The organism is Bacillus sp. AM1(2019), from assembly GCF_009906915.1.
Lineage (GTDB): Bacteria > Bacillota > Bacilli > Bacillales > Bacillaceae > Bacillus > Bacillus velezensis.
This window is the reverse complement of the sequence record NZ_CP047644.1, coordinates 1,271,500-2,194,245: the sequence shown is the minus strand read 5'-3', so window position 1 is coordinate 2,194,245 and position 922,746 is coordinate 1,271,500. Positions and strand designations below refer to the sequence as shown.

Below are 922,746 nucleotides of genomic sequence, written 5' to 3'. Positions count from 1 at the left end.
GGCTGAGGAAGTGCTCAAGCTGATCCCGGCCGATGAAGAATGCTTTGTGATCGGCGGCGCCCAGCTGTACAGTGCGCTCTTTCCTTATGCGGACAGACTCTACATGACAAAAATTCACCATGTCTTTGAAGGAGACCGTTTTTTTCCGGAATTTAATGAAGCTGAATGGGAATTGACATCCCGCAAACAGGGAGTAAAAGATGAAAAAAACCCTTACGATTATGAGTACCTTGTATACGAGAAAAAGAATTGAGTTTAAGCAGGGGGACAAGAATTGATTCGTTACGGCTGCCTTGTGATGTACGTTGTATTTATGTTCATGAAAAATATTCAGGAATATATCAATCAAAAAGAGCTTGACCCGCGGCTTTCTTTTCAAAAACAGATGAGGCTGGTGTATGAGCGGCCGAAAGCCTTTATGAGAGGCTGCATTGACGTGTCGGGATCGGCAATCGGCATTCATCATGATCAGCCGATACCGGACGGCCCCGTATTGTATGTGCATCCCAGATTGCGCCCGGCTGATCTTCTTCTGCTTGCGGGACATCTTGAAGAGCCGGCTGGTTTTATCGCTGGCGAGAAAGCTTTCCGGATGCCGTTTCTCGGAAATTGGCTGCGGCTGATGGGTGTCATTTGTGACGGAGACAGCCAGGATGCCGTGTTTCAGGAGGCGGAAGTCCGTCTGCAAAAAGGGCAAAGTCTGATTCTGTCCGAAGACGGCAAAATCAATCCGGAGGAACTGGCCCTTCGTTTCGATCTCCCGATTGTGCCTGTCAGCACTTCGGGAACAGACCGCTTGCTGCAGGGCAGATTACTGAAACGGCTGAAACCGGCTGACATTGAATTACATATAAAGCCTGCTTATTATCCGGCCGGTCAGAAACGGCTCCGTGCATAAAAAAAGCACAGTCTCTATACGAGAGGGACTGACCCCATAAGATGAGACAAACAAAAAACACCTTCAAGTTTGAAAACGGATGATTGTTAGCCGAAATTAGACTTGGAGGTGTTTTTTCTATGGGGACAAGAGTGAGTTATCCGGTTGAAGTGAAACAGAAGGCTGTAGAAATGAGATTGGCAGGCGTGCCTATGAAAGAGATCATGCAGGAATTGAATATTAAGAATAAGACACAGGTTCAGACATGGGTTAGATGGCATAAGACTGGGGATACACATCGATTCGAACAGCCTGTCGGAAAGCAATACACTTACGGAAAAGGCCCGGAGTATTCTTCCGAATTAGAGAAACTGCAGGCAGAAAATCGTTATCTGAGACAACAGAATGAAGTTTTAAAAAAGTGCAACGAATTGGAAAGGAAGCTGATAGCGAAACGCCAGTCGAGCTTGTAGAAGCATTGCGCGGCACAATGACCATACAGGATATCTGTATTCATTTAGGTATCTCACGAGCATCTTATTATCGTTGGAAGAAGAATCTGATGAAAGATAACCCTAAATACCATTTAGAAAAACAAATCGGCACGTTGTGCCGAGAACACAAGTTTCGATATGGCTATCGGAAAATCACAGCCATATTAAAAAAGGGAATGCGTGTGAATCATAAAACGGTTCAGCGCATTATGCAGAAGAATCAGTGGCAATGCCGGGTTAAGGTGAAAAAGCGCAAGAAAGATGGGCAGCCATATGCCGTGGCCGAGAATATATTGGATCGAAACTTTCAGTCTGAACGCCCTCTGGAAAAGCTAGTAACGGATATCACATATTTGCCTTATGGGCAGAAACAATTGTATCTTTCCAGTATATTGGATTTATACAATGGAGAAGTGATTGCTTTTACAATTGGCGATAGACAGGACACAGACTTTGTCTTACACACACTTGATCAGCTGCCCGCACTGCCAGAGAACTGCGTGTTACATAGTGACCAAGGTTCTGTTTATACATCTTATGAGTATCAGAAAGCTGTTAAAACAAAAGGCATTACCATGAGCATGTCCCGCAAAGGGACGCCCGCTGATAATGCCTCCATCGAATCGTTTCATTCCTCACTAAAGTCTGAAACGTTCTATCTTAACAGCATTGATCGAACTACGACGACCATCGTAGAACGCACTGCCATAGAATACATTCATTATTATAACAATATTCGTATTCAAACGAAACTAAACAGCCAATCGCCGATACAATATCGGCAATTGGCTGTATGAAGGTGTTTTGATCCCTGTCTCAAAAACAGGGGTCAGTCCCAGAGGCTGTGCTTTTTTATTTCAGATAAAGGGAACTTTGACGCAATAAAATAAAATACAGAAAAACATCGAGGCGCTGCCGCCTAAAACAAAACTGTGCCAAATGGCGTGATGATACGGAACCTTTCTCCAAATATAAAATATTGTGCCGGCTGAATACAATAAGCCGCCGAAAAGAAGAAGGCCGAAACCGGGGCCTGACAGCGAAGCGTACAGCGGTTTAATGGCGACGATGATCAGCCAGCCCATCATTAAATAGACAAGCGTTGAAAAAATGATAAACCGCTTCACGAAAAAGATTTTAAACACGATGCCTCCGATGGCAAGCGACCAAACAATAATTAAAAGGGTCAGACCGAGCGCCCCTTTAAGGGGTCCTAATAAAAATGGCGTATATGTTCCGGCTATTAATACGTATATCGCGGAATGATCCACAATCTCAAGAATGTCTTTCGTTTTTTTATGCTGAATGCTGTGCAAAAGAGTCGAGCTGAGATACAGCAGCAGCATTGAAGCGCCGAAGATTGAAAAGCTGACGATGTCTGTCGGCGAGCCGTATTTCACCGCGAAGATAATGAGAAAAATAAGCGCCGGAATCGACAGCAATACACCGATTCCGTGTGTGACGGCATTTGCGATTTCTTCTTTTATTGTGAACAATCAAATGTCCTCCTTTTTAAAGGATTTGTTTTTGCAGTGACTGCAAAAAGCTCAACCCTTCTAATGTAATTTTTGTTCCTGCGCGTCCTCGGCCTTTTGTCACATAGTTCATCTTTTCTAAGTAATCAAGCCTGTTTCTGACCTGCTGGGGCGATAATGTCATTGTGCTGTTTTCGCTTAATTCGGATATGCTCCGTCTGCTGGCGGGTTCGCCCTTTGTATTTAAGTCTTTAATTGATTCCAAAATAAACAAAAACTCTTCTTTCTCCATCAATGTCAGCCGTTTTTCTTTTTTCTTAGCTGTTTTCGCTTTCTGGCTGTTTTTGATATACGGCGGGACATCATCGGGATAAATCGTGCTGCCGGATGCTGCCGCGGCCATATAGTACGCCGCATTTTGAAGTTCTCTGATGTTGCCGTTAAAGGTGTGCCGCTCAAACAGCGGATAAACGGACGGATCGATATGAACATGCTGCCCCGTGGCTGTCAGCATATGCTGCAGAAGAAGCGGTATATCGCTTTTTCGTTCAGATAAAGCAGGGAGCGGAAGGCATAACACGTGAAGCCTGTAAAATAAATCTTGGCTGAACGTATTTTCCGCGCCGGTATCGCCAAGATCCGCCGTGCTGCTTGCAATGATGCGGGCGGAAAGCCCGGCGTCCAGCTCGGAAAGAAGGCGGGCCTGTACCGAGAGCGGCATGTCTCCGATTTCATATAAGAATAATGTTCCGCGGCGGGCCCTGTTTAATGCGCCTTCAGCGCCGAACAGTTCATACTCGAGCCGCTCTTCGCTTTGGCTGCAGTGAACGGTAATAAATAGTTCGCTGTTTCTGCGGGATTTATGGTGGATCGCTCTGGCCATTTGTTTTTTTCCGGTTCCGACTTCACCTGTTATGAAGACCGGCAAATCAGATAAGGCAAATTGCGAGGCCAATCGTTTCGCTTGTGAAAAGGTGTGATGTTCGCCGGCTAGTTGATAAAAAGAATCAGTTTGTTCAATTACACTCATGAATTGGCTCCTTTTGGTTCTAATTGGTTTAAGTATAACACGTTTTTGCGATCGAAAATATCTTTTTCTCTTGTATCGGTTTATTTATTTTTATTTACGAAATTAAAATAATTATCTTATTATTTGAATATTCATGTTATAATGGCATATTAAATAGGGATTTAAATAAGAAAGGACTCTGTAAATGAAACCGTTGCTTAAAGAAGACTCTCTCATCCAGGTAAAAGACATTTTAAAAGCGCACCAAAACGTAAAGGACGTTGTGATACATACGCCTTTGCAGAGGAATGACAGACTTTCTGAGAGGTATGGCTGCAATATCTATTTGAAAAGAGAAGACCTGCAGGTGGTCAGATCATTTAAGCTCAGAGGGGCTTATAATAAAATGAGGCAGCTCTCAAAAGAGCAGACTGAAAACGGAATTGTATGCGCAAGTGCGGGAAACCATGCGCAGGGGGTTGCGTTTTCATGCAAACACCTCGGCATTCATGGCAAGATTTTTATGCCGTCAACCACACCGAGACAGAAAGTATCCCAAGTGGAACTGTTCGGAAAAGAATTTGTTGAAATCATATTGACGGGTGACACTTTCGATGATGCGTATAAGAGTTCTGCGGAATGCTGTGAAAAAGAAAACCGCACGTTTATCCATCCGTTTGACGATCCCGATGTCATGGCCGGACAGGGAACGGCTGCCATCGAAATTTTAAATGACATTGACGTTGAACCGCATTTTCTTTTTGCAAGCGTAGGGGGAGGAGGACTCCTGTCCGGGCTCGGCACGTACATGAAAAACATCTCGCCGGATACAAAAATCATAGCGGTAGAGCCGAAGGGCGCAGCCTCCTATTTTGAATCGAAAAAAGCCGGACAAGTGGTTGAACTTGAGAAAATTGATAAATTTGTCGATGGGGCGGCCGTAAAAAAAATCGGCGCCGAAACCTTTCAAACGCTCGAAACCGTCGTCGATGACGTTGTGCTTGTCCCGGAAGGAAAAGTGTGCAGCACGATTCTCGAATTATATAATCAATGCGCCATCGTAGCGGAGCCGGCGGGTGCATTGTCCGTATCAGCACTTGATCTGTACAAGGAAGAGATTAAAGGAAAAAACGTCATCTGCATGGTCAGCGGAGGGAATAACGACATCGGCAGAATGCAGGAGATGAAGGAGCGCTCGATGATTTATGAGGGGCTGCAGCATTATTTTATCGTTAATTTCCCGCAAAGGGCGGGAGCGCTTCGCGAATACCTTGATGAAGTGCTCGGGCCTGATGATGACATCACCCGGTTTGAATACACGAAAAAAAATAACAAAAGCAGCGGCCCCGCATTGGTCGGCATTGAGCTCAAGCATCGGGAAGATTACGGCGCGCTCATTGCCCGGATGAATCAAAAAGGATTTCATTACGTAGAGGTGAATAAAGATCAGGATCTGTTCCACCTGTTAATCTGACTTTTTTTAGAACGGCCGCGCAAAATGACAGACACGCTTTCTCAGATTGTATATAATAAAAAGAAAACAATCGAAAAAGAAGGATTGATATCTTGTTACTCAAAAGCCTAGAGTTCAAACGACAGGACGGGATTCAGGTAAAAGTGACAGAAATACCGGTTGTCACGGAAGGTGAACATTATTTTTTTCAAATTCATCAGCACCTTGAGCTTTATTTGAGAGAAGTTTTTGCTTCACAAAGTGTGAGAACAGTGTATTCATTCCGACAATATGTCAAGCGCCGTATGAAGTGGAAAGATTACGAGGCCGTTTTCAACCAAGAGATTTTAAAACATAACGCTTAACGGTGCATATTCCTTAGCGCCTTCCTTTTGATAAGGGAGGGTGCGGGAATTTTTTTGTGATGAATCCTGTAAGCGTTTTATCCATGGGGGGAATGGAAATGAAAAAAATGAAAATCTTCGCTGCCGTCTTTTGTTTGCTGCTCTTGTGCGCCTGCGGGGGGAAAACGATAAAAGACCCGCTGAACTATCAGATTGAGCCGTTTTCATATCAAAACCAAGACGGAAAAACAGTGTCACTGAAAAGCCTGAAGGGGCATGTCTGGATTGCCGACTTTATGTTTACAAATTGTAATACGGTCTGTCCGCCGATGACGGCCCACATGACCGAACTGCAAAAAAAACTGAAGGCTGAGAACCTGGACGTGCGGATTGTGTCGTTCAGTGTAGATCCTGAAAATGATAAGCCGAAACAGCTGAAAGCATTTGCTTCCAAATATCCGCTTTCGCTTCGCAACTGGGATTTTCTGACCGGTTACAGCCAAAAGGACATTGAAGATTTTGCGCTGAACAGCTTTAAAGCAATCGTCAAAAAGCCGGAGGGAGAGGATCAGGTCATACATCAAACTTCTTTTTATTTAGTCGGACCTGACGGCAAGGTGCTTAAAGATTATGACGGTGTGCAGAAAGTTCCGTATGATGATATCCTGTCAGATGTCAAAGCGGCTGAGGAGCTCAAGTAAACTGGCAGATTAGACATTTTCAAATCTGAAAAAACATGTTACACTTTCCACTAGTAGACGGGGAAGGAGCAACCAGATTGAAGCTGCGAATGTTCTCATTGATCGCCGGACTGGCTTTGCTTTTATCAGCATGTTCTGTCCAGCGCACCGGTTCTGACGCTGAAGAACCGAAAACGAAAGATCATATTGTCATAGCTGCGGTCGGTGATTCATTGACTGAAGGAGTAGGAGATCCTGACGGTTCAGGATACGTCGGCAGGGCAGCGGAGTCTCTTAAGAAAAAGGGACATGTGAAAACGGTAGATATTAAAAATTATGCGGTGCAGGGGGACAAAACGTCGGACCTGCTGGAAAAGCTTGATAATAAAAAAGTTCAGAAATCATTAAAGAGCGCCGACTATATCTTTTTTACCATCGGCGGCAATGACTTAATGAAGGTGCTCCGCCAGAATATGATGCAGCTGACGGTTCAGCCGTTCCAAAAGGAAGAGAAACCTTTTGAAAAACGATTCAAGGCGATCGTTTCAAAAATCCGCAAATATAATGAAAACGCAGAGCTGGTGTATGTCAGCATGTATAACCCATTCACGTTTACGCTGCCTGAATTAAAAGAAATTAATGGGGTTGTAACGGATTGGAACAAGATCGCCGCAAAAGAGCTGGAAAAAGATCCCCACGCCGCCGCGGTGAATGTTGAAGACTTGTTCAGTCAAAAAAGCGGCAGCAGACGGATTTCAAAGGATGATGATTTTCATCCGAACGCAAAAGGGTATGCACTTATCGCCGATCGATTGTACGGCATCATTGAAAAACAAGGGTTACCAGCAGAATAGGGTGAAATGATGAAAAAGTGGAAATCGCTGTTTTTTGTTCTTCTCGCACTCAATGTGATTGCCGCCGCGGTAATTGTGACATTATTGGTTATGCCGGGAGAGCAGGCGAAAATACAAGATCAGACAAAAAGTGAGTACGGCTTTCATATCACGAGCTCGAAAGAATCTCTTGCCAGGTTTGTGAATGCGTACTTAAAAGAGAAGGCATCGAATCAGCTTGACTACAAAGTGGACATCAATAACGATGTGCACGTGGCAGGTAAAATCAAAGCATTCTCAACCTCCATTAACGCGGTCGTCACTTTTGAACCGTCCGTACAGGAGAACGGAGATGTGATTTTGAAAGTGACGAAATTTTCATTAGGCGAATTAAGTCTGCCGATCAGCTTTGTGCTGAATTATATGGACAGCTTTTATGAACTCCCGTCATTTGTGCACGTTCATTCCGGGGATAAAAGCATCGAGATCCGTCTGTCGGAAATGCCTTTAGACAACGGCATGTATGTAAAAGCGGATAAAATCAATCTCGACACGGATGAAATTGAATTTTCCTATTATCATCCGAAACAATAAGTTTTCATAAAAAAAACACAGATCCTTTCATGGATTTGTGTTTTTTCGTGTCAGCGTTTTTTGTCTAGCTTGCTGAACAGTTTGATTAACGTTGCAAGCTCTTCATCAGAGTAGCAGTCAAACCGTTTAAAAAAGTATTCTGTTTTTTTCTGGTTGAAATGATCGACAATTTTCTCCCCGGATTCCGTAATATGGATTCTGATAATTCGCCTGTCCTCTTTAGAACGGATGCGGGTGATCCATTCCTTTTCTACTAAAGCATCGGTCACTGCGGTAATGTGGCTTGCGGAGACCTCAAGAATGGGGGCGAATTCCGTTACTTTTTTAGGCCCTTGTTCACTGAGAATCCGCAAAATGGTGAATTCGTTCCTGGACAGCTCTTTATCTAGAATTTCATTAACTTCATTTCTGATTTGTTTAAACACTTTTCGAAGCAAAGCTTCCATATCATACATCATTTGTGTCCTTACTTTCAAATCATGAACCTCCAATATGTAGTCAGCGTGGCATTCGTTCAGCTTCCCCTGAAAGCAGAATTATTTTTATTCTGTTTATACATGCTATAATATAATAATACCACGTATGAACAAAGGAGGGCACCCGTATGTCAGAAAAAAAAGAAATCGCCACATTTGCAGGCGGCTGTTTTTGGTGCATGGTGAAGCCGTTTGACGAACAGCCCGGAATTGAAAAGGTGGTGTCCGGCTATACAGGAGGCCATACTGAGAATCCGACTTACGAAGAAGTGTGCAGTGAAACGACCGGACACAGAGAAGCCGTTCAAATCACATTCCAACCTGACATTTATCCGTATGAAAAGCTTGTCGAGCTGTTTTGGCAGCAGATCGACCCGACTGATGCAGGCGGCCAGTTTGCAGACCGCGGAAGTTCATATCGGGCGGCGATATATTACCATAACGATGAACAAAAACAAATCGCTGAAGCCTCAAAAAAACAGCTTGAAGAAAGCGGCATATTTAAAAAGCCGATCGTGACAGACATTTTAAAGGCTGAGCCTTTTTATGAAGCGGAAGGCTATCATCAGCACTTTTATAAGAAAAATCCTGATCACTACGGGCGCTACCGTGTAGGTTCCGGACGTCAAGGCTTTCTGGATGAGCATTGGAGGGACAGATAAGATGGCTTTTAATAAAGAAGAAAAAATCAAATCATTAAACCGCATGCAATATGAAGTCACGCAAAATAACGGAACGGAGCCGCCGTTTCAAAATGAATTCTGGGATCACAAAGAAGAGGGGCTGTATGTTGATATCGTATCGGGAAAGCCCTTGTTTACTTCTCTGGATAAATTCGATTCTCATTGCGGCTGGCCCAGTTTTACAAAACCAATTGAAGAAGAAGAGGTTGACGAAAAACTGGACACAAGCCACGGGATGATCCGGACGGAAGTGAGAAGCAAAACAGCTGATTCCCACTTAGGCCACGTATTTAATGACGGTCCGGGGCCAAGCGGTCTCCGTTATTGCATTAACTCTGCGGCACTCCGGTTTATTCCGAAAGACAAGCTGAAGGAAGAGGGCTATGAAGCCTGTCTGCATTTATTTGAAAAATAGAGCTCAGCAATGAGGCCTGCCTATCAGACAGGCCTTTTTTCTATGTTTTTTTTTCTTCATGTAATCGTTCAATAATCTTTACGATTGTGTCTTTTGTGATGAGCGGCGCCTGATCGGATTGATATCTGGGGAGATTGACCTTCCGAAATTCCGGATGTTTGGCGGGTTCCGGCAATATTGCGTAAAGATTGCCCCATTCATATAAAGATTCCGTCTCATGAGGAGAGGTCAGTTCTTCATGGAGCTTCTCACCGGGGCGTTTTCCCACTTCAACAGCGGCGGGGCGCGGCAGTCCGTGCCGGAACGCATATTCTTCAAACCCGTGAAGCAGTTCTTCGAGCCTCAGGGACTCCATTTTAAAAATAAACGTTTCTCCGCCCTTTGTGATCGCCGCAGATTGCAGGGTGAGCGTTGCGGCATCATCAATCGACATAAAAAACCTCGTCATGTTTTTATCCGTAATGGTGAGCGGGCCGCCTGCCATCAACTGCTCAAATAAAATAGGAATAACGGAACCGCGTGAACCGAGCACATTGCCGAAGCGGACCGAACAAAACACCGTACCGCGGTTTTGAACATGATGATTTGCCTGATGAAACAGTTTCTCGGACAACAGCTTCGTAGCTCCCATTGTATTTACCGGGGAAACGGCTTTATCGGTTTTTTAAGATATTTACTGTATTTTGAGGGACTATCAGTGACGATGAGGTCGAAAACGAAAAAATAAACCTCAGGATAGGGGTAATTTCAAACTGAGCCGGAATTGGCCCTTTTCTTTTTTGTGTCATCGTAACGATAACTTCTTTGAAGACCATTCTTAATAGCGCGTTCTTTTTCTCTGTGCTTGATTCAATGTGATATTGATCAATTATCCTATTTATGTTGTTTCTGACTGTATTACTGTCTATTTCTGATTGCGCTTCTTGGGTTCCATTGAGCTCTTGCTTGGCAATCTGGAGTTCTTTAAATTCTTCATCTAAAACAGCTTTTCTTTTCAAAAAAAGTTCATCAGTGTAAATGCCGCTTTCATATTTCTCGAAGATAAAATTCTCTTTGTTTTTTAACTCTTGTTCTTTTTGTGAAAGATGTTCAGACATTTGCTTTTTTGTTTTCACATTACTATTTACGTCTTCGTATTTAGAAATCATTGAAGTGATATGTTTTGTTAAAGTCTTATTATCTAAGTTGCTTAAAGAAGAGAGGTAATCCAAAATGGCATTTTCAACATCGTTATATCTTACATAAGTGCATTTATTCTTTTTGCAAGTGAGTGATTTAACGTGATACACACTTTTCGTGCCGTTTTTGTTTTCTCGCGTTCGTCTAGTTTCGTATTTAGATAATGGTTCACCGCACTTAGAACAAGTGCATACGCCTGCCAATTCACTTAATTCCAATGCATTTTTATTAGGCAGCAGGGGGACTTTGTTTGCAATTTTCTCTTGTGATTGTTGAAATTGTTCTTGATCTATTATAGGGGCATGTGCATCCGATACTACAATTTGTTCCTTTTCAGGTCTAATTGTTCGTTTACCGTCTTTTGTTTTTTCCCTAACCTTATATTTAACAGTTCCGATATACGCTTCGTTTTGCAGAATTGCTTTAATTGTGTATTGATTCCAGCGCTTTTTTCCTGATGGAGTCGGTATTTGTAATTTTGTTAAGTGAGAAGCAATCGCTGTATAACTATAATCTTTTCCATTCAACCCATTTAAAAAGATGTTAAAGATGAATTGAACGACTTTTGCTTTTTCTTCGACTGGGACTAGTTTGGATGTTTTTTTGTTTAACCGGTATCCATAAGGCGCTAATCCGGAAATCCATTTCCCTTGTGCCGCATATGTGTATTTAGCGCCTGTCATACGCTCTCTGGTCATTTCAAATTCTTCTCTGGCCATAAACAATTCAAAACGAATCTGACGCATGTCTGCAGGATTTCGAGGGTCATAAACTTTATATGGTGTAATGATAATCAATCGCTTGCTTTGAAGAAGGTTAACAATTTGTCCCGCATCACTGTAGCTCCCGCGGCTGAGTCTTGTTATTTCTTTAACAGCAATTGCCTGGTACTTGCCTTCCTCGAGGTCTTTAAGACATTCTTTAAAAACAGGGCGGCCCTCAATGCTTTCTCCTGACCCGATTTCCATTTTTAATTCATAGGGGATTTCAATCGACTTCAGTATTTTATTCATGAGTTCTTTTTGTTCTGTTAGCGTATCTTCGCCTGTTCTTTTTTCTCGCTCCATATCCTGACGAGAGCGTCTAAGATAACCCAAAATATTTGTAATGTTGTAAGAATGAACGATGTTTTTTAATTCCAAAAAAACAGCACCTCCTCTTTATTGTATTTACTGTAAAAACAGTAGTATTCGTACAATATTCTGTCTGACATTGAATACCGAAAATAACGTAATATATTGTAAGGATTGTATTGTTTGAATATTGATCTATTCTAATCGTATTTATTTTTTAATTAAACGCCGACTGTAATTAACAGGGTTTTTATTTTGTTCATTTAATCCTCATATGGGCGCTTATGAGCAACTATAACTTGAACACTAAATAAAATAATGGTTTTATCCATAAACAAAGAACTTAAAACGGTGGGGGAAATATCAAAGGAACTTAATATCCCAGACTGGGGTATTCTGAATCTATTTAAGGCAAAAAAAGTGGACAAGCTTTCTTACTTTGAATTGTCAAAGAGGAGGAGAGCAAAAGACTTTGATCTGCTATACGATCTGCATTTCAACAAAAAAAAGAGCCTAAAAGAAATTGGCCGGAAATATAATTATTCGCCTCCCTACATCCGTCAAGTTTTTAAGGATCAAGGAATTGAGCACTTGGCGTTTAAAAATCAGAATAAGAATTAAAGAAATTAACGGATACGTTAATTCTAAAAACAACTAAGACTGTTTTTGAGAACAGTCTTTTTTATGTAGTAAAAATATCTTAAATTGTGAATGAATATTTGATCACCGTAGTGATTTCTGAACAGTTTCAAATGCAGGACTTCCTTACCTTTTTTAAACTAATATTATAAAAACAGGAAAAAATATTAGTATTTTATGGTATTGTGGTCAATGTGTTGAACAATAAAATTAGGGATAAAGGAGAGTTCAAATTGAAAAGTCTATTTGCTAAAATTCTTTTGATGTTGCTTGCAGCCGTTATAGCCATCCCTACTGTTGGAGCTTCGGCCTCAGAAGTGCAAAAAGCAAGTGTTTCTAAACAGGACGTGCAATTTACTTATAATCCTTCCGAGCTTCAAAAACTAGCTAAAGAATACTCAGTCCCACCAGTTAAAGAAAAAGGCATTTTAAATGCTGCTGAAGAATTAAAAGGTCTCGAAAATGGTAACTCACAAGATCAAATGAGTACTATGGGAGCTAAAAGCGCCGCAGCTAAAGAAGCGATTAAGGTTATTAGAGGACTAGCGAATAATGCTTGGGCAAAAGACATTTTAGGTACAATGTTTGGAAAGTCCACGGTAAACAAGATTATTAAAAACACAAACAAAATTTGTAAGGTTCTCGAAGATATAACCGGAGCTCCTAAAGAGGTTGCTGCTATGGCAAGAAAACAAATTCCACCAGCTATTAAAGGTGCAGTTGGCGCAGGAGTTGCTGAAACAATTGGCATGGCAGTAGAATATATCATCCTTGCTGCAGATTATCTTGTTCTTTAAATACTAAAATTAAAGGTGATAACATGACTGGAAATCGTTTTGTAGACTGGTGTAACGAAAATAACCTAAATTCTGAAGACGAAACTTTTCTCGTCCAGTTGTCAGGTGCATTTTGTAATTATGAAAATGATAAAGCGAAAGAAATGAATAAACAACTATTCATTAACCGATACGGTGAAGAGCTTGGAATTAGCTCCATTAAAGGAGATAATCGATCAGAATATGAAGAAATTATTCGTACTTATGAAAAGAATAATTACAAGCAGAACGAAATTAATATAGATGAACTGCTTCAGGTATTATTTGAGACAGAGATGATGTTATCTTTAAAAGAAAAGTTTTGATAAAATCCTAATTGATGTATCATAGGGGTTTAATCAGCCACTATAGGCCACAGAGTCCCTCACACGCTCTGTGGTTTTTTTGTTTAGATTGAATGTATCCAAATAAAAAAGAAGCCTCAGAGGACTTCAAAATAATTAATTCTTCTCACATGCAAAGTTGTCATTATCCCGATCCATTTTAGATGTATAAGCAGGGTGAGTGCTTGGTACACCATGCGGATATTTCTTTCTCAGCTCTGTGCAGTTTGCAAAGTGTTCTGTTCCTCCAGCAGAAGGGGAGGCTTGAGCAGAGTTAGAAGAGCTGCTTGATGCTGAACCGCTTGAGTTCGATTTATGTGTCTCGGATTGATGTGTTGCAACTGACTTTTGAGCCGGCTTAGATACACTTACTGATTTCTTCGGTTTCGTTACGCAGCCATTAAATCCTTTATCAGTCGCATATCCATTCTTACTCCAAATCTTCAAGTCTTTATCTTTCGCAGCTTGCTCATCTTTCTTATACGTGTCTAAATACTTCGTGTTTGGCTCATATACATAAGCTACTCGTGCTAATCCTTCTTTAAGCAGTGTTTCTTGTACTGATTTGCCATCTGCATAAACGTAAGCCAGCATTCTGCCATACTTGTCTGTACGATCTCCTTTATCAAACTCCAGTTGAAGTTTTCCCTTGTTAACCAGCTGTTTGTTTCTTGCTGAAGCATCCTCACCATATGGTTGTACGCAAGAGTTTGGGTTCTTAGTTTTAGGCGTGTCAACAAGTAAATAACGAACAGTTTTGACTTCGCCTTTATAGTTAACTTTAATCGTATCCCCATCAACTGTTCTGTTAAGTGTTACATCGACCAGCTTTTTCTTTTTGTCAGACGCCTTTTTATCCGACGAATCCTTCTTTGAAGCATTTTCGGCTTTTTCATTTTTGTCATTAGAACTTTTGTCATTTGATTGAGTATCTGCCTTTGTCTCTTTTGCATCCTTTTCTTCTTGCTCTGTTGTTTTAGCTTGATCTGAATCTGTTTTATCTGTAGAAGCAGAATCAGATCCACACGCAGCCAAAGAAAAGCTTAGGGATAATGCGCCAATACCTAACAGCCATTTCTTCAATGTAATTCCCCCAATTTGTTTGTTCTGTCTCTATATCGGACAAACCTTCCTAATTATAAGTATAAAACCAAAGATTGTAAATTCGATTTTGTCATTTTAAAACACTCAAATAAAGTTGTGTGGTAAAATTTAGTGGTCTAAACCTTAGAGGAGGGAAAGTTATATGGAAGAAGGGAAGTTAATTCAAATGACTCTTAATGGAATAAAGGAAGCTGTTTCTAAATACGGAACATTCCCTATGTTTCATCATGGAGGATATGTCATGGAAGATGCTACTTTTCATTTCAAAGATCCTGCTAGTCCTCAAGAAATTAATAGTTTAGAAAAGATGTTAGGGGTAACTTTGCCTAATGATTATAAAGAGTTCCTATTCAATCACAATGGAATGGAAATGTTTAATGGTATTGAGCTTCTTAGTACAGAAGGGATAATTGAATTTAATGAAGTTCAAGACTTCCCTAAGGGATATGTCCTAATTGGGTACCACTATGATGGCAGGTATGTTGTTGACACAAACAAATCAAATAAGGGATTAGGATATATGATGTATCTGGATTCAATTGATAATATTGAAGATGCGGTATATTTAGACTCTAACTTTGAGATATGGTTTGACATGTTGGTGTCATCAAATGGAGCTAAATACTGGGAAGTGAAGCCGAAAATCCAAGAGTATTATAAATATATTTCAGAATAGAAAATTTAGATAAGATTAAGTGGGAAGGAGACTTAAATGAAAGTATTTGAAGCAGCCTCGTTCATTTCAGCCGCAGAAAAGCGGGCAAAACAATACGATCAGATTAGAGAACAATTTATCATACTCAGGAAAGCCTATCAGGGAATGGCTGACTTAGACGACAGTGAGTTTTCAGGCAAAGGCGCCGACAACATTAAAGCCTTTTTTCAAGATCACGCCGGTGTCACGGACAGCTGGCTTGATCTGATCGATATGAAGATTGCGTTTCTTAACAGTATTTCAGGAAAAGTAGCTGATGCCGGATTGGCCGATTCGTTTGTGGAAGAGTCATTTTTAGAACACGAGCTGATTTATGCGAAGAATCAATCACAAGCCATCATGCAGGAGCAGCGCAATGAACTCAAGGACATCATAAATGAAATCAGCGATATCATTCATCTTGATGTTTTCTCGACAGAGGATGTCGATCAAAAGCTGGATTCAGCAGATAAAAAACGGGATGAGACCATACATAAGCTCGGAAAGCTTGATCATGATCTAACGAAAGAATACGCAGAAACCGAGGCAAACGAACATTTCATTCAGGCAGATTTTCAACAGCTCCAAAACGCAACAGGCCAAGGAAAAAACGCCACTCCGCTTCACTATAACGCTAAGGCATACAGGGAAAGTGACATACATAAGAAAAAAGGCGAAATTGCAAGACATTCGGATGCTTATCTGACAATTAAGAAGGAAGAGGCGAAAGAGCGGGAGATCAAGGATTTGAAGAAAAAGCTCGCTGACGGTGTGACCGATCCAGATGAATATTTAGAAATTGCGAAGAAGATCGGCTATGAAAACCTTGAACCTTCCCAGCAGCAATATGTCATTCAGCTTGAACAAGCAAAACAGATGGAAGAAGCCGGGGAAGTGACTTGGGATATTTTAAAAGGAGCCGGCGTCGGTCTATATGATGTCGGGAAAGACACGGTAACCGGTTTATGGCAGCTGATCAGCAAACCTGATGAAGTTGTCGAAGGTATCATAGGGGCAGTTGCTCATCCAATTAACACGTATAATTCCATTTCAGCAGCAATCGAGGAATCTTATCAAAAGGATATGGTAAATGGAGATGCTTACTCCAGATCAAGATGGGTGACATATGCGATAGGTACAGTAGTTACCTCTGTAGTAGGCACAAAGGGAGCCGGTTCACTTACAAAAGCAGATGTAGCAGGAAAAGTCACCTCTAAAGTCAATAAAGCAGGCCAAAAACTGAAAGAGGTCTCAATTGCTGATTTATTGCCTTATAATCCCCGTTACGATGTTGTTCCGGCTAGAGGAGTTCCTTATAATGTAGTTAACAGTGAAAATTTAAAGGATCGGTTACTTAGATTAATTGAATCAGCAAATCCTAGAACGGTATTACCAAGGAATAAAGGTCGATGGGAAGGCGCACCTGGTGACGGAAAATGGTATTCCGACATACCTGAAGTAAAAGCAGCGACTAAGGGAGAACCGATTACTTTTAAAGATGGACGTCCTGATTTTACTCCATGGACTGTTGCAAACATTAAGTTTAAGTCTGGTGAATTAAATGGAACGAAAAAAGATTTTAGGCTTGTTTATAAAAAAATTAAAGAGATCAAGGGTTTTAAATCTCAAGCGCAGGCGAAAAAATGGCTGTCACAACAGGGACTTACCCCACACCATTTGGATAGTGTCACAATACAACTAGTGCCTAGTGTGATTAATAACAAAATACCTCATATTGGAGGAGCTTCTGATTTAAGGGGAGGGTATTAGAATGAGTTTCAATAAAATTGAACAAAAGTTAAAAGAATTTACGATAGATACTGAAACAGAATCCAACATTAATACAAACGAGCAACTCAAAGAAATTGAAAGAAATATAGGTAATCAATTGCCTTCCGACTATAAGGATTTTTTGAAGGGATATGGAGGCTGTTATTTAGAAAGTAAAAAAACAACAGATGAAGTTGAGTACGACGTTTGCTATAAACCTATAGAGAAAGATCCTTGGATGGGTAAGGAAGATGATACACAATTACTAGAGAGCTTCTATGGTTTAGCTAACGATCATAACAGTCTCCAAGAAGCAATCAATACTTATTCTGATCGCTTTCCTAGGAATATTATTCCTATAGCAAGCTCGGCAGGTGGTAATGAAATATGTATGGACATCGACAATGAAAAAGTTTTGTTTTGGGATCACGAATTAAGTCAGCCTGATAAAGACTTTTTCCTAATTGCCAATTCGTTTGAGGAGTTTATCCTAAGTTTAGTAGACGAACCAATTGAAACGGATGATAGTAACAGTGATGTGGAAATTGAGATTTTAGACAATGACTTTGGAAAATTGCTCTTTGGTAAGGACAATTAGCTTTTATTTTTAGGAAAAGTATTGCAAAGTTAAGCTCTCAGAAAGAGAGCTTTTTTATTTTCGATAGAAACTAATTATAAAAAGGGAGAGAGGTTATGGATTCGTTCCAAATAAAGAAATTAAAACCCGAAGAATACAATAAGTGTAATAATATTTGGGACATGGAAAAGAAAATGGCTAAGGTGTTTTATGACGAATTAGTAAGTGGAAACAGAATTACTTTTATTTACTTCAGTAAATGACGAGTTTATAGGAGAAGGATCGTTAGTTCTTTAAAACAATGACCCAGATTATACCATTCTGGATAATCGCATTTATCTATCTCGTAGGATTGTTAAAGAAGGATATCGAAATTGTGGGATAGGTGGTATTATTGTTGATTATTTGATTGATTATGCTAAACAACTTGGATATAAGGAAATAACACTCGGTGCAGATACAGATAACTTAAACGCAAGGCATCTATATGAAAAGAAGGGTTTTACAACCGTATTATTTTTTTGTGAAGATGAATATGGTGAATATGTAAAACTCCTAAAAGTATTAAAATAAAATTCCCGAGATTATGGTGAATGTGTGGGAGGTTACTTTCACAAACGATGATAGACGGTAACTTAATCTAATTAGATCGTTATTAAGGTGCGGATTAGCATTTATCCTCTCAAAACCAACCCGTAATGAACGAGGATACTGTTGGCTGAGGAATTATTTTTCCATGTATTGTATTTTATGGTATTCTTGGAATGAAAGGAGGAGACAATGAAAAAGAAATTAATTGGGGTCTTGATCATTGTTTGTTTTTCTGTGTTCATGTATGGCGCAGTTACACATTCTTTTAAAAATCAAAAATCCACTGAGGAAGTATTAGAAAGTGCATGGGATGAACTTGGCTTATTTAGCTTTGGAATTGGAGAAACAGACCCAGTCATATCAATTGGTATGGATAAAACAAAAAATGAAGAAGAATTACGGCGCTATCTAAATGACAATTTATCTGAGGAAGCTAAAGAAAAATATAAAGTTAAAATTATTAAAAAGGATATCAATGTTTTAGAAGAACAACATGAAAAGTATTTGGAAAGTGTTGAAGCACATTGATACATTAAAGCTTCTTATCGGCTCTAAATAAAATAACGGTGATATTCAATAAACAAAAGTTTTGTAAATATTCCAATTATTTCATTTAATCTGTTGTAATCAAACTGTGAAATACAAACTGGTTATAGTGTATTTCTTTAATAAGAAATGCATAAAATAAAAAGAGCATGGTGTTGGTCACACCCCGTCAAAAGGCTTGCTCGATGCGGTTTCTTAGTAGACCTATCCCTTCAGGTTCTGAGGCTTAAGGGAGGTCTATTTTTTATTTATATACGTCAACAGGGCAATTATAAACGACCCGAATGCAAGCATTAACATTAATGCTTGAAATGTTGACATAAGCATCACCCCCTTTCCATAGGGGATGAGCAAGACTCCCTTGAGTGAGCAAACTTAATGTACAGGAAACATTTATATGTCGTTAAAAACCCATTCAGTTACTAAAACGAAAAGAACCATGTTAGAATCAGGTTCTTTTTTTGTATTTAAGTTAAATATCTCGCTGGAATTACCGATAAATAACATGTGAAATAATACCAAGGAGGTTGTGAAATTGAAAAAAGTATTTAGTTTAGTAACAATTGTACTTCTTGCTGTTACAACGATGTTTTCTATTAACACATCAAAAGCAGAAGCAGTTGAAGCAACACCGCTTTACAGTCTTCAGATTCTTTCTGTCACATCGGATGGAAACGACTTTGTATGGGAGCCTATTACAAGCAGCAAGCCAAATGCAACAAATGTTTTGAAAGGTGACAAGCTGCATATTAAAGTTCGCTTTATGGGCTATACAAATTCGACCGTTATTAAAGCAAAGGATGGGAGAAATTTGTTATACAAAGGTGAAGCGAACATATACAAATATGACCCTATACTTGGACAAAACAAAGTTGTGATAGGATGGGACAAATACATTGAAATTCCAATGAACGAACTTCCTTCAAATGAGATTCAAGTTGAAGGTCTTGGGAAAAACATGAAAATCATTTATAGCAACGTTGTAAAATTCGAGAGAGGGTGAATGTTATGGAAGGTCTAAATAACTCTTACAATATTACGAAAGATCCGAAATTTTTAGCGTTTTGCAGTTTAGCGACAGAAGGTGCAGGAATTAGTTCGAATCAGCAATGTTCAATTGGTTTTAATGAATTCAAAGAAGCGCTGGAGAATGGCAAAGTAGTTGATAATAAAAACCTTAAAAGCAGTTCAGAGTTAAATCACCAGTTTGATTACTGGAAGTCCAGAATAACTGGGGGACGAGCCGTAACTGAAACTGATAATCAAGTGTTAGATATCATCAAACAAGCATACAATCTTGGAATGGTGACGAAAGATAATATGCTTTTGAGAAATCAAGCAATTAACGCTTATAAAACATCTATTTAATTTAAAATTAAAGCCCCTTCCTACAGGAAGAGGCTTTTGCTTTGCAACTTATTCTTTAAGTTTAATCTAAAACCATAAAGTCCTGCACTTTTGTTTCTTCTTCAGGTAAATCAAATTCATCAAGTTTCTTTTTAGTACGGATATCAAAAATCCCCATATAGCCACCAACCCCTTTTTTGTTTTCCTCTTGTGAAATCACATAAAGTTTTTGATCTTTAAACTTTGCATTCATATATGGAAATTTTAAATCGAATTTTTTAAAAGAAAAATCCTTATCGTACTCAAGTAAGCAGGCGTATCCGGATTTATTAATATATGTAACGTAAAATTTGCCACTTTTTTTGTCGTAATACACTGTGTCCGCTTGTTCGAGATCATCAGGATATTTTATGAATTTTGATTTCCATGATCCTTTTTCGATTATAGTTAGCTCATGCTCTGAGCTAGCTACAACGTATTTTTCAGAGTGATCAAACAAATCTCCATAGGAAGCTAATCCAATCGTTTTAATAATCTCTTCTGTGTTTCTATCAATGACGTACATAGACATTCCTTGAATGACGTAAATATACCTATTATCGCTTCCTCCCATGGTTACTAGGGAAGGTAAAGTTAGGCTATATTTTTTATTGAACTTTTTATCATTTACTTTCAGTTCATTTCCATTGGTGTCGACATTATAGGCTTTTACGGAAATATCCTCTCCTTGATACCAAAAAGCAAATGGATTGGACAATTTATGTTCCTTAATGGTGTTGTTTTTTAATGTGTAATAATATGGTTCATGTTCAGCTAACAAGACGATATCGTTTGAAGAGGGGGTTTTTTTCTGGATATATGGTATATCCGGTACCTTAAAGTATCGTTTATTAAATTCTTCTCCTTGTGATGTGGATATGAGTACGCTTTTCTTGATGAGTGGATTTGAATAGATAAAAAAGATTTTATCCTCGGTTGGATTAATTTTAGAAGTACTTACAGAGTATTCACCTTTATTTATAAAGAATGCATTGATCAACAATATAACTATTGCACCAATTAGAACTCCTGAAATCCCATATAAAACATAAGACTTTTTCATATAACGCTCCTTATCTTTTATATAAAATAAAAAGACACTTGCAGAATAAATCTGCAAGTAAAATGATTAGTAGCTAACAGTTTTTGATGAACGATCAATATCTGCAGGTGTAACAAGTGCGCCTCCATTACTGTCTAGGTCTGTCCCTTTTGTGTTTTTGTATGATTGCCACACAAGTTTAGAGCAATACTATTTATTTGTATTTTTTTGGTTGCAGCTACTGAATAAGGCTTACCTGTTTTACTACTAGCATATCTCTGAGCCTTTACCTTATCATAGATATCTGCGCCCTTAACATACTGTTTCTTTTTGCTTTTGAATCGCTTACTCCAATTGTTCTGATAATTCCTTACACCTTTTCCAGCCCATGCTTCCATAATTTTGTTATGGATGGGATAAGAAATAAATACGGATTAAAAGCGATCTTACGCTGTTTCTTATACACCTGGAGGCACAGCTTTGCATAGAGCAGGTTTGACAGGTGGACACAAATCATAAAATAAAAAGCCCACTCATATGAGTAGGGCTAAATTAATTTTTAACCTCCGACTGGCCTTTCAGCTACCTGGATGTTAGATGGTGAATCTGTACTCAATTGCGTTAAAGCTACCCCACTTAAAATTACAGTTAAAATAGATACGCAAAGCACAATTTTTTTCATAAGATTCCCTCCACCTGATTCATTTTCTGTTCAGCCCAAATTTTTTCATTGAAAAAGCTTGTTGCTTCTTCAAAAGCACCTATTGATTCAAACCTTTTTGCAGCTATGTAGGACAATTCATCTACACTTTCAAGGTCATTTTGTTGTTTTAAAAACTCAATATAACGGATGCAATTATTGAAGTTGTTTTTTAATTCACCACAATATAGGTTGTATAGGATGCTAATTTTGGCTTCGTATATCTTATTCTCCATTAATATGAGTCTTTCCTGTGCCTTATTGTAAAAATTAATGGCTTTCATTTTTTCGTCAATTTTAAATAGTTCCTTAATCATCATGAATAAAGAATTTATATAATAATTTGAATTCATCCAAGATTCATTTCCAATAGCTTTTTCGAGAGATTTAATGCACTTATAAGGTTTGTCCCAATCAGAATACACGATACTAAGGTTGTGATATAACTGAGCTTCCAAATATTCATCCTGTGTTTCTTGTGCAATGTCTATTGCTTCTAAATAATATGTTTCTGACTCTTCAAACCGTTTCATATCGGAATAGTTTGCAGCCGCAATCATTGTCGAAGTTGCCAGTTTGCATTTATAGTCAGGGTGTCGCTTATATATTGCAATTGCATTCTTGATGTAGTGTTGTGCCACAATGCTTTGTTTAACAAGAGTGTATAGGTAGGAGACCTTGGAGTAGAATTCAGCTGCTTCAATTTCATCCGGAATTTCTGCAAGCTTTTTCTCAGCTAATCCATATAAGTTAATTGCTCGATCATAATTTTTGTTGTATGCCTCGTACATTGCTTCAAATAGATAAAAGTTATATTCCAATTTATCGTTCGTTCTTTTTATGAAATTTTCATTCTCTTCAGTGAAATAAGTGTGCTTTTGTAATGGCTCTCCGCGTGAAGAATGCAGCAACATTTTGTGTCTTTCTTCTAATAAACTGTAATATGCAAGAACTTCTTGATCTTCTTCCATGTCATCGAACAGGCTTTTTATCTCTGAGTAATATTTTATTGACTCATTTACCTTTTGTTTCTTTATAGCAATGTACCAATCATTCAGTGTAGTAGCGACAACCTCTGAAGCGATCTTGCTCATCCAAACCCCTCTTTCTGAAAATTTCCAAAATCCCTTGAAAATAATCATAACATGTCATTGAAAAAAATGTAAAAGGATGTAGAGTTTTTGTGGTTTCTAATTTGAAAAAACGGAAAAAATACACTCCTCGTTAGAGAAGGGTACGTGATCAGTTTGCTGTTGCTTTCAGAGAAGCAAGCCACTCATCTAATGTTCCAGAGAAACCTTGTTGAACAGCTAATTCATATGCTGATTTTCCATCTTTACCGGCAGCACCAGTAGCTCCTTTAGCTCCAGTACTGCCTTTTTCACCTTTTAATGAAGCTAATCATTCAAAAGTGATGAATATTTAATTCGGGAGTAAGGGAAATTAACAAAAAAATGTGAGGGAATGTAGATGAAACGATTTATCTTGGTTATACCTTTATTGGCTGCTGTTATTGCCTCTTCAACTCAAATGAAAGCAAGTCCAATGCCTTGTAGTGCAGTCCTCGAACCGGTAAATCAAAAACTGAAAAATGCGAAGGGTGCGGCACTAATCTATAAAGTGCGGTTATACCCGCCAAGTGCTGCAAGAACGAATATGAGTATTCTTGCTGTCCACCTTCCTCAACCATCTTCTTATGGAAGCTACGACGGTTATGAAGGATTTGCCGCCAAAACAGGGGAGATCAGTTGGCGATTTAAACTATATCCGACTCCCGAGGGAGAGAGTCCTAATTGGGCTGGAAGGATTGATTCCATATCGGCTGAAATGACAAATGTTAAAGTGCAAGTACGCCTTTCAAATTCTAAGACACAAAAGTTGGGGCCGAGTGTATTAACAAACAATATTCAATCTTGCTATTAGAAAGTTAGAGCTCTTATCAAAGAGAGCAATGCGACTGGATCTTTTGTAAATTGTCAAAAAGGTAATTGATCGAGAAATTCTGGTGAAAAATGAAGAAGAGTCCATTAAGATCGAATGTCTGAGTCAATTCATCATTTGACAGAAGAGAGCCGGCAAAAGCCGATATTGCGTTTGATTTTGTACATAGAAAGACGGCATAAAAAGAAATGGTTAGCTAAAAAAAAGCAAAGAGTCAACGCTCTTTACCATCAGGTGTTTTCCTTAAGCGGTCTGCAATATGCTTAATTAAACTCAGCGCAGCAGTCACTAATCCAATAACTAAAGCAATTTCAAGTAAGAGGATAAATCCAAAATTTAAACCGCGACTTTCAAAGTAATCACCGGTAAAAAAGAGCAATTGATAAATTCCAAGCATTAGCACAATAAAGGAAGCGCCTATAATCGCCAGAGACTTTTTAGAGAACTCCTTAGTATGGTTAAAATTATAAACCAATAAGAACAAAAATAGACAAGCCATGGCGACCTTATGAGTCAATGAATCACTTGGTGAGAACCCTTGCACAAGTAAGGAGATAATTAATCCGGTCATTCCGATTATTTTGTTCAATATATCACCTGCTTTGTATAAGTATGACCTTAGATGTCAGCTTACCAATTAAAGGGGATATTCTCAACATAATGCAGTTTAAAGTTAACTTAAAATCGTAATTTTAAGAACAAATTTAGAGTGGATCATGACATGCTGTTTATTATGCTGTAAACAAACGCAACAATAAATAATGGATAAGAGATAATAGCAATTAGTTTTGAAGATTTGCTCTTTTTTTCAAATGTGTATATTAGTGCAAATCCTAAAAAGAATATGGTGACAAACCAAGAAGAATAGGAGGGGTACAATGCAATAAGTAAGACAATAAGAGTGGATAACGCAAAAGGAGAGTCAAGTGTTATTTTCTGATCGTTTTTCAAATAAACCGCCTCCTTACACATATTCCTCCCATATAAAAACACTTAAACATTATATTAAGTCAGCATGATAAAATGATAAACATTTTAAGTCAAGAACAAGGTAAAGCAATCTGGCATTTCAAGGACAAGCTGAACATATCCTTAGTTAATTTAAACTGGCTAGATAGACTTAGAAGTCAGGCCTTACCTAACTTAGATCGCTTAAAGAAGGTGTTGTGGTTGATCAGCCAATTGAATATTTCATGATGCAATTGTGCGGTTCTATAATGGTGCAGACCTCGCCGTGTTCCATTTGTCCAGGGGGAATTTGTTTAAATTCATAAACATGAGGCGTTTTAGTCTGTCATTTCCTAAAACAGTGTTTTATTCTTGTTACAAATATGCAAGAAGGGCGGTTTGAACTTGTATAGAGTGTTTATAATACTGTTAGTTTTGTTATGTATAACATTAGGGTGTCAAAACCAACATAGCAAACATTTTATGGAGGCTGAGCAAACCATGGTCGGCTATGTCATTTTAAAAGGAGAGAATCAAGCAATTCTCATACCTAATGAAAAAGCTGATGTTAAAGACTATGAAAATCTTAGTGAAAAAGAGATTATTGAAAAGTATAGATCGGATATAGTTTTACTGGGACTTAGTCAACTTAACAATAAAGATGATTTGAGCAAAGGACAAAAAATTCGTATTTGGTATAAAAAATTAAATGAATCTTCACCGCCAAAAACAAACATCTCAAAGTTTGAAAGTATTTAGTACATATTCTTTCATTCCCAGGAATACCGCTTCAAAACTGAAGCGGCATATTGAACAGAAAAAATGTCTTCAAACCTCACCTCATTCGCGGTGGCTTAATCCTGCGCCAAGATTTATTTGACGATTGTTGACTCAGGTGCAGAGAAGGCCCATGTCAAGAATTCATTTTTGAATTTATAGGCACCTTGAATAAAACCAGCATTCCCATATTCATATGCGAAGAGATCGGTACTGAACGCTGGATAAAGAAAAAAGATAACCATACATTTGAACAAGCTTGCGAAGCTTTGATAAAGAAAGAACAGTCAAGAGACGAACCATTACATACATATAATACTCCTGTGAAAGCGGGGGTGTAGTTTTGGAACCTTACCAACGTTATGAGGAATTAAAGAAGAAAACAATAAAGGTTGTCCATAAAGATAATTACAGTATCCGCTATATAGATCAGGATGAAGCGAGTAATGACTTAGATGAATTTTATAAACAATTTGCTCAGCATTTATTGGAGGCTGCTTTGGAAAGGAGTGCAAAGTAAGCTTCTTTTTTTGATTTGTTTGTAGTAAGTATCTTAATAAACGGCTTTATCGGTACTGATATTAATCACATGCGTCACCTCTTGCAGCAAAGCGGCTTCTGCGACATTTTGTCCGCCGATAAGGTTGGTTTGAATGGCTTCAAAGGGATTATCCTCACATGTCGGAACCTGCTTCAGCGCAGCTGTGTGAAAGACAATATCAACACCTTTCATCACTTGGTTGACTCTTCTGTAGTCACGAACATCGCCGAGCACAAATGACAGTCTTTGTTCATCCGCGTATTTTTGTTTCATCACATATTGTTTGCTGTCATCTTTGCTGAACACAATGACTTCTTTAGGGGTTAAGAGCAAAAGGCGTTTTACTATTTGGCTTCCGATTGATCCTGTCCCGCCTGTGACGAGAACAGTTTTATCGTGAAAAAACGGTTGTAGCTCTACTGCTTGCTGTTTAGGCATGGCTTATCCTCCAACTCTCGTTTCTCTACCATGCATCATATGTTGAACAATTTCAGCGAGTTAATGAAAGAAACCAATAAATCAAAAATTAGAGAAAAACATTAATCTGATGCGCTTTCATATCGCTTTGCCCGATTAATAGAATAGAAATCACAAATAAAACATTGTACTAAATGTTCATTTTAAATATTTGCTCACGTCAATTCTTTCTCTTCATAAATTCTCACATGCGGACAATCTTCACAAAAACTTAACACTGACATTCCTGTATGTATTTTACAATTGATGTGCACGTTCATAAAAGGAGGAAGGAAAATGAATCATTCAAAAACACTTTTGTTAACCGCGGCAGCCGGATTGATGCTCACATGCGGTGCGGTTTCTTCCCAGGCCAAGCATAAGCTGTCTGATCCTTATCATTTTACCGTGAATGCGGCGGCGGAAACGGAACCGGTTGATACAGCAGGTGATGCAGCTGATGATCCTGCGATTTGGCTGGACCCCAAGAATCCTCAGAACAGCAAATTGATCACAACCAATAAAAAATCAGGCTTAGTTGTGTACAGCCTAGAGGGAAAGATGCTTCATTCCTATCCTACCGGGAAGCTGAACAATGTTGATATCCGCTATGATTTTCCGTTGAACGGAAAAAAAGTTGATATTGCGGCGGCATCCAATCGGTCTGAAGGAAAGAATACCATTGAGATTTACGCCATCGACGGAAAAAACGGCACATTACAAAGCATTACGGATCCAGACCGCCCGATTGCATCAGCAATTGATGAAGTATACGGTTTCAGCTTGTACCACAGTCAAAAAACAGGAAAGTATTACGCGATGGTGACAGGGAAAGAAGGCGAATTTGAACAATACGAATTAAATGCTGATAAAAATGGATACATATCCGGCAAAAAGGTAAGGGCGTTTAAAATGAATTCTCAGACAGAAGGGATGGCAGCAGACGATGAATACGGCAGTCTTTATATCGCAGAAGAAGATGAGGCCATCTGGAAGTTCAGCGCTGAGCCGGACGGCGGCAGTAACGGAACGGTTATCGATCGTGCCGACGGCAGGCATTTAACCCCTGATATTGAAGGACTGACGATTTACTACGCTGCTGACGGGAAAGGTTATTTGCTTGCATCAAGCCAGGGTAACAGCAGCTACGCGATTTATGAAAGACAGGGACAGAACAAATATGTTGCGGACTTTCAGATAACAGACGGGCCTGAAACAGACGGCACAAGCGATACAGACGGAATTGACGTTCTGGGTTTCGGGCTGGGGCCTGAATATCCGTTCGGCCTTTTTGTCGCACAGGACGGAGAAAATATAGATCACGGCCAAAAGGCCAATCAAAATTTTAAAATGGTGCCATGGGAAAGAATCGCTGATAAAATCGGCTTTCACCCGCAGGTCAATAAACAGGTTGACCCGAGAAAACTGACTGACAGAAGCGGAAAATAAACATGAAAAAAGCAGCTTATCCAAGCTGCTTTTTGATGTGAAGAGCGTTTCATGAGAAAGTCTTGGAACGGATAGCCGCAAGCACAGCCGGAAGCTGGTCATACGTGTACGCCGGTACTGTCTCTTGGTAATTAAGCGCCGCGGTTTGTTTACGTTCACCCGGGTTTGTCATATAAAAATGGATCTTATCCGCAAAGTCCGCAAGCCCGCTGTAAGAAACAAAGGATGAAAACGGGGGCGCGGGAGAAAGGTCTGTCAGCTGAAAGGCCTGACAAGCCGCAATGTCTAAGCTTCTCGTATTTAAACTGATATTTTCGATGCCGCGTCCGTTCTGATTGAGCGCAAACCGATAAGAACGGTGAGGGTTTAAGACCACGTCTGCGCTGTTGTAATATAATGCGGCACGTTCGGGTGCAATCCATTCATCCATTACGAGCACATTTTGCTGCCTGGCGATTTTTTTAGGCAGATGTCTGCGCCATCCCTTCCCGATGATACGAAGCGTATACGGAAGCTTCGCCGCTGCTTTCACCAGTTCAACGCGGTTCGGGTAAGGGTATCCGATCAGAAGCAGATTTGTGTGAAGAGAGGCTTCAGCAGGTTGTTTCTTAAAAAGCCGCTGATTAACGGGGATCGGGACATAATATACGTGCTGTAAGCCCATTTGCCGGTAAGCATCAAGCGCGTTTTGTTCTATCGTCAAAACGGCATCGGCGAAAGGGGCGATTGTCATGCTCACATCGAAATAAAAAGGATCTTCCGTCATCCATAGATAAACGGGAATCTGTTCTGTCTTCAGCCATTGAAGCCATTCAGATGGAATACGGTCTCCCGTCATCATCAGGCTGATGTCTGGTTTGAATGCCCGTATACTGCGGATGGTATCTTCCTCAAACTCAGAAACAGAAAAAAAGCGGACGGAAGACTGTAAAAAGCCTTCCTCGATCCAGCGGTCAAAATACGTGTATATGCCTTTATATCCTGAACGGATATATAAAACGTTCATATGCTGTTACGAAGTGAACGTGACACTTTCAACTTTGTCGACGTCAAGCAATGTTGTAGCAGAGCCTGCCGGTGTAACGGAATTTTCCTGCGTAACAAAAACGATTCCGTGAATTTCGTCAAAGGCAACAAATTGAACCGGGCCGATCATGTCTCCTGAATCCATCACAATGCTGATGACAGTGCCGGGCTGAATTCTTGCAAAAATCCATCTCGCCGCTAATGAAATACCGCTTCCCAATACAGATTGTGCGCTGAGACTGTCTTTCGCCGCTGCTTCATCTACTTTTGCATCAATTGCCGATTCCAATAAATCTTTTACTTTGTTTTCCACATTATCTCCTCCATCTGTGCCGCCAGATAAAGCGCTGTTGTCAAATACAGGGGCTAAAAGAGTTTTCAATAACTCCTTTTTAAGCTCCAAACGATCCTCGCTCATGCGAACATACACCTCCTTTAACAATTTCAACCTCACGTTTATTCATATTCCTGATTGAAGAGATTGGTATAAGTCGAATGCCGTTTTGCTTGTGTTTTTTTCAATATTTAATCAAACAGCTGAATTTTCGAATCAGGCTTTGTTTGCCTATGCGGATTGTAAGAGTATGACATACGTTGTATAGATTAAAAAATGAAGGAGAGGAATACTTTGGATTCAGAAGAAACTGTAAAACACGGGGGTTTTGAGGAGGAATTTCAGCTCGTACTGCTTCTTCTTCTTTTGTTATCCCGTCAGCCGTCCGGAGATCATTCAGATTTGCGGCGTCAGCTTGTAATGGCAAAAGAGCTTGGGGTTCCTGTATCACGCGTCAATCTGATTAACGGCAGCACACTGCAAAACGTAATTGTCAAAGAAGTGCTGTCAGATTTGGCCGTTTTTCAAAATCCGCTCAATAATACGAGATCAAACGTCGCGATTTCAAGCATCGTCAGCTGGGGTGCTTTTTAATAACGGATATCAGGCTCTGTCTCTTTCGGAGCCGTTTTTTACGTTTTACAGAAGGGGTGATGGGATGGAAAAGAAGATCTCAATTATCTTAACGAGTTACAACAAACCGGATCTTGTGAAACAGGCGATTGAAAGTGTTTTGCATCAGACCTACAGCAATTGGGAGCTGTTTGTGATGGATGATCATTCAAATGAAGAAACTTCGGCTGCCATCAGTACGTATATAAAAGATCCTCGCATATATTATGACAACAGTTTTATCAATCCTGCCGAACGGCTGAAGTCGACCCGGTATGCCGTTTTGATTAATGATGCGCTTTCACGGGCTAAAGGCGAATACATCACTTATTTGACAGACGACACCGTATTTCATCCGGATAGGCTCAGCCGCATGGCGGAAGTTCTTAATCAATGCAGCGGGTTTGATGCCGTCTATTCCAGCCAGAAGGTGATACATGTAAACGGGCGCGGAACAGAACAATTCCACTTCTATCGTTTTGCTGAAGAGGTGCTTGATCAGGCCGCTTTTCTCGTTGATCACTGTTCGGTGATGCACCGGAGATCATTGCTTGAGCGTGTGAAAGAGAAGTTCGGCAGCTTTTGGGACGAAGATGTTATGCATTGGAATCACGGAGACTCTGTTTTTTGGAGCAGGCTCAACACATTTACATCATTTCTGCCGATAAAAGAAGTGTTGGATACGACCTATAAAACACCCCACTCATTTCAGAACACGTATCAATCGCTTCCGTCTGTCCTGATCGACGGGTCCTTTGTAAAGGGGACGGATCAGAAAGTATATCAGCTTGACCGAAATAAAAGGAAGCCTGTAAACGAGCGCTGGCATACGTTATATGAAGGGCGAACCGTCGTCATTCCGGATCCGTTTTTATTTCAATATGAGGAAGAGAACTCCGTCAGTATTCCGAATTTTCAGCTCGTCAGGGATCAGTTTCATGTTTATTTTATAGAAGACGGGGAGAAAAGGCTGGTTGATCATAGCGCATTTCGCTTTTACCGATTTAAACGGCATGACATCCCGGCTTTAGAACGGGACGAAATACAAGCGCTTCCGGACGGTCCGCCGATCAGCCGGGGGACATCGGGCTGTATTCAACATCTGCCCGGGAGAATGCTGTTTCGCATTGAACGGGAATTTTATGTTTATTTGAGAGGGGTTCTCCATCCGATCAGTCATGACGTAGCGAAACGCTTTTTTGCGAATCAGAAGGCGATACCCATTTCCTTTCAGCAAATTAAACAATTACCAATTGGAATGCCGTTCTATCCGGTGTACGATGAAATTATGAGAAATCTCAATATAACAAAAGGTTGAGAGATGCAGTTGGATGTGTAAGGAAAAGGAGAGCTTTTATGACCGATCAATTTGATAAAACCGAGAAGCAGTATATAGAGCTTACTTCCGGCATTCAGAGGTTCGAGCATTTCAGTGTATATACGGACCCTTTTTTGCCGCAGATTTTTTCGCATAACTTTATTCAGCTGCACCATACATTTCCGTTAGACAAACTCCTGCCGTTTTTTTCGTCCGTTCCGGGCATGCTTCAAGCCAATTATATTCATGTGAAAGCGGCTCCGGAGCACACGTTTCCGCTTCTTCTGAAACAAACTCTGGTAAAGCAGGGCTGCGTAGTGGAAGATGAGCTGTTTTTTGCAAGGAAACTGGAAAATGGGGACCTGCAGGCCGGACACCCGCTCACTGCTTGGGGAACGGAAAAAAGCCTCGCCGACGGGTCGTCTATTATGAACATCTATGATGCCCTTTACATTGGCGAGGCGGCGGCCGAACAAAAGCTTGAGCGGAAATATCCTTTGTATAAGGACGGAACGGTTATGCTTGTCGTGTGCTACAGCGATGCCTCACAAACGATTCCGATCGGCTGCGGAGAGCTTTTCATCAACAAAGCAGATAAAACCGCAAAAATAGAAGAAGTCGCAATTCTGGATCAATTCCAACGAAAAGGCTACGGATCGATATTGATGAATGAGCTGATGGCGGCGGCAAAGCTGAACGGCATGGAAACCGTATACCTTGTGACGTCCGGGATGGACGGTGTAAACCGCTTTTATGAAAAACTCGGCTTCAAAAGATTTCGGCGCGTGCATACAATTTTTCATTATTTTCTTACATAGTTGGGCATTCGCATAAACCAATTGGGAGTTGGCCCGCATACAATGCCGTATATCGTAAGAAGAAAGGATGATTTGCGTATGTACGGATACGGATATGGCTACGGCTGCGGCAGTTTTGGCTATGGTTACGGGCACGGCGGCTGCGGAGGCGGAACCAGCACTTTTGTGCTGATTGTGGTATTGTTTATTTTATTAATCATCGTCGGTGCGGCTTTTATTTGTTAGACTGAAAAAAATCCTATAATGAAAATCAGCCTGCAGAGAACATCACTTTCTGCAGGCTTTTTGTTATTTCCATGCTGAAAAATCAGCTTGAAAAACATTTTAATACATATTACCTTTCTGGAGAAGGGGGCGAAAATGTGGACATAACGATTGAAGAATTACCTGAATCAAGAATTGCTTATTTCCGAAACGTCGGAGAGTATGGCGGAAAGCAAAACAAAGAACTGATGGAGTCATTTAAAAACTGGGCGCAATTGAATGGTCTGCTTGATCATTCTGTCATTTTAGGAATTCCGCAAGATCATCCGAATCGTACTCCTAAAGAGAAATGCCGCTATGATGTTTGTCTTGTTATCAATCAAGACCATGTGCCTGAACCAGCCCGGATCGGTACATTTTCCGGAGGGAAGTACGCTGTTTTCTTGCTTGATCATACAAAAGAGGCAGTCAGTGGATTTTGGAACACTGTTTTTTCTGAGATCGAAAAAAATAATTTATCAATCAGAGAACAGCCCATTATCGAAAGGTATACTTTACAAAAGGTGAATCATCATTTGTGTGAAATATTGATTCCCATACAGTAAAGAAGACGGGAATTTTCCGCTTTCTGCTTATACTGATTCAGATCAAAAATGATGTGATGATGAGCTGAGCAAAGAATAAAATCAACAATAGGAATAGAATTTCCAGAACGCTCTTCAGGCTGTCGGACATCTCCGGCAGCCTGTTTTACAGAAAGGTATTTTCTGCAAAAAACTTTCTGAAGGATAAGAATGCGGTTATTCATCTGTTCATACAATGAAGCAAATGGGTTTTCGAGGTGGAAAGATATGGGGAGCTATTTAATCAAACCGGAGCTTGACGGGAATTATCCGTCAGTCAGTCATGGAAAGGGATCATATGTGTATGATCAGGAGGGGAACAAGTATCTTGACGGAGCATCGGGGGCGGTCACTTGCAATATCGGCCACGGCACGGAGGATATTATACAAGCTTTAAAAGAGCAGCTTGACTCCGTTTCGTTTGTGTATCGCTCGCAATTCACCAGTACTCCGGCAGAAGAACTGGCTTTATTCCTGGCCGATCATCTGCCGGGCGGGCTGAATTGGTCATTTTTTGTAAACAGCGGCTCAGAGGCAGTCGAAACAGCGATGAAAATAGCCGTTCAATATTGGCAGGAAAAAGGGCAATACCAAAAATCCGTCTTTCTATCAAGATGGGGCAGTTATCACGGTATTACTTTGGGAGCGCTTTCATTATCAGGATTCTACGAACGGAGATACCGCTTCACCCAACTGCTTGAACGGTTTCCGGCCGTTTCAGCGCCTAATATGTATCGTTCTGAGCTGCAGGGAGAGGAATTTGTGAAGGCTGCGGCGGCTGAACTGGAAACGGCTGTTCAGCGGGTCGGTTCCTCATTTATCGCGGGATTTGTCGCAGAACCGATTGTCGGAGCAGCCGGGGCGGCCATCACTCCGCCGGCAGATTATTATGAAGCGCTTGAGGATGTCTGCCGCAGGCACGGTATTTTGTTTATCGCGGATGAAGTCATGACGGGGCTCGGGAGAACAGGGCGGATGCTTGCTTCTGAGCATTGGAGGATCGCACCTGATATCGCGGTGCTCGGAAAAGGGTTAGGCGCCGGTTACGCTCCGATAGCGGCAGCTGTTGCGTCTGATGACATCGTTGAAACGATCAAGCGGGGCTCCGGGGTCATTATGAGCGGACATACGTACAGTGCCAACCCATACTGTGCAAGAGCGGCGCTTGAAGTGCTTCGCTATGTTAAGAAACACGAGCTGCTTCGGCAGTCAGAGGAAAAAGGCGTAATGCTGAAACGGAAATTAGAAGAAATCAAAGAGCGCAGCGGGGTGATTGGGGATGTCCGCGGTAAAGGCCTCCTGATCGGGGTTGAATTCGTTAAGGATAAAACGACGAAGGACGTTTTTTCGAAAAAACAGGCCTTCACCGAAAAAATCATTAAAGCGGCAAAAAAACGGGGCCTGCTTATTTACCCTGCAAAGCCCGGTATTGACAGCGGGGAAGGAGACGCCGTCATCATCGCCCCGCCGTTCACGATTTCATATGCTGAGCTGGATGAGCTGTCAGATCTATTTTCCCAGGCCGCAGAAGAAGTTGAAAAAATGATGAAGAAGGATTGAGCTGATATGTCTATTTTTCATAAAAAAACCGATATTCATGAAGCAATTGCCGATGTCAAGGACGAATCTGTCATCATGTTCGGCGGTTTTGGGGGAGTGGGTTCACCTCCGTCATTAATCGAAGCGATTTTGGAAAGCGGCGTTAAAGAGCTGACCGTCATCTGCAATGATGCCGGATTTCCGGAAATCGGCATCGGCCCGCTTATCGTTCATAAACGGGTAAAAAGGCTGATCGCTTCCCATATCGGCTCAAATCCTGTCGCGGGCAGGCAAATGACTGACGGAGCGCTTGAGGTGGAATTTTCGCCGCAAGGGACGCTTGCTGAACGGATTCGCGCAGGCGGAGCGGGGCTAGGCGGTATTTTAACTGATATCGGCATTGATAACGCAACCGTTTGTGAAAACAAAGAAACCGTAACGATTGACGGAAAGTCCTATTTAGTTGAAAAAGCGCTGACGGCTGATTTCGCTTTTGTGTCCGCACATACTGCTGATGAATTTGGGAATCTGACGTTTGACAAAACGGCGCGCAACATGAACCCTCTGATGGCTGCGGCGGCCGAAAGAACATTTGCTGAGGCTGCAGAGATTGTGCCTGCCGGCGAACTTGACAGCGAGCATATTGTAACGCCGGGCGTTTTCGTGGAGGGTGTCGTGCAAAGTGAAGGAGTGAAGTGGAGATGGGCTTGGGAATAGCGGAAAGAGAGAGTATTGCGAGGCGGGCCGCCAGTGAAGTTACCTCAGGAATGATCGTCAACTTGGGGATCGGCATTCCTTCTTTAGTGCCGAATTTTCTGCCGGACGGCATGGAGGTAATGCTGCAGGCGGAAAACGGCGTCCTGGGGATCGGCGGAAGTCCGGAGCGCGGAGAAGAGGATGAGCTTTTATGCAATGCGGCCGGATTTCCTGTCAGTACAGTTAAGGGTGCTTCCTATTTTGATTCAGCTCTGTCTTTTGCCATGATCAGAAAAGGGCTGATAGATATTACCATTTTAGGCGCGCTCCAAGTCAGCAGGACAGGTGATCTCGCCAATTGGCTCGTGCCGGGGAAAAAAGTGCCCGGAATGGGCGGGGCGATGGAGCTTGCCCAAGGCGCGAAAAAAGTGGTTGTCGTCATGAGCCACACCGATCAGAAAGGCCGGCCGAAGCTGGTCGAAAGCTGTTCGTTGCCGCTTACAGCAGCGAGCTGTGCAGATCTCATCATTACAGAGAAAGCCGTCATCAGCATAGATGATGGGGCTTTTGTTCTTGAGGAACTGCTGAATGGCACGACCATAGACGATGTCATTCAAACAACGGATGCCGAAATCAGATTGGGAGAATGTTTTCTTAAAAGGGGGTCTGTCCATGGATCAATTAGAAAAGAAAGTCACTGAGTGGGCGGAAGAAAACACAGCAAAAGCGGTAAGCTTGCTGAAACGGCTGATCGGGGAAAAAAGCACGTTCGGCCATGAATTTAACGCACAGGCAGTCGTTTTAGAAAAACTGAGACAGTTTGACATGGATATTGATGTATGGGAGCCGAGTGTCAAACATTTGAAAGAGCATCCTTATTTTGTATCGGAACGCGAAAATTTCCATGAAAGCCCGAATATCACAGCCGTAAAAAAAGGGGCCGGGGGCGGAAGATCACTGATACTGAACGGACATATTGATGTTGTCCCGGAAGGAAATCCCGCCGCATGGACGTATGAACCGTTTACCGCTGTTGAAAAGGACGGCAAAGTTTACGGCCGCGGTTCAACGGATATGAAGGGCGGCAATACAGCCCTCTTGTTTGCGTTAGAAGCGCTTGAAGCCTGCGGGATTACGTTAAAAGGAGATGTTCTGTTTCAAAGTGTCGTAGATGAAGAGTGCGGCGGCGCGGGAACGCTGTCGGCTGTTATGAGGGGCTACAAGGCTGACGGGGCGCTTATTCCGGAACCGACTAATTTAAAGCTGTTTGTTAAGCAGCAAGGATCTATGTGGTTCCGCATTACGGTAAGAGGATTGTCCGCACACGGCGGCACCCGCTATGAAGGGGTGAGCGCCATTGAAAAAAGCCTGCATGTCATCACAGCCCTTAAAGAGCTTGAACACGTCCGCAACGCCCGTATCACAGACCCGCTTTATCGGGACGTTCCGATTCCGGTTCCCATTAATATCGGCACCGTCCAAGGGGGAACGTGGCCATCATCGGTAGCTGACCGTGTGGTGATAGAAGGCAGGTGCGGAATAGCGCCGAATGAAACGCCGGAAGCAGTAAAAGAAGAACTGGCAAGCTGGCTGAAAGATTTGGAGTACCGGGATGAATGGTTTAAACACCACCCCGCGGAAATAGAATGGTTTGGGGCTCAGTGGCTTCCGAATGATCTCCCGGATGAGCATCCGCTGATTTCCGCTCTGGAATCTTCTTTTGAGAAAATGAAAGGGGCAAAACCGGTTCGTGAAGCGTCCCCGTGGGGAACGGACGGAGGGCTTTTGCAGCACGCGGGACAGACGCCGGTCATCGTCTTCGGTCCGGGAGAAGTCAAGGCGGCGCATCAGGCGAATGAATACATTGAAATCCGGGCGTTAATCGATGCCGTCAAAATCATTTCTCTTTTTATGATGGAATGGTGCGGGGTGGCAGATGGGGGTGACGGAGCTGATAAAGGAACTGAGGGCTGAAAAGGGGGCGGCTGAGATTGATGCAGACCGTTTCAATGAGCGGCTCAGAGTCATTCGTTATGACGGGCAGATTACGGCGCTTATTCCGGCCGTTTTGGCAGAAGCAAAGCAAGAAGGAGCCCAAAAGGTAATTTTCTTTGCTAAGCGCGGCGATGAGCCGGAATTTGTCAAGCATCTTTTTATTGTTGAGGGTGTCATAGACGGGTATTACAACGGGCATGAGGCTGTTGTGATGGTGCGCTATTTATCAGAGGAACGGAGACGGTCAGATTCATATGTATCAGAAGATTCGACTGTTGACCGTTTATATGAGACACCGCAGCGGGGACTGACTCAGACTGAAAGCGCGCTGATGTTCAGAAAAGCGGACGAAGATGATGCAGACCGCTTATCGCACTTATATAAACATGTTTTTCTTACCTATCCGACTCCTGTCTTTAATCCCCTTTATATTAAAAAAACAATGAGAGAAAACACCATCTATTATGCCGCATTTGATCAGGATCGTCTCATTGGGGCGGCAAGCGCAGATATCAATCCGGTATTGGGGCACGCTGAAATGACCGATTGCGCGGTTCTGTCAGATTACAGGGGGAACTCCGTAACAGCACACTTGTTTAAAGCGTTGGAGCAGGAACTCGCTGGCCGGGGAATCATTCATCTTTTTTCCTTGGCCCGTGCAGCGTCTTACGGGATGAATGCCGTTTTGTACCATGCGGGATACGGCTACAGAGGCAGGCTTGTGAACAACTGCCGCATTTCAGAAGGGCTCGAAAATATGAATATATGGTGCAAGACTTTACGTTTGGCCATTCATAAGGAGGAATTCGTTTGACAAACAAATGGTTTCAGCCAAAGCGTCATTGGAAGGAGATTGAATTGTGGAAAGATGTGCCGGAAGAAAAGTGGAATGATTGGCTGTGGCAGCTCACCCATACTGTAAGAACCGTCGATGACCTGAAAAAAGTCATTCATTTGACCGAAGAGGAAGAAGAAGGCGTCAGGATGTCTGTAAAAACCATTCCCCTGAACATTACGCCTTATTATGCTTCTTTAATGGATCCCGATAACCCGAGATGTCCGATCCGCATGCAGTCCGTGCCGCTGTCAGAAGAAATGCACAAAACGAAATATGACCTTGAAGATCCGCTGTTTGAAGATGAAGATTCACCGGTTCCCGGTCTTACGCACCGCTATCCCGACCGCGTTCTTTTTCTGGTGACAAATCAATGCTCGATGTATTGCCGATACTGCACAAGAAGGCGTTTTTCCGGACAGATCGGAATGGGGGTGCCGAAAAAACAGCTTGATGCGGCAATCGCTTACATCCGGGAAACGCCGGAAATCCGTGACTGCCTGATTTCCGGCGGAGACGGGCTTTTAATCAACGATCAGATTCTGGAATATATTTTGAAAAACCTGCGTGACATTCCCCACCTTGAAATTATCCGGATCGGAACGAGAGCGCCCGTCGTATTTCCGCAGCGGATAACGGATAACCTTTGTCAGATTTTGAAAAAATATCATCCGGTCTGGCTGAACACTCATTTTAATACGAGCATCGAACTGACGGAAGAATCGGTTGCGGCGTGTGAAAAGCTCGTTAACGCAGGTGTTCCGGTCGGTAACCAGGCCGTTATTTTAGCAGGCATTAACGATTCGGTGCCGATTATGAAAAAACTCATGCATGATTTAGTGAAAATCCGCGTGCGTCCGTATTATATTTATCAATGTGATTTGTCAGAGGGAATCGGCCATTTCAGAGCGCCTGTGTCAAAAGGGCTGGAAATCATTGAAGGACTGAGGGGCCACACAACGGGCTTTGCCGTGCCGACCTTTGTCGTCGACGCCCCGGGCGGAGGCGGTAAAATCGCCCTGCAGCCGAACTACTTGCTCTCCCAAAGTCCGGAGAAAGTTGTGATCAGAAACTTCGAAGGGGTGATTACATCTTATCCCGAGCCGGAAAACTATATCCCGAATCAAGCCGACCACTATTTTGAATCTGTTTTTCCGGGAACGATGGCTAAACAAGAGCCGGTCGGACTGAGCGCCATTTTCGCGGACAAAGAGGTTTCGTTCACACCGGAAAATGTATCGAGGATCGACAGGAGGAAAACGTTTACATCAAATCCTGATCATGAAACGCTGAAAGACCGCAGGGAAAAGAGAGATGAATTAAAAGAAAAGAAATTTATTGCACAGCAAAAGAAAGAGCAAAAAGCAGGATCGGAAGTCGGAGGTGAATCGCCGTGAAGCCATGCGAGTGGTGCGGCAATCAGAAGGCGTCAGCTTGTCAGGCGGCTGTGTACTGGGAGCTTCCTGACGGTACGAGGGCCATAGAAATTACAGAAACACCTGCATTCGCCTGTTCCTCCTGCGGCATGACTTATCAGGAGGAAGCGGTCATAGCAGAAATCGAAAATCAGCTTTTTTTAGTCAATGCAAAAAAATTACCGGAAACACTCACATATCAAGAGCTGATGGAGACAGAACGGATCTTGAAACGGAATTATTTTGACTTCTCCTAGTCTTCTTTTGTTGTAATTTCACACTTGAATTGTATAATAGTACAACAAAAGACAGTCATCAGGAGGGGAAACCCATGAAATCCTTTTATCACTATTTGATGAAATACAGGCATCCCAAACCGCAGGACGCAATCAGCCGGTTTGCGAATCAGGCATACGAAGATCACGGCTTTCCGAAAACGTCAAGCGATTATCACGAGCTCAGTTCTTATTTAGAACTGAGCGCCGACTATTTAGAAACGATGGCGACATTTGATGAAGCTTGGGAAAAATATGAGACCGAGGTGCATCACGCCTGACGAAAAACCGCACATTGTGCGGTTTTTTTCTGTTGAAATCACTCGCTTATGAGGTGCCGTATGATCAAATCCCGCAACGCCGTCCGTTTTGATCAGCACGTAAACAAATCTTCCTGACGGCACGTATCTTAAGGCAGTAGAATGTATAGCTGCAGAGTTCACCGGATCAGGCCTGCTGCCGGTGGGGTCCCGTGTAAGGAGCCTCTTTTCACGGAGAAATAATCAAACATTTAAATGAAGTGATTAGGTAAGACTGATGAGCCACTGACGTTTGGACGGAAAAGGGATTTTATGTGACAAGGTTGAAGCGGATTGAAGTTGTGCCTTCATTGAAAGCCGAAATGAGTTTGGTTCTTCATGATACACAAGCCATTGCAAATATGCAGCCGGAATTGGATCTCCCTACACCTTCGATGATTTGTTTCACGGCAAATCTTGAACATCACGGCGGTGTGTCAACATGCCTTCGGGCCGGGTATTTTCCTTTGCGTCATAGAGAAAAAAACAAAAACTCATAAAAAATAGAAGCTTTTTGTCTCAGCATTGTTACTGCTCATTCGATCGAGAGCGGAATGTCATCGGACGCTTCTGTTTACGATAAGTGAAAAAACGCACAAGCATGTTGCGGTTTTTGACATTTTGAACAGGTGCAGAAATAGATATTTCCTGTGGTTTTCATGCCCATGCGAAATTATGGCGGCCGGCATACGATAGCGTATGACAGTCCGCGGCAAGGGGGAGACAGCATGAAGCCAGATAAACCGAAATTTCAAGTGGGAGACATCGTGGTCGTCGTGATGTACGGAACCGTCGGCACCATTACGAAGGTTCATCAAATTGATAAACATTATCTTTACGAAGTCAATCATAATGAAGTGCTTTATTTTGAATCGTCCATCCAGCTTTATAAAGATTATGAGGGCGTGATCGTCGATATGGAGAAATTGGATATTGAATATGAATTTCTGATCGGCGACGTCGTATATGTAAAGGACTACGGAAAGGAATTATTCCGTGTCATCGGCCACAGAACTGAAATATGGAGATATTTAGAGGATGGCTGGGAGGATATTATTTATGAGCTGACTCGGCTGAAAGACGGAGAGTGGCTTGAAACGGAGGAAGAGGATCTCACGCTGGTTCTGAGAAAATATGAAATGGATCAGTTTGTGCATCAGCTGCTGTTTGTCCACTATGTTGGGGAAGCATCTCATGAGATCGGCGAGGATACCGTCGCGTCTGCTCTTCTTCAGTTTGAAGGCGATGCTGATGATCCCGATACCCTGCATGTGCTGGCGGTATCGATTGTAGATGAGCTGCTTGATATTTATAACGATTATAAGATTCTTTATCATTTGTTCGGTGACGAAGAATATAAAGATATGATGAATTTTGTGCTGGAAAGCCTGCGGGAGCATTTCAGCTAGCCGGCAAAAAACGGACGGTGACATATAAAAACCAGGGCAGACAGCCGGCAAAGATTACAAACGACATTCCTTTCAGCACTTTTTCCAATACGATATCAAATCCATCTCCGTCCAATAAAGCCATCATTTTCGTCATCATCTTTTCTCCCTCCGGGGCTTGTTTTTTAAAAGTATATGAGCGGACAAAACGTTTAGAACTTTCGGGTATAATTTGAACGGTTTTTTCATAAAACATAAAAAAGGAGGCGGTGTTTGCATGAAAGAAATAGATCTTGTGATTGACACAGAAGAAATAGCTGATTATTTTTACAGTCAGCTTGCTATGCGCGGGTACATACCGAGTGAAGAGGAAATCTTCGAAATAGCCGACATCACCTTTGATTATTTATTAGAAAAATGTATGATAGACGAAGAGCTTGATGAAGACTGAAACTGCGGAACCGAAGTGAAAAAGCTTCGGTTTTTTCAATCGGCTCGGGAGAATGAAACATGGGGGGAAAACGTTGTACAAGCCAGCAAGTCTTTTCGCATTGTTTATTCTGCTCGCAGCAGCGATCCGGATAGAAGCCGTCCGGGCTTTTGATGAGCGCGTGATAGAAGCGGCTGTCAGGATCAGGTCTGCCTGGCTGAATGAATTGATGTTATGGATAACGGAGCTCGGCACGACCGCGGTGCTTTTGCCGCTTCTTCTTTTGACAGGCGCGGCTCTGTATATGTACAAAAAAACGCCGGATGTTGTTTTTTTGCCGCTTCTCTTTCTCATTGAACGGATTGTAAACATAAAAATAAAAGGATTGATTGAAAGAGCCAGACCCGCTTTTGAACCGCTCGTCCATGAAACCTCATACAGTTTTCCGAGCGGCCACTCCATGAATTCGGCAGTGATGTATCCCGTCATCGCTTACTTTTTGATCAAGCATGTTCCGTTTTTCACGAAAAGAAAGCGGGCCGTCACCGTCTTTACCGGAGTTCTCGTCATTCTGATCGGACTCAGCAGAGTTTATTTGGGCGCGCATTTTCCGACGGATGTCCTTGCCGGATTCAGTCTCGGACTTTGCCTCGTTTCGCTTTTTGCGCTCTTTGACGAAAAGTATCATCCGTTTCGACAAAAATAGAGACAGGAAAAATGAGAAAAAACGCTAATACTATTAAGAAATAAGAGGGAGGGATCTTGATGCTGTTATCGCTGCCCGTGTTTAAAAAAAAGACTTGCGCCTATGATGTGACGATTTTTCAAACACCCCGCTACGGCGAGAAAAAGGGATACAGGGTCGTCTATCGGACAGAGCTGGCCGCTGACAATCATCAAGACGCACTGGAAAGGGCATTTTCTGTTTTTAATGTGCCTGATACGGTCCCAAACGACTATCAAGCCAGATTCATAGCGACCGGAGATGTCATACTCATAGACGAAGGAAGAAAAGGAAAGACCTATTACAGGCTTAACCCTGCGGGATGGAGCAAAATTAACCGGCTGCTCGTCCAGCCGAGGTAAGACGGGCCGGCTGAATCTTCAGCCGGCTTCCGTATTGTCTGGGAAAGACAGTGTTAAGGCTTCCGTTTAGCGGCGGAATGCTCTTTTCCATGCGCTTCATCAGCTGCAATGACGTCTGAAACGGGCACATGATTGTTCTTTTTCTGGCCGGTCACCCGGTTGCGCTGTTTTTTGCCCATTATGTTCACTCCTTTTTCTTTAGGCTTGTCATCCCGCATATTCTGCCCAAGATCGCCCTGATCATGCTGATGATTGTCTCTTACCGTTATTCAGTGTACAATGGGTGGGAGTTTGAATAGGCAGGAGGAAAAGGAAATGAGTGTACATATAAACGCAGAAAAAGGCCAAATTGCGGATACAGTGCTTTTGCCGGGAGATCCGCTCCGAGCGAAATTTATTGCGGAAACTTATCTTGAAAATGTGGAATGCTATAATGAAGTCAGAGGAATGTACGGATTTACGGGTACATATAACGGCAAAAAAGTATCAGTCCAAGGCACCGGCATGGGTGTTCCGTCTATCTCTATTTATGTGAATGAACTGATTCAAAGCTATGATGTTCAAAACTTAATCAGAGTCGGCTCATGCGGAGCCATCCGTAATGACGTGAAGGTGCGTGATGTGATTTTGGCTATGACGTCTTCAACGGATTCACAGATGAACCGTGTCGCCTTCGGCAGTGTAGATTATGCTCCTTGCGCAGACTTCGAACTGCTCCATAAAGCATACCAGGAAGCGCAAAAAAACAATCTTCCCGTAGCGGTCGGAAGCGTATTCACCGCCGATCAGTTTTACAATGAAGACTCCCAAATCGAAAAGCTTGCCAGATACGGCGTCCTCGGTGTAGAGATGGAAACGACTGCTTTATATACGCTTGCCGCTAAATACGGCAAAAAAGCGCTGTCTATCCTGACTGTAAGCGATCACGTATTAACGGGAGAAGAAACAACGGCAGAAGAGCGTCAAACGACTTTTCATGATATGATTAAACTGGCGCTGCATACTGTATCGTAAACTTGAGATGAGGGTTATGCTGATTAAAGCAGCCCTCTTCTTTATGCATCGCCCTGATTCAAAAAAAGAAAGGTAAGGGTAAAATGAAGAAATCCACTAAATGGTTCTCGCTCGCTGCCGCTCTCAGCGTAACCGCAATCGTGGGAACCGGCTGCAGCATTTCAGGCGGCGACAGCCACAAGGACACAAAAACAGCAGCTGAAACAAAACAATCCGATGACACATCAAGCAAAAAAACAACGAAGACAGAAAACAGCGATTTTGTATTGGAGAGTAAATATTTTAATGATATTAAAGAAGTGAACGGGCTTGAGACCATTCAAAATCCGACAAATACACTTGCGCTCGTGAATAAGACATACACGCTGCCGGGAGATTATAAACCGAATGATCTCGTGATCCCGAAAGTCGAATTTTCTTTTACTGAGAAAATCGAGAAACGATATATCCGCAAACCTGCCGCCGATGCTTTGGCGGAACTATTCAGCGCCGGGAAAAAAGAAGGTTATGACCTGGTTGCCGTTTCAGGATACCGCTCTTATGACAGACAGAAAGTTATTTTCGATAATGAAGTCAGTCTGAAAGGTGAAAAAAAGGCCAAAGAAGCCGTCGCATATCCGGGGCAAAGCGAACACCAGACGGGGCTTGCCATGGACATTTCCAGCAAAAGCAACGGATATGAGCTGAATGAAGCGTTCGGAAACACGGCGGACGGCAAATGGGTGAAAGACCATGCGTATGAATACGGCTTTATCATCCGCTATCCTAAAGGCAAAGAAAATGTCACAAAGTATGAGTATGAACCATGGCATTTACGCTATGTAGGCAAAAAAGCGGCAAAAGCCATCCATGACCATCAATTAACGCTTGAAGAATATTTTAATGAAGTAAAGAAAGTGTAATGAGATGAAGCCCGCTTGAAAAATAGAAAGCGGGCTTTCTTTATTACCAGAAGAGTAAACCTCCAAGCGCAAATCCGGTAATTAAACCAAGGCCGATACCGTAGGCTGCTCCCCAGCCTCCCCAGCCTCCCCAATAGCCGAACCCGTATCCTCTGTGACGGCCGCCGACAGGGGCGATATACACTTTGCTATTAGTCACCCGTACGATTCTTCCGACGTGGACTCTGCCGTTTCGTTCTGTAATTCTTGCTACTTTTCCCTGGTGCTGCCGGCAAAGATGATAATAGTTTTGCATCTTTTCTCCTCCTATCCAACCTATCTTTCTATGTCAGCTTATGATAGAGTGCGGTAAAAAGGTTGGACGAAAACAGGAGGACAATCGCCGTTTTACTTGTAAGCGACAAAAGCGCAGTGTCCCATATATTCACGGTACGTCTGCATAAGCTCGTAATGAGCCGTCAGCGTATCGTAGTGAACCGGCTGAATAACGGGCGATAAATCCATTTCTGTAGTCGGCTCCTGCGCATTGTTTTCATAGACAGCGGGAATGAAATCCGCTTTCTGAAAGCCTTGCTGAAGCAATCTCTGTTTCCATGCCGTTTCATCCTGCAATACGGTAAAACCGTAGAAGTCTTTTATCTGCGTGATGGCGTTTTCCGGCATGGGCTTTTGTAAAGCAGCTTCAATGCCGATCAGCATACCCCCGGGTTTAAGGACCCGCAGGATTTCAGACAGCGATGAATCAAGATTTGAAAAGGTGAGAACTGATTCGGAAAGAACGGCGGAAAATTGATTTTCAGCAAATGGAAGCCGCTCAAGCTCCGCCAAATAGCCCGGAATGGTTAAGCCTTCAGCGGCAAATCGTTTTGCTGCTTTTTCAAGCATAAGGGGATCCTTATCAACACAGGTGACGGGATACAGCAGGTGGCCGAGATAAGCGGCCGTCTGTCCCGTTCCGCAGCCGGCGTCAAGAATCGGTTCGCCAGGAGGAGGAGCCGCTTTTGTGAGAACGGCTTTGGAAAAAGCGAGTCCGCCGGGGTGAGCCCCTCCGACTCCGAATAAGGACAGCATTTCTAAATATTTGCTCAAAGGCCGAATCCTCCTTTTTTCCTCAGCATATGTTGAGAGAAAAGCATAGGTTTGGGTAAACGGGAAAGAAGGGCGCCTCACGTTTGAAGTTGACGAATGAGCGTTCGTCTATGATAATAATGTAAGAATAAAAAGGTGGTGTTTTCTTGAAGCGGCAATTTAAACTGTTTTTTATTATATTGATCACCGCGGTCGCAGCCTCGGCGCTTACGCTGTTTATCACGGGCAATACGACCATTTTCGGACAAGGCTCGGCTGCTTTGACGAACAGCAAATTTGAGAAATTCAATAAAGCCTACGAGCAGATTAAAAGTGATTACTATCAAAAAACAGATGACAGCAAATTAGTAGACGGAGCGATAAAAGGCATGATCAGTTCCCTGAATGATCCATATTCTTCTTATATGGACCCGCAGGAAGGAAAGTCTTTTGAAGAAACAATTTCCGCTTCGTTTGAAGGCATCGGCGCACAAGTGGAAGAAAAGGACGGCAGCATCCTGATCGTATCGCCGATTAAAGGGTCACCTGCGGAAAAAGCGGGGGTTAAACCGAATGACCAGATCTTGAAGGTCAACGGCAAAAGCGTTAAAGGCCTTAATGTAAACGAAGCCGTCGCATTAATCCGCGGCAAAAAGGGAACAAACGTCAAGCTCGTGCTGCACAGAGCGGGTGTCGGCGATCTGAACCTGTCGATCAAACGTGACACCATCCCGGTTGAAACGGTGTACTCTGAAATGAAAAAAGGAGACATCGGCGAAATCCAAATCACATCCTTCTCCGAATCGACGGCAAAAGAGCTGAATTCAGCCATTGACAGCCTCGAAAAACAAGGAGCGAAAGGATACATTCTCGATTTAAGGGGCAACCCGGGCGGACTGATGGATGAAGCCATCAAAATGAGCAACATGTTTATCGATAAAGGGAAAAATATCATGCAGGTCGAATACAAAGACGGCACGAAAGAGGTCATGAAAGCGACGAAAGAGCGAAAAGTGACAAAACCGACAGTCGTCCTCGTCAATGACGGCACCGCGAGCGCCGCGGAAATCATGTCGGCTGCGCTGCATGAATCATCGGGCATTCCGCTGATCGGCGAGAAAACGTTCGGAAAAGGAACCGTACAGACGGCAAAAGATTACAGCGACGGTTCTACCGTTAAACTGACAATCGCTAAATGGCTGACAGCGGACGGAGAGTGGATTCATAAAAAAGGCATCAAACCGCAATATCAGGTTAAGCTTCCTGAATATGCGAACCTGCCGTATTTAGATGCGAAAAAAACATACAAATACGGGGATTCCGGAACCACCGTCACCAATGCGCAAAAAATGATGAAAGCGCTGGGGTACAGCGTGAAAGTAAACGGCACGTATGATAAAGCATTTGAACAAGCCGTTAAACAATTCCAAGCAAAAGAGAAACTGAAACAAACAGGCATTGTAACGGGAGACACAACGGCAAAATTGATGACGGATCTGCAAAAACAGCTTGCGGACAACGATACACAAATGAAAAAAGCCGTTGAAACATTAAATAAGAATATGAAATAGTAAAAAACACCCGATGCGTCGCTCGCGCATTGGGTGTTTTTTGTTTGCGAAAAGCCCGTCTTATGTCGTTTCCTGTTCAAAAAGGTGGCTGTTCGCCTGAATGAAAAACTGTGATTGCTCATAGTGATAGGTGACTTTTGAGTAGTCAAACGGCTGGCCGTTGGTTAAATGAAAAATCGTTTCAACGCAAAGCTTAGGCGCTCCTGTAAACAGACCTAAGTACTCCGCTTCTTCCTCATTTAACATCCCCGCGTACAGATATAAATCTGAAAAACCGCGCTTTAACCCGAGACCTTCACTAATATAATCAAATATTGATTCTGCCACGATCTCTTTATTCAAATACGTAATAATCGATTTGTTGTAAAATGACTCTTCGATACACAATGTCAGCCCGTCAATATATCTGATTCGCTTAACATAATACACGTCGCCGTCAGGCGGCATATTCAGATTTTGGGCAGCCTCAGGCGTGGGTTTTCTCACTTCCAGCGCTAATAATTTGGAAGTGACATTAAAATCTTCAAGTGATTCTTTAAATCCCTGATTAGAAAGCAGACTGATATACCCTTTTCTTTTATTCCGTCTGACAAAAATGCCGCTTCCCCTCACTTGAAACACAATCCCCTTTTTTTCTAATAAATCCAAGGACTTGGTGATCGTGCTTTTGCTCACGTTAAACCGGGTCATTAAGGTTTGCAGCACAGGCAGTTTATCCCCTTGCTGCAGCTGATGTTCTTCTATGTATTTTTCAATATCTATCGCGATTTGCTGGTATTTTAACATATACATTCCTCATTCATTTATTGTCCCGCTTCTTTCAGAATTATAGCATAATCGTTTTTAAAAGCCATTTCGTAAATTAACTATAATTGTTTATGTATTGATAAATTATACCGGTACAATTATAATGTAAACGTATAATATGAAAATAAAGGCAGGAATTCTTCTACACTATCGAAGCGGATGCTTGAAGCGGCTGCAGTGCATTTATTCGGCATGCAAGCGGCAGTCAAATAAAGGAGGATATAAACGATGGGGACATTTCCAAAAGATTTTTTATGGGGAGGCGCTCTCGCCGCCCACCAATTTGAAGGGGGATGGAATAAAGGCGGCAAGGGGCCGAGTGTAGTGGACGTCATGACGGCAGGCGCGCATGGTGTGCCCCGGAAAATAACAGATACAATTGAAGAGCGGGAATTTTATCCGAATCATGAAGCGATCGATTTTTATCATCGTTATAAAGAGGACATCGCATTATTCAGCGAGCTGGGTCTGAAATGTTTAAGAACGTCCATCGGCTGGAGCAGAATTTTTCCTAAAGGTGATGAAGCGGAGCCCAATGAGGAAGGATTGGCTTTTTACGACCGGGTGTTTGATGAATTGCTGAAACATGGGATTGAACCGGTAATCACGCTGTCACATTTTGAGATGCCGCTGCATTTGGCGAGGGAATACGGCGGTTTCAGAAACAGAAAAACAGTCGGATTTTTTGTGAAATTCGCTGAAGTGTGTTTTGAACGCTATAAACATAAGGTGAAGTATTGGATGACGTTTAACGAAATCAATAATAAGATGGATGTGAATAATCCGATCTTTTTATGGACGAACTCGGGCGTCGCCGTCAAAGAAAACGAAAACGCAAAAGAAGTCATGTATCAGGCCGGCCATCACGAACTGCTGGCAAGCGCATTGGCTGTTTCGAAGGGAAGAGAAATCAATCCCGAGTTCAGGATCGGCGCGATGGTATCACATGTTCCGATTTACCCGTACTCATCTCACCCCGATGATGTGATGCTGGCTGAAGAAACGATGAGACAGCGTTTTTTCTTCCCGGACGTGCAGGTTCGCGGATATTATCCAAGCTATGCGTTAAAAGAATTTGAAAGAGAAGGCTATCAGATACACTTTGAAGACGGTGATGAAGAGATTTTGAAAAACGGCCGGGTGGACTACCTCGGATTCAGCTATTACATGTCTACAACCGTAAAAAGTGATGTATCAAACGATAATACCGGAGATGTCGTAAACGGAGGATTGCCAAACGGCGTGGAAAATCCTTATATTACAGCGAGTGATTGGGGCTGGGCGATTGACCCGACCGGTTTACGGTACACATTAAACCGCTTATACGACCGCTACCAGATTCCATTATTTATCGTGGAAAACGGATTTGGCGCCATTGACACATTAGAAGAGGACGGTTCAATTCATGACACTTCAAGAATTGAATATTTATCGTCACATATAAAAGCTTTGAAAAAAGCAATCACATATGATGGTGTGGATGTAATGGGCTATACACCATGGGGAATTATTGATATCGTGTCATTTACAACCGGAGAAATGAAAAAACGCTACGGCATGATTTATGTTGATCGGGATAATGAAGGCAACGGTTCAATGAGGCGGCTTAAGAAAGACTCATTTGAATGGTATAAAAAAGTGATTGAAACAAACGGCTCATATGTATCCTAAAGGTGTAAAAAGGGAAGGCTTCACCGTTGTGTGAAGCCGGCTTTTTATCAGTAATTTTGAAAGCGCATTCATTCAAGCGGGAAGGAGGTGACTGTCCGGCTTTTCATTTAGGATCGCTTATAAAAATAAGGAAAGGGATGGTGGCTCATGTTTTTTAAAAAAGGTCTGCACATGACGCTGGTTTTTCTTATGTTTTTCTTTTTCATATCAAGCAGCATGACCGAAGTGTATGCGGCTGATCGGAAGGCTTCAGACAAAAACAAAGTAAGGGTGTGGTTCAGTTCTGAAAAAGATCCGGCTTCCCGTACGTGGTATGACGGGCCGCAGGAAGTGAAATACGCCTTAGACGAACAAACACCGCTTACATTGACAAAAAAGAAGGCTTCTGACACCGCCGCCGTGTATATTGATCCGTCGCGCCGCTATCAAAGTGTGTTAGGCGTAGGATCGTCCCTGGAAGAATCCACAATCCATAATTTATCAAAAATGACACCCGCAAAAAGAAAAGAAGTGCTGAAAAAACTGGTTGATCCCAAAGATGGTATCGGCATGGACGTTATGCGCATAACAATCGGGACATCTGATTTTACGGCACAGGAATTTTATACGTATGATGATATGCCTGAAGGCCAAACAGATCCTAAGCTCCGTCATTTCTCGATCCAAAAGGATATTGATTTACACATTACAGCAACCATCAAGGAAGCGCTGGCGATAAATCCGGAACTGAAAATCATTGCTTCACCGTGGAGCCCGCCGGCTTGGATGAAAACGAATGAAAACCTTAAGCGGGGAAAGCTGAAAGATAAATATATCGGCGAACTGGCCGTTTACTTCCGCAAATTTATTGAGGCGTACGAAAAGCAAGGAATTCCGATTTATGCCATGACCCTTCAAAATGAACCTTTGCTGGAAATCGACTATCCGAGCATGTATATGCCGCCGTCTCAGCAGCGCAAACTGGCACTGGCCTTAAAAAAAGAAATGAAAAAACACGTAATTGACACGAAAATTTGGATTTATGATCACAATGCGAGCGGGGCGTGGAACTATATTCCGCCGATTTTAGATGATAAAAAAGGAAACCGGGCGGCAGACGGCATCGCTTTTCACGATTATGACGGTGACCTTTCCGTCATGTCGGAGATCGGAAAGAGATATCCTGATCAATCTATTCACTTAACGGAGCGGTCTGTCTGGGGGACGGCAGGGGCGGACCGGATCGCGCAGTATTTCCGCAACGGCGCGTCGAGCTACAATGCGTGGGTGACGATGCTCGACAGTCAAATCAAGACGCATCATTGGATAGGCACCCCAGACCCGACGCTGTTTATTCAGGATGCTAAAAACCCTGACCGCTATTGGAATATCCCGATCTTTCATATGACAGGCAACTTAAAAATTTATCGACCGGGGAGCAAAGCGGATAGAAAGTAATTACGGCTCCAAAAACACAGTCTCGAATGTATCGTTCCTTAATCCTGATCAATCCATTGTGACAGTCGTAATCAACCAGACATCCGCCGACCAAAAATTCCATGTCGTTTCAGAAAATCGGCAGTTTGAAGCCGTCATCCCGGCTAAAACCGTGGCTACCTACAAATGGAAGAGAAAAAAGTAAAAACCGGCACATTTACGTGCCGGCTTCTTTCTGTTAAGCGCCTTTTTGGTTCAGTTGATCAGAAGGCGCTTTATTGAATAAACCGTCTTTGACGGCGTTTGAAGCCGCTTTTTTTACAAAAAACGGGTTAAGGATAATAACGGCTGCCATGTTAGCGGTCAAACCCCAAAAGCCTTCATATATACCGTGGGCGGATTGGGTGATATTTACCGTGAATGTCACGATAAGACCGACGAGAAGACCGATAATTGTCGCTTCTTTCGTTTGATTCTTCCAAAACAGACTGACGGCGATAGCCGGAAAGATCTGAACCATGCCGGAAACACCGAGAAGCTGAAGGGTAACGAGCGCAGTCGGGAACAGCATGCCGAATAAAAGCGCGAGCCCGATGACGACAAATACCATTGAACGGGTGATCATTGTCAGCTTGCTTGGTGACACATTCGGGTGAATCAAATCCCGATATAAGTTATTCGCAAATAAGTTTGATGCTCCGATGGCCATGATAGAGCAGGGAATCAATGACGCAAGGGCAATCGTGGAGTAAGCAAAGCCCTGCGCGACTCCGCCGTAAGACGTTTGAATCAGCTTCAATAAAGCGAGCCGCGGATTGGTATCTTCCGGCAGGACAAGAAACGCGATAAAGCCGAGAAAAATAACAAGAATCAAAACAATATTATAAAGCGGCAGAAACATGCTGTTTTTGCGGACGGCATCTGCGCTTTTTGCCGTAAATACGCCGGTTGCCGCATGCGCCCACATAAAGAGCGCCAGCGCAGATACGATGGAAGCTGTGATAAACCAAGGAATTCCTTTCGGTCCTGAGTCCGGGATCGTCAGCATTTGCGGCGCTTTTTCAGCCAAAGTGTGAATCATCGGCGTCCAGCCGTGAAAATGGATCAGCGGGAGTGAGACGACCATAAACAGCATAATCACCCACACGAGAATGTCTTTAATAATCGCCGTAAACGTCGGCCCTTTAATTCCGCTGAAAAAAGTATACAGCGCTACAAGAATAAAAGAGATGATGACGACCATATTGACATTAATGACACCCGTTCCGGCCACCTGAAGCGTATCTTGAATTCCGCTCAGCTGGAGACAAATATAAGGAATGAGCATAAGAACGCCGACAATCGCGACAAGACTGGCCAAAAGTTTACTGTCAAAACGCTCACGGGCATAATCGGCTAGCGTCGTTAATTTGTGTATTTTTGCCACTTTCCACAGCTTCGGCAGAAAGAAATAAGCGATAAAATACGCCAAAACAGAATACGGGATTGCAAAAAAAGCAACGCTTCCCCCTGTGTAGGCTGTGCTTGTTAAGCCTAAAAACGTATAAGCCGTATAAAGATCCGCGCCGACTAAAAACCAGACGAGGAGCCCCCCGAACCGTCTGCCGCCGACAGACCATTCCTCAACAGAAGTGCGTGATGATTTGTCTCTCCCGGCTATAAAGCCGATGCAGACAACGGTTAAAACGATGACGGCTGTAATGATCAATGCTGTTATATTTGCGGGCATCAGTCCAGTCCTCCTTGTTTCTTCTGCAGCCTATAAATAAGAAACGAACATAATGGAGTGACTGCGATCCATAAAAGCAGCCAGAAATGAAAAAAAGGCAGCCCGATAATGATCGGATGAACCCGATTAGCGACTGACAGCAGGGCCAGCTGGCTGAAAGGGATTAAGATGAGAACGAAAATTAGTGCTTTTCTGACCATTTACTTTCCTCCTGAAACTTGATAATGCTCCTTATCATAGCAGGTGTCAGAAAAGATCACAAGATATTTTTCAGAAAAAAAAGAATTCTATTACTTTTTTAACTGAAACACTTTAGTTGCATCTTCATTCATATTAAATTAGAATAGTTAATATCTCGAAATCAAGATATTTAGGAGTGAATACATTGAATACACAAGGATTGCACCATGTTACCGCATTTGCAAAAGATCCTGCTGAAAATCTTCGGTTTTATACTGAAGTGCTGGGTTTGCGGCTCGTTAAAAAAACCGTTAATTTTGACGACCCGGCCACTTACCACTTTTATTTCGGCAACCAAAACGGAGAGCCGGGCACGATCATTACATTTTTTCCTTTTCAGGGAAGCCGCCCAGGAACCGTGGGAAAAGGGCAGGCCGGAAGAATTTATTTCTCCGTGCCGAAAGGAGCACTCGCGTTTTGGAAGCGCCGGCTTGAAGAAAACGGCTTGTCTGTAAAAGAGCAGATCATACTGTCTGAACAAGTGCTTCTCTTTAATGATACAGAAGACCTGCCGCTTGCCATAATGGAAGATGAAAGAAGCGGACAGAGTGAATGGACGCCTTCGGGCATTACTGAAAAAGAAGCGATCACAGGCATGAGAGGTGTTCTTTTGTACTCGTACCGTCCTGAAGCAACCATTCAATTTCTCATAGAACGCTTCGGTTATTCAAAGACAGGAGAAGAAAATCAGATTGTCAGGCTGCAATCGGAGGCCCGGATCGGACATATTATAGATGTTGATCTCGCGCCGAAAGAAGCAGGTATCGGCGGTTACGGGACAGTCCATCATGTCGCTTTCCGCACTACCGAAAAAGAGCAGGCGGAGTGGAAGGACATTCTTGCTGCTTCTCATCTTGCTTCATCTGACATTCTTGACAGGTCTTACTTTACTTCAATCTATTTCAGAGAAAGCGGCGGCATTTTATTTGAAATGGCAACCGATGAACCGGGCTTTATGACGGATGAATCCTTTGAAAATCTCGGAACAGAGCTGAAGCTTCCGGAATGGCTGGAAGAGCATCGCAGCCAGATTACAGCTGTTCTGCCCAAAATGGAGAAAGGAGAATGATGATGAAACATGTGTTTGAACAGGGGACGTCAGAAAATGTTCTGCTGCTTTTGCACGGAACGGGGGGAAATGAACATGATCTTCTGTCGCTCGGACGTTTTATCGATCCGAAAGCAAGTTTGCTCGGGGTCAGAGGATCAGTGTCGGAAAACGGCATGCCCCGTTTTTTTAAGCGGCTGAAAGAAGGCGTATTTGACGAGAAAGATTTAATTGAACGGACGGAAGAATTAAAGAATTTTATTGATGAAGCGGCGCAAATGTACGGATTCAGCAGAGAAAACGTGATTGCTGCCGGCTATTCAAACGGCGCCAATATTGCAGCAAGTCTTTTGTTTCATTATAAAGATGTACTGAAAGGAGCGGTTCTGCATCATCCGATGGTGCCGATACGCGGAGTGAAGCTGCCTGATATGAAAGGGATGCCTGTGTTTATCGGTGCGGGAAAACGCGATCCCCTATGTACAAAAGAAGAATCGGAGGAGCTTTATCAGTATCTGACAGATGCTCATGCATCCGTTTCTCTTGTTTGGCAGGAGGGCGGTCATCAGCTCACACAGCAGGAAGCAGAGCAGGCAAGAACCTGGTACAGTGAGCGATTCCTATAAAAAACCCTTAGTCTGCTTAAGCGGACTAAGGGTTTCTTTCATCTTACAGCCAAGTTGACACTTTAGATACAGGCAGCCGGTTGCTTTTATGGGCCGGCTTAACGGCTTTGCCGATTGAAATCAGCATGACGGGCACGAAACGCTCGCTCACGTCGAATTCCTTAACGAATTGCTCTTTATTGAATCCGCCGATCGCGCAAGTGTCGTAGCCTTTTGCTTTAGCGGCAAGCATCAGCTGCATCGCTGCTAAAGAAGCGTTTAAAAATGCTGAATCACGGGCAAACTGATCATTTTGGTATGCGCCGTTAATCTGGCCTAAAAGCGTTTGTTTAATCTCTTCTGTGATATTGCCTTGCTCAGCCAGTTCAGCATAAACGTCTTCACCATTTTCATTTGCTTTTAAATCGCCTAATACGGCAATAACTGCTGATGAATCAATAATCTGTTTTTGATTAAAAGCAACCGGAAGCAGGGCAGCTTTTGCTTCATCACTGTGAAAGACTTGAAAATGCCAATGCTGAAGGTTCCAGGCGGAAGGCGCTTGCGTTGTGATTTCAAGGAGTTCTGTTAATTCCTCTTTTGTAATGACCGCGTCTTTATCGTATTCTTTAACAGATGCGCGTTCCTTTAAAACGTCTAATACGGATGTCATCATGTTTCCTCCTTCGGATAAACGTGTTATCATAATAGAAAAGTTAGAAGCTTACTAAATGTAACTTGAAAACTAATTTTAATGGATCACAAAAAACTTGTCAATTCATAGATGAAGGGATGAACTCACGTGGGATATACAATGTGTCCTAAAATGGAATCCGCTTTTTCCCTTTTGGGAAAGCGCTGGAACGGCCTCATTATCCATGTACTGATGGACGGGCCGAAACGATTTAAAGATATGACCGAAACGATACCGACAATCAGCCAAAAAATGCTCGCGGAGCGGCTCAAAGAGCTGGAACAAAATGAAATCGTCGAGCGTCAGGTGCTGCCTGAAACACCTGTCAAAGTCATTTATAAACTGACTGATAAAGGCATGGCCTTGCAAGCCGTTTTTCAGGAAATGCAAAAATGGGCAGACAGTTTTTGCGAGCCCGGGGGATCTGCCAACGACACATGTGATGAATAACAAAGGCTGCCCAAGGCAGCCTTTTCTTAATAATAATGTTTACTCGTCATAAAAACCATTAATATCAAAATTGTTCAGATTGAGGTTCAAGCCTTTTAATTGCTTTAATAAAGCATCGAATGTAAGGAAATGATCATTTTTACATTCCGCCGGAACATCATTTGGAGAAAATAGTTTCATTCCTCCCTCAATCCACTGTTTCCGGTATAACTGAAATGCCGCTTCAATTAAATGATCAGGCGTTACAATAAACCCTAAGCTTACGTCATGGTCCTCACTGTAGCCGAATTCAAACCCGCAGCAGGGGCAAATATCAAATGTTTTTTGATATTCGCCGTTATAAACGGGACTTGTTTCTAATCCTTTAAATCCGCATATCAAACAAGGGTACAACTCACTAACCAACATACATCCCTCTTTTATTCAGTTTGCAATCATTCAGAACAAGCGGGGAGGCCTTTTACAGTTTGCCGGTTAAAAACTGAGCCTCACCAAGCCCGAAGCTCCAATCGGCGTTCCCGTTTTCTGTAATGGAAATCATGACGTCCTCGGGTGATATGCCGCATTCTGTTTTAAGCTGATCAGCCATCAGTTGATATAATGTTTCTTTTTGATGTTCGGTGCGCGCTTTGCTGACAATGCTGATGATGACAAGATCTTTGCTTCTTTTGAAACCGAGCCCGGTATCTTCAATGATAAGCTCATGAGGCCGATGCTGGTGAACGATCTGATAACGGTCCGTTACAGGGACGTCAAAAGCTTTAACCATGGCGTAATGGGCGGTATCCAGTAGTTTTTTTAATGCTGCGTCATCCCGGCCTTCAATAACGTCAAAACGAAGTAATGGCATATTTTATTCCCCCTGATGGTTTTTTATAATGTCGCAACTTGTAAAAAAGTATAACAGTTAATCAAAATGTAATCAAATTATAACCAAAATATTTATACGTTAATGCAATATCAGAGAGAGGCACATGTTGTTACAATCGCCCAATCAATTTCCTCATTTTATGAATACGCTTAAGAATAGGCAGACATAAAGGAGGAAAAACATGTACCCTCGTCATGCATTGTATCGCGGGAATTTCGGTCCTGCCGGATTTCCGGCGAGAAGTCCTTTTTTGTTCGGCGCTCCTTTATTCGGCGGATTTTTAGGCGGTCTTCTCGGAGGCGTAATTGCCACAGGTTTTACAAGACCCCGCTATCCGTACGGGTTCGCCGGTTACGGATACGGAGGCGTCCCATACGGCGGTTTCGGTCCGGGAGCCGGCGGTTATCCGCCATTTTATTAAAGAAAAAACGGCCTGCATCGCGCGGGCCGTTTTTTTTATCTTAAAATCTCCACTTCCGATAAATTGTAGTCTTCCTGTTTTGAAAACATAACTTCAATCATCCCGTCTTTATAGACTGCTTTTGTTCCTTTCCGTTTGACGAGGCTCGGAAGGATGATTTCTTTTTTTCCTTCTCCCAGACTGCTGTTCTCTACAACGAGGCTGTGTGACGTATGCTTAATCCTGATACGGTCGAGTTCCTCTTGTTCTGCGGGAATTTTCGCAAAAACATGATCGGATGTTTCAAACAGGTCAATTTCCGGCTTGGGCGGTTCCGCTTCGACCGGATCGGCCTTTTTGGACATTGGGTCGCGAAAAGGGAACTGTCCGGCATAACCGGCGCCGAATACGCTTTCCATCACTCGGTTGACATATGTCTCGACATCTTTCGGATCAGCATTTTTAAACGTTTCTTTAGAGAACTGATTTTGGAAGGGAAAATATCTGTTCCAATCAAACACGGCATCTCACCCTTTCTTAACGGACAACATAGTATATGCCCGCCGGAAGCTTCCCGTGATATAATATAATCTGTTTACAGAAAGGAAGGGGAAGGCCGTGCAAGGGAATAACGCAAGAAAAGGAATCATTTATACCGCTTGTTCTTTCGCCATGTGGGGGCTGTTTCCGGTCTATTGGAAACTTCTTGAACAAATACCCGCATTGGACATTTTAGCTCACCGGATTTTATGGTCATTTGTTTTCATGTGTGTGCTTTTAACTGTGCTTAAGAAGTGGAAAACCGGATGGCGTGAACTGCGTCTTTTGAAATCGGAAGGGGGCCTGCTGGCGCTTTTTTTCGCTTCCGTTTTAATTTCCGTTAATTGGTTTGTGTACATATGGGCCGTCAATCACGGCTTTTTGCTTGAAGCAAGTCTCGGGTACTACATTAATCCGCTCGTTTCCGTTCTTTTGGGCATCCTATTCTTAAAAGAAAAGCTTAACAAGATGCAAACAGCAGCCGTTTCTATTGCCGGGGCGGCCGTGATCATATCTGCGTTTCAATATGGCGCGGTTCCTTATATCGCATTGCTGCTTGCATTCAGCTTCGGCCTGTACGGCTTATGTAAAAAAAGAACCCGCATGTCCAGCACGATCGGACTGACGCTGGAGACGCTTTTGATTACCCCGGCTGCACTTATTTATTTAGGATATACAGCTGACGGGAGCACTTCCGGGTCCTTGGGGGCAGGAACATGGGCGCTCCTATTTTTCGCAGGCGTATTTACGGCCCTGCCGCTGTTACTGTTTGCAGAGGGGGCAAAGCGTCTGCCGCTGTATCAAGTCGGCATTTTGCAATATATAGCGCCGACCATTACCCTTATGCTCGGCGTATTTGTGTATCATGAACCATTTTCCGGGCAAAAAGCGTTTACCTTCATTTGTATATGGGCAGCATTGCTTTTGTTTACCTTTTCACAGATCAAATGGAAGCGGCCGATAAAAAGCCGCTAAGCCTTTCGCTTTCCAGCGATAGCTTAAATTATGTATAATCATTACGAGTATGTAAAGGAGCTGTACAATGGGCACTGATAAAGACATAGCAAAAGCCTATCAGGCACTGTGGAATAACCGCACTCTCCCGGCTTCAACTCTTGAAGAAGCGGAGAAGGCAATTGATCTTGAACTGCTTGATCAAAGAACACATCCGAGGCTCCGGAAGTCACCCGAGGAAAAGTTTGCTCTGGCGGTGCAGCGAATTGTAGATTCCCGGCTGCGGCCGATTGAGAAATATGAATTGGTTGAACTACATACGAAGCGTTTGCAATTTTTAAAAGAAGAAAGAGGGGAGCAGCTATGAAAGCGATCATAAAAGAAGATGTGCAAACTTCTTTAGAGCGATATGCCGATCGTCCTGTATATATCCATTTGGAAACAACGACCGGTTCTTATTCAGCGCATCTGAATGAGAAAAACATGACGGTTGTAGCCTATATACGCAATGCAAAAGTGACGTACCATCAGGCGAAAATCAAAGGAAACGGCCCGTACCGCGTCGGTTTGAAAACAGAAGAGGGCTGGATTTACGCAGAAGGTCTGACTGAGTATACAGTAGATGACGAAGACCGTCTGTTAATGGCAGGGCATCTGCCGGGCGGAAAATTGGCGATTTCGCTTCAAATCAGCGAAAAGCCGTTTACAGTTTAAAGAAAAGGGTGAAAATCATGAAAGAACATGTACTCGTCATCCTGCCTCACCCTGATGATGAATCATACGGAGTGGCAGGGCTGATTGCTTTACACAGACAAAAAGATATTCCCGTTACGTATGCATGCGCAACGCTTGGCGAAATGGGCCGAAACATGGGAGACCCTTTTTTCGCGAACCGTGAAACACTGCCGCTGTTAAGAAAGCAAGAGCTGATTGACGCATGCAAAGCAATGGACGTTACTGACCTGAGAATGCTCGGGCTTCGTGATAAAACACTTGAATTTGAAGATGACGAGTGGCTCGCGGATATGATGGAAGAGATTATCGACGATGTAAAACCGAGTCTGATTGTCACATTCTATCCGGAGCACGGCGTCCATCCGGATCATGATGCATGCGGCGAAGCGGTCATCAGAGCGCTTTACAGAAAGAAAAAAGAGGACCGCCCGCGCACGCTTTGCATGGCAATCACCCGCAACAGGGAGGAAGCCGTCGGCAAGCCTGATGTCATTCTTGATATTAAAGAGGTTGCCGATATTAAAATGAATGCCTTAAAAGCGCACCGCACCCAAACGGAAGGCATGCTGAGAGAGCTGGAAGAAAAAATAAAAAATAACGAGCCGGTTCTTCAGACATGGTTTGAAGAAGAAGTGTATTGGACATATCCGTGGAAAGACTGATAAAAAAAGGGATAAGGCTGAAATGCCTTATCCCTTTTTTTGTGCCAGATCGGAAGCGATCGCTTCCGCAAGCGAAGACCGTATTGATAAATTTGAAAAACTCAGTCCGAGCTGCACCGCGGTTTGGGCGATTTCAGGACGGATTCCGGATAATGTCGCTTTCACGCCGAGCATTCCGAGTGATTCAATTAAGGTGAAAAGCTGTTGGGCAACCATCGTATCAATCAAGGCTACACCCGATAAATCAATGTACAGCTGAGTGATGCGCTTCTCTGAACACTGGTGCAGCGTATTCTCCAAAATCATTTTGGCTCTTGCCGTGTCAATATCCCCGATCAGCGGCAGCAGTCCGACATTGTCAAAAAGCACAATTACCGGCGAGCTCAGCTCGGTGATCAATTCTTTTTGCGCTTCAAGCTGAATGTTTGTGTTTTTATACATTTCCTCTATGAAAATATGAATGACCACATCAAACGATTTGATCAGCGTATGGAATATATCTTCGGCATCTTCTTCTGTCACGGTGTCCGAATGAAGTCTGGTAAACTGCTTTACATGGCCGACATACAAATCACGAACTCTGATAAACTCGCGAATAATATAATGGATGGGAGTTTTTAAATGTTCTTTATCCCGTGCGGCTTCAAACGCCCACTTTTCCAAGGCCGCTGTATATACTTCCTTCTCTTCAGAAAAAATCCGATTGAGTTGATAATTAAACGCCAGATTTTGTTTTTTCAGATTTGTGAGTACAGCCGGGTCAGTAGAAGCATAAACAGAATCAGGATCCGTTTCATGAAGCGTATCAAACCATGTCTGACTGATGTCCTCCGCCCGTTCAGTTAAATAATCGTACAGCAGTTTATGTTTTGGCATTGCTGCTCCTCCTTTATAAAATCATCATTTTTTTCACATAATGCTTTTGCAGTTTCATCAGTCTGAAGAATAAACCGACAGCTCCTGCGGCAAGTCCTGCAATTAACCCGATCCAGTAGCCGTATGCCCCGAGGCCCGTATAAGTGCCGACTGCGTAACCGACCGGAAGCCCGATAATCCAATACGACACAAAAGCCGCGCCGAGTGTATAGTTGACATCCTTATATCCTCTCAGAGCGCCTTGTATCGGAGCTGCTACGGCATCAGAAAGCTGGAAAAACAGCGCATAGATTAAAAAGTGCTGCGTCAACATGAGCACCGCCGGATCTGATGTATACATTCCGGCGATTTGCGGTCTGAACAGTAAAATGAAAGCCGCCGTGCATAAAGAAAAACTAAGCGCCATCACGATCCCGATATAGCTGTATGAGCGGGCATCTCTATAGCGCTTTGCGCCTGCTTCAAAGCCGACCAAAATGGTCATGGCCATGGATACGCTGAGCGGCAGCATATACAAGAGGGAGGCAAAATTCATTGCCGCCTGGTGGGCTGCAATCGTCACCGTCTGAAAATGGCTCATAAGCAGTGTGACAGCCGCAAAAATGCTCGTTTCAAAAAATACCGCAAAACCGATAGGCAAACCGATTTTCAAAAGTTTTCTGCATTCAGACGGAGAAAAACGGTACAGTTTCCGAAATACAGAGTACCCGGCAAACGGCTCAAATCTGCAGACGATAAAAAAGCTGATGGCGCAAATACACCAGTAAGTCAGGGCGGAAGCGAACCCCGCACCGACTCCGCCCAATGCCGGCATGTTGAATTTCCCGAAAATAAATACATAATTTAAAACAAAATTAATAGGCAATGAGCAAAGCGTAATAAGCATTGTGACTCGCGTTTTGCCGAGTGCATCAATAAACGAGCGCAAAACGGTGTACACAAACAAAGGAAAAATACCGAGGGATAAAAATCCTAAAAAGTGTTTTGCGATCGTCCGGACACGAGGTTCCAGTCCCAAATGTCCCAAGATCATATCAACGGTGAAAAAGCCGATCAGGATAACCGCCGCACTGAGAACGGCCGCTACATAAACGGCCTGGATGACGGAAAACGGCACTTCCTTTTGTCTGCCGGCTCCAAACAGCTGCGAAACAACGGGCGTAACGGCCATTAATATTCCTGCAAGGCCCGTATAAACCGGTGTCCACAGGCTTGAACCGATTGCAACCCCGGCTAAATCGGCGGCGCTCACTTTTCCTGACATCACCGTATCCAAAAAGGTGATCAGGGAAAGGCCCGCCTGTGTGATTAAAATCGGAATGAAGATATGTAACAGCTGTCTGACCTTTTGGCCGATCGTGTTCGTTTCTCTCAAGTTAGGTTCCCCGTTTCTTTATTTTAACGAGAGAAATTATAACATTTTATGTATAAAAAGCAATGAAAGCCGGCCTACTCTTTTTTGTCCGGTTTCGGCTTTTTAAACATCTTGGCATAAATGAATGAAAGTGAAATGACCCCTAAAAAAGTGCAGATATATTGCATCAGCCGTGCGAATTCCATATGATGTGCGCCTCCTTTCATGATTATGGTGCACACAGCGGCGCATATCCATGCGCGCGATGCAGAAAATAAGGGAAAGGAGCTGATGTGACATGCGCCACACTCAAATGACGGAAAGCGCGTTTACCGCTGCCGTTCAAACGTATTTGAAACAAATTACGGAGGATGCCGGAATGATACTGCGGACATTGGATGAAAAAGACCAATGCCTTCTTTGCGAATTAGATGAACTGGGACATACGTTTCAGGAAATGCAGGCTGTCGCTTCGTCGTTTTACCTGCAGACATATATCGAACATTTTACGCCTTCCTATACAGAGCTGGCGAGGGCCGTGCAGCATCTGGCGGAAGAAAAACACGGAGCGCTGATTGTGATTGAACGTGCAGATCCGCTGGACGGAATAATACAAAAAGGGACCAGCCTGCATGCCGAGATCAGTGCGGCTTTAATTGAGAGTATTTTTTATCCCGGCAATCCGCTTCACGACGGAGCCGTATTGGTCAGAGAAAACCGGGTTGTATCAGCAGCCAATGTGCTTCCGCTCACAACAAAACATGTCGATCTCAAATACGGGACGCGCCACAGGGCCGCGATGGGTCTTTCGGCCGTGACTGATGCACTCGTGCTCGTTGTTTCAGAAGAAACGGGAAAAATGTCCTTTGCTAAAGACGGCGGACTGTATCCGCTTGTTTCGCCGCGGGCGCTTCATACGAAATAATAAGAAAATGGGAATATTGTACCCATTTAATATTAATAAGGTGAACATCTTTACCTTTTTCTGTATTGATGTTATCGTTTAAATATACATAAAATTTAAAAGAATAGGGAGTGGAAAGATGGCAAATGTATTGATGATCGGTTTTCCGGGAGAAGGCCATATCAATCCGTCTTTAGGCGTCGTAAAAGAACTGAAGGCAAAAGGGGAACATGTCGTATATTACGGCGTGAAGGAATATGAGAACAAAATCGCGTCAAGCGGAGCGGAATTCCGTGAATATGAAGATTTCCGAAAAGATGAATTCGGAAAAAACGCAACGGGTGATGAACAGCGGGACGCTACCGAGTTTTTACTATTAATGATTGAGACTTCCAAAAAAGCCGCTCTCCGTATTCTTGAAGAAGTAAAGAATGAATCCTACGACTACATCCTGTATGATCATCATTTTCTGGCAGGAAGGCTCGTGAGAAACCAGCTGAAACTGCCGGCATATTCACTTTGTACGACATTTGCAATGAATGAAGCATTTATTAAAGAAGTGTTTTCAAATACAAACCTTGTATCAGAGGAATCATCTCATTATCCGGCTTATACCGAAGCGGTCAGCCGGCTCAATGAAGAATTCAGCGCAGACATTAAAACGCCGTATGATATTTTCTCAAATGACGGCAGAAAAACCATCGTGTTTACTTCAAGAGCGTTTCAGCCGAAAGAAGAAGAGTTTGGCGATTCTTATCTCTTTGTCGGTCCGTCCATAACCGAAAGGGCGGCGGCTCAAGAATTCGCGTTTGAACAGCTTGAAGGAGAAAACGTCCTGTTTATTTCCATGGGCACGATTTTTAACAATCAGAAGGAATTGTTTAATAAATGCTTAAAAGCGGCCAGAAACTTTAACGGAAAAGCCGTCATGTCAATCGGCAAACATCTTGATCCGGCGGAGCTTGATGAAATTCCTGAGAATGTCATTGTAAAGCCTTATGTTCCGCAGCTTGAGATCCTGAAGAGAGCGGACTTATTTATCACTCACGGCGGAATGAACAGTACGAGCGAAGGGCTTTACTACAAAACCCCGATGATCGTCATTCCGATGGGCGCAGATCAGTTCGCCGTCGGAAGCCAAGTGGAAAACACGGGCGCGGGCAAGATGTTTAAAAAAGAAGATGTAACAGCCGAACTGCTCACTGAAGCAATAAAAGAATTGAGCGAAAATCCTGAATATCAGACAAAAGCTTCTGAAATCGGAGAATCCCTGAAAGCGGCCGGCGGAGCACAGCGTGCAGCGGAATTGATAGCAGAAGACGTGAAAACTGCCGAGACCCGGGTTCTGTAATCAGCCGTCACCCGCTTCCTTTAAAGGAAGCGGGCTTTTTTTGATTGTTTTTCGGGAGGATTTTTCACGCCGTAAAGAGAATTGTATGAAAAACAGACAAGAAAGGTGGAATGTCGCGGAAAAAAGCCATGTTATGAAAATGATTCTAAAGTCTTTTGTGAAATGTTCTCAATTTATGTAAAATGTGTGGCATTGGTGATGATCTAAGGCCAAATGAATCGGAATTAATGTCGACTTCTGAATGAATCCTGCATAACAGGCGGCGTTCAAAGAAAAGGAACGTCCCTTTCAGCAATGATAAATAGGAGGTTTTTCGTTATATGAAGAAAAAAATCGCAGCCGGTCTGGCTGTATCTGCAGTAATGACTTCAACCTTCGCCGTGCATCCCGCTGAAGCAAAAACCATTCAAGTAAAAAGCGGCGACTCTCTTTGGAAGCTTTCCCGGCAATATCATACAAGTATTTCAGCCCTGCAGGCGGAAAATAAACTGAAATCAACGATACTCCACCCAGGACAGCGGCTGCACATTCCTGACGGCAGCGGCACACATAAAACGGGTCAAAAAGGAAAACGAAGCACGGGTGCTTACACAGTTACATACGGAGACTCATTATGGGTGATCGCAAAAAAATACAAAATGAGCGTTTCTGAGCTGAGAAGCCTGAACCGTTTGAGTTCAGATGTCATCTATCCCGGCCAGAAACTGAAAATTAAAGGGTCTGCCGGCGGCACGGACGGAGGCGGCAGACAGACAAAGCCTGATAAAGGCGCATCAGGGACTTACACTGTGAAGCCGGGTGACTCGCTGTGGAAAATCGCCAATCAAACCGGCGTCACCATCGCCGAACTGAAAAAGCTGAATCAATTAACATCAGACATGCTGTATCCGAATCAAGTATTAAAGATCAAAGGTTCTTCACATAACGGAAACAGCGGCACAACACCGCCATCTCATTCAAACCCTTCTGAGAAGCCATCCACTTACAAAGTAAAAGCAGGCGATTCCCTCTGGAAAATTGCTAATCGGTTCGGCATCACCGCTCAGCTCATCAGAGAAAAAAATAAATTGACAACTGATGTGCTTCAAATCGGACAAGTTCTGGTGATTAACGGAACGGGAAAAACAGAAGATCCTGTGCGGCAGCCGGATAACAAACCGGCAAAGCCAAACAAGCCGAATACTCCCGAACCTCCGGTGACAGGGTCAAAGATTGACAGAATGATAGGCGAGGCGAAAAAACATGTCGGCGTGCCTTACCGCTGGGGAGGCAATACGCCTGCGGGCTTCGATTGCAGCGGTTACATCTATTACCTTTTAAATAAGGTAACCTCTGTTTCCCGTCTGAGCACGGCCGGATATTGGAATACGATGAAACATATCAGCCAGCCGTCAGCAGGCGACTTTGTCTTCTTTACGACATATAAAGCGGGCCCTTCTCATATGGGAATGTATTTGGGCGGAGGAGATTTTATTCACGCAAGCTCCTCCGGGGTTGAAGTTTCAAACTTAAGCAATCCGTATTGGAAAAAAGCGTATTTAGGAGCGCGCAGTTATTTTTAAAAAAAGCCTTTCGGGGCTTTTTTTGTTTACCATTTTCACGTTTTGACAAGACTGATGGGTAAAAAAATAAGGGGGAGGAAGCATGCATCGTCTCTTGCTTTTTCTCATGCTCGCATCAATTACGCTTTGCGGCTGCGGGGGGAGGCCCGCTCCTGTTCCGCCCAAAAAACATGAGGAAAGCCGCGCATTGGAAGCATCTGCATACCGTGAGCATGGCGGACTCATCAATCAAAACGGAAAAACGATCGGATATATCGAAGTGAGGGAATCTGATGATGAAGGGTCAGACATTCATATATCAGCGGGGCATCTGCCGCCCGGCGCTTCTCTCGGATTTCATATTTATGAAAAAGGGACATGTCAGGCACCTGATTTCGAATCAGCCGGGGGACCGTTCAACCCTTTGAACAAAGAACACGGCTTCAACAATCCGATGGGTCATCACGCCGGGGATCTCCCCAATCTTGAAGTGGGGGCTGACGGTAAAGTGGATGTCATTATGAATGCGCCGCAAACTTCATTAAAAGAAGGGAGCAGACTCAGCCTGCTCGACCGGGACGGAAGCGCGTTCGTCATTCATGAACATACGGACGATTATTTAACAAACCCGAGCGGGAATTCCGGAGCCAGAATCGCCTGCGCTCCCCTGACAAAAAGCGCCCGCAGGGAATGAGCCCTTTTGTATTGAGTATACAAGGGCTTTTTTAGTATACTCGGTTATGGAATACAAATGGAAAGGAAACATCACCTATGACTTCAGAATTACAGCACCTATCACTTCCGGAAGATATACAAAACAAACTGCAGGCTTATCAAAATCATCCCGTTTCCCAAGAATTCCGGGATTTAATCGGATCATCAGGCTATGAGGCCGAAGATAAAGCGATTGTATTCGATGCCGTCATCGCTTTGACAATGGGAAAAAATATCTTATTAAAAGGACCGACGGGTTCAGGGAAAACAAAATTGGCGGAAACGCTTTCGAACTATTTTCATAAACCGATGCACAGCGTCAACTGCTCCGTAGACCTCGATGCAGAAGCGCTTGTCGGCTATAAAACGATTGAAAATGATCAGGGACAGGCGACAATTGAATTCGTTCCCGGACCTGTAACAACCGCAATGAACGAGGGACATTTTTTATACATTGACGAAATCAATATGGCAAAGCCTGAAACCCTTCCGATTCTAAACGGCGTGCTTGATTACAGAAAAATGATGACAAATCCCTTTACAGGAGAAGTGATTAAGGCAAGCGAAGGATTCGGTGTTATCGCCGCGATTAATGAAGGCTACGTCGGCACCGTTCCGCTGAACGAAGCCCTTAAGAACCGTTTTGTCATCATTGATGTTCCGTATATTAAAGGAAGCCTCCTGAAACAGGTGCTGACCTCTCAGTCTGTCTTAAAAGATGAGAAATTAATTGAACGCTTTATGACGCTGTCTTCTGATTTAATCGCACAAGCGCATAACGGACAAGTGTCAGAAGAAGCGGCGTCCATCAGGGCTCTCATTGATACGTGCGACTTGGCTGCGTACATCCCGCCGAAACGGGCGATTGAAAGAGGCATCGTGGAAAAACTTGATGACGACAGGGAAAAAGCCGCTGTCAGAAATATTGCAGAAACGCTGTTCGAATGAGGGACATACAATGAAGTTTATCAAATTTAACGACAGCACGATTGATTCGTTTTTGTTCATGATGCTGACTGACCTGGCCAAAACACTGACCAGAAGCAGTGAAGTTGAAGTGGAATACGGCGTGCAGTCTTACTACAATCCCTTTGAAAAGAAAATTTACATGAGCCACTTTTGGAAAGACCGATCAGCCGGGGATATGGAAGCCGGCCTGAAAAGCGATGTCTATTTGCGCGCTGTCGGAACACGCAGCAGCTCATTTCGGGAATTTGCGGGGTTTTTAAATGACGTTCACCGGCACTTCACCCGCCAAAGCTTTGCCAAGCAGCTGTTTATGCTGCTTGAGGATATCAGAATTGAAGAGCTGATCAAAAAAGAACGGCCGGGAACGAAACGTGTTTTTCAGAAGCGGAGGGAGATGTACAGGAAATATTTCACGACGCAGCTGACATTGAATTTAGAACGGAGCATTTTCACCGACGCTTTGTATTGCGCGATGTTTGTCAAGCTGACAGCTGAGTCTCCGCTTGAAGGCATTCCTTCCATGCATGAACATATTGATATGATGATACCGTATATTGAACGTCAGCTCATCCGGGTGTATGAGGCGGATTCTACGGAACAAATCGCAAGAATAACGGAAGACCTCATGGAAGGCCTTGATGAAGTGCTTGAGAAAGATATGCTGAACACGTACTTTTTTCTGCCGGAACTTGATTACGAAAAAGCGGCTGAAGAGCCTTTATTCGAAAGCGTAAAAAAAGCGCCTTCGTTAAGTGACGATCTCACGCTCCCTGAGTCTTCCGACGGAGATGAAGAAATCCTTGAAGAGAAAATGAATACGTGGCACCGGGAAACCGAAGCGCCGTCAAAAAGTTTCCTTCAATTTGATATTGAGCACGGCGCGAAATCAGATCTTGGGAAAGACGCGGCCAGAGAAGGCGATGACGGTGACCAGGCGCTCGGCTCCGTTCAAGGCTCCGCACGTCAGACGAAAAGAGAGGATTACTCCAAACTGGAAGCGCTTGAATCCATTCAGGATGAACATAAGGGCGCGGGGCTGGCTGACGGAAAAGAAAACAAATTTGCCTTCCCGGTTTATCAAACGCCTCATAAAGCGTCTCCTGAAGAGGAGCAGTCTTATAAAGAACAGGCAAAAACGATAGAATCATATCAAAAACGCCTGAAGCAGATGATACAAAAAACACTTGAGCACAAAAAAACGCTCCCGCGGACCGACCTTCACGCAGGCCGGCTGAATCGCAAACTGATCCGTTATTTTACGGAGCGGAACCCGCGCCTTTTCTATAAAAAGCAGGACCCATCTTCAGACATTGACGCCGTTTTTACATTGCTTGTCGATTGTTCGGCCAGCATGTTCGACAAAATGGATGAAACAAAAAGAGGGATCGTTCTTTTTCATGAAGCCTTGAAATCAGTGTCCGTACCGCACCAGATCGTCGGATTTTGGGAGGATACGAACGAAGCGACCGAAACGAGCCAGCCGAATTTCTTCAATACCGTCATTCCGTTTGAAGAGTCGCTGCTGCAGGCGGCGGGTCCGCTGATCATGCAGCTTGCGCCTGAAGAAGATAACAGAGACGGGTACGCCATCAGACAAATGACGAAACAGCTGATGCGGCGGAGTGAGGCGCAAAAATTTTTAATCGTGTTTTCAGACGGAGAGCCGGCAGCATTCGGATACGAACAAAACGGCATCGTCGATACGAGCGAGGCTGTCATCGAAGCGAGAAAAAAAGGGATAGAAGTCATAAATGTTTTTCTGTCCAATACTGCGATAGAAGAATCACAGATGAAAACCATTCAGGATATGTACGGAAAGTACAGTATTTTTGTTCCGGATGTCGATCAGCTGCCCGATGTACTGTATCCGCTCTTGAAAAAACTGCTTCATAAAAGCATAGGATAGGCTTTTTCCTATGCTTTTTCGCTTTTTATTTTAAAATGATTTAATTTTTTCGGTATTGATCTGTTTTTTTTACTATTTTGTGAACAATCAAGGTAGAATCCAAACGCAATCAGTGGTAAAATATCCTTGGAAGCGTTTTTATTACATAATTTTGGGCACAGCGTTCAAAAGTTATTTCAAGATAGTGAATTGATCACTTGATTATCTAGGTTGGGGGTAATATTCAAATGTTTCAAAATAATATGAAACAAAGAATGAATTGGGAAGATTTTTACGGACCGAACCTCGGCTACGCACTGGAGCTGTACGACCAATATGCTGAAGATCCAGACAGCATTGATCCGGATCTGAAAGACATGTTTGACGAACTCGGCGCTCCGCCAAGCCAAATAAAAGAGGCATCGGGAACAAAGGAACAGGGACGCGTCACCGCAGATCTGATTCAAAAGATCGCAGCAGCAGTTAAACTTGCAGAAGATATTCGAACCTATGGCCATCTGAACGCTTCCGTCAATCCGCTCAGAAAGGATCCGAAAAAGAGCGAGCTCTTTCCGTTATCCGAGTACGGGCTTACAGAAGAAGAAATGAAAGCAATACCCGCGTCTGTCATCTGTAAAGACGCACCTGCCAATATAACAAACGGCTTAGAAGCCATCCAGCATTTACGCAATACCTATAAAAGAACCATCTCCTTCGAGTTTGACCATGTGCATGATTTCGAAGAGCGCGCATGGATTACAAAAATGGTCGAATCCGGAGAACTGTTCCGGAAAAATTCACCGGAAAAACTGTCAGCCGTTTTAGAAAGACTGACGGAAGTAGAAGGATTTGAACAATTTTTACACCGGACATTCGTCGGTCAGAAGCGTTTCTCAATTGAGGGATTAGACGCGCTTGTGCCGGTTCTTGACGACATTATCGCCCAGTCTGTGAAAGCGGGCACAACCAATGTCAATATCGGGATGGCGCACAGAGGCCGTTTAAATGTGCTTGCGCATGTGCTCGGCAAACCGTATGAGATTATTTTCTCGGAATTCCAGCACGCGCCGAATAAAGACCTTGTGCCGTCTGAAGGATCGACCGGCATCAGCTACGGCTGGACGGGCGATGTAAAATATCACCTCGGTGCAGACAGACAGCTTCAGGATGCTGAAACCAAAAGCGCGCGGATTACGCTTGCAAATAACCCGAGCCACTTGGAATTCATCAATCCGATTGTGGAAGGAAGCACGCGGGCGGCACAGGAAACAAGAACGCAAAAGGGGTACCCGGTTCAAGACGAAACAAAATCGCTCGCCATTTTAATTCACGGTGACGCAGCGTTTCCGGGAGAAGGCATTGTCGCCGAGACGCTGAACTTAAGCTCTCTGAAAGGCTATCAGGTCGGCGGGGCCATTCATATCATCGCCAATAATATGATCGGCTTTACAACAGAAAGCGATGAATCACGGTCCACGAAATATGCCAGTGATTTGGCGAAGGGCTACGAAATCCCGATCGTTCACGTCAACGCGGATGATCCGGAAGCATGCCTGTCAGCCGTTAAATTTGCGGTTGAATACCGGAAGCGGTTCAATAAAGATTTCTTAATCGATTTAATCGGGTACAGACGGTACGGCCACAATGAAATGGATGAGCCGTCAACGACACAGCCGATGCTGTATGACGCCGTCAGAAAACACCCGACTGTCAAGCGGATCTTTGCGGAAAAACTCGTAAGTGAAGGACTGATCAGCGAGGAAAAAGCGCAAAACATCGAAACGGCAGTGACAAAACGTATTGAAGACGCCTATAAAAAGGTGCCCGCCAAAAAAGAAGACGCCGTACGGGAAATTGAATTGCCGGAACCGGTGTCCAACGGTTTTCCAGACGTTGACACAGCCATTGATTTTGATGTTCTCCGCAAGCTGAACGGCGAACTTATCAACTGGCCGGAATCTTTTAACGTGTTCGGCAAGCTGAAAAGAATCCTGGAAAGACGTGCAAAAGCGTTTGATGATGACCGTAAAGTTGAATGGTCATTGGCTGAATTGCTTGCGTTTGCTTCCATTTTGAAAGACGGCACGCCGATCCGGCTGACCGGACAGGATTCAGAGCGCGGAACGTTCGCTCAAAGAAACCTTGTGCTGCATGACAGCGAAACAGGAGAAGAATTTGTTGCCCTCCATCACTTAGACGACTGCGCTGCTTCATTTACGGTGCATAACAGCCCGCTCTCTGAAGGATCGGTTCTCGGCTTTGAATATGGATACAACGTGTATTCGCCTGAAACGCTTGTGATGTGGGAGGCGCAGTACGGGGACTTTGCCAATGCGGCTCAAGTCTATTTTGATCAATTCATATCTGCAGGACGGGCAAAATGGGGACAAAAATCAGGCCTGGTCATGCTGCTGCCTCACGGTTACGAAGGGCAGGGCCCTGAACACTCCAGCGGCCGCGTCGAGCGGTTCCTGCAGCTGGCGGCGGAAAACAACTGGACGGTGGCCAACCTGACAAGTGCGGCTCAGTATTTCCACATTTTAAGAAGACAAGCGAAAATGCTGCTTCGTGAGGAAATCCGCCCGCTTGTGATCATGACGCCAAAGAGCCTGCTGCGTAACCCGAATACGGTATCTGAAGTGCAGGAACTGAGCGAAAGCCGATTCAAGCCTGTCTATGAGCAGTCCGGACTTTCCCATGCTTACGAAAAAGTGACTCGCGTCGTATTATCAAGCGGAAAAGTGTCAATTGATATCAGCGATCACTTCAACAAAATGGAAGGCGATAAGGATTGGCTTCATATTGCCAGAATCGAACAGCTGTATCCGTTCCCGGCAAAAGATACGAAGGAGCTTTTCGCCAAACTGCCGAACCTGCAAGAGATCGTTTGGGTTCAGGAAGAGCCGCAGAACATGGGGGCATGGAGTTATATCAGCCCGTATCTGACGGAAATCGCGCCAAAAGGAGTAAATGTCCAATACATCGGCCGAAGAAGACGATCCAGTCCCGCAGAAGGAGATCCGACAGTCCACAAAAAAGAACAGGAACGCATTGTATCTGATAGCTTGACTCGCAAAAACTAAGGGGGAAATGAAAAAATGGCGGAAATTAAGGTACCTGAATTAGCAGAATCAATCTCAGAAGGAACGATAGCCCAATGGTTAAAGCAGCCCGGTGATTATGTAGAACAGGGTGAGTACTTGCTTGAACTGGAGACGGACAAAGTAAATGTTGAATTGACAGCAGAAGAATCGGGTGTTCTAAAAGAGGTATTGAAAGATTCGGGTGATACCGTCCAAGTAGGAGAAATTATCGGTACCATTACAGAAGGCGCTGGCGAAAGTTCTGCACCCGCCCCTTCAGAAAGTGCTCCAGCCAATGAACAAACGAAAGAGGAAGCAAAAGCTGAACCTGCTGCACAAGAAGTCAGCCAGGAAGCACAATCAGAAGCGAAATCCAGAACGATAGCGTCTCCGGCTGCACGCAAGCTGGCAAGGGAAAAAGGGATTGATCTATCACAAATTCCGACGGGGGACCCGCTCGGCCGCGTGCGCAAACAAGATGTGGAAGCTTATGAAAAACCGGCTTCAAAACCTGCGGCACAGCCGAAACAGCAGGCTCAAAAAACACAGCAAAGCTTTGACAAACCTGTCGAAGTGCAAAAAATGTCCCGCCGCAGACAGACGATCGCGAAACGATTGGTTGAAGTGCAGCAGACTTCTGCGATGCTGACTACATTTAACGAAGTTGACATGACGGCCGTTATGAATCTAAGAAAACGCCGTAAAGACCAATTCCTTGAGCAAAACGATGTAAAACTCGGTTTCATGTCGTTCTTTACAAAAGCCGTCGTGGCTGCATTGAAAAAATTCCCGCTCCTTAACGCTGAAATTCAAGGCGATGAGCTGATCGTGAAAAAATTCTATGACATCGGTATCGCTGTCGCGGCTGAAGAAGGGCTTGTCGTCCCAGTCGTGCGTGACGCTGACCGCCTGACGTTTGCCGGCATTGAAAGAGAGATCGGCGAACTTGCGAAAAAAGCGCGAAACAATAAATTAACATTAGGTGAGCTGCAAGGAGGCTCCTTCACGATCACAAACGGAGGTACATTCGGATCGCTTATGTCAACACCAATCCTAAACAGCCCTCAGGTTGGGATCTTAGGTATGCACAAAATTCAGCTGCGCCCAGTAGCGATTGATGCGGAGCGCTCTGAAAACCGTCCGATGATGTACATCGCTTTATCATATGATCACAGAATTGTAGATGGTAAAGAAGCGGTCGGATTCCTTGTCACCATTAAAAACCTGCTTGAAGATCCGGAACAGCTGTTGCTGGAAGGATAATTTGAGACAGACAAAAAGTACACTGCCCTTACAAGCAGTGTACTTTTTTTATTGAGAGAAGGGGAGAATTTATATGAAAAGCTGTTATCCGCTTGAGATCGAATTTGAATATAATGAAGAATTGCATTCTATCACTCCGGTTCTTCTGCAAGACGAACATGACACGATATTAATAGACTGCGGATATCCCGGTTTTACAAACCATCTTCAACATGCTGCCGTCCGGCATGGAATGTCGCTTCATTCATTGACAAAAATTATTGTAACGCATCACGACATAGACCATATCGGCTCACTCGCTGCATTACACCGTTTGCATCCGGATGTCAGCGTGACAGCACATGAGCGTGAAGCGCCGTATATTGACGGCTCTAAAAAATCTTTACGGCTTGAGCAGGCTGAATCAACGTTTTGTTCATTGCCAGAGGATGCAAAGCCTTATGCAAAACAGTTCATCCGCTCGCTTCAATCAGTCGAATCGGCTCCAGTTCACCGGACAGTTACTGACGGCGAGCTGCTGCCTTGGTGCGGAGGCATTCGCGTTGTAGCCACGCCGGGTCATACACCCGGCCATATCAGTCTTTATCTGCCTGCCGAAAAAACAATGGTCACAGGTGATGCGGTCGTCATTGAAGACGGAAAGCTGAACCTTGCTAATCCTAGTTATACGTTACATATGGATGATGCGGTCCGTTCTGTGCAGCTGCTGCTCGATTACGATATCCGCCAATTGATTTGTTATCATGGAGGTCTATTTCAGGGGGATGTAAAAAAAGCGCTTTTGCGTCTGGTTCGTGATCTGCAGAATAAAAAAGGATAGGAGCGGCCAGCCTATCCTATCCTTGTTCAGTTATGAAAACGGAATCTTTGCCGTTTCTTCTTCTTCGGTGCTCTTTTTCTCTTTTTTCTTAGACCAGTAGGTGGCAAGAACAGACCCCGACAGATTGTGCCATATGCTGAAAATTGCGCTCGGCACGGCTGACAAAGGGGAGAAATGCGCTGTCGCAAGCGCTGCGCCCAGTCCGGAGTTTTGCATTCCGACTTCGATCGCAATCGCTTTTTGTGAAGCATAATCCATTTTGAACAGCTTTGCAGTCAGGAATCCTAACAAATATCCGATTCCGTTATGTAAGATGACGACAGACACAATCAGCAGTCCTGATTGAAGCAGATGCTCACGATTTACGCTGACGACAGAGGATACAATCGCTACGATGCCGATTACCGACACGAGAGGAAGCGCGTGCACGGCTTGTCCGACCTGTTTTTTGAAGAACAGCTTCACAATCACCCCGAGGACGATCGGCAAAAGCACGGCTTGCATAATGGAAACAAACAGTGAGCCGAAAGAAACGGGGAGCCACTCTTTCGCAAACAGCATAATAAGTGCCGGCGTCACAATAGGAGCAAGCAATGTTGAGATCGTGGTGACCGCAACAGAAAGCGCCGTATTGCCTTTCGCCAAAAACGTCATGACGTTTGATGCCGTACCGCCCGGACAGCATCCGACCAGAATGACGCCCGCGGCGATTTCTGCGGGGAGGCGGAGCCCGATTGATAAACAGAAAGCCGTAAGCGGCATAATCGTAAACTGGGCAGCGACTCCGATCACGACATGCCAAGGCTTTCTGATTAATTCTTTAAAATCGTCTGCTTGAAGAGTAAGCCCCATCCCAAACATAATAATACCAAGGAAAATCGTCATATAAGAACTGATCCAAGAAAACAAATCAGGGCAGGCGAATCCTAAACCGGCAAAGACGATAACCCACAAGCCAAAGGTTTGGCCCACAAACCCGCTTATTTTTTTCAGCCATTCCATAAACACAGCTCCTTTTACATTCAATCAATCAGTCAGAAAATATGACTGACTTTTCCGTATTCCATTATAAATAATTTTCTGAATAATTCAATATTAAATATAAGTTTTCGATAAAATTATTATGTAAACTAACATCTTCTTGACTATTCAGACATATATTCTTACAATTGATTTTTATACTGAAATGAATTGGGAGTGCTGAAGTGAAAGAAGCTAATCAATGGTCATCTAAGCTGGGATTTATTTTAGCTACGGCCGGCTCTGCAATCGGGCTCGGCGCAATATGGAAGTTCCCTTACGTAGCGGGAACCAGCGGAGGCGGCGCTTTTCTGCTTGTTTTTATTTTATTTACTGTTTTAATCGGACTGCCGCTTTTGCTTGCTGAATTTATTATCGGCAGAAAAACACAAAAAAACGCCGTTGAATCCTATAAGGCGCTCGCGCCGGGGAAAAAGTGGCACTGGATCGGATATCTCGGAATTATTACGTGTTTTATTCTATTATCCTTCTACAGCGTAGTGGGGGGATGGATATTAATCTACATTATAAAAGGCTTTACAGGCGGCTTATCGCTTTCTTCGGGATTTGATACGTTATTTATCGATACCATTTCAAATCCTTATGCAGCCGTTTTCGGTCAGCTGCTGTTTATCGTGCTGACGATTTTAGTTGTGGCAAAAGGGGTGAGCAGCGGCATTGAAAAAGTGAGCCAGGTGTTGATGCCGGCTCTGTTTATTCTGTTTATTCTCTTAATGATCCGCTCCGTTACGCTGCATGATGCAGCAAAAGGATTAAAATTCTTTTTTATGCCTGATTTTGGCGCGATGGATGCCAATACCATTTTATATGCGATGGGACAATCATTTTTCTCGTTAAGCGTCGGAGTGTCCGTAATGGTTACATACAGCGCATATTTAGAAAAAGAAGAAAATATTGTTCAATCCGCCGTATCGGTGACGGTATTAAATGTACTTGTTGCTGTGATGGCGGGAGTGGCGATTTTTCCGGCGGTGTTTGCATTCGGCCTCAAGCCGGATCAAGGCCCGCAGCTTTTATTTAACGTGCTGCCGACCGTCTTTAACCAAATGCCGTTGGGCATCGTGTTTTTGCTCGCCTTTTTGCTGCTGTTTTTATTTGCGACGCTGACATCGGCTTTTTCAATGCTTGAAATTTTAGTTGCTGTTTTGTCAAAAGGCGATTCGGCAAAACGGAAGCGTTATGCATGGATCGGGGGACTTGCTATATTTATTGTCGGGGTCCCTTCGGCGCTGTCGTACGGAATTTTGAGTGATGTTTCTATTTTTCACCGCAGTATTTTTGACGCTGCGGATTTTCTGGTCAGCAATGTCTTAATGCCGCTGGGCGCGCTTTTAATTGCCGTTTTCGTACCGTTGAAAATACCGAAACAGATGCTGTTTGACGAACTGAAAAGCGGTTCCGGTATAAAACGAAAATGGTTTGCAGTCTGGCTCCTATTAATCCGTTATGTGGCTCCTGTAGCCATTATTATCGTTTTTCTGCACGTGCTTGGTATTTTGTAAGCCAAAAGAAGCAGGCCCCCGTTCAAGACGGGGGCTTTTTTAATAAAGCGGCCATATCACGCGGTGCGCTTGCTCGAACCGTTTCTCCGCCTCCCGCCAATCAACGACATTCCACCATTGATCCACGTAAGCCGCTCGGTCGTTTTTATATTGTAAGTAATAAGCGTGTTCCCACACATCCAGCGGAAGCAAAGGAATGACGTCCCACTGGCTGTAGAGCTGATGCTTCTCAGCGGCCAAAATCTCCAGCCGCCCGGCGCGCGGCGCCCAAACTAGGATAGCCCAGCCGACTCCTTCGACTTTTTTCGCCGCTTGAGAAAATTGCTCTTTAAAAGCGGAATAGCTTCCGAATGACACATCAATCATTTGAAAGAGCGCCCCCGTCGGCCGTCTTTTTCCGTTTGGATTCATCGAAAACCAGAAAATACTGTGCAAATAATGGCCCGCGCCGTGAAACGCCAATTGCCGCTCCCAATGTGCCACTAAGTCGTACTGTTTCGTCTGTCTCGCTTTTTTGAGCTCCAGTTCTGCTTTATTCAGACCGTCAACATAGCTCTGATGGTGTTTTGTATGGTGGAGTTTCATAATCTCTCTTGAAATATACGGTTCCAGTGCGGAATAACTGTAAGGCAGTTTAGGGAGGACATGCTTGCCGATCGGCACATAGGCTCTGCGCTCATCCGGCTCTTCGGGTTCAGTAATGTCCCGGTAAAGTGCTGATGCCTGTTCGTACCATTCCGCCTCCGTTAATCCATCATCCTGAAGGGTGTGAAAAATCCGGTCGATTTGTGCCGCGAAGCGATCGAACCGGCCTTGCTGAATGACTTGTTCCTTCAAGGTTTCACACCAATTCAGCATCTCGGTTTGATAAGCGTGCCGTTTCATTTTTCTTCCTCCTTTTCACTCATTTTCATAAAAGTGCTGAGCGCAAGCAAAGAAAACACATACGGGTAGCTGTGATACCTGATGTAAAACTGCTTCGGCAGGCCGATTCCGGTCGGATAGCTGAAAGCGGCTCCTTCGTAATGCCGGTTTTCAATAAGAAAAGATATGCCTTTTGTGACGGCTTGATGATGAGTTTTTTCGTATTGCAGCAAAGCTTCGGCCGCCCAAGCCGTCTGTACAAGCGTCCCGTAAGAAAGCGGAACATAGGTTTTCTCTTCTGCGCTTTTACAGGATTCCCCCCAGCTTCCGTCCTCGTTTTGAATGGACTTCAGCCAGCGGATCGCTTTTTTCACGGCCGGGTGGTTTTGGCTCACGCCGCAAGCCTTCATTCCTGTCAGCGCTGCCCATGTGCCGTAAATATAGCAGACACCCCATCTGCCGTACCACGATCCGTCCTCTTCTTGATGGCGGATCAGCCATTGGACGGCCTTTTCAATCTGAGGGTGATCAGAAGAAAGCCCCGCTTCTCCTAAACAGTGCAGCACCCGTCCGGTTAAGTCGCTTGTTGAGGGATCGATGGCAGCTTCCTCAGCCGATTCCAGCGGCAGCAGGCGAACCAGCGGATGATTGACATTTTTCTCAAAAGCAGAGAAGCCGCCGTCACTGTTTTGCATGGACAAAAGCCAGCTCAGTCCGCGTTCCCATGAGGCGGGATAAAGTTTTCGCGGAATGGCTTTGAGCACTGCGGCTGTGTCATCACAATCCGGATTATTTGTATTGATGTTTGAAAAACCCCATCCTCCCGGTTCAGCATGCGGGTTGTGAACGGCCCAATCAGCGACTTTCATCTGCTGCCGTTCACGCAGAAACCGGGCGGCGCTGGTTATCATCTGATCGTTATCTGAGATGCCGCTTTTCATAAGCGCATAGTTGAGAAGCGCCGTATCCCAAACGGTCGACGTTGAATTTTCCAGGTACGGTATATCGCCGCAAGACGTGAGCAAAGCTTTCGTGCCGGCAAGTGCTTTTCTGATAACGGGGGAGTGGCGCGATACACCGAGAGCGAGCAGGCCGTACACCATAAAAATAGTGGCGCTCGCATAGCTGTATAATGTGCCGTCTTCTTCAATCCGGTCAAGCATATACGTTTTGGCCGTACGCAGACCGAGCTGGTGAAAAGCGGCAGGAATCTGCAAAAGCCGCTTCCAGTGCGCGATAAGAGAAGAGAGGTCTCTGTTCTCATCCTGATCGGAACGAAGCCATGTAAACGGATTTTTAGTCATATGCCGATCTAAATGCGCGAGAGACGGAACGTTGGGATTTTTCAGCGAAAATCTTTTGTTAAGCGTCACGGCCATCGGTACAAAATGAATACGGGCGTATGTACTGAACTGGTAAAAATGCAGCGGGAAGGATGGGGGAATGACTAAGAAAGATAATGGCAGATGCAGCGCGGGCCATGGATAAAGGCCGTTTGCCGCAAGCATCCACTTTGTCATGAAGTGTACGTTGCGCAAGCCGCCATTTGAGATGATAAAGCGTTCGGCCTGAATCATATGCGCCTCAGAACGGCTATATAAACCGGAAGCCAGCAAGCCGGCATAGCCCTGTACAGTGGCGGTCACATTTCCTTTCCGGTCATCAGGATAGTTGGCAAAAGTTCCGTCCGGGCGCTGTTTAGCGCGAATGCCTTCTGCAAGCTCAGCGATCAGTTCTTTATCATTGTCTCCAAGAGAAGTGAGGAGGAGGATCAGAAAGGCGTTTGTCAAAATCGGCCCTTCAAAACAAAATGACCATGAGCCGTCCGCATTTTGCGTTTCTCTTAATAGGGAGATGGTTTTCTTTTGGCGGCTTCTGACGTTTTCATGAATTGTGCTCACACTCGCTCAACTCCTTCAGAAGCATATATATTCATATGTAAAAGGCGGCATGACAAAAGAAAGAAACTGCTGACAGGCAGCAGTTTCTTGTTTGATTTAATCTTCCAGATTGATCCAGACACTTTTCACTTCTGTATAATTATTCAGCGCGTAAGAGCCCATTTCCCGCCCGAGGCCGGATTGCTTATAGCCGCCGAAAGGAGATGCCGCATCGAAAACATTGTAGCAGTTGACCCAAACGGTGCCGGCTTGGAGACGGTCAGCAATGTAATGGGCGTTTTTCACATTCTCAGTCCAAAGTCCGGCTGCAAGGCCGTATTCCGAGCGGTTCGCCCTCTCAATGACTTCATCTACCGTATCATACGGAATGGCGGCTAAAACCGGGCCGAAAATTTCTTCTTTTGCGATGGTCATGCTGTCATCCACATCCGCAAATACAGTCGGGGAGACAAAATACCCTTCTTCAAACGGGCAGCTGCCGCCCGCGACAGCTTTGGCTCCTTCCGCTTTTCCTTTTTCAATATATGAAAGCACGCGCTCATGCTGTTCCTGACTGACGAGCGGGCCGATTTGTGTATCCTGGTGAAGGCCGGCGCCTTGCTGAAGCGATTTCGCATATGAAACCATTTCGCTGACGACCTCATCATATTTGTCTTTGTGAATGAAGACACGGGAGCCTGCGCAGCATACCTGCCCCTGATTAAACATGACCCCGTTTAAAGCGCCGGGAATGGCTTTCTTCAAATTGGCGTCAGGCAAAATGATGTTAGGTGACTTTCCGCCAAGCTCCAGTGTCACGCGTTTAATTTTTTTTGCGGCTTTTTCCATGATTTTTTTGCCGATTTGTGTAGAACCGGTAAAAGCGAGTTTATCGACATCGTCATGGTTGGTCAGCGCTTCCCCGGCCGTTTCGCCGAACCCTGGGACAATATTGATGACGCCGTCAGGGAAGCCCGCCTGATCTATTAATTCCGCTAAATAGAGGGCAGTCAGCGGTGTCTGCTCCGCCGGTTTCAAAACGATTGTGCAGCCTGTGGCAAGGGCGGCGCCCATTTTCCACATCGCCATAAGGAGCGGGAAGTTCCAAGGGATGATCTGCCCCACGACGCCGACAGGCTCATGGCGGGTGTAATTAAAATATGAGCCGGCGACCGGAATTGTTTGTCCGGTTATCTTTGTAGACCACCCGGCATAATAACGCATATGCTCAATTGCGAGCGGGATATCCCCATTCGTCGTTTCATTAATCGGTTTTCCGTTATCAAGTGTTTCAAGCTGCGCGAGTTCCGTTTTGTGCTCTTCCATTAAATCGGCAAGCTTATACATCAGCCTGCTTCTGGAAGCGGCCGGCATAGTGCGCCATTCGCCGTGATCAAAGGCTTTGCGTGCCGCTTTCACTGCACTGTCAATGTCTTCTGACTGTGCCTCGTAAAGCGTCATCAGCGTTTCCCCGGTTGCCGGATTCGGTGTGACAAATGTTGATCCTGAAGCGCTCGGAACAAATTTTCCGTCAATATAAAGTTTCTTCGTGCCCTGTAAAAATGTTTCCAGCCTTTTTGTGATCTGCATCGTTAAAGAACTCATTCGTAACAAACCTCCCGAAATTTTTTTATGGTCTGTTTTGAGCATCTTGATGTCCGCGCAAAGTAAGCGCATACAGTCATTCTATAATAACACCTCCGGTAAAATCAATCGATAACCGTTATTGCAATTCACAAGAAAAAACGGCTACAATAAGCTTATCGATTAAGAAAAGGAGTTTTATAAATGATTCATAATAATTGGCAGACAAAAGAAAGCGTCAAAAAGGTCAAATGCGTACATACAGATGCGAAAAAATACATTGTCAAAAATGTGCTGACGCCGGGTAAAGAGTATGAAGTCAAAAATGAAACAGAAGAATTCATTTTTGTTGTAGACAATACAAACAAAGTCGGAGGCTTCTACAAAGAGTATTTTGAAGAAGTTTAAAGCTGTATGAATTTATTTTGCCTGAGCCATACTAAAAAAGACTACATATAAAGGGTGGCTGCAAAATGAAAAAAACAGAGCAAGACAAACAAAATAAAACATCAGATCAGCTTCAGCAAGTGCAACCTGAAGAAGGCACCGACACGACGATGGAACAAATTTCAGATACCTATAAAGAAGGAACAATTGAAGATACGGATCGTTGATGTTTTGTTGAAACCGCGGCATTGGAGAAGCCGCGGTTTTTTATGGCGAAAATAAAAAACTGACTTTTCGAAAAAAATACCGTTTTCTTGAAACCTTTTCTTTCGCTGAACCGTACTACTTCATAACAGCGGCACCTTTCGCGAAGGGCTTTTTTGATGAACGTTCTAAAAATGTAATCTGTTCGTAATGGTTTAAATGCCGTCTATGTCGTATTCTTATATAGGGATAAAGAACTTATTTTTTTATGATTGTAATAAAACAATAGTATAGAAGCAGAAAGTGGGGTTCTTCATTGGGAATTTTTTCTGTCAGCAGATCAACCGACACAAAAAAGCTGGAGGCTTTGCTCGTTGAGGGAGAACGGATCGAAACGATTTATAAACTGCGGGTTGACCAAATATGCTTTACGAATAAACGAGTGATTTTCTTTGATAATAAAATGTTCTCCAAAAAGAAAGTGCGCGTATTTCTTCCATATAAAACAATTGAAAGCTTCGCCATTCAAGAAGCAGGGATGTTTGATCCCGATACCGGGCTTGTATTAATGACAAGGGGAAAAACTTTCGAATTGGAATTTGCAAAAGAAACGGACTTGACTGAGGTTCAAGCCATCTTAACAAAATACTTATGCAGTTAAATATCACATAAAAGCCATCCGAATGCATGCGGATGGCCTTTTTATTATATAATGCTTGTTTTTCCGGAGTTCGAATCAATGAGATCCGGATCAGCAATAGAACTGATGGGGATATAAATCGGCGCCAAATCACCATTTTCTTCACCGAATCCGTAGTTGATCTTATTGGATAAAAAATAATCGATTTGCTGATACGGGCCGATCGTAATGGAAGAACCGCGGTCGACTGCATTTACTTTAAAGCCCCCTACATTTACCAAAACTGGCGAAAACATCATAATGGGCCTCCTTTTCCGGCAGGGATTTTATCGCATGCAGACTCAAAGGCAGATGGAGAATCAATTTGATCCCGGTCATCCACTTTGCCGTTCGTGCCGATGAAGCCGCTTGCATCTCCGAAGTTCTGTCCGTATCCCTGATTCTTTTTATCAGAATTCTGCCATTCCGCCAGTAAATTTTGTCCGACATTCACCGCTGAAGCATTTTCAAAGGAATTAATTTTCAACATGAAAATATTAATATTGATATATGGAGTTGGTTGAACCACAGGCAAACCTCCTTTAATACAGGTGTATGCCGGCTGTTATGACCGTATGCTTAGACAGGGGGCGATAAAAATGGATTTCGATAAGATGAAGCAATGGATGGAAATGGCGCAAAACATGTCCGGCGGCGACTTTTGGAAAAACGTTTTTGATGATGAACAACTGAAATCATTTCAAAACGGCCATTCTCATTTTCCCTTTCAACAGGGAGATGGGCAAATGAGAAGAAATGAGGATGCTTTTCCTCTTATAGATATTGTGGAAACCCATGATGAGCTCCAATTTTTGCTGTATCTGCCCGGCTACCGGAAACAAGATGTTCAGCTGCTGTCCTACGGAGAATATATCGTCGTAAAAGGCACGAGAAAATCCTTTTTTAATGAACAGGATTTTAAACAGAAGACCGGAAAATACGGCGATTTTGAAAAAAAACTCGACCTTCCGCATTCCGCTCAGGGAACGAAGGGAATGCAGGCGGTATTCAAAGACGGGATTTTATATATATCGATTGCTAAACATCTGGGGGATGCAAGCCAGATCATTATCGAAGGCTGATCTTGTTTGCTGTGCCATCTATCAGATCTGAATCATCGATACTCATGATAGGGATGACGACAACGGTGCAATCACCGTTTTGTTCACCGTACCCTTCATTTCTTTTATTGGCTGCTGTGTTTCTCACCATAACGGAAGAGCCGGTGTTAAAAGCTGCTCCGCCGCTGATTCCGTTCATTTTTATATACTCAAAGTTGATAACGGATGGAAAAAACATCATGATTCGCCTCCTTTTTGTATATCATGTTTATATATTCGCAATGCGGGACGCATAGAACTTTCCAAGAGTGACGGGGAAAGAAGTGATTTTCTTTGAAAAAAATAATGAAAGAGATTTTCAAAAAAGTGTGTGAAGAAGAATTAGACCGGCTTAAGAAAGTGGAACAACAGCTTGATGAGCTTCAGGATAAGTGTCATTTTGAGCCGCAAACGGTTGAAGGGGAAAAAACATATGTCCATATTGAGCATGTCAAAGTGGACAAGGTTGAATACAATATTGATTTTGAAAAGCTGAGTATAGAAGAGCTGAGCGGTATGCTGAATATCGGCGCCACTTACCATACACCGGTGCACAGGCTCAAACAAGCCTGCGCTGAAGAATGTCGGGACAACCCGCAAAATGATGCTGCGAAAGAAAAAAGCCAGACAAAGCAGCAGACACCCAATGTCACCATCAGGGGAAGAAAGCATTGACCCCGTTGTTTCAGCCTCCTTTTTCGAGGGTATGTATTAACAGATGCAGCGAAGAATACAGACGAAAAAGGAGATGATGAATATGTCATTATCAAAAGAACAGCAGGACAGCCTTTATCATAAATTAATCGATTTAAAGGAAAGTCTTCAGGGAGAATCAAAAGAAAATCATTCAATGAGCGAAGACACAGGAGAACTGTCGAACGGAGTAGATAATCACTTAGCTGATCACGGAAGCATTTATTTGGACAGAGTCACGAATCAGACGCTGGACGGTGTCGATCAGAATCTTTTAGATGAGGTGCACGCCGCGCTTGAACGAATGGATAAAGGAACATACGGGATTTGCGAGAAAACGGGAAAAGAAATTCCTTATGAAAGACTTGAAGCTGTGCCGTACGCCAGAATGACCGTCGAAGCGCAGCGAGAAACAGAAGGGGATGTGAAAACAGACGCTCCGTCATATGAAAGGGAATTTCACGAGCAGGTGAAAGACCTCTCAAATAAAGAAACCGTTGATCAAAAAAGCTCACAAACTTACGAAATCCTGGATCGCGAGCAGGATTCACAATAATAGCAGCAGGTACATTCATATGTACCTGTTTTTTTATTCCATAAAAAATCTCAGAATCGAAATAAAATCATTGACTTTATATAAAAAAGAAAGTAACATACTATTTGTAAGTAAATATTAAAAGATTACCGGGAGGAATTTAGAATGTCTCAAGTATTATTTGTAAAATCAAGTGACCGTACGGCTGAAGAAGGCGTATCCGTAAAATTATACGAAGCGTTTCTGGCTGCTTATAAAGAAAACAATCCGAATGATGAAGTGATCGAACTTGATCTTCATAAAGAAAACCTTCCTTACCTCGGAAGAGATATGATTAACGGAACATTCAAAGCTTCAAAAGGAATTGAAATGACAGACGAAGAGAAAAAACAAGCGTCAACTGCTGACATTTACTTAAATCAATTCGTCAAAGCTGACAAAGTCGTGTTTGCATTCCCGCTTTGGAACTTCACAGTGCCTGCTGTGCTTCATACTTATGTTGATTACCTGTCTCGCGCAGGAGTTACTTTCACATACACGCCTGAAGGACCAAAAGGTCTGATGGGAGATAAAAAAGTAGCGCTCTTAAACGCACGCGGCGGCGTATATTCTGAAGGACCGATGGCATCTCTTGAAATGTCATTAAACTTCATGAAAACCGTTCTCGGTTTCTGGGGTGTCCAAGATCTTCACACTGTTGTCGTTGAAGGCCATAATGCTGCACCGGATAACGCTCAAGCGATCATTGAAAAAGGACTGCAAGAAGCGAAAGATCTGGCTGCAAAATTCTAATTTCCATTAACTCTTGCGCCCATACAGGGTGTGAGAGTTTTTTATATTATAGAAGAAACTGGCGGCAGCTTTCGATCTGATCTTATATTGATATATTGATATTTTGTCGAAAAAACAATTTTTATGTAGAATAAAGCATTTTTCACAAAGAAAAAAGGTTTTCTGTAAAAGAATTAACCCTCTTGCCAAAATACGACTGATGGTGTAGGATATAAGAGAAGCTACATTGTTCGTATTGTTAATTAAGTTTTAACCTTTAAGCTGTAATAGGGAGTTTTATATCGAAGCCGGAATGTCATGCCTCCATTGCAGAGGACGACAGGAACGCTTCTGCAAACACCCACTTTGAGGAGTGGTGGTTTAAAACTTTCTTACTTGCGTACGGCATACGTAGCGAAAGCCATTTCCCTTGCGGAGATGGCTTTTTATTTTGAATTGCCCTTGAGCAGCGTACTTTATCTGTATGATAAAATGAAAGAATCAAAGACAAAGTGAGGTTTTACAACTTATGCTGGATAAAGCCCAATCCCTTCTGGCGCATTATTTTGGCTACGACAGTCTTCGCGCAGGCCAAAAGCAGGCGATACAATCAGTTGCAGAGGAGAGAAAAAACACGGTCTGCATTATGCCGACGGGGGGCGGAAAATCAATCTGCTATCAGATTCCCGCACTGCTGTTTGAAGGGACCACAATCGTTATTTCCCCTCTTATTTCCTTAATGAAAGATCAAGTCGACGCGCTTGAAGAAGCGGGTATCGCGGCAGCTTATATTAACAGCACCCAGACAAGCCGAGACATTCATGAGCGCCTGACCGGTTTGAAACAAGGGGCTTACCGGCTCTTTTACATCACACCGGAGCGTTTGACTTCTTCTGAATTCATTCACATCCTGCAGAATATTACGGTTCCTCTTGTCGCCATTGACGAAGCTCACTGTATATCGCAATGGGGACATGATTTCAGGCCGAGTTACCGGAATATCGAAATCCTTTTTAATGAATTAAAAGAACCGCCCGTCATCATCGCATTAACGGCGACGGCTACGCCTGAGGTTCATGATGACATCTGCAAGCAGCTTCATATTAAGAAAGAACAAACTGTATATACCGGTTTTGCCAGAGAGAATTTAACGTTTAAAGTAGTAAAGGGCGAAAACAAAGATCGGTTTATCGAGCGGTATCTGGAAAAAAATAAACACGAAGCCGGCATTATATATACAGCGACAAGAAAAGAAACCGACCGTTTATATGAGAAATTAAAGCGCAGCGGCATCAATGCCGGCCGTTATCACGGCGGATTGGCGGATGATGACAGAAAAGACCAGCAGGAGCGGTTTCTTAACGATCAGATACAAGTGATGGTAGCTACGTCCGCTTTCGGAATGGGAATCGATAAGAGCAACATCAGGTTCGTTTTGCACGCGCAGATTCCGAAAGATATGGAGAGCTATTACCAGGAAGCCGGACGGGCCGGGCGCGATGGTCTTAACAGCGAGTGTGTGCTCTTATTTTCGCCGCAGGATATTATGGTGCAGCGTTTTTTAATAGACCAATCGGCCGCCGGAGAAGAAAAACAAAAGCAGGATCTCAAAAAACTGAGACAGATGGTGGATTACTGTCATACGGAAGATTGCCTGCAGCGGTTTATTCTGAAGTATTTCGGCGAGAATGAGGCGGAAGCTTGCGAAGCATGCGGCAATTGCACTGATACAAGGACCGCCCATGACGTCACAAAAGAAGCGCAGATGGTATTATCATGCATCATCAGAATGAATGAGCGCTTCGGAAAAACGATGGTGGCGCAGGTGCTTAGCGGCTCAAAAAATAAAAAAGTGCTGGAAAACGGCTTCAGCAGCCTGTCCACTTACGGCATTATGAAGCATCAATCCGCAGCGGAAATCAGTGATTTTATCGAATTCCTTATTTCAGATGAATATATCAGAATGGCGGACGGCACATTTCCGACGCTTATGGTCACCCAAAAAGGCAGGGACGTTCTGCTTGGAAAAAGCGCAGTCTCGAGAAAAGAAGCCTTACAGGCCGCCGCCGTTACCGAAAATGATGAATTATTTGAGCTTCTCCGGCGTCTCCGCAAAGGGATTGCAGCTGAACAGGGTGTGCCTCCATTTGTCGTGTTCTCGGATCAGACGTTAAAAGAAATGTCAGCGAAACTTCCGAAAACGGATCAGGATCTTCTTTCCGTAAAAGGGGTCGGGGAACAAAAAAGATTGAAATACGGAGCGGTTTTTTTAGAAGAAATCCGAAATTATGTAAGAGAAACAGAGTGAAAAAAAGTTTTTTTAGAAATTTGCACATTGTGTTTTTCATTGGCGCCGGAAAAATCATAAGCTTGAAAACCCTTGCTGTATCAAGGTTTCAGCAAGACTTACCAAGCGAGAGAAATGTTTCATGTAAAGGAACTGTAATCTAATTCAAATCGTTTTGTTATTGAACTGACATTTTCATATGTTACGATATCACCTGTTAGCCGCCAATAAAAAGCTAACAAGGGAGGATTTACTTATGAAGAAGACGATTATGTCCTTTGTCGCAGTTGCAGCAATTTCAACAACTGCATTTGGAGCTCACGCTTCTGCTAAAGAAATCACGGTGCAAAAGGGTGACACGCTCTGGGGGATCTCGCAAAAAAACGGAGTGAACCTAAAGGACTTAAAAGAATGGAATCAGTTATCTTCTGATTTAATCATTGAAGGAGAGAAACTGACTATTTCTTCAGTAGAAACAACCACATCTGGGCAGTACACAGTGAAGCAGGGCGACAGCCTCTGGAAAATTGCTCAGAAATTCGGAACATCAGTCGGCAATCTGAAAAGCTTGAATAACTTGCAATCAGATATAATTTACGCAGGCACAACGTTAAATGTGAAAGGTCAGGCTCAGGCAGCACAGCCGGCTCAAGAAGCCAGCCAGCCGCAAACTGAACAAAAACCAGCTGCCGAGACAGAACAGCCGAAACAAGAAGCTGTCAAAAACGAGCAGCCTAAACAAGAACCTGTTCAAGAACAACAACCTAAACAAGAAGCGAAGGCTGTCGAAGCAAAACAGCAGCCTGTTCAATCAAATACAAACCAACAAGAGCCTAAAAAGCAGCTGACAATGACTGCAACTGCTTACTCTGCTAACGACGGCGGCATTTCCGGTGTAACGGCAACCGGTGTTGACTTAAACAAAAACCCTGATGCAAAAGTCATCGCGGTAGACCCTAGTGTCATTCCGCTTGGCTCTAAGGTTTATGTTGAAGGTTACGGAGTGGCAACAGCAGCAGATACAGGCGGCGCAATTAAAGGAAATAAAATTGACGTATTTGTTGCAAAGAAAAGTGACGCTAACAACTGGGGCGTCAGAACAGTAAATGTTAAAGTATTAGACTAGTTTCATATAGAGATGAAGAACACAAGGCGAAATGCTTTGTGTTCTTTTTTTCTTCCCTTTTTTGACTGTATATAATCGTTATATGCGGAAAAAGAAAAAGCGTTTCTCTAATATTATATAGAAGGAATGGATGTGAAAACGGAATCAGAAGGGGTGTATGAATCTGATGGAGCCGGAATTTATATGTTTATGGAATGCCTTCACAGAATCACCGGTGTTTCAAGCATGTATCTGTACCGCTTTGGCCATTGTGATCGTTATCGGACTGTCTATGCCGGCTGTCAGTCTGTTTCAGGCGCTTGACAGAGGGAGAGGAAGGCCAGCCGTTATTGAAAAGGTGAGACGTACTGGTGTGATGAAGAATGGCAGGCACGAGCTTGTGCTTATTTTAAACGTAAAAAACCAAGACGGAACGCATGATAAACGTGAACTGACACATGCCGTATATAATGAAGAGATCAGCCGTTTTTATGAAGGAGCTTCCGTATGGGTGACGGCAGCGGCAGGCGGACGAATTATGATCGCTCCGCGCACGCCGCGGCATAAGGCGTCAAAATAAAAAGACGGGGCGGTTTTCCCGTCTTTATGTATTAATGCCGATCGATCCATATCCTTACGCCTTCTGAGCCGGCTTCTATTCTGCATGTTCCTCCGATCGGGAATGTCATCAAAGGGGAGGTATGGCCGAAATCAGCATTTGCGATAACAGGCATGGATGACAGTTCTTCTTTTGTACGGATGACGGCACGCAGAGCCTCCTCAGACACATTTGAAGCATGCTGGAAACGTCCGATGACAATTCCCTTCACAGCTGAAAAAGCGGGAAGGTGGATGAGTGACTGCAAATCCCGGTCAAACATATGAACGTCCGACATATGATCATCTTCTATAAACAGAATCACTTGTTCCATCTCCGGAAAGTATTCCGTGCCCTGCAGAAGATTCAGCGTGCATAGATTTCCTCCGATCAGTGTTCCTTCCGCATATCCGGGGTGAATAACGAGCGGTCCCGGATTCCGATAAAAACGTCTGTCCTCCTGGTTCAAATACCATTTATCATCACTCCACTCGGATGAAGGCTTTATCTCATACGGGTTGTCAGAAGCACAGCAGGCCAAGAAAGAGTTAATCGTATAGTCCAGCCCTTTTTTCATGGCAAATGAAGAAAAATGGGGACCGGAATATGTAATAAGGCCGGTTTTTTGATATATGGCATGGCCGAGAGCGGTAATATCTGAATAGCCGCAAAGGATTTTCGGATGCCGCTTGATGTTTTCATAATCAAGATAGCGAAGCAGCTGATTTGATTGGAACCCGCCGAGTGTCGTCAAAATCGCTTTGATGTCAGGATCAGCGAAAGCTTCGTGCAGATCCTGTACACGCGATTCAATGGATGATGAATCAAATTCATTTATTTCTTTCGCATGCTCTGAAAAAGAGACACGAAAGCCGAGCTCCTCCAATTTTGACTTTGCGGCATTTATATTTTCATCTGACATAACGGACATGCTTGTGGCCGGAGACACAATACGAATGCCGTCACCTTTTTTCAATTTTTCCGGATACAAAAAAAACCCTCCTTATATGGTTTAATCTATTACACCATATAAAAGAGGGTTTCTCTATTATTTTATTACAAGTCAACCCATTTAATGCCGCCTGATTGCGTATCATTGTCAATCCAGACATCAAATTGATGCTTTTCATAAAAATGAACGAGTCTGTCGACATGATCCCAATCACGCTTAGCGATGTCGCCCGTCACTTTCGGGATATTCTGCTCTCTGGCGATATGTTTTAAAAATTTCATGCAGATCGAGCCGTAGCCGTGGTTCGGCGGGCCTTTAATGTCCCCGATATGAATGGCATTGTCATAATAAGAGGCGATCAGTGAAAAACAGCCTCTTCCCCGGTAGGCTGACTCACAATCAGTCAGCATAATCTTACATGTTTGGCCATCATCAATCGAGGAAACAATGATCCAATCGTCATTGTTCGATTGATCAATACCAAGCACTCGCGCGTCTTTTGATACATCTATCAGATTTTCCCGCATTCTGAAAATCTGAAATTCAAGTTTATGAAGCTCTTTTTCCAGCTCTTTCTGATCTCTTTCTTCTGCAGTAAACAAAATCATACTCCTTTCACAGCGTAAAAGTCTTTGTTAAACACAAGTATCCATTGTAGTAAATGATGTCTTGGTTTGTAAATGGGTTTTGCAAAAACTTTTTTAGAAAAGTCTGCCGTTTATATGTGGATTGACGTTTTTAAGGCGGTGCGGATAGGGAAAGGAACAGTGAGCAGCGGAAAAAGGAGGAATCTATAATGGCAATTGACTCACTCATCGGCAAATTGAAGTACGTAATGACGGAATCTCCTGATAAAATGCTTTCCTTATATGTAAATACGGATATGAGAAATCCGGATCAGCAGGGGGGAGAGTGGAAAATCGCCTTGAAAACCGGTTTTCGGAGATTAAAAGAGTATCTGTCTGCCAGTGATCCGGAAGAAGAAAAATCTCTCGTCCGCATCATGGAACGTGTCTATCAATATATCGATGAGCTTGGTAAAGAGATGCCGCGAAGTCTCGTATTTTTTGCATCGGGAGAAGGCGGTATTTGGGAGACGATTGAATTGCAGGTGCCTGTCGAGACACGATTTTATTGGGAAGAAACGGCTGTCCTTGATCAATTAGAACTTCTCCGTGAACAATTTCCGAGCACGGCTTTTATTCTCACCCAGCAGAATGAAGTGAAGATCATAGAAACCGTACTCGGAAAAATTGAAGGGGTGGAGCATTATCAATACGACGTCATCAATGAATCGTGGAAACCGCAGGATGTAAGCGGAAGCTCCGCCTCAATGGACGAAGACGCCGCCAAAGCCCACGTCGAAGAAAACCAAAACAGGCTGTATAAACGATTGGCTTCAAACCTTGATCAAAAGGCCACTTCACACCAATGGGAGCGTCTCGTAATCGCAGGGGACAAAGAAACAGCCGATATTCTCGATCAGCATATGAATAAACCGATAGATCGGATCATTCCAAAAAATCTGTTGAATGAAAACGAGCATAAGGTGATAGAAGAACTGTTGAAGGAAGCATAATATGACGAAAGGCCGGGTCTCAAACACCCGGTCTTTTTAGGGCTTAAGTTTGTCTAATTTCTGACGAAGCGGACGAAACCGTTGACATCAAAGCTGAATTCTCATACCATTTGGATAGTCAGTAAAATTGAGAGAGGTCATAAGATGAATCAGACAGAAAACAAACCTAAAAGTTATACCGGTATCGTGCTGACATTGACCGTTCTGATCAACGGGTTAATTGCGGTGCTGTTTTTTATGCCGAAATCGGGACAGGTCAGCATTGCCAATATTCATATTCTGCCGATGTTAAATGCCATTTTTAACAGCTTCACGTTTATCTTTTTGCTGGCAGCGCTCTTTATGATTAAGCAAAAAAACATTCAAGCGCATAAACGTTTTATTTTAGCGGCGTTTACGACGACTTTGCTGTTTTTGATCTGCTATGTCGTGTACCACTCGATAGCTGAGAATACTTTATTCGGCGGCCACGGCATCATGCGCGGGATTTACTTCTTTATTTTAATTACGCATATTTGCCTTTCCTTCATCATCGTGCCGCTTGCGCTGTTTACGCTGATCAGAGGATTCAGTATGCAGGTGGAGCGCCACAAAAAAATCGCCAGATGGACGATGCCGCTCTGGCTGTATGTCAGTCTGACGGGCGTCATTGTATACTTAATGATCTCACCGTATTATTAAAAAAAGCCGTGCTCTGCGCGGCTTTTTTCTATTGATTGAAAAAGGCGCCTCATCAGGGCGCCTTTTACTCTTCAAGCGTTTCAAGTGTTGTTACATTTAAGGATTGTTCAACGGTTTTTGTTTTTGCTTTTACTTTTTCTGCGTACGTGTAATCACCATAGCAGTAGGGATAACGGAAATTGTCTTTGTTCCCTCCGCAAGTGTAAAGTTTCGGATTCTTTTTGACCTGCTGCTCGGAGTATTGTTTTGCCAGTTCCTCAGTATGCGATCCTCCATGTTCAGCCACAAAATCAATATAGCCGGCTCCCATGTTGTAGCTTTGTATAATCGTATCCAAGTCTACGCCTTTTTTCTTGCCTGTTTGGTACATGAGAGTGAATTGTTTGATTCCCTGTTTGATACTGGTTTGAGGGTTTTTAATCTCATTTCGCTTTAAACCCAGAGATTCTGAAGACTGCATGGGATCATTTCCTCTTCCTTTTGACTCCTGATATATCATGCCGAGTACAAGCGATGTATATTTGGTGAGTCCTTTTTCATCCAGCTCGTCTTCAACAAGCGGTTTGTAATCTGTCAGCCGTTCAAGGACGATCGGTTTGACATCAAACGGAAGACTTTTGAGCAATTCATTATTTGAAAATAACAGAATGAGGAAGAAGGAAACCATGACAAAAACACATATCATCATAAGACCCGCGGCAGCGAAACAGCCTTTTTTCTTTTTCTCCACTGTGTTTCACCCTCAATTTCAGGAGCATTATGACTTTTTCATTATGACACAGATGAATGCGCGAAACCAAGCGGAAACCCGTATTTGAAACATAAATTTAAAATAACGGTTCTTTTGTCAGGCGCAGGATGTATCTGCATCAATTGACATTTGGTATAATTGGGCTACTTGAGAAAAGAAGGGTGAGGTATATGACTGAATTTCACGAATCCGGAAACACGAATGACCCCGCTGTCGATTTAGATGAGGAAACTTTATTTTTGGTTGCCCAGACTTTTAAGGCGCTGTCTGATCCGACCAGAATCAGAATTCTCCATTTGCTGTCACAGGGTGAGCACGCGGTAAATGATATCGCAGAAAAGCTGAATTTGCTGCAGTCTACCGTTTCTCATCAGCTGCGTTTTCTTAAAAATCTGCGCCTCGTCAAATCACGCAGAGAAGGAACATCCATCTATTATTCTCCTGAGGATGAACATGTGTTAGATGTGCTTCAGCAAATGATTCACCATACGCGGCACGATTAAAAAACATCCCTGCTTTTTAGACAGAGATGTCAGCCGTACTGACTGTTATTGGTTTGGTCTCTGCTCGTTTTTAAAACATAAAAAGAGAAGCCGCTGTAATACACTGCGATGAAATAAAAGATACTGATGGTCAGCGGATCGGCCCCGACCGTTTGGCTGTATGCCTCCGGATGGGTAAAGTCCGCTGTGACCCGGTAAATTTCAATAACGCGATAAACAAATCTCGATAGGAATAACGTTAATAGAATAAGTTCAATCCACAGGTGAGTGCGAAAATACATTTTTCCGCGGCGTTCTTCAAAAGAAATGTTCCGTTTGGCAAACAGGACCAGAAGCCAGCCGCAAAAAGTGCCGAATATAAGATGGCCGTATAAAGCCGGGTGTGTGATGCTGAAAAACGCCAGAGCTGCGGCCAGCAATGAAAACAAAATCATTCTGGTATAAAGCCAGCGGGGTTTCAAAGGCTGAAAGCCGACGGACCGTTTCACCTTTTTATACAGGAAAAAGGCAATCATTAAGACAGGGCAGATGCTTTGAAGTGTGATATGCATGGTGTGGAACTCCCCCTCCGTTGAGTAGTGTATGCTTATCCGGCTAGTTTTAGTAGTCTGATTTATTCGCAGGCTGAAAGCATCTTTTATCACAGTATGCGCGTTTCTTTTTTTTGCATAAGAGAAGCGCCCGCGCCTTTTTCAGGATTTAAACAGAAAACTCTTGATAAACTAACAGTATTAGTTATAATAAAACTAATGATATTAGTTTTAGGGGGATGTTGATGAGAATCTTACAATACGGAAGTGTTTGGCAGCTGACTTTTTTTCCAGCGCTTTTCCCGGTGAATTGTTATTTGGTTGAAGAAGAAGAAGGAGTAACCCTGATTGACGCCGGACTGCCTAACAGTCATAAAGGAATCAAGCAAGCATTGCGGCAGCTTGGGAAGCCGCTGAATGACATATTACTCACCCACGCGCACGGGGATCACATCGGTTCGCTTGACTCATTAGCTGCGGAATTTCCGGATGCTTCCGTCTGTATTTCTGAGCGGGATTCTTTCTTGCTGAAAGGTGACACTTCTTTATTTGAGCATGAAGCACAAACGCCGATAAAGGGGGGAGTGCCGAAAAATGTTCAGACCGAACCTGATCGCCTGCTGAAAGGCGGCGAGCGGATCGGATCTTTACTTGTCATTCCCGCTCCCGGTCATACGCCGGGAAGCCTCGCTTTTAAAGATATGAGAAATGATATGCTGATCGTCGGAGATGCCTTTCAAGTACGGGGCGGCCTTGCTGTTTCTGGGAAGCTGAAATGGAAATTTCCGTTTCCGGCTTTTGCTACGTGGAATAAAGAAGAAGCTGTAAAAACAGCAAGAACGCTTATCGCTCATCAACCAAGCAGTCTGGCCGCCGGACATGGAAATGTTCTCTGCAATCCCGTTGAAATGATGGCTGAGGCTGTTGAGGAAGCCGAACGAAGCCTGCCGGGAGGCCGATCATAATGTCACCGAGAGTCGGAATGAGCCTTGACATGATATTGAGAGCCGCAGCAGGCATCGCTGACGAAAAAGGGCTGAACGAAGTGACGCTTGCGGCTGTTGCAAAGTCCTTAAACGTAAAACCGCCTTCCCTTTACAATTTTGTCAATGGCCTTCAAGGAATTAAAACAGAGCTGGCTATCTCCGGTTTAACTATGTTATATGAAAGAATGGCGGCCTCTGCAGAAGGACTGACGGGTGAAACGGCTTTGCTTGCTCTTGCCGATGCCTATATCAATTTCGCCGAAGCCAATCCCGGATTATATGACGCAACATTTCAAAAGATAAAAGACGGCCGGATTGAGAATCTGTCAAGCCTGCTTGTAGAGCTTGTTGTCAGGCAGCTGACAGCGAACGGTTATGCACAGTCTGACACTGCGATTCATGCTGCGAGAGGACTGAGGAGCCTTCTTCACGGATTTGCCGTGTTGAGAAAACAGAGTGCATTTGAATTAACCGAATCAATTAAGGAAAGCCGGAAGTTTGCAGTTGTTGCTTTCCTAAGAGGTTTGCAGGAGAGGGAACAATAATATTGTTATGTAAACTAAATAAAAAGGAGGGACAAATGGATTCATTACAACATATCATTTGTGAGCGGCGCACCTATTCACATATTTTTGATTCTCATGCACACACATACTGCCAAATGCTTTTTCCGCTCGAAGGACAGCTGGACCTGGAGACAGAAAGACGTGAAATCAGATTAAAACCTGATCAAATGCTGTATATTCCGCCCGGGTATGAACATCGGTTCCGTTCTTTGGAGCGAAATGAATGTCTCGTTCTCGACATACCGGCATTTTTTTTCAAAGGTTCCTTTGACCCCGGCGTTCTGAATAAGCTTGATCCTTTTTGGACATCGATTCGGTTTCTGCTGACAGAAGAGACAAAGCAGCAGTCGGCTCATTCATTGAGTCTGCTTGCAGAATATATTGCTGGAAAGATACAAGAAAACCGTACGAATAATTCAATTGCGTATATCCGCCGAAATCTCTCAAAGACTTTTACAATTAAAGAGCTCGCCGCAATGGAACATTACCACCCGGCGTATTATTCCGACTGGTTTAAAAAGCAGACGGGAAAAAGCCCGCAAGCTTATATTGCTGAGCTCCGTATGAAGAAAGCGGAACAAATGCTTATTGAAACAAAATGCCGGCTGACAGACATCAGTCAGGAGGTCGGCTTTCAAAATTTGTCTTCCTTCACCAGATGGTTTGTCAGACATAAGGGAATAACGCCGCGCGTCTTCCGAAACACCTTTCAATCTGATAAATAATCCTGAAAATCGGTTAAATAAACTGCTTCTTTTTTTGGTATCATGATTGTAAAAAAGGAGTTTTTGATATGGCAGTCATCGAAGATTTTATCAAGCTTGATCTTAGAATAGGAACGGTCGTAAAAGCGGAAGTATTCCCGGAAGCAAAGGTGCCGGCCATTAAGATGACAATAGATTTCGGCGAAGAGATCGGCATGAAACAATCAAGCGCCCAGATTACAAAACGGTACGAACCGGGTGATCTGACGGGCAGACAGGTTACCGCTATTGTCAACTTTCCGCCGCGGCGGATCGCCGGATTTAAGTCAGAAGTTCTCGTTCTCGGCGGCATCCCGGAAAAAGGAGATGTTGTCCTGCTTACGCCAGAGCAGACAGTACCGAACGGAACGAAAATCGGATAATAAAAAAAGACGTTTGCAGAAGCAAACGTCTTTTGCGTATTGAGGCGATACACCACACGCCACATTCGTGTGTGCCGCAAGGGCATGTGCATCGGCTTACACAATTCAGCTCATCGCTATATCAATATAGCATGGCGGGTGTGGAAATGCAAGAGATTTTTCAACATATGTTATATTTGGCTTTGTTTTGCCGATCCCAGATTCCTTCGTGTAAGGTTTTGTTTGAAATTTTATGATCTTAAATAAAGCAGTTCGACAAATGCAAGAGATTCATCTAATCTTATATCCTATGGTGAAATTTAGACAGAAAGAAGCGGAAAGGAGACGTAAATGAAAGTATTTGAAGCAGCCTCGTTCATTTCAGCCGCAGAAAAGCGGGCTAAACAATACGATCAGATTAGAGAACAATTTATTAATCTCAGAAAAGCGTTTCAGGAAATGGCTGACTTAGACGACAGTGAGTTTTCAGGCAAAGGCGCCGACAATATCAAAGCCTTTTTCCAAGACCACGCCAGCGTCACGGACAGCTGGCTTGATCTGATCGATATGAAGATTGCGTTTCTTAACAGTATTTCAGGAAAAGTAGCTGATGCCGGATTGGCCGATTCGTTTGTGGAAGAGTCATTTTTAGAACATGAGTTGATACATGCGAAGAATACATCACAAGCTATCATGCAGGAGCAGCGCAATGAAATGAAAGGTATCCTTGATGAAATCAGTGATATCATTCATCTTGATGTTTTCTCTACAGAAGATGTCGATCAAAAGCTGGATTCAGCAGACAAAAAACGGGATAAGACCATACATAAACTCGGAAAGCTTGATCACGATCTAACGAAAGAATACGCAGAAACCGAGGCAAATGAACATTTCATTCAGGCAGATTTTCAGCAGCTCCAAAATGCTACAGGCAAAGGGAAAAATGTAACACCACTTCACTATAACGCCAAGGCGTACAGAGAAAGTGACATACATAAGAAAAAAGGCGAGATTGCAAGACACTCAGACACATATTTAACGTTTAAGAAGGAAGAAGCGAAAGAGCGGGAAATCAAGGATCTAAAGAAAAAGCTGGCTGACGGTGTGACCGATCCGGATGAATACTTGGAAATTGCGAAGAAGATCGGTTACGAGAATCTTGAACCTTCCCAGCAGCAATATGTCATTCAGCTTGAACAAGCACAACAGCTGAAAGAAGCCGGAGAAGTGACTTGGGATATATTAAAAGGAGCCGGTGTCGGCCTTTATGATGTCGGGAAAGACACGGTAACCGGTCTATGGGACTTCATAACCGATCCGGGGGAAACGCTGTCAGCACTGGGGAATGCAGTACTTCATCCTGTGAAAACATATGATGCTGTTAAAGCGGCAATTGAAGAGTCGTATCAAAAGGATATGGTGAACGGAGATGCTTACTCCAGATCAAGATGGGTGACATATGCGGTCGGTTCAGTGGCTGTGGCTGTCGTCGGAACGAAAGGCGCAGGAGCCGTTAACAAAGCTGATGCGGCGGGGAAGGTCATAAACAAGGCAGGACAGGCAGGGAAGAAAATTAAAGACGTTAAACTTCCAGATCTGCTTCCTTATAACTCTAAGTATGATCTTGCTCTGGCCGATAACGTACCATACAATGTGGTTGACAGCCAAAACCTTAAAAATGAACTTTTGACCAATGCAAAGAAAATCCCGGATGGAACGAGAAAGCCGTTTACTGGTCAAGAAATAAACCTTCCTTGGTTAAATAAAGAAAAGTATGGTGCTGTTGAAATAGATGGCAAAGTAAAAGTTAAAGGACAAATTAGAGATGTAAGCCGTAGAGTCTATACCTTAAAGGACATTGATATTAATCAAAAAACTCCAAAAGGAAAAACCAACCTGGAATTAATGAAAGATGGTAAGTCTCCTTATGCTAAAGACGGAACACAGATTAACTTACATCACCTCATACAAGAAGAAAGTGGACCGTTGCTTGAGATACCTAATAGTTTACATACAAAGTATAGCGACGTAATACATGGCCTTAAAGGTAATGGAGAAAGCTTCAGGAATGATGTTTACCTGGAGAAACAGTACAATAACTTTAAGACAAGGTATTGGAAGTGGAGAGCAAAACAATATGAGAAAGAATAAGGGGTTATAAACCATGGATTTTTATTTGAAAGTAAGAGAATTCATAGCTGATAATGCAAAAGAAAAAGATTTTACGGGTGGGATTGGAGAAGATAAAATTTTAAAAATTGAGCAAGATCTTCAAGTCACGCTGCCAGATAGCTACAAATGGTTTCTTAGAAACTATGGTTCTGGCGGGGTTTATGGAATCGATTTATTAGGCTATGATTTTGGCGGTGCTTCAGTTGTAGAAACAACCAGGGAATATCATGAATATAGGGGATTGCCAAGTGGCTTAGTAGTCATAGAACATGTTGATTTTTTTGGGTATTGTTTAGATACCAATAAAATCAACAGTGAAGGAGAATGTCCAGTTGTTATTTGGAGTGAATTCGGTGGCTATAAAGAACTTAATTCTGCCCATTTTATAAAGTTCTTTTATGAAAGACTTCATGAGATGAAAGAAAACTGGGAAGAAGATGAAGACTGGGACGATTAATAAAAGAAAGCTCTCTTTTAGAGAGCTTTTTCAGGTTATCAATTTTTAACAGGCTTTATAATGAGCAAACAGGCATTACTCAAAATACTCGCCGCGCCTATCCAAAGCAGCCATTGTGTTGCGGTCAGCCATGAGGCAGTTAGGATAAAGAGTCCGATGGCAATTGATATATAATTGCCGGCTCGGTCCAGTTTACGTTTGCAATGAATTTTATATTTAGCATGAGAAATAAATTGATCAATTTTATCTTTCAGCTCATAGCATTTTTCCTTCATCTTATCCTCTGTTTCTTTTACTTTTCGATAAAGCATATTATTCATCGTCTGCACCCCCATATCGCCGTTTTGAAAATTCAGCCATGATTTTTTCTTCATAGTCATCTGAGATGAATTGTGCCTGATCTTCAACTTTTAAATGTGCTTTTTCTTCAAAACCATCCTGTTCTTCACCATCAAAACGATAAAGTTTTTGCAATAGCCTCCAGAATGTTTCAATTTCATCAGTTGTGAAGTCTTGAAACATATCCGCTAAAAAATAGGTGGATTTTTCTGAACAGGAAATTAACGCTTTTTTTCCTTCAGCGGTAATCTCAATATTGATTGCACGTTTATCCAGTTTGCTTGGCACAGTGTGAACATATCCTTTTTTCGCGAGGCTTGAAATTAATTTGTTAGCGGTTTGTTTTGTTGTGCCCAGCTTTTTAGCGATATTCATAAGTGTGGTATCTTCCGTCGGTAAATGGGCAATAGCAATAAGAGTCATGTGCTGTCGGGAAGTCAACAGTTCTAAGTATTCGTCCCCCCGAGCCTGCACTTTATTGACAACCGAAAATAATGATGCGTAACTTTGTTGCATAACATGCAGTTCCTTCATTAGTAAATTAATATCCATAAGGTATCTCCTATCTGAATTGTCACCATGTTGACAATTACAATATACATCGAAATGGAAAATAAGTCAACATGGTGACTAATAGTAGTGGGTGCGGATGCAAAAATGTCACAGGCAGTCGGAGTGTTTACAAAAGGGGAAATAAGTATAATAAATGCGAAAAGGGCATTAATCCAAAGTGAGAAGGTGTTTGACATGCAGAAAGTGAACTGGTCAGAACAGTATGAATGGTTCAATAAACAGGATAAAAAAGACGGGCGTTTAATGGCGCTCCTTCGTCATGAGCTTACATATGAGGAAGTCATACGGTTATATAAGAAAGGGTTTTATTTGAAATCTAAAGAAGGGGATGTTTCGTTAAGTAAGAACGATATCTGTCGTATGTTTGGGGTTGAAGAGAGGCAGGGCGGCGTATCTTGATGAACGGGAAGAGAAAAACTCTTCCCGCTTTTCATGGCAGCTGTTATTCTTTTTCCAGCATAGAAGTCAGCCATTCTCTTAATGTATTCTTCTGCACATACCGCTTTCCGTTTCTCGTGATATGCGGAATGTCAGAGGTGTCGGGCACGATTTGTTTTGCTTCTTCCTTCGTAACTCCTAAATAATAACCAATATAGAAGTGCAGATCTTTTTCTTTAATGAGAATGTGGTCAGTGTGTTCATGAGGATCAGGTGATTTAAAGTTTTTCAATCCGTCTCCGATGAAATATCCGGCTAAAGCGATTCCGATGCCGGTAATGATATCCATACAGCAAACCTCCAATAAACGTTATCACTTTTTATACGGTGAAGCCGGCTGAAAGGATTCAGCCTTCATCAAAACCGCCCGGCGTTTATTGCGGGCGGTTTTGATTGCTTAGCTTTTCCACCTGCACCTTTCCGGAGAAGAAAACAGCGCCTCCGCCCATATCCGCCAGCCGATCGGGCGTGAGCGAGTTGACAAGCTGTTTTTTATCATCCATATCGGCCCAAAGACCTTGGCTGACTGCAACGCCGGGAAGCACCTGTTCGCCGACCGAAGCTGTTAATTCACACTCGCCGCGGTGATTCCAAACTCTAACGGTTTCCCCGTCTTCTATGTTCCGGCGTACAGCATCTTCTGTATGAATAAAAAGCTTTGGCGCTTTTTCTAATTTTACGTGTTTTTCATTATTCGAAAATGTTGAATTTAAAAAATTATGATTCGGTCCCGGGACAAATAAAAGCGGAAAATCGTCATCGCTCTCAAGAGGGATGTGTGTCGGCAGCGCCGGATAACCGTCCTGTTTCATCTTTTCCGAATATAATTCAATTCTTCCGCTCGGTGTCTTGAGCTTTCCCGGAAAAAGCGGTTTTTTCCGTTTGGCTTTCATGAAGGAATGGCGTGAGAGCGCTTCGTAATCAATATCCTCGATATACGGATTGTCGGGAAAGTCCAGCGCCTGTCTGATCAACTCTTCATCGGAATCCTGAAGCTCCTGCTCGGTAAATCCCATTGCTCCGGCAAGCAAACGGAACACTTCCGTATTCGATTTGCTGTCCCCGTAGGGTTCGATCACCGGTTTTTGCAGCTGAATAAAATGATGCCAGTAAGACGTGTAAAAATCTGTGTTTTCAAATGCGGATGAAGCAGGGAGCACGATATCCGCATATTTGGCGGTTTCCGTTAAAAATAGATCGTGAACGACTGTAAATAAATCCTCCCGCAGCAGGCCTTTTCTGACTTTATTCGCTTCCGGCGCAACCACTGCAGGATTCGTACCGTAAATAAACAGGGAGCGTACGGGCGGTTTTGTTTCTAAAAGAACGCTTCCGAGCCTGTTCATATTAAATGATCGCGGCTTCCTGCCGTAAAGCAGATCAGGCCGCTGGAGCGCTTGTCTGTTATAGTTTAATACCGCGCTGTTGTGCTTGATTGCGCCTCCTCCGGTGTTGAGCCACTGTCCTGTAACAGCCGGAAGGCAGGCGACGGTGCGGACGATCATTCCGCCGTTGTCATGGTGCTGAATGCCGTTTCCGATCCTGATAAGGGAAGGGGAGGTTTCCCCGTACATTCTCGCAAGACGTCTGATATCGTCGGCTTTAACGCCTGTAATAGCAGAAACCGTTTCCGGATCATAGTGTTTAACATGCGCTTTTAATTCGTCACTGCCTTCGGTGTATTCTGTGAGAAATGCTTCATCGTGAAGGTTTTCGTCGAATAAGACATGCATGATACCGAGGGCGAGTGCGGCATCTGTGCCGGGGCGAATGGAAATAAACCAATCGGCAAGCCGGCCGGTTTGGTTCTTATGTACATCGATAACGACAATTTTAGCTCCTTTTTTCCGGGCTTTTTGAGCAATCATGACTTGATGCATATTCGTGCTGACGGCATTGATCCCCCAAAAAATAAAGAGCTTTGCATGTATGGTCTCCTCCGGATCAGTACCCGCTCCTTCACCCATTGTATAGTTATAGCCTTCAGAACCGGCTTTGCTGCAGATCGTCCGTTCGAGATGACTCGCTCCCAGACGATGGAAAAAACGGCGGTCCATTCCCTCTGCCGCCAGTTTTCCCATATTGCCGTAAAAGCTGTACGGAAGAATGCTTTCCTCTCCTTCTTCGGCAATAAGCTCTTTCCAGCGCGCACTGATCGTATTGATCGCTTCCTCCCAGGAAATAGGCGCAAACGCGGCTTCACCTTTTTTACCGATCCGTTTTAACGGAACGGTTACGCGCTTCTCATCATAAATACGCTCAGCCATGTGTCTGACTTTGTTGCAAATATTCCCTGATGTGACCGGGTGATCGGGGTCTCCCTGAATGTTAACGATTTTTCCGTCTTTTTTTGTCACAAGCAAGCCGCATTGATCGGGACAGTCTAGTGAGCATACCGACTTAAATACCCCGTTCGGCTGTGTTGCAGCAGAATTCATAGCCCATTTCTCCTCTTTGTTTATATTGTAAGCATTATAACATTTCAAAATCGAACGTCAATTCAGAAAAAAGTGTTGACATCACGGAAAGACTTTTCTATGATGAGTTTATTCTTTTAAACAGCCTGACAATTTCATCATTTTATTTTCTATCCAGAGAGGTGGAGGGACTGGCCCTACGAAACCTCGGCAACATTTATTGTGCCAATTCCAGCAAGCGTATGCTTGAAAGATAGGAAAGGATGATCTATACATATTTGTGCGCTTCAAGCGCATAAAGACGGTATATGAATCTCTTTCCTTCTTTGGGGAAAGAGATTTTTTTATGAAAAAATTTATGTGAAAAGGATGTTTTGCACCATGACGGTTTTAATTACCGCACCATATCACGACGAGGGGCTGAAGGAGCTGACTGAGCTGTTCGGCCGGACTGTGCACCGGCCGTGGAAGAAGCACGGCCGGGCCTATCGGGAAGATGAATTGATCCGAATGATTCAAGAGACAAACGCGTCGGGGCTTATTACTGAACTTGATGAGGTGTCTGAGCGTGTTATTGACATATTGCCCGATACCGCTTTTATCGGTGTCTGCCGAGGAATGCCGTCTAATGTGAATATTGCGGCGGCGACTAAAAGAAAAATCCCCGTTTTCTTTACACCGGCCCGCAATGCCCAGGCTGTTGCTGAAATGTTTATCGGAAATGTGATTTCATTTTTGCGTCATACGTATTCTTCCCATCAGTGGCTGAAGGACGGGAAGTGGAATGGTGATTATTTGCAGGCTTACGTCAAATTCAGAGGAAATGAGCTGACGGGGAAAACAGTCGGTATTATCGGTTTCGGAGCTGTCGGACAGAGAATCGCCCGGCTATTGGCCGCTTTTGACTGCAAGGTGCTTTACTATGACCCATTTGTCCGTCATGAAAACCGGGAGTATGAAAAAACGACGATTGAACGGGTATTTTCTGAAAGTGATATTGTTTCCGTTCACTTGCCGCGCACAGAAGAAACCATCGGCCTTATCGGCGCCCGGCACTTTCAATTGATGAAACAGGAAGCTGTTTTTGTCAATACGTCAAGAGCGGCGGTTACAGACAGGGAAGAGCTGCTGCGGGTGCTGAAAGAACGGCGGATTAAGGGAGCGATCCTTGACGTGTTTTATCACGAACCGCCTGAATCTTCTGATTATGAATTGATCTCTTTGCCGAATGTGTTAGCGACTCCCCATTTAGCGGGCGCAACGTTTGAAGTGGAGGATCATCATGTGAAGATTTTAAATGGAGCGCTTTTCAAATGGAAACAAGATCAAACCTGTTCAATACGTGAACTTTATAACAAAAGAGAACTTGAAACGGAAGGAGGAGGCTGTAATGGCTGAACAAAAAGGCTACCTTGTATTTGACATCGGAACGGGGAATGCGCGAGTCGCGGTCGTGACAGCCGGCGGTGAAGTGACCGCGCTTGAAAGGGAAGACATTGAATATGTGACGGATCCGCTTTATCCGGACGGACGATATTTCTCACCGGAAGGGCTATGGACGCAAATCAGTGCTATGGCAAGGAAGGTTATTGCCAAAAGCCCTCATATTACATTAATCGGAATCACCTCAACAAGCCAGAGGCAGGGAATTGTTCTGATCAATAAAGATAAAAAGGCATTTCTCGGTCTGCCCAACATTGATAACAGAGGCCGTGAATGGGAAGACGGGATTGAGGCAAAAGAAGAAGTGCATCAGCAAACCGGACGTCTTCCGAGCGCTTTATTTTCCGCCATGAAACTTGTCGGATTAAAAGCTAGACAGCCGTCTTTATGGAAAGAAGTGAAGTACATCACAAGCATCAGTGACTGGGTGACATTTGAGCTGAGCGGCATTTTGAGCTATGAACCGTCACAGGCTGCTGAAACACTGCTGTTTGACGTAAGGAAAAAGGCGTGGTCAGAGAAATTATGCAACATCTTCGGTGTGCCTTCTGCCATTCTTCCTTCACTCGTCCGATCTGGGACGGTTGTCGGAATGTTAACGTTTAAGAAAGCGGCGGTTCTCGGTCTATCTGAAAGAGTGCCTGTGATTGCAGGCGGGGGAGACACACAGCTTGCCATCAAAAGTGCAGATGCAAAGCCGGGAGATATCGTCATCGTATCCGGCACGACGACGCCGATTACAAAGATAACAGCGGAGACCGGAACCGAAAGTTTAAAGAATGCATGGCTGAATTGCCATACAGAAGAAGGTCAATGGCTTCTTGAAACGAATCCGGGTGTAACAGGACTCAATTATCAAAAATTAAAATCCATTTTTTATCCGAATGAATCCTACGGCGTCATGGAACGGGAAATCGCAAGTCTGCCGAAACACGATCATGCTTGTATTTCTGCGTTAGGCTCCTATTTATCGCCTGAGAAAAACGCACTGGCAAAAGGCGGATTTATTTTTGACGCTCCGCTGTCCCAAAACTTAAGCAGAGCCCATTTTGTCAAAGCCGCACTGCTGGAAATCGCTTTTTCAATCAAATGGAACTATGAGGCGTTAACAGAGGTGGCTTCCTTTTCACAAGATTATGTGAAGGTGTGCGGCGGCGGTTTCCAAAGTGATGCTTTGACGCAGTTTCTTGCTAACCTTCTGCAAAAGAAAATCTATAAGAGAGAGGGGTTCAGCCAGGCATCCGCAATGGGAGCGGCGATGATTTGCAACGAAGCTCTCGGTGTGAAAGCAGAGCTTTCGAGCAGCACAAAGGTAATTGAGCCGGAAGCGGATCAGACGGATCTCTTCCTATATGAAGAATGGAAACATACGCAAGAATTATTTACTCATTTTCAGCCGGCGGTGAAAGCCTGACTTGGGGATGAGATGACAACATGAAAGATTGCTGAGGAGGAACAAAAATGCTTAATAAAATAGGAATTCCGAAACAGCTCGCCTGGGGATTTTTGGGGGTCGTGCTGTTTATGATGGGGGACGGCCTTGAACAAGGCTGGCTCAGCCCGTTTTTAGTTGAAAACGGCTTGACGGTACAGCAATCAGCATCCCTGTTTACGGTTTACGGTATTTCTCTCGCTGTGGCGTCTTGGTTTTCAGGGGTCTGCCTCGAAGCCTTCGGCGCAAAGCGGACGATGTTTATGGGGCTGTTGTTTTACGTGATCGGAACAGCCGCGTTTATCGCATACGGATTTGAAAATCTTAATTTGCCGGTGATGTATGTCACGTATTTTATTAAAGGGCTGGGTTATCCGCTGTTTGCCTATTCATTTTTGACATGGGTGATTTACCGGTCGCCGAAAAACAGGCTCAGTACGGCGGTCGGCTGGTTCTGGATTGCATATTGCTGCGGGATGTTTGTATTCGGTGCTTGGTATTCAAGCTGGGCCATCAAATCCTTCGGCTATTTGAATACACTGTGGAGTTCAATTTTCTGGGTCTGCCTCGGCGCGTTTTTTGCTTTGATTTTAAATAGGGACCGCTTTGAAAAGAAAAAGGCAGATAAGCGGGAAAAGGCGCAGGAATTAATGAAGGGAATCACCATCCTTGCTGTAAATCCGCGCGTGCTCTCTGGGGGGATCATTCGGATCATTAACAGCATCGGAACATACGGATTTCCGGTATTCCTCCCGATGCATATGGCGCAGCACGGCATTTCTACAAATGTATGGCTTCAAATTTGGGGAACGATCTTTCTCGGAAATATCGTCTTTAACTTAATCTTCGGCGCAGTCGGCGATGCCTTCGGCTGGAAAAAGACTGTCATGTGGTTCGGGGGAGTGGGCTGCGGCATTTTTACTCTTTTATTATATTATGCACCTGTTGTATCACATGGGAACTTGCTTTTCGTCAGCATTGTCGGTTTTATATGGGGAGGGCTCCTCGCCGGGTTCGTTCCGGTCGGGGCTATCGTGCCGACGGCGGCCGGCAGCGATAAAGGTGCTGCCATGTCTGTGTTAAATCTGGCTGCGGGACTGTCGGCATTTGTCGGCCCCGCGCTTGCCTGGGCGTTCATCGGACTTGTCGGCGCACAAGGCGTTGTATGGATTTTCGCAGCGCTCTATTTCGTAAGTGCAATCTTGACAAATCAAATCAAAATACCTGAAGAGAAAACGGCAAAACACAATAAAGCATTGCCTGAATACGCTTCTTAACAGCAGCGCCCCGAAAATTCGGGGCGTTTTTTACAGCTGCTGAAGAAACCCGGCAAAGCGCTGAATTTGTTCACGTAACGATTGTTTGTTTTCGTGAAATTGTTTGAAACGATGTCCGTTTGCTCCGGACGGATGCGGGAAGCCTTCCAGAATGACCGCATGACCCATTCTGCCGTTCTTCTTCAGCATGCGGCAGGCTGATTCTGCTGCTTTACCGAGAGGGATAAGCAGAATGTCCTTTTCTATCATTTCTATTTCATCCGGAAAACATCTCAGCGCGTAACGGCTGAGAAGAGCTGATCTGCTGATTGCCGGCCGATGTCCCGTATAGTTTTTCTGTTTATAAAAAACAGGGTGTTTGATAACGGACGTTGTATGAAGAAGCTCCCGTTTTGAATCAAATAACCGGGATGAATCCTCAACGTGAAGCGCGGCCGGCAGACCGCATTCATTAAGCATTTCGATGATGTTCTGTCTCATTGAACCGGAAAGTCCGGCCGCTTTTTTTGTTTCATACGCTATCGTTTCAAGAGTTTCGCCATCTTTTAAAAGCTGTGCCGCTTTTTTGTAAGCCAGCTGCATTTGAAAAAAACCGGGTGTGATTCCGGAAATGGCAACGACTGCATGAGGGTTAATATATTCATTATGAGGCGAATAATACAAATCCAGATCTCCGTCCTTGGCTAAATGGAAAGCCGGAGTCAGCAAATCCGATTTTGTAAATTCTCCCGAATATGATAGTGCTTTAAGCTGCTGCAAAAAACGCGCAAGCCGCTCACGATCGCAAATCATGTTATGCCTCCTTGAATCCGCCGGTTTCTCTTAGTGTCATCAAAAACGTCGGATGACATGCAGGCTCATACATCACTTTTACCGGCGTTCCAGAGCATTTTTAAGACGTGAGGCGTTCCTTTAACTTCGGCCGCCGTCGTTTGCACGGCTGTTTTTTTAGTGAGAAAATCTTCCTGCAGTTCTTTCTGCTTTTGCGATAACAGATCGGTTTCTGTTTTGATTTCATCAACGGCCGTCTGCATGGACGCTGTCGCGGCGTTAATCTTCTTTATATCAGGCGCTGTGTTTCTTTTAAAATGCACGGCGGATACGGCTGCATAAATTAATGCGGCAGCCGCAACGGCAGCACTGATATACAAAATGATGATCATCTTCTTTTCACTCCTTTTTTTCAGTTGATACCCTTTACGGATCGTGTTGAATCATTTTATTTGCTAATTGTTTTTTTTCTGCTTATAATGTGAAATCGTACATAAGGACATTCAGAAAGGGTGAAAGACGTGGAAAGCTTACAAAACAAAACGGCTCTTATCACGGGTGCGGGCAGAGGAATCGGCCGCGCCGCCGCTATCGCTTTAGCCAAAGAAGGAGTCAATATCGGTTTAATCGGCCGCACAGAAGCAAATGTCGAAAAGGTTGCGGAAGAAGTGAAAGCCCTTGGTGTAAAGGCATCATTCGCTGCTGCCGATGTAAAAAACCAAAAAGAGGTTGAGCAAGCCGTCTCCTCTATTAAAGAAGAACTCGGTGAGATTGACATCTTGATTAACAATGCCGGAATCAGCAAATTCGGCGGATTTTTGGATCTTACGCCTGAAGAGTGGGAAGACATCATTCAAGTTAATGTAATGGGTGTATACCACGTGACACGCGCCGTTCTTCCTGAAATGATTGAGAGAAAATCAGGAGATATCATTAATATTTCTTCTACGGCGGGCCAAAGAGGCGCCGCGGCGACAAGTGCGTACAGCGCTTCTAAATTTGCCGTTCTCGGTCTGACTGAATCTCTCATGCAGGAAGTCAGAAAACACAATATCCGTGTCAGCGCAATGACGCCGAGCACGGTTGCCAGCGACATGTCTATTGAATTAAATCTGACAGACGGCAATCCGGAAAAAGTCATGCAGCCTGAGGATCTTGCAGAATATATGGTTGCTCAATTGAAATTACATCCGCGCATTTTCATCAAAACTGCCGGTTTGTGGTCAACTAATCCTTAAACAAAAGGGGACCTGTCTTCGTGACGGGTCTTTTTTTGTTTCCGCAACCCGAATAAATAGGCATAAAGATCCGTTTTTGCAGAAAAAAGAGTGAAAAAGAAACCGATATCAGTTATAATTAAACTAAATAAACTATGTACCAAATGTTCATTAAAATTATTTTTCCCCGCTCTCCAAAAAACAAATCAATACAAATCAAACTGTCCGAACGATAAAAAGGAAAAACGGGATATAAAGAGAATATTTAGCACATGGAATAATTTGTTAGAAGGAAGGGTGTGCACATATTGAAAGAAGAAAAAAGAAGTTCAACCGGTTTTTTAGTGAAACAAAGAGCCTTTTTAAAGCTTTACATGATTACAATGACAGAGCAGGAACGGCTTTACGGACTGAAGCTTCTCGAGGTGCTGCGTTCGGAATTTAAACCCATCGGTTTTAAGCCGAATCATACCGAGGTGTACCGTTCACTTCACGAACTATTGGATGACGGGATTTTAAAGCAAGTAAAAGTGAAAAAAGAGGGAGCCAAACTCCAGGAAGTCGTTCTCTATCAATTTAAAGACTATGAAGCTGCGAAGCTTTACAAAAAACAGCTGAAGACAGAGCTTGACCGCTGCAAAAAGCTGATAGAAAAAGCCATTTCAGATAATTTTTAAATCCGGCCGGAACGCATCCGGCCTCCCGGGCTCAAAAGGTTTGTTCTGTGATTCATTATACATAATAACAGGCTCGGAACAATACATATCAATAATACCTTCAAACTTGACATCGACTCCTGAAGTGGTAACATAAAAAACGTGTGAAAAATACGAACGAAATACGAACAAGGGAGATGTTACCGATCTTAGATCAAAAGAAAGTTGCTTTTATCGGAGCAGGATCAATGGCTGAAGGAATGATATCAGGCATGGTCCGCGCAAAAAAAATTCCCAACCAAAACATCTGCGTGACAAACCGCCGCAATACAGAGCGACTCGCTGAATTGGAACATCAGTACGGAATTCAAGGCATTGCTTTTGACAGCATGAAAACCGAAGACATTGATGTCTTTATTTTAGCCATGAAGCCGAAGGATGCTGAAATCGCTCTGGCTGCGCTGAAACGGCGTATTCAACCTCATCAAATCATCCTGTCTGTTCTGGCAGGCATAACAACCTCATTTATACAACAATCATTACATGACCGTCAGCCGGTTGTAAGAGTGATGCCGAACACATCCAGCATGATCGGTGAATCGGCAACAGCTGCGGCTTTCGGAGACCATGTCTCTTACGATTCAGCAAAAACCGCGGTATCCCTTTTGGAATGCCTCGGGGAAGTGTACGTGATCAAGGAAGATCAGATGGACATTTTCACCGGCATCGCAGGCAGCGGACCGGCGTACTTTTATTATTTAATGGAGTTTATTGAAAAAGCAGGTGAAGAAGCCGGCTTAGACAAACGGCTGTCCCGCAAAATCGGCGCGCAAACGTTATTGGGCGCCGCTAAAATGCTGATGGAAACGGGTGAAAAACCGGATGTGCTTCGGGAAAACATCACCTCTCCAAACGGCACGACGGAAGCCGGCCTCGATGCGCTCAGGTCAGAAGGCGGCGGAGAAGCCATTGCCAAAGCCATTAAACACGCGACCGAACGTTCTATTGAGATCAGCAAAACAATTGAAAAAACGGCAGCACTATAATCGTTAAAAAACAGGAGTGATACAGTGACGTCTCGGACGAAGATCAAAAGAGTCGCGGTGAAAATCGGCAGCAGCTCACTGACGAGCCTGCACGGGGAAATCAGCAGAAGAAAGCTGGAAGCATTGGTGGATCAAATCGCACAGCTGAAAGACAGCGGCTATGAAGTGATTTTAGTATCTTCCGGCGCAGTGGCGGCAGGTTATCGGAAGCTCGGATTTATTCAGAAACCGGAAAGCCTCCCTGAAAAACAGGCTTCTGCTTCCATCGGACAGGGATTATTAATGGAGGCTTATTCAAAGCTGTTTTTAGCGCACGGTTATGTCGCATCACAAATTTTAATTACAAGAAGCGACTTTTCCGATGAATGCCGCTACCATAATGTGCGCAATACGATGAACGTCCTTTTGGAACGGGGCATTATTCCGATTATTAATGAAAATGACACGGTCACAGTCAACCGGCTGAAATTCGGAGATAACGATACACTCGCAGCGAAGGTGGCAGGTTTAATTGATGCCGACATGCTTGTGATTTTATCAGACATTGACGGTTTATATGATGATAACCCGCGCAGCAACCCGAAAGCGAAAAGAATCAGTCATGTAAGTGACATCACTCCGGAAATAGAAGCAAGCGCGGGAGATGCCGGGAGTGAAATGGGAACCGGCGGAATGCGTTCGAAACTGGATGCTTTTAAAATTGTGATGGCCTCCGGTATTAAAGGCTTTCTGGGGCAGGCTAACATTCCGGACATTCTGCTTCAAGCGGTAGATGAGGCGGCTGAAGGAACTTATTTTGAAGCGGAAGGAACCCTGCCGTTAAACCACAAAGAACAATGGCTTGCATTTAATTCCGGCCCCGAAGGCGAAATTGTGATGGAAAAAGAAAGCAGCCGCGATGTCGCGAACGGAAATATGGAGCTGTCACCGCAGGACATCGAGCAGATTAAGGGCAGATTCAGCAGCGGAGCGGTTGTCAGGCTGCTTGATCAGCAGGGAGAAGAGCTCGGACTCGGCATCGTCAACTATTCCTCAGCCCAGCTGAAGACTTTTAAAGAAACGCCGCCCAAACAGACCGATCAATCAGTCATTGATCCGGAAGCGTTTGTCTGCCACGTTGAACTATCCATTCCGATCGGCTGAGAAAGATCTATAAAAATATGAAAAAGCCCGAGGCTTCGTTTTGAAGCTCGGGTTTGTTTTTTATTGATATTGTTCAAGTTTAGAGAAAAATTGAATGACAAAATGATAGAAATCATTTGCAGACGGAGCCAGTTCCCTTCCTTTTGGTTTAATAATGCCTACGGTGCGCTTCACTTGAGGAAATTCAATCGGAATTTTGACCGTGAACCGGGGTGTGGTTTCTGCAAAGGTGCTTTCAGGTAATAAAGTAACTCCCATCCCCGCGGAGACTAATCCTTTAATGGCATCTAAATCCTCGCCTTCCGTCGATACAAGCGGCGCAAAGCCGGCCTGTCTGCAAGCGTCAATCGCCATGTTACGGAGAATAAACCCTTCAGGAAATAAAACAAATTGGTCGCCGCGCAGATCAATTAAATGAATATTTTTCTGTTTGGCAAGCGGATGGTGCAGCGGAACAAGCGCGTAAATCTTTTCCGTGAATAAGATATTGCCTGTTATGTCGGGGAATTCCGTCGGAACGGGGCCGAGCAGCGCAGCATCTATATCCCTGTTTCTTACCGCTTCGATTAAAAACTTATAAGACCCCTGGCGGAGCAAAAACTCAACGTTCGGGTATTCCTCTTTAAACGCCGAAATCACCGTCGGCAAAAGCTGGCTTGCAAGGCTCGTCGGAAATCCTATTTTGACGGTTCCGCGATTCGGATCAAGATATTCATCAATTTGTTCTTTCGCGTAATCAATTGCTTTCATCGCCGTTTTAATATGTTCTAAAAATTGTTTGCCGATCGGCGTTAATTTAATATTTCTGCCTTCCCGTTCAAATAAAGTGACTTGCAGCTCTTCTTCAAGATTTGCAATCTGCCTGCTGATGGCGGATTGTGCGACATGCAGATGATCAGCCGCTTCTGATACATGTTCCCGTTCTGCTACCTCCATAAAATACCGAAGCTGGCGTAATTCCATTGCGTTCACACCTATCTATCTCATTTTGAGATGTATTTGATCTAAATTATATATTGTTTATATTGTTTTGAAAACTTACAATTAATTTAAAGTTGTCAGATTTTATGACCGATAATTAACGGAAACTGATCGGGGGAGAGGAATTATGACTTACAATCAAATGCCGAAAGCACAAGGTCTCTACCGTCCGGAATTTGAGCACGATGCATGCGGAATCGGCTTGTATGCCCATTTAAAAGGGAAACCTTCACATGACATTGTCAAAAAAGGACTGCAGATGCTTTGCCAGCTGGATCACAGAGGAGGACAGGGCAGTGATCCGAATACGGGTGACGGCGCCGGCCTGATGGTTCAGATCCCTGATGCTTTTTTTAAGAAAGAGTGCGGAGAAATGAGACTGCCGGAAAAAGGCCGTTACGGGGTAGGAATGGTCTTTTTCTCGCAAAATGATGAAGAAAGAAAAAAGATCGAAAAACAGGTGAATGCATTCATTGAGCAGGAAGGACAGACCGTTCTCGGCTGGAGAACCGTCCCTGTAAATGTCGGAAAAATCGGAACAGTGGCACAAAGCACTTGCCCGTATGTGCGTCAAGTATTCATCGGCGCCGCAAACGATTTGAAAGACAGCCTTGCTTTTGAACGCAAACTGTATGTCATCCGGAAGCAGGCGGAAAATTGGGGCGTTCAAGAACAGCTTGATTTTTACTTCGCAAGCTTGTCAAGCCAGACTATTGTTTATAAAGGGTTGTTAACGCCTGAGCAAGTTGACGCTTTTTATTTGGATTTGCAGGATGAAACCTTCGTATCTGCATTTTCACTCGTGCATTCAAGATTCAGCACAAATACCTTTCCTACTTGGGAACGTGCCCATCCGAACCGCTATCTGATTCATAACGGAGAAATCAATACGCTCCGGGGCAACATCAATTGGATGAGAGCGAGGGAGCAGCAGTTCGTTTCAGAAAGCTTCGGAGACGATCTTCACAAAGTGCTGCCGATTCTAAATGCTGAGGGCAGTGACTCATCCATTCTTGATAATGCGTTTGAATTTTTCGTGATGGCGGGGCGGAAACCGGCACATACGGCAATGATGCTGATTCCGGAACCATGGACGGAAAACACTCACATGTCTAAAGCGAAACGGGCTTTTTATGAATATCACAGCTCTTTAATGGAGCCGTGGGACGGGCCGACCGCCATTTCGTTTACGGACGGAAAACAGATCGGCGCCATCCTTGACCGTAACGGCTTGCGTCCGGCACGTTACTATGTGACAAAAGATGACCATATTATTTTCTCATCTGAGGTCGGCGTTATTGAAGTAGAGCAGGAGAACATTCTTCATAAAAAACGTCTGGAGCCCGGAAAAATGCTGCTCATTGACTTAGAGGAAGGCCGGATTATTTCAGATGAAGAAGTGAAAACAGAAATTGCCAATGAATTCCCTTATCAAAAATGGCTTGAAGAAGAATTGGTTCAAGTGAATCCTGACCCGGAAATCCGGGAAGAGGAACAATTCGATGATCTTCTCGTCCGTCAAAAAGCGTTTGGCTATACGTATGAAGATATTCAGAAGTATTTAATTCCTGTTATTAAAGAAGGCAAGGACCCGCTCGGCTCTATGGGAAATGATTCGCCGCTCGCCGTTTTATCCGATCGCGCCCAATCACTGTTTCATTACTTTAAACAGCTGTTTGCGCAAGTCACAAACCCGCCGATTGACGCGATCCGCGAGCAGCTTGTGACCTCCACGGTGACATGGCTCGGAGCTGAAGGCGATCTGCTGCATCCGAGTGAAAGAAATGCACGCCGCATAAAATTGTATACTCCTGTATTATCAAACGAACAGTTTTATGCGCTGAAAACACTTGTGCACCCTGACATTAAGAGCCAGAACATCCGCACGCTGTTTTCCGATGACCTGGAAAAAGGCCTGAAGGATTTGTTTCAGCAGGCGGAAAAAGCGATCAAGGAAGGCGTATCTCTGTTAATTTTATCTGACAGGGCAATGAGTAAAGAGTTGACGCCGATTCCGCCGCTTTTGGCCGTCAGTGCGCTGCATCAGCATTTGATCCGCCAAGGTCTGCGAACAAAAGCAAGCATTATCGTTGAATCCGGGGAAGCGCGTGAAGTTCATCACTTTGCGGCTCTCATCGGATATGGTGCCGATGCTGTCAATCCGTATTTGACTTACGCTACGTATAAGCAGGAAATCGATGAAGGCCGGCTTGATATTCCGTATGAAGAAGCTGTCAGCAAATACGGAAAGAGCGTAACAGAAGGCGTCGTGAAAGTGATGTCAAAAATGGGGATTTCAACTGTGCAAAGTTACAGGGGCGCCCAAATTTTTGAAGCGGTCGGCATCGGTGAAGACGTTATCGCCAAATACTTTACCGGTACTGCATCTCAGCTTGGCGGAATCGATATCGAGACGATTGCGCAAGAAGCGAAGAAGCGCCACCAAGCGGCGTACAAGGATGATTACAGCCAAACTCTTGATCCGGGAAGTGAATTCCAATGGCGGAACGGGGGAGAGCACCACGCTTTCAACCCGAAAACCATCCATACGCTGCAATGGGCCTGCCGCAAAAATGATTACAGCCTGTTTAAGCAGTATTCTCATGCAGCGGATGAAGAACGAATCGGATTTTTACGCAATCTGTTCGCCTTCAAAGAAGACCGCAAGCCTTTAAAATTAGAGGAAGTTGAATCAGCTGCTTCCATCGTGAAACGTTTTAAAACAGGAGCGATGTCATTCGGTTCATTAAGCAAGGAAGCCCATGAGGCTTTAGCGATAGCGATGAACAGGCTTGGCGGAAAAAGCAACAGCGGAGAAGGCGGCGAGGACCCGAAACGTTTCGTTCCGGATGAAAATGGCGACGACAGAAGAAGTGCGATTAAACAGATCGCTTCCGGCCGTTTCGGCGTAAAGAGCCATTATCTCGTCAATGCGGATGAATTGCAGATCAAAATGGCGCAAGGGGCGAAGCCGGGAGAAGGCGGTCAGCTTCCGGGCAACAAAGTATATCCTTGGGTCGCGGATGTCCGCGGTTCTACACCAGGTGTAGGGCTGATCTCACCGCCTCCTCACCATGATATTTATTCAATTGAAGATTTGGCGCAGCTGATCCATGATTTGAAAAATGCAAATCGAAGCGCGCGAATCAGCGTCAAGCTCGTGTCAAAAGCCGGTGTCGGCACGATTGCGGCCGGTGTGGCAAAAGGCACTGCGGATGTCATCGTCATCAGCGGCTACGATGGCGGAACGGGCGCGTCGCCGAAAACAAGTATTAAACATACGGGTCTTCCGTGGGAGCTTGGTCTTGCAGAAGCTCACCAAACGCTGATGCTGAACGGTTTACGGGATCGCGTGGTATTGGAAACGGACGGTAAGCTGATGACAGGCCGAGATGTCGTAATGGCCGCCTTGCTCGGTGCGGAGGAATTCGGCTTTGCTACAGCGCCGCTTGTCGTTCTCGGCTGCGTCATGATGCGCGCCTGCCATTTAGATACATGTCCTGTAGGTGTCGCGACGCAAAACCCGGAGCTTCGCAAAAAATTCATGGGCGATCCTGACCATATCGTAAATTACATGCTGTTTGTCGCAGAAGAAGTGCGTGAATATATGGCACAGTTAGGCTTTAAGACGCTTGATGAAATGATCGGACGGACAGACGTTCTTCATGTCAGTGAACGTGCGAAAGCACATTGGAAAGCGGGCCAGCTTGATTTATCCACACTGCTGTACCAGCCTGAAGGCGTACGCACTTTCCGTACGGCGCAAAACCATAAAATCGACGAGTCGCTTGATATGACGGTTATTCTTCCGGCGGTGCAGGCTGCAATTGAAGCCGGTCAGGAAGCGGAAGCTGAAATCAAGATCAATAATACAAATCGCGTAGCCGGAACCGTGACGGGAAGTGAAATTTCTAAACGCTACGGAGCGGAAGGCCTGCCGGATGATACGATCAGACTTCATTTTACCGGATCAGCCGGACAGAGTTTCGGAGCATTTGTCCCTAAAGGGATGACGCTTCATTTGAACGGGGATTCAAATGACTACGTAGGCAAAGGGCTTTCAGGCGGAAAAATCATCGTGAAAGCGCCTGATGCCTTCAATTGTGAAACACACGATAACGTTATTATCGGGAATGTCGCATTTTACGGAGCAACAAGCGGGGAAGCGTACATTAATGGGCGCGCCGGTGAACGTTTTGCAGTCCGTAACAGCGGAGTCAATGTCGTTGTAGAAGGTATCGGAGACCACGGCTGTGAATACATGACAGGCGGCCGGGTTGTCGTCCTCGGTGAAGTCGGCAAAAACTTCGGGGCGGGAATGTCAGGCGGTATCGCATACGTCCTGAGTGATGATGCCAAAGCATTTAAACGCAAATGCAACATGGAAATGATTTCATTTGAAAAGCTGACGGATGAGGCGGAGATCAAAGAAGTGCAAGAAATGGTCAAACGGCATGCGGCGCTGACAAACAGCAAAAAAGCCGCAGATCTCCTGGACAATTGGGAAAAAGCCGCAGAAACCTTTATCAAAGTCATTCCGAAAAACTATAAACAAATGCTCCTCAGCATCGAAGAACAAAAAGCGGCGGGTTTATCAGAAGAAGACGCAATTATGTATGCTTTTGAAGCTAATACAAAGGTCCTCCAAACGCCTGCCAAAGATCAAAAACAAGCGGTAGTACAGTAAGAAAGGGGAGAGGAACATGGGGAAACCAACTGGATTCATGGAAGAAAAACGAGAAAAACCGGCTGAGCGGGACCCTCTCACTCGCTTAAAGGATTGGAAAGAGTATTCGGCTCCATTTTCAGATGAAGCGTCAAAGCGGCAGGGGGCGCGGTGTATGGATTGCGGCACACCGTTTTGCCAAATCGGCGCTGATATCAACGGTTTTACCTCCGGATGCCCGATTTATAATCTGATACCGGAGTGGAATGACCTCGTCTATCGGGGGCGCTGGAAAGAAGCCTTGGAGCGCCTTCTGAAAACGAATAACTTTCCTGAATTCACAGGGCGGGTCTGTCCCGCTCCTTGTGAAGGATCTTGTACGCTGGCTATTTCAGATCCGGCTGTTTCAATTAAAAACATTGAGCGGACGATCATTGACAAAGGTTTTGAAAATGGATGGATTCAGCCGAGAATTCCAGCGAAACGCACAGGTAAAAAAGTCGCTGTCGTCGGTTCAGGCCCGGCAGGTCTGGCAAGCGCTGATCAGCTGAACCAAGCCGGTCATTCCGTAACGGTCTATGAGCGTGCCGACAGAGCCGGAGGCCTGCTGATGTACGGCATTCCGAGCATGAAGCTTGAGAAAAATGTCGTCGAACGCCGTATTAAGCTTTTGACGCAGGAAGGTATAGATTTTGTAACAAATACCGAAATCGGCGTTGACATAACGGCAGATGAGCTGAAAGAACAATTTGATGCCGTCATTTTGTGCACAGGCGCCCAAAAGCAGCGCAATCTGCTGATTGAAGGCCGGGAAGCAAAAGGTGTCCATTATGCGATGGACTATTTAACACTGGCGACGAAAAGCTATTTAGATTCCAACTTCAAAGACAAACAATATATAGACGCTAAAGGGAAAGACGTCATCGTAATCGGCGGAGGAGACACAGGAGCTGACTGCGTGGCAACCGCGCTGCGCCAAAAAGCGCGCAGCGTGCACCAGTTCGGGAAACATCCTAAACTTCCTCAAACGCGCACGAACGACAATATGTGGCCTGAACAGCCTCACGTCTTTACCCTTGAATACGCCTATGAAGAAGCGCAGGCAAAGTTCGGCAAAGACCCGAGAGAATATTCAATTCAGACGACAAAAATGGTGGCCGATAAGCAGGGCCGCTTACAAGAGATTCACACCATTCAAATGGAAAAAGTCAGAAACGAATTCGGAAAGTATGAATTTCATGAACTGCCCGGAACAGAAAAAGTCTGGCCTGCTCAGCTGGTGTTCATCGCCATCGGTTTTGAAGGGACGGAACAGCCATTATTGAAACAGTTCGGTGTCGATTCGGCAAATCATAAAATTCAGGCGGCATATGGGGATTATAAAACGAATGTTGACGGTGTTTTCGCCGCAGGGGATGCGAGAAGGGGCCAAAGCCTGATTGTATGGGCGATTAATGAAGGCCGGGAAGCAGCGCGCGAAGTCGACAGTTATTTAATGGGGAGCACTGTTTTACCGTAAATAAAGGGGTTTATTTATAAAACCGGCTGGGATCAGCCGGTTTTTCGTATTGAAATGAAATCTCCTTCTTCCTGTAGTGGAAGATAACATATGGAATTTTGTTTTACAGAGTGGAGAGATTGTTTTCTTCCGCAGACTGAGACGATTTGCAAGCCTTGAGCAGTTGATCACGGTGCTGCTGACGGGCTCTGTGTGTCTGCAGTCGATTTGCGGGCAGATTTTAATTGATGAGGAAAAACATATTGAATTTCAAGTGGAAACGCTTATAAACAAATAAGGAAACGGACGGGTCCGCTCCTCTTTTTTAGACATCCAAGCGAAAGCCGATATTGCCGAACTGCCGTCCTTCCCGCATTCTGTTAAAAGCGGCTGCTGCTTCACTGAGAGGGTACATGCGGTCGATAATGGGACGGATGCCGCAGCGGTTTACCAATTCCAGCATATCCGCGAATTCCTCATTGCTTCCCATTGATGTACCGAGAATATGAATCTGCGGAAAAAACAGCGAGCGAATAGGAAATCCGAGCTGATCGCCTGAACTGGCGCCGAATGTTACGATCCGGCCATTCGGTTTCATAATGTCAAGATAGTGTTGAAACAAGGCGGGGCCTACACCGTCAAGTATGATATCTGCTTTTTCGCCATTCAGCGCCTCATTCCAGTCACCGTAGCTGTCAATCGCCCGGTCTGCACCGTATGACAGTGCGGTTTGTTTTTTGTTTTCGCTGCGGGAAGTGACGCTGACTGTCGCTCCGATAGCTTTTGCCATTAATAAGGCATATGTTGCCACGCCGCTTCCGATGCCCGGAAGGATAAGGTGTTCGCCTTTTTTTAATTGTCCTTTTGTAAATAAGGCGCGATAAGCGGTTAATGCTGATAACGGCAGAACGCCCGCTTCCTCCCAAGTCAGGTGTTCGGGTTTTAAAACGGCATTTTCCTCAGGAACGATGACATAAGGTGAAAATGTTCCGTCGCTCGGACTACCTAAAATATCAGGGACGGCTGGTACGTCCTCAACAGTCTTCCAATTCAGCACCGGGTTGATGATGACTTCTGCATGCAGTAAATGAGACCGGACGCCGTGTCCTATTTCGGTTACGATTCCCGCGCCGTCTGAACCGAGAGTAAATTCATGGTTTCCGGTTTTGTGGTTTTTCATTAAAAACAAATCGCGATGGTTTAATCCGGCTGTTTTCAGCTTTATTTTTACTTCGCCGTTTCCCGGCCGTTTGTCAGGTGCCTGCCTGAAATCAAAGCCATTTTCGTGTATGATAAGGGCATTCATCATTCTTCTCTCCTTTATAATTGATGAGAAAGATTTTACAGGCTGTATCAGCTGCAGTAAATAAATGAAAATTGATAGCCGGCTATCAATAAAAATCATAGCAAGAAGGTGTCCTTACATGGAAAGCGGAGACTTAAAGATTTTTCAGGCTGTCGCCCGCAAAGGAAGTATTTCTAAGGCGGCAGAAAGCCTGCATTATGTTCAATCAAATGTGACAAACCGGATTCAGCAGCTGGAACGGCTATTACAAACACAGCTTTTTTACCGCACAAATCGGGGGATGACGCTGACGCCCGCAGGTGAAAACTTATTGAAAGACGCAGACAGAATCCTTCAATTGCTGCATGAGGCGCAAAAAACGGCGCAAGAGGCAGGCGATCCGAACGGCCCGCTTCGAATCGGTTCTCTTGAAACGGCGGCAGCCGTCCATCTCCCTCAATTTTTCACAGAGTATTGCAGCCGCTACCCGAAAGTACAGCTGTCTCTGTCAACCGGTGATACACATACCTTAGTGCAGCGCGTCTTACACTATGAGCTGGACGGCGCTTTTGTTTATGGACCGGTCGAATACGAAGATCTTGAGCAAGTCGCTGTATTTCAAGAAGAATTGGTCTTGGTCTCAAATAAGCGGGAAGGCAGTTTGCAAGACTTGTTTCGAGATCCGATTCTGTATTTTGCCGCGGGCTGTTCGCACCGCCGCAAAATAAAAAACATACTGAAAGAAGAGGCAGTGCCCGCATATAAAATCATTGAATTCGGTACGTTGGAAGCCATTATTGGGGCGGTGCAGGCGGGGATGGGGGTTTCCTTTCTGCCTGCATCAGCCGTCCGTTATTTTCAAAACAGGAAAAATCTTTTTCTTCATGAGCTCCCTGAACATTTTCGGAATATGAATATATCATTCATCTACCGGAGTGATTTATTTTTGACATCGGCGTTTGAAGAACTGCTGAATGGATTAAAAGCATTACCGAACGGAAGATGAGAAAACAGGACAGCTGTGTACGCCAATTTTTTTCGTTCTGGTTTTTCTTAAAAAAACTTTCTTTTTCGGAAAATTTATGTATAATAAAAGAAAGTTTTTCGGATAAAGTATCTGCAATGATAAGGACATGAGACATTTTAACCGGCCATACAGAGAGGGAGGGCGCGGCTGAGACCTTCCCGGCACGAAGAATGAGCTTACCGCCTTTTGAGCTGTATCGGTGAACGAAAGCAGCCGATACCGTATAGCCGCGTTACGGCAAAAATGAGCCGTCACTTGAAGTGGCGGGAATTTGGGTGGAACCGCGGGTCTGACACACACTCGTCCCTTTTTTGGGATGAGTGTGTTTTTATGTTTATATAAGAAAAATGGCAATGATAAAGGACATGAGACATTTTAACCGGCCATACAGAGAGGGGAGGCGCGGCTGAGACCTTCCCGGCACGAAGAATGAGCTTACCGCCTTTTGAGCTGTATCGGTGAACGAAAGCAGCCGATACCGTATAGCCGCGTTACGGCAAAAATGAGCCGTCACTTAAAGTGGCGGGAATTTGGGTGGAACCGCGGGTCTGACACACACTCGTCCCTTTCTTTGGGATGAGTGTGTTTTTTATTTTATTAAAAATAAAGGAGAGATCAGACCGTGAAGAAGCCACACATTGTGATTACTTTTCCTGATGGAAAACAAAAAAAATACCGGAAAGGCGTTACGTTAGAAGAGATCGCTCAATCAATCAGTCCGAGTCTGAAAAAGGCGTCTGCCGCCGGAAAGGTAAACGGATCGTTATATGACCTTAGAAGAAGCATTCATAAGGATGCGGCGATTGAACTGTGCAGTTTTCAGTCTGAAGCAGGACTGGAAGTGATGAGACACACAGCAGCACACGTATTGGCGCAAGCGGTAAAACGTCTGTATCCGAAGGTTTGTTTAGGGATCGGACCCGTTATTGACAATGGCTTTTATTATGACTTTGATATGGATGAAACGATTAGTGAAAAAGACCTGGCCGTCATTGAAAAAGAGATGAACCGAATCATTTCGGAAAATCCGGAAATTATCAGAGAAGAAATCCCCAGAGAAGAGGCAGAGCAGCTGTTTGCTCATGAACCGCTGAAGCTTGAGCTCTTAGCGGGTATTCCGCAGACTGATACAATCAGTATATACCGCCAGAGCGAATTCATTGATTTATGCCGGGGTCCGCACTTGGCGTCTGCCGGACAGATAAAAGCTTTTTCGCTCACTCATGTATCAGGGGCTTATTGGCGCGGCGACAGCAACCAAAAAATGCTCCAGCGCATCTATGGGAAAGCATTTTCCTCAGAAAAGGAGCTGAACAGACATTTTCAGCTGTTGAAAGAGGCGGAGATGAGAAATCATCGGAAATTGGGAGCGGAGTTACAACTTTTTATGTTTTCGGAAGAGGCGCCGGGTATGCCTTTTTATCTGCCGAACGGTCAGTTTATCCGAAACACGCTTGAATCATTTCTGCGTTCAAAGCAGGATGCCTATCATTATCAGGAAGTGCGTACCCCTATGATGATGAACCAGCGTCTTTGGGAGCAATCCGGCCACTGGGATCATTATAAAGAGAATATGTATTTCTCAGAAGCCGATCATCAGCGCTTCGCGTTAAAGCCGATGAACTGCCCCGGCCACATGCTCATATTTAAAGAAAAGCTTCGTTCTTATCGTGATCTTCCGATTCGGATGGCTGAGTTCGGTCAGGTGCACCGTCACGAATTCAGCGGGGCGCTTAATGGCCTGCTCCGCGTCAGATCTTTTTGCCAGGATGACGCACACATTTTTGTAACGCAGGATCAGATCGAGAGTGAAATCGCTTCGGCGCTGCAGCTGATTCACGAGGTGTACACCGCATTTGGTTTTTCCTATGATATTGAGCTGTCAACAAGACCGGAAGATTACATGGGAAGCGAACGCTTGTGGAACAGGGCTGAGAGCGCATTAGAAAAAGTATTAAAAGAACAGGGATATCGTTTTCGGTTTAATCGGGGAGATGGCGCATTTTACGGACCGAAAATTGATATTCATATAAAAGATGCGCTGAACCGGAGCCATCAATGTGCCACTGTCCAACTGGATTTTCAAATGCCGGAGAAATTTGATTTAACATATATTGATGAAAAAAACCAAAAAGTCCGTCCTGTTGTCATCCACCGGGCGGTATTCGGATCTCTCGACAGATTTCTCGGAATCATTACAGAACATTTCGGGGGAGCGTTCCCTTTATGGCTTGCACCGGTACAGGCAAAAATCATCCCAGTATCAAACACCGCACACCGGGACTGCGCAGAACAGGTGCACTTGCAAATGAAGAAAGCGGGTATCCGGGCTGAGCTCGATCAGCGCGATGAAAAACTCGGCTATAAAATCAGAGAAGCACAAATGAAAAAAATACCGTATATTGCGGTTGTGGGGGATCAAGAGTGCCGCCATCAATCTGTACATGTACGGCAATACGGGCGGGAAGACACATTTGAAGAGAATGTGAGTGATTTTATGTCCCGGATCATAAGAGAGGCAAAACAAAAAATAGAGATTGAAGAAAAACAACATTGACATATCGTAAAATCACGATATAATAAAGCGTATGAAACCTATTGATGTTTTTAAAGCGTTGTCTAATGAGTCACGGCTTGAGATTTTGCAATGGCTGAAAGAGCCGGACCGTCACTTCGCCCCGCATGATGGCATTGATATGAATGAGATCGGAGTGTGTGTCAGCCAGATCACCGATAAGCTTCAGATGACACAGTCAACGGCGTCTCAATATCTTTCCATTCTTCAGCGGGCGGGCCTTATCCAAACAAAACGGATTGGCAAATACACCTATTATAAAAGAGATGAAGAAGCGATAAAGGCGATGGCCGATTATTTTCAGCGCGAAATGTAGGGCTGAATCCTTTAGAAGAGGGATTCAGTTTCTTTTTCCGACTACACATCGACATATTGCGATTTGTTTCTGTTTGTTCAACTCTTTATATCGATATATCACAATATAACTTTATATAAATCATCAATGAAGGAGTGTGTCAGGTGCAAAATACCTGGAAGATTTACATTTTGGCAATTATCAGTTTTTTAGTGGGGACGTCTGAATATGTGATATCCGGGATGCTTGATAAAATTGCAGGTTCCTTGGGAGTTACTGTGGCAGCGGCAGGGCAGCTGATTACGATTTTTTCACTTGTTTATGCAATCGGAACGCCTGTCATGATGGCCCTTACAGCAAAACTGGACAGAAGGAAGCTCATGATCTATGCTCTGGGGCTGTTTGTTATCGGGAATATCATTTCTTTCCTTGTGCAGGGATTCGGCTTATTTGCGGGAGCACGGGTGATCATGGCGCTTGGAGCAGGAACTGTGGTGGTCACCGCGCTTACGATCGCAGCAAAAATCGCTCCCCCGGGAAAACAGGCAAGTTCTCTCGCAACCGTCATTATGGGGTTTACGGCGGCGCTCATTATCGGTGTTCCGATCGGAAGAACCGTGTCTGAAGCTTTCGGCTGGAAGGTGGTTTTCGCCGGAATTGCGGCAATCGGAATCATTGCCATGCTTATTATACGTTTCGCGCTGCCTGAGATAAAAGGAGATAAACCGGTGCCGCTCATTCAGCAATTTTCTCTTTTGAAGAAACGAAAGGTGGCTGTCGGGCTGGCCATTACGTTTTTTTGGCTCGGAGGCTATTCGGTTGCGTATACGTACCTTTCTCCGTATTTACTGAACGTCACTCATATCGGCAGCGGAATACTGAGTACATTGCTGCTTATTTTCGGTGTTGCAAGTCTTGCCGGTTCTAAAGCAGGCGGTTTCAGCGCAGACAAATGGGGGGCGCGTATGACATTAACCGGCGGAATGGCGCTTCATGCTATCATGCTCATGTTATTGCCGTTTGTCACACATTCTGCTTTCGGAGCGGCGGCAGTGCTTATTTTTTGGTCCTTCGCCGCCTGGTCATCTGGGCCTGCTCAGCAGTATCATTTGGCAACGATGGAGCCTGAATCATCGGGTGTATTACTTGGCCTCAACCAGTCTGTGATGCAGCTGGCTATGGCAGCCGGGGCGGGCATCGGGGGCATTGTTGTCACTCATCTGTCTCTTGCGTCAGTGACATGGATCGGATCAGCGGGTGTTGTCATCGCGATGTGCGGCGTGCTTTCGCTTGCATCATTAACGTCTGAAAAAACCTCATCTGAATACAGTGCAGAATAAACAAAAGCCTCATTTCTCAGCTTGAGAAACGAGGCTTTTTGTCTTGTTATTTTTTATAATTTTTCAAGTTTACGCCGATTGCGGCTCCGTTTCGGCTTGAGTCGGCGACTCCGGTGAAGGTGCCGTTTTCACGGTCGATCAGGATGCTTTGCACATTACCGATATCAACCGGGCTGCTGCCGAATTTATGCCCCATTTCGTTCAGTTTTGTGCGGGCTTCTTCCGGCACTCCTTTTTCATATCGATAGGATGTCATGCTGTTTGTGTAAATTCTCGGCTCTTCGACTGCCGCTTTCAGATCCATGCCGTACTCAACTTTGTTCAGGATCGTTTGCAGGACGGAAGAAATAATCGTTGCTCCGCCGGGGGAGCCGACAGTCAGGACAGGTTCGTTATTTTTGAATAAAATAGTCGGAGTCATGCTGCTGAGCGGACGTTTATTCGGCTGCACTTCATTTGCGCCGCCAGGCACCGCATCGAAGTCTGTTAACTCATTATTCAGCACAACGCCGTATCCGGGAACCATAATGCCGGAACCGAACAGCTGTTCAATTGTTGTCGTATAAGATACGACATTGCCGAAGCGGTCGGTTACCGTGAAGTGAGTCGTTTGACCTTCCTGTTTGTCAGTCGGCTGCTCCACTTGTTTATAGTTTGCAGAACCTTCCTGATAGGCCCAAGGATCGCCGGCTTTCGGTTTTTTATTGACTTTATCAATATCTATCAGCTGTCTGCGGGCATTGATATAATCTGGATTCAAGAGACCTTTGAGAGGGACGTTGACGAATTCTGGGTCCCCGGCAAATGCGGCGCGGTCAGCATAAGCCAAATGCATCGTTTCTGCGAGAAGCTGATATTTTTGCCAAGAACGGATATCATATTGAGAAAGCTTAAAATCATCCAGGAGGTTCAGCATTTGCAACAGGAAAACACCGCCCGAGCTTGGAGGAGGAGCAGTTGCGATATGATAGCCCTGGTAATCTCCCCAGATCGGTTCGTCAATCGTCACATTGAAGTTTTTAATGTCTTTTTCTGTCATTGAGCCGCCGAATTCCTGCACTGTTTCTGCAAGCTTTTTGGAGAATGCACCGTCATAGAATGCTTTTGTGCCTTTGTACTTAATAGCTGTAAATGTTTTGGCTAAGTCTTTTTGGATGAGTGTGTCTCCTTCTTTCAGAGGTTCTCCGTCCGGAAGAAACACGTCTTTTGCAGCAGTGTGTGATAATTTGTCTTTATAATCTGAGATGGCATCAGCTAAAACCGAATCGATCGGAAAGCCTTTTGAGGCAAGTTTAATGGAAGGGGTGATGAGTTGTTTCATGGAGCGTGTGCCCCATTTGTCTAGCGCTTTTTCAAGTCCTTTTAATGTTCCCGGAACACCGACTGCAGTCCCTTTCGTAACGCGTTCGGAGAAAGGAATGGCTTTGCCGTTTTCGTCAAGGAACATATCCGGTGTTGCGCCTGCCGGTGCGCGTTCCCTGCTGTCGATAATGGTGGTGTCTTTCGTCTTCGCATCATAAACCATCATAAATCCGCCGCCGCCGATTCCTGACATCATAGGTTCAGTTACGTTTAATGCGAATTGAATGGCAACCGCGGCGTCAATTGCATTGCCGCCTTTTTTCAGCACGTCGGCACCGATTTGTGAAGCGAGAGGATGGGCGGTGGCAACCATGCCGTCTTTGCCGACATCTACCTGTTTGTAGTCGTCATAGGAAAACGGGTGTTTCTTAGCCTGAGCGTGATAAGGGATGCTTCCGGCCGCGAGCAAAGTACTGAGCAGAACGATAAAACAGAGATTCATAAACTTTTTCTTTTTCATAGTCTGCCTCCTTTGTTTTCCGCTTACAATTATAGAGTAAGTAAAATGTGCTGTTTTCACAAGTGACAAACGGAATAGTCCGGTGTGCAAAAAGTTGGGGTTTCTGTGTGAATGTAATCAGTCGCAAATAGGCTAAATGGGAAACCGGACTGAAAAAGCTGTGAAACAAGCATAAAGACAAAAAATAAGCTACAATAAACAAAACAGAATTCACTCACATGACATATGAAAGGAACGTGAGCCATGTATTTAACGATCAAAGAGACAGCTGAGTTTACCAGTCTTCCTGAAGAATATGTGCACAATCTTGTTTTGACGAATAAAATAAGAGCCGTCCATGACGGACAGCAATATTTAATCAACAAGGAACAATTTCAAACCCATCTCGAACAGCTGGAAAAATATAAGGAAATGATTCAAGAGTTTTTAAATGAGCCGCTTCCTGAAGACATTGATGTAAAAGATGAAGATTAGGACACAATTTCATATTGTGTCTTTTTTTTTCATTTTTTTCGGTTGCTCACAAAAAAACGGATGCTCAGATTTCATTTTAAGGCCTTTTTTTCATTTTTTAATACCTTGAGTCTCTATTTGTTTAAAAGCTTGTCAACGGGCTGAAAATGATGTTTTTGAGGAATTCGTTGAAACTGCTTATCTGATTCACCTTATGTAACACTATGTATATTATGTTACATAAGACCGTTTATCCTTTATCATTCAACGGGTTTCGGCTATAATAGTAACATAATGCTCAATATGTTACTTTACCAATTATAAGGGGTTTTTTGATGCATATCGTACAGCCGATCCGAAGTTTGGAGAAGATCCAGGAAGTCAAACAGTATTTAATGAAGAAAAGTGATCGTGATTATTTTTTATTTATTTTCGGCATGAACAGCGCACTGCGGATTTCAGATGTTCTGCCGCTTCGCGTGAGGGATGTCAGGAACAAAGACCATGTGTGGGCAACCGAAAGCAAAACGAGAAAGAAAAGAAAAATTCTGATACTGGAGTCTTTAAAGGCCGACATATACGCTTATACAAAAGACATGAAAGAGGATGACTATTTGTTTAAATCGAAACGGACGAATAAGCCCATATCCCGGATTCAGGCATACAGAATATTAAAGGAAGCGGCTGCCGCTTGCGGGTTGGAGGAAATCGGAACGCACACGCTTAGAAAGACGTTCGGGTATCATTTTTATCAGAGGACAAAAGACATTGCTGAACTGCAGAGGATTTTGAATCATTCTTCTCCGTCTATTACGATGCGCTATATCGGAATAGATGAAGATACGACGAGAGCCGCCTATAAAGTGTTCGGAGGACTGTAGGCTTGAAAAAAACGGCCGCCAGCGTTACTATAATAGAAGCAGGCTCTAGTAGCACAGCGGATAGTGCAGCAGTTTCCTAAACTGCAGGTCGGGAGTTCGAATCTCTCCTAGAGCGTTTTTTGTATGAGATAGGCGCAGCTTAATAATGTCGGTAAAACAAAAACCCCCTTGTTATACAAGGGGGTTTTGAGTTGAATATTTTGTGAAAACCTGGTGGAAATGATGTGAAAAAAGCCCGCTGTAAGCAAGCGGGCTTTTTCTTATATGACAGCATCAAATTGATTGACTTTCCAAACGTTGTTTTCTTTTACGAATGTTACATCGCGTTTTGCTGATGGAGAACCGTCAAGAGTCGGTACAGTGAAGCGGTATGTTTGAACGCTTCCTTTTTTAGAAAGAAGGGTCATTTTTGCTTTTTTCCAATTCAGGAGGTTATCTCCGTCGCCGACCGGAACAGCCAATTTGCCGTCTTTTACAGTGAAGTGGTAATCTTTGAGCCCTTTGTCAATCGCTTGCTTTGTAAAAGCGGGTGTCAGATATTTTACGGCTTTCGCTTTTGTTCCGAGGTCTTTGCACATAAATACATATTGCAGATTTTGATATTCAAACGGTTCAGATGTGCAATTTGCGTTTGATTTAAGCGCACCGCCGCTCATTGTATTCCAGAAATGTTCTCTCGCTGACAGGGCCAGCTGAAGTGCTTGTTTTTGTGTAAGGTCATTAGGTGCATTTTTTGCAGTCGCCGCAGTGCCCAATGACAGAATCAATGTAATAGTAGTGAGGAATAATAGCCATTTTTTCATGATATAATCTCTCCTTCAATCAATCTCTTTCTCTTATGTTACAAATGTTACAATAATTACGGTAAGATTACAATACCTTTTCAGAAATATTTTCCGGACTTTTTATTTTTATGGTTTATTTCCATGTAAGACGTGAGAAAAAGATAAAGAGTTTCATTGAACAAAAGGTTTTTACAAGCTGTCTGCTGAATAATAAAATGGAAGAAAATCAAAAAAGGAGTCCTACATATGGAAGTACAAGATCATTTAGAAACAGCGGAAGGCCGCGGCCAGTCAGTCTGGCGATCGATGTCACTGTTTTTAGTGCCGCTGCTTTTAAGCAATGTATTGCAATCTGTCGGCCAATTGGTCGGAATGGTATTTGTCGGAAGGTGGCTCGGAGTCGATGCGCTTGCCGCCGTATCGTCTTTTTTTCCGCTGTTTTTTCTGCTGATCTCCTTTACGATCGGAATCGGTTCGGGAAGTTCCATTCTGATCGGGCAGGCTTACGGCGCGAAAAACGAAGAGAGGATGAAGGCGATTGTCGGCACTACACTGACTTTTACCTTTATGCTCGGTGTTGTTCTGGCAGTTGTCGGCAGTGTGTTTACGCTTGATATTCTGCGGCTGATGGGAACGCCGGAAAACGTAATAGATGTCAGTGTCCGATATGCGCGCATTTTGTTTTGCGCAATGCCGCTGATGTTTTTATATTTTGCGTATACGACATTTTTACGCGGAACGGGAGATTCAAAGACTCCGTTTTATACGTTAATCGTCAGTACAGTATAAACATCGGGCTTTTGCCCTTATTGATTCTCGGGCTTTTCGGACTTCCGAAGTTCGGCATTTACGGTTCGGCGTATGCAACCGTGATTTCAAACATCGTGACATTTATCGTACTCATGGTTTATTTGCGGAAAAGGAAACATCCATTGGCATTTGATCGGACTGCGCTCCGTTCTCTTAAAATGGACAAAAAGCTGCTCGCGCTTTTACTCCGTCTCGGTATTCCGTCGAGCATCAATATGATTCTCGTGTCACTTTCTGAAATTGCGGTCATTTCATTTGTCAATCATTACGGATCAAACGCGACGGCTGCTTACGGGGTCGTCAACCAAGTGGCGAGTTATGTGCAGATGCCGGCGGTAAGCCTCGGTATCGCCGTTTCCATTTTTGCCGCCCAATCCATTGGCGCCAATCAATTCGGCCGGCTGAAACAGGTCATCAAAGTCGGCATCGGCCTGAATTATTTGATCGGCGGGGTTTTGATTGTGCTGATTTATACCTTCTCCCGGCAGATACTTGCTTTGTTTTTAACAGATCAGGACACGCTCCACATTGCCCGCAATCTGATTATGATTACCCTTTGGAGCTATTTGATTTTCGGGCATGCTCAAATCGTTTCAGCGACGATGCGGGCGAGCGGTACGGTGTTATGGCCGACGATTATCAGCATTTTTGCGATTTGGGGAATTGAAGTGCCTGTGGCCTTTATTCTTTCTCATTATACGAATCTCGGCATTCTCGGCATTTGGGTCGGTTATCCGGCGGCTTTTGTCGTCAGCCTGCTGCTGCAATACGGATATTACCGGTTTGTATGGAAGAAAAAACAGATCACCCGGCTGATTCAATAAGGTTTTACCGCACATCGCTCAGTTCATACGGGCGATGTTTTTTTTAGAGAAGGAAAATGAGTTTAGAAAATGGAATTCCTATACATGCTAGAAAACAAGGAAAGGGCAGGTGCTTATGACGATTGAACATACGACTTATTTAGGGGTTTCAGCCATAAAAGCGGAGACTGATCAGGCTGAATGCATCATTGTGCCGGAGTGGGGATCAAATGTCATATCGCTTCGGGATAAAAGAACCGGTATGCGGCTTCTGAGAGAACCGGAAACTGCGGAGCAATTCCGCGCAAAACCGATGCTGTACGGCATTCCCGTTTTATTCCCGCCGAACCGGATTACGGACGGGACGTTTCGTTTTGACGGCCGTGCGTATCAATTTGAGATAAACGAAGAGGATAAACATAATCATATTCACGGCTTTCTTCACAATCAGCATTGGAAAGCGGCGGCAGCGAAAGAAGAGGGGGATGGAATGACAGTCGAAACAGAAATTGATCTTTCAAAGATTCCCCGTGTTCATAAACAATTTCCGCACGATGTCGTTGTCCGGATGACCTATACATTAAAAGACAATGTGTTTACGCAGCGGGCGCTGATTATCAACAAGGGAACGGAGGCTTTTCCTTGGGGGCTCGGCTATCATTCCACATTTGTTTTCAATGAAAAGCGATCACGTCTTTTTTTGACGGCTGACCGCATGTGGGAATTAAATGAACGTTTCGTGCCGACGGGCCGTTTATTGGATATTCCTGATAAAGAAGCGTTCCGTCATGGGATGTCTTTGAAAAATAAACAGTTTGACGATGTTTTTCTTTCTTCCGGACGGAATGGCGGCAATAATGAAGCTGTTATTTATCATCCGGATGAGAAATTATCCGTTTTGTATCAGGCAGACACGTCTTTCAAGCATTGGGTGGTGTATAACGGTGACGGAAAGCAGGGGTTTGTCAGTCTTGAGCCTTATACTTCCGTTACAGATGCATTTAATCTGAATCAGCCTGCATCACTGACAGGGCTTCAGATTCTGAAACCGGGCGAAGAAGCGGCTGTGTCATCCAGGATCACCATTTTGCATGACGAAGAATAGGAAAGAGGCGGGATAACATTGAAAACATATGTGAAACGCTTGAGCGCGGTGATTCTGCTTTTGATCATTGCCGCAGTTCCTTATATTGATGATGCGGCTAAGGCGGCTGAACAAAAAAATACTTTGCAAAAAGAGCTGGAACACATTCTGGGTGAAGAACCTGCTTTAAAGGGAGCTTCAGCGGGCGTCAGTGTCCGGTCAGCAAAAACAGGGGAGGTGCTGTTCGGCAGCCGGGAAGATATGCGGCTGAGGCCTGCATCACTGATGAAGCTGCTGACGGCATCTGCAGCGCTTTCCGTTCTCGGAGAAGATTACACCTTTAAGACAGAAGTACGGGCAGACGGCGCCGTAAAAGGAAAACAGCTGCGCGGAAACCTTTATCTCAGGGGAAAAGGTGATCCGACCCTATTGGCTTCTGATTTTGAGAAGATGGCTAAACAGGTCAAAGCCAGAGGCATCCGGGTCATTAAAGGAGACCTGGTCGGAGATGATTCGTGGTATGACGATACCAGGTATTCAGTTGATCTTCCGTGGAGCGATGAAGGCCAATATTATGGCGCGCAAGTATCAGCTCTTACCGCTTCACCAAATGAGGATTATGATACCGGAACGGTGATTGCGGAAATCAGCCCGGCGAAACAGCCCGGTAAAAAGCCGCACATTTCGATTTCTCCCCATACGGACGTCGTTCGTGTGAAAAATGAAGTGAAAACCGTCGCTTCTGATGAAAAGAAAGATTTGACGGTTGAACGGGAGCACGGTGGCAATGTGATTACGATAAAGGGAAACATACCTGCCGGCTCGGCACAGGCAAGAGAATGGGCGGCAGTGTGGGATCCGTCGTCCTATGCTTTAGATTTATGGAAACAAGCGCTTACTAAACAGGGTATAACTGTAAAAGGGGAAATCAGAACAGGGCGAATGCCGCACCGCACCCAGCTTGTCACATCACGGACATCCATGCCTCTTTCAGAATTATTGATCCCGTTTATGAAACTGAGCAACAACGGGCACGCCGAAATTCTGATCAAGGAAATGGGAAAAGTGAAAAAAGGGGAGGGCAGCTGGGAAAAGGGCTTGGACGTGATGAAATCAGAGCTCAAATCGTTCGGGCTGAATCCGGATGAATTGATTGCAAGAGACGGATCCGGCGTTTCTCATATTAACGGCGTATCCGCCGGCCAAATCGGAGATCTTTTGTATGCGGTTCAGAAAGAAAAGTGGTACCCGGCTTTCCTTCGTTCGCTCCCTGTCGCCGGCGCAAGTGACAGAATGACGGGAGGAACCCTTCGGAACCGGCTGAAGGGCACCCCGGCGGAGGGCAAAATTAAAGCGAAAACCGGGTCACTAACATCAGTCAGTTCGATTGCCGGCTATGCAGACACAAAAACAGGAGATACGCTTATTTTTTCCGTGCTTCAAAACGGGCTGCTTGACGAAGATGACGGAAAAGACATTGAAGACAAAATCGCAGTCGTGCTGGCAAATCAATAAGAAGGGCCGAATCCTTAGAGGATTCGGCTTTTTTGATGTCTGTAAAACATTATATTGCGATTATGAATCAATCTTTTCAAAAAGTAATATCGGCAATATCCTTCCTTTTTTTTACATGATACTTTCTTACTTGTTCACCGATTTTTCATTTTTTAACGTAAAACTTCTTTTAAGGAGGCAAAACCTTTTTAAAAGTGCAATTAATTATACATTTTATTCCTTATTATAGTGTTTAAGAACCAGTTTGTAGTGTGCATACATACCGTTTTACATGGTATAAAGATTATAGAAATGAAGAAATGAAGTGAGGAATATATACTATATTCTAAAAAATGTTAGAGAAAATTTAATTTTTTATTGTGATTTCTAAAATATGTTTTAAAATAATGCTTATATGGATGATTTAGTCATATGCTGTCGAAATTTAATTGTAATTATTTCACTTTCTTATCCTCTTAAATTGAAATGGAGGGATTCCATTGAAGAACACTGTTTATTCTTTAACTCACGCCCAAAGAAGAGTGTGGTTTACGGAGCTGCTCGAGCCGGGCACAAGTATCTGCAATCTCGCGGCGTGCGTCAAATTCAGGGGGGACATCGATTTTGACGTACTGCGCCATGCTTTAGATTTTTCTATCTCGCAAAATGATTCACTCAGGTTTCAACTGACAGAAGGGGACGGATCAGAACCCCAGCTGTATCTGGCGGGGCATCGGCCGATTTCTCTAGAGACTGTTGATTTTACTCATACTGATCAGGCAGAGCGGGACGCATGGATTGACACGCAGACCCGTGTTCCGTTCAAGCTGTTTCATTCACCTCTGTATCAATTTACTCTGCTTGTCATGTCAGACGAAGAAGTTTGGCTTTATTCAAAATTTCACCATATTATCATGGACGGCATCTCGCTCAACCTGCTCGGCAACCAGCTCATTGATATCTACCAAAAGATCATGCGGGGCGAGGATTTAGCTGAACATCACAGACCTTCCTATCTCAGCTACATGGAAAAAGAACAGCAATACTTACAGTCTTCCCGTTTTCAAAAAGACCGTTCATTTTGGACTGAAACATACCGAACCGTTCCGGAACACCTTTCACTGGCGGAACGAACCTCTCATCTTAGACAAAGCACTGCGGCTTCCAGAGATACAATCACTCTTTCTCACTCCTTAGAACAATCTATCCGGCGTTTTTGCAAAGAAAATAATATCAGCATCATCTCTCTGTTTATGGCTTCGTTATACATATGCATCAGCCGTCTGACGGCTAAAAAGGATATTGCCATCGGCACTTATTACGGAAACCGGGGCTCCAGGCTCGAAAAGGATATGCTCGGCATGTTCGTCAGCACACTGCCGATCAGAATGACGGCAGATCCTGATGCGGAGTTCCTGTCCTTTGTCCGCAGCGTAGGAAAAGAGCAGCTGTCTGTTATGCGGCACCAGAAATATCCTTACAATCTTTTTGTGAATGAATTAAGGCAGACTCATCACGACCTGCAAAATATCATCGGGATTTCGATGCAATACCAGCCTCTCGCGTGGCGTCAGGCAGAAGGTTTCGATTATGAAACGGCGATGTTTTTCAGCGGACATACGGCAAATGAGCTGTCCATTTTAATTAAGGAGCGGACAGATACGGGATTGATTGAGCTGAATTTTGATTATCAATCCGCTTTATTTACTAAAACATCGATTAAACGAATTCAAACTCATTTGCTGACGATCGTTGAAAATGCCGTTAGAAATCCAAACCAGCTGATTCGGCATATTGATATGGCGGATGAAAATGAAAAGAAACGGGTGTTAACTGCGTTTAACCGTACAGAAGCGGTTGAACCGCCGGCTCCGACGCTTCACGGGCTGTTCACCCGCCGCGCCGCGCTTTCGCCGCATCGTCCGGCGCTCCGTTTTCCGGGCGGTATGCTGACGTACGCTGAGCTCGATCAGTACACAGACAGGCTCGCCGTTTGGCTCCGCCAAAAAGGCGTCCGCAAAGAAAGCATGGTCGGCGTACTCGCTGAACGCTCGCCGGAGATGGTGGTTTCTGTGCTTGCCGTGTTAAAAGCGGGCGGCGCCTATGTGCCGCTTGACCCGGAGTATCCTGAGGACAGGCTGCGCTATATGCTCAATGACTGTGCCGCTTGTCTTCTGCTTGCACAGCCGGGATTATCCGTTCCCGATTTTTCCGGAGAAACGCTAGAAGTGTCTCTTTCTGCTCTGACAAGTGAGACGGAGACAGGGGATGTCTCTGAAGAAGCGGATGCTGATTCGCTCGCTTATATCATTTATACGTCCGGTTCGACGGGAACACCGAAGGGAGTGGCTGTTGAACACCGTCAAGCCGCCGCCTTTTTATCAGGGATGCAAGGGCAGTTCCCGTTAACGGAAGAGGATATTATCGTTATGAAATCATCCTTTTCATTCGATGCTTCCATCTGGCAATTGTTTTGGTGGACGATGTCCGGCGCTTCCGTGTATCTGCTTCCTGCCGGATGGGAGAAAGATCCTGTGCGGATGATTGAAGCGTTTGCCTCAGAAAAGGTGACGACCGCGCATTTTATTCCGGCGATGGTCAACAGCTTTTTAGACGCGCTGGAAACAGAGCCTGCAGAAACAAGAACACGCCTCGGCAGAACACTGACACGCGTGTTTGCCGGAGGGGAAGCTCTTTCCCCGCTTACGGCTGCCCGGTTTGCCGATCTGTTGCCGGAGACCATGCTTATTCACGGCTATGGACCGACAGAAGCGACGGTTGATGCGGCCTTTTACGTCTGTGACCGAAAACGGGACAGCGGACGGACAAGGCTTCCGATCGGAAAACCCGTTCCTGGTGCCCGTCTGTATGTATTAGATAGCGGAGGAACCATCCAGCCTGCGGGCGTGGCAGGAGAGTTGTACATTGCGGGGACAGGGGTGGCCCGGAGCTATCTGAACCGGCCTGAGCTGACGGAGGAGCGCTTTCTCGATGATCCGTTTTATCCGGGAGAGCGCATGTATCAAACGGGCGATATCGCACGCTGGACAGAAGACGGCCTTGTCGAATGGCTCGGCCGTTCAGACGGACAAGTGAAAGTCCGCGGCTACCGGATTGAACCGGGGGAAATCGAAGCGGCGATCCGGCGCATCGACGGCATTCGTGAGGCGGCGGTCACCGCCCGGAACGAACACGGAGATACCGCGCTTTACGCCTATATCGAAGGACGGGAAAGCGATGACGTGCGGGCGGAGCTTGCGACACGCCTTCCGGTCTACATGATGCCGGCTCAGTTCATAGAGATGAGCGAATGGCCGGTCACTCCGAGCGGAAAGCTTGACCGCCGCGCGCTTCCGGCTCCCGGCGGAGCGGCAGACAGACGGGCGTACACCGCCCCGCGGAACGTCACGGAAATGAAGCTTTGCGCCCTTTGGGAAGAGGTGCTGAAAAACGGCCCGGTCGGCATCCGGGATCACTTTTTTGAGCGGGGCGGTCATTCGTTAAAAGCGACGGCTCTCGTCTCCCGCATCGCCAAAGAATTCGGTGTTCAGGTGCCGTTACAGGACATCTTCGCCCGGCCGACGGTGGAAGAGCTTGCTTCGGTTATTCAGGACTTGGAAGAGAGCCCGTATGAATCGATTCAGCCTGCGCAAAAACAGGACACCTACCCGGTGTCTTCGGCGCAGAAACGGATGTATGTGCTCCAGCAGCTTGAAGACGGCGGTGTCGGCTACAATATGCCGGCTGTGCTGGAACTGACGGGCCCGCTTGACCGCGGCCGGCTGGAGGAGACGTTCCGGCAGCTTGTGGAGCGGCATGAGTCGCTCAGAACGTCCTTTGAAACGGGGCCTGACGGCGAACCGGTGCAGCGCATCCATGACAGCGTGCCGTTTCAGCTCGATGAGGCCGAGTCACCTGACGCATTCGTCCGGCCGTTTTGTCTGGAGGAAGCGCCGCTCTTCCGTGCGGCCCTCGTGAAAGAATCGGATGAACGTCATCTTTTATTAACGGATATGCATCATATTATTTCTGACGGTGTGTCCGTCAACACCTTGATTAAAGAATTCGGCGAGCTGTACGCAGGCCGTTCGCTTGCGCCGATGCGCCTTCAATATAAAGACTATGCCGTCTGGCAGCGGTCGTTTCAGGAGAAAGAAGGATATCAGAAGCAGGAAGCGTATTGGCTGAAGCGGCTAGAAGGAGAGCTTCCGGTGCTTGAGCTTCCGGCTGACAAGCCCCGTCCGGCTGTCAGAAGCTTTGCGGGCGGCAGCGTATCGTGCACGCTTGACGCTGAAACGGCATCCGGCCTTCACCGCATCGCCCGGGATCACGGCTCCACTTTGTATATGGTGCTTCTCGCCGCGTACAATACGTTACTCGCGAGATTGAGCGGGCAGGAAGACATCATCGTCGGCTCGCCGATTGCCGGGCGTCCGCACAAAGACCTTGAACCGATTCTAGGCATGTTCGTCAACACGCTGGCCATCAGAACGGAGCCGAAAGGAGACAAACGGTTTACCGATTATTTGGCGGAAGTCCGCCAGGCGGCGCTTGAGGCGTATGAGCATCAGGACTACCCGTTTGAAGAGCTTGTGGAGCGGCTCGGCGTGCAGCGGGACATGAGCCGCAATCCGCTGTTTGATGCGATGTTTATTCTTCAGAATATGGAGCGAGAGGAGATAAATCTGGCCGGTCTGAAGGCGTCACGATCAGAGCATACCGAACATGATGTATCAAGTTTTGACCTGACCTTATCAGCGGCTGAATCCGATGGAAACATCCGCTTTGAAATGGAATTCAGCACCGAGCTTTTTATGAAAGAAACGATTGAACGATGGATGGGCCACTTACTGAATCTCTTGCGCCATGTTGCCGCCGAACCGGAAGTCATACTATCGAAAGCTGACATTTTGGATGAAGAAGAAAAACAAAAGTTACTGATTGAGTTTAATAACACACAAACCGAATTCATGGAAAAACACAAACTGTTTCACCAGTTGTTTGAAGAGAAAGCAGAAGAAACGCCTCATCAGACCGCTGTTATTGAAGGAGCACAGCAGATCAGCTATTCGCTGCTTAATGAGCGGGCAAATCGGCTTGCGCGAACATTACACAAAAATGGATTCGGTCCGGGAAAAAGAGCCGCCATATTGGCAAACCGTTCGATTGAAGCGATCGTCAGTGTTCTCGCCGTCATGAAATCGGGAGGGGCGTATATACCGGTTGACTCCCATTATCCCGAGGAACGGATTCGCTATTTATTAAAAGACAGCGCGGCATCCGTCTTGATGGTGCAGTCAGAATACAAAGAACTTGCTTCACAGCTGACGGATAACAATTTATTTCTCATTCAGCTTGATCATGAAGATCAATACGATATTTGTGCAAAGAATATTCAGCCGGCAGCGTCACCGGATGATACTGCATATATCATATATACTTCGGGAACAACGGGAACGCCGAAGGGAGTCGAAGTCAGAAATCGCAGCTTTACGCATGCAGCACTTGCATGGCGCAGGATTTATGAGCTTGATCTTATACCGGTCAGAGTGCTGCAGATGGCGAGTTTCTCATTTGATGTATTTTCAGGGGATCTTGCACGCGCCCTGCTAAACGGGGGAACGCTTGTCATTTGTCCGGATGACGTCCGGCTTGAGCCACAACAGCTTTATCGGCTCATTGATCAGCACCGTATCACGTTTATGGAGTCGACACCCGCGCTGATTGTTCCGTTTATGGAATATATATATCGCCGGAAGCTCGCGCTGCAAAGTGTAAAAGTACTGGTACTGGGTTCAGATATGATCAAGTCGCAGGATTTTTATACGCTTCGTGAACGCTTTGGGAAAGAAATGCGAATTATTAACAGCTACGGTGTAACAGAAGCGACAATTGATTCTTCGTATTATGAAGCCGAAATGAGCGAAGAGCCGCGGGAAGATGATGTGCCGATCGGTGTTCCGCTTCCGAATGTGCAAATGTACGTCTTAAACAAAGACAAACAGGTCCAGCCGATCGGCGTTTTCGGAGAGCTGTATATCGGAGGCGCCGGCGTCGCCAAAGGATATTGGGGACAGCCTGAGCTGACAGAGGACGCATTCAGTGACCCGTTACAAACGGGAGAAACGCTTTACAGAACCGGAGATCAGGCTTGCTGGCTGCCGGATGGAACTCTTCGCTTTCAAGGGCGGATTGATAAGCAGGTGAAGATCAGAGGCTACAGAATTGAGACGGGAGAAATAGAAAGTGTGCTTTTGAAACACGATCAAGTCAAAGAAGCGGCTGTTACCGTGATGAAAGATGCCGAAGGACAAGCCCGATTAGCGGCATACATCGTTCCTAAAGAGGCCGATATCTCATCACTCCGCCAGTCTCTTATGCAGGAGCTTCCGGCTTATATGATGCCGTCTCATATTATCGGTTTAGACAGCATGCCCCTGACACTGAACGGCAAACTTGATAAATCGGCATTACCGGCAGAACAGATACATTCATCACAGGCATTTGTCGCGCCCGGCGATGAAAAACAGGCGATGTTATGCCGGATTTGGGAAGATGTGCTTCATATTCAGAAAGCGGGAATTCATCACTCTTTTTTTGAGCTTGGGGGAGATTCCATTAAGGCGCTTCAAGTGTCAGCCCGACTCGCCGGAGAAGGCTGGAACATGTCGATCCGCGATTTGTTTCAGTTCCCGACGATTGCAGAACTCGCGAAGCACCTCACGCCGGCTGTTGCAACGGCTGATCAGGGGCCGATAGAAGGAAGCGCTCCGCTGACACCGATCCAGCAGAGATTTTTTGAGGAGCCGGGTGCGTTTGAGCTTCATTATAACCAATCAGTCATGCTGTGCACTGAAGACAGCCTCGAAATAGATGCGCTGTACCAGGCGGTTTGCGCGCTGACAGAACATCATGATGCGCTGCGAATGACTTTCACTGAAAATGAGCATGGGGAAGCCGTTCAATATAATCGCGGAATCACAAAGCAGCATGAAGAAATATTTACGCTTAACGTCATAGATATTTCAGAAGAAACGCAGCCCGAAAAACGGATAGCCGCTGAGGAAGAAGAAATACAGCAGGCTATGCGCCTTGATCAAGGCCCTCTGCTTCATCTCGGAGTGTTCCGGCAGAAGGAAGCCGACCATCTTCTTATAACGATTCATCATCTTATCGTGGACGGCGTGTCATGGAGGATATTGCTTGAAGATCTGCAGACAGCTTATCAGCAGGCATTAGAAGGCAAACAAATCGAACTGCCGCCGAAAAGCGATTCTTATATAAAGTATGCCGAAGAGCTTTTTGACATTTCCAAGAGCAAAGTATTGCTGGAGGAAGCCGCATACTGGGACAGCGTGATGTCTAGTGAAACAGCGCCGCTGCCGAAAATAACTGATGAAAACGCCGGACGATTGCAGGAAAACGCCCGCACTGCATCGTGGATATTAAGCAGCGAAGTCACGAAACAGCTGCTGTTGGAAACACAGCAGGCTTACGGAACGGATGTTCATGAATTGCTTTTAACGGCGCTTGGAATGGCGCTTCATGAGTGGACGGGTTCTGAACAGATCCTTATCAGCACTGAGGGGCACGGTCGCCAGGGGCATATTCCTGACATTGATATGTCAAGAACGGCAGGATGGTTTACATCTGTTTACCCGGTGCTTTTGGATATGAGAGTGCCGGGCGGCTCAGGTGAAAAGACCGCTCACCGCATAAAGACGGTAAAAGACATGATGCGACGGGTTCCTCATCACGGAACCGGCTACGGGCTGCTGAGATATTCGCGGAACATTCTTTATAAAGACCCAGAAATAAGCTTTAACTATCTCGGTGCGTTTGACGGTCTTGAGGGAACGCTGAAGATGTCACCGTTCAAGCCGCAGCATGATATAGCGGCCGGGCGCATCCGCGAGTTTGATCTGGATATTAACGCGATGGTGGCGGCCGGGCAACTGGAGGTAAAAGCCGTTTATACAAATGTATTTGCACCGGGGGCAATCGAGTTCTTCATGAATCGTTTCCATACTCACCTCGAGGACATCATCGCCCACTGTTCCGGCAAGAAAGAGCGGGAAAAAACATTAACGGATTACAGCCATACAGAATTGACCGCTCAAGCACTATCAAGCATTGAAGATCTCGTAAAAGGACTTTAATTTCATAAAAAGGTGTGTGGCATTCGTGACACAAGCGACAGAAATTCAAGATATTTACCCTTTATCATATATGCAGGAAGGCATGCTGTTTCATTCGCTTCTGGATTCCGGATCAAACGCATATGTCGAGCAGATTTCATTTACAGTCAGCGGGGATTTATGCATTGATACATTCCAAAAAAGTCTGGATATGCTTGTCAGCCGCTATGATATTTTCAGAACGATTTTCATAAAAGAAGTGCCTGACCTTGAAGGTCCGCAGCAGGTTGTCCTTTCACGCCGTGACACAGCCGTACAGACTGAGAACATTTCAGACTATTCGGAAGAACGGCAGCAAAGCATCATTGAGGAATTCAAGGAAACCGACCGGAATAAGGGGTTCGATCTGCAAAAAGGCCCCTTAATGCGCCTGACTCTTTTTCAAACAGGAGAAAACCGCCATACATGCGTTTGGACTCATCATCACATTATGATGGACGGCTGGAGCTTGGGCATTGTGCTGAAAGATTTCTTCAGCATGTATTATGCGATCCGAAACGGGCGGCCTGTAAACCTCGGCAGTCCGGCTCCTTACAGCTTTTATATCAAATGGCTCCGAAGCCGGAATAAAGAAGAAACGTCAGCGTTCTGGTCGCGTTGCTTGGAAGATTACGGAGATGTCGTTTCCGTCCCGCAAACGAAGAATAAGCCGGCGCAAAACGGTTATGCATCTGAGCATTTTCAATTTTTCCTTGAGTCTGAAACCGTGCAAAAGCTGACAGACATTGCCCGAAGCACCGGGGTCACGCTGAATACTTTGTTTACGAGCATTTGGGGACTGCTTCTCCATCGTTACAACGGCACTGAAGATGCGGTATTCGGTTCAGTTGTTTCCGGCAGGCCGTCAGCTATCGCCGACATCGAATCCATGGCCGGACTGTTTATCAATACCGTGCCGGTAAGGGTGCGCGCGGCTGGTGATATGACTTTTTCTTTTCTTCTCAAAAAGGTGCAAAAAGAGTCACTTGCTGCGGAAGAGCACAGCTATTATCCGCTTTATGACATTCAAAACGAGAGCGGTCTGCAAAAAGATCTCTTGAACCATATCCTTGTCTTTGAAAATTATCCGGTTCAAATGCAGGCTGCGGTAAACGGCTGGCAGCAAACGGAAAGCAGTGCGCTCTCACTTGAAAACTTTTCGATGGCGGAAGAAACCAATTACGATCTTAACGTCGTCATCGTTCCGGGAGAAGAGTTTTATGTGAAATTCAGCTACAATGCGGGCATCTACGATCGGGAAGACATGAAACGGATCAAAGGGCATATTCTGGAGGTCATCTCCTGTGTAACGGAAGATCCGGACAGGCTTTTATCAAGCATCAGTCTCGTGCCTCCGGAGGAAGAAGCCCTGATTCATTCGTTTAACGAAACGAACCGTCCGTACCCTGAGACAACCGTTCATGGGCTGTTTGAAGAACAGGCGGCAAAAACGCCTGATCAAGAGGCGTTGAGATATAACGGGGTAAGCTGGAGCTACAAGAAATTAAATCAGCGGGCGAATCAGATTGCGCATGCGTTAAGGGAAAAAGGCGCACGCCCCGACCAGATCACCGCTGTTATGCTGCGCCGATCAATGAGTACGGTTGCCGCTCTGCTCGGAATTTGGAAGTCGGGCAGCGCCTATATGCCGATTGATGCGGAATTTCCGCCTGAACGGATTTCATTTTTACTGAGAGACAGTGAAGCCTCACTGCTCGTGACTGAAAAAGACCTGCTCCCCCTCATTCCGCCGCATTTCAAGGGCAGCGTCGTCATCATGGAGGAAACGGTTTCCCAGCAGACTGCACCGCTTCCGCCGATATCTGACAGCGGAAATTGGGCGTATGTCATTTACACCTCCGGAACGACAGGCCGGCCGAAAGGGGTGCTTGTACAACACAAAGCGATCAGCAATACATTGCAATGGCGGCGTGAAGAATACGGGATGACAGAAGGGGACATAGCGCTTCATCTTTTTTCATACGTATTTGACGGGTCATTAACGAGTCTTTTCACTCCGCTTCTGTCGGGCGCCTGTGTATTGTTAACTGATGAAGATGATGCGAAAGACGTCCTTTCAATAAAACAGAAAATCACCTGCCACGGAGTGAGCCATCTTCTGATCGTTCCGTCTCTGTATCGCGTTCTGCTTGATTCGCTGACGAAAAAGGATGCGCAGACGCTTCGGGCGGTGACATTTGCCGGGGAAGCGGCCACTCCTGATATCGTGGAAGCGAGCCGCGGCATATGCCCGAATGCCGAGCTGCTGAATGAATACGGTCCGACGGAAAACAGTGTGGCTACGACGATCCTGCGTAATCTGCAAAAAAGCAGCCGGATTACGATCGGACGCCCGATCGCCAACACTTCTGTCTATATGATGCACGGAGATCGGCTGCAGCCGGTCGGAGCCGTCGGTGAACTGTGTATTTCCGGAAAAGGTCTGGCGGACGGATATTTTCAGCAAAAAGAGCTGACGGACAAAGTCTTTACCCCTCATCCGTTTCGTGAAGGTGAACGGCTGTACAGAACGGGAGATGCAGCCCGATTTTTACCGGATGGAACGATTGAATATATGGGACGCTTTGACGATCAGGTGAAGATAAGAGGTTACAGAATTGAATTAGGAGAAATCGAAACGGCACTCAGAAGTCTGTCCGGGGTAAAAGAGGCGGCAGTCACCGTGCGCAAAGCGGCGGACGGGGAACAGGAGCTTGCAGCTTATGTCGTACTGGAAAACGCGGGTGTGACATTTGACCCTCATGCCGAATTGGCCGGGAGATTACCTGCTTATATGATACCGGGAAGCTTTACCAAATTAACGGAGATGCCGCTTTCTGTGAGCGGAAAACTTGATCGGGCCGCACTTCCTGAGCCGAAAGAAGCCGAGAGAACCGGTGATTATCAAGCTCCGCGCACAATGCTTGAGACTGAGCTGCTGTCTATTTGGCAAGAAGTGCTGAAACGGGAACACATCAGTATGAGAGATGATTTCTTCCAAATCGGCGGACAGTCGCTGAAAGCCGCGTCGCTTGTTTCAAACATACATAAACGGCTGCAAATTGAACTTGCCGTCAGCCATGTTTTTGAACATCCGACAATCGAGAGCATGGCCCGCTTCCTTGAACAGAGGAAAAGAGGAGAATATGCAGAAATCACGCCTGCTGTGGCAAAGGACTTGTACCCGCTATCTTTTGCACAAAAAAGGCTCTATGCCCTTCACCAGCTTGCGGCGGACAGCACGGGCTATCATATGCCCGCTTGTCTGGAACTGAGCGGCAGACTCAACCGGGATCGTCTGCACGAAGCCTTTTCAGCGCTGTTACAAAGGCATGAAGCGTTACGCACATCATTTGTTTTACGAAACGGGGAGCCGATGCAGCACATACATGCACATGTCGATCTTGACCTCACAGAGATTCACATGCCATCCGGGAACCTTCTTCAAGAGGTGATGGAAACTTTCGTCAAACCATTTGATGTGGAAAAAGCGCCGCTTTTGAGAGTGACTTTAGCCAAAGTCACTGAAGAACGTCATTTTCTGCTGCTTGATATGCATCATCTTATCGCAGACGGTGTGTCAATGAGCGTTCTGATTCAAGAATTGACGGATTTATACAGAGGAAAAGAGTTGCGGCCGTTAAAACTCCAATACAAAGATTTTTCCGTCTGGCAGCATGAGCGGTTTGCCGCTGAAGAATTCAAAAGACATGAGCGTTATTGGCTGGAGACGATCGGGGAAAACATTCCCGTACTTGATCTGCCGCTCGATAAAAAGCGCCCGCAGCTTCCTGATTTCAGCGGGTCCGTTGTTCGAACGCGCCTTCAAAAGGAAACGGCGGAGAATTTACGCCGGCTCATGGATGAGACGGGTTCGACGCTGTATATGATTCTTTTGGCAAGCTACTCCTTGTTCCTTTCTAAATTGAGCGGGCAGGAAGACATTGTCGTCGGTTCACCTGCGGCCGGCAGAAGCCGCGCTGAGCTTGACGGGGTCATCGGCATGTTTGTAAATACCGTGGCAATGAGAAGCAGGCCGAAAGGGGATAAGACATTCCGCGCTTATTTAGAAGAGGTGAAAATGCTCGCCCTCGGCGCGGCCGAACATCAGGACTTCCCGTTTGAAGAACTTGCCCAAAAGCTTGATACACACCGGGAAGTCAATCGCAATCCGCTGTTTGATGCCATGCTCGTTTTGCAAAACAGTGATGATTTCGAAGTGAACCTTCCGGGCTTAGCCGTTTCTTCACATGCAGTGAAACATGACATTTCAAAATTCGACTTGACGCTTCATACCGAGGAACGGCCGGATGGCTCACTGGATTTTCATTTTGAATACAGTACCGCGTTGTTTGAAAAAGGTACGATCGAACGGTGGGCCGGTCATTTTAAAGAGCTTTTAGGACAAATCGCATCGCATGATGAGCGGAAGCTGTCTGACATTCATTTGCTGGGCATAAACGATCGGCAGATGCTTCTTCAAGCGGAAAATCAAACGGCGGAGTATCCGAGGCATGAAACGATCGTCAGTTTATTTGAAGCACAGGCGGAAAAAATGCCGGATCAAATTGCAGCCGTCATGTCTGATGAGCGTCTCACCTACCGCGAGCTCAATGAAAAGGCGGATCGAATCGCCGATATGCTGTCGGAAAACGGCATCCGCTCCGGACAGATTGTCGGAATTATGACCGAACGATCTCCGGATATGCTGATTGGGATTCTCGGTATTTTAAAAGCGGGAGGAGCTTATCTGCCGATTGATCCTGACTATCCGGACGAGCGGATTTCATTTATGCTGACTGACAGCGGCGCGCGTGCTCTGTTGACGCAATCGGGTCTTGGGATATCCGGAATGGACGGACTGCCGGTTTTATACATCGATAAGCCTGAATCCGTTTCAGCAGACAGAACGAAAAAAATGATAACGCCTGAACAGCCGGCTTACGTGATTTACACATCGGGCACAACCGGAAAACCGAAAGGCGTTATGACGGAACACCGCAATGTCATCAGCCTTATCACACATAAAGGACTGCCGTTTGATTTCGGCTCTGAAGACGTCTGGACGCTGTTCCATTCCTATTGCTTTGATTTTTCTGTCTGGGAAATATTCGGCGCGCTCTTATACGGCGGAAAGGTAGTCATCGTGCCGAAAGACACAGCCCGTGATCCGCATTTGTACCGGCAGCTGCTGCAAAGTGAAGGCGTAACGGTGCTGAACCAAACGCCGACGGCTTTTTCCGGACTCATTCATGAAGAAGCCGGGCATACGGACAAGCTGAAGCTTCGATATGTCGTTTTCGGCGGAGAGGCGCTTCAGCCCGGCATGCTGAAAAGCTGGAAAGAGAAGTACCCGGAGACGGAGCTTGTTAATATGTACGGCATTACGGAAACCACGGTTCACGTCACATGCAAAAAACTGAATATGGATGATATTGAGAGAAACAAAAGCAATATCGGCAGACCGCTGGAAACCCTTCATGCTTTTGTCATGGACGCTTATATGAATCCGCTGCCGATCGGAATTCCCGGTGAGCTTTATATCGGCGGGGAAGGCGTCGCGAGGGGGTATGTAAACAGGGATGATTTAACCGCCTCCCGTTTCATCACGAATCCGCACGGCATGCGGCTCTACCGGACGGGCGATATCGCCAAAAGGCTCTCAAATGGCGAGCTGGAATATGTCGGGCGGAAAGATGCGCAAGTAAAAGTCAGAGGCCACAGAATTGAGCTGGGAGAAATTAAATCAGCGTTGCAAGAGCTTTCCTCCGTGAAAGAGGCCGCCGTGATCACACGTGCTGATCAGCACGGTCAGCACTCCATTTACGCATACGCGGTCTTACACGGAAACGAAAAGATAAAAGAAGCAGAGATTCAGGCCTCTCTCAGAGCTTTTCTGCCGGAATATATGATTCCCGCCCGCTTGATAGAGCTTGATGAACTGCCTTTGACGGCGAATGGGAAGCTGGACGAGAAGGCGCTCCCGCAGCCTGAATTAAATGATAGCCTTGGAGATGATATCAGCCTGAGAAATGAAACTGAAGAAATGATGGCTGACATTTGGGAAGAACTCTTAGGTGTTGAAGGCCTCGGTCCCAATGCTCATTTCTTCCATCTCGGCGGGGATTCGATTAAAGCGCTGCAAGTATGTGCGAGGCTGAAACAGCAGGGCTATGAAACGACCGTCCGCGAGCTGTTCGAGCATCAGACACTGGGAGAAGTATCGATGCGGCTCCGGAAAGTCCGCCGCGTGATTGATCAGGATCCCGTCACGGGAGACGTGCCGCTGACGCCGATACAGCACTGGTTCTTGTCGCAATCATTGCCGCATGATCATTTTAATCAGTCCGTTATGCTCCGCAGTGCGGACAGAATCAATGTATCTGCTATGAGAAAGGCGCTGGCACAGCTTGCAGTTCATCATGACGCATTACGGATGATATGCGGCACGCAAAACGGATCGGTGATTCAATATAACAGAGCGGAAAACCTTTCTGAAGAAGAACTCTTTACGTTTGAAACGTATGACGTGAGAGGGAAAGGGTCATTACAAGAGGAGCACGCCGCAATCGAACAGGCGGCCGCCCGTATTCAAACTTCCATTCGGCTGGAGACGGGGCCGCTCGTAGCTGTCGGATTATTTCACGCTAATGATGGCGATCATCTGCTGCTTTCCATTCATCACCTTGTCATTGACGGTGTATCATGGCGGATTTTATTTGAGGATCTCACCGCGTGCTACAGGCAGGCGCTCGAAGGAAAAGAAACCGCGCTTCCGGCAAAAACCGATTCCTATCAGACTTACGCGAAGCAAATCTCTGATTATGCAAAAAGCCGCCGGCTGTTACAGGAAGCAGACTACTGGTCCGAAAGAGAAAAAGCGGCGGTCAAACCGCTTCCGAAAGATGCCCGCACCTCTTCCAATCTTCTGAAAGATACAGATGTGATGACCGTTACATTGACAAAACAGGAGACTGAGCAGCTGTTAACGGAAGCAAACAGAGCATACACAACAGAGACGGGCGAATTATTGCTTGCCGCGTTAAGCCTTGCGCTGAACAGATGGACCGGAAACGAGACATTCAAAATCAGCATGGAAGGCCACGGAAGGGAAGAGCACTTGGAACATCTTGATATCAGCAGAACCATCGGCTGGTTTACGTCAATTTATCCGGTATTGGTTGACGCAAGTTTTCAAGATCAGGCTGATGACGGCGAGCGGCTCGGCTATCACATTAAACGGACAAAAGACATGATGCGCCGCATTCCGCATAAAGGAGCGGGATACGGGGTGCTGAAGTATATAAGCAAACTCTGGGAAGAGACTGAATCTGATTCTCCTGAAATCAGTTTTAACTATCTGGGGCAGTTTGACAGGGAGATCCGTTCCAGCGGCTTTGGTGTTTCTCCCGTAAAAGCGGGAAATGAAATCAGCCCGGACTGGGAACGTCCGTACACACTTGATATCAGCGGCTCCGTATCGTCGGAATGTCTCAGCATGCATGTTGTGTACAACCGTTTTCAGTATCAAAAAGAAACGATTGAAGTTTTGACGGGACATTTTCATGCCTTTCTCAAGCAGATCATCACGCATTGCACAGGCAAAGAGGAGCGTGAATGGAGCGCCGCTGATTTCAGTGACGAGGAGTTAACGCTGGAAGATCTGAGTGACATTATGGGAGCCGTCAACAAACTATAGAAAAGGAGTGGCGCAATGGGGCAGCAACCGGAAATACAAGATATATATCCTTTATCTTTTATGCAGGAGGGCATGCTTTTTCATTCTCTGTTGGATCATGACTCAAGAGCCTACTTCGAACAAGCGGTGTTTACGATCAACGGACAGCTTGACCGGGAACGATTCCAAAAAAGTTTAGATGCTGTTTTTGAACGATACGATATTTTCCGTACGACATTTATTCATAAGAATGTGGCGAAGCCCCGCCAAGTCGTGTTGAAAAACAGGCCGAGCCGCGTTCAGTTTCATGATATTTCTCATTTGGACGAGAAGGCACAAGACAAATATGCCGACCGGTTCAGAAAAGAAGATAAAGATAAAGGCTTTGATTTGCAATCAGACCCTCTCATGAGAGTCTCCATTTTGAAAAAAGCGCCCGAACGCTATGTTTGTATATGGAGCCATCATCATATCGTCATGGACGGCTGGTGCTTCGGAATTGTCATGAAGGAATTTCTGATGATCTATCAATCTCTCGGAGACGGACGGCTTCCGTCTCTCGAGCCTGTTCAGCCATATGGAAAGTATATTAAATGGCTCATGAAGCAGGATCGTAAAGAAGCCGAGATTTTTTGGAAAACGAGACTTGCCGATCTTGAGCAATCGGCGTCTCTTCCGAAAAAATCCGCGGAACCAAATGGCGAACTTGAGCAGGCGGTTTTCACCATTTCTGAAGAGCAGACAAATGAGCTGAAGAACATTGCGGCAAGGGCGGGAGCAACGCTGAATACAGTGTTCCAGGCACTGTGGGGCATTTTGCTGCAGCGTGTCAGCCGCTGTGATGACGCCGTTTTCGGTTCAGTCGTTTCCGGCCGGCCGTCGGATCTCGCAGGCGTGGAAAAAATGGTGGGACTGTTTATTAATACGATTCCCGTGCGGGTGAAAAGCGGTTCATTTTCTTTTCTGGAGCTCGTCAGGCATTTGCAGCAGGAGACGCTGCAAGCAGAAGCGTACAGCTATTATCCGCTGTATGACATTCAGGCGCAAAGCCCTTTGAAGCAAGCGCTGTTTGACCACATTATCGTGTTTGAAAATGTGCCGGCCCAGCGTGAAATTGAAAATGTGAGTCAGGCCGGTTCATTTGATTTTGCGGTAGAAGATTTCACGATGGAGGAAGTCACAAACTACGGATGCAGCATAAAGGTGATTCCGGGAAGTTCTCTTTATATCCGCTTAAACTTTGATACCGGTATATACGATCGTGTTTTTATGAAGAATATTGAAACATTTTTACGGCATATGATGAAGTCAGTCATTTCCGACCCTGAAATGAGCGCCTCCGAGATCGCATTGCTGGATGCGTGTGAAGCCAGAAATATGCTGGATGCGTTTAACCGTACAGAAACGGTTGAACCGCCGGCCCCGACGCTTCACGGGCTGTTCACCCGCCGCGCCGCGCTTTCGCCGCATCGTCCGGCGCTCCGTTTTCCGGGCGGTATGCTGACGTACGCTGAGCTCGATCAGTACACAGACAGGCTCGCCGTTTGGCTCCGCCAAAAGGGCGTCCGCAAAGAAAGCATGGTCGGCGTACTCGCCGAACGCTCGCCGGAGATGGTGGTTTCAGTGCTTGCCGTGTTAAAAGCGGGCGGCGCCTACGTGCCGCTTGACCCTGACTATCCTGAGGACAGGCTGCGCTATATGCTCGAGGACTGCGGCGCCTGCCTCCTGCTTGCACAGCCGGGATTATCCGTTTCCGGTTTTTCCGGAGAAACGCTAGAAGTGTCTCTTTCTGCTCTGACAAGTGAGACGGAGACAGGGGATGTCTCTGAAGAAGCGGATGCTGATTCGCTCGCTTATATCATTTATACGTCCGGTTCGACGGGAACACCGAAGGGAGTGGCTGTTGAACACCGTCAAGCCGCCGCCTTTTTATCAGGGATGCAAGGGCAGTTCCCGTTAACGGAAGAGGATATTATCGTTATGAAATCATCCTTTTCATTCGATGCTTCCATCTGGCAATTGTTTTGGTGGACGATGTCCGGCGCTTCCGTGTATCTGCTTCCTGCCGGATGGGAGAAAGATCCTGTGCGGATGATTGAAGCGTTTGCCTCAGAAAAGGTGACGACCGCGCATTTTATTCCGGCGATGGTCAACAGCTTTTTAGACGCGCTGGAAACAGAGCCTGCAGAAACAAGAACACGCCTCGGCAGAACACTGACACGCGTGTTTGCCGGAGGGGAAGCTCTTTCCCCGCTTACGGCTGCCCGGTTTGCCGATCTGTTGCCGGAGACCATGCTTATTCACGGCTATGGACCGACAGAAGCGACGGTTGATGCGGCCTTTTACGTCTGTGACCGAAAACGGGACAGCGGACGGACAAGGCTTCCGATCGGAAAACCCGTTCCTGGTGCCCGTCTGTATGTATTAGATAGCGGAGGAACCATCCAGCCTGCGGGCGTGGCAGGAGAGTTGTACATTGCGGGGACAGGGGTGGCCCGGGGCTATCTGAACCGGCCTGAGCTGACGGAGGAGCGTTTTCTCGATGATCCGTTTTATCCGGGCGAGCGCATGTATCAGACGGGCGATATCGCACGCTGGACAGAAGACGGCCTTGTCGAATGGCTCGGCCGTTCAGACGGACAAGTGAAAGTCCGCGGCTACCGGATTGAACCGGGGGAAATCGAAGCGGCGATCCGGCGCATCGACGGCATTCGTGAGGCGGCGGTCACCGCCCGGACCGAACACGGAGATACCGCGCTTTACGCCTATATTGAAGGACGGGAAAGCGATGACGTGCGGGCGGAGCTTGCGACACGCCTTCCGGCCTACATGATGCCGGCTCAGTTCATAGAGATGAGCGAATGGCCGGTCACGCCGAGCGGAAAGCTTGACCGCCGCGCACTGCCGGCTCCCGGCGGAGCGGCAGACAGACGGGCGTACACCGCCCCGCGGAACGTCACGGAAATGAAGCTTTGCGCCCTTTGGGAAGAGGTGCTGAAAAACGGCCCCGTCGGCATCCGGGATCACTTTTTTGAGCGGGGCGGTCATTCGTTAAAAGCGACGGCTCTCGTCTCCCGCATCGCCAAAGAATTCGGTGTTCAGGTGCCGTTACAGGACATCTTCGCCCGGCCGACGGTGGAAGAGCTTGCTTCGGTTATTCAGGACTTGGAAGAGAGCCCGTATGAATCGATTCAGCCTGCGCAAAAACAGGACACCTACCCGGTGTCTTCGGCGCAGAAACGGATGTATGTGCTCCAACAGCTTGAAGACGGCGGTGTCGGCTACAATATGCCGGCTGTGCTGGAACTGACGGGCCCGCTTGACCGCGGCCGGCTGGAGGAGACATTCCGGCAGCTTGTGGAGCGGCACGAGTCGCTCAGAACGTCCTTTGAAACGGGGCCTGACGGCGAACCGGTGCAGCGCATCCATGACAGCGTGCCGTTTCAGCTGGATGAGGCCGAGTCAGCTGACGCATTCGTCCGGCCGTTTTGTCTGGAGGAAGGGCCGCTCTTCCGTGCGGCCCTCGTGAAAGAATCGGATGAACGTCATCTTTTATTAACGGATATGCATCATATTATTTCTGACGGTGTGTCCGTCAACACCTTGATTAAAGAATTCGGCGAGCTGTACGCAGGCCGTTCGCTTGCGCCGATGCGCCTTCAATATAAAGACTATGCCGTCTGGCAGCGGTCGTTTCAGGAGAAAGAAGGATACCAGAAGCAGGAAGCGTATTGGCTGAAGCGGCTAGAAGGAGAGCTGCCGGTGCTTGAGCTTCCGGCTGACAAGCCCCGTCCGGCTGTCAGAAGCTTTGCGGGCGGCAGCGTATCATGCACGCTTGACGCTGAAACCGCATCCGGCCTTCACCGCATCGCCCGGGATCACGGCTCCACTTTGTATATGGTGCTTCTCGCCGCGTACAATACGTTACTCGCGCGATTGAGCGGGCAGGAAGACATCATCGTCGGCTCGCCGATTGCCGGGCGCCCGCACAAAGACCTTGAACCGATTCTCGGCATGTTCGTCAACACGCTGGCCATCAGAACGGAGCCGAAAGGAGACAAACGGTTTACCGATTATTTGGCGGAAGTCCGCCAGGCGGCGCTTGAGGCGTATGAGCATCAGGACTATCCGTTTGAGGAGCTTGTGGAACGGCTCGGCGTGCAGCGGGACATGAGCCGCAATCCGCTGTTTGATGCGATGTTTGTGCTTCAAAATATGGAGCGTGAATCCCTGGGGTTAAATAAGCTGCATTTGACTCAAGCTGCGGATACAAGTCATAAAACCGCAAAGTTTGATGCCACGCTTTACGCGTCAGAAGGGTCTGACGGTTCCATCAGCTTTGATTTTGAATTCAATACAGATATCTATCAAAAACAGACAATTGAAAAATGGCTTTCTTATTTTACCCGTATTCTTACAAAAGTAATTGAAAACCAAGCGATACCGCTTGGTGACATTCACGTACTGGATGATGCTGAAACAAATCGCGTCATTTATCAGTTTAATCAGACGAAAAGCGATTACCCAAGACACGAAACCATCAGCCGTTTATTTGAGCGTCAGGCAAAAGAAACCCCCGATGCCCGGGCAGTTGTATATGATGGACAAATCTTGACATACCGTGAGCTGAACGAACGGGCTAACAGAATAGCAGCGGCTCTCCGATCAAATGGCGTCGGTCCGGAAAGCGTTGTCGCCTTATTAACCGGCCGCACAACAGAGCTTGCTTCCGGAATCCTCGGAATATTAAAAGCGGGAGGCGCCTACTTGCCTATCGGTGACGATGTGCCGCGGGAACGGGCTGAATGGATGCTTAAAGACTGTAAAGCTGATATTCTTCTCCAATCTGATAAACTTGACGGTCTGCCGCTTTCAGGAAAACGTTTATTCATAGAGGATATTCAAACAAAGGCCGGCTTGAGTTCGGAAAATCCCGAACCGCTCGGCGGACCTGAATCGTTGGCCTACATGATTTATACGTCCGGGTCAACAGGTGCGCCAAAAGGCGTCATGATTGAACAGCGAAGCGTGATTCGCCTTGTGAAAAACAGCAATTATATTGATTTTACGCCGAAAGACAGACTGTTGTTTACTTCATCATTAGGATTTGACGTTACGACATTTGAAATATTCGGTCCGCTTTTAAACGGCGCTTCTTTATATGTAAGTGACCAGGAAACCTATCTCGACTCTGATGTTCTGGAAACATTTATACAGCAAAACGGCATTACGACACTGTGGCTGACATCGTCTCTGTTCAACCATTTATCAGAACAAAATAAAGACGTGTTTTCCGGATTATCCCGATTGATTATCGGCGGGGAAGCACTGTCCCCGAGCCATGTAAACCGGGTTCGGAATGCGCTGCCGCATCTCTCAGTATGGAATGGATACGGACCGACTGAAAACACGACGTTCTCGACTTGCTTTTTGATTGAACAATCATACGATCATTCAATCCCGATCGGGCGCCCTGTCGGAAATTCAACCGCATATATCATAAACAGCAGGGGAACACCGCAGCCGATCGGCGTCATCGGCGAATTGTGCACAGGCGGAGACGGTGTGGCAAGAGGATATTTCGGCCGCCCTGAGCTGACGGAAGAAAAATTTGTCCCTAATCCTTTTGTTCCCGGAGAACGGATGTACCGCACCGGAGATTTAGCCCGCTGGCTGCCGGACGGAACGATCGAATATGCCGGGCGGATGGATGATCAAGTGAAAATCCGCGGTTATCGGGTCGAGCTGGGAGAGATTGAAGCCGCACTGAGGAGCCTGGACGGTGTGAAAGAAGCTGCCGTGTCAGTCAGAACCGGGCAGTCCGGCAATAAAGAACTGATCGCATATATGAGTCTGCAGGCGGACATGGATACAGAAAAAGTGCGTTCTTCACTTTCTCAGCAACTGCCGAATTACATGGTTCCGGCCTATATGATGGAACTTGAGAAGCTGCCGCTTACGCCGAACGGTAAATTGGATCGGAAAAATCTGCCCGAACCGGAGCTCACGCTTCAAACCGCGTACACAGCTCCCCGCAATGAGCTTGAAGAACAGCTTTCCGTGATCTGGCAGGAAGTGCTCGGCACAAAACAAGTCGGGATTGAGGACTCATTTTTTGAGTTGGGCGGCGATTCAATCAAAGCGCTGCAAGTTTCCGCACGGCTCGGACGCTATGGGTGGAAAATGACGGCAAGTGACTTATTCCGGCACCCGTCCATTAAGGAACTCGCGCCTCTTATCCGGAAAGCGGAAAGAGTCATCGATCAGCGGCCGGTGGAAGGAGACATACCTTGGACACCCGTTCAGCACTGGTTTTTATCACAGCGGATGGAAAACAGAAATCATTTCAATCAGTCCGTCATGATGTTCAGCTCTGACGCATTGCAAAAACAGCCGCTCAAAGAAGCCTTGGAGCATCTTGTCATTCATCATGATGCACTCCGGATCACCGTCAGTGAAGAAAACGAAAGTATCAGACAAATCAATCACGGTATTCAAAAAGCTGAGCTGTACACCTTGGACATTTGGGATATGTCTGAGACAGATACTTGGGAAAGAGAAATAGAAACTGAAGTGGCTGCGCTCCAACAGCGGATGGATATTGAAAAAGGGCCGTTATTAAAAGCCGGCTGGTTCAAAACCCGGTCCGGGGATTATTTATTCATCACCGTACATCACCTGGCGGTTGACGGAGTGTCATGGCGTATTTTGCTGGAGGATTTATCTGCCGCTTACACTCAAGCCGTAAAAGGTCAGCCGGTCCAGCTTCCGCCAAAGACCGATTCGTTTAAACAATACGCCGTAAGGCTTTCGGAATACGCAAAAAGCAGCAAGCTGATGCATGAAGAAGAATATTGGCGTTTTATTGAAGAAGAAACAGCCGCCGAACTTCCTTATGAAAAACCGCAGCATCAGACGGGAGCCGACAGCATTCGGCAAACGGTAAGCTTTACGCTTACAGAAGAAGAAACGTCCGTTTTGCTTCAGCAGGTCAACCGGGCCTACCATACCGATACGCAAGATATTCTTCTGACTGCCGCAGCTTTGGCTTTACGGGACTGGACAGGGGGCGGCAGACTGCGCATCGCGATGGAAGGGCACGGGAGAGAGCACATCATGCCGGAGCTCGACATCAGCCGCACCGTAGGCTGGTTTACCTCCATGTATCCGGTGCTCATTGACTTGAACACAGCAGGCGCTGAGCTTGGAACGGCGGTAAAAACGGTCAAAGACACACTCGGAAGAATACCGGATAAAGGAATAGGCTACGGCATTTTAAAATACATGACACCGCCTGAACAAAAAACAATCCGCTTCAGACAAGCGCCTGAAATCAGCTTTAACTATTTAGGGCAATTCAATGATACAGAAGATCAGCACACGTTCAGTCTGTCCGGTCTCGCGAGCGGGCACGACATCACGCCGACGTGGCAGCGGGAACAAGCGGTGGAAATGAGCGCGATGGCCGCACAACATAAACTTCACTTCAGTTTGAGCTATCCGCCGAGCCGCTTCTCCAAAGAAACGATGGAACAGCTGCTGCAAACCTTACAGCAATATTTGCGTGATATTATGGCGCACTGCACAGGGAAAGAGGAAGCAGAAAAAACCGTTAGTGATTTTAGCAGCAAAACGTTAACATCTGATGATTTGGACAGCATAGCGAGTTTTGTCGAGGAACTGTAGAAAAAGGCGACGGGGAGATTATAACATGACAAAAAAGAATGCAATTCAGGATATTTATCCGCTGTCTTATATGCAGGAAGGAATGCTTTTTCATTCCCTCCTGCAAAAGGAATCACAGGCTTACGCCGAGCAGGCCTCCTTTTCAATAACGGGGAAGGTTGACACCCGCGTGTTTGAAGAGAGCGTTCATGCCCTTTTTGAAAGACATGATATTTTCAGAACGATCTTTATCAGCCAGAACGTGTCAGTGCCGCAGCAGGTTGTATTAAAAGAGCGGAACGTCAGCATTATTGAGGAAAATCTCACTAATTTAAATAAGGCTGATCAAATCAAGTATATCGAAGAAGCCAAACGAAGAGACCGTGAGAAAGGGTTTCATCTGCAAAAAGACATGCTGATGCGGGTGACGCTGCTTCAAACCGGAGAATGTGAATATACGTGCATATGGAGTTTCCATCACATCATTATGGATGGCTGGTGTCTCGGAATCGTGCTGAAAGAGTTCTTCCAGATATACGCCTCGCGGCTCCGCCGGACACCGTTAACGCTTGAGCCTGCTGTGCCGTACGGGACCTACATCAAGTGGCTGATGGAGCAAGATAAAGAAAAAGCCGCTTCGTACTGGGAGCGGTATCTTGAAGGCTTTGAACAGCAGACTGTACTGCCGAAGCAGAAAAAAGCCGGTAAAAGCAGACAAGAGGAAGTGACGTTTTCCTTTTCAAAAGAGGACACGGCTAAGCTGAAAGAGCTGGCCGTAAAAGAAGAGGTCACGCTGAGCACCATTTTCCACACGCTCTGGGGCATTTTGCTTCAGGCGTATAACCAGACAGAAGATGCGGTTTTTGGTTCTGTCATTTCCGGAAGGCCGTCTGAAATCGAAGGCATCGAGCGAATGATCGGCCTGTTCATTAATACCGTGCCTGTCCGGATCAGCGGGGCGGACATCCCGTTTCAAAAGCTGATCAAAAACGTGCAAAAGGACGCTTTGAAAGGACAGGCTTACAGCTATCATCCGCTTTATGACATACAGGCGAATTCACAGGTAAAACAAGGCTTAATTGACCACATTCTCGTCTTTGAGAATTATCCGGTTGAACAGGAGCTTGATGTGCTGAACAGCAAGGGGGACACGAAAGACCTTTTTCACATCCATGATTTCAGCATGGAAGACGAAACCAATTACAGTTTTTACCTGATGGTGGCGCCGGGTGACGAGATTCACTTGAAAATGAGATTCGATTCAAGCGTGTATGACCGCCAATTTATCGAAAATATCAAAGGCCATTTGGCACACATCGTCTCCCAAGTTCTCGACAAACCGGACATCACGCCGGACAAGCTTGAAATCATCACTCCAGAGGAAAAAGTGCAGCTGCTTGCGCCGATTTCTGAAGAGACCGAAAAGCCTGAATATGACACGGTTCATGCAATGTTTGAACGGCAGGCCGCAAAAACGCCGGATCAAATCGCGATTCGGTATGAAGGTGAGTCAGTGACGTACAAAGAGCTGAACGAATCGGCTAATAAGCTGGCACGCCTGCTGAAAAAACGCGGTTTAAAGCGGGAGGAGCCGGTAGGCGTCATGCTCGGCCGTTCCCCTTCTTTAGCGGCGGCTGTTCTCGGTATTTTAAAAGCGGGCGGCGCCTTTGTCCCGATAGATCCGGGCAGTCCAAAGGAGCGTATCCGATATGTCATTGAAAACAGCGGCTGCGTCCATGTTGTAACAGAGCGGCATCAGTCAGTCCCCGCGGAACAAACGCTGCAAGTTACATACATAGAAGAGGCCGGGACGGAAGCGGACGGAAGCAAAGTGCAATCCATTAATACGGCGGACGACCTCCTTTATATGATTTATACATCCGGTACGACAGGGAAACCGAAGGGCGTGCTGCTCGAACATAAAAATATGGCCAACTTGCTTTCTCACCAATTGACGAACACAGACATTGATTTTTGCACAAATGTGCTGCAGTACGCATCTTTGGCGTTTGACGTCTGCTATCAGGAGTTATTTTCAGTACTCTTGAGCGGCGGCACCCTCTGTATCGTGCCGGAATCAATCAAACGGGATGTTTCTCAGCTGTTTTCGTTTATTGATCAGCACAACACGGAAGTGGTGTTTTTCCCGACTGCGTTTGTCAAGATGCTTTTCAATGAAGAAGGTTATGCACAGTCTTTTCCCCGCTGTGTGAAGCATGTCATTACGGCCGGGGAGCAGCTGACCGTTTCGCGTTTGTTCAGGCAGACGCTCCGTTTACACGGTATGCATCTGCATAATCATTACGGCCCGTCAGAAACTCATGTGGTTTCAACGTATACGATTTCTGCGGGAGATGACATACCTGAACATCCGTCGATCGGGAAACCGATCCATCATAACAAGATGTATATTCTCAGCAAAAACAGGCAGCTTCAGCCTCTCGGAATTGCGGGAGAATTGTATATTTCCGGAGCGAATACAGGAAGAGGCTATGTGAACAATCCGGCGCTGACCGAAGAGAAATTTTTGCCTGATCCGTTCAGAACGGACGCCGTCATGTACCGGACCGGAGATTTGGCAAGACTGCGTGCGGACGGCCAAATTGAATACATCGGCCGGACAGATGATCAAGTGAAGATCAGAGGGTACCGGATTGAACCGAAGGAAATTGAAACCGTCCTGGCAAATCATCATGCCGTGAAAGAAGCTGCCGTTCTGATTCAAACGAATGAGTCGGGCGAAAATGAATTATGCGCTTACTGCAGCGTCTCACAAGCGACTGATCCTTCTCAGCTGCGAAGAGATTTGGCTAAAGAGCTGCCTGATTATATGATTCCGGTCAAATGGGCTTTTGTTGACGCGATTCCGCTCACTGCGAACGGAAAAGTCGATCAGCGGGCCCTTCCAGAAGCTTCGGCGTACGCAGCGGGCCGTCGATATACAGCTCCCCGGAATGTGACCGAGCTGAAGCTTACCCGCATATGGGAAGAAGTGCTTCAAACCGGCCCGATCGGCGTTCACGATCACTTTTTCGAGCTTGGCGGCCATTCATTAAAGGCGACGGCACTCGTTGCAAAAATAGCTAAAGAGTGCAGTGTGCAAATCCCGCTGAGCGATGTCTTCAGCCATCCGACTGTAGGAGAACTCGCCAAAATCATCAGTGAAACAGAAGAGAACCCGTTCGCATCCATAGAAAAGACAGAAATGAAAGAAACATATCCTGTCTCATCCGCCCAAAAACGGATGTATGTCCTTCACCAGCTTGAAAATGGCGGTGTCAGCTATAACATTCCAGCCGTTTTAGAGGTGAAGGGGCCATTTGACCGAGACAGGATGGAAGCCGTGTTCAAGGAATTGATCCGGCGGCATGAACCGCTCAGAACGTCCTTTGAAGAAAAAAACGGCCTGCCCGTGCAGAGAATTCATGACGAAGTGCCGTTTGCATTTACAAAAGAACAATCAGCCGAAGCGTTTATCCGGCCGTTCGATCTCGGCAAAGCGCCCCTTTTCCGGGCGGGATTTGTCCAAATAGAAAAAGACCGGCATCTGCTTTTAGCTGACATGCATCATATTATTTCAGACGGCGTATCCGTCAATCTTTTGATACGTGAATTCAGTGAGCTGTATGCTGAGAGAAGTCTGCCGCCGTTACGGATTCAATACAAAGATTATGCCGTCTGGCAGCAATCATTTATGGCGGGCGCCGCATATCGGAAACAAGAGGAGTACTGGCTGAACCGGCTTGCCGGTGAGATTCCCGTGCTTGAATTGCCGGCTGATAAGCCGCGTCCCCCGGTGCGGAGCTTTTCCGGTGACCGGGTGTCATTTGTCATCAGCGAAAAACATACAGCACAGTTGAAAAAGCTGGCGAAAGAAAACAAATGCACACTGTATATGACGCTGCTTGGTGTGTACACGGTTCTGTTAGCCCGTTTAAGCGGACAGGAAGATATGATCGTCGGGTCTCCGATTGCAGGAAGGCCTCATGCCGACCTTGACGCCGTTCTGGGCATGTTTGTCAATATGCTTGCTTTCAGGACGCGTCCCGACGGAAGCATGACATTCAAAGAATATTTAAAGGAAATTCGCCAAACAGCGCTTGAGGCTTACGAACATCAGGATTACCCGTTAGAAGAGCTCGTCGATAAGCTCGGTGTGCCGCGGGACATGTCCCGAAATCCGCTGTTTGACACAACATTTGCGCTGCAAAATATGGAACAGCAGAAGCTTAGGGCATCCGGACTTGAACTGCAGCCGGCAGACGTCAGCCTGCCGATTTCTAAATTTGACTTATCGCTGTACATCTCTGAAAACGCCGGTGAATTGTACTGCCAGTTTGAATACAGCACCGATTTGTTTAAGAGAAAAACGATTCAAAAATGGACGGGATTTTTTACGACACTTGCCGAAAACGCCGCGGCTGATCCGGGTTTGGAATTAGACGATATTTCTGTTTTGACAGAAAAAGAAGAAGTGTCTCTGCTTCAAGATTTCAGCCCCTTGCAGAAAACAGCGTTTCCGCTTCATCAGTCTCTTCATGATCTGCTGGAACAGCAGGCGGAAAAAACGCCGGACCGTCCGGCGATTTTAACTGATGACATTTCGATTACGTATCAGGAACTGAACGAAAGGGCAAACGAGCTTGCGCATCAGCTGATCAAGCGGGGGATAAGGCTGGAGGATAAAACTGCCATTATGGGCCGGCGTTCTCCTGACATGCTGATCGGCATTTACGCTGTCTTAAAAGCAGGCGGTGCATATCTGCCGATTGATCCGGATTACCCCAAAGAGCGGATTCGCTTTTTACTGAAAGACAGCGGCGTGAAATTCTTACTGGCAGAACCAGAACTTTTGGCTGCAGATCTTTTTGAGGGAGAAATGATCTCTCTGAAAAGCGGACAAACAGGAAACCCTGAAGCTGCGGCCAACCCCAATGTTCCGGTAAAACCTGATTCATTGGCTTATATCATCTATACATCCGGTTCTACGGGACGCCCAAAAGGCGTGCAGGTTGAACATCAGTCAGCCGTAAACTTTTTATACTCACTGCAAACGCGTTATGGATTAAGTGATTCTGACATCATTTTGCATAAAACATCATACTCTTTCGACGCTTCGATTTGGGAGCTGTTTTGGTGGCCGATCGCGGGAGCTTCTGTTTTCCTCCTTCCGCAAGGAGGCGAAAAGGACCCTGAAATGATACTGAACGCATTGGAGAATAACCGCATAACAGCGGCCCATTTTGTGCCATCCATGCTTCATGCTTTCTTGGAATATATAAATTCCAGAAAACAGCCGATCAAAAAGACCTGCTTAAAAAGGGTTTTTGTCGGCGGCGAACAATTGGGCCCGCACCTGGCTTCCCGTTTTTATGACCTTCTGCCGGGAACGGAATTGACAAATTCCTACGGTCCGACGGAAGCGACAGTAGAAGCGGCGTACTTTGATTTGCCGCAAGGAAAAGAATTTCACAATGTTCCGATCGGCATTTCCGGACATAACATGCGGCTGTATATTTTAAATCAAAAGAAACAGCTTCTGCCGCCGGGCTGTATCGGAGAGCTGTACATCGCGGGGACAGGGGTGGCCCGGGGCTATCTGAACCGGCCTGAGCTGACGGAGGAGCGCTTTCTCGATGATCCGTTTTATCCGGGAGAGCGCATGTATCAGACGGGCGATATCGCACGCTGGACAGAAGACGGCCTTGTCGAATGGCTCGGCCGTTCAGACGGACAGGTGAAAGTCCGCGGCTACCGGATTGAACCGGGGGAAATCGAAGCGGCGATCCGGCGCATCGACGGCATTCGTGAGGCGGCGGTCACCGCCCGGAACGAACACGGAGATACCGCGCTTTACGCCTATATTGAAGGACGGGAAAGCGATGACGTGCGGGCGGAGCTTGCGACACGCCTTCCGGCCTACATGATGCCGGCTCAGTTCATAGAGATGAGCGAATGGCCGGTCACGCCGAGCGGAAAGCTTGACCGCCGCGCGCTGCCGGCTCCCGGCGGAGCGGCAGACAGACAGGCGTACACCGCCCCGCGGAACGTCACGGAAATGAAGCTTTGCGCCCTTTGGGAAGAGGTGCTGAAAAACGGCCCCGTCGGCATCCGGGATCACTTTTTTGAGCGGGGCGGCCATTCGTTAAAAGCGACGGCTCTCGTCTCCCGCATCGCCAAAGAGTTCGGTGTTCAGGTGCCGTTACAGGACATCTTCGCCCGGCCGACGGTGGAAGAGCTTGCTTCGGTTATTCAGGACTTGGAAGAGAGCCCGTATGAAGCGATTCAGCCTGCGAAAAAACAGGACACCTACCCGGTGTCTTCGGCGCAGAAACGGATGTATGTGCTCCAACAGCTTGAAGACGGCGGTGTCGGCTACAATATGCCGGCTGTGCTGGAACTGACGGGCCCGCTTGACCGCGGCCGGCTGGAGGAGACGTTCCGGCAGCTTGTGGAGCGGCATGAGTCGCTCAGAACGTCCTTTGAAACGGGGCCTGACGGCGAACCGGTGCAGCGCTTCCATGACAGCGTACCGTTTCAGCTGGATGAGGCCGAGTCAGCTGACGCATTCGTCCGGCCGTTTTGTCTGGAGGAAGCGCCGCTCTTCCGTGCGGCCCTCGTGAAAGAATCCGACGAACGTCATCTTTTATTAACGGATATGCATCATATTATTTCTGACGGTGTGTCCGTCAACACCTTGATTAAAGAATTCGGCGAGCTGTACGCAGGCCGTTCGCTTGCGCCGATGCGCCTTCAATATAAAGACTATGCCGTCTGGCAGCGGTCGTTTCAGGAGAAAGAAGGACACCAGAAGCAGGAAGCGTATTGGCTGAAGCGGCTAGAAGGAGAGCTTCCGGTGCTTGAGCTTCCGGCTGACAAGCCCCGTCCGGCTGTCAGAAGCTTTGCGGGCGGCAGCGTATCGTGCACGCTTGACGCTGAAACGGCATCCGGCCTTCACCGCATCGCCCGGGATCACGGCTCCACTTTGTATATGGTGCTTCTCGCCGCGTACAATACGTTACTCGCGAGATTGAGCGGGCAGGAAGACATCATCGTCGGCTCGCCGATTGCCGGGCGCCCGCACAAAGACCTTGAACCGATTCTCGGCATGTTCGTCAACACGCTGGCCATCAGAACAGAGCCGAAAGGAGACAAACGGTTTACCGATTACTTGGCGGAAGTCCGCCAGGCGGCGCTTGAGGCGTATGAGCATCAGGACTATCCGTTTGAAGAGCTTGTGGAACGGCTCGGCGTACAGCGGGACACAAGCCGCAATCCGCTGTTTGACGCCATGCTTGTCGTTCAGAATATGGAGCATGAGGAACTGCTGTTGGACGGTTTGCATATTCAGCCTGCGGACGTGTCCCGTCCGGTTTCCAAATTTGATGTCACTTTGCAGGCTTCTGAAGGCGGGGGACAGATTCATTTTCTGTTTGAATATGCGGCGTCTTTATTCCGGAAAGAAACGATGCAGCGCTGGGCTTCCCACTTTATGACGATGCTTGAACACATTGTCCGTGAACCGGAAACTTCTATACAAGCGATCAGCATGCTGACTGCTCCGGAACGGGACCGGATTCTTTCGGACTTTAACGGCATGGCGGATCAACAGCTGCCTGAAAAAACAGTTCATGAACTGTTCATCACCCAGGCACGAAAAACACCGGATGCGGCAGCCCTTATCAGCGGGGAAACTTTAATCACATATAAAGAATTAGATGAATGGTCGAATAAAATCGCCAGAGCTCTGCAAAAACGGCAGATCGGACCGGATGCCGCCGTCGGCATTGTGATACCAAGATCACCGGAACAAGTCGCGGCAGTCTTCGGGGTTTGGAAAGCCGGGGGCGCCTACGTCCCGATAGATCCTGAATATCCGGAGGAACGCAAGCAATATATCATCTCAGACAGCGGCACAGCGCTTCTCCTTACCGTACACGGCGCAATAGATCAAGTGCCTGATCATTTTAAAGGTGAAGTGCTCGCACTGGAGGATATCCAAGAACAAGACGCATCACCGGTTCAGTCATTATCAGCACCGGAAGATTTGGCTTACATCATTTACACATCCGGGACGACAGGCAGGCCGAAAGGGGTTATGGTCGAACATCGTTCCGTCAGCCAAACCCTTCAATGGCGGAGCGGATTTTATGATCTGAATGAGAAAGATACGATTCTTCAGCTCTTTTCATTTTCATTTGACGGGTTTGTAACAAGCATGTTCACACCGCTGATTTCCGGTGCGAAAGCGGCCGTTTTAGCTGAAGATGAAGCGAAAGATATTCTTGCTATTAAACACTATCTTGCATCTTACCGCATCACTCACATGATCATTGTTCCCGTGCTGTATCGCACACTGCTTGACGTACTGGAGCCGGGTGATGCCGAGTCTCTCCGGATTGTCACATTAGCGGGAGAAGCCGTCGACCAAAACGTTATCAGCCGCAGTTTATCAGTTTGTCCACACACTGAGCTTGCCAATGAGTACGGACCGACGGAAAACAGCGTCGCCACTACAGCGGCAAGACATATAGAACAAAGTGAGAACATTACGATCGGCCGTCCGATTGAGCATTCACACGTTTATATTTTAAACGGGGATCACCCGCAGCCGATCGGTGTAACGGGAGAACTTTGCATTTCGGGTTCCGGCCTTGCAAGAGGGTACCGCAATCTTCCTAAGCAAACGGCTCAAGCCTTTGTCCAAGACCCGTTCCGGAAGAACCGGCGCATGTACCGCACGGGCGACCTGGCAAAATGGCTGCCGGACGGCACGCTGCAATATATCGGCCGAATGGACGAGCAAGTCAAAATCAGAGGCTACCGGGTGGAACTGAAAGAAATTGAATCCGCCTTAACAGGCATAAAAGGTGTCAAAGAAGCAGCCGTCACCGCTCTGCCCGCATCAGCAGGCCAAACGGAACTATGCGCTTATATCGTGACAGAAGAAGGAACGGAAAGTGAAACCGTGCAGCAGGCGCTCAGAAATGAAATGCCCGCTTATATGGTGCCGGCGTTCTTTGAAACACTTGAAGCCCTGCCTGTCACACCGAACGGGAAGCTTGACCGCCGCGCGCTTCCTGAGCCGCGGAAAAAAGCGCACACCGGACGGGCATTTACCGAGCCTGAAAGCGACATGGAAAAAGAGCTTTCCGCGATTTGGAGCGAAGTGCTCGGGACTGAAAACATTGCCGCGGATCAATCATTTTTTGAACTGGGCGGCGATTCCATCAAAGCCCTGCAAGTATCAGCCCGATTACATCAGGCAGGAAAACAAATCGCCGTAAAAGATATTTTCAGCCGGCCGACAATTAGAGAGCTGGCGCCTTATATCCGTACAGAGCGGCAGCCGGTCAGCCAAGCTCCTGCAGAAGGAGAAGTGAAGTGGTCGCCGGTCCACAAATGGTTCTTCACACAAGACATGAAGGAAGCAAACCATTTTAACCAGTCCGTCATGCTGACGAGAACAAATTCAATAGATGAAGAGGCCCTGAGGAAAACGTTAAAAGCCATTACCGTTCATCATGATTCCTTGCGCCTTGTCTGCAAAAAAGACGAAGAGAAAGGTCTTCTCCTCTTCAACAGACCGGCTGACCTCGCAGATGAGCAGCTTTACAGCCTGACCATTTTAGAAACGGAAGGCGATGAGCATGAGAAGGAACGTTTTGTAAAACGCCGCGTCGCAGAGCTTCAGAGAAACATGGATTTGGAGAACGGGCCGCTTGTACAGGCGGGGCTGTTCCGCTCCGAAGCAGAAGATTACTTGTTTCTGACGGTCCATCATCTCGCTGTCGACGGGATATCATGGCGGATTTTATTGGAAGACTTGGCTTCTGCTTATGAGCAGGCCGTCTCTGGACAGGAAATCAAACTCCCTCCGAAAACCATGTCATTCAAAACATATACGGAGCAGCTGGCCGATTATGCCGAAAGCAGACAGCTTCTTCAGCAGGCGGAGTATTGGCGGGAGATTGAACACTATGAAACAGAAAGTCTTCCTTACGAGCAGGCAGATTTATCTCAAACTCCTGCAAAAAAACGGAACACGGTATCCTTCACTCTGACAGAAAGTGAAACGGACGCCCTGTTGAAAGATGTGCACAGCGCCTACAATACGGATACGCAAGATGTGCTTTTGGCTTCCGCCGTGCTTGCCGTTCAAAAGTGGTCGCCGCGGCACGCTTTGAAAATCGCCCTTGAAGGACACGGACGCCAATCGGAGCAGGCAGGTGCGGACATCAGCAGGACGGTGGGGTGGTTCACTTCCATTTACCCGGTGCTTTTCCGGAGCGGAGTTTATGAACCTCATGAAGAATATGAAATTCGCACATTGAAAAACGTCAAAGACACATTGCGGCGCATTCCGGATAAAGGGAACGGATACGGCGTCCTCAAATATTTAACACCGCCGAAGCTTGCCGGGATGACTTTCGGGAAAGCACCGGAGATCAGCTTTAATTATCTCGGACAATTCGATGCGCCCGGCGGGAATCCGGCAGAAACGGAACAGCCTGACGCGTTTCAGTTTTCTCCTTTGGGAGGCGGAGATGATGTGACAGATACATGGAAACGGGAGCAGTCACTTGAAATCAGCGCGATTGCGGCAAAAGGCCGGATGACCGTCAGCATTTCCTATGAAACGGAGCGCTTCCGGCAAGATACGATCGAACGGCTGTCCGAAAGCTGCCGGTATTATCTCCTGAAACTGTCGGAACACTGCCTCAGCAAAACCGATACGGAGAAGACCGTCAGTGACTTTGATGATCGGGAGCTGACTGAGGAAGCCTTGCAGGATATTGCCGACTTACTCAGCTTCCACTAAACCGAGCGGGAGGAACACATGGACAAAACGAAAAATATCCAAAACATTTATCCCCTCAGCCGAATGCAGGAAGGAATGCTTTTTCATTCCTTTCTGCAAAAGGAGGGGGCTGCATATATCGAGCAATCCGTCTTCACCATAAAAGGCCGGCTTCGTCCGGAATTGTTTGAGCAAAGCGTACAGTCTGTCATCAGCCGCCACGATATTTTCAGAACGGTTTTTTTACCTCATGTCGCTCAGCTGAACGGCCCCCGCCAAGTTGTGCTGCGTAAGCGGGAATTCCGGCTGCACCGCGAAGATCTTACACATTTGGACGAAGCGGGACAGAGCGCCTATTTACAGCGATTTAAGGAACGTGACCGCTTAAAAGGCTTTGACTTGCAAAAGGATATGCTGATGCGTGTTTCTTTGTTTAAAACGGCAGACGAGGAATATGTATGCGTCTGGAGCCACCATCACATCCTTATGGACGGCTGGTGCCTCGGCATCGTCCTTCAGGAATTCATGCATATGTACCGGGCGATTGAATCAGGCTCACCCGTCACACTGGCGCCCGCAAAGCCTTACAGCACTTATATTACATGGCTGACTGATCAGGACAAAGACGCGGCTTCTGAGTATTGGAAAGGATATTTAGCAGGCTGCGAGACACCCTCAGGACTCCCGAAAATATCGGCCCGTCCTCAGGAAAAAGGCTACCGTAAGAAAGAGCTGCTGTTTTCTTTAGATCAAAATCTGACAGACAGGCTGAAAACCATCGCCAAAGAAGAGGGCGCTACGCTCGCGGTTCTTATGCAGACTGTATGGGGCCTGATGCTGCAGCGCTACAACCGGACGGACGATGCCGTATTCGGCGCCGTCGTATCAGGGCGGCCTTCCGTCATTGACGGCGTGGAAAGCATGATCGGGCTGTTTATCAATACCGTGCCGGTACGCATTAAAACGGGTGATGAAAGCTTTAGAGAACTGCTGGGCCGCTGCCAGAAAGAAATGCTTGATTCAGAGGCGTTCAGCTACCATCCGCTTGCTGACATCCAATCTCAGACTGAGCTGAAACAGGATTTAATCGACCATATCATCGTGTTTGAAAATTATCCGATTCAGCAGCAGATGAAAGACGCGGAAAAGGAATCGGATGCACCGTTCCGGATCGGGAATGTCAACGTGTCGGAACAATCGGGCTACGATTTTAACCTCATCATAGCGCCCGGCGATGAGCTGCTCATCAAATTCAGCTACAATGCGAACGTTTATGACGAAGTATGGATAGAGAGCGTAAAAGGACACTTGGAAGAAGCTCTGCGCGGCGCCGCCTTCAATCCCGATGTCCCCGCTGATCGGCTTCCGATGCTCGGACAAAAGGAAAAATCAAGAATAATCGGCGAATTTAATGACACGAAAACAACTTATGAAAGAGACGAAAGCATCATCAGCCTGTTCAGCCGACAGGTGAAGAAAACCCCGGACCATCAAGCGCTTCACGCCGGCGGGCTGACGATGACATACCGGGAGCTCGATGAACGGTCAACTGCATTCGCCCGCACCCTGCTGGAAAACGGTTTGGCGCCAAAGGGAATTGCCGGGATTCTGGCCGAACGCTCACCGGAATTTATCATCGCTGTTCTCGCTGTATTGAAAGCGGGAGGGACGTACCTTCCTCTTGATGCAGAACTGCCAACCGACAGGATCGCCGATATGCTCACTGAGAGCGGAGCACAGCTGTTAACGGTGCAAAAAGGGATTGAGACTGACTTTGACTTTTCTCACATCATCTCTATCCCGGCTGCAGCTGAAAAACAAACCGCTGATGCGGGAAAACTGAATACCGATACAGCACCTGATGACCTTGCCTATATTATGTATACATCCGGTTCAACAGGAAAACCGAAGGGCGTGATGATTTCCAACCGAAACGTCGTATCGCTCGTGTCAAACAGCAATTATACGTCGGCCGGCATGTCGGACCGTCTCATTCTGACAGGGTCCATCGGTTTCGACGCAGTGACGTTTGAAATCTTCGGTGCGCTTTTGAACGGAGCATGCCTTCATGTGGTTGACCGCTCGACAATGCTTGCGCCTGAGAGGTTCGGCAATTATCTTTCATCCAACCGGATTACGATTTTGTTTTTGACGACAGCGCTCTTTAACCAGTTTGCCCAGGCAGATCCGGAGATGTTTTCTGGATTGCACACCTTATATGTCGGCGGAGAAGCATTGTCCCCGGCGCTTATCAATAAGGTCAGACACCGCTGTCCGAATCTCAGCCTTTATAACATATACGGACCGACGGAAAATACGACATTTTCTACCTTTTACGAAATCAGGCACGATTTTTCTCAGCCGATTCCAATCGGAAAACCGATCAGCAATTCAACCGCATATATCATTGATAAAAATGGCAGACTTGCGCCGATCGGCGTGCCCGGTGAGCTTTGTGTCGGCGGTGACGGGGTTGCCAAAGGCTATTTAAACAGGCCTGACTTAACAAGTGAAGCGTTTGTCAGCCATCCGGTTCATCCTGAAGAAAAGATCTACAAAACAGGCGACTTGGCACACTGGCTGCCTGATGGAAGCATCGGATACATCAGCCGTATTGACCGTCAATTCAAGATTCGCGGGAAGCGGATCGAGCCGGCCGAAATTGAAGCGCGCTTGACTGAAATAGATGGAATCAGGGAATCGGCAGTCATCGTAGCAAAAGAAGGACAAGAAGCAATCCTTTGTGCGTATTATACGGGCGCGCATGTTGAAGAAAAAACCATTCGATCTCTATTGGCCAGGTCGCTTCCCGACTATATGATTCCTCAGTATGTGATTAAGCTTGACCGTATGCCGCTTACCGCAAACGGCAAAGTGGACCGCCGCGGGCTGCCTGCGCCAGAACGGAAAAAAACGTTATCAAAAGCCGTTCCGCCACGAAACTGGGTGGAGCGTGAGCTGATCGACATTTGGACGCCGATCCTCGGCTGCGGGGAGCTGGGCATACAGGATGACTTCTTTGAACTGGGCGGCCATTCTTTGAAAGCATTGCAAGTGATTCATCAGCTGAAGACCAGGCAGCAGATGGATGTGCCGATTGAAATGATATTTGAATATCCGACAATTGAACAATTGGCTGAAAAGCTATATTCCAGCACACTGTCAGAAGCTGCAGAGCAGCATATCAGCAGACTGAACCAGCCGAAAGGCCGTAATCTTTTCTGTTTTCCGCCTATCTCAGGTTTCGGCATTTTCTTTAAAGATCTTGCGGAGGCATTAAATGGACGGGCTGCTGTGTACGGTTTTAACTTTATTGAAGAAGACAGCAGAATGGAACAATACATTGATAAAATGCTGGAAATCCAGCCGGAAGGCCCTTATATCCTCTTCGGATATTCAGCGGGCGGCAATACGGCATTCGAGGCGGCAAAAGCGATGGAAAAGCGCGGCTTAGAAATCAGTGACGTCATTATCGCAGACGCGTACAGAAAGCTTGACGCACTGCCTCAGCAGCCAACAAACGCAACAGCCGACAACGTCCCGGAAGCCGTCAGAGAAGCGGTCATCAAAAAGACAGAGCGCTATCAAACGTACTGGGCGGAACTGATAAATGACGGCCAAATCGCGGCAAACCTCCATTTTATCGAGGCCGGCATAAAGGAAGAGCACAGTGATAAGACCGAGCCGATGAAATGGGAAGGCGCCACAACGGGACTCTATCAGGAATATCAAGGCGGGGGCGCCCATAAAGATATGTTTGAACCCGCCTTTGCACAGCAAAATGCTGAGGTCATACTGGACATCATTGCAAACAGCGGAAGACGCTTGGCGCGGAATCTGTAACATCCGGCAGAATGGCTGAAGAAGACAAAGGGCAAGATAGGGGAATCAAACTCAGTTTTTTGGAGGCTTTGACATGACGAACCTATCTTGGCTTACGTATGTAATGATTATTCTTGCCAGCTACCGGATGACCCATTTGATCGTATTTGATAAGATTACGGAATTCATAAGAAAACCCTTTATAAAGCAAGAAAAAACCGTCGATCAAAACGGGCGCGCCGTCCAAAAAAAAGTCCCTTCCTCCGCATTCGGTTATATGCTGCAATGTTATTGGTGTGCGGGTGTCTGGTGCGCCATATTGATCGGCATCTGCTACTTGGTCTGGCCCCGCTATGCACATCCGGTTATTTTCATTTTATCCATCGCCGGAGCGCAGGCCATTCTTGAAACTTGTGTCGGCGTCGGAACGAAGATCATTGACGTGCTCGCCGCCATGAAACATAAAAAGTCCTGAAGCGTTTTATTCGCTTTAGGACTTTTTTCTTTCCCTTTTAGGCTGAGAGGAGCAAAGCAGGCTTTCTGATTCACCGCCCGGAATGCTTCGGAATACCGTAAAGCAGAGAGGGGGAAAAACATGAAAAGCTGCCGTTTTAGCATGATATGGTTTTTGGCCGTTGTACTGACAGCCGGCATCTTTACATTCTCAGCATCCGCACAAGCAAGCGGCACTCAGCCGGAGAGAGAAATGAGAGCCGTCTGGATCGCGTCTGTCACCAATATCGACTGGCCCTCTAAAAAAGGGCTGTCACCGGAAGAGCAAAAAAGAGAATACAGCAAGCTGCTGGATGACGTTCAGGAGATGGGAATGAATGCCGTTATCGTCCAAATTAAGCCTGCGGCTGATGCTTTTTATCCATCAGATTACGGGCCTTGGTCAGAGTATCTGACAGGAACACAAGGCAAAAATCCCGGCTACGATCCGCTTGCTTTTTTAGTTGAAGAGACACATAAACGGAATCTTGAATTTCACGCTTGGTTCAATCCTTACCGGATCACGATGAATCATACAAATTTGAATGCGCTTTCAGATGATCATCCCGCGCGTTCCCATCCGGACTGGGTCGCTGCATATGGAAAACAGCTGTACTATAATCCGGGCATTCCGGAAGTAAGACAATTTATAACGGATGGAATCAAAGAGGTGGTCAGCCGTTATGACATTGATGCGGTTCATATGGATGATTATTTTTATCCTTATAAAATTGCCGGACAGGAATTCCCCGATCAGGCGGAATACGAACGGTACGGAAAAGCTCACTTTGCATCAGTTGATGACTGGCGCAGGGATAACGTCAACCGGCTTGTAAAAGAAATCAACCAAACCATCAAACGAGAAAAACCTTATGTCAAATTCGGAATCAGCCCGTTCGGCGTATGGAGAAATGCCGCAGATGACCCGACAGGCTCCGAAACGGCCGCAGGGGTGCGGAACTACGATGATTTATATGCTGATACGAGAGAATGGATCCAAAAAGGATACATTGATTACATCGCACCGCAAATTTACTGGAGCATCGGATTTAAAGCGGCGGCATATGACGTCTTAGCGGATTGGTGGGGAAAAGAAGTGAACAATCGGCCGGTGCATTTATATATCGGGCAGGCAGCTTATAAAATCAACAACAATGCTGATCCGGCCTGGGCCGACCCGGGGGAATACGGAAGACAGATTGCTCTTAACAGGGGATCAGCATGGATAAAAGGCAGCATGCATTTCAGTTTAAAGGATTTAAACCGTAATCCGCTCGATGTGAAAAACCGTTTGATCAAAGACATGTACAGCCGGCCCGCATTAATTCCCGAGATGCCTTGGCTCGGACATTCCGCTTTAAAAAAACCGGCTGTCAAACGGGCGGAGAAGAACGATTCAGGCCATACACTCTATATTGAAGATGCGAAATCCAACGGTAAAAAAACGGCTTATTACGCCATTTACCGCGCAGAAAAGGGAAAGCAGCCTTATTTAGTGGATACAGTCAGAAAAACATCCTCACGGACGCAGACATTTTCAGATACTGAAATTCGGGCGGAAGAAGCCTGCACCTATATCGTTACTTCCGTTGACAGGCTACACCATGAGAGCCGTCCCTCCGCAAAACGGACGATTAAATAGCCATTATTAATAAACTGACAGTTGCGGCGCTGTCAGTTTTTTTGCGGCGGATGAGTCCGAATGTTCAGACTTCATTTGGATGGAATGAATAAAGACCCCCATTAATAAAATGTAGAAAGCAGCAGAAGGAGGAAGGTTAATGAATTTTCAACTGACAAAAGAACAGCAGATGGTGCGCGAAATGGTCAGAGATTTCGCCAAAAATGAAATTGCCCCGAAAGCCCATGAGGTTGATCAATCAGCCGTCTTCCCGATAGACACATTTAAAAAAATAGGCGAACTCGGGCTGCTCGGAATTCCGTTTCCGGAAGAATACGGCGGGGCGGGCGGTGATACCATTTCATATGCAGCAGCGGTCGAAGAAATCGGAAAAGCCTGCGGCAGCACGGGGCTGAGCTACGCGGCAGCCGTGTCACTCGGCGCAAGCCCATTATACTATTTCGGTACTGAACAGCAAAAGCAAGAACATCTTATTCCGCTTGCTTCGGGAAAAGCGCTCGGATCATTCGGGCTGACAGAGCCGAATGCCGGTTCAGATGCCGGCGGCACCCAGACAAAAGCCGAGAAAAAGGGCGATGACTATGTGATAAACGGAGAGAAATGCTGGATCACAAACGCAAATTACGCCCGCACGGTCATTGTCACCGCCGTTACGGGAAAGAACTCCGCCGGAAAACCGATCATTTCAGCTCTCATCGTCCCCACAGACACACCGGGATTTACGATCACAAATCCGTACGACAAGATGGGTGTGAGAGGATCGGATACGGCCGAGCTTGTGCTGGAGGATGTCAGGGTGCCTGCCGATAACCTGCTCGGTGATCCTGAAAAAGGTTTTAAACAATTTTTATATACATTAGACGGCGGGCGGATCTCGATTGCGGCACTGGCTGTCGGTATCGCTCAAGGCGCGCTGGAGGCGTCGCTGTCATATGCGAAGGAACGCAAGCAGTTCGGCAGTCCGATATCGTCATTTCAAGCCATTCAATTTAAGCTGGCCGATATGGCGATGGAAATTGACCTTGCCAGACAGATGGTGCTTAAAGCGGCATGGCTGAAGGATCAAAACCTGCCATTTACGAAAGAAGCGGCATTCGCCAAGCTTTATGCTTCAGAAATGGCCGTCAGAACGTGCCTTCAGGCCATCCAAATTCATGGCGGTTCCGGTTATATGAAGGAATGCGGTGTCGAACGTATGCTTCGTGACGCAAAGCTGATGGAGATTGGCGAAGGAACGTCAGAAATTCAAAGAATGGTCATCGCAAGACAGCTTTTGAAGTGAAATGAAAACGTTTACCAAGACAGGGATGGAAGGGGGCAGGTCATATGGCTGAACTTATCCATTTAACAGCCGGAAAGCTGCTTGAGCGGACCGCGAAGCTTTTTCCGGATCATGAAGCGGTTGTTTACCCTGAGCGCAGCCTTCGTTATACGTATGCCGAGTTTGACCGGTTATGCCGGCAAACCGCAAAAGGGCTGATGAAGCTGGGAGTTGAAAAAGGAGATCATGTGGCCATATGGGCATCCAACATTCCGGAATGGCTCGCGGCGCAATTTGCAACGGCGAAAATCGGCGCCGTTCTGGTCACCATTAATACCAATTTTCAAATCGCAGAGCTCGATTACCTGCTGGCACATTCAGACGTCTCGGCCTTGATAATCATGGATTCCTACCGGCAGACATCTTATGTTGAGATGGTGAATAAGCTGATTCCCGAACTAAAAACTTGTGAGCGCGGCAGGCTGCGTTCGAAACGTTATCCATTTTTACGGACGGTGTTATATATCGGTGATAAAAGCCCGCCCGGGATGCACCGTTGGGATTCTTTGCTGAAGGATGCCGAGTCTGTAACGGATGCAGAGCTTGACGGAAGGATGGACAGCCTGAAAAAGGATGATTGCATTCATATGCAATATACATCAGGTACGACCGGATTTCCGAAAGGCGTCATGCTCTCACATTTTAATATCGTAAATAACGCGGCCAATATCGCAGAATGCATGAAGCTTACTTCATGTGACCGTTTATGTATTCCCGTGCCGTTTTTCCACTGCTTTGGGTGTGTGCTCGGCGTGCTGGCATGTGTTTCCGCGGGTGCGGCGATGATTCCGATCGAACAGTTTTCTCCGCCGGCCGTTCTGAAAACGGTGGAGAAAGAAGCCTGCACGGCTCTGCACGGTGTACCGACGATGTTTATCGCCCTCCTAAATGACAGCCGTTTTTCTGAATATGATCTTTCCCACGTCCGAACCGGGATTATGGCAGGCTCGCCATGCCCGGCGGAAGTCATGAGAGAAGTGATCGGCAAAATGGGGATGACCGACATTACAATTGCCTACGGACAGACCGAAGCATCACCTGTTATTACGCAGACAAGAACGGATGATTCATTTGAAAGAAGAGTGGAAACAGCGGGGCGCGCGCTTCCCCATATCGAAGTCAGAATCGTTCGGCCCGGAACATCCCAAGAAGCCGCCCGGGGCGAACAAGGAGAGCTCTGCACCCGCGGATATCATGTCATGAAAGGCTATTATAAAAATCAAGAAGCGACCGAAGAAGCGATAGACAAAGACGGCTGGCTGCATACCGGTGATTTGGCGGTCATGGACGAGGACGGGTACTGCAAAATCACGGGCCGTCTGAAAGACATGCTGATCAGGGGCGGCGAAAATATCTATCCGCGCGAGATTGAGGAAATGTTATATCGGCATCCCGCGGTAGCAGACGTTCAGGTCGTCGGCGTGCCTGATCCGAAATACGGAGAAGAGGCCGCGGCGTGGATCAGGCTCAAAGACGGACAAACCGCTTCCGCAGAAGACATCAGAGCCTTTTGCAAAGAACATATCGCCCGCTATAAAGTCCCCAGGTATGTTTTGTTTACAGATGAATATCCAATGACAGCCTCCGGAAAAATTCAGAAATTCAAGCTGCGGGAAAAAACGATTGAAGAGCTCAAGTTAACTTAATGAAAAAGGAGTGCTTCACATTTGTTTAAAAAAGTCCTGATTGCCAACAGAGGAGAAATCGCCTTACGAATTATCCGCACCTGCAAACGTCTCGGCATCCCCTCGGCAGCTGTGTATTCAGAAGCCGACCGGGACGCGCTGCATGTAAAAGCGGCTGATGAGGCCTATCCGATCGGTAAATCGAGAGTAAATGAAAGCTATTTACATATCGACAGAATCATAGAAGCCGCTAAATCCGCCGGAGCGGACGCCATTCATCCGGGCTACGGGCTGCTGTCAGAAAACAGCCTGTTCGCCGAACGCTGCCGGAAGGAACAAATCACATTTATCGGTCCGCCCGGTGATATCATCGCCAAGATGGGCAGCAAGATAGAAGCCCGAAAAACGATGCAAAAAGCAAAGGTCCCGATCGTTCCCGGTGTTTCAGAGCCATTGCCCGATGTTCACTCCGCCTTAGCAGAAGCCCGTGCCATCGGTTTTCCGGTCATGCTGAAAGCGTCCGCAGGTGGCGGCGGAATCGGCATGCAGATCGTACATTCAGAAGAAGAGCTGGCCAAAGCGTTTGAAGGCAATCAAAAGCGGGCCGCCTCCTTTTTTGGAGACGGCGCAATGTATATGGAAAAGGTCATTGAAAATGCCCGTCATATTGAAATTCAGATACTCGCAGATTCTTTCGGCAACACCGTTCATCTGTTTGAACGTGACTGTTCAGTCCAAAGGCGCCACCAAAAAGTGATAGAAGAAGCGCCGTCGCCGTTTGTTGACGATGAATTAAGACAAAGACTCGGTGAAACCGCCGTTAAAGCCGCTAAATCGATCGGCTACCAAAATGCAGGCACAATAGAATTTCTCGTCGACCAAAAGAAACAAATCTATTTTTTAGAGATGAACACCAGACTGCAGGTGGAGCATCCGGTGACAGAAGAAATTACAGGACTGGATCTTGTGGAAGAACAGCTGAAAATTGCCGCTGGGCAGGCGCTGCCTTTCTCGCAGAAAGATATCAACCACCGCGGTCATGCGATAGAAGTGCGGATCTATGCGGAAGATCCGGTCACCTTTTACCCGTCACCCGGTACTATCTCGTCTTTTTCCGTTTTAAGACACCCGTCAGTGCGACACGAATGCGCCGTCGAAAAGGGAAGCGTCATTTCTCCGTTTTACGATCCGATGATTGCCAAAATGATCGTCACGGCGAATACGAGAAAACAAGCCATTGAACAACTGAAAACCGCCCTTGGCGAATATCATGTAGAAGGGATTAAAACCAACATTCCGCTGCTGACAAAAATTGCTCATTCAGAAGTGTTTGAAAAGGGCGAGGCAACAACCGGTTTTTTACAAACAATGAACGAGGGGGCATCCAAATGAGCGTCATAAAAATTCAAATGGCGGGAAACCTGTGGAAAATTCATGTGAAGCCGGGTGATGTCATTGAAGAAGGACAGGAAGTGGCCATCTTGGAATCTATGAAAATGGAAATTCCGATTATCGCTGATGCAGCGGGTACGGTGAAAGAAGTGAAAAAATCAGAAGGTGATTTCACTGATGAAGGAGAGGTCCTGATTGAACTTCAATAAAACGGGAGGTGCAGCATGAACTGTCCGAAACATGTCCGCATCAATGAAGTAGGACCGCGTGACGGCTTGCAGAATGAATCCGCGTGGGTGGATACAGAAGATAAGATTGAGTGGATCAATATGCTGTCAAAAACAGGCCTTCCCTATATCGAAGTGACATCATTCGTGCATCCGAGATGGATTCCGGCTCTTCGTGACAGCCTGGACGTCGCAAAAGGCATTGCCAGATCTGAACATACGGTCTACGCGGCTCTCGTTCCGAACCTCATCGGACTGGAGCATGCGGCAGAAGGCGGAATCGATCAGGCATGTGTATTTTTATCTGCAAGCGAAACCCATAACCAAAAAAACGTAAACAAACCGATTGACCGGACCGTTCAAGAGCTCAGGCGGGTTATTACTGAAGCAAAAGCTGAAAAAATGGCGACGAGAGCTTATCTGTCCACTGTGTTCGGCTGTCCGTACGAACAGAACGTGCCGGTCGAACAAGTCATCCGCCTGTCAGACACCCTGCTCGAAATGGGTGTTGATGAAATATCGCTCGGCGACACGATCGGCGCGGCAAACCCCTTGCAGGTCATAGCCGTGCTTGAAGCCCTTTTGCCGAGAATTCCCGCCTCAAAAATCGCACTCCATTTCCATGATACAAGAGGAACGGCTCTAGCGAATATCATTCCCGCTCTTGATATGGGCATCACATCCTTTGATACTTCCTCAGGCGGGCTTGGCGGCTGCCCGTACGCCCCTGGATCAGCAGGAAACGCTGCCACAGAAGACGTCATTTATATGCTCGAACAAATGGGGATTGATACCGGGACGGACATGAATAAACTTCTTTATGCCGCCGGCTGGATCGCGGATAAAATAGGCAAAGACCTGCCAAGCAGAAACCTGCAGGCATTCAGAACGAAATGAGAAAGGAGAAGCCATGGGAGATTGCGTCTTGTATTCCGTCTGTCAAGAAACGATCGGTCTGATCACGCTGAACCGCCCGCATGCGGCCAATTCGCTGTCTTCAGACATGATTGATCATTTACAGCGTGTGATTGAAGACATCAAAAACTCGCCATCCATTCGTTGTGTCATTCTCACCGGCACCGGGAACACATTTTGCGCCGGTGCTGATTTAAAAGAAAGAGCGGGGATGAATCATGAACAAGTTAAGCAAAGCGTCAGGCGTATCGGTGAAACGGCGGCATCCATTGAAGCTCTCCCGCAGCCGGTCATTGCAGCGCTGAACGGAACCGCTGTCGGAGGAGGCCTTGAACTCGCCCTCGCCTGTGATATCAGAATCGCCGTCAGCCGGGCGGGCCTCGGCCTTCCTGAAACAGGGCTTGCGATCATTCCCGGAGCGGGCGGAACGCAGAGACTGCCCCGGCTTATCGGCCCCGGCGCGGCAAAAGAATTGATCTATACCGGCCGAAGGCTTTCTGCAGGAGAGGGAAAAGACATGAAGCTGATCGAGCATGTTTGTGAAGCCGATGAACTTATGGAAAAAGCAAAAGCACTGGCCGGCCGCATCGCCGCTAATGGGCCGATCGCCGTCAGACAAGCAAAATCCGCGATAAACAAGGGTCTGGAGACAGATCTCAATACAGGGCTCGAAATCGAACGAAAAGCATATGAACAAGTCATCCCCACACTTGACAGAGAAGAGGGCCTGCGCGCTTTTAAAGAAAAAAGACCCCCTGAATACAAAGGAAAATAAAACATGGAGGGACTCGGATGGATTACGAAAAAGAACGGCAGACACGCAGCAAAACGATTGAAAAGGGAGGAGCCGCGAAATATCACGCAAGCAACGAAAAGAAGGGAAAACTTTTTGTAAGAGACAGGCTGAAGCTTTTATTCGATGACGGCATATCCGTTGAAGACGCTTTTTTCGCCGAGTGCATGTCAGACGGACTGCCGGCTGACGGGGTCGTTACCGGGATCGGAACCATCGGCGGCAGAACCGTTTGTGTGATGGCAAACGACTCAACCGTAAAGGCGGGCTCGTGGGGCGCGAAAACGGTGGAAAAAATCATCCGCATTCAAGAGACGGCGGAAAAGCTTCAGTGTCCGCTCTTGTACTTAGTCGATTCCGCAGGTGCGAGAATTACGGATCAGGTCGACATGTTCCCGGGCAGAAGGGGAGCCGGCCGCATCTTTTATAATCAAGTAAAGCTGTCGGGCCGCATTCCGCAAATCTGTTTATTGTTCGGCCCTTCCGCTGCGGGCGGCGCTTACATTCCGGCCTTTTGCGACATTGTCATTATGGTCGAAGGCAATGCATCCATGTACTTAGGTTCTCCGCGTATGGCAGAAATGGTGATTGGCGAGAAAGTATCGCTTGAAGAAATGGGCGGCGCCCGTATGCATTGTTCCGTATCAGGCTGCGGTGATCTCCTCGCCCGGACGGAACAGGAAGCAATCATGATGGCGCAGACATATCTCAGCTATTTTCCGTCAAATTATACTGAAAAAGCGCCCATCAACAAATCTAAGAACCCGAAGGCTTTTGAAAAACCGCTCTCAGATGTCATTCCGGCACATCAAAACGCACCGTTCAACATGATGGATTTAATTGAACGTGTCATTGATGAAGACTCATTTTTTGAGATTAAACCGTTATTTGCGCAGGAATTAATAACGGGGCTTGCGCGGATTCACGGACAGCCGGTCGGCATTATCGCCAATCAGCCGCGTGTCAAAGGCGGGGTTTTATTTCTCGATTCGGCGGATAAAGCCGCAAAATTTATCGCTTTGTGCGACGCATTCCATATTCCGCTTCTGTTTTTAGCAGATATTCCCGGATTCATGATCGGAACGAAGGTTGAGCAGGCGGGCATCATCAGGCATGGCGCAAAAATGATCTCCGCAATGGCGGAAGCGACTGTTCCGAAGCTTTCTGTTATCGTCAGAAAAGCCTACGGTGCCGGATTATACGCGATGGCGGGGCCTGCTTTTGAACCGGACTGCTGTTTAGCGCTTCCGACTGCGCAAATTGCCGTAATGGGTCCTGAAGCAGCGGTGAATGCGGTCTACGCAAACAAAATCAGCGAGCTCACACCTGAAGAAAGGCCGGCTTTTATTCAAGAAAAGCGTGATGAATATAAGGAAGACATTAACCTTTACCGGCTTGCTTCTGAAATGGTGATTGACGGCATTGTTCCTGCTGATTCCTTGCGGGAAGAACTCAATAAACGCCTCACTGCTTACATGTCCAAACAACTGACATTCACACACCGGAAACACCCCGTATACCCGGTATAAATAAAAAAAAGACTGCATAGATCCGGCTCGCAGCCGTTCTTATGCAGTCTTTTTTCACAGTCTTGATCTCATTTTCTTCACAACAAAATAAACAACAATAAATACGAGAGCCAATATAATGATCGGAGTTGTATACATTCCGGCATAGCTGTCTACGTCTTTCCACTGTCCCCCGAGCTGATATCCGAGATAAACGAAAATGACAGACCACGGAATAATGGCAAGCGTCGTCAATATGACAAACTTGGAAAGAGGCATTTTCGCAAGGCCGGCCGGGATGGAGATCGCATGTCTGACGACCGGGATAAACCGCGCCGAGAACACAACGCCGGCGCCGTAACGGCGAAACCAGTTTTCCGCAACATCAACATGATGCTTTTTCAGAAGTAAGTACTTGCCGTACTTGTCCAAAAACGGCCGTCCCCCATAACGGGCGATCCAGTAAATAAAGCACTGCGCGATCGTTCCCCCGATCACACCGGCGACAATGGCGCCGATAAAGCTGATCGTGCCTTCTGACACCATATAGCCTCCGTAAGCCAGAACGATTTCACTCGGAATGATTTCGATCATTAATCCGAGCGCAATCCCTAAATAGCCCATACTTGTCAGCCAGGATAATATTTCACTAATAAAATTGCCCACACTGTTCACAACCTCTTTATCTTTTTACCCAATTATATGACTGATTGACAAGCAAAATGGTTACAAATTATTTTTTAACGCACGATTTCTTCAGATTCTCTTTTTAACACCTCTTCTAAATAAGCTAAAAGTTTCGGTCTCATTTCTTCCCGCAGAAGCCCGATCTCCGTGCCAGCCTTAAAACAGCCGAACTTATCTCCTATATCAAACCGGCTTCCTTCAAGCTCCCGCGCGTAAATGCTTCGGGTGCGGCACACTTCGCGCAGCGCGTCTGTCAATTGGATTTCGTTGCCCGCGCCTCTTCCGATCGTCTTCAGCGTTTTAAAAATAGCAGGGGTTAATATGTAGCGGCCCATCACGGCAATATGAGAGGGCGCCTTTTCAACAGCCGGTTTCTCAATCAGATCCTCAACCTCGTACACATGACCGCTCTGCCGCCCCGTCTGTATAATACCATATTTGCTGACATCAGCAGGATCGACGGGCTGTACGCCGACCGTTTCTGTGCCGTGTTGGTTATAGACGTCTATGAGCTGTGAAAGAGCGGGAGTGTCAGATACCATAATATCATCACCTAATAGAACGGCAAAAGGCTCATCTCCGATAAAATGCTCCGCACACAGCACCGCATGTCCTAATCCGAGCGGTTCTTTCTGACGGATGTAATGAATATTGGCCAAATCGGCAATCCGCTGCATTTCCTTCAGCGTCTCCGTTTTGCCTTTTTCCTGCAGATTGAATTCCAATTCCGCCGACCGGTCAAAATGATCTTCAATCGAGCGTTTGTTTCTCCCTGTAATAATCAATATATCTTCAATTCCTGATGCTGCGGCCTCTTCGACAATATATTGGATGGCCGGTTTGTCGACAATCGGCATCATTTCTTTCGGCTGCGCCTTTGTCGCCGGCAGAAATCTCGTTCCTAAACCTGCTGCGGGAATGACCGCTTTTCTCACTTTTTTTCTCATTCATCTTCACTCCTGATTCTGTATGTTTTTCAGCGAATCTCCAAATACCCAGATTCGGTTTCCGATAAAATTCATCATCATCCCGCCGATAGTGGCGGCGAACTTACTCACCAATAGCGAACAGCCGCCTTTTTGAAACGCGTAAAGCAGCAAAAAGGTGATTCCCGACGCGGCAAGATTAATCATGAGAAAGCGCATGATCTCTTTCCCGTCAGCCTTGCGTTTTACACGAAACGTCCACTTCCGGTTCCATACATAGCTGTTGACGATCCCTGCCGAATAGGAGCAGATCTGCGCCGGAAGATAGGGGACATGACAAGCGGCGAGAAGAAAGAAGACACCAAAATCGATCAGCGTATTGCCGACGCCTACAGTGCAAAAACGGCCTGCTGTCTTTACTTTTTCTTTCAGCATAACGGCATCCGGTGTTGACCTCCCTTCATAAAAGAATCAGATGGCTGTCATATTTGTTGATATGGACTACTTTAGCGGACAGTGTTGAATAAACAATTACTAAAATATGAACAAAACATGAAAACGTAGTGAGGCTTTGCAAAACTAATTAAGTTAACATTTTGATAGTTTAGGTTGACATATTCCGTGAAGGGCACTAATATTCTGTATAAGTGTTAACCTTAAATTAATTTTGGTTAACATTAATTTTCAAAGTAAGAGAAAGGAGGGGAATATATGCGGGAAGAAACCTATTACAGCGTCAGAATGAGAGCTTCCCGAAACGCCCCCCATGAGCAGGGCGGAAAACACATTTCCGGCGGAGAACGGCTCATCACTTACAGCGGTTTACAGGAAGCGGTAGATGGCTTATTACATAAAGGCTTCTCGCACTCAAGAGGGATACCTGATTTTATGCAGATTCAGCTTGAAAGCATTAATGAACCGATCGAAACGATCCGCCCTTTGCCGGTTGCTTTCCATCAAACAGACACGCCGGAAAAAGGACAAGCGATCGCCCGCAAGCTTCTGCAAAAGGCGGGAATTCCCCCGCACATGATAGAGAAAGCGTACGAAAACATTGCGGAATATGCAGACGCAAGAGGAGCGGTCCTGTTTGATATCCGGGCAGGAAAACGCATTGACGGCAGAGGAAATAGAGGTGTGCGGGTATCCCGAGTGGATTGGCCGTCACATGATTTTCAAAAATGGGCTTTTACTCACAACATGCCGGAAAATTCACGAATAAAAGAAGCACATGCCATCGCGGCAAAAGTTTGCGCATATCCGGGGATTATTGCTGAATTGTGCTGGTCGGATGATCCTGATTACATAACAGGCTACGTTGCCGCAAAGAAGCTGGGATATCAGCGGATTGCCAAGATGAAAAATGCCGGAGATGAAAGCGGCTGCCGGATTTTCTTTACAGATGGCTCCATAGATACAGAGAGCTGTATCCATTTTTTGGAGAAGCAGCCTGTATTCATTCAGCGGGAGGAGAAATGATGAAACAATCAATGATTGAAAAAAGCAAACAGCATCTTTGGCTGCCTTTCACACAAATGAAAGATTACGATGAAGATCCGTTAATCATTGAAAGCGGAAACGGGATCATGCTGAAAGACATCAGCGGCAAAGAATATTATGACGGCTTTTCTTCAGTATGGCTCAATGTACACGGCCACCGCAAAAAAGAAATGGATGAAGCGATTCAAAAACAGCTTGAAAAAATCGCTCATTCGACTTTGCTGGGTATGACGAACGTTCCCGCAACAGAACTTGCCGAGATGCTGACAGGCATCACACCGGAAAAGCTGACACGCGTTTTTTACTCCGACAGCGGAGCGGAAGCAATGGAAATCGCTCTGAAAATGGCCTTTCAATACTGGAAAAACATAGGGAGACCCGAGAAACAGACGTTTATTTCTATGCAGAACGGCTATCACGGCGATACGATCGGAGCCGTCAGCGTCGGCTCCATTGAACTCTTCCACCATGTGTACGGCCCGCTGATGTTTGAAAGCTACAAAGCCCCGATTCCGTATGTATACAGATCTGAAAGCGGTGACCCCGTACAGTGCCGGGATGAATGCCTTCACGCGCTCGAACAGCTGCTTGCAAAGCATCACGAAGAGATTGCCGCACTTACGATCGAATCGATGGTGCAAGGCGCATCCGGGATGATCGTCATGCCTGAAGGCTTTCTGGCAGGCGTACGAAAGCTGTGTACGACATATGATGTGTTAATGATCGTTGACGAAGTGGCGACGGGGTTCGGCCGTACCGGAAAAATGTTTGCCTGTGAGCATGAAAATATCCAGCCGGACTTGATGGCGGCAGGGAAAGGCATTACGGGAGGCTATTTGCCGATCGCTGTGACGTTTGCCACAGAAGCCATTTATGAAGCCTTCTACGATGACTACGACAAAATGAAAACATTTTTCCACGGCCATTCCTATACAGGAAATCAGCTTGGCTGTGCCGCGGCAATTGAAAATCTGCGTTTATTCGAATCAGAGCGCATCGTTGAACAAGTCGCCGAAAAATCAAAAACGGCAGCGGAATTGCTTCATGATCTGAAGCAGCTTCCTCATGTCGGCGATGTCCGCCAGCTCGGTTTCATGTGCGGCATAGAGCTTGTGCAGGATAAGGGAACAAGACAGCCTTATCCGCCTGAAAAGCGGATGGGATACAAGGTGTCCTTGAAAATGAGAGAGCTTGGTATGCTGACACGGCCGCTCGGAGACGTCATCGCCTTTCTGCCGCCGCTTGCCAGCACAACCGATCAGTTACAAGCCATGATCTCCATTATGAAAGAAGCGATAGCCGAGGTGACCGGCCGTGGATTTTGACGGATGGCTCCTCGGAAGGCTCGATGCGGTGAAAAGAGACGGGCTGTATCGGACGCTGCGAACACAGGAAGCCGCTCTCAAAACCAAAGGGCAAAAGCGGCAGACCTGGGCGTCCAATGACTATTTAGGCCTGTCAAAAGATGAGCGGCTGATCACAGCCGCGCAAACGGCGCTGAGCCGGTTCGGAGCGGGAAGCGGCGGCTCACGGTTAACGACAGGAAATACTGTGTGGCACGAAAAACTTGAACACACAATCGCGGATTTTAAACAGACGGAAGCGGCTTTATTGTTTTCAAGCGGTTACTTGGCAAATATCGGCGTGCTTGCCTCACTGCCTCAACAAGGCGATGTCATTTTAAGCGATCAACTGAACCATGCGAGCATTGTTGACGGCTGCCGTTTATCAAAAGCGGAAACCATCGTGTACCGCCATATTGATATGGCTGATCTTGAGAAAAAACTTGCCTCCGTCCAGGCTCGGAACCGCCGCTTCATCGTCACAGACGGCGTCTTCAGCATGGACGGCACCATCGCGCCTCTTGACCGCATAATGGCGCTTGCAAAGCAGTACCAGGCATTTGTGATAGCAGATGACGCGCATGCAACCGGTGTACTCGGGGAAAACGGCGGGGGAACCAGTGACTATTTCGGTGTTTGTCCTGATGTTGTCATCGGCACATTAAGCAAAGCTGTAGGAACGGAAGGCGGTTTTGCCGCGGGATCAAACATTTTCATTGATTTTTTGCTGAATCAGGCGCGGACGTTTATTTTTCAGACGGCCCTCCCGCCGTCAATTTGTGCGGCTTCGCATACGGCATTTGACATCATATCAGATATGCACGATACGCGCCGTGAGCTGCAGTCGTCTGTCAAAATGATAAAAACGCGTCTGGCCGATATGGGCTTTACCGTAAGAGGCGGAGATACACCGATTATCCCCGTTATCATCGGTGATGCAAAAACAGCGGTTTCAGCCGCTGCACTGCTGGAGAAAAAGGGAATCTGCGCCCCGGCCATCCGCCCGCCCGCCGTTCCGGAAGGCGAAAGCAGAATCAGGCTGACCGTTACGGCGGATCGCAGCTTACAGGATATAGACGAGCTGACAGAAGCATTTGATTCCATTAGAAAAGAGCTGAATATAAACAAATGAGAAGTTTTTTTGTCACAGGAACAGATACCGGCGTCGGAAAAACCATCGTTTCTTGCGGACTTGCCGCGGCATTCCGGCAGAAACAGGCGGATATCGGAGTGTTTAAGCCGTTTTTAAGCGGTGTGCCGCGAACTCATCCGGAAAGTGACACCTCGCTGTTGAAAAACATGTCACAAACCGCACTGTCTCATGAAGAAATCACGCCATTTGAATGGAAAGAGCCGCTTGCGCCGTACACGGCCGCCTTGCTTGAGGGGGAATCCGTGAGCATGGATGAAGTCATGGCCCACTGGAGTAAGATCAAAAATCGTCATGAGTGTTTCATCGTCGAGGGGGCAGGCGGCATTTCCGTTCCGCTTGGTGAAAATTACTTAGTCAGTGATTTGATAAAAGCCTTGGAATTACCGGCAGTGATTGTCGCCAGGCCTGATCTCGGAACCATCAACCACACATATTTAACCGTTGAATATGCGAAAAACATGGGAATAGAGGTTCTCGGTATTATTATCAACGGCGTAAAGAGCAGGCCGGGGCTGGACGAAAAGACAAACCCGAGCATGATTGAAACATTATGCAAAGTTCCGATTTTGGGAATCACACCGAAGCTGGATCACGTTTCATCGGAAAACATTCAACACATGATTGAGAAACATATAGATGTTTCCTCTTTCATGAATCTGACACAAATGGGGAGATAAACATGAATCAATGGATGGATCTTGCAGAGAGAGTGCTGGACGGGGCGGAAGTAACGAATCAAGAAGCGCTGGCCATTTTAAATTGTCCTGATGAGGATCTTTTATTGCTGATGCATGCCGCTTTTCATATCAGAAAACGATTTTACGGAAAAAAAGTAAAGCTGAATATGATTTTGAATGCAAAATCAGGCCTGTGTCCGGAAAATTGCGGGTACTGTTCACAATCTTCAATATCAAAAGCGCCGATTGAGTCTTACCGGATGGTGGATAAGCATATATTGCTTAAAGGGGCAAAACGCGCCCACGACCTGAATATAGGGACATACTGTATCGTCGCCAGCGGGCGGGGACCGTCGAACAGAGAAGTAGATCAAGTTGTTGATGCTGTCAAAGAAATTAAAGAAACGTACGGTTTAAAAATCTGCGCATGCCTCGGTCTGCTGAAGCCGGAACAGGCAGAGCGGCTGAAACAGGCAGGAGTAGACCGGTACAATCATAACATCAATACATCACAAAGGAATCACTCAAACATTACGACCTCCCACACGTATGACGACAGGGTCAATACAGTGGAAACGGCGAAACAATCGGGGATGTCACCTTGTTCTGGTGTCATCGTCGGCATGAAAGAGACGAAACAGGACGTCATTGATATGGCGAACAGCTTAAAAGCGCTTGACGCCGACAGCATCCCGGTTAATTTTCTGCATGCGATTGACGGAACTCCGTTAGAAGGGGTAAGCGAATTACATCCGGTGTATTGCCTGAAAGTGCTCGCCTTGTTCCGTTTTATCAATCCGTCAAAAGAAATCCGTATCTCAGGAGGCCGGGAAGTCAACCTTCGTTCGCTGCAGCCGCTGGGACTTTACGCCGCAAATTCGATTTTCGTCGGAGATTACTTAACGACAGCAGGGCAGCAAGAAACAGAGGATCATCAAATGCTCCATGATTTAGGTTTTGAAGTCGAATCCGTTGAAGAAATGAAAGCCGGCCTGCAATCCGCCTGCAATACGGAGGTATAAGATGACGGCGGACCTATCGATTGCACATCCGTCTCTCCATGCGGATTCGGATTTTTGGAATGACCCTTACCCGTTTTATGACAAACTGCGATCCATTGATCCTGTTTATAAAGGAACCGTATTAAAATATCCGGGCTGGTATGTCACCGGGTACAAAGAAGCGGCAGCGATTCTGAAAGACATTCGGTTTAAAAACCGCATCCCTCTTCCGGAAGCTTCAACGAAATATCAAAATCTATCGCATATCCAGCACGATATGCTGTTATTTAAAAATCAATCAGACCATAAGCGGATGCGGATGCTTATCGGTAAAGAATTTACCGCAAAGACGGCGGAATCTCTTCGCCCTTGTATAAAAGAAACGGTTCATGACTTGTTGGATCAAGTCCAAATCAAAAAAACCGCGGACCTTGTTTCAGAGTTTGCCTTTCCATTGGCAAGCCTTATCATTGCGGAGATACTCGGAGTGCCGAAAGAGGAGAGATATCAATTCAGACAATGGACGGCAGACGTCATTCAGGCCATTGATCTTACCCGATCAAGAAAGACGTTAGTCAGAGCAAGCGACACCGCAGGCAGGCTCACGTCATATTTCAGAGATTTGATTCACAAGCGGAAAGCTCACCCTCAGCAAGACTTGATCAGCAGGTTTATTATGGAGGAACAGCTTTCAAAAGAGGAAGTGCTCGCGACATGTATCTTACTTGTCATAGCCGGACACGAGACGACGGTAAACCTCATGAGCAACGGTGTGTTTACTTTATTGAAACACCCTGAACAGCTTAGCGCACTGAGAGAAAACCCCTCGCTTATTGAAACTGCAGTTGAGGAATGTCTGCGCTACGACAGCCCCGCGCAGCTGACGGCACGCACCGCCTCAGAAGACTGCGAAATAAATGGGAAGGCCATCAAAAAAGGAGAGCAGGTATATATCCTTTTAGGGGCAGCCAATCGCGATCCAAGCATATTCGATCAACCTCACAAAATGGATATCCAAAGAAAACCGAACCCGCATCTTGCATTCGGAAAGAACGCCCATTTTTGCATAGGCTCCTCATTAGCGCGCATCGAAGCACAAATTGCAATTCTCACACTGTTTGAGCGGATGCCTAAGCTTCGGCTGGCCGCACACCGCCTTGAATACCGCAAGCTCATTGGTTTTAGGTCGCTCAAAGAGCTTCCGGTTGTCATTGGCTGAATGACCATGCAGGAGGGCCGGATTTTATCGGTTCCTCTTGCAGGAAATAAATGAAAGAAAAAAGAATACATATTTATAAAGCAAAAATCCTCTCTGATCCATCTCACTATCCCTAAAAAAACTCACTGCTCAGCCAATCAATCTAATACAGCAAGGGTCTCCCTTTCTTTCGCCAAAACGGAACATTCACCATGATGCACATTTTTTCAGCCTCAGAAACTGTGCAAAACCGGCATGTTTTTTGCTTTATTTTCTCGATTTTTGTAAGCGCTTACTAATATTGAGCAGAAAAGAGGGGGATTTGTGGACATTGTTATTATTTTATTGGCATTAGGCATGCTGATGTTTGCGGCTTACCGGGGCTTTTCAGTCATTTTATTCGCCCCGATTTGCGCGCTGTTTGCCGTGCTCCTGACAGATCCAAGCTTCGTACTTCCTTTCTTCTCGAATATATTTATGGAGAAGATGGTAGGATTTATTAAGCTGTATTTTCCCGTATTTCTTTTAGGGGCCGTTTTTGGCAAGGTTGTTGAAATATCCGGGCTCGCCGAGTCGATTGCAAAAACAATCGTCAAGCTTGTGGGAGCAAAAAGAGCCATTCTCGCCATCGTCTTAATGGGTGCGATTTTAACGTACAGCGGCGTCAGTCTCTTCGTAGCGGTGTTTGCCATTTATCCGTTTGCTAAAAACCTATTTATTAAAGCTGATATTCCCAAGCGTCTGATACCCGGTACGATTGCATTGGGCGCCTTTACATTTACAATGGATGCGCTTCCCGGCACACCGCAAATTCAAAATGTCATTCCGACCGCTTTTTTTAAAACAAACATTTATGCCGCTCCCTGGCTCGGACTGATTGGTGCAGCATTTGTGCTTACGGCCGGAATGATTTATTTAGAATCCCGGCGCAAAAAAGCGGCCAATGCCGGAGAAGGCTATGCTGGATTTCAATCTGAAGTTTCCGCTGCAGAGGAATCCTCAAGTCTGGCTAATGAAACACATACGCCTGTTTTACCGCAACCCAGCCCCGCGCGGCAAGTGCTCGCCTTTGTTCCGCTTATCCTTGTGGGAGTCATGAACAAATGCTTCACGATGTGGCTCCCGCATTGGTACCCTGGCGGATTTGATTTTGCGCCGCTCGGCTTAGAAGCGTTCGGGAAGATTGACCTTTCCTCCGTCACTGCGATCTGGTCAGTAGAACTCGCACTGTTCATCGGAATCATGGCCACGATTTTGTTCGATTGGAAAAAAGTCCTCTTCAATTTGAAAGAAGGACTGAATGAGGGTATCGGGGGTGCCTTGCTGGCGTCGATGAATACAGGAGCCGAATACGGATTTGGCGGCATCATTGCGGCGCTTCCCGGCTTTAAAATGGTCAGCAGCGGCATATCGCAGACGTTTACTGATCCGCTCGTCAACGGAGCGGTGACGACCACTGCGCTTGCCGGGATTACAGGATCGGCATCAGGAGGAATGGGCATCGCTTTAAGCACGATGTCAGCAGCGTATACAGAAGCAATCAATACATTCCACATCCCGCCGGAGGTCATGCACCGGGTGATCTCGATGGCCTCCGGCGGGATGGACACTCTTCCTCATAATGGCGCCGTCATTACGCTGCTCGCGGTCACCGGGTTGACCCACCGCCAATCCTACAGGGATATCTTTGCCATTACCGTCATTAAAACAGCCGCTGTGTTTGTCATCATCGCCATTTACAGTCTGACGGGCCTTGTGTAGCCAAAACAGAAAGGGGAAACGAATATGGGAAAAGGAAAAGTGATGGACTCTTATCAAGATGCTGCTGCACTGATCAAGGACGGAGACACCCTCATCGCAGGAGGCTTCGGCCTGTGCGGCATTCCGGAACAATTAATTCTCGCGATCAGGGACAGCGGCGTAAAAAACTTGACCGTTGTCAGTAATAACTGCGGTGTTGATGATTGGGGGTTAGGCCTCTTGCTTGCAAACCGGCAGATCAAAAAAATGGTCGCATCCTATGTGGGAGAAAACAAAACCTTTGAACGGCAGTTTTTAAGCGGGGAGCTGGAAGTCGAATTGGTGCCCCAAGGAACGCTCGCAGAAAGAATTCGCGCGGGAGGGGCGGGCATTCCGGCGTTTTACACACCTGCGGGCGTCGGAACATCAGTAGCCGAGGGAAAAGAACATAAGACATTTGACGGACGCACCTATCTTCTGGAGAAAGGGATTACAGGGAACGCCGCCATCGTAAAGGCCTGGAAAGCCGATCCTCTGGGCAACCTGATGTTCAGAAAGACGGCGAGAAATTTCAATCCGCTCGCTGCAATGGCAGGCAAAGTGACGATTGCAGAGGCTGAAGAAATCGTCGATGCCGGAGAGCTTGATCCGGATCAAATTCATACGCCGGGTATTTTTGTGCAGCACGTGCTGCTCGGCGGGATTCATGAAAAACGGATTGAACGCCGCACCGTCCGGCAAGCATGATAAAGGAGGCTGACAGAATGAGAGATAGCAGAAAACGAATGATCAAACGGGCTGTAAAGGAAATTAAGGACGGAATGAATGTGAACTTGGGGATAGGGATGCCGACGCTTGTAGCCAATGAGATACCGAATGATTATAACGTCCTGCTTCAGTCTGAAAACGGCTTGCTCGGGATCGGGCCTTATCCGGCGGAAGGAACGGAGGACCCCGATCTGATCAACGCGGGAAAAGAAACCATCACCGAAGTAAAGGGAGCCTCGTATTTTGACAGTGCCGAATCCTTTGCCATGATTCGCGGCGGCCACATTGATGTAGCGATCCTCGGCGGGATGGAAGTGTCCGAACGGGGAGATTTGGCGAACTGGATGATCCCAGGAAAAATGATCAAAGGAATGGGCGGCGCCATGGACTTGGTCCACGGAGCAAAACGGATTATTGTCATTATGGAGCACGTGAATAAATATGGGGAATCTAAAGTGAGAACAGAATGTACGCTGCCTTTTACCGGCAGGCAGGTGGTCGATCGGCTGATCACAGATTTGGCTGTATTCGATTTTCATGATGGCCGTATGACGCTCACCGAACTGCAGGAAGGTGTAACAATAGAGGAGGTCTTTGAGAAAACAGAAGGTCATTTTACTGTCAGCCAGTCGTTAAAAAACGGGGTCAGACCAAAATGAGGAGGTGCCGTCATGCATTCATTGCTTATTGAAAAAACAGCCGTTGTAACAGGAGCAGCCGGAGGAATCGGGCTTGAAATCGCAAAAGAATTCGCCCGTGAAGGAGCAGCCGTCATCATCTCTGATATAAACGAACAAGCGGGGAAAGAAGCGGCGGCAAGACTGAAAGATGAAGGCTGTGAAGCAGTCAGCATCACATGCGATGTAACAAATGAAAAGCAAGTGGCCGACATGCTGCAGACGGTCGAGAAACAATTCGGACGTCTCGATATCCTTGTGAATAATGCCGGCATTCAGCATGTCGCGCCCATCGAGGAATTTCCCACCGAACAGTTTGAACGGCTCATTCGTCTCATGCTGACTGCGCCATTTATCGCAATGAAGCATGCATTTCCCATTATGAAAAAACAGCAATTCGGTCGAATCATTAATATGGCGTCTGTTAACGGACTGATCGGTTTTCACGGGAAAGCGGCATATAACAGCGCCAAGCACGGCGTCATCGGTTTAACGAAAGTCGGCGCACTTGAAGGCGCGGCTGACGGCATCACCGTCAATGCGCTTTGTCCGGGATATGTGGACACTCAGCTTGTCCGCAATCAGTTAAAGGACATTTCCGCAACAAGGAATGTACCGTACGAACGGGTGCTTGAGGACGTCATCTTTCCGCTCGTCCCCCAAAAACGGCTGCTGTCAGTGAAGGAAATCGCTGATTACGCCGTATTTTTGGCCAGCGACAAAGCAAAAGGGGTCACAGGTCAGGCCGTAGTTATGGATGGCGGGTATACCGCTCAATAGTTCTTATACTTTTTAAAAAAACAGCCGCTCTGAACGGCTGTTTTTTTATGCCTGAAAACCTTGCTCACTCAATAGGCCGATTTACTGCGTCAATCGGTATCCGGGCAGGGTCATTCGCATGTTCTGCGGCGTATTTCGTCCTTGCGGATGTTCCCCATCCAGATCCATCTCTTGCACCACATTTATAATTAAGCGCAATCAGTTTACAATCCTTCACAGATATACAAATGATTTTTTACAATAAACAGAAAATATGTAATTTCTGACACAATAATGCCAATAGCCCTAAAACATATGAAACATGAAGAGCGCGTCCGAAGTGAAGAAGAGCCGGTAACAGGCTCCACCCCGGCTTTCATCATCTCTCTTTAGGACTGATTTTCGGCGAAACCCCCATGTTTTATTTTATGAATAAATATATCTAATTCGTTTGTGAAAACGAACAATAACTCCTCCGAAAGTATTCTATACACATTTGTTATAATCATGCTAGGATGTTAGATAAAGGGATATTTTGTAGGATATTGTATCCCCTGTTCAATATGATCGGAGGAATCTCATGAACAATCTTGCCTTTTTATTTCCTGGACAAGGGTCTCAATTTGTAGGAATGGGCAAACAATTTTGGAATGATTTTGTGCTCGCAAAGAGATTGTTTGAAGAAGCGAGCGATGCGATCTCCTTGGATGTAAAAAAACTGTGTTTTAACGGAGATATGAATGAATTGACAAAGACAATGAACGCGCAGCCCGCTATTTTAACGGTCAGTGTTATTGCTTTTCAAGTGTATATGCAGGAAATAGGGGTGAAGCCCCGCTTCCTGGCAGGCCATAGCTTAGGCGAATATTCAGCGCTTGTCTGTGCCGGTGCCCTTTCTTTTCGGGATGCCGTTACACTTGTAAGGGAGCGGGGAATTCTTATGCAAAATGCAGATCCTCAGCAGCAGGGGGCGATGGCCGCCGTGACTCACCTCTCTCTTCAAACGTTGCAAGAAATATGTTCGAAAGTGTCGACGGAAGACTTTCCGGCAGGAGTAGCCTGCATGAATTCAGAACAGCAGCATGTGATTTCCGGACACCGGCAAGCTGTGGAACGTGTCATCAAGATGGCGGAGGAAAAGGGTGCGGCATACACTTATTTGAATGTCAGTGCGCCTTTTCACAGTTCGATGATACGATCAGCCTCCGAACAATTCCAGACTGTATTACACCGGTATTCCTTCCGGGATGCCGCATGGCCGATCATTTCAAATGTCACCGCGCGCCCTTACAGCAGCGGAAATTCGATCAGCGAACATCTCAAGCAGCACATGACGTTGCCGGTTAGATGGACAGAATCGATGCATTACTTGCTTTTACATGGAGTCACAGAAGTCATCGAAATGGGTCCGAACAATGTCTTAGCCGGTCTGCTGAGAAAAACAACGAATCACATTGTACCCTATCCCTTAGGACAGACATCTGATGTTCCCCCGCTTTCCAATCCAGCGGAAAGAAAGAAACATATTGTCCATTTACGCAAAAAACAACTGAATAAATTGATGATTCAATCCGTCATTGCGCGAAATTACAACAAGGATTCAGCGGCTTATTCCACTATGACGACGCCATTATTTACGCAAATCCAAGAGCTGAAAGAGAGAATGAAAAGGCATGAAGACGTGCTTTCAGAGCAAGAACTCGAACATTCGATCCATTTATGCAAATTAATTTGTGAAGCTAAACAGCTTCCGGCTTGGGAAGAATTGCGGATTTTAAAATAAAGCGCCCAGGAGGGGACCTATGTATACCAGTCAATTCCAAACCTTAGTAGATGTCATTCGGGAAAGAAGCAGTATCTCTGATCGCGGGATCCGTTTTATCGAATCCGATAAAAACGAGACGGTTGTCTCTTACCGCCAATTGTTTGAAGAGGCGCAAGGGTATCTTGGCTATTTACAGCATCTCGGCATTAAGCCGAAGCAGGAAATTGTATTTCAAATCCAAGAAAACAAATCATTTGTCGTTGCTTTTTGGGCTTGTATATTAGGAGGAATGATTCCGGTGCCGGTCAGTATCGGAGAAGATGATGACCATAAGCTGAAGGTCTGGCGCATTTGGAATATATTAAATCATCCGTTTCTGATTGCCTCTGAAAAAGTATTGGACAAAATAAAGAAATACGCTGCAGAGCACGATTTACAGGATTTCCATCATCAATTAAACGAAAAATCTGACATCATTCAAGATCAAACCTACGATTACCCCGCTTCATTTTATGAACCTGATGCGGATGAACTCGCCTTTATCCAATTTTCTTCCGGATCGACAGGAGATCCAAAAGGAGTCATGTTAACGCATCACAACTTAATACATAACACGTGCGCCATTGGGACTGCCCTACACGTTCATTCGAAAGACTCTTTCTTATCATGGATGCCTTTAACGCATGATATGGGGCTCATCGCCTGCCACCTTGTTCCCTTCATAACCGGAATCAATCAAAATCTAATGCCTACAGAGTTATTTATTCGCAGACCTATTCTTTGGATGAAAAAAGCTCATGAACATAAAGCCAGTATTCTATCCTCTCCTAATTTCGGGTACAACTACTTCCTTAAATTTCTGAAAAACGAACCAGACTGGGATTTATCCCACATCAAGGTCATCGCAAACGGTGCAGAACCGATATTGCCGGAGCTGTGTGACGAATTTTTGAAAAGATGCGCAGCATTCAATCTGAAAAGATCCGCCATTTTGAATGTTTACGGTTTAGCGGAAGCTTCGGTTGGCGCAGCGTTCTCTAAAATAGGTAAAGAATTCGTTCCTGTTTATTTGCATCGTGACTATTTAAATCTTGGTGAAAGAGCTGTAAAAGTCAGCAAAGAGGACCAAAATTGCGCTTCATTCGTCGAGGTGGGACAACCTATTGACTATTGTCAGCTTCGGATCTCCGATGAAACAAATGAAAGAGTAGAAGACGGAATCATCGGCCATATCCACATCAAAGGAGACAATGTGACGCAAGGGTATTATAACAACCCAGAGAGTACGGAAAAAGCGCTGACTTCTGACGGCTGGGTAAAAACGGGAGACCTCGGATTCATTAGTGAAAGTGGTAACTTAGTCGTAACCGGAAGAGAAAAGGACATTATTTTCGTGAACGGAAAAAATATCTACCCGCACGATATTGAACGGGTCGCGATTGAAATGGAAGAGGTTGACTTAGGAAGGGTTGCCGCCTGCGGTGTATATGATCAAAAGACACAAAGCGGAGAAATCGTGCTCTTTGTTGTTTACAAAAAATCACCTGAAAAATTCGCACCGCTTGTCAAAGAGATAAAAAAGCATTTGTACAAGCGGGGCGGCTGGAGCATAAAAGAAGTCCTTCCGATCCGAAAACTCCCTAAAACAACCAGCGGAAAGGTTAAACGCTACGAACTTGCCAGACAGTATGAGGCAGGGAATTTTTCAACAGAGTCTGCCGCCATCAATGAATGTTTGGAGAGCAGCACGGAAACATCCGGACAGACACCCATTCATGAGATAGAAACGGAATTGCTGTCTATCTTTTCCGATGTGCTCAACGGGAAAAAGGTTCACCTCGCTGACAGTTATTTTGATATGGGAGCAAATTCATTACAATTATCGCAGATTGCCGAGCGCATAGAACAGAAATTCGGACGCGAGCTTGCCGTTTCAGATCTCTTTACGTATCCTTCTATCACTGATTTAGCGGCATATCTGTCTGAAAGCCGGGCTGAAATCAAGCAGGACGCGGCAGCGAAACCAAGCCATGTGACACCGAAAGATATCGCCATTATCGGGTTGTCGCTCAATGTCCCGGGAGCGTCAACGAAAAGTGATTTTTGGAATCTGCTTGAAAAAGGTGAGCACAGCATTCGAGAATACCCCGAATCCCGGCTGAAAGATGCGGCGGATTATTTAAAGTCCATCCAAAGCGAGTTCAATGAGAGTCAGTTTGTGAAGGGCGGCTATTTAGATGAAATCGACCGCTTTGATTATTCGTTCTTCGGTTTAGCTCCTAAAGCGGCTCAGTTTATGGACCCTAACCAAAGACTGTTTTTGCAGTCTGCATGGCATGCGATTGAAGATGCGGGCTATGCCGGCGGGAGCATGAACGGGAGCCGTGTCGGGGTATATGCGGGGTACTCGAAGGTGGGCTACGATTATGAACGTCTCCTTTCTGCGAATTATCCGGAGGAACTTCATCAATATATCGTGGGCAATCTCCCTTCCGTGCTAGCCAGTCGAATCGCTTATTTCTTAAATTTAAAAGGGCCGGCGGTCACAGTGGATACGGCATGCTCCTCATCGCTTGCTGCTGTTCATATGGCATGCAAATCTTTAATATCCGGCGATTGTGAAATGGCTCTTGCCGGAGGTATCCGAACATCGCTCTTGCCGATCTGTATCGGGCTTGATATGGAATCTTCGGACGGGTACACGAAAACGTTCAGCAAAGATTCAGACGGCACGGGCACAGGTGAAGGCGCGGCCGCAGTCCTGCTAAAACCTTTGCAGGATGCTGTTCGCGACGGAGACCATATTTACGGCGTAATCAAGGGAAGCGCGATGAATCAAGACGGAACAACCGCCGGGATTACAGCACCGAATCCGGCAGCTCAGACTGAGGTCATTGAGACGGCTTGGAAAGACGCGGGCATTGCCCCTGAAACACTGTCTTTCATCGAAGCGCATGGCACCGGGACGAAGCTCGGCGATCCGGTTGAATTTAACGGACTTTGTAAAGCGTTTGAAAAGTATACGGCAAAAAAACAATTTTGTGCGATTGGTTCTGTTAAATCGAACATCGGTCATTTGTTTGAAGCGGCAGGCATCGTCGGGCTGATCAAATCTGTCCTCATGCTGAATCACAAGAAAAATCCGCCGTTAGCGCACTTTAATGAACCTAATCCGCTCATTCATTTTCACTCTTCACCATTTTACGTAAACCAGGAAGCTGCAGCGTTCACATCCGGTGATGAGCCGCTGCGAGGCGGAATCAGCTCGTTCGGTTTTAGCGGAACGAACGCTCATGTGGTATTGGAAGAATATATTTCTCAAAGTGAGTATGCACCCGAGGATGAACATGGGCCGCACCTATTTGTTTTATCCGCTCATACTGAAAAATCACTCTATGAACTCGCACAGCAGTACCGGCAATATGTATCGGATGACAGCCAAGCTTCATTAAAGTCCATTTGCTATACAGCCAGTACGGGCAGGGCTCATCTGGATCATGGCATTGCCATGATTGTATCCGGTAAACAAGAACTATCGGATAAGCTGACCCGCCTGATTCAGGGAGACAGAAACCTTCCCGGTGTATACATCGGTTACAAGAATATGAAGGAAATGCTGCCTGCTCATAAAGAAGAGCTGAATCAACAAGCAGCCGCTCTGATTAAGCAGCGTTTACGTACGCAAGATGAACGGATCACATGGCTGCATCGCGCAGCCGAATTATTTGTGCAAGGAGCCGTTATCGATTGGCGCGCGCTTTATTCCGGTGAAACTGTACAAAAGACGCCATTGCCCCTGTATCCGTTTGAACGGAGCCGATGCTGGGCTGAAGCTGACCAATTGCGCTTAAACGAGGGCGAAAAGAAAGGAGGAGCAGCATTGAATATCAATCAATCGAAAGCGCACATTGAATCCTTCCTGAAAACTGTAATCAGCAACGCTTCAGGGATCAGAGCGGAGGAACTCGATCTGAATGCTCATTTTATCGGGCTCGGAATGGATTCTATCATGCTGTCACAGGTCAAAAAAGCCATTGCGGACGAATTTGGGGTAGACATCCCGATGGATCGTTTTTTTGATACGATGAACAACCTTCAAAGTGTCATAGATTACTTGGCTGAGACCGTTCCGTCGTCCTTTGCATCCGCTCCGCCTCAAGAAAATGTTCCGGCGCAGGAAATACAGGTCATTTCAGAAGCGCAGTCTGAATCGGATCGCAGAGAAGGTCATCAAGAGCATATGCTCGAAAAAATAATCGCTTCTCAGAATCAATTAATTCAGGATACCTTGCAAGCTCAATTAAATAGCTTTAATTTGTTGAGAAACAGCGGACATCATTCCGATGAGAAAGAATACGCTAAAGCGCAAAAGAAATCAATTCCTTCTGTCAAGCAGGGGCATCCGACCGTCAATGCAGAAAAGAAAGCGGCTCAAGAAGCGAAACCCTATGTTCCTTTCCAGCCTCAGAACCTGAATGATCAGGGACACTATACCGCACGGCAAAAACAATACTTAGAAGACTTCATCAAGAAATACGCAGATAAAACGAAAGGTTCCAAACAATATACGGACAACACCCGATTTGCTCATGCAAACAACCGCAATTTGTCCAGCTTCCGTTCGTATTGGAAGGAAATCGTATACCCGATTATCGCCGAACGTTCTGACGGTTCTAAAATGTGGGATATTGACGGAAATGAATATATCGATATCACCATGGGATTCGGGGTTAACCTTTTCGGGCATCATCCTTCCTTTATTACACAGGTTATCGATGATTCAACCCGTTCATCATTGCCTCCGCTCGGCCCGATGTCAGATGTCGCCGGTGAAGTTGCCGACCGGATCCGCACATGTACCGGAGTGGAAAGGGTCGCTTTCTATAATTCCGGAACAGAGGCCGTCATGGTTGCCCTGCGTTTGGCGCGGGCGGCAACAGGAAGAAAGAAAGTCGTGGTGTTCTCGGGATCTTATCACGGCACGTTTGACGGCGTATTAGGGGTAGCCGGCACAAAAGGCGGGGCTGCGTCTGCGAATCCGCTGGCTCCGGGCATACCGCAGAGCTTTATGGATGATTTGATTATTTTACATTACAACAATCCCGATTCGCTGGACGTGATCCGCAGTCTTGGTGATGAATTGGCAGCCGTACTGGTAGAACCGGTACAAAGCCGCAGACCGGATTTGCAGCCGCGGGCATTTTTGAAAGAATTGCGGGCGATCACGCAGCAATCAGGAACAGCTCTGATTATGGATGAAATTATTACCGGATTTCGGATCGGTCTTGGCGGCGCACAGGAATGGTTCGGCATTCAGGCTGATTTAGTGACCTACGGAAAAATCATCGGCGGCGGACAGCCGTTAGGGGTAGTTGCCGGAAAAGCTGAGTTCATGAATGCGATCGACGGGGGTACCTGGCAGTATGGGGACGATTCCTACCCGCAAGACGAGGCGAAACGCACGTTTGTGGCCGGCACCTTCAATACTCACCCGCTTACCATGAGGATGTCATTAGCCGTCCTTCGCCATTTACAAACCGAAGGAGAGCATCTGTATGAGCAGCTTAATCAAAAAACAGCCTACCTGGTCGATGAGCTGAATCGCTGCTTCGAACAAGCGCAAGTGCCTATCCGCATGGTTCGATTCGGTTCTTTATTCCGGTTTGTCTCATCGCTTGATAATGACTTGTTCTTTTACCATCTCAACTATAAAGGGGTCTATGTATGGGAGGGACGCAACTGCTTCTTGTCTGCGGCGCATACCGCGGATGATATCGAAAATATTATTCAAGCGGTGAAAGACACGGTGGAGGATCTTCGCCGAGGCGGATTTATTCCGGAAGGCCCGGATTCCCCTGATGGCGGAGGCCGTAAAAAGTCCGGGACGCGCGAGCTTTCACCTGAACAAAAGCAGTTGGTTATGGCATCCCATTACGGGAATGAAGCTTCCGCCGCTTTAAACCAGTCCATTATGCTGAAAGTGAAGGGCGAACTGCAGCATACACCATTAAAACAAGCCGTCCGGCATATCGTTGACCGTCATGAAGCTTTACGTACGGTGATTCATCCCGATGACGAGGTACAGCAAGTGCAGGAACGGATGAATATAGATATACCTGTCATTGATTTTACCGGTCTCCCGCATGAACATCGGGAGCCGGAAATCCAAAAATGGCTGACAGAAGATGCCAAGCGGCCGTTTCATTTCCATGAACAAAAGCCTTTGTTTAGAATCCATGTGCTTACATCGGCTCACAATGAACATCTGATTGTGCTCACGTTCCATCATATCATTGCCGATGGATGGTCAATCGCCGTTTTTGTTCAAGAACTGGAGAGCAGCTACGCGGCAATAGTACAAGGAATACCGATTTCACCGAAAGAGGCAGATGTTTCGTTTCGCCAATACTTAGACTGGCAGCAGGCACAGATTGACAGCGGCCATTATGAAGAAGGGGTCCGTTATTGGCGGCGTCATTTTTCTGAACCGATACAGCAGCCAATTCTGCCAAGCACAGCTTCTGTCCGTTATCCGAACCGGTATGAGGGAGACCGGTGTACCGTCAGGCTTGGACGGCCATTGAGCGAGGCTTTAAGGTCATTAAGCATTCAGATGAAAAATAGCGTATTTGTGACGATGCTGGGTGCATTTCATCTTTTTCTGCACCGGCTTACCAAACAGTCAGGCCTTGTGATCGGGATCCCCGCAGCAGGTCAATCGCATATGAAACAGCATGCTCTGATTGGAAATTGCGTCAATATGATTCCGGTGAAGAACACGTCTTCTTCAGAAAGCACTTTATCCGGTTATCTTGGCAATATGAAAGAAAGCGTGAATCTTGCAATGCGGCACCAAGCCGTCCCGATGACACTGGTGGCCAGAGAGCTTCCGCACGATCAAGTGCCGGATATGCGTATTATCTTTAATTTAGACAGACCTTTTCGAAAGCTGCATTTCGGAAAGGCGGAGGCGGAGCCCGTAGCATACCCGGTAAAATGCACCCTGTACGATTTATTTCTGAACATAACAGACGCACATCAAGAATATGTTCTTGATTTCGACTTTAATACGAACGTCATCAGTCCGGAAATCATGAAAAAGTGGGGAGCGGGTTTTACAAAATTGCTGCAAAAAATGGTTGAGGGAGATTCAATCCCTCTTGACGCCATGATGATGTTTTTCGATGAAGAACAGCATGATTTACAAGCACTTTACGCCGATCACCAGAAGCGGGTCTCTTCAATAGGAAGCAATACGGCAAATTTTACTGAAGCCTATGAGGCGCCGGTAAATGAAACGGAGCGGCAGCTGGCGCGGATTTGGGAGGAACTTTTCGGCCTTGAACGGGTTGGCAGATCAGACCGCTTCCTGGCTCTGGGAGGAAACTCACTCCAGGCGACGCTTATGCTTTCCAAAGTTCAGAAGACATTTCATCAAAAGGTTTCCATCGGACAATTTTTCAATCACCAGACTGTTAAGGAATTAGCACGTTTCATTCAGAACGAAACGAAAGTCATACACCTCCCGATGAAGACTGCTGAGAAAAAAGCGTATTACCCGACATCGCCGGCACAGCAAAGAGTATATTTCCTGCACCAGCTGGAACCGGATCAGCTGGCGCAAAATATGTTCGGCCACATATCAATAACAGGGAAGTACGATGAGCAAGCCCTGATCTCATCTCTTCAACAAGTGATGCAGCGGCACGAAGCGTTTCGCACGTATTTCGACATTATAGATGGCGATATCGTTCAGAAACTTGAAAACGAAGTTGATTTTAACGTTCATGTCCGGACAATGAGCCGGGATGAATTTGATGCCTATTCAGACCGGTTTGTAAAACCGTTCCGCCTGGACCAAGCTCCGTTAGTTCGTGCGGAGCTGATCAAGATTGAAAACGAGCAAGCCGAACTGCTCATCGATATGCATCATATCATTTCGGACGGTTATTCCGTCAACATCCTTACAAATGAATTGCTGGCTTTATATCATCAGAAACCATTACCGGACATTGAATTTGAATATAAAGATTTCGCAGAATGGCAAAACCAACGGCTGAATGACGATGCCATGAAGCGGCAGGAGACATATTGGCTGGAACAATTTCAAGACGAAATTCCCATCCTCGACCTGCCGACAGACGGTTCAATAGCGGCAGAACGGTCTTCTGAGGGACAGCGTGTGACATGCTCCTTACAGCCGGATGTCATCCGATCGCTTCAAGACTTGGCACAAAAGGCGGAAACCACTCTCTATACGGTGCTTCTGGCCGCCTATAATGTGCTGCTTCATAAATATACGGGACAAGAAGACATTGTCGTTGGCACGCCTGCTTCAGGAAGAAATCATCCGGATATCGAAAAGATCATCGGTATTTTCATACAAACCATTGGAATCCGGACGAAGCCGCACGCCAATAGAACGTTTACGGATTATCTGGAAGAAGTAAAGCGGCAGACGCTTGACGCTTTCGAAAACCAAGACTATCCATTCGACCGGCTTGTGGAGAAATTAAATGTGCAGCGGGAAACAACCGGAAAGTCTCTGTTTAACACGATGTTTGTGTTTCAAAACATTGAATTTCATGAAATCCGGCACAATGAATGTACATTTAAAGTGAAAGAACGAAATCCAGGGGTCTCTTTATATGATTTGATGCTTACGATCGAAGATGCCGGTCAACAGATAGAGATGCATTTTGATTATAAACCGGGACGATTCACAAAAGACACCATTGAACAGATCACCAGACACTATACCGCCATTTTAAACAGTCTTGTTGAGCAGCCGGAGATGACATTGTCTTCCGTTCCTATGCTGTCTGAAACCGAACGACATCAACTGCTGACGGAGTGTAATGGCACAAAGACGCCGTATCCGCATAAGGAAACGGTATATCGATGGTTTGAAATGCAGGCGGAACAGAGTCCCGATCATGAAGCTGTTATTTTTGGCAATGAGCGGTATACGTACAGACAGCTCAATGAACGGGCGAACCGATTGGCGCGGACGTTACGGACAAAAGGCGTACAAGCGGATCAATTCGTTGCCATCATCTGCCCGCATCGGATCGAGCTGATTGTCGGAATTTTGGCTGTTCTGAAAGCCGGCGGCGCATACGTGCCCATTGATCCTGAATATCCGGAAGATCGGATTCAATATATGCTGAGAGATTCAAGAGCGGAGGTTGTGTTGACACAGCGCAGCCTGCTGGATCAATTACCGTATGATGGTGATGTTGTGCTTTTGGATGAGGAAAACTCATACCATGAGGATCACTCGAATCTTGAATCGGACAGCGATGCGCATGATTTGGCCTACATGATCTATACGTCAGGTTCGACGGGAAATCCAAAAGGTGTACTCATTGAGCATCAGGGACTGGCTGATTATATTTGGTGGGCGAAAGAGGTTTATGTAAGAGGTGAGAAAACCAACTTCCCATTATACTCTTCCATCTCTTTCGATCTGACTGTGACCTCGATATTTACACCGCTGGTTACGGGAAATACCATCATTGTCTTTGACGGCGAAGACAAAAGCGCTGTGCTTTCTGAGATTATGCGGGACTCAAGAATAGACATGATCAAATTGACCCCGGCACACCTGCACGTCATCAAGGAGATGAATATCGCTGGCGGCACTGCAATACGGAAAATGATTGTCGGCGGAGAAAATTTAAGCACCCGTCTGGCCAAAAGTGTCAGCGAGCAGTTTAAAGGCCGGCTGGACATTTTCAATGAATACGGACCGACGGAAGCTGTCGTCGGATGTATGATTTATCACTTCGACGCAGAACGGGACAAGCGGGAATTTGTACCGATCGGCACTCCGGCTGCCAACACGGATATTTATGTGGCCGATGCAAGCAGAAACCTGGTTCCGTTCGGGGTAATCGGCGAAATATATATCAGCGGACCGGGTGTTGCCAGAGGGTATTGGAACCGCCCGGATTTAACGGCAGAGAAATTTGTTGAAAACCCGTATGTCCCGGGAGCGAAGATGTACAAATCAGGGGATTTGGCTAAGCGATTGAAGGACGGAAATCTTGTATATATTGGGCGCGTTGATGAACAAGTCAAAATCAGGGGCCACCGAATCGAGCTTGGTGAAATTGAAGCAGCGATGCATAACGCGGAAGCGGTGCAAAAAGCCGCGGTTACAGTGAAAGAAGAAGAAGACGGCTTAAAACAATTATGCGCGTATTACGTAAGCGACAAGCCTATAGCGGCTGCGCAGCTTAGGGAACAATTGTCATCGCAGCTTCCGGACTACATGGTTCCGTCCTATTTTGTCCATCTGGAGCATATGCCGTTAACATCTAACGGGAAAATAAACCGTAAGGCCCTGCCTGCACCAGAAGCGAGTCTGCAGCAGACAGCTGAATATGTACCGCCGGGTAATGAGACGGAGTCCAAACTGACAGATTTATGGAAGGAAGTGCTCGGAATAAGCCATGCGGGGATCAAACATAATTTCTTTGATCTCGGAGGCAACTCCATCCGAGCGGCTGCCTTAGCCGCCAGAATTCACAAAGAGCTGGATGTGAATCTGTCTCTCAAAGACATATTCAAGTTTCCTACCATTGAACAATTGGCTGACAAGGCGTTACACATGGACAAAAATCGATATGTACCGATTCCGGCTGCAAAGGAAATGCCATATTATCCGGTTTCTTCAGCTCAGAGGCGGATGTATTTGTTAAGTCACACAGAAGGCGGCGAGCTGACTTACAATATGACGGGTGCCATGAATGTGGAAGGGACGATCGATCCCGAACGGTTAAACGCCGCTTTCCGAAAATTAATCGCGCGTCATGAAGCGTTACGGACCAGCTTTGATTTATATGAAGGCGAGCCGGCACAGCGTATTCATCAGAACGTCGACTTTACGATAGAACGAATTCAAGCAAGCGAAGAAGAAGCGGAAGACCGTGTGCTTGATTTCATCAAAGCGTTTGACTTAGCCAAACCGCCGCTGATGCGGGCCGGACTGATTGAAATTGCACCTGCGCGGCACGTGCTTGTGGTTGATATGCATCATATCATTTCTGACGGCGTGTCCGTCAATATTCTGATGAAAGATTTAAGCCGAATCTACGAGGGGAACGAACCGGACCCGCTCTCTATTCAATATAAAGACTTTGCAGTTTGGCAGCAATCGGACATTCAGAAACGGAACATCAAGAGCCAGGAAGCGTATTGGCTGGATCAGTTTCACGGTGATATTCCTGTACTGGATATGCCTGCGGATTATGAGCGGCCTGCCATACGCGATTACGAAGGCGAATCATTTGAATTTCTTATACCCGAACACTTGAAACAGCGTTTAAGCCAAATGGAAGAAGACACAGGAGCAACACTGTATATGATTTTATTGGCAGCCTATACGATTCTTTTATCCAAATACAGCGGACAAGAAGATATTATCGTAGGAACGCCATCTGCCGGGCGGACTCATTTGGATGTAGAGCCGGTCGTGGGAATGTTCGTCAATACGTTAGTCATTCGCAATCACCCGGCGGGCCGTAAAACATTTGATGCCTACTTAAACGAAGTAAAAGAAAACATGCTGAACGCCTATAAAAATCAAGACTATCCATTGGAAGAATTAATTCAGCATCTGCATCTTCCAAAAGATTCAAGCCGTAATCCTTTATTCGATACGATGTTTGTGCTGCAAAATCTTGATCATGCTGAATTGACTTTCGATTCCCTTCAACTCAAGCCGTATCCATTTCATCATCCGGTTGCCAAATTCGATTTGACCTTGTCGATTCAGGCGGACCGCGACAACTATCACGGACTGTTTGAATATTCGAAAAAACTGTTTAAGAAAAGCAGAATCGAGGTTTTATCAAACGACTACTTACACATCCTATCGGCGATTTTGGAACAGCCTAGCATTCTAATCGAACATATCGGATTGAGCGGCAGCAATGAGGAAGAAGAGAACGCGCTTGATTCTATTCAATTGAACTTTTAGGGAAAAGCATTATTTCTTTAAAATATATAAAATGAGGTGCTCCAATGTCGGTATTTAAAACTCAAGAAACGTACTGGGAAAACCTGTTTGATGAAGAAGACGGCCTAAGCGCATTCCCTTACTTTAAAGCAGCGGATAAAGCATCGTTGGCCCGTACCGGCTACCAGGAAAAATGCATCTGCCGTTCCTTATCTCCGGAAGTATCTCAAAGAATCATGACAATGGCGAATCATTCCGATATGGCGGCCTATCTGATTTTATTGGCGGGTATTGAATGCTTGTTGTATAAATATACGGATCAAACGAGCCTGATTCTTGGCATTCCGACGGTATCGAAGCAAAAAGCCGGCCAGTCAGCCGTTAACAACATTGTCCTCTTAAAAAATACGCTTTCAAACGAGAGCACATTTAAAACCGTATTCGGGCAGCTGAAAGAAGCCGTTAATGATTCTCTGAAAAATCAAAACCTGCCGTTTAGAAAAATGGTCCGGCATCTGAGCGTGCAATACAATGACGAGCATTTGCCTTTGATTCATACCGTCGTTTCGCTTAACGAAATTCATTCCTTGCAATTTAAAGAAGATACTGCAGCCGATACGCTGTTTCACTTTGATTTGGAGAACAACGGGATTCATTTGAAGCTTTTTTATAACGGCAATCTGTACGATGAGCACTATATCAATCAAATTGTATCCCATTTGGATCAGCTGCTGTCTGTGATCCTGTTTCAGCCTCAAGCCGCGATCCATACGGCAGAGATCTTACCGGAAGCGGAAAAACAGAAGCTATTGTTTGATTTTAACGACACCGGCGCAGATTTCTCCGGGAGCAGAACAGTCTATCAATTATTTGAAGAACAGGCAGAAAGAACGCCTGAGCATGCGGCCGTCAAGTTTAAAAACGACCATTTGACGTACAGGGAACTGAATGAGAAGGCGAGCCGTTTGGCAAGAACATTGCGTAATTGCGGGGTTCAACCCGATACGTTAGTCGCCATTCTCGCTGATCGTTCATTAGAGATGATCGTATCCATTATAGCCGTTTGGAAGGCAGGGGGCGCTTATGTGCCCCTGGATCCTGAATATCCAAAAGAGCGGCTTCAATATTTGCTTCATGATGCGGATGCAGACGTTCTCCTTGTTCAGCATCATTTAAAAAACAGCCTCGCCTTTGACGGCCCGGTGATTGATTTGAATGATGAAACATCATACCATGCCGATTGCTCATTGTTATCACCAGTAGCGGGACACAGCCATTTAGCCTATGTCATTTATACGTCGGGTACAACAGGAAAGCCGAAAGGGGTCATGGTTGAACACGGCGGCATTGTGAACTCGCTTCAGTGGAAGAAGGCGTTTTTCAGGCATTCTCCGGCGGATCGCGTACTTGTCTTGTACCCGTATGTTTTTGATGCGTTCATTTTAAATTTCTTCGGCCCGCTCATCTCAGGAGCAACTTTGCACCTTCTGCCTAATGAAGAGAATAAAGAAACTTTCGCCATTCAAAATGCCATAAAACAAGAAAGAATTACCCATTTTTCAACTTCTCCCCGTCTTCTGAAAACGATGATCGAACAGATGAACAGAGAGGATTTCATCCATGTTCAGCATGTTGTTGTAGGCGGTGAGCAGCTGGAAACAGATACAGTTGAGAAGCTGCATTCTCTGCAGCCTCGCATTCGGATCAATAATGAATACGGACCGACAGAAAACAGCGTGGTATCTACATTTCACCCTGTTCAGTCCGCTGATGAACAGATCACAATCGGCAGCCCGGTGGCCAACCATCAAGCTTATATTTTAGGAGCGCACCATCAAATCCAGCCGATCGGCGTACCGGGAGAGCTGTATGTCGGAGGAGCGGGAGTGGCCCGCGGCTACCTCAATCGGCCTGAATTGACGGAGGAAAAATTTGTGGAGCATCTGCATGTCCCTGGTCAAAAGATGTATAAAACGGGGGATCTCGCCAGATGGCTGCCGGATGGAAGAATCGAATATTTAGGGCGGATTGATCATCAAGTGAAAATTCGCGGCTACCGGATTGAGATCGGCGAGGTAGAGGCAGCCATGTTCAATCTGGAAAACGTTCGTGAAGCCGCAGTCGTCGCGCGGGAAGACGCAGACGGGGCCAAACAATTGTATGCCTATTATGTCGGCGAGCCTTCTTTGACCGCTGCGCAGTTCAGAGAAGAATTATCCCGGGAACTGCCGAATTATATGATTCCCTCCCGCTTTATCCCTTTGGAACGCATTCCGCTCACTTCCAATGGGAAGATTGATCTGAAAGCTTTGCCTGCTGCTGACGAAAATACGCGGGCGGAAAACGAATACATAGCTCCGCGGAACACAATAGAAGAACTGCTGGCGTCTATCTGGCAAGAAGTATTAGGGGCAGAACGTATAGGAATTTTGGATAATTTCTTTGATTTTGGCGGAGATTCGATTAAATCAATTCAGGTGTCATCCAGATTGTATCAAGCCGGATACAAGGTTGATATGAAGCATTTGTTTAAACACCCCTCGATTGCTGAACTTAGTCAGTTTGTAGCACCGGTCAGCAGGGTGGCTGATCAAGGAGAAGTGAATGGCGGAACCAAGCTGACCCCGATACAGCATTGGTTTTTTGAGCAAAAAATGCAGCATGCACACCATTACAATCAGGCCGTCATGTTATATTCGGCGGAAGGCTTTAAAGAGGGCCCGCTTCGCCGGACGATGGAACGGATCGCGTCGCATCACGATGCCTTGAGGATGATTTTTGAAAAAACGCCGGATGGATACGCTCCGCGAATTACAGGAACAGATGAAAGTGAACTATACCATCTGGAAGTGATGAATTATAAAGGGGAAACCGATCCGGCTCAAGCGATTGCCGATAAAGCGAATGAGATTCAAAGCAGCATGGTATTAGACAAAGGGCCATTGATGAAGCTCGGTTTGTTCCAATGTCCGGACGGAGATCATTTGCTGATTGCAATTCATCATTTGCTGATTGACGGTGTATCCTGGCGTATTTTGCTCGAAGATTTTGCAAGCGGTTATGAGCAGGCAGAACGCGGACAAACGATCCAGCTCCCGCAAAAAACAGACTCGTTTCCATCCTGGGCCGATCAATTGTCCAAATATGCGAAGGAAACCGATATGGAAGAGGAGATTGCGTATTGGACCGAGCTTTCAAGTATAAAGCCTCAGCCATTGCCTAAGGACACTATCAGCGAAGGATCGTTATTAAGAGACAGCGAAGAAGTGACGATTCAATGGACAAAAGAGGAAACGGAGCAATTATTAAAACAAGCGAACCGCGCCTACAACACGGATATCAACGATCTGCTGCTGACTTCGTTAGGGCTGGCTGTTCACAAGTGGACAGGCACGGAAGAGATTGTCGTGAATTTGGAAGGCCACGGGAGAGAACCGATTATTCCGGATGCTGACATTTCCCGCACGATAGGATGGTTCACAAGCCAGTACCCTGTCGTCCTGAGGATGGAAGCCGGAAAAAACCTGTCGCAGCGGATCAAGATCGTGAAAGAAGGGCTGCGCCGCATCCCTGACAAAGGAATGAATTACAGCATCATCAAATATATAGCCGGGCATCCGGAAGCCGACAGCCTGCAGCTGAAACCGGAGATATCGTTTAACTATTTGGGACAATTTGACCAAGACCTGAAGCATCAGGCTTTACGCATCTCGCCTTTTTCCACAGGGTTATCAATGAACGAAAACCAAGAGAGAACGGCCGTGCTTGATTTGAACGGAATGATTGCCGAAGGGACATTATCACTGACACTGAGCTACAGCAGCAAACAATACGAAAGATCTACTATGGCTCAATTTGCCCGGGGGTTGAAAGAAAGTCTGCAAGAAGTCATTGCACATTGCGTAAGCCGGCAGCAGACTTCTCTCACACCAAGTGACATCCTGTTAAAAGACATCTCAATCGACGAACTGGAACAGCTTTTGGAGCAGACGCGTGAATTAGGCGAAGCGGAAAATATTTATCCATTAACGCCGATGCAGAAGGGCATGCTGTTTCACAGCTTATTTGATCCGAATTCTGGTGCTTATTTTCAGCAAACGATGTTTGATCTGCATGGAGATCTGGAAATTGATTCATTTTCAAAAAGCTTGGACGGCTTATCGCAAAAATATGATATTTTCCGCACGAATTTTTACAGAGGCTGGAAGGATCAGCCGCTCCAAATCATATTCAAAACGAAAAAAATCGGCTTTCAATTCAATGACTTACGAGAGATGAAGGAATCTCAAAAAGAAGCGATGATTCAGCAGTATGCCAGAGAAGATAAGATGCGGGGGTTCGACTTAGAAAAAGGCGCGTTAATGCGGTTATTCATCCTTCGTACGGATGAAAAGACATACCGTTTTATCTGGAGTTTCCACCATATTTTGATGGACGGCTGGTGTCTGCCGCTGATTACAAAAGAAATTTTCGAGAATTACTTTGCTTTGCTTCAGCAAAAGCAGCCTGAACAATCGTCAATTACTCCGTACAGTCAATATATTGAATGGCTCGGCCGGCAAGATGCGAAAGAGGCCACGGCTTATTGGGATCAGTACTTGGAGGGATATGAGGAGCAAACCGGCCTTCCTAAGGATCACCATGCAGCGGAGGACGGACGATACGTTCCTGAAAAAGTGATGTGTGACATAAGCTCCGATCTCACTTCGAAAATGAAGCGGACGGCAGGCAAGCATCATGTCACGCTGAACACGCTGCTGCAGACGGCATGGGCGGTTTTGCTGCAGAAATATAACCGCAGCCGGGACGTTGTGTTTGGAAGTGTTGTATCCGGAAGACCTGCTGGAATTCCAAACGTGGAAAACATGATCGGCTTATTCATTAACACCATCCCCGTCCGGTTCCGGTGTGAAGCCGGGACAACGTTTGCCGGGCTTATGAAAGAGGCGCAGGAAAGGGCTGTAGCGTCTCAACAATTTGAGACGCACCCACTGTACGATATTCAAGCGCGTACAACGCAAAAGCAAGATTTAATTACACATTTAATGATATTCGAAAATTATCCGGTTGATCAGTATATGGAAAGTATAGGCCGCCAGAACGGAACATCCATCACGATTTCCAACGTCCAAATGGAAGAACAGACCAACTACGATTTTAATTTGACCGTTATACCGGGCGACGAGATGAACATCTCTTTTGAATACAATGCAAATGTGTATGAGCGGGCAAGCATAGAGCGGGTTCGGGAACATTTCATGCAAATCCTGCATCAAGTCGTGACAGATGCGGATATCCGGGTGGATCAAGCGGAATTGTTAACGGAAGGCGAAAGAAGAACCCTTCTGCAGACGCTGAACGACACGGCTGCGCCGTTCCCGCAGACGCCGGTTCATCAATTATTTGAAGAGCAATCGCAGCGTACGCCCGATCAAGCAGCCGTCATTGATAAGGACAGGCAGCTCACGTACGGAGAGCTCAATAAGCGGGCCAACCGCCTGGCGCGAACGTTAAGAGCGAAAGGAGTGCAGACGGATCAGCCTGTAGCCATCATCACAAGAAACAGCATCGAATCGGTGGTCGGAATCCTTGCCGTTTTAAAATCAGGCGGAGCCTATGTACCTATAGATCCGGAATATCCGCAAGACCGCATCCGGTATATGCTGGATGACTCCCAAGCCGGAATCGTTTTAATGCAGCGGGACGTCAGGAAACAGCTTGCCTATGAAGGCGTCACGGTTTTACTTGATGATGAAAGTTCTTATCACCAAGATGGCTCTGACCTTGCTCCGATAAGTGATGTGAGCCATTTGGCATATGTCATTTATACGTCAGGTTCCACAGGCCGGCCAAAAGGCGTACTAATCGAGCACGGAGGCTTGACCAATTATATTTGGTGGGCGAAAGAAGTTTATGTAAAAGGCGAGAAAGCCAACTTCCCATTGTATTCGTCAATTTCTTTTGATCTGACGGTGACTTCTATTTTCACGCCGCTTGTCACAGGCAATGCAATCATCGTCTATGACGGAGAGGATAAAACAGCTCTGCTTGAATCAATTGTGCGGGACCCGAGGGTGGATATCATTAAATTGACCCCGGCCCATTTGCAGGTCTTGAAAGAAATGAACATTGCCGATCAAACGGCTGTCCGAAGAATGATTGTGGGCGGGGAAAACTTAAGCACCCGGTTAGCCCGCAGCATTCATGAACAGTTCGAAGGCCGGATTGAAATATGCAATGAGTACGGACCGACGGAAACCGTTGTCGGCTGCATGATTTACCGTTACGATGCCGCAAAGGACAGGCGGGAATCAGTACCGATCGGAACCGCTGCGGCAAACACGAGCATTTACGTTCTTGATGAGAATATGAAACCCGCGCCGATCGGTGTCCCGGGAGAAATCTATATCAGCGGCGCCGGTGTGGCAAGAGGATATTTGAACCGTCCCGAATTAACGGCAGAGAAATTTGTCGATGACCCGTTTGAACCCGGAGCGAAGATGTATAAGACCGGAGATTTGGCGAAGTGGCTGGCGGACGGAAACATTGAATATGCGGGCAGAATAGATGAACAAATGAAAATCAGAGGCTATCGTATCGAATTAGGCGAGATCGAGGCGGCACTGCTTCAAGAAGAAGCGATCAAGGAAGCTGTCGTTACAGCCAGAGAGGATGTCCACGGGTTTAAACAATTGTGTGCATATTACGTGAGCGGCGGACAAACAACGGCAGCCCGGCTCCGGAAACAATTGTCTCAAACCCTTGCAAGTTATATGGTTCCGGCTTATTTTATCGAGCTTGATGAAATGCCTTTAACTTCTAACGGAAAAATAAACAAAAAAGGGCTGCCGGCTCCGGATTTCGAACTGCAGGACAGAGCAGAGTATAAAGCTCCCCGAACAAAAGCGGAAGAAATATTAGTTTCTGCCTGGGAATCGGTATTAGGCGCTGAAAACGTCAGTATTCTTGATAATTTCTTTGATCTTGGCGGAGATTCCATTAAATCCATTCAAGTATCCTCCAGATTAAATCAGCAAGGATACAAAATGGAAATCAAAGACTTGTTTCAATATGCAACAATTGCAGATTTGAGTCCGCATATCAAGCAGAATCTCCGTATAGCCGATCAAGGTGAGGTCAAAGGAAAAGTCAGCCTGACTCCTATTCAGCATTGGTTCTTTGATCACATAACGACAGATCAGCATTATTACAATCAAGCCGTCATGCTGCATGCGCCGGAAGGTTTTCAGGAAACGCAGCTTCGTCAAACCCTGCAAAAGCTTGCTGAACATCACGATGCGCTCCGCATGACGTTCCGGACTACGGAAAATGGCTGTGAGGCACAGAATGAAGAAATCGCCCAAAGCGGACTGTACCGCTTAGACGTCCTGAATCTGAAAGAAGATTCCGATCCGGGACGGACAATTGAAGCCAAAGCTGATGAGATACAAAGCAGTATGCGTTTAAGTGATGGGCCGTTAATGAAAGCCGGGTTGTTTCAATGCGCAAATGGAGATCATTTGCTCATTGCCATCCATCATTTGATTGTAGACGGGATTTCATGGCGCATTTTACTGGAAGATATCGTTAGCGGCTACAAGCAAGCCGAGAACGGGCGAGTGATTCAACTGCCGCAAAAAACAGACTCTTTCCAATTATGGGCTAAGAGACTTTCAGAATACGCGCAAAGTGAAACCATAAAACAAGAACAGGAATATTGGACAAAGATCGAACAAACCGAAGTCAAACCGCTGCCTAAAGATTTTCATGAAACTCATACAACTGCAAAAGACAGTGAAACAGCAGCTGTGGAATGGACGAAAGAGGAAACGGAGCTCTTATTAAAACAAGCGAATCGCGCTTATAACACGGAAATAAACGATTTGCTCTTAACTTCTCTGGGTCTTTCCATATCGCATTGGTCAGGACTGGAACAAATTCCGATTCATTTAGAGGGACACGGCCGAGAACAGATTATACAGGATATAGATATCTCCCGCACGGTCGGGTGGTTTACAAGTCTGTATCCGGTTGTGCTGCACGCGCAGCCGGGCAAAGAGATCTCTGATTATATCAAGACGACCAAAGAAGGATTGCGTCAAATTCCGCATAAAGGGATCGGATATGGAATAGCAAGGTACTTAAGCGGCGGAATGCCATCGAAACTCAATCCTGAGATCAGCTTTAACTACCTGGGACAGTTTGACCAAGATTTACAGCAGCATGGGGTTCAATTATCTTCTTATTCTTGCGGTTCAGACTCAAGCGGAAATCAAGAAAGACCGTATGTATTGAATATAAACGGAATGATCACCGAGGGCCGGTTGAGGCTTACGATCAGCTACAGCAGCAAACAGTACGCAAAAGAAACGATCATGCGGTTATCGGAAACGATTCAAAGCCGCCTGCGGACCATCATTACGCATTGCGTTCATAAAGAACAATCGGAACTGACGCCAAGCGATATTTTGTTAAAAGGCATGTCCATTGACGAATTGGATCAGCTCCTCATTCAACTGCCGCATGCAGGTGAGGTTGAAAACGTGTATCCGCTCACTCCGATGCAGAAAGGAATGCTCTTCCACAGCCTGCTGGACGAGGCCTCAAGTTCTTATTTTGAACAAGCATCGTTCGATTTGCAGGGAGAGTTAAAGATTGATTGGTTTAAAGCAAGCCTTGAACGATTATTTGAAACATACGCCGTGCTCAGAACCCGTTTTTACAGCGGCTGGAACGATACTCCTTTACAAATTGTCTATAAAACGCAAACACCGCAAATTCATTTTACAGATTTGCGTGACATAGAGGAGCACCTGCGAGAGGATGCAATCGCAGCCTATCAAAGAGAAGATAAGGCAAAAGGATTTGACTTGGCTCGGGATCGGCTGATGCGCATAGCGATTTTCCGTATGGAAGACCGCAAATATCATTTGATTTGGAGCTTCCATCATATTGTGATGGATGGCTGGTGTCTGTCTCTTATCACGAAGGAAGTGTTTGATCATTATAGCGCCTTACAGGAAGGCAGGGAACCAGAACCGCCATCGGCAGCTCCTTACAGCGACTATTTCGAGTGGCTTGACCGCCAAGATCAGGGAGCGGCAAAGCGGTACTGGAGCGGGTATCTTGAAGGATATAAAGGTGAAACCACGCTTCTTCATAAAATAGCGCAGCACGAACAAAAAGAATACGCTTATGCCAATGTGATCTGCCGATTTGATCACGAACAGACAAAACAATTACAGCAGATCGCAAATCAGCATCAGGTTACATTAAATACGTTGATCCAAACGTTATGGGGAATATTATTACAGAAATACAGCGGGTCCGCAGACGTTGTCTTCGGCAGTGTCGTGTCGGGAAGGCCGGCGGAAATTCCTGATGTGGAACAGATGATCGGCCTGTTCATCAATACGATTCCGGTTCGCATCCGCTGCGATGAGGACAGCACTTTTGCTGATACGATGCAAATGGTTCAACAAAACGCGCTGGCTTCCCAATCGTACGATACCTATCCTTTATACGAAATTCAGGCCCAAACGGAACAAAAGCAAAACTTAATTGATCATATCATGATCTTTGAAAATTATCCGATAGGGCAGCAAGTCGAAGAGGGCCATGATGCTGCGGATTTAAATATCGTGAATTTCCATATAGAAGAACATACCCATTACGATTTTAATGTAGTTGTCATCCCTGGCGAACAACTCACCGTTCATTTTAGTTTTAACCGAAATGAATATGGACAATCAGAAGCAGAGCGGATTCGTGGACATTTTGAACAGCTCATGCAGCAAGTATTGCAGCTGCCGTCTGTCAAAATAGAAGAAATGGAACTTCTGACGCAGCAAGAAAAAGAACAGCTGCACAGCCGTTTTCAGTCTAACGAAATGCATTACCCACGTGAACAAACGATTCATCAGCTGTTCGAGGAACAAGCACTCCGGACGCCGGACCATGAGGCGGTTATATTCGAGGAGCAGCGTATGACATACCTTGAGTTAAACGAACGGGCCAATCAACTAGCACGCACTTTACGAGCTGAAGGCCTACAGGCCGACCAGCTTGTTGCGATCATGGCTGAGCGTTCTCTAGAAATGATGGTCGGGATTTATGCGATCCTGAAAGCGGGAGGCGCTTATGTGCCAATCGACCCGGATTACCCGGAGGAACGCATCCGCTACATCCTTGAAGATTCAGGAGCGACCCTGCTGCTGTCACAGCGTCACGTGAAAGAACGGGTTGCTTTTGCAGGAACGGTCATCGATCTCGATGATACTTCCGTTTACGATGATGACGTTTCTAACTTGGAGCCGCTGTCCGGTGCGGGCGATAGGGCATATGTAATCTACACGTCCGGATCGACCGGCAAGCCCAAGGGGGTTATGGTTGAACATCGTCCGGTTATAAACCGGTTGATGTGGATGCAAAAGGCTTATCCGATCGGCAGCGGCGATACGATTTTACAAAAGACAGCGATCACCTTCGACGTCTCGGTATGGGAGCTGTTCTGGTGGGCTTTGACCGGTGCGAAGGTGTGCCTGCTTCCGCTCGGCGGAGAGAAAGACCCTGAAGTGATTTGGAACACAATAGAAGAGCAAAGTATCACGACAATGCATTTCGTCCCGGCGATGCTGCACGCCTTCCTGAAGTTTGCGGAAACACAGACGGCGAGCGGACAGACAAGCAAGCTGCGTACGTTGCGGCAAGTGTTTGCAAGCGGTGAGGCATTAATGCCGGCACATACGGCAAGATTTCATCGCCTTATTACGCCTGTGAACGGCGCCCAACTGATCAACCTGTACGGCCCGACGGAAGCAACGGTCGATGTGTCGTACTTCAACTGCGAAGCGAACCAAGCGTATGCATCGGTACCGATCGGCAAGCCGATCTCGAATATACAGCTGTATATGATGGCACCGGGATCAATGCGTCTACAGCCAGTCGGAGTACCGGGAGAGCTTTGTATCGCAGGCGACGGACTGGCGAGGGGGTACCTGAACCGTCCGGAGCTGACTGCGGAGAAGTTCGCGGATCATCCGTTCGAACCCGGCAAACGGATGTACCGGACGGGCGATCTGGCGAGATGGCTGCCGGACGGTAACATCGAATATTTGGGCCGGATCGATCATCAGGTGAAAATTCGAGGATACAGGATCGAACTCGGCGAGGTGGAAGCTCAGCTCTTAAAGATAGAATCGGTACAGGAAGCAGTAGTCACCGCTCTTGAAGACGGAGCCGGAGAAAAGCAGCTATGCGCATACTTTTCAGCGAACACCGAGCTGATGGTAAGCGAGCTGCGAATAGCGCTGTCGCAGGAACTGCCGGGGTATATGATCCCGTCGTACTTTATCCAACTGGAGCGTTTGCCGTTAACGGCAAACGGAAAAATCGACCGCAAAGCATTGCCAGCACCAGAAGGAGGCGTGCAAACAGAGATCGAATACGTTGCTCCCCGTACAGCGGCGGAAGCGCAGCTGGCGCATATCTGGCAAGAGGTGCTTGGACTTCCGCGTATCGGCGTGAAAGACAATTTCTTCGACATCGGCGGTCACTCGCTGCGGGCAACGACGCTGACAGCGAAACTGCACAAAGAGATGGGGGTCAGCCTGCCGCTGCGGGAAGTGTTCCGATCGCCAACAATTGAAGAAATGGCAGAAACGATTACCGGTATGAAACACACAGCATATACATCTATCCCGACCGTTGAAGCAAAAGAATACTATGCCGTCTCCTCGGCGCAGAAACGGTTGTACATTTTGAATCAGCTGAAAGGCGGTGAGCTGAGCTACAACATGCCGAGTGTCATGAGAGCCGATGGAGCTTTGGATCGGGAACTTGTCGAGAAGGCGATCCGCAAGCTGATTCAGCGCCATGAAACGCTGCGTACCGGCTTTGAACTGATAGACGGAGAACCGGTGCAGCGGATCTATGACGACGTCCCATTTGCAGTGGAATTCACTCAGGCGAAAGAAGAACAGGCGGAAGCCCTTGTTCATGGGTTTGTGCGGGCATTTGACTTGGAGAAAGCGCCGCTGCTGCGGGTAGGACTGATCGAGCTTGCAAAAGACCGCCATTTGCTGCTGTTTGACATGCATCATATCATTTCCGATGGCGTATCTATCAAGAATTTGATTGAAGAGTTCGTTTCATTATATGAAGGAAAAGAATTGCCGCCATTGCGGGTTCAGTATAAAGATTATGCGGCGTGGCAGCTGTCGGATATGCAAAGCGAACGGATGAAGAAACAGGAAGCGTACTGGCTGGATGTGTTCAGCGGAGAGGTTCCGGTGCTGGATATGCCAACCGACTACGGAAGACCGGCTGCGCGGAGCTTTGAAGGAGGACAAATCGAGTTTGTCATCGGACCGGAGTTGACGGAACAGCTGAAAGGCTTGGCGCTGAAGAGCGAAAGCACGCTGTACATGGTGCTGCTGGCTGCTTATACGACCATGCTTGCCAAATACAGCGGGCAAGAAGACATCGTAGTAGGCAGCCCGATTGCCGGAAGAACCCATTCGGATTTGGAAAGCTTAATCGGCATGTTCGTGGGCACACTGGCGATACGAACGAATCCGGTCGGGGAAAAAACATTCCGGGAATACGTGCAGGAAGTCAAAGAGCATACATTAAAAGCGTATGAAAACCAGGAGTATCCATTCGACGAACTGGTGGACAAGCTGAATGTGTCCCGGGATTTCAGCCGCCATCCGCTGTTTGACACGATGTTCATATGGCAAAACACAGAACAGGGAGAATTGAGCCTCGATGATGTGCGTTTTACCCCTTATCCGGACAACCATGCGATGGCGAAGTTCGACCTGACGTTCCAAGCGGCAGAAAATGAAGACGGAATTACAGGTATGATCAGTTACGCGGCAGCGCTGTACAAGCAGGAAACTGCGGAACGCATGGCAAAGCACTTTATCCAATTGATCGAGGCGATTGCGAATGATCCGCAGGCGCCGCTTTCATCGCTGGAGATGATCACCGCGCAGGAGAAAGGGCAAATTGTGGAAAGATGGGGTCAACCGGCGATAGACTGCCCAAGGGACAAAACAATTCACCAATTGTTCGAGGAGCAGGCGGAGCGCACGCCGGAACATACGGCCGCAGTTTACGAGAAAAGCCGATTCACATACCGTGAGCTGAATGAGCGGGCCAACCGCCTGGCGCGGATTTTAAGAAGCGAAGGCGTGCAGCCTGACCAGCCTGTGGGTATTCTGGCAGAACGTTCTCTGGAAATGATCGTGGGGATTATGGCGATCCTGAAAGCCGGGGGCGCGTATGTGCCGATGGATCCGGACAGCCCGCAGGAACGCCTCCGCTATATTCTGGAGGATTCAGGAGCAAAGGTTCTGCTGGCACAGCCCCATTTACAAGATCGTGTATCCTTTGCCGGAGAGATTTTACTGCTGAATGACGAACGAATGAACAGCGGGGACGGCTCGAATCTGGTGACGGCAGCCGGACCGGATCACTTGGCGTATGTGATTTACACATCAGGCACAACCGGCAAGCCAAAAGGCACGCTGATTGAGCATCGCCAGGTCCTTCATTTGATGGAGGGGCTCCGCGGACAAGTGTACGGTGCTTATGATTCGGGATTGCGTGTGTCTTTGTTGGCACCGTACTATTTCGACGCATCTGTCAAGCAAATTTTCGCGGCACTGTTAAGGGGACATGCACTGTATATCGTCCCTAAAGCATCAGTATCAGACGGTTATGCCTTGTCAAACTATTATCGCACCCACCGCATTGACGTAACAGACGGAACACCGTCACATTTGCAATTGCTTATCGCTGCAGACAGCCTTCATGGGGTAACGATCCGGCACATGCTTATTGGAGGAGAGGCGCTCCCGCAGGCGACGGTGGCGCAATTGCTTGAATTGTTCGCTTCGAACGGGTCATCAATGCCGCTCATAACCAATGTATACGGTCCGACGGAAACCTGCGTGGATGCATCGGTCTTTCACATCGTACCGGAGACATTGGCATCCGCTGACGACGGCGGTTACGTGCCGATCGGCAAACCGCTGGGCAACAACCGTGTGTATATTGTTGATTCCCATGATCGGATGCTGCCTATAGGTGTAAAAGGTGAGCTGTGCATCGCCGGAGACGGAGTAGGACGGGGGTATCTGAACTTGCCTGAATTAACGGGCGAAAAGTTTGTGGCCGATCCGTTTGAAATCGGAGAGCGGATGTATAAAACAGGCGACCTTGCCCGTTACCTGCCGGATGGAAACATTGAATATGCCGGAAGAAAGGATCACCAGGTCAAAATTCGCGGTTACCGGATCGAACTTGGCGAGGTGGAAGCCGCTCTTCTCAACATCGAGCATGTACAAGAAGCGGTGATCCTGGCCAGAGAAAATGCAGAGGGGCAAAGCGATTTGTATGCCTATTTTACAGGGGAGAAGTCACTGCCGATCAATCAACTTAAAGAAAAACTCTCCGATCAAATACCAGGCTATATGGTTCCTTCATACTTGATGCAACTGGAGCAAATGCCGTTAACCTCCAATGGAAAAGTAAATCGCAGCGCGTTACCGCTGCCTGAAGCAGGCTTGCAGACCGGGATTGACTATGTTGCTCCAAGGACAAGACCGGAAGAGCAGCTGGTTCACATCTGGAAAGAAGTACTGAAGGTAGAACAAGTCGGCGTAAAAGATAACTTTTTCGATCTCGGCGGGCATTCGTTACGGGGGATGACGCTCGTTACCAGGATCCATAAGCAATTCGACAAAAGCATTTCATTGAGAGAAGTGTTTCAATACCCGACGATTGAAGAAATGGCGAGGGTCATTGCAGGCGCGGAAACCAGCGGTCCGGATGAAATCCCTGTTGCAGAAGCCAAAGATGTTTATCCTGTATCTTCTGTGCAAAAGATGGTTTACCTGTCTACACAAATTGAAGGCGGAGAACTAAGTTACAACATGCCGGGGATTTTGACATTGGAAGGCAGGATCGACATGAATCGTTTACAATCTGCGTTCCAAAGTCTGATCCAGCGCCATGAATCGCTACAAACCGGATTTGAAATGGTCCGCGGAGAGCTGGTGCAGGTGATCAAGCCGCAGGCGGATTTCTCTATAGAAAGGTACAAAGCAGCTGATGAAGAGGTCGAGGAGCTGTTCCGCAATTTCGTGCGGCCTTTCGATCTCAGTCAGGCTCCATTGCTTCGGGCCGGACTCATCGAATTAGAACAGGACAGACATGTTTTCATGTTTGACATGCATCATATCGTTTCAGACGGCGCTTCTATGAATATTTTTGTTGAAGAACTGATTCAATTGTATGACGGCAAAGAATTAACCCCGCTCCGGATTCAATACAAAGATTACACTGTATGGCAGCAGCAGGCGGAGCAGAGGGAACGCATCAAGAGCCAGGAGAAATATTGGTTGAACGTATTTCATGAGGAACTCCCGCCATTTGAGCTGCCGAAAGATTTTGCCAGACCGCGAATTCGAAGCTTTGAAGGCAAGCGATATAATTTCGCTCTCGATGAGACCGTGGTCCAGGGTATAAAACAGATGGAAGAATTGACCGGATCGACCGCTTACATGATCTTGCTGTCAGCCTATAACATACTGCTGGCCAAATACAGCGGTCAGGAAGATATCGTCGTCGGTACGCCTATTGCGGGAAGAATTCATGAAGATTTACAGCATATTATCGGGATGTTTGTGAATACGCTGGCCATCCGTACGGCCCCGGCTGGAGAAAAGACTTTTATGGACTATGTAACGGAAACAAAAGAAACGATGCTGAAAGCTTATGAAAATCAAGAATATCCTTTTGAAGAATTAGTTGAGAAATTGGGAGTGAAACGGGACTTAAGCCGTAATCCGTTATTCGATACGATGTTTGTTCTGCAAAATACGGAACAAACGGATATCGAATTGGACTCTCTCGCGGTCAGACCATATGAACAAACAAATACGGCGGCCAAATTTGATTTACAGCTGACTTTCGTGATGAATCCGCACGAGATTCAAGGAAGCTTTGAGTACTGCACGAAGCTGTTTAAACAGAAAACCATCGCTACGCTGAGCAAGGATTACGCCATGATTCTGTCGGCGATCATAAAAGACCCATCGATTCCTTTAAAAGAAATTCAATTAAGTGAGAAAGTAAATAAAAGTGAACACTTTGCAAACGAAATCGAATTGAATTTCTAAAAACGGCCGGTACCGGCTGTCCCCGGCATGATGTTTTTACGGGGACAGCGGTCAGCCGGCTAAAACTCACTGGAGGGATATTAATGTCAGAATTCAAGCAACAGGAGTTGTTCTGGAGCAGCATGTTCGATGCGGAAGATCGTCCCAGTGCAATCCCTTCGTTTCAAATGTCGGACTCAACAATAGAGCACGATGCGCCGAGTGCACCCAACCGTATTCACAGTTCATTGAGCTCCGATGTATCCCTGCGCATCATGAAGATGACGAATAAATCGCCAATGGCCGTTTATATGGTTCTCCTGGTCGGAATCGAGTGTCTTTTGTACAAATATACGGGGGAAGAGGGCGTTATTGTAGGTGTACCGACCTTTGAAGACGAAACCGATGAAGACCTTCGTTTAGATCAAGTCATGTTAATCAAACAAAACATAAATGCGGACAGCACATTTAAATCCATATTTAATGAATTCAAGCATACGCTGAACGGAGCCATCTTAAATCAGCACGTTCCTTTCGATAAAATGGCCGGTCCATTAAATCTGAACTACGATTCAAATCATTTGCCAATGATCCATACGATCGTATCACTAGATCAGCTTCATCCCATTCGTTTTATAGAAACGGCTGCTGCTGATACGTTATTTCAGTTTTCCATCGAAAATGATTCGATTCATTTAAAGTTAACTTATAATGAACAAGCTTATGATCGCCAGTATATGATGCAAGTGATCGAACATGTAAACCGGGTTTTTTCAAGTTTGTTATTCCAACCCGACCTTATGATCCGACAGCTTAATATTCTGTCAGACTCAGAGACAAATCAACTCATCGCCTATAATCAAACGGCTGCAGAGTATCCAAGAGAAAAAACGATTCATCAATTTTTGGAGGAACAAGCGGGACGTACCCCTGATCAAACGGCTGTTGTCTACGAGGATAGCCGTCTGACGTACCGTGAATTGAATGAAAGGGCGAATCAACTCGCTCGGACACTGCAATCTGAAGGCGTGCAGCCGGATCAGCCGGTCGGGATTATGGCCGAACGCTCCCTGGATATGATTGTAGGGATCTTCGGGATCTTGAAAGCCGGCGGGGCGTATGTACCGATTGACCCGGGCTATCCGGAGGAACGGGTTCGATACATATTGGAGGATTCGGATACGAAGTTGTTACTCGTGCAGAATCAATCGCAAGAGAGAGTACCTTTTACGGGAAAAGTGCTGGATATGAAAGATCCGCAAAACTTTTGTGAAGACGGGTCGAATGTAGAGCCGGCTGCTGGTCCGGATCATCTGGCCTATGTTATTTATACATCGGGTTCAACGGGCAAGCCGAAAGGGGTTATGGTTGAGCACCGGTCGGTCATCAATCGGCTGGTGTGGATGCAGGAAAAATACCCTCTCGATGAGCGGGATGCAATTCTGCAAAAAACTGCGATCACCTTTGATGTATCAGTGTGGGAACTGTTCTGGTGGACGATATCAGGTTCCAGATTGGTTCTGTTGCCAAACGGAGGAGAAAAGAATCCCGAGCTGATTTTAGATACAATTGCACAAAAAGGTGTCAGCACAATGCATTTTGTACCGGCGATGCTGCATGCCTTCCTGGAATCCATGGATCAGAAGCCAAGCGGGATGTTGAAACAAAAATTAGCGTCATTAAGACATGTGTTTGCAAGCGGGGAGGCTTTGAAGCCTGTACATGTCGCAGGCTTCAAACGCATCATAACGTCGGTGAGCCAGGCTCAAATCATCAACTTGTACGGACCGACTGAAGCAACAATTGATGTATCATACTTTGATTGCCAGACGGAAGAAACATATGCATCGATTCCGATAGGCAAACCGATTTCCAACATTCAATTGTATATATTACATGCTGATTTGGAACATATGCAGCCGACCGGTGTGGCGGGAGAACTGTGCATAGCGGGCGATGGGCTTGCAAGGGGCTACTTGAATCGTCCCGAACTGACGGCCGAGAAGTTTGTAAACCATCCGATTGCATCAGGAGAACGGATATACCGGACGGGAGACTTGGCAAGATGGCTGCCGGACGGCAATATCGAGTATTTGGGCCGGATTGATCACCAGGTGAAAATCCGCGGTTACCGCATTGAAATCGGCGAAGTCGAAGGCGCTTTTTTTCAGCTGCCGGCGATCAAAGAAGCCATCGTTATCGCCCGGGAAATCGATGGGGAAACATCCTTGTGCGCCTATTATACCGCACAACATGCTTTAACTGCAGGCGAGCTCCGTGAAGAGCTGTCCCACCAGATTCCATCCTATATGATACCTGCTTATTTCGTTCAGCTGGAAGAGATGCCGCTTACTTTCAACGGAAAAATAGACCGTAAATCCCTTCCTTCTCCAAGAGAGAATCTTACAGGCATGAACTATGAAGCTCCTCGAACAGAACTGGAAAAAATACTGGCCGCGGTGTGGGAGTCGGTCTTAGGCTTAGAACGGGTCGGAATCTCAGACCATTTCTTCGAATTGGGGGGCGATTCCATTAAGTCGATTCAAGTGTCCTCAAGATTATACCAAGCCGGGTATAAGTTTGAAATCAAACACTTGTTTAAATACCCAACGATCTCCGAGCTTGTTCCATACGTAGAGCCGGTAACCCGAATCGCAGAACAAGGAGAAATCAAAGGCCGGGCGCTGCTGACACCGATTCAGCATTGGTTTTTTGACCAGAAATACCCGGAATTACACCATTACAATCAAGCGGTTATGCTTTATTGGAAAGAGGGACTGGATGAATCAAAGCTTCGGGACGTCATGAAGAAGATCACGGAGCATCACGATGCTTTGCGCATGGTCTATGTTCCGACAGAAGATGGATATGAAGCCCGAAATCGCGGGATCGATGAAGGTGATCTGTTCAGCCTTGAAGTGATCTCATTACGCGAAGAAAACATTGTGTCCCAGACGATAGAAACCATTTCCAATGAGATTCAGCAATCCATTCATTTAGCTGAAGGACCGCTCATCAAACTGGGATTGTTCCGGTGTCAAGAGGGAGATCATTTGCTGATTGCGGTTCATCATCTGGTCATCGACGGCGTATCGTGGAGGATTTTACTTGAGGATATAGCGGCAGCTTATGAGCAGCTTCAAAACGGCGAAGCGATCCGGCTTCCGAAGAAAACGGACTCTTACCTGTTATGGGCTGAACAGTTGAATCGTTATGCAGTAAGTCAGGAATTCGAAGCGGAAAATCAATACTGGTTCAGACAGAAACATAATCCGCAGCATACATTGCCAAAGGACAATGAACAGGAGACCGGTCTGGCCAAAGACCGGGAAACGGTCATCGTTCAATGGACCGTTGAGGAAACCGAACGTTTATTAAAAAACGCTCACCGGGCTTATTCGACCGATATGAACGATTTATTACTGACCGGTCTGGGAACTGCTGTTCATCGTTGGACCGGATATGAAGACATTCTCATTGATCTTGAAGGACACGGCAGAGAGTCTATCATTCCGGATCTCGATATTTCGCGTACGGTGGGATGGTTCACAAGCCTATATCCGGTTTCGCTTCAAATCAAAGCTGATCAGGATATCCCGCAGCGGATTAAAACAGTGAAAGAAAATTTGCGTCAGATCCCCCAAAAAGGAATAGGCTACGGCCTGATCAAATATTTGTCCGATCACCCGAAGGCACATGAATGGACCGGACATCCGGAAATACGTTTCAATTATTTGGGTCAATTTGATCAAGATGTCCGGAACGGCAAGATGGAGGTATCCCCTTACTCAAGCGGGAAAACAGCCAGTGACAATCGTCCCTTGACCTATACACTTGATATCAACGGCATGATTTCAGACGGCCGATTGTCGCTGGCCATCAGTTATTGCGGCAAACAATATCAAAGAGAAACAATGGAAGCCTGCGCCGATCTCTTAAAAAGCAGCCTGCAGCAAGTCATCGCACATTGTGATGCTCAAGATCAAATTCACCTGACGCCAAGCGATATTTCGTTAAAAGGTATAACGATCGGTGAACTGGATCAATTTGTGCAGCAAACGAGTCATCTCGGTGACATTGAAAATATATACCCATTAACCCCGATGCAAAAAGGAATGTTGTTCCACAGCTTGATCGATTCGGCTTCCGAAGCTTACTTTGAACAAGCCGCTTTTGATCTGAAAGGTTTCTTGGATATCGATGCATTCAGGATGAGTTTGGCGCATCTGGCCGAAAAATATGACATTCTTCGGACTCTTTTTTATACAGAATGGAAAGATCAGCCTTTGCAGATTGTATTCCGGCAAAAGCCGATTGAAACGGCCGTTGAAGATATTCGCAGCATGAACAGTCATCAGCGCAGCGAGTTTATTGCCGATTTTGCAAGAAGAGATAAGGCGCGGGGATTCAATCTCACCCGGGATGCTTTAATGCGCGTATCGATCCTGCGGACAGAAGAAGACCAAGCGCGATTGATATGGAGCTTTCATCATATTTTAATGGATGGCTGGTGTTTGCCTCTTGTTACGAAAGAAGTGTTTGAAACCTATTATGCGATACTCGAGCAAAGGCAGCCGAAGCGGGGAGCCGTCACTCCATACAGCCGATATATCGAATGGCTGGATCAACAAGATCACAAGCAGGCGGCAGCCTATTGGCGTAATTACTTGGAAGGTTATGAAGGGCAGACTGTTTTGTTACAAGAACAAACTTCCGACCGGGCGAAAGGATACGAAAAAGGTGAGTATGAGTTTCGTTTGGGAAAGCGGCTCACAGACGAAATCAAACGGGCCGCAAGCCGCCAGCAAGTCACCGTCAATACATGGATACAAACCGCATGGGGCTTATTGCTGCAAAGATACAACGGGAGTCAGGATGTCGTCTTCGGCACGGTCGTATCCGGCAGACCGGCAGAAATTCCGGGAATTGAAACCATGGTCGGTTTATTTATCAATACCATTCCCGTACGTATTCATACGCAGCCTGAAATGACAGCTGCACAAGTATTGAAAGTGAACCAGGAGCGGGCACTGGCTTCTCAAAAATATGATACATTTCCGTTGTATGACATTCAGGCTCAAACTGAGCAAAAGCAGCAGTTGATCAATCATATTATGGTATTTGAGAATTACCCGGTTGAGAAACAAATAGAACATATGAAGCAGGATGACAACGCATTAGACATTCTCGATTTTCATATGGAAGAACATACACATTACGACTTTACTTTTATCGTGATGCCGGATGGAGAAATTGACATTCGTTTTGTATACAACCGCGATGTTTATGATCAAGCAAGTGTCGAACGGATGCAGACGCATTTCATGCAAATCATGAAGCAAATGGCGGACGATCAGGACATTCGCGTACAAGACCTTGATATCGTAACAGCAGATGAGCGATCGCTTCTGATAGATAAGTTCAACGATACGGCGGCTGAGTATCCAAAGGCAAAGACGATACATCAATTGTTTGAAGAACAAGCGGAGCGAACGCCGGAGCAAGCAGCGATTGTTTTTGAAGATAAGAAGCTGACGTATCGGGTAGTAAATGAACGCGCCAATCAGCTGGCCCGAACCTTGGTTGCCAAAGGTCTTCAGGCCGAGGAGCTTGTCGGCATTATGGCGGAACGTTCACCGGAGATGGTGATAGGCATCCTTGCTATTTTGAAAGCCGGGGGCGTTTACGTACCGATCGATCCGGATTATCCGAAAGAACGCATCCATTATATGCTTGAGGATTCTAACGTCTCTATCTTATTATTGCAACATCATCTTCTGGAAGGTACCGATTATCAAAGTCATACTGTCTTCCTTGACGATCCGTCATCATACGGCGCCGAACCATCTAATCTCAATCTGAGCGTGATGCCAAATCAATTAGCCTACGTGATTTATACATCAGGAACTACGGGGAATCCGAAAGGCACGCTCATTGAACATAAAAACGTGGTTCGTCTGTTATTTAACAACAAAAATGTTTTTGATTTTAACGCATCGGACACTTGGACTTTGTTTCATTCCTTCTGCTTTGATTTTTCAGTATGGGAAATGTACGGAGCGCTGCTGTATGGGGGCAAATTAGTGATTGTTCCGAAACAAATAGCAAAAAACCCGGAAAGGTATTTGCAATTGTTAAAATCGGAAGCTGTGACCATTTTAAATCAAACGCCAAGTTATTTTTATCAACTGATGCAGGAGGAGAGAGCAGATCCCGAATCCAATTTAAACATCCGAAAAATCATATTTGGCGGAGAGGCGTTAAATCCATCCTTCTTGAAAGACTGGAAGCTTAAATATCCTTTAACACAATTAATCAATATGTACGGCATCACCGAAACCACCGTTCATGTCACATATAAAGAAATCACGGAACGGGAAATCAACGAGGGCAGAAGCAACATCGGACAACCTATTCCTACTCTGCAAGCGTATATTTTGGACGAATATCAACGCATTCAGGTCATGGGCATACCGGGCGAGCTCTATGTGGCAGGAGAGGGACTGGCCAGAGGATATTTGAACCGCCCGGAATTAACGGCTGAGAAATTTGTTGAACACCCGTTTGCCGCAGGCGAAAAAATGTACAAAACGGGAGATGTCGCCCGGTGGCTGCCTGATGGCAATATCGAGTATTTGGGAAGAATTGATCATCAGGTGAAAATCCGGGGCTATCGGATTGAAATTGGCGAGGTTGAAACGGCTTTATTGCAATCGGAATCTGTCAAAGAAGCGGTCGTCATCGCGATTGAAGAAGAGGGCTCAAAGCAGCTGTGCGCCTACTTGTCAGGAGACGATTCATTAAAGACGGCGCAGCTGAAGCGTCATTTACTGAACAAACTGCCCGCTTATATGATACCGGCTTACTTTGTTCAAATGGAGAAGATGCCGATAACCGCAAATGGAAAAATCGATCGAAAAGCTTTGCCGGCTCCTGAGGGAAATAGGCTCACCGGAACCGAATACGAAGCGCCCGGAACGTTAATTGAAAAGCAGCTGGCAGAGATATGGAAGAACATTTTAGCTCTCAGTGACCCGGGAATTAAAGATAACTTCTTTGACGTTGGCGGCCATTCGCTCAAAGTATTGCAAGTTATTCATCAAATCAACGACCGTATGGGAATCAAAATGCATTATCAAGCCGTATACGATTTTCCTACCATCGAAACAATGGCACGCGCCATTCAAGCGGCAGTTTTCGAGTCCAAGACGGATAACGTATTCGTCAAGATGAATCAGAACGGTTCAATCCCTTTGTTCTGTTTCCCGCCTTTAATCGGGTACGGGCTGGTCTATAATGAAATGGCGAAAAGACTAGACGGCCGCTGCACCGTCTATGCCGCTGATTTCCTAGAAGAGCCGTCTTACGAGCAAGAGATCGTCGACCGGTATGCAGAAAGCATGATAGGCATTCAGGAACAAGGGCCTTTTGTTTTACTCGGTTACTCCTCGGGGTCGAATTTGGCTTTTGAGGTTGCCAAAGCCTTGGAGAAGCGCGGACGCATCGTATCGGACATTATGATGCTTGATTCTAAAAGAGCCGTTTCGGTGAATTATTTTTCGGAAGAGGAAACCGAAGAGATCATTCATCGGAATCTGGATATCATTCCGGATTATTACAGAGAATTATTAACCATTCCTTCAATTAAGGATAAAATCAGAAGCTATCTCACATATCACAATAAACTGATCAATTCCGACGCCGTTAACGCCAACATTCATCATTTTCTATGCGGCGAGTTGACCGATAGAGGATGGAAGCAATCAACCGCACAGCATTACCTTGAGTACAAATTAAAAGGAGACCATGTGACGATCTTTGACCCTCACAATATCGAAGAAAATACGGATACAATTCGATCTATTATCAAAAGGATTGAAGAACGGCATCATCACGGACTTGTTCTTGAAGAACAACTGTCAATAGGATCGTTTGCTGGCGACACGAAGTTTGACAAAATGTAAGTGATTCAGGGCAAAATGCCGCTGACTGCAATCGGCGGCATTTTTCATAAAAGAGGGTCAGATATTTGCAACATTTTCACTCTGAAAATCATTCATTTTACGCATTCTTCATGACCTGTTGTTATCATATTTTTTAAAAACCTAATATGCGGAAACAGGAGGATGTTAAGCTGATGAAAAAGTGCAGCGTATGTTTATTTGTTCTTGCTTTATTATTGAGCTGTTTACCTGGGGAATATGCGAATGCGGTAAGCACTCCAATTGCAAAACATGTTGGGAATTCAAATCCGCTTATCGACCATCATCTGGGCGCGGATCCGTTTGCGCTGACCTATAACGGAAGAGTCTACATCTATATGTCAAGCGATGACTATGAATATAATAGCGACGGCACGATTAAGGATAATTCATTTGCCAATTTGAATAAAATATCCGTCATATCTTCAGCGGATATGGTGAACTGGACAGATCACGGAGCGATTCCCGCAGCGGGTGCCAATGGGGTGAATGGCGGCCGGGGGATTGCCAAATGGGCAGGAGCATCATGGGCCCCGTCAGCCGCGGTGAAAAAGATCAACGGTAAGGATAAATTTTTCCTTTATTTCGCAAACGGCGGCGGAGGTATCGGGGTTCTCACCGCAGACAGCCCGACCGGTCCGTGGACAGATCCGATCGGAAAACCGCTGGTGACGCCAAGTACACCAGGAATGTCCGGTGTTGTATGGCTTTTTGATCCGGCAGTATTCGTAGATGATGACGGTACCGGTTACCTATATGCCGGCGGAGGCGTTCCTGGCGGTTCAAATCCAACGCAGGGACAATGGGCCAATCCTAAAACAGCAAGAGTCATGAAATTAGGGCCTGATATGACCAGTGTTGCCGGAAGTGCATCTACGATTGATGCGCCTTTTATGTTTGAAGATTCGGGAATGCATAAGTATAACGGAAAATATTACTATTCCTATTGTATCAATTTCGGGGGCGCGCACCCGGCCGATAAACCTCCAGGTGAGATCGGGTATATGACCAGCTCAAGTCCTATGAATTCTTTTTCGTATAGAGGGCACTTTCTGAAAAATCCGGGAGCATTTTTCGGAGGCGGCGGAAACAATCACCATGCTGTTTTCAATTTTAAAAACGAGTGGTATGTGGTGTATCATACTCAAACTGTCAGCTCCGCTCTTTACGGGGCCGGCAAAGGATACCGTTCTCCCCATATCAATAAGCTTGTGCATAATCCTGATGGCTCCCTGCAAGAGGTAGCGGCAAATTTTGCAGGTGTCAAACAGCTATCCAACTTGAATCCATATCACCGGGTAGAAGCGGAAACGTTTGCCTGGAACGGACGGATTTTGACAGAGGCATCCTCAGCACCCGGCGGGCCGGTCAATAATCAACATGTCACAAACATTCATAACGGAGACTGGATTGCTGTTGGAAATGCAGACTTCGGGTCAGGCGGTGCCAGAACGTTTAAAGCAAATGTAGCATCCGCTCTTGGCGGAAAAATAGAAGTGCGACTAGACAGTGCAAACGGTAAGCTTGTCGGAACCTTGAATGTCCCTTCCACAGGCGGAACGCAATCCTGGAGAGAAATAGAAACTGCGGTAAGCGGCGCATCCGGTGTTCACAACGTATTCTTTGTATTTACGGGAACTGGTACAGGAAACTTGTTTAACGTTGATTACTGGCAGTTTACACAAAGATAAGCAAAGGTACGTTTTCTAAGTCCATAAAAGACATATGAAAGAGAGGAAAAAATGATGTCGAGCGTAAAAAAATCAATTTGTGTATTATTGGTATGTTTCACAATGATGTCCGTCATGCTCTTAGGACCGGGAGTTACTGAAGTTTCAGCAGCAAGTGATGCGACAGTTAATATATCTGCAGATAGACAAGTGATTCGCGGTTTTGGAGGAATGAACCACCCGGCTTGGATTGGAGATTTGACTGCGCCTCAACGGGAGACCGCTTTTGGCAATGGACAGAATCAGTTAGGTTTTTCGGTCTTAAGAATTCATGTAGATGAAAATAGAAATAATTGGTACAAGGAAGTGGAGACTGCAAAGAGTGCGATCAAACATGGAGCAATCGTTTTCGCTTCCCCTTGGAATCCGCCGAACGATATGGTTGAGACTTTCAATCATAATGGTGACACATCAGCTAAGCGGCTGAGATACGATAAGTACGCCGCATACGCGCAGCATCTTAACGATTTCGTTAATTTCATGAAGAGTAATGGTGTGAATCTGTATGCGATTTCTATGCAAAACGAGCCTGATTACGCTCACGAATGGACATGGTGGACGCCCCAAGAAATCCTGCGTTTCATGAGAGAAAATGCCGGTTCCATTAATGCCCGCGTGATTGCGCCGGAATCATTTCAATACCTGAAAAATATATCGGACCCCATTTTGAACGATCCGCAGGCGCTTAGGAATATGGATATCCTCGGAGCCCACCTGTACGGCACTCAGGTCAGCCAGTTCCCTTATCCTCTTTTCAAACAAAAAGGAGGAGGGAAAGAGCTATGGATGACGGAGGTATACTATCCGAACAGTGACAACAATTCAGCGGATCGCTGGCCTGAGGCTTTAGGTGTTTCAGAGCATATTCATCATTCAATGGTAGAGGGAGATTTTCAAGCTTATGTGTGGTGGTACATCCGCAGATCATACGGCCCTATGAAAGAAGATGGGATGATCAGCAAACGCGGATACAATATGGCTCATTTCTCAAAATTTGTGCGCCCTGGCTATGTAAGGATTGATGCAACGAAAAATCCTGAACCGAATGTTTACGTGTCAGCCTATAAAGGAGACAATAAAGTCGTGATTGTTGCCATTAATAAAAATAACACAGGGGTCAACCAAAACTTTGTACTGCAGAATGGAACTGCTTCGCAAGTATCCAGATGGATCACGAGCAGCAGCAGCAATCTTCAACCTGGAACGGATCTCAAAGTAACGGACAATCATTTTTGGGCCCATCTTCCGGCTCAAAGCGTGACAACATTTGTTGTAAAGCGTTAAAGGCATCAGCATTGCAATAAGCCAATTTTCTTACTCGAAAAAGAAAATTGGCTTATTTTCTGTGGGAGAGAAGTGTTGATTTTTTTAACGATACACGGACATTGGGTATAATAATGACAATGACTTCAAGGAGTGATCAATATATGTCACGGCTTCACAGCAAAGTATTAATCATAGACGATGAAAAAGAAATTTTGGAACTGATCAAAACCGTATTAATAAGAGAAGGCATTGATCGCGTAGTGACCGCTTCGACTGCCCGTGACGGATTGGCTCAATTTCATCAAGAAAATCCCGATCTTGTGATATTGGATATCATGCTGCCAGACGGTGAAGGCTATGATATCTGCAAGCAAATAAGAGACATTTCACACGTTCCTATTATCTTTTTGTCTGCAAAGGGGGAGGAAACGGATAAAATTGTAGGACTTGCCATCGGCGGAGACGACTACATTACAAAACCCTTCAGCCCTAAGGAAGTTGCATATCGGGTCAAAGCGCAGCTGAGACGGGTCTCTTACTTACAGCCTTCTCAAACCGGAACCGTAATAAAAAAAGGACCATTTGAATTAAACCAACAACAAGCTGAGCTCACCAAAAATGAAGCGGCTATTGAGTTAACACCTAAAGAACTTATGCTTATGACCTATTTTCTGCAGCATCCCAATCGGGTGATCAGTAAAGAAACACTCTATCAAGCTGTATGGGGAGAAGATTTCTTCGGTTCTGACAACACGGTGATGGTTCATATACGCAGGCTCCGTGAGAAAATAGAAAACACTCCATCAAAACCAGACTTTCTCGTCACTGTGAAAGGGTTAGGCTACAAATTTGTTGTAAAGGATGCGTAAGGATGAATTGGCGATTAACAGGCAGATATATGGTCTCTGTCATTATCGTGACCATCATTACAGTCTTCATTAATTTATTTATTTTTATGTTTTGGCTCGTTTTCCAGGCGAACAGCCAACATGACGAAGAAAGTACACCGGAAACTTTCACAAGATCATTCCGACAATATGTCACGTTATCGAACAATGGTATCACAGTAAACAAAGAGGGCCAAAAAGCTTTAAAAGAGCAGAATGCATGGATTCAAATATTAGATGAAAACGGACAGGATGTTTATCATGATAGAGAACCTAAAGGACTGAAGAAAAAATATACGCCTATTGAAATTGTAAATTTACATAAATATAAGGATGAACGATTATTATCAACCATTTACGCCGGCGGGAAAAAAGTAAACGGCAAGGAGTACAGTTACTTTATAGGGTTTAAAAATCCCTCTCTCGGAAAATATGTCCTCTCATATGATACCAAGGAATTTGTGACGAAGTTCAATGCAGGAACCATCATATTATTATCAATAGATGCATTGATCGCGTTACTCATTGGCTATCTATTCAGCCGGCAGCTCACAAAACCGCTCGGCCGTGTCATTCAAGGAATCCAGCGGTTAGCTAATGGAGATTATACGATCAAAATGAAATCCAAAGGCATTTATAAAGATGTCTTCTATAATGTCAATCATTTATCGGAACAACTATCTTCAAGCAAAAAAGAAAAAGATAAATTAGAGCAAATGCGTGAAGAGTGGATCAGTCATATTTCTCATGACATTAAAACACCATTAGCATCTATTCAAGGCTATGCAGAAATCATCCAAGATCCAAATTATCATCTAACAGCCGAACAGATCAGAGAGTACGCTCAGATCATTGAGAGTAAATCCCTCTATATGAAAGATGTGATGGAAGATTTAAATTTAACGACAAGGCTGAAAAACAACGATGTGATGCTACATACAGAACGGGTAAACCTTGTATCGCTGCTGCGGGAAACGTTAATTGATATGTTAAACGATTCTAGATATGCGGATAAGTCCATTGAGCTTCAAACGAACGTGGAAAAGCTGATGCTGAACCTTGATGCGATATTGATTCGGAGAGCGGTCACGAATCTCATTTTAAATGCCCTCGTTCACAATGATCCTGATGTGAAGATCGTTGTACGGCTTGAACAAAAAGAACGGACTCATGTGACAATTAAGGACAACGGCAAAGGGATAGAAGAAGAGGAGCTGGAAAAAGTGTTTGATCGCTATTACAGGGGCACAAATACAGGAACGACGCATGCAGGCTCTGGTCTTGGAATGGCCATAGCAAAGGACATTATCCAAAAGCACGGAGGGGACATCACCATTCACAGCACCGCGGGAGAAGGGACAACGATAGATATACAATTATCATAATGGCTATACAAAAAAACGGTTCTGTTGATTAATAACAGAACCGTTTTTTCCTATTGTTCCGAAAACACTTTGATTCCTTTGACAATGTTCCAAATGAAAAAATAGATCGCCACAAGGAATGTAACAGCATACGTCGCAAGCAGGAAAGGCCCAGCATGTCTGATATCATTCATACCAAGTAAACCTGAAGCGATGATGCCAATTCCAAAAATCAAATAAGGAATCAAATGCGTCCACAAAGATTTTTTGGCATGATATTTCACATCGTCCTGGCCTAAGAAATAGACGATAATCGGAAACAGAAACGGCGCAAAAAATATACTGAAGTAACATAATGAAGACAAAATTTTATTTTCTCTCAAACCTTTTCACCTCTATGATTTATTGAAGGGGGAATTCTTCTGGCTGAATCCCTCACTGAAGTACAATTTTATTGTACAACTCCAACCTTAACCCGTATTAATCCGAACCTTACATCAACCTTAAATTAACAAGGACTCGTCTTCTTACAGCAATCATAAGATTCAATGCCATATTGAGACTCATCACATTCAGCGTGTCTACGTTGGAAATACATTTAATTTTTCGATTCGATTGAAAAATGACGTGTAAAGTCCCGATTCAGCCCGATTTTCTTTGTTCTATATGTGTCAGGTGTGTCTTATTCAATAGAGATAGAGCAAATTTACAGGCTTTTACACCTCCCAAAAACAAGAAATTAGGTTGATAGACAATCATGAGAAAGATTTTTACAATGAGTTCGAGCTCATAAGAAAGAGCCAAAATGATGCGAAGGAGGAAAAGATCAGATATGAAACGGTCAATTTCTGTTTTTATTACGTGTTTATTGATTGCGGTATTGACAATGGGCGGCTTGCTGCCTTCGCCGGCATCAGCAGCAGGGACAAAAACGCCAGCAGCCAAGAATGGTCAGCTTAGCATAAAAGGTACACAACTTGTAAACCGAGATGGCAAAGCGGTACAACTGAAAGGGATCAGTTCACATGGATTGCAATGGTATGGCGATTTCGTCAATAAAGACAGCTTAAAATGGCTGAGAGACGATTGGGGCATCACCGTTTTCCGCGCGGCGATGTATACGGCAGATGGCGGTTATATTGACAACCCGTCCGTGAAAAATAAAGTAAAAGAAGCGGTTGAAGCGGCAAAAGAACTTGGGATATATGTCATCATTGACTGGCATATTTTAAATGACGGCAACCCAAACCAAAATAAAGAGAAGGCAAAAGAATTTTTCAAGGAGATGTCAAGTCTTTACGGAAACACGCCAAACGTCATTTATGAAATTGCAAACGAACCAAACGGTGACGTGAACTGGAAGCGTGATATTAAACCGTATGCGGAAGAAGTGATTTCCGTTATCCGCAAAAATGATCCAGACAACATCATCATTGTCGGAACCGGTACATGGAGCCAGGATGTGAATGATGCTGCCGATGACCAGTTAAAAGATGCAAACGTCATGTACGCGCTTCATTTTTATGCCGGCACACATGGCCAATTTTTACGGGATAAAGCAAACTACGCACTCAGCAAAGGAGCGCCTATTTTCGTGACGGAATGGGGAACAAGCGATGCGTCTGGAAATGGCGGTGTATTTCTTGACCAGTCGTGGGAATGGCTGAATTATCTCGACAGCAAGAACATCAGCTGGGTGAACTGGAATCTTTCTGATAAGCAGGAATCATCTTCGGCTTTAAAGCCGGGAGCATCTAAAACAGGCGGCTGGCCGCTTACAGATTTAACTGCTTCAGGAACATTCGTAAGAGAAAACATTCGCGGCACTAAAGATTCAACGAAAGACGGCCCTGAAACGCCAGCACAAGATAACCCCACACAGGAAAAAGGCGTTTCTGTACAATACAAAGCAGGGGATGGGCGTGTGAACAGCAATCAAATCCGCCCGCAGCTTCACATAAAAAATAACGGCAATGCGACGGTTGATTTAAAAGATGTCACTGCCCGTTACTGGTATAACGCGAAAAACAAAGGCCAAAACGTTGACTGTGACTACGCGCAGATGGGATGCGGCAATCTGACCCACAAATTTGTGACGCTGCATAAACCTAAGCAAGGTGCAGATACCTACCTGGAACTGGGGTTTAAAACAGGAACGCTGTCACCGGGAGCAAGCACAGGGAATATTCAGCTTCGTCTTCACAACGATGACTGGAGCAATTATGCACAAAGCGACGATTATTCCTTTTTCCAATCAATTACGTTTAAAACAACGAAAAAAATCACATTATATCATCAAGGAAAACTGATTTGGGGAACAGAACCCAATTAGTTAAGCTTTAGGCGGACATCAGCAACGATGTCCGCTTTTGTCATCTTAAACAGCAATACAAGGAGGTTTACGTGGCGGATGAAACTCTGAAACAGTATATGAGCCTGTACAAATGTTGTTAGCAATCTCAAGAAAGCCAAGGAGTAGATATGATTCACTGAACATATGATGTAATCGTTTCACAGTTTTGAAAAGCGTTTATAGCACAATGTATGTATTTCACATCCGCCACTTTTATTACGTAAGGGGGAACAAGAGAATGAAAAAGTATGACGCATTTCCAGAGCCAATTGGCGGCTATACTGTCGGCCGAACCCAGATGGATTTTGAGTACACGGCATCAGATCATACAAAAAGAGAACTGACGGCGTTTGTGTACTATCCGTCTGACAGCAGCGAAGGGAAGACTACATCAGCGTACATGTTTCCTGAAGTCTGCGAAATGCTTGATGAGCAGCCGCTTCTCACTGCGTTGAAGGATGCTTACTCTATAGATATCAAGACCCAATGTTACGACGACCTTGCTCTCTCCGGGAAAGAAAAACGCTATCCGGTGTTATTTTATGTTTGCGGCGGGGGCGGTTCTCCAGAATGGGGTACAGTGATCTGTACAGACTTGGCAAGTATGGGATATGTTGTGGCAAGCATCGGCCATCAGAATAGCACGATGTATAAGCGTAAAGATGGGCGCCTGTTTAATGTATCAAAGGATTTTTCGGATGTCATTATAGCGTTTTCTGAAGATCCGGAGATGCTGGCTTTGGCAGGTAAGATGGAGATGCGGCCCGACGATGAAACTGCCATTGAGATGTGCCAAAACGTGCTTACACTGCCGATACTTGACAAGTTAACAGAGTATAGTGAATTACAGGCAGAAGATGTAAGGTATGCAGCCGATTATCTTGTCAAATTGGACTCTGGAGAGCTGAATTCCATCTTTAAGGGCAGATTGTTGCTTGACATCGGCATGGGCATAGTCGGACATTCTTATGGAGGGCCTACGACGGCGATTGTTTGCCGGGACGACGAACGGTTCGCCTGCGGGATTGGCTTGGATAGCGGTGCGTTCGGCCTTCAGGGCAGCGACCTTAAGAAACCCTTTTTGCTGCTGTTTTCTGAACCTAACTACAACATGAATGCGATCATTGGCGCTAACAATAGCATGGATACCTATTATTTCTCTGTTGATCGTGCTGCGCATTTAGATTACTGCGACATCGTGTTTACCAGTGTGAATGAGGAACTTAGAGGCGAACGGGATGCCATGGAGATGCGAAATCTTGTTACAGACTATACGAAGAACTTTTTTGATCATTACATACTGCAGAAGGCTGCAAGTGTGGAAAGTCCGGCATACGATGGCGTGGCCTTGATCAAGAAGACCAGCAACAAGTGACATAACCGATTAAAATACTCAAACTGAAAAACCTTTATGACCAATTTTAATTTATTAAGGACGTAGAGGTTTTTTAATATTACACTACAAAAAGGGGATGCTGTTAGAATAGATCTACTTTTATATTCTCTTCACAATTCCTAGTTTACATAATATATATTCTAGGAAGTTAAATCTTTAATGAAAATTCTGTCTCGTTATCTTAAGTATACTTAGTTGGTGAGACAGAATTAAAAAATAGGATGTATTACGATTTGTATTTATTTCTTACTGCTTTACATAGCATCGATCTTTATAAATTGTTTCACACTTTACTTCTTCCACATCAACTTTGCCATCGGATAATCTTGTGTAAACATAAACCCATTTTTCATTTCCGTTTTTAATAAACATGTCGAATTTAAAAGCGTCAGTATATTTGTCCATGACCCAGATCAATCCCGGAAGAGTTTCTGCTTTTGCTGGCGACACAGAAACTAATAATGCTCCAGCAATTACAGCCGCACCGGCTATTTTTTTAATTTTACTTTTTAACATTAATATTGCCCCCTTATGATTTATTGCCTGCTGCTTTCTCACTTAGCAGGTAATCTGATTTTACCATCTTGTACAAAGGGAATTTGTCATATTTTGTAGATAGGATACTTATTTTCACTAAAAATACATATATTGTCATGAATTTTATCCGATCCCCACATACAACAAGCTGATTTCTTTCTCACTGACACCTATACGCAGCGCATATGCCGTTGTGAAGCCAAACATTTTCGTAAAAATCATGTCATGGGCTAAAATGGATAAAAACGAGATTTTCAGCAAGGACATATGCCCGGCTGCCTTCACCATACCGCTCAATGTAACAGGTATCTTTGCGGTCGTTTTCATTTCGCGAATCATGAAAGACAGGCAAAGACTGGCAAGACCGAGGCTGCGTCCCATCCTCATTCACTGACAACATAACCGCTCATGCCCATCCCTGACAGCTGAGCTAACACGAGAATAAATGAGATCCAGCGGATGACTCCTTTCGTGTCATCCGCCGCAAAATAGCTCGCAAATAAAATGGTGAATATAACCCATGTAGATGAGAAAAAGCCGCCTGATGAACAGACGGCTCTGCAGCTTGTTATTTGCTTCGGTTACCTGCGGAAGCGTGAGTGATCCGATAATGCACAGTTAAAAATTTCAGTCCGAACAGCCACATATGATGAACGGCCTTCAGGCTTGTTTCGCTCTGGGCTGAAATAAGAAATGTCTCTGCCAGCGGAAGATGACACGCCCCCCATTTCGTCTGCAGATAAATCCCTTCATCACCCGCTCCGCTTTTTCGCCGTCTGCTTGTCAAAACAAGATTCTGCTTACGCGCATAAGGTTTTAAAATGCCCGTCATTTGGCCGTACGGCAGCGGGAGAGATATATTCATGTATCCTTCCCCTTTTGCCCTGTACTCTGAATACAGCGCAGTAAAAACGGTTTTCTGCTTTTCATTTGTTCTGATCCACGCACGGACATTTTTTCTGCCGTCTTTGTCAGAGTCAACGCCTATGATATCACTGTGCATAATATACCAATCCGGATTCATGGACAGGTGAATCTGCCCCGCTCTTCTGCTGAACGGCTCGTACACGCGCGCGAACGGACGAAACCATCTGCTCCACGTCACTTTTGCCATGATGTCATAATCAATTGTCTCTTCATAAAAGGAAATAACGGCCGGCGCCAGTTTTTCAATTGAAAAGTCTTCAGAATGCAGTTCTCTCATCTGATTCAGAAGGCCGGTATAATGGATGTCATTTGCTGCATGAATATCAGTCAAAAATTCTTTGCCTATCGTTCTCTTCCCGTAAATACGGCTGAACGTTCTATCACTGCCCTCATCAAACGGTCTCGGATTTTCCAACCTCCACCCCGCCAAAGCCGGCAGGATAACGCCGAATGCATTGACGGCCCCGTGAATCCAAATCATCTGGCTGATCGTGAGCGTTGCCTCCTCGCGGTAGACACCGTACGAATATATCAAAGAAAAAGCAATTGTGATCATTAACACAGCCGAAGAACTCCTGATCAAGATCCTGCCTGTTTTCGTAACAAACGGCGCCTTAAAGACGAGATATGCATTTACATACAGACCCGCCAGATACAGAGCGACAGCAATCACATCAAGTGTCTTTGAAAATGTAATCCCCAAGGCAATAAGGATCGGCGAAATCAAAATAATGACCGTGCTCCACCGGTAAAGTTCGCGTTTCTCCCGTATGATCCTGCCGAGCAATCCGTTAAAGATCGGAATGAGAAAAGCGGAATAGTGAAAGTGCACCGCCGTCAGCAGAACGATAAGCGGGCCGAAATTCATGACGGGAATCTCAAGGACATATGCGAAGAACCAGAATCCGCCCCCGGCCAAATAAATGAAACCCGCCATAACAGACATCTCTTCTGTTCTGTGAATATTTGTTTTCATCAGCCGCCGGACAGCATACAGTGCCAGCCCAAACGTATAAATGAGCCACACAACGGCAAAAAAACTGAAGTCTGTGACAAGCGCAAGCACCGCACATAAAGCGGCAACAGGATAACTCCGTAACAACACATTCTCTAAGGTCTTTGACGGCCGAAAAGCAAAATCGAATACAGCAGGAACGAAAAAAAGTACGGAAAATAAAACAAACGTCTCAGCAGCTGATATATGCGGAGCTTCAGCCGCCGCAAATCCCAAAAAGCAAATCACGCTTACCATGAGATGACGCTTCAGCATGTTTCTCCCTCTGTTTCCCGGAAAGTCCCCCGGTAAGAGAAAAGCGTGCCGAGTATCCGATTTTTCACATGAACCTTTATGCTGAAGCTATTCATTTCCTCATCATAAGCCTCATAAACGGTTGAACTGCCGCACAGCCATGCCGGAAGCGGGATTTTCTTTCCGCCTATCAGGAGCCACTGCCTTCCGGATGTAATAACAAGCCCTCCTTCTGAAGACGCTTCTAAATGCAGTTCAGACAGTAGGATGCGGGGTTTGCCGAAGTAATCAAGAATTCTGTTTTCCCGCTCATCATATTCCATGACCGCATCAAAAAAACGCGTTTTGCCTTTAAAGAAAAAGGTACGATTCCATTCCACGCCATTTTGCCTGTTTTTGTTTTCGATAGTGAAAGGGATATCGTTTCCCCTCTCTAAGAAAAAACATCTGAAAAAAACACCTGTCTTTAAAAGCATTCTGACAAGAAAAGAACCTCCCTTTATTTCTGACATAACGCCTTCTCCGCAAAACGTGCGTGATCCGTCAAATCTGTACCGTTTCTGCAGCATCGGGTGCAGTGATTGATAATGAGTAATCGTTTTTTCATACATTGAATCCGTCATTTCACTTCTCTCTTTCGCTTTGTATGCCAGGCGCTCGGCAGCTTGAGCTTAAGAATCATGCCGGCTATCGTAAGCACTCCTAATGAGATCACGAATCCGCCGCCGGAATATAGCAGTGCCGTTACACAAAAGAAGACTGACTGCCCGGTGTGAATCAGCCACTTTCTCCGCATGGGAAGCAGCCATAATACCCCTAACCCTGTCTCCAGCGCTCCCCTCACGATCTCTGCATCGGCACAGCCATCATGAAAGCCTTGAAAAAGCAATACATACTGAATACGAGACACATACAGACATAGACAAACCCGAAACGGACTGATATCTTCGGATGTCTGTTTTGTTCTATCCAAAGCCGCAACGCATCAAAGCTCCATGCGGTAGCCCAGCTTAGCAGAGGACGAAATAAAAACCGGTCTATCCAACTTCCCGGCAGACCGCGGGCCGTTTCATATTGATATTGAGTCAAAAATGCGGTTTGTCCGTTATCCCGCTCTATATACTTCCAGTAGCCCCTGCCTTCTTTTATAAGTGACAGCGGATGATCAGAGGCAAAAGCGAGCGAAGACACTCTTTCTGACGAGCGAGGCCTTATGTCACCTATTGATTCGCCCGTGCCGCATACCTTCAGCCCAAAACCGATTCGTGTTTCATATAGAAATCTCTGCGGTTCATCTGGCAGCCTATGAAGATATGTAATGTCAGAAAAACGCAGATCCCATTCCTTATGAAGATGCGGGTTTGCGTATATTCCCAAAGCGTTTCTATATCAGATGCAATATAGATTTCGACATATATCGGCTTCTGTTTCATGCCCCCTCCTCTTCCCTTCTTTTGTAAACAATTCCTATATTATCATAGGAACAGATCAAGCGGCAGAACGAAAAGGCCATCCCGTTATCGGCAGGACAGCCTCAGTGACTTTGATGACTTATGAATAAGGTATCGTGTCTTTTTTATCTTCAGAAGCGGTTTGAATGATAATCGGACGCACGAAACGGATTACCGCAGCCGAGGCCAAAACGGCTAATCCGCCTGCAAGCAAAAACGCCCCCGAGAATGATCCGCTTTTGTCCGCGATAAAGCCGGTTAAAGCAGGCCCGATAATACCGGCCGTGTTTGCAAGAAAATGCATAAAGCCGCCGACTGACCCGACATTCCTTTGATCAACCACATCATGAATGACCGCCCAATAGATAGAGCCCGTTATATATAAAAAGAAGACTGATAAAGCAACGAGAATAACGGCACTTACGGTAGTGGTAACAAGTCCGGCAAATCCGATCAGTACAGCGGAAGCGAACAGACAAGTGACAAGAATGACTTTCCGTGAGAACAAAACCCCTTTTCCGGCGGTTTTTTTGAATACATAATCAGAAATCATTCCGCCTGCCGCCAAACCGATAAATCCAAGAATCCAGGGAATAACAGTCACCACGCTCATAAATTCAACACTTAAACCGCGTTCTTTCACCAGATAGCTCGGAAACCATGTTAAGAAGAAAAATAAAATGTAGTTGTAGGCGAAAAAGGCAAAAGCCGTGAAGAGAACCGTTTTTTGTTTCAAATAAAAGGTCATCGGGATATGCTGCTCATGCGATTGAATCGCTGCTTTCATTGCCGGGGCGTCTTCCGTCGGCGCCGGCCGTTCTTTGACAAATTTAAACCAGATGAGCGCCCAGACTAAACCGATGATCATGATCAGGACAAAGGAAACTTTCCAGCTGAACGCCACAGCAATCATCCCGACAATCGGGCCGGAGATCGCTCCGCCGAGCGGCGTTCCGCTGTTTGTCAGGCCGATGACCGTGGCGCGCTGAGACGGAGGAAACCAATTGTTGACCATTTTGCTTATGGCAGCCGACAGCGGCCCCTCCCCCATACCGAATAAAACACGGATAATCAAAAGACTTACAAATCCGAAAGCAAGCGCAACCGCTCCGCTGAAAAGAGACCAAACGATCATCGCCGTACACAATGTCAATTTAGCCCCGTACCGGTCAGATGCAACACCGCCGAGAAAGTTAAACACAGCGTATCCGACAGAGAAACTGCTGAAAATCAGCCCCATTTGGGTTGCCGACAATGTGAGATCCTGCTGTATGAACGGCGCTGCAATAGACAGCGCTGAGCGGTCTAAATAGTTAATCACCCCGGCTGAAAATAAAAGAAGAATAATAGGGAATCTATCCTTTGAGAACATAAAATCCCTCCCTCTTATTTCATAATATTCAGATATTAAAATTGCCGGAGTAAACCGGTTTATGCAATGAAACCGGTTATCCGGATTGCCTTGCGAGCAGCGCCGGTTTATAGCGGTGAATCCGTTTTTCACCGCCATCTTTTTCTTGTATCTGGCGAAGAAGAAGGCTTCCCGCTTTTCGCGCCATTTCTGCCGCAGGCTGAACGATCGTCGTAATCGGAGGAGTAAAAAAACCCGCAAAAGGAACTTCATCAATTCCGATGACGGCTGCCTTATCCGGAATTGTCATATCATGCTCCTTCATATACTTCAGCACCTCAACAAGAACGATATCGTTTGCCGCCAATATCGCTTTCGGAGGCTCTTCAAGTGAGAACAGCTCTGACAAAACATTGGAAATATCAGCCGCATCGGCTGTTTTGATATATTCGTTCCGCACTATCATTCCGTGGCGGTCAAGCGCCTTCTTATACCCTTCAATCCTTTCTACCCTCGGACTGATTTCCCGAATAATGGACGTCGTAATAATCGCGATTCTCTTTATGCCGCTTTCGATAAACCGGTCAACGGCAAGACCGGCTGCATGATGATTATCAAGCATCACTGTCGGAATCCCGAGTTCTTCAATGGTTCTGTCCATAAACACGACCGGAAACGTATCGCGTTTCATCTTTTCATATAAAGAGAGATTTTCGCCCGTCGGAAAAATAATAATTCCGTCCACCTGCTTGGCTCGCAGCATTTCAATATATTTCTTTTCTTTTTCCGGTTCATCATCCGCATTGCAGACAATAATATGAAATCCTTGTTCATGAAAATAGTCTTCCACCGCCCTGATGACCTGAGTGGAAAAGGTGTGAAGAATATTAGCCACCACCACACCTACTGTAAATGTTGATTTCTGTTTTAAGCTGCGGGCGACGAAATTCGGCTGATAGTTCAGCTCTTGAATGGCCGCTTCTATTTTTTGTTTCGTTTTCTCGCTCATATAGTCATAGCGCTGATTTAAAAATTGAGATACGGTGCTTTTAGATACGTTTGCATATTTCGCCACATCAGAAATTGTAATGGTTTTCATAGACTCATCCCCGTCTGTCTTCATTTTTCACTAGTATAAGTCAGAAGTAAATGGTTTACAATCTGACAGGGACATGGATTCTGTCACACTCCGGAATAAGCCATAAAACCTCCGTCGACGGGAACGGTGACCCCGGTGACAAAGCCTGAGCATGAATCATCCGAAAGCCACAGGAGCGTTCCCAGAAGGTCTTCCGGTTTCCCGAAACGTTTCATCGGTGTATGTGCCATAATCTTATTGGATCGGTCTGTCAGACTTCCATCTTCCTGTAATAACAACTCACGGTTTTGCGCTGTCAAAAAGAAACCCGGAGCGATGGCATTCACCCGCAGACCTTTTTTTGCGAAATGAACAGCCATCCACATCGTAAAATTCTGAATCGCCGCCTTGGCCGCGCTGTAGGCGGGCACCTTTGTCATCGGTGTATACGCACTCATAGAAGAAATATTAATAATCGCGGGACATTCCGCCTTCAAAAGGTCTTTTCCAAACACTTGCGATGCCAGAAATGCACCGGTAAAGTTGGTTGAAAAAACGCTGGAAAACCCCGTTTCGTCCATATCAAAAAATGATGTGCCCTGCTCATCCTCTTCATACGTCTCACTGGCAGTGATCGCATCAGGGTGATTTCCCCCGGCTCCGTTAATTAAAAGATTGACAGAACCGAACCGGCTGATAATCTCGTCTTTTGCCTTTTCGAGCGAATCACGGGCTGAAACATCAGCCGGTACAGAAACCGCGGTTCCTCCAGCGTCAGCAATCTCGCCCGCCGCACGCTCTGCTTTATCAGCATTCCGGCTGACGATCGCAATTTTCATCCCCTGCCGTGAAAGCTCCTTTGCCATTGCTGAACAGAGAACACCGCTCCCGCCTGTTATGACAGCGGTTCTTCCTGATAAACGTTCATGAATCGGTCTCATCTCTTCACCCCTTTCTCATGAGACGAGAACGCATCCCACAGTCCGTTCAAGTACATAATTCCTAAGGCACGATCATATAAACCATAACCCGGCCGGCATTGTTCGCCCCAGATATGACGGCCGTGATCAGGCCGTACATATCCTTTATAGTCTTGGCCGTGCAATTCTTTTACCACACCGGTAATATCAATGGACCCATCACTGGTAAGATGCGAAGTTTCCGTAAAATCACCGTTATCGCAGATTTTCACATTTCGTATATGGGCAAACGGCGCAGCTCCCGCATAGTGTTTGGCGATCTTCACCATATCATTGGCGGGATCCGCTCCCATCGAACCCGTGCATAACGTAATACAGTTGGCGGGTGAATGTGAAATCTCTCGCAGCTTTTCATAACTTTTCTCACCGGTGATAATACGGGGCAGGCCAAAAATTGACCAGGGCGGATCATCCGGATGAATGGCCATTTGAATGCCGCGTTCCTCCGCTACAGGAAGGATTTCATGTAAAAAGAACTCAAGATTGGCCCAAAGCTGTTTTTCATCAACCGTTTGATAGGCCTCAAACAGTTCCTTGATCCGGGCCATTTTCTCCGGCTCCCACCCGGGAAGCGTCAAATCAGAAGATTCTTCAACCGTGCGGATCAGTTCCTCCGGAGATAGACTTTCCACTTTCGCTTTTTCAAAAAACAGTGCGGTTGACCCATCCTCCAGCGCGCGGAACATATCGGTACGCGTCCAGTCAAATATCGGCATGAAATTGTAACAGATGACTTTCACGCCGAATTCGGACAGATTGCGAATGGTCTGTTTATAATGTTCAATATATTGTCCGCGTTCTTCATGACCGAGTTTAATGGCTTCATGAACATTCACGCTTTCCACGACCTCTGCATGAAACCCATAGGATTGAATGAATCTGACTTCCGCTTCAATGTCCTCCTTTTCCCATACTTCGCCCGCGGGCTTCTGGTGAAGAGCCCAGACGATGCCTTTGACCCCGGGAATTTGTCTGACATGTTCAAGAGTCACCGTATCATTACCTTGGCCATACCAGCGAAACGTGATATTCATGTTACACCCCCGTATATTCGTTTTTTCGGCAGACGTATTCTTTGCTGAGGGATACGGCAGCTTCATAGCCGCCCTTTTGATATGCTTTTGTCAAGTCGCTTCCCACACCCACCGCGACCGCTCCGGCAGAGAGCCAGTCATTCATGCTGTTTAATGAGATACCCCCGGTCGGCATAATGCGGACATTCGGCAGAGGACCGTTGACCGACTTGATAAATGAAGGGTCAAACGAATTAGCGGGGAACAGCTTTACCACATCACATCCGGCTTCGAGCGCCAAAGCCATATCAGACACGCTCATGCATCCCGGAAGATACGGTACGCTGTACTGGTTGCATAGAGATGCTATCTCTTTTACAAAATGAGAGCTGACGATAAATGAGGCGCCTGATAAAATGGCGTGTCTCGCCGTTTCTGTATCCATTACAGAGCCGGCTCCAAGAAGAATATCTTGATGCCGGAGTTCCTTAAAGACATCTTCCACTTCAGGAGTTGTGTATGTAAGCTCAATGGCGCTGATACCTCCTGAAATGGCCGCTTTTGAAACTTCAAGCGCCTCTTGGCTGTTTTGTCCCCTTATGACAGCCACCACTTGTGCATGCAGAAGTTTTTCGTAAATAGCGTACTTAGGCAGCATTCTCGCTCCTCCTTTAATCAAACGTAATGATTGCTTTTCCCACCTTGCCCGGGTGCTGTTCGATCAACTGAAATGCTTGATGGACGTCATCTGCTGAAAATGTATGTGTAATAAGACCGCCGTGCGTTAACAGGCCTTTATTCAGTAAGTCTGTAATGCACGGAAACTGATTCGTCTGCAATCTTGAACCGGTTATCGTGACTTCCTTTTTTGTGATCGGAAGCTGAGAAATGCCGGCAGTCCTCTCATCAAAACCAAGCACAACCACATGACCGGCCGGAGACACCGCGTCAATGGACGTTTCAAACGTTGAGGGGAGACAGACGGCATCAATGACGACATTGGCGCCTTCATTTTTTGTCCATTCGTTCACCCGCAAAACGGGATCTTCTTTTTGCGCGTTGACGGTAACGTCCGCACCGTTTTTTTCAGCGAATGCCAAGCGTTCATCATTCAGGTCGGTTATCATGACGGAAGCGCCTTTGAGCTTTGCCATTTTTAATATGCAGATTCCGATCGGCCCCGCCCCCTGAATCAAAACGGTATCTTCCTTCTCGACTCTGCCTCTCCAAACGGCCTGGGCGCCGATCGTATATGGTTCTGCCATGACCGCTTCCTCCCAGGGCAGATCGGGCGAAACGGCATGCAGCTGCTTTTCCGGAAGCACGATATATTCCCGCATTCCGCCATCTTCATGAACGCCGAACACCGAAAGCGCTTTGCAGACGTTCGGACGTCCTTTCCGGCAGGCATAGCATGTTCCGCAATAAGATATCGGTTCAATCACTACCCGGTCACCCGGCTTGAAACGCCGGACAAGAGAACCGGTCTTTGCGACTTCCCCTGTGACTTCATGACCGATTACTCTCGGCAGGGACGCTAACGGATTTGTCCCATGATAAATATGCAAATCTGATCCGCAAATTCCGACCCGCTTCACCTTGACAAGAACATCATCCGCGTGGACAACAGACGGTTTCTCACATTCCGTCACCACCAGATCAAAAGCTTTCCGTACTAGAACCGCTTTCATTTTCTCACCCCCTTTTTAAGTTGTGCTTGCTACCGTTCAATCACAGTCTCTTTGTTTACAAATGACAGAACCTCTTCTAGATAGGGAAGCCCTTCATTGTCACCGGAAACTGTGGTGACGAGCGCACCGACCGCATTGGCAAACTCCAGACGTTTTTCCGGTTCAAAACCATGCAGATAACCGTACAGGTAACCGGCATTAAAGCCGTCACCCGCTCCTACCGTGTCAACAGGCGCAACCGGGAAAGCCTCTTTGTGAACCCACTTATGATCATGATACAGCGCAGAACCTGCTTCACCGTCTTTTATGACAAGCTGACTGATTGAATAGGTCTCTGCAAACCGGGCTAATGCTTCATTTTCCCCTATACCTGTCAGCTGTTTCATTTCGCCCCGGCCCGCCAGAAGAATATCAGTATGCGGAAAGATTTGATGAAATGCCGCACGCGCCTCCTCAATCGTCCACAGCTTCAGCCTGATATTCGGATCAAAAGATACGGGAATCCCCCTTGCTTTGGCGATGGAAAGCACCCTTTCAGCAATTTCAAGGTTTTTCTTATCAAGCGCGAGGAACACACCGGTAAGATGAACGATGTGAATGCCGGCAAACATATTCTCTGTTATATCTTCCGGTGCAAGAGTCAGAATTGGTGAATTGAAACGGTAATAAAACGTCTTGCCTGAACCGTCATTTCTGATCTCTTTGACATTTAAAGATGTAGGAAAGCCTTCAACATAGGAGACGTCAGTCACATCAATTCCTTCTCCTTTGGCAAACTGATAAATCACTCTGCCGAACTCATCCTTCCCCAGTCTGCTGACCCACTTTGAGTGCAGATTCAATCTGGCGCATGCAATCGCAAAATTCAGTTCAGCTCCTCCTGCTTTTCGTTCAAAATGGGTAACAAAACGCAAAGGCCCTGTGCTTGCGGGATTTAAGGTGATCATCGCATCACCGATCGTAAAAATGCCATAATCAGAAGCCACATTAATACTCCTTTCCTTTAAGACTAAATCGGTTTGGTAAACCGGTTTAGTTAAACTTTATATGAAAGCCCTTACACACACAAGAGAAAAATACAACAAATTCAAAAAAATCTGTTTTCGGCAAAAATAACCCGGTTTTTCACATAAAAAAACCCCTCACAACAAAATGTAAGGGGTTTTTTGAAAATTGTATGCATGTTTCCTTAGTTAGCAGTCTTACGTTCGGGGCTTGTACCTTCTTCTTCCGCCCATGTTTCAATATGCTTGAGCTCCGGCGTATTCTCGGCCTTGAATACAGGATCAAGACCTTTTTTGCGCTGAGCGGCATAATCCTTATAGATCTTGTAGGCTACATTACTCAGCAATAAGATTGCCACTAAGTTAATGAGAGCCAAGAGTCCCATAAACAAGTTTGCCATGTCCCAGACGATCTGGAAGTCAGCCAAACATCCGTATACCACCATCACTACGACGAATACGCGGTAAATATTAAGCCATGTTTTGCTTGTTTTAATAAATTCAATATTCGTTTCACCATAGTAATAGTTGCCGACGACTGAGCTGAATGCGAATAAAAACATCGCAATCGCAATAAATGTCGGCGCCCATCCGCCGAGGTGGTGCTGCAGTGCGGCTTGTGTCACTTGGATGCCGTCGCCTTTAGGCGTAAAGCTGTACAATAAAATGATAAAGGCAGTCGATGTACAAACGATAAATGTATCAAAAAACACACCGAGGGTCTGAATTAATCCCTGCTTAGCCGGATGCGACACATGTGCAGCCGCTGCGGCATTCGGCGCGCTTCCCATACCCGCTTCGTTTGAAAACAGGCCGCGCTGCGCACCGATAATAATGATGCTTCCTAAGCTTCCGCCGACGATCTGTTCAAGACCGAACGCATTTTTCACAATCGTAACAAACAGCTCAGGTACCGCTGTAATATTTACAATCACGACATACAGCGCGATCAGAATATACATACCCGCCATGACCGGAACGATTAATTGCGAGACGGAAACAACACGTTTCAGACCGCCGAATATAATGAAAGCCGTTAATACAGCTAAAATGATTGCGATAACTGTTTTATTCACATGGAATGCTTCGTCAAACGCGACAGAAATCGTATTTGACTGCACGGCGTTAAAGATAAGTCCGAAAGAAACGGTAATCAATACGGCGAATAAAATACCGAGCCAGCGGGCGCCCAGTCCCTTTGCCATGTAATATGCCGGACCGCCGCGGAATTCGTCACCGGAACGCACTTTATACAGCTGCGCCAAGGTGCTTTCCACAAAGCTGGAAGCCATACCGACAATCGCTACGATCCACATCCAAAATACTGCGCCGGGACCGCCTGTTGCAATCGCCAGCGCGACGCCGGTCAAGTTTCCGGTTCCGACACGAGAAGCGGCTGAGATAAAGAATGCCTGCATTGAAGACACTCCTTTATTTCCTTGCGGCTTCTCCCCGACGATTCTGAACATTTCAATAAAGTATTGGAATTGAATAAAGCGAAAACGGAACGTAAAGTACAATCCGATCCCGACTAAAATATAAACAAGATACTTCCAAATAAAATCATTTGGAACATTTATGATTTCACTGATGAAAGCCTCCATGTTTAACCTCCCTTTTACGTATCTTTTACTGTCATTTTTGCTGCATATGTTAGATCTTTTAACACAACGAGTATTATTATATCACAACGACCGTGGTTGAGAAGTTTTTTTAAGAAAATGTTTCGGTTTCTTCATCACGTCTTTTGCTGTCATGCCCCGTTTTTTATCTTACAGCCCGAAAAATGTTGTCACGTCATAAGGAATGAGTGCATATCATAACAAATAGGTCTTTAAGAAAAAAGAGATGAAAAGATGGATGAAATGGTATATACTTAACCAGGATAATAATTTTTTAAATTTAATAAATGTGTTTACTTTACATTTAAATTAGGGTATTATAATAAAAATATTCAGAATTATGAAGGGGGGAGAACATTTGAAAAAAATCTTGTTTTTAAAAGCTTCTATTTTATTTTTAGCGATTGCAAGCTTTCATTTGCTCTCCATTCCCCATGCGTTTGATACTGCTCATCATTTTAAAGCGGTAGCCGACCAGCAGGAAATGCACGAAATGAAGGCCGGCCAAAATGCTGATGATGAGAAAAAATCGCTGACGGGCTCATATATCTTGACGGCGCTTTTTGCCGCTTCTGTCTCACTGATCGTGATATCAGACAGGAGACGCCCCGCTTCCCGGAGAAGACAGCGAAAGAAAAGCTTTTTAATCGCTAAATTTTATCAGTCCTCGTATTTCGATGAGCTTCATGTTCAACATCGCCTATCTATGTAACATAAAATGAGGAGGTTGTTAAACATGTTGTTTATCTTACGAATGGTGATTTTAGGGTTGTTTTCATTCACTGCATTGAATTTATTTGTATGGCAGGGAATCGAAGTCATTCACGCTATCACTGACTTATTCGGCAGCCATGAAAGCTAAATAGTAAAACCTCCGCTCAATGAGCGGAGGTTTTTTATTTTAATTTTACTCTTAAACATCAGACGCGGGGATACGCCATACATCTGTTACCGGCCCTGTCTCATCTTCATCGGTAAAGAAGGAACCGTTGCTGTATCGGTCATTCGCCCGCAAGGACTTCACGGCGATTTCGATTCTCTCGCCTTTTTCTGTTTCCGCAGTGATCATGTCGGCTAAAGCGCACGCGAATACGCCGACTGCGCGATGCGGGTTCTTTTTAAGCTCACGCAGCATGATGACACCGCGCTTCGCCCTGGATGTTTTTTCGAATTCAGATAGGTTCATCCGCTTGATTGCTCCCCGCTGTGTGACGAGGACAAGCGAATCTGTCTCATGCAGGATTTGTCCTGATACGACGGTATCACCGTCTTTTAGATTTATGCCCTTTACGCCGGCCGCACGGGCACCGACTACATTTACTTCATCTTCACCGAACCATAAACCGTACCCGAGGCGGGTGGCGATAAACAGCTGGCTGCCGCCGTCTGTGACATGAACATCAATCAGCTCGTCGTCCCCTTTAAGGTTAAGGGCAACAAGCGCTTTCGAGTAACGCTGCGCTTTGTAATGCGTCATTTCAGTTCTTTTCACCATGCCGTTTTTCGTCATAAACAATAAATATGAAGATGGATCAAATTCTTTTACCGGTATAGCTTTCACGATGGTTTCATCACGGTCAATCGTGATGATGTTCGTTACGTGCTGCCCCATGTCTTTCCACCTGATATCGGGAAGCTGGTGAACCGGACAATAAACATAGCTTCCCTTATTGGTAAAGAGCAGGAGAACATCCGTTGTATTCATTTCAAATTGGTGAATCAGCCTGTCAGTATCCTTCATACCGAAATCCTGGCCGTTAGAAGCGGCAAATGACCGCTGGCTTGTTCGTTTTACATAGCCGTCTTTTGTGACTGTCACATATACGTCCTCAGAGGCAACCATGACTTCAAGATTGATTTTAATTTCCTCAATCTTTTCTTCAATAACAGACCGTCTGCTGTCAGCATAGGTCTTTTTCAATTTTTTCAAGCTGCTTGTAATGACTTTTAACAGCTTTTTATCATGACTTAAAATGGCTTCGAGCTCCTGAATTTTCTTGCTGAGCTCTTCCGCTTCCTCTTTTAGCGCCGTAATATCCGTGTTTGTCAGACGATACAGCTGCAAGGATACGATCGCTTCGGCCTGCGGCTCCGTAAATGCGAATTTAGACATTAAGTTTTGTTTCGCATCTTTCTTGTCGCTGCTTGCCCGGATGACCGCTATGACCTCATCTAACACAGACAGTGCCTTCATCAGTCCTTCAACGATGTGATGCCGCTCTTTTGCTTTTTGCAATTCAAAGACGGAGCGGTTTGTCACTACTTCCTTCTGGTGGGAAATATACGCATCCAGGATGGCTGTAAGACTCATCAGCATCGGCCGGCGGTTATGTATGGCGACCATATTAAAGTTATATGTTGTCTGCAGATCAGTGTTTTTATATAAGAAATTCAGGATGCCTTTTGCATCGGCTTCTTTCTTTAACTCAACGACCACCCGAAGCCCCGTGCGGTCAGTTTCATCCCGGACTTCAGAAATGCCTTCGACTTTTTTGTCTATGCGGTATTCGTCCATTTTCTTTACGAGATTGGCTTTGTTTACTTCAAACGGAATTTCTGTAATGACGATCTGCTCCCGTCCGCCTCTTACGGATTCCACTTCAGCCTTGCCGCGGATAATAATTTTGCCTTTCCCGGTTTCATAAGCCTTCCGAATGCCGTCAACTCCTTGAATAATGCCTCCTGTCGGAAAGTCAGGCCCTTTAATCACCTGCATCAAGTCATCGACGGTGCAATCCGGAGATTCAATCCGTTTAATGACTGCATCAATGACCTCACCCAGATGATGAGGGGGAATATCAGTCGCATAGCCCGCTGAAATCCCGGTTGATCCGTTGACAAGCAAGTTAGGGAACATGGCGGGCAAAACAACCGGTTCTTTACTAGTGTCATCAAAGTTCGGAACGAATTCAACCGTATTTTTATCAATATCACGCAAAAGCTCTGACGCGATAGAAGATAATCTCGCTTCCGTATAACGCATGGCAGCCGGCGGATCACCGTCAATGCTTCCATTGTTGCCGTGCATCTCAATCAGCACATTCCGCACTTTCCAATCCTGGCTCATCCGCACCATCGCTTCATAAACGGAGCTGTCACCGTGCGGATGATAATTACCGATAACGTTTCCGACCGTTTTCGCCGCTTTACGGAAATTTTTATCGAATGTATTTCCGTCTGCGTGCATGGCGTATAAAATTCTCCGCTGCACCGGCTTTAAACCGTCACGAGCGTCGGGCAGCGCCCTGTCTTGAATAATGTATTTACTGTAGCGTCCGAAACGGTCGCCGATTACTTCTTCTAACGGTAAATCATGAAATAATTCTGGCTGTGCCACTATTAAACCTCCTCAGCGACCGACAAGTTTTCATTTTCTAAAATATTGCTTTCCTCATCTAATCCGAAGGCAACATTCTTTTCAATCCATTTTCTTCTCGGTTCTACTTTGTCTCCCATTAATGTCGTTACACGGCGCTCTACCCGTGCCGCATCGTCGATCTTGACTCTGACGAGCGTTCGCGATTCGGGATTCATCGTCGTTTCCCAGAGCTGGTCTGCGTTCATTTCTCCCAGACCTTTATAGCGCTGGATGGTATATCCTTTGCCGACTTTCTTTAAAACGCCGTCCATTTCTTCGTCGGACCAGGCATATTCAATAATCTCTTTCTTACCGCTCCCTTTGCTCACTTTGTAAAGAGGCGGAAGGGCGATGAAGACTTTTCCGTGCTCGATTAAAGGTTTCATATAGCGGTAGAAAAACGTTAACAGCAAGACTTGAATGTGCGCGCCGTCGGTATCCGCGTCCGTCATGATGATGATCTTGTCATAGTTGATGTCGTCTATATCAAAATCTGCGCCGACACCGCCTCCGATCGCATGAATAATCGTATTGATTTCTTCATTTTTGAAGATGTCTGCAAGCTTTGCTTTCTCTGTGTTGATGACCTTTCCGCGAAGGGGCAGCACGGCTTGGAATTTCCGGTCTCTTCCCTGTTTTGCAGAACCTCCCGCAGAGTCTCCCTCCACCAGATACAATTCATTCTTCGCCGGATTTCTGGAACCGGCCGGTGTGAGTTTTCCGCTCAGCGTCGCTTCTGATTTTTTTCGCTTTTTGCCGCTTCTCGCTTCTTCTCTCGCTTTACGGGCCGCTTCACGGGCCTGGCTTGCTTTAATCGCTTTTTTGACAAGCAGGGTCGCCGTATCGCGGTTTTCTTCCAAGAAATAAGCAAGATTCTCGGAAATGACGGCATCCGCGGCTGATCTCGCCTCACTTGTGCCAAGCTTCCCTTTCGTCTGGCCTTCAAATTGCAGCAGTTCCTCCGGGATACGCACGGAAATGATTGCGGACAAACCTTCCCTGATATCGGCGCCTTCAAGGTTCTTGTCTTTCTCTTTTAAAAGGGCGACCTTTCGCGCATACTCGTTAAACGCTCTTGTCATTGCCGTTTTGGCTCCTGATTCGTGGGTGCCGCCGTCCTTTGTTCTGACGTTATTAACGAATGACAGCATATTTTCTGAATACCCGTCATTAAACTGAAACGCGAAATCGACTTCAATGTCGTGATGCTCGCCTTCAAAGGAAACCACTTCGCATAAAGCGTCTTTTTCCTCGTTTAAATAAGCGACAAATGCTTCAATTCCGTTCTCATAATAAAATACTTCTTTTACGCCGTTCCGTTCATCAATTAATTCTATTTTCAAACCTTTTAACAAGAAAGCTGATTCGCGCAGACGTTCTGACAGCGTGTCAAAATTATAAACCGTTGCGCTGAACATTGACGGATCAGGTTTAAAATGGGTAAGCGTTCCCGTTTTTTTGGTGGTTCCGATTTTTTCAAGTGAAGTCACGGGCTTGCCGCCGTTTTCAAACCGCTGTTTATAAACATATCCGTCACGCTCAATAGTAACTGTCAGCCACTCCGATAACGCGTTTACGACAGATGCGCCGACACCATGCAGACCGCCGCTTGTTTTATAGCCGCCCTGTCCGAATTTCCCCCCGGCATGCAGCACGGTGAAAATAACTTCCGGCGTCGGCTTTCCGAGCTTATGCATCCCGGTCGGCATTCCGCGTCCTCTGTCCTGTACGGAGATGCTGTTGTCCTTATGTATCGTTACGATAATATGATCTCCGTAGCCGGCAAGAACTTCATCGACGGAATTGTCGACGATCTCATATACCAGATGGTGCAGGCCTCGTGCGTCCGTCGAACCGATGTACATTCCCGGTCGTTTTCTGACGGCTTCCAGGCCTTCAAGCACCTGTATGGCATCTTCGTTGTAATCAAATTGCTGTTTTCTAGCCAAACGTACAAACCCCTTTCAAAAAACCTGCTCTTAATCATTCTCTTTTTTAAATGTTTTCATGTCTTTGTTTTTCAGTATGCGCAAGCTTCGGTCCAATTCTCCTCGGACTCACAATTATAACCAATATGCTTGATTTCGCAACATATTTAAGCGAATGGCTCGTTTTTTAGGCCGCAAGACATACATTCGAACGGCTTTTCATCTTTTTGGTGCCCTTTTCGGCGGATAAGAACATGAGTTCGCTTTCTATTATATAGCTTTATGCCGGCCATCGCAAACAGACTGTAAACCCCCGTATAAAGGGGTTTCTAAAAAAGCTGTTCATGCTTTATTGTATCTGTTTCATCATCATACGCAAAGAGTATTCTTTCAATAAAAAAGCAAAAACCCCTGATTTGCCAAGGATTTTTGCCTTTTTTGTTCCTATTTTATAACAGCGCGGGCGACTTTTATACATAAATCCATAACAGCCGTCCGTCCTTTGTCTGTAATCATGCGATACGCTTCTTCATTTGCAAGACCCTGCTGCGCCCAAAAAACGGGAGCGTCCGTCTGTAAAAATTCTTCAGCAACGCCGGGAAGCTGCTCAGAGCGTCTGAACACATTCACGATATCAATCGGTCCCTCCACGTCTTTTAATGAAGCGACGGCTTTAACGCCAAGCGCCTCATCAATCGTTGGATTGACGGGAATAATTTCATACCCTTCATCCTGCATCGCTTTGGAAACCATGTAAGAAGTCCGGTCGGGACGGTCTGACAGCCCGACGACTGCGATCCGTTTGCTCCGGTCCAGAATTTCTTTAATCTCTGATTTTGAAGGATTTTGCATCTTTACCATCTCCTTTTGATATATTGTACATGACCGCTTCGCCGGAATCAAAAAAAGCGCTTTGTCAGCTTAATTCTCAAAAAACTTGTCATCAGACGGTAACAACTCGTGTTAAAATAGAGTGAAGGGACATTGAAAAGGAGAAATGTAGATGTTGATTGCTTTATTGATTATTTTGGCCTATGTAATAGGCAGCATCCCGTCAGGTTTAATCGTAGGCAAACTTGCGAAAGGGATCGATATTAGAGAACACGGAAGCGGCAATTTGGGCGCCACAAATGCTTTTCGCACGCTTGGCGTTAAAGCGGGATCTGTTGTCATCGCAGCCGATATTTTAAAAGGCACCTTGGCCGCGGCGCTCCCATATTTGCTGCACGTCCCCATTCATCCTCTTCTCGCAGGGGTGGCAGCAGTAATCGGCCATGTATTCCCCGTGTTCGCAAAGTTTAAGGGAGGCAAAGCCGTAGCCACATCAGGGGGCGTCCTGCTGTTTTATGCTCCGCTGTTATTCGTTACGATGGTTGCAGTATTTTTCGTATTTTTATTCCTTACGAAATTTGTTTCTCTGTCTTCAATGTTAACAGGGATTTATACGATTATTTACTGTCTGTTTGTAAAAGACCCTTATTTATTAATCGTAGTGACGCTCTTGACCGCGTTTGTTATCTACAGACACAGGGCAAACATCAAACGGATTATAAACAAAACAGAACCGAAGATCAAATGGTTTTGATGAAACTTCAATTTTGACATCAAAATGCCATATGCGTTTATAATAGAGATAATTTCTTTATATGAGAAACAAAAAGGGAGTGTTCCGGATGAACATGAAAGTAACGAAAGGCGCGCTGGATTGGTACAAAGAAGAGCTCGATCTGGAAACAGGCGACCACGTCCGTTTCTTTGTCCGTTACGGGGGATGCAGCAACGTTCAGAAAGGCTTTTCTCTCGGCATTTTAAAAGACCGGCCGATGAACATCGGCACCAGCACGGAAGTTGAAGGCATTACCTTTTTTATTGAAGAAAGCGACTTATGGTACTTTGATAATCACGATTTGTCAGTCACATATTCAGATCAGGCAGAAGAGCCGGTATTTGATTATGTGTAAAAAAAAGAACGCAGCGGATGCGTTCTTTTTTTTTACAGCCTGAACCTTTTGAGATGATCAGTCAGACGTTCTTTTTCTAATATGCTTCTTTGCGTATCACCGAGCAGGTCAAAGTGGGGAAATTCATTTTTATGGTGAATCCACTCCGGCTTCAGCCCGTACTCCGCTCCCCATCTGATCAGTTTATTGAGATCGCTTGAACCGGCCTTCGTCACGGTCTTAGCCTCCGGAAAGCGGTCGTCCAGCCAGTAATGCGTTAAAAAAGCGATTTTCCCTTCCGATACATCCCGCTTCCATCTTTCCAGTTCCTTACGCGTAATTCCAAATGCCATAACTGCAGCCGCTCCTTATTTTTTTGCCTTTTCGTAAGCGGCATGCCAATCAGGAAAAGCTTTGCGAAACTGAATCGGTTTGAAGCTCTCTTTATCAACGCATATATGAGAGGATGTCGCTTTGATGGCAAGTTCTTGATCCGGATTATAGATGTGGTAGCCGTAAACGGTTTTAAATCCGTTATATTCTTCAATCCAAGTATGTACGACAGCCGTTTCTCCGTAGCGGAGCGGCTTTTTATAAGAAATGCTGATATCCAATACAGGGGACAGCACTCCTCTATCTTCCATATCCTTGTAAAGGAATCCGAGTTCCTTAATCAGCGCCGTTCTGCCGACCTCCATCCAGACTAAGTAATTGGCATGATAGACGATGCCCATTTGATCTGTTTCCGCATAACGCACTTCTATTTCTTTTTTTGACACATGCAACGTTCTCTGCTCCCTTATTATCAGATTAGCCCCATTTTATCACAACGAGCCGGAAAGAGAAAAAAACCAGGTTTCCCTGGTTTTTATTATGATTGATAGCCGTTTTCTCTTGCAGCCGATTCATCCTGGATTTCACTGCGGAACGATTCAATGCTTTCATTGCGTCTGGCATTCTTCTCTTGAATGCGCTGTCTTTCCTCATCTGTCGCAAATTCCATTGATTCTTTGGCTTCTTCTATATTTTCAATTGTATTCTGCACCATATCCTGCAGCTTTTCAACGTTATCGGAACGGTCATCCGGATTCGGTTTTTGATAATTGTTTGTCATAATGTCTGCTCTCCTTTGATGATGTTATTCGCCTTTCGTCTGCATGACAATCGGATGTCCGTTTGACTTGTCATGAAACTTTTCCCCTTTGTTGCGTTTATATTTAACGGGTTTTGTCCCTAAGTGGCTCGGAGCGTATTGCGGCTGGCCGTCTTTCTTGTTTATGCCCATGTTCATCCCTCCTTAAGAGTATATTTTGCAAAAGGAGGTGCAAACATGACTGCAAATTAAAGGTTATTTTTGTTTGAACCGCTGCTCCAGCTTTTCTTCAAGCTGATTCAAATATTCCGTATTGGTCATCAGCTCACGTTTATTTTCCATAACCAATTCATGAAAAGAACGTTTTCGCATTTTTTTCAATCTTCTCACCTCCGTGTTTTCATTCATTTTTTCCAATTTTTCAAAACCTAAGCCCTTCACAATAAAAAAACTGAACCTCTATTCGAGATCCAGTTTTTCTTTCATTTCTTTTTTTGTCATTGTGCCTACGCGAATATGCTGAATGGTTCCTTTTTCGTCTAATATGTATGTTGTCGGATAAGAAAGCACGTTGAAATCTCCGTTAATTCCGCTTTTGTCAATCAGAATAGGAAATGTCAGCTGATAATGATCAGCAAATAATTTCACAGCCTGTATATTTTTTTCAGAGGACGTAAAATTAACGGCTGCTACCGCAATATCAGGATATTCTTTCTGCAGCTCCTGCATATCGGGCATTTCCATTCGGCACGGCTTGCACCACGTCGCCCAGAAATTGAGGAGCACTTTTTTTCCTTTATAATCAGAAAGGGAGATGCTTTTTCCTGACAATGTATCAAGTGTAAAGTCAGGGGCTTTCATCCCTTCTTCTGTCCCTTCTTTCGGACTTTTTTGTACAGAATAAATGTTCCAGCCCGCATACACTAACAACCCGATAAGTAATATTCCGCCCAGCCATTTCGCAAGCATCTCAAGGCCTCCCGCATAAAAAGAGAGAAAGCAGACTGCTTTCTCTCCTTTGTTCATTCTGCTACTGTTTCATTTTATCGCGAAGCACCATTTGTAAAATGCCGCCGTGGCGATAGTAATCAATTTCCACTTCACTGTCAAAACGGACAACAACTTCAAATGTTTTTACCGTACCGTCTTCACTGATTGCTCTGACAGTCAGCAAGTCGCGCGGACGTACAGATTCATCAACATCCACCTCGATGACTTCCTTACCGGTTAAGCCGAGTGTATCCGCGTTTTCACCCTGTTTGAACTGAAGCGGCAGCACACCCATGAAGACGAGGTTGCTTCTGTGAATTCTTTCAAAGCTTTCGGCAATGACTGTTCTGATGCCGAGCAGGTTTGTTCCTTTTGCAGCCCAGTCACGTGAAGAGCCCATTCCGTAATCTTTTCCGGCCAGGACGACAAGACCCGTTTTATCTTCTTTATACCGCATGCAGGCATCATAAATAGATGTCACTTTCCCGGTAGGCCAATGTGTTGTGTATCCGCCTTCTGTACCCGGTGCGATTTGGTTTTTAATGCGGATATTGGCGAATGTTCCTCTCATCATGACTTCATGGTTTCCGCGGCGTGAGCCGTAAGAGTTAAAGTCACGAGGAGAAACGCCTTTTTCCTGCAGGTATTTGCCCGCCGGTGTGTCTTTTCCGATCGCTCCGGCCGGAGAAATGTGGTCTGTCGTCACGGAATCGCCGAATTTGCCGACAACGCGAAGTCCTCTTAAAGGCTCAACTTTTCCCGGCTCTACAGACATTTCCTCAAAGAACGGCGGGTTTTGAATGTAAGTGGAATCCTGATCCCACTTATACAGCGCTTCATCCGTCGTTTCGATTTCGTTCCAGCGCTGGTTGTCGTCAAATACCGTTTCATACTCTTTGCGGAATAATTCCGGCGTAACAGTCTGTTTGACGAGAGAATTGATTTCATCCATGGACGGCCAGATGTCATCGAAATAAACATTTTGTCCGTCATTTCCGACACCGATCGGATCCGTTTTCAGGTTGATATTCACAGTGCCTGCTAATGCGTATGCGACAACAAGCGGAGGTGACGCAAGGTAGTTTCCTTTGACAAGCGGATGGATCCGGCCTTCAAAGTTTCTGTTACCCGACAAGACAGAAGTGATCAAGAGATCATTTTTAGCAACCGCTTCTTCAATCTCTGGAGAAAGCGGGCCGGAGTTCCCGATACATGTCGTACAGCCATACCCTACGAGGTTAAAGCCGAGCTCCTTCATGTAAGGAAGCAGGCCTGAGTTGACTAAGTATCCAGTAACAACCTTAGACCCCGGTGCAAGTGACGTTTTAACATAATTCGGCACTTTCAAGCCTAATTCTACCGCTTTTTTGGCTACCAATCCGGCACCGATTAATACATAAGGGTTTGATGTATTCGTACAGCTTGTAATAGCAGCGATTGCAATCGCCCCTGTTTTCATAACCGCATCTTCGCCGCTGTTAAGTTTAAATGAAATTTCTTTGTTCTCTTCAGCAGCATCCGCTCCGAATCCTTGGTTGCCGGCCGGGCTGACAAGATGTTTTTTAAACGTTTCCTGCATAACGGAAAGCGGGATTAAATCCTGCGGACGTTTCGGTCCTGAAAGGTTCGCTTCGATTTTTGACAGATCAATTTCCACAACGTCTGTAAAAATCGGCTCTTCCGCGTCAGGCGTATAGAATAAACCATTGTTGCGGCAGTATGCTTCCACAATATCGATCTGCTCTTCTTCACGGCCGGTCAGACGCAGGTAAGAAAGTGCTTCCTCGTCAACCGGGAAGAATCCGCAAGTCGCTCCGTATTCCGGCGCCATATTGGCAATAGTCGCACGATCCGCAAGCGGAAGCTCAGCAACACCAGGACCGAAGAATTCAACAAATTTATTGACTACGCCTTTTTCGCGCAGCACTTGAGTGACTTTCAGCGCCAAGTCAGTCGCCGTCGTTCCGTTAGGCAATTTTCCGACAAGTTTCGCGCCGATGACCTCAGGAACAGGGAAATATGAAGGCTGGCCGAGCATTCCCGCTTCCGCCTCAATACCGCCGACACCCCAGCCGAGGACGCCGATTCCGTTAATCATTGTTGTATGGGAATCTGTTCCCACCAATGTATCAGGATATGTCACAAGTTCTCCGTCTTCCTCTTTCGTATGAACGACACTTGCCAAAAACTCAAGGTTTACCTGGTGAACGATACCTGTTGCAGGCGGAACAGCCTGATAATTGTTAAACGCTTTCTTTGCCCAGCTTAAAAATTTATAACGTTCTGCATTTCTTTCGAATTCTAAGTCCATATTAATGGCTAACGCGTCTTCCGTACCGGCTTTGTCGACTTGTACGGAGTGGTCAATGACCAGGTCAACCGGAATTTCAGGATTGATTTTATCAGGGTCTCCGCCGACAGAGGCCATGGCTTTTCTTAAAGATGCCAGGTCAACTACGGCCGGAACGCCGGTAAAGTCCTGTAGAATAACCCGTGACGGTTTAAACGGCACATCGATATCTTTTAATTCAGCAGTACCCCATCTTGCTAAATTTTCAACATGTTCTTTTGTAATGACACGTCCGTCTACCTGACGCAAAACAGATTCCAAAAGAACCTTAATAGAATAAGGAAGTTTTGAAACATTGCCGACCCCTGCGTCTTCCAATGCTTTTAATGAATAGTAGTTGTATGTTTTCCCATTTGAAGAAAATGTTTTTCTTGCTTGGAAAACGTCTTGTGTTGCGACTTTTTGCTGATTTGTCATTCTCCAAAATCCCCCTTCAATGATCAAGATCGTTCTTTAGATGAATGTTCACATTCCATCACAATTTTCTCACAATTTCATCTTAGTATAAAATCATACATAAGTAAATATCAATGTTTTTATTAAATACAATAAGATCGTCTTATCAGTATGATTTTCGGTAAATTTTGTCCGATTTTCCGCCTCATACAACGGGCTGTAAAGAGCCATATTAATGTTGAGGTGATGATCATGGTAAAACGGAAAGCCAATCATGTAATTAACGGCATGAATGATGCGAAAAGCCAAGGCAAAGGCGCGGGTTATATAGAAAATGACCAGCTCGTCCTGACGGAAGAAGAACGGCAGAACAATAAAAAAAGAAAAACAAACCAATAGCCGGAACACCTTAAAAAGGAGGCTTTAACATGACAAATAAAAATACGAGTAAAGATATGCATAAAAATGCTCCGAAGGGCCATAACCCCGGCCAGCCGGAACCGCTGAGCGGAAGCAAAAAAGTGAAAAACCGCAACCATACAAGACAAAAACATAATACAAGCCACGATATGTAAAACAGACCCCGGTGTCTGTTTTTTTGTGCCATTCACCCATTCAAAGCTTCTGCATACGTTATAGCAAGGCTTTTTAATATGGAGGGATGCTTCCATGAATCACTCAAAAAACGCTGAAGAATTTGATGATACGGAAGAATGGCTGCGGCAGTTTTACGAGGACCCGTATGCTTGGTATGACGAGACGCTGCCGATCGATCTATATGAAACAAGCCGTCAATATATCATTGAAGCCGACCTGACGGCGCTGAAGCAGGTGCAAGCGATAACCGTCACTCTTTCGGGAAATGAGTTTATGCTCTCTGTTAAAACGCTTGAACGGACGTTAAACAAACAAATGATGCTTCCTTTTTATCTGAACGACAAACATATTTTCACTGATTTCACCAACCATATTCTGACCGTCTCCATGAACAAGGAGCCAAATGAGACTCCTGCCTCTTTTTCCTTTCAATTTCCTCTATAACATAAAAAAGCCGCTTTCATCCCTCAATGGAAGCGGCTTTTTTGTCCGGTCATATCAGTCATATACCCTCAAAGTGAATCTCCCATGGCCAAATAGCAGAATCACTATACGATAGAATATGTTCTAGCAACCGGAATGACTGGACATCTATCATTTTTTCTATTCTTTTTTTCTATTCTTTTTTTCATGTGTTCTTCTATTCTGTCTTCGTTTACAATATGGTTAAAGTAAGGAGGAGATAGAACAATGCTGGAAGGCTGGTTTATGTGGTTTATTTTATTTTGGGTCATCGTGATGATCGGATTGCTGTCTATCGGCGGGTTTTTTATGTTTCGAAAATTTTTAAAACGCTTACCGAAAGAAGACGGCCGGTCAGAACTGGATTGGCAGGACTATTATATTGAAAAAAGCAAGCACTTATGGAATGAGGGTGACAAGGCGTTTTTGGATGAACTGGTCGCCCCCGTGCCGGAGCTCTTTCGGGATGTAGCCAAAGCGAAAATCGCCGGAAAAATCGGTGAACTTTCCTTAGCGGAGGAAGCTGAACAAATAAACCGTGATTTAATCATCAGGGGTTACATACTGGCCACTCCTAAGCGTGATCATCAATTTTTAAAAAAGCATCTCCGTGAAAAACAGATTGATCTTACTCCTTATCAAGCCCTGCTCAAATAAAAAACCTTTCCGGCGGACGGAAAGGTTTTAATTCATCTGAATATCAGCGGTCTTCAGTTCATTCGAAAGTTTGCGGTAAGACAAAAACATCGCGATGCGCCACGGGACAATCATTCCGAAAGCAAGAATCCAAAACATCCCGCTTAAAGCTCCGTAATCAATCGTCGTGCTCAAAATGGATTTCATAGCGATTCTGATAACCAGCAAACCAATCAGGATAAACACAAACGCTTTTGACCGTTTTAAATAGATTTCATTATTTTTAATCTCAAATTTAGATGTTTTAATCAGAAAAATAGAGAAGATTACGCCCAGCGTAATGGCCTCCAAAAATTCTTCGCCCGTCACTCTGAAAATCGGAAAAAGGAACATAAGCGCTCCCGTACTCATGAAAATCGGCGGGAGAATTATTTTTTTAGGTGAAGCGGGCTTGTCGGAGGATTTAATCCTGACGATCATCACGGAAATTGCCATGGCCGCTGCAATAACGGATGAAATTATAATCATCATCTTTATCATTCCTTTGCTTGCACGGAGTTTGATACTATATACTATACTCCAAAAACATAAAAAAAACCAATTTGAAAAGAGAACACGTTTACGTTCCCGTTACCCGGCCTACGGCCTCCAGCACTTTAGATGCTTCAAACGGTTTAACGATAAAGTCTTTAGCGCCTAATTCAATCGCTTCCAGAACGATCCGCTGCTGCCGCATGGCGGTGCACATGATGATCCGGGCTTTCGGGTCAAAAGCTAAAATATCCTGCAGCGCCTGTATACCGTTTTTGACCGGCATGGTAATATCCATTGTCACCAGGTCGGGACGGATTTTTTGATATACTGCCAGGGCTTCCTCCCCGTCAGCCGCTTCCCCGGCCACTGTGTAATTCGCCGATTCCAGAATCTCTCTGATTTTCACCCTCATGAACTTGGCGTCATCTACAACTAAAACTCGTGTCATATTCCCCTCCACATATTTAACATTAACTAGTCTTATTGTACCAAAAACGAAAGGGTATATAATAGTTCAAAAGTTATTAACCCGTTACAGACCCGTAAATCCTCCGAAAAGATTTGACAGAACGATCAGAATGTAGCTCATCCAGTTAAAAAACAGCATAACTCCGATCAGAATCATAAGAATGCCGCCGATTTTCATGATAAGCAGCTGATGCTTGCGAATCCAATTCATTCTGGTAATAAAAAATGAAAGAACAAGAAAAGGAATCGCAAAACCGAGAACATATAAAAACATATACGGCACTGCTGAAGAAGGATTTGTATTTGCCAGCGAAAACACGGCTCCTAAAATAGGCCCGCTGCACGGCGACCAGCCGGCTGCAAACGCAAGACCGATCAGAACCGAACCGATAAACCCCTCCGGACGGCGCTTAAAGTGAATGCGCCGCTCTTTCATCATGAATTTCGGCTGAAACACACCGGCAGTAATCAGCCCGAAAAGGATCAGCATGATAGCGCCAAACTGGCGGATCGCTTCATGATATTGGGTGAAAAAACTGCCGATAAATGAAGTTCCATATCCCAATGCGATAAAAATCACGGAGAAACCAAGCAAAAAACAAAGTGTATGCACGAGGCCGCGCTTTTGCAGCATCACCTTTTCTGTTTTCACCTCGTCCATACTGACACCAGTTATGTAAGATAAAAAGGCGGGGTACAACGGCAGACAGCATGGAGAAATGAAAGACAGAAATCCGGCCCCAAACGTCAGAAAGTAATTAAAACTCACGATGACACACTCCCTTCGAGTTATGACAAAATCATTTCATTTTTTTAACACTTTCCCGAGAAGGATTACTTTTTATAGAAAAAGCTTATATAATTTAATTTGACATCGAGATATTATACTCCTTCTTATTTGAAAAACAGTATAAATGTGGATATAATAATAGCGACTCAGGTGAAAGATTTATGTATGAAAGGATATATCCCTGTGATTAGAGAGCATCTATTAAATGAAATTGAAAAAAAACGGGCAGAGCTGCTTAAAATCGTCATGACAAACGGAATGACATCAAACATTACGATAGAACTCAGCCAGGAGCTTGACCACCTTCTCATACAATATCAAAAAGAACTGCACACCGGCAGTTGGGGTGAAACATGACGCCAAAATAAAAAACCCTCTCCGGGTTTTTTATTTTTATAACCATGTATCTCTATATCATAATCTGTACGTATTATTTCGCTTGATTATTCATGGCTTTCATCATTTGATTAATTTTCTTTTGAGAAGGTTTCATTCCCATTTGCATCATCATCATGCGTAACATTTGTTCATTAATAGGCGGATTCTTTTTCAAATAGCTCATCATATATTTACGAGCAATAAAAAACCCGAGTGCAACACCTATGAGCAATGCGACAACGCCCACTAGGATGCCAACCCATAAAGTCATTTTATTTCCTCCTTCATGTTGTCTAGTTTAAAGTGTACTAAACCAAAGGCTATTATACAACATTTACATCTCTTTTTCCTCGTTTTTAGACAAAATTTCTTTCTCTGACCGGATTTAACCACCCGTAGCGCCGTGTCTTGAAATCCATTGCAAGAAAACAGGGGCTGATTTTACGCAGAATCTCAAAGAAAATCGTTTCCGCCTCATAATCTCCCGAAGCTGCAATCTCAATTAAACTGTCTTTCATCATGAAGGTGGCGCAACCCTTTTCTCCGGGCAGTGTAAGCCGGTAAATGGAATCCAAACGGCTGTAACTCATTCGGTTTAAATGCAGCTGGAGACGCTGATGCATATGTATCACCGGAATCGGTTCCGTTATATATTGAACTTGCTTTTCTGTCATTTGATATTCCTGGGGTGTCAGATCTGTCCAATGATAGTCTCGAAACAACTCAAACATAGCCGTTTCCCGCCCGAAGTAGTGGTTCGCAAACTCATCCTTTATCAGGTGCGTATAGTAATGACGTTCCATTTCCTCATCCCCTTTTACAGCGCTTCGTTATTGCTTTCTATTATACAAAAGGAGAAAAGAAAGAATTGTCTATTACTGTTGCGCCGCCCCTTCTATTTTTGTCGCATAAACAGGAAAAAGAGGATGATTTGACTCATCCTCTTTTGTCTCGTTATTTGTTTAAAAGTTTTTTCACGCGGTCAACCACGTTTTCTGCAGTAAACCCGTATTCTTTCATAATTGTTTCTCCCGGAGCTGAAGCACCGAAACGGTCAATTGCGAGAACGTCTCCTTCAAGACCGGTAAATTTGCCCCATCCGAAGCTTGAACCCATTTCGATCGCAAGACGTTTCGTCACATTCGGAGGAAGCACGCTGTTTTTGTACTCGGCCGATTGTTTTTCAAAGCGGTCCCAGCTCGGCATGCTGACTACAGATACGTGAATGTTTTCTTCAGCCAGTTTCGCTTGAGCTTCGATCGCAAGTCCGACTTCAGAACCTGTCGCTAAAAGAAGAGCGGCCGGTGATTCTGTTTGGGCTTTGGAAACGATATAAGCCCCTTTATCCACGCCCGCATACGCTTCTTCAGCCTGCTGATCAATCGTCGGCAGGTTTTGGCGTGTCAATACAAGAGCTGTCGGATGATCTTGGCTTTGAACGGCAACCTTCCATGCAGCTGCGGTTTCATTTCCGTCAGCAGGTCTGATCACAGAAAGGTTAGGAAGTGCGCGTAAAGAAGCAAGCTGCTCAATCGGTTCGTGAGTCGGCCCGTCCTCTCCTACGGCAATACTGTCATGTGTGAATACATAAGTGACGGGAAGACCCATCAATGACGCCAGACGAATGGCAGGTCTTAAATAATCAGAGAACACAAAGAATGTGCCGCCGAATACGCGGAGGCCGCCGTGAAGCGCCATTCCGTTTAATGCAGCGCCCATCGCAAATTCACGGACACCGAACCAGAAGTTTTTCCCGGCGTAGTCTTTTGCCGTGAAGTCTCCTCCATTTTTGATTGTCGTTTTATTTGAACCCGCAAGGTCAGCAGATCCCCCGACAAAGAAAGGAATTTTCTTGGCGATCCCGTTCAGCACCTCACCTGAAGATGCACGGGAAGCAAGGCTGCTGCCTTTTTCATAAACGGGAACTTCCTGATCCCAGTCTTTAGGAAGCTCGCCTTTCATGCCGAGTGACAGCTGTTCAGCAAGCTCAGGATATTTTTCTTTATAAGCCGCGAACAGTTCATTCCATTCCTGTTCTTTTTTCGAGCCGGCTTCTTTTACAGCTTGATTGAAATGCCCGTATACTTCTTCCGGAACATAAAAATCTTCTTCAAACGTCCAAGCATACGCTTCTTTTGTCAGCTTGCTCTCTTCTTGTCCTAACGGAGCGCCGTGAACGCCGGATGTGCCCGCGCGGTTTGGAGAACCGAAACCGATTGTCGTTTTCACTTCGATCAATGTCGGTTTTTTATCATTCTGGCGCGCTTTTTCAATTGCAGCCGTCAATTCAGCGATGTTGTTTCCGTCCTCAACATAAAGAACTTCCCAGTTCATTGCTTCAAAACGCTGCTTTACATTTTCAGAGAAAGAACGGTCTAAATCGCCGTCTAAGGAAATGTCATTAGAATCGTATAATACGATCAGACGGCCTAATTCAAGATGGCCTGCAAGAGAAGCTGCTTCGGAAGAAATGCCTTCCATTAAATCGCCGTCTCCGCAAATACTGTATGTATAATGATCAACTACGTTGAATGAATCACGGTTATATGTCTCAGCCAGATGGCGTTCTGCAATTGCCATTCCCACTGCCATTGCAATACCCTGTCCAAGCGGTCCGGTCGTAGCGTCTACTCCGGCTGTGTGCCCGAACTCCGGATGTCCCGGTGTTTTGCTTCCCCATTGACGGAACTGTTTCAAGTCTTCAATGCTGAGGTCATATCCGCTTAAATGCAGCATGCTGTATAAAAGCATTGAACCGTGGCCTGCTGATAAAACAAAGCGGTCGCGGTTAAACCAGCCCGGATTCTGCGGATTTACATTCATAAATTTCGTCCACAATGTATATGCCATCGGAGCGGCTCCCATCGGCATGCCCGGATGTCCGGAATTCGCTTTTTCAATTGCGTCTATAGATAGTGTACGAATGGTGGCAACTGATTTCTTTTCAATTGTATCCATTATAATCCCCTTCCTTATTGTTGTACCTTTTCATCATAAAGCGATGCTGACTTTTTCTCAACTCTTTCAGCTTAAATTTGAGATAAACTTGTTGAAAATTGTCGTAAAGCACATCCTGATATTAGTATATACGAAAAAAGAATACGTATTGCCGTATTCTTTCTGTTTAATGAAGATTATTTTTCTGTTGTTCTCTTTTTAATTTTTCAGGGGTGACATCGTTGCCTTCCGGATCAATCACTTTTACGCTCTTTAACGTATTTTTCATTGAGGAGCGGAATCCTTTCAAATATTCCTGGCGAAGCTTTTGCTGTTCAGCTTTTTCCTCATCCGTTATTGTGTTTGATTTAGCTTTTTGAGCCAATTCGTTAATTCTTGCGATTTTTTCTTTAGAAATCATAATAAGCTCCTTTGGTGCGTGTTGATTATATACTACTAAAACGCAGTCTTTTTTACAACTGATGCGCGTCAGCTGCCTTCTGTGTCTGCGGTATATTCCTGAAACCGCCGGTGAACCGTGGCTTTGGACACATCATAGCCGAATCCTCTTAAGGTCGCTGCGATTTCTGCAAAGGTAAGCTTGTTGGCTCTCAGCCTGATAATTTCCGAAACCGGAACCTCTTTTTTTTCTTTTCCGCTGTTTTCATGCCTGTTTTTCAGATTCCGTTCAGGTTTGTAACCGTTTTTCACGGCTCTTTTCATTCCCCGCCGGATTTTCATATTGTGAATTTTCCTTTGATATTCCTCAACAATACTGACGATTTCAAGTACCATCGTATCAGCTTCGGAAAGCTCCAGTTCACCTTTATGAGCCGTCGTATATATCTTTACGTTCTCCCTGTAAATGCAATGCAAAAGCGCAATCTTGGCGTTTCCTCTTCCCAATCTCGTTTCGTCCTGCACCAATATCGCGTCAATATGTGATTTTTTAATTTCATCAAGCATTTCAAATACTCCGTCGCGGTCCATTTCGTAACCGCTGGCTTTCTCAGAAATGACTTTCACGACTTCCATGCCGTTTGCAGCAGCGATCTCACTGAGCTCCTCTTCCTGTCTTTTTAATGACGTTTGCTGCTGTTCTTTGTTTGTGCTTACGCGGGCATAAATGAGCGCCTTCATTTCTCTCTTTCCTCTCTAATTGACAATGGCCAGCTGATATACGGCCGGATGCTTCTTCTTAACCGGAAGAATAAGTTCGTCTCCGGGCTTTATATCAGCAGTTTGGAGATGGTTATTCTCCGTCACCCACTCAATGAAATCTTCTTTATTAATGTGTTTCTTTTCTGCTACATGATCCGCAAGTGACCAGAGTGTATCGCCGTCCTGAACCTTTATTTTAACATATTGGCTGAGGGACTGATCATTTCCCGCACATGAGACAAGTAAAATAGCGGCACTTAAAATCGCAGTAAACAGTCCGACAAATATGATAGATTCTTTCGCCATGTAAACAACCTCCAATAAGAATGTTTGTTCGCTTTTTATACCTTTCAGTATATACGAACAAACGTTTCTGTCAATCGTTTTTTTCGAACCTATGTTTGTACTGTCAGGAAAATCATGCTATAATCTACTTAAAATCGACGTTTTGAGGTGCGAAATATGACGAAGCTATCAAAAAGGCAGCTCGATATCCTGCGTTTTATTAAAGAAGAGGTAAAAACGAAAGGATATCCGCCTTCTGTAAGAGAGATAGGAGAAGCAGTAGGACTGGCTTCCAGTTCAACCGTGCACGGCCATTTGGCGCGGCTGGAGACAAAAGGCCTGATCAGACGGGACCCTACTAAACCGAGAGCGATTGAGGTATTGGATGAAGAAGAAGTCCAAATTCCGAAAAGCCAGGTCGTAAACGTTCCGGTCATCGGGAAAGTGACGGCGGGTATTCCGATTACGGCTGTTGAAAATATCGACGAGTATTTTCCGCTTCCTGACCGGATGGTTCCTCCGGGCGAACATGTCTTTATGTTAGAAATCATGGGAGAAAGTATGATTGACGCCGGCATTTTTGACAAAGATTACGTCATCGTCAAACAGCAGAACACGGCCAATAACGGAGAAATCGTCGTAGCTATGACCGAAGATGATGAAGCGACGGTTAAGCGCTTCTATAAAGAAGACAATTATGTGCGGCTGCAGCCGGAAAATCCGACGATGGAGCCGATTATCCTGCAAAACGTAAGCATTTTGGGGAAAGTTATCGGCGTATTCAGAGCCGTACATTAATTCTATTAAACTTCATTTATCGTAAAAAACCCCTTACAGAGGGGTTTTTTTGCATAAAAAAAGCAGATTCGCCCTGGCTTAAGAAACGAATCTGCTAAGGAGGAAAAACTTACATTCTTATTATCCGACATCACACTTTTGAAGTCAACTAATAATGTTTCCCTAAAGAAACTTTTCATCCATTTTTCAACTTTGTATATTTGTGCGTGATGAATTTGTTTTTGTCTATCTTTTCTTTTGGGCGGGCGATCAAAATTTATATATGAATATTTAGTACATAGTACAATAGGTTATATTTAAATATAAAAAAACCCGCTGCCTTTAGCGAGTATCTATTTTCAATCAAAATGATAATATTCTACACCGTATAACCCTTTAATATAGGCGGGGCCACAGACGTTTGAAGAACTTTCAACCAGAATTCTGTATTTGTGATACGGATCAATTGATTTTTTATCCTGGGCACTGAGGTTTAACCAGCTGCCGCTGTAGTTTTTAGAACTTAATGTATAAAAATTTCCGTTCAGCGCCATCCGCTGGAGTTTCATGCTTAAACCGCACGAAGAGTTGTTCATGATGGTGAACTTATATCCTAAAAAGTAATCGTCGGCAGCTACAGCCCCAGGATTTTCAATATGAAACTCTTTTGCATTTCCCTCCAAAGTGAAGCTTGTTTTTGATCCGAATTCAGTGGTAGCCGCTTTAGCTGAGTGTATTCCGCTAAAACATAATAAAAAAACAGCAATACAAATCCAGTATTTTTTCATTTGCATCCCCCTTTTTACATATTTTAACTTGTGAATCCTGTGATGTCTATTCACATTTTATTAAAACGTATACTCTATAACCACTATATACCAGTTTAAAAAATTGCGGATTGCTTACAATGAAGACTAAACGAAATAACGAAGGTGGTTCAAATGAAACACGTAATTGCTTTCGCTTCTAAAACGGCGCTCACACTTGCTTTACTGTACATTGTTCTGGATCTTATGTACCAAGTAACCTTTTTAAACGTTCTGTTTATTACAGTGATCTTAAGTTTAATCACTTATTTTGCGGGTGATTGCATGATTCTGCCGAGAACAAGCAATTTCACAGCCGTTGCAGCTGATTTCGGAATTTCATTCATTGTATTATGGATATTCCTTATGAACATTGGCGGATTTAATGTCTCGCCTGCCGCGGCATCGGTTATCTCTGCACTTTGCATTTCTGTTTTCGAGGCATTTTTTCACCGGTATTTGCAGCAATATGTACTTCCCGAAGATTATCAGGACACAACAGAGACGGATAGCACGCTATGGAGCTATCAAACCGAGGCGTCTGAAGAATTAGTGCCGGAAAAAGACCCTCAGGAAAAAACATAAAAAGGAGGCAATCGCCTCCTTCTCTTTTTATTTTTGCTTCTGATCGTCCAGCGGCAGCTGCAGCAGTGAGTCTGTGCCTGTCGCTTTCGGCGTTTTTCCGTCCCATTTTTCAATCCATTTATATTTGATCATTTCATCGGACATTGATTTCTTTATGATTTCGTTATAATCAGCGATCCCTTCCGCTTCAATTTTTTTCTTTTTCGCTTCGGCTTCGGCTATTTTAATTTCAGTTTGTGTCCGTTCAAGTTCCTGTGAAGATTTCACCCTTGCATCGATGGCTTCCTGTGTGGCTTTATCCGGCTTCGGTACGCCAAGCGTCAGATCATCAATTAAAAATCCAAGACTCTTCATATCATCAGCAAATCTCTTTTGAACATCGGCAGCGGCTTCTGCAGATTTTTGCCCGTATGTGTCAATAACCGAGTATTTGCTGATTGATTTTCGCGCCGCATCCCACAGCCTTGTTTTTAAATATGTATTTTCAATCGTTTCAACGTTTACCGCGCCGAATTTGTTAAACAGATCGACTACTTTATCAGGCTGCACGACATAGTTGTAAGCGATATCCATTTCTATATTTTTACCGTCTGAGGTTGCCACTTTTATATTTTCATTATTCACTGTCTGCATACGCACCGGATATTCCGTTACTTTATTAAATAAACCGACTAAGTGCCAGCCTTGGTCCAATGTGTCGGATTTTACCCCGCCATTCGGTGAGTATACAACCCCGACATAACCGTTCGGTATTTTTTCAATGAATAGTGACGCTGTAACGCCCGCAATTAAAAGGGCTGCACCTATAATCACACCGCCGAGAATTTTTTTTGTGTTTCCGCGCTTATTTTCGCTCATGCTGATCTTCTTCCTCCCATGACTTTTTGAATTTTTTGGCTCTGCTTCCCACTTGTTTAAAGATTGGACTAAGCATCAGCCATAAACCGAATCCGATGATGACAAGAAGAATGATAGACCCGATCATCACTTTCATTTGCCCACCTCTTTTCTTTCATCCTGTCAATTATGTATACGATCTTAAGAACTTAAAGTTTCATAAATTTCAAAAGAAAAAGCCCCGCCGGCAAAATAGGCGTGCTTATTCATAATTGTCACTGATAAAATCAGAAATCGTTTTTGTGAATTGATAAAAGGTCCCGTTTTGTGTGGATGCTCTGCTTTTCAGCGTAAAAGTGTCAAATAGTGATTTTCTGAAGCCGGTGCTCATTTCGATTTGAATACTCAATCCGGATGAAGATTGATTGGCAAGGTTGTTCGGACTGACGCCTGCATATTTATCATTTATGCCGAGAAGAACGGCAGGATACCCGTGCCGTTTCAGCACATCGGTCAAAAGTTCGGCCCGTTCTCTGTCTGTACCGCCGATTTTTATCTTTTTATCATCACTGCCGTAACCGTGCAATGAAATGACATTAGAGTGCTCTTTCACCATTTGCACGGCCTTAGGTTCATCGAAATGCGAACTTGTCAAATGCAGAGCCGCATTACCGGCTGATTTTAACCCTTCAAATAAATATAAACTCCGGTTTTCGGCAATTTCTCTGGCTAACTCACTGGTCCCCGGCTCTATGCCTCCGCCGTGTATAGCTAATATGAGGACAGAAGGGTTATGCTCTCGCGTTGAAATGGAAAAATCGGAAGGATCTTCATTCAGCTTTAATTCCTCGAAACTGCCGTAAATATCTGAAGCGGCATTAGCCCGAAAGAACGGCAGAAGCAAAAACGGTAAAATCAAAACTAAAATTCCTTTTTTGGTTATTGATGGCATTTGTATGTTTATGTTACAATACAAATGCTTCAGCCTTTGAAGCGAACGGCAGAACAGGGTGACTTTGGACGGTTTCTTCTGCTCTGCCTCTTTGCCAGCTGCTTTACGGTCTACTCTTCTAACCCTTTTTGCCATAACATCATCCTTTCTTTTGTTTACACTTTTGTCACAATATTATATACGTTGGACAAAACCTCCGTTCATCTTGAAGAATAAAAACATCAAAACAACTTCTATCCTTTAACCTAAAAAAGTCTTTCTGTTCAAAGAGACGGAAGGCTTAAATATTTGCTCTTGGCATAGACGGTTACGGAGCGGCCGCTTATTTCGAAGTCAAATTCGAACGTGACGTATGATTTCCCAATTCAAGAATCCCCGAAACAAATTGAATGTAACTGCTGTTTCCATAAAAAAAAGACTGCTGTTAAGCAGTCTTTTTTCGTTTTATTTCGTGCCTGTTGATCCCAGTCCGCCGCGGTCATTGTTCCCGAGCTTGTCTACTTCGATCAGCTCCACTTCAGGCATTTTCTTCATGATTCTGAATTGGCAGATCCGCTCCCCCTTGGAAATGTCGGTATCCCGAAGCGCGAATGCAGGAAAAAACCAGAAGTCATTGTCGCCTTTATAAGATTCATCAATGACTCCCATTGAATTTGTCTGAATGATACCGAAATGCTTATATGTACTTGAACGCGGAACGACATGGGCCTCATATCCTTCCGGCAGTTCCATCGCAACTCCAAGCGGGATAAGTTTGAATTCACCTTTTTTGATTGTTATATCTTCAGCTGCCCGCAGATCAATCCAATCGCCCTGTTCAATTTTACTGATTCTCGTTTGCGTATCATCTGAATATTTAATTTTGATTTGTAAAGTCATGTTCGCTGCTCCTTTTGCTTCCCTATTTCAGTTGTATTGATGACCAATCCGTGCCCCATTATACCATTTAACTGATAAGAATGTTGATTTTGGTGTATATGCAGCCGAAGAGGAAGCACGGCGAAGTCAATGAGAATAAACCTAAAATGAGGGCCCTTCCTATCAGTTTTTTCCTCCATTTTCACATGACAGCTTCAATTACAATAATGCAAAGCTTTATATCCGTTCTTTCAACAGAGCTTTTTTAAAATTTCACCTTGGTTTCAAAAGGAATTTCGTTCTGAATAAAGAATTTGAAGAATAAGCGCTTTAAGGGTGCGCGACTCTTTTCTGTCCCCTGCCTCAGGCGCTTATATCAAAAGAAAGAGGTGTCTTTAGAATGGTTCAATTTAAAAACTTTCCTGATCCGTCTTTAAACGCCCCATTGCAGTCTCGCCCTGCACAGCCCTCTGAATTGGAGCATCTCAAAGCAAGGATGCAGAATTTTATTAAGCATTCCGCAACGGATGATAATCTTGAGATCGCAGATGCCCGGGTGACGGCGGAAGGAATGGTCACCTCACTTTTAAAAGAACGGCTTGATACAGAATACGAAATGCTTATGAATAAAATCACCCGGGAAGTGAATGTGGAGGACTACGGAGCGGTCCCTGACGGCCGGGACAATACGGAAGCCTTTCGGAGAGCGATCGGGAACGGCCGGGTCAAAGTAAATGTCCCCGCAGGAGAATTTTTGGTTCAAGGGATAAAACTCCCCTCATGGACTACCATTTCCGGTGAGGGACAAGGGATTACCGTGCTTAAGCTTCATGAGGACACTCCCGCATACGAATGGGTCATTACTAACGATGATTACGATAATGGAAACCGTAATATTTTTGTCCAGAACATGACTTTAGACTGGAATCCTGATCGTCAATGCGGGGTCAGGAACCCCGGAGGACAGTTTTCCAGCTGTTTAACGTTTGCTAATGTGCAATACGGCTGGATTAAGAATGTTGAAACGGTTAACGCGGGTCTCCATGGTATTGATATTACATCTCCGACTTACGATCATTTGCCTGAAACAGAATGGACGAAAGACGGCTGCCGATATATATGGATTGATAACTGTGTGGCATACGGCGCCGGAGACGACGGCATTACCACCCATTACAGCGAGTATATTTTCATTTCCAACTGCCATTCCGGAAACCCCCGCGGCACAGAGCATGCTGAGGGCAGCGCAAACTCGAACGGCATTGAAATTGACGACGGCTCTAAACATGTATGGCTTTTAAATAACTATACGAGCGGAAATATCCGCGGGATTGAGGTAAAGGCGCACAGCCTGTGGCCGGCTTCTCAAAATGTTCATATTATCGGTCATGTTTCGTATCGTGATGTACGTTCATTTGATATTCGTCATATCGGCCATCATCAGGCCTCAGACCCCGAAAGCACGACGGCTTATGATGTTACTTTAACCGATTGCACCGCGATTGAACCGGTATTCAATGCTCTCTATGACGGTGTGACCCCGAGGGCGCTGGTCATCTCTGCCTATAAAAACGTTAATGTAAACGGATTCACAGCTATTGGTGATCCCTCATACGACTATGGCGGGAATCCAGTCGTGGCTCTTCAATACCGCAGTCAAAATATTACGATTAACGGCATTAAAATACGCGGCTTTACACAAGCCGGTGTTGACATCAATATATCCGGCGGATCAAATAAAACCGATTATGTTAAAATTTCAAATTTTGATATATACAAGTCTTCTCCTAAAGGCATCTCAATCGGCGGAGGCCAATATAACGTAAATATTATGAACGGTACGATGATCGGAGACGGCGGTTCCGTCGGAATTACGTCCCCTAACAGTCAGGCCGTCATTCTCGGGGTGCAAGCGGAAGGTTACAGCGCGGCCGCATCTATAAAAGGACAGACTTATGAGCAGATCCCCGTCAATTTAAAGGGAGGCGCACAGCTCGCGACCAGCTCCGGTTTTGCATTCAACCCGACAAGCGCCGTTATTGCGGGAACAGGCGATATTACGGCCAGAGGTGACAGAAATGCGATCATCAGCTCTTCCGGAGGTTCAAGTTCTGAAGGTTCAAGGGCATTTATCGCCGCTTCAAACAATGTCCATATTACGGGCAGCAAAGTCTCCAGAACGGTTCTGTCATCAGAAAGCATTACATTGGAAGAACCATACACGGTTGCCGGAGGGCATCAGTCCATCAAATGGAAACTGGATTCAGCGGGCGGCCACGGTACGTTCGCCGGAGCTGTCACTTCTTCCCTGTCAGGGTACGGAGAATATTTTGAAAGTGTAACCGGCCAGACAATTCCCGCCGGGACGATCGTCACAGTGAAAGGCGAAAAAATTGAATCGGCTCACGTCGGAGATTACATGCTCGGCGTCATTTCAGAAACAGCCGCTTTTATCTCAGGAGCCGCAAGCTTCGGATGGCAAAGCCGCTTTTTGACAAACGAGTTCGGCGGTTTCATATACGAAAATGTGACTGACGAAGAAACAGGAGAAACGGTACGCGTGCCGAAACAAAACCCAGACTGCAGTCCGGCTCTTGAAGCTGACTATGAAGCACGCGCGGCCAGAGACGAATGGCACATTGTCGGACTCAACGGCCGGCATTACGTACGGGTCGACGGTACGGTCAGCCCGGGAGATTATATCACGGCCCATAACGGAATCGGGACTAAAGCCGCGGAAGGCTGGAAGGTATTGAAACTGACGGCCTTGTACAGTTCTGAAAAAGGGTACGGCATTGCAATTGCGGTTATCAAATAGGGACTCAATATCAGGATCATCTCCTCTCTTTTCTATCGGGCGGGTATGATCCTGTTTTTTATACCGAATGAGATGCCTCTTTTTCAGCATACCGTTTCATTTATCCAAGCCATCCATGCTTTCTGTCATAGAATACTACCGTCAGATGAAAAAAGGAGGAATATGAGTATGGATATGGGTATGGATATGGGTATGGATATGAACGGACATTATGATCACCACCCAAAGCAGCCTAAACAAAAAAAGAAGAAACAAGATAAAAAGCATCTTGATTATGATTACATCGTTGTTTATAAAAGAAAATGCAAAAAATGTAAAAAATGCTGCTAACTTGACATATCAACACTTTTTACACCCGGTAAACTCCGGGTGTTTTTCTTATTATATGGCGTTTCTCCGGGCTATTTTCACCCAAAATCCGGTCATCCTATCACAATACATAAAAAGACTCTATTATTTTCTTCCCTTTTCGCCTAATTAAAAGGTTTTCATTTACAGAAAACAACACAAATAGAATGACATGACTTTTGAGAAAATCTACTCTTTGCTTGGTCAATTTTTCTGCGATACCATGAATTTGCAACAATTTTTAAAAATTTCCTCAGGAGGTCATAGCCATGAAAATCGCCAGAACGATAGTCGGATCATGCTTAGCTTTATCTCTAACAATTCCTTTCACAGCCAGTGCCTCAGCAGCCAGTCAGTCTGAACACGCAAACGCGCCTCACGTTTCACCTGTTGCAAATCCGTTAGAAAGTAAATTATCCCAAACAGCAGACCAAAACGTAAAAGCAGCAGGTGTTGATGCCGGGCTGAACGTAAACGTAGATGTTCTCGGAATCTCAGATCGCATTGCTGAAGCGGTTAAGTCAGATCAAAACCGAACCGGCTGGGTAAAAAATGTTATGGAAACAACATTTTACGCATCAGGACAGAAGTACAACGTCATGGTGTTCAATTTAAATCAAGAATATGAAGACCGCTTTAACGGCGTTCAGTTTTACGGATCAGCCGTTTATGACGGCATTACTTACGGAATCTGGGTCTTCGAAGACGGGTCCTTCGATAACAAAGGGGACGGGGGCTGGATCAATTGGGCATTCAGAGGGTGGTTCGATCGTGATAATCAGCATATTGAATTCCACAGACCTTAATACGGAGAAAACTTGCGGCAGCGCCCGCAAGTTTTTATTTTGATAACGGGATACTGCACATTTTTCACCGTTATAACGACTATACTTGAAGTGCGGGCTCCGATCGCAGCCCCGGTAAAGTCTTTCAAAGTGAGGGTATGCCATGTCAAAGTCTTTAAAAATAATGTTGTGGAGCATATTGGTGTTCATCATCTTGTTAGTGATTATCGGAATCGTTTCTTTCAATCAAACTCCGTCTGCAGAAAGCGCAGCGGAAAGAATGCTTTATGGCTTCTAATCAATTTTAAAGTTCTGCAATAAGCCTTCACCGGCTTTTTTAAACCACAGAACACCTGACAAAACGACGAATTTTCAATTTATTCGTTAACGATCTCATTCAGTATAGAATATACACGTGTATCATGGAGCAGTCCGTTTTGATACATATATCTTCTCAAAATTCCTTCAGATTGAAACCCCGCCTTTATCAGTAATTGATGAGACGCTGCATTCTCAATGAAAACAACAGCGCCTATACGATGCAGCCCAAGCTTTTCAAACCCAAAAGAAAGAACATTCTCCAACGCTTCAAAAGCATAGCCATTCCTCCAATAATTCGGATGAATCTCATAACCGATCTCCGCCCGCTTATGCTTGGGCACCCAAGAGTTAAAACCAATAGTTCCAATTATTCCCTTCGCATCTTTCCTCTCGATTCCCCATCGCATTCCCTTTTTATCATGATATTGATCTTTAAACCAGCCAATCATTTTTTCAGCCTGTTCCATTGAATCAAAAGGTTCCAAACCATAATAGCGTGTTACATTTGTATTTGAAAAACAAGCAAATATTTGCTTTGTATCTTTCTTTTCAACTTCTCTAAGAATAAGTCTGTCCGTTTCTATTACAGGAAGCATTTACGGTCCCCCTTTAAAAGAAATGCGAGAAGAAAATATATGCAGACTAAAACCCTTTTTTCAAAAAGTAAACTAGCATCCCTATCAAACTTTTCATTTCGGCATAATATGTATTAATCCTCTTTAGGAGGTGAGATTATATGGGATTCTCAGGTGGTTATGGTAGCTCCTTTGCGTTAATCGTGGTGCTATTCATTTTATTAATCATCGTTGGGGCTTCTTTCCTCGGCGGTTATTAAGAATCCTCTTACCTCCGCATCCATGTCAGCAGCACCTCCATGATCGTACGGCGCCATAAATGAAATGTTTATGGCGCTCTGCTGTTTTTCCCCTTTTCATTCACACATTAAAACTAAAAAGATCGGCCGATGTATCAACATGCAGCCGATCAGTAATTCATAGATTATTGTGTAAGGTTTACATCGATGACGTTATAGAAGGCATTGGAAGTATCCGCAACGTCCCATACCCCTAAAATGACATGATACCCGCTTCGATCAGTCGGCACAAAAATCTTATGAGTCAGATTCGTATCTGCCTTGGAACCGTCGTGGTTTACCGTTCCGATTAATTCGAATTCATCTCTTGACAAAGGTTTATTCGGATTCCAGTTTTTCTTGGTGATATAATAGTGCCACTTTGATGTCGCATGAGGGGCCGTGTAGTACCAAGTAAAGGTGTTAAAACCGCCGCGGATGTTTTGTTTTACCCAATAATCTGCAGTCTGCTTGTCTAAACCGAAGTCAATTTGTCCTGATCCCCCATTTGCAGACGCAATTCTTCCATCCGGCGGACCTGCAGCCGGAAATCCTTTCGGCCCTTCTACAGACTGAGGATTATCAATGACGGAGCCATATTTCTGGGCAGCGGCCGTCCAGCCCAATGTTTGTTTCTCTAATGCTCCCATGTACGCTCTGCTGACGGGCTCTTTTATATACCCGTGCGCAGATGCATCACTTGAATAGAAAGCGCCTCCAATACCAAGAGTAACAGTTAAAACTGCAGCTTTGACTAAACCCTTCATTACTGCATCATCCTCCCTCTTTTGTTAATAAAAACCTTTCGGTATATACACTTCACGATGGAGGATGAAATGACCTTCCTTTTCTTGATAGGAAAAAGCAATGAGGTTGGCGCTTTTCCCTTTGTTTTTTATAATCATAAAGAAAAAGCCGGGCCGATTCTGTTATCGAATCCGCGATTGACCGGCCCGCCCCTTTTGCTCAGAACTTCATTCGCTGGATTTGCCGGTTTCCTTTCGGATAACCGGTGCTACTTCCGCTGCTAATCGTTCGATGTTTTCCGCGGCTTTTTTAAACGACATACCTCCTATATCGATTTGCGCGAGAAATCGCTGATGTCCGAATAACTCGTATTGATGCATGATTTTTTCAATGATCTGCTGTGAGCTTCCCACAAATAAAGCTGTTTCTTTTCCGGACGCCCGCTCAAAATCTTCCTTCGTTAAAGGCTCATCGATCCCGTGATATGAATGAACGTGAGACCAGTAATTTGAATGATACGGATAAAATTCTTGTATTGCCTGTTCATTCGTTTTTGAAATGAACATATGTCCGGTTACGGCAACCTTCACATTTTCCGGAGGATGACCGGCTTTAGAAGCCGCTTCCCGGTATTTGTCAACAAGCGGCTTAGATGACATCGGATCACCGCTCAGTACAGCTAATGCCAACCCCGCACCTGCACGCCCGGCCCGTTCTGCGCTTTCCGGAGTCCCCGAAACACCTAACCATAGCGGAATGCTTCCGCGAAAAGGCCGAGGAGAAATTTCTGCCTCGCGCAGCGGCGGCCGGTAACGTCCTTTCCAGGTAACCGATTCTTCCCCGGAATTTAATTTTAAAAAAAGGTCAATGTGTTCTTCAAACAGTTCTTTATAATGGCCTACGTCATAACCGAAAAGAGGAAACGAGTCTAAAAATGCGCCCCGTCCCGCAATGATTTCCGCCCGGCCGTCTGAAATCAGATCAAGCGTTGCAAAATCCTCAAATAAACGGACGGGATCTGCGGTGGATAATACAGTCGTGGCACTGGTCAGCTTAATATTTTCAGTGATCTGTGAAATCGCTGATAAGATGGCCGGCGGCGAAGATACCGCATAATCAAGACGATGATGCTCGCCTACACCGAATACATCAAGCCCTGCGTCGTCAGCCAATTTCGCCAGCTTCATCAATTCATCTATCCGCTGCTTTGCGCTGACTGTTTTCCCTGTCAGAGGATCGGGATATAATTCTGCAAATGAATAAATTCCAATTTCCATACAATCACGGTGTTCAGCCCTCACATTTCTCTCCTCCTGCACTGTGTAAAATAGCTTTTATGTTATTCTATTCAGCCGTTTTACAAATAGGAATTCGTTCAAAATAAATACAGTAGCTTAACATGCAGAAGGTCGGTATGAGAGGAAAAAAAGTTTCTGGCGCCCTTCAATTCTGCCCATTACACTCATGCAGCCCGACTAAGCAAGAACAAAGCCGGCACAAGCGGATTCGAATTCATGTGTTCATTTTCAGTCCAATTCAATCCAATCGTGATATTGATCATAAAGCTTTCGTATTCTTCCGGCATCAAGAGCAATGACTTCACACCCTCTGTCATCATACAGAAAGAAAATAATATCTTTTGTCATATTCACAAAGAAAACATCAGGATACCCAACGGAACAGCCCCCGAACCTTGGCTTCAGCGGAAAATCTTCGTGGACGGCTGCCTTAAGTAATTGGGGGATACGCAGATCTTTCCGTTTACATAATAAAGAAAACTGCTGCATTTCATATTCTTCTTCGACCGGGCATTGACAGGTCTTCACTTGAATCCGATATAAATCATCCTTACACTTCAGAAACGGCTGATAAACCTTTAATTTTCTCGCGTGATTACCTTGAGATTTGTGCTTATACACGTTGGCAACAAGGAACATGTCATCGCTATGTTCAAACAGCTCATTGAAAAGTGCGGCGGTTTGATGATGAACAAGCTGAAAATACTCAAGATTCAAAGCACCGCTTTCATTAAATTGATACATATTGCCGCCGAGAGAAAAATGAATTCCAACGTCCCATTGATGATAAATGCCGGGCACTAATTTTAAAGTCGGAAACCTTTCCTTCAGATAATCATTTATTTTCATACAAACATCTCACTTTCCGTTTCCCGCTCCAGAAGCAGAAGGAGCCGAGAACATTCCGCTTTTTTCTTTTTCACCCTTGTAATATTATTCCGATTGGAATACAATGAAATAGAACACTGTGAACCCCATTGATCAGGGTGGATGCTGGTCACATTCATCCTGATCCTTTCTTTTACACAAGATCGCCCCAACTTTGAACCCCTCCGTTTCCAACCTTATTCATTGATATTACATATATTTCAATGGTATTATTTTCTTATACATAAGCATCAAGAGGTGTCCGCTTTGAACAACATCAGAAGATTAAGAGAATATTTCCGGTCTCACCGTAAAATAAGTCTGGCTGCAGACTTGCTTACGGCTGTATTGCTTATCTCATTATCCATTCTTTTTAACGGACGCCGGCAGGGAGCTTTTAATGGTTTCTTTATGTATGTCTTAGTAAGTAATTTTATCGGCTCCAATGCCTCTTTTATCGACTTCAGCAAATCGAGGAAAAACAAACAAAAATAAAGGCTCCGCGTCAAAAAGAGGGTTATACCGCCCTCTTTTTATTCTTTCAGTCATACCAATGCGTTCTTTTCAGGTTGAATTTTTCTGAATAGGACTCATGATCGGTTTTCCATACTGCTTCAACAGTGATTTCATGACCGATCACTTCATTTTCCGGCATATATTCAAACGTCTGAATATGGTCTTCTCCCGTTCCGCCGCCTTCTAATTTCTCTCCGGTGTATTCTGAAAGATGATAGTCTTTATATTCACCATATTTCCGGCCGTCAACAAATAATGTTAATCTCTTAATCACCGTGTTCTTTTCATTCACTTTATTACCTCTGTAATACAAATTCAAGAAATAGTTAGGGCCGATAGAGGTCTTGCCTGATTTTTCGATTGACGCTTCCCACGTCTTGCTTTGGCTACAGCCGATATATTTAACTTTTTCTCCTGAAATTAAAGAAAACAGTGCACATCCGGCTGCTATTATGAGAACAGTGATAATAACCAGCAATGTTTTAATGACTTTACGTTTTTTCATGACATCCCGCCTTTATCATTTAGAACGTATGAATATTAGAATTGTTACATTTAATTTGAAAGAATAATAAAAAGGGATTCTAATCCCAGGAATAAAAAAATACTAAGAAGATCATATTCCCCTTAGCCTCACATCCCAGATTGCCATGCAATAATGATAAAAGTCGTCCAAAAAGTTGTGACTAAAATAAGCATAACGGTTACAATCATTAAAAAGAGACAACTTATTGTTAGAATTGAGTCTTTGTTTTTGTTAAGAATCAGAGTAACCACTGATCCTGCAGCAAATAGATACGACAAAACCGCACCGACCCAATACCACAACATAGAGTCATTGCTCCAGTAAGCCATTGACTGCATATAAATACTGAATATAAATCCTGACAATGCTAATAGAAACGAAACTAAATTTGATTTCAAGTTAGAGTTCCTTTCTTCATAAGTTTTATTTTTAGGCACGGTCATACATCTGATAACACCTTTATGCGATATGCTTAGCCGCTTTGTCTGCATATTTTAATTCTTATTTCGTTTTTAAATATGTTTACTAAAACAGAAATGATATAAAGTTCACCTGAAACGCCGATTTAAAATTAAATAGATGTTTTATAAGCGTGAATTGCTTGATTTCTCAATTGTAAGAGTTATTTAGACCTTCCATAGCATTCACCCTCTCTCAAATTTTACAACGTTACTATAAATGATTTTCATTTTTTCCAAGTCCTTCAACTTGAATCTCATTTGAAGGAAGTTCGTTCATTGTAATTTCAATGTCTATCACTACCCTGTTTTGCCCAAGTATAGCATCATATTTGTATATGTTTGCTTCACCTTTGTATAACAAATTCCTTCCGCCTTTGGCTTTAATGACGGTTGAATTTGAGCCCATAAAGGGGCCTTTAAGATGTAACGGAAGAATCTGAAGACTGAAGCTTCAGCAGCTTCTGTATCAAAGTGACAGCTAGTGCAAGTATTACACACCTAAGCATTTTTCAATTCTGTAACTACCTGGTATTATTTCTCACGTTATTTATCGGTAATTCTATTGATAAATTCAACTCAAATACAAAAAGAACCTGTCTCTAACAAGGTTCTTTTCGTTTTGGTAACTGTATATTGTTTTTAACGACATATAAATGGAACTTAAGTATTGATTGCTTCTTGGAGACTGTTATGATCGTTAGCTAAACCATAGAAGTTCTCTAATAATTGTGTATCATCTTCCTTGCCCATCCAAGGATCTTTCTCTAATGGTTTGTAGCAAACGTCATACTCAACTTCATCTGTTGTTTTTTTACTATCTAAATAACAGCCTCCATATCCCTTCAAAAAATCCTTATAGTCGGAAGGTAATTGATTTCCTATGTTCATTTCAAGCTCTTTGAGTTGTTCATTTGTATTAATGCTAGGATCTGTGCTAGCATCAATCGTAAACTCTTTCAACTTTTGTTCGATCTTTGTGAAGCTCATTTTAATACTCCTTGATATGCTATGGAAAAACAAGTTATAGACCTTCTTTTTAGTTTTAATCGTCCCAGTCCTCGTCATCGATCCAGTCGTCTTTCGCTTCTTCAAGTTCTTCTATTAAAAACTCAAGGAATGTACTACCAACTTGTTTACCATATCCCTTTTGGTTATCCCAAAGAATGACTGGGCATTCTCCATCTATCATCTTGTTAGTGTCAAGACAATAAGAAAATTCATCTACATATTCGATCACTACAAGACCATCGGAAAGGTTATAATATTTTTTATATTCATTGGTCTGCTCGACAACTTCAGCACCGTGAGAGTCATATCCGAGTATCATTGTTCCATATGCTCCCCCTGAACCATACTCAGTTAAAAACCACTTATAGCTGTCTGGAAGGGTTACATTGAGATCCTCTTCTATTTCTCTAATCCGCTCCTCAGTGACTCCTCCCGTGAGAATAGAATTTTCTTTATTTTCATCAAAGAAAGTTTTTATTTTCGAATAATCCATTAAACTTTCACCTCTTATTCTTGATTCTCAAATTGCTGAGCTCTCCATCTCCAATACCTTCTTCTGAAACTTTTATATTGTTTATCAAGCACAGGATCATTTCTAAAACTCTGTCCATTCCCTTTTAATCCATGCAAAACATCACTGTACTTATTATGCCAGCTTTCAGGTATCTCCAGCATAGTACCAGGCTCTTCTTGAATTAAGTGATGTAAATTTATTTGCGTGCCATCTTTAGCAAACGGAGCATTACCATTTTTCATCAGTTGAAGATTCGTAAAGCCTTTACGATTTTTTTGATTAAGATCAATATCTTTCATTGTATATACCCTACGGCTTACATCTCTAATTTTCCCTTTTGTTTTTACTTTGCCGTCTATTTCATAGGCCTCATACTTCTCTTTATTTAACCAAGGGACATTTACTTTCTGACCAGTAAATGGCTTTCTGCTTTCATCCAATTTCTTTGCATTAGTCAAAAGTTCTTTCTTAAGGTTTTCACCATTTACTACATTGTATGGCACGTCACCTGTCAGAGCAAGATCATACTTAGAGTTATAAGGAAGCAGATCTGGAAGTTTAACGTCTTTAATTTTCTTCCCTGCCTGTCCTGCCTTGCTTATGACCTTCCCCGCCGCATCAGCTTTGTTAACGGCTCCTGCCCCTTTCGTTCCGACAACAGCCACAGCCACTGAACCGACCGCATATGTCACCCATCTTGATCTGGAATACGCATCTCCGTTCACCATATCTTTTTGATACGACTCTTCAATTGCCGCTTTAACAGCATCATATGTTTTCACAGGATGAAGTACTGCATTTCCCAGTGCTGACAGCGTTTCCCCCGGATCGGTTATGAAGTCCCATAGACCGGTTACCGTGTCTTTCCCGACATCATAAAGGCCGACACCGGCTCCTTTTAATATATCCCAAGTCACTTCTCCGGCTTCTTTCAGCTGTTGTGCTTGTTCAAGCTGAATGACATATTGCTGCTGGGAAGGTTCAAGGTTTTCATAGCCGATCTTCTTCGCAATTTCCAAATATTTATCCGGATCAGTCACACCGTCAGCCAGCTTTTTCTTCAGATCCTTGATTTCTCGCTCTTTCGCTTCTTCCTTCTTAAACGTTAAATATGTGTCTGAGTGTCTTGCAATCTCGCCTTTTTTCTTATGTATGTCACTTTCTCTGTACGCCTTGGCGTTATAGTGAAGTGGTGTTACATTTTTCCCTTTGCCTGTAGCATTTTGGAGCTGCTGAAAATCTGCCTGAATGAAATGTTCATTTGCCTCGGTTTCTGCGTATTCTTTCGTTAGATCGTGATCAAGCTTTCCGAGTTTATGTATGGTCTTATCCCGTTTTTTGTCTGCTGATTCCAGCTTTTGATCGACATCTTCTGTAGAGAAAACATCAAGATGGACAATATCGCTTATCTCGTTAAGAATATCCCTCATTTCATTTCGTTGCTCCTGCATGATAGCTTTTGATTTATTCTTCGCATGAATCAGCTCGTGTTCTAAAAATGACTCTTCCACAAACGAATCGGCTAATCCGGCATCAGCTACTTTTCCTGAAATACTGTTGAGAAACGCAATCTTCATATCGATCAGATCAAGCCAGCTGTCCGTGACGCTGGCGTGGTCCTGGAAAAAGGCTTTGATATTGTCGGCGCCTTTGCCTGAAAACTCACTGTCGTCTAAGTCAGCCATTCCCTGAAACGCTTTTCTGAGATTAATAAATTGTTCTCTAATCTGATCGTATTGTTTAGCCCGCTTTTCTGCGGCTGAAATGAACGAGGCTGCTTCAAATACTTTCATTTACGTCTCCTTTCCGCTTCTTTCTGTCTAAATTTCACCATAGGATATAATGCCTGAAGAACTTCTTTTTTGTTGCGTTGAACTTTCTCCGTTCATAAAAATAACCATCAAACTGATGTTTTCTCCCGCAAGTCAAATCAGGGAAAATGCACCGGCTGATGGTTATAAAGAGTATGGATCCCAGTCTTAAATGCAGGGAAGTGAGATAACGAGTACACCTAGATGCCTTCATATGTGACAACCCAATATTATTTATGCCATAAACAGCTAACAGCGCAGTAAAGGTCATTACAGCATTCATTTCCCTCGAAGTTATTCTTAAGATCGTTAAATTAAACTATTGAGTATTTTTTCAAACTTATTCACGCTCATCATCTCATGAGTGAGAAATGTCCCATTATAAAACACGCTGAAAGTCGTCCAAACTGCCGGGGATTTTTGCGCCATATCTTTTGTCGTTATTCGCCGGGCCTGAAAATGTAGTCCTTTCTTTTCAGTCAGTTCCTTTACATCCTTTAACAATCCGACTGCAAATGGGCATTGAGCTGTATAAAATATTTTGATTCCCTCATCATTAACGGAATTACTTTTCACCTGTTTTTTAAATACAGAAGGATGTGCATGTTTATTCCACGTCAGTGACATCAACTGAAAATAGGGTTCTGCTTCATCTTGCACAGCAAATCCCATATGTTCAAAGAAATGCTTATCACTTAAATAAGGGAGTTTTTTCTTCCCCACTATATGAACTATCCCATCCATACCGCGGGATTTTGCATCTGACACACATTTTTCTAACAAGTGTTTGGCATGTCCGTTATTCTTATATTTACCTGAGACCCAAAGACAATTAATAAACATAAAATTAGGTGCGCTTACCGGAACCCACGCTTCTTCTGCAGGTAAATATTCAATAAAAACTTTTGCCCGTTCGTTTAGGCGATAGAACACCAAGCCATCACTCATCCGATCTTTGAGCCAGCTCTTCTTTTCATTTACCGCATCCTCATATTGTTTCGTACCTAATGCACAGCAAATATGATTGTCATCAATATTGTCCCTAGTCAACTCAATGTATTCCATTTTTCCTCACCCGCTTTCTGGATTCATCACATGAATTTCAATTTGAACAATGCAGACTGGGCATGGCGCTAGTCGGTTTTTTTTAGAACATCAGCTTTACTTCTGGGGAGTATTGTAAATTCTCAGAAATATAGAGTCCCAGAACCAATATATGAACGCAGCAACAATGCTCATTATGTAATAAATGAAAGTTCTGAAAACTGAGAAATCAATTAGCGGATTATCTATGTACCAGAACAAGAACACAGCTAAAAAAGCGACTGCTGTATAAATGAAAAGATGAACCAAACTAAACTTTTTAGGCTTCTTTCTTAGCCATAGTTGCACAGGAACAGCAAACAAAAGGTAAGTAATGAATGCGTAAAAAGCAATGATAACCACAGTAACCAATGCAAATGGCACAAAACCCGAGTATACAAACATATATAGTCCGAAGATCAAACCATACGACAAACTTGAAAAAGCCAATGTGTAGGTACAGCTTTGACTTTTGCTCCAAGACGCTGCTTCCATATAGTTCACCTGCTTTTTATCAAAATACATTTCTCATTTTTTCCTACTGTTTAAAATCAATATATATCCATCACTTTAAAAGATCTATGTTTTTTGGCAGATCATCAATTCACTATCTTAATATCCAGAAATTTTATTGCCATTAAAAAAGGTCAAGGAAATACCTTGACTGTGTATCGCTCACCAATCTGCATCCGGTTCATCGTGTTCGAATCCGTAAAAGCCTTTAATCCACACATCTCCGCAGCCGGCTCCTTTTGTGATCAATAAGTAATGATTTCTGTTTGCATCACCATTCACCTTATCAGCCGCGCTCAAGTTCAAATGATTACCCGTGAAATTCTTTTCACTAAGGGTAAAATCATATCCTGCCAGTATAATTCTCTGCAGTTTAAGCTCAAATATCGGCAGAAAGATTATGACCACAAATTCAAAGCAAGAAACGACAGCCCCCATGCAGATAGACCAAACATTACAAAGAACCTAAGCAAAGCTTCGAATTTTGTAAGTCTTCGCTCCCTTTTCGTTTTACCCAATTTCCAATAAACGGCGTAGCAGGAAAACACCAAAATGAGTTGTCCAAGTCGCGACACAGATTCTAAGAATTCTATACCATTCATTGATTTTCACCTCGTTTATTTAAACAGAGAGTCTTTCTTACAGCGTTTATCCAAAGCACTGATTTTAAAAACCGCTTGAGGAATTGTTTGTAAAATGGTTTGCCTGCTGCTTGATAAAAACGGCCCATCCTTACTCCCCCATGTATCAATCAATATGATTTTTATTATCTCAGATAGAAAGACGATTTCCAACAGTTAAGTAAAAATAAGTAACTTGCAAGATGTTTAATTGTATAAGAAAAGTTGTCTTATCCAGCAGAACCATGAGTGCTGCATTTCTCCATTAAAGCGTTAAAGGTGAATTATAAAAGAGCCGCTTTTAGGCTCATTCGCGAAGCTTTAGGGCCATGAATGAGAGCATCATGTCCGACACTTACATTGTTTCCGATATAAATGAAATATGCCTTATCTTTGACTGAAACAAATTGTGTTAACAAACCATGTAAAATGACTCCGTCTTGATTTGAACCAATCGCACGAATAGCTGCATTTGACGTTACTTAAACATTGTCCTTTATTCTCACGTCTCCTTTCACGCTGGAAAACGGACTTATGAACGAAGTTTTATCGATTTTAGGGTGTCTTTGAACCGGATTAAATGATGTAACAGGGTTAGGGCTGATATGGGCAAAAACTTAGTGAGCCGGTGATTGTCAAATTTATCTTCCGTCAGCTTTTTATCGCTCAAAAAAAGGCCTCCTTTGAAAACGTATCTATTCATGTATATATGTAAATTCTGTGCATTTGGAGATGACAAATCATCAATAGAATCCTCCCTGCACAGCTCCCTCAATTTTTGTAGAGACACTTATCCGCAAAATGTAAGGGTTTTCAAAATAAGAGCGGTATGTTAAATTGTAAGATAAGTAAAAATTTTCTGCTAATATTTGAAAGGGGTGTATGATTTGAAAGCAGTAGTAGCAACAAAAGACAAAAGTATAGCGATCGTACAAAAAGAATTACGTCCTTTGCGACATGGTGAAGCCAAAGTTAAGATGGAATACTGCGGTGTATGTCATACTGACTTACATGTTAAAAATGCTGATTTCGGGGATGTTACTGGCGTCACTTTAGGTCATGAGGGAATCGGCATTGTAACTGAGATCGGTGAAGGTGTAACAAGCCTGAAAAAGGGCGACCGCGTCTCTATTGCCTGGATGTTTGAAAGCTGCGGCTGCTGTGAATATTGCTTAACTGGCCGTGAAACCTTGTGCCGGGATGTAAAAAATGCCGGCTATACAGTTGACGGCGCAATGGCTGAAGAAGCAATCGTAGCGGTTGATTATGCAATAAAGGTGCCGGAAAATTTAGATCCTGCAGCAGCAAGCAGCATTACTTGTGCAGGTGTAACAACTTATAAAGCGGTTAAAGTCAGTGAAATTAAACCAGGTCAATGGATCGGTGTATTTGGAGTCGGCGGTTTAGGCAACTTGGCTGTTCAATATGCAAAAAACGTCTTTAACGCTAAAGTGATTGCTTTCGACATTAGCGATGAAAAATTGCATTTTGCTAAGAGCTTAGGCGCTGATGCGGTTGTAAACAGTTTAAACGAAGACCCCGTCGCTAAAGCAAAAGAAGTGACTAACGATTCAGGGCTTGATGCTGTGGTCATCACGGCTGTCTCTAAAACCCCTTTCAATCAAGCGATTGATGTTGTAAAAGCAGGAGCCCGTGTAGTCGCTGTCGGTTTACCGGTGGACAAAATGGATTTAGATATTCCCCGTCTCGTGTTAGATGGGATTCAGGTAGTAGGTTCATTAGTAGGTACCAGAGAAGATTTGAAGGAAGCTTTTCAATTTGCTGCAGACGGTAAAGTTGTACCTAAAGTGACAAAACGCCCGATCGAAGATGTGAATGATATTTTTGAAGAAATGGAGCAAGGTAAAGTGACCGGCCGCATGGTTATCGATTTTACTTCCTAATCATTAAGGCTGCCGGGAATGATACGGCAGCCTTTGATCTCGATTCTTGCTCAGCGCCCCACCCAGACTGAATGAGACTTTGGCATTTTAGTTCAGGAAAGAAACTTTACAGACCATTCGGCGGTCATTCATTTTGCAAGTATTCTCTGAACTAATCCTGATACCAATATAATACAAGGTCATTCATTGTCGAAGCGTAGCCCTGCTGTCTTAACATAGTTGTTATGCTGCCCCGATGATAAGTTCCGTGATTGGCAACATGGAATAAAATTTCTGAGTAAGCAGTTTCTCTGTAACCTAACCAAGGATTATTTAAGATCATTTTTTGTTCTAAATCTGTTTGGCTATTCATCCATTCTTCAAACTGTGAAGCCAGTTCTTCATAAGACGCCGCAAATTCATCTGCAGAATATAAATGAGCCTTTTCTGCATAAGCCATAGAACCTTCCAATGCTTCCTGCATGTCTATTCCTTTAAGTACTTGCAGCCACATAACATCCACCGCGCAAATGTGACTGAACGTTTGAGCAATTGTAGGATATGAACTGTGAACCTCTTCATAAAGGACATTACTTGGTAATTCCTTTATTCTTTCTAATAACGCTTTATTCGCCCAAACATGGTACTGATACATGTTTTTCACATGGTTCATTTAACATCTCTCCTTTAAAGTTGATACTTGTGATTATAAAAAAAGATATATGACAGCAGATTGTCATACATCTTTATAAATTTTCATTATTTTTTCAGCTTCATCTATTAAAATTGATTGCAGTTCCACCGGTTTTATAATTTTAGCGCCACTGCCAAAGCTCAAAAGAATTGATTTAAGCCATCCGGCATGCTGAGGCCGATACACAGAGATTGTAAACGTCATACTTCCATCTCTGTTCATGACTTTTGAAGCGTTCTGAAATTGATCTATTACTTTAGCTATGGAATTAGGATTAACCCAAATGACTACATCCGCAAACCCTCCCAGGTCGGATTCTGAATAAGATGGTTCATCTTTCACTTTGTGACTGCGCAAAAACTCTTCTTGAGTAAGCGTTATATTCATCATACGTGATACTCTAAATTCTCTATCATCTTGACGTTCTCTGCAGAAGCCATATACATACCAATTACGAAACTTATAATGAAGGTGGATAGGTTCTACTTCACGTGATGTAAATTCATTTTTATTACTGACATAATCAAAGCGTACTGCCTTTTTTTCCTGTATAGCTTTTCGCAGCCGGATTAATGAATTCGGTTCTGTTCTAAGGCTTTCCAAGTTAACATACAAAGTCCTGCTGCTTTCGCTTGTATCCAGAGATTTTAATCTATCTATCGTGTGTTCAACTTCCTTATCTTCAAAAACACTCGACAAACTGCTTAATACTGTAATTAAATTCAATACATCATGAGAACCGATTAAACTTTTATCAAATTTGTATCCTCTCATTATCCCAAAACCGCCGTTAGCCCCTTGGTATGAAACGACTGGTATTCCAGCTGCACAAATCGCTTCGATGTCTCTATAAATTGTCCGCGTTGATACTTGAAATTCATCAGCTAAACTGGAAGCAGATAAAATTTCATTATGTAAGAGCTTGAATATGATTGATAACAAACGTTCTAATTTCAATTCTCAATTCCTTTCCTTATTAGAATTGGAAGTGCTCTTTTTGCTCTGACACATTTATGCCGCTCACCTCCTGTCACTTCAAGATACCACGCAGAAAGCTTAATTTTTTCACCTAACCGCATAATACGCGAATTACCATATGCTTTATACTTTGCGACACCGATAAACCCTTCTATTGCTTCATCTGATATAAAATAAAACGCCTGTTGAACCTTTGCTTATGTATACAGCTTCATCTTCACTGAGTAATTTGAGGCCCAATTTAATCTACATAATAGTTCACTGAATCTCTCAACAATTTTAGATAAAAATCTTGTTTTTATAGAGATGTTCGTTCAATCGACATCCTTGTGATATATATATGGTAAAATTTATAAAAACAAACAAAGGAGTGTTGTTACATATGAGTCTTATCATTTTAGCATCCATGCTTTTATGGGGTGCAGTGATCCACGAGCTAAACAAACCTTCAAAAAAGCAAAGTAAACGAAAAATAATCCCTTTGGTATCCCTCAGTTCTTTATCTACTTTAATCATCACAATTTCGCTTTTTTCTAATTTAATTGGTTGATATTTGTTATGAGGAAACCCGCCAGAGGTTCCTCATAACACTAAAAACCTACTCACTGCACTTTTTACAGCAGACCTTATCAGAGTGTTTGCTTAACACTTTGTCCATTCTCCCCACAGGCATCTTCTTCTCACTCGGAAGTGTAAGATAAGCTGTTATCTCATCCCCTGATTTTAATGTTTTTCCGCAGATAGAGCATTTTAACTCAGTATTAAAGAAATTTTTTAATCCCATTCAGAAGCCTCCTTACTTACCTTTATAAAAGTAATACGTTAATGCTTTATAAAAGTTTCACGTTAAAGAAATACTCCTTTGCTTGGGAATATACTTCGTTTCAGTTGATCCGCAGCCGCCCCGGTCATCGTTGCCTATAACTTTATCTACATCACAAACCCGCAAGCAGCCTCCTTGTATCGTACCTTCCGTCCCTTTGTGATTTGTTTTGATTTGTCGTATACTGCGCTTGCCCGGGAAATGATGAATATTTTCGTTAACTATAATTTCCCTGTACCTCTTCGTATGTGGCTCTGCATGATGAAGTAACTTCATGATCACCAATTTCATACACAGTTTTATTGCGTGTTTGGCCATATCCCTCCTCTTTAAACAGCAAACCGTCCCATCCATTTCTCTCTTTCAGTTAACTTCCCATTATTTCATATTCTTAGAAGCTCTTCATTTTAGACATAACATCCATTTTTTCTTATTTAGACTTAAATCTATGTCGAAATTTATCGTCCGGCATATTATGTACTATCCTAACAACAGGAGGTGGCAATAATATGGGGAACTACGGTGGAAATTACGGTGGAAGCTCTTTCGTATTGATCGTTGTGCTGTTCATTTTGTTAATCATTGTAGGTGCTGCATTCCTTTTCTAGCACATTGACGATTTATATTCGTCTCCCAAACATTGCATCCCTTAGTTCGGACAGACGCCATAAGAAGTTTTATGGCGTTTTTACTTTTTGAAAAAATCCATCTAAGATAAACATTTTTTATTTTTATTCTGGTAAGCGGGAGAGTTTCCTCCCCTGCCTGCGCCAATATTGCCGCTATGAAGGATGAGGCGAACAATCCAAAAAGCATTGATCTATTCTTTAAAAACGATTCCGAAAATCAACAATTCGTAAGCAGTTCCATATAAAATAGCTAAACCAGTGATTGCCCATTGGCTAATATTCTTATCGCCTAAACAATCTGATACATTTCCAGTCCAACACTTAGCACTCAGCATGTTTGATGATGGCCCCGTTGTATCTTCTGCAGACTTTTCTCTTTCAAAGACACCAGACTTATCTTCATCTTTAACTCCCTTAACCCAAAATGTCATTTTGTTTTGAATAAAGACTTGTTCATGAACATAGCCCCTAAATAGTTGTTACTAAGGCGTTTTTAATTCATCAGGATTACAGATGTTGTGAACTTAAAAAGGATATTACTCACCTTTATAAAATTGTCATTTGTTAGATTTAGTCACTGAATCTTTTTGTTTGGTATCTTAGCGGCCTTCCACACTCATATAAAAAGGGTTCACCCACAAAATGCGGTGTTCACACATTAAGTCATTTTCACATAAAAAAAACCGGATTCCTCCTCTAAGAGGTTCCGGTCTTTCTTAGTAAAATGCAGGAAATATCTAGTGACGTGCTGCACACCCCCGCTATTATAATATTTCAATAGAGCCTTCTGTTCCATGAACGCGGATTCGCTGCCCATCTTTTATCAATTGGGTTGCATTTTCAACTCCAACAACTGCAGGTAAGCCGTATTCACGCGCGATAACCGCTCCATGGGTCATCAGTCCGCCAACTTCAGTGACCAGGCCTTTTATGGATACAAACAATGGCGTCCAGCTGGGATCAGTATAGGAGGTAACTAATATATCTCCATCTTCCAAATCGGCATCTTCCATGTTTAAAATAACCCGTGCCCGCCCCTCTATGACTCCCGAGGAAACGGGCAGCCCTGCAATCGCTCCGGCCGGGAGGTTTTCTCGTTTGTACTCGCCTGTAATGATTTCACCGTCAGACGTGATAACACGCGGCGGAGCTAGTTTTTCATATACTTTATACTCGCCTTTTCGTGTGCTGATGATTTGGTAATCCAATTTATTTGTGCGTACGACTTCCTGAAGTTCTTCAAAAGTGAGATAGTATATGTCTTCTTTTTCATGAATAACGCCCGCTTCTGCGAGTTGTTCGGCTTCTTTCAGTAAAGCCTGCTTATAAACGAAGTAGCGGCTGATCATGCCGTATTTTGGATATTCTCTGAACCCGCTGAAGTTCCGGATGATGCGGATCATTCGGTTGGTTTCTTTGGCTTTTTGTTCACCATCCGGTAATTGCTTCAATCGGTCTAATAACTCTTGTTCTTTCTTCAACGCCTCCTGCCGCCCTTGCTCAAATTTCCGCTGGCTGGCATTTGGCTCAAAGTTTTTGAGATTATTAAGAATCATAGGGACAAGTGCAGTTGGTTTTTCGCTCCATCGAGTTCTTGTCATATCAATTTCTCCGGCACATCGCATTCCGTACTTGCTGAGATAAGCATAGATAGCGTCACGGGTTTCCCGCCCGCCTTCAAACGTCACCAGCCCATCCAAAAAGTGATCATCTTTTACATTCTCTAAATAGGCAATTACTTCTGGATAAGGGCGGATCACATCAGCGACGTCTAATAGCGCAAGCCCCATTTCTGAGGTAATATTATGGGATACAGATTGAGAAAGCGTATCTGCTGCGTTTTTTTCACCTAACCACTCGTTCATTTTTTCGTTAATCCATGATGAAGCATCCATTGCAGTTCGAATCAACACCGAACTTTTCGGGTTAAATAGAATCTTCTTTAATTCCTGGATATCTTCCAAAATAAAACGAAATAAATCAGATCCTGATTTCGTCTGGATGTTTTGTTTTAACTCTTCTATCGATGCCTGACTGCTCTTAATCAAATCAGAAACAATTGCCGGATCGTTTTCAGCTTGTTCCGGCATATCTGCATTGCCTTTGCCGGGAATCGGTGCCGTTTTATCAGGTATCGGCTTAATGAAATCATCTCGCTCTATTATGGTCATAAGTGCGTCTTTTAAGAGCGGATCGTGCTGCCCCATGCCTTTTAAGAAAACTTCTCTGACATTAGGAGATGCCAGTTGATGTGTGACATCAACGAATAGCCTTCCGCCGGCTTTACGCATGGGTGCAGCAGTCGTCAACAGAAAAAAAGACAATCCAAGGGGTTTTATGGGATCCGTCATCATTTGCTGATGACCAACAGAGATATAGACGTGATTTTCTTGATCGTTCGCTTCAGGAACGGGGTATAACGTTGTGATCGGACGACTTTGAACAATATAAAAAGTATCGCGGTCCAAACACCATTCGATATCTTGCGGCTGGCCGAAATGAGCTTCGATCTGTCTCCCGATACGTGCCAGCTGTAAAATTTGTTCATCAGTCAGTGTTTGAATCTTTTGCTGATCAAGAGCGATCTCCTGTGTTTCTGTTCCGCCTTCTTTTCGTCCATAGATAGCCAATTTTTTAGTTTCTATTCTCTTATCGACGATTTGCCCGTCCTGTACTTTATAACAATCGGCAGAGACTAAGCCGGAGACAAGTGCTTCACCAAGTCCAAAACCGGCATCGATGGATAGCAGCTTTCGGTTTCCGGTTATCGGATCAGCGGTAAATAAAATTCCCGAAGCCTGAGGGAACACCATCCTTTGGATGATAACGGATAAATAAACTTGGCTGTGATCAAATCCATTTTGCATACGGTAAATGACCGCGCGATCCGTAAATAGAGACGCCCAACATTTACTGATATGCTTCAAGATCGCATCGACGCCGGTAATATTTAAATAGGTGTCTTGTTGACCGGCAAAAGAGGCATGCGGTAAATCCTCAGCTGTCGCACTGGAACGTACGGCATAGGCATGTTCTTCGCCGAACCGGGAGAGATGGCAAGCAACTGCTTTGACTACATCTGAAGGAATTTCTGTTTCCATAATGGTTTGCCGGATTTTTTTGCTGACTTCACCAATTTGATCCCGATTCTCCACTTTCAGCATGGTCAGTTGATCCAACAGCGCTTGTAATGTTTCATTTTGTTCAATGGCTTTTTGATATCCTGCGGTTGTGACACAAAATCCTTCCGGTACTTGTATTCCTTGAATTTTTGATAATTCCCCTAAATGTAACCCTTTTCCTCCAACGAGCAAAGGCTGTGTTTTTTCAATTTCGTGAATGCCGAGAACCAAAGAACTCATTCTATATCTCCCCTTCAAAAAAATTTGACAAGAGCTTTTCAGCATGATATAATCATAATATAAGATGGATATCTATGACTTTTCACACAGAAAGCGCACGTGTTTTGATTATATCACCGTGTCTGTTTTTGTGCAATATAAAAAGAACCTGGCCAATTTGGCGAGGTTCTTTCTTCATTTTTGTCTAAAGCTCTTTAAAGCTGTATTGAGATCTTTTGTGTGAACGTAAATGTTCTTATACAACTCGAATAGTGTTTTATATTTTCGAACATTTTGTTCTTTTGGATAAAATGCAGCTGCTTCATGAATGAACTGCTCTGCACATTCTTCAAGAGAGTCAAACCACCCGCTTCCGAAGGCAGCTAACATCGCAGCCCCCATGGCGGGACCTTGTTCATTCTCTAACTTAACCACCCTCGTATTGAAAATATCAGCTTGCATTTGAAGCCACGTTTCATTTTTAGCTCCCCCGCCAATAGAGACAACCGTATCAACTGATTTTCCCGCTTCGCGGAATAGCTCAATTGATTCATATAAAGAGAATGTGATGCCTTCCATTATCGCCCTCAAAAAGTGCTCTCTTTTATGGGCTCCGTCCATTCCGATCAAGCTTCCCCGAATAGATGAATCAGCATGCGGCGTTCTTTCACCGACTAAGTAAGGAGTGTACAGCAGTCCATTTGCTCCTATCGGAACAGATTCCACTCCCCGCAATAATTGTTCAAACGATTCGTTTGGCGCAAACGTTTTTTTAAACCAGTCCAAGCTGTACCCTGCAGCGAGCGTGACCCCCATCGTATAAAAAGAATCCTTCTTTCCATGATTAAAAAAGTGCACTTTCCCTTTAAAATCTCTTTCTTTGTCTTCCTCACAGGAAAGTATGACTCCTGACGTCCCAATGCTGCATAACGTTTTTCCGGAAGAAAGAATACCGGCTCCGACAGCACCGCAAGCATTATCTGCTCCCCCGGCGTACACTTTTGTTTTTTCCAACAGCCCTGTCTTCGCCGCAACGCTCGGAAGCAGCGATCCTACACAGTCATGGGATTCAACAAGCGGAGGACAAATTTCCGCTGAAATACCAAATTGATTGCAAATCTCATCGCTCCACTCTTTGCGGGTCATATGTAAAAGTAACGTTCCCGCCGCATCGGAGTATTCGGTGTGAATGGCGCCAGTCATGCGGAATCTCACATAGTCTTTCGGAAGCAAAAAAACAGCGGTTTTGTTAAAAAGTTCAGGCTCATGTTCCTTCACCCATAACATTTTAGGTAATGTAAACCCTTCAAGAACACGGTTTTTTGTGATATCAAGCAGATGATCGCCAAATGTCTCGGTTATCCTGCTACATTGAGGCGTCGTTCTGGTATCATTCCAAAGAATCGCATGACGCAGCACCCGCCGATCTTGGTCAAGCAGTACTAACCCATGCATTTGTCCTGAATAGCTAATCCCGTCAATATCCCCGGCTTGAACGTTGGATATCGAAATCAATTCAGCCAATGCTTCAATTGTATGCTGCACCCAGTCTTCAGGATTTTGCTCACTATATCCCGCCTTCTCTTGGATGAGCGGGTAACTTTTGGACGTTTCTGCACAAACCTTGCCGTTTTGATTGACTAAAATGGTTTTAACGGCACTCGTTCCAAGATCTATTCCAATGACATACTTCATTTTTTCACTCCTTCCTCTCTAAATAGATCCCCATTGAAATGACCCGCCATAACAGTAACTTCATGACGGGCAATTCCGGGAACTTGGCTGCCTGCATCTTTTTACAGCGGGATCTGGAGCTTCTTTTTTCATTATACCTGTAAAATGTATTGGTTTAATATCGCTTTTAACCGCTCCTGTCTCCCTGATTCGTTTTTAATTGGCTGATTGTTCAGCGCATATTGCTCAAGTGTCTTAAAATCAGCTCTTCCTTCTGCAATTTCAAGACCAATCCCTTCAGTAAAACTGCGGTAACGGTGTTGAATCACATCTTCAAACACACGATCTTCGATTAATTTGTGGGCGGCTTTCAACCCTCTTGCAAATGTATCCATCCCTGCAACATGGGCATATAGTAAATCATCAGGCTCAAAAGAAGATCTTCTGACCTTTGCGTCAAAGTTTAATCCGCCGCTTCCAAGACCGCCATTTTGCAGGATTTCGTACATTGCTAATGTCGCAGAATATAAATCTGTCGGAAATTCATCTGTGTCCCAGCCTAAAAGGGGATCACCCTGATTCGCGTCAACAGAGCCAAGCAGACCATGCACTCTCGCCATGCGTAATTCATGTTCGAATGTATGCCCGGCTAATGTGGCATGGTTGGCTTCGAGATTTAATTTAAAATGATTGTCTAAGCCATATTGCTTTAAAAAGGCAATGGTTGTTGCTGCGTCCGTATCATATTGATGGGTGGTCGGCTCTTTTGGTTTTGGTTCAATCAAAAACTGCCCTGTATACCCGATTTCCTTCGCATAATCCACTGCCATATGCATAAATCTGGCCATATTATCAAGCTCAAATTTTAAATCGGTATTTAACAAAGTTTCGTACCCTTCACGTCCGCCCCAAAATACATAGTTCTCCGCGCCAAGCTCTTTTGCTGTTTCTAATCCTTTTTTTACTTGGGCTGCGGCATACGCAAATACATCTGCATTACAAGAAGTCGCCGCACCATGGACGAAACGGGGATTCGTAAACATGTTTGCAGTATTCCATAATAACTTAACGCCGCTGGTTCTCATGTAGTCTTTTATCATGTCCACGATTATATCCAGATTTTGATTTGTCTCTTTTAACGTACTTCCTTCAGGTGCGATATCCCGGTCATGAAAAGCAAAAAATGGCGCATCCAGTTTTTCAAACAGCTCAAACGCTGCATCTACCCTCGCTCTCGCCAGATCCATGCCTTTATAGTGATCCCACGGTCTCTGCATCGTAGCTGCGCCAAAAATGTCTGTTCCGTCAGCGGTAAATGTATGCCAATAGGCAATAGAAAATCGCAAATGCTCTTTCATCGTTTTTCCGCCAATTACTTCTTGAGAATTATAGTATTTAAATGCTAAAGGATTCGTGGATTCTTTCCCTTCGTAAATCACTTTGTTTACGCTTTCAAAATAGTTGACTGAACCGGAATGAGAGTGAGCCATGTGTGATTTCCCCCTTAAAAATAAATTCTAAACATGATCATTCAAATACAAATGCTTTTATGTCATGTTATACTTTAGTTTGTTGCCTAAACAAACTAACTTATTTTCATCTTATATAACCTCATCAGTATTTTCAATATTTTTTTTAGTTTTTTACGAACACATTAGATATAATAAAGGTTGGATTCGCTATGTACTGCGTTTCGCACGATAACACAGAACGTTCAACTTAATTTAAAGATTATACAAATGGAGTGGATGAAGTGGATATCGCTGATCAAGCCTTTGTCAAAAAAGTTAACCAAAAGTTATTACTAAACGAAATACTTAAGAATTCTCCTATTTCAAGAGCAAAATTATCTGAAATGACCGGATTAAATAAATCAACTGTTTCGTCACAGGTAAACACATTAATGAAAGAAAACCTCGTATTTGAAATAGGTCAGGGACAATCCAGCGGCGGCAGAAGACCTGTCATGCTTGTTTTTAATAAAAAAGCAGGATACTCCGTAGGAATAGATGTTGGCGTGGATTATGTTAATGGCATTTTAACAGATCTTGAAGGGACGATCGTCCTTGATCAACACCATCGTTTGGAATGCAATTCTCCAGAAATCACTAAAGATATTTTAATTGAGATGATTCATCACTTTATTACGCATATGCCCCAATCTCCGTACGGGCTTATTGGTATAGGTATTTGCGTGCCCGGGCTGATTGACAAAAATCAAAAAATTGTTTTCACTCCGAACGCCAACTGGAGAGATATTGACTTAAAATCTTTCATCCGAGAGAAGTTCAATGTGCCCGTTTTTATTGAAAATGAGGCAAATGCCGGCGCATATGGAGAGAAAGTATTTGGAGCTGCAAAAAATCACGATAACATGATTTATGCAAGTATCGGTACAGGAATAGGGATCGGCGTTATAATCAACAATCATTTATATAGAGGGGTTGGCGGATTCTCTGGAGAAATGGGACATATGACAATAGACTTTAAGGGTCCTAAATGCAGCTGCGGAAACCGAGGCTGCTGGGAATTGTATGCTTCAGAGAAGGCTTTATTAACATCTCTTCAGACGAAAGAGAAAAAAGTGTCCAGCCAAGATATCATAGACCTCGCCCATCTGAATGATGTTGGAACTTTACAGGCATTACAAAATTTTGGTTTCTATTTAGGAATAGGCCTGACCAATATTCTAAATACATTTAATCCGCAAGCCATCATTTTAAGAAACAGCATCATTGAATCGCATCCTATGGTTTTACATTCAATTAAAAGTGAAGTGTCATCCAGGGTTTATTCCCATTTAGACAATAGCTATGAATTATTACCATCTATCCTAGGAAAAAATGCACCCGCTTTAGGAATGTCCTCTATTGTGATTGATCATTTTCTCGACATGGTTCATAACTGAAATGTACATACTTCTATGTTTACGCTCATCTTTAAAGATGGGTTTTTTTATTCTATGAGTATTTCTGAATCAATACTGACATAGGCACCTTCTAATATGAAAAAGGAGTTCTAAAATAGAAATCTCCTTTTTCATGTGCTAATTATTTTTCTTTATAACGGAAATATCTGAAGTCGGCCGGAATATGATTACCGCTCGTATCTTGGCATTGCATCCCTACAAAAGCTCCTGTAAAGAATCCCCCGCCGCGGATGTAATCATCTGATAATTTTTTCGATTCCAATGCAATGTCAATTTTGTGCCAATCTTCGTTGTTAAATGAATAGAAATAATAATATTTTTCGTTTTCAATATTCACTTTTAAATAGACATACTTGACTTCACGAGGAATCACAATTTTATTTTTTAACGGTTGTGAAAAAGAGAAGTTATCACATATCGTTAATTCAAGAATACGGCCAAGATCTTCATCATACGTGACTTGAAGAGCCGTCCAGTTCTCTGTATTGTAATAGTTCACCAATCCAGCGGCTTGTTGAAAATTTTCCGGATAAAACGCAACAGCAGTTTCGGCTTCAAAATGGAGACTTTGCCAGCGTCTGGCTACAAATGCCTGAGTAAATGTCGAAGTTAAGGATTCATGGCCGTATAATCGTAAATGATTTGGCACTTGAGTTAATGATCCTAATTTCTCCGTAAACGGAATTCTTAACGTTTGAAAATTAATATTTAATGTTGCATCCTCAAATTCATCAACTTCCGGATACGTGTCTTCAAACATTGTTTCAGGTATAGAAGGCGCATCCACCTCCAAGCTCCCTTCTTTTCCGCCTGCTACATAAGGCCAGCCATCTTTCCAATAGAGCTTTTGAATAGCTGTTTCTCTGCCCAGAGGACAATATCCTCTCTGCTGAAAAATTGAATCATTGTCCGGATGAATGGGACGTCCCGTTAAATGAGCTAAATACCACTCACCTGTATGTGTTTGTACAATGGATGCATGTCCGCATTTTTGCAGCGGATTTTCCGGCGCATGCCATGACGTTAAGATTGGATTATCAGGATGAACTTCATATGGGCCTTCAATATTTGCAGAACGGGCAATTGTAGCAGCATGTTCGAACCGCGTTCCTCCTTCTGCGGTTAATAAATAATAATAGTTCCCGATACGGTAAAGGTGCGGCGCTTCTGTCAGCTTTCTTTCGGTTCCTTTAAATATCACTTTCGGTTTACCGATTAGTTTTTGCTCCTCATCAGAATATTCCTGCATGACAATGCCTCCAAAGGAGTGCCGATCAATACGCTGATCCCATAACATATTTAATAAATATTTTTTCCCATCCGTATCATGGAATAAAGAAGCATCAAAACCCGAGCTGTTTAATGGTATCGGCTCCCCCCATTCACCATTAATCGTGTCACAAGTCACTAAATAATTGTGGCAATCTTTCCAGGCGCCATCTACGACCTTAACATCCGTATAGATCAGCCAAAACTTTCCGTCACTGTAACTTAAACATGGCGCCCAGACCCCGCCTGAATTAGGATTTCCTTTCATGTCTAATTGCGATACTCTCTGTAATGGATGTGCAACTAAGTGCCAATTGACTAAATCTTTTGAGTGGTGTATCTGGACTCCCGGAAACCACTCAAATGTAGATACAGCGATATAATAATCCTCTCCAACCCTGCAAATACTCGGATCGGGGTTGAATCCTTTAAGTACTGGATTGATAATCTTCATTTTGAACTCCTCCTCAGCTATTTTCTGTTGACTCATCATGTTTTAAGCATTGAAATCGTCAATATGATCCAAATAATCTTTGTCTCTATTCTCTAATTCTCGAACCATGCTTTTATATTTTTTCTCATCTAAGTTATAGAAATTAATATCAATCATGGCCAGAACCAGTAAGAACACGGGAATAATGGTTGTTGTAATTAAAATTCCCGTCAATGCCTCCGGCGTTTGCACCTGATTTGCCACATATCCAAACTGATCTAGAACCAAACCCGGTACAACCCCTCCCAAGGCCATGCCGAATTTAAAGAAAAATCCGATAATAGCGTATATGAGACCGCCCATTCTTTTCCCGGTCTTATACTCTCCATATTCTATTGTTTCAGGAATAAGCGCCCACATATATCCCCCGGCAGTGAGACTTCCGGCAGCGGCCAGTAATCGAAAGGAAAGTATGAGGAATACATTACTTGACGGAACGAAAAGTAAAGCTAAGAGGCCGATCATATTCAGTAATAATGCATAGTTTAGTAATTTCTTCTTCCCTAATAATTGATGAAGCTTTGGAATAAACGGTAAAATGACCAAAGCAGGCAAACTTCCCAACAAACCGTACCACTTCACCAAATCCGCTCTTTCTAAATTATACGTTACGTAATAGATGCCAACCGAATTACTGATTGAATTCACTCCAAAAATAATAATAAAGAAAATACTTAATACAACTAGAGGCCGATTAACACGAAATTGCTCAAATATATCCGAAAATTTAATTTTTTCTTCGGATTTTTGAAGCGTGACACGCTCTTTTGTGCTTTTAAAACAAAAGATTAAAAGGCACCCGCCTATAACTCCCATAATACCCATGGTTAGCTGCCAGCCAAGAGATTCGCTGCCGGAAGTATCGCTTAAATAAGCAGCCAGTAAGGGAACAAAAAATGCAACGACAAGTCCCCCAAGATTCGCAAATAACATACGGACAGACGTTATACTAACAACTTCTTGATTATTTCTGGTCATTGCAGATGTTAACGCGCCATATGGCACGTTTATCATTGTGTATGTAAGCGATAAGCCGACATAGGTGATATAGGCATATATTAATTTCCCCATATCCGAAAAATCCGGGGTTGTAAAACAGAGTATTGCCAATATGACAAAGGGAAAAGCTCCGAATAAAAGATACGGTCTAAAGCGGCCAAACCTGCTATTTGTTCTGTCAACTATTGTTCCGATAAAAGGATCAGCGAGAGCGTCGATGATTCTAACCACTAAAAACATCGTACCGGCTGCTGCTGCCGATAAACCAAAAACATCTGTATAGAAGAACAAAAGATACGTAGACACTGTTGCATAAATTAAATTACATGCAAAATCTCCAGACGCATATCCAACTTTTTCAACCATGCTGATCTTCTTTACATTTTCACTGAGCATGATTTCCTCCCCTTTTCGATCCTTTACATAAGGAACATGATGAAATGGTATAACATTTCTTCAATTTTATCGGCCAGTGAGCGGCATATAAAAGCGCTTTCAAAAAATGACAGCGGTTTACTTTCACAGAGCATTTTCAACATCCAAATGGTGATCAGATAGCAGTGAACAGGATAAAAGCTTGGCTTTCGCTTTTTATATACCTCCAATTAAATCGAGCCTCTTATCCCCCTCCCATTTAAGACCTTTACATGATGGACAATTAAAGTGGTTTTATTAGTTTGTTGATCGAACAAACTAACTTGATTTCATATTATAAAATCTTTTCTGCTTTTTCAACTCTTTTTTCAGAGAATTTAAAACCGACCAAAGGACATACCATGTTGTAATTGCCGACTGCTTCGACAGACGTTAAGTAAAAATCCCCCTGTGTCACCTGACTGACTTATTACATGATAAGCACTTCCATCATCTTTTGTTTAGAAAAACTTATTAAGAAACATGCACTTGAAAAAATGCGAATCATATATAAGTGATATCCCGTTTAATTGGTTGAGGAGGATATTATGAAACCTATGCTGCCTTTTGAAAAATATTTTGGGGATTTAGAACTGGTTTATGCATTTTATGGAGCTATGCCTACCGGTGTTACTGTTTCAGAAACTGGTCGTATTTTCATTTGTTTTCCGAAATGGGGAGACGATGTTAAATTTACGGTGGCGGAGATAGTTGGGGATAAATTGCAGCCTTATCCTGATTTACAAACCAATTTGGTTAACCCTGAGAATATCAAAATGACTTTCATCAGTGTCCAAAGTGTAGTTACTGATGGAAGAGGAACGCTTTGGGTACTAGATACGGCGGCACCCAATTTTTCTGAACCAATTAAAGGCGGGGCAAAATTAGTCGCTGTTGATTTAAAAACCAATACAATCAGCAGAGTTTATACCTTTACAGAAGATGTTGTCCTTCCAACAACTTACCTGAATGATGTCCGATTTGATTTTCGTGTTGGAACTGCAGGTTATGCCTATATAACGGATTCTTCTTCCAAAGGACCAGGAGCGATTATCGTCGTGGATTTAGAAACCGGAAACGCATTTAGACGGTTAAATGGAGCAAATCCAACTTCACCGGATTCCTATTTTATACCGAAAGTAGAAGGCAAAATTTTGATGAATCGTAACAGGGATGGTTTAACTTCCCCATTTAGGCTGGCATCCGACGGTATTGCGATTTCTCCTGACGGAAAGGTATTATTTTTTTGTCCACTGACCAGCCGTCATCTGTTCTCGATCTCAACAGAAGCCCTGAGAGATAGAAATATACCGGACATGGATTTACTTTATCATGTGGCGTATTGGGGAGAAAAAGGCGCGTCTGATGGAATGATTACAGATGCAAAAGGAGCCATTTATGCCGGAGATTATGAGAACAATAGTATTCGAAAGATGCTGCCGAATGGCACAATGGAAACCATCGCACATGATCCGAGAATTTTATGGCCGGATACTTTTTCGATTGGTCCGGATGAATACTTATATGTCATCGTGAACCAATTACATCGGCAGGCTAGATTTCATTATGGAAAGGACTTACGACAGAAACCTTATAGTTTACTTCGTATAAAAATTGATGAATTTCCTGCTTCTGCTTTTTGAAAATAAAAATGGCCGGTTCAATTTTTTAGAACATAATTGGCTTCATTTAGCCTTCATCCTAAACCGAATAAGGGATTACAATAAATACGTGTCCTCAATTATGGAGTTAGATTCATAACTTCAATTTTTTTGGTCATATTTTGGTCAAGGACCAAAAATGTTGTTCTTTTAATCTTATGACCAAAACCAAAAAATCCCCTGACACCAATAGTGCCAAGGGATTGAGAGATTAATACTGAGACATGTATTGTTCGCGCTCCCACGGATGAACCTGTGTGCGGAACATATCCCATTCGATTTCTTTTGCTTCGATGAAGTGTTCGAACAGGTGCTCACCGAGCGCCGCAACCATGACTTCGTTTGATTTGAATTCGTCGAGAGCTTCCGCCAGTGTCGCCGGAAGATCTACGATGCCGTTTTCCATGCGCTCTTCTTTGCTCATGACGTAGATGTTGCGGTCAATCGGAGCCGGTGCTTCAAGTTTGTTTTTGATTCCGTCAAGGCCTGCTGCAAGCAATACGCTTAACGCCAGGTACGGGTTTGCCGCCGGGTCTACGCTGCGGACTTCAACACGCGTGCTGATGCCGCGGGAAGCCGGGATACGGATCAGCGGGCTTCTGTTTTGCGCGCTCCATGCCACGTAGCAAGGTGCTTCATAGCCCGGAACAAGGCGTTTGTAAGAGTTCACTGTCGGGTTTGTAACAGCCGTAAAGCTTGTCGCGTGTTTTACGATACCGGCAATGAAATGTTTTGCTGTTTCACTCAGCTGAAGATCAGCGTCTTTATCAAAGAATGCGTTAACGCTATCTTTAAAGAGTGATAGGTTGCAGTGCATACCGGAACCGTTTACGCCGAACAGCGGTTTTGGCATGAATGTCGCATGCAGACCGTGTTTGCGGGCGATCGTTTTGACAACCAGTTTGAAAGTTTGGATGTCGTCACAAGAACGGATGGCACCGGCATATTTAAAATCGATTTCGTGCTGACCCGGAGCAACTTCATGGTGAGATGCTTCGATTTCAAAGCCCATTTCTTCAAGCTCAAGCACGATATCGCGGCGGCAGTTTTCTCCCAAGTCAGTCGGAGCCAGGTCGAAGTATCCGCCTTTATCGTTCAATTCAAGCGTCGGTTCGCCTTTTTCATCTAATTTAAACAGGAAGAATTCAGGCTCAGGTCCAAGATTGAAATCGCTGAAACCGAGTTCTTTCATTTCTTTCAGAATCCGTTTGAGGTTGTTACGCGGGTCACCTTCGAACGGCGTGCCGTCCGGATTGTAAATGTCACAGATGAAGCGTGCTACTTTACCTTTTTCAGCCGTCCATGGGAAGATTACAAATGTGTTCAGATCAGGATATAAGTACATATCAGACTCTTCGATACGGACGAAACCTTCGATGGAAGAACCGTCGAACATGCATTTATTATCAAGTGCTTTTTCAAGCTGGCTCACAGGAATTTCCACGTTTTTAATCGTTCCGAGAATGTCTGTGAATTGAAGGCGGATATACTTTACGTTTTCCTCATTTACTAATTTTACGATGTCTTCTCTTGTGTACTTTGCCATTTCGTAAAACTCCTCCTCTAAAAGGTAAATGTATATAGCAAAACAGTTGCTAACGGATTAATGAAAGAATCGGGACATGTCACCTTGGCGGAAAGTATTTCCCCGCTGGAAACGGCCTGCCTGCATCAGTTCGTTTTTCAGAAGCTTTCTGAGTTCGTCATCAGACAGATCGTGCTTCATCGGTTTGGCGGTTTTTTCGGATTTTTCTTCCGGTTCGGCAGATGCCTTATCCAGAATTTGTTTGATCCCCGCCATATTGACGCCTTGTTCAATCAGATTTTTAATTTCTAACAGTTTATCTACATCATGGAATGAAAATAATCGTCTATTTCCTTCGCTTCTCGCTGGAAATATCAATCCATTTTCCTCATAATATCGAATTTGCCGGGCAGAAAGTTCTGTTAACTGCATGACAATCCCAATTGGAAATAAAGGCATTGAGCGGCGAATGTTATCACTCATCTCAATTTCCTCCTTTTCTTATCTTAGTCTCATTATAGGTGATGTTATATTTTGTGTCAACACAATGTGAGGAATCTTAACATCAAATTCTTTGAAAATTGCAAACGGCCTAGATCAGTTCTTTTTCCATTAAAGCATTTACGGCGCTGCAAATCGCATTTTTCACGTGCGCGTAGGTTAATCCTCCTTGGACATACGCAACATAAGGCGGTCTGATAGGTCCATCTGCTGATAATTCAATGCTTGCTCCCTGTACGAAAGTGCCCGCTGCCATAATGACATCGTCTTCATATCCCGGCATATAGCTCGGATAAGGCGTCACATGCGCATTAATCGGTGAAGCATATTGTATCGCCTGGCAAAAAGCGATCATCTTTTCAGGGTCCTGAAACTCAACTGATTGAATCAGATCCGTTCTCGGCGCATTCCATGCAGGGTTTGACGTAAAGCCGAGCTTTTCAAGAAAACGGGCGGTAAATACCGCTCCCTTCAAGCTTTGCGCCACTACATGCGGAGCGAGAAAGAAACCTTGATACATTTCCTGCAGTGAATAAAGCGAAGCCCCGGCTTCACTTCCGATTCCCGGGGAGGTCATCCGGTAAGAGCAGGCCTCAATCCACTTGGCTTTCCCTACAAGATAGCCGCCCGTTTTAGCAAGGCCGCCGCCCGGGTTTTTAATCAGGGAGCCGGCCATAAGATCCGCTCCGACGTGGCAGGGTTCCCGCTCTTCTGCAAATTCTCCGTAGCAATTGTCCACAAAAACAATGACATCTTCTTTGATTTCCTTTACGAAACGAATCATCTCTTCAATTTCATTTATTCTGAAAGACGGACGATTCGCATATCCTTTTGAACGCTGGATGCCGATCACTTTTGTATTCGGCCGGATTGCAGCCCGGACCGCTTCAAAGTCCACTCTGCCTTCTGATGTTAAATCGACTGCATTGTATCCGATTTGAAATTCCTTAAGCGAGCCTGAATACTCCCCGCCTCTTACTCCGACGATTTCCTCAAGTGTATCGTAAGGCTTGCCTGTAATATAAAGCAATTCGTCCCCGGGTCTCAGCACACCGAAAAGCGCGATTGAAATCGCATGCGTTCCGGAAATGATTTGAGGCCGCACGAGTCCCGCCTCTCCTCCGAACACATCAGCATAGATCTTCTCCAGTGTATCTCGTCCGATATCGTCATAACCGTATCCGGTTGAAGGCGTAAAATGCGTATCGCTTACTTTATGTTTTCTGTAGCTTTGCAGGACTCTCCATTCATTCCGTTCACTGATTTCTTCTATTCTTTTATGAACGGCGGAGATTTCCGCTTCTGTTTCTTCGGCGGTTTTTTGTAAAAGAGCGCCGTGGGTCAGTGTGTCAAACATGTTGTGTATACCTTCCTTACATGAATTTCTTCAGTTCTCCGAGTATGCTTTGTTCTTCCTGTACATAACCTGAGACTTCGTAGCGTTCATTTTCTTCATTAAAATAAAGGCTGTCGATCATGGTCTCTGATTTGATGCGTGACATCAATTTGCCTTCGGCGGCAGGCACATGAACTTCATACGGCGTCATCAGCTCCCGGCGCAAATAAGATTCGATTTCCGCTTTTAGTTTTGCTTCATCCCCGGCGATTCTGGCGCTGATCATGATGTGGCCTTCTCCCGCTGTCGGGATGAAGTCAGGAAGTGTCTCATCACGTTTGTTATAAGCGGTCAGCACCGGAATATCATCTGCCTCAAGCTCTTTTAACAGACCGAGGACCGTCTGTTCATGTCCGGCATAATCTTCATTGGATGAATCAATGACATGAATGATCAAGTCTGCTTCCTTCACTTCCTCAAGCGTTGAGCGGAAAGCGGCAATCAGCGTCGTCGGCAGATCCTGAATGAAGCCGACCGTATCAGACAAAAGGACGCTGTAGCCGCTTGGGAGCGCCATCTTTCTCGTCATCGGATCAAGTGTTGCAAACAGCAGATCTTCTTCATAGCTGTCTGAGCTCGTTAATTGATTGAACCATGTTGATTTTCCGGCATTGGTATACCCGACGAGTGCAGCCTGAAGCACGCCGTTCTTTTTTCGTCTCTCCCGATAACGGCTTCTGTGGCGGATAACCGTTGAAAGCTGCACGTTAATTTCGTGTATGCGGTTTCTAATGTGGCGCCGGTCTGTTTCAAGCTTTGTCTCACCGGGCCCTCTCGTCCCGATTCCGCCGCCTTGTCTTGAGAGATTGATTCCTTGTCCGCTCAGACGCGGCAGCGCGTATTGAAGCTGGGCCAATTCGATCTGAAGCTTTCCTTCTCTCGTCTTCGCCCTTTTTGCGAAAATATCCAAAATAAGCTGCGTGCGGTCGATGATCTTCGCTTCAATTGCAGTGGCGAGTGATTTAAGCTGGCTCGGTGACAGTTCATCATTAAAAATGACCAGATCCGCTTCAAGCTCTTCACACAGCGCCTTCAGCTCGTCTACTTTCCCCTTGCCTATATATGTAGCGGCATCCGCTCTGTTCCGTTTTTGCGTAATCCGGGTCAGCACCGTTCCGTCAGCCGTTTTTGTCAATGAAGCAAGCTCTTCCATGGAATGTTCAAAGTGCTCATCTGTCATGTGCGGAAGCTGGCAGCCGACCAAAATGACCGTTTCTTTTTTTCCTTCCTGTTCGTTCAAATGGATGTTCCTTTCTGTGTCGTATTGGGCAGTAGTACTATCATACCAAACCCGCAGGGCGTATACCACACATCCGGCGGGTTTTAAAGAGAGAAATAAAAAAGAGACCCCTCAGACCGGCTGAGAGGTCTATTCGTGAGCTGCCGCCTCATCTTTTATAAGTAAATCCTGGCTCTTGATCGTCATTAAATCGTTTTTTAAATATTGGTCTCCCATTAAAAGTCTCATAGCCTGAGCGCGGATCGATTTTTCAATCACGTTTCTGACAAAGCGCCCGTTGCTGAATTTAATGGGGCTTGTCGTGCTTTTCACTGTCATTAAGTAATCTTTTAACTTCCACTCGGCTTCCTGGCTTAATTGATACTCCCGCTCTGCTATCATGCGCTTTGCGATGTCCATCAGCTGAGTGACAGAGTAATCCGGAAAATCGATGCTGATAGGGAAACGCGATTGCAGGCCGGGATTTAATGACAGGAAATGTGTCATTTCTCTCGAGTACCCTGCCAGGATCAGAATAAATTCATGCTGTTTGTCTTCCATATGCTTGACAAGCGTATCAATCGCCTCTTTACCGAAATCCTTTTCTCCGCCCCTTGCAAGTGAGTATGCTTCATCAATGAATAAAATGCCGCCGAGCGATTTTTTAATCAGATCTCTCGTTTTTTGCGCCGTGTGTCCGATGTATTCACCGACCAGATCGGCACGTTCCGCTTCGATCAGATGTCCTTTGGAAAGCACGTTCATTTCGAAGAAAAGCTTGCCGATCAGTCTCGCGACGGTGGTTTTCCCGGTGCCGGGGTTCCCTTTGAACATCATATGAAGAGCTTGTTTTCCGACTTTCAGCCCTTGTTCGGCCCGTTTTTGGTTGACGAATATCCACGCGTAAATTTCTTTAATGTTGCGTTTCATTTCTTCCATACCCACTAATGTGTTCATTTCGTTTTCAATTTCTTTCAGAATGCTGTGCTTGGCTTCATTTTTTTGCAGGGCGGCCTGATATTCCGCCTCAGCTTCCGCATTTGTCAGCACTTGCTTTTGGCCATTAAGAATGATGTTAATTTGTCCGTTATTTTTATAGGTTACAGCGCGCTCCAACATGCTCACCTCTCTGTTCTCTCTTTATCTTACTCATGATGAAGCGGTTCCGTGACATCCGCCTATCATCATGAGACCTGTTTTCCTCTTTATCTGTCACTTTTTCCGTTCTCTTCGGGAATGATGTTGAATCCTGCGCTTTCCCGAGAAATATTTTTCATTTCTTATTGTATTCAGCAGAAACGGGAGGACAAACCATTTATTTTTATTTTCCGGGAAATGTTGGGTATATTTCTCATTTTTTTCATGAATGACAGCCGTACAAGCACCTTTTGAATATCATCATATGCTGTAATGAGGTGATGGAGAATGGTTAAAATTTTTATAGACCCCGGTCATGGCGGAACTGATTCAGGTGCAACCGGAAACGGACTTCAGGAAAAAGCGGTCACGCTGGAGATCGCGCTGGCTTTGCGCACGATTCTGACGAATGAGTATGAAGGAGTTTCTGTCACGATGAGCAGGACAAGCGATAAGACGGTCAGCCTGACGGAAAGAACGGATGCCGCCAACAGCTGGGGCGCAGATTATTTTTTATCCATTCATATTAACTCAGGAGGCGGAACCGGATTCGAAAGCTATATTTACCCCGGTGTCGGAGCGCCGACCTCGACTTACCAATCAGCCGTCCACACGCAAGTGATTCAAGCATCAGGTTTTAATGACCGAGGAAAAAAAACAGCCAACTTCCATGTGCTGCGGGAGACAAGTATGCCGGCGATTTTGACGGAGAATGGTTTTGTTGATACGTCAGCTGATGCAAACAAACTGAAAACAGCCAGTTTTATTGAAAGCCTTGCAAGAGGACATGCCAAGGGCTTGGAGCAAGCTTTCGGTCTAAAAAAAAAGGCTGACTTTTATAAAGTGCAAATCGGTGCATTCAAAGTGAAAGCAAATGCTGATGCGCTTGCCGCCGATGCGGTGTCTAAAGGTTTTGACGCGATTGTGCTTCCAAAAGGCGGCTTATTTAAAGTGCAGATCGGCGCATTCTCTTCCAGAGATAATGCTGAAGCGTTGGCAGCACGGGCCGAAAAAGCCGGATTTGATGCCTTCATTGTGCAAGACTAAATGAAAAAACCCCTGCTCTCCCTTTTTTGGGACGAACGGGGGTTTTTTGTTATTAAAGTATATCGGCGACAAACTGAGACCAAGCTTCAAGACGCTGATACACATTTTCCTCTTTCAGTTCGCTCAGTTTCATCCAGCGCCCGGCGATTTGATCTTTTTCTTTCACTTCGACTTGTGCCGCAGACGCTAACTGGAGCGCAGAAAGGATGCCGATATGCACCTTCCCTACATCGTTTTCATCATCATTGATCAGGCCGAGTGTGACAATGTTTTGTTTGTCCTCCTCGCGAATGTACAGTTCTTCCGCCAGCTCCCGGTCGGTATTCTGTTTCAGCACTTCCGAAAATGAAGCCGCCCCTTCCATAGGGTTCATGTGTCCGCCGAAACCGAGAGAAAGCTTATTATGGAGGCGCGATTCCCCTCCGCCCGCAAGCCGTTCATACACAAACACCTCATCATCGCGGCGGATGACGACATACGGAATCGGCTGTTTAAATCGCGGGTCCTCTTCCGCGTCGCCTCTTCTGATTTCAAAAAAATGCGCCTCAATTTGAGCCATAATGTTTACGATACGTTCATCCTCGCTGTTGACTCCCTGAAATGTCAGCATTTCGTTTTGAAAGACGTCACTCCGCGGTGCAGCCAAGATGATTTCATCCATTTTATTCATGCCCGTTCCTCCTGTCTTACCTCTCCATTCAAGCCAAAAGAGCAGATATTATATCTGCTCTTCATCTTGGCCAAAATAAAAATCTTCGTCCTTAATCGGTTCTACCGTCGCTTTTTTGTAGCCGTTCCCTTTCATGGAGAAGAAATCATGTGATTTTGTTTTGGTGTTTAATCCGTTTAATACGATCGGATTAATATCCTCTTCTTCAAAGTAAGGATCGAACCCTAAGTTCATCAAAGCTTTATTGGCGTTATAGCGGATGAATTTCTTTACATCGTGTGAGAGTCCGACTTGATCGTACAAGTCCTCTGTATATTCAAGCTCATTTTCATATAACTGATTCAGAAGGTCAATCGCAAATTCACGAAGCTCTGCTTTTTTCTCTTCTGTCTGTTTATTATAAATTTCCTGAGCAAGGAGACCGACATACACGCCGTGAATCGCTTCGTCACGAAGGATCAGGTTAATGATCTCACCGCTTTGCATCAGTTTTCCTTGTCCGTAGAAATATAACGGATAATAGAAACCGCTGTAGAAAAGGAAGCTTTCCAGATAGACGGAAGCAACCATCGCTTTGAACAGTGAAATTTCATCATCTTTTTGAATGGCTTTGTAAAGCCCGACAATCATTTGCGCTTTTTTCTGCAAATATTTATTTTGTTTAACCCATTCAAATACTTCATTAATCGTTTCAGTCGGTGCAAGGGTCATGAAAATATTAGAGTACGACTTCGCATGGACAGCGTTCTCCATCATCGCCATAAAGTTCAGCACCGCTTTCCGCTGATGGCCTTCGACGTGCTCGGCCACAATCGGCATGCCCGTGTTCCCCTGCTCTGTATCAAGCAGTGTCAGGCCGGCGAGCACCTTCATGTACGTATCCTGCTCATTTTTACCCAAATACTTCCAAGTGAGAAGATCGCCGTTTAATGCGATCTCTTCCGGAAGCCAAAACTGCTTTACGTTTTGGTTGTAAAACATTTGGGTGAAATCATCTTCATGCTTTGACCAGTTTGCTGCGTCATAAATTTTTGTCACTGTAAACTCTCCTTTAATCAAACGACACAAGAAAGACAGCTGTCCTGCCCGGTATCTTTCGTTCTTGCATAGTAAATGGTTTTGATGCCTCTATGGTGGGCATACAGATCAATACGGTTCAGATCACGAGTTGTCATCGTATCTTTCAAAAACAGGGTAAAGCTGATTCCCTGATCGATATGCTGCTGGATTGTCGCGATCATATCCACCACTTTGAACATGTCCATATCATAAGCTTCTTTGTAGAAGAACCAGTTATTAGACGCTAACCCCGGCATCGGGTAATACGTTTTTGAATTTCCGTATGTTCTTTCTTCGATCCGTTCCATGATCGGCATAACGGACGCCGTGCTGGATTGGACGTAGGAAATGGAGCCTGTCGGCGCGATGCACAGTCTGTAGCTGTGGTACATGCCGTTTTCAGCGACAAACGCCTTCAGCTCTTTCCAGTCTTCGATTGTCGGAATGTGCATGCCTTCAAAGAGCGCAGCGATTTTTTCGTATGCCGGTGAGAACTCTTTTTCGATGTATTTATTGAAATATTCTCCCGTTGCATAAGTGGAGCCTTCATAATGCTCAAACGTTTCGCCTTTTTCTTTCGCAAGCTCAGCTGAACGCTGGATGGAATAAAAGTTCACCATCATAAAGAACGTATTCGCAAAATCTCTTGCTTCCGGGCTTTCATACGCGATGCCGTTTTGGGCCAGGTAGCCGTGAAGGTTCATGGCGCCTAAACCGATTGACTTCATCGCTTTGTTCGCGCGTCTGACTGCCGGCGCGTTGCGGATATCCGTCGTCTCAGATACATGAGTCAGGGAATCCGTCGCGAGTTTCACCGTGCGCTCAATCGATTTATGTTTCATGACATTCAGTATATTTAATGAACCAAGGTTGCAGGAAATGTCCAAGCCGATTTCGTCTTCCTCGTCATAATCTGTGTAAGCCGAAACCTGTGACGCCTGAAGCACTTCAGAGCAAAGGTTCGAGAATTTCACTTTTGATACGTGGTTATTCGCGTGCTCTTTGTTTACGTTATCCTGGAACATAATGTACGGATAACCTGACTCAGAACGGAGAACGGCAAGCTTTTCAAGCAATTTGCGCGCATTCACTTTTTCTTTTTTGACACGCGGGTTGTCGACAAGCTCTTCATACATCGCCGTCATGTCCATTTCGTCCATATGCTGGCCGTATTCTTTATAAATCGTATGCGGATAGAATACATAAGCCGCTTTATCCTCACGCGCAAGCTCAACGAACTTATCCGGAATGACGACACCGATAGAAAGCGTTTTGACGCGCACATCTTCATCCGCAGAAATCTTTTTCGTATCAAGAAAATCATTGATATCGCGGTGGAAAATATTTAAATACGCCGCGCCTGAGCCTTGTCTTTGGCCCATTTGGTCAGCGTAACGGAACGCATTATCAAGAAGCTTCATGACGCCTACAACACCTTTTGTGGCGTTTTCAACATCTTTAATCGCTTCGCCTTTCGCGCGAAGCTTGGACAGATTAAGAGAAACCCCGCCGCCCAATTTAGACAGCTGCATGGAAATATCGATCGCCCGTGAAATATCGTTTAAGGAATCATTGACTTCGAGCAAGAAGCAGCTCACCAGTTCTCCGCGGCGTTTTCTGCCGGCATTCAAAAATGTCGGTGTACTCGGCTGATATTCCTGATTGATCATCAGGTTTACATATTCTTTTGCTTTCTCAGTGTCGCCGTTTGCGAAGAACAGCGCGACGATTGAGATTCGGTCCTCATAACGCTCGAGAATTCTTTTCTTGTCATTCGTTTTCAAAGCATAGTCATTATAAAATTTAAACGCACTCATGAAGGAAGGAAAACGAAACTTCTTTGCGTAAGCTGTCTTAAACACTTCTTTAATGTCTTCAAAAGAGTAAAGGCTTAAGAATTCCTCTTCGTAGTATTGGTTTTCAATCAAATAATCCAGCTTCTCTTTTAAATCGTGAAAGTAAACTGTGTTTTGATTGATATAGTCAACAAAATAGCTATGTACAGCCTCTTTATCTTTATCAAACTGGAATTTTCCATCTTGTTGGATCATGATTTCGTTATTTAACTGGATCCATTTTGGCACTTGATTTTGTGACAAGTCTTTCTACCTCCTGAGTAAACAATTCAACGTCTTTAGATGTGCCGCTGAGTTCAAATTTGTGCAAGATCGGCACCTGATATTGTCTTGAAATGGTATCGGCGCTTTTTGCAAAGTTATCGCCCCATACTTTGTTGCCGCTCGCAGCGACTCCTAATAAGAGATGGGCGTATTTTTCGAGAAATGATTGTGTTGATGCCGGTACCTGGCCGAAGTTTGTCGTGTAGGTGACCAAAACAAACGGAGTGTCCACGTGGTCCGTTTCGTCCACCTTGCGGATCAGCTGAAAGTCTGTTTTATTCACAAAACGCTGAACATTCCCTGTCTTTGAATCAAATATGATTTGAACCATCCTTATCACGACCTATCAAAAATAATGAATCTCTCAACACTATATATAGTATACTAACCTCTCAGAAAAACACAACATATTGAGATCGATTTATAAAAAATTCATATTTTTGAAAGAGCGGACTTTGGCTCTGGCCCGATTAACGCCCAAAAAAGAGAGCAGAACGAGAATCATCTCTCATCCTACTCAAGGTGTCATGTGTAAGCCGATGTCTATCATAACATGAAAAAAAACTGCTTAGTAGTCTAGACTTTTATTCTTATTTTTTGTAAGAATCACATTTTTTTTCGCTTTCAACGGTTTCTTCAATCTCCACATCAGCACCGATTTCTTTCAGTACGGCTTTCAGAGCGCTTGTGATGGAAGCCTCTCTGATCAGTTCTTTGCCGTCAACGATGATGCTGGTTCCATATTCATAGCAGGAATCATCTTCACAAGTTTCTTCCCAATGGTTGATTATCACCTTGTGTTTCAATCGTCTCACCCTCTGCATGATCAATGTCAGTACTTAGTGTAGCTTGTACGGCCCGCTTTGTAAATTCGAACGCTTGTGAAATTTATTCAAGCTCATCCAGCGCCGCTTCTTTTTTCAGTTCGATTTTATTCGTTTTTTCATCATAACGGTATATTTTTAAGTAACCGTCCTCAACGATGCCGAAACGATTATGTTCCAGCTGCACCATGCCTTCTGTCTGCGGTTCGGTATCCGCCAAGCCGCTGTCATCATCTGTCACCACCGTCTCATGATTGCTGCAAGCTCCAAACAGCAAAAAAACAGCGATCCAAACGAGCGTAATCCTGATTCTTCTCAGTTCATTTTCACTTTCGAACACGATTTTCCGAACCCCCTTTTATGTTTCCGATATACAGCCTGCAATATACAGATGCGCATAGAAAAAGACCATGTTCATGGTCTTTTTCAAAAAGTCTATTCAAGCTCAAGCTGGACGTTTTTTTGCGGGGCGAACGTGGAGATGGCATGTTTATAAATAAGCTGCTGCTTCCCCTCCGTTTCGAGCAAAACGGTAAAGTTGTCAAAGCCTTTTACCTGGCCGCGAAGCTGGAAGCCGTTGAGTAAAAACACCGTGACGAACGTATTGTCTTTTCGGATTTGATTCAAAAACTGATCTTGAATATTAATCGGTTTCATGTTTCGTCCTCCTTGGTTCTCAATACAATACTGTTTCGATTAAATTTCCAGTTTTCCTGCTATGCACTCGAAAATTTCCTTTTTTTTCTGCTCAATATCAACAGGCGGCGTCATATCTGTCCATGAAACGGGCATTTTATTGCGAAACCAGGTCAGCTGGCGTTTCGCATATCGCCTTGAATTTTGTTTTAATTGCTCCACAGCCTGAGGGAGCGGCACTTTTCCATCAAGGTATTCATACAGCTCTTTATAGCCGATCGCCTGAATCGATTGGCTGTCCCGGATATTCATATCATACAGCCGCTTTACTTCGTCAAGAAGGCCGGTTTCCAGCATCAGGTCAACGCGCTCGTTAATCCGGCCGTACAGCACTTCTCTGTCCATTGTAAGACCGATAAGAACCGCATTGTAAAGCAGCTCCCGTTTTTGGGTTTTAAGATGCTCTGACATTGTTTTCCCCGATACATGCAGAATTTCGAGCGCGCGGATGACTCTTCGCGTGTTGTTTTGATGAATGGCTGCCGCCGCTTCCGGGTCGGCTGCCGCAAGCTTGGCATGAAGCACTTCCGCCCCTTCTTCAGCCGCCAGTTTCTCCATGCGCTCCCGGAATACAGGATCGCCGGAGTTTTCCGTGAACGTATAGTCATACAGCACGGACTGAATGTACAGACCCGTCCCCCCGACAATCATCGGCAGCTTTCCTCTATCGGCAATCTCGGTGATTTTTCCCCTCACCATTTTTTGATAATCCGCCGTTGAAAAAGTGTCGGACGGCTCCAAAATATCAATCAGGTGATGCGGCACGCCTTCTGTCTCTTCTTCGGTGACTTTGGCCGTTCCGATGTCCATCCCTTTATATACCTGCATGGAATCTCCGCTGATGATTTCCGCATTCAGCATTTTCGCGAGTCCGATGCTTAGTTTTGTTTTTCCGACTGCCGTCGGTCCGACAAGTATGACGACAGGCTGTTTTTTATTTTTCAATATGTATCACTCTCTTTTATAAATCTCCCCCTAATTATAGCATTCATTTCTTCAGGCACCTATCCATTTTGCCCTTTTTCCTGAGCGCTAAACGTCCGCTACCACCCGATCGGCTCGTTTCCGACAACCTCTCTCGTTTTTCCTTTGAGTGTATGGCGGTGCGTTTTCCGTCCTTCCTCCCGCGGATCGTAAACGACGCCGCCATGCTGGATCTGAATCGGCTCATTGTAGGCGGCAAAGGTGGTCTCTGAAAGCTCATGGTAATGTGTTCCGTCAACCCTCGGGATGGCAGGGCCGGAAATGCCGTAATACCTATGAAAATGGCCGTTTTCAAACGAGGTGATGCCCGTATAGAAATGTGTATGCTCATCTGTATTGCTGCCGTTCTCCGGCTGCGAAAAGCCTTCAATCAAATGATAATGCCCCTGCACTACATCCGTAACAGCCCGGTATGCGTGTGTGTGCGGAGGTTTTTTTGACCAATCGGACTGATACAGGCCCACAAAAGCTCACTCCTTTATTTTTTTGATAAACGCCCAATCAAAAATTGGTGGGCTGAATACTCTGTTATCATCTCAAATTTATTCTTGGAGGTACCTTAATTATGATTGAAGAATACACATACGAAGCAGATAGTGATATGAGACAGTTTGGACGGCCCGGATTTGGGTTCGGACGGCCGGGCTTCGGGTTCGGGCGTCCCGGATTCGGATTCGGCTTCGGGCGACCGGGTTTTGGTTTTGGCCGGCCTTGGTTTGGCCGCCCTTGGTTTGGCGGGTTCGGACGGCCGTTTGGTTTTTACGGCGGACCGTTTGCCGGAGGGCTTGTCGGAGGTCTGGTCGGAAGCGCTTTATTCAATCCGTACCTGTACGGGGGTTACGGCTACGGCTATCCGTACGGAGGTTATCCGTATTACTATTGACGAATCAAAAAGGCTCCTCCCCGGGGGCCTTTTTGTATAGGCCTAATGTCTTGACTTGGCGGGCAAAGTTCGGATATTATTTTATTTTACTGCCTTAAACAAAAGGCATAAGGATTATGATGAGAGGGGGATTTGATATGATTCTGGGTTATATCTTCCTCACAATTGCTATTTTATCAGAGTCAATCGGCGCGGCCATGCTGAAGGTCTCCCGCGGATTTACGCGGTTTTTGCCGAGCGCGCTTGTAGTGGCAGGCTATTCATTGGCCTTTTATATGCTTTCACTGACACTGAATCTCATTCCGCTCAGCTTATCCTATGCAACATGGAGCGGAGCCGGAACGGTGCTCGCATCCATTATCGGAGCGAAATGGTTTCATGAAAAACTGGACAAGCAGGCCGTCATCGGACTCTTTTTCTTATTGGCCGGTGTCATTTTGATGAATTGGTAGAAAGGAGAGGCATGCTGATGAAAGGATTACTTTGCTTGGCATTAGCCATTGTATCAGAAGTGTTCGGGAGCACGATGCTGAAGCTGTCGGACGGTTTTACGCACCTGTGGCCCGCTCTCGGCGTCATTGCCGGAATCGGAGCCTCTTTTATGTTTTTGAGCTTCTCACTGAAAAGCCTTGATTTATCCGCCGCATACGCGACATGGTCAGGTGTCGGCACCGCTTTAACGGCAATTGTCGGCTTTTTTGTTTTTAAGGAGGCCATGACAGTCAAAATGATGATCGGGCTTGTTTTGGTCATCACGGGCGTCATCCTGCTGAACCGTTCCAAGTCTCAAAAAGCTAAAAAAAATCAAACGGCCCGGAGCTGACCGTTTGAACTCGTCAAGCACGGGCAGCTTTTACTTCAACCTCAAGCTCCATCTCCACGTTTCCTTGGACCGCTCGTGAAATCATACATGAGGACTCCGCTTTTTGCGCTAACTTCCTGGCGAGCATAAAGTCCGTTTCGGCTGCATCCGGCTTTAATAATATAAACGGGCGGTGAATGATTTTCTGGTACGTGAACACACCGTTCGTGACGTCTACAATTCCTTCAGATTCCATATGTAGATCTTCTTTATCCAGGCCGCTTCTTTCCATCATCGCCGCAAGCGTTATAATATAACAGGTCGCGGCCGCTCCAAGCAGCATTTCATCAGGATTTGTGCCTTCTCCGGGTCCGTCCATTTCCTTAGGAATGGACACAGCCGTTTCCAGCCGGCCGCTTTTTATATCGCCGACGTCATTGCGATTTCCGGGCCAATTTGCTTTTAAATAAAAGTGATGTTTTGCCAAGGGACAAACCTCCTTTTTTTCAGTTTACTCATCTTTCACTCGTTTGTCTTTTTTTAAGCTTACGAATACTCTTGATTGATCACTCTTTTTATCGTACGGACAAACCGGTAAAATTCCTCCGTTTTTGTGAATTCCCTTTCGCGGTAATCAAAATTATCAAAAAACGCTTCCCGCTGTTCTCTGCTGATCTCAAGCTGTATGCTCAGCCCGGTTTGCGCCTGGTTATTGATATTTTCGGTGTCAACCCCGGCCAGACCGGTTTTTGAGGTTGCCAATTCTGCAGAAAATCCGTTTCGTTCGAGAGCTCTCACCAATTTTTTCGCCCGCTTCCGGTCGCTTCCTCCGACAAGAGTATTTTTCTCGTCGCCTTTATAACCGTGAACTGCGATAACATAATGGTGCTGCTTAATGCTTTCGACTGCTGAAGGCTCATCGAACCTGGTGCTCGTAATATGAAGAGTCTGGTTATCATGCGTTTTTAATCCCTCAAACAGATAGGTTGAATAATCATCTCTGAAAGAGCGGACGATCTCGCTCACCCCGCCCTCAATTCTCCCTCCGTGCGGCGACATGATCAATACGGGACTCCCCTTTCGCTTATTGTACGATATATGATAATCATCGGGGTCTTCATGTTCAGCCAAATCTTTAAAATCTGTGTATGTATCAGAAGAATTCGAGGGATCAGGGTCTGACGCATAATGAGCACATCTTATTAGTAAGACCATTGCTACGATAATGATGACATTAAGTAAAATTCTTTTCATCAGCTCTCCTTCTTTGCTCCTTTCTGAAAAATGACATGTTCATTATATGGATTTTTGTCAATAGGTCTTATCTTAACATTCTATTAACATTATCATCAGTGAAAAACTTCCCGGTTTCGAAAAATCAATGGATTGTCACGGTTCAAGCACTCAAATGCCGGGCATCAGTGAAAAAAGGTTGAGAGAGGGCAAAAAAAAAGGGAGGAACGCCCGAATTTTCAGGGGCGGGAGATTCACGGCCGGAAACGGACGGCATCAAGAATACGCTTTTAAAAATGAATATCCGCCTCCCGAAGCAAATGCGCAGGACAGAATGGAGCCCGTCAAAAAAGTTCTCATCTGCCTTTTTGTACAGCAAAATGCCGTTACAGCCCGCTCATCCCCTTTTTTTATCATAATGGTCCGTTTTGAAATGGAACCGTCTTTTTTCATATATATAATATCAATCGGAAGCTGTTTTTCCAAGGAATGTCTCAATATTATGTTCATGTATATACCTCCTTCCGCCGGCTTCATTATAAACGAACAAACGTTCTGTTCCAACTCGATTTCTTCTCCTGAAAAAGCCGCAAGTAACCAGCGCTCCTGAAGGACAAACAAACTGACCGAACATACGGCCTGTTCATATGGTATAGAGAGAATCGCCAGAATGGGAGGAAAAGTATATATGTTTGGTTACTCAATGGTACAAATGGTGCGGTCAAATGCTCATAAGCTGGACTGGCCGCTCAGAGAAAACGTATTACAGTTATATAAACCTTTCAAATGGACACCTTGCTTTTTGCACAAGTTTTTCGAAAAAAAGGTGAAAAACAGAAAGAAAATGTCAGTCATCATTGAATTTGAAGAGGGCTGCCATGAATCCGGTTTTCACAGCACAGGACAGGTCTTATCAAAAGAAAAACGCTGCACCATAAAAAAGCAGTTTCAAACAATCAATTGCTGCAGCGCCGAAGTCACTCCGTCCGCCCTTCACATGCTTCTTTCGCAATGCCGGGATATCCGTAAAATCTATTTAAACCGTGAAGTAAAAGCGCTCCTTGATACGGCAGCTGAATCGTCTCATGCAAAAGAAGTGACCCGTAACGGCACCGTATTAACAGGAAAAGGCGTAACCGTCGCCGTTATTGATACCGGAATCTATCAGCATCCCGATTTAGAAGGCAGAGTTATCGGATTTGCGGACTTTGTCAACCAAAAGACAGAACCGTATGATGACAACGGACACGGCACCCATTGCGCCGGTGATATCGCAAGCAGCGGCGCTTCATCTTCCGGTAAATATCAGGGGCCGGCGCCGGAAGCCGATCTGATCGGAGTCAAGGTATTAAACAAAACAGGATCAGGAACCTTGGCTGATATCATTGAAGGTGTGGAATGGTGCATACAATATAATAAAGAACACACAAAGAATCCGATCAGAATCATCAGCATGTCACTGGGCGGAGATGCGCTCAGATATGATAAAGAAACGGACGACCCGCTCGTCAAGGCCGTTGAAGAGGCATGGAATGAAGGAATCGTCGTCTGCGTCGCCGCGGGCAACTCCGGTCCGGAAGCTCAAACGATTTCAAGCCCCGGTGTCAGCGAGAAGGTCATCACGGTAGGCGCCTATGATGACAATGATACGGCCGGCAATGAGGACGATACGGTCGCTTCTTTCTCAAGCCGCGGCCCGACGGTGTACGGAAAAGAGAAGCCTGACATTCTTGCGCCCGGGGTCGATATCGTATCTCTCCGTTCTCCGCGTTCATACCTTGACAAATTACAGAAATCAAACCGTGTAGGCTCCTTGTATTTCAGTCTGTCGGGCACGTCCATGGCCACTCCGATCTGTGCGGGCATTGCCGCCTTAATCCTTCAGCAGAACCCGCAGCTTACGCCTGACGAAGTGAAAACACTGATCAAGGAAAGTCCGGATCAATGGACAAATGAAGATCCGAACATTTACGGAGCGGGCGCAGTGAACGCCGAAAACGCCGTGCCGAAAGAGTAACCTTTTTATCATGAGAACGGGGTCGTCTAAACCTGCAGATGACTCCGTTTTTCAGGTGAACAGATGAAACATTTATAATGAAGGAACTCGGAATGCTTCAGAACCGGCTGTCAGAAAAAGAGATCAATGCAAGGCAGTGTATTTCTAAAAAAATAGGGAATAAGTATGGTGTAGATAAAAGGAGGAATCACAATGGCACTTACAAACACCGAATTGTCTGAATGGCTGCAAAAACAGATCGGACAAACGCTTGATATCAGAAAAGGAGAGCTGACAGACAGCCGAAACGAGATTTCTGATATGGACCAGATCATGCTTCACCTTGATGATGTTCTCGTCCGCCGGACAAACCATCCCGATGACTATGTAGCGGACGAAGAACTCGTCTTAAAAGGGCACGGCACAACCTATACGGAGGAAGGAAATGTCCCGCTTCCCCAAGATGCGTATGAAATCCCTCTGCTCGGCGACATCACCATCCAAAAGGAGCAAGACGGATTAAAGGTACATACAGATCGGGCCGTTTATACAATCGGGACCCGGAAAGAGCAATAAAAAGAAAAAACGCCCTGAATCAGCGGCGTTTTTTTATTGGTTTTTTTCTTCAGAATATCCGTGGAACATCGTGAATGCGCAAAGCATAATGCCTAAAATAATGATAATCGGAAGCCAGATCACGGCAAACTTATAATCCGGTTCGGCAAAAGCGCCTATGACCGCCCCAAAGCAATACAGAACCAAGGCAAGCGCGCGCAATACAGCATCTCTCGTAAACTGCTTCCGCCTGTCTGCTTTGTAAAACCTTGCGGTGAGATCTTCAAAAAAATTAGCGAGCGTTCCCGTTAATACGGTCGTGGAAATCCCCGCTACACCAAGTTTTCTCGCGGCTGTCGTCTGCATTCCCATTGCGAAGCTGAGCAGCATAATCAGCACATAAACAGAAATGGCATCTGCAAAAAAGCAGGAGAACAAAGCAAACAGCAGCAAAACAGCTCCTTCAATAGCTAAAGCGGCAGTTACCGCAGGGGGCCAGAATGATTTCTTTTTATTGCCTACAAGCAGGGCCGCGGCAATAACGCCGGCAATAAATCCGATTAACGAGGTTAACGATTTGAGTACGGCAAGGTGCCACGAGTTGCCGATCGCCAGGCCGAACAGAACGATGTTCCCCGTCATATTGGCGGTAAAGATATGTCCCAGGCTTAAATAACCGATCACATCCACAATTCCCGCTGTTAAACAAAGAAGTAAAAGTGCAATATTTCGGTATGTAGTCACTGTCAATGTGATCCAATCCTTTCTCATGCTGATTCCAACATATAAGTTTACTCTTTGCCATTTCATATGTCCAGCCGGCGTGCCGCTTTTTCAGAGCATAAAAAAACTCCGGCGAACCGGAGAAGCTACTGAACGATAAATAGTACTCTCGTGCCGTCGGAGTATCCGCTCATTTGATTTCCAACCCATGAACCGGCCCCGCGGTTATCCGACGGGGTTACATATCTGATATCAGCCCCCGCCCCGCCTTCTATGCAAACTGCCATGGGCCATTCATCACGGTCAAACCCAGGCTTTGTCGGAATTCCTTTCAATGATTCTTTCCTTCTATTCTCCGCTCCGCCCCGATCAATTGTACAAATCTCAGAATGACCTTCCGAAATGGCGTCTTTTATATGATTTCCCGTCTCCGGATATTTTGACAGCGGGAAATACAGCACCTGATCGTATCGGGATGCGGCACGAGCAGCACTGTCCGAATGGATGCCGGCACCCGTAAGGCCGAACTGAAGAGAGATCACCAAAAGCAGACTTGCCGCCCATTTCATAAACGCATTCATTCACATCCTCCTTAAGAAGTTGATATGAAGCGTAAATATGTATATTAGCCGGATTTAACACACATGATGAAATGGCAAAAAAAGTTTGCTGTTTTGTTGATAATCAACGAAAATGGCAGCTTTACGATTTGTCTATTGAACCGGCTTCTGTTTCCTTATATATTTTAGACATACTTATGAGCCGTTGTGATCAGTGTCTTCGGCAGATAAAAGGAGGAATGCCGTCCGGTCGGCAGGCACCGGCTGTTTGTTATGTCTTTTCAAAAACATGAAGGCGGGGAAATCCAGATGGAAAAAACAATGTTTCACCCACACTCACCCGAGTTTCACGAAAACCCTTTTGCGGTTTTAAGCAGATTCAGAGAGCAGGACCCCATACATAAATTCGAACTGCAGCGTTTTGGAGGCACCTTTCCGGTTTGGCTCATCACGCGTTATGATGATTGTATGGCGTTTTTAAAAGACGGCAGAATTACGAGAGATGTAAAACGGGTCATGCCGAAGGAGCTGATCGCGAAGCTGAATGTCAGTGAAGATATCGATTTTGTCTCAGAGCATATGCTGGCAAAAGACCCTCCGGATCATTCACGTCTTCGATCTTTGGTGCATCAGGGGTTCACTCCCCGGATGATTGAGCAGCTTCGCACCGGGATAGAGCAGATCACAGAAGAGCTGCTGGATGAAATGGAAACAAAAGCAGACCCTGATATCATGAGAGATTTCGCCGCACCGCTTCCGTTTATCGTCATTTCCGAACTGCTCGGGATTCCGAAAGAGGACCGCGCCAAATTTCAAGTGTGGACAAACGCAATGGTCGACACGTCAGAAAGCGGACAAGATGCGACCAACCAGGCTCTCAAAGAATTTAAACAATATATGAAAACACTGATCGAAGAAAAAAGAAAACATCCGGGTGAAGACCTGACAAGCAAGCTTATTTACGCTGAAGAGGACGGCCAAAAGCTGAGTGAATCAGAGCTGTATTCCATGCTGTTTTTGTTAGTCGTTGCCGGGCTTGAAACAACGGTTAACCTTCTTGGCTCCGGCACCCTGGCGCTTCTTCTGCACAAAGACCAGATGGAGAAGATAAAGCGGCAGCCGGAAAATATCCAGACGGCGGTCGAAGAGCTTTTGCGTTATACCTCTCCCGTCATCATGATGGCAAATCGATGGGCGATTGAAGATTTCACCTATAAAGATGTTTCTATTAAAAAAGGCGATATGATATTTATCGGCATCGGTTCAGCCAATCGGGACCCGGAATATTTCGATGATCCTGATACATTAAATATAGCGAGAACACCGAACCGTCATATCTCCTTTGGATTCGGCATTCATTTTTGTCTCGGGGCTCCGCTCGCCCGGATGGAAGCATCCATTGCCTTTACCGCGCTTTTAAAACGGTTTCCGAATATAGAGCTGAAAGGCGCGCCCGAGAATGTAACATGGAGAAAAAATGTGTTTTTGAGAGGGCTTGAAACATTGCCTGTCAGATTTTAATATCGCCCCCCTGTTATTGGGGGTTTTTTTAATGTCTTATAAACAGAAATCAATATGACATTGAAGATTTAGTACATAGTTAATTTAGTTCTATATAGATAAAAAAGCGGCCGGATTGCTCCGGCCGTTCTCTATTACCGTTTTACCAACTCATTTGTTTCGTCCAGCTTTTTTCTGAAAGATTTAAGGAAATTTGCGCTGATCGTTCCTTTGTTTGCGTACAGTTTTTCGCAGAATGCCTTAATGGCGTTTTGCGGCTTCGGTTCCGACAGCATCGTGACATGATTGGAAGAGTGGACGTCCAGCAGGTGAAACTGTTTCATCTGGTGTTCCCATTCTTTCCAATACGCATCATGGTCTAACGGAATTTGTTCTTCCTCTGCCGTCAGATAACGTTCAAGATCTCCGAGGAACAAACCGCTTTTATTACGGAAGTAGTAGCATTGCAGCGCTTCCGGATGAGGCAGCGGCTTCATGTCATACTCTTCCATTCCGTAAGCGAGCTGCGTCTTCATCATTTGCTCCAGCTGCATCCGGATCGCTTCTTCGGATTTTGGCAGACCGCGCTTTTTGGCAAGGCCGGTCAATTCTTTCAATACTTCTTCTTCCTCAGCCTGGACGGTAATGTCTTCTCTGCTGATTAATGCCTCTTCAAGGTTTTCAGGCTTAAGATATGCTGTAAGCATCGTATTGATCGTTTGCAGCATGACTGACTTAACAGATGGTTTTCTTTCTTTCCATTTTTCACTGTACGGAGTGTCGATCATGACGGCGCTTTTTACCGTATGACCTTCCTCCTGCAAGAGGCGCGCGGTTTCATATGCAAGCATTCCGCCCAAGGAATACCCGCCGAGATCATAAGGGCCTTTCGGCTGTACCGCTTGGATGATTCTCTTATAAGAAGCGGCCGTCTCTTCGATTCCTTGCAGCGGCTCTTTCCCTGTCAAACCTCTTGCCTGGATGCCGTAAAAAGGTCGCTGACTCTTTTTGGCGAATGGCTGGTATGCTTCCACGCCTCCTGTTCCGCCGTGAAACCAAAAAACAGGACGGCCTTTTTCTCTTTCATTCAGCTTGACGAGTTCGGGAAAATTCCGGCCCTTCTCCTGTGGTTGGTTCGTTTTTAACAGCATGCTAATCTCCTGAAGAGTGCTGCATTTCTGAAGAGCCTCCAGACTGATGCGGCTGTCTCCGTCCTCAAGTTTTTTCAACAGCTGAATAGAGGAGATTGAATCGAAGCCGTATTCAGTCAGCGGCTTATTTTGATCAATTTCCGCTGCCTTCATCCCCAGAATGTCAGCCACAATGTCAGCTGCGCTCTCGCGGCAGAGCTGAGGGTCCTGTGAAACCGGTGCAAGGCTGATGTCTTCTGGCTGACCGCCTTTCCAATACTTATGGTTTTCAAAAGGATATGTCGGAAGCGGCACTCTTTGAACAGATTTGCCTTGGTGGAGTCTGTCCCACGGTATATCCGCACCTTTCACCCAGCAAAATGCAAGTTTTTCGAGATTGTTTTCAGCCAACAGCGTCTCCGTGACGACTGTACCGAGAGTCCCTTCCAGTAAAACGCCGATATCTCCTGATCCAGTCTGCTGAATGCCTGTAAAGAAGCTTTTCATTCCATTGCTTTCTTCGGAAAATGCTCTGTACTCTTTCAGTTTTTCCAGCAATTCATCTTGATTGCGGGCAACGAGGGCCAGGCGGCAGTTCATCGCCTCACGGCCGGTCTGAAGCGTATAAGCAATATCCCGCAATGACGGAGTATCTCCAGTTTGCACAAAATCAGCCAGCTGACCTGCGGCCGCCTTAAGACGCCCTTCGCTCTTAGCAGAAAGCACGATAAGCTGCGGTTCATGCACAGATTCTTTGTCTTTATGGCTCGAGCTGTACTGTTCCAAGACGACATGCGCATTCATGCCGCCGAAGCCATAGCTGTTAATTGCGGCCCGGCGCGGGATCGGTCTGCCCGTATGGTCGGTGAGCTGTGTCCATTCCTGATTGTCTTCGGTGAAACGGAAGCGGCTTTTCTGAATGGCCATTTGCTCGTTTGCAGCTGTAAATCCGGTAATGCCCGGGATGGTATGATGCTTCATGGCCATCGCCACTTTTATAAGGGCGGCCAGTCCGGAAGCGAGTTCGCCGTGCCCGATGCAAGGTTTCACGGTGCTGATATAACAAGGCGCGATTTCCTCTTGATTTGCAGACTCGCCGTAACCCGCTTTGATTGCATTAAACTCCAGCGCATCTGCCATTTCGGAGGCAATGCCGTGCGCTTCAATATAAGTGACGGTTTGCGGATCAACATCGGTGTCTTCGTACGCTTTTTTCATCGCGGCCTTCATTCCCGCCGGATTCGGCGCGTGAAGCGACATGCCTTTACCGCCGTGAGACACTCCTGTTCCTTTAATGACCATGTGAATATGATCGCCGTCTTCAATTGCCGCCTCAAGCGGTTTGATGATGATAACGCCCGCCCCTTCGCTTCTGACAAAGCCATCGGCATCTTTTTGGAACGATTTCGCCCGGCCGTTTTTGCTTAAATACCCCATTGAATCAAAACCGATAAAGCCCTTCGGCGACTGCAGAATATTGGCGGCGCCCACGACAGCCTGCTCACATTCGTTATGACGGATTGATTGAACCGCCCTGTGCAATGCCACCAGCGTTGACGTGCAGGCAGCCTCGTAATATTCACTCGGTCCTTGTAAATTCAAGGCATATGATATCCTGTTCGGAATGATGGACGGGATGGCTGTTCCATTGTTCGGATCGCTGTTGCCCGCGGCAACGAAAACGCCTGTCGGTCTGCTTGATAACGCCTTATTTGTCAGGCCCGCATCCTCCATTGCCTTCCATGTATGCATCAAAAGCAGAAATTGCTCCGGCCCCATTTGTGATGCCTCTTTAGGGGAAATTCCGAAAAAGAGCGGGTCAAATTCGCCGACACCGTCAATAAAACCGCCCCATCTGAGACTCGTGTCATTCTCATCATCGGCGTAACGGCGCCAGTCCCAGCGGTCCGCCGGAATTTCGGTAATACAGTGATCCCCGTTTACGATGTGCTCCCAAAAAGACTGGATATCCGGGGATTGCGGAAACTGAGCTGACATACCGATAATCGCGATTCCTTGCTTGATATCGGCGTTATCACAAGGCGTATGCTGTTTCTTCGGTAAAGTGCGCTCTTCTGTTTCCGTGACCCTGGCCTCTTCTGAATGCTTATGATCGGCAAGCAATTGAGAAAACTTGCTCTCATATGCTGACGCGAAGTGGCGGGTCAGCTCCTCCGCGGTCGGATACTCGAAAAACAATGTTGGATTCACATCGATGTCCGCCTCTTGGCCGATCTCTTTTGTCAGCCCGATCAGGCTCGCTGAATCAAGTCCCAATTCCATGATATTCGCGTCAGAACGAAGAGATGGCCCGGGTTCACCCATCATCTTGGCGAGCTTGCCAAGGACGTAGCTGCGGATATCATCTGTCAGACTGCCGGCAGAAATCGGTGCCCCCGTATTCTTAACAGCCGTTCGGGCCGGCTGATTCATCTGTTCGGTTTTCGGGCGGAACCGTTTCAGGGCATAGCCTTCAAAACGCATCACCACTTCCGATCGGCTGCTGATGACATCTGCGTTAATCAGAATCATTTCCCCCGTTTGTTTGGTCAGCTTGATGTGCAGCCAGCAATCGGTAAGATCTTCAGGGGTGCTGAAGGTGACGGAATTAATGCCGAACGGCAGATAGCTTTCCGCCTCCGTTTGATCCAATAAAGAAAGTGAGGCCAAATAAGCACTGTTGGCGATTAACGGATTTATGGCATAATGATGCGCTTGTTGTGAGTCGCTATTGTTCAGGTTCACTTTCGCTAAAACGGCATCAGAGCCTTTGTACAGGCGGGTGATCGTTTTAAATTCTTCTCCCCACACGACGGGTCCCGTTCCGTCTCCGTATAACTCATCTATCCGGCCCACTTCCCGGTAAGAGCGCTGAATGGCCGCCAGATTCGCGTGCTGCTTTTGAAACGGATAGGGGCTGCACTCGGCATACGCCGCTATGCTCCAATCAGGAGACGTGCGGCTGCGGTGCATTATGCTCAGTTCAAATCCATCCCCGTTTTGTTTCGATTCTGTTTTCAGCTCGATGCGATCGCCTTTTTTTACGGTAATGGGGCTGACGTAATTCAGTTTTTTAATTTGTCCTCCTTCCGCTTCAGGAAAAAGATCACAAAAATGATCGACTGCCAGACTGTTATATGTAGCGCCGACGAGTACCGGTTCTCCGCTGAATTGATGCCCTTTCACGTATGGGTCGTCATCACTGTATACCGCCTGAACGCCGGCAGCGTTTTCTGATTCACCGAATTGAAAAGAAGTCCCGTGGTCAAAAGCGTAGGCCGGCAGATGAACGGCGTGCTCTTGCTGCAACTGATCAAACGCGATATTCTCTCCTTTTTCCCATTGCCGCGCACGCCGGCCAATATCAGATTCAGAGAAATTGAGATTCCGCTGATCCATGCGGTAAGCGGCAAGCTTTTCCAACAGTTCCTGAATGGAGGAAGCCGTAAATGCCGCCCGATACTCCGAATGATGTGTTCTTTTTTGCAGCGCGGATGCGATGGCGGCCGGATGAAGAGATGGCGTCTTTTCTAAAAAGGCCGCCAGTCTGTCAAGATAGGCTTCAAAACTCCATTTTGTTTTCGCTGACACAGGGAAAATATATTCCTCATCGCCGTGACGGGCCTGATCGGAATTCGGGCTGATATATTCTTCTACGATGAGATTTGCATATGCCCCGCCTGCCCCGAAGGAATTAATCATGCTTCTCCGCGGGATGATGTCCCCCGTTTCGGCATCCCTCATACGCTCCCAATACTCGGTTTTTTCCTGCAGGTAAAAAGCCGTTTGTTCAAGGTTGATATTCGGATTTTGCGGTTTTGCGTTAATCGACGGGACTAATGTTTCCCGCTCCATTTGCAGCAGCACTTTCGCGAGCTGGGACATGCCGGAAGCCGCCTCTAAATGCCCGAGATTTGACTTGACGGATCCAAGCGCGCAAAAACGTTTTTTATCAGTATATTGCGCGAACGCATTTGTCAGGGCAATGACCTCAATCGGATCTCCCAATACAGAGCCGTTTGCCGCTGATTCAACATAACTGATTGTTTCCGGATTGATTCCGGCCTTGTCGATGGAAGCCGCCATGAGCTTCGCCTGCTGTTTCGGATCCGGAGCCGTGTACATCTGCCTTCCGCCGCTATGGCACAACGCGCTGCTTTTAATGACCCCGTAAATATGGTCTTTGTCGGCAACCGCTTTAGAGAACGGCTTCAAGAGCACCGCCCCGACTCCTTCTCCCGGCATCAGGCCCGTGCCGGTTCCGAAGCTTTTGCTTTCACTTCCCTGTTCAAGCAAATTCGCCCGTTCGAGCGCATCATATTTAGACGGTTCAAGCGTGAGATTGACCCCTCCGGCAATCGCCATGGAACAACTGTTAAGCTTCAGGCTTTCACAGGCGAGATGAATGGCGCTCAGTGAGCTGGAGCATGCGGTCGTAACGCCCATGCTCGGGCCCGTTAAATTGAAAAAGTGGGAAATGCGGTTGGCGATATGCCAATCCCCTCCGTTAGAGCTGAGCGCAGCTTTTTCCAACGACGGGATATTCCAGAAATATTGATTGTACATACTTCCCATAAATACACCGATGCCGCTGTCTGATTCCTGCCATTCGTTTACTCTTTCTAACGAGTAACCGCCGTTTTCAAATGTTTCCCATACGGTTTCTAAGCTTAGACGGAGCTCAGGCGTCATCTCCATCACATGGTCTTCCCGGATGTCAAACAAGTGATGGTCAAAAGCGTCAATATGCTGCAGAAATCCGCCGTACCGTGTTTTGCGTTCTTCTTTTCGTGTTTCTTTTGCCATTGTTTTCAGAAGACCGGATTTCCATCTGTTTTCCGGAGCTTCCGTAATACAGCTGTCTCCGGCTTTTAAATGCTCCCACAGCTCATCGAGGGTTTCAGACTCGGGATAGCGGCCGCTGATGCCGATAATGGCAATGTCGTCACGATCAGAACGATTAACGGTGACGGTTTCTGTTTCCGGCTTTGGCGCTTTTGGCTCTATTTGTTCAGTGATAAACCGCCGCGTTTCCGTGACAAGCGGCACCGGTTCATTCATTGCAGGTTCCGGATGCTTTGTTTCAGGAGGCGCTTGTTCGGCTCCGAATGCCTGTTGCAGCTTATCCGGGTAAGTTTCCAGCAAATACTCGGCAAGTTCTTTCGTATTCGTGTGTTCAAATAAGACCGTTTTCGGCAGCTCGCCCGTCAATGTTTCCAGTTCGCGGATAAAATTCACCTGCAAAATGGAGTCGATGCCGTATTTTTCAAAGCTGGTTTCCGGCTGAATGCGCTCGGGAGCAAGCTTTATGGACTTGGCTAACGTTTCTTTTATGAATTGCACAGTCCGGTCTGTGACTGAGAAAGACGGTTCTGTGAAATCAGCCGGCTCTTTGGAAGCCGCAGTTTCTTCAACCGCCTGCGCGTTCGGCTGCTTTTGCCTGATGACGCCGTCGCTTTCTGCCGCCACGATCTGCTGGCCGAGGTGATGTGACGATTCCGCCATAAATGTAACGTACCGATATCCCTCGCTTTCCAGCGCAGACTGCCACGCTTCAGGATACAGCCCCGGGCATCCGGGAATGCGCAGTTTGGCGTCTTCATACAGCCACCAGCCTTCCAAAAGACCGAATGTCAGATGAGAATAAACCGAATGGCTGCTAATCTCATTTAATAGCAAAATCCCATTCTTTTTAAGCACCGCTTTGGCATTGCGAAGTGTCCGCCGAATATTTTTTGTCGCGTGAAGCACATTTGCCGCAATTACCGCGTCATATGCGCCCGCCTCTATACCCTGCAAAGCCGGGGGCTCTTCCACATTAAACCGCTTATAAGTCAAATACGGATTGTCGGGACCGTATTCTTTTTCAGCATGCATGAAAAAGGCCTTTGACAGATCGGTGTAGCAATATTCTTTCACATGATGTTTGTACTCTTTTAATCTTTTGAAAACGGCCGCGCTTGTCCCGCCCGTCCCCGCTCCGATCTCTAATATCCGGATTTCCGCGTTCGGGTCTTCTTTCAGCCGTTCCTCAATGAAAGCCGCCAATGTGTCAGCGAGCACCTCATTAAAGTAGTCTGCCGTTTCATTGTTTTTATAGATTCCTTCCACCAATTCCATTGAGGAATCGGGAAACAGAACATCAGTGGCAGAAACTCTGCCGGATAAAATATCCGGCAAAGCTCTGAGAGCGGTCTCCACTAAGGTGATCATCGCCTGTTTGCTGCTGTCCTTGAGTAAAGGAGCTTTCTTTTCATCCCATTCTTGCCACAGAACGTCCGCACGCTCTATCGGACCCGTTAACACATACGTACTGCCTGACTGTTTCAAAAAGCCTTTTTGCACCAAGATGGAGATGCTTTCTTCCAGCCACCTGCCGTAAAACCCCTGCATGACAGGCTGCGTTTCGTTTTCCGTAAAAAATCCGACAGATTTCAGCTGGCCTGCCAATAGTTTGTAAAGAAGATCTTCAGTGTTTTGCAAAGCCGTCCCCTCCTTAACTCAATTGTTGTACATGTCTTGTTACTTTAGGCTGATAGCTTCGCAGTTTTTGCATCGCCGAGCCGTGATGTTCAGGGTATACTTCTATCATTTCTTCCGGTTTTTCCTCCGGCTCTTCCGCCTGTTTCATCATGACGAACTGATTCAACGGGCCGCCGAGCAATCGTTCAAGCGCCGCCATTGCTTCCGGCGCTTCAATTGATCCGACTCCCGCCTGTTTCATCCGTTCTTGATATTCGGCAGATGATACGATTCCGACACTGCCCCAGTAGCTCCAATTCATCACTGCCGCCGAATACGGCCGAACTTGAGCCAAATGAGCGGCAAAGGCATCTTTGAAACTGCATCCGGCAGCATAATTGCTTTGTCCGGCCGCTCGTGCAAATGATTGAACAGATGAGAAGAACAAAGCAAAGTCCAGCGGCTCATTTTGGAACACGCGGGCCATATTCACGCTGACATTGACTTTTGCAGCGAGCACGCTTTTAAAACGGCTTTCCGGCATATTTTTCAGGCTCTGATCCTCTAAAACAATTGCGGAATGGATGATTCCGTTAATTTGCGGGTGCGTGCGTTTGATCGTTTCATACGCCCGTGTGAGCTCATTCGGATTTGCCGCGTCAGCTTCAATATAAATCGGCGCCGGGCCGAATTGGCTGAGTCTGTCGATTTTTTCCTGGATGGCGCTGTTATGTTTTCGTCTGCCGATCCAAACGACTCGCGCCTGATATGTTTTCACGGCATATTCGCTCCATGCCTCGCCGATGCCCCCCGCGCCGCCGATGACGACATAAACGCCGCCTTGTTGGTAAGCGGGCCGGCTTGACACCGGCTGCTGTACAGGAATAAGGCGCTGTTTGTACCAGTGATTGTTCCGGTACGCCCATGTATTGCCTTGCTCATCAAACGGCGCTGAGAACAGCTCCGCCTTTGAAACATCTTCCGGACATCCGGCATCAATCAGCCTTGTTTGCCAGTTCGGATACTCTTTTGCGAGCGAGCCGACCAAACCGTGAATGCCTGCATGAGCCGGATCAATCATGTCCGCCGGCTGTACGGACTGTGTTTTTATTGTGACTGCAGTCAAGCTGATTCGCTTGCCTCCATATCCTAAAGCAAGCATGGCCTTAATCACTCTGTACATCTGGATGACGCCCGTATCCTGAGCTTTTACCATGTCATCAGCGCTGTGAAAAGGAGCGATCCATACGATATGCCCGAAAGACCCTCTTGCTTTCAGTTCAGCCGCAACAGCCTCTATTTCATCCTCCGGGTTGATATGAAGCCGTTTCGCAGAAGGATGATGCAATTGAAAAACCGCGCTTTCCTCATCCCCCGCGATAAAGACAACCTCTTCCGTCTTATATGCCGGGCTTTGATCACGGAATTCCGCGAGATCCCACACCGGAGCCAGAAGGTTTGCTCCATTTAATGATGTTTCCGGCGCGGGGCCTTCCATCATTCTGGAAGAAATCCCTTTAATTCTGACACAGACCCGGCCTGTCTCATCGCATAAGTCAATGTCCATACGCTGTATTTTTTCATCCGTTCCCCGGGAGCTGACATACGCCCACATGCTTGTCGTGCACGGGCTGAAAACGTCCAGTTCTTCAAGGGCGAACGGCAGTGACAGCTGGTTATCATCTGCGTGCAGCTTCAGTCCGATTGTCGCTTGTAAAGCTGAATCAAGCATACACGGGTGAAGAACGTATTGATCTGCCGTTTCTTCGAGGAAGGAAGGCAGCCGGAGCTCAGCCAATGCTTGATTGCTTCCGATATGAATCTGCTGAATTCCTTGTTGTCCGGGACCGTAGTCAATGCCGATTTTGCTGAATAAACCGTAACACTGTTCAGAAGTCAGTATACTGAGGCCGCATTGAGCTTTCAGTGCGCCTATATCACGGTGCGGAGCCTCCCCGGCGCTGAGAATGCCGGCAGCGCCCTGACAGTGTATCTGCCTGCCGCTTGCTTCTGTTTGTGAATCCGTGTAAATGTCATACACGATTTCACCGTTTTCCCTCGGGTTCAGGCTGATCTGCGCTTCAATCGGGCGGTGTCCCGCTTCGATCGGCCGAACCCAAACGATGTTTTTCAGGCGGGTGACAGAAGGACGTTCCTTTTGCCCTTTGACTGCCTGAGCAACCGCCGCCCTAGCCATTTCCAAGTAGGCAACGCCCGGCATAACCGGCTTGCCTTTAATAAGATGATCGGTGAAAATCGTCTCTTGTCCCGTAAATTCGGATCGGTACCGCTGCTCTGTTAAATCTGATACATTTTCGTGAAGCAGCGGGTGCAGCACCCGCGACGTCGGCACAGCTTGCGGTTTCTCTGCTTTCGGCCGATTGTCCGTGATCCAGTACCGCTCTTTCGCAAACGGGTAAGCAGGAAGACTCATCCGTTGAGGCTTGATATCAGAATATAGGCCGTCCCATTTGATATCCGCGCCCTGCACCCATAATTCCGCAAGCTTGTCATTCTCTCGGCGGCTTATCAGCTCTTCGATATTCGCTTCCCCGTTTGCGCCTGCCAGAATGGATTTGAGGGAGGTTTTACCCGCTTTTCCTTTATAAATACCCGCTATATCATAACGTCCTTTCGCACAGCTCTTTAGCTTGTCCCGCAGTTCTTCGGCCGAGGAAGCGATAATGGCCGCTCTTTCTTCCATGGCATCACGCCCCTGCTGAAGCGTGTAAGCAACATCGGCAAGATCCGCTTCCGTAAAAGAAGCTTGCGCCAGCTGCTGCGCCTGTTCCTGCAGACGTTCTTCTTCTTTGGCCGACAGCACAAAGATTTGAGGGTGTGTGAAAACAGCTGTTTTTCTTTCTACCTTCGGGATATATTCTTCAATGACGACATGGGCGTTTACGCCGCCGATGCCGAAAGAACTGATCCCCGCACGGCGCGGCAGATGATTGCCGTTTTCGTCTTTCAATGCCGTCCATTCTCTTTTTTCCTGTACGATGTAAAACGGACTGTCTTTCAGCTTGATATACGGGTTGATGACCTCGCTGTGGAGGCTTTTTGCAAGTGTTTTATGCTTCATCTGCATCAGCACTTTGATCACACCCGCGACACCGGCTGCCAGGGACAGGTGGCCGATATTGGTTTTAGCCGATCCCAGACCGCAGTGACTCGCGTAAACGGCGGGATCGCCTGTTTTTTCGTACAGCTTTTGAAAGGCGGATTTCAGGCCGTTGATTTCGACCGGATCGCCAAGCTCCGTTCCGGTTCCGTGCGCTTCAATATAAGTGACTGTTCTCGGATCAATGCCTGCTTTGTCATAAGCCGTTCTGACGACTTCCGCCTGGGCTTTCGGATTCGGCGTCGTCAAGGAGTTCGCACGTCCGCCGTGATTGACCGCGCTGCCTTTAATGACACCGTAGATATGATCGCCCGCTTTTTCCGCTTCTGACAGCTTTTTCAAAAACAGAATTCCGGCACCTTCACTGACGGCAAATCCGTCCGCCCTGTCGGAGAATGTTTTACATTTCCCTTCTTTGCTCAGAGCGCCGGCTTTGTCATAAGCGATGTGGCCTTGCGGTGTGACGACGGTATTCACGCCGCCGGCGATCGCCATATCGCAGTTCCCGTTTTCAATGGCGCATACGGCGTGATGAATCGCGACCAGCGAGCTGGAACAAGCCGTGTCGATCGGTTCACTCGGCCCGTGCAGATTAAGCATATAGCTGACGCGGTTCGGCCCCGCTGACGGACTCATATTTGCGGCTGACGCACCGCCGATATCCAGGTCGGAAAACAGTGAGCCGTATCCGGTATTCCCCGTGCCGATATACAGGCCTGTTTTCGTGCCGGAAAGGCTTTTAGCGGAATATCCCGCATCTTCTATCGCCTTCCACGCATACATCATTAACAAGCGCTGCTGGGGATCCATCTGTTCGGCTTCCAGCGGTGAAATTCCGAAGAACAGCGGATCAAAATCCGCAACTCCGTCAATAAATCCGCCCCACTTTACATTTGTTTTGTTGGCTTCATTAAGCGGGTCACCGTAATACTCACGCCAGTCCCAGCGATCCGCCGGCACCTCTGTTATACAGTCTTTTCCTTCTTCTAAGTTGCGCCAATACTCATCAATATTTGCGGCCTTCGGAAACACTCCGCTCATGCCGACAATAGCGATCGGTTCCGGTTTATGTTCAGCCGCAGTCTGAACAGGCTGTACGGCAGTTTTTGCAAATCGTTTGTTCCCTGCCAGTCTGATGCCGCCATCATCAGTTACGCCGCTTTGTTTTTCTTCTTTCGGCTGTGTGCTGCCGGCAAATTGTGTTTGATAGTCTTCTGCTAAATGATGCGCCAAGGCTTGAATCGTCGCATATTCAAAAAATACGGTCGGTGTCAGATCAAGCTGGTAAGTGTCATTCAGCTTGTTGGCGAATTCCGTCAGCGTAATGGAATCAAATCCGTATTGATTGAACTCCAATTCGATATCGATTTCTTCAATGTTTATTTTCAGAAGCCCGGAAACCTCTTTTGCCAGCAATTCCTGAAGTTTTGCCGTCAGGTCTTTCGGCGCAGGCGTTTCATCCGTTTTCTTAACCGGTGCAAAAGCGGCTGCAGGAGTCTTTTGAAGCAGCTTTTCCCGCATTACGGCGCGGTTTCCTTCCATGACGAGCACGCTTGTTTTCCCCGTGCTCCATGCTTTGTAAAGAGCTTCTATTCCGGTCTCAGTGCGCATCGGCGTTACGCCGGTTCTTTTTTCGGTGAGCTTCGCCATTTCTTCATTGACTTGCATTCCGCCGTTTTTCCAAAGCGGCCAATTGATTGACAATGTGTGACCGTGGCGGTACATTGCGGTAACCAGCGCGTTGCGGTATGCCGCATAGCTGTCCATAAATGCGTTTGCCGCCGCATAATCCGCCTGTCCCGCATTCCCGGTGATACCCGAAATGGATGAGAAAACGATGAAAAAGTCCAGCGCTAAATGCTCGGTTGCTTCATCAAGGTTGACAAATCCGTCCGTTTTAGGAGCAAGTACACTGTAAAACTCTTCGGTTGTTTTCTTTGCGATATACTGATCTTTCATCACACCCGCGCTATGAATGATGCCGTGAAGGCCGCCATATTCCGTCTCAATTGTTTTGACCAGGTCTGCCGCAGTTTGAGCGTTTGTTACGTCAGCCTGCTTGTATTCCGCTTTTGCTCCGAGTGATTCAAGCGATTGCAGCTGCATCCGCTGATTCTCGCTTAATGCGGAACGGCCTGTCAAAACCAGTGTCGGCTCTTTGACTTTGCGGGCGATTTCTTTCGCGAAAATAAAGCCTAAGCCCCCGGCTCCTCCGGTAATGAGATATATGCCTCCGTCGTTCCACGGAATGCGTATTTTGCCGCCGGACACGGCCGTTTCTTTGACATCTGCGCTGTATCGGATGCCGTTTTCATATTTGATATGGCTGTCATCAGCCCGTGTTTTATTTTCTCTGATGATGTCTGTGATTCTGCCGTTTTCCGCCGGTTCTATTTCAATCAGCTGGGTTTTCAGTTTTTTATGTTCCAGGCCGGCTGTTTTTAACAAAGCTGAAATGCCTGAGAGCAGCTGATGCTTATCTGTTTTAGAGAGAACCGTCTGGATGAGGACGTCTCCATCCGTCTCTACCTTCAGCAGTTTTTGCAGCGTCTCCAATATCCGTCCTGTATAATCACGGAAGCGCGCCGCCGCTTTCCCGTGCCGGGAGGTCATTTCAATACATTCAGCTCCCGCGGCTTCAACGGCTTGTTTCAATCCGGCGTCTGTGTCACAAAGCAACACGATATGCCGGGCAAAAACCGGTTCCGTTTGAACGGCGGTTTCATCGCTTCGGGTCCATATCGGCTCAAGCATGAGCGTTTCCGGAGCTTTTTCTTTTTTCTCAGGTTCTTTTTCAGCCGTTCTGAATGACAAACCTTTCAGCCTTACGCAAACCTTGCCGTTTTCATCACAAATATCAAGATCACGTTTTTCAATCTGGCCGGCTTTGTGGTCTTCAGAAAGTCTGGCGTAAACCCACATCTCGGCAGCGCATGCGCTGAATACTTCAAGCTCCTGAACCGCAAACGGAAGCATCAGTTTTTCATCATTTGTTCCGGTTAATATGCTTGATGCCTGCAATGCAGAGTCCATTAAGCCCGGATGCATGACATACTCCTGTACCGTGTCCGCACAAGCCGCATCAAGTGACAGTCTGCCCAATACGAAATCATCACCTGTATAAATCGCTTTGACACCCCGGAAAGCCGGGCCGTAATCAAAACCGATTTTGCGGTACATATCGTACACTTCATCTGCAGAAAACGGTGTCTCGGCGGATTGTGATCTCAGCTTTTGGAGATCAATGACCGGTGCCTCGGCATCAGGGCGGACTGATACTGCCCCTTGGCTGTAAACGGACGGCTGATCTGTTTCCCGGCCGCTGTAAATGTCGAATTGAACGTCATTTGCCGTTTCAGGAATGAGGCGGATGTTGACATGAACCGGCTCGTCTTCAATGGTGATCGGCCGCACCCAAACCGTATTCTTAAGCTTGACGCTTCCTTGTCCGGCCGGAACTTCAGATGCCTGTTCCATTGCTGCGCGCGCCATTTCAAGATGTGCCACTCCCGGTAAAATCGGCACGCCTTTTACAACATGGTCCGCAAGGTAAAATTCTTTTCCTGTATAGATTGAACTGAACCGCTGTTCTGCAAGGTTTGAAGTATTTCTGTGCAGAAGCGGATGAAGCGCGTCTTGTTTTCCCGCAGATACAGTGCTTGTTTTTTCGTGTTTTCCGGTGCTTTTTGCCGCCCAATAGCGGTCTTTTGCAAAAGGATACGATGGCAGGCTCATGCGTTTAGGCGGTCGGTCTCCATACAGCTTCGCCCAATCGACGTTCAGCCCTTTGACCCATAATTCAAGCAGCTTCGCGTATTTGCCGCGTGCCATCCATTTTTCAACGGCTTCTTGAATTTCTTCATCTTCCGTCAGCATTTGCAGCGTGCCTTTGTCTATTCTTCCTCTGTACAAGTCCGCGTGCTTATCTCCAGTGATAAACTGTGACAGTTTTTCCTGCAGTTCTTCTGCAGATCCGGCAATAACCGCCAGACGTTCTTCCATGGCGTCCCTTCCGATTTGGAGGGTATATGCCATAGAAACGAGGGAGGATTGATCGTACCGTTTTTCAGTAAGCGCACGTTTCAGCTGTTTTGCCTGCTCTTTCAGGCGTTTTTCATTTTTGGCGGACAGAACGAAAAGACATGGGTCGATATGAAAATCATCTGCTTCCTCTCTGTCTTCTGGAATGTATTCTTCGATGACAACGTGGGCATTTACGCCTCCGATGCCGAATGAGCTGATGCCCGCGCGGCGAGGCTGTTCGCTTCCGCGTTCGTCCGTCTGCGTCTTCCATTCCATTGTCTCCCGCACCAGATAAAACGGGCTGTCTTCAAGCTGAATGTACGGATTTACCGTCTCACAGTGGAGACTTTTTACTAGTGTCCGATGCTTCATCTGCAGCAAAATTTTAATAATGCCCGCTGCTCCCGCGGCAAGGGATAAATGGCCGATATTCGTTTTGACCGACCCTAAGCCGCAATAGGCGGCCGCTTTCTCTTTTCCGTCTGCAAACGAGCTGAACGCTTGTTTCAGTCCGTTAACTTCAACGGGATCTCCCAGTTCTGTTCCGGTGCCGTGCGCTTCGATATAAGAGACTGTTTTCGGATCAATGCCCGCTTTTTTGTATGCGGCTTTAATGACTTCCGCCTGTTGTTTCGGGTTAGGCGTTGTTAAAGATGCCGCGCGGCCGCCGTGATTCACCGCGCTTCCTTTAATGACGCCGTAAATATGGTCCCCATCCGCCTCAGCGGCTTTCAGCTTTTTGAGGAAAAAGAGCCCTGCTCCTTCACCATGGGCAAAACCGTCAGCCTGATCAGAGAACGTTTTGCATCTTCCTTCTTTACTCAGCGCGCCCGCTTTATCAAAGCTGATATACACATCCGGAAGAACAATCGTATTGATTCCTCCCGCCAAAGCCATGTCGCACGTTCCTTCTTCAATTGAAGAAACGGCATGGTGTATGGCAACAAGTGAGCTTGAGCAGGCGGTATCAATCGGCTCGCTCGGCCCGTGCAGATTGAGCGTATAGCTGACACGGTTCGGTCCGACAGACGGACTTGTATTCGCCGCGGATGACCCTTCAATCTCCGCATCGGCATTGGCTAAAAGAGAACCGTAGCCGGTATTTCCGGTCCCGATAAACACACCTGTCTTTGTGCCTGAGAGACTCTTTGACGCATATCCGGCATCTTCGATCGCTTTCCACGCGTACGTCAGCAAGAGACGCTGCTGAGGGTCCATTTGCTCCGCTTCCCGGGGTGAAATCCCGAAAAATAACGGATCAAATTCAGCAATTCCGTCAATAAACCCGCCTTGGTTGACGTTTGTTTTATTGGCTTCTTTTGCGGGATCCCCGTAATAGTCCCGCCAGTCCCAGCGGTCTTTCGGAATCTCGGTCATGCAGTCTTTGCCTTCTTTCAGGTTCTGCCAGAAAGCTTCAATGTCTTCTGCCATCGGGAAAATCCCGCTGATGCCTACGATTGCGATCGGTTCCGGCCCTTGGCCCCGCTGCACTGTCTGCGGAAGTGTCTCAGGCAGAGTGCGGCGTCGCTTAACGGCCGGGCGCGTGATTTGAGTCTCTTTTACCGGCCTTGCCGATTGAACCGTTTTTGTATTTACCGCAAACCGTCCGGCAAATTCCTCTTCATATTCACTGATTAAATGAACGGCAAATTCATGGATTGTCGGATGATCAAAGAAAATCGTCGGCGTTAACGTAAGCCGGTACGTTTTGTTTAACTGGTTCGTAAACTCAGTCATCGAGATAGAATCCAGCCCGTATTTTGTCATTTCTTCATGAGGATCAATTTTGTCAATGTTTACTTTTAACAGTGAGGCCGTCTGCTGTTTTAACAGATGCTTCACTTTTTCAAGCAGGCTGTCAGCATCAATGTCATGACGTACGCCGGTCTCTGCTTCCGGATGATCATTCTCTTTGCGGAACAGTTTTGCTTTCATGTGTTTCACATCTCCTTCAACAACCGTCATCCGGGCTGTCCCGCTCATCAAGCCTTGATATAAAGCCTTGATGCCGGCATCTGTACCGAGCGGTGCGATTCCCGCCTCCTGCATCAGCATATCTTCCGTCTGCTTTCCTGCCTGCATTCCGCCTTCTTTCCATAACGGCCAGCTGACAGAAAGCGTCTTTCCGTATCTTTGTCCTGCGGCTTGTAAAGAACGGCGGTACTCGGCATACATCTCCATAAAGACATTTGCAGACGCATAATCAGCCTGGCCGACGCTTCCAAGCACACCTGATAAGGATGAAAAGACAATAAAGACATCTAATTTCTCATGTTGTGACGCTTCATCAAGATACACAAGGCCCTTCACTTTCGGAGCGAGAACGTGTTGGTATTCCTCTGCCGTCTTCTTCACCATGTAGTTGTCTTTTATAATGCCGGCACTGTGAACAATCCCGTCCAGCCTGCCATGCCGTTTGCGGATATTGCGGATCAATCGGTATACTTCTGCTTCGTCCGTGACATCGGTCTGCTCGTAGAAAACAGAAGCGCCGGCAGCACGTACTGTTTCCAGCATGTCTTTCTGCTTTTCTCTGAGAGCGGACCGGCCGGTTAGTATGATGACGGCAGCTTTTGTACGGTTTGCGATCTCTTTTGCAAAGATCAGACCTAAACCTCCCGCACCTCCTGTAATGAGATAAACGCCTTCGTCTTTCCACGGAATATCCGGCTCCGCTTGAGGAATATCCATTTCTTCCCAATCAACGGCAAAGCGCTTTCCGTTTTCATATTTCACATGGACGCTTTCGGCATGCATACAGTTTTCGGACACTTTTTCCGCTATGCCTTCAGCACTTTCTTCCTCCTCGGCTTCGATCATTTGACAGATCAGCTTGGAATGTTCAAGGCATGCGGTTTTGAAGAGGCCGGTAATGCCTGAGAACACCCGCTGTAAGCCTGCTGACCGCGTAACAGCCTGAAAAAGAACGCGGCCCTTCGGCTTGCTTTTCATTATGGTTTTGATATGGTCAAACAGCTGACCCGCATAAGAATGATACCGCTCTGCAATGGATGCGGGACGATCGTCCAAGATAATGACGCTTGCATGTTCAAGCTTTGCTTCGACAGCTTGTTTTACGGCTTCATCGTACTCACAAAGAAAAATGATATGCTCTTCATACGTTGGCTCGTGGTCCGCCGGTTCCGTCTGCTCTTTCCAGACCGGTTCAGCGAGCAATGTGTCCGTACGGCTGACCGAAACGCCGGCACCCGCGTTTTCTTCCATGATCCGTGTTGAGAAACCTCTCATCCGCACACAAAGCCCGCCGTTATTGTCATATAAATCAATATCGGCTTTTTGGATAGGATCGCCGGCTTTATTGTTCGCACTGAATGTGACGTGCACCCACATATCATCAGCGCACGGATTCAGAACGTCCAGCTCCTCTAAAGCAAACGGCAATGCGGCTTTGAATGGTTCCCCGCTTTCTGCAAGCAGCGCTCTCGTTACGTTTTGCAAATATTCGGCGGCCTGAAGCGCACCGTCCATCATACTCGGATGAAGGATATAATCAGCTTTTGTATGAGAGACGGATTCAGGAAGCTTCAATTTAGCAAGCAGCCGGTCTTCGCCTTTGTATACAAGCTGCACCCCTTTGTATCCGGGCCCGTAATCAGCACCGATCATTCCTTTGTAAAACGCTTGAGATTCGATTGTTCCCTGTGTGCACCGGCGCTTCAGCTGCTCAATATCCGCCGCTTCCTCCGGTTCCTTCCGGATGATTTCAGCGATGCCCTGATTATAAAGAGGAGCTTCTTCACCGATAGAATCGTTACCCCCGTACATTCTGTATTGAATCTGTCCGTCCTCTTCTTCATAAAGTCCGATATGGACACGGACAGCCTCCTGATCGGCTATCACCGGACGGACCCATACAATATTCTTTAAGCGCAGGCCCAGAGATTCCTCTGTTGCCCCGCCGATGCTTTTCTCCGCCGCGGCCCGTGCCATCTCAAGGGTAACGGCAGCCGGCACGATCGCCATTCCTTTAATGATATGCTCGGCAATAAAATACTCTTTTCCCGTGAATTCCGAACTGAACCGCTGTTCCTGCAAGACGGATGTATTCTGATGTACCAGCGGATGCAAAAGCTTGGTATCCGTTTGCTTCACCGTTTCTTCCGGCCAGAAGCGCTCCTCTGCGAACGGGTAGGTCGGCGCACTGATTCTTTGCGGCGCGGAATCCGGATACAATAAGCCCCAATCGACACGCGCTCCTTCAACCCAGAGCGCCGCGAGTGCTTTCAGCTTTTCATCCCGTGTCTGACATGCCGCAAGCTCTTCCATCTCCTGAGCTGACACTTCTCTGCTTCTCACTTTTTCGCCCCGTAAGATGTTTTGGTCATTGCCGTTGATAAAATCCTGCAGCTGACGCTTCAAATCGTGACGATCATGACTGATAAAAACGGCTCTCTCTTCCATCGCTTCACGTCCGGTCTGATACGTATATGCCAGATCATGCAAGGAAACATCGTTTTCGGCTTCATCCAGAAAGCCGGATAAACAGGATGCATAGGCAGTAAGACGCTGCTTATTTCTCGCGGACAGCGGAACGATATAAGGCGGCTGTCCGTCATTTGATCCGCTGATCGTTTTGTTTTCATACTGTTCAAAAATGGCGTGTGCGTTTGTTCCTCCGAGTCCGAATGAGCTTAACGCTGCGCGGTGCGGCGTGTCTCTCTCCGGAAGCGGTTTTCTCTTATCCGCCACATAAAACGGCGAACCGCTGAATTTGATATTCGGATTCGGTGACGTGTAATTAATGGTAGGCGCCAGCTCCCGATGATATAAACTCATGGCGACTTTGATGCACCCGGCCAGACCTGCTGCTGTATCCAAATGTCCGATATTCGTTTTTACGGAGCCGATCCCGCAATACTGCTCCCGGTCCGTGTAACGTTTATACACTTGCTGCAGCGCGGACATTTCAATCGGATCACCCAATGTCGTTCCTGTGCCGTGCGCTTCGATATAGGAAATCGTCTCCGGGTGAATATTCGTGCTGTCTAAAACATGCTGGATGACGTCAGTCTGACCTTTTACACTCGGTGCGTAAAAACCGACTTTATCCGCTCCGTCATTGTTCAGACCGATGCCTCTGAGCATGGCGTATATGTGATCTCCGTCCTGAACGGCTTGTGACGCCTTTTTCAGCAGAATGACGGCCGCTCCTTCTCCGCCCGCCATACCGTCGGCTGAAGCGTCAAATGCTTTGACATGCCCGTCGCTTGAAAAATTCAATCCGTTTTGGTGCACATAGCCGATGCCGGTCGCTGCATGCAGAGTTGCTCCGCCGACGAGCGCGTATTCCGATTCTCCGCTCGTTATGCTTTTGTAGGCTGAATAAAGACCGACTAATGATGATGAGCAATTGGAATGAACGAAATAGCTTGGCCCTTTTAATCCGAGCTTATGGGAAACCATCGTCGGAATCGTGCCGCTCTGCGCTAACACCCATGACACATAGCCGTCGGGAGATTCATGGCCTTCTGTCGTTTTTTCCGGCAAAAGCGACCGATACGAATTATTGCTTGCCGACATATATACGCTTGTCTTCGGAATCTCTTTCGATACATATCCCGCATCCTCGACGGCTTTCCAAGAATGAAGCAGCAGAAGCCGAAGCTGAGGATCCATAAATTCTGCGTCTTTCGGAGAAATGTGAAAGAACTCAGGGTCAAAGAGATCTTTTCCTTCTATCGTCGATAATGCCGGCACATAGTCGGGATTTTCGATCAAATCTTCAGGCACGCCGGCTTCCCGAAGTTCTTCTTCCGAGTAGAACCGGACGCTTTCCTTTCCTTCTCTTAACTGCTTCCAAAACTCATGATGATTTTTCGCGCCGGGGAACTGGCAGGAAATCCCCACTATCGCCACACTGTCATCAAAGTAAGACGGCACCCCGTTTTGCGGTGTTTGTTCTCTTTCTCTCTCATCTTGGCCGTGCGCCTCTGATTCAGCCGCCTGTTTTGTTTCAACAATAAATCGGCTGATCGCCTGAATGGTAGAGTGTTCGAATAAATCGGTGATGGTAAAATCGCATTCCAGCTCCTGTTTAATGCGTTCTGCTGCCGCAACAGCCAGAAGCGAGTCGCCTCCCACATCGAAAAAGCCGTCTTCGATTTTGATGCCCGCCGTATTCAGCAGGTCTTCCCATATTGCGGTCACTTTCGCTTCCGCTTCTGATAACGGCAGTCTGCCCGTCTTTTCAGACCGGTGAACGATTACCTTGCGCTGTTTTAGGTCTTTGCGGTTCACTTTTCCGCTCGGTGTTAACGGCAGCGCATCCAGACGGATAAAATGGGCAGGCGCCATATAATCCGGCAGACTCGATAAAAGATGGTTGCGGAGCGCTTTTTCATCTGCCGTATGACCGGCGCGGGCCGTATAATAAGCAATCAGCTTTTTATGTCCGTTCTTTTCCTGAACAACTACCGCCTGATCAAGGATATCCGGATGTTCGCTCATTTTCGTTTCAATCGCTCCCAATTCGATGCGGAAGCCGCGGATTTTCACCTGACTGTCAATCCGGCCGGCATATTCTATATTTCCGTCAGGCAGCCATCTGGCCAAATCACCTGTCTTGTAAAGTTTTTCTCCTTCACTAAACGGATTATCAATAAATGATGCCGCCGTCAGCTCAGGCTGATTGTAATAGCCTCTGGCCAGACCGGCGCCGGCCACGCAAAGCTCCCCGGCCACACCGTCAGGGACGGGGCTGAGCTTTTCATCGACGATATAAAGCCGCGTATTGTGAATCGGTTTCCCGATCGGCGTATTCCTGCTTGTGATTTCCTTTTGGCCGCAGCTGTAGTAAGCGGCATAAATGGATGTTTCCGTCGGGCCGTATATGTTTTCAATTCTGGCATGTTTGAAGATGGAAACTGACTTTTTGACTAAATCTTTCGGAAACGCCTCACCGGCCACCATCACATATTTCACAGGGCCGTCTTCTGTAAATGCCGTATGCCGCTTTACCGTTTCCAGAAATACATTAAACACGGCGGGCGCAAAATTCAGATGCGTGACCTGGTGGGTTTGGATGTATTCCATGCAAAGCTGCGGATTTTTTTCTGCACCAGGCGGCAAAATGACAAGCCGTCCGTTTCCAATAAACCAGCCGAATAATTCAGAAATCGAAACGTCAAATACGTAATTCGTTTTTAACAAATAGGCATCCTCTTGAGCGACCGGATACTCAGCTTCCAAAAACTGCAGCGTATTCATGATGGCCCTGTGCTCAACCATGACGCCTTTCGGTTTTCCCGTGCTTCCGGACGTATATAGAATATAAGCGAGATGATGCGGTTTTGAACGCGGCGTCAGTTTTGCCCTGCTGACAGAACGTCCGCTGTTTTCAATTTCCACCGTGTTCACACCGCCGATGGCCAACTGTTCAATCATGCCGCGCGTCTTTGCTTGCGTTAATACGATCGAAACGCCGCTGTCAGTCAACACGTGCGCCATCCGTTCGTTTGGAAAAGCCGGATCCAGCGGCACATACGCGCCTCCCGCTTTTAAAATGGCGAGGATGCCGATGACCATCTCAAAAGAACGCTCCGTACAAATGCCGACCGGGCATTCCGGTGTGACGCCCTTTTCTTGCAGGTACACAGCGAGCGCCGTGCTTCGTTCATCTAATTCGCGATATGTAAGACTGTTTTCACCGAATGTGACGGCTTCTCTGTCAGGGTGGCGTCCGGCTTTTTCTGCAAACACTTCATGAATGCAGCGCTCATTCGGCTGATGGGATGAACGGCTTGCTTCACGTTTTTGATTAAGCAGGCCGGAACATGCTTCAAAAGCGATCTCCGGATCAGAAAGCACCTTTTCTGCCAGTTTCATATAATGCTCCGCCATTCGTTCGATGAAAGAAGGGCTGTAGACATCCGGGTTGTACAGAAATTGCAGGACGGTTCCCGTTTCTTTTTTATAGACTTCAAGCGCAAGCTCAAATTCGCCTTCCTGATGAATGTCTTCTATCATTTCAATGCCGAGTGATTGATATAGTTCCGCCAGCTTTTCCGCTCCTTCTGTCCGGAAGAAGTTTTGATAGAAAAACGCGGTTTGAAAAACAGGCGACACCGCAGGCGAGCGTTCCGTCTTCAATTCTTTTACAAGCGCGGGAAACGGATACGCGGCATGGTCCAGCCCTTCTGCCAGTGTCAGCTGCAGCTCCTTCAAAAACGACGTAAAAGATTTGGCGCCCGTCTCCCTGCTTCTGACCGCGATCATATTAATAAAGTATCCGATGACAGACTCAAATTGAGCCTCAGAACGCCCCATCGTCGGCATGCCGACGATGACATCTTCCTGATTCGTATATTGATAGAGCAGTCCTTTGAAAATAGCGAGATACACAACGGATTCATTGACATTATTTTTTTGGGCACAAACTTTAATCTGCCGGTTCAGTTCATCAGGAAGCAAGCGCTGATACGCCTGCCCCCTGCAAGTTTGAACCGATGATCTCGGATAATCCGACGGAAGCTCAAGCACCGGCAGCGGTCCTTTTAGCTGCTTTTTCCAATAAGAGAGATGCGTTTTTCCCGCTTCGCTTTCCAGCAGCTCTTTTTCCCATTTCACAAAGTCATGATAATCTGCGGCCTGCTGAAGCATGACAGGTTCTTTGCCTTCACTTGCTTTTGCATAAGCGTCCAGCAGCGCCGACATAAACGTCATAAGAGAGACGCCGTCAAAAATGATATGGTGAATGGTGATTAACACAATCGGCTCCCGCTTCGCCCGCCGGAATACTTGAACACGCAGGAGCGGCCCGGTTTCAAGCGAGAACGGTTCTTTTGCTTTTTCTTTAATAAACGAAAGAGCGTCACGCCCGCTTAATTCGGAAAGATTCATTTCTTCAATCGGAAAATGCCGATCCGTATCTTCTATCTGATACGGAAGGCCGTTTTCCTCTTTTATCACACTGGTCAAAATAGGGTGCTGGCGCTGCACGGACAAAAGGGCGTTTTTGAATGTCTCGACATCCAGCTTTTGAAAACGAAAGCATAACGGAATGTTATATGCGCTCATCTCCGGAAACATTTTCTGAAGCATCCACAAACCTTTCTGGCCTTCTGAAAGCGGACGTTTTGCAGTTGTCCGCTTAGAAGCCTGAAGCTTTTGTTCTACTTCAGCGATGGTGAGCGTTCCTGATCTGTAGGCATCGAGAAGTTCTTTATGATTCATAGGTCTTACTCCCTTCTATGATGTCTTGCACTCTTTTAAAATCTAATGTCCCCTCAGAGACCTGTTTCATCATGGCGATGATCTCCTGATCCGTATACTCCTTGTTATCCGGAGCGGCGGCTTCTGTTTCGGTTTCTTCCGTTCGGTAAAACGTTTCGATCGTTTCTTTATGTTCTGTCAGGTAATAGCTGATGACGTCTCCGAGCGTGGCATAGCTGTAAAATAACGCCGGAGTGACTTCAATGCCGTAATGACTCGACAAAAGAGCGGCAAATTTGGCTAAATAGATGGAATCAAATCCGAATTCCGCCCAGTTTTTATGCAGGACGAGTTTATCTTTAGATATTTTCAGCAGACTGTGTATCAGCTCTTTCAAATCCGCTTCGAGCCGTTTTTCCGCGCTTTCTTCCGGGATGCGGCGGCTCACGGTTTCCAAAAGCGCATCCGTTTTTAATGAATCGTCCCGCCGTATGCCTAAAAATCGTTCGGCACGGCTTCTTTCGCCGGCAATGACAAGGCACTGGGTGTTGTCTTGAGAAATGATGCGCTCAAAAAGCTCAATGCCTTCATCTGTTTCTAACAGGCGCTGACCGCTTGATTTCAGGTACATGCCCGTCGTCTCTTCACCGCCGACGGCCATTCCGCCGTTTTTCCAGACCGGCCAGTTGATGACAAAAGCGTTTCCGCTTTCTGATTGTTCGTTTTTATAGCGGGCATACGCCATTTGGAACCTGTTCGCGACCGCATAATCACAGCAGCCGAAATCTCCTAAAACAGCAGATGTGGATGAAAAGTAGCAGATGAAATCAGGCGTTTCGTTTTTCAGCCACTCGTCAAGAAGCAGGCTTCCGTTTATTTTCGGTTCAAGCGTACTGCGGAAATTCCCGATTTCATTTTCAAAGACGGATGTTCTGCTTTCGATGCCCGCCGCATGAATGACGCCGTGAATGGCTCCGAATCGTTCTTTCGCGCGCTTGATGCAGTCGCCCATTCCGATCGGATCACAAACATCGGCTTCGGCGTAAAGAACACCCGCACCGAGATTTTCCAGGTCTTTCATTTTTTCTTTCTTTTCTTCATTGATCGGCGACCGCCCCGTGAGAATGACATTTGCCTGGTAGTTCCGGGCGAGATGGCGGGCAAATAAGTAGCCGAGCCCTCCTAATCCGCCTGTAATGAGATATGTTCCGCCGGTTCTGATCCTGCTGTTTTCTTTCGTTAGTCCGGTTGGTTCGGTGTGATAGACATATCGTTTTCCCTCTTCCAAGAAAACAGTATGGTCTGTTTCAGCTTTCAGCTCGTCCCAAATGGTTCTCACCCAGTCCGTTATGGCCGCACCGGCTTTTCTGAAGTGGCCGGTAACACTTGTTTTCGGGAGAACAATGCCGAGCGAACGCTCAAAGCCGATCCATGATTCCAAGTAGCACCTTTCCAGACCGGATGCATATTCCCCCGCCAATAACAGCCTTTCCGGCTGCAGACCGGTCTCAGCCATTGCTTTGAGAATATGGACGATACATGAATAATCTTCGATGCAGCTTTTATCTTCAAGCGCCCATAAATACAAAATGGCAGAAGCCTCACCGTACTCTTTTTGAATATCCGCAAAAGCGTTCACATATGATTGCGGATCTTCCCGCACCACTTGGCAGCGGCCGGCGGACAGAGCCTCATACCGGTCTCCCTGAGCGATAAAAATAACGTCAATGTCACTGTCATACGATTTGACCACAGAGACGGCTTCCTGCTGCTTCTTCTGATCAGATAAGAAAGAAATCACCGTTTTGACTTGCTTTTCTCCGGCTGCCGGCAGAGCCTGTTCTTTAAGAACTTCTCTAAAAGTCATTACTTCAAATTGTTCCGCCGGATCATTTTCGTCAGCCGGCGCGTTAACGGGCGCGGCCTTGCTTTGTACAGGCTGCTGATGCCAGAAGCGTTCTTTCGCAAACGGATAAGCAGGCAGGCTGATGCGGGCCGGAGGACGGTCTCCGTATAATTTCGCCCAATCGATGTCCAATCCTTTTACCCAAAGCTCAAGCAGCTTAGAATATTTCCGTTTGCTGATCCAAGCGTCTATGATTGTTTCCATATCATCATCCGCCGAAAATACGGCAAGCATCCGTTTGTTTTCTTCCGTGCCGTCACGGTGCAGTCCGGCGCTGTTTTGTCCGGCGATAAATCCATTCAGTTTTTCCTCAAGTTCATGAAGTGAATGAACGATAAAGCCGAGACGCTCTTCCATCGGCACCCGGCCAGTCTGGAGAGTAAAGGCTATGCTCATAAGGTCGCTGCCGCTGTATCTTTTTTCACGGATGGCGTCTCTGAGCTGTTTTGCTTTTTCAGTGAGCCGTTCGCTGTTTTTCGCGGACAGGACGATGATGGCGGACTGATCTGCCGGCGTTTCATCAGGCTCTTTGTCTGCCGTATATTCTTCTATGACGAGGTGGGCGTTTGCTCCTCCCGCGCCGAAGCTGCTTAACCCCGCCCTTCTCGGAAGCTCTCTGCCGCCGATGACGGGACGTTTCCACTCACCGAGCTCCTGCTGAACGGCAAACGGCGTATACGCGAAATCAATATTCGGATTCAGCTGTTCCGCGTGCAGGGACGGCGCAATTTGGCGGTCTTTGAGCTGGAATAATATTTTTGTCAGACCCGCAATGCCCGCGGCGCTCTCACAATGGCCGATATTTGATTTTGCGGAGCCGATGGCGCAAAACTGTTTGTCTGTTGTATCCTCTTCAAATGCTTTCATTAATCCGGCGATTTCAATCGGATCTCCTAATGCGGTGCCCGTACCGTGGGCTTCAATATAACTGACGGTGCGCGCCGGGACGTTTGCTCTTTCGAAAGCTTCTTTTATTAAGGCGGCCTGCGCATTCGGATTCGGAACGGTGTATCCGTTCGTTTTGCCTCCGCTGTTAATGGTGCTTCCTTTAATCACACCGTAAATGTGATCGTTATCGGCAATCGCTCGGTCTAACGGCTTTAACACGACCGCTCCTACCCCTTCTCCGTCGACAAAACCATCCGCGCGGTCTCCGAACGATTTGCACGTGTCGCCTGCGGAAAGCATGTTCATGACTGACAGATTCATATAATGGATCGGGTCGGTCACTATGTTTACGCCACCGGCAATCGCGCATTCGCTTGAACCGCTGTATATGCTCTCAAGCGCCAGATGAATAGCCGTCAAAGAAGAGGAGCAGGCTGTATCAACGGCAATGCTCGGCCCTTGGAAATCAAAAAGGTAAGATACCCTGTTGGCAATGGACCAATAGCCGTAGCCTGTCGGGTAGTTTTTGTTCATCGCGCCGGCAAAAACACCGATTTTTCTGCTTTGGCACAGGTTGTCAGGCGTATAGCCGGCATCCTCGATACTCGCATACGCCGTTTCTAAAAATAATCGCTCCTGCGGGTCCATTCGCTCTGCTTCCAAAGGAGAAATCTGAAAGAACAGCGGATCAAACTTGTCCATATCCTCAATGAAGCCGCCCCATTTCGTATAAATAGAGCCTTCTTTACCTTTCTCTTCATCGTAGTAATCCCGCCAGTTCCAGCGTTCCCGCGGGATTTCTTCTATGCAGTTTTTTCCTTTTTTAATATTAGCCCAAAGCTCAGCCGCTGTTTTTGCCTGCGGGTAGCGTCCTGAAACACCGATGATGGCCACGTCGCGAACCGAACTTTGCCGGGCGCTCTCTTTGGCTGCCCGTTTTTCCCTCCGCCGCCAGTCAGTGCGAAGCGGCTTAGCCGGCTGTACAGCCTGCGGTTCTGGTGATGCCTTCCGTTCTTCCTGAACAGGCGTTTGTCCCGTCAGTTTGATCATCGCGTCTTTTTTCGTTTTGATTAAGTGAGCGACGAGCGCCTCAATCGTCTGATATTCAAAAAATAAAGTGCTGCTGACTTGGTCCAATACATTTCGTAACGCGTTTGTCAGCTGTACGACGACGATAGAATCAATTCCGTATTTTTCAAGCGGCGCTTTCGGATCAATTTGAGCCGGCGGAATTTTTAATGTTTCTCCGATTAACGTTTTCAAGTACTCGGTGCTTTTTTCTGTTAAAGACGTGTCGCCTTTTTGCACCGTTGTTTGCGCCTGAAGTTCCGGCGCATGTGCTGCTTTTGGCGGTGCGGTCCGTTTTTCGGCCCCTGATTTAAGCGTTTTTTGGCGAACAATGCCGTTGCTTGTTGCCGCTATAATCTGATGGCTTAATTCATGTGCCGCTTCTGCCGGGAAGAAGACAGAATGCCAGCCTTCACTTTCTAACACGCGCTTCCAGCTTTCCGGATACAAGCCCGGGCACCCCGGAATACGAAGGGCGGAATCTTCATGCAGCCACCAGCCTTCAAGCAGTCCGAAAGTAATATGCGGGAACAGGCTGTTTCCCGCCATTTCATTTAAGAGCAGCAAACCGTTGTCTTTTAAAACGGCTTTGGCGTTCCTCAGCGTCTGGCGGATGTCTTTCGTCGCGTGGAGCACATTGGCCGCAACGACGATGTCGTATGCGCCCGGCTCTATGTCCTGGCCGGCAAGCGGCGCTTCTGCGTTAAAAAGCTGATACGTCAGATAAGGATTCCGTTTGCCGTATTCCGTCTCCGCATGCACGAGAAAAGCTTTCGATACATCGGTGTAACAGTATTCCTTTATATGGTTTTGATACGGCCTAAGCTTTTCAAATATGCCTGCGCTTGTGCCGCCTGTGCCCGCTCCGATTTCCAGTATGCGGATCTCGGCTTTTGAATGTTTGCTGATGTTTTCTTTCACATAAGCCATTAATGTATCTGACAGGGCGCTGTTAAAGTAATCCGCGACTTGATTGTGCTTATAAATTCCTTCAACAAGTTCCATTGAAGAGTGCGGGAACATGATGTCTGTCGCCGGCACTTCTTCCCGCAGAATGTCCGGCAGTGCTTTAAGCATCGTCTCGGCTAAAACAGTCATCGCTTTTGTATCGGCGTTGTTGAGCCATTCCTCTTTTTCCCGCTCCCATTTTTGCCATAGCGAGGCGGTTGTGTTTTCGGCTCGCGCCGGCAGTTTATATGAATCCGCATTCCCTTCCAGATAGCCATGTTCCAGAAGGAAAGCGATCGTTTGATTGAGCCATTTTTTAAAGTATTCGTGTTCGGGCTCATACGCTTTAAGGCTTTGCGGCGTCAGCAAGTCTGCTTCTTTAAGCTGGGCGATCAAAAGCTGATACAGAAAATCATCGAGCTCCTGATGGTCAGCCTCTCTAACAAGACGTGCGCCGGGCGGAGCGACCTTCGGCTGTTGTGAAAAGACAAGCGGCTGAGGCGGATAAACGGAAATCTTTTCTCTTTCATTCATCCCTTCGACTGCGACCGGTTTGGTCGTATGAATGAAGGCCGCCTGATCAATCGGCAGCGTCATAAGGGTTTCAAGCGCCTCCATTGCAGCGTCCGGTTCGATCAATCCCAATCCGATCTGATCCATCAGCTGAATAAAATCACCGTCTTCAGCCGCTTCGCTGTTGCCCCAATAGCCCCAGTTCATCACTTTGACCGGACAATTCCATGTCTGATCAAGTTCCTTCGCAAATGCGTCACTGAAAGCGCATCCTGCGGCATAATGGCTTTGTTTCACGTTATGGATAAATGCCACAAGCGAGGAGAAGAAGAGCGCAAAGTCAAGCGGCTCCCGTCCAAATACCTCCGCCATGGACACACTTACATCGGCTTTTGCCCGCAGCACCGATTTGAACTCTTCTGTCTTCATATTATTTAAGCTTTGCTCAGACAGATCCATTGCCGAGTGGATAACGCCGTTTATTTTTGTGTGGCGCTCTTTTATGAACTGATAAGCCCGCTCTAAGGAAGAACTGTCAGCGGCATCGGCGGAAACATATTCAGGCGCCGGGCCGAATGCGCTGAGCCGGTCGAGTTTCGCCTGTATGGAATCATTCAGTGTGCTTCTTCCGATCCAAATGATGCGTGCTTTGTAGCGGCGGATCATGTATTCACTCCATGCCTCGCCAAGATACCCCGCGCCTCCGATCACGGCATAAACCCCGCCTGTTTGGTACAGCGTGCCGTTTGTCGGCATATTGTCAAGCGGGATCAGCTGCCGCTCAAACAGCTGCTGATTGCGGTACGCCCAAATTTGACCGTTTTTCCCGGCAGAAAGACTGAGCGCCTCTTCGATCGGCCAGCTGCCGTCCGTTTCTGTGTCAATCATGCGGATATGCCAATGCGGATATTCTTTCGCCATTGTTCCGGCAAGTCCGCTGACTGCGGCTTGTGACGGGTCGGCGCTGTCTTGATCCGAAAACGGCTGGGCATTTGCTGTGACGATGCACCAGTCCAAACGTTTTTCTCCGTACCCTAAGGCAAGTAATGCTTTCATCAGCTTGAACACATGAAGAACGTTCCTTTCCTGTTCCTTGAGGCTGTCAGCACTCTCAGCCTGCGGAGCAAGCCAAATGATTTGCTCCAGTTCTTTTTGTCCTTCAAGCATGTGCGTAAGAGATGCGATATCATCCGTGCTTCTGATCGGATAATAGGAAGCGTTCGGCAGATGTTCTTTTATGCGCGTATGTCTCGAATCCGTTCCGCTGAATACTGCCGTCTGCTTATCCACCGCTGCTTCCCCGGCTTTTTCAAGCGCAACAGGCTCCCAAGCCGGAATCAGCATCGTATGGCCGACAGGCGCCTCCGAGGTTTCTCCGCCCGCTGTTTGGCCTGTGTCAAGCGCCCGGACGGACGCGCCTTTCATCCGGACATAAACCGTACCGGCATCATCACACATATCAATGTCAAATTTTCTTACGCTGTCATCTGCTTTGCTGCCTTCTGTGTACCGGATATATGACCAGATATGTTCAGGGCACGGCCCGAACACTTCCACTTCCTGCATCGCAAACGGCAAAGAAAGCTCGTGGCTGTCTGCATCGTCATGTATTGAGCGGACAAGCAGACCGACGGAAGCGTGAAAAGCGGCGTCCATCATACTCGGGTGAAGCGTATACTGTTCTTTTTTGTCATGTACGGCAGCCGGGAGTGAAATACGGGCCAATAATCGGTCTTCTCCAAGCAGCAACTGCTGTACGCCCCTGTATGCCTCTCCGTAATCCAGACCGATCTTCTCAAAAGCACCGTAACATTCTTCCGCAGTCACGATTCCTAAATTGCAGGAAGCTTTGACAGACTCAATATCTATCTGGGCGCTGCCCGGTTCGGTAATGACCGCTTCACCCTGGCTGTGAATAACCGGATCTTCGCCGTTTTCTGCCTCACTGTATATTTCATAGGTAATCTCACCATTATCTTCTGGGTAAAGGGCGATATGTATTTCTTTCGGCTTGTCTTCAATTATGACCGGACGGACCCAAACAACCTGCCTGAGTGTGACGCTATGGTCTTTTTCCGTCACGGCAGCGGCCTTTTTGACCGCCTCTGCGGCCATTTCCAAATAGGCGACACCCGGCAGTATTTTTTGTCCGTTGACGACATGGTCAGATAGGAAAAATTCATCTCCGGTAAAAAGAGACGTGAAGCGCTGCTGCGAAAAATCTGACGTATTTTCTTGTAAAAGCGGATGCAGCACTGTGCCTGACGGGCTTTTCTCCTGTTTTTTCTGCTGCGGAATCCAATAGCGTTCTTTTGCAAACGGATACGTCGGAACGCTTGTTTTACGCGGTTTATATGAACCGTACAGCTTATTCCAATCTATTATTTTCCCTTCTGCCCATAACTCGGCAAGCCGTATCGGATCATCCGTCTCAGGAGCGGGTTCGCTCAGTTCCGGCAGCTCGGCTTGTCCGCGCCAAAGACCGGGGATGTTTTCGTTTCCTTTTACGAAATCATTCAGCTTTTCTTTCAAGTCGCGGGTGTCATTTACAAGGAAGACAGCTCTCTCCTCCATTGCTTCACGTCCTGTCTGAAGAGTATAAGCCAGTTCAGACAGCACCGTCTTTTCTGAAAGCGATCGGGCTAGTTTTTCCGCATAGGCCAGAAGCCTGTCTTTATTTCTTGCTGACAGCGGGATGAGTTTTGCTGCATCGTTCTCAGGTGCAGGCGCTTTTTGTTCAGGCTGAATGTATTCTTCTAAAATGATATGGGCATTCGAACCTGATGCACCGAAGGCACTGAGTCCGGCCCGGCGCGGATAATGTGTGACTTTTCCGTTTTCTTCGGCTGCCGGCTGCTTCCACGGAGCAGTCTGCTGCTGTACGTAAAAAGGAGATCCCTCAAATTTCAGGTAAGGATTTAATTCCGCAGAATGCAGTGATTTGACAAGCGTTTTGTGATGAAGCTGCAGCGCCGCTTTTGTTAACCCGCTGATCCCCGCCGCTGATTCTGCGTGGCCGATATTTGATTTGACCGAACCGATGGAACAAAATTGCTGATCCTGCGTCCCTTGGCTGAACGCTTTTGACAGACCTTCAATTTCAATCGGGTCTCCTAACGAAGTACCCGTGCCATGGGCTTCCACATAACTGACGGTCCGCGGGCTGATACCTGCTTTTTTCAGACAGGCCTTAATGACTTCTGCCTGTGCAGCAGGACTCGGGACGGTAATTCCGCTTACTTTCCCTACGTGGTTAACGGCGCTTCCTTTAATGACCGCGTAAATGCGGTCGCCGTCTTGTTCGGCTTTTTCCAGCGGCTTGAGCAATACCGCACCGACTCCTTCTCCGGAAACGTAGCCGTCCCCGCCCTCGCCGAATGTACGGCAGCGGCCGTCACTTGAGTGCATGCCCACGCTTCCGTAGCTGAGATATTTCGCCGGGTGCAGCGACAAGTTCACCCCTCCCGCAAGCGCGGCTTCACATTCGCCGCGGCGGATGCTTTCAATGGCCAGATGGACGGCGGTCAATGATGAGGAACAAACGGTATCCACCGCGATGCTCGGCCCGTGGAAGTCACAATAATAGGACACTCTGTTGGCGATCTGCGCATAATTCAGTGAAACCGGAAAAGGATCAGTTTCAGATAATTGTTCTGCGCCGATTAAGGAATAATCTTTATGCATCACCCCTGCAAATACGCCGATCGGATGCTGTTTCTCCCCTTTATTTCCCAGCGTTTCAGGCGTATACCCCGCATCTTCAATCGTTTCCCAGCATGTTTCTAAAAACAGGCGCTCCTGCGGGTCCATCGTTTCCGCCTCACGCGGTGAGATTCTGAAAAACTGCGGATCGAAGCAGTCGGCATCGTCAATGAAACCGCCCCATTTTGATACTGTTTTTCCAGACGGGGACGTTACGTTTTGATATGTTTTCCAATCCCATCGGGACTTCGGAACTTCTGTGATGCAATCCGTGCCTGCCTTCAGGTTTTCCCAAAACTCCGCCACACTTTTCGCTTTCGGATAGCGGCCGGCCATTCCGATAATCGCTATATCTCCGGTGTTTTTATGATGTTCTGGCGCGTCCGGTGCTTCAGCTTCAGACCGTGTCGGTTCGGCTGCACGTTCCGCACATTCAAATGAACCAGTCTTTTTCAAAAAGGCTGCAAGTTCTTTTATATTTGTATATTCAAAGAGAAGAGTGGGCGCGAGGTCCGCACCCGTCTTTTTACTGATATCCTGTACAATCTCAAGCAAAGAAGATGAATCCAGCCCAAGCTCATAGTAGCCTGCAAGAACGTCCAGCGTCTCCCAAGGCTGACCAAGCTTATCAGCCAAAAGCTTCTTTAAAAACAGAATGATGTCTTTTTCATCTGCGCTTTCCGTCTCAGTTGCAGCCTGTTGATTCTGTTCGGCTGTATTCGCGTCTTCTTCGAGCCGAACCGCTTTTCCCGTAATGTTTTTAAGCTCCGCCACCTTTTGTCCGGATCGGCTGAAGTACTCGATCGTCATCGTTGTGAGTTCTTTTTCCTGACGGACGCCGGAAGCGGCGATACGCGCCGTGCACTCTGATTGCAGCCTGTCGGCGGCCGTGAACGATTCATAATATAAAGGCAGGTGAAGCCGGTTTGTTTCAGAAAGCAAACCGCTCGCCCCGATTCCGCTCGCATCCAAAAGGGCCGGATGGAATAAAAAGAAATCTTTTCCTTCTTCGCAAGAAAGCTCAGCCAGCATGCCGCCTTCTGTTTCGTACAATCGTCCGTTCGATTTCATCATGCCGGAATGAACCAAGTCATGATCCAGGCAGCGGTTATACATGTCATCAAGATTCAGAGATCTGCCTGACTGCTTCACATCGCCGAAATCAATGGTTTCGTCAAATGTGACAGCGTCTCTTTTCACCATTTCAGCCGTCGCATATTGTATATTGTCTGACAGCTCGTCACCTTGCTGTTTCTGCCCTGAAAGGGAGATGAGCCACTTTCCATCTCCGCTATCAGAACATTGAATGGTCAGAATGATTGCAGCCGTTTCACTGACGGTTAAAGGCTGATAAATCGTAACGTGCTTCAATTCGAGCTCATTGTATACATAACCGTGTTCCTGAAAAACCTGATAAATCAAATCGATATAAGCAAGACCGGGCAATACCGCTTCACCAAAGACCATATGGCCCTTCATGATGGGATGATCCAGTGAGATATTGATTTTTTCCGATATCATTCCTTCCCACTCCTCTCTCATTTAAATGCTTTCCAGAACATTTTTTTCGCAGGAAGCTCTTGTTTCTCCGCCGGTGCGTAAGGCTCTTTTACCAGAGCCTTACGTCTTAATGACGGTACCGGCAGCGGCTTTCTTTTCATTCGGGTATCTTTTTCTTCCCAAGCTTCCAGAATGACGTGGGCGTTCGTTCCGCCGTCGGCAAAGCAGTTGATGGCTGCTGACGGTCTGGCTGCATCCCATTCGCCGGCTGTTTTATGAAAGTGAAAATCTGTCTTTGTTATATCAAAATGCGGCATCGGTTCGTCTCCTGAGAGAAACGGAACCGTTTTTTTATGCTTCAGCATTAATACGACTTTAATGAAGCTAGCGATGCCTTCTGCGCAAAGCGGATGCCCGATGTTCGGCTTAATTGACCCGATGCCGAGCGGAACATGCTGACCTGAGCGGTATACGGATTGAATCGCCTTCAGCTCAAGCAAATCAGTCACCGCGGAACCCGATCCGTTTGCTTCGATATAAGTGATGTCTTCCGGCTTTTTGCCGCTTTTGAAAAGCGCGCTTTGCATAACGTCTTTTTGCGCCTGCATATTAGGAGCTGACGGGCCTGCCGTTCTGCCGTCATTGTTCATGGCGGCGGCCTTAATGACCGCGTGTATCGTGTCGCCGTCTTTTTGCGCCTGGCTTACTGTTTTTAACAGCACCATGCCGACGCCTTCACCGAGGACAACTCCGCCTGAACGCTTGTCAAATACGTGAAATGCCGGTTTTTCGTTTAACAGTCCGCGCTCTTGGAACATCCGGTGCGCCGCATCTGTGTTCAGCAGGCTGACGCCGCCAACTACCGCCGCTTTGATATCGCCGCTTCTCAGTGCCTGAACGGCCATGTTCATTCCTGTCAAAGCCGATGAACAAGCCGTATCAAGCACGATGCTCGGCCCGCGCAGATCAAAAAATTGCGAAACGTTTGCCGCTAAATAATTCTGCCCGCCCGCAACGATCGGGTTGCGGGTATTCGCAAGACTTTCAGGATCAGGCTGATGCTGGCTGCGGCCTCCGATATACACACCTGCTTCTATGCCCTTGATTTCTTCACGGGTATAGCCGGCATGGCACCAAAGTTTCAAGCTCTCTTCCAACACCGCCAACGCCTGAGGGTCCATCGCTTTCGCGTCGTTTTCCGGAATGAAAAAGAATTCGGAATCAAAGTGATCCATATTGTCAATCAATCCCGCAACGTATTGATTTGCATATCCGAAACGTTCCGCCGGGACGGAGCCGATTGCGGACCTGCCGCTTCTCAGCAAGTCCCAATATTGGTCTAACGATTCCGCTCCCGGAAAACGGCAGCTCATTCCGACGACGGCAATGTCTTCAGTTACGGCATCACGCTTTTGTTCAGTGTGAACCGTTTGTACGGCAGCCGGAACCAAGATTTCTGTATCAGGTTCCTCCCTTTCTGCAAGCAGCGGCTGCCCATTGGATACAAGCCATTCGGCAAACGCGTCAATCGTCGGATGTTCATATAAAACAGATGGGTCTAAGTCCTCTTTGAGCGCTTGATTCATTTGCTGTAAAAGCTGCGCTAAAATGATCGAATCAACCCCGTAATCCTGAAACGGTTCGTCTGTTTCCAGTTCTTCCGGAGCGATTTTCAGCTCATCGGAAAACAATTTCACAAGCCACGCCTTCGTATCAAGAAGCAGTTCTCTGTCTGAATGTTTTTCCGCGGCTTTGCCGGTTATTACGGCTTCAGTCTCTTTTTGTGTTTTCTCTTGACAGAGCAGCCTGTCAGGATGCCATTCGCTCCGATCAATGATAGCCGGCAGAACGGACGGGCGGATGTTTTCAGATAAAATGCGGTCCAGCAAGTCAAGGCCTTCCGCGTTGGACAGTCCCAGCAGCCCGGTCTGCTTCAGGCTTTCTGTGCGGACTTCACCCAATCCGGTTTCCTTCCAGTTCGGCCATTGAATGCTGACTAACGGATATTGATGCTGATGAGCCGCCGCGAAATAATCCATGTACGCATTTGCCATCGCATAATCCGACTGTCCCGCCGCGAGCGCCGGAACGACTGCAGATACTGAAGAAAATAAGACAAAAAATTGCAAAGGGTCATTTGTGAAAAGGCTGCTTAATGTTTGAAGCCCTGCGACTTTCGGTTCCAGCACTTCTTGTATATCGTCGGCAGTCTTTCTGATAAACGCCGGATTTACTGAATTAACCGATCCCGCACAGTGAATGACGCCGCCGATCGGTCCCATCGTGCGCCGGATCGTTTCAATTTCCGCTGCCGCCGCATCATGATCAGACAAATTCAGACTGATCACCGCCACTTGCACTCCTTTTGCTTCGAGCTCTTCAATCGCCCGTATCTTCTCTTTCAGCCTCGTATTAACGGCTGACCGTTCATGGCGGGGAGGAATCGGCTCCCTGCCTGTCAGCACTACTTTTTTCACGCCGTGTTTTTCTGTGAAATGGCGGGCGCATAAGAGACCCAGTCCCCTCGTCCCTCCGGTAATGAAAAGCACATGGTCTTCAGGAAACGGTGCGGGCTTATGTTCTGCTCGCTTCCCGCTTGGAATCTCCCTGAATAAAGCACGGTATCTCTGTCCGTTTCGGCGGCAGATTTCCGGTTCTGTGCTGTCCGCCGAAAATTCATCTGCAATCTGTTTGGCAAGCGTCTGCTGATCCGTATCTGTATCGGCATCCATGTGTCTGGACGTCACGTTTTGATACTCATTTTGAAGCATTCTGTACAGGCCGCTTTTTGCCGCTCCTGCAAGATGAATCGTTTTCTGCTGAAATGGCTCCAAGCCTTTTGTTACATATAGCAGCGTCAGCGGCCGCGCTTGCCGGCGGCTTGTATCAATCAGAGTCTGGAGCCGGCTGATCCCTTCCAGTGAAAGGTCTTCGTCTCCGCATCCCGTCAGATCGATTGCGCCATCTATGTGATTCCAATCACTAGCTGCAGTGTCAGCGGAATCGACCGGGAGAATGAACGAGTCAGCGAAATGCTTCGCAGTCTCTTCGGCTAGCTCCGCTGTTCTTGCATCAGCCAGAATCATGACCGTCCTGCCGCTTTTCTCACCGGCCGAATCGATCTCACACGGAACCCATTGCTTATCTAAAAGCACAGCCTCGCGCCGGTCTTCTGTTTCCTGCGGTACGGCTTTCGGCTCAGGCAGCCAGTACGGCTCCTTCGCAAATGGGTAAGCCGGCAGACTGATTCTGCGGGGTTTTTCGCCTTGATAGAGTCTGTCCCAGTCCGTCTGAAGCCCTTTGGCCCACAATTCCGCTATTTTGGCGTATTTTTTCTTATGGAACCATGACCTCACAAGCTGCTTCAGGTCATCGTCCGTTTCAAATGCTTTGATTTCTTTTTTTGCCGTTTTGATGTGGGCTTCATATATCCCTTCACCCGTATTTCCGTTTACAAAATCGGTTAAACGGCTGATCAGTTCTTCTCTCGAACCGGCTGTAACCGCAAGACGGTAATCCATCGCATCACGCCCGGTTTGAAGCGTGTATGCCATATCTGAAAGATTGATATTCTGATTGGCTTTTGCAAATTCGATCACAGACTCGGCATAGGTTTTTACCTGCGGCGCTTTTTTCGCCGACAGCACAAAAATGTTTGTCTCATCAGACTTACGGCTTCCCCTGTCTTTCGGCTGATACTCTTCGATAACGAGATGAGCGTTTGTGCCGCTGTAGCCGAATGAGCTGACACAGGCCCGCCGCGGTGCTCCGCCTGTTTCCCAAGGTTTGAGTTCGGTATTGACAAATAAAGGCGAGTCATCGAAATCAAAATGTTCATTCGGCGTGCTGAAATGAAGGGTCGGCACAAGCTGCTGATGCTTCATCGACAGCAGAACCTTCTGGACGCTTGCTACACCTGCCGCCGCTGACGTATGCCCAATATTCGATTTAACCGAACCGATGGCGCAAAATTGTTTGCGGTCCGTTTTTTCCTTAAATACAGAAGACAGGGCTTCTAATTCAATCGGATCCCCCTGCTTTGTGCCGGTGCCGTGCATTTCCGCATAGGTGATGCTCTCAGGGTGGATGTTGTGCGCTTCATACACTTGGCGCTCTAAATCCATTTGGCTTTTCGCGCTTGGTGCGGTAATGCCGTTGGTTTTTCCGTCCTGGTTAATTCCAGATCCGATAATGACTCCGTAAATATGGTCTTGATCGGCTTCCGCATCTTTCAGCCTCTTCAAAACGAGCGCCCCCGCGCCTTCGCCGGGCACAAATCCGTTCGCACTGTTATCAAATGCTTTACATTGGCCGTCAGGAGACAGCATTCCGGCTTCACACATGCTGATGTATGATTCAGGCGTTAAATACAAGGTCACGCCGCCGACAAGCGCCATGTCAATTTCATGATTCAACAGCGCCTGACGCGCCAAATGAGTCCCGACGAGAGATGAAGAGCATGCCGTATCAACCGGAATGGCCGGCCCTTTCAAATTGAGATAATAAGGCAGGCGGGCCGCCGCGATGCTGAAACTGTTGCCCGTCGCGCTTCCTCCTGTCTGATGGTTGTTTAACATCAAGCCGTATTCATTGTTCATAATCCCCAAATAAACGCCGCAATTTTTCCCGTTTAATTCTTTTGAGCTGTAACCCGCATCTTCAAAGGCTTTAAAACCTTCCTGTAAAAATATCCGGTGCTGCGGGTCCATAAGTTCCGCTTCAGACGGAGAAATATTAAAGAACAGCGGATCAAATTCTTCAATGCCGTCAAGCATACCGATTGATCTGCAGTATACTTTGCCCTTCTTGTTTAAGGCCGGATCATAGTATTTGTCTACATCCCAGCGGGAAAGCGGGATGTCGCGAATGGCGTTTTTCGCACGGGCTAAGTTGTCCCAATACGTCTTTAGGTCCGGCGCATCCGGGTACTTGCCCGACATGCCGACGATGGCTATCGCGTCCGCTATCTCGTCTTTAGGCTCCCGTTTGGCCTGCACCGGTTCAGGTTCCTTTTGAACCGTTAATCTCTCAGGCTCGGCAGGTGTTTTCTCCTGCAGGGCGTGTTGCTGTGTAAGCGGCTTTGGACGTACGGGAACCGCCTGTTTTTTTCTTCCGCGGACGGACGGCTGCGTACGCAGAAAATCGGCAAATTGGCGGATTGTCGGATAATCATACACTTTCGTTACGTTACAGTCCGTGCCGTACCGTTTATTGACGGCCTTTATCCATTCAAGACCGGTAATCGAATCCATACCCAAGTCAATAAAGGCCTCATCAATATCTACTTCATGCCGCTCCATGTACAATACATCAGCCAGTGCTTTTGATAACTCGTCATGCACCGCTTCAATCGGTTCTTCCGGTTCGGCGGAAGCTGCCGTTTCAGACATCGCCTCCAGAATATCCGCTTCTGCTTGTATCACATGCTGCTTATGAGCGTTTAAAGGCTGCAGCAGTATGTTTGACGGTTTTTTCACGGCCTCTGTTTTCTGCGGTTCGGTTGCTTCCTCAAGGATCGGTTCTGTCCCGAGCTTTTTTTGCAAGAAAGCCGCAAACTGGCGAATTGTCGGATAATCATATACTTTCGTCACCGTAAGGGACGTGCCGTACGTTTTATTAACAGCCTTTATCCATTCAAGACCGGTAATTGAATCCATGCCGATATCAATAAATGTGTCGTCTGCGTCGATATCGTCGGCATCCATATATAAAACGTCTGCCAAACTTTCGGTCAATACGGCACTTACTTTCTCAGCGGAAACCGCCGGACGGGAAACAGACTGTACGGTTCTTTTCGGTTTCGCGCCGCTCAAAGGCTGCAATGAAATGTTTGACGGTTTTTCTTTGGCAGTCTCCTCATGAAGAGTTGTTACTTCAATGACCGGTTCGGGTACGGCCGCCGGTGCGATCGGCGCAGACTGTGTTTCGGCCGGTTTTTTGACAGCTGCATCTGCTGATATGTCGATCCAATAACGGTCTTTTGCAAACGGGTAGGCCGGGAGACTGATTTTTTGCGGTCTGCCCATTTGATACAACTTATCCCAATTCAGCGGAAGACCCTTCACCCAAAGCTCTAATACCTTTGCGGCTTTGCCTTTTTCAAGCCACGCCTCAATGGTTTTTTCCATGTCCTCATCAGCCGCAAACAGCGCCATCGTGTCTTTATTCTGTTTGACTTGTCCGCGGTAGAGCTGGTCAATTGACTCCTTGCCGCCCGTAAATTCGTCAAGCTTTTCTTCAAGCTCGCGCAAATTGCTGACAATCATTCCGAGACGCTCTTCCATCGGTTCACGGCCGATTTGAAGCGTATATGCGATCCGGCTCAGATCCGCTTCCCGGTAACGCCCGCTCCGCAGCGCATCAAGAAGACGTTCCGCCCGTTTTTGAAGCCGTTTCTCATTTTTCGCGGAAAGGACGATCATCGACGGATGAGGCGCGGCAAAAGCCGTCTCCTTATCCTCATCAGCTGAATATTCTTCGATGACGATATGAGCGTTGACACCGCCGGCTCCGAATGAGGAAAGCCCCGCGGTTCTCGGCAATTCTTTATTTATTCCGTTTTCATTTATGACCGGTCTTTTCCACTCTTCAAGCGTCTGCTGCACTTTAAACGGCGTAGCGAGAAAATCAATATTCGGGTTAAGCGTCCGGGAATGCAGTGACGGTGCAAGCTGCTTATGTTTCATTTGCAGGAGCACCTTCGTCAGACCCGCGATGCCCGCCGCGCTTTCACAGTGCCCGATATTGGATTTCGCTGAGCCGATGGCACAAAATTGTTTATCTTGTGTTTGTTCTGAAAAGACTTTTGTCAGACCCGTGATTTCAATCGGATCGCCGAGTGAAGTCCCGGTGCCGTGGGCTTCGATGTAGCTGACCGCCCTCGGATCGGTTCCCGCGTCTTTTAACGCCTGTTTGATCACCGCGGCTTGGGCGTTCGGATTCGGTACGGAATACCCGTTTGTTTTTCCATCATGGTTCACGGCCGTTCCTTTGATCAGGCCGTAAATATGATCACCGTCCGCTTTCGCTTTAGAAAGCGGCTTAAGGAGTACGGCGCCCACTCCTTCACCGGGCACATAACCGTCCCCGCCTTCTCCGAAACTTTCACATCTGCCTTTGCTTGATAAAAATCTGTTCTGGCCGAGCATCAAATATTTATTCGGATGAACGGATACATTGACGCCCCCGGCAAATGCTGCCTCGCATTCCCCGTTCCGCAAGCTTTGGCATGCCAGATGAATGGCTGTTAAAGAAGAAGAGCACATCGTATCCAGAGCCATGCTCGGGCCGTTAAAACCGAATACATAGGAAGCCCTGTTCGCAATTGATGACGGATTTCCGGTCAGCGCAAGCGATTTTCCGCGCGCCTGTTCTTCTGCTCCGTAAAGCTGATATTCCTCATACATGACGCCGACGTAAACACCGACATTGGCGCCAAGCAAATCACCCGATTTTTCCGTGAGCTTTTTGCGCGTGTAACCGGCATCTTCCATCGTTTCGTAGACACACTGCAGGAATAACCGCTCCTGCGGGTCCATCAATTTTGCATCCCGGGGCGAAATAGAGAAGAACTGCGGATCAAATTTGTCCACGTCTTTCAAAAATCCTCCCCATTTTCCGTACGTCTTGCCTTCTTTATCTTTATCAGCGTCGTAATAAAGACTGTGATCCCAGCGATCGTTTGGAATTTCAGTTATGCAGTCAGTGCCTTCACTCAAGTTCTTCCAAAATTCCTGAAGATTTTCGGCCTGCGGATATCGTCCTGACATACCGATAATCGCGATATCTTCACGCTCCGTCAGCTGCTGATTTTTCCGCGTGTCTGGACGGACATGCGCAAAGCCTTTTTTGCCTTCATTCCGTTTGGAAACGGGCTTTACTTTCGCTTTCTCAGACAGCGCCGGTTTGGCTGCAGGGGTTTCTTCTGTTTTCATCCCGGTCACTTCCAGCAGCGTGTCCCGGTGTGCTTTCATAAAATACTGCGCCAGCGATTCGATATTCTGATATTCGAAAAACAAAGTTTTTGACAATGAACCGAAGCTCTTTTCCAGCCGGCCCGTCAAATGCATGATCATAATCGAATCAATACCGTAATCTTCCATTGGTGCCTTGGCGTCAATTTTGTTGACAGGAAGTTTGGTCACTTCCGAGAGCACTTGTTTCAAGAAATGCTCCGTTTTTTCTGCAAGCATGTTCTCTCCGCCTGCTGTAAGACCTGCCGTTTCTTCCGTTTCGCTGCCCTTATTCGGCTGATCATCCGCTGATTTTTTCAGAAACGCCCGGATTTTTGCGGCGTAGCCTTCCGTCACCATGACTTGGGATGTGTTTGCCGCCCACCCGCGGTACAAAGCCTGAATGCCGTTTTCTGTTTGCATAGGGACCATGCCGCTTTCTTTTGTCAGCATGGCTTCCGTTTCAGCATCAACCGTCATGCCGCCGTCTTTCCAAAGCGGCCAGCAGATTGAAAGGGTGTGTCCATAGCGTTCATTTCGGGCTTTTTTACGGTTTCTTTTTTCACTGAAGGCGTTCATAAACGCATTGGCCATCGCATAATCAGCCTGGCCCGCGCTTCCGGCGCTTCCGGCTCCGGAAGAGAAGAGAATCAGAAAATCAAGCTCAATGTCCTTTGCCGCTTCATCAAGATGAACCAGTCCGGAGACTTTCGGCGCCAGAACATCACGGATTTCATCTTTGTGCTTTTTCAGAATATAGTTGTCTTTTATCGTTCCGGCGCTGTGTATGATACCGTTTAATCCGCCGTACTGCCGGCAGATGTCCGCTGTGAGCGATTGAACTTCTTGTTTTTCCGTCATGTCCGTTTGTTTGTACACGGCTTGCGCGCCGAGATCGGACAGTTCTTGAAGCTGGGTTTTTTTACGGTTATCCAACAGAGAACGCCCCGTTAAAATAAGAACGGCGTCTTTTGCATGCCGGGCGATTTCTTTGGCGAATAAAAATCCTAGACCGCCCGCACCGCCTGTGATCAGATAAACACCTTTATCCTTCCACGGCTTTTCGGCGCCGAACTGTTCCAGCCCTGTTTCCTGCCATTGTGCCGTATAGCGATTGCCGTTTTCATAGCGAATATGCTTGTCATCAGGATGAGCACTGCATTCTTTTACATATCGGGACAGCGTGTCTGCCTTGACGTCCGGCTCCGCTTCAATCAGCTGGCCGGTCAGGTTCGGGTTTTCAAGCGCCGCTGTTTTCAAAAGCCCCGTTAAGCCGCAAAGGAGCTGCGTATCCGCTTCTTGAGGTACGACAATCTGAATGAGCTCGCGCCCGCCGGAATTTGAAGCGAGGATTTTCTTCACTTTTTCGAACGCCTGAAGCGCACAAGCTTCAAACCGTTCGTCTTCACTCTTATGCTGATCACGGAGCACATGACAGCTGAAGTCTGTCTGTATGCTGTTCATTTGATTCGTAAACCGGTCAGATATCATCACGTGACGGGCTTTGAAATGGATCGGCGCTTTTTCATGTACAGCGGCCTTCTCTTCCCATACGTGTTCAAAAAATAGTGTATCTGTTTTATCCGTTTCAATTTCCCGTGCGGAATAACCAGTCATTTTCACACATACATTGCCTTGTTCGTCACACAAATCAATATCCAGCTTCTGCACAGCATCTTCAGGCTTGCTTTCGCCGCTGTACGCAATGGATACCCACATATCACTTTTACAGCTTTTCAACACATCGATCTGTTCGAGAGCAAACGGCAGCATCGGCCGTATGTCAGTCCCGTCTCTGTCAAGCATTAACCCGATTGTCGCGTGGAATGCCGCATCCAAAAGGCTCGGATGGAGGACAAACTGATCTTTTGTATGAGAAATAGATGACGGGAGTGAGAGCTTTGCGAGCACTTTGCTGTCGTTTGCATAGATTTCCGTGACCGCTTTGTGAGCATCCCCGTATTCAATCCCCATCTGTTTGTATGCCTGATAGCAAGCGTCAGGTGTGATCAGACGGCGTGACTCTCTTAATTTGTCAATCTCGATTTTGGCCGGTTCGCCCGCTCGGACAAATGCCGCGCTTCCTTGCGCATAGAGAACGGGCTCTTCTTCCGAGGAAGCCGATTCACTGTAAACCGTAAATCCCATCTCCCCATTTTCTTCGTCATAAAGGCGGAGATACAGTTCTGCGGACTCATCCGCCGCTGTAAACGGACGTATCCATACGACATGTTTCAGACGGACTGTTCCTTCTTCCTTCGTTTCTGCCGCGTGTTCAACGGCCGCCCGGACCATTTCCAGATAAGCCGCGCCCGGTAACGTCCGCTCGTTTTTGACGACGTGATCTTTCAGGAAAAATTCTCCGCCGCTAAAAGAGGACCGAAAACGGACGCCTGACATGTTTGATATATTTTCATGAAGGAGCGGATGCAGCATGCCTGCCCTTTTTTGCGGCAGCGATTCTCTTTTCTCCGCCTTCGGCACCCAATACCGGATTTTTTCAAACGGATATGTCGGCAGGCTGATCCGATTCGGTTTGTTTTCACCGTACAAGAGATTCCAATCCATCGTTCCTCCGCCGGCCCACTTTTCGGCAATCATCCCCAGACTCCCGGAAGAAAGCCATTTATGTATCAAGTCCGGAGCAAGCTCTGCCTGTTTGCTTTTATCGGCTCGGTTCCGCCAGCACCCGCTGACCGTTTTACCCGCCAGAAAGCCCTTCAGCCGCTCTTTGAGCTGTGTCATATTCTGAGCGGTAAACGCAACCCGCTCCTCCATCTGTTCACGGCCGATCTGAAGTGTATACGCCGCATCCTCAAGCGGCAGGCCGGGATGAATAAATGCAGACAGCTTCGCAACATACTCTTTTAGCCGTTCTTCATTCCGGGCTGAAACCGGAAAAATGAATGTCTGTTCTTCTGCCGGTTCAGCCACTGTTCCGTGTGATTCTTCAGGGATAAATTCCTCCAGAATGAGATGCACGTTTGAACCTGTCGCCCCGAAAGAACTGATGCCTGCACGTCGGGGATATACGGTCTCATTTCCGTTTTCCGTCACTGAGGGCTGATGCCATTCTTCGGTATGATGCTGGACGTAAAACGGTGATTGTTCAAAATCTAAATACGGATTCAGCTCCTCGGAATGAAGAGACGGCACCAAAGTTTTATGGTGAAGCTGCAGGGCAACCTTGCTTAAGCCGCTGATGCCCGCCGCCGATTCCGCATGGCCGATATTGGACTTCACTGATCCGATCGAACAGAACTGTTTGTCCTGTGTGTACTGCCGGAACGCCTTGACAAGGCCTTGAACCTCAATCGGATCGCCGAGAGAAGTTCCCGTCCCGTGCGCCTCAATATAACTGACCGTGCGCGGATCGATGCCCGCTTTGTCCAGGCATTCTTCAATCAAATCGGCCTGCGCGACAGGGCTCGGCACGGAAATTCCGCTCACTGTCCCCACGTGATTGACGGCACTGCCCTTTATCACCGCATAAATCCGGTCTCCGTCTTTTACCGCCTCTCGCAGCGGTTTTAATAAAACGGCACCGATTCCTTCAGCCGGTACATAGCCGTCTCCGTCTTTCCCGAATGTATGACAAACCCCGTCTGTTGAAAACATGTCCCATAAACCGTATGTCAGATATTTATTCGGATGCAGCGACAAGTTGACGCCTCCGGCAACTGCCGATTCACATTCCCCGCGCCGAATGCTTTCCGCAGCAAGGTGAACCGCAGTCAGCGAAGATGAACAGACCGTATCGACCGCCATGCTCGGCCCGTGAAAATTGCAAAAATATGAAACTCTGTTTGCGATTTGCGCATAATTAAGAGAAAGCGGGAATACATGATCTTCAGAAGAAGCTTCAGCCCCGACCAACGTATAATCCTTATGCATCACCCCTGCGAAGACGCCGACGCGCTGTCTCTTATTCCGTCCGCGCGCCTCTGCGAGCGACTTCGGCGTATATCCGGCATCCTCAATCGTTTCCCAGCATGTTTGTAAAAACAGCCGTTCTTGAGGGTCCATTGTTTCAGCTTCCCGCGGCGTAATCCGGAAAAATTGGGGATCAAAGCAATCCGGATCATCAATAAATCCGCCCCATTTTGAAATGCTCTTTCCGGAAGGCGACTTTACATTTTCAAACCGGCGCCAGTCCCAGCGAGACTCCGGAATTTCGGTGACACAGTTTTTTCCTTCTTTCAGGTTTTCCCAGAATTCATGAATATTTTCGGCCTGCGGATAGCGGCCGGCCATGCCGATAATGGCGATATCTTCATCTTGCGGCACACTGCTTTTCCGTCTTCTCTCTGTTTGCGTCTCAACCGGCTTCTCCATTTTTGCCGGAGGCGCGCTGAAATGGCTCCCGTACTGCTCAGTCAGGAAAGCTGCCAGCTCTGCTGCCGTCGTATATTCAAACAGCAAAGTCGGAGAAAGGGTTTCGCCGATTTTTTCGCTGATCGTTTCGACGACGTCAAGCAGTCCGGACGATGTCAGCCCCATTTCATAGTAGCCGACTTGAGAATCAATCTGTTCAAGCGGCTTGCCGATTTTTTCAGCCATCAGATTCATGACATACCGTTCTGCTTCCTCACGCGGGTGTCCGCCTTCAAGCGATGCCGCAACTTCCGGTAAACCGGCTTTTTCAGGAGACTTCTCAGCAGGCTTACGGTCTGTATTGATCAGCTCGGCATCCCGCACGAGCTTGCTTGTGAAATCTTTCAGCTCGGCTACTTTCCGGCCGGATGCGTTAAAAAACTCCAGTGTAATGTAAATGAGCTCCTTTTCCTGCCGAAGCGACGAACGTTTGATTCTCGTGATGCAGCCGGCCTGCAAAGGTTCGGAAGCTGTAAAAGATTCGTAGAAAAGAGGCAGAAACAGCCTCTTTTCCCCATTTAACAGCGATGAGATCAATAGGTTTGCGCCGACGCCGCTTCCGTCAAGAAGAGTCGGATGGAACAAAAACCCCCCGGCCTGTCCCATCGCGTCTTTTCCGAGCGATACATCAAAGGTGACGCCGTCCCGCTCCTCAAACACTTCTCCTTCTGCTTTCATATATCCGCTGTGAACCAATTCTTGGCTTCTGCATTGTGCATACAGCTCATTTAAATCGATGGTGCGTTCCGCCTCGCGTTTGACAGAGTCAAGATCAAGCGTGTCACTGAAAACTGCGGGTTCCGTCTCGTGCATTTCCGCTTTGACGTAAATGCGTTCTTCCGGCTGGACTCGTCCGCCGCTGACCTCAGCCCCTTTTACGGTAAGTTTCCAGCGCCCTTCTTTTACCTTTGTACATTCAACCGTAAGCTTGACGGCGCTGTCTTCTTTCGCAATAAGCGGCTGATATATGGATAAATGGCGCAGCTGAAGCCCGTCGTATGAATAGCCGCGCTCTTTGAAAATCTGATAAAACATATCAATATAAGCCAATCCCGGAAGGACTTTTTGTCCGTAAACGTCATGATGTAAAATAAACGGATTTTTCAGCGATAAAGTGATTTGCTTATTGAAGTTCTTCACGTTAAACCTCCACTTCATAGGTATCCCAGATGTTTGCCGCAGCTTTTTCGTTCGTTTCTTCTTTGCTGTCCGGCGAAATCAGCCGCTTATTTAATGCAGGCGGTGTTAAAGGATGGCGCTTGATTGGGCGCCCTTCGTCTTCCTGCCACGCTTCCACAATAACGTGGGCGTTTGTTCCGCCGTCGGCAAAGCAGTTAATTCCTGCCGCCGGTATTGGTGACGGCCAGTCTGCCAGAGTGCGGCTGAACTGAATATTGGCCTTTTCTCTATCAAAATGTGTATTTTCATGCTCGCCTGATAAAAACGGGATAAAGCTCTTTTCTTTCAGCATGAGAACAACTTTTATGAAACTTGCAATTCCTTCCGCGCAAAGCGGGTGCCCGATGTTCGGTTTCACAGATCCGATTCCGAGCGGGCCGGCGTCTTTTGAACGGTAGACGGATTGAATGGCCTTCAGTTCTAACAGATCCGTCACGACCGTGCCTGAACCGTTCGCTTCAATATGAGTAATGTCTTCCGGCTGTTTTCCGCTTTTTTCAAGAGCCGTCTTCATGACGGATTTTTGCGCTTCCAGACTCGGCGTAGCCGGGCCTGCCGTTCTTCCGTCATTATTGACGGATGCCGCCTTCACTACGGCATAAATAGAATCTCCGTCTTCAATCGCCTGAGACACGGTTTTTAAAAGAACCATTCCGACACCCTCGCCCAGCACGACTCCATCGGCGCGTTCGTCAAATACATGGAACGACTGCGCTTTACTTAATATGCCGCGCTGTTCAAATAATTTATGGGTTTCTTCTGATTCAAACAGGCTCACGCCGCCGACGACGGCCGCTTTTATTTCTCCTGTTACAAGAGCCTGCACGGCCATATTCATGCCGACTAAAGCAGAAGAACAAGCCGTATCGAGGACAACACTCGGGCCGCGCATATCAAAATATTGAGAGAGATTTGCGGCCAAATAATTCTGGCCCAGCGCGACGATCGGGTTTTTCGCATCCAGCAGTTTCTCTTCACCCGGTTTGTGACGGCTGCGTCCGCCGAGATACACACCTATTGCTTCTCCCTTTATCTCATCCGGCGTATAGCCAGCGTGATACCACAGGTTAAGGCATTCTTCCAGAGCGGCCAAAGCTTGAGGGTCCATTGCCTTTACATCTTCTTCAGCCAGTAAAAAGAAGTCCGGATCAAATTGATGAATTCCATCAAGCATTCCCGCGTAATAAGGCGTCTTCAAACCCCATCGCTCAGCCGGAACAGGACCGATAGCCGAACGGCCTTCAGCCAAAAGCGACCAGTACGCCTCTAAAGAAGCCGCCCCCGGAAACCGGCAGGACATGCCGACGACCGCGATATCTTCCCGGTGAATCTGTTTTCCGGCCGGCTCTTCTTGCACCTTAACGGCTTGTGTTTCAATCACCGGCTCAGCCGGCTTCTTCATAACAGGCTCCGCCGCCAAATCAAACCGTTCTGACAAAACTTCTGTATATCCTTCGAGAAGCCAATTTGCGAAAGATTGAATCGTCGGATATTCATACAGAATGGACGGGTCAAGCGATGCCGAGAGATTCCGGTTGATCCGCTGCAGAAGCTGAGCAAGAATAATGGAATCCACTCCGTAATCTTGGAATAATACGTCTGTCTCAAGCTGGTCCTGATCAATCCGCAGCTCTTCAGAAAATAATTCTTTCAGCCATTCTTCTGTTTTCCTTGTTAATTGAGCGTTATCTGCGGCAGTGTCAGCGTTTTTTTCCGCCGGTTTTACCATAGCCGGACTTATTGGCTGATCCTGCCTGCTCCGCCGCAGGAATCGCTCCGGCTTCCACAGCTCAGGATTCAGAACGGCCGGCAGCACCGGGCCCCTTGCTGATTCAAGAAGTATGCCGTCAAGGAGCTGTAATCCTTCTGCATTCGTGATGCTGTATAGCCCGCTCTCTTTATAAGCTTTGTTTGTTACTTCGCCCATTCCGGTTTCTTTCCAGTTCGGCCACTGAATGCTTACGATCGGCAGCTGCTCTTTGTATGAGTTTGCAAAATAGTCCATATACGCATTGGCCATGGCATAGTCGGCCTGTCCTGCCGAAAGCGCCGGTATCGCAGCTGACACGGAAGAGAACAAGACGAAAAACTTCAGCGGCTCTTCGCTGAGCACACTGTATAACGCCTGAAGCCCGTCTACTTTCGGCTCGAGCACGCGCTGTATGTCTTCATCGGTTTTTCTGATGAATGCGAGCGTCTCTTTATCGGTCACACCCGCGCAGTGAATCACGCCGCCGATAGGTCCGAGCGTCTGTTTTATCTGACTCAGTTCCTGTCTCAGCCCGGCTTCATCAGCTAACGGGACTGACAAAACCTTCACTTGTACACCTTTGGATTCCAAGTCGAGAACAGCTTCAATTTTCGCTTTTACAGAAGCCGTCACCCCATTCAGTCCGCCCGTCCACTCACTTCGCGGCGGAAGGGTCTCACGGCCTGTAAGCACCAGTTTTTTCACTCCGTAATGTTCGGCAAAATGGCGTGCGCATAAAAGGCCGATCCCCCTCGTCCCCCCGGTGATCAGAAGCACATGGTTGTCCGGAAAATCAATTCTCTCGCCTTTCATATCCATGTTTTCTGAGCCGCTTAATACAGCGCGGTAACGCAAGCCGTTCCTCCGGCAAACTTCCGCGTCATCAGTGCGGGCATGAAACTCATCGGCAATCTGCTTCGCCAGTTTGTCATCAGAAAGCCCTCCTTCAAGGTCGAGATGCCTTGAAGACAGATGACCGTACTCGCACGCCAGCATTCTGTACAGACCGGCCCGTTTTGCTCCTGTTGTTTGATTGGCCTCTTTATTTAATGACTCAAGGTCTTTCGTGACACAAAGCAGTGTCATCCCTTCTTTATGCCCATGCTCAATCAATTGCTGAAGCCATTTGATACCGGTCATATCTTCAGAAGCTTCTTCTTTCGCTGCGCCGAGAAGGTCGATGACGCCGCCAAACGCCTGCCAGTCATATTCACCGGCAAGGTCTGATCCTGTGATGATACGGTGATTCGGCATATGCGCTGCGATCTCTTCTGCGAGATTGATCGTGTCCCCGCCTGTCAAAATCGCAACGGAACGTGCGCACGGTTCACCCAGTTCGAGCGGGCTCGGTTCCCATTGTTTCGTCAGAATACGTTTCATCCGTTCCTCTGTATGGACCTTCTTTTTGTCAGGATTCTCAGGCACCCAATACGTGTCTTTTGCGAACGGATAAGACGGAAGACTGAGTAAACGCGGCGTACCCTTTTCATACAGCCGGTTCCAATTCAATACGCCGCCTTTCACCCATACCTCTGCCAGCTTGGCGAATTTTCCTTTTTTAATCCAGGCGTCAATGACGATGTCCATATCTTCATCTGCGGTGAACAAGGCAAACGTATCTTTACTGCGGTGAGACTGGCCGGTATACAGCCCGGCAATGTTTTTCTCATTTTTCGTAAATGCTTCCAGCTTTGTTTCCAATTCCGCCATCGTCGCTGCAAGAATGGCCAAGCGCTCTTCCATTTCGTCCCTTCCGGTTTGCAGCGTATAAGCGACGCCCGCCAAGTCTTGATCTGTATACGGCGTTTGACGGATCGCTTTTTGCAGCTGCCGCGCCTGTTCAAACAGTTTTTCTTTTGATTTGGCGGACAAAACGATGATTGCCGGATTTTCCGGGCTGTGCTCAGGCTGAGCGGCTGCTTTCGGGACATACTCTTCAATGACGATATGGGCGTTGACCCCGCCGATGCCAAATGAGCTGACCCCGGCCCGGCGCGGAATGGCATTTCCGTTTCTATCTTTTGCTGCCGTCCATTCCTGATTTTCCCGCACGATGTAGAAAGGACTGTCATCGAGCTGAATGTACGGATTGATCGTCTCGCAATGCAGGCTTTTCACCAGCGTTTTGTGCTTCATTTGCAAAAGCACTTTCATGACGCCTGATACTCCCGCGGCAAGCTCTAAATGGCCGATATTGCTTTTGACCGAACCGATGCCGCAGCGGTGACCGAAGACTTCAGGCTCTTGATTTGTTTTCGCCAGCTCGTGAAACGCCGCTTTCAAACCGTTTATTTCAATCGGGTCGCCCAATTCCGTTCCTGTACCGTGCGCTTCAATATAAGTGACGGTGCTCGGGTCCACTCCCGCTTTCCGGTATGCTTTCACCAATAAATCAGCCTGCAGTTTCGGATTCGGCGAGGTTAACGTATTCGCCCGGCCGCCGTGGTTTTCAGCCGTACCGCGGATCACGCCGTAAATCGGATTGCCGTCACGTTCTGCATCTGTCAGTTTCTTCAGCATCAGAATTCCCGCGCCTTCTCCTCTGACATACCCGTTGGCATCTTTGGAGAAGGTTTTGCATTTTCCGTCTTTGCTGAGCATGCCTGCTTTGCTGTAGCTGATATGCGCTTCTTCCGTCAGAATCGTGTTGATTCCCCCGGCAATCGCCATGTCGCATTCTCCGTTTTCTATAGCGGATACCGCCCGGTGAATCGCCACAAGCGAGCTTGAACATGCCGTTTCAATCGGCTCACTTGGCCCGTGAAGATTTAACAAATAGCTCAAACGGTTCGGACCTATGGAAGGAATCATGCTGCCTGTCGCCGCATGTCCTTCCGGCGCAAGACCTGCCCTTGTGAACAAATCTTTATAACCGGTATTTCCGGTGCCGATAAAGACGCCCGTATTTGTGCCGGAAAGGCTTTCCGGCTTACAGCCCGCATCTTCTATCGCCCGCCATGCATAAGTCAATAACAGCCGCTGCTGCGGATCTAAATATTGGGCTTCCCGCGGTGAAATCCCAAAGAACAGCGGATCAAATTCAGCTATTCCGTCGATAAAGCCGCCCCACTTGATATTCGTTTTGTTCCCTTCAAGATTCGGGTCGCCATCAAACGCTTGCCAATCCCAGCGTTCTTTCGGAATGGTTGTGATCGAATCCTTTCCTTCTTTCAAATTGCGCCAAAATTCCTCTATATCCTTCGCGCCCGGGAATCGGCCGCTGATTCCGACAATGGCAATCGGGTCCAAGCGGCGCGGCTCTTTTGTCGCTGCCGCAGCGTTCATTACAGTTGCGAAGCGCTTTTTCCGCTGCATTTTCGGTTTTTGGGCTTTTGGCTGCTCTTTTTTCGGAGACTCTTTCTTCTTTTCGCCGAAACGGCCCGGATGCTCTTTTGCCAAATATCCGGCGAGACCGCTGATCGTTCCGTGCTCAAAGAAAATCGTCGGCGCCAGCTCCAGCTGATACGCTTCATTTAATTGATTCGTAAAGACGGTAAACGATACGGAATCAAAACCGTATTCACTCAATTCCGTATCTGTCTCAATGTCCTCACGGTCAACTTTTAAAATGCCGCTTACCATGGCTGTCAAAGCGGTGTGAAGCGTTTGAAGAGATTCTTCTGCATCGTGTTTTTCTTCCGGCTGAGAAGGAAGGCCGGCTTCTGCCTCATCCGTCAAATACTCTGCTAAACTGCGGATCGTCCCGTGTTCGAAGAAGATCGTCGGCGCCAGTTCCAGCCGATACGCTTCATTTAATTGATTCGTAAAGACGGTAAAGGATACGGAATCAAAACCGTATTCACTCAGTTCCGTATCAATATCAATCTCGTCTTGGCCGACTTTTAAAATTGAACTGACCAATCTGATAAGCGCACCGTGCCATTTGTCTCCCGAAACGGCGGATACAGGCTCTATTTTCTTCACCTGCGGCTTTTCAGTTTCAGAAACGGACAGGAACGACTGTTTTAATTTTGCAGCTTGTCCTTCAGCTGCTAAAAGCTGCGGCTTTTCCTGAGCCATTCCTTCATAAAATGCAGCCAGGCCTGACGCCTTTTGAAGCGGAACCATGCCGAAAGCTTTTTTCATCATTCTCTCCGTCTCGTCTCCCGCCTGCATACCGCCATCTTTCCACAGCGTCCAGTTAAAGGCGACCGTTTTTCCGTGCCGAAGGCCATTCTCCGTAAGGGATTGCCTGTAAGCGGCGTATGCATCCATAAACGCGTTGCCGGCGGCATAATCAGCCTGCCCGACATTGCCGAGAACGCCGGAAACACTGGAGAACAATACGAAAAAGTCAAGATTACAGTCTTTGCTGGCTTCATCTAAATAAGCGGTTCCGATGACTTTCGGATCAAGCACTTCTCTGAACTCTTCCTTCGTTTTTTGCAGCAGGAAGCGGTCTTGTATCACTCCCGCAGCGTGAATAATTCCGTTAAGCTTTCCGAATTCCGCCGTAATCTCTTTTATCAGCGCTTCATTTTCCCGCCGGTCTGCCGCATTCAGCTTTTTGTAGACGACATTTGCGCCTGAATGCTGAAGCATAGCAAGCTCACGCTGTTTGGCTTCTGTCAGATTTGAGCGGCCTGTCAGAATGATTTTCGGATGTTTTACGCGACCTGCGATTTCTTTTGCGAACATCAACCCCAGGCTTCCCGCGCCTCCGGTAATCAGATATACACCTTCGTCCTTCCAGACGATGCCGCCCCCTGCGGGATGCATTTCTTCCCAAGCCTTCACATACCGTTTTTCTCCTTTATAACGGATATGTTTATCATGCGGCCGATGACTGTCGTTTTTCAGTTTTTGAGCGACAGCCGGCATTTCGCCGATTGATTCCATTTCGATGAGCTGACAGTCAAGTTTTCCGTATTCCAGCTCGGCTGTTTTTAACAAACCTGTTAACCCTGCAAACAATTGCTGGCTGCCGTCTGCTGAGATAACGGTCTGAATCAGAATGCGGCCCTGCCTTTTTTCGCTGATGATCCGCCGGATGTGTTCGGCGATTGTCTGCGCATAGCTTTGGAAGCGTTCAGCGGCTGTTTCACCCTCACCTTCTGCAATCAGCAGTTCGGCGTCTTTCAGGCCGAATGCCGTTTCATCTTTTATACGGCAGGCATCTTCACAAAGTATGATCAAATGCTCATCAGCACGGACAGAAGCTTTCTCGGATGCGGCGGCTTCTTTCCAGACCGGTGCAAACAAGACCTTTTCCGATCCTGATGGCGGCTGAGCCGATTCTGCATCGCCTTCAAGCACTCTCGTAGAGAATCCTCTCACCTTCACGCAAAGCGCTCCTGTTTCGTCGAACAGGTCAATGTCGGCTTTCTGCACGGAATCACCGGTTTGATATCCATCGCTGAAGCGTGCATGCGCCCGCATAGTCGGCGTGCATGCTTTGATGACTTCAAGATATTCCAACGCAAACGGCAGAATCAGCTTTTGTCCGGAAAACTCCTGCATAATGCAGATCGTCGCCGTCTGAATAGCCGAATCAATGATGCTCGGATGAAGCGTAAATTGTCCGTTCGTATGAGAAACAGAATCCGGAAGCTGTATGTCCGAAAACACTTCTTTCTCGCCGATAAAGGCGGACTTAATGCCTTGGAAGGCTTTTCCGTGGAACATCCCCCTGCTCCGGCCTTCCCGATAAAAGGCCGCCGGATCAAGAATGTCCGCTGTGCACCTGTTTTGTATGGCAGAAAGGTCGGCCTCAGGCTCTCGTTCAGCCTTTATGATCTCGGCCCGTCCTTGGCTGTGCAGCACTTCTTCGCCGTCAGCGTTGACGCTGTAAATGTCATATGAGATGATGCCGTCCTCTTCAGGGAACAGCGCAATATGGACTTGGCGCTCTTGTTCGTGAACGACGATCGGCTTCATCCAGACGGTATGATGGAGCGTTATTCTGTCTTGGTCTTTTAATAAGCCGCCAAGCGCCCGTTTTACCGCTTCATAAGACATTTCCAAATATGCCGCTCCCGGCAGCACCGCTTTTTCCCTGACCACATGATCCTTCAGGAAAAATTCTGAGCCTGTAAACCGTGAGCTGAACCGCTGAACGGCCAAATCTGACGTATTTTGCTGCACGAGCGGGTGTAAAACTGAGACTCCGGTGTGTGCGGCAGATGTGTTCTTTTCTGCTTTTTTCGGCCAGTACGGCTCCTTTGCAAACGGGTAGACCGGCACGCTGATTCGTTTCGGATGCTCGTCTTTGTAAAGCTTGTGCCAATTAATGGCGACGCCTTTACTCCACATTTCACAGAGCTTCGATCCTTTTCCTTTCGCAAGCCATTTCTCAATGAGTTCAGCGCTGTCATCATCATCAGAAAGCCAGGCAATATCTTTCGCCTGCTGTTTTTCTCCTCTGAAGCAGCCTGTTACAGCCGGCTTATCATTGATAAAATCGGCAAGCTGCCGCTTCAGCTCCGCAGTGCCGCTTGTGATAAAGGCCGCGCGCTCTTCCATCGCTTCCCTTCCGACTTGGAACGTGTAGGCAAGATCAGCGAGGTCTGTGTCCGTTTTTCTTTCCAGAAAAGCCAGCAGCTGTTTTGCGTACTCCTTCAGACGATCTTTTTTTCTGGCAGACAACGGAATGATGAACGGACCGGCAGCGTCTGCTGCTTCGGATGCATCCGGATATTGTTCAAAAATCGCGTGTGTGTTTGTTCCGCCAAGGCCGAAAGAGCTTAAAGCCATGCGGTGCGCTCTGTTCTCACGGGTTAACTCTTTCTTTTCTTCCGCTACGTAAAACGGAGAGTCTTCTAAATGAAGATTCGGGTTCGGCTCTTTGTAATTGATGCTCGGCGCGATTTCCTGATGATATAAGCTCATGACAATCTTGATGCAGCCCGCCATTCCGGCCGCTGTATCCAAATGCCCGAGATTTGTTTTGACTGAACCGATGCCGCAGTATTGTTTTTTATCTGTATATCGGCCGTACACCGATTGAAGTGCGGACAGTTCGATCGGATCGCCGAGTTTTGTTCCTGTGCCGTGAGCTTCGACGTACGCGATCGTTTCGGGATGTATGCCCGTCTGATCAATGACCTTCTGAATGACCTCAGCCTGTCCTTTGACGCTCGGCGCATAAAATCCGACCTTATCCGCTCCGTCGTTATTGACGCCGATTCCGCGCAGCAGCGCATAAATATGGTCGCCGTCCTTAACGGCATCAGACGCTTTTTTCAAGAGCACGGCGCCGGCCCCTTCACCGCCGATCATTCCGTCAGCATCCGCGTCAAACGCTTTAATATGCCCGTCGCTTGAAAAATTCAGCCCCGGCTGATGAACATATCCGGCGCTTGATTCCGTATGAAGGGTCGCACCGCCGACAAGGGCGTACTTAGCTTCGCCGGACTGCAGGCTTTGAAAAGCCGAATGCAGGCCGATTAACGAAGATGAGCAGTTGGCATGGACAAAATAGCTCGGCCCTTTCAACCCGAGTTTATGAGAAATCATCGTCGGAATCGTACCGCTTTGGGCAAGCACCCATGACACGTAGCCATCCGGCGTTTCCAGCTGTGCTGTCGTCTCCTCCGGCAGCAGGCTGCGGTAAGAGTTCGTGCTGGCAGACATATACACGCTTGTTTCCGGAATTTCTTTGGAGATATATCCCGCATCCTCGATTGCCTTCCATGAATGGAGCAAAAGCATTCTCAGCTGAGGATCCATATATTCCGCATCTTTCGGTGAAAAGCCGAAGAAACCGGGATCAAACATTTCTTTCCCCTCTAAAACTGATTTAGCCGGAACGAAGCCGGGATGATCAGCCAGTTCTTCAGAAATACCGAATCGGCGGAGCTCTTCTTTTGAAAAGAAGGTGATGCTTTCTTTTCCTTCTTTGATGTTATTCCAAAATTCATAATGATCTTTCGCTCCCGGAAACTCACAGGATATACCGATAACCGCAAGGCTGTCCTCGTAATAATCGGGAAATTCTCCCGCCGGATGTTCCCGGTCTTCTGCATTCACTTTCTTTTGCGGTACAGGAGCCAAAACGGCTTCTTTCGGTTTTTGTTCAGCGATATACCGGCTGATGTCTTTTACCGTCGCGTATTCAAACAGCTCCGTTACACTGAATTCACAATCCAATTCCTGCGTCATCCGGTCAGTGACAGTCACGGCAAGAAGCGAATCTCCCCCCGCATCAAAAAAGCGGTCATCAAGCTCTATATCTTTGCTTTTCAATACATCCTGCCAAATCGCCAGCACCGCCTGCTGGATATGAGATGATGAAAATGTTTGTGTGTCCGGCTGCTTTTCCGTCAGATCGCGGGCAGCAAGAAGCTTGCGGTCCACTTTTCCGTTCGGCGTAAGCGGCAGCTCTTCAAGACGGATAAACGAAGCTGGCGTCATATAGGCCGGCAGCGCTTGTTTCAAATGATTGCGCAATTCCTTTGCAGACGGAAGCGGCTCTCCGTTTTTCCGGATATAAAACGCGCAAAGCTTCTCATTTCCGGAGTGATTGTTCACAACCACTACACTTTCCTGTACGGCCGGATGGGCATTCAGCCTGCTCTCAATATCTCCGGGTTCAATCCGGTAGCCGCGGATTTTAACTTGGGTATCCATCCGTCCCATGTATTCAATGCGGCCGCCGGGGAGAAAACGCGCCATATCGCCTGTTTTATAAAGCTTTGATCCCAGTTCGAGCCGGTGGCTGACGAAAGCTTTATCTGTCAGCTCAGGCTTGTTGAAATACCCTCTTGCCAATCCGTCTCCCGCAATACAAAGTTCTCCCGGCACCCCTTCTAAAACAGGGTTGAGACCGGAATCCATAATATACACGCGGGTATTGGCGATCGGGCGTCCGATCGTAAGCGCACTCTCATTTTCCGTGATACGCTGCACCGCGGACCAGATTGTCGTCTCTGTCGGCCCGAACATATTCCAAGCCTCACTTTTCGTATCTAGAAACTGCTGCTTCAATTGTTCGCTGAGCGCCTCTCCGCCGCAAAGGATTTTCACTTTTTCTTCATTTGACCATCCGGAATGAAAGAGCATTTTCCACGTAAACGGCGTCGCCTGCATGATCGTCGGTTTGTACTCTTGAATCAGCTCTTTCAGCTTTCGTGCGTCTTTTGTGACTTCTGTCTTACAGATGTTGCACTCCGCTCCTTTGATTAAAGGAAGGTACAGCTCCAGTGCCGCGATGTCAAAGCAATATGTCGTGACGGCAAGCAGTTTGTCTTCGGACGAAAGCCCCGGTTCATTCGCCATCGAGAGTAAGAAGTTGGTCAGCGCCCGGTGCGGAATCATCACGCCTTTCGGTTTGCCCGTGCTGCCCGACGTGTAAATGACATACGCCAGATCGTCAGGTGTCACTAACCGCTTCAGCGACGTTCTTTCCGCGGCTGTACTTTCAATATGAGACCAATCGCGGTCAATGGCAGTTGTCTGCACGCCTCCCCAGTTCAAAGAGTGCTCTAAATCAGCTGTCGTCAGGCACATTGAAATCCTGCTGTCGGTGATCATATATTCCAATCTGTCAGCGGGATAAGAAGGATCAAGCGGCACATACGCTCCCCCGGCTTTTAAAATGCCGAGAAGGCCGACAGCCATATGCAATGAACGGTCTGTATAAATGCCGATGAGATCATCAGGGCCTGCACCGTGCGCCTGCAAATAGAGCGCCAGCTTCGTGCTTTTTTCATCAAGCTCACGGTACGTCAGCTTTTGCTGTTCATACACGACCGCACAAGCGTCCGGCGTTTCTGCCGCCTGACGTTCGAATAATTCATGGAAGCAGGCATCCGGATATTCACGGCTTGTCTCATTCCAAGTCTTAAGAATCATGTGCTCCTCTCTTTTTGTCATGAGAGAAACGTTCTCAAGCGGCATATCCGGATTCGCCGTCAAAGCTTCAGCAGCCTGTACAAAATGGCTGAAAAGCCTGGCCGCCCCTGCTTCGTCGAATAATTCGGTGCTGTATTTAATCGTAAGATCCATGCCTGATGCTTCTTCCCACATTTCAAAAACAAGATCATATTCCCCCTCCTGATGAATGTCTTTTACAAACTCACAGGAGAATTCCTTGTATTCATCAAGCATCGATTGATAGCTCGAATGCTGCAGAAAGTTCTGATAGAAAAAGGCATTGCTGAAAACAGGCGAACCGTTCTGCCGGGGTTTCGCATGCACATCACGCACCATTTTCGGGAACGGATAAAATGAGTGATCCAGTCCGTCCAGAACGGCATCCTGCACCTTTTGAACAAAGTCAGCAAATGTTTCTTTTCGTCCGGCTCTGCTCCGTATGGGAAGCATGTTGAGGAAATGGCCGACCACTCCGTCAAAGCGTTCTTCGGGTCTGACCATTGCAGGCATGCCTGTCACAATATCTTCCTTATCCGTATATTTGCTTAAAAGCACCATGTAACAGCTCAGCATGACGGTAGACAAATGAATCGAACGGGATGCGGCAAACGCCGTTATATTATTCAGCAGCCGTTCGGGAAGACGGCGTGTCAGCGTATCTTCTGTAAACTCCGGAACACTGCTGTCCGTGCGCATCGGCGGAAGCTGAAGGTCAGGCAGATCGCCCTCGAGCTGTTTCATCCAGTAAGCGCGGGCAGCTTTGCTTTCTTCACCCGCTAAATACCGCTTTTCCCAAGCCGCGAAATCCGGATGAATGCCGGGAGCGGCAGCCGTAAACTCTTCTTTTCCCTCCAGCAGCGCCTGATAATGATCCAGCAGACTGTGAATAAATGTAATGGATGAAATGCCGTCAAACACGATGTGGTGAATGACCGTCAAAAGATAATGTTCCTCGGCGGATTTTGAAAGCAGCTGCACGCGCAGCAAAGGCCCGCCTTCTTTGACAAACGGCTCTTTCACTTTTTTCCGTATCAGAGCGGATATTTGTGATTCATTGACGTCAGAAATATCTTCTTCCGAGAATACAAAAGGATCTGCCGATTCTATGAAATAAAACCCGCCGTCTGTTTCATTCACGGCGCTTTTGAGCATCGGATGCTGCTTTAATACGAGCTGAAACGCCTGTTTCAGTTTCTCTTTGTCGATTCCGGATGTGAATCGGAAACAGAGCGGGACATGGTATGCAGTCGTTTCAGGCGACATTTTCTGCAATGTCCACAGCCCTTTTTGGACTTCTGAAAGCGCTGGCGCCGTTTGCCGTCTCTCCCGTTCTGCCGGCGGTTCGGCTTTTTGGGGATGATGGTCCGCTGACATGTTTGCCGCTTTTTCAGCAGTATAAGCCGCTAAAGCGCCAATCGTCGGGTTTTTGTGCAGCTCTCTTGCCGTCAGCCGGATGTGATACGTTTTTTCAATTGATCTGGCGAGTTTCATCATCTTGATGGAATTGACGCCAAGACTTTGAAACGGCGTATTTGGATCAACGAGCTCCTCTGCGATGGAAAGTTCCTCTTTCAGAAAACGGATAAAATCCCGTTCAATTTCTTTCTCTCCAGAAGCCGTGTCTGAATTGCCGCCTTCTTGTCTGTTATTATGTAATGAATCAAATTGCCCTTGTTCAAATGAATGTTTCAGCTGAGTGCGCTGGATTTTCCCGATCGCCGTCTTAGGAATGTCTTCTTTTGCGACCGGAAGCAGATAATCAGGGGTAACGCCGATTCTCTGTGTCACGTGCTGGTGAATGTTATGAAGAAGCTTCGTCATGCGATTCTCATCCAACGGAACAGATGTCACAAAGAAAATCGCCAGCTCATCTGTCGTGCTTTGATTCGGCCGGACGGCGCATGCCGCTGTATATGACGTTTCAATTTCCGGCAATTCCTCAACGGCTGATTCAATGGCGTGGCTGTAATAATTCACACCGTTGATAATGATGGCATCTTTCGTGCGCCCCGTTATCGTCAGGCGGCCTTCACGCAGAAATCCGAGATCTCCCGTTTCAAACCAGCCGTCTTCTGTAAAGACACTCTCGTTTAAGTCCGGGCGCTCATAATATCCGCTCGTTACAGTCAGACCCGACACTTGGAAGCGGCCGATTTCTCCTTCTTCCACCACTTGATTGCGGTCATCCGTAATTCTCATATTAAATCCCGGGATCGGCAGACCGATCTCGACAAAACGATCGTCGTCATTCGTGTTTTCCAGTGTAAACTCATCTGAGAAAATAACGCCCGAAGACGTTTCGGACATTCCCCATGCGGGACGGATGGCATTAGCCGGCAGACCGTGCGGCTCTAAAAGCTCCATAATTCTGCGTCCGACTTTCGCAACCGCGGCCTCCCCGCCGTTCAGCATGTAACGCATGGAAGATAAGTCCCATTTCCGCGTTTGAATCTCTTCTGCAAAATCAGCAAGCAGCCCAAAGGCAAAATTTGGGGCCCACGTGACCGAAGCGCGGTAATGATCAATCAGGTCGAGCCATTTTAAAGGGTCCATCAAAATGGATTCGCTCGGTATGTTGATTTCCTCACATCCGAGATAAACATCACGCAGATGAAGCATTCCGATGCCGCCGACATGGTCAAAAGGCATCCAGTTAAACGTGACATCCTCACTTGTATAGCCCTGCATCTGAATATTTCCTTTGACCATGCAGACGATGTTTTCATGGCTGAGCATCACGGCTTTCGGCGTGCCCGTGCTTCCCGAGGTCAAAAGCAGCATCGCCAAATCTTCCGGACGGGGATGATGACAGTCCGTATCCATTTCGTGCGCACTGAGATCTTCTGCCGCCAAAGCGCAAAACCCGGAAAGCTCCTGCTCCTCCGCCCATTCAGTCATCTCCGGCAGCACGTCACGGCTTGTGATGACATACGGCTGATTCAACAGCGTCCAGGCGTCTTTCAGTTTTTGCGTCCCGCTGTTCATTTCTGTATAAGCCGGAGCGGCCGCAAGCGGAACCGGGATCGCTCCTAAAAAAACACAGCCCCAAAAAGCAGGAATCAGCTGGGAATTGTCACTGAGCTGTAATATGACTTCATCCTGAGCCTTCACTCCTGATTGGCGGAGCCCTTTCACAATCGAAAGAGCGATCTTTTTCAGGCCGCTGTAAGTCTGGTACACTTTGGTGCCGTCAGGCTGTATATATGTGATACCCTTTTGATCTCCCGCTGCCGCGGCGGTTTTGTGCAGGACTTCAGGAATCGTCATCGGCTGATCCGCTGAAAGCCGCAATGATTTTCCATAGCTGACAGATGGCTTGAGTAACCCGCTTGCCTTCATATCACTTTTCATAGAGCTGCCTCCATTTCATCTGTATGTAAGATGTATGTCTTATACTCCGTACATCGTCGTGATTCGTTTCTTCACTTCATCATCATGAAACGTCTCATCGTGCATGATTAACTCCTTCTCAATGACGGCCGGAAGCTGCTCGCGAAACGGCGTCACCAAGTGCCTTTTCAATGTAATTAAAGAGTTTCTCGGTTTTTCCGCAAGCTCACGGGCCAATTCCTGCGCATAGTCTAGTACTTCCTGCCGCGGAAGCACCGGAAAAGGCACCCCTCTTTTCTCCAGGTCACCGCCGCGGTAGTGGCCGCCGTTTAACAGCATTTCATGGCCGAGGCTTGCCCCAAGCTTCTCCGGAACGATAAAGGTAGCGCCCATTCCGGGGGTGAAACCGTATTTCATAAAGTTTGCGGTATACACGCTTTCTTTGCTTAAAATGACAAAATCACTGAAAAGCCCCATGACAAACCCGCCTCCGATTCCGTGGCCCTGCATGGCGGAAATGACGGGAATATCACATTCCAGCGCCAAAGAGTACATGCGGTCTTCCGTAAACTTCGTGATGCCCTGCTGAATCCTGAGCAGGCCTTCCTGTGTGCCTCCGGAAGCAAAGTAATGGCCGTATCCTGTTAAAATCACAGCTTTATAGACTGACGATTTTTTTATACGGGTGAATGCTTCCATCAATCCATCCGTCAGTTCTTTGGAGAAGGCGTTTTTATGGGCTTTATCCTGCATTGTCACTTGGATAATATCCGGTTCAATTTCGAGCAGTTCAACTGCGGCGTTCGGCATGATATCCTCCTAACTGTTCTCCGTTTCCCAAGGAAGCCGCCCCGTTTCTGCATAACGGAAGATGGCTGATTGGTTATCCGGATCTGAAAACATCGCTTGATTTTCGGCTAGAGCAATGGATTTCGAACGATGAACAAGGTCGTTTAAGGAATCTATGTATTTTTTATAGCGGATGACTGCTTTTTTCGACAGCGGACGAAGGCGCAGCAAATGCTTTCTCAGCTCTGTTGCTGAGTCCGGGACGCATACGTCACAAAGTCCCCATTCAAGCGCCTGGCGTGCCGGCACGGGCTTTGTCATAATCGTCATATAATGCGCCTTTTGAAATCCGATTCTTTGAATTAAAAACGGCAGAACGCAGGCCGGATAAAGTCCGAATAACAGTTCAGATAAACTGAACGAAGCACTCTCCTCTGCAATGACGATATCGCACGCGGCGGCAAAACCGACACCTCCCGCATTTACTTTTCCGCGGACGCGGGCGATTGTGATGTACGGCCCGGATTTTAATGCCAGCCACAAACGGTAAAGCGGCTCCTGCGATTCAGCATGCTGCATTCCCTGCCTCATTTTCCGGTACATCTCATCAAAATCCGCCCCGAAACAAAATACCTCCGGCTGCCCTTCAAGCACTACGGAGGTCACGGAGTCTTCACATTCAGAAAGAACGTGCAGGCATTCCTCCACTAAACGCTCATTAATCGTATTGTTGGCTTCAGGCCGATCAAAGGTGATGAAGCAGACATTTTGCTGAAAACGGACGTTTATCGTTTCATAGGTCACGATATCCACCTGTATTTCCGATGAAATTCCGTGATTTCTTCCAAATACAAACGAGGGCTTCCGGCATGATGGTCTAAAATGTTCGGAATCATATTCATATCCAATTTGACATTCCGGGTTCCGAACTTCACCAGACCGCTGCCTTTAAACAATTCTTCATACTCCTCCATGGACAGCCTGTACCTGTTGTTCAGGTGCTCTTCTATTTTGAAAGAATGCTGCCGCGTTTGTCCTTCAGGCGTCACAACGCCGCTGTAAAATTCTGAACAGCACCCGGAGCCGTACGAAAAACAGCCGATCCGCTTAGAAGTGTCGAATGCCCCTTGGTCAATCGTGCTTGCAAGAGCCAGTAAAGAGGCTGCTCCCATAATGTTTCCGACTCTTTGGCAGTAGCGGAGCCCCGGCTCTACTCTGGTTTGAAAATCCTGTTCAATTTCAGCGTTTTTCGCTTTTGCAAGCTTGCGCATCATCGTCCGGTGGGCCCCTTTGACCATGCCGCCAAACGGTGTATGGAAGGCAAGATAGTGAAACGTCTCTTTGTAGTCAGCGCCCGGCACACGGTTTTTGTACTCGCGAAAAGTCTGTTCACAGCAATCGAGATAAGACATCAATGACAAGTCGGCGTCACCGGCTTCACTGTCCGGGATCGGACGGCATGTATCCATCACCTCATAGCCGTAATAGCCGTTGGCGCCCGCATCCGCCTGAAATACGATTGGATTTTCACCGATCAATAAGGCGACGGCACCCGCTCCGGCGCTCGGTTCTGCGTAAGACCAATCCTCGCTTAACGCATCGCCGCCTTCGGCAATTAAAAACCGGGAAATATCCGTCGCGACGACAAGCGCCTTCGCTCCGGGAGATGTCTGCGACAAAATAAAGTTAAGCGCCATCTGCAAACCCGCCGTTCCTGAATAACAGGCTTGCTTCAGTTCAAATAAACGGCAGTTCCGGTTGAGGCCTAAATAATCATGAATATATGTACTGAGTGATTTTCCGAAGTCGATGCCGGACTCCGAGCAGGTAATCAGCAGCTCGATTCTGTCTTTTTCAGCCTCTGTCAATCGGTCGATAATCGGCTTTGCCGCGTTAACGCCGAATGTGACGGGGTCTTCGTACGGAAGCGCCACCGCTTTTTCTTTCATCAGTAAATTCTCAAATCTGGCAGGGTCTAAGTTTCTGTACTCCGCCAGCTGCATGACATCAAGGTATGCTGTCCCGCCAAACACATTTATCGCTTCTATTCCGGCAGCCGCCATGAACTTCGCCTCCAATATGAATTTTGAGTTTCCGATTATTTCACCGTTTTATCAGACAGCCTGTACCTTTTCATAAAGCTTTGCCGCCAATTCGCCGATGTTTGACACTCCCGTCAGCTCAACACGCGGGATCTGCAGTGATAATTCTTCAAGCATCATCGTGATAATTTCGGCGCGGTCCACTGAATCCGCCCCCAGATCAACTAACCGGTCTTCCTGTGAAAGCTGTTCGCCTTCTAAATCAGGCAAAACCTCGCAGATTGTGTTCTGCAGCAATTCAAAGATTTTTTCTTTACTCATTGTCAGTTCCTCCCTGTTTCATCTTTTATGAATATTCCATGTTTTCAATCTATCATTTCGTCTTGTCAACACGTTTGCAAAAATGAACCTAACTTCTGATTCAAAAGCGAGGCCGTCTCTTCCATAAGCCGCATGCCGATATCATCGGCATGGCGGTTTTTCCAGGACTCAAGCTCCGTACCTTTCACCCATTGATTAAAGGCGCCTAATGCCGGGCCGCAATGAATCTGGAAGTCTACCTTGGCATCCGGGTCTCCTTTAATCGCCGAAGCAGAACTTTGCCTGAAATACCATTTGAATATGAGCGCCATTTTCTGTTTCGGGTTCCGTTCGGCTTTTGAAATGTCTTCATTCGAATAATGAGCCTTCACTTTGTCATAAATACTGCTTACACTTGCCTTAAAATACTTTTCTTCTATTTGTCTGAGTGTCTTTTCATCAATTTCTTCAATTGAGCGGTGACGCTGATACAGTTCATGCAGCTTAGAGGCGCGGGTCGGAAAGAACAGCCCTTTCTTTAATACCTGCACCTTGCTGCCTGATTCAAACATATCGCCGGCCGGCGCGTAGGCCGTATCCTGTACATTCATCTGCTGCAGGAGGTCCTTTACGAGGCCGCTCGTCGCTGCCTCAACGGTGCATTGGTTAATAGATCCGGTCACAATAAAATCAGCGCCGAGCATAAATGCGGCCATGGCAGCCTCGGGCGTTCCGATTCCCCCTGCGGCTCCGATGCGGACGGTTTTGCCGTATCGGTATTTTTTCATCATGTCATCTCGTAAACGGATGATCGCCGGCATGAGACTGTAAGCAACTCCGCCGTCAGTGTGGCCGCCTGAATCAGCCTCTACGCAGATGTCATGCGCAACGGGTATTTCTCTCATCAGACTTGCTTCTTCAGCGGTAATTTTGTTTTCGGCTGCTAGTTTCTGCAGAATGTGATCAGGCGCCGGGCTGAGAAACGCTTCCGCTACTTCCGGACGGGAAAGCTTGGCGATAATCCGCTGACGCGCTATTATTTGCCCGCCGGCACCGCGTTTTAACCCCTTAGCGCGAAACCTTACTAAAGCGGGAGTAACCGTTAAAAACGCTGATGCTTCCAAGTTCTGAACCCCATGCTTCAATAAAAGATCAATCATTTTTTCTTCTGAATCTGTATGTTTCATGTTATGTACAACATTTATGCCGAAGGAACCGCCGTCACGAAGCTCATGCTGAATTGACAAAATGGCGTCCTCAACGTGCGCAATGTTCAAACCGCCCGTTCCGAAAAAGCCCATCAATCCTTTTTCGGCCAGTTTGACGACCATTTCCTTCGAAGAAATTCCGCGGTACATGCCGCCGGCCAAGTAGGCGTATTTCAATTGATAATCGCGCTTAAACTCTTCATTTCCTAAAGACGCCGCCGTAATTGAGCTTTTTCCAGTCTCAGCCGGGACTTTGATTTCATCTGTTATCGGCTCCGCTTCAGCCGTAATTCTTTGAATCAGCCCCGTCAGCACTTTTCCGGGACCGATTTCCTCAAAGCTCATGTTCTTTCTTCCCATTAAGAAACGGATACTGTCAGTCCAGTTCACCGATCCCGTTATTTGTCCGGTGAGTGTCTCTTTCAGCTCTCTCTGCACATAGGGTCTTGCCGTCACATTTGAAATGACCGGGATGGACAGCGGCTTAAAATGGAAAGATTCAATAAACCGTGAAAACTCTTCCTTCGCTTCCAGCATGTATCTGGAATGAAAGGCGCCGCTGACATTTAAGCGGTGAACCATTTTTACGCCGTTTACGGCTTCAAAAACGGATGCGGCTTTTTCAATATCTTCTTTATAGCCGGAAATGACAATTTGCTGCGGTGTGTTCATGTTGGCGATATCAATCATATCCAAGTGATTTTCTCTTAAAACATCCGTCACCTGCTCATGAGTCAGGCCGATCACCGCTGCCATGCCGCCTCCTTTTGCGCGGCTCATCAGTTCGCCCCTTTTTTTGACCAGCTGTAAGCCTTCTTCAAAATCAAAGGCTCCCGAAGCGTATAACGCGTTATATTCGCCCAAACTGTGTCCGGCGGTAAAATCCGGTTTCAAGCCGGTTTCTTCTGTTTTTTTCAAATAACTGAGGGCATTGACGACATAGAGCGCCGGCTGAGTGAACTGAGTCTGATTAAGACGTTCTCCGTCCCGGCACAGCTCCTGAATGGAATATCCGAGAATGTGATCGGCCTTTGCGGTTAATTCAGGATAGCGGCCGAACAGGTCCTCTCCCATCCCGATTTTTTGCGAGCCTTGGCCTGGAAAAACAAAGCTGATCATCTTACAGTCTCCTTCCGGGCGGTGATAAAATGCTGTCTTCTATTTGCTGCAAATGTGTTTGTTCTTTATGAAACGGCGTCATAATGGCACGGATGCGTTCAGCCGATCCCGCGGGAAGAATCTGTTTGGCAAATGCGGCCAATGTTCCGGAAGGCCCGGCATCGATATACAATCCTTTTTGGCGGCTGTCTGCGAATTGAAGCGCTTCGCGGAATCGAATCGGCTTTCTTACGATATCCCAGAAAAAGTCCGCTTGTATATCGGTCTCAGCCTCTCCTGTCGCACTGGAGATGTACGGTATAAACGGAGTCCGGATTGATTTCTGAGCTAAAAAGCGCTTGTACGGCTGTTCCGCCTGATCAACCAGCGCTGAGTGAAACCCGTAAGATACCGGCAATAGCTGATGAGCAATCTGCTTTTCTCTCAGATCGTCCATGATCCTTTTGATATGCTCCCGCTCTCCTGAGATGACAAAGTGAGAATGATAGTTTACAGATGCCAATTCACTATGTTCGCCGAGCAGCGGATCATCTTGATATAAAGCAGGATCACCCAGTATCGCAAGCATGCTGCCGTTACGGCAAGTTTCCGTAACGATTCGGGCCTGTTCCAGCACGCAATCTAAAGCATCCTCGGCGCTCAGCACGCCCGACACAGCGGCCGCTGCATACTCTCCGAGGCTTGCTCCGATCACATAATCGGGACGTATGCCTCTTTGCTCCAAAGCATATGCAAGTGCGTACTCAGCCATAAAAATGGCAGGATGGCTGAAAAGAAGGCGGTCAAATGGATCAGACAGACGATTGCCTGTATGATACATCTCTTTAAGGACAGAGTAACCGAAACGGCTGACTGCAAAATCGTCCAAGTCAAGCATTTTCTGCCGAAAAGCGGCGTTATGTGCAAACAGCTCTTTCCCCATTTGATAGTATTGGGAACCCTGTCCAGAAAACATGAAAACAATTGGCTGGTTCATTTGTTCTCCTTTTTGCTGCTTATTTTTTTAAAATATTGATTTGTGAGTTTTTCGTGATGTCGTGTGCAGGTGAAGTGGTCGTGATGTTGTATGGCTGGCACTATTGTGTGAGATAAGAATTTTGACTTGCGTTCCGCTACATGGCGGGTGAAGCTTCAGTTTCTTTTTTGATGCGGTGAATAAGACCTGTCAGCACATGGCCCGGGCCGACTTCTTCAAATTCCATCCGCCCTTTGTCCAGCAGATAGCGGATGCTGTCGTTCCATCGCACTGAATGGTCGATCTGATCGGCCAGAACGGAGTGGATTCCGTCTTGCTCATAAGGTCTGGCATGCACATTAGAAATGACAGGAATTGATATAGCAGAAAAATGAAATGACTGTAAAAATTTTTCGAACTCTTGTTTTGCTTCACTCATATACCTCGAGTGAAAAGCGCCGCTTACGTTTAACGGATGAAACATCGTAACGTCTTTTAATCCTTCGAATACGCTTTTGGCTCTTTCAATGTCTTCTTTGCGTCCGGATATGACAACTTGGTGAGGAGAATTCATATTGGCAATATCAATCGTATGTAATCCGTGCGTTTGAAGGGCGTCTGACACTTGAGCTGCAGTTAACCCCATAACGGCGGCCATTTTTCCGTCAGTGGCCATACTCATTAATTCGCCTCTTTTACGGACAAGCTGCAGGCCGGTAATAAAATCAAAAGCACCTGCTGCAAACAGTGCATTATATTCTCCCAAACTGTGGCCGGCCACATAATCCGGCTTTATGTCATTGTCTTGGATTTTTTTCAAATAGCTTAACGCGTTTACAACATATAAAGCAGGCTGGGTGAACTGCGTCTTATGAAGATTGGAATACGGATTCTCAAGACAAAGCCGTTTCATGGAATATCCGAGTGTTTCATCAGCCTGCTCCGTTAAGTCTTTAAATTCATCAAACAATGAGCTCCCCATTCCCTGCTTTTGAGAACCTTGTCCGGGGAATAAGTATGTGATCATTTTCTCAGCCATCCTTTCTCGGATTCAGATAAGAAGCATGTTCAAGTTGATAGTAACTTCACAAAAATACCATGTCAAGTTAATTTATCCTATGCGAACTCCTGAATAATGCCTATTTTTCCCTGTCAGAAGGCGGACTCAGGGCTTTCGGAACAGGCGTAAGCAGAATGTCCCATCCGGCCTGCCCGGCGTTCTCTTCCGCAAACTCCCGTTACTCAGCCATTCATCACCAGAAATCTAGTAATAACTACCATTCCATTTCAGAACTTCTTTGCCTCAAAAGAAAAGCTAGTTAGATAGAACTAAATTACACATTACTTAAAATGAAACAGCCCTTTTTGATTTTTTCTGTTGCGAAAATTCACGAAATGTTCTTTTTTTTCAATCTGAAAGTAAATATTGTTTTTCAAAAGACTCTCCATTTTTTGACCCGGCTTCTCCCCGAAGGAGTGCCCCGGATACACACGCACATGCGGCGGAATGGAGGCTTTGATCCTCTGTATACTGTGAAACATATCTTCAGCTGAGCTGCCCCTGTCCTCACATATACCGCACCCTTCTGTAAACACGGTGTCACCGGTAAAAAGATGATCAGATAGCAAATAGCACATTCCCCCGGCCGTATGTCCCGGGGTCAGTATACTTCTGATGACAAACCCTCCGGCCGCAAAGGTTTGGCCGTCTTCAAGCGCTATTAAGTTTCTGCACCGGAATTGATAGAAATCGATTTCCGCCGACGACATATATATATCAGAATGATAGATTTGCTGAAGCGGCTCCGCCAAGTTTACATGGTCATAATGCGAATGTGTTAATAAAATAGCTGATAAATCAACATCCAATTCATGCAGTTTATCGGTTATTTTATCGATTTCCCAGGACGGGTCCACCGCTATCGCAGATTTTTTTGAGCGGTCTGCGATAATATAACAATAGTTGGACCACATCTGGTGATAAGTTTTGATTTGATGCACTTCATATGTATGATCCATTGTCACCATTCCCATTTAAAAGATCCGGGCAGACTGCTGCCGCCGCCCAGCCGACTGTAACCACTTTACCAGATGACACCACGTTTTTCCATGGATTTTCCGGTAAAGATAAAAAACTGTTCAAATCAACCAAAAGAACCAGCCGAAGTTTTTAAAATTTGTTATCGTAGTATATAAGGAAATAAAAATATTCATTTACATGAAGATTTTATTCAGAAAATGAAGAATGGTATAATTTTCGGAGAGGATACTCAGTCTTTAAATGACTCAATCTTGATTCTTATTTCAATCCTTTTCTTCAAGCTAAACTAAAACCATACGGCTTCCTCAAAATATATCAGAATACCTTAGCTCCTTTCACCAAATTTCAATGTTATGCTTATGTGTTGGCATTAACACACAATTCAAAATTAGAAAAATACGACGTAATTCACACACAAGATGTTGTTTCTTCACTTTCTTGGAACAGCCGGAGCATTCTCCCCTGAGTAATCTTTTATGCTAGAGATAAAGCATCTTCTGGACCAAATGGCACGTACGCCGCTTGATGGATTACTTAAACTCTTATGTTTTCCCTTTAAATGGGACTATTGTTGGTGATTATCAAATTTAACCTGTGTTAAGCTTTAGACGGGAGGTAATTATGGAAAATAAAAGAAACGCTGAACCGAGCCCAAAAGCTATAAAAATTCTAACTTGCATCATTCCTATAGTTTTAATAGGACTTATCCTTGTTCTTAAGAATATTAATACCACAGCAGCAGAAATTTCATTTTATATCGTTGCTATCGGTGTGGTTCTCTTAGTGGTTTTCAGTTTGATCAAAAACAGAAAAAACCGCAGGAAGAACTAAATGTAAGGGGGGCTAATTACTAGTCCCCTTTGACTTGCACATTGTCATCTCACTAAATTCCAATTTGATTTAAATTCTTCCCCCATGTCTTCCCATGAGAATCATCTTGCTCTTTAAGAGATTTTTCACAAGTAACATTCAATGAAAAATTCGGGACCATACAAAAAAACCCCCTGCTTTTTTTATTGTGCTTCCAGGTTCATCTTCAGTGACAGCAAACTCTTGCAAGTATGGAAATCCTTCCTCTTTTGTTTTAAGATGTTTATGTTCGAAGATAGGAGAGGAGATCATTATGGCTTTATTTATTGCATTGTTTGGTGGTTTCATGGTTATAGGGGCATTTATTGGGGTAATACTGCTGGTTCCGGGAAAAACTAGAAGAACTGGACTTAGGCTGTCTCTTACATGTATCGTTATATTACTTTCAATAGGGTTCATTAATAAGCATTTTCTTAAATATGAAGATGAACCTATTGCGACCATTACGCCAGGCGAATATAAAAAAATAAGAGAAGATATGACTTATGATGAAGTCAAAAAAATTGTTGGCGGCAAAGCGAAATCTGAATATAAAATTAATAAATATTCATCACCAGATTATGATTTTGATGGAGAGGACGGCTTGGAAAATGATGCAACGGTATCTCTTCATTTTGTTGATGATAAGTTAAGTGTCAAAAGTGAATATGGGTTAATTACTAAAAGTGATCAATCAGAATTAGATGACTCACCGTATGTGGATGTAACGGAAAATCCCGAAAATAAAATTAAAGAATTAGTAAATAAACATCTACATAACGTTTCTGTCGAAGATATTGAAGTCAATCAGGATCTTGGAACTAAAGAAAACGGTCAAAACATTGCACTGGTTCACTTGTCCTTTGATTTAAAAAATTCATTAGCAAGAACTAAGAAAATGATTGAATTATATAGTGATGATTTAGCTGCTCGCACAGCAATAGAAGACAAAAGCGTTAGTGAAATCTCTGTATTTTGGAAAGCTCCATACATAGACGAAAACGAAACCTTAGCAAAAGTCTCTTACAAAAGATCCGGTGAAAAGATGAAGGTCAGTGCGAGAAACTATTCTCAATCTTTAAGTTATTAATCAATTTAAATGAAAAAAGCCCTCTCATTAAGGGAGGATTTCATTCCTTCGTGTTACGATGAAATCAACAACAAAACCAGTCGTACCAAGACCAAGCCCTCTCGGCAGATTTGCTGAGGGGGCTTTCTGCTGTTTTCGGAACTTTGAAAAGCGGTGTTTGTTTGCAGAAGGGGGATCGCCGTTCTCCGTTCGTTTCCCTTTCAAAGATTTGTTAGCGGGAGGGTCACTTGCCCTTGCTGCCGTGAGCCTTGTTGTGACACGCGTTACACAGCTTTCAAGGTTCTTCATGTCTAATCGTTTCGACCAATCTTTCTTTACTTCCACAATGTGATGCACCATGTCAGCCGGAGTGAAGCAATGATCTTTCAAACAACACTGACAGAGATAATTGTCTCGTATCATGCAAGTTGTCTTGTTCGTTTCCAATCTGTTGATTTATAAAAACTTGTTATTGTTTTGTTTCCTCCTGCTGAGCGTTTCTGTGGTCTGGACAATATCCCTCCCTGGTAATTGCCTTACACCACTGGCTTTACATTCCCTCAGTGGCTTAAGCGGTATTGGAATCACCTTTTCTTTTTTTCATCAACGTAAAGAGTACAAATACGTCTAAATCCTCCACTATTGTACATGCATAAAAGCCTCCTAAAAAGTGGCAGGATTTAATACGAACATACGTTAGTTAAATATTAGGAGTTAGCTGACATGTATCAGTCTGTATATAGTACATTGATCACTGGCACCGTGTGGCGCGAACATCCTCCGTCCCCGACAATTCTCCTCATCACTTTCTCAACTTAATCTATATCCTATCTACCCTTCATTCCTCTCAGCTCCTTTTAAAATAAAAAGACATCCGTTATGGATGTCATAAAAGTGATTATTTATCTTTTTCTTCTTTCTCAATTTCACTTTTTAAAAAGTTTATACCATTAGATGAGGCATTAGTAACGAAAACTTGAAACAAGTTATAAATAACACTTTTCAGCTCAATTAAAAAATTCAATATAAAAGTGATGTAAAAACTAATCAACAACGCAGATATTAATTCATTGGTTTCCTTACTCAAATAGATAAAATACCAATTACTGGATAAATATTTAAAAATAATCATCAACAAAAAATTAATGATTATTATAACTAAATAAAATACTCCCACACCCAAAAAATACAAATTGTATATTTTAAATTTGCTACTGTGCTCTTTATGTTTTACTGCAATTAAGGTTATCATGGTCTGGTCGTTAGCTAGTGCTTGAAAGATAGCATAACCTGTAACAATAATTGTGAAAATAGGGATTATGATCGTATTAACATTTACTGTTATGTCCGATATGATATCAATTGCACTAGCTACATTAAATAGAACAAAATTAAGGAATATGAATACAGCCACAAATATTAAAATCAAAAAGCACAATCTTATGTAAGATAATTTAAAAAGACCGACACTTTCTAAAAATATTTGATTAGAGCTCATTCTTTTGTATTTAAGTAAATCTTTAATATGCTCCTTTATCTGCTCTTTTTTTCCCTCATCCATTTAATCACCTTTTAAAAGCTATTTTTTAAATAATTTATTGTATGCATTTTCAAGTTTTGTATACATTCTATCGTATATTGACCTATTTTCTTCACTAGTTTCATTAAATTCCGTTTTATTTATAACTTTACCAGTAATCTCATCAATATTCTGATTGAAAGTTTCTTCTTCATCTAAAGGTATATTCATTACCTCTGTAAATGAATCATCCTTTAAAGTCCCTGAAGTTCCATTATTAAATTTTACTCTTATTGTAGGTTTCATTAAACCCTTTGTGTCTTTAATAATCGATACCACATTATCTTTATTATCTGGTGTATTGTATGTTATATTCCCTGTTTTTGAACCTAGTTTTTCTAAAGACTCGGTTAAATAATCGACTGTTTCATTGTCAATGATATCACCATTTAAAGGGTAAAATCTTAAGGTTACATTCTTGATTTTTTTTACTTTCTTTAACTCTTCCTCGATTGCTCCTTTAAAAGGGATAGCTACCACATTCAAATTAACATTAGGTAATCTTTCTTCCCTAACTTTATTCTCTTCCCTAATGAAGGTTTTAATTTTATCCCTAGCTGTTACTGAAAAATTCTTTAAAGTTGGACTTCCTTTTTGATTTTTAACTAAAACCATGCGATGGTTTTTTAAATTTATTAAGAAATAAGAGTAAGGATCCGAAGGATATACTTCATTTGTCCTTACTAATTCACCATTGATGATTCTCGACTTCACTTTTAAAGTAGTACTTCTAACAATTAAACCAGCAAGGACAAATTCACCTTTTACATTAGTCAGTTTAACATCGCGGAAAAAGAAGTCAGCATCCTTTTTTTCACTTCCTTTTTTTTGATCTTCTTCTTTTAAAAAAGCCGGTAGTATAATTTCAAAAAAGTAATCCAACATAGGTTGATTTTCTTTTCCAAAAGTACAATTGAAATTTGCAATATAAGATTGTTTGTCTTCTAACAATGAATATTTCCCCCTTTTTATATTTCCAACTCATAGAATTCAACAAAAATAGGGGAATTCCTGCTACTATTTACTCATCATTTATAATACGCGAACAAACGTTCTTGGTCAAGACTTCATTAAGAGAACTTAAATAGGCAATGCAATTAATTAATAAAGAATTTTATCTACATGGTACAAGTTGGGAAAGCAATTGGTATATTCTTTCTAAACTACCCCCGTACTCAAGCTGATTCACGCCGATTGTCCATCCTGAGAATTACCGGACGAGTTTACAGAGAACATAAAAAAGCACCCCGTAGGATGCTCTAATTATTTCTTAAATAGTTGTTGATATTTAAGCATATCACCGTATAACTTCTCAAATACTTCTTGCCATCTACCAGAATCAAAAAGCTCTTTGGCTAAAAATTCAACAAAGTGATAATTGCCATTTTGCTCAGGAACAATTTCATACAAAGCTTGTTCAAAGGAACCGTGGTGTACATCCATCTTATTCTCAATACGGGTTCGGTAGTCATCAAAAAGATCATAGATTTGATCTACTTGTTCTTCTGTTATTTTATATTCAAAAAACAAACGTGAAACAGGATCGTCCCGAAATAACAATTCCTGTCTGAATTCAATAAACTTCAATCTTTTCTCTAAATCAGTCATTCTATCACCTCCCACCTTATTATCGGTGAAAGAGCGTAATGAAGGAACTGTTTGCAAAATTTGTCGAACGATTCACTAGAGTTGTTTGCAGAGAACATAAAAAGCGCCCCCCTTATTGGGCGGCGCTTAATTCTCGAAATGAACGTTTAGTACAAAATTCATTTAGTTATCAAACTGGATCATAACCTCTTATGCTGTGACAAATGTCGTCGTGCTTGTTGTATTCAATCTTTAAAGAGGGTTCTTCTTTTGTCGACTTAACTTCTAATATTTGACCAGCGTCAAGAATTTGTTTGATTTTGTTCAGAGCCGCTTCCTTGCAATGTGTGTCCCGCATTACTAAATTCTTCAATGAAATCCCTCCAATAGAAAAAGCGCCCTCCCGATTGGGAAAGCGCCTGCCTGTTTATTACCTATTACCATAATACCCTATCTAAAACAAAATGGTGTGCCGTTATTATGCCATGTTTGTGCCAAAACAAAATAATTGGTTTCACGCTGAAACCTCTTCACATAAGACCCTCCCGTAAAATTCCATTTCCTTCTCCCTGATTTCCACTGAATTAAAATAGGGTTTCACGCTAAACTTTTGTTTATATTTCACATCATATGGATCGGTGTATTCTATTACTAAGAACAAGTCAAAAAGCTTGATCTTTCGGTAAGCATATTCATTAATATTTAACAACAATAAATAGAACAATGGAATGTGGATCTTTGTAGATTCTGTATTATATTTCGATGGTTGAACTGTACCTACATTTTCATATTGGGGAAAGATAGGTATCCTTATCTTATTACTAATCTCATCTATTGGTGAAAAGTGATGAAAAGTGATGAAATGAAAATTTTGCTCTTCTTTCTTTTCTAAATAAAAAGATAGTATATCGTCTTTATAAGTCCAACCACCATCCGAATACAGGGCAATAAAATCATCTAGACCTTCATATTCAAAATGCATAACTACATTTCTTGCATAAGCATTTCCTATATTATTTAGATTTAAAAAGTAATTAGCCGCTCCATTTTTCAAGGGGTCTTTAACTCCTCCTTCCCATTGACCCAACAAGTTTTTTTCTAATGGGCCTTTGAACTTTTTTGAAGGCACATCCAATACAGGTTTATCTCGTTTTTGTATCTCTTCTATATTTATTTTATTACTTTTTGCTGCTGCTTTTGCTGCATAAAAAGAAGCAGTAGCTGCAACAGCGGTAAATATTGTGGACAGTATTGAAATAATCAATTGAAATGTCTCCATAGATTCATCTCTCCAAACTTAGTTTTTTTACAATTATACTAAATTATCCCCAAAATTCACGAATTACCCATATGTTATATACTGTGCAACTGCCCGAAGTGCCGTCAGTCCTTGCCGCCCTCGCTTTCAAGCAATATCCCTAAAATGAATTCCACGTATGCTTTTTGAAGGGAATCAGTAAAAATATGCAGAAAAAAAGACTCATCTTGTTTATGAGATGAGCCTGCTTATATTTTAAATTTCTTCATGGCGTTGTTCATGGCATCCTGGTTAATTCCAATGTATCGAAGGGTTGTCCGCTGGTCTGAGTGATTAAAAATCTCCTGCAGCATGGCAACATCTTTTGTTTGCCTGTAAAATGGTATCCGAATGTTTTCCTCAGCGTGTGTGTGCCTATATCATCCAAACCGACATACTCAGCGGCAGCCCTTAGAATCTTATAAGCCATCGACCGGGAAATGGGCTTGTTGATCCCTTCGCGGCTTTTGAAAAGATATTCATGATCTTCTTTCCCCTCGATGTGAAAATGACGGCTGATGTCTATATCCATATCAATCAAAAAAGCATCAATCGGTTTGATGAATACCTAAACAGCTAAAAACCAGGGGCAAAATGTGGGCACGAGGGGCACATCCCACACAGAACCCTTCTACATCACACGCTTAAACATCTTCTCCATCTCATACGTGCTGTGGTGGATAATGATCGGCCGGCCGTGCGGGCATGTGAACGGGTCTGTCGTTCGGCGCAGGTCGTCCAAGAGCGCTTTGATTTCGTCGTTTCGCAAATGGCGGTTGGCTTTGATTGAGCCTTTGCAGCTCATCATAATGGCCGCTTCCTCCCGCAGTTTTTTAATATCGATCTGTTTGGCGTCAAGCACCTGCTGAATGATTTCTTCAATCAGTTCAGCTTCTTCCCCTTTTGGAAACCAGGCCGGATGGCAGCGGACGATGTAGCTGTTCGTGCCGAATGCTTCTAAAAATACTCCGACACTTTCAAGCTCATGCTGATGCTGGTCAATGATCAGCGCTTCATTTGCCGCGTAATGAAAGGTGAGCGGCACGATCATGTCCTGTACTTCAGGCTCGACCTGCCCGACTTTTTCCCGGAAATATTCGTATTTAATCCGTTCTTGTGCCGCATGCTGGTCAATGATATACAAGCCGTTTTCGTTTTGGGCTAAAATATATGTCCCGTGCATTTGGCCGATCGGATACATCACCGGAACTCTTTCTTCACGTATTTCTTCAGAGACAGCTTCCGGCTCCGGAATATCGGAAACAGGCGCTTCCGTTACCGGCATGCCGAGCTCCGGCGGCACTCCGTGATCCGCTTCATTCGGGAGGATCTCTTCTTCTATTATTACCGGCTCAGGCTCTTTTACGACCGAACTCAGCTTCATCGGCGAGTAAGACGGCTCCGGCGTTTTTTCAGGAAGTTTCCGCTCAGGCGCGCTTTCCTCGAATGTCATAAATTGCTGTTCGTTTTTGGCCGGTGCCGGCGCTGATTTTTTCGGGAGCTGGGCGCTCGGAATAAGCCGCTGCTTTTGAAACACTTCCTTTATCCCGTCACGGATCAGCTCATGCAGCTCCGTCTCTTTGCTGAGGCGGACTTCAAGCTTTGAGGGATGTACATTGACATCGACCAAAATCGGGTCCATCGTAATTTCGATAAACGTAATCGGATGGCGGCCGATCGGCAGAAGTGTGTGATAGCCCTCATGCACCGCTTTTACAAGCGGGAAATTCTTAATGTATCTTCCGTTAATGACAGATGACATGTAGTTTCTGGATGCACGCGTGATTTCCGGAAGCGCAATGTAGCCCTTGACTTCAAAATCAAGCGAGCTGACATGGAGCGGTATCATTTTTTTCGCAACCGCCGTCCCGTAAATTGCGGCCAGCACATGGCGCACATCCCCGTTACCGTTTGTCTGCAGCAGATTTTTCCCCTGATGACGGAGACGGATCGATACTTCCGGATGCGCAAGAGCGATCCGGTTGACAACATCCGTAATATTGCCGAGCTCCGTATGCACGGTTTTCATATATTTCAATCTGGCGGGTGTATTGAAAAACAGGTTGGTAACGATAATCTCCGTTCCTTTTCTGCTGGAGGATTTCTGTTCAGAAATGATATTCCCGCCCTGAAGAATGAGATGGGTGCCCGCTCCCTCGCCGATGCTCGTTTTAATTTCCAGATGAGAAACAGACGCGATACTTGGCAAAGCTTCTCCGCGGAAACCGAGTGTTCTCACCCGGAACAGGTCGTTTTCATCTTTGATTTTACTGGTCGCGTGGCGGCGGAAAGCCCGCTTGCAATCATCGGTTTCCATCCCTTCGCCGTTATCGAGCACCCGAATCGACGAAAGCCCCGCTTCCTCTATGTCGATTTCAATGACTGTGCTGTTTGCGTCGATGGCGTTTTCCACCAATTCTTTAACGACTGAGGCAGGCCGTTCGACCACCTCGCCGGCCGCTATTTTATTTGAAAGTTCATCTGACAGCTGGATGACTTTTGCCAAGTCCGTCACCTCTTTCTATTTTAATTTTTTTTGCAGCTTGTACATTTCGTTCATCGCTTCAAGCGGCGTCATATCGAGAATATTGATTGACTTAAAGGCTTCAAGCACTTGTTTTTCTTTATTAGAAACAGCCGGTGCCTTCTGTTCTTTTTCACCGTCAGCAAAAAAGGACAGCTGTGCCGGTTCTTCTCTGACGGCGGACTTTTTCTCAGATACCGCCGGAAGCTCCGGTTTATCTCCCGTCTGCTCAAGCTGTTTCAAAATCTCCTGCGCGCGGCTGATCAGATCGTCCGGGAGCTCGGCAAGCTGGGCGACATGAATGCCGTAACTTTTATCTGCGGCTCCTTCTTTGATTTGATGGAGAAACACGACCGTTCCGTTATATTCCTCTGCGCGCACATGAACGTTTTTCAGCTGAGGAAGCTTATCTTCAAGCACCGTCAGCTCATGATAATGCGTGCTGAACAGTGTTTTAGCGCCGATATGATCGTGAACATATTCAATAATCGCCTGTGCCAGCGCCATTCCGTCGTACGTTGATGTCCCGCGGCCGATTTCATCAAACAGGATCAGGCTGTCTTTTGTGGCGTTCACAATCGCGTTTTTCGCTTCCAGCATTTCCACCATAAAGGTGCTTTGTCCGGAAATCAAATCATCCGCTGCCCCGATTCTCGTGAAGATTTGATCAAAAATCGGCAGAACCGCTTCTTTTGCGGGCACAAAACAGCCGATCTGGGCCATGATCGATAGAAGTGCGATCTGTCTCATGTACGTGCTTTTACCTGACATATTCGGACCCGTAATCAGGAGCATTTCCCGCGAATCGCCCATCAGGCAGTTGTTCGGGACGTATTCTTGACTGTCCATCACCTTTTCAACGACGGGGTGTCTCCCTTCAATGACTTTTACTTCATTATCAGAAAAGACGGGCTTTGTGTAATGCCTGTTTTCACTGATCGTAGCAAAGCATTGCAGTGCGTCCAGCTCACTCATTTGTTTGGCAAGACGCTGCAAGCGCGGAATAAATTGTTTCACCTTTTCACGCAGTCCGGCAAAAAGCTCATATTCCAGCTCGCAGATGTTGTTTTCCGCTTCTAAAATAAGCGCTTCTTTTTCCTTCAATTCCGGCGTAATGTACCGTTCGGCGTTTGTGAGGGTCTGCTTCCGCTCATACCGTCCGTCTTCAAGCAGATGAAGGTTTGCTTTTGTGACTTCAATATAATAGCCGAACACTTTATTGAAACCGACCTTTAATGAACGGATGCCCGTATAAGCGCGTTCCTGCTGCTCCAGTCTGGCAATCCAGTCTTTACCGTTTTTGCTGGCGTCACGGTACTCATCGAGCTTCTGATGATAGCCGTCTTTAATTAAATTGCCTTCTTTTAACGATAACGGCGGGTTTTCATGAAGGGCTTCTTCTAACAGGTCAAGCAAATCTCCGCACGGATCAATCAAGCCGGCGCGTTCTTTTGCTTTTTTATGGTTAAGAGACCCTACAAGCTCTTTGATGCTCGGCACTTGTTTTAAAGATTCTTTCAGCTGGATTAAATCCCTTGCGTTGACGTTTCCGAATGCGACCCGGCCCGCCAGACGTTCTAAATCGTATACTTCCTTCAGGCGCTCTCGCAGATCTTCACGCTCAAACAGATGATTGATCAGCGTCTCGACCATTTCCTGGCGTTCTTCGATTTGGGATGCCCTGATCAGCGGGCGGTCAATCCATTGTTTGAGAAGCCGGCCGCCCATTGCTGTTTTCGTCTCGTCTAAAAGCCAAAGCAATGACCCTTTTTTGCTTTTCGAACGGATCGTTTCCGTCAGCTCAAGATTCCGTTTTGAATACAGGTCAATTTTCATCGCTTCTTCCAATTCATATACTTGAACCGGCTGCAGATGATCCAGGCTCCGTTTTTGCGTTTTCTGCAAATACGTATATAAACGCATAAACGTCTCTGTCAGCTCTTCGCCCGGCAAGTGCTTTGCGATTTCAATGCGTTCTGTTATTTCCCCGTCTTCGATGGAAATCGTGGCGCCGCACCGTTCTTTCAGCTGAGCAGCTGTATGTTCGTTAAACTTGCTTGATACGACAATTTCCTTTGCGCCGACTGAGTAAATTTCTGACATGACATCTTCAATCCGCTCAATAAATACGGCCAGGTTTTCTCCGGTCGTTAAGTCCGATAAAGCGAGACCGTATCCGTTACGAAATTCGGAAACGGAAGCGATAAAGTTGTTTTCCGATTCATGGATGCCTTTTCCATCCATCACGGTTCCCGGTGTGATCAGCTGGACGACTTCTCTTTTCACAACGCCTTTAGCCGCCTTCGGATCTTCCGTCTGTTCACAGATCGCCACTTTATAGCCCTTTTTAATCAGCTGTTCAATATAAGCCGCCGCGGAATGATACGGCACGCCGCACATCGGAATTTTATCAGCCGAACCTCCGTCTCTGCTTGTCAGTGTAATTTCAAGCTCTTGTGAAGCTTTTTTTGCATCTTCAAAAAACATTTCATAAAAGTCACCAAGCCGAAAAAATAAAAAGGCATCTTGGTGCTCTGCCTTTATCTTCAAGTATTGCTGTATCATAGGCGTGTAACTAGCCATCATTTAATCCCTCACTATGTATCTTCTCTTATCCGAATCCCATTATAACATAAACAAAAGAGTGATATCTTTATATATAAAAAAGAGACTTGGGGTGTTAAACTCCCCTAGCCTCAACTTATTCTTCAGGATCTCCGACTAAAAATTCAGGGTTAATGTCCTCTAATTCTTCATCAAGATCGTCTTCCCAATCATCATCATCGTCTTCTTCCCAGTCAGGATTGACTTCGACGACGACTTTCGTTTCACCGACCACTTCTGCTAAAAATTCTCTCTCTGCCTGAACCACGATTTTATTTCCGTTAGGAGAAATGGTGACTTCAAGACAATTCGGCTGCTGCAGCACTTTGGCAATGACTTCGTGTTCGTCATCTAAGTAATTTGTGTCTCTGTATCTGAGTTTAATCACATCGACATACTTTACTCTCTCGGTTACAACTTCCGTTTTTGTATTATCGGCGTAAGAGTACCAGACGTTTATATCATAATACCCTTCAATTTCTACAGTCTTCCCGATCTTTTCGGCATCGTACTTGTGGTTGATAATCCAGCCGCCCAATATACTTGACGGTTTTTCTCCAGGTGAGATCGTGTTGGTGCATTGGGTGAATTTTCTTCCTTTCGCAACTACCGCTTTCGTAATAATTTCCCTGTATTCAGACATTCCGGCAGGCCTCCTTGTTCTTCTTCGTGTTATCTTATGCTGGGCATTTGTCTCATGTGCATTTTTATAATAAAAATATAAAAATACAAAGTTTCTGTTTCATTGTATGCAGCCCTGCCCAGAAACTTTACTTTTAAGTATGATAAAACTTTCCAGTAAAATGGGACAAAACGGTGAGTCAATGAAAATTTAGTGCATATTACAATTAGTTCTCAAACAGCAAAAAAACACGGGCCGATGAAGGCCCCGTGTTTAAATAGAACAGCTGTTATTCGAATGTTTTACTTTTGAACCGGTTTCTCCCGTCAGCAGGTTGCCTCCGGTAGATGTAATGATTTCGTTTGTCACCTGATTTGAGATCGTATGTGCGACAAGCTGAAGAAGGTCATTGACCTCAATCTGGGAATCTCTGAATTCCTGAATGATCGGAATCCCTTCAAGCTCTTCCTGCAGGGCGTCAATTTTACTTTCCACTTGTTTCAGCGCTTCAAGCTTTTCGTAGTGCTTCAGGTTAACGGCTTGCTTTTGCAGGGTTTTAATCTGATTAATAATCGCAGAGACTTTTTCATTTTCGTTAATCTGCGCCTCAGCGCGTTTGAAAAAATCAACTTCTTCTGTTTCAGAAATCATTTTCGCAAGGTTCCTAGCCTGCTGTACAATGTCTTTCTTAGAGTAAAGCGTCATTATTATTTCACCTCGATTGCTTCTCCTGCCATCACACCGTCAAGCGACCATGTTTTCGCCTGTTCGATTTTGACGCGTACAATCTTGCCGATGGCGTCTTTCGGCCCTTTGAAGTTGACGAGCTTGCTTTTTTCCGTATAGCCGGCAAGAATGTCAGGGTTATTTTTGCTTTCTCCCTCAACTAATACTTCGACGGTCCTGCCTTCATATTCCTTCATTTTTTTGGCTGAAATTTCTTTCACCAAATCATTGAGGCGCTGAAGACGTTCTTTCTTGACCCTCATCGGAACATTGTCTTTCATCTTCGCTGCCGGCGTGCCTTCACGAGGAGAGTAAATAAACGTATATGCGCTGTCAAATTCCACTTCTCGATATAACGAAAGCGTTTCTTCAAATTGTTCATCGGTTTCATTCGGGAAACCGACAATAATATCGGTCGTCAGTGAAGCGTTCGGCATCGCCGCTTTAATTTTTCCGACAAGCTCCAGATAGCGTTCTCTGTCATATTTGCGCGCCATCATTTTTAACATCGCTGAGCTTCCTGATTGAACCGGAAGATGGATATGGTCAAGAAGGTTGCCGCCTTTGGCGAGCACTTCGATCAGATGATCATCAAAGTCACGCGGATGACTCGTCGTGAATCGGATTCTCGGAATATCAATTTTACGCAGTTCGTCCATTAAATCACCGAGACCGTACGTGATATCCTCAAAATCTTTTCCGTACGCATTCACGTTTTGACCGAGCAGCGTGATTTCTTTATAGCCTTCGCTTGCAAGTCTTCTGACTTCCTGGATAATTTCCTCAGGACGGCGGCTTCGTTCTTTTCCGCGGGTATACGGTACGATGCAGTATGTGCAGAATTTGTCACAGCCGTACATAATGTTGACCCAGCCTTTAATTTTTCCGTTGCGGACTTTCGGAAGGTTCTCAATGACATCCCCTTCCTTCGACCACACTTCAATGACCATCTCTTTTGATAAATATGCCTCTGATAAAAGTTCCGGCAGACGGTGAATGTTGTGCGTGCCGAAAATCATATCGACAAACGGGTGCTTCTTAAGGATGCGGTTTACGACTGATTCTTCCTGTGACATGCAGCCGCAGACACCGAGAATCAAGTCCGGGTTATTTTTTTTGAGCGCCTTTAAATGGCCGAGCTCGCCGAACACTTTGTTTTCAGCGTTTTCCCGGATAGCGCAAGTGTTTAATAAAATGACGTTCGCGTCATCAACCGAATTTGTCGCTTCATAACCGAGCGCCATAAAAATACCCGCCATGACTTCCGTATCATGCTCGTTCATTTGGCATCCGTACGTGCGGATATAAAATTTCCTGCCTTCACCGAGGCCTTTAAATTCTTCTGAGATTTTAAAATCGTTATGATATTGAACGGATTCTTTGCCCCGTTTTTTCGCATCTTTTAAAGAAGGCGGAATATAAACGGCTTCAAAATACTTGCTGTAATCCTTTTCGGATTTTTTGTCCGCCGGATTCACTTGTCCGCTTTCCTGCTTTTGCTTTTCATTCATGTTCGAATGTCTCCTTTCAACCGAAACTTCCACCCTCAAGTATACTGGTTAAAAGCGTTTGGCACAACCGCCAGCCTATTATTGTACACCTTATTGAGAATAAGAATCAATAAGAAATAAAAAAGAGGGAATCATTTCCCCCTTACACAAGCTGAAGCTCTTTTGCGGCTGAACGGATTACTTCCAGTGCCCGGTCAAGCTCCTCTTTTGTATGCTCCGCCGTAATAATGGTGCGGATTCTCGCTTTTCCTTGGGCGACCGTCGGATACACGATGCTTTGTGCAAACACGCCGCGGGTCAATAAAAGGTCTGATAATGCCTGGGCTTTTTCTTCCTCCCCTATTAATATCGGCACGATCGGTGTTTCGCTTTTTGTGAGGGTCAGCCCCATTTGAACCAGTTTGTCTTTGAAATACGCCGTGTTCTCCCATAGCTTTTCCATATGCTCAGGCTCTTCCAGCAGGACGTCAATGGCCTCTATGCATGCGGCCGTTACCGCAGGCGGATGAGAAGTGCTGAATAAGAAAGGGCGCCCTTTATGGCGCAGGTAATCGATCAGAACCTGCGATCCTGCGGCGTAACCGCCAAGCACTCCGATGGCTTTGCTTAATGTGCCCACCTGTATGTGGACTCTTCCGTCAAGCCCGAAGTGATTAACCGTTCCCCTTCCGTTTTTTCCGAGTACGCCGGAAGCATGCGCGTCGTCGACCATCACAAAGGCATCGTACGCCTCTGCAAGTTTGACGATGTCAGGCAAAGGAGCGATGTTGCCGTCCATTGAGAATACGCCGTCGGTGACGATCAGGCGCATGCGGTAATTCATCGATTTTTTCAGCACCCTTTCCAAATCGTCCATATCAACATGGCGGTACACCTTTTTATCTGCTTTTGTGAGCCTGATCCCGTCAATGATGGAAGCATGGTTCAGTTCGTCAGAGATCACGATATCCTCTTTTGTAAGAATGCTTGATAGGACGCCCTGATTCGTTGTGAACCCCGATTGAAAAACAAGTGCCGCTTCTGTTTTTTTAAAGTTTGCCAATTTTTTCTCCAGCTCATTGTGCATTGTGAATGTTCCGGCGATTGTCCGGACGGACCCCGTACCCGCTCCGAATTCTTCCGCGGCGCGTTTGGCCGCTTCGACAAGCCTTGGATGCGACGTCAAACCGAGATAATTGTTCGATGAAAGCTGTATCACGTTTTCCCCTTTGACTTCCACCGACGGACCCTGCTTCGTTTCAATTTGTTTCATTTGCTGCCACGTTTTATTTTCTTTCATTTTATCAAGCTCGGCTTTTAGAAATTCAAATTCTTTCATTATAGAACCCTCCCCTTATGGAATCAAAATGACTTTGCCGCACTGGCCCTTTCTCATCAGGTCAAACCCTTTTTCAAAGTCTTCAAGCGGAAACTGATGCGTGATCACCGGCGTCAGATCAACAAGGCCGGATTCAAGCAGGTGCGATACCTTCCGCCATGTTTCAAACATTTTTCTGCCTGTGATGCCTTGGACGGTAAGTCCTTTAAACACCACGTCATTTGTCAGGTCAACCGTCACCGGACGTTCCGGCAGACTCAGCATGTGGAACCTTCCCCCGTTGGCCGCCATCTTTAATCCTTGTGTTATGGCTGTCGGGTGGCCGGACATTTCACAGACAAGGTCGATTCCTTCTCCGCCTGTTAAGGTGTCGATCACCTCAAGCGGATCTTCCTCGTCAGCTGGAATGGTGATCGTGGCTCCCAATTTCTTCGCAAGAGCCAGCCTGTAATCATTTTTATCAATGGCCGCAATATGGGACGCACCGGCCGCTTTAGCCACCGCCACCGCCATCAGTCCGATCGGTCCGCAGCCGATAATTGCAGCGGAACCGCCCGCAAGCTGGCTGCTTTCCAGCACCGTATGCACCGCGTTGCCAAGCGGCTCTTGAACAGAAGCGACGGCGGGGTCCATATCAGCGGGATTTTTCCAAACATTTCGAGCCGGCACTTTGACATATTCAGCGAAGGAACCGGCTGTATCTACGCCGAGGATCTTTGTATGGGTGCACACATGATGTTTTCCTGTTAAACAAGGGACACAAGTACCGCAGACGAAGTGGGTTTCAGCCGAAACATAGTCACCTATTTTGACATTTGTGACGTGCTTGCCCGTTTCCGCTACGATACCGCTGAATTCATGTCCGAATACTTGAGGTGTTTTGATTCGTTTTTGCGCCCATTGATCCCAACTATAAATATGCACATCTGTACCGCATATAGATGCGGCCTGTACTTTAATGAGAACTTCATTCTCATTAATGGAAGGTATGGGAATTTCTTTCAGAGTTGCTCCGAAAGCGTTTTCATTTTTGACGATAGCTTTCATCTTTCCTCCCAACATGTACACTCCTCCTCGAAAAAACACTGTAATAACTGGATTGTAACATGATATAAAAAGGAGGTAAATACCAGTGTCCACTCCAAGAAAACAACTGCTTCCGTCCGGAAAAATGGGCGGGATTTTTTTGAATATTATATGAATAAAGCCATTTATCATCTCTTCGTACTATCAATATAATATTGTGAGAAAATATGACAACAATAAAAACAACCCGCTCGCCTTACGCAAGCAGGTTGAGAATGTCATGTTTTTGTTTTTAACGGGGTTCGACGATTAACTTAATCGCCGTTCTTTCTTCTCCGTCAATCTGTATATCTGTAAAAGCCGGAATACAAATCAAATCTACGCCGCTTGGCGCGACAAAGCCTCTGGCAATCGCAACCGCTTTAACAGCCTGGTTTAAGGCACCCGCCCCAATTGCTTGAATTTCGGCGGCTCCGCGTTCCCTCAATACACCGGCAAGCGCGCCTGCTACTGAATTTGGACTTGATTTTGCTGAAACTTTTAAGATTTCCATTTCTGCTCCCCCTTAGTTTTACAATGGATAAGTGAGTGTTCATTAGAACAATCATTATTAGATGTTGCTATCCAAAAAGCCATCCCCACAATGCTTTTCAAAAATAGCGGGCTACCTTCCATTTCTACTATATTCACTAAGAAGTTGCTATATTCCTGCTTTTCCTTTTAATATTTTTATAAAATAAACACATGATCACCTATTCAAAGAACATATGGTCATCATTGATTAATATCCGTTCGATATTTACGGCCTTTTTCGTTTGATCGTCGATGTCAATGAGCACTCCGCTCAGCGTAGTTTTACCTTCCGCCACCGTAAACCGGACGGGAAGATTGGTTTTAAACCGCTTGATGACCGTTTCTCTGTCCATACCGAGAATTCCGTCGTACGGACCCGTCATGCCTACATCAGTAATATATGCCGTTCCTTTCGGTAAAATGCGGTTATCTGCCGTTTGCACGTGTGTATGGGTGCCTACCACGGCAGAGGCTCTTCCGTCTGTGTACCAGCCGATCGCAATTTTTTCGCTTGTCGCTTCGGCGTGAAAATCAATAAAAATGTACGGCGTGCGCTTTTTCGCTTCTTCTATTAATTCATCCGCTTTAGCAAACGGATCATCAAGCGGCGGAAGAAACGTCCGCCCCTGTAAATTAATGACGGCAAGCTCTTTTCCGTTCGATTTAATATAGGTAATGCCTTTGCCCGGTGTACCTTCCGGGAAGTTCGCCGGGCGGACAAGATGCGGCACATCATCAATAAAGTCGAAGATCTCTCTTTTATCCCACGTATGGTTTCCCATTGTAATGGCATCGGCTCCCGCTTCCATCAGGCTGTGGTAGATCTTTTCTGTCAGTCCTTTTCCGTGTGCTGCATTTTCTCCGTTAATAATTGTAAAATGCGGTTTATGTTTCGCTTTCAGTTTCGGGACATATTCTTTTACCATGTCGCGGCCCGGGGAACCGACAACATCTCCGATAAATAAAATTCTCATACATTCCATTCCTTCCTTTTCAGGGACTCAAAAAAATAAAGTGATGCGCTAAGCATCACTTTATTTTGCATACTCTACGGCTCGAGTTTCTCTGATTACGGTCACTTTAATGTGGCCCGGATAATCAAGCTCGTCCTCAATTCGTTTACGGATATCACGTGCCAAACGATGGGCTTCTAAATCATTAATGGAGTCCGGCTTCACCATGATGCGAACTTCACGGCCGGCCTGAATCGCAAATGATTTTTCAACACCTTCGTAAGACTCGGAGATTTCTTCAAGCTTTTCAAGTCTGCGGATATAGTTTTCGAGCGTTTCACTTCTCGCGCCCGGTCTTGCGGCTGACAGTGCATCAGCGGCAGCGACCAGAACGGCGATAATGGAAGTCGGCTCTTCGTCTCCGTGGTGTGACGCAATACTGTTAATGACGACTGGATGCTCTTTATATTTGGTCGCAAGCTCCACTCCGATTTCCACGTGGCTTCCTTCCACTTCATGGTCAATTGCTTTTCCGATATCATGCAGAAGACCGGCCCGCTTGGCAAGCTTTGCATCTTCTCCAAGCTCGGAAGCCATTAAACCGGCTAAAAACGCAACTTCCATAGAATGTTTCAGTACGTTCTGCCCGTAGCTTGTACGGAATTTCAACCGGCCGAGGATCTTGATCAGATCCGGATGGAGTCCGTGAACGCCGACTTCAAACGTCGTCTGCTCACCCATTTCCCGGATATAGTCATCAACCTCACGGCGGGATTTTTCAACCATTTCTTCAATGCGCGCCGGGTGAATACGGCCATCCTGAACGAGTTTATCAAGAGCGATTCTTGCCGTCTCCCGTCTGATCGGATCAAATCCGGAAAGAATGACTGCTTCAGGTGTGTCATCAATAATCAGGTCAATACCTGTAAGCGTTTCAAGCGTACGAATGTTACGCCCTTCACGGCCGATGATACGTCCTTTCATCTCATCATTCGGAAGATTGACGACCGATACCGTCGTTTCGGCAACATGATCTGCTGCACAGCGCTGCAAAGCAAGCGACAGAATGTTTTTCGCCTTTTTATCTGCCTCTTCTTTCGCACGGTTTTCGGTTTCTTTTGTCATGATGGCGATGTCATGTGAAAGCTCATTTTCAACCCGGTCAAGAATGATTTGTTTCGCTTCATCCCGTGTCAGGCTCGAAATGCGTTCGAGTTCTGACTGCTGCATACGAATCATCTCATCCACTTTGCTTTCCATCTCTTCAATATGTTGTTGTCGTTCATTCAGAGAATGATCTTTCTTCTCCAACATCGCTTCCCGTTTATCAATTCCTTCATGTTTACGGTCAAGATTTTCTTCTTTTTGAAGTAAACGGTTTTCTTGTTTTTGAAGCTCATTTCGTCTTTCACGAACTTCCTGTTCAGCATCTATTCGAAGTGTATGGATTTCGTCCTTTGCTTCAAGCAGAGCTTCTTTTTTCAGTGCTTCAGCATCACGCTTTGCATCTTCAAGGATTTGCTCGGCAGCACCGCGTGCGCCCGCAATCTTTGCTTCGGCAATGGTTTTACGAACATAGTAGCCAACAACTAAACCGAGCAGAGTCAGCAAAATGGAGATGAGAACCGTCATTGGGGTCATACTTTCACCTCCTCTTGCTATGAACTTGGTTTTTGCTTAAATAAGTGCCGGCATGTACATTGTCTGATTTTCTCAACATACAGAACCTTCACAGGGAATGAGTCTCTCATGCCCTTGTCAAGTTTAAATGGTTTAACAATCATGTTAAAAAAACAAATGTTACAACTTCATTGTAATTGTGTCGGAAATACTTGTCAAGCTTGCCAGCTTAACGATTCGCCTTCAGCTCGGAATCTTCGCCATGTATATATCATACCATACCTAGATCCGCTTTTCGTGAATGACGGCTCTGTCAGTCCGCCTGGTTAAGCAATTGGTAAATTCTATTGTTTACCTGTCCTAATTTGGCGTTATTCTGAATATTTGACAGTAAAATGACATATTTGCTTGCCGAATGGCTGAAGCTGTTCAAAATGTTGTAACCGGGCATAACACCGTGATTGGAATAGCTTCCCGGATCAATGTAAAACCCCATGCCGTAAGCGGCACTGCTTCCTGCTGTAAACATTTTTGTGAAGCTTTCTTTTGAAAGGAGCATGCCGTTTACGATCGCTTTGTCAAATTTATAGAGATCTTCAGCGCTCATATACATGTCGCCCGCCCCGTACAGCTGCGATAAGTCCAAAAGGTGCGGCGTTACAAGACTGCCGCTCTCATCGACTTTGTAGCCGACGGCAGGATATTTGGCTTTGGCAAATGTTTTGTAAAATCCGGCATGCTTCATTCCGGCCGGTTTGAACACGTGTTCTTTTATATATTGTTCATAAGACTCCCCGCTGACCTGAGATACGATATAAGCAAGCACTGAATAGTTGGAATCCCTGTAATCCCAAACCCCGGGCTGCCGTTTAATTCCGCGGTATTCTATATCCTTGATTAAATCAATTGGAGAAATCGGTCCCTGACCCTCAATATGCCCGTTTATGCCGGACGTATGATTGAGCAGGTTTTTCAGTGTAATGCGCGTGCCGTTAGGAAAATTCGGCAAGTATGTACTGACGGGGTCACTCGTCTGCAGCAGCCCTTTTTCTTCAAGCTGCAGGACAGCCGTCGCGATTAACGCTTTTTGTGAAGAACCGATATAATATGATGTCTCCGGATTGTTTTTAATTTTTTGTTTTCGGTCCGCATAGCCAAAGCCTTTTTTCAGCACAACCTTTCCATCTTTTACGATCATTGCTGTGCCGCTGAACCCGATCTGTTGCAAGTAATTGCTGATCTGTTTATTGTGATCGATTGATTTAGGTGTTTTCTCTTTTTGCGTCTTTTCTTTTTTCTGTTGAGTCTGGTCTTTTGAAGTATCAGATTGAACGGCGGGAGCGTTTTTAACGGATTCCTTCTCCCGATGATGCGCTGTGACGGTCCAGATCATAATAAAAACAGTAACAAGCAGCAGAAAAAGAAACAGCCCTCCCGTTTTCATCAGCTTCTTCTTTCTTTTTTTATTTATTCTTGTGCGGCGGGGGCTCGTCATCTTTTTTCCTCCTCAGATATAATTTCAACTTTCGCCATGATGTTAGACGAGTGAAGGGTGAAAAAAGTTGTAACATTCCAGATAAAATTTTCCGAAACAGCCAGTGTTTTTTGAAACACACAAAAAAAAGAGCGGAAATTGCTTATTCCGCTCTTTTGATCGTGTTTTTATTCTTCTAATTCCATCTCTTCCTGAACTTCTTCCGCTTTGTCCGTTACACCGTTATTGTCCAAACCGTAATATTCACGGATTTGCTCCTGAATCATCAGCATGATGTCTTTATTTTCTTTTAAGAACTGCTTGGCGTTTTCACGGCCCTGGCCGAGGCGTTCTTCTTCATAAGAATACCATGAACCGCTTTTTTGGACGATATCCAGTTCAGTTCCAAGATCGATGATTTCCCCTTCTTTGGAGATTCCTTCACCGTACATAATGTCCACTTCAGCCGTACGGAACGGAGGAGCGACTTTGTTTTTTACGACTTTAATTCTCGTTTTATTCCCCATGACGTCGTTGCCCTGCTTTAATTGCTCGGCACGGCGCACTTCAAGGCGCACGGAAGAATAGAATTTCAGCGCGCGGCCCCCCGGTGTCGTCTCCGGATTTCCGAACATAACGCCGACTTTTTCACGAATCTGGTTAATAAAGATTGCGATTGTTTTAGATTTATTGATGGCGCCGGAAAGCTTACGGAGCGCCTGAGACATGAGACGCGCCTGTAAACCGACGTGTGAATCACCCATGTCACCTTCAATTTCAGCTTTTGGAACAAGCGCCGCAACAGAGTCAACGACTACGATATCAACAGCTCCGCTTCGCACCAGCGCTTCAGCAATCTCTAGCGCCTGCTCTCCCGTATCCGGCTGAGAAAGCAGAAGCTCTTCGATATTGACACCGAGCTTTTGCGCGTAAACAGGATCAAGAGCATGCTCAGCATCAATAAATGCTGCCTGTCCGCCTTTTTCCTGAACCTCAGCGATTGCGTGAAGCGCTACAGTCGTTTTACCTGAGCTTTCAGGTCCGTATACTTCAATAATCCGTCCGCGCGGGTATCCGCCTATTCCGAGAGCGGTATCAAGTGCAAGGGAACCGCTTGGCACCGTTGAAATTCTTGTATCCGTTTTTTCTCCGAGCTTCATGATGGAACCTTTGCCGAATTGTTTTTCTATTTGCTTAAGAGCCATATCTAAGGCTGCCTGACGATCACTCATTTATTTTTTCCTCCTTTATCTTGCCACTACATATACTATACCTTGTTTACTGGCATTTGCCAAGAAAAAAGCGAACGCATATTCGGATTTTTTCCGCGTTCGCTTTTCTGCAAAAGAGCATAATTTCCCTTATAAAACTTAAAAATCAGAGAAAACGGCTCTTTAAAACTTTATTTTTGATCCAGCATTTTCAAAATGAGATGGCAGCCGTATTTAGCGGCGCGCTTTCTGATTCCGGTTCTTGAGCCGGCAAAGTTAAATTCGTGCACCTCTTCTTTTCCTTCCGCCGAAATGCCGATAAAGACGCGGCCGGGAGCATGCCCTTCCTGCGGGTCGGGACCCGCAACCCCGGTAAAGCTGATGCCGATATCGCTTCCGGTCAGCTTTCTCACACCGGCTGCAAGCTCTTTCGCACACTCTTTGCTGACCGCTCCGCTTTCTGCGAGCGTCTCAGCTTTCACGCCGAGCACATGCTGTTTCACGCTGTCGGAATAACAGACAACGCCCCCTGCGAATAGTTGAGACGCACCGCTTAAATCAGTCACCCACTCTGAAAACAGGCCGCCTGTAAAGCTTTCGGCAGAAGAAATCGTGATTTTGTTTTGTCTGCATGCTTTTGAAAGCTCCTTCACCAGAGACGTATCATCATATCCGTAGAAAAATTCACCGACACGTTCTAAAATGGCGGCTTCCGTTTCTTTTAAAAGCCGTTCTGTTTCTTTTTCGTCAGCATGTTTCGCCGTTAAACGCAGCGTGACCTCTCCGTCAGCAGCAAGCGGCGCAATCGTCGGGTTCGTCTGCGCATCAATGATATCTTCTAAATCAGCTTCAAGCTGGGATTCACCGATTCCGAAAAACCGCAGCACGGTTGAAACGATTTTCTCATTAGAACCGAGCTTTTTAAGAAGCAGCGGCTTCGCTTCATTTTCAAACATCGGACGCAGCTCGCTCGGCGGCCCGGGAAGCAGCATATAAAGCCTTGAGCCGTGCTCTGCAAGCATTCCCGGCGCCATGCCGAAATGATTCGCCAAAACGTCTGAGCCCTCAATGACGAGCGCCTGTTTGCGGTTATTCGGCGACATGGTCCGTTTTGTTTTCACGAAATATTCTTCGATCGACCGGAATGCTTCGTCATTCAGAACGAGCGGGCGCCCCAGTGTGTTTGCAATGGTTTCTTTCGTTAAATCGTCCTTGGTCGGCCCGAGGCCGCCTGAAAAAATAATCAGGTCTGAGCGCTCTTCGGCAATGCGGATGACTTGCTTAAGCCGCTCCGGATTGTCACCGACAGCGGTATGATAAAACACGTTTACACCGATTTCCGCCAGCTCTTTACTGATAAACTGCGCGTTCGTATTGGCGATCTGGCCGAGCAGAAGCTCCGAGCCGACTGCAATGATCTCTGCTTTTTTTGCTATTTCCATCTTTAAGTCCTTCTTTCTTAGTTAGATGTTTTTAACGCATCCCAGTTCTTCGCAAAATAATCCCAGCCGGAAATGACTGTGAAGAGCACAGCCACCCATAAAGCGATATCGCCGAACGGGAAAGAAACGAGCTCAAACGGAAGATTATGCAGCAAAAGCGCGGCAACAGCGATGATCTGAGCCCATGTTTTAATTTTCCCCAGCATATTGGCGGCTACAACTTCCCCCGTTCCCGCCAGCACAAGTCTTAATCCCGTTACGGCAAATTCGCGGCTGATGATGATGATGACCATCCACGCCGGCGCAAGGTCAAACTGCACAAGCGTAATTAATGCCGCGGATACCAGCAGTTTGTCAGCCAGCGGATCTAAAAATTTCCCGAAGTTTGTCACGAGGTTCAGTTTTCTGGCGTAGTAGCCATCCACCCAGTCAGTCGTTGATGCGATAATGAATAAAACAGCTCCCGTAAGATGCGCGACCGGAATCGATTCATCCCCTATATGAACGCTGCCCCACTGAAAAGGAACAAGCATGATAATCATAAATACAGGAATTAAAGCGATTCTTGCCAGTGTGATTTTATTCGGTAAGTTAAACATAAAGCCCCTCCAATAATATGTACTCGGACGTGAAGAAAAAGTCATCTTAATCGTTCAGATGACTTTTCCCCTTTTATTTTTTCATCTTGATTGTGATGGTCTGCGCCATCACATCATGCGGATTGAGTTCATAGGACAGAACCTCTCCGTTGATTTTAATTTTCAGGTTAGGGGCATAGCCCGTGCGGATTTCAATCTGCTTTTGATCCGTGACGTCTTTTTTAAAAGTTTCGCCCTTTTGCAGCGTTCCTTCTTTTAAAGAACCGCCGCTGTCATCACGGACGCGGATCCATGCGCTGTCAGAAGCAATCAGTTCAAGCTTATACTTATCTGCCCCGGAGACGTTGTATGAAGAAGCTGAGCCTTCCGTTCCGGCCGCTTTGATCTCCGTCTTTTCACTGCTTTTTTCTTTCTTTTTCTGCTCTGACGCTTTTGTGTCCTTTTTGTCTTTTTTGCTGTCAGATTGCGCTTCGTCATTTGTATTGCCGTCGTTTTTCAGCGCAGAATCCTTAGGAATCTCATACTTGCTCTCACTTTGGGTGACGGCTTTATCTCCGTCTGTCTGCCCGGATTTGCTCATTCCGAGCTGAATAATCGCATAAATGATCGCGATGACGATAATGACACCGATGACGACAAGGACGGTCGGAAGCCATTCCGCCGCCTTTGAAGCGGACTTAGGAAGCTCCCTTTGCATGGCGAGACCGGAGATTTTTTCCGACACATCGTCATGGTACGTGTTAGGGATGTCTTTTTTATATTCTTCAAATAACTGATCTGAATCAAGCCCGACAGCTTCAGCGTATTGCTTGATAAACGCCCGCACATAAAAATTGCCGGGAATGACGTCATAATTGCCTTCTTCCAGAGCGGTTAAGTATCTTTTCTGAATTTTCGTCGCAGCCTGGAGTTCATCCAATGACATCCCTTTTTCCTCTCTGGCTTCTTTAAGCCGGATTGCTAATTCTGTCACAACAAACACCTTCCAATATTAAAAATCAAAGCTTGAAAAACCGGTCTGATCAAACATTTGCGGTTCTTCTGCATGTTCATATGTAATGACTTCGTCAGGATCATTTCTGAGTTCGATAATATAATCGAAATCATCGAGCGTATACTCCGAATTTTGAACAAAAATATCGGGGTGCTCCACGACCTTTGTCGCCGGAAGCCGCATAATTTCACTGACGAGCTGAAGATGGCGCTCAGATCCCCGTCTTGTCGAAACGATGCCGTCGAGGATAAACACGTTTTCCGTGCTGTATTCATCGGCAACCAGCTGGCTCCGGATCGTTTGTTTTAGCAGCGTTGATGATACGAAAAGCCATCTTTTGCTGGCACAAACGCTTGACGCAACGATGGACTCCGTTTTTCCGACCCTCGGCATTCCCCGGATTCCGATCAGTTTGTGCCCTTCTTTTTTAAACAGCTCGGCCATAAAGTCAACCAGAAGACCGAGCTCGTCCCTTTCAAAACGGAAGGTTTTTTTGTCATCGGCATCACGCTGAATGTATCTTCCGTGGCGGACTGCGAGACGGTCGCGAAGCCTCGGTTCTCTCAGCTTCGTTACTTTAATGGTCTCCATTGTTTTTAAAATTGATTCCAATCGTTTAATTTGATCTATATGCCGGCATCTGAGCAGCATTCCCCTTCTGGAAAGGTCGACACCGTTAATTGTGACAATATTAATTGACAGCATCCCGAGAAGAGATGAAATATCCCCGAGCAGGCCGGGGCGGTTCACTTGAATTTCATATTCAAAATACCATTCGAGCTTTGCCAAATGATATACCCCCTCCATTGTGGCAAATTTTTACCTTCCTTTATCATAAAACATTTTTCTCTAATTAGAAAGAAGAATGTTGCTCTATAGAGGAAAACATAAAAAAAGAGAGGAGAAATCCCCCCTCTTAATGAGTGCTGTTATTTTCAACAAGCTTCACCATCATATTTGCGATGGCGCGCTGTTCATCTTCAGAAGCAACGCTCCAAAGATCAGCAAGCACTTTTTCCTGATGGTTTTTCGAGTCGACTTCGTTCGCAAGGTAACCGCCGATTTCTGTAGCGAGGTCAGTGATCGTTTCATCACTCATCCCTTTTTCCTGCGCATAGTTCAATCTGTCGCCAAGGAAATTCTTCCAATTATCCCAGTTTTCTAATACTGACATGTTGGGTTCCTCCATTTCATCTGTTGTTACAAAATTATTTTGTCCGTGCAGATGCAAACTATACACACATTTTTTTCAGCAGTGCCAGCCGCCGTTTACGGATAATATATGCCCCGTAATATAGGAAGCCTTGTCCGATAATAAAAAGGCCGCCGCTTCGGCGATTTCCTCCGGCTTTGCCAGCCGACCCGCGGGAATTTCCTCTGCCAACGCTTCTTTTTCATCAGACGTGAACTGATCAAGCATATTTGTATCAACGGCACCCGGCGAGACTGCATTCACGCGGACGCCGCTCGGAGCAAGCTCTTTGGCAAGCGCTTTGACGAACGAATGCTGCGCTCCCTTGACCATGCTGTATAATACCTCGCACGATGCGCCTGTTTCTCCCCAGACGGAACCGATCGCGACGATGCCCCCGCTTTTTTCCCGGATCATGCCGGGCACCAGATTACGCGCCAAAAGAAACGGACTCGTCACATGCAGCTGCACCATCTCCCGCGCCATGTCATCCGTAACGTCCGTAATCAGGCCGAAATGACTTTTGCCGCTGTTTAGTATCAGGGCGTCCACAGGCTGCTTAACGGAACGGCTGAGTGTCTCCGCGCCATCCGGTGAGGACAGATCCGCCTGAATAACGGAGGCTTTTACGCCGAATGATGCGCTCAGCCTTTCCGCAAGCCTGTGTGCGGCTTCCTTATTAGAATGATAATGCAAAAGGACGTCATATCCGTTTTTTGCGAGGACTTCACTTATACTTTGTCCGATTCCGCCGCTTGCTCCGGTTACGAGCGCTGTCTGTTTCATCAATCAATACTCCTTCTTTCCCCAGAAAAACATCCCTCAGGGCGTGAGGGATGTTTTTGTTATGATTTTGGCACGACTTTGCAGACTGTCAGCCTGTCTTCTGATATTTCTTCTTTAATGACCCGCTTTACGTCTTCTAGCGTAATCTGCTCCAGTACGGTTACGACATCAAACAGACTCATATCTAAAAAGGCGTAGCGTGTAAATTGGTTGGCGATATATTCAGGCGAATTGAGCGCTTTTAAGAATGACCCGATCTTCTTTTTTCTCGCAAGATCAAGTTTTTCCGCAGTCACGGCTGATTCCGCATCAAGCAGCATGTGTTTTAATTCGTCAGCGAGCTTATCCGGCTCCGGTGTATCTCCTCCGACAGAGGCAAAACCGAATCCGTATTCAGCCGTGTAATCAAAGCTGAAGGTTTCATCAATGTAGCCTTTGTCGTACAAGTCACCGTAATGCGGTGAGCTTTTTCCGAAGAGACATTCAAGCATGAGGTTCATGCTGAGCTCGTGCTTCAACAGCTCCTGCCCCGTTTTATAAGGGTCTTTCGCCTTTAAGCCGACAAGACATTTTGAGCCTTGCACGTTCATTTTTAACTCCTGCTCCCGGCGGAAAACCGCTTCCTGCTCCTGAACTTCTTCACGTTTGATTTCGGGCTGGTCTGTAAAAGGCTTTTTCTCCTGGTTTTTCCGCACCTGGCTGATGACCGCTTCAGGATCTGCGGGACCGACGATAAAGAGCAGCATATTGCTCGGGTGATAAAACGTTTCGTAGCACTCATACAGCAGATCTTTCGTAATATGTGAGATGCTCTCCACCGTTCCGGCAATGTCAATTTTCACGGGGTGGTCTTTATACATATTTTCGATAAGACCGAAAAACAGCCGCCAATCCGGATTATCATCATACATATTGATTTCCTGGCCGATGATGCCTTTTTCTTTTTCAACTGATTTTTCCGTGAAATACGGGTCCTGAACAAAATCCACGAGTGTTTCCAGGTTTTTCTCCACATTAGAAGTGCTGGAGAACAGATAAGCGGTTCGTGTAAATGATGTAAAGGCATTTGCCGACGCCCCCTGCTTACTGAAGTCCTGAAACACGTCGCCGTCCGCTTTTTCAAACAGTTTATGCTCCAGAAAATGCGCGATTCCGTCAGGGACGTGTACCATTTCTTCCTTATTTAAAGGAACGAATTGATTGTCAATGGAACCGTACTTTGTCGTAAACACGGCGTATGTTTTATTAAAGCCCTGTTTCGGCAGCACATAGACATCAAGGCCGTTTGCCATTTTTTCATGAAACAGCGTTTCCTGAAGCTGTTCGAAGTTTATCGGTTTAGTCAAGATGCTCCCCCCGTCCCTTTTAAGAAATAAGTCGTATCCAGCTTAATGTTCTTTCCGACATTGATAATGTCCTCTTTTGTCACTTTCTCGATATTGTCAAGGAATCTTTCGATCGGTATCTCTACTTGGGCCGAGGCCTGCTGATACAGAAATTCCGCTAAACCGTATGCCGTATCAATGGTTTCTAATACTTGATTTTTAATAACGGCTTTCGTTTGGGCGATATCATCTTCTGAAAAGTCACCGTTTTGCATAGCCTGAAACTGTTCTTCAATGATGGTGACGGCCTGCTTGTAATTTTTCACCTCAATGCCCGACATGACCATCAAAAGCCCTTTGAAGCTTTCCACCCTTGAGGCTGCATAATAGGCGAGGCTCGCTTTTTCACGGACATTTATAAACAGCTTTGAATGAGAGAAACCTCCAAACAGCCCGTTAAACACCTGCAATGCAGGATAATCCGGATCTGTATATGTCGTATTGGTCCGGAATCCGATATTCAGCTTGCCCTGCTTGACGTCCTCTTCATCAATGACTTCCTTCGGATCGGGCTGTTCATTCGCCGCGCTTCTTTCAAAAGGCTGCAGCTCCCGTTCTTCCGTTTTAAAATACGTATCAACGGCCGTTTTCACCTGATCTGTATCAACATCGCCGATGACGTACAGGTCCAGCTGATCTTCGCGTATGGCTTTTTGATAGGCTTCATACAAATCTTGCGGTGTAATGTGTTCAACATCATCGAACTCTCCGTTGACGTGAAGGGCATACGGTTCGCTTTTGCACATTTCCTGAACGAGACGCAGATTAGAATATCTCATCTTATCATCATATACGGCTTGAATCCGCTGTTTCAGCGTCCGTTTTTCCTGCGTGACATAAAGGGGCAGGAAGGCGCCGTTTTCCAAAGCGGGCGAAAAGACAAGCTCTGATAAAAGCTGAAGACCTTTTTCCAATAACGGTGTGCGGTCCTTCAGATACTTTTCATTAGGAATCTCAAGTCTGAACGTAATGACATGACGTTCTCCCTTTTTTGTCAGATCAGCTGAAACGGATGTGCCGTACAGCTCATCAAAATAAGACCGCAGATCAGCGGTTTTCGGGCGGCTTTCTGTTCCGCGCAGAAGCACATGCGGAAACAGCGCCCTTTTTGTTACGAGCTCTTTCGTTAAAGGAGCCAGCATTTTAAACGTCAGCGAAACGGTTTTAAATTTCTCGGTCTTTACGATGTGGGCGGTGATCCCGCCGTGCTTTGACTTCATTTCATTTACGTAAGTCATGTGAAACCTCCTTCGTTCATTCTTTCATAGTATGTATTATGACCAAATTTCAGCATTCGCAAAAAAGAGTACGCAGATGTAATTATATCAACTGGAGGATTTATAAGGAAACAAAAAACCTCTGCCCGAAAACAGGCAGAGGCATTGAACGTTATTTTTTCAAATTGAAAGGCCACCAGTTGGCTCTTCCGAATATTTTCACCATGACCGGTACAAAAAACGGAAGGACGACAATTGCGTACATGAGAAGGCCTGTTAATACCACGGTTGCAATCTGTAATAAGGAAAGAACGCCAGACGGCAGCATGGCCGCAAAGGTTCCCGCTAAAATAATCGCCGCAGAAATGATGACGGAACCCATATTTTTCATACTGCTGATCATTGCGGGTTCCGTTCCTTCTTTTTTCAGCTCATTAAAGCGGTCCATTAAAAAGATGGAATAATCCACGCCAAGAGCCATCAAAATGACAAAGCCGAAGAACGGCACGGCCCAGTTTACGCCCGGATACCCGAAGAAGTGTGTAAAGATGTATTCCGTTACGCCGATGGATGCGAAATACGTCAGTACGAGCGACGCCACTAAATAAACAGGCATAATGAGGGAGCACAGCATCACGATGAGAATCAGAAAAATTCCCGCCAGCATAAACATTGCCGTCCGTTTGAAGTCTGAATCCGATACTTCCTTCAGATCGGCATTCATGCTGGAGACTCCCGAAACGCCGAAGGAAGCATTCTTCAGATCCGTGTTCGGAATGGCCCTTTTTACGCTCGCTTTGATCGCTTGAATATCTTGAATGGCCGTATTTGAGTAAGGATTGTTATCAAGAACGACAGTCAATTCTGTCGTTTTTCTGTCATCTGACATGTACGTATTAAACACGCTTGTGAAATCACTGTTTTTCAAGGCGTCTTTCGGCACAAACCAGCCTGTCATTTCTTTGTCTGACGCCTTGTGAAGCTCACCCAGGTAATCATTCGCCCCCATCATGCCGCTTGATACTTTCTTAAGCCCTTTTACACTGTCGTTAAGGCCGGAAGAAAGATCGCTGAGCCGGGAAGAAAAATCACCGAGACCGCTCTTCATTTTTTTCTGGCCCTCCGCGAGCTGTCCTGCTGCCGATTCAAGGCGCGGCATTTGTCCTGCGAGAGCCCCCTGTCCGTCTGACACTTGCTGCAGACCGTTTTCAATACTGGTCAGACCGTTGATCATTGCGTTAATTTGAGTGTCAATCTTCTTCTGAGCGGCTGCCAGTCGGGCAAATTGTTTTTCCGCTTGCTGCAGATGATCCTTTTGACTGTCGACCTGTTTAGAAAAAGCTTCTGCATCCGCGTTTGCCTTGGAAACGGCTGACTGTACACCCGTAAAGGCCGATTTGATTTCTTGGTAAGAGGGATCGGTTTTGACTGACGGTATTGACGCTTCCAATTTTGCAAACGGCAGCCGGGCAAGCTGCTTGTTCAAATCGGCAAGCTGTCTGCTGGCTTCATCTTTCATCGGCAGGACGGTTTCTACCAATTTTAAAGCGTTTTGCGTTTCTGAAGCGAGACCGCTGTTTTGGCTGAGCTGTGAAGTCAGCATTTGTTTTTGCTCTTCAATCTGCTTTCTCATCTGGGCGACGCCGGCTTTATTCTCGTTCACGCCAGCCTGCAGTTTATTCAGGTTTTCTCCTATATCAGAAAGCCCGGATTTCAGAGACAATGTTCCGTCAATAAGCTGATTGACGCTTTTCCCCGACTCTTCGATCTGCGGCTGTGAATCAGCTAACGACTTTGCGGCATGCCCTAATCCGTCCGTAATTTTTTCAAGTCCTGTATTGCCTTTATCAAGCCCTTCTTGAAGCTGCTTTGCCTGATTTGTGACAAATAATTGATTCAATCCGTTTCCAGCAGGGCGCGTGGCGCTTCTGACCGTTTTTACGCCCTCTGTTTTTTCAAGTTCTCTGCTGATTTTTTCAATATCAATCAGGTGTTTTTCGGTATTTAGAGTCTCATCATTTTTGATGACGACTGTGGCCGGAAGAAGTTCTCCCGGGCCGAATGCGTCTGAAATCGTATTAAACGCGCGGACGGATTCATATTTATCCCCGATTTCGTCAAGACTGTTGTAAGATAGCGACCCTTTGTAAAGAAGGATAGGCGGGACGGTGAATACCGCAACGATTGCAAGACTGATGAGCGGCCTTTTAAATGAAAACCGCCCTGACGTTTCCCATGCTTTGCTTTGAGGATGGGAAATATCGCCCTTAACAGGCCAAAACAGTCTTTTTCCTAAAACAGCCATAAAAAACGGCACGATCGTCATGAGCGCAAGCAGCAGCACCGCGACACCGACCGCAACGGCGGCTGCCGACTGATACAGCTTAAATGTCGCAAATCCGATGCAGGCAAATCCGATCAGCACCGCACCGCCGCTGTACAAAACCGTCTTTCCGGCCGTTTTGTAAGTCACGACGATCGCTTCTCTTATATCAGCGCCATGCGACAGTTCTTCTTTAAACCGGCTGAGAAGCAGAATGCAGTAGTCTGTGCCGATTCCGAACATAATCGCAACCATAAAAATCTGAGTAAAAGTTGAGAGCGGAAAATTCAGCTGATCGACTAAAAATGCGACAATCGACTGGCTGACTAAATAAGATATCAATACTGATAAAAGCGGCACGAACGGAGCGACCACTGACCGAAATACAAGAATCAGCACGATCAGGATAAAAGCGACCGTTATATATTCAGTCTTTTTCAAGCCGTCCTGTGAGCTTTTTAACACATCTTCGTCGATCAGCGATTGGCCTGTAATGCCGTATGATACGCCGTACGGTTTCAGCTCTTTATCAATTTTATTTTTTATTTCGATGATATCGTTTTTGGATGTATCAAGCTGCAGCTGAACGAGCATCGTTTGTCTGTCTTTTGACAGCAGCTGTTTTTTGATGTCGTCATTTTTCTCCCCGAAGTATGAAGTCACCGTTTTAATCTGAAGCGCTTTTTTATGTTCAGACAAAGTGCTGACGGCTTCTTTCAGACGATCTTTTTTGTCTGTCATTAAGCCTTTTTCGTGAAATACGATGACGGCAGAAGAAGACGGTGCATCTGAATCAGACATTTCATCAAGCAATTCATGGGCGTAAGAAGAGGAATATCCGTCCGGTACGGAGATCTGCCCTTTCTCCCGTGTCAATTCAGCCATATCAGGCGCTGTAAGCATAAATATCACCGTTGCGGCGACCCATACCGCGGCGATGATCCAGCGGGCTCGGATAATGTTTTTCATTATGTCTGCTGATCCTCCTCTGTCATCATCAATCGATATAATTTTTCATATGTATTCACGAACATCTCCGCCTCGTCTTCATCAAAATACATAATATATGAACGGACGAGTTCCTCAATCCGCCGCTCCACACGGTGAAATACTTCCGTCCCCTTTTCCGTGACATTTAAAAGTATGCTCCGGCGGTCGCTTTGGCTGCGTTCTCTATTGATGTAGCCTTTTTCATACAGGCGGTTCGTCATAGATGTAATGGCGCTTTTATTGACGTGGCACACCGCGGCCAGTTCAATTGATTTGCAATCGGGATTGAGCATAATATAGCGGAGGATATAATATTGATCCAATGTCAGTTCTTTGTTCACTTTTTCAGCGATAATACTGTCAATTTTTTTTAAGACGTGCAGGTATACATCGGAATAACGCTGAATCAGCTGCTTTACTTTTTCTTCATGCACCTTTTCCCCCTCCTTCCGATAGTTAATATGTTTAACTATTAAAAAGAATAACGACTTGACGGTATCATGTCAATCTTCAAAATAAAATAAAAAAAGACAGTGCAGATTACACCGTCTTTAATGATTCCTTCTTTTCTTTTGCTTGTGATGAGATATTTAACAGCGCTAAAAATACAGATACAATGCCGCAAAAAGCGGATAAAATAAAAATCAGCCAGCCTGCATTTGACATCAGGGCAGCAAAGATCGGCGGTCCCGCCGCTACTCCGATAAACCGCATGCTGTTATAAAATGAGGTGATGGTTCCCGATTCCTCGTTGTCTACGCCTTCTGTGATGACAGCGTCTAAAGCCGGCAATGCCATTCCGATACCGATACCGCTGACACACAAAAAGATAAATAATAAATAAAAACTGTGATTCCACCATAGGCCGATAAACGACAGTGTCACGGCACTCATTCCGAAAACGATGCAAAACTTCATTTTGCCTTGGTCTTTTCCGATTTTTCGGCCTGATATATATGAACTGACGGATAGAAATAAAAGCGGGATTGCCAAAAGCGCTCCTTTAGCCACACCGTCAATTCCGTATTTCTTCTCCAGTGAGTCTGATAAATAAAAAAGAACCCCGAACAGCAAAAACATAATCACGCAGCCGATGATAAAAACCGTAAAGAGCCAGCGTCCGTCACGCTTAAATATGCGGCCGACATTTTTCACAAATTCGGAAATAGAAGGCGCTTCTTTTTGTTCCTCCGGCTTTGCCACCAAAAACAATACGAGAAAAAAACTGATGAGCGAAAAAAACGGAATGAACCAAAACGGCATAAACCAAAACCATGCAGCCAAGAGCGATCCGAGAATCGGGCTTATTACTTTCCCGGCTGTGTTTGACGTCTCAATGTCGCCGAGCCCCGCGGTAATCCGCTCATCATCCCCTTTGAATAAATCACCGATAAACGGCATCACTACAGGAGCCGCCCCTGCCGAACCGATTCCCTGCAGCACCCGCCCCGCCAAGATAATGGGATAAGGATGCTTGAACGCGGTGGAAGCTATCGCGGCAAGCGCTCCGCCCGCACCGGCTATGAGAAGACAAGGCAGAAGAACCTTTTTTCTTCCGAATTTATCGGACAGATATCCGGCAATCGGAATACAAATAATCGCCACAATCGAATAGACCGTTATAATTAACGATACTTGAAAAGACGATATGGACAGCTTCTTTTCAATCATCGGAAGCACAGGAATCAGCATGGAATTCCCGAGTGTCATCACGAGCGGTACAGAAGCCAGAGCAATGATATTTTTCGTTCCATTTTTCTTCTTACTCAACTTATTCACCCATTCACTATACTTGGTTGTTTCCTGTTTTATTGTGCCTTGCAGAAAATAAAGTATGTACTGAAACGGCAAATAAAAAAACAGACACATGACGCGTCTGTCTTAAAAACGTTTTCTTACAACATGAAAACTGAACTTATCAGCCCGGAAATAATTTAATGAATACAGCACAGGTTCATCATTCTGATTATAGTGGGTTTGCTTCAGCAATAAAAGCGCCGTCTCCGGCTCGCATTCCAAAACCGGTGAAATCGTATCGTGATATCCGATCGGTTCGATATCAGCAACGGCATAGCTGATCACAGATCCGGAGTTTTTTTCCAAAAGATCAAAAATAGACTCCTGTTCATGACAGAAAGAATTCGGCAGAATGTGCATCGGAATCGTATCTAAACAGTAAACGACCGGAGTGCCGCTTGCCGTTCTCACGCGTTCCAAATAAAAAAGCTCCTGCTCAGGCTCAAGCCGGAATCTAGCGATATCTTCATCAGACGGCGTGATGACCTGAGACGACAAAAAAATCGTACCCGGCACCATGTTCGCCTGCTGAATCGTTTTCGTCACGCTGTTGAGCTGTTCAATACCTGAAAGAAACAGCGGTTTTGTATGGACGAAAGTGCCCACACCGTGCCTTCTGATAATCACATGCTCCTCTTCAAGGATACGCAAAGCTTCACGCAGAGTTGCCCGGCTGACACCCATTGATTTTGAAAGCTCAAATTCAGAAGGAAGCTTTTCCTTTTCGGTGTAAATTCCGTTTTGTATATCCTCTTTGATTCGCTCAATCACTTTTAGATACAAGTGACGATTGTCAGCTTTTGTAGACATGTTTCCCCTCCGTAAACCACTTTCATAAATTATTGAACAATTGGGACAACTATATCATGTTTTGATAAAAAAATAAATAGGAATGATTTTGGTGATATCATTTTCAGTGAAAACTCTCTCCTTTTTAAGAAGAGAGCTCATCATATTGTTCCTTAGATAATAGTACTTCCCTCGGTTTGCTTCCTTCATACGGCCCGACGACGCCCCGTTCCTCCATTGCGTCAATCAGACGGGCAGCTCTCGTATATCCGATTCTGAACCGCCTTTGGAGCATGGAGACTGATGCCGTCTGCATGCCGATAATCAAATCGACCGCTTCGTCATAGAGATCATCCGTTACTTCACTGTGTGTTTCCGAAACTTCTTCCGGAATCATCTCTTCTTGGTACTGCGCTTTTTGCTGCGTAATGACATGATCGACGACATGCTCAACCTCTTCATCGGATAAGAATGCCCCTTGCACACGCACCGGCTTATTTGCGCCTACAGGCAGAAACAGCATGTCTCCGCGCCCCAGAAGCTTTTCAGCGCCGCCCATGTCTAAAATTGTCCGTGAATCGGTCTGAGAGGAGACACTGAAGGCGATTCTTGACGGGATGTTGGCTTTAATAACACCGGTAATAACGTCGACTGAAGGCCGCTGTGTCGCGATAATCAAATGAATTCCCGCCGCCCGCGCCATCTGTGAAAGTCTCGTAATTGAATCTTCCACGTCGGAAGAAGCGACCATCATCAGATCGGCAAGCTCGTCAACGATGACAACGATGTACGGCAGCTCAGGCTGCTTGACTTCTTCTTCGGCATTTGACCGCTTGATATGGTCGTTATAGCCTTCTATATTTCTCGTACCCGTATGGGAGAACAGCTCATAGCGGCGCTCCATCTCATTGACGACCTTTTTCAAAGCCTGCGAGGCCTTTTTCGGATCTGTCACGACTGGCGCAAGCAGATGAGGAATGCCGTTATACACATTCAGCTCAACCATTTTCGGGTCAATCATCATCATCTTCACTTCATGCGGTTTGGCCCTCATCAGAATGCTCGTAATAATACCGTTGACACAGACGCTTTTTCCGCTTCCCGTTGCCCCCGCTACGAGCAGATGGGGCATTTTGTTCAGTTCGGCAAGCACGGCTTCCCCGGAAATATTTCGTCCCAAGCCGATCAGAAGCTTCGCGTCCGGCTTGTCATTGAGCTTGGATTCAAGCACTTCTTTTAACGAAACCATCGCAACTTCAGCATTGGGCACCTCGATGCCGATTGCCGATTTACCCGGAATCGGCGCTTCGATCCGGATATCCTTCGCGGCAAGCGCGAGCGCGAGGTCATCGCTCAGATTCACGATTTTACTGACTTTGACCCCGACGTCCGGATACACCTCATATTTTGTGACCGCCGGACCGAGATGAACCTGCGTCACTTTCGCCTTTACGCCGAAGCTTTGAAAAGTCCGTTCGAGTTTTCTTGCATTCTCGTAAATGTTTTTCTTATCGGTCTGCTGGCCGGTATGTTTCGGGTCAGCCAGTATGTCCAATGAAGGCATTTGATAATCTTTATTTTCAAGCTCTGTAAACGTCATCGGCGGAGCCGCAGCCGTTTCGCCACTGTCTTGAGCGCCGCCGGAAGGCTCATCTTTTGGCGCTTGTGCCGTCTCCTGCGTTTTTTCCGGAATCAGCGGTTCGGCGGGCTCTTCCTGACGGTCTGAAAAGCTTGAAATAATCGGCTCTGAATGGATGATCGGCGAAATAATTTCCTCATCCTCTTCCTCCGGTTCAGGCTCTTCTTTTTTCTTTTGAACCCGTTTTTGTTTTTTGCCCGATTTTGTTTTTGTTTTCGGCGAAGACATATTCGTTCTGACCGTCTTCATATCCTCAAGAAATGCCTGCCACTGGCCGCGGATAAACCGGCCGACAGGGCTCGTCCACTTTTTGAGCGTTTCCTGCAGTGAACGCCCTGTTACAAGAATCAGCCCCATTAAGATCAGCACGATCGCCATGATCTGTGAACCCGTTGATGCAAATAAAAAGTGGGAAGCTGCAAACAGTACCGCGCCGATCATGCCGCCGCCCAAATCAGGGGAAGCAGCCTGCTGTTTCATGTCAATCATAAACAGCTCCCACGTGTTGCCGATGACACTTGCCGACCGAATCGACCCGTGATGAGACAGATTTTTAAAGAGCTGCACGTGAGACAGCAGCAATATACTGGCGATAATACAGTACACCCCTGCCTTTCTTCTCGTTAAAAGGCTTGGACTCTTCTTTTTCCAAAACAGCGAAATTCCGAGAAGGAAGAGCGCAATTAAGCATAAAATAAACCACTCTCCGGCAAAAAAACGGAACAAGTACACAAATGTCTGTCCCACAACGCCGAGCTGCAAAACAGCAATAATTGAGATTGCAACACAGAGCAGTCCGCTTAGTTCGTATTTTAGATTGAGCTTACTCTCTTGTTTCTTTTTAGATTTCCGTTTTTTCTTTGCCACACTCATCACCTTACTGCGTTAAAAAATGTAAAATCATACATCATGAAGAAAAGCAGCCTTTTGCCGGCTGCATTTTTCTGTAGGATTCCCCTATTATAGCATATTTTGCCCCCGAGAAACGGACTGAATGCCGGTTAGATTTTCAGCTTGATTTTTTGTCCCGGAGCGATGTCCGGATTCAAGAAATCCATCGGGTTCGTACTTAAAATCTGTACGACTTCAGCTTCATTTCCCTTCATCTCAACTAGCAGCGGCACGCCGGCGTAATCTACCTGTTCATGCACGCTTTGCTCTATATCCTGACCGTAAACGACTTCTTGGGGCATGACGGTATAAAGGATCATTGAATCATCCTTCCTTCCTCGCCCTTTCGTTCCTCAATCAGCTGATTCAGCTTTTTTATCGCCTGTCCGACGCCGCCCACGGCATCAATTAATCCGTAATCAGCCGCATCTTTCCCGACTACGTTCGTCCCGATGTCCCTGGTTAAGTTTCCTTTTGAAAACATCAGCTCTTTGAATTTTTCTTCGGAAATATTTGAATGATGGGTCACAAAGTTGACGACCCGCTCCTGCATTTTGTCCAAGTATTCAAATGTTTGCGGAACCCCGATAACCAGACCTGTAAGCCGAACGGGGTGAATGGTCATAGTCGCTGTTTCCGCGATAAAACTATGATCACATGACACGGCGATCGGCACACCTATCGAGTGTCCCCCGCCGAGTACGATTGAGACGGTCGGTTTTGATAAGGATGCGAGCATTTCCGCAATCGCAAGCCCCGCTTCCACATCGCCTCCGACGGTGTTTAAGATGATCAGAAGTCCTTCGATTTTCGGATTTTGCTCAATGGCGACGATTTGCGGAATGACGTGTTCATATTTGGTTGTTTTATTTTGCGGCGGGAGCTGGACGTGCCCCTCAATTTGGCCGATGATCGTCAGGCAGTGAATGTTGGTATCTTGGGACATTTGCGGCAGAGATGTCTCTCCCAGCTGCTGAATTTTGCTCATAATGCTGTCTTTCGCATCTGATTTTTCGGGCTGCTGTTCTTCGGTGTTTTCCATACGATGATCCATTTTATCTTTCACCCTTTCCGAATGTCTCTTTGTATTATGAACAAAGATGATGATTTCCATCCGGGACATGAACAAAAACACAGCCGGAGCATCATGCGCTCCGGCTGTGTATACATTATACTTCCATAATGATCGGAATGATCATCGGCTTGCGTTTTGTTTTTTCATAAAGGAATTGATTCAGCGCATCACGCATGGCCTGTTTCAGCGTGGACCATTCTACGGCAGATGTTTCCGTCGCTTCAGTCACGATAGAGCGGACGAGCTCAGTAGCTTGTACAATTAAACCTTCTGATTCTCTGACATACACGAAACCGCGCGTAATGATCTCAGGACCTGATACGAGGTTCTTTTTCTGCTTATCGAGTGAGATCACGACGATGAGAATGCCGTCTTGTGATAATAAGCGGCGGTCTCTCAGCACGATGTTGCCGATGTCGCCGACTCCGAGGCCGTCAATCAGAACGTTTCCGTACGTGACTTTATCCCCGATTTTCACATTCTGTCCGCGGAATTCAACGACGTCACCTTTTTCAATCAAGAAAATATCACTGCGTTTCATGCCGATCTCTTCTGCGATTTTGGAATGCGCTTTTTGCATTCTGAATTCACCGTTAACCGGAATTAAATATTTCGGTTTCAGCAAATTAAGCATGAGTTTCAATTCTTCCTGCGAACCGTGCCCGGACACATGCACGCGTTTTTGGGCGAAAATGACTTGAGCGCCGGCGCGGGCAAGCAGGTTGACGGTTTTGGAATATATCAATTCATGCCCCGGAATCGGTGTTGATGCAATGACAACGGTGTCTCCTTCTTCAATGTTAAGCTGCTTGTGCGCCTGCTTGGCCATCCGCGTAAGAGCGGCCAGCGGCTCACCATGGCTTCCGGCTGTAACAATTGCCACTTCCCGCTTCGGATATTTTTTCACATCCTGCACAGGAATAAACATTTCATCTTCGGCCTCAATATAGCCGAGCTTGCGCCCCAGCTGAAGCACGTTTTGCAGATTTTTTCCGGCGATTGCAAGTTTGCGGCCGTTCTGGACGGCAGCCTGTATCACTTGCTGGATCCGGTTGATATTAGACGCGAATACAGCAATGATGACACGGTTTTCTGAATTGTTCATCGCATCGGCAATTTCACCGCTTACATATGCTTCTGACGGAGTATACCCCGGGCGCTCCGCATTGGCGCTGTCAGAAAGCAGGGCGAGCACGCCGCTGTTTCCGATTTTGGCAATTTCGCCAATATCACATGATTGGTGATAAGCAGGCGTCTGGTCAAATTTGAAGTCTCCCGTGCATACAATAGAGCCAAGTGATGTTTTGAAGCTGACTCCCACTGAATCCGGAATACTGTGAATCGTTTTAAAGAACGATACTTTCGTTGATTCAAATGTAATGACTGATTTAGAGTGAACTTCACGCAAATCAGCTTTTCGATTATGCCCGTACTGCTTGAGTTTTTCTCTCAGTAATGCAAGCGTAAGCTTCGTTCCGTATACCGGCACCGACAGCTTATTCAATAAATAAAAGACGCCCCCGATGTTTTCATCGTGCCCGTGTGTCAGAAAGATGGCCTTCACGCGGTCAGCCCGTTCTACTAAGTAGGAAATATCCGGAATGACGACATCAATACCGAGCATTTCATTTTCAGGGTGCATCAGCCCTGCATCCACTACAAATATGTCTGAGTCAATTTCAATGACATATAGGTTCTTCCCAATTTCTCCGACGCCGCCAAGGGCGATAATTCTGACGTTTTCTGTATTTTTCTTTTTCAAAATCTGTATCCTCCTAGTCTCATACCCGTCCATCATCACTTGTTCCTATTATAACTGATATCAATTTTAGAAAACAAGAAGAAGCGGAAGGTTTAGGGAAAACCAATATGTATACAAAACGGTCAAACTCACGATAAAAATGAGAATGACCGCGTATTTTAACTGTATAAATTTTTTCTTACAGTTCGCTGATGACGCTGCTCAGGCTCAGACGTTCATCTTCATTCAGCGGGATAAGAGGAAGACGCACAGATCCGACATCAAGGCCTTTCAGCTGTAGCGCCGTTTTGACCGGAGCCGGATTAGGCGCTTTAAAGAGCTCCTTCATGATCGGCAGGAGCTTCTGATGAATCAGTGCCGCGGTTGCCGTCTGCCCGTTCGTATAGTTTTTAATCATCTGCTGCATGTCAGAACCTACGATATGGCTGGCCACTGACACGACTCCTCTTCCGCCGACTGCGAGAATAGGAAGTGTTAACCCGTCATCACCTGAATAGACGTAAAAATCTTCCGGTGTTTCGGCAATGATTTTCGTAATGGCATCAAGATCGCCGCTCGCTTCTTTAATCGCAGAGATATTCGGTATCTCCGCAAGTCTGATAGCCGTTTCCGGCGCAAGCGAAGCGACCGTTCTGCCCGGCACGTTGTAAAGCATCACAGGAAGAGACGTTTCTTCCGCAATGGCTTTAAAATGACGGTACATCCCCTCTTGGGAAGGCTTATTATAATACGGCGTGACAAGCATAACGCAATCGACGCCGGCTTCTTCAGCTTTTTTTGTCAGTTTAATGGAGTCTTTCGTATTGTTGCTTCCCGTACCCGCAATAACAGGCACGCGTCCGTTCACTTCTTTGACTGTAAATTCAAAGAGTGCAATTTTTTCTTCCGTTGAAAGTGTCGGAGATTCGCCGGTCGTGCCTGCGACGACTAAAGAATCCGTGCCGTTTTTCAACAAATAGTCGATTAATGTAGACAGTTTTTGAAAGTCTACATTCCCTTTACTGTCAAAGGGGGTAATCATCGCTGTAGATATATTTCCGACATTCATTTTTTTCACCTCATCATGATTCAATCACATTTACTTTGAAAGTTCAAACACTTCATGCAGCGCATTTACGGCCGTTACCATATCTTTTTCATGAACGAGCACCCAGATCGTCGTATGGCTGTCGGCAGATTGCAGAATCGGAATGCCTTTATCAGAAAGTGCGGAGACGATTTTTGACGTGACACCCGGAACACCCATTATTCCGGCGCCGACCGCTGACACTTTCGCACAGCTCTCCGTCACTGTCGGCTCATATCCTAATTCAGCCAAAATGCTGCGCGCGGCTTCCGTTTTACTGCCGGCTACGGTATATACGATTTCACTCGGCGTAATGTTAAAGAAATCTACGCTGATTCCGGCATTTGCCATTGCTTTAAAGACTTCAGTCTGAACGTTGTATTGCCCCATTTTGGCGGGGACCTTAAATTGCGTCACATCTTTCACATGGGCGATCCCCGTGATCAGCCGTTCGAATACATCGCTGCCGATGTTAGACGAATGATGGGACGTCACCAAAGTGCCTTTGTCTTTTGAATAAGTGGAGCGCACGCGGATCGGCACCTTTGCCTGCATGGCGATTTCCACCGCGCGCGGATGAATGACTTTCGCGCCTTGATAGGCAAGGTTGCAGATTTCCGTATATGTGACGTTCGGAAGCGGCTTAGCATTTTCCACGATTCTCGGATCGGCTGTCATAACGCCTTCCACGTCCGTAAAAATGTCGATAAACTCAGCATCTACCGCCGCGCCGAGCGCCGCTGCTGAAGTATCGCTTCCTCCTCTGCCGATCGTCGTCGTGTCGCCTTTTTCAGTCGCTCCCTGAAATCCCGCGACAACGACAGCGTCATGGCTGGCAAGTGCAGCGAAAAGCCGCTCTGTTTTCATTTCTATAATTTTGGCGTCAGTATGCTGGGCATTGGTTAAAAAGCCGGCCTGGGCTCCTGTTAAAGCTGCGGCTTTTATGCCGTTTTCCTTCAGCATGCTGGAAAAAACAACGGACGAAATCGTTTCTCCGCAAGACAGAAGCATATCCTGCTCTCTCGGAGAAATGTCGGACTGGCTGCCGTAAAGGAGCCCGATTAAAGAATCTGTCGCGTACGGGTCTCCTTTTCTTCCCATCGCCGATACGACAACAACAACTTTATAACCTTCACTGATGGCATCTTTAATGTGTGCTAGCGCAAGCTTGCGGCCTTTGTCATCTTTTACGGATGTTCCGCCGAATTTTTGAACAATGATCTTCACTATTTTCACTCCAAATTAGTCTGACGTAACAGAAGAGAGCAGGCAGAGCCTTACTCTCTTCTGTTCGCCTATAGAAAATACGTTTGTTTTATACGAGGTTCAGTTTTTGCAGGCTTTCCGCGATTTGGACTGAGTTCCAAGCGGCGCCTTTTAACAGGTTATCAGAAACAACCCACAAATGAAAACCGTTTGCTCTGTCCAAATCTTTCCGGATTCTTCCTACAAATACATCGCGTTTGCCGACGCAATCAGCAGGCATCGGGTAAAGCTGCTCCGCCGGATCATCCTGAAGCGTAACACCCGGAGCTTCTTTTAAAAGCTGTTTAATATCTTCAACGGTTGCGTCATCACGGTCAAGCTCAATGTAAACAGATTCTGAGTGCCCTGTTTCAATCGGCAGTCTGACACATGTCGCAGCCACTTCCAGATTCGGCATATGCATGATTTTTTTCGTTTCATTAATCATTTTCATTTCCTCAAACGTATAGCCGTTATCTTGGAATTTATCAATTTGCGGAATGGCGTTAAATGCGATTTGATAATGCTTTTTGTCGCCTTTAACCGGCATAATGGACGGTTCTGCGGGTTCATTGTTTAAAATCGCCTTTGTCTGGCTGTACAATTCCTTCGCCGCTTCATTGCCGGCCCCGGACACAGCTTGGTAAGTAGATACAATGACTTTTTTCAATCCGTACGCTTTGCGGATCGGTTCAAGCGCAGCCACCATCTGAATCGTTGAACAGTTAGGGTTGGCGATAATGCCGTTATGTTTGTGCAGATCACCTTCGTTTACCTCAGGCACCACGAGCGGTGTATTTTCGTCCATACGGAATGCGCTGGTATTGTCAATCACGATGGCTCCCCGTTTTACAGCCTCAGGCGCCAAGCTTTGTGATACGCTTCCGCCGGCGCTGAATAACGCGATATGAACGCCTTCGAAGCTTTCAGGAACAGCTTCCTGCACTGTATATTCTTCGCCTTTAAACGTTACTTTCGTACCAGCAGAACGCTTTGAGGATAGTAGTGTGAGTGTTTCGATTTCAAAGTTTCTGTCTTCCAGTGTTTTCAGCATTTGCTGTCCTACGGCTCCCGTCGCTCCGACAACTGCTACGTGTAATCCTCTTCCCATCTGTAAAACTCCTTCCGCCAATTAAGCATCATTTGTTGAATTGACTTTGCATTTTACGTTTTATTTTACCATAGAATAGTCACGGATTGATCGAATTTTTTTATTCCGGAATGATTTTCTGTCATCATGATTTTTTATTCATGATGGTGTACGAGCACCGGCTGAACCTGCTGGTGCAAAAGAGCTTTTTCTACCGTAATCGGAAGGAGATCCATTCTGGCGACGAGCGATGTCGGTTTTTTCACGTGGTCGTCCTGGCCGAACGGGATGAAATATATGTTTTTTGCGGACATCAGCCTCATTAAGTTCGTTCCGTTTAAACCGAGTCCGTCGTTTGTCGAAATTCCGAGCACGACCGGGCGGCCGTTACGGATCGTGGCTTTCGCAGCCATAAGGACGGGGCTGTCAGTCATCGCATTTGCGAGTTTGCTCATTGAATTTCCGGTTAAAGGGGCGATGACCATGCAGTCGAGCGGAAGTTTCGGCCCGAGAGGCTCCGCTTTTACGATGGAATCAATCGCCTCAAAGCCTGTTGCTTCTTCAATTTTTCTGACCCAATCTCCCCCCTCCCCAAAGCGGGTATCGGTCGATTGAACGGTTGATGTCACGACCGGCCGGACTTCAGCTCCTTGACTGATAAGCGCCTCTATTTGCGGAAAAACTTCCTCATATGTGCAATGCGAGCCGGTTAATCCGAATCCGATTCTTTTCCCTTTCAGAGACATGGTTATTTCCCCTCTTTCTTTAAGTCTGCCAAAAGCTTGCTCAATACGTTCGCAATAATCTGTCCGGCTGTTTTCGGGGCCACAATTCCCGGAAGACCCGGAGCAAGCAGCGCTTTAATGCCTTGTTTTTCAGCATATTTGAAATCCGTTCCGCCCGGACGGGATGCTAAATCCAAAATCAAGGTCTTCGGCGTCATGCGCGATAAAACGCTTTGATTCAGAATCAAGCTCGGTACGGTGTTAATGCAGATATCAATATCATTTACATGTTCAGTAAGCTCTTCAAGTTGAAAAGGAGAAAGCCCCATTTCCGTTATACGGGCCAAATGAGCCGAACTCCGCGCGCCCACTTTTACCTTCGCCCCTAACGCCGCAAACGTCCGGGCGATCGTCATACCGGTGCGCCCCATGCCGAGAACGGCGACATTTGATCCGTGAATGGTATAATCCGTATGCTGAATCGCCATCATGATTGTTCCTTCAACAGTGGGAATCGAGTTGAATATCGCGATATCGTCCCGTTCAAATAATTTCACAAGTTTGCGGCCGGCTTCGCTGGCGATCCCCTCAAGATACGCGTTGGAGATGCCTGAATAAATGACGCAATGCTCCGGTGTCCGCTCAAGATAGCTCTGCTTTAATACCACTTCTTCATTTGAAAAAACCGTGGAAACAACGCCTTCTCCGGTCGTTGCCGATACGGGCAGGATGATACTGTCTATTTTTTGAAAGGGAATCTCATCGATTTTGCATTTGACGGTTCCTGTAAAACCGTCATCCAATTGGTCAAACCCTGCAAGATAAATATCGGCATGCTGTTCTGTCAGCTTTCTTATAATCTCAAGCTGTCTTGCGTCACCGCCAATGATCGCAATTGTCAATCCGGTTAACATCTGAAACGTTCACCTTCTTTACAGTTACTGGATCTTTTAAGTGTCATCCTCCTCTTCATCGTATGTGCGAAGAGAAAGGGCGGTGAATGTACAGCGTCTTTTTCATGAAAAAAGCACCGGCTGTATGAGCCGGTGCTTGCAAAAAATGAATAAGATCTACTCTTCGGGAGGCGTGATCTCCCCCGGAACGTCTAAAATGATCATGTCTGACCCGATTTTTTGGATATGGTTCCAGGGGACGCGGATGTCGTGGCCTTGTTTTCGCAATCCGAACCATTTTACCGTCGGTATCAACAGCGCGGTAATTTGTCCGTCCTGTTCATTAATTTCCAAATCGGTCTGGCCGAGCACGCCGAGCCGCTCTGCCCGTTTAATGTCCACAATTTCTTTACCTGAAAGTTCACTGAGCCTCATGATAGCCACCCCCTTGTACTATATGACCCGGAGCAAAAAAAAATGCCTGCCCCGTATAGAGGCAGACTGCTTTTCCGATTAAGACGAGGCCGGCATATTGCCGGTCGGGCTGATGAGCGATAGTGCGTAATCATCCGTAAATAAGCGGCGGCTGAGGCCGTTGACGCTTTCCAGGCTGACCGCATTTAATTCAGTGATAATTTCATCCATGGTCTTATGCTTTCCGAGCAGGAGTTCGTTTTTCCCGTTCCGGCTCATTTTGCTGTTTGTGCTCTCTAAGCTGAGCATTAAGCTCCCCTTCATTTGCTCTTTGCTGTTTTCCAGCTCTTTCGGGGTGATACCGTCACGTTTTAGAACCGATAACGTTTCCTGAATGGTTTCAGACAGAAGTCCGAGCTGATTCGCGCCGGTGCCTCCGTAAATCGTCAGCATACCGCTGTCTTCATAGGAACTGTGATAGCTGTATACAGAATAGGCCAGTCCTTTATCTTCGCGCACATCCTGGAAAAGACGGCTGCTCATGCTTCCGCCCAGCACGTTGTTTAAGACGATCAAATCGTAAATGTCCGCATCTCCGACTTTCAGGCCTTTGAAACCGAGACAGAGATGCGCCTGTTCGGTGTCTTTTTTTCTGGTCAGCTTTTCATAATGAAACTCAGGCTCGCTGATGCCGCTTGCTTTGCCCTTCGCTTCGTATGTACCGAACCATTTCTCCACGTCTTTAATGAATTGTTCTGTTACATTTCCGGCGACAGAAATGACGACGCGGTCCGGCGTGTAAAAGTCATCCATATGCTGTCTGAGAGAATCGCCGTTAAATGACGAAAGCGTTTCCTCCGTCCCGAGAATCGGGTAGCCGAGCGAATGATTGCCGTATGTCGCTTTGCTCAGCAGATCGTGGACAATGTCATCCGGCGCGTCTTCATACATTTTGATTTCTTCATATACGACGTTCTTTTCTTTTTTGAGCTCATCTTCGTCAAAAGCAGAATGAAAGAACATATCAGCCAGCACATCAAGTGCGTAGTTTGCATGCTCATCCAGAACTTTGGCGTAATAGCACGTATATTCTTTTGAAGTGAAGGCATTCACTTGGCCGCCTATCCGATCGAAGGATTCTGCGATTTCCCGTGCGGACCTGGTATTTGTTCCTTTAAAAAACATATGCTCAAGAAAGTGCGAAATACCGTTTGTCTCCGGCGTTTCATGACGTGACCCCGTCCCGATCCAGACGCCGATTGCCACAGACCGCACCGTTGGATTATTTTCAAGCACAACTCTTACACCGTTTTGGCATGTATAGCGTTTTATCAAGTCTGTTCCTCCTATTCAAAGACAGGCAAACTGCCGCCTGCTACTTCATCAGCCTGTTTTCATCCATTAAGTCAGACACTGAGCCGAGCGCGTAGCCTTTTTCTTTGATTTTTGCAATCAGTGTATCCAGGCTTTTCGCAGTCGGATCAGTCGGATGCATTAAAATCATGGCTCCGTTATGTATTTTGCTCAACACCCTTGTTTGTAAAACAGCCGGAGACGGTTTTTGCCAGTCAATGGTGTCAACGGTCCACATGATGGTGCCCATTCCTTTTTCCGCCGCAAGGTCGACCACCGCTTTTCTGAAGCTGCCGCTTGGCGGCGCAAACCATTTCGGCTTCATGCCGAGCGTCTCGCTGATTTGTGCATTGGTTTTGTCAAGCTGTTCGGAAATGCTTCCTGAAGTCAGTTTGCTCATATCAGGGTGATTGTATGAATGATTTCCGATTTCATGTCCGTCTGCCGCTATTTTTTTCCCAAGTTCCTGATTGTTTTTCAGCCATTTCCCTTCAAGAAAGAAAGTTGCTTTGACCTGGTGCTGCTTCAGAATAGGCAGCATTTGCTCCACGTATTCGTTTCCCCAGGCGACATTTATCAGGAAAGCGACCATCGGTTTGTCGGGATTTCCTTTATAAATGGGTTCGGGCGCGAGAGAATCAAGATGGACTTTCGGTTTCACCTGCTCATAGACAAGGCCGTCTTCGTGAAATTCTCCGTCCTTTTTCATTTGCTTATAGGATTTTTCCACATTGACTTTTAAACCGTTATATCCCGGTATACTCTTCCATATTTTATCAATCCGCGCGTCTTGCGGCTTCACTTCATACTCTGACGCTTTTTGCAGTAATTCTTCATAGAGCGGATCTTTTGATGCTGACACAGTTACAGCGTCTTTTTTCATTGCGTCTATGTAATCAACTGTATACGGATTTTTTAACATTTCAAACGAAACAAAAAAAAGAAATAAAAAAACGGCAAACGGCACGAATTTTTTCAACATGTCCTTCCCCCCTCCTCACACATTATGTATGAGGAGGACAAGGTAGAACCCGTCTGTTGTCTTTCTCAAAATAAAGAAGCCGGGTCTCCCAGGCTCCTTGTTAGGTTTTCATTTAAGATTGTTGTTGTTCCTGTTCTTTTTCTTTCTCTTCGCGCAGCACTGCTTTACGCGACAGATTCACTCGTCCCTGTTTGTCAATTTCAGTTACCTTCACAAGGATTTCGTCACCGATTTTCACAACATCCTCAACCTTGCCGACCCGTTCGAGCGCTAGTTCAGAGATGTGAACGAGACCGTCTTTTCCGCTGAAGATTTCAACGAAAGCGCCGAATTTCTCAATCCGTTTGACTTTACCGAGGTAAAGCTGTCCGACTTCGACTTCTCTGACAAGATCTTCGATGATTTTTTTCGCTTTTTGGTTGCTGCTTTCATCAGTAGAAGAAATAAAGATGGTGCCGTCTTGTTCAATGTCAATTTTAACACCGGTATCTTCAATGATTTTGTTGATTTGTTTACCGCTCGGTCCGATAACGTCACGGATTTTATCCGGATTAATGTTCATCGTTAAAATTTTCGGCGCATATTGAGAAAGTTCTTTTCTTGATTCACCAAGCGTGCTGAGCATGCTGTTCAAGATTTCCATTCTTCCTTTTTTCGCCTGCTGAAGCGCTTCTTCAAGAATTTCTCTTGAAAGGCCTTCAATTTTAATGTCCATTTGCAGCGCTGTCACGCCTTTTTCCGTGCCGGCTACTTTAAAGTCCATGTCACCGAGGGCGTCTTCCATCCCTTGAATATCCGTTAATACCGTATAGTACTCGCCTGATTTCACAAGTCCCATCGCGATACCTGCAACAGGGGCTTTAATCGGAACACCTGCGTCCATCATGGCAAGCGTGCTCGCGCAAATGCTGGCCTGTGAAGTGGAACCGTTTGATTCAAGCACTTCGGATACGAGGCGGACCGTATACGGGAAGTCTTTTTCATTCGGAATGACCGGCTCAAGCGCACGCTCTCCAAGAGCGCCGTGACCGATCTCACGGCGTCCCGGTCCGCGCATCGGGCCTGTCTCCCCTACGCTGAACTGCGGGAAGTTATAATGATGCATAAAACGTTTTGATTCTTCCACGCCTAAACCGTCAAGAATCTGAACGTCCCCAAGGGCGCCTAATGTACAAACGCTGAGCGCCTGCGTCTGTCCTCTCGTAAACAGCCCGGAGCCATGCGTTCTCGGCAGAAGGCCGACTTCTGAAGAAAGCGGGCGGATTTGATCAACGCCGCGGCCGTCCGGACGGACTTTTTCTTCTGTGATCAAACGGCGCACTTCGTTTTTCACGAGTTTAGACAGTGTCTGTTTCACTTTTTTAATCGTATCTTCATCATGCTCTTCTTCTTCGAATTTCGCGACAACTGCATTTTTCACTTCATTGATCGCGTCTTCGCGAGCATGTTTTTCGTGAACCTGAATGGCGCTGAGAAGATCCGGCTCCGCAAGGCTTTTTACTTTTTCGCTGAGCTCTTCGTCAATTTCATACAGTTCGATTTCTGTTTTTTCTTTGCCGACTGCTGCGACGATTTCTTCTTGGAATGCGATCAGGCGCTTAATTTCTTCGTGACCGAACATAATCGCCTCAAGCATGATTTCTTCAGGAACTTCATCTGCTCCGGCTTCCACCATGTTGATGGCGTCTTTTGTGCCTGCAACGATGAGGTTGATATCACTTTTTTCAAGCTGGTCAACCGTCGGATTGATAACGAATTTCCCGTCAATGCGGCCTACCGTCACACCCGCGATCGGGCCTTCAAACGGGATATCGGAAACGCAAAGAGCGAGTGATGAACCGAACATTGCAGCCATTTCAGATGAGCAGTCCTGATCAACACTCATGACAATGCTGATGACCTGTACTTCGTTACGGAATCCGTCTGCGAAAAGCGGGCGGATCGGACGGTCGATCAGACGGCTGGCTAAAACGGCCTTTTCACTTGGACGGCCTTCTCTTTTAATAAAACCGCCCGGAATTTTACCTACTGCGTATAATCTTTCTTCATAGTTAACGGTAAGCGGGAAAAAATCTAGCGGTTTCGGTTCTTTTGATGCGGTTGCTGTGCTGAGCACTGCAGTATCGCCGTAGCGGACCATGACAGCGCCGTTTGCCTGTTTGGCAAGCTGGCCGGCTTCTACTGTAAGCTGTCTGCCGGCCCAATCTATGGTAAAGACATGTTTCTCTTGTCCCATTCGATTACGAGCTCCTCTCTTAATGTGTGAAATAATCAATTACTCCTATTATGAACGAAATGAATTGAACATATCAATGTCAAAGTAGTATGTAAAAGGATTTCATTGTTTTTTTATCATTATTTTTTTCGCTTTAATACGATAAAAAAGCGGGAATCCTCCCGCTTTTTACGATTATCGACGTAAGCCTAGTTTGTTAATTAACTCACGGTAACGAGTTACGTCTTTATTACGCAGATACGTAAGAAGATTACGACGTTTACCTACCATTTTAAGAAGACCGCGACGTGAGTGGTGATCTTTCTTGTGAGTACGCAAATGCTCGTTCAAGTTGTTAATTGAGTCTGTTAGGATAGCGATCTGAACTTCTGGAGATCCAGTATCAGATTCGTGTGTTTTGAACTCACTGATGAGTTGATTTTTACGCTCTTGAGTAATTGCCATCCTGTTTCACCTCCATATCATAATTAGCCCCAGTTACCTAGCAACCGTCGGTGACTTCGGATTGCCAAGCAATGGTTTTAAGACTACGAAACATATGATACTAAAAATCGCGCCCATATGCAAATCTTTTAGAAGAAAATTTGTGTACTTTTGATGTTTTTTCCGTTATTTGCTGAAAAAACGGATCGCTTCTTGTTTGTCTTTCCCGATCTGAGCCGTCAGTTCATCGATGCCGTTAAACTTCCGTTCGCTTCGAATTCGTTTGTACCACTCGATTTTAACGTCTTCTCCGTATACATCCTGCTGAAAATTAAACAAATGCACTTCAATTGACGGCTGATCGGGACGCTTTTCATAAAAGGTCGGTTTGTAGCCGATGTTGCAGACGCCTTCATACACCTCGCCTTTTATTTCGGCTTTCACTGCATACACGCCTGTCGGCGGCACGATATAGCTGTTGTGCAGGCCGACATTCGCGGTCGGAAAACCGATGGTGCGGCCTCTTTTGTCTCCGTGAATCACAGTGCCCCGGATAAAATACGGCTGGCCGAGAAGAGTGTGCGCAAGTTCAACGTCACCATCCTGCAGCGCTGACCGGATATAAGTAGAGCTGATCTTTCTGTCCTGCTCGGTCAGTTTCTCGACAGTCGTGCATCCGGCCTTGCCGTTTAAATCGTCCGGCAGCGTCTCCATCGTGCCTTTTCCGTATTTTCCGTACGTAAAATCGAAGCCTCCCACAGCGTGCCGCGCGTTTAACCCTAAAATATACTCCTCGGCAAACTGTTTTGGAGACAGAGCCGCAAACGCTTCATCAAACTTTACGACATACAGCACATCAGCGCCTAAACGTCCGATCTGGCTGATTTTATCTTCAAGCGGCGTAATCAGATCCTTTGGCTCTTTGTCCCTGCCCAACACATGGGAAGGGTGAGGATGAAACGTCATAACGGCCAGCGACAGGCCTTTTTCTTCGGCAATTTGTCTGGCTGTTCCGATTACTTTCCGGTGTCCCAAATGAACGCCGTCAAAGTAGCCGAGCGCCATGACAGACGCCGGCTGCTCTTCTTTTTGTAAATGATGCGGATGAGAAATATGTATCGTCTTCACAGAACGGTCACCTTTTTTCTTATTGTTCGCTTTTTTGCATGAGCACTTTAGCCGGTTTCAGCAGTCCTTTTTTTGAAGGATGCGGCATATAAATGGCCACACATTCTCCGTCTTCAGTACAGACCGCTATACGGGCGTCAGCTGTCATTGCAGAAAATTCCGCCGGGATGTCAAACACTGACCCGTTTTCAGCTTTCTTAGCTAATGTATCACTTATGACCCATTTCGGCAAATGATTGAGCGCTCTTTCAATCGGCACGGTATGCTCTGCAACCGTTCCGTCTGAAACCTGCTGTTCAAGTTCCTCAAACGTGAAACACTCATCAAGGCTGAAATCGCCGGAAGCGGTGCGGATGAGATGAGACATATGCGCGGGATAGCCGAGTTTTTCACCGATTGTCACCGCCAATGTTCTGACGTAAGTGCCCTTTGAGCACGTGACTGTAAAGCGGAATGATGCTGTGTCTTCGTTATAAGTGACAGGGGAAGTGAGCGCGATATCTTCAATCGTGATATTCCGCTTCGGCCGCTCCACTTCAATACCCGCCCTGGCGTATTCATAGAGCTTTTTTCCGTTGACCTTTACAGCGGAATACATCGGCGGCACTTGCTCCTGCGGTCCCTTCAGTTCGTCTAAAACGGCTTTGATATCCGCTTCTTTCAGCGGCTCCTTGACAGGTTTTACGCTGACCGTTTCTCCAGTCTGGTCTTCGGTCGATGTGGAGAAGCCGAGAGTGATCTCAGCATCGTACGTTTTTGACTTGTCGGTGACGTACTCAACAATCTTTGTGGCCCGTCCGACACAGATCGGCAGTGCGCCTGACACTTCCGGATCAAGCGTTCCCGTATGTCCGACTTTCTTTGTTTTTAACAGTTTTCTTATTTTCATTACACAGTCGTGAGAAGTCATGCCGACCGGTTTATGTAAAAGGAGAACTCCGTTAACCATCTGTCTTTCGCTCCTTTGTTATCAATTGTATCCCGTAAAACGCAGAAAAGAGGACAGACGACACTCGCCCATCCTCTTTCCTTGTTATTCAGACGGTTTATCTGAATGCAGTTCGTGAATCAATGTTTCAATACGGTTGCCGTACTCAATTGATTCATCAAATTCAAATTCAAGCTCAGGCGTTTTGCGGAGTCTGATTCGGCTGCCGATTTCGGAACGGATAAATCCTTTCGCTTTCTCAAGCCCTTTCAGCGCCTCTTCTTTCTTTTTCTCTCCGCCGAGAACGGAGATATACACCTTCGCTATTTGTAAATCACCTGAAACACGTACGTCTGTTACAGTGAGAAATCCGATTCTCGGGTCTTTCAGCTTTCGGCTGATAATATCCCCGAGCTCTTTTTTCATCTGCTCGCCGACACGGTTTGCTCTCATACTCAATTCAATCACCTCTAAGTTAAAACCACTCTGTTCTAGTGATCGTCCGTTCTATTTCGGGAAAGGAGTCAATAAACGCGAGTACGCGCTGGATCTCCTTTTCCGCCTGAACGTGAGAGGAGGAGACGACGGCGATTCCGAAGCTGGTCCGCTGCCAAGTGTCCTGATAGCCGATTTCTGCGGCCGACACGTTGAACTTATTCTGAACCCTCGTTATAATCCGCTTCAGAACGGCTCGTTTCTCCTTTAATGATCCCGCATCATAAATGATGCATTCACATTCCGCAAATCCGATCACTTTCTTTCGATTTCCTGCATGACATACGCTTCAAGGATGTCGCCTTCGCGAATGTCATTGTATTTCTTAATTGTAATACCACATTCATATCCTTGTGAAACTTCTTTCACATCATCTTTGAAGCGTTTCAGAACGTCTACTTCCCCTTCGAAGATGACCACGCCGTCACGGATCAGGCGGAGTCCGCTGTCACGTGTAATGTGGCCGTCTGTTACATATCCGCCGGCAATCGTGCCGATTTTCGACACTTTGAATGTTTGGCGCACTTCAACCTGGCCGATGACTTTTTCTTCGTATTCAGGATCAAGCATTCCTTTCATCGCCGCTTCAATTTCTTCGATGACTTTGTAAATGATACGGTGAAGACGGATATCTACATTTTCAGCTTCAGCCGTACTCTTAGCATTTCCGTCTGGGCGCACATTAAACCCGATAACGATTGCATTTGAAGCAGATGCGAGAATGATGTCTGATTCCGTAATCGCACCGACGCCTGTGTGAATGATTTTCACTTTTACGCCTTCTACTTCAATTTTTTGAAGAGCGGCTGTTAACGCTTCGGCTGAACCTTGAACGTCAGCTTTTACGATTAAATTGATGTCTTTGACATCGCCTTGTTTAATTTGTTCAAACAGATCATCGAGGCTCAGCTTCGCTTTGTCGCTGCGCTGTTCTTCCAGTTGCTTGGAAGCGCGTGCTTCACCGACAGAACGGGCTGTTTTTTCGTCTTTAAAGACGAGGAATTGATCGCCAGCCTGCGGTACGTCGTTTAAGCCCGTAATTTCTACAGGTGTGGACGGTCCGGCTGTTTTCACGCGGCGGCCGAGATCATTGACCATGGCCCGCACGCGGCCGAATGTATTTCCGACAACGATCGGATCTCCGACATTCAATGTTCCCGTTTGAACGAGAAGTGTCGCGACAGATCCTCTTCCTTTATCGAGCTCAGCTTCAATAACCGTTCCTTTTGCCTGACGGTTCGGATTGGCTTTCAGCTCTTCCACTTCACTGACAAGCAGAATCATTTCGACAAGCTCGTCAATTCCCTTGCCTGTAAGAGCGGACAGAGGAACGAAAATCGTTTCTCCTCCCCATGCTTCAGGAACGAGTCCGTATTCAGTCAGCTCCTGCATGACACGGTCAGGGTTCGCGCTTTCTTTATCCACTTTATTCACGGCAACGATAATCGGAACCTCAGCCGCTTTCGCATGGTTGATGGCTTCGACTGTCTGCGGCATAACGCCGTCATCAGCCGCTACGACTAAAATGGTAATATCAGTTACTTCCGCACCGCGCGCACGCATTGTTGTGAACGCCGCGTGTCCCGGAGTATCTAAGAACGTGATTTTTTTGCCGTTTTCTTCGATCTGGTAAGCCCCGATATGCTGGGTGATTCCGCCGGCTTCACCTTCAACAACTTTTGTTTTTCTGATGCTGTCAAGGAGGGTCGTTTTCCCGTGGTCAACGTGGCCCATGATCGTCACGACAGGCGGACGGATTTGAAGATCTTCTTCTTTGTCAGCCTCTTCATATTTTTCAAGCTCAGTTTCTTCAAGCACAATCACTTCTTCTGTTTCTACACCGTATTCAGATGCGATCAGTTCGATTGTGTCTTTGTCAAGCTCCTGGTTAATGGTAGCCATTACGCCCAGAAGCATCAGTTTTTTAATGAGTTCAGACGGCTCTTTGCCCAGTTCCTCGGCTAAAGCTCCGACTGTTAAAGAGCCGGAAAACGTAATTTTCTCAGGAAGCTCTTTTTTCGGCTTCAGCGGTTTTTGCTGATACTGATTTTTGTTGTTATGATTGCGTTTGTTTTTGTTTTTGTTGTTGTTGTTATTCTTCTTGTTTTTGTTAAATTGATTATTCTGCACGTCATTCTTCTTTCCGTCTCGAATTTTGTTTGGTTGATTCCCAGCAGGCTGCTGATTAATCCCTTGCGGCTTGTTTTTGTTCGTTTCCGCAGGCTTCTGAGATGTAACGCCGGCGCCGCCTTTTTTAAATTTCGCATCAAGCTGCTTAATGGTCTTTTCTTCAAGCATTGCCATATGGTTATTTACTACTATATCCATGTTTTTCAGCGCAGTCAAAATTTCCTTGCTTGAAACATTGATGGCTTTTGCATATTCGTAAACTCTCATTTTAGCCATTCGTTCACCCCCAAAAATATTAATCGAGCAAGCTGATCAGCTTATTCGCAAAACCTTGGTCAGTGACGGCGACAACGACACGTGATTCCTTGCCGATAGAGCGGCCGAGATCAGCGCGGCTTTCGACTTTTTTATAAGGCACTTTATAATAATTGCATTTATCGGATACTTTTTTTGCAGTATTCGCAGATGCATCTTCTGTCAGCAGAACAAGTTTTGCACGCGCATTTCTAATTTCTTTTATAACCAAGTCCTCGCCCGACACGACCTTACGAGCTCGATTGGCCAGACCCAGCAAGGGAAACCATTCCATTCCAGACATGTTATTTTTTCACCTTTTCCGCCAGTTCCAGCAATTCTTCGAAAATCTGGTCATCGATTTGTGATTGAAATTGATTTTGCAATGTGTTTTTCTTTTTCGCAGCTAAGATGCATTCTTTCTCAAGGGTGATATAGGCACCCCGCCCGTTCTTCTTTCCGGTCGGATCGACTGAAATCTCTCCTTCTTTAGAACGGACAATTCGGATCAGTTCCTTTTTAGGCTTCATTTCCCCCGTTACCACGCATTTGCGCAGAGGAATTTTTTTTCGCTTATTCACCTAAAGTCACCTCTTATTCATCCGATTCGGCTGTTTCAGGCTCCATAAAGAGCGGCTCTAAATCGTCATCTTCTTCATGCTCTCTCGGATAGATGCCAAGGTCTCTTGCATCCGTTTCACTTTTGATATCGATTTTCCAGCCTGTCAGTTTCGCAGCTAAGCGGGCGTTTTGCCCTCTTTTTCCGATTGCCAGAGAAAGCTGGTAATCAGGAACGATGACAGTCGTGGCTTTTTCTTCTTCGCTGACGATGACATCCAGCACTTTAGACGGGCTGAGCGCATTGGCAACAAATTCAACCGGATCATCAGACCAGTTGACGATATCAATTTTTTCGCCTTTCAGTTCATTGACGATCGCCTGCACGCGCTGGCCTTTAGGACCGACGCATGAACCGACCGGATCAACGTCAGGATCATCAGTGCGGACGGAGATTTTAGAGCGGTCGCCCGCTTCTCTGGCAACGGATTTCAGTTCGACCGTTCCGTCATAAATTTCCGGCACTTCGATTTCAAAAAGACGCTTCAACAGACCGGGATGCGTTCTTGATACATAGATCTGAGGCCCTTTTGTCGTTTTTTCGACTTTTGTGATAAATACTTTAATCCGATCGTGCGGTTTATAGCTCTCATTCGGCATTTGTTCATTGACGGGCAGCAGCGCTTCAATCTTGCCGAGAGACACGTAAATAAACTTGCTGTCTAAGCGCTGTACAATTCCCGTCATAATGTCTTCTTCACGATCGATAAATTCTGAGTAAATCACGCCGCGCTCAGCTTCACGGACACGCTGCGTCACCACTTGTTTCGCCGTCTGCGCAGCAATGCGGCCGAAGTCTTTCGGCGTTACTTCTATTTCAACGACATCTCCGACAAGGTAGTTCGGATGGATGTGCTGAGCGTCGTCAAGCGAGATTTCAAGTCTTGAATCGTATACCTCGTCTACGACATCCTTTCTTGCGAACACGCGGATCGTGCCCGTCTCACGGTTCAGATCGACCCGTACGTTTTGCGCCTGGTTAAAATTTCGCTTATACGCGGAAATTAAGGCAGCTTCAATTGCTTCGATGATAATGTCTTTACTGATGCCTTTTTCTTTTTCAAGAATAGTGAGAGCATCTAATAGTTCACTGCTCATGTTAGCGGTCTCCCCCCTTAAACACTAATACTTCATTCATTAAAATGTTACAGCTAATCTTGCGTTAGCTATTTTTTCATACGGAATATTGACCCGTTTCTTTCTTGTTTTGACCGTCATCTCTATTGTAACAGTTTGTCCATCGAATTCAGCCAATTTGCCTTCAAACACTTTTAAACCGTCAATCGGTTCGTACGTTTTCATGTACACATTTTTGCCCAGTGATTTTTCGAAGTCGGCTTTTTTCTTTAATGGACGCTCGGCTCCAGGAGAAGATACTTCAAGAAAGTAGTTCTGGGTGATCGGATCGGCCTCATCCAGCTTTTCGCTTAACGCTTCGCTGACTTTGGCGCACTCCTCAATATCAACACCGTTCTCGGAATCAATAAACACGCGAAGGAACCAGTTTTGACCCTCTTTGACAAATTCAATGTCTACGAGTTCAAGCTGAAGGTCATCCAGTATGGGCTGAGCCATTTCTTGAACGGTATCAGTCACTTTTTTGCTCATGTTTTTCCTCCTTGTGCTGTCGATATCATATCAGCCGTTCCTCTGCATAAAAACCCTGCTTCAAAAGAGCAGGGGCATTGAGAAAACGATGGACATGTCGAGGCAAAATTGCCTGTTCAATACAAAAGAGCGGGTTTCCCCACTCTTTGCCTCGGTAATCGTTAGCATTTCCAATAAAACTATACCATAACCATATATTTAATGCAAATCAAACTCCGCTCGGAGGCTGTGCACAAAGCTTAAAACAGAGACAGCTGATTTTGGTCCGGAAGCGACTCAAGACAGCCGTGACGGTCTAAATACTCTAAAATGGTTTTTGACACTTTTCCGCGTTTTTGAAGATCCTCTTTTGAAAGGAACTCCCCTTCCTTCCGCGCTTTCACAATATTGAGAGCGGCGTTGGTTCCGAGTCCCGGAATTGAGTTGAACGGCGGGATGAGACTGTTGCCGTCAATGATAAATTCCGAAGCGCTCGAACGGTATAGATCGACCTTCTGGAAGGAATAGCCGCGCTCACACATTTCAAGCGCAAGCTCTAACACGGTAAGGAGGTTTTTCTCCTTCGGCGAAGCATCAAGCCCTTTAGAGTTGATATCATCCATCACCGCTCTGATGGCAGTCGAGCCTTTAATCATTGTATCAATGTCAAAGTCATCTGCGCGGACGGTAAAATACGCAGCATAATATAAAAGCGCGTGATGCACTTTAAAGTATGCAATCCGCACCGCCATCAGCACGTATGCGGCGGCGTGGGCTTTCGGGAACATGTATTTGATTTTTTTGCATGAATCAATATACCAGTTCGGCACATTGTTCTTTTTCATTTCTTCTTCCCATTCCGGCGTCAGGCCTTTGCCTTTACGTACGAATTCCATGATTTTAAAGGCCAGTGAAGGCTCAAGGCCCTGATAGATCAAGTAAACCATAATGTCATCACGGCAGCCGATCACTTCGCTCAGTTCACACGTATTGTTGTGTATCAGTTCCTGCGCATTGCCGAGCCATACGTCCGTTCCGTGAGAAAGCCCGGAAATCTGGACAAGCTCGGAGAACGTCGTCGGCTTCGTATCCTCAAGCATCTGCCGCACAAATCGCGTCCCGAATTCAGGAATGCCGAGCGTCCCCGTTTTACAGCCGATCTGCTCTTCAGTGACGCCGAGCGATTCTGTGCCTTGGAAAATCTTCATAACTTCCGGATCATCTGTCGGAATCGTCTTCGGATCAATTCCGCTTAAATCCTGGAGCATCCGGATGACGGTCGGATCATCGTGCCCCAATATATCAAGCTTCAGCAGGTTGTCATGAATGGAGTGGAAGTCAAAATGAGTCGTTTTCCATTCAGACCCCGTCGCATCTGCCGGGAATTGTATCGGTGAAAAATCGTAAATATCCATGTAATCCGGGACAACGATAATCCCCCCCGGGTGCTGCCCGGTCGTTCTCTTAACGCCGGTACAGCCTTGCACCAGACGGTCGATCTCCGCGCCGCGCATGTGTAGGTTGTGATCGCCCGCATAGCCTTTCACATATCCGTAAGCCGTCTTTTCCGCGACGGTGCCGATCGTTCCCGCGCGATACACGTTATCTTCACCGAACAATACTTTCGTGTAGTTATGGGCATGCGGCTGGTACTCACCTGAGAAGTTCAAGTCGATATCGGGTACTTTGTCACCTTTAAAGCCTAAGAACGTTTCAAACGGGATATCATGCCCGTCCTTTTTCAAAGGTGTGCCGCAAGACGGGCAGCTTTTATCCGGCAGGTCAAAACCGGAACCGACTGATCCGTCATTAAAGAATTCGGAATATCGGCAGCTCGGACACACGTAGTGCGGAGCGAGCGGGTTCACTTCAGTGATTTCCGTTAAGGTCGCCACAAGCGATGAACCGACGGACCCCCGGGAGCCGACGAGATAACCGTCATCCAGAGACCGTTTTACAAGCTTATGAGAGATGAGATAAATAACGGCGAACCCATGACCGATGATACTTTTTAATTCTTTTTCTATTCTCGCTTCCACAATTTCGGGAAGCTCTTCACCGTAAATGCTTCTGGCGCGCTGATAGCTCATTTCACGGATTTCTTCATCAGCCCCGTCAATTTTCGGCGTGTACAGATCGTCTTTGATCGGTTTGATCTCATCGATCATCGAAGCGACTTTCTGCGTATTGTCAACCACGATTTCTTTCGCTTTTTCCGCACCGAGGAAGGAGAAAGCCTCCAGCATTTCATCTGTCGTTCTGAAGTGCACTTTAGGCAGTTCGTGTCTGTTTAACGGGTTGGCGCCGCCTTGGGAAGATATTAAGATCTTCCGGTAAATTTTATCCTCATCGTTTAAATAGTGGACATTTCCCGTAGCCACGACCGGCTTATTCAATTTTTCTCCGAGCTTCGTAATGTTGGCGATGATTTCTTTCAGCGCTTTTTCATCCCGGACGAGCTCAAGCTGCAGAAGGTGTCTGTATACTTCCGGCGGCTGCACTTCAAGATAATCATAGAAGGATGCGATATCTTCAACCTCTTCAGGAGATTTTTGCATCATGCCTTCAAAGACCTCACCCCTGTCACAGGCAGAGCCGATTAACAGACCTTCTCTGTATTTATTAAGCTGCGACCTCGGAATGCGCGGCACTCTGTAGAAATATTGAATATGAGAAATGGACACGAGCTTAAACAGATTTTTAAGGCCGGTCTCATTTACGGCAAGCAATGTAGCGTGATAAGGTCTTGATCTCTGATAAGCATTGGATTGTCCCATATTCTCATTCAGCTGATCATGATAAAAAATGTCTTTTTCAGCGGCATCTTTGAGCATTTTCAACAGCAGGTAGCCCGTTGCTTCAGCGTCAAAGACCGCTCGGTGATGCTGGGTTAATTCGATATCAAACTTCTTACATAACGTATTTAAGCGGTGATTTTTAAACTCAGGATACAGGAAACGCGCGAGTTCCAGCGTATCAATGACCGGATTTTTCGCTTTTTCCGTTTTCAAAAGTCGCTTGTACGCCACATTTAAAAATCCCATATCAAAGCTGGCGTTATGAGCCACAAGCACGTCATCGCCGATCCATTCTTTAAAATCCCGGACGACGTCAACGACATCGGGAGCGTCGCGGACCATGTCGTCCGTAATCCCGGTAAGCTCTATCGTCGTTGCTGACAGCGGATGGTGCGGATTGGCGAACGCTTCGAATTTATCGATAATTTCTCCGCCTCTTATTTTGACTGCGGCAAGCTCAATGATGGTGTCATACACTGCGGACAGACCTGTCGTTTCAACGTCAAAGACAACGTATGTGTCTTCTTCCAGGAGACGGTGAGCTGGATTGTATGCGATCGGAACACCGTCATCTACGATATTGGCTTCCATTCCGTAAATCATTTTAATGCCGTGTTTTTTCGCGGCGGAATAGGCATCCGGGAAAGACTGCACAACGGCATGATCAGTTAACGCAATCGCTTCATGTCCCCATTTTTTCGCCTGTTCGACAAGCTTTCCGATGCCCGTTACAGCATCCATTTGGCTCATCGGAGAATGCAGATGAAGCTCAACCCGTTTTTCGCCTTCAGGAGCGGAGTCTTCACGGGTTTTGGCTTTTATTTCATTCACGTCATTTGCAATCATGACGAGGTCTCTGACGAATGTATCGTTTTGAATGCTTCCCCGCGCCTTCACCCACATGCCTTTTTTCAGCGTTTTCATCAAAGCGGCGTCTTCTTTTTCTCTGGCGAACATTTTTACTAAAATGCTGTTTGTATAGTCCGTGATTTTGAAAATGCAGAGCGTGCGTCCGCTTTTCAGCTCGCGTGTTTCAGCATCAAACACAAACCCCTGCACCGTAATTCTTCTTTCTTCATCCATGATGCTGTCAAGCGTCCGGATTTCTTCGTTCTCTTTAATTTGATAGCCGATGACAAGCGGTCCGGACGGTGCCTGATCCTCATCGCCCTCTTTTTCCTTCTTCTCCATCTCGATAAGCGCCTGCATCGCCCGCTCCTGATCTTCAGCAAGCTTTTGCTCGCGGAATTTCTGGACTTCTTGGTCAGATACGAAAATTTCGGTATCCAGCTGCAGTTCCGGAAAGCCGAATTGGCGATAGCTGTGCTGAATCAGTGCGCTGTATTTATTTTTGAGCGCAGATGCTTCTGTATCTGTTTTTGTTTTCACGATCAGCTTGTTTCCCTTGAGCTTCGGCTTCTGCTGATTCAAAAGAGCCACCATCGGCGGCGAGGTTCCTTCAAGCTCTTCAATACAGCGTGTCCAATAATCCTGTACAAGCTCCTCTGTCACTGTGGGGTCAATGACCTGAACAGACGATGTGACACGGGCGATGTGAGCAAACGATTGTGTTAACCTCATCATGAATGAGTCATATATTTGATACGGCAAAAGAGCCTTAAAGCGAAATTGGAAATGCCAGGCTTTTTCTGCTTTATGGATTGTCAGTTTATCAATCTCTCCGTCTTCAAAGTATGTCATGAAGGTATCATCTGTCATATTAAGCTGCTGCAGAAGAATCTGAAACTGTCTTCTGTTTACTGATAACTGTTCCATTAGACAGTATCCCTCCCTTAAAACATCATAAGTGAAGGTACCTCCGCAGGTGATGAGGTACCTTCTTTTTTCTCTATTTTAACATGATTTTGTGTGATTCGTTATGGTGATTACTTCGTCTTGATAAATTCAGAAAGCTCATCCACTGAAACTTCGGCAGATTCACCGGTTTTGCGGATTTTCACTTCTACGATGCCTTCGTCGGCACGTTTTCCGACAGTGATGCGGATCGGAAGGCCGATCAGATCAGAATCAGCAAACTTCACGCCTGCGCGTTCAGCGCGGTCATCGTATAATACCTCATAACCTTCCGCCTGGAATTTGCCGTAAAGCTGTTCAGCAAGCTCTTTTTGCGCTTCGTTTTTCATATTCAGCGCCAAAATATGAAGATCATACGGAGCAACGCTTTTCGGCCAGATCAAGCCTTTTTCGTCGTGATGCTGTTCAGCGATGGCTGAAAGCGTTCTGGACACGCCGATTCCGTAACATCCCATCAGCATCGGCTGCGCACGCCCGTTTTCATCAAGGTATGTCGCATTCATCGCTTCAGAGTAACGCGTGCCGAGTTTAAAGACTTGTCCGACCTCAATCCCTTCAGCGAAACGGATCGTGCCTTTTCCGTCAGGTGACGGATCGCCTTCCTGAATGATTCGAAGATCGGCATACGCTTTTACTGACGCGTCACGTTCGATGTTTACGTTTCGGTAATGACGGTCTTTTTCATTCGCGCCGCTAACAGCGTTTACCATTACTTTCACGGCTTGGTCGGCATAAATCTCAATGTCGCCGGCAGCGCCGATCGGCCCCGCAAATCCCGGCTCCGTGCCAAGTTTCTCCGCTACTTCTTCATGAGACGCAAGCTCAACCACTTCCGCGTTCAGAAGGTTTTTCACTTTCACGTCATTGACCTCATGATCGCCTCTTACTAACACGAGAACAAATCGGTCATCAGCTTTAAACAGCATTGATTTGATGCAGGCGCTCGGCTCGATCTGCAAGAACGAAGCGAGCTCTTCAATGCTTTTGACATTCGGCGTATCAATTTTCTCCAATGTCTCGGGTGTTTCATCTGACGGCTCGCTGTTCATGACAACTTCCGCCATTTCTGTATTGGCTGCGTAAGAGGATCCATCGGAATAAGCGATGGTATCTTCCCCTATTTCAGAAAGAGCCATAAATTCATGCGTATCTTTTCCGCCCATCGCGCCCGAGTCGGCAATAACGGGACGGACGTTTAATTCACAGCGTGCGAAAATGCTGCTGTATGCGCCGTACATGTTTTGGTATGTTTCCTCCAGACTTTCTTCAGAAGCATGGAAAGAATACGCATCTTTCATGATGAATTCGCGTCCGCGCAATAACCCGAAACGCGGGCGTTTTTCATCTCTGAATTTAGACTGGATCTGGTAAAGAGTGAGCGGCAGACGCTTATAAGATTTCACCTCATCGCGCACGAGAGAAGTAATGACTTCTTCATGTGTCGCGCCTAAAGCAAATTCACGGCCGTGGCGGTCTTTCAGACGCATTAATTCAGGCCCGTACGTATACCATCTGCCTGATTCCTGCCATGTTTCAGCCTGCTGAAGGGCCGGCATCAGCATTTCCACCGCGTTGATTTTTTCCATTTCTTCACGCACGATCTTCTGAATGTTTTGAATGACCCTGTAAGCCAGGGGCATGTAGCTGTAAACCCCGCTCGTATTTTGTCTGATAAATCCCGCTCTCAGCAGAAGCTTATGGCTTTTTGCTTCAGCATCAGCCGGCACTTCTCTCAGGGTCGGAATAAGCGTCAAACTTTGTCTCATGTCTTCGCACCTCTGATTTTTTTACTAGTCAATTATAAGAATAAACGCTGGATATCGTTCCATGTGACAACCAGCATAAGAAGCATTAAGAAAGCTACGCCGATAAATACGACAAATGCTTCCTTGTCGCGGTTAATCGGCTTGCCGCGGATCGCTTCAATGAATAAAAACAGCAGCCGTCCGCCGTCAAGCGCCGGTATCGGCAGCAGGTTGACGATTCCCAGGTTGATGCTTAAAAACGCCGCAAACCGCAATAAGTTGATGATGCCGGTTTTTGCAACTTGATCCGTCATATCATAAATGCCGACAGGACCCGAAAGCATATCAAGCTTAAACTGGCCTGTCACAATTTTGCCCAGATTGGTCAGAATCGCTTTTGTGACATCAACGGTAGATGTCGCGCCGTAGGCGATCGCTGCAAGCGCGCCTTTTTCAGTCGGCGCATAAGAGCCGAAGCGGCCGATTGTTTTTTTATTTTCATCTTTTACAGCTTCAGGTGTAACCGAGATATGAAACGATTTGCCGTCCCGTTTGACGGCGACATCGATTTTTTTCCCGGGATTTTCTTTTACCGCTGTCACGATGTCGGTCCATGACCTCATTTTTTCACCGTTAATGCTCTGGATATAGTCGCCTTCTTTTAGACCGGCAGCCGCTGCGCGTCCATTGTCTGTCAGCTTCCCGAGCTCAGGCTGATTCGAAGGCACGCCTTGAATGAATCCGAGCATGACGAGAATGACATACGCTAAGATGAAGTTCATTATCGGACCGGCAGCAATCGCCTTAATCCGCTTCCATACGGGTTTAGACCCGAATTGTCGATTGTAAGGCGCAATCTGCACTTCTTCTCCGTCTACGATAAAAAAAGAGGTCTGACTGACAGTAAAGCCCGCCAGTTCATCTTCTTTCCCCTGCTCGTACCCGGTAATCTTCATTTCGTGCTCAAGATCAGCCGTCTCCACCTCGATAATTAAAGCGTCAGGATATTTTTCCTTTTGATTAATGATGACTTTTTCCACTTCGTCATCTTTATTAAAAAGAAGCCCGACGGTATAACCGGGTTTGACTTCGATCATCTCCGGGTCTTCACCGGCCATACGGACGAACCCGCCGACCGGAAGGAGTCTGATCGTATACACGGTTTCATTCTTTTTAAATGAAAAGATTTTAGGGCCGAAGCCGATCGCAAATTCACGGCAAAGGATTCCCGCTCTTTGGGCGAGCAATAAATGCCCGAGCTCATGGAAAAAAACGAGCGTTCCGAAAATAATAATAAACGCGATAACTGTATTCACGAACATACCACCTTATGTGAGTATTGAATTAACGTATCCCCGGGTGTCTTTGTCCACTTCTTGGATATCCGCAAGACTCGGATCCTGAATTACGCTGTGGCGGTCCAATGCTTTTTCAATCAGGTCCTCAATCGATAAGAATGAAATCCGGCCGGCAAGAAAAGCGGCAACGGCTTCTTCGTTGGCCGCATTTAAAACCGTCGGCATTGTTCCCCCTATTTTACCTGATTCAAAGGCAAATTGTAAGCAGCGGAACCTTTCAAAGTCAGCTTTCGCAAAATGAAGGCTTCCGATCTCCCATAATTCAAGCCTTTTTGTTTCAGGCAGAGGCAGCCGGTCTGGATATGTCAGCGCATATTGAATCGGCACCCTCATGTCCGGATTTCCGAGCTGGGCGATGACGCTTCTGTCGTGAAATTCAACCATCGAATGAATGATGCTCTCCTTATGTAATACAACGTCAATCTGTTCATACGGAATGTCAAACAGCCAATGCGCCTCAATAACTTCAAGTCCTTTATTCATCATTGTAGCCGAGTCAATCGTAATTTTTGCGCCCATCGACCAGTTCGGGTGGTTAAGGGCGTCGGCAATCGTTACAGACTCAAGCTCCTGCCGCGTTTTATCTCTGAAACTGCCGCCGGATGCCGTAATGATCAGGCGCTCGATATTTTTGCTCTGTTCGCCTTGCAGCGCCTGAAAAATAGCGGAATGTTCGCTGTCGACCGGAAGAAGAGGAACACCGTATCGTTTTGCGTGTCCTTTCACTATATGCCCGGCAGTGACGAGAGTTTCCTTATTTGCAAGCGCAATTGTTTTTTTCTGTTCAATCGCTTTCAAAGTCGGGATTAAACCGACGCTTCCAAGCAGCGCATTGACCACGATATCCACTTCGTCCATGACTGCCGCTTCAATCAGGCCTTCTTCTCCGATGCCGATTTGACATTCATGAGAAAAAGACGCTTCTTTCACTTTTTGGTATGTATCCATGTCGCCGACTGCTACATATTTCGGCTGAAACGTTCTGATCAACGGGATCGCTTTCTCGGCGTTTTTACCGAAAGTCATCGAGACGAGACGGAACTGATCTTGATGCATGCGCAATACGTCTAACGTCTGCTCCCCTATTGATCCTGTTGCTCCTAAAAGACAAATATTCTTCAAAATGCCACTCCCATTCTATGCGTCCAGATCGGTCTTATTTTCATATTAGCCTTTCTCATGAAAAAAGCGCAAGCAGAAAGTATAAGAACGGCATGACAAACAAAAAGCTGTCAAATCGATCTAAAATGCCGCCGTGCCCGGGAAGGATTTTTCCCGAATCCTTCACATCATAGTGCCGCTTAAGCGCTGATTCAACCAAATCCCCGATCTGTCCGAACACAGACAGAACAAGCGTGATGACCAAAAGAACCGGGTATGAAATCGGAAGGTGCGCAAACAGCTGAAAAACAGCCGTAAAAATAAGGGCGATGACAATACCGCCGAGAAACCCTTCCACTGTTTTGTTGGGACTGATTTCGGGCCACAGCTTCCGCTTCCCGAGCGACTTTCCGACGAAATATGCGCCTGAGTCCGTTGACCATATGACAACGCAGGCATAAAAGATATACAAAAGCCCGTTTGTTTCAATGTTTCTGATTTCAATAAAATAATGAAAACACAGTCCGATATATACCGTCGCGAGAACGATAAACCCGACTTCGTCAAACGTAAAGGTGTTTTTCACGAGCACCGTATAGCTGAGCAGAATCAATACGGCGAAAATCGTTACTTCCATTTTCGCATCGAAAAAATGATACTTGTCCGGCATCATATACAGCCATAACAACAAGAGGCTGATCAGACCCGGAAAAGAAAAAAATCTGAGCTTTTTCATCCGCAAAAGCTCAAAAAGCGCTATACTTCCCATCACGTAAACAAATACGGTGAACGGCAATCCTCCGAAAATAACCAAAAATAAAAATAGTGCCGCTGCCAGAACACCTGTTAACAATCTTTGTTTCATTTCCACCATCCTCTAAATTCCGCCAAACCTCCGGCCCCGCTGCTGAAATTCTCCCACTGCCTGCAGAAAGTGATCTTCTTTAAAATCGGGCCACAGGACATCTGTAAAAACAAATTCACTGTAAGCCACCTGCCAAAGCATAAAGTTGCTCAATCTGATTTCTCCGCTCGTTCTGATGAGCAGCTCCGGGTCCTGGATTGATTCCGTCATTAAATGCCCGGAAAAGAGCGCTTCATCAATGTCTTCGATATTCAGCGTGCCGCTTTTCACCTGTTCGGCCAGTGCTTTTGCCGCATTGACGATTTCCGTGCGTCCGCCGTAGTTCAAAGCGAAATTGAGAATCATACCGTCATTTTGTTCTGTATCTTTTACGGCTTTCTCAATCGCCCTGTACGTATGAGAAGGGAGCGCGGATTCATCTCCGATAATTTTCACCTGTACATTTTCCTCTATCAATTCAGGAAGATACGTATTCAGGAACTCTTCCGGAAGCTTCATCAAAAAGTCGACTTCCATCTTCGGGCGCTTCCAGTTCTCCGTTGAAAACGCATAAAGAGTCAGAACTTTAACGCCGAGCTGACTTGCGAGCTTTGTCACCCTTTTTACCACTTTCATTCCTTCATGATGTCCGGCAATCCGAGGGAGTGAGCGCTTCTTCGCCCAGCGTCCGTTTCCGTCCATAATAATGGCAATGTGTGCGGGAATTTCACCCTTCAGTATGTCTTCTTTTGTATACCGTTCTAAGTTGGAAGCCGCATTCTGCTGATTCTTCCAATTTTTGAGTATGTTGAGCATGAGATTCCTCCGTCACCCAAAAAGGTTGCGTTGCTGATGATCAATGTAATCAACAGTATTAACAAAAAAACCCCCTGTAAACATGAGAGGGTCTTTTCACATTATCTATTGTACATAGTTTTTCATTAAACTTCCATGATTTCTTTTTCTTTGTCCTTTGTGACACTGTCAATTTTTGACACATATTCGTCTGTCAGCTTTTGAACGTCTTCACTGGAAGCACGAAGCTCGTCTTCTGTAATGTCTCCGTTTTTCTCAAGTTTTTTGAGGTCATCGTTGCTGTCACGGCGGACATTACGGACTGCTACTTTCGCTTCTTCCGCGTATTTTTTCACGACTTTGACAAGTTCTTTACGTCTTTCTTCCGTCAAAGCCGGGATCGCGATACGGATAATTGTGCCGTCACTTGTCGGCGTTACGCCAAGATCAGCTTTCAGGATCGCTTTTTCAATATCGCCGATTGCCGTTTTGTCATACGGTGTGACAACAAGCATACGCGCTTCAGGCACATTGATGGAAGACAGCTGGTTTAAAGGTGTTTGGGCACCGTAGTATTCTACTGTCACTTTATCCAATAGAGATGGGTTGGCACGTCCTGCGCGGACTGACGCCAATTCGCGTGAATAAGCGGCAACCGCTTTTTCCATGCGTTCTTTTGTTTGTGTTAATACTTCGTTTGACAACGTTATTTCCCCCTTACGATCGTTCCGATTGATTCGCCGATTACGGCACGCTTAATATTTCCTTCTTCCATAATAGAAAAGACGATCAGCGGAATATCATTATCCATACATAGTGAAGAAGCCGTAGAATCCATGACTTCCAGCCCGTCTTTTAACACATCGAGATAAGATAATTTTTCGTATTTAACGGCTGACTCATCTTTTCTCGGATCAGCATTATACACACCGTCGACATTATTTTTCGCCATTAAGATCACGTCCGCTTCGATTTCAGCGGCACGCAGCGCTGCGGTTGTGTCCGTAGAGAAATAAGGGTTTCCTGTTCCCGCGGCAAAAATAACAACGCGTTTTTTCTCCAGGTGGCGGATGGCTTTTCTTCTGATGTAAGGCTCAGCGACCTGACGCATTTCAATTGATGTCTGCACTCTGGACTGAATTCCGAGCGTTTCCAGGCTGTCCTGCAGGGCAAGTGAGTTCATGACAGTAGCAAGCATGCCCATATAATCGGCCGTCGCGCGGTCCATTCCTAAGTCACTGCCTGTCTTTCCGCGCCATAAGTTGCCGCCGCCTACGACTACGGCCACTTCGACGTCAAGCTCAGCGATTTCTTTTACCTGTTTAGCGATGGACTGGATGACAGTCGGATTAATGCCGTTTCCCTGCTCTCCTGCCAATGCTTCTCCGCTAAGCTTTAAAACGATACGATTGTATTTTGGTTTTTCCATAATAACCTCCAAGTGTAAACATTGCCGTTTCCTATTATGCAAGAGAAAAAAAGGTTTGTAAATATAGTTTTAAAAATAGGGAACACAAGTAGTGTCCCCTATACTGCCTGAAAAGCCGCGAAAGATTCGCCAAGGCTTTCCGCCATTATTTTTTCACTTGGTTCATAACTTCTTCAGCAAAGTTTTCTTGGCGTTTTTCAATACCTTCTCCAACTTCGTAGCGGACGTAAGTTTTAACAGATGCGTTTTTCGCAGCCACAACTTGTTTCACTTTTTCGTCTGGGTTTTTAACGAAAGCTTGGTCTAATAAGCAAATTTCTTCGAAGAATTTGTTCAGACGGCCTTCAACCATTTTAGCTACGATGTTTTCCGGTTTGCCTTCTTGAAGAGCTTGCTGAGTCAGGATCTGACGCTCATGGTTTGCTTCTTCTTCAGACACTTGGTCGCGGGAAATGTAACGAGGATTTACCGCTGCAACATGCATCGCGATGTCTTTTGCAAGATCTTCGTCAGTTGTTCCGCTAAGAACGGATAATACGCCGATGCGGCCTCCCATGTGAAGGTAAGCACCGAACGCTTCGCTGTCTTCTTTTGTAATAACAGCAAAACGGCGAAGAGTGATTTTCTCTCCGATTTTAGCAACGTTGCTTGTGATGTATTCTTCAACAGTAGAACCGTTTTCCATCTTTTGACCCATTGCTTCTTCAAGATCAGCAGGAGCGTTTGCAAGAAGGTGGTCAGCAAGCGTGTTCAGAAGCTCTTTGAAGCCTTCGTTTTTCGCAACGAAATCAGTTTCAGAGTTTACTTCTAAGATAACGCCTTTGTTGCCGTCAGTTTTAATAAGAGTAGAACCTTCAGCAGCGATACGGTCAGCTTTTTTAGCCGCTTTCGCAATTCCTTTTTCTCTCAGAAGGTCGATTGCTTTGTCCATATCTCCGTCAGTTTCAGTCAATGCTTTTTTACAGTCCATCATACCAGCGCCTGTTTTTTGACGCAGTTCTTTTACCTGCTGTGCAGTAATAGCCATTTGAATTCCTCCTTATATGTGTAAACAAGATATGTATAGATACATTTTTCTTGAAAAAAGGTGATAAAAGGCAGTCCCTTCTATCACCTTTTGATTAGGTTACGCAGTTGTCGTTTCTGTTTCAGGTGCAGTCTCTTCAGCAGCTTCCGCTTCTTCTTCGCCTTGCTTCGCTTCAAGAATAGCATCTGCCATTTTAGAAGTAAGAAGTTTAACAGCGCGGATTGCGTCATCGTTTGCAGGGATTACGACATCAATTTCATCAGGATCACAGTTTGTATCTACGATTCCGATGATAGGAATGTTCAATTTACGAGCTTCCGCAACAGCGATGCGCTCTTTGCGAGGATCGATGATGAATAATGCATCAGGAAGATCCTTCATGTCTTTAATTCCGCCGAGGAATTTTTCAAGACGCTCTAATTCTTTTTTCAATTGAACAACTTCTTTTTTCGGAAGTACTTCAAATGTACCGTTTTCTTGCATTTTCTCGATGTCTTTCAGACGCTTAATGCGTTTTTGGATTGTTTCGAAGTTTGTCAGTGTACCGCCCAACCAGCGTTGGTTGACATAGTACATGCCAGAGCGTACAGCTTCTTCTTTAACAGAATCCTGAGCTTGTTTTTTTGTGCCGACGAAAAGGATTTTTCCGCCTTCAGCAGCAAGGTTTTTCGTGAAGTTGTAAGCTTCCTCTACTTTTTTCACTGTTTTTTGAAGGTCAATGATGTAGATTCCGTTACGCTCCGTGAAAATGTAACGCTTCATTTTTGGGTTCCAGCGGCGTGTTTGGTGGCCGAAGTGAACACCAGCTTCAAGCAATTGTTTCATAGAAATAACTGACATGTGATTTCCTCCTAATAAAATGGTTTTTTTCCTCCGCTTAGGTCATTTTTGTGCAGAACTGCCGTTTGCAGCACCCTCTGCATAAATCGTTAAGCGTGTGTATTTAACACCAAGAAATAATATAACACAGCTTTATGCGACAATCAAGAATCCTTTACAGCTTTGCCGCGAAATTTTAAAAACAGCTCGATTTCTGTCTTTCCGCTCTGCATCCGTTTGGCAATTTCCGCGGGGGTGAGCCCTTGTTCATATAATTCTGAAACACGTTCTTCAAACGAATGCGCGCCGCTGTTTTCGTCACTTTCAGCCCGTTCCGTTGCACTGATGAGCTTTTCCATGTGGTCCGGAATATCAGGCTCTTCTTTCGGTTCCGGCCGGGGTTCGGCGTCTTCTGCGTCCGGCGCTTGACGGCTTTTTGCGTCTTCGAGTCTTTCATTTTCTTCTTTCAGCTCAAGCAGAAACGCTGCAAGGGTGTTTTCCGTCTCTTCAAGAATCTTCTTCTGCTGGCGCTCCGTCTCCTTGAGGGCTGAAAACCTCGTGTACAGAATAATGACGGCATAAAGCAGTACGCCGTGAAGCACAAAGCTTAAAAGCCATAATAGTGTTGACATGTTTTTCACTCGCTAACCATGAGTTCATTATTGAATTACTTTTTCAAGCAGGTGCTTTAATTTGAACAGCGCCTTTGAATGAATCTGTGAAATCCGCGACGTCGAAAGGTTCAGGACTTGTCCGATTTCGGTCAAAGTCAGTTCTTCTTTATAGAATAAACTGACGACAAGCTGCTCTTTTTCAGAGAGCTCATGAATTTTGCCCGCAAGCTGAGCGATCAGCTCGTCCTTCATGATTTTTTCTTCCGGCGGCACATTTTTGTCATCTCTGATCATCACTTGAATATTCTCACCGTCATCCTGGTCGTGAAGCTTTTCATCAATGGATAAGAGATTGGCAAAAAACCCTTCATTCATCGTTGATACTACGTCCTGCTCCGTCATCCCCAGCTCTTCTGCGATCTCTGAAGGCGTCACATTCCGAAGGTAGCGCTGTTCAAGTTTTTCGATCGCCGCTTCGACTTTTTTTGTCTTCTCCCGTGAAGTTCTGGGCAGCCAATCTTCTTTACGCAGCCCGTCGATGATTGCACCGCGAATTCTAAACGAGGCATAGGTATCAAATTTTAAATCCCGGCCGGGGTCAAATTTTTCTAGGGCATCATATAAACCAAGCATACCAAGGCTCATTAGATCGTCTTTATGCACCGATTTCGGCAGTCCGACGGAAATTCTGCCGACATGATATGTGACCAGCGGCATGTAACGGCGCATTAAATCATCACCGGCTTTAGGATCTTTCCACTCTTTCCAGCGCGACCAAAGCACCTGATCTTCATAATTCAAGGATTGCATTGTTATCCCCCTACCTCATACCTTTATTAAATCGTTGTTTCACCTTGTTTAACAGTTCGAATGTGCAGCATGCAGGACTTTGGCTCAAATTCAATCGTCCGGCCGCTTGAGCCGCCCGTATCTTCACTGATGACCGGAATGTTATACAATGAAAGCTGCTCTTTGATGGCCGCTACATTCCTCGGACCGATTTTCATCAGGTCATTTGTCATTTTAAACTTAAACATCTCCGCTCCCCCGGCGAGTTTTGCCTTCAGGGCAAACTTGCGGCAGCCGGCTTTCAAAAGCATATCAATCGTCATCTTAACGGCGGTGTCCGCGTATTTTGCACGGTTGAGCTCCGCCGTTTTTGATAAACCGGAGTCCGGCAGCATGACGTGAACGAGTCCTGCCGTTTGTTTGTCTTTATCGTATAAAACCAGCCCCACGCATGAACCGAGTCCCGAGGTCCGGATTTTATCCGGGTAACGCGCGACTTGAACATCCGCAATCCCCACTTTAACGACTGCGGCTTCCGCACGGCTCATAAAGCCGCACCCAATGAGACGAAGAGCTTTTCAAAAGAATCATAGTCCGGGAGCATAAACATGTGGGCTTTGAGCTCCTGCCGGCTGCCCTGGTCAAAAATAGAAGTATCCACGACAATGGCATGCTCTCCGACTTGGCTGAGCTCCATCAGCCCTTCACTGATAACCGCGCCGAACATATCAAGTGAGATTTCCGGCACGCTCGGGTAAATCTCAAGCTTTGTCAAATCAGCCAATGCCGTTAAATAGGAACCTGCTAAAATATTGCCGAACTCATGTAAAGCAGAAGAACTCAAATGATCTTCGCCCAGCTGGTCAATATCAAAATCCGGATTTCCGATCAGCTCTCTGATAAACTGTTCCGCCTGATCAAAAGGCATGATGAGAAAGATAGAGCCGGTCATGTCGCCTTCCATTCTTAAAAAGATACTGGCGACCGGCGTTTCAGCCCCGCCGAAAAAATCAGCGAGCTCATCAAATGTCAATAAAGTCGCAAACGGCACTTCCATGTCTATCTTTCTGTTCAGCAGCTGAGCCATTGCAGAAGCCGAGTGACCCGCCCCGATATTTCCGACTTCCCGCAAAATATCCATCTGCTCTTCTTTGATCGCTTCAAACTTACTCATGTTGTCTTTTCCCCTTTAAGCATTAGGCTCTCCGGACGCAGATGCCGAAGCACCTTTATCCAGCACCGCATGCGCATCGATAATATTGAGGAGCCTGTTATCTTGCTTAACGATCTGTTTAATCCACACATCCGTTTCCTTTGTCTGGCTTTCAGGCGCGGATTCGATTTCATTTTCATGCACGGTGATGACGTCATTGGCCTCATCCACGACCCATCCGACATCAGCGTCACGGTAAGAAATGATGATAATCCGAGTCTCTTCTGTGATGTCCTGTTCAGGCTGGTTCAGACGTTTTCTTAAATCAAGAACCGGGGTAATCACTCCGCGCAGATTGATAACGCCGCGGATATAAGATTCCACACCCGGGACCCTCGTCGGTTTTTGCCACTTTTCAATTGATTTCACCTGGGAAACTGAGATAGCGTATTCTTTCCCGTTTATCATAAACACAATCATTTTTTCACCTGTTTTGATTTCAGCAGTCATTCGGGCACCTCCTCGTGTCGTTTTAGTAGATCAGCGCATTACAATCAATAATCAGCGCCACTTCTCCGTTTCCGAGAATCGTAGCGCCGGAAATCGCAAAGACGTTCGTCAAATAGTCGCCGAGTGATTTCAGTACGACTTCCTGCTGTCCGATAAAAGAGTCCACGACAAAAGCAGTGGATTTATCGCCCTTTTTCACGACGATTACATGGAACTGATCGGCATCCTGTTTTGAATCCGTAATGCCGAATTCTTTTTTCAGATAGACGATCGGAACGATTTGGCCTCTGAAATCAATCACTTCTCTGTCATGCGTCTGCAGGATATCTTTCTTATCAATAACAGCCGTCTCTATAATAGAAGAAATCGGTATCGCAAACGTCTCTTCTTCCAGTTTAATGAGAAGAACAGATATAATTGAAAGTGTCAGCGGAAGCTGGATACTGAAAAGAGAACCTTGGCCTTCCGCGGATTTGACACTGACAGAGCCGCCGAGTGATTCGAGTTTATTTTTCACAACATCCAGACCGACGCCCCTCCCTGAAATGTCAGAAATTTGATCGGCAGTCGAGAAGCCCGGAGCAAAAATAAGCTCGTAAATCTCATTATCTTCAAGCGTTTCAGCATCACGTTCGGTGATTACACTCCGTTCGAGCGCTTTTTCAAGAATTTTCTTTCTGTTCAAGCCGGCCCCGTCATCTTCAACCTCAATAAAGACGTGATTGCCGCTGTGATATGCCTTAAGCACGACATGACCTGATTCTGATTTTCCTTTATTCACCCGCACTTCAGGCGATTCAATGCCGTGATCGATGCTGTTTCTGATTAAATGGACAAGCGGATCACCGATTTCATCAATCACCGTACGGTCCAGCTCCGTTTCAGCTCCGATGATGGACAATTCGATTTTCTTGTTTAATTCCTTTTGAAGCTGGCGGATCATTCTCGGGAAACGGTTAAAGACGGTTTCTACCGGCACCATCCGCATATTAAGAATAATAGACTGAAGGTCGCCCGAGATTCTGGTCAGGCGTTCAACGGTTTCAGTCAGCTCATTGTGGTCAAGCTCCTTGGCGATCTGCTCAAGACGTCCGCGGTCAATGACAAGTTCTTCAAAAAGGTTCATTGAAGAATCCAGTCTTTCAATGTTGACGCGAATCGTTTTCGAGCCGCTGTGATGCTTCGGCTGTTCTTCCGTTTTCGCTTGCGGCTTTGGCTGTTTCTCAGCCTTTTTAACCGGAGCTTCCTTCACCTGTTCAGCCGCTTGCGGTTTTTCGGCCGTTTTTAACGGCGCACCGGCAGAAATTTCGACATTCTCCACTTCTGAAATGCCGCTGATGAGTTCTTTAATTTCTTCAGCAGGCTGCTTTGTCAAGAAACACACCTGAAAATCCGTTCCGAAATCTTCCGTCTCAAGCACTTCCGCGGCAGGTATCGTTTTTGCGACTTCTCCGGCTTCATTCAGCTTTTCAAAAATCATGTACACCCGCACGGCTTTGAGCATGCAGCTTTCATTCAGGGAAACCGTTATTTCATAGCGGCTGAATCCTTGCTCTTCCGCCTCTTCAATAACAGTCCGTTCGAACTCATCATAATTCCATTCAGCTGAAGCCTGTTGTTTTGAAGCCGGCGGTTCTGCTGTTTCGGCTGAAGCCGCAGTCTCATGCACCGCATTTACGTCGAGCTTCGCACTCACTTCAGAAATATCACGTTTGCCGTCTCCTCCGTCAATAATGGACTGCACCATCTCTTCAAGATGATCAAGCGCTTCAAACAGCACATCCAGCCAATCTGATGTAACGGGCATTTCTCCGTTGCGGATGGCGTCCAGCACATTTTCCATCAGGTGGGTTAAATGCGCCAGATCTGTATATCCCATCGTTGCGCTCATGCCTTTCAGCGTATGGGCAGCTCTGAAGATGTCATGCACAAGCTGAAGGTCTGCCGGATCTTTTTCCAACAGCAGCAGCTTTTCGTTACATGTCTGTAAGTGCTCTTTACTTTCATCAATAAAGACATCTAAATATTGATTCATATCCAATTGATTCACACCCTCTCTTTTTTCACACATCCGGTGATGGATGCCGCGATATCTTCCACATGTTTAATCTCATGAATGAGGCCCGCCTTTATCGCTGACTTCGGCATTCCGAACACAACACAGGATTCGTCCGATTCCGCAATCGTTTTAACGCCGCCTGTTCTGAGCATTTCTTTTACGCCTTCGGTTCCGTCGCTGCCCATGCCGGTCATAATGACGGCTACCTTTTCGTAATCGGATAAGCGGCTTGCCGACCGAAACAAATAATCGGCTGACGGTTTATGCCGGCTTTCCGTATCATGAACGTCAAGAATGATGCGGAGCCTTCCGCCTTCCTCTGCAACCGTCATATTTTTTCCGCCGGGCGCGATGTACACCCATCCGTCTTTCGCTTCTTCACCGTTTTCCGCTTCTTTGACCTGAATATCTGACAAATGGTTGAGTCTGTCTGCAAGTGAAGCGGTGAAGCCTTCAGGCATGTGCTGAACGACAAATACAGGCGCCTTTAAATCCTTCGGCAGTTTCGGAATCACCTTTTGCAGAGCCCGCGGTCCGCCTGTAGAGGTCGCGATGAATACGGCCTGCTTTGCGGATTTTGCTTTCGGTCTTTCAAATCCCGCTAAAGCCGGACGTTCCGGGATAGAAGACTCTTTCACTGCCGCCTCAGGTTTTTGTTCGCGGGACAGCCCGGCTGCAATCACCCTCTCAATCAGCTGCTCTTTAATTTTATAAAGATCAAGTGAAATCGCTCCGGAAGGCTTGGTGATAAAATCAAATGCGCCCATTTCCAGACAGTTGATCGTTCGGTCCTTCCCTTGCTGTGTCTGGCTCGATACCATGATTACGGGAAGTTTATATATGCTGATGATCTTCCGCAATGTATCCGTTCCGTTCATGACCGGCATTTCAATATCAAGCGTGACAACATCCGGTTTGAGAAGCTCTATTTTCTTCAGCGCCTCTTCCCCGTTTCTGGCTGTCCCGATGACTTCTATCTGCACTTCCGCAGCCAGAAAATCGGTAATCATCTTTCTCATAAAAGCTGAGTCATCAACGACAAGCACACGAATCACTGTAAAGTCCTCCTCAATAAAAAAGAAGATAATCTCTCAATAAATGCCGGTTTCTCTTCTCTTGGTTTGTTTTCTTCCGTTTGAAACAAGACATCCGTCAGAAGACGGACGGACCTGCTGGCTTTTGCTTGAGGACTTTTTATTAAAAAAGGCACCTGGTCAATGACGGCTTGACTTACTAGCGGGTCATCGGGTATGGAGCCGGCGAAACGCACTTCCGCGCCTAAAAACGTGTGAATCGCATGAGAAAGGCGGTTGTACGTGTCCAGCGCCGGTTTTTGGGCGCGGGCGCGATTGACGGCAATGTTTACGGTCAGCCGTTCATCCGCGAGCAAAAGATGTTTGATCGCGCTGTAGGCATCCATAATGGCCGTCGGCTCAGGCGTTGTCACGGCGAGAATGTCTTCCGCCGATAAAATAAACGGCAGCTGTTCTTTTGAAAGTCCCGCTCCCATATCAAACAGAACGTAATCAAAATCGCTTAATACAGCGGAAAGACCATTCATAAAAGCCGCCCACTTCTCTCTGTCTGCTTGATAGATCGCCCCAAGCCCCGTTCCTCCGGATATGTAGCGAAGGCCTTTCGGACCGGAGGAAAGTGATTGAGCCAATGCGTGCCGATTCTCCATCACATCAATAATGGTGCGGGAAGAAGCAGCGCCGATCAGCACATCAATGTTGCCCATTCCGATGTCAAGATCAATGATGAGTGCTTTTTTTCCTTTTTCCTGCAGGGCAACTGCCATGTTTAATGTTAAATTAGATTTTCCGACGCCGCCTTTACCGCTGATGACGGCTAATGTCTTCGCTTTTTTCTCATAAAGCTCCGGCTTGATCATTTGCCGCTCTCTCATTTTCCTTCTTAATGACTCTGCCTGATCGGGTTTCATGTCAAAAGCATCCTTACAAACTCTGTTGGTGAAGCCGATAGGATGTCTTCAGGCACATCCTGTCCATTTGTCAAATAGGCGGCGCCGATTCTTGATTCCGACAGCACTTGAAACACGGAGCCGAGTGAGGCGGTTTCATCCGTTTTCGTGAAAATGAATTGATTGACCGGCACACCGGAAAACTGTTTCAGCACCTGTTTCATATCTTCATATTTTGCAGATGCCGATAATACGAGAAAGGATTGTAAGCCTGATTCAAACGGAATCATCTCTTGTAATTCCGTAATATACTGCTCTTCTTTAAAGTTTCTACCGGCTGTATCAATGAAAACATGGTCATATTCAGCGAATTTTTCCAGTGCCTTCAGACATTCTTCCTTTGAATAGCATACTTCAAGAGGAGCCTGAAGCAGCTCCGCATATGTCTTCAGCTGCTCGACCGCGGCAATCCGGTAAGTATCCGTCGTCATAAATGCAATTTTTTTATGCTCTGTCAGCATTGATGAGGCCGCGAGTTTCGCAAGTGTAGTCGTTTTGCCGGCCCCGGTTGAACCGAAAAGCACGACGTATTTTGATTGAATCCCTTCCTGCCACTTGTCTTCCGAAGGGAGTTTTTTCACTAACAAATCCTGCAGTTTTGAGCTGACATTATCTTCAGTTAAATCTCCGGAAACAATTGAAGAACGGAGCAATTCACTGAGCACGGCGTTTTGCGTATGATCAGGAAGCCCGGCTTGCTTCAATAGTCTCTCGGCTTTTTTTAATGGTTCAGGGAGCACTTCTTTATAATGCGCCAGTTCGCCGGAAATGCTTTGATCCGGAAGACGCGGCGGCTGAACAGGCTCAGCTTTCTCCGCCGTTTCCGTCTTTTTCATTTCTTCAGCGGCAGCCGGCGGCGTTTTTCTCGCTTCCCTGACGTCACGATCTAAAACCGCTATCACTTCAACAGCCTGCTGCAACCGCAGCCCCAGCCATTTTCGTTTCTTTACTTGTTTGGAATGTAAAATAACGGCATCATTGCCGAGTTCCTTTTTGATTTGCTTCGCGGCATCCTGCATTGAAGCGGCTGTGAATTTTTTTATTTTCATTAAATATCCACCACTCCAATGCTCTGTACTTCAACATTTGCTTCCAGCTCATTATAAGAAAGAACCGGAAGATCAGGGAAATACCGTTCTAACAGCTGTTTTACATACATTCTGACAGCAGGCGAGCAAAGAAGAATCGCTGACTCCTGACGGATGGAAAGCTGCTCGGCCTCTTTAGCGACAGAACGGATGATGCTGTCTGAAACCTCAGGATCGAGTGACAGGTAATTGCCCTGTTCAGTCTGCTGAACCCCGTCTGCAATCGCTTTTTCCACCCGGCCTGAGCATGTGATGACCTTCAGCGTTTCATGCTCTCTCGCATATTGTGCCGTGATTTGTTTGGCAAGCGACTGTCTCGCGTATTCTGTCAAAAGGTCTGAATCTGTCGTTAATCTTCCGTAATCGGCAAGAGTTTCAAAAATGGTCACCAAGTTTCTGATTGAAACTTTTTCTCTCAGCAATTTGGCAAGCACCTTTTGAATATCGCCGACAGAAAGAGGATTCGGCGTGACTTCCTCAACAAGCACAGGATAATTTTCCTTCAGATGATCGATCAGCTGCTTTGTTTCCTGTCTGCCGACCAGTTCATGAGCATGCTGCTTAATTTTTTCTGTAATATGCGTAGATACGACTGACGCCGGATCAACAACTGTATACCCCAGCATGTCCGCTTCATCTTTTGCAGCTTCGCTGATCCATTTTGCGGGAAGTCCGAACGACGGTTCAATCGTTTCAATTCCTTCAATGACGTCATCTTCAGGCGTCGGTGACATCGCTAAGTAATGATCCAGCAGGAGCTCTCCTTTAGCGACTTCATTGCCTTTAATTTTCAATCTGTATTCATTCGGCTGGAGCGCGATGTTATCCCTGATGCGCACAACCGGAATGACAAGTCCCAATTCAAGCGCAAGCTGACGTCTGATCATGACGATGCGGTCAAGAAGATCACCGCCCTGCCCCGCGTCTGCAAGCGGCACGAGTCCGTATCCGAACTCAAATTCAATCGGATCAATATGTAAAAGCTGCACGACGCTTTCCGGGCTTTTCAGTTCATCCGCCTGAGCCTCTTCTTCAAGAATTTCTTCCTCTTCTTCGCTCGGCTTATCCGTTTTGGACAGCATGTAAGCGCCGAATGCAAGCAGACCGGCGATCGGTCCCGTCAGCAGAATGCCGATCGGTGTAAGAAGACCGAGCAAAAGTACAGTTCCCGCGGCTACATACAAGAGCTTCGGATAAGCAAACAGCTGGCCTGTAATATCATGACCGAGGTTTCCTTCAGATGCCGCTCTCGTCACGACAATCCCCGTAGCCGTTGAGATGAGCAAAGCCGGCATTTGAGAAACGATACCGTCACCGACTGTCAGCATTGTAAAGTGAGACGCAGCTTCTTGTATGCTCATCCCCTGCTGCAGCATGCCGATTACGATTCCGAAAATAATATTGATCATCACGATGATGATACCCGCGATGGCATCTCCTTTGACGAATTTGCTCGCACCGTCCATGGCGCCGTAAAAATCGGCTTCCCGGGCGACTTTTTCACGTCTGTGCTTTGCATCCTGCTCCGTAATCATGCCGGCATTTAAATCCGCGTCAATACTCATTTGCTTTCCGGGCATCGCATCGAGCGTAAATCTCGCCGCCACTTCCGATACCCGCTCGGCGCCTTTTGTAATGACGATAAACTGAATAATAATCAAGATAATGAAGACAACAAGCCCTACCAGCACATTTCCGCCGACAACGAAATTCCCGAATGTCTCAACAACCTTTCCTCCTTCTCCGTGAGAAAGAATCGAACGTGTCGTCGACACATTGAGCGAAAGCCGAAACAGCGTCAATAACAGCAGCAATGACGGGAATATCGAGAATTGCAGCGGTTCTTGCATATTCATTGTGGTGAGAAGCACGATCAACGCAAGAGAGATATTAATGATGATCAAAATACTTAACAACCATGGAGGGAATGGAATCACCAGCATTGCCACAATGAGGACAACACTTATTAAAACCGATAAATCTCTTGTTGACATGCTGTTTTTCTCTCCTTTTGAATCTGAAATTCACTATACTTTTTGTTTCGTTTTATATACATAAGCCAAAATTTCCGCAATGACTTTGAAAAACTCTTCCGGCACAGCCTGGTCAATGTCAACCTGATCATATAACGCACGCGCGAGCGGCCTGTTTTCAATCGTCATGACATCATGTTCTTTGGCGATCTGCCTGATTTTTAATGCGAGATGGTCGACCCCTTTGGCAACAATGTAAGGGGCGTCCATTTTCTTTTCATCATATTTTAAAGCTATCGCATAATGGGTCGGGTTGGTAATGATGACATCCGCTTTCGGCACTTCCTGCATCATCCGCCTCATCGCCATTTCCCGCTGCTTCTGCTTAATTTTGGACTTGATTATCGGATCACCCTCCGATTTTTTGTATTCATCTTTTATATCCTGCTTTGACATTCTGATATTTTTCTCATAGTCAAAACGCTGATATAAATAATCAAGCCCGGCCAGCAGCATTAAAGCCCCTGATCCCGCAAGCCCCATCCAAAGCGTGAGCTTAGAAACGAAAGTGAGCACTTCCGCAGGCGTTAAAAGCGGAAGGCGAAGAATATCGCCATAATGAAGCCAGAGCACCATAAAGGCGGCAAAACCGACCACAGTAATCTTCAAAATAGATTTGACCAGTTCAACAATCGCCCTCATGCTGTAAATCCGCTTAAAACCTTTCAGCGGGCTGAGCTTATTCAAGTCAGGCTTGAGGACTTCCGCAGAAAACAGAAAACCCACCTGCATGTAATTGCTCACGACACCTGCCACAAGCGCGACCAGCATAATCGGCGCGAGGATGAGGCTGATATCTTTCACCGTATCCACGAACAGTTCATGCACGGCAGATGCTGACAGGTGTAATGTTATCGATTTCGTATAAAACGTTTTAATAAAGGACAGCAGCCTGTCCCGCATATAAGGACCGAGCGCGATCAGCGAAAGAAAGATAATCAGTAAAGAAACGGCTGTATTCACATCCGTACTTTTCGCGACCTGTCCTTTCTTTCTTGTATCCTTCCGTTTTTTCGGAGTGGCTTTCTCCGTTTTTTCACCGGCAAAGAATTGCAGATTCAGTCTGAGTCTCATCATGTCACACCGACCAATGCCAATAGATTCCGCATGGTTTCAACGGTAAGGCTGAAGATGTTGCGGACGACGACAAACATCACCGACATACAAACGATCAGCATAATAAAGCTCACGGCTATTTTCAGAGGAAGCCCGACAACGAAAACATTCAGCTGCGGCACCGTTCTTGCCACAATACCGAGCGCCAAATCAACTAAAAACAGACTGGCCACAACCGGCGCAGACATTTGAAAAGCGATAATGAACATGGCATTGAAGCTTTTTGCGATAAAAAGTCCAAAGTGATCATTTCCAAACGACGGAAATGCCTGATCAAGCGGGATATACTGAAAGCTGTAATAAATCCCGTCCAATAAAAGATAATGGGCGTTTACGCTGAGCATAAATAACAGCGCCAGCGTATAAACGAATTGTCCGATCAGCGGGCTTTGCGTTCCTGATTGCGGATCAATGACATTGGCGATGGAAAAGCCCATCTGAAAATCAATAAAGGAACCCGCTATCTGAATGGCTGTCATCATCATGAAAGCAATCAGCCCGAGGCTCAAGCCCACAACGGCCTCTTTTATGACAAGCAGCATATACTGTTCCCCTATTTCTATTTCCGGCGCATGTTTCAGCGTGCTGAAGCAGATCACCGAAAGAAAAAAAGCAAAGCCGATCCGGTGAACCGCCGGCAGATTCCGATGTCCGAACACCGGCACCGTTACAAAAAAAGCAGAGATTCTGATAAAGACCAATAAAAAAGCGGGAAATAAATCAATGATGGAATTCATTTGATTCTACCCTGCAAATCGGTTCAGATGAGAGAACAGATCAGTTGTGAACGAAAGAATCGTCGACAGCATCCAAGGACCGAAAAAGATCAGTCCAAGCATCACCGCCACGATTTTCGGAATGAACGCTAGCGTCTGTTCCTGGATTTGAGTTGTCGCTTGAAAGATACTGACGAGCAAACCGACGATCAGCGCGATCGCAAGCAGCGGCCCGCTGATCATTAGTGTTACATATACGGCTTTTTCCGCCATGGAAATTACAAATTCTGAACTCACAATTAGCACCTACCCTAAAAGCTGTCAAGCAAAGATTTCACGATTAAATACCATCCATCGACCAAAACGAAAAGCAATATTTTAAAGGGCAGAGAGATCATAACCGGCGGAAGCATCATCATTCCCATTGACATTAAGACGCTCGCCACGACCATATCGATAATTAAAAACGGAATAAAAATCATAAAGCCCATTTGAAAAGCGGTTTTGAGTTCTGATATCGCATAAGCGGGCACCATCGTCGTCAAAGGAATATCCTGAATCGATTCAGGTTTTTTCATTTTGGCATAGTTCATAAACAGCGCCAGATCCTTCTGCCTTGTATGCTTGCTCATATACTCTTTAATCGGCTTCTCGGCTTTTGTATATGCTTCATCGAGACTGATTTTGTTGTCCATCAGCGGCGTTAAGGCTTCCTTATTAATCTCTGAAAAAGTCGGCGCCATAATAAAAAACGTCAAGAACAGCGCAAGGCCGATTAAAACCTGGTTGGGAGGCATGTTCTGCGTCGCCAGTGAGGTTCTCACAAAAGACAGGACGATGACGATTCTCGTAAAGCAGGTCATCAAAATCAGAATCCCCGGCGCCACTGAAAAGACAGTCAAAAGCAGCAGTAATTTAACAGTGGAGCTGACTTCGGTCGGACTGCTTGAATTAAAAAGATTAATAAATTCATTCATGATGATAAGGGCCTTTCTTCTTTCCTTCAGAACGGCTTTGTTTCAGCTCGTTCAGCTGTTCTTTCAGCGCTTTTGAAAACGACGGAAGCATCGTTTGCGGCTTTTTTTCTCCATCCTTACGCGGATTTACGAGCTTGATCCATTCCACTTTTGAAGACATCGACTCTTCGTATTGGCTCAGAATCGCCTCGCGCTCTTTTTCATCTTCAATTTCTTTTAAAAGCTGTATCGTTTCGCCCACACCGACTACGAGAACGCTGTTTCCCACTTTAATCAGCTGCACGGAACGGTTTTGGCCGACTGACGTTCCGCCGATATTTTCTACATATTGAAACGGCTTCAGCAGACGGTTTCTTCTATTCATCAGTTTGACAAATCCATAGATCAGCAGAATGACGAATAATAACGCCCCAATCATCTTTACAAAATCAAAAGCGGAGACAGAAGATGCAGAAGCATCCCCTATCTCTTGATCAGCCGTTTGTTTCGATGTATCGCTTTTTTTCTCTGTTTTGTTTGTTGATTGTTTGTCAAACCATTCGTTGACGGTGGAATTGTCAGACTCCGCCGCAAAAGCAGGGAACGGATGTACATTGAGTAAAACGAAACAACAAATCAAAGCTAGTAAACCATGACTCTTTTTCAACAGTCGTACACCCTTTAGCTTAATGTTTTATTAATGGCTTCAAGCACGCGGTCCGCTTGGAACGGTTTCACGATAAAGTCTTTTGCGCCGGCTTGAATCGCGTCAATAACCATTGACTGCTGGCCCATAGCCGAACACATGATGATTTTCGCCTGCGGATCGATTTGTTTAATTTCCTTTAAAGCTGTAATCCCGTCCATTTCAGGCATTGTAATATCCATTGTCACAAGGTCGGGGGAATGCTCTTTGAATTTTTCGACCGCCTGCGCTCCGTCTGAAGCTTCAGCTACAACGTCAAAACCGTTCTTCACTAAAATATCTTTGATCATCATTCTCATAAATGCTGCATCGTCTACAATTAAAATTCTGTGTGCCATAATCTGTTTCTCTCCTCTATGTTCGCTTATTTTAAATTGTTAAGGCGGTCTGCCTGACTTAAAATATCAGTGACTCTCACGCCGAAGTTTTCTTCTATGACGACGACCTCGCCTTTTGCCACGATCCGCTGGTTGACCAGGATGTCAACAGGTTCACCAGCCAGCTTGTCAAGCTCAATAATGCTTCCCGCAGAAAGTTCAAGGATTTCTTTGACGCTTCTCTTCGTTCTGCCGAGCTCAACCGTAACGGAAAGCGGAATATCCATCAGCATATCAAGGTTATTCCTTGATCCTTGCGCCGCTTCGTTATGATCAAACGCCTGGAATTCCACCGGAGCGACTTGAACAGGAGCAGCTTTTTTGGCGGTTCCCTGTCTCTTCGGAAGCTCGGGTTTTGCCTGCGGCTCCGGCTGCATGGCAGGTTCCGGCTGCGGCGTTTCGTATGTTTCCTGTGGTTCTGATACGGTTTCTGCGGCCTCGGACTCATGCTGGTCCGCAGTCATTAGTTCTGCGATCAGATCTTTCGCAAACGTAATCGGATAAAGCTGCATGATGCTCGAATCGATTAATTCACCGACTTTCAGACGGAATGACACTTTTACGAGCAGGTCATCCTCAGGTATTCTGTCGGTCCCTTTTTCTTCTGTCACATCCAGAAGTTCAACCCTTGGCGGAGAAATGTCAATCTTTTTACTGAACACGGTCGACATTGACGTCGCAGCCGAGCCCATCATTTGATTCATTGCTTCCTGAACGGCGCTCAGGTGGATTTCACCGAGTGACGGATCGGCGCCCCGGCCGTCCCCGCCGATCATCAAATCCGCAATGATGGCCGCGTCGCTTTGTTCGACGACGAGCAAATTGCTGCCGTCAAAGCCTTCTGTGTAGTTCACTTCAATGGCAACATACGGATGAGGAAATTCATCACTGATTTTGCTTTTTGAAATGACGGTCACACTCGGCGTCGTAATGTCCACTTTTTGATTTAAAAGAGTGGACAGCGCCGTAGCCGAGCTGCCGAACGAAATATTCCCGATTTCTCCGATCGCATCGCGCTCAAGTTCAGACAAGTTCGCCTCTTGAGGCTGTTCTGTATCCTCTGATTGACTGCTTGTGCCGTTAAGAAGAGCATCGATTTCATCTTGAGATAATCTATTGTTCATCTTGTTCACCTCTTATGTCGTGATCTAAAATTTGCACTGCCTGTCTTCGATTCACCCGGCCGGCCTGCCCTAAAAACTTCGGTTTGTTTCCGACCAATACAGTAAGAGGATCAGTCACTGATTTGTCCAGAGTTATACAGTCCCCGACTTCCAAACTTAAAAATTCTTCTATTGTCAGTTCAGAAGCGCCCAAGAGAGCCACAACGGGAATTTGAGCCGTCATGATGCGCTTTTCAAGCAACTTCGTTTCTTCGGGCTTCGCTTCATTCCGGTCTGATTGCATCCAATAATGTACGGAAAGCTTAGGGATAATCGGCTCAAGTACGACATGGGGAATACAAAGATTAATGACACCGCTGATTTCACCTATCTGCGTATTGAGAGAAATGACAACGACTGTTTCATTTGGGGAAACCATCTGTACAAACTGAGGATTCACTTCAAATTCAGTCATTTCAGGGTCAATATCAGCAATCGATTGCCACGCTTCTTTGTAGTTGCCCAGTGCATTTTCAAATAAGTTAGAAATAATATTCGTTTCAATTTCCGTAAGGCTGTCAGCTTTGTTATGAGTGATGCCGATGCCTCCCATGACGCGGTCAAGCATTGCGTATGCGATGGTGGGATTAACCTCCATCATGATTCTGCCTTCCATCGGATGGACATCGAATAAATTTAAAATCGTCATGTTCGGTATGGAACGGATAAATTCTTCATACGGCACCTGATCAACTGAGCTGACGGATATATGAATATACGTTCTGAGCTTGGCGGAAAAGTGTGTTGTGAGAAGCCTCGCAAAGTTATCATGTATCCGGGTTAAACTGCGTATCTGATCTTTCGAGAATCTGAGAGCCCGTTTAAAATCATATACCTTTACTTTTTTCTCTTTTACTTCCTTTTTCAGCTCTTCCGCATCCGCCTCACCCGTGGAAATGGCGGAAAGCAGTGCGTCTATTTCATTTTGGGAGAGAACTTCTCCTGACATTTTCTTCACCTCCGTATTCTGTCAAATTTGTTTTTATTGCAGATTAAAGGAGGTAATGTACACTTTCTGAACTTTTCCTTCTTGGAGATAGCTGTTTACTTTCTCTTTTAATGATTGTTTAAACGCTTCTCTTCCTTTATCTCCCTCAATCTCTCCGGCGCTTGTGTCGGCTAAAATGGAAATGATGTTGTCTTTCACCTGAAAATCGCGTTTTTCAAGTTCTTCCTTCGCTTTAGCCGAGTCGGTTTCAAGCTTGATGCCGATACGGATGATGCTGTCAGACTTTAAGTTTGTCGTAATATCGTCGACAGACACAGTGGCTGCAACGACTTCGTCAATTGTCGGCTTTTTATCTTTGACGGAATTTCCGCTGACGACAAAATATGCTGCCGTTCCGAGGCCGGCGATGACAATTAAAATAATCAGCAAAATGATGACTAATTTTTTCTTCATTCTTCTTCCTCTATTCCCTGATCCAGTGAAAATATTTGTATGCTATGGTAAAACGATATGACTTTTTTGAGAACTGCTTCTTCCGGTTCTTTCACTACGAACTTTTTGCCGTTGGACAGTGTAATCGTCGTGTCGGGGAAGCACTCAATCTGTTCGATAAACAGCGCGTTCAGCGTAAAAGGCTGGCCGTTTAAACGGGTGACTTGAATCATGCAATCCGGAGAAGCGGCTTAACCGCCTCTCCTCCCTCCTTACCGTTTCAGATTAACCAGCTCCTGAAGGATTTCATCTGAAGTCGTAATGATTTTTGAGTTTGATTGGAAACCCCGCTGAGCAACGATCATTTCGGTAAATTCATCTGTCAGATCTACGTTTGACATTTCAAGATAGCCTGCCAAAAGCTTACCCGTTCCGTTTTCGCCCGGCGTGGTGACTGCGCTCGCAGCTCCTGAACTTAATGATTCTCTGTAAAGGTTGCCTCCGATTTTTTCCAGACCGGCGCTGTTAGGGAACGTGACCAGACCGATTTGTCCGGCATCATGAACCTCATCCCCTGCATCAGTGTATGTAACGGTTCCGTCTGCACCGATGCTGTAATCTTTCGCATCAGTCGGAATATTGATTTTGCCGCCGCCGATTTTTTCAAGGTAGTACCCGTCAGTCGTAACAAGGTTCCCTTGATTGTCCTTTCCGAAATTCCCCGCACGTGTGTAAACAATTCCCGCACCTGTATTAATCTGAAAGTAGCCGTCTCCGTCAATGGCTAGGTCGGTTTTATTCTGTGTAGCCTGCGGGGCGCCGGTTGAATGAACGACATCAATGGAAGAAGTCGCGGCACCCAAGCCGATTTGTTTTGAATTGGTCACGTTTGAACCGCCGGCGACTGTCTGGCTGATCATATCTTTAAATGTAACGCGGCTTTTCTTAAATCCCACTGTGTTGACGTTGGCGATGTTATTGCCGATTACATCTAGTTTTGTCTGAAAGTTTTTCATGCCGCTGATACCGGAATATAATGAACGTAACATGTTAAATTCCCCCTGGGTTTCTTTTTATTTAGATGTTTCGCTGACGGCCGTGACATTCCACGGACTGACCTCTTTGCCATTTTCAAGCACGAGCACGTAATTGCCGTTTGAATGCTTGACTGAATTGACCGGGCTTGTCTGATCCTTCCCGTCGCTGTCGCTGAATGTAACATTTTTGCCGATCCAGTTCACATACATCGTAAACGGATCTTGATTTTCTACAAATTTAGTCATCGTCGTATTCATATTCATCATTTGCTCCAATGAAGAAAATGTCGCCATCTGGCTGATGAATTCTTTGTCATCAACCGGATTGAGCGGGTCCTGGTTTTGAACCTGTGTCATTAAGATCTTCAGGAATTCGTCTTTCCCTAAATTCGTGCTGCTGTTTACTGCGGAGGTGCTCTTCGCGCTTGAAGTGGCTGAAGCGCCCGCCGCGGCATAATCCGAGTTTACTGATGTCAACTATTCTTCCTCCATTTCATTGAGAGAAAGCTCCTCCAGCATATCTCCGAAATCGCCTGACTGCTGCTGGTTCTTCTGCTCTCTCTGTCCCTGATGCTGCTGTTTATTGTGATCGGCCGTCTGTCCGTAAACAGGCTGCTGATCCCCGCTTTGAAGCGGGACTGTAAAACGGTCGACTTGGACCGACATATTCGGAAGCGACTGTTTCAGCTGAGGAAGATGCTGTTCCAGCAGCTCTTTCGCAGACTGGCTGGATGCGATTATTTTGCTTTGAAACATCCCGTTTTCGTTTGTCACCTTAATTGTGACAAATCCGAGGTTCTCGGGATTAAGACGAATCGTAAAGCTTCCGGTTGTTTTCCCGAAAGGCGTGTATTTCATCTGTTTCCAGCCGCTGATGACCTGATCCGTTAACGGTTTATTTTCTGCCGGCTGCTGTTCAGCTCCTGCGGACGTTTGCTGAATGCCGGCAAGGCTTCTCGTTCCCGAAAACAGTATATGTGCAGACAATTTGCTGTCAGGCGCCTTTGCGTGAGAAACCGTGCCGCCGTTTTGCTGTTCTGTTTTCCCGGCTGACTCTTGGGATGATTCAGATGATTGAGATAACACAAAAGCTTTCAGCTCAGTTTCAGCCATATCCCAATCCTTTGTTCCCTTTTGAGAAAGGCCCGCAAGCTGCTCCGCGACGCTTTGAAAGCTCTTCAGCTCAGCGGCTGTCATGGAGTAAAGTTTAGATGCCGATTCGTTTTTCGGAAAAAATGTCTGCCGCAGGTCTTGAATCACGCGGTCCGGAACGCCTTGTTTTTTCAATGCCTCTAATAAACGGGCGCCTTCCTGGTAAACCGCCTTTGCCTGCGCGCTGTCAGGCAGTTCCTGCTGAGATGTGAAGAGCTGGGATACGGCTTCTTGAATGAACAGCAGCCCCTTCTCAAGCGCATCCTTGACGGAATCCCCGTCTTTTGCGGAAGAATCCGGCTCATCCGTTTCAGGCTTCCCCCCATGCTGTTTTCCCGCTAACATGTCTTCAACAGATTCGGCAAGCTGTTTCAATAAAGGAAGAGCTGTTTCAGCCGTCTGCTTTCCTTCAAGAGCTTTTACCGCTTCAAGCAGCTGTTTCAGCTGCAATTCTTTATCTTCCGGGCCGGCTTTCAGCCAATCACCGATTTTAGATAGGGCATCATTCAGCTCTGCGTCACTTGTTTTTGTTTCATCTCCGGGCTGCCGGGGAGAAGTGATTTCCGACAGGAGCCAGTTCTGAAATAGACCTAAGCTGTTTACATTCATCTTCACATTGCTGTTTTGCGCAGTCTGCGTACGATTCCCCGTTAATTCAAGCAGCTTCAACTTACATCACTCCTTATTTCCGTCAGCGGATAGTTTTTCTGTATATTTAGCCGCTTGTTCAGGAGTCATTTTCGTCAAGATTTCAGCAAGCTGCTTTTTACTTAATCCGTTTAAAATATCGAGGGCTTCTTTTTCTTTCAGCTTTACGATAATGCTTGCCGCTTTACCGCTGTCCATACTTTTATAGATGTTGATCATTTTATCTTTTCCGGCTGAATCCGAAGCGTCTTTTTTCGTTTCATCCGTCTTCGTTTTCTGCTGCTGTTCAGCTTCCTGTTTCAGTGAACGGATTTTCTGATTCAGATTATCGATTTCGGACTTGCTTGTGTCTAAATCTTTATTCAAAATGTTAATTTCACTTTTTTGTTCCTTTATGGTCTTTTCAAGAGAAGCCGTTCTGTCTTCCTTCTGCTTTTCCGCCGCGCTTTTCATTTCTTTCGTTTCGGGAACCAATTCTTTTAAAACAGGCGTTTTAGCGGCTGTTTCCTGAATCGGCTTCATCACATCAACGCCGGCAGCCCAAAGGATGATGCTTGCGACGATGATCAGAAAAATCAGCGGGATCATGATAAAAAGCAGGATTGAACCGAACTTTCCAGATCTCTTTTCTTTATCGGCCATTTCATTCGCTCCTAATGCCCCTGAATCATAAACTGCTTGATTGAAATGTCGTCCATTTCCCTCATCTCTGCAGCTTTGTCTTCAAGTGCGAACATATTAAATTGTTTTTCCCGCATTTTTTCAAATTTCTTTACTTCAATGTTTTTTTCGGTGAGCTGTTCCTGCTTCTCATTCATTTCATTTCGTTTCATGATGACAAGCTTTTGATAATGATAGATGGTGTTCTCAAGATTGGAAACGAATTGCTGATAATGTCTCATTTCCTGAACGCTCATCCCGCATTTCAGCTTTGATTCTTTGTCTTTTTCGAGCAATTCTTTTTTGCTCATATTTTCATATAGTTTTTCAGCCACTGTCTCAAATTCAGAAACCGATTGTCTGTATTCAGTCAATGTTTGGTCTTTTTCATTTTCTTTTAATTCCAGCAGCTTTTGAAATCTGAATTGGTATGCCACGATGTTTATTCCTCTTTTCCTGTCAGACTCGTCAATGCCGCAATGCTGTCTTCCAATTGAGCAGGTTCTTCCGTTCCTTGTTTTAAAAATTGAATAAGCTGCGGATAAAACTGAATCGCTTCATCAATTTCTCTTGATGACCCTCTTTTGTAAGCTCCGATATTAATGAGATCTTCAGAGTTTTGATAAGTTGACAGAAGATCGCGGAATTTGTTGGCCGCCTCTATATGCGATGTGTCTGAAATATTAGACATGACCCTGCTGATGCTTTTCAGGATATTCACGGCCGGGAACTGCCCTTTGTTGGCAAGCGCCCGATCGAGAACGATATGCCCGTCTAATATTCCGCGCACCGTATCGGCAATCGGTTCGTTCATATCATCTCCGTCAACGAGAACCGTATAAAAAGCGGTTATCGTTCCTTGTTCATTCGCGCCCGTTCTTTCCAGCAAACGGGGCAAAATAGCGAACACGGAAGGTGTATATCCTTTTGTTGTCGGCGGTTCTCCCGCTGCCAGGCCGATTTCCCGCTGAGCCATCGCGACCCTCGTGACGGAGTCCATCATGAACATCACATTCCGGCCTTTATCGCGGAAGTACTCTGCAATGGCGGTGGCCGTATACGCCGCTTTCAAACGCATTAAGGCGGGCTGATCAGAGGTCGCGACTACGACGATCGAGCGTTTCAGGCCTTCTTCGCCTAAATCCTTCTCGATGAATTCACGCACCTCACGCCCCCGTTCACCGACGAGTGCGATAATGTTTAAATCAGCTTCAGTCTGCTTCGCGATCATTCCCATCAGGGTGCTTTTTCCGACTCCGCTTCCGGCAAAAATTCCGATTCTCTGCCCTTTTCCTACTGTCAGCAGACTGTCAATCGATCTGACGCCGACACCCATCTTTTCCCGTATCGGCGGCCGTTTCATCGGGTTTGGCGGCGGCTGTTCCGTCGAAACGGGGGACAAACCTTTCGGAAGCGCCCGGCCGTCAAGAGGTTCGCCGAACGCGTCGACAACTTGTCCGATTAAACCCGCGCCTACTTTGATGCGGAGCGACTCGCCAGTGGCCTCCACAATGCTGCCCGGCGCGATGCTGGCCGCTTCCAGATAAGGCATTAACAGAATGTTTTCATCCTGGAAGCCTACAACCTCAGCTTTAATCGCTTTTTTCGCATGGCCTTTCGGATAAATGAGACAAACATCTCCGATTGAGCTTTCGGGCCCTTTTGATTCAATCATCAGCCCGATGACCCGTTTAACCTTGCCGTAGCGCTTGTACGGATCCGCTGTTTCAATTGAGTCTATTAAATACTGTGTCTTCATTGCTCCGCTCCCGCCTCAAGCGCCGTTAAAAGTTTTTGCTTTAATTGCATCAGCTGGGTATCTATGCCTGCATCGACACGTCCGAACGGAGTTTCTATCGAGCACGTTCCCTTCGCGGCTTTTTCATCGGCATATAAGCTTAATCTGCATTCTTTGTATAACAGCTGCTGAATTTCGTCCATATGCTGATGAACCGTCTCATAATATTCAGGGTCCACATAGATGGAGATGTCATCATAATCTTTTACTTCGGCTACTACCTGTTTGACCAGCAGAAGGAAAGCCTCTTTATCATCACTTTTTTGCCGCCATACTTTTTTAGCGAGCGCAACGGAAAGCTCAATGATTTCTTCCTCAGCGCTTTCCAGTTTTTCCTCGACTGACTGTCTCGCCATTTCCATAACGGCATTGGCCCGGCTGATGAGATTGGCGTATTCAGCTTGAGCCTCGGCTTTTCCCAATGCCATGCCTTCTTCATATCCTTCTGCCTTTGCTTCTTCTATCAATCTTTGTTTTTCTTCCGCCCAGCGGTGTTTCTCTTCTTCAATCTGACGAAGAGTGTGCTCAAATTGATTTTTCGCTTCTTCAGACACCCTGTCGGCTTCTGCTTTGGCAAAAGCCATGAGAGCCTCTGGATTTTCGGGTTCCTCCCGGTCTGGCTGGGAATGTGTTTTCCTGACTTCCTGCAAGGAAAGCTTGCGCCGTTTTTGTTCAGGAGAAAATGATGATTGCTGTTTAATGATATTAGACAATAATATCGTCTCCTCCGCCTCGCGCGATTACAATTTCTCCGGCTTCTTCCAGCTTGCGGACGACGCCCACGATTCTTGATTGCGCCTCTTCCACATCACGCAAACGCACAGGCCCCATAATTTCCATTTCCTCTTTAAACGTTTCAACCATGCGCTGTGACATATTGCTGAAGACGATTTCTTTGACTTCCTCGCTCGCAACCTTCAATGAAAGCAGGAGGTCGTCGTTTTCAACGTCTCTGATCACGCGCTGAATCGCACGGTTATCAAGGGTGACAATATCTTCAAAGACAAACATCCGTTTTTTGATTTCATCCGCCAACTCAGGATCTTGGATTTCTAATGAATCAAGGATCGTTTTTTCCGTTCCTCTGTCTACGCCGTTTAACACTTCAACAACGGCTTCTATGCCGCCGGTCTGCGTATAGTCCTGCGTAAAGGAGGAGGACAGCTTTTGTTCAAGGACCCGCTCCACTTCATTTATGATTTCAGGAGACGTTCTGTCCATAACCGCAATCCTTCTTGCCACCTCAGCCTGAACATCCGGGTTCAGCTCAGACAAAATCTGTCCGGCCTGCACCGGGTCAAGGTAGGATAAAATCAGCGCCATCGTTTGCGGATGTTCCTGCTGAATGAAATTTAAAATCTGTTCGGGTTCCGCTTTTCTTGCGAAATCAAACGGCTTTACCTGCAAAGAAGAGGTGAGCCTGTTTAAAATGCTTACCGCTTTGTCTTCTCCGAGCGCTTTTTCAAGCACTTGGCGGGCGTAATTTAAACCGCCTTGTGAAATATAGTCCTGAGCGATTGCGATATTATGAAATTCTTCAATGATTTCATCTTTTCTTTGATGATCGACGCTTCTGACTCCCGAAATCTCGAGTGTCAATCTTTCAATTTCTTCTTCAGACAAATGCTTGTACACAGAAGCTGATACATCAAGGCCTAAGGAAATCATGAGGATGGCTGCTTTTTGTTTTCCTGTAAGCTTGTTCTGATCACGTTTCGCCATTTTCCATTCCCCCTAATCCTCGTCCAGCCAGCTTCGAAGCAATTTAGCAAAGTCTTCCGGTTTTTCTTTAGCCATTTTTTCAAGCTGTTTTCGTCTGACTGTTTCTTCCGTTTCAATTTTCTCTTCGTTGATATCAGGCAATCGAACCGGCTCCGGCGGTGTTTCATATTCATATTCTTCGTATTCATCCTCTTGTGAGCGTTTCTTTCTGATAAGGAGAATAATAAGCAGAATAATGGCCGCAAGCAGTACGCCGCCTGTAATGTATACCCAGATCGGAAGACCTGAAGATTGTGCCGAATCTGTGTTCAGGCTTGTTTTTCCGTCAAACGGCTGAACGGATACAACGATTTTATTGTTGATATCATTGTCTGTCAGGTTTTGATTTTGCGTTTCGTTTTTATCAAGAGACGTTCTGACGACCGTTCCTAAAATCTTCTGTATATCAGCCTGTCTCTGTGCTGATAAGGAAGCGGCATTTTTCGGATTAGGCGGCTCCACCATGACCTGAATGCCTAAATCACGCACTTTATACGGGCTTTCAGCGATTTCTTTATGAATGCGGTTGACTTCATAGTTGATTTTATTGCTGCTTTTTTCGTAGTCCCCGCTATTTGAACCGCCGTTTGTCTCGGCATAATTCGCGGTGTCATTGCTCCCCGTTCCGGCCGTGCCGCCGTTGGCCGCGCCGTCGCCTTTATACGTTTCCGCAACTTTTTCGGCGCTTACCGCTATGCCTTCCATGTTATCTTTATCGACAGGTTCGACAGTGTCTTCAGTGCGTTTTTCCTTCGTGAAGTCAATATCCGCCGTCACGGAAACAACGACCTTATCCTGCCCCATCATTGTGCCGAGCAGTGACTGAACATGTTTTTGAATGTCCTTTTCGACCTGCGACTTAATACCTTGCTGAGAAGCATAACTGTCAGAAACGGACCCTGCACCGCTGTCACTTTTGTCATAATATGTAGAATTTTGATCCATTATGACGATATTATCTTCTTTTAAGTTCGGAACACTTTTAGAAACGAGATGGTACAGCCCGTTGATCTGGTTTTGATCAAGCGAGTAGCCCGGTTTCATCTGCAAAACGATTGAAGCGGATGCTGCCGGCTGATCTTCACCGACGAACACGGCTTCTTTCGGCATATTGATCATGACCTTCGAGCTTTTAATACCGTCCATTTCATTTATCAGGTTTGACAATTCGGTCTGAGTCGCCTCAACCTTTAAAACGTCAAACTCATTATCCGTCAGGCCGAAGCCCGCATTTTGTCCGAAAAACGAATAATCAATTGATCCCGTTTTCGGCAGGCCTTCTGCGGCAAGCTGGACTTTAAGCGAATCCACTTGGCTCTCAGGAACCTTAATGACCGTGCCGCCGTCAGCAAGTTCAGAAGACACCTTTTTCGTATCGAGCTCTTCTTTAATCTTCCCCGCTTCATCCGCGGACAAATCTTTATAAAGAGGCACCATCTTTTCAGACGAAGTAAAAATAATAACGACGATGAGTAAAATAATGAATGCGGCCAAGCCGCTTACCATGAGTATCTTCTGTGTTTTTGATCTGTTGTTCCAAAACGCTGCCGTTTTGGTTTTCATTTGCATTAGAGTACGATTCATGTTAACCCCCGGTCATTCCAGTCATTCTCTTCAATCTGACCACTACATCTGCATTCTCATGATCTCCTGATAGGCTTCCACGGCTTTATTGCGGAATTCGGTAGCGGCCGTCAGAGAAATATTTGCTTTTTGGGCAGCGATCATGACCTCGTCAAGGTTTACATCCTTTCCTGCAGCCAGTTCGTTCGTTATTTGGTCAGATTTCACTTGTGACTCATTTAACGAATCAATAGAGTTTTTTAAAAGCTCCGAAAAGCTTGTTTGGTTTGAAGAATCAGTTTTTTGAGTTTGGTTTAATTGATTCGTTACGTTTTGAGTGTTTTGGGTTTGTTGAAGCTGAAAAGGAGTAATAGCGTTAACCACTTACATCACCTTACTTTCCGATTTCTAACGCCTTCAAAAGCATGCCTTTGGAGGCGTTTAATGCAGTTACGTTTGCTTCATATGATCTCGAGCTGCTGACAAGATCCACCATTTCCTTTAATGGATCTACATTTGGTTTTTGTACATATCCGTCTTTATTCGCATCAGGATTCTCCGGATCATAAACGAGATTAAAAGCGGACGGGTCTTCCGTAACACCAGATACCTTTACGCCATTTCCCGCGCTTCCTGTTCCGTTCATCTTGGAATGTAAAAGGGACGAAAATGATTCGCCTCCGGATTGGAGAGATACCAGCTTTCTTCTGTAAGGCACCCATTCGCCATTTACCTGCTTCGCTCTCGTTGTATCCATATTGGCCAGGTTGGACGATACGACGTCCATCCGGACACGCTGTGCAGTTAAAGCGGAACCCGAAATATTTAAGCTTTGAAAGCCACTCATTATTTTCCTCCTGTCAAGACGGTTTTCAGAGAATTGAATTTGCCGCTCATTCTTTCAACCAAAGCCTGATAATTAATTTGGTTTTCGGCTAAATCTGTCATTTCTTTGTCGATATCGACATTGTTTCCGTTTTGCTGGTACGATGTATCACTGCTGGACACGATAGAATAATCGTCCCCCGAACCCGTAAAGTCAACGTGCCGATAGTCGGTTTTTACAGCCTCAAGATTGGATGTTTCCTGATCTAACAAATTTCGGAAAGAGACTTTTTTTGCCTTATAGTTCGGTGTATCTATATTGGCGATATTATTAGTTAAGACTTTTTGCTTAATGTCCGCTCTCCCCAAGGCATTCTCAAGATTTTGTATAGTTCCAGAAAATAAGTCCAAATCCACTTACCTCCATTTCAGATATTTTTCTCCTAAAAATCCTTGTCGAGAATTGTAAAACCATATGCTTATTGTAAGAAATAACAGGCTTAAAGTCTATGAAGTTAGGCTAAAAAAAAGTGCTCAATTATATCTATTTTGCATGTGGGTATTAAGTCCTAGAATATTTGTACTACAAGGATTTGTTTAATATAAGACTGAAAATAGCAGAATTTCTGTATCTTCCTCCTTTTTTCACACAGCAAGATGGATTATCTCAGATCAGATTCCAATAAGCAACTTTAAACTGCAACTTTTCACCTATTGTCCATAAAAAAAGCAGGACCCCCATTTTCAGGGATCCTGCTTTTTTCTTAATGAGATTTAAGGTTTTCCAATTCAATAAGGAATTTGTTGTTCAGAACTTTAATGTATGTCCCCTTCATTCCCAGTGATCTGGATTCAATGACGCCTGCGCTTTCCAGTTTTCTCAGCGCGTTAACGATTACTGAACGCGTAATGCCGACACGGTCCGCAATCTTACTTGCCACAAGCAAGCCTTCGTTTCCGTCAAGCTCTTCAAAGATATGCTCAATCGCTTCAAGTTCACTGTAAGACAGAGAACTGATCGCCATTTGAACAACTGCTTTGCTTCGCGCCTCTTCTTCGATTTCTTCCGCTTTTTCTCTTAAAATCTCCATTCCTACAACGGTTGCTCCGTATTCAGCAAGGATGAGATCATCATCTTCAAATTGATCCTGCAGACGGGACAGAATGAGCGTGCCCAGTCTCTCTCCTCCGCCGATGATCGGCACGATCGTTGTTAAGCCCGCTTGGAACAGGTCTCTGTTTTCCACAGGAAACGCCGTGTATTCGCTGTTGATATCAAGGTTTGAAGACGTCTCCGGAACATTGAACAGATTTCTCGTGTACTCTTCCGGGAACTGGCGGTCTTCAAGCATTTTTTTCATGCGTTCATTTTCAATCTGCTGATTAATAGAGTAGCCCAAAAGCTTTCCTCTGCGGCTGACGACGAAAATATTAGAATCAATGACGTCACGAAGCGTTTCAGCCATTTCTTTAAAGTTTACGGGTTTGCCTGCCGCAGCCTGCAGCATGCTGTTAATAATTCGTGTTTTTTGTAGTAAAACCATGATAAATAATCCTCCTAGAATTCCTCTTATTAAATTTTCACAATATAAATTGACTTAGATCTTTGTTGTTTGCAATCGTTCCGAGCTTTTCTTCAACGTATTGCGGCGTGATGGCTACTTTTTCCATCGTTACGTCCGGCGCTTCAAACGACAGGTCTTCCAAGAGACGTTCCAATATCGTGTGAAGCCTTCTCGCTCCGATGTTGTCCGTATCCTGATTCACATGATAAGCCACTTCGGCGATCTTACGAATAGCTTCGTCAGAAAATTCAAGAGATATACCTTCTGTCTGCAATAAAGCCTGATATTGTTTTAACAGCGCGTTATCGGGTTCGACGAGAATCTTCACAAAATCATCTACCGTCAGTTTGCTCAATTCTACACGAATCGGAAAGCGGCCCTGCAGCTCCGGAATCAGATCAGACGGTTTGGCCATATGGAATGCCCCGGCTGCGATAAACAGCACGTGATCTGTTTTGACGGAGCCGTATTTCGTGACGACGGTAGATCCTTCGACAATCGGAAGGATATCTCTTTGAACGCCTTCTCTCGATACATCTGCTGAGGAAGAAGCCCCTCCGTTTTTTGCGATTTTATCTATTTCGTCAATAAAGATAATGCCGCCCTCTTCAGCTCTTAACACGGCCTCTTGGCCGACTTCATCCATATCGATTAATTTGCCTGCCTCTTCATTGGTCAGAACCTTCCTTGCTTCTCTGACCGTCATTTTGCGGCGTTTTTTCTTTTTTGGCACCAGATTGCTCAGCGCATCCTGCATATTCATGCCCATCTGCTCCATCCCGGAGCCTTGCAGCATGTCAAACATCGACGGCTGCTGCTCTTCCACCTCTACGGAGACGTAATGGTCTTCGAGCTCTCCCAATGCGAGCTGATGCGCCATGCGTTTTCTTTTTTCTTCAAGGCTTGCTTCTTCCTGCTGCTCGGCTTCATCATCATTTGCCGCCTGGCTTCCTCCGAAAAGCATTTCAAACGGATTTTTCACACCCGCTTGTTTTTTCTTTCCCGGAACGAGAAGCCGCACTATACGTTTGTTTGCATTTTCTTCAGCCTGTTCTTTCACTTCGCTGATTTTTTCTTCTTTAATGAGCCGCACGGATGTCTCAACGAGGTCTCTGACCATTGATTCGACATCTCTGCCTACATAGCCGACTTCTGTAAATTTTGTCGCTTCAATTTTTATAAATGGCGCACCGGTAAGCTTGGCGATCCGTCTGGCGATCTCTGTTTTCCCCACCCCGGTCGGGCCCATCATCAGGATGTTTTTGGGAACGATCTCGTCTCTCAGTTTTTCATCAAGAAGACTTCTGCGATAGCGGTTTCTTAATGCCACGGCGACAGCTTTTTTCGCATCCTGCTGTCCTACAATGTATTGATCCAACCGATCTACGATTTGTCTCGGTGTTAACGGTTTGTTTTCCATGCGCCTCAAGTCCTTTCTATTCAAGTTCTTCCAAAATGATCTGATCGTTTGTGTACACGCAAATCTCGCCCGCTATTTTCAAAGCGGCTTTTGCAATATCTTTGGCGGACAGATTCTCTCCGGCATAGGTTTTCAGCGCTCTTCCTGCTGACAGGGCGTAGTTTCCGCCGGAGCCGATGGCCAAAATGCCGTCATCCGGCTCAATCACTTCACCTGTTCCCGATACGAGAAGCAAGGTATCCTGGTTCATGACAATCAGCATGGCTTCCAGCTTGCGCAGCACTTTATCGCTGCGCCATTCTTTCGCAAGCTCAACCGACGCACGTTTTAAATTGCCGTTGTATTCTTCAAGCTTCGCCTCAAACATTTCAAAAAGTGTGAAAGCGTCTGCAACAGATCCCGCAAATCCGGCCAGAACCTTTCCGTTAAACAGCTTTCTCACTTTTCTTGCGGTATGTTTCATGACTACAGCCTGACCGAATGTGACCTGGCCGTCTCCTGACATAGCGCTTTTCCCGTTATGCTGGACGGCAAAAATCGTTGTCGCATGAAAAGATGACATGAGAAGGGCCTCCTTTTAATTTTCTTTAAAAGCTCTCGGGTGGTGGGACATATATGTGTTTCTCAGCATTTCCTTCGATACATGCGTGTATATCTGCGTAGAAGACAGATTGGAATGGCCCAAAAGCTCCTGGACGCTTCTTAAATCAGCCCCTTCATTCAGCAGATGAGTCGCAAACGTGTGCCGAAGCATATGCGGGTGTATATGTAAAGTGCCAGATGCTTTTTTTACAAGTCCGCTTAAAATATACCTGATTCCTCTGGCGGTCAGCGGGCCGCCTCTTTGATTGACAAACAGCACATCATGAGGCTCTTTTGCTTTTTCAAGCAGGCACTGCCTTCCGCTGTTGATATACAGCTCCAGCGCATCACGGGCATATGAGCCGAACGGGATATAGCGCTGCTTCTTGCCTTTCCCGTGAACGAGCACCGTATCCATGAACAGGTCAAGATCGCCGACAGTGAGCGTACAGCACTCACTGACCCTCATTCCGGTCGCATAAAGAAGCTCAAGCAGGGCCTGATCGCGCATCCCTGACGGCTGACTTCTGTCTGAAACAGCGAATAGTTCCTCAAGTTCTTTTTCATAAAGAAACTTCGGAATCCGTTTCTCTTGTTTCGGCAGATGAACAAGCTGAAACGGATTCTCTTCAACAAGCTTTTCCCTCATTAAAAATTTATAGAAGCTTCTCAAAGCTGAAATTTTCTTGCTGATTGTTTTTCTTGACAGGCCTTTTTCATAAGCCTCTGTCAAAAATATTCTCACATCATGATATGCAGCTTCTTTCATTCCATTTATATTTTGAGCATGCAGAAACATCCCAAATTCTTCAATCGAATTAACATAATTCACAATAGTATATTGTGAATAATTTTTTTCAATTTGTAAATATTCAACGAATAACTTTAAAAAAAAGTTAACATTCTCAGTCATTATGAAGACCTCCCTCTCCGAAGGGCTTTTAAATGGTATCATATAATGCATCGAAGTTGCAATGAAAAGCTATATCGTTTTCGAAATAGTTTGAATAGTCTCAATTGCGCGTTTAGCGTATTCTTCATTTCGTTCTTTTTTGTTTTTAATTTTTACAGGCAATTCTTTTAAGAGGCCGAAGTTTGCATTCATCGGCTGGAAGTTCTTCTGATTTGTCGTCGTAATGTAGTGAGCCATGCTTCCGATCGCCGTCTCCTGCGGGAATGTCACAAGATCCTGACCGAGCACAAGTTTGGCGGCATTGATTCCCGCTACAAGACCTGAAGCGGCAGATTCAACATAACCCTCTACGCCGGTCATTTGGCCCGCGAAAAACAGATCGTTACGCTGTTTAAATTGATATGTCGGGTTCAAAAGGCTCGGCGAGTTGATAAATGTGTTTCTGTGCATGACGCCGTATCTGACGATATCAACATTTTCAAGGCCGGGGATCAGTTTAAGCACTTCTTTTTGGTCTCCCCATTTTAAATGTGTCTGAAAACCTACAATATTATAAAGCGTACCCGCCGCATCATCCTGTCTGAGCTGAACGACTGCATAAGGGCGCTTGCCTGTTTTCGGATCTTCCAGTCCGACCGGTTTCATCGGTCCGAACAGCATCGTTTTCTTGCCTCTTTTCGCCATGACTTCAATCGGCATGCAGCCTTCAAAGAAGATTTCTTTCTCGAATTCTTTTAAAGGTACCGTCTCAGCAGTCGTCAATGCTTCATAGAAACGGTCGAACTCTTCCTCTGTCATCGGGCAGTTTAAGTACGCCGCTTCTCCCTTGTCATAACGGGATTTTAAGTACACTTTCTCCATATCAAGGCTGTCTTTTTCGACAATCGGCGCCGCCGCGTCATAAAAATACAGATACTCTTCTCCCGTGAGCTCTTTCAGCTGCTGTGAAAGCGATTCTGACGTAAGCGGTCCGGTCGCGATAACAGTCGGGCCTTCCGGAATCTCTGTTACTTCCTCAGTAAGAACCGTTACGTTCGGATGGTTTTTCACGAGATCCGTCACGCTTTCCGCAAATTCATGACGGTCAACGGCAAGCGCTCCCCCTGCCGGAACCGAGCATTTATCAGCAGATTGAATGATTGCCGAGTCAAGGGCCCGCATTTCTTCTTTTAATACGCCTACCGCATTGGCGAGAGTATTTGAACGGAGGGAGTTGCTGCATACCAGTTCGGCGAATTTATCAGTATGATGGGCTGCCGTCTGCCTGACGGGCCGCATTTCATATAGTTTCACTTGAATTCCTCGTTTTGCAAGCTGCCATGCCGCTTCACTTCCGGCAAGGCCTGCTCCGATTACATTAACTGTTTGCTGGTTCATTTCTTTTCATCTCCTGTTGTTTGTCCCTTCCACACAAAGAAGGTGAGCAAGGCTCTGCTCACCGCTACTTCTGTGGTTCTTCCTTATAATCGCATTCGACGCATTGGACTTGTATGCCTTTTTTAAGCTTTTTCTCTACGAGCATATTTTCACATTTCGGGCATTTTCGTTCAATCGGTTTGTCCCAAGATACGAAGTCACATTCAGGATAACGGTCACAGCCGTAAAAGATGCGTTTCTTTTTTGATTTTCGTTCGACAATGTTTCCTTCATGGCACTTAGGACATTTTACGCCGATTTGTTTGACAATCGGTTTTGTATTCCGGCAGTCAGGGAAATTGGAGCACGCCATAAATTTGCCGTATCGGCCCATTTTATAAACCATCCGGGAGCCGCATAACTCACAATCTTCATCGGCGTATTCAGGTTCAATTTCCACTTCTTTCATTTCGGCTTCCGCTTTTTTCACGCGTTTTTCGAAATCAGTATAGAAGCTGTCAATGATTTGAACCCATTCTGTCTGGCCATCTTCAACATGGTCAAGGTCTCTTTCCATTTTAGCCGTGAATTCAACGTTAATGATTTCCGGGAAAAACTCCATGATAAGATCCAGCACGATCTGCCCAAGCTCAGTCGGCACAAACCGTTTATTGTCTAATCCCACGTAACCGCGGCGCTGGATGGTGTCAAGAGTCGGCGCATATGTCGAAGGACGGCCGATCCCCAGTTCTTCAAGCGTTTTAACCAGGCGCGCCTCTGTATAACGCGGAGGCGGCTGAGTAAAGTGCTGCTCAGGCTCAATATCTTTCGATAAAACCGTGTCTCCCTCTTTAAGGTCCGGAAGCATGCGGTCTTTTTCTTCCAGCTGATCGTCTTTACCCTCTACATAGACTTTCATGAAGCCGGCGAATTTGACTTTACTTCCGTTTGCCCGGAATGTCAATCCGTTATTGCTGAGATCGACGCTCATCGTATCAAGGACGGCAGGGGCCATCTGGCTTGCAACAAAGCGCTCCCAAATCAGCTTGTATAATCTGAGCTGGTCTCTTCCAAGCACCGCTTTTAAGTCGGCAGGTTTTCTGAGCACCGAAGTCGGGCGGATCGCTTCGTGAGCATCTTGTGCGTTTTCATTTTTCTTTGCCGGTTTCCGTTTTCCCGCTAAGTACTCTTTTCCGTACGCCTGATCAATAAAAGCTGACGCTTCTTCAACGGCTGTATTGGAAATCCGCGTTGAGTCCGTTCTCATATACGTGATGAGCCCGACTGTCCCTTCTTTGCCGAGATCAATTCCTTCATATAATTGCTGCGCGATCATCATCGTTTTCTTCGCTCTGAAATTCAGCTTTCTTGCAGCCTCCTGCTGCAGAGTGGACGTTGTAAACGGCAGAGCGGGATTTCGTTTGCGCTCTTTTTTCGTAACCTTGTCAACTGTATACTTATTGCCTTTCAGCTGAGCAAGGATGGCTTTTACGTCTTCTTCGCTTTTTAAAGGAAGCTTTTTGCCGTTTTTCCCGAAAAATCCGGCTTCAAACGTCTCTTTTCCTTTTAAAAATGAGCCGGTAATCGTCCAGTACTCTTCAGGTTTAAAATCGTTGATTTCCTTTTCCCGGTCGATGATCAGCCGGAGCGCAACGGATTGCACACGGCCCGCACTGAGGCCTTTTTTTACTTTTTTCCAAAGTATCGGGCTGATTTTGTATCCGACGAGTCTGTCTAGTATGCGGCGCGCCTGCTGCGCATCGACAAGATCCATATTAATCATGCGCGGATGTTTAAATGATTCTTTAATGGCGTCTTTCGTTATTTCATTAAAGACGACCCGGCAGTCCGAGCTGAGATCCAGATCAAGACTGTGTGCGAGATGCCATGCAATCGCTTCCCCTTCTCTGTCGGGGTCGGCCGCGAGATAGACTTTTTTTGCTTTCTTTGCCGCTGTTTTTAATTCTTTTAAAACAGGGCCTTTTCCGCGGATCGTAATATATTTCGGTTCAAAGTTCTGTTCGATGTCAACTCCCATTTGACTTTTCGGAAGATCCCGGACATGTCCCATTGAAGCTTTGACTTTATATTTCTTCCCTAAATAACGTTCAATCGTTTTCGCCTTTGCCGGCGATTCCACGATGACTAGATAATCAGACATTTTCATCCCCCTCAAGAGGTGTTCTCTCTCTTTTCAAGTATCAATTCATTTTAGAGCTGCCTTTTTATGGCTTTCAACATTTCATTCTTTATGATGAACGTCATTTTATACATGAAAATAATGTGCAACTTTAAATCCTCACTATTATTAAATATTACAATACCGTTTGTCAAACGATATTTCAAAAGGGTTCCGTATACTGAACGCATCGGGCGGTCAGCTCTCCGTCAATATCCTCTGCGCATAATACAGCTTTCGCCCCTTCTTGAATGAGTTTTATAGGTCCTCCGGAATATGGATTAAATATGGAACCCGGAACGGCAAATACCTCTCTGCCTTGATCGAGAGCCTGGTAAGCTGTGATTAATGAACCGCTTTTTTCTTTTCCCTGCACGACCACAATTCCTTCACTTAATCCGCTGATTATGCGGTTTCTCATCGGAAAGTGCCATTTTTTCGGCTTTGTTTCAGGAGGATGTTCTGAGAGTAGGAGATGGTGTTCAGCCATGTATTCTGCTAACAGGAGATTTTCCCGGGGATAGATGTGATGGAATCCGCCGGCTATCACGCCGATCGTAAGCCCTTTTGCCCTGATGCTCGCCTTATGAGACAATCCGTCTATACCGGATGCAAGCCCGCTTACAATGACCCAGCCTTTTTTTGAGAGTTCGGCGGAAAGATGCCCAACCGCTTTTATTCCGTCTTCCGTCGGTTTCCGCGTTCCTACAATCCCGATTTTTCTGCCTTTTTCAAGAAGCAGCGTGTTCCCTTTTGCATACAAGACAGCCGGCGGATCATAAATCGCTTTAAGCCATGTTGGATAGCGGCTTGATGAAATCGGAATGACAGTGATGCCTTCGCGGCGGTAATCGGACAGAACTTCATCAAGTTCCGGATCCTTGCGCTCTATTTCCCGAAAAATTGCTTCCGGGGCTGTTTTCCCTTCTGATAAAACAGTTAATGAATGCGGATCCGGTAAAAAAGACAGAGAATGATCAGCTTTCCACCATTTTAATAGAAGAGACGGGGAAATGATTTGATTAATACTGCAGACCATTAAACAGCGCGATGCTTGATCCAAATCTGGAAACCTCCTCTTTTTTTCAGCAAAAACAGGAACAGCCGTTACGGCTGCCCCTGCTTCGATCAGTGCGTTTTGCACGTTTCAAATAAGCCTTTTTCTTTTAACACCTTAATCAGCGTTTCACCCATTACAGAAGGGGTTTCCGCGACTTCAATTCCGCAGGCGTTCATCGTTTTGACTTTTTCTTCTGCCGTGCCTTTTCCTCCGGAGATGATGGCGCCCGCATGGCCCATGCGTTTTCCCGGAGGCGCGGTTTTACCGCCGATAAAGCCGACAACAGGCTTCGTCATGTTCGCTTTCACCCACTCAGCCGCTTCTTCTTCAGCTGTGCCGCCGATTTCTCCGATCATGATGACTGCATGTGTTTCAGGATCTTCGTTGAACGCTTTTAACACGTCAATAAAGTTCGTGCCGTTGACCGGATCGCCGCCGATCCCTACAGCGGTAGATTGACCTACGCCGGCTTCTGAAAGCTGATGGACGGCCTCGTATGTCAATGTTCCTGAACGGGACACAACGCCTACATGACCCTTTTTATGAATGTATCCCGGCATAATGCCGATCTTGCATTCTTCAGGTGTAATAACACCAGGGCAGTTCGGCCCTATTAATCTCGTTTTCTTGCCTTCCATAAAACGCTTCACTTTCACCATGTCCAAAACCGGAATGTGCTCAGTGATACAAATGACAAGATCAATTTCCGCGTCAACCGCTTCCATAATTGCGTCCGCCGCAAACGGAGCCGGCACGTAAATAACTGACGCATCTGCGCCCGTTGTATGAACCGCTTCTGCGACCGTATTGAATACCGGTACGCCTTCCGCTTCCGTTCCGCCTTTTCCAGGTGTTACACCGCCTACGATATTCGTGCCGTATTCCAGCATCTGCTTTGTATGAAATAAAGCGGTAGAACCTGTAATCCCTTGTACAATAACTCTTGTATCTTTATTGATAAAAACACTCATTATCTGGTCCCCTGCCTTTCATTCTTTCCTAAACTAAGGATACGATTTTCTGTGCGCCGTCTGCCATTGATTCCGCAGATGTGATGTTTAAGCCTGATTCATTCAGGATTTTCTTTCCTAAATCTACGTTTGTCCCTTCAAGGCGCACGACCAGCGGCAATGTCAATCCGACTTGTCTCGTCGCTTCAACAACGCCCTCGGCGATGACATCACACTTCATGATGCCTCCGAAAATATTGACGAAAATTCCTTTTACGTTTTGATCGGAAAGAATGATTTTAAAAGCTTCCGTAACTTTTTCTGCGGTTGCGCCGCCCCCGACATCAAGGAAGTTTGCAGGTTCTCCGCCGTAGTGTTTAATGATATCCATAGTAGACATTGCAAGACCCGCGCCGTTTACCATACAGCCGATATTTCCATCAAGGGAAATGTAGCTTAAATCGTATTTTGACGCTTCGATTTCTTTCGGATCTTCTTCATCTAAATCTCTGTATTCCATAATGTCTTTTTGTCTGTATAACGCATTGCTGTCGAAGTTCAGCTTAGCATCCAGCGCCATGACGTTTCCGTCCCCCGTAACGACGAGAGGGTTGATCTCGGCGATGGAGCAGTCCTTCTCAACAAATGCTTTGTATAAACCGAGCATAAATTTAGCGGCTTTGCCGACAAGCTCTTTCGGGATGTTAATTGCGAATGCAATTTCCCTTGCCTGATAGCCCTGAAGGCCGACAGCCGGATCAATTACCGCTTTTTTAATTTTTTCAGGTGTTTTTTCCGCTACTTCTTCAATCTCCGTTCCGCCTTCTTCAGACGCCATTAAAACGATTCTTGAAGTAGCGCGGTCAAGTACAAGCCCGACATAGTATTCCTTTTTAATATCGCAGCCTTCTTCAATAAGTAAGCGTTTTATTACTTGTCCGTCCGGACCCGTTTGATGTGTGACGAGCGTCTTGCCTAACAGTTCTTCGGCATACTCTTTCACTTCATCTTTTGTTTTTGCAATCTTTACCCCACCAGCTTTGCCGCGGCCGCCAGCATGGATTTGCGCCTTTACGACATAAACCGAGCTTGACAGGCTCTCTGCTTTTTCAACTGCTTCCTCTGCTGTAAAAGCCACTTTACCTTCAGGAACAGACACCCCGTATTTTCTGAGGACTTCTTTTCCCTGGTACTCATGGATATTCATTTCCCATCCTCCTAACTTATGTAGCAAAACTAAAAATAGACTGCGCTTTCATTCTATATAATACTGGAAGAATTGTCTAGGGTTCAAAACAAAATCTTTATATCCTTCCAAACATTCTAACTTTTATTTTATTGAAAATATAAATTTAAACGGAGTCCGGGAAATGAATGGTCCTTATTTTTCGTTTTTCAGGGTTTCGTCCAGTCTGTAAACAAATGAAAAAATTTCGGCAACGGTTTCATAAAGCGCCTCCGGTATCTGATCGTCAACCGTCAAATGGCGCATTAATTCGACAAGGGTTCTGTCTTCCTGAATGGGGACCCCAGCCTTCTCAGCTTCTTTTATAATATTTTCCGCCACGTGCCCTCTGCCTGTTGCGACAACCTTTGGAACTTGGTCTTTCTGCCGGTCGTAATGCAGGGCGACAGCTCTTCTTAACGGCGTTTGCTCTTTCATATTTTCACATCCACTTTTCTTCCCCCGTCTTTTTCTATAAACTCTTCCACAAGAGCGCTCTGGTCTTTCGGGCGCCGTTTTTTAGACGTGACGCCTGACAGGCTGAAGCCCGTTTCTTTTACGGCTTCTTTTAAAGCCGGTACGAGAGGGTCGATGGCCGCCTGAAGCTCAAAATCAGTCTCAACCGTAATGGTCATTACATTTTGCTGAATCATGCAGTCCACAACGGTTTCTTGCAGTGTTTCAAGATGCAGCAAAAACAGGAGCCTGCAATGTGACGGATCGAGTTTTCCGTCCGGCTTCTTCCGTCCTTTAAAAAGAACTGTGATGTCATTCTCATACGCGGACGCACCCAGCGGAAATGACAGCACCATCTGCGTAAAAGAAGGGTTATGCTGCTCAATAAACAGCTGGCCGTTTAATTTATGAATAAGCGGTTCCGCCTCTTGTTTAACGGATTGGGGCGCTTCTTGAAGCGTCCGGACGGCTTGGAGGGCTGTTTTCAGCGCTTGTTTCTCCGGCTGCGGAGACACGCCTTTTTCAAGCGCTGTAATGAATGATAATTCATCACGCGTGCCCAGTCCTTTTTTGATTTTCTGCAAAAGGCTTAATACATCATGTTTTTCCGCATATTTCAATTCGGTGAGCTGAACGGCTTTTTCGAAAACAGCCGCCTCCTGTTCTGTCAGATGTGCGTTTTGAAGAACAGGTGCTGTTTTAAATGTTTTTTCTTGAGAAATGAAAGCCTTAATGATCTCCGCCGTTACTTTTACGGGACGGTTTTCAGTTTTTTCTGCCGATGTCATTAGTTTCTCTATAATCTGTTTTGCCGTTTTTTCAGGAAGTTCCGGATCTGTCCGTGCACTCGGAGGAGAAGGTTGGCTTGAGACTGCCTTTCCGTTTTCACGAGTCTCTCGGACAAATGGTGACTGTTTTGATTCCGTCCGTTCTCCTTCATCCATCAGCCCGGTTTCTGAGGTCGGCATGCGTGCAGCCTCGGCAAGCTTCTTCAAGAGACGTTCTGCATGAAGATCCGTTTCCGCGTTTAACACGTCAGAAACCGCCTCTTTGAGCACAGACAGCTCTTTTGCCGATTGCGGAGCCTGATTGATTGCCTGAAGCAGTCCTGAGAGGAGGCGCCGGGTCGGAACCGGATATTTAACGGCATGAATGGCTGACAAGACTTCCGGATGTGCGGGCAGTTCCCGTTTCAGCGCAAATACGATTGTTTCCGCCGCTTTTTTCAATTCGGCGGCCGGAAGCGATTCAGCCCAGCGGATGCAAGCTTTGAGGCTGTTTTCCGTCATCGGCAGCTTCTGCTGCATAAATGTTTCGGCAATCTGCAGAGACACAGGGCCCGGTTTGACAGAAAGAGCGTTTAACAGTCTTCCCGCCGCTTCCTGAACGGTTTTCGGGCTTCCTTCGAATTGGTCAATGACATGAAGCCGGCCCGTTTTTTCCGCCGGCTGTTTGTCATAAGAAAACCAGTAATACCCCTGCGGACGAAGGGCGGTTTCAAGTTTTCCCTTCATCGTCCGGCCGCCGATTTGGATAAGGGCGCTTTGATCGTCCAGCAAACGGAGAACCTTCCCTAACAGCAGCCTTTGAGCGCCGCTGTCTTTACCGCCGTCTTGCCGGTCCGGAGGGATTTCCGCCGTCAGCTGTCTGAAAGCCGCTTGGATTTCGCCGCTTATGTTCATGTCTTAAGCCTCTTTTCTAACAATAAGATTGAACGGGAGCGAACGTTTTTCGGTGAATAGTTGTCGGTCCGTATGCCTGAAGAGCTTCAAGATGTTCTTTCGTTCCGTAGCCTTTATTTTTTTCAAAGCCGTACATGGGGTAGGTTTTGGCGTACTCAGCCATGAGCCGATCCCGCGTTACTTTTGCTATGCAGGCTCCGGCGGCAATTGACACGCTTTTGGCATCCCCTTTTATAACTGATGACTGCGGAATGTCAAGCGGAAGGGTCATGGCATCAACAAGCAGATAATCAGGTGTTTCCGTTAAAGCGTTGACGGCTTTTACCATCGCCAGTCTCGCGGCCTCATAAATGTTGATCCGGTCAATGACGTCCGCATGGACAATGCCGACTCCTACAGCCGCCGCTTCTTCCGTGATCCGGCTGTAATACTCCTCGAGCTTCTTTTCCGACAATTTCTTCGAGTCCGTGAGTCCGAGAATCTCGCATTCTGCCGGCAAAATGACGGCGCCGGCGACAACCGGTCCGGCTAGCGGCCCTCTTCCGGCTTCGTCAACACCTGCAATCAGGCGGAAGCCCTTTTTGGATGACAGTCTTTCGTATGCCGTCATGTTCAGCCATTGCTCTTTAAGAGCTTTTTCCTTCGCGTGCTTTTTCAGCCATTGCTCTAAAAGCGTCTGTACGCTTTTTCTCGGGTCTTTCTCACATTGGGCAAGGAAGGGGTCGCTTTCGTCCCTGACCTCTTGCAGGCGTTCTTTTACGCTTTTTACGGTTAATGTATTCACGTTCTCTTCTCCCTTACATTATGTATATCGGTATTCTGCGGAAAAAATAAAGACCCGCATCGCTGCGCGTCTTTATTCTGATGGTGTTTCAAATGAAAGCCTGCCGAATTTTTCCGTCCGGATGTCCCGAATGATGACTTCCGTTGTTTTATCATAGTCAACCATTCCGCCGCCCATCAAACAGCCGCGTTTTTCACCGATCGCGTCGAAAAGAGCGGCGATATCCTCAGGGATTTCCTGAAGTCCGTAGCGCTCCTTCAAGCGGTCGGGATAATGCTCTTCCAGAAAGCGCAGCCCGAAGACGGCCACATCCTGCAGGTTGATAATCGTATCTTTAATCGCCCCGGTGATCGCCAGGCGCAAGCCGACAAGCTCATCTTCAAATTTAGGCCATAAAATTCCCGGTGTATCGAGCAGCTCTAATTCCTTGCCTACCTTTACCCACTGCTGTGAAGTGGTAATGCCGGGCCTGTCTCCCGTCTTGGCAATGTTTTTCTTGGCCAGCCGGTTAATGAGCGTAGATTTGCCGACATTCGGAATGCCGATGATTAATGCGCGGATTGCTCTTGGCCTAATGCCTTTTGCTTTCATTTTATCGAACTTATCTTTCAGCAGCTCTTTCGAGGACGGCACGATTTGATGCAGTCCCTGCCCGTTAACGGAGTTTATTGAAAGAGAGGGAATGCCCTGTTCCTGAAAGTGGTCCTTCCACTGGGCAGTCACAGCCGCATCCGCCTTATCGGCTTTATTTAAAAGCATAATGCGCGGCTTATTTTTCAAAATCTCCTCAATCATCGGATTTCTCGATGACATCGGGATTCTCGCATCCACCAATTCGTATACGATATCAATTAATTTCAGTTTTTCTGTTACTTCCCGTCTCGCTTTAGCCATATGGCCCGGGAACCATTGAATGGTCATGTGACTTCGACACCTGCCTTATTTACCGGAACCGGATGTTCCGATGATCTCTTATGTATTTTACGTTGCTTGTTCCGCTTTTACAAATTTCATATAAAAAAAGAGCCTGTTACGGGTAACAAGCTCTTTTCGTTCGTTATCATTATCGTCTGATTTCTTTAATACGAGCCGCTTTTCCGCGAAGTTCACGCAGGTAGTAAAGCTTAGCGCGACGTACTTTACCGTAACGTACAACTTCGATTTTCGCGATTTTTGGTGTGTGTACAGGGAATGTACGTTCAACGCCAACACCGTAAGAAATCTTACGAACTGTGAACGTTTCGCTGATTCCACCACCACGACGCTTGATCACAACACCTTCGAAGATCTGGATACGCTCACGGTTACCCTCAACAACTTTTACGTGTACACGTAAAGTGTCACCAGGACGGAACGCAGGAAGATCAGTGCGAAGCTGTTCTTTTGTGATATCTTGAATTAGTTTTTGCATCGTTTTCAACTCCTTCCAACAGATGCTCTTGGCCACAACTGCAAGGCACAGCGGAACATCGTTTTCAAGCTTCTGAAGGATAAGCCTCCTTAAGCCACAAGTAGTATCTTATCATACCTTCATCGCCTGCGCAATAGAATCTATTCGTTTTCCCACTCGGAAATCCATTTTCTTTGCTCATCAGTGAGAGGATAGTTTTCAAGAAGATCCGGACGTCTTAAAAAGGTTCTTCTGATTGATTCTTTATTGCGCCATTCTTGTATTTTGGCATGGTTGCCCGACAGAAGGGTCTCAGGCACTTTTAAGCCTCTATAATCTGCAGGCCTCGTATAGTGCGGATGCTCTAAAAGCCCCGTGCTGAAGGAATCCTCCACGTGGGATGCTTCTTTTCCGAGAACGCCCGGCAAAAGCCTGACAACGCTGTCGGCGATCATCATGGCAGGGAGCTCTCCCCCGGTCAGCACAAAATCCCCGATGGAGATTTCATCAGTGACAAGATGTTCCCGGATCCGTTCATCATACCCTTCATAATGTCCGCAAATAAACATGAGATGTTCCTCTTCCGCCAGCTCCTCGGCTTTCTTCTGCGTATAACGCTCACCTTGCGGGCAGACGAGAATAATGCGCGGCTTGGCGTCCGTACCGGCTGTCAGCTTTTCAACCGCATCAAATACGGGCTGCGGCTTTAACACCATCCCGGCTCCCCCGCCGTACGGGTAATCATCAACCGTTTGGTGTTTATTATCCGAAAAAGCCCGGAAATTGATGACGTCAAAACGGACAGCCTCTTTTTCCTGTGCTTTTTGCAGAATGGATGAGCCGAGCACCCCTTGAAACATTTCGGGAAACAGTGTTAAAAAGTCGATTTTCATTCGTCTATTAACCCTTCCATTACATGAATCTTAATTTTTTTCTCATTTATATTAATATCCTTTACCACAGAAGCAATATACGGAATGAGCGCATCTTTTTTGCCTTTTCTTTGAACCACCCATACGTCATTAGCCCCGGGCGTCAAAATTTCCTTCACTGTGCCGATCAGTTCTCCGTCTTCTGACACAACCTCGCAACCGATGATTTCATGAAAATAAAATTCATCTTCTTCAAGCTCTCCCAAGTCTTCTTCAGGGACTTTGATCACCATGTTTCTCAGGTGCTCGACTTCATTGAGACTCGGCATTTCTTTGAATTGCAGCAGGTGAAACTGCTTGTGAAGCCTGTGGGCGCTGACCGTTACTTTGATTGGCTCCGCAGCCCCTTCCGCAAACAAATAGAGCGTATTGCCGGGCTTGTACCGTTCTTCGGCAAAGTCCGTTTTAGAAATGACCCGCACTTCGCCTTTAATGCCGTGGGTATTTACAATTTTGCCTACATTAAACCATCTGTTTGTCATATTATCACCTCGGGCGGATTTCAATTACTACCCCGTCTTTTATGACGATGGTATTTGCCGCTGTTTTTTCATGCCAGTTATCACCGACGTTGATTGAAAGCAGCGCATCGATCTCCTTTTCCTTCACTTCGCTTCCAAGCGGGAGCGACTCTGTCTGGCTTATTTGGAAATCGATCATTTTGATTTTGTCTTGTCTTTTTTCAATGGCTTTTTTAAAAGATTCCGCTACATCGGGATTCTGCTGATCTTTTTCATGTTTTCTAAGCTGAAAATAGAGCTGGCTGCATTCTCGTTCAAGCGTTTGCTTTTTTTCTGCAAAAGAGGCCAAAAGCTTTTCCTTGCTTTGCTCGGTCAGAACCTGCATAACGGTTACCCTGTGAATAATCTGCATAGGACCAGACTCCCCACTCTTCCAACATATTTCTGTTCATTTGCCTTTTTTACGTGTAAAAAAAGGGGAGGTGCCGGCCCTCTCCCTTTTTCAGTCAAATATTTCAAATTGAACTTTCTTAGAAGACTGTGCGCCAGCTGCAAAAACGACGGTTCGAATCGCTCTTGCAGTCCGGCCTTGCTTTCCGATAATTTTACCGGTATCTGACTTATTGACAGATAAGCGCAGCGCAATCTTTTGATCAGTCTCTTCCTTTGTGACCGTTATGTCTTCCGGATGGTCGACAAGCGGAGCCACAATGCTGACAATCAAATCTTCCAAGTTCTGATCAGTCATTACTTGCCTTGTTTAGCGTTGTGGAATTTTTCCATAATTCCTTGGCTTGAGAACAAGTTGCGGACTGTATCAGAAGGTTTAGCTCCTGTTTGAAGCCATTTAAGAGCAAGCTCTTCGTTGATTTTCACTTCAGCCGGCTTTGCAACCGGGTTGTATGTGCCGACTGTTTCGATGAAACGGCCGTCACGCGGTGAACGAGAATCTGCTACAACAATACGATAGAAAGGAGATTTTTTTGCTCCCATACGTTTTAAACGAATTTTTACTGCCATTTTACTAGCACCTCCGAAAATATTTCAACAAGATAGTATATTAACAATGATAAAAGTGTTTGTAAAGTGTTTTTTCTTAACAACGGTTTTATCATGTATAACCGATTACATAAAAGGTAATTTAAAGCCTTTTTTCTTCCCTTTTGTCATGTTGGTCATCTGCTTCATCATTTTTTTCATTTCCTCAAACTGCTTTAAAAGACGGTTGACTTCCTGAACGGATGTTCCGCTTCCTTTGGCAATCCGCTTCCGCCGGCTGGCGTTAATGATATCCGGCTGTTCTTTTTCAAGAACAGTCATTGATTTAATGATCGCTTCCACATGATTCAGCTGTTTTTCATCGACTTGGATGTTTTTTAAGCCTTTCATTTTGCCTGCGCCGGGCATCATTTGCAGCAGTTCGTCAAGAGGCCCCATGTTTCGGACCTGGCCGAGCTGCTCCAGAAAATCATCCAATGTGAAGCTCATCGTTCTCATTTTCTGCTCAAGCTCTTTGGCTTTGTCTTCATCAACGGTCGCCTGAGCTTTTTCAATCAGCGTCAGCACGTCACCCATTCCGAGAATCCGGGATGCCATCCGTTCAGGATGGAACGCTTCAAGAGCATCGAGCTTTTCTCCCATTCCGGCGAATTTAATCGGCGTTTCGGTGACCGCGCGGATAGAAAGCGCCGCACCTCCGCGGGTATCCCCGTCAAGCTTTGTTAAAATGACACCCGTTAAACCGAGCTGGTCATTAAAGCTTTTGGCGACGTTTACCGCATCCTGACCGGTCATTGAGTCGACGACAAGGAAAATTTCCTCAGGATTTGCGACTTCCTTTACGCCGGAGAGCTCATCCATCAGTTCATGATCGATGTGCAGCCGTCCGGCGGTATCTAAAATCACATAATCATGATGCTCTTCCTTCGCTTTTTCAATCGCCTGTCTGGCAATTTCCACCGGGCTGACCTGATCGCCAAGCGAAAAGACCGGCATATCAAGCTGTTTCCCCAGGGTTTCCAGCTGTTTAATCGCGGCGGGGCGGTAAATATCCGCAGCCACGAGCAGCGGTTTGCGATTATGTTTTTTGCGCAGCAGGTTGGCAAGCTTCCCCGTGGTTGTCGTTTTACCGGCACCTTGGAGCCCGACCATCATAATAACGGTCGGCGGGCGTTTGGCGACGGCAATTTTGCTTTCTTCGCCGCCCATCAGCTCGGTAAGCTCTTCTTTTACGACTTTAATAACCTGCTGACCGGGTGTCAGACTCTGCATAACGTCCTGTCCGACAGCCCGTTCACTTACTTTTTTCACAAAATCCTTTACGACTTTAAAGTTAACGTCAGCCTCAAGAAGCGCAAGACGAACTTCACGCATCATCTCTTTTACGTCTTGTTCGCTGACTTTTCCTTTTCCGCGGATTTTTGAAATCGTCTTTTGCAGTCGGTCGGCTAATCCTTCAAATGCCATTGTTTGCCGCCTCCTAATCTAATTTCTCAAGCGCTTCAATCAGAGCCGTCATTTTTTCCTCTTCCTGCAACCCGGAAGCAAGCTCTTTCAGCTTTGTAAACATTTCTTTACGCTCCTGAAACTTTTTAAAAAGGAGCAGTTTTTCTTCATATTGTTCAAGCATCGCTTCAGTCCGTTTGATGTTATCGTAAACGGCTTGCCTTGAAACGTCATACTCTTCGGCTATTTCACCAAGGGAGAAATCGTCCAGATAATAAAGCGACATATAGCTCTTTTGTTTTGACGTCAGCAACGACTGATAGAAGTCAAATAAATAGTTCATTCTCGTCGTTTTTTCGAGCGACATTTGAGCTCTCCCCTTTGTTAAGTCAAATCCCTTTACAAAAACTTAGTTTACATGGTTTCAGAGCGTGTGTCAAGTTTTTATCTTGTCAAAGCATGATGCTCTTTTTACATCATAAGTTTTTTCAAAAAAATTCATATAGACCGTCGTTAAAATACTCGAATTCTTGTTTTGATACACGGTAGCGGCAATAGCCTTCGTAAAAAGCATTAAGGCATGCTTCATTTGTGACAAAATGACTGATCGCTAATGATTCATCATATCGCGGATCTCCCGCCGATATTCCCGCAGCATCGATAAACAGATAGACCTCTCCGTCTTTCACCAGCACATTATCAGTCGTGCAGTCACCGTGAATCATTGTCTGCTGAACAGGAACAGGCCTGTACCTGTCCAATTCCTTCAAAAGCTCTGCACTTCCTTCAGCCTGTCCTTTTTTGACATATTCCCCGGCTCGTTTGATTTGCAGATCGAGCCAGTCTGTTTCCGGCTGTAAACCAGAGACCATGTCGGTTTCATGCAGCCGTTGCAGAAACCGGCCGAAACTTTTGATCAGCTTTTTCTTTTCAGTATCCCCTTTTGCTTTTCTTAAAGCCGAAGTCAGGGTGATTCCATCCTCAAATGACATGATGATATGGCTGGCATGCTGTTCCTGTATCATCCCATAATAAACAGGAACAGGCAGACGACGAGTTTCCGTCAGTTTTTGTAAAACGAAGGCTTCTCTCATTAACCATTCCCGATACTTCTGTTGAAAAGAACTTTTCAGCAGAAATGCGTCTTGACCGGTCACTATTTTTCGAACGGTTGAAGTGCCTCCCTGTTCATCCAACAGCGACATATGGTTTATCGCGCCGATCTTACTTTCCAATTCAGCTTTCAGCCATTTGTCCAACAATTGCCCCCTCCATTCCGATCTATCAATGCGTATAAAAAAACGAGTATAAAACCGTCCATTTTATACTCGTTTTTTATTCATTAATCCTCGGCTTTTTCAACTAAATCCGAAAAGAGACCGTATACGTAAGATTCTGCATCAAACCGCTGGAGATCGTCAACCTTTTCTCCGAGGCCGACCAGTTTCACGGGGATGTGAAGCTCATTGCGGATCGCCAGGACGATACCGCCTTTTGCGGTGCCGTCAAGCTTCGTTAATGCGATACCCGTCACATTCGTCGCTTTGGAGAATTCTTTCGCCTGCGCCATCGCATTCTGGCCTGTCGTCGCGTCAAGCGCAAGGAGAACCTCATGCGGGGCCTCAGGCACTTCGCGTTCGATGACCCGTTTGACCTTTTCAAGCTCTTTCATTAAGTTAACTTTATTCTGAAGGCGGCCGGCCGTATCACAAATCAGCACATCCGCTCCTCTTGCTTTAGCCGCGTGTACGGCATCATAAATAACCGCCGCAGGGTCGCTTCCGGCAGCCTGCTTAATGACAGGCACGCCTGTACGCTCTCCCCACACTTCAAGCTGTTCAATCGCCCCGGCTCTGAAGGTGTCTCCGGCAGCGAGCACAACCGATTTGCCTTCATTCTTCAGCTTATGGGCAAGTTTTCCGATCGTTGTCGTTTTTCCGACGCCGTTTACCCCGACAAGCAGAATAACGTTCAGGCGCCCGTCCTGAATATTTAATTCAGAAATCTGTTCATCGCCGCTGTTATAAATGTCGACAAGCTTTTCAGAAATGACGGACTGCACTTCCTGAGGATCCTGGATGTTTTTCAGCTTCACTTCTTTTTTGAGCTCATCAATCAGCTCCATGACGGTTGTAAAACCTACGTCAGCGCCAATCAGCACTTCCTCAAGCTCCTCGAAGAAATCCTCGTCGACTTTCCGGTAGCGGGAGACGAGTTCGTTCACTTTATTTGAGAAGGAATTTCTTGTTTTTTCAAGACCATCTTTAAATTTTTCAGAGACGGAGTCTGTCTGTTTCGTGATTTTCTCTTTTAATTTTTTAAAAAAGCTCATCTTTCAACCTCTTTCCTCGTTACTGAACGAATTCTTTTGTTTCTTCCAGTTTGACCGAAACCATTCGGGAAACGCCGGATTCCTGCATCGTAACACCGTAGAGGACATCCGCTTCTTCCATGGTGCCTTTTCTGTGGGTGATGACGATAAACTGGCTGTCGCCGCTGTATTTTTTTAAATATTGCGCAAACCTGAATACATTGGCTTCATCAAGCGCAGCTTCCACTTCATCAAGGACGCAGAACGGCACGGGCCTTACTTTCAGAATGGAGAATAAAAGGGCAATGGCAGTCAGCGCCCGTTCTCCCCCTGACAAAAGATTTAAGTTTTGCAGTTTTTTGCCCGGAGGCTGCGCGATAATGTCCACCCCGGAGTTAAGAAGATCATTCGGATCAGTCAGCTTCAGTTCAGCCCGTCCTCCTCCGAATAAAGAACGGAACACGTCGTTGAATTGAGAACGGATCTGGATAAACGTTTCATGGAATCGCTTCGTCATTTCAGAATCCATTTCTTCAATGACTTGAAACAGTGTGTTTTTCGCTTCCGTCAGGTCATTTTTCTGCTCTGTTAAAAACTGATACCGTTCGTTTACCCTTTCAAACTCATCGATGCTGCCGAGATTGACCGTTCCGAGCTCTTCAATTGAAAGCTTGATCAGTTTGACCCGTTTTCTCGCCTCTTCAGGCTCGAGTTCAAGCTGATATTGTTCTTTTGCCCCTTCAAAGGATAAGCTGTACTCCTCGCGTAAATACTGCAAGAGATTATCAAGCTCAACTTCCATCCGGCCGAGTTTTACCTCTTCATCTTTCAGAATGTCCGTTTTTTGCTTGTACAGACGCTTCATCTCTTTCAATTCAAGCTCGTTCGTATCAAGCGCCCGCTGGAGCTTCACACGCTGGTCGCGCCGGCTGGCGATCAATTCGATCGTTCTCGTTTTATCGTGAAGCTTATGATGGGCTGCTTCTTCAAGCTGCTCCTCTCCGCTTGTGCTGGACGTCATCTCTGAGGTCAGGAGGCTTAAATCTTCCCGTGTTTCTTTCAGAGCGAGCTGCGTTTCTTCAAGCTCTTTTTTCAGCCTTTTGAGGTTGTCTTCCTCACTCGAGCACGCCTGTTCTTTTTTCGCAGCGGCCACTTTACATTCCGTCAGTTCATGAGAGAGCGTTTCTTTTGTTGAGGATAGGGTCTGCTTTTGTTTTGTCAGCCTTTCCATCTCTTCCTCAAGCTCTTTCAGCTGGCCGGATGCCTCACTCAGCTGTTCTTCCAGAGCTGATTTGCGCGTCTCTTTTTCCCGGCTGCTTTCTGTCAGTGATGCTTTCTCCTGGTCGTAAAGCTCCAGATGGGTATTGATGTTCTTTTCAGCAACTTCGAGTTCATACAGCCTGCCTTTTACATCCTGCTGCTTTGTTCTGAAAGCTTCACCGTCTTCACGGAGACCGCTCAGCGTATGTTCAAGCTCTTGAATGGCCTGCTTCAGCGCTTTGACCTCTTTTTCGAGCAGAGCTGTTTTTTCTTCCATTTCGGCAAGCCGCGCAGTCACCGTCTCAAGCTCGCGGCTTCTGCCGAGCAGAGAATTGTTTTTCTTTTTGACCGCGCCGCCTGTCATTGATCCGCCTGGATTGACGACATCGCCCTCAAGCGTCACGATGCGGTAGCGGTGCCCGAGAAGCTTGGCCAGTTCATTCGCGCCTTTTAAATCTTCAGTGATCAGCACGGTGCCGAGAAGGTTTTGAATGACATTCCGATACGCCGCGTCATATGTGACAAGCCCGCTCGCTGTGCCGAGGAAAGACGGATGCTTTGATGCCGTCTGTTCATCACGGGTTTGGAGCTGGCGCGGTTTCATAACCGTAAGCGGCAGGAACGTCGCGCGGCCGAAGGAATTCTGTTTTAAATATTGAATCGCTTTCCGCGCCGCCTGCTCATCGTCTGTGACAACGTGCTGCGCCGCTGCGCCGAGTGCAATCTCGATCGCCGTTTCATATTTTTGTTCGGTGGCAATCAGTTCGAGAACGGCGCCGCGGATGCCGCCGAGCTGCTCTTTCTGCTTCAGCACTTCTTTTACGCCTTGGTAAAATCCTGAAAAATCGCCTTGCATCGTTTCAAGCATATCTTTTTTGGATCTGGCCTGCTGGACGAATTGATATGCCTGATACAGCGCAGATTCTTTCTTTTCATATTGGCGTTTTTTCTGTTCATATGCTGTCTGGACTTCGCGAAAGCGGACGACCTGATTGTGAATATCCTCTTCAACGGCGGCCAATTCTTCTTCGCACGCCGCTTTGCGGACTGCAATATCGTTACGTTCTTCAAGATATTTTTCATTGTTTGCGGTCAGTCTCGCCTGCTGGACCGCAGATTGGGACATCTGGTCATCTAAAAGCTGCAGCTCGTTGCGAATCGACGCCTGGCTGTTTAACAATTCAAAGTAATCGCTTTTTAATTGTTCGATTTTCTCTTCTACATTTTCATTATGCAGACTGAGAGCCTGCTGCTTTTCTTTCACCTGGGCGTTTAACCGCTTCACTTCCGCACGAAGTTTATCATAGACGGCAGACTGTTTTTCAATGTCCGCTTTCAGTTCGGCTTCTTTGTTCGTGTAATGTGTAACGGATTCCTCTAGCTGTTCCCGGTTTTGCGCGGCGTTTTTTTTACGCTCTTTCAGCACTTCTTTCCGGCCTTCCAGCTTTTCCAGCTCTTCACTTGTCACGAGCAGAACCTGCTGCAGTTCGTTGACGGATTCATCAAGCGCGTGGATTTTATCTCTCGTCTCTTCTATCATCGCTTCTTTTGCGGACAGAGCCGATGATTCCGCCAATTCTTCTTCTTTAGCAGCCTGCACCTTGTCTTTTAAACCCGACCATCTGCCATGCAGTTGTTCGATGTCAAAGGCGGTAAGGGCGATTTCAACATGCTCAAGCTCTTTCTTTTTTTCTAAGTAGTCTTTGGCGATTGATGCCTGGATTTTCAGCGGTTCGACCTGATCTTCAAGCTCGTGGAGAATATCTTCCACCCTGTTTAAATTATCCTGCGTCTCAAACAGTTTGTTTTCCGCTTTTTTCTTTCTTGTTTTATATTTCAGCACGCCGGCCGCTTCTTCAAAAATACTGCGGCGGTCTTCCGCTTTGCTGCTGAGAATCTCTTCGACTTTCCCCTGGCTGATAATAGAGAATGCTTCTTTTCCGAGCCCGGAGTCCATAAATAAGTCAATGATGTCTTTCAAACGGCACTGCTGATTGTTGATGAGAAATTCACTCTCTCCGGAACGGTACACCCGTCTCGTCACGCTGACTTCGTGGTAATCGATCGGGAGAAAATGATCTTCATTATCAAGCGTTAACGTGACTTCGGCAAGGTTCAGCCGCTTGCGCGAATCACTTCCCGCAAAAATGATATCTTCCATTTTTCCGCCCCGAAGCGAGCGGGCTGATTGTTCGCCGAGCACCCAGCGGATGGCTTCGGTAATGTTGCTCTTCCCGCTGCCGTTCGGACCGACAACGGCCGTGACGCCTTTTACAAAGTCAACGGATATCCGTTCTGCAAATGATTTAAATCCTATAACGTCTAAACGTTTGAGGAACATCCCAGATCCTCCTTATCGTATAAGTATCTCAATATTATCATAATCACCCGCTTATATCAGGCGCAGACATACTGAAATCCCCCTAGGGAAACAGGGGGATTTTATTGTTTCGTATGATGTTTTTGCATTTTTGCAAGAGCTTCCTGTGCCGCATGCTGCTCGGCTTCTTTTTTGGAACGTCCGTTCCCGATACCGAGCGCCTCACCTTTAAGAGAGACTAGCGCCTCGAATTCCCGGTTGTGGGCAGGCCCTTTTTCATTGAGAATTTTGTACTCAAGCGATCCTTTTCCGTCCCGCTGTACAAATTCTTGAAGCTGGCTTTTGAAATCCATCACATGAGAAAAAGCACCATCGTTTATTTTAGGGAATACGTACACTTTCAGGAATTGCTGAACCGGGTCAAGGCCCTGATCCAGATACAGTGCGCCGATAAACGCTTCAAACACATCCGCTAAAAGCGCAGGACGCTTTCTGCCGCCCGTCATTTCTTCTCCTTTTCCCAAGAGAACAAGATCGCCGAATGACAATTCATGGGCAAGTGAGACGAGTGACGGCTCGCATACGATAGCGGCTCTCAGCTTCGTCAAATCTCCTTCACTCATGGCCGGATATTTGGCAAATAAGAATTGGGAGATCGTCAGTTCCAAAACAGCGTCACCTAAAAATTCAAGCCTTTCATTGTCTTCATACGGCTTTTTCCGATGCTCATTCACATAAGATGAATGTGTAAATGCTTGATACAAAAGTTTCTCGTTTTGAAAATGAACCGAAATCCGTTCTTGGAACTCTTTAAATTGCTCTATTTTTTTATAGAACTTTTTTTTATCTTTAAAATGTGAGTGTTTTGACATAGTAACCTCCATAGGCACATCAGGTTCACCGCGCTCCCCGCCGTAAACGGAATCGGCAGCGCGTACAGCGTCAGACGCCGGTAACCGAACGATTAAAGGGCTAAAGCCCCGCTGTCAGGCGGGACTTTTAGCATCAGCTTATTGCTGGTTTTGTATGTAGTTCACAGCGTCGCCGACTGTTGCAATCTTTTCAGCATCTTCGTCAGAAATCTCCATATCAAACTCGTCTTCAAGTTCCATAACAAGCTCAACTACATCTAGGGAATCAGCACCTAAGTCTTCCTTGAAAGAAGCTTCAAGTTTGACGTCAGCTTCATCAACGCCAAGGCGGTCTACGATGATTTTCGTTACACGCTCTAATGTATCTGCCATAGCAATTCACCTCCCCTCAAGTATTATAGAGGATTCGTTTTTAAAAAACTAGAGAAACTAGGATGAAATTTTAAAAACAAATCTTTACATCACCATTCCGCCGTCAATATGAAGGGTTTGGCCCGTCATATAACGCGATCCTTCAGAAGCAAGGAACGTAACAACGCTGCTGATATCGGAAGGATCACCGAAACGCGCGAGCGGAATCTGCTTCAGCATTTCATCTTGGACTTCTTTAGAAAGCTTGTCCGTCATATCCGTGGAAATAAAGCCCGGAGCAATGGCATTGACCGTAATATTTCGGCTCGCAAGCTCTTTGGCTGATGACTTCGTTAAGCCGATTACACCGGCTTTTGCCGCCACGTAGTTTGCCTGGCCGGGGTTTCCGCTGACGCCGACGATTGATGATACGTTGATAATCCGGCCCGAGCGCTGTTTCATCATCTGTCTTGTCACGGCTTTCGTGCAGTTGAATACACCTTTTAGGTTAATGTTAATGACATCATCCCATTCATTTTCTTTCATTCTCATCAGAAGATTGTCTTTTGTGATCCCCGCATTGTTCACGAGAATGTCGATTGAAGAAAATGCAGCGACAGCCTCTTTCATCATGTTTTGTACTTCTTCGGAATTTGATACATCAGCTTTTACCGCGATCGCGTTTCGGCCCAAAGATTTGATTTCATCTACGACTTCGTTCGCTTTCGCTTCATTCCCGGAGTAGTTGACTACTACGTTACAGCCGTTTTTCGCAAGATCAAGCGCGATCGCCCGCCCGATTCCGCGGGACGCTCCCGTTACCACTGCTGTTTTTTCATTAAGCATCCTGATTCTCCTCCTTCAGCGTTTGAATCGCCAGTTCGATGGTTTCATGGTCAGAAACCGCGATTGTTTTAAGGCGGCGGTTCACTTTTTTCACAAGGCCTGAAAGCACTTTTCCCGGCCCGATTTCAACAAACGTCGTGACGCCTTCGTCAATCAGTTTGTTAATGGTTTCTTCAAAGCGAACAGGTGAGTACAGCTGTTCGATCAGTTTTTTCTTGATATCGTCTTTTTCTGTCATAACGTCAGCCGAAACGTTTGAAATCACGGGAACAGCCGCATTTTTTAACTCACAGGCGCTGAGCACCTCCTCGAGTTTTTGCGCTGCCGGCTTCATTAATTCAGAATGGAACGGTCCGCTTACTTCTAATGGGATTGCCCGTTTTGCTCCGTTGTTTTTCGCTTCTTCTGAAGCCAGCTCCACGCCTTTTGCCGTTCCGGAAATTACGATCTGGCCGGGGCAGTTCAGGTTGGCAAGCTGTACGAGATGACCGTTTTCCGTCACTTGATCCGTCACCTTTTTCAAGGACTCCGCGTCCATTCCGAGAATAGCGGCCATGGCGCCTTCTCCGGCCGGCACGGCTTCATTCATGAATTCTCCCCGTTTTCTTACCGTGTAAACGGCATCTTTAAATGTCATCGCTCCCGCCGCAACAAGCGCCGAATATTCTCCGAGGCTGTGTCCGGCGGTGAAATCAGGGGTGATGCCGGATTCTTTAAACTTTTCCAATACGGCGATGCTCGTTGTCAACAGCGCGGGCTGCGCATTGTATGTAAGGGTCAATTCTTCGGCGTCACCTTCAAAAATGAGCGAGCTCAGCTTTGTTTCAAGCGTTTCATCCGCTTCATCAAAAATACGTTTTGACGCTTCTTCGCGTTCGTACAGGTCTTTTCCCATACCGATATATTGTGATCCCTGTCCGGGAAATAAAAATGCAATCTTACTCATGATGCGGTAACCTCCAGACTACTCATCTGTTTTTTCTTCTTTTACTTCTTCTTCTATAAATGCGGCCACGTTTTGGCTGACCATTTCTCTCGCCTGGCGCAGCGCATGGTAAACAGCGCGTGCGTCAGAAGAGCCGTGCGCTTTAACGACGGGCGCTTTCAAACCGAAAAGACTCGCCCCGCCGTACTCAGAATAGTCCATTTTCAGTTTCATTTCCATCAGCTTCGGCTTCAGCACTCCCGCTGCGAGCTTAGAAACAAAACTTGAAGTCAGTGTATCTTTCAGCATTTTGAAAATCGATAACGCTGAACCTTCCAATGTTTTCAACGTGACGTTGCCCGTAAAGCCGTCTGTGACGATGACGTCAGCAGCGCCTTCGAGCAAGTCTCTCGCCTCAACGTTTCCGACAAAATTCACGTTTGTTTCTTTTAATAGTTCAAACGTCTTTTTTGTCAGGTCGTTTCCTTTCTTTTCTTCCGTGCCGACATTTAACAATCCGACGCGGGGCGAGCTGATTCCGAGAACCTGCCGGGCATATACAGATCCCATAATTCCGTACTGGACGAGATGCTCCGGTTTGGCATCGACATTGGCTCCCACGTCCAAAAGAAGGAAACCGTCGCCTGAAACGGTCGGAAGCGTCGGCGCAAGCGCAGGCCGGTCGATTCCTTTAATTCTGCCGACGATAAACAGTCCCGCTGTCATGAGTGCGCCTGTATTCCCCGCTGAGATGCAGGCGTCCGCTCTGTTTTCAGCCACTTCCTGCGCCATCAGCACCATAGAAGAGTTTTTCTTTCTGCGTACGGCGCGGACCGGTTCATCCGTCGGTTCAATCACTTCATCGGCGTGCAACACAGTGATGCGGTCTGATGTTGTTGGCAAGTGTGATTCTATCGTTGTCTTGTCACCGACCAGCGTAATATGAAGATCGTCAAATGCCTCAATACTCTTCATTACTCCGTCAATAACAGCTTTGGGTGCGTTGTCGCCTCCCATTGCATCTACAGCTATTCTCATGCATGCTCCACCTTTATGATTGTTTTGAACGGTACATGTCAAAGCTGCCGGAGAACACGACTTCTTCTCCCACATAGCTGTTGACTTCAACTACCGTTCTGCCTTTTTCTTTTTCGACTGCCGTCACTTTGGCTTTCGCAACGACGCGCTCGCCTTCTTTCACCTGTCTTGTAAAGCGGATATTTGCGCTTGCGGTCAGCGCCAGCTCATCATCAATGACGGCTACGGCGAGTGAGTTCGCCTGCGCAAACAAATGATGCCCCCGCGCAATTTGATTGCGGCTGAAGACATGTTCGCGTCTTACTTCTAATATGGAAATGGCCTGGCCGTCAAGCTCCAGATCAATAATTTCACCGATCACTTCGTCTAAAGACAGTGATTTCACTTCATCATCAAGCGTTTGTTCTGCCACGTTTTTAATTCTTTCCCTCAGCTCCGGTATTGAGAGCTCTAAGCGGTCTAAACGGATCGTCTGAATGCTGACGCCGAATTTCCCCGCTAATTCTTCATCTGTGATGAAGGGTGTCGATTTGATCGTCTGCTGCAATAATTTTTGGCGTTCTTTCTTGCTTCTTCTCATCTGTAAACACCATCCGGACAATTAAGACTAGGTACTAATAGTAGTATATAATCTCATAGATTGGAATGCAATGATTGTTTTTTGAAAGCCGCCGAATTTTACAGAATCAGCTTAATTTCTCCCCTTCTAGGACGCCGCTTGAAAGTAATTGACCGCGCAGCATACGGTATTCGTCATCTTTCCAAAAAGCCTCTGAAGACACCAGATTGGCCGCATCCTGGCGGGCCGTTTCCAAAGCTCTGTAGTCATGAACCATATCCGCCACCTTGAACTCGGGCATACCGCTCTGTTTTTTTCCGAAGAAATCCCCGGGGCCGCGCAGTTCAAGGTCCTTTTCAGACAGCTCGAAGCCGTCGTTTGTCTCTGACATGATTCTCATCCGTTCCTTCCCGGTTTCGGATTTCGGATCGGCCATCAAGATACAGAAAGATTGGTGGTCTCCCCGCCCGACCCGGCCGCGGAGCTGATGGAGCTGAGATAATCCGAAACGGTCGGCGTCATAGATGACCATAATCGTCGCATTCGGCACGTTCACCCCGACTTCTACGACGGTTGTTGACACAAGTACCTGACATTGATTGGCGCTGAATTCTCTCATCACCTGATCTTTTTCATCAGAATGGAGCTTCCCGTGCATCAGGCCGACATTCCATTTACCGCGGTAAACGTCAGACAGCATGTTATATACGTCAATCGCATTCTGCACATCCAGTTTATCCGACTCTTCAATGAGCGGGCAGATAATATAGGCTTGCCTTCCCTGTTTCAGCTCTTTTTCTATAAAAGCCAAAATCCGCTCCAGCATGTCGTGTTTCACCCAATACGTTTCGATTTGTTTTCGCCCCGCGGGCATTTCATCTATCACGGAAACATCCATTTCTCCGAAGACGGTAATGGCCAACGTTCTCGGAATCGGGGTGGCTGTCATAAACAGCACATCCGGATCCTGACCTTTATTCTTGAGTTTTTTGCGCTGTTCGACTCCGAACCGGTGCTGCTCGTCCGTAATAACAAGACTCAGCGCTTTGAATTCCACTTCATCCTGGATTAAAGCATGGGTCCCTACTAAAATATCAATCTCTCCGAGAGCAAGCCGCTCCAAAAGCTCCCTGCGCCGCTTTCCTTTTACAGAACTCGTCAAAAGCGCGATATTTACATCTTCATTTGCAAACAACGATACGAGAGAATCTGCATGCTGTTCGGCCAGAATTTCAGTCGGCACCATTAATGCCCCCTGATACCCCGACAAAATCGCAGCGTACAAAGCGATGGCGGCGACGGCTGTTTTCCCTGAACCGACATCACCTTGCAGCAGACGGTTCATTCGGTAAGGGGATGTCATATCAGCGGTAATTTCCCGAAGCACGCGCGTCTGTGCGGTTGTGAGCGAAAACGGCAGGCTGTCTGTAAAAGCAGCGAGCTTTTCAGCAGGAAACACATGGCTGATGCCTTTTGACTGTTCCCTTTCCGCTTTACGGAACGCCTGCATTTTCAGCTGAAATAATAAGAATTCCTCGTAAACAAACCGGCGTCTGGCCTGCTGTAACGATTCCCTCGTTTCAGGCTGATGCATCGTCTGCAGGGCATGTTTGTAATCAGGCAGCTTGTAGCGGATTCTCAATTTTTCAGGAAGCGGATCGGCCGCACTGTCCAAATGATGCTGCAGCGCTTCCTTAATAAACCGTCTCATCATTTTTACGGTGACGTTTTCTTTAACGGAATAAACAGGCTCAATGCTTTTATCTTCTTGATGAGGACCGTTTTTTAATTCCTGCACGGAAACGGTCTGTCTGTGTTTATCCCATTTCCCGGATATCGTGACGACAGAACCTAACGTCAGTTTCTTTTTTAAGTAGGGACGGTTAAAGCAGACCGCGGTAATTAAATAATTGCCGACAAGCACCCTGAATGTCAGCCTGTTTCGTTTTTTGCCGTAATAGGTAAGAGAAGGTTCTGAATGAACCTTCCCTTCTACCGTCACTCTTTCTTCATGTTTTACTTCTTCTAAGTCCCTCAGCTCATAGTCGTCATAACGGTAAGGGAAATAATTCAGAAGATCAGAAATGTCATAGATACCAAGTTCGTGCAATGTTTTTTCTGTTTCCGGCCCAATGCCCTTAATCTCCGCTATACTAGTTTGCTGATGGTGTGTCACTTGATTTCAGCGCTCCTCCGAAAATTTTTTTCTCTAATTCTCTTCCCGTCGGTGTCGCGGCTAAACCGCCTTGTCCCGTTTCACGCAGTGCTGTCGGCATTGTCTGGCCGATCTTGTACATCGCGTCAATCACCTCATCGCAAGGAATGCGGCTTGTAATCCCGGCCAGCGCCATATCCGCCGCGATCATTGCGTTGGATGCTCCCATTGCGTTTCGTTTGACACACGGCACTTCTACCAATCCGGCGACCGGGTCACATACGAGACCGAGCATATTTTTCAGTGTAATCGCCATTGCTTCCGCTGATTGCTGAGGCGTTCCGCCCGCCATTTCCACAATCGCAGCCGCTGCCATGCCTGATGCTGACCCGACTTCCGCCTGACAGCCTCCTGCCGCTCCTGAAATACTCGCATTGTTTGCTACGACAAAACCGAACGCGCCGGCTGTAAACAGAAAACGGATCATTTGTTCTGTTGTAGGGTTCAGCTTATGCTTTACGGCGAATAACGTTCCCGGCACAACCCCGGCAGAGCCGGCGGTCGGTGTAGCGCAGATCGTTCCCATCGCCGCATTTACTTCATTTGTCGCCACAGCTTTAGAAACGGCGTCTAAAATCAGATTTCCCGACAGGCTTCTTCCCGATTGGATGTATGCCTGAAGTTTCACGGCATCTCCGCCTGTTAAACCGGTCTGACTCGTGACGCCCTTCAGCCCTTTTTCAACAGCTGCTTCCATGACGGAGAGATTGCGCTCCATTCCTTGAAAGATTTCTTCCCGCGTTTTTTGCGTCACTTCCATCTCTTGCGTGATCATCACTTCCGAAATCGGAATTTGTTTTTCTTGAGTGATTTCTATTAATTCTTTTACATTACGAAACATGTCATTTTCCTCCTGACTTTTTAGTCAGCTATCTTAGTAACCTGTATAATATTAGGAAGTGTTGAAAGCTCGTCAAGCACTTCTTCTTCAATATTCTGATCGACCTCAATCGTCATCAGCGCAAGCTGGCCGACGTCCTTACGCGCCACTTCCATATGTCCGACGTTAATGGAGAATTTCGCCAGCACATTGGCAACGCCTGCAATCGTGCCGAATTTATCATTGTGAACGACTAAAATAGCCGGATGGTTTCCGGAAAGACGCAGCTCAAAGCCGTTGAGCTCCGTGATTTCTATTTTTCCGCCGCCGATGGAAATACCGGTAAGGGCAAGCTCTCCCTCATCATCAGAAATGACGATACGCGCTGTATTCGGATGAACCGGCACGGCATCCTCTGTACGGAACTCTACATATATGCCCTTCTCTTCCGCAATTTGAATCGCTGTTTTAATCCGTTCATCAAATGTATCAAAATCAAGCAGGCCGCCGATAATCGCGACATCAGTGCCGTGACCCTTATACGTCTCCGCAAATGATCCGTAAAAAGACACAATGATCCGGCGGGGCTCCCGCCTGAATAGGCTTCTGGCCACTCTGCCGATCCGGGCGGCGCCTGCGGTATGTGAACTGGACGGACCGATCATTACCGGGCCGATAATATCAAAAACGCTTCTATACTTCATGCTGGTTTGTTCCTCCTTAACATCACTTCATTCAGCGCTTTTCTTTAGACTAATTGAACATTTCTCAATTGGCAAGCAGACACACTGCCGCACTGCCGCAGGTAAATAAAGACATAAGAATAGAAGGGCCTGATAAGCCCTTCTATTCTGCCGCAAATATATATGGATACAGAGGCTGTCTGCCGTTATGGATTTCAACCTCGATATCTTCACAGACGCTTGCAATATACTCAGCGAGTTTCTCAGCTTCTTCTTCCGGAGCGTCCTCTCCGTACAAGATGGTGACAATTTCATCTTCTTCCCCGATCATTTCATCCAGCAGCAATTTTGCCGCACTCATCCGATCTTCGGCGCTGCCGATAATTGAACTGTTTAAAATGCCGATAAAATCACCTTTTTTAATATCTTTGCCGTCAATATGGGTGTCTCTGACTGAATATGTCACCTGTCCGCTTTTCACATTCCGGATGGCCTCAAGCATATTGGCTTCATTTACGTCAGCCGGCTGGTCAGGGTTAAACGCAAGCAGGGCGGTCATGCCTTGAGGGACCGTTTTTGCCGGAATGACAATGACATTTTCTTCAGCCACGCTCGCCGCCTGATTGGCAGCCATCACAATATTGGAATTGTTCGGAAGAATGAAAACCGTCTCCGCATTGACAGACTGAACGGCTTCAACAATATCTTCCGTGCTCGGATTCATTGTCTGACCGCCTTCGATTACGTGTGAAGCGCCGATGCTCGTAAACAATTCAGAAATGCCCTCTCCCATTGCCACAGTCACGATGCCAAAAGGCTTGCGGGCTTCTTTCATAACGCCGGCCGGCTTTTTTTCATCATGTTCTTGGCTGATGATTGAAGTATGCTGTTCCCTCATGTTTTCAATTTTAATTTTAATCAAATCGCCGTAACGCTGTGCGAGATTGAGCACGTTCCCTGGTTCTTCGGCATGAATATGGACTTTCGCCAGCGTATCATCAGCCACGACCAGCAGTGAATCGCCGAAACGGCTCAGTTCGTTTCTGAACGTCTCTTCCTTGAACGTCCGTTTATCTTGATCCAGCCTCACCATCACTTCCGTACAAAATCCGAATTCAATGTCTTCTGTACTCAGCATGCTCTGCGCGCTTTTATGATGCTCGGCATTCACCATATCATCGAGTGCCGGAAGAACCGCTTTTTTCGGTACGGCCTCTCCTTTTAAAGCAGCCAAAAAGCCTTCATATACACAAAGCAGACCTTTTCCGCCGCTGTCAACGACACCGACGTCCTTTAAAACAGGAAGCAGATCCGGCGTGCGGTTGAGCGACGCTTCCGCTTCTTCAATAACGGCCTCCATGACCGAAATAATATCGGTTTCTTCTTTGGCCGAGGCGACCGCTTTTTTAGCCGCATCCTTAGCCACGGTTAAAATCGTTCCTTCAACCGGTTTCATGACCGCCTTATATGCCATATCCACTCCCGCTTGGAGTGCTGCGGCAAATTCTTGGGCGTCTATTTGGTTTTTGTTTTCAATGCTCTTTGTGAAACCTCTGAACAATTGGGACAAGATCACCCCTGAGTTTCCTCTCGCTCCCATAAGCAGGCCTTTTGACAGGGCGATGCCGACTTTGCCGATGTCGGGTGAGTCAATGTGCTCTACCTCTCTTGCACCGGATGACATCGATAAATTCATATTTGTTCCGGTATCGCCGTCAGGCACGGGAAACACGTTCAGCGCATCCACCGCGGATGCGTTTTGAGACAATGTCTCAGCCCCCGCCAGAATCATTGCCGCAAAAGCTCTCCCATCTAAGTTTCGTCTAGACAATACTCATCCTCCTCACTACGGGTTCGTTACTCGTACGCCTTGGACATAAATATTTACAGAATCAACTGCAAGTCCGATTGTTTGATTTACTGTGTATTTTACCTTCGTCTGAACATTGTGGGCTACTTCGGATATTTTAGTGCCGTAGCTGACAATAATGTACATGTCGATATGTATTTGTTCGGCTTCCTGACGGACATGTACGCCTTTTGCGAAGTTCTCTCTCCGGAGGATTTCAGACAAACCGTCTTTAATCTGGTTTTTTGAGGCCATCCCCACTATTCCGTAACAATCAATGGCAGCGCCTCCGGCAACCATTGCGATGACTTCGTTGGATATATCAATCTGTCCGTATTTTGTCTTCATTTCAATGGACACACAGGTTCCTCCTTCAGGTGCATAGAGTTATCATTATTCTACTATATGTATCCCATTATGAAAAGAAAAGATACAGACAGCGGCCTTCAGCGCGGAAATGTGATTGGTTTTACATGTCAAGTGATTTTTCTTGAAAGTAAGGGAAACAATAGTTGCAAACGGTTTTTAGCTGTGGTAAATTATTTAAAGTATTGTATAACGAAAGCATCTGAGAAACTATGTTTGAAAAGATGTTTCGCGCAGTTAGGAGGGAAACAAATGGCACGTAAATGTTTTATTACAGGTAAAAAAACAAAAGCCGGAAACAACCGTTCTCACGCAATGAACGCTTCTAAGCGTACTTGGGGCGCCAACCTTCAAAAGGTCCGCATCCTCGTTGACGGCAAACCTAAAAAAGTGTATGTATCTGCCCGGGCTTTAAAATCCGGTAAAGTTGAGCGTGTATAAGCAAAAATGAACGCCTGCCCTTTTATGCGGCAGGCGTTTTTTATGCGTTCAAAGAGGGCAATTTCAGCTTCTTGGGCTTACTCTTTTCTAAATGAGCCCAGCATCGCCCGGACAATTCCTCCTAAAAACTTCGGCAATTTAATGGTATAAAATTTCATTTTGTCCCCTCCTATAAGTCCCGTATCCGCTGCGTTCATCACTTTAGGATTCATGGTTTTTTCCGCATATGGCAGAAGCCGCTTTTCTAATCCGCGCTCCTTACCATTATTAATATGCCTTTTGCAAACGAAAAAGTACCTCGTGAATGAATGAGTTCGTTACTAATACATAGTGTTGAACCCAGAGGAATATGACAATTTTCAAGGGGATATTTAAAACCGTCGAGTGTCAGGCCGTCTGCCGCTTCCGTAAACGGAATGAAAGAAATATAGCGTCTGCGCGCTTTTTCTTCAATTGTATAACGGCCGGGCCCGAACATCTGAATGTCATTCTGCCGGTCGATCAGCTCGACATCGGTATTCTTGTGTAAGGCTTTATACAGCAGCTGGATGTTCCCTAAAAAGTGATCGGCTCTTCCGCCCGTCACACCGAATATCCGAATGGTTTCCGGTTCTTTTTGTAAAGCCCAGTCAAGGGCGAGTTCAAGATCGGTATAATCTTTTTCCGCCTGATACACATGGAGGGCCGGCGCCGCTTTTTGAATCTGCATGAGCTCCTCTTCCGTAATGCTGTCAAAATCACCGAAAGCTTCCTGCGGAATGATTCCAGCTTCCAAAAGAGCAACCGTCCCTTTATCGACTCCGACCCACGTCGTATCTCCGTCAGTGTATTCGGATAGATCGGGAATAAGCTCCCGCGGGCCGCCCGCAACGATATTGATTGTCCTCATATGTTTTCCTCTCTTTTAGACGCGAAAAGAGCCGGCGGCTTTCACCGGGCTCTTTTTCAGCATGTTTATTACGCGTTTCGGATGTCAGCGATGGCTTTTTTCCGATCCGGCTGATTATATACGGCAGACCCGGCAACAAGCAGATTGGCGCCCGCTTCAGCGCATAAAGGGGCTGTTTCTTTATTAACGCCTCCGTCCACTTCGATTAAAAGCTCAGACAGGCCTTTCTCCTCAGCCAGCTGTTTGACCTGACGGATTTTCGGCAGAACCGAATGAATGAAGCGCTGGCCGCCAAAACCGGGGTTAACCGTCATTAACAGCACAAGGTCAAGTTCCTCGATCACATGTTCAATCATTTGGACGGGCGTATGCGGATTGAGCACAACTCCCGCTTTTACCCCCTGCTCTTTTATCAATTGAATGGTCCGGTGAAGATGCGGACACGCTTCAGCATGAACGGAAAGGATGTCCGCGCCGGCTTTTGCGAATGCCGGTATGTAGCGGTCCGGGTTTTCAATCATAAGATGGACATCCAGCGGCAGATCAGTCACCGGACGGACGGCTTCAACGATAAGCGGCCCGATTGTAATGTTAGGGACGAAATGGCCATCCATGACATCAATATGGATATAGTCCGCCCCTCCTTTTTCCACGTCTTTAATTTCCTCGCCCAGTGAAGCAAAATCGGCGGAAAGAATTGATGGCGCAACCTTAATCATATTAATACCTCGGCTTTCTCTCTTTTATTTCCTGCATAAATTCTTTGTAATGCTCATAGCGGTACGGCTGAATCTCTCCTTCTTCCACCGCTTGCTTTACCGCGCATTTCGGCTCCTTAAGATGCAGACAGCCTCTGAATTTGCAAGAGGCGCTTATTTCTCTGATCTCAGGGAACGTGCTGCCCAGCTCATCTTCCTCAATGCCGGTAAATTCAAGCGAACTGAACCCCGGAGTATCCGCCACCAGACCGCCTGATGTATGAATGAGCTCCACATGGCGCGTCGTATGTTTTCCGCGTCCCAAATGCGCGGAAATCTCGTTTGTTTTCAGCTCAAGCTCCGGGCTGATCGCATTTAAAAGCGAAGATTTTCCGACTCCCGACTGACCGGCAAACACCGTCGTTTTGTTCTCGAAGTGTTTCACAATGCCTGTTAAACCGCTGTTTTCTTTTGATGACGTCACATATACGTCATAACCGATCCCCTGATAGTCTTTCACGTAAGAAAGTATCGCCTCTTTCGATTCCCCGTCTGCAGCTAAGTCCATTTTGGTTATGCAGATGATCGGGTGAATGCCGTTGGCTTCCACAAGGACGAGAAAACGGTCCAATAAAGACGTGCTGAACGCCGGCTGAACGGCAGAAAAGACGAGAACGGCCTGATCGACATTTGAAATCGGCGGCCTGATCAGCTCGTTTGTTCGTTCTTTGATTTCCAGCAAGTAGCCTTCTTTATCATTTTCAGCCTGATAAACGGCATAATCGCCGACCAGAGGCGTTATTTTATTTTTTCTGAAAATGCCCCGGCCCCTGCATTGAATGATCTTGTCCTGTGATTCATCCAAGACATAATAGAATCCGCTTAACGCTTTTATAATTTTGCCCTCAGGCATAGGGTCCCTCCTTGTCAGTCATTATCTTTCGGGTATTCAATCGTTTTGTAGCTGACGACTTTATGATCGACCATCACTTGGTAATACCCCTTCTGTCCCTGATCAATCTTCAGTTCAATTGTTTTTTCAGTCGGCTCTTTTATTTTAAATGAGTCATACGTATCAGAGATGCTGTGGTCCTTATCATCGATGGCGATTTGCACTTCAAGCTCGTCCCCTTCATGTTCGGGTTCGTAAGGAATGCTGATTTTTTCTTTTACCGTTTTCGCCGGTTTTTCTTCAGGTCCGAGCGAGAACGTCACTTCAACATTACTTCCCGGCTTAACCGCAGTGCCGGCTGCCGGCTCTTGCTTCATGACTTGTCCTTTTGGCACGTCATCTGAATGGGCTTGTTTTTCAACAAGCTGCAGGCCGTTATCTTCAAGATACCCTGAAGCCGCTTCCTTGCTGTAAGTCTTTAAGTCCCTCAGCGTAACGTCCGCCGGGCCGAGGCTGACCGTTAGATTGACTTCATCGTCGCTTGCGACCATGTCGGTGCCGGCTGACGGGTCCTGATCAATTACGGTGCCGGCCTCGCTGTCATCGTTCTCTTCTTTGACATTGACATGTTTGAAGCCTTTTTCCTTCAGCGCTTTTTTTGCGTCGCCGATCTGCCGCCCTTTCACGTCGATCAGCTGGGTTTTCGGTTTTCCGATGCTTTTGTACAGTTTTACAGAAGAGCCTTCTTTAACGGTAGACCCCGCTTTTGGGTCCGTTTTGACCATTAATTCCTCTTCTATTTTGTCATCTTCAATGTCCGTTATATCAGGATCCGCCCGGAGCCCGTTCTTTTCAAGCAGTGCTTCCGCTTTTTCGTACTTCATGCCCCGTACGTCGGGGACGCTTACATCTTTAGGCATAAACAAAGACGGGAACACGGTGACCGCAAGAACAGCCGCCATAATGAAAATGAAACAGACGGACAGCAAAACCCACGGCCATTTCCGTTTTTTCTTTTTGGCGGGCTGCTGTTCCTTATCGTCCGTCTCCCCCGGCGTTTCCGCCTGAGGTGCGGCTTTTGCGCCGTCAGTAATAACGGGAATGGCTTTTGTCATTTCCTCATCATCCTGAACGGAAAATTTTTGTTCATTCAGCCTGCCGGCGTCAAAAGCCGTTCTGATGTCCGCTTCCATGTCCTCGGCGCTTTCATAGCGGTGAAACGGGTCTTTAGCGGTTGCCTTTAAAATAATGTTTTCGACGCTCTGCGGAATGGAAGGGTTCCACTTTCTGGCGGAAGGCGTTTCTGTTTGCAGATGCTTTAGCGCTATGCTTACGGCTGATTCTCCGTCAAAAGGGATCTTACCTGTTAAAAGCTCAAACAGCACGATGCCGAGCGCGTAAATATCTGATTTTTTCGTTGCCAGACCGCCTCTCGCCTGCTCCGGAGACAAATAATGAACCGAGCCCAGCACAGAATTCGTATGTGTGATTGTCGTAGACGTAAGTGCTGTGGCGATGCCGAAATCCGTCACCTTGATATGCCCTAAATGATCTATCAATATATTGTGCGGTTTAATATCCCGGTGCACGATATGGTTTTGATGGGCATGGGCGATGGCCGAGACGATCTGCTCCATAACGGACAGCGCTTCTTTCGGATGAAGCGGTCCGTGTGCGGTTATGTATTCCTTTAATGTCATGCCTTCCACATATTCCATGACAATGTAATAAATATCGCCTTCCTCCCCGATATCGTAAATACTGACGATATTCGGATGATCGAGGCTTGATGCCGACTGTGCTTCTCTTCTGAAACGCCTGATAAAATCAATGTCATTCACAAAGTCAAACCGCAGAATTTTAATTGCGACTTCACGTTCGAGAATGATGTCCTCAGCTAAAAAAACGTTTGCCATTCCGCCGCCGCCAATGGGCCGGAGGATATGATAACGCCCGCTGATCCGCTTGCCGGTTAGCACTTGTCTTCACCCTCTTTTGCATCTGCGGAAAACTCAATCAACACAGCCGTGATGTTATCTTCGCCGCCGTTTTGATTCGCTTTGCTGATGAGAAGGTCTACTTTTTCCTGAGGATCAGATTCGGCTTGAAGCATTTGTTTGATCTCGTGATCTTCTATTTTATTTGACAGTCCGTCAGAGCATAAAAGCAGCTGATCGCCGTCAGACAGTTCAAAAGAACGGGCGTCGGAACTGATGGTTTCATCTGTCCCCAGCGCTCTCGTCAATACATTTTTCCGCGGATGGTGCTCGGCGTCCTCTTTCGAAATTTCCCCCGTCTTGACCAGCTCATTCACAAGCGAATGGTCTTCAGTCAGCTGAGTGAATTCCCCATCTTGAAGCAGGTAGCATCGGCTGTCACCGATATGAGCCACAGTGACAAACTTCCCGGTGAATAAGGCGCAAACAACGGTGGTGCCCATTCCCCGGCATTCTTCATTCGCTTTAGCGTGGTCATGTACTTTGACATTCGCCTCATGAATCCGGTCTTTCAGCCAATCCTCGCAAGCAGACGGCAGAGAAGGAACCGTTTCGGTCCGGTTCCACTGCTCTTCCATCGCCGCAACCGCCATCCTGCTCGCTACATCTCCGGCAAGATGACCGCCCATGCCGTCGGCGACAACCGCAAGCACCGCGTCTTCTTTTGTGAAAATGCCCGCCGCATCTTCATTATGCCGGCGGACTTTACCTGTATCTGTTTTCAAGGCTGTAATCAACCTCTTCACCTCGTCTCGTCTTGACGCTCCTTCGCGCGAAGCTGACCGCAGGCCGCGTCAATGTCATGGCCTTGCTCTCTTCTGATCGTGACATTTACACCGCGGGATTTTAACGTTTTTTCGAATGCGAAAATCTGATCTCTCGGTGTGCGGACGTAATCCCGTTCAGGCACATAGTTTACCGGAATTAAATTGACATGGCATTTCACGTCTTTTAACAGTTCTGCAAGCTCTTCTGCATGTTCGACCTGATCATTTACGCCGCCGAACAGCCCGTATTCAAAGCTGATCCGTCTGCCTGTTTTCTCGATGTAATATTTGACGGCCTCCATAAGGTCAGGAAGCTTATAGGCTTTGTTAATCGGCATCAGACGGCTTCTGATTTCCGTATTCGGAGCATGCAGAGAAATCGCGAAATTGATCTGCATTTTTTGATCGGCGAAATCGTAAATCTTCGGAATGATTCCGCTGGTGGAAACTGTGATATGACGCGCTCCGATGTTCAGCCCTTTATCGTGGTTAATGATTTTCAAGAAAGCGAGCATTTCGTTAAAGTTATCAAAAGGTTCACCGATTCCCATGATCACGACTGAGCTGACGCGTTCATCCGTTTCATCAAGCGCCTTTTGCACTTTCACGACTTGAGCGACGATTTCTCCCGCTTCAAGATTCCGTTTCAGACCGCCGAGCGTTGACGCGCAAAATGTGCAGCCGATCCGGCAGCCGACCTGTGTCGTTACACATACAGAATTACCATACTCGTGTCTCATTAAAACCGTTTCGATCGTATAACCGTCATGAAGCTCAAATAAAAATTTCATCGTGCCGTCTTGAGATGTCTGTTTTACAGCCGTTTTCAGCGTTGTCAGCACAAAATGGCTCTCGAGTTTTTCACGCAGGCTTTTTGAGAGGTTTGTCATTTCATCAAATGAAGAAACCCGCTTTTCATAGAGCCATTCAAAAATCTGTGCCGCGCGGAACGGCTTTTCGCCATTCTCAGTCAGCCATTGTTTGATTTCATCTAATTCAAAAGAGTAAATGGACGGCTGCTCAGTCCGCAGCTCTTTCCGTACGCTTGTCTTTTTTAATTGTGTCATTTTTTATCCCTTCTTTCTCATGCTGCTAATAAAGAAACCGTCTGTTCCGAAATAATGCGGAAGAATTTGAAGGCTTCCATCCTGAACAAAGGGTCTCGCCTTTTCAGGCAGCCGCTTTTCAAGAGACAAATCGGGTTCAAACTCAGGGTGTTCTTGTATAAACGCATGCATAACTTCTTCATTTTCTGTCCGGTCCATTGTACACGTACTGTATACGAGTGTGCCACCTTTTTTTACTAATGGGGCGATTTCCCTTAAAATGCCGAGCTGGATTTCTGACAGCCGTCTGCTGTCCTCCGGCGTCTTCGTATATTTCATATCGGGTTTTCTTCTGATGACGCCGAAACCTGAGCAAGGGGCATCAACGAGAATACGGTCAAACCGTTCTGCGCCAAAGGCCTCTCCCGCTTTCCGCGCATCCATCGTTTGTGCGTCGATGATCGTAAGTCCGAGCCGTTCTGCGCCCTCTTTAATCAGCTTCACTTTATGGCGGTGAAGATCAAGCGATGTGAGGCTCCCCTCGTTCTCCATCAGTTCCGCAATGTGAGCCGACTTTCCGCCCGGTGCGGCGCATGCGTCTAAAACGGTTTCGCCCGGCTTCGGGTCCAGCGCCCGCGCGACAAGCATTGAGCTTTCATCCTGTATGGATACCCGGCCGTTTTGGAAAAATGCCGTGTTCGCGATGCTTCCTTTTAAAAGCTTAATCGCATCAGGAGAAAGGTCTCCGGCTTCCGCTTCCAGACCGGCATTCTCCATCTCATTCAGCACCGTTTCCCTGTCGCTCTTTATGTGATTGACACGGAGCGTCTGCTTCGGCGGAATGAGATGAATCCGGCAGATCTTTTCAGCCGCCTCAAAGCCGTACGCCTCGACCCACTCTTTTACGAGCCATTCGGGATGGCTTGTCTCTGTAGAAAGACGGAGAACCGGGTCTTCAATTTCAGCGAATGACGGCGCCCCCTCACGCTGCAGGGAGCGGAGGATGCCGTTGACAAAGGACGCAATGCCCTTATGCCCGCGTTTTTTGGCGATTTCAACCGCTTCATGGATGGCGGCGCGATCCGGAATTTTTTCTAAATACTCCATTTGATACGCGGACAGACGAAGCAGCTGAATCACCCACGGCTTCACCTTATTCGGCTTGCGGATAAAAGGCTTCAGCATAAAGTCTAAGGCGATTTTATTTTGCAGCGTTCCGTAGACAAGCTCTGTCAGCAGCCCTCTGTCCTGATCGCTGAGCGTGTTCGTTTTGATAACCGATGTAAGAAGCAGGTTGCTGTATGCCTGATTTTGCTCAAGCTTCTCAAGCGCTTCGAGGGCGAGCTCCCGGACATTAATTTTCTTCATTTGCTTCTCCTAACACGTCACCGGGCTGCACATTTTTGCCTCTTACAAAATCTTCGCCCTTCATCCGTTTTTTTCCCGCCGGCTGCAGCTCAGTGATTAAAAGGGCTGTGCTGTTTCCTGATGCGACGACAATGCCGTTTTGCTCCGTGCGGATGACTGTTCCGGGCGCAGCTTCAGTTTTTGCCGCAACTTTTTCAGAAGCCCATACTTTAATAGTTTGACCGTTCAAAGTTGTATAGGCGACAGGCCAAGGGTTTAAACCTCTGATCTGGTTGTAAATCTCTTCTCCGGGCTTTGCCCAATCAATCCGCTCCTGCTCACGCTTAATGTTAGGCGCGTAAGTCGCTTTTGATTCGTCCTGTTTGATCGGTTTAATATTCCCGGAAATGACGTTCGGAACGGTCTCTGACAAAAGCTTTGCCCCCGCTATGCTTAATTTGTCGTGAAGCGTGCCGACGTTATCCGTTTCATCAATTTCCACTTCGATTTTAGAAATCATATCGCCCGCATCAAGCTTTTCAACCATATACATGATCGTCACGCCCGTTTTCTTCTTGCCTTGGAGAATCGAATAATGTATCGGCGCTCCGCCTCTTAATTCAGGCAATAGTGACGCGTGTACGTTGATACAGCCGTATTTCGGGCCGTCCAGCAGCTGCTTGGGGAGGATCTGTCCGAATGCCGCCGTAACAATCAGGTCCGGCTTCAGGCTGAGCACTTTTTCTATTTCTTCTTCGAGCCTTACTTTTTCGGGCTGAAGCACGGGAATGCCGTGACGTTCAGCTTCAGCCTTTACAGGAGGGGGCGTCATGATTTTTTTTCTGCCTTTCGGGCGGTCAGGCTGCGTAACGACACCAACCACTTCATATCCGTCTTCAATAAGCGTGCGCAGGACGGGAACTGAAAAGTCGGGCGTTCCCATAAAAACGATCCTTGTCATCCAATCATCCTTCCATTTCTGCCAGTTCTTCTTCAGTGTAGTAAGCCGTAATTTTTGATGTGAATAAAATGCCGTCTAAATGATCCATTTCATGCTGAACGGCTCTGGCCAAAAAACCCTCCGCTTCTAAAATAAACGGTTTTCCTTTACGGTCATAGGCTTTTACCTTTACGTAATCCGGGCGGGTGACATCGCCGTAAACCCCGGGAAAGCTTAAGCAGCCCTCGACTCCGGTCTGTTCACCGCTCTTTTCAAGAATAACCGGATTTACAAGGTCGATCCGGCCGCTTTCTTCACCGATGTCCACGACGGCCGCTCTTTTTAAAATGCCGATTTGCGGCGCGGCGAGGCCGACGCCATCCATTTCGAGCATCGTATCGTACATATCATCAAGCAGTTTTTTTAATTTTTTATCAAACACTGTCACTTCTTCGGCAGGTGTTTCCAGAACCTCCGCCGGGTGTGTGACGATTTTTTTCACAGCCAAAATTTTGCCCTCCAAAAACTAATGTTACATCAGCATGTACGGATTCATATCGATTGAAATCATTACATGCTTTTGCGCAATGTCGCGTTTATAGTGCTCCAGTATCTTTTTCAACTGAATCTGCAACTCGTTTTCCTGTCTGTATTTTATCACGCATTGATAGCGATATCTATCTTTGATCCTGGCGATCGGGGAAGCCGCCGGCCCGAGAATTTTCGTATCAGGCCCGCATCCCGCTCTTAAATAGTTTGTAATCTTTTCTGCGGTGACCGCGGCTTTTGCCGCTTCTTCATGAGAAACGGTCACCAGCGCCACGTAATAATAAGGCGGGTATGACTGGGCCCGTCTGTGCGCCATTTCCTGCTGAAAAAAAGTTTCATAGTCGTGCGTTTTCGTCAGCTGAATGCTGTAATGAGACGGTGTATACGTTTGAATGACCACCGTTCCCGGCTTTTCATGCCGCCCGGCCCGTCCGCTTACCTGCGTCAGCAGCTGGAATGTCTTCTCCGCAGCCCTGAAATCAGGGATGTGAAGCGTCGTATCTGCGCTTAATACTCCGACGAGCGTCACGTTCGGAAAATCAAGCCCTTTTGCGATCATTTGCGTACCGAGCAGGATATCCGCCTTCCCTTCACCGAACGCTGACAACAGTTTTTCATGGGCGCCTTTTCTTGAAGTGGTGTCCACATCCATCCTGATCACGCGCGCCTGAGGCAGCACTTTGGTAAGCTCCTCCTCCACACGCTGCGTGCCTGTGCCGAAAAAGCGGATATGTTCGCTGCCGCATTCCGGGCATGTTCCCGGGACAGGTTCCTCATGGCCGCAGTAATGGCATTTCAGCCTTTGTCCGTAGCGGTGATAAGTCATTGAAATGTCGCAATGCGGACATTGCGGCACATAACCGCAGTCCCGGCACATCACAAACGAGGAATACCCCCGTTTATTCAGGAAAAGGACAGCCTGCTCTTTTTTTGCAAGCTTCTCTTCCAGCTGTTCCATCAGCTCTCTTGAAAACATTGATCTGTTGCCGTTTCTCAGTTCTTCTCTCATATCAACGAGAGAAACGTCAGGCATGAGCTGGCGATTTACGCGATGTTTTAACGGTAGCAGCTCATAAACGCCTTTTTTCGCCCGCGCAAATGATTCCAATGTCGGGGTGGCGCTCCCGAGGACGACCGGACAGCTGTGATGCTCGGCCCGGCGGATGGCTACGTCCTTTGCATGATACCGCGGCATTTCCTCCTGCTTATAGGAAGATTCGTGCTCTTCATCAATAATGATCATGCCGAGATTTTCAAACGGGGCAAAGATGGCCGATCTGGCTCCGACGACAAGCCGGACTTCCTTGCGCTGAATCTTCCGCCATTCATCGTATTTTTCACCTGTGGATAACCCGCTGTGCATGACCGCAACCTGTGAGCCGAAGCGGCCTTTAAAACGGTTGACCATTTGCGGTGTCAACGAGATTTCCGGAACGAGCACGATAGCTTCTTGTCCTTTTGCCAGCACTTTTTCAATGGATTGCAGGTAAATTTCCGTCTTGCCGCTTCCCGTGACGCCGTGAAGCAGAAAGACGTGATGGACATGATCGGCTACGGCTTGTTTAATCGGCTCAAAAGCGGCCTGCTGCTCTTCTGTAAGAGAGAGCGGCTCTGTTTTTTTGAACATTCTGTCCTGATAAGGATCGCGGTAAACCTCCTCAAAGCTTTCCGTAAGAAGCCCCTTTTTAAGAAGCGTTTTCAGCGTCGCGGAACTGGAATCGGTCTTTTTGCAAAGCTCGGCCGCGGAAATCTTTGCTCCCCCGCCGATAAAATAAGTAAGCACGGCGAGCTGTTTAGAAGCCTGCTTTGTCAATGAATCTGCGTGCCGGGCGAGTTCTTCTTTGTCTGCCCCCGCTTCGATCATGCGGATCATTTTTTTATTCGTTTTTTGGGCGACTTTATATGTGACATCAATGCTTCCTTTGCGCACGAATTTCTGAAGTGACGAAAGAATGCTTTCATCGGTAATATCCGAGTACAGAAGACTTTTTTGATTCCTGAAAAGCTGTTTGATGTCCGGTGTCAGCGCTTCTTCGTCAACGACTTTCAGCTCTTTCTCGTACTTCGCCTTCAGTGCGGCAGGCAGCATTGCCTGAAGCGCCGTGATTTTAAACGACAGCGTTTTGTCAGAAAGCCATGAAGACAGCTGCATCAGTTCCTCAGTCAGAACGGGCGTCAAATCAAGAAGCTTCTCGACTTCCTTCATTGAGCCGCCGTTTAATTCAGACGAATCTTTCAAACCGGTCACAAATCCTTGAAGCTTGCGCGGGCCAAACGGGACAATCACCCGCATGCCGACTTCGATCATCCCTTTTAAATGATCGGGAATTTTGTAATCAAAGGGTCTGTCAATGTTTTTGGAGCTGACATCGACAATGACTTCTGCTACATTCATACCGGTTTTCGGTCCTCGGCTTTCAAAGCGGTCATTTCCTTCAGCATTTCAAAGGAAACGTCAAGTTTAGACATAAGCGCAAGCTCCCGTTTTCTTCCGTCCCGGAAATAGAACGTGACGACATTCGTATCCGTGCCAAATCCGGCCCCTTCCGCTTTCACATCATTCGCAACGATCATATCAAGGTTTTTCTGTTCGAGTTTTCTGCGCGCATAGCGTTCGACGTCTTGCGTTTCAGCCGCAAATCCGACCAGCAGCTGGTGTGTTTTCCGTTCGCCGAGTTCTTTCAGTATGTCTGCCGTACGGTTGAATTCGATCACGAGCGAACCGTCGTTCTTCTTCATTTTGTGATCAGAAACAGCCGCCGGCGTAAAATCGGCCACGGCCGCCGTCTTAATCACCATGTCGCATGAATCAAACACAGAAAGCACGGCTTCTCTCATATCGGCTGCCGATTGCACAGGAAGAAACTGATACAGTCCGACTGGCGGCTCTATTGACACCGGGCCTGAAATCAGCGTCACCCGCGCCCCGAGACGGACGGCGGCTTCAGCGGCGGCGTAGCCCATTTTGCCGGTGGATTTATTTGTGAAGAAGCGGACAGGGTCCACGGCTTCGCGCGTCGGACCGGCCGTAATGACAATATGTTTTCCTTTCAGCGGCGCATCGTCTTCAGGCTCCTTAAAATGCTCTCTGACACGCTCAACAATAAGCTCCGGCTCCTCCAGCCTTCCTTTGCCGACATATCCGCATGCCAAATAGCCTTCACTCGGCTCGATAAAGCGGACCCCGTCGTGATAAAGCACAGAGATGTTCCGTTTCACCGCCGGATGATCATACATATGGACATTCATCGCAGGCGCCACCCAGACCGGGGCCTCAGCCGCCAGCACCGTCGTTGTGAGCATATCGTCAGCAATTCCGTTGGCAAGCTTGCCGATGATATTTGCCGTAGCGGGCGCGACAATAATTAAATCCGCCCAGTCAGCGGCATCAATATGAGAAATCACCTTCGGATTTTGTTCATTAAATGTATCTGTATACACTTCATTCCGGCTCAGCGCCTGAAATGTCAGCGGAGAAACAAACTCACGCGCGGACTCAGTCATAATCACTTTGACGTTTGCGCCGGCCTGAACCAGCTTGCTCGTGAGTGCGGAAGCTTTATAAACGGCAATTCCTCCGCTTACGCATAGCAAAATGTTTCGGTTTTTCATGAAGTCTTCTCCCCTTTATGAAAGCATTGGACAAATCCCAAACGGAAAAAAATAACAACCTATGTAGAGATAGGTTGCTACGTGTGCTTGTTATTCGCTGTCTTCTCTTTCAAACGAAAGCAGGCCCGCGTCAATTTCTTCTAAAGCTTTGCCTACATATTTGTGAGAAATGGTATGTTCAATCTGCTGGTCTTTTTTGATCTGCATTTCACGCGCGCGTCTTGCAGACACGGTCACCAGCGTATATTTAGAATCTAATTTATTCATTAAAGAGTCAATTGACGGATCTAACATAAGTTATTCTACCTCCAGCATTTTCTTATATCTCGGAGCGACGCGTTCACGTTTTAAGTGCTCGGCGAGAACGATTGCGTTAATCTTATCACAAGCCGTTTGGATATCGTCGTTTTCAACGACATAATCATACGCGTCCATCATTTCGATTTCAGCTTTTGCGGCATTCATTCTGTTTTCGATTAAATCGTCGGTTTCAGTCCCTCTTGTCACGATTCTGTTTTTCAGCTCAGAAAGACTCGGCGGCGCTAAGAAGATAAACAGGCCTTCCGGAAATGCATTACGCACTTGGAGCGCGCCCTGCACTTCAATCTCTAAGAAGACGTCTTTTCCTTCTTGAAGCGTCTGTTCGACATAATCAACGGGCGTTCCGTAATAGTTGCCGACATATTCCGCCCACTCAAGCAGTTTGTTGTTTTCAATCATGCGTTCGAATTCATCTCTTGATTTAAAGAAATAATCGACGCCGTCGACCTCGCCCTCTCTCGGGTTTCTCGTCGTGACTGAAATTGAGTATTCAAATTTCGTGTCCTGTTGTGAAAATATTGCTTGCCGAACCGTTCCTTTTCCAACTCCGGAGGGACCTGAGAGAACGATTAATAACCCTCTTTCTTTCATGCGGCAATTACCCCTGCCCTTCATCCATAATTTCTTCTTTCACAGAAAGTCTGTGTGCAACTGTCTCAGGCTGGACGGCAGATAAGATAATGTGATCACTATCCATGACGACAACTGCACGGGTTCTTCGTCCGTATGTAGCGTCTATTAGCATTCCGCGGTCTCTTGCATCCTGGATCATTCGCTTTATTGGCGCAGACTCCGGGCTGACAATCGAAATCATCCGATTGGCGGAGATGATATTGCCAAATCCGATATTAATCAGTTTAATCGTCATCTTCTACGTTCCCCCTGTAAAATAGACGTCTCTAGTGTAACCTGAAGAGACCGTCTGTAAACAATACGCACAGTCGCTATTCTATATTTTGCACTTGTTCCTTCAATTTTTCAATAGAACTTTTCATTTCAACGACAAGCTTTGTGATTTGATGATCATTGGCTTTTGAGCCGATCGTGTTCGCTTCCCGGTTAAGCTCCTGAACAAGGAAATCAAGTTTGCGGCCGACTGCCCCGCCTTCTTTTAATATATCACGGAATTGAACAAAATGGCTCTTCAATCTGGTAATTTCTTCCGTAATATCAGAACGGTCGGCGAAAATGGCGCATTCCGTGATCAGCCTGCTTTCGTCGAGCGCGTCCTCCGTCCATTCCTTCATTCGGGCGTAAAGACGCTCGCGGTATTGAATAACAACGGCTGAAGCGCGCTCTTTCACCTGTTCGGACAGCGTCTCAAGCCGCTCAATGTGCAGAAAGCAGTCTTCCGCCAAAAGCCGTCCTTCTTTTTCCCTCATGTCACAAAGTTCCTTTACAGCCAGCTCAGCGGCTTCCCTGATGACTTCTTCAAGCTTGTCATCACGCATCTGTTCTTCGTGTATCTGCGCAATATGTTCAAATTTAAAGAAATCCATTGCATCGGGTTCTGCGGCCAGGCTGTAGCGCTCTTTCATAACGCGTGCAGCGCTCACATATTCATCAAGGAGCTCCCAATCGATGTTCAGGCTTCTTTTTATGAGCGCGTCACTGTTTACAGTGAGAAACAGCTCTACTCTTCCGCGCTGTATATGCTGCAATATCGTTTGTTTCAGCTTATCCTCTACATATAGCAAAGGCCGTGGCAGGCGGGCGTTCACTTCTTTGAACCGGTAATTGACGGATTTCAATTCAACGGTTGCCGAGAGATCGCCTTTTGTGCTGCTTGCGCTGCCGAAGCCTGTCATACTCCGTATCATATGAAACACCCAATTCTTTCCCGTTATCAAAATAAAAGGGCAATAGACATGCTATTACCCCTAAGATTATATCATATGGAATTATTTTTTTCTTGTCAAAAGTGAACCCGCCAGCAAAAAAGTAGGTATGCCCGACATACCGATAATCAGCATCCAATCGCCCGGCGTAATCGGCACTGTTTTGAAAATCGGCTGCAGCGGCGGATAATAGATGACGATGACCATCAGGAAGATAGAAGAAATGATGGCGCCGAGCAGATAGATATTTTCAAACGGATTCCGGGAGAAAACAGACGTTTCGCTCCGGCAGTCAAACACGTGTATAAGCTGAGCCAGGACAAGAGTCGCGAATGCAACGGTCTGTGCGTAGGGCAGATTTTCAGGATTGCGGTGATAGACGATGATAAACGCTAAAATGGTTGCGGCACCGATTAAAAACCCTCTTGATACGACTTTCCAGCCCAGTTTTCTCGCAAACACTCCTTCTTTCGGATGCCGCGGCTTCCGCCTCATCAGATCTCCTTCCGGCTGATCCATACCGAGGGCCATCGCCGGCAGCCCGTCAGTGACTAAGTTCACCCACAATATCTGAATCGGAACGAGCGGCAGCGGCAGAGCGAGAAGCATCGCAAACAGCATCACTAAAATTTCACCGACGTTGGAGGCGAGCAAATACCGGACGAATTTTCTTATATTTTCATAGATATTCCGTCCCTCTTTTATGGCTGATTTAATCGTAGCAAAGTTATCATCTACCAGAATGAGAGAAGAGGCTTCCTTTGCCACATCCGTTCCCGTCACGCCCATGGCAACACCGATATCTGCCTGCTTTATGGCCGGCGCGTCATTAACCCCGTCTCCCGTCATGGCGACGACGTGTCCGTTTTCCTGGAACGCTTTGACGATTTTCAATTTATGTTCAGGCGACACGCGTGCGAAGACGTAGACATCATCGACCGTTTCGATAAGTTCTTTCTCCGTAAGCTCATTCAGCGTCTTGCCGTCCATCACACGCCCCTTTTTCGGAAGAAGACGCAAATCTTTTGCAATGGCCTTTGCCGTTTCGACGTGATCCCCTGTGATCATAACCGTTTTAATGCCGGCTTCACGGCATTCTTTAATCGCCTGTCTGACCTCCGGACGGGGCGGATCAATCATGCCTGACAAGCCGAGCATCGTCAGATTTTTTTCCGCCTGCTCCATTGTCGGCTTTTCTCCGGGCTTAAGCGGTTTATAAGCAATCGCGATCGTACGCAAAGCTTGCGACGCCAGCTCTTTCAGAACCGCTTCCGTTTCTGCTTTCTTTTCTCCTGAAAATGGCGCGCTTCTTGCGTCGTACATCAGATGTGACGAGCGGTCAATCAGCACATCGGGCGCTCCTTTAGTGATGACGAACTGCTTTTTTTCCTTATCCTCTACAATGACGGTCATCATTTTGCGGACGGAGTCAAACGGAAACTCGGCAACCACGCGGTATTGCCCGTTGAGCCAATCGTTTGAATAGCCGCCCTTTCTTGCAGCCGTCAGCAGCGCTCCTTCTGTCGGATCGCCGTCGAGTACATAATGGCCGTCTTTCAGTGCGATTTCGGATGTGTTGCACAACGCGCCGAAAACCAGCATCTGTTCAAGAATCTTCTCATCTTTCAGCTTGATTTCCCGCTCATCTCGGGTGAAAACTCCCTCCGGCTCATAGCCGATGCCTGACACTTTAAATGTTTTTCCCCCTGACCACATATGGGTGACGGTCATTTTGTTTTGTGTCAGCGTGCCGGTTTTATCAGAACAAATGACAGAGGCGCAGCCCAATGTTTCAACCGCCGGGAGCTTTCTGACAATTGATTTTTGTTTGATCATGCGCTGGACGCCGATTGATAATGCCACCGTAACAATGGCGGGAAGCCCTTCCGGAATCGCGGCGACGGCCAATGACACCCCGGCCAAAAACATGCTGTAAAGCTCATGTCCCTGTAAGACGCCGACTGCAACGACCAATACCGTTAAAAGGAGCGCGACGATAATTAAAATTTTTCCGAGCTCTTCAAGTCTTCGCTGCAGCGGTGTTGAAAGGCTGCCGGCGGATTCCAGCATATCGGCGATTTTCCCCATTGCCGTATTCATTCCTGTACCGACGACGACGCCGACACCGCTGCCGCGCGTTACGATCGTACCCATAAACGCCATATTGCTGATGTCGCCTAACGAAACATCCGGCTTTCTCAGTTTATCAGCTTGTTTAACCACCGGAATTGATTCCCCGGTCAGCGCCGATTCCTCAATTTCAAGGCTTTTCGCTTCAACGATCCGCACATCCGCGCCAATCCGGTCGCCGCTTGAAAATTTCATGATATCGCCGGGAACGAGCTCCTTGGACTGAATTTTCTTCCAGCTCCCGTCCCGCAACGCTGACACATACGGCGTTGACAGCTCTTTTAATGCGTGTAAAGACTTTTCCGCCCGCCGCTCTTGAAAAAAACCGAGAACCCCATTGACAAATACAATCGCCATAATCGCTACGGCATCTACATATTCGCCTAAAAACCCGGATATTAAGGTTGCCGCCAGCAGCACGAGCACCATAAAATCTTTAAATTGGGCGAAAAACACGGCGATCGCCGGTGTCCTCTTGCCCTCCTGAAGCTCGTTCGGTCCGTGCTTTTCAAGGCGTTTTTTCACCTCTTTTTCGGTCAACCCCTGTTTAATGGACGTATTTGTTGCTTTCAGCAAATCGGTTTGTCCCATTTCATGAAACTTCATTCTTCTCGTCCACTCCCCTGCCTCGCTTTAGAGATGTCACTCTGTAAACAAGCTTATTCTGACTCGTCCCTTTTCATGCTATAATTATCGAATGCAGGAAGAAGGAAAGGGTGTTTTATATGTCTTTTGATGGCATGTTTACATACGGAATGACACATGAATTAAACAGCCGGATTGCCGGAGGCCGGATCACGAGAGTCCATCAGCCTTTTAAGCACGATGTGATATTCCATATCCGCGCTAACGGAAAAAACCATAAATTATTATTATCGGCGCATCCGAGCTATTCACGGGTGCACATGACGAATCAGGCCTATGAAAATCCGAGCGAGCCGCCGATGTTTTGTACGCTGCTCAGAAAGCATATAGAAGGCGGATTTATTGAGAAAATAGAACAGGCCGGATTAGACCGGATTATGATATTCCGCATAAAAAGCAGAAATGAAATCGGCGACGAAACCGTCAGAACGCTGTATGTTGAAATTATGGGGCGGCACAGCAATATTATCCTGACTGACGGAGAAGGAGCCATCATCGACGGGCTGAAACATTTATCTCCGTCGATGAACAGCTACCGGACCGTTCTGCCGGGCTATGATTACAAGCTTCCTCCCGCTCAGGAAAAAATTTCGCCGCTCGCCGCGGATGAAGAAGACGTTTTGCGTTATCTCAGTTTTCAGGAAGGACGGCTTGACCAGCAGATCGTCAGACATTTCTCCGGTGTTTCTCCGCTGTTTGCAAAAGAAGCCGTTCACAGAGCGAATCTCGCTAACAAAATAACGCTGCCGAAGACGCTGATTGAAATGTTCCATGCCGTAAAAGATTACAGGTTTACACCGAACATTACGACAGCCGGCGGAAAGGAATACTTTTATCTCCTGTCTCTCACACATGTAAACGGAGAGGAGCGCACCTTTCACTCTCTGAGTGAGCTGTTGGACCGGTTTTATTTCGGCAAAGCGGAACGCGACCGCGTCAAACAGCAGGCTCAGGATCTCGAGCGGTTTGTCGCAAATGAACGGAAAAAGAACGCCAATAAGATAAAAAAGCTGGAAAAGACGCTCGACTACTCAGAAAATGCGAAGGAATTCCAGCTATACGGCGAACTGCTGACGGCGAATTTATATATGCTGAAAAAAGGTGACAAAGAAGCGGAAGTCATCAATTATTATGATGAAGAAAGTAAGACAGTGACCATCCCTTTAAATCCGAACAAAACACCGTCAGAAAACGCGCAGATGTATTTTACAAAGTATCAAAAGGCGAAGAATTCCGTCGAGGTGGTAAAAGAACAGATCCGTCTGGCCGAGGAGGAAATCGCTTATTTCGATCAGCTGATCCAGCAGCTCTCCTCCGCCTCCACAAAGGATATTCACGAAATAAGGGAAGAGCTTGTGGAAGGCAAATATCTGCGACCGAAACAGCAGCGAGGACAGAAAAAGCAGAAGCAGCACGTTCCTGTTTTGGAGCAATATGAATCTTCACGGGGATTGACAATTCTTGTCGGCAAAAACAATAAACAAAATGAATACTTAACGACAAAAGCTGCCGCAAGGGATGATTTATGGTTCCACACGAAAGACATTCCCGGTTCCCACGTTGTGATTAAAAGCAGCGATCCGGATGAACAATCCATACTGGAGGCGGCTGCGATCGCCGCTTATTTTTCCAAGGCGAAAGATTCCGGCTCCGTTCCCGTTGATTATACAAAAATCAGACACGTGAAAAAGCCAAACGGCGCAAAGCCCGGATTTGTCACCTACGACAGCCAGCACACCGTATTTGTCACACCTGATGCCGACCTTGTCATACGGCTGAAAAAATAAACGCACCTCCAAGCTGAAACCCGCACTCAGCTTGGAGGTGTTTTTTATTACTTATAAACGGAGACGAAACTCTCCCAGCCGTCAGAACCGATCTTTACAGTATCTGATCAGTTTCCCGTCATGTCTGCCTGATCCGCCGGGGCCGTCTCTGATTAAAGCGGTCACACCTGATTTGTCGGCGGATACTGTCACCTTCCCTCGCCGAACCTGAGCACATCCGGGCGGGTCTCTTACCTTTCCTTTATATGCTGGCGGAATCCAGGCGGCATCGGGACCAGATAAATATTCCGCATCACTTCGAAATCCTGACCGCTTGTCGGCATATAACATTCAAACTGCCCGCTTTCGTTTTGAATTGTTCACATTCGGGGACTGTCAGGACAGTATAAAAAACACCCTGCCTGATGACAGACAAGGTGTTTTTTATGATCTTCTTCTTTTCTCAAATAATCGATCCACTTCTTCAGCCAAATCAGCAGTAATGAGAGGCTCTATGTCCTCAGCCAGTCTTTTCGTATGTGCCGGGCTTGCGCCGCTTGTTGATACGGATACTTGAATGCGACCTTTGCGGATGATCTTCGGCATATACACGCTGCCCTGTTCAGCCTCGCTTACACAATTGACCAGCTGTGTTTCAGAAGCGGTCGCGGCTATCTCCTGATTCACGCTGCGGTCATTTGTCGCGGCAATGATGAAAAAAGCGGGCGCGAGATCCTTCATTTCAATTTTACGGGAAACCCAGCGAATACGTCCTTCATCCGCCAGCTGTTTAATTTCAGGCAGGGCATCGGGACTGATTACAGTAATATCCGCGCCTTCCGGAAGCACCGTTTTGAGCCTTCTTAAGGCAACATTGCCTCCGCCCGCGATGATAATTCTTTTTCCGCTTAGATTAATGTGCAGAGGCAGCATACTGTCCCCCCTTAAAATCAAACTGGCCGCCGGGGTTTCGAACAGCTTCTGACACACGGTTCAAAAACGCCTGCTTAATATGCGGGTGAAAACCTAAGTATGAAGCGAGATGAACATTTTGATTGATCGTTTGAAGCTTTTGAACTTCCCGTTCAATCTCAGTCATTAAAAGCCCGGTAAACAGAAGATATGGAACGATAAAAACGGGTGCTCCGTCATCCTCTTCAAGGCCGGCAAACACTTCTTTATAGTGCGGGTCACATGCTGTTAAAAAACAAGGGATGACTTCTTTAACAGGTGTAATCGCCTCAAGTTTTCCGGCAATCTTACTGACTGCGTTTTTAACTGCCGGATCTGTGCTTCCTCTTCCGATCAGCACCACTTTCGCCTGCTCAATGGGCACTCCGGTATCTTCAATGCGATGATGCACCGCTTTTACGACTTCATCGTCCACTCCGATCGGAACACCATATGTCACTTTTATATCGGGATGCAGGGCCGCCGCACGGGCGATTTCAGCCGGAATGTCATGTTTTGCGTGGGCAGCGGTCAACAGCAGCAAAGGCACGGCCGCAATATGAGTGGCGCCTTGTCTGACACATGCTTCAAATCCCGCTTCAATAGACGGTTCCTGCAGTTCTAAAAAACAAATTTCCTGAATGGGAGCGTCAGCGTGCGGCATGCACCCTTTTAAAAACGCCGCCGACTCTGTCTGCGCTTTTTTCAGCCTGCTTCCGTGCCCGATGTATAAAATCGCCTGCTTCATTTACAACGCCTCGCTCAAATCCAGATTTTTCTGTTCAGATGCATACCAGTCCAGTTTGCAGTGATAATTGACGACATCGCCGATAACAATTAAGCTCGGGTTTTTGATTTCTTCTTTTAACACTGTGTCTGAAAGCGTGCCGACGGTGCAGACGACTGTTTTTTGCCTGTCCGTCGTTCCCCAATGAATAAAGGCTGCCGGGGTGCCGGCGTCTCTGCCGTTTTCCAGCAGCATTCTTTCAATCTGCCGGATATTTTTAATTCCCATATAAATCACCAGCGTATCAATGCCCGTCGCCAGCGCTTTCCATTTTTCTTCAAAGTCGTCTTCTTGTTTATAATGTCCCGTAACGAATGCGACATTGGAGCTCGCCTCTCTGTGCGTCACGGGAATGCCGGCATAAGCAGCAGCCGCGATTCCTGATGTAATGCCGGGAACGATCTCAAACGGAATGGCGTTTTGTGCGAGAGCCTCCGCTTCTTCGCCTCCGCGGCCGAAAACAAACGGGTCGCCTCCCTTGAGCCTTACAACGGTTTTCCCCTTTTTCGCATACTTCACAAGGAAACGGTTGATCGTATCCTGTTTCATAATGTGAAAATCCGGGAGCTTTCCGCAGTAAATCAGATCCGCTTCTTCTCCGGCATACTGTAAAATCTCTTTGCTTACCAATCTGTCATATAATATAACATCCGCTTTCTGTATGGCTTTCATTGCCTTCACCGTTAATAAGTCCGGATCTCCCGGACCGGCTCCAACGATAAATACTTTCCCCATAGCATGTCTCCCCGATCCGTTTTGAAATCTTCCCAGAACAGCCGCGAGGCCGCACTTCAGCTATTTTACCATATCCCGCCATTGCGGGGGATATCCGGCTGATTGCGCGGCCTTTTTGGACCTATTATGCTAAGCTGTTTTTCACAAAGTCAACCAGTCTTCCGGTGCATTCTTCGCGTTCACATTTGCCTGAATCAAGTACGAGCTCAGGCGCTTTCGGCTCTTCATACGGTGAGTCGATCCCCGTAAAGAAAGGAATTTCACCATTTCTTGCTTTTTTATATAAACCTTTCGGATCGCGCTTTTCACATATATCGAGGTCGCATTTCACGTAGATTTCATTAAATTCGCCCTCTGCCACAAGCTCTCTCACCTGATCTCTGTCCTCACGGAACGGAGAAATAAAAGCCGTGATGACGATGGTTCCCTGCTGAACGAAAAGCTTCGCCACTTCCCCGATGCGGCGTATATTTTCCTTGCGGTCATCATCGGAAAAACCTAAGTCCTTGTTTAAGCCGTGGCGGATGTTATCACCATCAAGCACGATGACTTGATAGCCTTGTTCAAACAGCTCGCGCGCTGCGGCGTTTGCAATCGTGGATTTTCCTGAACCGCTTAAGCCCGTCAGCCAGAGGATAGAGCTTTTATGCTTGTTTTTCTGCTGGTATTCTTCTTTCGTTATTGAGGCTTCATGCCACACGATATCACGATTTGTCACTCTATTTTCCTCCTTAAGAAACGCCTGCTTCTTCTTTCGTTTTCAGCCCTTTAATCAACACCTCGACAACTTCAGGACGGCTGAATTCCGCCGGCGGCATGACGCCGCTTCGCAGCATTTCTCTGACCTTTGTTCCTGACAGAATGACGTGGTCTTCTCTGTCATGCGGGCATGTTTTGGCCGTTCCCATGTTGCCGCATTTCTGGCAGAAGAAGCTGTGCTCGAATTTCATCGGTGTAATCCCGAGTTCATCCGCTGTAAATTGATCAAACAGCTCTTGCGCTTCATATGTGCCGTAGTAATCACCGACGCCGGCATGATCGCGGCCGACGATAAAATGCGTGCAGCCGTAGTTTTTGCGGACAAGCGCGTGGAAAATGGCTTCTCTCGGCCCCGCATACCGCATAGCCGCCAAAAATACGCCGAGGAACACGCGGTCTTTCGGATAATAATGATCGAGCAGCACCTGGTAGCTTTCCATTCTGACATCCGCCGGAATGTCATCTGATTTTGTTTCACCGACGAGCGGGTTCAAAAACAGGCCGTCAACCGTCTCAAGCGCGGTTTTTTGGATATATTCGTGGGCGCGGTGAACCGGATTTCTCGTTTGGAAACCGACGATGGTTTTCCAGTCCTTTTCTTCGAAGCTTCGTCTTGTATCGGCAGGTTCAAATGTAAACTCGGGAAACTGCTTTGACGCTTTTTTAATTAATGTGATCGGCCCGCCGACATACGTATCGCCGCGTGAAAATAATTTTTTCACGCCCGGATGCGCGGCATCATCGGTTTTATATACGTGAACGGCTTCTTTTTGTTTATCCGGCGTATAAATATCTTCGATGTCGACTACGCCGTATGTTTCTCCGCCGTAAGTCAGTTTCACCGTGTCACCGACGGCAAGCTCAGCCGCTTTTTCTGAATCGACCGGAAGCGTGATCGGCAGGGACCAGACAACCCCGGATGCCAGACGCATATTTTCAACGACTGACACGTAATCTTTTTCTGTGAAAAATCCTTCAATCGGGCTGTACCCCCCGATCCCGATCAGCTCTAAATCAGCGAACGAAATCAAATCAAGCTCAATTTCTTTTTGGACGGATGTAAGATCATACTGCTCATTTACCCGATTAATTAATGTTCCTCCGTGCGGTGCTAAACTCATAATACATGATTCCTCCCAGTTAACAGATAAATAAACTCAGATTAATAGTTAAATGCCTCCGCCTTGTTCATGGACAGAGCGTTTCTCTTTTCGGATGGCTTTCATCAGACTGGCGGCTCCGCCAGCTGCCAAAAGCACGCTGGCCATCATAAAGATGGAATAGTAATCTCCTTTTAACAGCAGGGAGACAAGCAAATACGAAATCGACAGTGACAAAAACGGTGAAACGACCCATACTTTGAGCATCGTTTTCACGACTTCTTTATGAAAAACGTTCGGCCCGTTTTTGGCCATTCCGATACCGATAATTGATGATGATGTGACTTGCGCCAATGGGACCGGCAGACCGAAGACGGAACTGATAATGACAAGCCCCGCGCCGGTTCCTGAAAGCAGTATGCCTTCTCCGGCTGAAAATCTCGTAATCTTTTTCCCGTTGGTTTCAAGCACTTTACGTCCTAAAAGCAGAGCGCCGAGAGCGACAAAGATGCCTCCGTACAGCGTTCCTTTGGACACGCTGAGCACGCCCGCAGCAACCAGAGGGCCCACTGCATTTGCGACATTATTCATTCCGGCTGAAAAAGCTTCCCAAAACCCCGCAATCAGCAGCACAATCCCTAAAATCTTCTGTTTCCGATTCGAAATGACTCGAATATTCAGAGAACTGAATACCTTCGAGACGAGAAACGTGAAACAGAACGCGACAAACGGTACAAGCACCCAAAAACTCACGATGACCAAAAGATGCTGTAAAAACAATACTTTGTACGCGACGCCGACACCGACAATCGCCCCGACAGTGACCTCACTCGTCGACAGCGGAATGCCGAGCACATTCGCCGTGAATAACGATAGCGCCGCCGATCCGATAATAATGCAGACAATGGTGAGCGTAATGGTTTGTTCGGGAATGATTCCGCCGCTGATCGTCTTAACAACTTCACCGCCGCCGATAACCGCCCCTGACAGGACTCCGGCCGCGCAGATGATCAGCGCATACGTTTTCTTTTTAACGGCGCCGGACCCGTAAGCGACTCCCATTGAAGCCGCGGCTCCGCTGGCTCCGATATTCATGGCAAAAAACAGGCAGAATAAAATAGCGGCTAATTCCATCGTGCAGCTCCTTTATTCATGCAGTCCGCATTCTGTTTTCGCCATGCCGTTCCATCTGCCGCTCCGCAAATCTTCCGCGGTAAATGCAGGTGAAGTGCACGGTTCACAGCCGATGCTCGGATACCCCTGATCGTGGAGGATATTGTAATCCAGCTCATGCTTGGAAGTATATCTCCAGATGTCTTTCCATGTCCAATGGATCAGCGGGCATACTTTAATCGATTGGAACTTGTCGTCTTTATTCAGGAAATTCGTATTCGCCCGGCTCGGCCCTTGATCCCGGCGAAGACCGGACAGCCATGCCGGATGCCCCGCGAGCGCTTCTCTTAACGGCAGAATTTTTCTGATGTAGCAGCACTGGTTCGGTTCTCTTTCCCACAGTTTATCTCCGTGAGCCTCGGCCTGTTCCTCAAGAGTAAGGCTTGGCTTTTTCAGGATAATGTTCAGCCCCGGGTAACGCTCTTTCGCTTTTTCGATCGTTTCATATGTTTCTTTAAAGTGAAGACCCGTATCAAGAAACACGATTTCCGCGTCTTTCTTTACTTTAGAAATTAAATCGATCAGGACGATGCCCTCAATCCCGAAGCTGCACGCGTAAACAAGCTGGTCTCCGTAGTGGCCGTATGCCCATTTTAAAACGGACAGCGCGCCTTTATAGGAATCGTCTTCCGGAAATGTAATCGCCGGCTCTTCCCATGTGTCATACGTTAGCATTTTTTCTTTCCTCCTCCCGGAGACAATCAAACAGCTGTTGTTTTCTGCCGGTTGTCTTATCCCTCAATCTTTTTTTCATATAAAAAACTTTCAATCCAGCGGAATGAAAGACAGTGACCCGGTATAGCCCTTATCTTCAAAATGCTGTGCATTTTTCTGGATGCGGCACCTTGCAATACACGCAGGTTGCCGGGCGTCATCGGTCCAGTCCCTCAGCCGCTCTTGATAAGCTTTTTAGATTTGTACTAAATTTTAGCACAATTCTAACAGAAGTCAACCCGAGTTTTTTGATAGGAATAATAAAACAGGCCCTGAGGCCTGTTTTTATTGTCATTATTTTTTAAACCAATCTTTTGACTCGGGATTCAATTTCCATGATTTCAGTTTTTCAATGTCATCTGAATGTATCGTTCCGTTTGCAAGCGCGACTTCAATCAGCGTGTCATAATCCGTTAACGAGTAATAAGGAAGACCCGCTTTTTTAAAGGCTTCTTTTGCTTTCGGCAGTCCGTATGTAAAAATGGAAATGACGCCGAGGACTTCCGCGCCCTCTCTTTGAAGGGCCGCCGCAGCTTCAAGCACGCTGCCCCCGGTAGAAATCAAGTCTTCAATCACGACTGTTTTTTGTCCTTTCTTAATGGCGCCTTCTATTTGATTTCCTTTGCCGTGCGCTTTCGGTTTGCTTCTGACGTAGCACATCGGCGCGCCTGTACGATCTGCGAGAAGCGCAGCATGCGGAATGCCCGCCGTTGCAGTGCCCGCGATCATCTCCGCCTCGGGAAAATGCTCTTTCAGCAGTTTGCCGAGCCCGTCCGCCACATCATTTCTCACTTTTGGATACGACAATGTCAGACGGTTGTCACAATAGATCGGTGATAAAATGCCGCTCGCCCACGTAAACGGCTCATTCGGGCGTAAAAAGACAGCTTCAATGTGTAATAGATGTTTTGCGATAGCCTGTTTCATCGGCGAACGCCCTCCCATTCCAGTTTAATTGCCTCATATGCTTTAACGGGGTTTTCCGCTTTTGTAATTGAGCGGCCCACGACGATGGCTGACGAACCGTTTTCTTTCGCAAATGACGGAGTCGCCGTCCGGACTTGATCGTCAGCTGCGTCACTGGCCGTGCGGATGCCCGGTGTGACTGTCAGAAATGAAGGCCGGACCGCTTCATAAATGGCTTTTGTTTCATGTACCGAACATACCACTCCGTCCAGCCCGCACTCTTCCGCCATTTTGCCGTAATGCACAACCGTTTCTAACAGCGGCTTATGCAGCAGAAGCTCTTCCTTCGCCACCTGCTCTGAAGTGCTGGTCAGCTGAGTCACCGCGATTAAAGACGGGCGTTTTCTGCCTGCCGGCGTGCCTTCTTCAAGCCCCTCTAGGGCCGCGCGCATCATGCGTGCGCCCCCTGCCGCATGCACATTGACGAGATCAACGCCGAGGCCGGCAAGCCGCTTCATCGCTTTATTGACCGTAGTCGGGATATCATGAAGCTTTAAATCTAAAAATATATCACAATTCCGTTCTTTTAATTGGTGAATGATGGCGGGGCCTTCCTGATAAAAAAGTTCCATCCCCGTTTTGACAAAAAGCCTTTCCTTTTCAAACAAGTCTAAAAACGTTAAAGTCTCTTTCCCTGATGCAAAATCAAGCGCGATGATGGGCAGGTTGTTTTTCATGTTTCCAGCTCCTTCCGATGCATTCACTTACAGATTGAAAGCCGTGTTGGCGCAGCACACGGGGGAGCTGTTCTATGATTTCCGGGCAGACGAACGGATTGACGAAGTTCGCCGTGCCGACGGCAACCGCACTCGCTCCCGCAAGAAGAAATTCTAATGCATCCTCTGCGGTCTGAACGCCGCCCATCCCGATAATCGGGATTTGAACGGCCTGGCTGACTTCGTATACCATCCGGATGGCGACCGGTTTGATCGCCGGGCCTGACAGTCCGCCCGTTTTATTTGCTAAGATCGGCCGTCCCCTCTTGAGATCGAGCCTCATCCCGATGAGTGTATTAATCATCGTCAGACCGTCAGCACCGGCCGCTTCAATCGCTTTGGCAATTTCGGTTATGTTTGCGACATTAGGCGAAAGCTTCACATACACAGGCACTGCGGAAACTTCTTTCACCGCTTTTGTCAGTTCGGCCGCCATGACGGGATCAGTACCAAAAGCAATCCCCCCCGTTTTGACATTCGGACATGAAATGTTAAGCTCAAGCGCATGCACATTCGGCGCTTGGCTGATGTGCTCGGCCACTTCTTTATAGTCGTCCACCTGAGAACCGGCGACATTTGCGATAATCGGCGTGTCAAATTGTTCGAGCCAAGGCAGCTCATGATTGAGCACATGCTCAAGGCCGGGATTTTGCAGTCCGATGGCATTCAGCATTCCCGCGCTTGTCTCCGCCACTCTCGGTGTCGGATTTCCGAAGCGGGCTTCGTTCGTCGTGGCTTTAATCATAATGCCTCCGAGGCATGATAAATCGTAAAATCCGGCATATTCTTTCCCGAAACCGAAACATCCGGAAGCGGGGATGATCGGATTTTTCAATTGGAGACCCGGCAGATTCACTTCTAACATTACAGCGCCACCTCCTCAGCTTTAAATACCGGCCCGTCAAGGCAGACCTTTACATAGGATGTATCGCTTTCACCCGTGCGGCACACGCAGGCGAAGCAGGCCCCGATGCCGCAGCCCATCCGCTCTTCCATCGAAAGATAAACCTCTTTATGGCCGTACTGCTGCTTCAGAGCTTTCAGCATCGGTGTCGGTCCGCAGCTTAGCAGGACATCGAATTCGAGCTGCTTTTCACGGATGATATCGGTGACAAATCCTTTCTCTCCATATGTTCCGTCAGCCGTCGCCACATAGGTGTCTCCGTACGCACGACATTCCTGTTCGTAAAAAACATCCTTTGCTGATTGAAATCCAAGCACATGAATGACGTTTACGCCTTTTTCCGTCAGGCGCTTTGACAGTTCCTGCAAAGGCGGAACCCCGACTCCGCCTCCGACTAACAGCGCGGTTTTGCCGGGTTCAATCCGCCGGACGGGGAATCCGTTGCCGAGAGGGCCGAGAACGTCTATCCTGCCGCCCTCTTTTTTCCCGGACAAAAGACGCGTTCCCTCACCGTCAGCTCTGTAGATAACGGATACTTCATTCGCGGCGAAATTGACGTCCGCAATGCTGAGCGGTCTTCTTAATAGCGGCGTGACCGCGTCACTCACCTTCAGATGAAGAAATTGACCCGGCTCGGTAAGGTGCCGGACAAGCTCTCCTTTCAGCACCATCTTATAAATCCGGTCGGCAATCTCTAAGTTGGATTGAACAGTCAAATGCGCTTTTTTCATATCGTGACTGCCGCCTTTTGATTGGTTTCGGATGCAGGCATATGATCCGCCCGAAATGTCATGCTTTCCAGTACCCGCAAAATGGCTTCGGCCGTATCTAAAGATGTCAGGCAGGCGACTCCGTTCTCAACGGATTCGCGGCGGATTCTGAAGCCGTCTCTGGCCGGCTGTTTGCCCTTTGTCAGCGTATTGATGACAAATTGCGCTTCGCCGTTTCTGATGACATCGAGCAGATTTTTCCCTTCTTCGCCGATTTTTCCGACGACCTGAGCCGGAATCTGAGCGTCTTTCAAATAAGCCGCCGTTCCTTCCGTTGCCAAGATTTTATAGCCGATGGCGTGGAACCGCTTGGCGATCAGCAGTCCTTCTTCTTTATCTTTATCGGCAACAGTCAACAGCACTGAGCCGTAGTTCGGGATTTGAATGCCAGAAGCAATCAGCGCTTTATAGAGCGCTTTTTCCAGGGTTGAATCTTTGCCCATGACCTCTCCCGTCGACTTCATTTCAGGGCCTAACGTAATATCCACTCTTCTCAGCTTCGCGAATGAGAAGACAGGCGCTTTCACGAATACCCCCTGCTGTTCAGGCTGCAGCCCCTCTTGATAGCCGAAATCAGCAAGCTTTTGACCGAGGATGACCTTTGTCGCCAGGTTCGCCATTGGGATTTTTGTGATTTTGCTTAAGAACGGCACGGTTCTGCTTGACCGCGGATTTACCTCAAGCACATACACCTCACCTTTCGAAAGTACGAACTGGATGTTCAGCAACCCGATGATGTTAAGGCCTTTTGCCAAGGCTACAGTGTATTGTTCGATTTTTTTCTTTATGTCTTCGCTTAAAGACTGAGGCGGATAGACGGCGATTGAATCCCCTGAATGGACGCCGGCCCGCTCGATATGCTCCATAATTCCCGGAATAACGACTGTTTCGCCGTCAGATACGGCATCGACTTCGATTTCTTTCCCCGTCAGATAACGGTCGATTAACACCGGATGCTGCGGGTTGATTTTGACCGCATTTTTCATATAGTGAAGCAGCTCTTCTTCGTGATAGACGATTTCCATCGCCCGGCCGCCGAGCACATACGAAGGGCGGACAAGTACCGGATAGCCGATGGATGCGGCGATTTTGACAGCTTCGTTCACCGACACGGCGGTTTTTCCGAGAGGCTGCGGCACATTCAGCGCCTCAAGCGCCTGCTCGAACTTATCCCGGTCTTCCGCACGGTCTAAATCTTCTAGTGATGTGCCGAGAATTTTGACGCCGCGGGCGCTCAATTCTTCCGCAAGATTGATCGCCGTCTGGCCGCCGAATTGGACAACAACGCCTTCCGGCTGTTCCAAATCGATGATGTGCATGACATCTTCAACCGTCAGCGGTTCAAAATACAGTTTGTCTGATATGCTGAAATCAGTGGAAACCGTCTCAGGGTTGTTGTTGATAATAATCGCTTCATAACCTGCCTGCTTGATCGCCCAGACAGAATGAACGGTCGCATAGTCAAATTCGACGCCCTGTCCGATACGGATCGGCCCGGAACCGAGGACGACGACGCTTTTTCTTGAAGTAACCTCAGACTCGTTCTCTTCCTCATATGTGCTGTAGAAGTACGGGGTTTCTGATTCGAATTCCGCCGCGCATGTATCCACCATTTTATATACAGGCTTGATGTCTGCTTCTTTTCGCATTTGATACAGCTCTTGTTCCGGCATATTCCATTCCCGGCTGATATATTTGTCGGAGAAACCGAGTTCCTTCGCTGTCTGAAGGACGGCGAGGCTGCCTTTTTCCGCTTTCAGCTCTGTTTCAAAAGCGACCAGCTTCCAGAGCTTGTGCAAAAAGAATACGTCAATTGCGGAAAACTCATGAAGCTGCTCCACTGTATAGCCTCTTCTGAACGCTTCAGCAAGATAAAACAGGCGTTCATCCCCGGCTTTTCTGATCCGTTTTTCCAAAAGTCCGTCCGAAATCTCTTCCGCATCCTTCAGTTCCAGGTGATAGACATCGGCTTCCAGTGAGCGGACCGCCTTTAACAGCGATTCTTCAAGGGTGCGTCCGATGGCCATGACCTCTCCGGTGGCTTTCATCTGCGTCCCGAGCCTGCGGTTTGCCGACTCAAATTTGTCGAACGGCCAGCGCGGGATTTTAGAAACGATATAGTCAAGCGCGGGCTCAAAAGCCGCATATGTTTTTCCTGTTACGGGATTCATCATTTCATCAAGAGAAAGCCCGACTGCGATTTTCGCCGCAAGCTTTGCGATCGGGTAACCCGTCGCTTTTGAAGCGAGGGCAGATGAGCGGCTCACCCGCGGATTCACTTCGATAATGTAATATTGGAAGCTGTCGGGATCGAGCGCGAGCTGAACATTACAGCCGCCTTCAATGCCGAGCGCGCGGATCAGCTTTAATGAAACATTGCGCAAAAGCTGATATTCCCGGTCGCTCAAAGTCTGGCTCGGGGCAACGACGATGCTGTCGCCCGTATGGATGCCGACCGGATCGATATTTTCCATGTTGCAAACGACGATCGCGTGATCTCTGCTGTCTCTCATGACTTCATATTCGATCTCTTTGTAACCGGCAATGCTTTTTTCCAGAAGGCACTGATGGACGGGGCTGAGTTTTAATCCGTTTTCGACGATCTCTTTCAGTTCCGCTTCATTCGAGCAGATGCCGCCGCCCGTTCCGCCTAATGTGTAAGCGGGGCGCACGATAACCGGAAACCCGATCCGGCCGACAAATTCCTCGGCTTCCTGTAAAGTGCGGATGATCTCACTTTCCGGCACCGGTTCATTCAGCTCATTCATCAGCGTACGGAATAAGTCGCGATCTTCCGCCTGCTGGATGGCGGACAGCTTTGTGCCGAGCACTTCCACTCCGCATTCCTCAAGAACCCCGAGTTCAGACAGCTCGACGGCAAGATTCAGTCCGGTCTGTCCTCCCAGAGTCGGCAGGATGGCGTCCGGCCGTTCTTTTCTGATAATACGCGTGAGAAACTCCGGCGTCAGCGGTTCTATATATACCCGATCAGCCATTTCCGTATCCGTCATAATCGTTGCCGGATTCGAGTTGACGAGAATGACTTCATAGCCTTCTTCCTTTAAAGCGAGACACGCCTGTGTGCCCGCATAATCAAATTCCGCCGCCTGTCCGATAATAATCGGGCCTGATCCGATCACTAAAATCTTTTTAATATCTACGCGTTTTGGCATACCGCTTCCCCTTCTTTCTCAGTTGTTTCGATCAAGTCAATGAATCTGTCAAATAAATGATTGGCGTCTTCCGGCCCCGGTGAAGCTTCAGGGTGGTACTGAACCGTAAATGCCGGCAATGTTTTATGCTTGAGTCCTTCGATCGTTTGGTCATTGATCGCAATGTGCGTCACTTCAAGCTCTGTCTCATCTATTGAAGAAACTGTATATCCGTGGTTTTGGGCGGTTAAAGCGACTTTCCCTGTCGCAAGCTCTTTAACCGGATGATTGGAACCCCTGTGTCCGAATTTCATTTTTTCCGTTTCCGCTCCGGATGCCAGCGCAAATAATTGGTGGCCGAGGCAGATTCCGAATAACGGCACCTTCCCGAGTATGCCTTTTATCATTTCAATGGCTTCCGGCACATCTTTCGGATCTCCGGGTCCGTTAGAAAGCATGATGCCGTCCGGCTTGAGCTGAAGCACTTCTTCCGCCGTTACATTGTACGGCACAACGATGACATCGCATTTTCTTTTGTTTAACTCTCTTAAAATGCCGTGCTTCATACCGAAATCGACGAGTACGATGCGTTTGCCGCGGCCCGGACTCGGATATGCCGTTTTCGCAGATACTTGAGCGACTTGATTTCTCGGCAGTTCCGTTTCTTTCAGCCTTGCAAGAACCTCTCCGACATTCTCCTCACTTGAAGCAAACGTTCCTTTTAATGCGCCGGCCGTGCGGATCATTCTTGTGAGCTTTCTCGTGTCAATCCCTTGTAAGCCGGGGATATTTTTCATTTTCAAATACTCGTCAAGCGTGTAAGCCGAACGCCAGTTGGAAGGCAGCTCGCACAGTTCTTTTACGATCAGCCCTTTTACAAAAGGAGTGATGGATTCAAAGTCATCTCTGTTAATTCCGTAGTTGCCGATCAGAGGATACGTCAGCGTCACGATCTGCCCGCAGTAAGAAGGGTCTGATAAAATTTCCTGATAACCGGTCATTCCCGTGTTGAATACGACTTCACCCGCGGTATGTTCCAGGCTCCCGAATGCTTCACCCTCAAATACCGCTCCATTTTCCAGCACTAGTCTTCTTTTCATTTGACGAGTCTCCCTTCTTCGTATGCAAGCTTACCGGCAGCCATCGTTGCAACAGGCCAGCCGAAGCACTTCATCTTGTTGAATGGCGTATTTTTTCCTTTAGATAAAAATGTATCTTTGTCAATGGCTGCTTCTTTTTCCAGATCAATCAGGGTAATGTCAGCCGGCGCCCCCGGTGCAAGCGTTCCGTACGGAAGACCGAATGCCTCGCAAGGTTTTACCGTCATGAAATCAACCAGCTGCTTCAGCGTCCACGTCCCGTTTTTCACAAAATGTGTGTACAGAAGCGGAAAGGCTGTTTCTAAACCGACGATACCGAAAGGCGCAAGCTTCATATCCGTGTTTTTCTCTTCTTCTGTATGCGGCGCATGGTCAGTGGCGATGAAATCAATCGTACCGTCTAACAGCCCTTCAATCAGCGCCTCTCTGTCCTCTTTGCTGCGAAGCGGCGGATTCATTTTAAAATTGGTATCAAGTCCCGGGATATCTTCGTCACAAAGCAGCAGGTGGTGCGGCGACACTTCCGCCGTCACGCGGATTCCCGCTTTTTTTGCGTCTCTTACGGCTCTGACGGATTCTTTCGTGCTGATATGACACACATGGTAATGGCAGTCCGCCGCTTCCGCCAGCAGGACGTCACGGGCGATATGTACCGCTTCACAAATGGAAGGTATGCCGTTCAGGCCGTTCGCTTTTGAAAAAGATCCTTCATGCACGCTTCCTCCGTAAATAAGCGAGTTATCCTCACAATGAGCGACAATCGCTTTATTCATTGAAGCCGCCCGTTTCATGGCTTCATACATCATTCCGGCCGTCTGAACGCCGACGCCGTCATCGGTGAAGGCGAATGCGCCCGCTTCATGAAGCGCCTCAAAATCTGTCATTTCTTCGCCGGTTTGTCTGATCGTAATGGATGCGTAAGGAAGGACCCTGACAGATGAGGTTTCTTTGATCCGGTTTTGCAGCCATTCCATCTGCTCTTTCGTATCCGGCACCGGCCTTGTATTCGGCATGGCTGCGACTGTGGTAAAGCCGCCCCGCGCCGCGGCTTTAGAGCCCGTCTCAATGGTTTCTTTTTTCTCGCCGCCCGGTTCTCTGAAGTGGACATGAAGGTCTACGAGCCCCGGTGAAACGAACAGTCCCTCAGCGTCGATCACCGTTTCTCCGTCTTTCGCTGTCAGAAGCCCGGTTTCCGTAATGAATTCACCCGTTACCCGGATGTCCTGTGCCACTTTTTCTCCCTGTTCATTTAACATCCAGCCGTTTTTAATGAGATAAGACATAAGCCGCTTCTCCCCTTTTCACATTGGTTTGCAGTGCTCTTTTTAAGACTGCCATTCTGATATACACACCATTTTCCATTTGTTTAAAGATTCTTGATTTTCCGCATTCCACTAATGTTGTGTCAATTTCGACTCCTCTGTTCACCGGTGCGGGATGCATGATGATGGCATGCCGCTTCATGCTCTCCGCCCGCTTTGCGGTCAGCCCGTATGCTTCCAGGTAGCCTTTTTGGTCGGCTTCTGTCTGATGCCTTTCATTTTGGATGCGGAGCAGCATGACGACATCTGAAGCTTGTATGGCTTCATCCGTCTGAACACAGGTGCCGAAGGCGTTTTTCTCATCCTGCCATTGCGGCGGACCAGAAAACAGCACGCGTGCGCCGAGCCTTGTCAGCACCTCGGCATTCGACCTTGCCACCCTGCTGTGTTTGATATCGCCATGAATGGAAACCGTCAGGCCCTGAAAGGACTCAAATTCCTCTTGAATCGTCATTAAATCGAGCAATGACTGAGTCGGGTGCTGGCCGCAGCCGTCGCCGGCGTTTAAGATCGGAATATTGACTCTGCCGGTCAGATCTTTGTAATATTCATCCGTGCTGTGCCGGATGACGCAGGCGTCCGCTCCGATTGATTCCAGTGTTTTGACCGTGTCATATAAGGACTCGCCTTTTTGAACGCTTGTGCTCGTATCGTCTAAGCTGAGCACGTTCATTCCGAGTTTCTTTTCCGCCACTTCAAAGCTGAACCGCGTTCTCGTGCTCGGTTCAAAAAACAGATTCGCAACGAATTTCCCCGCGAGATCGGGGCGGACTGTTCCCTCTTTTATCGCTTTTGCCTCACGCAGCAGTTCTGTAATTTCAGCAGTGCTCAGTTCAGACATTGCCGTTAAATGATTCATATTTTTCTCCTCCGTTTCCGCTTGAAGGCCGTAAAAAAACACCCCGGTCTATATAGACTCGGGGTGCGGTTAAAGAGAGAAGCGGCGTACAGCTTCTTCCCGTTATAACCCTTCCAAGCCTCTCTGGACTTTCTTTAAAAGGTTTACATATGATTTTGTTTTTCTGATGCAATCGCGTCTTCTTCATTTGCATGCGGCAGGATAAGGTTCAGGATGACTCCGACAATTGCCGCAAGCGCCATGCCGGATATTTGGAACCCACCTTTTGATACTTGAATAAAAGCCCCTCCGACGCCGATCACGAGGATGACGGACGTGATAATTAAATTTCTCTTGTTTTCATAATCAATGTTGTTGTCAATCAGCATTCTTAAGCCGCTGGAGGCGATAATTCCGAAGAGCAGGAAGGAAACGCCTCCCATAACCGCGGACGGAACAGAACTGATCAGCGCTGAAACTTTTCCGATAAATCCGAAGCACAGCGCAATCACACCCGCGCCGCCGATGACAAAAACGCTGAAAACTCTCGTAATTGCCAGTACACCGATGTTCTCGCCGTATGTCGTCGTCGGCGGGCCGCCGATTAACGAAGCGATGATCGTCGCAACGCTGTCCCCCATTATGGAGCGGTGCAGTCCCGGCTTTTTAATGAAATCCTGTCCGACGACTTTACTCAGCACCATTTGGTGGCCGATATGTTCTGACATCGTCACGAAAGCGACCGGCACCATCGCAGCCGCAATGCCCAATGTCACTGACGGCGTATAGTCTTTAAAAGGGATGATAAATTCAGGAACGGCGAACCATTTTGCATCAATGACCGGCTGGAAATTGACGATGCCCTGTGTCAGCGCAAACAGATAGCCGCCTATAATGCCGATCAATACCGGAATCAGGCTTAAAAATCCCCGTAAAAAGATGGCGCAGATAATGGTGATGGCCAAAGTGACGCCGGCTACACTGAAATGTTTCAAGCTGTAGACGAGTTCCTTTGCATTCGGATCGGCATACATTGCCATATTGACGGCTGTGCTTGCCAGTCCGAGGCCGATGACGATGATGACCGGCCCGACGACCACCGGGGGCAGCAGCTTCATCAGCCACCCCGTTCCAAGCTGCCTGATGAGAAGCGCGATCAGGCCGTACACAATTCCCGCCAGGAAAGCGCCGACCATGGCAGCCCCCGGCCCTCCCGTCGCCTTCACCAAGATAATCGGTGATATAAAGGCGAATGATGAGCCGAGATAAGCGGGAATCTGGCCTTTTGTCACCAAGAGATAGGCGAGTGTCCCGATTCCGCTCGTGACAAGCGCCACTGCCGGGCTCATTCCGACCAGTTTCGGCACGAGTATGGTTGAACCGAACATGGCGAATAAATGCTGCAGGCTGAATGACAGCCAAGACAATGGATTGGGGACGTCCCTGACTCCCAGGTTTACTTTTTTCTTACTCATGGCGTTTTCCTCCCGGTTGACTTTCAAATGGTATAAAAAAACCTCTTTGCTTTTGGCGCAAAGAGGCATACAAAACCCGGCCGCGTCGATCCGCCCGGCTTTGTGTTTTAAAATCCTCTTTGCAAACTCTCTGGAATGCATTTAAAAAGGTGATTATTCATTTTCGTAAATGGCGACCATATCAGTCTGATCAACTTCGCTCAGCTGAACCATCACTTTTTCAGCTTTTGAGGTCGGAATGTTTTTCCCGATATAGTCCGCTCTGATCGGCAGCTCCCGGTGCCCTCTGTCGACAAGCACGGCAAGCTGTATCGATGACGGCCGTCCGACATCAACGAGGGCATCCATCGCAGCTCTCACCGTCCGGCCGGTATAAAGCACATCATCAACCACAATGACCTTTTGGTCTGTGATATCGGCCGGAATGTCCGCCCCTTTTACAAGCGGCTCTTCATTGCTCGTTTTTTTCGTCAGGTCGTCACGGTAGAGGGTGATATCGATTTCCCCGACGGTGACCGGATTCCCTTCAATCTGTTCGATCCGCTCGGCCAGCCGCTTCGCTAAATAAATGCCTCTTGTTTTAATCCCTACAAGAATGCAGTCATTCATTCCTTTATTCCGTTCGATCATTTCATGGGCTATCCTTGTCAGCGCCCGCCTGATCGCCTGTTCGTCGAGAATAACAGCTTTTTGATTCACTCGTGACACCTCTCCATTCGTATATAAGAAGAAAAAACCCCTCCTGCCAGAGCATAGAGGGGTTCCTTTCCAGGACGAAGACACACGTGTATCTCTTCTGTCCTATCCGTTATCCTTCTCAGCCTCTCTGGACTGTGTTAAAGAATCTATTCAGCTTGTTTTTATTATTTCAGAAAAGAAAGTCGCTGTCAATGGCTATTTCTTAAATCTTCAATGAGTTTTTTCATATCTTCAGGAAGGGGCGCTTCAAACTCCATGTATTCTCCCGTCCGCGGATGATCAAAACCTAATATTCCGGCATGAAGCGCCTGACCATTGAAATCAATGGTTTTTCTCGGTCCGTACTTCGGGTCGCCTGCCAAAGGAAACCCGATATATTTCATATGAACACGGATCTGATGCGTTCTTCCGGTCTCAAGACGGCACTCTACGAGCGTGAAATCTTGAAAACGCTCAAGCACGTGGAAATGCGTGACGGCGTTTTTGCTGCTTTCTCTTGTTACGGTCATGCTTTGACGTTCTTTTTTATCTCTACCGATCGGAGCGTCAATTGTTCCGTCATCATGTGAAATCACCCCGTGGACAACCGCTTTGTACTTTCTGGTCACGGTTTTATTGACGAGCTGATTAACGAGTGATTCATGCGCTATATCGTTTTTAGCGACCATTAACAGACCGGAAGTATCTTTATCAATCCGGTGGACGATTCCCGGGCGCATGACGCCGTTAATGCCGGAAAGGTCGTTGCAGTGAGCCATCAGTCCGTTTACAAGCGTCCCTGTCACATGGCCGGGCGCCGGGTGTACAACCATGCCCCGCGGTTTGTTCACAACCAAGACGTCCTGATCCTCATAGTAAATGTCCAAATCCATCGGCTCTGCAAGCACGTCCAATTCTTCCGGTTCAGGAATGGTGACGTTTACCTGATCGCCAGGCTGCATTTTATAATTCGCTTTTACGGATTTGCCGTTAACAGATACCAATCCCTCTTTTACCCATTGCTGCACTTGAGTGCGTGACCAGTTTTCTCCCGTTGAAGCCAAAAATTTATCAATCCGTTCGCTCTTTTGTTCAGGCTGAACGGTTATCTCAAATTGATTCATGTTATTGCTCCTTCTTTTTCCCGCTGTCAAACAGCATATGAATAAATAAAAGTATTACACCGACGCACAGTGAGGAGTCCGCGATATTAAAAATCGGATAGTGATAATCCACGATGATGACATGAATAAAATCAACCACTTCCTGGCGCGCCGCCCGGTCAATAAAGTTTCCGGCCGCACCGCCCAGCATTAAGCCGAGAGAAATTCCGAGTAACATCTGCCCTTTTGCATAACGCTGTATGTAATAAACGATTCCGATAATCACGGCGATGGTAATGACGTAGAAAAACCACATTTGGCCGGCTAAAATCCCCCACGCCGCTCCCGTGTTGCGATGAGATGTGATATAAAGCACCTGATCGATGACAGGTATGCTTTGTCCCAATTCCATATGGCTGACGACAAGCCATTTGGTCAATTGGTCGGCAATAATAATAAAAAGAGCGATTAGATAATAAAGCACACACGTTCCTCCAGTATACAGTTACTTTTATCCTTTATGAATTTTATCAGTAAAAGATGCCAGAGTAAAGGCAGATCATAAGCGCATGCAAACAGACGCTGTCACTCATACAGCGCCTGATCATATGCATAATCTCCGGGTTCCCAATATGGAAGGGTTTTCTTTTCAAATTGAGCGGGATAATAAAAATCATCAGCGGTTCTGGCCGTCGGCAGCACCGCAAGTTTTTCAATCGGAATGGGGGCGCCTGTTTTTTCACAATAACCGTACGTATTGTTTTCAAACTTAGACAGGGCAAGAAGAACGTCTTGAAGTTCTTCTTTTATATGATAGATCAGAGTTGCTTCTTGATCGTTCATTGAAGGTTCAACAGATGCTGACATTTGAAAGCAAGAATATTCGAATAATCTTGATTGAAGTTCTTCTTTCATCATGAGAAGCTCCGTGTGGATTGCGGTCAGTTGATCATTCATTCATCACAACTCCTGCTCTTGATGTTATGGCTTTATTGTTGCCCCCAGAGCGCCATTTGAAGCCCATAAGATTTTTCCTGTCGTTCTAATCGATGACATTAGTGGCATGTAAAAAAGCGCCCGGCTGTCACCCGGCGCTTTCTCATTTATTATTTTTGATAATATTTTTCAACGATTTCCGCATTGCGCAGTGATAATGTCGGATATTTCGGATTGGCTCCGACATCTTTAGAAATTACGCGGGAACGTTCACACATCTGGCCTTCCGCTTTTTCTACGGTCATTTTTCCTGTTGTGAAGCTTTGCGCGTTTTCCGGCGCTTCACTTTCGTCTTTTACTGTCAGTTCTGAGACGATAAACAGCTGCGCGATGTTTTCTTTAATGGATGACAAGAGGTCGCGGTTTTCTTTGTTCGGATACAAAGTCAGGCTCGCTTCCAATGATCTTCCGATAATTTTTTCGTTACGGGCTGTTTCCAAAGCTTTCAGCACGTCGTTTCGAAGCTCCATGAAGCGGTCGAACTTTTCTTCTGTCGCTTGACTGTCCGGAACAGCAATGGTTTCCGGCATATCTGTCAGCTGCACGCTCGCTTCTTCAACAAATGATAAGTGAGACCACATTTCATCCGCCGTGTGCGGGAGAATCGGCGCCGTCAGCTTCACTAACGCCAGCAGCGTTTCATAGAAGACCGTCTGCATGCTGCGGCGGTCCGGATGATCCGCATGCTCGATGTACACAACATCTTTTGCAAAATCAAGATAGAAGGAGCTGAGCTCAATCGTACAGAAATTGTGAATGCTGTGATAAACAACCGCAAATTCATATTCATCGTACGCTTTTTTCACCTTATCGATCAGCTTATTCAGCTTGATCAGCATATATTGATCCACTTCGCGGAGATCTTTTACATCCACGGCATTGACGCTTGGATTGAAATCGAACAGGTTGCCGTGAAGGAAGCGGAACGTGTTGCGGACTTTCCGGTATACTTCCGCGACCTGCTTCAGAATGGCGTCAGACACGCGAACGTCCGCCTGATAATCCACTGACGATACCCATAATCTTAAGATGTCGGCACCAAGCTGTTTCATGACTTTAGCCGGAACAACAACGTTACCGATTGATTTACTCATCTTGCGTCCTTCTCCATCCAGTGCGAACCCATGGCTGAGCACACCTTTATACGGCGCTTTTCCTGTTACGGCTACTGCTGTAGAAAGAGAAGAGTTAAACCAGCCGCGATATTGGTCAGATCCCTCTAGGTATAAATCAGCCGGGCGAACGAGGTCATCACGTTCTTCAAGCACTGCTTGATGTGAAGAGCCTGAATCAAACCAAACATCCATGATATCCTGTTCTTTTGTAAATGTGCCGTTCGGGCTGCCAGGATGCGTAAAGCCTTCCGGAAGAAGATCCTTTGCTTCTTTTTCAAACCAAATGTTTGATCCGTGCTGTCTGAACAATTCAGAAACATGTTCAATGGTTTCATCTGTAATAATCGGTTCTCCGTTTTCAGCGTAAAATACCGGAATCGGCACACCCCACGCACGCTGTCTGGAAATACACCAGTCTCCGCGGTCCCGAACCATGTTGTGCAAACGCTGCTCACCCCATTCAGGAACCCATTTGGTTTCTTTAATGGCATCCAGCAGGTCTGATCTGAAATCTTTAATAGACGCAAACCATTGCGCTGTCGCTCTGAAAATGGTTGGTTTTTTTGTTCTCCAATCATGCGGATAAGAGTGAGTAATGAATTCAAGCTTCACAAGTGCGCCTTTTTCATCGAGCTGCTGTGTGATCGCTTTGTTTGCATCATCATAGAACATGCCTTCAAACCCAGGAGCTTCGCTTGTCATTACACCTTTTTCATCGACCGGGCAAAGCACATCTAAACCGTATTTTTGGCCAATGATAAAGTCATCTTCCCCATGTCCTGGCGCTGTATGAACACAGCCTGTTCCGGCATCGGTTGTTACGTGTTCACCAAGCATAACGAGAGAGTCTCTGCCATATAGCGGGTGTTCAGCGATAATGTTCTCAAGGTCTTTTCCTTTGACCGTTCTTGTCACTTCATACTGATCAAATCCGCATGCTGATGCAACACTTTCGACTAAGGCACTTGCTACGACAAAGCGGTCTTCACCTACTGCAATCACGCTGTACTCAAGATCAGGGTGCACTGAGATTCCGAGGTTCGCCGGAATTGTCCAAGGCGTTGTTGTCCAAATGATGATGCGCTCGCCGTTTTCAAGAACGCCTTTTCCGTCTTTTACACCAAAAGCGACGTAAATAGATGCTGAACGTTTGTCTTGATATTCGATCTCGGCTTCAGCCAGAGCAGACTCACTTGAAGGTGACCAGTTAACCGGTTTAAGGCCTTTGTAAATGTAGCCTCGTTTTGCCATTTCACCAAATACGCGGATTTGCTGCGCTTCGTATTCCGGTTTTAATGTCACGTATGGGTTTTCCCAGTCACCGCGGACACCAAGACGTTTGAATTGCTCACGCTGTCCCTCGATTTGCTTCCAAGCGTACTCTTCACATAGTTTGCGGAATTCTGCTACTGACATTTCTTTCCGGTTTACTTTTTTGTTTTTCGTCAGCGCCGTTTCAATCGGCAGTCCGTGCGTATCCCAGCCCGGCACGTACGGTGCGTTGTAGCCGCTCATTGATTTATAGCGGACGATGAAATCTTTCAGGATTTTGTTCAGGGCATGGCCCATGTGGATGTCTCCGTTTGCATAAGGAGGTCCGTCATGCAGCACGAATTTCGGGCGGTCTTTCGTCCGTTCTTGAACAAGACGGTAAATGTCCTGCTCCTCCCAGTCTTTTTGCATGTCCGGCTCACGATTCGGCAGATTTCCGCGCATCGGAAAATCTGTTTTCGGCATTAACAGCGTATCTTTGTAATCCATTTTCATTCCTCCACAACATTTTTCAGAAAATAAAAAAAGCCCTCTCATCCCATAAGGGACGAGAAAGCTTATCTCGCGGTACCACCCTTTTAGAAAAAACGGATCATCCGTCTTTTCCTCTCGAACATCGTAACGTGATGGAACGTCCTATCCTACTCTCGGTTCAGAAAGGAAACTAAAGGGCTGATCTGCATGATTCCGGCCATCCCGGGCTTTCACCTTCCCCGGGTCGCTTTATAGCCTGTTTTGAGTCATGCCGGTCCCTTTCAATCGTCTTTTCATCTGAATTTATGAACGTATTATATTCGAACGGGCCGGAGAATGTCAAGAAAATCAGAAAATTATTCTTTTTCCTCAAATACCGCGTCGACTTCGTATTCCAGCAGATGATCCCAATCATCGTTCTTCAGCAGGTCGAGCTGCGCTTCAATCAGCATTTGGAAACGTGTTCTGAAGACTTTAGACTGTTTTTTCAGCTCTTCAATTTCCATTGCGATTTTTCTTGATTTGGAAAGCGACTCATTGATGATGCGATCAGCATTTTTTTCTGCTTCACGGACGATCAGCTTCGCTTCTTTCTGCGAGTTGCGCTTTACGTCTTCTGCGGCTTCCTGAGCTACGAGAATTGATTTATTCAGCGTTTCTTCGATATTGGCAAAGTGGCCGATTTTTTCGTCCAGCTCGTTCACTTTCGCCTCAAGCTCCGTTTTTTTACGGAGTGCGATTTCGTAATCTTTTCTGACCTGCATTAAAAATTCATTTACTTCATCTTCATCATATCCGCGAAAACCTTTTGTAAACGTTTTGTTATGGATATCATTCGGCGTTAATGGCATATTGCCACCTCCATTTTTACATTTCAGTACGGTTATCTAGTTCACATTATAAAACAAATACGGCACAGATGGAGAAAAAAACTGAAAAAACGACTCATTTTTGCCGTTCAAATGTAACTTTCCATTTGTCTTTTTTCGTTTTTCCGTCAACTTTTGCCAAACTGCATCGTCCGAAGCCGCGAATCGAGAGCATGTCCCCTTCAGCAACCTGATAAGACGGATCTTCAATGGCTTTCCAATTCACCTTAACGAGCCCGTTTTTCACAAGCGCCTGCGCTTTCTGGCGGGATTGCCTGCTCATTGAAGCGCAGACGGCGTCGAGACGCAATGAAGAAACCGTGTCATCCCTTATTTCGACATCTGAAGCGGGAATGTGAAGAGCGGAAAGCTCGATTTTCTCAAGCTTTACCGGCGCTTTGCCCGCCTTGGTCAGCTGAGTGCTGACAAAATCGGCGATTTCACCGGAGACGATCAGCTGCACGGCTTCCTCTGAGAAAATCAGATCGCCGTATTTCTGCCGCTTTAAGCCGATCCCCATTAATGATCCGAGAAGAGAGCGGTGGTCAATGCTGACGAATTTTTCAGCGTATTGAACGTCAAAAGCCCGAAGCTCAAAATCATCCTGTTCAGGTTCCATATATTCAGGGTATAAAATCGCGCGTTTGCGCTCAGCTCTGTCATATCCTCCGAAAAACGCAAGACCGCAGGCGTCGCCGATAACGGCTTTTACAATGACCTGTTCTCTGGGATCTAAGAAATCAGTCAGCTTCATCCGATACTGGTCCAGGACAATCTGTTTCCATTCAAGCACCTGATCAATAAAAGGCCGCTCGTCTTGTCTGAAGTGCTGGTAAATATCGCTCATGTTCTTTCCTTTCTATGTAAAGAGGCTTGGCTGGTGCCAAGCCCGTATCAAACTGTCGCATTCAAGTATACATTGCGATCATGCGGTATAGGCCCCAAAGTCCCGTCGTGGCAAACCGAAGCACGATAATCGCTACAATCGGGGATATATCCAGCATGGCAATGGGCGGAATGATCCTTCTGAACGGCTCTAAATACGGTTCGCAAATCGCTGCGAGAAACCGTCCGACCGCCGTTTCTCTCGTACTCGGCACCCATGACATAAAGATATAGATGATCAGGGCAAACGAGTAGATGTAAATTAAATAACTCAGAACGGAAAAAATTTGATAAAGAATCATCCTGCTTTACCACCTCTGATGTTCGTCTTCATTTATAAGCTCCGAAATCGTGCCGGAAACGTCGACATTATCAGGCGTGCACAGAAAAATATCTGAACCGATTCTCTGAATGTCGCCGCCGATGGCGTAGACGGTACCGCTTAAAAAGTCGACGATTCTTTTCGCCTGATCATGCTGGATGCGCTGCAGATTGACGACAACCGCCCGCCTGTTCTTTAAATGATCGGCGATTTCCTGCGCTTCCGCATATACACGCGGTTCACTCAACACCACTTTAGAGGATTTCTGAACACTTTGCAAGCTTACTACGTTCTGCTTGCCCTGCGGCTTCTGAGCGTAAGCAGGCTGTTTATCTTTCTGCTGTTCATGCTCTTCCGGATGATCCTGCTCCGTTTCAATGTATTCATACTCGTACTCCTCCTCATCCATTGAGAAAAAGTTTTTCAGTTTATTTTTCATGCTCATTTGTTTACACCCCCCGGTTCATTTCCGACTAATGAAGAGCCGATTCTGATAAAAGTTGCGCCCTCTTCAACAGCGATTTCATAATCATTTGACATGCCCATTGACAGTTCCCGGCACGGTGCGTTTGTCTGATGCAGTTTTTGCACCTGATCCCTCAGATCACGCAATTGCCGGAAGCAGGCTCTGATCGTTTCTGTATCGTCTGTCAGGGGAGCCATCGTCATCAGGCCCTCTACAGAAATGTTTCTAAACTCAGAAAGCTCTCTGATAAAGGGGATGACCTCCTCTGTTTTCAAACCGTGCTTAGACGGCTCAAGCGAAGTATTCACCTGCACAAAACAGCGAACCGCATGCTGCGCCCGTTTTTCAATCTCTTTTGCCAATGACAGTCTGTCTAAGGAATGTATATAAGATACACGGTCAACGACGGCCTTCACCTTTCTGGACTGAAGACTGCCGATAAAGTGCCACTCCGGGCTGCCTTTGATGACTTCCTGCTTATGGATAAGCTCGGCATCCCGGTTTTCTCCCAGACTTGTAATACCGGCATCAACGGCCTCTTGAGCCCTTTCGGCTGATACGTATTTTGTAACCGCGATGACGGTAACATCTTCGGGGCTTCGGCCCGATCTGTTACATGCTTCGTTTATTCTTTCGTTTATATGTCGTAATTGATCAGCAACACGCAAGATCTTACGCCTCCTTCATTCCGATAAAGGACATCATGCGTCCCGTTTTTCCTTTGTCGCGGCGGTGTGAAAAGAATAGTTCACGCTCTCGTTCGGTGCATAAACCGCTGACTGAAATGTTTTCTTCCGGAATGCCGCAATGTATCAGAAGAAGACGGTTGACCTCTTTTAAATCAAGCTGATACTGGCCTTTTTCCGTTTCGCATATGGCGGATTCAGCCGTAAAAGTCAGCGCCCGCACTTCATTGATGACGCGGTCGTCGACTGTATAGCTTCCCGCGCTGATGGACGGACCGATGACAGCCTGAATATCTGTTAAACGGGAGCCTTCTTCGTTTACCCAGCGTTCCGTCATGATGCGTCCGATTTGTTTGACCGTCCCCTTCCATCCGGCATGGGCAGCGCCGATAATGGATTTCACCGGGTCATAAAAATACAAGGGCACACAGTCCGCAAAACAAAGGGCCAAAAAAAGATTCGCATCTTTCGTGTAGAGCCCGTCCGTCCCGCGTAATGCGGAAGAATAGTCTCTCGCTCCTTTTCCTTTATCCCCGGCTGTCACGCGCCGGACGCGGTTTTCATGTGTCTGGTCGGCGAACACCCAGGAATCCAGATCAGTACCGCATAAGGACGCTATGACTTCACGGTTTGTCACAACATCATGAGCTTTGTCCCGGACGTGCAATCCGGTATTTAATGACTCATACGGAGGATTGCTGACACCGCCGTTTTTCGTTGTGAATCCGGCGATGACCTTTGTGTTAAGCTGATTCACACAGTTCCAGTCTTCTATCATGAGTGCCGAGGGGGTGGTAAGACTAAACGGGTGATATGTATTCATGGAGATCCAACCTTTCGACAAACATTAAAAAAGCGTAATTTCCCACTCATTTTAACACAATTTTAAGCATACGTTTAGCGGCTGATTGAAAAATGAGATAAATAAATGTGCCGGAAACATTGAGATTTCCGGCTTTTTACAAGTAAAGGGAGGATTACGCTCCCCCCTTTGGTTCGTTTACACGCACTAAGATGACATCTTCCCCAATTTTAACTATATTTCGCCAAGGAATGATCATTTCCTCTTCTTTTCCGAAAAAACCGAGAACTTTTCCGCTGCCGCCTAAAATAATCGCCTGAATTTTTCCCGTTGTCACGTTAATATCAATATCACCGATGCTTCCGAGTTTTTTTCCGTTCGACACGTTTACCACATCTTTTATTTGAAATTCAGATATGCTGATCATCCGTATCACGCCCTTTGCCCGTTCTTTTTCCTATTATATGAACGGCCGGGCTGAACCTTGTCACATCGGGCAATCTTTTTTGCGGCTGCACCAGCCGAGGATAAATCTCAGCATAATTTTCGTATAGTCCATAAGCTCATCAACGGACACTTCCTCGTTTACGGAGTGGGCGTTTTTTAAATCGCCGGGACCGTATATGACGCTCGGAATCCCGGCATGATAAAGCCACCCTCCGTCAGTTACGGTTTGGGAAACATCAATGACGGGCTCCTGTTTTTTGACGGCTGAGTGTGATGCAGCCAAGACAGAAACTGCCGGATGGTCCGGGTCGATTTCCAGCGCCGGGAACACCTCTCCTCTGTCTTCAATCATCGAAGATCCTCCCCATTTGAACACCGGCCTGTTTTCTTTGAGCCACAGATCACTGTCAGCGACACGATTAATATAGTCTTCGATTTCTGCGGCTGCTTGTTCGTGCGTTTCGTTCGGATAAAAGTGGACGGTGATCCATAACCGGCATTCATCGGCGACAAACGCTGCGTGTCTTCCGCCTTCAATGACGGCGGGGTTGATCGTATTGGTGCCGGGCGCAAAGCCGGGATAGCTTTTCGTTACCGCCCAGTGGCGCTCCAGCTCTCCCAAGGCAGCGATGATTTTCGCCATTTTTTCGATGGCGCTCGCTCCGAATGTGCCTCCGCCCGCATGAATCATATTGCGCCTCATGCCGTCATGAAATGTTTGTTTGCTTTTCAATTCTATCCAGCCGGTGATGACTCCGCCCTGCCCTTGAATATGCAGGCTGCTCGTATCCGCGACAACCGCAAAATCCGCGTGATAGCCGCGTTTGCAGCATTCCAGCGTCCCCGCCTCACCGACTTCTTCTCCGATTACAGACTGTACAATGAGGTCGCCCGGAAGCTCAATGCTGGCATCATGGATCAGCTTCAGAGAGAAAAGTACACACGCCAACCCCCCTTTCATATCAGCGGCGCCCCTTCCGATCAGCATGCCGTCTTTTACGATCGGCTGAAACGGGTCAGAGTGCCAGTCTTCGCCCCCGGCTTCTGCCACATCAATGTGTCCGTTTAAAATCAGGCTTTGATGCCTGCTTGAATCTGTCCCTTTTAAAACACCGACTACATTCGGGTCTTCCGGATACACATCCCACATATCGACCGAGCAGCCCGTTTCTTTTAAAAAGCCGGCCACCCACTTTTGGGCTTCTGCCGTATTTCTTGCTGGCGGGGCCGGAGTCGGAAAGGCTATCAATCTTTCAGCAATATGTATGAAGTCGTGCCGCCGTTTCTCCGCCTGGTGTAACAGCATATCAATCTGATGCATTGGAAATCTCCCCTTTGGCTGTATCAAAAAACCCATTTCATTCATGAAATGAAACGGGTAAAAAACGGATCTTCCTCCGCTTTTTTCACCGCTTCCCTCCGCCGGCATGATCCGGATCAGGTCCGTTAAGGGTTGAGACAAACGTCTCTCTCAGCCGCATGGCAGCACCCCCAGGGTGAATTTATGTTATTTTACGGATGATGCCTCTTTTGCACGTGTTAAAAACGGGCGGCCATTGTTCCATAAGACATTGACAGGCATATCGAAAAACGCAGTAAGGCGCTCGTCAGAAAGCATGTCCCTGATTTTCCCGGAGGCGAACACCTCGCCTTGTTTTAAAAGAAGCGCCTGATCAAATACCGGCAGAATTTCTTCAGCGTGATGGGTGACATAAAGGATGGACGGCGCATTTTCTTTTTCGGCGATCGACGTAATCGTGTCCAGCAGCTGCTCCCTTGCCATAAAATCAAGACCCGTCACGGGTTCGTCCAAAATCAGCAGTTCCGGATCAGCCATAAGCGCCCGCGCAATCAGCGCTCTTTGTCTTTCCCCTTGTGATAATGTTTCATACCGTCTGTCGGCGTAACCGATGGCGCCCAAATCCTTCAGAAGACCGATCGCTTTTTCCCTTACCTGCTCACTCGGAGTTTCGTACAGCCCGATTGAGGCGTACGCGCCGCTGAGGGCGATTTCAAAAGCGGAGTCCGCGGCATATAATTTGTGCTGAAGACCGGCCGAAACAAGGCCGATTTTCCTTCTGAGCCTGTCACCGAGCTCTGTTTTGCCGAATTGATGGCCGAGCACCTGCATCTCTCCTGAAGTGGGGAAGTAATAAGAGCATAACATGTTCAGCAAAGCCGTTTTTCCGGCTCCGTTTAATCCGTACAGCACCCAATTTTCGTTTTTCTCGACGCGCCAGTTAATATCTTTCAAAATCCATTTCCCGTTTCTTTTTAATGACACACTGTCCAGCTGTAAAATCATTGCGTTTCCCCCGTTTACTTTGTTTAAATTTTCTAAAAACTTTTACACATTAGAATACATCACTTTTTTGCAAACGTAAACCATCGCATGAAAAAAGCCTTTAAACAAGGTTTAAAGGCTTTTTCCGTTATTGATGGATATTCTTATTCATTTGTTTAATGGCTGCTTTTTCAAGCCTTGAGACCTGAGCTTGGGATATGCCGATTTCTTCAGCGACCTCCATTTGGGTTTTCCCTTGGAAAAAGCGCTTTCGCAAAATCATTTTTTCCCGTTCGTTCAGTCTTCTCATGCCTTCTTTCAGAGCGAGCTCCTCAATCCATTGTGTATCCTTATTGCGCTCATCGCTGATCTGGTCCATCACGTAAATCGGATCGCCGCCGTCATTATAAATCGGCTCAAACAGTGAAACCGGATCCTGGATGGCGTCAAGGGCAAACACAATTTCTTCATGGGGCACTTCAAGAACTTTGGCGATTTCCTCTGCTGTCGGCTCCCTGCTTGTCTCACTGATTAACCGCTCTCTTACTTGAAGCGCTTTATATGCGATATCGCGAAGCGACCTCGAGACGCGGATCGGATTATTATCCCGCAAATATCTGCGGATTTCTCCGATGATCATCGGTACAGCGTATGTTGAAAACTTAACATTATGGCTTAGGTCAAAATTATCAATGGATTTCATTAGTCCGATGCAGCCGACCTGAAATAAGTCATCAACATACTCTCCTCTGTTGTTAAACCTCTGAATGACGCTTAAGACAAGGCGCAGATTGCCGTTTACAAGCTTTTCCCTCGCTGAATCATCGCCCTCATCCTGTAATTGCCTAAACAGCTTTCTCATCTCTTCATTCTTGAGCACCGGTAATTTGGAGGTATCCACCCCGCAAATTTCGACTTTATTTCTTGACACGTTTTTCCCTCCCACTAGGAGCTGCTGTACAACGTTAAGTATCTCCTCGGGTGGGAAAAATATGCACCGCCATTTTACAGAAATAAACATCCGGCTTCGGCAATCCTTGCAGCAGTAAGGGCTGTCAGATGGAAAAAATTTTACACCATTTTGTTAAACTCTTTTCTCAGTCTTTTGATAATCCGCTTTTCGAGCCGGGAGATATAAGATTGTGAAATCCCCATCATGTCGGCTACATCTTTTTGTGTTTTTTCTTCTTCTCCGACAAGCCCGAAACGCAGTTCCATAATCTGCTTTTCTCTTTCGTTTAATTGCTCAAGCGCTTTTTTCAAAAGTTTTTTATCCACATTGGCTTCAATGTCTTTTGTAATAATATCATCATCTGTGCCGAGCACATCCGAAAGCAGCAGTTCGTTTCCGTCCCAATCAATGTTCAGCGGTTCATCAAATGATACCTCTGAACGGATTTTGTTGTTACGGCGCAAGTACATTAAAATTTCGTTTTCGATACATCGCGACGCGTAGGTGGCGAGTTTGATTTTCTTTTCCGGATTAAAAGTGTTTACCGCTTTGATCAAACCGATGGTGCCGATGCTGATTAAGTCCTCGATATTGATGCCGGTGTTTTCGAATTTGCGGGCAATGTAAACGACAAGACGTAAGTTTCTCTCAATCAGGATGGCCCGCGCCGCCTGATCCCCGCTCGGCAGCTTTAATAAGAGCACCTGCTCCTCTTCTTTAGACAAAGGCGGCGGCAGCGCCTCGCTTCCTCCTATGTAATATACTTCATCGCTTTTCAGTCCGAGTTTCATCAGCCATTTATACCACAAATATGTCAGACGCAGCTTAAGTTTTTTCATCTTCCTCCCCCTTCTAAATACAATGCATTTTGAGTATGATGAATAACAGACTTTTCGTCAGGAAACATGTTTTACAGCCTTCCCTGTCAGCATCTTCGGATGAACGATTCCGTCAAATTCACCGTCCGCGGATAATGGTTTCGTGCTGATGCCGATCAGGCATTTTTCACAAGCGATCATTTCGTCTTTTGTTAAAATCGTGACGTAATCCGGCTTTAAACAGAGTAAAAATTGATTGTCCTGGCCGACGCCCCTGTACGGAATCAGCCTCAGCTTATCCGCATGGCGGAACGAATCATCAAGCTGCTCTATCACTTCAAGCGGACTGGCGGATTTGATGAGGTCCGTTTCCTTTTCGCTGAGAATCGGAGCGAATTTGTCAATGCAAAGGATCATGACCGGCGTTTTCGTCAGCGGATCATACAGCTGATTCCCGGAATCCACCAATCCTTTCGCGCGGATTGTCTGTCCGCTGAATTCCGCCTGCACCATGACAAGTTCATCGTACTGAATGGACTTCGTCTCGATGTCTTCAATTCTCTTTTTCGAAAAAAACCATATGGCCGGAAATCCGATAACTACAAACATCCAGCTGATCGGGTCGCCGAATCCGGTCTGGCTTGTGACCATTACGCCTTGCTGCACAATTGATTCTGTCTGCAGCAGGGAATGTACGCCGATCATTCCCCCGCCGACGAGAAAAGTCGCGAAATAAAAGGCGAACAAATTTTGAAAAAAGTATCGGAACCGTTTAAAGCCAAAAGCCGTAAGCACGATGACTACTGAAAACGCCATTTTTCCCGCCGGATGCTCCACAAAGGGAGAAACAGGCGTAAACATCAGAAGCACAATGACTGACCCGATGAAACCGCCGGCGGCCACTCTTCTTTTTTTCACCTGGCGTTTTAAAATAAAGGCGGTCAATAAAAGCAAAAGAGAATCAAAACAAAAGTTCAACAGCCAAATGACATCCAGATAGATTTTCACATCTGACCCCTTTCCTCTTTTGTCTTACTTATCTGTTTCTCTCTCTTGTTTCATAAGTATAAAGCAAGCTCTGTGGGAAAGTCTGTCAATTAATGTTGAGGGTAAAGTACAATTTTTAAGGGATAACCGTTTTATTTGTCGAGGGCCGAAAGGGTTGATTTCCTATTGTCCCCTTCAACTAAAAAAGCGCTGCCGTGATTTGGCAGCGCTCTGTTTTTACTCATTGATATAAAGTTTTCCTTTAGCCGTCTGTCTCGTTTCATTTCCGTAGTCATCTCTTGCGATAACGTCAATTTTTGCTCCGCTTGCTTTGATGGAAGAAGTCGCCGTCCAGTAACCCTCATATCGTCCCGGAGAAATTTCTCTCAGCGGAAGCTCTGTTGCGTTTTGGCTCCCTGCCCGGGCGTTTGTCAGAGGCAGACGGATCACGAAGGAAGCGTCTAATTTCTTTCCGCTTGAAAAAGCGATTTTCACTGATTCTCCGGCTTTTAATTCCTTATCCGCTCCGGGAACCAATCCGGAAATGACGGGAGCATTGTAATTGACATCGATTACCGTCTTTTTCGTTGTTTTGTTACCCGCTTCATCTGAGGCCGTGACCTTGATCTCATTGCTGCCGTTTTCCAGAAGGGTTCTCGCTTGATAAGAACCGTTATTTACTTCAGCTTTTTTTCCGTTCACCTTTACCCATTTTAAATGGGCGTCGTGCACTTTTCCTTTTACAGTCACTGCTTCTTTATTTGTTTTATCACCGTTTGCCGGACTGTCAATCGTCACATCCGGCTTATCCTCATCTAGTATGACCGTGACAGGGCGTGACTCATCGGTTGACCCGCTGTCTGTCACAGATGCCGCCGTCAGCCGATTGGCATCTTTAGTGAGTGTGACATCGGCCTGGAAATTGCCGTCTGCATCTGCTTTCGTTTCAGCGGCGGTTTTACCGTTATTGGTAAGACGGACAGCGGTTTTTGGTGAAGCCGTTCCTTTCACCGTGATTGACTTTTTGTTTGTAAATGATCGGTCTTCAGGCGACGTTATGTCAGGCACAGAAGCTTCGTAGTCGACCAAAGCTCTGATCATATAGTTTCCGTCTGATTTATCGGCTTTTGACCAGCGGCCGTCGAGGTATTGCCAGTTTCTGTTCGAGTACGGACTGCCGTCATCAGATGACAGGGCAGGTGTATAAGGATCGGGTTTCGTCTGGCGGAACACAAGATAAAAATCCTTTCCTACCGCGATTCCTTTTGAGCTGAGATCCACTTTGGTCCATTCGCCGTTTCGAAGCGCTTCAGCTTGGAACGGGCCGGCAATTTTGCTGCCCGGAGCTCCATCAGGGCCGGATGCATCATATACTTCTGCTTGAAATTCGGTACCTCCCGGATCAGGCCAGTCTGCGCCCCAAAATTTAAAAAGGCCTCCCGTCAGCATACCGTGTTCTTTTCCGTCTTTAAGCGTCATCTTAACGGCAGATTTGCTGCCGGCTTTAAAATATGACAGCGCGGCTTCTTCTGTCCCGTTATCATAGGCAATTTCCCCTTCATAACCGATATACGGCTTAAGCTTGACGTTTTTTTCAGCATCCCCTTTGATGTCAACAGAAAATTCGCTATTGTAAAAGCCTTTTGCCGCTACTTTGATTGTGTAGGAGCCTTCGTACGCCTTAAGCGAATATTCCCCTTTATCGTTTGTCACCGCCGGTTTAATTGCGGCATCCTCAGCCACATAAAGCGCAGCCCCTTTTACCGGTTTACCTGTTGACTGATTGGTGATGGTTCCTTTTAGCGTGCCGGACGGCATTTGCTCCAGTGTAAAGTCTGCCTGTGCGGTTTTGTCTGATTGAATAGAAACTTGTTTCGAAGCGGACTTAAATCCGTAAGCCTCGGCTTTCAGCGTATAGCTTCCCGCCTTATGTGACAGGCTGTAGCTTCCGCTTGCAGGGTCGGAATATACGGATTTCCCCGTCTCGGAGACACTGATTTGCGCTCTGAGCGGCAGGAGGTTTGTTTCACGTTTCACTCTTTTTCCGGGTGATTTCACTGCCGGTTTGGCCTGTTTCGGACTGACGGCTTTTTTCTTCAGGTGGCCGGGAGGTGTTTGTCTTTTGTGTTTATTTTTTTTGGCCGCCTTGCCGAGAGGGCTGCTTGAAAGCCGGACATCATCGATATACCATCCGTCTTCATTCAGTACTTCGTCTGACTGCATATTAAACATGAGCTTTATGTTTTGGCCTTTATACGCAGATAAATCAGCCTCTTCATCGTTCCATCCTGCGGAGTCACCATTGTAAACGGCCGCCTGCTCCCAATTTGATTTTCCTTCCGGCAGAACGAACACATACCCGTAATCAAAAAATTCTTCGAGCTTGTGCCAGCTTTTAAATTGTAAAAACAGCCGTCCTGTTTCCGGAACTTGAATCGGAGGCATCACCAAATTCATGTTGGCTGAATCGGCATAAGGGCCGGACAGATTCGTCGCATACACTTTATCTCCGGAAAATGCGGCACCGGGCCCTGAACCCGGGATACCCCATTCCCATTGGTCATGTGTCCCGTAACTGGACCAGCCCGCCGGCTGTGATTCAAAATCCTCTTTGTATCCCGCCGTAACGCTCGGTTTCACGTCAGCCCGGTACGTATCAGATTCTACAGAATGACCTCCGAAATCTTTTATGGCCCATTTATAACTTATCTTGCTTCCCGTTACATCCGGTATTTCCGCCTGGTATGTTCCCTTTTTTTCATCACCGCTTTTTTGAACGGCGGCTGTCGTTTTCCACTCTCCTTCATCAAACTGATAGGAAAGGATGACTTCAGTTACGCTTACATCGTCTTCTGCTGTAACCGTCAACGGAAGGTTTGCCCCTTTGTAAGCCACTGAGACCGGTTCATGGTGAAAGCTGGGCGGATTGTGATCTTCGCCCGCAGAAGAGACCCTGCCTTCTACGCTTCCGATTCCGTCCGTTACGGCAGAAACGGCATCAAAAGCGTTAACGAGACCATGGCCGTAACCGTTATTCGGTGACTCCGGAAAAACGGAATCTGTCAGCTTTTCCGCGGTGCGCGTCAAAACGTCTTCCATTTCATCGACCGTAATAGAGGCGTTTGCCTGCCTTAACAAAGCCGCCGTCGCCGCCACATGCGGCCCGGCCATTGAAGTTCCGTCCCAGCCGCCTTCGTATGTTCCTCCAGGAATCGAAGAACGGATATTCACTCCCGGAGCCGAAATGTCCGGTTTTGTTTCATGATACGGTGAGGGGCCTTGAAGTGAGAAATCAGCGAGTTTCTTGTCGATGTCAGTCGCACCTGTCGCAAATGCTTCAGGATAATTGGCCGGATTCGCGATTGAACCCGGTCCTCCCGGTGTAAATAAGTCTTCATTTCCCGCAGAGAATTCCGGAAAAATCCCTGCCGCTCTCCACGCATTCACCATATCGCGGTACCACTCGTCCATTCCCGAACCGCCTGCCCAGGAATTATTAACAACATCCGGCGCCATCTCGGGATGCGGCGTGCCGTTTTTATCTTTAGGCGCGAGCACCCATTCACCGGCATCCAAAATATCGGCATCGGTTCCTCCGTCATCTGAAAATGCTTTTACTGCGATCCATTTCGCCCCCGGAGCCACACCGATTTGATTTGAGCCGTCAGGTTCTGAACCCGTCATGGTCCCTGTTACATGAGTGCCGTGTTCAAGATCATCGTAGGGAGCGTCTTTATGGGACACGGCATCATACCAGTTCATCTCATGATTCGGCTTTGCGGGATTTTCAGGATCGTAACCCCGGTATTTTTCCTTAAGCGCCGGATGATCCCACTGAACTCCCGTATCAATGGAGGCGACAACCGTGCCGGTTCCGTCGTATCCTGAGGCCCAGGCCTGCGGCGCATCAATTTGGCTGATATTCCATTCGATGCCTTCCTTTGCTTTGATCTCTTTTTGTTTTTTCTTCATTTGAAAAGGAGCTTTTGATTGTCGTTGAGTAAGCTGACGTTTTTCATTCGGAAGAACTTTTTCTACTTCAGGAAATGAGGCGGCTTTTTCCATTACCTCTTTCGAAGCAGTGACTGCCATTCCGTTGACAATATAATAGGAATGGATGTGATCAGCCTTGCCTTTCTTTTTTTGTTTTTCCAAATATGTTTTCAGATTCTGCTGCGCATCATGAGCCGCCAGTTTTAAAGAAGAAACGACGGCTGACCGCTTTTGATATTCGGTTTTTGCTGCGGAAAGCGATTGAGACTTGGCATTTTTTTCTGCTTCTTTGACCGCTTTTTTCGTATTGGCTTTCTCTTTAAATTTGATAAGAAACGTGACTTTATCATTTTTTTCAAAACGCTTCTTGACTGAATCGGAAATCTTATGCTGAATGCTCTTAGAGGAAGAAAGATCTTTGGTGAAAGAAACTGCTCCCGGTGTGCTGTTCGCTCCGGCTGCACCCGGAAACAACAGGGAACTGACGACAATCGCGCTTAAAACGGAGCCTGTCCATCTGTTTCTCGTTTTTTTCTTCAATCGTATCCCCCCTTATTTGGTAACACCCTATAAAATGTGTATCCCTCCTTCATAATTGGAATCGTTTGTCATTTTCGATGCTGTACGTTAAATGTAGACAATCTCCCATCCAGATATTGTCACATTCTGTAGAAAGCCGTATGAAACTAAAAAACAATCAATTCGTCATAGGTATAAAGTTGCTTTTTTCACTGTATAGATCATGGGGATAGGAAGGAAGACTGGCACAAAAAAGAAAAAGGACAAAACCATGTGGTCTTGTCCTTTTTTACATCAGCCGCGTTTGTTGCGGTTTCTTAAAAATGTAGGAATGTCGAGGGCATCATCCGCCGGCTGTGATGTATAGCGGTTCGCCGTGTTTTGATGCTGTGTTTCTTCTCGTTTCGGCTCACGTTTCGCAGCGTTTTGGCTTTGAGACTTCAATCCTTGGTTTAAAGTCGGGCGCTGCGGTTTTGAGTCATCTTTTTCCTGTTCGATAAAACCGGTCGCAATAACGGTGACGACGATTTCATCTTTCAGATTTTCATTGATAACTGAACCGAAAATCATGTTGACATCAGGGTCAGATGCAGAAGCGACGATGTCGGCTGCTTCCTGCACTTCGTAGAGGCTCAGGTTTGTACCTCCCGTAATGTTCATCAAAACACCTTGCGCTCCGTCGATTGCCGCTTCCAGTAACGGACTGGAGATCGCCTTTTTGGCGGCTTCAGCAGCACGGCTTTCGCCCGTAGCGATCCCGATACCCATCAATGCTGAACCTTTGTTGGACATGATGGTTTTGACATCGGCAAAGTCCAAGTTGATTAAACCAGGCGTTGCGATGAGGTCAGAGATACCTTGCACCCCTTGGCGAAGCACGTTATCAGCTTCACGGAATGCTTCAAGCATCGGTGTGTTTTTATCGACAATTTCAAGAATGCGGTCATTCGGAATAACGATCAGTGTGTCAACGGCTTCTTTCATTGCCGTGATACCGCCTGCAGCCTGCAGCTGGCGTTTTCTTCCTTCAAATGTAAACGGTCTTGTTACGACACCGACAGTCAAAGCGCCTAAGTCCTTTGCGATTTGCGCGATAACCGGTGCGGCTCCCGTTCCGGTACCGCCTCCCATTCCGGCTGTAACGAACACCATGTCAGCGCCTTTTAGCGCTTCTTCGATTTGTTCCTTACTTTCTTCAGCGGCTTTTTTGCCGACTTCCGGATTCGCACCCGCTCCGAGACCGCGGGTCAGCTTTTCCCCGATCTGCATTTTCACTTCCGCTTTTGACAGGTTAAGAGCTTGCGCGTCCGTGTTTACCGCAATGTACTCTACACCCTGTACTTCATTTTCAATCATTCGGTTGACCGCGTTATTACCGCCGCCTCCTACTCCGATTACTTTAATTGATGCTAAGCCGTCTATGTTTGTTTCGAAATCCAACATGCTAAATCCTCCTAATCTGCCGAATGACTATCAATCTATTCCCAAAACATGCTTAATAGTTTTTTCATTTTGCTCGGTTTGTTGTGTTCGGCTTGTGTTTTTTGTTTTGCTTTTGGACGCTGCTGCGCCTCTGGCCGCTGATGATGTTCTTCTTCGTGAGAGACCGCGATTTCCTGCACGGCTTCTTCCGGCATATGAAAGCCTATTTTTCTTCCCTGAATTCTGGCATTTCGGCAGGCAAATTGTATCAAGCCGACACCCGTCATATACTGAGGGTCTCTTACACCGATATAATTCGGGCTTGCAACCCTTACATTGTGCCTCAGCACTTCCTGTGCCAATGAAAGCACTCCGGGCATTGCGGCCTGTCCGCCGGTCAGCACAAAGCCGCCGGGCAGATCTGTAATTCCCATATGCTCAATTTCGGCTGCGGCAATCTCAAGAATCTCTTCCACTCTTGCTTCAATAATATTGGCAATTTCCTGCTGTGTAAAAGATTGCTTTTGATTCGTTCCTATGACGGTGACTTCAAATACTTCATCTTCTGAAGCCTCATCATAGAATGCATGTCCGAATTGTTTTTTTACTCTTTCAGCCTCTTCGGTGGAAGTGCGCAATCCGATCGATACATCTTTCGTGATGTTTTCGCCTCCGAGCGGAATGACGGCTGTCTCCTTCAGGTGCCCCTGTTCAAATACCGCCACCGTCGTCGAGCCGCCTCCGATATCAATCATGGCGACTCCGAGGTTTTTTTCGTCTTTTGACAAAGCCGCCGAACCGGCCGCAAGCGGCTGCAGGCAGATATCAGTAATTTCAACGCCCGCTCTCTCCACACAGCGAAGTAAATTATGTAAGATCGTTTTGGAGCCGGTAATCAGCGTGCCTTCTACTTCCAGGCGCACGCCGAGCATTTTTTTCGGATCGGTAATTTCGTCTCTTCCGTCAACGATAAACTGTTTAGGAACGACGTCAACGATCAGCTGCTCATGCGGAACTGACACGACCTGTGCCGCTTCCATTACCCTGCGGACGTCTTCAACGTGAATTTCTTTGTTTTCACTGGAAACAGCGACAACGCCGTTCGTATCTTGAATATGAATATAATTTCCATTAACGCCGACAATGGCTTTTTTCAGCGGAAAACCTACCATTCTTTCAGCTTGGTCAAACGCTTTTCTTATAGAATGAACGGTTTCATCTATATCAACGATTGAGCCTTTTTTCAACCCTTCAGACGGTACATTTCCCACTCCGATAATGTTAAGGGAATCATCTGTCATTTCTCCGACGATCACTTTTGTATTGGACGTACCGATGTCAAGACTGACGTAAAGTTCATTGTTGTTCATTCTATGGCACCTCCTCACATTTCGATCAAATTCTATTCTATTATTTGCGGAACAACAATACAATGAATGTGGCTTTACAAGTGTGTAACAAAAACAACAGCATCAACAAATTCTTATCTGATTTCTCACAATTTATGTTTAATGAAACTATTCGTTATATTCTATGTATATCCTCTTTTATATCGCATTTTTTTTATTTTTTTTAGAGACGGCCCACCTTACCGTAAGATTTCCTGTCACGGTGCCATAATGTGCAAACCAGATGCAAATATACCCGCTTTCCATTAGTCTACACTAAGATGAACCTCCAGAAAAGCTATAGATATTGCCAGAAACATCCGAAAAAAGAAGAAACAGGAGGAAAATTCCAAATGCAATGCTCATTGCAGAAGACACGCCCATTGCATTGAGAATTTTCCGCTTGTCCGGCAGCCATATCCCGGGCAAAAACAAACATAGTCATAATGATTCCGCTATCGGTTATATCGGCTGCCCCGCTGATTGTAATAGATTCTTTTGAATCACCTTTAAATTAGTTCTTTAGAACTATTAATCATTTTCTTTTTTCTTGCCGGATTTACCTTTGTTAAATTCTTCAAAATACGTAGCGACTTCTAAGTGGATAATCCCCTTTTTCCCGCCGTCCAGCTGGGAAACGATAGAAGGATAGGTCTTCATCCGGCCGGCAAACGTTTTAATAGAAGCGGTAACTACATACCCGTCGTTCATATACAGCTTGATCCGGTCCTGATCCATTTTTACCGGTGTATAATAGATTTCAGAAATCGACTGCTTTAGCGAACCGGAAAGCTTATCAAGCTGCTCCGCCATTTTGACCCGCTTTTTCGCGTTTGTCCAGTCAACCAAAATCGGGCCCGCGTCATCCGGTGTGACTTCGTTCGGCAGCACAGTGCCGTTTTCGAGCACTTCATAATACACATCATGTCGCTGCAGATACGCGATCGTCTTGTATTCTTCAATGTGAATGCTGACTTTGTTAGGAAATACTTTTGAAAGTTCCGCCTTTTTCACCAGCTTATTCTGCTCAATCTTTTCTTCTGTTTGTTTCTTGTTCAGACTCCAGAACTCGGTTTGTCCGTTATGTATATCAGAAAGCGCGTTGATCTCTTTTACAGAAACGTTTTCGTTTCCGGAAACGGTGACAGAAGACACTTTGCTGATCGGCATCTGCAAGTACACGATGATCAGCACCATCATAAAAAAGAGCACAATGAATGAAATCAGCCGGCGGTTTGCTTTTTGTTTCCGCTGCTCTTTGATTTTCGGAATCCGCTCTTCAATATTTACGATTTTTTCTCTTTCATGATTTGGGTTCACTGCCTGTCCACCTCACTAAGAATGAAACAGCTTGACATTCGTCTGATTGAAAAACAAACGGCATGCTGTGATGCCGTTTGACATTTGTTAAAAGTATATCACATGAGCTCATGTAATCAGAGAACCTTTTAACGATTCCCTCCGATGATTTCAACTTCTGTATGCATGTCAACATCATACTGCTCACGGATTGTCTTTTTCACATACTCAATCAGGTCTAGAACGTCCTTGGCAGTCGCTCCGCCGGCATTGACGATAAAATTCCCGTGCATTTCGGATACTTTCGCTCCGCCGATCTGATGTCCTTTTAATCCCGCTTTTTCAACGAGGTTTCCGGCATGATTCGGCAGCGGATTTCTGAATATGCTTCCGGCGCAGGGGCTTGAATACGGCTGAGTATTTTTTCTGTAATCTTTGTTCTGCTGCATTTGCGCCGTAATGGCTTCCCGTTCCTTCTGCTCAAGCTGAAGAACTGCCTCGAGACAGACGCCGGGGCGTTTTTTCTGCAAAACAGACGTTCTGTAGCTGAAATCCATCTCTTCGTTTGTCAGCCATTCGATTGTGCCGTCTTCAAATAAGATACGGGCTTTCACAAGAATCTCACTCATATCAGATCCGTGCGCCCCGGCATTCATATAGACGGCTCCGCCGATTGATCCGGGAATGCCCGCTGCAAATTCGAGACCGGACATTCCTTTTTTACTCATGGAAGTCGCAAGCCGGACGACCGAATAGCCGCCTCCGACCGTCACTTGATCACCGTCAATCTCCAAATGATCCAGACCCGCGCCCAGTTTGATGACAACTCCTCTTATGCCTTCATCAAGCACGAGCAGATTTGAACCGCGGCCGATAACCGTCCATGGCAGATCATGTTTCTTCACAATATCCATAATATCTTTGACCGCTTCCACACGGTTGGGGATGATCAAAATGTCCGCCGGACCGCCGATTTTCATCGTTGTATGGTTCGCGAGCGGTTCTTGTTCCAGCACTTTGCCGACTTCGCGGTCTCTTAATTCCTGAATTACGTTCTCCATCATAAACCTCCGCATTCCATTTGCTCTATTTTTTTATGTCTTTCATGATACTGTACAGTCTGGCTGCCGCATCCGGAACACCGAGTGATTTTGTCCGCTCACTCATGTCCTTTAAGGTTTCTTCATTCATGACGATTTTGTCCAGCGCAGCGATCAGTTTTTCTCCGCTGAGCTCGGTTTCCTTCAGTACGATTGCAGCGTCATGCTGGCTGAGCGCCTTCGCATTGACTTCCTGGTGATTGGCTGTCACATACGGGCTCGGAATAAGCACGCTCGGAATGCCGAGAGCGGTGATCTCCGCAATCGTCGTCGCTCCGGCTCTTGCCACAATGACATCAATTGATTGTAAGTACTCCGGCATTTGGTGCAAAAACGGTTTTGTCACCATATTATCAGCGGCTTTTCCGCCTTTCAGCTCAGCCGTTACCTTCTCGTAATGCACTTCCCCGGTAATATAAAGGACTTGGTAAGGTCTCGTTTTCAATTCTTCCTGCATATCTATAACGGCACGGTTAATGGGAGCCGCGCCTCTGCTTCCGCCGAAAATGAGCACCGTTTTTTGATTGTCTTTCAGCCCGAACTCAGTTAATGAGCGGCCTGTCTTAATTGAGACGACTTCAGAGGCTCTCGGGTTTCCCGTAAACACAACTTTTTCAGCAGGAAAATGCGATTTTGCCTCTTCAAAGCAAATTGCCACCTTATTAACATATTTCGAGAGAAACTTATTTGTGATGCCGGGCAGGCTGTTTTGCTCATGAATGATCGTCGGAATTCCCATTTTTGCCGCCGCGTATACAACCGGACCGCATACATAGCCGCCTGTACCGATAACGGCATCCGGTTTGAACTCTTTTAAATATGATTTGCTTTTCGTCACGCCTTTTAAAAAACGCATGACGGTTTTTACATTTTCAAAAGAAAGTTTTCGTTTGAAACCTGTAATTTCAATGGCGCGGAACGGAATATTTTCCCGTTCAACAATTTTTTTCTCAAGACCGTTCTCTGTTCCGATATACAAAAATTCCACATCCGGATGCCGGCGCTGAACTTCTTTAATAAAGGCCAGGGCCGGATAAATATGTCCTCCGGTTCCGCCTCCGCTTACTGCAATACGCATTCGTATGTCCCCCTTAATCACATAGCGATAACCCTGTTTTTTAGGACAGGGTTATTGATGTTGTCTGTTTTTTTATAGATAACGAATAAATCATGAGTGATGAGGCAAGATACAGATCAATACCTCGAGTACCGGCTGACATTTAAAAGCACGCCGACCGCTGCGAGCATCAGCGTCAGTGATGAGCCTCCGTAGCTTAAAAACGGCAGCGTAATTCCTGTTACCGGGATCAGCCCCGTCACAACGCCGATATTAATCATGACTTGAATAGCTATCATAGAAATAATACCGATGGCGACAAAGCTTCCGTATAAATCCGGCGCGCCGAGGGCAATCCTGACGCCCCGCCATAATAAAATACTGAACAGCAGCAATATGAGCGAACCGCCGATAAAGCCGAGTTCCTCAGATAAAATAGCAAAAATGAAATCGGTTTGCGGCTCCGGCAGGTAAAAAAACTTTTGCCGGCTTTGACCCAGCCCCATCCCGAACAGTCCGCCCGGACCTACGGCATAGAGCGACTGAATGATCTGAAATCCGCTTCCAAGCGGATCCTCCCACGGGTTTAAGTAAGAGGTAATCCGTTTAATCCGATAAGGAGCGGACAGAACTAGTGCCGCAAATCCGCTTAAACCGATGAGTCCGAGAAACGCAAAATGAGCGATTCGCGCACCGGAAACAAAAATCATCACGATGCACGTGCCCACCATTACCGTCCCCGTTCCCAGGTCTGGCTGGCACATAATAATAATAAATGCAGAAAACACGATTCCGAGCGCGGGAACGAATCCGCGTCTGAATGACGTAATATTCTTCTGTTTTTCAGAAAGAAATTTAGCCAGAAACGCAATCATCGCGAGTTTCATAAACTCCGAAGGCTGAATGCTGAACGCTCCCACTCCGATCCAGCTTCTTGAACCGTTCCGCACCATTCCGACTCCCGGAATCAGCACAAGCACAAGCAGAAAAAAACAAATGATCAGAAGCAGCTTCGACCATGTGCGCCATGTCCAATAATCCACATTCATAATGAAAAACATGGCAATGACGCCGATCCCCGCAAACAGCAGCTGCCGTTTCGCGAAGAAAAACGAGTCGTCAAATTTATAATCCGCCCATACCGCACTTGCACTGTAGACCATAATTAATCCTATTGTTAAAAGCAATAACGTAATGATAACTAATAACAAATCAGGCGCTGTTTTTTTAGTAGTCAAAGCAATCGACACCCCAAGCATAAGTCATTTAGGGCTGCCGATGAACAGAGACAAGCCCTTACTTAAGCATATGCACGGCATCTATAAACATGTCACCGCGTTCTTCAAATGTTTTGAACTGATCCCAGCTTGCACACGCGGGTGACAAGAGGATGACGTCTCCTTCATTTGAGAGCGCAAACGCCGCAGATACTGCTTGTTCAACATTATCGACACGTTTGACATGTTGTATTCCCAGCTCATTGCCCAGTTTTTCTATCTTCGGCGCTGTCTGTCCGAACGTCAGGACCGCTTTGACATTGTCCATATACGGTTTCAGATCGTCAAAACCGTTGCCGCGGTCCAGTCCGCCTGCAAGCAGAATAACCGGAGCTTTGAACGCGGAGAGCGCTTTGCTTGTGGCCAAAATATTCGTCGCTTTGCTGTCATTATAAAATTTACGATTCTGGATCGCAGTTACATACTGCAGACGGTGTTTGACACCGGTAAAGCTTGTCAGCACCTTCTGAATCGCTTTATTAGACGCGCCCGCCGTTTTTGCCGCGGATACAGCGGCCAATATATTTTCTAAATTGTGCGCGCCCGGCAGTACGATGTCATCAACAGGCAGAATCGCTTCATCGCCGAACATCAGCATTCCGTCTTTAATGAATGCGCCGCTTGACAGTTCCTGGTGAACTGAAAACGGAACGGTGCCGGCTTTTCCGCTTTCGGCAAGCCGCACGACTGTTTCATCGCTTTGATTCACGATGGCCGTATCACTCTCAAGCTGATGAAGATACACGTTCTGCTTGGCTTTTTCATAGTTTTCACGGCTGTGATGGTAATCCAAATGAGCGTCGAATACATTTAAAATCAGGCCGATTTCAGGTCTGAACGCATGAGTCCCCATAAGCTGGAACGAAGAAAGCTCTGTGACGATCCATTCATCACCGTCAGCATGATAAGCCACTTCACTGGCGACAGTGCCGATATTCCCTGCGATCAGCGCCTTTATCGAGTCAGCTTTCAGCATTTCATAAATCAGGGTCGTCGTTGTTGTTTTCCCGTTTGAACCTGTAATGCCGATGAATTTTGCATTGGTGATATAATACGCAAGCTCGATTTCCGTCCAGACCGGGATGCCTCTTCTTTGCGCTTCCTCCACCATGATATTTTCATACGGGATTCCGGGATTTTTGATCAGAATGGTAATGTGATGCTGATCAAAAAGTGACGTCGGATGCTCACCGCAGATGACTTCAATTCCTCTTTCTGCAAGCCTTTGGGCAGGTTCGTTCTCTTCAAAGGCTTTTTGATCATTCACGACGACGTTAACGCCTTTTTCATGAAGAATCGACGCAGCCGCATATCCGCTTTTCGCCAGTCCGAGGACCAGAAAGTTTTGTTTTTGCAAAAAAAGTTCGTTTTCCACTTATAACCACACCTCGATGTAAATTCCTAAAACGGCAAGCAGCAGTCCCGCAGTCCAGAATGTGACGACAACTCTCCATTCAGACCATCCGACCAATTCGTAATGGTGGTGAAGCGGACTCATCTTAAAGATTCGTTTTCCTGTCGTTTTAAAGCTGATGACTTGTAAGATAACAGATAAGGTCTCAATAACAAATACTCCGCCGATAATGACGAGCAGAATTTCAAGCTTCGTCAGAATGGCAACGGTCACGATCGCTCCTCCGAGCGCAAGCGAACCGGTATCCCCCATAAATACCTTGGCGGGATGGGCGTTGAATACAAGAAAACCGAGAACGGCGCCGACAACGGCAACCGAGAAAATCGCAACGTCATATTGTGACTGGTTCCACGCAAGGATGGCGAAAGCGCCGAATGCGATAGCCGCGGTACCGGACAAGAGACCGTCCAGACCGTCTGTCAGGTTGACGGCATTTGAACCTCCGACAAGCATAAAGAGAACGAGGATAAAGTATCCCCAGCCGAGATCGATTGACAGATGTGTGCCCGGCACCCTGATGCCGGTTGAAAAATGGCAATAATGATATACTCCGTAAAATACAATGGCAATAATGATCTGGCCGATCAATTTCTGCTTCGACGTCAATCCGAGATTCCGTTTCATTACTACTTTAATATAGTCATCCAGAAAGCCGAGCAGGCCGTATCCGATCGTGACAAACAGCAGAAGAAACATTTCCGCGCTCAGATGCGAAAATTTCTGCGTCATGACAATCGCCGTAATGGCGATGGATACAATAATCATGACCCCGCCCATCGTCGGCGTCCCTGATTTTTTCATATGTGATTTCGGCCCCTCTTCCCTGATACTTTGGCCGAATTTTAAACGTCTTAAAAACGGGATAAGAATCGGAGATATCAGAACACTGATTAAAAATCCCATTATTATTGTAAATAAAATCACTTGCTCAAGCATTGCTCTTTTCTCCTCCCGTTTCGTTCAAACGACATACGTATTTATCATATTCACATTGTGTCCCCGTAATTCTTTTCATTTCCCTCATTCTAACACTCTTTCCTGTTTTACTTTTTATTCAGCTCAACAATAGCTCTACCCGCTACTTCGGCGTCATCAAAGTCGAATGTTTCATTGCCGATCTGCTGATAGGTTTCATGCCCTTTCCCGGCAATCAGAACCACATCTCCCTTTTTCGCGTTGGCAATGGCAAAAAAGATAGCCTGCTCGCGGTTTGCGATACTGTGATAGTAGGTGCCTTCTACCCCTCTTTCCATATCTCTTAATATGGCCAGCGGGTCCTCGCTTCTCGGGTTATCTGAAGTAAAAATCGGTTCGTCGGCAATCCGCACCGCAATTTCGGCCATTTTCGGGCGTTTCGTTTTGTCCCGGTCTCCGCCGCAGCCGACGACGACGAAAAGCTTGCCCTCTGTCATGTCTTTACATGTATTCAGAACGTTTTCCAGACTGTCAGGCGTGTGCGCGTAATCGACGACCACAGGAAACGGCTGATTATGATTCACCAGTTCAAACCGGCCTCTGACACCTTGAAGCTCTTCAAGAGCGCTTGCGATCGTATCAAACGGCAGTCCCGCTGCGATCGCTGTCGCCGCTGCAGCCAGTACGTTATACACGTTGAAGCGGCCGACGAGTGAAACCGTGATCTGCTTTGTTCCTTTTGGCGTAACGAGTTCAAAGCTTGTGCCTTGCGCAGAGATCTCGATTTGTTTCGCCATGACATCGGCATCGTTCTCGATTCCGTATGTAAGGATGTGCGCCGCCGTCACTTTTTCAAAATAAGCACTGGCTTTGTCATCTGCGTTTAAAACGGCCCGCTTCGGCTTTTCGTGGTTAAAGGAGCCGCCCAGCTGGGAAAACAGGAGGCTTTTAGCCTGTCTGTAGTCTTCCATCGTCTTGTGATAGTCTAAATGGTCCTGCGTCAGGTTCGTGAATACGGCGATATCATAATCGCAGCCGTGAACCCTGCCGAGTGACAGAGCGTGAGAAGACACTTCCATAATAGCTGTGTCAACATGCTCATCATTCATTTTCTTGAACGTTTTTTGCAGTGTGACGCTTTCGGGCGTTGTATTTTTGACCGGGAATGTCTCATCCCCGATTTTAATGTACATCGTTCCGATTAAACCGGTCTGCCTTCCCGCTTTTTTGAAAATCTCATCAACCATGTGCGTCGTTGATGTTTTGCCGTTTGTGCCGGTGATGCCGATAAGCTGAAGCTGCTTTGTCGGCTGCCCGTAAAACGCGTCAGAAAGAACGCTGAGCGCCCGCTGTGACCGGCGGACGATAATGACAGGAACATCGACGTCAAGCTCTTTCTCGGCAACGATGGCCGCTGCGCCGTTTTCTGCGGCTTTTTGGGCGAAATCATGTCCGTCTACCGTATACCCTTTTATACATACAAAAAGACTCCCTTTTCTCACTTCCCTGGAGTCCATCTCAATTGAAGTTATGTCAGGGTCATGAAAGTCATTTTGAACAGGTTCGGCCATTAAATATGTAAGCAGCTTTGTAAGTTTCATTGTATCAAACCTCTCAGAAATTCTATTCATTCTTTTATCATGATAACCGTTTATAAAAGTCAGAATGGCTTTTAAACATACAGTTCATATTTTAGCGTAAATAAAAGGATACATCCAGTTAATCTTAAAAGTTATCTTCTTTTTTTCTCTTTATGATAAGAGGCAGCCGAAAACAATCGGCTGCCTCAAAAAGACTCATTCTTCACTCAAGTAAACACGGATCTTTGAGCCTTCTTTTACTTTCGTTCCGGCTGCAGGTGATTGTTTCACAATTTTGCTTCCTTTTCCTGAGGAGTCTATATTCAAATTGACAAGCAGCGACTCAAGATCAGAGACAGACATCCCTACAACATTCGGAACCTCTATTGTTTTTGTGTCGTTCCATTGATATTTTTTCTCGATTTGATTTTTTCGCGGTTTGACGCCGAGCTCGGGCAGACTGTCTCTCATCATATTTCCGACAATCGGCGCGGCGACGGTTCCCCCGAATTGAATCGTGCCTTTCGGATTATCAACCGCGACATACACGACAAGGCTCGGGTCATCAGCCGGTGCAAAACCGATAAAGGAGACAATATGGTTGTTTTCGAGATATTTGCCGTCTTTAACCTTTTGTGCGGTACCTGTTTTTCCGCCGACGCGATATCCTTCCACGAAGGCATTCCGCCCCGTTCCCTGAGCGACGACGCTTTCTAAAGCATATCTGATCTGCTTTGACGTTTCCTGGGAAATAACTTGCCTTTTCGCAATCGGCGATTGTTTCTTAACGGTTTTTTTCGTAACGGGATCAACCCACTCTTTGGCGATAAACGGAGTATAAAGCGTTCCGCCGTTTATTGCCGCGGAAACGGCTGCCACCTGCTGAATCGGCGTGACGGAAACCCCTTGTCCGAAAGCGGTTGTCGCCTGTTCGACCGGTCCGACTCTGTCAAGCGGGAATAAGATCCCCGTTCCTTCCCCTTGCAGATCAATGCCTGTTTTCTTTCCAAAGCCGAAGTCCTTAATATATTGAAACAGCTTTTGTTTTCCGAGCCGTTCCCCCAGCTGTACAAACCCGGGGTTGCAGGAATTTTGAACGACTTCAAGATAAGATTGCGAACCGTGGCCGCCCTTTTTCCAGCATCGGAGGCGGGCGCCGTCGACCTCGGCAAATCCTTTGTCATAAAAGTGGTCTCTTTGCAAGTTTACTTTTTGCTCTTGGAGAGCCGCCGCAAGCGTAATAATCTTAAAGGTCGAACCCGGTTCATATGTGCTCCATACCGGCAGGTTCCGGTTGTAAACGGACGGATCCACCGATTGATAGTCAGCCGGATCAAAATCAGGACGGCTTGACATGCCAAGCACTTCCCCGTTTTTCGGATTCATTGCGACCGCAATCATTCCGTCCGGGTTATATTTCGCCGCTGCATTGTCGAGCTCCCTTTCTATAATCGTCTGAACCTTGGCGTCAATCGTCAATTTCATATCAAGTCCGTCTTTCGGAGGGGTGTAATCATCCGCTTCATCAGGCATTTTCTTTCCCTTGGCATCCGTATAAAATTTCACAGATCCCTTGACACCTTTTAAGTCATCATCATAATAAGCCTCCAATCCGAGAAGGCCCTGGTTATCAATACCGGCAAAACCGAGAACATGGGACAAAAAGCTTCCGTACGGATAATGGCGGATGCTGTCTTCAGCCACATAAACCCCTTTTAAGTCGAGCGCTTTGATTTCTTTCGCTTTTTTATTGGAAATTTTCCGCCCCTCGGGTGAGATTTTTTCTATGGAGGTTTTCTTAGTAATGTGTTTGTAGACCTTCTCTTCCGACATATTTAAAACTGACGCGAGAAGCTTGCCCGTTTTTATGGGATTTTGGATCTGGCGCGGTACGACAAAGACGGTCGGCGCGCTTTTATTAGTAGCCAGCTTCACGCCGTTTCGGTCAAGAATCTCTCCCCGCTCAGGCTCAAACGGCAAATTCCGGCTCCAGGAATCCTTAGCCAGTGAAGTCAGCTTTTCTCCCATCACAAATTGGACATAGCCTAATCTGCTGTCAATGATCAAAAAAATGATTACGCCAAAAAGCAAAACCAGTAATAAACGTTTTCGAACCGTTACATTTGAAACGCGCAAGGGACCGTCCACTCCTTATTTAGGCTTGTTTCAATTTATGCCTCAGCTTGGCCACATAGAACGGCGGCGCATAAAAAAGAAGCCCGCGGGCATCCGCGGACTTCTCTGTCCCGTTAATCAGGATTTTTAAATTTCACCTTGATCACGGTATTTTCTTTCAGTTCTTTGCCTTTTTTCACACTTTGGCTTGAAGCGTAACCTTCACCGCTCACATCAATGTGAATGCCTGATACTTTGCTGAATTGAAGCACTTCCCGTCTCGACCATCCGGACATATCCGGCATCGTCATCTTTCCGTCTGTTTTTAAGAAGATTTTCTGATTGGTGATCACATCTTCTCCAGCTGTCGGATACTGCTCTTTTACGGCAACATCGCTGCCGATGACAATCGGTGTGAGATGTTCATTTTTCGCTTCCTTCTCAGCGCTCTTGACCGTCTTATCTGTCAGGTCAGGCATCTTTTGGCTTTTCGTTTCTTCCTGACCGGAATCTGTTTTTTCCGTCGGTTCGATATTCAGGTAGTGGAGGCTGTTTTTCATCGTCGGGTTAAAGATTTCCGCGACAGGATCAGAGCTGCTTTGACCCGCTTTTAATTGCGGCTGCTGCACGGCTACATAGATGACGAGCTTAGGATCATTTTTCGGCGCCATGCCCATGAATGAAAACACATAGTTGCTCGTTCCCTTTAAATATCCGCCCGTCCCGGCGATTTGCGCGGTTCCCGTTTTACCCGCGACGTCAAATCCTTCAATTTTATAAGGTTTTCCCGTTCCGATGTCTGACGTCACGACTTCTCCGAGCAGGTTCCGGACTTTTTTCGCCGTATCGGCTGAAATCGGCGTGCCTACTTGCTCTGGTTTTGTCTGCTTGACGACTTTTTTCGTATCGGGGTCGACAATATGATCAATGACGTAAGGTTTCATCATTTTGCCGTTATTGGCAATCGCCGTGACGGCCTGAAGCTGCTGGATCGGCGTTATCGCCGATGCTTGGCCGTAAGCCGTAGACGCTTTGTCAAAATCATATTTGTAGTTAATTTTACTTGATACTTCACCGGGCAGATCAATCCCTGTTTTTTGATAGAGCCCGAATTTGTGCAGGTACTCATTAAACCGGTCAAACCCCAGTTTTTCGTTGGCCAGTTTGGCGAAAGCAACATTGGATGACCTCATGAGGCCGTCACGGAAGCTTGTCATACCCCAACCGGCGCCTTCGTTCCAATCTTTAACAGGTTTGCCTCCCACTTTATATGTTCCTGATTTATATTTCTCGTTTGCAGAAAACACATTTTCCTGAATCGCCGCGGCAAGCGTAAAGATCTTCATCGTTGAACCCGGTTCATACGCGTACGACACTAAGTCGTTGTAATAATTGGTGACGTTTCTGATATTCGGGTCGAAACTCGGACGCTGCCCCATCGCAAGCACTTTGCCTGTTTTCGGTTCTACGACAGCCGCCATAATTTTTTTCGGTTTATATTTTTCCGCTACTTTCGTCATGCTGTCTTCTAAAAAGGTTTGAATTTTCTGATCAATGGTTAAATATACATTGTCACCGTTTTTAGGTGCGGTGATTTTTTCTTTGCTGTTCGGAAGTTTCCAGCCGGATTTATCACTTTCGTAAGTGACGGATCCGTCGCGTTCCGTCAGATAGTTATTCAGTATTTTTTCAAGCCCTAAAGAGCCTTGTATCTCGTTTGTTTTTTCATTCACATCGGCATAGCCGAGAACATTTGACAAAAATATGCCGTTCGGATAGTAGCGCTTTGTATCTCTTAAGAAAGAAATACCCGGAAGATTCATTTTTTCGATCTTTTGTTTTTTCGCATAAGAGATATCGCGGCCGGCTGAACCGAATTCCACCTGCTTCGCGCCATCCCTGTTTAAGATGTCCAGAATCTCGCTTTTATCAAGATTGATAACGGTCGCCAGTTTTTCCGCCGTTTTCTCTTTGTCTTTGACATGCTGAGGATGCTTCTTGTCGGTCGTCATCTTTTTATCAAGCACGGCAATGAGCTTATATGTCGCCGTGTCCTCTGCAAGCACTTTGCCGTTCCGGTCAAGAATAGAGCCGCGGCTCGCTTCTATCGTCCGCTTTTTTTCGTGCTGCTCGGTCGCTTTTGTTGCAAGTTCTACACCGTTTGCTTTACCGGTTAATTGAATGTACGCCATTCTCCCGAGAATGACAAAGAAAAAGAGAGCGAAACAAATACTGAGTATCGCTGCTCCTCTGTTCATAAACTTATTTTTTTTCGGCATGGGTTATCATTCCTGTATGTTTTTCACTTTTTTATCTTTCAGATTCAAACCGTGCTTTTTGGCGATATCCATCAGGCGCTGCGGCTGGCTTAAGTCAGCAGCCGTCTTTTCGAGATCACCGATCTGCTTATTCTTCTCAGATACTTTCTCCTCCAGTTTTTGCACCTCAATATTGGATTGGTACGCCGCGTATGCCTTTGATACGATAAACATTGATGTGGAGAGAACGGCAATGGCAAACAGGACGAGCAGCACCTTTTCCCCGAGTGTAATGGAAGCCCTCTTTTTGACAATCACCTTTTTTTCGGGACTTATCACTGGCCGTTGTTGTTTTTCCTGCTGGTAAGCTAAGTTGCTCATAGGCTGATGACCTCCTTTAATGTTGTCATTTGCTGCCCGTTATTTTCGTTTCTCCGCAATGCGGAGCTTCGCTGACCGGGCGCGGTTATTTTCTTCAAGCTCCTCTTTTGATGCCGTAATGGGCTTTCTCGTAATCAGTTTTAATTCCGGTTCAAATTCTTCCGGTATCACGGGAAGACCCGGAGGCAGTTCGGGAAGTGATGATTTTTCCTTGAATGTCGTCTTGCACATTCTGTCTTCCAGCGAGTGAAAAGTGATCACAGACACCCTTCCGCCCGGCTTCAGCACCTCTATCGCTTGCAAGAGGGCCTCTTCAAATACTTGAAGCTCGTCGTTTACGGCGATTCGAATGGCTTGGAATACACGTTTGGCCGGATGACCTCCGCTTCTTCTCGCCGGAGCCGGTATCGCGTCCTTTATTAGATCGACCAGTTGGCCGGTTGTTTGAATAGGCGATTTTTCTCTTGCCTCTTCAATTTTTCGGGCGATCTGCTTGCTGAATTTTTCTTCTCCGTATTTAAAGAAAATCCTCACAAGGTCCTCATACCGCCATTCATTTACGACTTCTTTCGCCGTAAGGGCGGCCGACTGGTCCATCCTCATGTCCAGCGGTGCGTCATGATGATAGCTGAATCCCCGTTCCGGTGTATCAAGCTGCGGAGAGGATACTCCTAAATCAAATAAAATTCCGTCGACACTCGTAATGCCGTGTTCATGTAAACACTCTTTTAAATAACGAAAGTTGCTTTTCACCAGAATGAGCTGTCCTTTGTATTCGGACAATGTTTTCTTTGCGTTTTCAAGTGCTGTGTCATCTTGGTCAAAGGCGATCAAGCGTCCTTTTTCCGATAATTGCTGCAATAAATATGTACTGTGCCCGGCGCCGCCAAGGGTGCAGTCCACATAGGTTCCGTCCGGTTTGATATTTAAACCGTCGACGGTTTCACGAAGAAGTACTGTCTTATGCTGAAACATTTGTGTCGGTCCCACCTTTATCAGGAATGAATTGAATTGTCAGTTGTTGTTGTGATGCACGAAGATCCATTATATATCAAATCCAATCATGTTTTCAGCAATTTCAGCGAATGAATCTTCTTGCTCTTCTGTGTATTGTTCCCATATTACCTTACTCCACAATTCAATTCGATTGGAAACCCCGATGACAACACATTCTTTTTCCAGTTTTGCGTAATTCAGAAGAGATGACGCAATATTAACCCTTCCCTGCTTGTCCAGTTCGCATTCGGTCGCACCGGAAAAAAAGAATCGGGTAAATGCGCGGGCGTCTTTTTTGGTGAGCGGCAGAGCCTTCAGCTTTTCTTCAATCAGCTTCCATTCATTCATCGGATAGCCGAAAAGGCATTGGTCCAGTCCTCTGGTCAGCACAAACTGCTCACCGAGGCCTTCTCTGAATTTTGCGGGTACGATCATGCGGCCCTTTGCATCAACAGTATGCCGGTATTCACCCATAAACATGATAAGGACCCCCACTTTCTCCCCTAAACTCACCACTATCCGCCACTTCTCTCCACAACCTCATTTTACACTGTTTACACATAAAAAAAAACCCTGAACTATTCAGGGTTCTTTAAAACTTTATTTCAAAGTTTGACAATCTGATGTTGGTTTTGAAAAGAAAATGGCAGATGTTTGAAGGTTGTGAAGAATTTTGGACCGTAGCGGTTCAGATAATACATCACATTCCAAATCCGTTCCTGCGGAGCGCCGAGCGGTCTGATGCTGTTTTGGATTTTTTCATAGTCACGCAGCACAAAGCCTTCTTTTTCTTCAATTCTTTTCGTTACCGTCCGTTCTAAAAACAAGAGCTGATCTTGAATGAAGGCGGCATTCTTCTGTAAGAGCGGCTCAAGGCTTGAATCGACCTTCAGCGCTTCGTCCCTTGCGCTTTTATGGACAGCTTCAATCTGCGACTTCGCCTGCTCCATTACAGAAGAAAACTCTTCCGGAATCTGCTCTTCAAAATAAGTGTCTTTCAGGTGTCCGGTGCCGTGTTCGATCGCTTCCTGAAGCGGGATATTCCGTTCTGAAAGCTTCTTTTCAATATGGCGCTCAAGAATCGTAATGTTCAGTCTCGGCACTACCGGCGTCATGCGAAAGCCCATTAATGAGAAAGCCTGCTTCAGCTCACCCCAATAATTGATCTCCCCCGGTCCCGCGATAAACCCCAGAGTCGGGATGAGAAACTCCTGCATAAGCGGCCTTGTCACAACGTTATTGCTGAAACATTCCGGTTTTTCTTCCATATGGGTATGAAGCTCGTCGTTCGTCCACTTCAGGTCAAGCTCCTTAATGACAAAAACGCCGTTTTCTTTTTCAATTAAGAAACGCTCTCCCTCGTGTTCGTAAAACAGATTGGCCTGATCTTTGTCCGATTCAATAATCGGGTGATAACCGGCTTCCCGCATAAAACACTGCTGGTCTGAAACGGCTTTGGCAAGCTCATGATTGTGTTTTAAAATCTGCTGAAACATACCCGTTTCCAGCTTTTTAATCCCCGGATCTCCCGAGTTCATCAGAATAAGGCCTTCTTCTTGAAACAAGTCGGCGATCAACAGCTCAAAAAAGTCGGTGAATGTCTCTGATGAGCGTAAACATCGCTTCACGTTTTGAAGGAGTGTGTTTGTGTGATCCGTTTCCTCAAAAGCAGCGAACACTTCATCAATCCAAGCCGCGCATTTTTCCTGATCAAGCTCGGTTTTAGCCGCCGATGTTTTTTTCCAGTACGACTGCGGCAGTTTCTGTTTCACCGGACCTTTATTCTCTGTTGACGTATGCACAAAATTGATTTCTTCCAGATCGTGATCTTCACCCGCCACCCAGAAAATCGGAACGACAGGAATCTGTAACGCCTCTTCCTGCTGTCTGGCAAGTACGATAATGGAGATAATTTTATGTATGGTGTAAAGAGGCCCCGTTAAAAGACCGGCCTGCTGGCCGCCTACTACCGCTGCGCTTTTTGGATCTCTCAGTTTTTCGATGGAGGCCTGCATGGCGGCGGAGTGAAATTTTTCGTGATAGGAGGATAAATAATCCGCTAATTCCTCTCTGGCAAACGGCCGCGAAGACAAGTCATGAAGCCGCTTTTGCCATACGTCCTCTGAATGAATATCATAATCAAAAAATGAAGACATGTTTTCTCCATCTATATAGTGCTGCACAAACTTATTTTGACTTTTGATGGAAAGTTCAGTTAGCTGCATCTGTCTGGAACTTCCTTTCTCCAATAAATAGTTAGGTTTCCGAAATGAGTATAGCATGTTACCGGAAAACCTCAAAAGACTTTGTTTCAGTTTCTTTCTAACGCTTTTATGCTGCGGTGTAAAAACGTGAGATGAACGGCCGGCAATCCGCGGCTTTCCGCTTCTTTTACAAGGTAGCCGATAATCGCATCAACCTCTGTCCGCCTGCCTGCCATGATATCGACGAGCATGGAAGAATGATTTTTTTCCGTCAGTCTGCAAACTTCGCAAACCTTGTTCCACGCTTTTTCTCTATCGGCGAGGCCAAGTATTGTCTCCGCTTCTTCAAACACGTTTCTCATATACTTTTTGTAAGCGTTATTTCTTAACAGCTCTCCGTTTTTCACCCGCAGCAATGCAGTTAACGGGTTGATGCATACATTTATGATCAGTTTTCCCGTTAACAGCCGATACCAGTCGTTTTCATCATATACGGGAAAATCCCGGTGCATGCCGGAAAAGATGCTTTTGAGCGTTTCCGGCCGGGATGCGCTGAATACACTCCATCTTACGGCTCCTGCTCCCGTATGTTCAACGGCATGATCTGATATCTTTTTTGCTCCGTGCTCAACAGTGCCGGCATAAAGCGAATGATCCGTATGCCAATCTTTAATGTCGTGTATGTGTCCCATACCGTTTTGCAAAAACAGCACATTCGTCCCTTTTATCGTCTCAAGGTCCCGCAGCACAGCACTGAGCTGGTGCTGTTTAACGGCTGCGATTAAGAGGTCGAATCCGGAAGTGATGCCCGTTTGCGCTCTGCATGCCGCCGTACATTCTATTCCGTCTTTCACAAGCCGTATACCGCCTGAGTTAATCGCATCAGCCTGCTCCGTCCGCCGCGTAATGACCGTTACCTGATGGCGGGACGATAAGTAGTAAGCACATAAAAGGCCTACCGCTCCGCCGCCGATAATTCCGATTTTCACACTGTCACACCCTATATCTGCATTTTTCCATATTATCATAGCAGAAGCCGCCGCAAATTACTTCAATTTCGTTTTGAGCAAAAAGACTGGCAAGCATATTATAGTTGGAATTTTCAATTAAAGCGTTTACAATAATGGTAGAACACAACAAAGGGGGAGTTTGTGTTGAAAATAGAGCGACTGCTCATCAACTTTAAGACACTCGAAGAATTTAAAAGGTTTAAGGAATACGGGATGCAGGAGCTGTCGATGCTTGAAGATCTTCAGGATAATATCATTGAAAATGACAGCACCTCGCCTTTTTACGGGATTTACTTCGGGGATAAACTAGTGGCGAGAATGAGTTTATATCAGGTAAACGGAGGTGCGAATCCGTATTTTGATCAGCGTCAGGACTTTTTGGAACTTTGGAAGCTTGAGGTTCTTCCGGGCTATCAAAATAACGGATACGGAAAAGCGCTTGTTGATTTTGCAAAATCCTTCAGAATGCCGATCAGGACAAATTCACGCATGAAATCAGCAGATTTCTGGGATAAGATGAATTTTGAGCCCGTTAAATATGATATGGCGCGTGATAAAGGAGAAAATCCTTATATCTGGCATCCCGATATGGACGGTGAAATGACATCCGGAGAAACGGCATAATAAAAAACCGGCGGGGCCGCCGCCCCCAGGCCGGTTCATTTTACAGGCTCTGCGCCGATTTTCTGTCGTCTTCTTTTGAATTGACCATCCTTCTCGCTCTGTCCATAATGTCAATTAGCGCTTTATAATCTTCTTCCGTCATCTCCAGCTTGTTTCTCAAGCTTTCATTTTCCTCACGCAGATCCTCGACTTCTTTTTGCAGCGCGGTCAGCTGTTCTGTGAGTTTTTCTTTTTCATGACGCACATCCGCTGCGGCCGGCGACTCTTTAAATTGCTGCAGAAACAAAATGACATCATCAATGGACAGCTCTTTTTCTCCTTCCGCCCTGCGGATCGGAGGCTGTTTGACGGTTCCCGGCATATTGGCGGAATGCACCCCGATCTGCTTTCTTAATTCCTTCCGCTGTTTTTTCGCCAGTTCTATCCCTGACTGATATTGTTTTCTGACATAAGAATTCCATCTGAACCCGCAGGCGGCAGCCGTTCTCGTCAGCGCTCTGCCGACTTCTTCAAAAGCGGAAAGCTGGGTCCCGCCTTCCCGAATATGCCTGAGCACCACTTCGGCCAGCAGCAAATCTTCATCTTGCGTCCACGCGTCTTGTCTCGTTATCGTCAATCGTATCTCCCTCCATATTTGCTCATTTACCTCATACATATGCCGCTGATAGATTAGATAGACTACTGGGGCTCACAATTTTTTCGGCGGAAGCAGGCCGGAGGGGCAAAAAAAAAGAAAAGCGCAGGAACCGAGATTCCCGCGCTTTTCTTCATACATTAATTGCTTTTAACATTTATGTCTTTGCCGTTGTATGATCCGCATGCTTTACATACACGGTGAGACAATTTCATCTCTCCGCATGACGGGCATTCTGTCATACCAGGTACATTTAGTTTGAAATGTGTACGGCGCAATCTTTTTTTCATTTTAGAAGTTCTTCTAAAAGGTACAGCCATTATTCCCACCTCCTTAAAGAGTTAAGATTCATCATCTTGTGTTAAGAGCTTTTTCAGATCCGCAAGTCTGGGGTCGATTTGATTTTTCTTGTCTTCCTCAGAAATCACTTGCCAATCCTTCCCCACTTGGGGAGCGGCTCCTTCTTTTTGTTCAGTTTCACAAAAGACTTGCATAGGAATTTCTAAAAGAATCTCTTCTTTTATGATCGGAGTTAAGTCGACGATATCGTCTTCAGCAATATGAACGTCCTCATCTTCTATATCATCCGACTTATGAAATCTAAACAGTTCTTTTGTCGCGATTGTAAATGGATACGGCACATCAACTAAAGTTCTTGAGCACGGCAAAACCATTTCGCCTGAAATCGTAAAGTCAAACGAAACTTGCTTGGATTCAATCTCCGCGCGGCCCTTCACCCGGACAGGAGAAATGCGGCGGATGTCAGAATTCAATTTTGTCAGCTCATTTAACTCAACTGTTTCATCAAATTCAAAGCTCTTTTTCGCCATTTGATGAAGCTGATAAATCGTCCATTTCATTTGTATCACCTCAGGAAAGCAACAAACATGATTATAGCTTTTCAGAATGTTTTTGTCAATATTTTTTCTTTACAGCATAATGCCGCCGTCATGCAATCGTTGACAGCCGGATAGGCTATGCATACACTAAACGAAACGGACTAAAATATGCACTTCATTTGCAAATGTACCACACGAAGCAAAACATAGCAAGAAAGGCGGGACAAATATGAAAGCAGTCGGCCTGGTTGTTGAATATAATCCCTTTCATAACGGACACCGCTATCATGCGGAACAAGCAAAAATCAAAACGGACAGCAGCGTCGCGGCGGCGGTGATGAGCGGCCCTTTTTTGCAGCGCGGGGAACCGGCCGCCGTCTCAAAGTGGGCCCGGACAAAAATGGCGCTGGAAAACGGCGTGGATATCGTCATTGAGCTCCCTTATATATATGCCGTACAAAAAGCGGAATTATTCGCGCGCGGCAGCGTTTCGCTTCTTCATCATTTAGGATGCAGCAGCTTGTTTTTCGGCAGCGAAAACGGGCGGATCGAACCCTTTATTGAAGCGTCTGAAGCGTTCAGCCGAAAGGAAGATGACTGCAGCCTGATTCTGAAAGAGGAGCTGAAAAAGGGTCTCAGCTATCCTGCCGCCGCCTCAAAAGCTTTTTCACACATATTCAAAGGGCGGGACATGCTCGATTTGTCCAAGCCGAACAATATTCTCGGTTTTCACTACGTTAGAGCGATACACACCTCCGGTTCCGCTATGAAGCCTTATACAACAGCCAGAATCGCTTCCCAATATCATGACGCCGAGCTTCCCGGAGATAACAGCCGGATAGCCAGCGCAACAAGCATCCGGAGAGCGCTGATAGAAAAAGGAACGGCGGCCGCAAAGAGCTTTCTCCCGGAAGCATCTGCGCGTCAGCTGGAGGCATACAGAAATTCATACGGAATATGGCACAGCACGGAAGACTATTTTTCATATGTAAAATACAGCCTCAGCACTCTTTCCGCTGAAGAATTGAGCCGAATCTATGAAGTGGAAGAAGGCCTTGAGCACAGAATTCTGCGCACCATCAGACAAGCCCGATCCTATCGCGAAATGATGGAACGATTGAAAACAAAACGATACACGTGGACGAGGCTGCAGCGGATGAACACGCACATTCTGACACGGACGAAAAAAGAAGACATGCATCGGCTCTTGCAGCCTTCAAGCGCTCCTTATATCCGTCTTCTCGGAATGACGAAAAAAGGACAGGCGTACCTGTCGGCAAAGAAAAAAGAGCTTACCGCACCTCTCGTCAGCAAGCTCTCTTCTTTCTCTCATCCCGCTCTGGATCTGGACATACTGGCAGGACGGGTTTACAGCCTGCCGATAAACGAACCTGAACGCACATTGTTTGAGAAACAGGAATTTTCACAAGCGCCGATCCGCTATGATGAAGACGAAAAGCGTTTTTTGAATGCGTAAAAAAAGCACCTGACTGTGGGACTGACCCCATAAGATGAGACAAACAAAAAACACCTTCAAGTTTGAAAACGGATGATTGTTAGCCGAAATTAGACTTGGAGGTGTTTTTTCTATGGGGACAAGAGTGAGTTATCCGGTTGAAGTGAAACAGAAGGCTGTAGAAATGAGATTGGCAGGCGTGCCTATGAAAGAGATCATGCAGGAATTGAATATTAAGAATAAGACACAGGTTCAGACATGGGTTAGATGGCATAAGACTGGGGATACACATCGATTCGAACAGCCTGTCGGAAAGCAATACACTTACGGAAAAGGCCCGGAGTATTCTTCCGAATTAGAGAAACTGCAGGCAGAAAATCGTTATCTGAGACAACAGAATGAAGTTTTAAAAAAGTGCAACGAATTGGAAAGGAAGCTGATAGCGAAACGCCAGTCGAGCTTGTAGAAGCATTGCGCGGCACAATGACCATACAGGATATCTGTATTCATTTAGGTATCTCACGAGCATCTTATTATCGTTGGAAGAAGAATCTGATGAAAGATAACCCTAAATACCATTTAGAAAAACAAATCGGCACGTTGTGCCGAGAACACAAGTTTCGATATGGCTATCGGAAAATCACAGCCATATTAAAAAAGGGAATGCGTGTGAATCATAAAACGGTTCAGCGCATTATGCAGAAGAATCAGTGGCAATGCCGGGTTAAGGTGAAAAAGCGCAAGAAAGATGGGCAGCCATATGCCGTGGCCGAGAATATATTGGATCGAAACTTTCAGTCTGAACGCCCTCTGGAAAAGCTAGTAACGGATATCACATATTTGCCTTATGGGCAGAAACAATTGTATCTTTCCAGTATATTGGATTTATACAATGGAGAAGTGATTGCTTTTACAATTGGCGATAGACAGGACACAGACTTTGTCTTACACACACTTGATCAGCTGCCCGCACTGCCAGAGAACTGCGTGTTACATAGTGACCAAGGTTCTGTTTATACATCTTATGAGTATCAGAAAGCTGTTAAAACAAAAGGCATTACCATGAGCATGTCCCGCAAAGGGACGCCCGCTGATAATGCCTCCATCGAATCGTTTCATTCCTCACTAAAGTCTGAAACGTTCTATCTTAACAGCATTGATCGAACTACGACGACCATCGTAGAACGCACTGCCATAGAATACATTCATTATTATAACAATATTCGTATTCAAACGAAACTAAACAGCCAATCGCCGATACAATATCGGCAATTGGCTGTATGAAGGTGTTTTGATCCCTGTCTCAAAAACAGGGGTCAGTCCCCTGTATCAGGTGCTTTTTACTTTCAGCTGATCCAAATAGTCAAGTGCGTCCTGCATGGTGTCGACAGGGACAATCTTCATATCGGACTTGATCGCTTTCGCCGTTTTTACCGCATTTTTGTAATCAGAATTTTCAGCTCCGTTTTGATTCGGCGCAAAGAAAATATCTTTTCCCGCTTTGTCTGCGGCGACGACTTTCTGATCGATTCCGCCGATCGGTCCGACTTTGCCGTCCACGTCGATTGTCCCCGTTCCGGCTATATTATAGCCTTTTGTTTCGTCAGGTTTTGTCAGCTGGTTGTAAATTTCTAAAGACATCATGAGACCCGCAGAAGGCCCGCCGATGTTTTCAATGCTGAAATGAAGATCCGGCTTCACTTTCACGTTCCGGTCCGTATATAATGCGACACCGATTCCCGCTCTTTTCGGGTCGTCCGGGAATGATTTCAGCACAATGTCAACGGTCTTTTCTTTCGTGTCCCGTTCAATGTGAAACGTTACTTTTTCCCCCGCTTTTTTGCTGCTGATATAATCAATCAGCTTTTCAGCGGATTCGTATGTTTTCCCGTCCGCGCTGATAATTTTATCACCGACCTCTATTTTTCCTTTTGCCGGCATGTCAGAGACGACTGAACTGGCATAAATGCCGTTAAATGAGTATTTTACCTGTTTCCCGGCTTTTTGATAAGCGGCAATGACCGCGTTTTCTTGGGAGCTTTTCATCATTTGCAGCTGACGCTTCATATAATCCGAGTCCGATTCGCCCTCTTCTTTTATGCTTTCATCAGGGACGATTTCTTCGTAAGGATGCACTTTCGCCCAAAGATATGTATACGGATTGGCGGGGCCTACTTTGACAGTCATCAAGGAAAGGCTTCCTTTTTCAGGATAGCCTCCGTCCACCTTAATCAGCGGTCTCAGCTCTGATGCTTCTCCCGGCTGTGTGATGTAATACGGAAGCTTAATAAATGTAACAGCGATTAATAAGATCAGGATGATAAACACCCAGCGAAAATGTTTTGCTTTCATATGAGTTAGCCCTCCCAGTTCTCTATTTCTTGTTTAATCCGGCCGATCATCCGGTCTGCGGCTTCTTCGCCTGCTGTGATCATATGATCAATGTTGGCAAAAGAACTTGAGCTGAATGATTCAAGAGAAGGGCGGATCATGACGTCTGCGGCAATGGTCTGGTGACGGACCAATTCATTTTGCAGTATATCCATACTTTGCATGATTACATCAAAAATATGTGCCGCCTTTTCCGTTTTTTTCACCCGGGATACGTCAGAGGCGATGACGATATCAGCACCCATATCTTTTACGGCGGAAACCGGGATTCTGTCGACCACCGCGCCGTCGACTAACATACGTCCGTTCATTTTTTGCGGGACGAAAACGCCCGGTATGCTGATGCTCGCGCGGACGGCTTCGGACACTGAACCTTTCGTAAAAACGAGTTTTTCGCCGGTCTGAAGGTCGCAGGCCACGATGCCGAGCGGGATCCGCAGTTCTTCTATCGGCTTGCCGTACGTATAGGCATGAACGAGCTGCCTGATGCGGTCTCCTTTTAAAAATCCGAGCTTCGGCATCGTATAATCCGCGTACAGCCGCCGCTTAAATGCTTTAGCGACTTTTTTCATCGTGGCCACGTCATGCCCGGCCGCATAAAAGCTCCCGACTAACGCTCCCATGCTGCTGCCGGCAATCATATCAATTGGAATCTGATGCTTATGTAAACTGGATAACACTCCGAGATGAGCGATGCCTCTTGCCCCTCCCGAACCTAACGCTAACCCGATTGTAGGTTTGGCCAACGCGACGAACCCCCTAATAGACATCCTATACATGAATTCTATGGTCTAAATTGAACCCCTATGCTCGTATATTAGTACAGGATGACAAATAGGTACTTGCCCGGCCGCCTTTAAGGTCTGTTCTATATTTTATCATGATATAAATGTCAGTGTGCAATTTTAGCATCGGGGAGGTAAGAATGAATTTGTCTAAGTTTCATACATTTTTGATTTCATTGTTTTTCATTTTTTTGACGGCGACGGTTATTTCACACCCTCAGGCCTCATTCGAAGCCTCCAAAACCGGTCTTTCCATGTGGTGGGAGGTCGTTTTTCCTTCATTGCTTCCGTTTTTTATTCTATCTGAGCTTTTAATCGGATTCGGCATTGTCAAGTTTGTCGGCCTTTTACTCGAACCCTTTATGCGTCCCATTTTCAGAGTGCCGGGGGTCGGCGGATTTGTACTGGCTATGGGCATGGCTTCAGGCAATCCGGCCGGCGCGAAGCTGACTGCACGGCTGCGCCAGGATAAACAAATTTCCAGAGTAGAGGCTGAACGCCTCGTCTCTTTTACCAATTCATCCAATCCGTTATTTATATTCGCTGCTGTGGCGGTCGGCTTTTTTCATAACGCGTCTCTCGGCATTCTGCTGGCATCGGCTCACTATCTCGGAAACATCGCTGTCGGCCTGACGATGCGTTCATACGGACGGAAAGAAGAAGCGGCGTATACCGGTAAAAAGACGATCGCTCTCCCTTCTCTGAAGGAAGCATTTCTGGCCCTCCACAAGGCGCGGCTTTCGGAAAAGCGGCCGCTCGGAAAAATTTTGGGCGACGCCGTCACCTCTTCTGTACAAACCTTGCTGATGGTGGGCGGTTTTATTATATTGTTTTCGGTTTTCAGCCGGTTATTATCAATCGTACAAGTCATGGATGTGCTTTCTGTATTTACAAACGCGCTGCTTTCGCTTTTTCATCTTCCGGCAAATCTGGACATCCCTCTTATCAGCGGAATGTTTGAAATTACACTTGGGAGCAAGCTGGCCAGTGAAGCTGATGCCGCCTTGCTGCCGAAAGCCATGATTGTGAGTTTTATTCTCGGGTTCAGCGGCCTTTCCGTACAGGCCCAGGTAGCCGGCATTTTATCGGAAACAGATATCCGCTTTAAACCGTTTTTCGCGGCGCGTATCCTTCAGGGCATTTATGCCGCACTCTTTATTCTCTTACTGTGGAAGCCGCTTTACCTTGCATTGGACGAACCTTACCAGTCCGTATTCCTCCCTTTCCGCGATCAGGAAGCGGTATCTGCTGCCGTCAGCGGATGGAATACACTTGTTGAAACCGGACCCGCCATCACGCTGACAGCTCTCGCCGTATACGCATTGATTTATTGTTACAGGCTGTCAGCACGGACAAAAAAAGGATGAGACGCCAATCAGCGCTTCTCATCCTTTAAATTTCTGCTTCAGCGCCTGTTCAACTTCCGGAGGAACAAACTCTGAAACAGGCCCGTTATATTTTGCGACTTCTTTTACGATGCTTGAACTTAAAAAAGAATACTGATTGTTCGTCATCATAAAAAAAGTTTCTATTGATTCGTCGAGCACGCGGTTGACGGAAGTCCCCTGCATCTCATATTCGAAGTCAGAAACGGCTCTGAGCCCCCTGATAATCGCCTTCGCCCGCTTTTTTTTCGCATAGTCGATTAACAGTCCCTGTGACGTCTCGACCGTAACATTCGGTATGTCTTTTGTCACTTCTCTTAACAGCTCACATCGTTCCTCAACTGTAAACAGCGGCTGCTTAGAAGAATTATTGAGCACGCATACGTACACCTGCTCAAACACGTTTGCCCCCCGTCTGATAATGTCCAGATGTCCGTAGGTAACGGGATCAAAACTTCCGGGACATACAGCTATACTTGCCACATCATTACCCCCTATTTCGGTATATCGTCACTCCTGTAAGCCCGTAAATTTCCCTTCTTGTTACGGAAAGCGCGCCGACGGCTTCAGGAAGCGCAACGGCTTTATCATGCTCGGCTACGACAAAACCGCCTTCATTCAGCATGTTCTGCTCATCAATCATTTCGATAAGCGCTTTCAGCTTTTGTTCCTTATACGGAGGATCTAAGAAAATTCCGTCAAAACCTTTTTCCCGTTTCGCCGCGGCATAGAGGGCCCGCTCTGCATCATTGCGGTATACTTCCGCTGAAGACAGCAGATCAAGCGCTTTGATATTCGCTTTTACCGTTTGGATGGCTTTGAAATCACGATCCACAAAGATACAGCGGTCAAATCCGCGCGACAGCGCTTCAATCCCGAGACCGCCGCTCCCCGCAAACAAATCCAGCCCCGTTCCTCCGTCAAAATACGGGCCGATCATATTAAAAATAGACTCTTTTACTTTATCCGTCGTCGGCCTTGTTGATGTGCCCGGCACAGCCTTTAAGGCTCGTCCTTTTCTTGAACCGGAAATTACTCTCATTATTCACACCACTTTTTCTGAAAACTTTGATGTTTCTCATCGGCTGAGCCGTTATGTATCAAAACAATCCCTATCTTATCATAAAGCATTCTTTCAAACAATGAACGTGAAATCGTGTATACATATTCACATTCCTGTCAAGACTAAGTGTAACAGCATCAATGAATGATGTTGTTGCCAACCGCGGAGAAGACTTACGTTTCCCCATAAGTTCTTCCTCCGGTTTCTCCTCTCCCTTTTCCTTCTCCTTAACTTGTTAAGGAATAGAAGGACCCCGCAGGTATCTGCGGGGATTTTTTTATATGCCGATTTTATAATCGTACTCTTTCGCTTTATCAAGCTTTGATTCAAATTCCAGCTTTAAAAAAGGTTTATAAGAAGGCTCTACCTTCTTCACATAAGAATAAGAAGAAATCTTTTCCATTGTTTTTTCGATTAGATCCATATCGCAATACAGCACAACGTATTTCAGCCGCTTGGAAACATAATGAACGTTGCCGAATTTTCTCAGCATTTTGCTGTGTTTTAAAGAATGCAGATATACGATTATGCCTTGGCGCTTATTTTCCATCATGATCACCCGCCTGACTTTCTGTTCATTTTATGTAAAAGACGAGACGGCCGTCTCGTCAGGAAACTTTGCATCCGCAGCCGCCGCCGGAACCGCACCCGCCGCCGCAGGATGACAGGCCGTCAAAATAAGGATTCCCCGTCGGAACTTTTACATGCTCCGAGACGGCCGTTCCGAGTTCAATGCTGATCTCGTCAAGCAGCGACTGAAGCTCAGTCTCCGCTTTTTTAAATTCGGCCACCTTATCGTTTAAATCCAGTTCCCGCTTCATTTCTCTCATTTTGCGGGAAATCTCTCTATAATCAGGATGGTATTTGCCAAAGCGCTGCACATCCTCATACTGCTCTTTAACGCTCATAAAAGAACGAATGATCCGCCCTGCCTCTTCATCTTCACGGAGACGCTTGTAACAATCGCGGTAATTTTCAGCCGTCTCAGACTGCAGAATCATGCCGGCAAGCTGCTCCGCTTCACTTTGAAGCTTGACGGACTCAATTGTTGCATACATAAATACGCACCTCCAGTTGCTAGTTTACCATGAAACCACCCAATTGGAAAATGCGGCGTTTAAACGCTTTTTAATCCTGTGAACGCATGGCGTGAACCATCTGCATCATCATCTGCGCCATTTGAATCCCGTTTGAGAATTGGCTTACCCGATGCGGTATCGTCTTTTCATAAAAATTCATCATGTCAAGCTGAAAGGAATTGAGATCGTCCGGTTTTCTCGCAAGTCTGCGGTACCAGACGGGACGCTGCCGTATAAACCGTTTCCGTTCCTCATCTGCGGATATGAATTCCTGAACCTCTTTTCGCATACACGATCCCCTTCTTTAATCCTTTCTGAACGAAAAAGGATGTTGTCCGGAGCCTTGCCGGGGCTGCTTCGTGCTGCTCCCCGAAAATTGGCTTAAAAGGCTTTGCAATGATGAAATGGACTGGCTCATTTTATTGATCTGCTCATTCATTTGGTTGATATCCATCTTTTTGACGGCAGTGACCATTTTTGAAACGAAATCGTTTTTTTCAGCTGGTTCCTGTTTGGTTTCCGCGTCGGAAGAAGGCTGAACGGCCTCGTCTTTAAAAGGATCCCATATCGGATCATCCTCGCCCAGAAGAACCCAATTTTCATAGACTTCCTGCCAGCTCCTTTGTTCCTTGCGAACATTTTGGATCAGTTTGGGATGCTTTTTTACGAATTGTTTAAAATCATCGATTGATTGCCGTGATTGCTGATTCGCCACAATTCTCACCCCCTCCGAAAAGTTTTGCCTGCTATAATGTATCGGTTCATTCGCCTTAATGTTCGCCTAAATTGCGAAAAAGCAGGTATATTTTTTTCAGCAGGAGCGCCGCTCGCGAAAAAACATAAAAAAACCGCGGGGACGCGCCCCTCTGCGGTTTTTTACTGCCAAGGCTTAATGAAGTTTTGCGTATAATACTTCCGGTCCACGCCGACACCGAGGTGCGTATAATCCGGGCTTAACAGCGCCTTTCTGTGGCCTTCGCTGTTCAGCCAGCCCTCCACGGCTGCAGGACCGTCCACATAGTTGTAGGCAATATTTTCACCGGCCTCCCGGTATTTCACATCGCCTTTTTCCAAGCGGTCCTTCAGAGTCCCGTATTTCTTTGAGACGTGAGAGAAATACTTGTTATCCTTCATGTCCTTGCTGTGGCCGAATGCCACTTTTGCGGCGTCTTCGTCCCATTTCAGCCTTGCAAGTCCGTGTTTCACGCGGATGACATTTGTAATATCGAGAATCTGCTGTTCACTCGCTCGTTCAATGTCGTTCCATTTTTTATCAGAAACAGGCTCGGGTTCTGTCAGCTTTCCTCTGTACATGACCTCATACGGCCTTTGTTTCACAAGTGTTTCCGCATCAAATGCCCTGATGCTTGACAGATTCCCGTCAAATTTGTCCATGTACAGCTGAACATACATCCCGCCTATCTTGACGGTGGGACGGGTATTGATATCTTCTTCAGAAAACTCGAACCGATACGTGTTTCCCTTGTCAGTCACATTGACAAAAGGAGAAACCTGCGTCGTTTTAAAAACTTCGCCCGTCGATTCGCCGATCTTAAACGGTTTTGCGTTGATGCCGCTTCCTGAAGCATATAAAGTCACGGCTTTATCATTCAAAATACCGACTTGTACGTATTGGTCTTTCCCCTGGTTGTACACCCACCACTCGTAATCGTAGGCAGAAGGATCTTTCCGGGACGGTTCCCCAAGTTTCTTTTTCACATCGGCGGCAGATTTCCCCATGAGAGAAAGCAGTCCGGATGACGGCATTTTCAGCCGTTTTCCGCTCTCTTCTTCATTGGAAACCTGAGGCTCCTCCTGATCCGTCTTTTTCTGAGGAGCCGATCCATATTGTATAAACAGAACATACGCTCCGTAAATAAGCAAAAGGATAACGAGAGCCCTTGCGATATTTTTCAACCTCTCACCCCCATATGTTCAAACCGTTCTGTTTTTGTTTACTCTTATACAGTACAGCCTATTTGCATCGTCCGTGATTTATGTTTAATGGATAAACCCCTCCGGACCGCCGTCTTCAGAAATGTCAGACAGCGCCCGGCCTGCTTGCTCATTTGATTGCTCGGCCAACGAAAGATCGCCGAGCGTAACAATGCCGACCAGTTTTTTATCCTTTGTGACGGGAATTCTTCTGAGCTGATGTTCAGCCATCAAATGGAGCACCTCCTCCACAGAGGCGTCTTCTTCTGCACTGATAACCCGCTCTGTCATTGCGTCGGTTATTTTTTGAGAGTTCGGCTTTTTTGAAGCAATTCCCCGTAATACGAGATCTCTGTCTGTCACGATCCCGACAAGGGTCGCGCCGTCTTCATCCACTATCGGAATGGCGCCGACATCCGCGTCTTTCATCTTCACCGCAGCTTCATATACATTATCTAATACTGTACAATATTGCAAGTCTGACGTCATGAGCTTATTGATCTTTGTCATTGCGGAATTCCTCCTTTTTCTGCTACTATTGTCGTCAAATTTTTCTTTTTGCATACTTTCACCGTATGAATCATTGAAAGTGTAACGCTTTCATACTATGATTGTCAGGAAAGGGCATTTTTAAAAGGAGGGGGAAGGTTTGAAGTTTGAAAACAGCGGTCTTGAAGGGGTAACAGCGGAGCTCAGCCGCTTGAATGATCTGATGGAAGGTAAAGGGCTCATTCTGGCTGGACAATGGGATTATGAAAGAGTGACTTACGACAAAAAGTTTTCAGTACCTGAGGGGACATTTTATCTGCGGATTCAAGGAACGGCAAAAGAGGGCGATGTCGGCGGCAGCCGGGCCGTGATTCAGCTGAAGGCCCCTCTTTTAGGAAAGCATTATTATCCGCACGGCGTAGAATACGGCAGCGCTGAAGAATTTCCGGAACATGTTGTCGCTGAAAGCAAAGCTTTACTGCTTGAATTGGAAGAGTCATTAAAAACAGTGCAAATGTAATAAAAAAGTACAGCATATTGGGACTGACCCCATAAGATGAGACAAATAAAAACACCTTCAAGTTTGAATACGGATGATTGTTATCCGAAATTAGACTTGGAGGTGTTTTTTCTATGGGGACAAGAGTGAGTTATCCGGTTGAAGCGAAACAGAAGGCTGTAGAAATGAGATTGGCAGGCGTACCTATGAAAGAGATCATGCAGGAGTTGAATATTAAGAATAAGACACAGGTTCAGACATGGGTTAGATGGTATAAGGCTGGTGATACACATCGATTCGAACAGCCTGTTGGAAAGCAATACACTTACGGAAAAGGTCCGGAGTATTCTTCCGATTTAGAGAAACTGCAGGCAGAGATTCGTTACCTGAGACAACAGAATGAAGTTTTAAAAAAGTACAACGAATTGGAAAGGAAGTTGATAGCGAAACGTCAGTCGAACTTGTAGAAATATTGCACAGCACAATGACCGTACAGGATATCTGTATTCATTTAGGTATCTCTCGAGCGTCTTATTATCGTTGGAAGAAGAATCTGATGAAGGATCATCCCAAGCGCCATTTGGAAAAACAAATCGGCACGTTGTGCCGAGAGCACAAGTATCGATATGGATATCGAAAAATCACAGCCATACTAAAAAAGAGAATGTGTATTAACCATAAAACGGTTCAACGTATTATGCAGAAAAATCAATGGCAGTGTCGGGTTAAGGTGAAAAAGCGCAAGAAGGATGGGCAGCCATATGCCGTGGTCGATAATATATTGGATCGGAACTTTCAGTCTGATCGTCCTCTTGAAAAACTAGTAACGGACATCACATATTTGCCTTATGGACAGAAACAATTGTACCTTTCCAGTATATTAGATTTATACAATGGAGAAGTGATTGCTTTTACTATTGGGGATAAGCAGGACACAGCCTTTGTCTTAGACACACTTGATCAGCTACCAATGCTGCCTGAGAACTGCGTGTTACATAGTGACCAAGGTTCTGTGTATACATCTTACGAGTATCAAAAAGCTGTTAAAACAAAAGGCATTACCATGAGCATGTCCCGCAAAGGGACGCCCGCTGATAATGCCTCCATCGAATCGTTTCATTCCTCGCTAAAGTCTGAAACGTTCTATCTTAACAGCATTGATCGAACTACGACTGCCATCGTAGAACGCACTGTCATAGAATACATTCATTATTATAACAATATTCGTATTCAAACCAAACTAAACAACCAATCACCGATAAACTATCGGCAATTGGCTGTTTAAAAGGTGTTTTGACCCCTGTCTCAAAAACGGGGGGCAGTCCCTATTCTGCTGTACTTTTTTTATGAGACGGTATGCTCTATATACGGCGGCTCTGACAGCGTATCTTTTTCCCGTTCCGTTCTGACCCACTGAAAAAAGATGACAGCCAAATATGTTCCGTAGACCGCCTCTTGAATGATTTTCATCAGCACTGCCCCAAGCTGCTGATCTTCCAGAGGAGGCAGCGTGTTAAACATCTCCGGTCCGGATAAAGGGATCTCCTCCAACAAGTCTAAAGGAACGCAAAGCTTCATTGCTTCGGCCCAAGCCGCCGGATCTGTATACGTGGCATACATGGGCGCCCCGCTGAACATAATGAGCGAGCAGGCCGGCGTTAACAGAATCCCGTCTGCCATAATATACCCCAGCTTCATTAAACCGCTGAGACGGGGCAGACCGTCCACCTTATGCACAAGCGGCCACCACATAAAAAACGCCGTTACAAAGATGAGTCCGTTCATCAGCGTGTGATACAGCGAATCCGTTTTGACGAAATCAAATATAAACGGGATGTGATACAGTGAAAAAATACCGTTAAACAGCACTAATGCGATAAGCGGCATTGAAAAGAACGAAAACAGCGGCTTTACGACAGGACGGAAGATCAGTTTTTTCCATGCCCAGCCGGGAATTCCGGAAATCAACAGCGGCGGTACGACTAAAAACAGAACCGCCATCTGCGTCATATGGGCGCTGAACATCACATGGCCCAATAAATCAACCGGACTTCCCGCAGCCGCGTAAAAAAACAGCGCGGAAAGCACAAACAGCACCTTCTCCTTAGCGGCCACACGTCCTTTATGCCGGCTGCACCAGTAAAAGTAAACACCTGTTATCACGGCAGTTATACAAAACAGATACGGGCTCCACATTGCGCGAAACCCGAACATTTCTAAATTAATCAAATCTCTCACTCCCCGCCGCCCCGATTACCACCAAATAATCGTGACAAATGCAAGCACGGTGATAAACGCGACAAATATTCCCGAATACAGAAATAATGACGGCGCTTCATGCCCTTTCTGGCTCATATGCATAAAGTAAAACAGCTGAAAGATGACCTGGATGACCGCAAGCAGGATCAGAAACGGCATCGTAAACCATCCGGCAATGCCGTCTGCAGCCACCGTCAAAAACGCGACAAGCGTAAGACCGATCATCAAACCGAAGGATATGACCTGATATTTCATCTCCTCGGCATTTTTCTTTTTCCGATATTCGAGATCCGTACTGACAGTCCCTCTGTTTTTGTTATCGTCCATCGTTATCCCACCATCCCCATCAAATATACAACGGTAAAGATAAAGACCCACACGACATCGATAAAATGCCAATATAAGCTGGCCACATAATATTTCGGCGCATTATAAAGGCTGAGCCCTCTTTTCGCATTCCGGATCATAAGCGCGCTGATCCACAACAGCCCGAACGCCACGTGTGCTCCGTGTGTGCCGACCAGCGTGTAAAACGCAGAGCCGAGCGCAGAGCTTGTAATGGTAAAGCCGAATTCGTGAGTGTAATGCATAAATTCATAGATTTCTACCCCTAAAAATCCTGCTCCCAATAAAACGGTAACCAAAAGCCACACCTGCATTTTTTTAAAGGAGAAATTTTTCATATGATACATCGCATACACACTCGTTAAGCTGCTCGTTAAAAGAAGCATCGTCGCGATAAACACGATCGGCAGCTCAAACATCTCAGCCGTTGACGGCCCTCCGGCTTTAGATTCCCGTAAAGCAAGAAATGTCGCAAATAGCGAGGCGAACAGAACCGTTTCGCCGCCGAGAAACAGCCAAAATCCCAAAAACTTATTTTTCCCCTCCAGCGTTGCTTTTTCAGGAGAAGCCGGAAAGGTTTCAGCCGTCATTTTTTCCTGCAGCTGCATTACGCCTTCACCCCTTTATCATCATTCGGCAGATCTTCTTTGTGAATATGATAGCCGTAATCATCGACCACAGAGCGAAGCAGCATGGTAAAGAATGTGATGCCGAGCCCTATGAAGATAACCGGAAGCCCCCATGAATAATCGGAGTGGTATAAAAACCCAAACGCTGCGACAAACAGCCCGAAAGATATGATAAACGGCATGATGGAGCCGTTCGGCATATGAATGTCCTCTACAGGCTCTGCAGGCGCCATCCCTTCATTTCCGGCCTGCTTTTCAATCCATAGCGGGTCAAGTCCCCGGACAAACGGAAGCTGTTTAAAATTATATTCCGGCGGCGGCGAAGAGACCGCCCATTCAAGCGTACGACCGTCCAGCCACGGGTCGTTCCCGACGTATTTCCCCTTTATTGAGGTATAAATAATATTGACCACGAGTAAAGCAGCCGCGCCCGCCATGAAAAACGCGCCGATTGAACTGATCAGGTTGCCGGTATCAAGACCCTGGCCGGGCAGATATGTGTAAACGCGCCGCGGCATTCCCATCAAGCCGAGGAAATGCTGAATGAAGAAGGTAAGATGAAACCCGATAAAAAATAAGACGAACGAAATTTTCCCCATCGTTTCATGAAGCACCTTCCCGAACATTTTCGGCCACCAGAAATGCACGCCCGCCAGGATGCCGAACACAACGCCGCCGATAATGACGTAGTGGAAATGCGCTACGACAAAATACGTATCATGGAACTGATAATCTGCCGCTGCGGCCGCCAGCATGACACCCGTGACTCCTCCGAGTACGAAAGAAGGAATAAAGGCGACGGCATACAGCATAGGCGTCGTGAATTTGACATTTCCTCCCCAGATGGTCAAAAGCCAGTTGAAAATTTTAATGCCCGTAGGCACCGCGATCGCCATCGTCGCAACCGCAAATATCGCATTAGCGATCGGTCCGAGTCCCGTCGTAAACATGTGGTGAACCCAAACCATGAACCCGAGAAAGCCGATCAGCACGATCGCAAAGACCATAGACGAATAACCGAACAGACGTTTCCTCGCAAATACGGGAATGATTTCTGAAAAAATCCCAAAGGCGGGAAGAATTAAAATGTATACTTCCGGATGCCCGAAAATCCAAAACAGATGCTCCCAGATTATCGTATTGCCGCCCAATTCAGGATTAAAGAAATTCGTTCCGAACAAACGATCCAGCATCATCAGCGCCAAACCGACGGTGAGCGGAGGAAATGCGAATAAAATGAGTGCCGACGCCACAAATGTCGTCCACGTAAACAGCGGCAATCTCATATACGTCAAACCCGGCGCCCTCATATTAATAATCGTGGCGAGAAAATTGATCCCCGCAATCAGCGTACCTAAGCCTGATATTTGCAGGCCGAGCACGAAAAAGTCTATGCCGTGCCCTTTCGAATTCAGCGCAAGTGACGCGTACGACGTCCATCCTGCATCAGGAGCGCCCCCTAAAAACCAGCTCAGATTCAAAAAGATGCCTCCGAAGAAAAACAGCCAAAATCCGAGCGCATTCAAAAATGGGAATGATACGTCACGCGCCCCGATCTGCAGCGGCACAACCGCGTTCATCAGCCCGAATAACAGCGGCATCGCCGCCAGGAAGATCATTGTCGTGCCGTGCATCGTCATAATTTCATTAAACTGCTGCGCACCCATAAAATCGTTCCCCGGCCTCAAGAGCTGAATCCTGATAAGCATGGCCTCAAGTCCGCCGACGACGAAGAAAAATCCCCCGGCGATCATATATAAAATCGCGATTTTCTTATGGTCAACCGTCGTCAAATAATCCCAAAGCAAAGAGCTTTTTCTTTGCTGTCCTGTAAGCGTATTCATCATTTGCGACCTCCCCCCTGATATCTCCCTGTCCTCACTTGTTCTCCGCTTTCAGCCCTTTTAAATATTCATACAGCGCATCCGTTTCAGCGTCCGAGAGCTTCGGATAAGTGCCTGTCATTTTATTGCCCGGTTTAATGCTGTCCGGATTTTTCAGCCAGGCTTTTATATTCTCTTTATTCGCATCCTTAATGCCGGCCACTTTGACCCGTTCACCGAAGGTAGCGAGGTTCGGAGCTGTTCTTGCCGCTTCAGCCCGTTTATCATTGGGCTCAACCGCATGACAGCTCAGGCAGTTTTTTTCCTTAAAGAGCTCTTCTCCTTGCGCGGCTAAACCGGAATCTGTTGTATGCTTATAATTTTTCATCGCTTTCGTCCATTGTTTAAATTCTTTTGACGGCAGCGGTTTCACTTTGAAATCCATCAGCGCATGTGAAGGTCCGCACAGCTCTGCGCATTTCCCGAAGAAATATTCTCCCGCTTCTTTGCTGCGTTTAGAATCGAAGGTCAGAAAGAAAGTATTGTCATTATCCGTATTCGTATCGATTTTCCCCCCGGCTGACGGAATCCAGAAAGAGTGTTTCACATCTGAGGACTTCAGCTTGAAATAGACGCGTTCATCTGTGGGAACGATCAGCTCCTGACTTGTCACAAACCCGTAATCAGGATACTCGAATTCCCACCAGTATAAATTCGCCCTTACATTAATCACGAGCGCATCCTCTGCTTTACGGTTTTTCTTATCCATCGGCGACGTATCCGCCAGTGCCAATGTGTCGATGACAACCGGAATGACAAGAATAATCAGAAGCAGGATCGGAATAACGGTCCAGGTGATTTCTAAAAAACGGTTCCCCTCCACCTGTTTCGGTATCGTGTCTTCCCCTACACGCGACCGTCTGAATCTCACAATGACGTAAAAGAAAATAACTGCTACGACCGCAACGACGACAACCATGATAAGTGTGCTGAGCACCGTCAGATCATATTGTTTATCAGCCACTTCGCCGGCAGGCTTGAGTGTGGACAGAAACGGTTTTCCACAGCCGCTCAATAAAAGCGGCACTAAGGCTAATAATGATAAAAGACGCCAACGCTTTAACATTTCACCCAACCCCTTTTTTGAATCAGTACGAGATGCACAAGCAGTAAATCTGCTTCCAGCCGAAATACTTCATTTCCTCATTTCTTAAAATATGAGATTTTTTACTTAAAATTCCATCTATGTATAAAAGCAAAGCCGCCTGATTAAACAAAAGGTCAAGGCGGCGTTTACTAGTTGTCATTGTTTGTTTTGGCGATCAAACAAGCTCATTATTCAATTAAAACAGCGTGAAGACCACCATCGCTACAAAATAAATGGTCATGTAATTAAGCGAATAGACAAACATAAGAGTTGCCCACTTCATGATGTTTTTCATGCGGAATCCCATCAGTCCGAGAACAAGCCATCCGACATTCAGCAAAGTGCCGAGAATGACGATCGGAAGACCGAGACTGCCGAGGAAAAACGGAAGAGGCAGCAGGCATGCGACCCAGACGATAATCTGTCTTTTCGTCACTTCAAAGCCGTGCACTACCGGAAGCATCGGGATATTCGCTGCTCTGTAATCTTCCGTCTTTTTAATCGCAAGCGCTAAAAAGTGCGGAATCTGCCAGATGAATAAAATCATGAATAAAACCCACGCGACAACACCGATGTGCCCTTCAACCGCTGTCCAGCCGATTAACGGCGGCACGGCGCCTGATACACTTCCGACAACCGTATTAATCGTATAACGGCGTTTCGTCCACATTGTATAAAGAACAACGTACGTAAACACGCCGATAAAACCGATGACTGCTGCCATCACAGTGGTCATCAAGAGCATGATAAGTCCTAAAGCAATGAGTAAAATTCCTGACCACAGCGCTTGATTCGGCTGAATCTTTCCGGTTACCGTCGGTCTTACTTTCGTGCGTTCCATTAAATGATCAATATCACGATCGTAATAGTTGTTAACCGCACAAGAACCGGCGATGATCAAAGAAGATCCTATTAATGTAAGAAGCACGGTGTTTAAATTGCCTAAAAAACTCAGACCGGATATATGTAACGCAAGCCACATGCCGGTAAAAGTCGTAATTAAATTCGAATTGACGATTCCTATTTTGATAAGCGAAAGGAAATCCTTCCATGCCGTCGTCTCTTCAATCTGTCCGTCTATAGCTGTATCGTTTAAAATTCTGGAATTAGCCATAACGTAAACCTCCCTTACAAACCTAAAGCAGGTTTTTTAAGACCTGCAACTCTATCATACAAGATAATGACCTGTAAAAAAACATCCTCTTAAATATTAAACGAGAAACAGGAATTTATTTGTGAACTTTTTATGAATTTTACCAAATCCGCCGGTTTCTTAATAAAGCGGTTACTTTATTTCTATCAGACCCATCTGGAATAATCAACCCCATTATCTAAGAAGTCCTGATTCTATTATATTTTTGTGAACAAACAGAATTGAGAATTGCCACAAAACACATATTCGCTTACACTTGGTACGTATATCATTTTGTCCAGTTTGTTAAGAAGGTGAATGTAAAATGAATAAAGCTTTGAAAGCGCTCGGCGTACTGACGACATTCGTCATGCTCGTCGTGCTGATCGGCGGCGCTCTTGTCACAAAGACAGGATCGGGTCTCGGTTGCGGAAGGCAGTGGCCGCTTTGCCACGGCCGGTTTTTCCCGGAGCTTAACGCCGCTTCTATCATTGAATGGAGCCACAGACTCGCAAGCGGTGTCTCAATCGTTCTCGTGCTGAGCCTCGCTTTTTGGGCATGGAGAAAAGTCACGCCTGTTTTCCGTGAAACAACCTTTCTCGCCATTATGTCCATTATCTTTTTATTTTTACAGGCGATTCTCGGCGCATTAGCGGTTGTTTTCGGATCAAATGCGCTCGTTATGGCGCTTCATTTCGGCATATCGCTGATTTCTTTCGCTTCTGTTCTAATTTTGACGCTGCTCATATTTGAAGCTGATAAATCAGACAAAAAGCTCGTCAAGCCGCTCAGAATCGGCAGGAAAATGCAGTTTCATATGATCGGCCTTTCGATTTACACGTATATCGTCGTTTATACGGGGGCTTATGTGCGCCATACGAAATCAAGCCTTGCCTGCCCTGACGTTCCGCTTTGCAGCAGGCTGAACCACGGGCTTCCGTCCCATTTTCAGGAATATGTGCAGATGGGCCACAGAACGGCAGCACTGCTTCTGTTCGTATGGATTCTTGTCGCTTTTGCGCATGCGGTGCGCTCCTACAAAGATCAAAAACAGATTCTTGGGGGCTGGATAGCGGCTCTTGTCTTTGTTTTATTACAGGCGCTGTCCGGAATCATGGTTGTTTATTCAGAAATGGCCACCGGTTTTGCACTTGCCCATTCGCTCTTTATTGCCGGCCTGTTCGGCGTCTTATGCTATTTCTTATTATTAATCGCCCGCTTCCGCTATGAATCAAAACAGCGGAACATCTGAGGCACATGAAAAGGCCGAAGCATTAGAGCTTCGGTCTTTCTACATATAAAAAACCTGATCGCACACGGGGGCGGATCAGGTTTTTTATATTCATTTTTTACGCTTTTTCAATTTCGATCAGTAAATCACCTGTCTGAATCGGTTCACCGTTTTTCACATGAATCTGCTGTATCGTCCCGGAGAACGGCGCCTGTACCGTCGTCTCCATTTTCATCGCTTCATTAATCATCAGATGATCGCCTTTATTTACCTTTGCCCCGGTTTCCGTTAACAATTTAATGACGGTTCCCGGCATGGATGCCGCAATGTGGCTTGGGTTTGTCCGATCTGCTTTTAATTTTTCCTGTACGGACGATTTTATGCTTTCATCTTTAATGACCACCTCGCGCGGCTGGCCGTTCAATTCGAAATAAACGACACGTGTCGCATCTGGCTGCGGTTCACCGATAGATACAAGCTTCACGATCAGCGTTTTTCCGCGCTCGATTTCCACTTCGATTTCTTCACCGAGTGTCATGCCGTAGAAGAAAGTCGGTGTGTCCAATACGGAAATATCACCGAAGCGTTCAGCCGTTTTAACATATTCTGTAAACACCTTCGGATAAAGAGCATACGCGATTGCGTCCTGATCACTCAATTCCATCTGATGTGTTTCTTTCCATTCTTCTTTAATGCCTTCAAAAGATACCGGTTCAAGCAGCTCACCCGGTCTTACCGTGATCGGCGTCTGTCCTTTCAGAACGAGCTTTTGCAGTTTTTCCGGAAATCCGCCGTGCGGCTGGCCGATCTGCCCTTTAAAGAGCTCAACGACTGAATCCGGAAAATCAAGCGTTTCGCCTTTATCATAAACATCTTGTTCTGTTAAATTGTTTTGCACCATGTAAAGCGCCATATCTCCGACGACTTTGGAAGAAGGTGTTACTTTCACGACGTCGCCGAACATGCGGTTGACGACGCTGTACATGTCTTTCACCTCATTCCAGCGATCACCGAGGCCGACTCCTTTTGCCTGCTGCTGCAGATTGCTGTACTGGCCGCCCGGCATTTCATGATTATAAATCTCAGTATGCGGAGACTTCATCCCGCTTTCAAATTCACTGTAATACTGACGGACTGATTCCCAATATTGTGACAGTCTTTCCACCTGGCGGACATCCATTTCAGGACGGCGGCTGTTTCCTTCAAGGGCATGATAAAATCCGCTTGCGCTCGGCTGTGAAGTCAGACCCGCCATTGAGCTGACGGCGACATCCACGATGTCCACACCCGCTTCAACAGCTTTGGCATAGAGAAAGACGCCATTGCCGCTCGTATCATGCGTGTGAAGATGAACGGGAATATCAATCGTTTCCTTCAGCGCTGAGATAAGTTCGTATGCGGCTTGAGGTTTCAAAAGACCGGCCATGTCTTTAATGCCGAGAATGTGCGCACCAGACGCCTCAAGCTCTTTCGCCATAGAAAGATAATACTTCAAATCATATTTCGTCCGGGTCTTATCAAGAATATCTCCCGTGTAACAAATCGCAGCCTCCGCCACTTTTCCGGTTTCACGAACGGCATCGATGGCCAGCGTCATCCCTTTTACCCAGTTCAGGCTGTCAAAGATCCGGAATACGTCAATACCTGACTCCGCTGACTGCCGGACAAATTTTTGGATGACATTGTCCGGATAGTTTGTATAACCGACGGCATTTGATGAACGAAGCAGCATCTGGAACAATGTGTTCGGCACTTCCTTGCGAAGATCTTCAAGGCGTTTCCAAGGGTCTTCTTTTAAGAAACGGTACGCTACATCAAATGTCGCGCCTCCCCACATTTCAAGGCTGAACAGTTCAGGCCACAGGGCAGCCGTAGGATTCGCGATTTTTTTCAAATCATTGGATCTGATCCGTGTTGCGAGCAGGGACTGATGGGCATCCCTGAACGTTGTATCGGTCAGGAGCACGGATTTTTGCTCTTTCACCCAGTCTGCAAGCCCCTCGGCGCCTCTTTCATCAAGGATCTGTTTCGTACCGCTTGCCGGCTTTTCCCCGATATCTAACGTAACGGTCTGAGGCTTATCAAATGCAGGTTTTTCTTTTTTCCCGATTCCCGGAAAACCGTTCACTGTGACATTGCCGATATAGGAAAGCATTTTTGTTCCGCGGTCCTTCTGTTTTGGGAAAACAAACAGCTCAGGCGTTGTGTCGATAAACGATGTGTCGTATTGGCCCGTCAGGAATTTTTCATGCTTTGCCACGTTTTCAAGAAACGGAATATTGGTCTTAATGCCTCTGATCCTGAATTCCTGCAGGTTGCGGACCATTTTCGCTGATGCCTGTTCAAACGTCAGCGCCCATGTCGACAGCTTGACGAGCAGTGAATCATAATAAGGCGTGATGACGGCGCCCTGGAAGCTGTTTCCCGTATCAAGGCGGACGCCGAAGCCGCCGCCTGAGCGGTAAGCCATAATTTTACCCGTGTCAGGCATAAAGTCATTCAGCGGATCTTCAGTGGTCACACGTGATTGGATCGCATACCCGTTTGTAAAAATGTCTTTCTGCTCAGGAATATTGACGGCACGGCTGTGCAGTCCGTGGCCCTGCGCGACGAGGATTTGCGTCTGAACGATATCAACCCCCGTTATCATTTCCGTAATCGTATGCTCCACTTGTACGCGCGGGTTCACTTCAATAAAGTAAAATTCACCGCCCGCTACGAGAAATTCCACGGTCCCCGCGTTGATATAGCCGACATTTTTCGCAAGCGCCACAGCCGCTTCACAGATTTCGTCCCTTAATTCAGGCTGCAAAGATACACTCGGCGCCACCTCAATGACCTTTTGATGGCGTCTCTGAACGGAACAGTCCCGCTCATACAGATGGACGACATTGCCTTCATTATCTCCGATCACCTGAACTTCAATATGCTTAGGATTTTCGATCAGTTTTTCAACATACACTTCATCGTTTCCGAATGCGGCTTTCGCTTCTGATTTGGCCCGCTCAAACGATTCTTTCAATTCGCTTTCGCTTCGGACGATTCTCATTCCGCGCCCTCCGCCTCCGAGCGATGCTTTAATAATAAACGGAAATCCATGGACTTTTGCGAATTGTTCGACATCTTTTAATGTTTCAGCCGGTCCGTCACTCCCCGGAATAACGGGGATGCCGGCTTTTTCTGCCTGCTCCCTCGCCTTTACCTTATCTCCGAACATATCCAAATGCGCTGACGTCGGTCCGATAAATACGATGCCCTCTTCTTCACAGCGTCTCGCAAATTGGATATTTTCAGAGAGAAATCCGTAGCCCGGATGAATGGCATCTACGCCGTTTCTTTTTGCGATCTCAATAATCCCTTCAATATCAAGATACGCGTCAATCGGTTTTTTGCCTTCTCCCACTAGATAAGCTTCATCCGCTTTATAGCGATGATAGGAGCCCGAATCTTCTTTTGAATAAACGGCTACCGTTCTGATGTTCAATTCTGTGCACGCCCGGAAAATCCGGATCGCAATTTCTCCCCTGTTTGCTACTAACACTTTTTGGATGGATTGTTGTGACAAACTTTTCTCCCCCTTGGCCTAATAAATATGTAGTTTATAATAAAGGAATATCCGTCCTGTGTATACACTTGTTTTTTAGAGATACACAGATTTTTCCGTCTGCCGTCTTTTTACCCCCTTAGACGGAACGGGCTCCCTCTTTTTCTTCTTTTCTGAGTACTTGACATGCATGCTGACATTCACCAATATACCGGCGCTCGTTAATAACAAAAACATTGATGAGCCCCCGTAGCTGATAAACGGCAGCGGAACACCTGTGATCGGAATTAAACCGCTGACACCGCCGAGATTGATAAAGGTCTGTATCGCAATCATGCTGGATATCCCGATTGCCAAAAGGCTCCCGAACGGATCTTCACATTTTCTCGCAATATAAAAACCTTTTAACACGACAAAAGCCAGCAGCACAATGACAAACAGGACGCCGAAAATGCCGAGCTCCTCTGAAATAACCGCCATAATAAAGTCTGTATGCGATTCAGGCAGATAACCGTATTTTTGAATGCCTTCTCCAAGACCGAGACCGAAAAAACCGCCTGAGCCGATCGCATAATACGAATTTATAATCTGCAGGCCTGATGTGCTGGCGTATTTAAATGGATTTTCAAGGCTTTCAAACCGGCTCATACGCCCGGGTGTCAAAATATCGTCCCATTTCAGATAGATGATCGGGCTGACAAGGAGCAATACGATTCCCGCCATGAGCACCAGCCTGAGCAGGGTCCTTCCGCTGAATCCCGAACACATAATGACGCAAAACGCGATCAGACCGATAATCATCGCCGTTCCGAAGTCGGGCTGAATGGCGATAAGCGCACAAATAACTACGGTGACGATCACCGGCGGAGCAACCCCCGTCAAAAGCTGATCGATGTAGCTTTGTTTCTTTGCGTATACCGCGGCAAGGTACAGTATCAGGGTCAGCTTGACAAATTCCCCCGGCTGAATGGCCATTCCGCCAATTTTAAACCAGCTTTGCGCGTTTCCGGCAACATGTCCGAAAACAAACAGCGCGCAAAGCGCAGCCACTGACGCAAGCAGTATGAATTTCTGGATCTTTTGATGGGCGAACACTTTGTACGGAAAAACGGCTGCGATGATAAACAGCACAAACCCCGCGATGACGGCGAACAGCTGCCGTTTAAAGAAATAGTCGCTGCTCACGCCGTAACGCATAACGGCGGTAATCATGCTTGAGCTGTATACCATTACCAATCCGAAACTGCACAGCAGAATGATAGCGCATATCAATGAATAATCGTAAGATTTTAACATTCTTTTAAACATAACATCCTCTTTCCTGCTTAAAGCTTACGTTTAATACCTATTGCGTATTATATTTTACTATAATTCATAAACATTTTACGCAGTTTCTTTATAGTTTTTCGGATGAAATGCAGATTAAGAGACCGTCTTACGAAAAGAAGATGCAAAAAAACGGTTTACGGTTATAAAAAAACCCAAACCGTTGAATAGTTTGAGTTTGATCATTTATTTTCCTGTAAACGCGTCATGCAAAGCAGACAGTTCTCTTTCAAGTCTGTCCAGCAGCTCTTTGCCGTCGTTTTCGTCAACTAATCCCAGGCGGACAGCAAAATCGATTTCCCTCGACAGTCCGAACATCTGAGTATCCAAGACCTCTTCATACAGAGGACATTGAGGCATCGTTAAGTTATCCATTTGTACTCGGATCAGCTTCAAAATCTTCTCAGCATCTAACTTCAACAGCTCGAATGCTTTCTGCTGATGGTCAACTATAATCTCTGAAGCCAAAAGTATCCCTCCGTTCCCCAGGCGAGTACCTAATTCTTCTATTTATCATAAAGGGTATCAGATGAAATTGCAAGAGGATTTAAGCAGATGTTATGATAAAAAATGTTTCAAAAAATACTCAGCCTGTATTTCTCAGACATGATTTCCAAAAGCTTCACACCCGCGATGCTGTTGCCTTTTTCATCAAGCGCCGGGCCGAATATACCGATTCCGAAGTTGTACGGCGAAATGCCCATGATTCCTCCCGAAACGCCGCTTTTAGCGGGAATGCCGACCTTGATCGCGAATTCCCCGCTCGCATTGTACATGCCGCATGTCACCATAAACGTCTTGCAGATTCTCGCCACATCTTTTTTAATGACCTGCTCCCCGGTTTCCGGATGCTTGCCGTCAAGGGCGAATACACAGCCGATTTTGGCTAAGTCCAGACTGCTCATCTTAATCGCGCACTGTTTTGTATACAGATCCATAACCTCTTCTACATCGCCTTCAAAAATGTCATACTGCTTCATGTAATAACACATGGCCCGATTAATCATGGATGAACTGAATTCCGATTCCGCGACATGTCTGCAATATGTAATGTCCTGATTATTCGCAAGTCTTCTGATGAATCCGAGCAGGTAATCCAGGCGGTCTTTCGGCGAATGCCCTTTAATTAAACCCGTAACGACGAGGGCTCCCGCATTAATCATCGGATTTAAAGGCTTGCCCGGATTCATTGTTTCAAGCTTAATCATGGAATTAAACGGGTCGCCGGTCGGCTCCTGACCCACGCAGCTGAACACCTTTTCCTTTCCGTAATCCATCAGTACGAGCGCCAGAGAAAGCACTTTCGAAATGCTCTGCAGCGTAAATGTCCGGTCGGCGTCTCCTGCCGACAGACATGTATTTTCCGCATGATAAATCGTGACCGAAAGGCTGTCTTGTTCAGATTCAGCCAGAGCTGGAATATAGTCTGCCACTTTGCCTTCTTCGGTCCTTTTTTTCGCTTCCTGAACTAATGCGTCCAGCTCTTGGTAATGCCGGCATACCATGTCGATCACCCTCACTTCGCTGCCGTTGTATACATCTAATTTGCGACGCAAAGTGACAATTCATGCGAAAACTTTTATACTTTAAGTAAAGGGGGGCTTCACCATGAGCGTTATTCAAGTAAAAGGCAATGTTACATACCCGATTACAATTGATCCGAGTGTCTGGATTTTCGATGACCGTAAGTTTCCGTTTGAAAAAAATCAGCCCGTTCATCCGGACGGCTCTGCAGAAACCCAGGAGCATACGCTTGATCCGGAACGGGTGATCAGAGAAGGGCGCATTTCGCCGCCGACTTTAAAAAGCGAAAAACGTTATGAAAAAGAAAGACTGATGAACGGCAGCTTCGCCATGAAGCTCGGCGCTGTTTTAGCAAATGCCGAGCCGAAAGAAAGCGCTGTCCTGTGCGCATTTATTTCAAAATCAGAAAGAACCGAAGTGCCGCTCGAAAAGGCGATGGACGCAATCGCGCATTTCAGCGATGCGGGGAAACCCCTTCAAGACGGCGGCCCGGTCCATTTTTACGTGGACGGAGACTTTGAAAAACCAATAACGGGCGTCACAGAAATCGAAGTTTTATAACAAATCGGCGGCAAGCTGTGCAAGGCCGGATCTCTCACCTTTCACAAGCTTCACGCTGCCGGAGACGGTTTGTTCTTTAAACCGTTCTACAACATAAGCAAGTCCGTTGTTTAAACTGTCTAAGTATGGGTGATCTATTTGCTCCGGATCGCCCATCAGGACAATTTTGCTGCCCTCTCCCACCCGAGTCAAAAGCGTTTTGACCTCGTGCCTCGTCAAATTCTGAGCCTCATCAATAATAATAAATTGATCCGGAATGCTTCTTCCCCGAATGTATGTCAGCGCCTCCACCTGAATCGATCCGATTCCTGCCAAAATCGCTTCAAGTTCACCCGGCTTTTTCGCATTGAATAAAAATTCAAGATTATCAAAGATCGGCTGCATCCACGGCTTGAGCTTTTCCTCTTTTTCGCCCGGCAAATATCCGATATCCTTTCCCACCGGGACGATGGGACGCGCGACGATCAGTTTTTTATAAATACCGAGATCCTCCGTCTGCAGAAGCCCTGCCGCGAGAGCAAGCAAGGTTTTTCCCGTTCCCGCTTTTCCGATCAGGGTGACAAGCGGGATATCTTCCCTCAGCAGGAGTTCAAGCGCCATTGTCTGCTGGACGTTCTTCGGCCTGATACCCCATACGTGCTCATCATCGAAAACGAGTCTTTTTACGGTCTCGCCTTTCTTATCTGCCATGCCGACCGCAGACGAAGATCCTCCTAATTCATCTTTCATCAGCACAAATTGATTCGGATAAACTTGATGCTGCTGAAGCTCCTTAACTGAAATTTGTTTGTTTTTATAAAACGAGGCAAACCGCTCTTTATTCATAAATATATCTTTGTACCCGCTATATATTTCATCATGATCAACGACTCTGTCGTTTAAAAAGTCCTCCGCCAAAAGCCCGATGGCATCCGCCTTTACCCTGACAAGCACATCTTTGCTGACCAGGATGACGAGGCGGCCGTTTTCTTTCGTTTCCTCCTCAAGGCTTAAATTTTTTGCCACCGCCAAAATGCGGTTATCATTCGTTTTTTCGATAAAAATTTCTTGGAGCTGGTGAAATGACCGGTGGTTCAGTTCAATTCTGAGCGTTCCTCCGCTTTCAAGCGGAACTTTCTCGTGCAGCCTTCCTTTCTCCCTGAGCCCGTCTATCAGCTTAGATACGTGCCTCGCATTTCTCCCGACCTCGTCCATATACCGCTTTTTTGAATCGACCTCTTCCAGCACGACGGCGGGGATGACAACTTCGTTTTCTTCAAAGGAAAAAATGGCGTTAGGATCCTGCAAAAGTACATTCGTATCTAACACATAAATTTTACTCAAGTCTCAGCCTCCTGAAATAAGGATCAAAGCCCATCGTGTGCTTCTCTTTCCGCGAAAAACGGGGATGCCTGCTAAAATATATGATTTGGTGAATAAAGATAGAAGGTTAATTCAACAATAAAATAAATGAAAGCATTCAAGGAGGAAATCTGACGTGCGAATTCTTTTCATTATCATACAAGCCTTATTTATCCTTACCGGCTGCACTGCTGTACAGGACGGCCGCGGCCGCAATATTCAGAACGAATCAGCCGATCAGCGCGATGCAAAACCGATCCATGTGAAAAATACAGCTCCTGAGACAGCTGAAAATCCCGGCCGGACAGACATCGCTAAGCATCTCGTCGAGGTAACCGAAAAAATCCCCGGCATTTCAGATGCCACCGCGGTTGTACTCGGAAGATACTCCGTTGTCGGTATCGATGTGGATGACAATTTAGAAAGAAGCAAAGTGGAGAGCATTAAATACACGGTTGCCCAGGCGTTAAAAAACGATCCTTACGGTGCCAATGCCGTTGTCGTGGCTGATCCTGATACGGTTTCCCGTCTGAGAGGCATGGGCAGCGACATTAAGGCCGGCCGCCCTGTTTCAGGCATTTTGGACGAACTTGCCGCCATCGTCGGCCGCGTCATGCCGGAAGTCCCGAATGATGTGACCGACAATGAAAAAGAATCACCGACTCAATCGAATGATGATCAGCTGAACCAAAGAGACCAGAACAAGCTGCAGAACGAACAGAACGATCAATCGGATCATCATATGAAAAACCGCCGGTAAAAAGCAGCGCCCGCTCCAAAGGAAGGGCGCTGCTTTCTTTCCCTTTGGCAGGAGGGGCATCCATGATATAATGCTTGTCATAGTGAAAGAGGTGAAAAATCAATGAGAGTAAAATGTTCCATTTGCGACAAAATCGAACAAATTGATGATGAAACACTGACAGCCAAACGCCTCCGCAATCGTCCGATTCATACATATATGTGCCGGGAATGCCATGACCGAATCAAAGTCAAAACGGAGGCGCGGCTGAATACCGGACACTTTTCCTTTCATCCCGGACAAAAAGCGAAAAAAGATAAACTGAAAAAATAAACCGAATAAAAAATGACCCGCCGGAAGGCAAGGTCATTTTTTTATTGCGGTTTAGCTGACTGGCTTTTTTTGGACTGGTGCAGACGGATTTTGTAAATGATCAAAATCAAGGCGGCGACAACAAGCCCTTCTCCGACCGGCAGAAACACACCGAAAAAAGTCAGCACGGTGCAGCCGAGCACGAGGAAGAGATAAACTGCCGCAGCCTTCAACACCGGCAGCCGTTTGGCAAAGCCGAGTTTAAATACAATTACCGAAAGCACGACGATCGTTCCGTATAACAGCCACATTCCCGTCAGCGGATGCTCATCCACTTGGTAAAGAGCCGCAAAGAACGACAGCCGTTCACTTACTTCATTCAAAAGGATCCCCCTCCCCTTTTACGTTCGGGTTCTACCTTTTCAAATTCTGCAAGTGATTAAGACATTCCTGCTGTTTTTTTCTTTTTCGCCGCTTTTTCACGTTCGTTTTTATTCAGGATTTTCTTTCTTAAACGGATGGATTCCGGCGTTACTTCACAGTATTCATCTTCGTTTAAGTACTCGAGTGATTCTTCAAGCGACATAATGCGCGCTTTCTTAATCGTAGTCGTTTGATCCTTCGTAGCGGAACGGACGTTTGTCTGCTGTTTCATTTTGCTTACATTGACGACAAGGTCATTGTCACGGTTATGTTCGCCGACAATCATGCCTTCATATACTTCTGTTCCGGGCTCAACGAAGATGACGCCGCGGTCTTCAATACCTTGAATTCCGTAAGATGTCGCTTTTCCGTTTTCCATGGAAACGAGCACACCCTGACGTCGGCCTCCGACTTGGCCTTTTTGCATCGGCTGATAGCTGTCAAACGTGTGGTTCAGGATACCGAAACCGCGTGTCAGTGACAGAAACTCAGTAGAATAGCCGATGAGTCCGCGTGAAGGTACGGTAAAGATCAGGCGGACCTGGCCGTTTCCGTTATTAATCATATCAAGCATTTCGCCTTTTCTCGCACCCATTGATTCCATAACAGAACCGGTATGCTCTTCAGGCACATCAATCTGCACGCGCTCAACAGGCTCGCAGCTTACGCCGTCGATTTCCTTAATGATAACTTCAGGTTTAGACACTTGAAGCTCATAGCCTTCACGGCGCATGTTTTCAATTAAAATGGACAGGTGAAGCTCACCGCGTCCTGAAACAACCCATGCGTCAGGTGATGCGGTCGGTTCGACACGAAGACTGACGTCTGTTTGAAGCTGCGCGTTCAGACGCTCTTCAATTTTGCGGGCTGTGACATATTTGCCTTCACGGCCTGCAAACGGGCTGTTGTTTACGACAAATGTCATTTGGAGCGTAGGCTCATCAATGCGCAGAACCGGCAGCGGCTCATGGTGGTCAGCCGGACAAACCGTTTCACCGACGTTGATGTCTTCCATGCCCGAAACGGCAACGAGGTCTCCCGCTCTCGCTTCTTCAATTTCCACGCGTTTCAATCCTTGGAAACCGAAGATTTTCGTTACACGGAATGATTTTACCGTTCCGTCAAGTTTCATCAATGAAACCTGCTGACCCACTTTCATCGTGCCGCGGAAAACGCGTCCGATACCGATACGGCCGACATAATCATTGTAATCAAGCAGCGCCACTTGGAATTGAAGAGGCTCTTCGGCGTTATCTACCGGGGCAGGGACATGTTCTAGAATCGTTTCATACAGTGATTCCATATTTTCGTCCTGCTTTTTCGGATCCAGACTTGCCGTTCCGTTAATCGCAGAAGCGTAGACGACAGGGAACTCAAGCTGTTGTTCGTTTGCGTCAAGCTCGATGAACAAATCAAGCACTTCATCAATGACTTCTTCCGGGCGGGCGAAATCACGATCGATTTTGTTTACGACGACAACCGGATTTAAGTTCTGCTCAAGGGCTTTTTTCAGTACGAAACGGGTTTGCGGCATGCAGCCTTCATATGCGTCAACGACTAACAGAACGCCGTCAACCATTTTCATAATCCGTTCTACCTCTCCGCCGAAGTCGGCGTGTCCCGGAGTGTCCAAAATATTAATGCGTGTATCTTTATAGTTAATCGCAGTATTTTTCGCAAGAATTGTAATACCGCGTTCACGTTCAAGATCGTTTGAATCCATTGCGCGTTCGGCAATATTTTCGTTGGCACGGAATGTTCCGGCTTGGTGAAGCAATTGGTCTACCAAAGTCGTTTTCCCATGGTCAACGTGGGCAATAATCGCGATGTTGCGAAGATCGTTTCGAAGTTTCACATTTTCATCTCCTAAAAAAATTAGATAACTTTCATATTATACCACACATCCTCTTTAAAAGCGTTACGTTTTTCTGTAAACTGAAAGTATGACGTTAAAGGGGATGGAAATATGAAAAAATTGAATTGGCTCTTATTATTATTTGCATTCGCAGCAGTCTTCAGCATGATGCTGATCGGCGTATCAATCGCTGAGAAAAGCGCATGGGGCATCATCGGAAGCATTGTTCTCGTTATCGCCATGATGGGAAGCGGTTTCACCGTAAAGAAAAAAATGCGCGAACAGGGACTGCTTGATTAAAAGCATGACCCTTTGCAAAATTCCGTAAACATGGAAAGAAAATATCTAATGAAGCCTGAATCAAAGATTCAGGCTTTTTTACATCCTCAAAACAGGCTCCAGATGTAAGGCTTATCTCCCCCGCCGCCTAGTCAGGAAGCCGGAAATGACAGCTCCCATTCTAGTTACATCAGCAGATTCCCTCAGAATATGCAGTCTGAAATAGTCCGGCATCGTTATGCAGAAAATACCATACCTCCTATTTCAATTCCATCATTGTCTTTTTATACTTGTGGCTGTAAGCAAATACACATGACAAGGAGAGAACGAAATGAAAACATCTTTTTTGAAGAAAACCGCTGTAACTGCCGCAGCAACCGCCTCAGCCGCCTTGCTTGCATTCAGTCCGCTTGATTCTGCCGGCGCAAAAACGATTCAGGCAAATGAACCGCATGTCCTGCAGGCTTCCGCAGAGAAAACACCGGAAGACGCGGCAAAACTCATTGACATCATCAGCCAATCGATTTACGAAAAAGACGGTGTCTATTATTTTGACGGCGAAAAAGCGGTTGAATTAGGATTAGATCAAGAACAAGCCCAGATCATTCAAAAGCTGTGGGACAGTTCAACCGAATTTTTAACCGTTATTTCTCAATGTATTGAGAAAACGGACGGCGAATATACATTTAATAAAGAAAAAGCGGTGGAGCTCGGCTTTACGGAAAAAGAGGCCCTTATCGTTGATCAGCTGTTCACCGCTTTTTCCCAAAGTCTTCATATCCTTCAATCTGCGCTGATTGAAGAAGACGGTGTGTATACGTTTGATCAGGACCTTGCTGAAAAAGCAGGAGCAGGAAAAAAAGAAGCAAAGCTATGTGCCGGATTCTTTAATTCACTGCCCCAGGAATTGCTTGAAGGCATTTATACAGCCTTTCATCCGGCTGAGTAAACGGATTAAAACGCCCGGTCATTCAGCCGGGCGTTTTTTTAAATCAGCAGTTTAAGGACCAGCATGATAAGAAATACAGCGCCGAACAAACAGGCTGCTTTTATCAGCAGCTTTCCGTAATACCGTTCCTTAAACCGCCTTTCTTCTTCTGCATAACAGGCTGGCGCCTTCATCTCAGGGCTGCCGAGGTCAAGCGGCTCCTTCATCATATGATATAAACTCCCGCACTTACCGCATGATTCAAGATGACGGGAAATAAATCGCTCCGTTTCTGTTTCACAATCGCCTTCAATATATAAAGGGAGTAAATCTCTCACTAAACAGCAAGTCATATCTGTCCGTCCTTCCTTTTTTCCGCCAAGTGCTGTTTCAGCTGCATTCTTGCCCTGTACAGGGTGCTCTTCACCTTCGAAAGACTCCAGTCCAAAACATCAGCAATCTCTTCGTAAGACAGCTCTTGAAATACCTGTCGAAATGCTGAATAAAATGACTGAAAATCTCTGACATCTGAAACAATCCTTTTCGTTTATTAAGGCCTCACCCATTTAGACAAACGGCTATAAAAAAAGTTTTACAGATCGGAACATTTTTCCCCTATCATTTTTCCCGACTTCATTTGTCATTTTTTTCAGAATAAATCGCATCATTCGACTCATGTTTGATTCAACACGTGCCTCTCGGCTTATCCCCCGATGCCGGCCGCCGGAAGCCTTTCCGGGACGATTCTATCAATTCATCAGCGGAGTCTAGTTTTATATTGCAGAATGAGAGAATGCTGGTTTATTATAACAATATAAGTTTTCATTATTTTCAAAAAGGGGGATTTATTGTGGGTTTAGGTAAGAAATTGTCTGTTGCTGTCGCCGCTTCCTTTATGAGTTTAACTATCAGTCTTCCGGGTGTTCAGGCCGCTGAGAATCCTCAGCTTAAAGAAAACCTGACGAACTTTGTGCCGAAGCATTCTTTGGTGCAGTCTGAGTTGCCTTCAGTCAGTGACAAAGCAATCAAGCAATACTTGAAACAAAACGGCAAAGTCTTCAAAGGCAACCCTTCTGAGAGACTGAAGCTGATTGACCACACGACCGATGATCTCGGCTACAAGCACTTCCGTTATGTGCCTGTCGTTAACGGTGTGCCTGTGAAAGACTCGCAAGTCATTATTCACGTCGATAAATCCAACAATGTCTATGCGATTAACGGTGAATTAAACAACGATGCTTCTGCCAAAACGGCAAACAGCAAAAAATTATCTGCAAATCAGGCGCTGGATCATGCTTTTAAAGCAATCGGCAAATCACCTGAAGCCGTCTCTAACGGCAACGTTGCAAACAAAAACAAAGCCGAGCTGAAAGCAGCGGCCACAAAAGACGGTAAATACCGCCTCGCCTATGATGTAACCATCCGCTACATCGAACCGGAACCAGCTAACTGGGAAGTAACCGTTGATGCGGAGACAGGGAAAGTCCTGAAAAAGCAAAATAAAGTGGAGCATGCCGCTGCAACCGGAACAGGTACGACTCTTAAAGGAAAAACGGTCTCATTAAATATTTCTTCTGAAAGCGGCAAATATGTAATGCGTGATCTTTCTAAACCTACCGGAACGCAAATTATTACGTACGATCTGCAAAACCGACAGTATAACCTGCCGGGCACGCTCGTATCAAGCACTACCAACCAGTTCACAACTTCTTCTCAGCGCGCTGCCGTTGATGCGCATTACAATCTCGGCAAAGTGTACGATTATTTCTATCAGACGTTTAAACGCAACAGTTACGACAATAAAGGCGGCAAAATCGTATCTTCCGTTCATTACGGCAGCAAATACAATAACGCGGCCTGGATCGGCGACCAAATGATTTACGGTGACGGTGACGGCTCATTCTTCTCGCCTCTTTCCGGTTCAATGGACGTAACGGCCCATGAAATGACACACGGTGTTACACAGGAAACAGCCAACCTGAACTATGAAAATCAGCCGGGCGCTTTAAATGAATCCTTCTCTGATGTATTCGGATACTTCAACGATACTGAGGACTGGGATATCGGTGAAGATATTACGGTCAGCCAGCCGGCTCTCCGCAGTTTATCCACTCCGACAAAATACGGACAGCCCGACCATTACAAAAATTATCAAAACCTTCCGAACACTGATGCCGGCGACTACGGCGGCGTGCATACAAACAGCGGAATTCCGAACAAAGCCGCTTACAACACGATTACAAAAATCGGCGTGAAAAAAGCGGAGCAGATTTACTACCGCGCACTAACGGTATATCTCACTCCGTCATCAAACTTTAAAGATGCAAAAGCAGCTTTGATTCAATCAGCGCGGGACCTTTACGGCTCTCAAGACGCTGCAAGCGTAGAAGCGGCCTGGAATGCGGTCGGCTTGTAAACAAGAAAAGAGACCGGAGAAATCCGGTCTCTTTTTTATATCTGAAACATTTCACAATGGCTTCACCATGATCATATATGTCTTTTCACGATCGTCTTTTTCAAGCTTAAGCTGTTCAAAGCCGCATTGGCTTAAAAACAAAACCCATTCCTGCCTGTCCAGGGGAACAGCTGAAAACATCGCTTTATGCTCCCCTCTCAGCCGGCCCGCAATCTCTTCAATGACCGCGCGTCCGATTCCTTTCTCTTTTGCCTCCGGAGCGACGGCCACGGTTCCGAGCCACGGTTTTCCGTTTGAAGGCGCCCATTCCAAATGAAAACTGACGGCGGCAGGAGCGCCGTCAATCTCCCATACGAGCCACGTTCCATTGTACATGGAGTATGCAAGCATAAACTCCGCCGCATTTTTTGTTCCGAACTCTTCGTTTTTCCACACCGGGTGTGCAGCCGCCAGCTGCTCCAGAAACCCGAGATCTTCTTCTTCAAAATCTCTACCTGTCAGCATGTAAATAGTCGTCAAAGATAATTTTATGTATTGCCGGATTGCCCGCAAGCACGCTGTGGTTGTCTAAAAACGTAAACGGTTCGCCGTCTGTGGTCGTGTAAATGCCCCCGACTTCGTTCAGCAGCACACAGCCGGCAGCGTAATCCCACGGCGCGAGCCTCATCGTAATGTATGCGTCAATGCGGCCGGCCGCAACACTGGCCAGCTCAAGTGCCGCCGAACCGTAGGAACGCGTTCCTCTGACCCGTTTTACGAGCGGCGCCAAAATACTCGGGTCAATCCTTCTGTTTTCCGTCACCCATGTGGCATTGATTGCAATAATGGCTTCTTCAATGGAAGCTTCTTTTAAAGGAGCAAGCGGCGTGTCGTTCAGATAAGCCCCTTTTCCGCTGAATGCGTGATACAGTTCGTCCTGCATCACATCATAAATTAAGCCGATTTTGCCTTTTCCGTCTTCAAAGATGCCGATGGAGATCGCGAAATGCCGCTTTTGATGGACAAAATTCATCGTTCCGTCAATCGGATCAATAATCCAGACGATTCCGTCAAGGGAGCGGAGTTTATCCCCCTGCCCTTCTTCTCCGAGAATCCGGTGTCCGGGAAAAGTTCCTTGTATACGGTCAATGAAAAAGCGCTCCGTCTCTTTATCAATATTTGTGACTAAATCATTCGGATTTGATTTTGTTTCAATCGTCAAGCTTTCCTGCATGGATTGTCTGATTCTCGTTCCGGCTTCTTTTACCCATTTTTTTGCGATATCATCAATTTCCGTCCAATTTGTCATACCGTGTACCTCTTTTCTATGTATAGCTTATTCTATAGCATACTGATAAAGGCGATGAAAAAGCAAGGAAAATGAAAAAAATGCCTTCTCACGTAAAAACGAACCATTTCCTGCGGTTCGTTTTTACTATTCTTTATCCGTTAAGCCGAATCCATTCTTTTCTGAGACGTTCCAGTTTTCTTTTGCTGAGATCAATTTGATCTTCATTCTCTTTTTGCATGGCCTCATACAGGGTTGCCAATTCATAATCAACCTCTAGTCTCCAGACAGCTACACGGTTATTTTTTTCCTCCCTGAATCCTTCCTTCACCACTTGCCTCATTGTCTTTCGCCCCTTCCAGAGATCATTTGTTAAAAAAGCATCCCATTTTCCACTTTATTAATGATACTTCTTATATCGTATGGAAACTTATATTCGGCTGTAACAACATTCTTAAAATTGTGTGTTTACCTATTCGTTTTTTACCACCAATCCTCTCGGCTCAAACGTTCTCAATGTTTTTGCGGCAGGCGGCGGCTGTGGTAAAATATGAATACTTACGATAAGGAGGAAAAAGATGACTCAGATGCGTTTTACAAAAGAAGACTTCGATACATTTACAATAGAAGGTTTAGATCCGCGCATGGAGGTGTTAAAAGAACAAGTCCGCCCGAAGCTGACCTTGTTAGGAGAGCATTTCGCACCGACATTGTCAGCATTGACAGGAGATGAAATGTTCCCGCATGTCGCCAAGCACGCGAGAAGATCTGTCAACCCGCCGGCTGACAGCTGGGTTGCCTTTGCCAACAGCAAACGCGGGTATAAGAAACTCCCTCACTTTCAGATCGGTTTATGGGACACCCATATGTTTGTATGGTTTGCCATCATTTATGAATCTCCGATAAAAGAGGAATACGGCAGATTGCTGGAAGCGAAGCAGGAGGACATCACAAAACAGATTCCCGGTCATTTTGTATGGTCGCCGGATCATACGAAGCCAGGTGCGTACAAGCAGTCCGACATGGATCAGGAGCAGCTGAAAACATTATTTGAACGCCTGCAGACAGTGAAAAAAGCAGAGCTTTTGTGCGGCATTCAGCTGCAAAAAGAAGACGTGATCAACATGAACAACAATGAATTCCTGCAAACCATTGAAGATGCTTTTAGGAAGCTTTCCTTTTTATACACACTGACTCAGAAAGTCTCATAACATAAAAAGCGGGCCGATTGCCGGCTCGCTTTGTCTACATTTTGATAATCGCTTGATCTGATTGTTTCGCCTGTTTCACAGTCCGATACGGGGAATAGGTGCTGTCAGCTTCAAATTGGCTGCAGATTTTCTTTTCTTCCGCTTTCCCGGGAACGATTTCTTTAAAGCGGCGGTACGCATTCAGAAGTCTGTCTCGGTCAGCTCCTTTTTCATAGGCGTTTTCCACCTGCTGAAAAAAAGCAATAACATCCACGGCCTCCTCTGTCGTCCAGTCCTCATTCATCGGATATTGATATTCCAAATGTCTTCACTCCTTTATAATCATGCTCAAAATAAGCATCTTCCATAGATCATAAATTGTTCTTTACTTTCTTTCAAGTTCATAATATAATTCATTTGTTTTACGTTTAAAAAACGGGTAATAAAACTGAATGTAATACAAACTAATCCGTAGGTATTATGATAAAGGTGGGAAAACAATTGCCGCAACATGAAACACCCCTGTACAGCGGACTGAAAAAGCACGCGGACAGACAGCCTGTCCAATTCCACATTCCGGGCCATAAAAAAGGCGCGGGAATGGATCCGGAATTCAGACAATTTATCGGAGAAAACGCGTTAAGCATAGATTTAATTAATATCGAACCTCTGGATGATTTACATGCGCCAAAGGGCATCATTAAAGAAGCCCAGGATCTGGCCGCTCGAGCATTCGGCGCAGACCATACCTTCTTTTCCGTACAAGGGACGAGCGGCGCCATTATGACGATGGTCATGGCCGTATGCGGACCCGGAGATAAAATCATCATCCCGAGAAACGTTCATAAATCCATTATGTCGGCCATTGTATTTTCCGGAGCGGTGCCGATTTTTATACACCCGGAAATTGACGATGAGCTCGGAATTTCTCACGGCATTACGCTCGAGTCCGCCGAGCGGGCTTTGACGGAGCACCCTGACGCAAAAGGCCTGCTTGTCATAAATCCGACGTACTTCGGTGTGGCAGCTGACTTGAGCAGCATTGTAAAGCTCGCGCATTCTTTCGATGTGCCTGTGCTTGTCGATGAAGCGCACGGCGTGCATATTCATTTTCATGATAAGCTTCCTCTGTCCGCCATGCAGGCGGGCGCTGATATGGCAGCTACTAGCGTGCACAAATTGGGAGGCTCCCTGACGCAGAGCTCCATATTAAATGTGAGAGAAGGCCTTGTTTCCAAAGAAAGAGTACAGTCGATTTTAAGCATGCTGACGACAACGTCAACATCCTATCTGCTTCTCGCTTCACTTGATGTCGCAAGAAAACGCCTCGCTACAGAAGGCCGCGATCTTCTTGAAGATACGATTCTGCTGGCGGATCAGACACGGGAACGCCTCAATCAAATTGAAGGCATCCGCTGTGTCGGCGAAGAAATCACAGGGTCTAAAGCTGCATTCAGTTATGATCCGACTAAATTAATCATTTCGGTCAAAAACCTCGGCCTGACGGGTCATGACGTTGAAAAATGGCTCCGCGAATCATATAATATCGAAGTCGAGCTGTCCGATTTGTATAATATTTTATGTATTTTCACCCCCGGCGACAGAGCGGGAGATGCCGACCGTCTTGTAAGCGCGCTTACAGACATTTCAAAGCAGGCTTCCGACAATGACTATGCTCATCAGCAAACCGAAGTTCTGCTTCCTGAGATTCCTCTGTTAGCGATGACGCCAAGAGACGCGTTTTACGCAAATACGGAAGTCATTCCGTTAAAAGAATCCGCAGGACGGATCATCGCAGAGTTTGTCATGGTGTACCCGCCGGGAATTCCGATCTTTATTCCGGGCGAGATCATTACTGAAGAAAATATCAGCTACATTTTTAAAAACTTGGACGCCGGCCTTCCTGTGCAGGGTCCCGAAGATGCAACGCTTGAAATGATCAGAGTCATCAAAGAGCAAAAAGCCATCCAATAAACATAAAGAAGCCCGAAACGAAATCGTTTCGGGCCTTTTTACGCTTTTTACTCTTCTTCAAGATGACACTGGCATTGTCCGCAGCATGTTCCGTATAACGTCGTGACCTTCTCATCCTCAAAGTAATGAATCGCTTCGTTACAGTCTTGGCAAACAATTGTACCCATCTGTCATTCCCCATTTCTCAGAATTTGAAAACGCTTAATTTTCACTTGTTGTTATTATATTATTATGTCACATTTAATATGTCAACTGATAAATTGTATAACACATTTATTTTTTACGGTCTTTTTATAGCTTGAGGGTCAATCACAGTATATCCTTTATGACGCAATCCTTTTACAATGTCCGGCATGGCTTCCGCCGTCCATTTCCGGTCATGCATCAATATGTTGGCCCCGTCCCGCAGATAAGGACTGCTCAGTGTGATATCGGTAAGCGCTTTTTTGGATTGATATTTCTGATCCCAATCATACCCGAAGGTCCAGTTCATTTTCACCATACCTTCTTTTTTTATAAGTCTGTCACTGTAGTCCGTATTGCTTCCGAAAGGCGCCCTGAAAAATGCGGGTTTCTCTCCTATTACCTTTTCAACCGCTTTATTGACGCCAATGATTTCTTCCCGTTGTTTTTGTTCGGAAAGATCTTTTAAGTTTTGATGAGTCATTGTATGATTACCGATCATAAAACCTAACTCATGAATATGCTTAAGCGCTTTCTTATTTTCATCTTTTTTCAAAAAATGTCCGTTTACAAAAAAGATCGCTGACGCATTGAGATCGTGCAGTTTGTCCGCAATCTCAGCGGCATGCTGATCAGGCGCGTCATCGATCGTTACCAATGCGATCGGTTTTTTCTCTTTCTGTTCATCCATTTTTTCCACAGAAAAGCTTTTCGGATTGATATAGTAACGGGGCTCCGCCTTCTGTTTTTTCTGTTTTTCCTCTTTTGTATGGTGGTTTTCCCGTTTGGCATGATTGGCCGCGGCTTGAGAATGGGGTTTGTTTGTTTGCATCTTTTCATTTGATTGGCAGCCGGCGAGTAAGCACATACATATGACGGCTGCAGCGGCTTTATACATGACAATCCCTCCTGATATGGTTTTGCTCCCAGTATAACGAAAAAACAGCGCTCTCACGAAAAACAATGTGCCTTTTTTACACATCGGCTGCGCAAGTTGTCACACGTATTATTTCTTCATTAAAAACGGTTTCAATTATATAACAATTCAGTAACAAGCCTTAGGTTTTTCACCTCTCGTGATACACTTGATATAGTCCTTATAAATGGATGAACCCATATATTATATAAAACAGAGGAGTAAGATAGATGCGCTACCGTACGGTGATTCCCTTTTTTTTAATGCTGTTCGTTCTGTCAAGCTGTTCGGTTTCTACTGTCAGTCCATTCACAAAAAACCGGATCGACAGCATTCATCACACTCAAATCTTGTTTTTTTCCGATGAAAATCATATAGATAAAGAAGTGCCTTATTACGATGCGATTCTTGATTTAGAAAAGAAATATCCCCATCATGTCGATCAAATGAAGGTTTATGACAACAGAAAGGGATGGGAAGAGGAAATCAACACGTTCCCTGCGCTGATGGTGATCAATCATCGGCATGTGGTCATGAAGATTGAGGGATCCGTAAAGAAAAAAGAGGATATCATCAAACCTATGCAGCATGTGCTTGCACAATAAAAACAGCCCCCGCTTTTACAAACGGGGGCTGTTTCTTTGTTACATTATTATTTTACGATATGGATCGGGCTTCCGATTGCTACTTCGGCAGCTTCCATAGTGATTTCGCCCAATGTCGGGTGAGCGTGAATTGTCATTGCGATATCTTCAGCAGTCATTCCGCCTTCGATCGCCAGGCTCAATTCAGAAATCATGTCAGAAGCGCTTGCGCCGGCAATTTGCGCACCGATTACAAGACCGTCTTCTTTACGAGTGATCAGCTTCATGAAGCCGTCAGTTTCGTTAAGAGACAGCGCACGTCCGTTTGCTGCAAACGGGAACTTAGCTGCAACGACTTCAATGCCTTCTTCTTTCGCCTGTGCTTCAGTGTAACCGACAGAAGCCAGTTCAGGCTCAGAGAATACAACCGCCGGAATACCGAGGTAATCGATTTCAGCCGGCTCTCCTGAAATAGCTTCGGCAGCGATTTTACCTTCGTAAGACGCTTTGTGAGCCAGTGGAGGTCCGTCAATGATGTCACCGATTGCGTAAATGTTCGGTACGTTTGTGCGGCACTGCTTGTCTGTTTTAATGACACCGCGGTCAGTCATTTCGATACCGACTTGCTCAAGGCCGAGCTCATCAGTGTTCGGACGGCGTCCGACAGTGATTAATACGTAATCAGCATCAACCGTTTTTTCTTCGCCTTTTACTTCGAATGTAACTGTTACGCCGTCAGGTCTTTCCTCAACGCCTTTAGCCATGGCGCTTGTATGGATTTCAACGTTGCCTTTTTTCTTCAGTCTGCGGGTAACGAGAGAACTCATTTGTTTTTCGAAGCCAGGAAGAATTTCATCTCCGCCTTCTAAAATAACCAATTCAGTTCCGAAGTTCGCATACGCTGTTCCAAGCTCAGTACCGATATATCCGCCGCCGATAACAACGAGCTTTTTCGGAATTTCTTTAAGTGCAAGTGCGCCTGTAGAGTTCAGAACGCGTTCGCTATATTTGAAGTTTGGCAATTCGATAGGGCGAGAACCGGTAGCAATGATTGCGTTTTTAAATGTGTATGTTTGCGCAGAGTTCTCATCCATTACACGGACAGAGTTGCTGTCTACGAAATAAGCTTCCCCTTTTATAACATCCACTTTATTTCCTTTTAAAAGACCTGCAACACCGCCGGTAAGCTTATTTACAACAGAAGCTTTCCATTCTTGGACTTTTGTAAAGTCAACCGTTACGTTCTCAGCAGTGATCCCCATGTCATCTGAATGTTTTGCATTCTCGTAACGATGGCCTGCATTGATGAGCGCTTTTGAAGGAATACAGCCGACGTTCAGACAAACGCCTCCAAGAGTTGCTTTTTCAACGACTGTTACTTTTTGTCCAAGCTGAGCAGCGCGGATGGCAGCTACATAGCCGCCGGGTCCCGCACCAATCACAAGAGTATCTGTTTCAATAGGGAAATCTCCTACTACCATAACATTACGCCTCCATTAAAATAAGTTGTGGATCGTTCAGTAAACGCTTGATGTGGTTTAACGCATTTTGTGCAGTTGCTCCGTCAATCATACGGTGGTCAAAGCTGAGAGAAAGAGCTAAGACAGGAGCAGCTACAATTTCACCGTCACGGACGATTGCTTTTTCAGCAATACGGCCGATACCGAGAATCGCAACCTCTGGATGGTTGATAACCGGTGTGAACCATTGGCCTCCGGCAGAACCGATATTTGTGATCGTGCAAGAAGCGCCTTTCATTTCCGCAGGTGCAAGCTTGCCTTCACGCGCTTTTGTAGCAAGGCTGTTGATTTCATCAGAGATTTCGAAAACGGCTTTACGGTCGGCATTTTTCACTACCGGCACAAGCAGGCCTTTTTCGGTATCCGCTGCAATTCCGATGTTGAAGTAATGTTTTTGGATCACTTCATCTGTTTTATCATCAATAGATGTGTTTAAAACAGGGAATTTTTTCAAAGCGGATGTTAATGCTTTGACGACGTAAGGCAGATAAGTCAGCTTGATGCCTTGATCAGCAGCAACTTGTTTGAACTGTTTGCGGTGAGCAACAAGATTTGTTACGTCAACTTCATCCATAAGAGTTACGTGCGGTGCAGTATGCTTAGAGTTCACCATTGCTTTCGCGATCGCTTTACGGATACCGCTCATTTTTTCGCGTGTTTCAGGGAATTCACCTTCAGGAGCCTGAGCCGCTGCAGGTTTAGCTGTTTCCTGAGGTGCAGCTGTTTCTTGCGGTGCCGCTTCTTGAGCCGCTCCTCCATTTGCAAAGCTGTCGATATCTTCTTTTACAACACGTCCGTTATTGCCTGAACCTGTTACTTTACGGATATCCACGCCTTTTTCACGGGCATATTTGCGTACGGAAGGCATGGCGATCACGCGTTTGTTCGGATCTGCTTCCACTTGGTCCTGCTGTCCTGCGCCGGTTTCTTTTGCAGGCTCTTTAGGAGTCTCTTCTTTAGAGATATCCTGCCCTGCTTCAGCAGACGACTGAACTTGAGCTTCAGTTTTCGCATCTCCTGAATCATGGCTTCCTTTAAATTGAAGATCTTCGTAACCAGGTGCGTCAAACGTAATAATCGTTTGTCCAACAGTTGCAACTGTTCCCTCTTCAACTTTTAATTCTAATACTTTTCCTTTAACAGGTGAAGGAATTTCTACCACTGCTTTATCATTTTGCACTTCAGCCAGAACATCGTCTTCTTCTACCTCGTCGTTCGGCTTAACAAACCATTTTACGATTTCGCCTTCGTGGATACCTTCCCCGATATCCGGAAGTTTAAATTCAAATGCCACAGTTTTCGACCTCCTAGTTGATTAAGCAAATTTTAGTTATGCATTCGCAAGCATTGAACCTAGTAAACAGATTCCTTCATATAAGAAAAAAGGACTCTCTTTACCGTCTTTTATGATGCCTGATTAAAATTCAAGAACTTTTTTCGCAGTTTCAAGAACGTCTTTATGGTTTGGAAGCCATACGCTCTCAGCAAGCGAGAAAGGAAATACTGTATCAGGCGCCGCAACACGCAGAACCGGAGCTTCCAGGCTCAGAATCGCGCGATCATTGATTTCAGCTACAACGTTGGCAGCGATGCCGGCTTGTTTTTGAGCTTCTTGCACGACAATTGCGCGGCCTGTTTTTTCAACAGAAGCAATAATCGTATCAATATCAAGCGGACTTACAGTGCGAAGGTCGATAACTTCAGCAGAAACGCCTTCTTTTTCAAGCTCTTCAGCAGCCTTAAGCGACTCATGAACCATCGCGCCGTATGTGATGATAGAAAGGTCAGTACCTTCGCGTTTCACATCAGCTTTGCCTAGCTCGATTGTGTATTCCTCCTCAGGAACTTCCTGACGGAAAGAACGGTAAAGTTTCATATGCTCTAAGAAAACAACCGGATCATTGTCTCTGATAGAGGCAATCAGCAGGCCTTTTGCATCGTAAGGAGTGGATGGGATAACAACTTTAATACCCGGTTGCTGAGCGATAAGGCCTTCCAAACTGTCAGCGTGAAGTTCAGGTGTATGAACCCCTCCGCCGAATGGAGAACGGATTGTCACCGGAGAAGTCCAGCGTCCGCCGGAACGGTAGCGGAGACGAGCCATTTGTCCTGAGATTGAATCCATTACTTCATATACGAATCCGAAGAATTGGATTTCCATAACAGGACGGTAATCTTGCAGGCCTAAACCGAGAGCGAGACCGCCGATACCGGATTCAGCAAGCGGCGTGTCAAATACGCGGTCCTCACCGAATTCTTTTTGAAGGCCTTCAGTTGCACGGAATACGCCTCCGGCAACGCCTACATCTTCCCCGAAAAGCAGAACGTTTTCATTGTTTTTCAGTTCTGTGCGTAACGCATCAGTGATCGCTTGAATCATTGTCATTTGCGCCATGGCTTACTTCGACTCCTTCGCTTTGTAAATTTCAAGTTGTTCTTTCAAGTTGAACGTCGGCTCTTCAAACATATTCTCAATCAGCTCTGTTACTTTCGGTTTTGATTCGCCGTCAGCCTTTTTGATAGCTTGTTTGATTTCTTCTTTGGCCTGTTCAATCACTTTGTTCTCTTCTTCTTCAGACCATAGTCCTTTGTTTTCCAAGAACTTGCGGAAACGTACGAGCGGGTCTTTTTGCTCCCATTCATTTTCTATTTCTTTCGTACGGTATTTAGTCGGATCGTCACCGGACATTGTATGAGGTCCGTAACGGAATGTAAGAGTTTCGATCAGAGTCGGACCTTCACCGTTAATTGCGCGCTGGCGTGCTTCTGCGGTTGCAGCGTAAACGGCAAGTGCATCCATTCCGTCTACTTGAACACCTGTAATACCGACGGCAACTGCTTTTTGGGCAATTGTCTGTGCGGATGATTGCTTTTCTACAGGAGTTGAAATCGCATAGCGGTTATTCTGAACAACGAAGATCGCTGGCGCTTTAAATGCTCCGGCAAAGTTCATTCCTTCATAGAAGTCACCTTGAGAAGCTCCGCCGTCACCAGTGTAAGTAATAGCTACCGCTTTTTTACCGCGCTTTTTAAGACCTAAAGCTACACCTGCGGTTTGAATAATTTGAGCACCGATAATAATTTGAGGTGATAAAGCATTTACTCCCTCAGGCATCTGATTACCTTTAAAATGGCCTCTTGAGAACAGGAATGCCTGATGTAAAGGAAGCCCGTGCCAAATCAGCTGAGGAACGTCACGATAACCCGGAAGGATAAAGTCGTCCTGTTCAAGCGCGAAGTGTGATGCAATTTGAGAAGCTTCCTGGCCCGCTGTCGGTGCATAGAAACCTAAACGTCCTTGACGGGAAAGAGAAATTGAACGCTGGTCTAAAATGCGGATATACACCATTCTTCTCATTAATTCCTTTAACTGATCATCTGAAAGATCAGGCATTGCGTCTTTATTTACGACTTCTCCTTCAGCATTTAAAATTTGGAACGTTTCAAACTGCTTATGAATAGCATCAAATTGTTTTTTGCTATCAACAATTGAAGTTTTTGTCTTTGCAGCCATTTTTTAAACCACCTCTTCTTTTGATTTAACAGGGTTAGGATACCGTTTAGCCATCCGTATTAAAAACAGTCTTATCATGCTCTGCAATTCTAAAATTAATCATTCAGAAATTCACATAGCGCTTAAGCAGATAATGACGTTTAAACTGTACTAATAAAAAAAGATTTTTTATTAGTACAATATGATCAACAACCATAGTTTACAGTAATTAAACAAAGCCGTCAATCATTTATAACCTCATTTTGAAACCGCTTATAAAACTTAAGATCATATTGCGCCAAACTGTACTATAAAAGACTTTAAACTGTATTATAAATATGCTCTACTGTACTATAATTAAAAAAAATTACAAAGAGTAAATTAAGTTATTTAACTTAGGGGCGGGCTTTGAAAAGATGCCGCGGGATAAAAACGGGCAGTTAGCAATCGTCCCGCCTGCCGAACAGACGGGACGATGCTTTTGTCTAATTATTCAATACCCGCCCACACGATATTCAGCGGCGTCAGCACGGCATGAGGGTGAAACTCGGAAATCGGAGTGAAAAATACATACGTAAAATCTTCGGCTGGATCAGAAAACATGCCGCACCAACCCATTCCAAGATGTGAGAAGGTGCCTTCTGTCATGAAATAATGGTCACCGGCCGGCCACAAATTAATGCCTAAACCAAAGCCGCCTTCCTCTCTGGGCGCTCCGAAGAAGTAAAAAGGAAGACCGGGCTTTATTTGATTTCTCAGCATCGCCTCGACTGTTTTTCTTCCAAGCAGCTTCTTATCTTTCAATCTGCCTTTATTTCTAAACATTTCAGCTAACTTCCAAATATCTCGCAACGAAGAGTACAGACCGCTTGTCGCTTTATTCGGAAAATACGGGTGATGACTTTTTTCCAGCTGTACGCACTCGTGCTCATTGATCACACAAACTTCTTCTTTTAAAGCATCAGGCACATAAAAATACGTTCTTTCTAATCCGAGCGCTTCAATAATATGCTTTGTTACATACTGTTCGTAGGATACGCCTGTTACTTTTGAAATAATGATGCCAAGTATAACAAAGCCGGTTCTGGAATAGTTCCATGCTTCATCCACTCCGTACTCCAAAGGCGTACTGACCAGATAGTTTATCCATTCTTCCTCATTCGTTAAGTCAATGCCTTCAGCCTTTTGAATATCCAGCTCAAAACTTAATCCCGCCGTATGAGTCAAAAGGTGCAAAATTTTAATTTCTCCGAAACCCGGTTTATCAAACGCAGGCAAAATGAGCTTGACCGGCATTTTCAGATCGAGCAAACCTTTTTCGACGAGCTGCATGACGGCTACAGCGGTAAACACTTTTGTCAAAGAACCGATTTCTCTGATTGTATCAAGCTGAAATGTTTGCTTTTCTTTTTGTCCGCCGGTAAATTCCCCTAACGACTCAGCTGCAAAAACCTCACCTCCTCTTGACATCATATAACTCGCACATTGCAGAACTCCATTGTCTATCATCGTCTGATAATGGCTGTTAAGAGCGTTAATTTGTTTCATATCAAATGCCGGATTGCTTATTGTTTGTTTCATTGTTTTCTCCCCCTGTACTGTATGTATCGTTTTCATCCCTTACTTACTGATTTCTTGATGAATTCTGACACCGCTTTATTAAATTCTTCCGGATGTGTGATGTTCGGAAGATGCCCCGCTCCCTTAATTTTCTTTAATTCTGCATTGCTCAGCAGTTTCTGCAGCCTTTTTGTTTCTTTCTGATCAACTACGCTTTCCTTCTCACCCGTAAGGATAAGCGTTCTTGTATGAATGTCTTTTAAAAAGCCGATTGTAGAATAGCCTTCTTGTTGATGTATCTTCATAAAACGTTCAATAGAAGCATTTAAGAATTGATTACTGTATAAACTTTCATATTCATGCGACTTTCCTATAGCTATAAAATCATTTTTCAGTTTTTCCTCGACACTGCTTTCAGGGTCTTCTTCGTATTCGGTGTAACTTCCGGAAAGAATGAGCGTTTTTACTTTTTCAGGGTATTCATAGGCTATCCTCTGCCCTATCATGCCTCCCCAAGAAGCTGCCGCAATGTGGATCGGCCAAGCAACCCCTATCTCGTTCAGCACTTCGATAAAAGTCTGAGCCAGCCCGCTCAGTGTAAAATCGGCGCTCCCCTCACTCAGCCCGTAACCCGGTGTGTGTATGACAATTACATTAAATTGATCTGCCCACTCCTTCATTTGTTCTTTCCACATGTAAGCAGTGGTAGCAAAACCGCAAATCAGTAAAATTGTTTCACCCTTACCGCTCATCAATATTTCCATATGCCGGGCATTTTCTGTGTTTGCCAGAAAATGAACGGTTTCCGTTTCTTCTGTCTGGTAAAAAGCGATGAGTTTTTTTGCGGCATCGCTTTGATTGTGCTGAAGGGCTCCTTTCTTCAGTCTGCTCCAATAATGCAAATAATCGTCGAGATGACGATTGGAAGCCGTGCCGAGTATCCGGAAAGGACTTTCAGCTTCTCCCGTAACGACTGACGAAGCATCAAAATCGGCTGCAATCGCTGAATCTCTTACCAGAGGCGGTGCTGAACGGGCGGATAACGGCTTGAAATCGTTTTGTATTTTTTCTTTTTCTCCGTATAACACGATCAGCTGGTGGTCTTGGCCGAGAAGCGAGTGTTCAAAAGCTTTGATTCCGGCAGTATTTTCTAATGGGTGAAGTCCGTACTCCGTTTTCATAATATCTTGAATGCCGGGATCAACTGACATGCCTCCGTCTTTCCAGAAAGGCCAATTTACAGCGATGGTTTTTCCTGATCTTCCCCCCGCCTTTCTCATACATTCCCTCCACTCGGCAAAATGCTCCAAAAAACGATTGGCGTAGGCGTAATCGGCTTGACCCAGACTACCGATTTCTGAGGAGATGGAAGAAAACAAAACAAAAAAGTCTAAAGGCATATTTCTGAGCGCTTCATCCAAATGAATCACACCATTGACCTTTGATTGCAGCACCGCTTGAGCTTCCGCGTCTGTTTTATTCATAATGAGAGAGTCTTTTAACACGCCTGCACTGTATATGACCCCGTTGATTTCGGAATAATCAGCATGAATTTTTTCCGCTAACTTGATGACCTGCTGCTTATCTGACATGTCAGCCTGGATATAAGAAATGCTTGCCCCGTCATATCGGATGCTGTCTAATTTTTCTTCCATGTCTGCTGTCATTTTCGATCGCCCGACAATGATAACGCTGGCTCCGTGATTTGCATAAAGAAACGCTGAAATAATCCAGCCGATGCCGCTTAATCCTCCGATGATGAGATACACCCCGTTTTTTGCAAACTTTGCGGCCTTTTGTCCTGTTTGCGGCGAAGCGTCTTTATATGCTGTCACCCGCCTTTTTTGATCGCCGTCATATTTCACAGCCTGATGATGTCCGGCACTTAATTCATTGAGAAGCAAAGGTGCTTTTTCAATGGTTTGTCTTGAAGAAATCTCAACCGTTTTACACTTTATATTCGGCTGCTCCGCATTCAGCGTTTTAAAAAAGCCTCCAATCGCGGCGTAAACCGGATTTGTATATTGACCCTTGTCATGTACGTACAGAATGTTGATGTTTTCTTTTACTTTTTGATGGATCAAAGCTTTACTCAAATAAAGAATTGAATAAAAGCTGTGAGTCAAATCTAACGCTGCCTCAGTATAAGCTTTTTTTGACAGGTAATGAATGATTGACGCCGGAAATGCTCCGGACTTTTTCATATCTTCTAACAGTCTGGAGTAATGAGCAGACTGCTCCGGATTAAATTTATAATGCTTTTCATTTACCATTTCATATTCAGCGGCGGCTTCCGCATAAATAACATTTTCACTGCCGATGTACTTTCGGATTTCATCACTCAATGAACTGTCGAAATCGAAAATCAGTGTATTTTCCTTAGGTACTTCTCCGGACTTTAATGGCGATTCTATCCATTCTTTTTGTAAATACAAAGATTCAAGCACCGGCTTTTCAGACGGCTCTTTCGTTTGCGTTTTTTCTTTAAAAGCTGCGGCCGGCGTATTACGCACATCATATTTTTCTTCTAAATAAGCCGCTAAATCATGAATATTGTTATAATCAAAAAGCAATGTCGGATACAATTGTGTATCCAATCTTTCCTCGAGCATTTTCGATATATGCAGCAGCTGTTTTGAGTCAAGACCCAGTTCGTAAAAAGATTGGTGTTTGTCCGCTTTATTTGGCGGTGTGTTTGTAACCTCTCCAATAATGGATGACAGCTCATCTGTTAATGTTTTATGACTGTCTTGGTGCTGAACTGTATCAGAGATAGAGTCTGTAATGTTAGCTCCGTATTTCCCCTGCAGATATTCCGTCAATTCACCGATTGTGGAGTAATCAAATAATAAAGTCGGGTACAGCTTTGAACCTAACATCAGTTCTAATTTTTTGGATAAGTCTAATAATTGTTTAGAATCCAAGCCCATCTCGTAAAAGGAAATATCATTCTTCACTGTTTCAGCAGGTTTTTCAATCATGCCGGCTATCTCTTGGATCAAATTATTTCTGATCATTTCTTTATTGTTCGCTACGCTGCCGACCTCTTTAGCTTTTTGGGAATGCTCCAGCCTTTGTATTGATTTTTCATTTCTGACTCTTTTCACACCGAATCGCTCATAATAAAAAGCAAGCTCTCCATCAGGCCTGTATACTTCTATGTCCGCATATAAAATGTCTTTTGAAGGCGGCTGCGTTATACTGGTTTTATTAATATACACAAAACAAGACCCAGTTGTTTTATGCAGTGCCCGGAATGTCTCAATATATATTGGGATAAACGCATTTGTTCCTTCATCCGGCAAGTCTGATGTAAGGATTCCCAACAAGCTGAGAGACCCATCCAAAAATGCGGGATGCATGTAAAAGTCATCTGTATATTCTTTTGAAAGTCCGCTTAAACTGACCTCTCCCAGAATATAATTTTCACCTTCATATACTGTACCTTCCAATTTCATAAAATCTTTATGAATCAGGCCGCCCCTGCGCAAATTACGATAGGCGGATTCAGCATCCGAAGTCCGGACGGCTCCTTTCTTTAATTCTTCGATTGAAATTGTCTTTTCGTTTATCGCATTTTTTCTTATGATTTCCGCCTGCAAGTTGACTGACGCTTCACCTTCCGCCTTTTCAGCGACCCATTTCCTGCTTGTTGTTTCAACAAGCCAGCCGTTTTCTTGTTCCGTAAACTGGAAGGTGACTTTTTTATCAAAATGGACTGACGTCGCAACAGGTTCACGGAATAAAACATGTTTGATTTCAAGACTTCGGGGGGATATCCCTTTCTCAGCTAAAAATCGTGTTATTAAATCCAGATACGTTACGCCGGGTATCGTACGCACTTGATGAAGGACATGGTCTGAAACAATATAATCGTCATGTTTGACTAATACGCTGAACCTCATGCAACTCGACAACCTTTCTTCTTTTACAAAGTAAAGAAACAGAGCAGGTGCTACTCTGTTTCATCAATAATTTCAAGAAGCCGTTTTTTATTCTGTTTGATTTGTTTTTTCCGATTTGAATCCGGCCAGTACTCTTTTCTGACAAACTCGGCAGGCGGCAGCGGAGTTCTGACGGAATGATATGAATCATCCAGGCCGCTTACCAAAAGGTGGGCGTTTGTTCCGCCAAAACCGAAAGCGCTGATGCCCGCCCTCCGTTTTCCATCCTTCCAGCTTCTCAGCTCTGTATTCGGATAAAAAGGCGACTTTTCAAATTCAAAGCGGGGATTTGGCGTTTCACAATTCAATGTAGGCGGAATTTCCTTATGCCATATTGATAAAATCACTTTAATGAAACTTGCCGCTCCGGCAGCGCTTAATAAGTGTCCGATATTGGTTTTTACACTTCCTACTCCGCAAAATTGCGTTTTGTTTGTGTCTCTTCGGAATACTTTTGTCAGAGCCTGTAGCTCAATCGGATCTCCAATCATCGTGCCTGTGCCGTGAGTTTCGACGTAGCTGACTGATCCGGGAGTGATATCGGCTTTTTCAAATGCATCTTGAATAACCTGCTCTTGAAGCTTAGGATTCGGGGTCGTAATTCCCATTGTCGCACCGTCATTATTAATAGCTGATGCTTCAATGATACCGTATATCCGATCTCCGTCAGCTTTCGCTTTCTCCAGCGGTTTTAACAGAACAGCGCCAAAACCCTCTCCGGGTACAAAGCCGTTTGCCCTTTCATCAAAAGTAAAACACTGACCGTCCGGCGAAAGAGCTCCTCCTTCTGTTAACATCAGGTAAGGAATTTCATCCAAAAGCAGATCCGCCCCTCCTGCCAGCGCCATCTCTGAATCACCGTTTTTTATGCTTTGGCAGGCTAAATGAATGCTGACTAATGAAGAAGAACAAGCGGTATCAGAAACCATGCTTGGACCGTGAAAATTAAAGAAATGCGACACATGTGAAGCAATAAAGTTTTGACTAAGCCCGACGATGTGGCTGCTGCTTTCTTTCGGCAGTTTGTGACCGTAGCCGCCCATTCTGGAACCGACAAATACGCCGACTTTTTTTCCCGATAATTCTGTTTCTTCATAACCGGCATCCCGTACAGTCTGTACACTCGTTTCTAAGAAATGTCTTATCAGCGGGTCCGTTTGGATGGCTTTCTCCTCTTCCATGCGGAAATACTCCGGATCAAAGCTGCCGATTCCATTGATAAATCCTCCCCATTTGCTGATGCTTTTTCCCTTTTGCTGCACCGGAGAGTAATTTTCTTCTATATTCCACCGGGAATCAGGTACTTCTTTAATATGATTCTTCCCTTTTTTCAGATTGTCCCAAAATTCCTCTTTATCAGCCGCTCCAGGGAACTTACATCCGATTCCGATAACAGCTATCTTTGCAGAGGAAGCCGTCTGCGGTTCTGTATTTCGGCTCGTCACAGACTGCATATCATGCTGATTGCTGCTTTGAGAATCAGTCTGTTCGATTTGTTTTTTCAACGGCGGCGCCGTCTTACCGATATATTCCGCAAGACCATGAATCGTGTTGTGTTCAAGAAGCACAGTAGGGTCAATTTTTTTCTGAATCATTGCTTCTATACGATGTATAATGCTGACAAGAAGTATAGAATCCACACCGTATTCCTGAAAATCCGTATTTGGGTTAAGCTTTTCAAGGGGAATGCTCAATTCCTCGGCAAATACGGCAGAAAGTTCACTGACAAGCCCTTCTGAATGATCAAAAGTGTCGGGAGTCTCCTGTCTTCGCACTGGAAATGAAGCCTTGCCGGTTTTATTGATATTCAGGAGACTGTCTGCATGAAACACTGTTCCTTTTTTCACGATAGGAATGATATTGGCCGATTTTTTCTCCAGTGCATGATACAAAACCGCCAGTCCTTCCCGTGTGGAAAGAGAGTCCAATCCCAATTCATCATATAAAGGACTCGTCACAGTACCCATTCCGACTTCTTTCCAGCTCGGCCAATTGATGGACGTGAAATACGTTCTCCCCTTTTGAAAATGATAAGCCGCGAAATAGTCCATATATGCGTTTGCAGACGCATAATCAGTCATTCCTTTCGACAGTTTGGGTGACTGTGCAGCAATTGATGAAAATAGAATAAAGAAATCCAGCGGCCTATTATTAAAAATCCGCTCCAAATTCTGAAGTCCAGTGACTTTCGGCCCGTACACCGTCTTAAATTCACTCATTCTTTTATGAATAAAGGCCGGATTTCCGCCGCTGTGCAGTCCTGCACAGTGTATGACACCGCTTATATCTTTAAATTCAATGCTTACTTGGTGAAAGAATGAACGCAGCTTCTCTTCATTTGTGAGAGAACCGCTGTAATACAGATAGTTGACACCTTTCTCTTCAAAACTTTGAAACAGTTTGATATTGCTGACTGTCTTTTCGTCCTGTCTGCCCTCTTTCAGCAAATGATCCCATTCACTTCGCAAAGGTAATGGACGCGTCCCCGTCAGCACGAGTTTTTTCACTCCCCGTTTCACCAAATCTTCAGCTATTGCTCTCCCAATGCCCCCTGTCCCGCCGGTAATCACGATGGCTTTATCCGCAGGAAATGAAACAGGCCCGCCGGTATGGATTCTTTCTTCTTCAAAATACGGAACATATCTGACGCCGCTGCGGTAGCATACTTCATTCTCTCCGGTACATTGCGCCCTTTCATTCTCAAAGATTTGTTTCAGCTCATGCGTTTCTTTCATGCTGTCTATATCTATTGTTTTCACATGAACAAAGCCGTATTCCGCAGAAAGGGCTTTCAGAAAAGCCGCTGATTCCGCCCCCGTCAGCTTTGGTTTTTCCGCTTTAAATACCTGCAAGCCATTGGTGATTTGTAAAATGGATAATGGTGTTTCCTTTTTACTCCGCTTAATTATTACTTGTATAAATAAGAATTTACCATATGGGATGCCGTTCTGATTGTCACTCTGGTTTCCGATATCTGAGAAATCAAATATATTTTCGACCTGCCGCTCACCGCCCGAGAAGATCTCACGGATAACGTCGTATGCGTGGTTTTCATCTAATAAAGAACACTCAAACATTTGATCAGAGTGTTTTATAAATGAAGAGTGATGTTTTATGACAATCAGATTCTCCTGATCTATATCCGAACAAATGGTGCGGGCAATTGATTCTGTGTCTTGATTTACAAATGCTACTGTCAGTCCGTACTCTTTTGTTTCGGATGGATTTACAAAAGGATTCTCCCTCCATTTTTTTTGCAAATGATGTTGAAAAGAATGCTGAGGGATCTCTGCCTTCTCAGTCCTGGACGGAACCCAATAACGTTCTTTTGCAAACGGATAAGTCGGAATTGAGATCCGTTTACCCGGCTGCTGTAAATGTTGATGAACGGATTTCCAGTCGATATCCGCCCCCCAAACCCATAATTGAGCCAGCTTTTCCGCTTCACCGTTTTCAATAATGGTCTTTACAAACAATTCACCTGCTCTGCCTTCCGTTAACGCCTTCATTTTTTCAGCAAATGCATCTGCTGATTGCTGATTAACATATACGTCTGGAACTTGCTTGTCACCGCGGCAAAACTCAAATAATTTATCCTTAATTTCTTTAAGAGAGGTACCGGTAATCGCCGCTCTGGCCTCCATCGCTTCTCTGCCCGATTGTGTAGTGTATGCCAGATCCCGTAAAAAGACGCTTTCCGATTGGCCGGCTTCCATCACTTCATTCGGGAACATGTTTCTTATCGCTCCGGCATATTCCTTCAATAAGTATTCAGTAACCGCTTGAATGGAGGCGCAATCAGTTAATTCATACATCGTGAGTTCAATATGAAACATTTCGTTAATAAAATCCGCCATCCGGCTTAATTCCAAAGGCCCTACGCCAAATTCACTCAGGTGATCAGCAATATTAATTTCTTCCGGATGGATATGAAGCAATTCCGAAACAAACGGTTTGAGTACTTCATACACCTTTTCTTTCATATCAGGCTGTTTATCCTTTACTTCAGTACTTAGTGAACGTTGAATAAAATCTTTCATGTTTTCGGCATACTCAAGAAGACGTTCATTGTCTTTGGCAGATAACAGGACAATATGCGGTTCGTTCTCAACATGTTCTGTTGAGACGTTTGTTTCTTCATATTCTTCTATAATGATATGAACATTCGTTCCTCCCGCTCCGAATGAGCTGATCCCCGCTCTTCTCGGAACAGTTACTGTTTTTCCGTTTTCCTGCAGTTTCGGTTTCTTCCAGTCTTGCAATGACCGCTGTACATAAAAGGGAGATGCTTTAAAATCAATATTTGGATTCAACGTCTCCGCATGTATGGAGGGAAACAGTTTTTTCAGTTTCATTTGCAAAAGAACCTTTGTCAAACCGGCAATTCCCGCTGCGGCCTCAAGATGGCCGATATTTGATTTGACAGAACCGATTGAACAATATTGAGTGTGCTCCGTAAATTCCCGAAACGCTTTTGTTAATCCGGTGATCTCAATCGGGTCTCCCAGAGAAGTTCCCGTTCCGTGAGCTTCAATATAACTAATTGTACGAGGGTCAATACAAGCTTTCTGAAGCGCGTCCTGTATCAGTTCAGACTGACCATTCGGATTAGGAACCGTAAAACCGTTTGTTCTCCCTCCGTGATTGACCGCTGTCGCTTTAATCAGCGCATAAATATGATCTCCGTCCCTTACCGCTTCCGCCGCCGGCTTTAAAAGTACGGATCCCACTCCTTCTCCCGGTACATAACCGTCACCGCCCTCGCCGAATGTACGGCACCGGCCATCACTTGCAAAGAAGCGGCTTTGATTTAATAATGTATATTTATTCGGATGAAGCGTAAGATTGACCCCGCCCGCAACAGCAAGTGTGCTTTCTCCTCTTCGTATACTTTCACAGGCTAAGTGAATGGCGTTAAGAGAGGATGAACACATTGTATCAACCGCCATACTCGGCCCCTTAAAGTTAAAGAAATATGATATTCTGTTTGCTATTGCAGAAAATGGAGACCCGACGGCCAGTTCATTTCCTTTAAGTGATTCTTCAACGCCGAAAAATTGATAGCTTCCATATGTGACGCCTGCAAATACTCCGACCTTTTTGCGGGTCAGATCTGAAGGTTTATAACCCGCATCCTCTATGGTATTGTACACTGTCTCTAAAAAGAGGCGTTCTTGAGGATCAAGAAAAGCCGCTTCTTTCGGTGATATCCGGAAAAATAAAGGATCAAACCGGTCTGGATTTTTCAGAAAACCTCCCCACTTATAGCAGCTTCCCTCCAGCATTTCCTTCCGGTCATCGGGAATTTCGCTTACGCAATCCCGTCCATTCATCAGCACATTCTGGAAGTCCCTGATGTTTTCCGCACCCGGGTATCTGCCGCTGACACCGATAATCGCTATATCAGCAGAAAGGGGATCGGCCGCAATGTGCTCTTTTGAATCTTCTCCTTCAGAGCGTACCGGCGCTTTTGTTTCCACTGGTTTTCTTTTTGGCTTTTTTTGATATGAAACAAGTTCAGATGTGCCGGCCGGGTTCAGCAGTTTCATCATTCGTTCGCTGTGATGACTCAGGAAATATTCGGCTAACTGCGATATTGAATGATACTCAAAAAATAATGTTTTCGACAATCTGCCGATACTTTGCTCCAGCTTTTTAGTCAGACGCATGATCATCACTGAATCAATGCCGTATTTCTCCAGATATTGTTTTTCATCTATGAGTGAGGCCGGTAATTTCAATTCCTCTGACATTATATTTTTCAGATAACTGATTATATTTTGTCTTAATTCATCGTTTTGCAAATCGGCATCTTCCTGCTGCTCTGAATGAAAGCTGATTGTGCCGGCACGCTTCAGCACATCCTCAATCTTTTCTTTACGGCCTTTCAGGGCAATCAGCTGTTCAGATGATTGACACAAGCTGTTCTCCAGAGCCTGTATTCCGTCACCGTCATCTAACGGGTCAAGACCGAGTTCCTGTTTCATGTAGGATACTCCTTCATCGTCAATATTCATCCCGCCGGAAGTCCATAGCGGCCAATTGACTGACACTACCCTTTCGGCAGACTCTGTCGCGGTCATAACTGCTGCATACTGATCCAGAAAGGCATTGGCGAAAGCATAGTCACATTGGCCGGCTGAGCCGAAGACTGCCGATGTGGATGAAAACAAGACAAGTAATTCAACTTTCATTTTTTTGATTTCTTCCGCCAGCCACAGCGCGCCATAAACTTTCGAACCTGTGACTTGATCAATTTCTTCTTTTGTCTTTCTTAAGATAAAAGAGTCACGGAGTACGCCGGCACTGTGAAATACTCCATGTAAGGTGCCGAACTGCTCTTTTGCAAAAGCAAATATCCGTTCAGCATCACTTTGTTTTGAAACATCAGATCGGATATATTCAACTGTTGAACCTGAACTTCTTAAATATTCGATCTTTTTCTCCTGCTCTTCAGTTAAATCAGAACGCCCCGTTAATATGAGATTCGCTTTCCATTTTTCCGACAGATGTTTTGCCAGAATATAACCGAGACCGCCCAGGCCTCCTGTAATCAGATAATTCCCATGATGTTTCAGCGGCTGAGTTAAATCGAATGAGCCGGCTTTATTATAGCTTTTCGTAAAACGTCTGCCGTTTTCATAGCGCACTTCAAAATGGATATCCCGTTTTTCGTCACACTCTCTCTGATATATGTCCGCTATTGCTGGAAGAGCGGCTCCCGCACCCTCTGATTGCGTGATATTGATAATCTGATAGTGAAAATTGGGGTGTTCCTGGTGAACGGTTTTCACCAATCCGCCGAGCGCATGATGCAGCGGCAGTTGTTCTTTATTCTCAGTTTGAAAAATATGCGTCAGCTTTATTATCTTTTTCCATTTTAGTTCAATCAGCGCCTGTGTAATATACAGAAGAGAAAACAATCCGTTTTCCAATTGTTTCTGTATACCTCCTTTACTCATGTCAGCCTGAGAATCAGACCACAAGTGAAGAATCTTTTCGGGCAGCTGATAATGATCATGAATGTATCGGAACAGCTTTAGATAATCGTGTTTTTTCACGTGGTTCATACAAATCGTATCATCATGTAAAACAGCAAATTCTTTTCCGCGGATGACAAACAAGAGAGTACAGCCCTTAAACAAACCGCTCAATTCTTGTATTTGCCGTTCATTTTCTGCAAAAATCAGGAGCAATCCCGTCAAGGGTACGCTCTTCTTACTCGGAATGAACGATTCTGTCCATTCCGGCTTGTAATATAAAAGCGGATGGTTCGATGCCCGTGATTTTTGATTCTGAATGGATGTCACACGGGCATAGCCTTCGTCAGCCGACATTTGTCCTGTTTGAATCAGATCAAGAATATCGCTGATTTGTTCACGTTTTCCGTTCATCATTCTTCCCCCATTAATTGTTTCAATACAGCCTTCTGATCAATATCATTGGTTTCCAATTGACGCAGGAGACGAATGAGTTCATCGTCCGTCTGAACAGTGTCTTTTTCATGACCATATCTGAATCTCACATCTCTGCACTCTGCCAGAATGTTTCCGTTTCCATCTGTAAATGTCATATGACACGTTACATCACGGCTGTTCTGCCGGTTCTCTTTTTGAGTATAGACATAAAAATTTTGAGCGAGAGGCTGATAGACATCCGCCGCTCCCAGTCCGATCAATTCCGGGAAGGTTTCTCCGCTGACAAAAAACGCACTGGCTTGAATCGCGGACTCAAGCGCTTCAGGAGAGATCGTAAAATTCTCTCTTTTTGCATAAAGCTCATCCGGCAATGAATGAAACGACAGCATTCCGTCACTGTTTTTCGCTGATTCAATGACAAAAGGCGATTCAGCAGGATGTTCAGTCATTTCTGATTTGACTTCAGCAATATCAAGCGCTTCAGGAAGCATACCGCTTTCAGGCTTAACAATATGCGCATTTCCCCTGGCAAGACGTACTTTATTCTCATTTTTTGTGTTTGCATATATGTCAAATCGCGCAAAGTCGCGCTCAGGCGTCAGCGTAATCATCAGTTCCCGTATATCAGTCATTCCGTTCATGCTTTCGGTCCACAATAAATCAGTTAATGTATGAACTGGTTGTCCAAATGCCTCCGCTGCATTGACGATAGCCATTTCAGCCAAAGATGCATAAGGGAAAAAGGACACGTTTCCTTCAGACAGACTTAGTGCAAACGGATGATTACGGCTGATTTTTTTCGTGAAACTGAACTGATTAAAATCGGACGTGTTACTCCCCAAGAAAGGGTGACCCGGCTTACTCACATCCGCTGAAACAAGTGCGTCCCCTTTTTCCGCTATCCAATACCGCTGTTTGATCAGCGGTTGTCCCGGAATAGAAATCCTGCGGGCATTCCGATTCACCTCAAAAGTCTCCCAATCTATCTTTCTTCCATTTACCCATTTGGATGCTGCTTCGGCGTAATCTGAACAAACGTGAGGCATTTCATTGTGAACTTCTGATTCGAATGTATGACCGGTATGGCTCAAGCTGCTTTTTTCACCCCTGCTATAAGCTGAAAGCTCTTCAGCAATGACCTGCCCGGAATCTGCCACTATCGCCAGCCGTTCTTCCATATGATCGCGTCCCGTCTGAAGTGTATAGGCAATATCCTGAAGACGCAGTTTATGATTGTTATCCTTCGATTCATTTTCTGATAGAAAATCAGCCATAACCTTTGCATATTTTATCAGCCGTTGTTTGTCTTGAGCCGATAAAACAAAGATCACTCGGCCGCTTTGATGATCAAAAGCTTTTGGCGGCTCATACGCTTCCAATATAAGATGCGCGTTTGTCCCTCCTGCCCCAAAAGCGCTTACCCCGGCTCTCAAAGGATGAACAGCATTGCTGTTTTGCGGAATATTCCATTCAGCCGCTTTCCGCTGCACTTGAAAAGGAACCTGATCAAAATCTATAAACGGATTAACAATATCGGAATGCAGAGAAGGAACAAGCTGCTTATTCTTCATTTGGAGAAGCACTTTCGTTACCGCAGCGATTCCTGCCGCAGATTCTAAATGTCCGATATTTGATTTCACCGAACCGATGGCGCAGGGATGGTTCAATTGATAGGAATCTTTCAGTCCTTGAATTTCAATCGGATCGCCTAATGACGTCCCTGTTCCATGCGCTTCAATATAATTGACGGTGTTCGGATCAATGTCAGCTTTACGAAGCGCTTCTGAAATGACCTCCGCCTGCGCATCCGGATTCGGTATGGAATATCCGCTCGTCTTTCCTCCGTGGTTAACGGCGCTTCCCTTAATCACACCGTATATTTGATCTTGATCTTCTATTGCTTTTTTCAATGGTTTTAACAATACGGCTCCGACTCCCTCACCGGGAACATAACCGCTTCCGTCTTTTCCAAAACTCCGGCATCTGCCGTCACTTGATAGAAACTGTCCCATACTGAGGAACTTATATTTATTCGGATGTATTGACAAATTCACTCCGCCGGCTAATGCCATATCGCTCTCTCCGCAATGTATGCTTTGGCATGCGTAATGAATAGAGGTCAGTGATGAAGAGCACATTGTATCCAGAGCCAAACTCGGACCTTTTAAATGAAAATAATAAGACACCCGATTGGCAATTGAAGAATAGACGGACGCCGGCGAGAAAGCCACTCCATTTTCTTCCCCTTCAAATAGTTGATATTGGCCCCACATTGCACCGACAAATACACCGACTTTCATCTTTTCCAGCATGTTTCTCGGGTACCCTGAGTCTTCAAAACAATTTTTGGCCGTTTCTAAAAAGAGCCTTTCCTGGGGATCCATAAGTTCTGCTTCCCTTGGGGAAATATGAAAGAAAAGCGGATCAAATTGATCGGCTCCGCTGATAAAACCTCCCCACTTGCTGTAAGACTTCCCTTTCATATCTCTGTCTTCGCTGAAGAAATCATCCATATTCCAGCGGTCAGGCGGGATTTCTGTAATACAATCTTTTCCGCTCTTTAAATTCTCCCAAAATTCAGGTAAATCTTCAGCCATCGGATACTTTCCGCTTAATCCGATAATGGCAATGTCCTCATGCCTTGTATCAGCTTTCTCATTTATTTGGATCTTGCAGTTTTCATCCTCTATGAAGGTATCTTGAAGTGCAGATTCTAATTTTTCTTTGTCACCTTCAAACACGATCAGCTGTGATGCGTTCAGAGAGAGTGAATCTTGAAAAGCTTTGATCCCATTGGTTTTACTAAGAGGAACCATACCGATTTTTTGTTTCATCCATTTTTCAGTTTGTTTATCCACTTTCATGCCGCCGTCTTCCCATAGCGGCCAGCCGATGGCTACTGAGACGCCGGAGCGTACTTTTTTCCGCCTCATTCCTTCACGCCACTCAGCGAAAAGATCGATGAACCGGTTGGCCAATGCGTAATCCGTCTGTCCGATATTCCCGTACATCGAGGTGCTTGATGAAAACATCACAAAGAAGTCCAAAGGTTCGGTTTGCAGCAAGCTGTCCAATAAGACCGTCCCATTTATTTTCGGAGCGATTACTTCCTGAATTTCATCTTTTGATTTTTGAATCAATAAAGCGTCGTGCGTCACACCGGCACTGTGTATCACACCGTTGATTTCTCCGAATTGCCTTTTAATGGTTTTTATGATTCGCTCTGCATCGCGGCTATCTGAAAAATCACCTCTTATATATTGAACCGAAGAACCGCCTGCTTTCATTCGGCTGATTTTGTTCTTTTTGTCTTCCGTAAGTTCAGAACGGCCCGCTAAAATAATATTGGCTTTCGTTTGGGCTGCGATATGTTCTGCAAATATAAGGCCTAAGCCGCCGGCCCCTCCTGTAATCATGTATACTCCGTTTTCTTTAAAGGAGAAATCTGAGTTTGGAGCCGGTTCTGCTTCCCGTAAGGCACGGACCCAGCGCACATTTCCTTCATAATAAAGATCGGTTTCTCCCGGATGCGCTTCCGTAGATTCGACTCTGATGATTTCAGCTGTAAGTTCCGGCAACGATGACTTGTCTGAAACTGATATCCCGATTGTCTTAAGGGCCAGTTTCGGGTTCTCAAGCACAATAGACTGCCCTGCGCCATGGACTGAAGCGTAAAGCGGCTGATCATTTTTATGATCCGCCGGATAAAGGAAAAGCGATACAACCTTTTTTTCCGTCTTGCTGCGCATCAATGCCCGGCTGAAAAAGAATAGCGGGTAAGCCCCCTTAGAAAGCTGTTCACTTATTTTTTCCGGGCCGGCAAATGACCCTTCCGGCCACCCGTAAACCACGGTGTCGGGCATTTGCCCCCTTTTTTTCAGATCAGCTGCAAGCCTGTCAAAGTGGGCTTCCTCCCTGTGATCTATCTCATAAACACCGTCTCCGTGATAGGAGAAACGATTCCCTGATAAAACGAGAATGATCTGTGTATTTTCGAATCCATTTTCAGCATTTTCCCGCATAAAATGAAAAAGCTCTCTGTCATATTGAAACAGCAGGCATGTTCTTTTCTTTTTATTTCCGCAATTCGGGTCCCAAGCGGCAGCCTTTTGCCTCCAATGCGGCGTTAAATAGGTCAGAGCCGTATGATTCTCTCCATGATGAAGAGGGAGGTCTTTTTCAACGGAAGTTTTTTCGCCGCTTTCTGCAAAATAGTTTGCAAGTTTTTGAATCGTCGGATACTCAAACAATAAAGTAGGGTACAGTTCCCTGCCTGTTTTCTCCTCCAATGCCTTTACGGCTTGCATAAGTGTTACAGAATCGAGGCCTTGTTCATAAAAACCTTTTACCACAGAGAGTGTTTCAGGGGCAGTCCCTTTGATATCTGCGATCAGCTGCTGAATGTCTCCTTCTGTTATAAGAGCGGAAAGATTTTCGTTCATACTTTCTTTCATGTCAGGCTTTTCAGCCGGTTGATTTCGCGTTAAGAAATAACTGGACATTCTTTGATTTTCTTTAATATACGCGGCGAGTTCCCGGATCGTTTTCTGCTCAAACAGGAGTGTAGGATACAGCTGTTCCCCTGTTTTGTTTTCAAGTTCTTTGACAATGGCAAGCAAAGAAGCTGAATCCAGGCCCTGTTCATAAAAACCAATGTCTGTCCTTATGTCACGCAGATCTATATTTGAAACCCTGGATATTAATTCTTTAAGGTGTGTCTCAATGCTTTCGCTTCGATTTATGATTGAATCTTTTCTGATCAGGCTGTCTTTTGGCTGAGAAGCCGCTTCAGTTTCCAAACGAGTCTGCTTTAGGTTTTCAATTAAATCTTTTGAGCGAATATGTTTCACAGACAGCCGCGTAAAATAAGCGATCATCTCCCCGTATGCATCGTACAAACCGTAGCTTACTTGGATGACATCCCCTGAATCATGATTTTGGTCTTGCTTCTCTATGTACACATAACACCTGTCTTCCAGGCGCTTCGTCATACAGAAAGATTCAATATGAATGGGAATATACGTTTCCATCCGGCTTGCCGGAGATCCTTGTGTAAAATATTCGGGACATGCCTGATAAAGGATCGATATGATGGTAGACGCATCAAGAAAAGTGGGATGCAATTGAAAATAGCCGGTATATTGATTGGCAATTTGGCTGAGCGTCAACTCTGCAAGTACAGAATGGTCAGACGCATAAACCTTCCCCAAACTCTTCATAAATTCAAAATGCTCTATATCAACCTTTTTTAAATAGTCATAACATATCTCCATATCGGCTTCACGGACGGAGGCATGTTTGATTTCATCAATATTGATTGAACTCATGCTTTCCGGGATTTTCGGCATGAGCCTGCAGTTCATATTCTCATCCCAGCTTTCATCCAGAATGCAGTCATCTTTTACTTTTCTGCTCTTCGCCTGAATTTCCCATCCCTGTTCCAATCCCTGAAAACGGATGCGGATTTCTCTGTCAAAGGTATCCGATGTTGCTACAGGTTCCAAATACAAAATATTCTGACACTCGAGTTCTTCAATAGGCAAACCTTTGCTCAGCGCCATACGGTATATCATATCTAAAAATGTGACACCGGGTATAATCCGGGTGCCATGCACCCGGTGATCCCTGACAATATAGTCCGTATGTTTAATTGTTAATGTGAACTGATAGTTTTGATTACTGGCCACCTGTCTCATTCCTTTTCTTTTCTTTATAATTCTTTGAAATCAAGTAAAGGAATCAGCAATTCTGACTCTTCCTTTTCTGGAGTTTCTCCATTGTCGATCCAGCATTGTTCCTTATTGAATATAACCGGAGAAAGCGGGTGTCTTTTTGTCTCTCCATATCCTAATGTGAGATGGCTGTCGCTCAATATCATATGTGCGTTCGTGCCCCCGAATCCAAAAGAACTGATTCCGGCTCTCAAAACCCCTTTTCTGGGACGCCATTCTTTTAAAGACGTGTTCGGAAAGAATGGCGACTGATCAAATTTAAAACGCGGATTTGGCGTTTTACAATGTAATGTCGGCGGGAGCATCTGATTTTTTATGGATAAGGCAACCTTTATAATACTCGCTATCCCCGCTGCGCTCATTAAATGTCCGAAATTCGTTTTTACGCTGCCTACTCCGCAAAATTGCGTTTCTTCCGTAACCTCCCGGAACACTTCAGTCAGCGCTTTTAATTCAATCGGATCTCCTATCATCGTACCGGTGCCATGCGTCTCGACATAACTGAGAGTATCTGCATCAATTCCGCCTTTTTTCAGGGCTTTTTTTATCACTGCGCTTTGCGCTTTCGGATTAGGTGTTGTCATTCCCATTGTCTGTCCGTCATTATTAACCGCGGATGAGTCAATTACCGCGTAAATTCTGTCACCTTCGGCAAGGGCGTCATCAAGTCTTTTCAAAAGGACTGCGCCGCATCCCTCTCCCGGTACAAATCCATCTGCCTTCTCATCAAATGTATGACATTTTCCTTCAGGTGAAAGCGCCCGAGCCTCACTCAGCATGACGTAAGGCTTTTGATCCAGCAAAATGTCAACTCCGCCCGCAATCGCCATATCTGACTCTTTTGACATCAGGCTTTGACAAGCGAGATGGACGCTGACCAATGAAGAAGAACAAGCCGTGTCTACAACCAGATTCGGTCCTTTCAGATTAAAAAAGTGTGAGATATGCGCGCCTATGAAATTTTGTCCTATACCCACGATCGTATTTTTTGAAGGGGAACCTATTTTGGACATAAACGTCCCGGTCCGCGAACCGATGAAGACGCCGACTTCTTTGTTTGATACTTCTTCTTTTGTATAGCCGCCGTCTCTCAATGTCTGGACGCTGACCTCAAGGCATTTTTTGATTAACGGATCAAGCTCTGATGCCTCACTTTTGTTCATATTAAAAAACGCGGGATCGAAAGACTCAATATCTTGAAGAAATCCGCCCCACTTACTGATACTTTTTCCCTTTTCATAGGTGTCAGAGTAGTATGAAGAAATATCCCATCGCGACGCCGGGACTTCGCGGACACTATTTTGTCCTTTCTTCAAATTTGTCCAGAACGTTTCTGTATCCGGAGCATCCGGAAACTCACAGCCCATTCCGATAATAGCGATTTGGTTCAGACTGGTTTGTTGTATTTGTGATCCGTTGTCCCGTATTTCGGAAGCATTTTGATTTATATGTTGCTCTTTTTTCCGAACCTCAATGTTTTCCGAATCAATTTGAGGACTGATCCCCTCACTTGCAAATAACTCGTTCAAATAGACGCCCAGTTGTGAAAAACTCGGATACTCCAGAAAAGCTGAAGGTTCAATTTTTATTTGAAATACATCTTCCGCTTTTTTGACAAGCTGAACCAGTAAGATTGAATCAACTCCGTAATCCGCAAAAGACGTATCCTGATCTAAATTCCCGTAAGGTATTTTCAGCTCCGCGGAAAAGATCTCCATTAACTTCCTGATAATGGATTCATTGTCTCCCTGACCAGAAATCACTTTTTCCTCAGCATCCGGGTTATTTTTAGCAGCTTGAATTCTTGTCTGAAGCAGCTGCTGCAGCATGAATTTCTCCGGATGTGTCTTTGCCGGTATAAGGCAGGGGTATCCGTTTATCGTCATCATTTCATCCAGCATGGCAATACCTGATTCTGTTGAGTGTGAAAGTAAACCAAGTGCCTGATATGATGGACTTGTCACCTCGCCCATCCCAATGTCCTTCCAGCTCGGCCAGTTAATTGATTGATAATATGTTCTGCCGGCTGCATGCTGATACGCCGCAAAGTAATCCATAAAAGCGTTCGCCGCGGCATAGTCACTTGTTCCGGCGCCTAATAAAGGAAAAGCGCTCGCAACAGATGAAAACAAAATGAAGAAATCAAGTTCGTCATCAATAAAAATGTCATGAAGTACCTGCATCCCCTGCACCTTTGGCTCAAATACTTCTCTTATTTCTTTATCAGATTTATGAATAAAAGCCGGATTCGAATGATTGGCTGCACCAGCGCAATGAATCACCCCGCCGATTTTGCCGAACTTCAGTCTCACCTCTGAAAAGAAGCGATGTAATGTTTCTTTTTCCGTGAGCGGCCCGGAATACACTTCCACCTGAACTCCCTTTTGATCCAACTCATGCAGCAGTTGTAATTTCGAATAAAGAGGTGACTTTTCATCGGTGTCTTTTAACATGCCGGCTATTTTATCAGATTCCGGAAGGTCGGTTACTCCCATCAACACAAGTTTTTTGACTCCCTTGCCGGCATAATGTCTGGCAAGTTCTGCTCCGATCCCTCTTGTTCCCCCTGTAATAACCAGGGTTTGATCCGTACGGCATACTGGCAGACCGGATAGTTTCCGGTTCAATTCTGCTACATATAATTTCTCGACGTATGGAATATAACGTTCACCGTTCCGGTAGCAGATTTCACTATACAGACCGTCAGCGCAAGCTTCATCTGTGATTATCTGTCTCAATTCCGCCGCAGTCCCGACATGTCCGTCTACATCTATTGTTTTTGATTTTATCTTTTGATACTCCGCACTCAGCATTTTATATAGTCCGGCTGTTTCGGCTCCGGCTAACGACGGCTTGTCATTCAGAAATGTCTGCAGCCCTCTGGTCACATGTAAAACAAAAAGCTGTTTACGTGTCTTTATGATTTCCTGCAGCAGTGTCAGCTTTCCGATTGTGCCGGTGCGTGCCCCGTTTTGATCACTCCGCAAATCTGACAGGTCAATCATGCCGATGATTTCCGGATTTTCTTCTATGACCGCTAGAGCCGTTTTTTTGGCTTCCCCATCCGAATGATCCCAGTTATCTGCGCAAATGACAGCGGATTCAATCAGAGGATCTGAATCAAACAATTCGAATGCAAGCCGCTCACTTTCACTATTAGCCAGGATCATCACCTGTCCTTTCGTAAAAGCGGAAGGCGCAGCCTTTTGTTTTTTCCACGATTTTTTTAATACATCAAATGATAAGTCAGTCGGTGCGTGTGGCAAACTCTGCGGTACGCCTGTTTTTTTCTGTTTCTGTGCAGCTTTTGCGGCAGGCACCCAATATCTGTTCCGTTCAAAAGGATATGCAGGAAGAGAGATAAGCTTCGGCAATTCCGAAGTGTACATCTCTTCCCATTGAACGTCTCCTCCGTTCACCCAGTGAATGGCCATTTCTCTTGCACTATTAAAGTGAGCGGCTGACATGGCATCCTTTTGACCAGAGCCTCGGCGGGCCTTTCCCCTATATAAACCGTTTAACTTATGATCTGAACGCAAATACATCGTCAGCTTATTGCGAAGATCGTCAATGCTGCTAACCTCAACAGCGAGCCGCTCTTCCATAGCGTTTCTCCCGGTCTGCGAGGTGTACGCAGCATCAGCTAGTGACGTTTTTGGCTCCAGTTCTTTTATATATGCATCAATCAAGAGTCTGAGCCGTTCTTCATTTTTGGCAGAAAGCAGAATAATTTGCGTCTTGTTGCTCTGTACCGTTTCCATCTTTTCTTCATTCTTATACTCTTCGATGATAATGTGGGCATTAGATCCTCCAGCGCCGAAAGAACTGATGCCTGACCTTCTGGCTTGATTTTGCGGCGTCTCCCAATCGGTCAGTTCAGACTGCACGTAAAACGGTGTTTCCTCAAAATCAATATTAGGATTTAAGTGATCGGAATGAAGGGAAGGAGCAAGCTGTTTATACTTCATTTGCATCAGCACTTTTGTAATAGAAGCAATTCCCGCCGCAGCCTCTAGGTGTCCGATATTTGACTTAACCGAACCAATTGCACAACGATAATCGCTTTTCGAGCTGTGCAAAGCTTTGGTTAAACCTGAAATTTCAATCGGGTCTCCCAAAGATGTCCCGGTGCCATGCGCTTCAATATAACTTATGCTGTCTGCATCAATCCCCGCCTTATCAAGAGTTTCACTGATGACGTTTGCCTGCTCGCCCGGATTTGGCACAGTGTATCCGTTTGTTTTTCCGCCGTGATTTACAGATGTTCCCTTAATCACACCGTAAATCCTGTCCCTGTCAGCCTTTGCGGCAGAAAGCGATTTCAAAAGAACGGCCCCGACTCCTTCTCCCGGCACATATCCGTCTCCTCCCGCTCCAAAGCTTCTGCAGCGCCCATCGCTTGAAACAAAATGATTTTGTGAAAGCAAAGTATATTTATCAGGGTGTAAGGATAAATTCACTCCTCCGGCAATAGCGAGGGTGGATTCTCCCCTTTTTATACTTTCACATGCAAAATGAACAGCAGAAAGTGAAGAAGAACACATTGTATCAATTGCAAGGCTGGGTCCGTGCAGGTCAAAGAAATATGACACCCGGTTTGCGATAGACGAATAAGAAGACAAGAGCGTCTGACGTTCCTCATCATCTGAAGCACCGGCTGCAAATAACTGATAGTGGCTGTAGGTGACACCGACAAATACACCTGTCTTATGCCGTTTCAACTTTTTCTTTGTGTAACCCGCATCTTCAAACGTGTGCCACGCTGTCTCTAAAAATAACCGTTCCTGAGGATCAATTAACTCGGCATCACGGGGCGAAATTGAGAAGAACAGCGGATCGAATTTATCAGCGTCTTTTATAAAACCTCCCCATTTGCTGTCATGACGGGCATTGTCACCTGTGTGATAATATTTCCGAAAATCCCAGCGCTCTTTCGGTATTTCCGTTATACAATCTTTTCCGGAACAAATATTTTCCCAAAACTGTTCCACATCCTTCGCCATCGGGTAGCGGCCGGCTATACCGATAATTGCAATATCTTCCTCGGAAGGTGCGGATGGTATGCGGGAAATGGAAAGCTTCTCCCGTTTCGCCGGCGCCGAATGATCAATTCGCTGTTCGGCTGCCGGTAAAAACGCCTTCTTCAACTCATGATGATAGTGTTCAAGAAAATACTCTGACAGCTCTTCAACACTGCTGTATTCAAAGAAAAGAGTCTTAGACACTCTTCCAAAATATTTTTCCAGACGGGAGTTAAGACCTAAAATCGTTAGAGAATCAATTCCGTAACGGTCAAACGTATCCTCGGGTAAAATACTGTCCGCCGGTCTTCCCGTTTCCGCACCGACAATCTCTGTCAAAAGACGAACCGTTTGTTTTTTCAGATCCCTTTCATTTAATTGCGGCAGATTACTGTTGTTTTCAGGCACAGTCTCTATTTCTTTATGATCAGTTGAGAGTAATTCACTTATTCTATCTTTGTCTCCGCTGATAACAGCCAGCTGAGAAGCAGAGCGGCTCATACTGTCCTGAAAAGCGGCAAGCCCTGCTTGGGCGGATAAAAGTTCCAGCCCTGCATGTCTTAAAGCTTGCAGCTCTCCCGGCCCGACTGTCATATTGCCCGCATCCCATAACGGCCAATTAATAGAAAGTGTTTTCCCGGGACGTCCTTTAATGCTTCGATACTGGGTGAATCCGTCCATACATCCGTTAGCGAAGGCGTAGTCGCTTTGACCCGCATTAGGCAGAACGGCCGAAAGGGATGAAAACATAACGAAGAAATCAAGAGGCTCTTCTTCAGCTGCTTTATCCAGCCAAACGGTTCCGAATACTTTAGGCGCTATAACTTCTTCTATGCTTTCTTTCGTTTTTTTTATGATAAATGCATCCTTAACAAGTCCGGCGCTGTGCAAAATTCCGTTTAATTCTCCGAATGTCTGCTTAATGTGCTTAATCAAAGCGTCCGTCTCTTTTTCCTTTGAAATATCTGCCGGGACATATAAGGCTTCAGCGCCAAGATTTTCAAGAGCGCTCAATTTTTGCGCCGTTTCACGGGAGGCCGGGGAACGCCCGGTTAATACCAGCTTGACTTCTGCCTGTTTCGCCAGATATTCAGCAAACAGATACCCGAGACCGCCGGCTCCTCCCGTAATTAAATACACACCGTTCTTTTTTACACTGAAACTTTGTTTCTCCCCATCTTCTTTTTTTACTCTTTGAAGCTGCCTTTTATAATAATGCCTCGGCTCATAGCAGGTAAAGTGGTCCGTTTTACATTGATTGTTCCATTCAAAAGAGATGACATCTGCAATATGCTGCTTTGTAAACGGCTCGTCAAACATTGATTTCAGCTCTGCAGCCTTACATGTGAAATTCGGATTTTCGGCCTGTACGGTCTTAAGAAAACTTTCAACCGCGTTATAAATCGGCTGAACCTCGCCCTCGGTATTTTCATACAGGTACAAAATTTCTGCTTTCGGACAAAGTTTGTTCGCCATGAAGGCCTGAAACATTTGAAACAAGGAATACAGACTTTCATTGAGCTGCTTTCTCATTGCATCTTCCGTATTTTTGAAGAGCCCGGCAGCCAAAAAATGAATAATATGGCGGGGTTTTATATTTTGAGAACGCAGAACCCCGCATAACGCATCATAATCCTCATCTTTTGCAAAGTTCATTGTAAAACGACCGTTCCGGCAATCTTCGAAACGCTCGCCGGAAGTCACGTAAATGAAAGGTGCCTCATAGCCTTCAAGCTGCCTCTTCATTACGGTATACATGCTGTCGTCTTCGCAAAAAAATAAAATTGGCTCTTTCGTATGCGGGAATTTTTCACTGCCTTTAAATTCATGTCTATCCCATACCATTTCATATAGATGGGTTTTCCCCAAGCTCTTAATGAATTCCAGCCCTTCTTCAGGCGTCAGGCTGCATTCTTTCACCTTTTTCACGATTTGCTCAATTTGCATCGTTTTTTCATTCATGGAAAAGCAACTCCTCTATCAGCTCTGACGTCTCTTTCGTATTCATCTCACCTGTTTGTGCTTTTTCAAGAAGCGACATGATTTCTCCATCTGCTGTATCTTTATTTGAGTTGTGAAGCTCAGTGTTCGAGAAAGCCTCAGCCTTCTGCGCTTCATCTTTATTTAAATGAATCCAATGTCTGTTCTTGCTGAAAGGATAAAGAGGAAGAGACAGTTTAACCGGTTTGAGTTCCTCCTCATACAAGTCTTCCCAGCTGATTTCACAACCGATCGTCCACAACTGAGCCAGTTTGGCCGGCTTGTTTTGCTGAATCAGTGATTGAACATATGCATGACCTTCGGGGCCGCCGAATAAAGGAGCGTACAGACTATCAAAATCCGTTACATTTCCTTCATAAACACCTTGCAGCCTGCTCCCCTGGATGTAACCGTTTAATTTTTCAAGAAGATCTCCGGCATTCGAACAAGTGATCGCAAGGCGGCATTCAAATGGTTCCCTTCCGGTTTGCAGCGTATATGCTATTTCTTCAAGACCGAATCCGGACTTTTCTCTAAAATTGCCGTTATGCGGTTTATCAGCTGATCGATTCCGGATGCGGCTGATATAGCGGCACAGCTCGCTCAGTGTCTTTAATTCCTGAAATATGTCAAGTGATATTTCTGTGCCGTACATTTGGTTTATAAAAGAGATTAATTCGGAATAAGCCAACGGATCAAATCCGAATTCCGAAAGAGGTGTCTTTGCATCTATATCTGCGGTATCTAAACGCAGGATACCCGCTGCCGCTTCCCGAACCGCCTCTTGTAAATCACGTTCCTGCACCTCTTGCTGACTGAATTGAACTGATCGTTCTTCATGTAAAAATGTTGTTAACTCTTTGGCTTTAACCATCAGCCTTTCCTTTGTTTTGGCCGATAGAACAATGATTTGTTCCCGCTCGGCAGTTACTGCTTTATCTTGTCCGTATTCAAATTCTTCCACGATGACATGAGCATTTGCCCCGCCGAATCCGAAGGAACTGACTCCGGCACGGCGCGGAACTTCATTTCCTTGTCCATCTTTTAATCTGGCCCACTTTATTGTTTTAGTGACAATATGAAACGGCGTTCCGCTTAATTGAATATAAGGGTTCAGTTCCTTGACATGTAGTGTGGCAGGCAATGTTTTATACTTCATGGATAGTAATACTTTAATCAGCCCCGGCATTCCAGAGGCGGGCTCTAAATGACCGATATTCGTTTTTACTGAACCGATGCCGCAATATTGGTCATTATTCTTTCCTGAACGCGGCTCAAAAGATCCAAACGCTTTTTTCAAGCCTTCAATCTCAATCGGATCTCCCAGTTCTGTCCCGGTTCCGTGTGCTTCAATATAAGATATCGTATCAACAGGAATACCGGCATTTTTGTAAACAGACGTTAACAGTTCAGCCTGAGCTTCCGGGTTCGGAGCGGTCAATGAAGCAGATCTTCCTCCGTGATTTTCTCCGGTTCCTCTCAGGACTCCGTAAATATTGTCTCTGTCATTCATTGCCGCCTGCAATGGTTTCAATAACAGAACAGCTGCACCTTCACCGCGGACATAACCGTCGGCAAGTTTATCAAACGTCTTACACCGGCCGTCCCTAGACAAAATACCGAGTTTATCAGTATACATATGCGTGACTGGATCTAAGAGCAGCGAAACCCCGCCTGCTACCGCCAGCTCACTTTCACCATTTTGAATCGAGCGCACAGCTCTGTGGATTGCTGCAAGACTGCTTGAGCAGGCTGTATCAATGGACTCACTCGGACCTCTGAAATTAAAATAGTGGGATACACGATTGCTGATGAGCGCCTGGCTGTTTCCGGTTCCCGCAAACGCGTGCGCCCCGTCCGAATGCCTCATCAGCAGCTGGCGGTAATCATTAAATTGAATGCCCGTAAACACCCCGATATTTTTGCCAGACAGCTTTGAAGCTTTGTAACCCGCATCTTCTATCGCTTTCCAGGTTTCCTGCAAATAAATTCTGTGCTGAGGATCCATGAGTTCTGCTTCCCGCGGATTAATATTGAAAAACGCCTCATCGAATTTATCGGCATCTGTGATAAAGCCGCCCCATTTCGAATGTACTTCGCTGCTTCCTTTGCCTTCGGCGTATTTTTTCCAATCCCAGCGATCCGGGGGAATTTCCTGAATCAAATCTTTTTCATTGATTAAATTGATCCAAAACTCATCTGCATTTTTTGATCCCGGAAAAACACAACTCATCCCGATAATGGCAACTGGCTGCTTCTCTGGATGATGGTCAGCCTGTCTTGTTGTCTTTTTTTCAAACGGAAAACTTCGCGGCGGCTTCACGGTTTTCCCGGCGGTTTTCCCAGCGTGCACTACTTTCCTTTTTTCAGAAATGTTTTTTTCTGCATCTGTATTCCCTTTTGCAACAGTACGCAGTTCACTGTTTAGAAATTCTGAAAGAGACTTAATATGGCTGTAAGTAAAGAAAACGGCAGGTGTCAGCTTAAGCTTGTATTTTTTATTCAGTCGGACAGCTAATGTTTTCAAACTGATAGAATCAAAGCCGAGATTGCCGAAATTCTCTGCCGTATCCAGCTGTTCAATGTTAATTTTCAATAATTCCGATACCATTTGCTTCAGTTCTTCCAGGACATTGTCTGCAGACACCGGTGCTGTATAAGAAATTTCCTCTTGATGAACCGGAAGCGTATTTACTTTTTGATGCGGCAGATCTTTTTTTGTTGGTGTCGTTTCGGCATCCCCGGTAACAACCGAAATTTGCGGACAGTCACTTGCCAAAATCGTCTCAAAAGCCGCTATCCCTTCTTCCGTTTCCAAATAATCAAACCCGGATGCGGAAAGATATGCTTCTTCAGCTTCTTTGTTTAAATGCATTCCGCCTTTACGCCACAACGGCCAGTTAATCGAAATGCTCTTGCCTTGTCTCTCTTGCCGGCGGCTCTGTTCGGATCTCCAATTTATATATTGATCTTGAAAATAATTGCCCAACGCATAGTTAACCTGTCCAAAATCTCCGAAGACCGCAGAAATAGAAGAAAATACGATAAAGAAATCAAGCGGCTCATCTTTCGTTAATTCATCTAAGCATACCGTTCCTTCAATTTTAGCAGTCATGCCTTCTGAAAAATCAGTCAGATTCATCTCTGTAAATAACCGATCATCGGCATGACCAGCTGAATGAATAACACCTTGAATGGAGCCCCAAGTCCGTTTCGTTTCTTCTATGACCCGTCCCATCGTCTTTTGATCTGCGGCATCAGCTTGATAATATACCGCATCTCCTCCAAGCGCCTGCAGCCGGTCAATGTTATGTCGTTTATCAGCTGTTAACGGTGACCTTCCCGTCAATACTAATTTTGCTTGATACTGAGAGGCTAAATATTTTGCGAAAATCAGGCCCAGACCGCCCAAACCGCCCGTTATGAGGTAAATCCCTTCCTGTTTCAGCTGATGAGGGTGCTCTGTATGATTGAATACATACTCCTTTAATGTCTTAACATACCTCTTGTCATTTATATATTTAACTTCTTCCGCCTGCCGTTCCACGCCTGAAACCATTTCGTTAAGACAAAATTCAGCCATTTTTTCAATTGATATACGTTCTGAAAAACCGATTGACTTCACATTCTCTGCGGATGGCACCAACATATTCGCCGTTTTTAAACAGCCTGCAAGAGCGCCCGTATACGGATCATTCACGCCTTCTTTAAAAGAGTGAACAAGAAGCAGAGAATGAAGATAAAGAGAGGCGTCACTGCGGGCGCTCAGCGCTTTTAATAAATAAAAAATTGATTCCAGGCCGCTGAGAAGGCGGTCACCCGCGTAAAATGTTTCTCCCGTGTGCAAGATGACATCCGGAGAAAACCCCTTTTTCTCCAATTCTTCGAATAAACGAATATAATCTGACGTCACTTCCGGGTTTACACAGAATGTCAGCAGATTTTGATCGGTCTGCCGCTGATCCGGCGTGACGAGAATGACACGGCTGTCTGATTGATTTTTCAGAGCTCCAGCCAATGCTTCATCTTTTGCAAAGACCAGAATTGTTTTTGGCTCCCTATCTTTCATTTCAATCAGAGGGTTTTTTTGATCCCACTTATGCTCATAAAAACGTACATTTTTATTAGGCTTTCCGCCAAAAATCAGTCCGCTCAGTTCCATCAAAATCCCGCCGGCATTGTCTAATACATACACATCATAAGCCGAATCGCTTTCTTCAGTTTGTTCTGCATATACATAAACGGGTTCAGTCTCATGATCAAAAATCGTACATTCTTTAATATTTTCCGGGAGCTCTCCGGCATTTTCCCCCGCAAGGTATATGACGGCTTGATATACGCTCTCAATAACTTCCGGTTTGATTATGCACCCTTTCGGCTCGGCCTTTGCTTTTATCTTTAAAAGTACCTGTCCGTTCCTGCTGACACATTGCTCTGCGGCTTTCAGACTGTCACTGCAGCTGTATCCGAATTCGGCAAGCCGCTGATAAAATGCTTCATACGGTATGCGGTCTGCGCGCTGAGACAGGAACGGCTCAAGATGAATATTTCCGTTCTCGTACGCCCCGCCTTCTAATTCGAGCCGCCCTGAGGAATAAATGGATGAGTCGCTCTGTTTTTCTATAGAATACGATGCACCCTGATTATCCGGGGTTAATACAATCCGGATCTGCTCATTGCTTCCGCTTTGTAACATCGGTTCTCTAAAGGAGAGCTCTGTTAATTTAATAATCGGATTCCCTGAAGCCATTGCTCCGGCAGCTCTCGCCATTTCAATCTGGCTGAGAAACGGAAACATTTCCTTGTCTTGATACTTTGTTTTTATATACAAATCGGTATCGCTTACATTGATAAGAAACTTCTGTGCTTTAAAATCAGATATATTGCATGAAATGTAAGGATGCAGATCGTTATTACCGTTCATCCGGCGGCTTCCCGTATTTTGCGCATCTATTCTGCATAGCTCTTTGGCAAATGGATATCCGGGTGCTGATACCCGTCTCAGAGTGGCACCTTTATAAAGTGACGGCCAATCTACCCCGTTTCCGGCAACCCAGTATTCAGCAATCTTCACAAGATCCCTGTTTGCGGCTGCTTCTTCAATCTCAGCTTTGTTCATCCTTTTTGCTTCTGTTGTGTCTTTGCCGCTTGTAAAAATATGATCCATCGCGTTTCCGAGGGTATAGTCTGTCAGTCCTTTAAGCAATTCATCTCTTGTGGAGGCGATAACAGCCAATCTGTGCGGCATTTCTTCTCTGCCGGTTTGTAAAGTAAATGCTGTATTTCTAAGTGTTTCTAATGGATAATCTCTGGCTGCTATATGTTCTTTTGCGCGTTTTGCATATTCTGCCAGCCTGTCGGCATTTTTTGCAGAAAAAACAAATAAAAGCTGTTCAGGTTCTTCAGCCGCGAGAGGAGAGATAGCTTCATCCGCAAATTCTTCTAAAATAACATGGGCATTAGCTCCTCCTGCCCCGAAAGAACTGATTCCGGCACGCTTGGGAACGGATGACTCCCATTTTTCGGCACTGTCCGGTACATAAAAAGGTGTTTTTTGAAACGGTATATTTTCATTCAATTCAGCAGAATGAGTCAGTGACGGAACAATTGTTTTATGTTTCATTTGAAGAATAACTTTCGTAATGCCCGCTATGCCTGCAGCAGCCTCAAGATGTCCGATATTTGATTTAATCGACCCGATCGCGCATGTCTTCTTATCGCGTTCGGCACCTGAAAATGCTTTGGTCAGACCGGTGATTTCAATCGGATCTCCTAACGCGGTGCCTGTTCCGTGAGCTTCTATATAGCTGATGCTGTTTGGATCAATAAACCCTTTTTTTAAGGCTCTCGTAATGACCTCACTTTGAGCTTTGGGATTCGGCACGGTATATCCATTCGTCTTAGCACCGTGGTTGATGGCTGTTGCCTTAATAACTGAATAAATCTGATCACCGTCGGCAATAGCCTTTTTTACGGGTTTCAGCAGCACGGCACCTGTCCCTTCTCCCGGCACATAGCCGTCTCCTCCTGAACCGAAGCTTCTGCACCGGCCATCACTGGATAAAAATCCGCCTTGAGTCAGGAGTTCATATTTATGAGGATGAATGGATAAATTGACGCCTCCTGCAATTGCAATTTCACATTCATTCCTGATTAAACTTTCACAGGCAAAATGAACAGCCGTTAATGATGAGGAACACATCGTGTCCAAAGCAATACTTGGCCCGCTGAAATTAAAGAAGTAGGATACCCGGTTGGCGATTGATGCATATGAGGAAGAAACGGCCGCTTCGTGACCAACGCTGTACAGCTGATATTGGCCGTACATAACCCCTGCAAAAACACCGACGTTTTTTCTTTCAAGCGTTTTCTTTGCGTACCCCGCATCTTCTATGGTGTGCCAAACCGTCTCTAAAAACAGTCTCTCCTGCGGATCAATTAATTCAGCTTCGGCAGGAGAAATATTAAAGAACAACGGATCAAAATGATACACATCGTCAATAAATCCCCCCCATTTGCTTTGGTTTTTTACTTCATCGCCCGCTGCGGGCTGATAGTGCAGCCCCGAATCCCACCGATCCTTAGGTATCTCAGTTATACAGTCTTTACCGTTCAATAAGTTTTCCCACAGAGTATCAAGATCATTTGCCATCGGGTAACGTCCGCTGATACCGATAATCGCGATATCATTGTCATGATACTTCTCCTGCTGCTGCACCTGATTTTTCATCTGGATTTTCTGTTTCCCGTTAACTTCGGCTGTCTGTTTATTGTCTTTTTTCTTCTGAGATGGGGTGCTGCTCCTGTTTTCTCCTAACCGGAGTTTATGAAGAAGAGTATCCCTGTGCTCCTCAACGAAATACTGTGACAATTCTGCCGCAGTCTGATATTCGAATAACAGCGTTTTTGAGAGCGCGCCGAAATGTTTTTCAAGCTCATTCGTCATATTGATAATCATAACGGAATCAAGTCCGTATTTTTCCAATGCCTCTTCTGCATCTATTTTGTCCGCAGGCATCCTGAATTCTGCAGCAATCATTTTTATAATAAAATCAGATGTTTCAGCTGTCAGTTTCTCTGAATCAAATGATTCGATATTTCTCCCTGTTCCTTCATCTGCCTGAATATTGTCTTTTCGTTCATATAATTGATGAACATGATTGTCAATTTGCTCATCTCCGTAAAATACAGTAAATTGCGAAAAACCGGAGGACAATGCGACTGCAAACGCTTCTTTACCTTCTTCTTTTTCTAAAGGATAAAAACCCGCCTTTTTCATTGTCTCTACCGTGCGCTCATCCACTTGCATGCCGACTTCTTTCCACAGCGGCCAGTTCAGAGAGAGAGAAATCGTATCAGAATCCTGGACAGAACGCATATTCATGAAATGATCCATATAACTGTTTCCGAACGCGTAATCAGATTGCCCGACATTTCCCAAAACTGCGGAAGTAGAGGAGAAGCAAATGAAAAAGTCAGGATTTTCTTTCTCAACAGCATCATTCAGCCACATCGTACCCAATACTTTCGGTCTGATTACCTGATCGAATTCCTCTCGTGACTTGTTAAGAAGGAAAGAGTCACGGATGATTCCCGCGCCCTGAATGACCCCGTTTACTTTTCCATAAGAAGTTTTGGCTTTTTTGACTACATATTCGGCTTCTTCCTTATTGGTAATATCAGCCTGAACATAAACAGCTGAAGAACCGGCATCCTCTAATCGTCTCAGCTGTTTTCTTATATGATCTGAAAGCGGAGATCTCCCCGTTAAAACAAGGCAGCATTTTGTTTGAAAAGCCAAATATTCCGCAAAGGTAAATCCTAATCCGCCCGCGCCCCCTGCGATAATATATACTCCATTTTCTCTCAGCGGCACATCTCCGCTTCCGGAATTTTTTTCGGGTTCATACATTTTGAGCTGTTTAACATAACGCTGCATGTCTTTATAACGGATCTCTACATCTGAAGGCTGGAAATCACTCAGCTCATTGCGTATGATATCAGCTGCGTGAACGGCTGCTATTGACTGCTCCATCTCAATGCTTTTTGCTGAGATTAACGGATTTTCCAGCTGCAATGTCCGCAAAAATCCGCTTGCCGCCGCGTAAAGAGGCTGTTCTCCAGAAAGATGTGAAAAATATCCATATAACAGTTTGATCGGTTTGCGGCAGTTATTTTTGAAGAGCGCCTGTTGCAGTAAAAACAAAGAATAGACTCCGCTGTCGCATTGTTCACGAATCGCTCTCTCTGTCTTTTCAAACGGCATGTCTGACCATAAATGCACCGCTTCCCGTATATCTGACTTCTCTTCTTCTATAAGCCATCCTAACAGGTTTATGTAATCTCTTTCAGAGCGGGGGTCGATTTCAAATACACCGTCCCCGGTTTTTCGAAACTCTTTCCCCGGCTTAACCAAAATAACCCTTGTATCATGCAATGCAGCAAGTTCTTTACTCACATCTTCATTTTTATCAAATAATAAAAGGCTGCCCTCATGTCGGCCGCCTTTTACATGAATGCTGAGATCTGTCCGCTGCCAGACCGTCTGATAATATATCGCCTGTCCGTTACCCCCTGCGGAATGAGAACCAAGCTGCTGTATCCGCTTTACTCCTTCTTCCAAAGAAATGATGCCGCTTTCTATGTCAGAAAGTACTTTTTTTCTAATATGACGGGCTTCTTTCATAAAAATCTTCATCCCCTTTACAAATGGCACTGCCGCAAAATGATAAACTAATCCTGCATACGCTCCAGCGCATAATCTGCTTCCTCCGCAGTCAGTTCGCCCGCTTTTAATTGTCTGAGGAGCTCTTTTACTCTCTCGTTCTTTCCATTGGAATCCGCTGTTGCACGAGTCTGTGCCTCCGCGGAAAACGTTTCTTTTTTACGAATGGTTACATCCTTCAAACCTGCAAGTCTTTCTCCTTGTTCATTAAGCAGCTGAATATCGTAAATAAGCTCGGATTGACCTTTTTGGCCTGTTTTACGCGCATAAACCCAGCATTCTGCTGATACCTTTTTCCGAATCGTAATCTCTCCTATTGAAAAAGGAACATAAACAGATGCCTCTTCTCTTCCGTCCGTAATTCCGAACAAAGATTGCAGAGCCCCATCAATTAAAGACGGATGCAATGTATAATGTTCAAGAGCATATGCGGCTTCTTTTGGCAGCAATAAGTGTGCAACCGCTTCTGTTTTTCCGCCCCATAAACGTTGAATCGGCTGAAAAGCGCGCCCATACAGGAACTCGTTTTCCCGAAAATACTCGTAACATTCATCTTGTTCACGGACAAAAGCACTTCTGTTTATGATCTCTTGTCTGTCGATATTCTCTATATCATCATCACTGTAATGATGATCATAATCTAATTCCCCCGTCACAAATCCAGTCCTTACAGCAGCATCCTCGTCAGGTGACATGTTAAATAATATGCTGCCGTCTTTTACGGAAATGTGAGTGTAAATGGTCAGGCTCTCTTGCAAAAGCATGGCCGGTCTGGCAAATATCACGTTTTTTAAACGAGTGACCTTTTTCTTTCGATATGACCGCGTTCCCGCTGCGCATGCCATTTCAAGAAAAGCAGCTGCCGGGAGAATGCTCTTGTTTTTTACGATGTGGTCTTTTAACCAAATCTCTTTTTCTCTTAATGTCGTTTTAAAAAACTGCTGTTCCAGAGTAGATTCATTCGAATCCAGAAGCGGGTGCAGTGAAGACTGCTGCGGCAATATTTCCGGAAATACTGCACTTTGGCTTCCAGGCACCCAGTAAGACTCCTCAGCAAATGGATATAAAGGAAGCTTGACCTTTTGCGGGGTATATTCTTCATATAACTCTCTCCATTGAATATCAGCCCCGAAAGACCATAATTTTGCAAGAAGATTCAAGTCCTTTGTCTCCATCATCACCTCGAGGAATTTATCTTTCATCTTTTGATCATGAAAGATAAAGACTTTATCAAAATCTTTCGTAACATTCCCTTTGTATACGCCCTCCCCAATTGTTCCTTCAGTACAGAAAGTTCTCAGTTTCTCCTTTAGTTCCGGCAAATCGGAAGCTACAACAGCAAGTCTGTCTTCCATCGGTTCCCTGCATGTCTGCAATGTAAAAGCGATATCAGCTGCCGAGACCTTTGTCTCCCGCTCTGTGAATTGCAGAAGGCGCCGGGCGTATTCTTTCAGCCTGTCTTCATTTTTGGCAGAGAGAACTGCGGCAAACGGACCGCTTATTGTTTGTGTGTCCGCATGGTTTTGATATTCTTCCACAATGACATGGGCATTTGCTCCGCCCGCTCCGAACGAACTGATTGCTGCTCTCCTGCGGGAGGCGCCTGATTCTTTCCGCCACTCTTCTTCTTTCTGCTGAACGTAAAAAGGCGTCTTTTCAAATCGGATATTTTGGTTCAGCTGTTCCGAGTGAATGGATGGCGCCAATTTCTGATGCTTAAATTGTAAAAGAACTTTTGTAAGGGCTGCTATACCTGCAGCAGACTCCAAATGTCCGATATTAGACTTCACTGAACCTATGGCACAAAATTGTTTATCGTCCGTAAATTTCTCAAACGCTTTTGTCAATCCTGCGATCTCAATCGGATCTCCGAGCGAAGTACCCGTTCCGTGTGCTTCCAAGTAGCTGACGGATCGCGGACTGATGCCCGATTTCTTGAAATTTTCAGCAATCAGCTCAGCTTGTGCATTCGGATTCGGAACCGTAAATCCATTGGTTTTTCCGCCATGATTTACAGATGTTCCTTTAATTACTCCGTATATATGATCCTGATCAGCAATTGCTTTTTCCAAAGGTTTCAAAAGGACGGCGCCCGAACCTTCTCCCGGGACATAGCCGTCTCCGCCCTCTCCGAAACTTCTGCACAATCCTTCGGTGGAAACAAAATTACCTTGACTCAGCCAAAGGTATTTGCTGGGGTGTATGGACACATTAACGCCGCCCGCAAGCGCAATTTCACTTTCCCCTCTTTTAATGCTCTCACATGCCAAGTGAATGGCCGTCAGCGATGATGAACACATCGTATCCAGTGCAATGCTCGGACCGGAGAGATTAAAAAAGTATGAAACCCTGTTCGCAATAGATGAAAAGAAGGAACTGAGCGCAATCGGATTGCCCCGCGCAGTTTCTTCTGCGCCGAATAATTGATATTGTCCGTACATGGCTCCGACAAACACACCGGCTTTCATACCGTTAAGCTTCTCTTTTGTATATCCTGAATCTTCAAACGTATGCCAGGAGGTTTCGAGAAAAATTCGCTCCTGAGGGTCCATCAGCTCAGCTTCTTTATGAGAAATGTGGAAAAACAGCGGATCGAATTGATCAACACCGCTGATAAAACCGCCCCACTTACTGTTGATTTTCCCCTTCTCCATTCTGTCGGGACTGTAATTCGATCTGAAATCCCAACGTTCCTCAGGGATTTCAATAATACAGTTTTTCCCTCCGGCAATGTTTTCCCAGAACTCCTCAAGAGTATCGGAATTCGGATATCTTCCGCTCACACCGATAATGGCAATATCCTCACCCGGCTGAACCATGCTCGGTGCAGATGCAACCCTCTGCTGCCGGTGCTGTTTTTTACTTAGATTTTCTCTTTTCTTCGGCACTCTTGTTACCGGAGCTGCCCCTGCGGCCTTAAGCACTTTTTCTTTAAAAGATGTTAGGAAGAAGTTTGAAAGCTCTTCAATGTTCTGATATTCAAAAAAGATTGTTTTTGGAAGATCCCCGAAAGTATCTTCAAGCTTTGAAATAAGTGACATGATCATAAGTGAGTTGATTCCGAATTTCTCAAAAGAGTCTTTCGCATTTATTTTATGAGCTTGGATTTTCAAGACACCGCTGATGATCTTGATTAAATAGTCATTGACTTTTTCTTTCGCAGCATATTCCTCTTCTTCATCGTGTTCCGCCGTGAGTGTATCTTGATCTGCTGCAGCTGTATTTCTTTGAATCGAAAGCGCTTTTATCATTTTATCCCGCTTTCCTTCTGCAGGCATTAAGCTGGTAAATGAAGACCGCAGCATTTTCAGAAACGCTTCCAAAACAGAGGAAGTTCGCATCGGAGTCATTCCGTATTTTTCTTTTATTTGGTTGATTCCACTGCTGTCGAGACTCATCCCGCCATCTTTCAATAACGGCCAATTGATTGAAAGGGTTTTTCCGTTTCGGGAGAGCTGAGATCGAAGCACTGCAAAACTGTCCATAAAATGATTTGCGTACGCATAGTCACTTTGGCCGGCATTTCCATAAGCGGAAAAAGAAGAAAAGAGAACAAAAAAATCAAGATCTTCGTCTTTTGTCAGCTCATCCAGCCAGATTGTCCCGTAAACTTTCGGTTTCAGTACGTCCGTAAAATCACTGAGACTTTTATTTACAAGAAATGAGTCACGAAGGATGCCGGCAGCATGAATGATCCCGTTTATGCTGCCGTACCGCTGTTTAACGCCGAAAATGAATCGCTCTGCCTCTGTTCGATCTGTGATGTCCGTCCGCTGATATTCAACAATAGAGCCGCTCTCATTAAGCTTACTGATCCGTTCTTTTTGATCAGCTGTTAAAACAGAACGGCCTGTAAGTATAATCACGGCTTGGTTTTCATTAGCGATGTGTTCCGCAAACAGCAGCCCGAGTTTTCCGGCTCCTCCGGTAATGATATATATGCCGCCTTTTTGATACGTTACAGATCCGTTATCGTGTTCCGGATTATCAATATGCTGCAGCCCTTTCACATAACGGGTATGTGAGTCTATTAAAATCTCACATTCATCCGTTTGAAAGCGCTGCATTTCACTGATTACAGCATCCCACATCTCGGAAACCGGAGGATTTATGTCAGAATGCTCATGGCGAATCTGTATGGTTTTCGCTTTAAGCTTGGAGCTTTCCATGTTTACCGTTTTCATGAAACCTCCGACAGCTTCATGAAACGGCTGATTCAGGCCGCTTGTCCAATAAATATGCAATAACGTAACAGGTTCGTTTCTCCGCATTAAAGCTTTTGATAATAAAAAGAGCGAGTTTATCCCTCTGCAAAGAGTTTCATTAACGGATTCTTCAGTGAATTCTCTGATTTCTCCGTTCCATAAATAAAGCACGACATCAGGTGTAAATCCGTTTACAGCCAAATCAGACAGCAGCATTTCGACATGATTTTCATCAGAAGGATTGATTGTGCATCTATTCCGTTCAATTCTATAATCAGAATCGGGCGTTACGAGAATGACACGGTTATGATCTCCATTCATCATCTCGGCATGCTGAAACAGACGGTTATCCTGATCAAAAATCAGCATATTCCCCGGTGCCTGCTGATTCGGCATATCAATGTTATTTGTTCTTACCCAATCGTTCTTAAAAAAAATGGTTGGGGACGGAGCTTGTGATTCCGGCTCCGCCTTTTTTTCCATTTGTTCTTTTCTGTAAGTGCGAATTAGCTCCAGTCCTGCATCAGGAGACATTTGCTGTTCTTCAATTAAGGAAAGTATTTGTTTGATCTGCACTATTTTCCCTCCAGCAGCTGATAAACTTGGTCAGCAGAAAGTTCACCGTTTTTCAATTGTTCTAATAAGAAGAGAATTTCCTGATCTTCATTTTTACGTCCTGCGGTTAATTCTCCCCCGGTCACTTTTCTGACAGAAAAGTCTTTCATGCTCACGGCTATTTCGCCGCTCTCGTTAATAAAATCAATGTTATACGTATAAAAACCGGTTTCTCTCACCGAGACATGGCATCGGGCAGTAAGCGCCCTCTTAATGTGAAGCTCTCTAAGTGAATATGGAACAAATAAGCCGTCTTTCTCATTATCTCTTAACAAAAATGCCGCCGCTTGAAAACCGCCGTCAATTAATGAAGGATGGAGTGTAAAATGTGAAAACCCGTTCGCTAAATGAGCCGGAAGCTCCAATTCTGCCATTAACTCCATATCACCGCGATATACGGCTTTCAACGTTTGAAAACTGCTATGATATGTCAGGCCCATACGACTGAAGCGGTGATAACACTCTTCCCGGCTTATGACCGGCTCACTGCTTCGTTTGAACTTATCAATATCGACATACTCAGGATTGCTGTTTATGTCTCCGAATACTGTTTCACTTTGTGTGCAGATTTGCTGCACGCCATCCGGACCCTCTTTACATATCGTTACGTTCAACTTATCTTGTTTCATTTCCAAGTCGGTATAAATGTGCAGCGTTTTTCCTTTATATAATATAGGTCTGTTCCACATCACGTCTTTTATTTTATATACTTTACTTTCTCCGCTTATTTCCGCACAAACAAGAGCCATTTCAAGCGAAGCGGCTCCTGGCAGCACATAGTCTCCTGAAACAAGATGATCAGTGACGAAAAATTCAGTTCCGGAAATAACAGTTTTAAATGCTTGTTTCTTTAATGTTGAGACATTCTCGCTGATTAATGGGTGAAGACTTTTGCTATTAACCTTAACCTCGCTTTTGTTCTTTTTCGGGGTGAACCAATAACTCTCTTTTGCAAACGGATAAGTTGGCAGCGGCACTCTATTCAATTTCTTTTTGCCGATTGTCTTCCATTCAAACTCGGCTCCATTGGCCCACCATTGTGCGAGCAGCTCCTCTTTTCCGCTTTGAAGAGCCTCCTCAATCATATATTCAGAAACAGCTGTGGGCTCTTCAGTGTTTTCGCTTATAAATACGCCTTTTTGCACCTTGCTGTCATCAAGAAAGCTGACGTATTTATCTCTCAGCTCAGTCAGACTCGCTGCACATACGGCAATTCTTTCGTTCATTGCTTCCCGGCCGTTTTGCAATGTAAATTCCATGTCACTGGCATTAACGGTCATGTCACCGGCAATCACGCGATCCAAGTACTGAAGCATAAGCCGGATATACTCAAGTAATTGATCTTTGGTTTTCGCAGATAAAACAAAAATATGTGTGTTACCGTTGTTTTCCGGCACTTCTTTTTGAGGTTCCCTATATTCCTCTAAAACAATATGCGCGTTCACACCGCCGAATCCGAATGAGCTGACACCCGCTCTCCTCGGCAGATCGTTGTTCTCTTCATCTTTTATCGGATTCCACTTTTGAGCGGTTTCTGTGATATAAAATGGCGTACTTTCCAGTTTGATGTATGGATTGAGTTCTGAAAAATGGGCGAGTCCCGGAAGTTTGCGATATTTAAAAGCCAGTAACACTTTCAGGACTCCGGCTATTCCGGCAGCGGTTTCGAGATGGCCGATGTTTGTTTTCACAGACCCGATTCCGCAGCATTTCTGTTTCGCAAAAGGAATGTCCCAGTCTTGATATAACGTTTTAAATGCCTTTATGATGCTGTTTACTTCAATCGGATCGCCAAGACTTGTCCCTGTGCCATGCGCTTCTATATATCCCGCAGTGGCAGGGCTGACACCCGCCTTCCGCCAAGCTTCGGTTAATAAGTCCGCCTGTGCGTTCGGATTCGGAGCTGTCAAAGAATTGGCGCGGCCGCCGTGATTTACAGCTGACCCTTTAATCAAACCATATATATGATCACCGTCTGCCTGTGCTTTGCTGAGCGGCTTAAGCAATACTGCAGCCGCCCCTTCACTCCTTACATAGCCGTCAGCGCTTTTATCGAATGTTTTGCACTTTCCGTCTTTGGAAAGCATACCTGCTTTATCAAAAGCTATAAACAGGGTAGGGCTTGTCATAATATGCACTCCGCCTGCAATCGCCATTTCAAAATCGCCTCTTTGAATCCCCTCAGCCGCACGATGGAGTGCAACTAACGAACTTGAACAGGCAGTGTCAATCGGTTCGCTCGGACCCGTCAGGTTCAGCTGGTAAGAAATACGATTTGCCAATATACAATGATTTAAACCGGTTGCGGTCTGCGCCTGAACAGAGACACCATTTTCATTCAGACGTTCAGCATAATCCGTTGTGGCGACCCCTGCAAACACCGCGGTTTTCGTCCCTGCCAAATCAGATGGCTTATAGCCCGCATCTTCTATTGTTTTCCATACAGTCTCCATAAAAATTCTTTGCTGGGGATCCATTAATTCTGCTTCGGCGGGAGAAATCCCGAAAAACAACGGATCAAAATTGTCCGCGCCTTTGATAAATCCGCCTTTTTTTATTTTTGTTCTATTGACGTCCCTGATCGGATCGCCGTCAAACTCTTTCCAGTCCCAACGGTCTTCAGGAATGTCTGTAATCATATCCCGCCCTTTTTCAATTCCTTCCCAAAAGTCTTCCAGCGTATCTGTTTGGGGGAAACGGCCGCTTATTCCCACTATTGCAACCGGCTCATTCATATGTCTTTCCTCTTGCCAAGTTTTGTTTTCAGGCTCAGGGGAATGTTCATAGGATTCCGGCGGAGGCGTGCTGTACAATGTTTTTTCGTCAGCTGCAGAAAAAGATTCTGTCTCAGCAAAAAGGATTTCTCCGTATTGCTCGATTACATAATCAGTCATTTCAGCCAGTGAATTGCATTCAAAGAAAACGGACGGCAATAATTCCGTACCATATTGTTGATTGATTTCATTTCCGAGTCTGGTAAACGTAATAGAATCAAATCCGTACTCGCCGAATGAAGTCTCTTCTTCTATTTCCTTTCTGTCAATCTTCAAAATACTTGACATCATCTTTGCGATGCCCTCAATCAGATTTTCTCTCCGGTCTTTCGCCGCAGATTCATCTGAAGAAAAAGAACCGCAGAGATGAAGCTCCTCGGAATACTCACTCTTTAAAAACTCAAGAAGTTCATTAAAATCAGTAAGACCGAAAAAATCTGACGGCATCATTGATATTCCTAAAGTTTCGTTTAATTCGTTGCCCAGCATTGTAAACATAATTGAATCAAATCCGTATTCACTTATCGGCAGTTCAAAATCAAATTCCCGTTCTTCAATTTTTAATACGCCGGTGATGATGCGCGTCAAAGTGCTTTTTAAAGATTCAGTTATTGACAGCTCTTTCGGTTCGTGATTTTCGTCGGCGATTGCCGGATCACTTTTTCCGCTGTCAATCGTTATCATTCGTTCCAGCTTTAATTCATTACCGCTAAATACCATTATTTGATGTTCACACCCTGTCATTGCTTGATCAAATGCTGCAAGGCCTTCCCGTTTTCCCAGAGGCAGCATTCCGAAACGGTCATAAAGGAACTTCTCTGAATGAATATCAATTTGCATACCGCCTTCTTTCCATAAAGGCCAATTAATCGAGACTGTTTTTCCAGGTTTATTTTCCGCCGCTCTCATTTCCGCAAAATAATCCATAAACCGGTTTGCATAAGCATAATCAGTTTGTCCGGCATTCCCGATTATTGCGCTGATAGATGAAAACATAACAAAAAAGTCCAGAGGTTCACTGTCTGTATACCGGTCAAGCCATATCGTTCCGTAAACCTTGCTGGCCAAGACTGAATTGATATCCTCTTCACGCTTATTGATGAGTAATGAATCTTTTATCACACCGGCGCTGTGAATAATTCCTTTAACAGAACCTAATTTGTTTTTGACGAGTTTTATCAGGTTATTGACATTTTCCTTATCAGAAATATCGGTTCTTACATAAAAAACCTCTGATCCGTTTTTTTCGAGCTCTTTTACATTGCTTACGGCTTCCTCAGAAAGCTCTGACCTGCCGATAAGGACAAGTTTTATTCTCCCTTTTCGCACAAGATGTCTGGCGAAAATCAGTCCCAGACCGCCTGTTCCTCCTGTAATGAGGTAAACTCCCCCTTCTTTTACTTCCATCTTTTCGGGGGGCTCGGCACTTTCAATTTCTGCAGAGTGCTTTACCTGCCTGATTCCATCTCTGTATCTGATTTCTGAAGTTTCATCGCTGATGATTGTTTCTTTCACAAGGTTTTTTAATTCAGGCAGACCGGCGTTCAGCTGTAACTGAATTTCACCGCTTTGTATTTCAATATTTTTACCGGACAACATTGGATGTTCTAAATGAAGCGACCTAAAAAAGCCGCTGATTGCCATTTGATAAGGTAAGATTTGATTTTCCCTTGTGAAAAATACATGTGATATCAGGATTTTATGTCTTGGGATTGTTGCTAACAGAGCTTTCGTTACATTGAAAACCGGCAAAACAGCCTCCTCCAGCTTTTCACGAATGTTATGCTCAATTCCCGTTTCAGGGCTCATCCCGATTAAAATGACGCGGTCAATTGTCACTTGTCTTTCTTTAAGAATCGCCAGCAATTTCTGATAGGCTTCAAGTTTGACGCTGTTCAATTCAAAGGAATCAGCTTCTTTTTCTTGAAAACTGCCGCCATGGCGGACAAAGATCATGTTCAAGCCGATATCTTTATATGCCTGGCGGATCAGCGGTTCTGATATATCCCGACGGAGTGAAATCACAAGGCAGCTGTTTAAACCGCTGGCTTCAGGCTGATGAAGCAGAGGGGCCCGCTTCCACATATCAGTGTAATACTTAACTGAATGCCGCTCATCTTGAGTCTGCGGTGCAGCCCTTAATGCCTTCAACGCTAAGTTTTTTATTTTAAGACTTACAGATCCGTTTTCATCCATAAATAGTATATGAAACCTTTTGACATCATCATGTTGTCTTTCATCGGCAGCTGTAATGTAAGCATAGCCGTTTGCCGAAGGTGCGTGAAGAATCTCCAGCTCACCTAATTCAAAAGGCAAATATGCGGTGTGATCGTCTTCCTGACCGGACGTAAACCCTGTTGTGGATTGAAAAATGCCATCCAATAAACACGGTTCCAGCAGCGTGCCGGATTTTTTATGAATGCTCTCAGGAAGTGATATTCGTGCAAGTACAGCATTTTCATGGATAAACAGCTGTTTTATTACCTGAAAACTGGCTCCATAGTCCAAACCGCTCTGCCGGAAATCCCTGTAACACTCAGCGCCGCTGATTAATCTTTTCTGTCCGGTTAACCAGCTGTCAAATTGAAAATGCTCTGTATGAGAGGCATCTTTATCTCCGCATGTGATAATGTTTCCTTGGCAGTAAACTGCCGCTTCAGGTTGCATATCGGTTTTCACCACAAATCTGCCGTCTTTTTGGTTCGGCAGCAGATCTATCATTATCGTCTTTTCTTTTTCAACGGTTATCGGAACCGCCCATACAACCTGACTCAGTTTTATGACTGATTTTCCGTACAGCCTCTCTCCCGCTTCTCTGGCCGCTTCGATGATTGCCGCTCCGGGCAGAACCGTTTTCCCATGTACAACATGGTATTTTACATAATATTCAGAATCTGAAAGCGTTTTATAAAATCGGCACTCACCTGCTGAAAAATCAAATAAAGGAGCTTTATCAGCTGCTGTTGTTGTTTGTGCCTTATTTGACACCCACAGTCTGTTTTTTAAGAAAGGGTAAGTCGGCAGGGCAATTTTTCTCGGTTTTCTGCCGGTGCGGAAATCTTCCCAGCTTAAATTGCCTCCTGATACCCAAAATTCAGCCATTTCGGTTAATGTGGTGCTGCCGGATTTGAGCGGAAGATCCGATTGCTGCTGTCTGCGTTTATGATTCGGTTTTTTCCCTCTAAATATTTCGTGATCATCAATTCCATTATAAAAGTGATTTAATTTCAACATCAGATCATCGATATTATTTGAAATGACAGCAAGCCTTTCCGGCATGGCTTCACGCCCTTCAAGAAGGGTATACGCAATATCAGAAAGGTGAAGCGGCTTGTTTGTTCCCGCTTGCTGTAAAAACTCGCCCTGCTTATGACGGGCCTTTTGAAGATATTCCTCCAGCTGTTTTGCTGATTCCCGTAAACTCAGTGAATGCTTGGCTGAGAGTACGATAAGTTCCTCACTTTCCTCACGCCTCGTATGACAGTCAGCAGCAGACTCATACTCTTCCACAAGGATATGAGCATTTGCCCCGCCCGCTCCGAAAGAACTTAATCCCGCACGCCGCGGATATTTGCTGTTAGAATGTTTTTCATTCGCGGGTTTTATCCAGTCGGCGGTTTCCTGCTGGAGGCAAAAAGGTGTCTCTTCCAGATAAAGATCCGGATGCACCCGTTCAGCATGCAGTGTTGCGGCTATTTTTTTATACTTCATTTGTAAGATAATCTTTGTCAGGCCGGCAATACCCGCGGCCGCTTCCAGGTGGCCGATGTTAGATTTAATCGATCCGAGAGAGCAATATGAAACATCTTCGGTATAAGCTCTAAACGCCTTGGTCAGGCCTCGGACTTCAATCGGGTCACCCAGCGGCGTTCCCGTGCCGTGGGCTTCAATAAAGCTGACACTTCTGGCGCTCCAACCGGCCGCTTTAAGAGCTCCTTGAATTAAATCCGCCTGTGCGGCAGGATTAGGCACCGTATAGCCATTTGTCTTTCCGCCATGATTAATTGCCGTTCCTTTAATGACGGCGTACACAGTATCATTATCACGTATGGCATCTTTAAGCGGTTTAAGAATAACAGCCCCGACACCTTCCCCGGGCACGAAACCGTCGCCGCCTTCTCCAAAACTTCTGCATTTTCCCGATTTTGAAAGCATTCCCATCTGACATCGGTATAAATAGTCAGAAGGATGAAGATACAAATTTACTCCTCCCGCAACCGCAACCGAGCACTCACCCTTTGTTAAACTTTGGCAAGCCATGTGAATTGCCGTTAAGGATGAAGAACAAGCCGTATCTACAGGGACACTGGGACCTGTAAAGTCAAATGTGTAAGACACTCTGTTCGCGAGAGACCATGGGAACGAATTTGGAAGTACATCGTTTTTGTCCGTCGGTATTCTTTCGCCGAGCAGCTTGTAAGAATTGGTCGTCACTCCCGCAAATACACCGACATGTTTTTCGGTCTGCTTTCTCAACCCTTCAATGGTATATCCCGAATCTTCAAATGCTTTCCACACGGTTTCGAGAAATATTCGTTCCTGAGGATCCATCGCTTCTGCTTCTCTCGGCGATATTTGGAAAAACAAAGAATCAAATGATTCAGCATTCTTTAAAAATCCGCCCCATTTACAATAAATTTTCCCCTCATGCGCTTTAGCGGGGTCTGGATCATAGTAGGTCTCATAATTCCATCGTTCTTTCGGAATTTCTGTGATTGCGGTTCTCTCTTTTGATAGAAGCTCCCACAATTCTTCAATATTTTCAGCCCCGGGATAACGGCCGCTGATACCGATTACCGCTATCCCGTCAAGATGTTCTTTTTCCTCCGCCGCAGGTGCAGTGATGTTTTGTTCCGGCCTGGCGGGGGTAATGCTCTGAATCTGTTTTCCTTTTTCCTCCCGTGAAAATAAACGCCCCAGCCGATCCGGATATTCCTTTACAAGATGATCTGCTAAATCTCTGATTGTATGAAATTCAAATAAAAGCGTTTTCGAAATTGCTCCCAGTGACTGCTCCAGCTTTGTGTTGCATTGATGAATCATAACCGAATCCATTCCATATTCAGCCAGATGCACATCTTGATCGATCTCTTCCCGTTCTGCACCGATCTCAGAGGAGATGATATTGGTTAAAAACAAAACTGTCTGATCCAAAATATCGCCTTGAGCCAAAGGAATGGCACTGCCTGTCTCTGTTTCGTCCGTCAAAAATCTCTGCCGCATAAATTGTTCAAAGCGCTCATGATCACCGCAGACTGCAATATTATGCAGCTGACCCGAAGTTACAATCCGCGAAAACCATTGCGTTCCGTCTTCAGCAGGAAGTTCTTCGAGCCCGGAACCATGAAAAAGAGACGTCCGCCCTTGACCTGACAGGTTCGCCCCCATTCCGATGTCTTTCCATAAAGGCCAATTGATTGTCAGCGTGCGGCCGCTGCGCAGAGAATTTTGCCGTTTCCATTCCCGATATTCTGCAAAATGATCTAAAAAGCCGTTTGCATATGCATAATCACACTGGCCTTCGTTCCCTGCAATAGAGACGACTGAAGAAAAAACGGCGAAAAAATCCAATTCCAGCGACTTCGTTGCATGATCAAGATTCAACGCACCATGAACTTTCGGAGCAATCACCTCTGAAAGTTCCTGCTTTGTTTTTTGAAAAAGCAGCGAGTCTCTGATAACTCCTGCGCAATGAATGACGCCATGAAGACCTGCATGCTGATCGGTAATACCGTCAATCATTGTTTTTACCGCTTCTTTATCGGATATATTCGCCTGTATATAATAAACCTTGGCTTTAAAGCTGTTCAGGTATTCTAAATGTTTCTGCTTATCTCCGGTTAAAGCAGATCGCCCCGATAGGATAATGGTGGATCTTTCAGTTTTTGCGCAATATTCAGCGACTTTACTGCCAATCCCCCCAAGTCCCCCTGTAATTAAATATACTTTATCTTTTTCAGGGTATTGAATGGTCTTTGTGTAAGTTTCTCTCTGCTTCTCTAACATCCGTGCATATCTTACGCAGCCTCTGTAAGTGATATGAATATGCCGATCAGGTGCTGTGTTTATTTCTTTATAAAGAATGGCAGCCTTCTCTGAAAATGAAACGGCTGCAGAATCATGTTCAAAGCAAACCGTCTTACAATGCAGCTGCGGATATTCTTGTTTTACCGATTTTAAAAAACCGTTCACACCTTCAAAATACGGCAATTTTTCTTTTTGATCTGCGCTGAATGTATAAATGAACGTTACTTTGTTTATAAGGTTCTCGCTGATTAAAGCCTTAGTCAGATAAAACACGGAATAAATTCCTGATTCGAGTGTTTCTTCCAGTTCAGGCTGTTTTTCAGACCACGTATGCAAAATTGCATCAGGCGCTGCGCCTTTTTCTTTTAACAGACGAATGACACTTTGATAATCATCGGGACGCTGCCTGTTGATCGTGAAAACACTGTCGCTTATCTGCTCTAAACGGTCACCGGGCATAATAAGATATGCGGACGTATTCTCTCTTTTTTTCATCTCTTCAAAATAGTCTTTATTCTCGGAGAACAACAAAATAGTACAGGCTTGTCCGCTGTCCGCTTCATTCTCAAGTGCGGTTTCTTTCCATATCGGCGTATAAAGTGCCTGATTCTTCTTTGCTGAAAAAGCCGCGTCTGATTTTACCTGCTGAGGGTTTAAAGAAAATTGACAGCGCTCAAACGGATAAGGCGGAAGCGGGGCTTTTCTTTTATGATAGTCACCTAGTTTCGCCCATTCAATCTCTTCTCCTGAAAGCCACATTTGCATAAATGAATGATAAAGAGCTTCATCAGCTGCTTTGTCCGCTTCAAAAGCAGCCGCTTTGTTTAGTTTTGCTGATGGAGGGAGCGATCCGAATTGGAAAACTGAAAAATCAGAAATATCCACATCCGGCTCCGTTCCCTTTTCTTCCGTGTGATGCGGCATATGGTCAGCTATCTCCTGAGACACGGCATCCATTTGATTGTATTCTGTCATCAACGGAAAACGAGTCTTATCATAAAAACCTGCCGGCTGCTCATTAATACAAGCAACAGCCTGTTTAATTCCGTCTTGCTTTTTCAATAACATGCTCAGAAAAAGTTCTTTAGACAAGATTCCTTCATCAAGTAAATTTAATATCTCCAGAACATAATCATTATTAAAGAATCCATCATAATCTGTTAAATCCCATCTCTTATACAGTCTCCTCATAGAGGCAAGGATAGCCATGATCGCCGCTTCCTCATCAGCCGGCAATGCGTTTCTTTTATCCGCCGTGCGATTCACAATATAAGATAAAATCTCGATTTCCTGAGTCTTTCCCGCTTTATCCCACTCTTCTAAAAACCCTTTAAACGTATATTGGTGCTCAAGAAGCAGCCGTGTTTTCCCGTACAGGCGGTCTGCAAAATCAGCCGGGAAGCTCAGACCGTTCAGCAGCATCCTTACATATTCTTCATTTAATCGAACCGGCGGGTACGTTTTTGAAGTGTACGGATTGACAAATGGAATGGACGGCGGCTCACAGGATAAGTGCGAAGGTTTTTCAGCGCCTGTGATGACAGAAATGGCCTTTTCAATTTTGATGATACCCGCTGCTGCAAGAGCGACGTAATATCCGTCTCCGGCGCCTGTAATGAGGCTTGGCTTAAAACCGGATGCCAGGATACTTTTTATGATTTCCGTATTGATAACTAAAGAATACAAGCGGATTTTCTCAGGCGTCCATTTTCTTTTAAATGAACTGTGCAATGTCGGTATACCCTTCAGCACCGGCCTTACGTTCTTTTCTAAATCAGGGAACACCCGTTTCAAAACGGCAAATTGTTTATAACTTTCCCATTTGAAGTCACCGATGGCAAGCGCCCATTCAGAATCTTGTTTCCTCCGAAAACTCAATCCCTCTTTAAGCTGATTTTTAAATTCCTCCTTGCTGCCTGCCAATAAACCAGCCCTGTAATCAAACGATGTCCTCCCCGTTAAAAGGGTGCTGCTGATCACTTCATTTGATATTTTGCAAAATTCCTCTGAATCGTCAGCAAAGGTTCTCCAATGATGTATCATTTGTTTCATGCTTTCTTCACTTTTAGCGGAAAAAAGGAAGGGTACCCTTCCTTTTCTATCAGATTCGTCTTTTGTATGTATAAATTCTTCGATGATGACGTGAGAGTTAACACCCCCAAAACCGAAGGAGCTGATTCCCGCCCTGAGCGGAGCCCCGTCTGCCGCCTTCCAATCACTTGAATCAAGCGCCGGCCTAAAAGGTGTTTTTTCAAACTGTATAATTGGATTTACCGTATGTACATTCAGGCTTTTCGGCACCCTCCGGTGTTTCATCATCATTAGAACTTTTATCAATCCGGCCATTCCCGCCGCTGCTTCTGTATGACCGATATTTGTTTTCACACTTCCGATCCTGCAATATTGAGTATCCTCAGTATATTGCCGATACGCTTTTGTCAATGCTTCTATTTCTATCGGATCGCCCAGAGATGTTCCTGTGCCATGTGCTTCTACATAAGAAACCGTCGCAGCATCGACAGCAGCATTGTGTAAAGCTTCTGAGATGACCCGGCACTGCGCTTCTGCTCTGGGAGCGGTTATGGAACGAGATTTACCGCCATGATTAACAGCTGTCCCTTTTATGATCCCGTATATATGGTGACCGGCTTTTACTGCATCACCAAGGCGCTGCAGCAATACAACGCCTGCCCCTTCTCCGGGAACGTACCCGTTCGCTGCTGCGTCAAAGGTTTTACATTTGCCGTCAGGACTCAGCATTCTGGCTTTGGAAAAAGAAATATATTTTCCGGGTTGGAAATTCAAGTTTACTCCCGATGCGATTGCATAATCGCTTTCTTTTGTCCGCAATGACTTAACCGCTTCATGTAAAGCAACAAGCGATGATGCACAAGCGGCATTTACAGACATGCTTTTTCCGGTCAAACCGAATGTGTATGAAAGCCGGTTGGAAAGCATAGCTTCGAAACTTCCTAAGCAGGCATAACTGTCGATTTCCGATTCAGCATGACCTGTCTGCCGGTAGTCAGAATTCATAATACCCGCAAAAACAGAAGTGGTTTTACGCTGGAGATCCTGCAAAGAAATCCCGGAATCTTCGATGCACCGCCAAGTTTCTTCTAAAAGGATTCTTTGCTCAGGATCCATGTTTTTCGCTTCCCGGGGAGAGATATTAAAAAACTTATGATCGAAATGGTCAGCTTTATGAATAAAACCTCCCCACTTGCTGATTGTTTTGTTCGGTATACTGATATCAGCTGAATAATAAAGATCGGGATCCCACCGTTCAATCGGCACTTCCCGGATGGAATCTTTGCCGCTATTTATGTTTTCCCAGAATTCATGATAATGATCTGCATCGGGGAATCTGCAAGCAACCCCGATTATCGCGATATCCGCACTCTGTTTATTCAAATGAACCATTGGCCTCCACCCGCCCCTTCTTTAGTGTAGAAATAACGTATCCAATCTGCGCCTTAGCAGACTTTCGGTCTCATTCATCAATTTTTCACCAATGTCATCGACATGTCTGTTTCTCCATGATTCCAAATCCGTGCCCTTTACCCAATGATTAAAAGCGCCTAAAGACGGGCCGCAATGAACTTGGAAATTCACCTTTTGTTCTTCCTGCCCTTCCAAAGCAAGCAGACATCCTCTCTGCAAATACCACTTAAATAGTAACAGCATCTTATATTTTTGATTGCGCTCAGCTTTTTGGGCGAGGTTCGGCTGTTTTTCTATTAAGCTTTCGTAGATTTCATCAAAAGTCTTGTTAAAATAATCATTTTCGAGCTGAATCTTTGTCTTTTCATCTATCTCACTCAAAGACTCATATTGTTGGTAGATTTGAAATAATTTATTTGCCCTGACCGGAAACAGCGTGCCCTTTTTCAGCACCTGAACCTTTGTTCCGAACTCAAACAGAGTCTCCGAAGGCGCATAAGCAGTATCGCATATTCCTGTCTCACTCAGCATTTCTTTAACAAAACCGCTTGTTTCGGCTTCAACTGTACATTGATTAATGGATCCCGTCATAATAAAATCAGCGCCCATTAAAAAAGCAGACGCGGCAGACTCGGGAGTCCCGATTCCTCCCGCAGCCCCGATCCTTATCTTCCTTGCGTATTTGTGTGTTTCCATCATTTCATCCCGCAGCTTAACAAAAAACGGCAGCATCGCTGTCAATGAGCCCTGTTCAGTATTACTTCCGCAATCTGCTTCAATAATGATATCGTCTGCTGCCGGAATACGGCTGAGCCACTCCGCCTGCTCTTCCGTCAGCATACCGTGCTGACACATTCTCTTTACGATACTTTGAGGAGGCGGACTCAGAAATGCGGCCGCAACTTCCGGCCGTGAAACTTTGGCAATGATCCGATTATGAGGTATGACCCTGCCGCTTTTGTCTATCTTCAACTGATGCGCTTTGTAATAAATTAATGGTGCGCTGACGGAAAAATACGAAGACGCTTCTATTACTCGTACGTCATGCTTGATATATAAATCTATCAATTCCTTTTCTCTATCTTGATGATCCGGCTCAAATCGCAGATTCATTCCGTAGGGCTGGCCATTTTTGAGTGTCTTCTTAATAGAAATAAGGGCCTGTTCAATTTCCCTTATAGGTAAACCCGCTGTGCCAAAGAACCCCAGCATTCCTTTCTTCCCGAGGCGGATCAGCATTTCAGCGGAAGAGATCCCTCTATGCATCGCACCTGCCAAATACGCGTATGTCAAACCGTAATCTTCTTTGAAAGATTGATCACCCAATCGGGACACCGGTGAAGCTGCACCGCTCTCTATATTTTCAGCCAAGAGGCTATGCTCTTTCCCGCTTTCCGAATTGTCCTTGTTCCCTTCAGAAAAAAAGAGACTGTCTTCCGGCGCACTGATAGTAAGCGGTTCCTCATCTCTTTGTATGGTTTGAATTAATTTAGTCAGAATGTTTCCAGGACCGATCTCTTCAAACAGAGTGACGCCTTGTCCCATTAGATACCTGATGCTTTCAGTCCATTTTACCGAGTTTGTTATTTGTTCAATTAAATTCCGTTTGATATCTTCTTGTTTATAAGGTCTTGCCGTATAGTTAGAAATGACTGGGAAATTCAATTCAGAAAAATGAAACTCCTCGATAAATTCCGCAAATTCACGCTGTGCACTTTCCATGAAACGAGAATGAAAAGCTCCGCCGACTTGCAATACGATATAAGCTTTCGCCCCTTCTTTTTCAAAAAAAGAGGCTGCCCGCTTTATCTCTTCTGCAGCCCCTGCTATCACAATTTGTGAAGATGTATTGTAATTGGCGATATCTATTTGGCCGAGATCATACTTTTGAAGTATTTTTTTTATGTGGTGCTCATCCAGTCCGATCACGGCAGCCATTCCGCCCTCGGAAGCCTCACTCATTAACTCGCCTCTTTTAGCAACCAGCCGGAGACCTGTTTCAAAATTAAAAACGCCGGCCGCAAAAAGCGCAGTATATTCACCCAGACTATGTCCTGCAACAGCATCAGGGCGTGTATGACCTTCTTTTAAACCCTTTAAATATTGCAGTGCGCTCACTGTATAAATTGCAGGTTGTGTATACTTCGTATCTGTCAGCCTCTCTTTTTCATCTGAAAGGCATAAATCCTTTATGGAGTATCCTAAAATATGATCTGCCTTTTTAATGAGCTCACTGAATTCATCGAATAAGTCTCTGCCCATTCCTTTAAACTGCGCTCCCTGTCCGGGAAAGACGTAAGCAAGCATTTGTTTTCCTCCTGTTCCGTATTTCTGCCGTTTCTTTTCGTTCCGATTTTGATTAACGTTTTTCACTTCAATTTTAAAATTGTCGTTTACTCTCAGCACCCTTACTTAATAAGCATTACGAAGCAAAATAAAAAAACCTTTATGCCGGATAAAGGTTTAAAAGCAAAAAGCATGTACAAATATCATATCGCCGTAAATATAAATAGACAGAATTTTCTGATAATTAAAATCACATTTTCATTCTGTTTTATATATATCAATATAATAAAAACATTCCAACGTGCCGAAACAACGATTGGTTTTATGTGAATATTTCCCTAAATAAATACTATACCATGATTTACTTGTTGTCAATGGGAAACACACGTATATACCAATTCTTCAGCCGCCTTTTTACAGGCGGCTGAACTCGGTTGTTATCAGTTCATCAGCCCATGCCGATATGCCTTCACTATACTATTTGCGGAATAATAGTTCTTTCTCTTTGTTGTAGTCTTTAGTAAATTGATTGAACTCATCTGCTTGTTTATGCACCTTTTCGTAAACTGAGTTTACTTTGCTGATTTGCTCTTCCAGCTGCGCTAATGTGAGCTTTTTATCTTTAATCAGTTTATAAAGGTCCTTATCAAGTGAAATGGCTTTTTCGTACTTTTTGTACAAAAGATCATAAGATGCATACCTTTTCTCCATTAAAGCGACAGCATGCCCGGCTTTTTCTTTTACTTTCTTATCCTTTATTTCTTGAGAAGTTTTTTTTGCGGATTCAAACGCTTTTTTTGAATCATCAATACTGTCTTTTTCTGCTTTCAGATGTTTTTTTCGCTGATTTGCATTGCTCAGAGCCTGATCAGACAGTGTGACAATTTTCTGGTAATCATCCATATTCAGTTTAACCGCGCTGTCGTATAGCTTATGCTCTTTTTTCTCCAATTTTTCTAATGTTTTCTGCTCTTTTTGAAACGGTTTTTCCGCTTGAACGGCTTTTTCCATCGAGTCATGAAGCGATTCAGCCGGATCTTTTCCCCCGCAGCCGGCAAGCAGCATACTTGCGGCGCCGAGCGCTCCGATTCCTGCTAATACCTTTTTTTGAATCATATTCACTTAAAATCCCCCAATCTTGACAATTTCCACTATAGAAGCCCGAACGCTTTTTGACAATAGCTGAGCTGTAATTGGCATGACCGTGTAAAGACGCTTACGGTGCTTTCAAAGAATACTTGCGTAAAAAATTGAGAAAACAGGGCGGATGACCATACATCTTTTTGGCTTTTACATAGTTTATAGTAGACGCCGGCCCTGCTGACAGAGGGTCAGCGTAATTAAAAGAGGAGGTTTTTTTATGTACGGATATGGATTTGGCGGCGGATTTGGCGGCGGTTGTTGCGGCGGCGGATATGGTTATGGCGGCGGTTACGGTTACGGCTGCGGCGGCGGATACGGCCGCACATTCGCATTAATCGTCGTATTGTTTATCTTATTAATCATCGTCGGTGCCGCTTATTTAGGCTGCGGCTGCTGACCTTATACACCATGAACATCGGCCGGCCTGCTATGGCCGGCCAATTGTTTCGTTGCGCCGCGATAAAGAAATTCGCTATAATTTACATATTAAGCTTTAGGAGTGAAGTTTCTTGATTACTATGGAAAATATTGTACGCGACGGACATCCCGCGCTCAGAGAGATCGCTGAAGAGGTTCAGCTTCCCGCTTCTGACGAAGAAAAACAGCATCTTGCTGATATGATTGAGTTTGTGAAAAACAGCCAAAATCCTGAATTAGCCGAGAAATACAATCTTCGTCCGGGCGTCGGTCTTGCCGCTCCCCAAACAGACGTAAAAAAACGGATGATTGCCGTCCATGCAGAAGATGCGAAAGGCACTTTATACAGCTATGCTCTTTTTAACCCTAAGATCGTCAGCCACTCAGTGGAAAAAAGCTACTTGACGAGCGGAGAAGGCTGCCTGTCGGTAGACGAACCCATTCCCGGCTATGTGCCGCGCTACGCCCGCATCCGCGTAAAGGCGGTGACGCTTGAAGGAGAACAGATTGACATCCGCCTCAAAGGTTTTCCGGCCATCGTGTTTCAGCACGAAATCGATCATCTGAACGGCGTGATGTTTTACGACCATATTGATAAAGAAAATCCGTTCAAAGAACCTGAAAACGCCATTCCCATTGACCGTTAAAAATAACCGGCACTTCCCAAAGTGCCGGTTTTCTTTATTGCAAAAGGCCCAGTTCTTTGACGGCCCAGCTGATTCCTTCCTCATCCACCGGCTTTGTGACGAAATCAGCGGCAGCTTTTAATTCCGGAACCGCATTTCCCATCGCCACCCCGGTGCCGACAAAACGGATCATCTCAAGATCATTTAGTCCGTCGCCGAATGCATAAGTGTCACTTATGCCGTACGGAAGCCGCTCAAGCACTCTTTTAATGCCTTCCGCTTTTGAACCGTCTTTTGGAAGCACATCCGTTGACAATTCATGCCAGCGGACATAATCAAACTCCGGAAAAGCGGCATATGCTTTTTCTTCATGTCCGCGGCAGAATAAAAGCAGCTGATAAATTTCTTTTCCTTTATAAAAAGTTTCATCAACTTCGGGATAAGGCGCTTTCAGACTGCCGATTCCTTCCGAGACGTGCGGATGTCCGGGGACGGTCGTTTTCATCGTGTCTTCCGCCATAAATACGACGGGGTGCTCCCCTTCTGCCGCCTGCTTTAATAAACGCGCAACCGCATCTTCAGGAAGCGGATTTTTATAAATGACCTCACCTTCAAATACGACATACTGGCCGTTGTATGAAATAAATGATTCAATCTCAAGCTCTTCCAGAATCGGTTTTACCATAAACGGGGACCTTCCGCTGGCGATAAAAACGTGATGGCCAGCCTCTTTAAGCGCCGTCACGGCGTTTCTTGCGCTATCGGGAATATGTTTATCATGGTCATAGATCGTGCCGTCAATATCAAAAAAAATCAATTTTGGTTTCATGTCAATTTCTCCTTTTTCCCGTTTATCAGTCGTGTCTTTTTCAATATCATCATACAGAAAGTTTTTCTTCCGGAAAACCGCCTTGATGAAATTCCAGTTTTACCCACGAAAACAAATTCAGTTTTTCCGCATACTACTGCTATAAAGGGCTTCAAAGGAGGTATACAATGCTGCGCCGATTACGGAAGAAACTCAGAAGACAGTGGGGCGGAATGCTCCGGAAAAAAGTCATCGCGTAGAAGGGATCTTTCGGTTTTTGAAAGTCCCTTTTTTGCTCGAGACTTTCCTTATAATCCGTTTTCGAATATAATAGAATAAGCGAGTCTAACATACGGCATTTAAGGAGAGATTTGGATGATTTATAAGGTATTTTATCAAGAGAAGGCTGACGAAGTACCTGTTCGGGAAAAAACAGATTCACTTTACATTGAGGGCGTTTCAGAACGGGACGTCAGAACGAAACTGAAAGATCAGAAATACAACATTGAATTTGTTCAGCCTGTGGACGGTGCTTTTTTAGAATATGAGAAGCAGAGCGAAAATTTTAAAGTATTGGAGTTATGAGCGGAATGAAATTTGTGAAAAATGACCAGACTGCCGTTTTCGCCCTCGGCGGATTGGGCGAGATCGGGAAAAATACGTACGGGGTGCAGTTTCAGGATGAAATTGTACTGATTGATGCGGGAATCAAGTTCCCGGAAGATGAACTTCTCGGCATTGATTACGTAATCCCCGATTACACGTATTTAGTAAAAAATGAAGATAAAATTAAAGGTCTGTTTATCACCCACGGTCACGAAGACCATATCGGCGGTATTCCGTACCTGCTCAGACAAGTAAATATTCCCGTTTACGGCGGTAAACTCGCGATCGGCTTACTTCGGAATAAACTTGAAGAGCACGGGCTGTTAAGACAGACCAAATTAAACATCATCGGTGAAGACGACATCGTGAAGTTCCGCAAGACGTCTGTATCCTTCTTCAGAACGACACACAGCATTCCGGATTCATACGGAATCGTCGTCAAAACACCGCCGGGCAATATCGTACATACCGGGGACTTTAAGTTCGATTTCACACCGGTAGGCGAACCGGCAAACTTGACAAAGATGGCTGAAATCGGGAAAGAAGGCGTTCTGTGCCTGCTTTCTGACAGTACAAACAGTGAGGTTCCTGATTTCACCATGTCAGAACGCCGCGTAGGCGAAAGCATTCACGATATTTTCCGAAAAGTGGACGGCAGAATTATATTTGCGACATTCGCTTCAAATATACACCGTCTTCAGCAGGTGATTGAAGCAGCCGTTTTAAACGGCAGAAAAGTTGCCGTATTCGGACGCAGTATGGAATCGGCTATTGAAATCGGACAAAATCTCGGTTACATTACCTGTCCTAAAAATACGTTTATTGAGCATAACGAAATCAATCGTATGCCTGCCAATAAGGTAACGATTTTATGTACGGGAAGCCAAGGTGAACCGATGGCGGCGTTATCACGCATCGCTAACGGGACGCACCGGCAGATTTCCATTAATCCCGGAGATACGGTCGTCTTTTCTTCCTCTCCGATTCCCGGAAACACAATCAGCGTAAGCCGCACCATCAACCAGCTGTACCGTGCGGGCGCAGAAGTCATTCACGGTTCATTGAATGACATTCATACATCCGGACACGGCGGACAGGAAGAGCAGAAATTAATGCTCCGCCTGATCAAACCGAAGTTCTTTATGCCGATTCACGGTGAGTACAGAATGCAGAAAATGCACGTCAAACTCGCGACTGATTGCGGCATACCTGAAGAAAACTGCTTTATCATGGATAATGGCGAAGTGCTGGCCCTCAAAGGCGAAGAAGCCGCTGTGGCAGGCAAAATTCCGTCCGGCTCCGTTTACATTGACGGAAGCGGAATCGGTGATATCGGCAATATCGTGCTCCGCGACCGCCGCATTCTTTCAGAAGAAGGCCTTGTTATCGTTGTTGTCAGCATCAATATGGACGACTTTAAGGTTTCGGCGGGACCTGATTTAATCTCAAGAGGTTTTGTTTACATGAGAGAATCCGGTGATTTGATCAATGACGCGCAGCAGCTCATTTCGAACCATCTGGAGAAAGTAATGGATCGGAAAACAACGCAGTGGTCCGAAATTAAAAACGAAATTACCGATACACTAGCTCCGTTCCTATACGAAAAAACAAAACGCCGCCCGATGATCCTTCCGATCATTATGGAGGTCTAAAAAAAACTGCACTCATTACGAGTGCAGTTTTTTTATTGCAGCGGAATATGCTGAAAGGCTTTGACATCAAACAGACCGGCCGCCGTCATTTTAATATCCGGAATCACCGGAAGCGCTAAAAACGATAATGTGAGAAACGGATTGAAATCACCGGTGAATCCGAGCAGAGAAAGCTTTTCATGAAGCACGCCCAAGCTGTCATTGACCCATTCCGCCGACTTATCAGACAAAAGCCCGGCGATCGGAAGCGGAACGGAATGAAGCAATTCTCCGTTTTTCACGGCTGTTAATCCTCCTCCGGTGTCACGGAGCCTGTTGATTGCTTTTGCCAAATCGGCATCGTTTGTACCGACGGCGATGATATTATGGGAATCGTGAGAAATGGTTGTGGCGATGGCGCCTTCTTTTAACCCGAACCCTTGTACAATCCCGAGTCCTATCATTTTTTCGCCGCTGTGCCGCTCTGCGACGGCGATTTTTAATAAATCATTTTCTGTATCAGGACGAAACGCGTCAGCAGACGGTGCAGGCACTTCTTTTTTTCTCGTCTCCAAATGATTCGGTATCATTTCGATTACGTTCATTTTCTTGCCCTCTTGAATCGGTATATGAAAATCCGATTCAGTCAGCGGCGCTTTCAGCCGCACTGTATCCAACAGCGCCTGGTCCGGCGAATAGGAACCGGCAGACTGTTCATAAACCGTGCGTCCGTTCTCGGCAACGGTCCGGCCGGCGACCATGGTCTTCGTGACGGCAGCCTCCCGTACATCTGAAATGAACAGCAGATCTGCGTCAAAACCCGGCGCTACCGCCCCTTTTGTTTCAAGACCGTAGCACTCAGCCGCATTTAAGCTGGCGAGCTGATACGCAAGGAATGGATCAAGTCCCGCCTTTATCGCCATTTTGACTTGGTGGTTCACACTTCCTTCTGAAAGCAGATCATCTACATGCTTATCATCCGTGCAAAAGAAAAAGCGCCGCGCGTTTTTTTCATTCACCGCCGGCAGCACATTGAGCGTATTTTTTGCCACCGATCCTTCGCGCAGCATGACATACATCCCCCGTCTGATTCTGTCCAGCGCTTCTTCTTTTGTCGTCACTTCATGATCATTTGACACCATTGCGGTTCTATATATATTGATGATATCTGAAGAGAGTCCGGCTAAATGCCCGTCGATCCGTTTTCCGTGACGCTTGGCATCAAGCAGTTTCTGAAGCATATCCTCTTGACCTTCCGCAACAGACACATAATCCATTACTTCCGCAAGTCCGAGCACCTCTTTCTCCTGATAAAAAGGCTTTAAATCCTCGGCTTTTAATACGGCTCCTGAGCGTTCAAAGCTAGCGGCGGGAACACAGGAAGGAAGCATGAAACGGATGTTCAGCGGCGCCTTTTTCGCCTGCTCTATCATAAATGAAATGCCTTTTGCTCCGGAAACGTTCGCAATTTCGTGAGGATCAGTAATGACCGTAGTCACTCCGTGTGGGAGGACGGCTTTAGCAAATTCAATCGGAGTAACCATAGAGGACTCGATATGAACATGTCCGTCAATAAAGCCCGGAACGATCATTTGGCCTTCTGCATCAATGACTTCTTCCCCTTCATATTCGCCCAGCCCGACGATCACTCCGTCCGTAATGGCGATATCTGCAGAAATCCATTCCTGGTTAAATACATCCATGATTTTTCCGTTTTTAATGACGGTATCGGCTTTTTGTCTGCCGGCTGATGCATTCAGCCGTTCAGCCAGTGTTTCTTTGTTCAAAATGAGGCCTCCTCTTTTTCTTTATATGGTACAATATGCTATCGGATCGCTTGATCATAGTCAATAAAAATCGCAGAAAATACCGCTTACACGATAAATGTCTTACTATTCTGACATAATAAAAGACCGCCCTTTTACGGACGGCTTTTCACTTTGTATGAAGCACTCTTTTTTCAAATCGGGAAATGTCCGTAAGAGAGCCGATAACGATGAGAATATCTTCTTTTTGGATCATTTCAGTCGCCAGCGGAGATACGATCACTTCTTTTTCTCTCTTGATGGCCACGATATTAATGCCGTACTTCGCCCGGATGTCCAGGTCAAGCAGTGTGTTGCCCGCAAGCCTGCTGTTGGCCACGATCTCCACAATGCTGTGTTCGTCGGACAGCTCCAAATAATCAAGCACATTATTTGATACGATGTTGTGGGCGATGCGTTTTGCCATGTCACGTTCAGGGTGGACGATGTGGTCGGCCCCGATTTTCGCAAGCACTTTCTCATGATAATCGTTCTGCGCTTTAACCGTGATCGTGTTCACGCCGAGTTCCTTTAAGATCAGCGTCGTTAAAATGCTCGCCTGTATATTTTCGCCGATTGCCACAATGACGTGGTCAAAGTTGCGCAGCCCTAAGTTTTTCAGCACCGATTCATCGGTTGAATCGCCGATGACCGCGTGTGATGCGATTTTGGCGTATTCATTTACTTTATCTTCATCAATATCCATCGCCATGACCTCAAGGCCTTCTTCACTTAATGCTTTGCAAATACTTCCGCCGAAGCGTCCGAGACCGATAACGGCAAACTCTTTTCTCATAACAGTACTCCTTTAAACAATATCTCTAATAGGAATAGTATCACATTTTCGGCAATGAGTTCATATAGCGTTTAAGCTTTTCTGAAAAGGCGGGCGATAAATACAGGTCCGCTCCGCGTTCGATTTCTTCCTGATAGTGACCCGGAGGCGCAATTTCCTCAGCTTTATCAAGAACGAGAAACGTCAGGACGCCTCTGTATACACGGCCGCCGGCACACACTTCTATGAACGCGGGACGGTATGTGTGGTTATCAACACCTTCTCTTTTGTACAGATAGGTTGCCGCTTCAAACGGGAGCTTGTACAGCACGCCTTCAGTTCGTCCCCCGTCTTCAACAAGATCGGCTCTGGAACCGTCAGGACGCCTTAACGTGAATCTGGTCGAATACCCTTCAACAACCGCCCCTCCGACCGGCTCGGCAAAAAAGTGGTCGACCCCCGCCTGTTTAAACCGGGCATTGTCCATACAGGAGCCGTAAGCGAAATAATAAACCGGACTGTCATCCTCCCGTTTCATAAAACGGTATTCTTTCCAGTCTCCGCTTTTGATACGGCTGAATGAGGCACACTGGCCGGGCTTTACGACATATGCGAAGGCGGTTTTATTCCCGGCATCCGTCGTCACGGCAACCTCTTTCCGATCAAAATCAGCATAATACGCATCCAGCTTACGGATCATCTGATGATCTGTTTCATACAATTCCCCGTACACAAAAGCTGTTTCTGCTAAAGACGCCGCAGGCTGACCTTTATCCGTTTCGTACAGCACACCGTTTATCGCGGCCTGCTCGCACACACACGGAGCGCCTTTCAGCAGTTCATGGTTTTCTTCACGCTTCCGTAACAAACCGTATACAAAAAGAAGCAAGTTATTTTTCCTCCTTTTGGACAGCAGCCGCTTCTAACGGCAGAATCACCTGAAACGTACTGCCTTCTCCATTTTTGCTCTTAATGTTAAGTTTACCATTATGCTCCTTCAGAATTCGTAAACAAATCGGAAGACCGAGACCCGTTCCCTGATCTTTTGTTGAGAAAAACGGTTTCCCGATGTTTTCAAGCTTTTCTTTCGACATGCCGTTCCCTTCATCCTGTATGCTGATCACCGCGTATTCTTCATCCCGTTTTGTATAAATATGAATATTCCCGCCGTCAGGCATCGCTTCAATCGCATTTTTAATAATATTGATAAATACCTGTTTCAGCTGGTTTTCGTCACCGTTGACCATACAGGACTCAGTCTGCCTGAAATCCTTCTCAATCACAGTGTTCGACAGCACCGCGTTCGTGTCAAGAAGCGTCGCCACCTGCCTTAAAATATGGTTGAGATGATGAGCGGTAAACGTCACGGTCTGCGGCTTGGCGAGCAGAAGCAGCTCCCCCAGCACGAGATCAATCCTTTTAATCTCCGAAAAAATAATATCAAAATAATCCGTTCTTTCCGGATACTGGGCTTTCATCAGCTGGAGAAAGCCGCTGACTGACGTTAAAGGATTTCTTACTTCATGGGCGATTCCTGCCGCAAGCTCCCCGGCAATGGCCAGCTTTTGAGATTGCATGGCAAGGCGTTCGTTCGTCTCCAGAAGCTCGTCAACCGCTTTTTTCCGTTCACTGATATCAGACATCGTCCCCAGGCTTCCGACAAATTTCTGTCTGCGGTCATAATACAGCTTATAATGGACTTCTCCCCAAAAGATCGAGCCGTCTCTTTTAATATATTTGGCCGTAAACATTCCTGACGGGGACTGCTGCTTGATTTGGGAGATAATATAATCAATGATATGTTTTTCTTTTATAAAATAATCATTATACATCGTGCCCATACATTCGCTGATGGAGTGGCCCGTAATCGCCGTCCAGGCTTGATTCAAATATGTAATATTCCCTTGTGCATCCGTCTGAAAAACGATTTCCTGCAGATTGTCCATGATCCGGTTTTTCTCATCTGAAAGCGCCTTTGCTTTCTGCTCGCTGTCCTTCAGCTCCGCCAGCAGCTGCTTTTTATTATCCACATAATAAGCCAGCAGCCAGACGCCGATTAATGTGACGGCGGTAAAGGTGATGTCAACTGGCCAGTTAATCGGATTCCGTTCAATCATATAAAATAAATAATCCCAAAACATAATAAAAATCATTGCCAAGATTAAGGAAATGATACGCGCTTGATATTTTCCCATAGTCCCACCTGCCGCTAGCATTTCTACATATATTGTAACATTGTTGACTGCATTATTGACTAAAAAATGATAACTATTCCCAATTAATTGAGCAGGTTCGCTTACTTTTCCCGTGAGTTTTTGCACAAGTTCATAATAAAAGGACGGAATGATGCTCCGCCCTTTTTGCTGATTATGATCTATCTTTTAACGCTTCCTCGATTTCCTCAAGCAGCATTTTCGCTCCTTCAGGACTTAAAATAATTTTGCCGTTGCCGTACTCCTGATTTTCGGAGGTAATTTCCCCCGTCATTAAGCAAATGCCGTGCGGCTTGTATTTTTTTAAGACAATTTTGTCTCCGTCAACGAAAAATTCAATACTATCTTTAATAGCGATATCCAATGCTCTTCTCAATTCAATCGGCATGACAATACGCCCGAGTTCGTCTACTTTTCTTACTACACCAATTGATTTCATAGAAATCCCCTACTTCCTTTAATGTCTCTTCTTTATGTCCAAGGAAAATCCTTCATAAACGTAGACGAAAGGAACGGAGCAAAAGTTTCTCAGCATCCGGAACTGAATGTTTTTTTACAGAAGAAAATCCTTTTGAAATATGGGATACAGACTTTCCCTCCTTTTTTACAAAAACATTTCATTCCCGGCGGAAACCCCCAAAAATCGTGGTTTTTCTCAGAAACTTTAAATGTAGAATCAATTAAATCAGGATAGGGATTGGGTGAAAACATGTTTCAATCAACTGAGATCGGAATCGACTTAGGAACCGCTAATATACTTGTTTACAGTAAAAATAAAGGAATTATTTTAAACGAACCTTCCGTTGTCGCTGTAGATACAACAACGAAAGCGGTGCTTGCCATCGGAACGGATGCCAAAAGCATGATCGGAAAGACGCCGGGGAAAATCGTCGCCGTACGGCCGATGAAAGACGGTGTCATTGCTGATTATGATATGACAACTGACTTATTAAAACACATTATGAAAAAAGCCGGAAAAAAAATCGGAATGACTTTCCGCAAACCGAATGTCGTCGTCTGCACGCCTTCAGGCTCAACAGCCGTTGAACGCCGCGCCATCAGTGACGCTGTCAAAAACTGCGGAGCGAAAAACGTTCACTTGATTGAAGAACCCGTAGCCGCTGCAATCGGGGCCGACCTCCCTGTTGACGAGCCGGTCGCAAACGTCGTCGTAGATATCGGCGGCGGTACGACTGAAGTCGCCATCATCTCATTCGGAGGCGTCGTATCCTGCCATTCAATCAGAATCGGCGGCGACCAGCTTGATGAAGATATCGCCTCGTTCGTCAGAAAAAAATACAACCTGCTGATCGGGGAACGTACGGCAGAACAAGTGAAAATGGAAATCGGTTTTGCATTGATTGAACATGTGCCGGAAACGATGGAAATCCGCGGCCGTGACCTTGTAACCGGTCTGCCGAAGACAATCAGACTGCAGTCTAATGAAATTCAGCACGCGATGCGTGAGTCGCTCTTACATATTCTTGAAGCGATCAGAGCGACACTTGAAGATTGTCCGCCGGAGCTCAGCGGTGATATCGTTGACCGCGGCGTCGTGTTAACCGGCGGAGGCTCCCTTTTAAACGGGATGAAAGAATGGCTGACAGAAGAAATCGTCGTTCCCGTTCATTTGGCGGCAAATCCGCTTGAATCAGTGGCTATCGGCACTGGGCGTTCATTAGACGTCATCGACAAGCTGCAAAAAGCGATTAAATAATAAGATTGTGCTTCTTTTTTCTCCGGCCGGCTCATATTGTGAGAACTGGAGAAACATTAAGGAGGAAGCATATGCTTAGAGATGTGGGAAGACGCGTAGCAGTAGCCGTCATTTTAAGCGGAATTATTTTGGGGGGTATGAGCATTTCACTGGCCAATATGCCCCATTCTCCGGCCGGCGGCGCCGTAAAACTGAATCACCCGTAAAGACGCAGCAAAAGCTGTGTCTTTTTCGTTTGTGCTCCTTTCTTTCCTTTATGAGGCGATATTTGATATGATGAGAAAAACCAATGAGGAGGAATGAACGATGAGTTCGTTTACTGAAAAGTTACATACATATGCTCAGCTGGCGGTAGAAGTCGGCGTCAATGTCCAAAAAGGACAGCATGTCGTAATCAATGCCTCAACTGATGTTAGGGAACTTGTCAGACTGCTTGCCAAACATTCTTATGAAAAAGGCGCAAAAAACGTCACCGTAAATTGGCAGGACGATGAACTGTCCAGATTAAAATACGAGATGGCACCTTTTGAAGCGTTTGAAGAGTATCCTGAATGGGAAGCAAAAGGCAAAGAAGAGCTCGCGAAAAAAGGGGCTGCGTTTATTTCTGTCGTCTCATCCGACCCCGACCTGTTAAAAGGCACTGACGGCAAACGGATTGCAGCGTTCCAAAAAGCCGCCGGAAAAGCATTGCATACATACAGACAATATATTCAATCAGATAAGGTCAGCTGGACGGTGATCGGAGCGGCTTCAACAGGCTGGGCGAAAAAAGTGTTCCCGGATCAGCCGGAAGAAACAGCCGTTCAGCTTTTATGGGAAGAAATTTTCAAAACGACCCGCGTAAATGAAGAAAACCCTGTGGAAGCATGGAAAAAACATGATCAAAATCTTCATGAGAAAGTGGAACACCTGAACAAAAAACATTACAGCGCCCTGCATTATCAAGCTGAAGGAACAGACTTAACCATTGAACTGCCGAAAAAACATGTATGGGCAGGCGCGGGAAGCGTGAATGAGAGCGGGCACGAATTCATGGCCAACATGCCGACAGAAGAGGTTTTCACCCTCCCGCAGCGTGACGGGGTGAACGGCACGGTTTCCAGCACGAAACCGCTGAGCTACGGCGGCAACATTATTGATAACTTCACTCTTACCTTTGAAAACGGCCGCATTGTCGATGTGAAAGCTGAAAAAGGCGAGGAGATTTTAAAAGGCATCGTCGAAACCGATGAAGGCTCACACTATCTCGGAGAAGTGGCCTTAGTGCCGTACGATTCACCGATTTCACAATCAAATATTTTATTTTACAACACACTGTACGATGAAAACGCCTCTAACCACTTGGCGATCGGCAGTGCGTATGCCTTTAATATTGAGGGCGGTAAACAAATGACACGGGAAGAGCTTGTCAAAGAGGGCTTAAATGAAAGCATTACACACGTAGATTTTATGGTCGGTTCCAAAGATATGAATATCGACGGCATTACGGCGGACGGCAAAAGAGAACCGATCTTCAGAAACGGAAACTGGGCATTTTAATAAAAAAGGAGGCGATCAGGCCTCCTTTTTATTTCGCTTCATACATTTGCAAGTTGGCGCAGACGGTTTCCAAAACAGGTGTATCAACTGACAAGCCTTTCGCTTTCTCAAGCAAAAATCCGTGTAAATGATCACCTTCCGTCACCCTGCCCTTTTCCATATCTCTCAGCATCGACGATTTCATATGGTAAGACATGCTTGTCAATGTGCGATAACTCTCTTCTTCCAGACCAGGATCTTTCGGGATGCCGGCAGCCTTGAAAATGGCTCCGATTTCAGCAAAGAGGCGCTTTGCCGTGTTGCGGCCGCCTTCTGTTTCTAAAATCGGTCCGACCGGCTGTTGAAACAGAGTGGTCACTCCCGCCTGCGCGGCAATAAACATATATTTTTTCCAAATGTCCTTTTCAATATCCCGGCTGATGATGACATCCGCTTTCACACCTGCAAATGCGTTTTCCAGCTCGTTCATACGTTCTGTGCGTTCCCCGTTCCATTCACCGAAAACAAAGCGGTGGGCAGCGCTCGTATGAAGAATTTCCCCTTTGTCGTTAAGGGCGCTCTCAATAAAGCAGAGGCCGCCCAGCACCTGCCGTTTTGAAAAAGCTTCAAACAGCTGGTTATAGTGCCTGTATCCGTTTAAAAAAGGAATAATGACCGACGAAGGTTTGACAAACGGTTTGACATCCCGAATAACGTCCTGCAAAGAATACGCTTTTGAAGCGATAATAACGGCGTCAAATGCTCCTTCTTCGCCCGCCATCATTAATTTCGGCTTGATTGAAACATCACCTTTTGCACTTTTGACGATCAAACCCGTTTCTTGTAATTGTTCCGCCCGTTTCTTGCGGACGAGAAACGTAACGTCATTTCCCTTTTCTGCAAGACGCGCGCCGATATATCCGCCCACTCCTCCAGCTCCGACAATTAAAAACTTCATGATGCATTCCTCCGTCTCTTTTCAAGTTATGTATTCATTTATTGTAACGGGAAGTCAGAAGATTGAAAACTTTTTTCATAAATAAAAAAGCAGAGTCTCCCCTGCTTCTTTATTACGCGTATAGCTCTTCAAGCTTTTTCTGTACATCCGCGTTTTCAAGAAATTCGTCATAAGACATTTGTTTGTCAACAATGCCTTTAGGCGTTAATTCAATGATGCGGTTGGCAATTGTCTGTACAAACTGATGGTCATGAGATGAAAACAGCATAGCGCCTTTAAAACTGATTAAGCCGTTGTTAAGCGCCGTAATGGATTCCAAATCTAAGTGGTTTGTCGGTTCATCCAGAATTAAAATATTCGCGCCGGAAAGCATCGCTTTTGAAAGCATGCAGCGCACTTTTTCTCCTCCGGAAAGGACGTTTGATTTTTTGTTGACTTCTTCTCCTGAGAACAGCATGCGTCCTAAGAAACCGCGCAGAAAGCTTTCGCTTTGGTCATGTGGCGAGTATTGGCGGAGCCAGTCAACAAGGTTCGCATCGCTGCCGTCAAAATACTCGCTGTTGTCTTTAGGGAAGTACGCCTGAGAAGTGGTCACGCCCCATTTAAATGTGCCGCTGTCTGCTTCCATTTCCCCGGAAATGATTTTAAACAATGTCGTAACGGCAAGTTCGTTGCGGCCCGTAAAAGCGATTTTATCTTCTCTGTTCATAATAAAGCTGACGTTATCAAGCACTTTTACCCCGTCAATCGTTTTTGTTAAGCCTTCAACCCGCAGCACGTCATTTCCGATCTCGCGTTCCGGCGTGAAATTGACATAAGGATAACGGCGTGATGACGGTTTGATATCATCAAGCGTGATTTTATCAAGGAGTTTCTTTCTTGATGTCGCCTGCTTTGATTTAGAAGCGTTGGCGCTGAATCTGGCCACGAACTCCTGAAGCTGTTTAATCTGCTCTTCTTTTTTCTTGTTGGCTTCCTGAGAAAGCTTTAAAGCAAGCTGGCTGGATTCATACCAGAAATCATAGTTGCCGACGTACACTTGAATTTTATTAAAATCAAGATCGGCGATGTGCGTGCACACTTTATTTAAAAAGTGACGGTCATGGGATACGACGATGACTGTGTTCTCAAAGTTGATTAAAAACTCTTCCAGCCACTGAATCGCTTTCAGATCCAAGTGGTTGGTCGGTTCATCAAGCAGCAGAACGTCCGGCTTGCCGAAAAGCGCCTGTGCCAAAAGCACTTTCACCTTTTCTGAACCGCCTAAGTCCGCCATTTTCTTCGTATGCAGGTCTTCAGAGATGCCCAGCCCCTTTAACAAAATAGCGGCTTCACTTTCAGCTTCCCATCCGTTTAATTCCGCAAACTCTCCTTCAAGCTCAGCGGCGCGGATGCCGTCTTCATCTGAAAAATCAGGCTTCATATAAATCGCGTCTTTTTCCTGCATGACTTCGTATAAACGTTTATGTCCCATAATGACGACTTTCAGCACTTCGAAGTCTTCATATTCAAAGTGGTTCTGCTTCAGAATGGCAAGACGTTCACCCGGGCTCATATGGACATCGCCGGTCTGCGGCTCCAGCTCACCGGATAAAATTTTCAAAAATGTTGATTTTCCGGCACCGTTTGCGCCTATTAATCCGTAGCAGTTGCCCGGCGTAAATTTAATATTGACATCTTCAAATAACTTGCGATCCGCAAAACGCAAGCTCACATTATTTACAGCAATCATTTAGAATCCTCCATCGTGTCTATCATCATTAAAAGTATACCATGAATAAAGGGGAAGAGAAATGTTTCCCTGCGAATATACGGGTTTGAAAAGATGCAGGCGTCAAACCCGGAGCGCTGTGATACAATAGATATATATACATATTCATCACGGAGGAACAAGTTGAAGCTTTTAACACTCACAGAATACTGTCTTATGATTTTCTTCACCGGGGTTTTTCTGGCCGTCACAGGCTTTACGGCCCGTGACATCGGCTTGTACGTGGGAATCGCCCTCATTTATACGTTTTCGCATCTCTTTTCAAAACGGATGCTTGAAAAACGCGGCAAAGAGAAGAAGCAGGTGAATCTTTTTTTCAGCGTTCTGGCCATTGTCGGATCAGTGCTGGCCACGGTATTGTTCATCGCCGTCGCCGCCTCGTTTGCCAAATAAAAAACGCCTGCTGTCCAAATCGGGCAGCGCGGCGTTTTTATTTTGTCTGACGCATATCATGAAACGGGAAGAACACAAACTTCGAGGTGCCGACGATCCGGTTTTCGGCAATTAAACCGAGTCCGTTCCGGCTGTCCATTGAGTTCAGCCGATTGTCGCCCATGACGAAGTATTTGCCTTTCGGAATCTTTACGGGGCCGAAATCTCCCGTCAGGTTGACTCCCAGTTTTTTCGCTTCTTTTTTATTGCTCGCGAGGTACGGTTCTGCGATTTTTTTGCCGTTTATATAAAGCGTGTCATTTTTCATTTCCACCGTTTCTCCCGGTTTTCCGATGAGCCGCTTTACATAATGGACTTTCGATGTATCGCCGTTAATAATGACGATGTCCCCCCGCTCGATTTCTCCGATATAATTGACGCTTTTGTTGACAAACAGCCTTTCACCGTCATGTAATGTCGGGTACATTGATGATCCTTCCACTAAGTACGGTTCGAACAGGAAATGGCGGATTAACAGCGCAAGTGCGACCGCTATAATGATGGCCTTTCCCCATTCCCAATACGTGTTGGATTTTCTTTTTACCGATTTTTCAGAAGTAGGTTTTTGTTCTTCAGTCAACGTGGTTCCTCCTAGACGATCACTGTTTCAGTTCATGCACCATCTTTACTTTATCATAACTCATCACAAAATACATAACGCTTCTATGCGTACATGATTGAAAAAAGCGCCCGTAAAGGACGCTTTTTGCTTATTTCTCTACAACCGGTTTTTTGACGATTCCCAAGATAACAGCCGTTACAATCGCTCCGATCACGATGCTCATTAAATAAAGCAGCGGATGGTTCGTAATGAATGCAACGAATATTCCTCCGTGCGGTGCAGGAAGCGTTACCCGGAAAAACTCTGTCAACCCGCCAGCTACCGCAGAACCGACAACGGCTGCAGGGATGACGCGAAGCGGATCAGCCGCTGCAAACGGGATGGCGCCTTCTGTAACGAAAGCTGCTCCCATAAAGTAGCACGTAATACCGGCTTCACGGTCACGTTTAGAGAATTTGTGTTTAAAGAATGTTGTTGCCAGTGCGATTCCAAGCGGCGGAGCCATTCCGCCCGCCATGATGGCCGCATGCGGCGCATAGTTTCCGGCATCGATCATCGCAATTCCGAATGTGAACGCCGCTTTATTGAGCGGGCCGCCCATGTCGATAGCCATCATACCGCCTAAAATAATACCCATTAAAACAAGGTTTCCAGTTCCAAGGCTTTCAAGCCAATTTGTTAAGAAATTCATGAACGCTGCTACAGGTGTGTTAATGACAAATTGCATCAGAACTCCTGTGATAAAAATACCGAGCAGCGGATAAATCAATACAGGTTTTAATCCGTCAAGAGATTGAGGGATAAAGACAAACAGCTTTTTCAGCAGGATTACGACATAACCGGCTAAGAATCCGGCAATCAGTCCGCCCAAGAATCCGGCATTCGCCTGCGTAGCCATAAATCCGCCGACCATACCCGGCGCAAATCCCGGACGGTCCGCAATACTCATTGCAATGAATCCGGCAAGAACTGCAACGATCAGTTTTAACGCATTATCGCTGCCGATAAAGTTCAGCGCTGCGGCAAACGTGTTGTATGTCGGGTCTTTCGGATCAGCTGAATGAATGCCCCAGAAGAATGAGATCGCAACGAGAATTCCGCCGCCGACGACAAATGGCAGCATGTTGCTGACACCGCTCATTAAGTGTTTATAGAAAGTGCTTCCGATGCTTGTTCCTGATTTCTGTTTCGGGCCGTCTTCATCTGAAGCGGAAGATCCTCCGCCGCTGCCCTCGTAAATCGGCGCATCTTGGTTAACGGCTTTTTCAATCAGTTCCTGAGGACGTCTGATACCAGCTGTTACAGGTACTTGAAGAACATGTTTGCCTTTAAAGCGTTCCATTTCAACCTGTTTATCAGCCGCCACGATGATCGCAGGCGCGTCTTCAATTTCTTGAGCCGTCAGCTTATGTTTGATACCGCTTGAGCCGTTTGTCTCGACTTTAATGTCAACGCCGAGCTCTTTCGCTTTTTCCTTCAGTGCGTCAGCTGCCATGAACGTATGGGCGATACCTGTCGGACATGCCGTAACGGCAAGGATTTTGCCTTTTCCTGACGGCGCTGCCTGTTCTTCCTGCTCTTCTTCTTCCTCATCGTCATCTTTGTCATGCTGATTGATGATGTCAATGATCGCATCTTCTGATTCAGCTTCAAGAAGCTGTTTGCGGATTTCCTCACGCATAAGAAGCGTTGAAAGTCTTGATAATGCCTCAAGGTGCGTATTATTCGCTCCTTCGGTTGCCGCAATCATAAAGACCAGGTGTGCCGGCTGACCGTCTAATGATTCATAATCCACACCATCTTTTGAACGGCCGAATGCGATGGCCGGGTTAATGACGCTCGCCGTCTTCGCATGAGGGATGGCAATGCCTTCGCCGATTCCCGTTGAGCTTTGGCTTTCACGATTTAAAATGGCTGCTTTGTAAGCCTCTCTGTCATTTAATCTGCCGGCTTTGTCAAGCACTGTCACCATTTCATCGATAACGTTTTCTTTCTCTTTGCTTTCTATATTGAGATGAATTGTATCTCTTGTTAACAGCTCAGTTATCTTCACTTTTCTTTCCTCCTCTATAGACGTGTGACTTTAACTTCAGGAAGAAGCTGCTGTACAAACTCTTCAGTTCCGAGTTCTTCAGAAAATGCCGTCGCGCTTCCGGAAGCAACTCCTAAACGGAACGCATCTTCCAAAGGCAGCTGTTTTGAAATTCCCGCAAGGAATCCCGCGACGACGGAATCACCCGCGCCTACCGAATTGACAAGCTTTCCTTTAGGAACATTGGCGAGGAAAACCGCCTCTTTCGTAAATAAAAGCGCACCGTCGCCAGCCATCGAAACAATCGCATGTTCAGCGCCTTGTTCAATCAATTTTTTACCGTAAGGAACGGCAGCTTCGGCTGAATCAATGACCGTATTGAACATTTCCCCAAGCTCATGATGATTCGGCTTCATCAAAAACGGTTTCATTTCTGTCGCTTTCATCAGCGCTTCACCGGAGATGTCCACCACTACCCGGGCATTCTGCTTTCTGCATGCCTCAGCAATTTTTTCATACGTGTTATGCGGCAGGGAAGATGGGATGCTTCCCGCTAAAACGACGATGTCTCCCTCTTCCAGAGCGGAGAACTGTTCTAAAAAGGTATTGAACACTTCGTCTGAAATCGTCGGGCCCTGTCCGTTAATTTCCGTTTCATCGCCCGTTTTCAGTTTTACATTTATACGCGTGTCTTCATCCACCTCAGAAAAAGCCGTTTCCAGACCTTCCTGCTGCAAAAATGACGTAATATAATTTCCGGTAAATCCGCCGACAAACCCCAATGCTTTTGACGGCACATGGTGTCTTTTCAGTAATCTCGAAACGTTGATGCCTTTTCCGCCGGGATACTTCGTGTCATAGCTGGAACGGTTTAAACCGCCTACGGCAAAATCTTCAACGTGAACGATATAGTCAACAGAAGGATTGAGGGTTACAGTGTAAATCATGGTTTCACTACCTTTACGACAGTTTTTTCTTGGTAATTATCGAATGCAAGTTCTTCAGCTTCAGTGGTAATGATAGCTGCATCGCCCAAGGCGGCGAACGCTGCGAAAGAAATCTCGCCGAATTTAGAAGGATCGGCTAAAACATACGCATTTTTCGCCTGTCTCACAGCCTTTGTCTTCAGAAGAGCCTCATCCGGATCGGGTGTTGTAAAGCCGGCTTCAATGTGCACGCCGTTCACCCCGAGAAAGCTTTTGTCAAAACGGTACTGGCTGACCGCCGTTAATGAGGCGCCGCCGATCATCGCACCTGTTCTATGCTTCACATATCCTCCGAGAAGATAAAAAGGAATCCCTTTCCTTATTAAAGCGTCGATATGCATAACTCCGTTTGTGACAACCACAATGTCCTTTGTATGATCTATAAAATCAATCATGTGCAATGTAGTTGTTCCCGCATCGAGGTAAATACAGTCACCTTCTTCTAATAAAGATGCCGCTTCTTCAGCGATCTTCAGTTTATCTTGAAGGTTTTTGGAGGATTTTTCAAGCATATCGGGTTCTTGCCTGCTGTTGGAAAGTTTAGACGCCCCGCCGTGAACGCGCTTTAAAAACCCGCGCTCTTCAAGTGTTGATAAATCTCTTCTGATCGTTGATTCAGAAGCGTTTGTCATGCTTATCAGCTCTTGAATCTTCACCACATCTCGCTTTTCAATCTGATCCATAATCAGCTGATACCTTTCAGGAGTAAGCATATTCCGCCTCCTTTGAAAACGTATTCATTTCGGCTGCAAGATAATTGTAAACGCTTTTTTTACTTCAAGCAACTAAAATCACTCAAATTCATTCAATAACTATCAAAATCTTTCACATTTGTTCATATTAACGTATGTACATAGGGTTTGTAAACTGTAAATTCGACAAAAAGGGGGTCAATTGTATGACATTTTCTTTTTATCATAAATGAAAAAAGTCTATTATATTCATTCAATCATTAAAACACAAAAAACCCCATGCAGACTGCATGGGGTGCCGGTTATTCATACCTTAATGCTTCAATCGGATCTAAGCGTGATGCTTTGTTGGCGGGCAGCATGCCGAAAATGACACCGATCAGCATACTGAACAGCACGCCGATACAAACCACCTGCCAGGAAACGAGCGACGGCCAGCCTGCGATAAGGGAAACGAGTGATGCTCCCCCGTAGCCGAGACCGATTCCGATTAAGCCGCCGATTAATGTAAGCACAACAGATTCAATTAAGAATTGTGTCAGAATCTGTCCTCTCGTGGCACCGAGCGATTTGCGGATGCCGATTTCTCTTGTCCGTTCCGTCACTGATACGAGCATAATATTCATGACCCCGATCCCGCCGACAATGAGAGAAATACCGGCGATCGAACCGATGATCGTCGTCATGACGGTCGTGACCTGACCGATTCCCGCCGCGATTTCTTCCATATTCATGACTTGATAGGCCTCTTTTGTACCGTGATTGTCATTTAAGAGACGGGCCGCTTCTTTTCCTGTTGTTTTGATTTGATCAGCGGACTCCGTCTGAACGGAAACGTTGCTGTAGTCGTTAGTACCGAAAGACGTTTTCAGCATGTTGAACGGCACATACATTTCACTGAGTCCTAACGATAAAAAACCGCTCTCTTCTTTCAGTACGCCGATTACTTCAACGGGCTGTCCGCCGGCCCAGACGATTTTTCCGAGCGGAGACGTTTTCCCGAACAGCTTTTCAGCCATTTTTTTCGAGATGATTCCTGCTCTTTTCCCGGAAAGAAAATCATTGTCCGTAAATGTCCGTCCATCTTGAACGTCCAGCTTTTTTACGTCCATGTAGCCGCTGTTAATGCCGTTCAGCGTAATATCCGTGTCTTCTTCATGGTAACGGGCCGTCATGGATTTTACCGCGGAAGCGACAACCTGCTTTACGCCGTCCACTCCTTTTAATCCATTAATATCTTCTTCTGTAAAACTCGCTTCCTGTAAGGCGTTCGGATTGGCTGTTAATTCTTCATCACTCGGAAGGTAAAACAATTCAATCGTATTGCCCGGCCCGCTGATGGATTGCTTCAGCATTTGCTCTCCGCCCTGGCCGACAGCCACAACAACAATTACTGAACCGACGCCGATAATGATTCCGAGCATCGTCAGAATCGATCTCAGCTTGTGAGCTCTTACGGAACTGAGGGCCATCCGGAGATTTTCTAACAGGCTCATTCTCCCACTCTCCTCTGCTCAGCATCGCGGGAAACGATCATGCCGTCACGGACGAAAATCACTCTGTTTGTACAGTCCGCCACTTCAGGCTCATGAGTGACAAGCACCACGGTCACGCCCTCTGCATTAAGCTCTGTGAACTGCTCCATAATAGAAATGCTTGTTTTCGTATCCAGCGCGCCGGTCGGTTCATCAGCTAAAATGAGCTTCGGTTCGTTCACGATGGCTCTTGCAATCGCGACACGCTGCTTCTGGCCGCCTGACAGCTCATTCGGCATGTGACGCATCCGATCCGCCAAACCGACTTTTTCCAGCGCATGCTCAGCCCGTTCCTCACGCTCTTTTTTGCCGATACCGGCGTAGATCATGGGGAGTTCGACATTTTTTCTTGCATTCAATCGCGGCAGCAGCTGAAACTGCTGAAAAACAAATCCGATTGATTTGTTCCGGACCGCCGCAAGCTCTTTTTCAGTGCATGAAGAAACATCTTCGCCCGCAAGCCTGTAACTGCCGGACGTCGGTCTGTCAAGACAGCCGATGATATTCATGATCGTAGATTTCCCCGATCCCGACGGTCCCATAATTGACACATATTCTCCTTCTTCAATCGTCAGGTCGATTGAACGGAGAACATCAAACGTCTCCTTGCCGATCTGATAGCTTTTTTTCACCTTTGAAAGCTGAATCATCTATGCTTTCACATCCGTTCCGTCAGTCAAACCGTCAGCCGGATTCAGAATGACTCTATCATCCTTTGAAAGCCCCTCTTTTATCTCCGTAAGCTGATTTGCGGTATCGCCGACTTTAACTTTCACGCGTTTGGCCTTCCCGTCTTTTACCGTAAAGACCCAGTGCTCATCTCCGTCTTTTTTGACCGCGGAGGACGGCAGCGTATCGGCTTTCCGTTTGTCGGTTTCAATGTTCATAATTAATTTAAACCCCGGCTTGCCCTCCGGAAGGTTTCCGATCAGCTTAACCTGGAACGGATACTGCACGGCCTGTTCCGTGCTTTCCCCCGAAGCAGCGCTTGACTTTTGATCAGGAACGAGGCCGACAGCCGCCACTCTCCCTTTCCACGTTTTACCGGGAATGGCGTCTGAGGTAATCGTAACGCTTTGTCCCTTTTTCACTTTCAGCGTGTCGTATTCGGACAAATTGCCGGCAACGATCAGGTGTTCCGGGTCTCCTATATGTATAACCGGTTCTTGAATATCCGATTTTTTAGAAGCCGCTTCTTGATTTACCGAGATTACCGTCCCGTCCATCTCACTCTTAACATTGAGATTCGCCACTTGATTTTCAAGAGACTGCTTTTGCAAATCAGATTGCTTTAATTCGATTTCCGCCGTTTTTTGCTGAAGCTGCAGATCAGTCCGTTCGGATTCAATTTGTTTTTTGGCTTCCGCTTCCCCCACTTGTTTTGCCAGATCTTGTTCCTTGCTGTTTAATGCTTTGAGTTTTTCTTCAACTTGTTCGATTTGCATCCGTTTTGATTGTTCTGTCAACTCATTTTGTTCTTTATCAAGATTGAGCTGCTCATTTGTATACGTGACTAACGACGACCCTTTTTTTACTTTGTCGCCTTCTTTTACTTTCACTTTATCAAGAGTTCCTTTATCCGCTTCATAAAAAACATACTGTTCTTTAGAGAATTTAAGTGTTCCCGGAACCATGACCGTAGAGGAGATTTCTCTGTTTTCCATGGTTCCGGTTTCGATTTTTTTCCCGGCGCTGCCGCCCGCGGGAGCGGCAGACTTATAAATATTGATACCGATGAATACTGCAACAATTACGGCGATGCCGATTCCGATCCAAATTTTTTTCATGTTATACACCTGCTGTCACTGAACTTAACAGTCCTCCGACTGCCGAAACCAAAAGCATAATAACAAACAGGACAATCGCGGAAGTCCAGGCCGCTTTTTTCGAAATGCCGCCTGTATAGCGAAGTCCCAAAGCGAGCAGAATATAGCTCCAGATGCTGAAAATGTCGAACGCGCTTAAAAAGACCGCGACGCCGTCTCCGGCCGGTATGACACTCGCCAAAGATGTAACGGCGTACAGTGAGCCCGCACCGGTAAAATAAGTGACAAGACCGTTAATGACTAAGCCGATATTGGTAATGAATGCCGTAAACAGGCTGAGTGAGAGCATTTTTTTATAAGTTGTCACGCCGCCTGAAATTTTGACGCACAGCCAGTAAATGAGCGGAACGATAAACAGAGCGATAATGCCCCCGAAGATTCCTCCGAACATCGAGCCGAATTTAGCAATGGTTTTGGTCATTTCAATCTGATCATCCGACAATCCGTCAAGAGATGTGCTGTTCAGCACTTCTTCATAATTCATCCCCAGTCCGCGCAAAATACTGCCGGCCGCGATGAGAATGATGACAATCAGTAGAGGAATGCCGATGACCGGCTTTTCTTTTAATCTTTTAAACTGCACAACAGGACTTGTAATGACTCCGAAAATTGACGGCTTTTCCGTTACTGCCGTATTGCCTTTTTCCAGGTTTGGTTCCATATTGCTGATGCCTCCTATGTATTATTCTGTTTATACGTACGCTTTAGGCTGAGAGAAGTTTCAATTTTTTTGCCGTTTGCGTATTTATGCTAAATTGTAACACAAATTCTCAGCTTTACGTTCCATAATTATGTAAAAAAAAGTATTGTCAGACCGGTATGACGGGAGGCTCAAAGCCTTGTGAAGGCACTGTCTTCAGCCTATTCATCTAATCAAAACCGTCTCAATCACAAATCCCTTTAAATCCCATTTAGATATTCTCTGGAATTCAGCGCCTATATACAAAAAAGCCGGATGTCAATGATGCACATCCGGCTCTTTTTTCACCCTCCGCTTACAGGAGGGATAAAGGCAATGGTATCACCTTCTGTTACGATGCTGTTGTCTTTTACATATGTTTCATTGATTGCGATCATGGCATTGTCAATCGTCTGAAGTCCGTACCGTTCCTTTAACAGTGTTTTTACAGCAGACGCCGCCGTCTCTTTTTCGTCAAGTTCAATGACCGGTGTTCCCGCCTGCTCCGCAAGCCCGGCAAACAATAGTACTTTAATCATCGCGATTCCCCTTTATCCAAATCCGGTTCTCCGTTCGGATAGGGCGTTGTTTCCAGCTGATCGCCTATCCATTCTTCTCCGTCTTCCCAGATTTCTTTTTTCCATATCGGCACAATCTGTTTTATCCGTTCAATTGCATATTCATTCGCCTCATATGCCGCCTTTCTGTGCGGTGAAGACACGGCGATTACGACCGCTGCTTCTCCGATATCAAGGACGCCGACACGGTGTGTGATTGCAGCTTCGGCTCCTTCCCATTTCGCACTGATTTCATCGCCGATTTGAGAAAGCATTTGAACAGCCATCGGTTCATACGCTTCATATTCGAGCCGTACCGTCCGCCGTCCTGCAGTCCACTCTCTGACCGTGCCGATAAACGTTGTGATGGCGCCGGCTTCACGCTTTTCAACTTTTTTTACGATATTTTCCGCAATGATAGGTTCCCTTGTAATTTGAAAACGTTCCATTTATGCAGATTCCCCTTTCAGCTGCGAAAGCACAAACATAATGGCAGCCGGATCATCCGCATGGAATACGGGCATGCCTGCATCTGCCGGCATATGCTCCATATTTCTGCTGATAACCGCGATCACGCGCTCCAAATGTTTGAGCTTTTGCCAATCTTCGCTGTCTTTGATCATAATGATTTTCGGATGCGGCGCATGTTTAAATCCCTCTATGAGAAGACCGTCAATTCCCAGACATTCATACAGACTGATCAAACCCGCCAGATCCCATTTTTTTCGCGCCGTAAGCTGCAGGACGCCGTCCCCTTCTACTGCCGTAACCGCGGCTCCGGCTTTTGAAAAACGCTCCGAGTCTTTTCCGTCAGAAAAAGGTTCCGGTTCTCCGCCATGTCCGTGATGTTTTAAACATCCAATATCGCACTCTTTCGGCGCCGCTTTCAGCACACGTTCAATAAACGTTGTTTTACCGCTGTTTTGAAAACCTACGATCTGGACGATCGGGAAAGAATTGACCACGGCCATTCACTTCCATTCTCATCACGGATGAGGAGCACGTGAACCGTCCGGCCCGCTTCATACCCCCTCGTTCCTCCCGGCAGAAGGATAAACGCGTTTGCTTCGGCTAGAGATGTGACTGAACTTGATTTGTCGAGACCGACCGGTGACGCCATCATCTTTCCGTCCTTATGATAAACAAATGCCCTCACAAATCTCGTAAACGGATTCGGCTTCGGAAAGTCGTTTGTTAACACGGCTTCCGCCCATCCGGAATGAGGTTTTTCATTCAGAAGCCACGTCTGAATCATCGGTTTGACAAACAGGGTGAATCCGACATAACATGCGGACGGATTGCCTGAAAGGCCGAACAGCAGCATGTCATCGGCCCGGGCGACAGTTGTCACGCTCCCCGGGCGCATTGCCACTTTGTTAAAAAGAACTTCCGCTCCGAGCTTATTATAAATGTCTGGAAGGAAATCAAAATCGCCGACTGACACGCCGCCGGTCGTGATCAGAAAATCAACTTTTTTCATAGCTTCCTTCACCGCAGCATAGCTGTCATCAAAATCATCGGAAATTTTCCCTAAGTTCATCGGTACCGCGCCCGCTTCAATGACCTGGGCATACACCATGGCAGCGTTGCTGTTGCGGATTTTCCCCGGCTCAAGCGGATCGCTGACATGAAGAAGCTCGGTTCCCGTTGCGATAATGCCGACAACCGGCTTTCTGACCACGGGAACGGAAGCATAGCCGAAGGTTGCTAAAAGAGCGGTTACGCCCGGCGTGATTTTCGTCCCTTTTTTTAATAGCGAGCTGCCCTTTTTCGCATCTTCTCCTTGATATGAAATATTATCACCCGCATGAAAAGGGCGTTTCACTGACATGTAATTCGTCCCGTTTTCAGAAAACGTTTTTGTCAGTTCAAGCATCACTACGGCATCCGCGCCTTTTGGAATCTGCGCACCCGTCATAATGCGGACCGCTTCATAAGGCCCGAGTTCTTTTTCTGACACGGCGCCGGCTCCGATATGGTCAATGACTTCAAAGGTGACGGCATTGTCACGGGAAGCCGTTTTTGAATCGCTCGCCCTGATGGCAAACCCGTCATACGGGGAACGGTTAAAGGCCGGCACATCATGATCCGCCTTAACATCCTCCGCCAAATAGCGGTGGAGACTGTCCTCAAGCGCCACCCATTCGGTATCCCCCTGTTTTTTATACCGGCTCACCCGGCGGACTGCTTCGTCCACCTGAATCGGCGTTCTTTTTTCAAGCATAGCAATATCTCCCCTTCCTACAGTCCGATCACTCTGGCCAGAACTGAATTTGCTTCTTTTATATCGTTTGTACCGTGAATCAAAGCCCGTCCGTCCTGAAAAATAACGATTCTGAAGCGCTCATACGCCATGTGCAGCAGAAATTCATTTGCTTCCACTTTACCGATCTGCTTCAGACGTTTGACAAGCTCTTCTTTATCCAGCCTCTTTAAGGCTTCCGATCTGATTTGAACGGTGTCTCTTCCGCACAGCACGCTTGCTTTCGGCCTGTTTTCAGGCTGCAGATACGGATATACGGGCTCCGCGCCGCAGGAAGGGCAATGATCCCGTTTGATCTGATCCACATTTATGCTCATATTGGTGTTATTCCACACGTCAAACGTGAAAAAGCGCCGATTTACCGCCGCATGATTTCCTGTCAGCAATTTCAGCGCCTCAGCCTGCTGATAAGCGGAAACGATATGAACCGCCGGAGGTATGATGCCTGCTGTATCACATGTCGCTCCGCCCACGGGCATTTGCTCAAACAGGCAGGATAAACACGGCGTAACCCCCGGAATAATCGTCATGCACATTCCCTGACTGCTGACACAGGCACCATAAATCCAAGGTGTTTTCGTTTTCAGCGCCAGATCATTGATGACCATTCTCGTTTCAAAATTATCTGTCGCATCCACGATGCAATCCGCTTGTTCGATCAGCGGTTCGAGCGTTTCCGCCGTACCTTCCGCCGCGTAAGCATCGATATGTATATCACTGTTTACCGCCAAAAGACGCGCCTTGGCCGCCATTGCTTTCGGCAGGCGCTGTCTCGCGTCTTCTTCTGTATACAGCTGCTGTCTTTGTAAATTGCTCCATTCCACATAATCCCGGTCAATAATCGCCATACGGCCCGCTCCGGCTCTTGCCAAACCCTCTGCCGCGGCTGTTCCGAGGGCTCCGGCTCCGACAATCAGGACACTGCTGTCAGCCAGCGCCTGCTGCCCTTTTTCCCCTATCGGCTTAAATCTTGTCTGCCGCGAATAGCGCTCTTCCATCTGTGTTGTCCCCTTGCATTTTTATTTCCATCATACCATGTTTCTTCCCGATCAGTCCTGATTTGAAGACTCGACATGCGCCAAAAGTCTGGTGTAATCGTCCCGTGTGTTGATATTAGCGAACTCCTCCGGCCCGGCGCCGATGTCTTCAGCCTGCACATAACAGACAGACAGCCGTTTCAGCGTGTCTGTCATTTTCAGTTTGTTTTGTGTCAGCTGATCAAAAAGCACATCCTGCACCCGTTTATGGTAAACCGCCAAGAGGGGATGCTCTCTGTTTTCACAAACCGGTATGACAGCGTCCAGATTTCCGGTCAGCTTCATTTCTAGTGCAGCCATCGTCTTTCTTGTCACGAGCGGCGTGTCACAGGATATGACCGTGTATGTTTCGCCTTCCGTTTGTTTCATTGCCGTATATATGCCGGCCAGCGGGCCCATTCCCCGAAACCGCGGCTCATCGGCAAAAACATGCCGCTCCCTGTTTGATAAGAACTTTTTTATATGCTCAGGGCGGCTGATAATTACCGTTTCTCCGCCGCCGAAGGCTTTTTTCGCCTGTTCATAAAACATGCCGCCCTTCCACTTTGCAAAAGCTTTCGGTTCTCCGAATCTTCGGGAAGCTCCCCCCGCTAATATTACATTCACCCGTTTCATGTCATCTCTCTCCCATTCTATATAAAAGCATAGCAAACGCCTCAGCCGAAATACAATATTACGGTGCTTGTCTGTTTAATTAAGAGGAATAGCCGTTGATCCTTTCCCATATTGTAGTGTTAACATCATGAGGGAGATGGTTCTTATGAAAATATCCGGTCCGTTTTTCCACGACACTTCTCAAGAGAACCTTTACTTGAAATCCGAACTTTCCAGATGCAGAAAATTAATTTCAGAATTTGAAGCAAGCTACTTCCATCAGAAAAATAATAAGCTTCAGGAGGAAAACGCCAATATTAAAGAGCGGCTTCACAAGCTTTCTGACGAATTGGAAGCCATGGCTCAAAAACACAAACAGACAAGTGACACGGAACGTTCTTTGCATGAAATCAGAGCCGGGCTGCTCGATAAAATCGTCATTCTGCAAGAACTGCTTCAGCAGGAAACGTTTCGGCGGAAAAATGAGATGGAAGAAAAGCACCGTCTGCATCTTACAAATGTAAAATTTGAAGAAGAAAATAAAAACTTACATACCCGCATCCGCTCACTTGAGACCGCCATTCAAACTGAACGGACTTCTCACGAAGATATGAAACAGCGTTATCATGCCGCTGCAGACGAAAATACCCGGCTCCAAACACAAATGATAGAAAAAGAATACCAGCTCAAACATATTAAAATAGAAATTAATCATATGAGAGATCGAATACTAGAAACAAAAGAACGGCTTGTAGAAATAGAAAAAACGAAAGAAAAGTTATTTCAAGAAACCATTCTTTCGTATAAACGGCAGCTGGACGAAAGTGATGCTTGGATTGCCGGCCATTTTGCTGATATTGACAGCCGCACGGCGGAACCGGCGGAACAAGCTCTGGAAATCCCTTCTGTTTCCAAAGAGACTGTTCAGGCAGAAGACTTGCTTAAAGCCGTTACCGAACAAGTCATCTCCCTGCAAAAACAATTTGTACAATCAGAGTCCCGCGATCAGTCGTTTGATGAAAAACTGGATGCGTTGAAAGAACGTGCTGACGGCGAAAAGCCTTTCCAAAAATATGTCGTCAAGCTTGAAAAAAAGCCTGGAAAAGATGCGTCACTTCCGCAGAATAAGCGGGAAAACGCAAAAAAACTGCTTGAGTAACGCAAGCAGTTTTTACTGTTTTATTCAGCAGCCGTATCATTTGCCGTTTCTGCTGTTTCCTGAGAAATTTCTCCCTCAAGAATATATTGGCCGCGGTATGGTTTTTTCACTTCCGGATACATTTTAATTAAGCTTTGCATAAATGTTGTCATATTAGGAATTTCAAGGCCGCTTTCCTTTTCAATTTCCTTTTGCAGTTCGGAACTTTTGATCGCTGCATTGTGGCGTTTCAACGTTTTAATCGCTGCTTCGCGCAGTTTTGCCGCTTTTGATCCCGGTCTCGCCGTCCCTCTTCTTCTTCTTGTAGAACCGTCCGGAATGCCGGCGGGAAGAGACGTAATAGACTGCATCTGCGGCTGGGAGGATTGAGGCTGTGTCTGCGGCTTTTGATAGCTTCTCATTTCCTGTGCTGCAAGCTCTGCAAGCACCGGGAGAGAGTCACTTTTTTTCTCCGGACGAAACTCTTTTTTTGTATCGGACAGGCTGCCTGTATTGTCTAATTCTCTCAGTTTTGCATATATTTTATCACGTTCTATTTGATATTCACGAATGACTTTTACCTCTGCTTCGTTTAATTGTTCTAAACGTAAGCGCAGCGCTTCTCTTTCATTAAACATGTGTAAAACCCCCTGTCAAAAATTTAAACGCTTTTATTAAGATATTAGATTACAAAAGTAATTTTATCAACTATTATTTTATCATTTTACTATTTTATTTACTCTATGAAAAATTGCTTATTTTCTGAAAATGGTACTTTATATACAAAAATCCTTATCATATAGGGGATTCTGGACAAAGTTCCAATTTATTCAACCATTTCAAAATATAACTTGAAATTACTTGTTTAATGAAAATTAGCGTGATATCTACAATTTTCGACTATAATATGTAAAAGATAATGATACGGATAAAACAAGCGGTACAGCGTGTTTACGGCTGTTTCTCTTATTTTTTAAGCCACACATGTCATATTGGAATTTTTTATCCAATAGGCACAAAAAAACCCTGTTACCTAAACGGCAAAGGGTTTGCGGAACCGAGACAATAGTCCGACGGAGATTGTCCCGATTACTCAGAAGCCTGCTCCGTTTCTGAAAGTACTCGGCTGACGCGTTTTTCAAGCATTTTCATCCCGCTTCCTCCCGCTTGAAAATGGCGGAGCTGTCCGCTTTTATCAAAAACGTAATAAGCCGGCACATATTCATTTTCAAATGCTTCAGTCAGCGTATGATCGCTGTCGACGTAAATCGGCTGAGAGATATCATGTTCAGCCGCTGTTTTCTTGATTTTCTCAAGATCAAGATCGTCTTCGGAACGGGGCATGTGAACGGCCACCACATTCAGCTGATCTTTATATTTATCACGAAACCCGTTCACCTCAGGCATCGCTTCTTTACACATGCGGCAGCTGGCGGACCAGAAGTGAATCAGTGCCGGCTTTCCGCCGACCAGCTGTTCCTTCGAGACTTCTCTGTTAATCCATGCTTTAGCGCCTGTCAATTCAGGCATTTGCTGACGTAATTTCATCTTATTTCCCTCCTTACGAAAAAGGTTTTTTGCCGGGGCTTTCAGTCCGCCGGGCAACGTTCTCCTGTTTTCCCTCCAAAGGATATGATTTGGCTGAATCACCATGTTAAAATGAGTGTGGCGATTCCTTAGTTCATATCTTCACAAAAATGATGATATTGAAACCGGGCAATATGAACAAATCATAAATGAAATAACTGATTTCTATTAAAAGGTTTATTTTATTTTAAAAACGGGTATATCACTTTTAGCTTTTTCCGCAATAGACTTGAAAGGAAGACATCACTATGATTGATCTAAAACACTTTGATTGGGCCGGGCTTCTCACATCTGCCGGGATTTTCATCATAAAGCTGGCTCTCATTATTTTAGCGTATTTTATTTTCCGGACGGCAGGAAAAAAGCTGATCAAGCATCTGTTTCAGAAATTCGAGCAACAAAACAACCTCTCTACAGGCCGCGCTTATACTTTGCGAAGCCTGGCGCTTAATGTATATGGATACATCCTGATTTTCGTTTTTATCGTAATGATTTTGGATTTATTTCACTACAATCCGAGCGCTCTCATTGCCGGCGCCGGCGTGGTCGGTCTCGCAGTCGGCTTCGGGGCTCAGGGGCTTGTCAGTGACATCGTCACCGGATTTTTTATCCTTTTGGAAAAACAGATCGACGTCGGTGATTATATTACGGTTGCCGGCTACAGCGGCATTGTCGAGCAGGTCGGTCTCCGTACGACGCAAATCCGGAGCTTTGACGGCACGCTTCACTATCTTCCCAACCGGGGCATTACGAATGTGAGCAACCATTCCCGCGGAACGATGCAGGCGCTTGTCGATATTAAAGTGCCGCTTGAAAAAAATCTTGATGAAACCATTCAAATCCTGCAAACCGCGTGTGACAAAGCAGCCGCTGAGCTCCCGCAGATTAAGGAAGGGCCGGACGTCATCGGGGTTCAGGATTTAAGCTCGTCAGAAATGGTGCTCAGAATCATTGCCAAAACAGAAAATATGGAGCAATGGCGGGTTGAACGCGTACTGCGGAGAGAAATGAAAATCGCGCTCGACCGTTTTAAAAACGCCGCTTCCGCCGAATAGAAAAACCGAAGCGTAAGCTTCGGTTTTTTCTTTTTAATGAAATTTTTTTTCCACTTCGCTGCAGATTTCGTCGGCGGTCATTCCGGAAGCCGTAATGACGGGAGCCTGAGTTGACGTATCGGCAATTCCTTGGACATTGCTGTCAAGTCCGGTTACGACACAGCAGTCACAATTCTTCGCATCCTCAGGAGTCTTCATCATCACTACGTCATATCCTTTTTGTTTTAACGCCTGTTCTACATCCGATAAAGATTGTTCAATTCCAATTTTTTTCGTCATATTGAACACCTCCGTTATGTAGAATGCTCAATTTTTGTTAGATTATTCTTCTTTTCGGATTTAATTGGCATACTTCGAAAAATATCCGACCATGACATTTACCGCGGTTTCCATCGCATCTTCATCCGGATTCAGCTTTGCGTGATGAAGCCCGTGGGATGAATCGGCCCCCAGCCAGAACATAAAGCCGGGATATTTTTTCAGCATATATCCGAAATCTTCTCCGGTCATCGCTTCTTTCGCCGTTTTCACGTCAGCAAGCTGATGATCGCTGACAAATTGCATAAATTCTTCGGTCAGGCCGCTCGTATTATAAACTTGATGATAAACGGACGGATATGTAACTTTTCCTTTGCATCGGAAGCCGATTTCAATTCCTTTGACAAGCTCTTCAATCCGCTTTTTCACCATACGCATTGATTCCTCGGAAAGCGTCCGGATGGTTCCCTCCAGATGAGCATGCTCTGCGATGATATTTTGCGCCGTGCCCCCGGTAATCGTTCCGACAGTGATCACAGCGCTGTCAAGCGGATCCGTATTTCTGGATATGACCGTCTGCAGCTGCGTGACAAGCGTGCTCGCGGCGACGACCATGTCGTCTGCTGTATGCGGATATGCCGCATGCCCGCCTTTCCCCTCGAGATCGATGACGAGTTCGCTCGTATTGGCAAACAGCAAGCCGCTTTTGGTGGAGATTGTGCCTACAGGAAGCTCAGGTGCTATATGGAGAGCGGTAATCAAATCCGGCGTCCATTTTTTCAGCACATCGCTTTCAAGCATCGGTTCCGCTCCGCCCGGTCCTTCTTCAGCCGGCTGGAATAAAAAGAGCAGATCATGTTTGACGGGATGATGGACAAAATGATCAATAATGCCGAGCGCGATGGTCATGTGCATATCGTGGCCGCATGCGTGCATAAAACCGGGGTGTTCAGATGCAAACGGAAGCCCCGTCTGCTCTTCAATCGACAGAGCGTCTATATCCGCTCTGTAGGCGAGCATTTTTTCCGGAGCCGTGCCGTTGACTTTGACAAAGATGCCGGTTCTCCAAGTTTCGATTTCAATTCTTTCCTCCGGATATTGGTTCAATAGATTCAGCAGGTACTGTTGGGTTTTATATTCCTGAAAGCCGATCTCCGGAATGCGGTGCAGATCTCTTCGGATGGCAATGAGCCGCTCTTTTTCCATATGTATTCCTCCTTGAGATAAGAATAAGGCGTGGATTTTATCATCCACGCCCATTCTATCAAACCATTCCTTACAGCTGGCGTAATTCCTGTTTGATTTCTGTTTTGCCTTTTGTTTTTTCATCGATATCTTTGATTTTTTTCGCAGGTGTTCCCGCTACAACGGTATATGGTTCGACATCGTTCACAACGATGGCTCCCGCAGCGACAACCGCGCCTTTACCGATTGTTACGCCTTCAAGCACAACCGCATTTGCGCCGATCACAACGTCGTCTTCCACGACAACAGGCTTAGCGCTAGGCGGCTCAATAACGCCCGCTAATACAGAACCCGCTCCGATGTGGCAGTTTTTGCCGACAGTCGCGCGTCCGCCGAGAACAACGTTCATATCAATCATCGTACCTTCGCCGATGACTGAACCGATATTAATAGACGCACCCATCATGATAACGGCATTGTCGCCGATTTCGACTTGGTCGCGGATAATAGCGCCGGGCTCGATTCTCGCTTTAACATCTTTTAAATCAAGCATCGGGATCGCAGAGTTGCGGCGGTCATTCTCAATGACGTAATCCTCAATTTTGTCTTTGTTTTCTTCGATTGCGCTTTTAATTTCAGCCCACTCGCCAAAAACGACGCCGGATTGGCCGTTCAGGAATGTTTTAGCGGAATCGCCAAAGCTGATTCCTTCGAGATCGCCTTTTACATACACTTTTACAGGCGTTGATTTTGTACTATTTTGAATAAATGAAATAATTTCATTTGCATCCATCATTTTCATATGTATTGTCCTCCTCTGATTTTCTACCTCATTACTGTAACAAAGGAAGGATACAAAGACAAGAAAAAAAGGAACAAGCCTTTATTCTGCCGGCTGGCTGCACAGCGCGGCAAACTGTCTTCCGAATTCCCGGAGCTCTTCTTCCTCACTGCCCTCAGGGTTGTTTTCAATTTTGACCGACGGCAGCACCACCCGCCCGCCGCGGGCCGTGATTACTTTTTCCAATTCGTCAACCGCTCCGCAAAAAAACTCATAGGACGTATCTCCGGAACCGAACAAAGCAAATGTTTTTCCCGTAAACTCCAGGTTTTCCATATCTTCAGCAATATCGAGCATTTCATCAGGAAGATCCCCGTCTCCCCACGTATATGTGCCTAATAAAATATACTCGTAATCATTAAAAAGTTCGGCATGAATATCCATCGCTTCATATCTGTCTACGGATGCTTGTGCTTGGATCAGCCCTTTTTCAATTAAATCCGCCATCGCCTCGGTGTTTCCTGACATTGTAGCGTAAACAAGCAGTACATTCCCCATCTTCGTCTCTCCTTTATGCATAAAAACTAATGTGCGAGCCGAACCGCCTCATACGGTCTGACAAACTTACTTTCGTAAAGGCCCGCGCAAAAAAAGTTTTCTTCCCGGTTTGCCACCCGCCATCCGTGACCGCGGATCGTATCAAACCACTTTAATTCACCGGCGGCGAGATCAGCTTGATAAATACGCGAAAATCCGTTTTCGTCCTGTGACGATGTGACATAAATAATCCCGTTATCCTCAGAAACGTCGAGAAATGATTTTTCCCGTACGGCGGGCCCGGCTGTAATGGCAAACTCCTCTTGCGTCCGCACGTTTCGGACGGCAAACTCCCCCCGTTCTCCCTTTGCCGCGCCCTTTACTGCAATGAGCCAGTCATTCTGATACATCATCATTGAAGCCGTCATGCGCTGTCTTTCGCGGCTTATACGCCGGATGCGGTCTTCCGTCAGATCATACGCCCAAATGCCGCCATGATTCATATGAATCCGGGTACCGATATAAATCGTCTGACCGTGTAAACAAAGCGAACGGATCACAGGCGGCTCCTTTAATTGTGAAAAGGGCTTAGCCACATGCCAAGTGACACCGAAATCATCAGATAAGTAGAGGCAGTATGTGCCGTGCGCACAGACAAACCCGTCATTCCGCCCGGCAACGGCCCATACGGAGGCGCTGGTCGGAAATCGGGAGGCCGTCCAAGTCTTTCCCTGATCGGCTGATCTGAGGACGGCGCCTTTTTCTCCAGCCGCGAATATGTAGGGCCCTATGTAAGTCAGCACATGAATCCTGCTTTTCACTCGGAACAGCCTTTTCCAGCCTTCTTCCGCGGAAAAATGAAAAATACCTTCGTCTTTCACCGCGACAAAATATCCTGAAGTCACTGATGCCATGACAGCCGTCGCGCCTTTATGAAACATGGCACCGGTCTCCGTGGTGAGCGGCCCATGCAAGAAAACCGCGGACAAATTCTTTGCAGCATTCCTGATCCTCAGCCGTCTCGGGCGCCAGCTCGATTTTCAGCGTTTCCGGATATAAATTGGCTCCGGCCTGTTCAAACGCATCGCAAAACAGCGTGACCGCTTCGCAAAACTTCGGGTAGGCGTGATCGCCTGAACCGAAACAGGCCGTTTTCAGTCCGTTGAGCTGGCTGTGCAGAATATCTTCGTAAAAATCTTCCGCTTCGTAAGGAAGATCACCATCCCCCCATGTGTACGTGCCGACAAAAACATAATCATATGCTTCGAGAGAATCCGCATCTGCCTCATCCATGTCGAGACAGTCAACTGCTATCTGATGCCCGCTCAGTGTTTCTTTTATAATGCCGGCAATATCCTCTGTATTCCCCGACATGCTTGCGTATATCATTAATGCTTTCTGCATATGATCACCTCGTAATTGATAATGATTTTCATTAACATATATAACACTTTAAATGATAATGATTTTCATTGTCAATAAAAAATAAAAAAAAGACAGCATGATTGCTGTCTTTCTAAAATGGACGTTCCTGCTTCAGCATATCTTTAATGACAGAAACAAAAGCCTGCACCTGTTTTAATTCAAATGCCGGCTCATAACCGAGCAGCCATGTGTCACGACCGATCGGATGATCTTTTGTATCAAGCAGGGGCATTTTATTTACTTTGTCTTCCTCTTCTAAAGTGACTGACGGCAGAATGGCATAACCGATCCCATGCAGCGCCATCTGCTTGCACGTTTCAATCTGATCGACGAGGATGGTCTGTTTCGGCGAGGTTTTGAATTTTTGATGCCACCAATGCTGAATTTCCTGAAAATATGTACTGTCACTTTTGAATTGGATAAACGGCCGATCGGTATGGGCAATATCATCAATACAGGAAATTTCCGTATCAACCAAATATAAATGATCGGTCATTAAATAATCTTTCCGGCCTTTCCATTCCGGATTTCCCCGGATAATGCCGATATGTACCTGATCTTCATACAGACTTTTCAGCATTTCGCTGCTCCACCCTGTAATGAGAGAGACCTTTGCATTCGGATATCGTTCCACATATGCTTTTAACACTTTCGGAAGCCAGTGCTGCCCGATAATGGAGGCGACGGCAAGCTTTAATGTGCCGTGAATCTCACCCTCAAGTTCATCAATGTTTTCTCTGATTCTTTCTTGCCGATCCGTGACGTCATTTGCAAATTGTATGATTTTTTCTCCTGCCGGCGTTACCGTAAGTCCTTTTTGAGATCTTAGAAAGATCTTTGTTCCCCAGGCTTTTTCAATGGTCTGCAATCGCTGGGACAGAGCCGGCTGTGACACGAATAACCGTTCGGCAGCCTTCCTCATGTTTAATTCCTCAGCCAAAACTACGAGCATATGAAGCTCTTGAAGCTGCATGTCGTCCTCCTTTTCAATGCCTTTCGTATTTCTTATCTACCATTCTAATAAAATAAAGGCTGCCGAGGCAAGCGCCACTCATATGTATGCGTTTTCTTTTTCCGGCATGCAAAAGAACAAATAGGCTGATCGTGCGAGCCTACTTATTCAATGATCTGATATGGCTGCTCAACTGTTTTAACACGACTCTCCTCGTGAAAATGCCTTCAAAGACGCCTTCATCATTTTCAACGCAGACAAAGCCGTTGTTAATGACCATGCTGAACCCTTTGATAATCGGATCATTGATGTGGAGACGGGGAATGTCTTTCAGCATGACTTCCTCAACCGTAATTTGATCCAGTTTCTCAAACTCGATCCGTTCAAGTCCGAAAATGCTGTTCATAATCATATTTGTCCCGATCAAACCGTGCAGACGGTACGAAGCGTCGAGGACGGGAATGGCGGTATAGCCGGTTTTGGTCAGCACTAAAAGAGCATGCTCAAGGTTGTTACCGACTTGAACGTGCGCCACTTTATCCGCCTCGATCATAAATTGTCCGACTGTTGCATCAAGAAGCTGATCTGATTGTAAGCTAATCATGTCACTTCGACCCCTTTACATTTTTCATCAAAGCATGTATTCCCTATATTGCAATAATATAAACATTATCATTTTTTGTCGAAAAGTTTCCGTCAATAAAAAAGATACTCTTTGCAATCGAGTATCAATTTATAGGCCGCTGATTAATTTTCATTCCGAAAACGGTCATAGAGCGTTACGAGTTTTTTATAAGTGGTTCCATCAACGCTTTTTGACCCTGCTTCTATATCGTTGATTTCGCTGGTCAAAAGCTCAATGGCATATTCTTGATTGATCAGGATATTCAGCAGAAGTTTCTGTTCTTCTTCCGTAAATCGTTCACTGATAAGACTCATACGTAATCAGGCCCCCTATTTTTAACTGAATACCTCTGAAAGCAAGGTGAAATTTGCTTTCAGCTCTACCGCTAGAATAAGTAAACAGAAAAAAATCGTCAACCGCATAATTCGACATTTTGCGGATTCTGTATGAAATATTATTTTGTGTAACGATTGGCATAACTGAATGCTGTGCAGGAATCGGGCTTGATTTTCGCTTCAATGCCCATCGAGGTAATGCGGCCGGTCATTTCTTGTATCAATTCTTTTGTCAGCCCTTTTTGACCGATATCCAGATGCACTTCAAATGAAAGATCCGCCCCTTCATCCGCAAAAGGCAAGAGCAAATCTGTCATTTCCATAAGACGGCCGTCGAGGATATGCGCAGCCATCTCCTGGCTGAACGCGGTTTCCAGCGAAATTTTTTCGCGAAGGCTATGTATCGGTCTTGCAAGATCGTGATTTTTCAAACAGCCCCAAGCTCCCTTGCCTGTACGGTGCAAGTGTATAGCCGTAATAAACTTTGTGAAGTCGCGGTAAACTTGTGAATCAGTCCCTACAGACAGCACGTATGCTGAACGGGGGTCTTTATTGACAAAGCGTTTCAGCCGCTCCGTCACGTCTTGAAAGGTCATCTGTGCCTCAGAAAGATTATAAAACAGAAAAGAATCAGCCATGTACGGACACTCCTCTTTCCAGAGTCTACAACCAAACGAACAAGCACGTTCCTTTGCATCATTTAATAAAGCTCCGCTTGCGGAAGACCGGAAGCTTGGTCAGCCTGAAAAATCAAATCAAATTACTGAAGGAGCTCAAAAATTTCAATAGAAATCATGTCAATGTTATCAAACGGATATGTGTTAGGTTTTTCACCTTTTTGGAAAACCGTCAGTTCAAACGTTTGATTTTTTTCGAAATATTTAACACTGCAAATTTTTTCGCCGTTAACTTCAAAATAACGCTGCATCGGCTCGTTCGCCGCTTCCGCTGTTTCTTGCAGACTTTGCAGCCGTGTGATGATACCCATTAATTGTGACATTCTAAAAAAAGACTCCTTTCAAAAAACAACTTCAAATCAACAAGTATTTATTATAATACAAGTTCTACAGAGCATCATACCATAAAGTAGACCGGGATGGCATTTTCCCGCTGGATTTTCAAAAAGAAATAAACGGGAAAACCGTGTTTTCGAATAGTTTGAAGCTTTTTTCGGAATGTCATACACCTTTCAAAAAAAATTTTTCGCTTTTTGAGCCGCCATTGTCAGATGTATGTGAGAAGAAGCCTTTTTATGCGCAGACGGCATAAAAAAACTTGGCGGGGGTAGCGCCAAGTTTTTTCGGATCTTGATCTGATAGAGGGGTTGGGGAACAGAGAGTAACTTCTCTCTATAACTAAATGATAATGATTATCAGTATCATTGTCAATCGTTTTTTAAAACTTTTTCACACTTATAAAAAAAGCGGCATACAGCAGCCGCTTTAAAGTAATCCGTCCTGTTCATATAAATAAGAGTAAGGCAGATCGATAAATAAATACATATTGTCATCCATCGGGTATGAAAAGGTTCTGATCATCTCACCCGTCTCAATATCACTGTACAGGTCACTGAAAAAGCCTTTTCTTGAATTCCGCATCTTCATGATGTTTTCTAAAAAGTACGGACGCCAGCTCCAGTTTTTCTCCATGTATTCAGGCTGATAAAGCCATTCGCCGGACTGCTTGAACACATTTCCCGTCAGCTGATAGCCTTCTTCATCACACATATAAATTCTGAAGCAGCAGTCGGTCAGGTTTTCCGCCAGTTTTTTAATAAACTCATCGTCCGCCTGATGGGTTTTCTTCAGCTCGGAAACTGCCTGATTGACCCGCTTATAAAAATTCTCAGAGTGTTCATATACCGTTTCCAGCTTCTTTTTTTCTCTCGTAATAAATTGCTGAAACTCCGTTTTCAAGCGTGCTTTTAACAGGCTCCGGTCTATAAAATCGCCGCTCGGCGCCTGCAGATAATAGCCTTGAAAAAATCGGCCTCCGTTTCTCCATGCGTACTGGAGCTGGAAATCAGCTTCTATATCTTCATACAGCAGCGCGGCGCCGATTTTTCTCGCCAGCAATGAAATGCTGTACAGCACATGCTCATATGATGGTGACGGCTGAGATACCTTCAGCGCCTGCAAATCTATTTTCAGAAGGTCCGGTGAAAGGAGCGCGATTCTGTCCAGGTTGCTGCTCTCCTTACCTATATTGTCCACCGCGATTTTAATGCCGTATGTACGATAGTAGGCAAGCATATGGTACAGCTGTTCAATGTCGCCTTCGAAATTGTGCTCGGTGATCTCAAGCACAATACGGTTCAATTCGATGCCCTGCTCTTCGTATTCTTTCAAAAGCTCAAGAAAGCTTTCGCCGTGGTCAAGCATCAATACATTCGCATCCTGATTGATAAAAATCAACAGATCACGGTCAGCTTCTTTAAACCGCTCCAGCGCCTGCCTGATGACTCTGTCATCGACCTCAAGCTTATATTCTTCCGGAATGCCGGAATCTAAGAAAAACGACCCGAGGCTCTCAATCTCCGCATCTGCCAAAATACGCCCAAGCACCTCATAGCCTACGACTCTTTGTTCTTCAGCGTTAAAAATCGCTTGGTAATACGGAATGACATCATCAATATTCGTCAGTATATCAAGTGGGTCCAACATGTTATCACCTGCTTCTCTATCTTTGTCTGATTATACACAATTATATCAGCACCACAAATGTTTAGATTAGGGGAAAAGGAGGCAGTATGGCAGCAGCTTAAAATAAAAGGGGGATATTTTTAAGATCACTCTTCAGACCGGTTCATTAAGGACGTTATTCATTTGTTTCACAATCACAAATAAAAGGATAAATATAAGAGCATTATAACCGGCAGCTGTCCAAAAATAATGGCTCCAATCTGTGCTGTTAAATATCCAATCATCATCATGTTTCAACTGAAAGAAAGTTCCTTTTTTATCTAAAATGCCAAATGTAAGAGTTGTTAACCCGCCAACACTCTCGGAAACGTCAACTCCATACATTGAATCGGCATGATCAGTATGATTTATTGGCATATACGTATAATCAGATAAAATTGTTTCCGCCAGCTTGGTTGGCAGAGACACATATAATACAGCCGATGTATCGCCTCCGAGCCCACTCAAATACTCCCTGGCTTTAATACATTTCGTTTCATCAGGAAAATCGATGTGATATAGCTTTTCAAATCTGATTATTTCATCAGATGTAAGATTGGTATTTTGATAATACTCCGGAGTAAAAGCACAAATAATAAAGTACCAAATATTAAAGATGATAGCTAAACTGCTTACAAATAGTACAACGAACCATTTTAATAATTTCTTCAATTAACCGCCCCTTAATCTTTCAAAATTATATCATAATTTTGAATAGAAAATAAAACAAGCGAACGGCGGCTTTAACGTTCGCTTGTTTTGCAAAATCATCGATATATGAAAAATTAAAACGGATAAGGATTCAGCCATTGCCCCCCGTCCATTGTGATACAATCCCCGTTTATATAGGACGCTTCATCAGATAGCAAAAACGCTGCCAACGCGGCGATTTCTTCCGGTGTGCCCAGCCGGCCGAGCGGCACACTGTTCATAGTGCGGGACACCGCTTTTTCCGATTCAAACAGCTTCTCCGCACCGCCTGTCCGTTCAATCGGGCCGGGGGCTATCGCGTTTGTGCGGATGCCGTATTTGCTCCCCCATTCAACGGCCAGCGTTCTTGTCAGTGACAATACCCCCGCTTTGGCTGCAGCGGAATGAACGACACCCGCTCCCGCTCCCCATGCGTATGTAGCGGCCATATTTAAGATGACGCCCTTCTGCTCCTGCTCGATCCAATGCCTTGCCGCGGCTTGGCTGCAGAAAAATGTGCCGTTTAAAACAATCTCAATAACAGCTTTCCATCCATTGGGCGTCAGCTTCTCTGCCGGGCAAATAAAGTTGCCGGCCGCATTGTTAATCAGCGCATCGAGCCGGCCAAAGACTTTTTTCGCTTCTGTAATCATGTCTGAAGCGGCGGAATCAGAACGGACATCCATTTGAAAACAAGCGACCTGCCCCTCAAAGGTCTCAATTTCTTTTTTTGTTTCCTCAAGTGCTTCATGGTTCCTCCCTGTCACCATGACGTGCCATCCTAATTCAGCCTGTTTTTTCGCCATTGCTTTTCCCATGCCGCTTGAACCGCCTGTAATGATTACCGCTTTCTTATCCATAACAAACCCACCCCTTTTTATTGAATGAATAATCATTCATAATTTTATCACAGATGTCTATCCGCGTCATTACATGCTGAGAAGGGATTTTTCAGCCAAGCTGATGATATAATAGAACAACTCTGACAAAGGTTGGTTTTACATATGGAGAAAATGACCAGAAGAACATTTTTAAAAAGAGGATTCGGCATTTTGGGTACAGCTCTCGCAATGGCTTGCGGAGGTTACGGCTATGCCCGGTATATTGAACCGCGCATGATTGAGATCACCCGGCATACAATCACCAGCCGCCTGATCCCCCGCGGCTTTGACAATTTTAAAATCGTTCAATTCAGCGATACACATCTCAGTGATGTGTTTACATCCGGTGACTTGAATAACGCAGCGGAAAAGATCAATCAGCTGAAACCCGATCTGCTCATCTTTACGGGAGATTTAATTGATAAGCCGCATTTATTTAATGATCACCAGCATGCACTCGCCGTGCTGAAAAATCTTGAAGCTCCCTTCGGCAAACTTTGTGTTTACGGAAACCATGACCACGGCGGCTACGGTACGAACACGTACAAGGCTCTGATGGAAGCGGCGGATTTTCAAGTGTTTCGAAACGGCTATCGTCAGGTGCAGCTGACAGACGGAAGCCGGATTGAACTCGCGTTTTTGGATGATGTAATGCTCGGAAAACCCGATTATGAAGCCACCCTGTCCCGCCTTTCCGAAGATGCGTTTTCCATTTTAATCGTCCACGAGCCTGATGCCGCTCTCAAGATAGGCGGATATCCCGTAAACCTCCAGCTGTCGGGACACACTCACGGCGGCCAGGTCCAGCTCCCGTTTTTCGGCCCTCTCATTACGCCTCCTTACGGAAAAACGTATACCGACGGCATGTATACGCTGCATGACACAGCCGTTTACGTCAATCGCGGGCTCGGTACGACAAGACTGCCGTATCGATTTTTAGCCAGACCGGAAATCACGCTGTTCACATTGAAAACCGAGCAAAAATAAGACTTTTATCCTGATGCACAGACACCCCCTCCGTAATATGTATATGGAAAAGAGCAAAAAGGAGGGTGATGAAACTGCTGACATATCAAGTGAAACAAGGAGAAACCATCTCAAGCATTGCGCAAGACTTCAGAATAAGCACTGCTGCTCTCCTTCAGGCAAATCCCTCAATCCAATCGGTCATATACGCGGGACAGCATATTATCATACCGAATCTTCCCGACCCATCCACCATTCCCTACTCCATCATCGTGTATATCGGAGCGAAGAAACTGGAGTTATACCGCCTTGGCAGGCTCATCCGTACGTATCCCATCGCAGTCGGAAAAATATTGACGACCACGCCGACCGGAGAATTTTACATCGTGAACCGCCAGCCTAAGCCCGGCGGCCCGTTCGGCGCTTATTGGCTCAGCCTCTCTAAAATTCATTACGGCATTCACGGAACAAATAATCCTTCCTCCATCGGCAAAGCGGTATCAAAAGGATGCATCCGGATGTATAATCAGGACGTCACTGAACTTGCCGCTGCCGTTCCTAATGGAACAAGGGTGACTATTATAAGATAGAAAGATCTTATTTGTTAATGGAACGAGCTGATGATAATATATTACAGTGGGACCTTTAGGGTAAGGAGCGTGTTTATGGATATATTTAAAAATCGCAATTTTGTCCGTCTCTTTTTCGCAGCACTCGCTTCTCAAATGGGAACGACTGTAGGTAATATGGCTTTCGCTTTTTACTTGCTGGACCATTTTTCAAATCAGCCGGCATACACGACTTTGGCTGAGCTGATGTATTCACTGCCGACAGTTTTCGTATTTCTGATTGTCGGTGTCGCAGCTGACCGGCTTGACAGGAAAAAGGTCGCAGAGAATTGTGACTGGATCAGAGCCGGACTGACGATCGTATTGTTTGCCGCATTATACACCGGGAGCATCCCTCTCGTGTTCTGTATTTTGTTCATCAGAAGCGCCGTGACCAAGTTCTTTTTCCCGGCGGAAGCCAGCCTTGTACAAGCTATTCTGCCTAAGGAGCATTACGCGAAAGCGGCGGGACTTAACCAGATCCTGTTCAGCATCTTCATGGTATTCGGCGTCGGTATAGGCGCGTTTATGTATAAAACGATCGGTATTCACGGAGCCATTATCCTTGATTTTGTCAGTTTTATTGTATCAGGCTTTCTGATCCGCGCCTGCCGCATTCCGAAAGAAGCCCGTCAGCCGAACGGCCCTTTTAAATGGGGAGATTCGTTTCTGAAAGACTCGGTCGCTGATTTTAAGGAAGGGATCGTATATATTGTTAAAAACAAATTGCTTGCTTCCCTTATTTTCGGCTTTTTTATCTTCGGTTTTGTCAACGGCGGCTTTGCCGTACTGCCGATGTTTACGATGAAGTACGGACTTGCGCCTGATCATTACGAATCACATACTTCCATCTTCACCGTCGCACTCGGCTTCGGCCTGCTTGCAGGAAGTGTGATCGGAACGATGATCGCGAAAAAAGTCAAACCGCATCATTTGATGTCGATTCCTATTTTGGCAGCCGGACTGCTCATTTTTGTCCTCGGCTATACGGATAAGCTGTGGATTTATTATGCGGCGGCTTTCGTCCTCGGCATGTGCATCGGCCCTGTCAATATCGCCATCGGCGGCTGGATGCCGAAAATTGTTCATCCGAAAATAATGGGCCGGGTCAGCGGCTGGCAGGATCCTTTTATGATGTTTGCCCAATCGATTACACTCGGACTGGTTGCCCTGTTATTTCCGAAATTCGTTTCCAATATTGATTACCTTTATTACGGCATGGGAATCGTGATTTTAGCGGTATTTGTGTTCTATTTTATCGCTCTTCCGAAATACAGCGCCGAGGCAGCAGAGGTCGATGTGCAGCAATCATTAAAGGCTGATTCCGAAAAACATGCGAATCCTGTCTAATAAAGGAAAAAGATGCGCCCTTTTCATCAGAAAAAGGCGTATTTTTATAATCAATATTTGCATTTCAACGCTAAAAAAGTATAATCTATATATGAACTTGATCAATGCAAAGGAGAGAAATAATGGACGACCACGCTTATTCGAAAGAGCTGCAGCCAACCATCGAGAATCTTTCAAAAGCTGTTTATACTGTGAACCGCCATGCAAAAACCGCCCCCAACCCTAAATACCTTTATCTGCTGAAAAAACGGGCATTACAAAAGCTTGTGAAAGAAGGCAAAGGGAAAAAAATAGGGCTTCACTTTTCAAATAATCCCAGGTTTAGCCAACAGCAGTCAGACGTACTTATCTCTATCGGAGACTACTATTTTCACATGCCTCCAACAAAAGAAGACTTCCAGCATCTTCCGCATTTAGGTACGTTAAATCAATCGTACCGCAATCCTAAAGCACAAATGTCTTTGACAAAAGCGAAAAACGTATTGCAAAAATATGTGGGCTTAAAGGAAAAACCGCTTGCCGCCAACAGGCAGCAGCCCGCTTATCATAAACCCGTATTTAAAAAACTTGGTGAGAGTTATTTTTAATTCCGCCGCAAAAAAGCCGATGCGTCATGCATCGGCTTTTTTCTATTCAATCACGTACGTATCCACTTTTTTAATGAGCTCGCTGATTTCAGGCTTGCTGATCTGTTCATCCGCTCCGACTACTTCGCCCCGGTGGCGCAGGTCGTCCGTAATCAGGGACGAGAAAATCATAATCGGCACATCAGAGCTTTGCGGGTTATCCTTAAGGAGCTTCGTCAAACGATGCCCGTCCATTTTCGGCATCTCAATGTCACTGATAATCATGTCAATATGGTCTGACAGGTTTTCTCCGTTATCCGTCAGTTCCACGACGTAATCATACGCTTCTTTTCCGTTTTCAAACGTAACGATTTCACTGTACCCCGCCTCAGTCAGCTCATCCGTCAAAAGACGCATCAGAAGCGGCGAATCTTCAACGATGATCAGTTTTTTACCCGCCCGTCTTTCATCAAATCCTTCCTGATGGACATGATAAGTCTCAACTCCCGATGCCGATTCAATATCGTAAATGATCTTTTCATAATCAGGCAGAAAGATCATCGTGTCTTCCAGTTTGATGATTCCCGTTAAATGCCGCTCCATGCCCTGGTTCAGGGAAGTCGGCTTTTCAATCGCCTCCCAGGACACCCTGTGGATTTGTGAAACGGAACCGACGTGAAAGACGATTTTCCGTTTGTTGAATTCCGTTACGATATATTTATCGTCTTTTGCTCCTTCGGCATCAACGCCGAAAAAGGAATACAGACTGATGACGGGAAGAATTTCGCCTCTCAGCTTAATCATCCCTTCTACGTCTTTATGAGACTGAGGCACAGATGTGACATCTACCGGCTGAATGATTTCCCGGACTTTCATCACATTTATGCCAAATGTATTGACGCCTACTTCAAATTTGACGATTTCTAATTCGTTTGTGCCTGAATCCAATAAAATATCGTATTGTTGTAAAGACAATTCAATCCCTCGCTATCCGCATTCAGTATTGTACTGTATATATCGGCTGGAAACGGAAAAAGTGAATGTATTCGGTCCAACTGGCCATGAACTCTTTATAAAAAAATGCTTTTTTCTGATATCCCATTGACTTTTTGACATCGAGTGGTAAAATAGTCAAGGATTTTTCAGGAAGAAGGGTGTAATAAATGGGTACAGTAGTCATATTCGACCAAGATCAAATGACAGTGTTAGAAGATATCAGCAAAACGGCTTACCTGCAAATGAAAAAAGAGGCGAAAGAGCGTCCCGACAAGCCCGCTCCATACATCTTATGGCGGGAAGACGTCAGCTTTGAATACGGGTATTAATGACATTCGCCACATATCACAATAGATAGATCATGATACAATGAAGACAATCATTTCAGCTGGTTGTCTTATTTTTTTCTGAAAGAAGGTATGTTTTCACATATCGGACATATACTCGGGATAGTTCAATAAAAAGATGACAAATGCTCAGCTAGTGGTAAAATAGGATAAACTCAATATATAGTATAAGGTGATGAATTATGGAACATTTGCTTAATCCGAATGTAAAAGAAATTGAAATTTCAGGAATTCGCAAATTCTCAAATCTTGTAGCTCAGCACGACAATGTCATTTCGCTTACGATCGGTCAGCCGGATTTCTTCACGCCGCACCATGTCAAAGCGGCTGCCAAAAAGGCAATCGACGAGAACGCCACGGCATATACTCCGAATGCGGGCGGCCTTGAGCTGAGACAGGCCGTACAGCTTTATATGAAGAAAAAAGCTGATTTGAATTATGAAGCTGAAACTGAAATCATCGTCACAACCGGGGCAAGCCAAGCGATTGACGCGTCTTTGCGGACGATTTTATCTCCGGGCGATGAAGTTATTCTCCCCGGACCGATATATCCGGGCTATGAACCGATCATCCGCATGTCGGGCGCCGTTCCGGTCCATGTGGATACGACGACACACGGATTTAAGCTGACGGCGCGGCTCATTGAAGAATCGCTGACACCAAAAACAAAATGCGTCATTCTTCCTTATCCGTCAAACCCGACCGGAGTGACATTGTCTGAGGAAGAGCTGCAAAACATCGCAGCCGTCCTGAAGGGCAGAAATGTTTTTGTCCTGTCTGATGAGATTTACAGCGAATTAACCTATGACAGACCGCATTATTCGATCGCGTCTTATTTGAGAGATCAGACGATCGTCATCAACGGCCTGTCAAAATCACACAGCATGACGGGCTGGAGAATCGGTTTCATTTTCGCACCGAAAGAAATTGCCAAGCACATCTTAAAAGTTCACCAATACAGTGTGACATGCGCGTCTTCAATCTCTCAGAAAGCGGCTCTTGAAGCGGTGACAAACGGTGTTGATGATGCGCTTATTATGAGAGAACAGTATAAAAAGCGGCTTGACTATGTATATGACCGTCTTGTCTCAATGGGGCTTGACGTCGTAAAGCCGTCAGGCGCATTTTATATCTTCCCTTCCATTAAGTCATTCGGAATGTCATCGTTTGATTTTAGTATGGCTCTTTTAGAGGATGCAGGTGTGGCTCTAGTGCCCGGCAGCTCGTTTTCAAAATTGGGTGAAGGGTATGTGAGGCTGTCATTCGCATATTCACTGGATACATTGAGAGAAGGCTTGGACCGGCTGGAAGCATTTATTTTAAAAACGAGAGAATCCATGCAGACTATTTAAACAACGGCATAACGCCGTTGTTTTTTATTGTTTCGGGAATGTAATAAGAAAGGCCGTGCCTCTATCCGGTTTGCTGTCTACTTGGATAGCTCCCTGGTGGTTTTTAATAAGGTTGAATGTGACCATCAGCCCCAGGCCGGTTCCTTTTTCTTTCGTTGTCAAAAACGGTTCGCCTATTCGTTTCAGCACGTTTTCCGGTATCCCGTCACCCTCGTCTTTCACCGTCACATTAACGGAATACTCATCTTCTGTCATAAGAATGTGAACCGTTCCCCCATCCGGCATCGACTCAACGGCATTTTTAATCAGATTGATAAACACCTGTTTCAGCTGATTTTGATCACCGTTAATATACATGCTGTCATGTTCATAATCCGTTTTGATAAAAATCCCTTTAAGATTTGCCTGCGTCTCTAAAAGAGCGGTCACTTCACTTATAATTTTCTTTAAGTTTACACGCTCTTTCACGGCGTTTTGCTGAGGTTTGGCAAGCATTAAAAGCTCACTTAAAATTAATTCGATTCTGCTCAGTTCAGAAAACACAATTTCAAAGTAATGTTCGTTTTCCCCCATCGTCGGCTTCATGAGCTGTAAAAATCCTTTGATCGCCGTCAGCGGATTGCGGATTTCGTGAGCGATTCCCGCCGCCAGCTGCCCTGCGATAGACAGCTTTTCCGACTTCAGCATTAATTCCTCCGTCTGCTTCCGCTCAGAAATGTCACGCAGAATGACCTGCACGGCCGTTTCTCCGAAAAACGTCGTCGGAATACAGACCATTTCCGTGTAGATCAGCCGGTTTTTAAAGGTAAACCACGATTGCTTAATAATTTCTGACTCGGTCTTTCGGTTGATAATATTTTGGATCCGCTGTTTCACGCCGTCATGATCACAGGGATGAAGCTGATCATAGACGTTTTTCCCGATTAAATCTTCATATGTTTCAGCCTCAAACAGCGAAATGCCCGACTCATTCATGAATACCCATTTATCATTGTGAATCACGGCGATCGTATCAATTGAATTCTGAATGAGGAGCTGATAACGCTCTCTGCTTTTTTGCAGAATCGTTTGGAATTTTTTCCGTGAAGAAATATCAATCAGAAGCAGCAATTCCGCCCGCTGATTTTTATATGTCGTCGGTGCCGCCTTTACTTCTAAATGAACGGGCGTGCCGTCGAGCCTTCTCCACGTCTGTTCGATCATTCCGACTTCCATTCCTTTTTGCATCCGCACAATTCGGTTTTTCACAATGTCGTGATACTCTTCTTCAATAAACTCATAAGAGCGCCTGCCGATTACCTCGTCTTTGCTTTCGGCTCCCAGCATGGCAAGCATCGCATTGTTGGCGTATGCGATTGTGCCGTTGATGCTGACATATAAAGGATTCGGCAGCATTTCGACAAGACGCTCGAATTCGCCGTTTCCAGCCGCATCTTCCGACTGTTGTTCTGCCTTTTGCTTCTTTTGTTCATACATATAAGGCCGGCGGGGCGTCTTCTCCTCAAGCACCTTGATTTTGAGGATGATTTCCCGATCCGTCCCCTCCATTTGCGGTGTGACAATTTCCACACCCGCTTCAAGCCATACGATGGTATGATCTTTTTTAATAAGACGAAAGGTGCAAGGCATCAAATGATGCTCATTATAGAAGTAACTTTCAACCAAAAATTGATCTTCTTCATGCAGGAACGTTTTGAGAAATGACCCGATCATCTCTTCCTGAGAATAACTGAAGTACGATTTGCAGTTTGCAGAAATATACATAATACGCCCGTTAGACGTCAAAACGGCATGAAGATCGGTTTTCGATTGAAACTGTTTGACATGCTGAGTATCCTGTTCCACAGAATCCCTCCTTTGCATTATACTCGCACTGCAGGCTGGACACGGACTGGTATAAAAAGAAATTCCACTAGATTGATTCGCTAAAAAATAAGCATTCTCCTTCTATTCTTATTGTGAACGTCAATTTTCCTGAATGAAAGAAAGGGCGCACGAGATGTTCGGCCGCCCTTTCATTTGTTATTTTTTATTGTATTTCTTTTCAAGTTCTTTGTAAGCGTCAATTGCTCCTTTGGCAATGTTTTTGCTTACATGATCTTTATCATCTCGAACAGACGGAACGACGACGCTGAATGCCACTCGTGGATGTTCTGATGGATAATAGCCGACAAAGGTCAGGTTATACGTCTCTTTCCCCCACCAGTTTTTGTTCGTGCCGTAATAGTGCGTCTGCGCGGTTCCCGTTTTACCGGAAACATCGGCGCCGGACCCCTGGAATGTTGAATAAGCCGTTCCTTGAGGTGAGCTTGTAACCAATTTCATCCCTTTATGAACTTGGTCAAAATCGCTCGGACTGTTATTTACTTTGTTCAAAATTTTAATATCTCGCTGTTCAATCGCTTTTCCAATCTTGTTTTTGCTGTCCGGTTCATGAATGCTTGTGACGATCCGCGGCTGGACGCGATACCCTCCGTTTGCGATGGCTGAAATATATTGAGCCATTTGAAGCGGCGTATATGTATCAAATTGTCCGATCGCAAAGTCAAGCAGCAATCCCCCGACCATTTGCGGATTTGACTGCATGCCCGCTGATTCCTGGGGAAGATCAATCCCGGTCTTCACACCTAGGCCGAATTGGGCGTAGTAGTTGCGCATTTTCTTAATATCGTCTAATCCGGCAGGCAGCGTGCCGTGCGGGACGTAGGTAATGCCCGCGATATTCATGGCCACATGAAACATATACACGTTTGAACTTCTTTGCAGCGCAGTCAGCTCAGTAATGGCTCCCATTTGTGTCCACGATTGTTTTTTCGTGTCGCCTTTAAATACAAGCGGCGCATCGACAAACGTTTTATAATGCGGGAGGCCGCTTTGGTAACCTGCGAGAACAGTCGCTCCTTTAACAGAAGAGCCCATCTCATATTGGGTCGTAAATGCTCCGATCGCAAAATCCTGTGTTTTATTTGTTTCGAGATCGATTCGTTTCCCCGCCATTGAGAGAATGTCCCCGTTGTTCGGGTCCATCATGACGGCAAATCCTCTGTCAACCATATAGTTGCCTGCGGCGCGGCTTCTTCTCAGCTCTTTTTCAATGACTTTTTCGACTTTCGACTGTAGTTCCATATCGAGCGAGAGCTGCAGATCGTAGCCTCTGCTGCCTTCATCGACGGGCTTTTGGCTGACGACCTCACCTTTGCTGTTTTCCACATACTCTACTTTTTCTTTATGCGCGTTTAAATAGTCTTCATACTGATATTCGATGTAGCTTTTTCCCACTCGGTCATTCAGTGAATAGCCTCTTGTGACATAGTAATCTTTCCGTTCGCCCAACAATCCCTGTTCCGGTGTCGTCACACCGCCGAACAGAGAGTACAGTGTTTTGTCGTACGGATATTTCCGCGTCCAGTCATTGATTACGTCAATGCCGGGTAGCTCTTTCAGGTGCTCGGATACGACGGAAACTTCTTCATATGTCAGGTCGCTTTTCGGTTTTTGCTTGTTGTTGTCATGTTCGTCAAGCAGTGAACCGCTGTTTCCGTTTCCGTTCAGCTTATTCGGGTCCATTGATTTGACGACTTGCGGCTGATAGGCGTTGCCGCTTGAAAAACGCGTATAAATCGCCGCGATTTCCAGCTCTTTTTTATCTTTTTTGATCGCATCAATCTCCTGCTTCGGGACGCGTTCAATCTGGCGTTTGTACACTTCTTGGGATTTCAGGCTGTTTTCTGAATCCTTCATAAGCTTTTCCGCCTTCTTCGGATGTGCGGCAAGCCAGTAATCAATGATATTTCGATCCTTCATAAATTCAGTATCAATGTGAATCAGTGCGGCGAGATTTTTTGCCGTTTTCAATTTGTCCTTTGCCGAGGTTTTTGAGGTGGATACATATACAATTTCGGGCACGGCCTGGTTATCAACCGCCACTCTGTTCCGCTTGTCATACATCTTTCCCCGCGGTGTCGGATAATAGGCGGTTTTTGCATTTGCCTTCTCCGCATCCTGGCGGTGTTTATCCCCTTCGACAATCTGGACGATGCCGAGTTTAAAAATCAGTGCCGTAAAGAGAAGAAAAACAATCAAAAAATAGAGATTCATTCTCAGCGCTCTGTAACGTTTCGTTTTTTTCTTTGGTTCGCGCGCAACTTCAGCCACTTTCTGTTACACCTCTCAAATCATTGAATATATTTACATAAACAGATTTTAATTGTAACATTTTTGTAAAAGTTGTTACAGCGAAAACGGGTAAAAAAAACTGTCAAGATCAAATTATCTTAAAATATATCTAACACTTCAAATAATTTGAAGAGATGTAACGGATTTTAAAAAATAAATACAGATCGTTTTTCCTGATATAAAGCCATTTTTCTGTGCTCAATTACAATTATGACAAACGTTTGTTGTCAAAGGAAATGGCTGCCTGCATTATGACAAAAAAGCTGTGATAAGATTTTTCATGTAGAAAAAAACAACTTCTCTGGGAGGCTATAAACTTATGAAAAAAGCATTTCTCTTATCTGCCGCCGCGGCAGTCAGTTTGATTACATTCGGAGGCATTCAGCAGGCATCTGCCAAAGAGCTGTCATGCCAGCACGTCGTTACTGTGAAAAAAGGAAACACTGTACAGCATCTGACTCTTCAAGAGGCTGTTGAAAAACTACATATGAAAACGAGCGTGAAAAAGCTGAACGTTAAAAATGAGAAAGAACTGACTCAGCTGCTGCAAAAACACGCAAAGCATTCTGATATGACAGTTAAAGACGTTCAAAAAGAAACACCGGCAAAAACGGCTCCGACAGCTGCCGAAAAACCGAAAGCCGATCAAAACCAGACGGCTGACAATGCAAAGCAGACAGATAACACAAACAACAGCAGCGAGAAAACTCCTTCTTCTGTCAGTGCGTACGAAAAGAAAGTCGTTGAATTAACAAATGCAGAGAGACAAAAGCAAGGCTTAAAACCTCTGCAGATTGATGAAAAATTAAGCAAATCAGCTCACGCAAAATCACAAGATATGAAAGACAAAAACTATTTCGATCACCAAAGTCCTACTTACGGCTCACCGTTTGATATGATGAAGTCTTTCGGAATCACTTATAAAACTGCCGGTGAAAATATCGCCAAAGGACAGCCGACTCCTGAAGCTGTCGTTAAAGCTTGGATGAACAGTGAAGGCCACAGAAAGAACATCATGAATCCTGAGTTCACTCAAATCGGTGTCGGTTACGTAGAATCAGGAAACATCTGGACACAGCAATTTATCGGAAAATAAATAATAAAAAAGATTGCCCCTGCGGGCAATCTTTTTTATTTCACCCAAAGTTTATAAATGCTTTGAGTTCCGCTGTTTTCTTCACCTTGCGCGGAAAGCTTGTCGTATAATGATTTGGCGAGCGCCAATCCGGGCATCTCTTCTCCCATGAGCTCCGCTTCTTCAAGAGCAATTCCCATGTCTTTAATAAAGTGTTTCACGTAGAATCCTGGTGCAAAATCGCCTTTCAGCATACGGGGGGCGAGATTTGACAATGACCAGCTTCCGGCAGCTCCGGTTGTAATGCTTTTCAGCACTTGTTCCGGGTTCAGACCGGATTTTTCAGCGTAAGCCATCGCTTCAGCCACTCCGACCATTCCCGCTGCAATCGCGATCTGATTGCACATTTTCGTATGCTGGCCGCTGCCAGCCGGCCCTTGATACTGAATGTTTTCCCCCATAACGGAGAAAAGCGGCAGGCATGCTTCAAACGCTTCTTTTTCTCCTCCGGCCATAATGGCAAGCGTTCCGTTCCTCGCGCCGATGTCTCCGCCGGAAACGGGTGCATCCAGGGCGTGAATGGATTTTTCTTTGGCTTTCTCCGCTATTTTCTTCGCCAGAGACGGTTTTGATGTCGTCATATCAATGACAAACGCCCCTTCTTTTGCGTGCCGGAGAATGCCGTTTTCGCCGAGATAGATTTCCTCGACATCACTCGGATAGCCGACCATGGTAATAATGATGTCTGCTTTCTCTGAAAGGTCTTTGACCGTCTCCTGCCAGACCGCTCCCTTATTCAGAATCTCTTCCGCTTTTTGTTTCGTCCGCGTGTAGACTAAAACAGGATAGCCCGCTTCTAAAATGTGCGATGCCATACTGTTTCCCATGACGCCCAACCCGATAAATCCGACCGTTTTGTTCACTGCGCTTTCCTCCCCTGATGCGATTCATATATCATTCTTTCATGTCTATATTACCATATTATAGGCTGATAGAGTCCGCGTTACAAGGTGAATTTAGAAATAGCGCTGATCAGATCTTCGCTCGCGCTCTTTAACATATCAGTCGATTGCTTTACTTTTTCAAGCGTAACGAGCTGTTCATCAGTAGAAGCATTCACTTCTTCCGCGGCTGCCGCTGATTCTTGAGAAATGGCGGAGATGCTTTGAATCGCTTCTTGAATCGCGGCTTGTTCTTCACTCATTTTTTGAATGTCATTGTAAATATGATCTATACCTTGAACGAGAGACTGCATTTCCGTCGTAATCAGATTGAGAACCTCACCCGTTTCATGAATGGCGCTGTTTTGTTCATCATTCATTCTGCTTGCCTCAATCATCGCGTGTGACGCTTCTTTTGTCTCAGATTGAATCAGCCGGACCGTTTCACTGATATGGCCGGAAGAAAGAGCTGATTGTTCAGCAAGCTTGCGGACTTCTTCAGCGACGACGGCAAAGCCTCGTCCGCTTTCTCCCGCTCTAGCGGCTTCAATACTCGCATTCAGCGCCAAGAGATTCGTCTGGTCTGAAATGGCGGATATTGCCGTCACGACTTCTTCTATGTTTTTCGTTTGTTCTTCCAGGTCATTCAGCATTGCCTCTACTTTTTTCGTTTCTGAATTGGCTTCGTTTGACTTCATCAGCAGCTGCCCGAGCGCGTCCAGTCCTTTGTAGCTGGCATCCTCTGAAGATTTTGAGAGTTGTTTTATGCTGCCTGCGCGATCTGCGATTCCTTTTATTTTGACTGAGAGATTTTCTGATTTTTCGTTGATCGTCTCAACCTCTGACGCTTGCTCTGTCGCTCCGGCGGCGACTTCCTCTATCGCTTTTGCGATTTGTCCGCTCGTTTCATTTGTTTCTTGTGAAATGACGGTTAGCTGGTCAGATGTATCAGACACATTTTCTGAGGAGGCCTTAACCTGTTCGACCATCTCTTTCATATTTTCAACCATTTGATTAAAGTCTTTTGTTAACTCGCCTACTTCATCTTTTGATTTCGTCTGGGCGCGGACGGTTAAATCTCCGGCTGAGACTGAATTTGTTTTGGCGATCAGCTGCTGAATCGGCCCGGTTATCGTTTTTGCTAGTAAATAGCTGAGTCCGATCGTAATCACAAGAGCGATCAGTGACATAAAAATGCTCACCGTGTTCATTTTGTCGGCTACTCCCATCAGCTGATCTTTTTCAAACTGCGTTCCGACTTTCCACCCTGTTTCTTTTACCGTTTGGTAGACGACCATGTTCCCCTGCAGCTCTTTGATGCCTTCTTTATCCGTAGTGATGTCTTTTAACGTCTGATCTTCCGACATATTTTTTCCCTGTTTTTCCGGATGCGCCAGCAGAGAACCGTTTTCATCCGCCAAAAACGCAAATCCTTTATATGGAACCTTTTGCTCGTTGACCATGCTCTGAATGGAGGACAGCTTCAGATCTAAGCTCGCCACTCCGACGACGGTTCCGCTGTTTTGAATGGCTTTTGACGCCGTCACGATCATGTCTCCCGTCACTGCATCTTTGTAAGGGTCAGTCCAGACAACCTTATCGGGTTTTTCGGCCGCCATCTTATACCACGTTCGATTTGTCGGATCATAGTCTTTGGCAAAGTCGGCCTTTGGATATGTAAACATTTGTTTGTTTGCGGTTCCGACATACGCAAGCGCGACATATTTGTCATTCTGTCCGATCTGTTTTAACTCATCATTAAAAAGCCGCGCGGTTTCTTTCTTCCCATCTGATAGAAAAGACCGGGACAATTCACCGCCTGCCAATCTCAATAATACGGTCTCATCATTTTTCAGCTGAAGCTCAATGTTCTGACCGAGTGAATTGGTGACATTCTCTGTCGTACGTTTTGCTTCCTCCGTCATCATCGGCTTTAATGTCAAATATGAAGAAACCGTTAAAAAAACAACCGTTACGATAAGCATTGCCGATACAAACACAGCAATTTTGATGTGCATTTTTTTAAACATAACCATCCCCTCCTGAGAGTTATATCGGTCTTTCGGCCAAGAAAATGAATAAACCTTGAAATAAATATCAAAAATTTCCGCCATTTGGCGCAGCAAAAAAAGAGCTGTCGTACCGACAGCTCCGCCTTACGTAAAATATTCGATTTTCGCTTTCGGAAAATAGGTTTCGATAAAAGATTCGAGTGTTTCCCTTAAGTCATGCTCTTCGTCTTTTTGGTATATATACTTGCCGATTCCGTAGCGTCCCCATTTGTATCTGCGCTTTTCTTCATCAAGCTCAAGCTTTGTTTTCGGATAGTTCTTCTCAATCACCCGCTTGGCCGGTTTTGTAAAACGGTGCTGGATCAGTTCAAATGTGATGTCATGCCGAACGTCTTCATCAAGCGCCGCATCCAGTTTCTCAAACAGTTCCTTATAGCCTTCCTCCCAGCCATCGTGAATATAAATCGGCGCCACGATGAAACCGAGCGGATAGCCCGCTTTAGCGACTTTGACGGCGGCTTCTATCCGTTTGTCGAGCGGAGAAGTTCCCGGTTCAAAGTTTTTAATGACATAATCCGCATTGATGCTGAATCTGAACCTAGTCTTTCCGTTATGTTTTGCATCAAGCAAATGATCGACGTGATGAAATTTAGTCACGAATCTGAGCTGTCCCAATTCGCTTTGTCCGAAATGTTCAATGGCTCTTTTTAATGTATGTGTCAGATGATCGATTCCTACGATATCAGACGTACAAGAGGCTTCAAATCTTGTAAATTCCGGCGCCCGTTCTTTCATATACTCATCAGCCTGATCCAGAATCTCTTCCACATTGACATATGTCCGAATGTAGGGCTTTGACCCCATCGTCGTCTGCAGGTAGCAATAGTGGCAATGCCCCATACAGCCCGTCGCAAATGGAATGGCATATTCGGCGGACGGCTTTGAAGAATCGAATTTCAGTGTTTTCCGGACGCCGATTACCAATGTTGATTTCGCGTTCCGGTATTGCTGCAAGTGATTTTTTCCCGGAATATTCCGGACTTGATTATGCGATGTCGTTTCTCTGATCTCAAGCCCCATGTTTTCAAACTTATTCTTCAGCTCTTGTCCTAACGGGTATTCGAGCGCTCTCGGTTCAATATAAACAAGCTGGGGCACAAACGGCTTCAGCATAGACAGACACTCCCTTTACATATTCTCATGTTGTTACTTTCCGTTTAAAAGAGAGTGAATATGCGTTGTAAACATTTCCTTTGATCAATGATACCGGTCTTCTTCAAAAAGCTCGCTGTAAAGCGCTTCCGCTTCCTCATATGTCGAAAAGACCGCGTCATCTTCGGCCAGCGGATGATAGGTTTCGTATAAAAACAGAGACAGTTCTCCCTCATGATACGGATGATGGACGATCTCCGCCTCTTTAATATGGGCAACATTGGCCGCATGCGGATTGCGGTAAATCACATAGACCGTATCCCCCGCTGCAAATGATTTTGTCATAATAATCCCTCCTGTTGAACGTTATTGTTCCCTCCTTTTTTCCGAATATGAAAAAAACCAGACGGCTTACACCGTCTGGCTTTTGTATTACTTATTGAATGTTTCTTTAACGAATGCGACAACCTCTTCTGTCGTGCTCATAGACAAGATTGTTTCTTTGAATGATTCAGCTTCTTTTTTAGAAAGCTTGCTGATCTGCGTTCTTGCCGGAAGGATGGATGTAGCGCTCATCGAGAACTCATCTAAGCCTAAGCCGAGAAGAATCGGAATCGCAATTTCGTCTCCCGCCATTTCTCCGCACATGCCGACCCATTTGCCCTCTTTGTGAGCGGCTTCAATAACAAGGGTGATCAGACGGAGAATCGCCGGATTGTATGGCTGATACAGATAAGCTACGCGCTCGTTCATGCGGTCAGCAGCCATCGTGTATTGGATCAAGTCATTTGTTCCGATACTGAAGAAGTCAACTTCTGCGGCAAACTGATCTGCGATCACGGCTGTAGACGGAATCTCTACCATCATACCGACTTCAATATCGTCAGAAACCGTTACGCCGGCTTCGACGAGTTTTTCTTTTTCTTCGAGAAGAATCGCTTTCGCCTGTTTAAACTCGTTTACTGTCGCAATCATCGGGAACATGATTTTTAAGTTTCCGTATGTACTTGCACGAAGCAGCGCACGAAGCTGAGTTCTGAAGATTTCTTGCTCTTCAAGGCAAAGGCGGATGGCTCTGTAGCCTAAGAACGGGTTCATTTCTTTAGGGAGCTGCAGGTAAGGAAGCTCTTTGTCGCCGCCGATATCCAATGTCCGCACGACAACTGATTTTCCTTCCATACGCTCAAGAACCGTTTTATAAGCGTCAAACTGCTCGTCTTCCGTCGGAAGCTGGTCGCGTCCCATGTAAAGGAATTCCGTACGGTAAAGCCCTACAGCTTCTCCTCCGTTTTCAAGAACGCCTTTTACATCGTCAGGTGTGCCGATATTTGCGGCAAGCTCTACATGATGGCCGTCTTTAGAAACAGTCGGTTCATTGACGAGCTTCGCCCACTCAGCTTTTTGCGCCAGGTAAGCACTGTGCTTTTCTTCATATTTCTTTAACGTTTCACTGGAAGGATCGATGATCACATCACCATCGATGCCGTCTACGATTACCGTAACACCGTTTTCAATTGTCCCTGTAGCCGCTTTTGTGCCGACGACAGCCGGAATTTCAAGCGAACGGGCCATGATCGCGGAGTGTGAAGTGCGTCCGCCGATATCAGTTGTAAAACCTTTTACAAACTGACGGTTTAATTGCGCCGTATCAGACGGTGTCAAATCTTCAGCCACGATAACAACCTCTTCTGAGATCATGCTCGGGTTCGGAATTTCCACGCCCAGCAGGTGCCCTGTCACACGTTTTGTTACGTCACGGATATCCGCCGCACGCTCTTTCATGTATTCGTTATCCATTGATTCAAACATAGTAACGAACATGGAAGCTGTTTCTTTCAAAGCGAATTCAGCATTGACTGAATCTGTGCTGATTTTCTCCTTTACCGGGTTCAACAGCTCAGGATCACTCAGAACTAAAAGGTGCGCGGAGAAAATGTCAGCTTTGTCTTGTCCCAGTTCTTTTAAAGCATGCTCTTTAATTTTTTCAAGCTCTTCTTTAGAACGTACAATCGCTTCATCAAAACGGCTTACTTCAGCCGCAGCATCAGCAATGTTTTTCTTTTCAACCGTTAAGTCCGGCTCTTCAAGCCGGTATGCTTTCGCAATCGCAATTCCGGCTGAAGCGCCTATTCCTTTTAATTCTTGCATTACTCGCCGAGTCCTTCGCTTTTCATTGTTTCTTCTAAAGCGTTAAGAGCATCGTTTTCGTCAGCGCCTGAAGCGGAAATTGTGATTTCAGCGCCTTTAGCAATACCTAGAGACATAACGCCCATGATTGACTTAAGGTTTACTGTTTTGCCGTTATATTCTAAGTTTACGTCAGCATCGTATTTGCTTGCAGTCTGTACAAGAACTGTCGCAGGACGAGCGTGGATTCCGGAATCTGCTGTTACTTTAAATGTTTTTTGTGCCATGATTATCATTCTCCTTTAAATTAAAGCTATTTTACTACACAATATTATATCATACAGCCGTACTTGTCATCTGACAAGCACGGCGTATTTATATGCTTATTTTCCGATTTTCACAATATCTTTTTGTTCCCGTTTTACGGTACCTTCGGCCGAAAGGGAAATCGCTTCACCCTCGGCAAGATTTGTAAAGACAATCGGTGTCATTAATGAAGGAACATGAGGTTTAACCGCTTCAAGATCAACTTCAAGCAGCTTTTGCCCCGGTTCAACCCGGTCACCCTCAGAAACAAAAGAAGTGAATCCTTCGCCTTTCAGACTGACTGTGTCGATTCCGAAATGAATCAGGATCTCTCTTCCGCCGTCAGACTGAAGGCCGATCGCATGTTTTGTCGGGAAAACATTCAGCACTTTTCCGCGGACAGGCGATACGACGATTCCTTCTTCAGGAAGAATCGCAAAACCGTCACCCATCATTTTTCCTGAGAACACCTGGTCAGGCACATCGGTAATCGGATGGATTTCGCCGGTGATCGGAGAAGCGAACACTTCTTCACCCTGCTCGTTTCGGAGCGGATCTGCGATAACCTCTTCAACCTGCTGGCTGACTTCTTCTTGTGCGGATACTTTCGGTTCAGGGCGCGGCGTGCGTCCGGCGATAATATCCTGCATCTGTGTTTTTAAACCGTCAGAACGCGGGCCGAAAATGGCCTGAATGTTGTTTCCGACTTCAAGAACGCCTGAGGCGCCAAGCTGTTTCAGACGGGCCTTATCCACTTTCTTCTGGTCGTTGACCGTAACGCGGAGTCTCGTGATACAAGCGTCAAGGTGCTTTATGTTTTCCTGGTCACCCATTGCCTGCAGGATTTCATAAGGAAGGTCGCCGGCTTCGCCTGAGGCGCCCGCACCTTCATCCGCAGCCTCTTCTTCACGGCCCGGCGTTTTCAGATTGAACTTTCTGATCGCAAACCGGAAACCGAAGTAGTAAATGACGGCTAATCCTAAGCCGACCGGAATGACAAGCCACCAAGCCGTCCGGTTAGGCAGAATTCCGAACAGGAAGTAGTCAATCAGACCGCCTGAGAAGGTCATACCGATTTTTACATGCAGCAGCTGCATAACCATAAAGGAAAGTCCCGCGAATACGCAGTGAATCGCAAACAGGATAGGAGCCACAAACAAGAATGAGAATTCAAGCGGCTCGGTAATTCCCGTTAAGAAACTTGTCAGAGCGGCAGAACCCATGATTCCGGCTACAAGTTTTTTCTTTTCAGGCTTCGCTTCATGATAGATTGCAAGCGCTGCCGCCGGAAGACCGAACATCATAAACGGATATTTCCCCGTCATAAATGTTCCCGCCGTCAGCTGTACGCCGTCTTTGATCTGAGCCATGAAAATCCGCTGATCTCCGCGGATGATGTCTCCGGCCGCATCTTTATAGCTGAAAAATTCATACCAGAACGGCGAGTAGAAAATGTGATGAAGACCGAACGGAATCAATGACCGCTCAATCATCCCGAAAATAAAGGCCGCCAAGGTTGGATTCGCTTCCACAAGACCCGTGGAGAAGGAATTCAGACCGTGCTGGATCGGAGGCCAGATCACTAACATAATAAGACCGAGAATTAATGCGGAAATCGATGTGATAATCGGGACGAACCGCTTACCCGCAAAGAATCCCAGGTACTGCGGAAGTTCAATTTTATAAAACTTGTTAAACAATAACGCGGCCAGAACCCCGACGATAATACCGCCGAACACGCCCGTCGCCAAAGTGGGTATCCCCAGCATGTTAATATAGGCCGGATGGTTTTCCGCAAAAAACTTTGCCCGTTCAATTTTGTCAGACGGAATACTGCCGTTTGCCATAAGCACGGCGCTCATGGATACGTTCATGACCAAGTATCCGATAATAGCCGCGATTCCGGCAACACCGTCTCCGTTGGCAAGACCGATCGCAACCCCTACTGCAAAAAGAAGCGGCAGGTTGTCAAATACGATTTGGCCGGCGCTTTCCATGACATTCGCCACAAGCTGAACGTTATCATTGCTTAAGAAGTGCATGACTTGAATCATATCTTTGTTCTGCATGGCATTCCCTAACGCAAGCAAGATCCCCGCAGCCGGTAAAATCGCAACCGGAAGCATAAGAGCACGGCCGATTTTCTGGAGAACGCCGAATAATGCTTTAAACATAAAAGATGTACCTCCTCTGTTAGCTAGTGTGACCTTACAGCGAAAATTCATGACAACGAATTCACTGGCGCAAGTCTTCAGTTTAACCGTTTACATTTGCCCTTTTACACAACAAAAAAGGCATGAGTAAAAAGGGTGTGCAAAATAACGGGACCGTTCTTCCCGTTTTTTACCCTCAATCACTCATGCCTGATCGAATCAGTGACACGTTTTTAAGGTTTCAACTGAAATTATGAAATTTTATTGGTTAATCGGTACAAATGAAGCGTGAGATAAACCGCTTCCGCCTCATGAACTGGTTTTTTCAGTATTTGCTGCAAGATTTTTATCAGTTTCCAAGCAGTATTGTAGCATAGCGGGTATTCATTTTTCAATAATAACATTAACTTTTCTGGTTCTTTTGTCTGCTCTTCCCGATTAATCCTGTCTATGGTAAATCTGATATGCCGGATCAGCCGCAAATAGTGGACGCTTTCTTTATTCACTTTCATCTGGAAAGATTCCTCAATCACCTGAACGAGCCGGGACATCAGCTGTGAATGCTGATTGACCTCTGAAAGGGGCCGATTCGTCAGGGCGGAGTGGATATGCAGAGCGATAAAGCCGATCTCCCCTTCCGGAAGGCAGATTCCCGTCTTTTCATTAATCATGCCGACGACTTCACGGGCAATTTGGAATTCTTCCGGATAAAGCGTTTCGGTTTCCATGAGAAACGGGTTTTTAATGTCAAAACCCTGCTGCAGCCGCTTTACCGCAAAGGCGATATGGTCAGTCAGCGCAATATGGATATGCTCATTTAACGGTTGGCTTGTCCGCTTCTTGATATGATAAATGACGTCATTGGAGATGTCGACAAGTGTCTCGTCCACATAACCGAGGAGCTTTTTAAATTGTTTTTGTTCTTTTTCATCCTTTAAGATGAACATCTTGTCATACCCTTTATCTTCAATGACATCCGCTTGTTTTTTTCCAAAGCCGATCCCTTTTCCGATTAAGACGACCTCACTGTATCTATCATGTGTTGCGATGAGCACATTGTTATTTAATACCTTTTCAACTGTAAAGGACCCCTTCATGATCCTCAGCTCCTTTGTCATTCAATACCTCATATCGTACAAAACGAACGGAAAGCGCGTCAATTCTTTTTTTAGACGGTTGATCGTTCAATAAGGCGGTAATCAAGAACTTTCCTTGCCGGAGGCCCGCCGCTGATCCTGTTCTCAAGCATGTGAAAAGCCTGCTTTCCCATTTCTTTTGTTTGTATATCTATTGTGGAAATACCTAACATCTTGCTGATATCATGATTGTCGATGCTCAAAATCGCAAGCTCTTCCGGGATGCGCGTCCCGTTTGCCTTGGCTTCAAGGTAAAGACCTGCGGATACTTGATCATTCGCCGCAAACAGCGCAGTCGGTTTGTCATCCCAGCTCTTCCATCTCTGAAAAAGGGCTTTCCCGTCAAGCAGCGTCAGCGCCTTTTCCACAACCAGCTCTTCCCTGTAAGGCTGCCCGATCTTCTTGAGCGCCTCTTTGTATGCGGCAATGCGTACTTGACTGTTTTCTCCCTTTTTTCTGGCCAGGCTGATCGCTATTTTCCGGTGTCCCTTTTCTATCAGATAATCCAGACCGTGCCGAAATGCTTCCCGATGCGGATTACTGATGGAGGAAAGCCCCGCCGCATCAGTGTACTGGCAGAGGATGAGCGGTTCTTTCACGGTAAGCAGATGCTCATCAGGAATTGCTTTTGAGCAGATAATCAGGCCGTCCACTTGGCGCTCCTGTAATTGTGATAAAGCAAAACGTTCTTTTTGCTGCTGATAATCTGTCTGGTATAAAGAAAGATGCACGCCTGACGCTTCGGCAGCCTCGGCAATACCTGTGACAAGGTCTGCAAAATACGGCAGATTCACCGACGGAAGCACAACGCCGATCATATCGGAAAAACCTTTGGATAAATGTACAGCATGAATGTTGCGCGTATATCCGAGCGATTGCATCGCTTTTTTCACTCTTTCTCTTTTGTCCTTACTTACATAAGGATGATCGTTTAATACTCTTGATACCGTTGTAACGGAAACTCCGGCAGCGCCGGCAATGTCTCTGATCGTAGCCATGGCGTCCCCCTTTCTTTTTTCCCTTGATCTGGAATGCGTTTCATACAGTAAGCTAGAAACAGAAACAGCCTATTCGTTTGAAAGGAGAAGAACAGCGATGGGGATTCTTTGCTTAATCGGTTTGTGTCTCGCCATAGTCGGCGGCAGTTACCTTGCCATGCGGCCCCTGAATGAAAAGCATGACATCAAACCATTTCAGCATTTTGATGATTTTTTCATTTAAAAGGTGATAAAAAAGGACGCTGCGTTCCAGAATCGTCCTTTTTTATCACAAAGCTTTCTATTTCAGAATCGTTAATTCTTTCGGATACTGCGTTAATGCTTCGGCGCCGTCTTTTGTGACGAACACATCGTCTTCAATGCGCACGCCGCCGACATCCGGCACGTAAATCCCCGGTTCTATCGTGTATACCATGCCTTCTTTGAGGAGTGTGTCGTTCGCGCTGCTCATTGATGGATATTCGTGAACCGAAATCCCGAGTCCGTGGCCGAGGCGGTGCGGGAAATAGTCTCCGTATCCGGCTTTTTCAATAATGCCGCGGGCTTTTAAATCGAGATCGCCGATTCTGACGCCTGGTTTGCTTAATTGAAGCGCCGCCTGTTCAGCTTTAAGCACCGTTTCGTAAATCTCTTCCTGTTTCGGGCTGATTGATTGGTATGCGAATGTTCTCGTAATGTCTGAACAGTAGCCGTCAAGAATAACGCCCAGATCAAACAGAACGAAATCGCCTTTTTTCAACCGGTCTGCACCCGGATTCCCATGGGGCTGGCCTGATTTTTCCCCGAACAGCACCATCGTTGAAAATGACATGCCCTGTACACCTTTTTTCTTCAGCTCAAACTCAATCTGCGCGAGTACTTCGGTTTCACTCACACCCTCTTTGAGCGCCGCAACACCGACTTCAACTCCGTAATCCGCGAGTTTTGCCGCTTCCCTGAGAATGCTGATTTCCTTCTCATCTTTCACAAGACGGAATTGGTTTAGCGTTTCTTCTGCCGAAACAAATGCCGCGCCCCCTGAAGCTTGTTTGAGCTGTTCTGAGCGGGAAAGAGAGATCGAATCCTTTTCAACCGCGATGGAATCAAGCCGCACATTTCGTTTTGTGAGCTCGGCTTTGATCAGCTCCCACGGATCTTCGTGATCGCCGTAGCCGATAATACCATGCTCCCACCCGGCGCTGCGGGCTTGTCCGGCTTCCATTCCCGGGCAAACGAAAAACGGCTCCTGTTCCTGAAACAGGAACAATCCCATTAACCGCTCATGCGGATCTGTGTAAAAATCAGTTAAATAAAATACGTTTTCCTTTGTATGTATAAACGCCGCATCATGTCCTTCTTTTTTCAGCCAAGATGAAACACGTTCTAATCTGTTCATTTTTTGCTTTTCCTCCTTACCAAAGTGACTCTTTATTCATTCTATCAGTTTTCCGGCGTTTATGCTGTGAACGAACATTAAAAAAACAGCCGCCCGATGTGCGGCTGTCATGTTTATTTTAATAATCTCAGTCCGTTCAGAATGACCAGGATCGTGCTCCCCTCATGCCCGATCACGCCAAACGGCAGTTCCATCACCTGCAGAAAGTTAGCGCAGATCAAAAGGCAGATGACCGAGAGCGAGAAAACAATATTCTGCTTAATAATCCGGTTCATTTTCCTTGAGAGTCTGCACATTTTCACAAGCTTGTGAAGATCATTTTTCATAAGGACTAAGTCAGCCGTTTCAAGGGCCACGTCCGTTCCCCCGCCCATCGCAATACCGACGTCAGCGGTTTTCAGAGCGGGCGCGTCATTAATGCCGTCCCCCACCATGGCGATTGTGCCGTACGTTTCTTTCAGCTTCTTCACTTCTTTTGCCTTTTGGTCCGGCAGACAATCGGCAACAACCGTCGTCATGCCCGCCTCTTTTGCAATGGCAGCCGCAGTTTCAGACTGATCGCCGGTGAGCATGGCTGTTTTAATGCCCAGTGATTCAAGCTCAGCCATCACGGCTTTCGCTTCAGGTCGGATTTGATCCTTTAAGGCAAAGCAGCCCGCAATCCGGTCATCTTTTTTAACAAAGACCAGTGTAAAGCCTTTATCCTTTAATTCTTTTCCCGATGTCTGCAAAAAAGCATCTGCCGCATCTTCACCTGCAAATCCCGCTTTTCCGACCATCCATTTGACGCCTTCTATTTCAGCCTGAACACCGAATCCGGACGTCTCGTCAATCGATAGATGTCCTGCGGACGCGGCGCCCCGGCTTTCGGCAAATTCAGCTATCGCTTTTGCAAGCGGGTGGCTTGATTGCTTTTCTATCGCATACACCGCCTGCATGATCTCATCTTCACTCACATTTTCCGCAGCTTGAAATGCCGCGACTGCCGGCTGTCCCTTAGTGACCGTGCCGGTTTTGTCAAAAGCGATCATCCGTACGCTTCCCAGCTGCTCTAAAAACACACTTCCTTTAACCAATAATCCGTTGCGGGCCCCATTTGAGATAAGGGAAAGCGCAGCGGGCATAATAGAAGCGACAAGCGCGCACGGGGAGGCGACCACCATAAACACCATCGCCCGGTAAAAGGTTTCACTCCAGCTCCAGCCTAAAGCGAAATGAGGAACGAATAAAAGCAAAGCCACGGCTAACAGCACGCCTTTGACATAGACACTTTCGAACCGCTCAATAAATGCCTGAGCCGGTGACACGCTGTTTTGGGCTGATTCCACCAGCCGGATGATTTTTCTGAATAAAGACTGTTCATTTGTTTTCGTCACACGGACCGTTAAGGAGCCGTTTCCGTTTACCGTTCCTGTAAACACAGAATCTCCGGCTGTTTTTTCCGCCGGCATCGCTTCACCCGTAAGCGCCGATTCATCGAGGCTCGTCACGCCAGACTCAATGATCCCGTCTGCCGCTACGCGTTCGCCCGGCTTAATGACGATCATGTCACCGATCTTAAGTTCAGCAGCCGGCACCCGCTTTTCCCGTCCGTCCTCAAGCAGAGTCGCTTCCTCCGGTTCCAGTTTCATCAAAGAGGTTAAATCACGGCTGCTTTTATTCATCGTGTATGTTTCGAGCGCGCCGCTTAACGAAAAAATAAAAATAAGAACAGCGCCTTCCGCCCAATAACCGATCAGGGCGGAGCCGACAGCCGCAAAAATCATCAGCAGTTCCACATTTAACGCCTTCGTCTCAATGGTATCCTCAATTCCCTCTTTCGCTTTTGCAAATCCCCCGATCAGGAAGGCAAGGATATACAAAGTGACGGACAGGCCTTTTGTTTCGGTAAAAAACCAGGCCGCAAGAATAAGGACGCCGGATACGAGCGCCGCAATGAGTTCTGCATGCTGGAGCCACTTTTTTCCGGCCCGCTCTTCTTGTATGTGCTGTTGTGAATGGGTTTGTGTCATCACTTGTTCATTCATTATGAATTCTCCTCTCTAATTGAGAACGCAAATCATCTTCAATTCCCCGATAAAAGCAAAACAGCCGCCTGACAGGCAGCATTTTCACAGTGTTATCGCAGTGTTTTCTTTATTATAGCATGCCGGCGGAAGATTTCAATTATAATTGTTTTAATTTCTTTTTGATAATAATTATCATTAGTGTTTCTTCAGCTGTTCATTATATGCAAAAAAGGTGCGGGAGGAATTCCTCCCGCACCTTTTTATTTCTCTGACCATTCTTTTAATTGTGAGACGGTCATCGGACCGACGATCTTTTTTTCGATTTCTCCTTTTTCATTCAGCAGAAATGACGTGGGAATCGTCATGACATCGTATTCCTTCATAAGCTCGCCTTTCGTGTCAAGAACAATCGGGAAAGTGAGGTGGTGCTGACTGACAAAGTTTTGAACGGTATTTTTGTTTCGCTCGGCATTCATCAGATTTACCGTTACAAGGCTTACATCATCGGACTGATGCTGTTCATAATACGTTTGGAACTGCGGCAGTTCTTTTTTGCACGGCGGACACCACGATGTCCAAAAATGCAATATCGTTTTCTGCCCTTTATTCGGAATCGATATCTCGTCTCCTTCAATCGTCTTCATCAGAAACACGGCGGGAACTGCCTGTTTTTCTGATGAGGCGTTTGCTTCAGGCATCCAGACGGCGGCAGCTATCAAAAGGACTGCACATACAATTAGGCGGTTTTTATGCATATGATCTTCCTTTCACGCGTTTTCGGATAGCTTGCCCTTCCTTATTGAAATGTATCAGCCTTTTCAGCTTTCGATCCGGGGCGCTGTTCTTCCGCCGCCCGTCAAAAACACGGAGACACCGAGGTCTTTGCAGATCGTCGCGTAATGTAAACTTGTCAGAAGAATCATGCCGGTATTCATGCCGAGTATAATGCCGAGCATTTGCAATTCCGGCATAGAACCGAGCACATACATCATCGAAAGCCCTACAATGCTGCTCCATACGTTATGATAAAACGCCGTTTTCACGTGGCCGATACCGATCAGACAGGCCTGAAGCGGCATCACAAACAGGTGAAAAAGAAAAAACGGCCACAAAAGCTGCAAATAATACTGCGCTTCCGGAGACTGAAAAAACAAATGGGTCAGCGGGCCCGCGAACTGAAACATGACCCAGACTGCCGGAATGCCGTAGCCGAATGTAATAAAAATCGCTTGTCTCAGCCGTTTCAGCACAATATCATATTGGGACAGCGCATACGCTTCTGAAATGCTGGGAATCATGACGACCATCAGCGAATGGGCGATAAATGCGGGAAACGAACCGATTGTCATCGCTACACCGGCAAGCATGCCGTATTGATCAATTGCGGCTGTCCCGGCTGCCCCGGACGCCAGCAGCGCTCCTTTCACTAAAAAGGGTTCAATGGCGTTCGTCACGGCATGAAATATACGAAGTCCCGTTGTCGGGATGGATACGGCCAGGAGGCGTTTCCGCACGTCTTTCCCGCGAAGATGAATGTGCTGATGGCCGGAAAGCGCCCTCCGCGCCAAAATAAACTGCGTATACAAGTAAACGAACACCACGACATCGCTTGCGACCAGCACAAATAACGAAATGAGCACGGCCATATCAATTTCAAAAGAGTACCATTGAAAAAAGATAAACAGACAAAGCACTTGAATGATTTTTTTCAAGACATTCGCAACCGCGATTTTTCCCATTTGCTGCACACCCATAAAATAACCTCTGGCGATGGATGTAAAAGCGACGACTGGAATCAGCCCGATGACAATCCCTTTAATAAACGGGTGATACGTATCGAATACAGGAATGAACGGCAGCGCGATGCTTGCGGCCGCGGTTGAAAACGCGGTAAAAACGGCGGTCATTCTGAAGGCATGCCGGAGCATGCTTTCATGCAGCTTCTGATTGGATTCCGCGATGAATTTTGAAATGGAGATCGGAAGCTCCAGACTGGCGATCACGATAATTAAAAAAATGGTGGGCAGAATGCTCATGTAAAGCCCCATCCCATGCTCGCCAAGCTCCCGCGCCAGTATCATATTCACGACAAATTCCAGACATTCCGCGAAAAAGGCGGCGATGGATAAAAGAATGATCCCTTTCACAAATCGATTCATGGTGTCTCTCCTTGTCTCTCGTTCTTCCATCATCATATGAGACAAGTTCTGAAAATATTTTCGATTTCTCAAAATTGAAAAAAGCATAGCCGGGATATTTTTGATCCCGCTATGCTTACATCGCAAATACGTGTCTGCCGATCCGTTCGATAATTTTTCGGGAACGGATCCAGTGGTCAGATGCCGTTTTCGGATTGTAGAAAAACAACGCGTTCGTTTCTCTGCCCGGATGGTCAAGCGCCTCATTTGCGGCGGCGACGGAATCCTTATCCGGCTTTTGATTAATGCTTCCGTTTGCTACCGGTTCAAATGCATTCCTTTGATAGATCACGCCCCGAATGGTATCCGGGAAGCCGTTTTTTTCAGTGCGGTTCAGCACTACGCTGGCTACCGCAACCTTCCCTTTATAAGATTCACCTTTCGCTTCTGCGTGAACGAGACGTGCCAGAAGTTGTCTGTCAGCGCGGGAATACGTTTTTTTCGGCGGCTGATAAGCCGTCTCTTCCGGTTTTGCTTTCTTCTCTTGGTGAGATGACAGCTTTATCGGTTGGATAGAATGCTTATGATCCGTTTTTGAAAGCTTCGGAACCGAGCTTTTTTTATTTAAATCAGCAACCAGAGTGCTGGGTTCTTGCTTTGGCTTCTTCGCAAAAGTAAACAGAGCTTCTGTATGTTCAATTTTTGATGCAGGCATAAAACATAGAAAAAAGACAGCCAAGGCAGCAAATTTTGTCGTCATACGATTTCCTCCTTAAATACTTCACTACCTTAACAAGAGCTGTGCGCAAATTCACGGTTAAAGATTTTCCAGTGCTCCCAATCAGCTTTTATGATGGAAGATGTTCGTTAACAGCCTTGTTATTGGCAGGAAAACAGCCGTCATTTTCACAACATTAACCAAATAGCAGTAAAAGTATCCATCGGAGGGATTTTACATTTTGTTTACATCTGTTACAGCCAGATGAAATGAGAAACTGAAACCAAAAAAAAGACTCCTCAAGTGCGAGGAGCCGTCAGCTTCTTGGCTGTTCTAAATACTGAAATATAACATCCCCGCCCTGCTGGGCAATACCGCGGAAATGCTTAAAATCTTCCTGCTTCGACAAAACCGCTCGAAATGCAAGAAAATGTTCTTTCTGCACCCTGAATTCTTTGATTTCACCGGTGCGCATTTGGTTGATACGTTCTGAAATTTCCTCAGGCAGCAACGAATACAGCCTCCTTTTCTCGGCTTTTTCCCGAAAAACAATATACCATCTTTCCCCCGCCGGGACAATGATTGAGCGGGCTGATACCCATATCGCTTTACTTCTTAAAGAAAATACTGCAAAATATTTTCAAACAGGATTTATGATAAAGGAGAGGAAGCTCGTGAAAATTGCTAAGGTTGGAAACGTCATTGAATTTAAAAACGGATTAACCGGTATTGTTGAAAAAGTAAATGAAAACTCCGTCATCGTTGATGTAACCATCATGGATAATTATCGTGACCTTGAATTAGATTCCCTCACTGTCGTCAACCATAAGAATTATAAAATCATCAGAGACTCCTATTAAACCCCCCGAACAATCCGAACCATTTACATATCCCGCACAAAAGCTGCCGCCCGGCAGCTTTTTCAAATGAATTCAGATCTCGGTCATTTCTACAAAAAAATCACCTGTCTCATCTTTATTGTAAAGATTAGTGACGGATGTATAGTAGTTGGTTATTTTACCGCGGAATTCAAGTCCACGCTCGGGCGCCTTGATGTCAAATGTTTTTTCATACAAAAGGACGGCAATATCATGATACGTTTCAGATGTCACCTTCAATACGAATGAAATCATGCGGCCGTTTTTGCCCGCACTTTCTTTACAATCATACATTTTCAGCCTTACACCGTTTAACTCTAACGGCTCCATAACGAACACTCCTTCTTTTTACAGGACATGCTATCATGCTGACCATTCCTTTACAATTGATCCGCTCCGAATGAGAAAAAACAGCGCAGGCCTTTACAAACATACGTTCCCTATTTTATAATGAAACAGACGAGCTGCCATCCAGCATCCCGTCTTTTCATTAGAAAGCGGCGAGTGGAATTCCCCCCGGATTCGCTCGTCTTTTTTATGTAAAACCCCCTCATTTCTGAGGAGAAACTATATGGTCGATTATCAATAAGTCATGGTTCTCCACGTACCTTGGCGCCTTGAATTTCCCCATCCTTTAATGAGAGTGGTCAATCAATTCTCATCATGTTTTTTAGATAAACCAGCATCCATCCAGGAAGTATATGAGGTAAGTTTTTAAAGTTCTAGTTATTCGTGCGCTTCCATATCGAGCCTGAACAATTCTGAATGAAATGCAATAATCCCGCTATCAAGGCAGCGTGTGTATGACATAAATCATGGAAGCAGAATAAATTCAAGTCATCCGTAATTACTTGAAATGCGTTCTATAACATAACTTTGAATGTGTATTTCAAGGCCTCGTATAGAACATTTCGGGACAAGGGTCTATGGAATGCCCTCACTGTTTTACCCGCACTCGTAATAAACACCTTTCAGTATGTCCAAGATTTAGAGATTCATTGCAATTATCTTCGAATTTTGCTTTGAACTATAAATCATTATATATTTTTAAACACTGTATTCCAGACTGACGCATCCTCTTGTCCAAGACTCCAGCTGCCAAGACCTTTCAGATTATATTTTTGAGCGAGTTTTATTTTTGCTCTGAGTGACTGTTCATTTTCAAACCATAATGTATATGTTCCCGAAGGCAACAGCCCCTTGTTATCGTGATTGACAGTAAAAATAGCTTTTGGAGATTGACTCTTTGTGTCAAAAATAATTGTCCCGTTATGCCTGTTTACTAATGAGTCAACAAGGTAAAGGGGAATGGCTTGAGAGGCAGATTGGCCTTTCATCCAACAGCGGCCATAGAATGGCAATCCTAAAACTAGTTTTTTAGGAGAGATTTTTTGGGTCAGAGCATATTGAATGGACTTTTCCACCCATCCTACACTTGCAGTAGGTCCAGCAAGGTGGCTTTCATCGTAGGCCATAATCATAAGGTAATCTGCATATTTAGCTAAATACTCGTAATCATATGATCCGTGCCAGCCCTTCGTCCAGCCAAAAGGATTTGCCGCCACTGCAACTGATACTTCTTTATGTCTAGGAATACTTTTCCTTACCAATCTAACAAAATCTGTAAATAAATTCCGATCTTTTTCTGTAAGGTTTTCTATATCGATATTAACTCCGTCCAAATCCAGTTCTTCTATTGCATGAGAAATTTGTTTAGCTAAAAGAACTCGGTTCATTAATGAAAATCGTCCCAAATCCTGATCCCAATGATTGCTTAGAAAAGGAACTACTTTTAATTTTCTTCTATGAAGAGCTTTAATCACATCGGGATTAGCTGAACGGAGAAGTAATGATCCATCTTTTCTGATATAGAAAAAATCAGGAGACACAACATTTAATACTCCGTTCGTTTGATCAACGTGTTGAATAAAATCCCATCCTAATCCAGAATAGAAATAGCTCATTTGAAACATCTCATAACCCCTTCATCCCCAAAAATATCAAGTTCCCCACCAAATAAAAAAATGAGGATTGTCATTTCAATTTGATTCGTTTCCGAAACCTCAAAGATTATCTTTCTCTTATCTTTATAATTTGTCCAGGATAAATTCTATCTGAAGAAAGCTTATTAAGATTCATAAGTTGTTGTACCGGGATATTGAAGGATTTAGAAATCGTCCATAATGTATCGCCGGATTCCACATGATATACTTCGTATGTCACGGGAAATTCCATATAACGAGGCGTTCTTTTTACTTTATTCGCTTGATTTCTTATTTTAGGTATTTTCCCCTTCATTCATATTACTCTCCTTTAGAAAAATTTGTTATCAATATTTCTAAACAGTTTCTCTCTAATCTTAATGATTTGTCCAGCATATATTTGATCTGATTTGAAATGATTAAGCTCCATGAGCTGCTGCAGGGAAACATTATACTTCCTGGCAATTATTGATAATGTTTCACCGGGAGTAACATGATGGATCACGTATTTTTCTTTGAGAACATCTACATAATGAATGGTTTCCCCTAAGTTTCTTATAATTCCTCTGCTTTTTAGCACCTCAAGCATTCTCTCGGCTCTATGCAGATAGGAATCATTCTTTACAGCCTTTTTACCGTTTATCTGAATCTTTTTTCTCTCGCTATCATGATTCAAATAGTATTTAACCTTTTCCAATGTTTCTTTTGGGGAGGAAGAAACGATGAGATCGCGGCCAGGTTTGAATTTACCTCGAACTGCTGGTGTATCCGATGTCAATAAAACCCCCCCGGAACCAAGAATCTCATAGGTGCGTTGCGTAAGTTGGCTTTCACAGTTTTGCAAACCGATAACGACTTTTGCTGAACTGTAGACTTTATATGCTTCAGTATAATCAAGGTATCCATGGATCCAATTGCGGGGAATTTCTCTTCCTATATATTTACTCATTTTTTCCCAGTTTCTCCCCCAAAAATCAATGCGAATACCCTTCCGTATAAGAGGACGAATAAGCGTTTTTAAAGAGGACGAACGGAACACTTCCGGATGTTCTTCAAGAAAATTAGGGTAAGCATTAGCCACCACTGCTATATCACAACTGTATTTTGCTAATGGTTTAATCTGGTGATGTATACTTTCGTGAAATGCAAAGTCTAAGTGAGCTGCTTTAATCCCCATGCTTTCATAAGTTTTACACAGAGAAGGCGTAACCGTGAAAACAAAATCTGGTTTCACCTTTTTAATTAACGGGATAGTAAAGTTTTGAGTGTGCAGCGGGTCTTCAGTTGCCCAATAAACGAGAGGGATATTCACCTTTTTAGTAGCGTTGCGAATCCAGGCCTGCTTTTCCCTTGAATGCTCTGGTGTCCATCCCATAGATACTATTAGATCTGGTTTAAATTCGTCTATCATTTCAGTGATATTTTCCCGACTTACAGGACCGGAAATCATTACGGTATGTCCTGCTTCCCTAAACCCATTTGGTAAACCATAGAGCCACATGGGATGACTCTCGAGGAAAAGAATTTTCACACATTTTCGCCCTCTCTTTCACTTTTTAATGTCTGCTTTATTGGTATGTAGAAGAGAAATAATTTGTCGCGGTACCAGTCTATAAAAAATGTTCAAGTGCAAGATAACGTGATTGGATATGGATGCCCCACAAAAAAAGAAAACAATCTACAACATATTTTCCTTTGATTTTGTTAGCCTTTCTGCCAAAATACTTTCGTTAATAAATTGTTTTTGTGCTTAAAAGAAAAAGACGTACACATTTGTACGTCTTACATTACCTCTGCAATAGCAATTTATTTGCATAAAAGTCATAATAGGCACGCTTTTATAGTGATTAACGATTATCAATCGTCTCCGGATACAAATCATGATTCATCATGCGGTACTCGGCCATTTTCTCATATTTCGTGCCAGGTTTTCCGTAGTTTGTGTACGGGTCAATGGAAATTCCGCCTATTGGCGTGAATTTGCCCCATACTTCGATGTAGCGCGGGTCCATTAACTCAATCAAGTCATTCATGATGATATTCATGCAGTCCTCGTGGAAGAAAAGGCAGGTCAAAGTCTTGTCCCATAGTACTTGCTCTAGACATTAATCATGAAGTCACACCAATTTCACACCTTACCAAACGATTGATTTTAACCTTTTTTGGGGACTATTTGTAATCTCTGCGCAGTGAAATTATACCTGTGCTAGCCCGCCATCTACGAACAATTCAACACCCGTCAAGTAACTGCTTTCGTCTGAAGCAAGGAAAGATACAGCGTTTGCTACTTCTTCAGGTGTCCCAACTTTTCCAGCTGGAACAGTATTTCTGGTATTTTCCATTGCTCCTTCAAGTGCATCACCAAAAAGCTCATCGTATGCAGGTGTAAGAATAACTCCTGGACTTACCACATTTACACGAATTTCAGTACCTTTTAGGTCAAGAATCCAGTTGCGAACTAGTGCTCTTAATGCTGCTTTAGATGCTCCATATACACTAAACGCTGGGTTGCCAATTGATCCAGCAGTAGAGCCCGTTACAATAATAGAACCTACTTTGTCCGGGAATAGTGATAACGCTTTTTGAACAGTAAAGATGGTTCCTTTCACGTTAATGTCGAACGTTCTATCAACCTGCTCTTCAGTAATTTCACCTAATGGAAGGAAGTTGCCGGTGCCTGCATTAGCAAAAAGAATGTCCAACTTACCTTTTTCCTGCTTTATCATGTCATATAGTTTGTCTAAGTCTTCAAGCTTAGAAATATCACCTTGAACACCGGTTACGTTCTTGCCAATTTGGTTAACAGCTTTATCAAGTTCGTTTTGTCTACGTCCCGTGATATAAACATATGCACCTTCGTTTACAAATTTTTGTGCTGCAGCAAGACCAATCCCACTTGTTCCACCCGTTACAAGCGCTATTTTACCTTCAAATTTACCCATACTTAACACTCCTTTAGAATTGATTTTATTTTATGTCTAGTACCTTTAAGTACTTGAAGAACAACTTACAAGATATAGTATCCTTCAGTAAGCACATTATCGGAAGTACCCACTTTTTTGTGATATAGTAACTAAAAAGTAATAAATGTGGAATGGAGAGCTTTAGACATGAAAAAATTTAGCTGTGGGTTTGAAGTGACAAAGGAAGTTATTGGCGGAAAATGGAAAGGCCTTGTATTATACTTTTTAATGAATGAATCAAAGAGAACGAGTGAATTAAAGCGCATGATCCCAAATATAACTCAGAAAATGCTGATTCAAACACTTAGAGAGCTTGAAGCCAGTGGACTTGTGAGCAGAAAGATGTATAATCAAGTACCGCCGAAGGTTGAATATTCATCCACTGAACTTGGAGAATCTCTTAAACCTATCTTGCAGGAGCTCTGTCAATGGGGAAGCCATTATGCGGAGCAAGAGTATGCAGAAGGTGAATATGAAATTGTACAACCAGAACAACTAAAGTGAGGATTGATGCAGCTGCTGAAGTAAATGCTAAACAACTTCAATACCATCACCTAACAGATGAAGAACAGTCAGAAATAAATGAGATATTCAATTTTGAAAGTGAAGTTCTAATAAGAAGTGTCACGGACTATATTCAGGAAAACTTTGATGAAATTCAAAAAAGAGCTGTTTCAATTGTTAAAGAGAAGGTTCAGAAACTTAGCCAAAAAATAAATGAAGATATTGATAATAATATTTAATGCCTATGATCTCTAGATAGGCATTTTTTCTTTTCGGATAAAAAAGAAAAGACGTACAAATTGTACGCCTTAATCTGCTTCTGTACTATCAATTTTTCACTGCATAAAAGTCACAGTTCAGGTTGCACCTCATGTCACACTTTTTAATACAATTCCCAAGAGTAGAGCCATTTTCAGGTGTGACTTTTCCCACTTTTAGTGTGACCGGGTCACACTTTTATTGAGCTTAGTGCGGGTCACACTTCGCTGTGACTCGGTCACAATTCCGCTGAAAATCAGCACTGAATGTTCGGATTTTACTGTGACTCCACTTCGGGTCACACTCCGTATCACACAACGGAATAATTACCGATTATCAATCGTCTCCGGGTACATATCATGATTCATCATCCGATGTTCGGCCATTTTTTCATATTTTGTTCCCGGTCGGCCGTAGTTTGTATACGGGTCAATCGAGATTCCGCCTCTAGGCGTGAATTTGCCCCATACTTCAATGTAGCGGGGGTCCATTAATTCGATCAAATCATTCATGATGATGTTCATGCAGTCCTCGTGGAAATCTCCGTGGTTGCGGAAGCTGAAAAGATACAGCTTCAGCGATTTGCTTTCCACCATTTTTTCGTCCGGAATATAGCTGATGTAGATGGTTGCAAAATCCGGCTGTCCCGTTTTGGGGCAAAGCGACGTAAATTCCGGGCAGTTGAATTTAACGAAATAATCACGGTTCACGTGTTTATTCGGAAATGATTCCAAAACCTCCGGCGCATATTCAAATAAATAGTTTGTCCCTTGATTCCCCAGGAGCGTAACTCCTTCTAATTCTGATTCTTTTCTTATCATATAAATCTCCCTTTCTATTAAACTCCCCGTTTATTGCCCCAAAGCAATGTATGCAGCTGAGGCAGGACTCTGACGAGATTCAGATCCGAATCGGCTGAAACCTTATCAACGAGTGTTTCGTATTTTCCGAGCAGATGTGCGATCAATGCCCGGTCGTCCGTCGTATGGACGTTATCGTTTCCGACCTGAAGATAAAACGGGATATTCGGATACCGCTTGTGCACGGTTTTCGCAAATTGCAGATCTTCATCATTAAAAATGACGACCTTTAAGCTGACCGCGTTAAGCCTTTCTGCCGCATCAAGCGAAGACACAATGTGATCGAGCTTTGCAAAATCGGTTGTCATCCCCGAACTTGGCGGCTTCGGTGAAATCGTCAGGTCGTTAATCATTGTGAACCAATCCTGATAGACCGTTCCCTGCGTTTCTAAAGCGGCGCGCACCCCGTGCTCTTTCAGCAGCAGAATCAGCGCGTCAAGCTGCTTTAACAGCGCCGGGTTTCCTCCTGAGATGGTGACATGGGAAAAGGCGTCTCCGCCGATTTCTCTCAGCTCGCGGTAAATGTCTTCCGCCGTCATCCAGCGGATATCTTTTTTGGCTGAGCCGTCCCATGTAAAAGCGGAGTCGCACCAGCTGCAGGAGTAGTCGCAGCCCGCCGTGCGGACAAACATGGTTTTCTGGCCGATAACCATGCCCTCCCCTTGTATCGTCGGTCCGAAAATTTCTAAAACCGGAATTCCTTTAGCCATTCCTATCACCTTTTTTCGGGCGGTATACGCAATAGCTTGTCGGGGTTTCCCTGACAAAAATCTGCACGCAGACCGGCTGATTCTCCAGTGTTTCGAGGTAGGACTGCACCTTATCGTAAATCGTTTTGGCCACGACCTCGGTCGTCGGCAGTGAATATCTGTCATCATCAGAAAATTCCTCATGGTCATTCAGCAATGTATGGTCATAAGCGCCGTGCACCAATTTCTTCAGCACGCTGAAATTCACGAGAAAGCCTGAATCGTCCAGTTCATCCCCCGCAACTGTAATATTTACTGTATACGTGTGCCCGTGGACTCTGCTGCACGCTCCGGCGCTTTCGCGGGGAATAAAGTGCGCGGCTGAAATGTGCATGTCCTTATTCAACTCAAACGAATAAGGATGCTGAACCTGCGGGTAAATTTGAGAAAGCAATTAGTTCCGCTCTCCTTTCAGTTTCATATATTCATCATATCCTTTATTGCGGAGCAGGCATGCCGGGCATTCGCCGCATCCGTCCGCAATGATGCCGTTATAGCAAGTCAGTGTGTTATTCTTTACAAAATCAAGCGCGCCGAGCTCATCCGCAAGTTTCCACGTTTCTGCTTTGTTCAGCCACATAAGCGGCGTATGAATGACGAACGGCTTTTCCATCGCCAAGTTGACGGTGACATTGCAGGATTTGACAAACTCGTCACGGCAGTCCGGGTAGCCGCTGAAATCAGTCTCGCAAACACCGGTGATAATGTGGCGCGCGCCGATTTGATACGCAAGAATCGAAGCAAAGGATAAAAACACGAGGTTTCGTCCCGGCACAAAGGTTGTCGGCAGTTCCCCGTCCTTCGCTTCAATTTCAATATCATCTCTTGTCAGCGCATTCGGCGCAAGCTGATTTAAAAGAGACATATCAAGCAAGTGGTTTTTGACACCGAGCTTTTCGGCAATCGATTTTGCCACATCGATTTCTTCTTGGTGACGCTGATTATAATGGAATGTAACGGTTTCCACTTCTTCAAAGTTTTGCAAAGCCCATAATAAACAAGTCGTGCTGTCTTGGCCTCCGCTGAACACCACAACCGCTTTTTCTTTTTTCATGTCTTTCTCTCCCTTATCTATCATTCCATAAAAAAAGCGCCTTTTTCGGAGAAGGCGCCCTAAAAAACATAAAAAAACCGTATCCAAGGATACAGCTCGTCCTTAGTTTTTTATAGAGGGTGTAGCTAGAACCTCTCCCGCATTAATACGGATTTTCTTCTTTTTTCACTTTTGCTATCATACCATAATGTTGTTTCCCGTGACAATAAAAAAACAGCCTGAACCCTGTGTCAGGCTGCAAAAGCGGGTTTAAGCCCCGCGTTTCTTCCCCGGAAATACCATCAGCGCAATCCCGATCAGAACAAATAAAGCAGGCCAGAAAACAGAAACCGGAATGATCGGCTGATACGTCATCATAAAGCAAAGTGCTGTCAAGGTCAGCACCGCAACCGGAATGAGCAGCGCCTTCTGTTTCCCGCCGAACAGCCACAGCTCAAATAAACCGAATGCCGTTGCCAACAGGTAAACAGGCCATGTCCCATCGGAGTAGGACCAATTGGTTGCCGTTTCAAAGACAAACAAGATCCCCGTAATCAATAAGATGCCGCCCGGTACGAGAAGCCCCGCGTTTTTGACAGGTTTCGGGCCGAAAATCGGAATGTGAAAAGCGGCGCCCAGCAACAGAATGAGAGCGGGCCAGCCGCGTTCGCTGATGACTTCATTTGCATTGGTGAATATGCCGAAAATGCCCGCGGCGCACAGAACCGCCGCAGCAGTCAAAAGCCCTCTTTGCCTTCTGCCGAACAGCCAGGCTTCAAACAGCCCGAATGCAACGGCAAAGAGGTAGACAGGCGATGTCACATTTGCGTATGTCCAATCCGTCAGCGTTTCAAACCATAACAAGCCGCCCGTCACAAGCAAAATGCCGCCCGGAATAAGAAGGCCCGATCTTTTTTTCGGCTGCATAAAGGCAGCGGCGTGAAACAAAAGCGCGGCTGCGATGATCAAAAGCGGCCACAGCCCCGGCATCAGCATACCGGCAAAGCATAGTGCTCCCACGGCAGTCAGGATGAAAGCAGGAATCAATACACCTAACTTCCTCCCGCCGAAATACCACAGCTCAAACAGACCGAGAGCAGGCGCCCATATATAAACAGGCCACGTCACGCCTGAATACGTCCATCCCGTTGCGGTCTCAAAACAAAACAGGCAGCCCAGCACAAGAAACATACCGCCCGGAACGAGCAGTCCCGCCTGTTCAGTCGTTTTTTTCGCAAAAATAAATCCGGCGTGAAATCCTGCGGACATTATAATGAAAAGAAACGGCCACGCCGAACCTGCGGATATATGTATAACTCCCGCCTTCTGTAAAAAAAATACAATGCCGATACAAATAAAAATAAATCCCAATAATACACGTCGAGCTTTCATCTCTTACTCCTCCCCATCATTTCCCAATTCATTATACAGAAATGTCAGGAAAAAAGAAGGGGAATTCCCAAAAAATACAGACATTTTCCTTATATCCTTATTTTTCTTTCGGGATTTTTTTGCAAATCAATGCGCCGATAAAAGCGAGGCTCACATATCCAAACACCGGGTAAACGGTGGAAATCAGCTGTCCGTAGCCGATTTGGCTGATAATGAAAGCAAACGCCAAAATGCCGCCGTAAATATATGTACTTTTTATATGAAGAAAACTGTTTAATTGTTTTTCCAATCCGTATAGATTGCCGATGACTGACGTAAACACTTCCCCGAAAATAATAAACAAATAAATGATATGAAGCGAACGCGAATACGAATAGACAACTTGAGCCATCGGAATGTCAAACTCCAGCACATCCGGCAGCACCGATAATGATAAAAAGCTCGCGGCAAGCACCAGTGTCAAAAGAACACCGCCTAAATAAGCCCCCTTTCTGATCACCTTCTCTGAAGACATTTCGTTCGCAAGCGGCACAAGGACGGCTTGGGCGAGCGATAAATTTAACGCGCCGTAAGAGACGGCGGACAAAAGCCAATTCCACTTGTCAGGCCATACCCATTCGTCCGCGTTTCTCGTGCTTGTAAATACAAATGAATCAGCTGTCACGATAAAAGAGAAAGAAATTAAAAGCGGCACAACCAATATATTGACGCCGAACACACCTTTAACACCGCTTGTCATGACGGCAAAGCTCAGTACGATCGTCAAAAGGATCCCCGCTTGTGCGGACCATCCAAGCTGTTCATGAAACAGCGCCCCCGCTCCGGACAGCATGACAGAGGTCACTCCCAGCAATATAAACATCATAAACATGTTTACGGCACGGCCGATGGACTGGCCGAATAAATATGTGTTCAATTCCTGATAAGATGCTGCATGAATCCGTTTGGAAATGATCATGATTTTGGCGCCTAAATATGTAAACATCAGACCGCTTACCACGATACCGAACAGACCGATCCAGCCGAACTTCAGAAAAAACTCAACGATTTCCCGTCCCGTGGCAAAACCGGCTCCTACAACCGTGCCTACGTATACAAATGCAAGCTGACTTGCAGAACCTTTTGTTTGTCCCATTTCACCCTCCGGCTAAGCGCAGATTTGTCCAGGCCTTTATATATGCTTATGAGACAAGTCTCCCGAAAAGACGAACAAATCGTCCTTCCCCGGAGAAAACAGATTCAGCTCTCTCCTCTAAGCAAAAATATTGAAAGAAAAAAAGGGCGGCGTATACTCTTCATCAAGAAAGGTCAAATCATTCCATTTCCTTTCTGACTATATTGGTCAAAAATAATCAAACCTCACGAATATCACTTATCATGCTGTAAACATTTATTTTTCGGGGTTTGAAACAAAATACTTGAAAGTCAAAGAAGGTCAGAGTATACTAATAATCAAAGAAGGTCAAAGTTTCGGCCTTATTTTCTAATCCATTTGGTCAAAGATGATCAAACATTTTTCGAGGAGGTTTTGGCAAATGCGTTGTCAACATTGTCAGAAAAACGAGGCGACGATTCGCCTGAACATGCAAGTCAATTCCATTCAAAAACAATTCGTTTTATGTGAAACATGTTATACAGAATTAACCCGAAAACCGTCTATGAGCATGGGGCCGCAATCATTCGGATTCCCGTTTGAGCAAGGTTTCGCTCCCAATCAAAATAAACAGCAGTCCGGCCCTGAAAAAGGCCTGCTCGACGAGCTCGCTCAAAACGTCACAAACGGCGCAAAAGCAGGTCTGATTGACCCTGTGATCGGCCGCGATAATGAAGTGGCGCGCGTAATTGAAATTTTGAACCGCCGGAATAAAAACAATCCGGTGCTGATCGGTGAACCGGGCGTCGGTAAAACGGCTATTGCAGAAGGCCTCGCGCTTAAAATCGCTGAAGGCGATGTGCCGAACAAATTGAAAAACAAAGAGCTTTACCTGCTTGACGTCGCTTCTCTCGTCGCCAATACAGGGATCAGAGGCCAGTTTGAAGAAAGAATGAAACAATTAATGAACGAATTAAAAGAACGGAAAAACGTCATCTTGTTCATTGATGAGATTCACCTTCTCGTAGGCGCCGGCTCTGCCGAGGGATCAATGGATGCCGGGAACATCCTGAAACCGGCGCTTGCCAGAGGCGAGCTGCAGGTCATCGGGGCGACAACGCTGAAAGAGTACCGCCAGATTGAAAAAGATGCGGCGCTTGAAAGACGCTTCCAGCCTGTCATGGTTCACGAGCCTACAATAGAACAAGCCATCAGCATTCTGGAAGGCATTAAAGATAAATATGAGAAATACCACGGCGTCACATTCAGCAATGAAGCGATAAACGCCTGTGTTACGCTTTCATCCCGTTACATTCAGGACCGCCGCCTGCCGGATAAAGCGATCGACTTATTAGATGAAGCCGGCTCTAAGGCGAACCTGGAGCTTGATACCGTAAATGAAGAAGATGCGGCTGAGAGACTCAAAGCAATTGACGCGGAGAAAACAAAAGCGCTTCATGAAGAAAATTATGAGCTTGCCGCGAAACTGCGTGATGAAGAAGCGGCGTTGGAAAAACAGCTGGCGCATGAAACACCGGCCTCTTCACCTGAAATCGGGGCGGAGCATATTCAAGCCATCATTGAACAGAAAACAGGCATTCCGGTCGGAAAACTCCAGGCTGATGAACAAGTCAAAATGAAGGAACTTGAAGAACATCTTCATCAGCGCGTCATCGGTCAGGAAAAAGCCGTGAAAAAAGTGGCGAAAGCGGTCAGACGAAGCCGCGCCGGCTTAAAATCCAAAAACAGACCTGTCGGCTCCTTCCTCTTTGTCGGACCGACCGGAGTCGGAAAAACCGAGTTATCAAAGACACTCGCAGATGAACTGTTCGGTACAAAAGATTCCATTATCCGTCTCGATATGAGTGAATACATGGAAAAACACGCCGTATCAAAAATCATCGGTTCACCGCCGGGATATGTCGGACACGATGAAGCCGGTCAATTAACGGAAAAAGTGCGCCGCAATCCGTACAGCATCGTGCTGCTCGATGAGATTGAAAAAGCCCACCCTGATGTCCAGCATATGTTTCTGCAGATTATGGAGGACGGCCGTCTGACAGACAGCCAGGGCAGAACGGTCAGCTTCAAAGATACCGTTTTGATTATGACAAGCAACGCTGGAACCGGCGAAAAACAGGTGAAAGTCGGATTCCAATCTGAAGAGAGCGTCCTGGAAGAACAAACGCTGATTGATTCACTGAGCGCGTTCTTCAAACCGGAGTTTTTAAACCGATTTGACAGCATTATTGAATTCCAATCCCTGAAAAAAGAACATCTCGTGAAAATCGTCAGCCTGCTTCTCACAGAGCTTGAAGACACATTAAAAGAGCGCGGCATCAGCCTGAGCGTCACCGATGATGCGAAAGAAAAAATCGCTGAAATCGGCTACCACCCCGCTTTCGGAGCACGCCCGCTCAGAAGAACCATCCAAGAATTGATCGAGGACGAAATGACAGATCTCTTATTGGATGACAACGAAATAAAAGCCTTCCATGTCGTAATGGAAGAGGACGGCATCAAAGTCCGGGCACAATAAGAAAAAAGCGGTCCCCTCCTTTCGGGGAGCCGCTTTTTTGTTTCTTTCTCCATGCCGGAAGGGAGAAACTGTGAAGAATTCGGGAACAATTTCTCAATCACCCTAAAGTTCCATGCACTGCCACCGATATTAACCATAGAAAGCTAGTATAAAGGATTTGGTGAAAACTATGGATAAAACATCGATTATCGGTATCATCCTCGCCTTGATTGCTTTAAGCGTGGGCATGGTGCTGAAAGGGGTCAGCTTAAGCGCACTCGCTAACCCGGCAGCTATTCTGATTATTTTGTTCGGTACGATTTCTGCGGTGATCATCGCATTCCCCGGAAAAGAAATCAAAAAAGTGCCTGCCCTTTTTAAAGTGCTGTTTAAAGAAAACAAACAGCTGACAATTGCGCAATTAATTCCTATGTTCTCTCAATGGGCGCAAATCGCCAGACGTGAAGGTCTGCTCGCATTGGAAGCAAGCATTGAAGACGTGGATGACGCATTTTTGAAAAACGGCCTGAGCATGGCGGTTGACGGACAAAGCGCAGAATTTATCAGAGATATTATGACTGAGGAAGTTGAAGCGATGGAAGACAGACACCAGGCCGGCGCAGCCATCTTTACACAAGCCGGCACATATGCGCCGACACTCGGCGTTTTGGGTGCGGTCATCGGCCTTATCGCCGCTCTTTCCAACATGAACAATACCGAGGCGCTCGGACATGCCATCAGTGCGGCGTTTGTCGCCACCCTTCTCGGGATTTTCACAGGATATGTACTATGGCATCCCTTCGCCAACAAACTGAAACGCAAATCAAAGCAGGAAGTCAAACTGCGTGAAATCATGATCGAAGGCGTTCTGTCAGTGCTTGAAGGACAGGCCCCGAAAGTGATCGAACAAAAACTTCTCATGTATCTTCCTGCGAATGAACGCGCAAAAGTCGCTGAACAAGAAGGAGAGGCAAACAATGGCGAGAAAAAAGAAGAAGAAGCATGATGACGAGCATGTGGATGAGTCTTGGCTGATCCCGTACGCGGATTTGCTCACCCTTCTTTTGGCTCTGTTCATTGTATTGTTCGCCATGAGCTCGGTCGATGCGGCGAAATTCCAAATGCTGTCTAAATCATTTAACGCCGTGTTTACCGGAGGCACGGGTGTTCTTGAATATTCAAGCCTCACCCCTCCTGAAAACGAAAAAGACGGCGTTGATCAGTTAAAAAAAGACAAGGAAAAAGATAAAGAACAGAAAAAGAAAGAAAGAGAAGCAGCCGACCGCGAAGAACTTGAAGGCGTGCAAAAGCAAGTCAATCAATTTATAAAAAATAAAAAGCTTGAAACTCAGCTTGAAACAAAGCTGACTAAAGAAGGACTCTTAATTACGATTAAAGACAGTATCTTTTTTGATTCCGGACGGGCGGATATCCGTCAGGAAGATATTCCGCTTGCCAAGGAAATCTCGAATCTCCTTGTGCTGAATCCGCCGAGGAACATTATCATCAGCGGACATACGGACAATGTACCGATTAAAAACTCACAATATCAATCTAACTGGCATTTAAGCGTCATGCGGGCCGTCAACTTCATGGCTATTCTGACAGAAAACCCGAAACTTGACGCAAAAGTTTTCAGCGCCAAAGGTTTCGGAGAGTATAAACCGGCCGTGTCGAACAAAACCGCTGAAGGGCGCAGCAAAAACAGGCGCGTCGAGGTATTGATACAGCCTAGAAACGCCGCGACTGACCAAAATCAGTAATATAAAAAAGGAAGCCTTTCAAATGGCTTCCTTTTTTATTTCTGATGAAAATGTTTAGCGTTTAATCCCACTCTTTTCAGCATTTCCGTACACATTTCTATCTCTTCATCACTCAGCACACTGATCATTTCTTTAATTTCTTCAGCATGATCAGGGAAAATATCGTCCAAAAGACGGATTCCCTTTTCAGAAATCTGTGCGAAAGTCACTCTCCTGTCAGTCGGCGAGGCTTTTCTGATGAGAAGTTCTTTTTTCTCTAATTTGTCAACAACGTATGTAATACTTCCGCTCGCTAATAAAATTTTGTCGCCGATCTGCTGAAGCGGCTGGTTGCCTTTGTGGTACAGCAGCTCAAGCACCGCAAATTCCGTCGGGTTCAGGCCGTGCTTATGAATATGTTTATTCATATGGTCGTTAATAGATCGGTACGCACGTGACAGTACAATAAATAATTTCAATGAGTTTTCTGTTTTATCCGTCATACATTCAATCATCCTTTTACAAAAGAAACCGTTACAGAGAAACATTAATAAACAAAATGAAAAATGTCAACAAAAATGTTTCCAAAATTTCTCTTCTTTTTGTCTGACCTTAATAAAATAATTTGTTTTTCTATCATTTTGGTTATTTTTTCTTATTAAAGAAGTATAAAAATGATATAATACCTCTATTCAAGTGTAATGTTGGAGCGATGCAGAGTGAATACATTTAAAGGTGCCCGGGGAAAGATCAAGCTTTATCTCATATTGGTGATCATCCCGGCACTTATTATCAGCTTTTTCATTTATGAAAAAGAAAAGCAGAAAATAGCCGATAAACACATACAGGAAGCCAGTATGATGCTCAACCTTCACCGCAATAAGCTCAATTATTTAATCGGTGAAACAAAAGCCCGGATGACAACACTTGCGATCGCTGTCGATAAGCCTGTCAATGAAGAAAAGATCATTGACATTCTCGATCAGGCTTTTGAGGATGAACCCAGATTCAGCGGTCTGTATATGCTGAATTCCAAAGGTGATGTCATCGCAAGCACAACTGATCTGAAATCAAAGGTGAATTTGGCCGACAGACCGTATTTTACGAAGGCGAAAAAGACGAAAAAAACGGTCATCACAAATGACTACTCCAGCAGAATTACAGGCCAGCGCATCTTCACGATCTGCGTGCCGGTGTTAGACGCAAAACGGGAAGTCACGGATTATTTAGTAGCCGCCATACAAGTCGATTATTTGAGAAATATGATCAATATGCTGAGCCCTGACGTTTATGTCAAGGCAACCAATCAGAATAAAGTGATATTTGCCAGCGGACGGGCTGATCAATCAGAAGGTGTGAAACCGGTCAGCGGCTATCTGGATGATATTAATTGGAATATCAATGTTTATCCGAAACCGGTTGAGCTGAATGAGCTGACCAAAAGCGTGCTGCTGCCGATGTCCAGTATTGCCGTGCTGCTGAATATTCTGTTCATCCTCGTTCAATATTATCTGCTTAAGCGCAAGACCCAGCTGGAGCGCGCTCAAAATGAAGCGCAGAAATTGGAGCTGATCGGAACGCTTGCCGCCAGCACCGCCCATGAAATCCGCAACCCGCTTACAGGGATCAGCGGCTTCATTCAGCTTTTGCAGAAAAAATACAAATCGGAGGAAGATCAGCTGTATTTCTCAATTATTGAGCAGGAAATTAAACGGATTAATCAGATTGTCAGTGAGTTTTTAGTGCTCGGTAAACCCACTGCTGAACGGTTGGAAGTGAACTCGCTGCAGGATATTCTTGATGAGATTATGCCGATTATTTATTCTGAAGGGAATCTGTATAATGTGGAAGTGAATGTGGAGATTCTCGTCAATCGGCCGCTCAAGGTCAACTGCACGAAAGACCATATTAAACAGGTGATTTTAAATGTCGCGAAAAACGCGCTGGAATCCATGCAGGAAGGCGGCCGGCTGTCCATCTATTTAGAAGCCCGCGATCATAAAGCAGTCATTAAGGTGGCCGACAACGGAATGGGCATTTCTGAAGATATGCTTGAACACATTTTTCTTCCGTTTGTAACGTCAAAGGAAAAAGGCACCGGCCTCGGCCTTGTCGTATGTAAACGAATCATGCTGATGTACGGCGGTTCGATTGACATTCAAAGCGAAGTCGATAAGGGCACAGAGGTCACCATTGCCCTCCCTGCCGCTTCTCGATGAAAAAAACACCCTGGATCGGGGTGTTTTTTTATTTAAAGAAGAATATGTGTAAGAGGATATACCAGAGGAACGGCATCATAGCCGGCAGATAGTACGAGGCGCTTCGTGAGCCGTGCCAGCGGAAAAATCTGCTGACTGTACGCGGTCATCTTTCGGATGCGGCGCTTGATCAGGAAGCGCATTCAGTCTTCGTTATCTGTTTTATCATCAATCATTTGTTTGCTTCATATGCAGGCATGACGTCACCGCGGGAGAACAAGCCTATTTTCTTCACAAGGCCCTGTATTCCTTGGTGATGTGTACGATCACGGTTTACCAGCTGCTGATACGCGTTCATCAGACAGTCCAGTTCCTGGCTGTGCCTGATCGTGTCATATCCTGTAAACCCTTGCCTGTTAGCCGCATCTATCATCATTTTTCTTTTTTTATCAATAGATACAAGCAATTTTTCTTGTTCAGAATAACTGCCCATTCACTTCACCCCTCACCGCTAAAAGAATAGGAAACAAGTTTGATTGGGTTATTGAGCATTATTACAGATTATACTTTATTTGTAAACATTTTTTTACTAAATAACTTATTTTTTCATTTCATATTGGAATCTTTGCATGAATACGAGAATAATACCCATTCGGGTAATGATATAAACAGAATGCGGCATATTCAGGAATTAAAAAACAGCCACAGCTGACTTTATATTACAATAAAAAACCTCTCATGCCGGTGGGTGCATGAGAGGTTCGGGCGTCTATCAGTTTTGCACACTTTCATTTTCGTAAATCGGCACCCAGCCCTCAGTCGTCACAAAGATTCGGATTGCGACGACCCGGCGGTCTTCCTGAAGCGTAAAGTAGTGGCGGATGTTCTCCGGAACTGAAATCAAATCTCCCGGATTTAAACGGACGTCGAAAAATGTGCCGTCTTTGCCTTGAATGACGAAGATGCCGTGTCCGCTGACGATAAAGCGGACTTCATCATCCGTGTGGTGATGTTCTCTTTGGAAATTTTTTAATAATTCATCAAGATTCGGCGTGGTATCTGATAAAGAAATGACATCCTGAGACTGATATCCGCGCCGGGCTGAAATGTCCTGAATCTCCGTGTCAAACGCCGCGAGAATCCGTTCTTTTTCATCTTCAGTTAGATCGTATTTTTCCGAAAGCTCAGACGGAAGTTTTTCAATGTTCCACTGCTCATAGATCACCTCTTGCTCGTCTAAGAAGCGCGCTACTTCTTCCTGATGTTCAATGATCGTATTCTTTTCGTCATGAATTCTGATGGTCGCCATTTTCTATTCCTCCTTTTATTTTACCAGCTGCGGACGAAGTGCCAGAAGCTTGAGGTGACAGCTGAATAAAAATTCATAGGCTTCCAGCACCCTTTTCGCTTCAAATGCGGTCCGCCCCCATGCCGTAATGCCGTGATTGCGGATTAACACCGCGCCTGATCCGGCGTCCGCATGGTGCGCGAAATTTTCGGCCAATGCCGGGATGTGCGCCGGATTGTCAATGATCGGAACGGTCACGGACGCGTTTTCCTCCCATAATCCGAGCGCCTTAATCATCTCCTGCCCCTGAAAAGTGATTTGTTTTTCATCCCCGTAAAGCTCTGAGATGACATTATTATTGACGGTATGGACATGCAGACAGCAGCCGGCGTCTGTCTTTTGGTATAAGTAAGTATGGAGAAGCGTTTCCGCTGAGGGTTTTAAAGAATGGCCGGTCTCAGCGGGCTTCCCGTTCTCATCGATTAAGAGAAAATCTTCGTCTGTTTCTTTTCGTTTGTCTTTTCCGCTCGCCGTAACGAGAAAAGTCAGCGGCCCGTCGGATACTTTGATGGAAAGATTCCCGCTCGTTGCCGGGAACCAGTCTCTTTCGGCCAGCTCGCGCTTTACCTCGGCAAGTTCGCGCCAGCGTTCTTCTTTTGCAGCCATGCCTGCACCTCCCCGATGTTTTCAATGCCTGTTTTCACCTCATGAAAATCTTGAAAAGGCAGATGCCGGAGGCCGAGTTCTTTGCATTCAGTCAAAAGATAATCTCTCGCAAAACACATATCGGATAACTTTGCAGCCTCGACATCCGTGACCGAATCACCGATCATAACGAGAAATTTCTGCTGATCGGATAGCTTCCGGATGACTGACGGTTTGCAGCAGCCGCATTGATTGGTACAGGCTCCGTCACAGGCGTGCGGCCAGTCTATATGAATATATTCATTGTCAAAGGATGCATGATTGCAGAAAATCCGCTCCTTTTCTACGATCCCTTCCAAAAGCGGATGCACAAAAAAGTCCATTCCTCCGCTTACGATATAAAACGGGAGGTCGTTTGAGCGGACAAACGAGACAAAATCAAAAAAGCCGTCCCGTATTTTCGCATCCTTCAGGATAAAGCCGGTCAGTTCTTCTTTTAAGCTGCTCGGCAGCAGTCCGAACATCCGTCCGACTCCTTCTTGGATTGATATGCTTTTAGACAGAACACCGTCTTTTAATTCAAGCCACTCAGGAGGCGCGAATTCTTTCATCATGCTGACAATGTTGTCGTTCATGGTGACCGTTCCGTCGAAATCACAAATAATCAGCGGTGTGCGGGTCATACGGCTTCCACCCTTCCCCATTTGTCTAATGCGAGCTGAAGATCTTTGCACGACGCGGCTTTTTCTTCAATCGGCTGCGCTTCAAGCACCGCATCAATGACGGCGCGGAACGCTTTTCCGCCACCCTCGGCTCCTTTCGGGTGGCCGTGAATGCCTCCGCCGGCATTGATGATGTGATCGATGCCGAAATCGCGCATCAATAATGGCACCATACCGGGATGAATGCCTGCTGACGGGACGGCAAACGACGGATGAAAGACATCGTCTTTTACACATTCATCATGGATTGCAAGCGCGGACTCCTTCGGAAGAGCAACGGTTCCGTAAGGTGACGGAAATAAACTGAAATCAGCGCCGCAATAGCGGTTCAGCTTGCCGAGCAAAAGCGCATGCGACAAGCCGTAAACGGGAGATGATGTGAACGCGCCGCTGACTGCCGGATGCGCCATGATCGGAAGCGGGATTTCCCTGTCTTCAGCAAGGCTCTGCATCACATCTAAACCGTAAGCGAACACATTCAATAAAAGCGCGTCCGCCCCGAGTTCTGCCGCGCGCCTCGCTTTATCCCGCAATTCGGCGGTCCTTCCCGTAAGGTTTACGGCATACAGCGTTTTATGCCCCGTCTCCTCCCGGGTTTCCTTCAGGACTTGTTTTCCTTCGATAATGCGGGTTTCAAACGGAGCCAGTTCATTTTCAAAGAAAATTTCGTCATCTTTAATAAGATCCACGCCGCCGAGCGCCTGCTGTCTGAGCTGTTCTTTAATGTCGGCGAGATCCCGTCCGATCACGCCTTTAAATATGCTCATCAGAAGCGGTCTTTCAAATTCGCCCAGCAGTTTGCGGATGCCGTATATACCGAATTTCGGCCCGGGAAGGGAGCGTTTAAACCCTTCGGAAAATTCAAGATCAGTCAATTTTATTTTTCCGTCCAGTGACAGCTTTCCGAATACCGTCGTCAGGACGGCCGGAATATCTCTTGAAAAGTTCGCCTCGGGATAGGCGATGGTGATGACGGATTGTGTTTCGTTTTCTGAGGTTCCTTCTTTCTCCCCAACTTTTACGACCCGCCCTTTATGTTTTCTGAGCTGTTCCTGCTTCACCAGGGGCAGGTCAGTCCAGGAGCCTACCGTCAGCCCCGCCGCAATCTGTTCCGCCCGCTTTTCACTGTCCGTTGTGTCTGTCAGAAGATATGTTGCCAATAATTCGCTCATGCGTGAACGCCTCTCTTTCTTTCGCAAAACATAAAAAAACCTCTTCCGTATGAGCAGAAAGAGGCTTCGTGTTATGTCCGAATCTTATCTCTCAGCTCCTGCTGCAAGAATTAGCACCGTGCTTTATCAGTCGGTTGCCGGGCTTCATCGGGCTCGTCCCTCTGCCTGCTCTTGATAAGAATAATGATTTTATAAAGTATTTTGAATTATCGCATTGTTACCCTGATATGTCAATGCTTTTTCGGGTGAAAAGATTCAGTTTCCCGATCCGTTCCGCAGCTTCTTTAAGTCTTTCTTCACTTGTCAGAAGACCGACTCTTATATAGCCTTCCCCCCATTTTCCGAACCCGTTTCCGGCAGCGACCGCGACATCCGCTTTCTCGAGCAGCAAGTCTGAAAACGACTGTGACGTATAACCGTCAGGCACAGGGAGCCATGCAAAAAAGGAGCCCGCCGGAGCCGTCACATCCCAGCCGATATCGCGGCAGGCTTCAATCCATGCATTGCGTCTCGATTCATATCTGTCATTTTGCGCTGCGACGCATGCCTGATCCGCTAAAAGAGCGGCTGCCGCCGCCTGCTGCGCCGCGGGAAACAAACTGACAAACATATGATCCTGATAAAGGTTGATCGCTTCGATGACAGAAGCGTTTCCGACGGCAAATCCGACCCGCCAGCCCGCCATATTATAGGTTTTAGACAAGGTGTAGATTTCGATTCCCGTCTCTTTTGCGCCTTCGGTCTGCAAAAAGCTCAGCGGTTTATGCCCGTCAAAACCGACGGCTCCGTACGCGAAATCATGAACGACACAAATGCCGTTTTGTTCCGCAAAACCGACCGTCTCCTCGAAAAACGCCTCTGTCGCCACAGCGCCGGTCGGATTATTCGGATAATTGAGATACAGCAGCTTCGCCTCGCTCCGCACCTTTTCAGGAATTACGCTGTAATCAGGGAGAAACCCTCTTACCTCCGTCAGCGGCATCATTTCCATTTTCGCTTTCGCAAGGGCGACGCCTGACCAGTAATCAGGATATCCGGGATCAGGCACCAGAATGGTATCTCCAGGGTTTAAAAGACATTGCGGAAGCTCAACAAGTCCCGCCTTGCCTCCGAACAGCACGGCGACTTCCGTTTCCGGATCAAGCGTGACCCCGTACTCCCTTTCATAAAATGCAGCGGCTGCTTTTTTGAAGCTGTAAGCGCCCCGGAATGATGAGTATTTATGATTTTCCGGCCTTTCGACGGCGCGCTTCATTTCTTCAACGATATGCTGAGGCGTCGGCTGATCAGGGTTTCCCTGCCCTAAATTGATGACGTCTCTGCCTTCTTTCAGCTTTTGATTCACTTTTTGCACCAATGATGCGAAAAATTGTTCCGGCAGCTGTTTGAGTACATCTGAGATTTCAAAGTTCATATTTTTCACCTTCTAAAAATGTCTTGAAATGATAGTCCATCATCATATATGGTTAAATAAAAAAAGTAAAGAGAAACTTGAGGTGTTAAAAAATGAAATGGACCGTTTCCTGTTTGCAATTTGATATTTCATACGGAAATCCTTCAGAAAACTTTAAAAAAGCAGAATCTTTGATTGAGCAAGAAAGCCGCCATGCGGATGTAATCGTGCTTCCTGAGTTGTGGACGACCGGCTATGATCTCACACGGCTAGATCAGCTGGCGGATGAAAACGGCAAAGTTTCGGAACAATGGCTTAAAGAAACGGCAAAAACATACAACGTACACCTCGTTGCCGGATCTTTTGCGGTCAAAGAAGGCGAAAATGTCTATAACACCATGTACATCGCCGATAACAGCGGACAGATCGTGAAGCGGTATCAGAAAGTACATCTGTTTCAGCTGATGGATGAACACCTTTACTTGTCAGCAGGAAACAGTGACGGTTCCTTTGAGCTTGACGGTGTCAAGTGCGCCGGGCTGATCTGCTATGATATCCGTTTCCCCGAATGGATCAGAAAGCATACGTCCCAGGGCGCGAATGTCCTGTTTATCTCTGCGGAATGGCCTCTGCCCCGCCTTGATCATTGGCGAAGCCTACTTATCGCCAGAGCAATTGAAAACCAATGTTTTGTCGCAGCCTCTAACTGCACGGGGTCCAATCCCGATAATGAATTTGCCGGCCACAGCCTGATTATTGACCCGTGGGGCCGGATTTTAGCCGAAGGAGACCGGACGGAAGGCGCAGTCCGGGCGGAAATTGATGTGTCAGAAAGCGCGGACGTGCGGGGAACCATTCCGGTTTTCCAAGACTTGCGGCGTGATTTATATTAATTTTCAAAAAAACGTTGACAAGAATATCCGGCACCTGCTAATATTTTCATCAACTGATTAATCCGAATTGTGATACAAATCAATATATTTTTCTCTTATCGAGAGTTGGGCGAGGGATTGGCCTTTTGACCCCAACAGCAACCGACCGTAATTCCATTGTGAAATGGGGCGCGTACATTTTGCGCCGAGACGATTGTCTCATAAGGCACGGTGCTAATTCCATCAGATGTTATCTGAGAGATAAGAGGCGGACTGCACTGTTTCAGCCTCCTTCTCTTTCAGAGAAGGAGGCTTTTTTTCGGGCGTATTCTCCGTCACGATCTCTTACTGCCACTACATAATTGGAGGGTAAATCCATGTCAGCAACTAAAACAAGTCTTTATGAACAATTAACAGAAAGCTCCGCCGCCGCGTTAGCCGTCAAGCTCGGCTTATTCCAAAGCAAAAGCACTCTGACATGCCGTGAAATCGGCGACGGCAATTTAAATTACGTCTTTCATGTTTACGATAAAGAAAACAAAAAAGGACTGATTATTAAACAGGCAATCCCTTACGCGAAAGTCGTCGGTGAAAGCTGGCCGCTTACCATTGACCGGGCGAGAATCGAAAGCAGCGCCCTCATCCGCCAGGGCGAACACGTGCCGCACCTCGTTCCGGCCGTTTACTATTCCGATACTGAAATGGCCGTCACGGTAATGGAAGACCTCTCCCATTTGCGGATTTCAAGAAAAGGGCTGCTGGAAGGGCAGCATTATCCGAACTTATCGGTTCATATCGGTGAATTTTTAGGGAAAACGCTTTTTTACTCATCCGATTATGCGCTTGATGCGAAAGTAAAGCAGCAGCTCGCAAAGCAGTTTACAAATCCTGAGCTTTGCAATATTACAGAAAGGCTTGTGTTTACAGAACCGTTTCTCGACCATGAGACAAACGATTTTGAAGAGGAGCTGCGCCCATACGCAGAAAAAGTTTGGAACAATTCCCGGCTGAAAGAAGGCGCTGACGAATTGAAAGCCATCTTTCTGAATTCCGCGGAAACATTGGTTCACGGCGATCTGCACACGGGAAGCATCTTCGCCGATGAACATGAAACAAAGGTGATTGATCCCGAGTTTGCTTTCTTCGGACCGATCGGGTTTGACATCGGCCAATTTATCGCCAATCTGCTGTTAAACGCCCTCAGCCGCGACGGTGACGACAGACAGCCGTTATATGACCACACCGCTGCCGTATGGGATACATTTGTGAAAACATTCAGTGAAGCATGGGAGAAAGACTGCTTGCCTTCCCGCAGACACCTGCTGGAAGACACACTGAAAAACGCGTTTGAGGAAGCGGTCGGTTTTGCGGGATGCGAATTGATCCGGCGCACGATCGGACTCGCCCATGTGGCTGACTTAGATGAAATCACTCCGTTTGACAAACGAATCGAACGGAAGAAGCTGGCGCTTGACATCGGCGCCTATTATATCGAAAACAGAAAAAAACTGAAGCATATCACCGAGGTTCTGGACCAATTTAAGCTCCGTGTAAAGGAATGATGCAGCATGACCAATGAATTTGCCATCCCCCGTTCTGTAGAATGGAAAGAAACCTACATCCGCATTTTAAATCAGCAAAAGCTTCCCGCCGTCACTGAATATGTGGAACTTGAAACAAAGGAAGATGTATTCGACGCGATTGTCACGCTGAAAGTAAGGGGCGCCCCGGCCATCGGTATAACCGCGGCGTTCGGACTCGCGCTCTCCGCCAAGTCATTTGAAGCCCGCGACCTTTCAGATTTCCGACGTCAATTCGCGGATGTCAAAGCGTATTTAAACAGTTCGAGGCCCACTGCCGTCAACCTTGCGTGGGCGCTTGACAGACTTACGGATTCGATCAGGGATGCGATCTCAATCAATGAAGCGAAGACAACTCTCGTTCATGAAGCCATTCAAATTCAGATTGAGGATGAAGAAACATGCCGAATGATCGGCCAAAATGCTCTGCACCTTTTTAATAAAGGCGACCAGATCATGACCATCTGCAATGCGGGCTCGATTGCCACAAGCCGGTACGGTACGGCGCTTGCTCCCTTTTACTTAGCGAAACAAAAAGACCTCGGCCTTCATATCTACGCATGTGAAACAAGACCCGTTCTTCAAGGATCACGGCTGACGGCGTGGGAGCTGATGCAGGGCGGAATTGATGTCACGCTCATTACGGACAGCATGGCCGCCCATACAATGAAGGAAAAACATATTTCTGCGGTCATTGTCGGCGCTGACAGAATTGCAAAAAACGGTGATACGGCCAACAAAATCGGAACGTACGGCCTCGCTATTTTGGCAAACGCCTTTCAAATTCCGTTTTTTGTGGCCGCACCGCTTTCGACATTTGACTTGCAGATTGAAAACGGCGATCAGATTCCGATTGAAGAAAGAGATCCGGATGAAGTCAGACAGATCTCCGGCATACGCACCGCTCCCGAGGATGTTCCGGTCTTCAATCCGGCCTTTGACATCACACCGGGCAGCCTGATTTCCGGCATAATAACCGAGAAAGGAATTGTGACCGGTTCTTACACGGAAGAAATTGAACAATTATTCGCTGACTGCCAGCTGAGCTGAAAAACCGCTGATGATATTGCCTCAGGCAATGTCAGCGGTTTTTTTGTCTGCACAATGTAATCACTTCATCTTTTTGGGCGGCTGTAATGAGATGCATTTTAAAAAACAGCTCTGCATAACCGGCTATCTTTTGCGGACGGCTCATTTTCATCAGGCTTCGTCCTCCTTTTTCATCAGGGCAACTTTTTTCACTTAATAAAATGATATGTCGGACGCGAAAAAACGGAACGTGCCATACGCTTTATTTTTCTTTATAGGATATTTGTTCGATGTTCAGCAGCACCGCTTTTACATCCGTCTTCGTGCCCGCGTATCCCGTTAAGGCGCTGTTTTTGCCGATTACCCGATGGCACGGGATCAAAATCGGCAGCCGGTTTCGTTTATTGGCTTGTCCGATGGCGCGCACCGCTTTCGGTTTTCCGATCGCTTCAGCCATATCGCCGTAGCTTCGGGATTCCCCGTAAGGAATCATCGTCAGCGCGTTCCACACCCTTTCCTGAAAGGGTGTGCCTTTTTGTCTCAGAGGCAGAGAGAATTGCTTTCTTTCTCCTGAAAAATATGATGCCAGCTGCTGTTTCGCCTCCGACAGCAAAGCGGTTTCGCACGGCTTTACGCCGGGCGCGTCTTTCCGCCATTCCTCAAAATCTTCCCCGGTGAGAAACAGGCCGGTAATAAAGCTCTCTTCCTCTGTTACGATGACGGTTCCAAACGGCGCTCTTACACTTGTAAAACAGATCATTCCCCGCTCCTTCTTTCTTCCGTATTCTGCCGGATCGGAAGCGTCAAATGAAAAACGGTGCCCTTCCCTTCTTCACTTTCCACATGAATGCGGCCCTGATGCTCTTCGATGATTTTATAACTGACCATGAGGCCGAGGCCCGTTCCCCTGTCTTTTGTCGTGTAAAATGGTTCACCCAGACGTTTTAATTTGTCTTCGGAAATGCCCGTTCCTTCATCTTGAATAGAAATCAAAATGTGGTCTTGATCAGAAGACTGAATGGTCACGTAGATATTGCCGCCGCCCGGCATGACTTCAATGGCGTTTTTTAAAATATTGATAAACACCTGTTTTAATTGATTCGGTTCACAGTAAATCGGCGGGATGTTTCCGGTCAGGTTCAGATGGATCTGCACATTGACAAGATTGGCCTGGGCATTCAAAAGATCAGCCGTGTCTTTCATAATCTGCGTCACGTCTTTTTCTTCATATAGTATCGCTTGGGGTTTCGCTAAAATTAAAAATTCAGTGATGATAGACTCGATGCGTTTTAATTCTGAGGTAATGACGTTAAAGTACAGAGAATATTCGCCTTCAATGCTTCCTTGAAGAAGCTGAATGAACCCTTTCAGCGCCGTCATCGGGTTTCTGATTTCGTGGGCGATGCCCGCCGCCAGCTCCCCTACAACATGAAGAGTGTCGGATTTCCGCAGCCTCTCTTCAAGCTCTTTGGCCTCTGTGACATCTTTAAAGATGGCCAGATTCATATTTTGAATGATATTTCTTTTGAAGGAGAATTCCAGTTTGCGGCTGTCGCTGCTGCTTAACAGGAAGGGGATTTCATTATCCATTCCTTCTAAATCAATCTTTCTGGCGGGAACACCCGCGTTTTCAATATCAAATAAAGAAAGAATATCCGGAACGGTGTACGCTCTCAGCTCCTCATCCGGCATACCGAGTATACGGCTTGCGAGAGGATTCGCGTCAATAATGCGGAATTGGTTGTCAAATAAGACCTTGCCGTCCATTGAGCCGTTGAATACTTTTCTGAATTTCAGCTCGCTTTCCCGCAATTCTTTTTCCATCCGCTTACGATCGCTGACATTTCTTAAAATGGTTAAATGCTGACCTTCAAGTATGGTTCGTTTTGATGTGAATTCCAGCTCTTTAAATTGGCCGTTTGCCATCTGAAACAGCATTTCTTCACGGATTTCCCCGTATTTTTCATATTTCTTCTTAATCTGCTTGTATTTTTTCTGCGGATCAACGATAAACGTACATAAATTCGTCTCCACCAGCTTATCCATCGGCAGTTCGAAAATGCGGCACGCCGATTCGTTTGCTTTGGCAATCTTTCCGTCATCAGACCAAATGACAATCGCGTCCATGGCGTTTTCAAAAATTTCGCGGAATCGCTCTTCGCTTTTAAAGAGTTTCAATTCCATCAGCCGTTTCTCTGTTATGTCTCTCATAATGGACATGTAGAACCCGCTGATTAAGTTGGACGTAATCGTAAATTCAAACAGCTTCTCTTCGCCTGACCGAAGTTTGACGGGCAGTTCTCCTTTGGCGTTTCCTTTTCTGCGGAGGGTTTCCCAGATTTCTTTCAGATGCTTTTTGTTTTCTCCGTCGGTAAAATGGCGGAGCGACAGATGGGACAATTCATTCTGGCCGATCTCAAAGCTTTTGCAAAAAGAGAGGTTCGCATCAATAAACCCGCCGTCCTTATCAAACAGCACGATGCCGTCGACAGCCCTGTCAAACAAATCTTTAAACAGCTGCTCGTTCATGGAGAATTCGCGCTCTAATATTTTTTTAGAGGAGATATCCCTCATCACCACAAAAAAATAATCCTCCCCAATTCCGTCTCTGGCGAGGAATTCAATGTATTTCGTCGCGCCGCTGTCAAGCTTAATCGGCACCTCTTTCCACAGATGGCCTTTTTTTAAAAACTTTTTCACGGCCTTATTCAGTTCTTCCTGAGGCACGGAATATAAAAAATCCAGGACGGAGCGGTTAATGAGGTTCTCTGCCTCAATCTGCATCATCCGGGCCGCAGCCTCGTTCGCCTGGACGATTTTCATTTCCTTACGGCATATAAAAATGGCATCAAGCGTGTTATTCATAATCACGTGATACCGGTTCAAATCACTCTTCAGGCGGTCATTTTCCTCTTTCATCCGCTTCAGCTGCTCTTTCAGCGACTCGTTTGTTTGCAAATCCAGAGTTTCAGCCATTCAGTACACTCCTTCTTCAAAAACCTATCCTTCAATATTTCTACAAAATACCTCATCTTCCTTCATTCGCCCTATACATTTCAGAAAATTTCAATGATATGACAAGTTAAAGTCTTTTTCTACGATCCTTACCTCCCCGTTACATCATCCTAACAATCCCTTTTGTCCTCCTTCAATTTTTTGTTTTTTATTTTAAAATGAACACCAACAGGAAATAATCATGCAGTGGATGATTTTTGAAGAGAAGGTGATGCTATGACAAAATCGCGAGACAGTTACTTTGACAACGCCAAGTTTATCTTGATTTTTCTGGTGGTGTTCGGCCATATCCTCCGGTCATTTATTAACGGAAATGAGTTTATGCTCCATCTCTACAAATTCATTTATACTTTTCATATGCCGGCCTTTATCCTGGTTTCCGGCTATTTCGCAAAAAACTTTAAGCGGACAGGTTATGTGAAGAAGCTGGCTGTGAAGCTGATTATTCCGTACCTGATTTTTCAGGGCATTTACTCAGTTTTTTACTATTTGATTCAGGATGAAAGCATGGCAAGCGTCAATCCGATTGATCCGCAGTGGTCTCTCTGGTTTTTAGTCAGCTTATTCTTTTGGAATCTGCTGCTTTATCCCTTTACGAAGCTGCCGAAAATGTGGGCGCTTGGGGCGAGCTGCGGGCTTGCCGTCATGATCGGGTATCTTGATTTTATCAGCAGCACGCTGAGTCTTTCACGGACGTTTGTTTTTCTTCCGATGTTTCTCGTCGGGTTTTATTTAAAGAAACAGCACTTTGATTTGCTTCGGGCTAAAAGAGGCAGGCAGATTGCCGCGGGCGTGCTGGGGATTGTTTTCCTGTTATGCTGGTGCATTGACTTTGATTACTCGTGGCTGTTCGGATCGGAGCCTTATTCCACATTCGGCACAGTGTCGCTGTTGAGCGGTCTGTCGCGCATCGGCTGGTATGTTTTGGCCTTTGCCGCCACTTTCAGCTTTTTGGCGCTCGTTCCGCAAAAGCGTTATTTCTTTACGAAATGGGGGACGAGAACGTTTTACGTATATCTGCTGCATGGATTCATTATAAAAACGCTGCGGCAGATCGGGCTTGAAGATCACTTGTCTGATTATCAGAATTTAGTCATACTCTTAATGTTAACGGCCGCTCTTACGTCCATTCTCTCCAGCAATGCGGTGAAAACGGCCGCACAGCCGTTTATTGAGCTGCGGATAACCGGCTTGCTTGAAGCGGTGAAAGGAACAAGAAACGGTGCTTATTCGAAATAATGCAAAATACCTCTTAAGCGTTGCCGCCTAAGAGGTATTTTTTATTTTTTGCCGTCTTCTTTTTTCTTTGGCTTCGTCTGTTCAAGCGTTTCAATCCATTTTCCGGCGTTATAATCACCGAGCTCGCTTGCAAACTCTTCTTCAAGCAATTTAGGGTCCATCGGCTTTTTATGGTTTTGCATGTCTTTGCTGTGGCGGTTTTTTTTCGTCATGTTACTCGCCTCCTTGTTTGCCGTGTTTTGATTTGCGGTTTGCGCCTCTCAGTCCGGGATCACCGTCATATTGTGTTTTGTATGCATCTTTGTCCATGCTCTCAGTCGGTGTGTTGTTGTTGGTCAAAGCTTCATTCTTTGCTGCTTTGCGTTTCATTTGATTTCCTCCTTCTGTCAGCAAATCTGTTTTGAATTCATCAAGTATTTTTTTCAAGTCGCGCACTGTCACGTTTTTGGCCTCATCAATGAGTTCATAGCCGATCTGTCCGTTCGGCTCAAGCAGCACATATTTAAAATCTTGAATGTCTCCGAGGCCTTCCTGTCTGATCCTCATTGACAGCTGATCTTCGGTAAAACGCATTTTTTTTAAGTTTTCCGGGATGATTTTTCCGTTTCTGACAACGGCGACGGTTTTTCCTGAAAATAAAAACTCAAAAAAGCTTGATTTGATTTCTAAATATTCCATCAGGATTAACACCGCAATAAAAATCGCCGCCGCGAAAATGGTTTCCCATAAATTATGTTCAATAAACGGCTGAATAATAATCGAGCCGATCGAAATCATGATGACTGTCTGGGTCACCGACAGCTGGCTGATTGATTTCCGTCCGGCAATCCGCAATAAAAAGGTACCGACCGCTATCATAACTACCGACTTCCAAAATACGGCAAACAATGACGTCACCTCTTTACAAGTAGAATCTCCAAAGAAACTGTTTCCACTCATCCATTTTACGGCAATAAAAAACACCGCTTTCTGAAAAGCGGTGTCAGCCGATAATCATTCTTTCCTTCGGATAGTGATAATTTGCTTCGATTTCTTTTCGGCCGATCAAATAAAGGAATGTCAAAATGCCGATCCGGCCGATAAACATGACAATCATGATCACGCATTTTCCGATGTCGCTTAAATGCGGAGTAATCCCGAGCGACAGGCCGGTCGTTCCGAAAGCGGAACACACTTCAAAAAGCAGTCCGAGGAGCGTCTGATTTTTCTCCGTCACGGACAGAATCAGCGTCGATCCGAACACGAGCAGAATCGCCATCATCGTAACGACCAGCGACTTCATGACATCAGCCTGGTGAAGCTCGCGTTTAAAGACCTTGACCGCTTTATTCCCCCGGGCAAAATGAAACAGAGCAAGAAGGTTAAGCGCAAACGTCGTCGTACGGATTCCGCCGCCGACCGAGCTCGGTGATGCGCCGATAAACATGAGGGCGCAGATGAAAAATAATGTCGGCGCCGACAGCTGGCTGATATCAATTGTCGCAAGCCCGCCGCTTCGCGTAGCGGTTGATTGAAAGAGACATAAAAATAAAACATCATGCCAGCTTTTCCCCTTCATGACATGGCTTGCTTCAAGCGCGTAAATGCCCACGGCTCCGAACAAAACGAGCATTCCGAACGTAACGGTCGTAATTTTCGTAAACAGCGTGAATGAATATCTGCGCTGTTTTGAAAACAAAAAGTCCTTTACTTCTACGAGCACCGGAAAACCGATCGCACCGAAAATAATCAGAAGCATCGTAATAAACTGCACGAAATAGTCATGTCTGAACGGGACGAGTGAATTTCCCGTAATATCAAAACCGCCGTTTGTCGTGGCGCTGACGCTCGCAAAGAATCCGTGCAAGTACGCCTGTTCAAACGAATCATAATACGTTAAAAAATATGTTCCTAAGATGATGCCGCCTAAAAACTCGATTAATAAAATCAAAAACAGCACTTGCTTCATCAGGTTGACGATACCGGAAAACTGCGATTGATTCTGATCCACCATGATGAGCTTCCGTTCCCGCAGACCGATCCGTTTGCCCATAATGAGCCAGACGAATGTTCCGAGCGTCATGATGCCGATTCCGCCGAATTGAAGCACGAAAGCCAAAATGACAATCCCGGCCGTGCTGAATGTATCAGCCGTGTTGACGACCGTTAAACCGGTGACACTGACTGAGCTGACAGCCGTAAACAGCGCGTCTATAAACGACCAGCTGGCCCCTTGTTTGTGGGCGGCCGGCAGACTTAGCAAAATAAATGCCACCGTCACAGCAAGAAAATAATATAATGCAATCAGCTGTGCTGGCGACAAGATCTGTATGAATTTCTTCAGTTTTAATTTCATAAGATAGTTCCTTCTGCCTCTCAAATGTAGTACGTAATTATTCTAATGATATTGGGAGAATTTTTAAAGGTCTTTTTAGAAAGATTTTTCATTACCTTATGTAATTTGCCGATCTTTAAACAAAAAACCTCTGAAACGATTGTCAGAGGTTTTGTTGATTATTTTGCTTCCAGCCTGCGAATGCGCTCATCGAGATCAGGGTGTGTGGAGAACAATGACGAATGCTTTTTGCCGTTAATTTTTAACGTCTGCACTGCCGTTTGGTCTTCTTCATTCACATGTCCTGTATAAGACTTCAGCGTACGCAGGGCGTGAATCATTTTATCCTTGCCGGCAAGGTCTGCACCGCCGCGGTCAGCGTGAAACTCTCTGTGGCGCGAGTAGGCGAAGACAACAAGACTGCCGAGAATGGAAAAGATAATCTGAAACACGATCATCGCGATAAAATGAACGACCGGCGCGAGGTCTTCTTTGACGAAGCGGCTTGCAACCCATGCCGCGATTCGGGAAAGGAATACGACGAACGTATTGACGATTCCCTGCAGCAGAGATTGTCGAGCTGGGAAATCTGTGCGAGCTGACGTCTTTAAAATCAACCGCCGTCCAAAACTGGGTGAAGCGCGATATTAAAGATTTAATCGGCCACCCCTTACTCGGCAAAAAATATACAATAGAACAAGCTGTCATCCTTCTCATTGTACGTGATTTAAAATCAATTTATGACTTCGAACATATACGCGGCATATTAAAAATCGCTTTTAACACGATCACAGACAGATCAGATGACGTCATCAGCCCGATCAGCTACTATGAAAGCTGCGCCCAAGTGATTGATTATCTTCATCATAAGGCAAACCCGCCGATGAAGGAAACGAGCCTGCAGGAGCTCGTCGAAGAGCAGACGGACAAGCTCAAAGGCTGCTTTAAAGAACTCGGAAGCGGACAATGGAACAATATCAGATCCATAATCGCCGTCACGGTGCTCTCCGTTTTGACTTTCCATATTCAAGCCTCAGCCTACAAAATGATCAGCCATTTATTATAATTCATAACGCTTCTTCGCCCCGGTGTCTGCACCGGGGTTTTTTTGCTGTACAACAATTGCCAGCATAATCAATACCGTTCCGTTTGAAACTAAAATGCGAAAACACATCTTGCCAGAGAAAAGGAGATGAAAAAGATGGCGAGCAGAAATAAACTCTTAGTTCCAGGGGCTGAGCAGGCACTTGACCAATTTAAATACGAAGTGGCTCAAGAATTCGGCGTGAACCTTAGCTCTGATACAGCAGCACGCGCAAACGGCTCTGTAGGCGGGGAAATGACAAAACGTCTTGTACAGCAGGCTCAATCACAATTAAACGGGAAAAATCAATAATGCAGCTTATTCGCCGGGACTTCTCGGCGAATTTTGATATTTATCGGCATTCTCCTTTCCGTGCCGGTAGCCGTTCGGATTCCTTCGGTCTGACGAATCTTCATGATGCCGATAGGATTCCCAATGTTCATTGCGATCATGATTCCAGTAATGATTGTAATACTTTTGCTTAGGCTCTTTGTCATTTCCGTTTTCCTGAGGATTTTGTGTTGGGGGCTGCTCTGTTTCCCCATCTTGTTCCTTCTGTGTGTTTTCCTCTGATCCGGAAGCTGCATTTTTTTCGGTTTGCTGATTGCCGTCCTGACTGTCCGGCTTCGCTTCTTCCGTACCGGGCGTTGTTTCATTGTTTCCCGGCTTCTCTGCTGCCTTTTCTTCATCAGGAGCTGTCTTTTCATCAGCCGCCGGCTTATCTGTGTCCGGCTGCTCGCTTTGATCAGCGTCTGTTTCAGTATCTTTTTGATCTGTTTCATTGCCGTCGGTTTGCTTTTCAGGCTGTTTTTCTTCTGTTTTCTTTTCGTTTCTTCTTATGTAGCTGCCTGTTGACATCCCTTCCTGTTTTGCTTTTTCTCTTGTTTCCATATCAGATTCAAGCGATTGGACCTGGTAGGTGCCCTTATATTTTTCAGTCATGTCGGCCAGCTGTTTTTTAACGCCTTTTTTATATGTATTGTCATCTGTATTTTCATAAACCGTGGAAATTAAAATCTCTTTTGATTCCTTTACATATCCATGCTTGCTGCAATCGGTAATAATATTACTGATGACTTCCTTAAAATCGCTGCTTTTCCAATCTCCGATGTCACTGATGACCTGTTTGGCGTCATGGTTCAGCGGTGTCAGTTCAATGACTTCATATTTGCTGTTTAAAGCCATTTCAATACTGGGATTAATGTCAAGCGTCATATACGCGTAAGCTTTGTTATCAGAAAAAACCGGGAGCAAAATTAAAATAAACAAAATAATAGCAGTCATCGTAAACACTCCCAATTTAAAAGGGCGCAGTTTCAGAAAATCAAAAAAGCTGGCCCTTCTTCCCATACGCGTTTCGCCTTCAAACGTAATTTCCTCTCCGATTTCACAAGTGCGGTGATCATTTTTTGTTTTTAAAAATTGTCCGTCAGGGGTTAGCAACGTGACGAATTTTTTATTTTTCTCTACTATGATCCCTCTTCTCATGAGTGCAACACCCCTTTAAGATAATCTTTTAAATAAATATAATCACCGGTAATAATAATACTCATGGCGATAATATATTTTCGGTTCCGTTCGATCGTTTTTCTGCTGACCGACACGAGCTGCTCCAGCTGTTTGACAGGAAGCTGTTTTTTCTGGTGCAAAATGGACGCCATCTCTTCATTTTCAACAAGCGTGTAGGCTACCTTAATCGCATTCTGCCTCGCATCTGTATGTTTCGGCGATTGTTCCAGCAGCTCTTTAAAAGACAGCCCGTATTCTTTGAGCTGCTTCTGAAAAAAAAGAATTTCTTCCCGGCGCTGTTCCTGCTCTATCTGTTTGCGGTATTCATCAATGGAAAGCTCCGCTTCGATAAGGCTCTGCGAAGATTCCTGGTCGTCGCCTTCCTGCACATCCATATTGATATGCTGAGCGGTTCTTGCTTCTTTTCTGATATAGTCTATCACTTTTCTTTTTATAATCAGCTCTGCAAATGCAAGCAGCGAATTACCTTTTTCAGCCGAATACTTTTCAATGGCTTCGTTAAACGCGATCAGCCCGATGCTGAATTCGTCGTCTTTTTCATCTATATATCGTTTACAAACGGATGAAACCGTCTTCGCGATAAAAGGCTTATATTGCTGTATTAAATCGTTCTGCAGATCTTTGTCGCCTTTTTGTATTTTTTCAACAGATGTTTCAAGCGTTTGCTTCTTTTTTCCCAATTTAAACAAAAGGCTAAGCACTGGTTTCACCTCAGTTCCTCCCTATAACTACTCATAATCATAGCTAATTTAGTAGGGATTCGCAAAGGAAGAAAAAGAGAAATCGATTTCATTTGTCTCAATTATGACAAGCCAATAAGACGTACTATACATGATTTCGTGCCCCCATGCAGAATTAAGGGGGTTTTCTCTGTGTTTTTTGTAACAATGCTGTTATAAAATTGTTATCATATGTCTTAAATGTAAGCGTTTCAAACAAAAAAGGGAACCTGCTTTTTAAAAAGCCAGACTCCCTTTTTGATCATTTTACGCGTGTTCTCTTTTTTCCGATTCCGCGCCAGACTCTATTTGTTTTGCTCCTGACATAAACCATCCGCAAACCGCGATGGCAGCCAGAACCGCCCAGAAAATGATTTTCCAGGCCGCCGAATGGATGACATCTGCCGGAATTATACCGAGTTCCTCATGGGCCAATGTATAAAGAGCGAGCTTTACTCCTACCCATCCGACAATCACAAATGCCGCCGTTTCAAGGCCCGGCCTGGTTTTCAGTAAGGATACGAACATTGATGCCGCAAAACGCATAATGATTAAACCGATTACGCCGCCGGCTAAAATAACGAGAAACTGACCGCCGTGCAAGCCGCCGATGGCAGGAAGCTCTGTTCCCGGGAGCGTTACGGCAAGCGCGACCGCAGCTAAAATGGAGTCAACGGCAAAAGCGATGTCCGCGAGCTCCACTTTCAAGACAGTCTGCCAAAACCCGCTTTCTTTCTGCGTTTTCTGACCGGCGTTATCTTTAAATACATACCGCTTCAGCAAATGGCTGACCGCAATGTAAAACAGATATAAAGCGCCGACGGCCTGGACCTGCCAAACATTCACCAGAAAAGAAATGGCGAACAGCGACCCGAAACGCAAAATAAATGCGCCCGCCAATCCGTAAAATAAAGCCTTCTTCCTTTGTTTTTCAGGAAGATGCTTCACCATCACAGCCATCACCAGCGCGTTATCCGCCGCCAAAATCCCTTCCAGCCCGATTAAAACGAGAAGAACCCATCCATACTCCAATAATAATGCAAAGTCCAATCCATTCCCTCCGTTTCTTTTTTCTATCATCCGAGCTTATACCGGCGGTTTTTTACGCAAAAAAGACCTTTGCCGATATAAGGCAAAGGTCTTGCTAGACATGAATGATTGGCATGCCAACAAAGCCGATGGATATGATCCATGAATTGACGACTTTGTTTCCGGAATATCCGGACGCTACTCCCCTTTGGGATTTCAAGAAATATTTGTTTATACGCTCATGATAAAGCCTGTTTCATCATTTGTCAACGCTTAACTTTTTTAACAAATTGAGAAATTTTTTCTGTTTTGGCCCGCTGTTTTCTTCTCTTTAAAAACATCCAAAGAATGAGAAGCAACACAATGAATATACCGAGCGGCAGCATATATTGATCGAGAATGGAACCGACGCTTTTCCAATTTTCCCCGAGTTTCATTCCGAGGTATACGTAAGCAAATGTAATCGGCAGCATCGCTGCATATGTATATAGAGAGAACACCCAGACATTCATCTTCGCAATGCCGCACGGCAAAGAAATCAGCGTCCTGACCCCCGGTATAAAACGGCCGCTGAACGCGACCAAACCTCCGTGCTTCTGAAAGAAATCATCTGATTTCTGCAGGGATTCGGGTTTTATCCATATATACTTTCCATATTTCAGCAAAAACGGCCGACCGCCCAGCCTGCCGATTCCATATAAGACAAGCGGACCTGAAACACCGCCGAGCGAACCGGCAAACACGGTCCCGGCAAGCGTCATATCCCCTTTTGAGACCCAATAGCCCGCAAGCGGAAGAACAATTTCCGCCGGGATGAATTCTATACTGAGCGCCAAAAAAATCCCGGCGTAAGATAAGCTTTTAAACGCCTCTATTATTGATATGATGAAATCTTCGATGATCTATCACTCCCGGCTTACGTCTATATTCCGAAACTTAAGAATGATTTTAACACAAAACCTTGAGGCTGAAATATCTTTTAGACATGCCCGTTATAAATGTGAGTCGTTTCAGATCGGTATAGCGGGAGGGAATGACATGAGCAATACAACGTCCCGCCTGTCTCCTGATTGCTTGTCTAGCGGCGTTTACATCACTGAAGATCTCCGGAAAAGTTACCCTTCGCGGTAAGCGGCGGCTGACCGCGGATTCAGTTCATATGGGAGCGGGAAATTCTCTCAGTCACTACATGGGAATGCGTGGGCATTTCCCGGGGAATGATTTTGTATAATCTTTTTGATTACCACTGATGATTTTCAGGGACTTCAGCGCTTTAAAGAACTTACCGATTCACTGATTGTAAATAGAGAATTCATTTGCTTTTCAGCCGACCATTGCCGCCTGAGGAAATGGAACAGCCGCTCCATGAAGCGCCGCAACACCCATAAGTTGCTACACATGGAACGGACCCGTTTATCCACAATAAAGACAAAAAGGAGTTTTTATTCATGCACACGATGTGGAAGGGTTCGATCAGTTTCGGTCTCGTCAATATCCCGGTCAAGCTCTTTGCGGCCACTGAAGATAAAGATATAAAATTCCGCAGTCTTCATAAAGAAGACCATGCGCCGATTAAATACGAAAAAATCTGCACCGGATGTGAAAAAAGTCTGGAACCTGATGAAATTGTGAAAGGCTATGAGTATGTAAAAGGGAAATACGTCATTATGACAGACGAAGACTTGAAAGACGTAAAACAGGAACATGAAGAAAAAGCGGTTGAGATTGTTGACTTTGTCCAGCTGCAGGAAATTGATCCGATTTATTTTAACCGGTCGTATTATGTGGGGCCGGGAGATAACGGCACAAAAGCCTATACACTTCTGCGGGAAGCGCTGAGGACGACGGGTAAAATCGGGATTGCCTCCATTACGATCCGCTCTAAACAGCAGCTTGCGATTCTTCGCGTGTATGACAACTGCATCGTGATGGAATCCATTCATTATCCGGATGAAGTCAGAAATGCCGGACATGTGCCGGGCGTTCCCGAGCAGACAGCCGTTAATGAAAAAGAGCTGCAGACGGCGATTACGTTAATTAATGAACTGACAACCGAGTTTGACCCGGAACAATACGAAGACACATACCGGAAAGCCCTTCTCGCTAAAATTAACGATAAGCTCGAACATGAAGAAGCGGGCGTGACACCGGCTGCTGCCGGTCCGCGCGAAGATGTCATCGATCTTGTCAGCGCGCTTCAGGCAAGCATTGACCGGACGAAGCGGCCGGATCGCGAACAGGCTGCACCGGCGCGGACAAAAGACGCCGCGTCAGCAGACGGCGGAGGCAAAAAGCAAAAGACGACCAGACAAAAAGCCGGAACGTCTTAATCATGGTGCTGACGATGCAGCCGATTTTGACCTCTGTACCGCCTGAAGGCAGTGAGTGGCGCTATGAGGTAAAGTATGACGGATTCCGCTGTCTTCTCCGCATAGACGAAAGCGGCGTTACATTAACCAGCAGAAACGGACAGACGCTGACGAATCAATTTCCGGAAATCACGGCTTTTGCGGCCCGGTGTTTTCAGCACATGAAAGACAGGTTCCCCATTACGCTTGACGGAGAGCTTGTCTATTTAATCAATCCGTACAGAGCGGACTTTGAGCATCTTCAAATCCGCGGACGTTTAAAACGGACGGAAGCAATTGAAAGCACCGCTGATAGACGGCCGTGCCGCTTTCTGGCATTTGATCTCCTCGTTCTGGAAGGCGCCGGCACCGTCTCATTACCGTATGTGAAACGGAAGCGCGCCCTTTCCAAACTGTTTAAAGAAGCAAATCTTCCCGCCTGCCCTCATCACTTAGCGGAAGAAGCGATTCAATACATTCCGGAACACACTGACTTTGATGCGCTTTGGGACAAGGTCGTCCGCCATGACGGAGAAGGTGTCGTAGCAAAAAGAGCATCAAGCGGCTGGGCGGAAAATAAACGCTCTCCCGACTGGCAAAAGTATAAACATATGAAAACGGCACATGTGCTATTAACCGGGTTTAATCCGAAGAACGGGTATGTAACAGCCTCTGTTTTAAAAGACGGCACCGCCATCCCGATCGCTTCCGTTTCCCACGGCATGCAGGCGGAAGAAAAAAACGCCGTCAGAACCATTATGGAGACCCACGGAAAAAAACTGCCAAGCGGCGAGTATACACTTGAGCCTTCTATCTGCATGACCGTGCAGTATTTAACCATATTGCAGGACACGCTGCGTGAAGTATCTTTTGTGTCTTTTCAGTTTGAAATGGATTGGACAGAATGCACGTATCAGCAGCTTATCCTCCGCTCTAAAACGCTGCCGCCGAAGCTGCAGTTCACAAGCCTGGATAAGATCGTTTTTAAAAAACGTGAAAAAACGAAAGCAGATTTCCTTAGTTATATGGTGAAAATGAGCGATTTTCTTATGCCCTTTCTTAAAGATCGGGCCGTCACGGTGATCCGTTATCCGCACGGCGCGCCTGGCGAATCTTTTTTTCAAAAAAACAAACCGGACTACACGCCGGACTTTGTCTCAAGCGTGTTTGACGGGAGCCACGAGCACATCGTATGCAGCAGCATACCGTCACTTCTATGGCTGGCTAATCAGCTGGCGCTTGAATTTCACGTTCCGTTTCAGAAAGTTCATTCTGAAAGGCCCGCAGAAATCGTCATTGACCTTGATCCTCCGTCAAGGAATGATTTTCCCATGGCAGTGGAGGCTGCGCATGTGCTGAAACAGCTGTTTGACTCATTCAGCATTACGTCATTCCCGAAGCTCTCCGGAAATAAAGGCATTCAGCTCTACATCCCGCTTTCACCGGAAGCATTCACCTATGAAGAAACCCGTGCGTTCACAATGCTCATCGCCGATTATTGCGTCAGGACGCGCCCGGATCTTTTTACGACAGAGCGGTTTATCAAAAACCGAAACGGCAGGCTCTACCTAGATTATTTGCAGCATGCCGAAGGGAAAACCATTATCGCCCCCTATTCGACCCGGGGCAACGAATTGGGAACGGTTGCGGCTCCCCTTTATTGGAGCGAAGTCAACTCCTCTTTAACACCTGATGATTATACGATCGATACAGTAGTGAACCGCGTCAGGACAGAGGGAGATCCGTTTTATGATTTTTACCGGAATCCGCAGGACGGCCCGCTTTCAATCGTGCTTGAGCAAATCAAGAGAAAGAGCTGACGCTTTTTGTCAGCTCTTTTCAGTCTGATACGTGCACATCAATTTTTCTTTGGAAATAAATAAATAGCAGGAGTAAGGAATGTTTTTGAGGGTGAGCTGTTTTGCAGTAAAGTATAAAATCGGAATATGGGCCGCTTTCTTAAACAGCCTGTAGCAGCCGCTGGACGGTTTTATCACATCAAAACCGAGTCTCGCCGCTCCTTTATGAAGCATTGTAATGCCGACGACTCCCTTAATCTCGTCTTTCCGTTTATGCTGGTTAATATAATCCGCTAAATGAGGCATGGATTGATATACCTTCTGATATAGCATAATCCCCCTTCTGACCGCGCTTTCAATAGGCTGCAGCTCTTTCAGGAGTTTGACATTATGAAGATGAATCTTAACTAACACGTCGTTTTTTTTAATTCTGGTTCCGTCGCTCAGGATGACTTCTTTTCCTTTATATCTTGTCAAACGGACGCGGAATACATTCGATTGCCGTTTATCAATCAGCGTCAGCCGGGTAAAGAAGAAATAAAGCGGATCAAGTAAGTACCATATAGACAGCAGACAGCTTCTCACATGTTCACCTTCTTTATATTCAAAGCACCCTCATATTTTGGCATGGGGCATGTCACATTATGATTGGTAAATAATGATGCCGACCTGTATCAGCTTATGCAAAAACCGCTTCAGGCTCTACTGTCCGGAACAGAAAAAAACACTCTTCCTGAAGAAGAGTGTTTGTATCCGCTTTCTTTTAACGGAAAAGCAAATGCTGGCTGTGAATTCCCGCTTTTTTCAGTAAGGCTATCAGCTGTTCCTGTTCCTCAGGCATAAGTCCTGAAAACGCTCTCGCAATTCTCAATGAATGAATCGGATAAATTTTATCCAAATACTCGTTTCCTTTATCAGTTAAATGGGCGTAAACAGACCGTTTGTCCTTCGGGTCTTGTTCTCTGACCAAAAACCCGTTTCTTTCAAGCTTGTCGATGACATAGGTGACATTCCCGCTGACAAGCAAAAGACGCGACCCGATTTGCTGAAGCTTTTGCGGTCCTCTCGTATAGAGCAGCTCCAAAACGGCAAATTCAGTCGGATTAAAACCGTGTTCTTTACTGTCGCGGATGCTGTGTTCAGACACACTCTTGAAAGCCCTTGCAAAAACTTTGTACAAATTCATCGAACGCATCACTTCTTCTTCGTTAAATGATAATCTCATCATATCTACCCCGTATTTAAGATTTTTATAAAAAAATAATGTAAACCCTTACAATTCATAAGAGTCGTTCTTTGTTTTATATTCTATTCGTGCCGTTTTTCAGAATTCCTTCTTTTTTATATAAAAAAATACCCTTATACATCATTTAATTTGTATAAGGGTTCCGTTCTTTATAGGGAATGTTCCGAAAAAAATACGCGTATTCCTTTCTCAGCTCCGTAATTGTCATGGAATTGAGTATTTCTTTCGTATAGACTCCGATCTGAAGAAGCTTTTTGGAATAATGGTTTCTCTCTTTGTCCAATGCATTTTGAAGCAAATGACTCATGGCGGCCTCCTTTGTTTTCCGTTATTCTATGATCAGAATAACGCTTTTATATCAAAGACGTATAAAGCCATTGTAAAACTTCTGTAGGATTATGATGTTTTTCGGTAAAGTCCGTTCTGGACGGCTCTGAGCAGCGGAAAAGCATGTTCCCCGGCAAGCTGCATGAACGCCTCCAGCATTTCATCGCGTTTCATATCTAATTCAATGATTTCTTTTGCCAGCGAAACCGCTTTTTCTTTCTCCATTCCTATCCTTCCTCCTCATTGTGTCTGTACAGTAAGCATAAAACGGGGCAAAGGACCATGCATTAACCTTGTCAATTTTTCTGCCGCTTTTTTTCTAAAATTTTCTATTCCGCGTCAGAAAACCTGACAAGCGTCAGGTTTTTTCTCTTTTTTTCTTATATAATATGAGTAAAAGACATCCAGGGGTGGAAAAATGACGGCAGACGAACAATCTTACAAAGATAAAAAAGTAATCTCGATCGGCATTGTAAGCGAATTAACCGGATTGTCAGTCAGACAGATCAGATACTATGAAGAACGGAAATTAATCTACCCGCAGCGATCATCACGGGGAACGAGAAAGTATTCCTTCGCGGACGTTGAGCGGCTGATGGATATTGCCAACAAGCGGGAAGACGGCGTGCAGACGGCTGAGATTTTAAAAGACATGCGAAAAAAAGAACAGGCTCTCAAAAACGACCCGCAGCTCCGCAAAAAAATGCTGGAAGGACAGCTTAATGCTCATTTTAAGTATAAAAACCGCTGATCAAAAAAGTCCGCCTCCTGTGAGACGGACTTTTTTTATAAAGCATGAAGAAATGCAGTTGCAATGCCGAAATAAATTAATAAGGACAAAATATCGTTCAGCGTCGTAATCAGCGGTCCTGATGCAATCGCCGGGTCAATGTTCAGTTTATGAAGAATAATAGGGACGATCGTTCCGGCCATCGTACCGATAATCAACGTTGCAAGCAGCGATGAACCGACGACAAAACCGAGCGTTAAGTCTTTCTGCCAGACGGTTGCGACAATCGTAATCGCGATCGCACAGACGATGCCGATATAGATTCCGGTTCTTAATTCACGGAAAATCAGTTTAAAGATGGTTTTTTTATTCATTTCTTCTTTAGCCAGTCCTCTGATGACGACGGCGAGTGACTGTGTGCCTGTATTACCCGTCGTTCCCGCAATCATCGGCATGAAAAATGCGAGGGCGACTACTTTTTGCAATGTATCTTCAAAATAATTCAGAATGCTTCCGGAAATCAATCCGATAAACAAAAGCAGAATGAGCCACGGCAAACGGCGGTACGCCGCAACGTACGCTTTCGTATCAAATGTAATCGCCTTACCGGAGGCTGCGAATTTTTCGTAATCTTCATCGGCTTCTTTAATCACGACGTCAATAATATCATCGACAGTGACAATACCGACAAGCACATGATTTTCTTCCACGATCGGAATGGCTAAAAAGTCATACCGCTGGATCAGCCGGGCGACTTCTTCCTGGTCTTGGAGCACCCCGGCCGAGATGACACGTGTAAACATGAGATCCTGCACTTTATCGTCAGGCTCGCCGAGAATTAAATCTCTGTAAGAGAGCACTCCGACAAGCTGCTTGCTGTCATTAATCACGTACAAATAATTTATTGATTCTGCGATTTCTGCAAAGCTTTTCAGCTTCACAACCGCATCTTTTACTGTATAATGCTGCGGAATCCAGACGAAGCGGTTCGTCATCATCCGGCCCGCCGATTCTTGCGGATAGTTCATCAAAAGCTGTACGGCCTTTGATTCCTCAGCCTCCATGCTGGATAATAGCTGTTCTTTCAGTTCTTCATCCATCTCTTCCAGCAATGCGGCGAGATCGTCGTTATCCATTTTATTCATTGCGAGAGTGGCTTTCGTTTTACCGACTTTATGCAAAACGGCAAGCTGAAATTCCCGCTCCAGCTCTCCGATCATGTCGGTGATGTCATCAACCGTCATATATGACAGATAGCGGGCCCGGTGCTTTTCCGGCATTTCTTTAAACAAAAATGCCATGTCATAGGGCTGAAGCTCATCTATCATGTTTCGGAATTCTTTTATTTTTCCGTCCCGCAATAAAATAATTATGCGTAATATGAGTTCGTCATAGGTCATGTTTTGGACCATCGGGACTCGTACCTCCTTTACGGAGACGCGCCGTCCGTCAAGGGAAGTGCGGCGGTTTGTCTCCTCATCATGTCGTCACTGGTTATCTGGCTGTATATGGGTACTTCTTCTGACATACTCGAATGGGGAGAATCCATACTCCGCACCTCCTTATCATGCTCAGTCGTGTACGTTTTGAGGCATAAAAAAAACCTTCTGATATGAAGGCGAAAACAAGCACGGCAAATAAACGTGCGGGGCCTCCAATCGTAGAGCTTTAGCACTGTATGGCATAGGACAGCCATCCAGCTGCGTTAAGAATCACCTTATGTCGATGATTCCTGTTGACCCATTGGCGTCTTTGGACATTTTTGGGCAGCAGCGTATCTCCATACAGGAGCCTCACCTAACGAAGTTCTTATTTGAATTGACACACTGAGATTACAGAAAAAAAAGGAATGTGTCAACCTTAAATTTGTGATTTCAGCACATGCCTATAAAATAAACGGAATAAAGGCATAAAGCCCTTATTCCGGCAAATCGCTTTCATCCTCTTCTGAAAGGAAATGATAGGATTCATGCAGCATGAGCGCGTACTCCCCTTCTTTTGTCGGATGCGGTACATACTCAGCCTCGTTGATATACTGCTCTTCCCTTTTCTTCATATGACAGACCTCCTGTTCATTTTTAGATTGTCCAAAAGAAGATCCGTTATCATAGGAAAAAAAATTACTTGCGGAGCGGGACATGCAGCTATATTTTTCGGATCGTGAAAAAGTTCCTAAGCAGCCACGGGCCCGGTTTGAAACCGAGCGTTAATTGCCACGCGCCGATCGCCTGCAGTCCGAACTCCCGAACGAGAACCATTTTTTCACTCATGCTTCGCACATCCTCAAACCACACTTCATGCGTTCTTCCATTTTCATCAGTATACCGGAAGTAAGGGGAACGCTCCTGCTGGGAATAACGAATCACTGATTGATGCTTCATGGCCGTTTCCATGGCGCGCTGGTTGGAGATGGCGGATCCGATCGTTCCGGGACGGTACGGAATCACCCAATCATACCCGTACAGCGGAACACCGAGAATCACTTTTCTTCTCGGCACCCTGCTGATGGCAAAATTGATCGTTTGCCTGACCTCTGTCAAAGGCGCCACGGGTCCCGGCTCACTGCCGGCGTGGTGCCAGTCGTACGCCATAATGAACATATAATCGACGACGGCTCCGATTCCGCCGTAATCATATCCCCTCAGCCACGGCACTGCATCACTTGTTTTCGCCGGAACCGATATCGTTAACGCGAGCTGATGCTCTGAAAGCCGGGTTTTTAACTGCCGGAGAAATCCTGTGAAGAGGTCCCTGTCAGCTTCTCTGACCCGTTCAAAATCGATATTTACACCGCCGTATCCCTTTCTTACGGTTAAGGAGACGATATTGTTGACGAGATTCGTTCGTGCCGTCGGATTTTGCAGCACTTGATGGGCTAATTCCGGACTGAATCCCCCTTCTGTCAGATTTGTAATAACGGCAAGCGGGCGCACTCTGTTCTGCCATGTGGTTTCTATTGCGGTTCTGTCGTTTAAATCGTTAATGATATCTCCGTTCGGGCCAAAATGATATTCAAACAAAGAAATCGCCGAAGAATACGGCGCAAAATCATTAATTAACTCTCTATCCGCTTCAGGCGTCCGAATGACATAAAATTGCAGGGTTCCCGCAAGATAGTTAGAGATATCAGGGATCTTCACTTTCATACCCGCCCGCAGCCGGTTCGGCGGAATATCCGGGTTTGCCTGCATCAGCTGCATCTGCGGCACATAAGCCTTACCTGCGATAACGGCATACGTATCATTCGGCTGAACCGTATATTCATTAAGAGGGATTAAAAGCGCCTGCCCCGGAACGATATTCGTTTCCTCAAGCCCGTTGACGCTTCTGATGCTGTCAACAGGGTATCCGTACTTTCTGCTGATGGAAAATAACGAGTCGCCAGACTGCACTGTATGAACAAACATAGATGTCCTCCGTTTCCTTTTGATCAAAAGGGCTCTTCTTATCTTTATGAATGATCATCCGGTCCGATTCCAAACTCTGTTTGGAGAAAGGCTGTTTACAAATCAGACATGATCAACTATGATGATGTCATCATAAAAAACTGTATAGGAAACGCACTAGGGGTGCTGTTATCGGCTGAGATAAAACATGCGGCAGGCGTGTTTTGATCCCTTATAACCCGATCTGGATAATACCAGCGTGGGGAAGTGCAGATTGACCGGAGCGCAGGGTTTTTCCCCATGCGTTTTCGTTCTGCTGCTGCATATTCCCTCGGATATGCAGTTTTTTATTTTTCATTAAAAAACGGGGGAGGACACCGCAATATGAAACTGAATATAAACCGCCTGTAAAATCATCTCTTTCATACATACGACTATCCGATAAGAAAGCAGGAGATCACAATGAAAAATTGGAAAATGAGAGAAATTGTCGTCATGTCCGTCATCAGTGTAGTATTTGCTGTCATTTATTTAGTATCAACTCATGCAAGCAATATAGCGGCAGGGTTTTTCGGCCGGATGAGCTACGAACCGATTTACGGTATCTGGTTTATCGTCTCGGTAATTGCCGCGTACATTATTCAAAAACCGGGAGCGGCTCTTGTTTCTGAAATCATCGCCGCGTTTGTGGAGTGCTTACTCGGAAATCCGTCAGGACCGATGGTGATTCTGATCGGGATCGCACAGGGAATCGGTGCGGAAGCGGTCTTTTTTGCGACACGCTGGCGGATTTATACCCTGCCCGTGCTTCTTTTATCCGGTATGGGGTCTTCTGTGACGAGCTTCATTTATGACTTGTTCGTTTCCGGATACTCTGTTTTGAATCCGGGTTTATTAGCCGTCATGCTTCTTGTCCGTCTGATCTCAGGTGCGCTTCTTGCCGGCCTTCTCGGCAAAGCAATCAGTGATGCGCTGGCTTACACAGGGGTGCTGAACGGCATGGCGCTCGGAAAACAATTCAAGAAGAAAAAGAAACAGGTGAACCAAGATGCAGGCATCTGAGCCCCTTCTATCGGCCGGCTGTCTTACCTTTTCTTATGATCAGGATGAAAAGCCGATTCTTCAAAACGTGTCCTTTCAGCTCCGCAAAGGAGAGCGGGCTTTATTGCTCGGGCCGAGCGGATGCGGCAAAAGCTCGCTCGCTCTTTGTTTAAACGGTCTGTACCCGGAAGCATGCGATGGGGTTCAATCGGGCACCGTTTCTTTATACGGAACACCTCTTTCACACCTGACAGAACCCGCCGCCAGATCCATCGGCGTCGTGTTTCAAGATCCGGACCAGCAGTTTTGCATGCTGACGGTTGAAGATGAAATCGCCTTCGGCTTGGAAAATTTGCAATATACAAAAGAAGATATGGACGCAATCATCAATGACGTTTTAGAAAAATTAGAGATCACTCATTTGAAAACGCGAACGATCGCTTCGCTGTCAGGCGGTTCAAAACAAAAAGTGGCGCTTGCCTGTATCATTGCGATGGAACCGGAACTCATTATTTTGGACGAACCGACGGCACAGCTTGATCCATATTCCGCACGTGAATTAGTGCGGCTGATCAAAGATCTTCAAGCAAAAAAAGGCTTCGGCCTTCTCGTTATCGAACATCAGCTTGATCATTGGGCGCCGTGGATGGACAGGACGATTGTCCTTGACGAAATGGGTCAGAAGGTGATGGACGGAGAGACGGACGTTATCTTTGAAACAAAGATTGAAGAGCTGATGCAGCTCGGCATTCCGATTCCGCGTGTGATCTCATTGCAGGAGCACGTCAGCATTCCTTTTACATTGTGTAAAGAAAAGCTGTTTCACGAACCTGTACCATCTCTGCCCGAACCCCGGCCCGCCGCGCTTTCGGCAGAAGACGCGCTGAGCGTTCACGAGCTGTCATTCTCAAGAGGAGCAGACGTCATTTTTCAGGATGTGAGCTTTTCCGTAAAAAAAGGTTCAATCACCGCGATTGCCGGCCCTAACGGAACAGGAAAATCCACGCTCCTTTCTGCCGCGGCCAAGCTCATCCGTCCGCTGAGCGGAGACATCAAAATAGACGGCAGACCGATTGATTCCTATTCTGAAAAAGAGCTGCGGCGGCTGATCGGATATGTTTTCCAAAATCCTGAACACCAATTTGTCACAGATTCCGTCATTCAAGAGCTGATGTTCGGTTTTGAAAGCAGCAGAGCCGCAAAGGAGAAAGCTCTTCAGCTGTTAACCCGATTCGGCCTGAGACGCCATGCCTCACAGCATCCGTTTTCTTTAAGCCAAGGACAAAAACGCCGGCTCAGCGTCGCGACAATGCTTATGCACAATGTGAACGTTTTGATGCTTGATGAACCGACTTTCGGACAGGATGCCAAAACGGCGCGGGAGTGTATGCAAATGCTCCGTGAGATTCAAAAGGAAGGAACGGCTGTTTTGATGGTGACACACGATATGGAACTCGTCTCAGATTATGCCGACACGATCCTTGTGCTCTGCGGCACGAAACTGGTATTCCGGGGAACTCCCGACGCTTTATTTTCTGATAACACCGGGATCGCCGAGCAGGCGCATTTGGCTTTGCCGCTGCGGTATGAATGGATGAAACACGACAGGAGGCGGAGAAATGAACTTGCGGCTGGAGGCTGTTAACCCGTCAATAAAGGCGGCGGCTGTATTGTTATGCGTCATTATGCTGTCGTTTATTTATAATCCGTACACCCCTGCTTTGTTTTATATCATCATTGCGGGAGGCGTCCTCTCGGCGGGGCGTGTGCCGCTGAAAAAATGGCTGCTGTTCACGATTCCGTTTGTCATTCTGGCCTTCGGTTCTTTATGGACAGCCGCCGTATTCGGAAACGTCCCGACAACCGGAAGCAACCTGCTGTTTAAGCTCGGGCCGATTGCCGTCAACAGTGATAACGCGGCGCTCGGGATTTCTATCGCGTTTCGTATTTTATGTTTTTCCGCTTTGTCGATGATGTTTCTTTTCACAACCGATCCGATTCTGTTCATGCTCAGTCTGATTCAGCAGTGTAAGCTGCCGCCCAAGCTTGCATACGGCGTTATCGCGGGGTTCCGGTTTCTCCCTCTTCTGAAAGATGAAATCCTGATCATCCGGCAGGCGCACAGAATCAGGGGCGCGGCATCTGATTCCGGGCTGAAAGGAAAGCTCTCCGCCTTCAGGCGCTTCACCATTCCGCTATTGGCAGGCGCAATCAGAAAGGCGGAACGCACGGCGATCGCGATGGAATCTAAAGGCTTTACGGGGAGCCGAAACCGCACGTTTTACAGAACTGTTACTGTGCGCCGCGCCGACTGGTGCTTTTTCCTGCTCGTGCTTCTGTTATTCGGCGCAAGCTGGCTCATTTCATTGTTGTTTGTATAAAAACAGGCCGCCGGAGTGATTCGGCAGCCTGTTTTGTTATGTATGTTATTGATGATAATTGAGAGCCTGAGCGAGATTGGACTTGATCGTAATATCTGAGAAATTAATGCCGAGCTGTACAGCGGTTTGAGCGATTTCCGGCCTGATTCCGGATAAAGTGGACGTGACGCCGATCAATTTCAGCGCTTCAACTAATTTAAAAATCTGATGCGCCACCATCGTATCGACAACCACTACACCCGACAGGTCAATTAACAGATGTTCAATCAGCCGTTTTGCACATGTGCTCAGCGTATTTTCAAGAATGAATTTGGCGCGCTCCGTGTCAATATCGCCGACAAGCGGCAGCAGCGCCGTCCGTTTGCTCAGTGTGATAACCGGCGAGCTTAACTCCAAAATCATTTCTCTTTGCGCATTCAGCTGCATTTTTGAGTTATGCTCGGCATGATCGACAAACGTGTAAATCGTAAAATCAAATACTTGTACAATTAAATTCTCCCATTTCTTCCTTTCTCCCTGTGCAAACGAAGATTCATGTTTATCGGCAAACGCATCATAATAACTGATGTATAGTCTCCGGTTTCTCATGAATTCACGGACCACATACTGTACGGGAGTATCCAGGTGCTTCTGGTCTTTCGCAAGCTCAATCACCCACCGCTCGAACTCTTCTAAAAATTCTTTTTTCGGCATGATATACATTTTATTAATATGCCGGTAAAATTCTTTATCCTGCTCCGTCAGTTCTTCTGTGATGACGGGATTTGTCAAAGAATAAATCGAATTCGGATCCGAATCTTCCATCGTTTCGATCCACTCTTTCGCAATTTGATCCACTTGTTCTGAAAAATAGTTGTATAATGCTTCACTTATCTTCATATCTCTTCTCCTTTCCCATTTCCAATTATACCGTCAGCGGATCATGAATGAAAATAAAAGCTGTTAAACTATCCATTTATTTGAAATTTTTTAGTGCGATAGATTACGCCTTTTTTATGAAAATGCTTCAAATGACTCTTTCCGGCCGGCATGCTCTGCCATAAAATAGTAGCAACACCCTTGTATCCACTCGCAAGCATAAAAAAGGAGGGCTTTTTTATGAATGGTGAAATGCATTTGATTCCTTATGTCACGGATGAACAGATCATGGAGGTGAACGAGCTTCCAGAGGGGATTAAAGTGATTAAGGCGCCAGAGTTGTGGGCAAAAGGGTTTAAAGGCAAGGATATTAAAATCGCGGTGCTTGACACAGGCTGCGACATCAATCATCCTGATTTGAAAGACCGGATTGTCGGCGGGAAAAACTTCACCGATGATGACGGAGGCAAAGAAGACGCGATTTCCGATTATAACGGACACGGGACACACGTTTCCGGAACGATTGCCGCCAATGATTCAAACGGCGGAATTTCGGGTGTTGCGCCGGAAGCAAGCCTTTTAATCGTTAAAGTTCTCGGCGGTCAAAATGGCAGCGGCAAATACGAATGGATCATTAACGGCATCAACTACGCCGTTGAACAAAAGGCCGATATCATTTCCATGTCACTCGGCGGGCCAAGCGATGTGCCTGAATTGAAAGAAGCCGTCACAAATGCGGTAAAAAGCGGTGTTCTGGTCGTTTGCGCGGCAGGAAACGAAGGCGACGGAGACGAGCGTACAGAGGAACTGTCGTATCCGGCCGCTTACAACGAAGTGATCGCAGTCGGATCAGTCTCAATCGCTCGCAAATCGTCTGAATTTTCAAACGCAAATAAAGAGATTGACCTGGTGGCTCCGGGAGAAAATATTCTCTCCACCCTTCCCAACCATAAATACGGGAAGCTGACGGGCACTTCAATGGCCGCCCCGCATGTGAGCGGAGCGCTTGCCTTAATAAAAGGGCTTGAACAGGACGCGTTTCAGCGGACGCTTTCTGAGGCTGAAGTCTACGCCCAGCTCGTGCGGCGGACCCTTCCTTTGGACATCGCCAAAACATTGGCCGGGAACGGATTCCTGTATTTAGACGCGCCTGAAGTGCTGATGGAAAGAGCCGAACAGGCACAGCTGCTGTCTTTCTGATATTTTTCTCGTATAATGATTGATCAGCTTGTCACATCACCAATTTTTAAAATGTGAGATTTTCTATTGACAGTGATCTGAATAAGCTGATAAGATAACCAACAAATGATGTAACTTTTCAAAAAAATTGAAATATTTTCTCTTATCGAGAGTTGGGCGAGGGATTGGCCTTTTGACCCCAACAGCAACCGACCGTAATTCCATTGTGAAATGGGGCGCGTAATTTTTGCGCCGAGACGACTGTCTCATAAGGCACGGTGCTAATTCCATCAGACGTGATCTGAGAGATAAGAGAGGCTTGCATTTTGAAGTTAAAGCCTCTTTCTCTCATGAGAAAGAGGCTTTTTTGTTACATCTCACTTAAAGGAGGAAACTTAATGACAACAATCAAAACTTCGAACCTCGGTTTTCCGAGAATCGGCTTGAACAGAGAATGGAAAAAAACGCTTGAGGCTTATTGGAAAGGTAACACTGACAAAGAAACGTTTCTTAAAGAGCTTGACGGTTTATTCTTATCAGCTGTCAAAACACAGCTTGACCAACATATCGATATCGTGCCGGTCTCTGATTTTACCCATTATGACCATGTGCTTGATACAGCCGTCAGCTTTAACTGGATTCCGGAAAGATTCCGCAGCATCACGGATCCCGTTGATACATACTTTGCGATTGCCCGCGGTGTAAAAGACGCCGTTTCCAGTGAAATGACGAAATGGTTTAATACCAACTACCATTACATCGTTCCTGAATATGACGAAAGCATTGAATTCCGTCTGACGAGAAACAAACAACTTGACGACTACCGCCGGATCAAAGAAGAATTCGGAGCGGAAACGAAACCTGTCATCGTCGGTCCGTATACATTTGTCACGCTTGCGAAAGGATACGAAGAATCAGAAGCGAAAGCGATTCAAAAACGCCTTGTTCCTCTTTATGTTCAGCTGCTGAAAGAACTTGAAGCTGAAGGCGTAAAATGGGTTCAGATCGATGAGCCGGCCCTTGTGACAGCTTCTTCTGAAGACGTCCGTGCCGCAAAAGAACTCTATGAATCTATTACAAAAGAGCTTTCAGGGCTGAATGTCCTCCTGCAGACATACTTCGATTCGGTTGATGCATATGAAGAACTCGTTTCTTATCCTGTACAGGGAATCGGGCTTGACTTCGTGCATGATAAAGGCAGAAACCTTGATCAGCTGAAAAAGCACGGCTTCCCGAAAGATAAAGTGCTGGCAGCCGGTGTGGTCGACGGCCGCAACATTTGGAAAATCGATGTTGAAGAACGCCTTGATGCAGCTCTGGATATCCTCAGCCACGCTGATGTTGAGGAGTTATGGATTCAGCCTTCAAGCAGCCTTCTGCACGTGCCGGTGGCGAAACACCCTGACGAGCATCTTGAAAAGGATTTGCTGAACGGCCTGTCATACGCTAAAGAAAAATTGGCGGAACTCGGCGTCTTAAAAGAAGGGCTTCTGTCCGGCAAAGCGGCCGTCAGTGAGCAGATCGAAGAATCAAAAGCGGCACTTAAGGCTTTAAAAGCATTCGCAACAGGAGCGAACTCAGCTCAAAAAGAAGAGCTGAATCAGCTGACGGAAAAAGATTTCTCCCGTCCGGCCAGCTTTGAAGAACGATTGGCGCTGCAGAATGAATCACTCGGTCTCCCCCTTCTGCCGACGACGACAATCGGAAGTTTCCCTCAATCTGCAGAGGTGCGGAGCGCACGGCAAAAATGGCGAAAAAAAGATTGGACGGATGAACAGTACCAAGCCTTTATTAATGCGGAAACGAAGCGCTGGGTTGACATTCAGGAAGAAATCGGCTTAGACGTGCTCGTTCACGGAGAATTCGAGCGGACGGACATGGTCGAATACTTCGGTGAAAAACTGGCCGGATTCGCCTTTACGAAATATGCATGGGTGCAGTCTTACGGTTCACGCTGCGTACGTCCGCCTGTCATTTTCGGAGATGTCGAATTTATCGAACCGATGACGGTAAAAGATACGGTCTACGCCCAATCGCTGACGGAAAAACACATGAAAGGCATGCTGACGGGACCTGTCACCATCTTAAACTGGTCATTCCCGCGTGTGGATATTTCAAGAAAAGAAATCGCCTTCCAGATCGGGCTTGCCCTCAGAAAAGAAGTAAAAGCGCTTGAAGATGCCGGTATTCAGATTATCCAAGTGGATGAACCCGCGCTCCGCGAAGGACTGCCGTTAAAAACGCAGGATTGGGATGAATATTTAACTTGGGCCGCAGAAGCATTCCGGTTAACGACGTCTTCTGTGCAAAATGAGACGCAGATTCATACGCATATGTGTTACAGCAACTTTGAAGATATCGTAGATACGATCAATGATCTTGACGCGGATGTCATTACAATCGAACACAGCAGAAGCCACGGAGGATTTTTAGAATATTTGAAAGAACATCCTTACGTGAAAGGCCTCGGACTCGGTGTATACGACATTCACAGCCCGCGTGTGCCGGCAACTGAAGAAATCTATCAAATTATTGATGACGCGCTTGAAGTGTGTCCGACTGACCGCTTCTGGGTAAACCCGGACTGCGGACTGAAAACAAGACAGCAGGAAGAAACCGTTGCGGCATTAAAAAATATGGTCGACGCCGCGAAACAGGCACGAAAAAAACAAGCTCAGCTTGTATAAAAAAAACAGCCATCCGCAAATTGCGGGTGGCTGTTTTTTCTGGGGCGTGCTACTTATTCTTCAGCGCTTCTGCAAGTTCACTTAGTGTATCATACTGCTTAATTTGATAGCCCCTCCCTTCTTTTTGCAAATACCCTTTTTGGCAGAATTGCGTCAGCACATGCAAGAGATGACGGTAAGATACACCCAAATAATCACAGACCGTTACGTGCTTCTCTTTATAAACCCCTTCATAAGCCGTCTGCAAAATAAAATCAGCCAGCCGGTTTTCAAATGGGAACGCCAGACTTTGTGAATATTTCGAAGCCATAAGCGTTGCCTTAGCACTTAAAAACTTAGCCAACTCACGCAGGAATTTCGCATCCTGCAGCAATTGCGCGCGGCAGCGGTAAATAGGCAGAGCAAAACAAACAGTCTTCGCTGAGGCTTGAATTCCTTTTGTGTAATACACTTCATGTAATAGTTCCATCTCTCCGATGTAATCATTTTTGTTGATAAAATTAATTAAAGAAACTTTCCCGTTTTGATGGGTTACATATATTTTCGCTTTTCCTTCAATCACGTAAAACAGGAAGTCAGGCCTCCTGCCCTCTTGAATCATCCATTCGTCCCGCTCATATTCGCGCACTTCCATAAACTCTTCAGCGGGGAAAGAGAATAAATGCGCGATTGAGTGTTTTTTTAACTGATGCCGCTTTTTCTCGCCTTTATAAATTTCCATCGTCCACCCCAAAAATATGAGATATCTCATATTGTCTTTATGTCTTTACATGATAACATGCCAATTAAAGGAGGAACGGGAATGAAAGCATATCGCTGGATGAGTCTGCATTTTTTTAGTTTTTTTATGACATGGGGTGTTTTTCTGCCCTATTGGACGGGATGGATGGTGCATATAAAAGGGGTTTCCGTATCCGAAGCCAGTTTCATTATGAGCCTGGGCTTGGCGGCAAGAGGGATTTCCACATTATTTTTCTTCCCTTATTTATCAGGAAAATTCAGCAGCAAAGCCTTATTAAACGGCGCCAGAATCGGGACGCTTCTCGCACTTTTATGTTATATTCCCGCTGATTCTTTTCAAAGCCTGCTTCTTGTCACATTAGTGCTGCATGTGTTCTACCCTGCTTTAATGCCTGCTTTAGACAGCGCTTGCGGCGTCCTTGTACAGCATAACGAATTAAAGGCTTATGGGACAAGCCGCCAGTGGGGGTCCGCGGGTTTTGTTTCAGCCGGCGTCATCCTGTCCGTCTTTACAGGTATATTCGGAGATCAAGCGATTTTATGGGCACTGCTTTTAGGCACCCTGATATTCGCATGTCTCAGCTTTATGCATGCGCCAGCTGTTCTTTCAAAACGGCCGGAAACAGACCGCGCAAGAAAAGAGGGTATGTTTGCCTTATTCCGCATCAAATATTTCGGTCTGGTGCTCGCAATCGTTATCTTACTGCAGGCGGCACATGCATCTTACTACAATTACGGTTATCTCTTTTTGCAGGAAATCGATGCGCCCGCATATGCCATCGGAATCATCATCAACATCGCCGTTATCGCGGAGATTATCTTCTTTGCAATCGCTGACCGATACTTTCATCAATTTACGGCAGGCTCTTTGCTCGCCTTGGCGGCGCTTGGTGCTACCGTACGCTGGATACTCGTATTTGCCTTTCCGCATGTCATCATTTTCTGTATTGCGCAGACGCTGCATGCCTGTTCATTCGCGATGGGACACTATGCATTTATGAAATACTTAATTAAGAATATTTCACCGGCGCAAATCCCGAAAGCCCAAGGCATATATTCAGCGCTTGCTCTCAGCTGGAGCACTGCGGTATTTACTATTTTCGGAGGTTTTTTATATGAAATTGAACCCCGGTATGCCTTTATCGGAATGATTGTTTGTACGATACCATCCATGCTTCTCGCCCTTTTATACAGAAAACTCGAAATGAAAAAGAGAGTTTTTGCAGGAAACGCTCAAGATATGTAGCCATCGCTTTATAGACGATCACATGTCCCGCTGTCATTTTGACCGATTTGCGAATGCTGTGCGATGTATTTTCTCTATATTTAAAGTATTTCCTTCATATATGATGAATTTAATGCGGGAATTCGTTCAGAAACTTGGACAGAGTCAGTGAATATACTGATACAGTACTGCTTACGCTTATTTCGGGGAACTTTGTTCGTAATAAAATGATTTTCAGCCAACTCATAAGGAGGGACATTGTGTCACAGCCTAATTTGCCTAATATCACCCCTGTCGTTACACTTTCCAGAGACGATACCATTAACCTTCTTCTTTCGTCAATTGCTATGGAAGAGCTGGGAATGGCACATATTCTGAATGCGGAAGGGGAAAAAATCCAATACGCGCTCGGAACGATTCCCGGATTAACAGGGCCCCCGTCAAGTCTTGCGGATATTCTGAACCTGAATGAGAGCGTCCGTGATACGCTTGACAGCTTAATGAAACAGGAGCTTCTTCTCGGTTCAAAATTGGACAGTATCTCAAATATCCCTACACTGGCGGGACCGACTGGTGCTACGGGGCCGACGGGACCAGCCGGAGGGCCCGCAGGACCTACGGGAGCAATCGGCCCGGCCGGAGCGACGGGGCCAACCGGACCGACCGGGCCGACGGGGGTCACCGGTGCGGGTCTTCAAGGGATTGTTGCTTTTAATCCGCTGATTGCTCCCACTTATACACCCGGACAGGTTGTATTGTATAACGGAAGCTCCTATGTCGTGAACACACCTTCGCCGGCAGGGATTCCGGATACGTCTGCCGATTATACGCTTTTAGCTGCCGCAGGATCAACCGGGCCGATTGGACCAACAGGCGCTACAGGAGCCGGATTGACAGGATTGACAGCTTTTGATCCCGCTGCTGCGCCTTTTTATACAGCGGGGCAGGTTGTATTGTATGAGGGTGCTTCTTATGTCGTAAATATCAATAACCCTTCAGGCATTCCCGGGACATCGCCGGATTATACACTGCTTGCCGCCGCGGGGCCGACCGGGCCGACAGGGGTCACGGGCGCCGGACTGCAGGGCATCGTACCGTTTGATCCCCTCGCCGCCGCTGCCTATACCGCCGGACAGCCAGTTACTTTCAACGGCAGCTCTTACGTCGCAAACGTAAACAGCCCGGCGGGAACCCCTGGAGCCTCAGCTGACTATACACTTTTAGCTGCGGCGGGAATCACTGGCGCTACTGGCGTTTCCGGGCCGACCGGATTTACCGGTGCTACTGGCGTTTCCGGGCCGACCGGGATCACCGGCGCTACTGGCGGTACCGGACCGACCGGAAGCACCGGCGCTACTGGCGGCACCGGACCGACCGGATTTACCGGTGCTACTGGCGTTTCCGGACCGACCGGATTTACCGGCGCTACTGGCGGCACCGGACCGACCGGAAGCACCGGCGCTACTGGCGAAACCGGACCGACCGGATTTACCGGCGCTACTGGCGGCACCGGACCGACCGGATTTACCGGCGCTACTGGCGGCACCGGACCGACTGGAAGCACCGGCGCTACTGGCGGCACCGGACCGACCGGAAGCACCGGCGCTACTGGCGGCACCGGACCGACCGGAAGCACCGGCGCTACTGGCGACACCGGACCGACCGGAAGCACCGGCGCTATTGGCGAAACCGGACCGACCGGAAGCACCGGAACAAGTCTGACAGCAACTTCCGGCTATGCAAGCAATACGGGCGGCGGTGTTGTCGCAGTTATTGTCGGCGGCACGACCATTTCTTTACCGAATGAACAAAACCTTTCGGCGGATATAACGGCTAATGCCGCTAATACCGTATTTACCGTTGCTCCGGCGGGACGTTACTATATCTCCTACCATATTAATTTAACGGCCGGCCTGCTTGTAAGTTCGCGTATTTTAATCAACGGCACTCCTCCTGCAAGTTCGATTATCGCCCCGGTCGCGTCTTTGGCAAACTTTAATAACTCCTTTATTGTGACATTGCCAGCAGGCAGCACCATCCAGCTTCAGCTGTTCGGATTATTGGGTGCGGCCACATTGCTTGGAGGAAGCGTCGGTGCAGCTTTAAACATTATTCGATTATCTTAATGGAACATGCAAAAAAAGGATCAGGCGTTTGTCCGCTGATCCTTTTTTAATTGAGACAGAAGCTCTTGCGCGGGTTTAAATTGAGGATTGAACTTCACGGATTTTTTGGCGTAAGCGATGGCCGTCATATCATGGTTTAATTCAGCATGGCATTTCGCCATATAATAAAAGGCTCTGAAATCGGCGGCACCTTTTAAAATTAAGTGATCAGCGTTTTCTCCTTCAACCTGCGTTCCGTTTTCAAATGCTTTGATTGCCGCTCTGTACTTTTCCAAATGATATAATACAAGGCCTTTATAATAATGAAGATTGCTGTAATCAGGATATAGCTTGAGCACTTTTTCAATCCCTTGTTCGGCTTCTTCATACCGTTTGAGCTCAAGCAATATTGTATATTTCAAATAATACAGGAGAGACGGAGGCATTCGTTTTTCGCTTAAAAATTGAAAAATTGAGCCGTTGACAAGATGTAATGCTTTTTCATAGTCTTTTATTCTGTAGCATTCACTTGCCAAATGATAGACAAGCCACGGATCAGGATTTTCCTCTGAAAGCTCTTCATTTAAAATGCTGATATTCCGTTTATGTTTTTGCTTGATCTTTTCTTCCTGCTCCAAGTAGCCGTAGTGATGAATCACACATGGGAGCGTGAAAAAAGTATTGTTTTCTTCCTCATTGGAAGCCGAGATATTCTCGTGAATTCTGCCTTGATACAGAAGGCCTTTATGATTGCGGAACAGTCTCGGCTGCATGCTTTCAAACGCTTCGTTTTCATCGAGCTGCTTCCCCGTATAATTGATGATTTTCAAAAGGCCCCGGCTCGGTAATCCGTCATGAAGCAGCGAAGTTAAAAAGCGGCCCGTCTCCTGATCGAGCTCTTCATCCGCGTCAAGCACTAAAATCCAATCTCCTTCGGCATGCTGCAGGGCGTAATTTCTGGCCTTTGCGAAATCATTCTCCCATTCGAAATCAAACACTCTTGCCTGAAAGCTTTTGCATATATCTTTTGTATTATCTTGTGATCCGGTGTCTGCGATGACGATCTCATCAACGATGTCTTGTACACTTGATAAACAACGGGAGATGTATCTCTCCTCATTTTTCACAATCATGCAAAGAGTCAGTTTACATTCAGCATTTCCGCTCATTTTCTCACCTTTCCCGATTTTGGAGTTGTTGATTGAACCAAGGCCGTTCAGGAGTGCCGTTCATCGTTATGATGACAGGCCGCACCCATCTGACGGCAGGTTCGGCAGTTGATTCTGCATCCCATTCCTGAAGCTGCCTGACAGCCCGCTTCGTAATGGGATGCGCCCGGAATTCGCGCGGGCTTTCAAAAATGAATTTTTTCGTTCGTTCCGTAACTGTCTTCATTTCATGAAAGTGCCGCTCATACATCTGCTTCTGCTCTTCTTCCAAGCTGACCATTAAAAACAGCCGGCCGCCTGTTTCCATCTGACAGCGGCACAATGCGGAGAACAGCCTGATTTCTTCTTTGTAATCTGAATCCCTTCTTTTATCCACGGTCACAGATAATATATTTAACAGCGCAATCGTGAGGCAATGCATGGCTTCAAAAGATGTCTGTTTCGCTTTTGAGATGCTTGGATACGGCATATGCTTCACCCGTCTCTTTTTTTTATGAACGCTCCCCGCCTTTCTTCTTCCAACCGCAGTCCTCACAATCCCCGCACTCACAGCAGCCAATGCGGCCGTAAAACAGGCCGTCACACGGATCTTCAGGATGCGGATTCGGAAAGCACGGGTCGCATGGATCTTCCGGATCACTGGGATCGTCCGGATTCCACGGGTCATCAGGATCGCCCGGATCACTCGGATTACTTGGGTCGTCCGGATTCCACGGGTCATCAGGATCGCCCGGATTACTCGGATTGCTTGGATCGTCCGGGTCCATACAGGCTTCAGAATCCTGTAAGAAGATAATGTCCTCAAGCTTCGTCTGCAAAAGGAGTTGTGATTTCATGACGGTGCGCAGGAGCCGTTCAGTGCTTCTATTGATTGATGACAATTCCTCCAAGGAGGGATCGCCGGAAGCGCCGAGAAACATTTGAATCCTTTCCGCTTCCGCCTGCAGAATATGGGATAGTCCGATTTCTTCCATAGCCACGGATGAAAGAAGGAGGTTCAGGGTCTCACATCTGGAGAGTGTAATGTCGGGGGTGATGTTCGGTATGTTTGGAAGAGACATCGATTTCTCCCTCTTTTCTCTTGGTGTCATTATGCAAAAGTGCTATATCGTATTCTTATTCCGGGAGAGAAGAGATCATTACTAATGTTTTCGTTAATAAAATATCCCGGATATGAAATCCGGGATATTCGTTCGTTGATTTATTTTAATTCAAGTTTGACGTCTACATTTCCTCTTGTTGCTTTTGAATACGGACAGAACTCGTGAGCGGCGTGCACCAGCTTCTCCGCCGTTTCTTTGTCAAGATCTTTTGTATCAATGACGAGCGTTACGCCGATTTTGTAACCTCCGTCACTCTCATCTTTTAAAAGGCTGACCTGTCCTTCAATTTCAGAGGTCATGTCGATTTTTTGTTTTTGGGCGGCAAGCTCAAGCGCTCCCCCGAAGCAGGCAGCATACCCTGCCGCAAAGAGCTGTTCAGGGTTTGTGCCGGTTTCTCCGTCTTTTTTTGCATTCGGCATGATGATGTCAAAATCCAGCACCCCGTCGTCGGATTTAATATGTCCTGCTCGTCCGCCGACTGCGGTCGCTTTTGAAGTAAATAATGCCATTATTATCAGCCTCCTCATTGTACTTACTGTATATATTGCCCCTGCTCATATTTTTAAACATGAGGAATAGGAAATGGACCGTTTTTCGGCTACAATAGGGGTAACGTTAACAAACAAAGAGTTGGTGAAAGAAGTAATGGCAGAAAAAGATTTTGAACATATGAAACTGGAGAATCAGCTTTGTTTTTTGCTGTACGCAAGCTCAAGGGAAATGACGAAACGGTACAAACCGCTGCTTGATAAGCTCAACGTAACTTATCCCCAGTATTTGGCGCTGCTTTTATTATGGGAGCACGAAGAACTGAATGTGAAACGGATGGGTGAGCTTTTGTACCTGGATTCCGGAACGCTGACACCGATGCTGAAACGGATGGAGCAGCACGGAATCATCATGAGAAAGCGGTCGGCTGAAGACGAGCGATCCGTGACGATCAGGCTCACAGATGAAGGACGGGCCTTGCAGAAAACAGCGGCGGATATCCCCATTGCCATGCTGGAACAGACGGGACGGTCAAAAGAGGAATTAAAGCAGTTAAAGCAGTCGCTTTATGAGGTTTTGAATACGCTGCACGGCAAAAAATAAGGATGCCCCGAATGGGCATCCTTATTTTTATTCTGCTGCCAGAAGCTTCACTTCAATATTTCCCGCTGTCGCTTTTGAATACGGGCAGACACCGTGCGCTTTTTGAATAAGGGCTTCAAGCTCCTGTTTATCAATGCCGGATGCTTTGACCTCAAGCGTAACGCCTAGTTTATATCCTTGGTCTGCTTCATCTTTCAGCAGACTGACATGTGCAGTGACCTCTGTTTCAATACTCAGACGCTCTTTTCTCGCTACGAGCTGAAGAGCGCTGTCAAAGCAGGCTGAATATCCTGCGGCAAACAGCTGCTCAGGGTTTGTGGCATGTTCGAGCTTTTTTGCTCTTGGCGTTCCCGGCATGGCAACATCAAGATTCAGCACTCCGTCAGAAGACGTGACTTTCCCTTCACGTCCGCCGGCGGCTGATACGGTTGCAGTAAATAATGGTTTTGTCATGTGAATTCACCTCTATTATATTGTGTACAATTTAATCTTACACAATATAATAGAAACCGTCAATCTTTCCGCATAAAAAAAGCCTACCCTTTTTGAAGGATAAGCTTAAAAGATTATACGCGGATTTGTCCGTTTCCTTTGATGATGATTTTTGTAGATGTTAACGCCGGAAGCCCCATCGGCCCTCTCGCGTGAAGCTTTTGCGTGCTGATGCCGATTTCGGCTCCGTATCCGAATTCAAAACCGTCCGTAAACCGGGTTGAAGCATTATGATACACGGCGGCGGCGTCAACGGCGGTCTGGAAGTAAGCCGCATGCTCGGCGTTCTCCGTCAGAATGGCTTCTGAATGGTTTGTGCCGTACTGCTGAATGTGGCGGACCGCCTCCTGTACGTCCTGCACCGTTTTCACACTGAGAATCGGCGCCAGGTACTCCGCTCCCCAATCGGCTTCTTCTGCTTGTTTCGCTTGAGGCTCCAGTCTGCAAATCACCTGGTCTCCCCGGAGCTCCACCCCTTTTTCTGTCAGCTGATTCAGCAGCTTTCGCCCGTGTTCTTCGGCCCATTTTTCATGAATCAAAAGAGATTCAATCGCGTTGCAGACCGAAGGACGCTGTGTTTTGGCATTGATGACGATCTCGCCTGCCATTTGAGGATCTGCTGACTCATCTATGTACACGTGGCAATTGCCCGCTCCGGTTTCTAAAACGGGTACGGTTGATTCCCTGACCACAAGATCAATTAAATTTTTACCGCCGCGCGGGATCAATACATCCAGCCCGTCATTTAATGTAAAGAGCTGTTTGGCGGTTTCTTTGCTTGTATCTTCTATGAGCTGAACGGCATCAATCGGAAGCTTTGACAGCCCCAGTGCGCGTTTCATCACACTGACAAGCGCTATGTTGCTGTGGATGGCGGAAGAACTTCCTCTGAGCACAACCGCGTTTCCGGTTTTCAGGCAGAGTGTGGCCGCGTCTACGGTAACGTTCGGTCTGGCCTCATAGATCATGCCCACTACTCCGAGGGGCACGCGGATTTTTTCAATGGATAATCCATTCTCTTTTTGAATGGTCTCCAGCGATTCACCGACGGGATCTTCAAGACCGATTAATAGTTCCACGGCGTCCGCGATATCGAGCAGGCGTTTTTCATCAAGAGTCAGCCTGTCAATAATGTCAGGTGTCAGTCCTCTGTTCCGTCCCGCTTCAATATCTTTCTGATTCTCTGTTAAAATCAGCCGGCGTTCATTTCTGAGTCCGTCTGCAATACATTGGAGCGCTTCGTTTTTTTCAGCCGTCGTTTTCATGACCATTTCGGCAGCCGCTTCTTTTGCCAAAGCCGCTTTTTGCAATACTTCACTCATTTGTGTTCCCCCTCGTCAAATAAATTCACCCAATCATCTCTGTGAATCACTTCCACCTGCTTCGTTCCTGAAAGCTGGTCGCTCCGCTTCCCTTTGACTTCTAACATTTCATCGGATGAGTACTGCGTCTGCCCTTTGCCGATAATGCCGCCGGGCCCTCTGACTTCCACTACGGCCCCTTTCGGAAAACTGCCGCAGACACCGGCGACACCGGCCGGGAGGAGACTTGACCCGTTATGGATCATCGCCTGCTCCGCTCCCCCATCAATGATGATTTCCCCTGATATCGGAGAATGAAACATGATCCATTGCCGTGTATTATTCACTGAGGACAGGTCTTTATCGCCGATATAAGTGCCGTCGCCTTTTCCGTCTAAAATTCCCATCAGTTTTTCCCGTCCGGAGCCGGTTCCGATAAATACCTTCACCCCGAGCGACAATGCGGTCTGGGCGGCGAGAAGTTTTGACTTCATGCCTCCGGTGCCGACCTTTGAGCCTGCTGATCCGGCATACCCGAGCAATTCTGGCGTAATGTCATTCAGATAGTCGAACCGATTTGCGTCCGGGTTTTCATTCGGATTGGCATCGTACAGCCCGTTAATGTCTGTGAGAATCATTAATTGGTCTGCATGAATCAACCCGCTCACAAGCGCCGACAGCATGTCGTTATCACCGAACGTCAGCTCTTCGACTGATGTGGAATCATTCTCGTTAATAATCGGCACGACGCCACGCTCCAACAGTTCCATTACAGTGGCATAGGCATTTCTGTACCGCTCTCTTTTTGAGAAATCATTTCTTGTTAATAAAATTTGTGCCGGCGTCAGACCGTATCTTTTTAAATGGTCCATATATTGCTGCATTAAAAGCGTCTGGCCGACTGCGGCAGCGGCCTGCTTTCCTTTTATCGTAACGGGTCGCGACGGATAGCCGAGAGCGGAAAAACCCGCTGCCACCGCGCCTGAGGTAATGAGGATCACTTCATGCCCGTTTTCTTTTAATAAAGAAATGGCTTCCGTATGTTCCTTGATTTTTGCTTCATCAATACTTCCGTTACTGTTGGTGAGCGAGCTGCTCCCGATTTTCACAACAATTCTTTGTTTTTTCATCATTTCTCCTCCGTGGCAATCAATCCAAACCGGCTCTCGTCAATAAAAAAAGCCCATTCCGTCCTGAAAAATAAGGACGAAATGGGCTTTCCGTGGTACCACCTTGTTTGAACGCGTTTTTCACGCGTCCCGCTTTCCTGTAACGCCAGGTTATCGCGCCTGAGTTTTCCCCTCAGGACTCCAAGGCAGGTTCGGCAGGTTTCATGCGGCAAAATGTTTCAGCGGGCCATTTTGCTCTCTGTCACAGAAAGTTCTGCGTACTGATCCTCTTCAACGCTCAATGATTTTTTTATATTATGCAAAGAAAACAGGTTCTTGTCAAGACATTTTCGTCCATAAAAAACAGTCCGCCTCCCCGGCGGACCGTCATTAATTAAATACGATCGTTTTGTTTCCGTGAACGATGACGCGGTCTTCCAGATGCCATTTTACGGCTCTTGCCAACACGCTCCGCTCAATCGTTCTGCCGATATTCTTCAAATCCTCTGCATGATCTCTGTGATCGACGCGTTCAATATCCTGTTCAATAATCGGCCCTTCGTCAAGATCGTCCGTCACATAGTGAGAAGTCGCGCCGATTAATTTCACTCCGCGCTCATAAGCCCGTTTATACGGATTAGCGCCGATAAAGGCCGGCAGAAATGAATGGTGGATGTTAATAATCCGATTCGGATGGGCAGATACAAAATCAGACGTCAAAATCTGCATGTAGCGGGCAAGAACGATCACATCAATCTTATACTGCTCCAGCAGCTCAAGCTGGTGCCGCTCCACTTCGGCGCGGATGTCTTTGTTAGCTTTCATGTAATGGAACGGAATATTCAGCGGTTCGACCACTTCTTTGGCCTCTTCGTGGTTGCTGATGACGACCGCAATTTCGGCCATCATATTGCCGCTTTGCCATTCCCAAATCAGTTCATGAAGGCAGTGCAGCTCCTTCGATACAAAGATCGCCACTCGCTTCAGCTCACTTGCCAGAGACAGGCTCCATGTCATGCCGAATGTCTGAGCGATTGAGGCGAACGCCTGCTGTAAGTCCTCTTTTTTCTCACGAATGCCCTTGCAGTCGAATTCGATCCTAAGAAAAAACCGTCCGCCTTCAGGGTCAGTCGTATATTGATTTGATTCAATAATGTTTGCGCCATGTTCAAACAAAAACGCCGACACGGCCGATACAATTCCCGGCTGGTCGGGACAGCTGACAAGCAGGCGCCCTTTTTCCTCATTCCCGCGGCGGTATTCTTTCAGCCGCTGTGTCATATATGAATTCATCTGTTTTAATCCCTCGTATCTTCATAATTCGTAACTTACTAATAGATTATACTGAAGATTTGATAAAAATCAATTTACGAAAGAATTTTCAGCCCTACGGCAGCGCATAAAATAAGCGCAATGAAAAAGATGCGCTTCGCATCCTTCTGCTCGCCGTAGAAAAGAATGCCGGCTAATGCGCCGCCCGCTGTGCCGATACCGGTCCAGATCGCATAGGCCGTGCCCATCGCGATCGTCTCCATCGCATAAGAAAGCAGGGAAAAAGAAGCCGCAAATCCGGCGATAATGAAAAGAATCCATTTGACTTTCTTTTCTTTTTGAAATTGATTCATTAAAATGACCCCGAGCATTTCACAAAGACCCGCGGCTATCAGGCTGATCCAATGCATTACGCCTTCTCCTCCTTCGTCTCAGGCTTATCCTGTGTGACCAGCTTTAATCCGATGACACCGATCAGCAAAACGCCGATCAGCACGATTTTCACCGGATCGGCCTGTTCTTTGAAAAGCAGGATTTCACTGAGCACGGTGCCCGCTGTCCCGAGCCCGGTAAAGACCGCATATACCGTTCCTACGGGCAGGCTGTCTGTCGCCTTGATTAATAGATAAAAACTGATAATGATTCCCGTAATCGTGCCGCTCCACGCCAGTGCCGAATCAGCATGTTTCAGGCCGGTGACCCACACCACTTCAAATACGGCCGCTATGACCACTAAACCCCATTTCATGTTCTTCACCCTTTCTGTATCCGGACAATACAAAAAAGCCCGGATAGTCGTCTCTCATGAGATTGACTCTCCCGGGCTTTTTTCCCTCCGTGTGCATATGCGGGATATGTCCGCATATGTGTTTTCTCTCGGACCAGGCCATGTATGAACATGCGGAACCCTAGAAAACATGTCTGTTCGTATCATACTACATTTCGCCGAAACGTTCAACGTCAGATGTGATGTCAAAAACCGTCAGCTGCCTCTCCCATTTGGTAACGGTCTCACCGGGCACCATGCCGATTTTTTCCGCGACACGGACGGAGGCAGCGTTTTCCGGATCAATCAGCGCCGCTATGCGTCCGTATTGCTGCATATGAAAACCGTAGTCCAGACAGGCGTTCGCCGCCTCTGTCGCATAGCCGCAGCCCCAGTGGCGGCGGGCAAACATATAGCCGATTTCCATCAAAGTGTTTCCGTTTACCGTCTGCGGAACGATTCCGCATTGACCGAGAAATGCGCCCGTCTCTTTATCCTCTCCGATCCAAAGACTGACGCCGTATCCTTTCGCCAATCGTTTGTTCCAGGCAATCCATTCCTTCGTTTCCCGTCTGCTTTTAAGAGAAGGATAATATTTCATGACCTCTCTGTCGGTAAACAGCCCGTACAAATTTTCTTCATCGTCATCCCGCATAGTCCGCAGACGGATACGCCCGGTTGTCAGGATGGTGCCGGAAGACTTATGTTCCATCATGCACGCCACGTCTCCTTTCCCTGTAATAGATTATGGATCCGGCAGGAAAAGTCCTTTCTCAGCATAAAAAAACCGCTTTTTTAAAAAGCGGTTTGACGATTACCAAGGTTTATCTGTTCCGAGCGCCTCGGCCAGGGCTTTGCTGTGTTTTAAGCGGTTTTTTCGTTCTCCGGCGCGCTGAACGGCCGTATTGTGAAGCATGACTTCTTCCTCGGTTTCCGGCACGATCCGCGGAACGGGTACCGATTTCCCGTTTGAATCAAGCGCGACAAAGGTCAGAAACGACGTTGCCGCAAGCTCGCGTTCGCCCGTCATCAGATGCTCTTTAATGACTTTGACAAACACCTCCATAGACGATGTGCCGACCCATGTGACGTAAGATTCAAGGCATACGGAATCCTGTTGGCCGATGGGGCGCAAAAAATCTACAGAATCCATTGAGGCCGTGACTGTTTCACACCGGCAGTGGCGGGCCGCGGAAATTGAAGCGATATCATCAATGTAGCTCATCAGCTTTCCGCCAAACAGCGTATTGTGATTATTCGTATCAAGCGGAAAAACCCTGCTTGTTTTAACAACCCTTGTTTCTTTGCAAAATCTTGATTCTGGCAACTTCATATTATTTAAACTCCCCTTTGGTGTCTGGTCGTTTTGACTCATTCATCTGTACCCTATTAAACAATACTTTGACCGTTTTGTCTAAAATTTTAAATATTAAGTTGGTTAGATATTCTCTCAGAAATGTTTCATTATTCATCACATCCGGGAATAATAAACGCACATTGAATACCGATAGGAGGATATCACATGGACGTATCCATTCCCAAATCCACGCGGAAACCGGCTTGCCGCAGTGAATTTGATGCTTTGCAGACAGTCATCTTATGCCGGCCGGAACACATGGCCATCAAGGATATTATTAACGGAACGCAGAAACATTTCAAACAAGAAAATATTAACATACCCGTTGCCCTCAAACAGCATAGTGAGTTTATTGACATTTTAAGATCTCATCAGATTGAAGTCGTCCTGCTGCCTGCCGATTCCGCATTGCCTGAGCAGGTATTCACCCGGGATATCGGATTTGTCTTAGGCGAGACGGCGTTTATTTCAAACATGGCGGCTTCAGTCCGGCAGGGAGAAGAAAAAGTGTTTCAAGACCTGCTTGACAATAAGAAAATCCCTTATACGCGACTGAAAAAAGCGAACATTGAAGGCGGCGACATCTTGATCGCAGACGGCACCGTTTACGCCGGGCTGAGCAAGCGCACGGATAAAGCGGCTGTCCGGGAGCTGCAGGAGGCGCTGCCGGAGATGACGGTTGTGCCGATCCCTCTCAAGGAGGATTTCTTACATTTGGACTGTGTATTTAATATGATCTCGGAAACGGAAGCGCTATACTGCAAAAATGGCTTGCGGCAGAAAGAAATTGATCTTCTCGCCGAACGTTTTGAGATGATAGAAGTGCCTGAAGAAGAGCAATTCACGCTCGGCCCGAATATCCTGTCAATCGGCAATCAGACAATTATCAGCCTGCCGCAGCACCGTCATACGAACCGCGAGCTCAGAAAAAGAGGTTATACGGTCATTGAAACCGAGTTTTCCGAAATTATTAAATCAGGCGGTTCCTTCCGCTGCTGCACCTTGCCGCTTGTCAGAACATCTTAAACATTTACAAGGCAGTTTCCTTCAAGATACGTTAATATAGAGAAGACAAGACTCTAAAGGGGGAAACCGAATGGCTAAGTACATAGGATACGCGGGAACATATACAAAAGGCGGAAGCGAAGGCATTTATTGTTTTGAACTTGATACAGAAGCGAAACGGCTCAGCCGGCCGAAGCTGGCAGCAAAGCTCGGCAACCCGACATACGTCACTCCGAATTCTGATAACAGCATGCTGTATTCCATTGAAAAGACAGACGGAAAAGGCGGCGTCGCAGCCTATCAGATTCATCAGAACAGCGGGGAATTAACTTTTGTGAACCACCAGCTGATTGAAGGCCCGTCTCCATGCCACGTCAGCATTGATGATAAACATGAATATGTGTTAACCGCTAATTACCACAGCGGAAAAGTGCACGCCTTTCCCGTCAATGAGGACGGAAGTCTGCGGGAGCCGGCTGCCGAAGCCGCTCATACGGGAACAGGTCCTCATGAAAGACAAGAGAAACCGCATACCCATTTCGCAGGCTATACACCCGAGCATAACTACATTGCAGCCGTCGATTTAGGGACGGATACGCTGTATACTTACCAAATGAAAAACGGTTCGCTCACAGAGGTGAAAACTCACTCTTTCGCACCGGGTTCAGGGCCGCGCCACATCGTTTTCCATCCGGCGGAAAAATACGCCTATGTCATGACGGAAATCAGTAATGAAGTCATCGCGCTTGAATACAACCCGACCTTAGGTGAATTCAGAGAGCTGCAGGTCATTTCCGCTTTGCCTGAAGGCTTTACGGACAAATCGCAAGGCAGCGCGATCCGCATATCTAAAGACGGCAGATTTCTTTATGCCGCCAACCGCGGACATGACACAATCGCCATCTATAAGATCAACCAATATTCCGGCGAATTGTCTCTTATTGAATGGGTGCCGACAGAAGGAAACTGGCCGCGTGATTTCGCGTTTGACCCTTCCGAGACATTCCTTGTCGCGTCAAACGAAGAAACGGGAAATCTGGTTTTGTTTGAACGTGATCCGGAAACGGGCAAATTGACTCTGCTTCAATCTGACATTCCGGTTCCGTATCCGGTCTGCGTGTCATTTCTGCATCAGGTTTAATCAAAAAAGAAAGCTGACTTTATATTGTCAGCTTTCTTTTTTGTATAAATGGCAGGCGACAAAACGCCCCGCCTTCACTTCTTCAAGCTCAGGCGTTATCTTACCGCAGAGCTCCATCGCTTCAGGACACCGCGTCCTGAATACACAGCCGCTCGGCGGGTTAAGGGGGCTCGGCAGCTCCCCTTTCAGAATAATCCGTTCACGCTTGTCCTCAAGAAGCGGATCAGGAATCGGGATTGAGGATAAAAGCGCCTTCGTATAAGGGTGAAGCGGTTCCCGGTAAAGCGCAGCGCTTTCTGTAATTTCCATCATGCGGCCCAAATACATCACGCCGATCCGGTCGCTGATATGCTTGACCATTGATAAATCGTGGGCGATAAATAAAAATGTCAGTCCTTTCTCTTTCTGAAGCCTTTTTAAAAGGTTGACGACCTGAGCCTGTACCGACACATCCAGCGCGGAAATCGGCTCATCCGCCACGATAAATTCGGGATGCAGAGAGAGCGCTCTGGCAATCCCGATTCTCTGCCTCTGTCCGCCGCTGAATTCGTGGGGATACCGGCTGCCGAAATCCGGATGGAGCCCGACAGCTTCAAGCAGTTCATCCGCCATCATCAGACGGGCCTTTCTTGTATTGTAAAGATTGTGGATTTCCATCGGCTCCATAATAATTTCCCTTACGGTCAGGCGCGGATTTAACGAGGCGTAAGGGTCTTGGAAAATCATCTGCAGCTTGCGGAAGAAGACCGACCGCTGTTCTGCCGCGGCACGGTGTATATCCGTCCCTTCATATGATACCGAACCGGCCGTCGGGTCATACAGACGGAGAATAACCCTTCCGAGCGTCGATTTACCGCATCCCGATTCTCCGACAAGTCCGAATGTTTCCCCTCTTTTAATGTGAAAACTGACACCGTCGACTGCTTTTACGGCTTTCTTTCTTCCTGCGTCAAAATGCATTTTCAGCCCGCTGACTTCAAGGAGCGGAGATGCCGTCATTTTCTATTCCCCCTTTTCGCTTATACAGCGGCGTACGGTGCATAATTCTTTTTCATAGACGGTTCCTTCCAAAGACAGCACTTCGATTGTTTTCCCCGTTTTCGGGGAGTGCAGCATTCGGCCGTCTCCCAGCGCCAAACCGACATGGTGGATCGCGCCTTTTCCTTCTTCATAGGCGAAAAACAAAAGGTCAGCCGGCCGGATATCGTTTACCGCCGCGCCGCATCCGGCTTTTGCTTGGTCCTTTGCATCACGGGGAAGGGTATAGCCGTTTGCTTTAAATATCGAATACATAAACCCGGAACAGTCAAACCCGAAACCGCTCAGTCCTCCCCATAAATACGGAAGCCCGAGAAACATCATGCCCGTTTCGATGACATCGGCCGCCCGTCCTTCCGTATGCCGGCACTCGTCTGCGTCAGCTTCATTTACGAACCGTTCTCCGAGGGGCGTCAGCACCCGGAAAAAGCCTTTCTCACGTCCTGATGCCGGAAGACGCGTTAAGAAACTTACTTCCAAGTCCGGTTCGCCGTTTGTGTGATATAAAAAAGCTGTCGGTTTGGTAATCCATACGGCGGGGGAAGATGTATGAAAGCCGTCTTTTGAAAGCTGGCTTTTTTTCATCCAGCCCGGATATCCGCGCGCATCCTTGTTTGAAGGCTGGCCGGAAACGGCGACAAAAGCCCATTCCCCTTCCTCTTTGAGAATGATCACTTCTTCCCCGAAAAGCGCTTGCGTTTGGACAAGGTTGTCTGTGCATAATTGCAGCCGCTCTTCATATCCCATAAACGCTAACCATTTTCTGATCTGCGGCGGGTTTTCAAGCATCGGCGCATCATCCGAACGGGGAGATGACGGCAGCGTCCATACGTTGGCTGCCGCCGCTGTAACGGCTGCTCTCATCTTTTCGCCTCCTCTTGTATCGACACACCGGTAATGCCGAGACCCGGTTCGTCGGGAATCGTAATCTGACTGCCGCTGTATGTGATGCCGCCTTGAATCAAATCATCTTTCAGCATAAGCGGCGCATCAAAATCAAACCTTGTCACATTCCGTTTGCCCGCGGCAAAATGAGCCGCGGCGGTGATGCCGAGCTTGGTCTCAATCATGCTGCCGACCATGCATTCCACGCCGCACGTTTCGGCCATCGCATTGATTGTTTCCGCCTGCTTTATGCCGCCCGCTTTCATCAGCTTAATATTAATTAAATCGGCGCTTCTCGTCTGCAGCACGTGAAAGGCCTGACGAGGGGTAAAGACGCTCTCATCCGCCATAATCGGCGTGTCTACGGCATCGGTAACCTGCTTCAGCCCGGCGATATCGTCTTTATGAACAGGCTGCTCGACCAGCTCAATGCCGAGGCCGGCGTCTTCCATCTTTCGGATCGCAGTCACGGCTTCTTTCGGCGTCCAGCCTTGGTTGGCGTCCAATCTCAGTTTGACGTTTCCGCCGACACGTGATCTGATCGCCTGAATCCGGGCAACATCGTCCGATATGTCACCTATGCCGACTTTTATTTTTAAAATATGAAATCCTTTGTTCATATAACGGTCTGCATCCCCCGCCATCTCCTCAGGAGAATTGACGCTGACGGTAAAATCTGTTTCCAGTGTATTCCGATAGCCGCCGAGAAGCCGGTAAAGCGGCTGTCCGTGCATTTGCGCCCATCCGTCATATACAGCCATATCCACCGCGGCTTTTGCGCTTTGATTTCTTTCCAACAGCCGGCTGATATCATACAGAACAGCTTCCGTGCCGAAAAGGCTCCGCCCCAAGAGAACGGGCTTCAGCACATCGTGGACGGCGCTTTCAATACCGGCCGTGCTGTCGCCTGTAATGACAACCGTCGGCGGCGCCTCCCCCCAGCCGGTCAGACCGTTGTCAAAAGTGAGCTTCACAATGACCGATTCAGCATTGTAAACCGTGCGTAAAGCGGTCTTAAACGGCTTTTTCAGCGGCACGGACATCCGTCCCGTTTGAATATCTGTTATCCTCACGCCTGATCACTCCCTTCCGGAAACCCCCGATTCAATCGTTACCGCTTTGGCCGCCGTATCCATAACCGCGCGGGCTCCGATCGGAACGGCGAAGCTCGGTGAACAATGGCCGATTTTAAAGCCTTTAAGCGCGGGCTTCCCTGATTTGACAATGTAATCATTCAGCACTTGCTCTAAAGTAAGCGACTTTTCTTTATGCTTCGGTTCGCATTGGTGAAAATCACAGACCAGGATTCCGGCTGCGTCTGACAGTTTTCCGGCCATCTTTAATTGATTCAGCATTCTGTCGATTTGGTACGGCTCCTCATCAATATCCTCGATAAACAGCAATTTGTCTTTTGTATCAATTTCAAACGGCGTGCCGAGTGTGGACGTAATGAGCGACAGATTACCGCCCGCAAGCTCTCCCTCGGCCCTTCCGCCTGTCAGCACCTCTAAGGGAGAAATGTCCTCCGTATAGGTGAATTCCGTTTCTGTAAAAAGCTGACGATACGACGCTTTTGTCAGGGGATCAGCATCTTCAAGCCCGACATCCGTGCTCAGCATCGGGCCGTGAAATGTGACGAGCCCCGTATTTTGATGAATGGCGGTATGTAAAAACGTAATATCACTGTATCCCCAGAAAATTTTCGGATTGCGGCGGATTAAGCCGAAATCGATGTCGGCGGCAATGCGGCCCGTGCCGAATCCTCCGCACGCGCATATCACCGCTTTGACACTCTGATCACTAAACATGTCATGGAGATCATCGAGGCGCGCCCGGTCCTCTCCCGCCAAATAGCCGTGACGGGTCTTCAGCGCCCGGCCGAGTTTCACTTGAAGGCCAAGCTCATTCTCTAAAAACAGCAGCGCGGTTTGCAGCGTCCCGCTCTCTGGCGGGCTTGCGGGCGCAATCACACCGACCGTGTCGCCTTTTTGCAGTGCTTTCGGTTTATGGTTCATGACTTTTTCAATCTCCTTTCCGGATTGAAAAGTGAAACACGCCGCTCCTTTAACGGCAAAAGAGCGGCGTATGTTTCCGCTGTAAGATCAGGACTTTTCCGCCCACTTCAGATCAATGTAACCGACGGGGTGCCGGACAATGCCCTTCACGCCGCTGTTCTGCAGATGCACCTGATTGTAAAAGTAAATCGGAATGATCGGAGCCTCGTTCATGAGCAGTTTTTCCGCTTTATGCATGAGCGCAAAACGTTTTTTGGCATCGGCTTCCTGTTTTGCCTGCTTGATGCAGCCGTCGTATGCCGCGCTGCCCCAGCCGGTGCGGTTCATGGAATTATCCGTCTGGAAAGCCTCTAGAAAACTGATCGGATCTGCGTAATCCGGTAAAAATGAGCTTTGAGAGAACTGGAACTTCAGTCCTTTCTGCTCTTCTAAAAAGACGTTCCATTCCATATTGGCGAGCTTAACGTCTATACCGAGCACACTTTTGAGCTTCTGCTGAATCGCTTCCGCTATTTTCTTATGCTCCGGTTTTGTGCTGTATGTCAATGTAACGGCGGGCAGCTTGTCATAATGCTCTTCTGCCATGCCTTTTTCCAGCAGTTTTTTGGCTTCTGATTCATCCGGATTTAATAAACTGCCGCCCGCTTCGCGGAAATCTTTCCCGTCAGGCTGAGTAAATCCCGGGGATACAAAGGCATGTGCCGGCTTTTCACTGTTTTTGGTCACATAATCCGTGATTTCTTTCTGATCAATCGCTGCCGCGAACGCTTTTCTGATCTTTTCATTTTGAAACGGCTCCATTTTTACGTTAAAACGATAGAAATAGAGTCCGGCCTGATCCCACGTGCGGACATTTTTTCCTCCCATCAGCTGCTCGCTCAGCTCTGCCGGCACAAAGGCGGTATCCAAATCCCCCGACTGGAACATCTGATAGTCGGTATTCCGGTCACTGACCATCGCCCATGTGACTTTATCCAGTTTCACTGTCTTTTTATCCCAATACGTCTCGTTTTTGACCATCGTCATGCTGTCGTCATGCTTCCATTCCGTCAGTTTGAACGGCCCGTTGCCGACAAAGGTTTTTGCTTCAGTGAACCATTTCGGATCAGCCTTGGCGACCTTCTCATTAATCGGGAAATACGACGGATTGGACACGACGCTCAGAAAATAATCCTGCGGTGCCGCCAATGTGACGACAAGCGTTTTTTTATCTTTTGCCGTGACTTTCACGTCTTCTTGTTTGCCTTTTCCGCTGTTAAATTCTTCCCCGCCTTTGATCATATAGCCGAGAAAAGCGGAAGATGCGCCCGTTTTCGGATCGAGCATCCGTTTCCAGGCGTACACGAAGTCTTCCGCCGTAACGGGATCGCCATTTGTCCATTCGGCGTTATCACGGATATTAAAGGTATATGTCAGCTTATCAGCGGACACCTTCCAGCTTTCCGCCATGGCCGGTTCGGGCTTATTATCTTTTCCGAGCCTCGTCAATCCTTCCATGATGTTATTCAGCGGCTGCCAGGATACATTATTAAATCCGATCGGCGGATCAAGTGAGGTCGGCTCATTTTCGTTATTGAGCCGCAGCACCGTTTCACCCCCCTGTTCTTTTGCTTTGCCGGGTTCTGTCCCCGCCTGTTCATTGGCTGTACAGCCCATCAGAGCAAACGAAACAACAGCAATCACACCGATCGCCCATCTCTTTTTCATTTCAATCCCCCTTTTTCCTCTGCTGCCGTCAGCTGCTGCTTCAGCCGCTCTGCACGGTGATCCTGAAGCCAGCAATTGACGATATGGCTTTTGGATTTCACGGTTGTTGCCGGGTATACCTTTTCACAGACGATCATCCTGTCCGGGCAGCGGGCGGCAAACGGACAGCCCGGCGGCGGATCGAATAAATCAGGCGGCGTCCCGTCAATCGGCGACAGCTCACTATCCTCCATATCCAGCCGCGGCACTGAACGAAGCAGCCCCTTTGTGTATGGATGAGCCGGACGGTAAAAAATATCATGCCTCGTGCCGATTTCGGCGATTTTCCCCGCATACATGACGGCGACTCTGTCGGCGGTCTGAGCGACGACGCCGAGATCGTGTGTGATCAGAATAATAGACACGCCTGTTTTTCTTTGAATCTTCTTAAATAGTTCAAGGATTTGTGCTTGAATCGTCACATCAAGAGCCGTTGTCGGTTCATCGGCGATCATAATTTCCGGCTCGCAGATCAGAGCCATCGCAATCACGATCCGCTGCCGCATGCCCCCGCTTAATTGGTGGGGGTACTGCTTCAGGCGGGATTTCGAGTCCGGGATACCGACCAGATCCAGCATGGCGAGAACCTCGGAATCAGCTTGTTTTCTTGTCATGGCGCGGTGTTCCAACAGCGCTTCTGAGAGCTGATTCCCTATGGTCAAAGTCGGATTGAGCGCCGTCATCGGGTCCTGAAAGATCATAGAAATATCGCGCCCCCGGATTGCCCGCATTTCCCGATCCGACATTCGGCAAAGGTCTTTCTGTTTAAATTGTATGCTCCCGGATTCAATCTTTGCCGAATGTTTCGGAAGAAGGCCCATCACGGCTTGTGACGTCACGCTTTTTCCGCATCCCGATTCACCGACGATCGCAAACGTTTCACCTTTATATAAATCGAAGCTGACGCCTCGGACGGCTTTTACAGTGCCTCCGTATGTTGAAAAAGTAACATGCAGATTTTGAACGGAAAGAACTTGCTGCGCCATTTTTCCTACCTCCTCAGTTTCGGGTCTAATGCGTCCTGCAAGCCGTCTCCAAGTACGTTAAACGCGTACATCGTCAAGGAAATGAAAAAAGCGGGGAAAAACAGCCGCCACCAATGGCCTGATAAAATCGCCGGCAGCCCGTCGTTTGCCATGACTCCCCAGCTTGCAAACGGCGCCTGAATGCCGAGTCCGAGAAAACTTAAAAATGATTCCGCAAAAATCGCCGCCGGCACCGTAAGCGTCATTTGGACAATAATGGCTCCCATCGTATTCGGCAGCAGATTTTTCTTAATGATCCGAAATGTTTTCGCTCCAAACGTTTTCGAAGCCAATACGTGTTCATCATGCTTCATCCTCAGCACCTGCCCTCTGACAATCCGCGCCATGCCGACCCATCCCGTCACGGTCAGAGCGACGATAATGGAACTGAGCCCCGGCCCCATCAGCACCATTAACAAAATGACAACGAGCAGATACGGCAATCCGTAGAGAACCTCGATGATTCTCATCATGGCGCTGTCTGTCCGGCCCCCTTTGTAGCCGGCGACGCCTCCGTAGATGACGCCGATCAAAAAGTCGATCAGCGCCGCCATCACACCGACAAATAAAGAGATCCTCGCTCCGTACCATGTTCTTGTAAACACGTCCCGGCCAAGTTCATCGGTTCCGAACCAGTGTGAAAAAGACGGCGGAAGATTCTGCTCGGCGAGCGTCTGCCTTGTCACGCTGTGCGGTGATATCAGCGGACCGAACACAGCCGATAGAAACAGGCAGCATAATATCACAAGGCCGGCCATCGCCAATTTGTTCTTTTTAAGCCGCCGCCACGCATCCTGAGTGTAAGACAGGCTCGGACGCTTGACCGACTCGGTTTCACCCTTTCTTTCCGCGCCCGGCTGAAACCAGTCATCAGGCACTTCTGTGTGTTTTACCGTTTCTTGCGGGAGATTCATCAGGATCACCCTTTCTTATGAAGTTTTATGCGCGGGTCTAACAGGCCGTATGCCAAATCAACCAGAAACAGCAGGACGATCAGAATCACACTGTAAAATACGGTCGTTCCCATGATGACCGGGTAATCACGCTGATTGATGCTTTCTACGAAATATTTGCCCATTCCCGGTATGGCAAAAATTTTCTCGATGACGAAACTGCCCGTTAAAATACTTGCGGCAAGCGTCCCGAGTACTGTCACAACAGGCATAAGAGCGTTTTTTAATGCGTGTTTGATCACAATTTTGACGGGAGAAAGCCCCTTTGCTTTTGCCGTGCGGATGTAATCCTGAGTCAGCACTTCGGCCATGCTCGATCTTGTCAGCCTCGCGATAATGGCCATGGGACCGACGGCAAGCGCAACAGTCGGCAGGACCATGTGAACGGGACTCGTCCAGGTAGCTGCCGGAAACCATTTCAGATGAACCGCAAATTGCTGAATCAGCAGCGTAGCCATAATAAAATTCGGAATAGAAATCCCGAGCACCGCAAGGCTCATGGCCGCATAATCGAGAAAGCCGCCGCGCCTGAGAGCGGCCATTATGCCGAGCGCGAGCCCGGAAATAACAGCGATGATGATCGCCGTTATCCCAAGCTCAAATGAGACCGGAAACCCGCGTTCAAGCATGGCGTTTACACTGTCTGACGGTTTTTTAATTGAAGGACCGAAATCAAAGGTAAGAATGGATTTTAGATAGATGGCGTATTGAGTGATAAGAGGTTCGTTCAGATGGTAGTAGGATTCGAGATTTCGCTGGACCGCTTCGTTTGTGCCCCGCTCTTCGTTAAAAGGCGAGCCGGGTATCACTTTCATCATGACAAATGTCAGAGTGGTGATGACGAGGACGGTCATAATCATGGCGATAAAACGTTTGATAAAATACCGCAGCAATGCCGTTCACCCCTTTAACAGAATGTTGTTCTCATGGCGAGTTCTGTCATGACGAGCATGGCCTGATAGGCTTCCGGCATGTCTTTTGCCTGAAATTGAACGATTGTCGTTCCCGGGATGATTTCTGTGCCCGGCATTAAATGGGCCCATTCAGCCTGTCCGTAGTTGGCAAATTCAATGCCTAATACAGGTCTTTCAGGCGGAGTCAGCGGTTTGACCTTATCTTTATTTTTGAGCGCATAGGCTGTTTTTTCCGTCAGGAGCCGTCCGGCTTTTTGAGGGGACAGGCATTTGACCGCGGTTCTTGAAATGGTTTGTTTGACGGCGGCAGTCGTCACATTCGGGATCAGCTCCTCCGCTTCTTTTGCGGCGCAATCATCTCCGGCAGCCATGATGACCGGGACATCGTAAAATCCGGCGAGATAGGCATTTAACCCCAGTTCACCGACCGGCTTATCATTTATGTAAAAGTGGCGGACGCCGAATATCATGCTGTGCGACATGACGCCCGGCATCGACGCTCTCGCATGATAGCCGATAAACATCACACCTGAATACGATTCATCAAGCCCCTGCATCATGGAAAACGGCTTGACATCCCCCGTAATCAGCTCTGCCTCAGGGTGAAGTTTTTCCGCGAGCAGATTATTCATCTTTGAGTGGCTGTCATTCACGGTCACTTCCGTGCATCCGTTATTAAACGCTTCTGCGATGCACCAGTTTGCTTCTTCGGTCATCAGAACTCTGCCGCGCTCATAATTGTGCATGCGGGAATTGACAAATGTTTCATCAGGCAGTCCGGAAATCCCTTCCATATCCACAGATAGATACAGTTTCATGTAATGCCTCCTTTTTTACTTAAAATTTCGATATTAAATTATGAATATTCTAACAAATTATATTAAAAAAGGATGAAACATGCAATATACCATTCTGCTATTATGGGAAAAAACAAACCCTTTTCACCGGGAAAAGGGTTTGCTGATAGAAAAAGTTACATACCGTTTTTGCTTATATGATGACGCTGAAACTGTCTGACCGCACTTCTGTATTCACGATCGGGAATGACCTGATGCCTGATCGGTTCAGGAGCCTGCGGCGAAGGCTCTTCAGCCGCCTGCTTACGGACGGCATGCGGTTTATGCGCCAGCTTATGTCCCATGCCGGTCGCATTCATGACAAATGATAAACACACTAAAAGCAAGCTTAAGATGAAAGCAATAAGAAACAAATCGCTGTATGTTCCCATCAGCAGGTCATGCGGCGATTGTGTGCCGCGCGCGCCCCGAAGCATGCCGGAAACATCTCTTTTCGTAAAATACCCTATTAAAACAGGTGCGCCCATATAAATGAACAGCCTTAAAAACTGAACTGCCGTCATGCGTTTCACCAGTTCCGGAAGCGGTCCGCCCAACGCGGCTCCCATCAGTCCGGCTGCCACAATAAGCCCTGTCCCGGCCGCCAGCATCACGAAAAGCCCCGCAAATAGAATAAGCGGTATATGATGATCCGCCGTCATCCATTGAAAATTCACGAACACCAGTATAACAGAGCCTGTTATGCCGAGCATGCCCGGACCGACTTTATCATATGCTAATGCACTGATGACAGCGGCGATGGCCACGCCTCCCAAAAGGCTCGCATATAGGAATATCAGTTGAGTTTGTGACATATGATATGCGGTCTGAAGCTCCCCGTGAAATGCAGAAAGACTGACCGCTATGGAAATACTGCCCGCAGCGATCATGAAAACACCCAGAATCGGCTTTGGAATCAGCATAAGTTTAATCGAAATCAGCGCATGTTCGTTTCTGTACTGCATGATCAGCAAGATCAGAAGAATGACGATGCTTCCTCCAAATCCCGCCAATGTCTGCCATGATGAAAAGCCCCATTTCGGCAGATGAATAAATGTATAGGCGGTCAGCACGGCTGATACACCCGCTAACAGAAAACCGATGCCGTCAAATGGAGATTTTTCAGCATTTTTATGAGCGTCATCCCGCAGCCACATATAACTGAAAATGAGGCCGAAAAAAGACAGCAGGCCAAAAATGCCGAACAGCCAATGCCAATGGCCGGCGCTTGCCGCCGCCGTGCCTAAAACGGTCCCCATAATGACGGACCCGTAAAATCCGCCGATTAACACAAATAATGCGTAATTCCGGCGCTCAATCGGAAACGAAAGCACCAGCATCGGGATCATAATCATCAGCATAGTGCCCGCCGCAGCTCCCTGTAAAAAACGGCCCGCGGCGAGCGGATAAATATCATTTGTCACAGCAGCAAGGAGCGCTCCGATGACACCCGCGGCCATCGAAATCATATAGACAGGCCGGGAGCCGAATCTTTTTCTTAAATACGGCCCCGCCGGCACGAATAAGGCAAATGCCATATTACCGATAATAATCGGATGAAAAGAGTCAAAGTTTTCACCGCCGACCGTCTGCCGGACAAGGCTTTGGACAGCCGAAAGTGCGGTATTCGACATCAGCCCCGGCCCGACCGCCAATACAGCGAGCAGAGAAATAATCCAGTGATGTTTTTCTTTCATTTGACAACTCCTTTCTGACTATTTAACAAAGTGAAAAAGCTAACAGATTTCCCCCATTAGCTTGACAGAATTTTTCATATCTTTTCATGTGAAGGATTGAACATAATATCTCATTTATTATTTCAAATCCGATGGAAATTGTCAATATAAAGCGCCTCCGTCCGATTACGCCTTTTTCACAATTTCCCACAATCTTTTCATTATTATCCCACACTTTTTGTTTAAGATGGAGTCAGTAATAATAGGCAAATCATGCTATGATGAAAATAGAGAAACGGAGTGAACATGATGGATAACTATCGTGATGAAAATCGGACAGACCAAAAAGAACAGGAAGTCCTTTTAGTAAAAGAAAACCCGCAGCCGGCCGGATATTCCGCGTCGGACGAGGACAAGAAAAAACGAAGCTTCGGCTGGTTCAGACCGCTTCTCGGCGGAGTGATCGGCGGAGGGCTCGCCCTCGGCATCTATACATTTACGCCGCTTGGAGACCATCAGACTCAAGATACTTCCAATACGGCTCCCGCTCAGGAAACGTCATCGGTAACCGCCAAGCAGACATCTTCTGATTCCGGCAGCAGCAAATCGGCAAACAGCTCATCGGCAAATTCAAGCAGCATTTCGAATATGGTGGAAGACATTTCACCGGCGATCGTCGGAATCACCAATCTGCAGAAGCAGCAAAGCAGTTCCGATTTATTCGGATTCGGATCAAGCTCAGATTCAAACTCAAATTCATCGGGTGAAGATGCGGAAACGGGATCGGGTTCAGGCGTTATTTTTAAGAAAGCAAACGGCAAAGCGTATATCATTACGAATAACCACGTGGTCGAAGGCGCCTCTTCCCTTAAAGTGTCATTATATGACGGCACCGATGTAACAGCTAAACTCGTCGGCAGCGACTCTCTGACAGACTTGGCCGTTTTAGAAATCAGTGATAAACACGTGACAAAAACGGCAAGCTTCGGCAGCTCATCCGCTCTCAGAACGGGTGAATCCGTCATCGCCATCGGTGATCCGCTTGGAAAAGACCTTTCCCGCACCGTCACACAGGGCATCGTGAGCGGCTTAAACAGAACCGTCTCGATCTCTACGTCAGCCGGCGAGTCAAGCATCAACGTCATCCAAACCGATGCCGCCATCAATCCCGGAAACAGCGGCGGACCGCTCTTGAATACAGACGGCAAAATCATCGGCATCAACAGCATGAAAATCAGCGAAAGTGATGTAGAAGGCATCGGCTTTGCCATCCCGAGCAACGATGTAAAACCGATCGCCGAAGAGCTTCTCACGAAAGGACAGGTGGAGCGCCCTTATATCGGCGTGAGCATGATCGACTTGGAACAAGTGCCGCAAAACTATCAGGAAGGCACACTCGGGCTTTTCGGCAAACAGCTGAATAAAGGCGTTTATATTCGCGAAGTGGCGCAGGGCTCACCTGCAGCCAAAGCCGGATTAAAAGCAGAAGACATCATTATCAGCTTAAAAGGGAAAGAAACCGACACGGGCAGCGAACTTCGCAATATTCTCTACAAGAATACGAAAGTCGGCAGCACCGTTGACGTGAAGATTATCAGAAACGGCAAGGAAATGACGAAAAAAATGAAACTGACTCAAAAAGAAGAAACATCTTCTTAACAAAAATCCAAGGCAGCCGCCTTGGATTTTTTATATACGGATGAAACTTTAGGCCTGGATCAGCCGTATGACTTAGTGTACAAAGGAGGATACATACACATGAAACAAACCGGACTTTTGCTGGTCGTTACCGGTCTGATCTTGCTGCAGCTGAGCATTCAGCTTCCTCAGCAAAACGCTGCTTGGGGAATGACGCTTGGTGCAAGCATTTTACTGAACCTTTCGGGAACCGGACTGATCATGCGCTCTCTGCACACGCAGACCGGCCGCAGATGAATAAAAAAAGCCGCGGGACATTCTGTATCCCGCGGCTTTTATTTCACATAAAAGCACCCTGTCCGCTGGCCGGACAGGGTGCTTCGGTTAAGACATATGCTGGTCCCGATAAATCTTTTCATTTTTAATGCCGTACGCTTTTTGCACGATATAGAGCGGACGATCTTTTGCTTCGTCATAAATCCTTCCGATATATTCGCCGATCATTCCGAGCATTAATAGAACGATGCCGCTGAATAACAGCTGTATCACAATCAGAGAGGACCAGCCCGTAATGGTGCTGTTCGTAAACAGCTTCATGTATAAAACGATAAACATATAGAGAAAACCCGCTCCGGACATGATCATTCCCGCATAACTTGCCGCCTTGAGCGGTTTATGAGAGAACGTTGTGATCCCGTCCATGGAAAGCTTCAGCATTTTTTTAAGCGGGTATTTCGTTTCCCCCGCAAGCCGCTCATCTCGTTCATATTCTACAGCAGTCTGCTTAAAGCCAACCCAGCTGACGAGCCCTCTGACAAAAGGATTTTTTTCTTTTAATTTTTTCATCTCATCACAGACTTTTCTGTCCAGCAGGCGGAAATCTCCGGTGTCGAGCGGAATATCAATATCAGTCACGTTCCGCAGCAGCCGGTAAAACATAGAGGCCGTCTGTTTCTTGAAAAAGGTTTCTCCCTTTCGTTTCGTTCTGACGGCGTACACCACATCGTAGCCTTCTTTCCACTGCTCAATCATATCAAGGATTAATTCAGGAGGGTCCTGCAAATCGGCGTCAATGACGACGATTGCATTCCCCTCTGCATAATCCATACCCGCTGTGATCGCGATCTGATGTCCGAAGTTTCTGGAAAAATCAATAATTTTCACTCTCGGATCAATCAGACTTTGCTCTCTTAAAATCTCAATACTGCGGTCTTTGCTTCCATCATTGACAAAGATCAATTCATAATGCTCTTTTGTTTGATCCATCACTTCTTTCAGACGCTGATAGGTTGTCTGAATGACGAGTTCCTCGTTATAAACCGGGACGACTATTGAATATTGAATATGTCTGCTCATGTTTTTTCCTCCTATTCATCAGATTGAAGTTCGTATAGTGAAGCTGATTGATTCATTCCGCCCGGCCCGCCGCTCATTCGGCTGTTTTTACCTGAGGCCTTGCTGCTTTTTTTATCAGCTGCATCACTATTTTTCGTTTTCTGATCTGTGTTTGATTGCCATTTATCTGAAGATACTTTCTTTCCGTTTTTCTCAACCCACTGCACAATATCGTTATTTCCGCCTTTGCCCATTCCGGATGCTAAGAAGTATTTTACTTTCCCTTCTTTTACGAGCTTTTTAAATTGGGCCAGCGTAATGGCCGGGTCAGACCCGCTGTATCCGCCGATCGCCATGACCGCTTTTTTCGTTTTAATAATGTAAGGCGCCGCAGTGTTGGAATCGGTTGTTGCAAATAGATAGTCCGCTCCGGTGTTGTGCTTCTCTAAATACTTGATCAGTTTTGTATTGACAGATGCGTTATCCATTCCCATGCCTTTTCCGCTTGTTGAAGCGAGCTGAGGGCCTGTTTCAGGCAATGAGCTGTTGCCTCCGTACAGAAGCGGTGTGCTCGCCCAATAAATCGGCATGACCATCAAGACGAGAAGGGCTGCAAGTGAAACATAATAACTGAGCGGTTTTTGGCGCTGTTTGAATACGAACAGAGCGATTGCTGCCACTGCGCCGATAACGCCTATTCCGATGCTCCAGCCTGCGCCGATTTGATCATTGTAGTTTCTGAGGATAAACAGCTCAAATCCGGTTGTCACAAGAATAGCGGCCGGCAATAGCCAAGTTTTCCATCCCGCCTGCTTGCGGTACAGATGAACGAGGGCGACCCATCCCGCACCGACAAGTGCCGCGATCGGAGGCGCCAGCATAATGAGATAATAATGGTGGAAAAATTCTGCGACACTGAAGAATCCGGCAATCGGCACAAGCCACGCTGCCCAAAAGATCGTTTCCTTCTGTTCTGCTGATAATCGTCTTCTTTCTCTCGCCCCGGCGATCAATAAACCGGCCATTCCAAAAATCGCAAACGGCAGGAGCCAGCTGATCTGATCAGATAATTCCGTTTGGAAAAGGCGCAGCGGACCAGGGGTTCCCGTACCGAACATTCCTGAACCTGATTGCATTTTCGAGCCGGTGCCTGCACCGCTTTTTCCTCCGCCGCCGGGACCGCCTCCGCCGCCATCTCCGCCGCTTGGAGGGCCTCCTTGACCGCCGCTTGGCATTTCGCCGCCGCTTGGCATTTTCCCGTTAGATGGAGGTGCCGTCATACTGCCGTTTTGTGATTTGTCTCCGCTTGCTGAACTGCTGCTTGAAGACTGGCCAGGCGGTTTTTGCATTTGTGAAGAACCGCCGGAAGAAGACATCTCTTTCGATGCGTTTCCGTCCGGCCCGCCCTGGCCGCCGCCGGAACTTTGCCCTGTCAGCCGCTGAATCCCGTTATATCCGAAAGCCAATTCCAATACGGAGTTTGTCTGGCTGCTTCCGACATATGGCCTTTTGCTGGCAGGAATATTGTCAACAATGAGCGGCCATGACAATGAAACGGCTGCTAAAACGGCTAACGCGCTTACCAATGAAATGATTTTTTTCTTAATCGTGGTGTTTGCCGCAATCATATAGAACAGCAAGAAGGCCGGCAAAATCATATAAGCCTGAAGCATTTTTGTGTTAAAGCCTGCTCCGACGACAAAAAATGCCGCCAAAAGCCAGATCAGTCTGCCTTTTCTGATCGCTTTAAAGAGAAGCCATGTGGCGAACAAGAGGAAAAAGACCAGTAAAGCATCGACATTGTTCGTCCGCGCGACCGCTACTGCGATCGGTGTACACGCCATGACAAATGAGGCGATGCGCGCCGCCGTTTTTCCGAACGTCGGCTTTATTAATAAGTACATGAATAGAACTGAACCTACACCCGCCAATGCCTGAGGCAGGATGACGCTCCACCCGTGCATACCGAATATCAGCGCGCTGATCGTTTGAATCTGGTATGTAACAGGCGGTTTATCTACCGTGATAAACCCGGCTGCGTCAAATGAAGCGTAAAAGAAATTATGAAAGCTTTGAAGCATACTCGTTACCGCTGCGGTGTAATAAGGATTCACCGTATCGTCATTCCAGATGTTGTACATATTCAAGAATGCGGAAGCGAGTAAAATGAGAATTAAGACTGCGTCTATCTCGCGTTTTTTCATTTTCACCTGTGTTTTCACTCCTTTTGTTTAACTTTGAACAAGTGTAACAACCAAATGTGAAAAATTTATTAATAAACAAAGACAATTATTTTGCCGTTTACAAATAGGTAAAAAGAATGACAAAACGGGTAAAAAAGAAAAAAAAAGATGCCCCCGTCAAGCCGGGAGGCATCTGTCATGATTTCTGATTTACTGAATCGGTTTCAGCCGCGCTTCTATTTCAGAACGGCGGTGTTCGAGATAAGGCGGGAGCGCAACCGTTTTGCCTAGCTCTTCAGGTTTTTCATCAACCATAAATCCCGGACCGTCCGTTGACAATTCAAACAGAATTCCGTTCGGCTCCCGGAAGTACAGCGCTTTGAAATAATAACGCTCTACAATGCCTGAGTTGCTGAAACCTTCTTTCGTAATGATGCGGTGCCATAAAGCAAGCTCCTCTTCATTCTGGACGCGGAAGGCCACATGGTGCACGCTGCCTTTTCCAGGACGCTCGCGCGGAAGATCGTTTCTTTCAATGAGATGGACTTCTGTACGCGCGCCTCCGTTTCCGGATTCGAGTACCGTAACCGTGCCCCGGTCTTCATGCGTTTCTTTCCCGATTTCAGTGAAGCCCAGCACATCGGTTAACACACGCAGCGTCGGTTCTGCATACGGGACGGTCAATTCAACGGGACCAAGACCGCGGAAAGAAAATTCTTCCGGTATGCCGCTTTGCTTCACCGCTTCACCGATGTCTTTTCCTTTTTCGTCAGCTGTCAGCACAAGCCGCTGTCCTTCATGATCCTGAAAAGCGAGTGTGTCCCTGCCCGCTATTTTCACGATCTCACTGTGAGAGACCTGATGCTCTTCAAATCGTTTTTTCCAATATTGGAGCGCTTGTGCATCCGGGACACGCAGGCCGATTGAAGAAATACTGTTTGTTCCCGCATGAAACGGCGCAATCCGCGGAATCTCGAAAAACGTCAATTCAGATCCCGGATTGGCTGTTTCATCACCGTAAAACAAATGATACATCGTCGGTTCATCTTGGTTTACGGACTTTTTCACAAGCTTCAGTCCCAGGATGTTCCGATAGAAATCTAAATTTTTCTGCGCATCAGCCGTCAATGCTGATACATGGTGTATTCCATTAACTTTCATTATGTTATCCTCCAGTCAATTATCTCGATTTCGAGATATTTATATATACAATTTATGTTATCCGGATCGTAAAGTCAACCCATCTGCTTCACAGACGGTCTGCAGACTGCCGCTCCCTAAATAACGAACCTTTGATATAAAAAAACCATTAATGTTCGCTTTTAAAACGGTATTTTTTCCTTCTCAAAAGCAGAAACCTTTATCTTTTAGGGAAAACAACAAAATCAGAAAATTTATTTTATTCGTGTTTCAGCAATTAGGGTTTACAATATGGAAAATAGTTTTTTCATCATGACGATTTTACATCTGGAGGGAAAGGATATGCAGATTGAAGAGAACGGACTTAAAAAAGAGATCGGCCTTACCATCGCCCTCTCACTTGTTATCGGCACCATCATCGGTTCCGGCGTATTTATGAAACCAGGCGCCGTGCTTGCCTACTCCGGTGATGCGAAAACCGCGCTTATCGCGTGGCTGTTAGGAGGTATTTTGACGCTTGCAGGCGGATTGACCGTTGCGGAAATCGGCACTCAGATTCCGAAAACGGGCGGACTTTATACATATCTCGAAGAAGTGTACGGCGAATTTTGGGGCTTTTTGTGCGGATGGGTTCAAATTATCATTTACGGCCCGGCCATTATCGGAGCAATCGGCTTGTATTTCGGATCTTTGATGGCGCACTTGTTCAATTGGGATTCCGGCTGGTCTAAATTGATCGGGATTTCAGCCGTTTTGTTTTTAAGCATCATTAATATTATCGGAACGAAATATGGCGGCATCGTACAGGGAATTACGACTGTCGGCAAATTGATTCCGATTATCTGCATGATCGTGTTCGGCCTTTGGAAAGGCGATCAGCATATTTTCACAGCCGTTACAAGCAGCATGTCGGACATGAATTTCGGCGCTGCCATACTGGCCACCTTGTTTGCTTATGACGGCTGGATTCTGCTTGCGGCACTCGGCGGCGAGATGAAAAATCCGGAAAAGCTGCTCCCGAGAGCGATGACGGGCGGACTGCTGGTCGTCACCGCCATTTATCTTTTCATTAACTTTGCGCTGCTGCACATTCTTCCTGCGACCGACATCGTCAAACTCGGTGAAAATGCGACCGGCACCGCTGCCGGAATGCTGTTTGGCGACATCGGAGGAAAATTGATCAGCGTCGGAATCATCGTCAGCATCTTCGGCTGTTTAAACGGAAAGATTCTCGCTTTTCCGCGTGTCTCGTTTGCGATGGCGGAACGGAAACAGCTGCCGTTTGCCGGACAGATTTCGCGGGTTCATCCGACGTTCCGCACCCCGTGGATTGCCGTGTCATTTCAGATCGCGCTGGCCATTATTTTTATGATCGCCAGCAATCCCGATAAGCTGTCTGAAATCTCTATTTTCATGATTTATATTTTTTACGTCATGGCCTTTTTCGCCGTGTTTATCCTCAGAAAAAAAAGCGGCGGAAAACCGCGCGCCTACAGCGTGCCTTTGTATCCGATCATTCCTGTTTTGGCCATCGCGGGTTCACTGTTTGTGCTGATCAGCACGATCATTACAGATACACTGAGCTGCGCGCTGTCCCTCTTGATCGGCCTCGCCGGGCTGCCGCTTTATTTTTGGCTGAAAAACGGCAGAAAAAACTGATAAAAACGGTTCCTTTTACGGGAGCCGTTTTTTTTCTGGCAAAATCACGTGCAAAAGTTGACAGCAAATTCACATCTTTTGTTATACTTTTTAAGCAAGATGTCTGAATTCGAAGTATGTTACGTTTTTTTGGCGAAGTGGGTAACATAAGAAAAACAGGATGAGACACGTTTTTACGAAAAAATCAAGAGGCGTTTTTTTCGACTTTATCTGTTTTTTTTCGACAAAAGGCTATATAATAATTTGATGTGTGCATTGTCTCATTCAAACAATGGAGGGTTTTTAATGATAAAAAGAAAAAAAGATAAGTTCTCACTCCTTTTAACAGAAATCGCAAAAAACATAGACGAAACCGCAGAATACTTTGTCAACTTTAAAGTGACGAACCAGACGACTTTAAAGGAATTTGCCGATACGTTAAAAGAGTTTGAAACAAAAGGAGATAATCATGTTCATGTCATGATTAAAGAGCTGAACAAAGCTTTTATCACTCCCATTGAACGTGAAGACATCCTTGAGCTGACAAACAGCCTCGATGACGTGCTTGACGGAATCGAACATTTTTCAGCAATGATGGAGATTTTCTCGATCACTTCTTCCGATGAGCATATCGATAAGTTCAGCGGATACATCAGAGAGTGCGCGAAGGAAATTTTAATCACGATTGAGCTGCTTGCAGAAAACCGATTGAAGGACATTCACCCTCACGCCATTAAAATTAAGGAATACGAGCACAGCTGTGATAACCTGCACCGTAAATCATTAAAAAATCTGTTCGGCACAGAAACCGATCCGATTAAAGTGATTCAGTACCGCGAGATTTACGAAACGCTTGAGGAAATTGCCGACTCTTGCCAAAGCGTTGCCAATAACCTTGAAACCATTATTATGAAAAACGCGTAACGAGGGGTTATAATGGATACTCTATTACTTTTAACGATATTAATTGTCATATGCGCTTTGGTATTTGACTTCATTAACGGATTTCACGATACCGCAAACGCAATCGCCACCTCAGTTTCGACAAAAGCGCTGAAGCCGCGGCACGCAATCGTCATGGCCGCCATCATGAACTTTCTCGGAGCGATGACATTTACCGGTGTGGCGAAAACCATTACAAAGGACATTGTGAATCCTTATACATTAGACAACGGGTCAGTTGTCATTCTGGCGGCTCTACTCGCCGCAATCGCCTGGAACTTGATCACATGGTATTTCGGCATTCCGAGCAGCTCTTCACATGCGATTATCGGAGCGATCGCCGGAGCGGCCATTGCAGCGTCAGGTTTTGCGACGCTTAATTATAAAGGGTTCATTAAAATTATCGAAGCACTTATTTTATCACCGATCATCGCCTTTGTTCTCGGCTTTATCGTATATTCGATCGTGAAGCTGATTTTTAAAGACAGCAATCTGGCGAAAACAAATAAACGCTTCCGCAGAGTGCAGATTTTGACGGCTGCCATTCAGTCCTATACACATGGAACGAACGACGCGCAAAAAGCGATGGGTATCATTACGATGGCGCTTATGACTGCCAATTTACATAAAAGTGATGCCATTCCTTTTTGGGTGCAGCTCTCTTGTGCCCTGGCAATGGGTCTCGGCACATCCATCGGCGGCTGGAAAATCATTAAAACCGTCGGCGGGAAAATTATGAAAATCCGTCCGGTAAACGGCGTATCTGCCGACTTAACCGGCGCAGCCATTATTTTCGGGGCCACGTTTATTCATCTCCCTGTCAGCACGACACACGTCATTTCGTCTTCCATTCTCGGTGTGGGCGCTTCCCACCGCGTAAAAGGCGTAAACTGGGGAACGGCTAAACGGATGCTCATTACATGGGTCATCACCCTGCCGATTGCAGGTACACTCGGCGCCATCGCCTTTTTCATCTTAGATCTGTTTTTCTGATGACATCCGCTTCTTTACAGAAGCGGTTTTTTTTGTGACAGGAAAATGATGTCATGACATAGAATGAACATAGCAGACCATTTTTCAAATTGTGAGGGATGCTCATGCTTTTGTTTTTTCAGATTATGGTGTGGACGATGGCGGCCGCACTCATTTTATATGTGTACGCATCCTGGCGGTATGAGGCAAAGGTAAAAGAAAAAATGTTTGCCATCCGTAAAACGTGGTATTTACTATTTGTACTGGGCTCCATGGTCTATTGGACATATGATCCCGAATCGCTCTTTGCCGCATGGAGACAATATTTGATTGTTGCCGTCTGCTTTGCCCTTATTGATGCGTTTATCTTTTTGAGCGCGTATATCAAAAAGCTCGCCGGCAATGAATTAGAGACGGATACGCGGGAAATTTTAGAAGAAAATAACGAAATGCTTCACTCCTATCTTGAAAAACTGAAAACCTATCAATATCTGTTGAAAAATGAACCGATCCATGTATATTATGGAAGTACAGAAGCTTATGCGGAAGGCATCAGCAGACTGCTGGCCGCTTATGCCGAAAAAATGAATGTCACGGCTTCCTTGTGCGACTATTCCGCACAATCGGATAAGGACCGCTTGACGGAGCATATGCCTGATGCGGCAGACGTTCAGTCCCGTCTTAACCGTAAAGACGTCTACTATGATCAAAAAGGCAGGCTTGTGCTTATTCCGTTTACAGTCCAGAACCGCCATTACGTGATCAAACTCACGTCGGAAAACCTGTTGACGGAATTCGATTATTTGCTTTTCACATCGCTAACGAGCATTTATGATTTAATGCTGCCAATAGAAGAGGAAGGTGACGGTTAAATGGAGCAGGCATTTCAAAACGGGCAGCCGGAACAAAGAGCGAAACCGTTCAAAATGTTTAAAAAACGTTCAATGACAAGTATCGCAAGTTACCAGGTCAGCCCTCATACCGCCAGAATTTTCAAAGAAAACGAGCGGCTGATTGACAAGTATAAACAAAAAAAAGCTTGATTACACTAAGGACAGGAGACACGGCTCTTGTCCTTATTCCTTTTTTCCTTATCTTTCATATAATAAAACTAACAAAGAGATGCGACAGGTGATGATGTGAAGAAAATTGTCAGGCGCGTAAAGTTTGTGGATTACGGACGCTTCGGGCTTTCCGCTTATTCGCTGAGGATGCGGGCGAGGAATCTCGGGCTATTGAACCGGTTAAAAAAGAAAAAAGGCTGAATCCCGCAATGTGAACGGGACTCAGCCTTTTTTGTTAAAGCTGCATCAGAATTTTCGCTTTTACAGCGGGACCGTAGACGCCGTCAGACGTCAGTCCGTTTACAGATTGGAAGCGGGCCACGGCATCTGCGGTTTTCGGGCCGTAGATACCGTCAATGCCGTTATTGACAGCTCCTTTTTCAGGATAGAAATAAAGCGCGGCGAGCGCGTTTTGCACCTGGTATACCTTTTCACCGGACGTGTACGGCTCTGTCAGCTGAATCACCTCGTCCGGAAGAGAATACAGTGCTTCAACCGGCGGGCTGACGATCAGTACTTGTCCGACTTTAATCAGGTTCGGGTCAGCGATGTTATTCCATTTCTGCAGATCGGCCACGCTGACGCCGAATTTCCGCGCGATCGCTGACAGCGTATCTCCTTTTTGGACGGTATACGTCTGTCTTTCCCCAGAACCGATTCCCGCTTTAAACTCATCCCATGTATCCAACAGTCTTCTCGGACAAAGCTTTCCTGACCAATGCTTGTGTGCAACGACATTCGCAAGCGGGATGCCGTGCGACGTCATTAATGTGCGGATGAGCCATTGGGCGTTTGCCACGGCCTGTGAAAAGTTGCCGTCTGCGTTTTCACAAATTTCAATACCGATGGATTTACGATTGCCGTCCCCGTTTCCGTCACCGGCATGCCAGCCGTTTTCGTTCAGCGGAAGATGCTGATAAATTTCCGTATCATCGACTGTGAAATGCCAGCTTGTCGGTGTATCGGGATTTTTCACATAGCTTGCGTGACTTTTGGCGTTAGCTCCGACTGCGGTATTGGCTGTATTGTGCACCGTAATGTAAATCGGTGTCATTGCATAGCCTGGGCGGTTATTGTTTCCTGCCGGGATAAAATCCTGTGTGATTTTTACCATATTCTCATCTCTCCTATTTCGATAAATTGTTTATTTTTAATAAAGCCTGCTGTTTTTTCCCTTTTGCTGTAACGTAATTGTTTTTAAACCAGGCGGCGGCAGTCGTTATGATTGTAAAAACGGCCGACCCGGCGGCATACAGCGTATCTGCAAGCTGATTGACCTGGTCCTCCTGAATATTCAGCGGCGATTTGCCGAACATCAGCAAAGTTTGATTCAATAAAGCAAGCAAAAGAAGCACCGTCCTGACGACCGTGCCTTTGTCCGCGAATTTCATATCGGTTTCCCCCCTACTTTTGCAGCAGATTGTACATGATGGCGATGGCTCCGCCAATGACGCCCGTGCAGATTGCTGTCACGATCGCTCCTGTAATGGTCCGCTTAATCCATGTTGTGTTTTCGTCAATTTTGTTCAGTTTTTCATTCAGCGTCATGATTTGCTGATCCTGCCGGTCGGATACCCGCTCTAATGCGGCCACCCGCTGTTCAAGCACCTTATGTTCACCTTTGATGCCTGCGAATTCTTTTTGCACCGCTTGTTCATCCAGAAGCACTTCCGCTCCCCCCTCTTACATTGTTCTCACCTCCCTTCGGAAGTTTCATTCTTAAGAAAATGCCGTGCCTTTGACAGAAAGGCTCCCGCCGGAAATGCTTTTGATTTCCATGACGATTTCCTTAAAGCCGGCAATATCAAATGACCACACTTCGTCTGTGCCTGATGTACCGGCGGCTGATGTTCCGTCTTCAGACCTGATTCCTCTGATCGGCACATTTTTTCCCGAGATGGATCTCCCCCAAAACGCGATATGGCCCGACTCAGCCGTGCCGGTGATTTCGACGAGAAGTTTTTTCCAAGCGCCCGCTGAGAAGATGCTTCCCTCGCCCGCCTCTGCTGCATTTTCATGAAAAATCACGTCTGTATATGAAAACGACAGATCACCGCCCGTACCGACAGATTGGTATAAAACAAATTCGGACTGCTTTTGATTTCCATTTTCAAAACGGAACCGGTAATATCGTTTTGTCAGACTGACCCACCCCGAAGCGGTCAGCACTCCGCCTTTAACTGCGACAGAATGTGAAGCCGTCCACGAATTGTTATCCTCGCTCTCTTCGATAAAAAGAGTTCCGCTGCGGTCCGAATAAGCCCACCCCTGTGCTCTGTCTATTAAGACGGCTCCTAAACGGTCTTGTCCGAATTGGCTGTATACTTCAATCGCTTCTAACGGCGTATTGGTAAGAAGCTCTGCCATTCCGGACAAATCAGCAACCGGTGTGACATAATCGTTTTTGTTACCGCGATAAGCTTTTACTGCGCCGGGTCTGCCAAGTTGATCGGCGGGAAATTCAAATGAATGCTTTTTCATCGGCCGTCCTCCTTTTCTGATTTATTAAAAACGACAAATAAAAAAAGCCGTTCGGCTTATGACACAGCATTTTTATAGTTTTCGTATGTTTCACCCGTTATTTCTTGAAATTCCTCAGGCGTGATATACTTCGCGGCCACACCTTCCGCCAGATCTTCGGCAGAGCAGTCATCATAGCCCATAGCCTGTTTTACCATTTCTATTGAGGCCCACTTATAAAACAAAGCGTAAACCCAAAAGTTAAGTCTCTTCATTTTTTCATTCTCCTTTTACGTTTAATAATTCTAATTTTAAAGATACTAATTGTTCACCTAAAGCTTTATTCAGCATCTCTGTTTTCTCCCTTGCCACCACTTCGGCAGACAATTGTACACCTAAAGCATTTTGAGCTTGTTCTGCTTGTTTTCTCACAAGTTTTTCATCTGCCAGTTGCTGTCCGATTTCTTTCAACTGTTCCACGATGGGATCCGGCTCCACCACATCCTGATACTTGTTTTTTTGATTTTCCTTATATTCTTTATCAGCAGATTCGTTCCAAATTTTATTTACTTCATCAAACTGCGGTCTCCATAAGCCGTCCGGAGGTTTTATGGTTGTTGAGTTTTGCGGCATTGAACTTGATGTACTGTTTAAGATTTCAGGCCTTTGAAAATAAAAATTCTCATCATACAAAAAGACTTGCATATTCATCCCCCATTACAAAGTGAAATTATTATCTATTGAAATCCCTGTAATATTCCCCTCTATTTTGGCGTATTTTCCGTTAATTCTCAGTTCTCCCGTTGGTTCGGCATAATATTTTGTTATCCCGGTTGTTCCAAAGAGTGGGGCAGCCATTGATTTCTGTGTTGAAGGGTGAGCTTCAGAAGGAAGTACAGCGAAAATGCTGTCGAAATCTGGAGGAACCACTTCACCACGAGTGAATACCTGGTTGCCCCACACTGCATACTGAGGATTTCTTGCGCCAGCCTTATGCCCATTAATTAGTGTTAAATCATACCAGGTCATTTTATTAAATTCTTCTTCAGTAAATAGACGTTTCCACCCCTTAAAAACACCGTCTGTATGAACAGTCGCAATCCATACATTATTATCGTAACTTCTCCAAGCCAAAATCGACTTTCTACCTGACTCACTCTCAATCACATCATAGTTAAAAAAGGAATTATCATTTTCAACCGGATTGTTTTTCAGCTGAGCACCCATTCCATAATAAAATCCCGAGCTCAGTGCCAGTATGTCTGATCCGCTTTCTAAGCGTGTCCGTTTCCCATCATCCTTTGTCAATTTCGCCAACTGGCCGCCGTTCCATTTGTCTCTTTCGATAGGACTTATATGAATTGATGAATCTATCGCATGTGCATCGACCTTTGACTGCGCTCCAGCTATGGATTCAATTGGATACCAATTGATTGCTGTTTGATTAGAGTTATAGTAAAACCACCATGCGTTACCCTTTACGTCTACAGCATAACCATTACCTATTCCCGGCTGCCCCACTAACTGCATACCGCGCAGACTCGTATTTGACGGGTTGTCTGTTACTGCATTGGTTCCGTAAAATGTTACAGAACCAACGTCTTTTAACGAGTCATAAAACGAGCCGGAAGTTAAATTGATTTTTTGGGTGCCATTATCGGCGGTGATTTTAAACAGCTGGCCTGCGTTCCATGTATCCTTCTCAGCTTTCGTTACATGGATATCAGTCTGCTTTGTGTGGGCATCGACTTTTTTTTGGGCGCCTTCCGAAGTTTCTAACTGAACCCAATCAGTCCAGCCGGAAGCTTTAAGGGTTTTTCTCCATGTGCCGCCTTCATAATCCATCGCCAGAGCCTCACCATAAGACTTGAATCCGATATATAAACCTCTGGCGGATAGCGGGGGAGTATGAACTCCCGTGTTATTTGTGTAAAAGAAAAAAGATTGATTAAGCTGATCTACAATTTGATGAAAATCCAAGCCATCTTGTATACTTATTAAATATTTCCCTGAATCATCCGTCAGCTTTGTTAATTGCCCGTTATTCCACTTCTGGCGCTCTTCCTTCGTCACATGCCGGTCCAGATCTTGATTGTGCCGGTCGAAATCTTTTTTTGCTGCCTGCTGGACATTGTCCACGTTTCCGAGACCGATTTGGGCCTTTGTCGTTTTGTGCGGGTTGTTCATGTCGTTTTTATGGGCCGCCAGATCCGTGTGGGCGTCTTTTATGCCTTTTTCCCAGCGGTTGACGTCATCTTCGTTAATCGGATCGTCCGGAAGCCAGTCTGTTTTTTCTTCGTAAGCCATCGTTACACCACCTCAAAGGTAAATCTTAAATCAAGCGTTCTGTTATTGCTGAGATCTAAATTTGTTTTTCGTTCTGTGATGACGCTTCCTGTTTCGTCAAGCATCTGCACGGTTTCAATGTGTTTGACGTCTTCTTCCCTGCGTGTGAGAACGGTGACTGCGGCATCTTTTACGGAAATAACCGCAATCGGAGTTTCTTTGCCGTTTAACAGCACTTTTGTGATCCTGTTTTTCAGATCGGCTGCGGCACGCTGTCTGTAAGCGGCTGATATCATGGTAAGACCACCTCGTTATTGTTGAGTGTGACGGAATAACCGACCTTCAGTTCACTGACTTTTCGGTATCTCCGATTGTTGAGAATGACCCGGTCTTTGATTTCCAGTGTTTCGTTTAATGCGGCTCTCAGTGTATACGCCAAATGAGCGGGTTTGATTTTTTCAAGCGTTTCAATCAGCTCGTTCATGTGCTGCAGATCATCAAGCCCGATATCGGCATAAAAACGATACTGCCCCGGAAACATCCGAACGTAAGCTGACGGATGTTTTAAAAAACGGTTTAGCGCCTGCTCGATCGCTTGATGTGTGATGGGCGGAATATTCGACATCTTCGAAATCAGCCTGAGCCGTCTCATATCCTCCGTGTCACCTGATTCCCGCGGTATTTTTAATATTTTTTCCCAGCGGTCAAGCCCCCACGTCGCCGTCGTGATAAAGAGCTGATCCGTTAAATCGAAAATATCGTTATTCTGCCGCTCAAACTCAGGAACTTCCGCCTCAAGCAGTTGTGCCATCTCCTTTAATCGGGTTAAAAACGGCGGGAGGTACGCCGTCATCTCATCGAGTCTGCTCAAGGATTGTCACCTCTTTGAGTTTAGGGATTTCCACATCACTGAGCACGAGGTTTTCCGCCGCACCGTTCATTTTGATATCGGCGTAGTCACTGACGGATGCCGAGTTATAAACGATGTTGTTTATTTGTGATAAACGGACGGTGTTTTCTTCGAAGGCCATTTTCTTAAATAAATTCAGGACGCCTTTTTCAATCTCCGCTTTTACGTCATCGATCGAGCTATTCAGCTCAGGCAGCACGGAAGCGGAGATTTCGATTTCCTTCCATACGGCGCTTTCCACCGTTACTGCCGCTCCGATCGGCGCCTGTCCTTCTCCCTGCCCTTCGTCCGGATCAATATAATCCTTTACTTTCTTGATCAGAATATCTGATGCCGGTTCCAAATTCGCATTTGTGATGACAACCTTCACCGTTCCGGCACCGTTCCAAAGCGGGAAGATTTTCGCCCTGCCGACGCCGTCAACCTCTTCGGCCCATTGTTTATAATGCTGTTTATTTGCGCTGACTGCTTCCCGGCGGACACGGGTAAAATAGCGCGCCCTTAAGCTGTTGTCATCTTCTTCCTCACGGCCGGGAATTAATATATCGCGCATGACTGCTTTCTCAAGCCCGGGTATCGTATCAAGCGGCAGCAGGTTTTGCCCTGAAATGCCGGCATTACCCGCTTCACCGGCTGTTTCACATTCAAGCGTTCCATCCCCCGTATATTGAAAATACAGGTTATCAACGAAGAAACGGGAGCCTGGCGGAATGGTGATGCCCGCTGTGAATTCTCCGGCTCTGACCGCTTTTGTGGCAGGTGTTCGTTCAATTCCCGCTTCAGCAGCACGCCTGTCCAGAAATTCTCCCTGAGCCGTATCGGAAAACACGAGTTCCAGCACGGTATCAAGCCAAATATAAGACTTTGCGAGCTCAGCGGCCGCAGGCGCGAGCGCATTGTAAATGACGCTCCCTTCTCTTGTATCAATATCCGCCGTAATGCGCGCCAGCATTCTGTCCATAATGTCGTCAAACGTCTGAGCTTCAAACATCCTCACCCAGCACCTCCTCTATCTCAAGCATGCCCTCATCAGTTTCAACGGTAAAAGAGACGGTGAAGGCATCATCTTTTTTCTCAATCTCAAAATTGGTAACGGCCAAAATACGGTCATCATACAGCAAGGCTTCTTCTATCAGTCTTGGAATCTCCATTTTTTTATAAGCATCCGTCGTGTTCTGATCTGAAAGCACTTCCTGCAGTTCATTTCCGATATCATGGCTGAAAACCGAATATGAATACCGTTCTGTGTGAAGAGCGATATAGACGAATTGTCTGATTGCGTCCAGTCCGTTTATCAGTTCATTGGTAATCCGGTTGTTTTCAAAATCAATTCGGTAGGTTTGTGAAGTCTCAACGGCCTCACTCGCATCCTCCAAATCTTCAAATTCGATTTCCGGTGTCAGGGCCATTGCACCCGCTCCTTTTAGATTTGATCATGTAAAAAAGCCCTCTTCGGATGATGAAGCGGCTTTAATAGGCTGATATTCTGGTACATTTCCGTCCGGATGCCGGTTACATTTTGTCCAGTACAAAGAAAGACTGTCCTCCTGTTAAAGCGGCGGTCATCACCCGATCTCCCGCCTGGAGCTGATCATCTTCTCCGGATCTCAGCCGCTTCGGCACAATAAGTGCATCAGACGGAATCAAAAGTTTGTCGTGATCTTTCAGTTTCAGCTCGAGCGGCGAAACGGAGGTCACTTCGGCCGGCATCAGCTCCACCGGCGCTTCGGCGTCAACCGCTCCGACGGCTAAATGTTTAATGGCATCACTTAATCTCATCAGGATGTCCCCTCCGGAAGTGAATTTTTCTCCGTGACGTCAATCGTCATAGTATGTTTTGTTCCTTGGAATTCATGGCGGTCCGTATCTACATAATAGGTTTTCTTCAGCCCGATTTCCGGAATTGAGATATAGACAGGCAATCCGCTTTCCAACCCGGGAATACCGATCGCCTGTATATTTTTCAGCTCTTTCTTAACGCCTTTTTTCTCAGCCTGCTTCACTTTTGCGCGCTGTTTCAGCTGGGCTTCGTTAATGTCGTCAGAAACCGTTTCGGTATACTGCAAAACGCCGAATGTTTTCATGCCCGCGCTGTCTGACGCGGAAGCCTTTATCGTTTTATTGTCTTTTTGCAGCCGCATGACGACACGGGTTGCGGTGTCATCAATTGAGGTGCTGTATTGATACCCTGTGATATTAACTCCTGTTTCCAGCACCCATATGTCAGACGGCTCCGGCCATTCACGCAAGCCGAGCCTGCCTTTTTCTGAATAGAGCTGATAATTGCGCCCCGTCTGGCTTTTTGTCTGCTTTAACGCTTTTAGCATCATATCGTAAAGGCTTGTATCATTTTTAAAAACGAGTGATTTAATGGTATGGCCTGTGTTGGCAATGGATGTGACGGGAATTTGAAAATCGCTGGCGATCCTTTTCAATATTTGATCGGCGCGCTTGTTGGAAAACACGTAAACGTCCTGGTTTTTCACAAGATATTGGAGCATATCGTATGCGGTGAAGGCGACGGTATGCTCATCGGGCGTTCTTGCAAAAACAACGCCGCGGAACAGTTCTTTTCCGTTCCATTTGAACAAAACCGTATCCCCCTCCGATACACCGTAATACGTCTGGCTGCCCTGCTTTACGACAATCGTCGCTTCGATGGAGCGGGGCGCCTGATATCTGTGTCCTTCCAGCGTGACGCTTTCTGTGACAAGCTCGAGCCACTCCGTTTCTTTTATGACAAATAGTTCAATCATCTTTTCACCCGTTTCATTGCGGTATCTTCAGCTTCTGCCCCGGGAAGATCCAATGCCCCGGCTGCCGGATATTCCGTTTGCTGCGCTTAATCATGGCGGTTTTATTCGCGTTCCAGATTTTCCGCCACTCCGTATGGTTTCCGTAAAATTTGCCGGCGATGTCCCAAAGCGTATCCCCTTTTTTGACGGTATATGTTTTGGGTGAGGCTTTGGACGGGCGCTTCGCTTTCGTTTTTTTCTTTTGTTTGATTTTTCTTGGCGAAGCGGTTTTATATTCTTTCAGTACGATATCAAAATTCCGGTCGCCGATTTCATTGTCACCTTCGCTGTAATTAAAGCTTTCAATGCTGCATGTGACATTGATTTTTGTTCCTGTAATCAAAAACTGAACGGGTTTTTTCGCTTTCATCCATGCTTCAATGGCTGAAATGGCTTTTTCCGGCGAAGGGATGCTTTGATATTCGGCAATCGGGCTGTACCGTTTCGGAAAAAAAGAAGAGAACGAAATTTCTTTCGCTCCCGGTTCTTCGATAAACGTCACCTCTCCAAGTCCGGTGACTTTCACGGAATCATTCTGCACGCTGTTTGCGATATCAATCGCTTCAGGGAGAACGGGAAGCCGGAGCTTGTCCTTCCCCTGGGACAGCCAAAATTCGTAAACAGATTTAGTCAAAAGCAACGGCCCCCTTTGCTCCGGTATAAATGTCTTTTTGCAGTTCATCAATCAGCGCCTGTTTGATTTTGGCGGCGAGGCTGTCGGCGTCCTGTCCGTTATGGAAATGCTGATCGCCGCTGAATTCGATTTTAATTTCTTTTGTTCCCGTTTTTTGAACGGTTTGTCCGCCGCCTTTAACGGCTGCGGAAACCGTGCCGGCTGAAAGCGCCGCCGGTTCCGTCTGGGACGGATCGGACACTTCCATGCCGAGCGCTTGAGCGGCTTTTTGCAGCAGATAACGGCCCCGGATGCCCCGCTCTTCAGGGATGATCCACTCCCGTTTGTTCCCTTCGCCGACACGGGCGATCTGCTCCTTGGTAATCAGACCCCCATTGGCATAACCGACGTAAGGGCCTCCATGAGCCATACTTTTAATCCCGGGGACATTGCTGATCGAGCCGTATCGGCTTTTAATATAGCCGATAGCGGCAGCGGCGTTGTGAATTGGATTTCTGATATCATTCATGCCCGGCGCTTTGTGATCTTCAAAGGTGCTCGGAATCGTCTGCATAAGCCCCTGTGACGGGTGTCCGGCTTTGGCGTTGCTGTCCCATAGATTAATGGAATTAGGGTTGCCGCCTGACTCATGCTGTGCGATCGTCATTAATCCCGGAAGCCAGCTGATCGGCGTATTGGTTGCTTTCATTGCGGCCAAAAGCCACTCTTTGACGCTTCCTCCCGCTGCACCCATGCCGGAAAAGGCTGCTGCTAGCGAGCCTGCCTGTTTTTCGGCGTATTTTTTCACGTCAACTGAGCCAAGCCCTTTGACGACGCCGACTGAAGCAAAGCGCCCGAGGCTCATCATGACACGGGAAGGAGAGTGAATATCAAGCTCTTCCCTGAATGCGTCCTCGACTTTTTTGGCCATATCTTTGGCCGCCTGTTTGACTTCGCTTCCTTTTGCAGTCATCCCTGATACGAAGTGTCCGATCAGGCCTGACCCCCAGCCGTTCGCGGAATCTCTTGATTGCACAAACGGTTTATTGATATGTGTGCTTACGTATTGCGACGTTCCCGTATCTTTTGCATTCTGTCCGGCCGAATATCCTTTCACCGTTGCGGCGCCCCATGATGACGATTGATTAACCGCCGATTGATAAGGTGTTTTCACCTTTGTTTTTAAAAATGAATCGGTGCCCGTCGGCGAAGTATTCTGACCTTTGGCATAGCCCGCAACGACTTGCTTTCCGTAACCGGATGAAGACGAAATGAGGGCATTGAACGGCGTTCCGATGTTTTTTTCCTTCCAGCCGTCCATATCCACCGCTTTTTTGCTGATTCCGCTGTCAAAGCCTTCAGTAAACTGTTTGCCGAGTGATGAAGCCGTCCCGGCAAATCCGGAAGAATCCACAGACGCTGCGGCCGACACAGATGCAGAAGAAGAAACACCGCCCGCTCCCGCCGGAACAGCAGAAGACTGAGCCGAAGCCGCGCCCATATCATCGACAACACGCATGCCGAGCTTAGACGCAGCTTGTGAAAGCAGCATCTTTCCGCGTCCGCGATTGTTGTCGACGGGAATGACAAATTCTTTACCGGCTTCACCAATCCAGGAAATGGTCGGCTTTGTAATGTAGCCTCCTGTGGCGTTTTTGTCCGGTTTTTTCTTTTTATCTCCGCCGCCTCCTGTGACAAAGTTCATTATGCCTGAAATCATTTTGCCGCCGGTTTTATCCCAAATCTTTTTCACCCAGTCGAATGCTGCAGAAAAAGCATCTGATATGGCTGTTCCCACTTTTACAAGAGGTTCTTTTATATGTTTCTCAAACCATCCGCTTAACCCTTTCCATATATCCTTTACCGTATCTAAAGCAGTCTGGAAAGCATCTGATATTCCTTTACCGACATTTTTCACCATGTCTTTCACCGGATTCCAGACAGTATCCATGAACCAGCCGGAAACCGTACTGAAAACAGATTTAATTTTATCCCAAGCTCCTGTGATTTTACTCCAAATGGACGTCGCCACTCCGACGACAGCCGATTTTACGGGCTCCCACACCGTGCTCATAAACCAGCCGGATACTGTGCTGAAGACACCTTGAATCGTCGTCCACGCATTCACGATATTTGACCAGATGCTGGTTGCCACTCCGACGACAGCCGATGAAACCGGCGTCCATACATTTTCCATGAACCAGGATGACACCGTGCTGAAAATCCCTTGAATCGTCGTCCACGCATTCACGATATTTGACCAGATGCTTGTCGCCACTCCGACGACAGCTGATGAAACCGGCGTCCATACATTTTCCATGAACCAGGATGAAACGCTTCCCCAAGTATCTTGTATTGTTGTCCAAGCACTTTGCGCCGCTTTGGAAATATCATTCCACGTGTCTTTCAAAGCTCCTGAATCAAAGGCCTCTCCCAAGCTGGAACCGCCTAAACTGCCGGCGATGCCGCCTACCGCGCCGCCGATTAATGTGCCCACTCCGGGAACAACGCTGCCAATTGCCGCTCCGGCCGCGGCTCCGGCAAGACCGCCGCCTGCTGAGCCGACCTTCTCTCCTGCATTATCTTTATTGATGCCGGCTAAATCAGTAAGTGATAACAATTCACCTATGCCGGGAATTCCTTTAGCGGCACCTTTTAACCCTTTCATACCGCCTTTTAGCGCCTTTGAATCTCCCAAGCCTTTCAAAAGCGCGCCGATGCCTTTACCTGCCCCTTTTGTTTTCGGCGTGTTTACGGATGCCTGTTTGCTTTCCTTTACGGAGGAACCTCTTTTCGAGGATTTATTTCGCCCTTCGACTTTACTGCTTTTGCCCCTCGTCACTCCGGTACAGCAGCAGCATCCCCCAAAAGCCCCGCCGGTTTTTTTGGCTGACTTTCCTGAAGATTTTGGCGCTGTTACCGTGCGCTGTGAACCCTTTGCAAGATCAGGACGCTTCGGGCCGTTGGAGCCGCCGGCAGTAAGGCCGCCCTTACTCTTTTCTTTTTTCGTGCCGCCTCCTAATAATCCGCCGATATTGAGTTTGCCTAATTTTTCAGCGATTCCTGAAAATATTTTTTCTATTAATTCCCCGGCTTTTTCGATGATTTTGTCCGGGCTGAATTTCTCAAATTTCTTGGCAATCTTGCTGACAATTTTATCAACAAATGCCTCGGCTTTTTCGATGATCGCATCAGGACTGAATTTGCCGAACTTTTTATCAATGCCTCCGAACAGTGAGGATGTAAACTGCTCCACTTTTTCCAAAATCTTATCCGGATTGAGAAAATCGAATTTCTCAGAAATTCGGTCAATCGTGTCATTTACAAATTGTTCGGCGCGGTCGATTAGCTTATCAGGACTGAATTTGCCGACAACGTCGTCGACTTTCTTCATAAACGAATCAGTAAAATGATCCAGTTCTTTCAGTATGGTCTCCGGACTGAATTTGCTGACAACGTCATCTATCTTTTTCATAAATGAATCAGTGAATTTATCCAGTTCTTTCAATATGGCTTCCGGACTGAATTTACTCACGACCCCGTCTACTTTTTTCATAAACGAATCAGCGAATTTGTCCAGCTCTGCTAAAATCGTCTCCGGGCTGAATTTGCTTGCGATTTCGTCTACTTTTCCCATGAATGATGTTGTAAACTTATCCAGCTCTGCCAAAATCGTTGCAGGGCTGAATTTACTTGCGATCTCGTCCACTTTTCCCATGAATGACGTTGTGAACTTATCCAGTTCGGTTAAAATTGTTGCCGGGCTGAATTTGCTCGCGATTTCGTCTACTTTTCCCATGAATGATGTTGTGAACTTATCCAGCTCTGCTAAAATCGTCTCCGGGCTGAATTTGCTTGCGATTTCGTCTACTTTTCCCATGAATGAGCTCGTGAACTTGTCCAATTCTGCTAAAATCGTCTCCGGGCTGAATTTGCTCGCGATTTCGTCTACTTTTCCCATGAATGACGTTGTGAACTTGTCCAGTTCGGCTAATATCGTTGCCGGGCTGAATTTGCTTGCGATCTCGTCCACTTTTCCCATGAATGAGCTCGTGAACTTGTCCAGTTCGGCTAAAATCGTCTCCGGGCTGAATTTGCTTGCGATTTCGTCTACTTTCCCCATGAATGATGTCGTGAACTTGTCCAATTCGGCTAATATCGTTGCCGGGCTGAATTTGCTTGCGATCTCGTCCACTTTTCCCATGAATGAGCTCGTGAACTTGTCCAATTCTGCTAAAATCGTCTCCGGGCTGAATTTGCTTGCGATTTCGTCCGCTTTCTTCATAAAGCTTGCAGCGAATTTATCCAGTTCCGCTATGATTGTTTCCGGATAAAATTTGGATGCGATGTCATTGACTTTTTTCATGAAGGTGTCTGCAATGGAGTCAAGCATTGAAAAATCGTTTTTCGGCGAAGCAGGAGCAGCAGATGCAGAAGCTTTTCCGACGTCCGGCATATTCTTTTGCATTGCAGCCAGCTGTGCTGTCACCTTTTCGTTTAACGATAATTGAATGACATTGTTTTTTCCCGTCAGCGAATCAATGCCCGCTGAAATTCGGCCGACTGTTTTCATGACGTGATCTATGACGCGTATAGTGACAGAGTACCCGTTCTTTAACGCAGATTGCATATAGCGTTTGATACGTTCCATGGCAGGGGTCACTTCGTCTGACGCATACAGTGAAACGGTAAATCCTTTAAAACCGGCAGCCAGATCCCGCAATCTCTCAAATGCCGCTGTCGCGCTGTCTTTTGCTCCTATTTTAATGGTTAAAGACGCAGGCAGACCCGCTAATTGGGTTTGCACCTTTTGAATGACGGCACTGGCTCCGTCTTCAGCTGAAATAGAGATCATTTGTGCGCCCAGCTTTCTTTTCATAGAGCGCTGGATGCGGTCAATTGTTCTTAAAACAGATTTACTCTCTTTGCGTATATCAATTTCACTTTGGCGTTTTGTCATTTTCCTGTATTTCTCAAGCGCTCTGAAGCCATTTTGGATTTTCCTTATTTTCTTTGAAACCCGATCTTCCAATTCAAAACGGGCGGTCAGCTTTGCCATGATGTCGCTCCCCCTTTCTTCGCTTGTTTTTCAAGAATGTCCAGCTTGTAACCGATTAAACCGTACAACAGCGCCTTAAAATGTCTCGGTGCTTCATATAACTCTTTCAGTTCTGATGGAGAATAATGAAGCTCATGCATCGCGTAATAGAGATACACGGCTTCCTTATTCCCATCTTTTATCAGTTTTTTGCTTCTTGCTCCAGATCTTCTAATTCATCTTCAAAACCGTTGATCTCAATCGCTTTATTCAGCCAATTTGCATACTCACCGCCGACTGAAAGAACGCGTTTTGCCACCTCGACCGGATCTGCCGTTTTGTAAGCGTCGCGGAGCTCCTTAGAACGGAAATCAGGGTAAATCGTAGATTCAACCGCGATCCGCGCATAAAAGCGCTGGCTGTCTAAGTCTTTTACGCGGCCTCTGCCCTTCACATTTTTATATGTCGTGCTTTCCTTCTCCAGTTCGTCAATGCGCTCAGTCGTAATGGCTTTAAAAATAAAAGGCACGATGTTTCCTTTTTTATCGACAAAGCGCTTTGAAAGCGGAACCCGAATCTCCTCAGCCTCGACTGTTTTACCCGGCATAAAGAATGACAGATCATATACTTGTTCGTTTTTTTCACTCATGATGAAAACTCCCTTACTTTTTTTTATAAAAAACAGGCCTGTAAAAAGGCCTGTTTCACTCATACCGATCTTAATTAAAACGTTGCAGAAAGCTTTTCCGGCACATCGAAATCTTCAAAGGTAAACGGCACTTCTTCTTCGAGTGCTTCTGAGTCTACGTCCAGTCCGGCGATTTTTGCAGAATCAAAGTTGACGTCATACAGAGTGACGCGTTCTGTTCCGCGGCCCGATGATTTGTCATCAAGAACGGCTTGCAGCGTAAAATACGGGTCGCTGCCTTTTTTGACGTAATCCATCATAAGGACGGCGAATTTGGATGTAACCTTATAGAATGTTGCCGTGCCCGTTCCGTTGGCGCCTGTTGTTTTATGTCCCGTCATGCGGCGGCCCATGATGTTTACTTCTGATTTGTTTTTTTCCACGTTTGCTTCAAACGTTTTAATATGCGCCATCTCTTCTCCGTCAAGAAATAAACGGCCTTCTTTTCCTGAAATCGTGTTTTGCGCTTTTAATGCCATCTTAGTTTACCTCCACGTTAAAGTAGAATTTTTCTGCCGCATCCACAGGCTGTACGGCGAGATCGATTAAAAAGCCGTCGCGGTCTTCATTCAGCCCGATTGTAATGTCTTTGTCTGAATCAAAATTTGCGATGCCGCCCGCATCCTGAAGCGTAGTCAAATATTGAATGATCATCGTTTTGACGAATTGAAGGCCGTCATTTGTCGCAGGAAGATCGCTGCCCGTGCCTTTTTTCGATTTAATTAAGGCTTTCAGTTCACGTGTCAAATCGTTATTCACCGCATCAAGCACACGGACGATTTTGTTTTTCGCGAACTTTTTGTTTTTCTCTGCCGTAAATGTCACCAATGAGTTGATATCTTTTTCAACGCTGACTGACTTATCACGGGCATCATAAGAGAAAAGGAATTCACCTTTAGAAAGACGTTCGATCACTTCATCATGAGTCAGGCGGTGCAGCACATCGACGGCGCCTTCGTATTCAACGAATGTTAAGGATTGATTAAATGCGGCGCTGGCACTTGCGCCTGCCACCCAGGCGGTCGCATCTTCAGCTTTAATCTCGGTTCCGTCTTCCAGCAGCACACCTTCAGTAACATTGATAATGCCTTCATAATCTCCGCTGTAATGGGCGGTCACCCCTTGCACTTTCTGTCCCTGCGCATCGCGAAGGCGTTTAATGAATGCGGCAAATGTCGCTTTCAGCTGATCGTTTTCCGCGACAGGAAGAGCGATGACATCGAAATTCTCCGTTTCAGCCGCAGCTAAAAAATCCGTATAGTCTGAGTTGACCGGTGCTTTATCAGTTCCTCCCGCAAGACGGATGCCTGCCTGCGGGTTTAACGTTTCCCCGGATTCTTCTTCAGTGCCTGTCAGCGGGATGGAAGCCGACAGTTCGCCCGTTCCCGTGAATGTGACATAGCCGTTTGCTTTTAATTCTTCGGCTTTTTTCACCGTTTGTTTGTCAACTTCCGCTTCATCCATGTAAGTGGTCACATCGAAAGCGGTCTGATCAAGGACGTTTTCACTGATGCGGATGATGATGTCATTTCCTTTTGAACCGCCGTACAAAGCGGTTGCTTTAACACCTTGCGAAAGATCGGCGCTCGCTCTGATTCCCTCTGTCAGACGGTACATCAAAACGGTTTTTGCTTTCTTTTTCGCCTCACGAAGCAGAATCAGTGACGGATCTTCAATACTGAGCCCCACTTTTTTATTCAAATCTTCAATGCTTGAAATGGAAACGAATGTTTTCGCTTCCCCCCAACCGGATGCGACGGGGAGGGCGACAATCCCGCGTTCACCGATCGATACCCGCTCCTGGGCGGTTGTTTTAAAGTTAAAATAGATTCCGGCACGTTCTTTTTCTTTTCCTTGCGTAAATGTTCCGCCGTTCATTATTGCATGACCTCCTTGGTTAAAAATGCTTCAATGTAAGACTTGGCTTGCGCTTTTGTCATTTGTTTTTGCTTCACGCCGAATAAAGCCCCCTGGAGAATCTCAGGTTTTACGCCGAAAAGCTCCTTCGCGTGCTTTGTTAAATCCGCCGTGTCATAAAGAACCGCTCGTTCCGCCGCTGCGGCGTTTTTCTTTTTATGTTGTTTCACTTTTGTTTCACCCCGCTGTTAATGTCCACATCCCGCAGTGCGGGAGATGTTTGTTTCTGATAGTAGTAGCGGCTCGTCCAGCGGATTGTGATCACTGCCTCGCCTTTGTCTCCGACTCTTGTTTCGATACGGCTGATGCGGACGAAATCACCGGTATCCTCCCCTGATTCCGTTAGCAGCGGAATCAGCTGTCTTGATTCTCTCACCGCATCGGCGATCCGGTCGGCTGCATAGAGCGCCTGCACCGAGTCGGCATGGAACAGCTTCACATTCAGACTGTACGTTTTCTTATAAGTGGAGACTGTATCATTTTCGTCAAAAACAAATGGGGGCGGAATGTATAGTGATGGCACCTGAAATTGTTCAGGCAGTTCATTTTCATATACGGGCACGCCGCACTGCTGATACAAAAAAGCGGCGATTGAACCGGTTTCGCGATTCATCCGATATCTCCCCCCAACGTGTTAAGCCACTGATCGAAACGCTTGTCCAGCGATTCGGCGAAGAGTGTTTCATACAAAAGAAGGGCTTTGTCCCAAAACCCATTCCCGCTGATCCACTGTTTTTTGAGCGCCATTCCGGTTGAAGCTGACGGATCATAGATGAACCGGGAGCCTTGAAAATACCCGGGCACCCATCTGACATTTTCATCTGAGACGGTCCAATGTCCGTCATTTATGAATGAGGCGTACTCTGCATTGGTGCCGATTTCAAGGGTCAGTCCCCCGTTTTCAATGATCCATATATGATCCTGCGCTCCTTTTCGGAAAGAAGACAGCAGGTTTTCTGTATCAATCCCTCCCGAATGAATAAGCTCCTCCCGTACCATGTCGAGAAAATCCTCTCCTGACTGTTCCAGCCATTCGCCTGCCTGACGGGCAAATTCTCCGGATGATGCCTTTTGCAGCGACCGATTCCATTGCTCAAGGTTTTTTATGCTCATAGTCTGTCATCTCTCACAGCGATAACCTCCCAATGGTGCTGTCTTGCTTTCTTCGGCATTTCCAGAATATACGCCTGTCCTTCCCAAATGATTTTGTCATTGACACGCACAGCGGCCTCTTTCGGAAAATGAACGAGAAACCGCTGATATACCTTATGATCAGGCGCAAGCTGAATAAGCTGCTGCTGTTTTTCAACAAACAGACACGGCACGTCTTCAGCGTCGGGCACTTCCGGATAAGAAAAGACAGGCTGGAGCTTTTCGGCGGGAATCCCGAAGCGTCCGGCCTTCGGAACTGACACCGTCTCATGATAAATATCGCATCTGTCAGTGAGCAACCGTTCGTAGCTCATAAAGGTCTCACCTTTGCGTTTGCAGAAACCGGGGAATAACCCGGCGTGATATATTCACAGAGCAGATGGCGCACCGCCGGTTTTCTGATTCCGCCTTCACCTGCCACCGTATACGAGTAGTCGCCTATCTTTTCAGATTGATAGGCGGAAGCGGCTGCTTCATTCTGGTTGATCAGCGCAAAATATTGAGAAAGCTTTAATAACGCAAGCTTAATCTTTTCGGGAAGCGGTGAGTAAATAGGGTCAGTGAACGAATGCCCCGCCATTCTGGCCGCTTCCGCCTCCGCCTCCAGAATGTCCTGTATTAGAAGCGGCTCCGGCCTGTTTTTGACTTGATCATAAACTGAATATGAAACAACGTCAGACGGCTGAATTAACATAACTGCCACCTCCGTCTTATTCTTTAACGTTTACGATTTTGGCGCTTGCATCTTCTTCTTCAAATTTGCTGTCAAGTTTAGCCGTCAGTACGATAATAAATTTGCGGCTGCGAATATCTTTATCTACTTCGATTCGGATATTCCGTGAAAAACCGAGAATGATATTTTTCGGGTGAGTCAAAATGATGTCAGACGCATCGTACTGGGAGTCACCTTCTCCGACCGAGTACGGCTGCAGATTGGACACTCCTTTGACCGGAACGCCGAATGCTGAAGACAAACCGCCCTGCACCGCAAGATCCCCCAGGTTGGTCTGACGGTCAGCCACACGGTCTTTCCATTCAATCTCCATGCCTTGAGATGTGTAAAATCTGAATTCCTGAGGCAGGCGCAAATATTTTGCCGGAATGGCTTTTAAGCCTTTTTTAAATGTGGCTCTGGACAGCTCTTCCCCGTTTCCGTCAATGACGTGAGATACAGTCTGCTTACGGATTCCGTCAAGCTGTGCCAAGTACGGATCAGAAGAAGATGTATCGCCGTTTACGACAAGCTCCTCAATATCGACTGCCGCCCGCTCCGCCAAAATCTGCATGATCGTCTGCTGCAGGCCGTCTTTTTCAATATTATTTTCAAGCGTGTCATAGGTGATATTAATTTCCGCAATGACTTCTTTCGTATTCAGCTGCACCGTACTTGTTGCCGGGACGGTCAGCTGATCGTCAGTTAAGGCTTTTCCTTCCTCAGCGGCACGCAGAATACGCTGGCCGAAACCGATTTTTTCAAATTTCTGCGAGTCATTTTCCATTTGAATCACACGCGATTCGCTGAAAATGGTCGGCGTGTTCTGCACCATGCGGATAAATGCTGAAGCTTGTGCGGGGTTCATTAAACCGCCGCTTTTTAAAGCGGAAAGTGACATTTCCGCCTTTCTGATGATATCTTGATTTCTCACTCTACAGTTCCTCCTTCTGACTGGGCTTAAAGCAGTCCGCTCCAAATGGATTTTTTAACAGGCTCTTGGCCGCCCGTCTCTTCTTCCGGCTGCTTTGATGCGCCTCTTACTTTTTCAAGCGCTTCAATGCGTTTAATAATCGGCGCGAGCATGTCCTCAACAAGCGTTTTCAGCTTTTCTTCATCAGACGGCGCAGCCGCCCCGTCTTTGTCTTCCGTGTTTTGGTCCAAGCTGTCAAGCCGCTTTAAAAGCGGGTGCAGCGCGTGTTCAATCGATTCTCTTACGTCTTCTTTTCTCATCTTGTTCAAGTCCTCTCCCTTGCGGTTTCTTGATTTGCGGTCACGGTCGAGAAATTGCTTGACCGCGCCGAATAAGCCGGCTTGCTTTTCTGCCGGCTCTTCGTAAACGTCAGCGGTTCCCGCCATGCTGTAGCCCGTAATGATACCGGCTTTAATCTGATCCCATACTTCATCGGAAGCTTTGGTGACAAGCACCCAAGATCCTTTCCGGATCACAGCATTCCCGATTTCAAAGTCATCCGGGGCGACGTACGACTCCACCACCTCGCCGGTCCCGCCTTCAAAATTATGATTAGTATCGATGTTGCGGGCGTCCGCCAAAAAACCGTGAGCGGCCTTTTCAATTTCTTCAGCCGTCATATAATCGCCATGGGCATCCGGGACATCCGGCTCGTAAACGATGCCGTAAACAAGCTTCTGCTCATCCGATTCGCTTTTTGTAAACACCTGCACCTTTTTTTCAAATGACGGAAGGCCTCCGGCTGATTTTGTAAAAAAGAATTCCGTTTGGTTCGCCGCCTTATCGACATAGCTCACAAAACTGATGACGGCATTTCTCAATTCTCTCGGCACGAGATGTTTTCACCCCCTTTCAGGATTGCTCCTTTTTCCCTTTCAGCACCGGCCGGCTGTAGTACTCTTCAGGCCATTCCTCAAGCGTCTTGCCGAGCACTCTTCCGGCCAGATCACGGAGGTCATTAGGAGAGACCGCGCCGGCGGAAATAAATGGCGTAAGCACCTTCGCAATTTCAAGCGGATCGCGAAAATCAGGCCCCTTCAATGTGAGCTGTACATCGTGGAGACCCAGTTCAGGCAAAAATAACGTGTTGAGCTTATTAATCAGCGTTTTCCGCTCCGGCTGAAACACCTGCTCCTCCGTTATTTTCCGTGCCGTATCGGCGGTGGCTTTGTTGTATTCCTGCGCCTCGCCCGTATAAAGCGGCGGGAGACGGAAAGCGGAACGGAGTTTATTTCTGCTTTTGTCGTCATATTCAAGAAACAGCGCATCATCCTGCAGAATTTCCGCAAGTGATTTAATTTCCACAGACACGGGCGTAATGTCTTCGCCTCCGTGAAGGTCTTTTTCCTTCGCAATGCCTTCCGCCTCAATCAGCAGAAATTTGTGGGCGTTTTCCACCCCTTCCAGGTCATTCATATAATCCTGGAGCTCTTTGTACGATGCTTCTGACAGCATGCCGTTTTCAACCGTAATGGCGGCCGGCACGTGACGGCCCTGCTTGAAATACATAAAATTCAGTTCTTCCGCTTTCCGGGCGCCGTACAGATTGACGATATTGCCGACCCAGCGCGGAATCCCGTAAGTGCCGCTGCCGATTTTTAAGTGAATGGCTTCATTTGCCCGGTATTCTTCAGACAGGGTCTTTACGTATTCGCCGGTTCTCATGTCCATCATGCGGGGATCGCCGTATTCTTTAAAAAACACTTTCCGACCGTTCAGTATCTGAACATATTTACGGAACCGTTTTTGCCTTTTAATCGTTTTGGATGCGCCGTTTTCTTCATATGAAAATGTAACTTCAACGGGATCAGTCACACCGCACACGCGCATATGTTTCACATCCAGATATTCAATCCCCGCCGGTTTTCCCGCCCCGTCCCGAAGCACTTCGAGAAAACCGTTGCCCGTTTTTTCGCGGTCTTCTATCGCATATCCGAGGATCGTCTCGGCCGATTCATCAAAATGAAGACATTTGTAAAAGCTCTCCAGCTTCATCCAGTTTTTTTCGGCCCGGGCCTTTTTTGACGGGGAGCAATCTGGGCTATTTACATCAAAGGTATATTCCACATCAAACCCAAAACCCGTAATATTGACCCGATACGCGTCAATGCACTGCTGAAGAATCGTCGAGTATTCGGCGATTGTTTTCAGTTCAATGAGATTATAGGGCGGTGAAATGATGTCTTCGCCGTACAGATCGGCAAATTGATCTTCGTTCATCTGCCTTGCCTGCGGCGCGGCCATTTTTGATTTAAAGACGGTGGCTCTAACGTTTTGATAGTTCGGCAACGCCTACCTCCTCCTTTCCCGATTCGGACGTCTCCGTTTTTGTGATGCATCTTTCAAATCCGCCGCGTCATAGTCATCCAGCGCATACCAAATGGCTGAAAGTGTGTGGGGATCAATTGAAAACTCATCTTCCGACAGAGCGCCGTTTTTGTTTTTTGCGTACGTTAAGTTCTGCAATTCGCGGATCGTATGTTGACAGCTGTCTGAGCAATAGATGTGTTTGAACCGTTTCAGCTTTTTTGTATACTGAAGTCTTGAGCCCGGAAACTTTTTGGCCGCAACCATGCAAAAGCCCTGCCTGCGAAAATATTGGATGCTTTTCGGCTCAGCCGAATCCGCTTTGATCAGCTCTTTTTGATCCGCCAATTCCTGAAGCTCCTCAGCTGTCTGATCATCGGTCATTTTGTTTTTGTAATACTCCCAGAAAATATAAAGCTCTTTTTGATCCGGATCGACGGCAAGCCGGATGACCGCATTGTATGACTCTTCGAAACCGAAATCCATGCCGGTCCGAAACAGGGGGCGCCTGATGGAAGCAATCCGCTCCGTTACTTCGTTGTGCTCCATGACCTGAAACTGCGGAAACACGCGGATGCCATTGACGCCGAACTGTCCTTTGCGGGCGATCCGGTATAAATCGGGATCGTAATGCCGTAAACTGTCCAGCTGCTTAATATAGCTTTTCGGCAAAAACAGATTATCGCACGCTGTGGAGTGGTGGTAATACGTATCTCCCTTAACGACGGTGCCTTTTTCATACAGCGTCTGATCATCCAATACGAAGCGTTTTTTTTGCTCATCACGAAAAAAATGCCGGTACGTCCAATTGGAGGTGCCGACGGGATTTGTGGTGCATATCATATGAAGCGTAAGCTCGGGATGGCGCAGACGCCCGATCAGCTCCTTAAAGCCTTCATACTTCACTTCAGAGCATTCTTCAATCCAAATCAGTGAAATATGATGAATGGATTTCAATTTGGCCGGGTTGTCCATCCCTTTAAACATAATCCGGCTTCCGTTTGAAAATCTCAGCTGCATCGGTGAAGACACGGCCTTTACGGCATGTCCCAGCTCAAGCTCCCCGATAATATCTTCAAACAAGGCAAACGTAGAATCTCTGTGCGTATCGAAAACTTCCCGCACGACAAGCGCCGTCCGCTTTTCACGAAGCAGCTTCAGGATGATTTTCAGCGCGGTATGATAGCTTTTTGACGAGCCGTAGCCTCCGACGAGAAATTGGTACGTTTCATTCCAATTGAACAAATAATCTTCAAAGCGCGGGTTCACCGCTTTTTCAATCATGACCGTTCCTCTTTCCGCGTAATGACAATGTCAATCGGCTTTTGGCTGTCTTCTGTTTTTTCCATCTTCTGCTGTGCCAGCTTTAATTTTTCATTTTCGATTTTTTGTTTAAATTGATCAGGGAAAAGGTCAAAGTACAAGGACAGCTTTTCAAGAGCCTTCATCTTGTCGGCAAGCTTTATTGCAATGCCCTCTTTTCCGAGTTTTGCTTCTGTGACGATGGTTCCGTCCAGAAGGTGCGAATCTTTAACGTCAACGTAGCTGATTTCCTGCATAATCGGCTGATCATTTTCGTCAAAGAGCGGCCCTGATTTTCCGAAGGCCTGAACCTCTTTTTTTCCGAAGGTTACATAATCGGTAATGTCGGCGAAAGCGATTTTCACATAGACTTGAAGAACGTCCATCGCTTCGACAAACACTTTATTGACCATTTCCTTTTTCATGCGGCTGATTTCTTTGGCGACTTTTTCGTTTTTTAACAGCCTGCTTCCCGTCACATGCGCGCTTTCCGGTGAATACCCGGCTTTTATCGCAGATTGGGTGGCGTTAAAGCTTTTCACATAATAAAGACAAAACAGCCGCTGGCGTTCGTTTAACTCATCACCTTCGCCCGGGTTGTTTTTTCCGCCGCTTTCCGCATTCTTATGAAGCGCCTCGTCCCAGCGTCCTTCTTTTTTCCATCTGCCGATCGTTCTTGCGGATACGCCTGATTTGCCGGCAAGGGCGCGATTTGTGATGCGGCCTTTATGAGACTGATAGATTGTAAATGCCTGTTTTCTTTTTGCGTTTTTCATGCTACGGCATCACCGCCACCTCCGACATGATTGTCTATAATAAAAAGCGGCTTCTAATCGGGCCGCTTTTTGTGATCGTCTGTTCACTTCTAGGTGGCAAACGTATGACAACTTATGAAGCAGGCGATTGATTTCTTTGTTCCTGCTGTTTTTGAATTTTCAGAAGCGCCCGTTTGACCGTCGTCTGTACGGTTGATTTCTTTACGTTCAGCAAGGCGGCGATCCGTTCATATGAAAAGCATTCCGCTTTGTGGAGCAGCAGCATTTCTTTTTCTCTATCCGTTAAAACGGCTAATGCGTCCCGCAGTCTGATTCTGTCTTCTTCAGTCACATTTGCGGACGGTTCAAACATCAGCGCCTGCGAATAGGTTTCTATGATTCTCGGATCTTTAATCAGCATTCTCTGATAAGCGTCTCTTCGGTCTATCGCTCTTCTTATGCCGGGCTGCCGGCCTTTTTCAAGCCATTCGATGACATATTCCACATCTGTAATGATCGTTCTGATGATTTTTTTATCTTTCAGTTCTTCTGAAGTAAGCACCGTTTCATCGGCTTCCTCCAGCTGCTTGTACCACTTTTTCGTCTCTTTCAGCGTGCGTTTATATTCAAATAGTAAGTCTTCCATGCAGATCCTCCTCTTTTTCGGAACAAAAAAAGGACACCAACCAATGCGCAGCATGTACGCGATTGATCAGTGTCCGCAGGCTTTCCGTCTTGGACGTATTCTGTTTTTAATTCAATTTAAAGCCGATTTCATATTCGACCCGGGCCAGATCCCCTTTTCGCGTTTCGACAAGCGTTTTGCCGTGCTCCGGCGCTTCGGCGAGCCATGCTTCCTTCTTCAGTCCGTCTACAATAATCACCCGAACCTTGCCTTCTTCCAGCTGGCTTTGTAATGTTGTATGTTCAATGTCAGTCAGTTTTTTAGGATTCATGTTTTACGTCCTCCGTTTTTTTCAGGATGTTTACTTCATGTATGAGGCTTCCGAGCTCATTTATGAACGCTTCTTTTTCTTCAGAACTTTCTCCCCGGAGCAGGCGGAGAGCCGTTTCGGCCGCCTCAAAAAGTTCCGGGGCCTTTGCCATCAATGCCGCGTTGATCTGCTGAGAGTATGAACTTAAGTTGAAAACGGCCGCGATGAGCCTTCCGTTTGAATAAGGGAACTTCTCTTTATCCGCTTCGCTGTAAGCGGAATAAATGTAAATGGGTTTTTCTTCTCCGCTGTGTACGGCCCGCCATGGAGCGGGGCTGTGTTTTTCTTGCAATGGTTATCCTCACTTTCCATCAGCCTCATGCCATGCTTCAATTTGCTTTTCTATCCGTTTCGCCCTGAACAGCAGGCAAAAAAGCCATTTAATATATTTATACACGTGCATCAAGCCTCGCTTTTGCGTCTTGAACCATTCGCTCAAGACGTTTAATGACCGGCGTTAAATCAGTGCCTGTTTTGCAGTTCGGGCAAGGGTGAAAGACAGCGCCGAAACCCGTTTCCGTCACAATGACCTTCTTCGGCCCGCACAGCTTACACATTATCTCGCCCCCTCTAATCTGTGGTTTACGTCAAATGAATTGCCATTAATGATGACTAAATAATCGCTGCACATCTCATAAATTCTTGTGCCCAAGGCTTCATCAACCTGCACCAGTCCGTCACAGGCCAGCTCGCTCGAGATAAGAACCGGCTTATGATTTAAATAGCGGTAATTCACGACGGCGTACATTTGTTCAATCTGCCAATCGGTCGCCCGGGGTTTTCCGTTCAGCGGTTTGAACAGATCGTCAATAAAAAGCACATCCGCCTGTTTCATACGGCCAAGCTTTGCATCAAGCAGATCAAAATCATTTTTTAAATCCGTAAAGCCCTCCACAAAAGGAAAATACAGCACGGGTGTCTGCATCTGTCTCATGACATAATTGCTGAGAGCGGTCAAAAGATGGGTTTTTCCCGACCCCGGACGCCCTAAAAGGGCAATGCTGTTTTTCCGGCAGTTTTTAATCTTGTCGAAGTTTTCAACATATTCAAGGGCGCACTCATATGCGTCGACGACTGCCTGAGGCTTGCCCCGCGTGATAAATCCTTTGAAATCCAGCTTTCGAAAGGCGCCTGTAATCTCACTTGCGCTGAGGATGCGCTCTGCTTTTCGTTCGGCGGCGCAGCGGCACTTAACCCACACATCCAATCCCAGCTGGTTTTTGAGATAACCGCCCTGATCTTTACAGAGCGGACAGTCAAAGCGGCTTTCGTCTGATTCTTCCGGTCTGTCCGCCAGTAATGGACGTTTTCCGTTTTTCAGGTCGGCCAGTATCTGCTCGATCGTTCGTTTTGTCATGTATCGTATTCCTCTCTTTTTTTGTTGTGATTGTCCTTCCCGCAATTCGTGCATTCAGGCGGTCTTCCATATACTTGGCGCAATAGCTGAAAGCCTTGATCGTTTCAGCTGAAGATGTGCGCCGCTGTTCAAAAGCGGTAAAGCATTCGCCGAGCCATTTGATTGCTTCTTGTGCTGACGCACCGAGGGAAACAATACGGGCGATGGCCTGATAATCCCGGGGCGACGGGTATACGCTCCGCCCCTCCTGTGCAGACCTTAATCTGATAAAATGGGCGGCAATGTCGTTAATCGCTTCTTCAGCAGTATGATTTTTTGTTATATCTATTTCTCTCCGGACATTTTTGTCCCGGTGATCCGCCGATATTGTCCGGTCAGTTGCTTCCGGGCGGGTCAATGTCTTTTTCGGCGTGAATCTTTTCGAGTGCTTTACGGAGACGATGAGTCCGTAAGGGGCGCGGACGGTTTTGATATATTCATGCTGTTCCAAAACCTCAAGCCACCGTCTGACGGTTTTTTCGCTGACGGCAAATACATCGGCCATCTCTCTTGCTTTTACGGGCTTATGACCAAGGACGATCCCCCACTTTACACCGTCTTTTACGTGTTCCTTTGTCGTTGAGCTGATGAACCATAAAAACAGCCAAATGGCGGACCCAATTTTGTCATAATGTTCTGAATTCAATAATCCGGAATAGATGAAAAACGGGTAGCTTTTACGACTCATAAAGGACGTCTCCGTTTGTCTTCAGACTTATATAGCGTTCATACTGCAATCGGTTATCAAATCGGAATACCGGTAGTCCGCAAGCGGTAAAAGATATCGAACCGCCTGCTTTTCCTAAACATCTCTGGTCAGCCGGATTGCTGCTGAAACGGATGATTATCGCCTTCATCTCTCACCCTCCCGATCAATTTCTTATCGTATTTTGATACATTTCGTATCCCTGTGATGTTGATTATATACGATACCTTTCGTATCATCAAGACCTTTTTGATACTTTTTTTATCATCCCTTTATTTTGATACATTTTGTATCTATAATCATAAGTAACTTAGGGTGTTGAAAAAAGAGAGGTCATTCGGATGATAGGCGGAAGATTAAAGAGTCTCAGAGGAAAGAAAACGCAGGAAGAAGTCGCAAATCATATCGGTGTCTCGCGCGCCAGATATTCTCATTATGAAAACGGCCGATCTGAACCCGATTACGACACGCTGCAAAAGCTTGCGGATTATTTCAAAGTGTCGACTGATTATTTGTTAACCGGAAAAGAACCTTCAGATGAAGACATGTTTGCCGATCCCGACCTGCAGATCGCATATCGGGACATGCAGGACTTTTCCCCGGAGAGCAAACAGCAGGCAATTGAATTCATTAATTATTTAAAAGAAAAAGAGAAAAACCGCAGGCCGAAACATAAATAATCCGCTCTTTTCCTTTAAAACTGCTTAACTTCAGCCGATATAAAAGCTGAATGTTTATTTTTAAAAGAAAAGGGAATTGATTCAAAGTCCGATCAGGGCTTTTCTTTCTCGCTTAAAAAAGAACATATGTTCGAAAGGGTGTATTCAATTGGGCGATTTTTTAACACATCTTGAGGAATACGTCAAAAACTTATATTGCCGCATGGGAATGACCGCCCCTCTCCATATTGATATGCAGATGATTGCCAAGGAGCTTGACATTTGGATTCATTTTGAAGATACGCACAGTATGATGCTGAAGCGGGACGGCATGTACAGCATCGTCTTGAATCAAAAAAAGTCACCCGAAGAGCAATGGCAGGATTTTGCGCACGAACTGTGCCATGTGCTGAAGCATACCGGCAACCATTTTCATATGAACAAGCTGTTCAGGGAACTGCAGGAATTTCAGGCCAACCATTTTATGTACCACTTCTGTGTGCCGACCTTTATGCTGTTAAACATGGAGCTTCCCCAACGGAGAAGCCACGCCGTCATTTTAATCGCAGCCGCTTTCCGGGTGACGGCATCATTTGCGGAAAAAAGGCTGGAGCTGTTTGAACGGCGTAAAGCAGGTATTCAATTTCAGAAGCGGCTCGCTTGTCTGTTATCCGACAAGCGGCCGAATGTGTATTATGAAAGCGGACAGACACACTTGCATGCCGCTGAAGAAAAAACGCCGTATTTTATTGAAAATTAGCGGCACTCTGCGGGCAGAGTGTCAGCATTTTGACATCGGAAGAAGTGTATTGTGAAGCCACATTGGCGCCGGTTTAAGATGAGGCGCAGATGCGAACGCGACCGGGACCGAAATATACCTGAACTCGCCCCGTCCGTCAAAGGCTTCACCGCGGGCCCATCTTCCTTGTGAACTCTCATCTCCTCTGGAAAAGTTAAACAGGTCATACGACACTTCCTGCTTTTCGAGTTCACGCGGAAACGTCGCAGGCACGACAATGTCCCGTTCTCTTTCTTCCAGCTCTTTTATCGCCGCGTACCACATATTTTGATGATACGTATCTCTTGCAATTAAAAAGGACAGCATATCCCTGACACCCGGATCGTCAGTCATCGCATACAGCCGGGTCACCTGAAGGCGTCCCTGGGATTCCGCATTTAAATTTGCCCGAAAATCTGCAAGTAAATTCCCGCTGGAAATAATGTATTTCGCATTCCAAGGGTATCCTTCAGCGTCAGCCGCCATTGCGCCTAAACCTGCAACAATGGCGTGCTGCGGATTCATTCCCCCCATAACAGCCGCGACGGCCGGGTCACTTTTATAGGCATTTTCCTGCACATCAGCCGGCGCATCGTCCAAAAGCCTTGAAATCATCGTCGCAAGCATTTCCACATGTCCGATCTCTTCCGTTCCGACATCATGCAGCAAATCTCTATATTTTTCATCGGCACGGCAGTTAAAGCCTTGAAACAAATATTGCATCATGACGCTGATCTCACCGTACTGCCCTCCAAGCACTTCTTGAAGCTTTTTCGCGTAAGCCGGATCAGGACAAGACGGCTTTGCGCGGTATTGAAGCTCTTTAATATGATAAAACATACTATTCCCCCATTCTTTCAAACAATCTTAGTGTATGAAAGAATGGGCAGGCGGTGCGAGTCCGTTTTCTTTACTCATAAAAACCGGCCTTCACGGCTTCTACATACCGAAAAAACAGATCGGTTGGCGTATATTTTTCTCCCCGGCAGCCAAAATTGCTGAAAAGCGCGTGTCTCTGCGCCGTGCTCACTTCCAATTGCAGCCCCATTTTCCTTTTTGTCCGATTGACAATGTTGCCGGGATTTACACCTGCCAGCCGATCATTCTTCTCTGTCAGCTCGGCATCAAATCCCGCTTCACGCAGCAGATCACAAATCAGTCTTGCTTTTTCCAGATCCGCGCCCCCGACGAGTGTATTTGCCTTTTTCAGATCATGATACCCGTGAAAAGCCAATCCGTAATGATGGGCGGTCACTTTTTCTAAAGCCAGGGGTTCGTCAAAGCGTGTGCTTGTCAAGTGGAGAGAACGGTTATTGCACCGCTTCGTCCCTTCAAATAAGTAAATTGAGCTTTGGTCAGAAAATGCCCGCACCAGCTCACTGACACCCGGTTCAATTCTCCCGCCGTGGGGAGCGAGGACGATACATTTACTTCCCTCTTTTTCTTCATAAATAATTCTGTATTCCGATTCAGCAGCAGAAAGGGCTGCGAAATTGTCATATCTATCTTTCATGTGTAACATGCTCTCCTTTTCCAGTCAGCATCAGTTTACTCTACTCATCTGGGAATGGAAACCTTTTTATAGTATGATTTGATAGAATACGTATCAGGGGGGATATATCATGGGGTTCATCAATGGATTGCTGGGCAATGTGTCGACAATATCGACGGCTGAAGCAAAAGAAGAACTGGCCCGTATTCTGCTGGAAGGTGAGAATGTCAACGCCGCATTTAAGCTCGTCCGAGATATCTTTGTCTTTACGGATAAGCGTCTTATTCTTGTTGATAAACAGGGACTCACGGGGAAGAAAACGGAGATTCAATCCATTCCGTACAAGAGCATTTCCAGATTCAGCGTAGAAACCGCCGGCCGCTTTGACCTTGATTCAGAGCTGAAAATTTGGATTTCAGGAGCGGAACTTCCCGCTGTCTCAAAGCAGTTTAAAAAAGATGAAAGCATTTATGATATTCAAAAGGCCCTTGCCGCAGTTTGTATGTAAGAAGAAACGGAAGCCCGGGGAGGCTTCCGTTTTATTGATTACAGTTTTTCTTCAATTTTCGCCTTCGTTTTCGGGCCGTAAATTCCGTCTGCCGTTAATCCGCTGACGGATTGAAAACGCTTTACGGCATTTGCCGTTTTCGGACCGTAAACGCCGTCCGCCCCATGATTTTTTGCTCCTTTATCGGGATAAAAATAAAGAGCGGATAAAGCGTTTTGCACTTGTTTTACGTTTGTCCCTTTCGTCAGCGGTTTCGTCACTTTGATCACACCGGATGGAAGCGGATAGGAAGGCACAGCCTGACTTTTTGAAGAAGAACCCGTCTGAGCGAGCTTGATCACTTGTCCGACTGTAATGTGATTCGGATCGGTGATATGGTTGATGCTTTGCAGCGATTTTATGCTGACACCGTGCGATGCGGCGATTTCCGATAGGGTGTCGCCTTTTTTCACATGGTATTCAGAGGCGGAAGAAGAAATAGAGGCTTTTTTCGCCGGCATACTTCCGCTTAATTTTTTTTCAATCTTCGCCTTCACTTCATCCCAGCGGCCTTCAGACAAAATGCGGTGCGGGCAGTACTTTCCGTTCCAGTCCTGATGCTTTCTGATTCTGTCAATCCCCCAGCCTCGTTCTTTCAAAAGCTGCGCCGCGAACGCAATCGCCAGTTCTTCTGCGGCTCTGTACCGTTCGCCGCCTGACTTGCTGTAACAGATTTCTATAGCAATCGACTTTCGGTTTCCGGTACCGTTCGTGCCGTCTCCCGAATGCCAGGCATTCCGGTCCAACGGAATTCCCTGGATCACTTCTTTGTCATCAACCGCAAAATGATAGCTCGTTGATTCGCTGTTTCCCGTCATATAGCTGATTTCATTAGCGGCGGATGCGTCGTTTGCCGTGTTATGAATGGTAATATACTCCGGCGTCATCGGATTCGGACATTTTAACGCATATTTATCAGCCGATACGAGCCGTTTTTTCACTTCAATCCCCACTCTTCATCTCTCCTTATGCCTTTTTCATCAATAGGTGGCATTCGTAGGACAGATAACTTGAGCATATAGACCCTGCATTCGGATAAAAATGGAATGGATACCCATGCAAAAAATAAGACCCTTCCAAAGAAGGGTCTTTATGTTATGTTTGGTTGCGCGCGGCAATATGGAATGTGCCGTCCGCTTGGTTTTCCAAATGGCTTTCATGGCCGATCACCTGTGTAAAGCTGAACCCGACAGCAACAAGCAGCAATCCTGACAACAGTTTAGATTTCATATAGACAATCTCCTCTCTGGATTTGTTTTTGGGCGTGCACCATTTTTTCATAAAACGTGAGCGCTTTTTCAGGCTGTCCGTGTTTCATGTAAAATTTGGCAGCATCATGCGCCAATTCTTCCACATACGGATACAGCATGTGTTCTTCCAGAAAATCAAACGTGTGCCTGACGGATGCGTTATCCATTTCCTTGCCGTATAACGCATGTAAAAATTGGAACAGATTCACAAACAATTCATCATTGTATTCGCGGGCGATACTGAGCCCGAGGCGGTATTGCTTCTCTGCTTCGGCTGTAGTGTTCTGTTTATAAAGAACCTGTGTTAATGAGTAAATAGAATGCGGAAGATTATCGAACTTTTCTGACCTGCAAATGGAAACGGATGTCTCAAAATATTCGGCTGCTTTAGAGAGGTCTCCCATTTTTTCGTAACAGTTTCCGAGATTATATAAGGCTGAACTGATAAGACGGGGATTGCCTTCTTGTTTTGCAAGATCTAAAGCAAGTTCTAAGTGGGGCAATGCTCTTTCTGGATACTGCATGTCATCATAATTCCCTGCAATAACGAATTCACATTGGATTCTGCGGACGTTGTACGTCTCATACGATTGGTACGTTTCAAGGGCTTGAACGGCATAACTCATGGAGACGTAGGTTTGTTTCAGGTTGTAAAATATCTCGGCCATTTTAAAAGCAAACTCAGCTTTCTCAATGTCATCAGAAACGAGTGCAAGGTTTTTTTCAGCCCGTTTGTAATACATCATGGCGTTTAGGAACATTTTCTGTTTAAATTCGTACATTCCTCGAAAAAAATTAAAGTAGTAATCAAGCAGTCCTGTCAGTTTATACTGGTTGCCTTCAATGTCTTCCAATAATTCTGAAAACTCAGGCTGAGAAGGGTCCTCCTTTAAGGGCTTGATGTAATCCAGCATGACACGGTGTCTGAATTCCATTAATGAATAATACAGCAGCAGATCCTGATCTTCTTCCATATCCTCGATCTCTCTCTCTACTTCACGTTTGACGCGCTCCGCCTCAAGGACGTGAAACTGCCGGATATGGGTATACCATTCATTAATTTTGAGCCCGACAAAAGAGGACGGAATAGTCTGCTTCATCCTCAATAAATCCCCCCTTTTGGAATGACCGAGATATGTCATATTTTATCATATTTGCTAGAAAAAGAAGAACGCAAAAAGACCGCAATTGTCGAATTTCGGATATCCGCAACGATTTATCTCCGTCACAAGCTTATTGCTTGTTTCTTCCGTGCCGTTGATATAGCATATCCTTGCAGCTTTTATTCTGTATTAAATGGGGGTTTTCACATGACAGCACAAAATCAATTGGTCAGCCACTTTCTGTCACATCGAAACGTGACGATTGAACTGGCGGAAAAAATCAGCCGCGAGCATTACGACTACAAACCGGCAGAGACATCAATGTCCGCTCAGGAACTTGTAAAACACATCGTTTATTCTTTTCTTATGTTTGCAAACGTCATTAACGACGGAAACGGATCAGCCATCCAGAACAAACCGAAAGAAGAAGCGGAAACAGACCTCGTCAAACTGGCGGAAGCATGTACTGAAAAAACGACAGACATTCTGTCACAGCTGACTGAAGAGCAGCTGAACCGCGAAATTGACCTGACCGCCTCTTTCGGCAGAAAAGTGACCGGCGCTGCTCTCCTTCAGCTTGCCATGGAGCATGAAATTCATCATAAAGGCAACCTTTTCGTGTATGTCAGAGAAATGGGTCACACGGAACTTCCGTTTTATCAGCAAAAATCATAATCCGGCCATCCGCCGGTCTGCGACATAACAGCAGGCTGGCGGATTTTTTTGTTCTGTATAAAATTTTCCGAAAATTTAATTGATTACCGCCTCTTAATCATATATAATCTGATAAAAATAGTAGGATTATTCAGGAGGCACACAGATGACTGTAAGCATTGTGTTTATGGGTTTCTTTGTCGGAACGCTTGTCGGATTGACGGGTGTGGGAGGAGCGGCGCTTTTGACTCCTTTACTGATCGTTTTGGGGATCAACCCCTCAATCGCCGTCGGCACTGACCTTTTATATAACTCCATCACCAAACTGTTCGGTGTCGTTTCTCATTGGAAGCAGCGTACCGTTCAATTTAAACTTGTCGGCTACTTGGCGCTCGGGAGCATTCCCAGCGCAACAGCCGCCATCGGAGTTCTTCACTTGTTTCCCGCTTTTCACCAGCATCAGGAGCAGATTATCAAACAGGCGCTCGGCTACGTGCTGACCCTTGTCGCCATTTCCATTATCGCCCGCCTTTTTTTCGATAAAAAACTGCGGCCGAACCGCTGGCAGCAAAAAACGCTTGAAGAAAAGCGGACACTCATGATATTGATCGGCGTCATTTTCGGCTTCATCGTCGGCCTGACATCTATTGGGTCCGGCTCGTTATTTGCGATCGCCATGCTATACCTGTTCAGAATGAAAACGGCAGAAGTGGTGGGAACGGATATCGCACATGCCTTTCTGCTCGTAACTGCTGCCGGTCTGTTAAACGCAAGCTTCGGAAGCGTCGATTACCTGCTTGTATTGAATCTGTTGATCGGCTCTGTGCCGGGTGTGCTTCTCGGCAGCTTCTTTTCGCCGAAATTCTCACCGCGCCCGCTGCAGTTTGTGATGGCGGCGATTATTTTAATCAGCGGAATAAAATTAATATAAAAAAGGCGGTCTGTTGTCAGATCGCCTTTTCCCTTATAACGTCACACCGGACTTAAAGATTGCAAGCTCCCGAAAATCGTTTTTTTCGTTATTGACGAATTCTCCGCTTGCAACTTTAATAATGTATTGAATAAAATCTCTTACAATGTGATCTTCTGTTGTTTGGTCTTCCGCCAATCTGCCCGCGTTGTAATCAATCCAATGAGGCTTTGATTGAAATAAATCGGTATTTGTTGATACTTTCACAGTCGGGACAAATGTGCCGAACGGCGTGCCTCTTCCGGTTGTAAACAAAACGATGTGACAGCCCGCCGCGGCGAGCGCTGAAGAAGCGATTAAATCATTGCCGGGCGCACTGAGCAGTGTCAATCCCTTTGTTTTCAGGGTTTCACCGTATGTCAGCACATCAGAAACCGGTGCAAGACCGGCTTTTTGGGTGCAGCCGAGCGACTTGTCTTCGAGCGTTGAAATGCCGCCTTCCTTATTCCCTGGTGACGGGTTTTCATAAATCGGCTGCTCGTGCTTCATAAAATATTGCTTGAAATCATTGATCAATCGGACTGTTTTATGAAACACTTCTTCGCTCGCCGCACGCTGCATGAGAATCGTCTCAGCGCCGAACATCTCAGGCACCTCCGTTAAGACCGTGCTCCCTCCCTGTGCAATCAAGTAATCTGAAAATCTCCCTAATAAAGGGTTTGCGGTGATGCCGGAAAAACCGTCCGACCCGCCGCACTTCAATCCGATGCTCAATTCTGACAGCGGAATCTCCTCACGTTTATCTCCCTTTGCCGCAAGGTGTATCTCTTTAAGTAGCGCAGTCCCCGCTTCAATTTCATCTGTGACAGCCTGTGATTCGAGAAATTTCACCCGATCTCCGTTCACTTCAGAAAGCGTTTCCTTAATCGCCGCCAGCTCATTATTTTCACAGCCGAGCCCTAAAACCAGCACACCGCCCGCATTTGGATGACGGATGGCGTTTATCAGCATTTGTTTCGTATTCTCATGATCATCGCCAAGCTGGGAGCAGCCGTATTGGTGCTTTAAAACCAGCACATTGTCAAAGGGCGCAATGTCTTTCGCCTCTTTTACGAAGCGCTGCAGGATTTTCTCAGCGACGCCGTTTACACAGCCGACTGTAGGTACGATCCACAGTTCATTCCGGACGCCGGATGTACCGTTTTCTCTTCTGTAGCCTTTAAATGTCCGGTTCTCATTTGTAAAAGGATTGTCCTCGAAGCGCGGTGAATACGTGTATTCTTGCACATCGGATAAATTCGTTTGCAGATTATGGGTATGAATATGCTCGCCGGCCGAAATCCGCCTTGTCGCACGCCCGATCGAAAAACCGTATTTAATGATGCTGCCGTTTTCTTCAATGGTTTGCAGCGCGATTTTATGCCCCCGCTTTACAGGGTCCTTCACTTCAATCGTCAGTCCGTCTGTATGCAGCCGCTCCCCTTTGTTAAAATGGCGCATGGCGAGAAGCACGTTATCGTTTTTATGGATTTTTATGACCTCTTTCATTTTACTTCCCCCTTTTTGCCTCAGCATTCATGTAACGCATGCTTCATACCCCGCTTATGAATGACAGACAGAAAAAAAGCCGTTCGTTCAGTAAGCCCCGGAAGATGATTCAGATTCTTCCCCCACAACCGCTCTTCTCCTAATATGGCAGATGCCGCTTGAAACATATCATCTTTGCAACGGGACCGCGCCATTTGAAAACGGTTAAGAACCTCCCCGCCGTCTGCCGGTTTGTTCGGTCCGTTCCAGTATGAATAGATCATGGCGCTGAACGAAAATACCAGCTTCTCAGGTAGCCGGCCCTCCTGTTCGATATAAGCCTTCAGCGTCGGCAGGTTTCTTGTTTGGAATTTCGCGGCGGCGTTAAGGGTAATGCTTTGCAGATAATGGTGGATATAAGGGTTTTTAAACCGCTGTAACACATCTGCCGCGTATTGGGTGACACCCTCTATTTGCAGCACAGGGAGGATTTCTTCATTGATCAGCTCTTCAATGAATCTGCCCGTCACCTCGTGCTCAGCCGCTTCCCGGACGGTTTGCAGTCCGTATAGTAAAGCCACTGGCGCCAATGCCGTGTGAGCGCCGTTTAAGATTCTCACCTTTTTTGTCCTGTAAGACGTAAGGTCAGACGTGATCAGTGCGTTCAGCCCGGCCTCAGCAAAAGGAAGCTCATTCTGAAGCTGTTCCGGCCCTTCTATCACCCACAAATAATAATGCTCACCAACCACAAGCAGACGGTCTTCGTATCCGAGAAAATCGGTAAGTTCTTCCGCGGTATCAACAGGAAATCCGGGAACAATCCGATCCACGAGGGTATTGCAGAAGATGTTCGCATCATGAATCCATTGAGTAAAACCAGGTTCCAGCTCCCACAGCCCGGCATATTGAAGCACGGCCGCCTTCAGTTTCCGTCCGTTTTCTTCGACCAGTTCACATGGAAGCACAATGCACCCTTTCTCGGCGTCACCCGCAAATGCCTTATAGCGGAAATAAAGGAACGCCGCTAATTTCCCGGGGAATGTTTTTTGAGGTCTATCCTCAAGCCGGTCGCCTTTCTCAAACGTAATTCCCGCTTCTGTCGTATTGGAAATGATAAAACGAAGCTCCTCTTGTGCTGCCAGCCGTTTAAAGGAATCATAGTCAGAAAAAAGATCAATGCCGCGGCTGATGGATTTGACGATCATGTGTTCTTCAGCCGGTTTTCCGTCCTTTATCCCCTGCAAAAAAAGCGTAAATAAACCGTCCTGCTCGTTTAAACGTTTGATTTTCTCAGAGCCTCTCGGCTGTACGGCGACAACGCTTCCGTTAAAATCCGTCAGTTGATTCAATTGATCGATCTGCCAGTCTGCGAAGGCCCGCAAAAAGTTGCCTTCGCCGAACTGAAGGACTTTTTCAGGATATTGATTGTATT

781 protein-coding genes, 1 tRNA gene, 1 other RNA gene, 14 pseudogenes, 10 riboswitches and 3 other annotated features (2 of these 810 cut by a window edge) are annotated in these 922,746 nt (G+C 46.0%); of the genes and pseudogenes, 243 read left to right on the top strand and 554 right to left on the bottom strand.

The window, feature by feature from the left end:
- From GNE05_RS10550 to GNE05_RS10540, 3 genes are all read left to right on the top strand, one after another.
- Window positions 1–253 carry the 3' portion of a dihydrofolate reductase gene (locus GNE05_RS10550; protein WP_007409527.1) on the top strand. It extends 233 nt beyond the left edge of the window, so 253 of the gene's 486 nt are visible here — the last part of the coding sequence; its start codon lies off the left edge, out of view; it ends in the stop codon at window positions 251–253.
- 21 nt (window positions 254–274) lie between these two features.
- Window positions 275–898 carry a lysophospholipid acyltransferase family protein gene (locus GNE05_RS10545; protein WP_029973667.1) on the top strand — a complete coding sequence of 208 codons (624 nt, stop codon included), beginning with the start codon at window positions 275–277 and terminating at the stop codon, window positions 896–898.
- Between the two features lie 119 nt (window positions 899–1,017).
- A protein-coding gene (locus GNE05_RS10540; protein WP_099721935.1) for an IS3 family transposase occupies window positions 1,018–2,168 on the top strand; the annotation gives its coding sequence in 2 pieces (ribosomal slippage) (window positions 1,018–1,291 and window positions 1,291–2,168; 1,152 coding nt in all).
- Window positions 2,169–2,228: 60 nt separating this feature from the next.
- Here the strand turns inward: GNE05_RS10540 and trhA are convergent.
- Together trhA and GNE05_RS10530 are read right to left on the bottom strand one after the other, a co-directional pair.
- Window positions 2,229–2,867: a PAQR family membrane homeostasis protein TrhA gene (trhA, locus tag GNE05_RS10535; RefSeq protein ID WP_007409529.1), complete on the bottom strand. Its 639-nt coding sequence runs from the start codon at window positions 2,865–2,867 to the stop codon at window positions 2,229–2,231.
- A 16-nt stretch (window positions 2,868–2,883) separates the two neighbouring features.
- Window positions 2,884–3,876, bottom strand: a complete 993-nt coding sequence (locus tag GNE05_RS10530; protein WP_022553179.1) for a sigma 54-interacting transcriptional regulator — start codon at window positions 3,874–3,876, stop codon at window positions 2,884–2,886.
- 184 nt (window positions 3,877–4,060) lie between these two features.
- Here GNE05_RS10530 and ilvA point away from each other — a divergent pair, with 184 nt between their 5' ends.
- The 5 genes from ilvA (at window position 4,061) to GNE05_RS10505 (ending at window position 7,759) form a co-directional block, all read left to right on the top strand.
- Entirely contained in the window at window positions 4,061–5,329 is a 1,269-nt protein-coding gene (ilvA, locus tag GNE05_RS10525) for a threonine ammonia-lyase IlvA (RefSeq protein ID WP_007612085.1), read from the top strand.
- A 92-nt stretch (window positions 5,330–5,421) separates the two neighbouring features.
- Window positions 5,422–5,673 carry a DUF2535 family protein gene (locus GNE05_RS10520; protein ID WP_007409532.1) on the top strand — a complete coding sequence of 84 codons (252 nt, stop codon included), beginning with the start codon at window positions 5,422–5,424 and terminating at the stop codon, window positions 5,671–5,673.
- Between the two features lie 98 nt (window positions 5,674–5,771).
- Window positions 5,772–6,353 (top strand): SCO family protein, encoded by a 582-nt coding sequence (locus GNE05_RS10515; RefSeq protein ID WP_029326138.1) that lies wholly within the window; start codon window positions 5,772–5,774, stop codon window positions 6,351–6,353.
- Window positions 6,354–6,430: 77 nt separating this feature from the next.
- The gene (locus GNE05_RS10510; protein WP_003153635.1) at window positions 6,431–7,186 is read left to right on the top strand and encodes an SGNH/GDSL hydrolase family protein; all 756 of its coding nucleotides are present in this window, start codon (window positions 6,431–6,433) and stop codon (window positions 7,184–7,186) included.
- 9 nt (window positions 7,187–7,195) lie between these two features.
- Window positions 7,196–7,759, top strand: coding sequence for a YpmS family protein (locus GNE05_RS10505; RefSeq protein WP_017417998.1), 564 nt, complete (start codon window positions 7,196–7,198; stop codon window positions 7,757–7,759).
- A gap of 50 nt (window positions 7,760–7,809) precedes the next feature.
- On the opposite strand, the gene GNE05_RS10500 is transcribed toward GNE05_RS10505, so the two are convergent.
- Entirely contained in the window at window positions 7,810–8,235 is a 426-nt protein-coding gene (locus tag GNE05_RS10500; protein WP_025649777.1) for a MarR family transcriptional regulator, read from the bottom strand.
- Window positions 8,236–8,363: 128 nt separating this feature from the next.
- Between GNE05_RS10500 and msrA the strand changes: the two genes are divergently transcribed.
- A complete protein-coding gene (gene msrA, locus GNE05_RS10495) occupies window positions 8,364–8,897 on the top strand; it encodes a peptide-methionine (S)-S-oxide reductase MsrA (RefSeq protein WP_003153641.1) in 534 nt (177 codons plus the stop codon).
- A 1-nt stretch (window position 8,898) separates the two neighbouring features.
- Window positions 8,899–9,333, top strand: coding sequence for a peptide-methionine (R)-S-oxide reductase MsrB (gene msrB / locus GNE05_RS10490; protein WP_007409536.1), 435 nt, complete (start codon window positions 8,899–8,901; stop codon window positions 9,331–9,333).
- Between the two features lie 40 nt (window positions 9,334–9,373).
- Here the strand turns inward: msrB and GNE05_RS10485 are convergent.
- Together GNE05_RS10485 and GNE05_RS10480 are read right to left on the bottom strand one after the other, a co-directional pair.
- Window positions 9,374–9,994: pseudogene (locus tag GNE05_RS10485) on the bottom strand (polysaccharide biosynthesis protein); the annotation flags it as partial.
- Window positions 9,987–11,654 (bottom strand): recombinase family protein, encoded by a 1,668-nt coding sequence (locus GNE05_RS10480; RefSeq protein ID WP_160182736.1) that lies wholly within the window; start codon window positions 11,652–11,654, stop codon window positions 9,987–9,989. The pseudogene GNE05_RS10485 and the gene GNE05_RS10480, both read right to left, overlap by 8 nt.
- An 803-nt stretch (window positions 11,655–12,457) precedes the next feature.
- On the opposite strand from GNE05_RS10480, the gene GNE05_RS10475 reads away from it, so the two are divergent.
- Together GNE05_RS10475 and GNE05_RS10470 are read left to right on the top strand one after the other, a co-directional pair.
- Window positions 12,458–13,021 carry a hypothetical protein gene (locus GNE05_RS10475; RefSeq protein WP_043021184.1) on the top strand — a complete coding sequence of 188 codons (564 nt, stop codon included), beginning with the start codon at window positions 12,458–12,460 and terminating at the stop codon, window positions 13,019–13,021.
- A 23-nt stretch (window positions 13,022–13,044) separates the two neighbouring features.
- Complete coding sequence (locus GNE05_RS10470) at window positions 13,045–13,365, top strand: hypothetical protein (protein ID WP_095353036.1); 321 nt, start codon at window positions 13,045–13,047, stop codon at window positions 13,363–13,365.
- 135 nt (window positions 13,366–13,500) lie between these two features.
- Here GNE05_RS10470 and GNE05_RS10465 read toward each other — a convergent pair whose 3' ends face one another.
- Window positions 13,501–14,466: a thermonuclease family protein gene (locus tag GNE05_RS10465; protein ID WP_160182735.1), complete on the bottom strand. Its 966-nt coding sequence runs from the start codon at window positions 14,464–14,466 to the stop codon at window positions 13,501–13,503.
- Window positions 14,467–14,728: 262 nt separating this feature from the next.
- On the opposite strand from GNE05_RS10465, the gene GNE05_RS10460 reads away from it, so the two are divergent.
- The 5 genes from GNE05_RS10460 to GNE05_RS10440 all read left to right on the top strand — a co-directional run bounded on the left by GNE05_RS10460 (window position 14,729) and on the right by GNE05_RS10440 (window position 18,647).
- Window positions 14,729–15,163: an SMI1/KNR4 family protein gene (locus GNE05_RS10460; RefSeq protein ID WP_160183203.1), complete on the top strand. Its 435-nt coding sequence runs from the start codon at window positions 14,729–14,731 to the stop codon at window positions 15,161–15,163.
- A gap of 36 nt (window positions 15,164–15,199) precedes the next feature.
- Window positions 15,200–16,951, top strand: a complete 1,752-nt coding sequence (locus GNE05_RS10455; protein ID WP_160182734.1) for a T7SS effector LXG polymorphic toxin — start codon at window positions 15,200–15,202, stop codon at window positions 16,949–16,951.
- A gap of 1 nt (window position 16,952) precedes the next feature.
- A complete protein-coding gene (locus GNE05_RS10450; protein WP_160182733.1) occupies window positions 16,953–17,549 on the top strand; it encodes an SMI1/KNR4 family protein in 597 nt (198 codons plus the stop codon).
- Between the two features lie 297 nt (window positions 17,550–17,846).
- Window positions 17,847–18,101: a GNAT family N-acetyltransferase gene (locus GNE05_RS21255; RefSeq protein WP_328700100.1), complete on the top strand. Its 255-nt coding sequence runs from the start codon at window positions 17,847–17,849 to the stop codon at window positions 18,099–18,101.
- Between the two features lie 207 nt (window positions 18,102–18,308).
- Window positions 18,309–18,647, top strand: a complete 339-nt coding sequence (locus tag GNE05_RS10440) for a YolC/YozM family protein (RefSeq protein ID WP_127070397.1) — start codon at window positions 18,309–18,311, stop codon at window positions 18,645–18,647.
- 255 nt (window positions 18,648–18,902) lie between these two features.
- Here GNE05_RS10440 and GNE05_RS10435 read toward each other — a convergent pair whose 3' ends face one another.
- Window positions 18,903–18,992 (bottom strand): putative holin-like toxin, encoded by a 90-nt coding sequence (locus GNE05_RS10435; RefSeq protein ID WP_076982784.1) that lies wholly within the window; start codon window positions 18,990–18,992, stop codon window positions 18,903–18,905.
- A 208-nt stretch (window positions 18,993–19,200) separates the two neighbouring features.
- On the opposite strand from GNE05_RS10435, the gene GNE05_RS10430 reads away from it, so the two are divergent.
- Window positions 19,201–19,668 carry a DUF4879 domain-containing protein gene (locus tag GNE05_RS10430; RefSeq protein ID WP_160182732.1) on the top strand — a complete coding sequence of 156 codons (468 nt, stop codon included), beginning with the start codon at window positions 19,201–19,203 and terminating at the stop codon, window positions 19,666–19,668.
- 5 nt (window positions 19,669–19,673) lie between these two features.
- A complete protein-coding gene (locus GNE05_RS10425) occupies window positions 19,674–20,033 on the top strand; it encodes a hypothetical protein (protein WP_021493945.1) in 360 nt (119 codons plus the stop codon).
- A gap of 61 nt (window positions 20,034–20,094) precedes the next feature.
- Here GNE05_RS10425 and GNE05_RS10420 read toward each other — a convergent pair whose 3' ends face one another.
- Complete coding sequence (locus GNE05_RS10420; RefSeq protein ID WP_160182731.1) at window positions 20,095–21,114, bottom strand: hypothetical protein; 1,020 nt, start codon at window positions 21,112–21,114, stop codon at window positions 20,095–20,097.
- A gap of 380 nt (window positions 21,115–21,494) precedes the next feature.
- On the opposite strand from GNE05_RS10420, the pseudogene GNE05_RS21530 reads away from it, so the two are divergent.
- Window positions 21,495–21,612, top strand: a pseudogene (locus GNE05_RS21530) (DNA polymerase); the annotation flags it as partial.
- A 40-nt stretch (window positions 21,613–21,652) separates the two neighbouring features.
- On the opposite strand, the gene phrK reads toward GNE05_RS21530, so the two are convergent.
- Complete coding sequence (gene phrK / locus GNE05_RS10415; RefSeq protein WP_016936664.1) at window positions 21,653–21,775, bottom strand: phosphatase RapK inhibitor PhrK; 123 nt, start codon at window positions 21,773–21,775, stop codon at window positions 21,653–21,655.
- Window positions 21,772–22,887 (bottom strand): Rap family tetratricopeptide repeat protein, encoded by a 1,116-nt coding sequence (locus GNE05_RS10410; RefSeq protein ID WP_160182730.1) that lies wholly within the window; start codon window positions 22,885–22,887, stop codon window positions 21,772–21,774. Before GNE05_RS10410 ends, phrK begins: the two co-directional genes overlap by 4 nt.
- 376 nt (window positions 22,888–23,263) lie before the next feature.
- On the opposite strand from GNE05_RS10410, the gene GNE05_RS10405 reads away from it, so the two are divergent.
- Window positions 23,264–23,716: a YoqH family protein gene (locus tag GNE05_RS10405; protein ID WP_094295960.1), complete on the top strand. Its 453-nt coding sequence runs from the start codon at window positions 23,264–23,266 to the stop codon at window positions 23,714–23,716.
- Between the two features lie 232 nt (window positions 23,717–23,948).
- Here GNE05_RS10405 and GNE05_RS10400 read toward each other — a convergent pair whose 3' ends face one another.
- The gene (locus tag GNE05_RS10400; RefSeq protein ID WP_094295959.1) at window positions 23,949–24,323 is read right to left on the bottom strand and encodes a YoqO family protein; all 375 of its coding nucleotides are present in this window, start codon (window positions 24,321–24,323) and stop codon (window positions 23,949–23,951) included.
- 125 nt (window positions 24,324–24,448) lie between these two features.
- Window positions 24,449–24,685 (bottom strand): hypothetical protein, encoded by a 237-nt coding sequence (locus GNE05_RS10395; protein WP_100261845.1) that lies wholly within the window; start codon window positions 24,683–24,685, stop codon window positions 24,449–24,451.
- A gap of 480 nt (window positions 24,686–25,165) precedes the next feature.
- Here GNE05_RS10395 and GNE05_RS10390 point away from each other — a divergent pair, with 480 nt between their 5' ends.
- The 3 genes and pseudogenes from GNE05_RS10390 (at window position 25,166) to sprB (ending at window position 25,979) form a co-directional block, all read left to right on the top strand.
- Complete coding sequence (locus GNE05_RS10390; RefSeq protein WP_223255066.1) at window positions 25,166–25,441, top strand: DUF3221 domain-containing protein; 276 nt, start codon at window positions 25,166–25,168, stop codon at window positions 25,439–25,441.
- Window positions 25,442–25,626: 185 nt separating this feature from the next.
- Window positions 25,627–25,800: pseudogene (locus tag GNE05_RS21460) on the top strand (hypothetical protein); the annotation flags it as partial.
- A gap of 2 nt (window positions 25,801–25,802) precedes the next feature.
- Window positions 25,803–25,979: a recombination directionality factor SprB gene (gene sprB / locus GNE05_RS10385; RefSeq protein ID WP_132104996.1), complete on the top strand. Its 177-nt coding sequence runs from the start codon at window positions 25,803–25,805 to the stop codon at window positions 25,977–25,979.
- Between the two features lie 33 nt (window positions 25,980–26,012).
- On the opposite strand, the gene GNE05_RS10380 is transcribed toward sprB, so the two are convergent.
- A complete protein-coding gene (locus GNE05_RS10380) occupies window positions 26,013–26,438 on the bottom strand; it encodes an SDR family NAD(P)-dependent oxidoreductase (RefSeq protein ID WP_003153663.1) in 426 nt (141 codons plus the stop codon).
- A gap of 315 nt (window positions 26,439–26,753) precedes the next feature.
- Here GNE05_RS10380 and phyC point away from each other — a divergent pair, with 315 nt between their 5' ends.
- Entirely contained in the window at window positions 26,754–27,905 is a 1,152-nt protein-coding gene (gene phyC / locus GNE05_RS10375; protein WP_039254819.1) for a 3-phytase, read from the top strand.
- A gap of 49 nt (window positions 27,906–27,954) precedes the next feature.
- Here the strand turns inward: phyC and GNE05_RS10370 are convergent, their stop codons facing one another.
- Entirely contained in the window at window positions 27,955–28,911 is a 957-nt protein-coding gene (locus GNE05_RS10370) for a CgeB family protein (RefSeq protein ID WP_080130161.1), read from the bottom strand.
- A 6-nt stretch (window positions 28,912–28,917) separates the two neighbouring features.
- Window positions 28,918–29,349 (bottom strand): hypothetical protein, encoded by a 432-nt coding sequence (locus GNE05_RS10365; protein WP_014418148.1) that lies wholly within the window; start codon window positions 29,347–29,349, stop codon window positions 28,918–28,920.
- Between the two features lie 210 nt (window positions 29,350–29,559).
- Here GNE05_RS10365 and cgeC point away from each other — a divergent pair, with 210 nt between their 5' ends.
- The 14 genes from cgeC (at window position 29,560) to GNE05_RS10295 (ending at window position 41,303) form a co-directional block, all read left to right on the top strand.
- Window positions 29,560–29,859, top strand: a complete 300-nt coding sequence (gene cgeC, locus GNE05_RS10360) for a spore maturation protein CgeC (RefSeq protein ID WP_007407929.1) — start codon at window positions 29,560–29,562, stop codon at window positions 29,857–29,859.
- Window positions 29,860–29,923: 64 nt separating this feature from the next.
- Window positions 29,924–31,195 (top strand): glycosyltransferase family 2 protein, encoded by a 1,272-nt coding sequence (locus tag GNE05_RS10355; RefSeq protein ID WP_021493928.1) that lies wholly within the window; start codon window positions 29,924–29,926, stop codon window positions 31,193–31,195.
- Window positions 31,196–31,233: 38 nt separating this feature from the next.
- The gene (locus GNE05_RS10350; protein WP_017417993.1) at window positions 31,234–32,013 is read left to right on the top strand and encodes a GNAT family N-acetyltransferase; all 780 of its coding nucleotides are present in this window, start codon (window positions 31,234–31,236) and stop codon (window positions 32,011–32,013) included.
- A 78-nt stretch (window positions 32,014–32,091) separates the two neighbouring features.
- Window positions 32,092–32,238, top strand: coding sequence for a YjcZ family sporulation protein (locus GNE05_RS10345; RefSeq protein ID WP_014418145.1), 147 nt, complete (start codon window positions 32,092–32,094; stop codon window positions 32,236–32,238).
- Between the two features lie 137 nt (window positions 32,239–32,375).
- Entirely contained in the window at window positions 32,376–32,822 is a 447-nt protein-coding gene (locus GNE05_RS10340; protein WP_031304075.1) for an AraC family transcriptional regulator, read from the top strand.
- A gap of 246 nt (window positions 32,823–33,068) precedes the next feature.
- A complete protein-coding gene (locus GNE05_RS10335) occupies window positions 33,069–34,400 on the top strand; it encodes an aspartate aminotransferase family protein (protein ID WP_021493926.1) in 1,332 nt (443 codons plus the stop codon).
- A gap of 6 nt (window positions 34,401–34,406) precedes the next feature.
- Entirely contained in the window at window positions 34,407–35,096 is a 690-nt protein-coding gene (locus GNE05_RS10330; RefSeq protein WP_017417988.1) for a CoA transferase subunit A, read from the top strand.
- The gene (locus GNE05_RS10325) at window positions 35,081–35,776 is read left to right on the top strand and encodes a 3-oxoacid CoA-transferase subunit B (protein ID WP_021493925.1); all 696 of its coding nucleotides are present in this window, start codon (window positions 35,081–35,083) and stop codon (window positions 35,774–35,776) included. Before GNE05_RS10330 ends, GNE05_RS10325 begins: the two co-directional genes overlap by 16 nt.
- Window positions 35,748–37,049, top strand: coding sequence for a peptidase (locus GNE05_RS10320; protein ID WP_017417986.1), 1,302 nt, complete (start codon window positions 35,748–35,750; stop codon window positions 37,047–37,049). Before GNE05_RS10325 ends, GNE05_RS10320 begins: the two co-directional genes overlap by 29 nt.
- On the top strand, window positions 37,012–37,884 hold the full coding sequence (ablB, locus tag GNE05_RS10315; RefSeq protein WP_014418140.1) for a putative beta-lysine N-acetyltransferase: 873 nt from the start codon (window positions 37,012–37,014) through the stop codon (window positions 37,882–37,884). Before GNE05_RS10320 ends, ablB begins: the two co-directional genes overlap by 38 nt.
- The gene (gene ablA / locus GNE05_RS10310) at window positions 37,881–39,302 is read left to right on the top strand and encodes a lysine 2,3-aminomutase (protein ID WP_160182729.1); all 1,422 of its coding nucleotides are present in this window, start codon (window positions 37,881–37,883) and stop codon (window positions 39,300–39,302) included. Before ablB ends, ablA begins: the two co-directional genes overlap by 4 nt.
- Window positions 39,299–39,577, top strand: coding sequence for a YokU family protein (locus GNE05_RS10305; protein WP_012117773.1), 279 nt, complete (start codon window positions 39,299–39,301; stop codon window positions 39,575–39,577). Before ablA ends, GNE05_RS10305 begins: the two co-directional genes overlap by 4 nt.
- A 74-nt stretch (window positions 39,578–39,651) precedes the next feature.
- The gene (locus GNE05_RS10300) at window positions 39,652–39,876 is read left to right on the top strand and encodes a YozE family protein (RefSeq protein ID WP_003153684.1); all 225 of its coding nucleotides are present in this window, start codon (window positions 39,652–39,654) and stop codon (window positions 39,874–39,876) included.
- A gap of 746 nt (window positions 39,877–40,622) precedes the next feature.
- Window positions 40,623–41,303, top strand: coding sequence for a hypothetical protein (locus GNE05_RS10295; protein WP_014418138.1), 681 nt, complete (start codon window positions 40,623–40,625; stop codon window positions 41,301–41,303).
- On the opposite strand, the gene GNE05_RS20990 is transcribed toward GNE05_RS10295, so the two are convergent.
- Window positions 41,296–41,442 carry a hypothetical protein gene (locus tag GNE05_RS20990; RefSeq protein ID WP_201741777.1) on the bottom strand — a complete coding sequence of 49 codons (147 nt, stop codon included), beginning with the start codon at window positions 41,440–41,442 and terminating at the stop codon, window positions 41,296–41,298. The genes GNE05_RS10295 and GNE05_RS20990 overlap by 8 nt on opposite strands.
- A gap of 117 nt (window positions 41,443–41,559) precedes the next feature.
- Between GNE05_RS20990 and GNE05_RS10290 the strand changes: the two genes are divergently transcribed.
- From GNE05_RS10290 to GNE05_RS10280, 3 genes are all read left to right on the top strand, one after another.
- Window positions 41,560–41,733 (top strand): YozD family protein, encoded by a 174-nt coding sequence (locus GNE05_RS10290; RefSeq protein WP_003153696.1) that lies wholly within the window; start codon window positions 41,560–41,562, stop codon window positions 41,731–41,733.
- 73 nt (window positions 41,734–41,806) lie between these two features.
- Window positions 41,807–42,418 (top strand): phosphatase PAP2 family protein, encoded by a 612-nt coding sequence (locus GNE05_RS10285; protein WP_110124202.1) that lies wholly within the window; start codon window positions 41,807–41,809, stop codon window positions 42,416–42,418.
- Window positions 42,419–42,477: 59 nt separating this feature from the next.
- Window positions 42,478–42,798 carry a YodL domain-containing protein gene (locus GNE05_RS10280; protein ID WP_003153700.1) on the top strand — a complete coding sequence of 107 codons (321 nt, stop codon included), beginning with the start codon at window positions 42,478–42,480 and terminating at the stop codon, window positions 42,796–42,798.
- A 53-nt stretch (window positions 42,799–42,851) separates the two neighbouring features.
- On the opposite strand, the gene GNE05_RS10275 is transcribed toward GNE05_RS10280, so the two are convergent.
- Entirely contained in the window at window positions 42,852–42,977 is a 126-nt protein-coding gene (locus GNE05_RS10275) for a hypothetical protein (RefSeq protein WP_003153701.1), read from the bottom strand.
- A gap of 136 nt (window positions 42,978–43,113) precedes the next feature.
- Here GNE05_RS10275 and deoD point away from each other — a divergent pair, with 136 nt between their 5' ends.
- Together deoD and GNE05_RS10265 are read left to right on the top strand one after the other, a co-directional pair.
- A complete protein-coding gene (gene deoD, locus GNE05_RS10270) occupies window positions 43,114–43,812 on the top strand; it encodes a purine-nucleoside phosphorylase (protein WP_003153702.1) in 699 nt (232 codons plus the stop codon).
- Window positions 43,813–43,895: 83 nt separating this feature from the next.
- On the top strand, window positions 43,896–44,714 hold the full coding sequence (locus GNE05_RS10265) for a M15 family metallopeptidase (protein ID WP_003153703.1): 819 nt from the start codon (window positions 43,896–43,898) through the stop codon (window positions 44,712–44,714).
- A gap of 43 nt (window positions 44,715–44,757) precedes the next feature.
- Here the strand turns inward: GNE05_RS10265 and GNE05_RS10260 are convergent, their stop codons facing one another.
- The gene (locus GNE05_RS10260) at window positions 44,758–45,009 is read right to left on the bottom strand and encodes a hypothetical protein (protein WP_007612011.1); all 252 of its coding nucleotides are present in this window, start codon (window positions 45,007–45,009) and stop codon (window positions 44,758–44,760) included.
- 92 nt (window positions 45,010–45,101) lie between these two features.
- Complete coding sequence (locus tag GNE05_RS10255; RefSeq protein WP_007407947.1) at window positions 45,102–45,803, bottom strand: class I SAM-dependent methyltransferase; 702 nt, start codon at window positions 45,801–45,803, stop codon at window positions 45,102–45,104.
- Between the two features lie 146 nt (window positions 45,804–45,949).
- Between GNE05_RS10255 and ctpA the strand changes: the two genes are divergently transcribed.
- Window positions 45,950–47,353: a carboxy-terminal processing protease CtpA gene (gene ctpA / locus GNE05_RS10250; RefSeq protein WP_014418134.1), complete on the top strand. Its 1,404-nt coding sequence runs from the start codon at window positions 45,950–45,952 to the stop codon at window positions 47,351–47,353.
- Between the two features lie 60 nt (window positions 47,354–47,413).
- Here the strand turns inward: ctpA and GNE05_RS10245 are convergent, their stop codons facing one another.
- Window positions 47,414–48,139 (bottom strand): GntR family transcriptional regulator, encoded by a 726-nt coding sequence (locus tag GNE05_RS10245; protein WP_160182728.1) that lies wholly within the window; start codon window positions 48,137–48,139, stop codon window positions 47,414–47,416.
- A 249-nt stretch (window positions 48,140–48,388) separates the two neighbouring features.
- On the opposite strand from GNE05_RS10245, the gene bglA reads away from it, so the two are divergent.
- Window positions 48,389–49,831 carry a 6-phospho-beta-glucosidase BglA gene (bglA, locus tag GNE05_RS10240; RefSeq protein ID WP_160182727.1) on the top strand — a complete coding sequence of 481 codons (1,443 nt, stop codon included), beginning with the start codon at window positions 48,389–48,391 and terminating at the stop codon, window positions 49,829–49,831.
- A gap of 147 nt (window positions 49,832–49,978) precedes the next feature.
- Window positions 49,979–51,452: pseudogene (locus GNE05_RS10235) on the top strand (glycoside hydrolase family 30 protein).
- A gap of 33 nt (window positions 51,453–51,485) precedes the next feature.
- Here GNE05_RS10235 and GNE05_RS10230 read toward each other — a convergent pair.
- Window positions 51,486–52,976, bottom strand: coding sequence for a sodium:solute symporter family protein (locus GNE05_RS10230; RefSeq protein WP_012117763.1), 1,491 nt, complete (start codon window positions 52,974–52,976; stop codon window positions 51,486–51,488).
- Window positions 52,976–53,176 carry a DUF3311 domain-containing protein gene (locus tag GNE05_RS10225; protein ID WP_003153716.1) on the bottom strand — a complete coding sequence of 67 codons (201 nt, stop codon included), beginning with the start codon at window positions 53,174–53,176 and terminating at the stop codon, window positions 52,976–52,978. Before GNE05_RS10225 ends, GNE05_RS10230 begins: the two co-directional genes overlap by 1 nt.
- A gap of 185 nt (window positions 53,177–53,361) precedes the next feature.
- Here GNE05_RS10225 and GNE05_RS10220 point away from each other — a divergent pair, with 185 nt between their 5' ends.
- The gene (locus GNE05_RS10220) at window positions 53,362–54,285 is read left to right on the top strand and encodes a ring-cleaving dioxygenase (protein ID WP_022553221.1); all 924 of its coding nucleotides are present in this window, start codon (window positions 53,362–53,364) and stop codon (window positions 54,283–54,285) included.
- A 2-nt stretch (window positions 54,286–54,287) separates the two neighbouring features.
- Window positions 54,288–54,890, top strand: a complete 603-nt coding sequence (locus GNE05_RS10215; RefSeq protein ID WP_025649771.1) for an alpha/beta hydrolase — start codon at window positions 54,288–54,290, stop codon at window positions 54,888–54,890.
- A 43-nt stretch (window positions 54,891–54,933) separates the two neighbouring features.
- Here GNE05_RS10215 and GNE05_RS10210 read toward each other — a convergent pair whose 3' ends face one another.
- Complete coding sequence (locus tag GNE05_RS10210; RefSeq protein WP_003153727.1) at window positions 54,934–55,542, bottom strand: nitroreductase family protein; 609 nt, start codon at window positions 55,540–55,542, stop codon at window positions 54,934–54,936.
- A 129-nt stretch (window positions 55,543–55,671) separates the two neighbouring features.
- Here GNE05_RS10210 and GNE05_RS10205 point away from each other — a divergent pair, with 129 nt between their 5' ends.
- Complete coding sequence (locus tag GNE05_RS10205; protein ID WP_003153729.1) at window positions 55,672–56,013, top strand: transcriptional regulator YodB; 342 nt, start codon at window positions 55,672–55,674, stop codon at window positions 56,011–56,013.
- A 39-nt stretch (window positions 56,014–56,052) separates the two neighbouring features.
- Here the strand turns inward: GNE05_RS10205 and GNE05_RS10200 are convergent, their stop codons facing one another.
- Together GNE05_RS10200 and GNE05_RS10195 are read right to left on the bottom strand one after the other, a co-directional pair.
- The gene (locus tag GNE05_RS10200) at window positions 56,053–56,421 is read right to left on the bottom strand and encodes a hypothetical protein (RefSeq protein ID WP_012117758.1); all 369 of its coding nucleotides are present in this window, start codon (window positions 56,419–56,421) and stop codon (window positions 56,053–56,055) included.
- Between the two features lie 52 nt (window positions 56,422–56,473).
- Window positions 56,474–56,863 (bottom strand): tautomerase family protein, encoded by a 390-nt coding sequence (locus GNE05_RS10195; RefSeq protein ID WP_003153733.1) that lies wholly within the window; start codon window positions 56,861–56,863, stop codon window positions 56,474–56,476.
- A gap of 202 nt (window positions 56,864–57,065) precedes the next feature.
- On the opposite strand from GNE05_RS10195, the gene GNE05_RS10190 reads away from it, so the two are divergent.
- A complete protein-coding gene (locus GNE05_RS10190) occupies window positions 57,066–57,305 on the top strand; it encodes a hypothetical protein (protein WP_003153736.1) in 240 nt (79 codons plus the stop codon).
- A gap of 35 nt (window positions 57,306–57,340) precedes the next feature.
- On the opposite strand, the gene GNE05_RS10185 is transcribed toward GNE05_RS10190, so the two are convergent.
- A complete protein-coding gene (locus GNE05_RS10185) occupies window positions 57,341–57,805 on the bottom strand; it encodes a hypothetical protein (RefSeq protein WP_014418128.1) in 465 nt (154 codons plus the stop codon).
- A 97-nt stretch (window positions 57,806–57,902) separates the two neighbouring features.
- Between GNE05_RS10185 and rarD the strand changes: the two genes are divergently transcribed.
- The 4 genes from rarD (at window position 57,903) to bshB2 (ending at window position 60,175) form a co-directional block, all read left to right on the top strand.
- Window positions 57,903–58,799 carry an EamA family transporter RarD gene (gene rarD, locus GNE05_RS10180; protein WP_012117756.1) on the top strand — a complete coding sequence of 299 codons (897 nt, stop codon included), beginning with the start codon at window positions 57,903–57,905 and terminating at the stop codon, window positions 58,797–58,799.
- Window positions 58,800–58,866: 67 nt separating this feature from the next.
- Window positions 58,867–59,145: a hypothetical protein gene (locus tag GNE05_RS10175; RefSeq protein ID WP_003153742.1), complete on the top strand. Its 279-nt coding sequence runs from the start codon at window positions 58,867–58,869 to the stop codon at window positions 59,143–59,145.
- Entirely contained in the window at window positions 59,142–59,492 is a 351-nt protein-coding gene (locus GNE05_RS10170) for a YojF family protein (RefSeq protein ID WP_007611980.1), read from the top strand. The genes GNE05_RS10175 and GNE05_RS10170 overlap by 4 nt, the downstream gene beginning before the upstream one ends.
- 17 nt (window positions 59,493–59,509) lie before the next feature.
- Complete coding sequence (gene bshB2, locus GNE05_RS10165; RefSeq protein WP_007407961.1) at window positions 59,510–60,175, top strand: bacillithiol biosynthesis deacetylase BshB2; 666 nt, start codon at window positions 59,510–59,512, stop codon at window positions 60,173–60,175.
- A gap of 27 nt (window positions 60,176–60,202) precedes the next feature.
- Here the strand turns inward: bshB2 and GNE05_RS10160 are convergent, their stop codons facing one another.
- Together GNE05_RS10160 and GNE05_RS10155 are read right to left on the bottom strand one after the other, a co-directional pair.
- The gene (locus GNE05_RS10160; protein WP_160182726.1) at window positions 60,203–61,051 is read right to left on the bottom strand and encodes an STAS domain-containing protein; all 849 of its coding nucleotides are present in this window, start codon (window positions 61,049–61,051) and stop codon (window positions 60,203–60,205) included.
- Window positions 61,052–61,064: 13 nt separating this feature from the next.
- Window positions 61,065–62,426: an MATE family efflux transporter gene (locus GNE05_RS10155; protein WP_061862287.1), complete on the bottom strand. Its 1,362-nt coding sequence runs from the start codon at window positions 62,424–62,426 to the stop codon at window positions 61,065–61,067.
- Window positions 62,427–62,703: 277 nt separating this feature from the next.
- On the opposite strand from GNE05_RS10155, the gene cdaS reads away from it, so the two are divergent.
- The 9 genes from cdaS (at window position 62,704) to GNE05_RS10110 (ending at window position 74,935) form a co-directional block, all read left to right on the top strand.
- Window positions 62,704–63,330 (top strand): sporulation-specific diadenylate cyclase CdaS, encoded by a 627-nt coding sequence (gene cdaS / locus GNE05_RS10150; RefSeq protein ID WP_014418125.1) that lies wholly within the window; start codon window positions 62,704–62,706, stop codon window positions 63,328–63,330.
- Between the two features lie 118 nt (window positions 63,331–63,448).
- The gene (locus tag GNE05_RS10145; protein WP_160182725.1) at window positions 63,449–64,660 is read left to right on the top strand and encodes a macrolide family glycosyltransferase; all 1,212 of its coding nucleotides are present in this window, start codon (window positions 63,449–63,451) and stop codon (window positions 64,658–64,660) included.
- Window positions 64,661–64,980: 320 nt separating this feature from the next.
- Window positions 64,981–66,222: a C40 family peptidase gene (locus tag GNE05_RS10140; RefSeq protein ID WP_017417970.1), complete on the top strand. Its 1,242-nt coding sequence runs from the start codon at window positions 64,981–64,983 to the stop codon at window positions 66,220–66,222.
- An 82-nt stretch (window positions 66,223–66,304) separates the two neighbouring features.
- Entirely contained in the window at window positions 66,305–66,895 is a 591-nt protein-coding gene (locus tag GNE05_RS10135; protein ID WP_022553223.1) for a superoxide dismutase family protein, read from the top strand.
- A 77-nt stretch (window positions 66,896–66,972) separates the two neighbouring features.
- Complete coding sequence (locus GNE05_RS10130; RefSeq protein WP_017417968.1) at window positions 66,973–67,863, top strand: AAA family ATPase; 891 nt, start codon at window positions 66,973–66,975, stop codon at window positions 67,861–67,863.
- A gap of 10 nt (window positions 67,864–67,873) precedes the next feature.
- Complete coding sequence (locus GNE05_RS10125) at window positions 67,874–69,790, top strand: nitric oxide reductase activation protein NorD (protein WP_017417967.1); 1,917 nt, start codon at window positions 67,874–67,876, stop codon at window positions 69,788–69,790.
- 227 nt (window positions 69,791–70,017) lie between these two features.
- Complete coding sequence (gene sucA / locus GNE05_RS10120) at window positions 70,018–72,852, top strand: 2-oxoglutarate dehydrogenase E1 component (RefSeq protein WP_017417966.1); 2,835 nt, start codon at window positions 70,018–70,020, stop codon at window positions 72,850–72,852.
- A 15-nt stretch (window positions 72,853–72,867) separates the two neighbouring features.
- Window positions 72,868–74,115 (top strand): 2-oxoglutarate dehydrogenase complex dihydrolipoyllysine-residue succinyltransferase, encoded by a 1,248-nt coding sequence (gene odhB, locus GNE05_RS10115; protein ID WP_014418119.1) that lies wholly within the window; start codon window positions 72,868–72,870, stop codon window positions 74,113–74,115.
- A gap of 73 nt (window positions 74,116–74,188) precedes the next feature.
- Window positions 74,189–74,935 (top strand): MBL fold metallo-hydrolase, encoded by a 747-nt coding sequence (locus tag GNE05_RS10110; protein WP_022553225.1) that lies wholly within the window; start codon window positions 74,189–74,191, stop codon window positions 74,933–74,935.
- Window positions 74,936–74,965: 30 nt separating this feature from the next.
- Here the strand turns inward: GNE05_RS10110 and GNE05_RS10105 are convergent, their stop codons facing one another.
- The gene (locus GNE05_RS10105; protein WP_160182724.1) at window positions 74,966–75,937 is read right to left on the bottom strand and encodes a bile acid:sodium symporter family transporter; all 972 of its coding nucleotides are present in this window, start codon (window positions 75,935–75,937) and stop codon (window positions 74,966–74,968) included.
- 203 nt (window positions 75,938–76,140) lie between these two features.
- Between GNE05_RS10105 and GNE05_RS10100 the strand changes: the two genes are divergently transcribed.
- Window positions 76,141–77,478 (top strand): sodium-dependent transporter, encoded by a 1,338-nt coding sequence (locus GNE05_RS10100; RefSeq protein ID WP_063095044.1) that lies wholly within the window; start codon window positions 76,141–76,143, stop codon window positions 77,476–77,478.
- 39 nt (window positions 77,479–77,517) lie between these two features.
- Here the strand turns inward: GNE05_RS10100 and GNE05_RS10095 are convergent, their stop codons facing one another.
- From GNE05_RS10095 to GNE05_RS10085, 3 genes are all read right to left on the bottom strand, one after another.
- Window positions 77,518–78,363 carry a superoxide dismutase gene (locus GNE05_RS10095; RefSeq protein ID WP_007611962.1) on the bottom strand — a complete coding sequence of 282 codons (846 nt, stop codon included), beginning with the start codon at window positions 78,361–78,363 and terminating at the stop codon, window positions 77,518–77,520.
- Complete coding sequence (locus tag GNE05_RS10090) at window positions 78,360–80,243, bottom strand: terpene cyclase/mutase family protein (protein ID WP_160182723.1); 1,884 nt, start codon at window positions 80,241–80,243, stop codon at window positions 78,360–78,362. The genes GNE05_RS10095 and GNE05_RS10090 overlap by 4 nt, the downstream gene beginning before the upstream one ends.
- Window positions 80,244–80,339: 96 nt before the next feature.
- The gene (locus tag GNE05_RS10085; RefSeq protein ID WP_063636660.1) at window positions 80,340–81,827 is read right to left on the bottom strand and encodes an aldehyde dehydrogenase family protein; all 1,488 of its coding nucleotides are present in this window, start codon (window positions 81,825–81,827) and stop codon (window positions 80,340–80,342) included.
- Window positions 81,828–82,010: 183 nt separating this feature from the next.
- On the opposite strand from GNE05_RS10085, the gene GNE05_RS10080 reads away from it, so the two are divergent.
- The 3 genes from GNE05_RS10080 (at window position 82,011) to GNE05_RS10070 (ending at window position 83,058) form a co-directional block, all read left to right on the top strand.
- Window positions 82,011–82,214 carry a DUF6501 family protein gene (locus GNE05_RS10080; protein ID WP_007407979.1) on the top strand — a complete coding sequence of 68 codons (204 nt, stop codon included), beginning with the start codon at window positions 82,011–82,013 and terminating at the stop codon, window positions 82,212–82,214.
- A gap of 65 nt (window positions 82,215–82,279) precedes the next feature.
- The gene (locus GNE05_RS10075; protein WP_003153781.1) at window positions 82,280–82,420 is read left to right on the top strand and encodes a DUF4025 domain-containing protein; all 141 of its coding nucleotides are present in this window, start codon (window positions 82,280–82,282) and stop codon (window positions 82,418–82,420) included.
- A gap of 293 nt (window positions 82,421–82,713) precedes the next feature.
- On the top strand, window positions 82,714–83,058 hold the full coding sequence (locus GNE05_RS10070; RefSeq protein WP_003153783.1) for a PH domain-containing protein: 345 nt from the start codon (window positions 82,714–82,716) through the stop codon (window positions 83,056–83,058).
- A gap of 44 nt (window positions 83,059–83,102) precedes the next feature.
- Here GNE05_RS10070 and GNE05_RS10065 read toward each other — a convergent pair whose 3' ends face one another.
- Both GNE05_RS10065 and GNE05_RS10060 read right to left on the bottom strand, forming a co-directional pair.
- Window positions 83,103–83,336, bottom strand: coding sequence for a hypothetical protein (locus tag GNE05_RS10065; RefSeq protein WP_003153785.1), 234 nt, complete (start codon window positions 83,334–83,336; stop codon window positions 83,103–83,105).
- Window positions 83,333–83,605 (bottom strand): hypothetical protein, encoded by a 273-nt coding sequence (locus tag GNE05_RS10060; protein ID WP_014418114.1) that lies wholly within the window; start codon window positions 83,603–83,605, stop codon window positions 83,333–83,335. The genes GNE05_RS10065 and GNE05_RS10060 overlap by 4 nt, the downstream gene beginning before the upstream one ends.
- A 70-nt stretch (window positions 83,606–83,675) precedes the next feature.
- Here GNE05_RS10060 and GNE05_RS10055 point away from each other — a divergent pair, with 70 nt between their 5' ends.
- Window positions 83,676–84,158 (top strand): Hsp20/alpha crystallin family protein, encoded by a 483-nt coding sequence (locus GNE05_RS10055; RefSeq protein WP_003153787.1) that lies wholly within the window; start codon window positions 83,676–83,678, stop codon window positions 84,156–84,158.
- Here the strand turns inward: GNE05_RS10055 and GNE05_RS10050 are convergent.
- Complete coding sequence (locus tag GNE05_RS10050; RefSeq protein WP_014418113.1) at window positions 84,145–84,378, bottom strand: hypothetical protein; 234 nt, start codon at window positions 84,376–84,378, stop codon at window positions 84,145–84,147. The two genes, GNE05_RS10055 and GNE05_RS10050, sit on opposite strands and share 14 nt — an antisense overlap.
- A gap of 92 nt (window positions 84,379–84,470) precedes the next feature.
- On the opposite strand from GNE05_RS10050, the gene gerPC reads away from it, so the two are divergent.
- The 7 genes from gerPC (at window position 84,471) to GNE05_RS10015 (ending at window position 90,147) form a co-directional block, all read left to right on the top strand.
- Entirely contained in the window at window positions 84,471–84,851 is a 381-nt protein-coding gene (gerPC, locus tag GNE05_RS10045; RefSeq protein WP_014418112.1) for a spore germination protein GerPC, read from the top strand.
- Between the two features lie 82 nt (window positions 84,852–84,933).
- On the top strand, window positions 84,934–85,425 hold the full coding sequence (locus tag GNE05_RS10040) for a TraR/DksA family transcriptional regulator (protein ID WP_017417961.1): 492 nt from the start codon (window positions 84,934–84,936) through the stop codon (window positions 85,423–85,425).
- A gap of 144 nt (window positions 85,426–85,569) precedes the next feature.
- Window positions 85,570–86,196, top strand: a complete 627-nt coding sequence (locus GNE05_RS10035) for an FMN-dependent NADH-azoreductase (RefSeq protein WP_003153791.1) — start codon at window positions 85,570–85,572, stop codon at window positions 86,194–86,196.
- Window positions 86,197–86,411: 215 nt separating this feature from the next.
- A non-coding RNA gene (ssrS, locus tag GNE05_RS10030) (6S RNA) lies at window positions 86,412–86,597 on the top strand.
- Between the two features lie 107 nt (window positions 86,598–86,704).
- Entirely contained in the window at window positions 86,705–88,483 is a 1,779-nt protein-coding gene (recQ, locus tag GNE05_RS10025; protein WP_109567002.1) for a DNA helicase RecQ, read from the top strand.
- A gap of 235 nt (window positions 88,484–88,718) precedes the next feature.
- Window positions 88,719–89,588 (top strand): 3D domain-containing protein, encoded by an 870-nt coding sequence (locus GNE05_RS10020; RefSeq protein ID WP_007407985.1) that lies wholly within the window; start codon window positions 88,719–88,721, stop codon window positions 89,586–89,588.
- A gap of 166 nt (window positions 89,589–89,754) precedes the next feature.
- A complete protein-coding gene (locus GNE05_RS10015) occupies window positions 89,755–90,147 on the top strand; it encodes a hypothetical protein (protein WP_094296128.1) in 393 nt (130 codons plus the stop codon).
- Window positions 90,148–90,178: 31 nt separating this feature from the next.
- Here GNE05_RS10015 and GNE05_RS10010 read toward each other — a convergent pair whose 3' ends face one another.
- Window positions 90,179–91,156 carry a S66 family peptidase gene (locus GNE05_RS10010; RefSeq protein ID WP_029974229.1) on the bottom strand — a complete coding sequence of 326 codons (978 nt, stop codon included), beginning with the start codon at window positions 91,154–91,156 and terminating at the stop codon, window positions 90,179–90,181.
- Between the two features lie 65 nt (window positions 91,157–91,221).
- Window positions 91,222–91,725 carry an N-acetyltransferase gene (locus tag GNE05_RS10005; RefSeq protein WP_014305189.1) on the bottom strand — a complete coding sequence of 168 codons (504 nt, stop codon included), beginning with the start codon at window positions 91,723–91,725 and terminating at the stop codon, window positions 91,222–91,224.
- Between the two features lie 188 nt (window positions 91,726–91,913).
- On the opposite strand from GNE05_RS10005, the gene GNE05_RS10000 reads away from it, so the two are divergent.
- Window positions 91,914–92,696, top strand: coding sequence for a VLRF1 family aeRF1-type release factor (locus GNE05_RS10000; protein ID WP_160182722.1), 783 nt, complete (start codon window positions 91,914–91,916; stop codon window positions 92,694–92,696).
- Between the two features lie 144 nt (window positions 92,697–92,840).
- The gene (locus GNE05_RS09995) at window positions 92,841–93,377 is read left to right on the top strand and encodes a DUF420 domain-containing protein (RefSeq protein ID WP_007611945.1); all 537 of its coding nucleotides are present in this window, start codon (window positions 92,841–92,843) and stop codon (window positions 93,375–93,377) included.
- Window positions 93,378–93,441: 64 nt separating this feature from the next.
- Here GNE05_RS09995 and GNE05_RS09990 read toward each other — a convergent pair whose 3' ends face one another.
- Window positions 93,442–94,107: a lysozyme family protein gene (locus GNE05_RS09990; RefSeq protein WP_017417956.1), complete on the bottom strand. Its 666-nt coding sequence runs from the start codon at window positions 94,105–94,107 to the stop codon at window positions 93,442–93,444.
- Between the two features lie 191 nt (window positions 94,108–94,298).
- Here GNE05_RS09990 and czrA point away from each other — a divergent pair, with 191 nt between their 5' ends.
- Window positions 94,299–94,631: a Zn(II)-responsive metalloregulatory transcriptional repressor CzrA gene (gene czrA / locus GNE05_RS09985; protein ID WP_007407993.1), complete on the top strand. Its 333-nt coding sequence runs from the start codon at window positions 94,299–94,301 to the stop codon at window positions 94,629–94,631.
- Between the two features lie 29 nt (window positions 94,632–94,660).
- On the opposite strand, the gene GNE05_RS09980 is transcribed toward czrA, so the two are convergent.
- A complete protein-coding gene (locus tag GNE05_RS09980; protein ID WP_007407994.1) occupies window positions 94,661–95,182 on the bottom strand; it encodes a CcdC protein domain-containing protein in 522 nt (173 codons plus the stop codon).
- A 224-nt stretch (window positions 95,183–95,406) separates the two neighbouring features.
- Between GNE05_RS09980 and GNE05_RS09975 the strand changes: the two genes are divergently transcribed.
- The 6 genes from GNE05_RS09975 to GNE05_RS09950 all read left to right on the top strand — a co-directional run bounded on the left by GNE05_RS09975 (window position 95,407) and on the right by GNE05_RS09950 (window position 100,447).
- Window positions 95,407–96,126: an MBL fold metallo-hydrolase gene (locus tag GNE05_RS09975; protein ID WP_012117735.1), complete on the top strand. Its 720-nt coding sequence runs from the start codon at window positions 95,407–95,409 to the stop codon at window positions 96,124–96,126.
- A complete protein-coding gene (locus GNE05_RS09970) occupies window positions 96,126–96,692 on the top strand; it encodes a TetR/AcrR family transcriptional regulator (RefSeq protein WP_094295943.1) in 567 nt (188 codons plus the stop codon). Before GNE05_RS09975 ends, GNE05_RS09970 begins: the two co-directional genes overlap by 1 nt.
- Window positions 96,693–96,727: 35 nt before the next feature.
- Entirely contained in the window at window positions 96,728–97,438 is a 711-nt protein-coding gene (locus tag GNE05_RS09965; protein ID WP_017417954.1) for an AraC family transcriptional regulator, read from the top strand.
- A gap of 68 nt (window positions 97,439–97,506) precedes the next feature.
- Window positions 97,507–97,839, top strand: a complete 333-nt coding sequence (csaA, locus tag GNE05_RS09960; RefSeq protein ID WP_007611940.1) for a chaperone CsaA — start codon at window positions 97,507–97,509, stop codon at window positions 97,837–97,839.
- 330 nt (window positions 97,840–98,169) lie between these two features.
- A complete protein-coding gene (locus tag GNE05_RS09955; protein ID WP_160182721.1) occupies window positions 98,170–99,969 on the top strand; it encodes a T7SS effector LXG polymorphic toxin in 1,800 nt (599 codons plus the stop codon).
- A 13-nt stretch (window positions 99,970–99,982) separates the two neighbouring features.
- Window positions 99,983–100,447: an SMI1/KNR4 family protein gene (locus GNE05_RS09950; RefSeq protein WP_029974608.1), complete on the top strand. Its 465-nt coding sequence runs from the start codon at window positions 99,983–99,985 to the stop codon at window positions 100,445–100,447.
- Between the two features lie 38 nt (window positions 100,448–100,485).
- Here GNE05_RS09950 and GNE05_RS09945 read toward each other — a convergent pair whose 3' ends face one another.
- Both GNE05_RS09945 and GNE05_RS09940 read right to left on the bottom strand, forming a co-directional pair.
- On the bottom strand, window positions 100,486–100,767 hold the full coding sequence (locus GNE05_RS09945; RefSeq protein ID WP_017417952.1) for a hypothetical protein: 282 nt from the start codon (window positions 100,765–100,767) through the stop codon (window positions 100,486–100,488).
- Entirely contained in the window at window positions 100,760–101,338 is a 579-nt protein-coding gene (locus GNE05_RS09940) for a MarR family winged helix-turn-helix transcriptional regulator (protein WP_017417951.1), read from the bottom strand. The genes GNE05_RS09945 and GNE05_RS09940 overlap by 8 nt, the downstream gene beginning before the upstream one ends.
- A 195-nt stretch (window positions 101,339–101,533) precedes the next feature.
- Between GNE05_RS09940 and GNE05_RS09935 the strand changes: the two genes are divergently transcribed.
- Window positions 101,534–101,758 (top strand): hypothetical protein, encoded by a 225-nt coding sequence (locus GNE05_RS09935; RefSeq protein WP_026092256.1) that lies wholly within the window; start codon window positions 101,534–101,536, stop codon window positions 101,756–101,758.
- Between the two features lie 43 nt (window positions 101,759–101,801).
- Here the strand turns inward: GNE05_RS09935 and GNE05_RS09930 are convergent, their stop codons facing one another.
- Together GNE05_RS09930 and GNE05_RS09925 are read right to left on the bottom strand one after the other, a co-directional pair.
- The gene (locus GNE05_RS09930) at window positions 101,802–102,086 is read right to left on the bottom strand and encodes a hypothetical protein (protein WP_014418096.1); all 285 of its coding nucleotides are present in this window, start codon (window positions 102,084–102,086) and stop codon (window positions 101,802–101,804) included.
- Between the two features lie 85 nt (window positions 102,087–102,171).
- Entirely contained in the window at window positions 102,172–104,235 is a 2,064-nt protein-coding gene (locus tag GNE05_RS09925) for a molybdopterin oxidoreductase family protein (protein ID WP_029974613.1), read from the bottom strand.
- Window positions 104,236–104,381: 146 nt separating this feature from the next.
- A riboswitch (SAM riboswitch) is annotated at window positions 104,382–104,474 on the top strand.
- Between the two features lie 121 nt (window positions 104,475–104,595).
- Between GNE05_RS09925 and GNE05_RS09920 the strand changes: the two genes are divergently transcribed.
- The 3 genes from GNE05_RS09920 to GNE05_RS09910 are packed head-to-tail and all read left to right on the top strand — an operon-like array spanning window position 104,596 to window position 108,366.
- Window positions 104,596–105,612 carry a 2-hydroxyacid dehydrogenase gene (locus GNE05_RS09920; protein ID WP_029974615.1) on the top strand — a complete coding sequence of 339 codons (1,017 nt, stop codon included), beginning with the start codon at window positions 104,596–104,598 and terminating at the stop codon, window positions 105,610–105,612.
- The gene (locus tag GNE05_RS09915; RefSeq protein WP_025650371.1) at window positions 105,605–107,071 is read left to right on the top strand and encodes an FGGY-family carbohydrate kinase; all 1,467 of its coding nucleotides are present in this window, start codon (window positions 105,605–105,607) and stop codon (window positions 107,069–107,071) included. Before GNE05_RS09920 ends, GNE05_RS09915 begins: the two co-directional genes overlap by 8 nt.
- A gap of 47 nt (window positions 107,072–107,118) precedes the next feature.
- A complete protein-coding gene (locus GNE05_RS09910; protein WP_025650370.1) occupies window positions 107,119–108,366 on the top strand; it encodes an RbtT/DalT/CsbX family MFS transporter in 1,248 nt (415 codons plus the stop codon).
- A gap of 30 nt (window positions 108,367–108,396) precedes the next feature.
- Here the strand turns inward: GNE05_RS09910 and GNE05_RS09905 are convergent, their stop codons facing one another.
- Together GNE05_RS09905 and GNE05_RS09900 are read right to left on the bottom strand one after the other, a co-directional pair.
- Entirely contained in the window at window positions 108,397–109,158 is a 762-nt protein-coding gene (locus GNE05_RS09905; RefSeq protein ID WP_021494175.1) for a hypothetical protein, read from the bottom strand.
- A gap of 65 nt (window positions 109,159–109,223) precedes the next feature.
- Window positions 109,224–109,529 (bottom strand): DUF948 domain-containing protein, encoded by a 306-nt coding sequence (locus tag GNE05_RS09900; protein ID WP_014418090.1) that lies wholly within the window; start codon window positions 109,527–109,529, stop codon window positions 109,224–109,226.
- Between the two features lie 129 nt (window positions 109,530–109,658).
- On the opposite strand from GNE05_RS09900, the gene GNE05_RS09895 reads away from it, so the two are divergent.
- The 4 genes from GNE05_RS09895 (at window position 109,659) to proB (GNE05_RS09880) (ending at window position 113,199) form a co-directional block, all read left to right on the top strand.
- Window positions 109,659–110,375 (top strand): 3-ketoacyl-ACP reductase, encoded by a 717-nt coding sequence (locus tag GNE05_RS09895; RefSeq protein WP_007407344.1) that lies wholly within the window; start codon window positions 109,659–109,661, stop codon window positions 110,373–110,375.
- Between the two features lie 287 nt (window positions 110,376–110,662).
- Window positions 110,663–111,031 (top strand): replication termination protein, encoded by a 369-nt coding sequence (gene rtp, locus GNE05_RS09890; RefSeq protein WP_003153833.1) that lies wholly within the window; start codon window positions 110,663–110,665, stop codon window positions 111,029–111,031.
- 176 nt (window positions 111,032–111,207) lie between these two features.
- On the top strand, window positions 111,208–112,056 hold the full coding sequence (gene proC, locus GNE05_RS09885) for a pyrroline-5-carboxylate reductase (protein ID WP_160182720.1): 849 nt from the start codon (window positions 111,208–111,210) through the stop codon (window positions 112,054–112,056).
- A gap of 24 nt (window positions 112,057–112,080) precedes the next feature.
- Window positions 112,081–113,199 (top strand): glutamate 5-kinase, encoded by a 1,119-nt coding sequence (gene proB, locus GNE05_RS09880; RefSeq protein WP_007407346.1) that lies wholly within the window; start codon window positions 112,081–112,083, stop codon window positions 113,197–113,199.
- A gap of 60 nt (window positions 113,200–113,259) precedes the next feature.
- Here the strand turns inward: proB (GNE05_RS09880) and GNE05_RS09875 are convergent, their stop codons facing one another.
- A complete protein-coding gene (locus GNE05_RS09875) occupies window positions 113,260–114,162 on the bottom strand; it encodes a glutamate biosynthesis transcriptional regulator GltC (RefSeq protein WP_015239986.1) in 903 nt (300 codons plus the stop codon).
- Window positions 114,163–114,307: 145 nt separating this feature from the next.
- Here GNE05_RS09875 and gltB point away from each other — a divergent pair, with 145 nt between their 5' ends.
- Both gltB and gltD read left to right on the top strand, forming a co-directional pair.
- Entirely contained in the window at window positions 114,308–118,867 is a 4,560-nt protein-coding gene (gene gltB / locus GNE05_RS09870; protein WP_160182719.1) for a glutamate synthase large subunit, read from the top strand.
- Window positions 118,868–118,883: 16 nt separating this feature from the next.
- Window positions 118,884–120,365 (top strand): glutamate synthase small subunit, encoded by a 1,482-nt coding sequence (gltD, locus tag GNE05_RS09865; RefSeq protein WP_007611890.1) that lies wholly within the window; start codon window positions 118,884–118,886, stop codon window positions 120,363–120,365.
- Between the two features lie 304 nt (window positions 120,366–120,669).
- Here gltD and GNE05_RS09860 read toward each other — a convergent pair whose 3' ends face one another.
- Window positions 120,670–121,650: a zinc-binding dehydrogenase gene (locus GNE05_RS09860; RefSeq protein ID WP_160183202.1), complete on the bottom strand. Its 981-nt coding sequence runs from the start codon at window positions 121,648–121,650 to the stop codon at window positions 120,670–120,672.
- Between the two features lie 118 nt (window positions 121,651–121,768).
- Here GNE05_RS09860 and GNE05_RS09855 point away from each other — a divergent pair, with 118 nt between their 5' ends.
- From GNE05_RS09855 to GNE05_RS09840, 4 genes are all read left to right on the top strand, one after another.
- Window positions 121,769–122,635, top strand: a complete 867-nt coding sequence (locus GNE05_RS09855; RefSeq protein WP_021494168.1) for a LysR family transcriptional regulator — start codon at window positions 121,769–121,771, stop codon at window positions 122,633–122,635.
- Window positions 122,636–122,742: 107 nt separating this feature from the next.
- Window positions 122,743–122,967: a binding site (T-box leader), on the top strand.
- Window positions 122,968–123,000: 33 nt separating this feature from the next.
- Window positions 123,001–123,226: a binding site (T-box leader), on the top strand.
- A gap of 52 nt (window positions 123,227–123,278) precedes the next feature.
- Window positions 123,279–125,213: a threonine--tRNA ligase gene (thrS, locus tag GNE05_RS09850; protein ID WP_160182718.1), complete on the top strand. Its 1,935-nt coding sequence runs from the start codon at window positions 123,279–123,281 to the stop codon at window positions 125,211–125,213.
- A gap of 31 nt (window positions 125,214–125,244) precedes the next feature.
- Window positions 125,245–125,547: an ArsR/SmtB family transcription factor gene (locus GNE05_RS09845; protein ID WP_007407355.1), complete on the top strand. Its 303-nt coding sequence runs from the start codon at window positions 125,245–125,247 to the stop codon at window positions 125,545–125,547.
- A gap of 143 nt (window positions 125,548–125,690) precedes the next feature.
- Window positions 125,691–126,866: an MFS transporter gene (locus GNE05_RS09840; RefSeq protein ID WP_007407356.1), complete on the top strand. Its 1,176-nt coding sequence runs from the start codon at window positions 125,691–125,693 to the stop codon at window positions 126,864–126,866.
- Window positions 126,867–126,912: 46 nt separating this feature from the next.
- On the opposite strand, the gene ggt is transcribed toward GNE05_RS09840, so the two are convergent.
- The gene (gene ggt / locus GNE05_RS09835; RefSeq protein WP_014418078.1) at window positions 126,913–128,688 is read right to left on the bottom strand and encodes a gamma-glutamyltransferase; all 1,776 of its coding nucleotides are present in this window, start codon (window positions 128,686–128,688) and stop codon (window positions 126,913–126,915) included.
- Window positions 128,689–128,931: 243 nt separating this feature from the next.
- Between ggt and GNE05_RS09830 the strand changes: the two genes are divergently transcribed.
- The 3 genes from GNE05_RS09830 to GNE05_RS09820 all read left to right on the top strand — a co-directional run bounded on the left by GNE05_RS09830 (window position 128,932) and on the right by GNE05_RS09820 (window position 130,137).
- On the top strand, window positions 128,932–129,162 hold the full coding sequence (locus GNE05_RS09830) for an excisionase family DNA-binding protein (RefSeq protein ID WP_003153848.1): 231 nt from the start codon (window positions 128,932–128,934) through the stop codon (window positions 129,160–129,162).
- A gap of 314 nt (window positions 129,163–129,476) precedes the next feature.
- Window positions 129,477–130,022 carry a site-specific integrase gene (locus GNE05_RS09825; RefSeq protein WP_003153850.1) on the top strand — a complete coding sequence of 182 codons (546 nt, stop codon included), beginning with the start codon at window positions 129,477–129,479 and terminating at the stop codon, window positions 130,020–130,022.
- Between the two features lie 42 nt (window positions 130,023–130,064).
- Window positions 130,065–130,137 (top strand) — tRNA-Arg (locus GNE05_RS09820).
- A gap of 145 nt (window positions 130,138–130,282) precedes the next feature.
- Here GNE05_RS09820 and GNE05_RS09815 read toward each other — a convergent pair.
- A complete protein-coding gene (locus GNE05_RS09815; protein WP_014418077.1) occupies window positions 130,283–130,825 on the bottom strand; it encodes an IseA DL-endopeptidase inhibitor family protein in 543 nt (180 codons plus the stop codon).
- Window positions 130,826–131,053: 228 nt separating this feature from the next.
- On the opposite strand from GNE05_RS09815, the pseudogene GNE05_RS09810 reads away from it, so the two are divergent.
- From GNE05_RS09810 to GNE05_RS09730, 17 genes and pseudogenes are all read left to right on the top strand, one after another.
- Window positions 131,054–132,441: pseudogene (locus tag GNE05_RS09810) on the top strand (MATE family efflux transporter).
- Window positions 132,442–132,556: 115 nt separating this feature from the next.
- A complete protein-coding gene (locus tag GNE05_RS09805) occupies window positions 132,557–133,525 on the top strand; it encodes an aldose 1-epimerase (protein WP_160182717.1) in 969 nt (322 codons plus the stop codon).
- A gap of 18 nt (window positions 133,526–133,543) precedes the next feature.
- The gene (gene dacB / locus GNE05_RS09800) at window positions 133,544–135,019 is read left to right on the top strand and encodes a D-alanyl-D-alanine carboxypeptidase/D-alanyl-D-alanine endopeptidase (protein WP_160182716.1); all 1,476 of its coding nucleotides are present in this window, start codon (window positions 133,544–133,546) and stop codon (window positions 135,017–135,019) included.
- Between the two features lie 479 nt (window positions 135,020–135,498).
- Entirely contained in the window at window positions 135,499–143,157 is a 7,659-nt protein-coding gene (locus tag GNE05_RS09795; RefSeq protein ID WP_160182715.1) for a non-ribosomal peptide synthetase, read from the top strand.
- Between the two features lie 25 nt (window positions 143,158–143,182).
- Window positions 143,183–150,874, top strand: coding sequence for a non-ribosomal peptide synthetase (locus GNE05_RS09790; RefSeq protein WP_160182714.1), 7,692 nt, complete (start codon window positions 143,183–143,185; stop codon window positions 150,872–150,874).
- 15 nt (window positions 150,875–150,889) lie between these two features.
- Window positions 150,890–158,539 carry a non-ribosomal peptide synthetase gene (locus GNE05_RS09785; RefSeq protein ID WP_160182713.1) on the top strand — a complete coding sequence of 2,550 codons (7,650 nt, stop codon included), beginning with the start codon at window positions 150,890–150,892 and terminating at the stop codon, window positions 158,537–158,539.
- Window positions 158,540–158,564: 25 nt separating this feature from the next.
- Complete coding sequence (locus GNE05_RS09780; RefSeq protein ID WP_160182712.1) at window positions 158,565–169,340, top strand: non-ribosomal peptide synthetase; 10,776 nt, start codon at window positions 158,565–158,567, stop codon at window positions 169,338–169,340.
- A gap of 18 nt (window positions 169,341–169,358) precedes the next feature.
- On the top strand, window positions 169,359–173,162 hold the full coding sequence (locus GNE05_RS09775; protein ID WP_160182711.1) for a non-ribosomal peptide synthetase: 3,804 nt from the start codon (window positions 169,359–169,361) through the stop codon (window positions 173,160–173,162).
- A 73-nt stretch (window positions 173,163–173,235) separates the two neighbouring features.
- Window positions 173,236–173,616: a DUF1360 domain-containing protein gene (locus GNE05_RS09770; protein WP_017417918.1), complete on the top strand. Its 381-nt coding sequence runs from the start codon at window positions 173,236–173,238 to the stop codon at window positions 173,614–173,616.
- A 120-nt stretch (window positions 173,617–173,736) separates the two neighbouring features.
- On the top strand, window positions 173,737–175,275 hold the full coding sequence (locus GNE05_RS09765; protein WP_095060169.1) for a glycoside hydrolase family 10-like protein: 1,539 nt from the start codon (window positions 173,737–173,739) through the stop codon (window positions 175,273–175,275).
- A gap of 139 nt (window positions 175,276–175,414) precedes the next feature.
- On the top strand, window positions 175,415–176,557 hold the full coding sequence (locus tag GNE05_RS09760; RefSeq protein WP_003153894.1) for an acyl-CoA dehydrogenase family protein: 1,143 nt from the start codon (window positions 175,415–175,417) through the stop codon (window positions 176,555–176,557).
- Window positions 176,558–176,601: 44 nt separating this feature from the next.
- A complete protein-coding gene (locus GNE05_RS09755; protein ID WP_061862267.1) occupies window positions 176,602–178,242 on the top strand; it encodes an AMP-binding protein in 1,641 nt (546 codons plus the stop codon).
- Between the two features lie 21 nt (window positions 178,243–178,263).
- The gene (locus tag GNE05_RS09750) at window positions 178,264–179,613 is read left to right on the top strand and encodes an acetyl-CoA carboxylase biotin carboxylase subunit (RefSeq protein WP_060561602.1); all 1,350 of its coding nucleotides are present in this window, start codon (window positions 178,264–178,266) and stop codon (window positions 179,611–179,613) included.
- Window positions 179,610–179,822 (top strand): acetyl-CoA carboxylase biotin carboxyl carrier protein subunit, encoded by a 213-nt coding sequence (locus GNE05_RS09745; protein WP_007410121.1) that lies wholly within the window; start codon window positions 179,610–179,612, stop codon window positions 179,820–179,822. Before GNE05_RS09750 ends, GNE05_RS09745 begins: the two co-directional genes overlap by 4 nt.
- A gap of 15 nt (window positions 179,823–179,837) precedes the next feature.
- Complete coding sequence (locus GNE05_RS09740) at window positions 179,838–180,737, top strand: hydroxymethylglutaryl-CoA lyase (protein ID WP_007410122.1); 900 nt, start codon at window positions 179,838–179,840, stop codon at window positions 180,735–180,737.
- A gap of 13 nt (window positions 180,738–180,750) precedes the next feature.
- A complete protein-coding gene (locus GNE05_RS09735) occupies window positions 180,751–181,530 on the top strand; it encodes an enoyl-CoA hydratase (protein WP_063095111.1) in 780 nt (259 codons plus the stop codon).
- A gap of 17 nt (window positions 181,531–181,547) precedes the next feature.
- Window positions 181,548–183,077: an acyl-CoA carboxylase subunit beta gene (locus GNE05_RS09730; RefSeq protein WP_138092423.1), complete on the top strand. Its 1,530-nt coding sequence runs from the start codon at window positions 181,548–181,550 to the stop codon at window positions 183,075–183,077.
- A gap of 54 nt (window positions 183,078–183,131) precedes the next feature.
- On the opposite strand, the gene GNE05_RS09725 is transcribed toward GNE05_RS09730, so the two are convergent.
- The 4 genes from GNE05_RS09725 to GNE05_RS09715 form a co-directional block, all read right to left on the bottom strand.
- Window positions 183,132–183,722 (bottom strand): undecaprenyl phosphate transporter UptA, encoded by a 591-nt coding sequence (locus GNE05_RS09725; protein ID WP_007410125.1) that lies wholly within the window; start codon window positions 183,720–183,722, stop codon window positions 183,132–183,134.
- Window positions 183,723–183,796: 74 nt separating this feature from the next.
- Window positions 183,797–184,633 (bottom strand): UTP--glucose-1-phosphate uridylyltransferase GalU, encoded by an 837-nt coding sequence (gene galU / locus GNE05_RS09720; RefSeq protein WP_366935530.1) that lies wholly within the window; start codon window positions 184,631–184,633, stop codon window positions 183,797–183,799.
- A complete protein-coding gene (locus tag GNE05_RS21525; RefSeq protein WP_442858623.1) occupies window positions 184,536–184,736 on the bottom strand; it encodes a hypothetical protein in 201 nt (66 codons plus the stop codon). Before GNE05_RS21525 ends, galU begins: the two co-directional genes overlap by 98 nt.
- Window positions 184,697–185,104: a GtrA family protein gene (locus GNE05_RS09715; RefSeq protein WP_160182709.1), complete on the bottom strand. Its 408-nt coding sequence runs from the start codon at window positions 185,102–185,104 to the stop codon at window positions 184,697–184,699. The genes GNE05_RS21525 and GNE05_RS09715 overlap by 40 nt, the downstream gene beginning before the upstream one ends.
- Before the next feature lie 276 nt (window positions 185,105–185,380).
- Between GNE05_RS09715 and GNE05_RS09710 the strand changes: the two genes are divergently transcribed.
- From GNE05_RS09710 to GNE05_RS09625, 18 genes are all read left to right on the top strand, one after another.
- On the top strand, window positions 185,381–186,148 hold the full coding sequence (locus GNE05_RS09710; RefSeq protein WP_160182708.1) for a 6-carboxyhexanoate--CoA ligase: 768 nt from the start codon (window positions 185,381–185,383) through the stop codon (window positions 186,146–186,148).
- Window positions 186,148–187,494 carry an adenosylmethionine--8-amino-7-oxononanoate transaminase gene (gene bioA, locus GNE05_RS09705; protein ID WP_098081458.1) on the top strand — a complete coding sequence of 449 codons (1,347 nt, stop codon included), beginning with the start codon at window positions 186,148–186,150 and terminating at the stop codon, window positions 187,492–187,494. Before GNE05_RS09710 ends, bioA begins: the two co-directional genes overlap by 1 nt.
- Entirely contained in the window at window positions 187,484–188,644 is a 1,161-nt protein-coding gene (bioF, locus tag GNE05_RS09700; protein WP_160182707.1) for an 8-amino-7-oxononanoate synthase, read from the top strand. Before bioA ends, bioF begins: the two co-directional genes overlap by 11 nt.
- Window positions 188,641–189,342, top strand: coding sequence for a dethiobiotin synthase (gene bioD / locus GNE05_RS09695; RefSeq protein WP_160182706.1), 702 nt, complete (start codon window positions 188,641–188,643; stop codon window positions 189,340–189,342). Before bioF ends, bioD begins: the two co-directional genes overlap by 4 nt.
- A gap of 2 nt (window positions 189,343–189,344) precedes the next feature.
- A complete protein-coding gene (gene bioB, locus GNE05_RS09690) occupies window positions 189,345–190,364 on the top strand; it encodes a biotin synthase BioB (protein ID WP_160182705.1) in 1,020 nt (339 codons plus the stop codon).
- Window position 190,365: 1 nt separating this feature from the next.
- On the top strand, window positions 190,366–191,562 hold the full coding sequence (locus GNE05_RS09685) for a cytochrome P450 (protein WP_160182704.1): 1,197 nt from the start codon (window positions 190,366–190,368) through the stop codon (window positions 191,560–191,562).
- 303 nt (window positions 191,563–191,865) lie between these two features.
- Window positions 191,866–193,302 (top strand): GntP family permease, encoded by a 1,437-nt coding sequence (locus GNE05_RS09680; protein WP_160182703.1) that lies wholly within the window; start codon window positions 191,866–191,868, stop codon window positions 193,300–193,302.
- Window positions 193,303–193,326: 24 nt separating this feature from the next.
- Window positions 193,327–194,028 (top strand): CoA transferase subunit A, encoded by a 702-nt coding sequence (locus GNE05_RS09675; RefSeq protein ID WP_007410135.1) that lies wholly within the window; start codon window positions 193,327–193,329, stop codon window positions 194,026–194,028.
- A 17-nt stretch (window positions 194,029–194,045) separates the two neighbouring features.
- Complete coding sequence (locus tag GNE05_RS09670) at window positions 194,046–194,708, top strand: CoA transferase subunit B (protein WP_160182702.1); 663 nt, start codon at window positions 194,046–194,048, stop codon at window positions 194,706–194,708.
- 12 nt (window positions 194,709–194,720) lie between these two features.
- Window positions 194,721–195,506: a 3-hydroxybutyrate dehydrogenase gene (locus GNE05_RS09665; RefSeq protein WP_060561612.1), complete on the top strand. Its 786-nt coding sequence runs from the start codon at window positions 194,721–194,723 to the stop codon at window positions 195,504–195,506.
- Window positions 195,507–196,065: 559 nt separating this feature from the next.
- Window positions 196,066–197,268, top strand: a complete 1,203-nt coding sequence (gene bamD / locus GNE05_RS09660; protein WP_060561613.1) for a bacillomycin D biosynthesis malonyl-CoA transacylase BamD — start codon at window positions 196,066–196,068, stop codon at window positions 197,266–197,268.
- A 19-nt stretch (window positions 197,269–197,287) separates the two neighbouring features.
- Window positions 197,288–209,236 (top strand): bacillomycin D hybrid PKS/NRPS BamA, encoded by an 11,949-nt coding sequence (bamA, locus tag GNE05_RS09655; RefSeq protein WP_160182701.1) that lies wholly within the window; start codon window positions 197,288–197,290, stop codon window positions 209,234–209,236.
- Between the two features lie 44 nt (window positions 209,237–209,280).
- Window positions 209,281–225,405, top strand: a complete 16,125-nt coding sequence (locus tag GNE05_RS09650) for a non-ribosomal peptide synthase/polyketide synthase (protein ID WP_160182700.1) — start codon at window positions 209,281–209,283, stop codon at window positions 225,403–225,405.
- An 83-nt stretch (window positions 225,406–225,488) separates the two neighbouring features.
- Window positions 225,489–233,348, top strand: coding sequence for a bacillomycin D non-ribosomal peptide synthetase BamC (bamC, locus tag GNE05_RS09645; RefSeq protein ID WP_160182699.1), 7,860 nt, complete (start codon window positions 225,489–225,491; stop codon window positions 233,346–233,348).
- Window positions 233,349–233,518: 170 nt separating this feature from the next.
- On the top strand, window positions 233,519–235,057 hold the full coding sequence (locus tag GNE05_RS09640; RefSeq protein WP_160183201.1) for a glycoside hydrolase family 43 protein: 1,539 nt from the start codon (window positions 233,519–233,521) through the stop codon (window positions 235,055–235,057).
- A gap of 51 nt (window positions 235,058–235,108) precedes the next feature.
- The gene (locus GNE05_RS09635) at window positions 235,109–236,380 is read left to right on the top strand and encodes a glucuronoarabinoxylan endo-1,4-beta-xylanase XynC (RefSeq protein ID WP_014418044.1); all 1,272 of its coding nucleotides are present in this window, start codon (window positions 235,109–235,111) and stop codon (window positions 236,378–236,380) included.
- 143 nt (window positions 236,381–236,523) lie between these two features.
- On the top strand, window positions 236,524–237,231 hold the full coding sequence (locus GNE05_RS09630; protein WP_103526844.1) for a response regulator transcription factor: 708 nt from the start codon (window positions 236,524–236,526) through the stop codon (window positions 237,229–237,231).
- A 2-nt stretch (window positions 237,232–237,233) separates the two neighbouring features.
- Complete coding sequence (locus GNE05_RS09625) at window positions 237,234–238,634, top strand: sensor histidine kinase (RefSeq protein ID WP_160182698.1); 1,401 nt, start codon at window positions 237,234–237,236, stop codon at window positions 238,632–238,634.
- Window positions 238,635–238,684: 50 nt separating this feature from the next.
- Here the strand turns inward: GNE05_RS09625 and GNE05_RS09620 are convergent, their stop codons facing one another.
- Window positions 238,685–238,996 (bottom strand): magnetosome magnetite crystal formation protein family, encoded by a 312-nt coding sequence (locus GNE05_RS09620; protein WP_017417895.1) that lies wholly within the window; start codon window positions 238,994–238,996, stop codon window positions 238,685–238,687.
- A gap of 449 nt (window positions 238,997–239,445) precedes the next feature.
- Here GNE05_RS09620 and GNE05_RS09615 point away from each other — a divergent pair, with 449 nt between their 5' ends.
- Together GNE05_RS09615 and GNE05_RS09610 are read left to right on the top strand one after the other, a co-directional pair.
- Window positions 239,446–240,945, top strand: coding sequence for a cellulase family glycosylhydrolase (locus tag GNE05_RS09615; RefSeq protein WP_160182697.1), 1,500 nt, complete (start codon window positions 239,446–239,448; stop codon window positions 240,943–240,945).
- Between the two features lie 259 nt (window positions 240,946–241,204).
- Entirely contained in the window at window positions 241,205–242,341 is a 1,137-nt protein-coding gene (locus GNE05_RS09610; RefSeq protein ID WP_160182696.1) for an alpha/beta hydrolase, read from the top strand.
- A gap of 267 nt (window positions 242,342–242,608) precedes the next feature.
- On the opposite strand, the gene GNE05_RS09605 is transcribed toward GNE05_RS09610, so the two are convergent.
- The 13 genes and pseudogenes from GNE05_RS09605 to GNE05_RS09550 all read right to left on the bottom strand — a co-directional run bounded on the left by GNE05_RS09605 (window position 242,609) and on the right by GNE05_RS09550 (window position 255,247).
- The gene (locus tag GNE05_RS09605; protein WP_014418037.1) at window positions 242,609–242,878 is read right to left on the bottom strand and encodes a hypothetical protein; all 270 of its coding nucleotides are present in this window, start codon (window positions 242,876–242,878) and stop codon (window positions 242,609–242,611) included.
- A gap of 144 nt (window positions 242,879–243,022) precedes the next feature.
- The gene (locus GNE05_RS20985; RefSeq protein WP_014418036.1) at window positions 243,023–243,286 is read right to left on the bottom strand and encodes an MFS transporter; all 264 of its coding nucleotides are present in this window, start codon (window positions 243,284–243,286) and stop codon (window positions 243,023–243,025) included.
- 181 nt (window positions 243,287–243,467) lie between these two features.
- Window positions 243,468–245,096: a YndJ family protein gene (locus GNE05_RS09600; RefSeq protein WP_100261815.1), complete on the bottom strand. Its 1,629-nt coding sequence runs from the start codon at window positions 245,094–245,096 to the stop codon at window positions 243,468–243,470.
- Window positions 245,090–245,698, bottom strand: a complete 609-nt coding sequence (locus tag GNE05_RS09595) for a DUF4166 domain-containing protein (protein WP_094295887.1) — start codon at window positions 245,696–245,698, stop codon at window positions 245,090–245,092. The genes GNE05_RS09600 and GNE05_RS09595 overlap by 7 nt, the downstream gene beginning before the upstream one ends.
- Window positions 245,695–246,508 (bottom strand): annotated as a pseudogene (locus GNE05_RS21455) (hypothetical protein). Before GNE05_RS21455 ends, GNE05_RS09595 begins: the two are co-directional and overlap by 4 nt.
- 118 nt (window positions 246,509–246,626) lie before the next feature.
- Complete coding sequence (locus GNE05_RS09585) at window positions 246,627–247,898, bottom strand: MFS transporter (RefSeq protein ID WP_053285108.1); 1,272 nt, start codon at window positions 247,896–247,898, stop codon at window positions 246,627–246,629.
- Between the two features lie 76 nt (window positions 247,899–247,974).
- A complete protein-coding gene (locus GNE05_RS09580) occupies window positions 247,975–248,976 on the bottom strand; it encodes a substrate-binding domain-containing protein (RefSeq protein ID WP_025650135.1) in 1,002 nt (333 codons plus the stop codon).
- An 83-nt stretch (window positions 248,977–249,059) separates the two neighbouring features.
- Window positions 249,060–249,896 carry an SDR family oxidoreductase gene (locus GNE05_RS09575; RefSeq protein WP_017417885.1) on the bottom strand — a complete coding sequence of 279 codons (837 nt, stop codon included), beginning with the start codon at window positions 249,894–249,896 and terminating at the stop codon, window positions 249,060–249,062.
- Window positions 249,893–250,969, bottom strand: coding sequence for a mannonate dehydratase (uxuA, locus tag GNE05_RS09570; protein WP_022553280.1), 1,077 nt, complete (start codon window positions 250,967–250,969; stop codon window positions 249,893–249,895). The genes GNE05_RS09575 and uxuA overlap by 4 nt, the downstream gene beginning before the upstream one ends.
- 1 nt (window position 250,970) lies before the next feature.
- Window positions 250,971–251,606: a bifunctional 2-keto-4-hydroxyglutarate aldolase/2-keto-3-deoxy-6-phosphogluconate aldolase gene (locus GNE05_RS09565; protein WP_012117658.1), complete on the bottom strand. Its 636-nt coding sequence runs from the start codon at window positions 251,604–251,606 to the stop codon at window positions 250,971–250,973.
- Window positions 251,607–251,619: 13 nt separating this feature from the next.
- Window positions 251,620–252,639: a zinc-binding alcohol dehydrogenase family protein gene (locus GNE05_RS09560; protein ID WP_095060117.1), complete on the bottom strand. Its 1,020-nt coding sequence runs from the start codon at window positions 252,637–252,639 to the stop codon at window positions 251,620–251,622.
- A gap of 29 nt (window positions 252,640–252,668) precedes the next feature.
- On the bottom strand, window positions 252,669–253,625 hold the full coding sequence (locus GNE05_RS09555; protein WP_100261813.1) for a sugar kinase: 957 nt from the start codon (window positions 253,623–253,625) through the stop codon (window positions 252,669–252,671).
- 203 nt (window positions 253,626–253,828) lie between these two features.
- Entirely contained in the window at window positions 253,829–255,247 is a 1,419-nt protein-coding gene (locus tag GNE05_RS09550) for an alanine/glycine:cation symporter family protein (RefSeq protein ID WP_007410311.1), read from the bottom strand.
- A gap of 376 nt (window positions 255,248–255,623) precedes the next feature.
- Between GNE05_RS09550 and GNE05_RS09545 the strand changes: the two genes are divergently transcribed.
- Both GNE05_RS09545 and GNE05_RS21400 read left to right on the top strand, forming a co-directional pair.
- Complete coding sequence (locus GNE05_RS09545; RefSeq protein WP_003153956.1) at window positions 255,624–255,977, top strand: hypothetical protein; 354 nt, start codon at window positions 255,624–255,626, stop codon at window positions 255,975–255,977.
- Window positions 255,978–256,001: 24 nt separating this feature from the next.
- Complete coding sequence (locus tag GNE05_RS21400) at window positions 256,002–256,127, top strand: hypothetical protein (RefSeq protein ID WP_003153957.1); 126 nt, start codon at window positions 256,002–256,004, stop codon at window positions 256,125–256,127.
- A gap of 51 nt (window positions 256,128–256,178) precedes the next feature.
- Here the strand turns inward: GNE05_RS21400 and parC are convergent, their stop codons facing one another.
- The 3 genes from parC to GNE05_RS09530 form a co-directional block, all read right to left on the bottom strand.
- The gene (gene parC, locus GNE05_RS09540; protein ID WP_160182695.1) at window positions 256,179–258,602 is read right to left on the bottom strand and encodes a DNA topoisomerase IV subunit A; all 2,424 of its coding nucleotides are present in this window, start codon (window positions 258,600–258,602) and stop codon (window positions 256,179–256,181) included.
- 2 nt (window positions 258,603–258,604) lie between these two features.
- The gene (gene parE / locus GNE05_RS09535) at window positions 258,605–260,572 is read right to left on the bottom strand and encodes a DNA topoisomerase IV subunit B (RefSeq protein WP_014305073.1); all 1,968 of its coding nucleotides are present in this window, start codon (window positions 260,570–260,572) and stop codon (window positions 258,605–258,607) included.
- A gap of 423 nt (window positions 260,573–260,995) precedes the next feature.
- Window positions 260,996–261,403: a CoA-binding protein gene (locus GNE05_RS09530; RefSeq protein ID WP_007410316.1), complete on the bottom strand. Its 408-nt coding sequence runs from the start codon at window positions 261,401–261,403 to the stop codon at window positions 260,996–260,998.
- Window positions 261,404–261,554: 151 nt separating this feature from the next.
- Here GNE05_RS09530 and plsY point away from each other — a divergent pair, with 151 nt between their 5' ends.
- Entirely contained in the window at window positions 261,555–262,136 is a 582-nt protein-coding gene (gene plsY / locus GNE05_RS09525; RefSeq protein ID WP_014418024.1) for a glycerol-3-phosphate 1-O-acyltransferase PlsY, read from the top strand.
- 88 nt (window positions 262,137–262,224) lie between these two features.
- Window positions 262,225–262,512, top strand: a complete 288-nt coding sequence (locus GNE05_RS09520; protein WP_007410318.1) for a HesB/YadR/YfhF family protein — start codon at window positions 262,225–262,227, stop codon at window positions 262,510–262,512.
- Window positions 262,513–262,544: 32 nt separating this feature from the next.
- Here GNE05_RS09520 and GNE05_RS09515 read toward each other — a convergent pair whose 3' ends face one another.
- The 7 genes from GNE05_RS09515 to acnA form a co-directional block, all read right to left on the bottom strand.
- A complete protein-coding gene (locus tag GNE05_RS09515) occupies window positions 262,545–262,844 on the bottom strand; it encodes a hypothetical protein (protein ID WP_007611759.1) in 300 nt (99 codons plus the stop codon).
- Window positions 262,845–262,859: 15 nt separating this feature from the next.
- Window positions 262,860–263,276 (bottom strand): YbgC/FadM family acyl-CoA thioesterase, encoded by a 417-nt coding sequence (locus tag GNE05_RS09510; protein ID WP_003153973.1) that lies wholly within the window; start codon window positions 263,274–263,276, stop codon window positions 262,860–262,862.
- 86 nt (window positions 263,277–263,362) lie between these two features.
- Window positions 263,363–263,605 carry a small acid-soluble spore protein Tlp gene (tlp, locus tag GNE05_RS09505; RefSeq protein WP_021493415.1) on the bottom strand — a complete coding sequence of 81 codons (243 nt, stop codon included), beginning with the start codon at window positions 263,603–263,605 and terminating at the stop codon, window positions 263,363–263,365.
- 24 nt (window positions 263,606–263,629) lie between these two features.
- Complete coding sequence (locus GNE05_RS09500; RefSeq protein ID WP_003153977.1) at window positions 263,630–263,776, bottom strand: acid-soluble spore protein N; 147 nt, start codon at window positions 263,774–263,776, stop codon at window positions 263,630–263,632.
- Between the two features lie 63 nt (window positions 263,777–263,839).
- Entirely contained in the window at window positions 263,840–263,965 is a 126-nt protein-coding gene (locus GNE05_RS09495) for an FbpB family small basic protein (protein ID WP_012117651.1), read from the bottom strand.
- A gap of 78 nt (window positions 263,966–264,043) precedes the next feature.
- Complete coding sequence (locus tag GNE05_RS09490) at window positions 264,044–264,553, bottom strand: TlpA family protein disulfide reductase (protein ID WP_017417879.1); 510 nt, start codon at window positions 264,551–264,553, stop codon at window positions 264,044–264,046.
- A 61-nt stretch (window positions 264,554–264,614) separates the two neighbouring features.
- Complete coding sequence (acnA, locus tag GNE05_RS09485; protein ID WP_017417878.1) at window positions 264,615–267,341, bottom strand: aconitate hydratase AcnA; 2,727 nt, start codon at window positions 267,339–267,341, stop codon at window positions 264,615–264,617.
- Window positions 267,342–267,572: 231 nt separating this feature from the next.
- Here acnA and sspO point away from each other — a divergent pair, with 231 nt between their 5' ends.
- From sspO to GNE05_RS09465, 4 genes are all read left to right on the top strand, one after another.
- Window positions 267,573–267,719: a small acid-soluble spore protein SspO gene (gene sspO, locus GNE05_RS09480; RefSeq protein WP_003153982.1), complete on the top strand. Its 147-nt coding sequence runs from the start codon at window positions 267,573–267,575 to the stop codon at window positions 267,717–267,719.
- 29 nt (window positions 267,720–267,748) lie between these two features.
- On the top strand, window positions 267,749–267,895 hold the full coding sequence (locus tag GNE05_RS09475) for a small acid-soluble spore protein P (RefSeq protein ID WP_003153984.1): 147 nt from the start codon (window positions 267,749–267,751) through the stop codon (window positions 267,893–267,895).
- 94 nt (window positions 267,896–267,989) lie between these two features.
- Entirely contained in the window at window positions 267,990–268,361 is a 372-nt protein-coding gene (locus tag GNE05_RS09470; protein WP_007410324.1) for an Hsp20/alpha crystallin family protein, read from the top strand.
- 246 nt (window positions 268,362–268,607) lie between these two features.
- On the top strand, window positions 268,608–269,036 hold the full coding sequence (locus GNE05_RS09465) for a DUF2621 domain-containing protein (protein WP_014418020.1): 429 nt from the start codon (window positions 268,608–268,610) through the stop codon (window positions 269,034–269,036).
- A 27-nt stretch (window positions 269,037–269,063) separates the two neighbouring features.
- Here the strand turns inward: GNE05_RS09465 and GNE05_RS09460 are convergent, their stop codons facing one another.
- The 3 genes from GNE05_RS09460 to GNE05_RS09450 form a co-directional block, all read right to left on the bottom strand.
- Window positions 269,064–269,555 (bottom strand): CcdC family protein, encoded by a 492-nt coding sequence (locus GNE05_RS09460; protein ID WP_007611735.1) that lies wholly within the window; start codon window positions 269,553–269,555, stop codon window positions 269,064–269,066.
- A gap of 79 nt (window positions 269,556–269,634) precedes the next feature.
- On the bottom strand, window positions 269,635–269,997 hold the full coding sequence (locus GNE05_RS09455) for a response regulator (protein ID WP_007410327.1): 363 nt from the start codon (window positions 269,995–269,997) through the stop codon (window positions 269,635–269,637).
- Between the two features lie 84 nt (window positions 269,998–270,081).
- The gene (locus tag GNE05_RS09450; protein WP_088056486.1) at window positions 270,082–270,789 is read right to left on the bottom strand and encodes a cytochrome c biogenesis protein CcdA; all 708 of its coding nucleotides are present in this window, start codon (window positions 270,787–270,789) and stop codon (window positions 270,082–270,084) included.
- 201 nt (window positions 270,790–270,990) lie between these two features.
- On the opposite strand from GNE05_RS09450, the gene GNE05_RS09445 reads away from it, so the two are divergent.
- Window positions 270,991–271,164 carry an aspartyl-phosphate phosphatase Spo0E family protein gene (locus GNE05_RS09445; RefSeq protein WP_012117647.1) on the top strand — a complete coding sequence of 58 codons (174 nt, stop codon included), beginning with the start codon at window positions 270,991–270,993 and terminating at the stop codon, window positions 271,162–271,164.
- 73 nt (window positions 271,165–271,237) lie between these two features.
- Here the strand turns inward: GNE05_RS09445 and GNE05_RS09440 are convergent, their stop codons facing one another.
- The 6 genes from GNE05_RS09440 to yneA all read right to left on the bottom strand — a co-directional run bounded on the left by GNE05_RS09440 (window position 271,238) and on the right by yneA (window position 275,589).
- Window positions 271,238–271,456, bottom strand: coding sequence for a YneF family protein (locus tag GNE05_RS09440; RefSeq protein WP_003153994.1), 219 nt, complete (start codon window positions 271,454–271,456; stop codon window positions 271,238–271,240).
- An 85-nt stretch (window positions 271,457–271,541) separates the two neighbouring features.
- Window positions 271,542–271,988, bottom strand: a complete 447-nt coding sequence (gene sirA / locus GNE05_RS09435; RefSeq protein WP_014418019.1) for a sporulation inhibitor of replication protein SirA — start codon at window positions 271,986–271,988, stop codon at window positions 271,542–271,544.
- Between the two features lie 151 nt (window positions 271,989–272,139).
- Complete coding sequence (tkt, locus tag GNE05_RS09430) at window positions 272,140–274,143, bottom strand: transketolase (protein WP_014418018.1); 2,004 nt, start codon at window positions 274,141–274,143, stop codon at window positions 272,140–272,142.
- A 166-nt stretch (window positions 274,144–274,309) separates the two neighbouring features.
- Window positions 274,310–274,543, bottom strand: a complete 234-nt coding sequence (locus GNE05_RS09425) for a DUF896 domain-containing protein (RefSeq protein WP_003153997.1) — start codon at window positions 274,541–274,543, stop codon at window positions 274,310–274,312.
- 68 nt (window positions 274,544–274,611) lie between these two features.
- The gene (locus GNE05_RS09420) at window positions 274,612–275,262 is read right to left on the bottom strand and encodes a YneB family resolvase-like protein (RefSeq protein WP_021493418.1); all 651 of its coding nucleotides are present in this window, start codon (window positions 275,260–275,262) and stop codon (window positions 274,612–274,614) included.
- 15 nt (window positions 275,263–275,277) lie between these two features.
- Window positions 275,278–275,589, bottom strand: a complete 312-nt coding sequence (yneA, locus tag GNE05_RS09415; RefSeq protein WP_003154001.1) for a cell division suppressor protein YneA — start codon at window positions 275,587–275,589, stop codon at window positions 275,278–275,280.
- A 156-nt stretch (window positions 275,590–275,745) separates the two neighbouring features.
- Between yneA and lexA the strand changes: the two genes are divergently transcribed.
- Window positions 275,746–276,366 carry a transcriptional repressor LexA gene (gene lexA, locus GNE05_RS09410; protein WP_007611720.1) on the top strand — a complete coding sequence of 207 codons (621 nt, stop codon included), beginning with the start codon at window positions 275,746–275,748 and terminating at the stop codon, window positions 276,364–276,366.
- 338 nt (window positions 276,367–276,704) lie between these two features.
- Here the strand turns inward: lexA and GNE05_RS09405 are convergent, their stop codons facing one another.
- Entirely contained in the window at window positions 276,705–277,133 is a 429-nt protein-coding gene (locus tag GNE05_RS09405) for a hypothetical protein (protein ID WP_014418016.1), read from the bottom strand.
- A gap of 153 nt (window positions 277,134–277,286) precedes the next feature.
- On the opposite strand from GNE05_RS09405, the gene GNE05_RS09400 reads away from it, so the two are divergent.
- Window positions 277,287–277,736, top strand: coding sequence for a YndM family protein (locus GNE05_RS09400; protein ID WP_017417873.1), 450 nt, complete (start codon window positions 277,287–277,289; stop codon window positions 277,734–277,736).
- Window positions 277,737–277,763: 27 nt separating this feature from the next.
- Here the strand turns inward: GNE05_RS09400 and GNE05_RS09395 are convergent, their stop codons facing one another.
- The 4 genes from GNE05_RS09395 to GNE05_RS09385 all read right to left on the bottom strand — a co-directional run bounded on the left by GNE05_RS09395 (window position 277,764) and on the right by GNE05_RS09385 (window position 280,404).
- Window positions 277,764–278,594, bottom strand: a complete 831-nt coding sequence (locus tag GNE05_RS09395; protein ID WP_022553287.1) for a prohibitin family protein — start codon at window positions 278,592–278,594, stop codon at window positions 277,764–277,766.
- Entirely contained in the window at window positions 278,581–278,730 is a 150-nt protein-coding gene (locus tag GNE05_RS20980) for a hypothetical protein (RefSeq protein WP_014418013.1), read from the bottom strand. The genes GNE05_RS09395 and GNE05_RS20980 overlap by 14 nt, the downstream gene beginning before the upstream one ends.
- 105 nt (window positions 278,731–278,835) lie before the next feature.
- Window positions 278,836–279,660, bottom strand: coding sequence for a poly-gamma-glutamate hydrolase family protein (locus GNE05_RS09390; RefSeq protein WP_121984444.1), 825 nt, complete (start codon window positions 279,658–279,660; stop codon window positions 278,836–278,838).
- Window positions 279,661–279,969: 309 nt separating this feature from the next.
- A complete protein-coding gene (locus tag GNE05_RS09385; protein ID WP_003154017.1) occupies window positions 279,970–280,404 on the bottom strand; it encodes a dUTP diphosphatase in 435 nt (144 codons plus the stop codon).
- A gap of 379 nt (window positions 280,405–280,783) precedes the next feature.
- On the opposite strand from GNE05_RS09385, the gene GNE05_RS09380 reads away from it, so the two are divergent.
- The 3 genes from GNE05_RS09380 (at window position 280,784) to GNE05_RS09375 (ending at window position 284,355) form a co-directional block, all read left to right on the top strand.
- Window positions 280,784–283,201, top strand: a complete 2,418-nt coding sequence (locus tag GNE05_RS09380) for a peptidase G2 autoproteolytic cleavage domain-containing protein (protein WP_094295876.1) — start codon at window positions 280,784–280,786, stop codon at window positions 283,199–283,201.
- Between the two features lie 168 nt (window positions 283,202–283,369).
- The gene (locus GNE05_RS20975) at window positions 283,370–283,531 is read left to right on the top strand and encodes a hypothetical protein (protein ID WP_162147386.1); all 162 of its coding nucleotides are present in this window, start codon (window positions 283,370–283,372) and stop codon (window positions 283,529–283,531) included.
- Between the two features lie 287 nt (window positions 283,532–283,818).
- Complete coding sequence (locus GNE05_RS09375) at window positions 283,819–284,355, top strand: hypothetical protein (RefSeq protein WP_007410338.1); 537 nt, start codon at window positions 283,819–283,821, stop codon at window positions 284,353–284,355.
- A gap of 356 nt (window positions 284,356–284,711) precedes the next feature.
- On the opposite strand, the gene GNE05_RS09370 is transcribed toward GNE05_RS09375, so the two are convergent.
- Window positions 284,712–285,251, bottom strand: coding sequence for a GNAT family N-acetyltransferase (locus GNE05_RS09370; protein WP_014418009.1), 540 nt, complete (start codon window positions 285,249–285,251; stop codon window positions 284,712–284,714).
- 140 nt (window positions 285,252–285,391) lie between these two features.
- On the opposite strand from GNE05_RS09370, the gene GNE05_RS09365 reads away from it, so the two are divergent.
- Entirely contained in the window at window positions 285,392–285,490 is a 99-nt protein-coding gene (locus tag GNE05_RS09365) for a YjcZ family sporulation protein (RefSeq protein ID WP_003154022.1), read from the top strand.
- A gap of 164 nt (window positions 285,491–285,654) precedes the next feature.
- Here the strand turns inward: GNE05_RS09365 and GNE05_RS09360 are convergent, their stop codons facing one another.
- The 3 genes from GNE05_RS09360 to GNE05_RS09350 form a co-directional block, all read right to left on the bottom strand.
- Complete coding sequence (locus GNE05_RS09360; RefSeq protein ID WP_003154023.1) at window positions 285,655–286,275, bottom strand: lytic polysaccharide monooxygenase auxiliary activity family 9 protein; 621 nt, start codon at window positions 286,273–286,275, stop codon at window positions 285,655–285,657.
- 207 nt (window positions 286,276–286,482) lie between these two features.
- Window positions 286,483–287,556 carry an LLM class flavin-dependent oxidoreductase gene (locus tag GNE05_RS09355; protein WP_160182694.1) on the bottom strand — a complete coding sequence of 358 codons (1,074 nt, stop codon included), beginning with the start codon at window positions 287,554–287,556 and terminating at the stop codon, window positions 286,483–286,485.
- A 225-nt stretch (window positions 287,557–287,781) separates the two neighbouring features.
- Window positions 287,782–288,402, bottom strand: coding sequence for a DUF3885 domain-containing protein (locus GNE05_RS09350; RefSeq protein ID WP_017417864.1), 621 nt, complete (start codon window positions 288,400–288,402; stop codon window positions 287,782–287,784).
- A 285-nt stretch (window positions 288,403–288,687) separates the two neighbouring features.
- On the opposite strand from GNE05_RS09350, the gene GNE05_RS09345 reads away from it, so the two are divergent.
- A complete protein-coding gene (locus tag GNE05_RS09345) occupies window positions 288,688–288,915 on the top strand; it encodes a hypothetical protein (RefSeq protein ID WP_021493425.1) in 228 nt (75 codons plus the stop codon).
- A gap of 46 nt (window positions 288,916–288,961) precedes the next feature.
- Here the strand turns inward: GNE05_RS09345 and GNE05_RS09340 are convergent, their stop codons facing one another.
- The 10 genes and pseudogenes from GNE05_RS09340 to GNE05_RS21235 form a co-directional block, all read right to left on the bottom strand.
- A complete protein-coding gene (locus GNE05_RS09340; protein ID WP_088056489.1) occupies window positions 288,962–289,441 on the bottom strand; it encodes a DUF4944 domain-containing protein in 480 nt (159 codons plus the stop codon).
- 128 nt (window positions 289,442–289,569) lie between these two features.
- Window positions 289,570–289,905 (bottom strand): DUF3902 family protein, encoded by a 336-nt coding sequence (locus GNE05_RS09335; RefSeq protein WP_021493426.1) that lies wholly within the window; start codon window positions 289,903–289,905, stop codon window positions 289,570–289,572.
- Window positions 289,906–290,134: 229 nt separating this feature from the next.
- Window positions 290,135–290,284 (bottom strand): hypothetical protein, encoded by a 150-nt coding sequence (locus GNE05_RS21245; protein WP_223257613.1) that lies wholly within the window; start codon window positions 290,282–290,284, stop codon window positions 290,135–290,137.
- Window positions 290,285–290,586: 302 nt separating this feature from the next.
- Window positions 290,587–290,910, bottom strand: a pseudogene (locus GNE05_RS09325) (SMI1/KNR4 family protein); the annotation flags it as partial.
- Window positions 290,911–290,965: 55 nt separating this feature from the next.
- Window positions 290,966–291,424, bottom strand: a complete 459-nt coding sequence (locus tag GNE05_RS09320; protein WP_160182693.1) for an SMI1/KNR4 family protein — start codon at window positions 291,422–291,424, stop codon at window positions 290,966–290,968.
- Between the two features lie 14 nt (window positions 291,425–291,438).
- Window positions 291,439–293,238 carry a T7SS effector LXG polymorphic toxin gene (locus GNE05_RS09315; RefSeq protein ID WP_160182692.1) on the bottom strand — a complete coding sequence of 600 codons (1,800 nt, stop codon included), beginning with the start codon at window positions 293,236–293,238 and terminating at the stop codon, window positions 291,439–291,441.
- Between the two features lie 327 nt (window positions 293,239–293,565).
- Window positions 293,566–294,321, bottom strand: coding sequence for an N-acetyltransferase (locus GNE05_RS09310; protein WP_022553297.1), 756 nt, complete (start codon window positions 294,319–294,321; stop codon window positions 293,566–293,568).
- A gap of 96 nt (window positions 294,322–294,417) precedes the next feature.
- The gene (locus GNE05_RS09305) at window positions 294,418–294,834 is read right to left on the bottom strand and encodes a UPF0715 family protein (protein WP_022553298.1); all 417 of its coding nucleotides are present in this window, start codon (window positions 294,832–294,834) and stop codon (window positions 294,418–294,420) included.
- A gap of 180 nt (window positions 294,835–295,014) precedes the next feature.
- The gene (locus GNE05_RS21240) at window positions 295,015–295,158 is read right to left on the bottom strand and encodes a hypothetical protein (RefSeq protein ID WP_007611678.1); all 144 of its coding nucleotides are present in this window, start codon (window positions 295,156–295,158) and stop codon (window positions 295,015–295,017) included.
- 92 nt (window positions 295,159–295,250) lie between these two features.
- Window positions 295,251–295,454, bottom strand: coding sequence for a hypothetical protein (locus GNE05_RS21235; RefSeq protein WP_017417852.1), 204 nt, complete (start codon window positions 295,452–295,454; stop codon window positions 295,251–295,253).
- A 905-nt stretch (window positions 295,455–296,359) separates the two neighbouring features.
- Here GNE05_RS21235 and adhP point away from each other — a divergent pair.
- Window positions 296,360–297,376, top strand: coding sequence for an alcohol dehydrogenase AdhP (gene adhP / locus GNE05_RS09295; RefSeq protein ID WP_061862231.1), 1,017 nt, complete (start codon window positions 296,360–296,362; stop codon window positions 297,374–297,376).
- Window positions 297,377–297,527: 151 nt separating this feature from the next.
- Here the strand turns inward: adhP and GNE05_RS09290 are convergent, their stop codons facing one another.
- The 4 genes from GNE05_RS09290 to GNE05_RS09275 all read right to left on the bottom strand — a co-directional run bounded on the left by GNE05_RS09290 (window position 297,528) and on the right by GNE05_RS09275 (window position 300,168).
- A complete protein-coding gene (locus tag GNE05_RS09290; protein ID WP_061862230.1) occupies window positions 297,528–298,028 on the bottom strand; it encodes a DinB family protein in 501 nt (166 codons plus the stop codon).
- A gap of 63 nt (window positions 298,029–298,091) precedes the next feature.
- Window positions 298,092–299,006, bottom strand: a complete 915-nt coding sequence (locus GNE05_RS09285; protein WP_061862229.1) for a helix-turn-helix transcriptional regulator — start codon at window positions 299,004–299,006, stop codon at window positions 298,092–298,094.
- A gap of 619 nt (window positions 299,007–299,625) precedes the next feature.
- Entirely contained in the window at window positions 299,626–299,811 is a 186-nt protein-coding gene (locus GNE05_RS09280; protein ID WP_003154035.1) for a hypothetical protein, read from the bottom strand.
- A 57-nt stretch (window positions 299,812–299,868) separates the two neighbouring features.
- Window positions 299,869–300,168, bottom strand: coding sequence for a hypothetical protein (locus tag GNE05_RS09275; RefSeq protein ID WP_021493435.1), 300 nt, complete (start codon window positions 300,166–300,168; stop codon window positions 299,869–299,871).
- A 191-nt stretch (window positions 300,169–300,359) separates the two neighbouring features.
- Here GNE05_RS09275 and GNE05_RS09270 point away from each other — a divergent pair, with 191 nt between their 5' ends.
- Window positions 300,360–300,458 (top strand): YjcZ family sporulation protein, encoded by a 99-nt coding sequence (locus GNE05_RS09270; protein WP_003154037.1) that lies wholly within the window; start codon window positions 300,360–300,362, stop codon window positions 300,456–300,458.
- 785 nt (window positions 300,459–301,243) lie between these two features.
- Here GNE05_RS09270 and ppsA read toward each other — a convergent pair.
- The 3 genes from ppsA to xylA form a co-directional block, all read right to left on the bottom strand.
- Entirely contained in the window at window positions 301,244–303,841 is a 2,598-nt protein-coding gene (gene ppsA, locus GNE05_RS09265; RefSeq protein WP_160182691.1) for a phosphoenolpyruvate synthase, read from the bottom strand.
- A gap of 174 nt (window positions 303,842–304,015) precedes the next feature.
- Window positions 304,016–305,515, bottom strand: coding sequence for a xylulokinase (gene xylB / locus GNE05_RS09260; protein ID WP_160182690.1), 1,500 nt, complete (start codon window positions 305,513–305,515; stop codon window positions 304,016–304,018).
- A 131-nt stretch (window positions 305,516–305,646) separates the two neighbouring features.
- Window positions 305,647–306,984 carry a xylose isomerase gene (gene xylA / locus GNE05_RS09255; protein WP_017417840.1) on the bottom strand — a complete coding sequence of 446 codons (1,338 nt, stop codon included), beginning with the start codon at window positions 306,982–306,984 and terminating at the stop codon, window positions 305,647–305,649.
- Between the two features lie 263 nt (window positions 306,985–307,247).
- Here xylA and xylR point away from each other — a divergent pair, with 263 nt between their 5' ends.
- Complete coding sequence (xylR, locus tag GNE05_RS09250; RefSeq protein ID WP_160182689.1) at window positions 307,248–308,402, top strand: transcriptional repressor XylR; 1,155 nt, start codon at window positions 307,248–307,250, stop codon at window positions 308,400–308,402.
- 142 nt (window positions 308,403–308,544) lie between these two features.
- On the opposite strand, the gene xynB is transcribed toward xylR, so the two are convergent.
- The gene (gene xynB / locus GNE05_RS09245) at window positions 308,545–310,146 is read right to left on the bottom strand and encodes a xylan 1,4-beta-xylosidase (RefSeq protein WP_017417838.1); all 1,602 of its coding nucleotides are present in this window, start codon (window positions 310,144–310,146) and stop codon (window positions 308,545–308,547) included.
- 42 nt (window positions 310,147–310,188) lie between these two features.
- Window positions 310,189–311,580: an MFS transporter gene (locus GNE05_RS09240; RefSeq protein ID WP_160182688.1), complete on the bottom strand. Its 1,392-nt coding sequence runs from the start codon at window positions 311,578–311,580 to the stop codon at window positions 310,189–310,191.
- Window positions 311,581–312,146: 566 nt separating this feature from the next.
- Here GNE05_RS09240 and GNE05_RS09235 point away from each other — a divergent pair.
- Window positions 312,147–313,241, top strand: coding sequence for an L-dopachrome tautomerase-related protein (locus GNE05_RS09235; RefSeq protein ID WP_160182687.1), 1,095 nt, complete (start codon window positions 312,147–312,149; stop codon window positions 313,239–313,241).
- Between the two features lie 229 nt (window positions 313,242–313,470).
- On the opposite strand, the gene glnA is transcribed toward GNE05_RS09235, so the two are convergent.
- The 5 genes from glnA to spoVK all read right to left on the bottom strand — a co-directional run bounded on the left by glnA (window position 313,471) and on the right by spoVK (window position 319,019).
- The gene (glnA, locus tag GNE05_RS09230; protein WP_007410365.1) at window positions 313,471–314,805 is read right to left on the bottom strand and encodes a type I glutamate--ammonia ligase; all 1,335 of its coding nucleotides are present in this window, start codon (window positions 314,803–314,805) and stop codon (window positions 313,471–313,473) included.
- A gap of 57 nt (window positions 314,806–314,862) precedes the next feature.
- Window positions 314,863–315,267 (bottom strand): transcriptional repressor GlnR, encoded by a 405-nt coding sequence (gene glnR, locus GNE05_RS09225; protein ID WP_007611631.1) that lies wholly within the window; start codon window positions 315,265–315,267, stop codon window positions 314,863–314,865.
- Between the two features lie 109 nt (window positions 315,268–315,376).
- The gene (locus tag GNE05_RS09220) at window positions 315,377–316,642 is read right to left on the bottom strand and encodes a methionine gamma-lyase family protein (RefSeq protein ID WP_014417839.1); all 1,266 of its coding nucleotides are present in this window, start codon (window positions 316,640–316,642) and stop codon (window positions 315,377–315,379) included.
- Between the two features lie 16 nt (window positions 316,643–316,658).
- The gene (gene hflX, locus GNE05_RS09215) at window positions 316,659–317,921 is read right to left on the bottom strand and encodes a GTPase HflX (protein WP_014417838.1); all 1,263 of its coding nucleotides are present in this window, start codon (window positions 317,919–317,921) and stop codon (window positions 316,659–316,661) included.
- Window positions 317,922–318,050: 129 nt separating this feature from the next.
- Window positions 318,051–319,019 carry a stage V sporulation protein K gene (spoVK, locus tag GNE05_RS09210; protein WP_017417826.1) on the bottom strand — a complete coding sequence of 323 codons (969 nt, stop codon included), beginning with the start codon at window positions 319,017–319,019 and terminating at the stop codon, window positions 318,051–318,053.
- Window positions 319,020–319,325: 306 nt separating this feature from the next.
- On the opposite strand from spoVK, the gene GNE05_RS09200 reads away from it, so the two are divergent.
- The gene (locus GNE05_RS09200) at window positions 319,326–320,084 is read left to right on the top strand and encodes an N-acetylmuramoyl-L-alanine amidase (protein ID WP_017417825.1); all 759 of its coding nucleotides are present in this window, start codon (window positions 319,326–319,328) and stop codon (window positions 320,082–320,084) included.
- A gap of 52 nt (window positions 320,085–320,136) precedes the next feature.
- On the opposite strand, the gene GNE05_RS09195 is transcribed toward GNE05_RS09200, so the two are convergent.
- The 9 genes from GNE05_RS09195 to GNE05_RS09155 form a co-directional block, all read right to left on the bottom strand.
- Window positions 320,137–320,754 carry a hypothetical protein gene (locus GNE05_RS09195; protein ID WP_017417824.1) on the bottom strand — a complete coding sequence of 206 codons (618 nt, stop codon included), beginning with the start codon at window positions 320,752–320,754 and terminating at the stop codon, window positions 320,137–320,139.
- 48 nt (window positions 320,755–320,802) lie between these two features.
- The gene (gene nrdF / locus GNE05_RS09190; RefSeq protein WP_012117608.1) at window positions 320,803–321,792 is read right to left on the bottom strand and encodes a class 1b ribonucleoside-diphosphate reductase subunit beta; all 990 of its coding nucleotides are present in this window, start codon (window positions 321,790–321,792) and stop codon (window positions 320,803–320,805) included.
- A 17-nt stretch (window positions 321,793–321,809) separates the two neighbouring features.
- Window positions 321,810–323,912: a class 1b ribonucleoside-diphosphate reductase subunit alpha gene (nrdE, locus tag GNE05_RS09185; RefSeq protein WP_007611605.1), complete on the bottom strand. Its 2,103-nt coding sequence runs from the start codon at window positions 323,910–323,912 to the stop codon at window positions 321,810–321,812.
- The gene (gene nrdI / locus GNE05_RS09180) at window positions 323,872–324,264 is read right to left on the bottom strand and encodes a class Ib ribonucleoside-diphosphate reductase assembly flavoprotein NrdI (RefSeq protein WP_014417834.1); all 393 of its coding nucleotides are present in this window, start codon (window positions 324,262–324,264) and stop codon (window positions 323,872–323,874) included. The genes nrdE and nrdI overlap by 41 nt, the downstream gene beginning before the upstream one ends.
- 259 nt (window positions 324,265–324,523) lie before the next feature.
- Window positions 324,524–324,739 (bottom strand): hypothetical protein, encoded by a 216-nt coding sequence (locus GNE05_RS09175; protein ID WP_003154062.1) that lies wholly within the window; start codon window positions 324,737–324,739, stop codon window positions 324,524–324,526.
- A gap of 82 nt (window positions 324,740–324,821) precedes the next feature.
- Complete coding sequence (locus GNE05_RS09170) at window positions 324,822–325,097, bottom strand: YmzC family protein (protein ID WP_160182686.1); 276 nt, start codon at window positions 325,095–325,097, stop codon at window positions 324,822–324,824.
- Between the two features lie 95 nt (window positions 325,098–325,192).
- The gene (hfq, locus tag GNE05_RS09165; protein WP_003154064.1) at window positions 325,193–325,414 is read right to left on the bottom strand and encodes an RNA chaperone Hfq; all 222 of its coding nucleotides are present in this window, start codon (window positions 325,412–325,414) and stop codon (window positions 325,193–325,195) included.
- Between the two features lie 39 nt (window positions 325,415–325,453).
- Window positions 325,454–326,398, bottom strand: coding sequence for a tRNA (adenosine(37)-N6)-dimethylallyltransferase MiaA (gene miaA / locus GNE05_RS09160; RefSeq protein ID WP_060561660.1), 945 nt, complete (start codon window positions 326,396–326,398; stop codon window positions 325,454–325,456).
- Between the two features lie 98 nt (window positions 326,399–326,496).
- Complete coding sequence (locus GNE05_RS09155) at window positions 326,497–326,901, bottom strand: YmaF family protein (RefSeq protein WP_014417831.1); 405 nt, start codon at window positions 326,899–326,901, stop codon at window positions 326,497–326,499.
- 101 nt (window positions 326,902–327,002) lie between these two features.
- Here GNE05_RS09155 and GNE05_RS09150 point away from each other — a divergent pair, with 101 nt between their 5' ends.
- From GNE05_RS09150 to erbB, 3 genes are all read left to right on the top strand, one after another.
- Window positions 327,003–327,320 (top strand): hypothetical protein, encoded by a 318-nt coding sequence (locus GNE05_RS09150; RefSeq protein WP_160182685.1) that lies wholly within the window; start codon window positions 327,003–327,005, stop codon window positions 327,318–327,320.
- A 137-nt stretch (window positions 327,321–327,457) separates the two neighbouring features.
- Entirely contained in the window at window positions 327,458–327,772 is a 315-nt protein-coding gene (gene erbA / locus GNE05_RS09145; protein WP_007410378.1) for an SMR family multidrug efflux transporter EbrA, read from the top strand.
- A gap of 17 nt (window positions 327,773–327,789) precedes the next feature.
- Window positions 327,790–328,143, top strand: a complete 354-nt coding sequence (erbB, locus tag GNE05_RS09140; protein WP_007410379.1) for an SMR family multidrug efflux transporter EbrB — start codon at window positions 327,790–327,792, stop codon at window positions 328,141–328,143.
- Between the two features lie 13 nt (window positions 328,144–328,156).
- Here the strand turns inward: erbB and GNE05_RS09135 are convergent, their stop codons facing one another.
- The 3 genes from GNE05_RS09135 to GNE05_RS09125 all read right to left on the bottom strand — a co-directional run bounded on the left by GNE05_RS09135 (window position 328,157) and on the right by GNE05_RS09125 (window position 329,865).
- On the bottom strand, window positions 328,157–328,609 hold the full coding sequence (locus GNE05_RS09135; protein ID WP_007410380.1) for an OsmC family protein: 453 nt from the start codon (window positions 328,607–328,609) through the stop codon (window positions 328,157–328,159).
- A 59-nt stretch (window positions 328,610–328,668) separates the two neighbouring features.
- On the bottom strand, window positions 328,669–329,376 hold the full coding sequence (locus GNE05_RS09130) for a poly-gamma-glutamate hydrolase family protein (protein ID WP_007410381.1): 708 nt from the start codon (window positions 329,374–329,376) through the stop codon (window positions 328,669–328,671).
- A 255-nt stretch (window positions 329,377–329,631) separates the two neighbouring features.
- Window positions 329,632–329,865 (bottom strand): hypothetical protein, encoded by a 234-nt coding sequence (locus GNE05_RS09125; RefSeq protein WP_015239897.1) that lies wholly within the window; start codon window positions 329,863–329,865, stop codon window positions 329,632–329,634.
- A gap of 178 nt (window positions 329,866–330,043) precedes the next feature.
- Between GNE05_RS09125 and GNE05_RS09120 the strand changes: the two genes are divergently transcribed.
- Both GNE05_RS09120 and GNE05_RS09115 read left to right on the top strand, forming a co-directional pair.
- Window positions 330,044–331,372 (top strand): serine protease AprX, encoded by a 1,329-nt coding sequence (locus GNE05_RS09120; RefSeq protein WP_160182684.1) that lies wholly within the window; start codon window positions 330,044–330,046, stop codon window positions 331,370–331,372.
- A gap of 192 nt (window positions 331,373–331,564) precedes the next feature.
- Window positions 331,565–331,927, top strand: a complete 363-nt coding sequence (locus GNE05_RS09115; protein ID WP_007410383.1) for a protein YmzB — start codon at window positions 331,565–331,567, stop codon at window positions 331,925–331,927.
- 33 nt (window positions 331,928–331,960) lie between these two features.
- Here the strand turns inward: GNE05_RS09115 and GNE05_RS09110 are convergent, their stop codons facing one another.
- On the bottom strand, window positions 331,961–332,716 hold the full coding sequence (locus GNE05_RS09110; protein ID WP_160182683.1) for a YoaK family protein: 756 nt from the start codon (window positions 332,714–332,716) through the stop codon (window positions 331,961–331,963).
- A gap of 59 nt (window positions 332,717–332,775) precedes the next feature.
- Window positions 332,776–333,210 (bottom strand): NucA/NucB deoxyribonuclease domain-containing protein, encoded by a 435-nt coding sequence (locus GNE05_RS09105; protein ID WP_160182682.1) that lies wholly within the window; start codon window positions 333,208–333,210, stop codon window positions 332,776–332,778.
- A gap of 288 nt (window positions 333,211–333,498) precedes the next feature.
- Here GNE05_RS09105 and GNE05_RS09100 point away from each other — a divergent pair, with 288 nt between their 5' ends.
- Window positions 333,499–334,710 (top strand): cytochrome P450 family protein, encoded by a 1,212-nt coding sequence (locus tag GNE05_RS09100; protein ID WP_160182681.1) that lies wholly within the window; start codon window positions 333,499–333,501, stop codon window positions 334,708–334,710.
- A gap of 134 nt (window positions 334,711–334,844) precedes the next feature.
- Here the strand turns inward: GNE05_RS09100 and GNE05_RS09095 are convergent, their stop codons facing one another.
- The 13 genes from GNE05_RS09095 to GNE05_RS09035 form a co-directional block, all read right to left on the bottom strand.
- On the bottom strand, window positions 334,845–342,302 hold the full coding sequence (locus tag GNE05_RS09095) for a beta-ketoacyl synthase N-terminal-like domain-containing protein (protein WP_160182680.1): 7,458 nt from the start codon (window positions 342,300–342,302) through the stop codon (window positions 334,845–334,847).
- Window positions 342,303–342,315: 13 nt separating this feature from the next.
- Window positions 342,316–358,617 carry a non-ribosomal peptide synthetase gene (locus tag GNE05_RS09090; protein ID WP_160182679.1) on the bottom strand — a complete coding sequence of 5,434 codons (16,302 nt, stop codon included), beginning with the start codon at window positions 358,615–358,617 and terminating at the stop codon, window positions 342,316–342,318.
- Entirely contained in the window at window positions 358,607–369,142 is a 10,536-nt protein-coding gene (locus GNE05_RS09085) for a type I polyketide synthase (RefSeq protein ID WP_160182678.1), read from the bottom strand. Before GNE05_RS09085 ends, GNE05_RS09090 begins: the two co-directional genes overlap by 11 nt.
- Before the next feature lie 17 nt (window positions 369,143–369,159).
- The gene (locus GNE05_RS09080) at window positions 369,160–382,587 is read right to left on the bottom strand and encodes a type I polyketide synthase (protein WP_160182677.1); all 13,428 of its coding nucleotides are present in this window, start codon (window positions 382,585–382,587) and stop codon (window positions 369,160–369,162) included.
- Between the two features lies 1 nt (window position 382,588).
- The gene (locus tag GNE05_RS09075) at window positions 382,589–397,540 is read right to left on the bottom strand and encodes a non-ribosomal peptide synthetase (RefSeq protein WP_160182676.1); all 14,952 of its coding nucleotides are present in this window, start codon (window positions 397,538–397,540) and stop codon (window positions 382,589–382,591) included.
- A gap of 39 nt (window positions 397,541–397,579) precedes the next feature.
- Window positions 397,580–398,329 carry a polyketide synthase gene (locus tag GNE05_RS09070; protein WP_003154094.1) on the bottom strand — a complete coding sequence of 250 codons (750 nt, stop codon included), beginning with the start codon at window positions 398,327–398,329 and terminating at the stop codon, window positions 397,580–397,582.
- A 9-nt stretch (window positions 398,330–398,338) separates the two neighbouring features.
- Window positions 398,339–399,112, bottom strand: a complete 774-nt coding sequence (locus tag GNE05_RS09065; RefSeq protein WP_014417819.1) for an enoyl-CoA hydratase/isomerase — start codon at window positions 399,110–399,112, stop codon at window positions 398,339–398,341.
- Window positions 399,109–400,371 (bottom strand): hydroxymethylglutaryl-CoA synthase family protein, encoded by a 1,263-nt coding sequence (locus GNE05_RS09060; protein WP_014417818.1) that lies wholly within the window; start codon window positions 400,369–400,371, stop codon window positions 399,109–399,111. The genes GNE05_RS09065 and GNE05_RS09060 overlap by 4 nt, the downstream gene beginning before the upstream one ends.
- Before the next feature lie 51 nt (window positions 400,372–400,422).
- Window positions 400,423–400,671: an acyl carrier protein gene (locus tag GNE05_RS09055; protein WP_021493659.1), complete on the bottom strand. Its 249-nt coding sequence runs from the start codon at window positions 400,669–400,671 to the stop codon at window positions 400,423–400,425.
- A gap of 65 nt (window positions 400,672–400,736) precedes the next feature.
- Window positions 400,737–402,977, bottom strand: coding sequence for an ACP S-malonyltransferase (gene fabD, locus GNE05_RS09050; protein ID WP_160182675.1), 2,241 nt, complete (start codon window positions 402,975–402,977; stop codon window positions 400,737–400,739).
- Between the two features lies 1 nt (window position 402,978).
- Window positions 402,979–403,953 carry an acyltransferase domain-containing protein gene (locus GNE05_RS09045; protein ID WP_160182674.1) on the bottom strand — a complete coding sequence of 325 codons (975 nt, stop codon included), beginning with the start codon at window positions 403,951–403,953 and terminating at the stop codon, window positions 402,979–402,981.
- Window positions 403,954–404,089: 136 nt separating this feature from the next.
- Window positions 404,090–404,959: an ACP S-malonyltransferase gene (fabD, locus tag GNE05_RS09040; RefSeq protein ID WP_015417505.1), complete on the bottom strand. Its 870-nt coding sequence runs from the start codon at window positions 404,957–404,959 to the stop codon at window positions 404,090–404,092.
- Window positions 404,960–405,273: 314 nt separating this feature from the next.
- Window positions 405,274–405,951, bottom strand: coding sequence for an MBL fold metallo-hydrolase (locus tag GNE05_RS09035; RefSeq protein WP_160182673.1), 678 nt, complete (start codon window positions 405,949–405,951; stop codon window positions 405,274–405,276).
- A gap of 643 nt (window positions 405,952–406,594) precedes the next feature.
- Between GNE05_RS09035 and GNE05_RS09030 the strand changes: the two genes are divergently transcribed.
- Window positions 406,595–406,804: a hypothetical protein gene (locus GNE05_RS09030; RefSeq protein WP_160182672.1), complete on the top strand. Its 210-nt coding sequence runs from the start codon at window positions 406,595–406,597 to the stop codon at window positions 406,802–406,804.
- Between the two features lie 292 nt (window positions 406,805–407,096).
- Entirely contained in the window at window positions 407,097–407,912 is an 816-nt protein-coding gene (locus GNE05_RS09025; protein WP_160182671.1) for a hypothetical protein, read from the top strand.
- A gap of 223 nt (window positions 407,913–408,135) precedes the next feature.
- On the opposite strand, the pseudogene GNE05_RS09020 reads toward GNE05_RS09025, so the two are convergent.
- From GNE05_RS09020 to GNE05_RS08370, 131 genes and pseudogenes are all read right to left on the bottom strand, one after another.
- Window positions 408,136–408,470: pseudogene (locus GNE05_RS09020) on the bottom strand (HNH endonuclease).
- Between the two features lie 319 nt (window positions 408,471–408,789).
- Window positions 408,790–409,452, bottom strand: a complete 663-nt coding sequence (locus GNE05_RS09015; RefSeq protein WP_061862210.1) for a hypothetical protein — start codon at window positions 409,450–409,452, stop codon at window positions 408,790–408,792.
- An 18-nt stretch (window positions 409,453–409,470) separates the two neighbouring features.
- The gene (locus tag GNE05_RS09010; RefSeq protein ID WP_061862209.1) at window positions 409,471–410,421 is read right to left on the bottom strand and encodes a hypothetical protein; all 951 of its coding nucleotides are present in this window, start codon (window positions 410,419–410,421) and stop codon (window positions 409,471–409,473) included.
- 312 nt (window positions 410,422–410,733) lie between these two features.
- Window positions 410,734–411,078, bottom strand: a complete 345-nt coding sequence (locus GNE05_RS09005) for a hypothetical protein (RefSeq protein ID WP_053284986.1) — start codon at window positions 411,076–411,078, stop codon at window positions 410,734–410,736.
- 169 nt (window positions 411,079–411,247) lie between these two features.
- Window positions 411,248–411,430 (bottom strand): hypothetical protein, encoded by a 183-nt coding sequence (locus tag GNE05_RS09000; protein ID WP_061862208.1) that lies wholly within the window; start codon window positions 411,428–411,430, stop codon window positions 411,248–411,250.
- A gap of 141 nt (window positions 411,431–411,571) precedes the next feature.
- Window positions 411,572–412,336: a hypothetical protein gene (locus GNE05_RS08995; protein WP_061862207.1), complete on the bottom strand. Its 765-nt coding sequence runs from the start codon at window positions 412,334–412,336 to the stop codon at window positions 411,572–411,574.
- A gap of 227 nt (window positions 412,337–412,563) precedes the next feature.
- Window positions 412,564–412,856, bottom strand: a pseudogene (locus tag GNE05_RS08990) (tyrosine-type recombinase/integrase); the annotation flags it as partial.
- 129 nt (window positions 412,857–412,985) lie between these two features.
- Window positions 412,986–414,860, bottom strand: a complete 1,875-nt coding sequence (mutL, locus tag GNE05_RS08985) for a DNA mismatch repair endonuclease MutL (protein WP_061862206.1) — start codon at window positions 414,858–414,860, stop codon at window positions 412,986–412,988.
- A 15-nt stretch (window positions 414,861–414,875) separates the two neighbouring features.
- On the bottom strand, window positions 414,876–417,461 hold the full coding sequence (gene mutS / locus GNE05_RS08980; RefSeq protein WP_038461807.1) for a DNA mismatch repair protein MutS: 2,586 nt from the start codon (window positions 417,459–417,461) through the stop codon (window positions 414,876–414,878).
- A 118-nt stretch (window positions 417,462–417,579) separates the two neighbouring features.
- Entirely contained in the window at window positions 417,580–418,125 is a 546-nt protein-coding gene (gene cotE / locus GNE05_RS08975) for an outer spore coat protein CotE (RefSeq protein WP_003154111.1), read from the bottom strand.
- A gap of 252 nt (window positions 418,126–418,377) precedes the next feature.
- Window positions 418,378–418,809 (bottom strand): regulatory iron-sulfur-containing complex subunit RicA, encoded by a 432-nt coding sequence (locus GNE05_RS08970; RefSeq protein ID WP_003154113.1) that lies wholly within the window; start codon window positions 418,807–418,809, stop codon window positions 418,378–418,380.
- Between the two features lie 2 nt (window positions 418,810–418,811).
- Window positions 418,812–420,341 carry a tRNA (N6-isopentenyl adenosine(37)-C2)-methylthiotransferase MiaB gene (gene miaB / locus GNE05_RS08965; protein ID WP_007611533.1) on the bottom strand — a complete coding sequence of 510 codons (1,530 nt, stop codon included), beginning with the start codon at window positions 420,339–420,341 and terminating at the stop codon, window positions 418,812–418,814.
- Window positions 420,342–420,483: 142 nt separating this feature from the next.
- Window positions 420,484–421,662: a glycine C-acetyltransferase gene (locus GNE05_RS08960; RefSeq protein WP_029325912.1), complete on the bottom strand. Its 1,179-nt coding sequence runs from the start codon at window positions 421,660–421,662 to the stop codon at window positions 420,484–420,486.
- A gap of 12 nt (window positions 421,663–421,674) precedes the next feature.
- The gene (gene tdh / locus GNE05_RS08955; protein WP_128496638.1) at window positions 421,675–422,721 is read right to left on the bottom strand and encodes an L-threonine 3-dehydrogenase; all 1,047 of its coding nucleotides are present in this window, start codon (window positions 422,719–422,721) and stop codon (window positions 421,675–421,677) included.
- Between the two features lie 256 nt (window positions 422,722–422,977).
- Window positions 422,978–423,238: a stage V sporulation protein SpoVS gene (gene spoVS, locus GNE05_RS08950; RefSeq protein WP_003154135.1), complete on the bottom strand. Its 261-nt coding sequence runs from the start codon at window positions 423,236–423,238 to the stop codon at window positions 422,978–422,980.
- Between the two features lie 199 nt (window positions 423,239–423,437).
- The gene (locus tag GNE05_RS08945) at window positions 423,438–424,232 is read right to left on the bottom strand and encodes a TIGR00282 family metallophosphoesterase (RefSeq protein ID WP_003154137.1); all 795 of its coding nucleotides are present in this window, start codon (window positions 424,230–424,232) and stop codon (window positions 423,438–423,440) included.
- A gap of 60 nt (window positions 424,233–424,292) precedes the next feature.
- A complete protein-coding gene (rny, locus tag GNE05_RS08940) occupies window positions 424,293–425,852 on the bottom strand; it encodes a ribonuclease Y (protein WP_003154140.1) in 1,560 nt (519 codons plus the stop codon).
- Between the two features lie 292 nt (window positions 425,853–426,144).
- A complete protein-coding gene (locus GNE05_RS08935) occupies window positions 426,145–427,326 on the bottom strand; it encodes a serine hydrolase domain-containing protein (protein ID WP_160182670.1) in 1,182 nt (393 codons plus the stop codon).
- A gap of 167 nt (window positions 427,327–427,493) precedes the next feature.
- Complete coding sequence (gene recA, locus GNE05_RS08930; RefSeq protein ID WP_003154145.1) at window positions 427,494–428,537, bottom strand: recombinase RecA; 1,044 nt, start codon at window positions 428,535–428,537, stop codon at window positions 427,494–427,496.
- A gap of 170 nt (window positions 428,538–428,707) precedes the next feature.
- The gene (locus tag GNE05_RS08925; RefSeq protein ID WP_029973453.1) at window positions 428,708–429,958 is read right to left on the bottom strand and encodes a competence/damage-inducible protein A; all 1,251 of its coding nucleotides are present in this window, start codon (window positions 429,956–429,958) and stop codon (window positions 428,708–428,710) included.
- 17 nt (window positions 429,959–429,975) lie between these two features.
- Window positions 429,976–430,557 (bottom strand): CDP-diacylglycerol--glycerol-3-phosphate 3-phosphatidyltransferase, encoded by a 582-nt coding sequence (pgsA, locus tag GNE05_RS08920; protein WP_007409821.1) that lies wholly within the window; start codon window positions 430,555–430,557, stop codon window positions 429,976–429,978.
- A gap of 73 nt (window positions 430,558–430,630) precedes the next feature.
- Window positions 430,631–431,530 carry a helix-turn-helix domain-containing protein gene (locus GNE05_RS08915; protein ID WP_014417801.1) on the bottom strand — a complete coding sequence of 300 codons (900 nt, stop codon included), beginning with the start codon at window positions 431,528–431,530 and terminating at the stop codon, window positions 430,631–430,633.
- An 18-nt stretch (window positions 431,531–431,548) separates the two neighbouring features.
- On the bottom strand, window positions 431,549–432,340 hold the full coding sequence (locus GNE05_RS08910) for a DUF3388 domain-containing protein (RefSeq protein WP_003154149.1): 792 nt from the start codon (window positions 432,338–432,340) through the stop codon (window positions 431,549–431,551).
- Between the two features lie 127 nt (window positions 432,341–432,467).
- Entirely contained in the window at window positions 432,468–432,725 is a 258-nt protein-coding gene (locus GNE05_RS08905; protein ID WP_003154150.1) for a DUF3243 domain-containing protein, read from the bottom strand.
- A 75-nt stretch (window positions 432,726–432,800) separates the two neighbouring features.
- The gene (gene ymfI, locus GNE05_RS08900; RefSeq protein WP_014417800.1) at window positions 432,801–433,529 is read right to left on the bottom strand and encodes an elongation factor P 5-aminopentanone reductase; all 729 of its coding nucleotides are present in this window, start codon (window positions 433,527–433,529) and stop codon (window positions 432,801–432,803) included.
- Between the two features lie 59 nt (window positions 433,530–433,588).
- The gene (gene yfmH / locus GNE05_RS08895; RefSeq protein ID WP_072177013.1) at window positions 433,589–434,875 is read right to left on the bottom strand and encodes an EF-P 5-aminopentanol modification-associated protein YfmH; all 1,287 of its coding nucleotides are present in this window, start codon (window positions 434,873–434,875) and stop codon (window positions 433,589–433,591) included.
- Window positions 434,872–436,152, bottom strand: coding sequence for an EF-P 5-aminopentanol modification-associated protein YfmF (gene yfmF, locus GNE05_RS08890; protein WP_012117578.1), 1,281 nt, complete (start codon window positions 436,150–436,152; stop codon window positions 434,872–434,874). Before yfmF ends, yfmH begins: the two co-directional genes overlap by 4 nt.
- 151 nt (window positions 436,153–436,303) lie before the next feature.
- Window positions 436,304–439,423 carry an MMPL family transporter gene (locus GNE05_RS08885; protein ID WP_160182669.1) on the bottom strand — a complete coding sequence of 1,040 codons (3,120 nt, stop codon included), beginning with the start codon at window positions 439,421–439,423 and terminating at the stop codon, window positions 436,304–436,306.
- Window positions 439,423–439,878 (bottom strand): MarR family winged helix-turn-helix transcriptional regulator, encoded by a 456-nt coding sequence (locus GNE05_RS08880; protein ID WP_003154157.1) that lies wholly within the window; start codon window positions 439,876–439,878, stop codon window positions 439,423–439,425. Before GNE05_RS08880 ends, GNE05_RS08885 begins: the two co-directional genes overlap by 1 nt.
- A 106-nt stretch (window positions 439,879–439,984) precedes the next feature.
- Complete coding sequence (locus GNE05_RS08875; protein ID WP_012117575.1) at window positions 439,985–441,313, bottom strand: bacillibactin exporter BcbE; 1,329 nt, start codon at window positions 441,311–441,313, stop codon at window positions 439,985–439,987.
- Window positions 441,314–441,325: 12 nt separating this feature from the next.
- A complete protein-coding gene (locus GNE05_RS08870) occupies window positions 441,326–442,051 on the bottom strand; it encodes a GntR family transcriptional regulator (RefSeq protein WP_007409813.1) in 726 nt (241 codons plus the stop codon).
- A gap of 124 nt (window positions 442,052–442,175) precedes the next feature.
- Entirely contained in the window at window positions 442,176–444,536 is a 2,361-nt protein-coding gene (locus tag GNE05_RS08865) for an FtsK/SpoIIIE family DNA translocase (RefSeq protein WP_043021099.1), read from the bottom strand.
- Between the two features lie 134 nt (window positions 444,537–444,670).
- Complete coding sequence (locus GNE05_RS08860) at window positions 444,671–444,880, bottom strand: YlzJ-like family protein (protein WP_003154161.1); 210 nt, start codon at window positions 444,878–444,880, stop codon at window positions 444,671–444,673.
- Window positions 444,877–445,614: a ClpP family protease gene (locus GNE05_RS08855; RefSeq protein WP_003154162.1), complete on the bottom strand. Its 738-nt coding sequence runs from the start codon at window positions 445,612–445,614 to the stop codon at window positions 444,877–444,879. The genes GNE05_RS08860 and GNE05_RS08855 overlap by 4 nt, the downstream gene beginning before the upstream one ends.
- A gap of 115 nt (window positions 445,615–445,729) precedes the next feature.
- Window positions 445,730–447,397, bottom strand: coding sequence for a ribonuclease J2 (gene rnjB / locus GNE05_RS08850; RefSeq protein ID WP_012117573.1), 1,668 nt, complete (start codon window positions 447,395–447,397; stop codon window positions 445,730–445,732).
- 178 nt (window positions 447,398–447,575) lie between these two features.
- A complete protein-coding gene (gene dapA, locus GNE05_RS08845; protein ID WP_003154166.1) occupies window positions 447,576–448,445 on the bottom strand; it encodes a 4-hydroxy-tetrahydrodipicolinate synthase in 870 nt (289 codons plus the stop codon).
- 30 nt (window positions 448,446–448,475) lie between these two features.
- The gene (dapG, locus tag GNE05_RS08840; RefSeq protein ID WP_003154168.1) at window positions 448,476–449,690 is read right to left on the bottom strand and encodes an aspartate kinase; all 1,215 of its coding nucleotides are present in this window, start codon (window positions 449,688–449,690) and stop codon (window positions 448,476–448,478) included.
- A gap of 88 nt (window positions 449,691–449,778) precedes the next feature.
- On the bottom strand, window positions 449,779–450,819 hold the full coding sequence (gene asd / locus GNE05_RS08835; protein ID WP_007409810.1) for an aspartate-semialdehyde dehydrogenase: 1,041 nt from the start codon (window positions 450,817–450,819) through the stop codon (window positions 449,779–449,781).
- A gap of 134 nt (window positions 450,820–450,953) precedes the next feature.
- Entirely contained in the window at window positions 450,954–451,544 is a 591-nt protein-coding gene (gene dpaB, locus GNE05_RS08830; protein ID WP_007409809.1) for a dipicolinate synthase subunit B, read from the bottom strand.
- A 2-nt stretch (window positions 451,545–451,546) separates the two neighbouring features.
- Window positions 451,547–452,437: a dipicolinic acid synthetase subunit A gene (gene dpaA, locus GNE05_RS08825; protein ID WP_007409808.1), complete on the bottom strand. Its 891-nt coding sequence runs from the start codon at window positions 452,435–452,437 to the stop codon at window positions 451,547–451,549.
- 156 nt (window positions 452,438–452,593) lie between these two features.
- Window positions 452,594–452,851 carry a YlmC/YmxH family sporulation protein gene (locus GNE05_RS08820; RefSeq protein WP_003154176.1) on the bottom strand — a complete coding sequence of 86 codons (258 nt, stop codon included), beginning with the start codon at window positions 452,849–452,851 and terminating at the stop codon, window positions 452,594–452,596.
- 78 nt (window positions 452,852–452,929) lie between these two features.
- Entirely contained in the window at window positions 452,930–454,165 is a 1,236-nt protein-coding gene (locus GNE05_RS08815; RefSeq protein WP_014417791.1) for a M16 family metallopeptidase, read from the bottom strand.
- A gap of 40 nt (window positions 454,166–454,205) precedes the next feature.
- Entirely contained in the window at window positions 454,206–455,165 is a 960-nt protein-coding gene (locus GNE05_RS08810) for a polysaccharide deacetylase family protein (protein WP_015417486.1), read from the bottom strand.
- 112 nt (window positions 455,166–455,277) lie between these two features.
- A complete protein-coding gene (gene pnp, locus GNE05_RS08805) occupies window positions 455,278–457,401 on the bottom strand; it encodes a polyribonucleotide nucleotidyltransferase (protein WP_007611468.1) in 2,124 nt (707 codons plus the stop codon).
- Window positions 457,402–457,575: 174 nt separating this feature from the next.
- The gene (gene rpsO, locus GNE05_RS08800; RefSeq protein ID WP_003154182.1) at window positions 457,576–457,845 is read right to left on the bottom strand and encodes a 30S ribosomal protein S15; all 270 of its coding nucleotides are present in this window, start codon (window positions 457,843–457,845) and stop codon (window positions 457,576–457,578) included.
- A 165-nt stretch (window positions 457,846–458,010) separates the two neighbouring features.
- On the bottom strand, window positions 458,011–458,952 hold the full coding sequence (gene ribF, locus GNE05_RS08795; protein ID WP_022553333.1) for a bifunctional riboflavin kinase/FAD synthetase: 942 nt from the start codon (window positions 458,950–458,952) through the stop codon (window positions 458,011–458,013).
- A gap of 19 nt (window positions 458,953–458,971) precedes the next feature.
- Window positions 458,972–459,901, bottom strand: a complete 930-nt coding sequence (gene truB, locus GNE05_RS08790) for a tRNA pseudouridine(55) synthase TruB (RefSeq protein ID WP_160182668.1) — start codon at window positions 459,899–459,901, stop codon at window positions 458,972–458,974.
- 84 nt (window positions 459,902–459,985) lie between these two features.
- Window positions 459,986–460,339 (bottom strand): 30S ribosome-binding factor RbfA, encoded by a 354-nt coding sequence (gene rbfA / locus GNE05_RS08785; protein ID WP_003154185.1) that lies wholly within the window; start codon window positions 460,337–460,339, stop codon window positions 459,986–459,988.
- Between the two features lie 16 nt (window positions 460,340–460,355).
- Complete coding sequence (locus GNE05_RS08780; protein WP_003154188.1) at window positions 460,356–460,634, bottom strand: DUF503 domain-containing protein; 279 nt, start codon at window positions 460,632–460,634, stop codon at window positions 460,356–460,358.
- Window positions 460,631–462,781: a translation initiation factor IF-2 gene (gene infB / locus GNE05_RS08775; protein ID WP_015417484.1), complete on the bottom strand. Its 2,151-nt coding sequence runs from the start codon at window positions 462,779–462,781 to the stop codon at window positions 460,631–460,633. The genes GNE05_RS08780 and infB overlap by 4 nt, the downstream gene beginning before the upstream one ends.
- A gap of 19 nt (window positions 462,782–462,800) precedes the next feature.
- Complete coding sequence (locus GNE05_RS08770; protein ID WP_003154192.1) at window positions 462,801–463,103, bottom strand: YlxQ family RNA-binding protein; 303 nt, start codon at window positions 463,101–463,103, stop codon at window positions 462,801–462,803.
- Window position 463,104: 1 nt separating this feature from the next.
- Window positions 463,105–463,380 (bottom strand): glucose-induced regulator RulR, encoded by a 276-nt coding sequence (gene rulR, locus GNE05_RS08765; protein ID WP_003154193.1) that lies wholly within the window; start codon window positions 463,378–463,380, stop codon window positions 463,105–463,107.
- A gap of 13 nt (window positions 463,381–463,393) precedes the next feature.
- Window positions 463,394–464,515: a transcription termination factor NusA gene (nusA, locus tag GNE05_RS08760; RefSeq protein WP_003154195.1), complete on the bottom strand. Its 1,122-nt coding sequence runs from the start codon at window positions 464,513–464,515 to the stop codon at window positions 463,394–463,396.
- Between the two features lie 39 nt (window positions 464,516–464,554).
- The gene (gene rimP / locus GNE05_RS08755) at window positions 464,555–465,025 is read right to left on the bottom strand and encodes a ribosome maturation factor RimP (protein WP_007409801.1); all 471 of its coding nucleotides are present in this window, start codon (window positions 465,023–465,025) and stop codon (window positions 464,555–464,557) included.
- Window positions 465,026–465,264: 239 nt separating this feature from the next.
- Window positions 465,265–469,578, bottom strand: coding sequence for a PolC-type DNA polymerase III (locus GNE05_RS08750; RefSeq protein WP_160182667.1), 4,314 nt, complete (start codon window positions 469,576–469,578; stop codon window positions 465,265–465,267).
- Window positions 469,579–469,688: 110 nt separating this feature from the next.
- Window positions 469,689–471,383, bottom strand: a complete 1,695-nt coding sequence (proS, locus tag GNE05_RS08745; protein WP_014417785.1) for a proline--tRNA ligase — start codon at window positions 471,381–471,383, stop codon at window positions 469,689–469,691.
- 32 nt (window positions 471,384–471,415) lie between these two features.
- Window positions 471,416–472,684, bottom strand: a complete 1,269-nt coding sequence (rseP, locus tag GNE05_RS08740) for an RIP metalloprotease RseP (protein WP_014721183.1) — start codon at window positions 472,682–472,684, stop codon at window positions 471,416–471,418.
- Window positions 472,685–472,690: 6 nt separating this feature from the next.
- A complete protein-coding gene (dxr, locus tag GNE05_RS08735; RefSeq protein WP_003154208.1) occupies window positions 472,691–473,842 on the bottom strand; it encodes a 1-deoxy-D-xylulose-5-phosphate reductoisomerase in 1,152 nt (383 codons plus the stop codon).
- A gap of 55 nt (window positions 473,843–473,897) precedes the next feature.
- Window positions 473,898–474,695: a phosphatidate cytidylyltransferase gene (locus tag GNE05_RS08730; protein WP_007409796.1), complete on the bottom strand. Its 798-nt coding sequence runs from the start codon at window positions 474,693–474,695 to the stop codon at window positions 473,898–473,900.
- 3 nt (window positions 474,696–474,698) lie between these two features.
- On the bottom strand, window positions 474,699–475,481 hold the full coding sequence (locus tag GNE05_RS08725; protein ID WP_014417783.1) for an undecaprenyl pyrophosphate synthase: 783 nt from the start codon (window positions 475,479–475,481) through the stop codon (window positions 474,699–474,701).
- A gap of 125 nt (window positions 475,482–475,606) precedes the next feature.
- On the bottom strand, window positions 475,607–476,164 hold the full coding sequence (gene frr / locus GNE05_RS08720) for a ribosome recycling factor (RefSeq protein ID WP_003154212.1): 558 nt from the start codon (window positions 476,162–476,164) through the stop codon (window positions 475,607–475,609).
- A gap of 2 nt (window positions 476,165–476,166) precedes the next feature.
- Window positions 476,167–476,889 carry a UMP kinase gene (pyrH, locus tag GNE05_RS08715; RefSeq protein ID WP_003154213.1) on the bottom strand — a complete coding sequence of 241 codons (723 nt, stop codon included), beginning with the start codon at window positions 476,887–476,889 and terminating at the stop codon, window positions 476,167–476,169.
- Window positions 476,890–477,034: 145 nt separating this feature from the next.
- The gene (tsf, locus tag GNE05_RS08710; protein WP_007409794.1) at window positions 477,035–477,916 is read right to left on the bottom strand and encodes a translation elongation factor Ts; all 882 of its coding nucleotides are present in this window, start codon (window positions 477,914–477,916) and stop codon (window positions 477,035–477,037) included.
- A gap of 99 nt (window positions 477,917–478,015) precedes the next feature.
- Window positions 478,016–478,756, bottom strand: coding sequence for a 30S ribosomal protein S2 (gene rpsB, locus GNE05_RS08705; RefSeq protein ID WP_003154215.1), 741 nt, complete (start codon window positions 478,754–478,756; stop codon window positions 478,016–478,018).
- A 143-nt stretch (window positions 478,757–478,899) separates the two neighbouring features.
- The gene (locus tag GNE05_RS08700; protein WP_014417782.1) at window positions 478,900–479,367 is read right to left on the bottom strand and encodes a DUF6115 domain-containing protein; all 468 of its coding nucleotides are present in this window, start codon (window positions 479,365–479,367) and stop codon (window positions 478,900–478,902) included.
- 27 nt (window positions 479,368–479,394) lie between these two features.
- Window positions 479,395–480,159 (bottom strand): RNA polymerase sigma-28 factor SigD, encoded by a 765-nt coding sequence (gene sigD, locus GNE05_RS08695; protein ID WP_003154217.1) that lies wholly within the window; start codon window positions 480,157–480,159, stop codon window positions 479,395–479,397.
- Between the two features lie 26 nt (window positions 480,160–480,185).
- Window positions 480,186–480,686: a chemoreceptor glutamine deamidase CheD gene (cheD, locus tag GNE05_RS08690; protein ID WP_003154219.1), complete on the bottom strand. Its 501-nt coding sequence runs from the start codon at window positions 480,684–480,686 to the stop codon at window positions 480,186–480,188.
- Complete coding sequence (gene cheC, locus GNE05_RS08685) at window positions 480,683–481,312, bottom strand: CheY-P phosphatase CheC (protein WP_014417781.1); 630 nt, start codon at window positions 481,310–481,312, stop codon at window positions 480,683–480,685. Before cheC ends, cheD begins: the two co-directional genes overlap by 4 nt.
- A 15-nt stretch (window positions 481,313–481,327) precedes the next feature.
- Window positions 481,328–481,801, bottom strand: coding sequence for a chemotaxis protein CheW (gene cheW / locus GNE05_RS08680; protein WP_003154225.1), 474 nt, complete (start codon window positions 481,799–481,801; stop codon window positions 481,328–481,330).
- 22 nt (window positions 481,802–481,823) lie between these two features.
- Window positions 481,824–483,842, bottom strand: coding sequence for a chemotaxis protein CheA (gene cheA / locus GNE05_RS08675; RefSeq protein ID WP_029973461.1), 2,019 nt, complete (start codon window positions 483,840–483,842; stop codon window positions 481,824–481,826).
- 5 nt (window positions 483,843–483,847) lie between these two features.
- Complete coding sequence (locus GNE05_RS08670; RefSeq protein ID WP_021493682.1) at window positions 483,848–484,915, bottom strand: protein-glutamate methylesterase/protein-glutamine glutaminase; 1,068 nt, start codon at window positions 484,913–484,915, stop codon at window positions 483,848–483,850.
- Window positions 484,912–485,805, bottom strand: coding sequence for a MinD/ParA family protein (locus GNE05_RS08665; RefSeq protein ID WP_094295753.1), 894 nt, complete (start codon window positions 485,803–485,805; stop codon window positions 484,912–484,914). Before GNE05_RS08665 ends, GNE05_RS08670 begins: the two co-directional genes overlap by 4 nt.
- A complete protein-coding gene (gene flhF / locus GNE05_RS08660; RefSeq protein ID WP_160182666.1) occupies window positions 485,802–486,893 on the bottom strand; it encodes a flagellar biosynthesis GTPase FlhF in 1,092 nt (363 codons plus the stop codon). Before flhF ends, GNE05_RS08665 begins: the two co-directional genes overlap by 4 nt.
- Window positions 486,893–488,926 (bottom strand): flagellar biosynthesis protein FlhA, encoded by a 2,034-nt coding sequence (gene flhA, locus GNE05_RS08655; RefSeq protein WP_014417777.1) that lies wholly within the window; start codon window positions 488,924–488,926, stop codon window positions 486,893–486,895. Before flhA ends, flhF begins: the two co-directional genes overlap by 1 nt.
- Window positions 488,927–488,959: 33 nt before the next feature.
- Window positions 488,960–490,039 (bottom strand): flagellar biosynthesis protein FlhB, encoded by a 1,080-nt coding sequence (gene flhB / locus GNE05_RS08650; protein ID WP_014417776.1) that lies wholly within the window; start codon window positions 490,037–490,039, stop codon window positions 488,960–488,962.
- Window positions 490,039–490,818, bottom strand: coding sequence for a flagellar biosynthetic protein FliR (fliR, locus tag GNE05_RS08645; RefSeq protein WP_017417780.1), 780 nt, complete (start codon window positions 490,816–490,818; stop codon window positions 490,039–490,041). The genes flhB and fliR overlap by 1 nt, the downstream gene beginning before the upstream one ends.
- A gap of 6 nt (window positions 490,819–490,824) precedes the next feature.
- The gene (fliQ, locus tag GNE05_RS08640) at window positions 490,825–491,094 is read right to left on the bottom strand and encodes a flagellar biosynthesis protein FliQ (RefSeq protein ID WP_003154234.1); all 270 of its coding nucleotides are present in this window, start codon (window positions 491,092–491,094) and stop codon (window positions 490,825–490,827) included.
- A 14-nt stretch (window positions 491,095–491,108) separates the two neighbouring features.
- Entirely contained in the window at window positions 491,109–491,774 is a 666-nt protein-coding gene (gene fliP, locus GNE05_RS08635) for a flagellar type III secretion system pore protein FliP (protein WP_007409786.1), read from the bottom strand.
- A complete protein-coding gene (fliZ, locus tag GNE05_RS08630; RefSeq protein WP_022553343.1) occupies window positions 491,767–492,420 on the bottom strand; it encodes a flagella biosynthesis regulatory protein FliZ in 654 nt (217 codons plus the stop codon). The genes fliP and fliZ overlap by 8 nt, the downstream gene beginning before the upstream one ends.
- Before the next feature lie 14 nt (window positions 492,421–492,434).
- The gene (gene cheY, locus GNE05_RS08625; RefSeq protein ID WP_003154238.1) at window positions 492,435–492,797 is read right to left on the bottom strand and encodes a chemotaxis protein CheY; all 363 of its coding nucleotides are present in this window, start codon (window positions 492,795–492,797) and stop codon (window positions 492,435–492,437) included.
- 26 nt (window positions 492,798–492,823) lie between these two features.
- A complete protein-coding gene (gene fliY, locus GNE05_RS08620; RefSeq protein WP_021493685.1) occupies window positions 492,824–493,960 on the bottom strand; it encodes a flagellar motor switch phosphatase FliY in 1,137 nt (378 codons plus the stop codon).
- The gene (gene fliM, locus GNE05_RS08615; protein WP_003154240.1) at window positions 493,950–494,948 is read right to left on the bottom strand and encodes a flagellar motor switch protein FliM; all 999 of its coding nucleotides are present in this window, start codon (window positions 494,946–494,948) and stop codon (window positions 493,950–493,952) included. Before fliM ends, fliY begins: the two co-directional genes overlap by 11 nt.
- 33 nt (window positions 494,949–494,981) lie before the next feature.
- The gene (fliL, locus tag GNE05_RS08610; RefSeq protein WP_021493686.1) at window positions 494,982–495,401 is read right to left on the bottom strand and encodes a flagellar basal body-associated protein FliL; all 420 of its coding nucleotides are present in this window, start codon (window positions 495,399–495,401) and stop codon (window positions 494,982–494,984) included.
- Window positions 495,398–495,613, bottom strand: a complete 216-nt coding sequence (locus tag GNE05_RS08605) for a swarming motility protein SwrD (RefSeq protein WP_003154243.1) — start codon at window positions 495,611–495,613, stop codon at window positions 495,398–495,400. Before GNE05_RS08605 ends, fliL begins: the two co-directional genes overlap by 4 nt.
- Window positions 495,614–495,652: 39 nt before the next feature.
- A complete protein-coding gene (gene flgG, locus GNE05_RS08600; protein WP_007409783.1) occupies window positions 495,653–496,429 on the bottom strand; it encodes a flagellar basal body rod protein FlgG in 777 nt (258 codons plus the stop codon).
- Between the two features lie 24 nt (window positions 496,430–496,453).
- Window positions 496,454–496,894 carry a flagellar hook assembly protein FlgD gene (gene flgD / locus GNE05_RS08595; RefSeq protein ID WP_029973465.1) on the bottom strand — a complete coding sequence of 147 codons (441 nt, stop codon included), beginning with the start codon at window positions 496,892–496,894 and terminating at the stop codon, window positions 496,454–496,456.
- Window positions 496,895–498,238: a flagellar hook-length control protein FliK gene (locus GNE05_RS08590; protein ID WP_072177004.1), complete on the bottom strand. Its 1,344-nt coding sequence runs from the start codon at window positions 498,236–498,238 to the stop codon at window positions 496,895–496,897.
- 6 nt (window positions 498,239–498,244) lie between these two features.
- Window positions 498,245–498,859, bottom strand: coding sequence for a MotE family protein (locus GNE05_RS08585; protein WP_015388236.1), 615 nt, complete (start codon window positions 498,857–498,859; stop codon window positions 498,245–498,247).
- A gap of 11 nt (window positions 498,860–498,870) precedes the next feature.
- The gene (gene fliJ, locus GNE05_RS08580) at window positions 498,871–499,314 is read right to left on the bottom strand and encodes a flagellar export protein FliJ (RefSeq protein WP_003154253.1); all 444 of its coding nucleotides are present in this window, start codon (window positions 499,312–499,314) and stop codon (window positions 498,871–498,873) included.
- A 5-nt stretch (window positions 499,315–499,319) separates the two neighbouring features.
- Window positions 499,320–500,636, bottom strand: a complete 1,317-nt coding sequence (gene fliI, locus GNE05_RS08575) for a flagellar protein export ATPase FliI (protein ID WP_007611430.1) — start codon at window positions 500,634–500,636, stop codon at window positions 499,320–499,322.
- Complete coding sequence (fliH, locus tag GNE05_RS08570) at window positions 500,633–501,388, bottom strand: flagellar assembly protein FliH (protein ID WP_017417778.1); 756 nt, start codon at window positions 501,386–501,388, stop codon at window positions 500,633–500,635. The genes fliI and fliH overlap by 4 nt, the downstream gene beginning before the upstream one ends.
- On the bottom strand, window positions 501,381–502,397 hold the full coding sequence (gene fliG / locus GNE05_RS08565; protein WP_003154256.1) for a flagellar motor switch protein FliG: 1,017 nt from the start codon (window positions 502,395–502,397) through the stop codon (window positions 501,381–501,383). Before fliG ends, fliH begins: the two co-directional genes overlap by 8 nt.
- Before the next feature lie 12 nt (window positions 502,398–502,409).
- Window positions 502,410–504,020, bottom strand: coding sequence for a flagellar basal-body MS-ring/collar protein FliF (gene fliF / locus GNE05_RS08560; RefSeq protein WP_160182665.1), 1,611 nt, complete (start codon window positions 504,018–504,020; stop codon window positions 502,410–502,412).
- A 42-nt stretch (window positions 504,021–504,062) separates the two neighbouring features.
- The gene (fliE, locus tag GNE05_RS08555) at window positions 504,063–504,383 is read right to left on the bottom strand and encodes a flagellar hook-basal body complex protein FliE (protein ID WP_007409777.1); all 321 of its coding nucleotides are present in this window, start codon (window positions 504,381–504,383) and stop codon (window positions 504,063–504,065) included.
- A 10-nt stretch (window positions 504,384–504,393) separates the two neighbouring features.
- Window positions 504,394–504,846 (bottom strand): flagellar basal body rod protein FlgC, encoded by a 453-nt coding sequence (flgC, locus tag GNE05_RS08550; RefSeq protein ID WP_015239851.1) that lies wholly within the window; start codon window positions 504,844–504,846, stop codon window positions 504,394–504,396.
- The gene (flgB, locus tag GNE05_RS08545) at window positions 504,846–505,235 is read right to left on the bottom strand and encodes a flagellar basal body rod protein FlgB (RefSeq protein ID WP_003154260.1); all 390 of its coding nucleotides are present in this window, start codon (window positions 505,233–505,235) and stop codon (window positions 504,846–504,848) included. The genes flgC and flgB overlap by 1 nt, the downstream gene beginning before the upstream one ends.
- Window positions 505,236–505,588: 353 nt before the next feature.
- Window positions 505,589–506,368 (bottom strand): GTP-sensing pleiotropic transcriptional regulator CodY, encoded by a 780-nt coding sequence (gene codY, locus GNE05_RS08540; protein ID WP_160182664.1) that lies wholly within the window; start codon window positions 506,366–506,368, stop codon window positions 505,589–505,591.
- Between the two features lie 37 nt (window positions 506,369–506,405).
- Window positions 506,406–507,809, bottom strand: coding sequence for an ATP-dependent protease ATPase subunit HslU (gene hslU, locus GNE05_RS08535; protein WP_160182663.1), 1,404 nt, complete (start codon window positions 507,807–507,809; stop codon window positions 506,406–506,408).
- Window positions 507,810–507,825: 16 nt separating this feature from the next.
- Window positions 507,826–508,371 carry an ATP-dependent protease subunit HslV gene (hslV, locus tag GNE05_RS08530; protein ID WP_003154267.1) on the bottom strand — a complete coding sequence of 182 codons (546 nt, stop codon included), beginning with the start codon at window positions 508,369–508,371 and terminating at the stop codon, window positions 507,826–507,828.
- A gap of 15 nt (window positions 508,372–508,386) precedes the next feature.
- Window positions 508,387–509,304 (bottom strand): tyrosine recombinase XerC, encoded by a 918-nt coding sequence (gene xerC / locus GNE05_RS08525; protein ID WP_007409774.1) that lies wholly within the window; start codon window positions 509,302–509,304, stop codon window positions 508,387–508,389.
- A gap of 69 nt (window positions 509,305–509,373) precedes the next feature.
- Window positions 509,374–510,681, bottom strand: coding sequence for an FADH(2)-oxidizing methylenetetrahydrofolate--tRNA-(uracil(54)-C(5))-methyltransferase TrmFO (gene trmFO / locus GNE05_RS08520; RefSeq protein ID WP_160182662.1), 1,308 nt, complete (start codon window positions 510,679–510,681; stop codon window positions 509,374–509,376).
- A 64-nt stretch (window positions 510,682–510,745) separates the two neighbouring features.
- Window positions 510,746–512,821: a type I DNA topoisomerase gene (gene topA, locus GNE05_RS08515; protein ID WP_007409771.1), complete on the bottom strand. Its 2,076-nt coding sequence runs from the start codon at window positions 512,819–512,821 to the stop codon at window positions 510,746–510,748.
- A gap of 181 nt (window positions 512,822–513,002) precedes the next feature.
- A complete protein-coding gene (gene dprA / locus GNE05_RS08510; protein ID WP_060561696.1) occupies window positions 513,003–513,902 on the bottom strand; it encodes a DNA-processing protein DprA in 900 nt (299 codons plus the stop codon).
- Window positions 513,903–513,967: 65 nt separating this feature from the next.
- A complete protein-coding gene (gene sucD / locus GNE05_RS08505) occupies window positions 513,968–514,870 on the bottom strand; it encodes a succinate--CoA ligase subunit alpha (protein ID WP_003154281.1) in 903 nt (300 codons plus the stop codon).
- 28 nt (window positions 514,871–514,898) lie between these two features.
- Window positions 514,899–516,056, bottom strand: a complete 1,158-nt coding sequence (sucC, locus tag GNE05_RS08500; protein ID WP_003154283.1) for an ADP-forming succinate--CoA ligase subunit beta — start codon at window positions 516,054–516,056, stop codon at window positions 514,899–514,901.
- Between the two features lie 174 nt (window positions 516,057–516,230).
- Window positions 516,231–516,512 (bottom strand): FlhB-like flagellar biosynthesis protein, encoded by a 282-nt coding sequence (locus tag GNE05_RS08495; protein WP_014417762.1) that lies wholly within the window; start codon window positions 516,510–516,512, stop codon window positions 516,231–516,233.
- On the bottom strand, window positions 516,509–518,212 hold the full coding sequence (locus GNE05_RS08490) for a glycosyl transferase (RefSeq protein ID WP_160182661.1): 1,704 nt from the start codon (window positions 518,210–518,212) through the stop codon (window positions 516,509–516,511). Before GNE05_RS08490 ends, GNE05_RS08495 begins: the two co-directional genes overlap by 4 nt.
- Window positions 518,213–518,228: 16 nt before the next feature.
- Window positions 518,229–518,996: a ribonuclease HII gene (locus GNE05_RS08485; RefSeq protein ID WP_007611398.1), complete on the bottom strand. Its 768-nt coding sequence runs from the start codon at window positions 518,994–518,996 to the stop codon at window positions 518,229–518,231.
- A 72-nt stretch (window positions 518,997–519,068) separates the two neighbouring features.
- Complete coding sequence (ylqF, locus tag GNE05_RS08480) at window positions 519,069–519,917, bottom strand: ribosome biogenesis GTPase YlqF (RefSeq protein ID WP_007611396.1); 849 nt, start codon at window positions 519,915–519,917, stop codon at window positions 519,069–519,071.
- 142 nt (window positions 519,918–520,059) lie between these two features.
- The gene (rplS, locus tag GNE05_RS08475) at window positions 520,060–520,407 is read right to left on the bottom strand and encodes a 50S ribosomal protein L19 (RefSeq protein WP_003154288.1); all 348 of its coding nucleotides are present in this window, start codon (window positions 520,405–520,407) and stop codon (window positions 520,060–520,062) included.
- A gap of 140 nt (window positions 520,408–520,547) precedes the next feature.
- Window positions 520,548–521,279, bottom strand: coding sequence for a tRNA (guanosine(37)-N1)-methyltransferase TrmD (gene trmD, locus GNE05_RS08470; RefSeq protein WP_022553353.1), 732 nt, complete (start codon window positions 521,277–521,279; stop codon window positions 520,548–520,550).
- A complete protein-coding gene (gene rimM / locus GNE05_RS08465; RefSeq protein WP_017417769.1) occupies window positions 521,276–521,800 on the bottom strand; it encodes a ribosome maturation factor RimM in 525 nt (174 codons plus the stop codon). Before rimM ends, trmD begins: the two co-directional genes overlap by 4 nt.
- 4 nt (window positions 521,801–521,804) lie before the next feature.
- Window positions 521,805–522,191, bottom strand: a complete 387-nt coding sequence (locus GNE05_RS08460; protein ID WP_003154291.1) for a YlqD family protein — start codon at window positions 522,189–522,191, stop codon at window positions 521,805–521,807.
- Between the two features lie 90 nt (window positions 522,192–522,281).
- Window positions 522,282–522,527 carry a KH domain-containing protein gene (locus tag GNE05_RS08455; RefSeq protein WP_007611392.1) on the bottom strand — a complete coding sequence of 82 codons (246 nt, stop codon included), beginning with the start codon at window positions 522,525–522,527 and terminating at the stop codon, window positions 522,282–522,284.
- Entirely contained in the window at window positions 522,527–522,799 is a 273-nt protein-coding gene (gene rpsP / locus GNE05_RS08450) for a 30S ribosomal protein S16 (RefSeq protein ID WP_003154296.1), read from the bottom strand. The genes GNE05_RS08455 and rpsP overlap by 1 nt, the downstream gene beginning before the upstream one ends.
- 105 nt (window positions 522,800–522,904) lie before the next feature.
- Window positions 522,905–524,245 (bottom strand): signal recognition particle protein, encoded by a 1,341-nt coding sequence (gene ffh, locus GNE05_RS08445; RefSeq protein ID WP_007409763.1) that lies wholly within the window; start codon window positions 524,243–524,245, stop codon window positions 522,905–522,907.
- 13 nt (window positions 524,246–524,258) lie between these two features.
- On the bottom strand, window positions 524,259–524,591 hold the full coding sequence (locus GNE05_RS08440; RefSeq protein ID WP_003154299.1) for a putative DNA-binding protein: 333 nt from the start codon (window positions 524,589–524,591) through the stop codon (window positions 524,259–524,261).
- 121 nt (window positions 524,592–524,712) lie between these two features.
- The gene (locus tag GNE05_RS08435) at window positions 524,713–525,483 is read right to left on the bottom strand and encodes a phosphotransferase family protein (protein WP_072176998.1); all 771 of its coding nucleotides are present in this window, start codon (window positions 525,481–525,483) and stop codon (window positions 524,713–524,715) included.
- Window positions 525,484–525,566: 83 nt separating this feature from the next.
- Window positions 525,567–526,556: a signal recognition particle-docking protein FtsY gene (ftsY, locus tag GNE05_RS08430; RefSeq protein WP_003154301.1), complete on the bottom strand. Its 990-nt coding sequence runs from the start codon at window positions 526,554–526,556 to the stop codon at window positions 525,567–525,569.
- Window positions 526,557–526,575: 19 nt separating this feature from the next.
- Window positions 526,576–530,136: a chromosome segregation protein SMC gene (gene smc / locus GNE05_RS08425; RefSeq protein WP_063174814.1), complete on the bottom strand. Its 3,561-nt coding sequence runs from the start codon at window positions 530,134–530,136 to the stop codon at window positions 526,576–526,578.
- A 101-nt stretch (window positions 530,137–530,237) separates the two neighbouring features.
- Window positions 530,238–530,987, bottom strand: a complete 750-nt coding sequence (rncS, locus tag GNE05_RS08420; RefSeq protein ID WP_012117543.1) for a ribonuclease III — start codon at window positions 530,985–530,987, stop codon at window positions 530,238–530,240.
- Window positions 530,988–531,125: 138 nt separating this feature from the next.
- Window positions 531,126–531,359, bottom strand: coding sequence for an acyl carrier protein (gene acpP / locus GNE05_RS08415; RefSeq protein WP_003154310.1), 234 nt, complete (start codon window positions 531,357–531,359; stop codon window positions 531,126–531,128).
- A gap of 84 nt (window positions 531,360–531,443) precedes the next feature.
- Window positions 531,444–532,184 (bottom strand): 3-oxoacyl-[acyl-carrier-protein] reductase, encoded by a 741-nt coding sequence (fabG, locus tag GNE05_RS08410; protein WP_003154312.1) that lies wholly within the window; start codon window positions 532,182–532,184, stop codon window positions 531,444–531,446.
- Window positions 532,177–533,130, bottom strand: a complete 954-nt coding sequence (fabD, locus tag GNE05_RS08405; RefSeq protein WP_007409759.1) for an ACP S-malonyltransferase — start codon at window positions 533,128–533,130, stop codon at window positions 532,177–532,179. Before fabD (GNE05_RS08405) ends, fabG begins: the two co-directional genes overlap by 8 nt.
- Before the next feature lie 18 nt (window positions 533,131–533,148).
- Window positions 533,149–534,147 (bottom strand): phosphate acyltransferase PlsX, encoded by a 999-nt coding sequence (gene plsX, locus GNE05_RS08400; protein ID WP_007409758.1) that lies wholly within the window; start codon window positions 534,145–534,147, stop codon window positions 533,149–533,151.
- Window positions 534,148–534,160: 13 nt separating this feature from the next.
- Complete coding sequence (fapR, locus tag GNE05_RS08395) at window positions 534,161–534,727, bottom strand: transcription factor FapR (RefSeq protein WP_003154320.1); 567 nt, start codon at window positions 534,725–534,727, stop codon at window positions 534,161–534,163.
- Between the two features lie 106 nt (window positions 534,728–534,833).
- Complete coding sequence (gene recG, locus GNE05_RS08390) at window positions 534,834–536,882, bottom strand: ATP-dependent DNA helicase RecG (RefSeq protein ID WP_014417753.1); 2,049 nt, start codon at window positions 536,880–536,882, stop codon at window positions 534,834–534,836.
- Window positions 536,860–537,762 (bottom strand): L-serine ammonia-lyase, iron-sulfur-dependent, subunit alpha, encoded by a 903-nt coding sequence (gene sdaAA / locus GNE05_RS08385; protein WP_003154324.1) that lies wholly within the window; start codon window positions 537,760–537,762, stop codon window positions 536,860–536,862. Before sdaAA ends, recG begins: the two co-directional genes overlap by 23 nt.
- Before the next feature lie 20 nt (window positions 537,763–537,782).
- Window positions 537,783–538,445: an L-serine ammonia-lyase, iron-sulfur-dependent subunit beta gene (sdaAB, locus tag GNE05_RS08380; RefSeq protein WP_017417764.1), complete on the bottom strand. Its 663-nt coding sequence runs from the start codon at window positions 538,443–538,445 to the stop codon at window positions 537,783–537,785.
- Between the two features lie 142 nt (window positions 538,446–538,587).
- Entirely contained in the window at window positions 538,588–540,255 is a 1,668-nt protein-coding gene (locus GNE05_RS08375) for a DAK2 domain-containing protein (RefSeq protein ID WP_014417751.1), read from the bottom strand.
- Between the two features lie 15 nt (window positions 540,256–540,270).
- Window positions 540,271–540,633 (bottom strand): Asp23/Gls24 family envelope stress response protein, encoded by a 363-nt coding sequence (locus tag GNE05_RS08370; protein WP_003154327.1) that lies wholly within the window; start codon window positions 540,631–540,633, stop codon window positions 540,271–540,273.
- 258 nt (window positions 540,634–540,891) lie between these two features.
- Here GNE05_RS08370 and rpmB point away from each other — a divergent pair, with 258 nt between their 5' ends.
- Window positions 540,892–541,080, top strand: a complete 189-nt coding sequence (gene rpmB / locus GNE05_RS08365; protein WP_003154328.1) for a 50S ribosomal protein L28 — start codon at window positions 540,892–540,894, stop codon at window positions 541,078–541,080.
- Window positions 541,081–541,157: 77 nt separating this feature from the next.
- On the opposite strand, the gene spoVM is transcribed toward rpmB, so the two are convergent.
- From spoVM to GNE05_RS08280, 17 genes are all read right to left on the bottom strand, one after another.
- Entirely contained in the window at window positions 541,158–541,238 is an 81-nt protein-coding gene (spoVM, locus tag GNE05_RS08360; RefSeq protein ID WP_003154329.1) for a stage V sporulation protein SpoVM, read from the bottom strand.
- 86 nt (window positions 541,239–541,324) lie between these two features.
- Window positions 541,325–541,969: a thiamine diphosphokinase gene (locus tag GNE05_RS08355; RefSeq protein WP_053573430.1), complete on the bottom strand. Its 645-nt coding sequence runs from the start codon at window positions 541,967–541,969 to the stop codon at window positions 541,325–541,327.
- Between the two features lie 68 nt (window positions 541,970–542,037).
- Window positions 542,038–542,688: a ribulose-phosphate 3-epimerase gene (gene rpe / locus GNE05_RS08350; RefSeq protein WP_014417749.1), complete on the bottom strand. Its 651-nt coding sequence runs from the start codon at window positions 542,686–542,688 to the stop codon at window positions 542,038–542,040.
- Window position 542,689: 1 nt separating this feature from the next.
- Window positions 542,690–543,580: a ribosome small subunit-dependent GTPase A gene (gene rsgA, locus GNE05_RS08345; RefSeq protein WP_014417748.1), complete on the bottom strand. Its 891-nt coding sequence runs from the start codon at window positions 543,578–543,580 to the stop codon at window positions 542,690–542,692.
- 14 nt (window positions 543,581–543,594) lie between these two features.
- Window positions 543,595–545,538, bottom strand: coding sequence for a Stk1 family PASTA domain-containing Ser/Thr kinase (gene pknB / locus GNE05_RS08340; RefSeq protein WP_038461444.1), 1,944 nt, complete (start codon window positions 545,536–545,538; stop codon window positions 543,595–543,597).
- Window positions 545,532–546,293: a Stp1/IreP family PP2C-type Ser/Thr phosphatase gene (locus GNE05_RS08335; RefSeq protein WP_017417762.1), complete on the bottom strand. Its 762-nt coding sequence runs from the start codon at window positions 546,291–546,293 to the stop codon at window positions 545,532–545,534. The genes pknB and GNE05_RS08335 overlap by 7 nt, the downstream gene beginning before the upstream one ends.
- Window positions 546,294–546,298: 5 nt before the next feature.
- A complete protein-coding gene (rlmN, locus tag GNE05_RS08330) occupies window positions 546,299–547,390 on the bottom strand; it encodes a dual-specificity RNA methyltransferase RlmN (protein WP_014417746.1) in 1,092 nt (363 codons plus the stop codon).
- A 3-nt stretch (window positions 547,391–547,393) separates the two neighbouring features.
- The gene (gene rsmB, locus GNE05_RS08325) at window positions 547,394–548,737 is read right to left on the bottom strand and encodes a 16S rRNA (cytosine(967)-C(5))-methyltransferase RsmB (RefSeq protein WP_014417745.1); all 1,344 of its coding nucleotides are present in this window, start codon (window positions 548,735–548,737) and stop codon (window positions 547,394–547,396) included.
- Window positions 548,724–549,677 carry a methionyl-tRNA formyltransferase gene (gene fmt, locus GNE05_RS08320; protein ID WP_014417744.1) on the bottom strand — a complete coding sequence of 318 codons (954 nt, stop codon included), beginning with the start codon at window positions 549,675–549,677 and terminating at the stop codon, window positions 548,724–548,726. The genes rsmB and fmt overlap by 14 nt, the downstream gene beginning before the upstream one ends.
- A 4-nt stretch (window positions 549,678–549,681) precedes the next feature.
- Window positions 549,682–550,164 (bottom strand): peptide deformylase, encoded by a 483-nt coding sequence (gene def / locus GNE05_RS08315; protein ID WP_014417743.1) that lies wholly within the window; start codon window positions 550,162–550,164, stop codon window positions 549,682–549,684.
- 24 nt (window positions 550,165–550,188) lie between these two features.
- Entirely contained in the window at window positions 550,189–552,600 is a 2,412-nt protein-coding gene (gene priA / locus GNE05_RS08310; RefSeq protein ID WP_039063083.1) for a primosomal protein N', read from the bottom strand.
- The gene (coaBC, locus tag GNE05_RS08305; RefSeq protein WP_021493703.1) at window positions 552,597–553,817 is read right to left on the bottom strand and encodes a bifunctional phosphopantothenoylcysteine decarboxylase/phosphopantothenate--cysteine ligase CoaBC; all 1,221 of its coding nucleotides are present in this window, start codon (window positions 553,815–553,817) and stop codon (window positions 552,597–552,599) included. Before coaBC ends, priA begins: the two co-directional genes overlap by 4 nt.
- A 90-nt stretch (window positions 553,818–553,907) precedes the next feature.
- On the bottom strand, window positions 553,908–554,111 hold the full coding sequence (gene rpoZ, locus GNE05_RS08300) for a DNA-directed RNA polymerase subunit omega (RefSeq protein ID WP_003154346.1): 204 nt from the start codon (window positions 554,109–554,111) through the stop codon (window positions 553,908–553,910).
- Window positions 554,112–554,114: 3 nt separating this feature from the next.
- Complete coding sequence (gmk, locus tag GNE05_RS08295; protein ID WP_003154347.1) at window positions 554,115–554,729, bottom strand: guanylate kinase; 615 nt, start codon at window positions 554,727–554,729, stop codon at window positions 554,115–554,117.
- Between the two features lie 7 nt (window positions 554,730–554,736).
- On the bottom strand, window positions 554,737–555,006 hold the full coding sequence (gene remA, locus GNE05_RS08290) for an extracellular matrix/biofilm regulator RemA (protein ID WP_003154355.1): 270 nt from the start codon (window positions 555,004–555,006) through the stop codon (window positions 554,737–554,739).
- 76 nt (window positions 555,007–555,082) lie between these two features.
- Window positions 555,083–555,958, bottom strand: a complete 876-nt coding sequence (locus tag GNE05_RS08285) for a YicC/YloC family endoribonuclease (RefSeq protein WP_014417740.1) — start codon at window positions 555,956–555,958, stop codon at window positions 555,083–555,085.
- Window positions 555,959–556,039: 81 nt separating this feature from the next.
- Window positions 556,040–558,712, bottom strand: coding sequence for a calcium-translocating P-type ATPase, SERCA-type (locus GNE05_RS08280; protein WP_021493704.1), 2,673 nt, complete (start codon window positions 558,710–558,712; stop codon window positions 556,040–556,042).
- Between the two features lie 119 nt (window positions 558,713–558,831).
- Between GNE05_RS08280 and GNE05_RS08275 the strand changes: the two genes are divergently transcribed.
- A complete protein-coding gene (locus tag GNE05_RS08275) occupies window positions 558,832–560,538 on the top strand; it encodes an Rqc2 family fibronectin-binding protein (RefSeq protein ID WP_061862629.1) in 1,707 nt (568 codons plus the stop codon).
- 423 nt (window positions 560,539–560,961) lie between these two features.
- Here the strand turns inward: GNE05_RS08275 and GNE05_RS08270 are convergent, their stop codons facing one another.
- The 50 genes from GNE05_RS08270 to GNE05_RS08025 form a co-directional block, all read right to left on the bottom strand.
- Complete coding sequence (locus tag GNE05_RS08270) at window positions 560,962–561,450, bottom strand: precorrin-2 dehydrogenase/sirohydrochlorin ferrochelatase family protein (protein WP_014417736.1); 489 nt, start codon at window positions 561,448–561,450, stop codon at window positions 560,962–560,964.
- The gene (locus GNE05_RS08265) at window positions 561,431–562,216 is read right to left on the bottom strand and encodes a sirohydrochlorin chelatase (RefSeq protein WP_014417735.1); all 786 of its coding nucleotides are present in this window, start codon (window positions 562,214–562,216) and stop codon (window positions 561,431–561,433) included. Before GNE05_RS08265 ends, GNE05_RS08270 begins: the two co-directional genes overlap by 20 nt.
- Window positions 562,217–562,990, bottom strand: a complete 774-nt coding sequence (cobA, locus tag GNE05_RS08260; protein ID WP_063095306.1) for a uroporphyrinogen-III C-methyltransferase — start codon at window positions 562,988–562,990, stop codon at window positions 562,217–562,219.
- 124 nt (window positions 562,991–563,114) lie between these two features.
- The gene (cysC, locus tag GNE05_RS08255) at window positions 563,115–563,708 is read right to left on the bottom strand and encodes an adenylyl-sulfate kinase (protein WP_007611313.1); all 594 of its coding nucleotides are present in this window, start codon (window positions 563,706–563,708) and stop codon (window positions 563,115–563,117) included.
- Between the two features lie 13 nt (window positions 563,709–563,721).
- On the bottom strand, window positions 563,722–564,870 hold the full coding sequence (gene sat / locus GNE05_RS08250; RefSeq protein WP_160182660.1) for a sulfate adenylyltransferase: 1,149 nt from the start codon (window positions 564,868–564,870) through the stop codon (window positions 563,722–563,724).
- A gap of 48 nt (window positions 564,871–564,918) precedes the next feature.
- Window positions 564,919–565,983, bottom strand: coding sequence for a sulfate permease (locus tag GNE05_RS08245; RefSeq protein ID WP_012117522.1), 1,065 nt, complete (start codon window positions 565,981–565,983; stop codon window positions 564,919–564,921).
- A gap of 12 nt (window positions 565,984–565,995) precedes the next feature.
- Window positions 565,996–566,697: a phosphoadenylyl-sulfate reductase gene (locus tag GNE05_RS08240; RefSeq protein ID WP_160182659.1), complete on the bottom strand. Its 702-nt coding sequence runs from the start codon at window positions 566,695–566,697 to the stop codon at window positions 565,996–565,998.
- 127 nt (window positions 566,698–566,824) lie between these two features.
- A riboswitch (SAM riboswitch) is annotated at window positions 566,825–566,929 on the bottom strand.
- Between the two features lie 101 nt (window positions 566,930–567,030).
- The gene (gene pyrE, locus GNE05_RS08235) at window positions 567,031–567,663 is read right to left on the bottom strand and encodes an orotate phosphoribosyltransferase (RefSeq protein WP_017417751.1); all 633 of its coding nucleotides are present in this window, start codon (window positions 567,661–567,663) and stop codon (window positions 567,031–567,033) included.
- On the bottom strand, window positions 567,660–568,379 hold the full coding sequence (pyrF, locus tag GNE05_RS08230; RefSeq protein WP_160182658.1) for an orotidine-5'-phosphate decarboxylase: 720 nt from the start codon (window positions 568,377–568,379) through the stop codon (window positions 567,660–567,662). Before pyrF ends, pyrE begins: the two co-directional genes overlap by 4 nt.
- Complete coding sequence (locus tag GNE05_RS08225) at window positions 568,348–569,283, bottom strand: dihydroorotate dehydrogenase (protein WP_160182657.1); 936 nt, start codon at window positions 569,281–569,283, stop codon at window positions 568,348–568,350. The genes pyrF and GNE05_RS08225 overlap by 32 nt, the downstream gene beginning before the upstream one ends.
- Window positions 569,283–570,053 carry a dihydroorotate dehydrogenase electron transfer subunit gene (locus GNE05_RS08220; RefSeq protein WP_160182656.1) on the bottom strand — a complete coding sequence of 257 codons (771 nt, stop codon included), beginning with the start codon at window positions 570,051–570,053 and terminating at the stop codon, window positions 569,283–569,285. The genes GNE05_RS08225 and GNE05_RS08220 overlap by 1 nt, the downstream gene beginning before the upstream one ends.
- Window positions 570,050–573,265, bottom strand: coding sequence for a carbamoyl-phosphate synthase (glutamine-hydrolyzing) large subunit (gene carB / locus GNE05_RS08215; protein ID WP_160182655.1), 3,216 nt, complete (start codon window positions 573,263–573,265; stop codon window positions 570,050–570,052). Before carB ends, GNE05_RS08220 begins: the two co-directional genes overlap by 4 nt.
- Entirely contained in the window at window positions 573,250–574,344 is a 1,095-nt protein-coding gene (locus tag GNE05_RS08210; protein WP_007409730.1) for a carbamoyl phosphate synthase small subunit, read from the bottom strand. The genes carB and GNE05_RS08210 overlap by 16 nt, the downstream gene beginning before the upstream one ends.
- Window positions 574,341–575,627, bottom strand: a complete 1,287-nt coding sequence (locus GNE05_RS08205; protein ID WP_029973495.1) for a dihydroorotase — start codon at window positions 575,625–575,627, stop codon at window positions 574,341–574,343. Before GNE05_RS08205 ends, GNE05_RS08210 begins: the two co-directional genes overlap by 4 nt.
- Window positions 575,611–576,525 (bottom strand): aspartate carbamoyltransferase catalytic subunit, encoded by a 915-nt coding sequence (locus tag GNE05_RS08200; protein WP_160182654.1) that lies wholly within the window; start codon window positions 576,523–576,525, stop codon window positions 575,611–575,613. The genes GNE05_RS08205 and GNE05_RS08200 overlap by 17 nt, the downstream gene beginning before the upstream one ends.
- A gap of 143 nt (window positions 576,526–576,668) precedes the next feature.
- Window positions 576,669–577,979 carry a uracil permease PyrP gene (gene pyrP / locus GNE05_RS08195; RefSeq protein WP_007409727.1) on the bottom strand — a complete coding sequence of 437 codons (1,311 nt, stop codon included), beginning with the start codon at window positions 577,977–577,979 and terminating at the stop codon, window positions 576,669–576,671.
- Between the two features lie 153 nt (window positions 577,980–578,132).
- Window positions 578,133–578,678 carry a bifunctional pyrimidine operon transcriptional regulator/uracil phosphoribosyltransferase gene (gene pyrR / locus GNE05_RS08190; RefSeq protein WP_003154392.1) on the bottom strand — a complete coding sequence of 182 codons (546 nt, stop codon included), beginning with the start codon at window positions 578,676–578,678 and terminating at the stop codon, window positions 578,133–578,135.
- Between the two features lie 188 nt (window positions 578,679–578,866).
- Complete coding sequence (locus tag GNE05_RS08185; protein ID WP_160182653.1) at window positions 578,867–579,781, bottom strand: RluA family pseudouridine synthase; 915 nt, start codon at window positions 579,779–579,781, stop codon at window positions 578,867–578,869.
- Window position 579,782: 1 nt separating this feature from the next.
- On the bottom strand, window positions 579,783–580,244 hold the full coding sequence (gene lspA / locus GNE05_RS08180; protein WP_003154398.1) for a signal peptidase II: 462 nt from the start codon (window positions 580,242–580,244) through the stop codon (window positions 579,783–579,785).
- A gap of 101 nt (window positions 580,245–580,345) precedes the next feature.
- Entirely contained in the window at window positions 580,346–580,717 is a 372-nt protein-coding gene (locus GNE05_RS08175; protein ID WP_003154399.1) for a TraR/DksA family transcriptional regulator, read from the bottom strand.
- A 149-nt stretch (window positions 580,718–580,866) separates the two neighbouring features.
- The gene (ileS, locus tag GNE05_RS08170; protein ID WP_012117512.1) at window positions 580,867–583,632 is read right to left on the bottom strand and encodes an isoleucine--tRNA ligase; all 2,766 of its coding nucleotides are present in this window, start codon (window positions 583,630–583,632) and stop codon (window positions 580,867–580,869) included.
- A 341-nt stretch (window positions 583,633–583,973) separates the two neighbouring features.
- On the bottom strand, window positions 583,974–584,468 hold the full coding sequence (gene divIVA, locus GNE05_RS08165; protein WP_003154406.1) for a septum site-determining protein DivIVA: 495 nt from the start codon (window positions 584,466–584,468) through the stop codon (window positions 583,974–583,976).
- A 94-nt stretch (window positions 584,469–584,562) separates the two neighbouring features.
- The gene (locus GNE05_RS08160) at window positions 584,563–585,333 is read right to left on the bottom strand and encodes a YlmH family RNA-binding protein (RefSeq protein ID WP_015388260.1); all 771 of its coding nucleotides are present in this window, start codon (window positions 585,331–585,333) and stop codon (window positions 584,563–584,565) included.
- Between the two features lie 61 nt (window positions 585,334–585,394).
- Window positions 585,395–585,673, bottom strand: a complete 279-nt coding sequence (locus tag GNE05_RS08155; protein ID WP_003154408.1) for a YggT family protein — start codon at window positions 585,671–585,673, stop codon at window positions 585,395–585,397.
- A 6-nt stretch (window positions 585,674–585,679) separates the two neighbouring features.
- Window positions 585,680–586,138, bottom strand: a complete 459-nt coding sequence (gene sepF / locus GNE05_RS08150; RefSeq protein ID WP_007409719.1) for a cell division protein SepF — start codon at window positions 586,136–586,138, stop codon at window positions 585,680–585,682.
- Window positions 586,135–586,827 (bottom strand): YggS family pyridoxal phosphate-dependent enzyme, encoded by a 693-nt coding sequence (locus GNE05_RS08145; RefSeq protein ID WP_007409718.1) that lies wholly within the window; start codon window positions 586,825–586,827, stop codon window positions 586,135–586,137. Before GNE05_RS08145 ends, sepF begins: the two co-directional genes overlap by 4 nt.
- Before the next feature lie 4 nt (window positions 586,828–586,831).
- The gene (pgeF, locus tag GNE05_RS08140; protein WP_253697297.1) at window positions 586,832–587,668 is read right to left on the bottom strand and encodes a peptidoglycan editing factor PgeF; all 837 of its coding nucleotides are present in this window, start codon (window positions 587,666–587,668) and stop codon (window positions 586,832–586,834) included.
- Window positions 587,669–587,822: 154 nt separating this feature from the next.
- Window positions 587,823–588,074 carry a YlmC/YmxH family sporulation protein gene (locus GNE05_RS08135; RefSeq protein WP_003154415.1) on the bottom strand — a complete coding sequence of 84 codons (252 nt, stop codon included), beginning with the start codon at window positions 588,072–588,074 and terminating at the stop codon, window positions 587,823–587,825.
- A gap of 60 nt (window positions 588,075–588,134) precedes the next feature.
- Window positions 588,135–589,415 carry an acetylornithine deacetylase gene (locus tag GNE05_RS08130; protein ID WP_160182652.1) on the bottom strand — a complete coding sequence of 427 codons (1,281 nt, stop codon included), beginning with the start codon at window positions 589,413–589,415 and terminating at the stop codon, window positions 588,135–588,137.
- Window positions 589,416–589,491: 76 nt separating this feature from the next.
- Window positions 589,492–589,597, bottom strand: a riboswitch (TPP riboswitch).
- 4 nt (window positions 589,598–589,601) lie between these two features.
- Window positions 589,602–590,399, bottom strand: coding sequence for an ABC transporter ATP-binding protein (locus GNE05_RS08125; RefSeq protein WP_007611292.1), 798 nt, complete (start codon window positions 590,397–590,399; stop codon window positions 589,602–589,604).
- A 127-nt stretch (window positions 590,400–590,526) separates the two neighbouring features.
- The gene (sigG, locus tag GNE05_RS08120; RefSeq protein ID WP_003154420.1) at window positions 590,527–591,309 is read right to left on the bottom strand and encodes an RNA polymerase sporulation sigma factor SigG; all 783 of its coding nucleotides are present in this window, start codon (window positions 591,307–591,309) and stop codon (window positions 590,527–590,529) included.
- Between the two features lie 140 nt (window positions 591,310–591,449).
- A complete protein-coding gene (gene sigE / locus GNE05_RS08115; RefSeq protein ID WP_007409714.1) occupies window positions 591,450–592,169 on the bottom strand; it encodes an RNA polymerase sporulation sigma factor SigE in 720 nt (239 codons plus the stop codon).
- A gap of 57 nt (window positions 592,170–592,226) precedes the next feature.
- Window positions 592,227–593,156, bottom strand: coding sequence for a sigma-E processing peptidase SpoIIGA (spoIIGA, locus tag GNE05_RS08110; protein WP_025649482.1), 930 nt, complete (start codon window positions 593,154–593,156; stop codon window positions 592,227–592,229).
- A gap of 216 nt (window positions 593,157–593,372) precedes the next feature.
- The gene (locus GNE05_RS08105) at window positions 593,373–597,668 is read right to left on the bottom strand and encodes a S8 family peptidase (protein ID WP_160182651.1); all 4,296 of its coding nucleotides are present in this window, start codon (window positions 597,666–597,668) and stop codon (window positions 593,373–593,375) included.
- Window positions 597,669–597,941: 273 nt separating this feature from the next.
- Complete coding sequence (ftsZ, locus tag GNE05_RS08100) at window positions 597,942–599,090, bottom strand: cell division protein FtsZ (RefSeq protein ID WP_160182650.1); 1,149 nt, start codon at window positions 599,088–599,090, stop codon at window positions 597,942–597,944.
- 35 nt (window positions 599,091–599,125) lie between these two features.
- Complete coding sequence (gene ftsA, locus GNE05_RS08095) at window positions 599,126–600,439, bottom strand: cell division protein FtsA (RefSeq protein WP_003154425.1); 1,314 nt, start codon at window positions 600,437–600,439, stop codon at window positions 599,126–599,128.
- Window positions 600,440–600,988: 549 nt separating this feature from the next.
- On the bottom strand, window positions 600,989–601,777 hold the full coding sequence (locus GNE05_RS08090; RefSeq protein WP_007409710.1) for a cell division protein FtsQ/DivIB: 789 nt from the start codon (window positions 601,775–601,777) through the stop codon (window positions 600,989–600,991).
- A gap of 128 nt (window positions 601,778–601,905) precedes the next feature.
- Window positions 601,906–602,817, bottom strand: a complete 912-nt coding sequence (gene murB, locus GNE05_RS08085; RefSeq protein WP_015388267.1) for a UDP-N-acetylmuramate dehydrogenase — start codon at window positions 602,815–602,817, stop codon at window positions 601,906–601,908.
- A gap of 25 nt (window positions 602,818–602,842) precedes the next feature.
- A complete protein-coding gene (gene murG / locus GNE05_RS08080) occupies window positions 602,843–603,934 on the bottom strand; it encodes an undecaprenyldiphospho-muramoylpentapeptide beta-N-acetylglucosaminyltransferase (protein WP_022553377.1) in 1,092 nt (363 codons plus the stop codon).
- A gap of 116 nt (window positions 603,935–604,050) precedes the next feature.
- Window positions 604,051–605,151, bottom strand: a complete 1,101-nt coding sequence (gene spoVE, locus GNE05_RS08075; RefSeq protein WP_003154430.1) for a stage V sporulation protein E — start codon at window positions 605,149–605,151, stop codon at window positions 604,051–604,053.
- Window positions 605,152–605,209: 58 nt separating this feature from the next.
- Entirely contained in the window at window positions 605,210–606,565 is a 1,356-nt protein-coding gene (gene murD, locus GNE05_RS08070; protein ID WP_160182649.1) for a UDP-N-acetylmuramoyl-L-alanine--D-glutamate ligase, read from the bottom strand.
- Window positions 606,566–607,540, bottom strand: coding sequence for a phospho-N-acetylmuramoyl-pentapeptide-transferase (gene mraY / locus GNE05_RS08065; protein ID WP_007409707.1), 975 nt, complete (start codon window positions 607,538–607,540; stop codon window positions 606,566–606,568). It lies immediately after the preceding gene.
- A gap of 107 nt (window positions 607,541–607,647) precedes the next feature.
- Window positions 607,648–609,120, bottom strand: a complete 1,473-nt coding sequence (locus tag GNE05_RS08060) for a UDP-N-acetylmuramoyl-L-alanyl-D-glutamate--2,6-diaminopimelate ligase (protein WP_017417733.1) — start codon at window positions 609,118–609,120, stop codon at window positions 607,648–607,650.
- A gap of 195 nt (window positions 609,121–609,315) precedes the next feature.
- Complete coding sequence (locus tag GNE05_RS08055) at window positions 609,316–611,235, bottom strand: stage V sporulation protein D (RefSeq protein WP_003154438.1); 1,920 nt, start codon at window positions 611,233–611,235, stop codon at window positions 609,316–609,318.
- A gap of 113 nt (window positions 611,236–611,348) precedes the next feature.
- On the bottom strand, window positions 611,349–613,493 hold the full coding sequence (pbpB, locus tag GNE05_RS08050; RefSeq protein WP_154817647.1) for a penicillin-binding protein 2B: 2,145 nt from the start codon (window positions 613,491–613,493) through the stop codon (window positions 611,349–611,351).
- Between the two features lie 6 nt (window positions 613,494–613,499).
- Window positions 613,500–613,853 carry a cell division protein FtsL gene (gene ftsL, locus GNE05_RS08045; protein WP_003154442.1) on the bottom strand — a complete coding sequence of 118 codons (354 nt, stop codon included), beginning with the start codon at window positions 613,851–613,853 and terminating at the stop codon, window positions 613,500–613,502.
- A gap of 39 nt (window positions 613,854–613,892) precedes the next feature.
- Entirely contained in the window at window positions 613,893–614,828 is a 936-nt protein-coding gene (gene rsmH / locus GNE05_RS08040) for a 16S rRNA (cytosine(1402)-N(4))-methyltransferase RsmH (RefSeq protein WP_007409704.1), read from the bottom strand.
- A 69-nt stretch (window positions 614,829–614,897) separates the two neighbouring features.
- Window positions 614,898–615,329 carry a division/cell wall cluster transcriptional repressor MraZ gene (mraZ, locus tag GNE05_RS08035; protein ID WP_007409703.1) on the bottom strand — a complete coding sequence of 144 codons (432 nt, stop codon included), beginning with the start codon at window positions 615,327–615,329 and terminating at the stop codon, window positions 614,898–614,900.
- 125 nt (window positions 615,330–615,454) lie between these two features.
- Complete coding sequence (bshC, locus tag GNE05_RS08030; RefSeq protein WP_061862169.1) at window positions 615,455–617,074, bottom strand: bacillithiol biosynthesis cysteine-adding enzyme BshC; 1,620 nt, start codon at window positions 617,072–617,074, stop codon at window positions 615,455–615,457.
- A gap of 86 nt (window positions 617,075–617,160) precedes the next feature.
- Window positions 617,161–618,042, bottom strand: a complete 882-nt coding sequence (locus GNE05_RS08025; RefSeq protein WP_236654840.1) for a 2-dehydropantoate 2-reductase — start codon at window positions 618,040–618,042, stop codon at window positions 617,161–617,163.
- A 162-nt stretch (window positions 618,043–618,204) separates the two neighbouring features.
- Between GNE05_RS08025 and GNE05_RS08020 the strand changes: the two genes are divergently transcribed.
- Window positions 618,205–618,687, top strand: coding sequence for an N-acetyltransferase (locus tag GNE05_RS08020; RefSeq protein ID WP_007611262.1), 483 nt, complete (start codon window positions 618,205–618,207; stop codon window positions 618,685–618,687).
- Between the two features lie 40 nt (window positions 618,688–618,727).
- Here GNE05_RS08020 and gerR read toward each other — a convergent pair whose 3' ends face one another.
- From gerR to GNE05_RS08005, 3 genes are all read right to left on the bottom strand, one after another.
- Window positions 618,728–619,303: a sporulation-specific transcriptional regulator GerR gene (gene gerR, locus GNE05_RS08015; RefSeq protein ID WP_014417712.1), complete on the bottom strand. Its 576-nt coding sequence runs from the start codon at window positions 619,301–619,303 to the stop codon at window positions 618,728–618,730.
- A gap of 158 nt (window positions 619,304–619,461) precedes the next feature.
- Window positions 619,462–619,641, bottom strand: a complete 180-nt coding sequence (rpmF, locus tag GNE05_RS08010) for a 50S ribosomal protein L32 (protein WP_003154457.1) — start codon at window positions 619,639–619,641, stop codon at window positions 619,462–619,464.
- A 21-nt stretch (window positions 619,642–619,662) separates the two neighbouring features.
- A complete protein-coding gene (locus GNE05_RS08005; protein ID WP_007611260.1) occupies window positions 619,663–620,181 on the bottom strand; it encodes a YceD family protein in 519 nt (172 codons plus the stop codon).
- Between the two features lie 208 nt (window positions 620,182–620,389).
- Here GNE05_RS08005 and GNE05_RS08000 point away from each other — a divergent pair, with 208 nt between their 5' ends.
- Entirely contained in the window at window positions 620,390–621,637 is a 1,248-nt protein-coding gene (locus GNE05_RS08000) for a nucleotidyltransferase (RefSeq protein WP_160182647.1), read from the top strand.
- Between the two features lie 112 nt (window positions 621,638–621,749).
- Window positions 621,750–622,900, top strand: a protein-coding gene (locus tag GNE05_RS07995) for an IS3 family transposase (RefSeq protein ID WP_099721935.1) whose coding sequence is annotated in 2 segments (ribosomal slippage) — window positions 621,750–622,023 and window positions 622,023–622,900 — 1,152 coding nt in all. Because the reading frame shifts where the segments join, the coding sequence is not laid out codon by codon here.
- A 45-nt stretch (window positions 622,901–622,945) separates the two neighbouring features.
- Here GNE05_RS07995 and GNE05_RS07990 read toward each other — a convergent pair.
- Both GNE05_RS07990 and GNE05_RS07985 read right to left on the bottom strand, forming a co-directional pair.
- Window positions 622,946–623,968: a SepM family pheromone-processing serine protease gene (locus GNE05_RS07990; protein WP_007409697.1), complete on the bottom strand. Its 1,023-nt coding sequence runs from the start codon at window positions 623,966–623,968 to the stop codon at window positions 622,946–622,948.
- A gap of 5 nt (window positions 623,969–623,973) precedes the next feature.
- On the bottom strand, window positions 623,974–624,753 hold the full coding sequence (locus GNE05_RS07985) for a patatin family protein (RefSeq protein WP_007409696.1): 780 nt from the start codon (window positions 624,751–624,753) through the stop codon (window positions 623,974–623,976).
- Window positions 624,754–624,932: 179 nt separating this feature from the next.
- Between GNE05_RS07985 and ylbJ the strand changes: the two genes are divergently transcribed.
- The gene (ylbJ, locus tag GNE05_RS07980) at window positions 624,933–626,159 is read left to right on the top strand and encodes a sporulation integral membrane protein YlbJ (RefSeq protein WP_015417416.1); all 1,227 of its coding nucleotides are present in this window, start codon (window positions 624,933–624,935) and stop codon (window positions 626,157–626,159) included.
- Between the two features lie 18 nt (window positions 626,160–626,177).
- Here the strand turns inward: ylbJ and coaD are convergent, their stop codons facing one another.
- From coaD to GNE05_RS07940, 8 genes are all read right to left on the bottom strand, one after another.
- The gene (coaD, locus tag GNE05_RS07975) at window positions 626,178–626,660 is read right to left on the bottom strand and encodes a pantetheine-phosphate adenylyltransferase (RefSeq protein WP_014417707.1); all 483 of its coding nucleotides are present in this window, start codon (window positions 626,658–626,660) and stop codon (window positions 626,178–626,180) included.
- A 4-nt stretch (window positions 626,661–626,664) separates the two neighbouring features.
- Window positions 626,665–627,219 carry a 16S rRNA (guanine(966)-N(2))-methyltransferase RsmD gene (gene rsmD / locus GNE05_RS07970; RefSeq protein ID WP_014417706.1) on the bottom strand — a complete coding sequence of 185 codons (555 nt, stop codon included), beginning with the start codon at window positions 627,217–627,219 and terminating at the stop codon, window positions 626,665–626,667.
- A gap of 298 nt (window positions 627,220–627,517) precedes the next feature.
- Window positions 627,518–627,790, bottom strand: a complete 273-nt coding sequence (locus GNE05_RS07965; RefSeq protein WP_014417705.1) for a YlbG family protein — start codon at window positions 627,788–627,790, stop codon at window positions 627,518–627,520.
- A gap of 58 nt (window positions 627,791–627,848) precedes the next feature.
- Window positions 627,849–628,298 carry a regulatory iron-sulfur-containing complex subunit RicF gene (locus GNE05_RS07960; protein WP_003154472.1) on the bottom strand — a complete coding sequence of 150 codons (450 nt, stop codon included), beginning with the start codon at window positions 628,296–628,298 and terminating at the stop codon, window positions 627,849–627,851.
- A 70-nt stretch (window positions 628,299–628,368) separates the two neighbouring features.
- Entirely contained in the window at window positions 628,369–628,608 is a 240-nt protein-coding gene (locus GNE05_RS07955; RefSeq protein ID WP_003154475.1) for a YlbE-like family protein, read from the bottom strand.
- Between the two features lie 15 nt (window positions 628,609–628,623).
- Window positions 628,624–629,034 (bottom strand): YlbD family protein, encoded by a 411-nt coding sequence (locus tag GNE05_RS07950; protein WP_007409691.1) that lies wholly within the window; start codon window positions 629,032–629,034, stop codon window positions 628,624–628,626.
- A 161-nt stretch (window positions 629,035–629,195) separates the two neighbouring features.
- Window positions 629,196–630,236 carry a CAP domain-containing protein gene (locus GNE05_RS07945; protein ID WP_159354127.1) on the bottom strand — a complete coding sequence of 347 codons (1,041 nt, stop codon included), beginning with the start codon at window positions 630,234–630,236 and terminating at the stop codon, window positions 629,196–629,198.
- 84 nt (window positions 630,237–630,320) lie between these two features.
- The gene (locus GNE05_RS07940; protein ID WP_014417702.1) at window positions 630,321–630,764 is read right to left on the bottom strand and encodes a CBS domain-containing protein; all 444 of its coding nucleotides are present in this window, start codon (window positions 630,762–630,764) and stop codon (window positions 630,321–630,323) included.
- Window positions 630,765–630,903: 139 nt separating this feature from the next.
- On the opposite strand from GNE05_RS07940, the gene GNE05_RS07935 reads away from it, so the two are divergent.
- Window positions 630,904–631,263 carry a YugN family protein gene (locus GNE05_RS07935; protein ID WP_007409688.1) on the top strand — a complete coding sequence of 120 codons (360 nt, stop codon included), beginning with the start codon at window positions 630,904–630,906 and terminating at the stop codon, window positions 631,261–631,263.
- Between the two features lie 113 nt (window positions 631,264–631,376).
- Window positions 631,377–632,527 (top strand): IS3 family transposase gene (locus GNE05_RS07930; RefSeq protein WP_099566475.1). Its coding sequence is split into 2 segments (ribosomal slippage): window positions 631,377–631,650 and window positions 631,650–632,527, totalling 1,152 coding nucleotides; the frame shifts between segments, so codons are not numbered across the junction.
- 59 nt (window positions 632,528–632,586) lie between these two features.
- Here the strand turns inward: GNE05_RS07930 and ctaG are convergent.
- From ctaG to cyoE, 6 genes are all read right to left on the bottom strand, one after another.
- Complete coding sequence (gene ctaG, locus GNE05_RS07925; protein ID WP_160182646.1) at window positions 632,587–633,471, bottom strand: cytochrome c oxidase assembly factor CtaG; 885 nt, start codon at window positions 633,469–633,471, stop codon at window positions 632,587–632,589.
- Between the two features lie 24 nt (window positions 633,472–633,495).
- The gene (gene ctaF / locus GNE05_RS07920; protein ID WP_007409686.1) at window positions 633,496–633,828 is read right to left on the bottom strand and encodes a cytochrome c oxidase subunit IVB; all 333 of its coding nucleotides are present in this window, start codon (window positions 633,826–633,828) and stop codon (window positions 633,496–633,498) included.
- 2 nt (window positions 633,829–633,830) lie between these two features.
- Complete coding sequence (gene ctaE / locus GNE05_RS07915; RefSeq protein WP_003154482.1) at window positions 633,831–634,454, bottom strand: cytochrome c oxidase subunit III; 624 nt, start codon at window positions 634,452–634,454, stop codon at window positions 633,831–633,833.
- A complete protein-coding gene (ctaD, locus tag GNE05_RS07910) occupies window positions 634,454–636,322 on the bottom strand; it encodes a cytochrome c oxidase subunit I (RefSeq protein WP_007611227.1) in 1,869 nt (622 codons plus the stop codon). Before ctaD ends, ctaE begins: the two co-directional genes overlap by 1 nt.
- Before the next feature lie 31 nt (window positions 636,323–636,353).
- Window positions 636,354–637,424: a cytochrome c oxidase subunit II gene (coxB, locus tag GNE05_RS07905; protein ID WP_014417699.1), complete on the bottom strand. Its 1,071-nt coding sequence runs from the start codon at window positions 637,422–637,424 to the stop codon at window positions 636,354–636,356.
- Window positions 637,425–637,641: 217 nt separating this feature from the next.
- Complete coding sequence (gene cyoE / locus GNE05_RS07900) at window positions 637,642–638,559, bottom strand: heme o synthase (RefSeq protein ID WP_003154486.1); 918 nt, start codon at window positions 638,557–638,559, stop codon at window positions 637,642–637,644.
- 343 nt (window positions 638,560–638,902) lie between these two features.
- Between cyoE and ctaA the strand changes: the two genes are divergently transcribed.
- A complete protein-coding gene (gene ctaA / locus GNE05_RS07895) occupies window positions 638,903–639,829 on the top strand; it encodes a heme A synthase CtaA (protein WP_021493725.1) in 927 nt (308 codons plus the stop codon).
- A 97-nt stretch (window positions 639,830–639,926) separates the two neighbouring features.
- Here ctaA and pyc read toward each other — a convergent pair whose 3' ends face one another.
- From pyc to glsA, 4 genes are all read right to left on the bottom strand, one after another.
- Window positions 639,927–643,373 carry a pyruvate carboxylase gene (gene pyc / locus GNE05_RS07890; protein ID WP_160182645.1) on the bottom strand — a complete coding sequence of 1,149 codons (3,447 nt, stop codon included), beginning with the start codon at window positions 643,371–643,373 and terminating at the stop codon, window positions 639,927–639,929.
- Window positions 643,374–643,448: 75 nt separating this feature from the next.
- A complete protein-coding gene (locus GNE05_RS07885) occupies window positions 643,449–644,660 on the bottom strand; it encodes an FtsW/RodA/SpoVE family cell cycle protein (RefSeq protein WP_053104324.1) in 1,212 nt (403 codons plus the stop codon).
- A gap of 204 nt (window positions 644,661–644,864) precedes the next feature.
- Window positions 644,865–645,146: an Fpa/YlaN family protein gene (locus GNE05_RS07880; protein WP_003154494.1), complete on the bottom strand. Its 282-nt coding sequence runs from the start codon at window positions 645,144–645,146 to the stop codon at window positions 644,865–644,867.
- A gap of 107 nt (window positions 645,147–645,253) precedes the next feature.
- Window positions 645,254–646,183 (bottom strand): glutaminase A, encoded by a 930-nt coding sequence (glsA, locus tag GNE05_RS07875; protein WP_160183199.1) that lies wholly within the window; start codon window positions 646,181–646,183, stop codon window positions 645,254–645,256.
- Window positions 646,184–646,286: 103 nt separating this feature from the next.
- Between glsA and GNE05_RS07870 the strand changes: the two genes are divergently transcribed.
- Entirely contained in the window at window positions 646,287–646,763 is a 477-nt protein-coding gene (locus tag GNE05_RS07870) for a hypothetical protein (protein WP_007409680.1), read from the top strand.
- On the opposite strand, the gene GNE05_RS07865 is transcribed toward GNE05_RS07870, so the two are convergent.
- Window positions 646,758–648,086: a PhoH family protein gene (locus GNE05_RS07865; RefSeq protein WP_014417660.1), complete on the bottom strand. Its 1,329-nt coding sequence runs from the start codon at window positions 648,084–648,086 to the stop codon at window positions 646,758–646,760. The genes GNE05_RS07870 and GNE05_RS07865 overlap by 6 nt on opposite strands.
- A gap of 154 nt (window positions 648,087–648,240) precedes the next feature.
- Between GNE05_RS07865 and GNE05_RS07860 the strand changes: the two genes are divergently transcribed.
- Both GNE05_RS07860 and GNE05_RS07855 read left to right on the top strand, forming a co-directional pair.
- Entirely contained in the window at window positions 648,241–648,864 is a 624-nt protein-coding gene (locus tag GNE05_RS07860; protein ID WP_012117484.1) for a YhcN/YlaJ family sporulation lipoprotein, read from the top strand.
- A 102-nt stretch (window positions 648,865–648,966) separates the two neighbouring features.
- The gene (locus GNE05_RS07855; protein ID WP_007409677.1) at window positions 648,967–649,176 is read left to right on the top strand and encodes a YlaI family protein; all 210 of its coding nucleotides are present in this window, start codon (window positions 648,967–648,969) and stop codon (window positions 649,174–649,176) included.
- Between the two features lie 41 nt (window positions 649,177–649,217).
- Here the strand turns inward: GNE05_RS07855 and GNE05_RS07850 are convergent, their stop codons facing one another.
- Together GNE05_RS07850 and typA are read right to left on the bottom strand one after the other, a co-directional pair.
- Window positions 649,218–649,538 (bottom strand): YlaH-like family protein, encoded by a 321-nt coding sequence (locus GNE05_RS07850; protein WP_015239793.1) that lies wholly within the window; start codon window positions 649,536–649,538, stop codon window positions 649,218–649,220.
- 56 nt (window positions 649,539–649,594) lie between these two features.
- The gene (gene typA, locus GNE05_RS07845; RefSeq protein WP_007409675.1) at window positions 649,595–651,433 is read right to left on the bottom strand and encodes a translational GTPase TypA; all 1,839 of its coding nucleotides are present in this window, start codon (window positions 651,431–651,433) and stop codon (window positions 649,595–649,597) included.
- 111 nt (window positions 651,434–651,544) lie between these two features.
- On the opposite strand from typA, the gene GNE05_RS07840 reads away from it, so the two are divergent.
- Both GNE05_RS07840 and GNE05_RS07835 read left to right on the top strand, forming a co-directional pair.
- Window positions 651,545–651,733, top strand: coding sequence for a YlaF family protein (locus GNE05_RS07840; protein WP_003154504.1), 189 nt, complete (start codon window positions 651,545–651,547; stop codon window positions 651,731–651,733).
- A gap of 310 nt (window positions 651,734–652,043) precedes the next feature.
- A complete protein-coding gene (locus GNE05_RS07835) occupies window positions 652,044–652,661 on the top strand; it encodes a hypothetical protein (protein WP_160182644.1) in 618 nt (205 codons plus the stop codon).
- A 38-nt stretch (window positions 652,662–652,699) separates the two neighbouring features.
- Here GNE05_RS07835 and GNE05_RS07830 read toward each other — a convergent pair whose 3' ends face one another.
- A complete protein-coding gene (locus GNE05_RS07830; RefSeq protein WP_025284687.1) occupies window positions 652,700–652,993 on the bottom strand; it encodes an anti-sigma factor family protein in 294 nt (97 codons plus the stop codon).
- A pseudogene (locus GNE05_RS07825) lies at window positions 652,990–653,124 on the bottom strand (RNA polymerase sigma factor); the annotation flags it as partial. The gene GNE05_RS07830 and the pseudogene GNE05_RS07825, both read right to left, overlap by 4 nt.
- Before the next feature lie 366 nt (window positions 653,125–653,490).
- On the opposite strand from GNE05_RS07825, the gene GNE05_RS07820 reads away from it, so the two are divergent.
- Window positions 653,491–655,056 (top strand): M4 family metallopeptidase, encoded by a 1,566-nt coding sequence (locus GNE05_RS07820; RefSeq protein ID WP_007409672.1) that lies wholly within the window; start codon window positions 653,491–653,493, stop codon window positions 655,054–655,056.
- Between the two features lie 51 nt (window positions 655,057–655,107).
- Here GNE05_RS07820 and GNE05_RS07815 read toward each other — a convergent pair whose 3' ends face one another.
- The 3 genes from GNE05_RS07815 to GNE05_RS07805 form a co-directional block, all read right to left on the bottom strand.
- A complete protein-coding gene (locus tag GNE05_RS07815) occupies window positions 655,108–655,560 on the bottom strand; it encodes a GNAT family N-acetyltransferase (protein WP_012117478.1) in 453 nt (150 codons plus the stop codon).
- Complete coding sequence (suhB, locus tag GNE05_RS07810) at window positions 655,547–656,344, bottom strand: inositol-1-monophosphatase (protein WP_007611181.1); 798 nt, start codon at window positions 656,342–656,344, stop codon at window positions 655,547–655,549. Before suhB ends, GNE05_RS07815 begins: the two co-directional genes overlap by 14 nt.
- Window positions 656,345–656,477: 133 nt before the next feature.
- Window positions 656,478–656,666: a hypothetical protein gene (locus GNE05_RS07805; RefSeq protein ID WP_003154513.1), complete on the bottom strand. Its 189-nt coding sequence runs from the start codon at window positions 656,664–656,666 to the stop codon at window positions 656,478–656,480.
- A gap of 235 nt (window positions 656,667–656,901) precedes the next feature.
- Here GNE05_RS07805 and GNE05_RS07800 point away from each other — a divergent pair, with 235 nt between their 5' ends.
- On the top strand, window positions 656,902–657,534 hold the full coding sequence (locus GNE05_RS07800) for a DUF1054 domain-containing protein (RefSeq protein ID WP_007409668.1): 633 nt from the start codon (window positions 656,902–656,904) through the stop codon (window positions 657,532–657,534).
- A 34-nt stretch (window positions 657,535–657,568) separates the two neighbouring features.
- Here the strand turns inward: GNE05_RS07800 and GNE05_RS07795 are convergent, their stop codons facing one another.
- The gene (locus GNE05_RS07795; RefSeq protein ID WP_007409667.1) at window positions 657,569–657,835 is read right to left on the bottom strand and encodes a UPF0223 family protein; all 267 of its coding nucleotides are present in this window, start codon (window positions 657,833–657,835) and stop codon (window positions 657,569–657,571) included.
- Between the two features lie 179 nt (window positions 657,836–658,014).
- Between GNE05_RS07795 and GNE05_RS07790 the strand changes: the two genes are divergently transcribed.
- Window positions 658,015–659,487, top strand: a complete 1,473-nt coding sequence (locus GNE05_RS07790) for an aminotransferase class I/II-fold pyridoxal phosphate-dependent enzyme (protein ID WP_012117476.1) — start codon at window positions 658,015–658,017, stop codon at window positions 659,485–659,487.
- 47 nt (window positions 659,488–659,534) lie between these two features.
- On the opposite strand, the gene GNE05_RS07785 is transcribed toward GNE05_RS07790, so the two are convergent.
- Together GNE05_RS07785 and GNE05_RS07780 are read right to left on the bottom strand one after the other, a co-directional pair.
- Window positions 659,535–659,654 carry a GapA-binding peptide SR1P gene (locus GNE05_RS07785; RefSeq protein ID WP_003154518.1) on the bottom strand — a complete coding sequence of 40 codons (120 nt, stop codon included), beginning with the start codon at window positions 659,652–659,654 and terminating at the stop codon, window positions 659,535–659,537.
- Between the two features lie 113 nt (window positions 659,655–659,767).
- A complete protein-coding gene (locus GNE05_RS07780; protein WP_160182643.1) occupies window positions 659,768–660,568 on the bottom strand; it encodes a polysaccharide deacetylase family protein in 801 nt (266 codons plus the stop codon).
- Between the two features lie 248 nt (window positions 660,569–660,816).
- Between GNE05_RS07780 and GNE05_RS07775 the strand changes: the two genes are divergently transcribed.
- The gene (locus tag GNE05_RS07775; RefSeq protein WP_007409664.1) at window positions 660,817–661,191 is read left to right on the top strand and encodes a hypothetical protein; all 375 of its coding nucleotides are present in this window, start codon (window positions 660,817–660,819) and stop codon (window positions 661,189–661,191) included.
- A 47-nt stretch (window positions 661,192–661,238) separates the two neighbouring features.
- Here the strand turns inward: GNE05_RS07775 and lpdA are convergent, their stop codons facing one another.
- From lpdA to GNE05_RS07705, 14 genes are all read right to left on the bottom strand, one after another.
- Entirely contained in the window at window positions 661,239–662,651 is a 1,413-nt protein-coding gene (gene lpdA, locus GNE05_RS07770; protein WP_007409663.1) for a dihydrolipoyl dehydrogenase, read from the bottom strand.
- A 4-nt stretch (window positions 662,652–662,655) separates the two neighbouring features.
- Window positions 662,656–663,984 (bottom strand): pyruvate dehydrogenase complex dihydrolipoyllysine-residue acetyltransferase, encoded by a 1,329-nt coding sequence (gene pdhC, locus GNE05_RS07765; RefSeq protein ID WP_012117474.1) that lies wholly within the window; start codon window positions 663,982–663,984, stop codon window positions 662,656–662,658.
- Window positions 663,985–664,107: 123 nt separating this feature from the next.
- Window positions 664,108–665,085 (bottom strand): pyruvate dehydrogenase complex E1 component subunit beta, encoded by a 978-nt coding sequence (gene pdhB, locus GNE05_RS07760; protein ID WP_003154528.1) that lies wholly within the window; start codon window positions 665,083–665,085, stop codon window positions 664,108–664,110.
- 3 nt (window positions 665,086–665,088) lie between these two features.
- The gene (gene pdhA, locus GNE05_RS07755) at window positions 665,089–666,204 is read right to left on the bottom strand and encodes a pyruvate dehydrogenase (acetyl-transferring) E1 component subunit alpha (RefSeq protein WP_007611171.1); all 1,116 of its coding nucleotides are present in this window, start codon (window positions 666,202–666,204) and stop codon (window positions 665,089–665,091) included.
- A 468-nt stretch (window positions 666,205–666,672) separates the two neighbouring features.
- Complete coding sequence (locus tag GNE05_RS07750) at window positions 666,673–667,764, bottom strand: serine hydrolase domain-containing protein (RefSeq protein WP_053573405.1); 1,092 nt, start codon at window positions 667,762–667,764, stop codon at window positions 666,673–666,675.
- A 32-nt stretch (window positions 667,765–667,796) separates the two neighbouring features.
- Window positions 667,797–671,648, bottom strand: a complete 3,852-nt coding sequence (locus GNE05_RS07745) for an alpha/beta fold hydrolase (RefSeq protein ID WP_160182642.1) — start codon at window positions 671,646–671,648, stop codon at window positions 667,797–667,799.
- A gap of 50 nt (window positions 671,649–671,698) precedes the next feature.
- A complete protein-coding gene (locus GNE05_RS07740; RefSeq protein ID WP_160183198.1) occupies window positions 671,699–679,081 on the bottom strand; it encodes an SDR family NAD(P)-dependent oxidoreductase in 7,383 nt (2,460 codons plus the stop codon).
- The gene (locus tag GNE05_RS07735) at window positions 679,081–684,792 is read right to left on the bottom strand and encodes a type I polyketide synthase (protein ID WP_160182641.1); all 5,712 of its coding nucleotides are present in this window, start codon (window positions 684,790–684,792) and stop codon (window positions 679,081–679,083) included. The genes GNE05_RS07740 and GNE05_RS07735 overlap by 1 nt, the downstream gene beginning before the upstream one ends.
- A gap of 23 nt (window positions 684,793–684,815) precedes the next feature.
- Window positions 684,816–691,820 (bottom strand): SDR family NAD(P)-dependent oxidoreductase, encoded by a 7,005-nt coding sequence (locus tag GNE05_RS07730; protein WP_160182640.1) that lies wholly within the window; start codon window positions 691,818–691,820, stop codon window positions 684,816–684,818.
- Window positions 691,813–700,524, bottom strand: a complete 8,712-nt coding sequence (locus GNE05_RS07725) for a type I polyketide synthase (protein ID WP_160182639.1) — start codon at window positions 700,522–700,524, stop codon at window positions 691,813–691,815. The genes GNE05_RS07730 and GNE05_RS07725 overlap by 8 nt, the downstream gene beginning before the upstream one ends.
- Before the next feature lie 47 nt (window positions 700,525–700,571).
- Window positions 700,572–705,344, bottom strand: a complete 4,773-nt coding sequence (locus tag GNE05_RS07720; RefSeq protein WP_160182638.1) for a type I polyketide synthase — start codon at window positions 705,342–705,344, stop codon at window positions 700,572–700,574.
- Window positions 705,344–717,607 (bottom strand): SDR family NAD(P)-dependent oxidoreductase, encoded by a 12,264-nt coding sequence (locus GNE05_RS07715; RefSeq protein WP_160182637.1) that lies wholly within the window; start codon window positions 717,605–717,607, stop codon window positions 705,344–705,346. Before GNE05_RS07715 ends, GNE05_RS07720 begins: the two co-directional genes overlap by 1 nt.
- Before the next feature lie 21 nt (window positions 717,608–717,628).
- Window positions 717,629–719,935 carry an ACP S-malonyltransferase gene (gene fabD, locus GNE05_RS07710; RefSeq protein ID WP_160182636.1) on the bottom strand — a complete coding sequence of 769 codons (2,307 nt, stop codon included), beginning with the start codon at window positions 719,933–719,935 and terminating at the stop codon, window positions 717,629–717,631.
- Window positions 719,936–720,391: 456 nt separating this feature from the next.
- Entirely contained in the window at window positions 720,392–721,030 is a 639-nt protein-coding gene (locus tag GNE05_RS07705; protein ID WP_041482065.1) for a YkyA family protein, read from the bottom strand.
- A 244-nt stretch (window positions 721,031–721,274) separates the two neighbouring features.
- Here GNE05_RS07705 and GNE05_RS07700 point away from each other — a divergent pair, with 244 nt between their 5' ends.
- On the top strand, window positions 721,275–721,454 hold the full coding sequence (locus GNE05_RS07700; RefSeq protein ID WP_007409651.1) for a YjcZ family sporulation protein: 180 nt from the start codon (window positions 721,275–721,277) through the stop codon (window positions 721,452–721,454).
- 112 nt (window positions 721,455–721,566) lie between these two features.
- Entirely contained in the window at window positions 721,567–722,121 is a 555-nt protein-coding gene (gene def, locus GNE05_RS07695; RefSeq protein WP_160182635.1) for a peptide deformylase, read from the top strand.
- 34 nt (window positions 722,122–722,155) lie between these two features.
- Here the strand turns inward: def (GNE05_RS07695) and GNE05_RS07690 are convergent, their stop codons facing one another.
- On the bottom strand, window positions 722,156–722,929 hold the full coding sequence (locus tag GNE05_RS07690; RefSeq protein ID WP_160182634.1) for a Cof-type HAD-IIB family hydrolase: 774 nt from the start codon (window positions 722,927–722,929) through the stop codon (window positions 722,156–722,158).
- A 354-nt stretch (window positions 722,930–723,283) separates the two neighbouring features.
- On the opposite strand from GNE05_RS07690, the gene GNE05_RS07685 reads away from it, so the two are divergent.
- Window positions 723,284–723,493, top strand: a complete 210-nt coding sequence (locus tag GNE05_RS07685) for a DNA-dependent RNA polymerase subunit epsilon (protein ID WP_003154548.1) — start codon at window positions 723,284–723,286, stop codon at window positions 723,491–723,493.
- Between the two features lie 5 nt (window positions 723,494–723,498).
- On the top strand, window positions 723,499–725,166 hold the full coding sequence (rnjA, locus tag GNE05_RS07680; RefSeq protein WP_003154550.1) for a ribonuclease J1: 1,668 nt from the start codon (window positions 723,499–723,501) through the stop codon (window positions 725,164–725,166).
- A gap of 32 nt (window positions 725,167–725,198) precedes the next feature.
- Here the strand turns inward: rnjA and ade are convergent, their stop codons facing one another.
- From ade to GNE05_RS07655, 5 genes are all read right to left on the bottom strand, one after another.
- Window positions 725,199–726,932 carry an adenine deaminase gene (gene ade / locus GNE05_RS07675; RefSeq protein ID WP_053285007.1) on the bottom strand — a complete coding sequence of 578 codons (1,734 nt, stop codon included), beginning with the start codon at window positions 726,930–726,932 and terminating at the stop codon, window positions 725,199–725,201.
- Window positions 726,933–727,080: 148 nt separating this feature from the next.
- Window positions 727,081–727,746 carry a Ktr system potassium transporter KtrC gene (ktrC, locus tag GNE05_RS07670; protein WP_003154554.1) on the bottom strand — a complete coding sequence of 222 codons (666 nt, stop codon included), beginning with the start codon at window positions 727,744–727,746 and terminating at the stop codon, window positions 727,081–727,083.
- A gap of 40 nt (window positions 727,747–727,786) precedes the next feature.
- Window positions 727,787–728,614 carry a gamma-glutamylcyclotransferase family protein gene (locus GNE05_RS07665; RefSeq protein WP_014417635.1) on the bottom strand — a complete coding sequence of 276 codons (828 nt, stop codon included), beginning with the start codon at window positions 728,612–728,614 and terminating at the stop codon, window positions 727,787–727,789.
- Window position 728,615: 1 nt separating this feature from the next.
- Window positions 728,616–729,920, bottom strand: coding sequence for an ATP-binding protein (locus GNE05_RS07660; protein ID WP_014417634.1), 1,305 nt, complete (start codon window positions 729,918–729,920; stop codon window positions 728,616–728,618).
- A 172-nt stretch (window positions 729,921–730,092) separates the two neighbouring features.
- Entirely contained in the window at window positions 730,093–730,377 is a 285-nt protein-coding gene (locus GNE05_RS07655) for a transcriptional regulator AbhA (RefSeq protein ID WP_024085249.1), read from the bottom strand.
- A 270-nt stretch (window positions 730,378–730,647) separates the two neighbouring features.
- Between GNE05_RS07655 and mreBH the strand changes: the two genes are divergently transcribed.
- The 3 genes from mreBH (at window position 730,648) to GNE05_RS07640 (ending at window position 733,194) form a co-directional block, all read left to right on the top strand.
- Window positions 730,648–731,655: a cell shape-determining protein MreBH gene (gene mreBH, locus GNE05_RS07650; protein ID WP_014417632.1), complete on the top strand. Its 1,008-nt coding sequence runs from the start codon at window positions 730,648–730,650 to the stop codon at window positions 731,653–731,655.
- Between the two features lie 71 nt (window positions 731,656–731,726).
- Window positions 731,727–731,861: a protein YkpC gene (locus GNE05_RS07645; protein WP_003154559.1), complete on the top strand. Its 135-nt coding sequence runs from the start codon at window positions 731,727–731,729 to the stop codon at window positions 731,859–731,861.
- Between the two features lie 100 nt (window positions 731,862–731,961).
- Window positions 731,962–733,194: an aminopeptidase gene (locus GNE05_RS07640; RefSeq protein ID WP_007409644.1), complete on the top strand. Its 1,233-nt coding sequence runs from the start codon at window positions 731,962–731,964 to the stop codon at window positions 733,192–733,194.
- A gap of 28 nt (window positions 733,195–733,222) precedes the next feature.
- Here the strand turns inward: GNE05_RS07640 and GNE05_RS07635 are convergent, their stop codons facing one another.
- Window positions 733,223–734,131, bottom strand: coding sequence for a ketopantoate reductase family protein (locus tag GNE05_RS07635; protein WP_021493748.1), 909 nt, complete (start codon window positions 734,129–734,131; stop codon window positions 733,223–733,225).
- A gap of 112 nt (window positions 734,132–734,243) precedes the next feature.
- The gene (locus GNE05_RS07630; RefSeq protein ID WP_007409642.1) at window positions 734,244–735,863 is read right to left on the bottom strand and encodes an ABC-F family ATP-binding cassette domain-containing protein; all 1,620 of its coding nucleotides are present in this window, start codon (window positions 735,861–735,863) and stop codon (window positions 734,244–734,246) included.
- A gap of 162 nt (window positions 735,864–736,025) precedes the next feature.
- Here GNE05_RS07630 and GNE05_RS07625 point away from each other — a divergent pair, with 162 nt between their 5' ends.
- Window positions 736,026–736,295, top strand: a complete 270-nt coding sequence (locus GNE05_RS07625) for a hypothetical protein (RefSeq protein ID WP_021493749.1) — start codon at window positions 736,026–736,028, stop codon at window positions 736,293–736,295.
- A gap of 37 nt (window positions 736,296–736,332) precedes the next feature.
- Here the strand turns inward: GNE05_RS07625 and sipT are convergent, their stop codons facing one another.
- The 14 genes from sipT to GNE05_RS07555 form a co-directional block, all read right to left on the bottom strand.
- Window positions 736,333–736,914, bottom strand: coding sequence for a signal peptidase I sipT (gene sipT, locus GNE05_RS07620; RefSeq protein ID WP_160182633.1), 582 nt, complete (start codon window positions 736,912–736,914; stop codon window positions 736,333–736,335).
- Window positions 736,915–737,044: 130 nt separating this feature from the next.
- The gene (locus GNE05_RS07615; protein WP_063636613.1) at window positions 737,045–738,949 is read right to left on the bottom strand and encodes a PTS fructose transporter subunit IIABC; all 1,905 of its coding nucleotides are present in this window, start codon (window positions 738,947–738,949) and stop codon (window positions 737,045–737,047) included.
- A gap of 14 nt (window positions 738,950–738,963) precedes the next feature.
- Window positions 738,964–739,875, bottom strand: a complete 912-nt coding sequence (gene pfkB, locus GNE05_RS07610; RefSeq protein ID WP_045207294.1) for a 1-phosphofructokinase — start codon at window positions 739,873–739,875, stop codon at window positions 738,964–738,966.
- A complete protein-coding gene (locus GNE05_RS07605; protein ID WP_014417627.1) occupies window positions 739,872–740,627 on the bottom strand; it encodes a DeoR/GlpR family DNA-binding transcription regulator in 756 nt (251 codons plus the stop codon). Before GNE05_RS07605 ends, pfkB begins: the two co-directional genes overlap by 4 nt.
- Before the next feature lie 281 nt (window positions 740,628–740,908).
- Entirely contained in the window at window positions 740,909–742,102 is a 1,194-nt protein-coding gene (locus tag GNE05_RS07600) for an ABC transporter permease (protein ID WP_014417626.1), read from the bottom strand.
- Window positions 742,099–742,791, bottom strand: coding sequence for an ABC transporter ATP-binding protein (locus tag GNE05_RS07595; RefSeq protein ID WP_007409637.1), 693 nt, complete (start codon window positions 742,789–742,791; stop codon window positions 742,099–742,101). Before GNE05_RS07595 ends, GNE05_RS07600 begins: the two co-directional genes overlap by 4 nt.
- A complete protein-coding gene (locus tag GNE05_RS07590) occupies window positions 742,792–743,928 on the bottom strand; it encodes an efflux RND transporter periplasmic adaptor subunit (protein WP_029973681.1) in 1,137 nt (378 codons plus the stop codon).
- A 1-nt stretch (window position 743,929) separates the two neighbouring features.
- Window positions 743,930–744,628, bottom strand: coding sequence for a YknW family membrane protein (locus GNE05_RS07585; RefSeq protein ID WP_029973680.1), 699 nt, complete (start codon window positions 744,626–744,628; stop codon window positions 743,930–743,932).
- A gap of 323 nt (window positions 744,629–744,951) precedes the next feature.
- Window positions 744,952–745,185, bottom strand: coding sequence for a molybdopterin converting factor subunit 1 (gene moaD, locus GNE05_RS07580; RefSeq protein WP_007409633.1), 234 nt, complete (start codon window positions 745,183–745,185; stop codon window positions 744,952–744,954).
- Window positions 745,182–745,652 (bottom strand): molybdenum cofactor biosynthesis protein MoaE, encoded by a 471-nt coding sequence (locus GNE05_RS07575; protein WP_021493751.1) that lies wholly within the window; start codon window positions 745,650–745,652, stop codon window positions 745,182–745,184. The genes moaD and GNE05_RS07575 overlap by 4 nt, the downstream gene beginning before the upstream one ends.
- Window positions 745,653–746,174: a molybdopterin-guanine dinucleotide biosynthesis protein B gene (gene mobB, locus GNE05_RS07570; RefSeq protein WP_029973679.1), complete on the bottom strand. Its 522-nt coding sequence runs from the start codon at window positions 746,172–746,174 to the stop codon at window positions 745,653–745,655. It abuts the gene before it with no gap.
- Complete coding sequence (locus tag GNE05_RS07565) at window positions 746,135–747,427, bottom strand: molybdopterin molybdotransferase MoeA (protein ID WP_022553413.1); 1,293 nt, start codon at window positions 747,425–747,427, stop codon at window positions 746,135–746,137. The genes mobB and GNE05_RS07565 overlap by 40 nt, the downstream gene beginning before the upstream one ends.
- Before the next feature lie 17 nt (window positions 747,428–747,444).
- Window positions 747,445–748,464 carry a molybdopterin-synthase adenylyltransferase MoeB gene (locus GNE05_RS07560; RefSeq protein ID WP_007611113.1) on the bottom strand — a complete coding sequence of 340 codons (1,020 nt, stop codon included), beginning with the start codon at window positions 748,462–748,464 and terminating at the stop codon, window positions 747,445–747,447.
- A gap of 51 nt (window positions 748,465–748,515) precedes the next feature.
- On the bottom strand, window positions 748,516–749,118 hold the full coding sequence (locus GNE05_RS07555; protein WP_014417620.1) for a molybdenum cofactor guanylyltransferase: 603 nt from the start codon (window positions 749,116–749,118) through the stop codon (window positions 748,516–748,518).
- 145 nt (window positions 749,119–749,263) lie between these two features.
- Between GNE05_RS07555 and GNE05_RS07550 the strand changes: the two genes are divergently transcribed.
- Window positions 749,264–750,256, top strand: a complete 993-nt coding sequence (locus GNE05_RS07550) for a coiled-coil domain-containing protein (RefSeq protein ID WP_021493753.1) — start codon at window positions 749,264–749,266, stop codon at window positions 750,254–750,256.
- A 20-nt stretch (window positions 750,257–750,276) separates the two neighbouring features.
- On the opposite strand, the gene rok is transcribed toward GNE05_RS07550, so the two are convergent.
- Together rok and GNE05_RS07540 are read right to left on the bottom strand one after the other, a co-directional pair.
- On the bottom strand, window positions 750,277–750,873 hold the full coding sequence (gene rok / locus GNE05_RS07545) for a transcriptional regulator Rok (RefSeq protein WP_003154591.1): 597 nt from the start codon (window positions 750,871–750,873) through the stop codon (window positions 750,277–750,279).
- Between the two features lie 451 nt (window positions 750,874–751,324).
- On the bottom strand, window positions 751,325–751,783 hold the full coding sequence (locus GNE05_RS07540; protein ID WP_014417617.1) for a TlpA disulfide reductase family protein: 459 nt from the start codon (window positions 751,781–751,783) through the stop codon (window positions 751,325–751,327).
- Between the two features lie 287 nt (window positions 751,784–752,070).
- On the opposite strand from GNE05_RS07540, the gene GNE05_RS07535 reads away from it, so the two are divergent.
- Window positions 752,071–752,877, top strand: coding sequence for a mechanosensitive ion channel family protein (locus GNE05_RS07535; RefSeq protein WP_021493755.1), 807 nt, complete (start codon window positions 752,071–752,073; stop codon window positions 752,875–752,877).
- A 33-nt stretch (window positions 752,878–752,910) separates the two neighbouring features.
- On the opposite strand, the gene GNE05_RS07530 is transcribed toward GNE05_RS07535, so the two are convergent.
- The 14 genes from GNE05_RS07530 to fadH form a co-directional block, all read right to left on the bottom strand.
- Complete coding sequence (locus GNE05_RS07530) at window positions 752,911–753,156, bottom strand: YkuS family protein (protein WP_003154596.1); 246 nt, start codon at window positions 753,154–753,156, stop codon at window positions 752,911–752,913.
- 60 nt (window positions 753,157–753,216) lie between these two features.
- On the bottom strand, window positions 753,217–754,341 hold the full coding sequence (locus GNE05_RS07525; RefSeq protein WP_017417680.1) for an N-acetyldiaminopimelate deacetylase: 1,125 nt from the start codon (window positions 754,339–754,341) through the stop codon (window positions 753,217–753,219).
- Between the two features lie 70 nt (window positions 754,342–754,411).
- On the bottom strand, window positions 754,412–755,122 hold the full coding sequence (gene dapD / locus GNE05_RS07520) for a 2,3,4,5-tetrahydropyridine-2,6-dicarboxylate N-acetyltransferase (RefSeq protein ID WP_007409623.1): 711 nt from the start codon (window positions 755,120–755,122) through the stop codon (window positions 754,412–754,414).
- Between the two features lie 81 nt (window positions 755,123–755,203).
- The gene (locus GNE05_RS07515; RefSeq protein ID WP_014417614.1) at window positions 755,204–755,659 is read right to left on the bottom strand and encodes a flavodoxin; all 456 of its coding nucleotides are present in this window, start codon (window positions 755,657–755,659) and stop codon (window positions 755,204–755,206) included.
- Between the two features lie 26 nt (window positions 755,660–755,685).
- Window positions 755,686–756,579 (bottom strand): WD40/YVTN/BNR-like repeat-containing protein, encoded by an 894-nt coding sequence (locus GNE05_RS07510; RefSeq protein WP_160182632.1) that lies wholly within the window; start codon window positions 756,577–756,579, stop codon window positions 755,686–755,688.
- Entirely contained in the window at window positions 756,569–757,042 is a 474-nt protein-coding gene (locus GNE05_RS07505; RefSeq protein ID WP_012117440.1) for a flavodoxin, read from the bottom strand. Before GNE05_RS07505 ends, GNE05_RS07510 begins: the two co-directional genes overlap by 11 nt.
- Before the next feature lie 112 nt (window positions 757,043–757,154).
- Entirely contained in the window at window positions 757,155–758,036 is an 882-nt protein-coding gene (gene ccpC, locus GNE05_RS07500) for a transcriptional regulator CcpC (RefSeq protein ID WP_022553414.1), read from the bottom strand.
- A gap of 139 nt (window positions 758,037–758,175) precedes the next feature.
- On the bottom strand, window positions 758,176–758,619 hold the full coding sequence (gene cbpB / locus GNE05_RS07495; protein WP_003154608.1) for a cyclic-di-AMP-binding protein CbpB: 444 nt from the start codon (window positions 758,617–758,619) through the stop codon (window positions 758,176–758,178).
- A 143-nt stretch (window positions 758,620–758,762) separates the two neighbouring features.
- Entirely contained in the window at window positions 758,763–758,954 is a 192-nt protein-coding gene (gene abbA / locus GNE05_RS07490) for an antirepressor AbbA (protein ID WP_003154609.1), read from the bottom strand.
- Between the two features lie 140 nt (window positions 758,955–759,094).
- Window positions 759,095–759,613 carry a ribonuclease H-like YkuK family protein gene (locus GNE05_RS07485; RefSeq protein ID WP_012117439.1) on the bottom strand — a complete coding sequence of 173 codons (519 nt, stop codon included), beginning with the start codon at window positions 759,611–759,613 and terminating at the stop codon, window positions 759,095–759,097.
- Between the two features lie 122 nt (window positions 759,614–759,735).
- Window positions 759,736–759,975, bottom strand: a complete 240-nt coding sequence (locus GNE05_RS07480) for a YkuJ family protein (RefSeq protein ID WP_003154613.1) — start codon at window positions 759,973–759,975, stop codon at window positions 759,736–759,738.
- A gap of 442 nt (window positions 759,976–760,417) precedes the next feature.
- Window positions 760,418–761,638 carry an EAL domain-containing protein gene (locus tag GNE05_RS07475; RefSeq protein ID WP_014417611.1) on the bottom strand — a complete coding sequence of 407 codons (1,221 nt, stop codon included), beginning with the start codon at window positions 761,636–761,638 and terminating at the stop codon, window positions 760,418–760,420.
- Between the two features lie 132 nt (window positions 761,639–761,770).
- Window positions 761,771–762,328 carry a hypothetical protein gene (locus GNE05_RS07470; RefSeq protein ID WP_160182631.1) on the bottom strand — a complete coding sequence of 186 codons (558 nt, stop codon included), beginning with the start codon at window positions 762,326–762,328 and terminating at the stop codon, window positions 761,771–761,773.
- 113 nt (window positions 762,329–762,441) lie between these two features.
- Complete coding sequence (gene fadH, locus GNE05_RS07465; protein ID WP_003154618.1) at window positions 762,442–763,206, bottom strand: 2,4-dienoyl-CoA reductase; 765 nt, start codon at window positions 763,204–763,206, stop codon at window positions 762,442–762,444.
- 144 nt (window positions 763,207–763,350) lie between these two features.
- On the opposite strand from fadH, the gene GNE05_RS07460 reads away from it, so the two are divergent.
- The 4 genes from GNE05_RS07460 (at window position 763,351) to GNE05_RS07445 (ending at window position 766,738) form a co-directional block, all read left to right on the top strand.
- Window positions 763,351–764,214 (top strand): metallophosphoesterase, encoded by an 864-nt coding sequence (locus tag GNE05_RS07460; protein WP_160182630.1) that lies wholly within the window; start codon window positions 763,351–763,353, stop codon window positions 764,212–764,214.
- Between the two features lie 74 nt (window positions 764,215–764,288).
- Window positions 764,289–764,783 (top strand): L,D-transpeptidase family protein, encoded by a 495-nt coding sequence (locus GNE05_RS07455; RefSeq protein WP_095284082.1) that lies wholly within the window; start codon window positions 764,289–764,291, stop codon window positions 764,781–764,783.
- Window positions 764,784–764,858: 75 nt separating this feature from the next.
- On the top strand, window positions 764,859–766,151 hold the full coding sequence (locus tag GNE05_RS07450; RefSeq protein WP_014417606.1) for an MFS transporter: 1,293 nt from the start codon (window positions 764,859–764,861) through the stop codon (window positions 766,149–766,151).
- 122 nt (window positions 766,152–766,273) lie between these two features.
- The gene (locus tag GNE05_RS07445) at window positions 766,274–766,738 is read left to right on the top strand and encodes a YkyB family protein (RefSeq protein ID WP_003154622.1); all 465 of its coding nucleotides are present in this window, start codon (window positions 766,274–766,276) and stop codon (window positions 766,736–766,738) included.
- A 42-nt stretch (window positions 766,739–766,780) separates the two neighbouring features.
- Here GNE05_RS07445 and cheV read toward each other — a convergent pair whose 3' ends face one another.
- Entirely contained in the window at window positions 766,781–767,692 is a 912-nt protein-coding gene (gene cheV / locus GNE05_RS07440; protein WP_014417604.1) for a chemotaxis protein CheV, read from the bottom strand.
- A 188-nt stretch (window positions 767,693–767,880) separates the two neighbouring features.
- On the opposite strand from cheV, the gene GNE05_RS20970 reads away from it, so the two are divergent.
- Complete coding sequence (locus GNE05_RS20970; protein WP_007409608.1) at window positions 767,881–768,042, top strand: hypothetical protein; 162 nt, start codon at window positions 767,881–767,883, stop codon at window positions 768,040–768,042.
- A gap of 200 nt (window positions 768,043–768,242) precedes the next feature.
- Window positions 768,243–769,456 (top strand): annotated as a pseudogene (locus GNE05_RS07435) (aminotransferase A).
- On the opposite strand, the gene GNE05_RS07430 reads toward GNE05_RS07435, so the two are convergent.
- Together GNE05_RS07430 and GNE05_RS07425 are read right to left on the bottom strand one after the other, a co-directional pair.
- Window positions 769,437–771,257, bottom strand: a complete 1,821-nt coding sequence (locus GNE05_RS07430; RefSeq protein WP_160182629.1) for a PAS domain-containing protein — start codon at window positions 771,255–771,257, stop codon at window positions 769,437–769,439. The pseudogene GNE05_RS07435 and the gene GNE05_RS07430 overlap by 20 nt on opposite strands.
- 177 nt (window positions 771,258–771,434) lie before the next feature.
- On the bottom strand, window positions 771,435–773,567 hold the full coding sequence (locus GNE05_RS07425; RefSeq protein ID WP_160182628.1) for a peptidoglycan D,D-transpeptidase FtsI family protein: 2,133 nt from the start codon (window positions 773,565–773,567) through the stop codon (window positions 771,435–771,437).
- A 340-nt stretch (window positions 773,568–773,907) separates the two neighbouring features.
- Between GNE05_RS07425 and GNE05_RS07420 the strand changes: the two genes are divergently transcribed.
- On the top strand, window positions 773,908–774,684 hold the full coding sequence (locus tag GNE05_RS07420; RefSeq protein ID WP_017417671.1) for a CAP domain-containing protein: 777 nt from the start codon (window positions 773,908–773,910) through the stop codon (window positions 774,682–774,684).
- A 35-nt stretch (window positions 774,685–774,719) separates the two neighbouring features.
- Here GNE05_RS07420 and GNE05_RS07415 read toward each other — a convergent pair whose 3' ends face one another.
- From GNE05_RS07415 to GNE05_RS07375, 9 genes are all read right to left on the bottom strand, one after another.
- Complete coding sequence (locus GNE05_RS07415) at window positions 774,720–775,586, bottom strand: NAD(P)-dependent oxidoreductase (RefSeq protein ID WP_003154640.1); 867 nt, start codon at window positions 775,584–775,586, stop codon at window positions 774,720–774,722.
- An 80-nt stretch (window positions 775,587–775,666) separates the two neighbouring features.
- A complete protein-coding gene (locus tag GNE05_RS07410) occupies window positions 775,667–777,634 on the bottom strand; it encodes a methyl-accepting chemotaxis protein (RefSeq protein ID WP_160182627.1) in 1,968 nt (655 codons plus the stop codon).
- Between the two features lie 126 nt (window positions 777,635–777,760).
- Complete coding sequence (splB, locus tag GNE05_RS07405) at window positions 777,761–778,789, bottom strand: spore photoproduct lyase (RefSeq protein WP_160182626.1); 1,029 nt, start codon at window positions 778,787–778,789, stop codon at window positions 777,761–777,763.
- An 84-nt stretch (window positions 778,790–778,873) separates the two neighbouring features.
- A complete protein-coding gene (locus tag GNE05_RS07400; RefSeq protein WP_003154646.1) occupies window positions 778,874–779,113 on the bottom strand; it encodes a splAB operon transcriptional regulator SplA in 240 nt (79 codons plus the stop codon).
- 87 nt (window positions 779,114–779,200) lie between these two features.
- Window positions 779,201–780,916 (bottom strand): phosphoenolpyruvate--protein phosphotransferase, encoded by a 1,716-nt coding sequence (ptsP, locus tag GNE05_RS07395; RefSeq protein ID WP_080129869.1) that lies wholly within the window; start codon window positions 780,914–780,916, stop codon window positions 779,201–779,203.
- A complete protein-coding gene (locus tag GNE05_RS07390) occupies window positions 780,916–781,182 on the bottom strand; it encodes a phosphocarrier protein HPr (RefSeq protein ID WP_003154654.1) in 267 nt (88 codons plus the stop codon). The genes ptsP and GNE05_RS07390 overlap by 1 nt, the downstream gene beginning before the upstream one ends.
- 96 nt (window positions 781,183–781,278) lie before the next feature.
- Window positions 781,279–783,375 (bottom strand): glucose-specific PTS transporter subunit IIBC, encoded by a 2,097-nt coding sequence (gene ptsG / locus GNE05_RS07385; protein WP_007409599.1) that lies wholly within the window; start codon window positions 783,373–783,375, stop codon window positions 781,279–781,281.
- A 230-nt stretch (window positions 783,376–783,605) separates the two neighbouring features.
- On the bottom strand, window positions 783,606–784,472 hold the full coding sequence (glcT, locus tag GNE05_RS07380; RefSeq protein WP_012117426.1) for a glucose PTS transporter transcription antiterminator GlcT: 867 nt from the start codon (window positions 784,470–784,472) through the stop codon (window positions 783,606–783,608).
- 50 nt (window positions 784,473–784,522) lie between these two features.
- Complete coding sequence (locus GNE05_RS07375; protein ID WP_160182625.1) at window positions 784,523–785,488, bottom strand: LacI family DNA-binding transcriptional regulator; 966 nt, start codon at window positions 785,486–785,488, stop codon at window positions 784,523–784,525.
- A 97-nt stretch (window positions 785,489–785,585) separates the two neighbouring features.
- On the opposite strand from GNE05_RS07375, the gene GNE05_RS21395 reads away from it, so the two are divergent.
- Window positions 785,586–785,711: a hypothetical protein gene (locus GNE05_RS21395; RefSeq protein WP_014721086.1), complete on the top strand. Its 126-nt coding sequence runs from the start codon at window positions 785,586–785,588 to the stop codon at window positions 785,709–785,711.
- 57 nt (window positions 785,712–785,768) lie between these two features.
- On the opposite strand, the gene GNE05_RS07370 is transcribed toward GNE05_RS21395, so the two are convergent.
- The 6 genes from GNE05_RS07370 to GNE05_RS07345 all read right to left on the bottom strand — a co-directional run bounded on the left by GNE05_RS07370 (window position 785,769) and on the right by GNE05_RS07345 (window position 792,239).
- A complete protein-coding gene (locus GNE05_RS07370; RefSeq protein WP_007611047.1) occupies window positions 785,769–786,863 on the bottom strand; it encodes a M24 family metallopeptidase in 1,095 nt (364 codons plus the stop codon).
- A gap of 113 nt (window positions 786,864–786,976) precedes the next feature.
- Window positions 786,977–788,890: a heavy metal translocating P-type ATPase gene (locus tag GNE05_RS07365; RefSeq protein ID WP_160182624.1), complete on the bottom strand. Its 1,914-nt coding sequence runs from the start codon at window positions 788,888–788,890 to the stop codon at window positions 786,977–786,979.
- A gap of 242 nt (window positions 788,891–789,132) precedes the next feature.
- Window positions 789,133–789,627 (bottom strand): endospore biogenesis thiol-disulfide oxidoreductase StoA, encoded by a 495-nt coding sequence (stoA, locus tag GNE05_RS07360; protein WP_061862136.1) that lies wholly within the window; start codon window positions 789,625–789,627, stop codon window positions 789,133–789,135.
- A gap of 63 nt (window positions 789,628–789,690) precedes the next feature.
- Window positions 789,691–791,031 carry a polysaccharide biosynthesis protein gene (locus tag GNE05_RS07355; RefSeq protein WP_003154663.1) on the bottom strand — a complete coding sequence of 447 codons (1,341 nt, stop codon included), beginning with the start codon at window positions 791,029–791,031 and terminating at the stop codon, window positions 789,691–789,693.
- Window positions 791,032–791,146: 115 nt separating this feature from the next.
- Window positions 791,147–791,770, bottom strand: a complete 624-nt coding sequence (locus tag GNE05_RS07350) for a cell wall hydrolase (protein ID WP_014417591.1) — start codon at window positions 791,768–791,770, stop codon at window positions 791,147–791,149.
- 274 nt (window positions 791,771–792,044) lie between these two features.
- Complete coding sequence (locus GNE05_RS07345) at window positions 792,045–792,239, bottom strand: hypothetical protein (RefSeq protein WP_014304905.1); 195 nt, start codon at window positions 792,237–792,239, stop codon at window positions 792,045–792,047.
- Window positions 792,240–792,402: 163 nt separating this feature from the next.
- Here GNE05_RS07345 and GNE05_RS07340 point away from each other — a divergent pair, with 163 nt between their 5' ends.
- Window positions 792,403–792,588, top strand: a complete 186-nt coding sequence (locus tag GNE05_RS07340) for a YkvS family protein (protein ID WP_003154669.1) — start codon at window positions 792,403–792,405, stop codon at window positions 792,586–792,588.
- A gap of 72 nt (window positions 792,589–792,660) precedes the next feature.
- Here GNE05_RS07340 and GNE05_RS07335 read toward each other — a convergent pair whose 3' ends face one another.
- The 6 genes and pseudogenes from GNE05_RS07335 to GNE05_RS07310 all read right to left on the bottom strand — a co-directional run bounded on the left by GNE05_RS07335 (window position 792,661) and on the right by GNE05_RS07310 (window position 797,530).
- Window positions 792,661–792,936, bottom strand: a complete 276-nt coding sequence (locus GNE05_RS07335; RefSeq protein ID WP_014304904.1) for a DUF3219 family protein — start codon at window positions 792,934–792,936, stop codon at window positions 792,661–792,663.
- 707 nt (window positions 792,937–793,643) lie between these two features.
- Entirely contained in the window at window positions 793,644–794,579 is a 936-nt protein-coding gene (locus GNE05_RS07330; protein ID WP_160182623.1) for a glycosyl hydrolase family 18 protein, read from the bottom strand.
- 97 nt (window positions 794,580–794,676) lie between these two features.
- Window positions 794,677–794,904: a LysM peptidoglycan-binding domain-containing protein gene (locus tag GNE05_RS07325; protein WP_039062980.1), complete on the bottom strand. Its 228-nt coding sequence runs from the start codon at window positions 794,902–794,904 to the stop codon at window positions 794,677–794,679.
- A gap of 15 nt (window positions 794,905–794,919) precedes the next feature.
- Window positions 794,920–796,119, bottom strand: a complete 1,200-nt coding sequence (gene ykvP, locus GNE05_RS07320) for a spore protein YkvP (RefSeq protein ID WP_032871328.1) — start codon at window positions 796,117–796,119, stop codon at window positions 794,920–794,922.
- 316 nt (window positions 796,120–796,435) lie between these two features.
- A pseudogene (locus tag GNE05_RS07315) lies at window positions 796,436–796,648 on the bottom strand (preQ(1) synthase); the annotation flags it as partial.
- 135 nt (window positions 796,649–796,783) lie between these two features.
- Window positions 796,784–797,530 (bottom strand): SDR family NAD(P)-dependent oxidoreductase, encoded by a 747-nt coding sequence (locus GNE05_RS07310; protein ID WP_012117420.1) that lies wholly within the window; start codon window positions 797,528–797,530, stop codon window positions 796,784–796,786.
- A 168-nt stretch (window positions 797,531–797,698) separates the two neighbouring features.
- On the opposite strand from GNE05_RS07310, the gene GNE05_RS07305 reads away from it, so the two are divergent.
- The gene (locus GNE05_RS07305; RefSeq protein WP_160182622.1) at window positions 797,699–798,055 is read left to right on the top strand and encodes a winged helix-turn-helix transcriptional regulator; all 357 of its coding nucleotides are present in this window, start codon (window positions 797,699–797,701) and stop codon (window positions 798,053–798,055) included.
- The gene (locus GNE05_RS07300; protein WP_160182621.1) at window positions 798,052–798,294 is read left to right on the top strand and encodes a hypothetical protein; all 243 of its coding nucleotides are present in this window, start codon (window positions 798,052–798,054) and stop codon (window positions 798,292–798,294) included. The genes GNE05_RS07305 and GNE05_RS07300 overlap by 4 nt, the downstream gene beginning before the upstream one ends.
- 345 nt (window positions 798,295–798,639) lie before the next feature.
- Here the strand turns inward: GNE05_RS07300 and queF are convergent, their stop codons facing one another.
- The 6 genes from queF to GNE05_RS07270 all read right to left on the bottom strand — a co-directional run bounded on the left by queF (window position 798,640) and on the right by GNE05_RS07270 (window position 803,482).
- Entirely contained in the window at window positions 798,640–799,134 is a 495-nt protein-coding gene (queF, locus tag GNE05_RS07295) for a preQ(1) synthase (RefSeq protein WP_160182620.1), read from the bottom strand.
- A gap of 17 nt (window positions 799,135–799,151) precedes the next feature.
- Window positions 799,152–799,883: a 7-carboxy-7-deazaguanine synthase QueE gene (gene queE / locus GNE05_RS07290; RefSeq protein ID WP_003154676.1), complete on the bottom strand. Its 732-nt coding sequence runs from the start codon at window positions 799,881–799,883 to the stop codon at window positions 799,152–799,154.
- On the bottom strand, window positions 799,876–800,316 hold the full coding sequence (queD, locus tag GNE05_RS07285; protein WP_014417585.1) for a 6-carboxytetrahydropterin synthase QueD: 441 nt from the start codon (window positions 800,314–800,316) through the stop codon (window positions 799,876–799,878). Before queD ends, queE begins: the two co-directional genes overlap by 8 nt.
- The gene (gene queC / locus GNE05_RS07280) at window positions 800,317–800,976 is read right to left on the bottom strand and encodes a 7-cyano-7-deazaguanine synthase QueC (RefSeq protein WP_022553432.1); all 660 of its coding nucleotides are present in this window, start codon (window positions 800,974–800,976) and stop codon (window positions 800,317–800,319) included. It lies immediately after the preceding gene.
- A 96-nt stretch (window positions 800,977–801,072) separates the two neighbouring features.
- Window positions 801,073–801,117: riboswitch (PreQ1 riboswitch) on the bottom strand.
- 108 nt (window positions 801,118–801,225) lie between these two features.
- Window positions 801,226–802,347: a hypothetical protein gene (locus tag GNE05_RS07275; RefSeq protein WP_160182619.1), complete on the bottom strand. Its 1,122-nt coding sequence runs from the start codon at window positions 802,345–802,347 to the stop codon at window positions 801,226–801,228.
- Between the two features lie 97 nt (window positions 802,348–802,444).
- Entirely contained in the window at window positions 802,445–803,482 is a 1,038-nt protein-coding gene (locus GNE05_RS07270; protein WP_017417655.1) for a YkvI family membrane protein, read from the bottom strand.
- A gap of 400 nt (window positions 803,483–803,882) precedes the next feature.
- Between GNE05_RS07270 and clpE the strand changes: the two genes are divergently transcribed.
- The 3 genes from clpE (at window position 803,883) to motB (ending at window position 807,721) form a co-directional block, all read left to right on the top strand.
- Window positions 803,883–805,979: an ATP-dependent protease ATP-binding subunit ClpE gene (gene clpE / locus GNE05_RS07265; RefSeq protein ID WP_160182618.1), complete on the top strand. Its 2,097-nt coding sequence runs from the start codon at window positions 803,883–803,885 to the stop codon at window positions 805,977–805,979.
- Window positions 805,980–806,148: 169 nt separating this feature from the next.
- Window positions 806,149–806,964, top strand: a complete 816-nt coding sequence (gene motA / locus GNE05_RS07260; protein ID WP_007408461.1) for a flagellar motor stator protein MotA — start codon at window positions 806,149–806,151, stop codon at window positions 806,962–806,964.
- Window positions 806,936–807,721 (top strand): flagellar motor protein MotB, encoded by a 786-nt coding sequence (motB, locus tag GNE05_RS07255; protein ID WP_017417652.1) that lies wholly within the window; start codon window positions 806,936–806,938, stop codon window positions 807,719–807,721. Before motA ends, motB begins: the two co-directional genes overlap by 29 nt.
- A 35-nt stretch (window positions 807,722–807,756) precedes the next feature.
- On the opposite strand, the gene GNE05_RS07250 is transcribed toward motB, so the two are convergent.
- Window positions 807,757–808,203, bottom strand: a complete 447-nt coding sequence (locus GNE05_RS07250) for a MarR family transcriptional regulator MhqR (protein WP_003154686.1) — start codon at window positions 808,201–808,203, stop codon at window positions 807,757–807,759.
- Between the two features lie 198 nt (window positions 808,204–808,401).
- On the opposite strand from GNE05_RS07250, the gene GNE05_RS07245 reads away from it, so the two are divergent.
- Window positions 808,402–809,919 (top strand): sporulation kinase KinD, encoded by a 1,518-nt coding sequence (locus GNE05_RS07245; protein WP_029974827.1) that lies wholly within the window; start codon window positions 808,402–808,404, stop codon window positions 809,917–809,919.
- 211 nt (window positions 809,920–810,130) lie between these two features.
- Here the strand turns inward: GNE05_RS07245 and GNE05_RS07240 are convergent, their stop codons facing one another.
- The 6 genes from GNE05_RS07240 to GNE05_RS07215 form a co-directional block, all read right to left on the bottom strand.
- On the bottom strand, window positions 810,131–810,391 hold the full coding sequence (locus tag GNE05_RS07240) for an aspartyl-phosphate phosphatase Spo0E (RefSeq protein ID WP_003154690.1): 261 nt from the start codon (window positions 810,389–810,391) through the stop codon (window positions 810,131–810,133).
- Window positions 810,392–810,670: 279 nt separating this feature from the next.
- On the bottom strand, window positions 810,671–811,207 hold the full coding sequence (locus GNE05_RS07235; RefSeq protein WP_029974828.1) for a 1,2-dihydroxy-3-keto-5-methylthiopentene dioxygenase: 537 nt from the start codon (window positions 811,205–811,207) through the stop codon (window positions 810,671–810,673).
- 15 nt (window positions 811,208–811,222) lie between these two features.
- Entirely contained in the window at window positions 811,223–811,852 is a 630-nt protein-coding gene (locus GNE05_RS07230; protein WP_061862129.1) for a methylthioribulose 1-phosphate dehydratase, read from the bottom strand.
- Window positions 811,810–812,514, bottom strand: coding sequence for a 2-hydroxy-3-keto-5-methylthiopentenyl-1-phosphate phosphatase (gene mtnX, locus GNE05_RS07225; protein WP_061862128.1), 705 nt, complete (start codon window positions 812,512–812,514; stop codon window positions 811,810–811,812). Before mtnX ends, GNE05_RS07230 begins: the two co-directional genes overlap by 43 nt.
- Window positions 812,511–813,725, bottom strand: coding sequence for a 2,3-diketo-5-methylthiopentyl-1-phosphate enolase (gene mtnW, locus GNE05_RS07220; protein WP_014721074.1), 1,215 nt, complete (start codon window positions 813,723–813,725; stop codon window positions 812,511–812,513). Before mtnW ends, mtnX begins: the two co-directional genes overlap by 4 nt.
- A gap of 81 nt (window positions 813,726–813,806) precedes the next feature.
- Window positions 813,807–813,906: riboswitch (SAM riboswitch) on the bottom strand.
- 36 nt (window positions 813,907–813,942) lie between these two features.
- Entirely contained in the window at window positions 813,943–815,139 is a 1,197-nt protein-coding gene (locus GNE05_RS07215; protein ID WP_103526945.1) for a pyridoxal phosphate-dependent aminotransferase, read from the bottom strand.
- 92 nt (window positions 815,140–815,231) lie between these two features.
- Here GNE05_RS07215 and GNE05_RS07210 point away from each other — a divergent pair, with 92 nt between their 5' ends.
- From GNE05_RS07210 to mtnA, 3 genes are all read left to right on the top strand, one after another.
- Entirely contained in the window at window positions 815,232–816,011 is a 780-nt protein-coding gene (locus GNE05_RS07210) for a carbon-nitrogen family hydrolase (protein WP_160182617.1), read from the top strand.
- Window positions 816,012–816,103: 92 nt separating this feature from the next.
- A riboswitch (SAM riboswitch) is annotated at window positions 816,104–816,258 on the top strand.
- A gap of 109 nt (window positions 816,259–816,367) precedes the next feature.
- Entirely contained in the window at window positions 816,368–817,552 is a 1,185-nt protein-coding gene (gene mtnK / locus GNE05_RS07205) for an S-methyl-5-thioribose kinase (RefSeq protein WP_014417574.1), read from the top strand.
- Window positions 817,553–817,558: 6 nt separating this feature from the next.
- On the top strand, window positions 817,559–818,620 hold the full coding sequence (gene mtnA / locus GNE05_RS07200) for an S-methyl-5-thioribose-1-phosphate isomerase (protein ID WP_160182616.1): 1,062 nt from the start codon (window positions 817,559–817,561) through the stop codon (window positions 818,618–818,620).
- Window positions 818,621–818,861: 241 nt separating this feature from the next.
- On the opposite strand, the gene GNE05_RS07195 is transcribed toward mtnA, so the two are convergent.
- Entirely contained in the window at window positions 818,862–819,359 is a 498-nt protein-coding gene (locus GNE05_RS07195; RefSeq protein ID WP_007610941.1) for a methylated-DNA--[protein]-cysteine S-methyltransferase, read from the bottom strand.
- Window positions 819,356–821,575: a PAS domain-containing sensor histidine kinase gene (locus tag GNE05_RS07190; protein ID WP_014417571.1), complete on the bottom strand. Its 2,220-nt coding sequence runs from the start codon at window positions 821,573–821,575 to the stop codon at window positions 819,356–819,358. Before GNE05_RS07190 ends, GNE05_RS07195 begins: the two co-directional genes overlap by 4 nt.
- Window positions 821,576–821,830: 255 nt before the next feature.
- Between GNE05_RS07190 and GNE05_RS07185 the strand changes: the two genes are divergently transcribed.
- Window positions 821,831–822,853 carry an acyltransferase family protein gene (locus tag GNE05_RS07185; RefSeq protein ID WP_014417570.1) on the top strand — a complete coding sequence of 341 codons (1,023 nt, stop codon included), beginning with the start codon at window positions 821,831–821,833 and terminating at the stop codon, window positions 822,851–822,853.
- Window positions 822,854–822,894: 41 nt separating this feature from the next.
- Here GNE05_RS07185 and GNE05_RS07180 read toward each other — a convergent pair whose 3' ends face one another.
- The 4 genes and pseudogenes from GNE05_RS07180 to GNE05_RS07165 form a co-directional block, all read right to left on the bottom strand.
- Window positions 822,895–823,065: a hypothetical protein gene (locus tag GNE05_RS07180; protein ID WP_014417569.1), complete on the bottom strand. Its 171-nt coding sequence runs from the start codon at window positions 823,063–823,065 to the stop codon at window positions 822,895–822,897.
- Between the two features lies 1 nt (window position 823,066).
- A complete protein-coding gene (locus tag GNE05_RS07175) occupies window positions 823,067–823,741 on the bottom strand; it encodes a DUF421 domain-containing protein (RefSeq protein WP_022553441.1) in 675 nt (224 codons plus the stop codon).
- Between the two features lie 94 nt (window positions 823,742–823,835).
- A complete protein-coding gene (locus GNE05_RS07170; protein ID WP_007610933.1) occupies window positions 823,836–825,188 on the bottom strand; it encodes a TrkH family potassium uptake protein in 1,353 nt (450 codons plus the stop codon).
- 158 nt (window positions 825,189–825,346) lie between these two features.
- Window positions 825,347–825,739 (bottom strand): annotated as a pseudogene (locus GNE05_RS07165) (M48 family metalloprotease); the annotation flags it as partial.
- Between GNE05_RS07165 and GNE05_RS07160 the strand changes: the two are divergent.
- Window positions 825,736–826,233, top strand: a pseudogene (locus GNE05_RS07160) (DUF1836 domain-containing protein); the annotation flags it as partial. The pseudogenes GNE05_RS07165 and GNE05_RS07160 overlap by 4 nt on opposite strands.
- Before the next feature lie 135 nt (window positions 826,234–826,368).
- Window positions 826,369–826,563, top strand: coding sequence for an alpha/beta-type small acid-soluble spore protein (locus GNE05_RS07155; protein ID WP_003154717.1), 195 nt, complete (start codon window positions 826,369–826,371; stop codon window positions 826,561–826,563).
- A gap of 6 nt (window positions 826,564–826,569) precedes the next feature.
- Here the strand turns inward: GNE05_RS07155 and GNE05_RS07150 are convergent, their stop codons facing one another.
- The 4 genes from GNE05_RS07150 to GNE05_RS07135 all read right to left on the bottom strand — a co-directional run bounded on the left by GNE05_RS07150 (window position 826,570) and on the right by GNE05_RS07135 (window position 830,431).
- Complete coding sequence (locus GNE05_RS07150; RefSeq protein ID WP_014417566.1) at window positions 826,570–827,739, bottom strand: anti-sigma factor domain-containing protein; 1,170 nt, start codon at window positions 827,737–827,739, stop codon at window positions 826,570–826,572.
- On the bottom strand, window positions 827,736–828,491 hold the full coding sequence (gene sigI / locus GNE05_RS07145; RefSeq protein WP_160182615.1) for an RNA polymerase sigma factor SigI: 756 nt from the start codon (window positions 828,489–828,491) through the stop codon (window positions 827,736–827,738). Before sigI ends, GNE05_RS07150 begins: the two co-directional genes overlap by 4 nt.
- A 276-nt stretch (window positions 828,492–828,767) precedes the next feature.
- On the bottom strand, window positions 828,768–829,550 hold the full coding sequence (locus GNE05_RS07140) for a TerC family protein (protein WP_160182614.1): 783 nt from the start codon (window positions 829,548–829,550) through the stop codon (window positions 828,768–828,770).
- 245 nt (window positions 829,551–829,795) lie between these two features.
- On the bottom strand, window positions 829,796–830,431 hold the full coding sequence (locus GNE05_RS07135; RefSeq protein WP_369878818.1) for a DedA family protein: 636 nt from the start codon (window positions 830,429–830,431) through the stop codon (window positions 829,796–829,798).
- Window positions 830,432–830,977: 546 nt separating this feature from the next.
- On the opposite strand from GNE05_RS07135, the gene ku reads away from it, so the two are divergent.
- Entirely contained in the window at window positions 830,978–831,859 is an 882-nt protein-coding gene (gene ku / locus GNE05_RS07130) for a non-homologous end joining protein Ku (RefSeq protein WP_160182613.1), read from the top strand.
- Between the two features lie 2 nt (window positions 831,860–831,861).
- Window positions 831,862–833,697, top strand: coding sequence for a DNA ligase D (locus GNE05_RS07125; protein WP_021493793.1), 1,836 nt, complete (start codon window positions 831,862–831,864; stop codon window positions 833,695–833,697).
- Window positions 833,698–833,706: 9 nt separating this feature from the next.
- Here GNE05_RS07125 and GNE05_RS07120 read toward each other — a convergent pair whose 3' ends face one another.
- The 4 genes from GNE05_RS07120 to GNE05_RS07105 all read right to left on the bottom strand — a co-directional run bounded on the left by GNE05_RS07120 (window position 833,707) and on the right by GNE05_RS07105 (window position 835,474).
- Window positions 833,707–834,261: a YkoP family protein gene (locus tag GNE05_RS07120; protein WP_007407215.1), complete on the bottom strand. Its 555-nt coding sequence runs from the start codon at window positions 834,259–834,261 to the stop codon at window positions 833,707–833,709.
- Between the two features lie 178 nt (window positions 834,262–834,439).
- On the bottom strand, window positions 834,440–834,904 hold the full coding sequence (locus GNE05_RS07115; RefSeq protein ID WP_007610911.1) for a MarR family winged helix-turn-helix transcriptional regulator: 465 nt from the start codon (window positions 834,902–834,904) through the stop codon (window positions 834,440–834,442).
- A gap of 142 nt (window positions 834,905–835,046) precedes the next feature.
- On the bottom strand, window positions 835,047–835,229 hold the full coding sequence (locus GNE05_RS07110) for a Fur-regulated basic protein FbpA (RefSeq protein ID WP_015388327.1): 183 nt from the start codon (window positions 835,227–835,229) through the stop codon (window positions 835,047–835,049).
- A gap of 89 nt (window positions 835,230–835,318) precedes the next feature.
- Window positions 835,319–835,474 carry a hypothetical protein gene (locus GNE05_RS07105; protein WP_003154733.1) on the bottom strand — a complete coding sequence of 52 codons (156 nt, stop codon included), beginning with the start codon at window positions 835,472–835,474 and terminating at the stop codon, window positions 835,319–835,321.
- 193 nt (window positions 835,475–835,667) lie between these two features.
- Here GNE05_RS07105 and GNE05_RS07100 point away from each other — a divergent pair, with 193 nt between their 5' ends.
- Window positions 835,668–836,000, top strand: a complete 333-nt coding sequence (locus tag GNE05_RS07100) for a MerR family transcriptional regulator (protein WP_014417562.1) — start codon at window positions 835,668–835,670, stop codon at window positions 835,998–836,000.
- Window positions 836,001–836,035: 35 nt separating this feature from the next.
- Here the strand turns inward: GNE05_RS07100 and mgtE are convergent, their stop codons facing one another.
- The 3 genes from mgtE to GNE05_RS07080 all read right to left on the bottom strand — a co-directional run bounded on the left by mgtE (window position 836,036) and on the right by GNE05_RS07080 (window position 839,386).
- A complete protein-coding gene (mgtE, locus tag GNE05_RS07095) occupies window positions 836,036–837,391 on the bottom strand; it encodes a magnesium transporter (protein ID WP_007407216.1) in 1,356 nt (451 codons plus the stop codon).
- 234 nt (window positions 837,392–837,625) lie between these two features.
- Window positions 837,626–837,791, bottom strand: a riboswitch (M-box (ykoK) riboswitch).
- Between the two features lie 106 nt (window positions 837,792–837,897).
- A complete protein-coding gene (locus tag GNE05_RS07085; RefSeq protein ID WP_003154740.1) occupies window positions 837,898–838,035 on the bottom strand; it encodes a transcriptional regulator SplA domain-containing protein in 138 nt (45 codons plus the stop codon).
- An 88-nt stretch (window positions 838,036–838,123) separates the two neighbouring features.
- Window positions 838,124–839,386, bottom strand: coding sequence for a glycoside hydrolase family 18 protein (locus GNE05_RS07080; RefSeq protein ID WP_007407217.1), 1,263 nt, complete (start codon window positions 839,384–839,386; stop codon window positions 838,124–838,126).
- Between the two features lie 148 nt (window positions 839,387–839,534).
- A riboswitch (TPP riboswitch) is annotated at window positions 839,535–839,648 on the top strand.
- Between the two features lie 179 nt (window positions 839,649–839,827).
- Here GNE05_RS07080 and GNE05_RS07075 point away from each other — a divergent pair.
- The 3 genes from GNE05_RS07075 to GNE05_RS07065 are packed head-to-tail and all read left to right on the top strand — an operon-like array spanning window position 839,828 to window position 842,787.
- Complete coding sequence (locus tag GNE05_RS07075) at window positions 839,828–840,427, top strand: ECF transporter S component (RefSeq protein ID WP_014417560.1); 600 nt, start codon at window positions 839,828–839,830, stop codon at window positions 840,425–840,427.
- A complete protein-coding gene (locus GNE05_RS07070) occupies window positions 840,414–842,051 on the top strand; it encodes an ABC transporter ATP-binding protein (protein WP_160182612.1) in 1,638 nt (545 codons plus the stop codon). The genes GNE05_RS07075 and GNE05_RS07070 overlap by 14 nt, the downstream gene beginning before the upstream one ends.
- On the top strand, window positions 842,026–842,787 hold the full coding sequence (locus GNE05_RS07065) for an energy-coupling factor transporter transmembrane component T family protein (protein ID WP_022553447.1): 762 nt from the start codon (window positions 842,026–842,028) through the stop codon (window positions 842,785–842,787). The genes GNE05_RS07070 and GNE05_RS07065 overlap by 26 nt, the downstream gene beginning before the upstream one ends.
- A 45-nt stretch (window positions 842,788–842,832) precedes the next feature.
- Here GNE05_RS07065 and GNE05_RS07060 read toward each other — a convergent pair whose 3' ends face one another.
- Window positions 842,833–843,666, bottom strand: a complete 834-nt coding sequence (locus tag GNE05_RS07060; RefSeq protein WP_043021246.1) for an STAS domain-containing protein — start codon at window positions 843,664–843,666, stop codon at window positions 842,833–842,835.
- Between the two features lie 219 nt (window positions 843,667–843,885).
- Here GNE05_RS07060 and GNE05_RS07055 point away from each other — a divergent pair, with 219 nt between their 5' ends.
- Window positions 843,886–844,845 (top strand): S8 family peptidase, encoded by a 960-nt coding sequence (locus GNE05_RS07055; RefSeq protein WP_007407222.1) that lies wholly within the window; start codon window positions 843,886–843,888, stop codon window positions 844,843–844,845.
- A gap of 139 nt (window positions 844,846–844,984) precedes the next feature.
- A riboswitch (SAM riboswitch) is annotated at window positions 844,985–845,139 on the top strand.
- 83 nt (window positions 845,140–845,222) lie between these two features.
- Window positions 845,223–847,511 carry a 5-methyltetrahydropteroyltriglutamate--homocysteine S-methyltransferase gene (gene metE / locus GNE05_RS07050; RefSeq protein ID WP_099566682.1) on the top strand — a complete coding sequence of 763 codons (2,289 nt, stop codon included), beginning with the start codon at window positions 845,223–845,225 and terminating at the stop codon, window positions 847,509–847,511.
- A 49-nt stretch (window positions 847,512–847,560) separates the two neighbouring features.
- Here metE and yeiL read toward each other — a convergent pair whose 3' ends face one another.
- The gene (gene yeiL / locus GNE05_RS07045) at window positions 847,561–848,232 is read right to left on the bottom strand and encodes a transcriptional regulator YeiL (protein ID WP_160182611.1); all 672 of its coding nucleotides are present in this window, start codon (window positions 848,230–848,232) and stop codon (window positions 847,561–847,563) included.
- A gap of 81 nt (window positions 848,233–848,313) precedes the next feature.
- On the opposite strand from yeiL, the gene GNE05_RS07040 reads away from it, so the two are divergent.
- Together GNE05_RS07040 and GNE05_RS07035 are read left to right on the top strand one after the other, a co-directional pair.
- The gene (locus GNE05_RS07040) at window positions 848,314–849,498 is read left to right on the top strand and encodes an MFS transporter (protein WP_014417553.1); all 1,185 of its coding nucleotides are present in this window, start codon (window positions 848,314–848,316) and stop codon (window positions 849,496–849,498) included.
- 239 nt (window positions 849,499–849,737) lie between these two features.
- Complete coding sequence (locus tag GNE05_RS07035; protein ID WP_160182610.1) at window positions 849,738–851,603, top strand: BclA C-terminal domain-containing protein; 1,866 nt, start codon at window positions 849,738–849,740, stop codon at window positions 851,601–851,603.
- A 20-nt stretch (window positions 851,604–851,623) separates the two neighbouring features.
- On the opposite strand, the gene GNE05_RS07030 is transcribed toward GNE05_RS07035, so the two are convergent.
- The 4 genes from GNE05_RS07030 to GNE05_RS07015 all read right to left on the bottom strand — a co-directional run bounded on the left by GNE05_RS07030 (window position 851,624) and on the right by GNE05_RS07015 (window position 854,363).
- Window positions 851,624–852,751 carry a glycosyltransferase gene (locus tag GNE05_RS07030; protein WP_095271671.1) on the bottom strand — a complete coding sequence of 376 codons (1,128 nt, stop codon included), beginning with the start codon at window positions 852,749–852,751 and terminating at the stop codon, window positions 851,624–851,626.
- A gap of 4 nt (window positions 852,752–852,755) precedes the next feature.
- Window positions 852,756–853,220: a hypothetical protein gene (locus GNE05_RS07025; protein ID WP_014417550.1), complete on the bottom strand. Its 465-nt coding sequence runs from the start codon at window positions 853,218–853,220 to the stop codon at window positions 852,756–852,758.
- 22 nt (window positions 853,221–853,242) lie between these two features.
- Entirely contained in the window at window positions 853,243–853,812 is a 570-nt protein-coding gene (locus tag GNE05_RS21225; RefSeq protein ID WP_014417549.1) for an alpha-helical endospore appendage domain-containing protein, read from the bottom strand.
- 140 nt (window positions 853,813–853,952) lie between these two features.
- Window positions 853,953–854,363 (bottom strand): organic hydroperoxide resistance protein OhrB, encoded by a 411-nt coding sequence (locus GNE05_RS07015; RefSeq protein ID WP_022553455.1) that lies wholly within the window; start codon window positions 854,361–854,363, stop codon window positions 853,953–853,955.
- A gap of 73 nt (window positions 854,364–854,436) precedes the next feature.
- On the opposite strand from GNE05_RS07015, the gene GNE05_RS07010 reads away from it, so the two are divergent.
- Window positions 854,437–854,946 carry a MarR family winged helix-turn-helix transcriptional regulator gene (locus tag GNE05_RS07010; RefSeq protein ID WP_014417547.1) on the top strand — a complete coding sequence of 170 codons (510 nt, stop codon included), beginning with the start codon at window positions 854,437–854,439 and terminating at the stop codon, window positions 854,944–854,946.
- A 27-nt stretch (window positions 854,947–854,973) separates the two neighbouring features.
- Here the strand turns inward: GNE05_RS07010 and GNE05_RS07005 are convergent, their stop codons facing one another.
- The 8 genes from GNE05_RS07005 to GNE05_RS06970 form a co-directional block, all read right to left on the bottom strand.
- Complete coding sequence (locus tag GNE05_RS07005) at window positions 854,974–855,399, bottom strand: organic hydroperoxide resistance protein (RefSeq protein WP_007610880.1); 426 nt, start codon at window positions 855,397–855,399, stop codon at window positions 854,974–854,976.
- A 113-nt stretch (window positions 855,400–855,512) separates the two neighbouring features.
- The gene (gene proA / locus GNE05_RS07000) at window positions 855,513–856,760 is read right to left on the bottom strand and encodes a glutamate-5-semialdehyde dehydrogenase (RefSeq protein ID WP_014417546.1); all 1,248 of its coding nucleotides are present in this window, start codon (window positions 856,758–856,760) and stop codon (window positions 855,513–855,515) included.
- Entirely contained in the window at window positions 856,757–857,869 is a 1,113-nt protein-coding gene (gene proB / locus GNE05_RS06995; RefSeq protein WP_100261735.1) for a glutamate 5-kinase, read from the bottom strand. The genes proA and proB (GNE05_RS06995) overlap by 4 nt, the downstream gene beginning before the upstream one ends.
- A 69-nt stretch (window positions 857,870–857,938) precedes the next feature.
- Window positions 857,939–858,152 (bottom strand) — a binding site (T-box leader).
- 86 nt (window positions 858,153–858,238) lie between these two features.
- Window positions 858,239–859,141, bottom strand: coding sequence for a formyltetrahydrofolate deformylase (gene purU, locus GNE05_RS06990; protein WP_160182609.1), 903 nt, complete (start codon window positions 859,139–859,141; stop codon window positions 858,239–858,241).
- Window positions 859,142–859,215: 74 nt separating this feature from the next.
- Entirely contained in the window at window positions 859,216–859,530 is a 315-nt protein-coding gene (locus tag GNE05_RS06985; protein WP_007407235.1) for a DMT family transporter, read from the bottom strand.
- A complete protein-coding gene (locus GNE05_RS06980) occupies window positions 859,530–859,868 on the bottom strand; it encodes a DMT family transporter (protein WP_007407236.1) in 339 nt (112 codons plus the stop codon). The genes GNE05_RS06985 and GNE05_RS06980 overlap by 1 nt, the downstream gene beginning before the upstream one ends.
- 66 nt (window positions 859,869–859,934) lie before the next feature.
- A riboswitch (guanidine-I (ykkC/yxkD leader) is annotated at window positions 859,935–860,043 on the bottom strand.
- Window positions 860,044–860,055: 12 nt separating this feature from the next.
- Entirely contained in the window at window positions 860,056–860,601 is a 546-nt protein-coding gene (locus GNE05_RS06975; RefSeq protein ID WP_053285022.1) for a GNAT family N-acetyltransferase, read from the bottom strand.
- A gap of 99 nt (window positions 860,602–860,700) precedes the next feature.
- A complete protein-coding gene (locus tag GNE05_RS06970) occupies window positions 860,701–861,219 on the bottom strand; it encodes an acyl-CoA thioesterase (protein WP_021493808.1) in 519 nt (172 codons plus the stop codon).
- A 189-nt stretch (window positions 861,220–861,408) separates the two neighbouring features.
- On the opposite strand from GNE05_RS06970, the gene GNE05_RS06965 reads away from it, so the two are divergent.
- Both GNE05_RS06965 and GNE05_RS06960 read left to right on the top strand, forming a co-directional pair.
- Window positions 861,409–862,269, top strand: a complete 861-nt coding sequence (locus tag GNE05_RS06965) for a dimethylarginine dimethylaminohydrolase family protein (protein WP_025649646.1) — start codon at window positions 861,409–861,411, stop codon at window positions 862,267–862,269.
- Window positions 862,270–862,339: 70 nt separating this feature from the next.
- Window positions 862,340–863,389: a lactonase family protein gene (locus GNE05_RS06960; protein WP_160182608.1), complete on the top strand. Its 1,050-nt coding sequence runs from the start codon at window positions 862,340–862,342 to the stop codon at window positions 863,387–863,389.
- Window positions 863,390–863,416: 27 nt separating this feature from the next.
- Here GNE05_RS06960 and GNE05_RS06955 read toward each other — a convergent pair whose 3' ends face one another.
- From GNE05_RS06955 to GNE05_RS06910, 10 genes are all read right to left on the bottom strand, one after another.
- Window positions 863,417–864,388, bottom strand: coding sequence for an ABC transporter ATP-binding protein (locus GNE05_RS06955; RefSeq protein WP_007610864.1), 972 nt, complete (start codon window positions 864,386–864,388; stop codon window positions 863,417–863,419).
- A 3-nt stretch (window positions 864,389–864,391) separates the two neighbouring features.
- Window positions 864,392–865,291 (bottom strand): C40 family peptidase, encoded by a 900-nt coding sequence (locus GNE05_RS06950; RefSeq protein ID WP_014417540.1) that lies wholly within the window; start codon window positions 865,289–865,291, stop codon window positions 864,392–864,394.
- Window positions 865,288–866,355, bottom strand: coding sequence for a dipeptide epimerase (locus tag GNE05_RS06945; protein WP_206695487.1), 1,068 nt, complete (start codon window positions 866,353–866,355; stop codon window positions 865,288–865,290). Before GNE05_RS06945 ends, GNE05_RS06950 begins: the two co-directional genes overlap by 4 nt.
- A 36-nt stretch (window positions 866,356–866,391) precedes the next feature.
- Window positions 866,392–867,327 carry a S66 peptidase family protein gene (locus GNE05_RS06940; RefSeq protein WP_160182607.1) on the bottom strand — a complete coding sequence of 312 codons (936 nt, stop codon included), beginning with the start codon at window positions 867,325–867,327 and terminating at the stop codon, window positions 866,392–866,394.
- Between the two features lie 87 nt (window positions 867,328–867,414).
- Window positions 867,415–869,034, bottom strand: a complete 1,620-nt coding sequence (locus GNE05_RS06935; RefSeq protein WP_160182606.1) for a peptide ABC transporter substrate-binding protein — start codon at window positions 869,032–869,034, stop codon at window positions 867,415–867,417.
- Window positions 869,031–870,059 carry an ABC transporter ATP-binding protein gene (locus GNE05_RS06930; RefSeq protein ID WP_061046840.1) on the bottom strand — a complete coding sequence of 343 codons (1,029 nt, stop codon included), beginning with the start codon at window positions 870,057–870,059 and terminating at the stop codon, window positions 869,031–869,033. The genes GNE05_RS06935 and GNE05_RS06930 overlap by 4 nt, the downstream gene beginning before the upstream one ends.
- A 5-nt stretch (window positions 870,060–870,064) precedes the next feature.
- A complete protein-coding gene (locus GNE05_RS06925; protein WP_017417615.1) occupies window positions 870,065–871,012 on the bottom strand; it encodes an ABC transporter permease in 948 nt (315 codons plus the stop codon).
- A 5-nt stretch (window positions 871,013–871,017) separates the two neighbouring features.
- Window positions 871,018–871,944 carry an ABC transporter permease gene (locus tag GNE05_RS06920; RefSeq protein ID WP_007610853.1) on the bottom strand — a complete coding sequence of 309 codons (927 nt, stop codon included), beginning with the start codon at window positions 871,942–871,944 and terminating at the stop codon, window positions 871,018–871,020.
- Between the two features lie 14 nt (window positions 871,945–871,958).
- Complete coding sequence (locus GNE05_RS06915; protein WP_007407248.1) at window positions 871,959–872,783, bottom strand: M55 family metallopeptidase; 825 nt, start codon at window positions 872,781–872,783, stop codon at window positions 871,959–871,961.
- A 155-nt stretch (window positions 872,784–872,938) separates the two neighbouring features.
- Window positions 872,939–874,498 carry an MFS transporter gene (locus GNE05_RS06910; protein ID WP_160182605.1) on the bottom strand — a complete coding sequence of 520 codons (1,560 nt, stop codon included), beginning with the start codon at window positions 874,496–874,498 and terminating at the stop codon, window positions 872,939–872,941.
- A 288-nt stretch (window positions 874,499–874,786) separates the two neighbouring features.
- Between GNE05_RS06910 and htrA the strand changes: the two genes are divergently transcribed.
- Complete coding sequence (htrA, locus tag GNE05_RS06905; protein ID WP_025649642.1) at window positions 874,787–876,136, top strand: serine protease HtrA; 1,350 nt, start codon at window positions 874,787–874,789, stop codon at window positions 876,134–876,136.
- Window positions 876,137–876,235: 99 nt separating this feature from the next.
- Window positions 876,236–876,412 (top strand): hypothetical protein, encoded by a 177-nt coding sequence (locus GNE05_RS20965; RefSeq protein ID WP_014417532.1) that lies wholly within the window; start codon window positions 876,236–876,238, stop codon window positions 876,410–876,412.
- Between the two features lie 87 nt (window positions 876,413–876,499).
- Here the strand turns inward: GNE05_RS20965 and GNE05_RS06900 are convergent, their stop codons facing one another.
- From GNE05_RS06900 to GNE05_RS06890, 3 genes are all read right to left on the bottom strand, one after another.
- The gene (locus GNE05_RS06900; protein ID WP_025649641.1) at window positions 876,500–877,471 is read right to left on the bottom strand and encodes a glycosyltransferase family 2 protein; all 972 of its coding nucleotides are present in this window, start codon (window positions 877,469–877,471) and stop codon (window positions 876,500–876,502) included.
- A gap of 11 nt (window positions 877,472–877,482) precedes the next feature.
- Window positions 877,483–879,660, bottom strand: coding sequence for an ArnT family glycosyltransferase (locus GNE05_RS06895; protein ID WP_061862108.1), 2,178 nt, complete (start codon window positions 879,658–879,660; stop codon window positions 877,483–877,485).
- Between the two features lie 183 nt (window positions 879,661–879,843).
- Window positions 879,844–880,794: a ring-cleaving dioxygenase gene (locus GNE05_RS06890; RefSeq protein ID WP_014417529.1), complete on the bottom strand. Its 951-nt coding sequence runs from the start codon at window positions 880,792–880,794 to the stop codon at window positions 879,844–879,846.
- Between the two features lie 321 nt (window positions 880,795–881,115).
- Between GNE05_RS06890 and GNE05_RS06885 the strand changes: the two genes are divergently transcribed.
- From GNE05_RS06885 to GNE05_RS21220, 6 genes are all read left to right on the top strand, one after another.
- On the top strand, window positions 881,116–882,432 hold the full coding sequence (locus tag GNE05_RS06885) for an APC family permease (protein WP_007610842.1): 1,317 nt from the start codon (window positions 881,116–881,118) through the stop codon (window positions 882,430–882,432).
- A 285-nt stretch (window positions 882,433–882,717) separates the two neighbouring features.
- Window positions 882,718–883,335 carry a DUF47 domain-containing protein gene (locus tag GNE05_RS06880; RefSeq protein ID WP_003154804.1) on the top strand — a complete coding sequence of 206 codons (618 nt, stop codon included), beginning with the start codon at window positions 882,718–882,720 and terminating at the stop codon, window positions 883,333–883,335.
- A 12-nt stretch (window positions 883,336–883,347) separates the two neighbouring features.
- On the top strand, window positions 883,348–884,346 hold the full coding sequence (locus GNE05_RS06875; RefSeq protein WP_003154805.1) for an inorganic phosphate transporter: 999 nt from the start codon (window positions 883,348–883,350) through the stop codon (window positions 884,344–884,346).
- Between the two features lie 104 nt (window positions 884,347–884,450).
- Entirely contained in the window at window positions 884,451–885,197 is a 747-nt protein-coding gene (locus GNE05_RS06870) for a type II toxin-antitoxin system SpoIISA family toxin (RefSeq protein ID WP_007407256.1), read from the top strand.
- Window positions 885,198–885,368 (top strand): type II toxin-antitoxin system SpoIISB family antitoxin, encoded by a 171-nt coding sequence (locus GNE05_RS06865; protein WP_003154807.1) that lies wholly within the window; start codon window positions 885,198–885,200, stop codon window positions 885,366–885,368. It abuts the gene before it with no gap.
- 96 nt (window positions 885,369–885,464) lie between these two features.
- A complete protein-coding gene (locus tag GNE05_RS21220) occupies window positions 885,465–885,590 on the top strand; it encodes a hypothetical protein (protein ID WP_003154809.1) in 126 nt (41 codons plus the stop codon).
- A 34-nt stretch (window positions 885,591–885,624) separates the two neighbouring features.
- On the opposite strand, the gene GNE05_RS06860 is transcribed toward GNE05_RS21220, so the two are convergent.
- From GNE05_RS06860 to GNE05_RS06690, 36 genes are all read right to left on the bottom strand, one after another.
- On the bottom strand, window positions 885,625–886,503 hold the full coding sequence (locus tag GNE05_RS06860; RefSeq protein WP_007407257.1) for an N-acetylmuramoyl-L-alanine amidase: 879 nt from the start codon (window positions 886,501–886,503) through the stop codon (window positions 885,625–885,627).
- A gap of 13 nt (window positions 886,504–886,516) precedes the next feature.
- On the bottom strand, window positions 886,517–886,780 hold the full coding sequence (locus tag GNE05_RS06855; RefSeq protein ID WP_057079949.1) for a phage holin: 264 nt from the start codon (window positions 886,778–886,780) through the stop codon (window positions 886,517–886,519).
- A 13-nt stretch (window positions 886,781–886,793) separates the two neighbouring features.
- Window positions 886,794–887,057, bottom strand: a complete 264-nt coding sequence (locus GNE05_RS06850; protein WP_022553473.1) for a hemolysin XhlA family protein — start codon at window positions 887,055–887,057, stop codon at window positions 886,794–886,796.
- 51 nt (window positions 887,058–887,108) lie between these two features.
- Entirely contained in the window at window positions 887,109–887,870 is a 762-nt protein-coding gene (locus tag GNE05_RS06845; RefSeq protein ID WP_160182604.1) for a phage portal protein, read from the bottom strand.
- Window positions 887,871–887,926: 56 nt separating this feature from the next.
- On the bottom strand, window positions 887,927–888,124 hold the full coding sequence (locus GNE05_RS06840) for an XkdX family protein (RefSeq protein ID WP_007610833.1): 198 nt from the start codon (window positions 888,122–888,124) through the stop codon (window positions 887,927–887,929).
- 4 nt (window positions 888,125–888,128) lie between these two features.
- The gene (locus tag GNE05_RS06835) at window positions 888,129–888,554 is read right to left on the bottom strand and encodes an XkdW family protein (RefSeq protein WP_029973065.1); all 426 of its coding nucleotides are present in this window, start codon (window positions 888,552–888,554) and stop codon (window positions 888,129–888,131) included.
- Window positions 888,555–888,566: 12 nt separating this feature from the next.
- On the bottom strand, window positions 888,567–890,156 hold the full coding sequence (locus GNE05_RS06830; RefSeq protein WP_029973066.1) for a hypothetical protein: 1,590 nt from the start codon (window positions 890,154–890,156) through the stop codon (window positions 888,567–888,569).
- A gap of 2 nt (window positions 890,157–890,158) precedes the next feature.
- A complete protein-coding gene (locus GNE05_RS06825) occupies window positions 890,159–890,431 on the bottom strand; it encodes a hypothetical protein (protein WP_160182603.1) in 273 nt (90 codons plus the stop codon).
- Window positions 890,428–891,006 carry a putative phage tail protein gene (locus GNE05_RS06820; protein WP_021493825.1) on the bottom strand — a complete coding sequence of 193 codons (579 nt, stop codon included), beginning with the start codon at window positions 891,004–891,006 and terminating at the stop codon, window positions 890,428–890,430. The genes GNE05_RS06825 and GNE05_RS06820 overlap by 4 nt, the downstream gene beginning before the upstream one ends.
- Window positions 890,990–892,036 (bottom strand): baseplate J/gp47 family protein, encoded by a 1,047-nt coding sequence (locus tag GNE05_RS06815; protein WP_095271611.1) that lies wholly within the window; start codon window positions 892,034–892,036, stop codon window positions 890,990–890,992. Before GNE05_RS06815 ends, GNE05_RS06820 begins: the two co-directional genes overlap by 17 nt.
- Window positions 892,029–892,454, bottom strand: coding sequence for a DUF2634 domain-containing protein (locus tag GNE05_RS06810; protein WP_020955689.1), 426 nt, complete (start codon window positions 892,452–892,454; stop codon window positions 892,029–892,031). The genes GNE05_RS06815 and GNE05_RS06810 overlap by 8 nt, the downstream gene beginning before the upstream one ends.
- A gap of 103 nt (window positions 892,455–892,557) precedes the next feature.
- Window positions 892,558–892,824 carry a DUF2577 family protein gene (locus GNE05_RS06805; RefSeq protein ID WP_160182602.1) on the bottom strand — a complete coding sequence of 89 codons (267 nt, stop codon included), beginning with the start codon at window positions 892,822–892,824 and terminating at the stop codon, window positions 892,558–892,560.
- On the bottom strand, window positions 892,824–893,801 hold the full coding sequence (locus GNE05_RS06800; RefSeq protein WP_015239687.1) for an XkdQ/YqbQ family protein: 978 nt from the start codon (window positions 893,799–893,801) through the stop codon (window positions 892,824–892,826). Before GNE05_RS06800 ends, GNE05_RS06805 begins: the two co-directional genes overlap by 1 nt.
- 13 nt (window positions 893,802–893,814) lie before the next feature.
- The gene (locus GNE05_RS06795) at window positions 893,815–894,474 is read right to left on the bottom strand and encodes a LysM peptidoglycan-binding domain-containing protein (protein WP_025284610.1); all 660 of its coding nucleotides are present in this window, start codon (window positions 894,472–894,474) and stop codon (window positions 893,815–893,817) included.
- On the bottom strand, window positions 894,467–899,512 hold the full coding sequence (locus tag GNE05_RS06790; protein WP_160182601.1) for a transglycosylase SLT domain-containing protein: 5,046 nt from the start codon (window positions 899,510–899,512) through the stop codon (window positions 894,467–894,469). Before GNE05_RS06790 ends, GNE05_RS06795 begins: the two co-directional genes overlap by 8 nt.
- Window positions 899,500–899,652 carry a hypothetical protein gene (locus GNE05_RS06785; RefSeq protein WP_015239684.1) on the bottom strand — a complete coding sequence of 51 codons (153 nt, stop codon included), beginning with the start codon at window positions 899,650–899,652 and terminating at the stop codon, window positions 899,500–899,502. The genes GNE05_RS06790 and GNE05_RS06785 overlap by 13 nt, the downstream gene beginning before the upstream one ends.
- 41 nt (window positions 899,653–899,693) lie before the next feature.
- Window positions 899,694–900,140: a phage tail assembly chaperone gene (locus GNE05_RS06780; protein ID WP_003154836.1), complete on the bottom strand. Its 447-nt coding sequence runs from the start codon at window positions 900,138–900,140 to the stop codon at window positions 899,694–899,696.
- Between the two features lie 74 nt (window positions 900,141–900,214).
- Window positions 900,215–900,658: a phage tail tube protein gene (locus tag GNE05_RS06775; protein ID WP_160182600.1), complete on the bottom strand. Its 444-nt coding sequence runs from the start codon at window positions 900,656–900,658 to the stop codon at window positions 900,215–900,217.
- A 1-nt stretch (window position 900,659) separates the two neighbouring features.
- Window positions 900,660–902,057 carry a phage tail sheath family protein gene (locus tag GNE05_RS06770; RefSeq protein ID WP_007610810.1) on the bottom strand — a complete coding sequence of 466 codons (1,398 nt, stop codon included), beginning with the start codon at window positions 902,055–902,057 and terminating at the stop codon, window positions 900,660–900,662.
- Window positions 902,057–902,266: a YqzN/YkzM domain-containing protein gene (locus GNE05_RS06765; RefSeq protein ID WP_007610809.1), complete on the bottom strand. Its 210-nt coding sequence runs from the start codon at window positions 902,264–902,266 to the stop codon at window positions 902,057–902,059. The genes GNE05_RS06770 and GNE05_RS06765 overlap by 1 nt, the downstream gene beginning before the upstream one ends.
- Window positions 902,263–902,709: a hypothetical protein gene (locus GNE05_RS06760; protein WP_029973074.1), complete on the bottom strand. Its 447-nt coding sequence runs from the start codon at window positions 902,707–902,709 to the stop codon at window positions 902,263–902,265. Before GNE05_RS06760 ends, GNE05_RS06765 begins: the two co-directional genes overlap by 4 nt.
- Entirely contained in the window at window positions 902,706–903,209 is a 504-nt protein-coding gene (locus tag GNE05_RS06755) for an HK97 gp10 family phage protein (protein WP_160182599.1), read from the bottom strand. Before GNE05_RS06755 ends, GNE05_RS06760 begins: the two co-directional genes overlap by 4 nt.
- On the bottom strand, window positions 903,206–903,562 hold the full coding sequence (locus GNE05_RS06750) for a DUF3599 family protein (RefSeq protein WP_007407272.1): 357 nt from the start codon (window positions 903,560–903,562) through the stop codon (window positions 903,206–903,208). The genes GNE05_RS06755 and GNE05_RS06750 overlap by 4 nt, the downstream gene beginning before the upstream one ends.
- Window positions 903,559–903,942, bottom strand: coding sequence for a protein YqbG (gene yqbG, locus GNE05_RS06745; RefSeq protein ID WP_015417287.1), 384 nt, complete (start codon window positions 903,940–903,942; stop codon window positions 903,559–903,561). Before yqbG ends, GNE05_RS06750 begins: the two co-directional genes overlap by 4 nt.
- A 16-nt stretch (window positions 903,943–903,958) precedes the next feature.
- Window positions 903,959–904,894 (bottom strand): phage major capsid protein, encoded by a 936-nt coding sequence (locus GNE05_RS06740; RefSeq protein WP_007407274.1) that lies wholly within the window; start codon window positions 904,892–904,894, stop codon window positions 903,959–903,961.
- A 26-nt stretch (window positions 904,895–904,920) separates the two neighbouring features.
- On the bottom strand, window positions 904,921–905,766 hold the full coding sequence (locus GNE05_RS06735) for an XkdF-like putative serine protease domain-containing protein (RefSeq protein ID WP_007407275.1): 846 nt from the start codon (window positions 905,764–905,766) through the stop codon (window positions 904,921–904,923).
- 19 nt (window positions 905,767–905,785) lie between these two features.
- Window positions 905,786–907,177: a phage portal protein gene (locus tag GNE05_RS06730; protein ID WP_160183197.1), complete on the bottom strand. Its 1,392-nt coding sequence runs from the start codon at window positions 907,175–907,177 to the stop codon at window positions 905,786–905,788.
- Between the two features lie 48 nt (window positions 907,178–907,225).
- Window positions 907,226–908,524, bottom strand: a complete 1,299-nt coding sequence (locus GNE05_RS06725; RefSeq protein WP_160182598.1) for a PBSX family phage terminase large subunit — start codon at window positions 908,522–908,524, stop codon at window positions 907,226–907,228.
- Window positions 908,521–909,318, bottom strand: coding sequence for a terminase small subunit (locus GNE05_RS06720; RefSeq protein WP_053573484.1), 798 nt, complete (start codon window positions 909,316–909,318; stop codon window positions 908,521–908,523). Before GNE05_RS06720 ends, GNE05_RS06725 begins: the two co-directional genes overlap by 4 nt.
- A 112-nt stretch (window positions 909,319–909,430) precedes the next feature.
- On the bottom strand, window positions 909,431–909,943 hold the full coding sequence (locus GNE05_RS06715) for a sigma-70 family RNA polymerase sigma factor (protein WP_012117362.1): 513 nt from the start codon (window positions 909,941–909,943) through the stop codon (window positions 909,431–909,433).
- Between the two features lie 106 nt (window positions 909,944–910,049).
- A complete protein-coding gene (locus tag GNE05_RS06710) occupies window positions 910,050–910,253 on the bottom strand; it encodes an XtrA/YqaO family protein (RefSeq protein ID WP_007407280.1) in 204 nt (67 codons plus the stop codon).
- Window positions 910,243–910,584: a hypothetical protein gene (locus GNE05_RS06705; protein WP_015239676.1), complete on the bottom strand. Its 342-nt coding sequence runs from the start codon at window positions 910,582–910,584 to the stop codon at window positions 910,243–910,245. Before GNE05_RS06705 ends, GNE05_RS06710 begins: the two co-directional genes overlap by 11 nt.
- A gap of 97 nt (window positions 910,585–910,681) precedes the next feature.
- Window positions 910,682–910,849, bottom strand: a complete 168-nt coding sequence (locus tag GNE05_RS20960; protein ID WP_003154863.1) for a hypothetical protein — start codon at window positions 910,847–910,849, stop codon at window positions 910,682–910,684.
- Complete coding sequence (locus GNE05_RS06700) at window positions 910,849–911,649, bottom strand: ATP-binding protein (protein ID WP_063095522.1); 801 nt, start codon at window positions 911,647–911,649, stop codon at window positions 910,849–910,851. The genes GNE05_RS20960 and GNE05_RS06700 overlap by 1 nt, the downstream gene beginning before the upstream one ends.
- Window positions 911,549–912,376 (bottom strand): hypothetical protein, encoded by an 828-nt coding sequence (locus GNE05_RS06695; protein ID WP_020955681.1) that lies wholly within the window; start codon window positions 912,374–912,376, stop codon window positions 911,549–911,551. Before GNE05_RS06695 ends, GNE05_RS06700 begins: the two co-directional genes overlap by 101 nt.
- Window positions 912,366–912,545, bottom strand: a complete 180-nt coding sequence (locus GNE05_RS06690; RefSeq protein WP_160182597.1) for a hypothetical protein — start codon at window positions 912,543–912,545, stop codon at window positions 912,366–912,368. Before GNE05_RS06690 ends, GNE05_RS06695 begins: the two co-directional genes overlap by 11 nt.
- A gap of 190 nt (window positions 912,546–912,735) precedes the next feature.
- Here GNE05_RS06690 and xre point away from each other — a divergent pair, with 190 nt between their 5' ends.
- Together xre and GNE05_RS06680 are read left to right on the top strand one after the other, a co-directional pair.
- Entirely contained in the window at window positions 912,736–913,074 is a 339-nt protein-coding gene (gene xre / locus GNE05_RS06685; RefSeq protein ID WP_003154871.1) for an HTH-type transcriptional regulator Xre, read from the top strand.
- A gap of 148 nt (window positions 913,075–913,222) precedes the next feature.
- A complete protein-coding gene (locus GNE05_RS06680; protein WP_007610775.1) occupies window positions 913,223–913,813 on the top strand; it encodes an ImmA/IrrE family metallo-endopeptidase in 591 nt (196 codons plus the stop codon).
- A 21-nt stretch (window positions 913,814–913,834) separates the two neighbouring features.
- Here the strand turns inward: GNE05_RS06680 and GNE05_RS06675 are convergent, their stop codons facing one another.
- Window positions 913,835–914,671 carry a manganese catalase gene (locus tag GNE05_RS06675; protein WP_021494033.1) on the bottom strand — a complete coding sequence of 279 codons (837 nt, stop codon included), beginning with the start codon at window positions 914,669–914,671 and terminating at the stop codon, window positions 913,835–913,837.
- Window positions 914,672–914,741: 70 nt separating this feature from the next.
- Window positions 914,742–915,344 carry a poly-gamma-glutamate hydrolase family protein gene (locus GNE05_RS06670; RefSeq protein WP_109566877.1) on the bottom strand — a complete coding sequence of 201 codons (603 nt, stop codon included), beginning with the start codon at window positions 915,342–915,344 and terminating at the stop codon, window positions 914,742–914,744.
- A 109-nt stretch (window positions 915,345–915,453) separates the two neighbouring features.
- On the opposite strand from GNE05_RS06670, the gene GNE05_RS06665 reads away from it, so the two are divergent.
- Complete coding sequence (locus GNE05_RS06665) at window positions 915,454–915,831, top strand: PH domain-containing protein (RefSeq protein WP_160182596.1); 378 nt, start codon at window positions 915,454–915,456, stop codon at window positions 915,829–915,831.
- Window positions 915,832–915,869: 38 nt separating this feature from the next.
- On the opposite strand, the gene GNE05_RS06660 is transcribed toward GNE05_RS06665, so the two are convergent.
- The 3 genes from GNE05_RS06660 to GNE05_RS06650 all read right to left on the bottom strand — a co-directional run bounded on the left by GNE05_RS06660 (window position 915,870) and on the right by GNE05_RS06650 (window position 918,226).
- Entirely contained in the window at window positions 915,870–916,823 is a 954-nt protein-coding gene (locus GNE05_RS06660; protein ID WP_014417515.1) for an N-acetylmuramoyl-L-alanine amidase, read from the bottom strand.
- Window positions 916,824–916,965: 142 nt separating this feature from the next.
- Entirely contained in the window at window positions 916,966–917,100 is a 135-nt protein-coding gene (locus tag GNE05_RS06655) for a PhrA family phosphatase inhibitor (protein ID WP_003154881.1), read from the bottom strand.
- Window positions 917,090–918,226, bottom strand: coding sequence for a Rap family tetratricopeptide repeat protein (locus GNE05_RS06650; protein WP_087920760.1), 1,137 nt, complete (start codon window positions 918,224–918,226; stop codon window positions 917,090–917,092). Before GNE05_RS06650 ends, GNE05_RS06655 begins: the two co-directional genes overlap by 11 nt.
- Window positions 918,227–918,430: 204 nt before the next feature.
- Here GNE05_RS06650 and GNE05_RS06645 point away from each other — a divergent pair, with 204 nt between their 5' ends.
- Window positions 918,431–918,898 (top strand): DinB family protein, encoded by a 468-nt coding sequence (locus GNE05_RS06645; RefSeq protein ID WP_021494037.1) that lies wholly within the window; start codon window positions 918,431–918,433, stop codon window positions 918,896–918,898.
- Window positions 918,899–919,043: 145 nt separating this feature from the next.
- Window positions 919,044–919,808, top strand: coding sequence for a sulfite exporter TauE/SafE family protein (locus GNE05_RS06640; RefSeq protein ID WP_007610763.1), 765 nt, complete (start codon window positions 919,044–919,046; stop codon window positions 919,806–919,808).
- Window positions 919,809–919,841: 33 nt separating this feature from the next.
- Here GNE05_RS06640 and GNE05_RS06635 read toward each other — a convergent pair whose 3' ends face one another.
- Both GNE05_RS06635 and GNE05_RS06630 read right to left on the bottom strand, forming a co-directional pair.
- Window positions 919,842–921,335: a UxaA family hydrolase gene (locus GNE05_RS06635; RefSeq protein WP_061581958.1), complete on the bottom strand. Its 1,494-nt coding sequence runs from the start codon at window positions 921,333–921,335 to the stop codon at window positions 919,842–919,844.
- Between the two features lie 20 nt (window positions 921,336–921,355).
- On the bottom strand, window positions 921,356–922,746 hold the 3' portion of the coding sequence (locus GNE05_RS06630; protein WP_160182595.1) for a tagaturonate reductase. The gene runs 31 nt beyond the window's last position; 1,391 of the gene's 1,422 nt are visible here — the last part of the coding sequence; the start codon falls outside the window, past its right edge — the gene reads right to left on this strand; its stop codon occupies window positions 921,356–921,358.

Coding starts and splice junctions, on each gene's coding strand:
- GNE05_RS10530 (WP_022553179.1), bottom strand. CDS start 3,876: ATGAGTGTAATTGAACAAACTGATTCTTTTTATCAACTAGCCGGCGAA.
- ilvA (WP_007612085.1), top strand. CDS start 4,061: ATGAAACCGTTGCTTAAAGAAGACTCTCTCATCCAGGTAAAAGACATT.
- GNE05_RS10515 (WP_029326138.1), top strand. CDS start 5,772: ATGAAAAAAATGAAAATCTTCGCTGCCGTCTTTTGTTTGCTGCTCTTG.
- GNE05_RS10505 (WP_017417998.1), top strand. CDS start 7,196: ATGAAAAAGTGGAAATCGCTGTTTTTTGTTCTTCTCGCACTCAATGTG.
- msrA (WP_003153641.1), top strand. CDS start 8,364: ATGTCAGAAAAAAAAGAAATCGCCACATTTGCAGGCGGCTGTTTTTGG.
- msrB (WP_007409536.1), top strand. CDS start 8,899: ATGGCTTTTAATAAAGAAGAAAAAATCAAATCATTAAACCGCATGCAA.
- GNE05_RS10470 (WP_095353036.1), top strand. CDS start 13,045: ATGACTGGAAATCGTTTTGTAGACTGGTGTAACGAAAATAACCTAAAT.
- GNE05_RS10460 (WP_160183203.1), top strand. CDS start 14,729: ATGGAAGATGCTACTTTTCATTTCAAAGATCCTGCTAGTCCTCAAGAA.
- GNE05_RS10455 (WP_160182734.1), top strand. CDS start 15,200: ATGAAAGTATTTGAAGCAGCCTCGTTCATTTCAGCCGCAGAAAAGCGG.
- GNE05_RS10450 (WP_160182733.1), top strand. CDS start 16,953: ATGAGTTTCAATAAAATTGAACAAAAGTTAAAAGAATTTACGATAGAT.
- GNE05_RS10440 (WP_127070397.1), top strand. CDS start 18,309: ATGAAAAAGAAATTAATTGGGGTCTTGATCATTGTTTGTTTTTCTGTG.
- GNE05_RS10435 (WP_076982784.1), bottom strand. CDS start 18,992: ATGCTTATGTCAACATTTCAAGCATTAATGTTAATGCTTGCATTCGGG.
- GNE05_RS10425 (WP_021493945.1), top strand. CDS start 19,674: ATGGAAGGTCTAAATAACTCTTACAATATTACGAAAGATCCGAAATTT.
- GNE05_RS10420 (WP_160182731.1), bottom strand. CDS start 21,114: ATGAAAAAGTCTTATGTTTTATATGGGATTTCAGGAGTTCTAATTGGT.
- phrK (WP_016936664.1), bottom strand. CDS start 21,775: ATGAAAAAAATTGTGCTTTGCGTATCTATTTTAACTGTAATTTTAAGT.
- GNE05_RS10410 (WP_160182730.1), bottom strand. CDS start 22,887: ATGAGCAAGATCGCTTCAGAGGTTGTCGCTACTACACTGAATGATTGG.
- GNE05_RS10405 (WP_094295960.1), top strand. CDS start 23,264: ATGAAACGATTTATCTTGGTTATACCTTTATTGGCTGCTGTTATTGCC.
- GNE05_RS10390 (WP_223255066.1), top strand. CDS start 25,166: ATGGAGGCTGAGCAAACCATGGTCGGCTATGTCATTTTAAAAGGAGAG.
- GNE05_RS10380 (WP_003153663.1), bottom strand. CDS start 26,438: ATGCCTAAACAGCAAGCAGTAGAGCTACAACCGTTTTTTCACGATAAA.
- phyC (WP_039254819.1), top strand. CDS start 26,754: ATGAATCATTCAAAAACACTTTTGTTAACCGCGGCAGCCGGATTGATG.
- GNE05_RS10370 (WP_080130161.1), bottom strand. CDS start 28,911: ATGAACGTTTTATATATCCGTTCAGGATATAAAGGCATATACACGTAT.
- GNE05_RS10365 (WP_014418148.1), bottom strand. CDS start 29,349: ATGAGCGAGGATCGTTTGGAGCTTAAAAAGGAGTTATTGAAAACTCTT.
- GNE05_RS10355 (WP_021493928.1), top strand. CDS start 29,924: ATGGAAAAGAAGATCTCAATTATCTTAACGAGTTACAACAAACCGGAT.
- GNE05_RS10350 (WP_017417993.1), top strand. CDS start 31,234: ATGACCGATCAATTTGATAAAACCGAGAAGCAGTATATAGAGCTTACT.
- GNE05_RS10345 (WP_014418145.1), top strand. CDS start 32,092: ATGTACGGATACGGATATGGCTACGGCTGCGGCAGTTTTGGCTATGGT.
- GNE05_RS10335 (WP_021493926.1), top strand. CDS start 33,069: ATGGGGAGCTATTTAATCAAACCGGAGCTTGACGGGAATTATCCGTCA.
- GNE05_RS10330 (WP_017417988.1), top strand. CDS start 34,407: ATGTCTATTTTTCATAAAAAAACCGATATTCATGAAGCAATTGCCGAT.
- GNE05_RS10325 (WP_021493925.1), top strand. CDS start 35,081: ATGGGCTTGGGAATAGCGGAAAGAGAGAGTATTGCGAGGCGGGCCGCC.
- GNE05_RS10320 (WP_017417986.1), top strand. CDS start 35,748: ATGGATCAATTAGAAAAGAAAGTCACTGAGTGGGCGGAAGAAAACACA.
- ablB (WP_014418140.1), top strand. CDS start 37,012: ATGGGGGTGACGGAGCTGATAAAGGAACTGAGGGCTGAAAAGGGGGCG.
- GNE05_RS10300 (WP_003153684.1), top strand. CDS start 39,652: ATGAAATCCTTTTATCACTATTTGATGAAATACAGGCATCCCAAACCG.
- GNE05_RS10295 (WP_014418138.1), top strand. CDS start 40,623: ATGAAGCCAGATAAACCGAAATTTCAAGTGGGAGACATCGTGGTCGTC.
- GNE05_RS20990 (WP_201741777.1), bottom strand. CDS start 41,442: ATGATGACGAAAATGATGGCTTTATTGGACGGAGATGGATTTGATATC.
- GNE05_RS10290 (WP_003153696.1), top strand. CDS start 41,560: ATGAAAGAAATAGATCTTGTGATTGACACAGAAGAAATAGCTGATTAT.
- GNE05_RS10280 (WP_003153700.1), top strand. CDS start 42,478: ATGCTGTTATCGCTGCCCGTGTTTAAAAAAAAGACTTGCGCCTATGAT.
- GNE05_RS10275 (WP_003153701.1), bottom strand. CDS start 42,977: ATGGGCAAAAAACAGCGCAACCGGGTGACCGGCCAGAAAAAGAACAAT.
- deoD (WP_003153702.1), top strand. CDS start 43,114: ATGAGTGTACATATAAACGCAGAAAAAGGCCAAATTGCGGATACAGTG.
- GNE05_RS10265 (WP_003153703.1), top strand. CDS start 43,896: ATGAAGAAATCCACTAAATGGTTCTCGCTCGCTGCCGCTCTCAGCGTA.
- GNE05_RS10260 (WP_007612011.1), bottom strand. CDS start 45,009: ATGCAAAACTATTATCATCTTTGCCGGCAGCACCAGGGAAAAGTAGCA.
- GNE05_RS10245 (WP_160182728.1), bottom strand. CDS start 48,139: ATGTTAAAATACCAGCAAATCGCGATAGATATTGAAAAATACATAGAA.
- bglA (WP_160182727.1), top strand. CDS start 48,389: ATGGGGACATTTCCAAAAGATTTTTTATGGGGAGGCGCTCTCGCCGCC.
- GNE05_RS10230 (WP_012117763.1), bottom strand. CDS start 52,976: ATGCCCGCAAATATAACAGCATTGATCATTACAGCCGTCATCGTTTTA.
- GNE05_RS10225 (WP_003153716.1), bottom strand. CDS start 53,176: ATGGTCAGAAAAGCACTAATTTTCGTTCTCATCTTAATCCCTTTCAGC.
- GNE05_RS10215 (WP_025649771.1), top strand. CDS start 54,288: ATGAAACATGTGTTTGAACAGGGGACGTCAGAAAATGTTCTGCTGCTT.
- GNE05_RS10210 (WP_003153727.1), bottom strand. CDS start 55,542: ATGACATCCGTATTAGACGTTTTAAAGGAACGCGCATCTGTTAAAGAA.
- GNE05_RS10200 (WP_012117758.1), bottom strand. CDS start 56,421: ATGTTGGTTAGTGAGTTGTACCCTTGTTTGATATGCGGATTTAAAGGA.
- GNE05_RS10195 (WP_003153733.1), bottom strand. CDS start 56,863: ATGCCATTACTTCGTTTTGACGTTATTGAAGGCCGGGATGACGCAGCA.
- GNE05_RS10190 (WP_003153736.1), top strand. CDS start 57,066: ATGTACCCTCGTCATGCATTGTATCGCGGGAATTTCGGTCCTGCCGGA.
- GNE05_RS10175 (WP_003153742.1), top strand. CDS start 58,867: ATGGGCACTGATAAAGACATAGCAAAAGCCTATCAGGCACTGTGGAAT.
- GNE05_RS10170 (WP_007611980.1), top strand. CDS start 59,142: ATGAAAGCGATCATAAAAGAAGATGTGCAAACTTCTTTAGAGCGATAT.
- bshB2 (WP_007407961.1), top strand. CDS start 59,510: ATGAAAGAACATGTACTCGTCATCCTGCCTCACCCTGATGATGAATCA.
- GNE05_RS10160 (WP_160182726.1), bottom strand. CDS start 61,051: ATGCCAAAACATAAACTGCTGTACGATTATTTAACTGAACGGGCGGAG.
- cdaS (WP_014418125.1), top strand. CDS start 62,704: ATGCGCCACACTCAAATGACGGAAAGCGCGTTTACCGCTGCCGTTCAA.
- GNE05_RS10145 (WP_160182725.1), top strand. CDS start 63,449: ATGGCAAATGTATTGATGATCGGTTTTCCGGGAGAAGGCCATATCAAT.
- GNE05_RS10140 (WP_017417970.1), top strand. CDS start 64,981: ATGAAGAAAAAAATCGCAGCCGGTCTGGCTGTATCTGCAGTAATGACT.
- GNE05_RS10135 (WP_022553223.1), top strand. CDS start 66,305: ATGCATCGTCTCTTGCTTTTTCTCATGCTCGCATCAATTACGCTTTGC.
- GNE05_RS10130 (WP_017417968.1), top strand. CDS start 66,973: ATGACTTCAGAATTACAGCACCTATCACTTCCGGAAGATATACAAAAC.
- GNE05_RS10125 (WP_017417967.1), top strand. CDS start 67,874: ATGAAGTTTATCAAATTTAACGACAGCACGATTGATTCGTTTTTGTTC.
- sucA (WP_017417966.1), top strand. CDS start 70,018: ATGTTTCAAAATAATATGAAACAAAGAATGAATTGGGAAGATTTTTAC.
- odhB (WP_014418119.1), top strand. CDS start 72,868: ATGGCGGAAATTAAGGTACCTGAATTAGCAGAATCAATCTCAGAAGGA.
- GNE05_RS10110 (WP_022553225.1), top strand. CDS start 74,189: ATGAAAAGCTGTTATCCGCTTGAGATCGAATTTGAATATAATGAAGAA.
- GNE05_RS10105 (WP_160182724.1), bottom strand. CDS start 75,937: ATGGAATGGCTGAAAAAAATAAGCGGGTTTGTGGGCCAAACCTTTGGC.
- GNE05_RS10095 (WP_007611962.1), bottom strand. CDS start 78,363: ATGAAACGGCACGCTTATCAAACCGAGATGCTGAATTGGTGTGAAACC.
- GNE05_RS10085 (WP_063636660.1), bottom strand. CDS start 81,827: ATGAGTTCTTTAACGATGCAGATCACAAAAAGGCTGGAAACATTTTTA.
- GNE05_RS10080 (WP_007407979.1), top strand. CDS start 82,011: ATGATTCATAATAATTGGCAGACAAAAGAAAGCGTCAAAAAGGTCAAA.
- GNE05_RS10075 (WP_003153781.1), top strand. CDS start 82,280: ATGAAAAAAACAGAGCAAGACAAACAAAATAAAACATCAGATCAGCTT.
- GNE05_RS10065 (WP_003153785.1), bottom strand. CDS start 83,336: ATGATGTTTTCGCCAGTTTTGGTAAATGTAGGGGGCTTTAAAGTAAAT.
- GNE05_RS10055 (WP_003153787.1), top strand. CDS start 83,676: ATGGATTTCGATAAGATGAAGCAATGGATGGAAATGGCGCAAAACATG.
- GNE05_RS10050 (WP_014418113.1), bottom strand. CDS start 84,378: ATGATGTTTTTTCCATCCGTTATCAACTTTGAGTATATAAAAATGAAC.
- GNE05_RS10040 (WP_017417961.1), top strand. CDS start 84,934: ATGTCATTATCAAAAGAACAGCAGGACAGCCTTTATCATAAATTAATC.
- GNE05_RS10035 (WP_003153791.1), top strand. CDS start 85,570: ATGTCTCAAGTATTATTTGTAAAATCAAGTGACCGTACGGCTGAAGAA.
- recQ (WP_109567002.1), top strand. CDS start 86,705: ATGCTGGATAAAGCCCAATCCCTTCTGGCGCATTATTTTGGCTACGAC.
- GNE05_RS10020 (WP_007407985.1), top strand. CDS start 88,719: ATGAAGAAGACGATTATGTCCTTTGTCGCAGTTGCAGCAATTTCAACA.
- GNE05_RS10015 (WP_094296128.1), top strand. CDS start 89,755: ATGGAGCCGGAATTTATATGTTTATGGAATGCCTTCACAGAATCACCG.
- GNE05_RS10005 (WP_014305189.1), bottom strand. CDS start 91,725: ATGATTTTGTTTACTGCAGAAGAAAGAGATCAGAAAGAGCTGGAAAAA.
- GNE05_RS10000 (WP_160182722.1), top strand. CDS start 91,914: ATGGCAATTGACTCACTCATCGGCAAATTGAAGTACGTAATGACGGAA.
- GNE05_RS09995 (WP_007611945.1), top strand. CDS start 92,841: ATGAATCAGACAGAAAACAAACCTAAAAGTTATACCGGTATCGTGCTG.
- czrA (WP_007407993.1), top strand. CDS start 94,299: ATGACTGAATTTCACGAATCCGGAAACACGAATGACCCCGCTGTCGAT.
- GNE05_RS09980 (WP_007407994.1), bottom strand. CDS start 95,182: ATGCATATCACACTTCAAAGCATCTGCCCTGTCTTAATGATTGCCTTT.
- GNE05_RS09975 (WP_012117735.1), top strand. CDS start 95,407: ATGAGAATCTTACAATACGGAAGTGTTTGGCAGCTGACTTTTTTTCCA.
- GNE05_RS09970 (WP_094295943.1), top strand. CDS start 96,126: ATGTCACCGAGAGTCGGAATGAGCCTTGACATGATATTGAGAGCCGCA.
- GNE05_RS09965 (WP_017417954.1), top strand. CDS start 96,728: ATGGATTCATTACAACATATCATTTGTGAGCGGCGCACCTATTCACAT.
- csaA (WP_007611940.1), top strand. CDS start 97,507: ATGGCAGTCATCGAAGATTTTATCAAGCTTGATCTTAGAATAGGAACG.
- GNE05_RS09955 (WP_160182721.1), top strand. CDS start 98,170: ATGAAAGTATTTGAAGCAGCCTCGTTCATTTCAGCCGCAGAAAAGCGG.
- GNE05_RS09950 (WP_029974608.1), top strand. CDS start 99,983: ATGGATTTTTATTTGAAAGTAAGAGAATTCATAGCTGATAATGCAAAA.
- GNE05_RS09945 (WP_017417952.1), bottom strand. CDS start 100,767: ATGAATAATATGCTTTATCGAAAAGTAAAAGAAACAGAGGATAAGATG.
- GNE05_RS09940 (WP_017417951.1), bottom strand. CDS start 101,338: ATGGATATTAATTTACTAATGAAGGAACTGCATGTTATGCAACAAAGT.
- GNE05_RS09935 (WP_026092256.1), top strand. CDS start 101,534: ATGCAGAAAGTGAACTGGTCAGAACAGTATGAATGGTTCAATAAACAG.
- GNE05_RS09930 (WP_014418096.1), bottom strand. CDS start 102,086: ATGGATATCATTACCGGCATCGGAATCGCTTTAGCCGGATATTTCATC.
- GNE05_RS09925 (WP_029974613.1), bottom strand. CDS start 104,235: ATGAATTCTGCTGCAACACAGCCGAACGGGGTATTTAAGTCGGTATGC.
- GNE05_RS09920 (WP_029974615.1), top strand. CDS start 104,596: ATGACGGTTTTAATTACCGCACCATATCACGACGAGGGGCTGAAGGAG.
- GNE05_RS09915 (WP_025650371.1), top strand. CDS start 105,605: ATGGCTGAACAAAAAGGCTACCTTGTATTTGACATCGGAACGGGGAAT.
- GNE05_RS09910 (WP_025650370.1), top strand. CDS start 107,119: ATGCTTAATAAAATAGGAATTCCGAAACAGCTCGCCTGGGGATTTTTG.
- GNE05_RS09905 (WP_021494175.1), bottom strand. CDS start 109,158: ATGATTTGCGATCGTGAGCGGCTTGCGCGTTTTTTGCAGCAGCTTAAA.
- GNE05_RS09900 (WP_014418090.1), bottom strand. CDS start 109,529: ATGATCATCATTTTGTATATCAGTGCTGCCGTTGCGGCTGCCGCATTA.
- proC (WP_160182720.1), top strand. CDS start 111,208: ATGTTACCGATCTTAGATCAAAAGAAAGTTGCTTTTATCGGAGCAGGA.
- GNE05_RS09875 (WP_015239986.1), bottom strand. CDS start 114,162: ATGGAATTACGCCAGCTTCGGTATTTTATGGAGGTAGCAGAACGGGAA.
- gltB (WP_160182719.1), top strand. CDS start 114,308: ATGACTTACAATCAAATGCCGAAAGCACAAGGTCTCTACCGTCCGGAA.
- gltD (WP_007611890.1), top strand. CDS start 118,884: ATGGGGAAACCAACTGGATTCATGGAAGAAAAACGAGAAAAACCGGCT.
- GNE05_RS09860 (WP_160183202.1), bottom strand. CDS start 121,650: ATGAATGCCCTTATCATACACGAAAATGGCTTTGATTTCAGGCAGGCA.
- GNE05_RS09855 (WP_021494168.1), top strand. CDS start 121,769: ATGGAAAGCGGAGACTTAAAGATTTTTCAGGCTGTCGCCCGCAAAGGA.
- GNE05_RS09845 (WP_007407355.1), top strand. CDS start 125,245: ATGAAACCTATTGATGTTTTTAAAGCGTTGTCTAATGAGTCACGGCTT.
- ggt (WP_014418078.1), bottom strand. CDS start 128,688: ATGAAAAAGAAAAAGTTTATGAATCTCTGTTTTATCGTTCTGCTCAGT.
- GNE05_RS09830 (WP_003153848.1), top strand. CDS start 128,932: ATGTATTTAACGATCAAAGAGACAGCTGAGTTTACCAGTCTTCCTGAA.
- GNE05_RS09825 (WP_003153850.1), top strand. CDS start 129,477: ATGCATATCGTACAGCCGATCCGAAGTTTGGAGAAGATCCAGGAAGTC.
- GNE05_RS09815 (WP_014418077.1), bottom strand. CDS start 130,825: ATGAAAAAATGGCTATTATTCCTCACTACTATTACATTGATTCTGTCA.
- GNE05_RS09805 (WP_160182717.1), top strand. CDS start 132,557: ATGACGATTGAACATACGACTTATTTAGGGGTTTCAGCCATAAAAGCG.
- GNE05_RS09785 (WP_160182713.1), top strand. CDS start 150,890: ATGGGGCAGCAACCGGAAATACAAGATATATATCCTTTATCTTTTATG.
- GNE05_RS09780 (WP_160182712.1), top strand. CDS start 158,565: ATGACAAAAAAGAATGCAATTCAGGATATTTATCCGCTGTCTTATATG.
- GNE05_RS09775 (WP_160182711.1), top strand. CDS start 169,359: ATGGACAAAACGAAAAATATCCAAAACATTTATCCCCTCAGCCGAATG.
- GNE05_RS09770 (WP_017417918.1), top strand. CDS start 173,236: ATGACGAACCTATCTTGGCTTACGTATGTAATGATTATTCTTGCCAGC.
- GNE05_RS09765 (WP_095060169.1), top strand. CDS start 173,737: ATGAAAAGCTGCCGTTTTAGCATGATATGGTTTTTGGCCGTTGTACTG.
- GNE05_RS09760 (WP_003153894.1), top strand. CDS start 175,415: ATGAATTTTCAACTGACAAAAGAACAGCAGATGGTGCGCGAAATGGTC.
- GNE05_RS09755 (WP_061862267.1), top strand. CDS start 176,602: ATGGCTGAACTTATCCATTTAACAGCCGGAAAGCTGCTTGAGCGGACC.
- GNE05_RS09745 (WP_007410121.1), top strand. CDS start 179,610: ATGAGCGTCATAAAAATTCAAATGGCGGGAAACCTGTGGAAAATTCAT.
- GNE05_RS09740 (WP_007410122.1), top strand. CDS start 179,838: ATGAACTGTCCGAAACATGTCCGCATCAATGAAGTAGGACCGCGTGAC.
- GNE05_RS09735 (WP_063095111.1), top strand. CDS start 180,751: ATGGGAGATTGCGTCTTGTATTCCGTCTGTCAAGAAACGATCGGTCTG.
- GNE05_RS09730 (WP_138092423.1), top strand. CDS start 181,548: ATGGATTACGAAAAAGAACGGCAGACACGCAGCAAAACGATTGAAAAG.
- GNE05_RS09715 (WP_160182709.1), bottom strand. CDS start 185,104: ATGCTGAAAGAAAAAGTAAAGACAGCAGGCCGTTTTTGCACTGTAGGC.
- GNE05_RS09710 (WP_160182708.1), top strand. CDS start 185,381: ATGCGGGAAGAAACCTATTACAGCGTCAGAATGAGAGCTTCCCGAAAC.
- bioA (WP_098081458.1), top strand. CDS start 186,148: ATGAAACAATCAATGATTGAAAAAAGCAAACAGCATCTTTGGCTGCCT.
- bioD (WP_160182706.1), top strand. CDS start 188,641: ATGAGAAGTTTTTTTGTCACAGGAACAGATACCGGCGTCGGAAAAACC.
- bioB (WP_160182705.1), top strand. CDS start 189,345: ATGAATCAATGGATGGATCTTGCAGAGAGAGTGCTGGACGGGGCGGAA.
- GNE05_RS09685 (WP_160182704.1), top strand. CDS start 190,366: ATGACGGCGGACCTATCGATTGCACATCCGTCTCTCCATGCGGATTCG.
- GNE05_RS09675 (WP_007410135.1), top strand. CDS start 193,327: ATGGGAAAAGGAAAAGTGATGGACTCTTATCAAGATGCTGCTGCACTG.
- GNE05_RS09670 (WP_160182702.1), top strand. CDS start 194,046: ATGAGAGATAGCAGAAAACGAATGATCAAACGGGCTGTAAAGGAAATT.
- GNE05_RS09665 (WP_060561612.1), top strand. CDS start 194,721: ATGCATTCATTGCTTATTGAAAAAACAGCCGTTGTAACAGGAGCAGCC.
- bamD (WP_060561613.1), top strand. CDS start 196,066: ATGAACAATCTTGCCTTTTTATTTCCTGGACAAGGGTCTCAATTTGTA.
- bamA (WP_160182701.1), top strand. CDS start 197,288: ATGTATACCAGTCAATTCCAAACCTTAGTAGATGTCATTCGGGAAAGA.
- GNE05_RS09650 (WP_160182700.1), top strand. CDS start 209,281: ATGTCGGTATTTAAAACTCAAGAAACGTACTGGGAAAACCTGTTTGAT.
- bamC (WP_160182699.1), top strand. CDS start 225,489: ATGTCAGAATTCAAGCAACAGGAGTTGTTCTGGAGCAGCATGTTCGAT.
- GNE05_RS09635 (WP_014418044.1), top strand. CDS start 235,109: ATGATGTCGAGCGTAAAAAAATCAATTTGTGTATTATTGGTATGTTTC.
- GNE05_RS09630 (WP_103526844.1), top strand. CDS start 236,524: ATGTCACGGCTTCACAGCAAAGTATTAATCATAGACGATGAAAAAGAA.
- GNE05_RS09625 (WP_160182698.1), top strand. CDS start 237,234: ATGAATTGGCGATTAACAGGCAGATATATGGTCTCTGTCATTATCGTG.
- GNE05_RS09615 (WP_160182697.1), top strand. CDS start 239,446: ATGAAACGGTCAATTTCTGTTTTTATTACGTGTTTATTGATTGCGGTA.
- GNE05_RS09610 (WP_160182696.1), top strand. CDS start 241,205: ATGAAAAAGTATGACGCATTTCCAGAGCCAATTGGCGGCTATACTGTC.
- GNE05_RS09605 (WP_014418037.1), bottom strand. CDS start 242,878: ATGTTAAAAAGTAAAATTAAAAAAATAGCCGGTGCGGCTGTAATTGCT.
- GNE05_RS20985 (WP_014418036.1), bottom strand. CDS start 243,286: ATGAGGATGGGACGCAGCCTCGGTCTTGCCAGTCTTTGCCTGTCTTTC.
- GNE05_RS09600 (WP_100261815.1), bottom strand. CDS start 245,096: ATGCTGAAGCGTCATCTCATGGTAAGCGTGATTTGCTTTTTGGGATTT.
- GNE05_RS09595 (WP_094295887.1), bottom strand. CDS start 245,698: ATGACGGATTCAATGTATGAAAAAACGATTACTCATTATCAATCACTG.
- GNE05_RS09585 (WP_053285108.1), bottom strand. CDS start 247,898: ATGTTCTCAAAGGATAGATTCCCTATTATTCTTCTTTTATTTTCAGCC.
- GNE05_RS09580 (WP_025650135.1), bottom strand. CDS start 248,976: ATGAAAACCATTACAATTTCTGATGTGGCGAAATATGCAAACGTATCT.
- GNE05_RS09575 (WP_017417885.1), bottom strand. CDS start 249,896: ATGAGACCGATTCATGAACGTTTATCAGGAAGAACCGCTGTCATAACA.
- uxuA (WP_022553280.1), bottom strand. CDS start 250,969: ATGAATATCACGTTTCGCTGGTATGGCCAAGGTAATGATACGGTGACT.
- GNE05_RS09565 (WP_012117658.1), bottom strand. CDS start 251,606: ATGCTGCCTAAGTACGCTATTTACGAAAAACTTCTGCATGCACAAGTG.
- GNE05_RS09560 (WP_095060117.1), bottom strand. CDS start 252,639: ATGAAAGCGGTTCTAGTACGGAAAGCTTTTGATCTGGTGGTGACGGAA.
- GNE05_RS09550 (WP_007410311.1), bottom strand. CDS start 255,247: ATGGAGGCTTTCATCAGTGAAATCATAAATGTTCCAAATGATTTTATT.
- GNE05_RS21400 (WP_003153957.1), top strand. CDS start 256,002: ATGTTGTTTATCTTACGAATGGTGATTTTAGGGTTGTTTTCATTCACT.
- GNE05_RS09530 (WP_007410316.1), bottom strand. CDS start 261,403: ATGCAAAATCCTTCAAAATCAGAGATTAAAGAAATTCTGGACCGGAGC.
- plsY (WP_014418024.1), top strand. CDS start 261,555: ATGTTGATTGCTTTATTGATTATTTTGGCCTATGTAATAGGCAGCATC.
- GNE05_RS09520 (WP_007410318.1), top strand. CDS start 262,225: ATGAACATGAAAGTAACGAAAGGCGCGCTGGATTGGTACAAAGAAGAG.
- GNE05_RS09515 (WP_007611759.1), bottom strand. CDS start 262,844: ATGGCATTTGGAATTACGCGTAAGGAACTGGAAAGATGGAAGCGGGAT.
- tlp (WP_021493415.1), bottom strand. CDS start 263,605: ATGACAAACAATTATCAAAAACCGAATCCGGATGACCGTTCCGATAAC.
- GNE05_RS09500 (WP_003153977.1), bottom strand. CDS start 263,776: ATGGGCATAAACAAGAAAGACGGCCAGCCGCAATACGCTCCGAGCCAC.
- GNE05_RS09490 (WP_017417879.1), bottom strand. CDS start 264,553: ATGCTTGCGAAATGGCTGGGCGGAATATTACTTATCGGGTTGTTAGTG.
- acnA (WP_017417878.1), bottom strand. CDS start 267,341: ATGACAAATCAGCAAAAAGTCGCAACACAAGACGTTTTCCAAGCAAGA.
- sspO (WP_003153982.1), top strand. CDS start 267,573: ATGGTAAAACGGAAAGCCAATCATGTAATTAACGGCATGAATGATGCG.
- GNE05_RS09475 (WP_003153984.1), top strand. CDS start 267,749: ATGACAAATAAAAATACGAGTAAAGATATGCATAAAAATGCTCCGAAG.
- GNE05_RS09470 (WP_007410324.1), top strand. CDS start 267,990: ATGAATCACTCAAAAAACGCTGAAGAATTTGATGATACGGAAGAATGG.
- GNE05_RS09465 (WP_014418020.1), top strand. CDS start 268,608: ATGCTGGAAGGCTGGTTTATGTGGTTTATTTTATTTTGGGTCATCGTG.
- GNE05_RS09460 (WP_007611735.1), bottom strand. CDS start 269,555: ATGATAAAGATGATGATTATAATTTCATCCGTTATTGCAGCGGCCATG.
- GNE05_RS09455 (WP_007410327.1), bottom strand. CDS start 269,997: ATGACACGAGTTTTAGTTGTAGATGACGCCAAGTTCATGAGGGTGAAA.
- GNE05_RS09440 (WP_003153994.1), bottom strand. CDS start 271,456: ATGACTTTATGGGTTGGCATCCTAGTGGGCGTTGTCGCATTGCTCATA.
- sirA (WP_014418019.1), bottom strand. CDS start 271,988: ATGGAACGTCATTACTATACGCACCTGATAAAGGATGAGTTTGCGAAC.
- tkt (WP_014418018.1), bottom strand. CDS start 274,143: ATGGATACAATTGAAAAGAAATCAGTTGCCACCATTCGTACACTATCT.
- GNE05_RS09425 (WP_003153997.1), bottom strand. CDS start 274,543: ATGATTTCTAAAGAAAAAATCGCAAGAATTAACGAATTGGCTCAAAAA.
- GNE05_RS09420 (WP_021493418.1), bottom strand. CDS start 275,262: ATGAAGGCGCTCATTTATGCCCGCGTAAGCACAAACAAAGAACAGCAG.
- yneA (WP_003154001.1), bottom strand. CDS start 275,589: ATGGCGAAAGAATCTATCATATTTGTCGGACTGTTTACTGCGATTTTA.
- lexA (WP_007611720.1), top strand. CDS start 275,746: ATGACGAAGCTATCAAAAAGGCAGCTCGATATCCTGCGTTTTATTAAA.
- GNE05_RS09405 (WP_014418016.1), bottom strand. CDS start 277,133: ATGAAAAAATACTGGATTTGTATTGCTGTTTTTTTATTATGTTTTAGC.
- GNE05_RS09400 (WP_017417873.1), top strand. CDS start 277,287: ATGAAACACGTAATTGCTTTCGCTTCTAAAACGGCGCTCACACTTGCT.
- GNE05_RS09395 (WP_022553287.1), bottom strand. CDS start 278,594: ATGAGCGAAAATAAGCGCGGAAACACAAAAAAAATTCTCGGCGGTGTG.
- GNE05_RS20980 (WP_014418013.1), bottom strand. CDS start 278,730: ATGAAAGTGATGATCGGGTCTATCATTCTTCTTGTCATCATCGGATTC.
- GNE05_RS09390 (WP_121984444.1), bottom strand. CDS start 279,660: ATGGCAAAAAGGGTTAGAAGAGTAGACCGTAAAGCAGCTGGCAAAGAG.
- GNE05_RS09385 (WP_003154017.1), bottom strand. CDS start 280,404: ATGACTTTACAAATCAAAATTAAATATTCAGATGATACGCAAACGAGA.
- GNE05_RS09380 (WP_094295876.1), top strand. CDS start 280,784: ATGGTTCAATTTAAAAACTTTCCTGATCCGTCTTTAAACGCCCCATTG.
- GNE05_RS20975 (WP_162147386.1), top strand. CDS start 283,370: ATGGATATGGGTATGGATATGGGTATGGATATGAACGGACATTATGAT.
- GNE05_RS09375 (WP_007410338.1), top strand. CDS start 283,819: ATGAAAATCGCCAGAACGATAGTCGGATCATGCTTAGCTTTATCTCTA.
- GNE05_RS09370 (WP_014418009.1), bottom strand. CDS start 285,251: ATGCTTCCTGTAATAGAAACGGACAGACTTATTCTTAGAGAAGTTGAA.
- GNE05_RS09365 (WP_003154022.1), top strand. CDS start 285,392: ATGGGATTCTCAGGTGGTTATGGTAGCTCCTTTGCGTTAATCGTGGTG.
- GNE05_RS09360 (WP_003154023.1), bottom strand. CDS start 286,275: ATGAAGGGTTTAGTCAAAGCTGCAGTTTTAACTGTTACTCTTGGTATT.
- GNE05_RS09350 (WP_017417864.1), bottom strand. CDS start 288,402: ATGAAAATAAATGATTATCTGAAGGAAAGGTTTCCGACTTTAAAATTA.
- GNE05_RS09340 (WP_088056489.1), bottom strand. CDS start 289,441: ATGAAAAAACGTAAAGTCATTAAAACATTGCTGGTTATTATCACTGTT.
- GNE05_RS09335 (WP_021493426.1), bottom strand. CDS start 289,905: ATGACCGTGCCTAAAAATAAAACTTATGAAGAAAGGAACTCTAACTTG.
- GNE05_RS09320 (WP_160182693.1), bottom strand. CDS start 291,424: ATGGATTATTCGAAAATAAAAACTTTCTTTGATGAAAATAAAGAAAAT.
- GNE05_RS09315 (WP_160182692.1), bottom strand. CDS start 293,238: ATGAAAGTATTTGAAGCAGCCTCGTTCATTTCAGCCGCAGAAAAGCGG.
- GNE05_RS09310 (WP_022553297.1), bottom strand. CDS start 294,321: ATGGAATACATTGAGTTGACTAGGGACAATATTGATGACAATCATATT.
- GNE05_RS09305 (WP_022553298.1), bottom strand. CDS start 294,834: ATGGAAGCAGCGTCTTGGAGCAAAAGTCAAAGCTGTACCTACACATTG.
- GNE05_RS21235 (WP_017417852.1), bottom strand. CDS start 295,454: ATGAATGGTATAGAATTCTTAGAATCTGTGTCGCGACTTGGACAACTC.
- GNE05_RS09290 (WP_061862230.1), bottom strand. CDS start 298,028: ATGAACCATGTGAAAAACATGTATCAGTACCATGTTTGGGCGAATAAA.
- GNE05_RS09280 (WP_003154035.1), bottom strand. CDS start 299,811: ATGGGATTAAAAAATTTCTTTAATACTGAGTTAAAATGCTCTATCTGC.
- GNE05_RS09275 (WP_021493435.1), bottom strand. CDS start 300,168: ATGGCCAAACACGCAATAAAACTGTGTATGAAATTGGTGATCATGAAG.
- GNE05_RS09270 (WP_003154037.1), top strand. CDS start 300,360: ATGGGGAACTACGGTGGAAATTACGGTGGAAGCTCTTTCGTATTGATC.
- ppsA (WP_160182691.1), bottom strand. CDS start 303,841: ATGAGTTCTTTGGTTCTCGGCATTCACGAAATTGAAAAAACACAGCCT.
- xylB (WP_160182690.1), bottom strand. CDS start 305,515: ATGAAGTATGTCATTGGAATAGATCTTGGAACGAGTGCCGTTAAAACC.
- xylA (WP_017417840.1), bottom strand. CDS start 306,984: ATGGCTCACTCTCATTCCGGTTCAGTCAACTATTTTGAAAGCGTAAAC.
- xynB (WP_017417838.1), bottom strand. CDS start 310,146: ATGAAGATTATCAATCCAGTACTTAAAGGATTCAACCCCGATCCGAGT.
- GNE05_RS09240 (WP_160182688.1), bottom strand. CDS start 311,580: ATGCTCAGTGAAAATGTAAAGAAGATCAGCATGGTTGAAAAAGTTGGA.
- GNE05_RS09235 (WP_160182687.1), top strand. CDS start 312,147: ATGAAACCTATGCTGCCTTTTGAAAAATATTTTGGGGATTTAGAACTG.
- glnA (WP_007410365.1), bottom strand. CDS start 314,805: ATGGCAAAGTACACAAGAGAAGACATCGTAAAATTAGTAAATGAGGAA.
- glnR (WP_007611631.1), bottom strand. CDS start 315,267: ATGAGTGATAACATTCGCCGCTCAATGCCTTTATTTCCAATTGGGATT.
- GNE05_RS09220 (WP_014417839.1), bottom strand. CDS start 316,642: ATGTTTGACACACTGACCCACGGCGCTCTTTTACAAAAAACCGCCGAA.
- spoVK (WP_017417826.1), bottom strand. CDS start 319,019: ATGTTGGAGCGCGCTGTAACCTATAAAAATAACGGACAAATTAACATC.
- GNE05_RS09200 (WP_017417825.1), top strand. CDS start 319,326: ATGGTTAAAATTTTTATAGACCCCGGTCATGGCGGAACTGATTCAGGT.
- GNE05_RS09195 (WP_017417824.1), bottom strand. CDS start 320,754: ATGAATAAAATGGATGAAATCATCTTGGCTGCACCGCGGAGTGACGTC.
- nrdI (WP_014417834.1), bottom strand. CDS start 324,264: ATGGTTCAAATCATATTTGATTCAAAGACAGGGAATGTTCAGCGTTTT.
- hfq (WP_003154064.1), bottom strand. CDS start 325,414: ATGAAACCGATTAATATTCAAGATCAGTTTTTGAATCAAATCCGAAAA.
- GNE05_RS09150 (WP_160182685.1), top strand. CDS start 327,003: ATGATTGAAGAATACACATACGAAGCAGATAGTGATATGAGACAGTTT.
- erbA (WP_007410378.1), top strand. CDS start 327,458: ATGATTCTGGGTTATATCTTCCTCACAATTGCTATTTTATCAGAGTCA.
- erbB (WP_007410379.1), top strand. CDS start 327,790: ATGAAAGGATTACTTTGCTTGGCATTAGCCATTGTATCAGAAGTGTTC.
- GNE05_RS09130 (WP_007410381.1), bottom strand. CDS start 329,376: ATGAAAAGAATTTTACTTAATGTCATCATTATCGTAGCAATGGTCTTA.
- GNE05_RS09125 (WP_015239897.1), bottom strand. CDS start 329,865: ATGAACATAATATTGAGACATTCCTTGGAAAAACAGCTTCCGATTGAT.
- GNE05_RS09120 (WP_160182684.1), top strand. CDS start 330,044: ATGTTTGGTTACTCAATGGTACAAATGGTGCGGTCAAATGCTCATAAG.
- GNE05_RS09115 (WP_007410383.1), top strand. CDS start 331,565: ATGGCACTTACAAACACCGAATTGTCTGAATGGCTGCAAAAACAGATC.
- GNE05_RS09110 (WP_160182683.1), bottom strand. CDS start 332,716: ATGAAATGGCAAAGAGTAAACTTATATGTTGGAATCAGCATGAGAAAG.
- GNE05_RS09105 (WP_160182682.1), bottom strand. CDS start 333,210: ATGAATGCGTTTATGAAATGGGCGGCAAGTCTGCTTTTGGTGATCTCT.
- GNE05_RS09100 (WP_160182681.1), top strand. CDS start 333,499: ATGGAAAAAACAATGTTTCACCCACACTCACCCGAGTTTCACGAAAAC.
- GNE05_RS09090 (WP_160182679.1), bottom strand. CDS start 358,617: ATGAATCATAAAGAACTTCTCGATGCCTACAGATCAGGAACGCTCACC.
- GNE05_RS09085 (WP_160182678.1), bottom strand. CDS start 369,142: ATGATATCGGAAAAAATCAATATCTCACTGGATCATCCCATCATGAAG.
- GNE05_RS09075 (WP_160182676.1), bottom strand. CDS start 397,540: ATGAAAAGTGATATGAAGGCAAGCGGGTTACTCAAGCCATCTGTCAGC.
- GNE05_RS09070 (WP_003154094.1), bottom strand. CDS start 398,329: ATGCCGAACGCCGCAGTTGAACTGCTCGAAATTGAACCGGATATTATC.
- GNE05_RS09060 (WP_014417818.1), bottom strand. CDS start 400,371: ATGGCGGCTGCCGGAATAGAAGCGATAAATGTGTTTGGCGGGACAGCA.
- GNE05_RS09055 (WP_021493659.1), bottom strand. CDS start 400,671: ATGAGTAAAGAAAAAATCTTTGAATTGCTGCAGAACACAATCTGCGAG.
- fabD (WP_160182675.1), bottom strand. CDS start 402,977: ATGATCAGCTTTGTTTTTCCAGGCCAAGGCTCGCAAAAAATCGGGATG.
- GNE05_RS09045 (WP_160182674.1), bottom strand. CDS start 403,953: ATGAACCAGCCAATTGTTTTCATGTTTTCTGGACAGGGTTCCCAATAC.
- fabD (WP_015417505.1), bottom strand. CDS start 404,959: ATGATCACATACTTATTCCCCGGACAAGGTTCTCAAAAGCAGGGAATG.
- GNE05_RS09035 (WP_160182673.1), bottom strand. CDS start 405,951: ATGGATCATACATATGAAGTGCATCAAATCAAAACTTATCACCAGATG.
- GNE05_RS09030 (WP_160182672.1), top strand. CDS start 406,595: ATGGAAAATAAAAGAAACGCTGAACCGAGCCCAAAAGCTATAAAAATT.
- GNE05_RS09025 (WP_160182671.1), top strand. CDS start 407,097: ATGGCTTTATTTATTGCATTGTTTGGTGGTTTCATGGTTATAGGGGCA.
- GNE05_RS09015 (WP_061862210.1), bottom strand. CDS start 409,452: ATGGATGAGGGAAAAAAAGAGCAGATAAAGGAGCATATTAAAGATTTA.
- GNE05_RS09005 (WP_053284986.1), bottom strand. CDS start 411,078: ATGACTGATTTAGAGAAAAGATTGAAGTTTATTGAATTCAGACAGGAA.
- GNE05_RS08995 (WP_061862207.1), bottom strand. CDS start 412,336: ATGGAGACATTTCAATTGATTATTTCAATACTGTCCACAATATTTACC.
- mutS (WP_038461807.1), bottom strand. CDS start 417,461: ATGGCTAGTTACACGCCTATGATACAGCAATACTTGAAGATAAAGGCA.
- cotE (WP_003154111.1), bottom strand. CDS start 418,125: ATGTCTGAATACAGGGAAATTATTACGAAAGCGGTAGTTGCGAAAGGA.
- GNE05_RS08970 (WP_003154113.1), bottom strand. CDS start 418,809: ATGACGCTTTACTCTAAGAAAGACATTGTACAGCAGGCTAGGAACCTT.
- miaB (WP_007611533.1), bottom strand. CDS start 420,341: ATGAATGAAAAGCAAAAGCAGGAAAGCGGACAAGTGAATCCGGCGGAC.
- tdh (WP_128496638.1), bottom strand. CDS start 422,721: ATGTTGGGAGGAAAGATGAAAGCTATCGTCAAAAATGAAAACGCTTTC.
- spoVS (WP_003154135.1), bottom strand. CDS start 423,238: ATGGAAATCTTAAAAGTTTCAGCAAAATCAAGTCCAAATTCAGTAGCA.
- GNE05_RS08945 (WP_003154137.1), bottom strand. CDS start 424,232: ATGAGAATTTTATTTATCGGAGATGTTGTCGGTTCCCCGGGCCGCGAC.
- rny (WP_003154140.1), bottom strand. CDS start 425,852: ATGACCCCAATGACGGTTCTCATCTCCATTTTGCTGACTCTGCTCGGT.
- GNE05_RS08935 (WP_160182670.1), bottom strand. CDS start 427,326: ATGACGAGCCCCCGCCGCACAAGAATAAATAAAAAAAGAAAGAAGAAG.
- recA (WP_003154145.1), bottom strand. CDS start 428,537: ATGAGTGATCGTCAGGCAGCCTTAGATATGGCTCTTAAGCAAATAGAA.
- GNE05_RS08925 (WP_029973453.1), bottom strand. CDS start 429,958: ATGGAAATAGCAAAAAAAGCAGAGATCATTGCAGTCGGCTCGGAGCTT.
- pgsA (WP_007409821.1), bottom strand. CDS start 430,557: ATGTTTAACTTACCGAATAAAATCACACTGGCAAGAATCGCTTTAATT.
- GNE05_RS08905 (WP_003154150.1), bottom strand. CDS start 432,725: ATGTCAGTATTAGAAAACTGGGATAATTGGAAGAATTTCCTTGGCGAC.
- ymfI (WP_014417800.1), bottom strand. CDS start 433,529: ATGAAACAGACAGCGCTCGTAACCGGAGCAAGCGGCGGAATCGGACAA.
- yfmF (WP_012117578.1), bottom strand. CDS start 436,152: ATGACTTACGTAAATGAAATGAAGTCAAAGCACGGCGGGATCACCGCC.
- GNE05_RS08885 (WP_160182669.1), bottom strand. CDS start 439,423: ATGAAAAACATTATCCGAGCCCGCTGGATCATCGCCGCGGTATGGGTC.
- GNE05_RS08875 (WP_012117575.1), bottom strand. CDS start 441,313: ATGTGTCTGTTTTTTTATTTGCCGTTTCAGTACATACTTTATTTTCTG.
- GNE05_RS08870 (WP_007409813.1), bottom strand. CDS start 442,051: ATGTCTACAAAAGCTGACAATCGTCACTTGTATCTAAAAGTGATTGAG.
- GNE05_RS08860 (WP_003154161.1), bottom strand. CDS start 444,880: ATGATCCTTTATACCGTCATGCCCCAAGAAGTCGTTTACGGTCAGGAT.
- GNE05_RS08855 (WP_003154162.1), bottom strand. CDS start 445,614: ATGGATCATCGTATGGAAAACACCGAAGAACAGCAGCCCGAAAAATCA.
- dapA (WP_003154166.1), bottom strand. CDS start 448,445: ATGAATGTCGGAAATATATCTACAGCGATGATTACCCCCTTTGACAGT.
- asd (WP_007409810.1), bottom strand. CDS start 450,819: ATGGGAAGAGGATTACACGTAGCAGTTGTCGGAGCGACGGGAGCCGTA.
- dpaB (WP_007409809.1), bottom strand. CDS start 451,544: ATGTCTCTGAAAGGGAAAAGAATCGGATTCGGATTAACCGGCTCGCAT.
- dpaA (WP_007409808.1), bottom strand. CDS start 452,437: ATGTTAACCGGATTGACAATTGCGATCATTGGCGGTGACGCAAGACAG.
- GNE05_RS08820 (WP_003154176.1), bottom strand. CDS start 452,851: ATGAGGCTCAGTGAACTTTCAGGTAAAGAAATTGTGGACATTAAACGG.
- GNE05_RS08810 (WP_015417486.1), bottom strand. CDS start 455,165: ATGTTGAAAAAATTCGTGCCGTTTGCCGTTTTTTTATTTCTTTTTTTT.
- pnp (WP_007611468.1), bottom strand. CDS start 457,401: ATGGGACAAGAGAAACATGTCTTTACCATAGATTGGGCCGGCAGACAG.
- rpsO (WP_003154182.1), bottom strand. CDS start 457,845: ATGGCAATTACTCAAGAGCGTAAAAATCAACTCATCAGTGAGTTCAAA.
- truB (WP_160182668.1), bottom strand. CDS start 459,901: ATGGTTAACGGAGTTCTCCTTTTACATAAACCGGTCGGCATGACTTCT.
- infB (WP_015417484.1), bottom strand. CDS start 462,781: ATGGCTAAAATGAGAGTTTACGAATATGCAAAAGCCATCAATGTTTCA.
- GNE05_RS08770 (WP_003154192.1), bottom strand. CDS start 463,103: ATGTCTGGAATGGAATGGTTTCCCTTGCTGGGTCTGGCCAATCGAGCT.
- nusA (WP_003154195.1), bottom strand. CDS start 464,515: ATGAGCAGTGAACTATTAGATGCTCTCACTATTCTTGAAAAAGAAAAA.
- rimP (WP_007409801.1), bottom strand. CDS start 465,025: ATGAGCAAAAAAGTGACTGATACCGTTCAAGAAATGGCTCAGCCCATA.
- GNE05_RS08750 (WP_160182667.1), bottom strand. CDS start 469,578: ATGGAACAGTTATCAGTAAACAGAAGACAGTTTCAGATTCTTCTGCAG.
- proS (WP_014417785.1), bottom strand. CDS start 471,383: ATGAGACAAAGTTTGACGCTTATTCCGACCCTGAGAGAAGTGCCGGCT.
- rseP (WP_014721183.1), bottom strand. CDS start 472,684: ATGTTCGTGAATACAGTTATCGCGTTTATTATTATTTTCGGAACGCTC.
- GNE05_RS08730 (WP_007409796.1), bottom strand. CDS start 474,695: ATGGTGGAAATGAAACAAAGATTGTTAACAGGTGTTCTGGCAGCGGCA.
- GNE05_RS08725 (WP_014417783.1), bottom strand. CDS start 475,481: ATGCTCAACATACTCAAAAATTGGAAGAATCAGCAGAATGCGGCTTCC.
- pyrH (WP_003154213.1), bottom strand. CDS start 476,889: ATGGAAAAACCAAAATACAATCGTATCGTTTTAAAGCTTAGCGGAGAA.
- tsf (WP_007409794.1), bottom strand. CDS start 477,916: ATGGCTATTACTGCACAGCAGGTAAAAGAACTGCGTCAAAAAACAGGC.
- rpsB (WP_003154215.1), bottom strand. CDS start 478,756: ATGTCAGTTATTTCTATGAAACAATTGCTTGAAGCTGGTGTTCACTTC.
- GNE05_RS08700 (WP_014417782.1), bottom strand. CDS start 479,367: ATGTCAACACTATTATGGCTTTTAAGCTTTGTGCTTCACGGCGTACTG.
- sigD (WP_003154217.1), bottom strand. CDS start 480,159: ATGCAATCCTTGAATTATGAAGATCAGGTGCTTTGGTCGCGCTGGAAA.
- cheD (WP_003154219.1), bottom strand. CDS start 480,686: ATGAGCCGTGCGGAAGCCGCAGTCGTTAAAGTGGGGATTGCGGATGTT.
- cheC (WP_014417781.1), bottom strand. CDS start 481,312: ATGAGTAAGTTTGAAGCGATCAAAGAAGAGCAGATGGATATTTTGCGG.
- cheW (WP_003154225.1), bottom strand. CDS start 481,801: ATGACTGCTGAAATCAAAACAGGTGAAAAAATGATTGTGTTTATGATA.
- GNE05_RS08665 (WP_094295753.1), bottom strand. CDS start 485,805: ATGAAACCCGATCAGGCAGAGTCATTAAGAAGGAAAATGAGAGAGCGG.
- flhF (WP_160182666.1), bottom strand. CDS start 486,893: ATGAAAATAAAAAAATTCACAGCCGCTTCAATGCAGGATGCCGCGAAG.
- flhA (WP_014417777.1), bottom strand. CDS start 488,926: ATGTCAACAAGAGATTTATCGGTTTTAATAAGTGTTGTCCTCATTGTG.
- flhB (WP_014417776.1), bottom strand. CDS start 490,039: ATGAGACTCAGACTGAATCTGCAATTCTTTGCCGGTGAAAAAACGGAG.
- fliR (WP_017417780.1), bottom strand. CDS start 490,818: ATGAATTCCATCATTGATTTATTTCCCGCTTTTTTATTGGTCTTTATC.
- fliP (WP_007409786.1), bottom strand. CDS start 491,774: ATGAATGAATTTATTAATCTTTTTAATTCAAGCAGTCCGACCGAAGTC.
- cheY (WP_003154238.1), bottom strand. CDS start 492,797: ATGGCACACAGAATTTTAATTGTAGACGATGCAGCATTTATGAGAATG.
- fliY (WP_021493685.1), bottom strand. CDS start 493,960: ATGAACAATAGATTATCTCAAGATGAAATCGATGCTCTTCTTAACGGC.
- fliM (WP_003154240.1), bottom strand. CDS start 494,948: ATGTCAGGAGAAGTTCTCTCCCAAAATGAAATAGACGCACTGCTTTCC.
- fliL (WP_021493686.1), bottom strand. CDS start 495,401: ATGAAGAAAAAATTAGTCATCATTTTGCTGATTATTTTAATTGTCATC.
- GNE05_RS08605 (WP_003154243.1), bottom strand. CDS start 495,613: ATGATTCAAGTCACCCGTTTAAACGGCCAGCCTTTTACGCTGAACGCG.
- flgG (WP_007409783.1), bottom strand. CDS start 496,429: ATGTTACGTTCATTATATTCCGGTATCAGCGGCATGAAAAACTTTCAG.
- GNE05_RS08585 (WP_015388236.1), bottom strand. CDS start 498,859: ATGGCCGATAAAGAAAAGAGATCTGGAAAGTTCGGTTCAATCCTGCTT.
- fliI (WP_007611430.1), bottom strand. CDS start 500,636: ATGAAGACACAGTATTTAATAGACTCAATTGAAACAGCGGATCCGTAC.
- fliG (WP_003154256.1), bottom strand. CDS start 502,397: ATGGCGAAACGTGATCAGAACAAGCTTACAGGAAAACAAAAAGCAGCC.
- fliF (WP_160182665.1), bottom strand. CDS start 504,020: ATGAATCGTACTCTAATGCAAATGAAAACCAAAACGGCAGCGTTTTGG.
- flgC (WP_015239851.1), bottom strand. CDS start 504,846: ATGAGTGGCTTTCAAAGCTTAAATATTTCGGGTTCCGCTTTAACTGCA.
- codY (WP_160182664.1), bottom strand. CDS start 506,368: ATGGTTTTACTACAAAAAACACGAATTATTAACAGCATGCTGCAGGCT.
- hslU (WP_160182663.1), bottom strand. CDS start 507,809: ATGGAAAACAAACCGTTAACACCGAGACAAATCGTAGATCGGTTGGAT.
- hslV (WP_003154267.1), bottom strand. CDS start 508,371: ATGTCATCTTTTCATGCGACAACGATTTTTGCCGTCCAGCATAACGGG.
- xerC (WP_007409774.1), bottom strand. CDS start 509,304: ATGACTGAGAATGTTAACTTTTTTTTAAAGTTATTCGTTGAATATTTA.
- trmFO (WP_160182662.1), bottom strand. CDS start 510,681: ATGAACCAGCAAACAGTTAATGTAATCGGAGCAGGCCTTGCCGGAAGT.
- topA (WP_007409771.1), bottom strand. CDS start 512,821: ATGTCTGATTATCTAGTCATCGTGGAATCGCCGGCAAAGGCGAAAACG.
- sucD (WP_003154281.1), bottom strand. CDS start 514,870: ATGAGTGTTTTTATCAATAAAGATACAAGAGTTATTGTACAAGGGATT.
- sucC (WP_003154283.1), bottom strand. CDS start 516,056: ATGAATATCCATGAGTACCAGGGAAAAGAAGTCCTCAGAAAATACGGG.
- GNE05_RS08495 (WP_014417762.1), bottom strand. CDS start 516,512: ATGAAAGAGCAAACGCCGTTAAGAAGAGCTGTCGCCCTGCATTACGAC.
- GNE05_RS08490 (WP_160182661.1), bottom strand. CDS start 518,212: ATGAACATAAGCGGCGAAATCCAAGCGGCTTTCAGACAGCTGACGGCG.
- ylqF (WP_007611396.1), bottom strand. CDS start 519,917: ATGACCATTCAATGGTTCCCGGGCCATATGGCTAAAGCGAGACGGGAA.
- rplS (WP_003154288.1), bottom strand. CDS start 520,407: ATGCAAAAACTAATTCAAGATATCACAAAAGAACAGCTTCGCACTGAT.
- trmD (WP_022553353.1), bottom strand. CDS start 521,279: ATGAAAATCGACTTTTTAACACTGTTTCCCGAAATGTTTCAAGGGGTG.
- rimM (WP_017417769.1), bottom strand. CDS start 521,800: ATGACAAACAGATGGTTTAATGTAGGCAAAATTGTAAATACCCACGGC.
- GNE05_RS08460 (WP_003154291.1), bottom strand. CDS start 522,191: ATGCAGATTATTCACAGGGTAACCGTTATGCAGGTTCTGACCGAGCAA.
- GNE05_RS08455 (WP_007611392.1), bottom strand. CDS start 522,527: ATGACTGATCAGAACTTGGAAGATTTGATTGTCAGCATTGTGGCTCCG.
- rpsP (WP_003154296.1), bottom strand. CDS start 522,799: ATGGCAGTAAAAATTCGTTTAAAACGTATGGGAGCAAAAAAATCTCCT.
- ffh (WP_007409763.1), bottom strand. CDS start 524,245: ATGGCATTTGAAGGATTAGCCGACCGACTGCAAAAGACGATTTCAAAA.
- GNE05_RS08440 (WP_003154299.1), bottom strand. CDS start 524,591: ATGTCGCTCGAAAAAACGACGAGAATGAACTATTTATTTGACTTCTAT.
- ftsY (WP_003154301.1), bottom strand. CDS start 526,556: ATGAGCTTTTTTAAAAAATTAAAAGAGAAAATCACGAAACAGACAGAC.
- smc (WP_063174814.1), bottom strand. CDS start 530,136: ATGTTCCTCAAACGTTTAGACGTTATAGGATTTAAATCATTTGCAGAA.
- rncS (WP_012117543.1), bottom strand. CDS start 530,987: ATGTCAAAACACTCACATTTTAAAGATAAAAAAAAGTTCTATAAAAAA.
- acpP (WP_003154310.1), bottom strand. CDS start 531,359: ATGGCAGATACATTAGAGCGTGTAACGAAAATCATCGTAGACCGCCTT.
- fabG (WP_003154312.1), bottom strand. CDS start 532,184: ATGCTTAATGAAAAAACAGCAGTGGTAACGGGAGCGTCCCGCGGAATC.
- fabD (WP_007409759.1), bottom strand. CDS start 533,130: ATGAGTAAGATTGCATTTTTATTTCCCGGACAGGGATCACAATATATC.
- plsX (WP_007409758.1), bottom strand. CDS start 534,147: ATGAGAATAGCTGTAGATGCAATGGGAGGCGACAACGCACCCAAAGCT.
- fapR (WP_003154320.1), bottom strand. CDS start 534,727: ATGAGAAGAAGCAAGAAAGAACGCCAAAAATTATTGCAGCAGACGATC.
- sdaAA (WP_003154324.1), bottom strand. CDS start 537,762: ATGTTTCGTAATGTAAAAGAATTAATAGAAATCACTCAAGAAAAACAA.
- sdaAB (WP_017417764.1), bottom strand. CDS start 538,445: ATGAAGTATAGAAGCGTTTTTGATATTATCGGCCCGGTAATGATCGGT.
- rpmB (WP_003154328.1), top strand. CDS start 540,892: ATGGCACGTAAATGTTTTATTACAGGTAAAAAAACAAAAGCCGGAAAC.
- spoVM (WP_003154329.1), bottom strand. CDS start 541,238: ATGAAATTTTATACCATTAAATTGCCGAAGTTTTTAGGAGGAATTGTC.
- GNE05_RS08355 (WP_053573430.1), bottom strand. CDS start 541,969: ATGAGGACAATCAATATCGTTGCGGGCGGCCCGCGGGAGCTTATTCCC.
- rpe (WP_014417749.1), bottom strand. CDS start 542,688: ATGATTAAGGTTGCGCCATCAATTCTTTCCGCCGATTTTGCTTCACTG.
- rsgA (WP_014417748.1), bottom strand. CDS start 543,580: ATGCCTGAGGGCAAAATTATAAAAGCGTTAAGCGGATTCTATTATGTC.
- rlmN (WP_014417746.1), bottom strand. CDS start 547,390: ATGACACAATTAAAAAAGACAAGCGTACGGAAAGAGCTGCGGACTGAG.
- rsmB (WP_014417745.1), bottom strand. CDS start 548,737: ATGAAGAAAATTAATGTCCGGGAGCTCGCCCTCGAAGCGCTTGAGAAG.
- fmt (WP_014417744.1), bottom strand. CDS start 549,677: ATGACAAGGATCGTTTTTATGGGAACGCCCGACTTTTCAGTTCCCGTC.
- priA (WP_039063083.1), bottom strand. CDS start 552,600: ATGAATGTAGCAGAAGTCATTGTCGATGTCAGCTCCAAAAACATTGAC.
- coaBC (WP_021493703.1), bottom strand. CDS start 553,817: ATGAAAAACCGAAACATTTTGCTATGCGTAAGCGGAGGAATTGCCGTT.
- rpoZ (WP_003154346.1), bottom strand. CDS start 554,111: ATGTTAGATCCGTCAATTGACTCTTTAATGAATAAATTAGATTCTAAA.
- gmk (WP_003154347.1), bottom strand. CDS start 554,729: ATGAAAGAAAGAGGGTTATTAATCGTTCTCTCAGGTCCCTCCGGAGTT.
- remA (WP_003154355.1), bottom strand. CDS start 555,006: ATGACGATTAAACTGATTAATATCGGATTTGGCAATATCATCTCCGCC.
- GNE05_RS08285 (WP_014417740.1), bottom strand. CDS start 555,958: ATGATACGGAGTATGACAGGCTTCGGCAGCGCAAGCAGCACAAAAGGC.
- GNE05_RS08280 (WP_021493704.1), bottom strand. CDS start 558,712: ATGAAGTTTCATGAAATGGGACAAACCGATTTGCTGAAAGCAACAAAT.
- GNE05_RS08275 (WP_061862629.1), top strand. CDS start 558,832: ATGTCTTTTGATGGCATGTTTACATACGGAATGACACATGAATTAAAC.
- GNE05_RS08270 (WP_014417736.1), bottom strand. CDS start 561,450: ATGCTGCCTCTGCACATTAATCTAAGCGGAAAAAGAATTATCATCGCG.
- GNE05_RS08265 (WP_014417735.1), bottom strand. CDS start 562,216: ATGAAGCAGGCGATTTTATACATCGGGCACGGAAGCAGGCTGAAAAAA.
- cobA (WP_063095306.1), bottom strand. CDS start 562,990: ATGGGGAAAGTATTTATCGTTGGAGCCGGTCCGGGAGATCCGGACTTA.
- sat (WP_160182660.1), bottom strand. CDS start 564,870: ATGAGTTTAGCACCGCACGGAGGAACATTAATTAATCGGGTAAATGAG.
- GNE05_RS08245 (WP_012117522.1), bottom strand. CDS start 565,983: ATGGAATTAGCCGCTATTTTATTCTGCCTGTTTTTTGCCATGAATATC.
- GNE05_RS08240 (WP_160182659.1), bottom strand. CDS start 566,697: ATGCTAACGTATGACACATGGGAAGAGCCGGCGATTACATTTCCGGAA.
- pyrE (WP_017417751.1), bottom strand. CDS start 567,663: ATGAAACAGGCTATCGCAAAACATCTATTACACATTGAAGCTGTCTTT.
- pyrF (WP_160182658.1), bottom strand. CDS start 568,379: ATGAAAAACAACCTGCCCATCATCGCGCTTGATTTTGCATCAGGGAAA.
- GNE05_RS08225 (WP_160182657.1), bottom strand. CDS start 569,283: ATGTTAGAAGTGAATCTGCCGGGTCTCCAATTGAAAAATCCGATCATC.
- GNE05_RS08220 (WP_160182656.1), bottom strand. CDS start 570,053: ATGAAAAAAGCGCATTTGACTGTTCAATCCAACTTAGAGATTGCCGAC.
- carB (WP_160182655.1), bottom strand. CDS start 573,265: ATGCCAAAACGCGTAGATATTAAAAAGATTTTAGTGATCGGATCAGGC.
- GNE05_RS08210 (WP_007409730.1), bottom strand. CDS start 574,344: ATGAAAAGAAGACTAGTGCTGGAAAATGGAGCGGTATTTGAGGGTGAA.
- GNE05_RS08205 (WP_029973495.1), bottom strand. CDS start 575,627: ATGTCTTATCTCATTAAAAACGGCTGGATGTTAAATGAACAGGGAGAA.
- GNE05_RS08200 (WP_160182654.1), bottom strand. CDS start 576,525: ATGAATCATTTAACGGCAATGTCTGAACTGAGCACTGCTGAAATTACA.
- pyrP (WP_007409727.1), bottom strand. CDS start 577,979: ATGAGTAAGAAAAAAGTAAACCTGGGAGTCAGGGACGTCCCCAATCCA.
- GNE05_RS08185 (WP_160182653.1), bottom strand. CDS start 579,781: ATGAATCAATTTGAGATAACCGTTCAGCCTGAACAAAAGAGCGAACGG.
- GNE05_RS08175 (WP_003154399.1), bottom strand. CDS start 580,717: ATGAATGATCAACTGACCGCAATCCACACGGAGCTTCTCATGATGAAA.
- ileS (WP_012117512.1), bottom strand. CDS start 583,632: ATGGATTACAAAGATACGCTGTTAATGCCGAAAACAGATTTTCCGATG.
- divIVA (WP_003154406.1), bottom strand. CDS start 584,468: ATGCCATTAACGCCGAATGATATCCATAACAAAACGTTTACAAAAGGT.
- GNE05_RS08160 (WP_015388260.1), bottom strand. CDS start 585,333: ATGAGCGATATTTACCAGCACTTCAGACAAGACGAGCGGCCTTTTATT.
- GNE05_RS08155 (WP_003154408.1), bottom strand. CDS start 585,673: ATGATTCTTTATCAAATTTTTTCCGTTCTGAGTTATTTAATTTACATC.
- sepF (WP_007409719.1), bottom strand. CDS start 586,138: ATGAGCATGAAAAATAAACTGAAAAACTTTTTCTCAATGGATGAGGAG.
- pgeF (WP_253697297.1), bottom strand. CDS start 587,668: ATGAATACATATCACCCGTTTAGTCTTACCACCCCCTCGGCACTCATG.
- GNE05_RS08135 (WP_003154415.1), bottom strand. CDS start 588,074: ATGATCAGCATATCTGAATTTCAAATAAAAGATGTGGTAAACGTGTCG.
- GNE05_RS08130 (WP_160182652.1), bottom strand. CDS start 589,415: ATGCATCAGATTGATATGCTGTTACACCAGGCGGAGAAACGGCGGCAC.
- GNE05_RS08125 (WP_007611292.1), bottom strand. CDS start 590,399: ATGATTTTACAGCTGGACAGTGTGTCATTAAAAAGAAACGGGAAATGG.
- sigE (WP_007409714.1), bottom strand. CDS start 592,169: ATGAAAAAACTTAAGCTGCGTCTGACATATTTGTGGTATAAATGGCTG.
- ftsZ (WP_160182650.1), bottom strand. CDS start 599,090: ATGTTGGATTTCGAAACAAACATAGACGGCTTAGCATCAATTAAAGTA.
- ftsA (WP_003154425.1), bottom strand. CDS start 600,439: ATGAACAACAATGAACTTTACGTCAGTCTTGACATCGGTACGTCCAAT.
- murB (WP_015388267.1), bottom strand. CDS start 602,817: ATGGAGAACGTAATTCAGGAATTAAGAGACCGCGAAGTCGGCAAAGTG.
- murG (WP_022553377.1), bottom strand. CDS start 603,934: ATGCGTATTGCAGTAAGCGGAGGCGGAACCGGAGGACATATTTATCCG.
- mraY (WP_007409707.1), bottom strand. CDS start 607,540: ATGCTTGAGCAAGTGATTTTATTTACAATAATAATGGGATTTTTAATC.
- GNE05_RS08060 (WP_017417733.1), bottom strand. CDS start 609,120: ATGAAACTTACAAAGCTGCTTACATATTTAATGGCCGAACCTGTTCAA.
- pbpB (WP_154817647.1), bottom strand. CDS start 613,493: ATGCCGAAAAAAAATAAGTTTATGAACAGAGGAGCAGCGATACTCAGT.
- ftsL (WP_003154442.1), bottom strand. CDS start 613,853: ATGAGCAACTTAGCTTACCAGCAGGAAAAACAACAACGGCCAGTGATA.
- rsmH (WP_007409704.1), bottom strand. CDS start 614,828: ATGTTTCAGCATAAGACAGTACTTCTTCGTGAAACCGTCGACGGTTTA.
- mraZ (WP_007409703.1), bottom strand. CDS start 615,329: ATGTTTATGGGTGAATACCGGCATACTGTTGATGCAAAGGGCCGCATG.
- bshC (WP_061862169.1), bottom strand. CDS start 617,074: ATGCAGCTAACTGAACTTTCCATCAAAAGTCAAAATAAGTTTGTGCAG.
- rpmF (WP_003154457.1), bottom strand. CDS start 619,641: ATGGCTGTACCTTTTAGAAGAACTTCTAAAATGAAAAAAAGATTGCGC.
- GNE05_RS08005 (WP_007611260.1), bottom strand. CDS start 620,181: ATGAAATGGACGATTTATCAGCTTCATCAAATGGCGAAAAAGAGCTTT.
- GNE05_RS08000 (WP_160182647.1), top strand. CDS start 620,390: ATGAAAGCAGTCGGCCTGGTTGTTGAATATAATCCCTTTCATAACGGA.
- GNE05_RS07990 (WP_007409697.1), bottom strand. CDS start 623,968: ATGAAAGCAAAACATTTTCGCTGGGTGTTTATCATCCTGATCTTATTA.
- ylbJ (WP_015417416.1), top strand. CDS start 624,933: ATGAATTTGTCTAAGTTTCATACATTTTTGATTTCATTGTTTTTCATT.
- rsmD (WP_014417706.1), bottom strand. CDS start 627,219: ATGAGAGTAATTTCCGGTTCAAGAAAAGGACGAGCCTTAAAGGCTGTG.
- GNE05_RS07965 (WP_014417705.1), bottom strand. CDS start 627,790: ATGGAAAATAAGCGCCAAGGCATAATCGTATATCTGCATTCTTTAAAA.
- GNE05_RS07960 (WP_003154472.1), bottom strand. CDS start 628,298: ATGTATGCAACAATTGAGTCCGTCAAGCTTCAAAGTGAAGCGGAGCAG.
- GNE05_RS07955 (WP_003154475.1), bottom strand. CDS start 628,608: ATGCGAAAAGAGGTTCAGGAATTCATATCCGCAGATGAGGAACGGAAA.
- GNE05_RS07940 (WP_014417702.1), bottom strand. CDS start 630,764: ATGACAAAGATCAATAAGCTCATGACGTCAGACTTGCAATATTGTACA.
- ctaF (WP_007409686.1), bottom strand. CDS start 633,828: ATGGACGATAACAAAAACAGAGGGACTGTCAGTACGGATCTCGAATAT.
- ctaE (WP_003154482.1), bottom strand. CDS start 634,454: ATGCAGCTGCAGGAAAAAATGACGGCTGAAACCTTTCCGGCTTCTCCT.
- ctaD (WP_007611227.1), bottom strand. CDS start 636,322: ATGATGAATACGCTTACAGGACAGCAAAGAAAAAGCTCTTTGCTTTGG.
- coxB (WP_014417699.1), bottom strand. CDS start 637,424: ATGTTAAAGCGTTGGCGTCTTTTATCATTATTAGCCTTAGTGCCGCTT.
- cyoE (WP_003154486.1), bottom strand. CDS start 638,559: ATGGCTAATTCCAGAATTTTAAACGATACAGCTATAGACGGACAGATT.
- ctaA (WP_021493725.1), top strand. CDS start 638,903: ATGAATAAAGCTTTGAAAGCGCTCGGCGTACTGACGACATTCGTCATG.
- GNE05_RS07885 (WP_053104324.1), bottom strand. CDS start 644,660: ATGTTTAAAAGAATGTTAAAATCTTACGATTATTCATTGATATGCGCT.
- glsA (WP_160183199.1), bottom strand. CDS start 646,183: ATGGTATGCCGGCATTACCAAGAGCTGGACGCATTAGTTCAGGAAGCG.
- GNE05_RS07870 (WP_007409680.1), top strand. CDS start 646,287: ATGAGCGTTATTCAAGTAAAAGGCAATGTTACATACCCGATTACAATT.
- GNE05_RS07855 (WP_007409677.1), top strand. CDS start 648,967: ATGAGAGTAAAATGTTCCATTTGCGACAAAATCGAACAAATTGATGAT.
- GNE05_RS07840 (WP_003154504.1), top strand. CDS start 651,545: ATGAAAAAATTGAATTGGCTCTTATTATTATTTGCATTCGCAGCAGTC.
- GNE05_RS07835 (WP_160182644.1), top strand. CDS start 652,044: ATGAAAACATCTTTTTTGAAGAAAACCGCTGTAACTGCCGCAGCAACC.
- GNE05_RS07830 (WP_025284687.1), bottom strand. CDS start 652,993: ATGACTTGCTGTTTAGTGAGAGATTTACTCCCTTTATATATTGAAGGC.
- GNE05_RS07815 (WP_012117478.1), bottom strand. CDS start 655,560: ATGCTGACAGGTAGAGATTTTGAAGAAGAAGATCTCGGGTTTCTGGAG.
- suhB (WP_007611181.1), bottom strand. CDS start 656,344: ATGACAAATTGGACGGAAATTGATGATATCGCAAAAAAATGGGTAAAA.
- GNE05_RS07805 (WP_003154513.1), bottom strand. CDS start 656,666: ATGAGGCAAGTGGTGAAGGAAGGATTCAGGGAGGAAAAAAATAACCGT.
- GNE05_RS07800 (WP_007409668.1), top strand. CDS start 656,902: ATGACTCAGATGCGTTTTACAAAAGAAGACTTCGATACATTTACAATA.
- GNE05_RS07785 (WP_003154518.1), bottom strand. CDS start 659,654: ATGGGTACAATTGTTTGCCAAGACTGTAACGAAGCGATTCATTACTTT.
- GNE05_RS07780 (WP_160182643.1), bottom strand. CDS start 660,568: ATGTATAAAGCCGCTGCAGCCGTCATATGTATGTGCTTACTCGCCGGC.
- GNE05_RS07775 (WP_007409664.1), top strand. CDS start 660,817: ATGCGCTACCGTACGGTGATTCCCTTTTTTTTAATGCTGTTCGTTCTG.
- lpdA (WP_007409663.1), bottom strand. CDS start 662,651: ATGGTAGTAGGAGATTTCCCTATTGAAACAGATACTCTTGTGATTGGT.
- pdhB (WP_003154528.1), bottom strand. CDS start 665,085: ATGGCGCAAATGACAATGATTCAAGCGATCACTGATGCGTTACGCACA.
- pdhA (WP_007611171.1), bottom strand. CDS start 666,204: ATGGCTGCAAAGACAAAAACTTCAATTGTTGATAGCAAAAAACAATTT.
- GNE05_RS07750 (WP_053573405.1), bottom strand. CDS start 667,764: ATGAAACAAACAATAAGCAATCCGGCATTTGATATGAAACAAATTAAC.
- GNE05_RS07745 (WP_160182642.1), bottom strand. CDS start 671,648: ATGAGGTTCAGCGTATTAGTCAAACATGACGATTATATTGTTTCAGAC.
- GNE05_RS07740 (WP_160183198.1), bottom strand. CDS start 679,081: ATGAACGGAAAACGTGAACAAATCAGCGATATTCTTGATCTGATTCAA.
- GNE05_RS07730 (WP_160182640.1), bottom strand. CDS start 691,820: ATGAATGAAAAAACGATGCAAATTGAGCAAATCGTGAAAAAGGTGAAA.
- GNE05_RS07725 (WP_160182639.1), bottom strand. CDS start 700,524: ATGAAAGAAGCCCGTCATATTAGAAAAAAAGTACTTTCTGACATAGAA.
- GNE05_RS07715 (WP_160182637.1), bottom strand. CDS start 717,607: ATGGTTCATTTGAATAAACAGAGTGCGGATATCGCGATAATCGGGGTT.
- fabD (WP_160182636.1), bottom strand. CDS start 719,935: ATGCTTGCTTACGTCTTTCCCGGACAGGGAGCGCAGTTTAAAGGAATG.
- GNE05_RS07705 (WP_041482065.1), bottom strand. CDS start 721,030: ATGATTCAAAAAAAGGTATTAGCAGGAATCGGAGCGCTCGGCGCCGCA.
- GNE05_RS07700 (WP_007409651.1), top strand. CDS start 721,275: ATGTACGGATATGGATTTGGCGGCGGATTTGGCGGCGGTTGTTGCGGC.
- GNE05_RS07690 (WP_160182634.1), bottom strand. CDS start 722,929: ATGAAACCAAAATTGATTTTTTTTGATATTGACGGCACGATCTATGAC.
- GNE05_RS07685 (WP_003154548.1), top strand. CDS start 723,284: ATGATTTATAAGGTATTTTATCAAGAGAAGGCTGACGAAGTACCTGTT.
- rnjA (WP_003154550.1), top strand. CDS start 723,499: ATGAAATTTGTGAAAAATGACCAGACTGCCGTTTTCGCCCTCGGCGGA.
- ktrC (WP_003154554.1), bottom strand. CDS start 727,746: ATGAGAAAAGAGTTTGCCGTTATCGGTCTCGGACGCTTCGGCGGAAGT.
- GNE05_RS07660 (WP_014417634.1), bottom strand. CDS start 729,920: ATGGGAAAATATCAAGCGCGTATCATTTCCTTAATCTTGGCAATGATT.
- GNE05_RS07655 (WP_024085249.1), bottom strand. CDS start 730,377: ATGAAATCAATTGGTGTAGTAAGAAAAGTAGACGAACTCGGGCGTATT.
- mreBH (WP_014417632.1), top strand. CDS start 730,648: ATGTTTCAATCAACTGAGATCGGAATCGACTTAGGAACCGCTAATATA.
- GNE05_RS07645 (WP_003154559.1), top strand. CDS start 731,727: ATGCTTAGAGATGTGGGAAGACGCGTAGCAGTAGCCGTCATTTTAAGC.
- GNE05_RS07640 (WP_007409644.1), top strand. CDS start 731,962: ATGAGTTCGTTTACTGAAAAGTTACATACATATGCTCAGCTGGCGGTA.
- GNE05_RS07635 (WP_021493748.1), bottom strand. CDS start 734,131: ATGAAGTTTTTAATTGTCGGAGCTGGAGGAGTGGGCGGATATATCGGC.
- GNE05_RS07630 (WP_007409642.1), bottom strand. CDS start 735,863: ATGATTGCTGTAAATAATGTGAGCTTGCGTTTTGCGGATCGCAAGTTA.
- pfkB (WP_045207294.1), bottom strand. CDS start 739,875: ATGATTTACACTGTAACCCTCAATCCTTCTGTTGACTATATCGTTCAC.
- GNE05_RS07605 (WP_014417627.1), bottom strand. CDS start 740,627: ATGCTTACTCCTGAAAGGTATCAGCTGATTATGGATCAGATTGAAAAG.
- GNE05_RS07600 (WP_014417626.1), bottom strand. CDS start 742,102: ATGAGCCTGTTAGAAAATCTCCGGATGGCCCTCAGTTCCGTAAGAGCT.
- GNE05_RS07595 (WP_007409637.1), bottom strand. CDS start 742,791: ATGATTCAGCTTTCAAAGGTGAAAAAAAGCTATCAGATCGGCAAGGAG.
- GNE05_RS07590 (WP_029973681.1), bottom strand. CDS start 743,928: ATGAAAAAAATTTGGATCGGAATCGGCATCGCCGTAATTGTTGCAGTA.
- GNE05_RS07585 (WP_029973680.1), bottom strand. CDS start 744,628: ATGGAACCAAACCTGGAAAAAGGCAATACGGCAGTAACGGAAAAGCCG.
- moaD (WP_007409633.1), bottom strand. CDS start 745,185: ATGATTAAAGTACTATTGTTTGCCGGGCTTGCGGAGCAGGCGGGAACA.
- GNE05_RS07575 (WP_021493751.1), bottom strand. CDS start 745,652: ATGGAACGTTTTCAAATTACAAGGGAACCTATCATTGCGGAAAATATC.
- mobB (WP_029973679.1), bottom strand. CDS start 746,174: ATGGCCGTGGTCAATTCTTTCCCGATCGTCCAGATCGTAGGTTTTCAA.
- GNE05_RS07565 (WP_022553413.1), bottom strand. CDS start 747,427: ATGCTTGAAAAAAGAACGCCGATTCAGGTGGACGAAGCAGTCCGCCGG.
- GNE05_RS07560 (WP_007611113.1), bottom strand. CDS start 748,464: ATGGAAGAGCGCTATTCGCGGCAGACAAGATTTAAGCCGATAGGGGAA.
- GNE05_RS07555 (WP_014417620.1), bottom strand. CDS start 749,118: ATGAAACGGGTGAATGTAATATTAGCGGGGGGAGCTTCCCGAAGATTC.
- GNE05_RS07550 (WP_021493753.1), top strand. CDS start 749,264: ATGAAAATATCCGGTCCGTTTTTCCACGACACTTCTCAAGAGAACCTT.
- rok (WP_003154591.1), bottom strand. CDS start 750,873: ATGTTTAATGAAAGAGAAGCGCTGCGCTTACGTTTAGAACAATTAAAC.
- GNE05_RS07540 (WP_014417617.1), bottom strand. CDS start 751,783: ATGAAATTACGTCAGCAAATGCCTGAATTGACAGGCGCTAAAGCATGG.
- GNE05_RS07535 (WP_021493755.1), top strand. CDS start 752,071: ATGATTGATCTAAAACACTTTGATTGGGCCGGGCTTCTCACATCTGCC.
- GNE05_RS07530 (WP_003154596.1), bottom strand. CDS start 753,156: ATGACGAAAAAAATTGGAATTGAACAATCTTTATCGGATGTAGAACAG.
- GNE05_RS07525 (WP_017417680.1), bottom strand. CDS start 754,341: ATGGAAAAAGAGCGGCTCATTGCCATCCGAAGAGATCTGCACCGCATT.
- dapD (WP_007409623.1), bottom strand. CDS start 755,122: ATGAAAATGATGGATGCAAATGAAATTATTTCATTTATTCAAAATAGT.
- GNE05_RS07515 (WP_014417614.1), bottom strand. CDS start 755,659: ATGGGGAATGTACTGCTTGTTTACGCTACAATGTCAGGAAACACCGAG.
- GNE05_RS07510 (WP_160182632.1), bottom strand. CDS start 756,579: ATGTTTCATAAAGGCGCGACGGCTGTCATGGCATCAGTGACTTCAGGA.
- GNE05_RS07505 (WP_012117440.1), bottom strand. CDS start 757,042: ATGCAGAAAGCATTAATGATATACGCAAGCATGTCGGGGAATACAGAG.
- ccpC (WP_022553414.1), bottom strand. CDS start 758,036: ATGCAGCTTCAAGAGCTTCATATGCTCGTAGTTTTGGCTGAGGAATTA.
- cbpB (WP_003154608.1), bottom strand. CDS start 758,619: ATGATTAGCTTACAATCAGATCAGCTTCTTGATGCAACAGTCGGACAA.
- abbA (WP_003154609.1), bottom strand. CDS start 758,954: ATGAGTCTTATCAGTGAACGATTTACGGAAGAAGAACAGAAACTTCTG.
- GNE05_RS07485 (WP_012117439.1), bottom strand. CDS start 759,613: ATGGCTGATTCTTTTCTGTTTTATAATCTTTCTGAGGCACAGATGACC.
- GNE05_RS07480 (WP_003154613.1), bottom strand. CDS start 759,975: ATGTCACAATTAATGGGTATCATCACACGGCTGCAAAGTCTGCAAGAA.
- GNE05_RS07475 (WP_014417611.1), bottom strand. CDS start 761,638: ATGTTGGACCCACTTGATATACTGACGAATATTGATGATGTCATTCCG.
- fadH (WP_003154618.1), bottom strand. CDS start 763,206: ATGGATAAGAAAGCGGTAATCATTACAGGCGGTTCAAGCGGCATGGGA.
- GNE05_RS07460 (WP_160182630.1), top strand. CDS start 763,351: ATGGAGAAAATGACCAGAAGAACATTTTTAAAAAGAGGATTCGGCATT.
- GNE05_RS07450 (WP_014417606.1), top strand. CDS start 764,859: ATGGATATATTTAAAAATCGCAATTTTGTCCGTCTCTTTTTCGCAGCA.
- GNE05_RS07445 (WP_003154622.1), top strand. CDS start 766,274: ATGGACGACCACGCTTATTCGAAAGAGCTGCAGCCAACCATCGAGAAT.
- GNE05_RS20970 (WP_007409608.1), top strand. CDS start 767,881: ATGGGTACAGTAGTCATATTCGACCAAGATCAAATGACAGTGTTAGAA.
- GNE05_RS07420 (WP_017417671.1), top strand. CDS start 773,908: ATGAAAAAAGCATTTCTCTTATCTGCCGCCGCGGCAGTCAGTTTGATT.
- GNE05_RS07410 (WP_160182627.1), bottom strand. CDS start 777,634: ATGTTTAAAAAAATGCACATCAAAATTGCTGTGTTTGTATCGGCAATG.
- splB (WP_160182626.1), bottom strand. CDS start 778,789: ATGCTGAAGCCGTTTGTGCCCCAGCTTGTTTATATTGAACCGAGAGCG.
- GNE05_RS07400 (WP_003154646.1), bottom strand. CDS start 779,113: ATGACAAAATCATTTGCAGCGGGGGATACGGTCTATGTGATTTACCGC.
- ptsP (WP_080129869.1), bottom strand. CDS start 780,916: ATGCAAGAATTAAAAGGAATAGGCGCTTCAGCCGGAATTGCGATTGCG.
- GNE05_RS07390 (WP_003154654.1), bottom strand. CDS start 781,182: ATGGCACAAAAAACATTTAAAGTAACAGCAGATTCCGGAATCCACGCT.
- ptsG (WP_007409599.1), bottom strand. CDS start 783,375: ATGTTTAAAGCATTATTCGGCGTTCTCCAGAAAATCGGCCGTGCTCTT.
- glcT (WP_012117426.1), bottom strand. CDS start 784,472: ATGACAAAGGAGCTGAGGATCATGAAGGGGTCCTTTACAGTTGAAAAG.
- GNE05_RS07375 (WP_160182625.1), bottom strand. CDS start 785,488: ATGGCTACGATCAGAGACATTGCCGGCGCTGCCGGAGTTTCCGTTACA.
- GNE05_RS21395 (WP_014721086.1), top strand. CDS start 785,586: ATGGGGATTCTTTGCTTAATCGGTTTGTGTCTCGCCATAGTCGGCGGC.
- GNE05_RS07370 (WP_007611047.1), bottom strand. CDS start 786,863: ATGAACAGATTAGAACGTGTTTCATCTTGGCTGAAAAAAGAAGGACAT.
- GNE05_RS07365 (WP_160182624.1), bottom strand. CDS start 788,890: ATGAATGAACAAGTGATGACACAAACCCATTCACAACAGCACATACAA.
- stoA (WP_061862136.1), bottom strand. CDS start 789,627: ATGCATAAAAACCGCCTAATTGTATGTGCAGTCCTTTTGATAGCTGCC.
- GNE05_RS07355 (WP_003154663.1), bottom strand. CDS start 791,031: ATGAATCGATTTGTGAAAGGGATCATTCTTTTATCCATCGCCGCCTTT.
- GNE05_RS07350 (WP_014417591.1), bottom strand. CDS start 791,770: ATGACGACAAAATTTGCTGCCTTGGCTGTCTTTTTTCTATGTTTTATG.
- GNE05_RS07335 (WP_014304904.1), bottom strand. CDS start 792,936: ATGGAGCCGTTAGAGTTAAACGGTGTAAGGCTGAAAATGTATGATTGT.
- GNE05_RS07330 (WP_160182623.1), bottom strand. CDS start 794,579: ATGTTTCAAATGAGCTATTTCTATTCTGGATTAGGATGGGATTTTATT.
- GNE05_RS07325 (WP_039062980.1), bottom strand. CDS start 794,904: ATGAAGGGGAAAATACCTAAAATAAGAAATCAAGCGAATAAAGTAAAA.
- GNE05_RS07310 (WP_012117420.1), bottom strand. CDS start 797,530: ATGGGTAAATTTGAAGGTAAAATAGCGCTTGTAACGGGTGGAACAAGT.
- GNE05_RS07305 (WP_160182622.1), top strand. CDS start 797,699: ATGAAAAAATTTAGCTGTGGGTTTGAAGTGACAAAGGAAGTTATTGGC.
- queF (WP_160182620.1), bottom strand. CDS start 799,134: ATGATAAGAAAAGAATCAGAATTAGAAGGAGTTACGCTCCTGGGGAAT.
- queE (WP_003154676.1), bottom strand. CDS start 799,883: ATGGCTAAAGGAATTCCGGTTTTAGAAATTTTCGGACCGACGATACAA.
- queC (WP_022553432.1), bottom strand. CDS start 800,976: ATGAAAAAAGAAAAAGCGGTTGTGGTGTTCAGCGGAGGCCAAGACAGC.
- GNE05_RS07275 (WP_160182619.1), bottom strand. CDS start 802,347: ATGAAAGCTCGACGTGTATTATTGGGATTTATTTTTATTTGTATCGGC.
- GNE05_RS07270 (WP_017417655.1), bottom strand. CDS start 803,482: ATGGGACAAACAAAAGGTTCTGCAAGTCAGCTTGCATTTGTATACGTA.
- clpE (WP_160182618.1), top strand. CDS start 803,883: ATGCGTTGTCAACATTGTCAGAAAAACGAGGCGACGATTCGCCTGAAC.
- motA (WP_007408461.1), top strand. CDS start 806,149: ATGGATAAAACATCGATTATCGGTATCATCCTCGCCTTGATTGCTTTA.
- motB (WP_017417652.1), top strand. CDS start 806,936: ATGGCGAGAAAAAAGAAGAAGAAGCATGATGACGAGCATGTGGATGAG.
- GNE05_RS07250 (WP_003154686.1), bottom strand. CDS start 808,203: ATGACGGATAAAACAGAAAACTCATTGAAATTATTTATTGTACTGTCA.
- GNE05_RS07245 (WP_029974827.1), top strand. CDS start 808,402: ATGTTGGAGCGATGCAGAGTGAATACATTTAAAGGTGCCCGGGGAAAG.
- GNE05_RS07240 (WP_003154690.1), bottom strand. CDS start 810,391: ATGGGCAGTTATTCTGAACAAGAAAAATTGCTTGTATCTATTGATAAA.
- GNE05_RS07235 (WP_029974828.1), bottom strand. CDS start 811,207: ATGGCGACCATCAGAATTCATGACGAAAAGAATACGATCATTGAACAT.
- GNE05_RS07230 (WP_061862129.1), bottom strand. CDS start 811,852: ATGGCTGCAAAAGAAGAACGCTGGCGCGAACTTGCCGAGGTAAAGCGC.
- mtnX (WP_061862128.1), bottom strand. CDS start 812,514: ATGACCCGCACACCGCTGATTATTTGTGATTTCGACGGAACGGTCACC.
- mtnW (WP_014721074.1), bottom strand. CDS start 813,725: ATGAGCGAATTATTGGCAACATATCTTCTGACAGACACAACGGACAGT.
- GNE05_RS07215 (WP_103526945.1), bottom strand. CDS start 815,139: ATGAACTTTGAAATCTCAGATGTACTCAAACAGCTGCCGGAACAATTT.
- GNE05_RS07210 (WP_160182617.1), top strand. CDS start 815,232: ATGAAATGGACCGTTTCCTGTTTGCAATTTGATATTTCATACGGAAAT.
- mtnK (WP_014417574.1), top strand. CDS start 816,368: ATGTCAGCAACTAAAACAAGTCTTTATGAACAATTAACAGAAAGCTCC.
- mtnA (WP_160182616.1), top strand. CDS start 817,559: ATGACCAATGAATTTGCCATCCCCCGTTCTGTAGAATGGAAAGAAACC.
- GNE05_RS07195 (WP_007610941.1), bottom strand. CDS start 819,359: ATGATCTGTTTTACAAGTGTAAGAGCGCCGTTTGGAACCGTCATCGTA.
- GNE05_RS07190 (WP_014417571.1), bottom strand. CDS start 821,575: ATGGCTGAAACTCTGGATTTGCAAACAAACGAGTCGCTGAAAGAGCAG.
- GNE05_RS07185 (WP_014417570.1), top strand. CDS start 821,831: ATGACAAAATCGCGAGACAGTTACTTTGACAACGCCAAGTTTATCTTG.
- GNE05_RS07180 (WP_014417569.1), bottom strand. CDS start 823,065: ATGACGAAAAAAAACCGCCACAGCAAAGACATGCAAAACCATAAAAAG.
- GNE05_RS07170 (WP_007610933.1), bottom strand. CDS start 825,188: ATGAAATTAAAACTGAAGAAATTCATACAGATCTTGTCGCCAGCACAG.
- GNE05_RS07155 (WP_003154717.1), top strand. CDS start 826,369: ATGGCGAGCAGAAATAAACTCTTAGTTCCAGGGGCTGAGCAGGCACTT.
- GNE05_RS07150 (WP_014417566.1), bottom strand. CDS start 827,739: ATGAGAAGAGGGATCATAGTAGAGAAAAATAAAAAATTCGTCACGTTG.
- ku (WP_160182613.1), top strand. CDS start 830,978: ATGCACACGATGTGGAAGGGTTCGATCAGTTTCGGTCTCGTCAATATC.
- GNE05_RS07125 (WP_021493793.1), top strand. CDS start 831,862: ATGGTGCTGACGATGCAGCCGATTTTGACCTCTGTACCGCCTGAAGGC.
- GNE05_RS07115 (WP_007610911.1), bottom strand. CDS start 834,904: ATGATGAGATTATCATTTAACGAAGAAGAAGTGATGCGTTCGATGAAT.
- GNE05_RS07110 (WP_015388327.1), bottom strand. CDS start 835,229: ATGAGTCATTTGCTTCAAAATGCATTGGACAAAGAGAGAAACCATTAT.
- GNE05_RS07105 (WP_003154733.1), bottom strand. CDS start 835,474: ATGGAGAAAGAAAAAGCGGTTTCGCTGGCAAAAGAAATCATTGAATTA.
- GNE05_RS07100 (WP_014417562.1), top strand. CDS start 835,668: ATGACGGCAGACGAACAATCTTACAAAGATAAAAAAGTAATCTCGATC.
- mgtE (WP_007407216.1), bottom strand. CDS start 837,391: ATGGTCCAAAACATGACCTATGACGAACTCATATTACGCATAATTATT.
- GNE05_RS07085 (WP_003154740.1), bottom strand. CDS start 838,035: ATGAAGAAAAGGGAAGAGCAGTATATCAACGAGGCTGAGTATGTACCG.
- GNE05_RS07080 (WP_007407217.1), bottom strand. CDS start 839,386: ATGTTTGTTCATACAGTGCAGTCTGGCGACTCGTTATTTTCCATCAGC.
- GNE05_RS07075 (WP_014417560.1), top strand. CDS start 839,828: ATGAAAAATTGGAAAATGAGAGAAATTGTCGTCATGTCCGTCATCAGT.
- GNE05_RS07070 (WP_160182612.1), top strand. CDS start 840,414: ATGCAGGCATCTGAGCCCCTTCTATCGGCCGGCTGTCTTACCTTTTCT.
- GNE05_RS07065 (WP_022553447.1), top strand. CDS start 842,026: ATGAACTTGCGGCTGGAGGCTGTTAACCCGTCAATAAAGGCGGCGGCT.
- GNE05_RS07060 (WP_043021246.1), bottom strand. CDS start 843,666: ATGAAGATAAGTGAAGCATTATACAACTATTTTTCAGAACAAGTGGAT.
- GNE05_RS07055 (WP_007407222.1), top strand. CDS start 843,886: ATGAATGGTGAAATGCATTTGATTCCTTATGTCACGGATGAACAGATC.
- metE (WP_099566682.1), top strand. CDS start 845,223: ATGACAACAATCAAAACTTCGAACCTCGGTTTTCCGAGAATCGGCTTG.
- yeiL (WP_160182611.1), bottom strand. CDS start 848,232: ATGGAAATTTATAAAGGCGAGAAAAAGCGGCATCAGTTAAAAAAACAC.
- GNE05_RS07040 (WP_014417553.1), top strand. CDS start 848,314: ATGAAAGCATATCGCTGGATGAGTCTGCATTTTTTTAGTTTTTTTATG.
- GNE05_RS07030 (WP_095271671.1), bottom strand. CDS start 852,751: ATGAGCGGAAATGCTGAATGTAAACTGACTCTTTGCATGATTGTGAAA.
- GNE05_RS07025 (WP_014417550.1), bottom strand. CDS start 853,220: ATGCCGTATCCAAGCATCTCAAAAGCGAAACAGACATCTTTTGAAGCC.
- GNE05_RS21225 (WP_014417549.1), bottom strand. CDS start 853,812: ATGTCTCTTCCAAACATACCGAACATCACCCCCGACATTACACTCTCC.
- GNE05_RS07015 (WP_022553455.1), bottom strand. CDS start 854,363: ATGGCATTATTTACTTCAAAAGCGACCGCAGTCGGCGGACGAGCAGGA.
- GNE05_RS07010 (WP_014417547.1), top strand. CDS start 854,437: ATGGACCGTTTTTCGGCTACAATAGGGGTAACGTTAACAAACAAAGAG.
- GNE05_RS07005 (WP_007610880.1), bottom strand. CDS start 855,399: ATGACAAAACCATTATTTACTGCAACCGTATCAGCCGCCGGCGGACGT.
- proA (WP_014417546.1), bottom strand. CDS start 856,760: ATGAGTGAAGTATTGCAAAAAGCGGCTTTGGCAAAAGAAGCGGCTGCC.
- proB (WP_100261735.1), bottom strand. CDS start 857,869: ATGAAAAAACAAAGAATTGTTGTGAAAATCGGGAGCAGCTCGCTCACC.
- purU (WP_160182609.1), bottom strand. CDS start 859,141: ATGAATTCATATATGACACAGCGGCTGAAAGAATACCGCCGCGGGAAT.
- GNE05_RS06985 (WP_007407235.1), bottom strand. CDS start 859,530: ATGCATTGGATCAGCCTGATAGCCGCGGGTCTTTGTGAAATGCTCGGG.
- GNE05_RS06980 (WP_007407236.1), bottom strand. CDS start 859,868: ATGAAATGGGGTTTAGTGGTCATAGCGGCCGTATTTGAAGTGGTGTGG.
- GNE05_RS06975 (WP_053285022.1), bottom strand. CDS start 860,601: ATGATGGAACATAAGTCTTCCGGCACCATCCTGACAACCGGGCGTATC.
- GNE05_RS06970 (WP_021493808.1), bottom strand. CDS start 861,219: ATGAAGTTGCCAGAATCAAGATTTTGCAAAGAAACAAGGGTTGTTAAA.
- GNE05_RS06965 (WP_025649646.1), top strand. CDS start 861,409: ATGGACGTATCCATTCCCAAATCCACGCGGAAACCGGCTTGCCGCAGT.
- GNE05_RS06960 (WP_160182608.1), top strand. CDS start 862,340: ATGGCTAAGTACATAGGATACGCGGGAACATATACAAAAGGCGGAAGC.
- GNE05_RS06955 (WP_007610864.1), bottom strand. CDS start 864,388: ATGACGGCATCTCCGCTCCTTGAAGTCAGCGGGCTGAAAATGCATTTT.
- GNE05_RS06950 (WP_014417540.1), bottom strand. CDS start 865,291: ATGAGAGCAGCCGTTACAGCGGCGGCAGCCAACGTATGGACGCTGCCG.
- GNE05_RS06945 (WP_206695487.1), bottom strand. CDS start 866,355: ATGTCCGTGCCGCTGAAAAAGCCGTTTAAGACCGCTTTACGCACGGTT.
- GNE05_RS06940 (WP_160182607.1), bottom strand. CDS start 867,327: ATGAACCATAAACCGAAAGCACTGCAAAAAGGCGACACGGTCGGTGTG.
- GNE05_RS06935 (WP_160182606.1), bottom strand. CDS start 869,034: ATGAAAAAGAGATGGGCGATCGGTGTGATTGCTGTTGTTTCGTTTGCT.
- GNE05_RS06930 (WP_061046840.1), bottom strand. CDS start 870,059: ATGGCGCAGCAAGTTCTTTCCGTTCAAAATCTGCATGTTACTTTTTCA.
- GNE05_RS06925 (WP_017417615.1), bottom strand. CDS start 871,012: ATGAATCTCCCGCAAGAAACGGTAAAACACACAGAAGTGCCTGATGAC.
- GNE05_RS06915 (WP_007407248.1), bottom strand. CDS start 872,783: ATGAAACTGTATCTATCTGTGGATATGGAAGGGATTTCCGGACTGCCT.
- GNE05_RS06910 (WP_160182605.1), bottom strand. CDS start 874,498: ATGAAAGAAAAACATCACTGGATTATTTCTCTGCTCGCTGTATTGGCG.
- htrA (WP_025649642.1), top strand. CDS start 874,787: ATGGATAACTATCGTGATGAAAATCGGACAGACCAAAAAGAACAGGAA.
- GNE05_RS20965 (WP_014417532.1), top strand. CDS start 876,236: ATGAAACAAACCGGACTTTTGCTGGTCGTTACCGGTCTGATCTTGCTG.
- GNE05_RS06900 (WP_025649641.1), bottom strand. CDS start 877,471: ATGAGCAGACATATTCAATATTCAATAGTCGTCCCGGTTTATAACGAG.
- GNE05_RS06890 (WP_014417529.1), bottom strand. CDS start 880,794: ATGAAAGTTAATGGAATACACCATGTATCAGCATTGACGGCTGATGCG.
- GNE05_RS06885 (WP_007610842.1), top strand. CDS start 881,116: ATGCAGATTGAAGAGAACGGACTTAAAAAAGAGATCGGCCTTACCATC.
- GNE05_RS06880 (WP_003154804.1), top strand. CDS start 882,718: ATGATAAAAAGAAAAAAAGATAAGTTCTCACTCCTTTTAACAGAAATC.
- GNE05_RS06875 (WP_003154805.1), top strand. CDS start 883,348: ATGGATACTCTATTACTTTTAACGATATTAATTGTCATATGCGCTTTG.
- GNE05_RS06870 (WP_007407256.1), top strand. CDS start 884,451: ATGCTTTTGTTTTTTCAGATTATGGTGTGGACGATGGCGGCCGCACTC.
- GNE05_RS06865 (WP_003154807.1), top strand. CDS start 885,198: ATGGAGCAGGCATTTCAAAACGGGCAGCCGGAACAAAGAGCGAAACCG.
- GNE05_RS06860 (WP_007407257.1), bottom strand. CDS start 886,503: ATGGTAAAAATCACACAGGATTTTATCCCGGCAGGAAACAATAACCGC.
- GNE05_RS06855 (WP_057079949.1), bottom strand. CDS start 886,780: ATGAAATTCGCGGACAAAGGCACGGTCGTCAGGACGGTGCTTCTTTTG.
- GNE05_RS06845 (WP_160182604.1), bottom strand. CDS start 887,870: ATGAAAAAGCATTCATTTGAATTTCCCGCCGATCAACTTGGCAGACCC.
- GNE05_RS06840 (WP_007610833.1), bottom strand. CDS start 888,124: ATGAAGAGACTTAACTTTTGGGTTTACGCTTTGTTTTATAAGTGGGCC.
- GNE05_RS06835 (WP_029973065.1), bottom strand. CDS start 888,554: ATGCAAGTCTTTTTGTATGATGAGAATTTTTATTTTCAAAGGCCTGAA.
- GNE05_RS06830 (WP_029973066.1), bottom strand. CDS start 890,156: ATGGCTTACGAAGAAAAAACAGACTGGCTTCCGGACGATCCGATTAAC.
- GNE05_RS06825 (WP_160182603.1), bottom strand. CDS start 890,431: ATGATATCAGCCGCTTACAGACAGCGTGCCGCAGCCGATCTGAAAAAC.
- GNE05_RS06815 (WP_095271611.1), bottom strand. CDS start 892,036: ATGTTTGAAGCTCAGACGTTTGACGACATTATGGACAGAATGCTGGCG.
- GNE05_RS06810 (WP_020955689.1), bottom strand. CDS start 892,454: ATGGCCCTGACACCGGAAATCGAATTTGAAGATTTGGAGGATGCGAGT.
- GNE05_RS06805 (WP_160182602.1), bottom strand. CDS start 892,824: ATGAGATTAAGTGATGCCATTAAACATTTAGCCGTCGGAGCGGTTGAC.
- GNE05_RS06800 (WP_015239687.1), bottom strand. CDS start 893,801: ATGATTGAACTATTTGTCATAAAAGAAACGGAGTGGCTCGAGCTTGTC.
- GNE05_RS06790 (WP_160182601.1), bottom strand. CDS start 899,512: ATGGCAAAGCTGACCGCCCGTTTTGAATTGGAAGATCGGGTTTCAAAG.
- GNE05_RS06785 (WP_015239684.1), bottom strand. CDS start 899,652: ATGCATGAGCTTCATTATTCTCCATCAGAACTGAAAGAGTTATATGAA.
- GNE05_RS06780 (WP_003154836.1), bottom strand. CDS start 900,140: ATGAGTGAAAAAAACGAACAAGTATATGATCTGTCATTCTTTATGCCG.
- GNE05_RS06775 (WP_160182600.1), bottom strand. CDS start 900,658: ATGGCATTAAAAGCGCAAAACACGATTTCAGGAAAAGAAGGCCGTTTA.
- GNE05_RS06770 (WP_007610810.1), bottom strand. CDS start 902,057: ATGAACGGCGGAACATTTACGCAAGGAAAAGAAAAAGAACGTGCCGGA.
- GNE05_RS06760 (WP_029973074.1), bottom strand. CDS start 902,709: ATGAATCGCGAAACCGGTTCAATCGCCGCTTTTTTGTATCAGCAGTGC.
- GNE05_RS06755 (WP_160182599.1), bottom strand. CDS start 903,209: ATGAGCATAAAAAACCTTGAGCAATGGAATCGGTCGCTGCAAAAGGCA.
- GNE05_RS06750 (WP_007407272.1), bottom strand. CDS start 903,562: ATGAGCTACGAACGGTTGCTCACTGACAGATGCGATATTTATCATGAG.
- yqbG (WP_015417287.1), bottom strand. CDS start 903,942: ATGTTAATTCAGCCGTCTGACGTTGTTTCATATTCAGTTTATGATCAA.
- GNE05_RS06730 (WP_160183197.1), bottom strand. CDS start 907,177: ATGGCCGCGCCGCAGGCAAGGCAGATGAACGAAGATCAATTTGCCGAT.
- GNE05_RS06725 (WP_160182598.1), bottom strand. CDS start 908,524: ATGATTGAAAAAGCGGTGAACCCGCGCTTTGAAGATTATTTGTTCAAT.
- GNE05_RS06720 (WP_053573484.1), bottom strand. CDS start 909,318: ATGAAAAACGCAAAAAGAAAACAGGCATTTACAATCTATCAGTCTCAT.
- GNE05_RS06715 (WP_012117362.1), bottom strand. CDS start 909,943: ATGGAAGACTTACTATTTGAATATAAACGCACGCTGAAAGAGACGAAA.
- GNE05_RS06710 (WP_007407280.1), bottom strand. CDS start 910,253: ATGAATCCTAAAAAACTGACTGACATTGAACATACAACATTACAAAGC.
- GNE05_RS20960 (WP_003154863.1), bottom strand. CDS start 910,849: ATGTGTAAGCTGTGCGGGCCGAAGAAGGTCATTGTGACGGAAACGGGT.
- GNE05_RS06700 (WP_063095522.1), bottom strand. CDS start 911,649: ATGACAAAACGAACGATCGAGCAGATACTGGCCGACCTGAAAAACGGA.
- GNE05_RS06695 (WP_020955681.1), bottom strand. CDS start 912,376: ATGAGTCGTAAAAGCTACCCGTTTTTCATCTATTCCGGATTATTGAAT.
- GNE05_RS06690 (WP_160182597.1), bottom strand. CDS start 912,545: ATGAAGGCGATAATCATCCGTTTCAGCAGCAATCCGGCTGACCAGAGA.
- xre (WP_003154871.1), top strand. CDS start 912,736: ATGATAGGCGGAAGATTAAAGAGTCTCAGAGGAAAGAAAACGCAGGAA.
- GNE05_RS06675 (WP_021494033.1), bottom strand. CDS start 914,671: ATGTTTTATCATATTAAAGAGCTTCAATACCGCGCAAAGCCGTCTTGT.
- GNE05_RS06670 (WP_109566877.1), bottom strand. CDS start 915,344: ATGAAAGATAGATATGACAATTTCGCAGCCCTTTCTGCTGCTGAATCG.
- GNE05_RS06665 (WP_160182596.1), top strand. CDS start 915,454: ATGGGGTTCATCAATGGATTGCTGGGCAATGTGTCGACAATATCGACG.
- GNE05_RS06655 (WP_003154881.1), bottom strand. CDS start 917,100: ATGAAATCTAAACTGTTGTCAGGATTGCTGCTTGTTGCTGTCGGGTTC.
- GNE05_RS06645 (WP_021494037.1), top strand. CDS start 918,431: ATGACAGCACAAAATCAATTGGTCAGCCACTTTCTGTCACATCGAAAC.
- GNE05_RS06640 (WP_007610763.1), top strand. CDS start 919,044: ATGACTGTAAGCATTGTGTTTATGGGTTTCTTTGTCGGAACGCTTGTC.
- GNE05_RS06635 (WP_061581958.1), bottom strand. CDS start 921,335: ATGAAAGAGGTCATAAAAATCCATAAAAACGATAACGTGCTTCTCGCC.